This is a genomic window from Streptococcus parasanguinis ATCC 15912, assembly GCF_000164675.2.
Lineage (GTDB): Bacteria > Bacillota > Bacilli > Lactobacillales > Streptococcaceae > Streptococcus > Streptococcus parasanguinis.
Map to the genome: position 1 here is coordinate 1 of NC_015678.1, position 922746 is coordinate 922746.

The following is a 922746-nucleotide window of genomic DNA, read 5'->3' on the forward strand; positions in this document are numbered from 1 at the left end:
TTTTTTATATAAAGAATTATTCAAATTCGTAAAGAGTAGTTGAAAGATAACGTTCCCCATTATCTGGTGCAAGAGCAAGAACTTTTTTACCACTTCCTAATTCTTTGGCTACCTCAATCGCAGCATAGATAGCAGCAGCACTTGAAATGCCTACTAAGAACCCTTCGGCCCCACCAATAGCTCGTGCAAGTTCGAAAGCTTCTTCTGAAGATACGCGACGAACACCATCATATGCGTTAGTATCTAAGGTATTTGGGATAAAGCCTGCTGAAATCCCTTGGATTTTATGTGGTCCAGGTTTTTCGCCAGAAAGGACTGCAGATTCATTGGCCTCAACGGCATAGACTTTGACAGCAGGATTATTCTTTTTCAAAGTATGAGAAATACCAGAAACAGTACCACCAGTACCAACACCTGCGACGAAAGCATCTAAACCATCTTTTCCAAAGGCATCAACGATTTCTTGTCCTGTTGTTCTTTCATGTACCTCTGGGTTAGCAGGGTTTTCAAATTGAAGAGGAAGGAAGCCGTTTCTTTCTGCAGCGATTGCTTCAGCTTTAGCGATGGCACCTTTCATTCCTTCACTTCCAGGAGTCAAAACGAGTTCAGCTCCATAGGCTTGGATGATTTTACGACGTTCCACACTCATGGTTTCAGGCATGACAATCACAACTTTATAGCCTTTAGCTGCACCAACCCATGACAAGCCAATTCCTGTGTTCCCACTAGTTGCTTCGACAATGGTATCACCTGGTTTGATCAAACCATCCGCTTCAGCTTTTTCAATCATGCTCAAAGCAATCCGGTCTTTAACAGATGATCCAGGATTGAAGGCTTCGAGTTTGACATAGACATCTGCAGCTCCTTCAGGAACAAGACGGTTCAATTTGACAATCGGAGTGTTCCCAATCAATTCTGTAATATTTTCATAAATAGCCATAATATACCTCAGTTCTAGGTTTTCTTGATACTAACAAGTATAGTCCCTTGTGGGAAGAATGTAAAATATAGAAATTTTATGGGTGTGATAAAAAAAAACTATCGTTGCCGATAGTATTTTTGATTAATTTTCTACAGAAAGTAGGGGTACTTCAACCTCACGAATTCCTTGATCTTCTATAAGGACTTTGCCATTGTAAAATTCGACTAAAGCTGCTGTGATAGAGCTTGTGTTATCTTTATCCACAAAAATAGTTGTCATCACCTGATCTGTGAACATCGGATCTTGTTCCGCCAATTGATTGTCTTTTAAGAAATTAGCAAACTCTTGGTATTGGGAATAAGAAAGTGTGATTCCAAGAACCACTTGCTCCTTGATTTCTACCAGTCCAATCTCTCGAACTGCTTGAGCCACACTTCCAGCGTATGCACGAATTAGACCGCCAGCACCTAATTTAATGCCTCCAAAATAGCGGGTAACCACAACACAACTATTAGTGATGTGATGATTTTCCAGAACTCCTAACATCGGTACCCCAGCTGTTCCGCTAGGCTCACCATCGTCACTGGTCCGTTTGATGTCACTTTGTTCTCCAATGATGAAAGCAGAGCAGTTATGTGTAGCCTTATAGTGTTCCTTTTTGATGGCATTGATAAAATCTCTAGCTTCCTCTTCAGAGGAGACACGCTTGACATGACAAATGAATTTTGATTTTTTGATTTCTTCTTGAACAGTACCGTTCTCTTTAAATGTAACATATTCCATATTCTTATTTTACAAAAAAAGAATGATTTTCTCCAACTTTTGCGAATTAATAAGTATGAAGATAGAAGATTCTTATGGAAGACTCTTAACGGAGAGTCAAATGACAAATGATCTAAAAAAAATTGCCCTAGAACTTCCAGCTATAGAAAAACAGAATGGAAGGTACCAATGCTTTCGATGTGGCAGTTTGATTGATCAAAAACTGTGGAAGTTAAGTGAAGAGGTACTGTATTGTAGAGCCTGTATCCAATTGGGGAGGATCCGGAGTGATCAAAAACTTTATACTATTGCACAGCAAGACTTTGAAGGACAGGAGGTGTTAAACTGGAAAGGAACCTTGACTTCCTATCAACAAGAGGTATCCGATGGTCTCATCCAAGCAGTTAAGGAAGGGGGAAATGCCTTGGTACATGCTGTGACAGGAGCTGGGAAAACGGAAATGATGTACCAGGTTGTAGCAACAGCAATCAAGAGTGGACAAGCAGTCTGTATTGCTACCCCAAGAATCGATGTCTGTATCGAACTGTACGGAAGGATGAAGGACGATTTTTCCTGCCCCATCTCTTTGCTTCATGGGAAATCGGAACCCTATTTTAGAACGCCTTTGGTAATCGCAACAACCCACCAATTGCTAAAATTTTTTCAGGCCTTTGATCTCCTTATTATAGATGAGGTAGATGCTTTTCCCTATGTGGACAATCCAATCTTATATAAAGCAGCTCAGAATGCGATAAAAAAAGGGGGGAATACGCTATATTTAACAGCAACCTCTACAGATGAGTTAGATAAAAAGGTCAAGAAAAAAGAAATCATTCGTTATAGCCTTCCAAGAAGGTTTCATGGGAACCCACTAGTGGTCCCTGAAATAAAATGGGTGCCGAAAATTAGAGAAAAAATAGAAAAAGGAAGAATCCCTTACGAACTATTGCAACTGATCAAGAAACAAAGACAGACTCACTACCCATTGTTAATCTTTGTATCTGAAATAGAATTAGGTCAACAATTTACAGAGAACTTAAAAAAATACTTTCCTAAAGATACGGTAGGTTTTGTATCCTCACAAACTACAGATCGTCTACGAATGGTAGAGGAGTTTAGAAACAGAGCATTGACCATCCTAGTCTCGACAACGATTCTAGAAAGGGGAGTAACTTTTCCGCTTGTAGATGTCTTTGTTTTAGAAAGTAATCACAAATTGTTTACTAAAAGTGCTCTCGTACAAATTTCAGGAAGGGTCGGTCGAAGTAAAGAAAGACCAACAGGTAAACTACTTTTTCTATCAGATGGCATAACACGAGAAATGAAAAAAGCGATCAAAGAAATAAAGGAAATGAATCAGGAGGCTGGATTTTGAAAGAATGTCTGCTTTGTACTAAGGAGTTGAAAACTGGTGAACATTTCACAGACCTTATTTTTATGAATCAACAAGAAGAATGGATTTGTAAAGAATGCAAAGAAGACTTCGAACAAATTGGCGAAATCCATTGTCCTAGATGTTATAAAGATAAGGAGGAGAAAGTATGTAAAGATTGCGAATACTGGATACAAAAGGGGAATATGGTCGAACATGAAGCATTATATAGATATAATGCAGCAATGAAGGACTATTTCAAGCGATATAAATTTGAAGGAGATCGTTTATTAGGAATGGTATTTGCATGTGACATCAAAAAAGCCTTGAAAAAGTATAAAAGCTATACGATAATACCGACTCCAATTAGCCATGAAAAAAAGCAGGAGAGAGGATTCAATCAAGTATCAACTATATTAGATTTTGCAGAAATAAAGTACAACAGTCTATTCCAAAAAAAAGACAGCTTAGCCCAATCAAAAAAAACAAGAGAAGAAAGATTAAAAACCTCTCAACACTTTCAATTAAAAGGAGAAGTTTCAGAAAAGCAGAAATATCTTATCTTCGATGATATCTACACAACGGGCAAAACAATCGAATTATTGAAGCGCCTACTAATTGAAAAAGGTGTGAAAGAAATAAAGACATTTTCAATCGCAAGGTAAAAAAAGATTTGCAAAAACTTTATGAAAGCGTTATAATATACATATAAATAAAAACATAATGTTTAGAAAGTAGGTACTAATATGATTAAATATAGTATCCGTGGTGAAAACCTAGAAGTAACAGAAGCCATTCGCGACTATGTCGTTTCTAAACTCGAAAAGATTGAAAAATATTTTCAGGCAGATCAAGAGCTGGATGCTCGAGTAAACTTAAAAGTTTACCGTGAAAAGACCGCAAAAGTAGAAGTAACCATTCCGCTTGGATCTATCACGCTTCGTGCAGAAGATGTTTCTCAAGATATGTACGGTTCAATTGATCTTGTTGTAGATAAAATTGAACGTCAAATTCGTAAGAATAAAACAAAAATCGAAAAGAAAAATCGTGTTAAATCTGGTGCAGGTAAATTGTTTACCGATGCAGTTGTAGAAGAAGCAACCACCACAGAAAAAGTTGTTCGCTCAAAAACAATTGATCTAGAACCGATGGATATAGATGAAGCGATCCTTCAAATGGATCTATTGGCACACGACTTCTTCATTTATCGTGATGCAGAAGACAACACAACAAATGTCATCTACCGTAGAGAAGATGGAGACATCGGTCTATTGGAAGTAAAAGAATAGAGATCAAATAAGAGATTGAAAACATCAATAAAATATAGAGGAATCGGGGGCATCTTTGCTCCTGATTTTTTATGTAAACAAAAAAAGTAAAAAAACTTTCAAAAAAATAAAATTTTTTTAAAAAAAGTGTTGACAGTAAGGAGAGATCATGATAAACTAATATAGTTGTCGCGAGAGAGCGACAAAGACCTTTGAAAACTGAACAAGACGAACCAATGTGCAGGGCACTACAACTGAAGTTGTAGTAACTGAACAATAAAAAACAATAAATCTGTCAGTGACAGAATGAGTTTAAGACAAACAATTATTTTAATGAGAGTTTGATCCTGGCTCAGGATGAACGCTGGCGGCGTGCCTAATACATGCAAGTAGAACGCTGAAGCTTGGTGCTTGCACCGAGCGGAGGAGTTGCGAACGGGTGAGTAACGCGTAGGTAACCTGCCTCTTAGCGGGGGATAACTATTGGAAACGATAGCTAATACCGCATAAAAGTCGACATTGCATGATGTTGACTTGAAAGGTGCAAATGCATCACTAAGAGATGGACCTGCGTTGTATTAGCTAGTTGGTGAGGTAACGGCTCACCAAGGCGACGATACATAGCCGACCTGAGAGGGTGATCGGCCACACTGGGACTGAGACACGGCCCAGACTCCTACGGGAGGCAGCAGTAGGGAATCTTCGGCAATGGACGGAAGTCTGACCGAGCAACGCCGCGTGAGTGAAGAAGGTTTTCGGATCGTAAAGCTCTGTTGTAAGAGAAGAACGAGTGTGAGAGTGGAAAGTTCACACTGTGACGGTAACTTACCAGAAAGGGACGGCTAACTACGTGCCAGCAGCCGCGGTAATACGTAGGTCCCGAGCGTTATCCGGATTTATTGGGCGTAAAGCGAGCGCAGGCGGTTAGATAAGTCTGAAGTTAAAGGCTGTGGCTTAACCATAGTACGCTTTGGAAACTGTTTAACTTGAGTGCAGAAGGGGAGAGTGGAATTCCATGTGTAGCGGTGAAATGCGTAGATATATGGAGGAACACCGGTGGCGAAAGCGGCTCTCTGGTCTGTAACTGACGCTGAGGCTCGAAAGCGTGGGGAGCAAACAGGATTAGATACCCTGGTAGTCCACGCCGTAAACGATGAGTGCTAGGTGTTGGGTCCTTTCCGGGACTCAGTGCCGCAGCTAACGCATTAAGCACTCCGCCTGGGGAGTACGACCGCAAGGTTGAAACTCAAAGGAATTGACGGGGGCCCGCACAAGCGGTGGAGCATGTGGTTTAATTCGAAGCAACGCGAAGAACCTTACCAGGTCTTGACATCCCTCTGACCGCTCTAGAGATAGAGCTTTCCTTCGGGACAGAGGTGACAGGTGGTGCATGGTTGTCGTCAGCTCGTGTCGTGAGATGTTGGGTTAAGTCCCGCAACGAGCGCAACCCCTATTGTTAGTTGCCATCATTTAGTTGGGCACTCTAGCGAGACTGCCGGTAATAAACCGGAGGAAGGTGGGGATGACGTCAAATCATCATGCCCCTTATGACCTGGGCTACACACGTGCTACAATGGCTGGTACAACGAGTCGCGAGTCGGTGACGGCAAGCTAATCTCTTAAAGCCAGTCTCAGTTCGGATTGTAGGCTGCAACTCGCCTACATGAAGTCGGAATCGCTAGTAATCGCGGATCAGCACGCCGCGGTGAATACGTTCCCGGGCCTTGTACACACCGCCCGTCACACCACGAGAGTTTGTAACACCCGAAGTCGGTGAGGTAACCTTTTGGAGCCAGCCGCCTAAGGTGGGATAGATGATTGGGGTGAAGTCGTAACAAGGTAGCCGTATCGGAAGGTGCGGCTGGATCACCTCCTTTCTAAGGAAAAGGAACCCTGTACGTTGGTCTTGTTTAGTTTTGAGAGGTCTTGTGGGGCCTTAGCTCAGCTGGGAGAGCGCCTGCTTTGCACGCAGGAGGTCAGCGGTTCGATCCCGCTAGGCTCCATTAACACTGTAAGGGTGTTAAGCTTGAACATTGAAAATTGAATATCTATATCAAATAGTAACAAGAAAATAAACCGAAACGCTGTAAATATTTAAAGAGTTTAGGTCGCAAGACCAAAAATAAGGTTAAGTTAATAAGGGCGCACGGTGGATGCCTTGGCACTAGAAGCCGAAGAAGGACGTGACAAACGACGAAATGCTTTGGGGAGCTGTAAGTAAGCGATGATCCAGAGATGTCCGAATGGGGGAACCCACTAGCTAATGGCTAGTACTCCTATCTGTTAAGGATAGGTAGAGGAAGACGCAGTGAACTGAAACATCTAAGTAGCTGCAGGAAGAGAAAGCAAAAGCGATTGCCTGAGTAGCGGCGAGCGAAACGGCAGGAGGGCAAACCGAAGAGTTTACTCTTCGGGGTTGTAGGACTGCAATGTGGACATAAAGAGTATAGAAGAATGACATGGGAAGGTCAGCCAAAGAGAGTAAGAGCCTCGTAATCGAAATAGTCTTTATACCTAGCAGTATCCTGAGTACGGCGGGACACGAGAAATCCCGTCGGAATCTGGGAGGACCATCTCCCAACCCTAAATACTCTCTAGTGACCGATAGTGAACCAGTACCGTGAGGGAAAGGTGAAAAGCACCCCGGGAGGGGAGTGAAATAGAACCTGAAACCGTGTGCCTACAACAAGTTCGAGCCCGTTAATGGGTGAGAGCGTGCCTTTTGTAGAATGAACCGGCGAGTTACGATATGATGCGAGGTTAAGTTGAAGAGACGGAGCCGTAGGGAAACCGAGTCTGAATAGGGCGCAATAGTATTATGTCGTAGACCCGAAACCATGTGACCTACCCATGAGCAGGTTGAAGGTGAGGTAAAACTCACTGGAGGACCGAACCAGGGCACGTTGAAAAGTGCTTGGATGACTTGTGGGTAGCGGAGAAATTCCAAACGAACTTGGAGATAGCTGGTTCTCTCCGAAATAGCTTTAGGGCTAGCGTCGACATTAAGATTCTTGGAGGTAGAGCACTGTTTGGGTGAGGGGTCCATCCCGGATTACCAATCTCAGATAAACTCCGAATGCCAAAGAATTATGGTCGGCAGTCAGACTGCGAGTGCTAAGATCCGTAGTCGAAAGGGAAACAGCCCAGACCACCAGCTAAGGTCCCAAAATAATTGTTAAGTGGAAAAGGATGTGGGGTTGCACAGACAACTAGGATGTTAGCTTAGAAGCAGCTATTCATTCAAAGAGTGCGTAATAGCTCACTAGTCGAGTGACCCTGCGCCGAAAATGTACCGGGGCTAAAACAATTTACCGAAGCTGTGGATACCTTTATAGGTATGGTAGGAGAGCGTTCTATGTGTGGAGAAGGTGTACCGTGAGGAGCGCTGGAACGCATAGAAGTGAGAATGCCGGTATGAGTAGCGAAAGACAGGTGAGAATCCTGTCCACCGTAAGACTAAGGTTTCCAGGGGAAGGCTCGTCCGCCCTGGGTTAGTCGGGACCTAAGGAGAGACCGAAAGGTGTATCCGATGGACAACAGGTTGATATTCCTGTACTAGAGTATGTAGTGAAGGAGGGACGCAGTAGGCTAACTAAAGCGTGCGACTGGAAGTGCACGTCTAAGCAGTGAGGTGTGAATTGAGTTAAATGCTTAATTCTGTAACATTGAGCTGTGATGGGGAGCGAAGATTAGTAGCGAAGTTAGTGACGTCACACTGCCAAGAAAAGCTTCTAGCGTTAATCATACTCTACCCGTACCGCAAACCGACACAGGTAGTCGAGGCGAGTAGCCTCAGGTGAGCGAGAGAACTCTCGTTAAGGAACTCGGCAAAATGACCCCGTAACTTCGGGAGAAGGGGTGCTGGCTTTGAGTCAGCCGCAGTGAATAGGCCCAAGCAACTGTTTATCAAAAACACAGCTCTCTGCTAAATCGTAAGATGATGTATAGGGGGTGACGCCTGCCCGGTGCTGGAAGGTTAAGAGGAGTGCTTAGCGTAAGCGAAGGTATGAATTGAAGCCCCAGTAAACGGCGGCCGTAACTATAACGGTCCTAAGGTAGCGAAATTCCTTGTCGGGTAAGTTCCGACCCGCACGAAAGGCGTAATGATTTGGGCACTGTCTCAACGAGAGACTCGGTGAAATTTTAGTACCTGTGAAGATGCAGGTTACCCGCGACAGGACGGAAAGACCCCATGGAGCTTTACTGCAGTTTGATATTGAGTGTCTGTGCCACATGTACAGGATAGGTAGGAGCCATAGAGATCGGGACGCCAGTTTCGATGGAGGCGTTGTTGGGATACTACCCTTGTGTTATGGCCACTCTAACCCGGTAGGTTTATCATCTACGGAGACAGTGTCTGACGGGCAGTTTGACTGGGGCGGTCGCCTCCTAAAAGGTAACGGAGGCGCCCAAAGGTTCCCTCAGAATGGTTGGAAATCATTCGCAGAGTGTAAAGGTATAAGGGAGCTTGACTGCGAGAGCTACAACTCGAGCAGGGACGAAAGTCGGGCTTAGTGATCCGGTGGTTCCGTATGGAAGGGCCATCGCTCAACGGATAAAAGCTACCCTGGGGATAACAGGCTTATCTCCCCCAAGAGTTCACATCGACGGGGAGGTTTGGCACCTCGATGTCGGCTCGTCGCATCCTGGGGCTGTAGTCGGTCCCAAGGGTTGGGCTGTTCGCCCATTAAAGCGGCACGCGAGCTGGGTTCAGAACGTCGTGAGACAGTTCGGTCCCTATCCGTCGCGGGCGTAGGAAATTTGAGAGGATCTGCTCCTAGTACGAGAGGACCAGAGTGGACTTACCGCTGGTGTACCAGTTGTCTCGCCAGAGGCATCGCTGGGTAGCTATGTAGGGAAGGGATAAACGCTGAAAGCATCTAAGTGTGAAACCCACCTCAAGATGAGATTTCCCATAACTATATGTTAGTAAGAGCCCTGAGAGAAGATCAGGTAGATAGGTTAGGAGTGGAAGTTGTGTGAGCAATGGAGCGGACTAATACTAATAGCTCGAGGACTTATCCAAAGAGTCAGAAGATATTGACAAAGTTAGGTTTAGTTTGTTAGAATATAGATATTCAATTTTGAATGTTTAAACATTCAGAGTTAAGTGACGATAGCCTAGGAGATACACCTGTACCCATGCCGAACACAGCAGTTAAGCCCTAGAACGCCGGAAGTAGTTGGGGGTTGCCCCCTGTGAGATAAGGAAGTCGCTTAGCAAGAGATTGAGCCTAGATGATCTAGGCTCATTTGGGAGTTTAGCTCAGCTGGGAGAGCATCTGCCTTACAAGCAGAGGGTCAGCGGTTCGATCCCGTTAACTCCCATAGGTCCCGTAGTGTAGCGGTTATCACGTCGCCCTGTCACGGCGAAGATCGCGGGTTCGATTCCCGTCGGGACCGTTAAGATAATGAAAATTATTTTAAGACTCGTTAGCTCAGTTGGTAGAGCAATTGACTTTTAATCAATGGGTCACTGGTTCGAGCCCAGTACGGGTCATATTTTGCGGGTTTGGCGGAATTGGCAGACGCACCAGATTTAGGATCTGGCGCTTTACGGCGTGGGGGTTCAAGTCCCTTAACCCGCATAGAAGAATAATAATGAGCCGGCTTAGCTCAGTTGGTAGAGCATCTGATTTGTAATCAGAGGGTCGCGTGTTCAAGTCATGTAGCCGGCATTTTTTTATATAAAGAAAGCGATGCGAACGTAGTTCAGTGGTAGAACACCACCTTGCCAAGGTGGGGGTCGCGGGTTCGAATCCCGTCGTTCGCTTGAGGAGGCCGGGGTGGCGGAACTGGCAGACGCACAGGACTTAAAATCCTGCGATTGGTAACGATCGTACCGGTTCGATTCCGGTCCTCGGCATAGATTTAGGTTGAAAGAAGCACCCTTAGCTCAACTGGATAGAGTACCTGACTACGAATCAGGCGGTTAGAGGTTCGACTCCTCTAGGGTGCATGGTCGTGAGACTATGTAAGAATAGAATAAGGAAGAGCACCCTTAGCTCAACTGGATAGAGTACCTGACTACGAATCAGGCGGTTAGAGGTTCGACTCCTCTAGGGTGCATAAGGCGAAAGCTTTAGATCGGGAAGTAGCTCAGCTTGGTAGAGTACTTGGTTTGGGACCAAGGTGTCGCAGGTTCGAATCCTGTCTTCCCGATAGTGTATTGAAAAAGTCTAATGATTGTCATTAGGCTTTTTTTTGTAGGTGATTATCTTATTGCATTACAAGAAAAAAGAGCTTTCGCTCTTTCCAACTTTATTTATTTCGCAGTTCAACATAACGGTTATACCATATTTTGATATATTCCTCTGAAAAAGGACCTTTGTTTTGGTTTATCCAATCTACTAGTACTTTTACATTTTCTTTTAAAATATAGTCAATGTCATCTGAATAGTGCATTTTTTCTTTATGTTGCTCATATTCTTCAACATCTAACAATTTCTTTTCACCATTTGTAAAGACCTTGACATCGAGATCATAGTCGATATATTTTAAGGCCTCTTGGTCGATGTGAAAAGGACTTGCTAGGTTACAGTAGTAAGACACACCATTGTCACGTATCATGGCGATGATGTTAAACCAATATTTTTTATGGAAATAAACGATTGCTGGTTCACGTGTAATCCAACGTCTGCCATCACTTTCTGTAACAAGTGTATGATCATTTACTCCAATAATTGCATTTTCGGTTATCTTTAATACCATGGTGTCACGCCATGTACGGTGTAAACTGCCATCATGTTTATAACTTTGAATTGTAATAAAGTCGCCTTCTTTAGGTAGTTTCATAACTTACCAACTTTCTACAATCTAAGTATATCCTCTATATTGTAACATATTTTTTCAAATTTTTTCTTATTTTTCTATTTTATTTTCAATTTGATTGATTAAGATTGAATTATTCATCTAAGAAGTCCCTGATGGCTAATGTTATATCACTATAATCGTACCCTTTTCTGGCTAGTGCTTGGGTTAAACGTTGTTTTAGGTCATAGCCTTCATATTTTTTACTGTATTTACGGTATTGTTTTTCTAACTCTTTTAGGATGAGCTCATTGGTTGTTTCTTCATCTGCTTCTAGTTCAAGATTTTGGAATGCAGTCTTTGCTTGGTTGTATGCAAAACCTTTTGAAATGAGTCCTTGGATGATTTTCGTTTCAATGGCTTTTAATGGGTATTTTCCTTGGTATTTCTTTTGGAGTTTTATTGCGGTACGGCTGATAACTTCTGTAAAATCATAGTCAGCAAGAATTTCTGGAAGGATAGATTTTGGGACCCCTTTTTGTTGAAATTTTTGTTGTAATAAGACAGGGCCTTTATCGCCACTGAGGAGGTTAGCCTCTATCAGGTTTCTGGCATACTGACGATCATCTAACCACTTTTCTTCTTTTAGGTGTTGGACAACTTTATCAATAACCTCACTATCAATCTCATATTTTGTAAGGTAGTCTCGGACTTCTTTTGTTGTTCGAGCTTTAAAGGAAAGATGGTAGAGGGCCAGGTTTTTACCATAGGAGTATTGTGCAAACTCTTGGATTTCTTTTAGCTCTTCTTCACTGATGTCTTTCCCTTTTGAAAGAAAATATTTGACGATGGTGTCTTCTGTAATATACAGTTTTTGATCGTTGTCTAATTCAAGGAGGTAGAGTCTTTTTTTCTTTTCTAGTTTTGTAATTTTCATGTTTTTATTATACCGAAAAATGTGTTAAGATAGGGATATGAACGTTAAAGTAAAACAAAAAATTCCTTTGAAAATTAAACGAATGGGAATTAACGGAGAAGGAATTGGCTTTTATAAAAAAACACTTGTCTTTGTACCTGGTGCTTTGAAGGGAGAAGATATCTTCTGCCAAATTACAAGTGTCAAGAAAAATTTTGCGGAAGCCAAACTCTTATCTGTGAATAAGGCGTCTAAGTATCGGGTGACACCCATGTGTGATATCTATGAGACCTGTGGGGGCTGTCAAATCATGCATTTGAAGTATGACAAGCAGCTGGAGTTTAAGACAGATTTATTGCAACAGGCTTTGAAGAAATTCTCACCTGAAGGCTTTGAGCAGTATGATATTCGGCCGACAATCGGAATGCAGGAGCCTCTTTATTATCGGGCCAAATTGCAATTTCAAACAAGGAAATTCAAGGGCCAGGTGAAGGCAGGACTCTATGCTCAAAATTCACATTATTTAGTTGAATTAAAAGATTGTTTGGTTCAAGATCCGGTTATTCAAGCTATCGCTAACGATCTAGCGGATTTATTGACCTATTATCAGATTCCGATTGCTGATGAACGAAAAGAACTGGGTGTCAGAACCATGATGATTCGACGGGCTCGAAAGTCTGGTCAAGTTCAGATCATTGTGGTCACCAGTCGTCAGATTAACGTAAAGAATTTGGTGGAAGACTTGGTTACGAAACACCCTGAGATTGTCACAGTTGCTGTTAATAAAAATACGTCTCGTTCCAGTGAGATATACGGGGAACAAACGCAGATTATTTGGGGAGAAGAGGCTATTTTGGAAGGTGTTTTGGATTATGAATTCTCCCTTTCTCCTCGAGCCTTTTACCAGTTGAATCCGGAACAAACTGAGGTATTGTATAGTGAGGCTGTCAAGGCTCTAGATGTTTCTCCAGAGGATCATTTGATAGATGCCTACTGTGGGGTTGGAACGATTGGGTTTGCTTTTGCTAATAGAGTGAAAAGTGTTCGGGGGATGGATATTATTCCTGAAGCGATTGAAGATGCCAAATACAATGCTAAACGGATGGGATTTGAGAATACCCACTATGAGGCTGGTACAGCAGAAGAGATCATTCCTCGTTGGTACCAAGAAGGCTATCGGGCTAATGCTGTGATCGTGGATCCACCTCGTACGGGCTTGGGTACAAAATTAATCGAGACCTTGTTGCACTATGCACCTGAAAAGATGGTCTATGTCTCTTGTAATGTCTCTACTTTGGCACGGGATTTAGTGGCTTTGACAAAGGTTTATCAGGTTGAATACATTCAATCAGTGGACATGTTCCCCCATACTGCAAGGACAGAAGCAGTTGTGAAATTAGTGAAGAAGTGAAAAAAGAAGAATGGATATTTGGGAAAAACTTTATCTTGAGGCGAAAGCTCTTTATGCGCCTCATGAGGTTTCAGATTTTGTCTATGCTCGACATGTGGTCGCTGCTGTTGAGGCTGCAGATGGTCAGATTTATACGGGCTTTTGTATGGAAGGAACCTGTGGCGTCTTTCATTTATGTGCGGAACGAGCGGCTCTCTTCAACATGTATCAATAATCAGGACAGACCAAGGTCAAGCGTATTATTGCTTTTCGGGACAAGCCTCCTTATGGAGAAGGTTCAGGGATGCCTTGTGGGGCCTGTCGTGAATTTCTCCTTGAGCTAAATGCAGAGAATCGTCATCTAGAATTCATGGTGGATTATGAGAGTCGCAAGACCATTACTTTAGGTGAACTGATGCCTCTTTGGTGGGGAGAAGAACGGGCTCGTCAGAGAGAAAATAAAGGGAATGAGTAGAGGAAATAAATAAATGGACAATATAATTGATGTATCGATTCCAGTTGCTCAAGTCATTGATCAACATCCGGAAGTATTGGACTTGTTGGTGGAGTTGGGCTTTAAACCCTTAGCCAATCCTATCATGCGCAATACAGTTGGGCGCAAGGTTTCTTTGAAACAAGGATCAAAATTAGAAGGTACTCCTATGGAGAAGATTGTGCGAACACTAGAGGCTAATGGCTATGAAGTGGTGGGGCTAGACTAATGAGTGATGAACGAATTCATGTCTTAAGAGATATCTTATTAGAGCTTCATCATGGAGCCTCTCCTGAGTCGGTTCAGGAACGGTTTGATGCGACCTTTGCAGGAGTTTCTGCGATTGAGATCTCTCTTATGGAGCATGAACTGATGAATTCAGATGCAGGGGTTACTTTTGAAGATGTTATGGAGCTTTGTGATGTCCATGCCAATCTCTTTAAGAATGCTGTTCAAGGGGTCGAAGTAGCAGATACTGACCACCCGGGCCATCCTGTTCAAATCTTTAAACAGGAGAATCTAGCCCTTCGTGCGGCTATGATGCGGGTACGTCGTTTGCTAGACAATTATGAGACAACCGATGATCCTGAGATGATTCAGGAGATTCATAAGGGCTTGTTACGTCAGCTGGGCTTGGTGGGTCAATTTGACCGGCATTACCGACGCAAGGAAGAGTTGATGTTTCCGATTATGGAAAAATATGGGCATGATTCCCCACCAAAAGTGATGTGGGGAGTAGATGACCAGATTCGGGACCTCTTTGCGAAAGTTTTGGACACTGCCAAGGAACTGCCGGATTCTGGCATCTTAGAAGTCAAAGAGCTCTTTGAAGCCTTTGCGCAAGAGTTTGAGGGCATGATCTTCAAGGAAGAGTCGATCCTCTTGATGATTTTGCTGGAGGCCTTTACTCAGGATGATTGGCTCTCCATTGCAGAAGAAAGTGATGCATATAGTTATGCCATTATCGTTCCGAGTGAAAAGTGGGTGCCGAAACGCGTTGACTTCAAGGAGGAAGCGTCGAAAGAGTCAGAGGGTTCAACTGAACCGCTTCCTTCTTCAAAAGGCGATGAGCAACGTCAGGTCATTGAGACTCCTGAGGGGCAGTTGACGATTACCTTCACGCCTAAGAAAAAAGAAGAGAGCTTCGATCGCAAGCAGCCACAGGTTTTTGGCCATGGCTTTCTATCGGTGGAGCAAGCGAATTTAATCTTGAACCAGTTACCAATGGAGATCACCTTTGTCAATAAGGATGATATTTTCCAATATTACAATGATGCTACGCCTTTTGAAGAAATGATTTTTAAGAGGACGCCATCGCAGGTAGGACGCAATGTTGAGCTGTGTCACCCACCGAAATATTTGGAGAAGGTTAAAGCAATTATGCAAGGGCTTCGTGAAGGGAAAAAAGACAAGTATGAAATGTGGTTCAAATCAGAATCGCGTGGGAAATTTGTCCATGTCACCTATGCAGCAGTGCGTGATGAAGCTGGAGACTTTCAAGGTGTCTTGGAATATGTTCAGGACATTCAACCTTATCGGGAGATCGATACGGATTTTTATAGAGGAATGGAGTAAAGATGAGTTACGAAACAGAGTTTATGAAAGAGTTTGAGGAGTGGATCAAGACTCAAGTCATGATCAATGAAATGGCTCTCGAAGAAAGTAAGAAGGTTTTTGATGAAGATCAGGATGAGCGAGCTAAAATTGCTATGATTCGCTATGAAAGCCGTTTGGATGCGTATCAGTTTTTGCAAGGGAAGTTTGAAAATTTCCATGCTGGAAAAGGATTTCATGATTTACCAGATGGCCTCTTTGGTGAAAGAAAATACTAGAAGGTGATTATTGAAGGCGTTTTACTAGCTAGATTTACCTGAAAATCGAGCAATGACTTGATTTTTTAGGGGATTGTGTTACAATAAAAAAGTTGAAATGACATCAACGGATTATTGAATGGAATAATGGTGATGAAACCTTGTTGCCTTAGGGATTGATCACTGAATTTAGGAGGAAAAATGGCAAAGAAGAACGTAAACCGTGCGAAACAATACAAACATCAAAATAGACATCTTTTGAAAAAAGCTGTCGCAACTGTAACTGCAGCTGTGAAAGAAGCACCTAAAAAGGTTGAGAAAGCTACAAAAGCAGTGGCGAAAGAAGTGAAACAAGCGGCTTCTTCAGTGGAAGAATTTGCTGCAAGTTTGGAAGGTGTGGCACTTGATCGTGCGCAAACATTCTATGATGAAGGTATTCGCTCTGTTGCGGACTTCGCAAACTGGACAGAAAAAGAGTTGTTGGGCCTTAAAGGAATCGGTCCAGCTACGATCAAGAAATTGAAAGAACTAGGCGTTAAATTTAAATAATCGCTTTTGTGATTTCTTGCTATTTCAAGGAAAACTTGCTAAAATGAACCTATTAGAGGTGTTTTGAATCCCACATTTTACAGAAAGTGGCGGTGCTGAGAAGTCCACAAATGTGTCAAAACTGGTTGCTAATGGATAAAAATGAAATAATAATGTCTTTTTGTTTTAAAGACGAGAGATGCGGGCTCTGCCCGAAATTGGGTGGTACCGCGGATCAACACATTCGTCCCTGTCAGATTAATGACAGGGACGATTTTTCTTTTACACCCCTAGCCAAAGGAGGTTGTCATGAAACAATCTTTTAACACCAGTAAACTCTACTATGGTTTTCCTATCTTCATCTTGGGGTATCAGGACCAGAACTTTGAGCACAATATCACAACCTGCAGTTCGTCTTATAGTCTGGGAGATTGGCTGGTCATCGGTGTTGGTGCTGAGGAAAATGCGGCAGACCAGATTAAGCATTATCAACAGTTCACTGTGAACATCCCTGATGAAAACTTTATGCTGGAGATGGAGCAGGCTGGCTTTATCAGCCATCGGGAGAAGTTGGATCACTTAGGGCTGGACTATGAGATTTCTGAACGGACCCAGGCTCCGATTTTGGAGGCCTGTCCAGTCGTATTGGATTGCCAGGTAGATCGGATTATCGAGGAAGATGGCATTTGCCATATCTTTGCAAAGATTCTTGAGCGACTGGCTGATCCAGAACTCTTAGATGATAAAGGGCATTTTAAAAATGACCGTTTTGCACCGACCTACTTTATGGGGGACGGCCATCAGCGCGTTTATCGTTATCTGGACGATCGAGTCGACTCCATGGGAAGCTTTATGAAGAAAGCGAGGAAGAAGAATGACAAGAGCTGAACTGCCAGAAAGAATAGAAACCGAGCGTCTGGTCTTGCGAGTCCGAACAGTGGCGGATGTAGAGGATATCTTTGACTATGCTAGTCGTCCAGAAGTCTCTTACCCAGCAGGGTTTCCACCTGTCAAGACCTTGGAAGATGAGATTTATTACCTAGAACATATCCTTCCCGAACGTAATCAAAAGGATAATCTCCCAGCAGGCTATGGAATCGTGGTCAAAGGGACCGATACAATCATCGGCTCTGTTGATTTTCCTCATCGCCACGAAGATGATGTGCTGGAGGTTGGCTATACCTTGCACCCAGACTATTGGGGCCGGGGTTATGTACCCGAAGCAGCGCGTACCTTGATTGACCTGGCTTTTAAAGAACTAGGGCTTCATAAGGTAGAATTGTCTTGCTTTAGCTACAATGTCCAAAGTCAACGAGTTGCTGAGAAGCTTGGTTTCACCCTTGAAGCACGCATAAGAGACCGTAAAGATGCCCAAGGCAATCGCTGTGATGATTTGAGATACGGCTTGCTGAAGAGTGAGTGGGAGGTGGATTGATGCATGTTTTCATCATTGGAGCTCCAGCTGCAGGGAAAATGACCATTGGTCAGGAACTTTCGAAACTCACCGGTGCGACTCTCTTTTTCAACCATCAACCAATTGATTTCGCACTCGAAATCTATCAGGATTTTACGGAAGAAATGTGGGAATTTGTTCGTAGCGTTAACTTTTCTTTTCTTGGAACAAGCGCCAGGCATCATCGGTCGGTGATTTTAACAGGTGTAACTGATTTTTCAAATCAATACCATCTGATGTATTTGAAGAATATTCAAGATTTATTAAATGAGTATCATCAAGAGATTCTCTTTGTTGAATTAGAAACGTCTCTTGAGGAGCGCTTACGTCGCAATCGAACGGAGAATCGGTTGAAATACAAACCCTTGAAACGGAATTTTGAGGTATCTGAAAGAGAAATTTTAGAGACTGATAAAACAGATCAACTTAATTCTCAAAAGCAACCGAGTAGCCTTCACCACTACCTGAAAATTAATAATACGAATCTGTCTGCAGAAGAAGTCGCAAAGCAGATTCAAGAAAAAATGAAAACAATAGAGAAAGGACACACACATGTCTAAAGAACTTTCACCTAAATATAATCCAGCCGAGGTTGAGGCTGGTCGTTACCAAAAATGGCTTGACGAAGATGTTTTCAAGCCTTCAGGCGATAAAAAGGCTAAGCCTTATTCAATCGTGATTCCACCACCAAACGTAACTGGTAAACTCCACCTTGGTCACGCTTGGGATACAACTTTGCAAGATATCATCATCCGTCAAAAACGCATGCAAGGTTTTGATACGCTTTGGCTTCCTGGTATGGACCATGCTGGGATTGCCACTCAAGCTAAAGTAGAAGCCCGTTTGGCTGAAGACGGCATCTCTCGTTATGACCTGGGTCGTGAGAAATTCCTCGATAAGGTTTGGGAATGGAAGGACGAGTATGCCACTACTATCAAGCAACAATGGGGCAAGATGGGGCTCTCTGTAGACTATTCTCGTGAGCGTTTCACCCTTGACGAAGGTCTGTCAAAAGCTGTTCGTAAGGTCTTTGTAGAGCTCTACAAGAAGGGCTGGATCTACCGTGGTGAATTTATCATCAACTGGGATCCGAAAGCCCGTACAGCCCTTTCTGATATCGAGGTTATTCACAAGGATGTGGAAGGTGCCTTCTACCACATGAACTACATGTTGGAAGACGGTTCACGTGCCCTTGAAGTAGCAACAACACGTCCTGAAACCATGTTTGGGGATACAGCCGTAGCGGTTAACCCAAATGATGATCGTTATAAAGACTTGATTGGTCAAAATGTTATCTTGCCAATCTTGAACAAGCCAATCCCAATCGTAGGAGACGAACACGCAGACCCTGAATTCGGTACTGGTGTGGTTAAAATCACTCCTGCCCACGACCCTAATGACTTCTTGGTTGGACAACGTCATAACTTGCCACAAGTCAACGTTATGAACGATGATGGTACTATGAATGAATTGGCTGGTGAATTCAATGGCATGGACCGCTTTGAAGCTCGTAAGGCTGTTATCAAGAAGTTAGAAGAAATTGGTGCCCTTGTTAAGATTGAGAAGATGACCCACTCAGTTGGTCACTCAGAGCGTACAGGGGTTATGGTTGAGCCACGTTTGTCTACACAATGGTTTGTGAAGATGGATCAATTGGCGAAAAATGCCATTGCCAACCAAGACACAGATGATAAGGTTGAATTTTACCCACCTCGTTTCAACGATACCTTCCTTCAATGGATGGAAAATGTCCACGACTGGGTGATCTCTCGTCAGCTCTGGTGGGGTCACCAAATCCCAGCTTGGTACAATGCTGAGGGTGAAATGTACGTTGGCGAAGAAGCGCCAGAAGGTGACGGATGGAAACAAGACGAAGATGTCTTGGATACTTGGTTTAGTTCTGCCCTTTGGCCATTCTCAACTATGGGCTGGCCGGATGTCGACTCAGAAGACTTCAAACGTTACTTCCCAACGTCAACCTTGGTAACAGGTTACGACATCATCTTCTTCTGGGTGTCTCGTATGATTTTCCAATCATTGGAATTCACTGGCCGTCAGCCATTCCAAAACGTCCTTATCCACGGTCTCATTCGTGACGAGCAAGGACGCAAGATGTCTAAATCTCTTGGTAACGGGATTGACCCAATGGATGTTATCGAGAAATACGGTGCCGATGCCCTTCGTTGGTTCCTTTCAAACGGTTCTGCACCTGGTCAAGATGTGCGCTTCTCTTACGAGAAAATGGATGCTTCATGGAACTTCATTAACAAGATCTGGAACATCTCTCGCTACATCCTCATGAACAATGAAGGATTGACCCTGGATGCGGCACGTGAAAATGTAGCTAAAGTGGCTGCTGGTCAAGCAGGTAACGTGACAGACCGCTGGATTCTCCACAACCTCAATGAAACGATCGGTAAGGTCACTGAAAACTTTGATAAGTTTGAGTTTGGTGTCGCTGGTCACATCCTCTACAACTTCATCTGGGATGAGTTTGCTGACTGGTATGTTGAGTTGACTAAGGAAGTGCTTTATAGCGACAATGAGGACGAAAAAGTCATCACTCGTTCAGTTCTTCTTTACACCTTGGATCAAATCTTACGTCTCCTCCACCCAATCATGCCATTCGTAACTGAAGAAATCTATGGCCAAATCTCTGAAGGAACAATCGTGACTGCGGAATACCCAGTGGTTCGTCCAGAGTTTGAAAACGAAGAAGCAGCAGCCGGCGTTGAAGCTCTTAAAGATGTGATTCGCTCTGTTCGTAACTCACGTGCAGAAGTGAACGTAGCGCCAAGCAAACCAATCACTATCTTGATTAAGACAAGCGATAGCAAGCTTGATGCCTTCTTCAATGACAACGTTAACTACATCAAACGCTTCACAAACCCAGAACACCTGGAAATTGCAGCAGATGTAGAGGTACCTGATTTGGTTATGTCAAGCATCATCACAGGTGCAGAAATCTACTTGCCACTCGCTGACCTTCTCAATGTCGAAGAAGAATTGGCGCGTCTTGAAAAAGAATTGGCCAAATGGCAAAAAGAACTGGATATGGTCGGTAAGAAGCTCTCTAACGAACGCTTCGTAGCCAATGCCAAACCAGAAGTCGTCCAAAAAGAACGCGACAAACAAGCCGACTACCAAGCGAAGTACGATGCAACCGTAGCACGGATTGATGAGATGAAGAAGTTGGTGAAATAAACACAGAAACACGGCGGAATGCCGTGTTTCAGACTGAAGAAAAAGTCCATTTTGGACGATTTTCTTCAGTCTTTTTTAAAAAATAGAGAAAGTAAAAAACTCTTAAGAATAGCGCGATATCAGCATTCCTAAGAGTTTTCACTATATAGTACCCAACCTACAAAATAGCAATGTTTCTATTGCTGGTAGGGTTTGTCTACGTTCTGAAACACGGCGGTATGCCGTGTTTTTTTGTATGATTCTGTAAGAGAAAAAAATTAAGTAACCTATTTTTAGACCATTTTCCAGAAATAATCGATGATATAGGTCAGGCCGTAGGTGTAGATGACGAGGGTGATAGGTTTGCAGAGAATAATAATGGTCATGTAGCGTTTGAAGGTCATATTGGTCAGACCTGCCAGCATACAGATGAAGTCAGCGGGACTAACCGGCCAGATCATCATGAAGATAAAGAATCGATCGAACCGCTTGCCTTCATTGAGCCAGCCAATGTACTTGTCGTAGGTCTTCTGACTGACCATGGATTGGACGAACTTAGGTCCGTACATTCTGGCGAGATGGAAGATAATGGCACAGCCAATCACGATGCCGATGTAATTGTAGATGGTCCCGATAATATGACCATAGATGAAAACACCTGCTACAGATGTCAGGGCGCCGGGAATAATAGGGACCACTGTCTGAAGGATCTGAAGAAAGATAAAGAGAGGTGGTCCAAAAATACCTGCTTGCAAAATAAAAGCTGACAAGGTTTCTTTGGATTGAAGGATGCCAGAAAAGTAGGCCCAGATACAAAAGGCCAAGGTCCCAAGAGCACCAATGATAGACGACCAATTAATGATGCGCTGGAGAAGAGGAGAGACCTCTTTTAAGCTTGTTTGTTTCATAAAAAATTCCGAGTTCTTTTTCTTCTACTATACCATGTTTTTGGAACTTTGTAAGGATTTTGTCTATTTTTTGAGTAGTGAAAGCGACCTGATTGGAGTCTGTCGCTGTTTTAGTCGTGAAGCGGGTGCAAAATGGGCCTTTTTATGCTACAATGAAAGGAGTATAAAAAATGGAGAAAAACGTGTCAATCGAAAATTACAAACCAGATTTTGCGGTGGAAGCAGCTTATGATCTCACCGTTGCAGACTTGAAAAAACAGGGTATCAAGGCGGTCCTTGTGGATTTGGATAATACCTTGATTGCTTGGAATAACCCGGATGGGACTCCCGAAATGCGCCAGTGGTTGCACGACCTTCGTGATGGAGGGATTCGGGTTATCGTGGTGTCTAATAATAGTCCCAAACGGGTTAAGCGCGCTGTTGAGAAATTTGATATTGACTATGAAGCCTGGTCGCTCAAGCCCTTTACCTTTGGGATTGATCGTGCCCTCAAACGTTTTCACTATGAGAAAAATGAAGTGGTCATGGTCGGGGATCAACTGATGACGGATATCCGGGCTGCCCATCGTGCAGGCATTCGTTCGATTTTGGTCAAGCCTTTGGTCGAGCATGACTCGATCAAGACGCAGATCAACCGGGCGCGTGAACGCCGTGTCATGAAGCAAATGGCCGAAAAATATGGTCCGATTGTATACAAAAAAGGAATTTAAGAATGGAAGAATTATTCTGTATCGGCTGTGGAGCCCCCATTCAGACAGAAAACAAAGAGGGGCTAGGCTATACTCCCCAATCAGCTCTTGAAAAGGGTTTGGAAACAGGCGAAGTCTATTGCCAACGCTGTTTCCGTCTCCGTCACTATAATGAAATCACAGATGTGCATCTGACAGATGATGATTTCCTAAAACTCCTTCACGAAGTAGGAGATAGTGATGCTCTCGTGGTCAATGTAGTGGATATTTTTGACTTTAATGGATCCGTTATCCCTGGCCTACCACGCTTTGTAGCAGGAAATGATGTCCTCTTGGTCGGAAACAAAAAAGACATCTTGCCTAAGTCTGTCAAGGATAGCAAGGTAACCCATTGGTTGATGGAGCGGGCCCACGAAGAAGGCATGCGTCCTGTCGATGTGGTCCTCACCTCTGCCCAAAACAAGAGTGCTATCAAGGACTTGATGGAAAAGATTGAGCAGTACCGTAAGGGCCGTGATGTCTATGTGGTGGGTGTGACCAACGTTGGGAAATCGACCCTTATCAATGCAATCATCCAAGAAATCACTGGGGACAAGGATATCATCACGACCTCTCGCTTCCCAGGGACGACACTGGACAAGATCGAAATTCCGTTGGACGATGGATCCTATATCTACGATACACCCGGGATTATCCATCGCCACCAGATGGCCCATTACTTGACAGCAAAAAATCTCAAGTATGTCAGCCCTAAAAAGGAAATCAAACCCAAAACTTATCAGCTCAATCCAGGGCAAACCCTCTTCTTGGGTGGTCTAGGACGTTTTGACTTTATCAAGGGAGAAAAGCAAGGTTTCACCGCCTTCTTTGACAACGAACTCAAACTTCACCGAACCAAGCTTGAAGGAGCGACTGCCTTTTATGACAAGCATGTCGGTGGTTTACTAACTCCACCTAATAGCAAGGAAAAAGAAGAGTTCCCACCCTTGGTTTCTCATGAGTTTACCATCAAGGACAAGACAGATCTCGTTATCTCAGGACTCGGCTGGATCCGCGTCAATGGAGAAGCCAAAGTAGCTGTCTGGGCACCAGAAGGCGTTGCCGTCGTTACCCGCAAAGCTATCATTTAAAAATTTGAAAGGAAATAGTTTCTTTATAGACTGGGCGAGTGCAACGAGCCTAGAAAGGATACTTTTCGCTGTGGTGAAAGCCTAAGTAGATATTTTACTACTTAGGCGCGGAAAATTTGAGACTTTAGGCTCAAATTTAAGTCATGGAACTCCGCTAGGAGGTCGCTGACGACCGCCACCACATCAGAAAAGTATCAAAAAAGAAACAATGAAAAAACATGACATTAACATCTAAACAACGGGCTTTCCTCAATAGCCAAGCCCACAGCCTCAAACCCATTATCCAAATTGGGAAAAACGGGCTCAATGACCAAATCAAAACCAGTGTGCGCCAAGCGCTTGATGCGCGCGAACTGATCAAGGTAACTCTTCTTCAAAATACGGATGAGAACATCCATGAAGTAGCAGAAATCTTGGAAGAAGAAATCGGCGTGGAAACGGTCCAAAAGATTGGTCGGATTCTCATCTTGTTTAAACAATCGAGCAAAAAAGAAAATCGTAAAATTTCAGCGAAGGTAAAAGAAATTTAAGACATCGAGGAGAGCAAACCTATGGCAATTGAACTATTGACTCCCTTTACCAAGGTAGAGTTAGAGCCAGAGATCAAAGACAAGAAACGCAAACAAGTTGGTATTTTGGGTGGAAATTTCAATCCGGTCCACAATGCCCATTTGGTCGTTGCGGATCAAGTGCGCCAACAATTAGGGTTAGATAAGGTGCTCTTGATGCCTGAGTATGAGCCGCCGCATGTCGATGCCAAGGGGACGATTGCTGAGCACCATCGCCTTAAGATGCTGGAATTAGCCATTGAAGGCATTGAAGGTCTGGAGATCGAGACGATTGAACTCGAGCGGAAAGGGATTTCCTATACCTACGACACCATGCTCTTGCTCAATGAACGGGATCCAGACACAGATTATTACTTCATTATTGGTGCAGATATGGTAGATTATTTACCAAAATGGCACCGCATCGATGAATTGGTGGAGATTGTGCAATTTGTCGGGGTCCAGCGGCCACGCTATAAGGCGGGGACTTCTTATCCGGTGATCTGGGTGGATGTTCCTCTCATGGACATCTCTTCTAGTATGGTGCGTGATTTTGTAGCCAAGGGTCGGACGCCGAATTTTATGTTGCCAAAACCAGTCTTAGACTACATCAAGAAAGAAGGATTGTATCAATGACCTATGAAAACTATCTAGGCTTTTCTCGTGAGGTCTTGCTTGAAAAAATGCGCCAAATCCTGCCAGAAAAGCGGCTTACTCACTGTTTAGGGGTTGAGAAGGCTGCGCGTGACTTGGCCAAACGCTATGGGGCTGACGAAGAGCAGGCTGGCCTAGCAGGTTTGTTACATGACTACGCCAAGAAATTATCAGATCAGGAATTTCTGGACTTGATCGATCGCTATGAGCTGGATCCAGCATTAAAAAACTGGGGCAACAATGTCTGGCATGGGATGGTCGGGATTTATAAGATCCAAGAAGACCTCGGACTGACAGATCCAGCCATTCTTCGCAGTATTGAGATTCACACCGTGGGGAGTGGACAGATGTCAACCTTAGACAAGATTGTCTATGTGGCAGATTACATTGAGCACAACCGGGCCTTCCCGGGAGTGGATCAAGCACGTGACATCGCTCAAGTCTCTTTGGATCGTGCCGTGGCTTATGAGACGGCTCGCACAGTCGAACACCTAGCCCACCAAGGATTGCCCATTTATCCCCAAACCCTTGAAACCTATAACGCCTTTGTGAAGTATTTGAAAGAGGAGCAATGAGTGAAAACAGCTTTTATCATTATTGATGTACAAAATATCTTAGTGGAAACAGGCTTTGAGACAGAAATGATCTTAGAGAAGATCGCTTATTTGCAAGATCAGGCTAGAAAACAGCAGGTTGAAATCATCTATATACAGCATATTGAAACGCCAGAGGCTTTAACTTCGGAAGATTGGCAATTATCGCCTCTGTTGAAAAGACAGGCGAATGAAAAGGTATTTCAGAAGCGATACAATAGCATGTTTAAGGAGACAGGATTAAAAGAATACTTGGATCAACAAGGGATTGAACAACTGGTCCTGTGTGGTATGCAGACAGAATATTGTGTCGATACATCCGTCAAAGTCGGGTTTGAATACGGCTACAAGCTGGTCATTCCAGAAGGAGCTGTCACAACCTTTGATGGAGAGGATATTCCGGCAGAAACGCTTAATGAATTTTATGAAAATATTTGGGCAGAACGTTTTGCGGATGTCTTAGATTACAAATCAATTTTTTAAGGAAAGAGGATTACATGAAAGAAAAAGAACTACTTGAACTAGTTGTCAAAGCAGCAGATGAAAAGCGTGCGGAAGACATTGTAGCTTTGGATGTTCAAAGCTTGACCAGCGTGACAGACTACTTTGTCATCGCAAGCTCTATGAACAGCCGCCAATTGGAGGCTATCGCTGAAAATATTCGCGAGAAGGTCGTTGAAGCTGGTGGCAATGCCAGCCACGTCGAAGGTGATTCAGCTGGAGGTTGGGTCCTTCTTGACTTAGGTGGTGTGGTGGTCCATGTCTTCTCAGAAGAAATGCGTGCCCACTATAACCTAGAAAAGCTATGGCACGAAGCAAGTGCTGTCGATCTTTCAGCAGCTCTAGCATAAGCAGGTAAACTCAGTTGGTAGCAACTGAGTTTTGTTGGTTAAATTGAAATTCTATGGAAAGAAAGGATGGGGCCTCGTGTTTAGTTAGTTTGATAATTGAACACGAGCTAAAAGCTGTGAGAAAAAGAGTAACTTCCTTTGTATCTGACGATGCGGCAGAAAGTTTCCTATTTTCTCTTTGCTTTTAACGCTCTTTGTATCTTAGAAAGGATTTGAACCCGTCCTGTAATCCTCGGAAAATAGATAGCTCTCCTTGGAGCTTAGCTCCATCGTCGTGCTCCTAATTTTCTATCGGATTACGGGCGGACTTGGTATCATGAATATGGCGACTTATGAAACGTTTGCGGCGGTCTACGATGCGGTCATGGATGATAGTCTGTATGACTTATGGACGGATTTTTCCCTCCGCCATCTCCCAAAGACAAAAGATAAGAAAAAATTGCTAGAATTGGCTTGTGGGACAGGGATCCAGTCTGTTCGCTTTTCTCAAGCTGGTTTTGATGTGACAGGGTTAGACCTGAGTGCGGACATGCTGAAAATTGCTGAAAAAAGAGCTGCTTCAGCCAAGCAGAAGATTGATTTTATCGAGGGCAATATGCTGGACCTGTCGCAAGCAGGCACTTATGATTTCGTGACCTGCTACTCGGATTCTATCTGCTATATGCAGGACGAGGTAGAAGTAGGGGATGTCTTCAAAGAAGTCTACAATGCCCTTAATGAAGATGGTGTTTTTATCTTTGATGTCCATTCGACCTACCAGACGGATGAGGTCTTCCCAGGCTATTCCTACCACGAAAATGCAGAAGACTTTGCCATGCTTTGGGATACCTATGAGGATGAAGCCCCTCACTCGATCGTCCATGAGCTGACCTTCTTTGTCCAAGAAGAAGATGGATCCTTTAATCGGCACGATGAAGTTCATGAGGAGCGTACCTATGAAGTTTTAACCTATGACATCTTATTGGAGCAGGCTGGCTTTAAATCCTTTAAACTCTATGCAGACTTTGAAGACAAAGAGCCGACAAAGACCAGCAAACGTTGGTTTTTTGTAGCACAGAAGTAGGAAAACATGACAGTTACAGGTATTATTGCAGAATTTAATCCCTTTCACAATGGTCACAAGTACCTGCTCAAACAGGCAGAAGGGCTGAAGATTGTTGCCATGTCTGGGAATTTTGTTCAACGTGGCGAGCCTGCCATTGTAGACAAATGGATTCGCACGCAGATGGCTTTGGAAAATGGAGCGGATCTGGTGGTCGAGCTCCCCTTTCTCGTTGCTGTTCAGTCAGCTGATCATTTTGCCAAGGGAGCGGTAGAGATTTTGTCCCGTCTGGGAATCGACCAATTGACCTTTGGGACAGAAGAAGTCTTGAATTACCAAGCGATTGCGACTGTTTATTCGGAGAAAGAAGAGGAAATGGAAGCTTTCTTGCGAAGCCTTCCGGATGATTTATCCTATCCACAAAAAAACCAAAAAATGTGGGAAACCTTTGCTGGAGTGGAGTTCACAGGAGATACTCCCAATCATATTCTAGGGCTGGCTTATGCCAAGGCTTGTGCTGGGAAGGGGATTGCGCTTAAGGCTATCCAACGGCAAGGTGCGGGCTACCATTCAGAAGAAAAAGAGGTAGCTTATGCTTCTGCGACTAGTCTACGCTTACACAAGGAAGATCAGGACTTTGTCGCTAGATTCATGCCCAATAGCCAACTCTTTCAGTCGGCTCCACAGGTATCTTGGGAGGATTATGACCAACTGCTCCGTTATCAAATCCTAACCCATCCGGATCTGACACAGATTTTTCAGGTCAATGAGGAATTGGCCAATCGGATAAAGGATGCGGTTCGAAGTGCTAGTTCTGTGGAAGACTTGGTGGAGAAAGTCGCCACCAAGCGCTATACTAAGGCGCGAGTGCGCCGCATCTTGACCTACATCTTGGTAGGGGCGATGGATCAAGCTCTTCCCGACGCCATTCATGTCTTAGGTTTTTCCGCAAAGGGACAAGCTCACCTCAAAGGCTTGAAAAAATCAGTAGAAATCGTGACTCGAATCGGTAAGGAACCTTGGGATGCTTTGACCCAACAAGCGGATCAGGTGTATCAGCTAGGTAATCCCCAATTGCCAGAGCAGATCTGGGGTCGAGTGCCTGTGAGGGTGGAAGAATAAACAATCTGACGTAAATTTTCTCTGCTCACATTCACGTAAGGCAAGAAGTTTATGATGCACGGAAACAGTGTTTATCTACTGTCTAAAAATTCCTTTAGACAGTAGATTTTTTTTACCAAATTTAGAAACTTTTTACGAATAATTAGGTAGAGTGGGAAAACTTGTACAAGTTCCTGACAAGTTTTTCTTTTTCATGTATAATAATAGAAAAGAGGTAGAATGAGGTATGGTCATGGAAGCAGTCGTTTATTCAACATTCCGCAATCATTTGAAGGATTATATGAAGAAGGTGAATGATGAGTTTGAGCCTTTGACAGTCGTGAATAAGAATCCAGACGAAGATATTGTGGTCATCTCTAAGAGCGAGTGGGACAGCCTACAAGAAACCCTGAGACTAGCTCAGAACAAGGAATTGTCAGATAAGGTCTTGCGGGGCATGGCAGAAGTCCGAGCTGGTCAGGTTCAACTCCATGAGATTGAGGGGTAACGGATGTTACTCAAGTTTACAGAAGATGCCTGGAAGGATTATTGTTACTGGCAAAGTCAGGACAAAAAAACACTGAAGCGAATCAATACCCTTATCAAAGAGATCCAAAGGGACCCATTTGCAGGGATTGGTAAGCCTGAGCCTTTGAAATATGACTTTCAAGGAGCATGGTCAAGACGGATTGATGCAGAGAATCGCCTGATTTATATGCTAGATGAGTCAGGTGTCGCTTTCCTCTCTTTTAAAGATCATTATTAAGTCTTTAAAAGAGGATCTTTTTGATAGTTAGGATAGCTATTTAAAATTCCCAACTCGAAGAAAATTCCTATAAAATCCCCTTTCTAAAAATAGAAAAATCTAGTCTAACTGCGATGATTTGTGATATAATGTTAAAGATTGAAAATAATTTGAAAAAATTTAAGGAGAATCCTCATGGGACGTAAATGGGCCAATATTGTTGCCAAGAAAACTGCCAAAGATGGTGCCAACTCAAAAGTGTATGCCAAATTTGGTGTGGAGATCTATGTAGCTGCTAAAAAGGGTGAACCAGATCCAGAACTAAATACTGCTTTGAGATTCGTTATTGACCGTGCGAAACAAGCACAAGTGCCAAAACACGTGATTGATAAAGCGATCGATAAGGCAAAAGGAAACACTGACGAAACCTTTACAGAAGGACGTTACGAAGGATTTGGACCAAATGGTTCGATGTTGATCGTTGATACCTTGACGTCAAACGTCAACCGTACAGCTGCTAATGTCCGTGCTGCTTTTGGTAAAAACGGTGGGAACATGGGAGCTTCAGGTTCTGTATCTTACCTCTTTGACAACAAAGGTGTCATCGTCTTTGCTGGTGATGATGCCGATGCGATCTTTGAACTTTTGCTTGAAGCAGATGTGGATGTAGACGATGTAGAAGCAGAAGAAGGAACAATCACTGTTTACACTGCACCAACTGATCTTCACAAAGCGATCGTTGCTTTGCGTGAATCAGGTGTCGAAGAATTCCAAGTAACAGAATTGGAAATGATTCCTCAATCAGAAGTTGAGTTGTCAGGTGAAGATTTGGAAACATTTGAAAAACTTTACAGCGTTCTTGAAGACGACGAGGACGTACAAAAAATCTACACAAACGTAGATGGATTCTAATCACTCGTAAGGACTGTAGTGAATCCCATAAATCAAGAAAAAGGATAGCTTCTCAGATCAAGCTATCCTTTTTCTCTGTCTGATGAGGATCTATCTTTTGTAAGTGATGTCCTGTATAAGCGTAAATACGGGTCAGGGGTGATTGGGAGAGTGTGGAAACCTTAAAATAGAAATAATGGTCTCGATGATCCCGACTTTTGGTGTGGTGAAGACGAAAGTAGTTTCGCTGGCCTGCTGCCATAGAGTGGAGAATATCGTCTTCTAAAAAGACAAGCGGTGTAGAAGTAGCGGCCCACTTGTAAAAGTCCGTCTCAAATTGGTGGTAATTCTCCGAAAAATAATCAAATTGTAATTCGTGTTTAGTCTGAATAGGTTTCATACGGTGTTTCCTCAGATTCAATAAAAATGATAGAGTCTACGAGGAGACGGTGGTAGTGGCCATCGCTTTTGAGAAGAAGCTCAGAAGCAGATAAGGTGTGAATCGAACCTGTGTAGGTTGCAAATTGATTCCCCTCTAGAGTTGTGATCGAGATCGTCGTTTGTTGTTGAAAGGCCTGCTCCAGGAGCTGGATCTGTTCAGCAAGTGGAAGAACCGTGAGCTGACTGCGGTCAATTTCTTTTGTCTGCAGGGCAGTTGTGTGTTCGGATAAAAAGAAGCCGGCCCATTTGGCCATGCCACGATCTTGAAATTCGCGAGCGGATTGATAAGGGAGATAAGAACGGTCAATCATGTTAATCCATCTAAGCCTCCTGCGGAATGTCCGCCTGTTAGTTTACTGCGTGCAATGGCGCGTGAGTTTTCTAGTAGTGAGGAGCCTTTCTGAAGAGAGGTGAAGCCAAATTGGTCCCGAATGCGGTCAATGGTCTGCTGAAGTTTCTCCTCTTTTTCTAGGGCTACTGGGTCATCAAAGAGAGAAAAGAGTTGAAGAGACTCTTCGACAAGTTCTCCATAAAAAATGCCGATCTGCCGAATGGCGCCTCCTTCGTACTTGGAGCGAAAGAGCCGCAGAACCGTGTCGGATAAAACCTTGGTGGATTGGGTGGGCTCAATCTTTTGCTGGCAGTGAATGGACGGAAGCCCCTCGATTTTGGAGTAGGAGGCATGAATAGAGACCAGCTGGGTCTTCTTTTTTTTCCGTCGCAAGCGAATAGCCACCTGTTCAGCCATCTCCCGAAACACCAGTTCAATATCAGCTTGTAGATGGTAGTCATAGGGCAAGATTTGAGAGTTACCAATGCCTCGTGACTTCGGACGATAAGGCTTGTGGACATTGCTTTCATCAATGCCATGAGCATGGAACCAGAGTTGCAGCCCCATGACTCCAAATTCTTTCTTTAAGAGATCTGGATGAGCCTGGGCCAGTTCTTTAATCGACGTGATCCCGATCTTTTGCAATCGCTTTTCAGTACGACGTCCAATGCCCCAAAAATCAGTGAGCTGGGGCAGTTTCCAGACCTTACTTTCTACATCTTCATAAGACCAATTGGAGCGCATATTTCGGCAATGCTTGGCTTCATTGTCCAAGGCTAGTTTAGCAAGAAGGGGATTGGCATTGCTGAGGCCGATGGTAGAGTAGATTCCAGTTTCCTGCCAGATCCGTTTTTGGATTCTGGCAGAAAGGAGATCCAGTTTTTCCTTTCGAGAGAGGGAGGAATCGGGAATAAAATAATTTAAGGAAGAGGTCAGATCGATAAAGCCTTCGTCAATCGAGTAAGGGAAAATATCATCTGGTGCCGCAAATTCCTGAAAGACCTTTTGAATCTCCATATTGACCTGAATGTAGGCATTCATCCGTGGAGGCACAATCAGGGTTCTCTTGGCCCAGGATTCAATGAATGCAATAAAGGCTGGATCTGTTGGCAATCCTTGTTTTTTGGCGGCGTAGCTATTAAATTTCCTGGTTTTGAGGTCAAAAGGTAGGTCGTAGCTACGGCTGACATTTTTCTTGCCAAAGATTTGTTTGAAAACGGGAGAGCTCGCCAAAATTAGGCCAGCTGAATTGTCGCTCCGACTCATGACGCAAAGAGAAGTCGTCAAGGGATTGAGCCCCAGATGGACACATTCACAACTGGCATAAAAACTTTTCATATCCACAAAAGCAATATCAGAATGAGGCTCACGTGAATAATCAAATAGCATATTTAAACCTCGAGTGGAAGAAAATGCCCGACCACAATGCCGACGATTTTGGGCTCGTCTTCATAGGGAGCAAATAAATCATCGTAGTCAGGGTTGATGGATTCTAAGCGCAAGCCCTCCGCTTCCCGATAGACTTTCTTGATGTAGGTTTTTCCATTCCAGATGAGGGCATAGACAGCCCCATCATAGTCAAAGCCAGTCTGCTTCATGAGGGCAACAGAGCCGTTGGGATAGAGAGGTTCCATCGAATCTCCGGATACCCAAGAAGCGAAATCGTGCTGGATCTCTTGGTCAAAATAGACAGTTTCATAGTCCGTTTCGTTGTCATAAAAGGTATGTCCCAAACCGGCTGCCAACTCAATCGACAGAACCTTATAAGCTGTCATGGAAACAACTTTTTGCTGCTGTTCCAATAACTGGCTGGCCAACTGGTCGACTTTCTTTTGATGAGGTGGGGTTAATAAAGGGTAGGTGTAGAGTGCGGAGTCTTTGTTAATAAAGTAGTCCTCTTTAACGGAGAGGCGCTTGGCCAACCTCCTGAGATTTTTTTCGTGCGGCTCCGCTAAGCCATTCTCCCAACTGGAGTAAGTCTTGCGAGAAATCTTGAGATCCTCGTAGACATCTGCTTGGGTTAAGCCTTTTTCCAGGCGTCTTTCTTTTAGTTTTTTTGCATCAAACATGTCGCTCCTCCTATGTAACGTTTCAAAAGTTACGTATAGTTTATCAAAAATGAATCCTTTTTGCAAGAGAAAAATTCAGTTGAAAACGAATGAAAAGACTTGATTTTGATTGAAAAAAGAGTATAATCATTTCTAAAATGTCTATAAATGAGGAACTATATGAAAAAAAGTTTTATCCACCAACAAAAAGAAATTTCGTTTGTTAAAACGACTTTCACACAATATTTAAAAGATAAATTGGACATCATTGAAGTCCAAGGACCGATTTTGAGCAAGGTCGGAGACGGGATGCAGGATAACCTTTCTGGGATTGAACATCCGGTATCTGTCAAGGTCCTTCAAATTCCTGATGAGACTTATGAAGTCGTGCATTCACTCGCAAAATGGAAACGCCATACCTTGGCACGTTTTGGTTTTGGCGAAGGAGAAGGCCTCTTTGTCCATATGAAGGCTCTTCGTCCAGATGAAGATTCGCTAGATGCTATCCACTCTGTTTATGTAGACCAATGGGACTGGGAAAAAGTCATCCCAAATGGTCAACGCAACATCGCCTACCTCAAAGAAACGGTTGAAAAAATCTACAAGGCGATTCGTTTGACAGAACTAGCAGTAGAAGCGCGCTATGATATTGAGTCAGTTCTTCCAAAACAAATTACCTTCGTTCACACAGAAGAGTTGGTGGAACGCTATCCAGATTTAACTCCAAAAGAGCGTGAAAATGCCATTGCCAAAGAATTCGGAGCCGTTTTCTTGATTGGGATTGGTGGAGAGCTTGCAGATGGCAAACCACACGATGGACGTGCACCTGACTACGATGACTGGACAACAGAGTCTGAAAATGGCTATAAGGGCTTGAATGGCGATATTCTCGTCTGGAATGACGTTCTAGGTTCAGCCTTTGAATTGTCTTCAATGGGGATCCGTGTCGATGAAGATACGCTTCGCCGCCAAGTTGCGATTACCGGGGACCAAGATCGTCTCCAATTAGAGTGGCACAAGGCCTTGTTAAATGGTCTTTTCCCACTTACGATTGGTGGAGGGATCGGACAATCTCGTTTGGCTATGTTCTTGCTTCGTAAGAAACATATCGGTGAAGTCCAAACCAGTGTCTGGCCTCAATCTGTCCGCGATGAATATGAAAATATCCTATAAGGAAAGAAAGAGAGTGGGACAGAAATCGGTAATTCGTTAGAATTCGATTTCGTCGTCCCACCTCCGCACAGTTGAGTAGGGCTGTAAAAGCTGATGAAATCGGCGTAGTAGAGCCCACTCAACCACTGCGTCTTACTCGACAATCCAAAAATAATTGAGAGGCTAGGACTTTTGTCCCAGCCTCTTTTAATTGTCGCTTGACCATATCAAATCGCAATTTTCTGATTTTTTTTGGTATAATGGTCCCTATGAAAATAGTATCTGGAACCTATGGGGGACGTCCCCTCAAAACACTTGAAGGAAAAACAACCAGGCCGACTTCTGATAAGGTCAGAGGGGCCATGTTCAATATGATTGGTCCTTACTTTGATGGTGGAAGAGTGCTGGATCTCTATGCTGGAAGTGGTGGGCTCTCTATCGAAGCCGTTTCTCGAGGCATGTCAGAGGCCGTTCTAGTGGAAAGAGATCGTAGAGCGCAGGAGATTGTAGCAGCCAATATTGCCATGACCAAGGAAAAGGAACGGTTTCAACTGCTAAAAATGGAGGCCAAGCAAGCCTTGGGCCTCCTAACAGGCACCTTTGACTTAGTTTTCTTGGACCCTCCGTATGCCAAGGAAGAGATTGTTCGCGATATCGAAACCTTGTGCGAGCGCCATCTCTTGTCAGAGGACATCTTAATTGTGTGCGAAACCGATAAACACGTAGAACTTCCTGAGGAAATCGGACAAGTGGGAATCTGGAAAGAAAAAATCTATGGAATTAGTAAGGTAACAGTATATGTCAGATAGAAGTGGATTGTTTACAGGATCGTTTGATCCGATTACCATTGGGCATGTGCAATTGATCGAGCGAGCTAGTCGCTTGTTTGACCGTGTCTATGTCGGAATTTTTTATAATCCGGAAAAAGTCGGACTTTTTTCTATTGAGCAGCGCGTGCGCATGGTAGAAGGGGCCTTGGCTCATTTGGAAAATGTTGAAATTGTGACGTCAACTCAAGAGTTGGCTGTGACAGTGGCGCGCAATCTTGGGGTCATCACCTTGATCCGAGGCTTGCGCAATGCACAGGATCTGGTATACGAAGCCAATATGGATTATTTTAATCACCAGTTGGCGCCTGAATTGGAGACGGTTTATCTCTACGCCCAGCCTCCTTACCAGGCCATTAGTTCAACGCGTATTCGAGAGTTGCTGGCTTTTCAGCAGGATATCTCACCTTATGTACCAAATAGTGTAATGGAGGAAATCAAAGATGACACAAGCGAATAAACCAAGCTTGCCTACAAAAAAGAAAAAAGGACGATTGAAAGAATACCGATGGCCGATTGCAGGCGTTCTTTTCTTGCTCCTTTTGCTCTCTGCTTTTGTGATTCGCCTTCCCTATTATATTGAGATGCCAGGAACGGCAGAAGATATTCGATCGGTCATGACAGTGGATGGAAAAATGGATACCAAGTCAGGATCCTATGACTTTGTAACCGTAGCAGTGAAAGAAGCGACCCCGGCTGATTTGATCTATGCTTGGGCGACACCTTTTACAGATATCTACTCTGCCAAGGATATGACAGGTGGTAGTTCGAGCCAAGAATTTACGCGGATTAACCAATTCTATATGGAAACCTCGCAAAATATGGCCATCTACCAAGGGCTAAAGACAGCTGGAAAAGAAACCCAGATGGACTTTCTAGGTGTTTATGTCATGCAAGTAGCAGATGACTCGACCTTTAAGGGAATCTTGAACATTGCGGATACCGTCACCGGTGTGAATGGGAAGACCTTTAAGAGTTCCAAAGAATTGATTGATTATGTTGGTTCTCAAAAAATTGGCGACCCCGTTTCGGTGACCTATATCGAGGATGGACAAACCAAGACAGCAGATGGGAAGATCATCAAATTGTCCAACGGGAAAAACGGAATCGGAATTAGCCTGATCGACCGGACTGAAGCCAAAGGCGATGTTCCTGTCCAATTTGCGACTCAAGGGATTGGTGGCCCAAGTGCCGGCATGATGTTTAGCCTAGCCATCTACACTCAAGTAGCTGATCCAGATCTTCGTCAGGGACGCCATATTGCAGGGACAGGAACCATTAACCAAGATGGGACGGTTGGCGATATCGGTGGGATTGACAAGAAAGTCGTCGCAGCCGATAAAGAAGGAGCAGAAATTTTCTTTGCCCCTAATAATCCAGTTTCCAAAGAAGAAAAGAAAGCCAATCCCAAGGCCAAATCAAACTATGAAACCGCTAAAGAAGCAGCGAAACAAATTCATTCGAAGATGAAAATCGTTCCCGTCAAAACACTTCAAGACGCCATTGATTATTTGAAGAAGAAGTAGAAGTATCTTGTTAGATCAGTCTCGTACTTGAAAGTACGAGGTAGAGTTGGCAGATAGGAAGATTCACCTTCTAATCAAATTCAAGTTTTTGCTTATCAATCTCTCTATTTTTAGAGGGATTTTTTCTTTATACTGGTATCAGAAAGAAAGGGAGGTAGTGAAATGATTCAAACCAGTTTGTTTTCCATTTCAGTATTCTTAGCGGGAGTTCTATCCTTTTTCTCCCCATGTATTTTGCCACTGATGCCAGTCTATGTAGGGATTCTATTGGATTCTGAACGCGTGAAGACGGTTCGAATTTTTGGAAGAGACATTTCTTGGTATGGCTTGGTGAAGACTCTTTGTTTTATCGCAGGTCTATCAACTGTTTTCCTAATTCTAGGATATGGTGCAGGGGCCCTTGGCCAGGTGCTTTATGCTCCATGGTTTCGCTATCTGCTAGGAGGGATTGTGATCTTATTAGGGATTCACCAAATGGACGTGATCAATCTGAGACAACTCCAAAAACAAAAGACCATCCAACTCAAAAAGAATCGGGAGCGCAATGAATTCTTCAATGCTTTTCTGATAGGGGTTACCTTCAGTTTTGGTTGGACCCCTTGTGTCGGACCAGTTTTGAGTTCGGTTCTAGCCATTGCCGCTTCTGGAGGAGATGGTGCTTTACAAGGTGTTTTCCTGATGCTGGTCTATACATTAGGCTTGGCTCTGCCTTTCTTGCTTTTGGCCTTAGCTTCTAGCTGGGTTCTACAACATTTTGCTAAACTCAAGCCCCATATGGGAACCTTGAAAAAAATTGGTGGTGCCCTCATCATCTTGATGGGTATCTTGCTGATGCTAGGAAATCTTAATAGCCTCGCATCTTTATTTCACTAATCTTAAGGGATTAAAGGAGAAAAATCATGAAAAAAATTCTTACACTGACCATTGCTACGCTTAGCCTCGTTACTTTAGCAGCTTGTTCTGGTCAAAAATCGGATTCAGATATGAAAAAAATGGACAATAGTAGCATGATGAAGAAGGACGATATGAAAAAGGATGATATGAAGGATTCATCCATGTCCGATGATAAAATGAAAAAAGAAGACATGAAAGATTCATCTATGATGTCTGACAGCAGTTCTGAAATGAAGGACGATATGAAAAAAGATGAGATGAAATCTAGCGATTCTAGCATGAAGGAGGATACGAGCAACTCATCGGAAATGAAATCAGACAAGGAATGAAAGAAAGGAGAGGTCATCTGAGGATGACTTTCTCCTTGTTTAAAGAGGTGATAATGATGAAAAAATTAGCTTTAATAGCTACAGGATTCGTATGCGCTGGACTTTTGGGGGCTTGTTCGAGTCAAGGAATGGCTACTTCCAATAAGGGCATGAGCCAACAAACAGCCAAAGCTGGGGCTAGGCAACCATCTGGCAAGAAAGTGAAGGAGTTTAGCTTGCAAGGAGTGGATGGCAAGACCTACCGCTTATCTGATTACAAGGGAAAGAAAGTTTACCTCAAATTTTGGGCTTCCTGGTGCTCTATTTGCCTGTCGACGTTAGAGGATACCAATGAGTTGGCAAAAGAAGAGGCAGGTAAGGATTACGTGGTTTTATCCGTTGTAGCTCCAACCTTTAATGGTGAAAAATCAGCAGCAGATTTCAAAAATTGGTACCAGTCTTTGGACTACAAGGATTTCCCAGTCTTACTGGATAATAAAGGAGATTTGCTCAAAGAATATGGGATTCGGTCTTATCCATCGGCACTCTTTATCAATAGTGATGGGACTTTATCGAAGAGTCATATTGGCTATATGAATAAAGAGGATATCCTCAAGACCCTAGAGAACATGCAGTAAGGAGATAGACAATGGAAACAAAATGGAAAGTAGGTTTGATTCTTCTCATTGGCTTGCTATCGATTGGTTTCTTTTTCTTTAGTAAGGGATCAAACGGAATGGATCGATCAGAAACAAGCACGGAGATGATTAAAAAAGCATCGATGAGTCAGACTCCAGTAGCCAAAAAGGAAACAAAGGAAACGGTTGATCCAAAGGATCAGCGTGAAATTTATTTGGCTGGTGGTTGCTTCTGGGGCGTAGAGGAATATTTCTCCCGTGTTCCAGGTGTGATTGATGCCGTATCAGGATACGCCAATGGAAAGGGAGAAACGACCAAGTATGAATTAGTCCCTCAAACAGGCCATGCCGAAACAGTTCACATCACCTACAATGTCAAGAAGGTGTCTCTGAAAGAATTGCTCCTGCATTATTTCCGGATTATCGACCCAACGTCGAAGAATCGTCAAGGAAATGATCAAGGAACTCAATACCGAACAGGTGTCTATTATGTCTCTCAAGAAGACCTTCCAACCATTAACCAAGTCTTTGAAGAAGAAGCAAAAAAATACGACAAACCGTTAGTAGTGGAAAAAGAGCCACTGACCAATTTCATCAAGGCTGAGGACTACCACCAGGATTATCTAAAGAAGCATCCAAATGGGTACTGCCATATCGATGTCAATCAGGCTTCTTATCCTGTTATTGATGCTAGCCGCTACTCCAAGACAAGCGATGAGGAGATCAAAAAGAAGTTATCTCCTGAAGAGTATGCGGTGACACAAAAAAATGATACCGAACGGGCCTTCTCCAATCGTTACTGGGATCAGTTTGATGCCGGTATTTATGTAGATGTCGTGACTGGTGAGCCTCTCTTCTCCTCTAAGGATAAATTTGATTCGGGTTGTGGTTGGCCAAGTTTCAGTCGGCCTATTAGTCCTGATGTGGCCATCTATAAGGAGGATAAGAGTTTCAATATGACTCGGACAGAAGTTCGGAGCCGTGTGGGAAATTCCCATCTAGGTCATGTTTTTACTGATGGTCCCAAGGAAAAAGGCGGCCTTCGCTATTGCATCAATAGTTTGTCTATTACCTTCATTCCCAAAGCAGAAATGAAAGAAAAGGGCTACGGTTATTTATTGGACTATGTCTGAGACAATTCAGTCTATAATTTGCTATAATAAGTATAGCAAAAACAAGTAGGTGAAAGACATGTACGCGATCATGATTGTGGAAGATGAAGAGCTTATCCGGCAGGGTCTGACTTCCTTAGTGGACTATGAACAGTTTGGAATGACCGTCATCAACCAGGCAGAAAATGGCCGTGAGGCCTGGGAGAAGTTTCAAGAGCAACCAGCCGATATCCTTCTAACTGATATCAATATGCCACAAATGAACGGCTTGGATCTGGCCCATCTCGTCAAAGAGAAGTCTCCGTCTTGTCATATCATTTTTTTGACAGGTTATGATGACTTTGAGTTTGCGAGAAAAGCCATCAAGTTAGGTGCAGATGATTATTTGCTGAAGCCTTTTTCAAAAGATGATATTGAAGAGATGTTAGCAAAGGTGAAAAGAAAACTCGATGAAGAGCGAAAGAAAGCGCAAGTCGAAGATTTGGTCAGTCATGGTTATTCGACAGACTTAGAAGAAGCCATTCATGCTCGTTTGGCAGATTCCCAGTTAACCCTAAAGAATCTGGCCTATCAACTTGGTTTCAGTGCCTCTTATCTAAGTGTATTGATCAAGAAAAAATTGGGACTCTCCTTCCAAGACTACCTCATTCAAGAGCGAATGAAGAAGGCTCAACTCTTGCTTCTCACGACAGATCTAAAGATTTATGAGATCGCCGATCAGGTGGGTTTTGAAGATATGAACTATTTTTCTCAACGCTTTAAGCAGGTTGTTGGGGTGACACCAAGGCAGTACAAAAAAGGAGAGCATGAATGAAACGATACCCCTTGCTGGTTCAGCTGGTCCTCTACTTTTTTCTCTTCATTCTCTTGCTGTTTGGTCTTATCGGTAGCCTCTATTATCAAACGAGTTCAGGAACGATCCGCCAGCTAACGGAGCGGACGACAAGAAATAGTATTGATCAAAGCAGTCAGTTTATCACCTCCTATCTAAAAAAATTAAAGCAGACCACGACGGTTCTTAGCAAGGAACAGGCTGTTCGCCAATTTGCTCAAGATAGGAGTGCGGATCAAGAGACGGTTCAGCACTTGATGCGAACGATGATTGAAACGGATCCGGACCTGGTCTCAGCAGTCCTGGTGACCAAGGATGGACGTCTGGTAGCGACAGATTCCAAAATCAGCATGCAGACTTCATCAGATATGATGAATGAAAGCTGGTATCAAGAGGCGATTAAAGAAAGAGCCATGCCGGTCTTGACGCCAGCTCGAAAGGAATCCTTGACTTCGGAAAAAGAAAAATGGGTGGTTTCTATTACCCAAGAAGTGGTCGATCAGGCTGGTCAAAATCTCGGAGTAGTACGCTTGGATATTGGCTACGATAGCCTTCAGGCTTACTTGGATCACCTTCAACTAGGGAAACAAGGCTTTAGTTTTATCATTAATCAAAAGCATGAGTTTGTCTACCATCCTAAAAAGGCGGTCTATTCCTCCAGCCAAGAAATGCAGGCCATGCAGCCCTATATTGCTGTGAAAGATGGCTATGCTAAAGAAGGACAGAATTTTATCTATCAGGTTCCGATTCCAAATAGTGATTGGACCTTGATTGGAGTGGCTTCACTTGAAGGACTTCAGATGCTTCAGTCGCAGCTCCTGTACTCTTTCATTGGTCTAGGATTACTGGCCTTGATCATGTGTTTAATAGGGATTACCTTTGTTCTGCGTTTGTGGATCAAACCCTTACGAGACCTTCAGACTATCATTTTGAGGATTGGAGCAGGAGATGCCAACTTGAGGGCTGCAGCCAAAGGATCTCCAGAATTGGTCGACCTCGCTCAAGCTTTTAATGCCATGTTGGACCAAATCGATAACCTCATGCAACAGGTTAAGGAAGAGGAGCATAACGCACGGCGGTACGAGTTGCGGGCACTTTCGGCTCAGATTAATCCGCATTTTCTCTACAATACCTTGGATACGATTGTCTGGATGGCGGAGTTTAACGATAGTCGGCGCGTGGTCGATATCACTAAGTCTCTGGCTCAATATTTTCGACTGGCTCTTAACCAAGGCCAGGAACAAATCCTACTGAGTGATGAAATCGACCATGTCCGCCAGTATCTTTTCATTCAGAAGCAACGTTATGGAGAAAAGCTCCACTATGAAATTCTAGAAGATGAACGGTTGGGCGACTATCAGCTTCCAAAATTAGTGCTTCAGCCCTTAGTGGAAAATGCGATTTACCATGGTATTAAAGAGATCGATCGGCCAGGTCTCATTCGAGTGACAACTGAAGTCAGTGGAGACTACGCCTGCGTATCGATTTTTGACAATGGACGAGGGTTTGATTTATCAGAATCAACAGACCAACCCCTTCTTCGTTTAGGAGGTGTTGGCTTGAACAATGTGGACCAACGATTGCATCTTCAATTTGGCGAAGCCTATCATATGGAGATTGATTCTAAGGCCAATAGCTATACGAAAATCACTCTTTATTTGCCCCTTTCATCCGGCAATGAATATTCATAGAGGCTGGGACACAAGTCCTAGCCTCTCAATTATTTTTGGATTGTCGAGCAAGACGCAGTGGTTGAGTGGGCTCTACTACGCTAATTTCATCAGCTTTTACAGCCCTACTCAACTGTGCGGAGGTGGGACGACGAAATCGAATTCTAACGAATTACCGATTTCTGTCCCACTCTCTTTTTGCACTCAAAGGAATTTCAACTCTTTTCTAGTCAAATCTGACGCAAGTCATCAAATTTATGATAAAATAAAGTGTTATAGTAAATAGATTTTGATGAAGGAACACTATGCGAAAAGAGATTGACCCTGAATTATATAATTACAATAAATTTCCTGGACCTGTCTTTCATCAGGTAGGAGACCAAATCCGTTCAGAAAACCTCTCCTTTGAGCTCTTGAAAAATGAGAAGGAAGCTTTTGATGCGACTGTTTTTGGTCAGCGATTTTCTGAGATTTTAACCAAGTTTGATTACATTGTTGGTGATTGGAGCAATGAGCAGTTGCGCTTGCGTGGCTTTTATAAAGAAGAACGCGATGTTGCAACGATGGATAAATTAAGTCGCTTAGACGATTATCTATTGGAATATTGTAGCTATGGTTGTGCTTATTTTGTCCTTGAAAATAAGGAGCCTCATCGTGCTTCTTTTGATAAGAAATCACCGGTCAAAAAAGCTCAATCAGAAGAAAGAGAGCCCAAGAAGCGTTCGCGCAATCGCAAACAAAAAGATCGTTTCCAAAAACGAGAACGCGACAAGGGACAACCAGCGAATAACTCGAAAAAAACAAGACCGTCTGCTGAAACGAAAAAAACAACGAAGACGAACAACAAACGTCATTTTGTGATTCGACAAAAAGAGGAGTAAGAAAGAATGAAACCATCCATTTATAGTTTAACACGCCAAGATATGATTGATTGGGCGGAAGAAAACGGCGAAAAGAAATTCCGTGCAGCACAAATCTGGGAATGGCTCTATCGCAAACGCGTCCAGTCCTTCGAAGAAATGACCAACCTTTCTAAGGACTTGATTGCTAAGTTGAATGATCAGTTTGTCGTCAACCCACTCAAGCAACGAATCGTGCAAGAGTCAGCAGATGGAACGGTCAAGTATCTTTTTGAATTGCCAGACGGCATGTTGATTGAAACCGTCTTGATGCGTCAGCACTATGGTTTATCTGTCTGTGTAACGACTCAGGTAGGATGCAATATCGGTTGTACCTTCTGTGCTTCTGGTTTGATCAAAAAACAACGCGATTTGAACAATGGGGAAATCGTGTCTCAAATCATGTTGGTCCAAAAATACTTTGACGAGCGTGGCCAAGATGAACGGGTCAGCCATATCGTTGTCATGGGGATCGGAGAACCATTTGACAACTATAACAATGTCTTGAAATTTATCCGGACAGTCAATGATGACAAGGGATTAGCGATTGGTGCTCGTCATATTACCGTGTCAACTTCTGGTTTGGCTCATAAAATTCGTGACTTTGCAAATGAAGGTGTGCAGGTCAATTTGGCAGTGTCTCTTCATGCTCCAAACAATGACTTGCGCTCTAGCATCATGAAGATCAACCGGGCCTTTCCAATTGAAAAATTGTTTGCGGCGATTGAATACTATATTGAGACTACGAACCGTCGGGTGACCTTTGAGTACATCATGTTGAATGAAGTCAATGATGGGGTCGAGCAAGCCTTAGAGTTGGCAGAATTGCTCAAGAATATCAAGAAATTGTCTTATGTTAACTTGATTCCTTACAATCCTGTCAGTGAGCATGACCAATATAGTCGGAGTCCAAAAGAACGGGTCATGGCCTTCTATGATACCTTGAAAAAACAAGGTGTTAACTGTGTAGTGCGTCAAGAGCACGGTACAGATATTGATGCTGCCTGTGGCCAATTGCGTTCAAATACCATGAAACGGGACCGGGAGAAAGCGATTGTTCAACATGCGCAACCTTAAACAAGGGCTGATGGATCATACAGAACTAACAAAAAGAGGAAGAAGGCTGTTACGGAGTGGCAGCTTCTTCTATTTTATCCTTTTGTGTCTGATGTGTTTTTTGCCCCAACAGCCAGAGCCAGGTATGGAAACACCGGGTATTCAACATTTCGGTCGCATCGTCGTCCTGCTGGTTCCTCTTAATTCGGTGATGAATCTTGGTCAGATCACCAGTGTCCTCCAACTCATTAAGGTCATTCTCCAAAACATAGCCAATATCTTTTTGTTAAGCCCGCTGGTCTTTCAACTCCTCTGGCTATGGCCCTGGTTGAGGAGTCGCAAACGGGTCTTGTGCTTTGGATTTGTTATGAGCTTGTGGATTGAATGCAGCCAAGTTCTGTTAGATCTCTTGTTTGATGCCAATCGTGTCTTTGAGCTAGATGATTTGTGGACCAATACCTTAGGGGCTTATCTGGCTTATTTAGGCTTTCAGTATTTCCGAGCACGATTGCTGGCAAAAAATGGGGAAATGTAAAATCCGAACATTTTAGTGCCTTTTTGAAATTTTTGTTGACAAAGTCAGAAGCGGGAGCTATAATAGCTTCAAGACATCAGAAAAGTAGAGGTTTTTCTCACTTCCAGGGAGCTTGTGGTGATTGCGAACAAGCAGTGGTGAATCTTGAAATGGGCTGATGCGTTTATGATGATGAATTTGAAACAATAAAAATTCGGTGAGCACACCTTATCGTGCACCCTGTTGTTAGACAGGTCAGAGATGTAGGAGAAAAAATAGCTTCCTACAATTGAGGTGGCACCGCGGTATCGAATCGTCCTCACACAGAGTTTTCTGTGTGAGGTTTTTTGTATCTCAAAGGAACCCAGTGAGACTGCAGCTCAAAGGGCCGGCGAGGGAAAAAGATCATAAACAGAATTGAAGATAGAGAAAAGAGGACACAATCATGACAGAAACAAAAGGCTATTTCGGACAATTTGGTGGATCTTTCGTACCAGAACCGATTCAAAACTTGCTCAATCAATTAGAGGAAACCTTTGAACAGTATAAAAATGACCCAGAATTTATCGCAGAATACAAACATTATTTGAAAGATTATTCTGGACGGGAAACACCGCTTTACTTTGCGGAAAGTTTGACAGAGCATTTAGGTGGGGCAAAAATTTATTTGAAGCGCGAAGACTTGAATCACCTAGGTTCTCATAAATTAAATAACGTCTTGGGGCAAATCCTCTTGGCCAAACGCATGGGCAAAACGCGCGTGATTGCTGAAACAGGAGCAGGTCAACACGGTGTAGCTACAGCAGCTGCGGCAGCTAAGTTTGGCATGGCCTGTGATGTCTACATGGGGGCAGAAGACGTGGAACGCCAACGCTTGAATGTCTTCCGCATGGAAATGATGGGGGCAACCGTCCATGCGGTTGAAACCGGTACTAAGACCTTGAAAGACGCCGTGGATGCTGCGTTTGGAGCATGGATGGCAGATCTGGATGCCTTTTACGTTTTGGGTTCTGCTGTTGGCCCTCACCCTTACCCAACCATTGTGCATGAATTCCAAAAGGTGATCAGTGAAGAATCTAAACGTCAAATCTTGGAAAAAGAAGGTCGTTTGCCGGATTATGTGATTGCCTGTGTCGGTGGTGGCTCTAATGCCATCGGTGCCTTTTCTGAATATGTCGCAGAAGAGGAAGTCGGCTTGATTGGGGTAGAAGCAGCTGGTCATGGCTTGGACACCGATCAACACGCAGCGACCATGACCAAAGGGACTATCGGTGTGGTTGATGGTATGAAGACCTATGCAGTCTTTGGCGAAGATGGAAAAGTAGCGCCAGTTTACTCGATCTCTGCTGGTTTGGACTACCCAGGGGTTGGCCCAGAGCATGCTTTCTTTAAAGATTCTGGTCGTGTAGAATATGTAGCAGCGACAGATGATGAAGCAGTAGAAGCTCTTCTTCTTCTCAGTAAGACAGAAGGGATCCTCCCAGCCATTGAAAGCTCACACGCGATTGCAGAAGCGGTTAAACGTGCTCCACAATTAGATAAAGACAAGATCATCATCATCAATGTTTCCGGACGTGGGGACAAGGATGTAGCTGCCATCGCTGATTATCTAGAAGCGAAGGCTGCAAAATAAGAAGAACTTATCTGCAAAACATTGTATAAAGCAGTAAAGCGTGATAACTGAGAAAGAGACAGGGAACAAAGGGAATCCGGTCTCTTTCTTTTTTGAGAGCAAAGACGAGAATGCCTAAGATGGATGCGATCTGAATGAGAATGAGGATCTGGGTAGAAGAAAAGCTTAGCGAAAAGGTAGCTAGTAAGAGAAAATCTCCTGCTCCTATTCCGATAAAGAAAAAGTGAGCTCCGATCGCAAGGAGTAAAAAGACCAGCATGAGGAGATTACTACTGGATAAAAAGAGGACCAGGGCATGGAGACAGCACCAGATGAATAAAGGGTATTCCATAAAGCGAAGGTCATAAATGGCTAAAACGGCAGCTCCCAGTAGTGTTAGAAGTTGAGGCAGAGAAAGGAAACCATTGGCGCAGGCTAAAAAGAGTAGGCCACTCCAGACCTCAAAAAGGCAGTACCAAAATGGGTAGGTCTGATGACAATAGTGGCAGCGAAAACGATGGAGTAGTTGCGATATAATGGGGATGAGATCCCAAACTCCAAGGACGTGCTGACATTGATCACAATGACTGCGAGGAGCGAGAATAGATTGGTTTGGAAAACGATCGACAACTAGCCCCAAAAAAGAGGCGATACAAGTACCGATGGTAAAAAAATAAAAGTTGATCATACTTATTTATTCGTAAAGCAATCGGAAAATTTCATCATTTGCTTGAAAATCTTGTAAAGCCTTTCTAAATTTGATACAATAATGAACATGAAAAACCTGTATGATGTTCAACAATTTTTAAAACGTTTTGGAATCATCATTTACGTAGGGAAGCGCCTCTATGACATCGAATTGATGAAAATTGAGCTTCAACGTCTTTATGATGCAGGCCTGATGGAGCGGCTCGATTATTTAGAAGCCGATACCGTTTTAAGAAGAGAACACAAGCAAGAATTAGAATTTTTGAAAAAGAGTGAGGTAGAGTGATGGGAAATATCATTGTTTGGTTGGTTATTTTAGGAGCATTTGGATGGATGGCGTTTAATTATTTCCGCATCCGTAAAGCTGCTAAATTTGTGGACAATGCGACTTTTGAAGAGCTGATTCGTAAAGGTCAGTTGATTGACTTGCGAGAGCCAGCTGAGTTTCATGCCAAGCATATTTTAGGAGCACGCAACATTCCTTCTACTCAGTTGAAGTTGAGTCTTGCAGCCTTGCGCAAAGATAAACCAATTTTGCTCTATGAAAATAGCCGTAGTTCGCGTGTAACCAATGCGGCTCTCTATCTTAAGAAACAGGGCTATACAGACATTTATGTCTTGTCTTATGGTCTTGATTCTTGGAATGGGAAAGTGAAAAAAGACGCCTAATAAAAAGAGCTCTAACTGCACAATGTGTGTGGTTAGAGCTTTTTATCTTGTTTTTTCAAGGAAATCTTTGACCCATGTGAGTTCCACCTCATTCAAAGGCCGGCTTTCTCCAGGGGCTAACTGAGGATCCAAGGTGAAGGGGCCAAAAGACAAGCGTTTTAAGGTCATTACTTTGACTCCAATGGCCAAAAACATCTTTTTCACTTGGTGGTATTTTCCTTCTGAGATTCGGACCTGGGCCTTGCTGTAGCTGGGGGTACTTTCTAGAATGGTCAAGGAGGCAGGCTTGCAGATAGGGCCGTCTGTGAATGAAATCCCATTCTGAAATTGCTCGATGTGGGCTGCATAGAGTGGACCATTGACTTCTACCTCATAGACCTTCTCCACATGGTATTGAGGATGGAGCAGTTGAAATCCTAAGGGACCATTATCTGTGATGAGGAGCAAACCACTCGTATCGCGATCGAGGCGACCAAGCGGATAGAGGTCTGGGTACTCTTGTTGAGGGTCCACTAGATCGATCACCGTTGGATGGTGGGCGTCTCTTTTGGCGGTCACGGCCCCGATTGGTTTATGGAGCATGTAGTAGTGGTGACGCGGTTCTTGAATAATTCGTTCCCCTATTTGAATCTGTTGGAGTCCAGGGTCGATGTTTTGGGATAGCTTTTGAGCTGGTAGGTGATCGACCAAGATTTGCCTTCGGGCCAGAAGTTGTTTGATGTCTTTGCGAGCGTACTGATGGTCTGCCATCAATTGATCTAATCTCATTGGGAGCCTCTTTTTCTGAAATTCTTATCATCAGTGTATCATGAAAAGAAAAGGAAATCGAGTCGGAGAAAAGAAATGAAGATGAAAACATTTACAACTAGCTGAACTGTGTTTTTTAGATAGGACTGTGGTATAATTGTTCAGTTAGAAATATTATTTAAAATTTTATAGAGGAAATCATGACAAAATTAAGAGAAGATATTCGTAACGTTGCGATCATTGCCCACGTTGACCATGGTAAAACAACCTTGGTAGACGAATTGTTGAAACAATCGCACACCTTGGATGAACGTAAAGAATTGCAAGAACGTGCAATGGACTCAAACGATCTTGAAAAAGAACGTGGGATTACTATTCTTGCTAAAAATACAGCCGTTGCTTATAACGGAACTCGAATCAATATCATGGACACACCAGGACACGCGGACTTTGGTGGAGAAGTGGAACGGATCATGAAAATGGTGGATGGGGTTGTATTGGTCGTAGATGCCTACGAAGGAACCATGCCTCAGACTCGTTTCGTATTGAAAAAAGCCTTGGAACAAGATCTTGTTCCGATCGTTGTAGTTAACAAAATCGATAAACCATCTGCTCGTCCAGAAGAAGTTGTAGATGAAGTTCTTGAACTGTTCATCGAATTAGGTGCGGATGATGACCAATTGGAATTCCCGGTTGTTTATGCATCAGCGATCAACGGGACATCTTCACTTTCAGATGATCCAGCTGATCAAGAGCACACAATGGCACCGATCTTTGATACTATCATTGATCACATCCCAGCCCCAGTTGATAACTCAGATGAGCCTCTTCAATTCCAAGTATCCCTGCTTGATTACAACGACTTCGTTGGACGTATCGGTATCGGACGTGTCTTCCGTGGTACTGTAAAAGTTGGGGACCAAGTAACCCTTTCTAAATTGGATGGAACGACTAAGAACTTCCGTGTTACCAAACTCTTTGGTTTCTTTGGTTTGGAACGTCGTGAAATTCAAGAAGCTAAAGCGGGTGACTTGATCGCTATTTCTGGTATGGAAGATATCTTCGTTGGAGAAACCATCACACCGACAGACGCAGTTGAAGCTCTTCCAATCCTTCATATCGATGAACCAACGCTTCAAATGACCTTCTTGGTCAACAACTCACCATTTGCTGGTCGCGAAGGAAAGTGGGTAACTTCTCGTAAAGTCGAAGAACGTTTGCAAGCGGAATTGCAAACAGACGTCTCTCTTCGTGTTGACCCAACTGATTCGCCTGACAAATGGACAGTTTCAGGACGTGGGGAATTGCACTTGTCTATCTTGATCGAAACCATGCGTCGTGAAGGATACGAGTTGCAAGTATCTCGTCCAGAAGTCATCATCAAGGAAATCGATGGTGTCAAATGTGAACCATTTGAGCGCGTACAAATCGACACACCAGAAGAATACCAAGGATCTGTTATCCAAAGCCTTTCTGAACGTAAAGGTGAAATGTTGGATATGATCTCAACTGGTAACGGTCAAACTCGTTTGGTCTTCCTTGTTCCAGCGCGTGGTTTGATTGGATACTCAACAGAGTTCTTGTCAATGACACGTGGTTACGGAATTATGAACCACACCTTTGATCAATACTTGCCAGTGATTCCAGGAGAAATCGGTGGACGTCACCGTGGTGCTCTTGTTTCAATCGATAACGGAAAAGCAACCACTTACTCTATCATGTCTATCGAAGAACGTGGTACGATCTTTGTCAATCCAGGTACAGAAGTTTACGAAGGAATGATCATTGGGGAAAACTCTCGTGAGAACGACTTGACCGTAAACATTACGAAAGCAAAACAAATGACCAACGTTCGTTCAGCTACCAAGGACCAAACAGCGGTCATCAAGACTCCTCGTATCTTGACCTTGGAAGAATCACTCGAGTTCTTGAACGACGATGAGTACATGGAAGTAACACCTGAATCCATCCGTTTGCGTAAACAAATCTTGAACAAAGCAGAACGCGAAAAAGCAAATAAAAAGAAAAAATCAGCAGCTGCTGAATAATACTGAAAGAAAGGAGAAACAAAATGGTCTATTTTATCTTAGGGATTTTGATTCTCCTTTTTTATCTTTTTATGACACCAAAAAGCATCCGTGGCACGTTAGATAGTGTAGTATTAGTTATTTTGATCGTCTCGATTATCGTTCTCACTTGCCTTGCTATTTTTCAAATTTTTCAATTACCATCTGAATTTTTTGTCGGTGCCTTTCTCGCCTCTATTGGTTATCTAGCTTTAGTGGATATTTCAAAAATGACAACCAAACAGAAAAATAAACGATGACGTGATTTTTAAAGCCCTTTGGGCTTTTTAATTTTGCTAAAAAAAGGTAAAATAGAGAGTGATAAAAATGGAGCGAAGAAATCATGAAATTTGTGAAACAATTTGAAAATAAAAAGGTTCTTGTATTAGGTTTGGCCAAGTCAGGCGAGTCAGCTGCCCGTTTGTTGGAGCGCTTAGGAGCGATTGTGACCGTCAATGATGGCAAACCTTTTGAAGAAAATCCAGCAGCACAAAGTTTACTGGAAGAAGGGATTAAAGTTGTGACAGGAGGCCACCCTCTGGAGTTGTTGGATGAAGACTTTGCGGTTATGGTCAAAAATCCAGGAATCCCTTATACGAATCCGATGGTCGAAAAAGCGCTTGAAAAAGGCATTCCAGTCCTCACTGAAGTGGAATTGGCTTATCTGATTTCGGATGCGCCAATTATTGGGATTACAGGATCAAACGGAAAAACGACGACGACAACCATGATCGGGGAAGTCTTGACGGCTGCTGGTCAAGGTGGTCTATTGTCTGGGAATATTGGTTTTCCAGCCAGTCAAGTCGCACAAACAGCGACAGAAAAGGAAGTTCTGGTCATGGAATTATCTTCTTTCCAATTGATGGGAATTGAAGCCTTCCATCCAGAGATTGCAGTGATTACCAACCTCATGCCAACCCATATCGATTATCATGGTTCTTTTGAAAATTATGTAGCTGCTAAATGGAATCTTCAAAAGAATATGACAGAAAAAGATGTCATTGTATTGAACTTCAATCAAGACTTGGCTAAGGAACTCGCTACAAAAACCAAGGCAAGGGTCCTTCCATTTTCTACAATCGAAAAGGTGGACGGTGCTTATTTGGAAGATGGACTTCTCAAGTTTAAGGGAGAAGTTGTTATGCGAGCAGATGAACTGGGGGTTCCAGGTAGCCACAATGTAGAAAATGCCTTGGCAACGATAGCTGTTGCAAAAGTCCGGAGTGTAGAGAATGAGGTCATTAAAGAAACCTTGTCAGCCTTTGGGGGTGTGAAACACCGTCTTCAATATGTGGATGAAATTCAAGGTGTCAAATTCTATAATGATAGTAAATCGACCAATATTTTAGCAACACAAAAAGCTCTTTCTGGTTTTGATAACAACAAGGTGATCTTGATTGCAGGGGGGCTCGATCGTGGCAATGAATTTGATGAATTGGTGCCTCACATTACTGGCCTAAAGGAAATGGTGATTCTAGGGGAATCGGCCCCTCGAGTGAAACGCGCAGCCGATAAAGCAGGCGTCCCTTATGTCGATGCGGCAGATGTAGCAGATGCTACAAAGAAAGCCTTTGACTTGGCTAGCCCTGGAGATGTTGTGCTACTAAGTCCTGCTAATGCCAGCTGGGATATGTATCCGAATTTTGAAGTGCGTGGGGATGAATTCCTTGCTACAGTAAAAGGGTTGAAATAAGATGAAAAAAATAATGTTTACTGGTGGGGGAACCGTGGGACATGTGACCCTTAATCTCCTCTTGATTCCAAAATTTATCGAAGATGGATGGGAAGTCCATTATATTGGGGACAAAAAAGGAATCGAATACCAAGAGATCAAAAAGTCTGGATTAGAGGTACGATTCCATTCGATTGCAACAGGGAAATTGCGTCGCTATTTCTCTTTCCAAAATATGATGGATGTTTTCAAGGTAGCTTGGGGAACGCTTCAATCCATAGCAATCCTACTTCGTGTGCGTCCACAAATTCTCTTCTCAAAAGGTGGATTTGTATCGGTGCCACCGGTGATCGCAGCCCGTCTCACTCGTGTACCTGTCTATATCCATGAGTCTGATCTGTCTATGGGATTGGCCAATAAAATTGCTTATAAATTTGCTACCAAGATGTACACGACCTTCGAGCAAGCTCATGGTTTGACAAAGAGTGCACATATCGGTGCGGTGACCAAGGTCACAGATCCTGTTTCTCCAACTTCAGAAGTTTTAGAAGAAAAAACAAAAGGATTTCGAAAAGAGTTGCCGACCCTTTTATTTGTCGGAGGATCAGCAGGTGCGCGTGTCTTTAATGAATTTGTGACAGAGCATCAAGCAGAGCTCTTGCAACAATACAATATCATCAATTTGACAGGCGATTCAACATTGAATCAGGCTGAGGGTGGCTTGTATCGAGTAGATTATGTAACCGATCAGTATTTGCCCATGCTCCAGAAGGCCGATTTAGTGGTGACTAGAGGTGGGGCCAATACCTTGTTTGAACTCTTGGCCATGAATAAACTCCACCTGATTGTACCGCTAGGAAAAGAAGCTAGCCGTGGCGATCAGATTGAAAATGCCCAGTATTTTGTGGATAAAGGTTATGCAGAGCAATTGCAGGAAGATCAATTGACGCTCGAAACCTTTAATGAAACCATTCAAGAAATGTTGAAGCAAAGCCAAGTCTACCACCAAGCAATGGAAAAATCGACGGAACTCCTTTCACTAGCCGATTTTTATGGCCTGCTTCAAAAAGATATCAGTAAGGGAAAAGATGACGGACGACAATAAAAAAACACCAACGGATGACAAAATTACAGAATTGTCAGCCTGGCAAAAAAGAAATAAAGAATATTTAGAAAAAAAAGCCTTAGAAAAAACGGAAGAGTCTAAAGCTGTGGAAACTGAAAGAGAAGAAGCAAAAGAAAACGAAGATCTTTCAGAAAAAGAAATAGCTTCTGTCTCAGAGGAAGAAACTGACGAAATAAAAGAGTCTGAAGAGGAAAATAAATCTGAAGTCGAAGAGGATCCAGAAACGGATGGGGAAAGTTCAGATGGAGAAAAGTACGATCCAGCTATAGAGGAGCTAGATCATTTAGAGAAGCAAGTGAAAAAGCCTTCATTTTTTGAACGCTTGAAGACGAAAAAATCGAAGAAGGAACCGGCAGTGGCAAAACATCATATCTATCGTGCCCTTCCTGTTTTAGGGATTAGCTCGTTGGTTGCACTTCTTTCTCTTTATTTCTTAAGTCCTTTATCTACACAAAAAGTGATTGAATTTTCTGGAAACAAAGTGGTTGACCAGCAACAATTGTATAAAAAAAGCCAGATCAAAGAAGAAGATTATACTCTGACGACCTTTATTCATAAGTCGATTTATGAACAGAATATGAAAGCAGCTAGCCCGTGGATCAAAGAAATACATATGAATTATCACTTTCCAGTGACCTTTAAGGTCAATGTGACAGAACATAAAGTGGTTGCTTATTATGTTACGGGAGAAGATCACTACCCAGTATTAGAAAACGGTGAGGTCGTTGAAATAGTCACTCCAACGTCTGAATTACCGTCTTCTTATATTAGTTTGAAGTTTTCAGATCGGGAATTGATTAGACAATTTGTAAAAGAAATGTCGTCCATTTCCTCTTCAATCACCAATGGTATTGTTTCTGTTGATTTGACACCTAGTAAGGTAACGAAGGATCTGGTGACTATTACCATGAAAAATGAAAATAAAATCTTGGTTCCCATTTCGCAAATTAACCGAAAACTTTCTTACTACAAGGCTATCAGTAAACAATTGGATGATGCTTCAACTATTGATATGGAAGCAGGAATTTTCAGCTATAGCGAACAATCAATCGCGGATGCGAAAGAGAAGGCCGAAAAGGAGAAAGTTGAAGCTTCCGAAAACCAAGGAGAACATTCTGAGGAATCAACGCAAGAGTCAAATACAGAGGAACGGAATCCTTCAGGAAATGACTAAAGCCCATAAATTATCTCAAATAATTAAAGAAAAAATGTCCATTATATGCTTCTTTGTGATATAATGAAGTTTGGATAGTTCTAACCAAAAGGGCTATAAATAGATGTAAAGTGAAAACAAATAAAGAGAGAGGACTGGTGTAATGGCTAGAGACGGCTTTTTTACAGGTTTAGATATCGGTACTAGTTCAATAAAAGTATTGGTGGCAGAACATGTCAACGGAGAAATGAATGTAATTGGAGTCAGCAATGCAAAAAGTGCTGGCGTCAAAGATGGAATTATAGTAGATATCGAAGCTGCTTCAACTGCAATTAAAAATGCAATCAGCCAAGCTGAAGAAAAAGCAGGGATTTCAATCAATCTAGTCAATGTTGGGTTGCCTGCAAACTTACTACAAATCGAAGCAACTCAAGGAATGATTCCAGTCACAAGTGATTCGAAAGAAATCACAGATGCAGATGTTGAAAATGTTGTCAAATCTGCACTCACAAAAAGTATGACACCGGATCGTGAAGTAATCACCTTCATTCCTGAAGAATTCACAGTAGATGGTTTCCAAGGGATTCGCGATCCACGTGGAATGATGGGAATCCGACTTGAAATGCGTGGACTTCTTTATACAGGGCCACGTACCATTTTGCACAATTTGCGTAAAACAGTTGAACGTGCAGGCTTACAAGTTGAAAACATCATTATTTCACCACTTGCTATGATCAAAACAGTCTTGAACGAAGGTGAACGTGAATTCGGAGCAACAGTGATTGATCTGGGTGGTGGCCAAACAACAGTAGCATCTGTTCGTAGCCAAGAACTTCAATTTACAAACATTTATCAAGAAGGTGGCGATTACGTTACCAAAGATATTTCTAAGGTATTGAAGACTTCTCAAAAATTGGCAGAAGGCTTGAAGTTCAACTACGGTGAAGCCTATGTTCCATCTGCTGGGAACGAAGTATTCCATGTAGAAGTCATTGGTGAAGTAGAGCCAGTTGAAGTTACAGAGAAGTACTTAGCTGAAATCATTTCGGCACGTATCAAACACATTTTTGAGCAAATCAAACAAGACCTCGAGAGAAGACATTTATTGGATCTTCCTGGAGGTATTGTGATTATCGGTGGAGGTGCGATCCTTCCTGGTGTTGAAGAATTGGCTCAAGAAGTCTTTGGTGTAAATGTAAAATTATTTGTTCCAAATCAAATTGGAATTCGCAATCCAGCCTTTGCCCACGTGATTAGTTTGTCTGAATATGCAGGCAATTTGACAGATGTGGACATTCTTGCTCAGGCTGCTGTGCATGGAGACCAACGTCTTCGCCAGCAACCAATTCAATTTGATCGACCAGCTCAACCTCAAGCACAACCGCAACCTGCTATTCCAGCACAACCGGTAGTGCCAGCTTACAATGCTGAAAAGATCGAATCTCCAGTAGCTGCACCAGAAATTCCTGCAGCGAATAGTGATAGCAATCAAGAACAAAAAGCTACATTCACAGACCGAATGAAAAATTTAATCGGTAGTATGTTTGATTAAGGAGTGTAAGTATTTATGACATTTTCATTTGACACAGCAGCGGCACAAGGTGCAGTAATTAAAGTAATCGGTGTCGGTGGCGGTGGCGGTAACGCCATCAATCGTATGATTGACGAAGGCGTTGCCGGTGTAGAATTCATCGCAGCTAATACAGATGTTCAAGCACTTTCAAGTGCAAAAGCTGAAACAGTTATCCAATTGGGTCCAAAATTGACTCGTGGATTGGGTGCTGGAGGTCAACCTGAAGTTGGTCGTAAGGCGGCTGAAGAAAGCGAAGAAGTGTTAACAGAGGCTTTGCAAGGTGCAGACATGGTCTTCATTACTGCAGGGATGGGTGGAGGATCTGGTACAGGTGCTGCACCAGTCATCGCTCGTATTGCCAAAGCTGTAGGTGCTTTGACAGTAGCGGTTGTCACTCGTCCATTCGGGTTTGAAGGTTCAAAACGTGGTAACTTCGCTATTGAAGGGATTAACGAACTTCGCGAACATGTTGATACATTGTTGATTATTTCTAATAACAACTTGCTTGAAATAGTGGACAAGAAGACTCCACTTCTTGAAGCTTTGAGTGAAGCAGACAATGTTCTTCGTCAAGGTGTTCAAGGGATCACTGACTTGATCACAAGTCCTGGATTGATCAACCTTGACTTTGCAGACGTGAAGACCGTTATGGAAAACAAAGGGAATGCCCTCATGGGTATTGGTGTTGGTAGCGGTGAAGAACGCGTTATCGAAGCGGCTCGTAAAGCAATTTACTCTCCACTTCTTGAAACCACAATCGATGGTGCAGAAGACGTGATCGTCAACGTAACAGGTGGTTTGGATATGACTTTGATCGAAGCTGAAGAAGCTTCAGAAATTGTGAACCAAGCTGCAGGTCACGGAGTGAACATCTGGTTGGGTACATCTATCGATGAAACCCTTAAAGATGAAATCCGCGTGACGGTTGTTGCAACTGGTGTCCGTCAAGACAAGGTAGAACGCGTCAGCGGAATTGCTTCCTCACAACGTCCTTATAAAACAGGACCACGGGAACAACGCCCACAAGCTGCACCATTTGACCGTGAATTTGATTTGAAACAAGATGTTGAATTGCCAACAACTCCAAGTCGTCCAGCGGTAGAACCAAACCGTGGCTCAGCTTTTGGTGATTGGGATATCCGTCGTGAGAATATCGTTCGCCAAACTGAACCAACATCAACTCATCGAGTTGATCGTTACGTAGATTCATCTTCAGATGATGATGAATTGGAAACACCACCATTCTTCCGGAATCGTTAATCATGAATCTGATAGAGAATGCTGATCTTGTTCGGCAACAAGTAGAAACTGTAAGAAACAAAGCTAACCGTCAAGATCAAGTAAATGTGATAGCTGTCACCAAGTATGTGGATGTTGCCACAACAGAAGCACTGGTGAAAACAGGGATTCAGCATATCGGTGAAAATCGTGTCGATAAATTCCTAGAAAAGTATCAAGCTCTAAAAGAGTATGAGCTTACTTGGCACTTGATTGGGAGTCTCCAACGGAGGAAAGTAAAAGATGTAATCAATTTCGTCGATTACTTTCATGCCTTGGATTCGGTGAAGCTGGCTCAAGAAATTCAAAAACGAGCAGAACACCCGATCAAGTGTTTCCTCCAAGTGAACATTTCTGGTGAAGAAAGTAAGCATGGATTTGCACCCGATGAACTTGATGATGTTTTAGCGGAAATTGCACAGCTGGACAAAATTGAAATTGTTGGTTTAATGACGATGGCTCCTTTTGAGGCTAGTCAAGAAGAGTTGCAGGATATTTTTTCAAAAACTCACCAACTTCAGAAACAACTAGAAAAGAAACAATTAAAAAATATGCCTTTTTCAGAACTAAGTATGGGTATGAGTCGTGACTTTGAAGTAGCCATTGCGAACGGAGCGACTTATGTAAGAATTGGGACATCATTTTTTAAATAGGAAAGAACTATGTCATTAAAAGATAAATTTAACAACTTTATTGACTACTTCACAGAAGACGGTGAAGAAGTAGAAGTTCGCGAGGCAAAAGCAGCTGGGGCGGAAACGCAACCAGTTCCACAGCCACAGCCGACTCCTCAAGTGACTTCTCCACGTCCACAGATTAGTCAAAAAGAACCAGTAAAACCAAAACCGACTCCTGTCGCACCTGTTACGACTCCAGTGTCTACAGTGGCAATGAAGGAACCTGTTTCAACAACGAAAAATACATCTGAAAATATTACTCGCTTGCATGAACGTCAACGTGAATTGGCTGCTAATCGTGCGAATACAGATGAAAAGATTACCATTGATGTACGCTATCCCCGCAAATACGAGGAAGCGACTGAAATTGTCGATCTATTACTATCTAATGAGAGTATCTTGATTGACTTCCAATATATGACAGAGGTACAAGCACGTCGTTGTTTGGATTATTTGGATGGGGCTCGTTATGTTTTAGCGGGAAATCTTCGTCGTGTTGCAAGTACGATGTACTTGTTGACTCCAATTAATGTAGTTGTTAACATTGAAGATATCCGCCTTCCAAATGATGTGGAAGTGACAGAATTTGACTATGATATGAAACGTAATCGTTAAGATGATTATCTTTCAATACCTATCAAATATCATTCAAATCTATTCCATCATTCTTGTGATCTATGCCTTACTATTTTGGTTCCCTGGGGCACCTCAGAGTACTCTTGGACAAATGGTTCACCGCCTAGTTGAACCATTTTTGAGCCTTTTTAGAAAGTTACCCTTGCAGTTTGGAGGCTTGGATTTTACAGTTCTTGTAGCGCTTCTGGTTTTGAATGTATTAAACCAGTTGTTGGGGCAACTATTTCTACAATTGATTGGTTAGTATACGATGGGACAGAAAGAGATTTACCAACATTTCAATCGTGAAGATCACGAATTTATTGATCGTTGTATTGAATTGTCTGAAAGAGTAATTGAACGCTATTCTGTTGAGGTGACGGGTTTTTTAAACCCTCATCAGGTCGCTATTTTACGAAATGTTGCGGCAAGCTATCAGTTACAGGTCTTTGCTTCCAGTGATGAGCAAAAAATGGAGTATGCCAAGGTCATTGTGGCTCCGGATTATTATCAATTGGATCCAAATGACTTTGATCTGGCCTTATTGGAAATGGTCTATGCTTCAAAATTTCATCACTTGAGTCATTCTCAGGTACTGGGGACCATTGTTCACCAATTAGGAGTGGAGCGCAAGTCCTTTGGAGATATTCTGACGAGTGAAGGAAAGATCCAAGTATTTGTTGAACAGCGTTTTGTTCACTATTTTATGGATCACATCCAGAAAATTTCTCGGGTACCTGTTAGGCTTAGGGAAGTTCCTCTATCAGAACAAATGATCGTAGAGGAAGAAAGCCAGCAACGAGATATTCTCGTGTCGAGTTTTCGGCTAGACAAGGTGATTGCTGGGACCTTCAAGCTTTCGCGTTCACAGGCTAGTCAGTTGATTAGTTCTGGTTTGGTGAAAGTTAACTATGCGACAACTTCCAATGTTAGCTATGCTGTAGGTCTGAATGATTTAGTCAGTGTCCGACGCTTTGGGCGTCTTAAAATTGTTTCTGAAAATGGTATTTCAAAGAGTGGAAAATACAAATTAACTGTTGAAGTACTCTTAAGTAAAAAATGAGGAGGAGTTATGGCTCTTACTGCTTTAGAAATTAAAGATAAAACTTTTGGCGTTAAATTTAGAGGGTATGATGCGAACGAAGTAGAAGAATTCCTTGATATCGTTGTGCGTGATTATGAGGATCTTGTTCGTTTGAATCATGATCAAGAAACAAAAATTCATGCCCTTGAAGAACGGTTGAACTATTTTGATGAAATGAAAGATTCATTGAGTCAGTCAGTTTTGATTGCGCAAGATACTGCTGAACGTGTGAAGCAAGCTGCTAATGAGCGTTCAGAAAATATTGTTCGTCAAGCAGAGCAAGATGCACAACATTTAGTTGATGAGGCTAAACAAAAAGCAAATGAAATTCTTCGTCACGCAACGGATAATGCCAAGAAAGTTGCAGTTGAAACGGAAGAATTGAAAAACAAGACACGTGTCTTCCATCAACGTTTGAAATCAACAATCGAAAGCCAATTGAGCATTATCGATACGCCTGAATGGGATGAAATTCTTCGTCCAACTGCTATGTATATTCAGACAAGTGATGAAGCTTTCCGTGAAATTGTTGAAAAAGCTTTGGGTGAATCAGTGCACCATCATCCAGAAAATGAGAATATCGATTTGACTCGTCAATTCTCTCCAGCTGAAATCGAAGAATTGCAAAAACGCATCGAAGCAGCTAATTTAGAATTGGGTGCAACACAAGCGTTTGAAGGTTTGAATGAAAAAGTTCAATCCGCTTTAGAAGAAGCAGAGCACGCTCGTCATGAAAATGAGACGGTTGTTGAGGAACCGGTTCAACCAGAAGACGAAACGAATCGTGAATCTGTCAATATTTTATAATTTTGTAAAAACAGGTCCATTAATGATAGGTCTAGCGAGCAGATGATGGTGGAAGGTCTGCACTCCCTCTTAATGGATGATCCTTTTACAGTATTCGTTCTGAACCCTTGAGTAAGAACGGACGTTTCCCTCGTTACGGGATGAGAGGAGAAGGTCGCTTGCGACTTCTCGAACAAAGGTGGTACCACGAGCAATCGTCCTTTTTAGGATGCTCGTGTTTTTTTATAGCTTTTAAATCAATAAGGAGACACAATGAAACTCAAAGAAACATTGAATCTTGGAAAAACAGCTTTTCCAATGCGGGCTGGGCTTCCAACGAAAGAACCTGTTTGGCAAAAAGAATGGGAAGATGCAAAATTGTATCAACGCCGTCAAGAGTTGAATGAAGGGAAACCGCATTTTACACTTCATGATGGCCCTCCGTATGCCAACGGAAATATTCACGTGGGACATGCCATGAACAAGATCTCAAAAGATATCATTGTTCGTTCCAAATCTATGTCAGGATTTTACGCCCCTTATATCCCAGGTTGGGATACCCATGGTTTGCCAATTGAGCAAGTATTGGCTAAACAAGGTGTGAAACGCAAAGAAATGGACTTGGTTGAGTATTTGAAACTCTGCCGTGAATACGCTCTTTCTCAAGTAGATAAACAACGCGAAGACTTCAAACGCTTGGGTGTTTCAGGTGATTGGGACCATCCTTATGTGACCTTAACGCCTGACTATGAAGCGGCGCAAATCCGCGTCTTTGGCGAAATGGCCAATAAAGGTTATATCTACCGTGGGGCTAAGCCAGTTTACTGGTCTTGGTCTTCTGAATCAGCTCTTGCTGAAGCAGAGATTGAATACCATGATTTGGTATCAACGTCTCTTTACTATGCTAACAAAGTTAAAGATGGTAAGGGTGTCCTAGATACAGATACCTACATCGTTGTCTGGACAACAACTCCATTTACTGTTACAGCTTCTCGTGGATTGACGGTAGGTGCAGAGTTTGATTATGTCGTAGTGAAGCCTGCTGGATCTGACCGCAAGTACGTCGTAGCCTCTGAACTCTTGCCAAGCCTTTCTGAAAAATTTGGTTGGGAAAATGCTGAAGTTCTTGCGACTTACCAAGGGAAAGAATTGAACCATATCGTTACAGAACACCCATGGGATCCTGAAGTTGATGAATTGGTGATCCTTGGTGAGCATGTAACCCTTGATTCAGGTACTGGTATCGTCCATACCGCTCCTGGTTTTGGTGAGGATGACTACAATGTAGGGATTGCCAATGGCCTCGAAGTTGCTGTTACTGTTAACGAACGTGGAATCATGATGGAGAATGCTGGACCTGACTTTGCAGGTCAGTTCTATGACAAGGTTGTTCCAACTGTCATCGAAAAACTTGGTGATTTGCTCCTTGCTCAAGAAGAAATCTCTCACTCCTACCCATTTGACTGGCGGACGAAAAAACCAATCATCTGGCGTGCAGTTCCACAATGGTTCGCTTCTGTATCAAAATTCCGTCAAGATATCTTAGACGAAATTGAAAAAGTGAAATTCCACTCAGAATGGGGGAAAGTGCGTCTTTACAATATGATTCGTGACCGTGGTGACTGGGTGATCTCTCGTCAACGTGCCTGGGGTGTGCCTCTTCCAATCTTCTATGCAGAAGATGGAACACCAATCATGACGGCTGAAACCATCGAACATGTAGCGCAACTCTTTGAAGAACATGGTTCGATCATCTGGTGGCAGCGTGAAGCGAAAGACCTCTTGCCAGAAGGATTTACGCATCCAGGTTCACCAAATGGCGAATTTACAAAAGAAACAGATATCATGGACGTCTGGTTTGACTCAGGTTCATCATGGAATGGGGTTGTTGTTAACCGTCCTGAGTTGACTTATCCAGCGGATCTCTACCTAGAAGGTTCAGACCAATACCGTGGTTGGTTCAACTCATCTCTTATCACTTCTGTGGCGAACCATGGTGTCGCACCATACAAACAAATCTTGTCTCAAGGTTTCGCTTTGGATGGGAAAGGTGAGAAGATGTCTAAATCTCTTGGAAATACCATTGCTCCAAGTGATGTTGAAAAGCAATTTGGTGCCGAAATCTTGCGTCTCTGGGTAACCAGTGTAGACTCAAGCAATGACGTGCGTATCTCAATGGATATCTTGAGCCAAGTGTCTGAGACTTACCGTAAGATCCGGAATACTCTTCGTTTCTTGATTGCCAATACTTCAGACTTTAACCCAGCTGAGGATGCAGTTGCTTATGATGAGCTTCGTTCAGTGGACAAGTACATGACGATTCGCTTTAACCAGCTTGTCAAGACCATCCGTGACGCTTATGAAAACTTTGAGTTCTTGACGATCTACAAGGCGCTAGTGAACTTTATCAACGTTGATTTGTCAGCCTTCTACCTGGATTTTGCCAAGGATGTTGTTTATATCGAAGGAGCGAAATCACTAGAACGCCGTCAAATGCAAACAGTCTTCTATGATATTTTGGTGAAAATCACTAAGCTTTTGACACCAATCCTTCCTCACACTGCTGAAGAAATCTGGTCATATCTTGAGTTTGAGGCAGAAGACTTCGTTCAATTATCAGAATTACCAGAAGCTCAGACTTTTGCCAACCAAGAAGAAATCTTAGATACATGGTCAGCCTTCATGGACTTCCGTGGACAAGCTCAAAAAGCCTTGGAAGAAGCGCGGAATGAGAAAGTGATTGGTAAATCACTTGAAGCTCATTTGACTGTTTATCCAAATGAAGTTGTGAAAACACTTCTTGGAGCTGTTGATAGCAATGTTGCTCAACTCTTGATTGTTTCCGAGTTGACCATAGAAGAAGGACCAGCTCCAGAAGGTGCAGTGACTTTTGAAGATGTAGCCTTCACGGTTGAACGTGCAGCTGGTGAAGTTTGTGACCGTTGCCGTCGCATCGATCCAACAACTACTGAACGTCACTACCACGCAACCATCTGTGATCACTGTGCAAGCATCGTCGAAGAGAACTTTGCGGACGCAGTCGCAGAAGGATTTGAAGCTAAATAAAAGCCATTAAGAGAGTAGGACAGAAATCGGTAATTCGTTAGAATTCGATTTCGTCGTCCCACCTCCGCACAGTTGAGTAGGGCTGTAAAAGCTGATGAAATCAGCGTAGTAGAGCCCACTCAACCACTGCGTCTTGCTCGACAATCCAAAAATAATTGAGAGGCTAGGACTTTTGTCCCAGCCTCTTTTTAATGGCTAGAATGGTGTATAGATTCATGTATCAAGGAAATAAAAAAAGTAAGGCAAATTGGCCTTACTTTGTAATTGGAAAGGAAATTTCAATTAGTTTATCGGAGTAGAGGGTTTTAATAGCGGATTGGTCAATAATTTGAAGATCAATCTTACGTTTTAAAAAGAACTCACGAATTTTTTCTACTTCAGTTTCACGAATAGCTCGGTGTTTGTTGCTGATCAACAATTCATAGTGTGTTGGGGCTTGTGTAAAAACAACGTCTGTATTGCCCGCGGAATAAACCTCAACAAGCAAGGCGTCAGTGCTGGCAAGTTGGCTTTTGACCAGTGTAGCATGACTATTTGTGGTATTAATGAGCTTCATATGAGTTCCTCCTAACCTCTATCTTCATTTATTATAGCACTTTTTTATTTTTTGTGAAAGAATTCCTTTATCTTTTGTGGGTATTTTTCCACTGTTCAATGCCCCATTTATGACTGCCACGTTTGAGTTTTTCAATAGCTTCTTCTACAGGAAACCAAGCAAGATTGTTAAAATCTTCCAGTGGTTTTTGAGCTTCTGTATAGCCTACCACTTCATAAATATAGGCGGGATTGTAGTAGTAGGTGTCGCGATGACTGGAATAGAAATACTCATCTGCTTGGCCATAGTATTGCCCTAAAATAGCAGTAAAGCCTAATTCTTCGATCAGTTCCCGTTTCAGAGCTTGCAAGTGATCTTCACCTGCCTCGATTTCCCCACCTGGTAAGAACCAGGCTCCATTAGGAGCTTGAACGAGGATGATCTGATCCTTGTCCTTATTGGGAATAACAGCGTAGACACCATAGCGATTGACGTAGGTCACATCTTGTTTTTTTTCTCCAAATGTAGGATTTGTCATTGAATTTTCCTCATTATCTAGTATCTTTATTATTATCATAATGGACGAGGTGAAAGCTGTCAAGAATAAACTGCCGAACTTGTGTAAAAGTAGCTACTTTGTCTGAAGTATAAATTTGTTTAGTTAAACACTCCTATCAAATTAGTTTAATTGATATAATAAAAGGGAGGTGATTTTATGGCTGAATCAAGACTATTTCGTATTTTATACATACTTTTAGAAAATGGGAGAATAACCGCTCCTGAACTTGCTCGATTATTTGAAGTCTCAGTACGTACAATTTATCGTGATATTGAGAGATTAAGCATAGCAGGTATTCCTCTTTATTCTGTTCCTGGAAAGGCTGGAGGGACCTTTTTAATGGAAGACTTCGTTCTTGATCGCACCCTTGTATCAGAGGAGGAAAAAATAAAACTTTTATCTGCTTTACAAGGTCTCCAGACTTTGACAGAAGATAAACAAGATTTTTTACTGACAAAATTGGAATCTATTTTTAAAGTTTCAGCTAAATCTTGGTTAGAAGTCGACTTAACAGATTGGAGGAAACGAAAAGGGCAAAAAGATCTCTTTGATACAATTAAACAAGCTATCTTAGATAAAAGACGACTTTCGATTACTTATCTGAGTGGAAATGGTCAGAAAACGATTCGTACAGTTGAGCCTTTTAAACTAGTATTTAAAAAAAGAGACTGGTATCTTCATGCTTATTGTTGTTCAAAAGAAGATTGGCGTTTTTTTAAATTATCTAGGATTAATGACTATCAACTACTGGAAGAAACAATTAACCAAAAAAATGTGATTGAACCTATTGATACTTCTATTAAGATGGAAAATCTAATGGAAGTATCATTGAAGTTTAGTCAAAAGCTCGCTTTTAGAGTTTATGAAGACTTTTTAGAAGAAGAGATTTTTCAGTGTGAGGATGGATGTTTATATGTTAAAACCCAATTGCCAGAGCACGAGAGTATTTATACTTACTTATTGTCTTATTTAGATGGGGTAGAGATTATTGAACCGGATCATCTGAGAAGATCAATGATTTCAAGATTAGAAAATATACAAAAGATTTATAAACCTTGACAAAAGATGTCAGGGTTTTAATGCTAGAATTGAGATAGAAAGGAGATAGGTCAAATGAAATATGAATGGAGAAAAATAGAGAAAGTTCTCTATCAAATCAAGGATAAGCCCACTATCCTGCAAGTACCTTCTAAATCCTATATCATAATTGACGGCAAAGGGGATCCAAATGAAGAAGATTTTTCTCAACGAGTGAGTGCCTTATATGCGTTAGCATATGCTATAAAGATGAAGTATAAAAAGTCTCCTCTGGATCAAGACTACATGGATTTTACTGTTTTTCCATTAGAAGGTTTATGGAAACAGGAGAATGAAGGGAAACTAGTTAAAAGTGAACTGTCTTATAGTATTATGATTGGTCAACCTAATTTTGTTACGAGTGACTTGTTTGATAAAGCTTTGGAAGAGGTTAAAATCAAGAAACCCAATCAGCTCTATGATGCTATTCGTTTTGAAGAACTAGAAGAAGGCTACAGTCTTGCCATGCTTCATGTAGGACCTTTTGATACAGAAAATCAGACTTTTGATGAAATGGAGCGTTTTTGCAAACTCCATAAACTTAAAAGAATTTCGAAAGTTCATCGTGAGATTTATCTAAACAATCTCCATCGAACAGATCCATATAAATTAAAAACAATTCTTCGTTATCAGATTCAAGAAGAAAATTAAAAAGAACAGGAAATAAGACTTCCTGTTCTTTTTATAAAACTAGAAAATTTAGTCTTCCTTTTCAGAAGTGTTCTTTTCTGCTTTTTTAGTAGCTTTGATGCTAATATTCCCATTGCTGGTCATGACTGCTTTGAGTTGTTTTTCACTTGGATGTTCTAGGTAATAATCTGTAATGGCATCTTCGATATGGTCTTGGATGGTACGACGGAGTGGGCGGGCCCCCATTTTTGGATCGTATCCCAGATCGACCAACTTTTCTTTGACCTTCTCTGTCACATCCAGATGAATCTCATTTTGTGCGAGACGTTGATTGACTTCATCCAGCATGAGGGTAACGATTTGAAGAAGGTTTTCTTTTGATAGAGGTTGGAATTCAATGATGCCATCAAAACGGTTCATGAATTCAGGGCTAAAGAAGTTCCCGAGTTCTCCAAGTACGGAGTTGGTGCGACCTTCGCGAGCAGCTCCAAAACCAACATTGGCCTCAGCCTTGCCGGTTCCAGCATTAGAGGTCATGATGATAATGGTATCTTTAAAGCTGACGGTACGGCCTTGACCATCTGTCAAACGGCCATCATCCAAGACTTGCAAGAACATGTGCATGACATCTGGATGGGCTTTTTCCACTTCATCCAATAAAACGAGAGAGTATGGATTGCGACGTACCTTTTCCGTTAGTTGTCCAGCTTCATCGTAGCCCACATAGCCCGGAGGAGCTCCGACTAGTTTCGCTACGCTATGTTTTTCCATGTATTCGCTCATATCAAAGCGGATCATATTATCTGCAGAGCCAAAGAGCTCGATCGCCAATTGTTTAGACAATTCGGTCTTTCCGACACCGGTTGGTCCGACAAAGAGGAAGCTTCCGATCGGACGGTTAGGAGATCCTAGGCCGACACGATTGCGTCGAATGGCTTTCGCGATTTTATCTACTGCATCGTCTTGACCAATCACATGAGCTTTCAAATCAGAAGCCAGATTGATCAATTGAGATTGTTCTTTTTCTTTCAAATCACCAACAGGAATATTGGTCTTTTGTTCAACGATGTGTTCAATCGTTTTTTCGCTGATGACAGGGGTTTCCTGATCGGTGACATGTTGACCTTGCATTTCCTTATATTTTGCGATTTGGTCGCGGAAGTAGGCTGCTTTTTCAAAGTCTTCTTCGCGGGTCGCTTGAGCTTTGAGGTTTTCCGCTTCAATCAAGCGCTGGTCGATAACTTTTGGATCCACAAAGTTCAGAGTCAGGTTCATTTTAGACCCGGCTTCATCCAACAAATCAATGGCCTTGTCTGGCAGGAAGCGATCTTGGATGTAGCGGTTTGAAAGAATAGCTGCCGCTTCGATGGCCCCGTCTGTATAGTGGACGTGGTGGTAGTCTTCGTATTTTTTCTGGATGCCTTTGAGGATGGTGATGGTTTCTTCAACCGTTGGCTCATCGACCTTAACGGGTTGCATCCGACGTTCCAAGGCTGCATCTTTTTCAATGATGCGGTATTCATTGAGGGTAGTAGCACCGACCAATTGGAGTTCACCGCGCGCCAAGGCTGGTTTGAGGATATTTCCAGCGTCCATATTGCCTTCGCCAGCAGATCCTGCGCCAACAATTTCATGGATTTCGTCGATGAAAAGAATCACATCTTCACGTTGACGAATTTCATCCATTAATTTTTGCATGCGTTCTTCGAATTGACCACGAATACCTGTGCCTTGAACGAGGCTGACGACGTCTAGGCGGATGACTTCTTTTCCTTGCAATTTATGAGGAACGTCTCCATCGACGATTTTTTGGGCCAAGCCTTCCACAACGGCAGTTTTTCCGACCCCAGGTTCTCCGATCAGAACCGGATTGTTCTTGGTTCGACGGTTGAGAATTTCGATGACACGGATAATTTCTTCATCACGGCCGATGACAGGGTCAATATCCCCTTTGCGGGCAATTTCTGTGACATTGATACCGAATTCTTCTAATAGTCCTTTAGGCTTTTGAGGGCGAGCTTGACGTGGGTCTTGACTGCCGCTACGGTTATTGTTTTGGCCGTAACCGCCACCTCCATAACTGACTCCAGATTGAGTTGGAGGTGTTTGAGGTTCTTGTGGACTTTGGAAGTTTCCAAGGTTATTGAAGAAATCTTCGAAGGGATCTCCAGTCAGTTGGCTCCGTTGGGTCATGCCTTTCAAGAAGCTGTTATTTGGGTCTGTTTTCATAATTTTATAGCAATTTTGACAGAGGTCTACTTGCTGCTGGTGTCCATTTACATTTGTATATAAATGGATGGTTGATTCATTTATTTTACAATTTTGACAAAGCATATACATACCTCACAGTAGGTTTTTGATGGTCTTCCATCAAGAGATGAGCCTATTTTTAAAAGGTCAAAAATAGTCAAAGATTTATAGTTTCATTATATCAGTATTCTAGAAGTTTGCAAGAATTTGCTACGAAATGTCGCTTAGGAATACTGAAGAAAGCAAATCAATGGAAAAATGTGAATTTTTATTGGAAGAGCTTTCTCTTTTATGATAAAATAGGAGAGTAGAAAGTAAAGAGGAGAAATAAAATGGAATCACATTTAGTACGGATTATCAACCGTTTGGAGACGATGACAAAAGACGGTGGAAACTTAAAACGTAATTTTGAACGTGACGGTGTTGTTGTCGCTGAAGTAGCCTACAACCACAATGAAGAAGAAGGTTCAACCTTTACACTTCGTGATGTTGAAGCGCGTGAAACCTATACTTTTGACAGCATTGATTTAATTGCAATGGAAATTTATGAATTGCTTTACTAAGCAACTGAGTGGATGAGTTTGGGGTGGTCTCAAGCTCATTTTTTGTCCATCTGGCTATAGTTTGCGTCTATAAGAAATTCTAAATAGGAACAGTTAGGTTTGAGACTTGAAATCTGCTATAATAGAGAGGACTATTTTCATTACTTGACTAGAAAGAGAATTGACATGACGACAATCATTGATGGGAAGGCGCTCGCTACAAAATTACAGGGTGAGATTGCGGAGAAAACAGTACGATTAAAAGAAGAGACAGGGGTTGTACCTGGCCTTGTTGTAATCGTGGTAGGAGATAATCCAGCCAGCAAGATTTATGTAAGAAATAAAGAGCGTTCTGCTATTGCGGCAGGCTTTCGCAGTGAAGTGAGACAACTTCCTGAAAATATCAGCCAAGATGAATTATTAGAAGTGATCGAACACTACAATCAAGATTCTCTTTGGCATGGAATCTTAGTGCAGTTGCCACTGCCTAAGCATATCGATGCGGATGCAGTTCTTTTAGCGATTGATCCGACCAAGGATGTGGATGGCTTTCATCCATTGAATATGGGGCGTTTATGGGCTGGAAATCCTATTATGGTGCCATCGACGCCTGCTGGGATCATGGAGATGTTCAAAGAGTATGGGATTGATCTAGAAGGGAAGCGTGCAGTCGTGATTGGTCGTTCCAATATCGTTGGAAAACCTATGGCGCAGTTGCTCCTCGCCAAAAATGCCACGGTAACCTTGACCCATTCCCGGACCCATCATCTGCCTAAAATCGCTAAAAGAGCGGATATCCTGGTTGTGGCGATCGGTCGTGCAAAATTTGTAACAGCAGACTTCGTGAAAGAAGGCGCCGTCGTCATTGACGTCGGGATGAATCGCGATGAGAATGGCAAATTGTGTGGGGATGTCGATTTTGACTCTGTTGCCCCTTTGGCCAGTCATATTACTCCGGTACCAGGAGGGGTTGGTCCTATGACCGTTACCATGCTGATGGAGCAGACCTACGAAGCAGCTGTTCGTACCTTAAAAAAATGAAAGTGTGAGCGAGATGAAGTTTGTCTTTGATTTAGATGGAACCTTGTCATTCGATGGTGTTACAATCGATGATGAAATTAAACAGGTCTTATTGAGAGCAGAAGAATTTGGTCATGAAGTCGCCTTTGCTTCTGCACGTTCTTATCGGGATTGCTTAGGCCTTTTAGGGGATCAACTGAGCCATCAACTCGTGATTGGCTTAAATGGCGGGCTAGCTTATCGTCAGGGGCAACTGGTTTATGAGGATCAATTGGACAAGGATGTCTATCGAGAAGTCCTTGGTTTTTGTCGCCATTACAATCTACCATTTTTTGTGGACGATACCTTTGATTATAGTGGTCAGATTTTGGAAAAAATTCCTTTTATTGCGAATGTGGATCCCCTCAAAAAAGCCCAGTATCGTTCTTTAGAGGACCTGACGGACCCGATTAAGGTTGTGATCTATATGGGGGCCCATGAGGAATTGGTAGATGAGATCATCGAGCGAATTGAAAAGACCAATAAGGCCCACATTCGTTATCATGCTCATGAAAAATGTATCTATCTCAATCCAGCAAACACTCATAAAGTGACAACAGTCGAAGAACTCTGTGGAGAAAATTTCGTGGCTTTTGGTAATGATCAAAACGATATTGAGCTCTTTGAAAAAGCTATTTATGCAGTTCAAATTGGCGATTTTCCATCCCTTCGGCCTTACGCTGATGATCAATTAGTGGCCAAGCAAAATCATCCACAAGCTGTTGCTGCTAAGATCTTGCAAGTCTTCGCAGAATTTAGAGGAAAATAAAAGAAGGAGGGGGAGTCGTGGCTTCTCCTTTTTCGCTAGAAATGAGGAAGGTATGAGAAGAGTTCAGAAAGAAGAGATCCAGCGCGTCATTGTGAAGCGCCCAATGACGTCATATAAGGGAGATTTTGGTCGTCTGCTCCTGATTGGAGGAACCTATCCCTATGGGGGAGCCATCATTATGGCAGCGATCGCTGCGGTTCACAGTGGAGCGGGGTTAGTCACTGTCGCAACAGATCCTGACAATCTGACGGCCCTTCATAGCCATCTTCCTGAAGCCATGGGCTTTGATCTAGCGGATCATGAACTCCTTTGTGAGCAAGTGCAAAAAGCTAGCGTGATTTTAGTAGGGCCGGGCTTAAAGGAATCTAATGAAAACCAAGCAATCTTGCACATGATTTTTGAGCAAGTCTCTAGCCAGCAGGTCTTGATATTAGATGGAGGAGCTATTAGTCTTTTAGTAGCTTCTCAGTTTGAATTGCCAAAGGCTCAGTTGGTCTTTACGCCTCATCAAAAAGAATGGGAAAAACTGTCAGGACTTGATCTAGCTAGCCAAACAGAAGAGAAGAGCCGAGAAGCGGTTCAAAGTTTTCCTAAAGGGACTGTCATTGTAGAAAAAGGACCACACACCCGCATTTGGACAAGTGGGCAAGAAGAGGGCTATCAGCTAGATGTTGGTGGTCCCTACCAAGCAACAGGTGGCATGGGGGATACCTTGGCAGGGATGATCGCAGGGTTTGCAGGTCAATTTCCACAGGTCAGTCTCTATGAGCGCGTGGTGGTTGCGACCTATCTTCATTCAGCCATTGCTGAAGACTTGAGCAAGGAGGCTTATGTGGTTCTACCGACAACCATCAGCCAAGAAATCCCCAAATGGATGAAAAAGTGGAGTGACAAAGATCAGGTTACCAGCACTGAAAATAGGGAGTAGGTAAAAAAATGAAGGAAAGCATTCGGAAAGCAAATCAGTATATCGATGAAAACAGGGTGAAGGTTAACCAGCAATATAGAGGAGCATTTCATTTGCTACCTCCAATCGGCTGGATGAACGATCCAAATGGCTTTGTTTATTTCCGTGGGGAATACCATTTGTTTTACCAATTCTATCCCTATGATAGTGTTTGGGGTCCCATGCATTGGGGGCATGCTAAATCAAAAGATCTTCTCCATTGGGAAGAACTGCCAGTAGCTTTAGCACCAAGCGAAAGCTATGATAAGGATGGTTGTTTCTCGGGTAGTGCTATTGTGAAAGATGACAAGCTCTATTTGCTTTATACGGGTCATGTAGACGATGAGGAAAAGCGGGAAGAGACCCAGTGTCTTGCGGTGTCAACAGATGGCATTACCTTTGAAAAGTTGCCTACTAATCCAGTGATCTATGCTCACCATATTGAGGGGATCGCAGATATTGCAGATTTTCGTGATCCTAAAGTATTTGAATATCAAGGAAACTATTACGCTGTCGTTGCTTCTAAGACGCCAGATGACAGAGGTCAAATTCTCCTATTTGCATCAAGTAATCTAGTAGATTGGACCTTTACATCAGTTCTTTTAGAAGGTGAAGAAGGGCAAGGGATTATGTGGGAATGTCCTGATTTCTTCCCTTTAGATGGCAAATGGGTCTTGATCCTGTCTCCCATTGAAATGGAAAGGCAGCAAGAAAAATACTGGAATTTAAATTCGACGGTTGCCTTTATCGGTGACATGAATTGGGAAACAGGACGCTTTCATGTCGATTCCTATGATGAATTGGATGGTGGTTTGGATTTCTATGCCCCTCAAACTTGTCAAGGACCAAATGGCGAACGATACATGGTTGCCTGGATGCAAATGTGGCACCGGTCTATCCCCAGTCATGATTTAGCTCATGGGTGGGCAGGTAGTATGACTCTTCCAAGAAAATTGTCCTTGAAAGACGGACGATTGGTTCAGGAGTTACCTGAGTCAGTGAACGAATACTTTCTTGTAGAGCATGTGTCAGAAACCATTGTTCAGGGCAATCAGATCACGATCCCAGCTAGAGGGAAACAAACCTTGTTTGAACTAGATGCCAAACCGGGTTGCTCCTTTATCCTAAGTTATAGCGATAAAACCGATCCTGATAGTGTCTTGAAATTGATTTACGACGCCTCTCAAAAACGCTTTAGCTTAAGTCGAGACCAATTTGGACACCTCATTACTGGAAAAGAAAATCCCACATTTCAATCAAGATGGATTCAGTTGGATGCTGAAAAGGATCATCATTTTTCAATCATTCGCGATACCAACTCAATCGAAGTATTCGTGGATGGCAAAACTCTCTCGATGACCTTTTATGAAACGACTGAAAATCCCGTCTATACTCTCACGGCAGATGAAGGAGTCGATTGGGTCGTAAAAACCTATCAAAAATAGGAATGGAAAAACCTCCTAAAACAAAAGACAAGTCCTGTGACTTGCCTTTTTCTTATTTAAGAGAGGACAGAAGCGAGGAGCCCTCCGAGAATGAGGATGATAGCCCCGCTGAGTCGGTTGGCCATTTGGGCGAAGGCGATCATTTCCATACGATCGGATGCGGAGAGAACAGCGATATTTCCGGTTCCTCCCATAGAGTTATTGATCATACCAGATCCGATAGCAGTCTCGACTGGATACAATCCAACCAGTTTTCCGATCAAAGCAGAAGCAAGCCCCATAGCTAGAACAGATGTCAAGCTTAGGAGAATGAATTGCCAGGTCATCGCCTTCGCTAGAGTTGAAAGGTCAATCAAGGAAAGACCGATCCCAGCTAGGACTGCATGGGTAAGGTTGGTCATAATGACTTGGTTGAACATGGCCACACAGTTTTCCAAAGGTTTTGGGACAGCATTGAAAGCTTTTAGGATAAAGACGATGATAATCATGAAGGCATAACTGTGGATTTTTGGAACAAAGGCATTGCAGATGACCCCGAGAAGAAAAATACTAAAGGCAAACATCATTCCAACTCCGATTTGGGTCGGATCAAGGGTGAGTTTTTCTTTCTTCAATTCATCTTTATTGACGGGGATCAAGACACCGTGACCATTGTAAGGACTGTCTGCAAAGACTTTGACGATCAAAACAGCTCCAATGATGGCAAGGATATTACCAAGTGTGGTAGCGGGTGCCAATTGAGAGAAGATAGCTGCTTGGCTTCCGTGGAGATTGGCAGCGTAGATCTTTGAAAGAGGCAGGATTCCAGCTCCCATTCCTCCGACCATTTGTGGGAAGGAAACATAGAGAATTGAATATCCAAATCCTTGTCCCAAAAGGCTTCCAACGATCCCAACAGAGAGAGCACCAACGACCATGGTGACCAAGGAAACAGGAATAAAGCGAGCGGAAGCTTTTACCAAGAGATTGCGATTCATCCCTAGAATAGCCCCACAAATCAAGGCTGCGATATAAAAATCCAGAAAGCCAAAGGAATCTCCCAAAAAGCCTTTGGTAGCTGTGATAATATTTGCTGGAATAACATGGAAGGTCGCTAGAAGAGTAGCTCCTAGTAGGGTGAAGACGGATCCCCCACCTAGGTAAGAATTCATGATTGGAAGTTTTTCACCGATAAAGTAGAGAAGGTGCCCCATGACGACCAAAAGGAGGGTTAATCCCAGCATATTGAGTGGGAGTTTCCCCATAGCAATCGTCACCGCGAGAACGATGACGATGAATGCATATAGAGGAAGACTGACACCGGAAATGTTGATTTCATTCAATTTTTTCATGGTTGTTCAGTCAGCTCCTTATTAGTATTTAGGATACCATTTAAGGTCACGTACAGCTTTGGCCATATCTGTTTCTTTAGCTTGTGCAAGCCCTTGTTCTTGAGCTTTCTTGGCAACAGCTTCTGCTACCTTGATAGATACGTCAGCTACATATTGGAATGGTGGAAGGACTGGCGCACCTGGTTGACCTGGATTGACAATACCTGACAATGAGTGAGCTGCTGCCCCGATCATTTCGTCTGTCAACAATTTGGCTTCAGAGGCCAACATACCAAGACCAAGACCTGGGTAGATCAAAGCGTTATTGGCTTGACCGATTTCATAATCCACACCTTTGTAGCTGATGGTTCCTGAAGGGACACCGGTAGCGACAAAGGCTTTACCGTCTGACCATTCGATGACTTGTTGGGCTGTTGCTTCCAATTTCTTGGTTGGGTTAGAAATTGGGAAGATAACTGGGCGTTCAGTGTTTTCACACATGGCTTCAACCACTTCTTTAGTGAAGGCACCTGGGTTTGTAGAAGTTCCAACCAAGATCGTTGGTTTCACTGTTTTGATCACTTCAAGAAGATTGGTCATATCGCCTTTACCTTCGAAGTCAGAACGTTTTTTAGCAAATGGTTTTTGAGCTGGTGTCAAATCTTCCATATCGTCAAACAAAAGACCTTGTTTATCGATCATGAAGAAACGTTTGTAAGCTTCTTCTGGAGAAAGACCTTCAGCAACCATTTCAGCGTGAACACGGTCTGCAATACCAGCACCAGCAGAACCACCACCATAGCAAAGGTAAACTTGGTCTGTCAATTTTTCACCAGTGATATCCATTGCTCCAAAGATACCACCCAAGACAACGATACCAGTTCCTTGAATATCATCGTTGAAAGTTGGGATTTCTTTCTTGTAACGGTTCAAGATATCAGCCGCATTTGAACGACCGAAGTCTTCCCAGTGAAGGTACAATTTAGGGAAAAGTTTTCCAGCTGTTTGAACGAATTGATCGATAAAGGCATCGTATTTTTCACCACGAACACGTTCATGACGATTCCCCAGATACATTGGATTGTTTAACAATTCTTCACGGTTGGTACCAGCATCGATGACAAGAGGCATAACGCAAGCTGGATCAATTCCGGCTGCAGCAGTGTAGACCATGAGTTTCCCGACAGAGATATCAACCCCTTGGACACCCCAGTCACCAATACCGAGGATTCCTTCTGCATCAGTTGCAACGATCAAGCGGATATCGCGATCGCCAGCTGCATTTTTCAACGTTTCTTCGATATTTTCTGGGTGGTTAATATCAAGGTAAGCGGCATATTGTGGGTCTACAAAGAGTTCAGAATATTGTTCAATGGTGTCTGCGATCACTGGATCATAGACGATTGGGTTGAACTCAACGATGTGTTGGTTAAAGAGGTAGTAGAAAAGAGTACGGTTTGTATTGAAAATTTCCATCAAGAAAAGACGTTTTTCAAGGTCTGATGGTTTGCGCAAGAAATGTTGGTAAGCTTGTTCAGCTTGTTCTTCGATGGTTTGAACATATGGAGGAAGAAGACCGATCAGGCCAAGTTCTTTACGTTCTTCCATTGTGAAAGCAGTTCCTTTATTTAAGAAAGGATTGTTTAAAATTTCATGTGATTTCATTGCGAAATACTCCTCATAAATAATTTATCTGTAAGATTTTTTCTCACGCAAGCCATTATAGTCTTCTGTAATTCTTATAGTCAACTTCCCTTGTCCTTATAAAAAAATTTTATAAGTAAGAATTTTGTGTTAGAATGAAGGAAATGGAAATTGTAGAAATAGAGGGATAGAGATGAATATCCGAGACTTGGAATATTTTTATCAACTGTCGAAATTAAAGTCTTATACTGATGTGGCGCATTATTTTCAAGTGAGTCAACCGACTGTGACCTATGCCATCAAGCGTTTGGAGGATCACTATGCTTGTCAGTTGGTAGAAAAATCGTCTTCTAATCGTGTTTTGCACCTAACTCAGCCGGGGAAGGTTTTAGCCAATCATGCGCGAGAAGTTTTAATCGAAATTGAAAAGACAGAAAAAGCTGTTGAACGAAGTAAAAAGAATCTGTTGCGCATTGGACTACCGCCATTGATCACCAGCGATATCATGAAAAAATTTGGGACGCATGATGAAGAGCTTGAGATTTTTCGTCAATCACAATTGGTGCAATTAGGTTCCAGGGATTTGATGCGTTTATTGGTGTGTGGAGATTTAGATTTTAGTCTATTGGGAAGCTTAGAGCCCATTTCGCACGCGCATTTGACCAGTCAGCTCCTGTATAAAAAAGAATTTTTTGTGATTGTTTCAAAGGATCATCCACTAGCAGATCGCAAGGAAATTTCTTTTAAAGAGGTGTTAGAGGAGACCTTCATTCTGTTAGATGAGCATCATGTGCACATGACGGCTTTTAAACGCTTGAATGCTCGCTTTGATGATTTGGCCCAGTCTACTGTTGTCTTGACCGATTCCAACTTGGTCTTGAGTTTCATTGAAGAAAATTTGGGAATTGGTCTCATGACCGATCTGACTCTCTTTCCAGAATATCCAAATGTTGTCAAAATTCCGCTGGTTGAAGAGGAAAAAACAGTCTTCTATATTAGCTATGCCTATCCAAATGAAGGGGAACCCCAAGCGCTTCTTAGCTCCTTTATTGAACGGTTAGAGAAGTGTGAAAAATAAGGATGCTGGTGTCAAACAGACAAATAGAGAGCAACTTGAATAAAATGAGGCTTGTAGAGAAAGGAAATTCATGATTTCGCTTTGTCTGCCAGCCTTTTTTGGTGTTTTTTGGTATAATTAAACTTGATCATATTCTGCAGAAAGGAGTTCCTATGTCCAACTATTTATCCGTATCAAGTTTGACCAAATATTTGAAATTAAAATTTGATAAGGATCCCTATTTGGAAAGGGTTTATCTGACAGGGCAGGTCTCCAATTTCCGAAAACGTCCCAACCACCAGTATTTTTCATTAAAGGATGAAAAAGCGGTTATTCAGGCGACGGTCTGGGCTGGGGTTTATCGAAGCTTTGGTTTTGAGCTAGAAGAAGGCATGAAGATCAACGTCATCGGTCGCATTCAGCTTTATGAACCAAGTGGGAGTTATTCCATTGTCATTGAAAAGGCTGAGCCAGATGGGGTAGGGGCCTTGGCCATCCAATTTGAGCAACTCAAGAAAAAGTTGACCGAAGAAGGTCTCTTTCAGGATCAGTGGAAGCAAGCTCTGCCACAGTTTCCAAGAAAGATCGGGGTCATCACCAGTCAAAGTGGGGCCGTGATCCGCGATATTATCACAACGGTGAGCCGACGCTTCCCTGGTGTAGAGATTGTGCTCTACCCGACCAAGGTTCAGGGGGAAGGCGCATCTAGTGAGGTGGTTGCTAATATTCAAAGGGCTAACCAACGGGATGATTTGGATGTCTTGATTATCGGTCGTGGGGGTGGTTCGATTGAAGACCTCTGGGCCTTTAATGAAGAAGCGGTGGTGCGAGCCATCTTTGAATCGCGGATTCCGATTATCTCCAGTGTTGGACATGAGACAGATACGACTCTAGCCGATTTTGTAGCAGACCGTCGAGCCGCTACTCCGACAGCCGCTGCTGAATTGGCCACTCCAGTAACCAAGTTGGATCTCTTGTCCCATTTACAAAAGCAGGAAAATCGCATGGCAACAGCTATGTCCAATCGCTTGGCCTATAATCGTGAACGCTTGGCCAAATTAAGTCAATCGGTTATTTTTAGACAGCCTGAAAGACTCTATGATGGCTACCTGCAAAAGATTGACCAGTTGCAATTACGATTAAAACAAGGGATGCGCGATGCTTATGGACAAGGGGCGAATCAGCTGCAAGGTCTGCGTCATCGCCTAGAAGCTACGTCTCCTTTGCATCGTATTGAGCGCTACCAAGATCGCCTGCTCCAAGATAAGAGAATCTTAACCAACCGAATGGAACAAGTTTTAAAAGAGCAAAAAATCAAGGTGCAAGGCTTATCAGAAGCTCTCTTGATGCTCGATACGAGTCGGATTATTGCGCGTGGCTATGCCATGGTTAAGCAAGACGATCAGGTCCTAGACTCGGTTGCGAAAGTAAAAGAAGGGGACCCGCTATCACTCATCATGAGAGATGGCCAGTTAGAAGTAGAGGTAAAACATGTCGAAAGAAAAGAAATTTGAAGAAAATTTAGCAGATTTGGAAGCCATCGTCCAAAAATTGGAGAGTGGAGATGTGGCTCTTGAAGAAGCCATTACAGAATTCCAAAAAGGAATGAAGTTGTCAAAAGAATTGCAAGATACCTTGGATCAAGCAGAGAAAACCTTGGTCAAGGTCATGCAAGCAGATGGTACTGAAGCGGATCTAGCATGAGACAAGAAGAAAAACGAAATAGAGTAGAGAAAGCGGTTCGCTCTTTTTATGAGGAGAAAGCCGTTGCCCCCCATTTAGTGGAGTCGGTCCTTTATTCGATCCAGGCAGGTGGAAAACGCCTGCGCCCATTGCTCCTTCTAGAATTGTTAGAGGCCTTCGGACTGGAATTGACGGAGGCTCACTTTCAAGTGGCAGGAGCTTTGGAGATGATCCATACAGGAAGCCTTATTCACGATGATCTGCCTGCCATGGACAATGACGATTACCGTCGGGGGCAATTGACCAATCATAAGAAATTCGGAGAAGCCCTGGCGATTTTAGCAGGGGATGCGCTTTTTCTCGATCCCTTTGGGATGATAGTTGCGAGTGCCCTTCCTGATGCGGTCAAGGTCTCTTTGATTCTTGAATTGTCAGATGCTTCCGGTAGTCGTGGAATGGTAGCTGGCCAAGTCCTTGACATGGAAGGGGAGCACAAACAGCTCACACTAGCAGAGTTGCAGACCATCCATGCTAATAAGACAGGACGCCTCCTTGCCTATCCTTTCATCGCAGCAGGTTTGATTTTAGAGTTGCAAGCAGACATTGGTCAGCTCTTAGAAAAAATCGGGAAAAAATTAGGCCTGGCTTTTCAAGTACGGGATGATATTTTGGATTTGGTAGCTGATTTTGAAGCTCTGGGCAAGACTCCTCAAAAGGACTTAGTAGCTGAAAAATCGACCTATCCAGCCCTGTTGGGATTGGAAGAATCGAAAGCTTTGCTGACAAGTGAATTAGATGCTTGCGAAGACTTGTTGGATCAGATTACAGTTGCTTGCGACTTTGATCCGCAAGCAATCAAGAACTTAATAGAAGGATTACGAATAGATGGCTAAGGAAAGAGTAGATGTATTAGCCTATAAACAAGGCCTATTTGATACCCGCGAACAAGCCAAAAGAGGAGTGATGGCAGGTCTTGTCGTTGCCGTTATCAATGGTGAGCGTTTCGATAAACCGGGTGAAAAAATTGATGAAGCGACCGAGTTGAAATTAAAGGGTGAAAAGCTCAAGTATGTCAGCCGCGGTGGACTCAAATTAGAAAAAGCCCTGAACCAATTTGGTTTATCTGTAGAGGGTAAAATTGCGATTGATATCGGGGCTTCTACAGGTGGCTTTACAGATGTCATGCTGCAAAACGGAGCCAGCCAGGTCTTTTCGGTGGATGTCGGGACCAATCAGTTGGCCTGGAAATTGCGCAATGATCCTCGGGTGGTCTCGATGGAGCAGTTCAATTTCCGCTATGCCGAGCCAGATGATTTTGAAGCGACACCGAGCTTTGCGAGTATCGATGTCAGCTTTATTTCCTTGGACTTGATTCTGCCAGCCCTTCACCGGATTTTGGCAGAAAATGGACAAGTCGTGGCCTTGGTGAAACCTCAGTTTGAGGCAGGACGCGAGCAGATCGGGAAAAATGGGATCATTAAGGATCCTAAGATTCATTTAGCCGTTCTTGAAAAGGTCGCTGCTTTTGCAGGGACACATGGCTTTGCGGTAATGGGAGTAGATTATTCCCCTATCCAAGGAGGCCATGGCAACATCGAATTTTTGATGTATCTAGAAAAAAAAGAAGAGAAAACAAAGCCAACTACAGAGCAGCTGGAGGCTGTTGTGGAGCTGGCACACAAGGAATTTAAACATGAAGAGTAAGAATATTAGATTAGAAAAAATTCGCCGCTTCATTCGCGATCATGAAGTGGGGACGCAAGAAGAGATCGTCGAACATTTGAAAGAAGAAGGCATCTCAGCAACCCAAGCGACGGTGTCACGGGATATCAAAGAATTGGGCATCGTAAAACGCCCTCTAAAAGACATGACCTATGTCTATGAATTGCCGCGTAAGCACCACCAAGGGATCGGGATGATCGAAAGCAATATCTTGTCTCATCGTCGGATGGGAGAATATGTCAATTTCACCATGGTTCCAGGTACGGCTCCTTTAGTCAAACGTCGCTTGCGAGAGATTTATAAGGATCATATCTTTAGTATTGTTGCAGATGATGATACAATCTTGCTGATCGCCTATTCAGCTCCAGAAGCAGAGAATATCCTCAAATCAATCTTTGGGTGGTAAGAGCCTATGCTATTAGAAATTTCGATTAAGAACTTTGCCATTATCGAAGAGATTTCCTTAAATTTTGAAAAGGGAATGACGGTACTGACAGGGGAAACGGGTGCTGGTAAATCCATCATCATCGATGCCATGAACATGATGCTGGGAAGTCGTGCAACGACCGATGTCATTCGACACGGAGCCCCAAAAGCAGAAATCGAAGGTCTCTTCACCGTTGAGAACAATCGCCACTTGACGGCTCTCTTTGAAGAACAAGGACTAGAGTGGACCGATGAATTGATCATTCGCCGAGAGATCTTGCAAAATGGACGAAGTGTCAGCCGGATCAATGGTCAGATGGTGAATTTATCGGTCTTAAAGGCAGTCGGCCAACATTTGGTGGACATTCATGGCCAGCATGATCAGGAAGAACTTATGCGGCCCCAACTGCATATCGCTATGCTGGATGAATTTGGAGATGCAGCCTTTTTCCAAACCAAAGACGCGTATCGTCAAACCTTTGAAGACTACAAACGGCTGCGCAAACAAGTAGTGGAACTCCAGCGCAACCAGCAGGAAAATAAGGCCCGTATTGAGATGTTGGAGTTTCAAATTGCAGAGATTGAGGCAGCTGCCTTGGAAGTGGATGAGGACGTGCGTCTGGAGCAAGAACGCCAACGCCTGCTCAATCATAAGATGATCGCTGATACCCTAACCAATGCCTATACCATGCTGGATGCAGAAGAGTTTTCGAGCCTCTCCAATGTTCGCTCAGCCATGAATGATCTGGAGAGCATCGAGGAATATGATCCCAGCTACAAAGAGCTCTCAAGCCAGTTATCTGAAACCTTCTATGCCCTTGAGGATATTACCAAGCGCTTAGAAGATGTGGTCGATGGTCTGGAGTTTGATGGCAATCGCCTCATGCAGGTGGAATCGCGTTTGGATTTGATCCACTCCATCACGCGCAAGTATGGTGGCCAAGTCAAGGACGTCTTGGAGTACCTGGCACAAATCACCAAAGAATATAACCTCCTCACCGGAAGTGACCTCTCGTCTGAGGACTTGGAAAAAGAACTCAAACGTTTGGAAAAGAGTTTGGTCACCTTGGCTCAAGATTTGAGTGATCAGCGGCATGCCCTGGCCCAAGCTTTGGAAAATGAAATCCAGCAAGAATTGGCAGATCTCTACATGGACAAGGCGCGTATCCAAGTACGTTTTAGCAAGGCTAAGTTTAATCGTGAGGGAAATGAAGCTGTCGAATTTTATATTTCGACCAACCCAGGTGAGGACTTTAAACCCCTTGTCAAGGTAGCATCCGGCGGAGAATTGTCACGCTTGATGTTGGCCATTAAGTCGGCTTTTTCTCGAAAAGAAGGAAAAACCAGTATTGTCTTTGACGAGGTAGATACAGGAGTCTCTGGGCGCGTGGCTCAAGCCATCGCAGCGAAAATTCATAAGATTGGTCAAAATGGCCAAGTGCTTGCCATTTCTCACCTGCCTCAAGTCATTGCTGCAGCAGATTATCAATTCTATATTGAGAAAATCAGTGATGAACACTCAACCGTATCCACAGTACGTTTGCTCAATAGAGAAGAACGAATCGAAGAAATTGCCAAGATGCTCGCAGGAGAGGATCTAACGGAGGCTGCCCGTCAACAAGCAGAGCAACTTCTCAAGCGTTAAGAGAAAGAAGGTTTGAAATAATGTCAACATACTTTGTAGTCGGAGATATTCACGGGAAAGCACAAATGCTAGAAGAGCTCATGACAGAGTGGGATGGAAAAGCTCAATTGGTCTTTTTAGGGGATTTGATGGATCGAGGCGAAAACAGCAAACGATCGATTGAAATCGTAAAAGACTATGTAGACCATCACGGAGCTGTTTGCCTTTCCGGGAATCACGAGTACATGTTTTTAGCTTGGTTGGACAATCCAGAAGAGCGTTATGATCACTACCGAAGAAATGGCGGCGATACGACCATTAACTCTCTGTTAGGCCGGCCACTCGATGCTCCTGTAGATGGAATTGTGGATGCGCAAGCAGTGGAGAGTACCGTCCCTGACTTGGTGGCCTTCATCCGCAGTCTGCCCTTTGACTATGAGACAGAGACCTATTATTTTGTCCATGCTGGTGTGGATCTAACCCTTGAAAATTGGCGGGAAACCAGTGATTACCAAAAAGTCTGGATCCGAAAACCATTCCATGAAGCGGAGAATCATACAGGCAAATGGATCGTCTTTGGCCATACACCAGTCTATGGACTGCTCAATGAGCCGGTCGGTACTGAAAATCTTTGGATTTCAGATCAGAAGATGGGTGTCGATGGAGGCGCAGTCTATGGTGGAGTCCTCCATGGATTGCTCTTGGATGATCAAGGCATTGTCCATGACCATGTCCTTCACAATACAGGTTTTTCTGCTGCAGACGATTGAGGAAGCAGGAATGGATATCTTTCACTGCAAAACCCTGTGTTTTTTGATATAATAAAAGCAGAACATTCTAGGAAGAGTATAGGAATATATGGCAAATATTAAAATAGTTACAGACTCATCTATTACAATTGAGCCTGAAGTGGTTGAAGAATATGGCATTACCATTGTGCCGCTTTCTGTTATGGTGGATGGAGTTCTTTATTCTGACAGTGAGTTGGGTGAAGGGGACTTCTTGCGCTTAATGCAATCTAGCAAAAATCTTCCAAAGACCAGCCAACCACCTGTTGGAGTCTTTGCGGAGATTTATGAAGACTTAGCACTGGATGGATCTCATATCGTTTCGATTCACATGTCCCATGCCTTGTCAGGAACAGTAGAGGCAGCTCGCCAAGGGGCAACCTTGTCAGGAGCAGATGTGACCGTGATTGATAGTGGCTTTACAGACCAAGCCATGAAGTTTCAAGTGGTTGAGGCAGCTAAGTTGGCTAAAGAAGGAGCAGATCTAGACACTATTTTAGCTCGTATCGAAGAAGTCAAAGAAAAAACTGAATTGTACATTGGCGTATCTACCTTGGAAAATCTAGTTAAAGGTGGTCGGATTGGCCGTGTTACCGGACTTTTGAGCTCGCTTCTTAACATCCGTGTGGTGATGGAAATGAAGGACCATCACTTGGAACCAATCGTCAAGGGACGTGGAAACAAGACCTTTAAGAAATGGTTGGATGAATTGGTAGAGAAACTATCCCACAGCAAGGTAGCTGAGATCGGGATTTCTTATGCAGGAACACCGGAGTGGGCCAATGAAATGAAGGCTCAGTTGCAATCACTCGTTGAAAAAGCAATCCCTGTTTTAGAAACCGGCTCGATTATTCAAACCCATACAGGGGAGAATGCATTTGCGGTTTTGGTACGCTACCAATAAGCTCTAATAAAAGTTCGAAAAAACAGGTTTAGTACTTGACCTAAAGGTTTTTTTTAGATATGATAATACTGTTAAGGCGTGAAGCCTAAAAAATATTGGAGGATTTGTTAAATGGCTAACAAACAAGATTTGATCGCAAAAGTGGCAGAAGCTACAGAATTGACTAAGAAAGATTCAGCAGCAGCAGTTGACGCTGTATTTGCAGCAGTTTCAGAATACCTTTCAAAAGGTGAAAAAGTTCAATTGATCGGTTTTGGTAACTTTGAAGTTCGTGAACGTGCAGCTCGTAAAGGTCGCAACCCACAAACTGGTAAAGAAATTGAAATCGCAGCTTCTAAAGTTCCAGCATTCAAAGCTGGTAAAGCTCTTAAAGAAGCAGTTAAATAATTGCATTTTGAAAAGCCATCCTAGATTTCTAGGGTGGTTTTTTTGTTGGACAGCTCTATAGGATAAGGATATAATAGGAAAAAAGAAAGAGAGAGAAAAGACCATGCGATTCATTTTAGGACTCTTTGCCTTGTTGTTTATCCGACCTATTTTCTATCTATTGAAAGGGTTGTGGTTTGTACTGGAATTTTGCTTTATGATCCTCGTGGTTAAGATGATCCTAGGAACCGTACGCTGGATGACCAGTTGGATCGGCTGAGCGGGGAGAGAGGAATTTATTAAATGTTACGTTACGTAGTAGAATTAAGTTTGATGCTTAATTCTTTTTTTATAAAAAATTTCACTAAATAAGAATTATTTTCAAAAAATACTTTTTTTTTTAGCAACCATAGTATAATACTGTGGAGCATGAAAGTAAAGTAGGAAAGGGAGCAATTAAGAAAAGTTTATATTGGTTGTCTGTATTACTATATGTAATTTGGAAAAGTTCAAATTAATACTTGTATATAAGATATTTTGGTAACCATGTAGGACATATATTATATAATCAATAAAATTTAGTTAGTTCTAAATGTATAAAATAGGAGAAAAGTAAGATGAAAACAAAAACTTTGGCACTTTTTAGCGGAATTATAGGTTTAGTTGGTGGTATTTTACTATTAGTTGGGCCATTCTTTATTCTTGGTACTGCAGCTGCTACAGCTAGTTCAGATGCAACTGCTGGATCAATTCTTTTATTAAATGCTTTGAAAATTGCAAATCTAGTATTGGGAATTATTACAATTGTTTATTACAAAGGTGATGAGCGAGTAGGTGTTGCTCCTTCAGTGCTACTGATTGTAGGTGGATCTGTTGCGATTATCCCATTCTTAGGATGGATTGGTGGTATCATCGTATTGATTGGTGGTTCATTATTCCTCGGTTCTCTTAAAAAATTTAAAACTAATTAATTAGTTTTATTTTTGAGATAAAAAGTCGTATATAGACACGTGAATCAATGTCCGCTGGACATGAACTTGCTTCTCCGTTTTCAGGCTCGTGAAAAAAATGTCCACTGGACATTTTTTTTTAATTAAAAGCATTCTAAATAGTGATTTATTTTGAAACATGCTATAATAGGGGTAACGAATCGATTAAATCATATTGGAAAGGGGGAAACATAGTGAACGCATTGCATCGTCATGAAGAAGAGCGCGTGGAAGAAGTCTTGCAAAATTTGCGTGCCAAGGGCATTCGGATTACTGATACCCGCAGAGCAGTTCTTTCCTATTTAGTGGCGAGTCATGAACATCCAAGCGCTGAGAAGATCTATCGCGATTTATTGCCTCAGTTTCCAAGCATGAGTTTAGCAACTGTCTACAACAATATCAAGGTTTTAATTGATGAGGGAGTTGTCTCTGAGATCAAGGTTCGCAATGATACCACGACCTATTTTGATTTCATGGGGCATGACCATTTGAATGTGGTGTGTGAAAAATGTGGTCGTATCGCAGATGTGGACATTGAAGTACCAGATCTTCGCGAAGAAGCAGCGAGTCAAAGTGGTTACCAGATCACCAAGACCCAGATGACGGTCTATGGCATTTGCCCCGACTGTCAAAAACAATGATAAAGACATTCCATTAGAGCCGTCAGGCTCTTTTTTGTGAGAAATTGCACTTTTCTATGGTCGCCACTAGATTTTTTACTGAAAATCTAGTAGAATAAAATAGATAAACGGGGGAAACCTCGGAGAATAAAAAGGAGATCCATCTAATGGTAAAATTGGTTTTTGCTCGCCACGGTGAGTCTGAATGGAACAAAGCTAACCTTTTCACTGGTTGGGCTGATGTTGATTTGTCTGAAAAAGGTACACAACAAGCGATCGACGCTGGTAAATTGATCAAAGAAGCTGGTATCGAATTTGACCAAGCTTACACTTCAGTATTGAAACGTGCGATCAAAACTACTAACTTGGCTCTTGAAGCTTCTGACCAATTGTGGGTTCCAGTTGAAAAATCATGGCGTTTGAACGAACGTCACTACGGTGGTTTGACTGGTAAAAATAAAGCAGAAGCTGCTGAACAATTTGGTGATGAACAAGTTCACATCTGGCGTCGTTCTTACGATGTATTGCCTCCTGCAATGGACCGTGATGATGAACACTCAGCACACACTGACCGTCGTTACGCTTCACTTGACGATTCAGTGATTCCAGATGCTGAAAACTTGAAAGTGACTTTGGAACGTGCCCTTCCATTCTGGGAAGATAAAATCGCTCCAGCTCTTAAAGACGGTAAAAACGTATTCGTAGGAGCACACGGTAACTCAATCCGTGCCCTTGTAAAACACATCAAACAATTGTCAGACGACGAAATCATGGATGTGGAAATCCCTAACTTCCCACCATTGGTATTCGAATTTGACGAAAAATTGAACGTTGTAAAAGAATACTATCTTGGAAAATAAAAATATCCAGTGGATATTTTTATCCCGAGCCTGAAAACGCAAAAGCGACGCAATTATAACGGGATTTGTTATCCATACAAAAAGCTGACTTTGGTCAGCTTTTTTGCTTGCCTTCCTTAGATCCTAGCTGGTTTTTGGTTTTCAGGGACTCCTAAAAATGATATAATGAAGTGTTATTACATAAGGTTTCATTAGCCTTGAAAGGAAAAGAAAATGACAAAATCATTCTACATCACAACCCCTATCTATTACCCATCTGGTAAATTGCATATTGGTTCAGCTTATACAACGATCGCCTGTGACGTCTTGGCGCGTTACAAACGCATGATGAACTACGATGTCTTCTACCTGACTGGTCTCGATGAGCATGGTCAAAAGATCCAACAAAAAGCAGAAGAAGCTGGGATTACGCCGCAAGCTTATGTAGATGGGATGGCAGTTGGAGTGAAAGAACTCTGGCAATTACTCGATATCTCATATGATAAATTCATCCGTACGACAGACGATTACCATGAAAAAGTGGTGGCTCAGGTCTTTGAACGTTTGCTTGCGCAAGACGATATCTACCTGGGTGAGTACTCTGGCTGGTATTCAGTCTCTGATGAAGAGTTCTTTACAGAAAGCCAATTGGCTGAGGTTTACCGTGATGAGAATGGCAAGGTTATCGGTGGGGTAGCCCCATCAGGCCACGAAGTAGAATGGGTTTCTGAAGAATCTTACTTCCTTCGCCTCAGCAAATACCAAGACCGTTTGGTGGAATTTTTCAAATCACAACCTGATTTCATCACGCCAGATGGCCGTCTCAATGAAATGTTGAAAAACTTCATCGAGCCAGGTTTGGAAGACTTGGCTGTATCTCGGACCACCTTTACCTGGGGAGTTCCAGTTCCATCTAATCCAAAACACGTGGTCTATGTATGGATCGATGCCCTTCTTAACTATGTGACCGCTCTTGGTTACGGTCAAGATGATCATGAAAACTTTGACAAATTCTGGAACGGAACCGTCTTCCACATGGTTGGAAAAGACATCCTTCGTTTCCACTCTATCTACTGGCCAATCCTTCTTATGATGTTGGATATCAAATTGCCAGAACGTTTGATTGCCCATGGTTGGTTTGTCATGAAAGACGGCAAGATGTCGAAGTCTAAAGGGAATGTCATCTACCCAGAAATGTTGGTGGAACGCTTCGGCTTGGATCCACTTCGTTACTACCTCATGCGCAGTTTGCCAGTTGGTTCAGATGGGACTTTCACACCAGAAGACTACGTGGCTCGCAACAACTATGAATTGGCCAATGACCTTGGAAACCTCCTCAATCGGACGGTAGCCATGATCAATAAATACTTTGGTGGTCAAGTTCCGGCTTATGTCGAAAATGTCACAGCATTTGATGCAGATTTGGCTAAGGTGGTCGAAGAAAGTATTGCAGAGTACCACAAGCAAATGAATGCGGTTGATTACCCACGCGCTTTGGAGGCGGTATGGAATATTATCTCTCGGACTAACAAATACATCGATGAGACTGCTCCATGGGTACTCGCTAAAGAAGATGGCGACAAGGAACAATTGGTAGCAGTGATGGCTCACTTAGCAGCTAGCCTTCGTGTTGTGGCTCACTTGATCCAACCATTCATGATGAATACCTCAAATGCCATCATGGAACAACTTGGCTTGGACTTGGACTTCGATCTTGAAAACTTGACCCTAGCAGGATTCCCTGAAAATGTCACAGTAGTTGCCAAAGGAACTCCAATTTTCCCACGCCTGGACATGGATGAAGAAATTGCCTACATCCAATCTCAAATGACTGCTGGTAAACCACAAGAAAAAGAATGGATTCCAGAAGAAGTGGAACTCAAGTCTGAAAAAGATGAGATCAAATTTGAAGACTTTGACAAGGTTGAAATCCGTGTAGCAGAAGTCAAAGAAGTGGAACGCGTTGAAGGATCAGACAAACTGCTTCGCTTCCGTCTTGACGCTGGTGACGGTGAAGATCGTCAAATCCTCTCAGGAATCGCGAAATTCTATCCGAATGAACAAGAATTGGTCGGCAAGAAAGTACAAATCGTGGCCAACCTTAAACCACGTAAGATGATGAAGAAATATGTCAGCCAAGGTATGATTCTTTCAGCTGAACACGGAGATCAATTAACAGTCTTAACTGTTGATCCATCTGTTCCAAATGGAAGCATTATTGGCTAAATGATAGACAAAGAAAAAGCTCTCCTGGAAGGGAGGGCTTTTGTTGTGACGATATAGTTCCCATCATTGAGTTTTACAAGGATGGTAGATGAGTCCTATTAGTAATGAATATTAATGGAGACTTCCGCAGTGAGAAAAGAGTCTGAAACGGTATCGTTTCAGACTCTCAGAAGATTTGAGACAGTGGGCTCAAATCTTAGGTATGGAATCCCAAAGGGATTCGCTACCGTCCGTCCTCACCTAAGGAAGGTCTCCAATTATATTTTTAAATATATGTCCTATTCATCCGGCCGGTATTCTAGGATATCTCCTGGCTGGCAGTCGAGTTCTTTGCAGATGGCTTCAAGGGTGGTGAAGCGGATGGCTTTGGCCTTGCCGGTCTTGAGAATGGAGAGGTTGGCTGTCGTGATGCCGATTTTGTCGGCTAGCTCATTGGATTTCATTTTTCGCTTGGCCAGCATGACATCTAGATTGACGATAATCATGGCACCCTCCTTAAATGGTTAGCTCATTTTCTTCAGCGATCTCAATCCCTCTCTCTAAAATCTTGCCAAGGACCCAGACAATTGGGACAGCAAGAAGAAGTCCCGTGTCAAAGGTAAATTGGAAGGTGAAGGGAAGGAGATAAGCATTGCCGCTGGTCTCAAGTGTACCAGACATAAAGGACAAGACCAAGAGAATCTTCCAAGCTCGGTTGCAAAGATCAATGTTGGAGTGAGAAAAGATCTTTTCTTGGTAGAGATTTTGGAGGAAGCTGCGAATGGTGATGAGAAGGTAAATATAGATAGCGCTTGAGGCTAGTGGGAAGAGTAACTGCCAGAGGGGTTGCGGATGTTTGGGGAAGAGCTGGATCCCATTCACATCAAAGGACAAGCGACCTGATTGAATGAGATCTTTGAAAAGCCCCATCCGTGAAAGCAGGTGGACGACCAGTGCAGCTAAAGTCATAAAGCCACAGAAGTAAATGAAAGCCGTTAAGACTTCAATGACATTTTTTAAGTTTTTTGAGTTTTTCATCGCAAGCCTCCTTGAAGTTTATTTATTTTTCACTTATAGTATACTCCTTATAAAAAATTAGTCAACGAAAAAGTATCGAAAAACGATAAAAAAATAACGATAAACAAAATATTGTTTTTGAAAAACAGGTATTCTCCGCTAAAACTAGTCAGTTTAAGCCTGGAAAACCACTACATAGAGGGGAATTTTACTATACTTTCGATTTAGGGTATACTAGTGTAAAGATCTTATTCCATGGAGGTAGTAAAATGAATCTTAAGTGGAAGAAAAAATACCTGGGGCCGATTTTGGGGCTGGTCGGAGCAGCTGTTCTGATCGGAGGAGTCTATCTCTACTCTAGTTCCAACATCCAACCAGACCATCAAAAGGAATTTAAGCAGACCAGCAAGAAGGTCACTAAGCCAAAGGAAAAAGCCATTGACTTGAGTGGTGACTATGTCTCTAATGAACGGGATGAAGCCAAAATCGAGAAAAAAGGCAAGGCCTGGAAGATCGATTACCAAACGGCTGATGGCAAGGTATCCGCTGAATTTAGCACGGATTGGAAGGTCGAAGGATCTAATAAAGTTTCGACAGGCAAGATGAAAAAGTCCGATGGCAATACAGACTTTATAGTCACTGTTCGTGTCTTCAAATACAAGACAGATAAGAAGCCTTTGATCACGGTGACCATGTCTGACAAAAATCCCGACCACGAGATGGTCTTTGCCAACCGGGAGGATTTTTTCAAATCGACAGATCCCAATGATGTCGTCCTTGATGGCAATCTCTCACCGTTTGAAGGTGCTTATTCCAATGATACCTATGAAAAGGAAATCGCAGATTCCGGTTTTAAACTTTATGGCTATACTCCAGAAGAATATTACCAAAACAAGACCAATGCCTTTCCAAGTATTGTAAATGGGGAGACTGGCTGGACTTTCTGGAGTGGAGGCACTCGGGCAAGTTACTTGTTCAATAAAGAAAAAGAGCCCAAGAAGCGAAAAGGTTATTATGAAGTTTATTTCACTGGGGCCAATGCGACTGCGATCCAAGGGCAAGAGCAAACCTTGTACTTGATCCCAGCGGGTGTGACAGGTCCTGATGGAGTAGCTTCCCAAGAACGTCGGATTCTCTTTGGGGATGTGGCCTACCGTGATTACCATCTAGAGTGGTGGAAAGCTTACCCACAACCGAAAAAAGAGAAAGACTTGGATATTGCGGCCATTAACGGAGGCGACTTCTCAAGCTTAGCTGGAACCTGGCGCAATGGCAAAGGAGCTGAGATCGTCATCCAAGCAGACGGAAAAGTTAAGGGCCAAGGCAGCCTCAAGGCTGTTGCGGACTCGGATAAGAAGAGCAAGATCCCTTACGTTGAGATGAAGATGGGTGAGACCGGTGCTGCGATTGGACTTCTGAAAATTGGTTTCCAAAATCCAGATGGAGACCAGTCTGATACCAGCAAGCCACGTCTAGTGGTCACTCAATCTGCAGGCAACTACCCAGCTGATCAATATTTCTACCGTCAATAAAAAAGGAGATTAAAGCATGGGCAAACACATTAACTATAAGTGGGCTAGTCTTGGAACAGGCGTTATTGCCAATGAATTGGCGCAAGCCCTTGAAGCGCTTGATGGGAAACTCTATTCCGTTGCCAATCGTACCTATGACAAGGGGCTAGCCTTCGCTGAGAAATATGGGATCGAAAAGGTGTATCATGAAATTGATGACGTCTTTGAGGATCCTGAAGTGGATATCATCTATATCTCAACCCCTCACAATACGCATATTAATTACCTTCGTAAGGCCCTCGCAGCTGGCAAGCACGTACTCTGTGAAAAGTCCATCACTCTCAACAGTGAGGAATTGGCAGAAGCGATAAAGCTTGCTGAAGAAAACCATGTCAAACTGGCAGAAGCCATGACCATTTTCCATATGCCTATTTATCGGAAACTCTCTGAAATTGTGGCAAGTGGGAAGCTGGGCCCTCTCAAGGTCATCCAGATGAACTTCGGTTCCTATAAGGAATACGACATGACCAACCGCTTTTTCAATCGCAATCTGGCAGGTGGGGCTCTACTGGATATCGGTGTCTACGCTTTGTCTTTCGTGCGTTGGTTTATGACGTCACAGCCGACAGAGATGGTTTCACAGGTCAAGCTGGCACCGACTGGTGTCGATGAGCAAGCGGGGATCCTTCTTACGAATCGTGAAGGGGAAATGGCGACGGTGACGCTGAGTCTTCACGCCAAACAACCGAAACGTGGGACAATCGCTTATGACAAGGGCTATATCGAACTCTACGAATACCCGCGTGGCCAAAAAGCGGTCATCACCTATACGGAAGATGGTTCACAAGAAGTGATCGAAGCAGGAGAAACTGCCAAAGCCCTCCAGTATGAAGTCCTCGATATGGAAGCAGCAGTTGCAGGAAAGGAAAATCATCTCTACCTAAACTACAGCCGCGATGTCATGGACCTCATGACTCAACTCCGCAAAGACTAGGGCTTGGTATACCCAGAAGAAGAATAACGAAATGAAAAGAGGCTGGGACAAAAGTCCTAGCCTCTCAATTGTTTTTGGATTGTCGAGCAAGCCGCAGTGGTTGAGTGGGCTCTACTACGCTGATTTCATCAGCTTTTACAGCCCTACTCAACTGTGCGGAGGTGGGACGACGAAATCGAATTCTAACGAATTACCGATTTCTGTCCCACTCTCTTTTTTTACTGCAAGAAAGGCTCGTGGGGTCTAGGAAATTGTTAGTCTCTAACATTAAAAGGAAAAAAATGTAAAAAAGGCTTGACAAAGCAAATGATTAGCAGTATTATTAACTAGTTAATTAACTGATTAATAAACTAGTTAACGAAAATGAAAAAGAGGTGAAGAATGATTAGGAGAAAAATGAAGGTTCTGGGACTCTTGTTTCTCGGTTTCTTTCTACTGACAGCTTGTGGAAGTCAAGGAAATGCGGGCAAGCCACCTTCTAAAAAAGGTCTTAAAATTGTCACGAGTTTTTATCCCATCTATGCCCTGGTCAAGGAAATCTCTGGCGATCAAAATGACATCTGGATGGTTCAGTCAGGTGCAGGGATCCATGATTATGAACCCTCAACCAAGGAAGTGGCCCAGATCTATGATGCAGATGTATTTGTCTATCATTCTCAGACCCTGGAATCTTGGGCCGGTCGCTTAGATCCCAATCTTCAAGGTTCCAGGTTGCGAGTGATCGAAGGTAGCCAAGGAATGACCCTTGATAAGGTGGCTGGATTAGAGGATGTCGAGGCTGGTCAGGGAAAAGAAGCCAAGCACTTGTATGATCCACATACTTGGTTGGATCCTGTAAAAATTGCAGAGGAAGGAAAGATTATCGCCCAGCGTTTGGGAGAGATCGATCCAAAGAACAAGGAGCTCTATCAGGCCAATGCTCAAAAGCTTGAAAAGCGCTGTGAGGACCTAGTAGCCCACTACCAACCTCTCTTTGACAAGGCCAAGCAAAAGACTTTTGTGACCCAGCATACGGCCTTTTCTTATCTGGCCAAACGCTTTGGTCTCAAGCAGTTAGGGATTGCAGGGATATCCCCAGAGCAAGAACCGACCGCTCGGCAATTGGCGGAGATCCAGCAGTTTGTCAAAGACTACAAGGTAAAAACGATCTTTGTGGAAAAGCACACGTCGTCAAAAGTGGCAGATAGTATCGCCAAGGCAACAGGGGCGCGTGTCAAGGTCTTGGATCCACTGGAAGCCGATCCACAAAACGATAAGGATCTATTAGAAAATTTAGAAGAAAATATGGCGACTTTAGCCAAGGAATTAGAGGAGTAAATCAAGAATGAAGAAAAAGGGAACGATTGGATTGGTAGCGACCTTGGGGCTAGGACTCTGTGCCTATGCGCTCAGTCAGCAACCACAAGTCAAGGAAGAGAAAAAGAATCAGATTCAGTATTTGCAAGCGGACAAGAAATCGTCAGCGACTTCCTCCAGCAAAAAGGAGGACAGCATCGAAGCGGTCAATGCCAAGGAAAAGACCCAGGCAGAGCAGATTGTCATCAAGATTACAGATGAAGGCTTTGTCACTTCTCATGGGGATCATTTTCATTACTACAGCGGCAAGGTCCCATTTGATGCCATCTTTAGTGAAGAGTTGATTTTACGTGATCCAACTTATCAGCTGCAAGAAGCAGATATCGTGAGCAAGGTCAAGGATGGCTATATTATTAAACGCGCTGGGAAATACTATCTCTACTTAAAGGATGCCCAACATACGGTTAATGTGCGCTCAATCGAAGAGATCGCTCAACAGCAAAAGGGAGGCGCTAAAGAAGAAGGGGAAACGGGATCGGTGCAAGCGAGCTCCTCGCACAAGGCAGGAAAGACCCGTGACTTCCGTCAACCGAGTCAAGCGCTGAAAGAAGGGAAGACTCTTGAGATGCTGACGGCTAAGAACCATACAGGTGGTGGCTATCGTACGGACGATGGTTATGTATTTAGCCCTGGAGATGTCATTTCAGATACAGGGGACGGCTTTATTGTGCCCCATGGCGGCCATTTCCATTATATTCCAAAGAGTGCCTTATCCGCTGGCGAGTTAGCAGCAGCACTTTCGGTATTAGGAGGTCAATCTGGCCATCAGACTGGGAACTCACGCCTAGCTGGAGCAAGCACAGAGCAAGGGCAAGGAACTTCAGATCAAGCCTCTCCAAGCCTTGGGAAGCAAGCGAGCAACCAGCCATCAGCCAGTCCAACCAATACACAGACAACCCCAACGACATCTAAACCAAGTCCAAGTCTGAGCAATCTGATCGAAGAATTGCAGAAAGCCCCGTTGTCTTCTCGTCATGTGGAATCTGATGGTTCTGTCTTTGATCCAAGTAAGATTACCAAGTGGACCGATCAAGGGATTGTCTACCCTCATGGGGATCATTTCCACTTTATCCCATACAGCTCCCTATCTCCTTTAGAGCGTGAGTTGGCGCGGCAATTCCAATTGCTTCGTGCTCAAGGATCTAGTAGTCCAACAGAAGTAAGTCCAAGCTTGCCTTCAAATCCAAGCATAAGACCAGTTGATCCTGATCATGAGCATGGCGACAGTCACGATCACAAAGAAGAACACGACCATGGCTTCCACGCAGACAAGGTCATTAGCAAGGACGAGGAAGGCTATATGGTCGCTCATGGCAACCATGCCCATTATTTCTATAAAAAGGACCTTTCTCCTCAAGAGATTGCAGCAGCAGAGGCAACTCTGGCAGGTAAGAAAGAAGAGGACAAGGGTCAGCCCCTGACAGATGATGTTGCGACCTATTCTCGTGATGCCTCAGATGAGGAAAAGATCCAGTACATCAGTAAGACCTACGGTGTCCCTCGTGAGGCCATTAAGATTTCCAATGGTTTCTTTGTCTTTAACAATCCAGACCAAGAATACGATCCGACCCACATCCATCCTTATGCCGTTCGGAAGGAACATGTCCGGATCCCACTTGAAACTGGCAATCCTGAACTAGACTTTATCAATGAACTCTATGCAACAGCCCTTCGTTCAGGGATTTCTCCATATAGCCTTCAGATTGAAAATGGTCAGTTTGTCATCCCGCATGGCGATCACAACCACTACATCAAGGTGCGTTCAGCAGGGCTAGCAGACTACTTAGCCCACCGTCTTCCAACCATCCAATCGCCATACAAAAAAGGAGACTTGGACAAGAAAGTTGTAGAGGACAGAGTCAACCAGCTCTTAGCAGAAAGCCGGACTCTCTATGCTTCTGATCCATTGCAACAAAGACGGATTGAGCTCATCTTGGGCCACTTCTTGGAAAATGTCAAGAGTTTCCCAAGTAACTCAACAGAGGGCTATCTTGCAAGTCTCAAACAGGTTGATGCGCAGTACATTCATGCGACTCAAGCGGTCAAACCAAAAGAAGAGACAGCCCTAGATCGTCGTTACCAAGAGTTGCTGGAACAAGTGCGTTTGCTAGACACAGAAGCCTTCCAATTGAAGAAGGAAGAGTTGGTCTCTCAACTGCAGGAAGCCTATGCTGCCAAGGACAGCAAGCGTTTAGAACAGGAAGGGAAGCTATTAGAAGCTGTTCAGGAGATGCAAGATCGGACGGGTGTGACATCGGTCGACTACCTCAAGTATTTCTACCAAAGCTTGAGCGATGCGCGCTTGACACCAGAACTCCGCACTAAGGCAGCAGATCTAGCCTTGAAGCTCTACCGAGCTCAAGCCTTTGAAGAAGCTTGGGATTCCAAGTCTCACTTTATGGAACTCTACCAAACCAAGCAAGCTATTGACCAGCTCTTCTCCCAAGAAAAAGGCCAAACCTATCCTATTGAAAAAACAGTTTTGGATCTAAAAGGAAGTCAAGCCCCATCCTACAACTTAGCGGTTTATGATTTCCTCAAAGGCTTGTATGGAGAGTTGGATAAGGCGACAGAAGCCCGTCAACAGAACAAGATTTTGACAGCTCTCTTAGAGCAAATCCAGTCGCTCTTGCCACAAGTCGAAGATCAAGGCAAACGAACTGCCTTTGAAACAAGCTTGGCTCAACTTGGAAAAGAAGCTAATCCAGACAAGGCTATTTCAAGTGGGGAAGCACTTCTACGCGAAATCAGTGATACCATTGAAAAGCAAAAACAAAAGCAAACGGAAGAGCCTCAAATTGGGGATGTCGCTCTTTATCAACAGCTTTATAACCAGTTGATGGCCCTGCACCAACAATTGGTGGACAAGGGAGCTAGTGATGCTGTATTTGATCGCTTAGAAGCTCTCTTTGACCAATTGGCTAATCCAAAGAGTGATAAAGCAGCCTTACTACAGGCCATCCAAGCCTTCCAGGCAGAGTTGGCAGCAACGCCATCTGCAAGCGAAGCGGGCAAAGCAGCTACCACAGCTGAAACGCCTGTCCCTACAGAAACTCCGGTGGAAAAAGAAGCAGCAGCTTCAGAAGGAAGTAAGCCTGCCACAACTGAGACAGAAACAGAGCCTGCAAGCGCAGCTGTAACAGAAGCAAGCACGCCAGATACTCCATCTCCTCAGAACCAATAGAAAATAGAAAAGAGAGTGGGACAGAAATCGGTAATTCGTTAGAATTCGATTTCGTCGTCCCACCTCCGCACAGTTGAGTAGGGCTGTAAAAGCTGATGAAATCAGCGTAGTAGAGCCCACTCAACCACTGCGTCTTGCTTGACAATCCAAAAATAATTGAGAGGCTAGGACTTTTGTCCCAGCCTCTTTTTGCGTTTTAGTGAATAGAAGAAGTTGTCTCTTTTTTCAGTTGTTGAGCCTCACTCCTTGTGTTCTAAGAGCAGTGGCGAGGTAGTCTCGACTGCTTGTTTTCGCTTGAAAAATGCAGCCATTTGAACCAGGATACGAGGAACTGTTTGCCATTTTTTCCATGCTTGGACCCGGGTATCGATGAGTTGTTTAGCGAGACGTTCCAGCATTTCCCGCTCAGTTGGATCTAGGTCCTGAGCATTTTGAAGGATTTCTTTGGCCTTGGCTAGTTGCTTGAGATCGGTTAGGTCATTGATCGAAGTGATGCCGGCATCCAGAAAAATGCCAAAAAAGGTGTCAAAAAACTTCTTGCGCTCCTCTGCCGATGTTTCGCGAACCCATTGTTTCAAGGTCAGATCGGTCTGCTGGCTATCTGGACTGGTTTCAGAAACGGTCACAAAGCTGTAGTCCTTGATTTCCCAAGTAAAGGCGTCGTGCTGAGCAAAGCCACCAAAAGCGCGACTTTTGACAATGGTCGTCGGTTCTGGCACTTCCAACATCATGCCAACGATGGATCCCTGAGGGACAAAGCGACGAATGTTTGGGGACGTCCGCTGGTAACCTTCGGTTTCGATAATGGCCTTGTTGAGGCCAGGAGCATCGTAGCTGTAGATCGCGTCGACCCGTTCAAACAAAGAATCAGGTAGATACGAGCAGGCATAGGTCGCAAGGTTGCCCCCTTTGGAGTGACCGGCCACTAAGAAGCGTCCTTTCGGAAATTCCTTCATGACATTTTGCAGGTAGCTGGCTGCGCGCTTCTGAGCTGGAACATGGTCCATATAGGTCATGTGGAAGTCTTCCTTCCAGCCGATCAAGGTGTCATCCGTCCCTCTGAAAACGACCAAATACGTATCCAGACTAAGCCGATAGGTCATGGCCGCAAACTGTTTTTGTACATCGGGATCGTACTCATCGACATAGTTAAGGAGTTTGATGTTCTTAAAGCGCTTTGAACTAGCTAATTCATCGACTAATTGGAGGTGCTGGTTACTCACGATGAAATCGGTAGTCCGATCGATCAGTTCCATCGCATCAGACAGGCGCACTGGGATTCCTGTTGTATCTCCTTGAGGCACAATGTGTCCAAAGGGCAGATAGGTCAGCTCTGTCAATGCGAGAACATCCAGTTCTTTGAAGGGGCGGTCATATATGGAATCATAAGTCACTTCTTTTAGGTAATCAAAAATCGTCGACATCTGTGCCTCCCGTGTCTTATTTCTTTCAGTATAGCACAAAAATGGGAGTAGAAAAAGCTCTTACTGTTAAGAAGGCTACGCTCGATCTTTTTCTCTGCTTCTTAATCTGTTATAATAGGAAGAAGAAAAAAGAAGGAAAGAAAGCCATGCATAAAATTCTCTTAGTAGAAGACGATGAAATTATCCGCCAACAGGTCAAACAATTATTGGAACAATGGGGCTATGAAGTGGTCGCAGCAGAGGACTTTATGGATGTCCTCGGGATCTTTGTCGAAAGTGACCCCCACTTGATCCTCATGGATATTGGCCTGCCTCTCTACAATGGTTACCACTGGTGCCAGGAGATTCGTAAGGTTTCAAAGGTTCCGATCATGTTTCTTTCTTCACGGGATCAAGCCATGGATATTGTCATGGCCATCAATATGGGTGGAGACGACTTTGTCACCAAGCCTTTTGACCAAAATGTCCTCCTTGCCAAGGTCCAAGGGCTCTTGCGCCGCTCTTACGAATTTGGCACGGATCAAAATCTGCTGGAGCACCGGGGTGCTATCCTTAATCTCAAGTCTACGGACTTGATGTATGAAGGGGAAGTCATCAAGCTGACCAAGAATGAATTTCAGATCCTGCGCGTCCTGTTTGAGCATACAGGCAGTATCGTAGCACGCGATGACATGATGAAGGAGCTCTGGAATAGCGATTTCTTTATTGATGACAATACCTTGTCTGTCAATGTAGCCCGCCTTCGTAAGAAACTAGAAGAGGCTGGCTTGTCAAACTTCATCGAAACCAAGAAAGGCATCGGTTACGGGTTGACCCATGAATAAATTTGGAACGATCTTCTGGCAGTACGTGGTATCCCGCAGGCGCCTAGTCTATCTATTGGTCATCTTTTTGGTCGTCGATTTGGTTTTTGCCTATCTCTTTCCAGAGACAGGGACTGTTTTCCTCTATGCGACCCTAGTGCTAGGCTTTTTTGCCCTCTGTATCTTGATCTGGGATTTCGCCATGACCTTTCAAGACTACCGCAAAGCCGCACTTTATGAGGAAGTTGAGGTTGCTTCGCCTCTGGAACACCTCCTTTATGAAAAATACACGGAAGAACAGCAGGCGCGCTTGGAGGAAGGGAAGACCGCCCAGGCCAAGTTCAATGACCTGATGGATTACTATACCCTCTGGGTTCACCAGATTAAGACGCCCATTGCGGCCAGCCAGCTCTTGGTGCAAGATGTCGAGACACCCATTGTCAAGCAGCAGATGGAGCAGGAGCTCTTTAAGATTGATTCCTATGCCAATCTGGTTTTGCAGTACCTGCGACTGGAGAGTTTTCATGATGATCTGGTCTTAAAGCGCGTGTCGGTAGAAGACTTGGTCAAGGAAGTGGTCCGCAAGTATGCCCTCTTTTTTATCCAAAAGAACTTGACAGTGGACCTACATGATTTGGAGCAGGAGGTCATCACCGATCGCAAGTGGCTCCTAGTCATCATCGAGCAGCTCTTATCCAATAGTCTCAAGTACACCAGCACCGGTGGGATTGAAATCTATTTTAAAGACCAGACTCTCTTTATAAAAGATAGCGGGATTGGGATCAAAAATAGCGATGTGCTTCGCGTCTTTGAGCGGGGCTTCTCCGGCTACAATGGCCACCTGACCCAGCAATCTTCAGGGCTGGGGCTCTATCTATCTAAGAAAATCGCAGAGCAATTGGGCCACAGGATCACCCTCCATTCAGAGGTCGGCCAAGGCACGACCGTTGCCATTCGCTTTGAAGAGAAGAAGTTGGTCATGGATTAAGATTTCCCCATCTTACAAAAATGTAAGAAATAAAGGTCAAAATGAAAGGTTAGGTTATGGTAGCCGCCTTTTATTTTTTATACAATAGTCTCATCAAATGAAGGAGGTCAAGAAAATGAAACTCTTGAAATGGATGAAACAACTCAAAAAGACTGAGCAACCCTGTAACCAACCCGATCTGGAAAAGACGGAATTTGGTCTCCAAGTCCTGCAACAAACCCAAGAATTTTTCTTGATCTACTAGTAAAAGGAGAAAAGCATGTCATTACTAGATGTTCAACATATCAAAAAAATCTACAAAACCCGCTTTCAAGGAACGCAGGTTGAAGCCTTAAAGGATATTCACTTCACCGTGGAAAAGGGTGAGTACGTGGCTATTATGGGGGAATCAGGATCCGGGAAATCGACCCTTCTCAATATCCTAGCCATGCTGGACCAACCAACCGAAGGACGGGTCTACCTCAATGGCACGGACACCTCAACCATCAAGAACAAAGACGCATCGAGCTTCCGTCGCGAAAAACTAGGTTTTGTCTTTCAAGATTTTAACTTGCTCGATACCTTGTCCGTCAAAGACAATATCCTTCTCCCTCTAGTTCTCTCACGCAGGCCAGTCAAAGAAATGATGAGCAAGGTCGATAGCGTCAGTCGGGAATTGGGTATTCACCAACTTCTTGAAAAATACCCCTACGAAATCTCTGGTGGGCAAAAGCAACGGGTGGCCGTAGCGCGGGCTATCATCACCTCACCTGAAATCCTCCTTGCGGATGAGCCAACAGGGGCGCTGGATTCCAAGTCTTCAGCTGCGTTACTGGACGTCTTTGAAGATATCAATACCATGGGCCAAACCATTCTCATGGTGACCCACTCAACCGCAGCGGCAGCGCGTGCCAAGCGCGTGCTCTTTATCAAGGATGGGATCCTTTACAACCAGATCTTCCGTGGCGAAAAAACGGAGCGTCAGATGTTCCAAGAAATCTCGGATACCCTGACGGTCATGGCAAGTGAGGTGGAGTAGATGTTTCGATTAACCACTAAATTAGCTTGCTCTAATCTGATCAAGAACCGCAAGCTCTATTATCCCTTTGCGATTGCGGTCATTCTTGCAGTGACCATCGCCTACCTCTTTGACTCCCTGACCTTTAATCCCCACATTTCCGAGCTTAGAGGGGGCTCTTCCATAGTGTTCACTCTCAGCTTGGGGTTCTTCGTGGTCAATGCTGCGGGAGCTATCATCGTGCTCTATGCCAATAGCTTCGTCATGAAAAACCGCTCCAAGGAACTGGGCATCTACAGCATGCTCGGCCTTGAGAAACGGCATCTCATCAGTATGATCTTCAAGGAACTCTTGATGTTTGGCTTTCTAACCATCTCAGCCGGAGTCTTGATTGGAGCCCTCTTTGACAAGCTGATCTTTGCCTTTCTCTTGAAACTCATGAAGATGAAGGTCCAGCTAGTGTCCACCTTCCAACCTGGGATTGTCATCTTGGTCTTTGTCACCTTTGGTCTCATCTTTGGACTTTTGGTTCTTCTCAATGCTTGGCGCATTCTCCGATTGAATGCTCTGCAACTGACACGTGAGAAAGCGAGTGGTGAAAAGAAAGCTCGCTTCTTGTGGCCCCAAACCATCCTGGGCTTAGCCTCTCTCGGTTTTGGCTACTACCTGGCTTTGTCTGTTAAAGACCCCATTTCTGCGGTTTTGATTTTCTTTCTAGCGGTTATCCTGGTCATGATCGGAACCTACCTGCTCTTTAATGCTGGGATCACCGTCTTCTTGCACCTGCTTAAGAAAAAGAAGAGCTACTATTACCAGCCCAATAATATGATCTCGGTCTCTAACCTCATCTATCGTATGAAGAAAAATGCAGTGGGGCTTGCGACTATTGCCATCCTCTCGACCATGGTGCTAGTAACCATCTCTGCAGCAACCAACATCTATGTCGGTAGCGAAATGGTCAAGAAAATCATGGCGCCTCATGATTTCTCTGTCCAAGGAAAAGGGGTCGATCTGGAGCAGATCAATCAGAAATTTGATGAATTTGCCTCTGAGCACCATCTCAAGATCAAGAATCGTGACCTGATGACCTATGCCAACTTTGGGGTTAAATCACAAAAGGGCACAGATTTCACCGTCTATCCAGCTGATGAACGCAGCGTCACTCCCAAAACCGTCTTTATGGTCTTTGATGTAGCTAGTTATGAACACATGACAGGCGAACACGTTGATCTGGCTGGCAACCAAGTCCTTCTCTTTGCCCATAATAAGGCTTTGACAGGGCAGAAACAGTTCACCATCAATGGGCAAGACTTCCAAGTCAAGAAAGAAGTGACCAAGGATTTTATCACTGATCATGTCCCAAACATGTATAACATGCTGACGGAGGATTTCAACTACCTGATCGTGCCGGACCTCTCAGTCTTTGTCGCTCAGTTTCCAAATCTGGCCATCAATACCAATATCTACGGTGGCTTCAATGTCAATGTCGATGAAGATCAGCAACTCAAGCTAGCAGCTAGTTATGACAAGATGATCGATGAATTGAGCAGCCAACAGGGCCAAGGGACCTTTATCTATGGAGGCAACCGAGCCAATGATGTGGCAGAGTTGAATAGCCTCTTTGGTGGCATCTTCTTTATCGGTATTTTCTTGTCATTGATCTTTATGGTCGGAACAGTCATCGTTATCTACTACAAGCAAATTTCAGAAGGATATGAAGACCGTGACCGCTTTGTCATCCTCCAACAGGTGGGGCTTGATGAAGATGAGGTCAAACGGACCATCAACCGTCAAGTGCGGACCGTCTTCTTCCTTCCCCTCATCTTTGCCTTTGTCCACCTGGCCTTTGCCTACCATATGATCCGCCTGATCCTCAAAGCCCTTGGCGTGATTAATAGTGGCCAAGTCCTCGTCGTCACCCTCAGTGTCTGTGCTGTCTTTCTTATCACCTACCTGATCGTCTTTTGGATCACCTCTCGGAGTTATCGTAAGATTGTGCAGATTTAGGAAAAGAAACTCAAATTAAATTAGAAACTTTCCTTAGGTGAGTACGGACGTCAGCGAACTTCGAAGAAGTTCCATGACTAATTATTGAGCCTAAGGTCTCAATAATTCCGAGTGCCTGAAACATAATTATTTCAGGCACTTTTCTCACAGCGGAAAGTTTCAATATACTCTAATAATAATCAGATATTATTTGGATATTTTTGCACAATAATCCAGCATAGGTTATTCAAAGAAAAGAATTGTCAATTTTTTTAGCTTGCTCATAGCGGGCTTTTTTGTACGAAAACCGACTGCGATTGTTTTTGTTTTTCAAAGGGATACACAAAAAAGACTGAACCCGTAGAGTTCAGTCTTTGTTCACTTTCTATTAAAGTGATGTAAGGAAAGTCAATCCCCCTAGGATGACACCTGCCGAATTCGGAATGATCAAAATCCAGTCTTTTTTAGGTTCCTTTGTCCAACCATAAATGACCCAGATCAAGCAAGAAATAGCAGCTGACAAGGGTTGGAAAGGTTGGGCCTTATTTCCCTGTAAATTAGCAATAATTTGTGGGATGTAGGCAATGAAAACGATAATCCCAATAAAGGCACCGATCGAGCCAACGATTTGGTTGATTTTTTGTTTATTCATAAAATTTTACCTCTGTGTATCAAAATAGCATAAGTGGGAAGAAAATGCAATTAATTTGCATGCTACGCAAAATGAAAACGATCACATTTGCAAAAGAATTAGACAAAGTGTCAAAAAATGGCAACTAGAGAGAAAATTCACTCGAAAAGAAATCCATCTTCCTGCAAAATCACAAGATTGTGACACTTTACAGTTTAGTAACATTTGAAAAAAGTACTTGAATTTTAAGAGGGCAAGCGTTAGAATAGTGCGTACTTAAAAAACGAAAGGTATCATGAAAATGAATGAAAAACAAATGAAAATTCTTGGTTGGGTTGCGACCTTTATGTCTGTGATGATGTATGTCTCTTACTTCCCACAAATTATAGATAATCTCGCTGGTCACAAAGGAAACTTTATTCAACCTCTTGTCGCAGCCATCAACTGTAGTCTTTGGGTCTATTATGGACTTTTCAAAAAAGAACGCGATATCCCACTTGCTGCAGCCAATGCTCCAGGGATCATCTTTGGTTTGATCACAGCCATCACAGCCTTGTAATCAATGAAAGAGAGAGTGGGACAGAAATTGGTAATTCGTTAGAATTCGATTTCGTAGTCCCACCTCCGCACAGTTGAGTAGGGCTGTAAAAGCTGATGAAATCAGCGTAGTAGAGCCCACTCAACCACTGCGTCTTGCTCGACAATCTAAAGACAATTGAGAGGCCAGGACTTTTGTCCCAGCCTCTTTTTTATAACTTCACTCATTTCCATGGTATAATGGGAGGACTATTCATAGAGAAGATCAAAAGGAGACACGAGTGGATCAAAAACATCACTGCCAAGTCCTATGGGCGAAAAATAAATACCTGGTGCTGAGTCATTCCAGCAACATTTACAAGGAGATCCGGGAATACCTCAAGCAAGACCAGGTGGAGGTCAGCCACGTCGAAGGCTTGATCCAGCAAGCACTGGCCTTGCCAGAAAATCGTGGTCAGGTCTCCAATGCCTTCCAGCATATCTGGGGATATTTCAAAAAGCAGGCGACTCCTGAGGAAAAGGCCGACTTCATGCTGCTACTTGAGAAATACCAGCATGGGCAAGCTAGACAAGAGGATCTCATCAAGGGGATCCAAACGCTCCTAGAGCGCTACCCCAATCGCTATTTGCAAGAGTCGACACTACTAGGAGGTCAATAGATGAGACTGTGGCACCAAGATTTGATCTCAAAACTCCCCCGTCCCCAGCTTCTCGGCCAACACCGGGAATGCTGTGCCCTTCGAGGCAATGGCTGGGGCAAGAAGCACGCGACGGTCAACTATGTCTTTGACTACTCGCCCTATCGCCTCTATGCCTATCACCGCCTGATCATGGAGGAGATGACTGCACGTGGCTACAAGGTCAGCCCAGAGTGGTGGGAGCCGACCTATCGAGGCAAGACCTGCCCAGCTTATCCAGAGCTAGAAGAGGAAGTCTTGAGCAACCCCATCTATCCTGAGCACCAGGCTACTTATCTCCAAGAATGCTTAGACAATCTAGCAGAAAAAGGGATCCAACTATACTAAGAAAAAACGAATCAGACCAGGTTCGTTTTTTTGCGCGAAAAACCAACAAAATGCTTTGAAAGCGTTAATTTCTTTTCCAAACATGCTATAATAATAGGAGATTATGCACAGGAAAAGGATAGACGGATGAAGGCAGTAGCAACTCCAGAACTTGAGATTGAAAGACCAAGTACAATCGGAGTAGCACAGCTTTAATAGGATGATGATATGAGAAAAGGGAAAGAATTTACAGAAATGACGAGGGTTCAAATTCCAGCAGCATTGCATCTCATGCGTATGGGCTATACCTATCTTCCTTGCAAAGGGAAGGAAATTGCAGAAAGAGATCCAGAGACGAATATTCTGGTATCTATTTTTAGAGAGCAATTTTTGAAGTTCAATAATTACGCAAATGATGTGGATGTTGAACGAGAGCTAAGTAATATCAAGTTGGAACTAGACCAAAATGATCTGGGACGGGCTTTTTACAAACGAATCATCGGAGAAACAAGTGCGACCTATATTGACTGGGAACATCCTGAAGCAAACACCTTTCATGTAGCGCTTGAAGTTACATATAAGAATGGCCGGGATGAATTTCGTCCGGACCTCGTTGTATTTATCAACGGCATACCTATTTCTTATATTGAAGTTAAACAGCCCAATGCTATCCGAGATGGAAAGACAGGAGTTCACTCAGAGCAAGACAGAACAAAACAACGTTTTGAAAATCGCAAGTTCCGACGCTTTAACAATATCACCCAGTTGATAGCTCTCTCTGACAACTTGCCATATATCAGTGGACAAGGGCAGCAAAAACAAGGTTCTTATTATGGTTCGAATGCCTATTCAAAAACCAAGTTTAATGCCTTCAAGGAAGAAAGAAAAAAAGATTTCCGTCATTCCTTTGCTATGTTAACTGAGGAGCAAATAGACTTCGTCTTAAATGACATGAACCACTTTGCCCTCAAATCTCAACCAGAGTTTACAACAAACCTAAAGCCTGATACACCTTGTAATGCCTTTCTATCTTCTTTGTACCAGAAGGAACGCTTGCTATTTATGCTTCGTTTTGGCCTAGTCTATGTCGAAGAACAAAGTAAGGATGGGCAGATGCAATTGCAGAAGCACGTCATGCGCTATCCTCAGTATTTTGCTACACGTGCCATCGAAGAAACAATCGCAAAAGGTGTCAAGAAGGGCGTTATCTGGCATACACAAGGTTCAGGTAAGACTGCCTTGGCTTTCTTCAATATTCGCTATCTGACTAATTATTTTTCAAAAGAGGGAATCGTTCCTCAGTTTTACTTTGTCGTGGATCGTTTGGACCTGGCAGACCAAGCCTTTAAGGAATTTACCAAACGAGGGCTCAAGGTGAAGCGCATCAACAACCCTCGAGAACTCAATCAAAAACAAGACGGCTATGATGTGGCTGTGGTCAATATCCAGAAATTTAAGGATGATTCAGACCTGACCGACCGCTCTGGCTATGACCTCAATTGTCAAAATGTCTATTTTATCGATGAAGCCCACCGTTCATACAATGAACGTGGTTCCTACCTGCCAAACCTCTATCAGGCAGATACCAAGGCTATTAAAATTGCCTTGACCGGAACGCCATTGATCACATATAAGAAAGATGGTAAGACCAAGGAAAGTCATGCGACCACGCGTGATATCTTTGGAGATTATATCCACAAATACTATTACAACCAGTCTATCGATGACGGCTTTACCCTACGCTTGATGCGAGAAGATATCGAGACTTCTTATAAAGATAATCTCAGATCTATCAACGAAGAAATCCAACGTGGCGATCTATCCAAGGAAGACATCTTTGCTCATCCCCACTATGTAGAGCCTATGCTGGACTTTATCATCGAGGACTTTAATAGAGCGCGTAATGTAATTTTCGATGATCAGACCATCGGTGGTATGATTGTCTGTGATTCGTCCAAGCAGGCGCGTGAGCTTGAAAAACAATTAGAAGAACGTCGTCAAGCTGGTTCAACAAACTTGACCTCAGCTCTCATCCTTCACGATGAGGGAGACAAGGAAGAGAAGAAGGACAAGGTAGATGCCTATAAGGAAGGTAAGATTGACCTCGTTATCGTCTTCTCCATGCTCCTTACAGGATTTGATGCGCCTCGTCTCAAACGCCTCTACCTAGGGCGCAAGATTAAAGCTCACAATCTTTTGCAAACTCTAACCCGTGTTAATCGTCCCTACAAGGACTATCTCTTTGGTTATGTCATTGACTTTGCTGATATTTCCAAGGAGTTTGACAAGACTAATCGTGCCTATCTGGAAGAACTCAATCAAGAGTATGATACGACCCTGACAGGGGAAAATGGTGAGGATGTTTTTGGTTCGCTCTTCGTGTCGGCAGATGAAATTTCTCAAGAGTTGAGCAAGACCGAGCAAATCTTGCTTGACTATCCAACGGATAATCTAGAGTATTTCTCCCAAGCCATCAATGACATCAAGGATAGAAAGCAATTGATTGATTTACGAAAAGCCTTGGAGTCTGTCAAGCAGTACTACAATATTGCCCGTCTTCTTGGCTACCATCACTTGCTCAATCAGATTGATATTTCTCAGATTTCAATCTTGCTTAACATTCTCACTAGACGTATGCTGACACTGTCTCTGATCGATAAACCAGACGACTTCTCTAGTCGGACTCTTTTAAATCTTGCCATGTCTGAAACTAGCTTTAGCTTTGTCAAGATTGCAGAAGAAGAGCTCCGTCTAGCAGCCAATGACCTAGAAGATTGGAGACGTCGAGTTGCAAGTGGTATTAAGAACCAACGGGATGAAAAGGATCCGGAGTGGGTCTCTCTATACGAAGAATTCCAGCGGATCATGCAAAAACATTACATTCATGGGCAAGAAGGTTTTACCATGGAAAATATCAAGGAAACTCAAAAAGACTATGAAGAACTCTTTAAATCCGTGGAGGACTATCATACTCGTATGAGACGCCTAACCATGAACTTTGATGGGGACGAAATGGCAGCTCGTTCATACAAGCATGTGACCAACTCGACTATGGTCAATGAATTTCTAGCTATTTACCATGTTATCAAAGATTCTAAGGTTAAATTAGACCATAGAATCGGTCAAAACCAAGGAGTTTTAGATAATGAGGAATATTTAAAGCGAATGATTCGCGAGCAAGCCCGAAAAGAAATGAAGAAAAATCAATCAGCTAGTAATATGACCAAACAAGATTTTGATAGATTGGTTCAATCACTATTTGAAGAATACGAAGAGGAATACCAACACTAATGAATGAAACATACAAAGTCCAAGTCCAAGACTTGGTAGACGATTTGAAAGCCGTCTTTACCCATGCGGGACTAGGAGGAGAAGCAGGTGAGTACAAACTCCTCACCCAATCCTTCCTCTACAAATTTTTAAACGACAAGTTTTTGTATCAAGCTAAGGTCCTAGATGAGTCCAACACCTATGAAAACCTGCTAGCTATGAGTGAGGAAGACTACGACTGGCTTTTGGAAGATATCGGCACTAGCACTGCTTGGCTTAAGCCAGACCAGTTGATAGGAACCCTCCACCGTCAGCAAAACGAAGCGACTTTCTATGAGACTTTTGAAAATACTCTCAATCAAATCGCCATTGACAATAACGATATCTTCTCTGTTCATACAGATGGCGACACGGCTATTCGTCTCTTTGATGAACGTTTGATTACTGATACTATCTCAGATAGCAGTAAGCGTAATGAGGTCGCAAAGGCCATCATCAATCTCCTTGCACGCGTCAAATTTGATGAAACCATCTTTTCACAAGGTTTTGACTTTTTCTCTACCCTCTTTGAGTACATGATCAAGGACTACAACAAAGACGGTGGTGGCAAGTACGCCGAGTATTACACGCCTCACTCTGTGGCCAAGATTATCGCGGATATCTTGGTGGGAGATGATAAACCTCAAAACGTGCGCATCTATGACCCGTCAGCTGGTTCTGGAACCTTGCTCATGAACCTGGCTAGTCGTATCGGTGTGGATAAGACCACTGTCTATAGTCAGGATATCTCGCAAAAATCGTCTAATCTCCTCCGTCTCAATCTGATCTTGAATGGACTGCAACACTCCATTCACAATATCGTACAGGGAAATACCATCATCGCCAACCGTCATCCTGAAAAGATGGACTATATCGTTTCCAACCCTCCTTTCAAGCTGGACTTTTCAGAGTGGCGTGACCAAGTGGAGACCTTGCCAGAAGCCAGTGAGCGTTTCTTTGCAGGTGTTCCAAAGGTTCCAGCCAAGTCTAAGGACAAGATGGCGATTTACGAGCTTTTTGTTCAGCATATCATCTACTCCTTGAAGCCAGATGGTCAAGCAGCCGTTGTCTTGCCGACAGGCTTTATCACGGCTCAGTCAGGGATTGACAAGACCATCCGTCAGCACTTGGTGGACAATCAAATGCTGGCAGGTGTCGTATCTATGCCATCCAATATCTTTGCGACGACAGGTACCAATGTCTCCATCCTCTTTATTGATAAGAAAAACAAGGGCGATGTCGTCCTCATCGATGCCTCGAACCTCGGAACCAAGGTCAAGGAAGGCAAGAATCAAAAGACTGTGCTGTCTCCTGAGGAAGAGCAAAAGATCGTCGGGACCTTTATCAAGAAAGAAGCCGTCGAGGACTTTTCTGTCACCGTCTCTTATGAGGATATCAAGGAGAAAAACTACTCTCTCAGCGCAGGCCAATACTTTGACATCAAGATCGACTATGTAGATATCACAGCAGAAGAGTTTGAAGCCAAGATGACTGCCTTTCAAAACAAACTCTCAGACCTCTTCCAGCAATCACACGCATTGGAGCAGGAGATAGAGAAGCAGATGAAGGGGTTGAAGTATGAGTGAAGTTACTTGGGAAATAACAAGTTTATCTGAACTAGGGACATTTAGCAGAGGTAAATCGAAACATAGACCTAGGAATGATATAAAACTATTTGAAGGTGGCACGTATCCCTTGGTACAAACAGGCGATGTTAAAGCTGCTAATCTCTATATAACTAAGAATGATTCGTATTACAATGATTTTGGGTTAAAACAAAGTAAGTTATGGCCAGCTGGCACACTCTGCATCACGATAGCGGCTAATATTGCTGAAACAGCAATTTTATCTTATCCAATGTGTTTCCCAGATAGTATTGTGGGATTTAATGCAAATCCTGAAAAAAGTAGTGAATTATTTGTTTACTATTTCTTTGAATATATTAAGAAAGAAATTCAAAAATCTGCTAGTGGAAGTATCCAAGATAATATAAATATTGACTATTTATCAAAAATGAGAATCAAGGTTCCTGAAAAAGATTATCAGGATAAGATAGTTGAAGTACTATCTTCAATTGATAAAAAGATTCTTTTAAACAACCAAATCAACCAAGAGTTGGAAGGCATGGCTAAGACCCTCTACGACTACTGGTTTGTGCAGTTTGATTTCCCAGACCAGAATGGTAAACCCTACAAATCATCAGGCGGAAAGATGGTCTATAACCCAGAACTCAAACGCGAAATCCCAGAGGGGTGGGGAGTGGAGACTCTTAGAGACTTCGAATCGAAAATTATTACTGGAAAAACACCTTCTAGGGCAAATAGTGATAATTTTGGAGGTAAAATTCCTTTTATAACAATTGGAGATATACGTGGAAATACTTTTATTTATAGCACTTCAGAATCATTGACTGATTTAGGAGCAAGCGTACAACAGAATAAGTATTTACCTGAAGGTAGCTTATGTGTTTCTTGTATTGCGACAGTGGGTGAAATTGGATTTACTACTGAATGGTCTCATACAAATCAACAAATAAATTCAATTGTTTTTGAGGATGAAAACCATAGATATTACCTTTATTTTGCGTTGAAAAATTATTTTGAAAATGCCAAAGCGAGTGCAAAGACTGGAAATACTTTTGCTAATATGAATAAAGAAGATTTTTCAGGAATTAGAATCATTCTACCAAGTAAAGAAATCAAAAATAATTTTCACGAAATTTCAGAGCCTTATTTTGCACAAATCAAGTGTTTACAAGGACAAAACCAAGAACTCACCCAATTTAGAGATTGGCTATTGCCAATGTTGATGAATAGACAGGTTATAATCTAATGTTTAGGAGATAATGATATGGAAAAGAGATTAAGGTTATTTCATTTTTCTAAAGATCAATATGGAGAACCGTATTATTTACCGGGTATAATTTTTGACGATTCTTTTGAAGAATTCAGTAAAATTGTTGAAGATTTAGATTCTAGAATAAATAAATGTATTGATGATAAATATGCTAAGAATTTCAGATTTAAGAGACCTTCATCACAGATAGTAACAAATGTATCAGAGATTTTTGAAAACGAAGAGAATTTCGATAGAAACTCAGAAGACATTGCAAGTAAATTTAAAGAATCAATAGGACGTAGATTTCAAAATGATTTTTATTTAGTCGTACTTACAACTGAAATTGACGATATAGAAATCCTTTTTCTTGTTAAGATGGAAACAGGAACGGCTATTCGAGTAACTGATGAAAATACATTAACTACATTAGACAAAATTCTTCCAGATAATAAATCAAGACTTCAAAAGGCTACTGTAATCTACAAAGATAAAACAATCCAGTTTAAAGAAAATAGAGAGGAACCAAATTCAGAAAGAACAAACATCCACTCAAGAGTATTGGATAGAACCGATGATAATATATCGGGGTATTTCTTCAAAGTATTTTTGGATAGTGATAACGTTTTAGATGATGAAGATTCAGCAGCTAGAATGGCTATACAAGCGATTGAAACTATCGTTAAACCATACATAAAGTCTGAACTTAGTCCAGGAATTGTAAAAGAAAAGTTAACAGGTTTTTTATCTCAGAGAAGAGATACATCATTTGAAGGACTGATTCAAGAGGTTAGTGATGTATTAGACTTTAATATAGAAAATAGAGAAGTAGATATAGAAAAGTTATCAAATGAAGCTTATGAGTTAGCGAAAAGAAAAAATAATACTGTTGTAGCTAGCTTCGTAGCAAAGTTATATCGTCCACCTAAACTAACATATGTAGCTCAGGGAGATGAACAACAAATTAAAATAAGTTTTCTTAAAAGTCTAGAGAGTCATGGAGATGTTTATTGGGATGATGGCGACGACGATTTTTACGTTTTAAAAATTAACAAAGAAGTAATTACTCTGATTGAGAGGTGATTACATTGATAAAAAAACTTATTAAGTATATTAACACTTTTAAAAATGTTACCGGACGTATCAATATTGATTCTAAAGAAAAAAAGATTATCTATATTTTAGAGTTCGAAATTTCAGAAAATGAGTTAGATGATTTTAAGGAAAAGATTAATAGTTATAAAATAAGTCAACTGGAAATAGCTTGTAATAATTACCCGTTGGAATTATGTAAAGAAACTAAGAAAATCAATAAGATTGCTGTAACAATTAAACAAAATCAAATTCCTTTAGAGAATCAATTATTATATTTTAGAAACAGTAATGACTTTTATAAATTTGAAAAAAAGTTTTTAAAAAGTACGACATTTAAAAGTCTCGAAAATAGGAGTACAAAGATAAGAATCTGGATTCCAGAAGAAAATAGCGATATATGTTCGCCCGTTTTTTCACTTTGTGACGAAAATTTACAGATACCTGATGTATTAATTTCAAAAACGGAGTTTAATCATAATATTCTCTGTGCTCTTCCTAAAATAATTTTAGATAGAAATTTTGATGAATTAAAAAGAGAGACAATTGATGGTTTTCTAAGTATAGTGTCGGAAAGAAAAATATCCAGAGATGAATATATTATAAGTTTTGAAAAAAATGCAATTCTAGAAATGAATAGTATTGAAATAGATAATATAGATTTATTTGTTGTTCTCAATCAATTATTTGATTTTGTTTTTTATGATGAAAAAACTTATTATGAAAAATTGATAATTTTTAGAAATACTTTTTCAGAATTTATCAAACGAAAAAATACAATTAGTAATATGGATTTTCAGTATATTTTAAAAGATGTACAGTCGAATTATAATTTATTTATCAATGATAAGTTAAAAAAGTTTATCTCTGATAAACAAAAGTTAACAGAAGATTTTTCAAAACTCCAAAAAGAGATTTTGGTTAGTATAAAAAATATTTCTAATACAATATCTCAGCAATTTTTAGTTTTAATTGTAACAATTTTAACTACATTTATCTTTAAAAATTTTAATACAAGGCTAGCGATGTCCCTAACTGTATATTCTGGAATATTTTATTTAATTTGTATAATTATAGTAAACAAAGTAAGAGGATGGAATTTTGATTCTAAATCTATAATATCAGAGTGTGATGATATTGATAACAACTATAATATGTTGTACAGTATAGATAAAAGTTATATTATTGCTTTAAAAGAATCTGTTAGCTATAAAACTGAATTAAAACGGTTAGAAAAAATTGAAACTTTATATAAATGGTTGATTTATGGTCTCTTATTCATTTTGATAGTTATATTGATCCTGATTTATAAACATAATAAATTATATACTCAAATTACTTTGTATAAACAAATAGTTGATTTTTTACTGCCGTGAAATTTTAAAAAGCAATGTTCACAGAAAGAAGCACATAAATTGGGATGATTACTTAATATATGCTCGATTGAGGAGATTGATTTCACTAAGGTAGACAAATGGATAAGTGTAGGTAGATTTGGAGATTAAAATGAAAAAGAATTTTTCAATGTCAGATCAAATTTTAAATTTGATGCATATTCCTAGTGAGCAACTTAGTGATTTAGTTGGATACCCAGTTCAATATGAATCAAATTATTTTGTAGTAAATGAGAATATCGCAACAATTCGCTTTATGAGTAAGGGAGAATCAGGGTATATTGTTCCACATTCATTAGAGCTAGGTAAGAGACCTAAAGGCGCTATTTTTTATATCAATAAAAATGATTATGACGTTTTTAAAATTCAAAAAGAATCGAGTGATAAAAAGAAAGGTCGGCCGAAATTAGGGAAACCTGCTGGATGGAATAAAATTGATAAATTGAATGATTATAAGTTGTTTTTCCATAGAGGCCATTTGATTGCCTATTCTTTAGGTGGTGACGATGAGATTCAAGGAGATGATTGTAAATCCTTGAAATCCTTATTTATCCAAACAGCTTGGAGCAACATGGGGAAGGATGTTAAGGAGGAAGAAAAAGTAAATAAATTCAGCCAGTGGCATTTTGAAGATAAGGTGGTAAATGAACTTAAAAAAAGTTCAGTATGCATTGCTTCTTGTCCCATATATCGAAACAACGCTGATGTAATTCCGATTGGAGTTCATTTACAAGCAGTGACGAAAGAAAAATCTTTATTTAACGTTTTTCTTCCGAATATCGATCCTAATATTGTAATTGATTATAAAAAATGTACTTTTAAACCGAAAAAGTAACTCTCTGTAAATGCTTTGCTTTTTGAATGTGAAAGTCTTATCTTTTTAAATTAATTATTTTTCCAAGAGTTATAACGCCGAGACTTCTTTCTGGTCTGATAAAAATTAAATTCCTAAAAATAGAGGAGGTCAGTAATCACTGTGAGTATGAAAATTGTTGAATACAAAGACTTAATCGCGTTCCATCCAGGAAAATATATTGGAGAGCTAACTGAAGATTATAACATGACCCAGAAAGAATTTGCAGAGAAATTGGGAGTATCACCAAAAACGATCAGCAAATTAGTGAATGGTGAGGAGTCGATTAATAATGATATTGCTCAGAAGTTGGCGAAGTTTACTAATATTTCGATGACAACTTGGCTGAATTTACAAACTTCCTACGATACGAAAATAGCAGAAGGGGCAGTACATTGGGAATGATGATTATAGAGAACTATTTCTTCGTTTCGTAATGGTTTTTAGCCGCTTTCCCAAATTTTTTTCGAATGATAGAAGTAGAGGGACCTTCCCTCTATTTTTTATCGAAAAGGAGCAGGGATGCAGAAAAGACACGCGCATGTATCGCCGACCTTGGATATCATGGCCAAGAAGATTTTTAGTTTACCGGAGGTGACGGCAGCATTTATTCGGGACATTTTGGAGCTGGATGTAGCGGATGCTCAGATTGTGGAAGGAAGCCAGCCCCACAGCATGGCCTATGAGGAGGATGACCTGTTCTCCACTGCGGTGGATGTGAGAGCTAAGCTCCACGATGGGACCGAGGTGATCATCGAGATCCAGATTCGCAAGCAGCAGTATTTCTTGAATCGGTTTCATTACTATTTGGCCAATCAGCTGGTGGAAAATGTGCAAAAACTGCGCCAGCAAGGCCAGACACATAAGATGTACGAGCAGATGGAGCCAGTCTATGGGATTGCGATTTTGGAGAAGTCGCTCTTACTGGATGAAGATGCCGCCATCAATAAATACTGGCTGACCAATAGTCGGTCCGGCAAGCAACTTAAGGCCTATTATAAAAATGGCAAGCACCAAAATCTTCTGCAGGTTGCCTTTTTAGAGCTAGACAAGTATAATAAAGATGAGAACCTGACAGATGCAGGCAGACAGTGGCTGGAGTTTTTTGGGAATCTTCCCTTCACAAAAGCTCCCAGTCAAGCTGTCGCCCACGCAGATTCATTACTGGATTCATCTAGCTGGACCAAGGAGGAGAAGACCATGATAGACGAGCGTATTCGTATTCAAGAAAATTATGATATGACCCTGGAGACGGCGGTTGATGAAGCGCGCGAAGAAGGTTTAGAACGAGGTCGAAATGAAGCTCGTTTACAATTGATTCATGAGATGATCTCACGAGGAATGACACCTGAGCTTATATCGGAGATGACGGGCTTATCGCTTGAAGAGATTGAAACTCTTCTTTCCTGAGTCGTTAAAAGAGGCAGCGACTCTTTTCTTTTTGGAAAAAACTTGAAAATTTTCCCATTTTTTCAATCCGCCTTTCTAGAATTGTGGTAGAATAGAGTCAACAAAGAGCTATCCTCACCAACAGTGTGATCGATACTAGAAAAGAGGATTCTGATGACAAGAAAAATTGGTATTATTGGTTTGGGGCATGTGGGTGCCACCTTGGCCCACAGCATGATTTTGAAACACACCTGTGATCACTTGGTCTTGATTGATACCAATGAGAAAAAGGTTAAGGCAGATGCCTTGGATTTCTGTGATACGGTTGCCAATACAGGGTATCCGGTTCATATCACGGTCAATGACTACGCGGCTTTAAAAGATGCGGATGTCGTGGTGTCGACTCTTGGAAATATTGAGTTGCAGGCTAATAACACTGATGACCGTTTTGCGGAGCTTCCCTTTACCAGTAAGCAAGTGGTGCAAGTAGCGCGTGATCTGAAGGCTTCTGGTTTTAGCGGGGTCTTATTGGTAGTGACCAATCCGGTCGATGCCGTTACTCAACTCTATCAACAATATACTGGCCTTCCAAAAGAGCAGGTGATTGGGACAGGGACGTTACTGGATACAGCTCGGATGAAGCGTGCAGTAGCTGATCGTTTGCAGGTTTCTCCTGCTAGTGTATCAGGTTACAACCTCGGTGAGCACGGAAATTCTCAATTTGTTGCTTGGAGTCAGGTCCGTGTCAAGGGACACGCTATTACCGATCTCTTCTCTCAAGAAGAGCTTGATGCTATCAACTACGAGTCCTTGCGCGGTGGCCACACGGTTTTCTTTGGCAAATTCTATACTAATTTTGGGATTGCTGCGGCAGCCCAACGCCTGGCAGAAGCTGTGATCAATGATAGCCACGAGGAAATGCCTGTGTCTAACTATCGTCCAGAATATGGAACCTATCTTGGCTATCCAGCAATTGTAGGTCGAAAAGGAATTCTTGAACGATTGGATTTGCATTTGACAGAAGAAGAAAAAGAAAAATTGCTCCATTCAGCTGAAACTATCAAAGAAAATACACGAAAAGGATTGGAGCATGCATAAAAGCAAGAGGCTGGGACAAAAGTCCTAGCCTCTCAATTATTTTTGGATTGTCGAGCAAGACGCAGTGGTTGAGTGGGCTCTACTACGCTGATTTCATCAGCTTTTACAGCCCTACTCAACTGTGCGGGGGTGGGAAAACGAACTCTTTTTAACTAGTCAGAGTTCTTTCCCACTCCCTTTTTTCTGCAATTTTTTCGAATGGTATAAGTGAGGGGATTCCCTATACGAAATCATTGGAGGTTGCTATGAAAAAACGACACGAGTATGTATCGCCCACCTTGGATTTAATGGCGAAAAAGATTTTTAGTCTGCCGGATGTGACAGCGAAATTCATCCGCGAAGTATTGGATCTGCCAGTAGAGTCCGTTGAGATTTTAGAAGGAGACCAGATCCATGAGCAAGGTTTTTTAGGAGATCTTCCTTTTGAAACATCCGTTGATGTGAGAGCAAGACTAGATAGTGGGCTTGAAGTCATCATTGAGATTCAAGTTTTGAAGCAAGAGTATTTCTTGAATCGTTTCCACTATTATTTAGCCAATCAACTGGTAGAAAATGTCCAACGCAAGCGAAAGAAAGGAGCGACCCATTCTATGTACCAGGAGCTGGAGCCGGTCTATGGGATCGCTATATTGGAGCGAAGTATTTTTCCTCATTTAGATTCACCCGTCAATGTCTATGAAATGCGCCATACAGTAGATGGGACACCTCTTTATAGTTCTCGAAAGGATGGAGTAGCGCACAATATGTTAAAGGTTGCCTTTTTAGAGTTGGATAAGTATAATGAAAGTAGAGATACGGAGTTGAATGCTCAATGGAGACAATGGCTTGAATTCTTTGGCAATCGCCCATTCAGTCATCAACCAGATCAAGTGATCGAGCAGGCAGAATCACTCCTGATCCCATCAAATTGGACAAGGGAGGAAAAAGAAATGATTGATGAACGGATTCGTATCAGAGAAAATTGGGAAATGAGCATGGATACCTTTCGGAAAGAACAACTGGAAGCCGGATTTCAGAAAGGGTTGAAAAAAGGTCTTGAACAGGGACTCGAACAAGGACTCGAGCGTGGTCTCGAACAAGGCCTCGAACAGGGTCTTGAACAAGGTCTCGAAAAAGGTCTCGAACAGGGATTGGAACAAGGCAGACAAGAAGGCATGGAGTTGGGAGTTCAAGCTGGTCAGCAGTCTCTGATTCAGAAACTATCTTTGAAGGGGATGAGTATCGAGATGATTGCTGAAATGACGGATTTATCCAGCGAATCCATCAAAAAAATGTTGGCTACGGATTTGTCTAACGAGGAGTAGTAGCGAGAACAGAATTTTGGGATTGAGAATTACCTTGCTGAGAAAAAAATAGTTCTAAAATGGATTGTAAAGATCTCTGGGAGTCGTTTTTCTTGGATGTTGATCCTCTACAGATTTATACGGTTATGATTTATTGAAGGTTGGAAACTTTTATCCAACCTTTTTTTCTCACTCCTCTTGGCCCATCCTTAGTGAAATGGAATAAAAGTTTAAAATGTCCGAGTTGTAATCCTTGACATTACATTATGATCGTGTATAATAGCTATTGTAACAAAAAATCTTACAACAGAAAGAGGAAACAACTATGAAAAACATTTTATTTATCGTCGGTTCTCTTCGTCAAGGATCTTTTAACCACCAAATGGCTAAGAAAGCAGAAAGCCTTCTGGAAGGAAAAGCAACGGTGACTTACTTGGACTACAAGGACATTCCAATGATGAACCAAGATTTGGAAACACCAACCCTGCCTGCTGTGCAGGCAGCGCGTGATGCGGTTCTTGCTGCGGATGCCATCTGGATCTTCTCGCCAGTCTATAACTTTGCTATTCCAGGTGTAGTGAAAAACCTGATCGACTGGCTTAGCCGTGCCCTTGACCTGTCAGAAACTCGTGGTCCATCTGCCCTTCAAGATAAGATCGTAACGGTTTCTTCAGTAGCCAATGCCGGACACGAACCAATGTTTGCGGCATACCAAGCGCTTTTGCCATTCGTTCGAACTCAAGTAGTTGGAGAGTTCACTGGAACAACCGTTAACCCAGAAGCTTGGGGAACAGGTGAATTAATCTTGACAGATGAAGCGGTCGCAGGACTGGAAAAACAAGCACAAGCCTTATTAGAAGCATAAGAAAAAGCTGAGACAAAATTCTCAACTTTTTTAGATACTAAAGAGTTGTCCGAAGAAGTAAGTCACACACATGGTGAGAAGGCCAATGATCAGGTTGCGAAGCATGGCTTGCTTGGTTGGTGCTTTTCCCAGTTTTGCACTGGTATAGCCAGTGAAGATCAAGGATAGTCCAACAACGAAGACCGTCACCGGAATGCGATAGGCAGCTGGAAAGAGGATGATAGAGAGCATTGGAGGAAGGGAACCAACCGAAAAAGCAAGGAAGCTAGATGCAGCAGCATGCCAAGGATTGGTAAACTCCTCATATTCGATACCATATTTCTCTTCGACTAGGGCTTTGAGGGGATGTTTCAGAAAGGCCCGTTCTGTCAAAATCTTTGCGGAAGTTTCGCATTCTCCATTTTGAAGATAAGCGTGGTAGAGAGATTCTCTAGCTAACTTTGGATCGCGATCCAACAGGGCTTGTTCGCGGTTAACAGCGGCTTCTTCCGTGTCTTTTTGAGTGGAAACTGAGACATATTCACCGCCCGCCATCGAAAAGGCACCTGCCAGAATCGCTGATAAGCCAGAAAGGAAAATGATCCAGATGTTTGAGGTGGCACTGGCTACCCCAATCACCACCCCAGCAATAGAAATAATCCCATCATTGGCCCCGAGAACAGCGGCTCTCAAGATATTCAATCGGTCGTTAAATGATTCATCTACTCCATGTTTCATTTCAGTCATACAATGTCTCCTTCGTCTTGTTTAGAATGATTATAAATAAAACACAAAAAGAAAGCAAGGATTTTAACTCAAATGATAAAAGTTAGACAATTTAATAGAATTTTTTAGTTGTAAAATTTGACATTACAAGCAAAAGAGAAAGAATAGGGTATACACCTATCCAAGCAAGATTTATTTAGCAGAAGTGGCATAATTTTTGAAGATCCTGATGGCATTGTCACACGGGTCAGAAAAGGATAACAAAAAAACAGCAAATTGCTGTTTTCTGATGAGAAAAATTAATTCGTATCTTGTTCTTTCCCAACAACCCAAAATAAGAGAAGGAGTTGGAAGATGCCCAAGGCAAATAAGGCCATAAAACCGTTGCGACTTCCTTTAGCAGTGGCTTGAGTAAAGTCCATCTTTTGATTAGCTTGGCTCATGGCAACAATCAGCGAAGCCAGTGTTGTTCCGACAGCACCTGCAAATTGTTGCAGGGTGTTAAAGATCGCGTTCGCATCAGGTTGCTCTTCCAGAGAGAGTTGTTTTTGTCCGTTGGTCATAATATTGCCAAAGGCCAGTCCCATACCGGTCATGAAGATCATGTAAAAGATGAGAATCAAGCCATTTGTCAGCTTCAGTCCAAAGAGGGTAAAGTGGAAATGGGCCAGAAGAATTAAAGTAGCTCCAAGGAGAATCGGTTTGCGGGCACCCAACTTATCTAGAATGAGACCAGAGAAGGGAGCAAAACCAGCCCCAATGATGGCTCCTGGAAGCAGCATCAAGGCTGCAAGCGTGGTACTCGAGTGGTTGACCAATTGGACATAATTGGGCAAGAGGAAACTCATGGCCAGAGAACCTAATTGGAAGGTGAAAAAGGCAAGAACATGGCCAGTGAGGAGATGGTTCTTTAAGATGGCAAGGTTGATAATGGGAGTCTCCAAGCGATTGGACCGCCAGACTAAGAGAACGAGTCCCAAGAACCCAATCACAAGCCAACCAAGCACAGAAAAACTAAAGAAAGCATGATCAGAGAGACCGTGAATGCCTAGAATCAACCCTAAGAAAAGGGCAATGATAGCAAGGAGACTCATGATATCAAGGGTTTCTCGTTTGACTGTACTGATTTGTTCAATGGAGCGAAGTCCTGCAACTAGCGAAGCTAGAAGGATCGGGAATTGAACCAAAAAGATGGACCGCCAACCGAAGTTAGCCGTCAAGAGACCACCGACAGTAGGCCCAATGGCTGGTGCAATGGCTGTAATTAGGGTACCCACTCCCATCATGAGACCGATCTTGCGTTTTGGGACCTGCTCTAAAATGATATTAAACATTAGAGGAAGGGCAAAACCAACCCCCATTCCTTGGACCAATCGTCCCAGGACCACAAAGCCAAAACTTGGAGCAAGGAAGTCGATAAGAACACCTAAAACAGAGAGAAGATTTCCAACTAAAAAGATGGACTTCATTTTAAAAGAGCGTTTGAGATAAGCAGACAAGGGGACCACACAGGCAACCACTAGAAGATAGATGGTCGTAACCCACTGGACGGTTGCAGTATTGATTTCAAATTCCTTCATCAATATTGGGAAGGTGATATTCATAGCGGTTTCCCCAGCCACCCCGCAAAAGGAAAGGATCCCTGTTGCAAAAATAGCATACAGGACCTTGGCTGAAATTTTTTCTTGTGACATGGACGTCTGATTCCTCCTAAATCTTTCTATAATGTTGTAAAAATGGTCTGAAAATCCATCCTATCTCTCTCATTTCCCATCAATTCCAATTGCTATGAGCATAGCAGGGCTGACGTTAACATGATTCATCGTTTTGTTAGCTAACAAATAGTATAGAGGAAATGAAGACCCCTGTCAAAGAGTTTTTGAATAGTTTTGAAAATTTTAACAGCATTCTCAACTGATGACGTCTCTACAAACGAAAGGAAACGCTCGCCAGTATGGTATAATAAGAAGAAAGTAAGCAACGTGAATAAGTCAATCAACTCGAACAGGAGGCCCCATGACCAAGTATTTAGTCCAGAAGTTTTTCTGGTTACGAGAAAAAAGTTTGATTCAAATTTCCCAGAAGACCCTGGTTTCCTTATTTCCTTTTTTCCTATTTTCAGGGATCATTCGGGTGATCGCTCTATCAGTCTTTTCCGATCGAGGCTATATCCATCAGCTCTTTTCGATGGATAGCTGGTTGCCGTGGGATCAAGCTATTAGTCAAGTCCTTATCAATTTTTCCAACTTTCTAGGAGGTCTAGCTGGGCCTTTAGCGACTTACTTCGCTGGAAAATACACAGCTGGGCACTATGGTAGAAGTACAGGGACAGCCGGCGTGACTGCTCTTTTGGTCAGCTTGATTGTAGGGTCACAGGAATTGTTGGTAGGCCCTCTCCATGAGGGGCAACTGACACGCATCAACTTACCTGCGACGACCAATATCCTCTTAGCCATTGTTTTAGGCTATCTAATAGGGCAGATCTTTCGTCTATCCAAGGCTAGTGACGACCAGATTGTGGACAAGGATTTCATCTATCAGCCCAAGACGGTGCGTCCCATTTTCTTGTCCTTACTCCTTGGGATTAGCCTCAATCTTCTTGTGGTTCTTGGGAACCAATTTAATATTTTTCAGACTATCCGACAGTTCTTGGCTTCTCTAACGGTAAGCAGTCATCATCTGCTCTCCACCTTTGTCATGGGACTCTTTAGTGGACTATCTGCTTGGTTTGGTAATAGTCAAGCCTTTGCCTTGAACTCAATTGCGGATGATAACTTTGCTTTGGAAAATCTCACCTACGCTGTGACGCATCATACAACGACAGGTATTCCTTATCCCTATACCTTGACCAATTTGTATCGGAGTTTTGGTCTGGTGGCAGGTGTTGGAGCTGTCCTATCGCTTTTGGTGGCGATCTTGCTGGTTTCACGAAGTCAAAAGGACAAGAAAGTTAGTCTCCTCAGCATTTTTCCAAGTCTCTTTAACAATGGGGCTTCATTCATGGTAGGGATACCGGTCCTTCTCAACCTCCTATATGTGATTCCCTTTTTATTGATCCCTTTGGCGAATATGGCGATAGCAGCTGTAGCTTTGTGCTTCAAACTGATGCCGGCAGCTGTCTATCCAGTGCCAGACGGGACTCCTAGCCTTCTCTATGCCTTTATTGGGACAGGAGGAAGTCTGAGGGCTTTAGCTGTCAGTATACTTTGTTTTACCGTCGATGTGCTCCTTTATCTACCATTTGTCCGCATGGGAAATCGTATTCGAAAAGATTTAAAAGTGAAAGGAGAAAGCGATGAAGCAATCTAAAAAAATAGCGATCGTCCTTACTTTGGTTAGTCTTTTCTTGATCGCTTTAGCCATTCCTTCTTATAGCTGGACTCGGACCAATGTTTCAAAAATCGAGAAATTTTATAATTCAAAATTGTCTCCCATCATCATGATCCCAGGAAGCTCTGCAACAGAGAACCGCTTTGATGGCTTGGTGACCAAGCTCAACAAAGAACGCCAAGGGACCAAACACAGCCTGCTCAAGGTCAAGGTTTGGAATGATGGGCATATCACCTATAGTGGTAGTATTGATGCCAAGGACAATGAGCCGGTAATTGTGGTTGGTTTTGAAAATAACAAAGATGGCTATAGCAATATTAAAAAGCAAGCCAAACTATTTAATCAAGCCTTTGAAGCCCTTCAAGAAAAATACAATTTTAATAATTTTAAGGGCTTGGGTCATTCCAACGGTGGCTTGATTTATACAGCCTTTATTGAAAATTATCTAGGGGATTATGATGTTGATCTCAAGACCCTTATGACCATCGGAACTCCCTATAATTTCACAGAGACCAATATCAAAAATAAATCTGAGATGTTGGCCGATTTTATAAAGGGAAAAGAAGCTATCCCCACAACCCTCCATATGTATTCAGTAGCAGGGACCATTACCTATGATTCAGATGAGTTGGTCCCGGATGCTAGTGTTTCCGCTGGGAAATATATCTACCAAAACCAAGCAGCTAGCTATACGGAGATTACGGTGACGGGGGAAGATGCTCAGCACTCGGACCTTCCAACCAATGATGAGGTGGTTGCCTTGGTGAAAGAGCATATTGAAAGTCAAACGGATCGTCGAACCAAACCAAATAAAGAAAACTAAGTGTGATGAAGGGATTTCTTCCTCACGCTTTTTTTAGTATAATAAAGTTTAGTATGAAAATAGGGGAGAGTAAAGGAGATCAGATGAAAAGAAAACAATGGATGCAATTGGGCTTAGTGGCTTCAAGTACGCTCTTGTTAACAGGATGTTACCAGAGATACCAACGTCAGTCCAGTCCTAAAAAAGAGGCTACAACGATCCAGACTTCAGCAAAGAAACAAGCGAAAAAAGCAGATAACAAACAATTATACCAGTCTGTTTTTTCAGACTACCAAAAGATTTTTGCCACTTCCAAAGAGTTAGATGCCATTTCCAAATTGAATGATGAATTAGCCAAAGAAGATCGGATGATCAATAGCTGGGTGATCGAGACGGTGATCAATCAGCCAGAAGCCGTTCATTATGCCTTTAAGGACTTAAATAACGATGGGGTAGAGGAGATGATCATCGCCAATCAGCAGACCGATGGAAGCTACTTTGTGACAGGAGTTTATTACCTCAAGAACCAAAAACCGACTCTGCTAGCTGAAGGTTTCGTCGCTGGACACGGTGGAGCGCGCAATGCGACGACCCTCTATCAGGGAGGAGAAGTCTTAGAAGTCAGCTGGTTGTCAGGAACTGGCCGTGGTGTAGCCGTTCTCTCACGGATAGAAAAGGTGCCTCAAGCCGCGACCAAAGTCCAGGAAGAAGAAGTCCAAGTACCGGGGTCAGATCTGAATGCCCTCTTTGGAAAATCGGACGAGGAAAAATTGGATCTCAAGAGTTTTGACTGGCAAACTTTTGACAGCACACCATCAGCGGGAAATAGCCAAAGCCAGGGAAAAACGCCTTGGAATGCTGAAAAATCAGCAAAATTAGCAGAATTTATGAAGAGCTGGGGCGAAAAGCTGGGCCAACCCAACTATCAAAAAGGCATCGCTGGTGGTGATGTTGGACCAGACAACCTCTACACTCTAGGGGAAAATAGCAAGATGGATGCCATTTATACAGATACTGGTCAGGGAAATGCAAAATACCGCATCGTAGAACGTTATAGCAATTGGGACAAGTATCCAGATGTGCATAGTTATTTCTTTGCCATTACAGATACAGGAGAAGGAATTGTCTTTCATTCTCCAACGACCAATGGTGGAAAGATGTATCTAAAACCAACAGACAACAAGGAACTTCAAGAAGAGTTCAATCAATTACTTCATCAATGAAAAAAAGAAACAGGAGCGAAATCTTGTTTCATGCATTTTGTGCACTTTTGCAGTTAAAAGGCAAATAAATACGTTAGAAACTTACTTTAATACCTCAATGCAGTTCTTTAACCGATCAGCTACGGGCTTATTCAGTTATTTCAATCATTCATTAAAGATTGGACGTTTTGTCTAATCTTTTATTTTATTCGCGGAATGAATAAAAATATATTTTCTGGTTTTTGTGAATCGGACGGCAAAATATGTTAAGAGTTAGTGATAAAAGCTGGTATAAAAAGGATTGAGTACATAAAATATTTGACAATAAAAAGATTTCATTTTAAAATATAATTAATCAATATCTATAGGAGAAAAAATTATGAAAAAACTTCTTACAGCGGGCGTGGCTCTCTTATCAGTTGCAACGTTAGCAGCATGTTCTGGTAAAACTGCTTCGGAATCATCTAGCAAAGATGCAAAGGCTTCTTCTAGTAAGGTAGAAAAATCATCTACTTCAGAAAGCAAATCAAGCAGTTCATCAAAATCATCTAAATCAGCAACTTCTTCAACAAATATCCCTGAAATTGTATTGTTGACAGATGAAGAAATTGACAGTGCAAAAACAATCGGAGATATGAAGAATCTTTATAGCAAATTAGTTGAAAGCTATAAGAAATATGCAAAAGATATTGGCCAACAAATTCCCGAGGCTCAGAGAGATGCGTATACTCAACAAGTGGATCCAGCTATTAAGGCCTTGGATGAATCAAAAACTCAATTTGATACGATGCTTTCAAGCGTAGGTCCTGATAGTACGACTGTTCCTGAACAAGGACGTACGACTTTCTTACAACAAGTGAAAACATCTCGTGATGCAATGAAACAAGCTCTTGAAAGTGCATATAAAATGGTTGCACCGTATACATCGGCTCAGTAATGAAAGAATAAAAAAGAGAGTGGGACAGAAATCGGTAATTCGTTAGAATTCGATTTCGTCGTCCCACCTCCGCACAGTTGAGTAGGGCTGTAAAAGCTGATGAAATCAGCGTAGTAGAGCCCACTCAACCACTGCGTCTTGCTCGACAATCCAAAAACAATTAAGAGGCTAGGACTTTTGTCCTAGCCTGTTTTTTTTACTTTCTTACAAAAATGTAAGAAATAAAGGGTAAAATGTAAGGTTATGTTATGGTGAAAGCGTTTCAGTTTTAGTACAATAGACTTGTAAAAAACGATTGAAGCTTTTTCGAGCTAGAAAGGAATGGACCATGACCCTACTAGACGTTCAACATATCAAAAAAATCTACAAAACCCGCTTTCAAGGGACGCAGGTTGAAGCCTTAAAGGATATCCATTTTACCGTTGAGAAGGGCGAATACGTCGCCATCATGGGGGAATCAGGATCCGGGAAATCCACCCTCCTCAATATCCTGGCCATGCTGGACCAGCCGACCGAAGGACGGGTCTACCTCAATGGCACCGATACCTCAACCATCAAAAACAAGGACGCATCGAGCTTCCGCCGGGAAAAACTAGGCTTTGTCTTTCAAGATTTCAACCTGCTTGATACCTTGTCTGTCAAGGACAATATCCTCTTGCCTCTCGTCCTCTCTCGCAGACCAGTCAAGGAAATGATGAGCAAGGTGGAGAGCGTCAGTCGGGAATTGGGCATTCACCAGCTCTTAGAAAAATACCCTTACGAAATCTCTGGTGGGCAAAAGCAACGGGTGGCCGTAGCACGGGCCATCATCACCTCGCCAGAAATCCTCCTAGCCGATGAGCCAACAGGGGCGCTGGATTCCAAGTCTTCAGCTGCGTTACTGGATGTCTTTGAAGACATCAATAGCATGGGCCAAACCATTCTCATGGTGACTCACTCAACCGCAGCAGCAGCGCGTGCCAAGCGCGTGCTCTTTATCAAGGACGGGATTCTTTACAATCAGATCTTCCGCGGGGAAAAGACGGAGCGTCAGATGTTCCAAGAAATCTCAGATACTCTGACGGTCATGGCGGGTAAGGAGGATCATGATGTTTAAATTAACAAGTAAATTAGCTCTTTCCAACCTCAAACAAAATCGCAAGCTCTATTATCCCTTTGCCTTGGCTGTTATTTTAACGACCATGATCCTTTATAGTTTTATCGCCTTGGCAACGACCCCTCATTTAGAGGATTCTTACGGAGGGAGAACGGGGAGAACGGTTCTTGGTTTTGGTTGTTTCGTCGTCCAGCTGGTCGTCATCATTTTAGTGGCTTATGCCAATGGTTATGTCATGAAAAATCGTTCCAAAGAACTGGGACTCTACAGTGTTTTGGGAATGGAGAAGAAGCACCTCCTCGTCATGACCTTATGGGAATTGCTTATCTTCTATATTCTCACAGTTGGCGCGGGACTGGGTTTGGGGCTCTTATTTGATCCCTTGATTTTTGCCCTGCTCTTAAAATGTATGGGGCTTCCAGTCGTCATTCAATCAACCTTCCAGATAGGGGCTGTTCTTAACACTTTACTTGGGTTAGCCTTAGCTTTTGGCCTCATTCTTTTGTTGAATTCTTTCCGCCTCTTGCGCTACAGTTCCCTTCATCTTATGCAGCAAAAGAAAGCAGGAGAGAAGAAGGGAAGATTCTTGCTGGTCCAAACTCTTTTAGGTCTAGGGCTCTTAGGAATTGCTTTCTATTTGGCGCTAACAGCGGAGCGTCCGGTTGCGGCTGTCCAAGGATTCTTTATTGCTGTCATTTTGGTCATTCTTGCGACTTATCTTTTATTCAACGCAGGCTCCATTACCTTTTTAAGATGTCTCAAAGGTCGGAAATCCTACTATTACAAGCCAGAGAATTTTATATCCGTCTCTAACTTAATAGCTCGGATGCGAAAAAATGCAGCGGGTCTTGCGACGATTAGTATTCTATCCACCATGGTTTTGGTCACCTTAACAGGGTCGCTTAATATCTTTGTTGGAGGGAAGAACTACCTAGATACTGTTTACCCTTCTGATTACATGATTAGTGTGGGGCATATGCCTTCAGATGCTGAAACAGAACCGGTTATCAAGGATGTTCAAGCTATTATTCAGAAAACAGCCGATGCGACACATCTGTCAGATTATCAGGTGGCACAGACAACATACTGGTCGGCTGAAATTCGAAAGATTGATGGAAGGGTCTTAGAGGTGAATGATCAGTCCACTCCATCAACTGGTCAGGAGTTAGAGTCAGAAGGAACAGTCTACTTTTTTGATCAGGCGACTTATGAGCAACTGACCGGTCAAAAAGTTGTGCTTGGGGAAAATGAAATCCTAGCCTATGGTTATCAGTATCCGGGAAGACTAGACTCGAAATTAGAAATCAATGGGAAGACCTTCACGATTAAACAAAAATTAGATTCCAATTTTATCCAAGGAAAAATCCCCCAAATCGCCCTGTTTCAACGTCAAATGGGCTTGCATCTTGTCCTCCCTGACTTGAACCAACTGGGACTAAAAGTTGATAAAAATTTGGAATTCTCTATTACTGCTAAAAATAAAGATAACCAAGATTTTATTTCTAGCTTGATCAAAGACCTTTATTCGACAGACAAAATGAGTCAATATGGTGCGACTCTTTTTGGTGGATATGAACGATACAGCATAGAGAAAGAGTGGCGTGAATCAGCAGGGACTCTCCTCTTTATCGGTATTTTCCTATCGGTCATCTTTCTATTAGCTACGGTTCTCGTCATTTACTACAAGCAGATTTCAGAGGGCTATGAAGATCGGGAAAATTTTGTGATCTTGCAACAAGTAGGATTGGACCAAAAGCAAACGTCCACCACCATTCGCAAACAGATACTCACCGTCTTTTTCCTTCCTTTATTCTTCTCCTTCCTCTACCTAGGAGTGGCCTACAAGATGATCGCAAAAATCGTTGCCATCTTAGGAGCAACCAATGCGGGACTGGTCCTTCAAACGACTCTTTCTATTTGCGCTGTCTTCTTCATCTCCTATGTCCTTGTCTTTCTTCTGACTTCTAGAAGTTATCGGAAGATTGTCGTGAGATAGCGTTCGAGTCTATAAAAGATTAGAAATAAGATGAAACATACAACATTTTGTTAGCACAAAAAACACCGAGGATCAAATCCCCGGTGTTTTCTATCACGATTATTTTACGTGTTTTGCAAGTTCTTCTTGCGCTTTTTTGTTTGATTCTTCTTTTTCTTTCAACCAATTCTTATAAGCTTTTTCGTAGTCAGCAGTTGTGACTGTCTTATCTTGAAGTTTTTGGTATTTGAAGAAGCTTGTTTCACCTTTAATACCAATTGCAGAATTTGCTGCTGAGAATGGCGTTACCTTCGTGATAGATGGAACTCCACCCTTAGAGTAGATTGGAAGTACTATTGCGTTTTCAGTCAACCAAGCTTGGGCAGCAGCGTATTTTTCATAACGCGCATTGGTATCCAATTTTTCAGCATTAGCAGCATCCAACAATTCTTTGTATTGGTTCAAACCAATTTTTTCGATGAGCGCTTGGTCTTTCTTAGGATCAAGTCCCATACCAGTCAAGGTTGAACCATCTGTTGGGTTCAAGATATCCAAGTAAGTAGATGGGTCTTGGAAGTCAGGTCCCCAACCAGTGATATCCATATCAAAGTCTTTTTGCTCTGGTGATTGGGCAAAGTAAGTAGCGTTATCTGCATCGTCTGTAGACAATTTTTGTACATCGATCACGACATTGTCTTTACCAAGAGCTGCTTCGATTGAGCTCTTCATAGAGTCTGCTTGTTGGACAAGAGCATTAGAAGATTGGTCTACGACATAGTCGATATGGATTGGGAATTGAACACCTTGTGATTGCAATTCAGCCTTCGCTTTTTCAAGTTCTGCTTTGGCTTTATCCGCATTATGCAAGCTATCTTGAGCATCTGCGAAGCTAACACCTTTCCACTCATCTCCTGTTGCGGCAAGTTTTTCTTCAACGAGAGTACCGAAGTCTTTCCCGTCTGCTTGCACAAATGTCGGTGGAACTAGAAGGGTACGTAGAGTTTTTGATGCTCCGTCTTTCCCGTTAACTTGAGCGCTGTAGGAAGTTCTGTCTAAAGCAAAGTTCAAAGCTTGACGGAAGTTTTTGTTTTGAAGGGCTGTCTTCGTGTTGTTCTTTTGCTCATCAGATGTCTTCTTGGTATGGCCGTAATTTTGACGGTTGACGTTGAAGTAAGCGTAGTAAACAGTAGAATCTTGTGGGGTATAAACGATGTTATCCTTGAATTTCTTCTCAATCGTACTGTAGGTTGAGCTTGTTGGGAAGAGACGAGCAGTAGATAGGTTACCATCTGAGAAGTTACGAGCAAGATAGTCTTGGTCGGATCCATCGAAGTAAGTTAATTTAACCGTATCGATGTGAACATTTTTCTTATCGTAGTATTCAGGGTTCTTTTCCAACTCGATTTGTGATTTTGAAGTGAAGGACTTCAAAATGTAGGCCCCGTTGTAGAGGATCCCATTTGGTTTCACGCTACCAAAGTCTTTCCCAGCTGATTCCAAGAATTTTTCATTAACTGGCATCATGGTAGCAGTCGTCAATTTAGAATTCCAGAAAGATTCAGGTTGGTTCAAAGTATATTGAAGAGTGTGATCATCAACAGCTTTTACCCCAACGGTTGAGAAGTCTTTGGTTTTCCCGTTTACATAGTCATCCAAGCCTTTGACTGAGTTTTGAACCAAGTAAAGTGCATCAGATTTTTTATCTGCTACATATTTCAGAGATGTCACGAAATCTTTTGCAGTGACGTCAGCGTATTCATTTCCTTCTGAATCATACCACTTCGCGTCTTTTCGAAGCTTGTAGGTATAAGTCAGACCGTCTTTTGAAACAGACCAGTCCTCAGCAAGAGCAGGCACTAGGTTACCGTATTGGTCGTTTTCAAACAAACCATCGACCAAGTTGGTAGTAATGTCGCTTGTAGTTGAACGATTTGAAGTCAAATAGTTCAAGGAATCAGGGTCTGTACCATACACGTAGTTGTAGGTTGTTCCCTTTGACGCATTAGAAGATGAGCCACATGCAGCAAGGAAAAGCGTTGAAGCAGCGGCAACACCTGCTAAAAGAGCAAGCTTCGATTTTTTCATATTCGTGTCTCCTTTTGAATAATTTTAATTATTATACTCCAATCAATCTATAAAATAAAGTGTTTTTTGAACTTTTTTTGCATATTTACACACCAGTATACAGTGAAAGCCTTGATTTTAAAGGATTTTTAAGGAATAAAAATTTTTTTAAAAAGTTACTATTTTGCTTTACATACTAGTTGAGAAAGAGTATACTGATAGTGAAACAGCTAGTATGTAAAACAAACTAGTGCATATGTGAAGAAAGAGGTGAGAAGGATGAAAGAGTCCCAATTACTAAAGGGAGTCTTGGAGGGCTGTGTGCTGGAGATTATTTCCAAAAAGGCCATCTATGGCTACGAATTGATTCAAAGTCTCAAAGAGATGGGATTTGATAAGATTGTCGCTGGGACCATTTATCCCCTACTTCAAAAATTAGAAAAACAAGGAATTATTCATGGGGAAATGAGGCCGTCTCCAGATGGTCCTGATCGTAAGTATTTTTCACTCAGTGATGCTGGAAAAGAGCGTTTAGGGGAATTTTGGGACCAGTGGCAGGAGCTAGTCACAAAAGTAGAACGTATCAAGAAGGAGGGAGAAGAATGGTAGAAAGTTATACAGAAAAAATGTCAGATGAATTGATTCATTTAAATAAAGAGGATCAAGCCTATGTGAAAAAAATGGCCTCTTATATTGGGGCTAAGTCCTATTTTTATGATGATGAAGCACTCGGTGAACAACTCTACAATATGGTTTGCGACCTAAAAGTTGCTGAGAAAGAAGGCATTCGGGCAGTGGATTATTTTGGAAAGGATCCACGGGCTATGGTGGATCAAATTCTTGAAGAGTTACCTAAACGCTCTCTAGGATCTTATGTGGGACTCGTCTTCCTACTTGGATTGATCTTAGTTGGCATGCGTTATTTAATGGATTTTACCTGGATGACGCCACTGAAAATCGAACCCCTGACCTATGTTGTTATTTTATTCAATTTCTTGGTGTTTAGCCAGTTCATCACGTGGCTTTGGTCCAAACAGAGCTATGGTGAAGTGAAGTGGCCTTGGGTTATTTTTATCAGTGTGATCTGCCTGATGGTATTTCTGAACATCGTACGACTATTTTCGATCTATTTTGGCCACATTGGGAGTCTCTTCTTATCAGATGGTTGGGCGGTTGTTCTTGCTATCCTAGTCCTACTTGGGTTTGTGGTTATGGCTGTTAGAAGCAGGGAGCGTTTGATGACGAGTCTACTAGTCATGGGCCTGACTTTCCTAGTTACGGGATGCTGGATTCGTCTTGTGAATCAGGAAACTGCTCACTTATTAGGCTGGCTACTTCCTCTCATAGGACTAGTCCTGACCTTGGTTGTATTTCGTCTCCAAAGAAAGGGGGAAGAAAGATGACATCAGTTATTTATTATGAAGAAACGCAGGCTTTGGTTCAAACCTTTATCCAGGAGGACCAAGCCTATTTCCAAGACCTCTGGGATTATTTCAATTTTGCAGGTTTCTTATATGAGGAGAAGGCTTTGAGAGAGCAGGTCTATAATTTAGCGCTAGATTTTTCGCAAGCAGGAGCGGATGGATTGACAGCAAAGGACTATTTTGGTCTCGATCCAAAGGAAATGGCAGACCAAATCATCGAAAATATGCCCAAAGAATCCACGCGATCTGTTTTGAAATATGGGGCGATCATCTCGGGAATTGTGATTTTCTATCGCCTCTTAAGTGATTTTGCTTCACAAGCAGTCCTGGTTCTTAAACCACTCGTCTATCTAACGGATGGTATTTTAGGACTTTTGGCTGTTGGGCTATTCTTCTATCTCCTTCGTCGCCTCATTTTTGCAGAAGAAAAGTCAAAGAAAGCAAACTATGTGGCAATCGTTTTGGTTTTAGGATTCTATTTTTTCAGTGAAATAGTGGGAGTTCGCTTCTTACCAGCACTTGCTTGGTTGACAGTGCCGAATCCATGGGATACTCTCCTTATGACAGGAGCTAGTGGAGCTCTCATTCTTTGGCAATGGAAAGAAGAGCTTGGCAGAGCCTTCGTCTTTCCTATCGTCGCCTTTTTAGTGGTTGGATTCTTACATCGCTGGACCTTGGCACAAGGAGTTCAGAATCTTGGTATGACAGTTCTTCTGCCCACAGTGATCATCATCTTTGGGCTGGTTATTTATTATTGGTTTACGATTCGTTCTTTGAAAAAGAATAGGACGGAAAGTGATAAATAGAAAGAAAAAGTCTGGGCATAAACTGTTCAGTTATATCTGTTTGATAGAAATAAATGTATGACGCAGTGGTTAATTGCTCAAAGCACTGCTTTGAGGTGGTGGCTAGGACTTGCGAAGCAAGTTTCCTAGGTATTTGTTCGCTTTTCAAGCTCCAAAGATGACCTAATGAGGGAAACAAAGTTTCCTTAATCCGCAACCTTCAACAATCTCCCAGACCGTTGAAGCTATGCGGGGCTGGGGAGCCTTTTCAACCTTATTTTACTAGTCGGAGTTCTTTCCCACTCCCTTTTCTTGTTCAAGTATGATAGAATAAACTCAATAGATGGGAGAATATACATGAATCTATTTCGAAAAAAAAGTCTCGGGCAAGTACACCCGGGTCTGAACCGTCATTTACGATTGTGGGATTTGATTATTTTAGGAATCGGTGCCATGGTGGGGACAGGGATCTTCACGATTACGGGGACTGCAACGGCGAATTTAGCTGGTCCAGCCCTCATCATTTCGATTGTGATTGCGGCTTTTTGCGTCGGCTTATCTGCCCTCTTTTTTGCAGAATTTGCCTCTCGTATCCCTTCAACTGGTGGAGCCTATAGTTACCTCTATGCCATTTTTGGAGAGTTTCCAGCCTGGATTGCAGGTTGGTTGACCGTGATGGAATTCATGACCGCCGTATCAGGGGTAGCCTCAGGTTGGGCTGCTTATTTCAAGGGGTTGTTGGCCAATCTTGGCTGGCGTCTGCCGACGGCTTTAAATGGGACTTTTGATCCAGCTGCGGGAACTTATGTGGATCTCTTACCTATTTTGGTCATGGTCCTAGTCACCGCCTTGGTCCTTATGAATGCAAAAGCTGTCTTACGCTTTAATTCCTTGCTGGTCTTACTCAAGTTCTCAGCTCTTGCCTTGTTTATTCTTGTCGGGATTTTTCACCTAAATCCTGGTAACTGGGGAAACTTTGCCCCTTATGGCTTTGGCGAAATTTATGGTGGTCAAACAGGGATTATGGCTGGCGCTTCGCTCATGTTCTTTGCCTTTCTTGGTTTTGAGTCCATTTCAATGGCGGTCGATGAAATCAAGGAACCACAAAAGAACGTTCCTCGTGGCATTGTCCTTAGTCTTTTGATCACAACGGTTCTTTATATCTTGGTTACCCTGGTTTTGACCGGCATGGTTCCTTTTAAGAACTTAAATGTAGATGATGCGGTTGCCTTTGCCCTCCGTCAGGTAGGAGCCGGCTGGGCAGGGAATTATGTATCGCTGGTCGCTATTTTGACCCTGATTACCGTCTGCATTTCGATGACCTTTGCCCTCTCACGGATGATTTACAGTTTGGCGCGAGATGGCCTTTTGCCAAAAGCTATGAAACAGCTCGATCCTAAAACCAGAATTCCAAAAAATGCGACCCTGGTCGCTGGATTAATGGCTGCCATTGCTGGTGGAGTTTTTCCGCTAGCTAGTATCGCTTCCTTTTTAAATATCTGTACCTTGGCTTACCTGGTTATGTTGGCCTTCGCTCTCTTGAAATTGCGCAAGGAACACGGGGCTCCTGGACCTGGTGAATTTAAAACGCCTTTGGTTCCGGTCTTGCCAATCCTATCGATTGTGGTCTGTGTGTCCTTTATGACCCAGTATTCTCTATCGACCTGGCTGGCTTTCGGAGTTGCTCTCCTGATTGGGATAGGAATTTATTTTGGCTATGGGTATCGCCATTCAGAAGAACATAAATAAAAGATGAAAGCTAGAGTAGAAGAACTCTGGCTTTTTGTATAGGGAAAGCTCTTTTTTTGGTATAATAAAGGGAGAAAGTTAAATAGATAACAAAGGAGAACACCATGACATTTGAAGAGATTTTACCAGGATTAAAGGCCAAGAAAAAATATGTACGAACAGGATGGGGTGGAGCAGAAAACTATGTCCAATTGTTTGATACCATCGAGCAAAATGGAGTGGCTCTGGAAGTGACACCTTATTTCCTCATTAACGTGTCTGGTGAAGGCGAAGGCTTTTCCATGTGGAGTCCAACTCCCTGTGATGTTCTAGCGACAGACTGGGTAGAAGTACATGACTAAACGGGTCTTGATTACAGGCGTGAGCTCCGGGATTGGTCTGGCGCAAGCTCGTTTGTTTTTAGAAAAGGGCTACCAGGTTTATGGAGTGGACCAAGGAGCGGATCCTCAGTTGCCAGGCGATTTTCACTTCTTGCAGAGGGACTTAACTCTTGATTTGACGCCGATTTTCGACTGGTGTCCTGAGGTAGATGTCTTGTGTAATACGGCTGGGGTCTTGGATGATTACAAACCGCTTCTTGAGCAAAGTGCTCAGGAGATTCAGGAGATTTTTGAGATTAACTATGTGACCCCGGTGGAGCTGACACGGCATTATCTGACTCAAATGTTGGAGAAGAAGCAAGGGATTATCATCAATATGTGCTCGATTGCTTCTAGCCTAGCAGGCGGAGGTGGGCACGCCTATACCTCTTCTAAACATGCCTTAGCAGGATTTACCAAACAGCTGGCCCTGGATTATGCAGAAGCTGGGGTTCAGGTCTTTGGGATCGCGCCAGGAGCTGTTAAAACAGGCATGACCGCAGCGGATTTTGAGCCAGGAGGCTTGGCTGACTGGGTAGCTAGTGAGACGCCCATCAAACGCTGGATTGAGCCAGAAGAAGTGGCAGAAGTCAGTCTCTTTTTGGCTAGTGGGAAGGCATCTGCTATGCAGGGACAACTCCTGACCATTGATGGTGGCTGGAGTTTGAAGTAGGGAAATGAAAAAGCAGGAGTTAAAATCTTATTATGAAATGTAATTGTTTTTTCCTTACTGAAAAACTATCAAACCTAGGTGGACAATTGAGTTAGGACAGTAGTGAGACAGGTATTTACCTCTATGCTAAAGAAGATCTTACTGAACGAAATTAAACCTACCAGAGTGATCATGATGAATCAGATTTTTTTATAATTAGTCAAGATGGAGGTCTAGCCTATTTCATCAAAAAATACGGGGATGATAACATTTATGAAGATAACGGAGGGTTAGTTCAGAATAACTTTCTGAATGGGATACTTGAAACTTTAAGAGATTTTTTTAGAAGAAACGAATAGTACAATTGATTTGCTAAGTTATTGTGGAATGAAGGTGAAATCATGATTAAATTAGTGAATGTTACTAAATGTTTTAGTGATGGATCGAATGTCAGATATATTTTCAAAAATTGTAATTTTGAATTTAAAAAAGGTAGCACGACTGCAATAGTTGGCCGTTCTGGATTAGGAAAAACTACTCTTGTTAAATTAATATTAGGGATTACCAGTTTAAATGAGGGGGATATCTTAGTCTGTGGTAGTTCCGTTTTAGATATGAAAAATTTGAGTAAGGTAAGGCGTAGGAATATTGGCTGTGTGTTCCAAAACTTTAATTTGATTTCAGGTTTTACGGTGAAAGAAAATATTCTACTTCCAAGATATTTTTTTGAAAATGGAGAGAATAACATTAACGAAATTTGTAACACTCTAGGTCTTTCAAAAGAAATGTTAAGTAAGAGTATTGATAAGATTAGTGGAGGTGAAAAACAAAGAGTTGCTTTGGCAAGAGCTCTTATTAATAATCCAGAAATATTGATAGCAGATGAACCTACTGGTAATTTAGACGCTGATAACGAACAAAATATAATAGAATTGTTAAAGAGGATCAATGAAGAGTTAGGTATCACGATTATAACAGTAACTCATAGTGATAAGGTGGCGAATAGTATGCAGTCTATTTGCACAGTTGTTGATGGCAAAATTGAGTACGTAAGGAGATGATAAAATGAATCATTCCATATTATTCATTGCTAGAAGAGATTTAGAAGTTAACAAACGAAGATATAGATTAGTTAGACTGTCAATAGCGATCTCTGTTTTGCTAATTGTTTTAGTGATGCTCATTTCTAATTCTTTCTATAATAAAATGATTAAAGAAATGACTGTAGCAAATAAAAATGTTGTTACTGTTGCCTTTGGTAATAAAGAAAATTCTCTGAATTATAAAGCTTTGCCTTTGTTTTCTAATGAAGATATTGATCGAGTAAAAAAAATAGATGAAGTAAAGAATGCTACTGGTGTAAAACTTTTATTTACGGATGATATCAAATTCCAAAATGGTAAGACATCGGTTTCCAATACCATCCATTGTCTAGAAGAAAAGTATTTAAAAAACCTGAATATTAGAATTGCTGATGGAAAATTTCCAGAGAAGGACAATGAAATATTAATCGGAAATTCCGTACACAAGGCTACATCAATGAATGTCGGAGATACGGTGACTATTAAGATTGATAATCATTATGTAAAGTTTGTAATTTCGGGCATTATAGACAAGCAAGAAGCGCAGTTGTTTTCTACGTTGCCAACAGAAATAAATCAAATGATGGCAATAAATATTAATAGTAGTAGCGTCTCATCAAATAAATATTACTATCTGAATGCTACTGTAAAAAATGGAACCGATTTAAATGAGGCAGCAAACAGGATAGAAAAGATTGTTTTAAAAAATGAAAATTTAAAACAATCTTTATCAGGGACAGGATTAGATGTTGTTGTAGCAACACAACAGGATGTTATAAATATGCTATCCAGATGGTTTTCCTACATTGACCTTTTTATCCTATTAATCATAGTTCTTATCTCTATTGTAGCGATTATTAATATTATCAATATTCTAGCCATTACCATTCAGGAGAATCATAAACAGATCGCAACTTTTAAAATCATCGGTGCATCTGATCGACAGATAAAAAGAATTTATTTATTTGAAAGCTTCATGATGGGAGTACGAGGTACAAGCGCGGGATTGGTGATAGGAATTGCTATTTCTTATTTGATCATCTTTTTGAGTGGATTACCACTAGATATTGAACTTATCAGATTGTTGTTCCCAGTATTAATAGGGATTCTCACTTCAGTTTTTGCAGGATTTTTGGTATCTAAAAAAATTACTAAAATAGATATTGAAAAAGTATTAAATCAATAGAGAAGAAATGATTAGTGGCAATCATAGATGGTGTTGCAAAAAGAAAAGCTATACTGATTTCATTATCGACTGAGCTTTGAATGAAAGTAGGAGGATTTGATGAAAATCAAACATCACTTTGGGGTATACGGAGTCTGTCTTCAAGAGGGAAAACTGCTCTGTATTGAAAAAACAAGAGGACCTTATCAACATCGTTTTGATCTACCGGGTGGTAGTCAGGAACTCGGTGAGGGGTTGACAGAAACCCTCAAGAGAGAAGTTCTGGAAGAGACGGGCTATACCCTTAGCCGTTACTCAAATCCTAGGGTTTATGACGTGCTGGTTCAAGAAGAAGGGCAAGACTTCTGTCTAAGACGGTTGATTGAGCGATCAGTATGGGTTGAAAAAGTAAAATAATAAAGTAAAATAATAAGGATAAAATGAGTCTAGTAAAACCGCTAGGCTCATTTTCTATTTTAGCTTTATGGAAAGGGAATCTTATGGTATGATAGACTAAAAGGGACCTGTAATATGGAGGTCAAACTATGGAAAGAGAGACTCAAAAAGGAGAAGGGATGCTCGTATTGACAGACACAGATCCAGCTATTTCAAGAGAAGATCTTTTACAATTTGAGGAGTTTCTTGGAAAGAAATTGCCGGAAGCCATGAAGGATTTTTATCTCAAGTACAACGGTGGCCAGCCCCAAGTAAGGGGTGTTCACGATGATTATCATCTCTTTCCTTTCAATTCCTTTGACTCACTTGAGGAGATAAGGAAGTCTCTTACCTGGTTTGACGATGAGGCTGTGCCTGCGGGATTTAAGGCCACAGACCTTCTCCATTTTGCCTATGATCCTGGATCGGGCAACTATGCTCTTTCTTTAAGGGCAGAAGATTATGGCAAGGTGTATTTCTATGTTCTAGAAGAAACAGCTGAGGTGTATGGTCAATGGGCATCTTTTGAGGTTTTTTTGAACTCCTTTGTTGAAGAGTGAGATTAAAAAGGAGAAGGGATGCGAAAACATAAATGAATAATTGCCCCTTTTAACTTGCATGTTTATGATGAGAATCCTCAAAATGTTCGAGGGTCGTTTATTTATTACACTGATGTAGAATACAGACTAGAATTGTTTGACACTCGAGAAGAGGAGGGATTTGAAGGAAATAGCTACGATTTGGCATCTCTGGATTTGGAGAAAAAATGCCTGAATTAAGTAAAGCTATCGACTTTGATCCAGAAGGAAGTATGTTTTGTGCTTATTCTTCCAAGGTAGACGCCTTAGCTAGATTTGCACTTGGATTGAAAGAGTTTGTGATGATACCAACACTATGAAAGACTTGTTTAGCCGAGCAGAGTTGGATTAGTTGACTAAAATCTCTTTAAATTTTAAAAAAGAATAGAAAGGATTTCAGATGAAGCTATCGGAAATAGTTGAACAACTGGAAAAACATCCAGACCTACATCTCTATTTAGATAAAATTTTAAAAAAGAATAAGAAAACCCAAGCTAGCTATCTCGAATCGCTAAATCATCTGGCTTATTTACTTTATCTGAATGGTCAAGAGGAAATAGCTAAGGAATTATTAGATAGTATCATACAAGTTCCATTTGAAGGGAATTATAACACTTGGACTTTTGTTGATAGCTCTCTGGTTTTATTGGCCTATCTGGAAAGAGAGGCAGAAAATAAAGTATTCGACTATAAAAAAATCCTTTTATCTCCATTAGAACAGGGAGAAGAATCCACTCAAAACATAAGAAGGAGAGTTCATCAGAGATTTTTGAATGGTGATAGCTTGGAGCAAAAGCTTGCAAAAATCGAGCAAGCTTCAAGTACTGAATCAGAAATGGAACGCCGTCTGCTATACTTAACAGATCTACTGAAAATTTACCTCTTTATTACTGAGTCAACTTGTGAAAAGACAGATATCCAGGCAAAAATCGAAGAGAATACGGAGATACTGAAGAAGTATATCAAGGAGCATGAAATCTATAGCCTCTTTCCTTTTAAGGGATAAAGTGAGCTAGCAATCTTTAACTTTTAGAAAGAGTGGAATATGGAAATCAAAAATCACTTTGGTGTATACGGAGTCTGTCTTCAAGACGGGAAATTGCTTTGCATTGAGAAAACGAGAGGACCTTATCAACATCGTTTTGATTTACCGGGTGGTAGTCAGGAAGTAGGGGAGGGACTGACAGAAACTCTCAAGAGAGAAGTTCTGGAGGAGACAGGCTATACGCTTAGCCAGTATTCAAATCCTAGGATGTATGATGTGCTGGTTCAAGAAGAGGGCAAAGATTTCGCTGTACACCATATCATGGCCTTTTATGACGTGGTACTCGATTTCGAACGTCCTCAAAAATCCCTTCCTCATGAAGTTCTTGATGGAAGCAATGATTCAGCAAAGGCAATTTGGTTAAATTTGGAAGAGATTACTGCCGATAATGCTTCGCCTTTAGTATTAAAGGTAAAGGCAGAGTTACGAGGATTTCCAGAATTAGAACTGACAAGCTATAGAAATTGGAAGGTAAAAGAAAAGAAGGAGAAGAAATGACACCTCAAGAAATGTGGAATGCCTACAGGCAAATCAACCCCTCTATCGGAGATGAGATAGATGCCTGGGCTTTTGGAGTGGAACCAGACCTTTTAGCGGAACTGGTCTTTAAAGGCGAAAAAACAGCAACAGCCTCAGCCTACGATCTCTATGCAGTAGAGGACGAACCCCTTCCACAAGAAGGAACTTTTGATGTTGTTTTAGACAGTAAGGATCAAGCTGTCTGCATTATTGAAATTACAAAGGTTTCCGTTCAGCCTTTTCATCAAGTGTCAGAAGACCATGCCTATAAGGAAGGTGAAGGAGACAAATCTCTGGCTTATTGGCGTCAGGTTCATGAAGACTTTTTCAAAGACTGCTTAGGAGAAGCAGGACTGACTTTTACACCTGACAGAAAGGTGGTTTTAGAAGAATTTCGTAAGGTTTATCCATTATAGATACGCTCTCCTTTTAGGAGAGTCATTATTGAAGACAAAATCAATTTGAAAACTTTCCTTAGGTGAGTACGGACGTCAGCGAACTTCCTCGAAGTTCCATGATTAATTAAGATACAAAGGGCGTCTGCGGATACTGTCAAAATAGGAAGTTTGACGCAGAATCTTTAGATTCTAGGAGAACTTATCTTTTTGACACAATCCGCAGCCCGTGTTCAATTAGTTTTGAGCCTCTTCGCTCCTTAATTTCTGGGCTCAGGCTAAAACAGTTTCCCAAACTGTTTTACTCTCAAAACTCCCGAGTGCTTGAAATGATTGTATTTCAAGCACTTTTCTCACAGCGGAAAGTTTTAGTATATTTTTGATTAATTTTTAAAATTAAAACTATTATTACTGATTTGTAGAGTAACGTTACTTATCTTACTAAAAAATAGTTTGTCTACATTCGAGCTTTCCTTATAGGAGAGTTTTTTGGTTTGGGTCTTATTTTCCAAAAGGGCTAAAAAATGGTATAATATAAGCGATATTGTACAGAAAAGAGAAATGTTATGCCAAATTATGCCATTATTTTAGCAGCGGGGAAAGGTACCCGTATGAAGTCAGATTTGCCTAAGGTTCTTCACAAGGTTGCAGGGATCTCAATGTTGGAGCATGTCTTCCGTAGTGTTGGAGCCATCTCACCTGAGAAGACGGTAACGGTTGTGGGCCACAAGGCGGAATTGGTGGAGCAAGTCCTAGCTGGACAAACAGAATTTGTTAAACAAACCGAACAATTGGGAACTGGTCATGCGGTAATGATGGCAGAGCCAGTCTTGGAAGGTCTTGAAGGCCATACTCTTGTCATCGCAGGAGATACACCTTTGATTACGGGTGAAAGCCTCAAACACTTGATCGACTTTCATATCAACCACAAGAATGTGGCAACCATTTTGACAGCCGAAGCAGCCAATCCATTTGGCTATGGTCGGATTGTTCGTAATGACAATGCGGAAGTGCTTCGAATTGTCGAGCAAAAAGATGCGACAGATTTTGAAAAGCAAATCAAAGAAATCAATACAGGGACTTATGTCTTTGACAATGCGCGCCTCTTTGAAGCGTTGAAAAATATCAACACTAACAATGCCCAAGGCGAATACTATATCACGGACGTGATCGGTATTTTCCGAGAAGCAGGTGAAAAAGTCGGGGCCTATACGCTTAAAGACTTTGATGAAAGTCTTGGGGTCAATGACCGCGTGGCCCTTGCGACAGCAGAAGGCATCATGCGTCGTCGCATTAACCAAGCCCACATGGTCAATGGGGTGAGCTTTGTCAATCCAGATGCAGCCTATATCGATGTCGATGTTGAGATCGCACCAGAAGTGCAAATCGAAGCCAATGTTACCCTAAAAGGGCACACAAAGATTGGGGCTGAAACCGTCTTAACCAATGGAACCTATATTGTGGATAGTGAAATTGGTGCAGGTGCCGTTATTACCAACTCCATGATTGAAGAAAGCATGGTAGCAGATGGCGTAACGGTAGGACCATACGCTCATATTCGCCCAGCTTCTACCCTCGCCAAAGATGTCCATATTGGAAACTTTGTTGAAGTCAAAGGTTCATCTATTGGCGAAAATACCAAAGCAGGTCATTTGACCTACATCGGCAACTGTGAAGTCGGTAGCAACGTTAACTTTGGTGCAGGAACTATCACAGTGAATTACGATGGCCAACATAAGTTTAAAACGACGATTGGAAACAATGTCTTTGTCGGCTCCAATTCGACGATTATTGCGCCAGTTGAATTAGGCGACAATTCCTTAGTCGGTGCTGGATCAACCATTACCAAGGATGTACCAGCTGATGCGATTGCGATTGGTCGTGGCCGTCAAGTGAATAAAGAAGAGTATGCCCTTCGCTTGCCACACCATCCTAAAAATAAATAGGAGATTCTCATGCAATTTGAAGAAAAAACCATTGAGCGCAAGGAGATTTATCAGGGGCCAATTTTCCAAGTGGTCACTGATCAAGTAGAACTACCCGCTGGAAAAGGCCAAGCGCAGCGTGATTTAATCTTCCATAACGGAGCAGTAGCGGTTTTGCCGATCACAGAAGATGGGAAGACGATCTTGGTCAAGCAGTACCGCAAGGCGATTGAAAGGACCTCGGTGGAGATTCCAGCAGGGAAGTTAGAAAAGGGAGAAAATGCAGATCCTAAAGCGGCTGCTCTGCGCGAATTGGAAGAAGAAATTGGCTACACAGCGGACCTAGAGTTATTGTATGATTTTTATTCAGCCATTGGATTTTGTAATGAGCGGATCAAACTTTATGGTGCGTCCAACTTGAAAAAGGTTGAAAATCCACGTCCACAAGATGCGGATGAGACCTTAGAGTTATTAGAAGTAACCTTGAAGGAAGCGAAAGATTTGATCCTGTCTGGTGAAATCTGTGATGCCAAGACCATCATGGCTATCCAATATTGGGACTTAATCAATAAATAGAGGAGGATCCGATGGGAAAACCTTTATTAACCGATGAAATGATTGAACGAGCGAGGCGAGGTGAGGACATTTCGGATCCTAAAATGGTCGATGCTGAAGAGACGAAGATTATTCGGACAGACCACAGAGGATTTGGCTATGAACGTCCTATGAGAGAGAGTCGTATGGAGCATCCACAAGAGCGTTATTCTCAGGATACTGTGCAGATCCAAGTGGAGCCCACAGTGACCAAGAGTCGTCGCATTGAAGAACGCAAACAAAGTGTGGTCCAATCCAAACTCAATAAGATTTTGTTCTGGATCATTGTGCTCCTCATTGCCTTAATCATTGCTATTTGGCGTCTGTAAGGTCGTCACAAGGAGAGAATGGATATGAAAATTGGAATTATCGCAGCCATGCCCCAGGAGTTAAAGATTCTGGTTGAAGCCCTTGAAAATGGGGAAAAGCATCTGCGTCTTGGAAAAGTCTACTATACAGGATCGATTGGTCGCCATGAAGTCGTTTTGGTTGAAAGTGGCATCGGAAAAGTCATGTCTGCCATGAGTGTAGCCGTCTTGGCCAATGATTTCAAAGTGGAAGCCATTATCAATACAGGATCTGCAGGAGCAGTCGCACCGGGAATGGCTGTTGGAGATATCGTTCTTGCGAATAAATTGGCCTATCATGATGTGGATGTGACAGCCTTTGGCTATAAGTATGGTCAAATGGCAGGTCAACCACTTTACTTTGAATCCAGTCGCTATTTTGTATCAGAAATGAAAAAAGTTCTGGAAGAAGAAGCTGCAACCACGCATGTTGGCTTGATTACAACAGGAGATAGCTTTATCGCGAGTGAAGAAAAAGTCGCAGCAATTCGGGAGCATTTCCCAGAAGTATTGGCGGTTGAGATGGAAGGGGCAGCCGTTGCCCAAGCCGCTCATGCAGCTGGACGTCCCTTTATGGTTATTCGAGCTATGAGTGATACGGCAGATCACGCAGCCAATATTTCTTTTGATGAATTTATCGTAGAGGCTGGCGAACGCTCTGCTCAGACCCTGATTACCTTCTTGAAGAGATTGGTGTAAAATAAACAATAGAGCCAAGGAATATCTTATGATAGAAGTGGGACGAAGAATGAAGTTCGATTCAATTTCATTTCCAGTCCCTCTTCTTTTTTTGAAGCTGATTTTTTTAGAAATAGGGTGTTTTCATGCTATAATAAAGTCTAGTAATGTAAAGGAGAAATTATGGTTTTATCAAAGAAACGGGCACGCCATGTGATTGAAGAAATTATTGCTCTCTTTCCAGATGCTAAGCCAAGTTTGGATTTTCGCAACCATTTTGAATTACTAGTAGCAGTCATGCTCTCAGCTCAGACGACAGACGCGGCTGTTAACAAAGCGACACCAGGTTTGTTTGCGGCTTTTCCAACCCCACAAGCTATGGCAGCAGCCAGTGAAGCCGCTATCGCCAAGCATATTTCTAAATTAGGCCTCTATCGAAATAAGGCCAAATTTCTCAAAAAATGTGCCCAGCAATTGCTAGATAACTTTAATGGTCAAGTGCCTCAGACTCGCGAAGAGTTAGAAAGCCTGACAGGAGTAGGCCGCAAGACAGCAAATGTCGTTATGAGTGTAGGATTTGGTATTCCAGCCTTTGCTGTCGATACCCATGTGGAGCGGATCTGCAAACACCATGATATTGTCAAGAAATCAGCGACGCCATTGGAAGTTGAAAAGCGGGTCATGGATGTTCTGCCAAAGAGCGAATGGCTAGCTGCCCATCAAGCTATGATTTACTTTGGACGGGCTATCTGCCATCCTAAAAATCCTGAATGTGACCAGTATCCACAACTCTATCATTTTGATTAGGAATCAGTTCCTCTGCTCGAACGAGCAGAGGTTCTTTTTTAGGCTGAACGTATATTTATTAAAAGGATTGAAAGATTCGGTTTTGCAAACCTGTGGTGGTAGGTGCCTAGATTCGCCTATCCAGCTTTTTTGAGATTGATTTCAAGATGCTTTTTCTTGACATCTTATTATATTCATTCAGAAATAACGAACTTTTTTAAAATAAATTTGGTTTTTTTAAAGAAATAGTGTATAATGGTAGAAAATCTAACATAAGGAGATAGTGATGAAAGCAAAAAAACTGTTAGCTCTTGCAGGAGTTTCTGTTGCAGGTGCCTTTCTCTTAGCAGCGTGTGGTGGTGGTAGTAGCAATCAAGCAACCTACTCATTTGTCTATTCAGCGGATCCAAATACCTTGGATTACATCGCTGCAACTCGTACAACAACTTCAGATGTCACAAGTAACCTTGTAGATGGTCTTCTTGAAAACGACCAATACGGAAACTTTGTGCCAAGTCTAGCAGAAGATTGGACTGTCTCTGAAGATGGATTAACCTATACTTACAAACTTCGTAAGGATGCCAAATGGTATACGAGTGAAGGAGAAGAATATGGTGCTGTAACGGCTCAAGACTTTGTTACAGGGATCAAACACGCGGTTGAGTCTAAATCAGAAGGTCTCTTCTTGATTCAAAATTCGATCAAAGGTTTGGATGCCTATGTAAAAGGGGAAACCAAAGACTTTAACACAGTTGGAGTCAAAGCCTTAGACGACCACACCATCCAATATACTTTGGTCCGTCCAGAAAGCTTCTGGAACTCAAAAACAACCTCAGGTGTTCTTTTCCCAGTCAATGCTGATTTCTTGAAATCTCAAGGAAAAGATTTTGGTTCTTTGAAACCTAGTAGCATCTTATACAATGGTCCATATTACTTGAAATCATTGACTTCAAAATCTGAGATTGAATTGGTCAAGAACAAAGACTATTACGATGCGAAAAATGTTCATATCGATAATGTCAAATTGACCTTTAACGATGGATCAAACCCAGATTCTATCATTAAAAACTTTGAAAAAGGTCAATATTCCTTTGCATCTGTTATGCCAAACAGCTCGACTTACAAGAGCGTTAAGAAAAACTTTGGCGACAACATTGTCTACGGTTTACAATTAGGAACATCCTACTATCTTGGATTCAACTTGGACCGTCAAAAGTATGACCACACTGCCAAAACAACGGATGAACAAAAAGCTTCTACCAAGAAAGCAATCCTGAACAAGGACTTCCGTCAAGCGGTAAACTTTGCATTTGACCGTAAATCTTATGCAGCACAAGTATCCGGGGCTGATGCGGCTGAAAATACCCTTCGTAGTACCTTGGTGCCACCAACCTATGTCCAAATCAATGGAGAAGATTTTGGTAAAGTCGTTGAAAAACAATTGGTTACCTATGGAGACCAATGGAAGGGTGTGAATCTGGACGATGGTCAAACAAGCCTTTACAGCCCAGAAAAAGCCAAGGCTTCATTTGCGAAAGCTAAAGCTGAATTGCAAAAACAAGGAGTTCAATTCCCAATTCATTTGGACTATATTGTCAGCCAAGTGGACAACAGCATGGTCCAACAAGCTAGCTCCTTCAAACAATCTGTAGAGTCAGCGCTTGGTGCAGACAATGTCGTTGTGGACCTTCAAAAGGTTTCGGATGATGATTTCCAAAATATCACCTATTTCAGTGATACAGCAGCTGCGAGAGATTACGATATCTCAGGCGGTGGTTGGGCCCCTGACTACCAAGATCCATCCACTTATCTCGAAAGTATCAGCCCAGTTAATGGTTCAGTTTCATACTATTTTGGTATAGATGCGGGAACAAACAACCCAGCCATTGCAGCAGTTGGTTTGGACCAATACGCCAACATGTTAAAAGATGCGGATGCTGAATTGTTGGATCAAGCAAAACGCTACGAAAAATATGCAGCAGCACAAGCTTGGTTGACGGATAGTGCGATTACGCTTCCAACTGTTTCAAATGGTGGTTCTCCAATGCTTCAACGGACCGTACCATACAGTCGTGCTGCTTCATGGGTTGGTACAAAAGGAACAGGAACATTCTACAAATACCTTGAAATGTCCAAAGATGTTGTCACAACAAAAGACTTTAACAAGGCCAAAGAAGAATGGTTGAAGAAAAAAGCAGAATCCAATAAAAAAGCTCAAGAAGATCTCAAAGATCATATTGAGAAGAAAAAATAAAATTGATCTTTCATTGAAGATGAGCAAAAAAAGCCGGCCCCTGTAAGAAGGGGCCGGCTTTTTTAGGTTTCGAATGATAGTCCGTCTCGTTCTTTTGGATGAAAGATAAACAAATTACCCGCTATTGAACTGCACCCCAAATAATAGATTTTTGGTTATAGCTCATAGACGGGTGATGATTATTCTATTCACTAAATCTTAAAAAATAGCCATCTGGATCTAAAACTGAAAATTCATGAGGATAGATATACTGTTCACCAACACGAAATTCTCTTTTGGTCAATGGACGATGAATAGGATAGTTAGATTCTAGCAATTTTTGATAGAGTCTAGGGACATCTTTTATGCCAAAGGAGATATTGACTCCACGACCAAATGGATAGGTTAGTTCAGCTAATTCATCCTTTGTTCCCTCCTCTAGCATGAGCTGGCAATCTTCAAGAGACAGGAAGAGAAATTTTTCTTCTAGACGCTGGTATTCGATGGTGAAACCCAGTAAATCACAGTAGAAGGAACGGGACTGTTCTATATTCGATACCATAAACTCGGGAATTACTGCATTGTAGTTCATAAAGAAAATCCTTATAATTTAATCTCCAAGACAATGGGTGTGTGGTCTTGGCGTGCGCCTGAGTCGATCATATCTGACTTGGTAATTTTGTCTGTCACACGGTTACTTGTGAGCCAATAGTCGATTCTCCAGCCTGTATTGTTGATTTTTGAAGTCTTGCTGCGTTGCGCCCACCAAGTGTAACGCTCCGGCACATCGCCGTGGAGGTGGCGGAAGGTATCTGTAAATCCTTTGGCCAAAAGATTTGTAAATCCTTCGCGTTCTTCGTCTGTGAAACCTGGTGAACGACGGTTGCTGGCAGGGTTAGCAAGGTCGATTTCCTTGTGAGCAACGTTGTAGTCACCGGTTGCAAGGACAGGCTTTTGCTTGTCTAGTTCAGCCAAGTATTTCGCATATTTGACATCCCAGACTTGACGTTCTTCCAAACGTTTGAGACCATCACCAGCGTTTGGTGTGTAGACCTGAGTCACGAAAAAGTGATCAAATTCTAGTGTAATGATCCGACCTTCCAAGTCCATGGTCGAAGGAGCTCCGATTTCTGGGAAAGTCACAACTGGTGTGAGCTCTTTTTTATAGAGGAACATGGTTCCAGCGTAGCCTTTACGAGCCGGTTCTTGAGAAGAGCGCCAGGTGTTTTCGTAGCCAGGGAAGAGTTCCTCAAGGATTTCAAGGTGTTTTTTGGTAGGTCCTTTGGCGGATAACTTGGTTTCTTGAATGGCAATGATATCCGCATCCTCAGCGACCAAGGTTTGAAGGACTTCTTGAGAAAGTTTAGCGCGTGCTGAATCACTAGTCAATGCAGCATTAAGCGAGTCGATATTCCATGAAATGAGTTTCATTGTGTTTCCTTTTCTTGACATGATAGATAATTTTATTATAACAAAAATTTAATGATTTTCTGATTAGAATGCCTTGAATTCTCTCCTGAAATCCATTATAATAGCTTGAATTCATTTGGAGAAAGGGAGTTCATTATGAAATTTTACTCTTATGACTATGTATTGAGTCAGATTAGTCAGCAAAATTGGGTGACCATTGGGATCTCTGGTTTGCTCATTCTACTGACCAGTTTTTTTGCGGTGAAAGCTTATCGGGATAAGCACGATAGCAAATTCCGTGAATTATCCATTATTTCCATTTTGACTCTGGTTGCAGTGGTCTTGATCGGCATCAGCAATTTCCAAAATAGCCAAAGTAATAATGACCAATTCCAACGTTCTCTGCATTTTATTGAGGTTATCTCAAAGGAGTTGAATGTCAAAAAAGAAAAGGTCTATGTCAATACTTCGGCAGCCACAGATGGGGCGATCCTGAAAGTTGGAGCAGTTTATTACCGAGCTATCGCAGGATCTGACCCAGATAGCTACCTATTAGAAAAGATGGATCTGTATAAAACAGACGTGGAACTTGTGGAGGTGAACAAATGACAGTAGATTTTTTAGCCATTTTGATTAAATTAGCTCTCGGCTTGATTTCCTTGGTATTTGTGATCAATGTGACAGGGAAAGGCAATCTAGCACCAAGTTCTGCAGTAGACCAGATACAGAACTTTGTTCTGGGGGGAATTATTGGTGGGGTTATTTACAATAGCTCCATTACCATTCTTCAATACATTGTGATTCTCTTGATGTGGACCATTTTGATCTTGCTCTTAAAATGGCTCAATACCAATGTTCGTTTTATGAAGCATTTGATTGATGGAAAACCTACTGTCATCATTAAAAATGGGAAACTCGATCCGGAAGCTTGTCGTTCCAAAGGACTTTCTGCTTCAGATGTTGCCTTGAAACTACGTGGACAAGGGATTTTTCAATTAAAAGATGTGAAGCGCGCTGTTATTGAACAAAATGGTCAATTGATTATTGTACGTTTGGGAGATGAGAATCCTAAATACCCGATTATTACGGATGGCGTAGTTCAGCTTGAAATTTTGGAAACAATTGGAAAAAGTGAAGAGTGGCTGCTGGCTGAATTGGAAAAAGAAGGCTATGACAACGTTTTGGATATTTTCATTGCCGAGTACGACAAAGGAAAGATCAACGTGGTGACCTATTAGTAGAAGAGATTGGGCGAGCCTGTCCAATCTTTTTTCTTTGTAAAATTCCAGGAAAGGCCTCTTCATTTTCTTGAGATACTCTTGAAAAAATAGTAAAATGAAAGGAAAGTGTTTATTAGAAAAGAAGGATAGAAAATTTCATGAAGAAAAAAATACGGAAGTTTGAGAATCATTCGATAACACGCAGGCTATATCTGCTGTTTAGTTTGATTTGCCTTCTTTTTTTAGTTCTGATTGCTCGGCTTGGCTATATGCAGATCACTCACCAATCCTATTATACGGATAAATTGGCAAAAGCTACGAAAAAGACGGTCAAACAAGGGAGTGTGCGAGGGCAAATCTATGATGCTTCTGGCAAGCCCTTGGTGGAAAATGTGGGGAAACAGGTTCTGACATTTACGCGGGATCGTAAAATGACAGCCCAAGAAATGCGAGAGACTGCAGGGAAACTCTTACAGTACGTTGATGTAGAGGATCCTCAAGTGACCGAACGGCAAGAAGTAGACTATTATCTAGCCAATACCAAAGTCTATCAAGAGGTCGTGGAACATCTGCCTGAGAAAAAGAAATATGATACAGATGGAAATCGTCTGCCGGAAGCTAAAATCTATCAAGCGGCAGTGGACAGCATTGATCCTTCGAAACTCGGTTACACTGATGATGAGAAAAAGATCATCTATCTTTACAGCCAGATGAATGCTGTGGAGAATTTTGCGACGGGAATCATTACGACGAAAGCGTTAGGTGCTGAGCAGATTGCGACCATCACTGCTGACAGTCAAGATTTTCCGGGAATTGCCATCACGACTAGCTGGGACCGCAAGGTTTTGGATACTCCTCTAGCCTCTATTATTGGGAATGTCTCAACCGAGCAGGCGGGGCTTCCAGCAGAAGAGGTCGACCAGTATGTCAAAAAAGGTTACGCTCTTAATGACCGGGTTGGAACGTCTTATCTCGAAAAGGAATATGAAGAGGTTCTCCAAGGGAAACGCAGTGAAAAAGAAATTCTTCTGGATAAAAATGGCAACATAGAAAAAGTGGTCGATGTTTCGAAAGGGGCTAAGGGAGAAAACCTCAAGCTCTCGATTGATTTGGATTTCCAAAAAGGGGTGGAGGATATTCTCCGCTCTGCCTTTAGCGCAGAGTTGCAAGCTGGAAATGCGACCTACTCCGAAGGTGTCTATGCAGTAGCCCTGGAGCCCGATACAGGGAAGGTCCTTGCCATGGCAGGGATTAAACATCAGGCTGGTAGTCAAGATCTATCAGCAGATGCTTTGGGAACAGTGACCAACGTCTTCGTCCCAGGATCCGTGGTCAAAGGAGCGACCTTGACTTCGGGATGGGAAAATGGAGCCATTTCTGGGAATCAGGTGCTGACCGATCAGCCGATTGTTTTTGCAGGATCAGCTCCTATCAATTCTTGGTTTACCCAATACGGTAGTCGTTCCATCAATGCGGTGGAGGCTTTGGAATACTCCTCTAATACCTATATGGTCCAAATTGCCCTTAAGATGATGGGGCAACCCTACACTCCAAACATGACCTTACAAGTGGATCAAGTAGACCCTGCTATGAAAAAACTCCGTTCTACTTTTGCAGAGTATGGTCTTGGAACGACAACGGGGATTGACCTTCCCAATGAATCGACTGGTTTTATCCCGAAAGAGTATACAGTCGGCAATTATTTGACCAATGCCTTTGGCCAGTTTGACAACTATACACCGATGCAATTGGCCCAGTATGTGGCGACAGTTGCGAATGATGGGAAGAGGGTGAGTCCTCATGTCGTTGAAGGCATCTATGACAATAATGATCAAGGGGGCCTTGGTCAGTTGAAAAAAGCGATCGAAACTAAGGAGCTCAATCAGGTGCATATCTCAGCGGAGGACATGGCTTTGATCAAGCAAGGGTTCTACCAAGTTGCAAATGGTACGAGTGGGTTAACGACAGGAAAGACCGTGGGTCGAGGTGCTAGTGTGCCCATTAGTGCAAAGACCGGTACAGCTGAAACCACAGTCGATGGAGGCAAACAAGCCATTAATACCAATGTTGTGGCTTATGCACCATCAAACAATCCAAAGATTGCGGTAGCAGTGGTTTTTCCACATAATACCAATCTACAAGCGACGGTCAGTCATTCCATTGCGCGTGACATTATTAATTTATACAATCAGAAACACCCCATGAATTAGAAAGGAAATTATGCTTTATCCAGCACCTATTGCAAAATTAATTGACAGCTATTCGAAGTTGCCAGGAATTGGGATCAAAACAGCGACTCGTCTGGCTTTTTACACGATTGGTATGTCAGATGATGATGTCAATGAATTTGCCAAGAACTTACTGAATGCCAAGCGTGAGCTGGGGTATTGCAGTATTTGTGGAAATTTAACCGATGAAGAAACCTGCGAGATTTGTCGAGATGAAACGCGAGATCCATCCCTCATTCTGGTTGTAGAAGATAGCCGGGATGTATCTGCTATGGAGAATATCCAGGAATACCACGGTCGTTACCATGTCTTGCATGGCTTAATCTCGCCCATGAATGGCGTGGGACCCGATGATATCAATCTCAAGAGTTTGATTAGTCGCTTGATGGATGGAACAGTCACAGAGGTCATTGTTGCGACCAATGCGACGGCAGACGGGGAAGCGACATCGATGTATATCTCGCGCGTGCTCAAGCCAGCAGGGATCAAAGTGACACGTTTGGCACGGGGTCTGGCAGTTGGAGCCGATATCGAGTATGCGGACGAAGTGACCTTGCTTCGCGCGATTGAAAATCGGACAGAATTATAAGAGAAGTTCTTTCGAAAGGGCTATCATTGTGGTATACTATCAAGTAAGAAATCAAGGGAACAATTAGGGAGAAAATATGAGTAAACAAGACTTAATCCTGTTGTATGGTGGACGTAGTGCAGAACGTGAAGTTTCTGTTCTTTCAGCAGAAAGCGTGATGCGCGCGATTGATTACCAAGCATTTTCGGTTCAAACCTACTTTATTACGCAGTCAGGAGACTTCATCCAGACGCAAGCTTTTGAAGAGAAACCAGCGGATGATGAGAAATTGATGACCAATGATACAGTGGACTGGTCTAAAAAAGTGGCACCATCTGCGATTTACAAGGAAGGAGCAGTGGTCTTTCCAGTTCTTCATGGACCAATGGGAGAAGATGGTTCCATTCAAGGCTTCTTAGAAGTCTTGAAGATGCCTTATGTTGGCTGTGGCATCCTAGCTTCCAGTGTTGCGATGGACAAGATCACGACCAAACGGGTCTTGGAGTCTGCAGGGATTCCACAAGTTCCTTATGTAGCTGTAGTGGAAGGCGATGACTTGGAAGAGAAAATTGCTGCAATTGAAGCCAATCTCTCTTATCCTGTCTTTACCAAACCATCCAATATGGGCTCTAGTGTTGGGATTTCAAAATCTGAAAACCAAACAGAACTTCGGACTGCTCTTGAATTAGCCTTTAAATACGATAGCCGTGTCTTAGTAGAGCAAGGGGTTAATGCGCGTGAGATTGAAGTTGGACTGCTTGGAAACTATGATGTGAAGAGCACCTTGCCAGGTGAAGTTGTGAAAGATGTGGCCTTCTATGATTATGATGCCAAATACATCGACAACAAAATTACCATGGCGATTCCAGCTCAATTGGATCCTGAGGTTGTGAAAACCATGCGGACCAACGCAGAAAAAGCCTTTCGTGCAATCGGTGGTCTGGGCTTGGCGCGTTGTGATTTCTTCTATACAGATAAAGGAGAGATCTTCTTAAACGAACTCAATACCATGCCAGGATTTACCCAATGGTCTATGTATCCTCTGCTTTGGGACAATATGGGACTCAACTATACAGATTTGATTACCAAGTTAGTAGAGCTTGGAAAAGAAGTCTTCCAAAAACACGAAGCGCATTTGTTGTAAGAAAAGAGAGAGTGGGACAGAAATCGGTAATTCGTTAGAATTCGATTTCGTCGTCCCACCTCCGCACAGTTGAGTAGGGCTGTAAAAGCTGATGAAATCAGCGTAGTAGAGCCCATTCAACCACTGCGTCTTACTCGACAATCCAAAAACAATCAAGAGGCTAGGACTTCTGTCCCAGCCACTTTTTTTGTGGTCTAGAATATGGTATAATGAGAAGAATTTGATAGGAGCGTCCAAATCTTTGAGGACGCTACGGAGAACTGAGGAGTCGGATATGAATCTCACATTACATGAAGTTGCTCATCTAGTACATGCAAAAAATGATATCAGCCAATTTGAAGATGTGGCCCTCGTCAAGCCGGAATTTGACAGCCGTTTGATTGGGCCTGGAGACCTGTTTGTTCCTTTAAAGGGAGCGCGTGATGGTCATGATTTTATTGAGACTGCTTTTGAAAACGGAGCCGTAGCCACTTTTTCAGAGAAAGTGGTAGAAGGCCACCCTTATATTTTGGTGGAAGATGTGCTGAGTGCTTTTCAAACATTAGCTGCAGCCTATCTTCAAAAGACAAAAGTGGATGTTTTTGCAGTGACGGGGTCAAATGGTAAAACCACCACAAAAGATATGTTGGCACAGCTTTTGTCCACCACCTACCTAACCTATAAAACACAGGGAAACTATAATAACGAAATTGGTCTTCCTTATACGGTTTTGCATATGCCAGAAGGGACAGACAAACTCGTCCTTGAAATGGGGCAAGACCATCTAGGAGATATCCATCTCTTGTCAGAACTGGCGCATCCAAAAGCTGCTATTGTCACCTTGATTGGGGAAGCCCATTTGGAATTCTTTAAAGATCGAAGTGAGATCGCAAAAGGAAAACTCCAGATTGCGGACGGGATGCCAGAAGGTGGCCTTCTGGTAGTTCCAGCTGATCCGATCGTCGATGCCTACCTTCCTGAAAATCAAACAGTCGTCCGCTTTGGGCCAGACGAGGAGATTTTTATTACTGAGTTAATCGAGCGAAAGGATAGCTTAACTTTCCGAGCTAATTTCTTAGAAGAAGCGATTGATCTTCCAGTAACAGGAAAATATAATGCGACCAATGCCATGATTGCAGCTTATGTTGCCTTGAAAGAAGGAGTGAGTGAAGCTGCGATTCGTGATAGTTTCGAAACCTTGCAATTAACTCGCAACCGGACAGAATGGAAGAAGGCAAGTAACGGAGCAGATATCTTATCCGATGTCTACAATGCCAACCCAACGGCCATGCGCCTAATCTTAGAAACTTTCTCGACTATTCCTGCCAATCCAAATGGTCGAAAATTGGCCGTCCTGGCAGATATGAAAGAACTAGGGGAGCAATCGGTAGATCTGCACAACCAAATGATTCTCAGCCTCTCGCCAGATGTTTTGGATACGGTTATTTTCTATGGTCAAGACATTGCGGGATTGGCTCAGTTAGCGAGTCAGATGTTCCCACTCGGACATGTCTATTATTTCAAGAAGACAGCTGAGGAAGATCAGTTTGAGGACATGGTCAAACAAGTCAAGGAAAGCTTGAAAGAGCAAGACCAAATCCTTATCAAGGGAAGCAATTCCATGAATTTGGGCAAATTGGTAGAGGAATTGGAGAATGGTAAGTAATAATGTACTGAAGGACATTCAGCGCTTGATTTCAATCACCAATACAGGCTTAGCCTTCTCAAAAGATCCATTTGATCAAGAGCGCTACCAGGATATTCGTGAAATTTTACAGGATCTTGTGAGAGAAACGACTGATCTGAATTCACAAGAATTATCGGATTTGTTTCGACCGACAAACTATTATGACACCCCCTTAATTGATGTTAGGGCTTGGATTGTCAAAGATAGAAAACTTTGTCTGGTGAAAGGTCAGGGAGAAGAGACCTGGGCTTTGCCGGGTGGTTTTGGTGAGGTTGGCTATTCTCCTAAAGAAAATATTTTAAAGGAAATCCAAGAAGAAACGGGCTATGTAGCACGTGTCAATCGGTTGTTGGCAGTATTTGATACTAATCGCTACCAATTGCAAAGTCGCCAATATGTGAAATTGGTATTTGAATGTGAATTGCTGGATGGAAGTTTTCAACAGAATCAGGAAATTTCCGATCTTGCATTTTTTGAGAGAGAGAAAATGCCTGCTCTTTCTACCAAGCGCAATACAGAGGAACAATTGAATTTCCTTTGGGAGGTTTATGATGGGAAACGAGATTTGTATTGTGATTAAAAACGATCTATAAATTAAAGGGATATAAACATGACACTTTGGGATTTATTGTTTACGAACCAAAAATCAGCCCCGCCTGAATTTGGGCTCTGGTATTTTTTCCTACCAGCTTCCTTGTTGGTGGTTGGCTACTTTTCTATCAAATATGCTCAGTCAAAAAGCTACCAACGCTTTTGGTACTGGGCACAATTGATTCAAGTCTTGACCATCAATGCTTGGTATATTCTAGCCCACATGCCTCTGACAGATAATTTGCCTTTTTATCATTGTCGCTTGGCCATGCTTGCGATCCTTTTTGCCCCGAGAGGAACCTATATCAAGCAATATTTTGCCTTGTTGGGAGTTCTAGGATCGATTGCAGCATTGGTGTATCCGGCCTTTGATCCTTTCCCATTCCCTCATATCACTGTGTTGAATCTGGTTTTTAGTCACTGGGCCTTGTTTGCTAATAGTTTGATTTACCTGCAAGATTTTTATCAGTCGGAAAAGCAAGACAGCTTACGAATTGTTAAGATTACCTTTGGTATGAATGCCTTGATTTTCTTGGTCAACCTTTTGACGAAAGGGGATTATGGCTTCTTACGACGTCCACCAATCATTGGAGACCACGGTGCTCTCTTGAACTACCTCTTGGTCAGCATCGTGATGGTAGCTGGTATTTGCTTGGTCAATCAACGCTATAAGTACAAATACAAGATGGTTGAAGAGACTGTCGGTTCGCGTTCGGAATAAAAAGAGCAGATCAGGGAAAGAAATCATGACACTTTGGGACTTATTTTTCACCAGTCAACCAACGTCCCCTCCTCAATTGGGGGTCTGGTATTTCTTATTGCCGACTTCATTGGTGGTAGTGGGAGTTCTGTCCATTCGATTTGCTCACTCTAAAGCCTACCAAAACTTTTGGTATTGGGGGCAGTTGATCCAGCTGCTCATCATCAACTCTTGGTATCTAGCTGCTCGCTTGCCTCTTTCAGAGAGTCTTCCCTTCTATCATAGCCGGATGGCCATGTGGATCATTCTTTTGGCGCCCAAGAGCAGCTTCAAACAATATTTTGCCCTCGTGGGAGTCTTTGGCTCCATTATGGCCTTGGTTCATCCCGTTTTTTATCCTTACCCTTTTCCTCACGTATCCTCGATCAACAATGTCTTTGGTCACTGGGCTCTCTTGGCCAACTGTTTGATCTATCTGGTTCAATCCTACCAGGTGAAAGAAGGGTCTGTTTGGAAAATCTGTCAGATGACTTTTGGGGTCAATGCCATTATTCAGCTTGCAAATCTCGCAACAGGTGGAAACTACGGCTTTATGCGTCGCCCTCCTGTGATCGGTGACCATGGCCTTGTGCTCAACTATTTGATCGTGACAGTCCTCATGACGGGGACACTGATTTTCATCAATACGATCGTTCAGTACAGTAAGAAAAGAAGAATACCTAAATCTGTTTAAATAAGGAGATTTTATGCATCATTTTTTCACTACAGAATCAACAGCACCACCAGCAATCTCAGCACTTTGGTATAGTGTGATGGTCTTGTTAATTGTGACAGCGATCATGATGTCACTTCGCTATTATCAGAATGAGCAATTTCGCAAATGCTTTCAATACTTACAGGGCTTCCAGTTAATTTGCTTGTATCTTTGGTATTTTGCCTACCACATTCCTTGGTCCAATAGCTTACCATTTTATCATTGCCGCTTGGCCATGTTTGCGGTCTTGTTTTTACCAGACCGCTGGAAAAGCAAACAGTTCTTTGCCTTGATGGGAGTGAGTGGAGCCATCTTTGCCTTGGGCTATCCAGTCTTTGATCCCTACACTTTCCCTCATATTACGAGCTTTTCTTTCCTCCTCGGACATTACTGTCTCCTGATCAATTCCTTGATTTATCTCTTGAGATGGTATGATCGAAACCTCTTAAAAAATAGTCAGATTGTTCTCTATACCTTTGCCTTAGATTTATTCCTGGTTGGAGTCAATCAATTGACGGGAGGAAATTATGGCTTGATGGCTCGCCCTCCGATTATGAGAGGGGATAAGGTATGGCTCAATTATCTGGTTGTATCCAGTATTTTAGCCCTTGCTTTATTGCTCTTTAATCAGTTCTTCAATCGCAGAAGTGAGCGGGTGAAAGTGAGAAAATAACCATGATTGAAGAAGACTAGAATCTACGGATTTTAGTCTTTCTTTTTGCTCTCAAAGAAGAATCATCGTTGAAAAAAGTGCCTATTTTCGCTATAATAGGACAGATAGAGAAATTGAGGAGAGATCCGATGTAGAGATGAATTTGTAAATTTATCAAAAAATAAGAAGAGAAAGAATTAGGAATATGAACGTACAAGAAGAAATTAAAAAACGCCGTACCTTTGCTATCATCTCCCACCCGGATGCTGGTAAAACGACGATTACTGAGCAGTTGCTCTACTTTGGGGGAGAGATTCGGGAAGCCGGTACTGTCAAAGGGAAGAAAACAGGAAACTTTGCTAAATCCGACTGGATGGACATTGAGAAACAACGTGGGATTTCGGTAACCTCATCTGTCATGCAGTTTGACTACGATGGCAAACGCGTTAATATCCTTGATACCCCAGGGCACGAGGACTTCTCAGAAGATACTTACCGGACCTTGATGGCGGTGGATGCTGCCGTTATGGTGGTGGACTCTGCCAAAGGGATCGAGGCCCAAACCAAGAAATTGTTTGAGGTTGTGAAACACCGTGGCATTCCAGTCTTCACTTTTATGAATAAGCTGGACCGTGACGGTCGCGAGCCACTGGACCTCTTGCAAGAATTGGAAGAAGTCTTGGGCATCGCCAGTTACCCAATGAACTGGCCGATCGGGATGGGGAAAGCCTTTGAAGGACTTTATGACCTTTATAACCAACGCTTGGAACTCTATAAAGGAGACGAACGCTTTGCTAGTCTAGAAGATGGAGACAAGCTCTTTGCTAACAACCCTTTCTACGAGCAAGTAAAAGATGATATCGAACTCTTGCAAGAAGCTGGAAACGAATTCTCAGAAGAAGCCATCCTTGCAGGTGAATTGACACCAGTCTTCTTCGGATCAGCTTTGACTAACTTTGGGGTGCAGACTTTCTTGGAAACCTTCCTCGAGTTTGCTCCAGAGCCTCATGGACATAAAAAAACAGACGGTGAACTTGTCGATCCATACGACAAGGATTTCTCAGGCTTTGTCTTTAAAATCCAAGCCAATATGGACCCTCGTCACCGTGACCGGATTGCCTTTGTTCGGATCGTATCTGGCGAATTTGAGCGTGGGATGAGCGTCAACCTGCCTCGTACTGGTAAGGGCGCTAAGTTATCTAACGTGACTCAATTTATGGCCGAGAGCCGTGAAAATGTCAGCAATGCTGTAGCAGGAGACATCATAGGGGTTTACGATACCGGTACTTATCAGGTTGGAGATACTTTGACAGTGGGCAAAAATAAGTTTGAATTTGAACCACTGCCAACCTTTACGCCTGAAATCTTTATGAAGGTTTCTGCCAAGAATGTCATGAAGCAAAAATCCTTCCACAAAGGGATTGAGCAATTGGTGCAAGAAGGAGCTATTCAGCTCTATACCAACTACCAAACAGGTGAATACATGCTTGGTGCTGTTGGTCAATTGCAGTTTGAAGTCTTTAAGCACCGGATGGAAAATGAATACAATGCCGAAGTGGTCATGAGCCCAATGGGTAAAAAGACCGTTCGCTGGATCAAACCAGAAGACTTAGATGAGCGCATGTCTTCGAGCCGAAATATCTTGGCTAAGGACCGCTTTGACCAACCTGTCTTCCTCTTTGAAAACGACTTTGCTCTCCGCTGGTTTGCGGATAAGTATCCAGACGTTGAGCTGGAAGAAAAGATGGGGTAAGGAACGATTCAAAACCGATCCATAACAAGAGAAATAAGAAAACGAAAATCTATCCGTTTTCGCTTTTAAAGGAGAAATGATGGGATTATTAAGTGGTTTGATGGGCAATGCCTCTCAAAAGAATGTTGATAAAGTAGAAAGAGATCTGGAAGATATCTTGGTGCCGGGAGAGCAAGTCACACTTGCTTTTAGCTTGATTCGTGATTTAATCGTCTTTACAGAGTTTCGTTTGATCTTGGTGGATAAGCAAGGAGTAACAGGGAAGAAAACGTCCTACAAATCTCTTCCTTACCGCTCCATCTCTCGCTTTTCCGTTGAAACTTCCGGTCATTTTGATTTGGATGCCGAATTAAAAATCTGGGTCTCTTCAGCAGTGGAACCTTCAGAAGTTTTACAATTCAAGAGTGACAACAGTGTCATTGAAATCCAGCAAGCATTAGCCAGTGCGGTCTTTAAATAAAATAATCATTTTGATAGAGAACAGTTGAGAAAGGAGACGGAATGTTTATCGATAAACAATTGGGTCAAGATCGGAAATGGATCAATATCGACTCGGATTTGATTGCTGAAAATTCATATCTTTATAAAAAATACGATATTGACAAAGAAACCATTGAGTACGCGATGGATAAGAACGAACGTGCCCATATGGATTACAATCGAGAAAACGGAACGATCACCTTTATCTACAATGTATTGGATTTAGAAAAGGACAAGGAATACTACGAAACCATCCCCATGACCTTTATCGTTCAAGATACGCGACTCGTGACCATCAGCAATCAAGATAATGCCTATATCATTGAACAAATGGTTCGTTATTTGGAAAGCCATGAGGAGCTATCAATCTATAAGTTGCTTTTTGCAGGTCTTGAAATGATCAGTAATGCTTATTATCCGATTATTGATCGCTTAGATAAGCACAAGGATGAACTCAACCGTTTGCTTCGAAAGACAACGACGACCAAGAATCTTTATGCCCTGTCTGACCTTGAGACCGGTATGGTCTATCTGGTCGCAGCTGCTAAGCAAAATCGGATGTTGCTAGAACATATCAAAGCGCATGTCATTTATCGCAGGATGAATGATGTTGAAAAAGAGCAGTTTGATGATGCAATGATCGAAGCGCGTCAGTTGGTTTCGATGACTGAGTTGATTTCCAATGTCTTGCAACAGTTGTCAGGATCTTACAACAATATCCTAAACAACAACTTGAATGATAACTTGACAACCCTAACCATCTTTGAAGCCTTGTTGGCGGTCTTAGCCGTTATCACAGGTTTCTTTGGAATGAATATCCCTCTTCCGATGACAGAGGATCCCAATGCTTGGATCTATGTATCCGTATGTAGCTTTATATTATGGCTCATTTTGGCAAAGGTCATGCGGTGGATTGTGAAAAAAAGATAAAAAAAGAGGCTTGGAGAAATCCGAGCCTCTTCGTATCTAGAATAATCTGAGAAATAGGAACCATCTAGACACCTGCCCTCCTCTCCAAAGAAGGGGCAGTGTGAATAGTTCATCGACTGTACAAAATCTTCTTGGAAATAGTAGGAGTAGATTTAATAGTACTGAGTGGTTTCTAAATAAATTAGAACTTAGAATAAATCGTTGAATCAGATAAAATGATCCTATTTCTTTATACAGAAATATTTTAGATACTAACTGTATTATACATATTTATTTGTAAAAACGCAAGATAAGAGTTCCCAAAAAATAAAAGTTTTTCCTGTTTTTTATACTCCAATGATGAAGTATATTAGATGGTTGCATGAAGAAAACCAGTCCTGGCTAGGTTTTGTGTCACTTTTATGATTTAAAGCTATCCAGGATTTTTTCCTAAAAAATAAAATTAGTCTCCTTTGACTATCATTTGCCTCTTCATTGTGTTATACTAGATAAGTTGCAAACTTGTATGAGAGAAATGGTAGGGAGGCAGAACAGATGGAAGGCTTTTGTTCGAAAGAAGACTCCCGCAAGAAGGATCTTGTGGCCTATTTGTTTGAAAAACGATACTAGCCAACAACATCCGATAGGACGCAAAACATTTTTCTCTAAAGAAATTGTAGTTTTAAACAGACGGACTAGTTTTTCTTTAGATGAGTCTTGCGACAGGTGACCGGGAAGGTGACTTCCTATGCAATCAGTGCGTATTCGTATTGAAAGAAGTTTGATAAAGTGGCTTCGCACCACTTTTTAGAAAGAAGAAAGAATTGAAATTCAATGAATTTAACTTATCTGCTGAATTATTAGCAGAAATCGAAAAAGCTGGCTTTGTAGAAGCAAGCCCCATCCAAGAACAAACCATTCCTTTGGCTCTTGAAGGAAAAGATGTCATCGGCCAAGCGCAAACAGGGACCGGTAAAACGGCTGCTTTTGGTCTTCCAACTTTGGAGAAGATTGATGTCGATAACACAGTGATTCAAGCTCTTGTTATTGCCCCAACGCGTGAATTGGCGGTTCAAAGTCAGGAAGAACTCTTCCGCTTTGGACGTAGTAAGGGTGTCAAAGTTCGCTCTGTCTATGGTGGATCGAGCATTGAAAAGCAAATTAAAGCTTTGAAGTCAGGTGCTCACATCGTTGTGGGAACACCTGGACGCTTGCTAGATTTGATCAAGCGCAAGGCCTTGAAACTTAATCATATTGAAACATTGATCTTGGATGAAGCAGATGAAATGCTCAATATGGGCTTCTTGGAAGATATCGAAGCTATCATTAGCCGTGTTCCCGAAACACGCCAAACCTTGCTCTTTTCAGCAACGATGCCAGAAGCCATCAAACGCATCGGTGTTCAGTTTATGAAAGAGCCAGAACACGTTAAGATTGCGGCCAAAGAATTGACAACTGATTTGGTTGATCAATACTATATTCGTGTCAAAGAGGGCGAAAAGTTTGATACCATGACTCGATTGATGGACGTCGAGCAGCCTGAACTTGCTATCATTTTTGGTCGGACCAAACGTCGGGTCGATGAGTTGACGCGTGGCTTGAAGATTCGTGGTTTCCGGGCAGAAGGGATTCACGGAGATTTGGATCAAAACAAACGTCTCCGAGTACTTCGTGACTTTAAAAATGGGAACGTGGACGTCTTGGTTGCAACAGACGTTGCGGCGCGTGGTTTGGATATTTCAGGTGTGACTCATGTCTACAACTACGATATTCCACAAGATCCAGAGAGCTATGTTCACCGGATCGGACGAACAGGTCGTGCTGGGAAAACAGGGCAATCCATTACCTTCGTTTCGCCAAATGAAATGGGCTATTTGCAAATCATTGAGAACTTGACCAAAAAGCGGATGAAGGGAATGAAACCTGCAACAGCAGAAGAAGCCTTCCAAGCGAAAAAACAAGTAGCGCTGAAGAAAATTGAGCGAGACTTTGAGGATGAAAAAATCCGGACTAACTTTGAGAAGTTTGGTAAAGATGCTCGCAAATTGGCTGCAGAATTCACTCCTGAAGAACTGGCTATGTATATCTTGAGCTTGACCGTTCAAGATCCAGACAGTCTTCCAGAAGTTGAAATTGCGCGTGAAAAACCATTGCCATTTAAACCATCCGGTGGTGGCTTTGGTGGGAAAGGAAAAGGCAGCCGTGGGAATGGCCGTCGTGGAGACCAACGCCGTGACCGAAATCGCAGAGATGACCGTGAAGGTGGACGCCGTGATTTCAAACGCAAGTCCAATAAAAATAGCCGAGACTTTGAAGGTAAAGGCAATAAACGTCCTCATCGTACTTCTAATGAAAAGAAAAATGGATTTGTCATCCGCAACAAAGGGGATAAATAAGTCCTAAGGACGGTCTAGCAATAGGCCGTTTTTTTAATGAAAATCAAAAATACAAGGATTAACTAGCTGTTAACCCTTGTATATTTATAAGGAGACCTAAATGATAACAGACTCTTTTAGAAAAAATGTATCATGATAAGGAGCATCCTAAAAAAGTCAGAAAACAGAAAGAACGGATTCCTAAAACGGAATATCTCTGTTAACATATTAAGTCTACAATTATTTCTAAGCTTTGTCAAGAATTATTTCTCTTTTTTAAAAAATTTTTGACTAGAAAATAAAAATTGACAATCTTTCCCAAAAGGTTATAATGAATATAATAACCACACTAATTATAAAGAGGTATCGTCCATGGTGATTGCATTAAAAAACGATGATCTAGAAGTACAATGTAAGACATTTGGAGGGGAATTGAGTTCCATTCGTAATAAAGAAGGCGTAGAATATCTCTGGCAAGGGGATCCAGAGTATTGGTCGGGACAAGCGCCTGTTTTGTTTCCAATTTGCGGAAGCGTTCGAAATGGCCAAGTACAGTATCATCTAAAAGATGGAGTGAAGACAGGTCAGCTGCCAAGACACGGTCTCATTAGGAAGAGAGAGTTTAAACTTAAAGAACAAACAGACAATCGTCTTGTCTTTGAAATCACCTCTAACGACGAGAGCCTGCAAAATTATCCCTACCATTTTCGAGTTGAAATCGTTTATGAATTGCAAGGGAAAGAAATCACTATCACCTATCGTGTACAAAATCTAGAGTCTGATCAAGTCATGCCTTATTTCATTGGAGGGCATCCAGCCTTTCGTTGTCCCCTTTTAGCAGATGAAGACTATGAAGACTATGAGTTGATTTTTGAAAAAGAAGAAAGCTGTAGCATTCCTCACTTGTTCACAGAAACCGGTTTGGTTGATCGCCTGCAGCGGACGCCATTTTTAGACCATAGTCCTAGCCTACCTTTGCGCCATGAACTGTTTGAAAAAGACGCCATTATTTTAGATCAATTAGCCTCTAAATCTGTGAAGCTTATCTCGAAAAAATCTGGTAAAGGTTTGGAATTGGACTTTGCAGATTTTGAGAATCTCGTCCTTTGGTCTACCAATAACAAGGGTCCTTTCATTGCCTTAGAGCCTTGGACGGGTATTTCCACATCTGCAGAAGAGGGCGATTTCTTCGAAGATAAAAAAGGTGTGATCCAGTTAGCTCCTCAAGAAACACGGAGTCATCAGTACCGTATCACCATTTTGTAAATGAAAAGAGGCTGGGACAAAAGTCCTAGCCTCTCAATTATTTTTGGATTGTCGAACAAGACGCAGTGGTTGAGTGGGCACTACTACGCTGATTTCATCAGCTTTTACAGCCCTACTCAACTGTGCGGAGGTGGGACGACGAAATCGAATTCTAACGAATTACCGATTTCTGTCCCACTCTCTTTTTTTGATATAGTTTAGCTTTGCTTGACGCGATTTCTTTTTAAAGAGAGCCTCGGCAGACATAGCAGAGGGTTTATCTGGATAGGCTTCTTGGTAAAGAAGTTTAACAGGGAGGCGAGCCCGTGTGTATTTGGCGCCTTTTCCAGCATTGTGAGTCTTTAGGCGTTTTTCGACATCCGTGGTGTAGCCAGTGTAGAGGGAGCCATCCGCACACTCTAGGACATACATGTAAGCCTTAGTTTCCATAGTAGATCTCATGAATCTCTTCTGTATAGCTTCCATCTTCATTGTGAATAAAGAGGGGAGGCAGAATTTTTAAACCGTCCAGTGAGCCATCCTTGATCGCTTCAATCAATAACATATTCGCTTCTTTGGTCACTTTGGGATAGACAAACTGGATCCGCTTAGGTGCAAGATTGTAACGCTTCATGGTTTCGATGATATCTAAAAAGCGATCTGGACGATGGACCATCGCTAAGCGACCATTTGATTTGAGAACCCGCTGGGCCACATGGCAAATCTCATCTAAATTGGTCGTAATTTCATGCCGAGCTAAGAGGTAGTGTTCACTCTCATTGAGATTGGAATGCTCATCCACCTTGAAATAAGGAGGATTGCAGAGGATGATATCCACTTTACTGCCCTTGATATGTTGAGGCAAATGCTTGAGGTCATCGGTGATCATGGACATTTGCCGGTTCAAGTCATTGAGAGCAATGGAGCGGGTAGCCATATCCGCCAGACGTTCCTGAATTTCGACACCAATGATCTGGGCCTCTGTACGAGTACTTGCAAAAAGTCCCACGGCCCCATTTCCAGCGCAGAGATCTACGATCAATCCTCGCTTGGGCAATTTTGGAAAGCGCGAGAGCAGGACGCTATCCACGGAGTAACTAAAGACTTCCCGATTTTGTATGATTTTCACATCACTTGAAAAGAGTTGATTGACGCGCTCGCCGTCTTTTAATTCGATATCTGTCATGGCTCTATTATAGCATGAAAAGAGGCTTGGGGAAAGATGATAATTTTTAATATAATAAAATGATATATTTTTGTAAAAGCGCTTTCTTTTCTTATTTAAATATGTTACTATATATTAAAAAAGTGAGAGGTTTTGTAAATGAACAAAACGAAAAAATGGTTTGGCTTGGGGGTAACATTGCTTTCAGCGAGTATACTAGTAGCCTGTGGGAATTCTAGTAGTAAGTCTAATGATACTTCAAAAGAAGCTAAAACAGAGAAAAAGACATCTACTGAGAAGAGTAGTGAAAAGAAATCAACCTATGCTATTGGTGATAAGATTGTTTTTGATAAACAAGCTGAGTATACTATTACAAATGTTGAATGGTCTGATGAACGGAACGATTTTGATGAAACAAATCCCGATAAAGTATTAAAAGTGACCTATAATGTGAAAAATCTATCAGATAGTGATCTAGCAGTTGGGGTTGACATTGATCTATTTGTTGGTGGAAATAAAATGGAAACTTATCCTAATACAAATACAATGGGGTCAATTTCACCGGGTCGATCAATGGAAGGTGCTGTGCAACATTTTGGTGTAAAAGGGGATGGTAAATTAGAACTTGAAATAAAACCATTTGCTGCATTTAATGAAAAACCTGCGATTGTTGCTTTTGATGCACCGTAAAAAAAGTTGAGAGCTTTTCTCTCAACTTTTTTTAATCAAATTCATATTTTTGGAGAATCGTAGTGAGGATAAAGACTCCTGTAAAGATAGCCATCAATGCCAGATAAACTGGGAAAGTAGTGGCTGTAAGGAGGGAAATCTCGATCAAGTTTTTCAACACAACCGCAGATGCGTAGAATCCTACTACAGAGAAGAGGATGAGGAGGGCACGCCAGATATTTAGTGGCAGGCAAGCACGGATAACGGATAGGAAACCGATGGATCCAAGTAAGTAGTAGGATACAGTAGACATATCGGCTGCAGACCAACCATGGCTTGCTCCCCAAAGGCGAATGAACAAGACACTAAAGACGACCATCAAGGCGCTTGGTAAGGCTAAAAGAAGGGAACGTCTCAAGAAGTGTTTTTCAACCGGTTTGATATTGCGTTCAAAGGTCAAAACAAATGGTGGGAATCCTTCGACGAATTGGTCGATCAGGGTGATTTGAATAGGGATGAAAGGGAAAATCAGCAAATAGTTGACGTTAAAGAAGAGAGCACTGGCAATACAGATGATAGCCAAGAGGAAGGAATAGATCGTTTTGATAAAGAAGATTGGAGCGATTCGTCCAATGTTATTCACCACACGACGGCCTTCAAAAAGAATTTCTGGAACGTCATTAAAGTCAGAGTTCAAAAGAACAATATTGGCAATTTGACGGGTTGCTGGATCTCCCTCGGCCATCACGATGGAACAGTCTGCTTCGCGAAGAGCAAGGATATCATTGACCCCATCTCCTGTCATGGCAGTTGTCCGACTAGCTGCTTTCAAGGTTTGGATGAGCAGTTTTTTCTGGTGAGGAGACACACGCCCAAAGATAGCTGTTTCTTCTGCTTGATCCACTAATTGATCATCAGAAATTTTTGAACAATCGATGTAGTTCTCATAATTTTTGAAGCCAGCTTGTTGAGCGATATAAGAGACCGTCACAGGGTTGTCACCGGAGATGATTTTGAGATCCACTCCTTGAGAGCGCAAATACTCAAGAGTATCTGAAGCCCCTTCACGAATGGGGTCTGTAATCTCAATAACCGCAATCCCTTCAAGATTCTCAGGCAGTTTCAATTCCTGCATGCTGATCAGTTCTGAACTGTGGGCCAAGACGAGCACGCGCGACCCACGAGCTTGTGCTTCGACGACAGCAACTGGATTTTCTTTAAGGAGCATTTCAGGGGCACCGAGAAAGACGGTTCCAAGGTTGGATAGGTGCATGGCGCCCCATTTTCGATCACTTGAGAAAGGAATAATGTTTTCCGCAGTATAAGCATGCTCCAACTCCCCATAAGCCTTGCGAATAGCTTGAGCAGTAGGATTGGTGTCCTCGCTATTTTGCATGTAAGCTGAAAGGATAACTTTGATGGTTTCCTCAGAAAAATGATCAGATAAGCTATGGAGAGCTTCAACTGTCATCTTTCCTTGAGTGATGGTACCGGTCTTATCAAGACACAAGGTATCCACACGCGCCAGGGTTTCTACTGAGTACATTTCTTGGACAAGAACCTTGCGCATGCCGAGCTTAATCACCGCCGTCAAGAGAGACGTAACCGTCAGTAGGGCAATTCCTTTTGGCAACATTCCCAAGAGAGCTGTGGAAGAATTCACGACAGAATCCTTGATTGGCAGCATCTTGATCAACAATGCTTCAAAGAAGAGTGCAAGGCCAAATGGGATGATAATTTTACCAGTGAAGCTAGAAATTTTCGCTAAGTTATAAAGAATACGCGAATTGATAGGCTTCAAGGTTTTGGCTTCCATCATCAGTTTGTTGGCATAGTTGTTTGCTCCAACTCGCTTGACACGGGCATAGACTTGACCACTGGCAATATAACTACCAGAAAGAAGTTCATCGCCAACTTCTTTTAAGACCAGATCACTCTCACCAGTCAGCATAGCCTCATTGGCTTCTGCGATACCGGACATGACTTCAGCATCACTAGGGATCTGCTCACCCGAAGACAAGAGCATTAAATCACCCAGAACGAGCTTTTCGGGTGGAATCGCATCTTTATCCCCGTCTCGAATGACAGTCACTAGCTCACGACTCATAAGGTTGAGCTTATCAATCATCCGCTTAGCGCGCATCTCGGTCATGATCCCTGTAATGGCATTGAAGCAAATAACCGCGAAAAAGATCATATTGCTCCAAGCTTGTACAGCAGCCAAGGCTACCGCGATCACAAAATTTAAGGTGTTAAACAAGGTAAAGACGTTGCGCTTGATAATTTGCCAGGTACTGGTACTTGTATTCGTTGTAAAATCATTGGTTTGTCCGTGGTCAACTTTTTTGCGGACTTCATTTTGGGTTAATCCCTTTAAATCAATAGTTTCCATAGACAATATGATATCATTTTTTTGAGAAAAAGACTATCTAGAATCGGTCCGCTGAGACATTTTTTATCTAAAAAGGTTTGCGGTCAAAATCAGGATACGGTATAATAAGAAAGAATGTTTTACATGATTGAATATCTTGTAGAGAGACAAATGAAATGGATTTGAGGAACAACTATGTTTTATACCTATCTACGTGGCCTTGTTGCCTTTATTCTTTGGGTCTTAAATGGGAATGCCCATTACCATCATAAGAACAATATTCCAGATCGGAAAGAGAACTACATCTTGGTATCACCTCACCGAACTTGGTGGGATCCAGTCTATATGGCCTTTGCAACCAAGCCAAAACAATTTATCTTTATGGCTAAAAAAGAACTCTTCACCAATCGTATTTTTGGCTGGTGGATTCGCATGTGTGGGGCTTTTCCGATCGACCGTGAAAATCCGGGAGCAGAAGCCATTAAGTATCCTATCAATATGCTGAAAAAGAGTAACCGTTCCTTGATTATGTTCCCAAGTGGAAGCCGTCATTCTCAAGACGTCAAAGGCGGTGTTGCCATCATTGCCAAAATGGCTAAGGTCCGTATCATGCCAGTGACTTATACTGGTCCAAGAGATTTGAAAGGGCTGGCAACGGGTGAACGCATTGATATGAACTTTGGACATCCCATTGATATTTCGGATATTAAAAAGATGAATGACGAAGGAGTGGCAGAAGTTGCCCGCCGTATCCAAGAGGAGTTTGACCGCTTAGATGCTGAAGCACAAGCGATCAACACCCCAACAAAACCTTCTCTCTTGATTCGTTTGTTAAAAATCCTTTTGATTCCCCTTGTCTTAGTCGTAGGCATCTTGACCTTGCTCTTTAGTTACCTAGCAAGCTTTGTATGGGATCCAGATAAACATCGGAAAAACAAGTAAAAAAATTGAGAGTTTTTCTCAGTTTTTTTTATTTTTACGAATAATAAAAGTGAGAGGAGGTTTCTTATGGAGGATATCATCGAAAAAATCAAAGAATATAAGCTCTTTTTAGCTCTTACTGCTATTGGACTCTTAATTGGAGGGTATTTTCTTTTCCATCGACCTCAGTCAAGTGCATCAACCATACCGGATCTTTATCAAGCTTCTAGTTCAACTTCGAGCAAAGAAAAGGTGCAGACCACTAGTTCCAAAGAAGAAAAGACGGTTACTTCAGTGTCTGATGCACCCGAGATCATTACGGTCGATGTCAAAGGAGCTGTCAAACAACCAGGTGTCTATGAGCTACGCTCAAATAGCAGAGTCCACGATGCCATTCATAAGGCGGGTGGGATGACAACAGATGCCAATAGCCAATCGGTCAACTTGGCGCAAAAACTCTCTGATGAAGCAGTGATCTATGTTGCCAAAGAAGGGGAAGATGTTCCAGCGCTTGGAAGTTCAGAAAGTTCCGCAACTTCGTCAGCATCAGCAGAAAAAACAGGCAAGGTCCATTTGAATCGAGCGACAGAGACTGAGCTTCAAACGGTATCGGGCATTGGACAGAAACGTGCCCAGGACATTATCGCCTATCGCGAAGCAAATGGTCCTTTTCGATCAGTGGATGATCTGAAGAATGTTTCAGGAATCGGAGAGAAAACACTGGAGAAACTAAGAGATGCTTTCACGGTGGATTAAAGACCTTCCTTTTTCCCTTGTCCATCTCGCCTTTTTACTCCTATGGCTGTATTTTAGTGTTTATCAACCATCTTGGCTTTCGATCAGCGGTCTAGTAGTAGTGGTAGTTTTAGCGGTTCATCACTATAAAGGGGATCGCTCAAGTTTGCTAGGTCTTGCTTTAGCAACCCTTTGTTTTGCGGCCTTCTTTGTCTTTCATCGAATACAGGATCATCCAGTACAAGCAGAAAGTCAGCCCCCATCCCACTTACTCCTGATTCCAGATACTATCAAGATCAATGGGGACGCCCTGTCTTTTCGTGCTAAAAATCAGGGAAGGACCTACCAAGTCTTCTACACTTTAAAATCAGAAAAAGAAAAACAGCAGTGGCAAAGTCAAACCCACTTGCTGGAGTTGACATATAAAGGTGTTATAGAGGAACCAGAAGGGCAACGAAATTTTAGAGGATTTGACTACCGGTCTTATTTGCAAACACAGGGGATTCACTATCAAATAAAAATTGAAGCGATCCAATCCGCGCTTCCTATCCAAACTTGGAATGTTTTCGATTGCTTATCTCAATGGAGGCGCCAAGCCATTGTTTGGAGCAAGGAGCACTTCCCGCAGCCGATGAACCAGTATATGACCGGCCTTCTTTTTGGCTATTTAGATACGGATTTTGAAGAGATGGACCAGCTTTACACGAGTTTAGGAATCATCCATTTATTCGCCTTATCTGGGATGCAGGTCGGCTTTTTCATCAATGGGATCCGGAAAGCTCTCTTACGTCTAGGAATCTTGCAAGAGACAGTTGATATCTGGATGGTTCCAATTTCTTTGGTGTATGCTGGCTTGACAGGTTTTTCAGTTTCAGTGGTTCGCAGTCTCTTGCAGAAGATCCTCTCTCAAAAGGGGATCCGAGGGATGGAGAATATGGCGATGACCTTGATGCTCTTAATGCTGCTCATGCCCAAGTTTCTCCTGACAGCTGGAGGGGTCTTGAGTTGTGCTTATGCCTTTATTTTGACCTTGGTAGATACCAGTTCTTATTCAGGACTTAAAAAGCTACTAGTGGAAAGTTTCTGGATTAGCCTGGGGATTTTGCCCCTTTTGACCTATTACTTTAGTGTCTTTCAACCGTGGTCACTCCCTTTAACTTTCCTCTTTTCTTTCTTATTTGACCTTGTCCTTCTTCCAGGTTTAACGGTGCTATTTATCTTATCGATTCTAAAGCCCCTTACAATTTTTAACAGTTTCTTTCTTCTCATAGAGGAGTGTATTCGTTGGATTTCAAAGCTCACGTCGCTACCTTTGGTATTTGGTCAGCCGACGGGACCAGCTCTGATTGCTCTCTTCCTTCTTTTAGGGATCTTATATGATTTTCGAAAGCAAAAAAAACGTCGTTTCCTGTTAATAGGCATGATTCTACTCATCTTTTGTTGGACCAAGCACCCTTTAGAAAATGAGATCACCATGGTGGATATCGGTCAAGGAGATAGTATCTTTTTACGCGATTGGAAAGGAAGAACCATATTGATTGATGTCGGAGGACGCGTCACTTTTAAAAGTGGAGACAAGTGGCAAGAGCGCAGTCAATCTGCCAATGCGGATCAAACCCTGATTCCCTATCTCAAGAGTCGAGGTGTTGGAAAACTCGATGCTTTGGTCTTGACTCATACAGACCAGGACCATATGGGCGATATGTTAGAGGTTGCAAGACAAATCCCGGTTAAAAAAGTGTATGTCAGTCCAGGAAGTCTAACCAGTTCTAAATTTCAAGAGAAATTGAAACAGCTTCATAGTCCGATTAAAGTAGTCCAAAGAGGGGATCGTCTTCCTATTTTTGATCATGATCTAGAAGTCTTATCCCCTGATGAAGTGGGGGATGGTAAAAATGATGATTCGATTGTCCTCTATGGGCAGTTCTATCAGAAACGATTTTTGTTCACGGGTGATCTGGAAGAAGCTGGAGAGAAAAAACTTTTGGAAAACTATCCACAATTACAAGTGGATGTCTTGAAAGTAGGCCACCACGGTTCTAAAGGTTCCTCTAGTGATGTGTTTTTGGATCAGGTACATCCTCAATTGGCCTTGATCTCTGTTGGCAAGAAAAATCGCTACCGGCATCCCCATAAAGAATTACTCGATCGATTAGAGGAACGATCTATTTCTTATCTTCGTACCGATGAAAGAGGAGCGATTCGCTTGATTGGATGGGACCATTGGAGGGTGGAAACGGTCCGCTAGAGACGAGGAGAGGTTTGCTTTCTATGCTGAAAATTGCTATTATAGAAGGTGAAATCAATGTAAAGGTAGAATCGTATGAACGCATTTAAGCAATTTTGGATACAGTATGCAGATTTTTCAAGTAAGACCAGTCGAGCTCATTTTTGGCTAGCTTTTTTCTGGAATTTCCTGATTTCTTTGCCTCTTTGGGTTTTTTACGTAGTGACTTCTTTATCCCATCAAAATGCTCAAGAAACGCTCAATTTTTCAACTGTTCATTCTAAGACAGGTTTATGGGCGCTCGCTTTCTTAGCATTCTTTTACTTCCTCATTTTGGTACCCAGTCAAGCCATTTGTGTGCGTCGCTTGCGGGATGCTGGAATCCATTGGTCTTGGATCTTTTTGAACCTTGGTCCGGTTATGCTCTATTTGTTGACGGGGCTAGATATTTTCCTATTTCTCTGGGTGATCACAGTTATTTCCCTCTTGATTCTCATGATGCTTCCAGGGAAAAACACCTTCCCACAATCAATGGAAACTCCTATGGGAGTGGCTTCTGAACCACAGGTTACAGCGACAGGGGGGAGCTTTGGAGGCAACTCGTTTGAGCAGATTCCTAATTTTGTAGCAGCACCTGATTTGTCCGACGAAAAACCACCATTGGAACAAAAAATGGCTGCTGAACACGAAATGCACTAAACTGATAAAGATAAGAGAGTTTCATGCAAGCAATTACCGACACTAAACATCTGACGGTTCAAACTCTGCCTCCTATTCTTGTCTTGACAGGAGAGGATGTAGGTCAATTTGAATGGTTAAAAAAAGATATTTTAAATAAAATAGGCTATGATCCTTCAGATTTGAATTATTCTTATTTTGATATGAAGGAAGCCTCCTATGATGAGGTCGAGCTGGATTTGGTCAGTCTTCCCTTTTTTGCAGATGAAAAAATCGTGATTTTGGATCACTTATTGGATGTGACCACTGCCAAAAAACGCAATTTAACAGATGAAGATCTAAAGCAATTTGAAAACTATCTGGAAAATCCTTCTGAATCGACCCGTTTGGTGATATTTGCAGAAGGAAAATTAGATAGTAAGCGCCGCTTGGTCAAACTCCTAAAACGGGATGCCCAAATCATTGAAGCGACAACGCCTAAAGAGCAAGAGGTAAAACGTTATTTTGCAAGTCAGGCCCAAGAATTGGGCTTGCAGTTTGAGGGCGATTCCTTGGACCAGCTACTCTTAAAATCTGGCTATGATTTTGGAGAGTTACAGAAGAATATCGCTCTACTGCAGGCTTATAAAGAAGATGGTCAGATTACCCTCGAAGATATCGAGGAGGTTGTTCCAAAGTCCTTGCAAGATAATATTTTTGATCTGACACAAATGATTCTCAAACGCCAAATCGATCAAGCCCGGAATTTGGTGAAGGATCTCCGCTTACAAGGAGAAGATGAGATAAAATTGATCGCTATTCTGTTGGGGCAATTCCGAATGTTTTCTCAAGTTAAAATTTTCTCAGAAGAAGGCCAATCCGAAAGCCAAATTGTAGCGAGCTTGTCGGAGTTGTCAGGACGCAAGGTCAATCCTTACCAGGTGAAGTTTGCCTTACGGGATAGCCGCAGGCTTTCCCTGTCCTTTTTGAAGCAGGCTATGATGACTTTCATCGAGACGGATTTTGCGATTAAAAGTGGAACATATGAAAAAGACTACTTATTTGATTTGGCCCTGTTGAAAGTAGCGAATAGCGTCTAAATACGAATGAATCGCAAGCAGATTAGTTGAATAATTTATCTGTTTGCGTTATCATCAAGTCAGTAATAAAGAAAAGAGGACCATAAAATGGCTATCATTTTACCAGAATTACCATATGCTTATGATGCATTGGAACCTTATATCGATGAAGAAACCATGCATTTGCACCATGATAAACACCATCAAACATATGTAAACAATGTTAATGCAGCTCTTGAAAAACATCCTGAAATTGGAGAAGACCTTGAAAGCTTGTTAGCTGATGTTGAATCCATTCCAGCTGACATTCGCCAAGCTGTAATCAACAATGGTGGTGGTCATTTGAACCATGCTCTTTTCTGGGAATTGATGACTCCAGAACAAACAGCTCCTTCAGCAGAACTTGCTGCAGCGATTGATGCTACATTTGGTTCATTTGAAGACTTCAAAGCAGCCTTCACAGCAGCAGCAACGACACGTTTTGGTTCTGGCTGGGCATGGTTGGTTGTCAACAAAGAAGGCAAACTCGAAGTGACTTCAACAGCAAATCAAGATACACCGCTCTCTGAAGGTAAAACACCAATCCTTGGTTTGGATGTCTGGGAACACGCTTACTACGTGAAATACCGTAACGTACGTCCTGACTACATCAAAGCTTTCTTCTCAGTGATCAACTGGAATAAAGTTAATGAATTGTTTGTAGCAGCAAAATAATAATCCATAATGAATCTATAGGAACAGGTCTTTGTTTTTATAGATTTTTTTTGTGAATTCATCTTGAAATCGGAGTATAATTCCTTGCGTTTGGACGGTAAAATGATACACTAGTAGAAATGTGTCACACCTATGTGAAACCTGTTTAAAGTGATTAGGTAGGACGAAGTCAAAACGATAAATATAATCTGAAAGTTCAGGGAGAAATGAAATGACTAGTATTGCTATTACCAAAGGAGTTGTTGATACGCCAATCTACTTACAGATGGTGAATCGGCATGGCTTGATTGCGGGTGCAACAGGGACAGGGAAAACAGTCACTCTCAAGGTCCTAACAGAAAAATTAAGTAAAGAAGGTATTCCAGTTTTTCTTGCAGATATCAAAGGAGATTTATCTGGATTAGCGAAAGCGGGGCAATGGACACCAAAACTGGAAGAACGCTATAAGCTTATTGGAATCACAGATCCTTTTGAGCCACAAGCTTTTCCTGTCCGATTGTGGGATGTCTTTGGCCAAGCAGGCCATCCTGTCCGTGCGACTGTTGAAGGAATGGGTTCATTATTCCTTTCTCGTCTTCTTGATTTAAATGAGACTCAGACAGGGATTTTAGCGATTGTTTTTAAATTAGCCAAGGAGAAAGAGTGGCCTTTGATAGATTTGAAGGACTTGCAAAGTCTTTTAAAGGAAGTCTATGAACATAGTTCGGAATATTCAGCCCATTATGGCAATATTACCAAACAGTCTGTTGGAGCGATCCAAAGAAGTCTCTTGGTTTTGGAAGAAGAAGGAGCAGATCAGTTTTTCGGTGAGCCAGCACTTGATTTAAATGATTTCATGCAACTCGATGCATCTGGTCGTGGTTATATCAATATTCTTTCTGCTACAAAGCTCTTTCATTCACCTAAATTGTATTCAACCTTTTTGATCTGGATGCTGTCTCGTCTCTTTGAAACACTTCCAGAGGTTGGGGATCCTGAAAAGCCAAAATTGGTCTTCTTCTTTGATGAAGCGCATCTCCTCTTTAAGGATGCGAGCAAGCTCTTTCTTGAGAAGGTCGAGCAAGTGGTACGCTTGATTCGATCTAAGGGTGTAGGGATTTACTTTATTACCCAAAATCCTCAAGACCTACCAGAGTCTGTTTTAGCGCAACTTGGGAATCGTATTCAGCATGCTCTTCGAGCTTACACTCCAAAAGAAATGAAGGCGATTAAGGTTGCTGCCCAAAGTTTTCGTCTGAATCCAGATTTTGATACAGAAACTGTGATTACTGAGTTAGGGACAGGGGAAGCCTTGGTTTCTTTCCTGAATGAAAAGGGACAGCCTAGTGTGGTTGAGCGTACCTTTATTCTTTCTCCTCAATCCAGTTTTGATCTGTTAAATGAAAGTGAACAATTGGCCTTGATCACAACATCGCCTTTCCATCAAAAGTATGCGACAGCGATTGACCGAGAATCTGCCTATGAAAAATTAGCGGCTAAAGCAAGCAAGGAAGTGCAAGAAGAGAAAAAAGAAGCAGAAAAAGAACGGTCTGCAACAGAAAAAACAGAGCAAAAACGCAGTCCAGGTCGTCCAAGGAAATCCAGTCTTGAAAAGGCAAAAGATTCCTTCTTGAGTTCTTTATTCCGGACGATCGCGCGTGAAATTGCTAAGCTCATTATGGGCTCCTTTAAACAGAAGTAATTTCTTAAAGAAGAGGGATATTTTTTTAAAAAATAAACCGTTTTCCCCTTCTGATTATTCTTGTTATTTTTAGTAGAATCTTTTATAATTAATTCTATATGAAAAAATATTTTAATCTACGCTCGATTATGATTGGAATCAGCATCCTTTTGTGCCTGGTGGGAACAGGTGTATTGGGGTATTTGCATCTCACGCAACCAACAGTATCAGCAATTGAAAACAAAGCAAAGAAAACAAAAAAATTAGATGTAGAAAAGTCAACCCCAGAGACCAAAAAACCACGTGTCAAATCTCCAGAAGCTAAGCAAGCAGTTGTAGACGCAGATATGGAGACGATGAGCGCTTATGGCCTTGTCTATGATTATGCTAATAAAGGTTTGGTAGAGGTTGTTCAGGATTTCTTAGCAGAAAGTGGAATTGATCCATCACAAATTGCCTTTACTTATCGTAATGCCATTACAGGAGAGCAGTTTGCGATGAATGATCTTCAACCAATGACGGCAGGTAGTACCTATAAGCTACCGTTGAATATGTTGGTGGTGGATGAAGTCGCAAAGGGCAAACTGAATTTAACAGACAGGTTTGACATTACCAACACCTACTATGAATATGTAGGGGAGCATGACAATTACGTTGCTGCCTTTGATGGAGCCATGTCTATTCCTGATATGCAGCGCTATTCATTGGTTTACTCTGAAAATACCCCAGCTTATGCCTTAGCAGATCGATTGGGTGGCATGGAGCAAGCGCGGAAGCTATTCAGTCGCTATGGTCAATCCCGTTCACCAGAAGTAAAGACCTTTAGCGATGAAAATAAAACGACAACAGATTACTATATCCATGTTTTGGAATATCTTTGGAATCATCAAGAAAAATATGCAGATTTGTTGGAATTGATTGGTGAGTCTTTCCCAGGTGAGTACTATAAGAAATTCTTACCGGATTTGGTCATTCAACAAAAACCAGGCTATGTTGCTGAAGCTTTGAATGTGGACGCTATTGTGCGTGAATCTACTCCGTACCTGATCGCCATTTATACCGCAGGTCTTGGAGGAACGACTCCAGAAAGTGCTGAGATCAGTGGTGTCGGTCTGTATCAATTGGGTCAATTGGCTTATGTTATCAATGAATGGCATCGAGTTAATATGAATGAATAATCGACAAAAGGTCTGAGGGTTGCTCAGGCCTTTTATTCTATTAAAGTAGGATGAAATTTACTTGTTGTTTTGAATTACTTTTCTGTTCTAAAGAGACTTCTTTCCCTTTTCTATAAAAAGTATGTTATACTAATAATAGTAATAAGAGGAAGTATAGACATGATTACAAAGGAAGATTACCAGTTGCTTCGCTTGCATCCTGCATTTTCTGCGTTGCCAGTGGAGCTTTTTGATAAATTAGCTGTTGAAATTCATGCCAGGGATATCCCTAAAGGACAAATTTTATTTTTTGCAGGAGATAGACGGGATCGCATATTCCTTCTAGTGGAGGGCTTTGTTCGCATTGAGCAATTTGATTCTTCTGACCAATTCTCCTATATGGATTACATTAAAAAAGGGTCCTTGTTTCCTTATGGTGGAATGTTCCAGGACGAACGCTACCACTATACAGCCAGTGCTGTAACGGATTTACGCTGTTTTGTAATTCCCGTCAATCTTTATGAGATGTCTGCTCAAGAAAGCAAGGAGCAATTGCTCTTCATTTCGAGAAAGCTTTCGTCGATTCTAGAATTTCAAGAGTTGCGTCTACGTAATGTTGTGACAGCCAGTGCTAGTGAGCGCGTGGTTCAGTCTTTGGCCATATTATGCAAGGACTATGAAAGCCTTGGAAATCAACTTCCATTTCCGATTAGTATGAAGGAAATGGCCAAATTAGCGGCAACAACTCGAGAAACAGTCAATCAAGTTTTAAAGAAACTCATCGATTCTCGTAAGATTCAGTATGAAAGAAAACAACTAACTTTTCTAGATACAGCCTACTTTTTAAAGAGCTTTGAAGAGATCAACTAATTTGTTGATCTTTTTATATATTTTACAAAAAAAATATATATTCACAAAAATAATATAAAAGACAAAATATTCAAAGAAAACGCTTCATATTGACTGAAATATAGATAAAATTCAAAAAAACACAAAATTCTTTGCATTCAAAAAGTAGAATCCTTCGTGAAAGCGGTAACAATAAAGGATATAATAACAATTGTAATAAAGCTTGTGAACAAGCTCAAAGAAAAAAGGAGGATGACAGATGTCAACTAAACCAATTCATGTTTTCTCTGAAATTGGAAAACTGAAAAAAGTAATGTTGCACCGTCCAGGTAAAGAGTTGGAAAACTTGATGCCTGACTATCTAGAGCGTCTTCTTTTTGATGATATTCCATTCTTGGAAGATGCTCAAAAAGAACACGACAATTTCGCTCAAGCGCTTCGTAACGAAGGAATCGAAGTACTTTATCTTGAAAAATTGGCAGCTGAGTCATTGACTACTCCAGAAATTCGCGAACAATTCATCGAAGAATATCTTGATGAAGCAAACATTCGTGGTCGCCAAACTAAAAACGCTATTCGCGAAATCCTTCGTGGTATTGAAGACAACCAAGAATTGGTTGAAAAAACAATGGCTGGTTTCCAAAAAGCTGAGCTTCCAGAAATTCCAGAAGCTGATAAAGGCTTGACAGACCTTGTTGAATCTGACTACCCATTTGCGATTGATCCAATGCCAAACTTGTACTTCACACGTGACCCATTTGCTACAATTGGGAATGCAGTATCATTGAACCACATGTATGCAGATACACGTAACCGTGAAACTTTGTATGGTAAATACATCTTCAAATATCACCCAGTATATGGTGGTAATGTAGATTTGGTATACAACCGTGAAGAAGACACTCGTATCGAAGGTGGGGACGAATTGGTCCTTTCTAAAGATGTCTTGGCAGTTGGTATCTCACAACGTACAGATGCTGCATCAATTGAAAAATTGTTGGTAAACATCTTCAAGAAGAACGTTGGCTTCAAGAAAGTATTGGCCTTCGAATTTGCGAACAACCGTAAATTCATGCACTTGGATACAGTATTCACAATGGTGGACTACGATAAATTCACAATCCACCCAGAAATCCAAGGCAACCTTCGCGTCTTCTCTGTAACATATGAAAATGAAGCATTGAAGATTGTTGAAGAAAAAGGTGATTTGGCTGAATTGCTTGCTGAAAACCTTGGTGTAGAAAAAGTTACATTGATCCCTTGTGGTGATGGCAATGTGGTTGCAGCTGCTCGTGAACAATGGAACGACGGATCAAATACTCTTACAATCGCACCTGGTGTGGTAGTTGTATACGATCGTAACACAGTCACAAACAAGAAATTAGAAGAATACGGACTTCGTTTGATTAAGATCCGCGGAAGTGAATTGGTTCGCGGTCGTGGTGGACCTCGTTGTATGTCAATGCCATTTGAACGTGAAGAAATCTAATAGAGAAGACCGAGAGCTGGTCTTTGAGGATCAGCTCTTTCTTCTTACTGATCAATACTAGAAAGAAAATAGGAGACAAATAGAATGACAAATTCAGTGTTCCAAGGACGTAGCTTCTTGGCAGAAAAAGACTTTACACGTGCAGAGTTAGAATACCTTATCGGACTTTCAGCTCACTTGAAAGACCTTAAAAAACGCAACATTGAACACCACTATCTTGCTGGTAAAAACATTGCGCTTTTGTTTGAAAAAACTTCAACTCGTACTCGTGCAGCCTTCACTACTGCAGCTATCGACCTTGGTGCTCACCCAGAATACCTTGGTGCAAACGACATCCAACTTGGTAAAAAAGAATCTACAGAAGATACTGCTAAAGTTCTTGGACGTATGTTTGATGGTATTGAATTCCGTGGTTTCAGCCAACGTATGGTTGAAGAATTGGCTGAATTCTCAGGTGTTCCAGTATGGAACGGTTTGACTGACGAATGGCACCCAACTCAAATGCTTGCAGACTACTTGACAGTTCAAGAAAACTTTGGACGTTTGGAAGGTTTGACACTTGTATACTGTGGTGATGGACGTAACAACGTTGCGAACAGCCTTCTTGTAACAGGTGCTATCCTTGGTGTGAACGTACACATCTTCTCACCAAAAGAACTCTTCCCAGAAAAAGAAATCGTTGAATTGGCAGAAGGATTTGCAAAAGAAAGTGGCGCTCATATCTTGATCACTGAAGATGCCGACGAAGCAGTGAAAGGTGCAGACGTACTTTACACTGACGTTTGGGTATCAATGGGTGAAGAAGACAAATTTGCAGAACGTGTTGCCCTTTTGAAACCTTACCAAGTAAACATGGATTTGATTAAGAAAGCTGATAACGAAGACTTGATCTTCTTGCACTGCTTGCCAGCCTTCCACGATACAAATACTGTTTACGGTAAAGATGTTGCTGAAAAATTCGGCGTAGAAGAAATGGAAGTTACTGACGAAGTGTTCCGCAGCAAATATGCTCGTCACTTTGACCAAGCTGAAAACCGTATGCACACAATCAAAGCGGTTATGGCAGCAACTCTTGGTAACTTGTACATTCCAAAAGTTTAAGACTTTATAACCGTATACCAACAGCTATAGGGGCTGGACTGCTAGCTTTAGTCCTGCCCCTATTTTTTATAGAAAGGGAAAACTTATGTCAAGAAAAATCGTCGTTGCTTTGGGAGGAAATGCTATTCTCTCATCTGATCCTTCTGCTCAAGCTCAACAAGAAGCACTTGTAGAAACAGCAAAACACTTAGTCAAATTAATCAAAAATGGGGATGACTTGATCATCACTCACGGAAATGGTCCTCAAGTAGGAAACCTTTTGCTCCAACACTTGGCAGCAAACTCTGAAAAGAACCCTGCTTTCCCACTTGATTCATTAGTTGCTATGACCGAAGGAAGCATTGGCTACTGGCTTCAAAATGCTCTTCAAAATGCTCTTCTTGAAGAAGGAATTGAAAAAGATGTGGCTTCTGTTGTGACACAAGTCGTTGTTGATAAGAACGACCCAGCTTTTGTCAACCTCAGCAAACCAATCGGTCCATTCTACTCAGAAGAAGAAGCAAAAGCAGAAGCTGAAAAATCTGGAGCAACTTTCAAAGAAGATGCTGGTCGTGGCTGGCGTAAAGTTGTTGCTTCACCAAAACCAGTGGATATCAAAGAAATCAATACCATCCGTACTTTGTTGAACGACGGTCAAGTCGTTGTGGCAGCCGGTGGTGGCGGTATCCCAGTTGTGAAAGAAGCAGATGGTAGCCTATCTGGTGTTGAAGCTGTCATCGATAAAGACTTCGCATCTCAACGTTTGGCTGAATTAGTAGAAGCAGACCTCTTCATCGTCTTGACTGGTGTCGATTATGTCTTTGTGAACTACAACAAACCAGACCAAGCAAAATTGGAACATGTTAATGTGGCTCAATTGGAAGAATATATCAAACAAGACCAATTTGCACCAGGAAGCATGCTTCCTAAAGTGGAAGCTGCCATTGCCTTTGTAAATGGTCGCCCAGAAGGAAAAGCAGTTATTACATCACTTGAAAACCTGGGAGCTTTGATTGAGTCTGAAAGTGGAACAATCATCCAAAAAAACTAATGAAAAATTAGGAAAAAACTAGTATTTTAAAGCTTATTGTGATAGAATAAGTCTATAGGAAAGCGTTTTACAAGAGACTCTTGTAAAACATCACTCACACTTTGTTGCGTTAGGAGGAAGACAAATGAGTGAAAAAACAAAAAAAGGATTTAAGATGCCTTCATCTTTTTCCGTATTGTTAATTATCATTGCTATTATGGCAGTGTTAACTTGGATTATTCCAGCTGGTCAATACAAGGTTGACGATGCAGGTGCTATCATTGCAGGTAGTTATGAATCTGTAAAAGCACATCCTCAAGGGATTTGGGATGTCTTGATGGCCCCAATCAATGCCATGCTTGGTAAAGCACCAACTAGTGCAGCGATTGACGTAGCCTTCTTCATCTTGATGGTCGGTGGTTTCCTTGGAGTTGTAAACGAAACAGGTACCCTTGATGTAGGGATTGCTTCTATCGTTCGCAAATACAAAGGCCGCGAAAAAATGTTGATTTTGATCTTGATGCCATTGTTTGCCCTTGGTGGTACAACTTATGGTATGGGTGAAGAAACCATGGCCTTCTATCCACTTCTTGTACCTGTTATGATGTCTGTTGGTTTTGACAGCTTGACAGGGGTAGCCATTATCCTTTTAGGATCACAAATCGGATGTTTGGCGTCAACATTGAACCCATTTGCGACAGTTATCGCATCTGATACTGCAGGTATCTCAAGTGCTTCAGGTCTCTTACTTCGTGTGATCTTCTGGATCGTATTGACAGGACTTAGCACATATTATGTATACCGTTATGCAGATAAGGTTCAAAAAGACCCAACCAAATCTCTCACCTATGCAACTCGTGAAGAAGATTTGAAACACTTCAATGTTGATAGTGGCGAAGAAATTCCTTCACAAATGAACAAGAAACAAAAACGTGTCTTGCTCGTCTTCATCTCAACATTCGTTATCATGGTTGCTGGATTTATCCCATTCAAAGATTTGGGTATTAAATTCTTTGAAAGCTTTAACGAATCTCTCCATAAAATTCCAGTACTTGGTCAATTGATCGGTAACACAGATGCTCTTGGTACATGGTACTTCCCTCAAACAGCTATGCTCTTTGCCTTCATGGGAATCCTCGTTGGTATCATTTATGGCTTGAAAGAAGATAAAATCATTTCATCCTTCATGAATGGTGCAGCTGACCTCTTGAGTGTTGCTCTTATCGTAGCAGTAGCACGTGGTATCCAAGTCATCATGAACGACGGTATGATCACTGCGACAATTCTTCACTGGGGTGAAGAAGGATTGAAAGGTCTTTCATCTCAATTGTTCATTGTCTTGACTTACATTTTCTACTTGCCAATGTCATTCTTGATCCCATCATCATCTGGTCTTGCCAGTGCAACAATGGGTATCATGGCACCTCTTGGTAAATTTGTCAATGTACCAGGTAGCTTGATTGTCACAGCTTACCAATCTGCATCTGGTGTCTTGAACTTGATCGCACCAACTTCAGGTATCGTAATGGGAGCTCTTGCTCTTGGACGTGTTGACTTGAGTGCATGGTGGAAATTCATGGGTAAATTGGTCGTAGCGATTGTTGTGATCACCATTGCCCTTCTTCTACTAGGAACTGTGGTTCCATTCTTGCAATAGAATAAAGTAGGTGTTTCATGAAAAAAAGAATTAAGAACGATGTGAAAGAGCAGTTTTTAAACTCTCTTCAAACCATCATTTCTTATCCTTCTGTATTAAATGAAGGGGAAAATGGAACACCGTTTGGACAAGCTATCCAAGATGTCCTAGAAAAAACCTTAGAGCTTGCTCAGGAATTAGGTTTTCAAACATATATAGATCCTGAAGGATACTATGGATATGCAGAGATCGGTCAGGGGGAAGAACTCCTGGCCGTTCTTTGTCACTTGGATGTTGTTCCAGCCGGTGATCTAAAAGATTGGCAAACGCCACCTTTTGAAGCGACCATTGTCGGTGATTATTTAGTGGGTCGTGGTGTGCAGGATGATAAGGGTCCGTCCCTCGCTGCTCTTTACGCTGTCAAGAGTTTGCTGGATGATGGCATCCAGTTTACCAAACGAATTCGCTTTATCTTTGGGACGGATGAAGAAACCTTGTGGCGCTGTATGAACCGCTACAATCAAATCGAAGAGCAAGCAGATTTAGGATTTGCACCAGATTCCTCTTTCCCCTTAACCTATGCTGAAAAAGGCTTATTACAAGTGAAATTGCATGGTCCAGGTTGGGATGATCTTCCCTTACAGGCTGGACAGGCCCTCAATGTTGTTCCAGACAAGGCGACCTATGCTGGTCATCGTTTGGAGGAGTTGCTTCCTGTTTTGGATCAAAGTGGGGTTCAGTATAGCCAAACAGCAGATTCTGTAACGGTTTTGGGTGTTTCGAAACACTCTAAAGATGCAGCCGAAGGAGTGAATGCTATTGTCGGTTTAGCGGAAAGTTTATCCCTCATCCAACCCCATCCAGCCTTGCTCTTTATAGCAGATGCTGTTGGTGAGGATGCAACGGGAGAAGCTTTATTTGGCAGAATTACAGATGAACCTAGTGGGGATCTTTCTTTTAATCTTGCGACCCTTGTGATCGATCAAGAACAATCGGAAATCGGGATTGATATCCGGATTCCCGTCTTAGCAGACAAGGATGCCTTGGTAGCTCGTTTGCAAGAAATTGCAGCTAGTTATCAGTTGGAATATGAAGAGTTTGATTATTTGGCTCCTTTATATGTTCCTTTGGATAGTTCTTTAGTCAGCTCTTTGATGGCCGTCTATCAGGAAGAAACTGGTGATAAGACGCCAGCTATGTCTTCTGGTGGTGCGACATTTGCGCGGACCATGGAAAATTGTGTTGCCTTTGGGGCTCTTTTCCCAGGTGCAGAACAGACCGAGCACCAAGCCAATGAACGTGCAAAAATTGAAGATCTCTATGCTGCGATGGAAATCTATCGAGAAGCCATTCAACGCTTAGCTACAACATAAAAAGTTTGGAAACTTGGTTTCCAAACTTTTTATTTACTAAAGAAGAAGGGTGGGGTGAATTCTTTTAATTTTTCAAAACAATCCAAAGCTCCTTGATTGTCTTCGCAGATGACCAAACAGACATCGTCTCCACAGATGGTGGCTACAATTTCTTGGAGTTCTAATGCATCTAAGATCGCTCCAAAAGATTGAGCGAGGCCTGGAAGAGTTTTTACAACGACCTGGTTTTGAACGGGCCGCAACATGACTAAGGCATCTTCCATATACATCCGCAGGCGCTTTTCCCAACGGGAAGGAGCGATGGTATTCATGGCATAGTAGGAACTATCCCCCTCGTTAATTTTTACTAGATTCAAGGATTTGACATCCCGTGAAAGGGTGGACTGGGTAACGAGAACGCCATTGGCTTCTAAGGCTTCTTGAAGTTCTTGTTGAGTATGAATCCTACGCTCAGAAATGATAGAGCGGATCAAGCGGTGGCGACTTTCAATTTTATTCATGAGAGATTCCTTTACTTGATGAACATAGCATCCCCAAAACTGAAGAAGCGGTAGCGTTCTTGAATAGCATGGTGGTATGCTTCGAGGGTTAATTCACGGCCGGCAAAGGCAGAAACCAACATGACCAGAGTTGATTTTGGAAGGTGGAAGTTGGTTGAAAAGGCATCGACGACTTTCCATTCATAACCTGGTTTGATAAAAATATTGGTCCAGCCTGAATCAGCTTGGATGTCTCCATCAAATTTGTTGCCAATCGTTTCAAGGGTCCGAATAGAAGTCGTTCCGACGGCCACGATGCGTTTTCCTGCAGCTTTTACCTGGCGAAGGGTCGCAGCAGCTTCTTCAGAAAGTTGGTAAAATTCAGAGTGCATCTCATGGTCTTCAAGATTGTCCACGGATACTGGACGGAAGGTTCCTAGGCCCACATGAAGGGTCAAATAGACCAGGTGAACCCCTTTTGCTTCAATTTTTTGGAGCAATTCTTGGGTGAAATGAAGACCTGCCGTCGGAGCTGCAGCAGAACCATTTTCTTTGGCGTAAACGGTTTGGTAGCGTTCGCGATCAGCAAGCTTTTCGTGAATATAAGGAGGAAGTGGCATTTCGCCAAGGCTTTCTAGAACTTCTAAGAAGATCCCTTGATAGTGGAAGCGGACGATGCGGCCTCCATGCTCCAATTCTTCCTCGACAGTTGCGGTCAAACGACCATCTCCAAAGCTGACTGTGGCCCCTACCTTTAAGCGTTTTGCAGGTTTTGCCAAGACTTCCCAACAGTCATCTTGGGTATTTTTAAGGAGAAGGAATTCGACGTGACCACCTGTTTCTGGTTTGACTCCATGAAGACGGGCAGGTAGAACGCGCGTATTGTTCATGACAAGAGCATCTCCTGGTTCCAATTCATCCAAAATTGCATCAAAATGACGGTCTTGGAATTTCCCTGTTTTTCGATCGAGAATCAAGAGTTTAGAGGCATCGCGTTTTTCAAGAGGGGTTTGGGCAATCAGTTCTTCAGGTAAATCAAAGTCAAAGTCGTTTGTGTTCATTTGTGCTCCTTTAAAGTAAATTTGAGAGTAGATAGATGGTTGTTCCAATAGCTAAAAGCATCAGGCAAGTTCCTATCAAAAATATTATAGCCCTTAGGACTTTTCTTCGGTGAATCAAAAAAGATAAGAGAAAAACAAGAAGTCCTATCAAAAAAATGATAAATAATATAGTTACAATCATACCTTTCATTATATCACGAATCGAATTGAAAATGAAAAAATACAAAAAAAGATAGCGGTTTCACTTGACAAAAATTGGTCTATACCATATAATTAAACCATAGAGATATAGGAGGTCTATCGCATGAAGATTATTGAAGTTCAGGACCAAATTGAGGGTGGAAAAGTTGCCTTTGATCTGTTTAAAGAAAAATTACAGGAAGGAGCTCAAACCATAGGTCTTGCGACAGGAAGCAGTCCCCTTGAATTTTACAAACAAATTCGTGAAAGTGATTTGGACTTATCTAATCTAATTAGTGTTAACTTAGATGAATATGTAGGATTAACAGGAGATGATCCTCAATCCTACCGTTATTTCATGGAGAAAAATCTCTTTGATGCCAAACCATTTAAAGAAAGCTACCTCCCAATAGGTGTAGAAGAAACAGCCGAACAAGAAGTTGCACGTTATAATCAGATTTTAGAAGAACATCCTGTAGATCTTCAAATTCTAGGGGTTGGGCGCAATGGACACATCGGTTTCAATGAGCCAGGGACATCCTTTGATAGCCAAACCCATTTAGTCCAGTTAGATGCTTCTACAATTGAAGCGAACTCTCGTTTCTTTGATAAAATTGAGGATGTACCAACCAAGGCAATTTCGATGGGAATTGCTAATATCTTAGCAGCAAAATCGATTGTTTTGTTTGCTTATGGGGAATCGAAAGCCCAAGCGATTAAAGGAACAGTAGAGGGTGAAAAGACAGAAGAAGTGCCTGCAAGTGCCCTTCAGGGACATCCAGATGTGACCATCATTGCGGATAAGGAAGCTTTGAGCTTGTTAAGTCGATAAAAAACAGGACCTATCGCCGATTTATTCGTGCTAGATAGGTTTTTTTCTGCTTCAAAGTATGGTACAATACAAGTAATTATCTGCTGGGATTAGCTCTTTTCATCTACTGGGAGACAAGAGAAAAGGGCATGAGGGCTAGAAGCTTGTTTTAGCCTCCAGCTGAATAGTCTGTTATAAAGGAATAGTTTATGATAAAAAAATATTTGATCCATATTTGCCTCCTTCTGAGTCTCTTATGCCAGCCAATTCTAGCTAGTGCGGATGAATTGGTGGATATGGCGCAAAAGATGTACCCAAATGACAATGTCCAAGCCATTAACCGTCCACATTCCTCACTCATTATTGACGGCAATACGGGAAATGTTCTTTGGAAAGACAATATCGATGAAGTCAGAGATCCTGCCAGCATGAGTAAGCTCATGACGCTCTATCTCTTGTTTGAAGATATGGCAAATGGCAAGATCAGTAAGGATACAGTGATCAAGGCGACCGCTTCAGACCAAGCGATCGGAAAGATCTATGAAATCTCCAACAATAATATTGTTGCTGGGGTAGACTACACAATTCCTGAGTTGATTACCATGACAGTGGTTCCATCCTCAAATGTATCGACCCTCATGTTGGCCAATCTCATGTCCAACAATGATCCAGATGCCTTTATCGAGCGTATGAATGCCAAGGCTAAGGAATTAGGGATGACCAATACGGTCTGGAATAACCCAAGCGGGGCGGCCATCTCCACCTTGCAAGGCTACTATCAGGTAAACAATTATCCAAATGATGCGGCTAACCAGACAACTGCGCGTGATTTGGGAATTTTGGTCTATCATTTTATCAATCAATACCCAGATATTTTAAACTATACCAATCAAGCACAAGTCACGGTCAAAAAGGGGACTCCGTATGAGGAAACCTTTGATACCTACAATTATTCATTGCCAGGAGCCAAGTATGCTTTGAAAGGTGTGGATGGTTTAAAAACTGGATCAAGTCCTCGTGGAGCTTTCAATTATATCGCGACCATCAAACGGGGAAATCAGCGCTTAATTGCTGTCATTATGGGCGTAGGAGATTGGGCAGACCAAGATGGGGAATATTACCGTCACCCGTTTGGGAATGCTTTGATCGAAAAAGCTTATAAAGATTTTGGCTATAAAAAATTGTTAGATGCAGGTGTCCAGAAGATTGACGGCAAGACCTATACACTCGAAAAACCCTTCTATGCAACGGTCAAAAAAGGTGCTAAAGAACCGACCCTTGCGGTAAAAGATGGCTATCTGACAGTAGATAATGATCTCTACACTTTGTCTGAAGGTATCCGAGATGATATGAAGGTGGAAGAAGGGGCTAAGCCAGAGCTTGTCAAAGAAAAAGCTGATGGAAAAAAGACAACGGCTAAGCAAAGTAAATGGCTTTCGCTGGATCACTTCCTAATTTTGATTCCGATTCTCATTCTTGTCATCATTCTCTCGATTGAAAAACAAAGTCGTGAGAGACGCAAAAAAAGGCTCAAAAGCGCTATAATAAAAAATAAATAGAAACTCAACTGGTGATCAGTTGGGTTTTGTCGTTGTTTCGTTCATACTTATTTAGAAAAGGATTCATATGAAAAAATTCCGAAATTCTTATGCAGCTTATATGTTGCTCTATAGTTTTTATTTTATGTCCACATCTCTCTTTACGACCCTCATTTCCGTCTATTTGATGGGAAAGCACTATAGTGCAACCCAAGTGTCGACCTTGGTATCGGTTGCCTTTTTCTTATCTATGGTAGCCCAACCTTTCTTTGGGTATATCAATGAGCGATTTGGAATCGTAAAAATGACGACCCTCAGTCTGAGTGTGATCATTGGTGGTGTCCTAGGTTTTCTTTGGGCACCTAATCTCTTTTGGCTGACCGTTTTTTATGGGATTGTTCTAGTCTGTTTGAATGGGACAGCTCCCATGATGGAAGTATTTGCAACGCAAAGTCCATACGCTTTTGGGAAGATTCGCGTTTGGGGAACCATTGGCTACTCGGTCGGTGTTCAAATAGCCGGCTGGGTCTATCATCAATTTAGCCCCCAAGCTGTCTATTATACGGTTTTGATCACCATTGTACTCAGCATTTTCTGTCTAAGTGCTGTTCGGATGAAGACAAGAGAGAAAAAAGAAGAAAAGGTTAAAGAGCCGGTTTCTATTCGTCCTCTTCTTCACAATGTGCCTTACCTCTTCTTTATCATTTTGATTGGCTTGGCTTCAGGTGTTGGAAATATTGGTCATACCTATATTCCTGAGTTGCTCATGGATAGTGGTCTACCAGTTCATATTGCCTCAACAGTTGTGGCTATCTCAGTCGTAGTGGAAGCCCCCTTGATCTTTTTCTCTGATCGATTCATGGACCACTGGCCTTTACGGGTTTTGATCGCTCTTCCAATTGGGATTATTTTCGCTCAATATGCCGTCTACGCTCTTCCAAGTCCTGTCTTCTTAAAAGTGATAATGACTCTCTTAGCTAAGCACACGACAGGGATGGTTTTGATTATGGTCTCCTTACGGTTTATCGCCCAACAGGTAAATGGCAAAGACTTGGTTCTTGCCATGGCCATTGTCCAAGGAGCTCGTTATTTAGGAACCATTCTTTTACAACCCCTCGCAGCCCTCTGTATTGAAAGAGGTGGTTACCAAGTCATGAGTTTCTTTTTAGCAGGGGTTGTAGGGATCGTCTTTTTACTGAGTTTTGCCTTAAAAATGCCCCAAGGGAAGGCTCACGGCCTTTTTGGTGGTAAAGTAGACTAATGAAATTGTTACAATTGTATGACTCATAATCGAGAAGTTGGATAGAAACACTGATTTCACAGTGTTTTGTCCAACTTTTTTTGCTATTATTAAGAACTAGTGATTAATTTGACGATCAAAGTATCCGATGGTAGAATGAGGTAAAATAAATATAAAGGAGACCATTTTATGAAAAAAATGATCTTATCGACAGCTGCTCTTTTGACGATTGTTTCACTTGCTGCTTGTTCAAACAAACAAGACACAAAGAAGGAAACTTCAAATAGTCAATCAACGACTAAAGTGACGAGCAAATCTGCCAACACTTCAAAAAGTAAGGATACTTCAACAGATTCAGAAGATACATCCACTTCTAGTCTCTTAACAGATGCTGAAATCAGCAAGGCTAAAACAGTTGGAGACTTCAAAAAGTTATTTGCAAAACTAATGGATCAAACAGTTTCTCTTACTGAAGAAGCAGGTGCTTCTGTGACAGGCTCAGCCAAAGTGGGCTATGATGCGACTGTCAGTAGCTTGAAGCAACAAATGGAAACTCAAAAAGAAATCTTTAATGAAAGCTTGGAAAGCATTGGTTCAGATAGCACAGTCGTTCCTAAAGAAGACCGTGAAGCTCTGATCGAAAGCTTGAAAGATGCTCGAGAAGAGTTGGAAAGTGCTCGTAAAGAAATGAAAGATTTGCAGAAAGAATTGAGTAAATCACCTGTTGCAGATGATGACAGTGATGATTCGGATTCAGATTCTGAAGAATAAGATGGAGAAAGGGTTGGAAATTTCCAGCCTTTTTCTTATTTTTTTTCGAATGATATAGATGAGGAGGTGGGGCTATGTTTATTGCCATGGATAACAATCAACAGAGGTGGAACTGTATCAAGGAGGTCCCACCTACAACAGCTGGTCCTTTCTATTGCTTGGCTTGTCACAGTCAAGTGCGTCTAAAAAATGGCTCGGTTCTACGGGCTCATTTTGCTCATGTAGAATTACAGCATTGTCCCTATCATCACGAAGCTGAGAGTTTTGAACATCTGGAATTGAAAGCCAGTCTTTATGATTGGGCCTCTAAGGAGTCTAAAACAGAGGTAGAAAGTTATTTAGCAGACTTTCAACAAATTGCCGATCTTTTGGTAGTAGACAAGAACTTAGCTTTGGAAGTGCAGTGTAGCTCCTTATCTTTAGAACGCTTGAAGGAGAGAAGCGATGCTTATCGATCCCACGGTTACCAGGTCTATTGGTTACTTGGTAAAAAGTTGTGGCTCAAGGAAAGACTAACAAAACTGCAGGCTGGCTTTCTTTATTTTAGTCAGAATCGAGGTTTTCATCTTTGGGAATTGGATCTGGCAAAGAAAGAGCTACGTTTACAATACCTCATTCATGAGGATTTACGAGGGCGATTGCATTATCAAACAGAAATTTTCCCTTTTGGTCAAAGGTCTTTACTGGAAGTCTTACGGACCCCTTATCTTTCGCAATCCATGCAACAAATGGCAGTCGAGCTCGATCGGACATTTTTAACGTATATACAGCAGCAACTCTTTTATCGTCACCCAAAGTGGATGAGGTTTCAGGAAGAACTCTATTTGCAGGGACACCATCTACTGGAACTAGGCTTGGATTTCTTTTATCCTCTTTGTCGTCCGATCCTTTCACAGAACTTACTCCAAATTGAAGAGGATGTAGAAGGTTACTACCAGCAATTTATGGCCTATTATCAGTCGCAAGGGATCCAACCTGTTCAGATCCTCTATCCTCCACGTTTTTATGCTCAACAGAAAAGCTAACTTTCTAAGATAGAAATCCTCCCGAAATGTTCATTTTTATGCTAAAATAGTACCATTGGAGGATTAATCGAAATGGTAAAACAACGTAATGAAATTGATGAAAAATACCAATGGGATTTGTCGACAATTTTTGCGACAGATCAAGCTTGGGAAGAAGAAGCAGCTAGCTTAGCTGCAGATATTAAAGCAGCAAGCCACTATGCTGGCCATTTGTTGGATTCAGCACAAACGCTTTTGGAGACAACCAATGCTTATTTGGAATTGAGCCGTCGCTTAGAAAAGGTCTATGTCTATGCTCATATGAAAAATGACCAAGATACACGAGTGGCTAAATACCAAGAATACCAATCAAAAGGGATGTCTCTTTATAGCTTGTTAGGTGAAACCTTTGCCTTCTATGAGCCTGAATTCATGGCCATTACGGATGAGCAATACAAGGCCTTTGTGAGTGAAGTTCCAGCCTTGGAACAATATGGTCATTATTTTGATCGTTTGCTAGAGAAAAAAGAACATGTCTTGTCTCAAAAAGAAGAGGAATTACTTGCAGGAGCTGGTGAGATCTTTGCGGCTGGTGGTGAAACTTTTGAAATCTTGGACAATGCAGATATTGTTTTCCCTACTGTACATGATGACAAGGGCGAAGAAGTTCAATTAACACATGGAAACTATATTTCTTTGGTAGAATCAAAAGATCGTGCCGTTCGTAAAGAAGCTTACGAAGGTCTCTACAAGGTCTATGAACAGTACCAACATACCTATGCTAAAACCTTGCAAACCAATGTAAAAGTTCACAACTTTAATGCTAAAGTTCGCAAATTCTCTTCTGCCCGTGAAGCGGCCCTTTCTGAAAACTTTGTGCCAGAAAGTGTTTATGATAGCTTGGTAACAGCTGTGAACAAACACTTGCCACTCTTGCAACGCTATGTACAATTGCGTTCAAAAATTCTAGGTATCTCAGACTTGAAGATGTACGATATGTATACGCCATTATCAGATACAGACTACAAGTTTACCTATGAAGAATCATTGGCTAAAGCAGAAGAAGTCTTGGCTGTTTTGGGGGAGGACTATCTTTCTCGTGTGAAACGTGCCTTTAGCGAACGGTGGATTGATGTGCATGTCAACCAAGGGAAACGCTCAGGTGCCTATTCAGGTGGTTCTTATGATACCAATGCTTTCATGTTGTTAAACTGGCAAGATACATTGGATAATCTCTTCACCTTGGTGCATGAAACTGGTCACAGTATGCATTCTAGCTATACCCGTGAAACCCAACCTTATGTCTATGGGGACTACTCAATTTTCCTTGCTGAAATCGCCTCTACAACCAATGAAAATATCTTGACTGAACGTCTGTTAGAAGAAGTAGAAGATGATGCAACTCGTTTTGCTATTTTGAATCACTTCTTGGATGGCTTCCGTGGAACGGTCTTCCGTCAAACCCAGTTTGCCGAATTTGAGCATGCCATTCATAAAGCAGACCAAGAAGGTACCGTTTTGACTAGTGAGTTCTTGAACAACCTTTATGCAGAGCTCAATGAAAAATACTATGGTCTTTCAAAAGAAGACAACCCTGAGATCCAATATGAATGGGCTCGGATTCCTCACTTCTACTATAACTACTATGTCTTCCAATATTCAACTGGTTTTGCAGCAGCTTCAGCCTTAGCTGAAAAAATTGTTCATGGAACCCAGGAGGATCGTGATAAATATATCGACTACTTGAAGGCTGGAAACTCTGATTATCCACTAAATGTCATCCGCAAAGCAGGTGTGGATATGGAAAAAGAAGACTATTTGGACGCAGCCTTTGCAGTCTTTGAACGTCGTTTGAATGAATTTGAAGCCCTAGTAGAAAAATTAGGACTCGCATAAGATGGTAGAGTCTTATAGTAAAAATGCCAACCACAATATGCGCCGTCCAGTGGTAAAAGATGAGATCGTTGACTTTATGCGTACGCGTCAAAAACCGGTAGCGGGTGCCCTAAAGGAATTAGAAGCATTCGCTCGCAAGGAAAATATTCCCATCATCCCGCATGAAACGGTAGCATACTTTAGACTACTCCTACAAGCCCTACAACCAAAGAAAATCCTTGAAATTGGGACAGCAATTGGGTTTTCGGCGCTCTTAATGGCTGAAAATGCTCCCAATGCACAAATTACTACCATTGATCGTAACGAAGAAATGATTGACTTTGCCAAGAAAAATCTAGCTAAATACGATCTGAGAAAGCAAATTACCTTGCTTGAAGGAGATGCGGTAGATGTCTTGCGGGATTTAACAGAGACCTATGACTTTGTCTTTATGGACTCTGCTAAGTCTAAGTACATCGTCTTTTTGCCACGAATTCTCGAACTCTTAGAAGTTGGGGGAGTCGTAGTATTGGATGATATTTTCCAAGGAGGAGATGTTGCCAAAGACATCATGGAAGTTCGTCGTGGGCAACGGACCATTTATCGAGGTCTTCAAAACCTCTTTAACGCGACTCTCAACCATCCAGATTTGACAGCTAGCTTGGTGCCACTTGGAGACGGTATTTTGATGATTCGTAAAAATGCAGAGACGGTAACCTTGCCAGATCCTAGCTCTTTTTAGGTAAATTTAAGGTATTCTCTCTAATTTGTGGTAAAATAGAGGAAGTTTAAAAAGGAACGGAGAGTAATTTTCATGAAGAAAAAACTTGTAGCAGGTGCTGTGACCTTGCTATCAGTCGTAACATTAGCAGCCTGTGCCAATAGCACAAACAAAGATGTCGTGACCATGAAAGGGGACACGATCACGGTTTCAGATTTCTATGATGAAATCAAATCAAACCAAGGAGCCCAACAAGTTCTTTTCCAAATGACTATCAATAAAGTTTTTGAAAAAGAATATGGATCAAAAATTTCTGATAAAGAAGTCGATAAAGAATTGGCTAAACAAAAGAAACAATTGGGCAACCAATTTGATGCTTACTTGGCGCAACAAGGCTTGACGGAAGAAACAGCGAAGAAACAAATCCGTAGCAATATGTTGTTGGAATATGCAGTTAGCCAAGCTGCTAAGAAAGATATCAAAGAGTCAGACTACAAGACAGCTTTTGAATCTTATACACCTGAGGTAACAGCACAAATTATCAAGTTGGATTCTGAAGACAAAGCAAAAGAAGTATTGGAAGCAGCTAAAGCGGAAGGTGCAGACTTTGCCAAAATTGCAAAAGATAATTCAACAGATACCGCTACAAAAGACAAAGGTGGTGAAGTCAAGTTCGATTCAGGAACAGCAGATATCCCATCTCAAGTCAAAGAAGCAGCCTTTAAGTTGGATGAAAACGGCATTTCAGATGTGATCACAGTATCAGCAGGTCAAAACTACTCAGCTAGCTACTATATTGTCAAATTGAATAAGAAGACAGAAAAAGGTTCGGACTGGAAGAAATACGAAAAACGTTTGAAAGAGATCATTATTGAAGGTCGTAAGCAAGATACTAATTACATCCGTAGTATTATAGCTAAAGCGATGACCAATGCCAATATTAAGGTTAAAGATGATGCCTTCAAATCTACTTTCAACCAATATTTGCAAAATATCGGTGTTGAAACAAGTGATAGTAGCTCATCATCTAAAAAATAGTTGACGGTTCCTTTTGGAACTTGTATAATGAAATAGTTGAGAATGAATCATTGTTACTCGGAATCAGAGAAGTGGCGGGGGTGCGAGCCATGGAAGAGAAATGATTTTGCTACTCAGCTGAGACAATTGCATATGAAAATAAGAATGACAAGTTCATTGAATGAAGGTGGTACCGCGGTTTTTCGCCCTTCGTTTGGTGACTTGTCTTTTGTTTGCGGACAGTTGTCAGAAGCTTTTTAAAGGAGATCAAAAGATGCGAACCTATCAAGTGAAACAAAAATTTCGATTGGGTGGCGAGCGGTTCGATATCAAAGATGAGTTGGGAAATGTTGAATACCAGGTTGAGGGATCTTTTCTTAAGATTCCCAAGACTTTTACCATCTATGATAAGAATGGACAAGAAGTGAGCCACATTACTAAAAAACCAATCAGCCTTCTTCCTAAGTTTGTGGTTGAGTTGAAGGATGGGGACAGCTTTTTTATCCATAAAAAGCTGACGCTCTTCAGGGATAGGTACGATATCGAAGATTTGGGACTGCGGGTACAAGGAAATATCTGGGACCTAGAATTCAAATTATTCGATGATCGGGATCAAATCGTCGCTGAGATTAGCAAGGAACTCTTTCATCTAACCTCTACCTACCAAGTATCGGTGTATGAGGATGAATACGCTGATTTAGTCATCTCACTTTGTGTCGCCATCGATTATGTCGAAATGTTAGAAGCTGGCGCAAATTAATCTTAAAAAAATTAGGAGACAAATATGAAACAATTATCTAGTGCACAAGTCCGTCAAATGTGGCTTGATTTCTGGGCAAGCAAAGGCCACTCTGTAGAACCATCTGTTAGCTTGGTTCCTGTAAACGACCCAACGCTTTTATGGATCAACTCAGGGGTTGCCACTCTTAAGAAATACTTCGATGGAACCATCAAACCTGAAAATCCACGGATTACCAATGCTCAAAAAGCTATCCGTACCAACGATATCGAAAACGTAGGGAAGACTGCTCGTCACCATACCATGTTTGAAATGTTGGGGAACTTCTCTATCGGAGATTACTTCCGTGATGAAGCCATTACGTGGGCTTATGAGCTTTTGACAAGTCCGGAATGGTTTGACTTCCCCAAAGACAAACTTTACATGACCTATTACCCTGACGACAAGGATTCATACAACCGTTGGATTGCTGTTGGTGTGGATCCAAGTCACTTGATTCCAATCGAAGACAACTTCTGGGAAATCGGTGCGGGACCTTCTGGACCAGATACAGAAATCTTCTTTGACCGTGGAGAAGCCTTTGACCCTGAAAATATCGGTCTTCGTCTGCTTGCAGAAGATATCGAAAACGACCGTTACATCGAAATTTGGAACATTGTCTTGTCACAATTTAACGCTGACCCTGCTGTTCCTCGTAGCGAATACAAGGAATTGCCACACAAGAACATTGATACGGGCGCAGGTTTGGAACGTTTGGTAGCCGTTATCCAAGGGGCGAAAACAAACTTTGAAACTGACCTCTTCATGCCGATCATCCGTGAAGTGGAAAAGATGTCTGGTAAAACCTATGATCCAGATGGCGACAACATGAGCTTCAAGGTGATTGCTGACCACATCCGTTCGCTTTCATTTGCGATTGGAGATGGAGCTCTTCCTGGTAATGAAGGACGCGGCTACGTTCTTCGTCGTCTCCTTCGCCGTGCTTCCATGCATGGTCAAAAATTGGGGATTGAAGGAACCTTCTTGTATAAATTGGTTCCAACCGTTGGGAAGATCATGGAAAGTTACTACCCAGAAGTACTTGAAAAACAAGACTTCATCGAGAAAATTATCAAGAGTGAAGAAGAATCGTTTGCTCGTACTTTGAATTCTGGTCAACACTTTGCTCAAACCATCGTTGAAGACTTGAAAGCCAAAGGTCAAACAGTGATTGCTGGTCAAGATGTCTTTAAACTTTATGATACATACGGATTCCCAGTAGAATTGACAGAAGAAATCGCTGAAGAAGCTGGAATGACAGTCGATCGTGACGGTTTTGAAGCGGCTATGAAGGAACAACAAGAACGGGCGCGTGCATCTGCTGTCAAAGGTGGATCCATGGGGATGCAAAATGAAACCCTTCAAAACATTACAGTTGAAAGTAGCTTCAACTACAATGCCAGCCAATTGCCTTCTAAGTTGGTGGCTATCGTAGCGGACAATGCAGAAGTAGAAGCTGTATCTGAAGGGACTGCATCACTGATCTTTGCAGAAACTCCATTCTACGCTGAAATGGGTGGACAAGTTGCGGACCATGGTCAAATCTTGGATGCTGCAGGAAATGTCGTTGCTACAGTAACAGATGTTCAAAAAGCACCAAATGGACAACCACTTCATACTGTTGAAGTTCTTGCCCCTCTTGCCTTGAACCAAGAATACACCTTGGCTATTGATACCAATCGTCGTCATCGTGTCATGAAGAACCACACAGCCACTCACTTGCTCCATGCGGCTCTTCACAATATCCTTGGTAACCACGCAACCCAAGCAGGATCTCTCAACGAGGTAGAATTCCTTCGCTTTGACTTCACTCACTTCCAAGCCGTAACTCCTGAAGAATTGCGCGCTATTGAACAACAAGTCAATGAAAAGATTTGGGAAGCGATCGCAGTCGAAACGATTGAAACAGATATCGATACTGCTAAAGAAATGGGAGCCATGGCCCTCTTTGGTGAGAAATACGGTAAAGAAGTCCGTGTTGTAACCATTGGTGGCTACTCAGTGGAACTCTGTGGTGGTACCCACGTAGGCAATACTTCTGAAATTGGTCTCTTCAAGATTGTCAAAGAAGAAGGGATCGGATCAGGAACTCGTCGTATCTTGGCAGTGACTGGTAAGGAAGCCTTCGAAGCTTACCGTGAACAAGAAGATGCTCTGAAAGCAGTCGCAGCAACCTTGAAAGCACCTCAACTCAAAGAAGTCCCTCATAAGGTGGAAGGTCTTCAAGAACAACTCCGTCAATTGCAAAAAGAAAATGCAGAATTGAAGGAAAAAGCAGCAGCAGCTGCAGCAGGTGATGTCTTCAAGAATGTTCAAGAAGCAAACGGCCACCGTTACATTGCCAGCCAAGTTTCTGTATCAGATGCAGGTGCCCTTCGTACATTTGCCGATAACTGGAAACAAAAAGACTACTCTGATGTACTTGTTCTTGTCGCAGCAATCGGTGATAAGGTAAACGTCCTTGTAGCTAGCAAGACAAAAGAAGTGCATGCAGGTAATGTGATCAAAGAATTGGCTCCAATCGTCGATGGGCGTGGTGGTGGTAAACCAGACATGGCCATGGCAGGAGGAAGCAACCAAGCGAAGATCCAAGAATTGTTGGATGCCGTAGCAGGTAAATTGTAAGAAAGAATAGAAATACCTTAGGGTAAGTATCAGATTGAATTTAAAAGACTACTGATAAAATTTCCTTAGGTGAGTACGGACGTCAGCGAACTTCTACGAAGTTCCATGACTAATTCTTGAGACTAAGGTCTCAAGAATTCCGAGTGCTTGAGACTATTAAGTCTCAGGCACTTTTCTCACGGCGGAAATTTCCAGTATCTATTTGAATGTTTCTGAAAATTAGATGTCAATTATATTTTTTCAGGAATACTTTAATTCTTATTTTTACGGTCTTTACAAGTCCTAAGCGATCATTCTCAAAAAATATCTACAAAAAAACCTTTCCGTCTGGAAAGGTTTTTCTTCTTATAGTCCGTAATTGTAATCGTCATCCTGCATGGCTTCTACTTCACCGAGAAGGTAACCATTTCCGACTTGAGAGAAGAAGTCGTGGTTAGAAGTACCGGTTGAGATTCCGTTCATGACAATTGGGTTAACGTCATCTGCTGAGTCAGGGAAGAGCGGATCTTGTCCCAAGTTCATGAGGGCTTTATTGGCGTTGTAGCGAAGGAAGGTCTTGACTTCCTCTGTCCAGCCCACACCATCATAGAGGCTCTCTGTGTAGCCTTCTTCGTTTTCATAGAGGGTGTAGAGCAGATCATACATCCACTCTTTGAGTTTCTCTTGTTCTTCTTCTGGTAATTCGTTAAATCCAAGTTGGAACTTGTAGCCGATATAGGTTCCGTGAACAGATTCGTCCCGAATGATCAACTTGATGATCTCAGCTACGTTGGCCAATTTGTTGTTTCCAAGATAGTAGAGAGGTGTGAAGAAACCAGAATAGAAGAGGAAGGTTTCAAGGAAGACGCTGGCAACTTTCTTTTCAAGGGGAGTCCCATTGAGGTAGATTTCGTTGATGATTTCTGCTTTCTTTTGAAGGAAAGGATTGGTGTTGGTCCATTCGAAAATCTCTTCGATTTCTGACTTGGTATTCAAGGTCGAAAAGATAGAAGAGTACGACTTAGCATGGACTGATTCCATAAATTGGATGTTGTTAAAGACAGCTTCTTCATGGGGAGTACGAATATCTGCACGAAGAGCCTGAACACCTGTTTCAGATTGCATGGTATCTAAAAGAGTTAATCCCCCAAAGACTTTACCAACTAGGTCTTTTTCTTTATTCGACAACTTTCTCCAGTCGTCCAAGTCGTTTGACAAAGGGATACGCGTATCCAACCAGAATTGCTCTGTCAGTTTTTCCCAGGTCGATTTATCGATGACATCTTCGATCGCATTCCAGTTAATGGCTTTGTAGTATGTTTCCATTTGCATCACTTTCTTTTTCTATTCATTCAATCGTTACTATTCTACCATAAATTGATAGAATACCGCACAAAAAGTCGGCGAACCGACTTTTGATAGCTATCTAGGATAGCGGATTAGATGACACAGCTTTCACATTGGTTGGCGCCAACTTCTCCACCATCATCTGTAAAGGTACGAACGTAGTAGATAGACTTGATACCCTTGTTAAAGGCGTAGTTCCGAAGGATAGACAAGTCACGAGTGGTTTGTTTGTTTTCTGTTTTCCATTCGTAGAGCCCTTTTGGAATGTCGCTACGCATAAAGAGGGTCAGTGAAAGACCTTGATCTACATGCTCAGTTGCAGCAGCATAGACATCGATGACTTTTCGCATATCCATGTCGTAGGCAGAAGTGTAGTAAGGAATCGTTTCCGTTGACAATCCTGCTGCAGGGTAGTAGATCTTACCGATTTTTTTCTCTTGGCGTTCTTCAATCCGCTGTGTAATTGGGTGGATAGAAGCAGATACGTCATTGATGTAGCTGATAGATCCATTTGGTGCGACAGCTAGGCGGTTTTGGTGGTAAAGACCATCTGCTTGAACTTTAGCACGCAGTTCTGCCCAATCCTCTGCACTTGGGATAAAGATATCTTTAAAGAGTTCTTTGACGCGATCAGATTTTGGTACAAATTCTCCAGTCGTGTACTTATCAAAGTAAGTACCGTTGGCATAATCAGATTTTTCGAAGTTGTGGAAGGTAACACCACGTTCGCGCGCGATGTTGTTAGATTCTACGAGAGTCCAGTAGTTCATGAGCATGAAGTAGATACTTGTGAACTCAACAGACTCAGGTGATCCGTATTCAATCAATTGTTGCGCAAGGTAGCTGTGAAGTCCCATAGCTCCAAGTCCGAACGAATGCGCCAGTTTATTTCCGTGGTCAATTGTTGGAACGGCCACGATATGAGAGCTATCTGTAACGAAGGTTAAAGCACGAACCATGGCACGAATCGAACGACCAAAATCAGGTGAAGTCATCATGTTGACCACGTTGGTTGAACCAAGGTTACATGAGACGTCTGTTCCCATTTGAACAAATTCTTGGGCATCGTTGATCAAGCTTGGTTCCTGAACCTGTAGGATCTCTGAACACAAGTTACTCATGATGATTTTCCCATCAACAGGGTTAGCCCGGTTGGCTGTATCAATGTTGACCACATAAGGGTAACCAGATTCTTGTTGCAATTTAGAAATTTCAGTTTCCAAATCACGTGCCTTAATTTTTGTCTTGCGGATATTTGGATTAGCGACTAACTCATCGTATTTTTCAGTGATGTCGATGTAGTTAAATGGTACTCCGTATTCACGTTCCACAGAGTATGGGCTGAAGAGGTACATTTCTTCATTTTTACGAGCCAACTCGTAGAACTTATCTGGCACGACGACACCAAGTGAAAGAGTCTTCACCCGAACTTTTTCATCAGCATTTTCTTTCTTAGTAGACAGGAAGGCGATGATGTCTGGGTGGAAGACGTTGAGGTAAACAACCCCAGCCCCTTGCCGTTGTCCCAATTGGTTAGAGTAAGAGAAGCTATCTTCAAAGAGTTTCATAACAGGTACGACCCCAGAAGCTGCTCCTTCATACCCTTTGATCGGTGCTCCGGCTTCACGAAGGTTGCTGAGGGAAATTCCAACCCCACCACCGATACGAGACAGTTGAAGGGCAGAGTTGATAGAACGTCCGATCGCATTCATATCATCGGTTACTTGGATCAAGAAACATGAAACCAATTCTCCACGGCGGGCACGTCCAGCGTTTAAGAAAGAAGGAGTAGCTGGTTGGTAGCGTTGGTGGATAATTTCGTTTGCGATGTCTCGCGCGATAGCTTCATTTCCATCTGCAAAATAGAGAGCATTGAAGAAGACACGGTCTTCCATGCTTTCAAGATAGTATTCTCCATCATTTGTTTTCAGAGCATATTGGTTATAGAATTTATAGGCCGCCATGAAGGACTTGAATTGGAAGTTTTGGTCTTTGATAAATTGGGCCAATTCCTCTAAAAATTCAGGACGGTATTTCTCGATAAATGCTCTCTCAATGTAATTGTGCTCGAGAAGGTACTGAATCTTGTCTGTAATCGAGTCAAAGGTTTTAGTATTTGGTACAACATTTTCTTTAAAGAAAGCATCCAAAGCTTCTTTATCCTTATGAAGCATGATTTGGCCGTTTACTGGACGGTTGATTTCATTATTAAGACGAAAATACGTCACATCTTCAAGAGATTTTAATCCCATAATAATCCTTTTCTAGTTCAAAAAAATGAAGAGGAGAAGTCCTCTCTTTACAAGTAAAAAGTCTAGTGTTAGGTTGCTAACGCTAGACCTTATTCAAGAAAAATACTGTGTTTATTAAGAAAGTTTCTTCAACTTAGCTGGTTGAAAACCAGAAAATACTTCATCTGGTGTTTGAATAACTGGAGCAGCGTTGAAACCGAGGCTCTTAACATGCTCTACAAATTGTGGCTGTTCGTCTAAGTTAATTTCGCGGTATTCTACGTGATTGCTATCAAGGAATCGCTTCGTCATTTTGCACTGAACACAATTATTTTTTGAATAAATGGTTACCATTTCTTTTCCGTTCTCCTATCGAAATATAAATCTGTAATCAGTATAAACAAATTCCAGTTACTTGTCAACAAAATTTAACTAAATATTGTGCAAAGATATGGAATGGTGTTTTTAGACCACAATATATTGTGGTTTGTAAAGGATGCGTATTTCCAAAAAAGAGGATAGGAATAGGTTTCTAAGCATCTTTAACTAGGAATAATATTCTTATAAATCAATATCCTGTGGTTTGAAAAATAAAATCATTGAAAATAGAGGGAAAATTTGACCTTTTATATAGTAGAAAATTGAAAGGTTGTTTCATATATTCCTAGAAATAGCGTTAAAATGTATTAAAATTGCGATTTTTCGCAGTCTTTTTCTGTAAGTCAGTGATAAAAATCTTGAAAAATATTTCAAAAGATGATATAATACCAAATTGTAAGGGTTATCAAAAGGTAGCTCAAAACTATTTTTTAAAAGGAGAGTCCAATTATGGCTTCTAAAGATTTCCACATTGTGGCAGAAACAGGTATCCACGCACGTCCAGCAACTTTGTTGGTTCAAACTGCAAGTAAATTTGCATCAGACATCACTCTTGAATACAAAGGTAAATCAGTTAACTTGAAATCAATCATGGGTGTTATGAGCCTTGGTGTTGGTCAAGGTGCTGACGTTGTGATTTCTGCCGAAGGTGCTGACGCTGATGATGCTATCGCAGCTATCTCAGAAACAATGACTAAAGAAGGATTGGCTTAAAATATGACAAAAATGCTAAAAGGAATTGCAGCATCTGACGGTGTTGCCGTTGCTAAGGCATATTTGCTCATTCAACCAGACTTATCATTTGAGACAGTTTCAGTCGAAGATACAAGTGCAGAAGAAGCTCGTTTGGATGCAGCTCTTGAAGCTTCACAAAACGAGCTTTCTCTTATTCGGGAGAATGCAGTAGCAAGCCTTGGTGAAGAAGCAGCGCAAGTTTTTGATGCGCATATGATGGTTCTCGCTGACCCTGAAATGGTTGGTCAGATCAAAGAAACGATTCGTACAAAAAAAATCAATGCAGAAGCAGGCTTAAAAGAAGTCACTGACATGTTCATTGCGATCTTTGAAGGAATGGAAGACAATCCTTACATGCAAGAACGTGCAGCGGATATTCGTGACGTTACAAAACGTGTGCTTGCTAACTTGCTTGGTAAGAAATTGCCTAACCCTGCTTCTATCAATGAAGAAGCAATCGTGGTAGCGCATGACTTGACACCATCTGATACAGCTCAGTTGAACAAAAAGTACGTAAAAGCCTTTGTTACTAACATCGGTGGACGTACCAGTCACTCAGCTATCATGGCGCGTACACTTGAAATTGCAGCCGTTCTCGGTACAAACAATATTACAGAACTTGTCAAAGATGGCGATGTTTTGGCTGTTTCAGGGATCACTGGTGAAGTGGTGATCAACCCTACTGAAGAACAAATCGCAGAGTTCAAAGCAGCTGGTGAAGCTTACGCGAAACAAAAAGCTGAATGGGCTCTCCTTAAAGATGCTCAAACAGTTACTGCCGATGGAAAACATTTCGAATTGGCTGCTAACATCGGTACACCTAAAGACGTTGAAGGTGTAAATGATAACGGTGCAGAAGCTGTTGGTCTCTACCGTACAGAATTCTTGTACATGGATTCTCAAGACTTCCCAACTGAAGATGATCAATACGAAGCATACAAAGCTGTTCTTGAAGGTATGAACGGTAAACCTGTTGTCGTTCGTACAATGGATATCGGTGGAGATAAAGAACTCCCTTACTTCGATCTTCCTAAAGAAATGAACCCATTCTTAGGTTTCCGTGCTTTGCGTATCTCTATTTCTGAGACAGGTAACCAAATGTTCCGTACACAATTGCGTGCTTTACTTCGTGCATCTGTTCACGGTAAATTGCGGATTATGTTCCCAATGGTTGCTTTGTTGACTGAGTTCCGTACTGCTAAAGGAATTCTCGAGGAAGAAAAAGCGAAATTGGTTGCTGAAGGGGTAGCGGTTGCAGATGATATCCAAGTAGGTATCATGATTGAAATTCCAGCTGCGGCAATGCTTGCTGATCAATTTGCTAAAGAAGTTGATTTCTTCTCAATTGGTACAAACGACCTGATCCAATACACAATGGCTGCTGACCGTATGAACGAACAAGTTTCATACCTTTACCAACCATATAACCCATCTATCCTTCGCTTGATCAACAATGTGATCAAAGCGGCTCACGCTGAAGGTAAATGGGCTGGTATGTGTGGTGAAATGGCCGGTGACCAAACTGCTGTTCCACTTCTTGTCGGAATGGGCTTGGATGAGTTCTCTATGTCAGCTACATCTGTCCTTCGTACACGTAGCTTGATGAAGAAATTGGACACTGCTAAAATGCAAGAATACGCTAACCGTGCTCTGACTGAATGTTCAACAATGGAAGAAGTTCTTGAACTTTCAAAAGAATATGTGAATGTAGACTAAGAGTCGAACAAGACTAAGACAATTCTGTCTTAGTCTTTTCTTATATGATTTTTTCTAATGAAACAAGAGAAATGTTTGTTTTTATTCGTAATCAACTAGCTAGTAATAAAAATATTAGAAGGGTTGTTCGGTTTTTTGTTTGAAATCCCTAAGATATATAGTATAATCATAAGTAAGATTAGGAGGAAAACGAAGAGAACAAAGAAAAAGTTCGGGATAGAAAATGACAAAAATTTTCCTGATAATTTTACATGATTTTACAGGAATAAGCTTGAAAATTAAGTGATTTTATAGTAAAATAAAAACACGTAGAAAACGCTTTCAAAAATATAAAGAGGTGAGTTTATGGATAGAAGCACAGACTTATGGACGTTTGGAAGAGGGGATAATTTCCGTCTTCAAGAGTACTTAGGAGCTCACAAAGAGTTCGAAGGAGATCAAGAAGGTTACACCTTCCGTGTATGGGCTCCAAATGCACAGGCTGTTGATCTGATTGGTGATTTCACTGATTGGGAAGCCCGTAGAATTCCAATGGTTCGTAATGAAGGAGGCGTCTGGGAAGTCTTCTGTCCCGATGCAAAAGAGGGAGATATATACAAGTACTTGGTGACGCGACAAAATGGTCATCAGGTACAAAAAATTGATCCTCTAGCGTTATGGATGGAAAAGAGACCCAATACAGGATCTATTATTAAGACCATCCCAGAGAAAAACTGGAAAGATGGTCTTTGGAGGGCACGCCGTAAAAAGCTTGGTTTTAAGGAACGACCTGTTAATATCTATGAGGTGCACGCAGGATCGTGGAAACGAAATGAAGATCACAGTTCCTATACCTTTAAACAACTAAAAGAAGAACTGATTCCTTATCTAGTTGAGATGAACTACACTCACGTGGAATTTATGCCAGTTATGGCCCACCCATTGGGACTGAGCTGGGGATATCAGCTCATGGGTTATTTTGCACTCGAACAGACTTATGGTAGTCCAGAAGAGTTTCAAGACTTCGTGGAAGAATGTCATCTCAATAATATCGGTGTTATCGTGGATTGGGTACCTGGTCATTTCATTATCAATGATGATGCCTTGGCTTATTATGATGGAACACCAACTTTTGAGTATCAGGATGAACATCGGGCCCATAACTATGGTTGGGGAGCTTTGAACTTCGATTTAGGAAAAAATCAAGTACAATCATTCTTGATTTCTAGTTTGAAGTTTTGGATTGACACCTATCATTTAGATGGAATTCGGGTTGATGCCGTGAGCAATATGCTCTATCTTGATTACGATAGCGGTCCATGGACACCAAATATTGATGGGGGAAACCTCAACTATGAAGGGGTTCATTTCCTCAGACGTTTGAATGCGATTATCAAGAACGAACACCCAGATGTTATGATGATTGCAGAAGAAAGTTCTGCTGGTCAAAAGGTCACAGGCCCTGAAGAAGAAGGTGGTCTTGGTTTTGACTATAAATGGAATATGGGTTGGATGAATGATATTCTCCGATTCTATGAGGAAGACCCGGTCTACAGGAAATTTGACTTTAATCTGGTAACCTTTAGTTATATGTATGCATTTTCTGAAAATTTCCTTCTTCCGTTTTCACATGATGAAGTAGTGCATGGCAAGAAGAGTTTGATGCACAAGATGTGGGGAGATCGTTACAATCAATTTGCTGGACTCCGTAACCTTTTGACCTATCAGATTTGCCATCCAGGAAAAAAATTACTCTTTATGGGTTCGGAATTTGGTCAATTTTTGGAATGGAAGTCAGAAGAGCAACTGGAATGGGGCAATCTAGAGGATGAAATGAACGCCAAGATGCGTCGTTTCACTTCTCAGCTCAATCATTTCTACAAGGAACACAAGGAATTGTGGGAGATTGATGATAGCTTTGATGGCTTAGAGATTATTGATGCAGATAACCGGGATCAGAGCGTCTTGTCTATGGTCCGGAAAAATCGTAAGGGCGATCTTTTGGTGTGCGTTTTCAATATGGCACCAGTAGAACGCAAGGACTTTACGATTGGTGTGCCTGTATCAGCGGTCTATGAAGAAATTTGGAATACAGAATTAGAAGAATGGGGAGGTGTCTGGAAAGAGCACAATCCGACAGTTCAGTCTCAAGAGGGACTGTGGAAGGATTATGAACAAACCTTGACCTTTACTTTGCCGGCTTTAGGTGCTAGCATTTGGAAGGTGAAACGCAAGGTGCGTAAGACAAAATCTAAAACATCAGATAAGAAATGACGATCGGTTGACTCTATGGGAGTCCAGGCTTTAAAAAGAGGAAGTAGTCAATGAAGAATGAAATGCTCGCTTTAATTCTTGCCGGTGGGCAAGGAACACGTCTTGGAAAATTAACCAAAAACATCGCAAAACCTGCGGTTCAATTTGGTGGGCGCTATCGGATTATCGATTTTGCGCTATCAAACTGTGCCAACTCAGGAATTCACAATGTTGGTGTGATTACACAGTACCAGCCACTTGCCCTTAACAGCCATATTGGGAATGGTTCCAGCTGGGGTTTGGATGGAATCAATACGGGTGTGTCTATTCTCCAACCTTATTCAGCTAGTGAAGGAAATCGTTGGTTTGAAGGAACTAGCCATGCTATCCTCCAAAACATCGACTATATCGATAGCATCAATCCGGAATATGTCTTGATTTTATCTGGGGACCACATCTATAAGATGGATTACGATGATATGCTTCAAGCGCACAAGGATAATAATGCAAGCTTGACTGTTGCCGTCCTAGATGTACCTTTGAAGGAAGCAAGCCGTTTTGGAATCATGAATACAGATGCCAATAATCGGATTGTCGAATTTGAAGAAAAACCAGCTGAACCAAAATCTACCAAGGCTTCCATGGGGATTTACATCTTTGACTGGGCTCGTCTGCGCAATATGTTGATTGCTGCTGAAAAGAGTGATATCGATATGTCAGACTTCGGTAAAAATGTCATTCCAACTTATCTAGAATCAGGCGAAAGTGTTTATGCTTATGAATTCAATGGTTATTGGAAAGACGTTGGTACGATTGAGTCTCTTTGGGAAGCCAATATGGAATATATCGATCCAAATAATGCCTTGGATAGTCGCGATCGTCACTGGAAAATCTATTCACGCAACCTCATTTCTCCACCGAACTTCTTTGGGGAACATGGCCACGTCGAAGATTCTCTTGTCGTCGACGGTTGTTCGGTAGACGGTACAGTCAAACACTCCATCTTATCAACAGAAGCTCAAGTTCGTGAAGGAGCAGTTGTCGAAGATGCTGTCGTGATGAGCAATGCCATAATCGGTAAAGGAGCTGTCGTGAAACGCGCGATTATCGGGGAAGGTGCAGTCATTGCAGAAGGTGTCGTGATTGATGGAACAGAGGAAGTACAAGTTGTCGGTTACAATGAAAAAGTGGGGGTAGCAACAGATGAAGATTGATAAATATTCAGCCATTTTAGGAAATACAGTTGGGTATCATGATATGTCCACTTTGACTAGCCATCGTCCGGTAGCATCCCTACCGTTTGATGGGAAATACCGCTTAATCGACTTCCCATTGTCTAGTCTTGCAAATGCTGGTATTCGTAGTGTTTTTGGGATTTTCCAACAAGAAAATATTAGTTCGGTCTTTGACCATATTCGTTCAGGTCGTGAGTGGGGCTTGTCTACTTTATTGAGCCACTATTACCTCGGAATCTATAATACTCCAGTTGAAAATACAACGGTAGGGCCAGAATACTACCAACAATTATTGACCTACTTGAAACGGTCTGGTTCTAACCAAACAGTTGCTTTGAACTGTGATGTATTAATGAATATTGACCTCAATCAGATTTTCCACCTTCATAATACCATTGATCGTCCGATTACAGTGGTTTATAAAAAGTTGCATCTTCAAAATATCTCTGAAGTGAATGCTGTCTTGGAAATTGATGAAACAGACCATGTTACAGAGCAAAAACTTTTTGATGGCAAGGATCCTGATGAAGTATACAACATGTCAACAGATGTCTTTATTGTGGATACTCCTTGGTTGATTGAAAAAATAGAAGAAGAAGCTAAGAAAGAATACCCACAAAAATTGCGCTATATCTTGCGTGATTTGGCGGTGGAATACAATGCTTTTGCTTTTGAATATACAGGCTACCTAGCAAATATTCACTCAGTTGAATCCTATTATCAAGCAAACTTGGATATGTTGGAAAACCAAAAATTCATGAAGCTCTTTTCACCAAATCAAAAGGTGTATACAAAAGTGAAGAATGAAGAGCCGACTTATTATTCCAAGACTTCAAATATCAAATCGTCCCAATTTGCTTCTGGTAGTATTGTAGAAGGAACCGTTGAACGCTCTGTTGTTTCACGCCGGGTACACCTTCATCAAGGTTCAGAAGTCCGTAGTAGTCTTCTTTTCCCTGGTGTTGTAATTCATGAAAATGCAATCGTCGAACATGCCATCCTGGATAAGGGGGCCGAAGTGGCTGCTGGTGTGACGATTCGTGGGACAGAAGAAGCACCTGTCGTGGTTAAAAAAGGAACGATTGTTACAGAGGATATTGTCTAATGAAACTATTATTTGTTGCAGCTGAAGGAGCACCGTTTTCTAAAACAGGGGGGTTGGGAGACGTCATTGGCGCTCTTCCTAAATCCTTAGCTAAAAGTGGTCATGATGTGCGCGTGATCCTCCCATACTATGATATGGTAGAGGCCAAGTTTGGAGATCAAATCGAAGATGTCTTGCATTTTGAGACCAAAGTTGGCTGGAGAAGTCAATATGTTGGTGTGAAACGCATTGTGCGCGATGGAGTCACCTTTTACTTTATTGATAACCAACACTATTTCTTTAGAGGCCATGTGTATGGTGACTTTGATGATGGCGAACGCTTTGCCTTCTTCCAGCTTGCGGCCTTAGAAACGATGGAACGGGTTGACTTCATTCCAGATGTTCTTCATGCACATGATTACCATACAGCGATGATTCCTTTCTTGCTTAAGGAGAAATACCGTTGGATTCAAGCTTATCATGGGATTAAGACAGTATTGACCATCCATAATTTGGAATTCCAAGGTCAGTTTGACCCAGGAATGTTATGGGATCTATTCGGAGTGGGATTTGAACGCTATGCAGACGGAACGCTTCGGTGGAATGATTGCCTGAATTGGATGAAAGCCGGCATTCTATATGCTGACCGTGTGACAACCGTATCTCCTAGTTATGCACATGAGATTATGACTTCTGAATATGGTTGTGGCTTGGATCAGATCCTTCGGATGGAGTCTGGCAAGGTGACCGGTATTGTTAACGGGATTGATGCGGATCTATATAATCCTGAAACTGATCCGCTTCTGACGTATCACTTCAGTCTCTCAGATCTTTCAGGTAAAGCAGCTAGTAAACGAGCTCTTCAAGAACGTGTCGGTCTACCCGTTCGCGATGATGTACCTTTGTTTGGGATCGTCTCTCGTTTGACACGCCAAAAAGGTTTTGATGTTGTGGTAGAAGAGTTGCATCAACTCTTGCAAAAGGATATTCAGATTGTCTTGCTCGGTACAGGAGATCCTGGATTTGAAAATGCCTTTGCTTGGTTCGGTCAAGCCTACTCAGATAAACTTTCAGCTAATATCACATTTGATGTCCAATTGGCCCAAGAAATCTATGCAGCGTCAGATGTCTTCTTGATGCCAAGCCGCTTTGAACCGTGTGGTCTTTCTCAAATGATGGCCATGCGTTATGGAACCCTTCCTTTGGTGCATGAAGTCGGCGGACTTCGAGATACGGTTCAACCGTATAATGTTGTTGATGGAAGTGGAACAGGCTTTAGCTTCAATAATTTGTCTGGCTATTGGTTTAACTGGGCAGTTGATGAAGCTTTGGCTGTCTACTACAAAGACAAACAGGCTTGGTATGGTCTGCAAGAGCAAGCTATGACTCGTGACTTCTCATGGGATACGGCTAGTCAACGATACAATGATTTGTACCAATCCTTATAAATAGAACTATGATACAAACGCCTTTCGAGGCGTTTTTTGTTTTGCTTTCTTCCTATAAATAAAACAGTTTATTTTTTTGAGTTTTAGTGCTTGCTAAAATAGAAGAAAAAAGATAAGATAGGTGAAGGTAAAAAATCTCGGGAAGTTCCTTGTTTTCGGAAACTATTTTCCTTCTCCATATAAAATAAGGCTTTGACCTGAGGTTTGAATATTACTATATAGGAATTTTAGGATGAAAAAAGCAAAACAATTTTTTGAAAAGAAGACCAAATATTCGATTCGGAAATTATCCGTTGGGGTTGGTCCAGTGGCCATTGGAGCCTTTTTATTGGGAGGAAGTCTGTTAGGAGCTCGTCCTGTCAAAGCTGATCAGGTGACCCTACCTGCAAACGTTCACTTAGGATATGTGACAGAAGAAGAGCTAACTGCTGATGAAAAAAAACAGGTAATTCATGCAATTCCTGAAGAATACCAAAATGAAGATACCTTCTATTTAGTCTATAAGAAGAAGGAGGCAACTCAGCCAGTTCTTCCCCAAACAGGAAGTCAGGAAATCGCCCTCTTTGGCCTAAGTCTAGCCACAGCTTCATTTGCGGTCCTCTTACTTTCTAAAAAGCACCGGAAGAAGGTCATGGGCGTCCTTTTGATTGGAGCCATGGGACAAAGTCTTTTAGTTCCAGTTGAAGTCGCTGCGCTACAAAATCAAATTTTTCGCGCTTATAATCAGGATCTTGCGATCTCATCGAGCAAAGATCTTGCAAATGGCGTGATTCAAATTGACGGCTACGACTATGTGGGCTATCTGCACTACTCGCCAGTCCAAAAGACGGATTCACAAGAAACAAAGGCTAAGCAGGAAACGAAATTTTCTGTAGCAGGGACGATCAAAAGAAGCACAGGGATTCCACAAGTGGAAGCACAAGCGCGTGTGACCCCAGAAGTCGCTCCAGCCTTTCCTCAAGTTGAAAAACCAAGCCTTGAAGTCTCTACTGAGCCTATCCCATTTGAAATTATCAACCAAGCTGATCCTACATTAGCCAAAGGGCAAACTAGGGTGCTGACTGCTGGCCAAAATGGAGAGCGGACTATATTTACGGAAGTGAGTGTAGTAGATGGACAAGAAGTTCGCAGAGTAGCTGAAAGCAAGCTCACTAAAGAACCGGTTTCGCAAATTATTGCCGTCGGTACAAAAGAAGATGCGCAACCAACCCCTCAACCAAGCCCTTCTCCAGTTGTAACAGCAAAGGGGACGCAGGAAGAAGGTCACGTGGGAGAAGCTCACGTTCAACCAGAGGCTCCAGCCTATACAGGAGTAGTGGAAGCTAAAGGGACGCAGGAAGAAGGTCACGTGGGAGAAGCTCCTGTTCAACCAGAGGCTCCAGCCTATACAGGAGTAGTGGAAGCTAAAGGGACACAAGAAGAAGGTCATGTTGGCGAAGCTCCTGTTCAATCAGAGAATCCAGCCTACCAAGTGACCGAAGGGACAGTGACGGAGACAGAAACGGTAATCCTTCCATATGAAACAGAGTATGTAACGGATGCCAATCGTTACACCGATGAAGAAATCCTCCTTCAGAAAGGCGAAGCTGGTAGCCAGGAAATTCGCCGTGTTTATAAAACGGTCAATGGCGAAAAGGTTGGAGAGCCCCTCAGCACGACAACTGAAACGGTAAAAGCTCCTGTGACAGAAAAAATTAGTCGTGGAAGTAAGGTGATTGAAGGCCAAACAGAGGATATTTCTTTTGAGGAAATTCCATTTAAGACGGTAATCGAACAGGATGCCACCTTGCTGAAAGGAAGCGAAACAGTTTCTCAAGCAGGTAAAAACGGGAAGAAGAAAATCAGCAAAGTCTATAAGACCATTAAAGGTGTAAAAACTGCGGATGCTCCAACAGTTTCGGAGGAAGTAGTTGAACAAGCCCAAGATCGGATCATTAAAAAAGGGACCAAAGAACTAGACAAGCCAACCTTAACCTTGACCCAGGTCGATAAGGAAGAATTGAAGCGCAGTGCCAAAGCTAGCTATCATTTAGACAAACCAGAGGGTGTGACCATCAAGTCCATCCAGGCGGTGTTGAAGAAGGGCGATCAAGTGGTGAAAACTTTTGCCCTTTCAGAGTCTGATTTAGCAGCTGCCTTACTGGATTTAGACTACTACAAGGATTATACGCTGGCAACGACCATGGTCTATGACCGCGGAAATGGGGATGAAGAAGAGATTCTCAAGGAAGAGCCACTAAGACTTGACCTTAAAAAAGTTGAAGTCAAAAACATCAAGGAAACCAGTCTGATTAGCGTGGATGACCAAGGTCTTGAGACAGATAGTAGCCTCTTGTCTGAAACACCATTGGATGTGAAACCTTATTACTTAAAGGTTACCACCCATGATAATAAGGTCACAAAACTGGCTGTTGATAAAATTGAAGAAGTGACGGTAGAGGGAGCGACCTTATACAAAATAACAGCCAAAGCTCCAGATCTGATCCAACGGACTGCGGACAAGCAGTTTAGTGAGGACTATGTCCATTATATTGCGAAGCCGAAAGCTCATGAAGGAGATGTCTATTACAATTTCAACGAACTTGTAAAAGCTATGCAAGCCAATCCGACTGGTACCTTTAAGCTTGGTAGCAGTATGAATGCAAGTAATGTGCAACCAGCTGGCAAGTCTTATGTAACCAATGCCTTCAAGGGAATATTGGAAAGTACAGAAGGCAATAAATTTGCTATCCATAACATTACGAGACCGTTATTTGGTAACATCGAAGGTGGTACTGTTAAGAATCTCTTGCTTGAAAATGTTGCGATTGACCTACCTGGGACAGATCGAGTAGCACCAATCGCAGGTGTCATAAAAAATAATGCGATTGTCGAAAATGTTAAAGTAACAGGAAGCGTTGTTGGAAACAACGATGTAGCAGGGATCATCAATAAAATTGATGGCAGTGGGAAGGTCAGTAATGTTGCCTTCATCGGGAAACTGCACGCTGCTGGCAATAAAGGTGGCTATCTAGCAGGTGTTATTGGTGAGAACTGGAAAGGTGTCGTTGAAAAAGCTTACGTTGATGCTGAAATCACTGGTAACAAAGCCAAAGCGGCAGGTCTCGTTTATTCCTCTCAAAATGGTGGAAATAACCACACAGTAGGTAAAGAAGGGGTTCTCAGAAATTCACTTGCTAAAGGTTCAATTGAACTCAAAGAAGCAGTTCAATCTGGTGGATTACTCGGGACCAACTGGGCCTTGGGGACTATTGAAGACAATATCACCATGATGAAAGTCAAAACTGGTGAGATGGTCTTCGGACACTCGGATATCGATGCAGATGATTACTTCACCTATTCAAGAACCAAGCGCAATTACAGTGTGGAGGGCGTGAGTGAAGGGAAGAAATCCTTTAACAATTCCCGTAGAATCCCAAGCATCTCGCTGGCAGAAGCTGAGCAGAAGATTGAAGCAATGGGAATCACTGCTGATAAATTTACCAACAGTAAACCGATTGAAGTTACGCTCAATAACCTTGTTAGCAAAGACGATCAATACAAGGCAATTGATGGCTACGATGCCACTCGCGAACTTGCTTACCGCAATATTGCAAAACTGCAACCATTCTACAACAAAGAGTGGATTGTGGATCAAGGAAATAAATTGGCTACAGGAAGTCCTCTCTTGACAAAAGAAGCCTTGTCGGTGACGGCCATGAAAGGCAATACCTTTGTGACAGAACTGGGGGATGCCGACCATATTCTGATCCATTACTCGGATAAGACAAAAGATATCTTTAGCATTTCACCGAAAGATTCAAAAGTCAAACAAGTGAAAGAGTACAGCGTAGCGGAGCTCGGTGAAGTGGTCTACACGCCGAATATGGTGGACAAAGACCGGAGAGATCTCATTAGTGCCATTGTTGAAACATTAAATCCCGTCGAATTACAATCTGACCCAATCTACACGCACCTAGGTAGAACAGGACCTAACAAAGTCAATGCCATTAAGAACCTTTACCTCGAAGAAAGCTTCCAAGAAGTCAAAGACAATCTGACTCACTTTGTCAAACAACTGGTTGAAAACCAAGACCATCAATTAAACACGGATGAGGCTGCCAAACGGGCACTCATCAAGAAAATTGAAGATAACAAGGCTGCCGTACTTCTGGGGCTTTCTTACCTCAATCGCTATTACGGAGTGAAGTTCGATGATGTCCATCTCAAACAGCTCATGTTGTTCAAGCCAGACTTCTATGGGAAGAATGTCGATGTTTTAGATCGCTTGATCGAAATTGGTTCAAAAGAAGATTATATCAAAGGGACTCGTACCCACGATGCCTTCCGAGAAGTCGTGGCTAAATCGACTCTTTCTGGTAACCTAAATGACTTCTTGAAGTACAATATGGAGCTCTTTACAAGTGATAGAGACTTGAATGATTGGTTCATCAAAGCAACCAAAGACAATGTCTATATAGTGGAGCCTGAGACGACCAATCCAGCGTTCGCATCTGCCAAACACAGAGCTTATGAAGGCTTAAACAATGATGTTCACGGTAAAATGATCTTGCCACTCTTGAACTTAAAAGATGCCCATATGTTCTTGATTTCAACTTACAATACCATGGCCTACAGTTCCTTTGAGAAATATGGCAAGAATACGGAAGCGGAACGAACTGCCTTCAAAGCGGAAATTGACAAGGTGGCTAAAGGACAACAAAATTACCTAGATTTCTGGTCGCGTCTCGCAACGGATAAGGTTCGCAATCAACTCTTGAAGAGCAATAATATGGTTTCGACCCCTGTCCTTGATAATCAAAACTACAAGGGCATTAGTACAGATCGCTATGGCCATACCAACAGTGGCAAAGATGTCGCTCCAATTCGTGAATTGTATGGCCCAACCGATCGTTACCATGCGACAGATTGGCGGATGGGAGCAGTAGCTCGAATTTACGGAAATCCATATAAAGACGACTCTGTCTTCTTCATGGTGACCGATATGGTCAGTGACTTTGGGGTGTCTGCCTTTACCCACGAAACGACGCACGTCAATGACCGTATGGTTTACTTAGGTGGGTGGAGACACCGCGAAGGGACAGATATTGAAGCCTTTGCCCAAGGAATGCTCCAAACACCATCTGTATCCAATCCAAATGGGGAATACAAAGCCTTAGGTCTCAACATGGCTTATGAACGTCAAAACGATGGAAACCAATGGTACAATACAAATCCAAATGATCTCACCTCACGTGAGGAGATTGATCGGTACATGAAAGGCTATAACGATACGCTCATGCTTCTGGATTACCTAGAAGGGGAAGCTGTATTGGATAAACATAGCAAGGACTTAAACAATGCTTGGTTCAAGAAGGTTGATAAACAATACCGAGGAGCGAACACCAAGAATCAATTCGATAAGGTTCGACCGTTGAGTGATGAGGAAAAAGCCATTGCTTTAAATACAGTAGATGACCTCATCACCAATAATTTCATGACCAACCGTGGTCCTGGAAATGGCGTCTATAATCCATCTGACTTTGGTTCAGCCTATGTGACTGTGCCGATGATGACAGGGATCTATGGTGGGAACACCAGTGAAGGGGCTCCTGGAGCCATGTCCTTCAAACACAATACTTTCAGGATTTGGGGCTATTATGGCTATGAAAAAGGCTTCTTAGGGTATGCTTCAAACAAGTATAAACAAGAGTCTAAACAAGCTGGACTTGCCACTCTAGGAGATGACTTCGTCATTCAGAAGATTTCTGATGGAAGATTCAGTACCCTTGAAGATTGGAAGAAAGCTTACTTCAATGAAGTGGTAACCAGTGCCAAAAATGGAATGCAGGCTATTGACATCGATGGGAAGACATACAATAGCTATGAAGACTTGAAACGTGCATTTGCTGAAGCAGTGGATAAAGATAAGGCTACTCTAAGTAACGGTTCTGTCAAATTTGACAATACGGTTGCACTGAAAGAAAAAGTCTTTAAGAAATTGCTGCAACAAACAGACAGTTTCAAAACGTCTATCTTTAAATAATCGAATTCTCTCATCTGCTGAGCAGGTGAGAGTTTTTTAGAAGAAAAAATGAATAGAGGTGGACAAAGTGTCTAAAAATTAAAAGGAATCAATCGTAGGTCGGAAAAATTATCATATTAAAAAAATAACGTAATTTAACAAAAACGCTTTCTTTTCTAGGAAATATTTGACTATTATATCTTTTAGGAGTAAACTAAGGAGGTAAAATTTATAAAAGGAGAATTCATCATGAATTTAACATTTTTAGGTCTTTGTTTAGCCTGCTTTGGTGTATCACTGGCAGAAGGTTTGATGATGAGCAGCCTATTGAAATCTGCGTCTCGTCAACCAGAAATTATTGGTCAATTGCGTAGCCTCTTGATTCTTGGTGTTGCCTTTGTCGAAGGTACTTTCTTCGTAACCTTGGTTATGGCCTTCATTATCAAATAAGCACTTCTATTTTAGAAAAGGAGGTGTCAAAACTTGGAAGAAAGTATCACTCCAACGATAACTCTTGGACCTGTAACTTTTAATTTGACCCTACTTGCTATGACCTTGATTGCTGTTTTGGTGGTTTTTGGCTTTATTTATTGGGCCAGCCGTAAAATGACGATCCGACCAAAGGGCAAACAAAATGTGCTGGAATACGCATATGACTTTGTCGTAGGCTTCACCAAAGGAAATATTGGGGAACATTATATAAAGGACTATTCATTGTTCTTGTTTGTTCTTTTCCTATTTCTTTTAGTGGCCAATAACATTGGATTGATGGCTAAAATCGAAACGACCAATGGTTACAATTTGTGGACATCACCAACCGCTAACCTGGGTTATGACTTTGCCTTTTCATTTTTGATCACCTTAATCGCCCATGTAGAAGGAATTCGCCGACGTGGTGTGAAGGAATATTTAAAGGCTTTTGTGACACCTGGATTTATGACCCCCATGAATATTTTGGAAGAATTAACGAACTTTGCCTCCTTGGCACTTCGGATCTTCGGAAATATCTTTGCGGGTGAGGTATTAGCAAGCTTGCTCGTGAACTTATCACACCAAGCTTTCTATTGGTATCCATTTGCCTTTATTGGTAGCATGGCATGGACTGCATTTTCAATTTTTATTTCATGTATCCAAGCCTATGTGTTTACCATGTTGTCATCAATCTATATTGGTAAGAAAATTAATGGTGAAGAGTAAGTAGAGGAGGAGTAGAAGAATGCATGTATCAATGAGTGAAATTATTGGTAACTTTATTCTCATTGCTGGTTCCTTCCTATTATTAATCTTTTTAATAAAGAAATTTGCATGGAACAATATCAATGGAATTTTAGAAGCGCGTGCCAAAAAGATTACAGATGATATTGATGGAGCAGAATCAGCTCGTCAAAAAGCTGAGGAACTAGCAAGTAAACGTGAAGAAGAGTTGGCAGGTAGCCGCAAAGAAGCTGCGTCTATTGTCGAAAATGCAAAGGAAACTGCAGAAAAGAACAAATCTCAGATCCTTTCAGAAGCCACTCAAGAAGCAGTACGTTTGAAAGAAAAAGCGCAACAAGAAATTGCGCATAACAAAGAAGAAGCATTGAACAGTATCAAAGGCGATGTGGCAGATCTCACTGTCAATCTTGCCAGCAAATTGTTGAGTCAACAGCTGGATGCTGAAGGTCAACGCCAACTGATCGATCGCTATCTTGATGAATTAGGAGAAGCCTAATGGACAAAAAGCAACTGATGGTGATTGAGAAATATACCCAGCCTTTTGTTCAATTGGTCTTTGAAAAAGGAGAACAAGATCTTGTCTTTGAAAAATTGACCCAAATCAAGGGCATTTTTGAGGAGACTGGACTTGCTAACTTCTTAGCTCATATCGGTGTAGAGGATGAAGAGAAAGCAAAAAGTCTAAGACTTTTTCAACCCTCTGATTCACAATTACTCGACCATTTGATTGAAGTGGTTATTCTCAATCATCGTGAAGCCTTATTTTATGACATTGTAACGATTTGTTTGGATCAGATTCAACTGTTGAGCAACGCATTTGTCGTCACTGTTACGACAGTTGCTGGTTTGGATCCTGTTCAAGAGCAAAAGCTAGTACCCATTATCGAAAGAAAATTTGGGATTCAAGTTCGCTCGATCCAACAAAAGATCGATCCAGATTTAATTGGTGGCTTTGTCGTGACAGCCAATCATAAAACGTTGGATACCAGTCTCAAACACCAATTGCAAGTTATAAAATCTAAATTGAAATAGAAAGTGGTGTGAATTTTGGCGATTAACGCACAAGAAATCAGCGCTTTAATTAAGCAACAAATTGAAAATTTCAAGCCAAACTTTGACGTCACTGAGACAGGTGTTGTAACCTACATTGGTGACGGGATTGCCCGTGCTCATGGGCTTGAAAATGCCATGAGTGGTGAGTTGTTGATTTTTGAAAATGGCTCATACGGGATGGCCCAAAACTTAGAAACAACGGATGTCGGGATCATCATCTTGGGTGATTTCACGGATATTCGTGAAGGAGACTCTGTCCGTCGTACAGGTAAAATCATGGAAGTCCCTGCGGGGGATGCCTTGATTGGTCGTGTTGTCAACCCACTTGGCCAACCAGTAGATGGTTTGGGTGAGATTGTGACAGATAAATTCCGTCCAGTAGAAACACCAGCTCCTGGTGTTATGCAACGGAAATCTGTCTCAGAACCCCTACAAACTGGTTTGAAAGCCATTGATGCCCTTGTTCCAATTGGACGCGGTCAACGGGAATTGATCATCGGGGACCGTCAAACAGGGAAAACTTCGATTGCCATCGATACCATCTTGAACCAAAAGGGTCAAGACATGATCTGTATCTATGTGGCGATTGGTCAAAAAGAATCAACAGTTCGTACGCAAGTAGAAACTCTCCGTAAATACGGAGCTATGGATTATACGATTGTGGTAACCGCTTCGGCTTCTCAACCGTCTCCATTGCTTTATTTGGCACCTTATGCTGGGGTTGCCATGGCAGAAGAGTTCATGTATAACGGTAAACATGTTTTGATCGTCTATGATGATTTGTCAAAACAAGCCGTAGCCTACCGTGAATTGTCCCTTCTTCTCCGTCGTCCACCAGGTCGTGAAGCCTTCCCAGGGGATGTCTTCTATCTCCACAGTCGTTTGTTGGAACGTTCAGCTAAAGTTTCAGATGAATTGGGTGGAGGCTCTATTACAGCTCTTCCAATCATTGAAACCCAAGCAGGAGATATTTCTGCTTATATCGCAACCAATGTGATTTCGATCACAGACGGACAAATCTTCTTGCAAGATAGTTTGTTTAATGCCGGTATTCGTCCAGCCATTGATGCCGGATCTTCTGTTTCCCGGGTTGGTGGATCTGCTCAAATCAAGGCTATGAAGAAGGTTGCTGGTACCCTTCGTATCGACCTCGCTTCCTACCGTGAGTTGGAAGCCTTCACGAAATTTGGTAGTGATTTGGATGCGGCCACTCAAGCGAAATTGAACCGTGGTCGTCGGACAGTGGAAGTCTTGAAACAACCCGTTCATGAACCATTGACAGTTGAAAAACAAGTCGTGATCTTGTATGCCTTGACTCATGGTTTCTTAGATAGTGTTCCAGTAGACGACATTCTTCGTTTCCAAGAAGAGTTGTTTGATTACTTTGAAGCACATTATCATCAAATCTTTGAGACGATTCGTTCGACACATGATCTTCCAGCAGAAGAAGAACTGGATGCAGCCCTTACTGAATTTGTCAACCAGTCAAATTTCAAATAGAAATAGGAGTGGAAGATGGCAGTTTCATTAAATGATATTAAAAATAAAATTGCATCCACAAAAAACACCAGTCAAATCACCAATGCCATGCAGATGGTGTCCGCTGCCAAACTTGGTAAATCTGAGCAGGCAGCCAAGGATTTTCAGGTTTATGCTGCTAAGGTTCGTAAGCTCTTAACAGACTTGCTCCATGGACATGAAACAGAAAATACCAAGTCCCATCCGATGTTGGTGAGTCGCCCGGTAAAAAAGACAGCTTATATCGTGATTACATCCGATCGTGGTTTGGTTGGAGGTTACAATGCCTCCATCCTTAAAACCATGATGGAAATGAAGGCAGAATACCATCCAACTGGAGATGACTTTGAAGTGATCTGTATTGGAAGCGTCGGTGCGGATTTCTTCCGTGCCCGTGGGATTCAGCCGGTTTATGAATTGCGTGGTTTGCCTGATCAGCCTAGCTTTAAGGAAGTTCGCAAGATCATTTCGAAAACAGTCCAAATGTATCAGGAAGGCTTGTTTGATGAGTTGTACGTCTGTTACAACCACCACGTCAACAGTTTGACGAGTCAAATGCGGGTGGAACAAATGCTTCCAATTATTGATTTGGACCCAAATGAAGCGGATGAGGACTATGTATTGAATCTAGAATTGGAATCTAGTCGAGATGCCATTTTGGATCAATTGCTTCCTCAATTTGCTGAAAGCATGATCTATGGTGCCATTATTGATGCTAAAACAGCTGAAAATGCTGCTGGGATGATGGCCATGCAAACTGCAACAGACAATGCCAAGAAAGTCATTGATGAATTAACGATTCAATACAACCGTGCTCGTCAAGCAGCGATTACACAAGAAATTACCGAAATCGTTGCGGGTGCTAGCGCCCTTGAATAGTTGTCGGATACAATTTTAAATACAAAAACAGATGCTTGAAAGAGAACTTTTGAGCAGTAGAAATTACTTAGAATAGGAGAATGACATGAGTTTAGGCAAAATTTCTCAGGTCGTAGGTCCCGTCGTAGACGTTGCCTTTTCCGTTGGAGATAAACTTCCTGAGATCAATAATGCGCTTGTAGTCTATAAAAATGACCAACAAAAATCAAAAGTCGTTCTTGAAGTAGCTTTGGAACTTGGTGATGGGGTCGTACGGACCATCGCCATGGAATCAACCGATGGTTTAACCCGTGGAATGGAAGTCTTGGACACAGGTCGTCCAATCTCTGTTCCTGTCGGAAAAGAAACCTTGGGACGTGTCTTCAATGTTCTTGGAGATACCATTGACTTGGATCAACCTTTTGCTGAGGATGCTCCTCGTGACTCCATCCACAAAAAAGCTCCATCCTTTGACGAGCTCTCTACTTCAGAAGAAATTCTTGAAACAGGGATCAAGGTCATTGACCTCTTAGCCCCTTATTTGAAAGGTGGGAAGGTCGGACTCTTCGGTGGTGCCGGAGTTGGGAAGACTGTCTTGATTCAAGAATTAATCCATAATATTGCCCAAGAACACGGTGGTATTTCTGTATTTACCGGTGTTGGGGAACGGACACGTGAAGGGAATGACCTTTACTGGGAAATGAAAGAATCTGGCGTTATTGAAAAAACAGCCATGGTCTTTGGACAAATGAATGAGCCACCTGGAGCACGGATGCGTGTTGCTTTGACTGGTTTGACCATTGCGGAATACTTCCGTGATGTCGAAGGTCAGGACGTCCTCTTGTTTATCGACAATATCTTCCGTTTCACCCAAGCCGGATCTGAAGTATCAGCCCTTTTGGGACGGATGCCTTCAGCCGTTGGTTACCAACCTACTTTGGCAACTGAAATGGGGCAATTGCAAGAACGGATTACGTCAACCAAGAAAGGTTCTGTTACATCCATCCAAGCCATCTATGTGCCAGCCGATGACTATACAGACCCAGCGCCAGCAACCGCCTTTGCCCACTTGGATTCAACAACCAACTTGGAACGTAAATTGGTACAATTGGGGATCTACCCTGCGGTGGACCCATTGGCATCAAGCTCACGTGCCCTTTCTCCAGAAATCGTAGGAGAAGAACACTATGCAGTAGCTTCTGAGGTCAAACGCGTCCTTCAACGTTACCATGAATTGCAAGATATCATTGCGATCTTGGGGATGGATGAATTGTCTGACGAAGAAAAGACCTTAGTTGCTCGTGCTCGCCGGATCCAATTCTTCTTGTCACAAAACTTCAACGTTGCCGAACAATTTACCGGTCAACCTGGTTCATACGTACCTGTTGCAGAAACTGTTCGTGGTTTTAAAGAAATCTTGGACGGAAAATATGACCATCTTCCTGAAGATGCCTTCCGTGGTGTTGGATCGATCGAAGATGTGATTGCCAAAGCTGAAAAAATGGGATTCTAAGAAGAGGTGAAAGATGAGTCAAATGAACGTCCAAATCGTTACACCGGATGGACTGGTTTATGATCATCATGCCGCATTTGTATCTGTCAAGACAATTGATGGTGAATTAGGGATTTTACCTCATCATATCAATACCATTGCGGTTTTGGCTGTAGACCAAGTAAAGGTTCGTCGTGTCGACGATGACAAACATATTGATTGGATTGCAGTCAATGGGGGGATTATCGAAGTAGCAGATAATGTCATTACCATTGTTGCCGATTCTGCCGAACGTGCTCGAGATATCGACATTAGTCGTGCAGAACGTGCCAAACTGCGAGCTGAAAAAGCGATTGAAGAAGCCAAAGATCAGCATTCGGTTGATATGGAACGTCGTGCTAAAATTGCTCTTCAACGCGCCATTAATCGGATTAATGTCGGAAATCGTTTATAACATATTAAAAAATAAGGTAGAGGTCTTATCCTCGCCTTATTTTTGTTGAGTGAGAATCAAAAGAAGAAAGTGAGAATCAAATATGGTATAATAGCTGTATGATTCAAATGATTTTTAACTTTTCAAGCCATTTATTGTTTATCTTTTTTGCCTATTACCTATTGTTGAACCTGGTTCAATGGGAAAAGTTTTTAAAAGTAAGTACTGAAAATGCTGTTAAAATCCGTTTTTTGATCTTGATGCTCAGCATTGGAATCGGCTATCTAGCCAGCTCATTTTTTATCAGCGTGTATGAGATGAGTCGGCAGATTTTTATTGGCCAATTCTAACCACATTTTATAAAAAATATGGTATGATAGAAGTCGTGACTTTAAGAAATTGGAGAACAATCCCGTATGGAAAAAATAATCGTTAATGGTGGAAATAATCGACTAGTTGGAACTGTCAAAATCGAAGGAGCAAAAAACGCTGTCCTTCCGCTTCTTGCTGCAACAGTCCTTGCAAGTGAGGGCGTGACAACCTTAAAAAACGTCCCTGTTTTATCAGATGTCTTCACAATGAATAATGTCGTTCGTGGGTTGAATGCACAAGTGACCTTCAATGAAGAAGAAAATACGGTTGTCGTAGATGCGCAAGAAAAATTGTCAGAGGAAGCGCCTTATAAGTATGTGAGCAAGATGCGAGCCTCTATCGTTGTCTTGGGTCCTGTCTTGGCACGGAATGGCCATGCCAAAGTTTCCATGCCTGGAGGCTGTACGATCGGTAGTCGTCCGATTGATCTTCACCTTAAGGGTCTGGAAGCCATGGGGGCTGAAATTACACAAACGGCCGGCTATATTGAAGCGAAAGCAGATCGTCTCAAGGGAGCACATATCTATATGGACTTCCCATCAGTAGGGGCGACACAAAATATTATGATGGCCGCAACCTTGGCTGATGGAGTCACCGTGATTGAAAATGCTGCGCGGGAACCTGAGATTGTCGACCTAGCTCTTTTGCTCAACAAAATGGGAGCTAATGTCAGGGGGGCAGGAACTGAGACCTTAACCGTCGTCGGTGTGGAGAGCTTGCACGGGGCAAACCACAATGTTGTACAAGACCGCATCGAAGCTGGAACTTTTATGATTGGGGCAGCCATGACGGGTGGAGATGTCTTGATCGAAGATGCCATTTGGGAACACAATCGTCCGCTGCTGTCTAAGATGCAGGAGATGGGCGTGACGGTAACCGAAGAAGAAAATGGAATTCGGATTCAATCGGATATCAGTAAGCTCCGTCCAGTGACCGTTAAAACTCTTCCGTACCCAGGATTCCCAACTGATATGCAGGCTCAATTTACAGCCTTGATGGCCATGGCTAAGGGTGAGTCCACCATGATTGAAACTGTCTTTGAGAATCGCTTCCAGCATTTAGAAGAGATGCGTCGAATGGGCGTTCACTCAGATATTATGCGGGATACAGCTCGTATCGTAGGAGGTGAAAGTTTCCAAGGTGCAGAGGTCATGTCGACCGATTTGCGTGCGAGTGCAACGCTTGTCTTGATGGGCTTAGTGGCAGAAGGAGAGACGAAAGTCAGCAAATTAAGTCACTTAGACCGTGGTTATTATCAATTCCATGAGAAATTGGTGGCACTTGGTGCAGATGTGAAACGTGTAGAGGAAGCAGACGATGAAAACTAATCTTCGTTATGTTGGAAAACAGCTAGGAATTGTCCTCCTGTTGGCTGTGATTGGCATCATCATTTTTGCAGTTGGTTTGGTCATTGGCTATGGAGTGATTGGCAATGGAAAAAATCCATGGTCCATTCTCTCTCCGGAGACCTGGTCAGAGATCATTGGAAAGCTAACAGGCAAATAAGATTTAAATAAAATTGAGTAAAAAGGAGAGCAGCGAATCGAGTCAGTGACCCATCTAGCGCTGCTCTTTTTTGGAGAGAGGAATGACAAAACAAATAGTAAGCAAACGAACCAAACAAACGCTAGCAGGCTTCGTGGTTGCAACAGCCTTAGCAATTGGTGGTTATTATTTTAATCAATCGTCGGTAAAAGAAGCGACGGATCAGGTTGTTTCCGTGGTGACTAGTAGCCAAGAGGAAACACCCAGTAAAGAGTTAGCTAGCTCTGTACTAACGAAATCTGCTTTTTCACAATTGGGGAATGACTTGGAATGGAACGGAGTTGGAGCCTTCGTTGTCAAGGGCAATCGAACAGATTTGGATGCCAGTGTGGCTAGTCAACCCTATGCAGATAACAAGACAAAAGAGGTGAATGGAAAGACCGTACCGACAGTTGCCAATGCCATCATGACTAAGGCGACTCGTCAGTACAGAGATCGCGATGCAACAGGAAGTGGCCGAACCGATTGGAAACCTGCAGGTTGGCATCAGGTTCATAATCTGTCAGGCGAGTACGACCATGCTGTGGATAGAGGTCATCTATTGGGCTACGCCTTGATCGGCAATCTCAAAGGCTTTGATGCTTCGACTAGTAATCCCAAAAATATCGCCGTCCAAACGGCTTGGTCTAATCAAGCCAATGATCCTCATTCCACCGGTCAAAACTACTATGAGACTCTGGTTCGAAAAGCGCTGGATAAGAACAAGCGGATCCGCTATCGGGTCACCTTGATCTACAATCAGCCGGAAGATCTGATTCCTTTAGGTTCTCAGATCGAAGCCAAATCGAGTGATGGGACCCTTGAGTTCAATGTCTTTGTTCCCAATGTTCAAAGTGGAATGAGCCTGGATTACCAGACAGGAAAAGTAACCATCCATCAATAAGCAAAAAAGCAGGTTTATTTAAGTTATTTTTAAGCATGGGGTGTTACAATTGCATACCTTCTTTAAGAGAAAGGAGAATGTATGAGAACTATTTTTCGGTTTTTCAGAGGAATCCTTCGCATGGCTTGGAGTCTCTTTTGGGGATTTTTCTGGACCATTGCGATCAGTTTTCTCGTCCTAGTGGGGATCATCTATTTCACAGATTCTCCTAGTTCTGGTTTTGATGGGGTTGGGCGAGCTGCCCAAAAGGTTGTCTATCAAGTTGGAAATTTATTTGGTGATCAGGGCTTTGCATCGCGCTTTGGGATGGCGCCTAGCTCACAGACGACGCAGACGGATAATCATGAGCATAGCGGTGCTCGCTGGGAAAAAGCGGAGGCCACGGTCTACCTGGATCCCAATATCAGTCAAACTTTCGTAAAAGCCTATCGGGATGCTATTGAGGCTTGGAACCAAACAGGTGCCTTTACCTTCAAGCTGGTCACAAATGAAAAAGAGGCCAATGTGGTCTTGACCGAGATGGACAACGCATCCGTTTCTGCAGCAGGAGAGACTGCCTCTCAAACTAACCTTTTAACCAATCGGTTCACCCACATCACAGTTCGCCTCAATCGCCATTATCTGTTAAATTATGTCTATAACTATAGTTATGATCGGATTGTCAATACAGCTGAGCATGAGCTAGGCCATGCGATTGGGTTGGACCACACAGATGGAGAATCGGTCATGCAACCAGCTGGCTCTTTCTACAGTATCCAGAATTCAGATGTAGAAGCAGTCCGGCAATTATACAAGGAATAATGAGTTTTAAAATACTTGCTAAAAGTTCTGGGCCTCAAGGGGCTCGGTTTTTTTTGATGCTTCGTCTTCCCTTGTTTAATCCGTAAAAAGATAGTAAAATAGGGACATGATTATTTTACAAGCCAACAAAATTGAACGCTCTTTTGCAGGGGAGGTTCTTTTTGATAATATCAGCCTGCAAGTGGATGAACGGGACCGGATTGCCCTGGTCGGAAAGAATGGAGCTGGCAAGTCGACGCTCTTAAAAATCTTGGTGGGAGAAGAAGAGCCGACTTCTGGGGAAATCAATAAAAAACGGGACCTTTCCCTCTCATATCTGGCCCAAGATAGCCGCTTTGAGTCGTCCAATACCATCTACGATGAAATGCTTCATGTCTTTGACGATCTTCGTAAGACGGAGAAAAGCTTGCGGCAGATGGAGCTGGAGATGGGGGAAAAAACTGGGGCTGATTTGGACAAACTTATGCAGGATTATGACCGTTTATCGGAAGAATTCCGTCAAGCTGGTGGCTTCACCTATGAGGCAGATATCCGAGCTATTCTAAACGGCTTCAAGTTTGATGAGTCTATGTGGCAGATGAAGATTGAAGAGTTATCTGGTGGGCAAAATACCCGTCTGGCTCTGGCCAAGATGCTCTTGGAAAAGCCAAATCTCTTGGTACTGGACGAGCCGACCAACCACTTGGATATTGAGACCATTGCCTGGTTGGAAAATTACTTGGTCAATTATAGTGGGGCCCTTCTCATTGTCAGTCACGACCGGTATTTCCTAGATAAGGTCGCTACCATTACTTTGGATTTGACCAAGCATTCCTTGGACCGCTATGTCGGTAATTACTCCAGCTTTGTCGAGCAAAAAGAGCAAAAGCTTCTGACCGAAGCTAAGAACTACGAGAAACAACAAAAAGAGATTGCAGCGCTCGAAGACTTTGTTAATCGTAATTTGGTGCGGGCCTCAACCACCAAACGGGCCCAGTCTCGTCGCAAGCAGTTGGAAAAAATGGAGCGCCTAGACAAGCCCGAAGCTGGGACCAAGTCTGCCCATATGACCTTCCATTCTGATAAGACCTCTGGCAATGTCGTCTTGACAGTAGAAGAGGCGGCCGTTGGCTATGATGATCAAATCCTGTCCGAGCCGATCAATCTGGATATCCGTAAGATGAATGCGGTCGCTATTGTGGGACCAAATGGGATTGGGAAATCTACTCTTATCAAGTCCATCGTCGGGCAGATTCCTTTTATCAAGGGGGAAGCCCGTTTTGGGGCCAATGTCGAGGTGGGCTACTATGACCAGACCCAAAGTAAACTAACCCCTCACAATAGTGTCTTGGATGAGCTCTGGAATGACTTTAAACTGACACCAGAAGTAGAAATTCGCAATCGCCTAGGAGCCTTCCTTTTCTCAGGGGACGATGTCAAGAAAACCATCGGCATGCTGTCAGGTGGAGAGCGGGCACGCCTGCTATTGGCAAAGCTTTCTATGGAGAATAATAACTTCTTGATTCTCGATGAGCCGACCAACCACTTGGACATCGATAGCAAGGAAGTACTGGAAAATGCCTTGATTGATTTTGATGGGACCCTGCTTTTTGTCAGCCACGACCGCTACTTTATCAATCGGGTAGCGACTCAAGTCTTAGAACTCTCAGAAGAGGGCTCGACCCTTTATCTGGGAGACTATGATTATTATCTGGAGAAAAAAGCAGAGTTAGAGGCCCTTGCTGCAGCGCAAGCAGAAGCTGAGCCCGCTTCTTCAACGGAAGAAGTCACTGGCAATGACTATCATTTGCAAAAGCAAAATCAAAAGGAACTCCGCAAAATCACCCGCCGTATTGAGCAATTGGAAGCAGAGATGGAAGAGCTGGATCAAAAAATCCAAGCCATCACCGAAACCATGCATAGCACCAATGATGCAGAGGATTTGGTCCAACTGCAAAGCGAGCTAGACCAACTGACTATTCAACAGGAAGCTGTCATGGAAGAGTGGGCAGAACTGTCAGAGCAGGTGGAATAGATGGAAGATTTAGGCAAAGTTTTTCGTGAATTTCGAATCAGTAAAAATTATTCATTGAAAGAAGCTGCAGGCCACCAATGAAACCGGCGAACTCATGGAGAGCCAGTAGCAAATCGACCAGCTGACCGCCGCCCAAGAAGAAGCCATGATAGAATGGGAAGAATTAGCGGAGAAAGTGTAGTTTTCTAATTTGCCTAAGGAGAACATTATGACGTCTGAAAATGATTGGTTTATGAAGCAGATTAAAGGTGTAGCCGATATAATTGGTACAACTTTGCGCCTGCAGATTCAGAATTTAGATTTGGGGCAGTACGAGGATGAGGAAGGAAGACTCATCAACGGGAATCACTATCTTCAGCAAATTTTAGAAGAGCATCGCTTTGCAGAGGCCATTTCTTTTGTTGAAGAGCAGATGAAACGCCTACCTCTTCATCAGTATGATCTATTGGTTGATTGGCTGATTTCTTACTTAAGACAATTAGATTTTTCCGTTAAAGAAGAACATGGATTCTACGAAGTATACTTGCAAGAGTTAGAAAGGTACTTAAAGGAATTTAAGTGGTAATCAAATGGAAGATTTAGGCAAAGTTTTTCGTGAATTTCGAATCAGTAAAAATTATTCGTTAAAAGAAGCTGCAGGGGAGGCCTGTTCGACCTCCCAATTATCCCGTTTTGAATTGGGGGAGTCGGATCTGGCTACGTCGCGCTTCTTTGAAATTTTGGACAATATCCATGTGACTGTTGAGAATTTTATGGATAAGGCCAGAAATTTCCAACACCATGAGCATGTGGCCTTGATGGCTCAGATTATTCCATTTTACTATTCAAATGATATTGATGGTTTTCAAAGGCTTCAAGGAGAACAACTTGAAAAGGCTAAAGGTTCGACCAATCCCCTTTATTTTGAATTGAACTGGATTTTGTTACAAGGGCTGATTTGCCAGAGAGATGCCAGCTACATGATGAAGCAAAGTGATCTCGAAAAGGTGGCAGATTATCTCTTTCAAACGGAAGAATGGACCATGTATGAGTTGATCCTCTTTGGCAATCTTTATAGCTTTTATGATGTGGATTATGTCACTCGGCTTGGTAGAGAAGTGATGGAGCGGGAAGATTTCTACAAGGAAATTGGTCGCCATCGAAAACTGGTCTTGATTCTAGCCCTCAATTGTTACCAGCATTGTTTAGAACACCGTTCTTTTGAAAGTGCTAGTTATTTTGAAGCCTATGTGGAAAAGATTATCGGCAAGAGCATCAAACTCTACGAGCGCAATGTCTTTCATTACCTCAAGGGATTTGCCCTCTATCAGAAGGGGCTAGAGAAAGAAGGGAGTCAGCAAATGCAAGAGGCTATGCATATTTTTGATGTGCTAGGTCTTCCAGAGCAGGTAGCTTACTATCAAGAACACTTTGATAAATTTGCAATAGATGAAGGTTCCTAAATAGGAGAGAGATAAAGGAGATTTTATGAACCGACATGCGGTCCAATTAATTAGTCGTGGAGCGATTACCAAAATTGGAAATATGCTCTATGATTATGGGAATAGTGTCTGGCTGGCCTCAATGGGGACTATAGGAAAGACAGTATTAGGAATCTATCAGATTTCTGAGTTAGTGACAGGGATCCTCGTGAATCCTTTTGGAGGGGTGATTTCAGACCGTTTTTCTCGTCGCAAGATTTTGATGACGACCGACTTGGTGTGTGGTCTCCTGTGTTTGGCGATTTCTTTTATCAGAAATGATCGTTGGATGATTGCGGCTCTGATTGTTGCCAATATTGTTCAGGCCATTGCCTTTGGTTTTTCTCGACCTGCCAATAAAGCCATTATTACAGAAGTTGTGGAGAAAGAAGAGATTGTAACCTATAATGCGCACTTGGAGCTGGTCTTACAAGTTGTTAGTGTCAGTTCTCCCGTGTTTTCTTTCCTAGTTCTACAATTTGCCAGTCTCCATGCGACCCTCTTACTAGATGCGCTGACCTTTTTCATTGCCTTTGTCCTAGTGGCATTCCTTCCGAAAGAAGTAGCAAAGGTTCAAGAAAAGAAACAGTTTACGAGGAAAGATATTTTTTCTGATATCAAGGATGGACTGCACTATATCTGGCATCAGAAAGAAATTTTCTTTCTCCTCTTGGTGGCTTCCGGCGTTAATTTCTTTTTTGCGGCTTTTGAGTTTTTACTTCCATTTTCCAATCGACTCTACGGGGGCAAGGGGGCTTATGCGACCATCTTAACATTGGGAGCTATTGGATCTATTCTAGGAGCACTTGTTGCCAATAAAATTACATCAAGTATGAAAATTCTCCTATTTTTACTTATCATGGCAGGTGTAGGAGTGTTCATGATGGGCTTGCCTCTTCCGACTTATCTTTCCTTTTCGGGAAATCTGGTCTGTGAATTTTTTGTGACCATTTTCGATATCCACGTTTTTACTCAAGTGCAAACCAAGGTGGAAGATGATTATCTGGGGAGAGTCTTGAGTACGATTTATACTTTGGCTGTTCTCTTTATGCCCATCGCCAAAGGTTTGATGACTTGGTTGCCAAGTGTCCGAGTAGAATCCTTTCTCCTGATTGGAGCTGGAGTTATTCTCTTTTCACTCTTGGCTCAGCTAGTAGCTAAGCAGCTTCAATCAAAAGAACAGTAGGTATCCTTTTATAAAATTGTAATTTATTAATTTTCCCAAATAAGGGACAAAATGAAAACCTCTTTCATGAACTGATACAATAGTTTCAGAAAATGAAGGAGGTTTTTTTATGAAGCGACATGCAGTCCAATTAATTGCTCGTGGGGCGATCAATAGAATGGGAAATATGCTCTATGATTATGGGAACAGTGTCTGGCTGGCCTCGATGGGGAGGGTGGGAAAGACGGTATTAGGGATCTATCAGATTTCTGAACTCGTCACCTCCATTCTAGTCAATCCATTTGGAGGGGTGATCTCAGATCGTTTTTCCCGTCGCAAGATTTTGATGACGACCGACCTGGTGTGTGGACTCCTTTGTTTGGCGATTTCTTTTATCAGGAACGATCGTTGGATGATTGCAGCCCTGATTGTTGCCAATATTGTTCAGGCCATTGCCTTTGCATTTTCTCGTACGGCCAACAAAGCCATCATCACTGAGGTCGTAGAGAAAGAAGAGATTGTGACCTATAATGCTCGCTTGGAGTTGGTTTTACAGGTTGTCGGTGTTAGCTCACCTGTGTTCTCTTTCCTTGTTTTACAATTTGCCAATCTCCATGCGACCCTCTTACTGGATGCACTGACCTTTTTCATCGCCTTTGTCCTAGTGGCATTCCTTCCGAACGAAGAAGCCAAAGTTCAAGAAAAGAAACGGTTCACAGGAAAAGATATTTTTTCGGATATCAAGGATGGACTGCACTATATCTGGCATCAGAAAGAAATTTTCTTTCTCCTTTTGGTGGCTTCCAGTGTCAATTTCTTCTTTGCAGCCTTTGAATTTTTACTTCCCTTTTCCAATCGACTTTACGGGGTCAAGGGCGCTTATGCGACTATCTTAACCTTGGGTGCTATCGGTTCCATCATTGGAGCCTTGATTGCCAATAAATTTAAATCAAGCATGGAGATGCTTCTCTTCTTATTGATTTTAACAGGAGTGGGAGTGTTCATGATGGGCTTGCCTCTTCCTCACCTTCTTTCCTTTTCTGGAAATTTAGTCTGTGAACTCTTTATGACGATTTTTAATATTCACTTTTTTACCCAAGTGCAAACCAAGGTAGAAGGAGACTACCTGGGCAGGGTCTTAAGCACCATTTTTACATTAGCCATTCTCTTTATGCCTGTGGCTAAAGGCTTGATGACCTGGTTACCAAGTGTCCGAGTAGAATCCTTTCTCCTGATTGGAGCTGGTGTTATTCTACTCTCAGTGATTGCATCAGTCTATGCTAAACGATTTAGTCATATTCCTGTCTAGAGAGAAGGCTACAATATTTTACAGGAAACACCAAGTTAAAGACCTTGAAAAGGTGGACTTTTTCAAGGTCTTTTTTTCATGGTGAGACCTCTTAGAAAGTTGACTCTTCCGTATTTAGTTTGATGGAAGGAAGGTTGAGAAAAGAGTAAAAAAAGAAAACCTATTTTGGGAAAGTAATTTCCGGTACCTATTCTGAGCTTTTTCTGGTAAAATCTAAATAACTGATGCCTTACTAGAGATAGTTAGCTTCCCAGTCTATCCGACTGGAGTAGTTTTGTCCAATCTTTTTATAGCATAAGTTCTCTTGTTTTGAGAATCATGCCTTCTAATTCATTTTAGCTAGTTTGGCAGTTGACCATTTTCATATTGTGGGGAATATATGATAGGGACCCGGCAAGGACTTGATTATGAGCCGCTTGATAGCCTTTCGTTCTAGGGATATGATCAATCGATTCTTTTATTAAGTTTAGTTGAAAATAAGAAGGAGATGGTCTTGTTTGACTAACGAGAAGTAGACCATGTATACTTGTCACCAGAAGGGATGAAGTTTCCTTGGGACCGGTTTGCTAGTTCTTCATCAGATAAGAAGGAAAATGTAAATGAATAAAAATGTATTTAGAAGATCATTAGGGATTTGGTTATTGGTGATAGGATTGCTGGTTTATAGCTATTTTCAGGCAATACCAGGTTTACATTCCCTTGAGCCTCCTCAAAAATTGTATAAGCAAGGCTTCGTTTATAAGTCGAAAGATAGTGAGGATGTCTTGGCAGTAAAAGTATTGGACATAGATCTAATTCCAGTTAAAACAGATGAGGCCCAATACTTTTTAATTAAGCATGAATATGGCGTTACGGCCATGAAGGCAACTTATCATACGGTCTATTCATTGCTTCAAATGAAAGCTAGATTTCCTAATCAAGAAAACCCATTAGAATCAGGTGGATTCTATCTAAGTGTTAAAGTGATTCCTGAGGTGGAAAAAAGACGGAAAAAAAGTGACGTGGTTCATATTAGTCAGTCCTTGAAACAGAGACTTGAAGAAAAATTCCAACAGAGTGATCTTTCAAAAGGTAATTCTAGTATCGACTTGACTCATCTTCTAAGATCAATGCAAGAGGAAAGTCGGGTGAATTTATTTGCCAAGCCTGTATTTATTGCCCTTGTTGCTTTCTTCTTTACCTTAAAGGCTATCAGTCTGATGTTTCGACTGCGCAGGAAGTTTAGACGCTTTGATTCCTTATTTCCAGCCTATGCCTCTCATACAGACCAATTGATTAAAGATGCGGACTACAGTGACAAAAAACTGGAACTCCTTGTGCACCAGGGCATTCTCGTATTTTATGGTATGGATTTTGAAATACTACCAGTAGATGACATTGAAGAAATCAAACTTTTTAGGGTCCATAGAAAAAGTTTTTATCGCTACAAGATGAAGATTATCTTTTATTCAAGTCGCCGGCCTTATGTTTTTGAAATTAAAAAAAGTAATATGGAGGCCTACTATCCCTTCATCGACTATTTAAGAAGTCTTGCACCAATCGTTGTTGAAGATGGATGGAAGATGAATTACAGGTAAAGGGATTGGGGCCGATAATCTACAAATAATCCTAAAAAGTGACTCGAGGCAAGGTGATGGTGCTTCGAGTCTTTTTCTCATCTAATGTTACGGTTTAGAAAAATGAGAAAGGAGTCATTGATTCTGATGATAAGTGACTATTTAGAAAACCGTTTAAGGCTAATAAAGCAAACAGGCTATATTATTGTGTATAATAGTTATGATTTGGAATATACCTCACATAAAGCATTTGAAAATCTAACTAGTTAGGATGGAATCATGTCAATTAAACATTAGATATATAAGGCCTGTATCGTTATTATGAGGATTCTTTACAATCTAGGGTTAAAAAACTGTTGAGAAGATTCTGGAATTCTATCTATATAAAAAACACCCCAAAAGTCAGATTTTATCTATATAACTTTTGGGGTGTAGTTCATTCGGTGCTTTTTTAGTTGTTATCTTTTTCTTCTATTTTTACTTCCTTCTTTTCTTCCTCCAGTTGTTTTTGAGTGCTCTTGAGTTCTTTTTTTAGGGAGAAGCCCTTTGAAAAATTAACCAAGGTCATGACAAATGCACCCAAGAGGACACAGAGCAAGATCAGAATGATCAAGGGCAATTTAAATTGAACCAAGAGGAAATTCACGGTGACCGTTTGCATGTTTGCAAGGGAAATACCAGCAATTAGTAAGATGGAAAGTAATAGAGCAATGTAGTGTAGATTTCTTTTATTCATCATTATCTCCTTATTGTTCAGTCGGAGCCTTGCTTTTTACATCAGCGTATTCTTCCGGCTGCTCTAGGCTTAGAATCTCCTCATAAGCCGGTAGGGAAAGGTCCTTGCCATATTTATTTTTTAAAGCAGTGTTTACTAGGCGATAGGCCAGATTGGCATTTCGGGACAAGATAGGACCGTGGAAGTAGCTCCCAAAGACGTTTTTGTAATGAACGCCTTCGCACCCATCTTCTTTATTGTTCCCATTTCCGTAGACAACCTTGCCCAGCGGTTTTTCATCCTCTGCCAAGAAGGTCCGACCTTGGTGGTTCTCAAAACCATAATAGGTTTCGTTAAATTCTTCGTTATGGATTTTGATATCACCGATATAGCGGTTGTTGACTTGATTGAGCGTATAGTGGCCCATAATACCGAGCCCTTCAATGCGTTTGCCAGAAGCTTCAATGTAGTACTGGCCTAGAAGCTGAAAGCCACCACAGATAGCAAGGATCACACCATCTTCATCAATAAAGCGCTCGAGGTCTTCTTTTTTATCTGGTAGATCTTCTGATACAATGGTCTGTTCGTAGTCTTGTCCTCCACCGAAAAAGGCGATATCATAGGCATCAGGGTCGAACCGGTCTTTGAGAGAGACGATATCCACTGTGACATGGGCTCCAAGTTTTTCTGCAACGTACTTGAGCATGAGGATATTCCCATTGTCCCCGTAGGTATTCATTAAGTTGCCGTAGAGATGGGCAATGCGCAGGCTGTAAGGATACTGTGCCTGATCAGAAGATTTTAGAGAAGTATAAGTCATTAGTGCATCTCCTTTTCAATCAGGTGTTCTTGGGCCAAAATCTCACGGAATTCAAGCATGGCCGTATAAGTGGCTAAAATGTAAGCGTGAGGGGTTTCTTGTTGCTGGATGCGTTGGAAAACCTCTTTTAATTCAGCCATTTCTGTGATCTGATCAGCAGGATAGCCAGTGACCCGAAGTCGCCGAGCAATTTCAGAGTGGCGTACCCCGCCAGCATTGATTTCTGGAATATCCATCTGGGTGATTTGCTCAAAGTCTGCGTCCCAAATCCAGCTGGTGTCGATCCCATCCGCATAATTCGCATTAAGGAGGACTGACAAGCTAAAGGAATAAGGTGCTAGTTTGATCATTTCAATAGCTTGGGTCGCACCAACTGGATTCTTAATCAAAACCAAGGTACATTCCTTATCCCCAATCTTAAAGGTTTCCTGACGACCAAAGACAGCGCGACTGCGATCAAATCCTTGCTTAATCACTTCAGGTTGTACTCCAAAGAATCCAGCAACAGAGACAGCTGCTAAGGCATTGTAGATGTTGTAGAGACCGCCGATATTGATGTGGTAGTCTTGGCCTTGAATCCGGAATTGGGAAGAGCGATGGGTTAAAGAGAGGAGGTCTGATACGGCATAAGTCAGAGGAGGCCTGTGGAAACCACAGTGCTCACAGATATAATCCCCAAGATTAGCATAGGTATTGAGCTTGTACTTGAGGATGTTGTGGCAATGCGGACAGAGGATTCCTTCCGTATTGTAATGAGCTAGTTGTGGCTCTGATTTGTCAGTATCAAATCCATAATATTGGATAGGATTGGATAAGGTCTGACTATTAAAGAGCGGACTATCACCATTTAACAAGACTGTTGCAGCTGGGACCTTGTGAATGGCATCCAAAATCATTTGGTAGGTCGTATAGATCTCTCCATAGCGGTCCATCTGGTCCCGGAAAATATTAGTGACCACAAAAAGGCTGGGCTTAATATAATCACAAATCCGAGAGAGGCTGGCCTCGTCAATTTCAAGTACCGCAATCGGTCGATTTGATTTCGAATGCTTAGCCCGTAAGAAGGTCGTTGTAATCCCAGAGATCATATTGGCCCCACTTGGATTGGTCAAAATAGGTCCAAAAGCTTCTTGGAGAATACCTACTGTTAGCGCAGTGGTCAGGGTTTTTCCATTTGTCCCTGTAATCACAACAATCTCATAGTTTTTTGCCAATTGACTGAGAATATCTTTATCAAATTTGAGGGCTACTTTACCTGGTAGGGTTGATCCCCGCCCCATCTTTTCTAGAATAGAGCCGGAAAGCTTTCCTGCCAGAAGGCCCAAGGTTGTATTTATCTTCATAAATCATATTTTATCATAAAAAGCATCAGAAGGTTACAGAAAAATCTGTTGAAACGTGTTATAATAGGATGATGTCTTTTAGAGAAGTGGTAGGTATGAGAATATGAATATTCAACAGTTTTCAAATCCACAATTTTGGACCAGTTTGTTCCCGAATTGGTGGAGTGTTATTATCAATATCATCGATATTGCCCTGGTGGCTTGGTTGTTGTATTTTTTGATCAAGGCTATCGTCGGGACCAAGATCATGATTTTGGTTCGTGGGGTCATTATCTTTTTCTTGGTTCAGTTTTTGGCCAATTTCTTGGGACTCACGACTATTTCTTGGTTGATCAATCAAGTGATTACCTATGGGGTTATCGCCTTGGTTGTGATTTTCTCCCCTGAAATTCGGATTGGCTTAGAGCGTCTAGGTCGGGCGACAGAATTTTTTACGACGAGTGAAGTCAGTCAGGAAGAGAAGATGGTACAGGCCTATGTTAAGGCAGTGGCTTATATGAGCCCACGTAAGATTGGTGCTTTGGTAGCTATTCAAGGGGCCAGAACCCTTCAGGAATACATTTCCACAGGGATTCCACTAGATGCGGATATTTCAGGAGAATTGCTGATTAATATCTTCATTCCTAATACTCCTTTGCACGATGGAGCGGTCATTGTCCGCAATGACAAAATCGCTGTTTCTTGTGCCTACCTGCCCTTGACGGAAAACACTGAGATTTCAAAAGAGTTTGGAACGCGTCACCGTGCAGCTATTGGCTTATCTGAAGTTTCTGATGCCTTTACCTTTGTGGTATCAGAAGAAACGGGTGGCATCTCTATGACCTACAACGGAACTTTTCGTCATGATTTAACTTTAGAAGAGTTTGAGACGGAATTGAGAGCCTTCTTGGTTCCTGAAGAGAATAAAACGATTAGTTGGAAAGAGCGTCTATTTGGGAGGGTAACAAAATGAGATCGAAAAAAGAATTTCTTTATGTTTTCGCCTCCGTCTTATTATCCTTTATCTTATTTATCAATGCGTCTTCCTTTAATTTTCAAAATAATAGTAGTGCTAGACAAGTGAGTTCAGAGACCTATACCAATACCTTGACCAATATTCCAATTGATGCCAAATACAATGACAAGACATATTTTGTCAGTGGGTTGACATCAGAGGTAACGGTCTTTCTGAAAGGTTCAAATCGGGTTGCCCTTGCTAGTGAGATGCAACCGGGCACTCGGAAGTTTCGAGTGGTGGCTGATCTTCGTAAGGTCAAGGAAGGTACCGTCGAAGTTCCTTTGATTATAGAAGATCTTCCAGCCGGTTTGACAGCAACGGTAGAGCCTCAGAAAGTTTCAGTAAAGATCGGGAAGAAAGCGAAAAAATCATTTGCTGTCAGGGCTACGATCCCGGACAATCAAATTGTGGATGGGATAACAGTAACGGATATTTCTCTTGAAACAACTAAGGTGGAAGTGACGAGTGATCAAGAAACCTTAAGTCGCATTGATCATGTCGAAGCTGTCTTTCCATCCAGTGAGATCATTAGTGGGAATTATAGCGGAACCATTTCCTTAAATGCAGTGGATGCCCAAGGAAATGTTCTACCAGGTCTGGTCAAGCCGAGTGAAACACGGATCCAAGTGACCACAAAGAGTAGTTCGTCTACGTCAAGCTCTAGCAGTTCGTCGTCGACCTCTTCCAGTTCAAGTAATTAGAAAGTAAAAAGGTAATCAAAAATGGGTAAATATTTTGGAACGGACGGTGTCCGCGGAGAAGCAAATGTAGAATTAACGCCAGAATTGGCCTTTAAGTTGGGGCGTTTCGGTGGTTATGTGTTGAGCCAACATGAAGAAGAAACGCCCTTGGTATTTGTTGGACGTGATACGCGTATTTCTGGTGAAATGCTGGAGCATGCTTTGATCGCTGGCCTCTTATCAGTTGGGATTCGTGTCTATAAGTTGGGTGTGATTGCAACGCCAGGTGTTGCCTATCTGGTTCGTACGGAAAAAGCCAGCGCCGGCGTTATGATTTCTGCTAGCCACAATCCAGCCTTGGACAATGGCATCAAATTCTTTGGTGGTGATGGTTTCAAATTGGATGATGATCGCGAGCTTGAAATTGAAGCCTTGCTTGATGCCACTGAAGATACCCTTCCACGTCCAAGTGCGCAAGGTTTAGGAACGGTCATGGAATATCCAGAAGGCTTGCGTAAGTATCAAGAATTCCTTGTATCGACAGGTGTCCAACTCGAGGGCATGCGCATGGTCTTAGATACAGCAAATGGTGCAGCCTCTACCAGTGCTCGTCAAATCTTTGCAGATTTAGGAGCTCAATTGACCGTCATCGGTGAAAACCCAGATGGTTTGAACATCAATGATGGGGTTGGCTCTACTCACCCAGAGCACTTGCAAGAGAAAGTGAAAGAAGTAGGCGCAGCGATTGGTCTTGCCTTTGACGGAGATAGTGATCGCTTGATTGCAGTGGATGAAAATGGAGAAATCGTAGACGGGGATAAGATCATGTACATCATCGGTTCGTATCTTTCAAGCAAGGGCTTGCTCGAAAAAAATACGATCGTTACAACCGTCATGTCCAATCTCGGTTTCCACAAGGCATTAGATGCGAAGGGGATTCAAAAAGAAATCACAGCTGTTGGAGACCGTTATGTGGTCGAAGAAATGCGCAAATCTGGGTATAACCTTGGTGGAGAACAGTCCGGTCATGTAGTCATCATGGATTACAACACGACTGGTGATGGTCAATTAACAGGCGTTCAATTAACCAAAATCATGCAAGAAACCGGTAAGAAATTATCTGAATTGGCTGCAGAAGTAACCATTTACCCACAAAAGCTTGTCAATATCCGGGTTGAAAATAGCATGAAAGACAAGGCGATGGAAGTGCCTGCTATTCGTGAAATCATTGAAAAAATGGAAGCGGAAATGGCAGAAAATGGTCGTATCCTTGTGCGTCCAAGTGGAACCGAACCCCTCCTTCGTGTGATGGCAGAAGCGCCAACCCATGAAGAAGTAGACTACTATGTGGATACCATTGCTGCAGTTGTTCAAGCAGAAATCGGACTTTAAAAAAGAATGGCTTAGGTGTGAGCTTTGTGTGTTCAAAGGTCCAGGTGATAGATGAGAACATTCTTATTGATCCCGCTTATGAGCTTTCATACCTTTTGCTCACAGACACACCTTAGGAGAAAAAGAGATCAGACTTCTGTCTGGTCTTTTTGTGTAGGCTCGATTTGAAAAATCCCCTATTTCGTGGTAAAATAGGGCTAATGAATTTATAGTAATCGAGGTATTAGAAGTGGCTTTTGGAGATAACGGAAAACGTAAAAAAACACCATTTGAAATGATCACGATGGTGGTTATTGTGATTATGTTGATTGTAACGGTTGGTGCAATCTTTGCAACCGCAATTGGTGCTCTTTCTTATTAAGGCGCTCGCAGAAGTAAAGGAAATCATCTATTTATGAGTATGTTTTTAGATACAGCCAAGATCAAGGTCAAGGCTGGAAATGGCGGCGATGGCATGGTGGCCTTTCGCCGTGAAAAATATGTCCCTAATGGCGGACCTTGGGGTGGTGATGGAGGTCGTGGTGGCAATGTCATCTTCGTAGTAGACGAAGGCTTGCGCACCCTGATGGACTTCCGCTATAACCGGCATTTCAAAGCCCAAAATGGGGAAAAAGGAATGACCAAAGGGATGCACGGACGGGGAGCAGAAGATCTTTATGTACGAGTTCCCCAAGGAACGACCGTCCGAGATGCTGAAACGGGCAAGGTCATTACTGACCTAGTTGAAAATGGACAAGAGTACATCGTTGCACACGGTGGCCGTGGAGGGCGTGGAAATATTCGTTTTGCCACTCCTAAAAATCCAGCACCAGAGATTTCTGAAAATGGAGAGCCTGGTCAGGAACGTGAATTAGAGTTAGAACTGAAGGTCTTGGCAGATGTTGGTTTGGTTGGCTTCCCTTCTGTTGGGAAATCGACCCTTCTCAGTGTCATCACTTCAGCCAAACCAAAAATTGGGGCTTATCATTTCACAACCATCGTTCCAAATTTGGGAATGGTTCGGACTCCGTCTGGGGAATCCTTTGCCGTAGCAGACCTTCCTGGATTGATTGAAGGGGCTAGCCAAGGTGTCGGATTAGGAACCCAGTTCCTTCGTCACATCGAGCGCACCCGTGTTATCTTGCATGTTATTGATATGTCTGCCAGTGAAGGACGCGACCCTTATGAAGATTATGTTCAAATCAATAAAGAGCTTGAAACCTATAATCTTCGCTTGATGGAACGTCCTCAGATTATCGTGGCGAATAAGATGGACATGCCGGAAAGCCAAGAAAATTTGAAAGAATTCAAGAAGAAATTGGCAGCCAATTACGATGAGTTTGATGAACTGCCACAGATCTTCCCGATCTCTAGTTTGGCTCATCAAGGTTTAGACAATTTGTTAGATGCAACGGCAGAATTGTTAGACAAAACACCAGAATTCCTCTTGTATTCAGAAGACGACATGGCCCAAGAAGAAGTTTACTATGGCTTTGATGAAGACCAGCCGGCCTTTGATATCAGTCGTGATGACGACGCTGCTTGGGTCTTGTCTGGTGAAAAACTTGAAAAACTCTTTAATATGACGAATTTCGATCGAGATGAAGCGGTCATGAAATTTGCTCGTCAATTGCGTGGAATGGGTGTTGATGAAGCTCTCCGTGCACGTGGGGCAAAAGATGGCGATATCGTCCGGATCGGTAAATTTGAATTTGAGTTTGTAGATTAAGGGTGGTCCCGAGCGAATCAAGGATTCCAAATAAGAAATGAGGCTTTTTCAGTGGGAGATAAACCAATATCTTTTCGAGATGAAAATGGAAATTTTGTTTCAGCAGCCGATGTTTGGAATGCTGAAAAATTAGAAGAACTCTTTAATACACTAAATCCTAAGCGCAAGTTGCGCCTACAAAGGGAAAAATTAGCAAAAGAAAACCAGCAGAAGTAAATAGACTTGGAGAATACTATGGCAAAAACAATTCATACAGATAAAGCACCCGCAGCAATTGGACCTTATGTTCAAGGGAAAATCGTAGGCAATCTTCTCTTTGCAAGCGGACAAGTTCCTTTGTCACCTGAAACAGGAGAAATCATTGGCGAAACCATCCAAGAACAAACAGAGCAAGTCTTAAAGAACATTGGGGCTATTTTGGAAGAGGCTGGGACAGACTTCGACCACGTGGTAAAAACCACTTGTTTCTTAAGTGATATGAATGACTTTGTACCTTTCAATGAGGTCTATAAAACAGTCTTTACCACAGAATTTCCAGCTCGATCTGCTGTTGAAGTAGCACGCCTGCCACGTGATGTGAAGGTTGAAATTGAAGTTATTGCGGAAATCAAAGCCTAATAACCATTCAAAGACAAAAAGACAGAGTGGAGAGCAGGAAACTGTAGACCACTCTGTTTTATTTTGGGAGGAAAAAATGACAGAAAGTAAGATTCAACTGGTCATGGTAACAGGAATGAGCGGTGCTGGCAAGACCGTCGCTATCCAATCGTTTGAGGATTTGGGTTACTTTACCATCGATAATATGCCACCGGCGCTCTTGCTGAAATTTATTGAGCTCATGCGTCATAGCCCGGATAACAATAAATTAGCCGTTGTTGTGGACATGCGGAGCCGTTCTTTTTTCAATGAAATTCGCACCATTTTGGATGAATTAGACAATCAAGAAGACCTCGATTTCAAGGTTTTGTTCTTGGATGCTACTGACAGTGAGTTGGTAGCACGATATAAGGAAACACGTCGTAGCCATCCACTAGCTGCAGATGGCCGTGTTTTAGATGGGATTACCTTAGAGCGAGAGCTCTTGTCTCCTTTAAAAAATATCAGTCAAAATGTGGTGGACACGACTGAGTTGACGCCCCGTAATCTGAGAAAAACGATTGCAGAGCAATTTGCCAGTCAAGATAATCAGCCAGATTTTCGGATTGAGGTCATGTCATTTGGTTTTAAATATGGCCTTCCGATCGATGCCGATCTTGTCTTTGACGTGCGTTTTCTTCCAAATCCCTACTATAAATTGGAACTTCGGAATTTAACCGGTCAAGATCCAGCTGTCTATGATTATGTCATGGATCACCCTGAATCAGAGGACTTTTACCGTCATCTCCATGACTTAATCGTTCCTATTTTACCGTCTTATAAACGAGAAGGTAAATCCGTTCTCACCATCGCCATGGGCTGTACTGGAGGTCAACACCGTTCAGTAGCCTTTGCAGAGCGCTTAGCGCATGATTTAGAAACAAATTGGCAGGTCAATTGCAGTCATAGAGACAAGGACAGACGGAAAGAAACGGTGAATCGCTCATGAGAAAACCTAAAGTAACCGTTATTGGAGGAGGGACAGGGATTTCTGTTATTCTCGATAGTCTAAGAAAGAAGCCGGTCGAGATCACTGCTATTGTAACTGTTGCAGATGATGGCGGTAGCTCAGGTGAATTGCGGAAGAACATCCAAAAATTGACACCACCTGGAGATCTTCGAAATGTGCTGGTTGCCATGTCAGATATGCCTCGTTTTTATGAGAAGGTCTTTCAATACCGCTTTGCAGACGATGATGGCCCTTTGGCCGGACACCCTTTGGGAAACTTGATCATTGCAGGGATTTCAGAGATGCAAGGCTCGACCTATAATGCCATGCAGTTGTTAACCAAATTCTTTCATACGACCGGCAAGATCTATCCTTCCAGTGATAGTCCCTTGACCCTTCATGCCGTTTTTCAAGATGGAAAAGAAGTGGTAGGAGAAAGCCACATTGCCAACTACACCGGCATGATTGATCATGTTTATGTGACCAATACCTTTGATCAAGAGCGCCCAAAAGCTAGTAAGAAAGTGGTGGAAGCGATTCTTGAAAGTGATATGGTCGTCTTAGGTCCTGGTTCGCTCTTTACCTCGATCCTTCCTAATTTGATGATCGATGAGATTGGGAAAGCCATCCTTGAAACCAAGGCCCAAGTAGCTTATGTTTGTAACATCATGACCCAAAGAGGAGAAACCGAGCATTTCACAGATAGCGACCACGTTGCCGTGCTCCATAAACATTTGGGAGAGAAGTTCATTGATACCGTCCTTGTCAATATCAATCAGGTTCCCGCAGCCTACATGAACAGTAATAAATTTGATGAATACTTGGTGCAGGTAGAGCACGATTTTAAGGGGGTGCACTCGCAAGTTCCCCAAGTGATTTCTTCCGATTTCTTAAAGCTGGTCAATGGAGGAGCCTTTCATGATGGTGAAAAAGTGGTCGAAGAGCTGATGCAGATCGTGCAGGTGAGAAAATGAGTTTTACGGTTCGTGTAAAAGAAGAATTATTGTCTCTCAAGCGATTTGAAAAGAGTGAATTGGCTGCCATTATCAAGATGTCTGGAAGTCTTGGGATTTCAATGGGGGGCTTGACGCTCTCGGTAACAACAGAAAATGCCAAGATTGCCCGCCATATCTATGAATTGTTGCATCATTTCTACGGGGCCAAATCAGATATTCGCCACCACCAAAAAACCAATTTGAAAAAGAATCGTGTCTACACAGTATTCTTGGATGAAAAGGTAGAAGAAATTTTAGCTGACTTACATTTGGCAGATGCCTTTTTTGGGATTGAGACAGGCATTGATGCTAGTGTTTTAGAAGATGAAGTAGCCAGTCGTGCTTATCTTCGAGGAGCTTTTCTGTCAAGTGGTTCCATCAAGGATCCTGAAAAAGGAAAGTACCAGCTGGAAATTCATTCTGTTTATACAGACCACGCGGAAGGAATTGCCCTTCTCATGCAAGGATTTTTACTAGATGCGAAAACCATCGAGCGGAAAAAAGGAGTGGTGACCTATCTGCAAAGAGCAGAAGATATTATTGATTTTCTAATTGTAGTAGAGGCCATGCAAGCCATGCAGGAATTTGAGTCTATCAAGGTCATGAGAGAGACACGCAATGACCTCAATCGGGCCAATAATGCCGAGATGGCCAATATCCAGCGAACAGTCACAGCTAGCATGAAAACCATTAATAATATTAGTAAAATTGTGGATACGGTCGGTCTAGGAAGTTTACCAAGTGACCTGCAAGAAGTTGCCTATATCCGGATGAACCATCCAGATTATTCCATCCAGCAGATCGCTGATAGTTTGCAAAAACCTATTTCAAAAAGCGGTGTCAATCACCGCTTGCGTAAGATCAATAAGATCGCAGACGATTTAGACAAATAAAAAAGGCCAAAGGCCTTTTTTATTATAAACTGGTTGAGTGCGTTGGTTGGACTTTCTTATCTGGATAGATGTAGTTGATGGCATTATTTACAGCTGTTGGAGCTTCCCCCAGACCTGTAGCGATGAGATCAATTTTTCCTTCGTAGAAGCAGCAGTCTCCACAGGCATAAATTCCAGGAAGACTGGTTTCTTGTTTCTGATTTACCTTGATTTTATGGCGTTGCAATTCTACACCCCATTCTTTCAAGTTTCCGATAGAAGATTTAAAGCCATAGTTGACAAATAAGTGATCAATCGGGAGGAGTTCCGTTTCATCGGCTTTAACTTTTGTGATTTCAAGGTGTGTGGCATGACCATTTTCGCCAATCAAGCGACTAGGAACAAATGGTGTTTTGATGTTGACAGAAGATTGTTTGAGTTCTTCTACACTATGTTCCAAGGCGCGGAAGTTGTCCCGACGGTGAATGATTGTAGTTGGAGAAATCTTGTCAAAAGCAAGAGCCCAGTCCACAGCAGAGTCCCCACCACCAAGGACGGTCACATGCTGTCCTTCATATTGCTGGATGTTTGAAACATGGTAGTGGACGTTATCAAAGTCCTCAGCTCCCTCAATGTCAAGGGCACGTGGTTTAAAGGCACCGCCACCCATAGCAATAATGACTGCTTTAGACTGATGTACTTGGCGAGAAGTAGTGATAGTGAAGAGGTCACCCTCTTTTTGAATATCCTCTACAGTTTCATTGAGGAAAATCGGTGTGTCAAATCGTTTGACTTGCTCGATCAAGCGGTTGCTCAATTCTTCACCTGTTAAATTGGTAAATCCGGGTACATCGAGGATACTTTTTTCTGGATAGAGAATGGCTGGTTGCCCTCCAAGTTGAGGTAAGGAATCAATCAGTTTGACTTTTACTTGGCGCATATTGCCATAAAAAGCAGCAAACAGACCAACTGGTCCGCCCCCAACAATCGTAATATCATAAATTTCTGACATGGTATCTCCTTCACGGTTTTCTTTGTTTCCATTGTATCATAAAATAGGAGGAATGAAAAAGTCGGAAAAAAGGAAATGGAATGAAGGCTAGGAAGGCTAGAAAAATTTCAAAATATCTTGACAGGATCTTTCAAGTATGATAAAATAATTAAGATTTTAGGCTTGAAGGGAGTGAAAAATATGTCAAAAACAGTAGTACGTAAGAATGAATCTCTTGACGATGCTCTTCGTCGTTTCAAACGTGCGGTTACTAAAGCTGGTACTCTTCAAGAAACACGCAAACGTGAATTCTATGAAAAACCTTCTGTAAAACGTAAACGTAAATCAGAAGCAGCTCGTAAACGTAAAAAATTCTAATTGAATACAGGAACAGACTTCGGTCTGTTTTTTGTTTCTCTTAAACAAGAAAGACAAAAAAGCCGACCTTCTGCTTAGAAGATCGGATCTTTTTATCTGATTATTTGTTTGCAAGCAAGTCGCGGATTTCAGCAAGCAACTCTTCTTGAGTAGGAGCAGGAGCTTCTTCTTCGACAGCTTCTTCTTTTTTTCCAAAGTTTTGAGCCTTTTCAGCAGCTTTCACAACGAAGAAAAGAACAGTACCAACAACAAGGAAGTTGATCACAGCGCTCAAGAAGCTACCGTATGCAACACCGTTCCATGACAATTGTGCAATATTTTGAACACGAGCAGCTTTCAAAGCTGGTTTCAAAATAAGTGGAGTGATGATATCGTTCACAAATGATGTAACGATAGCTCCAAATGCAGCTCCGATAACGACGGCAACAGCAAGGTCAACAACGTTCCCACGAAGGAGAAAAGCTTTCAATTCTTTTAACATATCCTAAATATGTCCTTTCATAATAATTTTTTACTGTGATAGTATAACGGAAAAATATTCGACTGACAAGAAATATGTCTCATTTTTTAAAATTAGTGATAAAGGTTGAAATTCTTTTCTTTTATGTGTGAAATCGGTAGGAAAAAATTTACTTTTACTAACTTTTAGTATAAAATATAAAGTGATAATCTATGGTAAAATGGAGGCACTGTTTATGGTTGATAAAGAGCTGATTGTAGAAATTAAAAACAGTGTAAACATTGTTGAAGTCATTGGAGAAGTTGTTTCTTTGACCAAGGCTGGCCGTAATTTTTTAGGCCTGTGTCCTTTTCATGGAGAAAAGACTCCTTCCTTTAATGTCGTTGAAGACAAGCAGTTTTACCATTGTTTCGGATGTGGTCGCTCTGGAGATGTCTTTAAGTTTATAGAAGATTTTCGCGGAGTTTCCTTTATGGATGCGGTCCAGATTGTAGCAGAAAAAGCTGGCATTGCGCTTCAGTACCAGGCAAGGCCAAATCAACAGGCACAGGTGAATCCCCATCAAGAACTTTATGAGATTCATCAGGAAGCTAGTAAATTTTATCAAGCCATTCTGATGACGACAAAGATGGGAGAAGAAGCGCGAAATTATCTGCATGAACGTGGTCTGACCGATGAAGTTATCCGACATTTTCAATTGGGCTTAGCACCAGCAGCAGGGAATTATCTCTATCGAAATCTCTCTGAGAAATTTTCGGAGAAAGTCATTACAGATTCAGGCTTGTTTACAATTTCAGATACTGGAACGGTTTTTGATGCCTTTCAGGATCGGATCATGTTTCCCCTGACGGATGATAGCGGACGAGTCATTGCTTTTTCAGGTAGATTATGGAAAAAGATAGATGATGGGAGTCATCACGCTAAGTATAAAAATAGTCGCAGTACACGTCTATTTAATAAAAGCTATGAACTCTATCATTTGGATCAAGCCAAGGCGAGTGCTAAAAAACAACATGAAATGTATGTCATGGAAGGCTTTATGGATGTCATTGCGGCTTATCGAGCTGGGATTGAAAATGCTGTTGCCTCCATGGGGACAGCATTAACGCCTGAGCACGTCCAGCACTTGTCTCGTTTTTCTAAAAAAGTGGTTTTGACCTATGATGGGGATAAGGCAGGGCTTGAAGCGACAGCTAAGGCCTTGGATGTTCTGCAAGATCTGGAGTTGGAAATTGTCCGTATCCCTGATCAGATGGACCCAGATGAGTACCTCAAAAAAACTTCCCCAGAAGATCTAGCAGGCCTCTTGAAAAATTCTCGGATCAGTAAGGTTGAATTCTTGATGCAATACTGGAAACCCCAGTATATTGAGAATCTACAAGCGCAGATTGAGTTTGTAGAAAAGATGGCGCCTATAATCGCCCAGACGCGCTCCATTACAGCGCAAAATACCTATATTTATAAACTGGCGGATTTATTACCAGATTTTGATTATTTGCAGATTGAGCAGATTGTCAACAATAGTCGCTTGCATCAACGGCAAGAGGCTCAAAGTAGTGGACAATCAAGAACGTCGAATTTTTCAGTAGATTTATTACCCAATCGTGGGATGACGCGCTTGATCAAGGCGGAAAATCATTTGTTGAGTAGGATGAAGGATTTTCCAATGGTGTTGAATGATTATCGTTTACGACCTGATTTTTCCTTTGATACACCGGAACTACAGATCTTGTACCAATTGCTCTGTCAAAATGGAGAAGTTACTTCGCAGGATTTGTCCGAGCAAGCAGAAGGGGTTCAACACGCCTGGTACCGCATGTTAGAAGAAGATTTACCGGAAGAAATAGCGGATGGTGAATTAGAAGAAGTAGAAGCGACACGCACTCGTGAGCTCCTTCGCAAAGAAAGTCAACAAATTGGAAATAAGGTGAAAGAAGCTTCCTCGACTGGGGATGCAGAAAGAGCTTTATTGGAACTCGAGCGCTTGATCGCTCAAAAAAGAAGAATGGAGTAGGAATGGCTAAAGAACAAAAAGATATTACAACATTGGACGTTCAAATTGCAGAATTTATCCGCAGTCATAAGCAAAGTGGGGCTGCTACAGATGATGAAATTAATGATAAGTTGGTTATTCCTTTCACACTGGATGCAGATGGGATTGAAGATCTCCTGCAAAGAATTCAAGATGCAGGGATTTCGATCACGGATAAAGATGGCAACCCAAGTGCGCGTGTGTTGAACAATGAAGAAGAGCCAGAATTGTCAGATGAAGAATTGCTTGGAAGCAACTCTGCTAAGGTCAATGACCCAGTACGGATGTACTTGAAAGAAATTGGGGTTGTTCCTCTTTTGACCAATGAGGAAGAACAAGAATTAGCCATTTTGGTAGAACAAGGTGACTTGGAAGCCAAGCAACGTCTAGCTGAGGCTAACCTTCGTTTGGTTGTTTCCATTGCGAAACGTTACGTTGGTCGTGGGATGCAATTTTTGGATTTGATCCAAGAAGGAAACATGGGCTTGATGAAGGCGGTTGATAAGTTTGACTATACCAAAGGATTCAAGTTCTCCACTTACGCCACTTGGTGGATCCGTCAGGCCATCACTCGTGCCATTGCAGACCAAGCGCGTACCATTCGGATTCCTGTCCATATGGTGGAAACCATCAATAAATTGGTTCGTGAACAACGCAATCTTTTGCAAGAATTGGGACAAGATCCAACACCTGAACAAATTGCTGAACGCATGGATATGACGCCAGACAAAGTGCGCGAAATCTTGAAGATTGCCCAAGAACCCGTTTCTCTTGAAACCCCAATCGGTGAAGAGGACGATAGCCATTTGGGCGATTTCATCGAAGACGAAGTGATTGAAAATCCTGTAGACTATACCACTCGTGTGGTTCTACGTGAACAATTAGACGAAGTCCTCGATACCCTGACAGACCGTGAAGAAAATGTTTTGCGCCTTCGTTTTGGTCTCGATGATGGAAAAATGCGGACTTTGGAAGATGTGGGGAAGGTCTTCAACGTGACCCGTGAACGGATTCGTCAGATCGAAGCCAAAGCCCTTCGCAAACTCCGCCACCCAAGCAGAAGCAAACCATTGCGTGACTTTATTGAGGATTAAAAATGTCCAGTGGACATTTTTAACGGTCGCCTAAAAATGAAGAAGCGACCTAGGTCCTGGGGACCTTTTTAACCCGAGCCAAGAAATTCTATCGAGAGTAAAATAGCAAAAAAAAGGAAGTCATATGGCATATACAACTGAGCAAATTGAAGAAATTAAAAATAAAATCTTAAATGCTTTGGAAGAGGTAATCGATCCTGAGCTTGGGATTGACATTGTCAATTTAGGTCTTGTTTACGAGATCCATTTTGATGGTGAAACTGGAGCGACCATTATTGATATGACGCTAACGACCATGGGATGTCCATTAGCGGATCTTCTGACAGATCAGATTCATGATGTTTTAGCAGAAGTAGAAGAAGTGACATCTGTGGATGTGAAGTTGGTCTGGTATCCTGCTTGGACGGTTGAAAAAATGAGCCGCTATGCACGGATTGCACTTGGAATTAGTTAAAAATTCTATTTATCAAAACAAATCAGAGGTTGGGGCTTCCCTAACCTCTGATTTGTTTACACCTGTATTTTTGAACAACCATTTTCAATTCTTAGCAAATTTTCAGATAAAGTTGCAATCATCAAGAGGACAAGGTATAATAGCATAAATAGAAAATAAAGGAGATTTACATGAATCAGTATCCTTTGGTCTACTTGGACCATGTGACAAAGAATTATGGGCATGAAGTTGCTCTGATGGATGTTAGCCTGAACATTCAACCTGGCCGTATTATTGGCCTCTTGGGTCCTAATGGTAGTGGGAAAACGACCATTATTAAATTGATTAATGGTTTGTTGCAACCAAGCCTTGGAAATATCTATATTCATGGGCAATTACCATCCCCAGCTTCTAAAAAAGTTGTTTCCTATTTGCCTGATACAACTTATCTGAATGAAAATATGAAAATTATCGATGCTATTCGCTATTTCCAAGATTTTTATGCAGATTTTAATGTCCAACGTGCTTACCAATTGCTCAACGATTTGCATTTGCAACCAAATCAAAAATTGAATAGCCTTTCAAAAGGGAACAAGGAAAAAGTACAATTGATTTTGGTGATGAGTCGTGAAGCTGACTTGTATGTCCTTGATGAACCAATCGGTGGGGTCGACCCAGCAGCGCGTGATTATATTTTGCGGACCATAATTCAAAACAGACGTCTAAACTCTTCTGTCTTGATTTCCACTCACTTGATTGCTGATATTGAGCAAGTTTTGGATGAAGCGATTTTCATCAACCAAGGAAGAATCCTCTTGCATGAAAATACGACTGTTATGCGCAATCAATACGGAAAATCAATCGATGAGATCTTCCGAGATCAATTCCGTGTTTATTAGGAGGACCCTATGTTTGGTAAATTATTAAAATACGAATTTAAGTCAACAAGTAAATGGTATCTGTTGATTACTTTGATCGCACTAGGTTTGTCAGTGATTACAGGTATTATCGGAGGAAGTTCTACAACAACTTTTTCAAGTATGGAACCAGATACCATGCAAATGGTAGCAGGAACTCTTGGGATTCTCATTTTTGGAGGAGTCATTGGTCTTTATCTTAGTAACTACTATATTATTATCCGTCGTTTCTATTCCAACTTATACGGACGTGAAGGTTACTTGACCTGGACCCTTCCAGCTAGCCCTCATGCGATTATTTTGTCTAAATTTGTGGGAGCTTTAGTAGCGAGTCTTTACTGCCTATTCCTTCTATTTTTGAGTGGTTTTATCACAATTATTGTGATGGGCGCTGTCATTGGACAAGACATCTCTCCTGTATTTAGTATTATCGCTGAGGCTTTTAGTCATTCTATTGTTTATTGGATGATCATCTGGTGGATTTTTACCACTGCTTCAGGAATCTTCCTGTTTTATGTATCGATCGCACTTGGTCAACTGTTCCAAAATCGTCGTGGATTTAAGGCTATTCTGTTTTTCTTTCTTTTGTGCCTTATTTTAAGTATCATCGGTACAGCAGTCAATCCATTAAAAGATTCATATGCTGTCGGGTATGCATTGGTTTATGGAAATATTGATGATTTTGGACCTAACTTCATACCAGGTCTTATCTATGAAGTCATCAAAATTATTTCTATGTACTTCACTATTCACTATATCAGCAAGTACAAGTTGAATCTTCAATAATAACATGAAATTGAGCGAGGATGTTCTAGTAAGAAATTTCCTTGTTCAATTTTTTTCTTTTGCATTTTTAGCTACATTTTGATATACTAAATGTATTCGTTTTGGGGTCGTTACGGATTCGACAGGCATTATGAGGTATATTTTGCAACTCATCTAGCGGATGTAAAACGCCAGTTAAATATAACTGCAAAAAATAATAATTCTTACGCTTTAGCTGCCTAAACACCAGCAGGCGTGACCCGATTCGAATCGCTCGTGTTTGATGACAGGTCTTTATTTTAGCGAGATACGATCTAACTTTGTCTAGGAGTTAGATAAGAGATTGATAGACTCGCAATTACAGGGCTTGAGTTATGTGTCATGTAGCTGTTAAAATAAGACATAACCTATGGTTGTAGACAAATATGCTGGCAGGTGTTTGGACGTGGGTTCGACTCCCACCGGCTCCATATATTTTATTCATGGAAGATTACTCAAGAGGCTTAAGAGGCCGTGTTGGAAACGCGGTAGGCGTGTAAAAGCGTGCGTGGGTTCGAATCCCATGTCTTCCGTTGTTGAGACATCATTGTGTAGCAGTGATGTTTTTTTGTACAAAAAAGAGTTACAAAAGGAGTTATCAAAAATAGACGAGTGAGGGAGGAGAAAACAGTGATTGTACAGCTAGATACCAAAACAGTCTATACCTTTATGGAAAGCCTAGTGACCATAAAAGACTATGTCCAAGTGGCTAAAAGCATGGGTTATGATGCATTGGGAATCATGGATGTAGATAATTTGTATGGTGCTTATGAATTTATCGAAGCCTGTCAGGCCCACAACCTCAGCCCCTTGGTCGGTTTAGAAGTTGGACTAGAGGTAGACAATGAAACAATTCCGTTTCGGATGATTGCCCTGTCAACGAGGGGTTACCAGAATCTGATGAAAATGTCGACCCTCAAAATGATGGGGAAAAACAATTGGGAGGATGTGAAGCACCTTACAGAAGGAGTAGCAGTCATTGTCCCAGCGCCTTTTGCCAGTGAAGACTTGCCGCTTGGTCTAGATTACTTCATCGGAGTTTTTGCCGATACGCCGGTCCAAGAGTTTAGCCACCCTGTGCTCCCTCTTTATACTGTGCGTTTTTTTGAGGAGGAAGATGTGGAAGCCATGCAGATGCTGGCAGCCATCAAGGACAATCAAAGCTTGACGGAAACAGGGCCAAATGATCCTAGAACTGTCCTAAAAACCCCGCAGGATTTAAAGAATGATTTTGCAGAGCGATTTCCTCAAGCTATCACAAATCTGGAAAAACTTGTCCAAGGAATTCAATACGACATTGATACTCAGTTGAAATTACCTCGCTTCAATTCTCAGAAACCAGCTGTTGAGGAACTGAGAGAATTAGCCCAAGCTGGTCTTCTTCGAAAGAACTTGACCAATCCTGTCTATCAAGAACGTCTGGAGCATGAATTAGACATTATTCACCAAATGGGCTTTGATGATTATTTTTTGATTGTCTGGGACCTTCTTCGTTTCGGACGGAGTCAAGGCTATTATATGGGAATGGGACGTGGGTCTGCTGTGGGCTCACTGGTAGCCTATGCCCTAGAGATTACAGGGATTGATCCTGTGGAGAAGAACCTCCTGTTTGAGCGCTTTTTAAATGTGGAGCGCTACACCATGCCGGATATTGATATTGATATTCCTGATATTTATCGTCCAGAATTTATCCGCTATGTGAGAGACCGTTACGGGAGTTACCATGCGGCTCAGATCGTGACCTTTTCAACCTTTGGAGCCAAACAAGCCATTCGAGATGTCTTTAAACGTTTTGGAGTACCAGAGTACGAATTAACCTCCATTACCAAGCGGATTGGCTTTAGGGATACACTGACGACAGCTTATGAACAGAATCTAGCTTTTCGACAAGTGATTCATAGTCGAGCAGAATTTAAACGTGGCTTTGAAATTGCCAAAAGAATAGAAGGCCAACCTAGACAAACCTCGATCCACGCGGCGGGTGTTGTGATGAGTGATCAGGATTTGACGGATCACGTTCCTCTCAAGTACGGAGAAGATATGTTTGTCACCCAGTATGATGCCCATGCGGTTGAAGCCAATGGTCTGTTGAAGATGGACTTTTTGGGTCTGCGAAATTTAACCTTTGTTCAGAAAATGAAGGAAGCAGTTTATGAAAAGTACCAAGAAGAGATCGTGATTGAAGCCATTGATTTAGAAGATCCAGCAACCTTGGCCTTGTTTGCTGCTGGGGATACCAAGGGGATTTTCCAATTTGAACAGGCTGGAGCTATCCGCCTTTTGAGACGTGTGAGACCCAATCATTTCGAAGAAGTGGTAGCGACCACCTCTCTCAATCGTCCAGGAGCTAGTGATTACATTGATAATTTTGTCAAAAGAAAGCACGGCCAGGAAAAAGTTGACATTCTGGATCCAGCTATTGAAGAAATCTTACGGCCCACTTATGGGATCATGCTTTACCAAGAGCAGGTCATGCAGGTTGCCCAGCGTTTTGCAGGCTTTACCCTAGGGAAAGCCGATATTTTACGTCGGGCCATGGGCAAAAAAAATGCAACTGAAATGCACAAGATGGAGGACGATTTTGTCACGGGTGCTCTTAAACTTGGTCATACGGAAGAAAAAGCCAAAGAGGTCTTTGCAATCATGGAAAAATTCGCAGGCTATGGGTTTAACCGTTCCCATGCCTATGCCTATTCTGCCTTGGCCTTTCAGATGGCCTATTTCAAGGTTCATTATCCAGATGTTTTCTTTGATGTCATGCTCAATTATTCGAGCAGCGATTATCTGACAGATGCTCTCCAGTTTGATTTTAAAGTCGCGCCATTATCCATCAATACCATCCCTTACAGAGATAAGTTTCAGGATCGAAAAATTTACTTGGGAATGAAAAATATCAAGGGACTTCCAAGAGATTTAGCGTATTGGATCATTGACAATCGTCCCTTTGAAAGTGTCGAAGATTTTATTTTACGCCTTCCTAATCAGTATCATAAATTACCTCTGTTGACGCCTTTAGTAGAACTAGGGTTGTTTGATAACTTTGAGAAGAATAGACGCAAGGTGCTTCACAATTTGCCGAATTTATTTGTCTTTGCAGATGAGCTAGGCAGTTTGTTTGCGGATTCTAACTACTCCTGGACAGAGGCAGAGGACTATAGTCAGGCTGAAAAATATGAGAAGGAAGAGGCCATTATTGGCATCGGGCTCAGTACCCACCCATTGGTTGCGATTGGGCAAACGAGTCCCTACGAGATCCAACCAATTTCTCAACTCATACAAGGAGAGCAGGCACGCATTCTCATTGAGGTACAAAGCATTCGAACTATTCGAACCAAGTCGGGAGATCTCATGGCTTTCTTACAAGTCAGTGATACCAAGAAAAAACTGGATGTGACCCTTTTCCCTGAAACCTATAATCGATTTTCCTCCTTGATAAAAGAAGGTGGCTTTTATTACTTGACGGGGAAGGTACAGGAGCGTGATGGGCGCTTACAGATGATTCTAGCAGAGGCTCAACTAGCTACTAATGAGAAATTCTGGATTCAGTTGCTCGATCATCGTCAGGATCAAACGATTCTTTCTATCTTGAAAAAATATCCAGGGCCATATCCTGTGGTATTACGCTATGAAGATGAGAAAAAAACTCTTCAATTGAAGGGCTATACAGTTCAGAAAAACAAAGAATTGGAAGATGAACTAAAGATTCTCGTTATGAAAACGATTTATCGGTAAAAACTGCGAAAAATACGAGAATTTTAGTCTTCTTTGTGTTATAATTACGTAGAATGTAAAAGAAAAAAAGGAGCAAACAACGAAATGAAACGTATTGCTGTTTTAACTAGTGGTGGAGATGCCCCTGGTATGAATGCTGCCATCCGTGCAGTTGTTCGTCAAGCAATTTCAGAAGGAATGGAAGTTTTCGGTATCTATGATGGATATGCGGGAATGGTTGCTGGTAAAATTCAGCCCCTTGATAGATCATCTGTTGGAGATATTATTTCCCGTGGTGGTACTTTCCTTCATTCAGCACGTTACCCTGAATTCGCACAACGCGAAGGTCAATTAAAAGGGATCGAGCAATTGAAGAAACACGGGATCGAAGGTGTTGTCGTTATTGGTGGAGATGGTTCTTACCATGGTGCGATGCGCTTGACTGAACTTGGATTCCCAGCTGTTGGTCTTCCTGGTACGATCGACAACGATATTGTCGGAACTGATTTTACAATTGGTTTTGATACTGCAGTCACAACTGCAATGGACGCGATCGATAAGATCCGTGATACTTCATCTAGTCACCACCGTACCTTCGTTATTGAAGTGATGGGACGTAACGCTGGAGATATCGCTCTTTGGGCAGGGATTGCATCTGGTGCAGATGAAATCATCATTCCTGAAGAAGGATTCAAGATCGAAGATGTTGTTGAGAGCATCAAAGAAGGTTACGCAAAAGGCCGTACCCACAACATTATCATTTTAGCTGAAGGCGTGATGTCTGCAGATGAATTCGGTAAAGCCTTGAAAGCGGCTGGTGATGAAAGTGACCTTCGTGTGACTGAACTTGGCCACATCCAACGTGGTGGTTCACCTACTGCGCGTGACCGTGTTCTTGCTTCACGTATGGGAGCACACGCTGTTAAATTGCTGAAACAAGGAATCGGTGGTGTAGCCGTTGGTATCCGTAATGAAAAAATGGTTGAAAACCCAATCCTTGGTAAAGCAGAAGAAGGAGCCCTCTTTAGCTTGACAGAAGATGGTAAGATTGTGGTAAACAATCCACATAAAGCTGATCTTGGTCTTGCCGAGTTGAACCGTAGCTTGTCTTCAATCTAATTTTATTTCATTAATTCGTTAACCTTGTCTTAAAAAGACAGATATATTAAAAAAGGAGTCATATATATCATGAACAAACGTGTAAAAATCGTTGCAACTTTAGGTCCTGCGGTAGAAATCCGTGGCGGTAAAAAATTCGGTGAAGATGGATACTGGGCTGAAAAACTTGACGTTGAAGCTTCAGCACAAAACATTGCTAAATTGATCGAAGCTGGCGCAAACACTTTCCGTTTCAACTTCTCACACGGTGACCACCAAGAACAAGGTGAACGTATGGCGACTGTTAAACGTGCAGAAGAAATCGCTGGTAAAAAAGTTGGTTACCTTCTTGATACAAAAGGTCCTGAAATCCGTACTGAATTGTTCGAAGGCGAAGCTAAAGAATATTCATACAAGACTGGTGAACGTATCCGCGTTGCTACAAAACAAGGTATCAAATCAACTCGTGAAGTGATTGCTTTGAACGTTGCTGGTGCGCTTGACATCTTTGATGATGTTGAAGTTGGACACCAAGTATTGGTTGATGATGGTAAATTGGGTCTTCGAGTTGTAGAAAAAGACGCTGCAAAACGTGAATTTGTTGTTGAAGTTGAAAACGATGGTATCATCGCTAAACAAAAAGGTGTAAACATCCCTAACACTAAGATTCCTTTCCCAGCACTTGCTGAACGCGATAACGACGATATCCGCTTCGGTTTGGAACAAGGTATCAACTTCATCGCGATCTCATTTGTACGTACTGCAAAAGATGTTCAAGAAGTTCGTGCTATCTGTGAAGAAACTGGTAACAGCCACGTTCAATTGTTTGCGAAAATCGAAAACCAACAAGGTATCGAAAACTTGGATGAAATCATCGAAGTTACTGACGGTATCATGATCGCTCGTGGTGACATGGGTATCGAAGTACCATTCGAAATGGTTCCAGTTTACCAAAAAATGATTACTTCTAAAGTAAATGCTGCGGGTAAAGTTGTTATCACTGCAACAAACATGCTTGAAACAATGACTGAAAAACCACGTGCAACTCGTTCAGAAGTATCTGACGTCTTCAACGCGGTTATCGATGGTACTGATGCTACAATGCTTTCAGGTGAATCTGCAAACGGTAAATACCCACTTGAATCTGTAGCTACAATGGCGAAAATTGACATGAACGCTCAAACACTTTTGAAAGAATATGGTCGTTTGAACCCAGCTTCATTCGAACGTAACTCTAAGACAGAAGTTATGGCTTCAGCTGTTAAAGATGCTACAAACTCAATGGATATCAAATTGGTTGTAACATTGACTAAGACAGGTCACACTGCACGTTTGATCTCTAAATACCGTCCAGATGCTGATATCTTGGCATTGACATTTGACGAATTGACTGAACGTGGATTGATGTTGAACTGGGGTGTTATCCCAATGTTGACAGATGCTCCTTCATCAACTGATGATATGTTCGAAATTGCTGAACGTAAAGCAGTTGAAGCTGGTCTTGTTAAATCTGGTGATGATATCGTTATCGTTGCTGGTGTACCAGTTGGAGAAGCTGTTCGTACAAACACAATGCGTATCCGTACAGTACGTTAATAGACAATTATATCTTAAAGCCTTGCAGGTTGGTCCGAAAGGATTGACCGCGAGGTTTTTTTTCTAACGGCTTTTTTCTAAATGTGACTATTGATAAGAATCACTTCCAAAGATTTCTTTCTCTTTTTTTAAGACAGAAAACATGGTATAATAAATAAAAAGGAAGGGAGACATTCATGCCAAGGAGAGATTTAATTAGAAATGTCATCATTGTCGGTGTACTGGTTTTAGCACTGATCTTATTACGAATCTTTGTATTTCATCCATTTAGTATTAATGATAAGATGGCCAATGCTTCTGTGAAAAATGGAGATCTTGTGGTAGCGACTAGAAATGCTCAGGTAGATCGCAGTGATCTGGTCTTATACAAGGTCGGTGGAAAAGAATACCTTGGACGTGTCATTGCCAAAGAAAACGATGAAGTCAGCTATGTAGATGACGTCCTCTATTTGAATGGACAGGCAACACCAGAACCTTACCTGAATAAAATGCTGAACAAACATCTAGCTGCTCCAACGAGTAATGGGTATTATACGGACGATTTCTTCTTATCAGAGTTAAAAGGGACCAAGGCTGGTCGTGTACCATCCGATACCTATCTAGTCTTAAATGATAACCGTGGAGATACAGAAGATAGCCGTGAGTTTGGCTATATCCATAAAAATCAGATCGAAGGAGTCGTGAATCTGCGGCTCTATCCTCTCAATAAATTTGGATTTATAAAAGTAGAAGAATAGCCGAAAGGCTATTTTTTTTATAAATATCAAAATGAACTAGTTATTTTCCCATTTTTGTGGTAAGATATTCATTAAATATTTTTTTAGGAGGAGAATGCTATGCAGTATGCTTTGGAAATTTTACCAAGTTTGTTAAAGGGAGCAAGCCTCACCTTGCAAGTGTTTGCTTTCGTATTGATTTTATCGATTCCACTAGGAATCGTTGTTGCCTTTTTGCTTCAATTGCGCTCAAAGATCCTGCATGGACTCCTAACGATTTATATCTGGGTCATGCGAGGGACCCCTCTATTGCTCCAGTTGATCTTTATTTATTACGTCCTTCCAAGTATTGGGATTCGGATTGATCGGTTACCTGCGGCTATTATGGCCTTCACCCTTAATTATGCAGCCTATTTTGCAGAAATCTTTCGTGGCGGGATTGTTGCAATTCCGACAGGGCAGTATGAGGCGGCCAAGGTCTTAAAACTGAGTTCTTGGCAAACGATTCGCTACATTATTTTGCCTCAGGTGGTGAAGATCGTTCTTCCAAGTGTCTTCAATGAAGTCATGTCCTTGATCAAAGACACTTCCTTGGTCTATGCTCTGGGAATCAGTGATTTGATCCTCGCAAGTCGGACGGCAGCCAATCGTGATGCCAGTCTAGCACCTATGTTTTTAGCGGGAGCTATTTATTTAATCCTCATTGGGATTGTGACCATCATTGCCAAGCGGGTTGAAAAGAACTTTTCATATTATAAATAGGAGGAGATGCATATGTTAGAATTAAAACAAATTTCGAAACGTTTTGGGGATAAGCAGATCTTATCAGATTTTAATCTTCTCGTTCCTGAAAAACAAATCGTTGCCATTGTTGGACCTTCTGGAGGAGGAAAGACCACCTTGCTTCGTATGCTAGCTGGTCTTGAAACGATCGACTCTGGTCAGATCATCTACAATGGTGAAAACTTGCCTCTAGATGCCTTAGAAAAACGAAATCTTCTCGGATTTGTCTTCCAGGACTTTCAATTATTTCCACACTTATCGGTCATGGAAAACCTCATTTTGTCCCCCATCAAGACCATGAATGTGAGTAAGGAAGATGCTAGTAAAAAAGCCATGAGTTTACTGGAGCGCTTGGGGCTCGAATATCATGCGGATGCTTATCCCTTCTCCCTATCGGGTGGTCAGAAGCAACGGGTGGCATTGGCGCGTGCCATGATGATCGATCCAGAAATTATTGGCTATGATGAGCCGACTTCGGCCTTGGATCCAGAATTGCGATTAGAAGTTGAGAAGTTAATCTTGCAAAACCGTGAACTGGGGATGACCCAGATCGTTGTTACCCATGATATTCCATTTGCAGAAGCGATTGCGGATGTTCTTCTCAAGGTTGAGCCTAAATAGGAGGAGAGGATGAAACGAGTAATACCATGGTTGCTAGGTGTCCTTAGTCTCGTCTTTCTGACAGCCTGCGGGCAGACAGTGAGTGATCCTAAAGTGGACAACTGGCAAAAATACCAAAAAGAGCAGTCCATCACGATTGGTTTTGATAATACTTTCGTTCCTATGGGCTTTGAACAAAAAGATGGAACCTATGCGGGTTTTGATATTGATTTGGCCAATCAAGTCTTTGAATCTTATGGGATTCATGTGAACTGGCAACCCATTGATTGGGACATGAAAGAGACGGAACTAAAAAATGGGACCATTGATGCCATCTGGAATGGCTATTCGGCTACAGATGAACGTCGGGAAAGTGTTGCTTTTACAAAGCCCTATATGAAAAACGAGCAAGTCTTGGTCACAAAGAAAGCATCTGGGATCCAATCAGTCGATGGGATGAAAGAGAAACGATTAGGTGCCCAGACCGGATCGTCTGGCTATATGGATTTTGAAGCCAATCCTAAAATCTTAAAAAATAAGGTCAAAAATCAAAAGGCTACCCAATACCAGAGTTTCAATGAGGCGCTGATCGATCTTCAGAATGATCGGATCGATGGCCTTTTAATCGACCGTGTCTATGCTAACTATTATCTACAAACAGAAGGAATTTTAAAAGACTACAATGTCTTTCCTGTTGGTTTTGAGACAGAATCCTTTGCAGTAGGGGTACGCAAGTCAGATAAAACCTTGAAGAAAAAAATTGATGAAGCTTTCGTAAAACTCTATCAAAAGGGTCAGTTCCAAAAGATCTCTAAGAAGTGGTTCGGAACGGATGTAGTGACAGATGACATCAAGTAAAAAAGCTAGGAAATGATTCCTAGCTTTAGATTAAAGACAAAGTTATCTTAAAAACTTTCCTTAGGTGAGTACGGACGTCAGCGAACTTCTACGAAGTTCCATGACTTAGTTTTGAACCTAAGGTTTCAAAACTCCCGAGTGCTAGAAACATCACTGTTTCTAGCACTTTTCTCACAGCGGAAAGTTTTGGTATACTTTTGATTCATTTTAAAAATTAGAAAATTTTTAGAGAATCAATTAACTTTTTTTATAAGGTTTGGATACTCTCTCAAGCTAGGAAATACTTCCTAGCTTTTTAGTCTGTTTTATTAGTAATTTGATGGAAAATCTTTTGCCAAGTTTCGTGGCGACGCCAGAGACTGGTATGGATTTGACCGTCTAGTTCATAGCGTATGAGTTTGGTTTTTTGACTGATGGACTCCAGTTCAAAGTTTTGGAATTGAACTTGGTCGCTTGCGAGAGCCTCTATTAATTCCGCCTTGTGGTGTTCGTGACCGGTATCGTCAATCAAGGTATAACTATCCGCTAGCAATGTATCAAACTCTTGCTTAGCATAGAGGCGTTTTTCGTAGGTCAAGAGTTTCTTTTCAACGTTTTCGATCAGCTCATCCTCAGGAATCGAGCTAGGTTCCACATGGACGTCAATGTCAAAAACTCCAAATTCTTCTGTCAAGAGATCCTCGACTTCTTCTGTAATGGCATGACTTTCATAGACTGAAAGATCGGGATTCATCTCCAAGACAACGTCCAGATAGATATTGCTTCCGTAGGTCCGCCCGCGTTGAGATTTCACACGCGCAATCTTAGGGAGTTTTAAAATAGCTTTTTCGTAATCTTCGAGGAGACTATCGTCAAAGCCGTCTGAAAGACTAAAGGAAGATTCCATAAAAATATCGTAGGCTGTTTTGAGGATAAAGAAGGTGATGATGATGGCTGCGATTTTATCGACAATTGGATAGTTAAAAGCACTAGCAGCGATCGCGATCGACGTTCCAAGAGATGTGACGACATCTGAAAGATTGTCTTTTGCGGCCGCTTTTAAGGCTTTTGATTTGGCCTGTTTTGCTAAGCGAAGATTGTAGAAATAAACGCCTAGCATGACAAGGGCAGAAACCACTCCGACACCAGCACCGAGTGGATCAATACTAACGGTTTCATTGCTGAAGATCTTTTGGAGGGTATCGCGTAAGACATCAAAACCGACATAAAACATAATGATGGAGGTGACTAGACTAGCTAGATCCTCAATTTTCCAGTGACCAAACTTGTGATCACGGTCAGCTGGTTGGCGAGCGAGACGAATCCCGATGAGCAGGGCAGCATTGCTGATAATATCTGATAAGTTGTTAAATCCATCGGCTACCAAACTAGAGGAGTGAAGCAGATGACCAGTAGCTAATTTTGCTGAAGAAAGTAGTAAATAGGCTAAAATACTGATGACGGCACCACGTTCGGCCAGTTTTAAGTTACTGTATGGTTTTTCCAAAATTTCCTCCTACAACCTCGGATATGAACCTGTTTTCTTTAAGCTACTATTATATCGTTTTTGGAAGGGAAATTCAAATGAGTCCTTTTTTAAAAGAAGCTAGGTCGGTTTTTGTGGTATAATAGAACGATTGAATGAATGGGGAGAATGAGATGAATCCTTTATTGAATGGTATGAATGATCGCCAAGCAGAGGCGGTCCAAACGACAGAAGGTCCCCTCTTGATCATGGCGGGGGCTGGTTCTGGTAAGACACGTGTCTTGACCCATCGCATCGCTTACTTGATCGATGAAAAAATGGTCAATCCTTGGAATATTTTGGCCATTACCTTTACCAATAAAGCCGCTCGGGAGATGAAGGAGCGGGCTTATCAGTTAAATCCAGCGACTCAAGATTGCTTGATTGCCACCTTCCACTCCATGTGTGTGCGTATCCTCCGTCGAGATGCGGATCACATTGGCTACAATCGAAATTTTACCATTGTCGATCCAGGTGAGCAACGGACCTTGATGAAGCGCATCTTGAAGTCTTTGAATTTGGATCCTAAGAAATGGAATGAACGGACCATTTTGGGAACTATTTCCAATGCCAAAAATGACTTGATCGATGAAGTGGCCTATGCCGCCCAGGCTGGAGATATATATACCCAGATCGTCGCCAAGTGTTATGAGGCTTACCAAAAGGAACTCCGTCAGTCAGAAGCAGTGGACTTTGATGATTTGATCATGCTGACCTTGCGTCTTTTTGATCAGCATCCTGATGTGCTGACCTATTACCAGCAGAAGTTCCAATACATCCATGTAGATGAGTACCAAGATACCAACCATGCCCAATACCAATTGGTCAAACTCTTGGCTTCTCGCTTTAAAAATATCTGTGTTGTTGGGGATGCTGACCAGTCTATTTATGGCTGGCGGGGAGCGGATATGCAAAACATCCTAGACTTTGAAAAGGATTATCCCGATGCCAAGGTCGTTTTGTTAGAGGAAAATTACCGCTCGACTAAGACGATTTTGCAAGCAGCCAATGATGTCATCAAAAACAATCGCCACCGCCGTCCGAAGAATCTCTGGACACAAAATGAAGACGGGGAAGAGATTGTCTATTACCGGGCTAATGACGAGCAGGATGAAGCAGTCTTTGTTGCTAAAACCATTGAAGAGCTTAGTCGCGAAGCTGGCTACAAACACCGTGATTTTGCTGTTCTATACCGGACAAATGCCCAGTCACGGACCATTGAAGAAGCCTTACTCAAGTCCAACATTCCCTACACCATGGTAGGGGGCACCAAGTTCTACAGCCGGAAGGAAATTCGGGATGTCATTGCTTATCTGAACTTGATTGCTAACCTCAGTGACAATATCAGTTTTGAGCGCATTATCAATGAACCTAAGCGGGGAATCGGGCCGGGTACAGTGGATAAGATTCGCGATTTTGCCCAAATGCAAGAGGCTTCGCTCCTGGATGCTTCGGCTAATATCATGCTCTCAGGTATCAAAGGAAAGGCAGCCCAGGCTATCTGGGATTTTGCCAATCTCATTCTTGATTTGCGAGAAAGATTGGACCAGCTGACAATTACAGAGTTGGTCGAAGAAGTCCTTGATAAGACAGGTTACATGATGGCCCTAACCAATCAGGGGAATTTAGAAAGTCAGGCCCGCATCGAGAATATCCAAGAGTTCCTGTCTGTTACCAAGAATTTTGATGAAAACGGGGAAACCGTCGAAGACGAAACAGGTGTGGAAACCTTGAGTCGTTTCTTGAATGATTTGGCTTTGATTGCCGATACAGACGATGGAGCGCAAGAGACCTCAGAAGTGACCTTGATGACCCTTCACGCGGCCAAAGGTTTGGAATTCCCAGTGGTCTTCTTGATTGGGATGGAAGAAAACGTCTTTCCTCTTAGTCGTGCAGCAGAGGATCCAGATGAGTTGGAAGAAGAGCGTCGTTTGGCTTACGTGGGGATCACGCGGGCAGAGAAGGTTCTCTTCTTGACCAATGCCAATTCTCGTTTGCTCTTTGGGCGGACCAGCTACAACCGTCCGACGCGCTTTATCAATGAAATTAGCTCAGATTTGTTAACCTACCAAGGATTAGCGCGTCCGGCCAACACAAGCTTTAAGGCTTCTTATAGCAATGGTGGCGGAACGACCTTTGGAAAAGGCATGAGTCTGTCACAAGCCCTTCAAGAGCGCAAGAGACAAGCAGCTCCAAGTGCCCTCACGTCATCAAGCCTACCCTTTGGCAATAGTAACCGAGCGGGTGCCAAAGAAACCGTCGCTTGGTCTATTGGCGACATTGCCATTCACAAGAAGTGGGGCGAAGGAACTGTGCTTGAAGTCTCTGGTAGTGGCAACACCCAAGAACTCAAGATCAACTTCCCAGAAGTGGGTCTCAAAAAACTCTTGGCAAGTGTCGCGCCGATTGAGAAGAAATAAACTGAAACCAGTAAGCCTAGCTTGCTGGTTTTGTCCTTTTATAAAACTTCCCTTAGGTGAGGACGGACGGTAGCGACTCACTTTGGGATTCCATGCCTCAGATTTGAGCCATCCGTCTCAAATCTACCGAGAGAGTGGGACAGAAATCGGTAATTCGTTAGAATTCGATTTCGTCGTCCCACCTCCGCACAGTTGAGTAGGGCTGTAAAAGCTGATAAAATCAGCGTAGTAGAGCCCACTCAACCACTGCGTCTTGCTCGATAATCCAAAGACAATTGAGAGGCTAGGACTTTTGTCCCAGCCTCTTTTCTCACGGCGGGAAGTTTTAATGGTTCGCTTCCGCTTCCTCAAATGCTCTTATGTCCACTATTCCTGTTATAAACTTAATTGTGAAGGGAAATAGTGGGAGCAAGCCTCGTTTGCTGGTTTTGATTTTACAGGTGGCATGATATAATATACTAAGAATAGAGAAAGAGGCCTACTATGAACGAAATCAAGTGTCCCAACTGTGGGGAAGTTTTTACAGTTAATGAAAGTCAATACAGCGAACTCTTGTCACAGGTACGAACAGCGGAGTTTGACAAGGAAATTCATGAGCGGATTCGGCAAGAGTTGGCTTTAGCTGAGCAAAAAGCCCTCAATGAACAGCAAGAGAAGTTAGCCAAGAAGGACCAAGAAATTGCCCAGTTACAAAACCAGATTCAACAGTTTGATACTGAAAAAGAATTGGCGAAAAAGGAAGTAGAGCAAACCGCTAGCCAAAGTCTGCTAGAGAAAGAAAAAGAAGTTCAGGCACTGGAGAATCAGTTGGCCACCTTGCGCTTGGAGCATGAAAACCAACTGCAAAAGACGCTTTCTGACCTAGAGAAAGAAAGAGACCAGGTCAAAAATCAGCTCCTTTTACAAGAAAAAGAAAACGAGCTTTCTCTTGCTTCGGTGAAACAAAACTATGAAGCACAGCTTAAAGCGGCCAATGAGCAAGTTGAGTTTTACAAGAATTTCAAGGCCCAACAATCAACCAAGGCCATTGGGGAAAGTCTGGAGCAGTATGCGGAGAGTGAGTTTAACAAGGTCCGTAGCTTTGCCTTCCCTAATGCCTATTTTGAAAAGGACAACAAGGTCTCTGCACGTGGGTCTAAAGGGGACTTTATCTTCCGTGACTTTGATGAAAATGGGCTGGAATTCATTTCCATCATGTTTGAGATGAAAAATGAAGCGGATGGAACTGAGAAGAAGCATAAGAACGCTGATTTTTACAAAGAATTAGACAAAGACCGTCGGGAAAAGAACTGTGAGTATGCTGTATTAGTTTCGATGTTAGAAGCCGATAATGACTACTTCAACACAGGGATTGTCGATGTCAGCCACGAGTATGAGAAGATGTATGTCGTCCGTCCTCAGTTCTTTATCCAATTGATTGGTCTCTTACGCAATGCGGCTCTTAACTCTCTTAAATACAAGCAGGAGTTAGCGCTTATCCGTGAGCAAAATATTGACATCACCCACTTTGAAGAAGATCTAGACGCCTTCAAGGTTGCCTTTGCTAAGAACTACAATTCAGCCTCAGTCAACTTTGGCAAGGCCATCGATGAAATCGACAAAGCCATCAAGCGCATGGAAGAAGTCAAGAAATTCTTGACTACATCAGAAAATCAACTCCGCCTTGCCAACAACAAGCTGGATGATGTATCAGTCAAAAAATTGACCCGCAAAAATCCGACCATGAAAGCGAAATTTGAAGCACTGAGGGGAGAATAGGAGGATCCTATGCAGATACGAAAAGCAACCATGAAAGATGCTGAAGCCCTACTGTCTTTATACGAAGACTTGGGCTATCAAACGACCGCTTCTAAGCTGTCTCGACGTTTAGAAATGATTCTTTCTCAACCACATTATGGCTGTCTTCTAGCTGAAAGAAACGGAGAAATTTTAGGTTTCTTAGGTTATGCAAAGCTCTTCTTTTTTGAAGCAGATGGATCTTACTATCGTATTTTAGCTTTGTCTGTTGCAAAAGAAACAAGACGACAAGGAATTGCTAGTAGGTTAATCGATGAATTGAAAAAACAAGCGGTAAAAGAAGGAGTTGATGCACTGGCTTTAAATAGTGGATTAACCGCTGAACGAAATGCTGCACATCAGTTTTATCAGGCAGTTGGATTTGAAAAAGTGACTGCCGGCTTTGCCTTGCATTTAAAAACTCAACATAAATGAATCATGAAAAAATAGTAGAGGGAACGAAGTAATGTCTTCAACAAAAGGGAAAACCTTATATTTTAACGAAAAGAGCATGGACTATGTGACCTTTGGTAAAGGAAAGAAGTCTCTCGTTATCATACCAGGGTTGGGGGATGGGCTTCAGACCGTTAAAGGAAAGGCCAAGCTCTTTTCTCTCTCTTATCGTCTACTTGCTAAGCGCTATAAAATCTACGTTTTTTCTCGAATCAATGAGCTGAGACAGGGCTATACGACGCGGGATATGGCAGCAGATGTAGCAGAAGCAATGGAGACACTAAACCTAGATACCGCCTATGTCATGGGGATTTCACAAGGTGGAATGATTGCCCAATGGTTGGTGGCAGATTTCCCTGAAAAGGTTCAAAAGCTCATCCTAGCTGTGACCACTGCAAAACCTAGTCAACTTGCTAGAGAACGAATTGAACATTGGCAACAACTTAGTCAATCTGGAAATTTTAAGCATCTCATGCTGGATATTGCAAAGCACTCCTACACGCAAAAGAGCTATCAAAAGTGGCGGTTGCTTTATAATATCATGGGTCGCTTGGGACGAATTAAGGATGGGAAACGAATTACCATTCAGTCTCAGTCTTGCCTCACTCACGATAGCCTTGAGGTCTTAAAGGAAATTCAGTGTCCGACTCTGATCCTTGGTGCCCTTGAAGATGATGTGATCGGTGTGAAGGACTCCAAGGAACTGGCAAAAGAGATTTCGGGTTGTCAGCTCCTTATCCTTAAGCATTCTGGCCATGCTCTTTATGAAGAAAATAAAGTATTTCAAGAGGCTGTCTGTAAATTCTTAAACTAAAAAAAGCTGGAAAATTCCAGCTTTTTTTATGCTATTTAAATCGCAAAGAGATCGTTTAGGTTTTCTGCCATGGTTGGGTGGGTAAAGATTTGTTTTGCGATGTAAGTATAAGGGATCTTGTTGTCCATGGCCATGGTGATCAGGTTGATAAGTTCGCCTGCAGCTTCTCCAAAGAGCGTCGCTCCAAGGATTTCTTTGGTTTCTGGGTTGACCACGGCTTTGAAGGCCCCTCGGAGGTCTGCATTGACATGTCCGCGTGGCATGGCAGCAACTGGCAATTCTTTAACAGCAACTGGAAGTCCTTTGTCACGTGCTTCTTGCTCAGTCAAGCCGACTTGGGCAAGTGGAGGAGCAATAAAGAGTGTTGTCGCATAATTTCTACGAGTTTCGAGATTGTAGCTACCATCGCCTGTAAGGTAGTTGAAGACGATGCGGAAGTCATCGAGTGACATGTAGGTGAATTGAGGACCACCATTGACATCCCCAACTGCAAAGACACCAGGGACGCTGGTTTCCAAATGACGGTTGACTTGGATCGCTCCACGATCAGTGACTTGGATATCTGTGTTTTCAAGACCAAGTCCAGCTGTGTTTGGTTTACGTCCTGTTGCGTAGAGAAGGATATCAAACTCGAAGTCTCCCTTATCTGTGACAACCGTTAAGCTGTTTTGGTCATCTTTGATTTCTTGGGTATGAACGCCTTGCAAGAATTGAATGCCATCTTCTTCAAGGTAGCTTTTTGCAAGAGCTGCAATGCTGGGCTCGATCCGTGGCAAGAATGTTTCAGAAGCATCCAATACCGTTACTTGGCTGCCCAAGGTATTGTAGAGATGAGCAAATTCCAATCCAATTGGTCCACCACCAAGGACACCCAGGCGTTTAGGTAGATTTTCCAGCCGTTGAATACCGGTTGAGTCCACAGCAAATTTGCTTTCAGCCAGTCCTGGGATTGGAAGGATAGTTGGCACCGCACCAGTATTAATAATAATGGTTTCAGCTGTCAATTCTTCCTTTTCATCTCCAGCTTGAATTTCGATGACCTTGTTGGAAAGGAAACGAGCTGTTGCATCAATAATGTCTACACCCGTTCCAGCAATAGTTGCGTAGTTCTTGCCATTGAGACGAGTGATGACTGCATTTTTCTCATTCATGGCTTGCTCAAAATCCAAGCCTTTTTCTGCGGCAACAATCAAGGTCTTGGTGGGAATACAAGCGATATTGATACAAGTACCACCGTACATAGATTTGCTCTTTTCAATCAGAGCAACTTTTTTACCTTGGCTTGATAATTTTGCTGCGAGTGTTTTACCAGCTTTACCAAATCCAATAACAATAACATCATACATTAACATATGTTACACCTTCTTTCGTTTTCTATTGTATCAAACCCAAATTAAAAAGTCTGAAATCTGCTACGGGATTATGTAGAAGCTAACAGGAAACAGGAATCAGGGACAAGAAGTCTCTTTTCATGGTATAATAAAGGGTCGGTGACCCGGATGGTCACACAACCAGTTAGAAAGAGTAAATCAAATGGACGGAATTATTAATGTAAAAAAAGAAGCAGGGATGACTTCACATGATGTGGTCTTTAAACTGCGAAAAATCCTAGGTACTAAGAAGATTGGCCATGGAGGAACTCTGGACCCGGATGTGGTGGGGGTACTTCCGATTGCCGTAGGAAAGGCGACTCGGATGGTTGAATTTATGCAGGATGAGGGTAAAATCTACGAGGGAGAAATCACTTTGGGATTTTCTACCACGACGGAAGATGCCAGCGGGGAAATCGTTGAGCGGACGCCAGTAGAAGCCCCTTTAGATGCAGCAGAGGTAGACAGTACGATTGCCCAAATGGTAGGAGAAATCAAGCAAGTACCACCCATGTATTCAGCGGTCAAGGTCAATGGGCGCAAGCTCTATGAATATGCGAGGGCAGGAGAAGAAGTGGAACGCCCTGTCCGACAAGTGACCATTTATGACTTTACGCGCACCAGTGAGATTAGCTATGAAGAAGGTCTAGCCCGTTTTCGTTTCCGAGTCAAATGCAGCAAGGGCACCTATATCCGGACCTTGTCGGTGGATCTGGGACAACAATTGGGTTATGCAGCCCACATGTCTCATCTGACACGAACCAGTGCTGCCGGTTTGTTACTGGATGATGCCCTGACCTTGGAAGAAGTGGCAGAAAAAGTATCTCAAGGAGATTTGAGCTTCCTCCACCCACTTGAAATTGGAACCGGGGATCTTGAAAAAGTAGAGCTGATAGTCGAAGAGGTTGGCGAAGTCCAAGTGGGACGCTTTATTCCAGTTGAGAGTGACTCCAAAGAATTAGCTGCTTTTTACCAAGGAAAATTGGTAGCTATTTTAGAAAAAAGAGAAGAACTTTACAAACCTCGCAAAGTTTTTCTAACAGAAAGTGTGTTACAATAAATTCATGAATATTCGTACGATAACTACTGCTAACCAGATCCATTTGGAGAATGAGACAGTTTTGGTTCTGGGCTACTTTGATGGCCTGCATCTGGGGCATCAAGAACTCTTTAAAAAGGCGCGTCAGATAGCAGGTGAAAAAGGCTTGAAGGTCGCTTTGTTAACCTTTCCTGAATCTCCTAAGTTAGCCTTTGTTCGCTACCAACCAGAATTACTGCTTCATTTGCAGAGCCCTGAGGATCGGTTCCAAAAATTAAACGAACTAGGAGTGGATGAGCTCTTTCTCATTGATTTTACGACTGATTTTGCTTCTAAAACAGCCAAAGAATTTGTTGATCAATTCGTAAAAGCCTTGAGAGCACGGGTCTTAATTGCTGGATTTGATTATAGTTTTGGCTCTGATAAGAAAAATGCCTCTGACTTAGCTGCTTATTTTGATGGTCAAGTGGAAGTCATTTCTCCTGTATTGGATCAGGGGGAAAAGATTAGTTCAACCCGCATTCGTCAGGCTGTCCTAGAAGGACGAGTTCAAGAAGCTGCACGGTTGCTTGGTCACCCTTTATCTAGTCGGGGAATCGTCGTGCATGGGGATGCGCGTGGCCGTACCATTGGTTATCCTACTGCCAATCTAGCTCCGATTGATCGGACCTATCTACCATCAGATGGAGTCTATGTAGTTGATGTCGATTTTAAAGGGCAGATCTATCGAGGCATGGCTTCTGTCGGGAAAAATGTCACCTTTGATGGAAAAGAGCTTCGGTTTGAAGTCAATCTCTTTGATTTTTCTGGAGATATTTATGGCCATACTTTGACCATTCATTGGTTGGATAAGATACGAGAAATGGTCAAATTCGATGGGATCGATCAACTAGTGGCTCAATTGAAAGAAGATGAAGCAGTTTCACGAAACTGGACCGAGAGAGTGGGACAGAAATCGGTAATTCGTTAGAATTCGATTTCGTCGTCCCACCTCCGCACAGTTGAGTAGGGCTGTAAAAGCTGATGAAATCAGCGTAGTAGAGCCCACTCAACCACTGCGTCTTGCTCGACAATTCAAAAATAATTAATAGGCTAGGACATTTGTCCCAGCCTATTTTTTCGGGCCTCTTCTTGAGAATAATGAAAGTGGTTTCTTTTTTTCTACTGAAATTCAGAAAAATCGTCGAGAAATCAAAAAAGCGCTTTTCAAGCACCTAATTTTTTTGTATAATAGAGTCAGATAGTTATATATAAAAAAAGAAGTGAACCACATGATTACATTATTTTTATCGCCGAGTTGTACATCATGTCGAAAAGCTCGGGCTTGGTTAAAAAAGCACGATGTTCCATTTAAAGAACACAATATTATGACAAGTCCTTTGAGCAAACAGGAGTTGACAAGTATATTGGCCTTGACCGAAAACGGAACAGACGACATTATTTCAACTCGTTCAAAAATTTTTCAAAAATTGGATGTTGATGTTGAAGACTTATCGATTTCAGCCTTGATCCGTCTGATTGAGGAAAATCCAAGTCTCTTACGGAGACCAATTATTTTAGATAACAAACGCATGCAGATCGGCTTTAACGAAGATGAAATTCGGGCCTTCTTGCCACGGAGTTATCGCAAACAAGAGTTACGCTCTGCCACTCTAAGAGCAGAAATAAACTAAGAAGTATGTCGAATGCAAAAAAATTATAGTTACCCACTGGACTTATCGTGGAGCACTGAAGAGCTTGCTTCAGTGCTTTCTTTTTTCAATAAAGTTGAAGAAGCCTATGAAAGTAAGGTAGAGGCCAAAGAATACATGGAAGCCTACCGCGCTTTTAAGAAGGTCGTGCCTAGTATCGGAGAAGAAAAACGTCTCGGACGGGAGTTCGAAGAAGTGAGTGGTTATTCTCTCTATCGTGCGACCCAGGCTGCAAAGCAAAAAGAGGAAGGATGGTTTTCTCTTGAAGAATAAGTTAGAGTTTGCCAAACAAATCGTTTTAGAGGCTGGAGACTACTTGCGTCTTCATCTCCATGATGACTTGATGATCTCAAAAAAGACTGGGCCGACAGATTTAGTAACCCAGATGGACCAACAGGTTCAAAAGGATTTGGTTGAAAAAATCACAAATCGCTACCCAGAAGATCGGATTTTTGCGGAGGAAGATGGCCTTCGCTCCCCGATTTCAGAAGGATCCGTTTGGGTGATTGATCCCATTGATGGGACCAATAATTTTGTGACCCAAAAGGAAGATTTTGCGGTGATGGTGGCCTATTTTGAAGACGGAATTGGTCAGTTTGGCCTGATCTACGATGTTATGCGGGATCATCTTTTTTACGGGGGTGGAGAATTCCCTGTTTATCGCAATGAGGTTGAACTGACGCCCTTTGTGGACCAACCTCTGGAAGACTTTCTGATTGCTTCAAATGTCGGCATGCTTGAGAAAAATGACTGGGGCATGGCCGATCTTGGTATGGATTCCCTTGGCATTCGGGTCTACGGAAGTGCCGGTATTAGCTTTTCAAAAATTCTCTCAGGTGGGATTCTAGCTTATTTTAGCTACATCTGGCCTTGGGATTATGCCGCAGCTGCGATTATGGGGGACCAGTTAGGCTATACCGTTTTAAATCTAAATGGGGATAAACCTAATTACCAGACAGTCGAACCCATTATGATGGTTCCAAAAGTGAAGTTAACAGAGATTCAAACCTATCTTAAGAAAGGGAGAAGTTAAATGAATTTTCCCAATGGTTTTAAAGAAAAATACCAGCATCTTCTAGGTGAGGATGCTGCTACTTTTTTTGCGACCTTTGATCAAGAAGCAGTAGCAGCCTTTCGCACCAATCCTTTGAAAGAAGCACAAAAAGTATTTGATGATCCGATTCCCAATACTCCTTGGGGCCATTATGGAAAGGTCTCAGGGAAATCCATCGAACACGCAACGGGCTTGGTCTATTCACAAGAACCAGCAGCTCAGATAGTGGCCCAAGTCGCCCAGCCAAAGCCTGGGATGAAGGTCCTAGACTTAGCCGCAGCACCTGGTGGTAAGACGACGCAACTTTTGTCTTATTTGGACAATCAAGGACTCTTGGTCTCCAATGAAATCCACAAGGGACGCTCGAAAATTCTCGTAGAGAATGTCGAACGTTTCGGTGCCCGAAATGTATTGGTAACCAATGAGTCAGCTGATCGCCTGGCAAAAGTTTTCTCAGGCTTTTTTGATCTGATTGTATTAGATGCTCCTTGTTCGGGTGAGGGGATGTTTCGTAAGCAACCAGACGCCATGGACTATTGGTCTGTCGAATATCCTCGAGAGTGTAGTCTTCTTCAAAGAGAAATTCTGGAGGATGCCCTCAAGATGTTGGTCCAAGGTGGTTCCTTGGTTTATTCAACCTGTACCTGGGCTCCAGAGGAAAATGAAGAAATTGTATCCTGGCTTTTGGAAAACTATGATCTGGAGCTGGAAACGATCGAGAAGATCAATGGTATGGCAGAAGGCATTGACTATCCAGAAACCGCGCGTATGTATCCTCATCGCTTTAAAGGGGAGGGCCAATTTGTCGCTAAGTTTCGTTATCTAGGAGAGAATCGGCCTGCTAAAATCCCTTCCAAAAAGGACCAATTATCTGCTGAACAAAAGAAATGGTGGCAGGAATTTGCTAAGAAACATTTGAAGATTACTCTAGAAGGGGTCCTTGAAACCTTTGGTGACGAGCTGTATTTGGTTCCACTTGGTTTACCTGATTTGCGAAAAGTAAAAATTGCCCGAAATGGCTTGCACCTCGGAACCTTTAAGAAGAATCGATTTGAACCTAGTTTTGCCCTTGGTCTAGCTATGAAACCGAGTGAAGTCAAAGAGACCGTTTCGATCACGCCTGAGGATTTTGTTCATTATGTGGCAGGAGAGACAGTTCAATTGAAGGAAACGCATCCAAATGGATGGTACCAGGTCCTTGTAGAAGGCAATGGTTTGGGCTTTGCCAAAGTGACCGGGCAAACCCTGAAAAATTTCTATCCAAAGGGGCTTCGTTTTAGGTAAAATGCTGGGCAAAGAACCCGTTCTATGATATAGTGAAAGTACAGTTTTTTTTGAAAAAAACTTGTCAAAATCATTAGTGAAATAGTGAAATATCAAGGAGACATGATTTGAAAAAGTCTAAAAAGCTGATCCTAGGACTAGCGACGATCGCATTAGCAGGAAGTTTATCTGCTTGTGCTTCTTGGATCAATCGCGGAGAATCAATCACTGCTGTTGGATCCACAGCCTTGCAACCCTTGGTTGAAGGAGTGGTAGATCGCTACATTGAAGAACATCCTGGTAAGATTGTGAATGTACAAGGAGGAGGTTCTGGTACAGGACTTTCACAAGTTCAATCAGGTGCTGTGGACATCGGAAATAGTGACCTGTTTGCAGAGGAAAAGTCTGGGATCGATGCCTCTAGTCTGGTCGATCATCAGGTAGCCGTAGCAGGGACAGCCATCATTGCCAATAAAAATATCTCAATCGACAATCTGACAACGGAGCAATTGCGAAAGATCTTTACAGGTGAATATACCAACTGGAAGCAGTTGGGTGGTCCAGATCTTGAGATCACGATTGTGAACCGTGCCGTAGGTTCTGGTAGCCGTGCTGTCTTTGATGCCATTATCATGGATGGCAAACAACCCAAGCAGGCCCAAGAGCAAGACTCTAATGGAATGGTGAAAAACATCGTTTCTCAAACTCCAGGAGCCATCTCTTATCTAGCCTTTACCTACTTGGATAGCAGTGTCAAAACCATGAAGCTCAATGGTTATCAACCAACCAAAGCCAATGTCGTCAACAATAACTGGCCAATCTGGTCTTACGAACATATGTATACCAAGGGAAAACCCAATGAGTTGTCTAAAAAATTCATTGACTACATGATGACGGATGAGGTTCAGCAAAAAGTTGTTGGTAAGATGGGCTATATTCCAATCAATGATATGAAAGTCACCCGTGATTTAAAAGGGAATGTGACAAAAAAATAAAAGAATTAGGTAAAAAATGAACGAAGTAGCAAAAAAAATGCTGACGAAATCAAAAAACTCCCGCCTAGAAAAATTTGGGAAAACCATTACCTTTCTATGTATGAGTTTGATTGTTGTCATCGTTGCCATGATTTTGATTTTCGTGGCCCAAAAAGGTTTATCGACTTTCTTTGTTAATAAAGTCAATATCTTTAGTTTTCTATTTGGGAGCTCTTGGAATCCTGCTGCAAAGGAATTTGGAGCCCTACCCATGATTTTAGGTTCCTTTATTGTAACCTTGCTTTCTGCCCTCTTGGCAACGCCGTTTGCCATTGGTGCAGCAGTTTTCATGACAGAAGTCTCTCCTAAAGGAGCTCGTTTCTTGCAACCAGCGATTGAGCTTTTAGTGGGGATTCCTTCAGTTGTTTATGGATTCATTGGTCTTCAAGTGGTCGTTCCATTTACGCGTAGTCTCTTTGGAGGGACTGGTTTTGGGATTCTCTCAGGGGTCTTTGTCCTCTTTGTTATGATCCTGCCAACTGTCACCTTTATGACGACCGATAGCCTCCGAGCTGTGCCCCGTCATTACCGGGAAGCTAGTATGGCCATGGGTGCGACACGCTGGCAAACCATTTGGCATGTTACACTCAAGGCAGCCCGCTCTGGAATCTTTACAGCGGTTGTCTTTGGAATGGCGCGTGCCTTTGGGGAAGCCTTGGCGATCCAGATGGTGGTCGGAAACTCAGCAGTGGTGCCAACCTCACTCACAACACCAGCTTCCACCCTCACCTCTATTTTGACCATGGGAATCGGAAATACCGTCATGGGTACGGTCAATAACAATGTTCTTTGGTCACTCGCCTTGGTATTGCTCCTCATGAGTCTTGCCTTTAACAGTGTGATTAAACTGATTACGAAAGAAAGAGGTAAGAAGAACTATGCACGCTAAACGAATGGATAAAATTGCGACAGGAGTGCTGTATGCTATTTCAGGGATCATCGTTGCGATTCTTGCCTCATTAATCCTTTATATCTTGGTCCGTGGCTTGCCCCATGTATCTTGGCACTTCTTAACTGGGAAATCTTCTTCTTACCAAGCAGGAGGAGGGATCGGAATTCAATTGTATAATTCCTTCTTCCTCTTGGTCATTACCTTGGTGATTTCCTTCCCACTTTCTCTTGGAGCTGGGATTTACCTCTCTGAGTACGCTAAAAAAGGTCGCTTGACCAATTTGGTTCGTACCTGTATTGAGATCTTGTCTTCTTTGCCATCTGTTGTTGTAGGTCTCTTTGGTTACCTGGTCTTCGTTGTCCAGTTCAAATATGGATTTTCGATTATTTCAGGGGCCTTGGCCTTGACCGTCTTTAACCTGCCCCAGATGACCCGCAATATCGAAGATAGCTTGCAGCACGTCCATCATACGCAGCGCGAAGCAGGTTTAGCACTGGGCTTGTCTCGCTGGGAAACCGTGATTCATGTCGTGGTACCGGAGGCTCTTCCAAGCATTATTACTGGGGTCGTATTGGCATCAGGACGGATCTTTGGGGAAGCCGCTGCCTTGATCTATACAGCAGGTCAATCGGCTCCAGCTCTTGATTGGTCAAACTGGAATATCTTTAGTGTGACGAGTCCGATTTCGATCTTCCGTCAGGCTGAAACCTTGGCCGTCCATATCTGGAAGGTCAACAGTGAAGGAACCATTCCAGACTCGATCGAAGTCTCAGCTGGTTCTGCCGCCGTTCTTTTGATCTTTATCTTGATCTTTAACTTTGGAGCCCGCAAACTCGGAAGTTACCTCCATAAAAAACTAACATCTGCTTAAAGGAGAAGAAATGTCAAAATACAATTGGGATGAGAGACACATCATTACTTTTCCTGAAGAAAAGGTGGTCCTATCGACTAAAGATTTGCATGTCTATTATGGAACTAACGAGTCCATCAAAGGAGTCGACATGCAGTTTGAAAAGAATAAGATTACAGCCTTGATCGGTCCTTCAGGATCTGGGAAATCAACCTACCTTCGTAGTTTGAACCGGATGAATGATACCATCGATATTGCGCGTGTTACGGGTGAAATTTGGTATGAAGGAATCGATGTCAATCGTCCGGATATCAATGTTTATGAAATGCGCAAGCACATTGGGATGGTTTTCCAACGACCCAATCCTTTTGCCAAATCAATATACAAAAATATCACCTTCCCGCATGAACGTGCTGGGGTGAAAGACAAGAAGATCTTGGACGAATTGGTCGAAACTTCTTTGAAACAGGCAGCCCTATGGGATCAGGTCAAGGATGATCTTCACAAATCAGCTCTAACGCTTTCAGGTGGTCAACAGCAACGACTTTGTATCGCGCGGGCTATTTCTGTGAAGCCAGACATTTTGCTCATGGATGAGCCAGCTTCAGCGCTTGATCCGATCGCGACAGCGCAATTAGAAGAAACCATGCTGGAGCTGAAGAAAGATTACACCATTGTCATCGTGACCCATAGCATGCAACAAGCAGCGCGTGCTAGTGATTATACCGGTTTCTTCTACCTAGGAAACCTCATCGAGTACGATAAGACTTCGAATATTTTCCAAAATGCGAAATTGCAATCGACCAACGATTATGTATCGGGTCACTTTGGATAAAGTAAAATGACAACAAAAAGGAAAATAGAATGACAGAACCAATTTTGCAAGTCAAGGACTTGTCGGTTTATTACAATAAAAAGAAGGCTCTAAATAGCGTCTCCTTGGACTTTGCTCCAAAGGAGATTACAGCCTTGATTGGTCCTTCAGGATCAGGGAAATCTACCCTTTTAAAAGCCATTAACCGCATGGGAGACCTCAACCATGAGGTCACCACCACAGGAACCATCCTCTACAACGGTCATAATATCTACGGACCACGGACCGATACGGTCGAATTGCGCAAGGAGATCGGAATGGTCTTCCAACAGCCCAATCCTTTTCCAATGTCCATTTATGATAATGTGACCTATGGATTGATGATTAATGGTGTCAAGGACAAGGCTGTCTTGGATGAAGCAGTTGAAACCTCTTTGAAACGCGCTTCCATCTGGGATGAAGTCAAGGATCGCCTGCACGATTCGGCTATCGGACTTTCCGGTGGTCAGCAACAGCGGGTCTGTGTGGCGCGGGTTCTTGCGACCAGTCCAAAGATTATTCTTTTGGATGAGCCAACTTCAGCGCTGGACCCGATTTCAGCTGGGAAGATTGAAGAAACCTTGTATGGACTAAAAGACCGCTACACCATGCTCTTGGTGACACGGTCCATGCAACAAGCAAGTCGGATTTCCGATAAAACTGCCTTTTTCTTGGATGGCGATTTGATTGAGTACAATGATACCAATGAAATGTTCTTGAACCCAGCTAAGAAAGAAACAGAAGACTATGTCTCTGGTAAATTTGGATAGGAAGAAAATAAAATGTTACGAGTTCAATTTGAAGAAGATTTAGAGAAGTTGCATAACCAGTTTTACGCAATGGGAAATGAAGTGTTGAGTCAGATCAACCGTACGGTTCGTGCTTTCGTGACCCATGACCGTGAATTGGCCCGTCAGGTCATCGAAGATGATGCGGAGATCAACGAATACGAAGTGAAGCTAGAGCGTAAGTCTTTTGAGATTATCGCCCTTCAACAGCCGGTTTCACAAGACCTTCGTGTCGTGATGACCGTCTTAAAAGCAGTTTCTGACTTGGAGCGGATGGGGGACCACGCAGTATCGATTGCCAAGGCAACGATTCGCATGAAAGGGGAAGTCCGTATCCAATCTGTTGAGGAAGAAATCAGCAAGATGGGCCGTGAAGTCAAAGATTTTGTCGAAGCGACACTAGATGTTTACCTCAAAGGCGATGTGGATTTGGCCTATGAAGTTGCTTCACGAGACGAAGTCATCAACCATTATTTTGATAGTATCCAAGAATTAGCAACAGAAGAAATTCGGAAAAATCCAGAGTCCATCGTGACGGGTCGTGATTATTTCCAAGTGATCAACTTCTTGGAACGCATTGGAGATTATGCAAAAAATATCTGTGAATGGGTAGTTTACTTTGAAACAGGTAAAATTATCGAAATGTAAGATCATGGAGTCTTTTCGATCTCAGACAGGCATTGTCATGCTTGTCTTTTCTTTTATCCCAACTTTGTGATAAAATAGTTTTATTAGGGCTTTTGATTGGAAAAGCGTAAAACATTTAAAGGAGGAAATTATGCAAGCAGTTGCACATTTTGTAGAAACATTCGTTCCAGAACATTACGAGGTGTTTTTGGATTTAAGTCGTAAAACCAAGGCCTTTAGCGGTCGTGTAGTGATCACAGGTCAAGCCAAGGTGGACAAGATCTCTCTTCACCAAAAGGATTTGACCATCGAAACAGTAGAAGTAGCAGGTCAAGCCCGTCCATTTACGGTTGATGATGCCAATGAAGCAGTTTATGTTGAATTGGAAAGCACAGGTCAAGTGACAGTTACCCTGACCTATTCTGGTAAGATCACAGACAATATGACTGGGATTTACCCATCTTACTACAGTATTGATGGCGTGAAGAAGGAAGTCCTCTCAACTCAGTTTGAGAGCCATTTTGCGCGTGAAGCTTTTCCAAGTGTGGACGAGCCTGAAGCTAAAGCAACGTTTGATCTTTCTTTGAAATTTGACCAAGAAGAAGGCGAAATTGCCCTCTCAAATATGCCTGAAATCGATGTGGAAAACCGCAAAGAAACAGGAATTTGGAAATTTGCTACAACTCCACGGATGTCTTCTTACCTCCTTGCCTTTGCTGCTGGAGATCTTCAAGGAATCACGGCCAAAACAAAAAATGGCACTCTCGTAGGTATCTATTCAACCAAGGCGCATCCGTTGAAAAACTTAGAATTTTCTCTTGATGTAGCTGTACGTGTCATCGAATTTTATGAAGACTATTATGGCGTGAAGTATCCAATTCCTCAATCTCTTCACGTAGCGCTTCCTGACTTCTCAGCTGGAGCCATGGAAAACTGGGGCTTGGTGACTTACCGTGAAGTCTATCTCCTTGTAGATGAAAACTCAACTGCAGTTAGCCGGCAACAAGTTGCTCTTGTGGTTGCTCACGAATTGGCTCACCAATGGTTTGGTAACCTGGTAACCATGAAGTGGTGGGATGACCTCTGGTTGAACGAAAGTTTTGCCAACATGATGGAATATGTATCTGTCAATGCCATCGAACCAAGCTGGAATATCTTTGAAGACTTCCAAACAACAGGTGTTCCATTGGCTTTGAAACGCGATGCAACCGATGGGGTTCAATCTGTCCATGTGGAAGTCAAACACCCTGATGAAATCAATACTCTTTTTGACCCAGCCATCGTCTACGCGAAAGGTAGCCGTCTCATGCATATGCTCCGTCGCTGGTTAGGGGATGATGCTTTCCGTAAAGGACTCAAAGCTTACTTTGAGAAACACCAATACGGCAATACCATCGGTCGTGACCTTTGGAATGCCCTAGGTGATGCATCTGGCCGTGATGTAGCAGCCTTCATGGATTCTTGGTTGGAACAACCTGGTTATCCAGTCCTTACAGCAGTGGTAGAAAATGATACCTTGAAGATCAGCCAAAAACAATTCTTCATCGGAGAACATGAAGACCAAGGCCGTCAATGGGTTGTGCCATTGAACAGCAACTGGTCTGGTATTCCTGATACACTTGAAACAGAAACGCTTGAAATCCCAGGTTATACTGCCCTTGCTGCTGCAAATAGTGAACCGCTTCGTTTCAATACGGAAAATACAGCCCACTACATTACCGATTACCAAGGAGAGCTCTTGGATGCGATTGTAGACAACATGGCTTCCTTGGATAACTTGAGCAAGCAACAAATCCTTCAAGAACGCCGTCTCTTGGCAGAAAGTGGTGTTATCTCTTATGCAAGTCTCTTGCCAGTCATCGAGAAATTGACCCAAGAAACGTCTTATTTGGTTGTATCTGCAGTTTCATCAATCCTTCAAGGACTCAGCCTCTTTGTGGATGAAGGGACGGAAGTAGAAGCGGCCTATAAGAAGTTGCTCGTGACCTTCAACCAATTCAACTTTGAACGCCTTGGTTTTGAACCAAAAGCTGGAGAAGCAGATGAGGATGAAATGGTTCGTCAATTGGTTATTTCAAATATGATCAAGGGTGATGATGCAAAAGCAAGCGCTAAAGCAAGTGAAATCTATGCAGCCCATGCTGATGATATCAGCAAGCTTCCAGCCGCTATTCGTTTGCAAATCTTGATTAACCAAATCAAACACCATGAAAGCAAAGAATTGACTGATTTGTACTTGAACACTTATGCCCAAGCGACAGATGGCAACTTCAAGCGTCAATTGTCTACAGCTCTGGCTTATACAACCGATGCAGACACAGTTGAAAAGATTTTGACAGAGTGGAAGAACAAGGATGTTGTGAAACCACAAGACTTGGCAATGAGTTGGTATTTCACTTTCTTACACCATGAGTTCACCCAAGAATCTGCCTGGACCTGGGCGCGTGAAAATTGGGAATGGGTCAAAGCAGCTCTTGGCGGAGACATGAGCTTTGACAAGTTTGTCATCTACCCAGCCAATACCTTCAAAACAGCAGAGCGCTTAGCAGAATTCAAAGCCTTCTTTGAACCACAATTGTCTGATATGGCTATCAGCCGAAACATCAGCATGGGAATCAAGGAAATCGCAGCGCGTGTGGATTTAATCCAACGGGAAAAAGCAGCAGTAGAAGCTGCTATCCTTGCGACAAAATAGATTTAAAAAAGATGAGAGTGGGACAGAAATCGGTAATTCGTTAGAATTCGATTTCGTCGTCCCACCTCCGCACAGTTGAGTAGGGCTGTAAAAGCTGATGAAATCAGCGTAGTAGAGCCCACGCAACCACTGCATCTTGCTCGACAATCCAAAAATAATTGAGAGGCTAGGACTTTTGTCCCAGCCTCATCTTTTGTTTTTCAATGAATTATTTGTATTGGATATCGAAGGAGAAGAATCATTAGTTTACTGGACTTGGTAAGAGGATCTCCGTTCGATAGTGGCCATTTTCTTTGAAGCGTTTGATAGTTCCTTGGTATTCTTGTACTAGGGAATCAACGTTTCGCAAGCCCCAACCATCTCTTTGACGTGTTTTACGAGTCTCTTGTTCCTGTTCATTAAAGGTATTGTTGATCGAAATAAATAGATTTTGTTGAAAATAACGTATATTCAGAGACAATGTTCTCTCTGATTTATCAGTCAATCGAAGGCAGGCTGAAATACTATTATCCAAACAATTTCCTAAAATAACAGCTAGAACATCGGGCTGAATAGATAGTTCTTGTGGGACAAAGCAGTCAATTTCTAATGCAATTTCATCTTCCACATCGTGCAGTTTTTGATTCAGTAAATAATTAACCGTTGGATTTTTGGAGTAAAAGGTTTGTTTTCCTGAAATACTATCGGTTAACGATTGAAGATACTCTCTAGCTTCATCAGGATTTTCTTCTAGAAGTGCCAAGAGGGTTAAATGTTTATTTTTTAAGTCATGCCGAAGACTTTGCAACCGTTGGTATTCTTCTTGAGACTGCTGTGTTTCTCGTAATTGGAACTGAAGCTGTTCTTTATCTAATTTATTTTGATAATAAGCGTGTTGTTGTTGAGAAATATGTAAGGTAAAATACAGCGAGGAAAACGACAATACAATAAGAGACAAGAGTGAAATGACAGAAAGATAATCTGGTCCAAATACTTGCCCTTGAATAGCAGATACAGTAAAGGCAAAAATAATCGATAAAATCGGCACGATAAATTGATAAAGCCAATTTCTTCTAGATGTTGCCATGGTTAACTTTTGATGTGTTCGAAATAGCTGTCGAAGAACAAGAGTGATCACAGTTGAAAAAAGAAAACTGATAGCAAGGTAACCACTAATCAGTTCTAAATTTTTCGATACTTTTGACAGTGGAAGAAATAGTTGGATAGCTTGATTGAGGACAGCTCCGGCTAATAATGTCAGGCTTGTTTGTAAGAATATCCAAAAAGAAGAATCACGAAAGGAGTAGCCAAAATAGAGTCCTACAAGAGAGGATTCTACAATACTCAGAAAGAGATTGCTAACTAAAAAAACGCGACTTTCTAAAAATAGAAACACAAGAGCCATATGAAAAAGCAAGAAACAACAAAGGGCTAAAAGTGTCTCTTTTGAATGTTTACTTTTGGATATTGGCCTATAAAATAAAACACTTGCCAGAAATAAGTCAAACAAGATACTAATGATCCGCAATCCTATTAGCATTAGAAATTCCTTTCACTGAGGTAGTTATAGTATTTTTCTTTAAAAGAAGACTGGAACTTACGACTAATTGGAAGTGAATGCTCCTCGGTTCTATTTAGCAAAATAGTTACTGTTTTCGCATCAAAATCTTTGATATATTTGGGATTTACAATATAAGAAGCATGAATTTGAATAAAATAATCAGGTAGTTTATCTAAAATGTCTTGAGTTTTCAGTAAGGACTTATAGGTATCTGCTAGTGTGTAAATAAAAACGGAACGCTTATCTTTCTCAAAATAGGTAATGTCACTTAAAGGAATAGAGTAACTTTGTTTTCCAAATGAGAAGTTAAAGATGGTTTGTCCTAAATCTAAATAACGTAAAATTCTGTCTACTACCTTATTTAACCTTTGGGGTTCAAATGGTTTTACTAAGTAATCAAAAGTCTGTACTTCAAATACTTGTTCCATGTAATCACGATAGTTGGTCACAAAAATAATGGGGATAAAAGGATTGAACTGACGAATTTCACGTGCAAGGTCAATTCCAGTAATTTGTGGCATATCAATATCCAAAAAAACACAATGTGTATCCCTTGTTAACTGTTCTAGCATTTTTTGTGGATTTGTATATAGTTTTGTTTCTACAGGAACCTTGTCGTAAGAAAGTAAATACTGTTCTAACTGACTAGCATCTCTAGTTGAGTCATCACAAATAACGACGTTTAACATAAGTCCCCCTTATCAAATTGAGTTGGCTAATTATGACACTTAAATGGTAAATCATGACGTAAACCATGGAAAGTCATATGTTTATTATACAATAATCTTATCAAAAATGAAGGAAGCTGGGACAATCTTCTCAGTCTTGAGTGATGAGATGAAGACATTTTCGACACTGACTATCAAAGATTTGACAAAATCATTCGATAAGCAACATTTTGCTAATAACCATATTTCCTTAGAAATAGAAGCTGCTAAAATTACAGCTTTTTTAGGACACAATGGTGCTGGTAAGTCCACCCTCTTAAATCAAATGATTGGTTTTACCAAACCTGATAAAGGAGATGTATGCTATGGAGACATTTCTTTTGTACAGAATCGTAAACAAGCTCGCTCAATGATGAGCTATATGTCGCAACAGTATGCACCACTTGAAAAATTAACGGTGGAACAAAACTTAGAAATGCTTGGAAGAATGAGAGGATTAAACACCTTAGATTTACAAAAAGAAATGGATCAGCTCTTAACCGAGTTGGAAATTAAGGAGTACCGGGCAAAACAAGGAAAGGATCTCTCAGGCGGTTTAAAGCGTCTAACTTCTTTTGCAATGGCTTTGATCGGATCTCCGACCATTATTCTTCTTGATGAGCCGACGAACGATGTCGATCCAATACGTCGTGAAAAACAGTGGCAATTATTACAGAAGCTGGCTCATAAAGGGCATACCATTATTATTGTGACACATAACTTGTTGGAAGTTGAAAAATATGCAGACAACTATGCCTTATTTAACCATGGGAAGTTAATCAAATCAGGACCAGTTCAGCAAATAACCTATCAAAAACAGTATCAAATCTCTTTTGAGTTTAGGAATGAAGATAGCTTAGCTCTATTCCAAGATTATACCATTATCAATGGTTCGATTTGCCAGATTGAAATAGAAGAGAAGGAGTTAACAAGACTGCTACCAAAAATAACACAGGAATTGGATCGAAAGAATATTTTTAATCTGTCACTTACTCAGAAAAACGTATCCATTTCAGATCTTTATAGAGAGGAGTTGACAAACTGATATGACTCAATTTTTTTACTTACTTCGTTGGAACTATCTTCGTCAAAAAGATCTATTTCTACTCTTTACGCTAGCTCAGGTTCTGTTATCCATTTCACTTCTTTTTGGTTATCCACTAGTGATCGGTGAGATTGATACGACAGCTGCCTACTATCTCTCTTCTGGTTCAGTTCTGATAGGAATCATTTCTATTGGCTGTACGATCTCATCACCTGTTATAGCAAATGCGAAGTCAGAAGGACATGTAGACTATGTACGAGCCCTTCCAATACCACGAATTCTGATTTCCTTAGCAGATCTTTGGATGTGGATGATAGCTATTTTGCCTGGAGTATTCATTTCTGTTATACTGGGCTATTTTCGTTTTTCTGTCCGCCTAAATGTATCTGTTCTGGCTGTTTTCATCCTATTTCTGATCTGTCTTACGATGATCAGTCTTGGATTTGCCATTGCGTATACTTTTTCTCCCAATATTGTCACGCTGATGTCTCAGTTGATTCTCATGATTGGTTTGATGTTTTCACCAATCATGTACCCTGCAAGTCGTCTTCCAGATTGGATAAACCATCTCTATCATGTTCTTCCATTTGTCCCTTCTGTCAACCTCCTACGAGCTTGTGTCTATAGTCATGGTCACGTCTCGTTTTTTGACTTCACCATTCTGATCATCTGGATTTTGTTAACACAGTTACTGATCTTGAAAGTTCTTTATAAGGAAAAATAAAGGAAGGAGGATCTATGTTTTTCATCATTAAAACAGTGTTCTCTTTAAAAGGAGTTCAATTGAAAAGATTTATACATGTATCCCTATAACAAAAATCAACATCTGTGTTCAGATGTTGATATTTTTAATATATCCGCTAAGACCTTTGTATCTTATTTGAAATACCAGTGGTGTTTGAGGCTAGCAAAAATCGCCTTGCTGGTGATCGTGATGATGATCAGTTTGATGAGGTCTGCAAGGATAAAGGGAGCAACGACCAAAGCAAATGCTTTTTGGAGATCAGTATGCGTGATCAGCATAAAGCCGATAGCTCCTGATACAAAGAGGAGAGCACTACTGAGGAGATTGGCAAAAAAGATAGTGAAAATGCTGGATTTAGCATTGGTAAATAGAGATGTGATCCATGCACGGAATGGGAAGAAGAGGAGGAAACCAGCAGTAGGACCAAGGAAATGCGAAGCACCACCAGCACCTCCGGCAAATACTGGAAAACCTAAGAAGCCTAAAAGCAGGTAAAGACAGACTGTGACAAAGGAATGGCTGGGTTTATAGATGGTTCCGATAATCCCGATCATGAGTGTCTGCAGGGTCAAAGGAATTGGTCCAAATGGAATGGTGAATTGAGATAGGACGGAGATCATGGCCACTCCAATGGAGATGAGAACTAAGGGAAAGATTTTCTTCATATCAGTTAACCTCTTGTTCATTTTATGGTAACTATTCTACAATAAGAGGCTCAACCTGTCAATAGCCCACGCTTATTTTAGGATTTTTTAAGTAAAAATTTAGGCAGGCTTAAGACTCTTGAAGTATAATCGCCATACTTAAAGGATCGAGCTCCCTTTAAAATTTAAAAGACAAGTACTTGTAAAAAAAGATAAAAGGTAAAAAGATGAATCAAAAAGAAACAAAACAAGTAGTCGAAACGCAAGAATCAAAAGAAAAAATGGTTGTCCTCAAACGAAGCCCTAAGTGGTGGATTGGAATGGCAGCAGTTGGTGGATTGTTGGTCGGTGCTGGAAGCGGCTTTGGTGTCGGTGTCATCGCCTCTCAATCTTCCAATAACCAACAATTTTCTCAACCAGTCCAAACGGGTCAAAACCAAGGATCTAATCAGAAACAAAATAGTCAAAATGGCCATGCTTCACAAGGAAACCAGCAAAATGGCGGCCCTCAAGGAGGTGGTCCACAAGGTGGTGGCCAAGGTGGCCCGCAAGGAGGTGGTCCTGGTCAGATGCCGCAAGAAGGCAATGGTGGCCCACAAGGGAATGGTCCAGAAAATGGCATGAACCAATCTAGCGGACAAAAAGGGAACCAGGGTTCCTCTAAAAAGTCCAATAAGAAGAATTCAAAAAATAAAAACAAGACGAGTGATAGTCAAAGTAACAAAGAAAACACGACAAATTCATAGAATTAGCCTTCCTCAGGCAGGCTGAGTTTGATCATAAAACCAGGTTCTAAACTATAGGAAATGAAGGCAAGTCGTGTTATAATGGTTAAGAATAGATTAGAAAGACTCACTCACGAAAGAGAAGAGGATACGACGATGATTAAAATTCTATTGGTCGAAGATGACCTTGGTTTGTCAAATTCAGTATTTGATTTTTTAGATGATTTTGCGGACGTCATGCAGGTCTTTGACGGAGAAGAAGGTCTTTACGAAGCAGAAAGCGGGATCTATGATTTGATTTTGCTGGACCTCATGCTTCCTGAAAAAGACGGCTTCCATGTCTTGAAAGAATTGCGTGAAAAAGGCGTGACAACCCCTGTTTTGATCATGACAGCTAAAGAAAGTCTGGATGACAAAGGACACGGATTTGAGCTGGGGGCAGACGATTACCTCACCAAACCTTTCTACCTAGAAGAGCTTAAGATGCGGATTCAAGCCCTCTTGAAGCGCTCAGGAAAAGTGAATGAAAACACCCTTAATTATGGCAATTTGAAGGTTAACTTATCTACCAATTCGACTTACGTGGACGGTAAGGAAGTGGAACTTCTTGGGAAGGAATTTGATCTCTTGGTCTATTTCCTTCAAAACCAAAATGTCATCCTTCCAAAAACACAGATTTTCGATCGCCTTTGGGGCTTTGACAGTGATACGACCATCTCTGTTGTTGAGGTCTATGTTTCAAAAATCCGTAAGAAATTAAAAGGTACTGATTTCGTTGAGAGCTTGCAAACATTGCGCAGTGTGGGGTATATCTTAAAAGATGCTAACCAGAATTAAGAAAACTGTCGGAGAAGATGATTTTTCCTACTTCATCCGATATTTTGGGCTCTTTACCTTGATATTTTCAGCAATGACCTTGATTATCATTCAGGTTATGCGCTCGAGTCTCTATACAACTGTCGATGAGAACCTCAAGACTTTAAGTAAGGATCCTTATTCGCTAGCGGCTATTGCTTATCGGGACCAGCGACAATCGAAAGATAAGGATAATGATGAAGATCCTGAGGTGATGATCCCAGATCATGATAAATCAGAACCCAAAGGAGATGTCACATCCAATACCACTGTTGTATTGCTCAACAGAAATTATGAAAATCTGACGACAGGCAACGGATTTTTAAACTTTAAATCTGTCACTTTTGGCCGGAAGTTGCTCAACAAAGTTTCCCAGCTCCAAATTACAAATAGCTACGGGAAAAAAGAAAGTTACCGTGCTTATATGACAGATTTGGGATTGACTGATGATGGGGGAAGTGACGTCAAGTATGCGGTTATCATGACCAATATTAGTCAGTTGGAGCAGACGAGTGAAGAGCACGAAAGCCAAATCGCTCTTGTCATGATCTGCTTCTGGGGAATTTCTTTGTTTGCTAGTCTTTTCCTAGCACGTCTCAGCGTTAAACCCCTTCTTGAGAGTATGCAAAAGCAAAAGGCTTTCGTAGAAAATGCCTCCCATGAATTGCGGACGCCTTTAGCAGTCCTGCAAAATCGCCTCGAAACGCTTTTTAGAAAGCCTGAGGCGACCATTATGGAATCGAGTGAGAGTATTGCATCCAGCTTGGATGAAGTTCGAAATATGAAGCTCTTGACCACCAACCTTCTTAATATTGCCCGGAGGGATGATGGCTTGAAGCCAGAGATAGAAGAAATTGAGCCAAGCTTTTTCGATCAGACCTTCTCGAATTTTGAGATCATTGCGGAAGAAAATGGCAAATTCTTCCAGGGGGACAATCAGGTGGACAAAGTCATTTGTTCTGATAAAACGCTCCTCAAGCAGTTGATGACCATTCTCTATGACAATGCCTTGAAGTACACCGACGAAGATGGTGAGATTCAGTTTGAAGTCCAGTTGAAGGACAAAAATCTTCTTTTGAGAGCACTGGATAATGGACCTGGTGTTCGAGACGAGGACAAGAAACGGATCTTTGATCGTTTTTACCGGGTGGATAAAGCCAGAACCCGTCAAAAAGGTGGATTTGGTTTGGGACTATCTTTAGCCAAACAAATTGTAGAGGCTTTTAAGGGAACCATTCAAGTTAAAGATAATAAACCAAAAGGTTCCATCTTTGAAGTAAAATTATCCATCAAGACGGAAAGTCGTAAAAAAATCGTTCATAATTTAAAAAAATAGAAAAGAGGAAAACTTATGAGTTCAAAAATGTTGCACACTTGCCTTCGTGTAGAAAACTTAGAAAAATCAATCGCTTTTTACCAAGATGCTTTTGGTTTTGAAGAAAAACGTCGGAAAGATTTTCCAGACTACAAGTTTACGATTGTCTATTTGGCCTTGCCTGGAGATGACTATGAGTTGGAATTGACTTATAATTATGACCACGGTCCATATGTGATCGGAGATGGCTATGCTCACGTTGCCTTGAGTACTCCTGATCTAGAAGGTTTGAATGCTGAACACAAGGCTAAAGGCTATGAAGTGACGGAACCCAAAGGTCTTCCAGGAACGAAACCGAATTACTATTTCGTTGTAGATCCGGATGGGTATAAAGTAGAAGTCATTCGCGAAAAATAAGAGTAATTAAAAATAGGGGCCACTGCCGGTGACGACAGTCGCCCTCTTTTTTATGAAACCATTTACAAAAAAGGAATGTTTTTTCGATAGAAATTTGCTATAATAAAGTTATGAGATTCAAACACACGAAAACTATATTATTAATCATTACAAATCTCCTTTTACTGAGTCTTTTGTATATCGGTTATCAAAAGATTCAAAGGGTTCGTGAACAAAAAGCCTATCAGGATCAGTTTGCCAAGGTCACCCAACTAGAGAAAAGCTCTGAAAAAGGGAAAGATGTTCAAGTTCAGGAAGGGATTATTGGGACATCTTATGTGACCACTTATTATCCTACTAAGGATGGACAAGCTGTTGAGATTATTAAAGAGAAGATTCAAGAAGATCTTCAGCGTCTAGGATCTGATGAGAAAACCAAAGAGCCTAAGCATTTGACCTTCTACCATAGTGAAGAAGCAGAAGCGCCTTTTGTTGGCTATCATCCTATCCAAATCAAACGGGTTGAATACCAGTATAAAAAAGGAAAATTCATCAAAGATGAGACCGTGAAACTACCTCTCTTCTACGTGGATGATGAGAACCACCCTCTGACCCTCAGTCAGGTTTTTGCGGATCCAGATGGAGCCAAACAGATCTTTTTGGAGGAATTGCGAGGGAATCTAGACTTTCGTCAGTTGGATGAGGAAAGCATTGATCAAATGGTCGCCCACTTTTCAGAGTTGGATTTGAGTCAATGGGAATTCCAATATGAAAAAGGAAATTTCACCATTCCATTTCCAACCAAGGTTAAGGGAGATGATACCTTCACTGTTCCCTTGTCTAAATTCTATGACGTGATTGATACAGAGCGCTTGCTTCCTGATGATCTAGCTTCTTACCAATCCTATATAGAAGAACGCCACCGTAAGATGATTGCTCTGACTTTTGATGATGGACCAGATCCGACGACGACCCCTCAGGCGCTGGCCATCTTAAAGAAATACAATGCCAAAGCTACCTTCTTTATGGTCGGAAAAAATGTCAGTGCGAATCCTGATATTGCTAAGCAAGTCCGCAAAGAAGGTCATCAAATTGGGAACCATACCTGGGATCACCCTCAATTACCAAAATTGAGCTTGGATAATGCTAAAAAAGAGATCTTGGATACCCAAGAAGCTATTCAAAAAGCGACAGGTGTGCAGACCAAGATTACCCGACCTCCATATGGAGCCATCAATAACGCTATCCAATACGGTGTCGACCAATCCTTCATCATGTGGGATGTGGATAGCCTAGATTGGAAGACACATAATACGACGGCCATTCTCAATGAAGTGAAAAAAGAAGTCAAACCGGGTTCGATTATCCTCATGCATGATATCCATCAAACCACGATTGACGCTCTACCGACCGTCCTTGACTACCTCAAATCGCAAGGCTATACCTTTGTAACGGTGGATGAGTTGTTGGATTATCAACTTGAAAGTCATCGTATCTATTACAATGGAAATTAACATAAAAATCCTCTGCAGTTCATTCACTAGCAGAGGATTTTCTTATTCATTTAAAAAGAGTTGAGAATTCTTTAAAACCAGTTCACGTACAGAAGCGTATTTTTTTAAGGATTTGAGTTCTTCTGGGTGGGTGATAAAGGTAATCACATAGCCATCACGCCCCATTCGTCCTGTTCGACCAGCACGGTGGGTATAGGTCTCCACATCACGGGGAATATCGTAGTTAATCACACACTCAAGATGTTCAATATCGATTCCACGAGCGACCAAATCGGTGGCCAGCAAGAGGGTCAGCTGATGGTCTTTGAAGCGTTCCAGAATGACCTTGCGGTATTTGACATTGACATCACTAGCGAGCGACACGGCCTCAACACCCCGGTATTGTAGTTTTTCTTCAGCACTACCCAGATCAGACAGGCTGTTGAAAAAAGCCAGACCACGAAAATCTTCGACGTAGGCGAGTTTGCGGAGCAATTCGACCTTGTCCCGCTTATCCACTTGCATATAAAAATGTTGGATATTGTCCAAAGAAACTCCATCAACCGTCATGCGAAGAGTATTTTCTTCTAGCTGATTTGGATCGACCTTGGCTGTGGCGCTCATGTAGATATATTGGTGGTCGCGGGGAGCATAGTGGCTGATCTTATCGACGAAGTGGTACTGAGAATCGCTCAGTAATTGGTCGAATTCATCTAAAATAATGGTTTCTACATTCATCATTTTGATCTTTTTCAGCTTGATCAGTTCAAAGATTCGACCAGGCGTCCCAACCAGGATTTCGGGTCCTTTTTTGAGGCGTTCGATTTGCCGTTTTTGACTAGATCCTGAAAGGAAGAGTTGTGTCTGGAGACCGAGAGGCTCTGCCCATTGTTTAGTGACATCAAAAATTTGTCCTGCTAACTCTGTGTTAGGAGCCAAAATCAAGAGTTGTTGGGCCTTCTTCGGTTTTAGTTTGAGCAAGCTCGGAAAGAGGTAGGCGAGTGTCTTACCAGTACCGGTAGGACTGATCCCGAGGACATTTTCTCCTTCATAGATAGGGGAGAAGATCTGTTCCTGAATCTCAGTGAATGTATCAAATCCGAGTGTTTCTAACTGGTCTTTCCAGCTTTGTGGAAATTGTTCTTTCATTCTTTTTCATCCTTAAATTGTATTCCAGCGCTTTGACGCATCTGGTAGAGGGTTTCATGGACCTGCTCAGCTGTTTGTAACCACTCAAGATAAGCAGCTGGATTTTGATGAGCGATGGCAAGGGCAAAGGCAAAGGCTTCTGCCTCTTCTTGCATTTGGTGTGGGCAGGGCTGGATCGGAAGGTCGATGACTTCCCCAGAATGGCTGATGAAGCGGGCCTGGTTGATGGCTGCTACAGCATTGAGAGTTAGCGTTCCAGTCTTGGTGTAGATTTCAGCAGGTAGATGGCTGGTGATATTTTTCCCTGCCTGAATGGCAACCTGAAAATCTGGATAAATCAAGACACCTTGACCATAGAGATCAACCGAATTGGGTAATTGCTGAGCAGTATAGTGGCTGGAGATTGGTTCTCCAAAGAAGCCAATGGCCAGGTAGAGGCAGTAGACTCCCAGATCCATCAAAGCTCCACCTGCATAGACATCTGAGAAAATATTGGGCATCTCACCTGCAAGAAGGGCCGGCAATTTGGAAGAATATTTGGCAAAGGTGAAGTTAGCGCCTAGTATTTCCTGGTTTGAGAGGAAGTCCTTAACTACTTGAAAGGCTGCTTCTTGGTAATTTCTGGCAGCTTCAAAGAGATAGACCTGGTACTCATTAGCGAGCTTGACCAGTTCCTTCCATTCAGAAGGCTTGGTCACAGCGGGTTTTTCAATGATGACATGCTTCTTGGCCAGAATAGCAAGCTTGGCCTGAGCGAAATGAAGAGAATTAGGGCTAGCAATGTAGACCACATCCAGCTCACTGTCTAAGAAATCGATGACATCCGTGTAGCAAGAGATCGCCCCATAAGGCTCACAAAACTCTTGAGCTGTCTTTATCTTTCTCGAATACACAGCCTGCAAGTGATAGTGGCCCGTCTGATGAGCAGCTGTAATAAATTCATGTGAAATCCAACTCGTACCAATAATTCCCAGCTTTAACATAAGGTGTCCTTCCGTAATCGATTCACTCTATTATACCATGAAAATGGGGAGGGACGGGGTGAAAAATGTAGGACAACTTTTGAAATTATTCCTAAAATATGGGATAATTTAATTAATTTTATTGAATGAGGAAAAAATAATGAAACAAAAGATTTTAGTAACGGGTGGTGCGGGTTTTATTGGTTCCCATACGCTTATCGAATTGACCAAAGCGGATCATGAAGTAGTGGTGGTAGATAACTTCGTGAATAGTAGTAAAAAAAGTATCCAAGAAGTTGAAAAGATTATTGGTAAATCTATTACATTATACGATATAGATATTCGAGACAAAGACAAGTTATTGGAAGTATTCGTAAAAGAACAACCTACAGGGGTGATTCACTTTGCTGCGTTGAAAGCCGTTGGAGAATCAGTTCAAATCCCGCTTACATATTATGAAAACAATATAATTGGAACATTGACGTTACTTCGAGTTATGGAGAAAGTACAATGTAAAAACATTATTTTTAGCTCGTCAGCGACTGTATACGGAGATCCACATACAGTTCCTATCTTAGAAGATTTTCCGCTATCTGTAACTAATCCATATGGAAGAACAAAATTGATGATTGAAGAGATGCTTCAAGATATATATAAGTCAGATTCTTCCTGGAATATCGTGCTGTTACGCTATTTCAACCCAATTGGTGCTCATGAAAGTGGGAATATTGGTGAAAATCCAAATGGAATCCCAAATAATCTTTTACCATATGTAACACAGGTAGCAGTTGGAAAGCTAGAATATGTTAATGTGTTTGGTAATGATTATCCAACTCCAGATGGAACGGGAGTCCGCGATTATATCCATGTGGTTGATTTAGCAAAAGGACATGTGGCGGCATTAAAGAAACTTGAAAAAGATTCAGGGTTAAATATCTATAACTTAGGTACTGGTAGAGGATCCTCTGTTCTTGAAATCATCCAAAATATGGAAGAAGTGATAGGAAAACCAATTCCTTATAAGATTGTTGAGAGACGTGTTGGAGATATTGCAACATGCTATGCAGATCCAGCGAAAGCAAGTGAGGAGTTAGGTTGGAAAGCTCAATATGATATTCATCGCATGTGCCAAGATGCCTGGAGATGGCAGAGCAAACATCCAAATGGATTTGAATAATAGCTAATTTTAATGAATTGCTTGATATTTATAATTAATATCGGGCTTTTTTTATGCTTACAACAATTTTTGTTGTTGGTATAAAGTTCTGAGATTAGTGGATAAAATATTTTGGTTATTGTATAATGGATAAAAAAGAATTTTAATGGAGGAAGAAGGATATTGAAATCCTCAGATTTATTAATTATTATACCTGCATATAATGAGGAAGGTTCGATTCAGTCAGTAGTAAATAATATTATTCAAAATTATTCTCAGTATGATTATGTAATTATCAATGACGGTTCAAGAGATCAAACCTCAGAAATTTGTCATAACAATGGCTATAATATTATTGATTTACCAGTTAATCTTGGACTAGCTGGAGCATTTCAAACTGGATTATTGTATGCTTACCAATACGGTTATGAAAAAGCGGTGCAATTTGATGCAGATGGTCAGCATCTTCCAGAGTATATTGCTGCTTTGGAAGAAGAAATTGATAAAGGAAATAAAATGGTGATTGGTTCTCGATTTGTAACAGAGAAAAGACCAAATTCATTTCGTATGTTAGGGAATACCCTTATAAGTTTTGCTATTAAATTAACAACTGGGAAAACGATTAATGATCCGACATCTGGAATGAGAATGTTTTCTAAAGATTTAATACAAGTTTTTGCAAGAAATATTAACTATGGTCCTGAACCAGATACTGTTTCTTATCTATTAAGAAATGGTGTTCCAATTTCAGAAGTTCAAGTTCGAATGGAAGAGAGACAAGCGGGAGAAAGCTATCTAACTTTTTCACGTTCCATTAAGTACATGATTCACATGTTCGTATCTATTTTATTCATTCAGAATTTTAGAGAGAGAGGAAAATAGAATGTCAATCTGGTTTCAAGTTGTATTAGTTATTGTTTCATTGGGAACCTGCGGGTTCATCCTTCAGAATATTAGAAAATCTCGTGTACAGATTAATGACGCCTTGTTTTGGATCTTCTTCTCATTAATTTTATTAGTTTTTAGTATTTTTCCAAAGTTAGCAGAGTTTATTGCAGCATCCTTAGGAATTGCATCTGCTGTTAATTTTATTTTCCTTTTTATTATTTTCTTATTGTTAATGAATCAGTTTCAGTTAACCGTACGGTTGTCAAAATTAGATACTAAGTTTAAAAATCTTGTTCAAGTTATCGCTTTAAATAAAAATAAGGAGAAAGATGAATAATACTCCTTCTCAAAAAAGTATTTACATTTGGAATCTTCTAGGAAATCTAGCAGCTGCAGCAGTTTCAGTTTGTTTTCTTATTATAGTTTCTAGGTTTCAAAATCCTACTATTGCGGACCAGTATAGTTTGGCAATTTCTGTTGGGAATTTATGGGTAATTATAGGCCTCTTTCAAGTCAGAAATTTTCAAGCAACAGATATTGTTAATAAGTTTTCATTTAAAAATTATTATATAGCCAGGATAATTTCCACTATATTAATGTGGATAACTCTATATCCATATTTAGTTTTTGTCCATTATGATTTAAGTTCAAGTTTTGTTATCGGATTAACTATTCTTATTTTAGCTTACCGCACATGTGATGTATGGTCCGATCTTTATCAAGGCTTGTTTCAACAAAAATCTAGACTTGATATTGCTGGTAAATCAATGTTTTTAAGATATCTAATAAGTGTAATTATCTTATTTGTATCCTTAATGATTCAGAAAGATTTATTGGTTGGCTTTCTTCTAGTAGTCCTCTTTAATATTTTTTTTATAGTCGGTTTTGATATTAAATTTTCAAGGTTATTTCATTCTTCGGATAATAAACGAACTTTTTCGAAAAATGATCTGAGACAAGGACTTTTAATTTTAAAAGATTGTTTTTCTTTATTTATATATGGTTTTCTTATTAACCTGATTTTTAATGAACCTAGAATTATCATTGCCCAACAACTTCTTAGTCAAAAAATGCAATCAGGTGTACAACGTGATTTTAATATACTATTTATGCCGGTGTTTTTCATGAGTTTGTGTATTTTAGTAATAAGACCTCTGATTACTTCGTTAGCAGAAAAAAGACAAGCAGGTGAAATGATCCAATTCTATAGTATTATTAAAAAAATATTTGTTTTTTTGATTCTTGTTGGTTTTCTTACTACCTTAGTAAGTTATTTAATTGGTACACCAGTTCTTAGTCTTATTTTCGGAGTTGATTTGAATCGTTACCGTCTAGAATTAACCATTCTAGTATTTTCAGGGATTTTGTATTCAACTGCTTTAGTATTTGAAAATATCTTGACTATTTATAGGAAACACAATTTATTATTGATAGTTTATATTATTATGTATATTGCTAGTCTCCTATTAAGTAAACCCCTCATAATTTCCCATGGTATACTTGGTGCTTGTATAAGTTTTATGCTAGTAATGGTAATATATGTTATCGGGGGATTTAGTTTATATCTTTATGTTAAAAGGAGAATTTAAATGGATTATAGAGATATTCATACTTTTGTTATCTGTGCATATGGGAATTCATCTTACTTAGAAGACTGTATGCTTTCATTAGTTAATCAACATAATCAATCTTCTATTATTTTATATACTTCAACACCTAGTCTTCAGATTGAGGACTTATGTAAAAAATATAATATTGTATATCATCATGGCAATGGTGGTTCAATAGGAAAAGATTGGAATAATGCATTGTCATGTGTAAAAACAAGGTACGCGACAATCGCGCATCAAGATGATTATTATGAGCCACAATATTCAGAATTAATTATTAAGAAATTTCAATCAAATCCAGATGCTTTAATAGCATATTCGGATTATTTTGAAGAAAAAAATGGGAAGAAAATTGAACGTACACTTAATCTTAAAGTAAAGAGGTTAATGTTGAGAACTATAAATTTATTCCCAAAAAGCAAATTATGGCGAACTAGAGTTTTGGCATTTGGAAATGCAATATGTTGTCCATCTGTTTCATATGATTTATCTGTCTTGAAAGGATTTAAGTTTGATGAAAAATTGAAAGGAAATCTAGATTGGATTGCTTGGTATCAGATTGGGAAAATGAAAGGCTCATTTGTATACATAGACAAAACATTAATGTGTCATCGTATTCATGAAGAATCAGAAACTTCGAAAACAATCTCTAATAATACTCGTAGTCAAGAAGATTTAGAAACATTGGAACTCTTCTGGCCTAAATGGATGGCCAAGTTGTTGATGAGACAATATGTGAAGAGTCAAAATTCGAATAATTAGGAGAAACTGATGGGATATTTTGTTGATAGTTATGAGCGAAATAAAAAGTATTTAGTATCTTTCGCAGTTTTAGCCTTTTGTATTGCAGTTATTTATACAAAGCGCTTAGTAGATTTTCCTAAAATTGGTGTAGCGTTATTTGTTGTATTGGCTTTTTTCATTTTTCTTTTACCGAAGAAGAATGTAGGGACCTTCCTTGCGATGCTCATTGGTGGTCTGTCCTTTGCTTTCATTACACCCGTTTTGAATACGCCAGATGAACACGTTCACCTTTCAAGAACGATTCATATTGTGGAAGGCAACGTCAATATGGGAAATAAAAACATCCATATTACGGAAGATTACTTTGATGTTTATAAGAATTTCAAAAAACCATTTACTAAATCTTCTTTATTTGAAGAAGGGCAGACGACCAAACAAGTGAAGTTTGGAAAAGAAACAGATTACAGGGCAACCAACTCATATTGGTTTATTGGTTATATCCCTCAGGCTCTTGGATTTGGGATTGGAAAATTTTTGAATTTGAGTGTAGGAATCTCCTATTATCTTGGTCGAATTTTTAATGTCATTGCTTACTGTATTTTAGCTCTCATTGCTATTAAATTAAGTGGGAAAGCGAAGCAGTTGATGACAATGGTAGCGATGTTTCCAATGAATCTTGTTCTAGCTGCTTCTTATAATCAAGATAGTGTAGCCTTAGGTTTAACCTACATCATTATTGGATTGTTTTTGAACTATGTAACGGATGATGAAAAAGTGGTTAAAATTAAGGATTTATTGCTTTATGCTTTCCTTTGTGTGATCCTTGTAACAATGAAACTTCCTTACGTCCTGCTAGTGGGATTATTGCTATTTATACCGCGAAAGAAAACGCAATGTAAAAACTACTATCTCATTTCTCTCGTTTTGATTGTTGCAGTCTTTCTATTTACGATTTTTTGGTATGTTCTTACCCAGCAAGTTCGAATTGAGAACTTTAAACTAGATGGAGCGGATGTGAAGTCCCAGGTGATTAGTATCATTTCGAAACCTCATTGGTATCTTCCAGTGATTTTGAAGGAGATGCTATTATCAGTCAGTCATTTGAATCAACTCTATACATTTGGTTGGTTAGATTTGTCGATGTCAGAAGTCCTTATTCCAATTTATGCTCTTTATACTTTGATTACTTTTTCAAATATTGGGAAAATCAAACTTCCTAAAGTATCAGTAGTAGGAGCAAGTTTGGTTTCTCTTGCAATTGTTGGTTTAATTTCTTTGACCTTGTATCTGACCTGGACACCAGTTGGAAATTTTGAAGTTTTAGGAGTTCAGGGCCGATATTACTTAGGTGTTGTCGCTCTTTGTCTACCAGTTATTTGTAGTTTATTTAAGCAAAGAGTTCCAGATGAACAAAAGCTCTCTGATCATTTTGTAGTACAAAGTAGTCTCATTATTGTATCTCTAACTTTACTACAAACCATCTCTGTTTTATATGCTGCAGTTTAATTAAAAAACTAAAATAAGTTATTACTAGGGGAAACCCTAGTTTTTTGTTACAATAGAAAGTGAATAAGTCAAGGAGTAAGAGATGACCATATCAGTTGTAGTCCCATGTTTTAATGAAGAAGAATCGATTCCATTATTTTATCGAGAAATGGAACGTGTTCGGATGAAGATGGGAGAAAAGTTTGAATATATTTTTATAAATGATGGCTCTTCAGATGGTACACTATCCGTTCTTCGAAGGCTACATGTTACAGATTCAAATGTGCACTACCTTTCTTTTTCTCGAAATTTTGGAAAAGAGGCTGCACTATACGCTGGACTTGAGCGTGCTAGTGGTGAATATGTGACGGTCATGGATGTAGATTTGCAGGACCCACCGGAGTTATTGATCGAAATGAAGCAGAAGTTGGAGGAACAGCCGGATTTAGACTGTGTCGGAACGAGACGCGTAACCCGTGATGGGGAACCACCGATTCGCTCTTTCTTTGCACGGATGTTTTATAAATTGATCAATCATATTAGCCAAGTGGAAATGGTTGACGGAGCACGTGATTTCCGTTTGATGCGTCGCCCCATGGTTGATGCTATTATGGAGTTATCCGAGTACAATCGATTTTCAAAAGGGATTTTCGCCTGGGTTGGATTTGAGACAGAATACCTCGAATATAAAAATGTAGAGCGCGTGGCAGGAGAGACGTCTTGGAATTTTTGGTCCCTCTTCAAATACTCGATTGAAGGGATTGTCAATTTCTCAGATGCCCCACTAAATATTGCTTTTATTGGTGGACTGTTATCTTGGATCTTGGCCTTTGTTATGATGGTTTTGATTGTGATTCGTACCTTGGTCTTTGGGGATCCTACTTCAGGTTGGCCATCCCTCATGACAGTGATTCTTTTCCTTGGGGGCTTCCAATTGCTAACTATTGGGATTTTAGGAAAATATATCGGTAAGATCTTCATGGAAACTAAGAAACGTCCAATTTATGTTATCAAAGAGAAAAGTGAAGAATGAAGAATATCCTACCTATGAGTCTTGCTACTAAGCAAAAGATAGACAGATTTTACGAGGGAATTGATCGGCTCCTCGATAAAATCAATCAGTTGGATATGGTAAAAGGGATCCGCAGTTATATTGATCGGCTTATAGATGTTTTTAACCAAATCAGCAATAAGTTGGTCTGTCTATTTCTAACCTCCTATGCGCTCATTTTTACATATGTATCTTTCAATCTGATCAATTTTCAAAGCCGCTCATATGACTATGTCTTTCATTTATCCCGCATTGTCGGCTTAGCAGAGTCCATTGAGCATTGGGATTTACTCCCCAATCTGAATTTTTTATTTGCGTTCGGTACGGGATATGCTTCTCCTATGTTTTATGGCAATTGGCAGTTTTATCCGTCAGCCATCGTTTATATGATGACCAACAATGGAAATCTTGCTTATTCTATATTTGCATTTTTGATCACTCTTTGTACAAGCCTAACAAGTTATATTGTTATTTCAAAAATAGTAAAAAATAAGGTGACTGGTATAGTAGTGGCCTTGACCATTCCTTGTTATTACACCTTATTTGGTTTTGGAATGACCATGGTAGTGCCACTTGTCCCAATTCTTATTTATTCTATTTATCGAGTGCTCTACTTAAACAAAAAGAACCCTCTCTATTTAGGGATTGTAGTAGCGCTTTTAATTCAAACCCATATTTTATCAACGATCATATTAGCAATCTTTTCTGCGGTATTATTGTTATTAAATTATAAAAGGCTCACACTGGAAAAGATTATCTCTTTTGTATTTTCTATCTTGTTTGCCTTATGTTTGTCGGCAGGATACATTTTTCAATATCTGGAACAAGTTTCATCACAAAAATTTTTCTTCACATGGACAGCGAGAAATTTTCCTGTCAATGTGAAAGATACTTTTTTGGTTCCTTTTCCATTTCAAGCAGATCGATATGGTTTTTATAAACCTTTCACACCATTAGAGTGGCCGATCCATCAATTCGTACGAGATGGCCTATTCTATGCGAGTATGATGGTGATCTTATTTTATCGCCGTCTAGGGAGTTTAAGTAAAACCATATTTTGGACTTGTTGGATCTTATATTTTTCTGCAACGAGTCTTCTGCCTTGGAATTCCGTATTGAAATACACTTTTTTAGGGAGTATGCAGTATTCAGGGCGCCTATTGTTTTTCATTCCCCTCTTGTTCCTATTCTTTCTTGCTGTTACAAATAGAAATGGATTTTTCTCTATTGTCTTATGCATCTTGAGTTTAACTTTCTATTTCAATCATGTTGTTCCTCAATTTGATACATCCTCAAAAAACTATAAACAAATGCGGGACGATAATAAAAAGAATGAAAAATTACTGAAATCAGTATATAAAGGTGACAAATCAAAATATATCGATCCTGTAGGTGATGAATATTATAATCTTGATATCAATAACCAAGATATACGCTTACCACAATTTACAGAATTTCAAACAGCTAAGGATGTAAAAATATCAACTATTAAAAAGAGATACAATCTTTTAGAATTCGATATAGAGGTTCCTGATGATAAAAAAGAAACAACTATTTCCATACCAATGATATGGTACAAAGGATACCGCGCAGAATATTCTATGGGGGCTGAAGGTTCTCAACCTGTGTTGAAACAGCGTGCTTTTACCGAATCAGAATTAAAAGAAAATAAAAAAGATCGAAAACCAACTGTCTCAGAAAAAGTTTTAAATGATGGTAAAATTTATTTATCTATTCGAAATTCTGGCCATGTCAAAGTTTCTTATCACAAGACATTTATACAGTATCTTGGTTTCATGATAGAATGGATCTCTTGGATACTGGTATTCTTTATTTTTAAGCAAAAGTATTCAAAAAATAAGGAGCAATTCCCATCTTAAAAAGCAGAAAACTTCTGCTTTTTTTGCTATAATGATAGGGAAAAAGCAATTGAAAGGAATTTATCATGATTTTAATTACAGGAGCGAATGGTCAACTTGGAACAGAGCTTCGCCATTTGTTAGACGAACGAAATGAAGAATATGTAGCTGTTGATGTAGCTGAAATGGACATCACAAATGCAGAAAAAGTAGATGAGGTATTCGCAGAAGTGAAACCAACCCTAGTCTACCACTGTGCTGCCTACACAGCTGTTGATGCTGCTGAAGATGAAGGAAAAGAGTTGGACTATGCCATCAATGTGACTGGTACAGAAAATGTAGCAAAAGCGTCTGAAAAACATGGTGCAACCTTGGTTTATATCTCAACCGACTACGTTTTTGATGGGAAAAAACCGGTGGGACAAGAATGGGAAGTAGACGATCAACCAGATCCTCAAACAGAGTACGGTCGTACCAAACGTATGGGGGAAGAATTGGTTGAGAAGCATGTGTCTAACTTCTATATCATCCGAACAGCTTGGGTCTTTGGAAACTACGGTAAGAACTTTGTCTTCACGATGCAAAACCTTGCAAAGACTCACAAAACACTTACAGTCGTTAATGACCAACATGGTCGTCCAACCTGGACCCGTACTCTTGCAGAGTTTATGACTTATTTGGCTGAAAATCGTAAAGATTATGGTTATTACCACTTGTCTAACGATGCGAAAGAAGATACAACTTGGTATGACTTTGCAGTTGAGATCCTCAAAGATACGGATGTTGAAGTGAAGCCAGTGGATTCTAGCCAATTCCCAGCTAAGGCGAAACGCCCACTGAACTCTACAATGAGCTTGGCTAAGGCTAAGGCCACAGGATTCGTCATTCCAACTTGGCAAGATGCCTTGAAAGAGTTCTATAAACAAGAAGTGAAATAAGATCAAAAAGAAGCGGCTCTAAAGGGTCGCTTTTCTGTTTGTATTAGGCAAAAAGCCTAGAAAATGGTATAATTAAATAGACTGTGAATGATTTGAAAGGGAACTCTATGCAACATGTTTTTATTATCGGAAGTCGTGGGCTTCCGGCTCAATATGGCGGTTTTGAGACTTTTGTGGACCAATTGGTTTCGCATCAAGTGTCTTCAGATATCCAATACCATGTTGCCTGCCTTTCTAATGATCAAGCTTATCAACATTTTGACTACAAGGGTGTCGATTGTTTTACCATTAAAGCCCCTAAGCTTGGGCCTGCGCGTGTCATTGCCTATGATATGATGGCCATCAACTACGCCTTGAAGCTTATTAAGAAACAAGGAATTGAACAGCCGATTTTTTATGTCTTGGGCAATACAATCGGAGCCTTTGTGGCGCCTTTTGCGCGTAAGATCCATAAGATGGGTGGTCGATTCTATATCAATCCAGATGGACTGGAGTGGAAGCGGGCCAAGTGGGCTAAACCGATCCAAGCCTATCTCAAGTATTCTGAAAAGATCATGACGCGCCACGCTGACTTGGTAATTTCAGACAACCCAGGTATTGAGTCCTATATCAAGGAAGCCTACCCTTGGTCTAAGACGACCTATATTGCCTATGGAACGGACTTATCTCCGACCAGCCTAAATAGTCAGGATAGGAAGGTCCGAGAATTCTATCACAAGTGGCAGACACAAGAGAAAAACTATTACCTAATTTTGGGCCGCTTTGTCCCAGAAAATAATTATGAGACCGCCATTCGTGAATTTATGACCTCTTCAACCAAGCGGGATTTGGTGATTATTTGTAACCAGGAAGGCAATCCTTATTTTGAGGAGCTCCGAGCTCGAACTGGATTTGATCAGGATCCTCGTGTTAAGTTTGTAGGAACGGTTTATGATCAAGACCTTTTGAAGTATATCCGTAAAGGAGCCTTTGCCTATATCCATGGTCATGAAGTGGGCGGGACCAATCCTGGTCTCCTAGAGGCTCTTGCCCAGACGGATCTGAATTTAGTTTTAGGGGTCTCCTTTAACCAAACGGTCGCTAAGGACACGGCTCAATATTGGACTAAAGAAACTGGGAATTTGGCACATTTGATTGATCAGGTTGATTCTTTAGAAGATGTATCTGAATGGGGTCAACGAGCCAAGGCCAATATGAAACAAAACTTTACCTGGGAAAAAATTGTAGGTGAGTACGAGGAATTATTCTTATCATGAAAGTAAATATCTTGTTGTCCACCTATAATGGTGAACAGTATCTAAAAGAGCAGGTTAAAAGTATCCAAGACCAGACTTATCAAGACTGGCAACTCTTGATTCGAGATGATGGGTCAAGAGATGGTACGGTGAAGATTATTCAAGAGTTGGTGGCCCAGGATGAGCGCATTCGCTTTATCAACCAGGGAGCTATCGAAAATCTCGGTGTCATCAAGAGCTTCCATGCCCTCTTGAAATATGAAGAAGCAGATTTCTATTGTTTTAGTGACCAAGATGATGTCTGGTTACCAGACAAGATTGCTCTTCAGGTAGCAGAAGCAGAGAAGCATCCTCAAGAAGAGCCTTTGCTGGTCTACACAGATTTAAAAGTGGTCGATGAAAACTTGAATGTTCAGCATGAAAGCATGATTCGTACCCAGTCTGATCATGCCAATACCGAACTGATTCAAGAGTTGACGGAAAATACGGTAACTGGTGGGGTAGCCATGATTAACCACGTTCTGGCGGAGTTATGGACAGGTCAAGAAAAACATGCGCTCCTTATGCATGATTGGTATTTGGCCTTGTTAGCAACTGCCTTTGGGAAGCTCATCTATATCGATCAACCAACAGAATTGTACCGTCAGCACAGTAGCAATGTTCTGGGGGCTCGTACCCTCAGAAAACGGGTTAAAAATTGGATTCGACCCCATGTGCTGTTTGCCAAGTATTGGAATCTCATAGAGTCTAGTCAAGAACAAGCAAAAAATCTATTGGATCTGCCTGTCAGTTCCCAAACTAAAGAAATTATTGAAAACTTTGTCACCATTATGGATGTTCCACTAAAAGAACGTCTGAGACGGATTCGTCAGTATGGTTATCGGAAGAACCGGGCTTTTCACACCTTTGTGTTTACCAGCTTGATTCTGACAAAGTTTGCATATCGAGGTAAAAAATAATGTTTGACGTTTTTAGTCAGAAAAATCGAATTTTATTAAGAGAATTAATCAAAACAGACTTTAAATTACGTTACCAAGGATCAGCAATCGGTTATCTTTGGTCGATTTTAAAGCCCCTGATGACTTTTACGATCATGTATATTGTCTTCATCCGATTCTTACGCTTGGGTGGAGATGTGCCCCATTTCCCAGTTGCCCTCTTGTTGGCCAATGTAATCTGGGGCTTCTTCTCAGAAGCAACATCCATGGGGATGGTGTCGATTGTTAGTCGAGGTGACTTGTTGCGGAAGTTGAATTTCTCCAAACATATCATTGTCTTGTCTGCGATTTCAGGAGCAGCCATCAACTTTGTCATTAACCTTGTAGTGGTCTTGATTTTTTCATTCTTTAATGGGGTGACATTCTCTTGGACAGCCTTGATGGTCATTCCGTTGTTCTTTGAGTTATTCTTGATGGCGACAGGATGCGCACTGATCTTAGCGACATTTTTTGTTCGTTTCCGCGATCTTGGACAAGTCTGGGAAGTACTCCTGCAAGCCGGCTTGTATGCGACGCCAATTATCTATCCGATTACCTTTATTGCAGACCGCAATCCATGGGCTGCTAAGTTGGTCATGATGAATCCTTTGGCTCAAATTATTCAAGACATGCGTTACTTTTTGATTGATAAGGCCAACACCCCTGTCTGGCTTTTGGTGGAAAATAAGTTCTTGGTTTTGATTCCTTATGTTTTACCAATTCTTATTTTTGTCGCTGGCTTTGCTTACTTTAACAAACATGCTAAGAAATTTGCGGAGATTCTCTAATGACAGATAAACAAATTGCAGTAAAAGTAGACCATGTCAGCAAGTACTTTAAGTTGCCAACAGAGGCAACTAATAGTCTTCGAACTGCCTTGGTCAATCGCTTCAAAGGAATCAAAGGATACAAAGAACAACATGTTCTTAAGGATATTTCTTTTGAAGTAGAAAAAGGTGATTTTTTCGGGATCCTCGGTCGAAATGGTTCTGGAAAATCGACTCTCTTGAAAATTATTTCTGAAATCTATGTGCCAGAAAAAGGTACCGTAACTATTGATGGGAAACTGGTGTCCTTTATCGAGCTTGGAGTAGGCTTTAACCCAGAACTGACAGGTCGAGAAAATGTCTATATGAACGGGGCCATGCTTGGCTTTTCAACAGCTGAAATTGATGCCATGTACGATGATATCGTAGACTTCGCCGAGTTGCATGAATTCATGAATCAGAAGCTTAAGAACTACTCATCAGGCATGCAGGTTCGTCTGGCATTTTCGGTCGCGATTAAGGCCCAAGGCGATATCTTGATTTTGGATGAGGTTCTCGCAGTAGGAGATGAGGCCTTCCAGCGCAAGTGTAATGATTACTTCCAAGAGCGCAAGAAATCAGGGAAAACCACGATTCTGGTTACCCATGATATGGGAGCCGTTAAGAAATATTGTAACAAGGCTGTTTTGATTGAAAATGGTTTGGTGAAGGCAATTGGTGACCCCTTTGATGTTTCTGATCAATATAGTTTTGACAACTTGGAATCGAATTCACATCATGGAAATGAAGATGAGGGCCTTGTTACAACGGAAGTTGAAGGTTTCACAGCTAAATTACTTTCTCCTAAGAAAGTAACTCCTGATGATGAGGTGGTTATTGAGTTTTCATTTGATCTATTAGATGATTCTGTGAATCCACATATAGCCTTTTCATTTGTTGATATTTCTACTGGAAATGGACTGTATAACGATAATTCCATGGATATTCCATTATCCGGTATCGGTGCTAAAAAAATCACCTATAAATGTAAGTTGCCGTACTTTAATCATGTGAAATTAAGACTAGTAGCATTTTTAAGAGACGAAAATCAAGAAAACTTAGCAATATTGTCGACAACGAACCCTCCAGTCTTTTCAATTGATCGGATTGTGGATCGAACAAATCGTTCGGAGTTGGATTCTTCTACTGGATTGTTAATTCGTCAAGGCAAGTGGGAATAATTTCTTTGGTATAGGCTATGAAAATTTTATTTGTATCTCCTGTTGGAGCCATGTTTAGTGGAGCAGAAGTATCGATTGTGAACTTAATGAAATTGTTGGTTCAGCAAGGTCACGAAGTTTATAATGCGATACCGGATAATGCTCCACACATTGATAAAGACTATCTCCGTCATATGGATACAACTGGAATTAAACTATTTCAGTTAAAAACCAATCAGTGGTGGTGGCCTGAGTCTAAAACGCTGGATATTTCGGATTTAGAAATCCAAGCTTCTCAACAAAAGAATATTGAGGAAGTAAGAGAAATCATTCAGAACGAACAGATCGAACTGGTTATTTCGAATACAGTCAATGTTTTTCAGGGAGCCTTTGCAGCTGCATGTGAAAATGTCAGACATTTTTATATTATTCATGAATTTCCTTTTGGCGAGTTTGGCTATTATAAGGAGCTAATTCCTTTAATTGATGATTTGTCTGATAAAATTTTTGTAGTCGAAGGGGAATTGTACCAGACTCTAACGAATTATTTTACGACTGATAAATTGATTCCCTTTATTCCCTATACAGAAGTTCAAGCGCATCCTCTAAAGAATTCTACTATTTCTCGTTTTGTATCCATTGGTGGAATTAATGAACGGAAAAATCAGCTTGAGTTGCTTGAAGCCTATAATCACTTAAATCGGAAGGAGATCGAATTGGTCTTTATCGGAGGATGGGATGAGCAGTACAAAAAGTTGATGGATGACTATATTCAAGCGCATCATCTAGATCATGTAACTTTTGTTGGGTTTCACTCGGATCCATGGTCCTTGGTGACAGAAAAAGATATCCTCGTCTTACCTGCTACATTAGAAACATTTTCTTTAGTATTTGTGGAATCAGTCTTAAATGGTGTTCCGGCAATTATTTCTGATAATTTAGGTCATTTGTCTTCGAGTAAATTTTTAGAATCTGGAACTTTATATCCGCTAGGGGATAGGGATTTGTTAAGTCAGCAAATGGCTACAGTGATTGAGAATTTTGATAGCTATAAAGAAAAGCAATTACTGGATCAAGAACTCGCTCGAAAGAAATATAATCTTAAGACAATCTATACTGTTTTTAAAGATAACATTGAAGTAGAAACACCAATTGTTAACCAAAAGCTATCTTCTAAGTATGCTCGATTTTTGGGGATGAAATTCAAGAATCGTGATATTGAAGTGATTGGTAAATCTCAGGTGGTGATTTCAGCTTCACACGATGGACTCCACTCAGCCTACCATGAAATAACAAAAGAGAGAATGGAAAATAAGGGCTCTATTATCTTCCAGCTTGAAAAGGAGAAGAGTCTAAAAATATTACTTTCAGAATTTCCGGGATCCTATAAAAAATTGTCACTGATTGCATTGGAGGATCAAAGAGAAATTCCTCTTGTAACTTCAAACGGAATTGATTTCGAGGATGTTTTGGTTTTCTTTAATACCCATCCACATATTCTTTTTGATCTTTCGAATAGTTCAGGTAATCGATTTCAATTCTCCTATGAAAAAGAAAGTGACGAAGAATTTAGCAGACACCTATTCAACTTACATGAGAAACATAAAAAATTATCTCATGAATACAATTCCATCATCCATTCACGCCGTTGGACCATTCCAACAAAGATCTTGAAATTCTTAAGAATAAGGAAATAACATGCAACGTTTACTTTTATATGTTCACTTCAATAAATTTAACTTTATCAGTGGACATGTACTCTACCAATTAGAAAACATTCGTCCCCTGTATTCACGGGTGGTTTTTATCTCCAATAGTCAGCTACCAGAAGATGTGAAGTCTAATTTAACAGCACAGCATCTGGTAGACGATATTCTAGAGCGCCAAAATAGTGGCTTTGACTTTGCGGCTTGGCGGGATGGAATGAAGACCGTTGGCTTTGACCAACTGGCTCATTTTGATTCTGTTACCCTCATGAATGATACCTGCTTTGGACCTCTTTGGGATCTAGAACCAATTTATCAGCAGTTTGAAAATGATAAAGAAGTGGATTTCTGGGGAATGACCAATTACCGGAAAGACAAGGATTTTAACGAGCATATTCAGAGTTATTATCTTAGTTTTAAAAAACAAGTGTTGACATCAAGCGCCTTCCTAGAATTTTGGCAGGGTGTTCAGGACTTCACCAATGTTCAAGATGTGATTGATAACTATGAAACCAAGGTCACAACGAATTTCTTGGATGCTGGTTTTCGCTATAAGACGGTCTTTGATACCATTCATGAAGACACCACGGGAATGCTCTATCCAGACTTTTCTTACTATAATCCTACAGCGATTCTCAATCATAAGGTTCCTTTCATCAAAGTCAAAACCATTGCAAACAATGAAGGAATTATGCCTTATATTTTTGACGAGTTGGAGCGTGTATCGAACTATCCGTTAGATTTGATTCTCAACCACATGTCTATGATTGATCGCCCAGACTTTCCTTATCTCTTGTCTCGTAAGTACTTGAAAAAACAGGAATTGGCAGGAGATTTTGATAAAAAAGTTGCGGTTCATCTTCATGTCTTTTATGTGGACCTCTTGGAAGAATTTTTAGATGCTTTTCGAGACTTTCATTTTGATTATGACTTATGGATCACGACAGATGTAGAAGAGAAGAAGCAGGCTATTGAACAAATCCTTTCTAATCGGGCACAAGATGCGAGGGTTGTGGTGACTGGAAATATTGGACGAGATGTGTTACCAATGCTGCTCTTAAAAGAGCAACTCTCAAAATACGATTATGTTGGCCATTTCCATACCAAGAAATCCAAAGAAGCAGATTTTTGGGCAGGTGAATCTTGGCGCAAAGAATTGATCGAGATGCTGGTCAAACCGGCTGATCAAATCCTGGCCAATATGGAGGCCAATCCAAAAGTCGGAATCACTATCGCAGATATTCCAACCTTCTTCCGTTACAATCGAATAGTGGTTGCCTGGAATGAAGCTCTTATTTCTCCAGAGATGAACAAGCTCTGGCAACGGATGGGAGCGACCAAGACAATTGATTTTGAAAAGATTAATACCTTTGTCATGAGTTATGGGACCTTTGTTTGGTTTAAATACGATGCTTTGAAACCACTCTTTGATTTGAATTTGACAGCAGCGGATGTTCCGGCTGAACCTCTTCCTCAAAATTCTATCCTTCATGCGATCGAACGTTTGTTGATCTATATTGCCTGGGATCAAAAATATGACTTTAGGATCTCTCAAAACCCACATGTTCTGACACCATTTATCGATAATAAGCAGTTGAACAATCGCGAAGATCTTCAACCCCATACCTTTGTAGACTTTAATCAAATTGGGGGGATTAAAGGCGCCTTGAAGTATATCGTAATAGGGCCAGCAAGAGCTGTGAAATATATACTAAAAAGAATGATGAAGAAAGTGAAATAATGAAACGGAAAAAAGAGTTTAATGTTAAAGAATTTATCCTCTCAGCATTAACGAAAATCTCAAGAACTCAGTGGTATTATGGGGTTACTTTCGTTCTATTTTCTTTTTTTAATTTTTACCTAGCTCAGAATAATCTTGCAGTTCATAACAAAGCAACAGGAACTGTCCTACAATATGTTAATTTTTTAGGAATTCTATTTGGAATTAGTTTCTTGCTATTAATTCCAATATTATCCCAGTTCAATTTTAAAAAATGGTTTCCTTTAAAGCTGATTGTCAGTTATTTGGTCTACAATACCCTTTCTTATTTGACAGAAATCACGATTTATTTGAATAATCCAAAATACAAGGTTTGGAATTTTGATCAGAATCCATTCTTTAGAACGGGTTCCTTCCTTGTCATTTTCCTTCTATTTGCTCTGACAGGTGGTTTGGTTCTATTGCGACAGCATTATGATAAGCTACCAAATCGGAAAAAAGGAGGAGAAGAGATTGGCGAGAACTACCAGTATCTGGTCTTGTCACAACTCTTGATCACCTTTATCGTAACAGATAAAAACTTTTCAACCCTGATTTACCGGACAGATAATTTTTTGTATAAGGCCTTTGAAATCGGCAAATACTCAGCCCAGCAATTCTGGCTGACAAATGAATTCTTATACTTCCTATTTCCGTTGATTTCCTTGCTTGGATTCTTGTATACAAAAGGGCAGCGAGATTTCGTCAAGAACAAACCGAGTTTCTCTTTAGTGTTCTTCTCTAGTACCACTATTGCAATTGTATTGAATTATTTTATCCAATTCAGTTTAGGGAGAACAGAGCCCTTCTTAGGAGTTCATTACACAATTCCAGATGCTATCTTATTTCAGATCCTTATTTTGACAGCGATTCTCATCTTTGTATATATTTGTATCAATCAATATTGGATCGCTACCAGTCTCATTTCCGTTGTATCTATAGCTTTTGTCATTGCAAACTCCATCAAGTTTGGCATGAGGAATGAGCCGGTTTTACCAAGTGATTTAACTTGGTTGACCAAACCAATGACCCTTTTGAGCTTTGTGGACAAAGCGCAAATGTTTTACATCCTTTTATTGGTGGTCTTTCTGGTTTGTCTACTAGTTGTTGGGAAAAAGTACCTGTTCAAGGGAAGAATTATTTCTTCATGGAAAATACAAATTGGAGCTATTGCATTGATGCTCTTATGTTTTAAGAGTGTCAATGCAATATTCAGTGATAAAGAAAACGGGAAGATCAAAGCTAATGTACCAATTATTAGCACCCTGAACAATTACCAGGATATTAATTGGTTAGGAAATACGACCAATGCACGTTATAAGGGCTTGTCCTACGTTTGGATGAATCAATTGACGACTGAAGTTGTTCCAAAACCGGATGGTTATTCAAAAGAACGTCTTGAGAAAATAGCACAAAAATATACTAACTTGTCGAATGCGATCAATAAGGAGAGAAGTAACTACTTAAACGATCAAACGGTCATCTATATTCTGAGTGAAAGTTTTTCTGATCCTAGAAAAGTCGAGGGAGTTGAGCTTACGCAAAATCCGATTCCAAATATTGAGAACATCATGAAGACCCATACGAGTGGGCAAATGCAGTCAGATGGATACGGTGGCGGGACTGCCAATATGGAGTTCCAGACTCTGACAGGTTTACCTTTCTATAATTTATCTCAAACAGTTTCTGTCTTGTATACGGAAGTCTTTCCTAAGCTCCATGATGTGCCAGCTATCAGTAATGCATACTTAAAACAGAATAAGGTTGCTGTTCACTTAGCAGGTAAATCGAATTATTCTCGGGATATTGTGTATTCGAGATTAGATTTCAAAGATTTTATTACGACAGATACAAAGGGAATCAAGTACAGAAAAGAAGGAATTAGTCCGAGTGATGAATCCACCTATAATATTGTGTTGGATAACTTAAACGACAAATCAGGACAGTTCTTTTCTGTGATGACCATGCAAAATCATACCCCATGGTTAGAAGCAAATCTAGAAACTTTGGAGGCAAAGGGGAAAGGGTTTAGTGATGAAGAAAATTCAAAACTAACTTTCTATAGTCGTTTACTTTCACAAACCGACACTGCCACCCAATCCTTCCTTGAAAGTCTTTCTAAAATAGATAAGAAGATTACAGTGGTGTTCTATGGGGATCACTTGCCAGGTCTTTATCCTGAGTCGGCCTTTAAGAATAATCCAGAGAGTCAGTATCAGACAGACTACTTTATTTGGAGTAATTTTGATGCACCCAAATTGAATTATCCTTTGGTCAATTCAAGTGATTTCTCTGCTATGGTCTTTGAACAGACCAATTCAAAAGTTTCGCCTTACTATGCTTTGTTGACAGAAGTGCTGAAAAAAGCAAGTGTCGATAAAAAGGCCTTAGAAGGGGAAGCACAAGAAATTGCGGACGATTTAAAAATGGTTGAATACGACCTGATTAGTGGGAAAGGTTACCTTTCTAAAGACTTCTTTAAAGTTCCAACTGATAAATCCAATTAAAAGGAGCACAAGCAGTTAAAAATCTTTGTGATTTTGGCTGTCTGGCTCCCTTTTTTTGTTTTTTATGCTAAACTATTAGATGGGGGTATGCTCATGATTAAGATATTTGGAAAGGTCCATTATCATTGGCAACCGGACTTATCTATTCTTGTGACTTATTGGTCCATTGCAGTGATTCCGGTCTTTATTGGACTGGCCTTGATGTATGAGAGCTCTAGTGTGCCAACGCTAGTTTTGTTTTCGTTCTTTTTATTTATGGTCTTGCTCGCGATTGGAGTTCATCGTTACTTTACTATTTATGATGATGGGATTTTACGGATTATTACAGCCAATCCTTTTACCCCAATTAAAGTGAAGATCACTTCCATTGAGAAAGTAGAAGTGAATAAGAAGTCTATCAAACTCGTCTTTAATAATGGTTCGCGTAGTCGGACATTCTGTATGCGCAAATGGCCGAAAAAATACTTTATCAATGCACTTGCCTTAAATCCCTATTTTAAGGGTGAAGTAGTTTTGACGGATAACTTTATTCATGTGGACTACTATGAGATGTATTATGCAGACAAATAAAAAGCCCTCTTAATCTTTTAAGAGAGCATGAGTGGGGCATTCTCTGATAGCCTCGAGAACATCGTTTGTGACAGGGACTTCTTTTTCGAGGAGGTCGTCCTCTTCGGTAAATTTGACGATGCCATTATCATGGTAATCGAACAACTCAGAGTAGGTTTGACAGAGACCGCAAGCGATGCAACGATCTGGAATTAACGTAACTTTCATACTTCTATTGTAATGATTTTTACGAGAAAAAACAAGGAGGAAGTCATGGCAAAAGAACCATGGGAAGAAGACATTTACGATGATGGAGAAGAAACATTGAAAAGAACGAGTAAATTAAATGGAGTGAAGGCTGATCGTCTCTTAACGATTTTGGCGATTATTTTCTTTGTGGTGGTTGTGGCCATGGTGTGTTTGTTGATTTTCCTTTCTACCGGAGGAAGCGACAAATCAAAACAAATGGCTGGTTTCTACAATGGAGAGACTAAGGTTGAACAGACATCATCAGCTCCTGTAGCACAGACGGACCAAGCAACTACTAAAGATAGTTCAAAAGATGAGAACTCTGAAGAAGGCACGATCACTGTTCAAGCAGGTGAAGGGGAAGCAGCGATCGCTGCGCGTGCTGGTATTTCCATTGCCCAATTGGAACAGTTAAATCCATCCCACATGTCTACAGGATCTTGGTACGCCAATCCTGGTGATGTCGTTAAGATTCAGTAGGAGTAGAGAATGAAACAAATTCAAATTGCTATTGATGGCCCCGCTTCTAGTGGAAAGTCTACGGTTGCAAAAATTATTGCTAAGGATCTGGGTTATACCTATTTGGATACAGGAGCTATGTACCGTGCGGCGACTTACCTAGCTTTGCAAAATAATTTAACAGCTGAACAGGTTGATGACCTCTTAGATCTTTTAGATCAGTATCCAATTAGCTTCGGTCGTTCGGAAGAAGGAGAGCAGCTTGTCTTTGTAGCAGACGTAGATATTACTCACCCGATTCGCGATAACCAAGTGACCAACAATGTTTCATGGGTTGCAGCACTTGCGCCAGTCCGTGAAAAACTTGTCACTCTACAGCAAGCAATTGCAGCAGAGGGGGGCATCGTCATGGATGGTCGTGATATTGGGACCGTCGTTCTTCCACATGCAGAGTTGAAGATCTTCTTGGTCGCTTCTGTTGAGGAGCGGGCGGAACGTCGTTATAAGGAAAATGTTGAGAAGGGCATCACAGCGGATCTTGAATTATTGAAAAAAGAAATCGCTGAGCGGGACTATAAGGACAGCCACCGTGTCGTTTCTCCTTTGAAACCTGCAGCTGATGCCATTCATTTTGATACGACGGGTGTTGGAATTGCAGACGTTGTTGCCTTTATTGAAGAAAAAGCAAAAAAACTTCTTGACAAAGAATAAAAAACTTGATATCATATAAAAGTTGAGAAAAGCAGAAGTGAGAACTTCTCGCCTTGTGACGCAAGTTGCCTGGCCCCTACGGATCAAGTTTCAGTAATGAAATACATCATGTAGTTCGGGCCTGTTTTGCAGGTCCGTTCTTTGTTTTTCTCGAATAATAAAAAAGAGGTGAAAACCATAGCAAAGCAAGACTTATTCATCAATGATGAAATTCGTGTACGTGAAGTTCGCTTAATCGGTCTTGAAGGTGAGCAATTGGGTATCAAACCACTTAGCGAAGCGCAAGCACTTGCGGACGACGCTAATGTTGACTTGGTTCTCATTCAACCTCAAGCTAAACCTCCTGTTGCGAAAATTATGGACTACGGTAAGTTCAAATTTGAGTATCAGAAGAAGCAAAAAGAACAACGCAAAAAACAAAGCGTTGTGACCGTGAAAGAAGTTCGTTTGAGCCCAGTGATTGACAAGGGTGATTTCGATACGAAACTTCGCAATGCTCGCAAATTCCTTGAAAAAGGAAATAAAGTGAAGGTATCCATTCGCTTTAAGGGTCGGATGATTACCCACAAAGAGATTGGTGCTAAAGTTTTAGCCGACTTCGCTGAAGCGACACAAGATGTGGCGATCATCGAACAACGTGCTAAGATGGATGGACGTCAAATGTTCATGCAATTGGCGCCAGCAACTGACAAGAAATAATCTGTCAGAAAGTTAAAAAAAGGAGAAAATATCATGCCAAAACAAAAAACACACCGCGCATCAGCTAAACGTTTCAAACGTACAGGTTCTGGTGGACTTAAACGTTTCCGTGCTTACACTTCTCACCGTTTCCACGGAAAAACTAAGAAACAACGTCGTCATCTTCGTAAAGCATCTATGGTGCATGCAGGAGATTTCAAACGTATCAAAGCAATGCTTACTCGCTTGAAATAATCGCGTATTCGTAAGTAAAGAATTCTAGGAAATATTGGAGGAAATATAAATGGCACGTGTTAAAGGTGGCGTTGTATCACGCAAACGTCGTAAACGTATTCTTAAATTAGCTAAAGGTTACTATGGAGCTAAACATATCTTGTTCCGTACTGCAAAAGAACAAGTAATGAACTCATACTACTATGCATACCGTGACCGTCGTCAAAAGAAACGTGACTTCCGTAAATTGTGGATCACACGTATCAATGCGGCAGCTCGTTTGAACGGACTTTCATACTCACAATTGATGCATGGTTTGAAATTGGCTGAGATCGAAGTTAACCGTAAAATGCTTGCTGACTTGGCTGTTAACGATGCAGCAGCTTTCACAGCTCTTGCAGATGCAGCTAAAGCAAAACTTGGTAAATAATGTTTATAAGACTGAGAAGATTTTCTCAGTCTTTTTTTCTTACTGATTTCATGCTATAATGAAATCAATTATGGGAGAAATCATATTAGATGGAGGACCTAAAGGTGACACATAATCGACTAGCATGGGATGAGTATTTTGCAGCACAGGCCTTACTAATTTCAAATCGGGCAACTTGTAATCGCGCTAAGGTTGGGGCTGTACTGGTTAAGGATAATAAGGTCATTGCAACGGGTTATAATGGGTCCGTTTCTGGGACAGATCATTGTCTAGAGGATGGCTGTCTAATGGTCGAGGGGCATTGTGTCCGGACGATTCATGCAGAAGTCAATGCTATTTTGCAAGGTGCTGAACGTGGAATTCCAAAAGGGTTTACAGCTTATGTGACGCATTTTCCTTGTCTCAATTGTACCAAGCAGTTACTCCAAGTTGGTTGCAAGCGGGTGGTATACATTCATCAGTATCGAATTGATGAATATGCCGAGTATCTCTACCGTGAAAAAGAAGTAGAACTGATGCATTTACCGATTGAAGAGGTGAAACAGGCAATTGCAGAGACAGAACTGGTCTAGTTTGTACTTTTTTTGAAGTGGAGACTGATGGATACTGTAATGAGGGGATAGGTATATTTTCAATTCTTCTGGATAAGTAGAAGAGAATGACGGCCTCAATCTTCTTGAATTTAGTTATCGAATTGGAAGGAATTTGTACTACAACCTGTTTCCCTATTCATATCTTTATTGCTAGTAAAGAAATATGTCTGCTACTCTCGGGAGTGATATAGATTGAAACTATATCAACTCCTTTTTTAAAACATAGTCTATTATAGTTGAAATGTGTTATAATGAAGTGTTATATGGTCCCGATAAGGTGATAGTCTTTCTATCAGTGCTTTGTAACTCTATAACGAATATTTATTTTAAGGGGGGACATTTTTATGTCAGAACGTAAACTTTTCACGTCTGAATCAGTATCTGAGGGGCATCCAGATAAGATTGCAGACCAAATTTCAGATGCTATTTTAGATGCTATTTTAGAGCAAGATCCAGAAGCACACGTTGCTGCTGAAACAGCTGTTTATACTGGTTCAGTGCATGTCTTCGGTGAGATTTCAACGACTGCTTATGTGGATATTAACCGTGTGGTTCGTGATACGATTGCAGAGATTGGTTATACCAATACGGAATACGGATTCTCAGCTGAAACTGTAGGAGTACACCCATCTTTGGTGGAACAATCTCCTGATATTGCCCAAGGGGTTAATGAAGCCTTGGAAGTTCGTGGAAATGCAGATCAAGACCCACTCGATTTGATCGGAGCAGGAGACCAAGGTCTTATGTTTGGGTTTGCAGTGGATGAAACAGAAGAACTCATGCCATTGCCAATCTCACTCAGCCACAAGTTGGTTCGTCGTTTGGCTGAACTTCGTAAGTCTGGTGAAATTAGCTATCTTCGTCCAGATGCTAAATCACAGGTCACTGTTGAGTATGATGAAAATGACCGCCCTGTGCGCGTGGATACAGTTGTTATTTCAACTCAACATGATCCAGATGTCAGCAATGAACAAATCCACGAAGATGTGATTAACAAGGTCATCAAAGAAGTGATTCCAGCTTCTTATCTAGATGCTGAGACCAAATTCTTCATCAACCCAACAGGACGCTTTGTTATCGGTGGACCTCAAGGGGACTCAGGTTTGACTGGTCGTAAGATTATCGTGGATACTTATGGTGGTTACTCACGTCACGGTGGTGGTGCCTTCTCTGGTAAGGATGCGACTAAGATGGATCGTTCCGCTTCTTATGCAGCTCGCTACATTGCCAAAAACATCGTAGCGGCAGGTCTTGCTAAGAAAGCAGAAGTGCAATTGGCTTATGCGATTGGGGTAGCTCAACCTGTTTCTGTTCGTATTGATACCTTCGGTACTGGAACAGTCGCTGAAAGCAAATTAGAAGCTGCAGCACGTCAAATCTTTGACCTTCGTCCTGCAGGGATTATTCAAATGTTGGATTTGAAACGTCCAATCTACCGTCAAACAGCGGCTTATGGCCATATGGGACGGACGGATATCGACCTTCCATGGGAACGTTTGGATAAGGTAGAAGCCTTGAAAGAAGCTGTAAAATAATTAGTTGAAATGGAAAAGTTAGGGTCAAGATGATCCTAGCTTTTTTTCGTTTTGAAAATTCCTACAGATGGAAAAATAGGTCGATCTGTGGTATAATAGTTAGAGTATTTTAAATACATTGTCCCTTTTATTTCCGTTGAAAAAACGATAGTAAAAGGAAAAAGACTTGAAAGAGCTAATAATTATTAAGATGAAAAAAATTGTAATAAATGGAGGTCGCCCTCTAAAAGGAGAGGTGACCATTAGTGGTGCAAAAAATAGTGTAGTGGCCCTGATTCCTGCAACCATTCTGGCGGACGATATCGTGACCCTCGATGGGGTACCGGATATCTCAGATGTTGCAAGTCTGATTGAAATCATGACCATCATGGGCGCTAAGATCGAACGCAAAGAAGACAGTTTGATCATTGATCCACGTGGGGTGAAGGATATGCCCATGCCATTTGGGAAAATCAATAGCTTACGAGCTTCCTATTATTTCTATGGCAGTTTGTTAGGGCGCTATGGTCAAGCAACTGTTGGACTACCTGGAGGATGCGATCTCGGCCCACGTCCAATTGATTTGCATTTGAAGGCCTTTGAAGCGATGGGAGCCGCTATGACTATGGATGGCTCTAGTATGAAACTTGCGACAGATGGCAAGCCTCTTCAAGGAGCTAACATCTATATGGATACTGTTAGTGTCGGTGCAACGATCAATACGATTTTGGCAGCAGTCAAAGCTAAAGGTCGGACAGTGATCGAAAATGCTGCGCGGGAACCTGAAATTATCGATGTGGTGACCTTGCTCAACAACATGGGAGCTCATATTCGTGGAGCAGGGACAGATATTATTATCATTGATGGTGTTCCGCATTTGCATGGGACTAGACATCAAGTAATTCCGGATCGCATCGAGGCAGGAACCTATATTGCTCTTGCAGCTGCTATTGGGGAAGGTATCCAGATCAATAATGTCTTGTACGAGCATTTAGAGAGCTATATTGCCAAATTAGAGGAAATGGGTGTGTGCATGACCATTTCTGAAGATAGTATCTTTGTAGAAAAGCAAACAGGCTTGAAGGCCATCCAGATCAAAACGTCTCCTTATCCAGGTTTTGCGACTGATTTGCAACAACCGATCACACCTTTGCTCTTAACGGCTGCAGGACGTGGGCGAATCGTTGATACGATTTATGAAAAACGGGTTAACCATGTGCCAGAATTGGCTAAAATGGGGGCTACTATCTTGACTTTGAACGACCACATTATCTATGAAGGGCCAAATCAATTGACGGGATCCAGTGTGAAAGCGACAGATCTTCGAGCTGGTGCGGCTTTAGTGATCGCAGGTCTCATGGCTTCTGGAACAACAGAAATTACAAATGTGGAATACATCCTTCGCGGGTATTCAGATATTATTCATAAATTGACCCAACTTGGAGCAGATATCCAGTTGATAGAAGAGTAGTGATTGAATCTGAGATCTGGTAGTGGTGCCTGGATACATGAACATTGGAGTTTGAAATGAATATTTGGACGCACTTAGCTGCCTATTCACTGATTGAAACACAAAGGTTGTACTTACGACCTTTTCTCTTTGAGGATGCGGAAGATTTTTATAAGATTGCTTCGAATCCTGATAACCTACAATTTATCTTTCCTGCACAAGCTGATCTTGCTGAAACTCAATATGTACTAGCCAACTATTTCATAAAAAATCCATTGGGGGTTTGGGCGATCTGTGATAAGGAAACCAATCGGATGATCGGCTCCATCAAGTTTGAAAAGTTGGATGAAATCAAGAGTGAGGCTGAATTAGGTTACTTTTTACGTAAAGATTTTTGGGGAAAGGGCCTGATGACAGAAGCAGTCAAAGAACTGGTCAATTTATCGTTTGAGAAATTTCAACTAAAGGAACTTAAGATTGTCACCCATGTTGAAAATATAGGGAGTCAAAAGGTCGCTTTAAAGGCTGGATTTCGTCTCTTTCGTCAATTCAAAGGGAGTGACCGCTATACGCGTAAAATGCGCGATTATTATGATTTCCGCCTAGGTAGAGGGGACTTCTATGAGTAAACACCAAGAGATTTTAGACTATCTCGAAAAATTACCAATTGGAAAACGGGTCAGTGTCCGCAGTATCTCCAATTTTCTGAATGTTAGTGATGGGACGGCCTATCGTGCCATTAAAGAAGCTGAAAATCAAGGAATTGTCGAAACGCGTCCTAGAAGTGGGACCATTCGTGTCAAATCTCAAAAGGCAGTACTAGAGCACTTGACTTATCGGGAAATTTTAGAAATCATTGGATCTGAAATATTAGCAGGTGAGGAAGGTCTCGAAAAAGAATTTAATAAATTTTATATCGGTGCTATGACGGAGAAGCACGTCCTAGACTATGTGTCTGAAGGAGGTCTTTTGATCGTGGGAGACCGCACTAGCATCCAACGCTTGGCTCTTAAGCATGACAATGCGGTCTTAGTGACAGGTGGCTTTGAGGTCAGTGAGGATGTGATTGATCTGGCTAATCAGGTAAAAATCCCAGTCATACGAACTTCACACGATACCTATACCGTCGCTACCATGATCAATAAGGCTTTGTCTAACATGCAGATCAAGACGGATATCTTGACAGTAGAACAGGTCTATCGGCCCTTCCATGAATATGGTTATCTTTCAGAGACTGATACGGTAAGAGACTATCTGGATTTGGTTCGAAAAAATCGCTTTAGTCGCTTTCCAGTTGTCAATCAGCACCAGATGGTGGTGGGCGTCGTGACCATGAGAGATGCTGGAGATAAGGCGCCTCAGACGACCCTTGATAAGGTGATGTCACGGACGATCTTTACCACTAAATTGTCTACTAGCATTGCGACGATTAGCCAACGGATGATTGCTGAAGATTATGAGATGATTCCTGTTATTCGCAATAATCAGACCTTGCTGGGTGTTATTACACGTCGAGATGTGATGGATCGGATCAGCAAGGTGCAGTTTTCAAGCTTACCAACTTTTAGTGAGCAAATCGGACAAAAGATTCTAACGGAGAATAATCATTACCAATTCACAGTGGAGCCAAGTATGCTTGAAAAGAGTGGTGTTTTGGCCAATGGGGTCATGATCGAAGTTCTAATGAAGATTGTTCGTAAGCTAATGCAAAATATTGGGCGTAACTTGATCATCGAACAGCTGATCATCAATTTTTTACAGGCAGTACAGGTAGATGATGTGATTCGCATTGAACCACAGCTTGTCCGCCGAACAAGACGTTCTGCCCTAGTCGATTTTAGTTTGTATTTGGACTTACAACTGATAGCGAAAGCAACCATTACGATTAAGATTAATTAAACAAAAAGAAATGAGGAGACAATGATTACATTAAAATCACAACGTGAAATTGAAGCCATGGATCGTGCGGGAGATTTCCTTGCCAGCATCCATATTGGATTGCGTGACTTGATCAAGCCAGGGCTTGATCTTTGGGAAGTAGAAGAATATGTCCGTCGTCGCTGTAAAGAAGCCAATGTCTTGCCACTTCAGATTGGTGTAGAAGGCAGTCTCATGGATTATCCTTATGCGACTTGCTGTGGCTTAAATGACGAAGTGGCCCATGCTTTTCCACGTCACGTCATCTTAAAAGATGGTGATCTTCTCAAGGTAGATATGGTCTTGTCTGAACCGCTGGATAAGTCTGTTTTAGATGTTTCAAAATTGGATTTTGATAATGTGGCGCAAGTGAAAAAATATACAGAGTCCTATACCGGTGGTTTAGCTGATTCATGCTGGGCTTATGCTGTTGGAAATGTTTCCCAAAAAGTCAAAGATTTGATGGATGTGACCAAAGAATGTCTTTACAAAGGAATTGAAAAAGCGGTTGTTGGCAATCGCTTGGGAGATATTGGTGCAGCGATTCAAGAGTATGCCGAAAGCAAAGGCTATGGCGTGGTGCGTGATTTGGTCGGACACGGTGTCGGGCCTACTATGCATGAAGAACCAATGGTCCCACATTATGGTCGTGCTGGACGCGGTCTTCGTCTGCGTGAAGGGATGGTCTTGACGATTGAGCCAATGATTAATACCGGTACTTGGGAAATTGATACAGATATGGAAACTGGTTGGGCCCATAAGACCCTCGATGGTGGCCTTTCTTGTCAATACGAGCATCAATTTGTGATTACAAAAGATGGTCCGGTGATCTTAACCAGTCAAGGTGAAGAAGGAACTTACTAAAAGATAGAGAGGAAAGAATGGAGCTGAAGGCAGGTGTCTGGTTTCGCTCTTTGCTCTTTTTTAGTAAAACGGGGAGGTGACGGATGAAAAAAGTCATAAAAAAAGTGCTAGATCAGCCGTTTATAAAAGGCTTCGTGCGATTTTATCAGAGTGCAGAGTCTGATATCACCAGCATTGCGGTTGCCTATTATTTGTTGATCTCCATTTTCCCTTTGATGCTGATTGCAGCCAATATTTTGCCTTACTTTCATATTCGTCCTACCCAGATTCTTTTGAGCTTACAAAAAGTCTTGCCAGCCTCCTTATATCGAATAGTGGCACAGATGATTTCGAGTGTCTTGACCAAACCCTCAACAGGATTACTGAGTTTTTCGATTGTTTCCGCTTTGTGGATCTTCTCTCAGAGCATTGCCTACCTCCAAAGAGCCTATAACAAGAGTTACGGGGTGGAAAAGGAGCGTGGCATTATCTGGGGACGACTCTTTAGCTTTCTGATCAGTTTTGCCTTGCAGGGCTTGTTTGGACTTTCGCTCATTCTTTCCATGTTTGGGAAAATGATCGTTCGCTATCTCTATCGGACCTTTTCATTTGATCGGACGATTTATGTGCGCTTACTGAATTTGACAGAGCCGACCATCTATCTCTTGCTCTTTGTCAGTCTGGTCTTGCTTTATTACACTCTTCCAAATGTTAAAATTCCGAAATTTAGATATGTTCTTCCAGGAGCGACCTTCGTTGTTGCTGTCCTGTATGCGATCTTGAATATCTTTTGGAAATATGTGGATCGTTATGTGAGTCATTTCTTAGATGCTCGTTTCTTCGGTTCGGTCGTCCTAGCGGTCATCATGTTCTGGTTCATCTTGGTAGCTAAAATCATGATTATTGGTTGTATTTTAAACGCCAGTATCCAGTTTGCTAGAGAAGCCAAGTTCCAAACGCGCAATGGAGAAATTGTCTCCAAATTAAAAACGGAAGAAGTAGCCTTTTGGCATAAAGAAGCTTCACAAAAATTAAAGCGTCGGTTACGCTTGAGAAAAAAAGATAAAACGGAATAAGGGAGAGTGGGACAGAAATCGGTAATTCGTTAGAATTCGATTTCGTTGTCCCACTTCCGCACAGTTGAGTAGGGCTGTAAAATCTGATGAAATCAGCGTAGTAGAGCCCACTCAACCACTGCGTCTTGCTCGACAATTCAAAAATAATTGAGAGGCTAGGACTTTTGTCCCAGTCTCTTTTTTGTTATCTATTTTTGTTGCATTTGCAACAAAAATGTGATATGCTATTCTTAATAAGAAAGGAGGAGTGGGATGAGTATTTTGCGTGAGATAGGCATCATTGCGCGAGCTTTGGATTCTATAGCAAATATCGAATTTCGAGATTTGGATCTAGCGCGTGGTCAATACCTCTACCTGGTGCGAATTGCCGAGCAACCTGGAATTATTCAGGAAGAACTCTCTGAGCTCTTAAAAGTCGATCGCTCAACTGTTGCCCGATCCGTAAAAAGATTAGAAGAACGAGGACTGATTCAGCAGCGTCCAAGGGGTGAAAACCTTAAAACCAAGGAATGGGAATTAACTGAAAAAGGCAAGAAGATTTACCCCTTCATTTTAGGGGAGCATCTTTATTCTGAGGCAACTGCCTTAAAAGGATTTTCCAAAGAAGAAGTCGCACAGTTAGAGGAGTATCTGATCCGAGTTCGTGAGAATATTACCCTAGATTGGGAACTAGTCAAAAAAGGTCAAAAAAGAAATTATAGTGAGGTAAAGCAATGAAAGTAACAGTTGATCAAGCATTTTGGGATTTATTTCCAACAGCTAGAATTACAGTGATGTCCCTGTATGGTATTGATAATAAAGTAGATGAAGCCAAGGATCCTTATTTCAAAGAATTGTTGGACAAGGGTACCAAGAGAGCATGGGAATTTATTGATGAAGAAAACTATACCCAGAGTGAGTTCGTTCAAGAGTGGCGCCAAGCTTTTAGCAAGTTTAAAACAAAAAAAGGAGCCCGATCTTCAATCGAGGCACTCTTAAAACGGGTTCACCAGGGACGTGAATTCTATCCGATTAATCCTTTGGTGGATCTTTACAATAGTGTTTCGATGGCTTATGCCCTTCCTTGTGGGGGAGAAGATATGGATAAATTGGTGGGTGGACTCTCTCTAGGCCAAGCGAAAGGAGGCGAACCTTTCTTTCCATTAGGAGCTGAAGAAGATGCACCGGCTTTGGAAGGGGAGATCATCTACTACGACCAAGAAGGCGCTGTTTGCCGTTGTTTGAATTGGCGTGAGGCTCAAAGAACCATGCTAACTGAAGATACTAAGGACGCAATTTTGGTGATTGAAGCCATCAATGAGGAGCAGGCCAAACGGGCACAAACAGCTATGCAGGAATTGAAAGATCTAGCCAAAGATTATTTTGGGGTTGAAGGTACCATCTATCAATTAAGTGCAGAGCATGCAAGTATAGAAGTTTAAAAGAATAAGGCTGAAACAATCGTTTCAAGCCTTGTTTTTATTTTTAAAGACAAAGAGTTTACTAAATACGTAATTGAGGACTACAATGGCCACTTGTGCAAAGAGGGTTTCAATCAGATTGATTTGGCTCTTGTTATTGTGGACGAATTGACCGATAATTCCTGGGAACTGCTTGACAAAAATCTCGGTCAAGGCCATATCTAGAATAAAGGTCCCAGAGCGCGCAATTGCAAATCGGATCAAGCGCTGAAACCAGCCCTTTCTTTCTTGTTTAAAAACAATGGTATCGTTGGTCGCAAAGGCAAAGAGGATCCCAGCAATGTTTCCAATTGCTGTCGCTAATCGTTCATCACGAGACACATGATAGATGAAGAGGCGGGTTACGACGGAAACAAGGGTTGTGGCAACTCCAAAAAAAAGATAGGATAAAATCTCATTATCAAAAAATTTTTTAATTAGTGTTTTCATAAATTCAGTCTACCATAAAACCTCAAAATATGCTATACTTGAAAGGTTGAAGAAATCAAACCTTCAACCCTTGGTGCTTAAGATCCTTTCGCCAAGCATATTACACGCGGGAAAACCGCTAAAGGAGAATAGATGAAACAGTTAACTGCTCGTGATATGGCGCAAATTGCCATTGTTGCTGCGATTTATATCGTATTGACCATTACCCCACCTCTCAATGCTATGGCCTACTATGGCTATCAATTCCGTGTTTCGGAAATGATGAATTTCTTGGCCTTCTACAATAAGAAGTACTTGATTGGGGTGACTCTTGGTTGTATGATTGCTAACTTATTTAGTTTTGGATGGATCGATGTCTTTGTCGGTGGAGGTTCAACCTTTGTCTTCTTAGGACTTGGACTCATTCTATTTGGTCGATTCAAAAACAAGTTCTTGTTTAACGGTCTTATTCGCTTGGACCATTTCTTGTTTGCGATTTTCTTTTCCATTTCCATGTTTACAATTGCCTTGGAACTTTATTACCTTCAAGGCCAACCATTCTTCTATAACTGGTTGACCATGGGATTGGGTGAATTCGCATCCTTGATTTTTGGAGCGATTGTGATCAATCAACTTTCTAAACGGATCGATTTTACAAAATAAGAAAAGGGAGCCTTGGCTCCTTTTTTTCATGCTAAGAATGCAGTAAATTCAAGGCTAAATTAAGATTTTATGATAAAATAAGAACATGAAAACCAGAATGAAAGAATTAGTGGAATTACTCAATCGATATGCTTACGAGTATTACACAAAAGACACTCCATCTGTTTCAGATAGTGAATATGATCAATTATATCGGGAGTTGGTGGAACTAGAAACCGCTCATCCTGATGAGATCTTACCAGAGAGTCCTACTCACCGTGTAGGTGGGGTGGTTTTAAAAGGCTTTACCAAATACCAGCACCAGTATCCCCTTTATAGTTTGCAGGATGCTTTTTCGCGTGAAGAATTAGAAGCCTTTGATCAGCGTGTCCGTAAGGAATTTTCTTCCATCAGCTATGTTTGTGAGCTGAAGATCGATGGCTTGTCCATTTCCCTCACCTATGAAAATGGTGTCCTTGTAACGGGGGCAACACGTGGGGATGGTTCTGTCGGTGAGGATATTACAGAGAACCTCAAGCGGGTCAAGGATATTCCTTTGGTGTTACCAGAGCCAGTGAACATCACAGTTCGAGGTGAGTGCTACATGCCGCGGGCTTCCTTTGATCGGGTTAATCAAATTCGTCAAGAAAATGGCGAGCCTGAGTTTGCTAATCCACGAAATGCTGCTGCAGGAACGCTTCGTCAATTGGATACGAAAATCGTGGCCAAGCGAAATCTCGCAACCTTCTTGTATCAAGAAGTGAGCCCGACGGATCAAAGCAGTCAGGAAGGCGTGCTTGAGAAATTAGCCCGCTTAGGGTTTGTCGTGAACCAAGAGCGAGTGCTGGCTGAGGATATGGAGCAAATTTGGGAATTTATCCAAAAAGTAGCCCAACTTCGAGAGGATCTTCCCTATGATATCGATGGGATCGTCATCAAGGTCAATGACCTAGCTGTTCAAGAAGAACTAGGCTTTACCGTAAAAGCCCCTAAATGGGCTGTCGCCTATAAGTTTCCAGCTGAAGAAAAAGAAGCGAAAATCTTATCGGTGGATTGGACGGTTGGCCGAACCGGAGTTGTGACCCCAACTGCCAATCTAACTCCAGTCCAGCTAGCAGGAACCACAGTTAGTCGGGCAACCTTGCACAATGTGGACTATATTGCTGAAAAAGATATTCATCAGGATGATACCGTCATTGTCTACAAGGCGGGTGATATCATTCCTGCGGTCTTGCGTGTCGTCAAAGATAAACGGGTATCTGATCAAGCATTAGCCATTCCAACTCAATGTCCGAGCTGCCAGAGTGAGTTGCTTCATTTCGAGGATGAGGTGGCCCTTCGCTGTATCAATCCGCTCTGTCCAGCCCAGATGAAGGAAGGATTGAACCACTTTGCAAGTCGGGATGCTATGAATATCACAGGCTTGGGTCCAGCTGTTGTAGAGAAACTCTTCGCAGCTCAGTTGGTAGAGGATGTAGCTGGGATCTATCGTCTGACAGTCGAGGACCTATTGACCTTGGAAGGCTTTAAAGAAAAATCTGCTGAAAAACTCTATGAAGCCATTCAAGCTTCAAAAGAGAATTCAGCTGAGAAGTTACTCTTTGGTTTGGGGATTCGCCATGTCGGTAGCAAGGTTAGTCAAATCTTGCTCCAAGAATTCCATGACATCGATCAATTGGCTACAGCTGATCCAGAACGAATTGCCAGCATTGATAGTCTCGGTATGGTCGTGGCTGAAAGCCTCAAGAGTTATTTCGCTCAAGAAGGATCCAAGCGCCTATTGCAAGAGCTTAAAGAAGCTAGCGTCAATATGGTCTATCTTGGTGAGAAAGTCGCTGCTGATGCGGCCCTATCAGGAATGACAGTCGTTTTGACTGGGAAGCTAGAGCGACTCACGCGTTCAGAAGCAAAGGCAAAATTAGAAAGTCTGGGCGCTAAGGTGACTGGATCGGTTTCCAAAAAAACAGATTTAGTCGTTGCAGGTAGTGACGCTGGTAGCAAGTTAACCAAAGCACAAGAATTAGGAATCCAGGTAGAAGATGAGGCCTGGCTTGAAAGTTTGTAGAGGATCTTTATGGTAGAACGAATCAAAAAAGCCCGTTTAATTTATAATCCGACCTCTGGGCAAGAAATTATCAAGAAAAATATTGCGGAAGTCTTGGACGTACTTGAAGACGTGGGCTATGAAACCAGCGCTTATCAAACGACTCCTGAACCATTTTCTGCCCAAAATGAAGCAGAAAGAGCCGCTAAAGCAGGCTTTGATTTAATCATTGCCGCTGGTGGAGATGGTACGATTAACGAAGTGGTCAATGGGGTTGCAGGTCTGGAAAATCGGCCGCAGATGGCCTTTATTCCGACCGGTACCACCAATGACTATGCGCGTGCCTTGAAGATCCCGATGGGAGATCCTGTGGCGGCTGCTCGCATTATAGAAAAAAACCAAACCATTCAAATGGATATTGGTCGTGCCTATGGCAGCAAGTATTTCATCAACATTGCTGCAGCAGGAACCATGACAGAATTGACCTTCAGTGTTCCAAGTAGCGTTAAATCTCGCTTGGGTTACTTTGCCTATGTGGCTGAAGCAGCTAAAATGTTACCGCGAAACAAGGCTCGGAAGGTGCGGATTGAGCACGACAATGGTGTCTTTGAAGGGCCAGCGTCTATGATTTTTGTGGCCTTGACCAACTCGATTGCTGGCTTTGAAAGTGTCGCGCCAGATGCTAAGCTCGATGATGGGAACTTTACCTTGATTATCGTAAAAACTGCTAAGCTCTTTAACATGTTGTCCTTGATGATTCAGGCCATTAATGGAGGCAAGCATGTGCACGATGAAAATGTAGAATATCTCAAGACCAAGAAGTTGACGATCGAAATGTTAGGGAAAAATGCTCAACCATTCCGCATCAATCTAGATGGGGAGTACGGAGGAGATACTCCAGTTGAATTGGAAGTCTTCCATAATCACTTGGAATTCTTTGCAAATATTGATGAAATCAACAACGATGCTTTGGTTCACACATCTGAAGAATAAAAACAAATAGTTAGAGCCACGTACGTGTTTCACGAGGAATGGTTCCTTCGGTATTAAATTGGCAATAGGAAAATGTTATGCGACAATACCATGTAAAGCTTCATTTTCATAAGCAAAAAGGAAATTATTTTGCCTATGATATGTGGCAGTGGCAGGATCAAGTAGAAGGAAAATCAGTCTCTTTCTCCAAGTTGGATTATTTTGGAGTAGAGGGAAATCTGGTATACGAGAGTGAGGATGCCTTGAACCGGGGCCATGTCCTGGTTAAAGAAGGGGATTGGCTCACTAAGACCCGTGATTTTGAAATCGAACTCTTACCAGAAGGGCATGTTCGAGAAGTATGGATTCTCGATGGAGACGATACAGTCTATTATTCTTTGCAAGCTGCTTTGACGAGTCATGCATACAGCCATCGTCAGCCTCATGCCTACGATATGGCGATGCGTCCTAGAGAGTTTGATGCTAAATGGGCGTATCAAGGCTGGCTCGGTCATCGGGAGGAAGAAGGGGAGCATTGCTTTAAACTGTGGGCTCCAACGGCTAAGAAAGTTGAATTGTTGCTTTATCAATCAACAGAGTTGGATGCGCCTATTTGGAAAAGCATGCCAATGACGCGTGGCAAACAAGAGTCTAGCTACCACCCAGCAAATACCCATGGTGTTTGGATTTTAGATTTTCTAGGAAATTTAAGTGGCATGGCTTATCAATATCGTGTGCATTTTGAACACCATACTCAAGTGACGCGCGATCCTTATAGCATTGCAACGACAGCGGACGGGATGCGCACTGCCATTCTTTCGAGAGCAGATCGTCAGTTTGATTGGGGCACTAAAAAAGGTGCCGATGAGACTCCTTGGCGCTTGGATAACCCTTGTCAAGCAGTGATCTATGAGATGCACCTTCGGGATTTGACTAAGTCACTGACTTCAGGTGTGGACGAGTCTTTGCGAGGGACCTATCTTGGTGCTTGCCAAAAAGGAACCGTCAATAGCCATGGTGATGCAACTGCTTTTGATTATATCCGTCAGTTAGGAGTTAATGTCGTGCAACTGCAACCGATCTCTGATCGCTTTAAACAGTACGACGAAGAAGGCCAGGTGACCTACAATTGGGGCTACGATGTTCAGAATTATTCTGCACCAGAAACTAGCTTTTCGACGGATCCATCCAATCCGAAACAAACCATGAAAGAGCTCAAAACCATGATCCGGGCTTATCATGAGGCAGGAATTTCTGTGGTCATGGATGTGGTCTACAATCATATCTATTCGACCGAACATGGTCCTTTCCAAAATACAGTGCCCGATTATTATTACCGGATGGAGCCAGATGGTCGTTTCCAAAATGGGACAGGTGTCGGTAATGAAACGGCTAGTGAGCATGAAATGTACCGCAAGTACATGATAGATTCCCTCACGCACTGGGTCAAAGAGTACCAAATCGATGGCTTCCGCTTTGATTTGATGGGGATTCACGATGTAAGGACGATGAATGCTATTCGGGAGGCAATGGACGCTCTGGATCCTCGCATTCTCCTTTACGGAGAAGGTTGGGACATGGGAACAGGTCTCGCACCAGAGGACAAGGCTAAGAAAGACAATGCGGCGCAATTGCCTCGAATTGGATTCTTCAATGATACGGAGCGCGATGCTATTAAAGGGGCTGAGGTTTATGGTTCCATCAAACGTGGCTTCGTCAGCCGAAAATCGACAGAGAATATCGTTGCGCGTGCTGCTCTAGGTAGTGCAGAGCTTGGTCATTATTTAAGTCCGAATCAGGTCTTGAATTATGTGGAAGCTCATGACAATTATAATCTCTATGACTTGCTTCAGACCCTTCATCCGAATGAAGAAGTAGCAGGCTTGGTCAAGCGCTCAGAGTTGGCTACAGCCATGAATCTGCTCTTTCAGGGCATGACCTTTATGCAATTGGGTCAAGAGTTTATGCGGACCAAATTGGTAGCGACAGGTCCTGATGGAGAAATCACCCCTTTGGATCGTGAGCGGGCCATGAATTCCTACAATGCTCCAGATTTTGTGAATCAGGTCAATTGGGATTTGGTCAGTCAGAACAAGGAATCAATTGCCTATATCCGAAGCTTGATCGCCTTGAAGACAAGTCTTCCTGTCTTAGGACTTGAAAGCTATGATAAAATCTACCAACAAGTCTTTATTCAATCTGCAACTGATACCAGTGGTCTTGTCATCTATGAACTAACAGGAGACAAGAAGTACTTGGTCATCTTCAATGCTAGCGGGCTTCCATATTACCTCCAAAATTCAGATAAATTGAAATTGATGGTTGGGAATAGTCGCCATAAACGTCCATTCTATGTGGAGAATTTAACGGCTTCTGTTTTTGAAGTTCTAGATGAAGGTAAAGCGTGATCTTTTTAAAGAAATCACAAAATCCCTGAGTTTTTAAACTCAGGGATTCTCTTTATTTAGAAGAACTGCTGCCGGTCTCGGCTGAGGAAGAACTATCATTTTCTGGGTGCAATTCTTTATAAGTTGGTGCCTTGAAGAGATCAACGGTGGACTGGTTGCCACGTTGGTTATAAAGGCTGGTTGATTTGTCACCTTTTTCCTTTTCAATCTTCTTCAATGCCTTGAAGGAATTGGTGTAGGAATAATCTTCTGGATTGACTTTTCCAAGATCATTGCCCTTGAAGAAGCGAAGGAGATCACCGGTCTGGATGCTATCACTAATCTTCAATTGAAGGTTAGCAGCTTCTCTAATCTTGTCCAGTTCTTCCTTGGTTTTTTCGTCTGGGTTCGTGATTTCCTCACCTGTTTTAGTGTAATAGGTCCGGCCACTATAGCTCGTATACTCTGGAGTAACAAAGTAGTTAGCGGAGCGGAAGGCGACGATTTGATCATGATCGGGTGAGAGCATATCTTGACCAACTTGGAGGAATTTGTTGGATTCAATCCCAAGCAAATGTTCCAAGGTTGGGAGCATATCGATTTCGCCACCATAGGTGTTGATGATGCCACCCTTATCCATACCTGGAACGACTACCATATAAGGTATGCGTTGCAACATGGCATTGTCATAGCTGGACCACGTTTCAGAGTTCTTACCAAGTAGAGGAGCAAGAGCTGGGTTGCGGGAATTTGAAATTCCGTAGTGGTCCCCATAGAGAACGATGATGGAATTTTTGTAAAGACCAGACTCTTTCAGGTAATCAAAGAAGGCTTTGATCGAAGAATCTAGATAGTTAGCGGTCGCAAAATAGCCATTGATGGTTTCGTCCTGTGTCTTAGCTAGAGGGAAGCCAAGATCATCTCCTGACAAGCTGGTCGTATAAGGATAGTGGTTGGAAACCGTAATGAACTTCGTATAGAAAGGCTGTTGCAATCTTTCTAGGTATTTGATGGAATCCTTGAGCATGTATTTGTCATTAAGACCATACTGGAAGGAATTGCTGCTGTTTTGTTTGGTGAAGTAGCTGGCATCAAAGAAGTAATTGTAGCCCCATTGTTTATAGGCGGTATTTCGGTTCCAGAAACTTCCAGCATTCCCGTGGAAAACAGCGCTCGAGTTGTAACCATTTTTTGAAAGAATAAATGGTGCAGCCTGTTGGGTATTGGTTCCACCATAGTTCACCATAAAGGAACCTTGGTTGAGTCCAAAGAGTCCAGTTTCAATCATGGTCTCAGCATCGGACGTTTTCCCTGCCTTGACTTGGTTAAAGACGTTTGAAAAGGCAAAGGTTTCTTTCGAGTGGTAAAGTGAATTTAAGAAAGGCGTTACTTCATATTCTTTATCATCTACTTTCAACTTGTAATCGATCAAGAATTGTTGGAAACTTTCCAAGTGAATGTAGATGACGTTACGGCCTTTGGCCATTCCAAAGTACTCAGGATTAGCCTTGGCATAATGCTGTTGGATATATTCTTCCACCGGTTTTAAATCTGCTTCGGAAGCTTTGGAACGTTCTTTGTTAGCAACATAGGTCTGATTAGCACTGTAACCCAGAAAGGCTGGTAAGCCAAGGGCACGAACGACATAGTAGTTTGAGAAACCACGAGTCAAGAGCTCAGGTCGGTCAATTTCTGCAAGGAAAAGGTTGGCCGAAAAGAGCATAGCTGATAAGGATGTAACCGCAAAACTGGCTCGTTTATTGAAGGGACGATTGTCCATTCGAATCCATTTCTTAAAGAAGAAGAAAGCGAGAATGGGGAAATCTAAAATGTAGATCACATCCCAAGGGCGGAATAATTCTAAAGCAGCAGCTCCGAGACCAGCAGAAACCTTGCTGGAAGCCAACATGGTATTAACTGTTACAAAGTCTGTAAATTCTCGATAATAGATGGAATTGGAAATCAACCAAATAAATAAGAGAAGGTAGATCCCAAAGGCCAAACTATAAAAGAGCTTGGTTCGTTTGATATAGAGTGCTAGACCAATGAAGAGCAAACTGATCGGCAATGGGTTGATCACTGCTAGAAAAATCTGATACGGTCCCTGAATGTCTAAATTAAAATCAACTGAATAGGCCCACATGGTTTTGAACCAGTAGAGCAACAGAAGGGTCAAGACAAATCCTAGTCTGGTACTCATGAAATTGAGTATCGAATTCGTAATTTTTTTCACAAAATGTTACTTCCTTGTCTTATTTCCTAAAAATTTTCATATACAAGTATACCACAATTTTATGGAGAAAGAAAAAAAAGACTGTAAAGCAGAGGAAAGAAATAGGAAAGATCAGGTATATGAAATCGTAAAAAGCTAAAGGATAAGAGCTGAAATAAAATAGCAAAAAAAGTTCTAGTAAATAAAGCCTCCCTTTGTGAAAACCTCAGACTTTTGCTATAATAGAGGGTATGAAAAAACTCACAGTCAGTCGCCAGGTCGCAACAAAAATCAAACAAGGACAATCTCTTCTTGAAAAGCAAGATTTTGACTCACTTCCTGCTTTGGATCAAGCGGTTCAATTGCTTTCAGGAGATGGACAATCCCTCGGAGTCGGATACTTATCTGAACAAAATAAAGGGATTGGATGGTTTGTTTCGCAAGAGTTGGTCGCTTTTGATCAAGACTTTTTTAAAAAGCTTTTCATCAAGGCCAAGCAATACCGTCGTTCTTATTATGCAGATGAAACGACGACAGCCTTTCGTCTTTTTAACCAAGAGGGAGATGGTTTTGGTGGTTTCACGGTTGACTTATATGGTGAGTTTGTTGTCTTTTCTTGGTACAATCCCTTCGTATTTCAGATCAAGGAAACCATTCTAGCGGCCTTTCAAGAGGCTTTTCCAGAAGTACGAGGTGGCTATGAAAAGATTCGCTTTAAAGGTTTGGATTATGAGTCGGCTCGTGTTTATGGAGAAGAAGCTCCGCAAGAATTTTTGATTCTTGAAAATGGAGTTTCTTACCAAGTCTTTCTCAATGATGGCTTGATGACGGGGATCTTTTTGGATCAGCATGAAGTTCGAGGTGGCTTGGTAGAGGGCTTAGCTGCTGGCAAGTCCTTGCTCAATATGTTCTCCTATACGGCAGCCTTCTCTGTGGCTGCGGCCATGGGTGGAGCAATTGAGACAACATCGGTCGATCTGGCTAAGAGAAGTAGAGAATTATCAGAAGCGCATTTTGTGGCAAATGGCTTGGCGCTAGATGCTCATCGTTTTGTCGTGATGGATGTCTTTGACTATTACAAATATGCCAAACGCCATGACCTAAGCTATGATGTGATCGTGCTCGATCCGCCTAGCTTTGCGCGGAATAAAAAACGGACATTTTCAGTCGCTAAAGATTATCATCGATTGGTCAGCGAGGCTCTTGAGATTTTAAATCCAGGTGGGACCTTGATTCTCAGTACCAATGCGGCAAATGTCAACAAAGATAAATTTAAAAAACAAATCGAAAAGGGATTTCAAGGTCGTAAGCATCGCTATGTAGCGGAATACGGACTTCCGGGAGATTTTCGATGGAACAAGAAAGAAGAAAGTAGTAATTACTTAAAAGTATTTACGATTAGGGTGGATGTATGAAGTTAGTTGTTTCGATTATGCCTCGCTCCTTAGAAGAGGCGCAACAACTAGATAGTTCGCGTTACGAGGATGCAGATGTTATTGAGTGGCGTGCGGACTTTTTAGAAAAAAGCGAGATCTTAACTGTTGCTCCTGCAGTTTTTGAGAAATTTGCTGGACGCGAGATTTTATTCACCTCGCGGACTCGAGCTGAAGGTGGAGAGATGGAGCTGACCAACGAGGAATATGTTGGTATTTTGAAAGATATTCAATCCATCTATCATCCGGATTATATCGATTTCGAGTATTATAGTCACCGTGAAGTCTTTGAAGAGATGTTGGAATTTTCAAATCTTGTTCTCAGCTACCACAATTTCCAAGAGACACCGGAAAATATGATGGAGATCTTATCGGAATTGACCAGTTTTTCTCCAAAATTAGTCAAGGTATCCGTTATGGCCCACAATGAACAAGATGTCCTTGATTTGATGAATTATACGCGTGGTTTCAAGACGTTGAATCCTGAGCAAGAGTATGTCACCATTTCCATGGGTAAGATCGGGAAAATTTCACGTTTGACAGCTGATTTGACAGGCTCTTCTTGGTCTTATGCTAGAGTTGGAGAAGAAAGTGCTCCAGGTCAAATCCCTCTTGAAAATATGAGAAGAATTCGGGAGTTATTGAATGAAGATTGATGGCTATACTCGGATGGCAGCAGTCATTGCCCATCCCATTCGTCATAGTATCTCTCCTTTTATCCATAATCTAGCCTATGAATTAACAGCGACCAATGCTGCTTATCTAGCTTGGGATATTGCTGAAGAAGACTTAGAAAGCACCATTAGCCAAATTCGTAAGTTGGATATGATTGGAGCCAATATCTCCATGCCCTATAAGCAGAAGGTCTTTCCTTATCTAGATGAAGTGGATGAGATGGCCCTAAAGATCGGTTCTGTCAATACCATTGTTCACCGTGCTGGCAAGCTTAAAGGCTATAATACGGATGGGATTGGTTTCTTTCGCAGTTTACCGATGACCTTTTCGATGAAAAATGGAATCATGGCGATCCTGGGTGCTGGGGGTGCGGCTTCTGCGATTGTGGCGCATGCAATTGCGCAAGGGGCAGCAGAGATCCATCTGTTTGAGCGCTCGGAAGGCTATGAGACTTCCAAACAACGCTTGGACCAATTAGGAAAGAATTTTCAGTTCGACTTGCAATTGCACTATATCAAGGATACAGAGAAAATTCAAACGATTCTAAATAAATCCGATTTGATCTTGAATGCGACAGGTGTGGGCATGGATGGTGAGTCCCTCCCCATTCCTGAGAGCATTCAATTTCCAAAAGAAGCGATTATTGCCGATATGATTTATTTTCCAGCTGAAACTCCATTTTTAAAATTGGGTCGCCAACAAGGCAATCAGACTTTAAATGGACTGGGAATGCTGTTTTATCAGGCAGAAAAAGCCTTTGAGTTGATGACGGATAAGGATTTCCCAGCGGACGCAGTTTGGGAAGCCTTAAAAAATGAATATAGTCATTTTATACATTGAAAAAGACAAGACTTTGGTGTCTTGTCAGAACGTAGACAAACCCTACCAGCAATAGAAACATTGCTATTTTGTAGGTTGGGTACCATATAGTGAAAACTCTTAGGAATGCTGATATCGCGCTATTCTTAAGAGTTTTTTGCTTTCTCTATTTTTTAAAAAAGACTGAAGAAAATCGTCCAAAATGGACTTTTTCTTCAGTCTGAACAAGACCTTTGTGTCTTGTTTTTTTCTTGCATAAGTCCTTTTCAATGCAGACAAGGAGATGGATTCATGGTAAGATAAATAGAGAACATGCTGAAAAGGAGATTCCTATGAACGTATCGGTACCTATTCCAGGACATTCCTATGATATTGTGATTGAAAGAGGTGGTTTCAACCAGGTTGGAGACTGGTTGCGCACTCTTTGGGGCGATAAAAAAGTCGCTATCATTTCCGATAACCGCGTGGCTAAGCTATATGCCTCAATCGTAGAGAAGAGCCTTGAGAAAGCTGGTTTTCAAGTGGTGCGCTTTGAGTTTCTTCAAGGGGAAGCTAGTAAGAATCTAACCACTGTTTCAAAAGTTTATGAATTTCTAGCTACCCAGGGCATGACGCGCAGTGATGGAATCGTTGCTCTTGGGGGTGGCGTAGTTGGTGATTTGGCTGGTTTTGCTGCCTCGACCTATATGCGGGGAATTTCCTTTGTTCAGATCCCGACTAGCTTGACTGCACAGGTGGATTCTTCTATCGGGGGAAAGACTGGAGTCAACACAGCACTTGCCAAAAACATGGTGGGGACCTTTGCCCAACCAGATGGTGTGTTTATTGATCCTGAAGTGTTGAGCACTTTAGGGCAACGTGAATTGATCGAGGGGATGGGCGAAGTCATCAAGTACGGTCTCATCCAAGATACTGAACTTTGGGAAGAATTGGAAGCCATGGATGGTTCTGTCGAGAGTATTTTAGAGCATGCAGAGAGCATCATTTCTCATTCTTGCCTGGTGAAGCGAGACCATGTTGTGGCAGACGAGCTGGACAATGGCATTCGACTGTATCTCAATTTTGGTCATACTATTGGACATGCTATTGAAGCGACAGCTGGTTATGGGCAAGTTATGCATGGAGAAGCCGTCAGTATGGGCATGGTACAACTCTCCCGAGTTGCAGAAGAAAAGGGTTTGATGCCAAAAGGAATCAGTCAAAAAATTGAAGAGATGTGTCGGAAATTTGGACTTCCAGTGGCATATGAGAACTGGGATAAAGAAGCCCTTTATCAAGCCTTGACCCATGACAAAAAAGCGCGTGGGACGAGCTTGAAATTAGTAATTGTTCCAGAGTTGGGGCAAGCAGCGATTCATCAAATCCCTCTTCAAGAAGTGAAGGACTTTTTAGAAAGAAAGGAATAAGGTCGTATGAGATATTTAACAGCAGGAGAGTCCCATGGGCCTCGACTAACAGCCATCATCGAGGGGGTTCCGGCAGGCCTTCCTTTATCTGAAGAGGATATTAATAAAGAGCTCAAACGTCGACAAGGTGGCTATGGTCGTGGTGCTCGGATGAAAATCGAGAGTGACCGTGTTGAGATCACATCAGGTGTCCGTCATGGCTTGACCATGGGAGGTCCGATTACTCTGAACGTGACCAATCTGGATCACCAAAAATGGCTGGAGATCATGAATGTAGCACCGGTCGAAGAGAAAAAGAAAAATCTACGTAAGATCACAAAGCCACGTCCTGGTCATGCCGATCTAGTCGGAGGGATTAAATACCGTTTTGACGATCTTCGTAATTCGCTCGAACGTTCTTCTGCCCGTGAGACGACGATGCGTGTAGCCGTTGGTGCAGTTGCTAAACGGATTTTAGAAGAAATCGGCGTTGAAGTGGCCAGCCACATTGTTAATTTTGGGGGAATCGAGATTGCAATTCCCGGGAATCTAACCGTTTCAGAAATCAAGGAAAAGGCGGCTAAGTCGGAAGTTTCGATCGTTGTGCCAGAACAAGAAGAAGCCGTTAAGGCCTACATTGACCAAGTGAAAAAAGATGGCGATACCATCGGGGGAATTGTGGAAACCTTGGTTGGCGGTGTACCTGTTGGACTAGGATCCTATGTGCAATGGGACAAGAAATTGGATGCCAAAATCGCTCAAGGAGTGGTCTCTATCAATGCCTTTAAGGGAGTTGAGTTTGGCCTTGGTTTTGACGCAGGTCGCCTAAAAGGTAGTCAAGTCATGGATGAAATCATCTGGTCTGAAGAAGGTGGCTATACCCGTCGCACCAATAATCTTGGTGGTTTTGAGGGGGGGATGACCAACGGTGAGCCCATTCTAGTTCGTGGCGTCATGAAGCCTATTCCGACCCTCTACAAACCTTTGATGAGTGTGGATATTGAAACTCATGAGCCTTATAAGGCGACGGTTGAGCGCAGCGACCCAACGGCTCTACCAGCTGCAGGAGTGGTGATGGAAGCAGTGGTCGCAACGGTCCTTGCTACAGAAGTGCTTGAAAAATTCTCATCCGATAACTTGGAAGAATTGAAAGAAGCTGTTGCTAATCACCGAGAATTTACTAAGAATTTTTAAGAGAAAGAGTTTTCCTTTGGAGAAGAAAGTTGTTTATATTGCAGGGTTGGGCTTGATTGGTGCTTCACTTGCGCTAGGCATTAAGAGGGCCCACCCAAATGTGACCGTTCTTGGTTACAATCGTAGTGAAGCCTCTCGAACCATCGCCCTTGAAAGGGGAATGGTGGATCAAGTGACGGATGATTTCGAAGCCTTTGCCCCTTTAGCGGATATTATCATTTTGGCGCTTCCGATTAAGCAAACCAAGTCTTACTTAGAAACCTTAGCTGGCCTGAATTTGAAAGACCAGGTACTGGTGACTGATGCAGGCTCTACCAAGGCAGAAATTGTTGCACAAGCTGAAAAGGTATTTACAGATAAGGCCGTACGCTTTGTGGGAGGACACCCCATGGCTGGTAGTCATAAGACAGGTGCAGCAGCGGCAGATGCAACCTTATTTGAAAATGCCTATTATATTTTTACTCCTTCCAGCTTGACGACAGGAGGTGCCATGGAAGAGTTGAAAGAGCTTCTGAGTGGATTGGGATCCCGCTTTATTGAAATCGATGCCGCGGAACACGATCGAGTGACTTCCCAGATCAGCCATTTTCCTCATATTTTAGCCTCCACTCTGGTCGAGCAGGCCGTAGCTTATGGGGAAGAGCATGAAATGACCCGCCGTTTTGCGGCTGGTGGCTTTCGGGATATGACACGGATTGCGGAAAGTGAGCCAGGCATGTGGACTTCTATTCTCTTGTCCAACCCTCAAGCGATATTAGAGCGGATTGAAGATTTCAAAGACCGTTTGGATCAGGTGGCTGAGACCATTCAAGCAGATAACGAAGAGGCTATTTGGTCTTTTTTCCATGAAGGGCGGAAGCACAGAAAAGAAATGCAGATCCATCAGCGTGCTGGACGCGATAGTGCCTATGATCTCTTTATCGATGTTCCAGATAAGGAAGGCGTCATTCTTGAGATTTTGCAAATTGTACAAGGGATTTCTTTGGTCAATATTCACATCAATGAAGAGAATCGGGAAGATATCCACGGGATTTTGTAGCTGACCTTTAAAAATGCAGAGGATCAAGAGCGAGCTCAAACATTGATCAGCCAGGCAACGTCTTATACTGTCCTTGCTCGCTAGGTCTACAGAAGGATTTGCGTCAAAATGCCTGCTTCATTTTAGGAATATTGAGGGAAAAGAAGTATAATAGAGGTATCTTATCAGTAAAGGAGCCCATAAAATGGCAAATATTTATGATCTAGCAAATGAACTCTCTCGCACCCTTCGAGACCTTCCTGAATATAAGGCTGTCGTAGAAAGTAAGCAAGCGATTGAAGCAAATCCAGAAGCGAAAAAGCTGTTTGACGAATACGTCGCTTTCCAAAATAAACTACAAGGCTTGATGCAATCCGGTCAACTTCCAACAGAAGCTGTGCAACAAGAAATGAAGGACTACATGGAAAAAATCCAAGCAAGTCCGATTGTGAATGAATTTTTCACCAAACAACAACAATTGTCTATTTATCTTGCAGATCTTGAAAAGATCATCTTTGAGCCGATTCAAGATTTATACAAGTAGAAATTTCTACCAGAGTTGTAATTTCGACTCTGGTATTTTCGTTCGCCAGTAGAAGAAAAGAAACGCAAAAAATGCTTGGAAACATTCGTTTTTTGTTCCAAATTTTTGATCAAAAATTGAATTCATGTCCTATTTATGATAGAATATGTGGAAAAGCACTCTGGAGATGGCAATGAAATTAAGAACCAATAGCAAGGGTCTAAAGGGAACCATTCGTGTCCCTGGTGACAAATCCATCAGTCACCGATCCATTATTTTTGGAAGTCTTGCAAAGGGCGAAACCAAGGTCTATGATATCTTGCGAGGCGAAGATGTGCTTTCTACCATCCAGGTGTTTCGTGATTTAGGAGTCTCCATCCAAGATGACGGGGATGTGATTCGGATTCAAGGGGTAGGCTTTCAAGGTCTTCAAGCTCCGACCGCTCCCCTTGATATGGGCAATTCAGGAACGTCTATACGTTTGATTTCAGGTGTCCTAGCAGGTCAGGATTTTGCAGTGGCCATGGTTGGAGATGATAGTCTTTCCAAACGGCCCATGGATCGTGTAGCGATTCCACTGCGTCAGATGGGAGTAGAGATTGCTGGTCAGGGAGAGCGCGATTGCCCGCCTTTACATGAAAAAGGGACACATCAGCTTCAACCCATTCATTACCGTTTGCCAGTCGCATCGGCCCAAGTTAAGTCTGCTCTTATTTTTGCGGCTTTACAGGCTGAGGGTGAATCAACGATTATCGAGAAGGAAAAGACGCGTGACCATACGGAGGATATGATTCGCCAATTTGGTGGAGAGATCCAAGTGGATGGAAAAACCATCCGCATCCAAGGTGGACAAGAGTTCCAAGGTCAAGAAGTCATCGTTCCTGGAGATATTTCCAGTGCAGCCTTTTGGTTAGTGGCAGGCCTCATTCTGCCAGAGAGTGTGATCAAGATTGAAAATGTTGGCATCAACCAAACGCGGACAGGGATTCTCGAAGTGATTCAAGAAATGGGGGGAGATCTCACCATGGAGGATCGCGATGAAAAAGCGGTCTCTGCGAGTCTCACTGTCAAGACTTCGTCCTTAAAAGGGATTCGGATTGATGGGGAGTTGATTCCACGCTTGATTGATGAATTGCCGATTATCGCTTTACTAGCGACACAAGCAAATGGCCAAACCGTGATTGCGGATGCTGAAGAGCTTCGCGTGAAAGAAACAGACCGTATCCAGGTCGTAGCAGATAGCCTTAATGCCATGGGAGCTAATGTCGTGCCAACGGAAGACGGCATGATCATCACTGGACCGACTCCCCTACATGGAGCAGACTTAGAGACCTTTGGAGATCACCGGATTGGGATGATGGCTACCATTGCTGCCTTATTGGTGAGAGATGGAAATGTGGTGTTGGATCGGGCAGAGGCCATCAACACCAGTTACCCTAGTTTTTTTGAAGATTTGGAGACATTACTGCATGGCTAAAATTTTACTTGGTTTTATGGGAGCTGGGAAAACGACCGTTGGTCGGATTCTTGATCCAAAGTTCCATGATATGGATGAATTAATTGTTGAAGAGATCGGTATGTCGATCAATGACTATTTCGCAGTGGAAGGAGAAGCAGCCTTTCGTCGTCGCGAAGCTGAAATGCTGGAGCGTTTGTTGGAAAACGAGGCAGCCATTATCTCCCCTGGAGGCGGGATTGTCGTCAATCCTCATAACCGTGCGCTTCTGGAAAAAAATCCGCATAATATTTACTTGCGAGTGAATTTTGAGACCTTGTACAGCCGGATTCAGAATGACAAAGCCATGCAACGCCCCCTCTTTTTAAACAACACAAAAGAAGAATTTAAGAAGATTTTTGATGGACGTTTGCCTTTGTATGAAGCGATTGCTACCCATATTGTGGATGTCGAGGACAAAACACCTGAAGAAATTGCGGAGATTATTCGATGCTTGTAGGCTATCTTGGTCCCAAGGGATCTTTTACCCATGATGTGGCCACTCATAGCTTTCCAACTTCTGAACGTATCGCCTATCGAACGATCACAGATGTCATCAAGGCTTATGAGAATCAAGAGATCGATTTTGCAGTCGTCCCCGTTGAAAACTCTATCGAAGGCAGTGTCCATGAGACCCTTGATTACCTCTTTCATCAAGGGACGATTCAGGCCGTTGCAGAAGTGGTCTATCCCATCAAGCAACAGCTCTTGGTGGCTAAAAAAGATCGTCTCATTCGAACGGTCTATTCGCATCCACAGGCTTTGGCCCAAGGGAAGGCTTTTCTCAGGGCCCATTATCCAAATGTGGCTATGGAAATGACGGCTTCAACAGCCTATGCAGCGCGATATGTAGCAGAACATCCAGACTTGGAAATTGCAGCGATTGCCCCTCTGGCAGCAGCAAGTGAGTACGGCTTGGAAGTCCAGGCAAAAGACATCCAAGAAATCGAGGACAATTATACACGTTTTTGGATTTTAGGGGCCAAAGAGCCAGCGATCTCAGAAACTTTAAGTCCGGCCCTTCAAAAAGTTAGCTTGGCCTTGACCTTACCAAGTAACCTGGCAGGAGCCCTCTATAAAGGTTTGTCTACCTTTGCTTGGCGGGGGATCAATTTAACCAAGATTGAAAGTCGACCACTAAAAACAGCTTTAGGAGAATACTTTTTCATTATTGACCTCCTAAACGAAGCGCCTGATCTTCTGCAGTTTGCCTATCAAGAATTAGACAGTTTGGGCATTCAGACAAAAGTCTTGGGTCAGTATCAGGTCTATACCTTAAAAGAAAATGGAATGGAGAAAAGATGAGTAAGGAATCAAACTTTCTATCTCACCATGAGCGAAAGCGATTAGAGTACTTATACTCAAATTTTCATTATTTGAATGAACGAGAACAACTAGAATACAAGTACCTGCTCAAGAAGAGTCAAGGAGCTTATGAGGAATCCAGACCTACTACGCCTGAAGTAGCAAGTACTGAAGAAGTTCAAGGTGAGGTTTCAGAGCAAATCGGTGACCTTCCTGTCTACCAGTCACGTAGCCAAAGGTCTAAGAAAAAAACTGCGGTAGCTGGTGGTGCGGTGAAAAGAAAGAAACCCCGCAGAAAAATTCGTGTGAAGAGAATCCTCAAGTGGCTTGCTCTCTTTTTCTTGCTCATTATCGGTGGCATGGTCTTCATGTTTGTGAAAGGCCTCAACAGCAAGCCGACAGGTCCAGATGCCAAACCAGCTGTCGTTGAGAAATTTAACGGCAAGAAGTCGCGAGATGGGGTCAATATCCTGATCTTGGGGACAGATGGGCGGATCGGTGAGAAATCGGATGAGACCCGGACAGACTCCATCATGGTGGTCAATGTCAATAACAAAGAAGGCAAGATTAAGATGGTCAGCTTCATGCGGGATACACTGGTCCATATCGATGGAGTCAGCCAGCAAAATATTCCAGAGTACGACGGCTACTACGACCAGAAGCTCAACACTGCCTTCACCATCGGGGAGCAAAATAATAACCAAGGGGCTGAATTGGTGCGTCAGATGCTCAAAGACAACTTTGACATTGACATCCAATATTACGCCATGGTCGATTTCAAGACCTTTGCGACAGCGATCGATACCCTCTTCCCAAATGGGGTCGAGATGAATGCGCAGTTTTCAACGGTTGATGGCGAAAAGGTCAGTGAAGTAGAAGTACCAGATGATTTGAACATGAAAGACGGTGTCGTTCCGCAGCAAACCATCAAGGTTGGAAAACAACGGATGGATGGCCGGACCCTTCTCAATTATTCGCGTTTCCGCAAGGATGATGAAGGAGACTTTGGTCGGACCCGTCGCCAGCAAGAGGTCATGTCCGCTATCATGCATCAGATCAAGGATCCAACTAAACTCTTTACGGGATCAGAAGCCCTTGGGAAAGTCTTTGCCATGACGTCTACCAATGTTCCCTTCTCCTTCCTATTGACCAATGGACTTGGACTAGTCGGAAGTGCTGGAAAAGGAATTGAACGAGTGACCATCCCAGAAAATGGGGATTGGGTCGATGCCTACGATATGTACGGTGGCCAAGGCTTGCTGGTCGATTTCGATGCTTATAAAAAGAAATTGTACCAAATGGGACTGAGATGATATAATAAGGGGATAGGAGTTTTGGACTCCACCCCTTTTAATTTGTAGAAAGATAGAAAACGATGTTAAAGAAAAATGAAATTGTAACCGTTGAGATTGTCGATTTGACACACGAAGGAGCAGGAGTGGCTAAGGTCGATGGCCTGGTCTTTTTTGTGGAGAATGCCCTGCCAGGAGAAGTCATCCGCATGCGCGTGCTCAAGGTCAATAAGAAGATCGGCTACGGAAAAGTAGAGGAGTACCTGGAGAAATCTCCTCACCGCAATGAAGAGCTAGACCTGGCTTACTTGCGAAGCGGCATTGCCGACTTGGGGCACCTAGCTTATCCGGAGCAACTGAAATTCAAGGCCAAGCAGGCCAAGGATAGCCTCTACAAGATGGCGGGAATCACTGATATGGAAGTGCCTCTGACCTTGGGGATGGACCATCCTGTCCAATACCGCAACAAGGCCCAAGTCCCTGTTCGTCGTGTCAATGGTCAGGTCGTAACAGGCTTCTTTCGGAAGAACTCTCATGATTTGATGCCGATTGAAGACTTTTATATCCAAGATCCCGTCATTGACCAAGTGGTCTTGGCTCTTCGAGATTTGATTCGTCGTTTTGACCTCAAGCCTTATGATGAAAAGGAACAATCTGGCTTGATTCGTAACCTTGTGGTTCGTAGAGGACATCATTCTGGAGAAATCATGGTCATTTTGGTCACCACTCGTCCTAAGGTGTTCCGTGTGGACCAGTTGATCGAACAGCTGATCAAGCAATTCCCAGCCATCAAATCCGTTATGCAAAATATCAATGACCAGAATACCAATGCCATTTTTGGAAAAGAATGGCGTACGCTTTATGGTCAAGACTATATTACGGATCAAATGTTGGGAAATGCTTTCCAAATCTCTGGACCAGCCTTTTATCAGGTCAATACCGAAATGGCAGAGAAGCTTTACCAGACAGCCATTGACTTTGCGGAGTTAAAAGAAGAGGATGTGGTGATTGATGCCTACTCCGGAATTGGGACCATTGGCTTGTCCGTTGCCAAGCATGTCAAGGAAGTTTATGGAGTAGAAGTCATCCCCGAGGCCGTGGAGAATAGCCAGAAGAATGCCAGCTTAAATGGCATCACCAATGCCCACTATGTCTGTGATACAGCAGAAAATGCCATGAAGAATTGGCTCAAGGAAGGCATCCAACCAACCGCCATCCTGGTCGATCCACCACGCAAGGGCTTGACCGAAAGCTTTATCAAAGCAAGTGCCCAAACAGGCGCTGACCGCATCGCCTATATATCCTGTAACGTCGCCACCATGGCGCGTGATATCAAACTCTACCAAGAGTTGGGCTATGAATTGAAGAAAGTGCAACCGGTTGACTTGTTTCCTCAAACGCACCATGTGGAGTGTGTGAGCTTGTTAGTGAAACGCAATTAATCCTCAAAAGGTTCCCCGAACCTTTTGAGTCCCACAGACGCACCACGTCGAGTGTGTAAGTTTGTTGGTAAAACGCAGTTAATCCTCAAAAGGTTCACTGAACCTTTTGAGTCCCGCAAACACATCACGTGGAGTGTGTTGCTCTGCTCGTAAAAACCTAGAAACCTTTGAATGAAAGGGATAATGAAAAGCCTTGATTGCAAGGCTTTTTGTATTGGCGTGGGGAAGTATCAGAGTGAGAAATTTTTGGAATGAATAGAAGTGATAGCTAGAAATTATCAGTTTCTATTTCCATTTACCCTGTGGGTACGTGTTTGTTTCCATTGACAAGGAGTTTGTGGGAATAGAAACTACCCCACCTTACATATCTCCAGAATGGGCGATTGAAATTGAGACAATTTAATAGAGATAAGCTCTTGTTATGTTTCTTTTAAGTCAATAAACTAACAATACTCAAAGTATGCTCAAAAATATGATATAATCTAGGACATAAGGCAATACTGTTTTAAAGTATTTTCTCTTAACCATGTCTCGTTAGACAAATCTGATTCGTCTGGTTTTCTAATAGATTTTAATGCTGACTTGGTTTTATAGCCATTATGCTCTCCATTATTTTAGTGTAGAACACTTTGGTTATTAGTTTTTTGTTATATTGTAAGCAAATCAATAGAGATAGAAAAAGGGATTATATGTTTAGTTATGAGGTTGTAGCAAGTTTTAACGACATAGAAAATGCTATTTATACAACTATTTTAGAAAATGAAAATATATCCTCTATGACAATCAAGGAATTGGCCCAACTTGCACATGTATCAGTTGGATCCGTACAACGATTTTGCAAGCATCTAGGATTTGATGGATATAGCCATTTTAAGATTGCTTATAAAGAATATTTAAAAAATGAGCAAATTATTTTAAACAATCAAGACAATCATTCTTTGAAGCTATTCATTGATTATACTGAGCAAGATACTTTTTTGCAGCTGATTATGGAGGCTGTGGCAATCTTAAAGAACGTTGAACAGATTGTTTTTGTCGGAATTGGTTCCTCTGGAACTTTAGGTCGATATGGAGCGCGCTATTTTTCAAATATTGGCAAATTTAGTATGTGTATTGAAGATCCTTGGCAACCAGTGCTGCAAAACAGTATGGAAAAAACTTGTGTCATTGCCTTATCCGAATCTGGTGAGACTTCTCAAACATTGAAAATTGTACAAAAATTAAAGGAAAAAGGTTGTCCAGTTATTGCCATCACAAATACATTGGAATCAACATTGTCAAGGCTATCTGATTGCTCCATAACCTATCATGTTCCTCAATTATTTTTAAATGGGTTTAATATTACGACGCAGGTACCTGTTATTCTCATTATTGAAATGTTAATGAAACAACTATATACTACAAAAGCATAAGGGTGTCTATGATTTTATTTGATTATCATAAAGTAAAAGGGCTAAATAATAGTGAATTAAGCGTGTATAATTTTATATTGCAACATAGAGATAAAGTTGCTACGATGACTATCAGAGAGCTATCGACATCTATAAATCTATCGACAACAACCATCATTCGTTTTGCGAAAAAGATGGGATTTGATAGCTACAATGATTTAAAATATGCCTTGTCAAGGTCGGAAGATAAGGAAAATAAACATCGTCACTACTTTCCTATTGGTATTCCAGCAATACAATTTTTACAGACTAGTGTCCAAGATGAAGCTTTAAAAAAACAACTATCAGAGATAGCAGACTTGATCGTTCAAGCCAAACAAGTTATCTTTTTAGGGGTGGGTACTAGTCTAAGTTTGGCAGAATATGGCTCATATCTTTTTTCTGGAATCGGTATTCTTAGCTTTGCTATTACTAACCCATTTTATTCTCTGAAATTGCATCATTCTAATTTGGAGGATGTTTTGGTTATTGCTCTAAGTGTCAGCGGTGAGACAGAAGAAGTTCTAACTCTGGTACAGGGATTCAAAGAAAGAAATGCTAAGATTGTTAGTCTGACAAATACAGATATTTCCACTTTATCACAGCTATCGGATATAAATTTATCCTACTTTATGCCAGTTGCCTACGCAGATTCCTCGCTACGTTCCACTAATTTGACCACTCAGATTCCAGTTGTCTATTTTTTAGAATCCTTACGTTACCAAGTTTATTTAAAAAAATAGGAGTGAAAACTCTTGTTTTTTTATGTAACAAATATTGTTCGACTGTACATTTATTTTCTATCTCAATATCTATTGTCAGCAGGTACAGTATGTGGTAAAATAGACTTGTTCATAGCGCTAGTACAAAATACAGAAAGGATTGGTAAAATGGCAAAAATACCAGAAGGCTTTTTATGGGGTGGGGCAGTTGCTGCTCACCAAATTGAAGGAGGGTATGATAAAGGTGGAAAAGGCATTTCGATAGCCGATGTGATGACGGTTGGAAGTGCTAGTCACTCTCGACAGATTACTGATGGCGTCTTACCTGACGAATATTATCCGAATCATGATGCAATAGATTTTTACAGAACCTATAAGGACGATATACAATTATTCGCTGAGATGGGATTTAAGTGTTTTCGAACTTCGATTGCCTGGACTCGTATCTTTCCAAATGGAGATGAAGAAGAACCTAACGAAGAAGGGTTGAAATTTTATGATGATTTATTTGATCAGCTGCTAGCTCATCAAATTGAACCGGTCATCACACTCAGTCACTTTGAAATGCCCTATCATCTAGTTACTAAGTATGGTGCTTGGCGTAATCGCAAGTTGATTGATTTCTTTGTTCGTTTTGCGGAAGTCGTCATGGAACGATATAAGGACAAAGTTAAGTATTGGATGACCTTTAACGAGATCAATAATCAAGGTGCAATTAATGTTCCTTGGTGCTCATGGACTAATTCTGGTGTCATTTATCAAGAAGATGAAAATCCAGTTGAGGTACTACAGCAGGTTATCCATTATCAGTCAGTGGCTTCTGCAAAAGTTGTACAATTAGGTCGGAAAATCAATAAAAATTTCAAAATTGGTTGTATGCTGGCAATGGTACCATTTTACCCGAATACATGTGATACAAAAGATATACTTGCTAGCCAGAAGGCAATGGAGCATCGTTTATTTCACTATGGAGATCTTCATGTTTTTGGAGAGCGTCCTTACTATATCGAGGCCTTTTGTCGAAAAAATAATATCAAACTGGATATTTTACCAGAAGATCTAGAAACTCTAAAAGAAGGTTGTGTAGATTATATTGGCTTGAGTTACTATATGAGTGATACAGTGACTGCTACAGCATCTGAGGAAACAGAAGAACTTTTCAAAGATGTTTATACTAAGAAAAATCCCTATATTGAATCAAGCGATTGGGGTTGGCAGATTGACCCTGAGGGATTACGCTATAGCTTAAATCTTTTATACGATCGCTATCACTGTCCGCTTTTTATAGTTGAAAATGGATTCGGTGCTTATGATAAGGTAGAGCCTGATGGAATACATGATTCTTACCGCATTGATTACCTCAAACAACACATTGAACAAATGATGTTAGCGATTGAAGAAGATGGCGTAAATGTCATTGGTTATACCCCTTGGGGCTGTATCGATATTGTTAGTGCTGGTACAGGTGAAATGGAGAAGCGTTATGGCTTTATCTATGTCGATAAGAATAATAATGGCGAAGGAACTTTGCAACGAATGAAGAAAGATTCCTTTACATGGTATCAAAAAGTGATTACATCAAATGGAAACGAATTATAAGGAGTAATTAAAATGAATATTGGATTGTTTTGTGCAGCAGGTATGTCAACAAGTATTTTGGTTGAGCGTATGAAAGAAGCGGCTCAGAAAAAAGGGAAAGATGCAACAATTGCAGCTTATTCCATCAGTGAATTGGAACAAAGAGTTGGAGATATTGATGTGGCTCTATTAGGCCCACAGGTTGGTTTCCAACTTGAAAAAGCAAAAGAAATTTGTGCTTCTCACAATGTTCCTGTAGAAGTGATTGCAATGGCTGATTATGGCACTGCAAACGGTATGGCAGTTCTTAAACAAGCTTACATGATGAAAAAATAAGGAGAAGATGATGAAGGATAAACTGATTAAAAAGTTTGTTGATAGGATGATGGCCTTTGTCAATACCAAAGGTGTAACAGCGATAAAAGATGGTATTGTTTTCTCTATGCCATTGTTGATTGTTGGCTCCATCTTTCTTATCTTGGCCAATCTTCCAGTTCCAGCTCTAGCAACGATGTTAGAAACTAGTGGTATTACCCCTGTTCTCAATCAAGCAATTGGTGCAACCTTTAATATCAGTGCGATTGTAACAGTCATTGGGATTGCGTATACCTATGCTAAGCTAGAAAAACAGGAGCCACTTGGGGCAGGTGTCATTGCCCTAGCAGTTTTCTTGCTAATCCAGCCTTCCAGTTTGATTTCTAAAAATGGGGATGTAGTTGGTAACATTATTCTGAAGGATTGGACTTCCGGGAAAGGGATGATTGGTGCCATTATCGTTGGTTTGATTGTAGGAGCAAGCTATTCTTGGTTTTTGAAGAAAAATATCAAAATCAAAATGCCAGATGGCGTACCAACTGGTGTAGCCAACGCATTTTCAGCCTTGATTCCTGCTACTGTTATCATCACAGCGGCAACGATCTTTGTCGGACTTGTTGAACAATTGTTTAAGGTCACAACGATTGAAGTGATTTATAATCTTATTCAAACACCAATGCAAGGCTTGACTGACTCATTGTTTGGTGCGGTGCTTATGTGTTTCCTTGTACCATTCTTATGGATGTTTGGGGTGCACGGCTCAACTGTAGTTGGTGGCATCATGAGTGGCTTGCTACAGGCGAATGCTTTGGAAAACCAAGCCATTTTAGATAAGGGCCTTGAATTAAATCTAGCCAATGGTGGTCATATTGTGACGATTCAATTTTTTGATCAATTTATCAATGTTACAGGTGCCGGGATTACGATTGGTTTGGTAGTTTACATGGTTGCATTTGCAAAATCAAAACAACTAAAAATTCTTGGACGTCTTGAAATGGTTCCAGCCATCTTTAATATCAATGAGCCGGTGCTCTTTGGTTTGCCGATTGTAATGAATCCAGTTTTAGCAATTCCCTTTATATTAACGCCTATTTTATCTTGTATCATCCAGTATTCAGCGATTTATTTTGGACTGACACCTATGTATGGTGCCGTTCAAGTTCCGTGGACTTGTCCTCCAATTATTTCAGGATTTATCATCGGTGGTTGGAAAACAGCCTTGTTGCAAACACTTATTTTGGTTATGTCTTTCTTTGTTTATTATCCGTTTATTAAACAGATGGATAAACAAGATTTACAAGCTGAAATACAAGAAACAAGCGATTTAGAAGACGAAGATTGGTAAGAGAGGTATTAAAATGGACGAAAAAGTACTCGAAGTGTGTTTTCAAATTATCACCTATGTAGGAACAGCAAAATCTATGTACATCGATGCTATTCAATTGGCTAGGCAGGGTGAATTCGAGCAGGCTAAAGATAGAATTAAACAAGGCGAAGAAGCATATGTACAGGGACACAATGCTCACCACTCACTTTTGACAAAAGAAATGAATGGGGAATTAAGCCAAACAGGTCTACTTCTGATGCACGCTGAGGATCAGTTAATGAGTGCAGAAGGTTTTCGAACGATTGCTGAGGAATTTATAGCAGTCTATAAACGCTTTGAGGAAGGTAAATAGAGCAAGTTATGAAAGTAAAAAATTAAGCAATGTTAATTACCTATTCAGACAGTCTTGGAAAAAATCTGAAAGACTTGAAGTAGGTCTTAGAAGGCCCTTTGAAAGATGTGGTCGGTGGTGTCCACATTCTTCCCTTCTTTCCATCGTCAGGCGACCGCGGGTTTGCACCCATGGACTATAGCAAGGTTGATGAGGCTTTTGGAGATTGGAGCGATATTGAGGCACTCAGTCAAGACTACTACCTCATGTTTGATTTCATGATTAACCATATCTCAGCCAAGTCGCCTTATTTCCTTGATTTCCTAGAAAAGAAAGATGAGTCTGCCTATGCGGATTTGTTTATCCGCTACAAAAACTTTTGGCCAAACGGTGAGTCGACTCAGGAAGATGTAGACCTGATTTACAAACGGAAGCCACGTGCTCCCTATCGCATTGCCAAGTTTGCTGATGGTAGTGAGGAAAAAGTTTGGTGTACCTTTGATGAGCAACAGATCGACCTCGATGTGACAACAGAAACAACTCGTCGCTTTATTCAGGAAAATCTGGAACAGCTAGCGGACCACGGAGCTTCCATTATTCGCTTGGACGCCTTTGCCTACGCCAATAAGAAAATCGGCACCAACTGTTTCTTTGTTGAGCCAGATATTTGGGAAACGCTTCATTTTCCGCGTCAGCTATTGGCACCAAAAAGAGTGGAAATTCTTCCAGAAATTCATGAACATTACACCATTCAGCAAAAAATCGCTGAGCAAGACTACTATGTCTATGACTTTGCCCTTCCGATGCTGGTTCTTCATGCTCTTTATTCAGGTAATGTCAACCGTCTTGTTCACTGGATGGAAATCTGCCATCGGAAGCAATTTACAACCTTGGACACGCACGATGGTATCGGAGTGGCCCATGTCAAGGACTTGCTGACAGATGAGGAAACAGAGGCGACAAGAGAAGCCCTCTATGCCCAAGGAGCAAATGTCAAAAAGATTTACAGCTCAGAGGCCTACAACAATTTGGATATTTATAAGATAAATTGTACCTACTATTCAGCTTTAGGAAATGATGACCAAGCCTATCTCTTGGCACGTGTGCTTCAATGTTTTGCACCAGGTAGTCCGCAGATTTACTACGTTGGCTTGTTGGCAGGAGAAAATGATATCGAATTGCTCGAATCAACCAAAGAAGGCCGCAACATCAACCGTCACTATTATGATTTGGAAGAAATTGAGCGAGAAGTTCAACGCCCAGTTGTGCAGTCCTTGTTCAATCTGCTCAAATTCCGTAATACCAGCGCAGCATTTGATGGAGAGTTTGCTGTTGACATGGAAGACTCTAATACTATCCACATCAGCTGGACCAATACCGATGCCAATACAGTGGCAGAATTAAGAACTAATCTAAAAGATAAATCATTTGAAATTACAGAGTAAATAGATAGTGATAGAACATCGATTTATCTATAATAGAATACAAAAGAGTGGTGGAAACGTTTGATTTCCTCACTCTTTTTGTTAGCTAGTTAGTAACAAAATAGTACTTAAACGTAAACTATGAATTATATTCTGTTGTGACGATAATTGTTCGAGAATATTTGTAATAAAAAACAGGAACAATCAATTAAACTGCTCCTATTTTTATGATAGAATATAGGTAGTTATAATCGAGAGCAACTAAGAAGCAGTAAAAAAATATTATACATAGAATAATCAGGATTAGGAAGATAAAATGACAGAAATTGACAAAAAGAATTTAAAAAATTATCTTTATTGTACATTTGGAATTACTTATATAGCTTGGGGTATTCTTGCCATCTTTACGCAATCTCATATTTTTGGATTAGAAACGATTATAGGAAGAATATTACATATAGTAGGTGCACTTGGACCAGCTATTGCAAGTGGCTTTTATTTGAAAAGGAATAATATAAAATTTCAACATTTTCTATTTAGTAAGAAAGGAAAAAGTAGTATTTATTTCATTATTCATTTGTTAGCAATTTTGATACTATTTTCTGTATCTTCCTTAGAATTAAATGGAGTATCAATTTATCTGATGCCATTGTTCTTTATACAACTAATTTTTTTGGTGGTGGACATGAAGAATTAGGATGGAGAGGAATATTACAACCATTACTTGATAAAAAATATACTTATTGGCAATCTAATTTGATTGTAGGTTCAATCTGGGGAATTTGGCATCTGCCTTTATGGTTTATAGTTGGAGAAAGTCATCAAGGATTTCCTTTCATTTTATTTTTTATATATACATTATTTTTAAGTTTTGTTTTAGGGCTTCTTTACCGTCAAACGAAATCTGTGGGATACTGTATATTATTTCATGCGTTCGCAAATTTGTTAAATCTCTATTTTGTGTTAAAAATTAATGTTATTTTTATTATCATTTTTATTGCTTATTTAATTTATACAATATTGGCGAGTAATAGAATTAGTAAGGAAAAGAGTTTGTATCCAAAATAACTGGATATACTCTAGAAAATGAAGATGATTTTGTTCAAGGGAATAAAGTAGAAATAACGAACATTTAGATGAAAGGTTTAGAGTAAACATGAGTCTCTTATTTGAAGAATTTAAAACCATTTGTTTCCATTTAAATCGAGTCGGAATTACACCGACACTGATGGGGTCTTTGGGATTGGAGTTTAGAACGAAAGAAAATTGGGGGCCGTCTGACATTGACATTCATGTGCCTGGTGACCCTAGAGGTTGGGAAGCACCTGATCATCTCAGAATTTATGATTGGGACAAGATAATGAAAGCGATGAAAGACTTAGGCTACGTCTTAATAGATATTCATGAGCATGAATTCCAAAAGGATCGAGTGAGTGTTGAATTTGGAAGTATCGATTCCTTACCTGATTTTGCAGGAGTTTCGGAATCGGATATAGAGCTTATTCACACTGAAGGTATCACTTTTCGTCTTCCAAGTCTGGAGCAGTATCTAAGTATTTACAAAGCTTCTTCTCAAGACTCCTATCGAAATGATCACAATAACAATAAGGATTTTAAGAAGATCGAGTGGCTGGAAAGACATTTATAAATTATCATTTGAAAAGTAGTAAGTTGTAAGACTGGCTGCTATGTTATTTTTATCTTCATTTTAATTGGTCATTTAATTTATACTATATTGGCGAGTACTAGAATTAGTAATGAAAAGCAGGTGGAAAAACTGTAAAAGAGCCACAGGTACTTTTCTGGGGTGGATATCACGCATATTTTTCGGATTTAGATGGATATTATTGGGAAGTTTCTTGGGGACCCAATTTTCAATTTTATGAAAATGGACTATTGAAATTTTAGTAATTAAGGGAGATAGCAAAAATGGCTTCAAGTAAAGAATATTTAGATTTCATTTTAGAACAATTGTCCGAGTTGGAAGAAATATCATATAGAGCAATGATGGGTGAATATATAATTTATTATCGAGGGAAAATCATAGGTGGAATTTATGATGATAGATTTTTAGTGAAGCCTGTCAAATCTGCAATAGCGTATATGCCGAATGTAGAATACGAATTGCCGTATGAAGGTGCAAAGGAAATGCTATTGGTAGATGATGTTGACAACAAAGAATATTTAACCGGCTTATTTAATTCAATGTATGATGAGTTACCTGCACCAAAACCAAAGAAAAAGAAATTATGAAATCTCAGTTTATCTAGGTTATACCATTTAACGATAACCTTATGCTATCGTTAAAAAGTTTATAGAACAGACAAGACTATCTAGCATAATTAGTGTTCACTCGTTTCATGTTGAGGTCGTACCACTGCTCTTCCAATCTGAGACAGTCGAAAAGTAGAAGGGGATGGTATTGGTATCAATCAATGAGTAACAAAGTAACAGCATGATTCGTAACATTTGCTTGTAATTTGCGGAGGAACATCAGTATGGATGGAATAACAAAAGATTCTATAAAAACGGCTAAACTAATGAAACAATTATGGCCCCAATTGACCGATAAAGAAGCTATTGATGAAGTAAAAAAATATACGAATGGCAAAAATACTGCAATCTTTACTGAAGTTGAAGGTGACACAATTGTAGGTCTAGCACTATGTTCACTCAGATTTGATTATGTTGAAGGTTGTAAATATAGTCCTGTTGGATTCTTAGAAGGGATTATTGTCGACGAGGAATATCGTTTAAAGGATATTGCTAAAAATCTCTGTACAAAATGTGAGGAATGGGCGAAAAATAAAGGATGTAAGGAATTTGCAAGTGATTGTACTTTAACGAATACGGATTCTATAAGATTTCATCTCAATATTGGATTCCAGGAGGCAAATAGAATTATTCACTTTAAGAAGAAATTATAATTTCAGAACGTGGTCAAAATTTATATATCTTTAGGAAGTGTAAAAGAATGGACGGACTACGAATTACTTTTCATTAGTTAAGAATATAGTAATGTTGTAAAGTTAATCGAGGAGTTATTGATGGATTTTAGTGGTAAGATAGCCATAAATAAAGGGTGGTCAGATGATAAAAAATATTGTGTGACAGATCAAAAACAGCAAAAATATTTCTTGCGTGTTTCTGATAAGGAGAAGTTAGATTCTAAAAAATTTGAATTTGATATGATGGAGAAAGTAGCTTCTCTTGGAGTTCCGATGTGTAAACCAATTAGCATTGAACTCTGCGATGACAAAGTACATTCTTTTCACGAATGGATAGACGGGAAAGATGCAAGAGAAACCATTTTAACTGTTTCAAAAGAACAACAATACATTTACGGAGTAGAAGCAGGAAGAATCCTTCAAAAAATTCATTCACTCCCTGTCACAGAAGTTCGTGAAGATTGGGAGGTCTTTTATAATCGAAAAATTGATGACAAAATCAAAAAATACAAAGAATGTCCCGTTCAATACGAAAATGGTCAGATTTTTATTGATTATTTAAATGCAAATCGAGAATTGTTAAAAGATAGACCTCAGGTTTTCCAACATGGAGATTATCATATCGGGAATTTCATGATTGGTGAAGATCGTAAAATCTATGTCATTGACTTTGATCGATTTGATCTTGGAGATCCTTGGGAGGAATTCAATCGTATTGTATGGTCTGCTCAAGTTTCTCCCTCTTTTGCGTCTGGTATGATAGATGGATATTTTGATGGTAAGGTTCCAGATTTATTTTGGAAGCTTCTCGCTATCTATATTCTAAATAACATAGTTGGTGCTCTGTCATGGGCTGTACCTTACGGAGCTGAAGAAATATCAGTAATGAAACATCAAGCTAAGGAAATTTTAGAATGGTATGATGATATGAAGCAAATCATTCCTAGTTGGTATTTGATTGAGAAAAAGGCTTAATAATAAAAGAGTTTAAATATCAATTTGAAAAAATGTCAAGATTATTTGCTCATATTATAACGAATTCAATTCTTTATTAATACCTATCGAGAATTATCTTGAAACTTGGAATGTTGTTTTGGGGTCAAGTTACATGAAAGAATATATTTTAAATTTAGAAAAAGAATTCTCTTTAATAGAAAATGGATTTAAAGAAGAAGAGAAAAGAGCTCTTGCTGATTATCTATCAAACGATAATGTGTATACCAAAGAATTAGCATTTTTAGCTTTTAAATCCAATGTATATCAAGTTAGAATGTACAGTGTATTTCTCTTTGGCCATTTGTCATCGTATGAAGAAATTTTGATCTTTATGAGGGATGAGGTTTCAAAGGATGACAATTGGAGAGTTCAAGAAGTATTAGCAAAAGCATTTGATGAATTTTGTAAGCAAACAGGTTATGAAAAATCTCTTCCGGTTATTGACGACTGGCTACAAAATAATAATCCAAATGTCAGAAGAGCTGTTACAGAAGGTTTGAGAATATGGACGAGTAGACCATATTTCAAGGATAATCCAGATGAAGCTATTAAACGAATCGCAACATTAAAAGAAGATTCTAGTGAATATGTTAGAAAATCAGTTGGTAATGCTTTGAGGGATATTGGCAAAAAATTTCCAGAGTTGATCAAAGAAGAACTTGATAGTTGGGATGTTAAGAGTAAAGAGATTCAAAAAGTTTACAAGTTAGCAAGTAAATTTATTAAGTGACAATTATCAGCTATAAAGCTTGAAAAATGCTAACTATAAAATAGTTTCATTCTAAAGTTTAATTTTAAACAACAACTTAGTCATTTTCGTTCTATAATATAGAAGTTTACTAGCACCATACGTAGAGTGTGTGAGTTTGTTAGTGAAACGTAGCTAATCCTCAAAAGGTTCACTGAACCTTTTGAGTCCGCACATGCGAGAAGGTGCCCTGGGGTATAGCTGTCGTAGAGTAAGGAGTGTACGACGAAACGGTAGGTAAAAGAGTAAAAACCTTGTAATGAAAGGGATTGTAAAAAGCCTTGAGGTCAAGGCTTTTTTCGTGTACATAGGAAATATTAGAGAAAGAGTATAAGTTTAGTATCTTGGTTTGATAGATGGAATTGTTAGGATTCAATTTCCATTTACCCTTTTATTTTTCTATGTTATAATATTTTAGAGTAGACATAATCAGCTTTTAACTCTTCTCTTAGAGTGATAAATTCGCTCAATAGTATAATAACAAAGCCAGACTAGTCACTTTTATTCTACAATAAAGATGCTTTCCAGCACCACGTTGCATCTGTAGTTCTTCTGGTAGTAGCTTAGAAATATTTGAATGAAATATTTTTAAAGTGTTTGTATCCCAGCAAAGAGTTAAAGAGCGACTATCTAAGTTGGTAAATAACTTTAGGAGGTTTATACGTTATGCTTAGATCTTATGTAACCAAGAAGCACCTATTCTTCTATTTTATAGCGATTATGATTACTTGGCTGGAGGCTATCATTACACCAGCTTTGATTCAGTATATTGTCTCTAGTTTTACCAATCACCAGTTGCATTTGCTATGGCAGGTCTTGTTTTGGGGGATTGTTGGAAATCTGATTCTCTTGCTGGGTTTGGCGGGGAAACGTTATTACTACGCACGAGTGCTGACAGACTTCAAGTCGGGTATTAAGAAGGGGATCTTTCAGACTTTTCTATATAGCCGTCGGATAGCGGATGAAGAAGTTTTGTCAGACTTGGAAAATGATGTAAAACAGCTAGAAGATAATTATATTGAGCCGACTGTTATTATCATTTCTTCTTTGGGATTTACAACCGTCTCTATCTGTTACGCTCTTTGGACTAACTTTTATCTTGGTCTGCTTTTTATCATTTTTTATTCGATACCTGTTCTTTGTAGTGGAATTGGCTCTAAACGTTTGGATGAAATTACGAAGGAGAAGTCCTTAGCTAATCAAGCCTATGTCTCTCAAGCAACCAATATGATCGCAGGTGCCCGTTCCATACGGTATTATCGGGGACAAAGCTTGTTTTACAAACTGTTCTCTAAAGATTTGCACAAGGCTCTAAAGGAAGAAATCGCCTATGAAAAGCAGCGGACTATAAATAGTCTCTTTATCAATGGAATTGATGCGTTTTGTTCTGTTGCGCCTATTGTCATTGGTGGTTTCATGACATATTATAACTACCTATCTGCAGCTAGCTTTGTAGGGATTTACCTCGTATCGTATAATATTGGCTATCAATTTCAGGAGTTATCTTACTTTATCAATACTAGAAAATCAGCCAAGTCTCTCTGTGATAAATATCAAAAATTGTTGGGAGTAGACTTGGATATGACTTCTGTTCTCGAAGGTTCCGTCTTTCCTATCCAGTTAGAGAAAGTCAGTGTAGAGCGTGATGGTCAAGAAATCCTAGCCTCTTGTGACCTTACTATTGAGGAAGGAGAAAAGATTGCCATTATCGGAGAAAGTGGATCTGGAAAAACAACCTTACTGAACCTAATCTATGGTGAAATTGAACCTAGTCATGGTCGGATTCGCTACCATGGGCAAGAACTAACCTCGGATGAACTCTATCAGGCAGGAGCTTACATTCTCCAGTCTAGTCATATCTTTGATGGTTTGAGCCTAGAGGAAAATATTGCTTTGGGACAAGAACTTGATACTGTAAGGATGGACGAAATCCTGCATCAAACTGGTTTGAAAGCTCTTCAAAACAAAAACCTTAGCAACCAGACTCTGTCAGGTGGTGAGAAGCAGCGCTTAGAAATTGCCCGTGCTCTCTATCACAATCGCCAATTTATCCTAGCTGATGAGGTCAAAGCAAATCTGGACTTTAAAAATCAAGAGAGAATCAGTCTCCTTCTCTTCTCCCTCCCTCAAGCACTCGTAGAAGTGATTCATCACTATAGTGAAGAGGACTTGAAGCGCTATGATAAGGTGATAAAACTGGAGAAATAGGTGGAGGTATAGATTTCAGAAAGGAGTGGCAGGTTCATTCTTTTTTGTGGGATAGATAATAAAAACTCTGTCTAAAATATCAGTACAATAATGTCAAACGAGGGATGTACCTATTGAAAGTCTCACAGTAAGGAGTTTAAACATGAAATTCCATGAATTTGGTGATAAGAATTTGCCTCCGATCTTACTGATACATGGCGGAGGTAGTTCTTGGTGGAATTATCTTCGTCAAGCACGGATTTTGTCAGAAGACTACCGTGTTATTCTACCCACTTTGAATGGCCACGGCGAAGAATATCACATCGATTATGTTTCTACGGAAGATTCTGCTTTGGAGATCCTAGAATATATCAAAGCAAACTGTGGTGGAAAGGTGTTTGCGATCGGTGGCGTTTCACTTGGTGGTCAAATTGCCATGGAGCTTTTGTCATTAGACAGCGAGATAGCTGAGAAGGCCATCATAGATGGAAGCCTCTGTATTCCTCAACCAGGGTTAGCTAAAATCAGTATCTTTCTAGTAGCTCTATTTGGTAAATTGATGTTCAGTAAATTCTCTTGCAAACTTCAATTAAGCATGATGAACAAACTCTATCCTAACCTGGCTTATCCGGAGGAAATAAAAGCTTATTATTTGGAGGATCTGCCAAGGACACCTATCAAAACATTGGTGACCATTTACAAAACTTATATGGGGCGTTACAAGCTCAAGGACACAATTTCTGCTAGTAAGGCGCAGGTTCTGTATATCTATGGTGAAAAAGAATTGAACTGTGTGAAAGCATCGGCTGAATTATTTCAGCACCTACATCCCAACACGATCCTGTATGAAGCAAAGGGCTATAACCATGGCTATTTATCAGCTTACCTGCCTCAAGAGTGGATTGATTTGGTTGAGCCGTTTTTAAAGAGTGATCCTTTGGAAATCTGATATGCTGTAAGGAGGAATCTTATGCTAGGATCAATAGTAGGAGACATTGTAGGTTCTGTTTACGAATGGGGCAATATTAAAACGAAAGACTTTCCATTATTTCGTGAGGATTGTTTTTTCACTGATGACACTGTTATGACCTGTGCTGTTGCTGAAGCCATCATGAACGGTGGTCAGAAGGATGACTTTATTGATGCCATGAAGAAATATGGTAGAATGTATCCCGATGCTGGGTACGGGCCTAGGTTTAATACATGGATTCAAAGCAATGATTGTTCCCCTTATAATAGCTTTGGTAATGGCTCTGCCATGCGTGTTTCTCCTTGTGCTTGGATCATGGATTGTGGTTTCTTTGCAAGAACAGGTACTTGGCCATCTAGTAGAAATCTTGCGAGAATTTCTGCAGAGGTGACTCATAACCATCCAGAGGGTGTCAAGGGAGCAATGGCGACGTCTGATGCTATCTTTCTGTGTCGTTATTACTTTGGAGGCTACTTTGGCGACTACGAGCAACCAATCAATGATGATCCGGCAGAATGTAAGAGACGCATCAGGGAATACATAGAGAAAGAGTACGGATATAACCTTTCGCAATCACTCGATGACATTCGTCCTACTTATCATTTCAATGAAACCTGTCAGGATACGGTACCTCAAGCCATCATTGCTTTTCTTGAAAGTACAGATTTTGAAGATGCTATTCGAAATGCCATCTCTCTTGGTGGGGATAGTGATACTCTTGCTGCCATTACCGGAAGTATAGCAGAGGCCGCATATGGTATTCCTGATTGGATTAATGACAAGGCCTATACCTATCTAGATGAGCCTTTAAAGGATGTTCTCAGACGATGGGAGCAAGAAGTTTCAATAACATAACACAGATTAGATAAAGACAACCAAAAACACTAAAGCGACGAGATAAGTAACAATCTCGTCGCTTTTGCTTAAAAGTTAATGTTGCCATGGATTTATTCAGGAACCTAGTTAGATTTTTGCTGATTCAAGAGGAGGATACAAGTCATTACTGAGATACAGGATATAAGAATCAGATACCAAAGATTTTCAAGACCAAAACCATGATCTAGCATCAAGCGGTATCCCCAAGAAGCGGGGAAAAGACGCCCGATTGCTTGAAGAAAACCAGGTAGTAAGTTGCTAGGAAACATGATTCCTGAGAGCATAATTGAGGGTAAAAAGACAAGTTGCGCTATCATGGTAAGCTTTGCTTGATTTTTTACAGTAAGGCCCAGTATACTCCCGATACTTAACGATACGAAAATGTAGATTGCCAGTGCGAGAAAGAATAGGGGAAGTTGATTCGGTAGACTTGCTTTAAATAAAATTGGAGCAAGTAGTAGGATCACTATGCAAGTCATTATCAAATGAACAAAGGCAGAGAGAACCATGGTCACCAATCCTAAGTGAATAGGCACACCATTTGCTTTATAAATCTTTTTTATGTCGCTTCCGTATGTTTCAATCAAGGAAGACGGTAAGCCGAGACAGGCCCCCATGGAAACACTCATGACAATCATTGACTGTATGAGTGTACTACCCATTTCAGGCATAACGGAAGTAAAAATACCACCCATGAGAAGAAAGAAAATAAGCGGTACAATATAGTAAGTAACCAAGAGAGACTTACTTCGTATGTCCAATTTCCACTGTAATGCTAGGCTATATAAGAATCCTTTCATTCCGATCCCCTCCTTGCCATTTCGATGAAATGCTGCTCCAGTGTGCCACGATCCACCTTAATATCCAATACATGGATATGTTTCTGTTTGCATTCTTCCAATAATGAAATCAAAGTGTCCTCGATCGTATCTGTTTCAAAAGATTCCTCTCCGTCCCGGGTCTTTAAATGGATGAAATATTTTCTTCCCAACCTGTCTGTCAGTTCTGAAGGAGTACCACAAAAGACAATCTTTCCATTATTCAAAATAGCAATGCGGTCACATAAGGTTTCAACTTCGGCCATATCGTGGCTTGCCAAAACAATTGTCTTGCCCTGTGATTTGAGCTTTCGGATTTGTTCATGGAGGGACAGTCGTCCTTCAACATCAAGTCCCGCTGTCGGTTCATCGAGAAAAATAATATCCGGATTACTGATAAGTGCAAGAGCAAGATGTAATCTTCTTTTTTGACCGGTGGATAATTCTATGTATTGCGACTCCTTCATTTCTTTTATGCCAAGGGCCTTTAGCATAGCATCATCAATGTATGTATGATTCCATTTTGCAAAGAGCTTTATGGCTTCCATTGGTTTGATGTGGGCGGGTAGAGAGGAGGACTGTAGTTGAATTCCGGTTTTCCCGTTTACAACGATAGTGCCTTCGTCATATTTTCTCAGACCTTCGATACATTCAAGCGTGGTTGTTTTACCAGCTCCGTTCACTCCGAGCAGAGCAAAGATTTCTCCTTGTTTGATTTGAAAATCGAGACCACTAAGAACCATATTGCTACCATAACTTTTCTTTAATCCAGAAACCTCTATTGCGTCTTTCATGCTTCTACCTCCTCAAGGGGATTGGTTCCAAGCCTTGAAAATAGACTTGTAAAGCAGGCCCTAAATAATCATTAACGATTTTTTGCTTTTCTTCCCAAGCGTTTGAGGCGGTATCAATATTCCCAACCTCCATCAACTTCGGAAGCATGCTCATATCACCATTTGTAAACTCCATAATCAAGCTCCAGTATTCTTGCACAACCTGCTGGCTTTGTTCGCTTTCAACTGGCACGTTTTCTTTTTGAAGCTCCACGATTTGATCACTTAGGCGGTTCAACCTATCCATAAAGTCTTGCCCGCTTTTTTTGTCAAATCGACTGCGTATCTGGTCGAGCGTATCATCATCAAAGCGCTTAATGAGAGAGTAGGAGTCATTCTTCATCTGTAGATTGACAATAATGTCTGCATATTTCTTAAAATTGACCGTTTGTATTTGTAAAACTTCTACCTTTAACTGCTCTATTGCGACCAAAGAATCCTTAAGTTGTTCTATATTTTTACGAAGAACATCTGCCTGCTCTGTAAGAGCTTTAGCAACATCATCAGGTGTTTTTAAAGAGATCAAACGGCTCTTTATATCCTTGAGAGAAAAGCCTAGTGATTTTAAAGATAGAATCTGATGGAGTAGCACTATATCTTTATCGGTATAAAGCCTGCGACCTCCCTCACTTTCTGCCGATGGGGAAAGTAGCCCCTCTTTATCGTAATATTGTAGAGTACGGATGGTAACGTCCATTTTCTTAGCAAGTTCCCCAACTGTCATAAATCCTTCCGGAATTGCTCTATATTTAGCCATCATTACCCACCTCCTCATACCTATTATACATCGTTACGTAACGTCATGAACAAGATTATTTTAAAAAAATTTGATTGAAAAAGACCTTTTCATTTTCGAGAAAAGAAAGAGAGGTCATAGATAAAATGAAGCATGTGACAAAATATTGACATAATTTCTACCCTTTAGAATATTATTGCTGAGTATGTGTCATGATTTAGAAAAACAAAGTACAATTACAATATGATCAATAGCAAACACAAGGTGATAGACAGTACAATCTATCACCTTTTTCTGTCAAAACTATTTATCACCAGTTATGAACTCAGCTTTCTTATCTATTGCAACTTATATTCGGTGAAAGAAGAATCTATTTTTCACTTGAATCCCTTCTCTTTCGTATGGTAGAATGTATATACAAATTGTATGTACAAAGGAGAGGTAGAAATGGCAAACACGAAAGCAGTGAATTTTCGCGCAGATGCGATGTTTTACAAGAAAACAAAAGAAGTACTTGCAGATGAAAAAATTTCTGTGTCAGATGTCCTGAATGCAGCACTTCGAAAAATTGCCAACGGGACTGTGGATCCAAGAGAATTTGTTTCAAGTGATTTGCAGAACACGCAGTATCAAGTGGCCTTTGAGGATTTGAAGAAGGAGATTTTAGTGGGGCACCAGGAAATTGCTCAAGGAAAAGTCACTTCTGTAGCCGATGTGAGAAAGGAATTTGGTCTTGACTAAGTTGAAACGCTATCAGGTCTTTCTTGCAGATCGAGCTAAGCAGGACTTGCGAGAGATTCACGACTATATTCTTGTGAATTTTTATAGCCAGCAAGCTGCAGATGGCAAAGTCGATTTGCTATTAAGCGCTCTTGAGACACTAGAACTGTTTCCAGAAGCATGTCCTCTGGTATCAAGCCGGGGGTATGGTGAGATGACGAATGATGGAAACCCCTATCGTTATATGCCAATAGAGAACTATCTCGCATTTTATTATATGGAGAAGCATACAGTGTATGTTGCTCGTATCCTAAGTGCAAAGCAGGATTGGGTGAAGATTTTTTATAAGTAGGATGAGGAACTTTGTGTTGCACTTCATTTTACAACGTGGCTCTTATAAAAAAATAAGACTGAAACCAAGGTGAAAACTATATGGTTCAGTCTTTTATCCTATTTATGTAGTATAATGAAGGGAGTAGGGGTTCTCCTTTTTAATAGATTTTTTCCAAGCTGATATTAGTCATTCTGTTGAGTTAAAATCTAGATTAGAGATAAGAAAGTTAAGTGAATTCGAGAGAGTGTTTCTTATTTTATTTTAGAGAATTATCTTATCAGGGAACCATTTCCCTACACTTGGATGACAGGGCTTTTTTTAGGTGTGGGATCTCTCTATCTGTCTATACTTTGGGTGATCCTTTATTTTAGTGCTTTTGTCATCGAAGAGGCCCAAAGGAATATCTGGCTATGGATTGTTATCGGTATAGTTGTTATGGCATCTATAGTAGCAACACCAATAAGAAGATACTACTTTGATTTATAAGTCATTTTTAATTTTAAGTCAGTTTCTGATGGCAATTATGTAGAAAGAGGAAAAGCATGAAGCAATCACTTGAATTTTTAAAAGATAGAATCACTGATAAGATGCCTTTAGAGGATATGGTAGAAATCTTTGAAGATTTGTGTAGCGTTCCTATTGAGGATGAGATGATTTTATTTGAGACAGGGGCATATTCAGCTATATCTAATAAACCCTTGTTTCAACTATCGTTAGTAAGGCAAGTTCCAAATGAAGATGAAGAGTTTTATCAAGTTCACCTTGATATTTTCTATGAAGCTAGTGAAGATAATCAAATCTTCAGTGAAGCGACCTGGGACGAAGATATCGAGGAAAATATTTCTGATTATATTAGAGCCTCAGATGTATTTGCTTATGCTAAAAAGCAAGAATACCTAGCAGTCAATATTTATCTGGATGAAACTTAAGAAGAGTAGTAAAGGAAGGAAATCTGGTGGAAAAAAATGAACATTCTTGATCTTAATTCTAATCAGAAGGAGACGATATTATTAATCCATCCAATGTTATCTTCTGCACAAGGGATGAAATCGCTGATTGCAGATCAGATGGGACAAGAGTTTAGATATATCATTCCGGATTTATCTGCACATGGGCAATCAGCTTCGACCATTTACGAATCGGCTCTTAAGGAAAGCCAAATGATTTATGAATATTTAAAGGATCATCATATTAAAGACTTGCGTTTAGCGTTCGGTGCTTCTTTGGGTGGAGTCGTTTTACTAAAATTATTGAAATATAAGGATATCGGGTTTGGTAAGGTTGTTTTTGAGGGGGTAAGTTTATGGACAAAATCACCTTTGCTTGATGTATTTACTAGGTACCTATTGCTAAAAAAACATAGAAAGGCTATACGCAACAGAGATCTAGCTGTTCGAAAGATGGTTTCACTTTATGGAGAAAAAGGAGTGATGATGGCAGATTCTTTCATTGCTATGGATGAAGAAAGCATCAAACATATTTCCCATGATTGTGCATTTGTGGATTTGCCCAACCTTACGCCAGAGGAACAAAAAAGTTGTGTATTCTTTTATGGTTCAAAAGAATTCGACTTGATAGCTGCTAAAAAAGTTCTCCCCCAAAAGTATCCTCAAGCCAAATTTCATATTTGGCAAGGATATGGTCACTGTCGCAAGATCACTGAAAATCCTAGAGCCTACTCTATGATTCTGCGAAATGAAATATTTAGTTCGAACTGTTGATTGGGTAAGCTTGTTACTGAAACAGTAATAGAGTGAAATAGCGATAGATTAAATAATGACTAAACTAAGGAATTTGCAAGTGATTTCATTTTAAAAGTTAATTGTTGGCTTTTTCTCAGAATGGGCTTAAAATTTTGTACGGTTAATGGAGGATTTTTCTCATTATAATCTCTCCACAGTTCTATTTCGTATATGAATTGCAATCGGTGTGATAAGTAGGTATAGCAAGGTCAAAATGATAAAAAATCCGATATTGGCATCCAAAAATACATAAACGATATTAAAGCCAAAATGCATGAAAATAGAATAAATCAGATTATTATATTTTTCCAAAATAATATTCATACAAATAGTAATAGATGTAATCACAACTATATTAGAAATAATATAAGGAACGGCCCGCCAGTCCGTAAATTTTGAATCTACAACCCACAGAAGTGTATGCCAGAAACACCAGACTAGGCCTTGGTAGATAGAGGATTTTAAAAAATGATATTTTTTATTAAATTCTTCTCTCATATAACCTCGCCACCCTAATTCTTCACCAGTCGGACCTGATGTAAATGATAAGAAAACACTTAGTGGCAATGATACGGTTCCTAGATTAATGTAGGAGAACATTGTTTTTTGGGTCATAAGTGAGTAGATGAAGAGTGATAAAAAACTGAGCCCAAATGTCAGACCAAATGAAGATAGAAGTGGGAGTAGCGACACTTTAGCAGAGAAACACCGCTTAAGGAAAGTTGTTCTTTTCTCATCAGTCCTGAAATACTTCCATCCAAATAAAAGCAGGTATGATGGAGACCATGCGACGATATTTCGTACAATCCACATGATAACAGGTGGAACCTTAAATATTAAACTTGCAGGAGCTGCTACGAAAATAATGAGTGCCCAAACAAGGACATAAGAACTGATGATGTATCTTTTTAAATAATTTACATTCATTTAGTTACCCTCTTTCTTCAGCTGTATAGATAACTAGTTCACTCTTAATACCATTCAATTCAATTATATTATCTGCATCGGGTGAATCGAAAGGTTCAGTTTTTTGCCCATTTTTTTCATAATAAATATTTGTTCCAATCCCTTTGGTAACAGCTGTAAATAAACTGTTTTCAGGAATACGAATTCTGGATGTTGCTGAAATCTGGTTAATGTTAACTTCACCGTTTAATGAATGACATAATACTTCCATATCAAGATTACAATTTATTTTTACTTTACCTGAAATATCTTCTAGGGTAATACGAGATGTCTTAACGTCTAGTTCGATATTGTCACATTCTAGAGAGTGAATTTCTACAGACTCTGCACGAACCGCGCATTCAATGTGACTAATATAGCGAGTTGGGATTTGCACAAAGATACTGACCGTTTCTTTAGCCGTTGCCTCTGTTACACCATTGTAACGTTTTACATCTAGGTCAATTCTTTTTCTACTATCATCAATTTTTACTTTAAAATCATTTTGAAGTGTAGAAAGAAGATTGGATACCAGACGAACTCGAATTTTTTCTCCCTTGTATCCGGACAATACAAACTTTTCTGCGCCTCCAAATTTCATATCATAGCTCTTGATCTTATCGATATCATACTCTGTGATACTCTCAAAAAGATATTCGCTTGTCTTAAGACTAGTTCTTTCATTACAGATTAGCTCATCGATAGAGATGTTAAATAGGTTTGAGATGGATATCATATTCTCGATATCTGGAATTCCAGCACCTGTTTCCCACTTTGTTACAGCTTGTCTTGATACACCGATTTTTTCAGCTAAAAGTTCTTGTGACATCCCTACTTGTTTACGTATGGATTTTAATTTTTCAGCAAATGTCATGTTGTATGACCTCCTCTATATTCTATGATGTAATTTGTCATAAAGTAGCAATATGACTGATTTTAGTATAGAATAAACGATGATTACAGCACAAGCAAGTAGAGGTTGCATTCTCATTATTTTTGCTACTTTGCGTGGCATTTATCGTTTTAACGTTGATTTTTAGCATTATTTTAGTTATTTTACCATACATTCAAATAATAGAATTAAAAATAATATGTTGAAAACTGAACTGCAGAAGTCTATCGTTATTTTATTTTTTAAAAATTGAGAAAATATTTTTAGAAAATGATGTCAAATATAGTTGACATTCAACAACTAATATTGTAAAACAAATGTATCAAATATATTTGACACATTTGTGATTAGGAGGTGCCAAGTGAACCGGGTGAAAGAATACAGAGTCAATCTTGGTCTTTCTCAATTGGCTTTGGCAAAAAGTATTGGAGTTTCCAGGCAAACGATTAATATGATTGAGAATGGGAAGTATAACCCTTCCTTAGATCTCTGTATCAATCTGGCAAAAGAGCTTGGGACGGATTTGAATTCTTTATTTTGGAGGATCGATGATGATGAATAAAAACTGGCAATTGAAATGTGTTAAAGCCTTCTACGATATTAAAGGTGAGCTTGACGAATACAAGGAAAAAGAATTGAGTACCTTTGGGAACAACATGTACATGCTCTTTATGTCGGGGATTATCCTTGGATTCCTGCTCAGTTTCATGTTCACTACAGATTGTGTCGGTGTGATCACGTTTTTAGTATTTTGCTACTCTCTGTACCAACAAGAGCAGGTGATTCATCGTTTGGAACTCGATATCTATGAGGTTTCAGAATGTGAAGTAGGAGAGGCGAAGAAAAAAATGCTAAAAAGAACTTTCCTTCAAACCTTGATTGTGATGGGACTGGCTATTTTTGTTGCTATCGGTCTTTGGAGAACAGGATTGCTACAAGAAAATAAGATAAGCTTTGAAATGTATTTCACTTTTATTTTCCCTCTTGTCATTGGGCTGATTACCATTATCAGTTTCTTGAGTAGTTTCATTGCAAATAGAAGAAAAATCAAGGTGATTCGGGAGTAGAGCCATCAGAGATAAGACTGGATATTTATATTAAGATTAAGCTAAAAGTAAATGGAACCCATTATGATGAAAGAAATGAGTAAGTATGAATAGAATAGTAGACGATCAGATAGTGCTTATTCCCTATTATAGGAATGATGAGATCTCCCTTCTTTGGTATCAAGATAGTGAGGTTTGCAAACAAGTGGATAATACTGATCAGATTTACGATGTAACAAAACTTCATAAAATGTATGATTACCTATCTTCACATGGTTCTTGCTATTATATCCAATATGAGGGAGTGTTAGTTGGAGATGTGACACTTCAAGATAATTCAGAGCTTTCTATAGTGATCAGCAAAGAGTATCAGAATTTACATATCGGAAGACGATGTGTTTCTGAAATGATACAGTTGGCCAAAGAGAAAGAAATGGTTAAGGTAACTGCTCAAATTTATCCTTTTAATACTCAAAGTCAAAGAATGTTTTTGGCTTTGGGATTTCAGAAAGTAGATGAAGAGTGGTATGAATATAAGTTGATTTAGAATAGTTGTGTATCATTTTATGTATTAAAATAATAGTCAATATGTTATACACTAAAGAATATTAAAGTAAAAATAAACTTATTGAAAAATCTAATTGACATAGGAGAAGAAATTGCCTATCTTCTATGTTTGTAACCGCTGTTTTCTGCTATAATATTACTAGATAGAAATGTGGGAGTTTCAATCATGGTTACAAAACGGTTTTTGAAAAATGTTATTGTTACGCTGGTCTCGGTTTTTATGTCCATGGCCATTGTTCAAGGGGCTCAAGCCCAGCAAACGGGCCTCGATTACCAGAGTCTGAATCTATTGCCTTTTAATGGCAATAAGCAGCTCGTTCTAGGTGAGTTTGATCATTTAGGTCGGGCGACTTCGGCACATATTCAGCTGCAGGACAAGGATGAGCCAAAGAAAAAAAGAGAACCACGTCTCAACTATAATCCGGTTGGCTGGCACAATTATAAGATTGCTTATGGAAACAAAGGGAAGAAGGCCTGGCTGTTCCATAGAGGGCATCTGATTGGCTATCAATTTAGTGGCTTGACCAATGAAGGGAAAAATCTGGTTCCGCTAACTGCTTGGACCAATACGGGGAATTATAAAGGGACAGCAGATAGCAATGTGGAAGGCATGCTTTACTACGAGAAAAGGCTCGATAGCTGGCTGGCCACCCACCCCAATTATTGGCTGGATTATAAGGTGACGCCTGTCTATACGGGGGATGAATTGATTCCTCGGCAGGTGACCTTGCAATATGTAGGAATTGATCGAGATGGCAACCTTCTACCAATCAATTTAAGTAGCCCCGAAGAGTCAGTAGATGCTTATGGGATCACCACCGTTACCTTGGATAATTATTCCAAGAATGCGACCATTGACTATCTGAAGGGAACCGCCAAGCCATCTTTAGTGCCGACGGAACCAAGTAGTCAACCACAACCAGCCAGTCCTTCTGTAGAGACGAAACCAAGTCAAGCCCCTCAACCGAGTCAGCCAGCAGTGCCTGCACAGCCCGTTCAACCTGTCCAGCCTACAGAGCCAACTCTTCAACTGGCTCCAGTTGTTTATGTGGCCAGAAATGGAAGTGCTGAGGTTTATTGGTACTCTAAGGATAGCATGCCACGAAATACCAACTTTGCGAAAGTAGTTGAAATGTCAGAAGAGCAAGCGCTCAGTCTTGGAAAACGGCATACAAGTAAGGAATGAGTATCAGTCATTTAGATGATGAGAAAGCCCAATCGCTGGGCTTTTTGTGTTGCATTACAATCTTAAAAAGTTAGAAGTCTAAAATTATCTCACAAGATCTTGCAAACCTTTTTCTAAAGTTGTATACTAGAGTGAGTTTTGTGTAATCGTTTGCATAAAACAGTGAATGATGAAAAGAGAGTATAGTAGGAGACGAGACAGATGGAATTAACAGCGATTTACCACCGGCCTGAATCGGAGTATGCCTATCTTTATAAGGATGGCCAGCTCCATATTCGCATCCGGACTAAGAAAGAGGATATCAAACGGATTGTCTTGCATTATGGGGATCCTTTTATTTTTATAGAGGATCTATATGAGGCAACCAAGGAAATGGACAAGGTGACGACCGACGACCTCTTTGATTATTGGCAAGTTTCGGTATCTGTCAGCCATGCACGGATCCAGTACCTCTTTGAATTAGAGGATACAGCGGGAGAGAAGATCTTGTACGGAGATCGAGGTGTGGCAGCCTACAACAAGGAGAACCTGGACTTCGTCATGAATGGCTTTAAGCTTCCTTTTATCCATGAGATTGATGGGTGTGCTGTTCCGGACTGGGTGGCTCAGACAGTTTGGTATCAGATTTTTCCTGAGCGTTTTGCCAATGGGAATCCAGCCATTTCCCCAGAGGGTGTCCGTCCTTGGGATGCGTCAATTGCCCCTACAATGTTGGATTTCTTTGGTGGAGATTTGCAGGGAATCATCGATCACTTGGACTACTTGCAGGATCTAGGAATTACAGGGCTCTACCTTTGCCCGATTTTTGAATCACCAAGCAACCACAAATACGACACCATTGATTACTTTGAAATTGATCGACATTTTGGTGATAAAGAGACCTTCCGCAAACTAGTGAAAGAGGCTCATGCGCGTGGGATGAAGATCATGCTGGATGCCGTCTTCAACCATATTGGCTATGATTCACCCCAATGGCAGGATGTGGTCAAACACGGGGAGGATTCGATTTACAAGGATTGGTTCCATATTAAAAAGTTCCCTGTCTCCTCAGAAAATCTGTGGAATAGTCGCGACTTGTCTTACCATGCTTTTGCCTTTGCGGGCTATATGCCTAAGCTCAATACGGCTAATCCAGAGGTGAAGGCCTATCTCTTGAAGGTGGCGACATACTGGATTGAAGAGTTTGAGATCGATGCTTGGCGACTGGACGTGGCCAATGAAATTGACCATCAATTCTGGCGAGATTTCCGTAAGGCGGTCTTGGCCAAGAAGCCAGACCTCTATATCCTCGGAGAAATCTGGCATTCGTCCCAACCATGGCTCAATGGTGATGAGTTCCATGCGGTGATGAACTATCCCCTCTCTGAAAGTATCAAGGATTATTTCCTGCGGGGGCATAAGGAGACGCAACGCTTCATTTGGGAGATCAATAGCCAGTCGATGTACTACAGGCAGCAAATCTCTGAGGTCATGTTCAACCTCTTGGACTCGCATGATACAGAGCGCATTTTGACGACGGCCAAAGGCGATCTTCAGTCCGTCAAGTCTGCTCTCGCCTTCCTCTATCTGCAACGCGGAACGCCTTGTATCTATTATGGAACGGAGCTAGCCCTCATCGGTGGTCCAGACCCAGATTGCCGCCGTGTCATGCCATGGGAGCGCGTGTCAGAGGACAATGATATGCTGAATTTTATGAAGGACTTGATCCAACTCCGAAAAGAAGTAGCGGGCATGATTCAGTATGGTAAAGTGAGTCTGGAAGAAGTAGAGCTAGATGTAGTAGCAGTAGAATGGCAGCATGAAGGCCACCTTCTCAAAGCCTACTTTAACCACTCGAAGACAGACTTTGTCTTAGAAAGAGGACAAGCAGATCTGATTAGTCTTGGGAGCATCTCTGATGATCGATTGAACATTCAGCCAAATGGCTTTGTTATTTATAGGGAAGATTAGGAATGAAGAAGACTGGAATCGAGAGATTGCAGGCTTCTTTTTATAAATAGTATCTTTATTCGCACCCTTATATTATAATAGGAGATGAGAAAGGGGGAGACAGTGATGAAGATGTTAGCAATCAATCCTATTTCGTTTAAAAAAAGAATGACAGAATTTCTGTTTGATTATCTTTTCATTCTAGCTTATTTAGTTTTTCTATTTTTAGGTTCGATGCTTATTTACATCATCTTTTTTAATGGCGTCCCAGAGTTTACAGAAATTCAGTCGCAGTGGCTTGTATTTTTTACCTCTGTTTTGCCAATCACGCTTCTTTTCACATTCTTGGATTATAAAAATGATGGCAGTTTTGGGAAGGTAAAAGCGGGACTTGAACTGGTCTACCAGAAAAAAACAGTGCAGGCAAGCTTGATTAGAAATGTCATCAAATTTTTACCTTGGCAACTCGGTCATATGGGCACGATTCATGGCTTCTATAGTGATTTTGATATGTTATTCATTGTCCTTTCTATTTCGGCTACTCTACTCGCCGTTTCCTTACTGGCAATGACGATGTTTCGGAAAGATAAGAGGCATCTAGGAGACTTGCCAGCCCATACGCAAGTGCAACCAAAAAAAGCATAGGGTACAGATTGTTTATCCTATCCTTAAAGAAAAAGACAAACATAGTTAGGAAGTATTTGTATGAATGAGACCGTTGAGTTTACAAATCTTTGTATGGTAAGAGACGGAGATAGAGTTCTTGTTATGGATCGAAAAAAAGAAGACTGGCCAGGCATAACCTTTCCTGGTGGTCATGTCGAAGTGGGAGAATCATTTACGGAAGCAGTGATCCGTGAAGTGAAGGAAGAGACTGGCTTAAGGATTGCTTCTCCGCAGATGTGTGGAATGAAAGATTGGGTGGAAGACGACATTCGTTATGTAGTTCTCTTTTATAAGACAGAAAAGTTTGAAGGAGACTTAATATCCTCTGAAGAGGGAGAAGTCTGGTGGGAGAACCTGAAAGAATTGCCAAATCTAGACCTCTCCTTAGATATGGAAGATATGCTTCGTATTTTTCTTGAAGAAGACCTGTCTGAATTTTTCTACTACCAAGATGGAGAAGACTGGAAGTACGATTTAAAGTAAAATTGAATGCTGATACTTCTATAAATATACTTGGTAACTTCTTTTTAAACAGTTAACCACAGGGTTGGCTGTTTTTCTTTTTTAATGACTGATATATTCGTGGAACCTTGTTATAATAAGAGATAAAAGAGATTAAAAAATGATTGTCTTCTGTTTATAAGGTAAAGGTTGACATGCCCCTTGGGGACAGGAGTATTATATAGATAAAGGGGGTGCAAGATCATGTTAAGAAATGATATTCAAAGAATAACAGCTTTAACTCGAAAAGCACTAGAATACTATGAAGAAAAAGGTTTTATTCATCCTCGAAGACTAGAAAATGGGTATAGGGAATATTCGGAAAAGGATGTAGAGATTCTGAATAAGATTGCCTTGTTTAAAAAATTAGGGCTAACCATAACAGAAATAAAGGACTGTCTGAAGTCAGATGGGGCTACTGCATCTAGTATTCTCAGAAGAAAAGAGCAAGAACTAGAAAGTGATGAGAAACGGAAAGTAGTGTTCGATCTCTATATCAAAGGCGAAGACACGGATTTGATCAATGAAAAACTTGCGGTCATCGAAGCTGAAGACTCCCTTTATAAGAGACTCGAAAGAGCATTTCCAGGATACTTGGGGCAATGCTTATTTGCTGCCTATCAGCCTTTTTTACAGGAGCCCTTGTCAAAAGATGGAGAAGAAGCATTTAAGAAGTATATTCAATATTTAGATAGCCTTCCAACCTTTGAGTTAAGCAGAGAAGAACAGGATTATGTTGATGAACTGAGTTCTAGTTTTAATATGAAGACCTTAAAAGAGGTTAATGAAGCTAAGATAGCTGCGGTAGAAAGTTATGAAAAGTGGCATAATGAAAATAAGGACACAATTTCTATTTTTGATCGCTATTTGAACAGTGATGATTACAAAACAAGTCCAATGAAAAATATTCAAGATCAACTGAAAACATTTTTGATTAACCATCACTACTATGAAGTAGCTATTCCTCTGATTAGACAATTTAGTAAGAGTTACGATCATTATTATAAAAAACTAACTGAGGCAAGTGACTATTATTTAAAGCAAAAGGGAGATGCTCCACAGTAAATCGGAAATCAATATACTTCATAAGATTTAACGATTAAGAGATAGAGTCAGGGATGACTTACCCTTGCTCTGTTTTTCAGTTTCTTTAGTTGTACTTTCCTCTCCATAGGTGTATAATGTGTCCTTAGATAAACAAATGAGGAGTTTACTATGGAATTAAAAGATTTTACAGAAAAAGAACAAGAACAAATCAAGCAAGGATTGAGTACGGCTGAGATTTCTGATAAAGAAGCAGCGAAGAAGTTGCTTGCCCTTGTACCGCAAGAATGGATCAAACGCATTCCTTTCTTTGTCAGAGGGCATGCGACAACCAAGACAGTTGAGCGTGTAGCCAAGCAATACCCTGAACTCTATGCGGTGGCAAAACGTCAAGGGGACCTTCCTGAAAAAGAAGGCGAAGAGCTCCGCAAAATTATGACAGCTATCTTTGAAGAAAAGATGAACAAACACAAGATTAAATAAGAGTTTTAAAGGAAATGTATTTATTTCTACAATTACGATTAAACATTCCGTAAAAAAGACAATATCAGTTTTCTGAATTCCAGAATTCTAATATTGTCTTTTTTCTTATTTTTTATGCTAAATCAAATTAGACTTGTAATCTTATTGTTTGCCAGTCTCCTTACATGAATGTTCAGAAATCCATTTAGAGTAGATTGCTAACTTTTCATCAGTTAATGACTCCACAGCTATTTTAACGCACATCTCAACGGCCTCATCAACTGTGACAGAAAAATGATAACCATTTAATCGTAAAAATTTCACCAAAACGTAAAAGGCTGTTCGTTTATTGGCATTGGCAAAAACATGCTTTTTTATCAATCTGTTTTTCTATTAGATAGATTGTCAGTTTCCGACTAAAGCTTTGAAAATATCATCATATTCATCAAAAATATCATTAGTCAAATCAGAGTCAAGATTGTTATCTTCTTTGGTTGAATTTCCTTCTTTTACAGTTTCTACTACCATTTGCCTACCTCCTTTGGAGTATTATATCAAATAATTAATAGTATGTAAGAAAATAGTTTTTTTAACACTAGATCCTCAACTATTGTTTTAAAATCAGTATTATTATAGTAGAGAGTTTTTTCTTTCTGTTTCAATCTATTTATTGATATAATGAAGCTAAGAAACTTTAAAATAAATGATTCTTACAACAATTATTAGAAGGAACCATTTTATGAAACCATCTAAAAAAATCATGCTTCTTACTAGCTGCGTCTTGGCGATCTTTGCTTTAGCGGCTTGTGGTAGCAACCAAAAGCAATCTAAGGAAAAGCAGGAAAGTTCCACTGTGCAGAAATCTAGTTCAGACAAGGAGCGCTACAAGGGAAGCTACAGCAACCTCAACAGCAAGGCGAGTGTCGAAGAAGTGCGGACTCTTTTGTCTGCTTATTTGGATCAGGAAAGTGTAGACAAGTTTCTAGGTCTAGTAACAGACTACGATAGCATTGTAGGCTCGGTCGGCTTGACGGGTGACTTCAGTAAGTTCAAGAAAACAGACTACAATGTTGAGAAGATCAGTGACTTGTGGACCAAGAAAAAGGGCGATTTCGTCGGGACCAACTGCCGGATCAATAGTTATACTCTTCTGAAGAATCGCATCGAGATTCCTAAGATGAAAGCGGATAGTGAACTTTTATTTGTGGACAATGATGCCATTGACAAAGGAAAAGTCTTCGATGAGGCAGACAAGGAAGCCTTTAACATTCTGTATTCACGGGTTCCAACAGAGGCTACAACGGATGTCAAGGTCCATGCCAAGAAGATGGAAGAATATTTTGCTCATTTCAAGTTCAATGAAAATGCGCGCATGCTTTCCGTTATTGTTCATGATAACCTAGATGGCAATACCCTTTTTGTCGGGCACGTCGGTGTCTTGGTTCCTGCCAAGGACGGCTATCTCTTTGTTGAGAAGCTGACCTTTGAAGAGCCCTATCAAGCCATTAAGTTTGCGACCAAGGAAGATGTCTACAAATACTTGGAGACCAAATACCAGAACTACACAGGTGAAGGTCTGGCTAAGCCCTTTATCATGGACAATGAAAAATGGGTTGAGATGAAATAAGACCCCCAAATGGAAAGTGACAATTTTATATAAGATTAGAAATCTAGGAACAAAGGAAACTATAGAAAAGTGAGGATAACGAATAATGAATCAAACAGCGAAAGAAGAGTATACTCGTATCGTTCGGTTACTGACTGAGGACAGCTCTATCTATGATGCTATTGAAAATTGCTTAGAATCACCTTGGTCTTATTTTGAGGAAAATATTGATCGCTATGATGAGCGTGGAATTGATGAGGATGAAACAGAAGAAACTATTATTTGGCTTGGCATTGCAGATGAATTGATAGATGCGAATGAAGCTGTTGAATTAGATTGGAATCCTGAATTAGAAGATTTTAGTTACTTCATGAAATCACTGGCTGAAAAGAAGAATCTTCAGATGGAAGATGATTGGTTTGATGAAGAGGACACTATTACGAATTGGTGCTCTATGCTCGATAGGAAATGGGAAACAGAAGGTTTCTGTGTAGGTGGAATAGACATTGATAGCGATAGTTACGTCCTATTTATTTGTGAAGTGGAGACGCTAAAAGAATTAACAAAATGGAGCAATCGCATTGATCAGCGTATTGATCATGCAAAAAATCTCTAAGGCAAAAAAGTGGTGACAGCTACTATTTAAGAACTGACATTACCAAGTAAAAACAGGAAGGAGAGCGAGAATGGCTAGTCATGTGATAGAGTTTGAAGGAATGCAACTATATGCTCCTATTCTATTTGTGCTAGTTTTCTTGCTCGTTTTCACTGTTCTCCTTTTCCTGAGAAGAAGGGCAATCGCGAGGCGTAGTAGTGGTCCCTTCTTTGCCCCTTTCCACATTAGCCGTGGAATCTTCTATATCCATGTCGCTCTGTGTTTCAGTCGTCGCAGGATCCCACTGAAAGAGATCAAGCAAATCACCTATGCAATTTTTCGTGGACGATCTGGTGGTGGGGCTCGCTATGCTTTTTATATCGAGCTTAGAAATGGAAAGACTATTCCCTTCTTTTTTGGAAAAAGCAAGCGGAATGAAGAGCTGGTGGAGAAGCTCAAACGAAATGCAGGTAGGTATGGGTTTAAAGTACATGATCCAGGTTAGAATACAATCATCTGTAGAAATAGGATCTACGATTTGATTCCTTTAAAAATGAAAGCGAGTAGTCATATGAATGATTCTATGAAAGAATATATCCATCTTAAAAAGCAGTTCCAAGAGCAAGAGAAGGATTCATCCAGCGTGCTGGCTCTCTATGAATTTGCGGATCGGCTAGCTTTACTGGAAACTCCAGAAGCCAAGCAGGTATTGGTGGATGTTTACCAAGAGTTGGGCTTGTATGCTAGTGCCTTTTCCCTCTTCTTAGAGCTAGTAGACAAGTCTGATCGCAAGCAAGTTAAGAAGCTTTTTACCTTAGAAAAGATGAGTCTCAGTCATGGAGATCGCTTTGCTCTCCCTCGTCCTTTGACTGAAAAAGAAAAAGAGACTCAAAAAGAGAAAATCAGTTCCTTGCCAACCTTCCGCTATCATCCGGATCCACTAGGGACTGGTGCTTTTAAGGAAGGGGAGCCTAAGACCTGTCCTTCGTGTGGGGAAGACCACACCATCTATTATGTTCTGAGACCTTATTGTGTGGAGGAGCTAAGCCATCTCTGTCCGACTTGTATTGCTACAGGTCGTGCTGCCCAGAAGTTTGAAGCAGAGTTTATACAAGATGCTGATTGGCAAGGGGTCATGGATAAGGAAAAAGATCAGGTCCTATTCTGTCAAACTCCAGGCTATAGTAGCTGGCAGGGCGAATATTGGCTCTCTTGTTGCCGAGACTACTGCGCCTATCTGGGGACAGTTGGCACTCGTGAACTGGAAGAAATGGGCATTGCTGAGCAAGTCTTAGCAGAATACGAGTCACGTAATGAATTTCAGGATGTAGCTGAATACTTAGTCAAGGATGGTTCTATGTGTGGCTATCTCTTTCGATGTCTCCATTGTGAACAATACCATCTATGGGTTGATGCGGATTAGGGGATGCTCCAAATCTAATAGAGTCATGAACTAGATGAAAGAATAGAAAAGGAATCATGAATGAATAGAAAGCAAGCCCTATCTATGTATTTGTTAGGGACCTTCGGTCAAATATTAGGAGTCAGCCTTCTGGTGTGGCTTTTAAGAGCAGGAGGAGCGAAGGTTGATTTTACATCACCAATGGGGATCATCGCTGTTGTTTTAGGTGGCTTATCATCTGCTTTTTGGGGTAGTCTTGCAAGCATTAGTTACCATCAATCTAGTTTTAAACAACTTCTCAAAGATTTTTTTCAAGTCAAAGACAGGTTAGCAAATTATTGTTTGGTGCTTGTTTTCTTGCTACTCGACTTTTTCCCCTTTATCTTTGGTGGTAAGATCACTACTCAATCGTTGGTCTTGCCAGTAGTGCTTTTTTTCAAGGCTCTTCTTTTTGGTGGAGTTGAAGAAATTGGCTGGCGTTATTTCTTTCAACCAACTTTGCAGGAAAAAATACCATATCTTTCAGCTACTGTGATCACCTTTTTAGCCTGGTCTAGTTGGCATCTACTATACTTTTATATCGATGGTTCTTTAGCTGTCATTCAGTTGCTTCCGTTTCTAGTAGGTCTGCTAACTAACTGCTTTATCTTATCGGCCTTGTATCATAAAACGAAAAATTTATGGATCTGTGTCATGACCCATGCCTGTATCAATTCCTTGTCTCAGATTCTAGTGAATGAAGAGGTATGGCTATCTATAGTCAGTAAAATTCTTATTATTAGTTTAGCAATCATGATTGCAAGAAAGAAGTATGTAACAGTAAAGGAGGAAAAATGAGAAAATTTATTTCAAAACAATCAGTCGCTATTTGGTATGCACTGACTGCGCTCCTAGCTACCTTTTTAGTAGGGCAAGTTATCCTTTGGTTTTTCCCTGATGGGACTAGTATAGGTGCCTCACTACTGTTTATCCTAATGAACTGTATTCCCCTGATTACTGCGGCGGTCTTTTCTCTTGTCCTGGGTGAAGTCAAATCCTTGGGTGATTTTTTCAAAAAGGTTTTTCTTCAAAAAGAAAGTCCCCTGTCCTGGATCCTAGCTTTCTTCGTTCCCGTCATCTATTATGGAATCTCCATCCTGCTCATGAATGTTCGCTTTACTGGGAACTCCCTCTTGGCCTTCTTCCTTTATTTCCCCTGGACCTTATTATATGGCGGTCTAGAAGAAGTCGGTTGGCGTTGGTTTTTACAAGATCATCTTTCCTTTAGTAAGCACTTTATACCTAAAATGATGGGTCTTTCCATTGTCTGGTTCCTATGGCATATCCCTATTTATCAACTCCCTTGGATTACAGCAGGTTCGTCCAACTATCTCATCTTTTACCTGATGATTTTAGGGAATACCTTCCTATTTGGAGCGCTCAAGGAGTATTCAAAAGGAGCTGTCCCTTGTATCCTGGCTCATATGCTGATCGATAGTCTGGCTGTCCTTATGCTGGTTCAAAGTTTTCTTCCTCAGATCATCCTTCTAGTTATTTTCGAAATCCTAGTAGCCTCTTGGCTAGTGGCTATACGAAAATCATTGAAATAGGGTTATACCTCTTTCGGTGGGAGTCTGTCATATTTACCCTTTAGGACTTTAATTAAGAGTCCATAAAATGGTATAATCAGTTTAACGAAGAACCTAGAGATAGGATCAAAGTATCAACACAGTGTCATTCTTATCTATAATGAGAGAGGGGCAAGACCATGCAAAAAACCTTTCAGATGTTGCGAAGAGGAGATCTAGAGGCTATCCGTCAGATATTGGATAAAAAGCCTGAAGAAGTCAATGCTGTTTCGGGTGACAAACCTAAAAGAGATCAGGGACAGTCGCTCCTTCAAGTCGCTATCAAATCGGGACATTTAGATATTGCAGACTTACTCATTGATAGAGGGGCAGATCTTAACTTTATTGAAGAGTCGACCGAGCTGAATCCATTTTGTCAACCAGTCATCCAAACAGCCGGTGGAAGAGCTGTATTTGACTGCAGGCGCATGATCAAACGTTGGAATGGCCAATATGAAATGTATTCGTCTAAGGAAAAGGCGGACCAGTCTTTCAAGGTTTTTGAGAAAATGTTGGAACTTGGGGCAGATATCACTCAGAAGGATAGTCATGGGGGAACCTTATTGCAAAATGTTTTAATTGAAACCAAGGAAGTTCTACCATCTTATTATTGGAAAACAAAAGAAACAAGCGATAATGTCCTCATAACGGATGAATTACGTCATGATTTAAATCGTATTTATGATCTATTAATTCGTTATGGTGTGACTGCGGACGAAATAGCTGTCTATCAGAAGATTCCTCTCAAAGAACTTTACCAAGACAGTCCGACCATGGAGTTTTTAAATCGGTTAGATCAAAGCAAATCTTTATAAGCGTATGAAATATGACTTTGAAGAGCCTTAGGGCTCTTTTAACTTTGTCAGATAAAGCTGGAAGTAGAAGGAAAATTTAAACAGGAATTTATTAAAAAAATGGATACAAATCCTAGATGAAATAGAGTATACTAGTTTATGAAAGAACAAGATTTTTAAGTACCTAATTCAGGAGGGCAGTTTATGTCTCAAGAAACTTTCATCATGGCGATTGACCAGGGAACCACTAGTTCGCGGGCTATCATTTTTAATAAAAAAGGCGAGCAAGTTAGCTCTAGTCAAAAGGAATTCACTCAGATTTTTCCGCAGGCTGGTTGGGTGGAACACAATGCCAATGAGATTTGGAACTCGGTTCAGTCGGTGATCGCTGAGGTCTTTATTGAAAGTGGCATCAAGCCCAATCAAATCGAGGCGATCGGCATTACCAATCAACGGGAAACGACAGTTGTTTGGGATAAGAACACAGGCCTTCCTATTTACAATGCTATTGTCTGGCAATCGCGACAAACTGCTCCACTGGCTGAAGAACTTAAAAACCAAGGCTATGTAGAAACCTTCCACCAAAAGACAGGTTTGGTCATCGATGCCTACTTTTCAGCAACAAAAGTTCGTTGGATTTTGGACCATGTTGAAGGAGCACAAGAGCGTGCAGAAAAAGGAGAATTGCTCTTTGGGACCATTGATACTTGGTTGGTCTGGAAGCTGACGGATGGAGCAGCCCACGTGACAGACTATTCTAATGCTGCTCGGACCATGCTTTACAATATCAAGGAACTAAAATGGGACGAAGAAATTTTGGAAATCCTCAACATTCCTAAAGCCATGCTTCCTGAAGTCCGTTCAAACTCTGAAATTTATGGCAAGACAGCGCCTTTCCATTTCTACGGTGGACAAGTGCCGATTGCAGGGATGGCGGGAGACCAGCAAGCTGCCCTCTTTGGTCAATTAGCCTTTGAACCTGGGATGGTCAAGAATACTTACGGAACTGGATCTTTTATCATCATGAATACGGGTGAAGAGATGCAGTTATCAGAAAATAACTTGCTGACGACGATTGGATATGGGATCAATGGCAAGGTCTACTACGCCCTTGAAGGATCGATCTTTATCGCCGGAAGTGCTATTCAGTGGCTTCGTGACGGTCTGCGGATGATCGACAGTTCACCTGAATCTGAGGCCTATGCTTTGAAGTCCCAGAACCAGGATGAAATCTATGTGGTCCCTGCCTTTACGGGTCTTGGAGCACCATACTGGAATCAAGAGGCGCGTGGTTCTGTCTTTGGACTTACCCGGGGAACGACCAAGGAAGACTTTATCAAGGCAACCCTTCAATCCATTGCTTATCAAGTACGCGATATTATCGACACCATGCAGGTAGATGCCAAGACTCCTATCCCTGTCCTAAAAGTAGACGGAGGAGCAGCGAAAAATGATTATTTAATGCAGTTTCAGGCAGATATTCTTGGAATTGCAATTGCCCGCGCGAAAAACTTGGAAACAACGGCTCTAGGAGCAGCCTTCCTAGCAGGTCTGACCGTAGGCTATTGGAAGGACTTGGAAGAATTAAAATCTCTTCATGGAGCAGCCCAAATCTTTGAACCCAAGATGAATGAATCTCGAAAGGAAGAGCTGTACAAGGGGTGGAAGAAAGCAGTCAAAGCCACTCAAGTATTTGCAGAGTCTGATGACTAAAGGGATCAATCAAACAAATAGTTTATGAGAGTGGGACAGAAATCGGTAATTCGTTAGAATTCGATTTCGTCGTCCCACCTCCGCACAGTTGAGTAGGGCTGTAAAAGCTGATGAAATCAGCGCAGTAGAGCCCACTCAACCACTGCGTCTTGCTTGACAATCCAAAAATAATTGAGAGGCTAGGACTTTTGTCCCAGCCTCTTTTTATGTAGCTTTTACAGAATAGAATAGTTATCCGTTGGAGGTAAAAGCCAAACTCTATTTCATGCTTTAGTTCATTTATCACTAAATAAAAATATCATATAAATAAACTATATTTTCAAAAAACAGGGCCAGAGTTTGACACTTATTTCACAAAGGAGTATACTGTTAGCATAGTTTTGGAAGGAACTTATTATAGATTCACCCAAAACTGACTGTTAACCTTTGCTGTTCTGATAGGAACGTTTGCTGGTATCGTTGATACCAAGGAGGAATCATATGTCTAAAGTAGCTATTGTCACAGGTGCTGGTCAAGGAATCGGTTTTGCAATCGCAAAACGTTTGGTGCAAGATGGCTTCAAGGTCGGAGTATTGGACTACAATGCTGAAACAGCTGAAAAAGCAGTTGCTGAGTTGTCAGCAGATAATGCTTTTGCAGTCGTAGCTGATGTGTCTAAAAAAGAAGAAGTGGCTGCAGCTTTCCAAAAGGTTGTTGACCATTTTGGAGATTTGAATGTTGTCGTAAACAATGCAGGTGTTGCGCCAACTACACCACTTGATACGATTACAGAAGAACAATTTACACGTACATTTGCTATTAACGTTGGTGGTGTGATTTGGGGTGCACAAGCAGCTCAAGCTCAGTTCAAAGCACTGGGGCATGGTGGAAAGATTATCAATGCAACTTCACAAGCAGGTGTTGTAGGTAACCCTAACTTGACTGTTTATGGTGGTACTAAATTTGCAGTTCGTGGTATCACACAGACTTTGGCGCGTGACTTGGCGGATTCAGGAATTACTGTCAATGCATATGCACCAGGTATCGTGAAGACTCCAATGATGTTTGACATTGCTCATGAAGTTGGGAAGAACGCGGGCAAAGACGACGAATGGGGTATGCAAACATTCGCTAAAGATATCACTTTGAAACGTCTTTCAGAACCAGAAGATGTGGCAGCAGCAGTCAGCTTCCTTGCTGGACCAGATTCAAACTACATCACAGGTCAAACCATTATCGTGGATGGTGGGATGCAATTCCATTAAGATGAAAAAAGAGGTTGGGATCAACATCCTAACCTCTTATTTTGTGCATTCACAATAAAAGAAACGGAGATCAAAAAAACCACTCCCGAAAGGGAAGTGGTTCTGTGTTGGTTCTTATTTGAGACCGTATTTTTTGTTGAAACGATCCACACGTCCATCTGCTTGAGTGAACTTTTGACGTCCAGTGTAGAATGGGTGTGAGTCTGATGAAATTTCAACACGGATCAATGGGTAAGTTTCACCTTCGAATTCAACTGTTTCACTAGAGTATTTAGTTGAACCGCTGAGGAACTTGTAACCAGTAGTAGTGTCCATGAAGACAACAGTGCGATATTCTGGATGGATATCTTTTTTCATTTGCAATATTTCCTTTCTGCCATGGTCTCTTTCCGAGCCATAGATTGTTACTAAGCTAGTTTACCAAATTTCCAGGATCTTGACAAGTATTTTCACTAATTTTATTTAAATTCATGATCAAAAAAATCACCCTGTCCTAAGCCAAGGTGATTCTGATCTTATTATTGTTCAGATTGATTTGGATCTTTTGGTGCTTCCACTGGTTGATCAGCTTGTCCTTCAGTGTGTTCGTGTGATTCTTTTTTGATTTCATCTACTGCAGTTTTAACTGTAGTAGTTGTCACACGTCCAACTGTTTGTGCAAATCCTTTACCAGATTCAGCAAGTTCTTCGAAGGTTCCTTTTGTGATTTTACCACCTGACATCGCCAAGAGACCAGTTACAACAATAGCGATTGATGCGATTAAAGCAAGGATCAAACCAAAGCCAATTGAAACGCCATAACCATTGAAGTCAACAGCATATTTGTTTACACCAAATAGATCGATCAATGTTACGATAGTTGAGAGAGCTCCTGCTACGATAACACCAATTGCAAAACCTTTTGGTAGTGAAGATTTTACATCGTTCAAGCAAGCAAGGACAATCGCAACGACTGCGAAGATAATAACAAACCATCCATCTCCGCGAAGGCCATTCCAGCTGTATGAACCAAAGGCACCAGCATTAAGGCTTGCCCATGGCAAGAAAGAGCTAAGAATCGCTACCGCAGCAGAGATAATGATAAACAAACGATTTTTTTCCATAATAAGTCTCCTTAAAATTTATTAGCTTTATTTTACCATAAGAAATATCAAATGAAAACCCCATGACCAAGATAAAAAGGCTGAGAAACCGTTCTCAGCCTTCGTTCGTGCGAGCCACTTCTTGTAGCTCTTGGTAGATTTGGTCATTTTCTTCGAGGGAGTAAGAGTTGGCTCCACTCGCTAGTGGATGGCCACCACCATTATGACGTTTGGCAATCTCGTTGATCACTTTTCGTTTGCTACGCATTCGGACACGGAAGTGACCGTCGGCCTGCTCGACAAAGATAGCCCAAACAGACACGGTATCAATGCGCCCAGGTGCCCCAACAATTGCAGCAGTCTCTGAATCCCGTAGATCGAATTTCTTTAAGAGTTCTTGTGTCAAGGTCACACGCGCAGCACCATGTTCATCGATCTCAAGATGGTCATAGACATAACCTTGAAGCTTAGCGGTTTTGAGATTGATCGTATCCATCTGACGAGCAAGTGCTGTAAAATCAAAAGGAATGCCTCGAAGATAGGCAGCCAGCTCAAAAGTCCGAGTCGAAGTAGCAGGATAAAGGAAGCGACCTGTATCGCCGACAATCCCAGCATAGAGAAGACGCGCAGCACATACAGGAAGTTCAAGATCCAATTCCTTAGCAAAAAGTGCGATTAACTCACTGGTAGAGCTAGACTCAGTATCGACCCAGAGCAGATCGCCATAAGCATCGTCATTTGGGTGGTGGTCGATCTTGATCAGGAAATCACCATTCGTATAGCGCTTGTCATCGATGCGGGGAGTATTGGCTGTATCACAGACAATCACCAAAGCTTCAGCATAGTCCTCATCGCTGACAGTATCCATTTCAGCAAGCCAAGTCAAGGTCGGCTCATCATAGCCAGTTGCCAAGACCCGCTTTTGAGGGAAGTGCGCACGCAGGAGATCCCGCAAGCCCACCTGGCTACCAATCGCATCCGGATCCGGATTCTGATGACGGTGGATAATAATCGTGTCATAAGCTTGAATCTTTTCAAGAATTTCATTCATTACGTTCATACATTACCTCATTTTCTCTGTCAATTTTAACATAAGAAAGGCCCATCCAGCAAGCATTTATCACTAATTAGGAGCTGTGGAAGCGGTTTTACATTAGTTCAATATTTTGGTAGAATGGATAAATAGATTTAGTATGGGAGGGACTAGGATGATTGAAATTAAAAGTAATGCTGAAACGGCACAAGAGTTAGCGGCTTCTTTAAAAAGTAGTGGAGATGCACTTTCGGGAGTTGCATCGGCTTCGAAAGATGAACAAACCAAACTATCTGGTAATGATGCGGCCCATCAAGCCATTGATACTGCTAAAACCAAAGCAGAAGAAATTGCAGCGGCGATTGAATCAATCGGGACCAACCTGCAAAGCGTTTCAACTGGATTTACAGCAGTGGATGAAGCTACTGCTGCGAGCATTCAATAGCTTGAGAGAGTTGGAAGATGAATCACGATCAACAACTATCGGAATTAAGAAGACAAGAAGACCAACTTTTCCAAAAAGAAAGAGAAATTGTAAGAGAAAAAAGAAATCTGGAAGATGAGTTGAACCGCTTTGAGGGCTATAGCTCTGATGCGCACCGTTATTTATGGGATGCATTTGAATCCTATCCTTCCTCTAGAAATTTTTTTGACCAACTTCAAGAGGGATTTCTTCATGAATCGCGAAAAATTTCAAATAGTTATTTAGAAGAGCTGGATGAATTAGCTATTCAAAAAAGAAAAGTCGAAGATGATTTAAATGATATCTATCATGAACGGAAAAAATTAATGATTGAAAAGGAGTGTGACGATGGGAATTGAAGTTTATCGCGGTAGTTTGGATAGCCAAGCTAGTAGCACAGGTACTATGATTGAGCAACAATTGAAAGCTTATGAATCACTAGAAACATCATTAACTCAAATAGAAAATTCTGCCTCGCGCTTGTCTGGCCAAGCTTACGACTCTTTTAGAAGCTTTGTGACAAGTGTTGTCCAGCCATTGAAGGAGGCCGGTGTAGCTTTAGCAGAAGCTACGCAAGAAAGCGTGAAGAAGCTTCCAGCATCCTATCGCTCGGAGGTGGCTGACGAGGACTTACAGGAAGAAAAGTTGGTTTCTGATATTGAACAGTGTGATCGGATGATTGCTATCTTTCATGCAGAGATCAATGAAATTGCTGCTAGTAAATCGACTAGTGCTGGAGATTTTCAACGGTTGCAGAGATTACAGAGGATTCAAGGCTTAAACGTATTAGAAAATATTTTTAAAGCTACTAAAAATAAACTACAAGAAAAATTAAATAAACTCAGAGCGTTTAATGCATCATCGCCAAGTATCTTCTGGGAAATTGATGTCTTAGCCCAAGCTATTCAAATAGCTGTCAATCAAATTAACGTAGCGTGGAATCCAAATACTGGAATGTATTCTATTCCAAAGGATTTATCCTGGTCTGATCTCGTAAATGAAACGATTAAGAATAAAGAGTTTGAAAATGAATATTTGCCAAAGAAACCAAAGGATGTAACAGCGTTCGAATATAACCAATTTCTTACGGGATTACGTGAACAATCAGTGAACCTTAAAGAAATAGATGGCTGGGATAAGTATGCCATCAAAGGTTATGTTAAAGGCGTTTCAAAAAGAACTGCTGATGCCAAGACAGGCAGTGAGTTAAATGCAAGGAGAGATGCTTTGTATGCAGAAACCAAGGAGATTGGATCAGATATCTATACAGAAATGTATGCTAGTAGTAAACTCGATTCAGAAGCGAAAGTTGAACTGGTTCTTAAGCAATTAGGTGCAGAAACGGATGGTAATCAGTTTATGCATTTGACAAGCAAAACGCATAAGATTTCAGAGAATCTACCACCACATGGTGATTTCAACATGTATTTCAGACGTGATGTTGTAAAAGCATTCGGTGATAAACATCTTAATTCATTGAGCGGTGAAAAACTTACTGATAAAGAACGTAAAGAAGAACTTAAGAAAATTAGTCAAAAAGAAATAGCATTGCGACAGCAAGTTCATTTTTTCCGTTATTATCTGGATCGCCAAGCAATTTACTATATTCGCAATCATTACGAAGGCGCAAATGATTACGAAAAACTGTTAGCATATGGTAAAGAAAATAATATTGAATTTGATTACACAACTGGCTCTAACTACCATAATCGCTTTAATCCAAAAGATGGCTTTAAACGTCCCTATAATATGAAGGTTCAAGTCCCTCAGGGCAATTCAGCTAAAGGAAAAGATTTAAACAATGCACGGATGGTGGAATTTATTGTGAATTTGGATACCGGCGAGTTTGACAGTCAATGGGATGCCTATGACAATCATAAACTAGCAGATGGTCGCTATGATTCCAATCCAAATAATTATTTTAAAGATGAATTAAGGGAAATTGCTAACACGGAATCATTTAATTACGGCCCTTCAAAAGGTAATAATACGGATGTTTCGGGAATTTATCAAGGAAAACATGGAATGCTTGATGTGGATGGTACTCCTGAGCCAGCTACTCGAACTGAAGCAAAAAGACTATTTCGCTATGAAAATGATTTGGGTAAAACAGATGAAAAAACTGCTCATGTAGGTCAATTTGCGGATATTGTAAAAGGAGGAGGACATGAAGACTATGAAGCATGGCAACGTAATACAAAAGGAATGTCAGAAAAAGAAAAAATGGAAGAGTATAATAAATATAAAAGTTATGCTAGTGGCATTAAGCCTAGCGATCGCGGGTATAATAAGTATACTCGTAGCCCTGAGTACATCAAAGAGCATAAGTGATACTCATTCAATATTAATAAATAAACGTTATATTGAGACTCAAAGTATTTCAGATAATGATAAAAAATTATCAATCAGTGCAGGTTTTGATTTAAAAGAAAAAGATTTTTTTTATTACCATGGAGCTGCAATAAAAAATAATAAATTGTATGGTGGTAGTCAGGAATATAGTGCTGCGGAGTATTATAAAAGAGCTTTAGATATTGAGCTCACTTCAGCACTTTTAAATCACCAAATTAATATTAAAGATATAAAAGATTCCAACTATCAAATCACTCGTTCAACTGATTCATTCATCAATAAAAAATTATTAGAAGAAAAACATCCGCCTGAATTTGAAGGTAGATATTCTATCAAGGATAGTCAGTTTTCCAAAGTCCGTATCACCTACAACAAAGAATTTCTACCAACAAAAATTGAGTGGTACTATAAGGGTGAAGAAGGACTAAAATGGTACACTTGGCGCACATATTCGTATCCCTTCAAAAATAAGTCTGATTTTGATAAAAAGCTGGATGAAGAAATTGAAAATATTAAAGAAATTCAAGAGGAAAATGAGGGAGATTAACCTAGTTTTGAGATAAAGCTGAGCTTACATATGTCTCAGCTTTTTGAATAGTTTAACACTTCACTTTGGATGTATATTTTGCTAGAATGTGATGGATATGATGAAAGAAATTAAACAGAGAGGATTCAGTTCGAAAGTCTTTCTAGTTGCTTTGTCTCTAGTAGTTGTTGCTGGTGTTTTCATTGCATTCCGCAGAGGCAAGATTCAAGAAAATTCAAAATCGATATTAGAACAACAGCGGTTTATTGTTGTGGATGATTCGGGCGATGAAAATTTATATCGATCTTATTTTGAGAATGGCTATGACTTGAGGAGCAATAATTCTTATAGTAAAACTCAAGTAGTAGTAAAAAATGGGAAAAAATATGGCAGTTATTCGGACGAAAAACCATCCGATAGGTATCATAGAGACTTATACCGAAATATTACTTCCGCAATTTTGAACTTAAAAGTTTCGAGAGAAGAGATCGAAAAATCAAACTTTGTTATTGAGCGAGATCCGAAATCGTTGATTACTAAATCTCTAGTGAAGGAAGGGAAGACACCTGATTTTGAAGCCAAAGTTTTAAATGAAAAGAATCAATTTTCCAAAGTTCGGATCACCTATAATCAAGATTATTTACCGATCAAACTTGAATGGTATTTTAAAGGTAAAGATGGGTTGAAGTGGTATACCTGGAGCCGTTTTTCATATCCCTATCAAACTGAATCTGAATTTAATAAAAAACTAGATGAAGAAATCCAGCGTATTAAAGATATTGAAGAAGAACACGAAGCGGAAGGAAGGGATGGATAGAATAAATCCATCAATAGAGGAAAACAAGGCCGATTAGGTTGATTCGGGCCAATTTCTTGAAACGTGTCCCTTCTTTCAGCTTATCGGGAAAGGTTTCGTGCAAAATGCTTGAAAAAGTGGTATAATACGAGAAATAGCTTTTGGGAGGAAATTATGACTGTAGCGAAGATTGTTTTTGCTAGTATGACTGGAAATACTGAAGAAATCGCGGATATCATAGCGGACAAATTCCGTGATCTTGGTGTCGAAGTAGATGTGGATGAGTGTACAACTGTGGATGCGGAGGACTTCCTTGATGCGGATATCGCGGTAGTAGCGACTTATACTTACGGCGATGGAGAGCTTCCAGATGAGATCCAAGATTTCTACGAAGATTTGGCTGGCCTTGATCTCAAAGGCAAACTTTACGGTGTGGTAGGATCAGGTGATACCTTCTACGATGAATTCTGTAAAGCAGTTGATGATTTCGACCGTTGCTTCGCTGCGACTGGTGCTGAAAAAGGCTCTGAGTGTGTCAAAGTTGATTTGTCTGCAGAAGACGAAGACATAGAAAAATTAGAAGCCTTTGCAGAAGAACTTGTAGCAAAAGCAAATTAATGACAAAGAGGCTGGATCGATGGATTACAGCCTCGATTTATATCCAAAATAAAGAGGAGACACATGGATTTAGATCAGATTCGTAAGGACATTGACCAGATCGATCAAGAGCTAGTAGCCTTGCTGGAAAGGCGGATGGTCTGTGTCGGTCAGATTGTAGAATATAAGGAGCAGCAGGGCTTACCTGTGCTCGATCAAGGAAGGGAAAGAGAAGTGCTTGAGAAAGTCGGCTCTCTCGTGACGGATGATCAGTATCGCACGACTATTCAAGCCCAGTTTCAAGATATGATGAAGCGCTCGAGAGACTTCCAAGAGGAGGTGAGGGCGCGTGACTAGTCTATCGATCAAGCAAAAAGCACAACAGTATGTGGTCCTAACAGGGATGGCGCTTTTCATTGGTCTCTTGGTCGGTGCCATTGATATGATTTTTGGTCAAGGTCTTCTCCTGATTGGAGATTTCCGAAGCCAGCATTGGCCCTTGATTCTTTTTCTAGCCTTAGCGGGGTTTGTCATCGTTTATCTCTATAAACGTTTTGGTGGCAAGGCTTCAAAAGGGATGGGCCTGATCTTTGATGTTGGACACGCGCGTGAGGAGGAAATCCCCTTGGTCTTGGTGCCTTTGATCATGCTGACGACCTGGATGAGCCATCTCTTTGGTGGTTCGGTCGGTCGGGAAGGCGTAGCGGTCCAGATCGGAGCGACCCTTTCGCATCGTTTTGCGCGTTACATTAAGATTCCGGATGCTTCGCGTATTTTTCTCATGACTGGGATGGCAGCCGGTTTTGCAGGGCTCTTTCAGACGCCGCTGGCAGCAACCTTCTTTGCCCTAGAAGTCTTGACAGTTGGCGAGTTGCAGTTGATGGCTCTCTATCCTGCCCTCATCGCTTCGATCGTGGCTAGCTTCACCTCTCATGCCCTTGGTTTGGAGAAATTTGCTGTGCCACTAAGAGAAACGCTGAGCTGGACACCAGAGACCTTGATCAAAGTTGCTCTTCTTGGCTTGGCTTTTGGCCTTGCTGGAAAACTCTTTGCAGTTAGCCTTTCTTGGTTGAAGAAAACCGTCGCTCAAGTCTTGCCCAATCCTTATATCCGGATTGCCCTTATAGGGGCTGGACTTAGCTTGGTCCTCTTGAACCTCCAGCTGACCAAGGTCGGCACTTATAGTGGACTTGGAACCAATCTGATTGATGTGGCTTTTCATCAGGGCAGTGCGCAGAGTTATGACTGGATCTTGAAGCTCCTCTTTACCGTGGTGACCATCTCTGCTGGATACCAAGGAGGAGAAGTGACCCCGCTCTTTGCGATCGGAGCTACGCTTGGAGTCTTTCTTGCTCCTATGCTGGGCTTACCAGTCTTAGTCGTGGCAGCTATTGGTTATGCCAGTGTCTTTGGCAGTGCGACGACGACCTTGCTCGCACCGATATTGATCGGAGGAGAAGTCTTTGGTTATGCTAATCTTCCTTTTTTTGTCATCGCTTGTGCCATCGCCTATTGCCTACCAAAAGAGTGGAGCATTTATTCCGGTCAAAAAGTTGCGAAAAAGTAGAGAAAAGAGCTTTACAAACCTGAAATTATCTGATATGATAGTTTCTGTGCGTAATGGAAGCACAAAAATACAGTTTATCCGCTGAGGGAGGTCCCTCAAGATTGACGAAGATAGGAGAATAAAATGAATCCATTAATCCAAAGCTTGACTGAAGGTCAACTTCGTACTGATATCCCTGCATTCCGTCCTGGTGACACTGTTCGTGTACACGCGAAAGTTGTCGAAGGATCTCGTGAACGTATCCAGATCTTTGAAGGCGTTGTTATCGCTCGTAAAGGTCAAGGACACACTGAAATGTACACTGTTCGTAAAATCTCTAACGGTGTCGGTGTTGAACGTACATTCCCAGTACACACTCCACGTGTAGAAAAGATTGAAGTTGTACGTTACGGTAAAGTACGTCGTGCGAAATTGTACTACCTTCGTGCATTGCAAGGTAAAGCAGCTCGTATTAAAGAAATCCGTCGTTAAGACGAACAAGGAGGCGGGAGTGATCTCGCTTCTTTTTTATCGGTCCCCTTAGTTCAATGGATATAACAACTCCCTCCTAAGGAGTAGTTGCTGGTTCGATTCCGGCAGGGGACATAAATTTATGACGATGAGGGAATTTCTAATTGAATAGAAATCCCTCTTTCGAGACTTTCCTTAGGTGAGAACGGACGTCAGCGAACTTCGTAGAAGTTCCATGACTAATTCTTGAGCCTAAGGTCTCAAGAATTCCGAGTGTCTGAAACGATTGAGTTTCAGGCACTTTTTTCACAGCGGAAAGTCTATAGAAAATAAATTAGAAATTTTATATAAATAGGGGTTATTCCCCTTTTTGTGTGTATATTAAAAGTCAAGAAAAGATGTAATATCTCCATGTAATGAATTGATTTTTTAGGAGGGAAGGAGTAAAATATAGTTAATATTATAACATCTAGAATTTTGCGAGGTTTGTTATGATTTTAGCTCATAAGGATAATAACGGGAATGTTCAATCCCTTCAAGATCATTCTTTTAATGTTGCGACTAAGGCACGAGAAGATGCGAACGCTATTGATCAAGGAGACATTCTATTTTTATTGGGCTTGTATCATGATTTAGGAAAAGCTAATCAAGAGTTTCAAGATAAACTCTTATTGCATCCTAATAAGCATGTTGATCACTCCTCGGCTGGAGCAAGGTATCTTTTCCAAAAGATACAAGTCTGTTTGAAGAGTTTAAATGTAGAGAAAACAGATAGAGAGTTTTTTCAAGAAATATGTGCTTACGTTATATCATCACATCATGGGATGTATGATATTTTACTCCAAGATGAAACAATAAATGCCTCTCAATATGCCTATAACAGGCTACGGTATCGAATAATTGAAGGAACTGAAAGCAATCGTTATCAAGAAGATATTGAACCTTTTGCACAAAAATTAGAAAGTCAATTACCTTATTATGGATATTGTTCATTAGATGATTTAATTAAAAAATCCTTTGAGAATTATCAACAAGCTTGGTCTAATCTAAAGTGGAGTGATGAAAGTGAGAAAGATTTTTATTCCAGTTGTTTTATTAGGCTTTATTTATCGTTACTAAAAAATGCAGATATATTAGACACTATCAATGCTTACGGTATAATTGTCCAACCTTTAAAATCTGAAGAAAGGGAAGAATTAAATCAGTCCTATTTAAATGCTATCGAAGAAAAGTATAGAGGTTTTGATAATCCAACTACACGACTAAATGAAGTTCGTTTACAAATCAGTGAGAGAGTAAAGGAAAGAGGAGAAAATGATTCAGCTGGAATCTATCGATTGGATTTACCAACTGGAGCAGGTAAAACAAACCTCAGTATGCGATATGCTTTCCATCAGCTTGTAAAGCAGAAAAAATCAAGATACTTTTACATTACTCCCTTTTTATCAGTCTTAGAGCAGAATGCTTCTGAGATCAAAAAAATAACAGGTGATGCTGGGGTATTAGAACATCATTCAAATGTAATTCATAAAGATGATGATAATGATGATAAAAAGACATTGATGTTAGATTATTTAATTGATAGTTGGGATAGTCAAATTATTCTCACGTCTATGGTTCAATTTTTTCAAACTTTATTTAAGACAAAATCATCTAATATTAGACGTTTTTCAAATTTAGCAAATAGTGTTTTGATCCTAGATGAAGTGCAATCTTTACCTATTGAAGTCACAACTTTGTTTAATTTAACAATGAACTTCTTAAATAAAGTCATGAACACGTCGATAATCCTTTGTACTGCAACGCAGCCTGCCTATGATTCACCCGTAATAACTAATCGTCTAGATTATGGTGGGAAAAACGGTGAATGTCCTGATATAGTTGAGTTAACTCATGATGAAACAGAAGTGTTTGCAAGAACAGAACTTAGAAAATATAATGAAGAGAATCAACATACAAACCTGGCAGAATTAGTTGACTTTGTTTTAGATAATAATGAGTCCATACTTGCAATTTTTAACACGAAAAAAACAGTTGATAAGTTCTATACGATGCTTGAAGAATTGACAGATCGTCCTCTCTATCAATTATCAACAAATATGTGTGCTCAGCATAGATTTGATATGATATCAGAAATAAAGCAGCATTTACAAGATGGAGTACCAATTATTTGTATTAGTACACAGTTAATTGAAGCAGGAGTGGACGTTGATTTTAATCAAGTTATTCGTTCTTATGCTGGAATCGATTCAATTGTTCAGGCTAGTGGACGCTGTAACCGTGAAGGGAAGCGTCAAAAAGGGCAAGTTACATTAGTGAACCTTAAAAATGAGGAGGAGAATATCTCACGACTTAAAGAAATAAAAAATAAGAAAGAAGCAACAGAGTTCATACTACATGAAAATTCTTCTCCAATCGATACTTCGCTTTTAAATAAAGATTTCTTTGAATATTACTATGCAAATAATCAAGCTTCAATGGATTATCCATTATCGCATGGGGAGTCAGTTTTTGATTATTTAAGTATAAATGAATACCAGTTAAGACCCAACTTTAAAGGAAGAATGAAGCAAGCATTTAAAACAGCCGGACAAAAGATGAACTTGATCAATAATGAGACAATAGGAGTTTTAGTTCCATACGGTGATGCAATAGAAAAGTTATCTCGGTTGGAAGAAATTTGTGAGTCTGATTATCCTTCAGAAGGAGAATTTCAGATTATAAAAAGCCTCTTAAAGGAATTGCAATCTTATACTGTAAATGTGCGTGAGCATGATCCTATTTTAGAAGCAACAAAATCGTATCTAAATGGAAATGTACTAGTGTTATCAGATGGGTATTATCATGAAAAGAAAGGAATTACCATAGAGATGCTAAACTTTATTATGTAAACAAGTTAAGTATTTTTTCTATAGCAAGATTAAAAATAGCAATATAAAAAAACAGCAATATAAAAAAACAGAAGGAGGGTTTTACCTTGTATAGATCAAGAAATTTCTATGCTAGAATTCGTGGCGATAGGGCATTATTTACGAATCCAGCAACTAAAGGTGGGAGTGAAAGATCGTCGTATTCGGTTCCGACTCGGCAGGCTTTACAAGGAATAGTTGACGGGATTTATCATAAACCTACATTTACAAATGTTATAACTGAAGTTAAAGTCGTTAATCAAATACAAACAGAGTTGCACGGTATTCGTGCTTTGTTACACGATTACAGTGCTGACCTGAGCTATGTTTCTTATTTGAGTGATGTAGAGTATCTTGTAAAGTTTTATTTTGTTTGGAATGAGAATCGCGAAGATTTGATACAGGATAGACAGGCAAATAAACACGAAGCGATTATGGAGCGGTCTATTCGAAAAGGTGGAAGACGGGATGTTTTCCTTGGAACAAGGGAGTGCTTTGCCTTGGTGGATGAAATTAGTCAAGAAGAATATGAGAACTGCCCATCCTATTATGATGGATTCTCCATCGATTTAGGAATTATGTTTCATTCCTTTGCCTATCCAACAGATAAAAAAACACCATTGAAATCTTATTTCGCAAAAACAGTTATGGAGAATGGCATTATTAAGTTTAAGTCACAGAAGGAATGTGAAATAGTTAATACATTATCCAGCTACGCTTTTAAGTTGCCTAGTCAAATTAAATCAGTTGATGATGAGTTTAACGAATATGAAGAGATGGAGAAAGGAGAAAGCTAATGGATTTTTTTACTTCTCTATTAAAAGCATATGAAAAAGCAGAGGAGATTGGTTTGGTGGATCAACGAACAGGTGATAATGATCCTGTATTGCTTCCACTATACCATACCAGTCTGAAATCAAATGGCAATAATATAATTCTCATCAAATTGAATAAAGATGGTACCTTTTATAAAGCGGAATTCATGCCAGATAATCAATCGATTATTTTTCCAGTAACTAGCGATTCTGTTGCAAGGTCAGGTAGCAATCCGGCACCACATCCTTTGGTAGATAAGCTATCTTATTATGTTCAAGAAGTTAGTCAATCTCAATACGAAGAATTCCATAATCAACTTGCTAACTGGGTCTGTTTTTGTAAGGAAGATGAGGTTAAAGATTATTTAGAAAAGATTCAGAGGTTTATACTTAGAGCGGATTTTTTAAATATCGTTTTAAATTCTCTGTTTGGTGAATCCTATCAAAGAGAAAATTTGAAGGTAACCTATCAAGATTCGAATGAAAAAAGTAAAACGATTGATTTATCTGCTTGTTTCATTGAGTTTTCGATTGTACAATACCATGGTTTCAAAGATGAATCTGTAACGACATACAAAGAATTACATCAATCCTTTATATCATTTGTAAGAGCATTTCAAGATAATATGGGAGTGTGTAATATAAGCGGACGCAATGAGACAATCACAAATAAACATAGAGGATTGATGGGAAATGCTAAAATCATTTCTGTTAGTAATAAAGTCGAAGCTTATAAAGGACGTTTTAAAGAACGCGAAGATGTTTTTAGTGTAGGTTATGAAACCTCTGAAAAAATCCATTTGATGATTAAGTATTTGCTTGAAAATAATAACAGTAGTACATGGTTGGGATCATCACAGTATCTTATTAACTGGTTTAGTGATGATTTGGCAAATAAAAGTCAATTAGATATTGTTAAACCTGAGTTTGATAGCCTATTTGAGGATGAAGAAGATGATATAGAAGAACGTCATCAATTGATTAGACCAAATGCTGAGAATCAAGAGATTGGATCTTCGTTTATTAAGGGACGAAAATTATTTGGAAATGATGCTACATATTATATTGCAATATTAAACAAAACAAGTAATGGCCGTATCGCTCTTAAATATTTCCGTCAACTTCAAGTATCTCAGTTATTAAAAAATCTGGAAAATTGGCAAGACACTTATTCTTGGGAAGCGAGAACAAAATCAGGAACTTATAAACAAAAAACACCGAATTTCAACGAGATTATTAATGCAGCCTATGGTGTAGATAGAGGACGTTATCTAGAATTAGACAATGATAGTTTTCGAAGTGATCAATATCAGCAATTAGTGACAGCCTTAATTGATGGGAAATCCATTCCAAATACAATCGTTAAAAAACTAGAAGCTAATATTAAACATCGGCAAAATTATCCTAAATGTTGGCATTCATTGCAACAAGTTAGTTTAGCAGTTCTACATAAACAATATGGAAGGGAGTTTAATCCAATGGTAGACCATGAAAACACTAATCGTTCTTATCTATTTGGACGATTACTAGCTATTTTTGAGTTAATGGAAGCTCAGAGATATCGTATAGAAGGTGGTAATCAAGAAAGGATAACAAATGCTGAAAGGTATTGGAATGCCTATACGAGCCAACCAGCTAAGTTGATGATGAACCTCGCAAATAAAATTAAACCTTATGAAGAGACAGTCAAATTAAACTCTAGAGGAATCTATAATAAATTGGAAAAAGAGCGAGAAGAAATCATTTCTCTATTAAGTCCTTTAATGATGAATAAAGATATAAATGATCCTTTAGATTATCAATTTATTTTTGGTTATTATAGCGAAAAACAATATTTTTATACTAAAAAAGAAAAATACGAAAGTGAGAACTAGCTTATGTTAGAAAATAAAATTGACTTTATGGTAACAATTGAAGTACGCGAAGCAAATGCTAACGGAGATCCATTATCGGGTAATATGCCAAGAACAGATGCTAAGGGACATGGCTTAATTTCTGATGTGGCGATTAAGCGTAAAATTAGAAATCGTATGCAAGATTTTGGTCATCCCACTTTTGTTCAAGCCGGAGACCGTATTGAAGACGAGTTTCGCTCACTTGAAAAACGTTTTTCTAATCAATTTAATTCAAAAGATTCGGATGAAGATATTGAAGATCAAGCTAATAAATTATGGTTAGATGTTCGTTCATTCGGTCAAGTTTTTACTTATTTGAAAAAATCAATTGGTGTTCGTGGACCAGTTTCTATAAATATGGCTAAATCGTTGGAACCAATCGTAATCTCTGGTTTACAGATTACAAGAAGTACAAATGGGATGGAAGCTAAAAATGAAAGTGGACGTTCATCTGACACTATGGGTATGAAATACTTTGTTGACTATGGAGTTTATTTGCTGAAGGGATCTATTAATCCAAATTTTGCTGAAAAAACTGGATTTTCGACTGAAGATGTAGAGGTGATTAAGCAAGCGCTAGTAAGTCTTTTCGAAAATGATGCTTCTTCTGCACGTCCTGAAGGATCAATGCGTGTAAGAGAAGTCTTCTGGTTTACTCATTCTAATAAGTTAGGAAACATTTCTAGTGCGCGTGTTTTTGACTTGTTTGAGTTTGACAAAGAAAACCAAGAAAAGAATACTTATGAAGATTACGGTATTCATCTTAATCAAGAGAAGTTAGCAGAATATGAAAATAAAGGATTAAAAGTTGATATTCTAGAAGGACTATAACATGGTCTACGCGGAAAATGACTATTTGATGTTATCTGGCATCCAACATTTCCAATTTTGTAAACGGCAATGGAGTCTAATCCATATTGAACAACAATGGTCTGATAATGAAGCGACAGCACATGGACAGATTTTACACAAAAAAGCGGACGATCCTTATATAAAAGAGAAACGTAATGATGTTATTATCTCACGGGCAATGCACGTATCATCAAAAGAGCTAGGGCTCTATGGGATATTAGATGTTGTTGAGTTTCATAAAGATGAAAGAGGAATTGAGCTTAAAGGTAGAAGTGGTAAGTGGCTACCAATTATCGTGGAATATAAGCGAGGAAAAGACAAAAAAGATATTTACGATATTGTTCAATTAGTTGCTCAAGCTATTTGCCTTGAAGAGACTCTTGAGTGTACGATAGAGTATAGTTATCTATATTATCATCGTGTCAATCAAAAGAAACGAATAGAAATTACTCCTGAATTACGAAAAGAAGTAGTTTCTTTAGCCTCTCAAATGCACGAATATTATGAGCAGAAAGTAGTTCCGAAAGCTGAGTATTTTAAAAATTGTCAATTATGTTCTTTGGTTGATATTTGTATGCCACGCTTAAGCAAGAAGAATCGCAATATTGATAATTATATTTTTCATGCTCTAAAAAGTGAGGATGGCTTATGAAAAAGCTTCTTAATACATTATATTTAACGCAAGATAACTTTTATTTGACTCGAGAAAGAGATAATATCGTCATAAAACAAGAAGGAAAAGTCATCAGTCGTTTCCCGTATAGAATTATTGATGGTATTGTATGTTTTTCTTACTTGGGAGCATCTCCATCTTTAATTGAGTTGTGCGCTGAAAATCAGATTAATATATCTTTTCATACTCCTCAGGGGCGTTTTTGCGGTCGATTTGTTGGAGCAACAAATGGGAATGTTCTACTTAGAAGGCAACAATATCGTTTAGCAGATGCAGAACTGTCATTAGAATATGCGCAAAGATTCATTCTTGCAAAAATCTCTAATTCCAGGAAATATCTTCTCCGTTTTAAGCGAGATCATAGAGATCGAATCGATACTCATCTCTTCGAAGAAGTAAACACAGAGTTGACTTGGGCGTTGGAACAGGTTCAGTCAGTTGAGGATAAAAATTCCCTTCTGGGAATTGAAGGACAAGCTGCAAACCAATATTTTAGAATTTTTAATGATTTTATCCTAAATGATAAAGCGACGTTCCAGTTTAACGGTCGTACTAGACGGCCACCGTTAGATTGTGTGAATGCTTTATTATCATTTGGGTACAGCTTATTAACTTACGAGTGTCAGTCTGCGTTGGAAGCAGTTGGGCTAGATAGTTATGTTGGATTCTTTCATACTGATAGACCAGGTCGTGCTAGTTTAGCTTTAGATTTAGTAGAGGAGTTTCGTACCTTTATTGTAGATAGATTTGTATTTTCTTTGATAAATAAAGGTCAAATATCGAAAAAAGACTTTGAATTTAAAGAAAACGGTAGTGTTTTTCTATCAGAAAAAGGACGTGCCACATTTCTAGAACTGTGGCAGAAAAGAAAACATATGGAAGTTGAACATCCATATACTAAAGAAAAGGTGAAAATGATGCTCTTACCTTATGTTCAAGCCCAATTATTAGCAAAAGCTATTCGTGGGGAATTAGAGTCATATCCACCATTTATGATATAGGAGTTTATATATGATGGTACTGGTGACATATGATGTCAATACTGAAACAGCAAAAGGCAGGAAGCGTCTGCGCCATGTTGCAAAACTGTGCGTTGATTATGGCCAACGTGTTCAAAATTCAGTATTTGAATGTTCAGTAGCTCCCGCAGAATTTGTGGAAATAAAGTCTAAGTTACTAGATATTATTGACCCTGATTCCGACAGTATTCGATTTTATTTTCTTGGAAAAAATTGGCAAAATCGAGTGGAGACTATTGGACGAGATACAAGTTATGATCCTGATATAGGAGTATTAATACTTTAAAACGAGGAGTGCGAATCGAAGTTGCTCATAAAATAGCAGGAGTTTCGCGCAAAAAATTAGAAAAATTAATGGCAAAATTAGATTTTAGGGAATTATAATTCCTTTGTATTAATCAATTTTAGCCATAAACGGTGCAACTTTGCGCTGTCGCTCCCTTCACGGGGGCGTGGATTGAAATTTAGCAAAATTGGGGTGTTTTATCCTCAATATAGCGTCGCTCCCTTCACGGGGGCGTGGATTGAAATCATTCACGTAGATATTCCTTCATTGCCTGAATGTCGTGTCGCTCCCTTCACGGGGGCGTGGATTGAAATTGGTTCGCCTTTTGTATTTATGATCGTTCTCATCATGTCGCTCCCTTCACGGGGGCGTGGATTGAAATTACACTCTTTTTGACGCTTTGCAAGTCAATAAGAGTCGCTCCCTTCACGGGGGCGTGGATTGAAATAAATTAATTATAAAGGTCAATCAAATTAGAATTTGTCGCTCCCTTCACGGGGGCGTGGATTGAAATTTCCAAGACCTGATCCAAGTTAGTCGCTAGAGCCGTCGCTCCCTTCACGGGGGCGTGGATTGAAATAGAAGAATATTTACAACCTTCTTGCTTCTCAATGTCGCTCCCTTCACGGGGGCGTGGATTGAAATACCAAAAGATCCTAAGAACACAGAAAATCCAAAAGTCGCTCTCTTCACGGGGGCGTGGATTGAAATCAGATTTTTTTGTAGCTCCTTGCGCTGCTCTGGGTCGCTCCCTTCACGGGGGCGTGGATTGAAATTGATGATTATAAATATCTTGCAGAAGAAACTAAAGTCGCTCCCTTCACGGGGGCGTGGATTGAAATTTCCCCAGTTAATTCCAAAAACTACACTAATAAGGTCGCTCCCTTCACGGGGGCGTGGATTGAAATTTGACTAATAATAGTTGGCTTCACTTTCCCATCAGTCGCTCCCTTCACGGGGGCGTGGATTGAAATTAAAACAAAATAAAAAAAGCCGACCAGTGCCGACGTCGCTCCCTTCACGGGGGCGTGGATTGAAATTTTGGATTATGGACAAGGATACCAGAAATTATCGGGTCGCTCCCTTCACGGGGGCGTGGATTGAAATATGGCCCGAAATAACCAAGTGGCACAAAGCCTCGGGTCGCTCCCTTCACGGGGGCGTGGATTGAAATTCGTCCCATTGGTAGCGTTTATGCTCCTCAATAAGTCGCTCCCTTCACGGGGGCGTGGATTGAAATTCGACCCAACTTTTTAGCATTAAAGGTGAACAAGCACGTCGCTCCCTTCACGGGGGCGTGGATTGAAATTGGTTTTACCCAAGGATCGCAAATAACCCTATAATGTCGCTCCCTTCACGGGGGCGTGGATTGAAATATCCGCAGCGCTTTCTGGGCTGACTAAGGTAGCCGGTCGCTCCCTTCACTGGAACGTGTTGTGAATTTTATTGGTAAAAAATTTTAATATTACAGATCAGCATTATAGATCTCCACTTTTTCTTTGACTCTCCTTTCTTATTTTTCTAAAATAGTAGGTATGTGAAGGGAGATTGATATGAAAAAAGGTTTGGTAATTGTGCTTTCTGCTTTGGTCTTGGCCTCGTGTGGTCGTCCTCAGAGGACGGTGACGCCTAAGAGTTCGGATACAAAGCAGACCAGCACTTCGGAAAAGAAACAGTCTGGTATGGATTTGAAAGCCATTAAGGCTAAGGACTACTCGAGTATCAAGGGAACTTGGATCGATGGTCGTGGTAATGAGCTGGTCTTTGATGACAAAGGCTTGGTCAGCGAGGATGTTGAGCTTGATGCATCGAGCTTTAAGCAGAAGGACCAGATTGCTGAGATGACGGTTAGTGCTAAGTCGGGTGTTGGAGGCTACGGTCTTTTGCTCCTTCCAAAAGGTCAGAAAGCGGGCAAAGACGATGTTTCGGATAAGTCCAAGGATCGGATCTGGGCTGGTCAGTCACCAGCTTATGGCGATGATGACAATTTCTACTATCGCAAGAAAGAGCAACCGAAAGATCGGGAGCAAGTAGATACAGACGATAGCAGTAGTACGTCTAAATCGAGTAAGGGTAAGAAGTGGAATACTCGTTCGGATAGCGAGGTTAAATCTTCGAAGAAGGCGGATAAGAATGATTATCCAGGCTACACAGATGCTCAGGTCGAAGCTGCGCGTGTCTGGGCTTATGTGATCAAGAACGTGCCATCAGAATTAAATATTTCAAATAGTGCAGCTGGAACAAAGATTTATAATGGTGGCTTGGGTGTCGATTATCCCAAAGATGTGCGCCATCTGTTTGGTTCTTATTCAGCAGAAGGAAATATCACTTATGCATCCAACGGTGATGGAACGGTAACGATCTATCCTGTTCCGAGTCATTGGCATCAGTCTGCAGATGAACTCAATAGTGAAGAGTTTATGACGCAATTTACCCAAGGCATCTTGGACCATGCTGAAACGGTGACATTGCCTGATGGGGATCCAGACATGATTCGCCAGATCCTAGCCGTATTGAAGTAGGAGCTGGATTTGAGAGATCAGTTTATTGTTTTTTTGAGCTGATCCTGCTACAATGATATTACACGGAAAAGACTGGGCTTCCAGCCTTTTTCATTTCACCATAGAAAGGTCTTTTATGAAACGCAAATCGATTTTGTTTTTGTATTTACTCTTGCTAGCGATTGGACTGGCCTATGAGACCCAATCACTGACGGAAGGTTGGATGTCTGGTAGCCAGTACGGGATTGTGGGACTTTCGACCTTGATCCTTTTGGTCTATGCGCTTCCTGCTGTCTGGGCTCTCTTTCATTTTGCTAAGAAGTGGAAGTTGTCTTGGGTACCGGTTCTCTTTTCTCTATTAGGTGGGGGCTTTGTTGCCGGTTGGTTGTCTAGCTTTGCCAATACCTATTTCCATGACATGATTCAAGCGATCGCTCCAAATAGCGACTTTTGGAACCAGTACGAGAGTGCCATCGCTGCGCCACTCTTTGAGGAACCCTTTAAGTTGATTCCAATCTTCTTTGTTCTCTATTTGTTCGGCGTCCGTCGCATCAAGTCGATTTTCCTCTTGGCTATTGCCTCTGGTCTTGGTTTCCAGATTGTGGAGGACTTTGCCTATATCCGTCAGGATCTGCCGGAAGGTTTCTCTTACACGGTGTCAGGGATTCTCGGCCGTGTGGCCAATGCGCCCATGTCTCACTGGGTCTACACAGGTCTTGTAATGCTGGGGCTCTTCTTGATTGTCCAAGCAAGCAGAGGACGCAAGGATTTACGTCTAGTAGGCTGGGGATATTTAGTAGCTGGGTTTGGACTCCATTTTGTTGGCAATTCACCTTTCTCACAAATCGTGACCGAGTTGCCGATTGCGATTCCAGTCTTGAATGCTACTGGGCTCTTCCTAATCTACCAAGCTTATCAAACCGTCGAGCGATTAGAACAAGCAAAATAAAACAAAAAAAGAATGAGAGTGGGACAGAAATCGGTAATTCGTTAGAATTCGATTTCGTCGTCCCACCTCCGCACAGTTGAGTAGGGCTGTAAAAGCTGATGAAATCAGCGTAGTAGAGCCCACTCAACCACTGCGTCTTGCTCGACAATCCAAAAATAATTGAGAGGCTAGGACTTTTGTCCCAGCCTCATTTTTGTTATTTAGACACATTTTTTATCTACTTTTGTATAAACTGAGTGATCCGATAGCTGTAAAATAAATGCTATTTTGGAAGATATATTTGAGACTTTCCGCTGTGAGAAAAGTGCTAGAAACAATCATGTTTCTAGCACTCGGGAGTTTTGAAACGTTAGATTCAAAACTAAGTCATGGAACTTCTTCGAAGTTCGCTGACGTCCGTACTCACCTAAGGAAAGTCTCTAAGAGTATAGGATCTTAAAATAGATTTATTTACCAAGACAGAACTGGCTGAAGAGTTGGGTGATGAGCTCATCTGGAGCAGCATCCCCTGTGATTTCTCCGAGGATTTCCCAGGTGCGGGTGAGGTCGACTTGAAGCAGGTCTACCGGCATACCGAGGGCCAAGCCTTCGTTGACCGCTTGCAGGCTTTCAACAGCTTTCTCGATGAGAGAGATGTGACGAGCATTAGAAAGATAAGTCGCATCTTGCTCAACCAGCCCAGCATTTTCGAAGAAGAGAGCATTGATCCGGTCTTCGATTTGATCGATGTTTTGGTTTTTCAGAACGGAAATCTTGATATGATCTTCCGGCAGTTGGTCGATTTCGATCTTCTCTGGAAGGTCAACCTTGTTGAGAAGGATGATGCGGTTGCTATCTTGTGAGATCTCAAGGAGTTGGCGGTCTTGATCGGTCAAGGGCTCGCTAGCATTGAGGACGAGGAGGACTAGATCGGCTTCCTTGAGGGCTTTTTTCGACCGCTCGACACCGATCTGCTCAACGATGTCTTCGGTTTCCCGGATCCCGGCCGTATCGACTAGTTTGAGGGGAACGCCGTTGATGTTGACGTATTCCTCGATAACGTCACGGGTGGTTCCTTCGATATCGGTCACGATGGCTTTTTCTTCGCGAAGAAGATTATTGAGGAGGCTCGACTTGCCGACGTTTGGACGACCGATGATAGCAGTAGAAATCCCTTCACGCAAGATCTTGCCACGACGGGCGGTCTTGAGGAGATTGGTCAAGAGGGCTTCAAATTCACTGGTCTTTTCACGGATGATCTCAGTGGTTGCTTCTTCGACATCATCGTACTCAGGATAGTCGATATTGACTTCGACCTGGGCTAGGGTATTGAGGATCTCTTGGCGTGTGTTGTTGATCAGGTCAGACAAGGAACCGTCCAACTGTTTGACGGCAATGTTCATAGCCTTGTCGGTCTTAGCTCGGATAATGTCCATGACCGCCTCAGCCTGGGTCAAATCGACCCGACCGTTCAGAAAGGCCCGCTTGGTAAATTCCCCAGGTTCTGCAAGACGAGCTCCTTCACGGATGACCAATTGCAGGATTTCATTGGTCACCGCAATCCCACCGTGGGTATTGATCTCGATGATGTCCTCACGAGTAAAGGTCTTCGGCGAGCGCATGGCTCCAACCATGACTTCGTCGAGAATCTCGTTCTTATCTGGATCTACGATATGACCGTAGTTGAGGGTGTGGCTAGCCACGCTAGTCAAATCTTTTCCCTTAAAGATTTTTTGCGCAATGGCAAAGCTGTCGGTTCCGCTTAGGCGGACAATCCCGATAGCCCCCTCACCGAGAGGAGTCGAGATGGCAGCGATGGTATCAAATTCTTTAGTAATCATGTCATTTCTCTTTTCCTGTAGATTCATCTCTATTCTATCGTAAAGTCCGCAGACGGGCAAGGCTTTGCTTTTAGAACTAAAAGTTGGAAAGGTTTTCAATTAGTTAGTGAAATCTCTTACAGAATATGCTATACTGTAAGAGAATATAAAAGGAGGTCTATGATGGTAAACCTAAAAGAACAGGTAGGAATTAAAGCGGCTGAGTTTGTCAAAGACGGCATGATTGTCGGTCTCGGTACAGGGTCAACTGCTTATTATTTTGTGGCTGAATTGGGTCGTCGCATCAAAGAAGAAGGCTTGAAGATCACAGCTGTCACGACGTCGAGTGTGACTTATGATCAGGCTGAAAGTTTAGACATCCCGCTCAAGGCCATTGACGATGTCGAAGTGGTTGATGTGACGGTGGATGGTGCAGATGAAGTGGATCCTCAATTGAATGGGATCAAAGGTGGCGGTGGGGCTCTCCTCATGGAAAAGATCGTCGCAACCAATTCAAAAGACTGCATTTGGATTGTGGATGAATCCAAACAAGTCGCAACCCTTGGGGCTTTCAAACTTCCAGTGGAAGTAGTGCAATACGGGGCTGAAAATCTCTTCCGTCACTTTGAGCAAAAAGGCTACCATCCTGCATTCCGTCTTGCGGATGATCAACGATTTATAACTGATCAAGGCAATTTTATCATTGACTTGGATCTCAAAGTGATCAAGGATGCGGAAGCTTTGGCAAATGAACTAGATCACACCGTAGGCGTTGTAGAGCACGGTTTGTTCTTGAATATGATTTCAAAAGTGATTGTAGGGACACCAGATGGCCCGGTCATCATCGAAAAATAGGTTTCTCTAAAGAGGAGCCGGATAAAACAACGGCTCTCTTCTTATAGGAATATGGTATAATATAGCTAGTTTAATAAAGGAAAGAGGCAGTATATGTCAAAATTTAAACGCATACACTTAGTTGTGCTGGATTCAGTTGGGATCGGTGCTGCACCAGATTCCAATAACTTTGTCAATGCAGGAGTTCCAGATGGAGCATCTGATACTTTGGGTCACATCTCTAAAACCGTCGGTTTGAATGTACCAAACATGGCGAAAATCGGTCTTGGGAATATTCCTCGTGAAGTGGCTTTGAAGACTGTCCCAGCTGAAAGCAATCCAACTGGGTATGCGACAAAATTGCAAGAAGTCTCTCTTGGAAAAGATACCATGACTGGTCACTGGGAAATCATGGGGCTCAACATTACAGAACCTTTTGATACCTTCTGGAATGGTTTTCCTGAAGAAATTTTGACTAAAATCGAAGAATTCTCCGGTCGTAAGGTCATCCGTGAAGCCAACAAACCTTATTCTGGTACAGCGGTGATCGATGACTTTGGACCACGTCAGATGGAAACGGGTGAGTTGATCATTTATACATCAGCAGACCCTGTGCTTCAAATCGCAGCTCACGAAGACATCATTCCTTTGGATGAGTTGTACCGTATCTGTGAATACGCTCGTTCGATCACATTGGAACGTCCAGCACTTCTTGGTCGGATCATTGCTCGTCCTTATGTTGGAGAACCAGGCAACTTCACACGTACAGCCAACCGTCGTGACTTGGCTGTTTCACCATTTGCGCCAACTGTTTTGGACAAGTTGAACGAAGCTGGTATCGATACCTATGCAGTTGGTAAGATCAACGATATCTTCAACGGTGCTGGTATCAACCACGATATGGGCCACAACAAATCAAATAGCCACGGTATGGATACCTTGATTAAGACCATGGAACTTCCTGAGTTCCAAGAAGGTTTCTCATTTACCAACTTGGTAGACTTTGATGCTCTTTACGGACACCGTCGCAATGCGCACGGCTACCGCGATTGCTTGCATGAGTTCGATGAGCGCTTGCCAGAAATTATCGCAGCGATGCGTGAAGATGACCTCTTGATGATCACTGCAGACCACGGAAACGACCCAACCTACGCTGGTACTGACCATACGCGTGAATACATCCCATTCTTGGCTTATAGCCCATCCTTCAAAGGCAATGGCGTGATTCCGGTTGGCCATTTCTCTGATATTTCAGCAACGATTGCAGAGAACTTTGGTGTTGAAAAAGCCATGATCGGTGAAAGCTTCTTAGACAAATTGAACTAAGATGACACGTTTTGCTCTCCTCATAAGAGGAATCAATGTTGGCGGCAAAAACAAAGTGGTCATGGCTCAATTTCGTCAAGAATTGATGGAGCTGGGATTGGAACAAGTGGAAACCTACATCAACAGTGGCAATATCTTCTTTACGACAGGTCTTTCTCGATCTCAGTTAGTAGAGTGCCTGTCGATCTTCTTTGAGAATCACTATCCCTTTATTGAACGCTTTTCTCTCCTGAGTCGAGAAGACTATGAAGCAGAATGTGCAAACTTACCGCAATGGTGGACAGAAGAGATGGCTCGTAAGGATGTGCTCTTTTACACCGAGGGCTTGGATAGGGAATCCGTAGAAGAGAAATTGCTTGCTTTGGAGCTAGGAGATGAAGTGCTTCATCCTGGCAAAACAGCGGTTTTCTGGGGCAAATCCTCAGAAGAAAGCTACGCTAAAACCGCCTACCACAAACATCTGATGAAGATGCCTTTCTATCGTCAGATCACTATTCGCAACGTTAACACCTTTGACAAAATTGGTACATTACTTAAGAAATAAAAGGAGATACACAATGACATTGTTAGCAAAAATCAATGAAACAGCTGCTTTTCTGAAAGGCAAAGGAATGGAAGCACCTGAGTTTGGCTTGATCCTTGGGTCAGGTCTTGGAGAACTGGCTGAAGAAATCGAAAATCCAGTCGTAGTAGACTACTCTGAGATTCCAAACTGGGGTCGTTCAACGGTTGTCGGTCATGCTGGTAAATTGGTTTATGGTGATCTTGCTGGACGCAAGGTTTTAGCCCTTCAAGGACGTTTCCACTTCTACGAAGGAAACCCACTAGAAGTGGTGACTTTCCCAGTTCGTGTCATGAAAGTTTTGGGCTGTGAAGGGGTTCTTGTTACAAATGCTGCTGGTGGTATTGGCTTTGGTCCTGGTACTTTGATGGCCATCACAGACCACATCAACATGACTGGTCAAAACCCATTGATCGGTGAAAACTTGGATGACTTTGGTCCACGTTTCCCAGATATGTCAAAAGCCTACACACCTGAATACCGTGAGACAGCTCATAAAGTAGCAGATAAATTGGGTATCAAATTGGATGATGGGGTTTATATCGGTGTGACAGGTCCTACCTACGAAACTCCAGCTGAAATCCGTGCGTATAAGACACTTGGTGCAGATGCTGTCGGAATGTCAACTGTTCCAGAAGTCATCGTTGCAGCACACTCTGGCTTGAAGGTCCTTGGTATTTCATGTATTACCAACTTTGCGGCTGGTTTCCAAGAAGAGCTCAACCACGAAGAAGTAGTAGAAGTGACAGAGCGCATTAAGGGAGACTTCAAAGGATTGCTAAAAGCGATTCTTGCTGAACTCTAATCCAATGAAAGTACGACTCCAAAGGCTGCCCTACGGACTGAGAGTACTTCTAGCCACTTTATCATTAGGAATAGGGACGGGTCTGGTTGGAATTGCCTGTCATTATCTACTAGAAGGGGTGCAAGAGCTGGCTTTTGGCCAAGATACGTCGGATTTGCTCCAGCAATTTCAAGAAGCTGGAGGTCTCCGTAGGTTTCTGGTCTTGTGTGTGACTGGGTGCTTGGCAGCTGGCTTCTGGTATGTCCTGCAAAAGCGTTATAAGATCCTGTCTATTCGCCAGCAAATTGACTTAGCTGGAGACAGGGATCCAACGCCCTTCGCCCACCTCCTTCATGCAGGGATGCAGGTGGCGATTGTCGGAGCAGGCGCATCGGTCGGAAAAGAAGGAGCCCCACGTGAGGTCGGGGCTCTTCTAGCTGGTCGCTTGGCGAAGGGATTCTCACTAGCTCTCAAAGAACGAAAAGTCTTGATCGCCTGTGGTGCTGGAGCTGGTTTGGCTGCGGTCTATCAGGTCCCCTTTGCCAGTAGCTTGTTTGTCTTTGAGACCTTAGGGCTCGCCTACAGTTGGCAGAATTTTCTACTGGTTTTGACCAGCACTTATCTCGCCACCTGGGTCGCTCAGTCCATCGTTGGTCAGGAGGCCATTTATCACCTGTCCGCAGTTTCATGGTCGGCTAGCAGTTTCTTACAGGCTATTGTGATTGCTTTCTTGGTCACTCCCTTGGCTCTGGTCTTTGCTTTCCTCGCCAAGCAGGCTAGTCACAAACGGCGGAATGATGGGACGATTCTTTGGGCTCTTCCTCTAGCCTTTCTAGTGCTGGGGAGCCTAGTAGCCTTTTTCCCTATCTTTATGGGAAATGGACAGGTACTAGCGCAAGCCCTCTTGTCTAGCCAGTCGATTCCCTATCTTCCACTGACTCTAGCAGTGAAGGGACTTATAGTTTATCTCCTCTTGCGTAATGGTGCCTATGGGGGAACCTTGACGCCATCATTTGCCTTAGGAATAGGGTCTGGCTACTTAGTGACTTTATTGATGACAGTTGTTGGCATTCATTTAGATCCTGCTCTAGGGATGCTACTTGGAGCGACAGTCTTTTTAGGTACGACCCTACAAGCTCCTCTGACAGCCATTGCCCTGAGCCTTGGATTTACAGGCCAAGCTTGGAATTTGACTATCCCGCTTGTGCTTGCGGCTGGTCTGTCTTATGTGATTCGAAAGAGATGGGAGAAGAAATGATGAAGGTACATTTTGTACTGCATGAAACTTTTGAAGTGCCGGGCGCTTATCTAAAATGGGCACAGGAGCGTGGCCATCAAGTGACCACGACCAAAGTCTATGAGAATGAAGCCTTACCAGAGACAGTGGATGAGATCGACTTTTTGATTGTCATGGGAGGTCCTCAATCGCCAGATGAAGATCGAGAAGCTTTTCCATACTACGATCCTCAGGCAGAGATCGAACTGATTCAAAAGGCCATGAAGGCTGATCGTTATATTGTTGGGGTCTGTCTTGGTGCCCAGCTCTTGTCTGTTGCCTATGGAGCGAAGTATGAGCACAGTCCGGAACGTGAGATTGGTGTTTTTCCTGTGACCTTGACGCCTGAAGGACTCAAAGATCCGCATGTCGGTGAGTTTGGAGAAACTCTTGAAACTGGTCACTGGCATGGCGATATGCCAGGATTGACAGAGGATGCTGTCGTTCTTGCGACTAGTCAAGGGTGTCCACGTCAGATGATTCGCTTCAGTCCTAAACACTATGCCTTCCAAGCCCACTTGGAATTTGATCCAGAAGCAGTTGATCTCTTGATTGCTGCAGACGGTGAAGCTGTTTTGGAAGATCAAAGCCAAAACCTGACCTTTGTTCAAAAACCTGAAGCCATTCGTGCTTACGATTATCGAGAAATGAATGCCAAACTCTTTGCGTTTTTGGACTCATTAACAAATTAAATAAAAAAGAAAGGAAAGGGAGTTCGGGTTTGAAACTGAACCCGGAATCGCCTTAACTTTCAAAACTAACTTACAATTGACCCCCCCCTAAAAGCTGTGTGAAAAAGATCGATGGACTTGCAAGTCCAGTACTTGCTGCGTCCATCCCCTATTTTCACTGTGCTTTTTACGGGCTTGGTATCTTATAGAAAGGTAGAGCATGTGTTCTGATTTGAACACGAGCGGAAAGCTTTTCAAATCACTCAATTAAAAAAGAAAGGATGGGTTAACCGTATTCTCTGAACTGAATACGGGCGGAGAACTGTGTAAAAAAGATAAACTGTCTAGCATCTGCGATGCCTCGTCAGTTTCCTATTTTTACTTTGTTCTCTGTCGCCTGTCCTGTATATAAAAAATGAAAGGAAAGGGAGTTCGGGTTTGAAACTGAACCCGGGCTAGAGGCTGTGTAAAAAAGATAAATCCTCCTAGATGCGATGCATCTTTGTCGGATTTCCTATTTTTACTTTGCCTCTTTAACGCCTATTCTAAAAAAATAAAAAAGAAAGGTAGAGCATGTGTTCTGATTTGAACACGAGCGGAAAGCTCGGAAAATAGATAATCTGACTGAGAAATCAGGATTTCTCGTCAGATTCCTAATTTTCAGTCGCTTTCTGGTCGCTCTTTGTATCATAAACTATGTCTATCCATATTGCTGCTAAGCATGGTGAAATTGCTGATAAAATTCTTCTTCCTGGGGATCCTCTTCGTGCGAAATTTATCGCTGAGAATTTCCTTGAAGATGCTGTTTGCTTCAATGAAGTCCGTAACATGTTTGGTTACACGGGTACTTATAAAGGTCATCGTGTTTCTGTCATGGGGACTGGAATGGGAATGCCATCGATCTCCATCTATGCGCGTGAATTGATTGTCGACTACGGCGTGAAGAAATTGATCCGTGTGGGAACGGCTGGTTCTTTGAATGAGGATGTGCATGTTCGTGAATTGGTCTTGGCACAAGCTGCTGCAACCAACTCAAACATCATCCGTAACGACTGGCCTCAATACGATTTCCCACAAATCGCTAGCTTTGATCTTTTAGACAAGGCTTACCACATTGCCAAAGACCTTGGTATGACTACCCACGTCGGCAATGTCTTGTCATCAGACGTCTTCTATTCAAACTATGGTGAAAAGAACATCGAGCTTGGTAAATGGGGTGTCAAAGCTGTAGAAATGGAAGCAGCGGCCCTATACTATCTTGCTGCTCAACACCATGTCGATGCGCTTGCTATCATGACTATTTCAGACAGTTTGGTTAATCCAGATGAGGATACAACCGCTGAAGAACGTCAAAATACTTTCACAGATATGATGAAAGTCGGTCTTGAGACCTTGATTGCAGACTAATGGCAAAATTCTTTCATGATGAATGGCTCTACGATCTCCAAAATTATCACTACAGCCGGGCTCTGCGTTCTATCAAGCAGCAGGAAGAAGTACCGGATTTGTTGGTGAGTTTACTGCAGTTAATGGCGGAACGTCGAGAGCTTAATATCCAACCTGTCATGAATCAAAAGTTGAGAACCGAGTTGCTAGAGGCGACTGGTTTTCAGCTTTTTTGGCATGAAGATCCAGAAGATGAGCTGTTGGCCAACTACCTCTATGATCTCGAAGCGAAGTTGCGAAATGAGCAGATTATTGACTTTGTTCGTGCCGTTAGCCCAGCCATCTATCGGATCTTTATGCGATTGATTCAGTTGAAAATTCCTGATATTACCAACTATATCCATAACTCCAAAGAATCGAGTTATGACCGTTGGAAATTTGAGAGTCTGCATGCGTCCGACAACCCTATCCTGCAGCAATTCCACAGTGAAAGTGTGGTCAATTCGTCCAGTTTGACGGAGTTGATTGTGCAGTTGGATTTGCCAGATAGCGTCAAAGTTGCAGCCCAACAATTGCGGGAGTTAGAAAAATCAGTTCGCAATCCCCTGGCCCACTTGATCAAGCCCTTTGATGAAGAAGAGCTCCATCGGACAACGGGTTTCTCTTCTCAGGATTTTATGAAGAATTTGATTGACCTAGCGAGCTACACAGGCATCCATTATGATCAAGTTAACTTCTATTTTGATCAGGCCAATGCTGTCATGGAAGAGCTGCTAAAGGAGAAGTAGATGGATAAGATTGCTCAATTACAGGCGATGATTGATCAGAGTCAACGGATCGTGTTTTTCGGAGGAGCAGGAGTTTCCACGGAGTCAAATATTCCAGATTTTCGAAGCTCAGACGGTGTCTATAGTGTCCAGGTAGGACGGCATTTGACAGCTGAGCAATTGGTCTCCCATACCATGTTTGAGCGCTATCCAGAGGACTTTTTCGACTTTTACAAGAAGTACTTGCTCTACCCAAATGCCAAGCCCAATGCTGCCCATCGCTATCTCGCGTGGCTTGAAGAGACCGGTAAACTCAAGGCGGTGGTGACACAAAATATTGATAGTCTTCATGAAATGGCTGGTTCCAAAAAAGTTTTGAAGCTTCATGGCAGTGCCGACCGCAATTACTGTACGGGTTGCCAGCGATTTTATGATTTGGAGTCCTTTCTAGCTTTAGAAGGCCCGGTTCCACACTGTCTGGATTGCGGCAAGGTGGTCAAACCTGATGTGACACTCTACGAGGAGCCTCTTGATATGGAGGTCTTTAGTCAAGCAGCCCAAGCCATCCAAGAGGCTGATCTCCTGATTATCGGTGGAACCTCACTTGTAGTCTACCCAGCAGCTAGCTTGATCCAGTATTTCCAAGGAAAGAAGCTGGTTGTCATCAATAAAAACAGTATCCCACAAGATAAGCAAGCAGACCTGGTTATCGAAGGAAAGATTGGGGAAGTATTTTCACAATTAAGACAATAAAAAATATCTGAGTGAACATGGATCACTCAGATATTTTTTTACTTATCAAACTTCACTTCCTCAAGCAAGTACTCGATGAATTTTTCTCCCATTTTTGAGAGGGCTGTTTTTTCATGTTTGATGTAGACCAGCTCGATCGGGTCTTCGATATCAAGGGGAATGGAGACGATGTTATTCCCGTTGAGATTGCTGTTGAGGATCCCGGTCGCAATGGTGTAGCCATCCAGACCAATCAAGAGATTAAAGAGGGTCGCCCGGTCACTGACGACGATGGATTTCTTATGATGCTCTTGAGAGAGGATCTCTTCTGAGAAGTAGAAGGAGTTGTGGGTTCCTTGGTCATAGCTAAGGTATGGGAAATCTTCCAGATCAGACAAGTGAACGATCTCCTTCTTGGCAAGAGGATTGGTCTTGCTGACAAAGATATGAGGCTGGGCTGTAAAGAGGTGGGTAGCAACCAGGTGATTATCATCCAACATCTTAGAGAGGACATCTCGGTTGTAGCTATTCAAAAAGAGTACGCCAACCTCGCTTCGGAAATTCTTAACGTCATCGATGATTTCCCAAGTCCGCGTCTCCCGTAGGAAGAGCTCGTATTTTTCCATGTCGCTTTTCTTCAATAGTGAAACGAAGGCCTCAACCACGAAGGCGTAGTGCTGTGAAGAGACACTGAAAAGCTCACGAGAACCCACAGGATTTTTATAGCGCTCGGACAAGAGGTCAATCTGCTCCACCACCTGGCGGGCATAAGAGAGGAACTCCATCCCATCGCGGGTCAAAGTGATCCCTTTAGGATTCCGGATAAAGATTTCAATCCCCATCTCATTTTCCAAGTCCTTAACGGCATTGGAAAGGCTAGGTTGCGTGATGAAGAGTTGTTTTGCGGCCTCATTCATAGAGCCGGTTTCGACGATTTTGATAATGTATTGTAATTGTTGTATTCTCATGCTTTTATTTTAACATAAAATAGCGCGTTTTTCCCGTAAAATGTGGTCTTTCAAGGACTGTATGAGAATAAGACAGGCTGAGGTAGGTAATAGGAAGTAGGCTAGATCAAATAGTTAAAAAATAGAAGATTGGAAACAAAATCTACATCTGGGGACTGATTTTGATGGAAAAATACAGTTTTGCCTTGCTGAAGGTAAGATCTGATTGATAGAATGGTAAAAAATTGATTGAGGAGATCTTATGAAAAAACTCGTTTCCTGGTATAAGAAAAAGGATAAGGAATTGGAAACCCATTTCACAGCTGGTCTGTTGCAGATCAATTTTGTGACCAATGCTCTGATTCTATTGGCCTTTTACATCTATTTGGTTATTAGTCAGTCGCTCTACGCAATAAAGGATCCATTCATTCAATTTAGTGTTTGGGAGGTCATTGCCTTCACCATGGAGATCTTTCCTTACGGTTTGACTCTGGCCCTCTTTGTCCCCAATATTTTTGTCATCATTTATGGGATTGGTCGGTGGTCTAGCCTCCAGTTCAAAGAATCTGAGGAAGAAGCTCTCAAAGATCCAGAACTGTTTGAGGATAGAGGGCCAAAAGAAGGAGAAAGGACAAGAGAAGATGACGCATTCCTTATGAAGGAAAAGCAGGAATCACCTAGTCCTAAGCCTGTCAAAAAGAAAAAGCAACAGCCTACAATTGTTCTTTGGTTTGGTCTCTTTGGTTGCTTTCTCGAAGCGATTTTCATTTACATCGTCAAGGAGATGACTTTTTACGATTGGAGTGAGAGTTTGGTCAATTCTCAGAAGCATGCCCTGATCTGGTCTGGCGCCTATCCGACCTTCTTCACACTGGCAGCTCTTACTTTACTAGCCTTGATTATCTATTCCTACCGGGATGCGAATTCACTCTCGCCGTTAGCAAATGTCTTCTGCATCAGTGGCATTCTAGGAGGAGTGGTTCTTCTCTTAGTTTTTGATAATCAACTGCAGGTAGCAAGTTTTCACACCTTTTTCTTACTGATCTATTCCATCCATCTTTTATGGGTTCGCATCAGGGAGTGGCAGGAAGATCGAACAGAGATAAGCTATGAGAATCGTCTGTTTCAATGGCTCCATCAGCTCTTAAACAAGTCGCGTAACTGGCCATGGCTAGCAGTTCTGGTTGCCCTTCCGACCCTAGCCCTTGTTGTCCTCGTTCTCATGCTCTTTGGGCAGCAGCCGGATTCCATGATCAAGGCCTGGACCAATACAGCTGACTGGGCCTTCTCACAGAAGATCCCCCCTCAGAATCTTATCATTGATGAGCACTATCTCTGTACGGTTGCGGCTGGTGGGCATGAAAAAGTTGTCAAGCCCCAGCGGATGGGCATCCGCCACGGTCATCCAGTCGTTGTCAATCGCCAGCTTTGTATTGCCAATGCCTTTGAACAGGTACTAGAAGAAAAGACGCCGCGATTCCATCGCTTCTTGCGTCGCAATTATGACCGCTATGGCTATCCCTTTGCTAAACACATCAAGAAGAAATTGGCTATGGACCTGATTTACTACCTAATGAAACCCTTGGAATGGCTCTTTTTACTGGTTCTTTATCTAGTCGATCGTAAGCCTGAAAACCGAATCGCCATGCAATACATCAAACCGATTCCAGAAGATTTTGAACCCCGTAAAGTTTCTTGAGTTACTGATTTTACTTGACAAGCGAGAAGGAGCGCGATATAATGAGACAAATTTAACCTTTAAGAGGTCCAGAGAGGCCTGCAAGGAAAGACAGAAAAAAGATCAGCAGACGGTGTCTAGCTGATCATTTGTAGGGCCTTGCTTTTGCGAGGTCTTTTTTGCTGAAAGAAAGAAGAGGATATCAATGGTCAGTGACAGTTGTAAAAAACGCTTTGGCAAAATCATGATGGAGGAGATGGAGCTAGTCGCTCAAGAAGAGATCGCTCCGCGCATCTATTCTATGATCTTGAAGGGGGAAATGGTGGTGCAGATGCTGCCAGGTCAATTCCTTCATATCCGCGTCCCTGATGGGTCCAAGCTACTTCGCCGTCCGATTTCAATTTCTGAGATTGATCCTGAGACACAGACGTGTCGCTTGATCTACCGCATCGAAGGTGGGGGGACAGCTATCTTTTCCCAATTGCCAATCGGTAGCAAACTCAGCATCATGGGGCCTCAGGGGAATGGTTTTGATCTCACCAATCTCGGTCAAGGTCAGAAAGCCTTGATCATTGGTGGCGGAATCGGTGTTCCTCCTTTGGTCCAAGTGGCCAAACAACTCCATGAGCAAGGGGTAGAAGTTAAAGTGGTTGTCGGCTTTGCGACCAAAGAAGCCGTCATTTTGGAAGAAGAGCTTTCTCAGGTTGCTCATGTCACTGTAACAACAGACGATGGATCTTATGGCATTAAAGGCTATGTCTCAACCATTGTTGATTCGATGGACCAGGAATTTGACGCTATCTATTCTTGTGGAGCACCTGGCATGCTCAAATATGTCAATACCAAATTCCATGATCATCCTCGCGCCTACATTTCTATGGAATCGCGTATGGCTTGTGGGATGGGTGCTTGCTACGCCTGTGTGGTGCATTTGGAAAATGAAAGCCAAGCAGCCAATAAGCGCGTGTGTGAAGACGGACCGGTCTTTGAAACCGGTACGATTGTGATGTAGGAGGACCTTATGACAGCAAATCGACTAGCCGTATCCTTACCCGGTTTAGACTTGAAAAACCCGATTATTCCGGCATCTGGCTGTTTTGGCTTCGGTCAGGAATATGCCAAATACTATGACTTAGACCTGCTTGGATCCATCATGATCAAGGCGACGACTGCTGAGGCTCGTTTTGGAAATCCAACGCCACGTGTCGCTGAGACGCCTGCAGGCATGCTCAATGCCATTGGACTCCAAAATCCAGGCGTAGACGTGGTCCTAGCAGAAAAACTTCCTTGGTTGGCCCAACATTATCCAGACCTACCGATTATTGCCAACGTAGCCGGCTTCTCCAACGAAGAGTATGCGACGGTATCTGGCAAGATCTCGCAAGCGCCAAATGTCAAAGCGATTGAGCTCAATATCTCTTGTCCAAACGTAGACCATGGAAACAACGGTCTCTTAATCGGGCAGGTTCCTGAATTGGCCTATGCGGCTGTGAAAGCAGCGGTAGAAGCGTCCTCCGTCCCTGTCTATGTCAAGTTAACGCCTAGTGTGGCAGACATTACGCAGGTCGCAAAAGCAGCAGAGGATGCAGGGGCGACCGGCTTAACCATGATCAATACCTTGGTCGGCATGCGCTTTGACCTCAAGACTGGTAAGCCCATCATTGCCAATGGAACCGGAGGCATGTCGGGTCCAGCTGTTTTCCCAGTTGCTTTGAAACTCATCCGTCAGGTTGCCCAATCCACTAAACTTCCGATTATCGGTATGGGAGGTGTCGATTCAGCCGAAGCAGCCATTGAAATGATGATTGCAGGTGCCTCTGCGATTGGAGTTGGAACCGCTAATTTTACCGATCCTTATGCATGTCCAACCATCATCGAAGATCTGCCACAGGTCATGGATCTCTATGGTATTGAGACACTTGAGAACTTCCGTAAACATGTACGGGAAAATCTACTGTAAATCCTTGACTTTTCCCAAATATCGTACTACAATAAATAAAAACCTTTAAAGCAGTCCAGAGAGGCTCCTAAGGTCTAGACGGTGAATCATGGTAGTTGTTCCTACCTAATTTTCGTGTAACCTTGCCTCGGGCAAGGTTTTTTTGTAGATAAAATGATCAATCAAAAAAGGAGTAATCCATGCGTGAAGAACGTCCTATTATCGCCCTTGACTTCCCAGCTTTCGAGGATGTCAAAAACTTTTTAGAACATTTTCCAGAAGACGAAAAATTATTTGTAAAAATTGGAATGGAATTTTTCTATGCAGTTGGTCCTGAAATTGTACATTACCTCAAAGGGCTTGGACACAGTATTTTCCTTGATTTAAAATTGCATGATATCCCAAATACAGTCAAATCAGCCATGTCCGTACTGGGGACTTTCGGAGTAGATATGGTGACAGTTCACGCAGCCGGTGGTGTAGAGATGATGCGCGAAGCCAAGGCAGCTCTTGGTGAAGGAGCTAAATTGGTAGCCGTGACCCAGTTGACTTCTACCAGTGAGGAAGACATGCGTGATTGCCAAAATATCCAAACAACGGTCCAAGAATCTGTAGTTAATTATGCTCGCAAGGCCCAAGAAGCAGGCTTGGATGGCGTTGTCTGTTCAGCCCATGAAGTAGCCTTGATCAAGGATGCCACTTCATCAGACTTTGTCTGTGTAACACCAGGGATTCGTCCTGCTGGAGCTGAAATCGGTGACCAAAAACGGGTCATGACGCCACAAGAAGCTCATAAAATTGGATCTGACTATATTGTCGTTGGACGTCCAATCATCCAAGCAGAAAACCCATGGGACGCTTACCATGAAATTAAGAGACAGTGGAATAGTTAAGAACGTCTAAGAAGCTGTGCTTCAAGACGTTCTACGGGAAGCCCGATAGGGCCTTCCCTAAACTATTCACTAGATTTAGAGGATAAAAATAATCGTTTTATCCTTTAAATCGTCGGAACACTTATCGCTACTAAAAGTGAAACTTTTGTAGCTCTACGGGAAGTCCTATGGGACCTTCCCTAACGCATTCACTAGATCACAGAAGAGAAAATGATCGTTTCTCTTCTGTGATCGTCGGAATAATCGAAGCCCGATAGGGTCTTCCCTAAACTATTCACTAGATTTAGAGGATAAAAATAATCGTTTTATCCTCTAAATCGTCGGAACACTAATCGCTACTAAAAGTATACCTTTTGTAGTTCTACGGGAACCCCGATGGGGCCTTTCCTAACGCATTCACTAACCTTTAATGTTGTTGTTTAAATCAAAAAAATGATTTAATTCGTATATGATTAAAATCGTAAAAAGGAGTCGTCATGTCATTAGCTAAAGATATTGCTAGCCATCTTTTGAAAATCGAAGCGGTTTATTTGAAACCAGAAGAACCTTTTACTTGGGCATCTGGGATCAAGTCCCCAATTTATACCGATAACCGTGTAACCCTCGCTTATCCAGAAACTCGTACCTTGATCGAAAATGGATTTGTAGATAAAATCAAGGAAGCTTTCCCTGATGTAGAAGTGATTGCAGGGACAGCAACTGCAGGGATTCCTCACGGAGCCATTATTGCGGACAAGATGAATTTGCCATTTGCCTACATCCGTAGCAAACCAAAGGACCACGGTGCTGGAAACCAAATCGAAGGCCGTGTACCAAAAGGTCAAAAGATGGTCGTAGTGGAAGATTTAATTTCTACCGGTGGATCTGTCTTGGATGCTGTTGCAGCTGCCAAGCGTGAAGGAGCAGACGTCCTTGGTGTCGTAGCCATCTTCACCTACCAATTGGAGAAGGCAGATAAGAAATTTGCGGAAGCTGGCGTTCAACTTGAAACCTTGTCTAACTATACAGAATTGATTCATTTGGCAGAAGAACAAGGTTACATCACTTCTGAAGGTTTAGAGTTGTTACGCCGTTTCAAGGAAAACCAAGAAACTTGGCAAGATAAATAATATGACGGAAGCGTTTTTAACGCTTCTTTTTATACTCTTTTCACTAGTTGGTTGTTAACGTGATTCTCAAAGTAAAATCTGGTATAATTGTATTAATTGTTTATTTCCCTGCCTGTGGTGGAGTATCAAGTCGGGGCGAAAGATATCAAAAGGCCTTTACCTACGCTTATTTCAGAGAGACTTCTTCTAAGTCAAGACAAACCAATGTTTTCGATAGAACCTATGTTCTTGGAGCAGCTAAAAATCTGGATTTGCGGATGATATTCCCAATTGGGTTTCCTATGACAGTCTTTTATAATCCAGTCGACCCACAGATTGGTTTTGTCGAACGGTATGCCGGCTTAGTCGGTTTCTATAAAATCGGAATGATTCTAACAGTTGGAATTTATCTTGTATTATTATGTATTTTAATACTAGTATTTTAGGTCTGTTAGTTAAGGTTAAGAGTTAAAAAATGCTTCGATAAAATGAGTATGTTTATAAATTACATTTTAGAACAACTTTTCTTTGCACTTTACAGTTGATAGTCAGTCCAAAACAGCAGAAATGCTGTTTTTTTGATATAATGGACCTATGTTATCGAAAAGTAAACGTATTCTATTTGGGATGCTTCATGTTATCATGTTGCTAGTGATGGTCCACTGGTTCTTGATCAGTGTGACCTATCTGAGAGAGATTTCATGGCTAGCCATTTTAGGTGCTGGATTGCTATTTCTGCTAGCCTGGTTGAAACGCGATGGGCTAAAGAGTGCCTTTGCTTGGTTAACCCGGCACAAAAAAGGCTTCTTGCTTGGAGCAGTTGTCTTTCAGTTGATTGTTATGGTCTGTGCGGAGCTCTTTATTCGTCGGGATGCTGCGGTTGTTTTCAAAGGGGCTTTTGATCTTCTTAAGCAATCCTCTATCACCAACTACCTCAGTCGCAATCCCAATAACATTCCGCTCTTTCTTTACGAGAAGTTTTTCTATGTCTTATTTGGCTCTAGCGGTCTGTGGGTCATGCAGGCTCTCAATATCCTCTATGTCAATTTGGGTGCAGTCCTCTTGTACAAGCTGTCCCAGAAGCATTTCAATCAAAAAACGGCTGATCTAGTCTATCTCTTCTATGTGAGCTTGATCTGTTACTCGCCGTATTTCTATTCCATGTATACAGATATTCCGCCGCTTCCTTTGATCGCTCTTCAATTATGGTGGGCCTTGGATCTCTTAAAGGAAGATCAAGCAGTCTCCTGGAAGAAGATTGTTGGTTTGGGAATCTTATCTGGCGTGACCATGTTGATCCGTCCAACGACCATTATTGTCATGATTGCCTTTTGGGCTGTGCTTTTCTTCAGAGGAAATTGGAAGGTCTTTGGCAAGATTGCTACGGTGACAGTCATGACGACGGGCTTTGTCTTTGCAGGGTTGAATACGGCGGTCAATCATCAAAGAGTTGTGCCAATCTTGAAACAAGAAGGGCTGGCTAAAGGACCGCTCTTGTTTATCAATCTGGGCTTGACGGATATGGGGCACAATCAAGAAGATATGAAAGAGGGCTTGTTGGCCTATATTGATGAGGATAAGCGCTCGGATTACAACAATGGCCTCTTTAAAAAAGAAAATGTGATCAAAGAAATCAAGCGCCGTCTCAAGGAGTACGGACCGTTCGGTTTGATCGGGCATATCTACTACAAGCAATCCTTGACGGTAGCAGAAGGGACCCTAGGTTGGCTTTACCGAGATGTAGAGTATGAGAAGACGCCTTTTATCAATCCTCTCTACGCACCCCTGACTAAAAATAATGGTCTGGCCAAATGGGTGCGGACCTATTTCCTCAGCATTGATCACCCGCAGTACAAGTATTATGAATTTGTCAAGCAGGTGATCTGGATCGTCCTATCGGCTGGTTTGGTTGGAGCTTATCTCAAACGTCGAGATACAGATGACTTTAACTTCCTTTCCTTAGCGGTCTTTGGTGGTTTGCTCTTCTTGACCATCTTTGAAGGTGGGAAGACCCGCTACCTCATCCAATTCTTACCGCAAATTTTACTAGTCGCTTCGATCGGTCTAGCAGGATTTACCAAGAAAGAAAATACCTAAAAGCTCCTGCTTGATTGACAAGCAGAAACAGAGAGTGGGACAGAAATCGGTAATTCGTTAGAATTCGATTTCGTCGTCTCACCTCCGCGCAGTTGAGTAGGGCTGTAAAAGCTGATGAAATCAGCGTAGTAGAGCCCACTCAACCACTGCGTCTTGCTCGACAATCCAAAAATAATTGAGAGGCTAGGACTTTTGTCCCAGCCTCTTTTTTATCCAGTGGATCTGCGCCAAATGTGGTATAATGGAAGGTAAGAATTTATTGGATAGCGGAGAGTTTCCATGCAGCATTCACCCTGGCATGAAGCCATCAAATCCCATCTTCCAGAAGGGTATTTTCACCAGATCAATGACTTTATGAATGAAGTCTATAGCAAAGGAGTGGTTTATCCACCGCGTGACAAGGTCTTTAAGGCCTTGCAGACGACAGAGATGGATCAGGTCAAGGTCTTGATCTTAGGCCAAGATCCCTACCATGGACCGGATCAAGCGCAGGGCTTAAGTTTTTCTGTTCCAGATCATGTACCAGCGCCGCCTTCTTTGCAAAATATTCTCAAAGAATTGCGCTCAGATATCGGAGAGAAGCGCTCCCATGATCTGACCTCTTGGGCAGAGCAAGGAGTGCTCTTGCTCAATGCTTGCTTGACGGTGCCTGCTGGTCAGGCCAATGGCCATGCAGGACAAATTTGGGAGCCTTTCACAGATGCTGTGATCAAGGTGGTCAATGAGTTGGAGGAGCCTGTTGTCTTTATCCTCTGGGGATCTTATGCCCGTAAGAAAAAGCCTCTGATTACCAACGATCGACATTTGGTTCTTGAATCAGCTCACCCAAGTCCCTTATCGGCCTACCGAGGATTCTTTGGTTCCCAACCCTTTTCAAAAACCAATCAATTTTTGAAAGAGGCGGGACGCGAGCCGATTGATTGGTTAAGATAGGAGAAAGAAATGCCACAATTAGCAACGATTTGTTACATTGACAATGGGAAAGAATTTCTCATGTTGCATCGCAATAAAAAGCCCAATGATGTCCATGAAGGTAAATGGATCGGAGTTGGTGGAAAATTAGAACGCGGGGAAACCCCACAGGAGTGTGCGGCGCGTGAGATTTTTGAGGAGACCGGCCTTAGAGCCAAGCCAGTCTTGAAAGGGATTATTACATTTCCGGAATTTACTCCAGGTTTGGACTGGTATACCTATGTCTTCAAGGTAACAGATTTTGAGGGAGAACTGATCGAGTGTAACGAAGGAACCTTGGAGTGGGTGCCTTATGATCAAGTCCTCTCAAAACCAACCTGGGAAGGGGACCACACCTTTGTCGAGTGGTTGTTAGAGGAAAAACCCTTCTTTTCAGCAATGTTTCGCTATAACGGCGACCGCTTGTTAGAGTCGCATGTTGATTTTTATGAATAAAGGAGAATGCAATGGTTGTCATTAAAAATGGTCGCGTAATGGATCCCAAAACTGGCTTGGATCAAGTCTGTGATCTTCGCATTGAAGGAAAGAAAATTGTAGAGATCGCTGAAAACCTCCCAACGGATGGACAAGAAGTCCTTGATGCTACTGGTCTGGTTGTAGCTCCTGGATTGATCGATGTACACGTCCATTTCCGTGAGCCCGGTCAAACTCATAAAGAAGACATCCATACGGGTGCCTTAGCCGCAGCTGCGGGTGGTTTTACCCGAGTGGTCATGATGGCCAATACCAATCCGACCATTTCAGATATTACGACCTTGGAGGAAGTCTTAGCTTCTGCAGCTAAGGAAAATCTTCACATTCATACGGTTGCGACGGTGACTAAGAACTTTGACGGTCAGCACCTGACAGATTTTGAAGGCCTGCTTAAGGCTGGTGCAGTAGGATTTTCAGATGATGGGATTCCCCTTCAAAGCACTAAGGTTGTCCGTGAAGCCTTGGAAGAAGCTAAGCGTCTAGGGACCTTTATTAGTCTGCATGAAGAAGATCCTGAGTTGAATGGCATTCTTGGTTTGAATGAAAACATTGCCAAGGAACACTTCCATGTCTGTGGTGCGACGGGTGTAGCCGAATATTCAATGGCTGCGCGTGATGCCATGATTGCCCATGCGACAGGTGCTCACCTCCATATCCAACACCTTTCCAAGGAAGAAAGTGTCAAGGTGGTGGAATTTGCCCAAGGATTAGGAGCTCATGTGACGGCAGAAGTGGCACCTCAACACTTTTCGAAAACAGAAAGTCTGCTCTTGACTAAAGGAAGCAATGCTAAGATGAATCCACCTCTTCGCTTAGAATCTGACCGTCTAGCAGTGATTGAAGGCTTGAAATCAGGCGTCATCTCAGTAATTGCGACTGACCACGCGCCTCACCATGCAGATGAGAAGAATGTTCCTGATATTACCAAAGCACCATCTGGAATGACTGGGCTTGAAACTTCGCTTTCTCTTGGTTTGACCTACTTGGTGCATGCAGGCCATTTAAGCCTGATGCAATTGCTTGAAAAGATGTCCTATAATCCAGCACGTCTCTATGATTTTGATGCTGGATATATTGCAGTGGATGGACCGGCAGATTTAACCATCTTTGATCCAGAAGCAGATCGTCTGGTATCGGATCATTTCGCTTCAAAAGCGGGCAATTCACCATTTGTGGGTGAAACATTAAAAGGGAAAGTTGCTTATACAATCTGTGATGGACAAGTGATTTTTCAAGGATAAGCGATCGTATTCATATGAATCTTAAAAAAATGATGCAAGGCTTGGTTTTCTTTTTAACCAGCCTTCTTGTCTTTGTCTTTCTATTTCGTGCCCTGCTACCAACTGCATCCCCTCGTATGACCAAGCCCAAAATGGCTACGAAAGAAGTCACCTATACTTATGTAGCTCTAGGAGATTCACTGACCGAAGGAGTAGGGGATAGCACCAAGCAAGGGGGCTTTGTCCCCATCCTTGCCCAAAGCCTGTCTAATGAAAATGACGGTCAGTATCAGCCTGTCAACTATGGAGTAGCTGGAAATACAAGCGCTCAGATCTTTGATCGACTCAAGAAGCAAACAGATCTTCAGAAGGATCTCAAAAAGGCGCGTGTCATGACCTTAACGGTTGGGGGAAATGATCTGCGCAAAGTCGTCGTCGATCATCTGAGTGATTTTTCTCTATCAGATATCCAAAAACCGCTCAAGAATTATACAGCTAACCTCAAAGAAATTATTACAAAGGCCAGAAAGGACAATCCCCATCTTCCCATTTATGTAGTGGGGATCTACAATCCTCTTTACCTGAATTTTCCTGAATTAACCAGTATCCAGACGGCTGTAGATCGTTGGAATGAGACGACGGAAGAAACCATCGCGCAATTTGATCAGGTCTATTTCGTTCCGATCAATGATCTGCTCTATAAAGGAATTGATGGCAAAATGGGCGTATCAGAAATCAGTGACGGGAAGACAACCGTTATCAATGATGCCCTGTATGAAGAGGATAGTTTTCACCCCAACAATACGGGCTATGAAAAGATGAAACAAGCAATATTGGAGAAAATCAATGCCACGAAGAAAACTTGGAGTCAAAAATAATCCCATCAACGAGAAGGTCCCCTTCCTTCAAAAAATTAATATTTGGAAATGGTTATTTTTAGGTTTGGTCAGCCTTCTCTTAGCCTTCGCTTTAGTTGTGCAAGGACGCTTAGCGACGCCAAGAGAAGATGTTAGTCAGCTTCATCAAGCAGTTGGCACTAAAGATGTCAAAGTTGGAACCATGACAACGACTCGTGATCAACTCAATGATACCATCAAATCGCTTCTGAAAAAATATAAGCTGTCCGACTACAAGGTCTATGCGGACAATCAGCAAATCCTATTAGAAGGGCAGTTGAGTCTCTTAGGGAAGGATTATCCCTTATATATTTACTTTCAACCATCCAAATTGGAAAATGGGAACATTCTCTTGACGGTGAAGGATTTTTCAGTTGGAACCTTTCAAATTCCACAAAGGATGGTCTTGCAGCTCTTGAGTAAAAATAAAAATATCCCAAAATTTGTTCAGATCTCACCCAAGCAGTCTACCATCACCATTGTATTGCCAGAAATTGACAATGACTTTGGAATCTATGTTAAGGCCAATACCATTGACCTCTATAATGACAAGATCGTTTTTGATTTGTATCAGAAGAAGTAGGGCGGAAGAGGCTATTCAAATTGAAGTCAAAGTCATCTTAAAAACTTTCCTTAGGCTCAATAATTCCGAGTGCTAGAAACAACCGTGTTTCTAGCACTTTTCTCACAGCGGAAAGTTTCATTACATGATGTATTTGAATGATCCTAATTGTTAATATCATTATAATTTTTTAATAACACCTAGGTTTTCTTATGTAAAAACAGGCTGTCTATAGACTAAGTAGAATCAAAAGCTTTATTTTGTTCTATTCAAAAAATTCAGAATATTACAGAAAATTCTTGACATTGCTTTTTCCCTATGCTAAAATACTAAACAAGACATTGAACAAAGGAGAAAGTCAAACATGAAAACAGCTAAGTTTATTCAATTTGCTTTGTTGTTGAGGTATAAGGGCTAGTGCAGAAGCATTAGTCCTGTTTGGCTTACCAAGCGGGCAAAAACATCTCGCTTGGTTGACCGAGTGAGATGTTTTTCTTTATATCCACTACATAGAAATGAGGAGACCCTATGCGTAAAGTTGAATTTTTAGATACCAGCCTTCGGGATGGTGAACAGACTCCAGGAGTTAATTTCTCTATCAAAGAAAAGATTGCCATTGCTAAACAATTGGAGAAATGGGGCATTTCTGCTATTGAAGCAGGTTTTCCTGCAGCCAGTCCTGATTCCTTCACTGCTGTTCAAGAGATTGCGAAGGTCTTAACCAAGACCGCCGTGACCGGTTTGGCCCGTTCTGTCAAATCAGATATTGATGCCTGCTATGAAGCTTTGAAGGATGCTAAGTATCCGCAAGTTCACGTCTTTATCGCAACCAGTCCGATTCACCGGGAGTTTAAACTCAACAAGAGCAAGGAAGAAATTCTTGAAGCCATTAAAGAGCACGTTTCATATGCGCGTTCAAAGTTTGAGGTTGTGGAATTCTCACCAGAAGATGCGACACGGACGGAATTGGATTTCCTCTTGCAAGTTGTCCAGACTGCGGTCGACGCAGGGGCTAGCTACATCAATATTCCTGATACAGTCGGTTTCACGACACCAGCAGAGTATGGCGCGATTTTCAAATACTTGATTGACCATATCAAGACGGACCGCGAGATTATCTATTCACCTCATTGCCATGATGATCTAGGAATGGCAGTGGCGAATAGCCTCGCTGCTGTCAAAAATGGAGCCCGCCGTGTCGAAGGGACCATCAATGGGATCGGTGAACGGGCTGGAAATGCAGCGCTTGAAGAAGTAGCGGTCGCTCTTAATATTCGCGAAGACTATTACCAGGTGGAGAGTCCGATTGTGCTCAATGAAACCATCAATACTTCTGAGTTGGTTTCTCGTTACTCCGGGATTCCAATTCCCAAAAACAAAGCGGTTGTTGGTGGCAATGCCTTCTCACACGAGTCTGGGATTCACCAAGATGGGGTCCTTAAAAACCCGCTTACCTATGAAATCATCACACCTGAGTTGGTGGGTGTCAAGAGCAATAGTCTCCCTCTTGGAAAATTGTCTGGTCGTCATGCCTTTGTCGAAAAATTGCATGAGTTGGGACTGGAATTCACAGAAGAAGACATCAAGCCATTGTTTGCTAAATTCAAATCTTTGGCAGACAAGAAACACGAAATCACAGATGCCGATATCCGCGCCCTTGTTGCCGGTACTGCAGTGGAAAATCCAGAAGGATTCCAATTTAATGACCTCCGCTTGACAACCAATGAAGACGAAACGATTACAGCAGCAGTTAGCCTCAGCAATGAAGAAGGGGAAGTTCTTGAGTTCCTTGCCAATGGTCAAGGGTCGGTGGAAGCGATCTTTAATGCGATTGATAAATTCTTCAACCAAACTGTTCGCTTGACCTCTTATAATATCGATGCGGTGACAGATGGGATCGACGCCCAAGCCCGTGTCTTGGTATCGGTGGAAAATGTCGATACAGATACGATCTTCAATGCCTCTGGTTTGGACTTCGACGTATTAAAAGCCTCTGCCATTGCTTATATCAATGCCAACACGCTGGTTCAAAAAGAGAATGCGGGTGAAATGGGACGAGCTGTCTCCTACCGGGATCTTCCACAAGCCTAAGAGGAAATGAACATGACAAAGAAAATTGTAACACTTGCAGGAGATGGGATTGGCCCTGAGATTATGGCAGCTGGACTAGAGGTTCTCGCTGCCGTTGCTCCAAAAATTGGCTTTGATTATAGCCTAGAAGACAAACCTTTTGGGGGTGCTGGGATTGATGCCGCTGGCCACCCACTTCCTCAAGATACTCTAGAAGCAGCTAAAGGAGCGGATGCTATTCTTCTTGCAGCCATCGGGAGTCCTGAGTATGACCATGCTCCTGTTCGTCCAGAACAAGGTTTACTCGCTATTCGCAAGGAATTAAATCTTTTTGCAAATATTCGCCCTGTACGGATTTTTGACGCCTTGAAACACCTGTCTCCTTTGAAACCAGAGCGTATCGAGGGTGTCGACTTCGTGGTTGTGCGTGAATTGACAGGTGGGATTTACTTTGGAGAGCATATTTTGAAAGAAGATACAGCGCGCGATATCAATGATTACAGCGCAGAAGAAATCCGTCGGATTATGCGCCAAGCCTTCAAGATTGCTCAAGGACGTGGCAAGAAAGTGACCAGTATCGATAAGCAAAATGTCCTTGCAACGTCTAAATTGTGGCGCCAAGTAGCAGAAGAAGTTGCCAATGAATTTCCAGATGTGACCTTAGAGCACCAGCTTGTAGACAGTGCAGCCATGATTATGATTACTAATCCAGCTCGCTTTGATGTCGTCGTAACAGAAAATCTATTTGGAGATATCTTATCGGACGAATCGAGTGTCCTTCCTGGAACACTAGGCGTGATGCCGTCTGCCAGTCATTCTGACAAAGGACCAAGTATGTACGAACCGATTCATGGTTCAGCACCAGATATTGCTGGTAAAGGTATTGCCAATCCGATTTCCATGATCCTCTCCGTTTCCATGATGCTCCGAGACAGTTTTGGAGAAACAGCAGGTGCAGAAATGATCGAAGAAGCGGTCAATCAAACCTTGAATCAGGGGATTTTAACCCGAGATCTAGGTGGTCAGGCTTCGACTGCAGAGATGACAGCAGCTATCATAAGGAATCTCTAAGATGACTTGGAGAGATCGCTGTTTAATGGTCATTGCTCTTTGGAATGGTATGGTCTTTCTGACCTATGGATTAGATAAACGAAAAGCTATCCAAAACAGGTGGCGGATTCCTGAAAAGGTCCTCTTACTTGAGAGCTGGCTGCTTGGTGGATTCGGAGCTCTTCTAGGTGGGCATCTCTTTCACCACAAGGTACGGAAATGGTATTTCCAAGCCACCTGGTGGATGAGTAGCCTTCTCTTAGCAGGTGTCCTCTTTCTAATCCTTCAATGGATTCCCTAGCAAGAAGATAAATGGAGAAAGACGATGAGTGGAAAATCTATCTTTGATAAACTTTGGGACCGCCACGTGATTACAGGAGTAGAAGGGCAACCCCAACTCATGTATGTGGACCAACACTATATCCACGAAGTGACGAGTCCCCAAGCCTTTCAAGGATTACGGGATGCAGGACGCAAGGTTCGACGACCCGATTTAACCTTTGGAACCTTTGATCACAATGTTCCAACGGTCAATATTTTTGATATCCGAGATGTTATTTCAAAAGCCCAGATTGATAAATTAGCTGAGAATGTGGTGGAATTTGGGATTGATCATGCAGGTCACGGTTCTGCTAAGCAAGGAATCGTGCATATGATAGGCCCTGAAACCGGTCGGACCCAGCCAGGAAAATTTATTGTCTGTGGAGACAGCCACACCGCAACCCACGGAGCCTTCGGAGCCATTGCTTTTGGAATTGGAACCAGTGAAGTAGAACATGTCTTTGCCACCCAAACCATCTGGCAAGTCAAACCAAAGAAGATGTTGGTCGAATTCACAGGTACCCCACAAAAAGGGATCTATTCAAAAGATTACATCTTAGCTTTGATAGCGCGTTATGGTGTTGCGTGTGGAGTTGGTTATGTCGTAGAGTATCGGGGAGAAGCGATTGATCGCTTGACCATGGAAGAACGGATGACCATCTGCAATATGTCGATCGAGTTTGGATCCAAAATGGGGATCATGAATCCAGATGAGACGACCTTTGACTACCTTCGGGGACGCGAATGCGTGCCGAGTGATTTTGAGGCCGCAGTAGCTGACTGGAAGACTCTGGTCAGTGATGACGATGCCGTTTATGACAAGGTCATCCGCTTGGATGTATCTGAACTAGCTCCGATGGTGACTTGGGGGACCAATCCTTCTATGGGAGTGGACTTTGAGACACCCTTCCCAGAGATTCGGGACATGAATGATGAACGGGCTTATCATTATATGGATTTAGAACCTGGTCAAAAACCAGCAGACATTGAATTGGGCTATATCTTTATCGGTTCCTGTACCAATGCGCGTCTCAGTGATTTAGAGCTAGCAGCCAAGTTTGTGAAAGGCAAAAAAATCGCGCCCAACTTAACAGCCATTGTCGTACCTGGCTCTCGTCCAGTCAAGCAAGCCGCTGAAAAGTTAGGCTTGGATCAAATCTTTATGGATGCAGGCTTTGAATGGCGTGATCCAGGTTGCTCGATGTGTCTCGGGATGAACCCAGACAAGGTGCCGGATGGCGTCCACTGTGCCTCTACTAGCAATCGAAACTTTGAAGATCGCCAAGGGTTTGGGGCCAAGACCCATCTCTGTAGCCCCGCTATGGCCGCTGCAGCAGCAATTGCTGGTCGCTTTGTCGATGTGCGCCAATTGCCAGAAGTCGAGTAAAAGGGGGAATCATGGAGAAATTTACCATTTATACAGGGACAACCGTTCCCTTGATGAACGATAATATTGATACCGACCAAATCCTCCCCAAGCAATTTTTGAAGTTGATTGATAAAAAAGGCTTCGGTAAGTACCTCATGTATGCTTGGCGCTACTTGGATGATCAGTATACCGAGGATCCAGATTTTATCTTTAACAAGGCAGAATACCGCAAGGCGACCATTTTGATCACTGGTGACAATTTTGGATCTGGTTCCTCTCGGGAACATGCCGCCTGGGCTTTGGCAGATTATGGCTTTACAGTCGTTATCGCCGGCTCTTTTGGAGATATCCATTACAATAATGAGCTCAATAATGGCATGCTGCCGATTGTCCAACCGCTAGAGGTTCGTCAAAAATTGGCAAGTTTGAAGCCGACAGATCCAGTAACGGTGGATTTGGAAGAGCAGAAGATCATCTCGCCTGTTGGAGAGTTTCGCTTTGAGATCGATCAAGATTGGAAGCACAAATTACTCAACGGCTTGGATGATATCGGGATTACGCTTCGGTATGAAGACTTGATCGCAGCTTATGAGAAGAACCGGCCAGCTTACTGGCAATGATAAAATTGTATACCAAATTACGAATTTTCTGAAAATATATTGAAATTGAGACTAGTTTTTGATACAATACTAAAAAGAATAGAAAAGGAAAGAGACTTATGACAAAACACATTCAATGGGACGGACAACTTTCACAAGAAGGATTTGATATTTTGAAAGGAGAGGGTGGCTGTATCGTCTGCCCTACAAAAGTTGGCTACATCATCATGACCAGTGACAAGGCTGGATTGGAACGGAAGTTCGAAGCCAAAGAACGCAACCGTAACAAACCTGGTGTGGTTCTTTGTGGAAGCATGGATGAACTTCGTGCCCTTGCTCAATTGAATCCTGAAATCGAAGCCTTCTACCAAAAACATTGGGATGAAGATATTTTGCTTGGTTGTATCCTTCCATGGCGCGAAGATGCTTATGCAAAATTGCAAGCTTTCGGAGATGGACGTGAAGAACTCATGACAGACGTTCGTGGAACCAGCTGTTTTGTCATCAAATTTGGTAAAGCTGGTGAGCAAATCGCCAAAGAAATGTGGGAAAAAGAAGGCAAGATGGTCTATGCTTCATCCGCAAACCCTTCAGGGAAAGGAAACCGCGGGAAAGTCGAAGGAATCGGTGAGCGCATCGAAGGTGCTGTGGACTTGGTCATCGAAGCCGACGATTATGTAGCTTCTATCCAGCCAGATAAGACCATTGAAACTCGCTATGAACAAGGTGTGATGGTTTCTATGGTGGATGCAGAAGGTAAACTCATCCCAGAACAAGGAGCAGGTAGCCGTTCTGTCAATACTTGTCCAGTCGTGATCCGTAAAGGATTGGATATCGATAAGATCATGATGCACTTATCCGATCATTTCAACTCTTGGAACTACCGCCAAGGGGAATACTATTAAGAAACAGAAAAAGCATTCCATTTGGGATGCTTTTTTGTGAATGGATAAAAGATGGTATAATAGTGACAAACGATGTTCCGAACAAGGAAGAAGCCGTTATTTGTAGCCCGATCAAAAAAACTAGAGCGCAGGCTCTAGTTTTTTGGTTGTTGGTGGGTGATGTTCTTTCCCCAAGGGATGAGATTTTCTTTTTTCTCTTTGATCCGTTGGATATTGTCTTTGTGACGGAGAATGATCAAGGTCGCTAAGGCCAAGACAATGACTGTAAAAAGCGGATCATAACCGTGCAAGATCCATCCAGTCAAAGGGAGAAGGAGGACAGATAGAATGGCGAGTAGCGCAACGGTAACACTCGAAAACGAGATCATACTGGTTAAATACAGGCTGGCTACAAAATACACAGCTAAAATTAGTAGTAGGATAGGCGAGAAGCCGAGTAAGACACCAGCACTTGTCGCCACTGCTTTTCCCCCCTTGAATCCAGCAAAAATTGGGAAAGTGTGGCCTAAAACAGCTAAGAGACCAAAGACCATCGGTGAGATCCCTTGAATTCCGAAGAAAGTCGGAAGGAGAACGGCTAAAGTCCCTTTTAAGAAATCAATCGCAAAGACGATGATCCCAGCTTTCTTCCCTAAAATCCGAAAGGTATTGGTCGTTCCTGTATTGCCCGAGCCATGTTCCCGTAAATTAATATGGAAAAAGATTTTCCCAATCCATAATCCCGAAGGAATGGAGCCTAATAGATAGGCTGAAATTAAAACACTTATTTCTTTTATCATACTTTCATTATAACAAAAAGCCATCAATAGAAAAAGCAATTTTTTGAGTTCATGTGTGACATCTGAAGAAAGTGCTCAGCCAGCATTTTATACTGAGATATAGAAATCTCCATATAAAGAGAAAAAATTTTGCAAAATTTCCTAAAAAACTGTAATATAGAAAAGATGAACAAACAGGAGGTTCCTTGTGGCAAAAAAGGAAATCAATATTAATAATTATAATGACGATGCCATTCAGGTACTAGAAGGGTTAGATGCAGTCCGTAAACGTCCAGGAATGTATATCGGATCGACCGATGGAAACGGCTTGCATCACATGGTCTGGGAGATCGTTGACAATGCGGTTGATGAAGCCTTGTCTGGCTTTGGCTCACAAATCGATGTAACCATCAATAAAGACGGTTCCCTATCCGTGGTAGACCAAGGACGTGGAATGCCGACAGGGATGCATGCTATGGGCAAACCAACCGTTGAGGTGATTTTTACGGTCCTCCACGCCGGAGGGAAGTTTGGTCAAGGAGGTTATAAGACATCTGGAGGTCTTCACGGAGTGGGATCTTCTGTCGTCAATGCCCTTTCTAGTTGGCTTGAGGTAGAAATTACCCGTGATGGAGCTGTCTACAAACAACGCTTTGAAGATGGCGGGAAGCCTGTCACTACTCTTGAGAAGATAGGAACGGCTCCCAAGTCTAAGACAGGGACCAAGGTCACCTTCATGCCGGATCCAACCATCTTTTCAACGACGGATTTCAAATTTAATACCATTGCTGAGCGGATCAAAGAATCAGCCTTCTTGCTTAAGGACGTGACGCTGACGCTGACCGACCTCCGCAAGGAAGAAGACAACCATGTGGCCTTTCATTATGAAAATGGTGTCCAAGATTTTGTAGAGTACTTGAACGAAGATAAGGAAACTTTGACACCTGTTCTTTACTTTAGTGGTGAATCAGATGGTTTTCAGGTAGAAGTAGCCATGCAATACAATGATGGTTACTCAGATAATATCTTGTCCTTCGTAAATAATGTCCGCACCAAAGATGGGGGAACCCACGAGACAGGTCTGAAGACAGCCATTACCAAGGCCATGAACGACTATGCAAGAAAGACAGGACTTCTCAAGGAAAAAGACAAAAATCTGGAAGGATCAGACTACCGCGAAGGTTTGTCTGCCGTTCTTTCAATCTTGGTCCCAGAAGCTCATTTGCAATTTGAAGGGCAAACCAAAGACAAATTAGGAAGTCCCTTGGCTCGTCCAGTCGTTGATAGCATTGTTTCTGATAAATTGACCTTCTTCCTCATGGAAAATGGAGAGTTGGCTTCTAATCTCATTCGTAAGGCTATTAAGGCCCGGGATGCGCGTGAAGCAGCTCGAAAAGCGCGGGATGAAAGCCGAAATGGCAAGAAGAGCAAAAAGGACAAAGGACTTTTATCTGGTAAATTGACACCAGCCCAGTCTAAAAATCCTAAGAAAAATGAACTCTATCTAGTCGAAGGAGACTCTGCTGGCGGTTCTGCCAAACAAGGACGGGACCGTAAGTTCCAAGCGATTCTCCCTCTTCGTGGGAAGGTTCTCAATACTGAGAAAGCCAATATGAGTGATATCCTCAAGAACGAGGAAATCAACACCATGATCTACACCATTGGTGCAGGAGTTGGGGCAGATTTCTCTGTGGAAGATGCCAACTACGATAAGATCATTATCATGACCGATGCGGATACAGATGGTGCCCACATTCAAACCCTTCTCTTAACCTTCTTCTATCGCTATATGCGACCTTTGGTAGAAGCTGGACATGTCTACATTGCGCTTCCTCCTCTTTATAAGATGTCCAAAGGTAAAGGCAAGAAAGAAGAAGTGGCCTATGCTTGGACAGATAGCGAATTAGAGGAGTTGCGTCGGACCTTTGGCCGTGGAGCAACCCTCCAACGATACAAAGGGTTGGGGGAAATGAATGCGGATCAGCTTTGGGAAACCACCATGAATCCAGAAACTCGTACCTTGATCCGTGTCACCATTGATGATCTAGCTCGTGCAGAACGCCGCGTCTCTGTCCTAATGGGCGATAAGGCTGCCCCTCGCCGCCAATGGATCGAAGATAACGTTAAGTTTACCTTGGAAGAAAATACGGTATTTTAATTACTTTCTACTATAAAATAAATAAGCCGTAATGTAGAAATATTAAGGAATCGACATGAGAACTGATACAGAAATGATGACTCTGATCTTGCAGATAGCTGATACTCTAAAAGTAGAAGCAATTGCTTTATCCGGATCCCGAACGAATCCTCAGTCCGTAAAAGATGAGTTTCAAGATTACGATGTGGTCTATATAGTTGATGATCTAGAAGACCTGATTTCAGATTTATCCTGGTTGGATCAGTTCGGAAACCTCCTGATTTCCCAACATAACGTAGTAGACCATCGTCGTCTGTATCTCATGCTCTTTGAAGATGGGAATCGTATTGATTTAACCCTCTGCCCCAAGGAGTATATCCAAGAGTGGGTGGACAGCGAAGCAGGTTTCAGAGTGCTAAAAGACGAAAATAGTTTGTTTGAAGCCTATCAGCCTAATGCCAAGCGCTACTGGACCGGTTCGCCTACTGAAGAGGAGTTTGCAGCTACTTGCAATGAATTTTGGTGGGTATCGGCTTATGTCGTCAAAGGGATTCGAAGAAATCAGCTCATCTATGCGACCGATCACCTCTATGGCGTTTGCCAGCAAGAACTCCTCAAGATACTAGCTTGGCAGGTAGCAAGTGATAAGGGAATAGTTGACATCGGAAAGAACTACAAGTACCTCTTTCACTATTTGCCTGCAGAGAAGGAAAAGGTGTTCTCAGCACTTCTTGATCTATCTAGTATAGAGAAGATTGGTCAGTCCTTATTCGCTACCATGAAGTTATTCGATGGTGAAGCGCAAGAATTGGCCCAAAAGATGGGGTTTACTTACGATAAGAAAGTAGCAGAGAAAATGATTTCTTATGCTAAAGAGAAACTTTCGAATCATTAATGAATCTATTTTATACTACAGAAAGATGGTTTTGTTACAGAATGTAACTGAATCCTCTTTCTACAAAAGACTACTCAACATTCTTTGAAAGGAGTTGAACACGCCCTATATACTGTGTGAAACTCTTGATTCAATCATTTAACCACGTATTAAAAACTACAGAAAGGATCGTTTGGTTACTTTCAGTAACTGAACACGGGACTAATTTCTTAGGAAAAAAGATAAATCGCTTTGGGTTCATGGAATCCTGCATCAATTTCCTAGTTTTTCCACAGCCGTTACTACTTCAGTTGTGTACGGATGTGGATGCCCTAGGGTACTACAGAAATTTTCGGCAAGCCGAAACGTCCCTTTGTATCTTATATGAGTAATATCCAAAATATGTCCTTAGAGGACATCATGGGAGAGCGCTTTGGTCGCTACTCCAAATACATTATTCAAGAACGGGCCCTTCCTGATATTCGGGATGGCTTGAAACCTGTTCAACGGCGGATTCTTTATTCTATGAATAAGGACGGCAATACCCATGACAAGGGCTACCGCAAGTCTGCCAAATCCGTCGGAAATATCATGGGGAATTTCCACCCTCACGGGGATAGTTCGATCTATGATGCCATGGTCCGCATGTCTCAAGACTGGAAGAATCGTGAGATTCTTGTTGAGATGCACGGTAACAATGGTTCTATGGACGGTGATCCACCGGCTGCCATGCGTTATACGGAAGCCCGTCTATCTGAAATTGCTGGTTATCTCCTTCAAGATATCGAAAAGAACACAGTGCCATTTGCCTGGAACTTTGACGATACAGAAAAAGAGCCAACTGTTTTACCAGCAGCCTTTCCAAACCTTTTGGTCAATGGGGCTACAGGGATTTCAGCTGGTTACGCGACAGATATTCCGCCACATAACCTTGCTGAAGTCATCGATGCGGTGGTTTATATGATCGACCATCCTTCTGCTAAGGTAGACAAACTCATGGAGTTTCTACCTGGACCTGATTTTCCGACCGGTGCCATTATCCAAGGTCGCGATGAAATCAAGAAAGCCTATGAAACTGGTAAGGGACGGGTGGTTGTCCGCTCTAAGACAGATATCGAGCAACTCAAAGGCGGTAAGCAACAAATCGTCGTCACTGAGATTCCTTATGAGATCAACAAGGCTGTCTTGGTCAAGAAAATTGACGATGTTCGTGTCAGTAACAAGGTGGCCGGTATTGCAGAAGTTCGGGATGAGTCTGACCGAGATGGTCTTCGCATTGCCATTGAGCTCAAGAAAGATGCCAATGCAGATTTGATCTTGAATTACTTGTTCAAGTATACAGACTTGCAAGTCAACTACAACTTCAATATGGTGGCGATTGACAATTATACCCCTCGTCAAGTGGGGATTGTGCCGATTCTCTCTAGCTACATTGCTCACCGTCGGGATATCATTGTCGCTCGCTCGCGCTTTGACAAGGAAAAGGCCGAACGACGCCTCCACATCGTAGAGGGACTGATCCGCGTGATTTCCATCCTCGATGAAGTGATTGCCTTGATTCGTGCTTCTGAAAACAAGTCAGATGCCAAGGAAAACCTCAAGGTTAGCTACGATTTCACAGAAGAGCAAGCAGAAGCCATTGTCACCTTGCAATTGTACCGTTTGACCAATACAGATATCGTCACCTTGGAAGAAGAGCATGCTAACCTCAAGGAGCAAATCGCGACCTTAGCAGCCATCATTGGGGACGAACGGACCATGTTCAATCTCATGAAGAAGGAATTGCGTGAAGTCAAGAAGCTCTTTGGCAACCCTCGTCGCAGTGAGCTGCAAGATACTGCTAAAACGATCGAGATTGATACAGCCAGTCTCATTGTCGAAGAAGAAACCTTCGTTAGCGTGACCCGTGCTGGTTACATTAAACGGACCTCTCCTCGTTCGTTCAATGCCTCAACACTGGAAGAAGTTGGAAAACGAGATGATGACGAGTTGATTTTCGTAGAGCCTGCTAAGACCACCCAGCATCTTTTACTCTTTACCAACTTGGGAAATGCCATTTATCGACCAATTCATGAATTGACAGATACTAAGTGGAAGGATATCGGAGAGCACCTTAGTCAGACTTTGACCAATTTCGAGCAAGAGGAAGAAATTCTCTTTGCGGAGGTTGTGGATCAGTTTGAAGGAGTGACCTACTTTGCTGCAACTCAACAAGGCCAAATCAAGCGTTTTGAACGCAAGGAATTGAGCCCATGGCGGACTTATCGTTCTAAATCGACTAAGTATGCTAAGATAAAAGACCAAGAGGACCGTATCGTAGCGGTTGCACCAGTTGTCTTCGAGGACATCATGATCATTACCAAAAATGGTTATGGGTTGCGCTTTAATATTGAAGAGGTCCCTGTCGTAGGAGCCAAAGCTGCAGGGGTTAAAGCTATTAACCTCAAAGACGGGGATCAAGTCGCTGCCACCTTTAAGTCGACGACTCCAAGTATGTATATTTTAACCCAGCGAGGCAGTCTCAAACGGATGTTGCAAGACGATATTCCTGTAACTAGCCGTGCTAAACGTGGCCTACAGGTCTTGCGTGAGTTGAAAAATAAACCCCACCGCGTCTTCAAGGCAGGTCCAGTTTTCACGGACCAAGGAGATTTTGATCTCTTTACGAGCCAGGAAGAAGTAGGAGAGCAAGATCAAATTCTTGCCATTACGTCTACCACTGGACAGGTGACCGAGGTTGATTTGACACAATTAAGCATTTCTGAAAGAACAAGCAATGGATCCTTTGTCAATGATACCATTTCGGATCAAGAAGTTTTTTCAGCCACTATCAAATAAAAAAAGGGGTCGGTCCATTCTAGGACTGACTTTCTTTAAAAATAAATTTTCTGAAAATTGAAAATATCACTTGAAATTCTCATGAAATGGTGTACAATAGTCTACATAGATTGAGAAACTAAATGGACCTGAACCAGGTCAAAAAGAAAAAATTAAGGAGCACGATCATGACAGTATCACTTGATTGGGAAAACCTTGGCTTTTCATATATGAAATTACCCTATCGTTATTTGGCGTATTATCGCAATGGAGCTTGGGAAAAGGGAGAATTGACAGAAGATGCGACCTTGCATATATCCGAATCTTCTCCAAGTTTGCATTACGGTCAGCAAGCCTTTGAAGGCTTAAAAGCCTACCGTACAAAAGATGGAAGCATCCAATTGTTCCGTCCAGATCAAAACGCCAAACGTTTGCAACGTACGGCGGATCGTTTGCTGATGCCTCAAGTTCCAACAGATATGTTTGTGGATGCTTGTAAGGCAGTCGTAAAAGCAAATGAAGAGTATGTTCCACCATATGGTACAGGAGCTACCCTTTACCTTCGTCCTCTTTTGATCGGTGTTGGAGATATTATTGGTGTAAAACCTGCAGATGAGTATATCTTTACCATCTTTGCAATGCCTGTCGGTAACTACTTTAAAGGTGGTTTGGTTCCAACGAACTTCTTGATTCAAGATGAGTACGATCGTGCTGCTCCACATGGTACTGGGGCTGCAAAAGTTGGAGGGAACTACGCAGCTAGTATGTTGCCAGGTAAGATTGCCCATGATCGTAACTTCTCTGACGTGATTTACCTTGATCCAGCGACGCACACCAAGATTGAAGAAGTTGGTTCTGCAAACTTCTTTGGAATTACTGCTAATAATGAATTTGTGACGCCATTGAGCCCTTCTATCTTGCCATCGATCACCAAGTATTCTTTACTTTACTTGGCAGAACACCGTCTTGGTATGACACCAATTGAAGGGGATGTCTTTATCAATGACTTGGATCGCTTTGTAGAAGCAGGAGCTTGTGGTACCGCAGCTGTCATCTCTCCAATCGGAGGTGTTCAACACGGGGATGACTTCCATGTCTTCTATTCTGAAACAGAAGTAGGTCCTATCACACGGAAGCTTTATGACGAGTTGACCGGTATCCAATTTGGTGATGTCGAAGCGCCAGAAGGATGGATTGTCAAAGTCGATTAAACCGAAAGAGTCTGAGACAAAAGTGTCCAGGCTTCAATGAGAAACAGCCTTAACGAAGGACGCAGTAGCTAATGTTACTCTTCATTCGCTTTTAGGAATAGAAGGGTGACGAATGACTCTTGCGGGGGTGGGATAAAGAAGGAATTTCTAACTAAATTCTTTCTGACCCACTCCCTTTTCTCTTGCGTCATCAAGAGAATTTTTGTAAAATAGAAAAAGTGAAAAGAGGGTTGAAATGAGTAAAAAAGATAAGAAAATTGAGATTCAAATCGTTGATAGTAAAGTAACCGTCGGAAAAGACACTTTTGATGGATTCACTTTGTCCATTGGAAAGAAAACGATTGGTGAAATTGCAGACATGGCAGGTCAGTTTGCCATTATCAAAAATGGAAATGTGGATTCACTTTACAAAAAACTTGAAAAAGCCGTTGAAATTTTAATAGAAAATTATAATTTGAATAAATAAGGGCTTGCAATCATAGTAAATCAATGGTATAATAGATCCTGTTGATTTATATGGAGAGATAGCGAAGAGGCTAAACGCGGCGGACTGTAAATCCGCTCCTTTGGGTTCGGGGGTTCGAATCCCTCTCTCTCCATTAGCGTTCATTGTGACGATGATAAAGTGACTAATGTCAGCGCTCTTTTTGGGGTATAGCCAAGCGGTAAGGCAAGGGACTTTGACTCCCTCATGCGTTGGTTCGAATCCAGCTACCCCAGTTCTTAGGTAATATCAGATAAGTGATAAAATATCTATCCAGGTATTTTATTTCTTTATAGGATGAGTCGTTAAAGATTGTAGTTGATCTCATTGCGAGTGCTTGCTTAGGAAAAATAATTATAAGTATGTCAAGTTATAGAAAACTTGATTGTTGGAGGATTTTTTAGATGAATGAATTTGAAGATTTGCTAAACAGTGTTAGCCAAGTTGAACCAGGTGACGTTGTTACTGCTGAAGTATTGACAGTTGACGCGAACCAAGCTAACGTTGCAATCTCTGGAACTGGTGTCGAAGGTGTCTTGACTCTTCGCGAATTGACAAACGATCGTGATGCTGACATCAACGACTTGGTAAAACCAGGTGAAACACTTGAATTGCTTGTTCTTCGTCAAGTAGTTGGTAAAGATACTGATACAGTAACTTACCTTGTATCTAAAAAACGTTTGGAAGCTCGCAAAGCATGGGACAAATTGGTCGGACGTGAAGAAGAAGTTGTTACTGTTAAAGGAACTCGCGCTGTTAAGGGCGGACTTTCAGTAGAATTTGAAGGACTTCGTGGATTTATTCCAGCTTCAATGCTTGATACTCGTTTTGTACGTAACACTGAACGTTTCGTAGGTCAAGAATTTGATGCTAAAATCAAAGAAGTAGATCCAAAAGAAAACCGCTTTATCCTTTCACGTCGTGAAGTTGTTGAAGCTGCGTCAGCTGCAGCACGCGCAGAAGTATTTGGTAAATTGAACGTTGGTGATATCGTAACTGGTAAAGTTGCACGTATCACAAGCTTCGGTGCTTTCATCGACCTTGGTGGTGTTGATGGATTGGTTCACTTGACAGAATTGTCACACGAACGCAACGTATCACCTAAATCAGTTGTAACTGTTGGTGAAGAAATCCAAGTGAAAGTTCTTGACTTGAACGAAGAAGAAGGTCGTGTATCACTTTCATTGAAAGCTACAACACCTGGACCATGGGATGGCGTTGAACAAAAATTGGCTGCTGGTGATGTTATCGAAGGAACTGTTAAACGTTTGACTGACTTCGGTGCATTCGTTGAAGTATTGCCAGGTATCGACGGTCTTGTACACATCTCACAAATTTCACACAAACGTGTTGAAAATCCAAAAGATGTTCTTAAAGTTGGACAAGAAGTAACTGTTAAAGTTCTTGAAGTAAATGCTGCAGATGAACGTGTATCACTTTCTATCAAAGCTCTTGAAGAACGTCCAGCTCAAGAAGAAGGCGAAAAACAAGAAAAACGTCAATCTCGCCCACGTCGTCCAAAACAAGAAAAACGTGACTTTGATCTTCCAGAAACTCAAACTGGATTCTCAATGGCTGACTTGTTTGGCGATATCGAATTGTAATATTCAAAAGAGGCTGGGACAAAAGTCCTAGCCTCTCAATTATTTTTGGATTGTCGAGCAAGACGCAGTGGTTGAGTGGGCTCTACTACGCTGATTTCATCAGCTTTTACAGCCCTACTCAACTGTGCGGAGGTGGGACGACGAAATCGAATTCTAACGAATTACCGATTTCTGTCCCACTCTCTTTTTTACTTGTAAAATTTTTGAAAATTTGATATACTATAATAGTTGCCACCCTTAGTGTAATGGATATCACGTAAGATTCCGGTTCTTGAGATGGGGGTTCGATTCCCTCAGGGTGGAAAGAAGAAAAGGTTGAGAAGTCTCTCAGCCTTTTTTATTTTATGTTCATAGCTCAAAAAAAGACTCTCAAATTTGAGAGTCTTTTCTAATTGAATTAGTTGATAGATGCTTCTTGGAATTCAGGGTTTTTCCATGCTTCATCAATGATTGCTTGCAATTCATCAGCAGAAGCTTTCATTTTTTGTTGTTCCGCATCGTTCAATGGGATGTTCACTGGACGAACAATACCGTGTGCACCTACGATGGCAGGTTGACCGATAAAGACGTTGCTAACACCATATTGACCTTCTTGGAATACAGAAAGTGGAAGTACTGCATTTTCATCATCAAGGATTGCTTTAGTGATACGAGCAAGGGCAACAGCGATACCGTAGTATGTAGCACCTTTTTTGTTGATGATAGTGTAAGCAGCGTCACGAACACCTTCGAACAATTCGATCAATTCAGTTTCTTGAACGTTTTGAGTGTCCTTAAGGAATTCTTCAAGGTTTACACCAGCGATGTTAGCGTGTGACCATACAGCGAATTCTGAGTCACCGTGTTCACCCATGATGTAGGCGTGTACTGAACGAGCGTCCACATCCAATTTTTCAGCCAAAGCTTGACGGAAACGAGCTGAGTCAAGAGAAGTACCAGAACCGATAACACGTTCTTTAGGGAATCCAGAGAATTTCCATGTAGAGTATGTCAATACGTCAACTGGGTTAGCAGCTACAAGGAAGATACCGTTAAATCCAGATTTCACAACTTCTGTAACGATTGATTTGTTGATCGCAAGGTTTTTACCAACAAGGTCAAGGCGTGTTTCACCTGGTTTTTGAGGAGCACCTGCAGTAATCACAACAAGGTCAGCGTCTGCACAGTCAGCGTACTCAGCCGCATAAATCTTCTTAGGTGAAGTGAAGGCAAGGGCGTGGCTAAGGTCAAGCGCATCTCCGACAGCTTTTTCGTGCAATTGAGGAATTTCGATAATTCCAAGCTCTTGTGCAATTCCTTGGTTGACAAGTGCAAATGCATAAGATGAACCTACGGCACCGTCACCGACAAGGATAACTTTTTTGTGTTGTTTAGTCAAATTCATGAGTCTAAACGTCTCCTTCATATTTTTTTGAGATAGATTCTCATACGATTTCATTCTACCACTTTTGAAAGTCTTTGTCATCTGATACAGTATGAATCCTTGATGTAAACGTTTTTACATTTGTACTCCTTAGAAGAAAAATAGGCTAAAATGTGTTATAATAGTATGGTGAATTAAGTAAAGAGAGGCATTTTTTGAATGCAGGATAAGAATCTAATTGATGTGAATTTAACATCAGAAATGAAGACGAGTTTTATCGATTATGCCATGAGTGTTATCGTTGCTCGTGCCCTCCCTGATGTTCGTGATGGTTTGAAACCTGTTCACCGGCGTATTTTGTACGGAATGAATGAATTGGGTGTTACACCAGATAAACCACATAAGAAATCAGCCCGTATCACAGGGGATGTTATGGGTAAATACCACCCACACGGGGATTCCTCTATTTATGAAGCCATGGTTCGGATGGCGCAATGGTGGAGTTATCGCTACATGTTAGTGGATGGTCATGGAAACTTTGGTTCTATGGACGGTGATGGCGCCGCTGCACAACGGTATACAGAAGCCCGTATGAGTAAGATTGCTCTTGAAATGTTGCGGGATATCAATAAAAATACAGTTGATTTTGTAGATAACTATGATGCCAGTGAGCGCGAACCTTTGGTCTTACCTGCACGTTTTCCTAACCTTCTCGTCAATGGTGCTACTGGGATTGCCGTTGGGATGGCTACCAATATTCCTCCTCACAATTTGGGAGAAACCATTGACGCAGTGAAGCTGATGATGGATAATCCTGAGGTAACGACCCGTGAACTCATGGAAGTTCTTCCTGGTCCAGATTTCCCGACAGGTGCTCTCGTTATGGGGAAATCAGGTATCCATAAAGCCTATGAAACAGGGAAAGGGTCGATCGTACTTCGCTCTCGTACAGAGATTGAAGTGACCAAGAGTGGCCGTGAACGGATTGTTGTTACCGAGTTCCCTTATATGGTCAATAAAACCAAGGTTCACGAGCATATCGTTCGCTTGGTGCAAGAAAAACGGATCGAAGGGATTACAGCTGTACGTGATGAGTCAAACCGTGAAGGGGTTCGTTTTGTGATTGAGGTCCGCCGAGATGCTTCGGCTAACGTTATTTTGAACAACCTCTTTAAGATGACACAAATGCAAACCAATTTTGGATTCAATATGTTGGCGATCCAAAATGGTGTTCCAAAGATTCTTTCTCTTCGCCAAATTTTAGGTGCTTATATTGAGCACCAGAAAGAAGTGGTGACTCGACGGACCATCTTTGATAAAGAAAAAGCGGAAGCACGTGCCCATATCTTAGAAGGTTTGCTCATCGCCTTAGATCACATCGATGAAGTGATCCGGATCATCCGCAATAGCCAGACAGACGCTGAAGCACAAGCTGAATTGATGGCTAAATTCAAGCTCTCTGAACGTCAAAGCCAAGCCATTTTGGACATGCGTCTTCGTCGTTTGACAGGTTTGGAACGAGACAAGATCCAAAGTGAATACGATGATCTGGTTGCCTTGATTGCTGATTTGGCTGATATTTTGGCGAAACCAGAACGTGTGGCTACCATCATCAAGGAAGAATTGGAAGAAGTCAAACGCAAGTTTGGCGATGCTCGTCGAACTGAGTTGATGGTTGGAGAAGTCCTTTCTCTTGAAGATGAGGACTTGATTGAAGAAACAGATGTCTTGATCACCCTTTCTAACAAAGGCTACATCAAACGTTTGGACCAAGCGGAATTTACGGCTCAAAAACGTGGTGGACGTGGGGTTCAAGGAACTGGTGTCAAAGATGATGACTTTGTCCGTGAACTGGTCTCTACGAGCACCCATGATCATTTGCTCTTCTTTACCAATAAGGGGCGTGTCTATCGTCTGAAAGGTTATGAGATTCCAGAATATGGTCGGACAGCTAAAGGATTACCAATCGTCAACCTCTTAAAATTGGACGAAGGTGAATCGATTCAAACCATTATCAATGTGGAGCAAGACCGCAGTGACGAAGCATATCTCTTCTTTACGACGCGACAAGGTTTAGTCAAACGGACCAATGTAGCTGAATTTTCAAATATCCGTCAGAACGGTCTCAAAGCTCTGAATTTGCGTGATGAGGATGAATTGATCAATGTCTTCCTTACAGATGGCAATGCTGACGTCATTATCGGTACCAAGTATGGTTATTCTGTCCGCTTTAATGAGGCTGTAGTCCGGAATATGGGACGTTCTGCCACTGGTGTACGTGGTGTGAATCTCCGCGAAGGAGACAGGGTTGTTGGGGCTAGCGTCGTTACGGATCAAGATGAAGTATTGATCATCACGGAAAAAGGATATGGTAAGCGAACAATGGCTAGCGAATACCCAACAAAAGGCCGTGGTGGTAAAGGTATCAAAACCGCCAATATTACAGAAAAAAATGGTCCCTTAGCTGGTCTTTTAACCGTAAAAGGGGATGAAGATCTGATGATCATTACCGATACCGGAGTTATGATCCGGACAGGTGTGGCTAACATTTCTCAAACGGGTCGTTCAACTCAGGGTGTGAAAGTCATGAGGTTGGATCAGGATGCGAAAATTGTGACCTTTACAACTGTCCAGCCCGATGAAAAAGATGAAGAAGTAGTGGAAGAAAACGAATAGATAAGGGGACAGCATGTCACGCAAAAGAAAAAAGAAAAAGAGTTTACGCAATACTCTTATCAACATCGTTGCAACACTTTTGATTATTCTCTCGCTTCTCTTAATTTTCAATGCTCCGATCCGTAATATGATTATGGTTTGGCATACCAACCAATACCAGGTTATCAAGGTCGATAAAAAAACCATTGACAAGAATAAAGAAGTGAAGACGAGCTTTGATTTCCAACATGTCCAGTCACTCTCGACGGAAGCCGTCATCAATGCCCAATGGCAAGCTCAAAAGCTACCAGTAATTGGGGGAATTTCGATTCCTGAATTAAACATGAACCTTCCGATCTTTAAGGGGCTTGAAAATGTTGCCCTCTACTACGGAGCAGGGACCATGAAGGAAAACCAAGTCATGGGGCAAGGCAATTATTCTCTTGCCAGTCACCACGTATTTGGCCTAACTGGAGCAAATGCCATGTTATTCTCACCTTTAGAGAAAGCCAAGGCGGGAATGAAGATCTACATCACGGACAAAGAAAAAATCTATACTTATGTCATCTCGTCAGTTGAGACAGTGACTCCAGATCGTGTAGATGTTATACAAGATCGTGAAGGCGTTAATGAGATCACCTTGGTGACCTGTGAGGATGCTGCAGCGACTTACCGAACGATTGTAAAAGGAAATTTGGAAACATCTGTTGACTATGACAAGGCTCCCAAAGACATCCTGGACTCATTCAGTAAGTCTTATAATCAAATGCAACTTTAAGAAAATAAAGCCCAAGGCAGAGATGCCGGGGCTTTTTCTATGTAGGAAGCGAAGCTAGGAGAAATTCTTGTAAAATTGTAAGAGATTGGTAATATAATGTAAGGAACTTGTCATAATATTGAGGGAAAATCAGTATATAATAGATGAGAAAGAGTATGATAAGGAGGTAGAATAGTGACGAAAGAGCGAATTTATCATCTCTTGCATCATTTCTACAATCTCTTAGTAAATGATTTTCCACGAAATGGTTTAATTACGAAAGGAATTTACGAAGTAGAGCAAGTCTACCAAGCTTTAGAGGCCATTCCTCAGAGTCAGGAGTACTTGATCCGCTGTGAAATTCAACAGTTTTTAAAGGAGCTTGAACAAGTTCAAACAGGTTACCAGATCCGCTTTAATAAAGATGAAGTCTTAGTGTTAGATGATTTGAAGCAAGAAATCGCCTATAAATAATGAAAGGTCGTCATTTTCTCCATTTATTACGAATTAATAAGTGAGGAGGAAATTATGTACGACATATCATTTATTGAACCATCTTTGCTTCCTAGGGAACGCCTGGTTTCTGAAGGAGTGGATAAGCTGAGTCATCAAGAATTATTATCCATTCTCTTACGGACAGGCAATAAGCAAAAAAGCGTTTATGAGATTGCACAAGGTCTTTTGAGCTCGGTTAATAGTTTAAAGGAGTTAAGTCAATTAACTCTAGAGGAGCTACAGGAAATCTCTGGCATTGGCCGAGTGAAGGCCATCGAACTTCAGGCTGTGATTGAGTTTGGACGAAGGATTCATAAAGATGAATTAATGAGTTCTGAACAGATCATGAGCAGCCAGAAATTGGCCCATAAAATTCAACAGGAAATCGGCCATAAGAAACAGGAGCACCTAGTTGCCCTCTATTTAAATACGCAGAATATAATTATTCATCAACAGACCATTTTTATTGGAACCGTGAATCGAAGTATTGCGGAGCCACGTGAAATCCTGCATTATGCACTAAAACACATGGCAACCTCTATCATCTTGGCGCACAATCATCCATCTGGTGCCGTGTTTCCCAGTAAAAATGATGATGAAGTAACTCATCGAGTCTTAGAGGCCTGTGAAGTGATGGGCTTAACCCTATTAGATCACTTGATTGTATCTGAAGAAAACTACTATAGTTACCGTGAAGAAACCGATTATTTGGTATAAAAAAGAGAGTGGGACAGAAATCGGTAATTCGTTAGAATTCGATTTCGTCGTCCCACCTCCGCACAGTTGAGTAGGGCTGTAAAAGCTGATGAAATCAGCGTAGTAGAGCCCACTCAACCACTGCGTCTTGCTCGACAATCCAAAAATAATTGAGAGGCTAGGACTTTTGTCCCAGCCTCTTTTTCTTGTTAAAGTATAAGTCTTTATTCTTCGTTTTTTCGCATGAAATAAAGGAGTGTTTGCAATTCACTGGTGAGATCGACATATTGGACGACGACATCTTTAGGGACTGTCAGATGCACTGGTGAGAAGCTGAGAATTCCCTTGACATCAGCGTCTACCAAAAGGCTAGCCACTTCTTGAGCCTTGACGCTTGGAACAGTCAGGATTGCTGTTTGAATGCCTTCTTGTTTGAGCTTTTCTTTAATAGAGGAAATACCGTAAATAGGAATTCCGTCCTTACTTTTGGTATTGATCAGTTCATGATCGTCTAGATCAAACGCCATGACAATTTTCATCTTATTGCGTTCATGGAAGCGATAGTTGAGGAGTGCACTTCCCATATTTCCGATCCCAACAATAGCGACATTGGTAATCGCATTATCATTTAAAAGATCCGCAAAGAAGTTCATCAGTTTTTTTACGTCATAACCAAATCCCCGTCTTCCTAATTCACCAAAATAAGAAAAATCTCGGCGAACAGTTGCAGAGTCAATCCCAATTGCATCAGCAATTTGCTTGGAATTGGCGCGCTCTATTTTTTCAGAGTTAAAGCGTTTAAAAATGCGGTAGTAGAGCGATAAGCGTTTTGCTGTTGCGCGTGGAATTGGTGTATTTTTATCATGTTTCACAATATCACAACCTTTCCCTCTTATTGTATAGGAAGATTGTGAAAAAATCAACTATCTAGAGTGGTTTTTCAAAAATATTTTTGTCTAAAGAAAAAGCTGATGGCAATGGAGAGTTCCATCAGCATCAGCTTAGTTTTCAGCTTGTTCTACCTTTTTCAAAAAAGCATAGAGTCCATCGACTCGCCCTGTATAGGGGAGCTTTTCTCCCTTGTATTCAATGGATACGATTGAGTAAGAGTCAGGCAAGGTTACACAGCCTGAAAATGCTAGGATGCAGGTTGCAAGGTCGGTATAAGTAGTCGTTCGTTTTACTTGGTAAGCATCGATATAAGTTAGGGTTACCATATTAGACCTCTGTTTTGTTGAAAATTTCTCTTTCGACAAGACTATCCATTAGGAAATAAAATTTTTGTTGGATAATATCATTTTCTGGATTTTTAAAGATATTAACCAGACGAAGTCCAGACTTGTCTGTAATATTGATTTTAAAACCTGTGAGATCTTTGTTGAAGATAATTTTAAGCAAGAAGCCTTCACCGCTATTTGGAACAGCTTCGAGCAAACGATTTAACTCGTAATTTCCAACTTTTGTAACAGCAAATGTATTGTCACGTAAGGTATATTTTTTTACATTTGGGTGTAGACTATAGGTATATTTGCAGTCTTTCAATGAAACACTTGTTTCAAAAGCCATTTTGTTCTCCTATGATAAAATTTCTTTAAGTTTTGAGAGGAAGTCTCGAACCTCCTCTACGGTATTGAGTTCTGAAAAACTAATTCGAAGGGATTCTTTTAGGCGCGAGCTATCTTTTCCATAGAGTGCCTCTAGGACATGGCTGGGTTGAACTGTACCAGCGGTACAGGCAGAGCCTGTAGAGACAGATATCCCAGCCAGATCCAGTCTCATCAGCAAGACATCATTTTGGACGCCTGGGAAACCAAGATTCCAAACAAATGGAAGATGATCGTCATTCGCATTTACGTAGAAGTCGTAGTCTGCTAAACCATTAACTAGTTCTTGACCGAGTTTTTGAACTTGCTGGAAATTTTCTTCTTGATGAAGTGTGGCTTGCTGTAGCGCAGTCGCCATCCCTACAATTGAAATGAGATTTTCCGTGCTGGCCCTCATCTTATTTTCCTGATCGCCACCATGGATGAGATTATCAAAGTCTGGGACAGCTGCATAAAGGAAGCCGACGCCCTTTGGTCCATGGAATTTGTGGGCAGAAGCACTGAGAAAATCAATTCCCAACTCTTCGGGATAGACAGGGACCTTTCCAATTGCTTGGACAGCATCAACGTGAAAGGCAGCTGGATGATCTTTTAAGAGTTCTCCGATTTCTTTAATCGGTAGAAGATCACCTGTCTCGTTATTGGCAAACATGGTAGAGACAAGAATAGTATCCGGTCTAAGAGCAGCCTTGATATCACTAGCCTGAATGCGTCCATCTCTTGGTTGGACGATCGTAACTTCAAATCCGAACCGTTCTACAAGATATTCGATAGGTTCTAGAACCGCATGGTGTTCCAAAGCGGTCGTAATGATGTGTTTGCCATCTGCTTGGTGTTTCAAGCAGTAGCCTTTTATAACGGTATTATTACTTTCTGATCCACCTGAAGTGAAGAAAATACGATTTGGAAGAGTTTGGAGAGACTGAGCAATCTGCTCGCGAGATTCTCGGAGGAGTTTACTAGCCATCCGCCCATGAGTATGAAGGCTCGATGGATTTCCAAAAGTGGTCTTCATGGTTTCAGACATTTTATCAATGACTTCAGGTAGAAGGGGAGTTGTTGCGGCATTATCAAAATATATCACATTAAGACCTTATTTCTTATGGTAGGCAAATAGAGGACTAACAGGTTTTCTTTCTTGAATGCGAACAATAGCTTCAGCGATCAGTTCGCTAGCTGTCAGATAGTTGATATTTTTAGGTGTTGGCCCATTTGGAGCAACAGAATCGGTTACCAAGATTTCTTTGATCGGAGCTTGGTCTAATAACTCGACAGCTCCTTTCACAAATAAGCCATGGCTTGAAACAGCATAAATTTCAGTAGCTCCTTCGCGTTCGACGATTTTTGAGGCTTCCGAAAAAGTCTTCCCAGTATTGAGGATATCGTCGATTAAAATAGCTTTTTTACCTTTGACATCTCCGATGATATAGCCATAATCACGGTTCGCATCATCTTGTTCGTAATCAATAATCGCGATTGGAGCATCAAGATATTCTGCTAAACTACGAGCTCGTTTGACACCAGAGTTTTTCGGACTCACGACAACGACGTCTGAACCTGTCAAACCTTTGTTAATGTAGTGTTCAGCAAAGAGTGGAATCGTAAAGAGGTTATCTACGGCGATATCAAAGAAACCTTGGACCTGAACAGCGTGGAGATCGAGTGTTACGACACGATCTACCCCAGCTTTGACCAACATGTTTGCTACTAATTTAGCTGTAATTGGTTCGCGAGGAGCAGCAGTCCGGTCTTGGCGAGCATAACCGAAGTAAGGCATGACCACATTGACAGTATTTGCGCTGGCCCGTTGGCAAGCATCCACCATAATTAACAGTTCCATCAAGTGATTGTTGACAGGGAAACTGGTTGATTGAATGATATAAATATCATATCCACGAACACTTTCCTCAATATTGACTTGGATTTCACCATCTGAGAATTGACGGGATGAAATTTTTCCGAGTGGAACCCCAGCGTGATCCGCAATTTTCTGGGCAATCTCTGGATTTGAATTGAGAGAGAAGAGTTTCATATTTTTTTTATCTGACATGTGATTCTAACCTCATTTAGATTTTTGATCTTAGCACTATTTTAGCAAAAATTTACGATAATTTCAGCTATTTTACAATCTTTCCGCCAATCTGGCGATTTTATTTTTAGCAGTTTTGAAGACGATTCCATGCTCTTTGATGAACTGATGGAAATTTTCTTCCTGCTCAGCAGTTTCCACCTCGATTTCTAACTCATAATCTTCAGTATCTAGATAGAGACTGTGGTCTAGTGCTACTAAGCCTGCATCAGTTTCTTTTTCGAATCGTTCTGTTGTAAGGCTTCCCCAGACCGCGAGTTGCTCAACTGGGATTTCTTTAGATTTCAAGAGTTTTTTGATTTCTCCGTCAGGAAACTGTTGTTGTTGAAGAATCTCCTTGGTTTCTTCTGGGTTGAGGTCTTGATTGTACTCGAAATGGCCAACATCTTCAGGGACTTTGAGAGTCAATTCAGCCTGATCTGTGAAAGTACGCACCCGCAAGGCCATTTTTTCCTTACGGATGAGCTGGTCGGGTGTATCGATATAGTGATTAGTTTGGACAACCAATTCTGTATCAGCAAAAAGTGGAAGGAGGGATTGGTATTCCTCTTTGTCTAGCATGGTTTTGTATTCAATTTCTAAATGGTTCATTTTGTGGTCCTTTGCTTTTTTTCAAAAGCGATTCATGATATAATAAGAGATGTGTTTATTGTATACAAAAATGGTTCAGATTACAAGGTGGTAGGATGGCAATTGATTGGGAAAACTTCTTAGATCCGTATATCCAAGCAGTTGGGGAATTAAAAATCAAACTGCGTGGGATTCGTAAGCAATATCGTAAGCAACAAAAGCATTCTCCAATTGAGTTTGTCACAGGACGGGTCAAACCGATTGAGAGTATTCGTGAAAAGATGGTCCGAAGAAATATTTCTGAAGAAAATCTGGCTCAGGATATGCAAGATATTGCTGGTCTTCGCATCATGGTTCAGTTTGTGGACGATGTGGATGAGATTCTAGAGGTTCTGAGACAACGGCAGGATATGCGCGTGGTCCAAGAGCGAGACTACATCCGCCACAAGAAATCAAGTGGCTACCGGAGTTACCACGTCGTTGTCGAGTACCCGGTCGATACCATTGATGGAAATGAAACGATCTTAGCAGAGATTCAAATTCGGACTTTGTCCATGAATTTTTGGGCAACCATTGAACACTCGCTCAATTATAAATATAAAGGAGACTTTCCAGACGAGATCAAAAAACGCTTAGAGACGACAGCAAACCTGGCCTATCTCTTGGATGAAGAGATGGGGGCAATTCGGGATGCGATTCAGGAGGCTCAAGCCCTGTTTGATCCACTTCATCGTAAGTTAAATGATGGCGTTGGAAATAGTGATGACACAGATGAAGACTACAGGTAAAAAAGTATCCATTATTCGCAATCGCAAGCGTCAAAGTGAAGAGGTTTTTCAGCAGTTGCGCTACAAGCTTCGGAAAAATAATTTTATTTTGACGGAGAAGCACCCGGATATTGTGATTTCAATTGGTGGCGATGGGATGTTGCTATCAGCCTTTCACAAGTATGAACACCAGTTGGATCGGGTGCGATTTGTTGGTGTCCATACCGGACACTTAGGATTCTATACGGATTATTTAGACAGTGAAATCGATAAGCTGGTTGAGAACTTAAAATATGATACTGGAGCTAAGGTTTCTTACCCTATTTTGAATGTCAAGATCACTTTCGACAATGGGGAAACCCGTACCATGAGAGCGTTGAACGAAGCAACGATTAAGAGAAGCGACCGGACCATGGTTGCCGATCTCACGATTAATGGAGTGGATTTTGAGCGCTTCAGAGGAGACGGGATTACCGTTTCGACTCCTACAGGAAGTACGGCTTACAACAAATCCTTGGGAGGAGCAGTCCTTCACCCAACTATTGAGGCGCTGCAGATTGCTGAGATCGCCAGTCTCAACAACCGCGTTTATCGTACCTTGGGTTCTTCTGTCATTGTCCCTAAAAAGGATAAGATCGAGATTACACCGACAAGACCTGGCTTTCACATTATCTCTGTTGATAATTCAACCTATTCTTACCGCAATATTGCAAAAGTAGAATATCAGATTGACAACCATAAGATTAATTTTGTGGCAAGCTCCAGTCACACCAGTTTCTGGAATCGGGTCAAGGATGCCTTTATCGGAGATGATAGAGAATGAGATTTGAATTCATTGTCGATGAGCATGTCAAGGTTAAGACCTTCCTGAAAAAGCATGAGGTTTCTAAGGGCCTCTTAGCAAAGATTAAGTTTCGTGGTGGCCAGATCCTTGTCAATGGACGTCCGGAGAATGCGATTTATTTGTTGGATATTGGGGATCGCTTGGTCATTGATATTCCAGCAGAAGAAGGGTTCGAAACCCTAAAACCCATGGATCGGCCTTTGGATATTTTGTTTGAAGATGATCATTTTTTGGTTTTAAACAAACCCTTTGGGATTGCTTCTATTCCAAGTGCGATTCATTCCAATACCTTAGCAAATTTTGTAAAAGGCTACTATGTGAAGCAGGGCTACGAGAACCAGCAGGTTCACATTGTCACTCGCTTGGACAAGGATACAAGTGGCGTCATGCTCTTTGCCAAACATGGCTATGCCCATGCCCGCTTGGATAAGCAATTGCAGTCTAAATCGATTCAGAAACGCTATTATGCCTTGGTCAAGGGATCTGGGAAGCTTGATCCTGTCGGAGAGATTATTGCTCCGATTGCGCGTGATGAAGAGTCGATCATTACTCGAAAGGTAGCAAAAGGTGGCAAGTATGCTCATACTAGCTACCAGGTCGTTCAATCTTTTGGTGATATTTACCTAGTGGATATTCAGTTACACACAGGTCGAACCCATCAGATCCGCGTTCATTTTTCCCATATTGGTTTTCCACTCTTGGGAGATGATCTCTATGGCGGGAGTTTAGAAGACGGCATTGAGCGCCAGGCTCTTCATTGCCATCGTCTATCCTATTATCATCCATTTCTAGAGGAAGAATTGGTCATAGAAAGTCCACTACCTCCAGATTTTCAAGCTGTATTAACACAGCTTCAAACAAGTTATTAATTATTAAAAGGAGTAAAACTCATGGAAGTTTTTGAAAATCTCAAAGCCAACCTCGTTGGTAAGAATGCACGTATTGTATTACCTGAAGGTGAAGAGCCTCGTATTCTCCAAGCAGCAAAACGAATTGTGAACGAGACAGATGTAACCCCTGTATTGCTTGGTAATCCAGATAAAATTCGTATTTACCTCGAAATCGAAGGGGTTTTGGAAGGATATGAAGTTATTGATCCGCATTCTTATCCAGGTTTTGAAGAGATGGTAGCTTCCTTGGTAGATCGTCGTAAGGGAAAAATGACAGAAGAAGAAGCACGTCAAATCTTGAAAGACGACGTTAACTATTTTGGTGTCATGTTAGTGCACATGGGAATCGTTGATGGGATGGTATCTGGGGCTATTCATTCAACAGCTGCAACTGTTCGTCCAGCTTTACAAATTATCAAAACTCGTCCAAATGTTAAACGAACTTCGGGGGCTTTCCTCATGGTACGTGGAACAGAACGTTATTTGTTTGGGGACTGTGCCATCAACATCAATCCAGATGCTGAAGGATTAGCCGAAATTGCTATCAACTCAGCTATCACAGCCAAGATGTTTGGAATTGATCCTAAAATTGCTATGTTGAGCTATTCAACAAAAGGGTCTGGTTTTGGAGAAAGTGTTGATAAGGTTGTTGAAGCGACTAAGCTTGCTCATGAACTTCGTCCAGACCTTGAAATTGACGGGGAATTGCAATTTGACGCAGCTTTTGTGCCTGAAACTGCAGCCTTGAAGGCTCCAGGAAGCAAGGTGGCAGGACAAGCTAATGTCTTTATCTTCCCTGGTATTGAAGCAGGTAACATTGGATACAAGATGGCAGAACGTCTTGGAGGCTTTGCAGCGGTAGGTCCAGTATTGCAAGGGTTGAATAAACCAGTCAACGACCTTTCTCGTGGATGTAATGCAGATGACGTCTATAAATTAACCTTGATTACGGCTGCTCAAGCTGTTGAACAATAAGAAATGCATTTAGAGAGTGGGACAGAAATCGGTAATTCGTTAGAATTCGATTTCGTCTTCCCACCTCCGCACAGTTGAGTAGGGCTGTAAAAGCTGATGAAATCAGCGTAGTAGAGCCCACTAAACCACTGCGTCTTGCTCGACAATCCAAAAATAATTGAGAGGCTAGGACTTTTGTCCCAGCCTCTTTTTCTTTATAAAATCAGAATTTCTAAACTCTAACTCATTCTATGGTATACTAGGAATATGTTAGATTTAAAAGATTACGGGATTACCATGTGGGAGGAGGAGAAAATCGCTTCCTTCCGAGAAAAGTTATTAGTCTGGTATGATGCCCATAAACGGGATCTTCCCTGGAGAAGGACCCAGGATCCTTATAAAATTTGGATCTCAGAAATTATGCTCCAGCAGACACGTGTCGATACGGTGATTCCTTATTATGAGCGTTTTTTAGACTGGTTTCCGACGGTCGCTGATTTGGCTCAAGCTCCTGAAGAAAAACTCTTAAAAGCTTGGGAAGGCTTGGGGTATTACTCACGTGTCCGCAATATGCAGAAAGCTGCCCAGCAGATAATGGAAAATCACGGAGGAGTGTTTCCATCAAGTTATGAGGAAATATCTAAACTCAAGGGAATTGGGCCTTATACAGCTGGTGCCATTGCTAGTATTGCCTTTGGTTTACCAGAGCCAGCAGTAGATGGCAATGTCATGCGTGTTTTAGCCCGTTTGTTTGAGGTGGACTACGATATTGGTGTACCGACCAATCGCAAGATTTTTCAAGCCATGATGGAAATCTTGATCGATCCGGCCCGGCCTGGTGATTTCAATCAGGCTTTGATGGATTTGGGATCAGATATTGAATCCCCAGTCAACCCACGGCCAGAAGAGAGTCCTGTTAAGGAGTTCAGCGCGGCCTACCAACATGGGACCATGGATCGTTATCCCATTAAGGCTCCTAAGAAGAAACCGGTACCTGTCTATCTAACAGCTTTTATTATCAAGGATAGTCAAGGTCGCTACTTGCTGGAGAAAAATGAGCGAGAAGGGCTTTTATCAGGTTTCTGGCATTTCCCCTTGATCGAAGTGGAAAGCCTATCTGGGAACCTAGGCCAATTATCTCTATTGGATGGGAAGGGGGAAGCAGAGCGTAACCCAGAAATTCTTTCCTTTGAACAGGACTATGATTTGGCCATTGATTGGCAGGACAGATCTTATCCTATCGTCCAGCATGTCTTTTCACATCGCAAGTGGCAGGTTCAGATTCGATACGGTCTAGTAAAAGAAGGGGAGCAACCAGCAACCGAATCGACTGTTTGGTTAACACCAGAAGAATTTTGGGACTATCCGTTTGCTAAACCTCAGCAGAAGATTTGGATGACTTTTACGGAAAATGAAAATTGAGAGTGGGACAGAAATCGGTAATTCGTTAGAATTCGATTTCGTCGTCCCACCTCCGCACAGTTGAGTAGGGCTGTAAAACTGATGAAATCAGCGTAGTAGAGCCCACTAAACCACTGCGTCTTGCTCGACAATCCAAAAATAATTGAGAGGCTAGGACTTTTGTCCCAGCCTCAATTTTTTTATAAATGAGCGAATGCTTTAATTTCTTCTTCGGACATAGATGAGTCGCAACGAACACTGACTTCTCCGGATTCAACATGTAAAAATCCAGGAACAGTTGGAATACCGTAGGTTGAGCGGAAGGCTTGTAATGCGTCTAGCTGACTTGGTTCTTCACTATTGATGAAGTAGATATGAGCTTTTGTTTCAGCTACGACAGTTGCTAACTTAGCAGCGAACTTCCGGCAGTATGGACAAGTCTTGCGTCCGATAAAGAAGGTCGCTGTTTCTTTTTGATCGATCGCTTCTTGTGCACGCGCGACAGTTGTCACTTCAAGATCTTTAATATCTTCTAAAAATTGTTCAAATTGTTCCATGAGATTACCTCGCTTTCTTCTAAGTCTAGTATGCCATATTTTCTATAAAATCGCTGGTATTTGCTACGAAAGAAAGAGAGAGTGGGACAGAAATCGGTAATTCGTTAGAATTCGATTTCGTCGTCCCACCTCCGCACAGTTGAGTAGGGCTGTAAAAGCTGATGAAATCAGCGTAGTAGAGCCCACTAAACCACTGCGTCTTGCTCAACAATCCAAAAATAATTGAGAGGCTAGGACTTTTGTCCCAGCCTCGTGTTTTAACCTACAAAAGCATTGATTTCTGCTTCGATATTGGCAATTTTTTCTTTAGCATCTGCTTCAGATTCACCAACTGTAGCGATGTAGAATTTGATTTTTGGTTCTGTACCTGAAGGACGAACGGCAAACCAGGAATCATCAGCTAAGATGTATTTAAGCACGTTACTTGGAGGAGTTGTCAATTTTTCAACGCCGTCAGCAGTAGTAGCTGTTTGTTCCAAGAAGTCTTCTGTCTTAGCAATGTCTGTCTTGTTGAATTGTTTAGGAGCATTGCCACGGAATTTATCCATGATTTTCTTGATTTCAGCAGCTCCGTCAACACCTGAAAGGGTAACAGAGATTGTTTTTTCTGCGAAGTAGCCGTATTGTTTGTAGATCTCTTCGATACCATCTGCCAAAGTCATACCACGTGAGCGGTAGTAAGCTGCGATTTCAGCAACGATAAGAACGGCTTGGATAGCATCTTTGTCACGTACGAATGGTTTGATGAGGTAACCGAAGCTTTCTTCGAAACCAAGCATGTAAGTGTGGTTGTGTTGTGTTTCAAATTCATGAATTTTTTCACCAATAAATTTGAAACCAGTCAAGACGTTAAACATCGTTGCGCCGTAGCTTTCTGCAATCTTAGTCACCAACTCAGTTGATACGATTGATTTACAAAGAGCAGCATTGGCAGGAAGAGTACCAGCTGTTTTGTGAGCTTCAAGAATATATTTAGCGATAATCGCTCCGATTTGGTTACCGGAGAGGTTGAGGTAAGAACCATCTGGTTGGCGGATTTCAACACCAAGGCGGTCAGCATCTGGGTCAGTTGCGACTAATACATCAGCGTCTACTTTGCGACCAAGTTCTTCAGCAAGAGCGAAGGCAGCTTGGCTTTCAGGGTTTGGAGATTTAACAGTTGAGAAGTCAGCATCTGGAACAGCTTGAGCTTCAACAACTTGAACAGCTTCAAATCCAGCTTGGGCAAGAGCACGACGAGCCAACATTTCACCAGTACCATGAAGTGGAGTGTAGACAATCTTCATGTCACGACCGTATTCATTGATCAAGTCTTGGTTGATGTTAACGCCTTTCACTTCTTTCAAGTATTCAGCGTCGACGTTTTCACCAATAACTTCAATCAAGCCGTTAGCTTTGCTTTCTTCAAGATCAGCTAATTGTACAGTGAAAGGATTTTCGATAGCACGGATGTAATCTGTCAATGCATCAGCATCTGCTGGAGGCATTTGTCCACCGTCTTCACCGTATACTTTGTATCCGTTAAATGGAGCTGGGTTGTGGCTAGCTGTTACCATGATCCCAGCAAATGTGTGGAGGTGACGAACAGCAAATGACAATTCAGGTGTTGGACGTAGGCTTTCAAATACATAAGATTTGATACCGTGAGCAGCCAAAACTTGAGCAGATTCAAAAGCAAACTCAGGAGAGAAGTGACGGCTATCGTAAGCAATCGCAACTCCGCGTTTTTTAGCTTCTTCCCCTTTTGAGTCAATCAATTGGGCCAACCCTTCAGTAGCTTGGCGAACAACATAAATGTTGATACGGTTGGTACCAGCACCGATTAATCCACGCATACCAGCTGTACCGAATTCTAGGTTGGTATAGAAGGCATCTTCTTTTGTTTTTTCATCCATTGCGACCAACTCATCACGAAGGTAAGCTGGTAATTCAGCAAAGTCGAGCCATTTTTGGTAGTTTTCTTGATAGGTCATGCAAGCGTCTCCTTTTTGCTTATAATTTAATCGCTTACATTATAGCAAATTTTTTCAGAAAATTCTAGCGATAATTGTAAATCTTTTCAAAAAAATAGAGCTAATTCACCATCAAAAAAAGCCAAGATAAATTGGTCTTGGCTTGATAGGTTATTTTAATTTTTCAAGAGATGGAACGACTGCACTGGTAATGAGGGCTGTCGCAATGACTTCGATGAGAGAGTTGGTAGATACAATCAAGGCTAGGAAATGTTGAATCCCACCTCCAAAGCTATTTCCAAAGAAGAAATAAATCCCACTTAGAACGAAAATAGTATTGGTCATAGAGCCGACAATTCCAGCGATCACAAGTCCTGTACGATTGCGGATCCAGCGATAGACGAAATAAGGGGTTACCCCGATGAGAATCCGAGGAACTATGGCAATGAGAAGGGAGTAGAGGTTCCCGTGAGGGACAAAGGGACTAAAGAGATAGCTGGCTGGTGTTATAACCAGGGTATTCATGGTGAGGCTAAAGAGTCCCATGAGGAGTCCTAAGATAGCTCCAGTCCGTGGACCGTATATAATAGAGGCGATCACGACAGGAATATGAACCAAGGTTGGTTGAATTCCTGATGGAACAAATTGCAGAATGAAAGACGTCACAAAGTGAATGGTAATCATCACCGCAAAAAAGATGGCAATTCGTGAAATAGAAGATGACTTTCTCATAAACAATTCTCCTTAACAGCTTCAACAATAGTTTTTACAGTTGCTAGGGCTCCAGAACCTTTGTCCCCACAAGCAAGAACAGCATCACGAGGTTGAATAATCTGGTAGCCATAGTCTTGTAAAAGTTTTAGATTTCGTTGGGTAGCGGGATGTTCTAGCATTTTTGTATTCATAGCAGGGGCCAGTAATTTTTTAGTCCTTTGAGGCAAGGCTAGAGCTGTGCTTGTGACCATATTATCTGCCAGTCCCATAGCCAATTTAGCAATGGTATTGGCACTGGCTGGCGCGACAAGAAAGAGGTCAGTTTCTTTCCCAATGTCGATGTGCTCGATCCGCTGTGGATCGTCTTCCATCATAACATCTAGCCCTACTTGGTTTTTTGAAAGAACTTGCAAGGTTAAAGGGGTGATGAATTTTCTGGCTGAAGGGGTCATGAGGACTTTCACTTCAAAGCCCAATTTGGTTAGTTGGCTGGTAATATCAGCAGCTTTATAGGCGGAAATACTACCGGTAACCGCTAAAGTAATGTGTGTCATATGTTCCTTTTTATTTGATATAACGTAGGATAGCCTCTGCGATTTCTGTTTTCGTAGAAGCTTCTAGGACCTGATCATCTGTCACTAGATAGGCTTGATGCTGACCGTTCTGAATCTTGGTCAGATCATTGGCAACGATCATGCTGGCATGATTTTTAACCAGGCTTTCACGCGCTACCTGGATCAACTCTTCAGAAGAAACGTCGACTAATAGCTTAAAGCCGATCAGTTGAATAGCAGGGCTCCATTCTTTGACGAGCGAGATAATCTTGGGATTTTTCTTTAGAAAGAGTACCTGGTATTCTTCTTTGGAAGAAATTTTCGCTTCCTGATTTTCGCGATGGATAAAGGTATGGAGATCTTGAGCTTTCTCAACTTCATCAAGGCCTGTCATGTAAACAGGTGTGTAGTCTGAGACTGCCATAGCGTGAATCAAAACCTGATGTTGAGGGACTTCCGTTTTCATTTGTGTGAGAAGTTCTTCGACATTCTGGACCAATAGAAGGTGAAGGTGTGGGTGAGGATCGGGTTTAAGCGCGGTAGGCGTTGTGATCAAGGTTACCTGATGTCCCTTTGCAAGAGCCATTTCTGCAAGGATTTTCCCTAGGCTCCCGGTGGAATGATTGGTGATCGCACGAACCCTATCAATGGCTTCGCTCGTCCCGCCTGATGTAATTAAAATATGCATATGCTTATTTTACAAAAAAAAGATACGTAAGTAAAGTTCTGAAGCTATTAGGATTAGCTATGTGTAGCCATAAAATTTAGATAAAAAACGAACGTTCGATTCAAAAGGTGGAAAAACCATGTTATTTTCGCGAATTTTAGGTATAATAGATCTATCAAATATAAAGGAGTCCCTTATGAAAACAGATATCGAAATTGCTCAAAGCATTGAACTCCAACCGATTGTGGACGTTGTTAAGAAGATTGGTTTGGTAGACGATGATCTTGAATTGTATGGAAAATACAAGGCGAAATTGAGCTTTGATAAGATTCGTGAAGTTGAGAAAAATCCAGTAGGAAAACTTATCTTAGTCACTGCGATCAACCCAACTCCAGCTGGAGAAGGGAAATCAACCATCACCATTGGTCTAGCAGATGCTTTGAATAAAATCGGTAAAAAAACCATGATTGCCATTCGCGAACCTTCTTTAGGTCCAGTTATGGGGATTAAAGGTGGTGCTGCTGGTGGTGGTTATGCCCAAGTTCTACCGATGGAAGACATCAACCTTCATTTCACAGGGGATATGCATGCGATCACAACGGCTAATAACGCTCTCTCAGCATTGATTGATAATCATTTGCACCAAGGAAATGAGCTAGGAATTGACCAACGTCGGATTATCTGGAAACGGGTAGTGGACTTGAATGACCGCGCTCTTCGTCATGTTTCTGTTGGCCTTGGCGGTCCTTTAAATGGGATTCCGCGTGAAGACGGTTTTGATATTACTGTTGCTTCTGAGATCATGGCCATCCTTTGCTTGGCGACAGATATTGAAGATTTGAAACGTCGTTTGGCCAACATTGTAATTGGTTACCGCTATGATCGTAGTCCAGTTTATGTCCGTGATTTAGAAGTAGAAGGGGCTCTTGCCTTAATCCTCAAAGATGCGATCAAGCCAAACTTGGTTCAAACCATCTATGGTACACCTGCCTTTGTTCACGGTGGTCCATTTGCAAATATTGCTCATGGATGTAACTCTGTATTAGCAACGACGACAGCTCTTCATTTAGCAGATTATACGATTACAGAAGCTGGTTTTGGGGCTGACCTCGGTGCTGAAAAATTCCTCGATATTAAAACTCCAAACTTGCCTACATCACCAGATGCAGTCGTAATCGTAGCGACTCTCCGTGCTCTTAAGATGAACGGTGGAGTGACCAAGGATGCTTTGACTGAAGAAAATGTAGAGGCTGTTCGTGCTGGTTTTGCCAACTTGAAACGTCACGTTGAAAATATCCGTAAGTTTGGCATTCCTGCAGTGGTTGCCATCAATGAATTTATCACCGATACAGAAGCAGAAATTGCTGCTTTGAAAGTATTGTGTGCTGAAATTGATGTACCAGTTGAGCTTGCGAGCGTATGGGCGAATGGTGCTGACGGTGGAGTTGAACTTGCTGAAACGCTGGTCAAGACTATTGAAACAAGTCCAGCTAACTACACACGCTTGTATGATAACAACCTTTCTGTTGAAGAAAAAATTGAAAAGATTGTTACAGAGATTTACCGCGGTACTAAGGTGAATTTTGAGAAGAAAGCCAAGACACAAATTGCCCAAATCGTGAAAAATGGATGGGATAAGTTGCCAATCTGTATGGCCAAAACACAATATAGCTTCTCCGATAATCCAAACGCCTTGGGAGCTCCTGAAAACTTTGAAATCACTATTCGTGAAGTGGTTCCAAAATTGGGAGCAGGCTTTATTGTCGCTTTGACTGGGGATGTCATGACCATGCCTGGTTTACCAAAACGTCCAGCTGCTTTGAATATGGATGTGGCTGCTGATGGAACAGCCATCGGTTTGTTCTAATAGCTAGATATCTAAAAACAACTTCTGTTCAAATGAGCAGAAGTTGTTTTGGTCTTATTAATCAATCATTATTCAGTAAGGAGTTGGTACCTGATTTTTCGATAGATTATGATGAGCTGTAGAGTCATGGGAATCCAGATAAGGGGTTCGCAGAGAATGACCCCCATGTAGCCGGTGTGAGGAATAATCCACAGAACGAAGAAAATTTTTCCAAACAATTCAATAAAACTGGATGTGAGTGGGGTTAATTTTTTACCCATTCCCTGTAGGGCATTTCTCAGGATGATGAGACTCGCCAAAATAGGATAAAAGCAAGAGCTGATCTGGAGATAAAGACTGGCATTTGCAATGAGATCAGGATTTGTCGAGCCGGAAATAAAGCTGGTTATAGACGGACTTGTGAAGAATAGAAGAGCAGCAACCAAGACAGACCAAACCCAAGAAAGAAGGTTGGCAATGGTAACGCCTTTTTTGATCCGCTGGAATTGCTCTGCGCCAAAATTCTGCGAGATAAAAGTTGTGATACTTGAGGCGATAGCTGTAATCGGTAAAACGGCAAAGGACATGATGCGACGGGCTGCGACCTGTGCACTGATAATGGTTGTTCCAAGCTGATTAATAGCGGATTGGAGGATAACCGTTCCGATCGAAACGATGGAAGTCATGAGGCCCATGGCAAGGCCCTGACTTAGCAGATCCTGATAAAGCTCCTTGTCCCAAACAAAATCCTTGCGATGTGGGAGCAGAAAAGGGACCTTCTTACGAATATAGAGAAGACAAAGAAGGGCCGAAATACCCTGAGCAATAATGGTTGCAATCCCAGCAGATTGAACTCCAAGATGAAGTTGGGTAATAAAATAAAGATCGAGAAGAATATTGAGAATGGCAGCGATAATCAGGAAGTAGAGTGCCGCTAGACTATCGCCAACCGCTCTAAGAAGTCCGGCACAAAGATTATAGGCAAAGGTCACAGCCACACCATTAACAATGGTAGCGATATAGAGATAAGACTGAGACACAATTGCTGATGGGGTCCCTAAAAACTGGAGCAGTGGATAAAGTCCGACAGCGCCAATGAAGATCACGAAGAGACTGAGGATGCAACCAATAATAGCAGTTGCGGCGACTGATTTTCGTAATTGGTCTTCGTTTTTAGCCCCATAATTTCTCGCGATAATAATCCCCATCCCATTGCCAACACCGACAGCAAATCCAACAATCAAATCAAAAATAGCAGAGGTTGCCCCAATGGCGGCCAAAGATTTTTGACCTAAAAAACGCCCTACAATCATGACATCTGAGGTATTGTAGAGTTGTTGGAAGATATTGGATAAAAGAATAGGAAAGGCAAAACTCAAAAGAGCGGGTAAAATAGGACCATTTATGAGATCTACACGTTGAATTCTTTTCATAGTGTCATTATACCAACTTCAGTAACCAGCGACAAGCATCGGTAGTTGAATCCCCTTACATTTTTTGGTATAATCAGGGCAGAAAAGGAGGCTTTTATGAGCTTAACCAGCCAATTAATCACGGAAACGTTCCCAGATCTGGACAAGGTCGAGAGGCTGAATATCGAGGCATTTCCAGAAGAAGAGCGAGTTCCTTTGTCGGAATACCTGCGTTATACGGACAATGACGATGCTAATTTTTTTGCTTTTTATAACGAAGAAGAATTTGTAGGATTTGCTTTTTCTATCTATAATCAGAAAGTTTTTTATGTTAGCTTCTTTGCCATTATGCCCCACCTACGTAGCCACGGTTATGGTCAAGAAATCATTGAAAAATTGGTAGAATTTTACCAAAGAACCATGATTCTTGAAGTGGAACGTTTAGATGAAGAATGTGACAATCTAGAGCAACGCCAGTCTCGGATGGATTTCTATAAGCGAAATGGATTTAAAACTGCCAATGCCTTTTTAGAATACGAAGGACTGAGCTTTGAAATTCTCTATCGGGGTGATCACTTTGATGAAGAGGCTTATCGCGATATTTTCCGTAAACTGCAGGAAGAAAATTATTTCGATTTCCGCATTAAATATAGACGCTTTAGTGACCACTAGACAAGAAAGGGAGTGGAAAAGAACTCTGATTAGTTAAAAAGAGTTCGTCTTCCCACCCCCGCACAGTTGATTAGGTCATCTTTGTAGCTTGAAAAGCGAACAAAGATGCCAATCAACCACTGCGTCATATAGTTACTTCTATCAAGCATAGAAGGAAGGCTGGACAGTTTTTGCCCAGCCTCTTTTAGTTTAGATGTTGAATGAAGAACTCAATCAGTTTCATGATTTGTGTAAAGAACCAAGGCAGAAACAGAAGAGCTAGGAAGGTAACATGCCATTTCCAATAGAGTGAAACCAAGCCGACGGTTTCTCGAATCCAAGCGGATGGGAGGTAGTAAAAGGCTGTTCTCGAACCGATACTTCGACCAGGTATTTTCAATCGTCTCATAAAGACACCTGCACGGAGCGCGTGAAAAGAATTGGTTACCAAAAGGACTCGCTTGCCAAGCCCCTCTTCTTCAAGGATACGCTTGCTAAAGGTCAGGTTTTCAAAAGTAGTACGAGAGCGATTCTCGATGAGAATGGCGTCTTCTGGAACCCCGTGTTCTATCAAGTATCCGGCCATAGCTTCCGCCTCAGCGATGAGCTCATCTGACCCTTGACCACCAGAAACAATCAGCTTTGGTCGTCTCTCAAACTGCTCATAGATGGCCTTTCCCTTCTCAAGACGCTGGGCCAAGAGTGGGGGAACCTTGTCTCCAATCAAACCTGAGCCAAGGATGATGATGGCGTCTGGCTCTTTGCCAACTGGAAAGAGATTGCAAAAAGTCCCATAGGATACATAAGAGAGGTAGAGAAAGGTCATGTAAAACAGGGCGAAGTCAGTCAGATAAATGAGGATGTCATTCCCTGGGAAATAGGGTAGAAAATGTAGTGCCAAAGCTCCGATAATAAACAGTCCATAAAGCAGAGAGAGGAGGTTGGCCAGTCTTTTTCCTTCAAAAAGCATCATTTGACGGCCGTTAAAAAGGAGAAAGATAGATGAGAAAATAATGCTGAGAAAAACGAAGATGGAAATCACAACAAAGACAATAATTGCAATTTGTTGATTAAACCATAGCTCAGTTCGAACGACTAGTAGAAATGCAGAAATCAGTAGAAGAAGCCCCAGGTTTATCGAAAAGAGATAAGCATTAAAAATTCTTCTGCGATCACTCATAAAGAACAATAAAAAGATAAGAGCTGGAAATAACCAGAATAGATATAGATACATGCTTTACTCCTTAAAAATCTTACATCCATTGTACCATAATAAGGGAGATCTATAGCTTATTGTTCATGCAAATTAGTTGCATTCTTCAAATGAATTTGATAAAGTTAAGATTATCGTTTTTTTTTAAGGAGATAGTATGTTACGAAAAGGTTCCCTGACAGGTTTATTACTGTTTGGTATTTTTTTTGGTGCTGGAAACCTGATTTTCCCACCGGCTCTTGGTGCTTTATCGGGTAATCAATTTTGGCCAGCTATTGCTGGGTTTGTCCTTTCAGGAGTGGGAATTGCCATTGTGACCTTGATTATCGGGACACTTAATCCCAAAGGATATATTCATGAGATTTCTCGTAAAGTTTCACCTGTTTTCGCGATTGTATACTTAGTTGCGCTTTATCTTTCGATTGGTCCTTTCTTTGCCATTCCAAGGACAGCGACGGTATCTTTCGAAGTGGGGATAGCACCTCTATTAGGTGGAATGAATGCTAGTTTAGCACTTTTCGTTTTTACCCTGGTCTACTTTTTGCTAGCCTTTCTGATTGCCTTGAATCCATCTAAGATTCTAGATCGGATCGGGCGTATTTTGACCCCAATCTTTGCGATTCTCATTTTGATCTTGGTCATTCTTGCAGCTTTAAAATACAGTGGACACGCTCCAATGGTAGCCACAAAAGCCTATCAGGCTTCTGCCTTTGGGCAAGGATTTTTAGAGGGGTACAATACCTTGGATGCCTTGGCATCTGTTGCCTTTAGTGTGATCGCAGTGACTACCTTGAATCAACTTGGATTTTCAAGTAAGAAAGAATATATCAAAACTATTTGGCTGGTTGGAATTGTCGTAGCACTTGGTTTTAGTGTGCTTTATATCGGTTTAGGATATCTGGGGAATCATTTTCCAATTCCGGCTTCTGTTATGGCATCTGATACCAATAAAGGAGTGTATGTATTATCAGAAGCGACCAAAGCGATCTTTGGTCCAACTGCGCAGATTTTCCTAGCAGGAATGGTGACGGTAACTTGCTTTACCACAACTGCTGGTTTAATCGTCTCTACCAGTGAATTCTTCCATAGCACTTTCCCTAAGGTTTCTTATAAGGTCTATGCAAGTGTCTTCACTCTGATTGGTTTTGCAATTGCAAACCTTGGCTTGAATGCCATTATTGCCTTTTCATTACCAGTCTTGATGATTCTTTACCCAATCACCATTACCATTGTATTGATTGTGATAGTGAATAAATTTGTGGCCCTTTCAAAACCAGGGATGCAATTGACTATTTTCTTAGCCAGCTTGGTCTCTGTTGCAAGTGTTCTAGCAAGTACCTTTAAAATTTCACTAGTAGAAAAGGGGATTGCTTTGCTTCCATTTGCTGCTCAATCTCTTCCATGGTTGGTGCCAGTAGTCATCGGAATTCTTTTATCGCTCGTATTACCAAATAAACAAACGGCAGAAGAATAAGTAATATTAGAAACTCTAAAGTTTTGTGCTTTAGAGTTTTTTTGAAACTAGTATCCAATTCCAAATTTTAGTAAAAAAACGTAGCGGAAATTTTTATTATAGGTCAATCAATGTTATACTGAATGTAGCATATCAATATACGGAGTGAACTATGAATCTAATCGTTTTTTCACTGACAGTTTTTCTTGCAGGTATTCTGTCTTTCTTTTCTCCCTGTGTCTTTCCTTTGCTACCAGTATATATTGGAATCTTGCTAGGAAGTGATCAGGAAAAGGCTATCCGATTGTTCGGGAAGAAGATTCGCTGGCATGGCTTGCTGAAAACCCTTTGTTTTATTGCCGGTATTTCGGTTATTTTCCTCCTCATTGGTTTTGGAGCGGGCTTGCTTGGACAAGTCATTTATAGTCCTTGGTTCCGTTATCTGATGGGAGCCCTCATCATTATCCTTGGTCTTCATCAGATGGAAGTCTTTCACTTTCATTTCCTTGAGAAGCAAAAAACAATGGATTTTGGAGCCAACAAACAGAAGAATGAATTGTTCTCAGCTTTTCTCCTTGGTCTTGGCTTTAGTTTTGGTTGGACCCCTTGTATTGGTCCGGTATTGGGATCAGTTCTTGCTTTAGCAGCATCAGATGGGCAGGATGCTCTTATGGGAGCTGTTTATCTCCTTGTTTATACATTGGGAATGGCCCTTCCGTTTTTACTGTTGGCCTTAGCATCTAGTCTGGTCCTACCTTACTTTAATCGTCTCAAACCCCATTTGTTGTTGCTGAAGAAAATCGGCGGAGCCATCATTATTCTGATGGGAATTCTCTTACTTTTGGGACAATTGAACAGTTTGTCATCTATTTTTTCATAAAAATATCGGAGGTTAAACGCATGATGAAAGGTTTTAAATATGCTTGTTTCTCAGTACTTTCTCTAGCTTTGCTGTCAGCTTGTTCCATGAATCAATCCAGTGAGAGTAGTATGGACAATCAGCCAACAATGAATACAACAACGAATAAGAATCCTTTGGTAGGAAAAGACGCTAGTGACTTTGAACTAAAGGATATGAAGGGGAATACGGTCAAACTTTCAGACTATAGAGGCAAAAAAGTCTATTTGAAATTTTGGGCAACCTGGTGTGGTCCTTGCCGGCAAAGTATGCCTGAATTAGAGAAATTGGTCAAGGATACGGATAGAGACTTTGAAATTCTGACCATTATGGCACCAGGACTCCAAGGTGAAAAAACAGAAGAAGAATTCGTCAAATGGTTTGACCAACAAGATTACAAGTCCGTACCGGTCTTGTACAATCCAGACGGTTCTGCATTCGCAGATTATCAGGTTCGCTCTATTCCTACAGAAGTCTTTATAGACAGTCATGGGAAAATTGGACATGTCCAATTAGGGGCTATTTCAAACGAAGATGCTAAGAAGATTATCAAAGACTTACCATAAAAAAATGAAGCACGAAGCTTCATTTTTTTTATGGTTTCTTAGTTGCTTGCACCAGAAGTGGCATCAGCATCTCCGTGCCCTCCATCACCATGTCCTCCAGCATCAGAAGCACCAGAAGTTGCATCTGCACTACCGTGTCCACCAGCAGGAGCAAATGGACCGCTTCCGCCAACTAGACGTTGTCCTGTTGTTTGCAGGTACCAGTCTAACCATGGTTTGAAGTTGAAGACAATCTCATTGATACCAGCATAAGAACCATCATCATAGTACATGGCTTGGTAGTTGTGGGTATTGATCACACCTTCAGGTGATCCTGGGACAATGGTCCGAACATATTCTTGGTTTCCATTGCGAAGGGTACCAATTACCCATTCTACGTTTTTCATACGTGCCGGTGGAAGGGATCCGTGAACTGTTGACATCCGGCTACCAGATTGAGATGGTACACGTTTGGCAAACATGGTATCTGGATCTTGATGGGCATTGTTGTAATAGAGGAATTGGTTGTTATCATCGGCATAGGTCAACTCAAATGGCATGGCCTTCAAGAACATATTAATTTGGTCAACGGTTAGGATACCGTGGTCCAGTTTCACATAAGTATCGCCAGAAACGGCACCAGTGATTTCAGCTACTTTTTCTACCCAATCTGGATCGTCAGGATCGACTTCAGTAACAGTTGTAGCGATTGGATGATTACAATCCAAGTCTTCTGGTTCAATTGGTTTTGGTTTTTTCAATTTAGATACAACCTCAACGTATTTCATAAAATTATCCAAGCAGGTTTCAAGGAATTTGACGGTTCCCTCGTTGATGATATTGCCGTCTTTGTCAAAAGCTTCTTTCGCTTTTCCAAGAAGGAATTCATTTCCTGGAAGAGTATAAGCATTGACACCTGGGGCATCGAGGATCTTACGGAGGTGAACTTGCGCACGTGAAGTCCCTTGATCGTAGTAAGAAGCACCAACGATCATAACTGGTTTGTTTTCAAATGGATGCACCTCGAAAGAAAGCCATTCAAGAACAGACTTGAGGGAAGCAGAGATCGTATGGTTGTGCTCTGGAGTAGCAATGATGACACCATCTGCTCGAGTGATTTTGTTATATAAGAGACGTAATTGGAAACTTTCGTCCCATTTTTCATCTTGGTTGAACATTGGAACTTCATCGATTTCAAGAACTTCCAATTCAAATTTAATCTTAAATTGGCGGCGAATGAATTCCAAGAGTTTACGGTTATATGATTGATCGTAGTTTGATCCTACAAGTCCAACAAATTTCATTCTTTTCTGTCTCCTATCTTACAAGTTTTCCCAGTCAAATTCTTCAGCATCTTTGCGAAGCAATTCTTGGGCATTGCGCAATTTGTCTGTAATTTTCACAAACACACGGAAATCATTGAAGATGGCATCTAATTTTTGAATGACATCCAAATCCACCAAGTCTCCATTTTGATCAAAGGCTTGCAATGAATGAGAGAGCAAGAATTCATCTGGCAAGACATTCGCTTTGATTTCTGGAGCATTTAAGATTTGGCGAAGTTGGAGTTGGGCGCGTGAAGATCCCAACGTACCGTATGAAGCCCCAGTAATCATGACTGGTTTATTCAACAATGGGAAGACTCCGTATGAGAGCCAAGCGAGTGCACTCATCAAGACTGCTGGAATAGAGTGGTCGTATTCTGGAGTTCCAATAATCACCCCATCAGCTTCCTCGATTTTGGCAACAATCTCTAAGACGGATTCAGGCACTTGTTTGTCGGCTGGTTTGTTAAAGACAGGGATATCTTTAATTTCGACCAATTCGATCTCAGCCTTGTCAGCAAAATGCTTTTGCATGTATTGAAGTAGTTGACGGTTTGTAGAACGTTTGGAGTTAGTCCCCACAATCGCAATAAGTTTTATCATGAAAAATTCCTTTCTGATAGTAGAATTATAAATAAGATTGAAGCCCACTTGTATAGGCGATCTTGCCTGATTGCGAAACCAATAAGGTATCCATACCAGGAAGTGATTCAACAATGTTGAGGATGGAAGCAGGAGATTCTCCAAATAGCCTAGTAGTCCAAATCTCCCCATCTACAGATCGATCTGAAATAATAGTAATGCTGGCCAAGTCTGTCTCAACGGGATAGCCTGTCGCACTATCAAAGATATGGTGAAACGACTGGCCGTCGACTTCTAAATGACGCTCGTAGATGCCAGAGGTGACAATAGACTTATTCTTGACGGAGAGGACTAATAGGTGTTGCCCTCTTTTTTTGACTGGATTTTGAATGCCAATCCGCCAAGGCTGTTGCTTGATGGGATGTTGACCAATCGTGAGAATATTTCCACCCAGATCAATCAAGGCATCTGTAATTCCTTGATCTTTTAGAAATGCACCAATAAGATCAGCGCTATAACCTTTTGCCAAAGCCCCAAGATCAATCTTCATCCCGGAACGTTTCAGAAAAACCGTATGGTTTTCAGGGTCAAGTTGGATTTGCTGGGGATCAATCTTAGTCAGCGCTTGGTCTATTTCCTCTTGCCGAGGGCGTCTAGCATCTGAAAAACCTATCCGCCAAGTCTGAACAAGAGGACCAATGGCGATGTTTAAATGGCTGTTTTGAGCTTGACTATGCAAGGTACCTAATGCAATCAGTTCAAAAAGATCTGGATGCACCCGAACTGGCGCAATACCGGCTTGACGATTGACCTCCATGAGTTCAGAACTTGCATCATTAGCACTAAAGCGATGTTCGTAAGAGCGAAGAATCTCAAAGCATTGAGCTAAGATTTCATCCGCTAGAGTGTGAAAGATCGAAACGGTGATGGTGGTCCCCATCAGACGTTCGGATCGACTGCTTAGTTCCACTAAAAATCTATCCTTTCCAATTTTCACTTACTTACAGTATATCAGAAAGAGACCGTTTTCACAATCCTTTCAAGCAAATTATTTGACAATCCTATATGTATGTGAAATTTTGTTTTCTGTAAATTTGAAAAAAAGTTCACAAAACCTGAGCAAAATAATTGTAACCGATATCATTTTTATGATATACTCATGGGGTAAATTAAATTAAAGGTAGGATTTATTCTATGAGTAAAATCGTTGTTGTAGGGGCTAACCATGCCGGAACAGCTTGTATCAACACTATGTTAGATAATTTCGGAAATGAAAATGAAATTGTGGTTTTTGACCAAAATTCAAACATTTCATTCCTTGGATGCGGGATGGCGCTTTGGATCGGTAAACAAATCGACGGTCCTGAGGGTCTTTTCTACTCTGACAAAGAAAAATTGGAAGCAAAAGGTGCAAAAGTCTACATGAACTCTCCTGTTCTTTCAATTGACTATGACAACAAAGTGGTAACGGCGGAAGTTGATGGAAAAGAACACAAAGAATCTTACGAAAAATTAATCTTTGCGACTGGATCAACACCAATCATTCCTCCAATTAAAGGAGTTGAAATTGTTCCTGGTAACCGCGAATTCAAAGCAACTCTTGAAAATCTTCAATTCGTTAAATTGTACCAAAACGCTGAAGAAGTGATCGAAAAATTGAAAGATAACAGCAAACACTTGAACCGTATCGCCGTAGTTGGTGGTGGTTACATTGGTGTTGAACTTGCGGAAGCTTTCGAACGTCTTGGTAAAGACGTTGTCTTGGTGGATATCGTGGACACTGTCTTGAATGGCTACTATGACAAAGACTTCACAGACATCATGGCGAAAAACTTGGAAGACCACAACATCCGTTTGGCACTTGGACAAACAGTTCAAGCGGTTGAAGGAGATGGTAAGGTAGAACGCCTTGTAACCGATAAAGAAACCTTCGATGTAGATATGGTTATCTTGGCTGTTGGATTCCGTCCAAATACAGCTCTTGCTGATGGGAAGATCGAACTCTTCCGCAACGGCGCCTTCCTTGTCGATAAGAAACAAGAAACTTCACTTCCAGGTGTATACGCAGTTGGTGACTGTGCGACTATTTTCGATAACGCTCGTAACGAAATGAGCTATATCGCTCTTGCGTCTAATGCGGTTCGTTCAGGTATTGTTGGTGCCTACAATGCGACTGGTCATGAATTGGAAGGAATCGGTGTTCAAGGTTCTAACGGTATCTCTATCTATGGCCTTCACATGGTTTCAACTGGTTTGACGCTTGAAAAAGCGAAAGCTGCAGGCTTCAATGCCACTGAAACTGGCTTTAACGACCTTCAAAAACCTGAATTTATCAAACACGATAATCATGAAGTTGGTATCAAGATCGTCTATGATAAAGACTCTCGTCAAATTCTTGGAGCTCAAATGGTATCACGTGATAACGCCATCTCAATGGCTATCCACATGTTCTCACTTGCGATTCAAGAACACGTGACGATTGATAAATTGGCTTTGACGGACTTGTTCTTCTTGCCACACTTCAACAAACCTTACAACTACATCACAATGGCAGCTATAACTGCTGAATAATAGCTAAAGTTCTATTAAAAACTTTCCTTAGGTGAGTACGGACGTCAGCGAACTTCGTAGAAGTTCCATGACTAATTATTGAGCCTAAGGTCTCAATAATTCCGAGTGCCTGAAACTGTATTGTTTCAGGCACTTTTCTCACAGCGGAAAGTTTTGACTTTTCTTTATTCGTTCCATAATAAATAGAACATATTTATATTTCTTTGTAGAATTTCTTAACTTATTTTACTTGTTAAAATGGTTTATCTACATTCTAAACAAAACTAACAAGGGTGGTTTTGTTTTTTTCTGTCTTTACATGTATTCAGAGGCAGTGAAATAAGGTATAATGAATAGGATAAGAGTTTGAAGGAGTTAGGGAATGTCTGCTAAAGAAGAAGCCTTTAAAAATGAATTTCAATTTGCCTCTAGTTCGATTGTGGCCCATATTGTCAGAGGTGTTCTGGTTGGGATCGTTGTGGGCTGTATCGTCTCGAGTTTTCGTTTTTTGATCGAACATATTTTTCATTTTGTTCAAGGCGTTTACAAGGAGATGTCTGGTCAACCACTTTATTTGCTGGCGATGCTGTTGGGGTATGGGGTGATCGTACTGATTGCTGGTCGCCTTATTCGCACCAATCGGGATATCAAGGGATCGGGAATTCCGCAAGTCGAAGCAGAGCTCAAGGGCCTCTTGGCGGTGAGCTGTTGGGATACCCTGTGGAAGAAGTATATTCTAGGTGTCTTGGCCATCGGAAGTGGCTTGATGCTAGGTCGTGAAGGTCCTAGTATTCAATTAGGGGCAATGGGTGGAAAAGGAGTGGCCCATCATTTGAAGGTCAGCCCAGTTGAGGAGAGGTCTTTGATTGCAAGTGGGGCTGCAGCAGGCCTTGCCGCTGCCTTTAATGCACCTATAGCGGGGCTTTTATTTGTGGTTGAAGAGGTCTACCATCATTTTTCACGTTTCTTTTGGATTTCGACCTTGGCTGCTAGTTTGACGGCTAATTTTATTTCACTCAATGTCTTTGGTCAAACACCAGTGCTTCATATGCCACAAAATATTCCACCGCTCCATCTGTCTCAGTACTGGATTTATCTTTTTCTTGGAGTCTTTTTAGGGGCAGCAGGGTATGTCTATGAAATAGTGGTCCTCAATATCGGTCGCCTGTATCGTTTGCTAGAGAAGATTTTCCATGTTCCTTCTCATTATTCTTCCTTATTTGCCTTTGTCTTGATTCTTCCAATCGGCTATTTGCTTCCTCAAATTCTTGGTGGTGGGAATCAATTGGTCTTGGATTTAGCTCGAGTACCGTATCCAGTGCTGACCATCCTTCTCTATTTTTTGATCCGTTTCATTTGGAGTATGTTGAGCTATGGTAGTGGTTTACCGGGAGGAATCTTCCTGCCCATACTAGCATTAGGATCTCTCTTAGGAGCCATCGTTGGAACCTTCCTCCAAAACATTGGCTTTATCTCTCAAAACCAGCTGCCTCTTTTCATCATTTTAGGAATGAGTGGGTATTTTGGGGCTATTTCAAAAGCTCCATTAACAGCTATGATCTTGGTAACAGAGATGGTCGGTGATATTCGCAGTTTAATGCCCCTAGGTATGGTGACCTTGCTGGCTTATATGATCATGGATCTCTTCCATGGAGCACCAGTCTATGAAGCCATGCTCGAGCAATTGTTGCCGGATAAGGCGCAAGAAGAAGGAGAGTTGACTTTAATTGAGATCCCTGTATCAGAAAAGATTGCAGGAAAGCAAGTTCATGAACTGCACCTCCCTCAAGATATCTTGATCACCACGCAAATGCGAAGCGGTAAGAGCTATACGGTCAATGGTGCGACTCGCTTGTATCTAGGTGATAGCATCTTTGTGGTGGTTAAAGAATCCGAAATTGGACGGGTCAAGGATATTCTTTTGTAAAAGACAGATTCACATAAAAGTATTTCTATTATTAAATTTTCAGACAATTATTGAAAAATGAGAAAACATCTGGTAAAATAAGAGCAAGAACAATTGAGGAGAAGTCTTTCATGAAAAAATATAGTCTACTCTTATTGAGTGTTGCTCTTTTAGCAGGGTGTGCAAATTCTACTAGCAAACAGTCGAGTCAAAAGACGCAAACCAGCTCAACGGTGCAGTTGTCAAAGGCTGACCAGAAGACCTTGGACAATGCGACAGCTGAATACAAAGACTTTGTTGAAATGCAAATTGACCAATTGCTCAAGGATACAGAAGGTTTCCGAGATACCCTAAAAGCTGGGAATTTGGAAGAAGCTAAAAAACAATATCCCTTGATCCGCATGGCCTATGAACGCTCCGAACCGATTGCTGAAACCTTTGGGGAGTCTGATGTGAAGATTGACTACCGTTTGGTGGACTATGTGGATGAAAATAAATCAGAAGAAGGCTGGTCTGGCTTCCACCGGATTGAGCGCATCCTTTGGGAAAAGAATACCACAGATGGCACAGAAAAATATGCAGACCAACTGGTGAACGATATCAAGGAGTTGAAAGCTAAGATCGCAACCGTTGATGTGACTCCTGATGTAATGCTAACTGGGGCTGTTGATCTGCTAAATGAAGTGGCAACGCAAAAGATCACGGGTGAAGAAGAAGTCTTCTCTCATACAGATCTGTACGACTTCCGTGCCAATATTGAAGGAGCTGAAAAGATTTTCTCTCTCTTTAAACCTTTGATTGAGAAAAAAGATGCCAAGTTGGTTAAAACCTTGGAAGCAGAATTTAAGAATGTTAATGCTTTATTGGACAAACACATGACAGGTGATTCAAACTATAAGTCTTACACAGATTTATCCAAAGAAGATACCAAGGAATTGGCAGAAGCTGTGACGAAACTTGGTGAACCTTTGTCTCAAATGGGTGTAATTTTAGATGGGAAATAAGAAAAATGGCTGACGAAAAATTTTTAGATAAAAAAATGGACCGTCGTGAATTTCTTAAAAAAGCAGGTATTGGAGGGGCTGGTCTAGCGCTAGGCCTCTCTGGTGCATCTGCTTTTTTCGCTAATCAAGACAGTTCCAGCAAAAAAGCTTATGATGGGGATGAAGACATCTCCTTTTATGGCAAGCACCAAGCCGGGATTACGACGGCCATGCAGAAGGCTTGCTACTTGGTTGTATTAGATCTTCACACGACGGACAAAAAAGAAGTCATCCAGCTTTTTAAAGACTGGACCGACTATAGTAGTAAATTAGTCGAAGGAGAATTGGTCAAAAAAGATGGTTCCAATGCCCTCTTGCCACCAACAGATACAGGTGAAACAGTAGGACTGAACCCCTATCGCTTGAGCCTGACGTTTGGTGTCTCTGCCAGCTTTCTCAAGAAATTAGGTTTGGAGTCCAAACGTCCCAAGCTCTTTCGTGATTTGCCTCCATTTCCAAAGGAGCAGTTGCAGGACAAATACACTGGTGGCGATATCGTCATTCAGGCCTGTGCCGACGATGAGCAAGTAGCCTTTCATGCGGTGCGAAATCTCATCCGCAAAGGTCGCAATACCATCACCATGAAGTGGAGCAAGTCCGGTTTTGCGGCGATTGGTGACAGAAAAGAAACGCCGCGTAACCTCTTTGGCTTTAAAGATGGAACAGCAAATGTCACGACGGAGAAGGACTTTGATAAGGTCGTCTGGACTGACAGTAAGGACTGGATGAAGGGTGGTTCCTATATGGCTCTTCGCCTAGTCCAAATGCACTTGGAAACTTGGGACCGGACCAATTTGCAGGAGCAAGAAAACACCTTTGGTCGCTACAAGGAGTCCGGTGCTCCATTTGGGAAAACCAACGAATTTGATGAAGTAGATTTATCTAAACTACCAGTAGATTCACATGTCCGTTTGGCCAAAGAAGTCGATCGACCGATTTTACGGCGGTCCTATTCCTATTCGGATGGCATCAATGAACAAACTGGGCAATTTGATGCAGGCTTGATTTTTATCGCCTTTCAAAAGGATCCGAACAGCTTTGTCAAAATCCAAACCAATCTAGGTGCAGTGGATAAAATGAACGAGTACATCACCCATATTGGAAGTGGACTCTTTGCTTGCTTTGCAGGCGTTGAGAAAGGAGGCTACCTTGGTCAAGCACTCTTTGAATAAACTCTTGATCTTGTTAGGCATTCTTGCCTTGTTCTGGACTCATTCAGTGGCTGCGGAATCTTATAGCGATCTCTTTATCAAGATCACAGATGCAACAACCGCTGTAGAAAATAAGAACCAGGATAAGGCCAAGGAATTGATCGCTGAGATTCAAGCTGTTTTTGAAACCAAGGACCACCATGAGTCCACGGCAGGAAAAAAAGTTAGCCAAGCTCTAGCAATAAAAGGGAAGGTAACCAAAGAGGATCTCACCAAGATCTCATCAGCCTTGCTAGCTTTTGAAAAAGAGCAAAATCCGATCGATTTAGAAGCAGAAAAAGATAAACTTGTGAGTCGGCTCGCTCCTTACTTTAAGAATCTACAAGATGCCATTACAGCTAAGGATCTGGATAAAACCCGTCAAACCTATGCAGATCTCAATAATACCTGGACACGAAACGAAGCAGTGGTAAGAGATCATAGCACAGCTTACTATGGCAAAATCGAGACGGCCATTTCGATCTTACGTAGTAGCATTGAAACAGAGCCTACTGACTTCACCAGCATCCAGTCCTCCTATGATGACCTAAAAAATGGGATTGATGCCTTTGTAAAAGGAGAAGCGATTAGCAGTGCTAGTACGGATTTGACACTGAAAGATGGGATCAAGCTTTTGGAGAAGGCGCAAAGCCAATTCCAATCTGGCGATGATAAATCTGCTGCAGCAACTATGAAGCAGTTCATCACCATCTGGCCAACCATTGAGGGAGATGTCAGCACAACCAATCCAAGCCTCTACACGCGCGTAGAGAGTGAATCTCCGGTTATTATGGTTAAGGGGAAAGAAAAGACCTATCAAGAGAAATTACAAGCCTTGATCAGGGACCTGTCTGCGATTGATACAACAGCTTCTTACAACGCTTTTGATGCTATGTTGATTCTTCTGCGTGAAGGAGTAGAAGCGCTTCTGATCGTCATGGCCCTTGTGACGACCCTTAAGGCCGCTAAGATGAGGAAAGGCCTCAAATGGGTCTACGGTGGAGCTCTTGCTGGTGTTCTTGCCAGCGCAGCGATCGCTCTTGTTCTGCAAGTAGCTTTTCCAGCCGTTACTTCGGGGTCTAACCGGGAAATTATTGAAGGTGGCGTTGGGATTTTCGCAGTGGTCATGATGATCCTCATTGGAATTTGGCTACACAGCAAGTCCTCTGTCAAACAGTGGAATGCCTTTATGGACCGTCAGATGAAGACGGTAACGGCTACAGGAAGTTTTGTTTCTATGTTTGCCCTCAGTTTCTTAGCAGTCTTTCGTGAAGGGGCTGAGACCATTCTCTTCTATGTTGGGATCATTCCACGGATTACAACCGCTCATTTCATACTAGGAATCGGGCTTGCCATAGTTGTTCTCATCATCATTGCAGTGGCCATGACCAAGGCTAGTCAAGCTATCCAACCTCACAGAATCTTTTTCATTCTGACTTGGTTGATTTACGCCTTGGCCTTCAAGATGCTCGGTGTCAGCATTCACGCCCTGCAGTTGACCAATATCCTACCTAGCCATTTGGTCAATGGACTTCCAACCATCGATTGGGCGGGCATCTATCCAAGCTGGGAAGTTCTTCTTCCCCAACTTATCTTTGTGGCCTTGATCGCACTCGTTACGGTGAGACAACATGGCAAAGAGTAGAGCAGATGAAATGACCATTGTTGAACATTTGGTCGAATTTCGAAAACGATTGATCGCAGTGGTCTTGTGTTATATTATCGTCTTTCTGGTGGCTTTTGTATTTGGTGGAGAGCTCTACCAAGCCTTGACTGCTAGCTTTCATCAAAAACTGCTGGTACTGGGACCGAATGATATCCTCTGGATCTATGTATCGCTAGCCAATCTCACAGCCTTTAGTCTTACCTTGCCCTTTATTGTCTACCAGATTTGGCAATTTGTAAGGCCAGCTTTGAAGGAAAAGGAGGCGCGTGCAGTCTTTGCCTACATTCCAGCTAGCTTTATTTGCTTTGTACTGGGGCTTGCATTTGGTTATTTCTTTGTCAGTCCAGCTATTTTAGAGGTGCTGATGCGCTTGGGAGAAGGACTGTTTGATACCCAATTGACGGCACAAAATTATTTAACCTTCTTATGGCATACCTCCTTGCCTTTAGGGGTCTTGTTCGAGTTACCAGTTTTGGTCGCTTTTCTGACCTCGATTGGGCTCTTGACACCACAGTTTTTAATAACCTACCGACGATACGCTTACTTTGTCCTGCTGGTCTTAGCTGTCGTGCTAACCCCTGCAGACTTTATCAGTGACTTGGCCATGACACTCCCTTTGATCCTCTTATTTGAAGTCAGTGTTGCCATCAGTAAAGTCATCTATTCAAGAAAAAGGAGAAACTAATGGGAATTTTACGTGATATTGGAGCACCAGGTTTGATCATCATCATCCTGGGCGCCCTCTTGATTTTTGGACCAAAACGCCTGCCAGAGTTGGGCCAGTCCATCGGAAAAATGTTTGCTGAATTTAAGACAGCTGTCAATAAAGGCAGTGAAGAAGCCGACCAAGAATCAAAAGAAGCTAAAGAAGAAAAAGAATAATCAGACAATTTTCAAAATTCTATTGAGTTCGATTGCATAAAAAGGTATAATAAGACAAGTACTTGCAATCGACGAAGGAGGAAACCATGATTATTACGATTTTGTCACTCATTTTCTATTTTAGCTATATCGGATTCTTATGCTGGTTGGTCGTAAAAATTGTCGAAAAATTGTTCAATTTCTTGTTGAACCGTTAATAAAAAAACAATCCATTTCACCCTGTGTGAGTGGATTTTTTGTATCCACTTCAGTTAAAAAGATTCAAACAAAGAGGTGTTAACGGTCTCAGATTGAAGATAAAGTCATATAAAAACCTTTCCTTAAGTGAGTACGGACGTCAGCGAACTTCGTTGAAGTCCCATGACTAAATCAAGATACAAAAGGCGTCTGCGGATAAAGTCAAAAGAGGAATTTAGAAAGCAAGTGAAACAACACAACAAAACCATCGTTTTACTGACTGTTTTGTTTATTGCTATGTTTTCCATTTCAATGTTTTTATATCTTTCAACTCCTAGTATCTTCTTGTTACTAGTGATGGACTATATCGTTTGTTTTTCTTATCTATTTTATAAGAAAGTTAAGCTTAATAGAAATACAGTAATTACAAGATTGTAATATTTTCTGTTATAGCTTTATGTGGCATGGGAATAAATTGATATGACTTTTATTATCTATGGTATAATAAGATAAATTTGGAGTTGTAGAGGTGAGCATTTGGAAGAACATAGACCTGATTTTAGAGATATAAAATCATTTGAAGAATTTAACAGATACTACTGGTATCGAGAAGAGCTTTCACAAATTTGTAAGTACCTTGGATTAGAATACAGTTGTACAAAAAATGAATTAAATCATATTATAGAACAATATTTTAAGGGAAATAGAGTAGAAAGATTTTTGAGGAAAAGAAACAAAAATCAAGCCGAAATAATAACCCTAAATACATCATTACTTGAATGTGGGTTTTCCTTTAATCAGAAATTTCGTGATTATTTTTCAGCTGTAACAGGTGTTAATCCGTTTAAATTTAATGCTGATATGGCAACAGCTTGGCGAAAAGTAAAACGGGACAACAACATAAATTTTACAATCCAAGATATGATTAAAATATACTATGGAGAGTCAGACTACGCCAGGTATGATAATTCAGCTTGCCAATGGAATCAATTTCTAAAAGACTTTTGTGCAGATGAATTTAGCAATCATTACTCCAACAAGTTAAAAGTTGCGGCTATCCTTTGGAAAGAAGTTAGAGATTCAAAAAATAAAAAAATTTATTCACGGGGACTTCTAAAAGAATATAGCTACAAAATAGAGGAGTACTGTAAGTAAACAACTTCAAGTTTGTCGAATCAGGCTACCAGTAAGCATGTCTGGATGTTGATTTCTCCTATTTACCTGAGATTCAACAGAATCTTCATGTGATTACAAAAATCAATCTTGAGAGCTAGTTAGAAATGTATAAAGATGATTGGCTGAGGGTGACGGTTGAAGAATTGATCGAAATGATCAAACGCTCAATGGATTGTGAAGACTTACATTCAGAGATTATTTTTAAAGGAAAAGGTTTACTCCCGGATCTTTTAATCAATTTTGATAAAGAGGAGTTTTATTCAAACCATCAGGGAATGAAAAACTACGAAAGATATGTGCCGAACGGATGGAAGATTTTTTCAGGGAAATTCGATCATTTGATCCCCAAAGACGAGCAATATTGGATTGAAAAGACTAGCGCGAACCAATTAAGGAATTAATTATAAATTAAAAAGGAAGAGACAAAATACATGCAGTTTTATTTTATTGGGGGCTTAGGTGGCAATGGCTACCATTTGGCGCCACTTATTGATGAGCTAGGCTTTCCTGTGACCTTTCTAGATCCCTATAGGGAAATGATTCAGACAGAAAACGATCTTTGTGCTTGGTTTCAAGGTCAGATTGGCAAGGCGGAAGAGATCTGTTTATTGGGGCATTCCTTGGGTGGAGATTTGGCTCGTTATCTGGCTGCCGAGTTTCCTCAGATTCGAGCTCTGATTCTCCTGGATGGGGGTTATCTGGACATGGAAAAGATCCTGCCTCTTGAAGAAGAACTAGAAGGAGCGGCGTCTTTCATGAATCAGCAAGTCTTTGCAACTTTAGAAGAAGCTGTGTTATCCGAACTTGGTGATGGAGCAGGACCTACGCCTATAGCGCGAAAAGCGGTAGAGGCTAGCTATCGTTGGAATCCAGCGAGTGAACAATATGAATTAAATCTGGATCTCGAAAAGGTCATGGCTTTATTGCGTCTACGGCGTCAGATCAAGACTTACCAGATTCCACTGGCAGACCTGCCTGTCCTCTTTATCGGGCCTCGATACCAAGAAGAACCTGAATGGAGAAAAGATGCTCTGAAGCAACTAGATCCCCAGATCAAGCAAGTCTTGCTAGAAGGTTTGGGGCACGAACTGTATACAGAGGCGCCAGAAATTGTAGCTAGAGAAGTGAACAATTGGCTCCAAAATGTTCATAAATAAAACCTGTTTTCTTTTTTGAAACAGGTTTTTATCTTGTGATTTCCGAACGTTATTTCCTATAAAATCATTCCCATTGCATTAGGTCCGTATCTTTGGTATAATCTATCAAGGAAACGTCAAGAGACGTAGCGATGCGCTTGCGCATAGGTAGGTCAGTTTTTAGAAAAGAGATTTTTCAATCTATGTTAAATGAATTTCCTATTTTCGACTATGAAGATATTCAGTTGATTCCCAACAAATGTATCATCAATAGCCGGTCAGAAGCAGATACAACCGTCCAATTTGGAAAGCATACCTTCAAGCTTCCAGTCGTTCCTGCCAATATGCAGACAATCTTGGATGAGAATGTAGCAGAGCAGTTGGCGCGTGGTGGTTATTTCTACATCATGCACCGTTTTGATGAAGCGGGTCGGATTCCTTTTGTCAAACGTATGCATGAGCAAGGTTTGATCGCTTCCATTTCGGTCGGTGTTAAGGAATACGAATACGACTTTGTGAGTCAATTAAAGGCAGATGCGCCTGAGTACATCACTATTGATATCGCACACGGTCACGCGGATAGTGTCATTCGAATGATTCAACACATCAAGAAAGAATTGCCAGATACATTTGTTATTGCTGGAAATGTTGGAACACCTGAAGCTGTTCGTGAATTAGAAAATGCGGGAGCTGATGCGACTAAGGTCGGAATCGGCCCTGGTAAGGTTTGTATCACCAAAGTTAAGACTGGATTTGGTACAGGTGGTTGGCAATTGGCTGCTCTTCGCTGGTGTTCAAAAGCAGCGCGTAAGCCAATCATTGCGGACGGTGGTATTCGGACCCATGGTGATATTGCCAAATCGATTCGTTTCGGGGCGTCTATGGTCATGATCGGTTCTCTCTTTGCAGGACATATCGAAAGTCCTGGTAAAACAGTAGAGATTGATGGAGATTCTTTCAAAGAGTACTATGGATCTGCTTCAGAGTACCAAAAAGGCGCTTATAAGAACGTCGAAGGTAAGAAGATTTTATTGCCTGCCAAGGGGCATTTGCAAGACACCTTAACGGAAATGGAACAAGATTTGCAAAGTTCGATCTCTTATGCAGGAGGCCGAAAATTAGCAGATTTGAAACATGTTGACTATGTGATCGTTAAGAATTCTATCTGGAATGGCGATGCACACTAATTGAATTACTTATTTATTTCACGAATGGGCGTGATGTTTCTACAAGGTGCCGGAACACCTAACAATAAGTAAGTCGGGATTATTTCTCTTTCTAGAGAGATTTCAAGGCTTGCTTAGCAGGCCTTTTTGTGTTTTGTGAATGAAGTAGAGGATTTTTTAAAAAAGTAGGAGGAAGTATGAAATTACTTGAAGAGCGCATCTTAAAAGATGGCAATGTTTTAGGTGAGAATATCCTCAAGGTGGACTCCTTTTTGACCCACCAAGTGGATTTTAAATTGATGAAAGAAATCGGTCAGAATTTTGCGGACCGGTTCAAAGATGCTGGTGTGACAAAAGTCGTGACCATTGAAGCATCTGGGATTGCACCAGCCCTTTATGTAGCTGAAGCCTTGGATGTTCCCATGATCTTTGCTAAGAAGGCGAAAAACATCACGATGAATGAGGGCATCTTGACGGCTGAGGTTTATTCCTTTACCAAGCAAGTCACCAGCACCGTTTCGATTGCGAGTAAATTCTTGGATCCATCAGATAAGGTTTTGATCATTGACGATTTCCTCGCCAATGGCCAAGCAGCCAAAGGCTTGATTCAAATCATCGAACAAGCTGGTGCTCAAGTAGAAGCTATTGGGATCGTGATTGAAAAATCCTTCCAAGATGGACGGGGATTGTTAGAAGAGTTGGGATATCCAGTTGTATCCCTCGCACGTTTGGACCGTTTTGAAAATGGTCAGGTTGTATTTAAGGAGGCAGACATCTAATGCAAAAACAAGAAAGCCATTCACAGGCGGCCATTCTAGGCTTGCAACACCTTTTGGCCATGTATTCGGGATCTATTTTGGTGCCGATTATGATCGCAGGAGCTTTGGGCTATAACGCTCATCAACTAACCTATCTCATCTCTACAGATATCTTCATGTGTGGGGTCGCAACTTTCCTTCAAGTGCAGCTCAATAAATACTTTGGGATCGGTCTTCCGGTAGTCCTTGGGGTTGCCTTCCAGTCTGTGGCTCCTCTCAGCATGATCGGGGCTAGCCATGGTAGTGGTGCCATGTTTGGTGCCTTGATTGTCTCAGGGATTTATGTCATCCTTGTCTCTGGTTTCTTCTCTAAGATTGCCAATCTCTTCCCATCAATTGTAACGGGATCCGTTATTACAACCATTGGTTTGACTTTGATTCCAGTAGCGATTGGAAATATGGGAAATAATGCGCCAAAACCAACCGTTCAAAGCTTGATTTTGGCTGTGGTGACTATTCTCATTATTCTGGTTGTTAATATCTATACGACTGGTTTTATTAAATCCATTTCAATTTTGATTGGTTTGATCGCAGGGACTGCCATTGCGGCTTCTATGGGCTTGGTAGACTTCACACCTGTGGCTCAAGCACCAGTCGTTCACGTTCCAACGCCTTTCTTCTTTGGAGCTCCTAAGTTTGAAATCACCTCAATCGTCATGATGTGTATCATCGCGACAGTTTCTATGGTTGAATCAACAGGTGTTTATCTTGCACTTTCTGATATTACTAAAGATCCAATTAATAGCACGCGCCTTCGCAATGGTTACCGCGCTGAAGGGTTGGCTGTTCTCCTCGGTGGTATCTTCAACACATTCCCTTACACCGGATTCTCACAAAACGTTGGCTTGGTGAAATTGTCTGGTATCAAGACTCGTCTTCCAATCTACTATGCGGCTGGCTTCCTTGTTCTTCTTGGTCTCCTTCCTAAGTTTGGAGCTTTAGCACAAATCATTCCAAGTCCAGTTCTTGGGGGAGCGATGCTAGTTATGTTTGGTTTTGTATCGATTCAAGGGATGCAGATTCTTGCGCGTGTTGATTTTGAACACAATGAGCACAATTTCTTGATCGCTGCTGTATCGATTGCTGCAGGGGTTGGTTTGAACAACAGCAGCCTCTTCAATGGCCTTCCAACAGGATTCCAAATGTTCTTTGCTAACGGAATTGTCGTTGCCAGTGTCTTGGCGATCGTTCTCAATGCTATTTTAAACCGCAACAAAAACTAATCTCACATGAACCGGAGGTCCTTGGATCTTCGGTTTTTTTGACTTTTAAGGAAACATATAGTAGAGTGGAAGAGGAGAAAATCTTATTTGATGAGAAGAGAGTTAGAATTATGTATTTAACCTATCACTTTAAAGAGCGCTTGCGCTTGTTTTTGAGTCTATTTTTGCCGATTTTGATCTACCAATTGGCCAATTATTCAGCCAGCTTTGTCGATACAGCCATGACCGGTCAGTACCGGACCCTTGATTTGGCTGGTGTTTCTACAGCTACCAGTCTGTGGAATCCATTTTTTACTTTCCTGACAGGGATTGTCTCTGCACTGACGCCGATTGTTGGGCATCATTTAGGCAAGGGAAATAAAGAACGGATTGCTGGCGATTTTTACCAATTCCTCTATATGTCATTTGGTATGGCTATTCTCTTAATAGGCTTTGTTTGGGGCATTGCACCCATGATTCTCAAGCAGATCGGTTTAGAAAATGTTGTTGCCCAAATAGCCATTCGCTATTTATATTTTCTTTCTCTGGGAATCTTACCCTTGTTGCTCTTTAGTATCGTGCGGACCTTCCTTGATACCTTGGGAATGACGCGTCTATCCATGTACTTGATGCTCTTACTTTTGCCTCTCAATGCTTGTTTTAACTATATCCTGATCTATGGAGCATTTGGTTTTCCTGAGATGGGAGGAGCAGGAGCAGGTCTTGGAACCTCTCTGGCCTACTGGGTCTTGCTGGTTATTGCGGTTTTGATTTTGTGCAATCATCCCAAGGTAGCACCTTTCCAATTGTGGAAGCCGCAACCTTATGATTTTAAAGGGATGAAAGAAGTATTGCGGCTTGGGCTTCCAATCGGTGGAATTGTTTTTGCAGAAGTCATCATCTTCTCGCTGGTTGGTCTGTTAATGGCAAAATTCCCATCACTAACCATTGCTAGCCACCAATCGGCCATGAATTTTTCTACCCTGATGTATGCTTTCCCGGTTAGTATCTCAAGCACCATGGCTATTATCGTATCTTACGAACTGGGAGCAGGAAGACCAGAAGTGGTCAAACAATATTGCCGTTTGGGACGGCTGACAGCCTTTGGTTTTGCCATTGTCACTCTCGTCTTTCTCTATACATTCCGCTTCCAACTGGCAGGGCTATATGGCAAGGATCCAGTCTTTGTGCAACAAACAGCTATTTTCATGACCTATAGCCTCTTTTTCCAAGTAGCCGATACTTTTGCAGCACCCCTACAAGGGATTTTGCGGGGCTATAAGGATACAACGGTTCCTTTCTTATTAGGAGTCTTTAGTTACTGGTGTATCTCTATCCCACTAGGGATTTTACTTGACCATGTGACCAACTTGGGTCCCTATGCTTATTGGATCGGCCTCATTTCTAGCCTTGTCGTGAGTGGTATTTGCTACCAACTGCGGCTCTGGCAGATTGAAAAAAAGCAAACAAACTAAAATAAAGTCTGGGAAACCAGGCTTTTTGTGTACCGTGAATATTATAAATTTTCTGAAAGTTCTTGACAATTGATGTCAAAGTGGTAAGATTAGGAGGTAGAAATGAAGAACTAGAAGGAGAACAAGATGAGAAGTGATATGATCAAAATGGGGATCGACCGAGCACCAGCGCGTGGTCTCCTCTATGCAACAGGGCAAGTAAAATCAGCAAAGGATATGCAAAAGCCCTTTATTGCCATTTGTAACTCCTATATTGATATCGTTCCAGGACATGTTCACCTACGTGAATTAGCGGATGTTGCTAAGGAGGCTATCCGCGAGGCTGGTGGGATTCCTTTTGAATTTAATACCATTGGTGTCGATGACGGGATTGCGATGGGCCATATCGGGATGCGTTATAGTTTGCCATCTCGTGAGTTGATCGCAGATGCTGCTGAAACAGTCATCAATGCCCACTGGTTTGACGGTGTTTTCTATATTCCTAACTGTGATAAGATTACACCAGGAATGATTTTAGCTGCCATGCGGACCAATGTGCCTGCCGTATTTTGTTCTGGTGGACCCATGAAGGGCGGCGTTGACATGACTGGTCATCAAGCTACTCTCTCAAGTTTATTTGAAGCTGTAGGTACTTATCAAGCTGGTGATATGGGCATGGATGAGCTGGATTTCTTGGAAAAAAATGCCTGTCCAACTTGTGGTTCTTGCTCAGGTATGTTTACTGCCAATTCCATGAACTGTTTGATGGAAGTATTAGGTCTTGCTCTTCCTGGAAATGGTACCATCCTAGCTGTTTCAGATGAAAGACGGGAATTGGTTCGCCAAGCGGCCAAACAATTGGTAGAGAATATTAAAAAGGATATCCGTCCACGGGATATCGTGACCAAAGAAGCCATTGATGATGCATTTGCGCTCGATATGGCCATGGGTGGTTCTACAAATACTGTGCTTCATACGCTCGCAATTGCGCGTGAGGCTGGTATTGACTATGACCTTAAGGACATTAACGAAATTGCCAAGAAGACACCTTATCTCTCTAAAATTGCCCCTTCAAGTGTTTACACCATGCATGATGTGCATGAAGCTGGTGGTGTTCCAGCTATTATCAATCAGTTGATTAAAAAAGGAGCCATTAAGGGTGATCGTATCACAGTTACTGGTAAAACCTTGAAAGAAAATGTAGCTGGTGCTGAAATCAAAAATGAAGAAATTATCCATCCAATCGAACATCCTATTTCACCTGTAGGTGGTTTGTCGATCCTTTACGGAAATATCGCTCAAGATGGAGCTGTAATCAAGGTTGGTGGTGTAGATCCATCTGTGACCACTTTCCGCGGAAAGGCCATCTGTTGCGATTCACAAGATCAAGCCCTTGAGTTGATTGACAATGGAACAGTCAAGAAGGGACATGTCGTTGTCATTCGTTACGAGGGTCCTCAGGGTGGACCTGGTATGCCAGAGATGCTAGCACCAACTTCTAAGATTGTCGGACGTGGTCTTGGTAAGGATGTGGCTCTGATTACGGATGGTCGTTTCTCAGGAGCTACTCGTGGGATTGCTATTGGTCACGTTTCTCCAGAAGCAGCAGAAGGTGGAAATATCGCCCTAATCGAAGATGGGGACGAAATCGTGATCGATCTTCCAAATCGTACCCTTGATCTACTTGTCGATGATGCAACCCTTGCAGAACGTCGCAAACATTTGAAACCTTTCAAATCAAAAATTTCCAGCGGTTGGTTGCGTCGCTATACAGCCTTTGCCAAATCAGCCAATGTCGGCGGAACCTTGATGAGTGACGAAGAATTCGAAGAACGGAAAGCAGAACGTCAAGCCCAAGAAAAATAAAAAAAGCCTTTCCTGCTATGTGATATCACAAGCAAGAAAGGCTTTTTTAGTGGAACCATTATTTGGTGCGCATTTCACCTTGAGGGAAGTAGGTTCCTTCAGGCATATCATTAATGATGACGTGAACAGCTGACTGAGGAGCACCAGTATTGCGGACAACAGCTTCGGTTACTTCCTTGGCCAAGGCTTTCTTTTGTTCCAAGGTGCGTCCTTCAAATAGGTCAATTCGTACAAATGGCATATGGCCACCTCCTAAATTTTTTATAGGACTATTTTATCACATTTTGGGATACAAAGCTTAGCAAAATTATGGTAAAATGATAATGAAACACATTTTAGAGAGAACAAAAGGAAAATGGCACAATTATATTATAAATATGGGACCATGAACTCGGGGAAAACCATTGAGATTTTGAAGGTGGCCCATAATTATGAAGAGCAAGGCAAGAGCGTCGTCATCATGACTTCGGCAATCGATACACGAGATGGAGTAGGAGTGGTTTCTAGTCGGATCGGTATGAAACGGGAAGCCGTTGCAATTGAAGACGATACGGATATCTTTGGCTTTATTAAAAACCAAGCAATCAAACCTTACTGTGTCTTAATCGATGAAGCTCAGTTTTTGAAACGCCACCATGTCTATGACTTGGCAAGAGTCGTGGATGAACTGGATGTGCCGGTTATGGCTTTTGGCCTCAAAAATGATTTCCGAAATGAACTCTTTGAAGGTTCCAAACACCTCCTCTTGTTAGCCGACAAGATCGAGGAGATCAAAACCATCTGCCAATACTGTTCCCGCAAGGCAACCATGGTCTTGCGTACCCAAGCAGGTAAACCTGTCTATGATGGAGAGCAGATCCAGATCGGTGGACACGAGACCTATATCTCCGTTTGCCGCAAGCATTATTTTAATCCAGATATTAACCAAGAAAAGAAATCTTAAGGAGCAAACATGAATATCTATGATCAACTACAAGCTGTAGAAGACCGTTATGAAGAGTTAGGAGAATTATTGAGTGACCCCGATGTGGTCTCTGATACCAAACGATTTATGGAGCTTTCAAAAGAAGAAGCTTCCACTCGTGATACGGTGACAGCCTACCGTGAGTACAAGCAAGTCCTTCAAAACATCGTTGACGCTGAGGAAATGATTAAGGAAGCAGGCGACGATGCGGACTTGGAAGAAATGGCCAAGCAAGAGCTAAAAGATGCTAAGGCTGAAAAGGAAGAGTACGAAGAAAAACTGAAGATCTTACTTCTTCCAAAAGATCCAAACGATGACAAGAACATTATCTTGGAAATCCGTGGAGCAGCTGGAGGAGACGAAGCCCAATTGTTTGCTGGTGACCTCTTGCAGATGTACCAAAAATACGCGGAAAGCCAAGGCTGGCGTTTTGAAGTCATGGAAGCTTCCTACAATGGCGTTGGTGGGATCAAAGAAGTCGTAGCCATGGTCTCTGGTCAATCGGTTTACTCGAAACTCAAGTATGAATCTGGTGCCCACCGGGTGCAACGTGTTCCTGTGACAGAAAGCCAAGGTCGTGTCCATACCTCTACAGCAACAGTTCTGGTCATGCCAGAAATCGAAGAAGTCGAGTATGACATTGATCCAAAAGACCTTCGGATTGATATCTACCACGCATCTGGTGCAGGTGGACAAAACGTCAACAAGGTCGCAACAGCCGTTCGTATCGTCCACTTGCCAACTAATATCAAGGTAGAGATGCAGGAAGAACGGACCCAACAAAAGAACCGTGAAAAAGCCATGAAGATCATCCGTGCGCGTGTGGCTGACCACTTTGCTCAGATTGCCCAAGACGAGCAAGACGCTGAGCGGAAGTCTACTATTGGGACTGGTGACCGTTCAGAGCGGATCCGGACTTACAACTTCCCTCAAAACCGTGTGACTGATCACCGGATTGGCTTGACCCTTCAAAAATTGGACACCATCTTATCTGGTAAATTAGATGAAGTGGTCGATGCTTTGGTCTTGTATGATCAAACTCAAAAATTAGAAGAGTTGAATAAATAATGTTGTTGGGACCATTATTAGCCCAGTATGAAGAAGAATTAATAGCCGTTGGAGAGGAAGCAGAAAGCCTCTCCTTCGCGTATCGAGCTTTAAAAAACTGGACCTTTACAGACTTTGTCCTGGCCTTGCAAAAAGAAGTGGAAGTAGAGGATCAGGCCTTGCTTGATTCCATTTTTGAACAGTTGAAACATCACGTCCCTGCCCAGTATATTATTGGTAGTGCAGAATTCTGTGGCCATGTTTTTACAGTGGATGAACGCGTGCTGATTCCACGACCTGAAACGGAAGAATTGGTCACTCTTATTCTTGAAGAAAACGATGAGAAAGCCTTACGAGTTCTGGATATTGGTACAGGAAGTGGTGCTATCGCTATTAGCTTAGCCCTTGCTAAACCTACCTGGCAGGTTCAAGCTAGCGATGTCTCAGAAGAGGCTTTAGCCCTGGCTCAAAAAAATGCCAAGCAGTTAGAAGCTTTCCTTGAATTTAAGTCGTCAGATGTTTTGGAGCAGCTAGCAGGTCCCTATGACCTGATTGTGTCCAACCCTCCTTATATCTCTCGGGATGATGTAGAAGAAGTCGGAGCCAATGTATTAGCCTCTGAACCCCACTTAGCTCTCTTTGCAGACCGTGATGGATATGCCATCTACGAAAAGATTGCCCAGCAAGCACCAAGTGTTTTAACACCAGACGGAAAGATCTATCTAGAAATTGGCTATAAGCAAGGAGCCAAAGTAAAAGAGCTCTTTCGAGAAGCGTTTCCTGACAAACGAGTTCGAGTTCTGAAAGACCAATTTGGACAAGATAGAATGGTAGTAGTAGACAATGGATAACATTGAGAAAGAATTAGAAGCAGGCCGTGCGGTTATTCTGCCAACTGAAACAGTCTATGGTATTTTCGCTAAAGCTTTGGACCAAGAGGCAGTTGATTATATTTACGAATTAAAACGTAGACCTAGAGACAAGGCTCTAAATTTAAATGTAGCCGATGAAAAAACGATTCGAATTTATTCGAAAAATCAACCTAGCTATTTAACAAAACTGATTCATTCATTTTTGCCAGGGCCTCTGACTATTATTCTTCAGGCGAATGACAAGGTACCAGACTGGATTCATTCAGGCTTGGATACAGTTGGTTTCCGTATACCGGCTCATCCAAAAACGTTGGAATTAATTCGTAAATATGGTCCTTTAGTTGGTCCTTCGGCCAATCTTTCAGGTCATGCAAGTGGAACAAAATATGAGGCTATTGTAAGCGAGTTTGATCAAGTGGTTCCTGGTATAGAGGATGATGACTTTCTGACAGGCCAAGATTCAACTATTTTAGATATCTCTGGTTCCAAAGCCAGGATTTTGCGACAAGGTTCGATTACCAAAACTGACTTGCTTGCACAAGTGCCAGAGCTTTCTTTTGAGGAAGATGAACTTCCTCAGTGATAATGTACATAAATAATTTTTTATAAAGGAGTAGACCGATGATTTTTGATAAAGAAGATTACAAAGCTTATGATGCAGACCTATGGAATGCGATCGCTAAAGAGGAAGAGCGTCAACAAAATAATATTGAGTTGATTGCTTCTGAAAATGTCGTCTCTAAGGCAGTGATGGCAGCTCAAGGGTCTATTCTGACAAATAAATATGCCGAAGGCTATCCTGGTCGTCGTTACTATGGCGGGACAGATGTGGTCGATGTGGTCGAAAGTCTCGCGATCGAACGGGCCAAAGAAATCTTTGGCGCTAAATTTGCGAACGTTCAACCGCATTCAGGAAGTCAGGCAAACTGTGCTGCCTATATGGCCTTGATTGAGCCTGGTGATACCGTCATGGGGATGGATCTAGCTGCCGGTGGGCATTTGACGCACGGAGCTTCTGTGAGCTTCTCTGGTCAAACCTATAACTTTGTGTCCTATAGTGTAGATCCTGAAACAGAGCTCTTGGATTTTGATGCCATCCTAAAACAAGCCCAAGAAGTGAAGCCAAAACTCATCGTTGCTGGTGCCTCAGCCTACTCTCATATCATTGATTTCTCAAAATTCCGTGAGATTGCAGATGCAGTAGGAGCCAAGCTCATGGTCGATATGGCCCATATTGCTGGTCTCGTGGCAGCAGGTCTTCATCCAAGTCCGGTTCCTTATGCACATATCACGACAACGACCACTCACAAGACCCTTCGTGGACCTCGTGGAGGTCTGATCTTGACCAATGATGAGGAATTAGCTAAGAAAATAAACTCTGCTATTTTCCCTGGTATTCAAGGAGGACCGTTGGAGCATGTTATTGCAGCCAAAGCTGTCGCTTTCAAAGAAGCGCTGGATCCTGCCTTTAAAGAGTATGCAGCTAACGTGATTAAGAACAGTCAGGCCATGGCTGATGTCTTCTTGCAAGATCCAGATTTCCGCGTTATTTCAGGCGGAACAGAGAACCACCTTTTCCTTGTCGACGTCACTAAAGTCGTTGAAAATGGGAAAGTGGCGCAAAACTTGTTGGATGAAGTTAATATCACCCTCAACAAGAACTCTATTCCTTATGAAACCTTGTCTCCATTTAAGACCAGTGGGATTCGGATTGGTGCAGCAGCCATCACCGCTCGTGGTTTTGGTGAAAAAGAAAGTCGTACCGTTGCTGAACTGATGATCAAAGCGCTGAAGAATGCGGACAAGCAAGAAGTATTAGATGAAGTGCGTAGCCAAGTCAAAGCCTTGACAGACGCCTTTCCACTTTACGAGGACTAAACCATCCTATGGATATTTACGTAAAAAAAGCCATCATTCATCAATTTAGCCCAGACGATACCGATCTCTATCTGGCAGATAAATTTCTCAATATCACGCCTAAAATCGAGGAATACTTGCGTAAGAAGATTGAACGGGTCTACTCGGATGAAGCCAAGACCGGTATTTTCGAAGAGGACAATCCTTTTCTTGAGATGATTTCAGATGACCTATTAGAAACTTCAGTCGCAGTAGCGAATCGTTGGAAGGAAGAATTTGTCGTCTCTGAGAATCAAAAGACGAACGATTTGGTTTTTGTTGAGTTTTCAAAAGAAGGAGTGGATCACTTTGCCTTTCTTCGGATCGCCTTACGGGAAACCCTGACCCATCTTGGCGGTGAAGTGGACAATCCGATTAAGTTGACGCAAAATAATCTACCTGGTTTTGGCACTGGTGCTGATGAGGCCTTGGTCATCAATCTTCAAAGTCGCAAATACCACTTGATTGAAAAACGGATCAAGTACAATGGGACATTCTTGAATTATTTTTCTGAGAATCTGTTGCAGGCGCAACCCAAGATCTCTCCTAAAAAATCGATCAAGGCACTAGAAAAAACAGCCCAGAAGATTGCGGAAAGCTTTAACACAGATGATTTTCAATTTCAATCAAAGGTTAAATCAGCTATTTTTAACCATATTGAGGAAGAAAATAAACTCTCTCCTGAGAAATTAGCGGATGATCTCTTCGACGACAATCTGACAGCTCGCCTTAGTTTTATTGACCAAGTTAAAGAAGCTGTACCAGAGCCTGTCACCTTTGAAGAGATTGATGCAAGTCGCCAGTTGAAGAAGTTCGAAAATCAGAAATTGTCATTGTCAAATGGAATTGAACTGATCGTTCCGAATAATGTCTATGAAGATGCAGAATCTGTTGAATTTATTCTAAACGATAACGGGACCTATTCTATTTTGATCAAAAATATTGAGGATATACAGAGTAAATAATGATTAAACGTATAGTGAAGATCTTCTTATTCATCTTACTAATATTTGGAATCTACAAGGGAATTCAGATCCATCATGACGTCAAACAAGTCATGCAGTACCGCTCCCTGGTTAGAGAAGTCCTTGCTGAGGAGGACACCACGGCCAATGAAAACCTCATTCTTGCTATGATCTATACAGAGACCAAAGGCAGAGAAGACGATGTCATGCAGGCGAGTGAGAGTGCAAGTGGTGAGACCAATACTATTAGTGATAATAAGGCCAGTATTCGCCAAGGAATTCAAACTCTTTCAGATGAGTTAAAAGAAGCTAAGAAAAAAGGCGTTGATAGCTGGACTGCAGTTCAAGCCTATAATTTTGGGAAAGACTACATCGATTACGTCGCAAAACACGGTGGAACAAATTCCTTAGAGTTGGCCCGCGCTTATTCGCGGGATGTGGTAGCGCCAAGTCTTGGCAATGTAACTGGTGAAACTTATCTTTACCTCCACCCTATCTCTCTTTTAAACGGGATGGAACTCTACATTAATGGTGGCAATATTTATTATTCCCGTTTGGTAGAAACCAATATGACGATTATGAAGTTATTTTCATGGTTTTAATCATTTTCCAGAGAGCCGATTGGCTCTTTTTTTAGCTGATCAGTTCTGCCTCCGATTTTGAGGGATAATAAAAATGTCATGCATTCTTAAAAGAACTGTAAGCTAGTTTTAAGAAATCAACTGTATAATGAAAATCGAAGTGGGTAATCTCTTTATTTACTTCTTTTTTCATCTCTAGTGAGGTGAGAAAGGTAATAAGAGATGCCCAGAGTTGATTTGAGTTAGAAAGAAGAAAAAGATGAAATTAAAGAAGATTGCATTGTTTGTAACGACGACTTTGGCCTTGTTTACTGCTATCCCGCGAGTTTCCGCAGATAGCAATGTGCAGAAAGTCATTGATGAAACCTATGTCAAGCCAGACTTTGTTTTGGGCTATTCGCTGGACCAAAGTCAAATCGAACAAACCTTAAGTCTCTTGAACTACGATAGTTCGAAAGATAAAGAGGAGTGGAAGACCATGACACCAGAGGTTTATTCTTCGATTATGAACGTTGCCAACGATGATAGTTTGGAACTTTATTCCTCTGTTAAAATTCAAAAATTAGGTAAAAATAAGCCACTAGAAGTGAATATCGTGACGCCTCAAAACATCACCAAGGTCACTGCAGATATGTATCGTAATGCAGCCGTTACACTTGGATTGGAGCATGCTCAAATTACAGTAGCTTCTCCTATACTGGTGACTGGTGAAAGTGCCTTGGCTGGTATTTATTACTCGCTTGAGAAAAATGGTGCCAAGGTTTCTCAAGAAAGCAAGGATCTAGCCCAAGAAGAGTTAAAGACTCTATCCGGGATCAATGAAGAAAACGCTGGTAAGAAAAACTTCGATGCTGATAAGTTAAACGTAGCATTGACCGACATTAAAACAGCAGTAGCCAATGCCAAACAGAACAATCAGGATTTAAGCAAGGATGATATTCGAAAGATTGTCGAAGAAACCCTGAAAAATTATAAGCTGGATACAACTGTAACAGGTGATCAGATTAATTTGATCGTGAATTTCGCAGTCAACCTCTCAAAGAGTAGCGTCATCAGCAGCAAAAGCTTTACTAAAACCTTGTCGGACTTGAAAGATAGTATCGTAGACAAGGCAGGCGATACCTTTAATAATATCAATCTCAATTTTGATACAAATGCTATTCTAAAAGACAGTGGAAACTTCTTCACAAATGCATGGAATGCCATTGCTGGCTTCTTCGGAGCCATCTGGAATGCCATTGTCAAATTCTTTAGTGGTTTAGTTGGCTAAAAATAGCAGGAAAGTACTGCTGACAATAAGTCAGAGTGCTTTTTTGTGTGTTTAATGATTCTTATATTTTATAAGACATTTTTAGGGTTGCTAAATTCTTATTTTTAGCTGGTGAATCAAGGTCCCCCGGACCTTTAAACTCGCTTTGCTAATTTTTGGCTCATGAAAAAAAGGTCCCCCGGACCTTAAACTCGCTCTATTATTTTAAAGCTCGTGAAAAAAAGGTCCACTGGACCTTTTTTTACTCCCACTCTACAGTTGCAGGTGGTTTGCTTGTGATATCGTAGACGATGCGGTTAACGTGGTCAACTTCGTTTACGATACGAACAGAGATTTTTTGGAGGACTTCCCATGGAATCTTCGCAAAGTCAGCTGTCATTCCATCGATAGAAGTGATAGCACGAATGGCAATCGTGTAGTCGTAGGTACGGCCGTCACCCATAACACCTACTGAACGAACGCCTGTGTTGACAGTGAAGTATTGCCAGATATCACGGTCAAGACCAGCTTTGGCGATTTCTTCACGAAGAATAGCATCTGATTCACGAACGGTTTCAAGTTTTTCTTCAGTGATTTCTCCCATAACACGGATGGCAAGTCCTGGGCCTGGGAATGGTTGGCGCCATACGATGTGGTCTGGCATACCAAGCTCTGTACCAAGCGCACGAACCTCATCCTTGTAAAGAGTGTTGAGTGGTTCGATCAGTTCAAACTGCATATCTTCTGGAAGTCCACCCACATTGTGGTGAGACTTGATGGTTTGAGCAGTATCCGTACCAGACTCGATCACGTCAGTGTAGAGTGTTCCTTGTGCCAAGAATTTTACATCTTTGAGTTTACTTGCTTCGTCATCAAAGACATAAACAAACTCGTTACCAATGATCTTCCTTTTTTTCTCAGGATCAGATACTCCAGCTAACTTATCAAGGAAACGTTTTGCAGCATCTGCTTTGACAATGTTCAAACCAAACTTGCCACCAAGCATATCCATCACTTGGTCAGCTTCATCTTTACGAAGAAGACCGTGGTCTACAAAGATACAGATCAATTGATCGCCGATGGCTTTTTGAAGGAGAACCCCAACAACAGAAGAGTCAACACCACCTGAAAGACCAAGAAGGACACGTTTGTCTCCGACGGTTTCACGGATTTTTTTGATCTGCATGTCAATGAAGTTGTCCATGGTCCAGTCACCTTTAGCCCCACAGATGTTCAAGGCAAAGTTACGCAAGATGTCATAACCGTGAACAGAGTGACGAACCTCAGGGTGGAATTGGATACCGTAGATTTTCTTATCTGGATTTTCAATCGAGGCGAATGGACAGTCAGCGGAAGTACCAGTGCGGATAAAGTCAGCCGGAATTTCTGTAACAGCATCTCCATGGCTCATCAAGACCAATTGTTTATCTGGTGTGCCGACAAAAAGAGCAGAAGATTCTGTCAAAGTCAGTTCAGATTGACCATATTCGCGGTTACCAGCATCACCAGCTGGAACGACCTTCCCACCCAATTTATGGGTCAACAATTGCATCCCGTAACAGATTCCAAGGATTGGAATACCGAGTTCAAAAATTTCAGGATCGATATCAAAAGAACCTTCCTCGTATACAGAGTTCGGTCCGCCTGAGAGAACGATCCCAACTGGATTGATTGCACGAACCTCATCAGCAGAAATCTTGTGGCTCTTCAACTCTGAGAAGACACCAATTTCACGAATCCGACGTGAAATAAGCTGATTGTATTGGCTACCGTAGTCAAGCACGATGATTTTTTCAACATCATGCAAATCAGTTGATAGGTTTGTCATCTTATCCCCTTCTTAAAGAAATTTACTTTCCTCTATTCTAACACAAAAGCCTTGTCTTTACCAATCTCTGATTGAAGAATTAGGAATTTTACGCTACAATAGAGATAACACAGAGAAAGAGCAAGGTTATGATTCCAGCTTACATTCAAATTCATGATCAGATTAAGTCTGAGATTGATCAAAAAATATGGAAAATCGGGGAGCGTCTTCCCAGCGAACGCGATCTAGCGGAGAAATTTCAGGTTAGTCGGATGACGCTTAGGCAGGCTATTACCCTTCTGGTTGAAGAAGGAGTGCTTGAAAGACGGGTAGGAAGTGGCACCTTTATCACTAGCACGCGCGTCCAAGAAAAAATGCGGGGAACAACCAGTTTTACAGAGATTATGAAATCGCAAGGCAAGGAACCTTCTAGCCAAGTGATTTCTTACCGGAAAACCATTCCTAGCCTCCAAGAAGTGGACAAATTGGGCATCGATAAGACTGAGACCATCATTCGGATGGAACGGGTCCGGTATGCTGATGGGATCCCTGTTGTTTATGAAGTGGCCTCTATTCCAGAGAAATTTATTAAGAATTTCAATCGAGAAGAGGTTACCAGCCATTTCTTCCAAACCTTGGAGCGTCATGGCTATAAGATTGGAAAGTCGCACCAGACCATCTATGCGCGATTGGCCAAGGATAAGATTGCGGACTATTTACAGATTTCAAAAGGACAAGCTATTTTAGGTCTGACACAGGTTTCCTATTTTGAAGATGGGACGGCTTTTGAGTATGTAAAAAGTCAGTATGTCGGTGAGCGGTTCGAATTTTATTTGGAAAATAACTAAGCTCGCAATTCACAGTAATAAAAAAACTCTTCAAATGTTTGGGAGACTTTCTCTCTTTGGCATTTGGGAGCTTTTTTAGGTTGAAGACATTCTTTCTAAATAGTGATAGTAAAGGCAAAATGGAAATATTTTAAAAAAATTTAAAAAAATTTTTATTTTTTCTTCATTTTTGATTTTTTTTACGAATTAATAGATAGAAGCAGGTTTTAAAGCTTAATAAGAGATATAAGGCAGGAAAAAATGAAAAAAATTAAAATAGATGTGGTAGCTGTTCCCTTGAGCGGGCATCTGTACCCAACTTTAAATCTCGTTAAACCCTTGTTAGATGATCCTTCGATGGAGATCCGGGTTTTCACAGGACCTCAGAAAAAGGCCGTTGCAGAAAGTCTTGGCTTCACTGTCGTTCCAATTCTAGAGGACAAAGTAGAAGAATTTGAACGCGCGGCGAATAACGATAAGAAACTCAATCTTTTTTCAGCTTATCGGCAATTATCCAAGAGTCTGGATTTGATTAATCATGTATCGGATCAATTGTTAGAGGAGTGGCGCGTCAACCGTCCAGATATTGTGATTGCTGACTTTATCACTCTATCAGCTGGTTTTATGGCAGAACAGTTAGAAATTCCTTGGATTACCACCATGGCGACACAATTTGCAATCGAAACTCCTTATGGTCCTCCTTGCTTCTTCGGAGGGATGGGAGTCGCGCGCACGAAGAAGGAAGAGAAGATCCAAGCACTATGCCGTAAACTCACGCGCATTGGAAAATACTGTGGCGCTTTCCTCTTACGCAAACGCTTAAAACGTTACAATTTCAAGTTGTACAATCAAAATGGAGTGGAGACCATCTACTCTCCTTATGCCATCTTTGGAATTGGGATGATGGAGCTAGAGTTGAAAACACACTTCCCTCATCAATATGCGTGGCTTGGCCCTTTGGGAACTTCTCTTGAAAAAGCTGAAGATTATCCTTTAGATCTCAGTCCTTACGAGGACAAGACGAAGGTACTCGTGACATGTGGAACCCAGTTGCCTTGGGCGAAGGAGAATTTGCTAGAACAAACCAAGCAGTTGGCCAAAGAGCATCCAGAATGTCACTTTTTTGTCACTCTTGGAGATGGGGCAAAGGAATTCTCTGAAGAAGAAGTAGCGCCAAATGTGACGGTTGTCTCTTATCTACCCTACAAAGAATATATTCCGCAGATGGACTATGTCATTCACCATGGAGGAGCTGGAATCTTTTATCAGTGTATCGAATTTAAAAAACCAGCCTTGATCTTGCCACATGATTATGACCAATTTGACTATGCGATTCGAGGAGTAGAAGCAGGAATTGCTTTTCAAGCACATCGCAATCGCACCGAAGAGATTCAAGCAGGTTTTAAGGCCCTATTAGAAAAAGAATCTTGGGAAAAGTTAGAAAGACTAAACAAACTTTCAAAAACCTACAAGCCGTTGGATACCTTGGAGTTTGAGATTCAACGATTATTAAGACGTGGAACGGATGGGAAACTATGAAAATTCTTGTAACAGGTGCGACTGGCTTCCTTGGAAAATACGTGATCGAAGAGTTATTAGATCACGACTATTCCATTGTAGCCTTTGGCCGAAATGAAATGATTGGAAAGGCCCTGGAAAATGAGCGCGTCCAATTTGTGAAAGGGGATTTGAGCTCTATAGAGGAAGTAAGACAAGCCTTTCAATCTGTTGATGCTGTGGTTCATGCAGGAGCTTTATCCACTGCCTGGGGACCTTGGAAGGCCTTCTATCAGGCGAATGTAGTTGGCACTCAAAATGTCCTTGAATTGTGCCGTGAATATGCGGTAAAACGCTTGGTTTACGTATCTTCTCCCAGTATTTACGCAGCTGGAAAAGACCAATTAAACATCAAGGAAAGCGATGCTCCCAAAGAAAATCACCTCAACAATTACATCCGAAGTAAATTGGCGTCTGAAAAACTTTTTTCTGACTATTCAGATGTGCCAAGTATCATCTTGCGTCCTAGAGGATTATTTGGTGTGGGGGATACCAGTATTTTGCCTCGTGTCTTACGCCTCAGTCGAAAAATTGGAATTCCTTTGATTCGAGGAGGAGAGCAGCTCATGGATATGACCTGTGTGGAAAATGTCGCCCTAGCCATTCGCTTGGCTCTGGAAGCAAAAGAAGCCCACGGACAAGTTTATAATATTACAAATGGGGAACCAAAGACCTTTAAGTATTTGATCGAAACCACACTAAAGGGATTGGGAGAGCCGATTCGCTATCGGAAACTTCCAGCAGGTCTAGTAGCAGGTGTGGCTTATAGCCTTGAAGGGGTGTATCGATTCTTTCATCTGAAAGCCGAACCCCCCTTGACTCGCTATACCTATTATCTCCTTCGATATAGCCAAACCCTCGATATTAAAAAGGCTCAAACTGCACTTGGCTACTATCCAAAAATGACCATTGAAGAAGGGATTGACAACTATGTCCAACATGATCAAGCACATTGATTATTTTCCAGCAGGCTATTGCAGCAGTCATTCTGGTCTCTTATTTAAGGGGATTCCGAATGAAAAAATGCAATTTCCTGCAGGTGTCTTTTTGATTCATCACCGTGAAAAAGGCTATATTTTGTACGATACCGGCTATCACTACGAGATTAAAAAAAAAGCTCGGTATTTTTGGTACCGTCTAGCCACCCCTATGCAGATGAAAAAGGAAGACCAGATCGATTATTTATTGCAAGAGCGGGGGATTAATCCAGCAGCCATTTCCTATGTGATTCTTTCGCATCTGCACCCGGATCATCTCGGTGGAGCAGCACTTTTTCCAAATGCTCATTTCGTTGTTACCCAGGAAGTCTATGAGGTGTACCAAAAACCGAAATTTAAAGATCTGATTTTTAAAGAGTTTTTGCCAGCTGATTTCAAAGATCGGGTGACTTGTCTCAAAGCAGATCAAAGGCTTCCTGCTTTCCCCTATCGACCGACTGCGGATCTTTTTGGAGATGGGAGCATCCTTGTTTCGTCCATCGATGGGCATGCGAGAGGGCAAGGTTGTCTTTATCTGGATGAGCTCAAACTCTTCATCGGAGCAGATCTTTCTTGGGGAGTAGACCTTTTGCCTTTCACACGGAAAATGCGACTCATTCCTTCCTTGGTTCAGGATGATAAGAAGGCTTATTTAAGAGGAGCTGATTTGCTGGAAACACTCTTGCAAGATGGCATTCAAGTTGTGGTCAGCCATGACCCGCAAGATCGGATTGAAAGGATTTTAAATGAAAAAAACAGTCTTTCTGAAAACCTTTATTGAAACCAGATGGTGCCATCGATTCCGTTCAAAAGAGGCCTTGAACCGATACCAAGATAAGCAATTGGCACGCTACCATACTTTTATCACTTCTCAGTCTCCCTATTTCCAGACTCATTCTCCTGAATCCTTTGGGACCATGGATAAGCATTTCATGATGACGCATTTCAATGAACTCAATACTCTGGGAGTGGATCGAGATCAGGCTTTAGAGATGGCGATTCGTGGAGAACAAACGCGAGATTTTACCGAGATGAATGGAGAAGTAGCAGTAGGCTTGTCTTCTGGGACTTCCGGCCACCGAGGAGTTTTTGTCACCACAGAAAAAGAAAGAAGTATGTGGGCTGCAGCAATCTTAGCCAAGATGTTGCCAAAAGGAAACCTGGTTGGTCATCGCATTGCCTTTTTCTTACGAGCAGATAATGAACTCTATCAAACCATTAATTCAGGCCTTATTCGCTTGGAATATTTTGATATTTTCAAGGATAGCAAGGAGCATTTAGAGCGTCTCATAGACTATCAACCAACCATTGTGGTCGCACCAGCTTCTACCTTGATTGAGTTAGCCAACTATGTCAGCAATCAGCAACTTGCGATCCAACCTGTCAAGGTTGTTTCTGTCGCAGAGATTCTAGAAGATCGAGATGCTCAGACCATCGCCAAAACCTTTCAACTAGACAAGGTTGATCAGGTCTACCAAGCGACAGAGGGATTTTTAGCTTGTACCTGTTCAGAAGGCAATCTACATCTCAACGAAGATATTTTGTATGTTGAGAAAGAGTATCTAGATGATAGCCGCTTTTATCCGATTATTACGGATTTCAAACGAACCAGTCAACCCATCTATCGCTACCGACTCAATGATATTTTAGTGGAAGAAAAGTCTCCTTGCCCTTGTGGTTCCGTCTTTACTCGAATCGCAAAGATCGAAGGACGATCAGATGATATCTTCTATTTCAAAAAAGAAGATGGTAGTAGCCAGATGATCTATCCGGATTTTATTCGGCGGTGCATTCTCTTTGTCGAAAATATTCAGGACTATCAAGTAACTCAGTTGGCAGATGGATCCATTACCATTGCCTTGAGTCACCGGACAGAGTCTATGGAGCAAGCGATCTTTGCTCAATTTGAACTCTTAGCTCAGCAAAAACAATTCATTCTCCCAAGTATTCAATTTATTGATTACCAATGGGACCCAACACGTAAATTAAAACGTGTTCAACGACTTCAATAAAAGGAGAATCCTATGACTACTGTAAAAAGACATTTGCAAATTAAAGGCTATGGAACCGCGCTTCCAGATCATACAGTTACTTTCAAAGACCAGACTCGCTATCGCGTGAAAGAAGGAGAAGAAACACAGATTGATCTTGCAGCGCGTGCGATTGAAGCGGCTTTAAACCATGCAGGGCTTGAAATGGCAGACATCGACTGCCTGGTTTCGGCTAGTGCGGTTGGTGTTCAGCCCATTCCTTGTACAGCTGCTCTTATCCATGAGCGCGTGGCCAAGGGACTGACGATTCCTGCTATGGATATCAATACCACTTGTACCAGTTTTATATCAGCTTTAAGCACCGTTTCTTATCTGATTGAAGGTGGTGAATACCAACGGGTTCTGATTGTATCCAGTGAAGTAGGAAGCCTAGGGCTTAATCCCAAACAAAAAGAAAGCTTTGAATTGTTTAGTGATGGAGCTACAGCCTTTATTTTTGAAGCAACAAAGGAAGATAAAGGAATCATTGCCAGTATGCAACGTACCTGGTCTGAGGGAGCCCACGATACCGAAATTCGTGGTGGTTTGACAGCTTATCATCCGAAATTGTACTCTGAAGCAACCAAGACGGATTTCATGTTTGATATGAAAGGGAAGAAAATCCTTTTGCTTTCTGCCCGTGTTATTCCAGAAATGTTCCAAGAATTCCAAGAGAAATCAGGCATTTCTAAAGATGCTGTAGACTATATTATTCCCCACCAAGCAAGTCGCGCCTTACCACTTGTCATGGACAAATTGGGCGTTGGCAAAGACAAGTACCTCAATATTGTCAGTGATTATGGAAATATGGTTTCGGTAGCCGTGCCTTTCGGCCTAGCCTATGCACTGGATCATGGCTATGTGAAGGAAGGAGATACCATCTTTTTGATGGGAACTGCAGCAGGGATGACGGTCAATATGTTGGCACTGAAACTCTAATGATAGATCCTCTTATTTCAAGCTCAAAAAGCATCAAGTCCCGCTAGTCTTTAGCGGGCTTTTTTGATATAATGAAAGGTATGGAAATTGAGAAAACCAACCGAATGAATGCGCTCTTTGAGTTTTATGCAGCGCTCTTGACGGACAAGCAGATGAACTACATCGAGCTCTATTACGCAGATGACTACAGCTTGGCTGAGATCGCGGAAGAGTTTGGAGTGAGCCGTCAGGCGGTCTATGACAATATTAAACGTACAGAAAAGATTTTGGAAGACTACGAAATGAAACTCCATATGTATTCCGATTACATTGTTCGTAGTCAAATTTTGGATCAGATTTCTGAAAAATACCCTGAAGATCCTTTTTTACAGGAACAAATTTCTGTGCTTTCCAGTATCGATAATCGAGACTAAATAAATATAAGACTTAACTAGGAGAAAGAGTATGGCATTTGAAAGTTTAACCGAACGTTTACAAAACGTCTTTAAAAATCTTCGTAAGAAAGGGAAAATCTCTGAAGCAGATGTCCAAGAAGCGACCAAAGAGATTCGTCTAGCCCTCTTAGAGGCCGACGTTGCCCTTCCTGTTGTAAAAGACTTCATCAAACGGGTCCGCGAGCGGGCTGTAGGTCATGAAGTCATCGAAACCTTGAACCCTGCCCAACAAATCGTGAAGATTGTCGATGAAGAATTGACTGCGATTTTGGGTTCAGAAACAGCAGAAATTATCAAATCTCCAAAGATTCCAACCATTATCATGATGGTCGGTCTTCAAGGGGCTGGTAAAACAACTTTTGCTGGGAAATTAGCTAACAAATTAGTCAAGGAAGAAAAAGCGCGTCCTTTGATGATTGCGGCCGATATTTATCGTCCAGCGGCCATCGACCAGTTGAAGACCCTTGGTCAACAGATCAATGTCCCTGTCTTCTCACTTGGTACAGAAGTCCCTGCAGTAGAGATCGTTCGCCAAGGTTTGGAGCAGGCAAGAGCCAATCACAATGACTATGTCTTGATCGATACGGCTGGTCGTCTGCAAATCGACGAAAAACTCATGGGCGAGTTGCGCGACGTCAAAGCCCTTGTCGAGCCAAACGAAATCCTCTTGGTTGTCGATGCCATGATTGGTCAAGAGGCAGCCAATGTGGCGCGTGAGTTCAATGAACAACTCGAAGTAACTGGGGTCATCTTGACCAAGATCGATGGGGATACCCGTGGTGGTGCGGCCCTTTCTGTCCGTCAGATTACTGGGAAGCCAATCAAATTCACTGGTACTGGTGAAAAAATAACCGATATCGAAACCTTCCACCCAGACCGTATGTCTGGTCGGATCCTCGGTATGGGGGATATGCTGACGCTGATCGAGAAGGCTTCTCAAGAATACGATGAGAAACGTTCCCTTGAACTCGCTGAGAAGATGCGGGAAAATACCTTCGACTTCAACGATTTCATTGATCAGTTAGATCAAGTTCAAAACATGGGACCAATGGAAGATTTGCTCAAGATGCTTCCAGGGATGGCCAATAACCCTGCCATGAAGAACCTCAAGGTCGATGAACGAGAAATTGCTCGCAAACGTGCGATCGTATCATCCATGACACCAGCTGAACGGGAAAATCCAGATCTATTGAATCCAAGCCGTCGTCGTCGGATTGCTGCTGGATCAGGAAATAGCTTTGTCGAAGTCAATAAATTCATCAAGGACTTTAACCAAGCCAAACAGATGATGCAGGGCGTCCTCTCTGGTGATATGAACAAGATGATGAAACAAATGGGGCTCAATCCAAATAACATGCCGAAGAATATGCCTGGTGGAATGCCTGATATGTCTGCCCTCGAAGGCATGATGGGACAAGGTGGCATGCCTGACTTGTCAGCTCTTGGCGGAGGCGCTGGAATGCCTGACATGAGCCAAATGTTTGGCGGTGGTCTCAAAGGAAAAGCCGGTGAATTTATGATGAAACGGGCGATGAACAAGATGGCCAAACAAATGCGCAAAAATAAGAAAAAACGGAAATAATCGTTTCTAATAAGGGCCTGGAACACACTGTTCTGGGTTCTTTTAGAAACTACTACTAGAGGAAACATGTTAAAAAAACTATTTCAACAACTCATTCGTTTCTTTGCAAGATTGTTTTCTTCGCACAGAAAGCCCTTTGAATTTCCTAAAGGGTCGAAGAAACCACCGATTAGACCAATCATCTTTGTACCTGGGAGTTCAGCCAGTATACAGCGATTCAACGGAACCATCCGCATGCTCCATCGCTCTTCTAGAAAAAAACAGAGTCTCTTAAAAATAAAAGTCAACAAAGATGATTCTATAGAGATGGAAGGAAGACTGAATACGAAAGAGCCGAATCCGATGATTGTGATTGGCTTCGAGAACAATCGAGATGGCTACAGCAATATCAAGCAGCAAATCGAATCCCTTAAGATCGCTTTAACCTATCTTCTTGATCACTATCATTTTACAGAGTTTAAGGCAGTCGGGCATTCCAATGGGGGACTGGTTTTGACTGGTTTACTGGAAAGTGGCTTTTTAGAGAAAAAGAAGGTAACCGTCAGCAAGTTGGCTATTATTGGTAGTCCTTACCAATTCAATCAAGAGATGTATGAAGATTTTCAAACATGGAAGCATCGCCTGGGAAAAGAAGTAGAGGTCCTTAATTTTGTCGGTAGCTTTGCTGGAAAATCAGATGGCATCGTTCCTCTCTCTAGTGCACAAGCAGCAAAATCTATTTTTGACAATCAAACTTATACAGAAGTGAATTTAAACGGTCGTAAAGCTCATCATTCAGCTTTACCCACTAATCCAGATCTAGTGAAACAATTAAGTCTATTTTTGAATCTATAAGTAAATTACATAATTTTGGTTATGTGATTTTTATTTGTCTCTTGCAATCCTTAAGTAAATATGGTACATTTTTGGTAGCGATTACATATACCTAAGGAGGATTTTATGAAAGATCCTAAATTACTAGAGACATTGAAAGTATACAAGGGACGGGATGACGTTCCTGAAGATTTTGATAGCTTTTGGAATCAAGCCCTAGCAAAGATGACTGAACTACCTGAATACAAGCTTGAAGAACGAGATTTCAACATTCCAAATGTTGTTTGTTATGAATTAACCTTTAAAGGAACACGAGATGGGCTCGTTTATGCGCGGGTTGTTCTCCCAAAAATAGATCAAAAAGTTCCCGTTATTTTCCATTTTCATGGCTATATGGGACGTTGTTGGGATTGGGCTGATATGTTAGCTTATACAGTAGCCGGCTATGGTGTTGTGTCTATGGACGTGAGAGGGCAGTCAGGCTATTCAACCGACGGAGATCGCTCACCACTTGGAAATACGGTTAAAGGACAGATTATACGTGGAGCTGTGGAAGGTCCGGACCAGCTCTTTTATAAGGATATCTACTTAGATCTTTACCAGTTAATTGAAATTGTTGCCAACCTTCCTCAAGTAGACGACAGCAAACTTGCTAGCTACGGAGCCTCTCAAGGAGGTGCCCTAGCTCTGGTTGCTGCTGGATTGAATCCTCGTATACAACAAACGGTAGCCATTTACCCATTCTTATCAGATTTCAGACGGGTAATAGAGATTGGAAATACTAGCGAGGCTTATGATGAGCTTTTCCGTTATTTCAAGTTTCATGATCCATTTCATGAAACAGAAGATCGTTTGATGCATACCTTAGCCTATATTGATGTGAAAAATTTTGCCCATCGTATCAAAGGACAAGTTCACATGATTACCGGGCTAGATGATGATGTTTGTTATCCAGAGACACAATTCGCCATTTATAATCGCTTAGAATGTCCAAAAGAGCATTTAATCATGCCAGAATATGCCCACGAAGCTATGAACGTTCAAGTCAATGATCGAGTCTATAATTGGCTCTGTGGTAGCAAGATTCCATTTCGATATGTAGAAAAATAAGTTAGAGAAGAAAATAATCAGTAAATCCATGAGATTTGCTGATTTTATTGTGTTTGAAAGGGATCTAGTATAGAAAAGGGAAAAAACAGTCCTATTAACCCCTATGACATCTTTCCGAAAAACTATAATTTTCTTGAAAAATATATCTGGCTATGCTATACTACTAGTATAGAAAGATTTGGAGAAAAACATGAAACGCGAGATCTTATTAGAACGTATCGATAAACTCAAACAAGTCATGCCTTGGTACGTTTTGGAATACTATCAATCAAAATTGGCCGTTCCATACAGTTTTACAACCTTGTACGAATACTTAAAGGAATACGATCGATTTTTTACCTGGGTTTTGGAATCTGGTATATCAAATGCTGATACCATGGCCGAGATCCCTTTAGACGTTCTGGAGCACATGACCAAGAAAGACATGGAATCCTTTATTCTTTACCTACGTGAACGTCCTCTGCTCAATGCCAATACGACGAAAAACGGTGTTTCTCAAACAACCATTAACCGTACCCTCTCTGCACTATCTAGTCTCTATAAATACTTGACTGAGGAGGTTGAGAATGAGCAAGGGGAACCTTATTTCTACCGTAATGTCATGAAGAAGGTTGCTACTAAGAAAAAGAAAGAAACCTTGGCGGCCCGGGCTGAGAATATCAAACAAAAACTCTTTTTAGGGGATGAAACAGAAGGTTTCCTAAACTATATCGACCAGGAGTACCCTCAAACACTCTCAAATCGCGCCTTATCTTCCTTTAATAAGAATAAAGAGCGAGATTTAGCCATTATAGCACTCCTTCTCGCCTCTGGTGTCCGTCTCTCTGAAGCCGTTAACCTAGACCTTCGTGATCTCAATCTTAAGATGATGGTGATTGACGTCACTCGAAAAGGTGGAAAACGAGACTCTGTTAATGTTGCTGCCTTTGCGAAGCCTTATCTGGAGCAATATCTTGCAATTCGAGACAAACGGTACAAGACAGAAAAGACTGATACAGCCCTCTTTCTGACCTTGTATCGAGGTGTCCCAAACCGAATTGATGCTTCTAGCGTGGAAAAGATGGTGGCCAAGTATTCAGAGGACTTCAAAGTCCGTGTGACACCCCACAAGCTTCGCCATACATTAGCAACACGTCTCTATGATGCAACCAAATCACAGGTTTTGGTCAGTCACCAGCTGGGACATGCTAGCACCCAAGTTACTGACTTGTATACCCATATTGTCAATGATGAACAAAAGAATGCCTTGGATAGTTTATAAGATTACATAACGGAAATTATGTAATATGCTAAGATTAAAAAGAGCGTAGATTTTTATATGGAATCTTACGCTCTTTTATTAATTATATAAACGAATGAGAATCTTTATAAATATGATCTGTTTTTTTCATCAGCCTATACCTCCTGAATAGCTATAAAAGATAATCTAGAAGATCCTACCATTCTTCAACCATAGACTAGTTGAGTTTTACCACTTCGTCGGCTTTTTCCCAAATCACTGGATTATGGGTTGCGATAATGATTATACGCTCTTGATTCTTTAACATTAAGAGCAAGTCCATCACCTCTTGTGAGGTTTCTGGATCCAGTGCTGCAGTTAGTTCATCTGCCAAAATTAAAGGTGGATCTTTTAAAATAACTTTAGCTAATGCGACACGTTGCGCCTCTCCCCCAGATAATTCATAAATCTTTTGATCCAGAGCAAGGTAAGCCAATCCTACTTTTTTGAGCACTTCTTCTTCTTGCTGCTTCTTCTCTTTTTTCGTTAATTTTTGCCCAATCAATCCAAAGTCTAAATTTGTAGCGATAGTCTCGTTTTCAAGTAGGCCAAAGTTTTGGAAGAGATAACCTAATTCACGCTTAAAGAAGTGATGCTGTTTGATTTGTTTCAGTTCTTGCCCTTTATAGCTTATACTCCCCTTTTCATAAGGCTCTATCTTCGCCAAGATATTGAGCAAGGTTGTTTTACCACACCCACTATTTCCGATCAGAGCATAGACCTTACCTTCTGTAAATTGCAAACTCAAATCTTGAAAGACCGTTCGTTGGCCAAATGATTTGGTTAAATGTTCTACGCTAATCATATTAGGCTCCTTTCAGTACAGTGGCTAACAAGTGGTCTTCTTTATGAGACCGGTATAGGAGAATGAACCAAGCATTAGTAATAAATAGAAAGAGAGTGACAATAGCAATCCACCATTCTTGAGTGAGAAGGAATACCAGGAGACTTCCTAATAGTAAGAGGCTACTTTCTGAGAGCAAAATCATTTGGTGAATGTTTACAAATCCCAGACCTGCAATCTGCTTCAAGAAGATTTGTTTTCTAAACTCTTCAAAATATAGGAAATTCATAGTGTTAAAAAGAAGAACAGAGGTTGCTATACCAAAGACTCCACCTGCAATCGCCATGAGATTTTCTATTTGTATGGATTGGGCCATTTGCTGGTAAACGTCCACTGCATAGTCGTACTGACTAACACTTTTTTCAAGATCATACTCAGCGACTAGCTTCTTACTATTCTGAAGCCCATTAAAATAAAGGTAGGAATCTAGGTGGGTGAAATATGGATTCTCATAGCCTCCAAAACTTTCAGGTTGTATAACCACTAAAACAGGATCTGTAAAGAATTGCTTATAGCTGATTGGTGTGTTGTTGTAGATAAAGCGTTTTTGATGATTCGGAATATACGTTACCTGCGCCTTCATTGATAAGGTGATATTTCCTTGATCATCTCGAGGAGATAGATAATCTTCATATCGTTTGATCATCTCCTCTTCTCGACCTTTTAATTTTTCCGGAAGTAACAGACCAAATTCCCCTGCTTGTAAGTGATTTAAGTGATCTTTTTCTTCAGGAGAAACTGGAACACCTTGGATTTCGAGGTAATTTGGAGTTACATAGAGAGTTCGTGCAAGAGGATCGTAATCTGTGATTGAAAACTCTTTACCTGTACTAGGATCCGTCATAACTCCTTTTGGACTAAAAAATACGAGGTGATGATAAGCTAAAAGACCACCATTTTCAATGCCAGACTCGATGAGCTTAGACCATTTTGCTCTGTTCTCAATTTGCGTCTCTTTGTTTGTTTTCTGTGAAAAATCCTCCCGACTTGTACTAATTTGGACCCAATTCGACTGTTTTAACCAAGCCTCACTTCCCTCTCGGTGAGTTTGCCAGACTGATCCATAAATACTGATTCGATGAATCGCAAGGCCAATTAATGCTACAGCGAGAAATTGACAAATAAAGAGGAAAACCAATATGCGCTTCAATGGAACCTTCCCTTTTAAAAGGGGGACTAAATGAATCGTTTGAATACTATATGCAAAGAGGAAGGATAAGAAAACAGACAAAATTAGTAAAATCCCATTGTAAATAATACTACTGAAAATGACGATGGAATAGGAAAAAGGTGTCAATTGAAAGCAATAAATCAGAACAGCACCCATTATACTTGCGCCAATACATCCCAAAAGCAACTCTATACTATCATCTTTTAGAGAATGTCCGAAAAGTTGCAAGCGTCTCATTCCTGAAATATATCGAATCCCAGCACTTCTCATTTCTTGTGTTTTTTGAATAATCGTAAAAGAGCTAAAACTAATGATAAAAATGACTAAGGCAAGTGATTGTGAACCTGAGCCAAAAAAGGCAATAAAGGTCAGCAGAAGATTCGGTTTCTCAATAAAAGTTTGTGAGAAACCAAGAGTATGAAGCGTTTGATCCAGCTTTTCAGTTTCTAAATCACCTGTTAATACATAATAATTCACTACCAGGCTTTCATTGGCAGCCAGTTCTTTCTTCTCTCTTTTAATGCCAAGAGGAAGTTTTCCCTCTCCGTAGATATCATAGGTGAAAACAACCTGCCCTTTAGAATCTGTTCTTTGTATCTGACGGGCAATTATACTATGATTTTCCCTTGCCAAACGGTCTAAACTGGAAGATAAGTCTTCATATGTGACGCTCTTTTCTTGTCTCTGCACACCTACTACCGGAAGACTGAGGTGGATAACCGTATTTGGAGAAATAAAGGCAATCCAAATCAAAAAGCTCGTGATGAAAAGGTTTGATAAAATAATAAAGACACGTTTCATATCATCACACTTTCTAAAGCATCAAAGGTAAATATTATTCAGCTAGTCAATCAATTTCCTTGTTTAGTGATTGCTGAGTATTTAAAATTTTATTTATATTTTTGTAAACGATTACATTTTCCACCTATACTATACTACAAAATCCTTTATAAAACAATAATTTCTATGTGAAACTAGTTTCAAAAAAGAGATCCGCTACTGCGAATCTCTTTTGACTTTATTCCACCACTGCTTCAGCAATTTCCTCTGCAGTGATACCTACAAAATAACGGCCTAGATTAATGGTTTGAAGGGCTTTGAGGACGTCTTCGCGTTCGTATTTGACACCACGAAGAACATCTTCTACTGCTGCAACATCTTCGATACCAAAGAAGTCACCGTAAATCTTGATATCTTGAATTTTTGATTCAATGACATTAGCGAAGATTTCCACCTTACCGCTTGGGAATTTTGTGCCACGACGGACATTGTATTCAGGAGACTTTCCATAGTTCCAATCCCAGGTACCGAACTTGGTTTCCTTGATACGATTGATTTCAGCCAATTCTTCATCCGAGAAGACATATTCTGTCATCTCAGGGTATTCTTTCTTCATGTAGTCCAAAAGTAGGTCCCGGAACTCTTCAACCGTGATTTTTTCTGGCAACTCATCGATGATATTGGTCACACGAGCACGGACTGATTTAACCCCTTTAGACTCAAACTTGTCCTTAGATACCTTAAGCGCATTAGCAAGGACAGACAAATCAACATCAAAAAGAAGGCAACCATGATGCATGATACGGCCATTGATATAGGCTTGGGCATTGCCACAGATTTTCATACCGTCGATTTCTAAGTCATTACGACCCGTGAATTCAGCCTTAACCCCAAGTTGAGCCAAGGTGTTGATCACAGGAGTTGAGAAGCTCTTGAAGTCAAAGGCCTTGTTTTCATCTTCTTTTGAAATGATGGTGTAGTTGAGGTTGTTCAAATCGTGATAAACAGCCCCACCACCACTGATCCGACGAACCACTTCAATCCCATGCTCCCGAACGTAGTCGCGGTTGATTTCTTCGATGGTATTTTGGTGACGACCAACAATGATAGAAGGTTTGTTAATCCAGAGAAGGAAGATTTGATCCTCATCCAACAGATGCTTAAAGGCATATTCTTCCAAAGCAATATTAAAAGCCGTGTCATTTGAATAATTAATAATGTATTTCATAGTAATTCCAAAAATTCGTTTTATAAATCCTACTCAAAGTAATATGAGAGTTAGTAAGAAATAGTTGACTTTCACTTGAATTTTCTGAAGTAGTAAAAAGAAGGGAGTGGGACAGAACTTCGCTAGTAAAAAAAGTTCGTATTCCCACCCCCGCACAGTTGATTAGGTATCTTTGAAGCTTGTCCAGCGAACAAAGATACCAATCAACCACTGCGTCTGACTAATCCTTCCAAACATTTCTTCGATAAGGAAAATTATTTATTAAGCCATTTCTCGGAAAAATTGAGACAAGTGGCTCAATTTTTAGGCATGGAACTCTAAAAGAGGTCGCTGCCGTCCTTACTGCTTTAAGAAAATTTAGTTGAAAGAATAATATTATTTCTTCTTAGGTGAGTGAACAGCTAAGCCAAGTACATCCGCAAAAGCTTCGTACATCACTTCTGAGAAGGTTGGGTGACCATGAATGGTCTTGAGCATTTCTTCCACAGTGATTTCCATCTCAATGATGGTTGAAGCTTCGTTGATCAATTCAGCTGCTGCTGGACCAATGATATGAACCCCAAGAACTTCACCGTATTTCTTGTCTGCAATAACCTTAACAAAACCTTGAGCTGCATCTGATGCAATCGCACGTCCGTTCGCCGCAAAGTTAAATTTACCGATTTGAACATCGTATTTCTCACGAGCTTGTTCTTCTGTCAAACCAACAGCCGCAACTTCAGGAAGGGTGTAGATGGCTGCAGGAGTCAAATTCAATTTGGCAACAGCATGATTTCCCTTAAGGGCATTTTCAGCGGCAACTTCACCCATACGGAAGGCAGCGTGGGCCAACATCTTAGTACCGTTGATGTCACCTGGCGCATAGATACCTGGAACAGATGTTTCCATGTATTCATTGACCTTGATCCGTCCACGATCCAATTCAAATTCAACATCTCCGATACCTTCAAGGTCTGGAACACGACCGATTGAAAGAAGGGCTTTATTCGCGATGATATCATCTTTACCTTCAACCTTGATACGGAGTTTTCCATCTTCCTCAATGATTTCTTGCAATTTCGTATCCGTCAAGATGGTCATACCCTTACGTTCAAGGATCAAACGAAGGTTCTTAGATACTTCTGCATCCATAGCTGGAACGATGCAGTCCATCATTTCGATAACCGTAACTTTTGAACCAAAGGTCATGAAGGCTTGACCAAGTTCGATACCAACAACCCCACCACCGATGATCACAAGGCTTTCTGGAACTTCATTCATATCCAAGATATCATCACTAGTCATGACAAGTGGAGATTCCATACCTGGAACGTTAATCTTGCTGACTTTTGAACCACCAGCAAGGATGATTTTCTTGGTTTCAAGCAATTCTGAGCCATTGACCAAAACATTCTTATCTTTCGTAATGGTACCGATACCCTTGTGAACATCCACTCCGTAGCTGCGAAGAAGTCCTGCAACTCCACCGACGAGGGTATTTACGACCTTGTTCTTGGTTTCAAGAACCTTATCCATATCTACTGAGAAACTTGGATTTTCGATGATAATACCACGATTTGCTGCATGACCAATATTTTCAATAATTTCAGCATTGTGGAGGTAAGTCTTAGTTGGGATACATCCGCGGTTCAAGCATGTTCCACCAAGTTCAGATTTCTCAACAAGAGCAACCTTACCACCTAATTGAGCTGCCTTAATAGCAGATACGTAGCCAGCAGGGCCCCCACCGATTACTACGATATCATAAGCGTCATCGCTCTTATTGTCATCGTTTGAAGCACTTGCTGCAGCTGGTGCTGGGCTTGCTTCTGGTGCAGCAGCTCCGGCTGTTGGGATATTTTCCCCTTCTTCACCAAGGTAACCGATTACTTCTGTTACAGGAACAGTTTCTCCGTCTCCTTTCAGAATAGCGATCAAGTAACCGTCTTCTTCTGCTTCCAATTCCATGCTGACTTTGTCTGTCATGATTTCAAGGAGCACTTCTCCTTCTTTTACAAATTCGCCGACTTTTTTATTCCACTGAACGATTTGTCCTTCGGTCATATCTACGCCGGCTTTTGGCATAATTACTTCTAAGGCCATTTTATTTCCCTCTTTTTCTTGTTTCTATTCTCTCTCGTTGATTAGACCAACATTGAAATCGGGTCTTCAATCAAGGCTTTCAAGTCTTTCATGAATTTGGCACCAGCCATCCCATCGACAACACGGTGGTCAATGGTCAAGCCCAAGCTCATGATTGGACGAATGACAATTTCACCATTCACAACAACTGGTTTTTCAACCGTTGCACTAACCCCTAGGATAGCAGAGTTTGGTTGGTTGATAATCGGTCCAAATGATTGAACGCCAAACATTCCTAAGTTACTGATGGTAAAGGTAGAGTTTTGCAATTCACTTGGAGCAAGCTTACCATCCAAGGTACGTCCGATAACGTCCTTGAAGGCTACCACCAACTCTGACAAGGTCATCTTTTCAGCATTGTAGACAACTGGAGTCATCAAGCCATTGTCCATCCCAACCGCCATCGCAAGATTAACGTAGTTGTGGGTGATAATTGTTTTACCATCTTCTGTCAATGACGCATTGATGTATGGGTGCTTCATCAAGGTCTTAACAACTGCTAGAGAAAGCAAATCTGTTACAGTCACCTTCTTACCTGTTGCTTCCATAATTGGATCAAGAACTTTCTTACGAAGGGCAAGCAATTCAGACATATCTACATCGTAGTTAAGCGTGAAGGTTGGAGCAGTTAAGTATGACTCAACCATACGTTGAGCAATAACCTTACGCATAGGAGTCATCGGTATACGCTCGATTTCTCCATAAGGTGTCACGTTATCTGGAACTTCTTCCACTTTCTCAATTTGAGCAGGTGATTTAATGGTCTCATTCTCAATATTTTCAGGAAGGAAAGCAAGGACGTCCTTTTTCATAATCTTGCCACGATGACCAGTTCCTTGGATTTCTTGCCAAGCAATATTATGCTCTAGTGCAATTCGTTTTGCAAGTGGTGAAATGCGAACCACATTTGTTTCTTTATAGGTTTCCACGTCTTCTTTGTGGACACGACCGTTTGCGCCTGAACCAGAAACATCATAGAGGTTGATTCCAAGATCATCCGCTAATTTTCTAGCCGCAGGAGTCGCTCTTAGCTTATCATCAGCCATGACCTCTCCTATTCTATTTATGATGCAAAGGGCGTTTAAAAGCGACCGAAAAATAGGAAATCAACGCAGACTTCGATGAAGTCAAGGAGATTTATCTTTTTTCCGAGCTTTTAACCCGTGCTCTAATCTAAGATATTAAGGACGCAGAGAACTTTGTACCTAAAAAGATACAAAGTTTCCTCGTCTAATTCAAATGATATTACATAATTTATGTTATGTATTATTCTTTGTTATATGTTTTACGAATGGCTTCTTTGATGCTTTCAACTGTTGGGATCATTGCATTCTCTAGATTTTGTGCGTAAGGCATTGGCACATCTTCCCCCGCACAACGGCGGATTGGTGCATCCAAGTAATCAAATGCTTCTGATTCAGAGATAATAGCTGAAATTTCTCCGATATAGCCACTTGTTTTGTGGGCATCATTGACAAGGACTACTTTTCCTGTCTTCTTGACAGAATTAATGATGATCTCTTTATCAAGTGGAACCAAGGTACGTGGGTCTACTACTTCTACTGAGATCCCTTCTTCTGCTAATTCTTCAGCAGCTTGCATCACGCGACGAAGCATTTTTCCGTACGTTACGACAGTGACGTCAGTTCCTTCACGTTTGATTTCTCCGACACCAAGTGGAATTGTGTAGTCTGGATCAACTGGCACTTCCCCTTTTTGGTTGAATTCTGATTTGTACTCAAGAGTGATAACGGGGTTGTTATCACGGATAGATGACTTGAGCAGTCCCTTCATATCCGCTGGCGTACCAGGAGCAACAACTTTCAAACCAGGAATATGAGTAAACCATGATTCCAAAGATTGGGAGTGTTGAGCTGCAGATCCAACTCCATTACCAGCAGCACAGCGAATGGTCATCGGTACTTGCCCTTTACCACCAAACATGTAGCGAGTTTTAGCAGCTTGGTTGACAATAGCATCCATGGCAATTACTGAGAAATCCATGAAGGTCATATCAACGATTGGGCGAAGTCCGGTCATGGCTGCACCTGCTGCTGCACCTGAAATCGCAGCCTCAGAAATCGGACAGTCACGGACACGTTCTGGACCAAACTCTTCCAGCATCCCTACAGAAGTACCGAAGTCTCCACCGAAAACTCCGACATCTTCTCCCATCAACAATACATTTTCGTCGCGACGCATTTCCTCAGACATAGCAAGGATAATGGTATCGCGGAAAGACATTAATTTAGTTTCCATAATTCTCTACTCCCCCTTAGTCTGCGTAAATATCTTCGAAAGCTGATTCGAGTGGTGGGAATGGGCTTTCTTCCGCAAATTTCACTGAAGCTTCAACTGCTTCTTTCACTTCTTCTTGGATCTGATCCAATTCTTCTGCGCTTGCAATTTCATTTTTAAGGAGGTACTTGCGAAGGTTTTCGATCGGATCTTTCTTCTTCCATTCTTCGACTTCTTCACGTGTCCGGTATTTACCAGGGTCAGATGAAGAGTGACCGAGCCAACGATAAGTGACACTTTCAATCAAGACAGGTCCTTTTCCAGAGCGGACGTGTTCAACAGCTTTTTGGAAGCCTTCATAGACATCAATAACGTTGTTCCCGTCAGGAATAAACATTCCAGGAATGCCGTATGCAGCACTACGCTCATGAATGTGCTGAATATTGGTCATTTTCTTGATATCAGCAGAGATTCCGTAACCGTTATTGATGCAGTAGAAAATTACTGGCAGCTTCCAGATGGAAGCCATATTGACCGCTTCGTGGAAGACACCTTCATTGGTTGCGCCATCGCCAAAGAAGCAGACGACAATCTTACCAGTCTTTTTCATTTGTTGTGTAAGGGCAGCACCTACTGCAATTCCCATACCACCACCAACGATCCCGTTAGCGCCAAGGTTTCCGGCATCCAAGTCAGCGATATGCATGGAACCACCTTTCCCTTTACAAGTACCAGTATATTTCCCTAGGATTTCTGCCATCATGCCATTCAAATCGATTCCTTTAGCAATGGCTTGTCCGTGTCCACGGTGGTTTGATGTCAGCAAATCATCATCGTTCAAAGCCAACATCGCTCCGACGTTAGCCGCTTCTTCCCCAACAGAAAAGTGCGTCATTCCTGGCACTTTCCCTTTTTTTACTAACTGTGCAATTTTTAAGTCCATGCGACGGATTTCTTCCATTTTACGGAACATTTCCAATAAGAGACTTTTGTCTAATGTTGCCATCATTTCGCCTTTCTTAGCATTTATTCATTCACTTTCATTCTAGCCAAAAATGAAAGCTCAGTCAAAAATAATGCTCAGAAAAATTCACAATCCTAAACACTATAATCATGGAAACTATAAGCTTTCAAAAGGAAATATTTAGTTTTTTCACAAACTTCTAGATTTTTCCATCTCATTCAATAGTCACATAAAAAACCGATAGGATCCTATCCTACCGGTCGTCATCTTATGATTGGCGTTGGCCAAAGTCATGAATCATTTGTTCCAATTCTTCACGACTAGGTGTTGTAAGCATATAGAGGTAATCTCCCTGAAGTTCCGCAAAGGCCGCTGGCATGTCTTTCTTCACACGGAATTGATCACGGTATTTGGCCAGAACTTCTTCCTCTGAAAGAGCATAAGCTGCATTGGCACGACGAGAAGTTGCCAAGCAATAAAGGGGCTCAAACTCAGAAGCTGGGAAGGATTCTCCTGCTACGATGGCAGCATAACCACGGTACAAATCAATTGAGTGAGCATAGTTGTAGACGTCGATGGTAAAGCCACCTGCAGGACGATTATTGTACTCGATCGCAATATAGTCATCCCCATCGCGGAAGAACTCAATGTGGAAGAAACGTTCTTTCATGCCAAAGGCTTTAACTATCGCTTCCCCGTATTGACGCAATTTTGGATCCATTTCTTTAAGGACATAATAAGAGTTGTCCATCTTGTAGAGCATCAAATCGAGTGGCGTATGTGCATAGTCAAAGGTAGTTGAAAAGACAATGTTGCCGTCACGATCCACTAGACCATCAAAGGTACAAATCTCGCTAGAAGTGACAAATTTCTCAAAGAAGTACTCTGTATGGCCATCCCACTCAGCCTTGAAATGGTCCACATCTTCTGGCGTTTCGATCTTGAAGGTCGCTGCTGCTCCTACCCCATTGTCAGGCTTAGCAATCAATGGCAACCCAATCTTCTTCACAGCCTTATCAATGTCTTTTTCTTTTTTAATAACAGCGCCTGGAACGACAGGAACACCTGCTTTCTTGAAGAGTTTCTTCATTTCTGATTTGAACTTGGTTTTCTTCAAATCTTTTGGCTTAGCGCCGAAGACATTGAATTGCTCACGAAGCGCCGCATCCAATTCCAACCAGTATTCATTATGAGATTCAATGCGATCGATTGGGCCATGCTTGTAAAAGAGAAAGGCAACCGCACGCTTCACTTCATCCAGATTTTCCAAATTTTCAACACGGAAATATTCTGTTAAACTGTTGCGCAAAGGCTCATCTAACTGTTCATATGGCTCTTGACCAATTCCCAAGACAGTGATCCCTTTATTAGCTAGTTCGATTGTAAATTGTTGGAAGTTTTGTGGGTAATATGGTGAAATAACGATATAATTCATTGAGGTCTCCTCCCTTTTTACTTATAGATACATTTGGCCTAGGAAATATGGCATTTGTTTGCGCCACCATTCCCAATCGTGGGCGACATCATGTCCCCATTCAGCGAACCATGCAGGAATATTTTTGTGATCAAAGGCTTCTTTCAGTTTGTAGAAAGATGGAAGTCCATCTTGTTCCCAAGCTCCTAAACCAGTACAAACAACGATTTCCGCCTGACGATAACGATCGATAAACCAGCCATCATTTTGGTTCCAAATATAATCAGATGGAGAGTTTTGGTAAATGGCTTCATCGCCTCCAAAGTCACCAACAAAGAAACGAGCGTCATAGACACCACTCAAGGCAATCACTTTATTGAAGACATCTGGATGTTGCAAGAAGAAATTGAGCGCGTGGTAAGCCCCCATAGAGCAACCAGTTGTCATCATCGGGTCAAACCATCCTGTTTTGTGTTTGATAAAAGGAATGGCTTCTTCAATCACATAGCGTTCATAAGCGCGATGCATTTCAGCTCGATCGTGTGGGTTTTTCCAATCACAAAGCCAGCTTTCACTGTCCACACTTGAAAGGGTGAAGAATTGAACCCGTCCTTCTTCAATAAACTGAGCACAGGCATCAATCATACCAAAGTCATAGTATTCGTTATGGCTTCCACCTGATGAAGCGAAGACCACTACAGGAATCCCTGCATGTCCATAACGGTTTAGATACATTTCGCGGTTAAGTTGGCCACTCCAGTGGCTTAAATGTTCAATATTCATAAGTTTCCTCTTTCTCTCTATTGATTTGTTTTGAGTCCATTAATCCCAATTTTCAGCCAAAAAGCGAAGGCATTCTGGTAGGTGCTCTGCCCACGCTTCTTCGTGGTGAATAGCACCAGATTGAATCCGAATGGCAATATGATTGAGTTCCACCCCTTGCTGGATGACGTCGTGATAATAACGAAGGGATGAATCGATATAGGCTTGCTTGATGTTTCCTGCCATCAAAGTTTTATCTGTATCATCCGCCTCTTCAGTCCCCACATAGATGTAGATCCGTTGGTCTGCATATAATTTTTTACGTTCGATATAATGATTGAAGGCATCTTGGTGTAGCCAGTTGGCGGATGAAAAGACCCCTAAACAACCGATTTGATCTTGGTACTCTAATCCCAAGAATTGGGTAATATTTCCCCCCAAGGAAGATCCAATCATGGCCGTATGTTCTCGATCAGCAAGAGTCCGGTATTCTTGGTCGATAAAAGGTTTCACCACCTCCATGACAAATTCGCCGTACTCAACCCCTTTGCCACCAAATTGCATGCCAGGAATATTAGATTCCTTGTACTTCCAGGCGGAGTATTCATTCATGCGTTGGAAACCATCATTATCGATCGCAACGACAATCATGCGACTAATATCGGGATTCCGCTTAATGGCTGGAATCACCTTCCAGGAATGACCCGCATAAGCTTCCTTGCTGTACAAAACGTTTTGCCCATCGTGGAAATAAACCACAGGGTAACGTCTATCTGTATCCGTTTCATAATTCTTAGGTAATAAGACTCGCACACGACGGAGTTTTCCGGTATAAGGCACTTTCAACTCGTGTGTCTTCATATCTAAATAAAAATAGGATTTGTTCATTGTCAGAAAACTCTCTATATTCTAAATTTTATTCATTATACCATTTTTAGAAGAAAAAGTCTGGATTTTCTCCAAACTTTTTCCTTTCTTGGGTTATTTTTCCATAAACTGAGCCAAATCTTGTAAAGAACGTTCGGCAATTTTTTCATAGCGCTCTTTTTTATCTCGAATGCGTGGTCCTTCTAGCTCCTTGATAATCCCGAAGTTGACATTCATGGGTTGGAAATGCTTGCTGTCGGCATGGGTGATATAGTGAGCTAGACTTCCGATAGCTGTCGTTTCAGGGAAAATCGCTGCTTCTTCTCCTTTGAAAAGGCGAGCTGCATTGATTCCAGCCACCAAGCCTGAGGCAGCTGACTCAACATAGCCTTCTACACCTGTCATTTGACCTGCAAAGAAGAGGTTTGGTTGTTTCTTAGAACGGTAAGTTTGTTCAAGCAGATTCGGAGAGTCCATGTAGGAATTGCGGTGCATGACGCCGTATCTCACAAACTCCGCATTTTCCAAACCTGGAATCATTTGGAAAACCCGTTTTTGCTCGCCCCATTTAAGGTGAGTTTGGAAGCCAACGATATTGTAAAGGCTAGCAGCCGCATTGTCTTGGCGCAACTGAACGACTGCGTAAGGTGTCTTAAACTCCCCATCACGTGGACCTTTGTAATCATCTGGATACTCGAGTCCAACTGGTTTCATAGGGCCATAGAGCATGGTTTTGATGCCTCGTTTGGCCATGACTTCAATTGGCATACAACCTTCGAAATACTTTTCTTTTTCAAAAGAGTTGAGTGGGGCTTCTTCTGCATTGACCAAGGCCTCGTGAAAATCCATAAATTCTTGTTTGGTCATTGGGCAGTTGAGATAAGCTGCTTCTCCCTTGTCATAGCGTGACTTGAGATAGACCTTGTCCATATCGACAGTATTGACATCGATGATTGGAGCTGCTGCATCATAGAAATAGAAACCGTCGCCACCATTGAGGGCATGGATCTTTTCTGCCAAGGCATCGCTAGTTAGAGGCCCCGTTGCGACCACTGTAATGGCATCTGTCGGCAATTCCGTAATTTCATCACGAATGACTTCGATGAGCGGGTGTTGGGAAACCTTCTCCGTCACTCGACTAGCAAAACCTTCTCGGTCCACAGCCAGTGCTCCACCGGCCGGTACCCGGGTCGCTTCCGCTGCTTCAAGAATGACAGAACCCAGACGGCGCATTTCTTCTTTGAGGAGCCCGACAGCATTGGTGAGAGAATCCCCGCGAAGAGAGTTGGAACACACTAACTCAGCAAAGTTGTCTGTTTTGTGTTGCGGAGTTGATTTCACTCCCCGCATTTCATAAAGCTTGACCGGAATACCCTGTTGGGCAATCTGGTAAGCTGCTTCCGAGCCAGCAAGGCCCGCACCAATAACATTGATATAAGATTGAGACATGACACTAATACCTCTTTGGGAATCAAAACACCCCACTGGACTGTTTGACACCCACAAATCTTTCTAATTTTCTACTTGGTCCATTATACCAAAAAGCCAAGTAAAAAGACAGGGAGGCTTTTCCTTCCTGTCTATACTTTAACTAATTATTTTCTTATGAACATAACCAGGCTGCTAGGAGAGCAGATAGGATACTAAATAAAGAGCCGATCAAGTAATACTCCGCAAAGGCTGGATTTTCCGAAATTTTATTGTAGCGGGCAATGGACTTGGCTGTAAACACCAGACCGATCGAAGCAAATTGCCCATAGACGAGACAGGCACCGATCACCAAACGCTCTAAAAAGCCAATCATGGAACCAGCCCCAGTGATCGTATCCATTTTCTTCTTGCTGGTGGGTTGATACTTGGCAAACAGAATTTTAAAGGCAATATTGCTTGGTTTCCCAACTAGGAGGACATAAAAGATCAGATTTAAAGTGTCCAAGGGTAGATAGGTCGTCCCATTCTTCGCTCCCATAAGGACTAGACACGTCAAGATGCCAATATGCAAGACTTGATCCAAGGCAAAGGTCCATGCGGTTGGTAATTTCAGTTGCTTCTGCACGATCGGTTTTAAGAAATCTATTCCAGCATGAGTCAGTAAAATGACCAAGCAAATCCACCACAAGTCCAGATGACAGAGGGAAACCACGATCAGAGGCAGAGCTACATATAGAATGTGAAGCCCGAGCACCTTCTTATCCTGATCCTTACGATCCGCCATCTTCTGACTTTGAAAATAATAATCCGATAACCAAATGACAAATCAACAAGAGGATCAAGTATGGATTCGTTACGATACTAGTCAATCCGCTCATAGTCCTCTCCTTTCTCTAAGCTTTGAATACAAGCTAGTGCTTCTGCTCGTCCCCGTAAATAAACGCGAATACTGCTACTCTTTAAGCGCTTGGACAGGGCACTCGGGTTAAGCCCTAGCGATTGGGCCAAATCCTGCTGGCTAAAGTTTTCACTATAGACAGATCTCTTTAGCAGATTAAGTAGGATCTCTTCCTGACTCTCTCGCCAACCCGAACGTATGGCTTCTCCGGAAGCGATGAGCGCATTCACCAATGAGTCCTGGCTGTCATTACCGCTCAAAAAATAGATCTGGGTGTTGCCATAATCATTTTTCTGATGGACCAGATTAATAGCTGCACGAGCATTCCAATAGACTGGCCCATCTGCACCGATACTTTGCAGGGGATCTATATCCGTTACAATTTCTCCAAGCCCGATACCAAATCGAAGTTGAGTCGGCTTTAGTTCTGAACGCAGGGTATCAATGATTTGAAAAATCGGAGCATCCACTTTTAAAAGCGCCTGAAACTCATCGCCCAAAGTTAGGGTAAAAGCCGATGCTAGGCAGCCTTTAAAAAGCTCATTGATCTTTTGAAGCGTTTTTTCTAACTGTTTTTGCAGGTCAAAACGTTCTTGTACGATTTTGGAATCAATCACATCTGCAATCAAAGCAAGATACATAAGCCCACCTCCTTATGTCTATTATAACGAAAATACCAAAAAATGTCTATTATAACAGACATTTATAAAAATTGCCGTTATAATAGACATTGAATCATTTAAAAGCTTATTTCACTTTTTCTTCTTCGTAGTCGCCATTGCTACATACGACTTGTTTGCCACCACCACGAACTTTTTTCTCAACTAAGTAGTGGCCACATTTTGGACAATCCCGACCAATCGGCTTATCCCAAGAGGTAAATTCACACTCTGGATAGCGATTGCATCCATAGAAGATGCGGTTGCGCTTGGTTTTACGTTCGATGATTTGACCTTGATGACAGTCAGGACACTCCACGCCGATTTCTTTGACAATGGCCTGGGTATGACGACAATCTGGGAAATTACTACAAGCATAGAACTTACCAAAACGTCCTAATTTAATCACCATCGGGCTACCACAGACTTCACAATCAAAACCAGCCGGTTCATCTTTGATTTGGATTTTTTCCATCTCTTCTTCAGCCTTTGCGACTTCTTTAGAGAATGGTTTGTAGAAGGCATCAATGACCTTTTGCCACTCTTCCTTTCCAAGTTCAACATCATCGAGTTTCCCTTCCATCTCCGCTGTGAAGGTCACGTTGACAATATCTGGGAAGAATTCAACAATCAGTTTATTGACGATCTCCCCTAACTCTGTTGGTTCAAAGCGTTTGGCTACCAGCTTCACATAATAACGTTTTTGAATGGTCTCAATTGTTGGAGCATAGGTTGAAGGGCGTCCAACACCGTTCTCTTCCAAGGTCTTAATCAATGTCGCTTCAGAATAACGAGCAGGTGGTTGGGTAAAGTGTTGCTCCGGCTTGCTATTGACTTGCTTAACGATATCGCCTTCTACCATATCCGGCAACATCTTGTTCTTATCTGAGTCGTTATAAATCGCCAAATAACCATCAAACTTCACCTGGCTCCCGTTTGCCGTATACTGAACCCCATTTTGACCTAAACGGACATTCATGGTATCAAAGACAGCTGCTGTCATTTGACTAGCTACAAAGCGGTTCCAAATTAAGGTGTAGAGCTTGAGCTGGTCCTTGTCGAGGTACTTGGCAATGCTCTCAGGAGTATTGAAGACGCTAGATGGACGAATCGCTTCGTGGGCATCTTGGGCACCAGAAGCATTCTTCACACGGCTTCCATGCTTGGAATATTTCTCCCCGAAGCGATCCACGATAAAGTTCGCTGCCTCATTTTGCGCAACCGGACTAATCCGTGTAGAATCGGTACGCATATAGGTAATCAAACCTTGAACACCAGAGCCAATATTGATTCCTTCGTACAATTGCTGTGCTACCATCATGGTCTTGCGTGTACGGAAGTTGATCTTATTGGCAGCATCCATCTGCATGGAAGAGGTGGTGTATGGAAGTGGTGCATTCCGACGACGTTCTTTCTTTTCCACTTTTTCAACGGTAAAATCTTTGCCATCTAAGCGTTCAAGAACAGCTTTCACCTCTTCATTGGTGTTGAGCTTCATCTTCTTGCCATCAATCCCATAGAAGCTGGCTTGGAATTGCTTGGTCCCTTTTTTGAAGACACCATCAATGGTCCAGTATTCTTCGGGCTTAAAATCATTAATTTCATTTTCACGATCAATGATTAATTTGAGGGCAACAGATTGCACGCGCCCTGCAGAAAGTCCTTTTTTGACCTTTTTCCAAAGAATAGGCGAGATAGAATACCCTACAATCCGGTCCAAGACACGACGGGCTTGTTGGGCATCGACCAAGTCCATATCGATTTGGCGCGGTTCTTTAAAGGCATTTTTTACTGCATCCTTGGTGATTTCGTTAAAGACCACGCGGTTCTTTTCTTTGGCATCCAAGTTCAAAATATGCGCTAAATGCCAAGAAATAGCTTCTCCTTCTCGGTCCGGGTCACTTGCGAGAAAGACTTGTTTGGCTTTTTTAGCTTCTTTTTTCAAATCATTGATCAAGGGACCTTTTCCGCGAATATTGATATACTCCGGTTCATAGTTATTGTCGAAGTCAATCGACATCGTAGATTTTTTTAGATCCCGAATATGGCCAACACTAGCCATGACTTTGTAGTTACGACCAAGGTATTTTTCGATTGTTTTCGCCTTCGCAGGAGACTCCACAATCACCAAGTTTTTCTTGGTTGTACTACTTTTCTTTTTTGTTTTTGTTACCACGTTTTATCCCTCTGTATTGTATAAATCTCATTGAGTTTAATACATTTTAAGAAAGATGTCAACTAGGAACTTCTCCTATAGGAAAATCACAATTCGTATTTCAATTCATCAAGAATGTCCTGGCCTGATGTGACAAGCTTTGCGCCTTCTTGAATCAAGTGATGGCAGCCTGCAGATTTTCCATCTAAAATATTTCCTGGAATAGCAAAAACGTCTCGGCCTTCTTCCATAGCACGCTCACAAGTAATCAAACTCCCTGAACGGAGTCGAGCTTCTGCCACAATCACAGCCTGACAGAGGCCTGCAATGATGCGATTTCGCTCTGGAAAATGAAACTTAAGTGGTGCCTGCCCTGGACCATACTCGCTCAAGATCAGATGGTGTTCCCCCATATGCGCCTGCAGTCTTTGATTGCTCTTAGGATAAAAGACATCCAGTCCCGTTCCTATCACTCCGATGGTCTTGCCACCATTTCGAATGCTGGCATAATGAGCTGTCGCATCAATCCCCTTTGCAAGCCCACTAACAATGACAAGTTCATTCCCAAGTTCCTTAATAATTTTCTCTACAGATCGCACCCCTTCTCGCGTTGTCTCCCGAGCTCCTACGACTGCAATCTTCGGTCTGGTTAGCAGTTGCAAATTCCCTTGGTAAAAAAGGATTACAGGAGGGTTGTAGATCTGTAGCAATTCCTCAGGGTATTCAGGATCAAAAATGGATAGAGATGGGAACCGTTCGAACTCCTTGTGTAAATGGTCTTCATCCAGTTGTCGGTATTTGTCTACAAAATGAAGGATACTGCGACAGCGAGCGATCCTTGCTATCTCTTCTAAGCTTGGTAAGACTTGGCCTTTTCTACAGTAGTCCAAAACTCTCAAGACTTGCTCATTTGATAAACCGGCTTCTTTTAATTTAAAGATTTCAAATTTCTCCATGGTCACCTTCTCTTCCTCTCACTTATTTATTCGAAAAAAAAGGAAAAAAAGCTCTATTTCTAGAACTTTTTTTGATGTGTAGAAGAATAAAAGTAAGATGCAGCACCAATCAAGTTGCTTTCATTATGGAAGCGAGCCGCTTGAATGGGCAAGGCATCAAATTGTTTATGCCCTTTTTGAGAGAGCAGGTCATGGTATTGTCGACTAATCTCATCGATCAATAATGGTTGACTACTAATGCCCCCTCCAATCGTCACTTTTTCAATCAGGAGCAAAGATTGAAGATTAAAAATCAGAATAGCAATATCATGACAATACTCCTGAAACAAGGATGTCAGCTCCTCATGGCCCCCTTGATCAAGAGCTTTGAAAACAGCAATACCATCTGCTTTTTCTAGGTTTAAGATATGACGAGCCTTCTCAACAAATTGAACAGCAGAACCAGTGTTTTCCAAAAGATTGGAAATGCCTTGCAAAAAGAGTTCGCAATGAAAGCGGCGATTTTCTGGTGTTCTTTCTGCCTTATCAATAGACCGAATGTATTCTGTCAGTTGCCATCCTCTTAATAAATCACCATTCGAAAGAAGAGCAAGACCAACTCCAGTCCCTAAGACCAAGGTCGCACCGCAAGGACAATCTTTTAGATTACCAAGCCTTGCTTCCGCTAGACCAGCGGCTTCTCCATCATTAAGAACAGTGACTGGCACTTGAAATGTTTGTTGCAATCTACTAGCTAGAGGAATGCCTCGCATATATGGAATGAGACCACCTCGAAAGACAAAGCCAAGGCTCTTTTGGATCTCACCAGGGCATGAAATGGCGATTCCATCGATTTCTTCCCGTACAGGAGCAACGATTCCTTCTAATCCTTGCCAAAAGTCCTCAATCGTAGATGGTGTTGGGATCTTGTCTGTACGGATCAATTGATAGTCTGCATCCATCAGACCGTACTTTATAAAGGTCCCTCCGATATCGATGGTAAATAGCATAGCCTAATCCTCACACATTGATTTGACGGGTTCAAATGAACGCCGATGGATAGGAGTCACTCCCAGCTTGTCGAGGCCAGCCAGATGCTTAGCTGTCCCATAGCCAGCGTTCTGCGCAAAATCATAACCCGGATATTCTTTATCAAACTCTTCCATCATCTGATCCCGAGTCACCTTGGCTACGATGGATGCTGCAGCAATGGATAAGGAGTTAGCATCCCCTTTGATGATACTAATTTGGGAAATAGGAAGATCCAACTTCATGGCATCAATCAAAAGATGCTGGGGTTGAGGCTCTAACTGACCAATGGCCTCCATCATGGCTAGCTTCGTAGCTTCATAGATATTAACCTGATCAATCACTTGATTGTCCTTGATGCCGATTCCGATCGCAACGGCGTTTTGGAGCACAGCCTCATAGATTTCCTTGTGTTTGGATTTTGGAATCTTTTTACTATCGTTGAGTCCCGGAATTTTACAAGCTTTCGGCAAGATCACGGCAGCAGCAACAACTGGTCCTGCTAACGGGCCACGTCCCACTTCATCCACTCCTGCAATGAGCTCCATCCCACGCGCATAACATTCTTTTTCATAGGCCAGCATTCCTTCCAAACGTTCATCTTCATCTAAACGTTTTTGGATTTCTTTTTTTCGCTTTGCAATCGCTTGGATCACACCAGATCGGCTATCCTGTTCCAATTCAGTCAATAAAGGATCGTCTAACCGCTGGATATTTGCTAATTGCTCTTTAATTTCCTTAATGGTTGCCATCAATTTCCCCTACGCGATCCAGCGTATACCGTCCCAATTTACCATCGCGAACATCTTTGACAAAGAGTTGGTAAAAACGGTCGTAATCTTCACGAAATCCTAATTTCTGGGTCATTTCCATAATGATTTCAGGAGCTTCTTGTTCCAGATCCATTTGTTTAAAACGTTCCTGCAAAACAGTTGGGTAGTGCTCTTTAAAATAGTTAAGGCCAAAGATTGTCACTTCATCCATTGGAAGCAACTGATCCTTGATGGCGCCTGTTAAAGCAAGCTTTAAAGCCACTTCTTCATCTTCAAACTTGGGCCAGAGAATCCCTGGAGTATCCAAGATTTCAAGATCCTTATTCGTTTTCAACCATTGTTGCCCCTTAGTCACCCCTGGTTTATTCCCAACAACAGCAATCTTTTTCCCCGCTAAGCGGTTCATCAGAGTTGATTTCCCAGCATTAGGAATCCCGATGATCATGGTCCGAAGGGTTTCAATCTGAATCCCTCGTTCCTTTTGACGGGCAATTTTATCGGCCATCAAACTCTTAGCAGCATCTGTGACCTTCTTAACCGTAGATTGCTCTTTGGAGTTAATGGCTAGGGTTTTGATCCCTTGTGATTCGAAATAGTCCTGCCATTCTTTTGTCGCCACAGGATCGGCCAAGTCTACCTTGTTTAAAATCATTAATTTAGGCTTATCACCAACAATTTTCGTTAACATAGGATTTTGGCTTGATAGTGGCAAACGAGCATCTACCAGAACCGTCACAAAATCCACAAATTTTAAATTTTCTTGTACTTGTCTTCTAGCTTTGGACATGTGTCCAGGAAACCATTGTATAGTTGCCATGTTCTCCATTCCTTTCCAGTTCAATCTCTTCTATTATACCATGTTTTCTAGAATTCTCAGAGATTAATAAAAATACTAAAAAGAAGCTACCGAAGTAACTTCTATTTTATATTCTAGCGAATTTGTTCAAAATGCAAATGGACGGCGATGTGGTCTCCGTAGCCACTACGCTCCAAATCACGTTGCAAGCGATAAGAAATATAATGCTCCGCGATAGTAATATAGCCTGCACCAAGCAAACGGTGCTCAACCATTGATTGGATCATACTGATGGTTGCACGTTCTACTTTTGCTTCTTCTAAATCCATCACTACTTTCTTAGTGACTTGGGCCAAGTTTTGACGCAAATCATCTGTCAAAACATAAACCGTTTGAGCTGCTTTTAAAACCGCTTGGTAGATTTTATCTGGATCAAATTCAACTACTTCTCCACTACGTTTAATGACTTCCATCGGAGTCTCCTTTATTTTAAATTTTCATGAACACTCCATTTCCTTTATAAAGAAATGAAGACCTACTACTTTATTATATAATTTTTTTACAAAGAATCAAAGGTCTTTCAAAAAATAGATTCATTGATTGGGAAGTTAAGTTATTTTTATTCAAACACATTTTCTACAATAAAATATTAGTAATCTGGTCTTAAAACTCCCGTAATGATTTCTTTGGTCGCGTGGTAATCCCCATCCACTACAACCTTGATGATGCGTTTCGCATCTTCTGCCGGTGCTGGCACCAATGGCAAACGAGTTGGCCCCGCTTCAAAGCCCATATAGTTTAAGACAGCTTTGACAGGAGCTGGACTCGGATAAGAAAAGAGAGCATTGACTTTAGGGATAAATTGACGTTGGATGGCCGCTGCCTTTTTAATATCGTTGTGTTCAATGGCTTGGAACATCTCATGCATCTCATCTCCATTTGTATGAGAAGCCACTGAGATCACTCCATCTGCACCAAGATTCATAGCGTGGAAAGCATCTCCATCTTCACCTGTATAGACGAGAAATTCTTCTGGCTTGTGTTCAATCAAGTAGGCCATGTTGGCAAGAGTTGTACACTCTTTAACCCCTATAATGTTTGGATGTTCTGCCAAACGAAGCATGGTTTCAGGAGTCATTTCCACTACCACGCGCCCTGGAATATTGTAGATAATAATCGGAAGATTGGATGCATCCGCAATGGCTTTAAAGTGTTGATACATACCTTCTTGAGATGGTTTGTTGTAGTAAGGAACGATAGCCAATCCTGCTGCAAAGCCACCAAAAGCATCCACTTCTTTAACGAACTCGATCGAATCACGAGTTTCATTGGTTCCGACACCAGCGATCAAAGGAACTCGGCCATTGACAATCTTTTGAACAGCCGCAAAGAGTTCCAATTCCTCATCGTGGGTCAGGGTTGGACTTTCCGCAGTCGTTCCAGCTAAGAGAATCCCGTCTGTATGATGAGCCAAGAGGTGCTCGATCAAGGCAGGAAGTGCGTCAAAATTAATGGTCCCATCTTCATGAAAGGGGGTGATAAATGCAGTGATAATTTTACAATCTTTTAAATCATTATAAGACATAGAAAAACCTTTCTCTATATAAGAAAGAGGCTGGGGCATGCTTGCCTTTGCCTCATGATCTGTTCATAAAACAAGTTGATTTGCTAGTTAGCTAAGGAAAAATCAAACTCTTCGAGTTACTGATTTCTGTTTTGCTCCCTATTTCAATTCAAACTTCAATTCAGCTGTTGGACGTACGAGTCCACGTTCGTGAAGTGTTTCTGCGATTTGAACGGAGTTCCAAGCGGCACCTTTGAGGAGGTTATCTGAAACCACCCACATGTGGATCCCTTTTTCAGCATCCAAGTCTTTACGAATACGTCCAACGAAAGTATCCCGTGAACCGACAGCATTAACTGCTTGAGGATAGATTTGGTGAGCAACGTCATCTTCAAGAACGGCACCTGGAAATTCCGCAATAGCAGCTTTTACTTCGTCAATTGGTGCCACTTCTTTTGTTTCAATATAGACTGACTCTGAGTGAGCTGACAAGACTGGAATCCGCACACATGTTGCTGAAACAGCAATGCTCTCATCTTCCATGATTTTCTTGGTTTCATTTGTCATCTTCATTTCTTCGTAAGTATAGTCGTTTTCTGTGAAGACGTCGATTTGTGGAAGAGCATTAAAAGCAATTGGGTAGTGTTTTTTATCACCACCACATGGCAAGATTTCCGCTTTGACATCGCGTGGGCTGACCCCATCGTTCAAAACTTCTTTCAACTCACGTTGGGTTTCAAGAATAGCTCCCATACCGGCACCTGAAACAGCTTGGTAAGTTGACACGATGATACGTTCCAAGCCCCATTTTTGACGAACTGGCTCAAGAGCGACCATCATTTGGATCGTTGAACAGTTTGGACAAGAGATAATGCCGTTATGAGCATCAAGCGCATGTGCATTCACTTCAGGAACAACCAATGGGACATCCGGATTTTGACGGAAATATGAAGTGTTATCAACCACTACTGCGCCTGCTTTCACAGCATAAGGTGCATATTTCGCAGATGTTGAACCACCAGCTGAGAAAAGGGCAATATCAACCCCTTCAAAAGCATTTTCAGTCGTTTCCTCAATGGTTACATCTTGCCCTTTAAATTGCAAGACTTTTCCTGCAGAACGTGCAGACGCAAGGTAGCGAATCTTATCGATTGGAAGAGTTGATTCTTCCAACATTTTGATCATTTGAGCACCAACGGCACCTGTAGCACCGACAACAGCAACTGTGTATCCCATAGTAAATCCTCTTTCAAAATTTTCTAAAAATTGAGTATTTGTACTATTATACAATTTTTTGGCATAAATGAAAAGTACCAACAGTAGGAAAAAATCCTGATTCTAAGACCAGGATTTTTAATGGTTATTTATAATAAATAGTTCTTTAATTAAGGTCATAGTTCAAGTCACTTAAATCTTTCTTACCTTGTGTTTCTTCAGCAAGAAATGGAACTTGATGGATCCCCTTTACACCTGCTACGATAGACGCCGGAAATGAAACAATTTCTTGATTGATGTGGCAGACATTACTGTTAACAATTCGCTTCGCTGCAGCAAGATCTTCATTTTCGTCAGCAATTTCCTTTTGCAAGGCCAAGAATTGGTTAGAAGACAAGAGCTCTGGATAGTTTTCACCGACTGCACGAATTTGTGCCAAGACATCATTTTGATTGGTAATAACTTGGTTGGATTCTTGAATAGTCGCTCCTTGGCGTAAAGCAACTAAATCGGTAAAAAGCTGTTGTTCATGTTTGGCATAAGCTTTCGCTACTTTTAGCATTTCCGAAATGGTATCATAGCGTTTTACGAGAACGATATCAACGGTTCTCTTTGATTCTTCAATGGTCACTAGATAGCGATTGAGGCGATTTCCTACACTAATAAACCAAATAGCCAATAGGGCAACAAATATGATTAAGCCGATAATGAGATTCATGATGTTTCTCCTTCAAAAATTGCTGTTATTTCTTTAATTAAAGCCAGTTCTCTGCATAATTTATGATATTCAGTCACCAAAGATAGTTGATCAATATCTTCCGGTTTTTGAGGAGTCGGAAAGATATAGCGATCGGTATACAAAGAAATAAAAAGTTTCTTGTCTTTCAAAAATACACACATGGCATTTTGAGAAATTTGTCGATCAAACCATTCTAACATCTTAGGGGTGAGAAATTTTCGGGCAGACAGTTCATCCGTGCAGTAAATATTGTAATTTTCGTTATTGCGAATATCCTCTGTTTCAATCTGCACCTCATTTCCTCTGGCTCCTGGATAATCCCCATTTATCTCTCTATTAAAAAGGAATGATTTCTTCGTCGGAACGACACGAAGATGACCTGAGAAATGAATTGGTAGGTTTAAAAAGAATACTTGTCCGCAGAAATCTGTGACTTCCACATGTTCCGTTCTCGTATGTCCATTGGATGTCCGTTGACGAGTCTCAGTATGATGAGCATAGAGATTTGACACTGTCAGCTCTTTGTCATCATGAAATGATAGCTGTTTGAAACATAGAAAATCAGTCGACCGAGGACATAAATGCGTGAGAGCTTCAGAGGGGATGGAACCATCCTCTTTTATCGAAGCCTGAGGAAAAACTTCCTTTAATACAGGCGACAGGATATCATCTAGATAGATCTCATCGTTCGATCGAATTCGATCCCCAAACAAGGCTTTTCGTTTTTTATATTGTGGCCAATAATACAAACCAACAACTAAAAGGATCAAAGGAATAGCTGCAAAACGCAATAAAACGAGAGACAATATGGCACAAATAATACCAAAAGATCGGAAAACATTCCATTGTAGATTGTTCTTCATTTGTTCTCGGATTAATCCGATTGCATCCTGAAATTGTTTGGAGTTTTCTAGCTCCTCAATTTTATGCGAATGGTCTGTAGATACAGGACCATTAGAATGATAGATATCTCCCAAAATCCTCCACTCCTTTCAGACGCAATAAACTTTACTATATTGTAACACCAATATTTTTACATAGCAACTGTATTATAATAGTTTTAAAAATAATTTAGTGTCTTTCAAGGTATTAAAAAATCCTGATCCGAAGATCAGGATTCGAGGCACCTTTCGGTGAGAACAGCCGGTTCACACAACTGTTCAAGGTCCGCTCCTGCGTTACAATTGAATGTAGACCTCCTCAGCGCAAAAGGCTCCAAGGAGCCAATCGACTCATCGCATGTAGTTATTTTACCATGAATATCCACAAACTGTCAAGAAGTGAGGTGCTTGCTTTTAAATCGTACAAAAGAGCCACCTATCTTGTTTTTTGCCACTCAAGGCTTTTCACAAGCCCTTCAATCGTCTTTTGCATCCAGACGATATCATGCCATTGGTTGAACTTATAGCCAATTTTTGGGAAATGAGCGACTTGAATATAGCCCCGCTTTTTATGCATGGAAATGCTCGCTTCGTTAGGAACTGCGATACAAGCCAGAAAGCGTAAGTAGCCTCGTGTTTGTAACTCCTCTTCTAAGGCAGTATAAAGAGCTGATCCAATCCCTTGTCCACGCGCCTCTTTCGCTATATAAATAGACAATTCAGTGGTCCAATCATAGGCAGCCCGTGCATAATAGGTCGAGGCATAGGCATAACCCACAACTTTCCCATCAACTTCTGCGACTAAATAAGGAAATTTGGGTAGCGTTTTTGTGATGCGTCTTTCAAATTCCTGGACAGTCGGCACATCGACCTCAAAGGTGATGGCTGTCTCTGTCACATAAGGTTGGTAAATCGCTCGGATAGTCGCTGCATCACTAATCTGAACGGGTCGAATAATCATGGTGCCCTCCTAAATAAATTACACCTAGTATACCGATAAGGCTTCTTACTGTCAATGAAGGATTGTAATGAACTTATTGTTTCACTTTTTAGCAAAAGAAATTAAATAGAGAAAAGTTGAGAAATCTGTCTCAAGCTTTTTAGATTAATTAGCTTATTTACTTGAAAACTGGCTATTGTAGAGCTCATAGTAGAATCCTTTGTCTGCCAACAAGGATTGGTGGTTTCCTTGTTCGATGATTTGTCCATCTTTGAGGACAAGAATTTTATCTGCTTCTTGAATGGTAGACAAGCGGTGAGCAATGACAAAGCTAGTCCGCCCTTTCATCAAATTCTTCATAGCTTTTTGAATCAAGAGCTCTAAACGCGTATCGACAGAAGACGTCGCTTCATCCAAAATCAAAATCTTAGGATCAGCAAGGAGCGCACGCGCAATAGTTAAGAGTTGCTTTTGGCCTAGAGAAATATTGCTAGACTCCTGGTTCATTTCCATATTGTAACCACCAGGAAGTGTCCTGATAAAGTGATCGACATTGGCTGCCTTTGCAGCTTCAACAATGTCTTCATCCGTTGCTTCTAGGTTACCAAAACGAAGATTTTCTTTGATGGTTCCTTCGTACAACCAAGCATCCTGAAGGACCATCCCAAATTGCTTACGGTAATCTTGGCGAGACAGATGGCGAATATCATGACCATCCACCGTAATCGATCCCGCAGTCACGTCGTAAAAGCGCATGAGCAGATTAATCAGGGTTGTTTTACCTGCTCCGGTAGGACCGACAATAGCCACCATTTCACCTGGTTTCACTTCTAGGTTAAAATCACGAATCAAGGGTTTATCCACTACATATTGGAAATCAACATGTTTAAAGCTAACCTGACCTGTCAAATCTCCAGAGAGTATTTCTGTCACATCTGCCACTTCATCTGGTTCATCCATGACTTGGAAAATCCGATCTAGAGACGACTTAGCACTCTGGAGTTGACCGGCCAATTGGGTCAAGTTTTGAATGGGTTGATTGATCTGCCAGACATATTGGACGAAAGCCTGCATATTCCCGACTGTCAAACGACCTGCTAACACTTGCAAGCCACCCATCAAAGCGATCATCAGATAGGTCAAATCTGAAATTCCATTTAAAATCGGCATCATTAAGCCGGAAATGAAGTTGGCCTTGAATCCTACCTTTTGTAGATGATGGGTAATATCATGAAACTCTTCCTGGGAAGATTTTTCTCGGACATAGAGCTTAAGGACATTGAAACCTGTTAAATTTTCTTGAACGAAGCCGTTCATTGCCCCCAAAACATCTGCCTGCTCTTTAAAGTAAGGCTGAGATTTTTTCATGATAAATCGAGCACTGAAATAAGTGATTGGAATGGACAGGATGACCACTAGACCCAGCTGGATATTTAAGAATAAGACCATGCTGATGACAAAAAGCAAGGTAAAGATGGCATTAACGATTTGTAAGAAGGACTGTTGCAAGGCATTCGAGACTGTTTCGACATCGCTAGTAAAACGTCCTAACAAATCACCAAACTGATGCCGGTCAAAATAGGAAACCGGAATGTGATTGATTTTATGAGACAAATCATTTCGCATGTCCTGAACGGTCTTTTGAACAGCATTGGTCATAAAATAGTTGGAATAATAAGATCCCAACTCATAGAGGACCCCACGGAATAGATAGAGCGTCATAATGATAGCGATATAGGAGGTATTCAGACTTGCTCCCGAAAGGCCTTTTGCCATATCCATGAGATTTTTTGTTAACTCCGTAATAGCAAGCCCCAAAACAAAGGGTTCGACAACACTCATGACGACACTCAGGATTTTTAAGAAAATGGACAAGCAAACTTCCAAGCGATAGGCTCTCAAGTAAGTCCATAGTCTACTAAAACTGTTTTGTTCTTGTTTCATCTGCTTCTCCTTTCTATTCTTCTGTCAATGATGGACTATCGAGCTGCGAATTAGCGATCTCACGATAGATCTCATTACTTTCCATCAATTCATCGTGGGTTCCTCTACCAACGATCTCTCCATGGTCCAAGACAATAATTTGATCCGCATCCATAATGGTTCCCACACGTTGCGCTACAATCAAGACAGTCGCATCTCCTGTGACTTCTTTGAGACGCTTCCGTAAAGTGGCATCCGTCTTGTAGTCCAAGGCAGAGAAGGAATCATCAAAAATAAAGACATCTGGATCTTTGACAACAGCACGAGCAATGGACAAGCGTTGTTTTTGACCACCTGAAAGGTTGCTTCCACCTTCTGCCAAATGCGTATCAAAGCCTTCCTCGCGACTGTCAATAAATTCCTTAGCTTGGGAAATATCTGCTGCTTGTTCTAGCTCTTGTACAGATGCGTCTTCTTTCCCATAACGAAGGTTTTCAGCAATGGTTCCAGTAAAGAGTAAGGCCTTTTGCGGAATAAAACCGATCTTTTGGCGAAGGGCCTTGAGATTGTAGTCACGTACATCCACGCCGTCGACCAAAATCTTTCCAAGTGTTACATCATAGAATCGAGGAATCAACTGCACAAGTGAAGATTTCCCAGAACCTGTCGATCCGATAAAGGCGATCGTTTCGCCAGGTTTGGCCTGAAAGGAAATGTTGTGAAGAACTGGACTCTCCGTCTCACCTGGATAAGCAAAGGTGACATTGTCAAATTCCAAATAGCCACGAGATGCTGTCTCTGTTACACCATTCTCATTCGGATCAATCGAAATGGGCATGTCCATGATTTCCTTGAGACGACGGCTAGAAACCGCAGTACGAGGATACATGGTAAAGAGATTGGCTAAAAAGAGGAAAGACAAGAGCGCGTGGAAGCTATACTCAATAAAAGCAACCAGATCCCCAATTTTCAAACTACCGTCATGAAGAGGATCCAAAGCAAACCAGACAATCGCCACAATCATAGCAATGATGATCTGCACAAATAAGGGCTCTGTCAAACCAGTTAGTTTGAACAATTTATTCGAGTTTTCTGCGTAGACTGCATTTTCAGCTGCAAATTTCTCTTCCTGGAATTCTTCACGGGCAAAGGCACGAATCACACGAAGTCCTGTCAAATTTTCACGCGCAAACTGGTTAAGATGGTCGAGTGTCTTTTGTTGCTTCTCGGAAAGTGGACGTGTCTTGACTGCTACATACCAGACGACGACAGCAAGAAATGGTACAGAAACCGCTACAATCCACGCTAAAGAAGGACTAGTTGTCAGAATCAAGAGAACACTGGAAACCATCATCAAGGGTGTGATGACCCCCATCTTCAACATAGAATCCGCAAACTGCATCAAAACAAAGGCATCCGAAGTCAAGCGAGTGACCAATGACGATACTCCGATTTGCTCATACTCGCGATGCGAGTACTCCTGTAACTTGGCATAGAGGTCATTGCGCATATCGCGCACCATGGTGGTCGTTAGCTGGCCAACCGCGTAAGACAAGATAATCCGCCCCACAATCCCAAGCAAAATAATCGCAAACATGACCCAGCCCCAGAAATACAGCCGATTCACATCACGCGGGTTAATCCCCTCATCAATCATGCGAGCTAGAATCGTTGGCAAGCCCAAATTGACAATAACAAACAGGACCGCCGAAAATAGATTCAGGGCTAGCCACTTGGGATACTTTTTCAAGTAAGACCAAATATATAGCATAGATGTTTCTCCTTTTCCATAAATAATTTCCTTGATCACACAGAAAAGAGGGAGCGAGACGAAATCATTTTCAAAGAAAATCATTCCTGCCCCAGTCCCATCTGTAGTCTCATTCATTATATCAAACCAGTCATAAAAGTAAAGCAAAAGAGCAGGTTTCCCCGCTCTTCACTTTCATTATTTTGTGCGTTTGAGTTTAGCATTTTTAAGAATCATAAGATCCCCTTGGTTGCTATTACTTAACTTAGAAAGATCAAATGTCAAATAGTCACCATCGACCTTGTATGTAATCTTTTCTCCACTACCATCTTTTGACGCGATTGTTTTCTCTTTTTGATTGATTTTGACATCATAAGATCGCTCATTCTTTTGACCAGCGACTTCACCCGCGATGCTGAGGGTTCCTTTTGAATCTTTGATCTTAATAGAAACTTCAAAATTAATAACGTCTCCAATAGACTCTAATTGACTACCTGATAAGCCCTGCTCCTCAAGAATTTTCTTGAGTTCTGTTTTTGATGGTTTGTAGACATAAGTCCCATTATCACTTTTGGCACCACATGCCACCAAGAGGACTACTGCAAAAACTGCAACGAAAGCTAAAAGAATACGTTTAATATTTTTCATAATCAATCTCCTAATGTATTTTATAATCTGATTTTACCACTATTTTAATACCGATTCAAGATGTTTTAAAGAAGAAAAAGAGCAGATACTCTCTGCCCTTCTCTTGTATTATTTTGTACGTTTGAATTTAGCGTTTTTGAACATTTCCAAAGCGGCTTCATGACCTGAACTCTTTTCACCAGATAAATCAAAAGTGAACACATCTCCAGATACTTTGTATTTAACCTTTTCGCCTTCACCTGTTTTAGATTGGAGAGTTTTCTTTTGTTGGTCAACTTTCATATCAAATGATTGGTCTGTTTTTTGTCCCATCATTTCACCTTTAATTTTAAGGCTACCTGTTTTATCTTTAATGGTCACTGAAACTTCCAATTTAACATTGTCAATCAATGCATCAACACTTGAACTTGGAGCACCTTGTTCTTCAAGGATTTCCTTCACTTCAGATTTTGCAGGTTTGTAGACATAAGTCCCGTTGTCACTTTTGGCACCACATGCCACCAAGAGGACTGCTGCAAAAACAGCTACTACAGCCAAAAGAATACGTTTAAAGTTTTTCATAACTTCTCCTTTTTAATTAGATTAAACCAATTATAACAACAATTCAGACACACGGCAATGAAATATTACAAATGTAACACTCTTGTAATATATTTATCAACTAATATTTAACGATTAAAAAGGCAGGATCCGTACCTACCATTTCTTTTATTTGATCTTTTTAAACTTTGCAAATTTTATGAAATTTATAAAGGTGTCGGAATTACTCCTGCCAGAATCACTTATATTTTTAATAGTTAATACCCCACCAGAAATTTGATAAGTAATTTTAGTCTTACTATATTCACTTTCCAATATAATTGTTTTAGCTTTTTGATCAACCTTAAAATCGTAGGGTTGATTGGTATTTTGAACATTTGATTTTATTTGAACCTTTATAACCCCTTTTTTGTCCTTAATGATCATAGAAACCCTAAATTTATAATCATCTGTGATAATATAAGCAAGTTCACTTGGTAGCATCTCCCTCACTTCTTCTGTTGTAGGTTCGAATACATAAGTCCCATTATCACTTTTTGGACCACAGGCTACCAAGAAGACTAGTGCAAAAACAGCAACTAAAGCCAAAAGAATCTGTTTAAAATTTTTCATACCTTCTCCTTATTTCATAGATTATCCCTATTATAGCAACAATATTTTCGTATCTCAATGAAATATTTGATGATACGGGACTTGTAAAAGGTATAAAAGAAAGAATGCACAAAAAAACCGAGACCTAAACCTCGGTTTTCATTTTGATTGGAAACTCTATTATTTAAGAGTAACTGAAGCGTCGTTGCTTTAGTTGTTCTCACACAGCTATTTTTTACTTGGTTTCTTTACTTGGCGGGATTGTGGCGGGATTTGCAGTTAATCCCAGCTCTCCTAATGCCTCTGTTATCTCAGCACCACCAGTAACAACTTGTCTATCATAGAAATGAGAATAGGTGTTTAGTGTTGTAGCCTTGTCCGTTCTTCCTGAACGAGCCGAGACATACAAAACATCTTTTTTTAGAACGTTTATCATAAATGAATCATGACTATGACGTAGACCTTTCCCAGTAATAACCGGAACCTTAGCCACTAGTGCATGCCTTTTTAACATTCGACTTAAGGTAGATTTGTTCATTGGAGAGTTAAACCGTGCTAATACGAAATTATCTTCTCTATTATACACTTGTACAGTTCTCCAATTTTGCAACACTTTAACAGTTTCGTCATCTATTTCTAAGAAACGCATTCCTGCCCTAGTTTTTGTCTGCTCTTTTCGAACGTATTTCCCATTCCCTTGATATTCGAGGGTAGATTGAATATGAATAACCTTATTTTTAAGATCTATGTCTGACCACTTTAAACTAAGACCCTCAGAGACTCGCATCCCCGTCATAAAATAAAGCCAGATAGCCGTATAAAACTGCCTCTCTTCATAAACTGTCTGATCAAAAGTTTTTAATACCTTATCAAGTTCCTCTACAGTCCAAAATTCAGTTTTCGGTTTTTCTCCTTTAGGATTGTCTAACTTTCGACAAGGATTATTCTCGATGTATTCCAAGCGTTCTGCATAATTTAAGCACTTCTTCAGTTTACACCAAAGTCCTTTTGCGTAGTTTGGAGAGTAGTCTTCCATTAAAGATAATCTAAAATCTTCGCATTCCCGAACATTGATTTCAGACAATTTCTTGTCAGCAAAAACTTCAATAAAAGTCTTATACTGAGGATAAGCAGTTTGATAGGTTACGGGCTGAACAGTTTTCTTATAATAAGGCAAATAGACATCTTCCATAAATTTTGAAAATGGAATATCTAATTGTGGTCTTTTTGTACTAGCACTAGCTATTTTAGCATTGTATTCAGTTCTTATCCTACAGACTTCGTCAAAGGCTTGCTTTTCTGTTTTAAAATCAATCCCGAATTGATCTTTATAAGATTTAACCCTAAATCTCTTTCGGTCACCCGTAGATGGATCTACACTGAATTCAACCTCATAGTAAATTTTTCCTTTCTTATTTCGACTTACGCATTTATATTTTTTACTCATTTTGTTCCTTTCTTTCAGAAAGCAACTTAAAACCGAGTAATTCTTCTACAATATAAGTAGGAGCTAAATTAAGACGAGAATTGTCAAAAGGTGATTTACTTAATTCTACCACATTATTTGATAAAGCTCTAGATTCTTCAAATTGTCGGACAGCAATTAACTTGGCTTGTCTTATAATATCCCGTGCCGTATGTTCAGGAAAACCTAATTTCATTAATTCTGTATGATTTATTGTTTGCATTATCTCTTCCTTCTAATTCTTAATTACAGAGATTTCCATCTTTTGATAAGGCTTAGAGTAATTCAACAAATTAGATCATTAACCAAAAGCCTTATACTACTTTTCTTTAAAATAATTGTACATCGCATAATAGTCAAATTCCATCTTAATGCCAGTTCTTCCATTACGATTTTTTAAAACCACTAGCTCAATTTCTCTAGGATTTCTCGACTTAGCTTCATTAACATCAAAATTTGCTGGTCCAGTCCCCTTAAGTTGTAGTCCAATCAAAACATCGCTAGAATACTCGATTGCTCCGCTCTCCTTGAAAGACTGCATACTTACAACAGATTTGTAGTTTTCTCTATTAAAAGAAGAAATAGCAATTACTGGTGTTTTAAAGTCTCGGCTAATCCTTTTCAATTCTATTACCGATCTATCTGTGTTTTGTTTTTCAGTAAATCGTTCATTCACCGGGTATAGAATCTGTAAGTAATCAATAATAACGACAGGTACTTTTCCAGTATATTTGAGATGATTTTCAACAGTTTTCCGAATTAGCTCCACACCAATAGGTCCAGTACCTTCGACAATGTAAATATTTTTGCAGTATTGAGAGTAATTTTCTCCAGCTTTTTTAATCAAATCAATCTCTGGGGTGCTGTAACCTGCATATCTACTTCCCTCAGTAATTCCTCGTGCTGTTTTTGCATTTCTGATATCACTATTAGAGGCAATAGATTCGATAACAGTGTGACGACTAAGACTTTTACTAATTATTTCCCATCTCGACATTTCAATACTAAAAATCAAAACATCTGTTCCCTGTGCTGCAATTTGATCAGCAATCTGAGTTACAAATGTTGTCTTTCCAAGGGAGGAAATTGCACCAACACAATACAAGCCTTCGTAAAGACCACCTTCCAATAGATCATCTAAACCTTCAAAATTTGTTTTAACACATGAAGTATTTGAACCATTCGTAATATCATTAAAAAACTTCGGAAGATGATTAGCTGTTGAATATTCAAGATACCGCTCTTTTTCACTTTTTGTTTGATTGATTGCATATTCTACCATTTTGTTAAATACTCCTTTATTTTTCACTAACATATCGTTAGGATCTTTTACATCATCAATAGTTAATTTGAAAGAAATAAATTTAATTTTCTTATTTCTAAACTGCTCTGCTAATTTTAGTTCAGCCTCTCTCCCCTTTTCGTCTTGATCTAATGAGAGAATGAATGTACGATCAATTTTTAGATCAGAAACAAGATTAATTAGTTTTTTTATATTTCCAATGCTCCCGAGTCCTACTGCCTTTCCACCAACTTCAACGATGCTCATGGCATCTATTTCGCCTTCTACAATAAAAATTGGATCCGCAGATTTTTTGAAGAGTTCGCTTTTATTAAAAATATCGCTCCCTCCCACTTTCTGTTTAGTATAGTTCAATTGAGGTTCGGGTACAATTTCTCTTGTATCACGAGCAAAATAACAACTCTCGCTTAAAGGAATAATTAATCTGGGAGTTTCAGGGACATTTGGATTAGTCACATGGGGATGCTTCCATTTTTTTACATAGCCGACTTTAAACTGTTGGACTGTTGGAAAACTCAACCCTCGTTTAAGAAAATAGTCAGTTTCACAAAGATGCTTTATTGCCTCATTATAAAAACTTGAATAATTATCTTTTTTCTCTTCTCCCTTTAAAGGAAAAACAGCATTGTAATTTAAAAATTCAGTTCTCTGGTTCTTGAATCCATCACATTCAGTTGATAGATTAAACAACTCTCTGACACGCTTCAATTGATCCTTAAATTTATCAATTCCTTCTATATAACCGATAAGATCAAAGATATCTCCACCTCTATCGCAAGAGAAACATTTCCACTGGGTTTCATCGTAAATATGAAAAGCACCAGTTCTGTTTCTTCCTTCACCACTGTGGCAAAGTGGGCAAATATATGCTCCTTTACCACCTTTACGACTTGGTTCAGAGATTTGGTCAATGTATGCTTTCAAATAAGATTTTTCTTCTTCAAACATATTTGTACTCCTTTTTTAATTTCCAGTAAAAAAATAAAATCCGGATTTTTTTCTTTACAGGCAAAATTATATCATTGCCTTCAATACGAAAATTGAAGGCATATGATGCTTATTAATATTATTAGTATTGAAAATCAGAGACGCTAAAATATCAGTTATACCAAGGATGAAAAATTTTTTTACAAAATCAACATACCCCAATTTCTAATTCAACATACCCCAAATTCTAACTCAACATACCCCATACATAAATCCTGATTTAATCGAAGCAAATCGATAAATCAGTGAATTTAAATCCCTGAAACTTTAAAATGAATTCTAAATTTTTGAAATTCAAAAAATGATTTCATTTCTAACTGTTTATCTGATAAACGTACACCATTTGGATTACTATATTCCCAACTAACAAGGATTTTATAATCGACTAGTTTATTAAGTGAATTATCTAAGCTCTCCTCAATTCTCGAATGCCATCCAGCTTTTTTCAATCTAACTTCTTCTATTGCAGGAATTTTAGGACATACATTCAATAGAGCTTCAACTGATATGACTTCATGAATTTTTTTCTTTCTATTATTATTGAGACTTTGATGATAGACTAGTTTCTTTGCGATAGAATAAACATTTTTACTACGCTCATCAATTTTAAAAAGTCTGAGGGGGAAATTACTAACATATGAAGTAATTAAATATCTAACGAATTTTTCAGTCAATTGAACTGTATAAACTCCTTTTTTGCATTTGAATTCCTCAATCAGTTTCATATCTTTGAATTCTTTGATTTCCGATTTTCTCTTTTCGGCGGTACTAATAGAAAGATCGTTTAGCAAGCTTAATGCCTCTTCAATGATACGACGTACATTTTTCTTCGTTGAAGTACTTTTTGGATTATTTTTCCCCATCAGTTCTGCATACTGTTTAATTGAAAATTCAACAAAGCAGTCAACAGCCTCTTCTTCACTTAGTTTATATTTGTTCTTCTTCCCGACAAGAAGAATCAATAAATCCAACATCTTCAAAACTCGGAGTTTGAAATAATCTTTGTTAGCATCAAAGTTTTCAATATGAATCGTACCAGTCTCTAAATGAATCGAAGTTCGATTAGTGATCGGATCCCTTACTTTGTCAACTGTTTTCAAATTAACAGAAGTTAGCAAATTCAAAGTTGGTGCATTTAAAATCTTCTCGATTTTCTCTTTTTTATCTACAGGCATTATATAACCTCTTTTTATTTATTTGAAAAGATTTTTGAGAGCAAAAAAAAGAGTTGTAGCGATCAGCTACAACTCTCTTGCACTCAATTTTCTTTTCATACTTATAGTCTGCCATTTTTTGATAAAAGTAAAAAAAAGAAAAATCAAAAAAAGTCGCTTTTTCTACCAAAAATTGCTCAATTTTCTACTAAAATTTAAAAAGGACACTTTACAAAGTGCCCTTTAAAATAGCGGAAATAGCGATATTTTAAGGATTTTAAAACACATTATAATATCTTCCACATAGGATTTAAATTTTTTTGAAAAAATTTTTTAATTAATTTTATCTAATGACCTTAGATAGGTTATAACCCTAAACGGTCAGAATCCCAATTTCCATAATCATCGTATCCAAAACCATCAGGATCCATTGCATCAATTCCAGCCTGCTCAAGCGAATTACTGCAGAAATTACAATAATAGAAACCAGTTTCTGGATCGCTAAATTCCCAATCAATATCATCTTCATCAAAGTCGTTTCCACATTCAGTACAAACATATTGTCCTACAAATTGATGCATCTCTATAAATTGCTGCTTTTGTTCATCCGTTCCTCCTCGAACGAAGATTTTACCATTTTTACTATGGCAAAAATGACAGTCTGGAGATTTTCTGTTTTGGGGATAATTAATATTATTTTTTATTTGTGATTCCTGCAACATAAATTGTTCATCATTTATAGCACTTATATAACTCGACTCATTTATATTAGATTCATAGCTTTCATTATAATCATACTCATCCTCATATATTTCTTTCCTATTCCTATCTTCATTTAGTACTTCAACAACACTTTTTAGGATAGTAATAGCTGCATATTCTATAATCACTTCACGATTATCTTTAACCCACTTAAAACTTTTTTGACTCACATCAACTGTTTTATCTACTATCGCTTGTGATAAATCCTTCATCCCATTTATAAATTTCATCTTTCTCCAAACCCTTCTAAATATAAAATTTTAACGAAATAGGATATTCCTTAAGACTTTTCATTTTATATTTTTTAACTTTTCACTTATCACTGTTCAACATCTTTATCATTTAAAGAATTAATAATGACATACGCGTTTATTTTCCCAATTCTATACTTTTTATTTAGTATTTTTACAGATTCATAAAAACTCAAACCGTGCAAAAATGAATTATTTTTGTCACTTTTGTTATTATCAATTATGTATTGCGTAAATTTTTTCCTGAGAATAAAGTTCTTACAAAATAAAATCAAAACCAATAATGACAATGTTATGATTATATAAAACTGATAGTTCATGGTATCTCCTCTAATATCGTATAATTTTCATTCGAAAGAATTTACAGACTTTCTTAATTTATCGTATAGCTCGAATTAACTTTGGCATATACTTTGTTATAGTTGTACCAACTAATACCCCAGAAAGAGCATCTAATATTCTTGTCTTTAAGTTTATCTCGCGTTTATCATGATAATAAAGTCCGATAATCTTAATTTCCTTCAACTTATTATTCACGATATTAAAATTATCTTCTAATTTTGTCTTTCCTTTATGCAACAATCCATCTTGAGAAATGTAGCAAACAGATATTTTCGCTCCTAAACAGGAATTCAAATTATTTAAATTATATACATCAACACTTAGTTTTTTATCATTAGTTATAAGAAGCTGGCGATGTTTTATTTTTTCTTTAGTAATACGTGATAATAGTTCTGAATCAGCAAATGCACGTTCTGCCTCGGTATCATTCAAATTTTCATCTTCAAAAATAAATATTCCTTTATACTGTTTAAGTACCTCGATAACTTTTTGTGACTTATACTGTTTCGTTTCTACTTTTGAAATTAAGTGTCTATAAATTTCTAAACATACTTCTCTAGTCACAATTATTCTTTTGTTATTGTCAACAAAAATTTGGTAATAGCTTTCTAAAAATTTCCTTAGTTCCATTACATTCATAAGTGACGATGTATCAATGTATATCATGTCATTAGAACGAATTATTGAATTTACATATTCTAAATTTGTCATTAGAGGGAACCTCCTTCATTTAATAAAATCATTATATTTTATTAATCTAAAGAGATCAACATCATTTGGGACTTCTTGGTCCCAAATGATTATTTTTCATAAATTGTTTCAAAATCTAAAATTTGACTTTTAAGATTCAATACATCTTCGATGTTGTTTAAACCAAGTTCAAAAGCAGTAATTAAATCTTCTCTTGTTAAAATTACCTTTTTATTTTTAAATTCAAATACCGCTTCTTTCTTTTTAGAAACTCTTTCAATATATTTTTCTTCTCCTAGATAGGAACCAATCTCTTTATCATCACTCAATCCTAAATCTTCCTCAAAGGGATTATATTCTTTAAATACAGGCTTCGTAATTTCTTCTTCAATACACTCAAACTCATCTTGGACATTAAAAAAGTAATAAATTTCATATGGGTCATCCCCTGGCAACACATTGAAATCTCGAATCAATTCCTTCTTGTTTTTTATGTTAATGAGCAAATTCTCAAGTTTTTCTTTCATTATTTCAAAGTATGAAATATAACTATATCTAACATCAAAAAAATTATTTGGTAATTTTTCACAGTATTCCTTTATTTCATTAATAGAATAAAATGTTTGAACTTCTGCTTGGTGTTCTTTTCTTTTTTTAGAATAAAAACTTTTAAATTCATCTTTCGTCAAATATTCCCTCATAAACATAGTAGTCTTAAAAACAGAAAAACTAAATTTTCCATTTTTAATTTCAGCATAGAAATACTCATTCCTATCTGGGATATAGTAATTAAATTGTTCTCCATAGACAACTATTGAAGCATCTTTGATTTTTGCACTTTTTCTAAATCCCCAATTTCTTGTGTCATACAATACCTCATAACACTTTTTTAATTCTTGTAAGTTCACATTATCTATTATTGGTGAAAACTCTTTAAACATTTCAGTTTCCTTATCTAAAACTTTTATAGAAAAACCATTTTTACTCTTTATGTATACTTCGTTTCTATCACTATTTTTACTTATATATTGACTTTCCCCATGGTAATCAACCTCTATTGTTGTTCCAACACTATAATTATATGGTTTATAAAATTCACCTAATGATGAGTTAAATTTCTCACGTTCAGAATATTTTTCTGACGATATATATTTTATCTTATTTTTAACGTTCTCATTTGATTTTACACTTTTAATCTTATTAGATAGTCGTAACTTTGAAAAATTATTGTCATCTAATATTTTGTTTACTAATTCCACTCCTTTGTATGCATAGTCGAAATGAGTTGATTTATCCTCACTCGCTTCTAATGCCGATCTTATAAAATAATCTCTATATCCTTCTGAAGGATCTAGGCTAGGCATATCATCATAATAAAATAACGCTTTATTTGTTTCTTCAACTGAGCAAAATAATGCTGCACAAATAGCGATTATACAATCCCGAGGTTGATTTGGTTTTCGTTTATTGAGAATTTTTCTAAACATTTCATAGTCTATACCTACCCTCTTAGCCAACTCTCTTGTTGTTAATTGTTCACCAAAATCTTTTTCTTTTGAAAGTTCTTTAATGTAATTCTTAAAAGACTTATCATGCTTTTGTCTCTTAATAATTGTTGGTTTTTCAATTTGCTTTTTCCACATCGCAATTCCCTTTCAGTTCGATATACAAATTATAACTTACTTTCACGTATAAAGTAATCATTTTTGGGATATTTAGGTCCCGAAAATAGAACTGACATATAATAACTAATCTACATCAAATATAAAATAACTCAATTTTAGATTTAACAGAAGTATATTAAAATAAAAATGACATTCAAGAAAGTCATCTTGAATGTCTATATAAGTTAGTATTAGCGTATTTATTAACGTTTTAAGAAATCTGATTCTTTACAAACTTCCTTAAGGCTTATTTTGTCAAAGTTTTATTTTAGGTTGTTTCGAGATCACTTGCTTCCAACATCACACAGTTTTTTCTTTTTTGACTTCAAAGTAATTGTATGAATTTAATTAAGATAGAGAGTTTTCATTTTGTTTCTAACACTATCAAAAAACTTTATACTACTATAATTTTTGGATTATTTAACTATTACTAAATTCTAACCCCTTGTTTGTACAAACACAAAATAAATTATTAAACTTTTGTTATTGCTGTTTCTACAATTGTTCCATCATCAATTATCAACAATTCTACAAAAGAAATCGCTAAATAATTTATATCTAAATCATATCTTTTTTCAAGTTTATTAGTATAATCTATATTCTCCTTAAAAATAATATTTTTTTCTTTATCATATATATAAACACTAATTATAGCGCTATTAGAATATCCATTTAATAAGCAATCAATGGTTAATGTCGATTTATTAGAATTTTGACTATTTCCTAATACAGTATTAAAATCATATACATGTAGTTTAGGAGTACTATAAATAATGCTCTCCGAAATATTGTCTAAGATTGAATCTACCGTTGAATCTAGCATCACATTATTGTTTTGTTTTTCTTCTTCAATAGAGCATACCTTTATTTTAAGTTCATTTTCCTCCAAACATAGTAAATTTGTAATTTCAAACTCTATAGACTGTTCAAGTCCCTTTGAAAATCCAACAAAGACCCCATTCATCCAAATATACACGGGAAGATTTAAGCTTTTCATTTTCAAGAAAATATTTTTAGTAATTAATTTATCTTCACCTTTAAAATGATTAAATAAAGTTAACAATGTAGATTCGACATCACCATTTTTTTCATTGAAATCTGATTTCGTGTAAGTCCAATTTCTGCTTAAGTGCATCTTATCTATTTGATAATAGTCTAGTTGATTTATATCTACATATTTATCAAAATAATAATGCTCAGAGTGTTCAGGCAATTGATTGACTCCTGTTATAGCAGAATTTTTCAACCAGCTATATTCTACTTTAATATTTTTCATCTCTAATACCTCTTAGTAAAGCAATTTATCTTCATATTCCTCCGTCTATTTAATGCGATATATTAGAAAAAACAGAGTCTGCTTTACCAGACTCTGCATATGTTATTTCGTTGCTGGTTGTTGCTGTGTAATACAGTGAATATTACCACCACCATATGCAATCTCTGTAGTTTCAACTCCAACAACTTTACGATCAGGGAACATCGCTTGCACTTGTTTAACCGCCAATGCATCGTTCTCATCACCATATTGAGGGAGAATAATTCCTCCATTAACTATTAAGAAATTCAAATATGATGCAATTGCAACTTCTCCTTCCTCTCTTGGAATAGCCCCTTCTGAGAAATCAATCGTATCTGCATCTTTAAGATAGCATGGCTTCTTAGTAACACACATTTTATGTACTTTTAACTTTCTGCCTTTTGCATCTGTTTGTTCACTTAGGAAATCAAACGCAGCTTTTGCTTCCTTATAGAAAGGATGGTTCTCATCTTCAGTGTAAATACATGCAACTTCTCCAGGTTTTACAAAACATGCTACATCATCAATATGACCATTCGTTTCATATGGGTCAATTCCATCTTTCACCCAAATTACTTTTTCACAATTCAAATAATCTTTTAATTTTTGTTCAATTTCTTCTTTTGACAAATGTGGGTTTCGACTTGGATGAAGAAGACACATTTCAGTAACCATCACTGTACCTTCACCATCAACGTGAATTGATCCACCTTCTAAAACAAAATCATCTGTTTTATAAGAATCAGTATTTGTTAATTCACAAACTTTTCTTGCAACAAGCGCATCTTGATCCCAAGGGAAATAGAGTCCATCTACTAAACCACCCCATGCATTGAATTCCCAATCTACTGCACGACGTTCACCTTTATCATTTATAAGAAATGTAGGACCACAGTCGCGAATCCACGAATCATCATTTGTCATCTCGATTACTCTTATATTTTCACAATTAAGAGCAGATACACGAGCTATAGCATTTTCAAATTGAAGAGGTGGTACACAAAGTGAGACTGGCTCAAATTCACTAATAGCTTTAGCAACATCTAAAAATGCTTTTTGAGCCGGTTTAGCTCCTAGACGCCAATTATCATTTCGCCATGGCCATAACATCCAAATTTGTTCTTGTTCTTCGAATTCTCCTGGCATTCGAAATCCATCTACTTTAGGGGTTGTACCCACAATACGTTTAGACATCTCAAGTCCTCCTTTTGTTGTATTGGTATTTAGTTACTATCATTTTTTGATTTTTTTCACACGAATAATTACTTCACCTAAGATAAGACAAATTAATGAACCGATAGTTACAGGTAATTTATCAGCTAATGTTACTTCGTCAAAAGATAATGGGAATGCTGTAAATAAAAGCGAGATCAAAATCATAATAATTGGAATCACAACCATAATTTTTAAAATAAGATCACTTCCTCCTACTTTAAAAGGTCGAGGGGTTTCTGGATCAATTTTTCTTAACTTATAAAATGCTGGAAAAACTGGTATATAAGAAAGTAGGAACATAACAAGGTTCAATGAGAAGAACGCCCAAAACAGATCCTGATTTGGCAATATTGGTGCAATGACTACTACAAATGTTGCAACAAAACCATTTGCTAAAGCTGATCCAATTGGCATGTTATTCTTTTTACTACGTTTTGCAAAAAACTTCGGCATATCTCCATTTTCAGCAGCATAACATGCCGTGTTATTCACTCCTAATGACCATGAAATCATATTTCCAAAAAGAGTTAGTAAGAACAGAAATGCCATTAAAATTATAAACCATCCATTTTCTGATCCGGTCAAAAGTTTAAAGCTGTCCATCATACCACTACTAGTAGAAATTTTATCAACTGGAATCGCTACCCCAATACCAAATGCAGAAAATATATAAATAGCCGCAATAACTAGACCTGCAACAATTATAGATTGAGGTATTTGTTTTTTAGGATTCTCCATATCATCCGCACACGTACAAATAACTTCAAAACCAAGTAGATTAAAAATAATAACAGAAATAAATGATAGACTGTTTAAATCAAATGATGGTAAAAGTGAATCCAACGTAATTTTATTAGCCATTCCTTTTGTAAAGGCAATGTATAATCCCAAGACTCCTACTAATAGTGCTAATATCATCTTTATAATTGCCGCACCATTGAGGATCCATACGCTATCACTTGCGGGATAAAAGCTTATCCATATAATCAACCAAATAAATACAAGTTCAATTAATAATGTCCAGAACATCGAAAACTCAACACCTGTAATCGTTGTCAACAACCCTGGAGTCATAACAGCTAGTGATGCTAACCACAATGGAAAATTAATCCAATAATACCAGGAGGTCCTTGAGCCCCATCGGTGTCCAAACGCCTTCGTCACCCAATCATAGATTCCACCATCACCTATATAAGTAGTACCTAATTCAGCTGAAATCAATCCGTATGGTAACAAAAAAGCAATTAATAAAAATAACCACCAAAAGAATTGAGAATTCCCAATCGCTGCAACTGGAGCTGCAGCTTCTGCAACAAATACTACACATATTACAGTTAATACTGTAGTAAACAAACTAAATTTTTTCTTTTCTTCCATTTTTTTCTCCTTCCTTTAAGAGGAGAGTTATAACATCGTCAATTTAAAGCAAATTGACCCTTTTATTTTAAAAATGATTCCAGTTCTGCTTTAGCTACAGATTGTTTTTCAAGGTCATATGGATGTCGTTTCGCAAAATCACGAAGTAGATAAACTAAGATACCTCGCATTGAAGTTAAACGATTTTCCGCCTCATCAAAACAAACTGAATTTGGGCCATCCATCACTTCATCAGATACTTCTTCGCCACGTGTAGCAGGTAAACAGTGCATGAATTTACAATTTTCTCCTGCTTTTGCCATCATCTCTGAATCAACATGATATTTAGGATAGAAAATCTTCATACGTTCTTCTTCTGATAATTCCGCTTCATATAGGCCATACCATACATCAGTGTATAAGAAATCTGCACCAGTAATTGAATCAATATCATCAGTTACTAAATATTTACCACCTGATAGTTTACAAATTTCATCATATTTTGACTTATGCATATCATTTAATTGGAATCCCTTCGGACCGAAGTGAACAAATTCCATACCCATTTTCAATGTTATTAATCCTAAAGAGAAGCATACTTGAGTTGCATCTCCTACAAATACTACTTTACAATCTTCTAATTTTTTTCCTTTCGGCAAGTTTTCAATAATCGTAATCAGATCTCCCAATTCTTGTGTAGGATGATTATAATCACTCATACCATTAATTACTGGTACTTGAGAAAATTTTGCTAAATCAACTACACTCTTATGACGCTCAACACGTGCCATTATAATATCTGTTAAGCGAGAAACCACGGTTGCTGTATCTTCTAGTGTTTCGTGTCCTCCTAGTTGAATTTGACCGGGTGCCAAATATTGTGCGTGCCCTCCAAGTTGAGTCATAGCGGTTTCAAAAGAAATCCGTGTTCTTGTAGATGATTGTTGAAAAATCATACCTAGAGTTTTATTTTTCAACAAAGGTGGGTAATACCCATTTTTAATACAAGCTTTAATCTTAAGAGATAGCTCAGCCATTTCTAAAAGTTGCTCTTTAGAGAACTCTTCTGTTGTAATATAATCAATTTTATTGCTCATAATTGAGACCTCCTGTGTTGTTATGCTTTAATGATATTGCAAAATTTTATAGTTTGCGATAAACTTAAAGGTGTAAACCCTCTTTTTTAAAAGTTTAAGTACTAAACCCAGTATTTATGCTTTTAAAAATGTAATGCTATTTTAAATATAAACTCCCTATTTTATTGCTTTTCAATAAAGTTTAGAGTTTTAATTAGTTTCACAGAATTAATGGAGGCTAAATATGATTGAAATAGTTTATATATACAATGTATTTTTAATTATATTGTATACTTTGACCCTTGGTATTGTATTGACCTATTCTTTAAACTCAGAAAAGGATAAAAAATACTTATTTTTTGTAGTCGGTTTATATCTTGTTTTTTTTATTTTTGATAATCTGATCCTTTCAATGACAGAAATAATTAAAGATTTCGGAAACACATATAACCAACACTTTCTGGGAGTTCCTTTTGTGAAAACTGTCATATATCTTGTTAATAATATTTGTCAGTTTTGGATAGTTGCTAGACTGAGGAAAGAAACACCTTTATTAACCCACTATTGCTTTATTTCAATTACTTTCATATGGATGGCTTTCCCAATTCTAAACAATTCTCCATTAAGAGTTTTTATGTACTATTTACCCAATCAGCTTCTTTTGATTTATACTGGTATATATGCGAGACGAAATCTAAAATCTTTGAATATTAGTAGTCGAAATAAAAATTACTTAAAAACTATTTCAAATATTGGAGTACTATTTGGCATTCTAATTATCTTAGAAGATTTATTTGTAATTTTTAATATAGATTCGTATGACTTGTTGAATCTGCGAATTCAAAATAGAAATATGTGTGAAGACATGTTTACTATTGCTGTTTGTTATTTAATAATCAAATATATTCTTTCTGATTGGAAAGCTATTTCGAATGTAGAAGAACAATTAAGTTCATTTGATAAATCACAAAAAATTGACAACCCCAGTACACTAGATCTATTCTCTGAAAAACTTCATTTAACTGAACGTGAAAAAGAAATTCTTCCTCTACTTCTTGAACACAAAAACAATCAGGAAATTGCGGATCAATTGTTTCTTTCAGTTGGAACTGTGAAGACACATGTACACAATATTTTTATAAAACTTGAGATCACTAAACGAAATCAACTTTTCGAAGTATATAATTCCTTTGAAAACGAACATCCTGAGCAATAATTGTGTCATAGCCCCTACTTCCAAAGACAGAATAAAAGACATCTGATTTAATTTCTTTCAGATGTCTTTTTAGTTGTTCTAATTATCAATTATATATTCGATAATATAAAAAAGCATCTCGTATATAACGAAATGCTTCAAATACACATAAACGAATATTAAAGTTTAGAGATTTTTTACATCGAACGCAAGGTATCTCAATCCTCACAAATCTCTTTATATCAACAATTTTATCTTTGAAAGTTCCATAAAAACGGAACGAAATCCACTGATTTGGATAAAATTGAAATCAATTAATACCATAAAATAGAGTAGTCAACCATCCAATTTAATAGATCGGTTTTATTTTGATTTAATTTTTAAAAACGACTTCTTTAATTCATTTATATCGCTAAATCTTTGATTCAAAATTGGATTTGTTCCCTTATTAATAAATTCCTCTAAATTACTATATTCAAATTTTGTAAAGTCTTTATATCTTCCAGTTAAGACAAAGTATAATAATTTTGACAAAGCAAAACCTTCAAAATGAAAATTATAATTACTAAACCCAACTCGTTGGAGGCCTGAATAATCATTAAATGCACCTCTTATTTCTGTATCTAGAGATGTTAACATGCTATTACTTAACTTTACATTCCCCAAATCAGCAATTTTAATAATTTTTACATCATCATACTCTTTAATCAAAATATTATTAGGTGATATATCTCTATGAAGTATCTCTTTTTTAGCTAGATACTCAAATCCTTTTATTATTTGATAACCTAGGTTCATTCTCTCGGTAAAAGTCAATTTCTGATTATGAGTCTTTATATATTTAAAAAGTGAAGTGTCAGCATACTCCATAACATACTCATTTTTAGTTTTATCAATAGAGTAAACTTCGAGTACATACGGAGAATGTAACTGCTTCATTGTATCAAATTCTAAATAAAATCGCTCTAAATCCTTTAATAAAATATTTTTTTTTGCACGTTTTAATGCAAAAGTTTTGTTGTAATTTTCATCATAGAAACTAAAGACAGTAGCATAAGAACCATCACCAACTGTTTTCAATTGGAACCGTTGTATAGTTTTATTCGGGATCTCGACAATATCCGATATTTCAAAAATTGGTAACTCATAGTATAATTCAACTTCCGACATATCATCTGGTACTGAGCTTCCACCAGATGACGATAGAAAACTATTACATTTTTTTAATACTTTATCATAGTATTCAACAATTCTAACTTTCTCACCAGAATTCTTAAGGTTGTTAACAAATCTGTCTGATAATGAAATTGATTTTATCAAATCTCTACTTGGTCCAGCCCAGAAATGTCTCCCACTATTTATACTATCATTTAATATTCTTAATCCCTTCACTAACTGATAGTGTATACTAGAACATAACTGACTCAGTCTATCATCAAAAATATCATTGTAAAGATGTTCATAATCAATAGCAAACTCTTTACCAAAGTAATTCAAATAATCCCTTTCAATACCTACTATACTATTTAATAGTTTTGCATTATCATTTACAGAAATCATTTTTCTCTTCTCTCCCTATAAAGTAGTCTTACAATATAAAATATACTTCTCCTATAATAATTAAGTGTTTATATGCTGATAATAAATAACCTAGAAATAAACTACAGAGATGTTAGCTACCACATTTATTTAATTTGAGAAATTAAAATGTATGATATTTATTTGTTAAAACATTAATTTAATAGATTTCTATTTAGTAGTTTTAAGTCATCATTTATACTCTGTAGTTTAAAGATCCCTATTCCATCTCCGTTAATATAAAAAACATTCTCAACTATTCTTTCGAATCTTGAAAGAATCACTTTTCTTTCATTTGCGTAAACGATGTCTTTTCAGTCTTTATAAATATAGGTGATTTCACTACCTCATTGTAAATATCAAGCTTCACTACTCAACAATCGTATAATCACCACTGTTTAACAAGTTTAAAACCTTTCTAACAAATGGAACTGAAAGTAAATCTTCAATTTTTCTACCATAAGTTTTAAAATTCTCATCAATTTCAACTATATTAAGGCCTGACTTGATTGCTTCTACTTCATTAATTGGTTTATGAAAACTAAATCCACCGATCTCATAATAAAAGAAATAAAGATTATTTTCAATCTGATAATCAAAAAAGTGAATTTTTGTATATCGCTCGTGGTCAAAGTAATTACTTTTCCAAATAATATCGCCTTCTTTTTCAACTAAGATTTTTTGGTAATCTTCTTCATAACTGTAAACACGTTTCGTATTTTTCACAAATTGTTTATGAATTACTGTTGGAGCAAACGGCTGTAATAGTTCCTCTTTCATTCCGTAATATTCAACCTTTTTTTCTATCGCATTATCAATGTTAGCTTGTATATGCGAATGATACGGTGACTTTCTATACTCTCTAACTTTATCACGATAATTTTTTGCTCGTTTATTAACGGAATAAATACATTCAGCAATCATTTCAGTAGTTAGTTGCTTCTTTTTTAACAAATCAGAATACAATTTGGGAGTTTTCATAATTTTTAACCTTACTAAATTTGAAATTTCTAGTAAACATTAACTAGATTCGCAATGTTTAAATTAAAATTATTTTTTTAGTTCACTTTCTCTTCATACATCTCAAACAATCGTGCAACTGTTTCACTTTCAGTTAACCAAGTCTTCTTTCCATCTACTATTTTTGTCAAACCATATGCTTCCATTACAGCTTTATCATTAGCTTGATGTGCTTTTCGAAGTTCTTTTGGCATGGTTAACTCATCATAAAGATCAGCTAACGAGCTATCAGGATACAGTGCACGCGCATCGAGTATAGCCTTAGCAGTTTTAGAAATTTTCACTTTTTGAACATCATTTTCTTCGGGCCATGGAAAGTTATTGTATACGATGTCTTTTGAATAACGATAACGCATCTCAAGACGTCCAGCAACAGCACGCATCCAAGCCATATGAACATTAGATGTTAGGATTCCAAAGTGATAAAGATTGGCATCTGGAATAATTTGTACTTGATTATTTGTAATGACATCTCCCTTGACATATATCCTAAAGGTATGTAACGGCGATTCTCAGAAGAGACGATAGGTACGGCTATAAAGTCTTTACCAATTGGCTGAGTTAGTTGAGCAAACAGTGTGGGGGTTTCGCCAAATTTATGAATTTCTTTAGCTTTGCTCGAAAGCCTAAACTCCTTAACATCTTCAACACGCTTCAAGACTGATGGCATTTTTCGTAATATTGAAATAGGGCAGTCCTTCAAGAATAATACCCATCTATCAATATTATTTATATATTCTCTTGCTCCAATAAATTTAAAAAAATATGGTTTTGAATTCGGCTCTTTTGAAATAAATTCCTCCATTTGTTCAGTTGTAAAGGTATAAAACCCTCCGTCCCGAGGAATATTGCCATATATCATTTGAGGTATATTGCAAATAGGTGTAGTTCGAGATGAGATAATTGGTCTGTATTCTTCAGTTAGATACGGGCTGATTATACTTGTTTTCGTCATCAAGGAAACTCCATCTTTATTCGGAGATTCAAACAATAGTTTTTCGTCTCTTTCAATATAAGAGAAGGAAATAATAACACAATGTACCATTGCTTTATTTTTTGAGTCATTCCCCCAAATGAAAGATTTATAAGCAAAATTGATTTTTATCCCTTTAGAAAGAAGATTTTTCCATAAACTTTCTAAATGAATCCCTTGTATTATTGAGTTAGTAGAAACAAATGTTGTTTGTATTTTTGTATCTATCATGAAATTTGAAGCAATTTCATACCATGCTGATACAAAGTCTAATCGTCCTTGCTTGTTATTAAATATACGTTTCATATCATCTTTTTGCTCTACAGAGACATTTCGATGTCCAAGAAACGGTGGATTACCTATGATATAACTTAATTTATCTTTCGGTGCTACTGTCTCCCAATCTACTCTTAACGCATTCCCTTGTACAATATTCGTATAAGATTTAAGAGGCAAAAAATCAATATTAGCAAATACAATATCTTTAGTTTCTTCTAGCATTTGACTTTCTGCAATCCAAAGAGCTGTTTTAGCAACAGAAACCGCAAAGTCATTAATCTCAATACCATAGAATTGTTTTAGCTTGACTTTAACAAGGTCTTGCCCTAAGTCTAATGCTACTGCATCCCCCATATAAAGCTTAATAGCTTCATTTTCTAAACGTCTGAGAGATATATAAGTTTCTGTAAGGAAGTTTCCTGAACCACAAGCTGGGTCGAAGAAAAGAAGACTCGCTAGTTTGGATTGGAACTGTTTTGCTTTTTGTTCAACCGTCTTAGGCTGTTTAAATTGACGAATTTCATTTAACTCTTCTTTTAGCTCATTTAAGAATAAAGGATCAATAACCTTATGGATGTTTTCAATCGAAGTATAGTGCATTCCACCACTTCGACGTGTTTCTGGGTTAAGGGTTGATTCAAATACCGCTCCAAAGATGGTTGGACTGATTTCTGACCAGTCAAAGCTAGATGATGCATGCTCCAGAATTAGCTCACGCAGTTCATCCGTAAAGTTTGGGATTTCCAACTTATTCTCAGCAAACATCCCCCCATTAACGTAAGGGAAAGCCAGTAGTTCATCATCTAAGTATGGGTCACGTTCCTCAATCGGCGTATCGAGGATTGAGAAAAGGTCTATTAAAGCTCTACGGAAATCACGACTACTGAAACGAGCCAGGTAGTCATGGAACATCATGTGATGACCGAAAATACCTGCATCTTCAGCGTAAAGACAAAACACCAGACGAACAACAAGTTGGTTGATGGAGTGAAGACTGTCAGGACTCTCTGGATTAATATACTGCTTAAGAAGGGCCTCGTAAATCTCCCCCACGATCGCTCCAGCTTCAATAGAAACCTTCATCTCACGTTCTAGATGTTCATTTGTTTTATCAATCAAAAATTCTAAGCGATAGGCTTCCTTATCTAAATCAACAAGTTTAATGACCTTTGGTTCACCATTTGGTTGCTCCATGTCATAGACATAAAACTCTTTGAAATTACAAGTTACAATCCAACGAGGACGTTTAGAGTATGGAAGATTGGCTGAATATCGTTTAGCTTGCTGAAAAGGTGTTAATAACGTGTTGTCTGATTGTCTAATTGCCTGGTTTAAGTCCTTATCTGCCCCCTTCTGCTCAATTAACACCTTAGTAGTATCAATAAACCCGTCGATAAAACTTGTGTGGTCCATCTTAACCTTGTCTTCAAATGTAATGTATTCTGTAGGGTTTTCTACACCATACACAGATTGAAGCAAATCAAGCCAAAATGATTGACTGTCTTGGCGTTCATTTCCACGATTCTCCCAGCGTTTAATAAATTCCTTCGCTTTTTTCTTTTGTTCAGTTATATTCATATCAAAAAATACTTCCTTAATTTATAACGTTATTATACCATATTTAGTTATTATTTTATGTTACTAGATATTGATTAAATCTGCTGTTCTTTCTGTAAATATAAAAATAAAGCCTCACAAGAAAGCTTCCAATATGAAGTTTCTTGCAGGGCTTCTTTATTTACAAAGTTTCCTCTCTATATTATAAATCTAATCACAAAGATCCATAAGAAGTATAGACTAACGTTTAATATTACTTCTTTTAATAATTATCAAGAGAAAAATGAAAACAACAGAAAGCATTACAATAATGAAGAGAGGAAATTCTATTTTATTTCTATTCGTTTTTATGTTATTAATAGATTCTTTTCCACCTGCCTTATTTTCACGTTCTTTGCTACTTTTTGGTTTTATTGAATCATTTTTTTCACTATCACTATCTTTCTTAATGTCTTTATCATTATCGTTTTTACTACTTTGACTAGAACCTAGCATTCCAGTCTGAGATCCTATTGCTTCTTGATAGTATTGATTCATTTCATCTTGGCTAAAATTTCCTTTAAGGAAACTACCGTCTTTTCTTTGAAAATCAACTAATCCATAATATGCTGATAAAAATTTTTCGTCTCCTTCCATAACAACAAAACAAGGTATTTCTCTCTTTGATGGATTCTTAGTGACCCTTTTTACCATATAAGTTGCTTTTTGTTTTGTCGTGGCTCTAGGACTTAAATTTTCAATATATGTTCTTATTCTATATTCGCCCTCTGGTACGCTTGTTTCTTGCATCCAATTATTTTCAGGATTAATTTTTAATGTTTTAACAACCTCTTCGGTATCTGCTTTTACTACAAGAACGACTATTTCTAACTTATAACCTTCTTGGACAATTCCTTGTACAACAAGAGGTCCTGTTTCTTCTGCATACACATTAGATATCTGAAATGAAAAAAATAATCCTAAAATCGTAATTATTATCTTTAATAACTTTTTCATCATATCAATCCTTATTTATTCCGAATTCTTCATATTTTGAATCAAGATATCGATTTCTTTTATCTCGTTTATTAACTCTGAAAAAGGATCATCTTTAGTATTTTTTCTACTTTCATAATAAGCATTTCCTAGTGTCAAAATTAATTTTTCACGTTTTTTATTCTCTTTATATAGTTGAGTATTGGTTTGAATTGATTGAGTTAATTCCTTTGTTTTCTTTCCAGCTTTAGAACTAACTTCAAAAAATTTTTCTGAGATATCTGATAAAAAGGATTTTTGAAGATTATTACTGTTAATTTTTGAACCACAGGAAACACAGTATTCACTTGTTTTGAAGTTTTTAGTACCACATTTAGCACAAAAGTTATTGTCTTCTCTTACCTCACTATTGAAAGGTGGGACATATTCTTCACTGTGACTATTATTGTTTGGTGATACATAATCTTCATCAGGGATAATATTTTCTGAAGTTTCTACTTTTACTTCAACTTCATCATTCATCTTTTCTTCTGGTTCTCCGATACTATTAACGATACCTTCTGAAATAGGAGTCGTTTCAGCATTTATATTTTCAACTTCAAACTCATTATTTTTCTTTGCAGTAAAAAATTCCACTGGACTTGGTTTCCGTTTAAATTTTTCTTCAAATTGAGATAGCCATTCTTCTTTATTCATAACCTCATACTCCTGTATATCTTACATGATAATTATTTTGTAAAATACTAATACGTTTATCTTTGGACGGATATCCTAACTCACAAAATCCTTTGGCTAAAGATCCATCTTCCTCAGATACAGTGTCGATATAATAACAATGAATTTCCCCAAATCCAATCGTAGCCATATATTGGTCTGAAAGATATGCGTCACGTTTTACAATTGATTTTACAAACATGTAAAAGAAACTTATTAATGCAACTATTAATACTATCGAACCATAAAAGAGAATAGCTCCTTCTTTTGCTTCCGAACTTCCTGACCAAAATGAGTTTCTGCTGTCTCCATAATTTTTTTTAAAGCCTCCAAATAGTGTTGTTATTAATAAAATTAGTAAGACAATAATTAAAATGAAATTTGAACCAACCACCACAGGCAAAAGATTTGGAGCCATATTATGGATTCGATGGAGCTCAAACATAATTTTTGGTTCTAAAAAATATGGATTTTCCAATAAGCTATCAGTAACGATAATTTTGTTCATTCCTATAGCGTAGGCAGCAGGGACATCATTATGAATCATGCGGATTTCAATATTATCTGGTAAGTTTAAACCCTTTTGACGCGCCTTTTGAATAATCGCATTGACAGGTTGTTGAACTTTTTCTTGATAATCACTTCTATCTATCCTCTTCGCTCCCACAATCCAACAAACTAAGGATTGACCGTTATTTGATAATAAAAATTCTGTAAATAATAAAGCTATTAGTCCACCCACTCCAAAACTCGTGATTGATTCAAAAAATATTAGTATAGTGAAATAAATTATAATTCCCCATCTTTGCGTATCGTAACAATACTTTAAATATTTGTACAATCTTGATATCTTAATGTAAGACTTAATTTTATTTTGATCAGCCTGTTCAAAATATTTCCCACAACCACTACATTGCTTACTATTTCCAAAATTCTTTGTACCACATGAGTTACAAAATTTAACATTTTGATCATTTTGTATTTCCGCAACATTTTGTGAAACGTATTCGTTCAACTCTACTTGTGGCTGAACCTGTGGCCTAGCATTGCTTTCACTGTCATTAACTTTAGAAATAGCCGATAAATCTGATACTATTATTTCTCCTGATTGAATACCAGCTTGAATCTCTTCTTCTGTTGGTACACGGTCGTTAATCTCTTTAAATATTTCAATCCATTGCTCTTTATCCATCATATACTCCTATGTTCATTATTAAAGTAAAAGGCTGAGGGAGATCACCTTAAAAGGTTCTATTTCCTCCAGCCTATAAATCTATTTATAGATTACTCTTAATTTTACTCACCTTTTTTGCGCAATTTTATTCCAGATAGTCCCATAAGCATCGCTCCTAAGCCAAGTAATACAAATCCATTTTGAGAACCAGTATTTGGTAACGAACGTTGAGGGTTATATCCGGTTACTGAACCTCGATAGTTATAGTGATCAGATTGAGAACCAACCTCATTTTTAAGATCAAAAATTTTATGATCTTCATTTTGGTTTCCAATTGATTTAGTTTCACTTGATAACTTCGTATATTGCGTCAGTTGTTTATGAGCGTTTTGGTAAGCAAGCTGTACAGCCTCATATTGTGCAGTTGCATCCAATTGATCTTGTAGAAGTGATTTAAGTTTAGCTTCCTCTCTTGCTACATTTTCAAGTGCTAAACGATGCTCTTCAACTGCATTCTCATATGCTTCTTTTGCTTTCTTCAAATATGTATCAGCATTTTCAAGATGATCTAAAAGTGTTTCTAAAGCACCTAAGTGAGTATTTAATTTAGAAATTTCATCCTTAATTTGACTTTCTTTAGCTTTTAACTCTTCAACTTTATTCTGACGGTTTCTGAGTTCTGCTTCATCCGTAGCTTTTTCAGCTTTAAGATCTGAAAGTACTTTAAGTTCTTTATCCAATTCTGCACGCGCATCTGCTAAAACTTTTTGTTTTGTTTGAATATCTGCATTTAGATTTTCAACTGCTGATTGTGCTTTTGCATAACGAGTCTTGGCAGCAATCAATTGTCGAGAAGCCTCATCTAAATTCTTTTGTGCAAGAGGTGTCTTATCTGAGATTGAGTTTAATCTAGCAATCGTTTGACGTGTAGTATTTAAGTCTGCCAAATGTCTTTCATGAATTTTAGTTACTTCATCTAAATTGTTTCTTGCAGTCTTATCTGTTGCTTTTGCTTTCTCAAGCTCCTCTTTTGCAGTTTCTAATGCTTTTTGCTTAACTTGAAGGTCTGCATTTAAATTATCAAGAGCTGTTTGAGCTTTGATATATCTTGTTTCAGCTTCTTCTTTTAGTTGTTTTGCATTGTCGTATTTCTTCTGTGCATCTGGAGTTTGATCAGGAACTGACATTAATTCTGCTACTAGTTTTTGAGTTTGTTTCAGATTTTGATTTGCATTTTGATTTTCTACTTTTGCTTTTTCAAGATCAGATTTAGCTTTTACTTCTGCTGTTGTGGCCTGGTCTAAATTATCTTTTGCATTTGCTAAAGCTTGACGCTTGCTTTGAATATCAGCATTTAATTGATCAAGTGCATCTTGAGCCTTATTAAATTGGGTTTGTGCTTCATTATAATTTTGTGTAGCGATTTCCAATTTAGTAGTAGCTGCAGGTGTTTGGTCAGGAGTAGCTTTCAAAGCATCTAATTTTGCTGTCGTTTCTTTGAGAGTTTTTGTACTTGAATCATTTTCTGATTTAGCTTTTACCAAACGTTTCTGTGCAGAATCATTTGCCGTATTTGCTGCAGTCTGTTTAGCTTTTGCAGTTGTTAATTCATCTTCCATTTTTGAAGTATCAAATGGAGTAGCTAGAGGTTTAGCAATTCCTTTATCATAATAGTCGTCAACAGTTACAAAATGGTATTCACCAGTTTGTTCATCTTTAACATATTCAAGATGTGCATCTTGACCTTTGAATTCAATAAAGTGCATGCGTCCAACACCACTTGGTGTGAAACTATTTGCAGCTCCAATTGCCCGAATATTTGTAGGAGCTTTCTGCCCAATCATAAGTTTCATGTGTCCAAAATAAGCATGAACATCATTTGTCATAAAACTAATTACAGCATCATATACCTCACGATACAATTGAGACATTGTTGCTTTACGAGTTTCTTTAGCTTCTGAATAATACGCACCATAACCCAGCAAAGTATTATCATAGCTCATATTTTCTCCAGTCCATACGATGGAATCTAATCCATCTTTCGCTAGAGCAGTATCGCTGTGACTTGTGCTATATGGTTTATTTTCTTCAGCATAGGCTTTTGCAATGTTTTTGACACCCTGAACAGATTCTTCAGTGACAATATAATGATGACTACCCCAAACTTGGTCTTGCAGATTGTTGGCGAGAAGTGCATAATATTGGCTCAAAGCTTCAATTTGCTTGTCAGTTAAATTGTCTAAATCTACGACTGAATCATCGATCGGCAAAACAATATCCTTGTTTGACCATTCCTTTATGAATATATTTTGGTGTTCAGGGGAATATTCTGTTAATGCAGTTCCAAAATCATATTTGCTATCTTTGAACCATTTTTGAATAACGTCGTTTAAGGCATTTTTATTTGCGTCTGAGTCATCAGCAAGATAAGTCTTGTAAGCATCAATGACATCTTGAGGCAATTGAGGAATAGTGAGATTTTTAATTGCTGATATTTGTTTATTGAGCGTTTCAACCGCTTGATCAGCCTTCTCTTTATTCTCTTTTGCTTCCTGAGCTGCTGATGTTGCACTCGCTAGCTCATTTGAAGTTTCATTTACTTTTGCCTCTTCTTGTTTTTTCTTAGTAGTTAAAGTGGAAATATCCGAAGCTTTCTTAGCATCATTTTCTTTAGCTGTTTTGAGCTCTGCTTCTGCACTAATCTTACTATTTTTTTTATTTGCTAAATCATTTGCTTTGCTATCACGATTTACGATTGTTTGGGCAAGTTGTGATTCAGAAGCATCAAGATTACTTTGAGCTGAAACCTTATTTTCTTGAGCTTTCTTTAAATTCTCTTGTGCTTGTTTTAGTTTTTCCTCAGCAGATGACAAGTTTGCTGCAGTTTCTTGACTTTTCTTTATTTGATCTGCTTCAACTGACTTTGCATTTTTTAGTGCAGTAGCTTTTTTATCATCCGCTTCTTTAGCACGATCGAGTTCCTGTTTGGCTGTATTTTCAGTTGCTGCTTTAGCATCTAAATTTTCCTTAGCAGTATCACGTTCTGCTACAATTTCTTCAACGCCAGTACCGTCTAAAACCTTCTGAGCAGTTTCTTTCTCTTTTTGAGCCTTCACTAATGCATTTGCTGCTTCTTCTGCAACCTTTTTAGCATCTGCTAATTGTTTAGCAGAAACTTGACTAGCACTAAGTTGCGTTATTTCATCAGCAGAAGCTTTACTGAGTTCTTCAGCTTTATTTTTGTCTTCGTTAATGGCATTTTCCAAAGCCTCTTTCGCTGCTGATTCTGCTGATTCTTTTTCAGCTACATCACTTTTTGCTTTGTCTCTTTCAGCAATGATTTCCGATGCTCCAGTGCCATCAAGATTTTTTTGTGCTGTTGCTACTGCTCCCTCAGCTGTCAAAACTTTCTTTTCTTGCTCTGAAATTTTATCTTGATCTTTTTTAATAACATCTGATTGCTGATTACGTTCTTTCTCAGCTTCTAGAACTTTATCAGATGCATCTTTTAGTGATGTTTCCTTTTTTTCAATATCAGCTTTTACTTCTGATATTTCATTCTTCGTTTTTTCAATTTTTTCAGGCGTAGCTGATTCTTTATTCGCCTCAGCATTCTTTAAGTTAACACTTGCTTCGATAACTTTTGATCCAGCGACTGCTTCCGAAGTCTTAGCATCTTCTAATGCTCTTTCTTGATTTGAAACCAATTGATCCGTTTCTTCCTTGATCGTTCTAGCTTCTTCTACAACTTCTGCAGTTGGCGTTTTCGTTACAGTTGCAACCCCATTATTAACAAATACTCCGTCTACTTGTTTTATATTTGTAGACGAAGGAGTCGTAGATTCAACACTTAATGTTGACTCATTTGGCTGAGTTGCAGTTACTTCATCCGCTTGTACAACAGAAATTCCCGCAAAAGCTGTAGCTATTGATACTGCAGATACAGTTGCTTTGATCGTTTTCTTTTTCATAATTCCCACCTTTATGATAGAGTATTGAGCAAATTATCACTACATAATTATAAACACCCGAATTATACTATATTTTAGCAACTTTGTAAAGTTGTAACCAACCTTTTGAGAACTAGAACCTAACCTTATAAGGCTGTAAAATAGTCTTAAGAGGTGAGCAATGTCAGAATTACAAAAGTATATAAGCAAACGAATACGGATTCTGCGGACCCAGTCAGGAATGACTCAGGAACAATTAGAAGAAAAAGCAGATCTTGGTACCAATTACGCGTATAAGTTAGAAAATTTAGAGCCCAATATAAAAATTAGTACTCTTGAGAAAATTATAGATGCGTTGAATGTTGACCTACAAACTTTTTTTGATTTAACACTTAAAGAAGAAAGTACTGACTTAGCACAGCTTATCGACACTATCAAATCTTTACCTGAGTACAAACAAAATAAAGTCATTTCAGCTATTAACACAATTATTAACGAGACAAAATAAAAAAGAGTGGAAAAGGATAAGTATAATAACGATTCCTTTCCCACTCTTTTTGTGCATAAAAATATTGCTATTAGCTATTAGAGCCTGCGATTCTTGGGTAACCAAACGTCATATCGAGTTTATCCTCTTCGTAATTCTTGATCAATTCCCAGAAATCTGCAACTGATAACGCTGCAACTGATTCATGCCAATTGAATCTAAAAAACAAATCTAAGAGAAAATTAATTACAAGATGGATTTTAGCTGTTTGTTCTACAGTATCAAATGTAATTACAATTTTCTCACACAACGGATCAATTAATTCAATTTCAATGCTATCATTTACAAAATTGAATGACACTTCTTGATCCTGGTCATTCAAGATTGAGATATACTGATCCTCTTCAAATGTTGAATAAAACATTCTAATATTGACTTCTTCATTGTGATTAATTAACTCTGTAAGATATTGTTGAGTTAAATTAATCACATGGTTTTTATACGTTTTCATTTTGTTTTCCTCCGATTATTATTAAAAAAAAGATTTTTCATTCGTGAATTTTCACGGTGGCCTTACTCTCTTTAATATTATTATTAAACGATTGTTCTTGAGCATCTGCTACCCCCTTTTTTTAAGGAACAAAAAAAAGACAGTTCACCACTGCCTTTTTTTATCTATACTATTATTATGCCATTTTTTTGTAAAAATAAAAACAACATTTCTATTCCTAAAATAACTATGTTTTTTCTTTTATCTTTATTTTTATAAAAATATGGCATACTATTATTATAAATTAAATTGAATTGAATAAGTAGAGCCATTAGTCATATGGGAGAAAGTTTGTTACCGGACACGGTTAACATACTTATTTCTCATATGCTAGTCATTGCAAAGGAAAAAACTAAGAAAAAAAGAAAGAAAATCTAAATGGTTATTCTCTACTGAATAACATGAAGTAAAGAATAACCATTTAGTAGATAAAAAAGTAAAGAAAAACGTGTTTAAGGTAAAATAAAAAAGGTAAAAATAAAGGTAAAAACTAAAAAAATAACTAGTTTAGCAAAGTAAATAAATAATGTAATTAAAAAAAGTAAAATAGAAAAGTTTTATAAGCTCGAACAAGCAATGACATCTTTATGATCCTTCCAAACATAGACCACGGTGAGTACTGAAAATCTATCGCAAACATTAAACTTCAAGAGTTAGCCTCGATGGGAAGTATCAAAAGCATACCCAGCTTTTAAAAAAAGGGTGGGAGGCAGTTTAACAATAATATGTAATTATTTTAGAAAGGAATGTATAATGCCAAGAAAAAGGAATTCTCTCAAGCACGATTTATTTATTGCAGCTTCAAAAAATATCACAAACAATCGAACGAGGACAAGCTATAAAAGAGCAATTACTCGCTTTACAAAGTGGGCTAAAGAACACAATATTAAGAAAAAATCAGATATTAGTGTAGAAATGATTCAATTATATCAACTAAATCTAAATGATGATCCAAAACAATATTCTGTTGCTACCATCCATACTTATTTAGCACCTATTTGCAAAGCAGTTGATATCAATATGAATAGGATTAGAAAAGACAAGCGTTCCAGCGACAAAATTATCCGAGGTCGTGTGAAATCAAAAAACTCACAAGGTAAACATCAAGAAACAGACTCTCGCTTCTCTCGGCTGGTTAATTTTCAGCGAGCAGTTGGGATTCGTAGATCCGAATTAAAAAAATTAAAAGGTAAAGATATTCGAAAAGATAATAATGGTAATTACTATGTTTTAGTTCAACGTGGAAAGGGAGGAAAATTTCAACCTCAACTAATTCTTCCTCAAGATGTCCCAGTAGTCCTAGATACCTTTAAAAATAAACAAGAGGATGATTATATCTTTACAGATGTAGAAATGAATAATCTTATCAATCTACATGGGATGCGAGCCCAACATGCAAGAGAGTGTTATTACTTCTACTTGAAGAAACTCCAAGATAATCCTAATTTCAAGGTGAATTTAAAAAATTTTTTAATAGAACGTTGGGAGGTTGGCCACCAAAATTTAAGGGATAAATCATTAAAAAAATTTGAGAAACAAAAGAAAAACTTCATTAATGAACTAAGAGATGAACCTTATAAAATTCGTGGTTCAAACTATAAAAAAGCCTTAAATTCATCCCTGCCTACAAAATATAATCGTTTAGCCTTGATGGCGGTCTCGGTCTTCCATCTTTCCCACTGGCGTCTATCAGTTACAGTGACCAACTATATTCTTTAAAGTATCTCATTTTCGACTAAAAAATTAAGAAAAAAAACGGAAAAAACAGTTTTTCTGCGTTTTTATTGCATACTCAAAATATAGGCTGTTGTATAGCTAACAGTTTTAACACATTTTTCTGACATACTATAAATTTCAAAGGAGTAAAAGAATGTCATTTAAAAATAATTTGCAAAGAGAATTCAAAGGTTCAAACTTTGAAATTCGTGAAAAACTAATAACAGATACCTACTTTACTAGTTTTTTAGATTACGTGAGTTTACCTGAATCAATCTCAAAATTAATTGAAGAAGGTTATGCTGATAAAAGAAATCAATTAGATGATTACATTGATTTTGCACTTCATCATAATTTAATTACTAAGCAAAATAATATTATCCAAGCTACTGATCTTGGTTTAGCATGGGTCTGGTGGGCTTATGCACCAGTTGACGGTGATGATTGGATTTAGTTAAGAAAGCACTATAATTTCTGCATAGTGTACAACTGACAAAGGAATTATAGTATCTATTTTGTTGTAGAAAAAAATCCCCGCCAAGATCTAACTTGGCGGGGATTTGGTATAAAATTGAATCCAATCTTCCTCTTTTAATATTTTGTGTAATTTCTTCAGAAACTGTTTAATCTAAAACAATAAACCAATGACTGTCGGATACATTTTACTGGGTTAGGTCATGATCCTCTCGTATATCTCTTATTCACCGATACATTAAGAAAAGGTATAGTGTAGAAACTAGAATTTAATGGAAAATGGTCCAACTTGGACTAACAAATTATTAAAAAAGAGGAGTTCAACCTCCTCTTAAGCGAATCTTATAAAAATCCTTCCTTAGGTGTTACTTCAAAGCGATTGGCCAATTCTTTCAACTCTTGGTCGGTGATTTCTTGCTTGATAATGCCACCTTGGGCTCCTACTTGGCTGTAGATCATGGCTGCTTTTTCAATGACCTCTACCAAGCCATAGGTTTCATCTAGTGAGATACCTGAAGCAAAGAGTCCATGATGTGGCCAGATGACTGCTGAGAAATCTGCCATCTTTTCTGCCGTCGCTTTTCCAATCTCTGTTGTGCCTGGAGTCATATAAGGGATAACTCCGATTCCTTCAGGAAAGACAACAAGTGACTCTGCCTGCATTTTCCATAAAAGACGAGATAGGTAACGTTCATCCAAGTCTTGCGTAAAAGTCAATGCAATTAAGTTGGTCGGGTGGCAATGGAAAACAACACGTTGTTCAGGGTTTACTTTTAGGCGTTCGATGTGACTCATCAAATGACTTGGAAACTCTGAGGTTGGCCGTCCACCGTCTTCAAATCCCCAAACAATATCGTAACTTTGACCATCTTCAGAAATTTTTACCAATCCTAAATCAAGCAGAGGTTGTTTGGTTACATTGCGGAAATAGCGACCAGTGCCTGTAACGAGGTAATATTGGCCTGCTAAAGCAGAAGCATCAAAACCAAGTTCATGTGTGGATTTGACCTCATGCACATCTTCATAAGGGCTCACTTCTTCAGCAGTCAACCGGCAAGAAACATTCCCACCATTGCGTTCATCCCAGTATCGCAGGTAAGATTGATAAGTTACTTCTCGCATGGTTTCAACATAGGGTGAATCGATAAATTTAGTCATAATTTCCTCTTTCTAGTTACGTTTGCTTAACACTTCTTCTTCATATTGGCGGACATTTGTCAACCAATCAAGACCAACTGGTACATCGTTTTGAAGGCAGAAATAATTCCAAACATCTGCGTATGGGAAATCTTTCAGCTCTTCTGTGTAGGCTAAGCGAGAAGTAAAATCAAAGCTATTTTCCATGTCTTTCAGATCTTTTGTTGGCTCAAGAAGGGCTTTCAAGAGTGCCTTCTGAGTATTACGAGTACCGATGACCCAGGCAGCGATTCGGTTAATAGTCGCATCGAAGAAATCAAGGCCAATCACTGCCTTGTCCAACAAATCATTACGGACCAACTCTTTAGCGATATCTTGCAATTCATCATCCATAATAACCACATGGTCAGAATCCCAACGGACAGGACGGGATACATGGAGCATAATTCCTTTCCCAAAAAGTGCTAATGAAGACAGTTTGTTTGAAATAACTTCAGTCGGATGAAAGTGTCCTGCATCTAACAAGATTATTTTGCCACGCGTCAAGCCGTAGCCCATATAAAACTCGTGTGAGCCCACGGTATAGGCTTCGGCTCCAAGTCCGAATAATTTGCTCTCTACTGCATCTTGGGTGTAGGTTTCATCCACTTGATCAGCGAAAATTTTGTCTAAGGATTCCATCAAGCGTTTCCGAGGACTAAGTCGGTCAACTGGGTTATCCTTGAAACCATCTGGTACCCAAAAGTTGTTGTAGCAAACTTGACCAAGTTCTTTCCCCATGTACTCAGCAACCTTGCGACTGCGTTTACCATGTTCAATCCAATAATCACGAACTTCCTTATCTGGATGGGACAAAGTAAAACCGTCTTTCATCATCGGATGCGAGAAGAAAGTTGGGTTAAAATCGAGTCCTAAGCCTTGTTCCTTTGCCCACGCCACCCATTTTTCAAAATGTTTTGGTTCAATTTCATTCAAATCCACCTTTTCATCTGTGTCTAAATAGATGGCATGAAGGTTGAGTTTATGCTGGCCAGGAATGAGGCTAAAGGCTTTTTCCAAATCTTGACGCAATTGATCTGGGGTCTTGGCCGCACCAGGGTAATTTCCTGTTGACATGATACCACCAGTCAAATCTCCTTCTGGCATCATGAATCCTTTGACATCATCTCCCTGCCAGCAATGCATGGAAATTTTGATAGCTTGTAGTTTTTTCAAGGCGGCATCAGTATCGACTCCGATAGCTGCATAGCGTTCTTTAGCAACTTGATAGGCTTGTGTAATGTGTTCTGCTTTCATTTGATTCTCCTTATTATTGAGGTTTGTAATGTTCTAAGTGTGAAGTACTTGCTAACCATTTTCTAGCTTGACTGATATTTTCAAATTCTCCTGTCGCAATCATTTGAACAAGAATATTGCCAATAGCGGTTGCCTCTCCTGGACCAGCAATGACTTCTTTTCCGATAACATTCGCAGTCAGTTGATTAAGAAGGCTGACATTTGAGCCACCGCCTACAATATGAAGGCAGTCAATTGTTTGTCCTGTTAAAGCCTCCAACTGCTTCAATTCTCGTCCGTAGGCTTTTGCAAGATTGGAATATACTGCCATGACCAGTTCTCTCATGCTTTCAGGTACTAGCTGACCTGTTTCGCGACAAGCCTTTTGGATTTCTTCAATCATATTTTCTGGATTGGTGAATCGATCGTCATTTAGATCAATCTCTTGCAAGAATGGCTCTACCTGTGCCGCTTGCTCGGCCATTTCCTTAAAAGAATACTTATAGTCAGTGAGACGGGCAATCTCCTGAACACACCACATACCAGTGATATTCTTTAGGAAACGGTAGGTTTGGTATGCTCCCCATTCGTTAGTGTAGTTTGCTCTAAAACTGTCCTGATTGGCAATGGGCTCTTGGGATTCAAGACCGATTAAAGACCAGGTTCCTGAACTGATATAAGCCCAGTTTTTGCTGGTTGCGGGGATACCTACAACAGCTGATGCTGTATCATGCGTACCGACGGCAATGACTTGTGCTTCTGGTACATCATAACCTGTTACTTTGAGGGCGCCAATAATCTCACCAGCCTCTATCAAATCAGGAAACTTGCTGGTATCAATGTCTAACACCTCCAACAAATCCTTGTCGTAAGTTCGACTTTCTAGATGAAGAAATTGGGTCGTTGACCAGTTGGTGACTTCCCCCCGTCATTTTGCCTGTCAATTTGTAGGCGATGTAGTCGGGAATCATAAGAATTTTATCTGTCTTGTCCAACAAATTATCATCTTCTACAAATAACTGATATAGGGTATTGAAGTTGAGAAATTGGATACCTGTTTTCTTGTAAATAGTTTCCTTTGGGATCTGCTGAAAGACTTGTTCCATCACTCCCTGAGTTCTAGCATCTCGGTAGGCAACCGGCTGTCCTAAAAGCTCTCCTTCGTCATCAAGAAGAACATAGTCAACAGCCCAAGTATCAATACCAATTGTACAGGTCCCTACCCCTTGCTGTTTGACTTTTTCAAGACCAATCAATACATTCTTAACCAGCTGGTCAATATCCCATCTGTCATGTCCATCTACTTTAGCAAAGCCATTCTTGAAGCGATGGATTTCTTCTAAATGTAACCCTTCTTCTTTGTAGGCCAACATGACACGTCCACTGGATGCCCCAATGTCAATTGCAACATGGTAAGTCATGAGTATTCTCCTTCGTTTTTTGATACTTCTATTTAACCTTATTTTGAATTATGGTACAATATCGATATAACATAGAAAACGTATCAAATATACAGTTCGAAGGAAGAAATTATGAATCAACTAGATCAACTATTATTTGCTAAAACGGAGCATGAATTACTTCAGGAGAAGAGAGGATTTGTGGCAGATTATTTGGATATCCAGTCTGCGAGTAACACTCCTAAACTTTCTCAACAATTCTTCTTTCAAAACAAAGATATTTTCATGAGCAAACACAGTCGTTACGCACCTTACCCAGAACATACCCATCAATTTTTAGAGATTAATTATGTCTATAAAGGCCATTGCCGCCAACGCATCAACGACCAGATCTTTGACTTAAAAGAAGGAGATATTCTTCTCATGGATATGGAGAGTCGGCATTCGATTGAGGCGCTAGGAGATGACGATATTCTGATCAATATTCTATTCCAAAATAAGGATGTTTCAATTAACTGGCTCAAGCAACTCCAAGGTGAAAATAGTCTTCTCTACCAGCTTTTACTATCGGACTCTTCCCAGCATTTCAATCGGAATAACTTTCTACTTCTACCTACCGAGAAAAATACCCCTATCCGCCAGATCTTACAAGAAATGATGACAGAGTATTTTTTACCACAGGATTTTTCAGAACAAATGTTAAAACATTACCTGCCCCTCTTTTGCTATCACTTAGCACGGCTATTGCCAACTGTTGAAAAGACCGTGGATTTGCAATTAGAGGAGTCAACCTATGCTCAGGTACTAAAGATTATTGACCGTGAATATGCCACGATTGGATTAGCTGAGCTGGCTCAACGCTTAAATTTTAATAAAAACTATTTGAGCAATCTGGTCAAGACGGAATCTGGTCAAACCTTTACACAATTAGTGAATCAACGCAAACTGATGAAGGCTCAACTATTATTAAAGACAACGCAATTACCTATCCAAGAAATCGCCCTCAGCGTTGGTTTCAGTAATAAAACCTACTTTTACGACAAATACAAAGAAACCTTCGGCCATGGACCGAAGGTGGAGAGAAATTTCAAGTCATAATACTAACTATTATTCTGGCAAATAGACATCATTCAATTGATAAGATCCTGTTTGCAAAGCCATACTTTCACCATTCTTAAGAATGAGATGAACTCTTGTTCGTGTAGGAACATCTATTTTCAAGTTGACAATCCCATTTTGGATTTCCCAATGAACCTCAATCTTACCATTTACTGTGTCTAATCTACCGGTAAGCCAGTTTAACTGTTCTGTATATTGAGGAGAAATTTGATATGTGTTTGTATCATCTTCGATATCTGGTAAGTTGATACCGACCATTTTCTCGATGATAAAGTCTTCAATTGCTCCATAAGCATAATGGTTCATGGAATTCATCTCAATTCCTGAAATTTTTCCATTTGGAAGAATGGAATCCCAACGTTCCCAAGTCGTTGTTGCCCCCATATTGACTTCAAATAACCAACTTGGAGAAGTTTCTTTAAACAACAGCGAGAATGCTTCCGAAACAAGACCACTTTCAAGAAGTGCATGAGGTAATTCAGGAGTACCTACAAAACCAGTGGTCAATGCTCCATTAGATTCGCTCATCCTTTCCTTTAAAGTTTCAACTAATTTCAGACGAGCAGACTCTGAAGGGTAGATTCCGAATCGTAATAAAAGGGAAAGACCCGTTTGTGTATCAACTCTTGTGGAGATGTCAATTCCGCCAAACAATCGTCCCATCTCTTGTCGGTTTTGTTCAACTTCAGATTGTAAGGTAACAGGGCTTAATTGCAATTCATCACCAATAAAGTAAGTAGTCAACAATGCAGTACGGATTTCAAGAGCTAGTTTTGAATAGAAAGTTGCACTCGAATCATTACATAATTTGAGTGCTTTTGCTGTATTGCTTGCTGAGTAATAATAATAAATTGTCGCAATCAGTGCTGAATCTGTTGCCCCAAATACTGTTCCAGGTATTCCCAAATCTAGAGCAAGCCAGTCGCCTAGTTGAAACCCAAAATCCCATAATCTTTTCCCACCACGTTCTTCATCCTGACGATAAATATAATCTACCCAATTCATCATCAGTGAAAGATGTGAATTCAAAAGACCTTGATCTCGGAAATGGCGAAAAAGCGTCATCGGAAGCACAGTAGCTGCATCCCCCCAAACTGCAGCACCTGCCGAATTCAGAAATGGATTTTGAGCATCTCTATCCGCTACTTTTGGAAATGGTGCAAAAAAGGGTACTGCTCCATTCAGATGTTCCTGTTCCAATTCAACCATCTTTAAGAAATGACCTAAAAAAGCTCTTGTTTCCATATTATATGAAGCAGTATTTGCAAAGACTGTAATATCACCAGTCCAGCCCATTCTCTCGTCCCTCTGTGGACAATCCGTTGGGATACTTAGAAAATTATCTTTTTGACTCCATCTGATATTGCTAATTAGTTGGTTCAATTTTTTATGAGATGAAGTAAATCTAAATCTCTCTTCCATCTTACTATGAAGAACTTTGGCTGAGAACCTCTGAGCTTCCTCTTCATTTAATCCTTCCACTTTTACATATCGAAAACCGAAAAAAGTAAATCTAGGACGAATGAATCGTTCTTTTTCATTATTTAGAATGACAAATTCTTGTTTTGCTGTCCGAAGATTCGCTGAATAAAATTGACCATTTTGTAAAATCTCTCCAAATTTAAATGAGACTTTGGGCTTGTTCGCTGGTAGCATTCCTTCTATCCAGCCTGTAATTTCTTGTCCAAAATCAAGTAGGAGGTTGTTTGCAGTATCTCTGAAAATGAGAGGTTCAAGACTTTCCATGTTGCAAATTGGTAAATCAATTCTCTCACGTAATAATTGTTTACTTTCCTTATCCATGATGACTGTCAGTGGCTGATACTTCGATGAAAAATCGATTGTTTCTCCATCATAGATTGAATTTTCAACAATTTCATTTGTTTTAGCATTCCAGGTCGTATCACTTTTGATGATTTCTGTACTACCATCATGATATAAAATATGGAGTTCTGAAATTAATTTTTGTTTATCCCCATAAATATTTTCAAGACCGCCCTCAAATATGAATCTTCCTCTATACCAACCATTACCAACAAGAAAAGCTATCTCATTCCTGTCTTGTAGATACTCAGTCACATCATAGGTTTGATACTGCTGAATAAGGTCGTAACTATGGTAACCTGGAGCAAGGTATTCTTCTCCAACTTTCCTGTCATTGATAAAAACTTCATAGAGCCCTAGACCAAGAGAATATAATCGTGCTGAACGGATTTCTTTCTTTACAGAAAACGATTTTTTAAAGCTAACTGATTCGAATGTTGGCTCCTGATAACTAATCCAGTCCGCTTCCCAAGGCTCATTCATTTTACCAGTTTCAAAATAGCTAATTGCTGAAACTTCGTCAACGCTTACTCGCCAAAAGTACCTGGTCCGTGGCTTCAGAAATGCTGTCGTTATCGTATATGTATTATAAAAACTATTTGTTTCTCCGCTAAATACTATTTCTTCAAAACAATCATCCTTTGAGATTTCAATTTTAAATTTTAAATTTTCATGATAGTCATTACTTTGAAATCTCCAAGATAATGTTAAATAATCAAAATGATAGCCTAAAGGGGTGCTTATACCATTTACTTTTAATTGATCAATTTGCATCATTCAACTCCTTTAATAGATCATTGTTACAAAATGGATTTACAGGACTAACACCTTTAAATGGACTTTTTCCAACTAATTTCGAAATTCCTGCTTCAATAAAATGATCATAATTACAATAGGTATTTACAACAGTTTCTACCATAGGTAAATCAAACAAATGATAGGGATTTCCAAAACTAATTAGCAAAGTTGGAATCTCCTTTACAAACCAAGGAAGATTATTTCCTAATCCAAATAGTGTATGCCAATTTATTCGTGCAACAGTTTGATTACTTGCATTTTCAATATTAGCTACATACAACACAATATCATATTTACTTGAAAAACTCTGCACAGTTTCTAAATCCCAAAAGTTCGTTTCGGGTTCATAAACAGTCACATCAAAACCGAGTTGTTCAAGCTCAGTTTTTACCTTTTGACTTACGCGTTCATTCGAATCGAAGTTTCCTAACATTTGAAGCAGAACTCTCTTGTGTTTTTCGGGAGATAGGGGAAGCAATTTTTGACTATCCTTCACAAGTGTTACAGAATGATCAGCAAGTTCCGCTTGGTCTTTTTTTCTATCTTCAAACATTGCTGAACCATGTTCGATTTGTTTGTGTAAGCCTAAAGATGCTTTAGCTGCTAATATCCGAGTAACAGCTTCGTCCAATCTCTCATGAGATAGAATTCCATTTGCTAATCCATCTTTCATATACTGAACATCCTCTTCAAAAACACGATTGAATAATAGCATATCACAGCCCGCCTCAATCGTATATGGAATGGCCTCACTACGCTTCATTGCTGCACAGAATCCCACCATTGGACTAGCATCTGTAATGACCAAACCATTAAACCTAAGTTGTTTCCGAAGTAAATCTTTCAAAATTTTTGGACTCAATGTCGCTGGCATATCATCTCCAGTAAAAGCTGGTAAAGCAATATGTCCCACCATGACTGCCTTGGTACCAAAATCAATTAACTCTTTATAAACCAATCCAAATGTTTTTTCCCAAGCTGGCATTGATAGGTGGTTAACAGATGTCAATAAGTGTTGATCCCGCTCATCAGCACCATCCCCCGGAAAATGTTTTATGGAAGTCATAACATGTTGGTCATGGAATGCTTTCGTATAGGCTTTAGCATTTGAAATAACTGTATCAATATCACTACCATATGTTCGAACATTTGTTATCGGGTTTCTAAAGTTAAAATCCAAATCGATTACTGGCGAAAAGCCCCAATTTACTCCTACTGCTTTTCCATCTTTAGCAGCAATTTCTCCAAGAGTATATGCAAATTTCGGATCATTAGCTGCAGCAATAGCCATTTGACGACCATATGCTGTCGCTTCAAAGGCAGCTCCATTTCCTCCGTCTTCTAAGTTTGCAGTTGTTAAAAGTGGAACTTTACTAATCTCTTGAATATACTGATAAGTATCTCTCACTTCTACTGCATTTCCCGGTCTGAAAAATAATCCTCCAATGTTAAAAGAAGCCAAATGATCCAAGTATTCTTTTTCGGTTGAGTAGCCGATTGGAACAAATAGCTGACCGATTTTTTCATCTACAGTTAAACTTTCCAGTGTATCTTCAACCCAAGCTATTGCTTCATCATCCAAATAAAATGGTTTTTCTGTTAATTTCATCATTTTCCTACTTTCTAAAATACAAAGGGGCAAGCTATTTACTTCCCCTTAATTTTTTATTCGTGTCCTTTACGGGCCTCTAAGTCTTTAATAATGTCAGGGAGTTTTGTATCCAAGTCATAAAAGAATATTAAAATGATACTCACAACTCCAAATACAAAAGGTATATAAGCAAAAACAGATTTAATTGCAAACATGGTTGCTGCGGATTGAGTAGCTGCTCCTGAGACATATCCACCAAGAGCCATTACCATACCCAAAATCCAACCTCCTAAACCAGAACCCACCTTTTCACCAAAGGTTGCTGCCGCAAAGATGATTCCGTCTGAGCGAATTCCTGTTTTCCATTCTCCATAATCAGCGATATCACCCAACATCGCAAAACTGGCAACAGATACAGGAGCAATACCCAATCCTCTGACAACCAAACCAGCTGCAATCATTGTGAAATTTGTTGGAAACAATACCAATATCACACTGCCAATCAAACTAATTACTGTTCCGATAATCATAATCGTTCTTTTAGAGAATCGACTTAGCAAAATCGGAGCAAACAGACAGCTGACAATAATCGGGGCAAAGGACAACATACCAATCAAACCAACCTTGCTCATATCATTCAAGATCCATTGGGCGTAAAAAATATTGATCCCCATAAAACCAGCATTAATAAAACTAATCAGAGTGACGGTAATGATTATTAACCAGTATTTATTTTTTATCATGGCCTTGATATTATCCATTGTCGAAAATTTTTGTGCATTATCAGCACTGATTGCTTCGCTAGTTTCTAGTACTCTTTCTTTTGAATTTCCATAAAGAACTGTCAGCAATACCACAGAAATCAAACCAAGTGTTGCAGCCATTTTCGTCCATGAAGAAGTTTCAGTGACCGCACCATACATTTCAACAATTTTTAGAACAACTCCATTCACCAAGAAGGCACCAATAAATCCAAGAATCGTTCGAGAAGTTGATAAATAACCTCTTTCTTTTGAATCAGGTGTGGTGGTCCCAATCAGAGCTGAATAGGGTACCATTGTCATCGTATATACACCTGCGAGAGAAATAACATAGGTAACAAATGCATAAATTGCTCTCATCTCATCAGGTAGAAAACTCGGTGAGGTGAACAGTAAGGTGAGAGCTAGTCCATATGGAATTATCATTCGTTTTATCCATGGTCTCGCCTTCCCCTTACTTGAAGATGTTTTATCGACAATCGCTCCCATCACTAAGTCACTAACACCATCAAATAAACGCGCAAACAGCAATATTGTACCAACTACTGAAATCGTAAGGCCAACTACATCAGTATAGAAATATGTAATAAAAGCATTTGCTGTGGTAATCATCAAGTTTGCAGCCAAATTACCAAAACCATAGGTTATTCTTTCACTTACAGGTATGGCATATTTATTTTTCATTTTATCCACTGCTTTGTCCTCCAAAATATTAATTTAATTTTTATAGTTTTATTATAAATAGCATTGTATCCGTTTACAATGCATTAAATCTATTATATAATGAACTAAATACAGATTTTGGAGGGATGAACATTGAATATTATTGAATTGGAAAATTATCTATTCCAGGTTAATGAGTATGAGATTAAACAAAAGGAAACTGGTATTTCAGTAAATGATTATCCTATGTATTCTGATACAAATAGGAATACATATACAGATCAAACATATAAAATTGTTAGATTACCAAAAGAGATGTTTTTTTCAGGTGACAATTCCATATTCCTTAGTCGCCATAATCGTTTTGCCCCGATGATTACTCACCTTCACGATTTTATTGAAATGGTGTATGTCTATAAAGGAATCTGTATTCAAGAAATAAATGGTGAGACTATCTCACTCTCAAAAGGTGATTTAATTGTATTAGATCGTGATGTCCCGCATTCCATTAATGCTCTTGGTGAAGAAGATATTCTAATCAACATACTCATAAACAAAGAAACTTTCGATTCGCTCTTCCTGTATAAATTACAAGATTCATCAAGTATATTAACTCAATTTCTAGCAGACGCATTCAATACTCAAGCCAAGCATGATCAGTTTATTATTTTTCATACAGATAAATATTCTACTATCCATAGTCTTATTCAACTCATGCTCTGCGAACATTTGGAAAATAGGATACAAACACAGCATTTTTTATCTCAGTATTTACAAATTCTCTTAATGGAATTGATTCGAATTTATCAGGAAGAGAATATTTATCAGAACAGTTTATTAAAATTTAATTTTGCACCAATTCTGTCATATGTTGACCAACATTTTAAGAATATTGATGTTGCTGAAGTTGCTGACAAATTTTCTTATAACCCTAATTATTTAAGCAACAAGCTAAAGCAGGTTACAGGTAAAAGTTTTCAAAAGATTGTTCTTGAAAAACGGTTACTATATTCAAAGGAATTACTGAGAAATACTGATTATTCTATTGAGACAATTTCTTTAGAATCTGGCTTTAATTCACCTAGTTACTTCTTCCGCCAATTCAAAAAATTCTTTGGTAAGACACCTAATGAATTTCGTAAAAAATAGCCTTTCATTCAAAATGACTTTAGAAACTGTAAAAAGAGCATAATTATCTGTTTTTGAGTGATTGAATCCTCTCTTCATTTTGATACTATATTGTAAAAAGTAAAGTTTAATGATAGAGAGGTATTATGATGTTTAAAGGTGCTCTTTTTGATTTAGATGGGGTAATAGCGGATACTGCTTCGTTACACTTCGATGCATGGAGACAAATTATTCTCAAACACTTTGAGGTCTCTATCCCTGATACAATTGAGGAAAAAACGAAAGGAGTTAGTCGCGAGGATTCTCTTCGTGTCATTTTAGAACACTTGAACATTTCCATATCTGATTATGATTTTATGAATCTCTGTGAAGAGAAAAATAAGTTGTATGTCAAATCACTTGAAAGACTTACCCCAAGTAATGTACTTCCTGGTATTGATCATTTCATTCGGGAATTGAAAGAGCAGGGAATAAAACTTGCCTTAGCTTCATCCTCTAAAAATGGTCCGTTCATTCTAAAAAAATTAGGGCTAGATAGTTTTTTTGATGCAATTGCTAATCCTGAGGACATTACCAATGGTAAACCAGCACCAGATATTTTTTTAGCAGCTGCCAAATCTATCCATTGTGGAGCTGAAGAATGTATAGCGATTGAAGATTCTGTTGCAGGCGTCACTGCTATTAATTCAGCAAATATATTTTCAGTCGCTGTCGGCGGTACAGAACTCAGTCATGCTAACAAATTATTTTCTTCAACTAAAGAGTTAACGTTACTTAAAGTAGAGAAAGCGTGGCAGAACTGTAAAAGATAGTTTCAATTTTAAATTTCAAATTACTGTCATGCAGAGTCTATTGGCTCTGCTTTTTTTAGATCAGATTAAAAATAGTATATCCCTTGAATCCCCTACTATCCGTACTCAAAATATTCAAAGCAAAAATAAAAAGTCGCTAGAAATAATATTCTAGCAACTAAATTAATATTACTGAATTAGAAACTTTCTAAAACAACTCTTTATAGAAAGCTATGGTTTCTTCCAAGGTTGGCATGAATTGATTTCCTGGTGCACAAGCATCAATCAAGGCATTCTTAGAGAGGTATTCAAAGTCAAAGTCTTCTTCCTTGATGTCCAACTCTATTAATTTCTTCGGAATTCCAACTTTGGCTGACAATTCTTCGATTTGTTCAATGGCATAGTCAGCACATTCTTCATCAGTCTTACCTGCGATATCAAGACCTAAAGCTTTTGCAACATCGCGGAAAGCAGCTGGTACACGTTTGGCATTTTCACGTTCAATGATTGGCAAAATCATAGCACAGCAAACACCGTGTGGCAAATTATAAACAGCCCCTAACTGATGAGCCATTGAGTGTACATAACCCAAACCAGCATTGTTAAAGCTCATACCTCCAAGGAAAATAGCATTCACCATGGCTTCACGTGCTTCGATATCCTGACCATTTTCAACCGCACGAGGCAAGTATTCTTTGATCAACTCGATTGCTCCCATAGACAACTTCTTAGTCACATCGTATTCTCCTTGGGTTACCAAAAGCTTCGATGGCATGGGTCTGGTGGGCATATGCACCAGTTGAATGTGATGATTAGATTTAGATAAATAGGCTCTATAATTTCTATTTAGGCTAAAACTAACATAGGAATTATGGATCCTATTTTGTTGTAGAAAAAATCCCCGCCAAGATCTAACTTGGCGGGGATTTGGTGGGGAATAACTCCCCTATTTAAGATTTAAATCACCTTAAGCAATTCTTAACCTTAATATACTAGGCTTTCGCATTCAATTTGCGTTACTCGATTATTTAAGAGTAACTGAAGCTCCAGCTTCTTCCAATTTAGCTTTGATTTCTTCAGCTTCAGCTGTAGCAACACCTTCTTTGATAACACCAGGTGCACCATCAACAAGTTCTTTAGCTTCTTTAAGACCAAGACCAGTGATTTCACGTACAACTTTGATAACGCCGACTTTCTTGTCGCCTGCAGATGTCAATTCGATATCGAATGAATCTTTAGCAGCACCAGCGTCAGCAGCACCAGCTGCAGCAACAGCTACAGGAGCAGCTGCAGTTACACCAAATTCTTCTTCGATAGCTTTTACAAGGTCGTTCAATTCAAGGATTGAAGCTTCTTTAATTTCAGCAATAATGTTTTCAATGTTCAATGCCATTGTTATTTCCTCCAAATAAGTTTTAATTATATATTTTTATTTTTTGTAGCTAGGCTACGCTGCGTAGCTTAAGATTAAGCTGCGTCTTCTTTGTTGTCTGCAACCGCTTTGACTGCAAGAGCAACGTTGCGCACTGGCGCTTGAAGTACAGAAAGGAGCATAGAAAGAAGTCCTTCGCGGTTTGGAAGAGTTGCAAGTGCAAGAATCTCTTCTTTAGATGCGACAGCGCCTTCGATTGCACCACCTTTAATTTCAAGTGCTTCAGCGTCTTTAGAAAAATCGTTCAAAATTTTCGCAGGTGCGATAACATCTTCATTTGAAAATGCTACTGCAGATGGTCCAACGAATACAGATGCAAGATCTTCAAGACCAGCTTTTTCAGCTGCACGACGCAAGATTGAGTTTTTGATAACTTTAAACTCAACTTCGCTTTCGCGAAGGTTGCGACGGAGAACTGTATCTTGCTCAACTGTCAAACCGCGAGAATCTACAACGACGATTGATGCAGCAGCTTTCATTTTTTCAGCTACTACGTCAACTAGTTCCGCTTTTTTAGCAATAATTGCTTCACTCATTAGTGTGTTCACCTCCGTAATTATTTTGCTTGGGGAATTTTTCCAAAAGAAAAACGCGCCCAAACCTAGACACGAAAGTACAATACGCTTCTTTTAATTGATACGTTTTGTCCTCGGTAGGATCTTTATGAGTCGTGCTCCCCTACTGTCTTAGGCAGTTTTTTCAAACCATAAATTAGTTTATCACATATAAAAAAAGAATGCAAGTACTTTTGCAAACTTTTTTTATATTTTTTAATCGTTGTAGAGACTCTTGATATTATTCAACCAAGCATAGGCAAGTCCCATTAGGACTCCTCCTCCTACCCAGTTGGCAAAGAAGGTGACGCTATAATGACGTAAAATATTTAAAAACTCAAAATGCGGCAATTGACTAGAAACTGAATTAAAGCTCAATAATGAGAAAGAAGCAAAGTTTGCAGCCAAGTGTTCATTGGTCATAAAGACAAACATATAAATAGCAGAAAGGGCTAAGAGCACCTTGGCTGTTTCATCTTTGAAATATAGATAAGAAAGAATAGCAATATTTACAAAGATATTGGCAATAACCCCTTCAAAGAAAACCACTTGATTGCTTCGTTGGAGTTTATTTTCTGCTACCGTGGCTAGGAAACCTTTTGGATCGATATGTGCAAAGGCAGTTGTTTGATTGAAAAGAAAAGCGACGATTAAAGCACCAATTAAATTAAAAAAGGTACAATAAAGAAGAATTTCCAAAGCTTTCTTCCAATGAATTTTCTTTAGATAGGTTCCCGCCGTCAAATACATCATATTTGAGGTGGTTAATTCCGCATTTAAGAATAAGAGGTAAACCAAGCCCCAGGCAAAGATGAATGGAAATAGAAAACGACCAGATCCAGGTAAGAAGGTATTCAACAAGTCTGCGGCAACTGCACCGACTGCAGTACTTAAAGTAAGAAAACCTCCAGCAAAAATAGAACGAACAGCATACCGAGTTTTGGACTTCTGATAAAGGTCCTCTTTCTTATTACAAGCAGCTCCTACTTTTTGAATGAAATTAGATTCAGACATAAAAATCTCCTTATAAAATGTTTGTGAATAAAATCATTATAGCATAGAAAGAGGCTTTTGAAAAGGTTTGCAATACAAATTTTGACAATCCAAAAATTCGATTTATTTCGATTGTATATCAATAACATCTACAAAAAAAGCAGACATGGTCTGCTTTTTTTGTATCAATTCAAACGATTAGCCCAAGCAATATCCAAATTAAGGATTTCTTGAGAAGTGAACTGTTGACGATAAGGATTGTATACCGTACCTGTAATACCACCTTGAACATTTGGTGAATCATATTGAGTCAAATTATAAGTTTCAATGATGTGGTTGAGTTTTGCGTAGTAACTTGTATCGGTAGCATAAACACCAGTCAAAGCTGCTGTTGCATCTTGGTAACTAGATGTGTTGCTTTTCCAAGCCCCTGCAAAATGTCCTTGTTTCAAAACAGCTACATAGTCTTGCAATGATTCATAATAAGACGGATAAGAACGGAATGCGTCATTAATTGTATAAGCATTTCCTGCACCATCATCTTCCCACGTTTGCATTACGGCAGATTGACCATCATAACTTCCTTTAATACCAAAGAGATTGTAATGTGGATAAGAAGATAAGCCCGACTGACCTGATCCACTTTCAAGGATGGCTTGGGCAATCATTACAGAGGCATAAAGGTCATTCTCTTGACCGAGTTGACGCGCAGATTCTCCAATTTGTGAAATAAAAGCTTCTGTAGGATCTGAATATGTTTGGTAAGTTCCATCGTTTGCACCAACTGACGTTACATGCTCACTCATAGCAGCTACAAATGTCCCCACTGCTAATACCGAAACAATCAAACCAAACAATTTCGTCTTATTTCGTATTTTCTTTTTCATTATACAATTTATCTCCAATTAATTTTTTATCATCTTTTATCTTTATATAAATTATACCATATAAAACGACAAAAACAAGGAAGATTTTATTACACTTGTATTACAATTGCGAGATAAATCCAAAATAAAAATGACATTTTCATGTCATTTCAATTTATTTCGTAAAACGTGTTTTCTAAAATAGCATCCCATGACTTCTCTAGTCCTTCCCGGGTTACAGAAGAGAAAACGATAAAGGTGTCAGCTGGATCAAAATCTAGTTTTTTCTTGATGATCGATTCGTGTTTATTCCATTTTCCACGCGGAATCTTATCTGCTTTAGTAGCAACTAAGATCACAGGGATCTCATAATATTTTAAGAATTCATACATCTGGACATCATCTGCTGAAGGTTCATGACGAAAATCGACTAGGCTAACGACTGCTTTTAAGTTCTTACGACTAGTGAGGTATTCTTCAATCATCCGCCCCCACTTCTCGCGCTCTTTTTTAGAGACACGTGCATAGCCATAACCAGGTACGTCTACCAAACGGAGTTTATCATCGATATTGAAGAAATTGAGCAATTGGGTTTTTCCTGGTTTCCCAGATGTTCTGGCCAGGTTCTTTCGGTTTAAGAGAGTATTAATAAAAGAAGACTTGCCGACATTGGATCGACCGGCAAGTGCAACTTCTGGAATCTCATCTTGAGGATAATGACTCTTATTTGCAGCGCTTAAGAGGATATCCGCATTATGTGTGTTAATTTCCATATTTTATCTTTCTAGGCTGTTTCAAGAATTGGTTTTTCAGTTCCATCTACAGCTTCTTTTGTGATTCGGACAAGTTTGACATCTTCTTGACTTGGAATTTCAAACATGACATCCATCATCGTTTCTTCGATAATCGAACGAAGTCCACGAGCTCCTGTTTTTCTTTCGATGGCCTTATTAGCAATTTCTTGAAGAGCTTCATCATCGAATTCCAATTCAACGTTATCATAAGAGAGCAAGGTTTGGTATTGTTTTACCAAGGCATTGCGTGGCTCTTTTAGAATACGGACAAGATCGTCAACTGTCAATTGCTCAAGAGCTGCAAAGACTGGAAGACGTCCGATCAATTCTGGGATAATCCCGAATTTTTGAATATCTTCTGCAACGATTTCTTGCATGTAAGAGCTTGATTCATCAATAGCTTTATTGTTCTTACCGAAACCGATGACTTTTTCACCAAGACGTTGTTTAACAATTTCTTCGATCCCGTCAAAAGCTCCACCTACGATAAAGAGGATGTTCTTGGTATCCACTTGGATCATCTCTTGTTGCGGGTGTTTGCGTCCACCTTGAGGTGGGACACTAGCGACGGTTCCTTCGATGATCTTCAAGAGGGCTTGTTGCACCCCTTCACCAGAAACGTCACGTGTGATAGAGACATTTTCACTTTTCTTAGCAATCTTATCAATTTCATCGACGTAGATAATGCCTCGTTCTGCACGCTCGATGTTGAAATCAGCTGCTTGAAGAAGTTTCAAGAGAATGTTTTCAACGTCTTCTCCCACATAACCAGCTTCTGTCAAGGCTGTTGCATCGGCAATAGCAAATGGGACATTCAAGCTACGTGCTAAGGTCTGGGCCAAGAAAGTCTTACCTGAACCAGTCGGTCCAATCATGAGGATGTTTGATTTTTGTAATTCAACATCTGTCTCATCTTCGCGCGTATCGTGGAAGTTAATGCGTTTGTAGTGGTTGTATACTGCTACAGCAAGGGCACGTTTGGCACGATCTTGACCGATCACATAGTGGTTCAAGATATTGAGCAATTCGATTGGTTTTGGAACTTCACTAAGGTCTGCAAGAACTTCTTCTGCTAGCTCCTCACGAATAATTTCTTGTGCTAACTCTACACATTCATTACAGATAAACGCATTGTTCCCTGCAATGATTTTTTGGACTTCATCTTGACTCTTTCCGCAAAATGAACAATAAACCATCATATCATTATTTTGATTCGTTGGCATGTATTTCCTCTTTCTGTCATTTTCTATTTCTATTTAGTTTAAAATAAGGTCATGTAAAAGGCGTGAATAGAATTCACAAGATTGGTAAAAGCATTTAGTAAGAATAAAATAGCGAGGCCAAACCGTTTTTTACGAAAAGTTTGTAAGGCACAAATCATACAGATGACACACAAGACAGCTGTAAAAAAACCAAAGACACTTCGCTCCATTAATCTAAATCCTTTCTCTTGTAATAGGTGACAGTAAAATCATATGGATTCTTCTCATCTTTTGGATGATGGACTTGACGTACTCTTTCATAGCGGTTCTCTTCAAATGTTGGTGCCAATGTATCGCCATCCATATCTGCATGAATCATGGTCTGGATCACCTCTTCTAGCTGGTCAGAAAAGAGCCTTAAAATCTGACTGCCTCCAATAATGTAAAGATTCTTCTCTTGGTTCTGAAACCAGTCCAAGACTTCTTCCTTGCTGTGCATGACGAGTACAGCGTCATTCTCAGGATCATAGGCTTGATCTTGCGATAAGATAATGCTGGTCCGACCTGGTAGAACCCTTTTATTCATTCCATCAAAGGTCACTCTTCCCATGAGAATTGCTTGTCCCATGGTCGTTTCTTTGAAATGCTGAAGCTCAGCTGGCAGATGCCAAGGCATGACTTGGTCCTTTCCAATAATGCCATTTTCAGTTTGAGCCCAGATACCAATAATCTTTTTCATTCTCTCATCCTTTACACTGATACTTCTATTTTATCAAATTTTCTTATAAAAGACAGATTTCAACTATCTAGTTTGGAGGATATTTTTAAAATACAAACAGAAAAAACCGCGAGGAATTCGCGGTTTTTCTTAGCCACAAGTTAGCTTAGTCTTCATTTTGCGTTTTGCAAATCCGAAAAATGAATAGAAAAAACAACATTTTTAACTTTAAATCGCAAGGTCGAACTTCAACTGTGGTTTCACTGGATCATAATCGACCAATTCAAAATCTTCTGGCTTGATGTCAAAGAAATTGGTTCCATCTGGTACATTCAAAACCAAGCGAGGCTGACAATTAGTCGCCTCACGGCGGAGCAATTCTTCTGCTTGTTCAAATTGATTATCATAGATATGAAGGTTATTAATGAAGTAAAAGAACTTCCCTACCTTCCAACCAAAGTGTTTGGCAATCATCATCTGAAGGGCTACATATTGCATGGCATTAATATGGTGGGCTACCAACATATCATTAGAACGCTGGGTCAGGGTTGCATCTAGATAGATCTCTCCTTCTACGCGACGAACGTCAAACATGGTCTGAAATGCACATGGCAAGAGTCCTTCTGACTCCTCAAAAGCATCATAATCCCAGAGCGTGATGATGTTGCGGCGATTCCAAGGATTGGCTTCTAATTGTTTGAGAATCTTATTCGTAATGTCATGCTTTTTGACCACTGCTCCATAGCGCTGTCCAATCGTCCGGCTATCTCCAACTTCCCAGTCATTCCAGTAATGGACATTGTATTTTTCTTCCAAGACATCTAAACTATTAGACTGATCTTGGTAAATCCAGAGCATCTCTTTGATGGCTGATTTAATCGCGATAGGACGAAGGGTGGTGATAGGAAACTCGCCTTTTGCGAGATCAAATTCCATAAAGGCTCCCGTGATGTACTTGGAGTTGGCAGTTCTGCCATCCTTGTATTTGGGACGCGCTTGCTCTGACCAGACCCCTTCTTCCATAATTTTACGAATATATTCTTTAAATACTATATCTGCTTTTGTCATATACACTCCTTGAATCCAGTTTTGCCTTCATTATAACACAGGACAAAGAAAAAAAGGAGATGCAAGCATCTGCTAGATCTCCTACTTGACGTCTCATTGTAAAACAAGGGATGCCGCACCAATGACACCGGCATCATTTCCCAAGGTAGCAAGAGCCAATTGTGTTGATTCACGCACTTGTGGGAATGAGTTTTCTTCAAAGACTTTGCGCACTCCTTCTAAAAGGAATTCACCTGCAGCCGAAACTCCACCACCGATAACGATCTTAGATGGGTTCAAGGTTGAACCGATGTTGGCAGCAGCAAGCCCAAGGTAACGTGAGAAGTTCTTATAGACGATCAAAGCAAGAGCATCACCCTCTTTTGCTAGATCAAAGACAGTTTTAGCGGTCACTTCTTCACCATTGTCGATCAAGACTTTCAATTGAGAGTCCCCTTCGTACTCATCGGCATAACGACGAGTGAGGTTAACGATACCTGTTGCAGATGCAACCGTTTCGAGACATCCTTTTTTACCACAGGTACATTGAATCGGATCATCAAAATCAACGGTGATATGACCAAGCTCACCTGCAGCTCCACGCACACCATGCAAGAGGCGACCTTCAGCGACGATTCCCCCGCCGACACCTGTTCCAAGAGTCATGAAAACAACATCTGGTTGGTTTTCACCAGCTCCTTTCCAACGTTCACCCAAAGCAGCAACGTTGGCATCATTATCAATGAAAAATGGAATATGAAGGGCACTTTCGATCTTTTCTTTTACTGGTTGAAGACTCTTCCAGTTCAAGTTATAGGCACCGATAACTGTACCTTTTTCACGGTCAACGACACCAGGTGATCCCATTCCAATTCCTTGGAACTCAGAAGCATCAAGCCCAAGCATCTTCAAACGATGCGCGATTGATTCGATCATATCATCTACAATATGACTACCTTCATCCAAGATATTTGTTTTAATAGACCATTTTTCTTGAACCTCTCCATCCAAGGTAAGAATGGCAAATTTGATCGAAGTTCCTCCAAGGTCAATCCCAATAATTTTTTTAGACATCTATTACTCCTTTCAACCTGTAAACACTTACAGTTCTATTATATCAGACTTTTTGTCAAACGCAAAGGTTTGCACGTAACTTTTCTCAACTTTTTAACAAGAAACTGAAGGATTGAAGACCTAGGACAAGGAAAATCAATCCAATAATATTAAGTAGAAAAACACTGATGGACAACGGACTGACAATTAAAAATAGGCCAGTAAAGAGTTGGATCAAAGCAAAGAAAATATATCGCTTGGATAGTTCTTCAACCTTTCTCGAGTAGAAATTGGCTTTTCGGAAGTTTAAAATCGAACGATAGATCAGCCAAATCCCTAAAGTGACTGGAAAGACAATCGGCAAGGTCTTGTAGCCATAGAGCAGTAAGTAGACTGCAAAAACTAAGGCGACCATGCTGTGAAAGAGCTGTTGTTGCTGAACAATACCTGCCTGACGCAACCGGTAATAGCGTGAAAAACGAGAAAGGGAGATTAAAAAGAAACCACAGGAAATCAACCAGCTAAATGAGCCAATGTGCTCAATCGGATTGATAAACAAGACGATACCGATAATGGTAAAAATAGTGGCTGAAATCCCAAGGGATATCCGGTTCAATTGATTCATAGGGCCTCCTTATTCATCTAATTCGCTCAGATATTCATAGCGATCGTACTTCTCAAGCAGTCGCTCATTTTCCTGATCCAATTCCTTTTGAAGAGCTGACAATTTGCCAAAGTCAGAGCCGTTTTCATTCATCTCCACTTCAATCTCTGCGATCCGATTTTCAATGGCTTCGATATCTGCTTCAATGCTCGCCCACTCCTGCTTCTCCATGTAGCTCATGCGCTTCTTCTCTTCTTTGGGCTTAACTGGTTTCTCTTTTTCAACCTTGTGACTGGCCGTTACTTGAGCTGCGACAAAGGCTTTTTCATCCAGGTAATCCGTATAGTTGCCAAAGAACTCCCGAATGCTCCCATTTTCAAAAGCCAGGATCTTGCTTGCGACCTTGTCTAGGAAATAGCGGTCGTGGCTAACGGTAATAACGGGACCTCCAAAGTTTTGAAGGAAGTTTTCCAAAACCGTCAAGGTTGCGATATCCAAATCATTGGTTGGCTCATCGAGGAGAAGCACATTGGGTTTTTCAATCAAGAGTTTTAAAAGAAAGAGGCGCTTCTTCTCACCACCGGAGAGTTTTTCAATCAAGGTTCCGTGCATAGAGCGTGGGAAGAGAAATTGCTCCAAGAGATCAGCAATCGAAGTCGTCCCAACGGTCGTCTTCACTTCCTCAGCAACTTCCTGGAGGAAATTAATCACGCGCTTGCTTTCATCCAACCCATCAATCTGTTGAGAGAAATAAGCCACCCGCACGGTTTCCCCGATAATGACTTGCCCAGACTGAGGCTGCAGTCGCTCAGCGATCAGATTAAGTAGGGTAGACTTGCCGACACCATTATCCCCTACGATCCCGATGCGGTCCTTGTTTTGCACCAAGAGGTTAAAGTTCTGTAAAATCGGCTTGTTTTCAAAAGCAAAACTCACATCTTTAAACTCGATGACTTTCTTTCCGATTCGGCTGGTCTCAAAGTTCATCTCCAAATCCGTCTGGTTGCTTTGACCAGACAAATCTTGCTTGAGATCATGAAATCGATTGATCCGCGCCTGTTGCTTGGTCGCACGCGCCTGAGGTTGACGCCTCATCCAGGTCAACTCCTGCTTATAGAGTTGCTGCTTCTTATGAAGAAGGGCTGCATCACGCTCGTCTTGCTCAGCCTTTAAGCGGACATAATCCTGGTAGTTGCCCTGATACTCGATCAAGCCAGCTCGATCCAACTCAAAGATCCGCGTCGAGATATTATCCAAGAAATAGCGATCGTGGGTAATGAAGAGCACGGTTTTCTTAGAATTCCTCAAAAAATTGGTCAACCACTCGATAGTATCAATGTCCAGGTGGTTGGTCGGCTCATCTAGTAAGAGCAGGTCGTGGTGAGACAGCAAAACTTGGGCCAATTGCACCCGACGACGCAAGCCCCCAGATAGATCCCCAACTTTGGCATTCAAATCTTCAATTCCAAGCTTTGAAAGGACTGTCTTGACCTGACTCTCGATTTCCCAAGCATTGAGCGAATCCATCTCCGCCATGACCTTTTCAAGACGGGCTTGATTCTCTTCTCGGTAATCCGCCATCAAGAATTCATAGTCGCGAATCAGTTGCATCTCCCGCAAATCGCTAGATAACACCGTATCCAGAACCGTCTTTTGATCATCAAAGTCTGGCTCCTGCGTCAAGTAGCCAATCGTATAATCACTCTTGGCAGAAAAAGGACTCACATCTCCATCAAAGCCAGAGCGACCTGACAACACATCTAACAGCGTGGTTTTTCCAGTTCCATTGACCCCGATCAATCCGATCCGATCCAAGTCGTGAATAATAAAGGAAATCTCACGAAAGACGGTCTTATCTCCGACAGATTTGGTTAATTTATCGACAATAAAATCGCTCATTTTTCCTCCTCTTTTGCTTGCTGGATATAGGCGATGATGGCCTCTTTCTCATTAGCCAGTTCCCCATCGACAATGGCATATTCAATTTTTGTCAAAATCTCTCCTAAGGCTGGTCCTGGTTGAAAACCATATTCTTTGATCAGCATACCACCATTAACCACCACTTCATGCTTATCATGAATGGTCAAGCTATCATAAACGCGCTCGATGACCAAATAATCCACACTCAAGGCATACCCTTCACGGAGCTCTTCAGCTAGTAGCAACAAACGCTTCTCATACTTGTAGCAAGCACGCTTGTCTAGACTTCCTTTTTCTCGGAGCTTTAGAATCTCCACGATCTGCTCCACCGTCTTGGCAAACTCTCTAGAGGTCTTCCACTTTTTAAAGAATTTTGGAATATCTTGAATCTCTAGTGCTAAGACCAAAGCAGCCCAGGCTTGCTCAGAAGTTGAAAAGGTATATTCCAACTCTATGTCAAACAAACGCTCGATCGCTTCTTTACGATCCTTCATCTCTGGCAGATAGTGATAGGCCCCACTTGATAGCATAGCCTCCACGCCTTGTCTCCAGTATGGAGAAAGCAAGAGTTTATCAAACTCGATGAAGGTGCGCTCCACAGAGATCTTCTCTAGTAATGGAGCACACTCCTTCATGGCATCAGAGGTCGCCTCTTCTAATTCAAAGCCGAGACTGGCTTGAAAACGAAATCCTCGCATGATCCGGAGCGCATCTTCGTTAAACCGTTCATGAGGAAGCCCAACCGCCCGAAGGACCTTGTTTTCTAAATCTTCTAGTCCATGAAAGAGGTCAACAATCTCTCCCTTTTCATTTAAGGCAAAGGCATTAACCGTAAAATCACGACGCTTGAGGTCTTCTTCCAGCGAGCGCACAAAAGACACAGAGCTCGGACGACGATAATCTACATAGACATCCTCTGTCCGGAAGGTCGTAATTTCATATTCTTGACCATTTTCAAGAACTAAGACAGTCCCGTGTTCGATACCGATGTCCACTGTTCGATCAAAAATCGCCTTGGTCTCTTCTGGATATGAGGAAGAAGCGATATCGACATCGTGAATCGGACGATCCAATAGGGCGTCTCGAACGGATCCCCCGACAAAATAGGCCTCAAAACCAGCTGCTTTAATCTTCTCTAATATTGGTAAAGCCTCCTGAAACTCAGAAGGCATCTTTTCTAATCTCATAGTAAGTGTTCCAAACCATAAACAAGCTCATGACGCTTGACAACTTCTTTAATCCCTAGATTTACTCCTGTCATGAAGGAAACACGATCATAGGAATCATGACGGAGAGTCAACCCTTCGCCTTGGCTACCAAAAATCACCTCTTGGTGAGCGACTAGGCCAGGCAATCGAACCGAATGGATGCGCATCCCTTCAAACTCTGCCCCTCTTGCTCCAGGCATCAACTCTTCTTCATCTGCTGCACCTTGCTGGATCTTCTCGCGCTTCTCAGAGATCAACTCAGCGGTTTTAATTGCTGTTCCACTCGGTGCATCTTTTTTCTTATCGTGGTGCAATTCGATGATCTCCACATTCGGGAAATACTTGGCTGCTTGCGCTGCAAATTGCATCAAGAGCACGGCTCCGATGGCAAAGTTCGGAGCGATCAAGCCACCCAAATCCTTTTCACGTGAAAGGTCTGTCAATTCTTGGATCTGCTCAGGAGTGAATCCAGTCGTTCCCACAACAGGCGCAAAGCCATTCTCAATTGCAAAGCGAGTATTTTCGTAAGCGACCTTGGGCATGGTAAAATCTACCCAAACATCTGCCTCTAGACCCACAACATCTTCTTTGCGATTAAAGACAGGGACTCCTGCAACTTCTGTCTCATCAGTAAATGGATCGATCAAGCCAGCTAATTCTAGCTCAGGATCTTCTGAAACCATCTTGAAGGCTGCTTGTCCCATTCTTCCCTTGAAACCTGCGATAATGACTTTAATTGACATAGAATACTCCTTAAACGATAGGGATATACCCAACTGCTAAGCTATGGTCACCTAGGTGCGTCCCAATAACCCCTCCAAAGGTAGCAAAAGGAATGTCACCTTCCACTCCTTCTTCGATGAGCAGTTGGCGAAGTGCTTCTGCTTTTTCAGGGACATTGGCGTGGATGACAAAGACTTGGTAATGACCATCTGCGTTATCTGATACAACAATCTCTACCAAGCGTTTCATGGCTTTCTTTTCCGTCCGGACCTTCTCAAAGACCTCAATCACGCCTTCATCATTAAAATGAAGAATAGGCTTGATGCTCAATAGGTTCCCAAGAATAGCAGCCCCATTTGACAGACGACCACCTTTAACCAAGTGGTTCAAATCATCCACCATGATATAGGCAGAGGTACCATCAATCTGGTGTTGGACATTGGCAACAATCTCGTCGAATAAACGGCCTTCACCAGCCCATTTCAAGCAGTCTTCTACCATCATTCCTAGAGGAGCACTGGTGATTTTTGAATCCGGAAATTCGACGGTCAAGCCTTCAAACTCGTCCTTCAAATATTGGATATTTTGGTAGAAACCAGAAATACCAGATGACAAGAAAAGACCGATAGCATGCGTATAGCCCTTAGCTGTCAAACCAGATAAGACTTCTTCTAACTCTGCCACACTCGGCTGGCTAGTCTTTGGCAATTCTTTAGAGGCAGCCATCTTTTGGTAGAACTCATCGTGTGTCAGGTTCTTCCCTTCAACATAAGACTCCCCATCGATATAGATCGGGATCTCTAAAATAAATAAGTCGTCGTGATGGAGCAAGTCTTGTGGTAAATAGGCAGACGAATCCGTGATCACTGCTAATTTCATTGATTAAAACTCCAAATTAATACCCGGTAAATCGAGGGCAATTTCTGTGACTTCATAAGTCAAACGGTTGAGCATATTCAAGCAAGGGCGAGCCAATTCTTCCACTTCGTCTTTGCTGAATTCACTTGGTTCATTGACATAACGACCAAACAAGTGGTTGATTTGAGTGATGGTTCCGCTGATCACAAAACCGTCAAAAACGATCATGTAGCTCAAGATGACAATCAAAGAAGTCGTGTTTTGTTCTTGATCACGATTGATCAATTGAAAGTTTACATCAACTTTTGTTTCAGGGATGCCATTTTCTTTTTCCCACTCAAAATTACGAGCATCATAGTGGTATTGGCTGACAAATTCTTTTTCACGTTGAATATCCATTTTTATTCTCCTAAAAATATGCGATAGGCTTATTATATCATAATTCAGCTCAAGATACCAACGTAGAATGAGGTGATTTTTTAACAGGTGAAAGAAGAAAAGGCCGGGGAATTCCCAACCTTTTAATCATATTTAGTTTTTGGGTTTGCGAAGCAATCCGAACAAGATACCACTTACGACAGCACCGATCAATACGAACAAGATGTAAAGAAGTGGATTTGATGTTAGAGCGATAACGAAGATACCTCCGTGAGGAGCCATAAGTTTCAAGCCTGCAAGACCAACAAGGGCACCTGTCAATGCTGAACCTGCGATGAAGCTAGGAATGGCACGAGCTGGGTCAGCTGCACCAAATGGAATGGCACCTTCTGTAATAAAGGAAAGACCCATGACAATGTTTGTCAAACCAGAATCGCGTTCTTCTTGTGTGAATTTATCTTTAAACAATACAGTTGCTACGAATACTGCCAATGGAGGAACCATACCAGCTGCCATAACAGCTGCCATAACAATAGAACCACCTGAAGCAACGGATTCAGCAAGTGTACCTGTAGCGAAGACATAAGCGGCTTTGTTAACTGGTCCACCCATATCGACAGCCATCATACCGCCGACGAGAAGTCCAAGAAGTACAGCTGAGCTACCTGACAAGCTTGAAAGGAAGTTGTTAAGACCAGTATTGATAGCAGCCATTGGAATATTGATGAGGAACATCAAGAATCCTGTCAAACCAACACCAAGCAATGGCAAGAGAAGGATTGAACGGATACCATCAAGAGAACGTGGAAGACCTGCAAGAGCTTTACGAAGAACTAGAATCACTCCACCTGCTAGGAAACCACCAACTAAGGCACCAAGGAAACCAGATGATACGGCTGCTGGTAATTCACCCTTAGCAGCACCGTAGGCGATATTTCCAAATGCTGACCCTGAACTAGCAATAGATCCAGCGATAAACCCTGCTACAAAACCAGGTTTTTCAGCGATTGAGAATCCAATGTAACCTGCAAGTACAGGAAGCATGAAGCCAAAGGCAACTCCACCAATTGTTTTAAATTGTGCTGCTAATACATGATAAGAACCAAGACTAGACAATTGGTCTTGAGGTACACCAAGAACTTGGTCAATCAAGAAGGCAAGGGCGATCAAGATACCACCACCGATAACGAATGGAAGCATTTGAGAAACCCCACTCATCAAGTGTTTGTAGAAGGCTCCACCCAAGCTCAATTTTTCTTGGCTAGCGCTAGCTTGTGCAGCATTTTCAGCGTGGAAGACATCTGCTTTGCCATCCAAGATGGTTTGGATCAAGTCTTCTGTCTGACGGATACCGGCTGCGACTGGTTTAGAGATCAATTTTTTGCCATCGAAACGAGCGGTTTCAACTGCTTTATCTGCTGCAATGATGACCCCTTCAGCTTTTGCGATTTCTTCAGCTGTCAAGCGGTTGCCGACACCAGATGCCCCGTTGGTTTCAACGCGGACTGTAACACCCATTTCTTCCCCTTTTTTGATGAGGGCTTCTTCTGCCATATAAGTGTGGGCGATACCTGTTGTACATGCTGTAACGGCAACGATGAGAGGTTTGTCAGACGAAGCTGCTTCTTTGACTGCTTCTGCTTTTTTCGCTTCTTCAGCTGCAGCTTCTTGCTCTTCTGCATCAAAGGCTGCGATCACTTGATCAGGAGTGCTTGCTTGGCGAAGTTTGTCCGCAAATCCTGGTTTCATCAAGTACTTAGACAATTCAGCAAGGGCTGCCAAGTGAGTGTCATTTGCCCCTTCTGGAGCTGCGATCATGAAAAACAAGTCTGTTGGTTGGCCATCAAGCGAAGCATAGTCCACACCCTTGTTTGATTTTGCAAACAAGACCGTTGCTTCTTTGACTGCTTCATTTTTGCTGTGGGGCATAGCAATTCCGTCACCCAAACCAGTTGAAGTTTGTGCTTCACGGTTCATGATTCCAGCCTTGAAGGTGTCAAAATCTGTCACCACACCATTATCAACGAGCGATTGAATCATCTCATTGATCACGCCCTCTTTATCTGTTGCTTGAAGGTCAAACAACATCACGTTTTTATTTAAAACGTCTTGAATTTTCATAGTTTTTCTACCTCTACTTTTTCATAAGTTTCTTTTATATAATCAGCTGTTGCCAAATCATCTGAGAAAGTGGTCGCTGTTCCACAAGCCACTCCCCATTTGAAGGCTTCAATAACATCTCCCGTCGTTGCGAGCTTCCCAGTGAAGCCTGCTACCATGGAATCTCCAGCCCCAACAGAATTCTTCACTTCCCCTTTGATTGGTTTTGCGAAGTAAGTACCGTTTGGACTGACAAGAAGAGCTCCATCACCCGCCATGGAAATAATGACGTTTTGTGCTCCTTTGGCCAAGATTTCTTTGGCGTAACGTTCAATTTCTGGTAATTCCGTCAAGGTAACTCCAAAAATATCTCCCAATTCATGGTTATTTGGTTTAACCAATTGGGGATTGAACTCCAAGGAATCAATCAAGGTTTGCCCTTCAAAGTCGCAAACGACTTGCGCGCCTGTCGAACGAGTTGTTGCGATCAATTGTTTGTAAACGGCATTTCCAAGCGAAGATGGAGCAGATCCTGCAAAGACTACCACATCATCTACTGTTAAGCTCGATAAGATGTTGAGCAATTCTTGCAACTGAGCTTCTGTTACTTCTGGGCCATTCCCATTGATCTCTGTTTCCTCATCAGCTTTGATCTTGACATTGATCCGTGTATCTTGGTCCACTGTCACAAAGTTGATTGAAATGGCTTCGCTGGTCAGTACGTCTTCAATGAAGCGTCCAGTGAAACCACCGATAAATCCAGTCGCAGTGTTCTCGATATCGAGACGCTTCAAAACACGACTGACATTGATCCCTTTACCACCGGCGAATTTATCTTCCGAAGCCATCCGATTGACCGCTCCCGTCTCTACATGATCGAGACGGACAATATAGTCAATTGCTGGATTCAGTGTAACTGTATAAATCAAACCTCTATAACCTCCGTTTTTTCTTTTAAAACCTTTAATCGTTGCGGTTCACTTTGATTGGTGATAATCATGGCTCGCTTGATAGGTGCCACTTTGACAAAGGATGTCACGCCAATTTTCGAATCATCCGCTAAGATATAGGTTTTTTTTGCATTTTCGATAATCGCACGCTTGACAGATCCTTCTTCCAGGTCTGGAGTGCTGTAAAACTCATCATCGATTCCATTCATTCCAAGAAAGGCCTTGTCAAAATTTAACTGACCGATTTGATTGAGCGCGATTCCTCCGATACTAGCATCTGTAGAAGATTTAACCATTCCACCTATAATAACTGTTGGAACATTTCGCTCAACCAACTTGGTTGCATGGTGAATCGAGTTGGTCACTACTGTCACCGTTGGATTTACAATTTCTTGTACTAGAAGTTCATTGGTCGTCCCGGCATCGATAAAGACCACATCGTGATCTTTGATCAATTCCGCTGCCTTTACTGCAATTTTTGACTTAACTTGAATGTTTTTGATAGATTTTTCTTTATTACTTTCTTCCTCTTGGAGAAAGTGAAGACTTTCCGCCCCACCGTGGACCCGGCGAAGTTTGCTTTCATCCTCTAACTCATCCAAATCCCGACGAACAGTCGATTCAGATGTTCCCAAATCTTGTACAAGAGTCTCCAAAGAGACAAATTTTTCCTTTAAAACCTTTTCGAGAATAAACTGTTTTCGTTCAGATTTAAGCATTTCCCCTCCTTTTGCAATCGATTACAAAAACTATTATACTCTATCTTTCAAAATTGTCAACATTTTTTATCATTTTCTGTCATTTTCTTTCAAAAGATACAAAAGTGTACAAAAAAGAGTGGGAATGAACTCATTTTGTTAAAAGAGTTCTTTTCCCACCCTCATAAGGTTTCTTCAGTTTTCTTTGAAGATTTTAAGCAATAAAGTTTCAAAGCATCCACTCTATCTCAGCTTGGCTTAATCATTTCTTGAAGATTGTTTCTTTTTCTTGAAACCAAACAATCCAGCAAGTAGCCCAACGACAACACCTGTTGTTGCTGCTACATTTTTGGAGGAATCTCTCCCTGCCACAGCTTGGCTGTTTTCTTTTTTCGGTTTGATTTCTTCTACTTTCGCTTCTTGTTTTGAAGCTGGAGTAGCTTTTGGTGCTTGCACTTGCGGACTATTGGTACTTGTTGGAAGAACTGTCGGCGTATCCGAGAAAGTTGTTGGATTGCTTGAACGAATATCCATTGGCATATCTGCTGCTTTTAAGATAGCTGGATCCATACGTGAGGCAAGATCTTCATATTGAGAATTCAACAGTTCCACGACACTTTGATAGGATTGTAATGTTGTAAATTCTTCTTCTAATTTTTCTTTTTTATTTTCTAAATTAGCGACCGCAGCTGCTAAAACAGATTGGGCTTTGACCAATAATTCTGGAGCATTTTTAAAGTCAGAAAGACGTTTTTCTGCAGCAGTTAGACGCTCTTGCGCTACTTTTAAAGCTTCATGTGCTTCTTGAACAACCTGCGCTTTTTCTGCTTCTTCCGCTCTTAAGAGAACTAATTTCTCATGTGCAGCTGCTAACAAGTCTTTTGCTTTTTGAAGCGATACTTCTTTCGGCTGAATTGCCGCTTCAATCCTTCCACGCGATACCGCAAGAGTAGCCTTAGCCTTTTCAACCGCATGGTCCTTTCGAACAAGAAGGATTTTGTAGTTTTGGATGGTCTTTTGCACATTGGCTATCTCTATTTCGACATTCGAGTTGGAATGGCGAGCATCTGCTAACTTGCCTTGCAAGATGATCATTTGGGACTCTTGATTAGCCTTGTCTAACTTAAGATTGGCCACTTCATCAGACTTGGCTTTTACATCTGCTCTTGTCGTAGTAGCCCCTGCTCCCTGACGCAATTGTTGAGCCAATTCGCTGGTAGTCACAGCCGAGGTGACCGGACTGTGCAGGAAGGCTGCTTCAGACATCGCATTAGTTGGGTCATAAGCAACAGATAGAGCAGTGGCTTTGTTATCCAGCATTTGCAGGTAATGACCAACTTTGGCAAAGGCTTCTGCTCCAATCTTCATATAGATATCGTTGGCATCAATCTGTGTTTCATCTGTTGATAGACCATATTGAGCAGCCATTTTTTGGTAGGTTGCTTTTTCATTGAACCAAAAGTCCACCGCGCCAGCAGGAGAGAATCCATATGCAACATTCTCGTTTGGCAAATACTTAAACATATGCCAATTAGCTTTTTTGAAATATTCTAACTGTACTTGGCTAGCAGGAAAAGAATAAGGATCAAGTTTCAATTCTGGCAACCCTGCATTCCGACGATAAGCATTGATAGCATCCGCAATTTCAAGAGCCCGTAGATTAGCTTGCAAGGTTGCAGACTCTCCAACTGTCAAGCCGTCTTCTTCACGACTACGCTTGTATAAGGCTAAGGCACTCGCTGCAGCTTCATTGCCATTGTTAGCTAAGTGTTGCAAATAGCCTTCATAAGTTGCTTGACTCAACTGAGCCGGGCTACTAGCAGCCGCTTGTTCTAAGGCAGCTAGCTCGGCTTCTTTAGTTGCAATGACAGCTTTCAAATCAGTGAGACGTGTTTGGGCTAATTGAATGTCGCTCTCAATTTGAGCCACTGTATCTGAACCATTTTGCTGGCTAGCTTGCAAGGTTGCAAGGTAATTTTGAGATTCTCGGATACTTTGCTCGACTTGACTTTGCTCCAACAAGGCCTGATTTAGCACATTCTCATCATTCGATATTGGTGCTTTTGCCTGATTTAATTCATTTTGAGCTACATCGACCAAAGATTGCTGAGCTGTGACCTGATTTTCCTGCTGACGAACAGCCTCTACAATTTGATCATGTGCATCTTCCGCTTCTCTAACCTTATTTTCTTCGATGGTGACATAGGCTTGAGCTACTTTTACATCATTTTCTGCTTTCTCAATTTTCGCATCCGAAGTTGTCGCAATGAGGTCTTCGGCATCCGTAACTGCAAGTTTCTTCTCTTCTAATTCCTGTCCAGCTACTTTGACTGCTGTATGAGCCTCCATTACTTTTTGCTCTTGGTAATGTACATCTTTTACCGCTTGTCCTTTTTGAGCCGTAATTTGTTTCAATTCATCAACTGTAATTGGTTTTTCGACTACTTCCGTGCTATTGGTTTCTGCATTTTCATTTTGCTTGACTTCTTCCGCACTGGCCTTGTGCTGAAACATACCAGACAGTACCGTTGTTGCAGCAATTCCCGTCGTAAAAACTGATTTTCCTAATTTCTTTCCCATTAAATCACCTCCAAAACTAAATCTTTTCAAAAAGTTTTTCTATCTTTTAGGATACCACATTTTGTTACCAATAACTAGTAGTAGGAAAAAGTTTTTTTGTATCATTTTAGTGTAAAAGAAAAACAGCTAACGCTGTTGCAGAATGGTAACAAACCCTACCAGCAATGGAATATTTGCCATTATATAGTTTGGGTACCTTATAGTGAAACCCCTTAGGAAATCTGATGTAGTGCCATTCTTAAGAGTTTTTAACTTTCTCTAGTAAAAGAAAAAGATTAAAGAAAATTACTTTTTCTTCAATCTAAAAATGCTGACACTATTAGTCTTCCTGTTTAATTTGCTCCAACATTTTCTCTTCTTCTGCTGTCAACTCATAGTTTTCTAGCAAGTCTGGCCGACGCTCCAAGGTCTTTTTCAAACTCTGATAGAGGCGCCACTGACGAATATTTTCATGGTGACCGCTCATGAGAACATCTGGAACCGTCATCCCTCTGTAATCATAAGGTCGTGTGTATTGAGGATATTCTAGAAGACCAGAGGAGAAACTGTCATCCTGGTGACTGGACTCTTTTCCGATCACTTCTGGAATCAAACGAACTGTCGCATCAATCATGGTCATGGCCGCTAACTCGCCACCTGTCAAAACATAATCTCCAAGAGAAATTTCATCCGTCACCAAGGTTTTGATCCTCTCGTCGTATCCCTCGTAGTGACCACAGATAAAGATCAATTCTTCTTCCTGAGCCAACTCTTCTGCGTAGGCTTGATCAAAGGTCCGACCAGCAGGATCCAGTAAAATCACGCGCGGATTCTTTTTCTCAATCGCATCAAAGGTATCAAAAATCGGTTGAGCTCGTAAGAGCATGCCTTGCCCGCCACCATAGGGTTCATCGTCCACATGGCGCGCTTTCTCCGCGTTTTCACGGAAATTATGGTAGTTGATCTCGAGAAGTCCCTTTTCACGCGCCTTTCCGACGATGGAATGCTCAAGAGGAGAAAACATCTCTGGAAAGAGGGTTAAAATATCAATCTTCATCGTCTAACCCTTCTAAGATATCTACATCCACCCGGTTTCCTGGGATATCGATATTTAAGACTACAGGTGGGATATATGGCAAAAGAAGATCGCGTTTTCCTTTGCGTTTAACGACCCAGACATCATTGGCACCTGGTTGCAGGATTTCCTTGATCTGACCGATTAGCTGGTCGTTTTCGTAAACATCAAGGCCGATGATCTCATGGTAATAAAATTCGCCCTCATCCAAATCCGTCAAGTCTTCTTCTGCAACCTTGAGGCTAAAGCCCTTGAATTTTTCAATGGCATTGATATGGTACATATCCTTAAACTTGATGATGTCGAAGTTCTTGTGCTTGCGATGACTGGCAATGGTCACCGTTTGGACAAAACGATCCTCCTCATCAAAGAGAGCCAACTCAGCTCCTTTTTTAAAACGCTCTTCCGTAAAGTCTGTTACAGACAAGACCCGCATCTCCCCTTGTAAGCCTAGGGTATTGACAATTTTCCCAACGTTAAAATAATTCATTTTATTCTTTACATTCCTCTTTTAATTAATTTATCTCTACAGTTCTCTAATAAGAGCTGCAATTTTTTCCGATTCTGACCACTGTAGATAGTGGTGGTTTCCACCTAGAATGAGTTTTGTATTAGAATTACAATATTCTGAATCTCTGTACTCTTTTTCTCTATACGCCTGACAAAATACGAAAACAGGAATATTATCTGCTAAGGACAAACTATCAAAATCTTCAGCGGTAATATTTACAGATATCTGAAATCCAGGAACTTGCTTTTCCAATTCCAAGCCCTTTTCTTCCATCAATTCCCAAATCAGTCTGTCATTTTCAGGTTCAAATGTCGCTTGTGTTAGTCCCTTAAAATAATTTTCCGGACCACATTCTTCGATCATTCTCATTTGCTCTTCCATTTCTGGATAAGGATTTTTTGAAAAATCAGCAAACATTATATTTTTTGTTGTTGGTTCAATTGCTATCAAAGCTTGACACTTAATTGGTTTACTCATTAACTTTAAAGCCAAAACACCACTTAAACTATGAACACAAAGTATATAATTGGAAATTTCCAATCCCTTCAGGATTTCGTATACCGCTTCAACAAGATTATCCAAATTAAGTCCTGTTTGACTATGAATCGGACTCCTACCTGTATTCGGAAAATCAATCGTTAAGTAACCTATTGAGGAAGGAAGTTTTTCAAGTATTGGTAGGAAATTTTCATAACTTGGTATCAAACCAGCACCATTTAAACAAACTAGTACTTTATTTCTCTTTTTATAAGTAACAGAGAGACAACCAATCTTTGTAGTTACTTCAAATCGGTTCATATCAAAATAACTCTTTCTAAACAACAATTCACTTAACATTCTTAGGTTTTATTTTATCACGTTCAAGGGATTTTCTCAAATGCTCTTTTTTGCTAAAAAGCCTTCCAAATCTTGTTCATGCTGATACTTGATGGCTGCCTTCTTGTCTTTTTCAAAAATAGTCTTCGTTAGGTCAATATGGTTAATAGCTGCAATTGCCACTGTGTAGTGAATGATATCTGCCAACTCCTTTGCCAATTCCTCGTTTGAATCTTGGACACCCTCTTTTCTACCTGAACGTCCATTTAAAACCTCAGCGACTTCTCCAACTTCTTCCACTAGTTTGATAAAAAGTCCTTCTTCTGTTCTAGATTGTTGGTAATGATCAAGTAAGTATTCCTCTAGTTGTCTAACTGTTAAATCTCTCATTCCTTCTCCTTGCAAAAAAAGCGAGACCTTGTCCCGCTTTTCTTATTTTTCGTCAATAACGATTCTTACTTTTTTATCTTCAGTTGGGACAGAGTAGACAATCGTTCTTATCGCAGAAATGGTGCGACCTTTTCGACCGATTACACGACCAACATCGCTAGGATCAAGGTCAAGGTGGTACTCCAAGAATTCAGGAGTATCTTCGATCTTGATGGTTAAAGCATCCGGTTGTGAAATCAAGGGTTTCACAATTGCAATAATGAGATTTTCAATCGTATCCATACATCAACCTACTTAAAAAATTATTTTGAGAATTTAGAATCGTGGAATTTCTTCAAGACACCAGCTTTTGAAAGGATGTTGCGAACTGTATCTGAAGGTTGAGCTCCATCAGCCAACCATGCAAGAACGCGATCTTCTTTCAAAGTTACTTGGTTTTCTTCAACAAGTGGATTGTAAGTTCCAACTGTTTCGATGAAACGTCCATCACGTGGTGAACGTGAATCTGCTACGTTGATACGGTAGTAAGGTTTTTTCTTAGAACCCATACGAGTCAAACGAATTTTAACTGCCATTTTTATAAGTCTCTTTTCTATATTTTAATTTTTGGTGAAATAGACAAGCTATTTAGCACATGATCTATTATAACACATTTTATAGACCTGTCAAGAAAAAAACTTGACAGTATTTAAAATTTTTTATTTTATCAGTAAATCGGCGATTTCTTGATAGTTGCTAACGGTATAAGTCGGCACTACTTGGCTGGTATTTTTCTTGTGATCAGGATTATACCAGACGGTATCAATCGCCGCAGCATTTCCTCCTGCTATATCCGCCGTCAAAGAATCTCCGATCATGAGGGTCTTTTTCTTGCTAAAACCTGGAATCAGTTGGCCAACTTTGTCAAAAAATGCAGGTTCTGGTTTCTGAGTATGAAGCTGCTCAGAGATAAAGACCTCTTTAAAATTAGAAGCAATTGTAGAATGAGCCAAGCGTCCTTCTTGAATGGCAGTCACTCCGTTCGTTGCACCATAGAGCTGGTAACCTGCTTTTTCAAGTCGGGCCAGTAAGTCCTCCGCACCTAGGAAAGATTGCCCCTGAAGACTGATGTAGTCTTGGTAGCGAAGAGCCATCTCAGCCCCATCAACAGAAATCCCAAAGTGGGCAAACCCGATCGCAAACCGACTATCCACTAGCTCTTGCTTGGTTAACTTCTTTTTTTCCAAATCCTTCCAGAGCCCTTGGTTCATGGGTTTGTAATAATCCTTAAAGGCCTGTACATCTGGAAAATTCATGTCTTCTAACATCTGCGTCAAGGCTGTTTCTTCAGCAGATTCAAAGTCCAACAAAGTATGGTCCAAATCAAAAAGCAAAAATGTATATGCCATTACAAACGATCCTTCAATTTTTCTACAAATAAATAAGCCGCTGGGCAGGTGAGGGTATTCTTGATGGTCAGATGGTTGATCTGATAAATCTTCTTGCGATCGGTGTGAGGGAATTCCCGACAAGCTTTAGGCCGAACATCATAAATCGAACAGAGATTATCTCCCCCCAAGAAAGGACAAGGCATGGATTTAAAAACCTTGTCCCCATCTTCATCAACCTGAAGAAATTCTGCCTCAAAGGCAGGAAGCTTCATCTTGAAATATTTGGCGATCCGCGTGATATCCGCTTCCTTAAAATCAGGCCCTAAGGTTTTGCAGCAATTGGCACAAGCGGTACAATCGATTTCTTGGAAAACTTCATTGTGAATTTCTTGCGCTATTTTATCTAAATTCTTAGGTGGCTTCTTCTTGAGATTCGTCAATACCTTGCGGTGCTCCTTTTGCTTTTGGAGAGCTAACTGATGGTATTTTTCAATATCAATTTCCTGTGTCATCCTCTATTTCCTCTTCTAAACAATAGAAAGATTATACCACAAAGACTGTAAAAAAGGGAGTGGGACAGAACTCCGACTAATAAGGAGAGTTCGTTTTCCCACCCCCGCACAGTTGATTAGGCTATCTTTGGAGCTAAAAAAGCGAACAAAGATACCAATCAACCACTGCGTCATACTGTTATTCTTATCAAACATCGAAGACTGGATAGTTTAAGTCAAGCTTCCTCTTCATTAATCCGTTACAGCACCTGTTCCGTCTAGGCTCCAAGTGTCTTCGATGTATGGGATAAAAGTTTTCAAGGTTTCTGCATCCCCTTCAAAAGAAATGGTATAAACTTTTTCACCCTTCTGGAAGATCCAAGTAATCAGGTATTGACCGGATTTCATGACAATTTGAAGCTGGTAAGCGTCCAGACCTGCGACTTTAGTCCGCGCTCCCGTCATCTTTCCAACATCCTGGTTATCTTGCCACATAACAGCCAGTTTCTTGGCTAAAAATTCTGCATTAAATTCAATATCAGCGGGGACTTTTGCCTTCTCTCGCGTAAAGCTGTCCAAGGTGACAATATTATAGCCACTACCATCCGTATACTGGACAGCTTCTGTCCCATCGATATCCGTGAACTTGATCCATTTACTTGGAATATCAATGTAACCATAATCTGCATTTCCAATTCGCTTGGTTGATTGGCTGGGAGTGTTTTTCTTTGTAGAAGAAGTATCCTTTGACAATGAGCTGCTTGTTTTCTTTTCGACTTTACTGCTACTTTCTTTTGTAGAAGAAGCTGCTGTGTCCTTTTTAGTGGTGTGACTGCAAGCCATTAATGTGCAGGCAGAAAGAATCATCAGTGATGTGACCAATAATTTGTGTTTCATACTCAACCTCCTTGAGAACGGTTTCTTTCTTCTAGTCTACCATGAATGTGGGTATTTTAAAATAGGATAAGTGTCACATCTGATGGAACCTTTCTAATTCAGTTTATTTCTTTCAAACCTAAAATAAAAGCGCCCTTTTTTGGGGGGCACTTTAAATGTTATTCTTCATCCATTGACAAGACAGATAAGAAAGCTTCCTGTGGTACTTCTACAGATCCGATCGCTTTCATCCGTTTTTTACCGGCTTTTTGTTTTTCAAGAAGCTTCCGTTTCCGTGAGACGTCCCCACCATAACACTTGGCCAAGACGTTCTTACGAAGAGCCTTGATATCTGTCCGGGCCACGATCTTATGACCGATGGCTGCTTGGATAGGCACTTCAAACTGTTGCCGAGGGATAATCTTCTTGAGCTTCTCAACGATTAATTTACCACGTTCATAGGCAAAGTCCTTGTGAACGATAAAGCTGAGGGCATCGACAGTATCCCCATTAAGAAGGATATCCATTTTAACCAATTTAGATGGACGGTATTCAGACAACTCATAGTCAAAGCTCGCATAGCCACGAGTAGAGGATTTCAATTTATCAAAGAAATCAAAGACAATTTCCGCTAGTGGGATTTGATAGATGACATTCACCCGATTTTCATCGATGTAATCCATGGTCACAAAATCACCGCGTTTCCGTTGAGCCAATTCCATCACAGCCCCGACAAACTCTTGTGGCACCATGATTTGTGCTTTGACATATGGTTCTTCGATCGAAGCGATCTTGGTTGGATCTGGAAACTCAGAAGGGTTTGAGACATCCAGTGCTTCTCCATCTGTCAAATTGACCTTGTAGATTACAGACGGTGCTGTCATGATCAAGTCAATGTTGAACTCGCGCTCCAAGCGCTCTTGGATAACGTCCATATGAAGAAGTCCCAAGAAACCACAACGGAAACCAAATCCAAGAGCTTGAGAAGTTTCTGGTTCAAATTGAAGACTGGCATCATTCAATTGCAATTTTTCCAAGGCTTCACGAAGGTCATTGTATTTATTGGATTCAATCGGATAAAGACCTGCAAAGACCATCGGATTCATCTGCTTGTATCCATGTAGCGGCTCGCTTGCTGGATTGGTCGCTAGGGTCACCGTATCCCCGACACGGGTATCCGCAACGGTCTTGATAGAGGCCGCAATATAGCCAACGTCTCCCGTCGCAAGGAAATCACGTCCAACTGCTTTAGGAGTAAAAATCCCAACTTCAGTGACATCAAAGGTCTTGCTATTGCTCATGAGCTGGATCTTATCGCCCGGTTTAACCATTCCATTGACCACTCGGACCTGAAGGATTACTCCACGATAGGCATCATATACAGAGTCAAAGATCAAGGCTTGAAGAGGAGCTTCAACATCCCCAGTCGGTGCTGGAACTTTCTCAACAATCTGCTCCAAAATCTCTTCAATCCCGATACCAGCCTTGGCAGAAGCTAAGACTGCCTCACTAGCATCTAGACCGATGACATCTTCTACTTCTGTGCGCACGCGTTCTGGATCTGCAGCTGGTAAGTCGATTTTATTGATTACTGGCAGGATTTCCAAATCATTGTCCAAAGCAAGGTAGACATTGGCTAGTGTCTGAGCTTCAATCCCTTGAGCAGCATCTACTACGAGAATGGCACCCTCACAGGCGGCAAGCGACCGCGAAACCTCATAGGTAAAGTCCACGTGTCCTGGTGTGTCAATCAAGTGGAAGATATAGGTTTCCCCATCTTTAGCCGTGTAGTTCAATTCGATGGCATTGAGCTTGATGGTAATCCCACGTTCCCGCTCCAGGTCCATACTATCTAAAAGTTGGGCTTGCATCTCCCGACTAGACACGGTTTCGGTTTTTTCTAAAATTCGATCGGCCAAGGTTGACTTTCCATGATCAATATGGGCGATGATCGAGAAGTTCCGAATCTTCTCTTGTCGTTTTTTTAATTCTTCAAAATTTGGCATAATCATCTTCCTAGTAAATTTAATCGTACTCTTCATTATAACAAAAAAGATAGGGCTTTGCCTATCTTAATTCATTATTTTCAAAAATCGCTTCTGCGTTTTATTTCCATCATATCCAATCCGTTCATAAAAGACATGCGCTTCTTTTCGATGAGAGGCAGAATTTAAACGGATAAAAGCATAATGCCTGCTTTTGGCAAGATCTTCTACTCGCTCCATCAATTGGCGACCGATCCCACGTCCTTGAGCAGATGGAAAAACCGCTAGACCCAAAATATTCAGACCGGCGTCACTATAGAGGCTTTCATAAACTTCTGCCTCCACATAACCAAGAATATTTCCTGTTTGGTCCTCTTCATAAACAAAGCAAAAATGATCCGAATCTGGCGAATTAAATTTATCAATCTGAGCTGCCACTTTCTCAAGGGTCGAATCATAACCCAATGCTTGGTGACATAAATCTCTAATTTCACCTGCATCTTTGACTTGAACAGTACGAATCATACCTCCACCTCCATGAACTCTTTGGTTTTATCTTAGACCTTTTTCCTCAAAAAGTAAAGGAATACCAAATAAAATTAAAAAAGAAAATCCGATTTAGATCAAATTCATCTTTTTTCGCATTTCTCAGGGATTTCTATTTACTTTTTCGATTTAATTCATTATAATAGTAAGGGTAAATACAAGGAGGTGAGTACGTTGGCCAGAGGTCGTGGAAAGGCAAGCCCTCAAGACAAAGAGGCATTACGGATTATATCGGAAAAAATCAGAGAATTACTGAAAGAACAAGGAAAAAAACAGATCGAATTATCTCGTATTACTGGAATCCCTGCAAGTACGCTGACTGGATATGTAAAAGGAACTTCTCTTCCCGTTCCTGAAAATTTAGAGAAGATTGCAGCCTTTTTCCAGGTAGCAGTTGCTGATATTGACCCTCGATTGCGCAATGATTTTGTGGTCATTGATTCAGAGATTGAACGATTGTATAAACAGCTCGATGAAGGAAATCAAGAAAATCTTCTTTCTTATGGAAAGAGTCTCTTGACCCATCAGAAAGAAAGACAGAAAATTGAAAAGCAATACCACTCTTATTCTGTCTATGATTCTTTTGCAGCTTACCAACATCAGAAGCAAGCTGATATCGTCTGGTTTGATCAAAAGATTCCTTACGATTTGGCTTTTTGGATTCATACAGATTCCCTCGAGCCTAAGTACGAAAAAGGGGCCGTTGTCTTAATCAAGCAAACCTATTATGATCAAGCAGGGGCAATTTATGCCATTGATTTTGACGGGCAAACGTTGATCAAACGTGTCTTTCGTGAGGCCAACGGTATTCGACTGGTTTCCCTCAATAAGAAATATAGTGATCAGATCATTCCACTAGATGAGGAACCTGGAGTGATTGGAAAAGTGATTGATGGCTTTGTTCCTCTTGATTTGGAGGAAATCAAATGATTCAATTAATCGCGATTGACTTGGACGGAACTCTCTTGCATGAGGATAAGACTCTCTCTAAAGGCAATATTGAAGCTCTTCACCGAGCCCATGAAGCCGGCTATGACATTGTGATCTGTACGGGGCGCCCCTTAGCGGGTGTACGGCCCATTTTTGAAGAGATTGGACTTCCTGATGGCAACTACTATATGATTATCAATAACGGGTGTACAACCTTGTCTACTCAGAATTGGGAAATCATTGGCAAGGAAGAGTTGAGCCTCGAGGATATGCACCGGTTGCAAGTTTTAACGGAAGATACAGACGTCCAGCTAACCTTATTTGATATGGATCACTACCTAGTGGTCGCACCTGAAGCTAGTGAACTTGTCACGATGGATGCGGGTATTGTTAACTATAAACCAACACCTATTTCATTAGAAGATCTACCAAATTACCTCCCTATTTTTCAAGCCATGTACGTAGGAGATCCTTCTGCTATTGATGCCTTCCAAGCTCAGCACGAGGCTGCATTAGAGGCCGATTTTAACACTGTACGTTCGCAGGATATCTTGTTTGAAATTCTGCCAAAAGGTGCCAGCAAGGCTTCTGCTCTTCAAGCATTAAGCCAAACATTAGGCTACAGCAGAGAGCAGGTTATGGCTCTTGGAGATGCCAATAATGACCTTGAAATGCTACGTTTTGCTGGTTACAGCGTCGCTATGGGAAATGGCAATGCTGCTGTCAAGGAAATAGCAAACTTCATCACCCTGACCAATGATGAGGATGGCGTGGCACATGCTATTCACAAATTAATTGAAACTGAAAAAGGAGAATGATCATGAAATACGCAAATTTGTTGGACCGTTTTATTACCTATGTAAAGGTCAACACACGTTCAGACGAAAACTCTACAACCACTCCAAGTACCCAATCACAGGTTGATTTTGCAACAAACGTCTTGATCCCTGAGATGAAACGTGTGGGGCTTCAAAACGTCTACTATTTACCAAACGGCTATGCCATTGGAACACTTCCAGCCAATGATCCAAGCTTTACACGCAAGATTGGATTTATCTCTCACATGGATACCGCTGACTTCAATGCCGAAAATGTCAATCCACAAATCGTTGAGAATTATGATGGGGGTGTCATTGCCCTTGGTGAGTCTGGTTTCACACTCGATCCAGCCGATTTTGCTCATTTGAACAACTACAAGGGACAAACCTTGATCACAACTGACGGTACTACTCTTCTGGGTGCAGACGATAAGTCAGGTATCGCTGAAATCATGACAGCTATTGAATACCTGACAGCTCATCCTGAAATCAAACATGGAGAAATCCGTGTCGGCTTTGGTCCAGATGAAGAAATCGGAGTCGGGGCAGATCAATTTGATGCAGAGGATTTTGACGTAGACTTTGCCTATACTGTCGATGGTGGTCCTCTTGGAGAGCTTCAATACGAAACCTTCTCAGCAGCTGGAGCTGAAATTACCTTCAAAGGACGCAATGTCCACCCAGGTACAGCCAAAGGTCAAATGATCAACGCTCTTCAATTGGCCATTGATTTCCATAACAAACTCCCTGAAGGAGCACGTCCAGAATTAACCGAAGGCTATGAAGGCTTCTACCACTTGATGAACATCGATGGAACTGTCGAGGAAGCAAGTGCCAGCTACATCATTCGGGACTTTGAAACTGAAAGTTTTGAAAAACGCAAAGACCTCATGAAATCTATTGCCGATCAGATGAATGCGGAGCTCGGTAGCGAACGCATTCTCCTCACCCTCAAAGACCAGTACTATAACATGAAGCAAGTGATTGAAAAAGATATGACACCGATTACCCTTGCTAAGGAAGTCATGGAAGATCTTGGAATCACTCCAATCATTGAACCGATCCGCGGTGGTACAGATGGATCTAAAATTTCCTTTATGGGGATTCCAACACCAAATATCTTTGCCGGTGGAGAAAATATGCATGGTCGCTTTGAATACGTTAGCCTCCAAACCATGGAACGCGCAGTTGATACCATTATCGGTATTGTGACCAAAAAATAAGAAACAAAAAAGGATTCGGATTGATTGTCCGAATCCTTTATTGTAGATTAGAAAGCTTGACAATATCTTTGACCTGATCAATGGTCTGAATCAGGTGAAGGCTTGTCTCATTGATAGGAAGATAATAGACTTTATCTGCCAAAGATTCTGTAAAAGGACGATTTGTGAGTAAGATCACCTGTTGTCCTTTTTCTTTCAGCTCTTTCGCCTGCTTTCGCACCTTTTGGTAAAAACGCTCATCGCGGATTTCTAGATCATCCACCAAGACACAAGCAGCCTCCAAAGCCAATGATTCATTGGTTCCGTTTTGGGTCAGATAATAGGATGCGCCTGCTTTGACCTCATATAAGCCAGCTGATGGCTCAACCGGAAGAAAGGCTGGGCTTGTTGCAACTTCTGCTGCTTTTTCCATTGCTACAAGATTGGCTAGGACCTGCAAATAGACAGGTGCTAATTTACTCAAATCCAAGAGTTCCTCAAACTCAAAACCACGTTTCAAAGCTTCTAAGATATAGAAGAGCCGGTGGGGCATATGACGAGCAATTTTCTGGATTAATTCATCATCGCTCATTTCCTCAGGAAGGATGGTCAACAAGTTTTTATCTTTAATGGTTTCTAGGGCGTGTTGGTAAGCTTCATCGATTCTCTTTCCAAATCCATAAACTGCCCCATAAGAGTGAATTTGGGTATTGAGACGGGCATTTTTAGCAGCATCCGAAAAAATCGGAATCTTAAAGAAGATATAGTCCAAACTTGGTTCATAGACAGCCTTTAGATCCTTTAATAAAGGGTGAGGCAAATGCTCGAGAGATCGCCCTAATTGTAGCTGAACTCCTTGCTCAAACAAGGAATAGCCCAAGCCCATAGAGGCCATCGAGATACTATCTGATGCAAATGGATTAACCTCTAAGATATAAAAAGCATAGCTCGTCGGATCCAATGCAAACTTGATGGAAATAGCTCCTGTCAGTTTCAAATAGCGACTAATGTGGATTGCTGCTTCTCGAAGATTTTGGAACTCCCGGTCAGTCAGGGTGACTGCTGGCATAAATTGGTAAGAGTCACTAGAGTGGATCCCAACAGGATCAATGCTTTCAATAGAGGCAGCCAGGTAGTGATTGTCTTCACGATCCCGAATGACTACAAAATCCAGTTCCTTAAAGCCATAAGTAGAAAATTCTAGCAAACACTGCTGACTTGGAGAGACCGAAAGTCCCATTTCTACAGCTTCGCATAAATCATCCAGGTTATGAGCAATCTTTCGCCCTTGCCCTTGCTTACTCGCTACTGGCCAGATCATAATGGGAAATTGAATGCCTTCCGAAAACTCGATAGCTTCTCGAACAGAACCGACCAGCGCTGAAGCGGGTACCTGATAGCCCAGCTCTTGAAAGAGGCGTCGTTGGTCCGCCTGCTGATAAAAGGTCCGGTAGCGTTGAAGACTCGGACCGACAATCATGATCGATGCTTCTTTGAAAAATCCAGTTTCTTCCAATCGGAACAAGAGATTTAAAATCTGTTTATCCGCAAAAGCTAGGAGCAAGCGGGATCCTGTATAAGAAAGAAGAGTCGTTCTAAGAGCATCCAGCTTGAGCTTACTAACTACAACCATATCTGTAGCTTCTTGGGTAATAGCATTTCCTTCGCCCAAGTAAAGGACAAGAGCATTTCCATTCTTGGCATTGAGTTTTTGTGCTTCGTTTACCGCAGCCAAAAGGCTAATATCCTGATAAGAATCTCCACACAGGAGAAGCAATTTCTGGTTTTGTTTCATCATTCCTTCTCCCTTCTACTTTCGTGAATTTTGGCATCAATCAACTCTAAAAATTCATCGTAAAAATAGAGATTTTCCCTTGGCCCTGGACTAGCATCCACTTGGAATTGAACCCCTAAAATCGGTTGGTAACGATGGCGAAAAGCTTCAATACTATGGTCATTGACGTTTTCATGCGTGACCAATAAATCATGGGGTAGCCTATCTCTCGCAATACTATACAAGTGATTTTGACTCGTTATCTCAATTTTTCCTGTCGCAATTTCACGCACAGGAATATTTAAGCCGAAATGCCCGACTTCCATGGGAGCTAGCTTAGCCCCGTAAGCTTGAGCCAGCAGTTGAGCTCCCAAGCCCATGCCCCAGATCGGAATTTGACCATTGATTTTTTGGATCAAGCGACAGAGTTTTTTCACCTGATGGGGATCTCCAGGCCCACTGGATAAAATAACGCCATCGGGCTGCTGTTCCATCAGTTCATCATAAGAGATATCATGGGGATAGACCGTGACATTACAGTCCCTTTGACTCAGCTGGCGCAAGACAGAGTGCTTGACCCCTAGATCAATCAAGGCAATACTCTTACCAAACCCTGGTACAGCATAGGCTGTTTTTGTCGAGACTTGACGCACTTGGTCTTTGGGAAGGACTGTCGCTCGTAACTGATCCAGGATATGGTCGATCGAATCCCCCTTGTTAATGACAGTCGCCTTCATCCGTCCAAACTTGCGGACAATTTTTGCCACCTGTCTCGTATCAATCCCTACAATACCAGGGATTTTTTTTCGCTTCAAGAATTCATCCAAGGTCATCTGCTGCCGCCAATTGCTCGGCATCTCCACTAGATGCTGAACCACTACTGCCAAACAAGTGGGTGTAATGGATTCAGAATCATCCCGATTGATCCCTGCTGCACCAATAACCGGGAAGGTAAAGGAGAGAATCTGGCCACTAAAAGCCTGATCCGTGATCAATTCTTGAAAACCTGTCATGGCTGTGGTAAAGACCAACTCACCAGTCACATATAGGTCTGCACCAAAGGCTTCTCCTTCAAATACAGTCCCATCCTCTAGGACCAATAATCGTTTCATCGAACCCCTCCCTTCTTTTATTCTAATCCAATTTTATCATAGTTCCTCAAAAAAAGGAAAGTCAGATTCCATGTAGTTCTCTACTCTGTCCTCTTTCTTTCCTTTCAATGAATTGTCAGTTATCTTATTTTGCTCCGCGACCTTTAAGGACGGCTTCAATGATGGCCATACGGACAAAGACACCATTTGTCATTTGTTCTACGATGCGTGATTTAGGAGCTTCTACCAAGTGGTCCGCAATTTCAACGTCACGGTTGACTGGTGCTGGGTGCATCAAGATCGCAGTATCTTTCATACGGTCATAACGTTCTTGTGTCAAACCATGAAGACGGTGGTAGTTTTCTTTAGAGAAGAGTGATTCGTAATCATGACGTTCGTGTTGCACACGCAAGAACATCATCACATCCACTTCTTCAATAACTTCATCGATAGTGACGAAGGTTCCATAGTCTTCAAATTCCGCACTTCTCCATTCGTCTGGACCTGCAAAGTAGAGGGTTGCTCCCAAACGTTTCAAGATTTGCATATTTGATTTTGCCACACGTGAGTGATCCAAGTCCCCAGCGATACAAACTTTCAAGCCATCAAAGTGACCGAATTCTTGGTAAATAGTCATCAAATCAAGCAGGCTTTGGCTTGGGTGTTGACCTGAACCGTCCCCACCATTGACGATAGAGGCTGTGATCGTTGGGCTTTCAACCAATTCTTTGTAGTAGTCCACTTCAGGGTGACGGATGACGCAGACATCTACTCCAAGAGCTGACATGGTCAAGATGGTATCGTAAAGAGTTTCCCCTTTGTTCACAGAGCTTGTCTTCACATCAAAGTCAAGGAGATCACATCCCAATTTCAACTCTGCCACTTCAAAGGCTTTGTGGGTACGAGTTGAAGGTTCAAAGAAAAGGTTTGAGATGATGTGTTGGTCTTCGTAGGCTGCTTTAGCTCCGTTTTTGAACTCAATCCCACGTTTGATCAATGCCATTACTTCTTCATTGGTAAGAGTTTCCATTGAGACAAGGTTTTTAAGAGCGATTTGATTTTCAGACATGTTGATTCTCCTTTTATAATGTGAATGCAAATAGTTTACAATTTGTTTAAGCTTCTTTGATGAGGACGCGGTCTTGACCGTCTAGCTCCACCATCTCGACAATGATTTCCTCTGACTTACTTGTCGGGATATTTTTCCCAACAAAGTCCGGACGAATCGGCAACTCCCGATGCCCACGGTCGACTAGAACCGCAAGACTCACTCGAGCAGGACGACCGTGACTGACCAGATTGTCAATGGCAGCGCGTATCGTGCGACCTGTATAGAGGACATCATCGATCAAAATGACTTCTCTATGAGCGATATCAACTGGTAAGACCGTCGTATCCTCGGTCGCCTTCATGTCATCTCGGAAAGGCTTGGTATCTAGTTCTGCTACAGGGACATCGATTTGTTCCAGCTGAGAGAGGCGTTCTTGGATCCGGCGAGCGATGTAAACACCACGCGTCTTGATCCCCACCAGCACAATCTGGCTTAAATCTTTGTTTCGTTCAATGATTTCGTAGGTGATCCGGGTAATGGCCCGTTTCATCGTCAAATCATCAACGACTTCTTTGGTTTTCATTCAGTCCTCCTTAGTTGTAAAAGAAAAACCTCCTTTTTCAAGGAGGTTCAGCAAATGAATGGTCTAAGAGGATAGAGTCTCGCCCTATGGTCCTAGCCATTGTTTTTCACAGTCTCCTTGCCTGCCTCACGGGACAGGATTAAAGGATTTATTTAATTGAGATAACTATATCACAGTTTCAAACGACATGCAAGAAAAAACTCAACATTTTTCAAAAAAATTTAAAAACAAGACTTTTCGTCCGAATAATGTTCGGTTTTTACTAAGAAACAGCTGATTTCCGCTTGATATTTTTAATCCCATAGAGTACATAGCCAGCTAAGAGGTAAGCGATAAAGATGATCACCACCCATTTGCCCACAAAAGCCCAGCCGTATTTATTAACATTGATAAAGAAATAGGCAAAGGGACTATCTTTTGCACCTGGAATCGGCCACTTCAATACCAACCCATTGAAAAGGGCAAAGAGCATGTAAGCCAGGGGAATCAAGGTCCAAAGGAAGGGATCGAGTCTACGGTATTGCTTGGCTTTATCAATCACTAGGGTATCAAAGAAGAACATCAGAGGAACGATGTAATGACAAAGGAAGTTTTCCAAACGATAAAACTTCTCTGGTGTCGCAAGAGGCGCCAACATAAAGTGGTAGATGACACAGGTGATCATAATGGACATGGTAACTGCGCCTTTCATACGAAGGTAGCCCTGAGTCTGGTTCGAACGCCCTCGAACCATGCGCCAAACCATGTCTCCCATAAAGAACATGACCAACATGTTAGATAAAATGGTGTAATAGAGCATCATGCCAAAGCCACCATGCTTGGTCAGTTGCAGATAAACACCGAGTACACTTAAGATAAACAATAGAAAACGATAGCTAAATAATAGTTTGAATTTCATAGTATTCTCCTGAAAGAAAAGGGGGTAGCCCCTTCAGTTTAATCAGGAACTTTCCTTAAGTGAGGACGGACGTCAGCGAACTTCTACGAAGTTCCATGACTTAGTTTTGAACCTAAAGTTTCAAAACTCCCGAGTACTTGAATCAATACTGTTTCAAGTACTTTTCTCACAGCGGAAAGTTCCATTATTAACTTAAACAACTCTATCAATTTGTGTACTGTTCTTTAGATCTTCTTCACAAATTCTGATTTGAGCTTCATTGCACCAAAGCCATCAATCTTACAATCGATGTTGTGGTCTCCTTCCACGATACGGATGTTTTTCACGCGCGTACCTTGTTTCAAATCTTTCGGTGCACCCTTCACTTTCAAATCTTTGATCAAGGTCACCGTATCGCCATCAGCCAATTTGTTTCCGTTGGCGTCAATCGCTACGACCCCCTCTTCTTCTTCGACCTCAGCTGGGTTCCATTCATACGCACACTCTGGGCACACCAAGAGCGCTCCATCTTCATAGACGTATTCAGAGTTACATTTTGGACAGTTTGGTAAGTTATTCATTTTTATCTCCTTATTCAAATTAACTTTCATAGTATACCATGAAAGCGAAAATTTGACAAATCCTGCTCGACTGTAGCATTTTCAAGAAAAAAGGAGGCGACTTGGCCTCCCTACATGGATGATATTTTCAATCTTCCTGCAATTCTTGAATATCTCGAATCACGCGCACGCCTGCTTGATTCTTCTCGCGCAGTTCAGCATCAGAGTAAGGGAAAGTATTGATCAAGACACTCTCCATCCCGATACTTTGGGCAACAGCGACATCTGTCGTAAAGTCATTCCCCACCATGACCGTTTTCTCAGGGTTCAACTGGTGTTCTTTCATCACTTCCAAGAGAAACTCTGGCTGAGGTTTGCGAATACCTGCATCAGATGACAAGTAAATAGCATGGAAAAGTTCTCTCAAACCAACCAAATCAATCTCCGGATTGGTAAAATCTGCTTGGGCATTGGATAAGAGAAAGATTCGGCAACCTGCAGCTTTCATATCCTCTAATACTTCTTTCGTGTGAGGATAAAGCTCCAACCGCTTGCGAGAAAGGACACGGAAAGTCCGCGCAATCAAACGTCCCCACTCTTTGAGGTGGGCAACACTATTCCCACTTGGATGACCTTCTAAATACAATTGCACAAAGATGACCGTTAGATCAATCTCTGGGTAGGCAACTTGTTTTTCCTTAGCCAAGTCTTCTTCGGCTTGTTGCACCAGCTCTCTATAACGCAGACGCAAGCCTTCTCCTGTATAGCTTGCCCCGTAGGATTGGTAGATCTGAGCCATGGTATCCCATAAAATGGGACTCGACTCATCGGTTTCGATGTCGACCAAGGTTCCATAAAAATCAAAAATATAGTTTTTAAATGCGTACTTGTGCGGATTCATCTCTCACTCCCGTAACAAACATCGTAAAGGTTGCCTTGCAGACATTTGCCCCGTCTTGATTGGTAATATCGACATCCACAACTTGAGTCGTCCGTCCACTGTGGACACATTCGCCATGGATCGTGAGGACATCCCCCAGACGCCCTGCTTTCAAGTAATTGATCGAGGATTGCAAGGTCACCCCATCGACCCCTTGAGAAACCACGACCAACCCACTGACTTGGTCACACAGGGTAAAGAGATAGCCTCCGTGCGCATTTCCATAATAATTGAGCGATGATTCCACGACCTTGGTTGTCACCACTACATGGCCATCTCTCATCTTTTCGATTTCATAATTTTCAAATGCAGCAATTGCATCAAAGTGAAAATCTTTCATATACTTGCCACCTTTTCTAGCATCTTTTCAACTCCTCTATCATACTACAATTAAGAAGCAGATACAAGCAAAGGGGCAATTCCTTAGAAGCAGAAAAGGAGACTCCAACTAAGTAAGAAGACGATACTAGGCACAATATATTTTCTTGGGTGCTTCCAACATTCTCTCTTTAAATTCCATTTCCTTAAAGGAAAATAGATTTCAATAAGTAAGTGCAAAAAAGCTTCCACTACCGCTAGAATCATCACTCCTAGTAAAAATAGGATCCCCAAGTCAGGCATGACCACCATTTTTAATAACAGAGCAACAAATAGATTCACAGATAGGAAATAGGTCAGCAATACACGATAATACATCAGGTAAAAGAACCGACTCTTAGGTAGGGACTTGACATGATCGATCAAATCTTTATCAGCGGAAATGAGAGTGGTTAATGGCGTATTGACAGAAGCAATCGTTAAAAGGATGATGATTTTTAATGGAGCCTCATAATCCTGTATCAGAATGAGAAGGAGGAAGATGAGAGTAAAGACAAAATTGATGGAAAAATAGCGCTCTTGAAATAAGGAAATCCAAAAATAATTGCCACTTCTTCTCTTTGCGACGAGCAACTGATTATGTTTTGAAATCGCGACTAGATCTTCATTTTTAAAAATAAAGATAGCAACGAGGGCTGAAAGTAAAATCATATAGGACACTTGTTGAACCCATAAAGAAGATACTGTAAGAACAGTCGTTACAGAAATGAGCACTCCTCCTAGAAAACTAGGCCTTGTATTGAACTGGATAAAGGTATAAAACACACTTAATATCACCAGTAAAGAAAGGAGGACCAGCTTAAAGGATTGTAGTAGGTCTAACCTGACTCCCAAAAAGAGGATCAATAACAGCACGCGCTCTAGTAAATTGAGAAGAAATGTTACTGTCAGAAAAGACCCTTTAAAACGATTGAGAGACAAAGGAAGCTGGTAGTAGGCCTGGACCCTGTCCATCGAAAAGTAGGAATAGAGCAATTGAAAGGTTGATAGAGCAGAAACAATAGCCGTACTGATCAGCAAGACTTGAAAACTCGTAGAAAATTTGGCCCCAACAAGATGGTAATAAAGAGCAAAGGCTAAGGAAGTTAAGAACAAGAAGAGCCGATTTTTGGATACCACATCTCTAAAAATAGCTAGTAACATGCTCTACCCCCTCTGACGATTGACGTCATGAAACCAATCTTCTAAATTCGATTCGATCGCATCTAGGTGACCATCTTCAATAGAATAAGCTGTATCACACACCCGAACGATACTCTCTGCGATATGCGAACTCATCAGAATAGAGCCTTCTTCTTTATACTGCAATAGCAAACCATATAGAAATTCTGTCGCATCAAAATCTAGGCCATCAAATGGTTCGTCCAAAATAAGGAGGGGAGGTTTGAGATAAAAAGCTGTGATCAAGAAGACTTTCTTCTTATTCCCCGTTGACAAACTACCGATATCGGTGTTGAGAAATTCTTCAAAATGAAAGCCTGAAATCAAGTCCTGCAATACCTTTTCATCTCTCTTTCGATGATACAAACGACAGACAAAATTAAAATAGTGAACAAAATCCCAGTTTAAAAAACTATTGTTTTCAGTAAAAACTGTATAGGTACGACTCTTATAGAAATTCGTATGAAAAGAGGTCGCCTTGTCTTCTATGGTAACAGACTCAACTGCATACTGCCGATGATCAAAAACACTACTTAAAGCTTTTAGCAAGGTTGTCTTCCCAGCTCCATTTCGACCAATCAACCCTACTACAGAATGATTGGGTACAAGCAAATTCGTGTCTTTTATAATGGGCTTGTTTTTTTTATACCAAACGTTTAACCCCTTGATGTTTAAACACTCACTCTTCATCGACGCACTCCTTTATAAAGGTAAGAAGCCCCAACTAAAAGCAACAGCAAAGCGTATAACCATTCCTTTTGAAAGGCAAAGACTAAGGCACCGATCAAGAAGCAAATTCCTATAAGGATTCTAAATTGTAATTTCATATCTTGCCTTCTTTCTATTCACAGTATGAAAGATTACAATTGTATTTTATGCTTATACTATAGTACTTTTTCTGAGCAGATTCAAGCACGAATGAAATATTCTTACTTCTTTTACCTTACAAGCAAAAAAAGCTAGATACCTCTAGCCCTTTGCTTAAAATCTTAATTTTTCCCAATCATCGTCTGTCCGTTTGCGATAATAGAACTCAGACAAGTCCGGGTCTTCCATCACTTCCAGCAGAGGAAGCATATCGTAGGACAAGTCCAACTTTTCTAATTGATCCTTCTCAACCCAATAAACTTCTCCTTCTTCAGACGATCTTAGCTGGCCTGTGAATTCTGTTGCTTTGTAGCAAAAGACGATGTAGCGGCCGCCCTCATCTTGTGGCCAGTCTTTGACTGCGACCAGTTTTGGATTTGTAATTGTCAGTCCTGTCTCTTCGTAGATTTCACGAATGACGGATTCTACAAGGCTTTCTCCTTCTTCGATATGGCCACCTGGAAAAGCATAGCCAGCCCAGTGAGTCTTTTCAGGTGAGCGGTATTGGAGGACTACTTTCCCATTTTCAAGATCTTCGACCATGCAAAGATTGCACAGTATAGTAGGCGTTGTACGTGACATATATTTCCTTTCTATGATATTGACAATTAATCAATATAAACTTTTTTCTTTATCTCTTTTTTCATGACAAAGGGATTTACTAGCTCATGGTATTCATCGAAGGCATCTAAAAGGGAACCTCTCTGAAAGACAATTGAATTCTCTTTTAAATAATACTCCGAGTGAATAGTTACCGAACCATGACCATCAAAACTAAAGAAAAACAAAATGAATAATACTAGGATCAGGCTAGCAAAGAAACTAAACAGTAGCCCCACTACATTCTTCCAATTGACTGCGTGAGTTCGATAGAAGCGATACCAGACGTGACAAAAAATCGTCACTGCTCCTAGATACAACCAAGGGTTCCACAGGAGCGGAGTAAAGGCGTAACCATAGAAGCCTAATATGAAGTTAGCAATAACAAAAAGTAAAAGAATTAGATACAGGATCCTAAACAGATTCAAATGCTTTCTCATCATTGACCTCTCCTATGTAAACATTGGTTTGAGTTTAAGATAAAACGAATAGCGTGCTCCTCTTAAATAATAATCAACAGAATATGGACTGCTAACCGCAGCCAATGATCAATCAGAGGCGTATCCGGATCACTATTTTTACTATCTAAGAATAGACTGAGCGATAACAAAAGTAAAGCAAAGGCAATGACTATTTTCAGAGACAGCATCATACCACCAATAGTAAGAGCAGCTAGAAAGCCAAAAAATGGCAAAGGGCTAAATAAAAATGACAATAAACTAAAATAGAGCATAAACGAAGAGAGTATCAATAAGCCGTATACAATCAACTTAGTGAAAATTGAGACTCTTATACCTTCTCTTTTCATTTTTGACAGTGAATAAATGACATAGATCATATAGATAAAAAGTAGCATATTGAATCATTCCTATTTTTTACAGATTATATTAATAGTTTAACTAAAACCTATTCAAAATACAACTAAAGACACTAACTTATCAGTAGTCTTCTGTCTCTGATCAAAGTCTCTTCACTTCTGCTGCTACCTTTTGGAGATGGTGTTCCCGCATGCTAGCGGTGTTCACATCCCGGCCGACTTCTCCCAAGATGCAGACGCGCTTGGTTTTGATCCCACAGTGGTTCAAGACGGCATTCTTCAAAACAGAGATACCATAACTATCTGGAATGTTGAGAGGACCTGAAAAGATCTTGTACCACCAAGTAGGCGCCATGGAGGTCGCATAAATACTGGCCGTTTTCCCTTTGAGCAACTTCTTGAATTGCTTGCCTCTGAGGTAATTCCAGATAAAGCTTCCCTGATCATTAGCCGAGTAGGCAATCCCCGGTGTGAAGACCCGATCAATCCAACCCTTTATAAGGCTCGGCATACTACTCCACCAGATGGGATAGACAAAGATCAGGTGATCCGCCCACTGGATCCATTCTTGAGAACGAAGGATAAAGGGATCTTCCTCCATCCGCTTTCGATAACCATAACGTAGAACAGGATCAAAGTCCTCTTCATTGAGACTGATCACTTTAAGCTCGTGGTGATTTGGATCAATCGTTTCGACAATGGTTTGAAAAATAGCCTGACAATAACTTTCCTTATCCGGATGACCATTGATGACCAGAATTTTCATTCGTCTTCTCCTTCATTTCTTTAGTTCATTCTATCTATTTTATTTTTTTCTTGATTAATTGATAATGGTTCAAAGATTGATAGATAGGTCCTTTAGGAATTTTTATTTGAAGAACACATCATCCGCAATTCCTTAACAGGTTTTCCAAGTTCAAGTATTTTTTCTTGGCCATCAAAAGTAAAACCCATTTTTTGATAGAAAGCAATGGCTCGCTTATTATCTTTCAATACCCATAAATAAATCTCAGAGAAATGATCGAGAACAGCAAATGCAGCATGCATTAACTGTTCACTCACACCTTTTCCATAGTAATCTTTTAAAACATATAAGGCAATGATTTCACCAGCTTGAATGGCCTCATCACGAAAATTTCCATAGCTGATAAATCCAACGACCTTTTTTCCATCCATCGCAATCAAGGTATTTTCTGGATACTTTTGACTCAAGAAACGACATTTTTCTAATGTCATCGTCTCCTGAAATTCCGCGGGTAAAAGATCGTCATAAGCCTCTCTCCATGTTTGCCAATGAACGAGGGACTTACCTTCTATCTCTTCTGGTGTTTCCATTGTTTTAATGATAATTTTCATTCGCTTTATCCTATCTAATCCAAAGCCTTGACTTCCAACATCATATCGCGGATTTGCGCTGCCAGCTCGAAATCAAGCACTTCGACAGCTTCTTGCATTTGACCTTGCAGTTTCTTGACCAGTTCCTTTCGCTCTTGGCGGTTGAGACTGGTGATATCCACTTCCTTGTCCTCTTCCTTGGCCACCGCCTTGGTAACAGAGATCAGGTCACGAATTTCCTTCTTGATGGTTTGTGGGACAATGCCATGCTCTTCATTATAAGCTATCTGGATTTTCCGACGACGGGCTGTTTCATCAATGGCTTTTTGCATAGACTGAGTCATGGTGTCCGCATACATGATGACGTGACCCTCACTATTACGGGCTGCACGACCAATGGTTTGAATGAGGCCGCGTTCATTACGAAGGAAGCCTTCCTTATCAGCATCGAGAATAGCAACCAGACTGACTTCCGGAACGTCAATCCCTTCGCGAAGAAGGTTGATCCCGACCAAGACGTCAAAAACGCCCAGACGCAAATCACGGATAATCTCCGTCCGCTCCAAGGTCTTAATGTCCGAGTGCATGTATTTGACCTTGACACCCATTTCCTTAAAGTAGTCGGTCAAGTCTTCTGCCATCTTCTTGGTCAGGGTGGTAACAAAGGTCCGCTCTCCACGTTCTACACGCGCATTGATTTCACCCAAGAGATCGTCCATTTGTCCCATGGTCGGACGCACTTCCACCTCAGGATCGAGTAGACCCGTCGGACGAATGATCTGCTCGATGACGGTATCGGTTTGTTCCATCTCATAATCACCCGGTGTCGCAGACACATAGACGATCTGGTGGACATGGCTTTCAAACTCCTCACGACGCAGTGGCCGGTTATCCAAGGCAGACGGCAAACGGAAACCATAGTTGACCAGCATTTCCTTGCGTGAGCGGTCACCATTGTACATACCTTTGATTTGTCCCATGGTCATGTGGCTTTCATCGATCATGATGAGAAAATCTTCTGGGAAGAAGTCAAGAAGGGTGTAAGGAGGCTCACCTTCACTCCGGCCATCCATGTGACGGGAGTAGTTTTCAACGCCATTGGTGTAGCCCATCTCCCGTAGCATTTCAATATCGTACTCAGTACGTTGTTTCAGGCGTTGAGCTTCCAAAAGCTTGCCTTCTTTTTCAAAGACCTTTAACTGCTCTTCAAGTTCCGCTTGAATCTTGGCAATGGCTACTTCCATATGGTCGTCATTGGTCACGAAGTGAGTGGCTGGGAAAATTGCCAAGTGGTCCACATCTCCTAGAACTTGGCCAGTCAAAGCTTCAACCTCACGAATGCGGTCAATTTCGTCCCCGAAAAACTCAACGCGAAAGGCATGCTCATCACGCGAAGCTGGGAAAATCTCCACCACATCCCCCCGAACACGGAATTTTCCCCGTTGAAAGTCGATGTCATTGCGCTCAAACTGGATATCCACCAGGTCATTGAGCAGTTTATCACGAGAAATTTCCAGTCCGGGACGCAAGCTGACCACGCTATCGGCATATTCCTTAGGCGAACCCAAACCATAGATACAAGAGACAGAAGCCACAACGATGACATCATTGCGCTCTAAGAGGGCTGATGTCGCGGAGTGACGAAGCTTATCAATCTCATCATTGACCGAGCTATCTTTTTCGATATAGGTGTCGCTCGATGGCACATAGGCTTCTGGCTGGTAATAATCATAGTAAGATACGAAGTACTCGACCGCATTTTCCGGGAAAAATTCCTTAAACTCCCCATAAAGCTGGCCTGCTAGGGTTTTATTGTGGGCGATGACCAAGGTCGGCTTATTGACTTGGGCGATGACCTGGCTCATGGTATAGGTCTTCCCCGTACCAGTCGCCCCCATCAGGATTTGCGCCTTCTCACCACCCTCGATGTTATCCACCAACTGTTCAATGGCCTGCGGTTGATCCCCAGACGGTTGGTATTTGGATACTAGTTTAAATTTGTTATCAGTTACTCGATTAATCATCTCTTTGTCCTCACATATATAGACCTTATTTTACCATAAATCACTAGAATTCTCTGAGATGAGGAATGAAAGGGAAAACAACATATTACAAAATAATTAATTGGACACGCATTAGAGTGAAAACTAAACAAGACTCTCGCAATTACTTCGAAAGTCTTGTCTTTTATTCTAAAACAATACAATACGTAATAAACATCAGTGTCCATGATATACAAAATTAGCAAGGTATGCTCATCGGTATCATTTTTACGAAATCAATTTACTACTTAACTTCTTGGTTCCTTACCAAGAGGTAGAGAGTTGCTCCAAGTGAGCATACAAGTCCAATAACGTACGTACAGAGTTGCAAAAAGGAAACTCTCCCTAATATTGTTTCCGCAATAATATTATAAAATAGATAACTAGTCACTGGTTCCACTACTCTTTCTATGAATGGTTGTACCAAAATAGGAAATAGCAGCAAAATAGCTAAACTCCCCATTGGACTTTTGAAAAAATAACTTAAGAAGTAAGAAATTAAAAAATATTGGATGGAGCCAATCAAATAGAAACTGAAAAGTTCTAAACTGACACCATTTTTGCTACTAAAAAAATGAAACCATATAAGCAGTACAATGAAATTTAAGGTTGATTGGAGTAGTACATCACATAACTCTACGAACAGGATCCGAATTGAACTTAAGATCCTTTTTCCACTTACCAAATAAACTAGTTTTGTTTCGTGTGATTGTAACTCAATAAATGCATTAACACACCCAATACTAACAGTGAGCATTGATGCAAAAACAAGAGCTTGCTTTATAGATAATTGTACAACAGTATCATTGATTGAAACTGGTAAAACACCTAAGAGACACACAAAACCTATCAAAAGTGACTGTATAGCTATCTGGTACTTTACGGGTTTTAAACTATATTTTTTGACGATAAGACTAAAAAATATTCTTGCCATTCTTCCTCCTCATTCGAATCATTTCTACAAGCATTATGAATACCAAGAACAAGATTCCTTCTACTACTAAAAGTGTAAATCCATATAATTGGCTCGTTTGAATCCCTTCAATTCGGCCAAAAGCAAATGACTTTGCTCCAATCAAAGGCAAGAGATTTTCTATTTTAGAAGAAATTCCTCTTAGAATACCTGATAAAGTGATTACCAATAACAAAACGTCTGCAATTAATGAAGTCATTGATTTTTTCGTTACTATTACGAAAAGTAAAGCTAATAAAGTAAGAACGATTGCAAATATCATAACTCTTACCGTAACATCTAAAAACAAAGTCAATTCTAAATAATTCTTTAAAGTTGAATCTAGAAAAACGAGTAAAATAACAGCATTTACTATAGAAAATACTAAAGTAGAAAGTAGAGATAAGACAACCGAACTTGCAATAAAACCAGTAAGGCGAACTTTCCAGTTAGGAATCAATAACTGAGTAAAATTATCATCACCAAATTGGTAATGGGTTGAATAAACAAGTGAAACTAAGATTGGTAAGAAAATAACACTTGCTTGGTAGGGTGAGGATAAGAGAGCATCTCTGACTGTATAGACTGGATTCGATGATAGCATAGATGGATCAAGGTTAACAGCCTGTCCATTTCCTTCTACTAAAGCATTTATCACCTGGATATTTTGAATTGAAAAAAATATGCTGACTCCCAAAATAAGAAAAAAAGTGAATTTAAAAGTAGGTAAACTACAATATTTATAGAGGTCACTAAAAAAGGAACGCTTCAACATATTATTCACCTTCTTTCCCTTCGAGTGCCTTAAAATATGCCTCCTCAAAAGATCCAAACTGTTTCAAAATGTCTTTGGTAGGAGCATCAATAACAATCTTCCCATTAGAAATCCCAACCAAATGATCTACAGTTAATTCTAACTCACTCATATAATGACTTGTCATTAATACAGACTTACCTTCATTGACAAAAGACTGCAAAAAATTGCGTACCCAGCGTATTCCTTCTGGATCTAGTCCATTGATTGGTTCATCTAAAATTAAGATGTCAGGATTTGCTAATAAGGCTGTTGCTAACCCAAGACGTTGCTTCATTCCTAATGAATAGTCTTTTACTTTTTTATTTTTAGCTTCACTTAACCCCACCAACTCTAAACATTCCTTGCACCTATTTTTGTCAACGCCACAAGCCAAGCCAATCCACCGAAGATGCTGAAATCCTGTTCTAGTTGGATAAGGTTGACAACTATCTAGGAATGATCCAACAATACAAAAAGGATTATCTCCCAATTGAGAGTATTTTTTCCCATCGATCAACGCCATTCCCATTTGACTATTTTCTAAACCAAGCAAAATTCTAATTAAAGTTGATTTTCCAGATCCATTCGGTCCAATCAATCCAGTAATCTCACCTTTTTTGGCTTTGAAAGACACGTTTTGAAGGACAATTTTATTATTATATTCCTTATGTAGCTTTTGAATTGTTATCATTCATTCTTTTTCCTTTCTAACTTTTAGTGAAATTCCACCTTCACTTGGAGCAAGTATAACAGGAGAAAATCAGGAAATTATCAGAATAATTATTTTCTTCATTTCTAACAAATTGCATTCTATATTTGCTATAATATGCTCATATAATTGGAGGGACTATGAAGCATAAAATTTTAGCCATTGACGATGATGAAAAAATCTTACGATTAATAGCGAATACATTAAAAGCCAACAACTTTCACGTGGAAACTCGTAAAAATATAGAGGAGATTAATATCTGTGACTTTACTGGATTCGATCTAATTTTACTTGACGTCATGATGCCTATTTCTGGTTTAGAAATCTGTCGTTCCATTCGTTCACAAATTACTACTCCAATCCTATTTCTAACTGCTAAAGATTTTGAAGAAGATTTACTAAAAGGAATACAAGCCGGAGCCGATGATTACATCACAAAACCATTCAGCAATAAAGGAATTGATTGCAAGAATTCAAATGCATCTTCGTAGGGAAGAAAGATCTCACAACGCCTCTAAAGAAGAGATGGATTCAAATATAACTTTTTATCGAGATAGTCAAGAAGTTTATTATCAATCAAAGAGAATTTCATTGACCAAGAGAGAGTTTGATTTACTTTACCTTTTAGCAAAAAATGAAAACCGAATATTTAGCATAGAAGAACTTTACAATTATCTTTATCCTATAGACTCTGATGCACAACTACGATCCATCACTGAATACATCTATCAAATTAGACAAAAATTTAAGATTCATCAAATTGATCCCATCAAAACCGTTTGGGGAGGAGGATACAAATGGAAAAAGAATTGACAATCAAGCAACTCATTAAGCGTACCTACCTTAAAATCATTTGGCAATTTCTTCTATGTCTGATACTTTTTTACATAGTTCCAGCTCTTCTATCTTCTGTATCTGGAATTAATGAGAAAAATGCCAATCACTTTGCTTTATTTTTTAGCGTCAGTTCTTGGATATATCTTTGCATTATTTTAATTTTTATCATTGTAATAAATATTAGACAATTATTAACCAAGATTCAAAAAGAAATGAACATGGTTTATCATAGTGGTCTATATTTCACCAAAAATGAACATCACCATTTGCAGATTAAAGAATTCATTGAAACAAACGATCTGATCGAAAAAATGCAATCTGAAATAAAAAATAGAATTCAAAATGAAAAAGATCAAAAAAAAGAACTCATGTTTCAAGTATCTAGCGCTGCACATGATCTTCGTAGCCCTCTAACTGTCATCAGAGGAAATGCCGAATTCTTACAATCCACCGAGCAAACACCTCAAACAATGGAATGTCTAAAAGATCTGGAGCAAGCAAGTATTCAATTAAATGATTATTTTAACCACTTCATCCAATACTCCAAAACTTTTTATGACCATGATATTCAACTTGAAAACATATCAATTCAACAAGTAACTCATCAATTGAAGGAACAGATCACTCCTTTACTCCCGAGAAATACACAATTTGTTTTTTCAAATACAGTAACTCCATCAACACAAATTGCCATTCATTCCAATTTATTTTTTCGAGCAATCACAAATATTATTAATAATGCAATACAACATCAAAAAGATAATGATGCAAAGATCCAGCTAACAATGTCACAAGAAAAAAATCGATTAGTTCTAACCATATGGAATAATCAATCTACTTTTTCAAAAAATGTATTACAACATGCTGGAAATCTTTTCTATAAAGAGGACCAAGCAAGAACACCCTCTCAAGAAAGTCACTTTGGACTTGGTTTATCTTTCGTGAAACGCGTCATGAAACTTCATAATGGAACTATGCATTTAGAAAATACTCATAATGGTGCACAAGTCAAGCTAATCATTCCCATTATTATATAGAAAAAGCCGAACTCATCAATATGTGTTCGACTCAGAATGCAGACAAACGTCATTTTTGGTGTTTGTCTTTTTCTTATTTGACTTTCAGACATTACAGAGAGGTTAGTCATCAAACTTTTCTTTCCTCTCCCCTAAGCAATAGACAATTACTAGGGATAAAAGAAGAACCAATGTCGTGATGATCGATCCTTCTGCTCCAAATTCCCCTCCGGTCAACCAGTCAGGTCCTGAACCCATGGTAAAGCTAAAGATAGACACATCTGCGCCCGTCCCACTGACTTGAAAACCAAGGAGATTTCCTTGTAGATAGTTCCAAGTGCCGTGTTGGGCGACCACTAGCCAGATACTATCGGTGTAGATAAGGAGAAGACCAGCTAGCACTCCATCAAGAACAATATTCAGTACGGATAAGAAGGTCACTCCTGAATTTCCCAGATGAAGAAAGCCAAAGAGACTACTAGAAATCGCGATCGCTAAAGGCAAATTAGTTCTTGCAGCAATCCGAGTCAGGAGCCAACCTCGTGTGGCCACTTCTTCCGTCCCCCCTTGGAGAAGCCAAAATGGGAATAAGCCGAGGATAAAGAGGAGGGGTTCTAAACTTAATTCATTAAGCTCAAAAGACCCAATTCCACTTACTTGGTAGACAAGCGCGATCACTCCCATTTGAACAAGGGAAAACATGATCCCCCAACCTAGATACTTAAGCCAATTCCTTTTTACAAAGCCTAAGCTTGATAATGTATTCTTCTCTATGACCTTTACCCAAAAAATAAAGAGGAACAGAATGATTACAAAACTGAAGAGCTCATAATAGAGAAAATAATGGTAGAAAAATTCTTGAATACTTGCTATCCCATTTCCTGGTGAAAAGAAGTCCACTAGAAAACCGATCACTAAGGAAAATGGCCCCACAAGTTCACTACCAATCCAAAGTCCTCCTTCTATAAAGAGGAATGCTAATAATACATAGAATAGTATAGAAATAAGAACTGGCCATGGGGTGTTAGTTTTTATATCCTGAATGATCTTTCCTTTCTTCATGATCAACCTCCATTTATCTGATAGTTCCATTGTAGCAAAGAAAATCTAGAGCTGCAATATCGTCTCATGTTATAAAACCTAACATGAAAACTCGATTTTTCTTGCAAAGCAAACTATTTTCTGATATAATAGCTTTTGTAGAAAAACATAAGACCATTCATACTCGTTTTGGTATGAATGATTTGTTTTTTAAGGCCATCCTTTGGTCAATGTGCTCATGGGTCAAATACCCAAAGAGAAAAGAATTATAAGGAGACAGAAATGAAGAAAAAATTACTAGCATGTTTGCTTTTCTTATTTCCTTTCGTTGCATTCGCTGGTCATGCTCATGCTGAAACGATCAAGGTCGTTTTCGACACAGCATATGCACCGTTTGAATTTAAGGATTCAGATCAAACCTATAAAGGAATTGACGTAGAAATCTTGGACAAGGTCGCTGAAATCAATGGCTGGGATTTGGACAAATCCTTCCCGGGATTTGATGCAGCGGTCAATGCAGTTCAAGCTGGTCAAGCGGATGCCATCATGGCAGGGATGACCAAAACAACAGAACGTGAAAAAGTCTTCACCATGTCTGATACTTACTACGATACAAAAGTTGTCATTGCGACTAAAAAAGCTGACAAAATCACTAAGTACAGCCAATTAAAAGGGAAGACAGTCGGTGTTAAAAACGGCACTGCAGCCCAACGCTTCCTCGATAAAAATAAGGACAAGTACGGCTACAAGATCAAGACTTTTGATACTGGCGATCTCATGTACAACAGTTTATCAGCTGGTGCAGTGGATGCAGTCATGGATGATCAACCCGTCATTCAATATGCCATTCAAAAGGGTCAAGATCTAGCTATCAATATGGATGGGGAAGCAGTCGGTGGCTTTGCCTTTGGTGTTAAAAAAGGTGGAAATCATGAAAAGTTGATCACTGAATTTAACAAGGCTCTCGCTCAAATGAAAGCTGATGGAACACTTGATGAGATTATCAAGAAATGGACAGGTGAAAGCCAATCATCAAGTAACAGTGCCGTTCCAGAAACCACCACTCCTGCTGGTCAAAAAGCAACTCCTAAAAAATCAAAATATAGCATTTCAAGTGATTCTTCCTTTGCACCATTTGTCTTCCAAAATGGAAAAAACAAATACACAGGGATTGATATGGACTTGATCAAAGCTATTGCTAAAGACCAAGGATTTACCATCGAGATTGACAATCCTGGATTTGATGCTGCGATAAGTGATGTTCAATCCGGCCATGCGCAAGGAATGATCGCAGGGATGACTGTTACAGATGCTCGGAAAGAAACATTTGATTTTTCTGAACCATACTACACGGCCAATTCTATTCTAGCCGTTCAAGAAAGTAGCAAGATTGATTCTTATGATGACCTTAAAGGAAAGACAGTCGGTGTTAAAAACGGTACTTCCTCACAAAACTTCCTTGAAGAAAACCAAAAGAAATATGGTTACAAGATAAAAACGTTCTCTGACGGAGCTTCTATGTATGATAGTTTGAATTCTGGTTCTGTTGCGGCGATCATGGATGACGAACCTGTTATCAAATACGCTATTAAACAAGGACGTAAATTCAAAACACCTATCGAAGGTACTCCAAGTGGTCAACTAGCATTTGCCGTTAAAAAAGGAGAAAATCCTGAATTGATCGAAATGTTCAATAACGGGCTTGCAAACTTGAAGAAAAGTGGCCAATACCAAAAGATTCTTGATAAATACCTTAAATCAGATAGCAAATCTACTTCAAGTACAGCTGTAGATGAAACAACGATTTGGGGCTTGCTCCAAAACAATTACAAACAATTGTTAAGTGGTTTGGGTGTGACTCTAGCCCTTGCACTTCTCTCTTTCGCGATTGCTATGGTGATCGGTGTTATCTTTGGGATGTTTAGTGTTAGCCCTTATAAATGGCTCCGCTGGACAGCAGAAATCTTTGTCGATGTTATTCGTGGGATCCCATTGATGATCCTTGCTGCCTTCATCTTCTGGGGAATTCCAAACTTGATTGAATCGGTCACAGGTCATCAATCCCCAATCAACGACTTTGTCGCAGGTACTATTGCCCTCTCTCTCAATGCTGCTGCCTATATCGCAGAAATTGTCCGTGGGGGGATCCAAGCTGTACCGATTGGACAGATGGAAGCTAGCCGAAGCCTTGGGATCTCTTATGGCAAGACCATGCGTAAGATCATCTTGCCACAAGCAACCAAACTCATGCTTCCAAACTTTGTTAACCAATTCGTCATTGCCCTGAAAGATACGACTATCGTTTCTGCGATCGGATTGGTAGAACTCTTCCAAACTGGTAAGATCATCATTGCTCGAAACTACCAAAGTTTCAAGATGTATGCGATCCTTGCCGTCTTCTACCTCGTGATTATCACCTTGCTAACACGATTTGCAAAAAAATTAGAAAAGAAGGTTAACTAATGGCTAAATTAAAAATTGATGTCCATGACCTCCACAAATACTATGGTGAAAATGAGGTCTTAAAAGGAATCTCAACAAAATTCTACGAAGGGGATGTGGTCTGCATTATTGGACCGTCCGGTTCTGGTAAATCGACCTTCCTTCGTAGTCTCAATCTCCTCGAAGAAGTGACAAAAGGTCAAATTACCGTAAATGGATATGATCTAACCGATCCGAAAACCAATGTTGATTTGGTCCGTGAAAATATCGGGATGGTTTTCCAACACTTCAACCTCTTCCCTCACATGAGCGTCCTTGAAAACATTATGTTTGCGCCAGTAGAGCACAAACTGATGACCCGTGAAGAAGCTCAAAAAGTTGGGATGGAATTGTTGGAAAAAGTTGGTCTCGCAGATAAAGCCGATGCCAATCCAAACAGCCTTTCCGGTGGTCAAAAACAACGTGTGGCTATCGCACGGGGACTTGCCATGAATCCAGATATTATGCTCTTTGACGAACCTACTTCTGCCCTTGACCCTGAGATGGTTGGAGATGTATTGAACGTTATGAAAGAGTTGGCAGAGCAAGGCATGACCATGATCATCGTTACCCACGAGATGGGATTTGCTCGCCAAGTAGCCAACCGCGTCATCTTCACAGCAGACGGTGAATTCCTTGAAGACGGCAAACCAGACCAAATCTTCGACAACCCCCAACACCCACGTTTGAAAGAATTCTTGGATAAGGTTCTAAACGTTTAAAAAGATAAAAACGAGTGGTTCCTGAAGCATCTAGCAATTTTGCTAGATGTTTTTTTAGACTAAAAAAGAGGCTGGGACAAAAGTCCTAGCCTCTCAATTATTTTTAGATTGTCGAGCAAGACGCAGTGGTTGAGTGGGCTCTACTACGCTGATTTCATCAGCTTTTATAGCCCTACTCAACTGTGCGGAGGTGGGACGACGAAATCGAATTCTAACGAATTACCGATTTCTGTCCCACTCTCTTTTCATTTTAACTAATCTGTTGCTGAGCTGTCTGCATCTTGTAGTAAACACCTTGCGCTTGCATTAGCTCTTCATGAGTACCATGCTCAACAATGTCGCCATCCACCATGACAAGGATCATATCGGCATTTTGAATGGTCGATAAGCGGTGAGCAATGATAAAGCTGGTCCGTCCTTTCATGAGTTGATTAAAGGCATCTTGAATCAAGACCTCAGTCCGAGTATCGATGGAGGATGTCGCCTCATCCAAGATCAAAATCTTAGGAACTGAAAGGAAAACCCGCGCAATCGTTAAGAGTTGGCGTTGACCTTGGGACAAAGACTCTCCAGCATCTGAAAGATACGTATCGTACCCTTTTGGCAACTGCCGAATGAAGAAATCTGCATTGGCTGCTTTGGCTGCTTCTATGACTTCTTCTCTAGTTGCATCTGGACGAGAAAAGGCGATATTTTCATGAATGGTCCCGACCTTGAGCCAGGTTTCTTGCAGAACCATACCAAATTGTTGGCGGTAAGAAGCACGAGTATAGTCCGTAATTGGTACCCCATCAATCGTGATCTCTCCAGAATTAACAGGGTAGAAACGCATGAGCAGATTAATCAAGGTCGATTTTCCTGCTCCTGTAGGCCCTACAATGGCCACTTTACTGGCAGCTGGAACATGAATGGTTAAATCTTTGATCAAGGTCCGCCCCAAATCATAGCCAAATGAGACATGCTCAAAACCAATCGCACCTTTGACATCCTGACTTTCCAGAATCTGATGGCCTGTCTCTTCGACCTCAGCTTGATCCAAGACGCTGTACAAACGCTCTGCACAGGCAAGGGCACTTTGGAGTTCTGACAAGACAGAAGAGATATCATTAAAAGGCTTGGTGTATTGGTTGACATAATTGAGGAAGGTCACCAATTGACCAACAGTAAAGTGAGATCCCGAAATAATGCGTACAGCACCAAATCCAGCCACTACCGCATAAATCAAGGCATTCACAAAGCGAGTGGCAGGGTTGACAGTTGAGGAATAAAAGACAGCGGATTGGGAATAATTGGCATAGCTTTCATTCGTCCCCTTAAAAGTCGTACGGAATTGATCCTGAGCATTAAAGGACTGGATCAAACTTTCCTGGGTCAAGGACTCTTCGATCAACTGAGTTTGAAGACCACGCGCCTTAGTCTGCTTTTGGAAAAGTGTATAAGAACGCTTGGCAATAAAACGAGCAATCAACAGGGATAAAGGGGTCAAGACCAGAACCGCCACCATCATAAAGAAATCCAATTCTGCCATGGTCACGATGGTGACAAGAATGGTTAAGAGGCCTACAAAGAACTGGTTAAAAACCATGAGAAGACCGCTATTAAGTTGCTCTACATCGGTTGTGAGACGACTGACAAAGTCCCCGCTCCCTTGTTTATCTAGATAAGACAAGGGCAATCGGTGTACTTTTTCCATCACTTCTGCCCTCAGGCTTTGGCTAAACCGATAGACCAATTGATTGTAGACAAGAGGATTGATCCATTGGATCAAGGTATTGGCCACAATGACCAGAACCATTTGGATCAGAACAGGCCATAAGACTGTCATCCCTTGAGGATTGATGACTAAATCAACCGCATGTCCGATCAGGATCGGTAACCAGACCGTTAAGGCCACTTGAGCGATGGTTCCGAGACTAGCTAGAATCAGGAGCCCGGGATGGTGAGCAAAATCTCTAAACAGACGTTTTAAATAACTAGGGCGTTTTTGACTCATGCTTCCTCCCTCCCGTGTTGTGAATAATGAATTTCTTGATAAATCTCATTGGTAGACAAAAGGAAATCATGATTTCCCAGTCCTACTTGATGTCCCTTGTTCAAGACCAAAATCTGATCAGCAGACTTAAGACTATTGGTTCGTTGAGATACTAAGATCAAACTTGTATCACTCAATTCTTCTTTTATCGATTTTAAGAGACGTGCTTCCGTCAAATAATCCAAGGCGGAGGTCGAATCATCCAAAATCAAGAAAGAAGCCTTCTTCAAAAGGGCACGCGCAATGGTCAACCGTTGACGTTGGCCTCCTGAGAAATTTCGGCCAAAGGCTTCCACTGGCTCATCCAGTTGTCCTTCTTTTTCACGGACAAAATCAGCCGCCTGAGCTGTTTCTAGTGCCCACCACAAATCATCATCCGATAGATTTTCTTCCATCCCTAGTAAGAGATTCGAGCGGATAGTCCCTCTAAAGAGCTCTGCCTTCTGTGGGACAACAGCCACCCACTCCCGCCACTCCTTGAGAGTTCTAGGAGAGTGACCTTGATGATAGAGGGCTAATTTCCCCTGACTAACGGCATACAAATGACTCAATAACTGAACCAGGGTGGATTTCCCAGATCCTGTACCACCGATAATTCCCAACATCTGTCCATGATCCAGAACAAAGGAAATATTTTCTAGAGCTGGGCTTGAAGCCGTTGGATAAGTGAAAGAAACTTTCTGGGCGCTGATCGCTTCTTGCTCTGTTGCAGTTTCTTCTAGCAAAGCTTCTAAGAGGTCTTCTTCCTTCAAATCAAAAATCTCTTGGACACGCTTGGCTGAAATATAGCTGACATTTAAAGACGTAACCAGCATAGCGAGTTTGATCAATTCTGTTAAAATTTGTAATAAATAATTGACCAAAGCGACCAACATCCCTTGGGTTAGAAGGCCAGCAGAGATATTCAATTGTCCCTGCCAAATGACACAAATCAAGGTCGTATTGACCACAAGGAAGGTCAAGGGACTCACCAAACTAGACCAGATACCAGCACGAATTTGCCAAATCTTGTAGTCCTGATTGACCTCTCTAAAATCTTCTAATTCACCAGGCTGTTGTCCAAAGGCCCGAATCACCCGCATCCCTTGAAATTGCTGACGCGTCACCGTAACCATCCGGTCTGTAATGTTCCGAATCTTGGAAAAGAGCGGATTGACAATCCGAGACATGATAACGATAATCAGGGTTAAAATCGCCACCATCCCCAGGAACCAAAGAGTGAGTTTAGGACTGATGGTGAAGGCCATGAGGATAGATCCAAAGACAATAATCGGTGCTCTCAAAAAGAGACGCAAGAATTGGTTGATCCCAACCTGGATTTGATAGGTATCAGAAGTAAGACGGGTTACCAAACTAGAAGTACCGATCCTATCTCTCTTGTCCTTTGGAAGCGATAAGATCTTCTCATACAAATCCTTGGTCATCTCGCGGGTAAATCCGACAGCTGCTTTAGAAGAAAAATACTGGGCCGTAATAGCTACGACAACCCCAAAGCTCGCAAATAAAAACAAAACACCGACCGTCATCACCACTGCGCTCGTTTCCTTTTTCGGAATGACCTGATCGACTAAGTGGGCGATGATTAAGGGGACACACAATTCAAAAATAGCTTCTAAGAGTTTAAACACGGGCCCTAGAAAAGTTTCCCATAGATAGCCCTTAAAATACTTCAATAATGATTTCATACGACTCGATTCTTTTTTTATAGATATACATATTTTACCACAAATTCTTAAGATGAAAAAACTCTCCCTGCAGAGCCGAGAGAGTTGAATACTGACTAGATGTGGTCAGCAATTTTATTCCGTCTTTGTCCCCTTGTTTAATATCTTGCCCATTTTCCCTAATCCAATCAGTAAGAGAGGGAAAGATAGGAATGTTATCAGGCCTAGCACAAGAAACACAGCTACAAAGCCACAGCTATCAATGAACCAACCAGTCAGTGGGAAAATGACAATCATAGATAGACTAAACATCATCGAATTGATACTCAGCATGGTTGCTCGCACACTGGAAGGTAGATAAGCTTGTAAATCATTGTAGTAGATGGGTTGGTAAACGGCATAAAGGGCATTGGTCAAGAGATAGACACTCAGATAGGCAAATGGAGTCTTGAATGTTACCAAAAGCAAGACCAAACCTGTCAGTGCAACTAGAATCGGAAAGACTTGATTACTATTCCATTTTTTTCCGATTTGACTGGCCAAATAAACCGCTAGGAGATTGAATCCACTACCAATTAACATGATGAGCGAAACTTGCCAACTAGCTAAGTCACTAATTTTCTGTTGGTAGTAAAAATAAAACATACACATGATGGTCCCTACCAACTGATAAGTGAGCATCCAGTAAAACAAGACTGGTTTTTCCTGCCATTCTTGTTTCACTACCTCCAATATCCGCTTTAAGGTCAAATGATTTCTTTCATCACTCTTGCTCTCTGGTTCTTTCATCAGAAAGATCAAAAGAATGGAAAGCAAGGAAAGCCCAATAGCAATATAATAGGTCCAAGCCAATGCTCCGTGAATAAAGAAGCCTGCCACGACTGTACCTAACGTTCGGGTGACTTCGGCCACACCAGACAAGAAGCTAGAAATCTGAAGATAACGGTCTTTTTGACCTGCTGCCACAGCTGAATCAAATAAGAAAGCTGTACTGGTCCCCGAGTCAAAATTATAAGACCAAGCATTGACCATCATAGCAATGGCATAGATCCAAAAATTCCCCTGACCAAATAAAATCAAGATCGAGGATCCAATACTGGACAAGCGAGCCAAATAGAGATTAGTCTTGTAGCTAAATCGATCGGCCAACATACCAGATGGAATCTCACATAAAAGGCTCGTCCCATGAAAGATACTCTCTAATAGACCAATTTGAAGTAAAGAAAGACCATTCTGAATAAAAAATAAAATCCAAAAACTGGTGATTCCAAAATAAGATGTAAATTCCAAACCTGTTAGGAGTGAAATATTGCGTTTGTAAGTTCTTTTAAACATTGTTTTTCCTCTTTCAATAGATTATATAAGTGTTTCTAAAAGACTTACTTAGATTTGCCTACATCTTCTCCACCTCCTTCATTTTTTCTTGATTCATTTCTTGACGCAGCTGGGCCAATTGATTAGACAAGGACACCAACAATTCGGTTTGCAACTTTTGAATTTCCAGTAAATCCGTCTGGTCTTGCTGAACCATATGATCAATCTTCGTATGCAGTAAGCGAATTTCTCTTTCCGACTCCATATTGACGTTAAAGTCATTTCGCGCTTGCAGGCGATCATAATCTGCTGCCCTGTTTTGGCTCATCATGATCAAAGGAGCTTGAATCGCCGCAATAGTAGAAAGCGCAAGATTGAGCAAGATGAACGGATAAGGATCAAAATTCAAGCCAAAAGGATGCAGGACATTGATCAGCATCCAAATAGCCATCATCAGGATAAAACTAATGATAAAAGTCCATGAACCACCAAAGCGTGCAACCGAATCCGCCACCCGCTGACCGAAGGTATAGCTGGCTGTCAAGCGGTCTTCAACGTTAAAGGGACGCTCGCTTTCAGGCATGACAGCTGTTACCTGCTGTTTAATGGCTTCGTTTTTATCATTGGCACGATCAATAATCTGACCTAGATAATCCATACAATATTGGCTCAAATTTTTATACGTGATAAAATCATCCATTTGACTTTCAGGATAGGAAGTCTTGAGCATCTGTTGAATACTATGGTCTAGATCTGCGATCAAAGCCCCCTGACCATCCTCGTATTCTTTCCCATCGATGATGTCTATTTTCAGCATTGAGTTTCCTTTCATAGTTTTTAGGAGCAAATATAAAAGTTAAAAACGCCTAATGGCGTTTTTACGTCTATTAAGGTTTGATACGATGCAACATACGTGGGAATGGAATGGCTTCACGGATGTGTTTAGTACCAGCTGCGAAAGTGACCATCCGTTCAATCCCAATACCAAATCCACCGTGTGGAACTGTACCGTATTTACGAAGGTCAAGGTAGAATTCATACTCTGTCCGATCCATGCCAAGAGATTCCATCTTCGCAACAAGAGCGTCGTAGTCTTCCTCACGCATTGAACCACCGATGATTTCTCCGTAGCCTTCTGGTGCGAGCAAGTCGGCACAAAGCACGCGGTCTGGGTTACCAGGAACTGGCTTCATGTAGAAGGCCTTGATGTCAGCTGGATAGTTGATCACGAAGGTTGGCACACCAAAGTGGTTTGAAATCCATGTTTCATGTGGTGAACCGAAGTCGTCTCCATGTTCCAAATGCTCATAATCCGCATCTTCATCGTTTTCATGCTCTTGCAAGAGATCAATCGCTTCATCGTAAGTGATGCGTTTGAATGGTTCAGCAATGTAGCGTTTCAAGAGCTCCGTATCACGCTCCAATGTTTCCAAGGCTTGAGGAGCACGATCCAAAACACCTTGAAGAAGAGCTTTGACATATGCTTCTTGCAAGTCAAGTGATTCATCATGTGTCAAGTAAGAGTACTCAGCGTCCATCATCCAGAACTCAGTCAAGTGACGGCGAGTCTTAGATTTTTCAGCACGGAATACTGGACCAAAGTCAAAGACGCGACCAAGGGCCATTGCACCAGCTTCAAGATAAAGCTGACCTGATTGGCTCAAGTAGGCTGGTGTTCCAAAGTAGTCTGTTTCAAACAGTTCAGTTGAATCTTCCGCCGCATTTCCTGAAAGAATTGGACTATCAAACTTCATGAAACCGTTCTTATCGAAGAACTCATAAGTTGCATAGATAATAGCATTACGGATTTGCATGACAGCGACTTGTTTACGTGAACGCAACCACAAGTGGCGGTTATCCATCAAGAAGTCTGTCCCGTGTTCTTTTGGAGTGATTGGGTAATCTTGAGATTCACCGATGACTTCGATGTCCGTAATATCCAATTCGTAACCAAATTTAGAACGCTCGTCTTCTTTGACAATACCAGTCACAAACACTGATGTTTCTTGGCTCAAGCGTTTGATGGTGTCAAATTTTTCAAGACCCACTTCTTCTCCGAATTTTTCGATAAAGTTTGGTTTGAAAGCTACACCTTGGAAAAAGGCAGTTCCGTCACGCAATTGCAAGAAAGCAATTTTTCCTTTACCTGATTTATTGGCCACCCAAGCACCGATGGTCACTTCTTGACCAACATAGTCTTTTACTTCGATGATAGTAATCCGTTTTGTCATCATTCATCTTCCTTTTCTCGTTAAACTTGTCCGAAGACATTATCTTCTTAATTGTATCATAAAAAGGCTTTCAGTGCTAGATTCTACCTGTGAAAACCAGATATTTTTTAAAGAAAAAGATCCTCAGCTCATTACTAAGGATCTTACGATTTTATTTTTCCATAAAGGCCTTGAGTCGGCGAACAGCTTCTTTAAGGGTATCCAAATCCGTCGCATAAGACAAGCGAACATTTTCAGGGGCACCAAAGCCAGCTCCTGTTACTAAAGCAACCTCTGCTTCTTCTAAAATTGCTGTGGTAAATTCCGTCACATCCGTATAGCCCTTCATCTCCATGGCCTTCTTGACATTTGGGAAGAGATAGAATGCTCCTTGAGGTTTGATGGCTTCAAAACCAGGCACTTCATTCAACAAAGGATAAATAGTATTCAAACGCTCTTCAAAAGCCTGACGCATGATCTCAATAGAAGATTGATCTCCTGTGAGGGCTTCGATTGCGGCATATTGGGAAACGGTTGTTAAGTTGGATGTTGTTTGGCTAATCACCTTGGCCATAGCTCCGATAATCTCAGGATCTCCTACAGCAAAACCAACCCGCCAACCAGTCATAGCATAGGTTTTAGAAACTCCATTAATCACGATAGTTTGCTTGCGAATCGCTTCTGATAAGCTAGAAATAGGCGTAAAGGTATTGCCATTGTAGACCAATCGCCCATAGATATCGTCTGCCAAAATCAAGATATCATGCTCAACAGCCCAATTTCCAATTGCTTCGAGCTCTTCTTTACTGTAGATCATTCCTGTTGGATTGGATGGCGAATTCAGCAAGACCACCTTGGTCTTGTCTGTCCGTGCTGCTTCCAGTTGCTCTACCGTTGCCTTGAAGTGATTTTCTTCTGTTGTTTGGAAAGTAACAGGTGTGCCTTCTACCATCTTAACCTGGTCTACATAAGAAACCCAGCAAGGGGTTGGAATGATGACTTCATCACCTGGATTGATGACAGAAGTAAAGAAGGCATAGAGGATAAACTTAGCACCAGTACCAACCACAACCTCATTACGGTTCACTGCATAGCCATAAAATCCCTTCATATAGTCACTAATGGCATCCTTCAATTCTGGAAGTCCAGATGCAACCGTATAAAAGCTAGCGCGACCATCCTCGATCGATGCGACTGCTGCTTCTTGAATATTTTTTGGAGTCGCAAAGTCAGGTTGACCCAGGGTCAAACTCAAGATATCACGACCTTCTGCTGCCAAAGCTTTGGCACGCGCATTTGCAGCCAAGGTCACACTTTCTTCCATTTCCAATACACGATTTGATAATTTCATATTTCCTCCTCAAATCTTAAAAAACACCAATGACTTTCCCAGTCTTGAAATCTACCACATAATAAGAGCTCCCAGCCTTGACTTCCCAGATCGGTTTGCCTTTAAAGCGACCAAAAGTTACACGATCAATCGCGTCCTGACTCTCCTCTTTTACAATCGCAGTTGCTTTTTTTTGGCTAATCCCATCTTCTAAAGAATAAGCATAAACTGTATTATCTGCCTGATCAACTAAGACGGCCAGTTTTTTTCCAGCTTGATCTTTTCCAATAAAGGAAGCATAAGCTTTTTGTCCATGAAAAACGGTTTCTGTGTCAACCGTCACCATCGAAGAGTGAGAAAAGGCCGTTTTTCTATTCTTTACCAATTGATCTTGCAATCGATCAGAAGTCTTCTCTACAAGAAAAAGGCTAGAAAAGAGTACCGTCATCGCTAAGATACAGATTCCTATTACATGTTGCCATAACATAAAATGATTTTTTTTCTGTTTCACTCCCTCATTATACACCAAAGCCACTTATAATTCTATAGATTTTCAAGAAAGAATTGTTACGATTATTACACTTGGTGTATAATATTATGGTATAAAATAATTTGATAAATAAAGCTAAATCAACACTTTATGCATTCTGTGTCGATTTATTAATAATTTTGTCATAATTTTGTAATTAATTTGATAATAAAATTAAATGACAGAAATACTATTTATTGATAAAATATAGGTATGGAAAATTTAAAGAGATTATTTAAAGAAGCAAATGTAGATTTAAAAACCCTGATCGTCTTCCACAAGGCAGAACGATTGATTCGCGCATCTGAGGCCCATATCTTTAAAAAGCATCAGTTGACACCGACCCAATTCTCTGTACTTGAAACCTTGTATAGCAAGGGCGATCTTCGCATTCAAGATTTGATTGACAGCATTCTTGCGACCTCTGGAAATATGACTGTGGTTATCCGAAATATGGTCCGAGATGGTTGGATTACGCGCGAAACAGATCCTGAGGACCGTCGTGCCTATCTTGTGTCCATCACAGATGCGGGACGTCAAAAAATTGAAGAAGCACTTCCAGATCATATCAAAAATATTCAACGCTTGATGCAAGTCTTTAACAGTAATGAACAAGCTGAATTGCAAGAATTGTTGAAGAAATTTAAAAATATTGCCTAAGCCAATTGCTCAAGACGATTCTGACTCCAAAATCCTCTATTTTGGAGTTTTCATCGTGCATTCTCTTTATCTAACAGATTTAAAAAATATTCCTGACGCTTCTCAGGAATATTTTTATTCTTTCACAAAGACCCATTCTTTCTCTTGCGATAAATCCTCACGATAAGAGAAACCTGCTACTTCTAATGATTTCAAATCTTTTAGATGGGTGATTTCTTCCTTCATCATAGCTGTCACCATGGCCCCACGTGCTTTCTTTGAAATCGTTGAGTGAATCTTTAGTGTCCCACCACGATTCTCCATGAATTTGATCCGAATCATTCGCTCACGAATAGCTTTTGAAAAAACTAGTTCAAACTCAGAGGACAAAAGAGATAAGATCTGTTCTTCTCCTTCTACTGCCTGATCATAGTCCTCCTTCCAAAGTACCTTTAGAGACTTTCCAGCTGGTTTTAGCTTCATCATAAAATCTAAGCGATGAGGAGCAATCCCTTCATAGGCAGGTAGCACACCGTATAAAGCAGTCGTGATCAACAAATGCTCCTGCAGATAAGTCTGCTCTTTTTCGGATAAGTCTTGACGCTCGATACTACGGTACATGAGGCCATCAAACAGTTCTAAAGCAGGATAGGTCTTGGCACTCCCAGCTAACAGAGCCTCAATTCTTTCCTTTTCTACTAGAGCTCTTTCCTCTGAGATCCCGTAAAAGGTCGCTAATTCTTCTAGGGAGAATGCCTTCAAAGCTTGGAGGATGATTTTTGTGTTCTCTGACAAGGGTTGGGACTCGACGATACGAGCCTGTTCGTTCAGTTCTTTAGCGGATGGAATTAATAGTTTCATAGATCTATTGTACCATAATTTTCAAATTTTCTTGACAGGAGTTTTTATTAATGTTATTATCTAGTTATGAAAACTAGATTAAAGAAAGGAGAAGATTTAGTGTCCACTTTTTCCTATCCAACGTGGGAGCAACTGCCTGAGCTAGACCTCTATCTCGATCAGGTCCTACTTTATGTCAATAAAACCTGTGCACCTGTTCTCTCTTCTTCAGACAAGGGCTTGACGGCTGCCATGATCAACAATTACGTGAAACATGGCTATGTTGAAAAACCAGATAAGAAGAAATACCAGCGTAGACAGGTGGCTCGCTTGATTGCTATTACAACCTTAAAAACGGTCTTTTCTATTCAGGAGATCGCTTCTACCTTAAATTTCTTGCAGGACCAAGCGAGTTCAGATCTTCTCTATAATAGCTTTGTCGCTTATCTCAATGAGCAAAAAGAGCCGATCGCTCCTATCATTCGCTCTGCCTGTCAGACAGTTCAACTTTATCTTGAAACCCTATCTTATATTCAACCAGTAAAAACGGAGGAAGAAACTGATGAATTACACCATGAAACTAAGTAAAAAATTATCCTTTGGAGAAGAGATCGCTAATAGTGTAACCCATGCTGTTGGCGCCCTCCTCATGCTGATCTTGCTTCCGATCTCAGCAGTCTATAGCTTTGAGCAACACGGTCTTCTCAGTGCTTTTGGGACTTCTATCTTTGTGATCAGTCTCTTTTTGATGTTTCTGTCTTCGACCGTCTACCATGCTATGTCTTATGATTCACCTCAAAAGTATGTGCTTCGTATTATAGACCATTCCATGATCTACATCGCGATCGCAGGTAGTTACACACCGGTTGTCCTTACCTTGATGAACAACTGGATGGGCTACAGCATTATTTTGATCCAATGGGGGACCACCATCTTTGGTATTCTCTACAAAATCTTTGCCAAAAAAGTCAATGAAAAGTTCAGTCTCGCTCTTTACTTGATCATGGGCTGGTTGGTCATCTTTATTATTCCCCAAATCGTTAGCCAAACCAATCCGATCTTCTGGGGTCTCATGCTCATGGGCGGTCTGTGCTACACGGTTGGAGCTGGCTTTTATGCTAAGAAAAAACCATACTTCCACATGATTTGGCACCTCTTCATCCTTGCAGCTTCTGCTCTTCAGTATTTAGCCATCGTTTACTTTATGTAATACTGCTACCACTCTTCAGAGTGGTTTTTTTGTGATTTTTTCTGTACAATAGAAAAAAACTGTATGGGGACAGTCAGGATGAAGACAAGCAAATACCAAGAAATTATTCATGTTTTAAAAAAAGCTATTCAAGATGGTGAACTAGAAACCGGACAGAAAATTCCATCTGTTCGTCAGTTAGCCCGTCAATTTTCTTGTAGTAAGGACACGGTACAACGAGCCTTGCTGGACTTGACTTACCAGCATTTCCTCTATGCTAAACCTCAAAGTGGCTACTATGTTTTGGAGCAGGCACCTGATCGACATGAGGATCTTCCACTAAAATTAGAGAAAGACCGCAACCAGGCTATCGAGGACTTCAGGACCTGTATCAATGAAACCTTGATTGGACGGGAGAATTATCTCTTCAACAACTTTTCGGACCAAGCAGGCTTACTCGAAGTACGCCAATCCATTCAAGGCTTATTGAAGGAAGAAGGTATTTATACGACTGCGGATCAGATTGTTTTGACTGCTGGTACCCAGCAGGCGCTCAATATCCTCAGCCAGATTGACTTTCCCAATAAAAAATCGCAGATCTTGATCGAGCAACCGACTTATCATCGGATGAACCAACTCTTAGATTCGCAGCAACTTGCCTTTCGGACCATTCAACGAAATTTAATGGGAATTGATCTCGAGGAACTTGAAGAGATTTTCAAAAGTGGCCATATCAAATTCTTCTACACGATCCCCCGTTTTCACTATCCGCTTGGTCATAGCTATTCGACCAAGCAGAAAGAAGCGATCTTGCAACTAGCTGACCAATATGATGTATACCTTGTTGAGGACGACTATTTGGGAGATCTTGATGGCAGCAATGCTCCATCTTTTCATTATTTGGATCAAAAGGACCGGGTCATCTATATCAAATCTTTTTCAACCAATCTCTTCTCTGCACTTCGCATCACTTCCATGATCCTTCCCCAAGCCCTTCTAAAGCCGGTCTTGACCTATAAGACGATTCTGGACTATGATAGCAATCTGATCATGCAAAAGGCCTTAAGTCTCTACATTGATAACGGTATGTATCTGACCAATAAAAAGCGACTCCTAGCCAGAAAAAAAGAGGAAGAAGCCAATCTAAAGACCTTGATGACCCAATCTCCTCTTCTACCCCATCTGACCCTGACCCACGATGGGCTCCTACTAGATCTTCATCAGGTCAAATCTCTTGCTGCCTTAAAACACAGTGGACTCCCGCTTGATTTCTTTGAAGCAGCCTACATCACTTCTTGTCCTTATCAACTCGCCAAGATCAAATCAGCAGATGTGGCCAATGTTTTACCAAAACTTACAGCTTTTTTTGAATGAGAAACCCTCGTATAGACTATACGAGGGTCTTTCTTATTTCTTCAATTGCTCATAGATAAGTTTGGCATTTTGAAGGCCGATCCGATAATCGAGACGAATCAGGCGAATCGCTTCCATCTCTGGTTCTTTGAGGTACTTCTCTCTTTGTTCCTTGGAAATACTACCTGGTTTTAGAAGATAGTGGGTAAATTGATTTCTGACTTTATTGAGCTCAACTTGAAGAGTGAAATAAAGTCCAAATAAGACAATAACAACTCCCATCAGGATCAGATCGTTTGACATGGTGTATGCTCCCTTTTTCTGTTCTTTTCTTTATTTTACAGCTTTCAAGAAAGAATAACAAGAGGCTGGGACAAAAGTCCTAGCCTTTCAATTGTTTTTGGATTGTCGAGCAAGACGCAGTGGTTGAGTGGGCTCTACTACGCTGATTTCATCAGCTTTTACAGCCCTACTCAACTGTGCGGAGGTGGGACGACGAAATCGAATTCTAACGAATTACCGATTTCTGTCCCACTCTCCTTGTTTGTCCTTATTTCATCATACCGGCCTGAAGGTCATACATTTTCTTATACGTTCCTCCTAGAGCAATGAGTTGGTCGTGGTTGCCTGATTCGATGATTTTTCCTTTATCGAGAACATAGATGCAATCGGCATCTTGGATGGTAGAAAGGCGATGGGCAATTGCAATGGTTGTCCGTCCTTGGCGCATCTTCTTCAGAGAGTTTTGGATCATTTCTTCCGTCTCTTGATCGATATTGGCAGTGGCCTCATCCAAAATGAGGATCTTAGGCTGGGCAGCAATCGTCCGGGCAAAAGCCAGAAGCTGACGCTGACCGGTCGACAAGGTTGAACCCCGCTCCGTTACCGGATGATCATAACCACCAGGTAGACTCTCAATAAAGTCTGCTACATCCACAAATGCAGCTGCTTGTCGGATTTCCTCATCTGTCAGTTCTTCATGATACATTCGGATATTAGAAGCAATGGTTCCATGATAGAGGAAGGGTTCTTGCAACACTAAACCGATGGACTTGCGCAAGGCTTCCTTGCTGTAGTCCTTGATATCCTGTCCATCAATCAAGATCTGGCCACGATCAAATTCATAAAAGCGCATGAAGAGATTGATAATAGAGGATTTACCAGAACCAGTATGACCGACAAAGGCGATGGTTTGTCCATTTTTGACCTCAAAGGAGATATCTTTTAGGACATCCCGTTTACCATCATAAGAAAAAGATACATGCTCAAAACGAATATCTCCCCGCTCAATTTCTTTCAGGCTACCAGCTTGCTTAGGCTCATAGTCGTCTCGATCCATCATCTCAAAGACACGCCCTGCAGAAATGGTCGAGGTCTGCAAGGTTGCAAAATTTTGGGTGACATCAATCAAAGGCTGGAAAAGCTGGCTAACATACTGGATAAAGGCATAGATAAGACCGGCTGTAAATCCAGAGGACTGCCAATTTAGGCCGAAAAAGGTTAGAATAACCGCATAAGCCAGGACCTGTAACAAGGTCATAGCTGGCCTCAAAAAGAGGGAATTAACATCTACAGATCGGTTGGCATAATTCAAATGTTCCCCATTAATCTGTTCGAATTCATCCGTCAAACGCTTTTCTTGACGAAAGGCCTGCACGATCCGCATTCCTTCGATCGATTCCGATAATTTCACATTGATATCTGATAATTTTTGTCGGGTCATCTTGACCAAGCGATTGGATAACTTGCGATAGAGACGAATAGAAAACCAAATGATGGGAAGAAAAGGAAGGATCCAAATGGTCAAATGCCAGTCCAAGCTAAACATGGTTACTAGTGTGACTAGAAAGAGTAAAAAGGATGAAACCAGGCTTGAAAAGACAGTAGAAAACATATCTGCGACTGCCTGTGTATCATTGGTCACCCGCGAGACAATCGAACCTGCTGCTGTCTGGTCATAAAAGGACATGCCCAGCCTTTGAAGATTTTGGAAAATATCTAAACGGATATCTCTTACGATAGAATTGGATACACGCGCAAAGGTTAACTGACTCAGATAAGTTGCCAGCACGCGCCCAATGAATAACCCATAGTAGAGAATGAGAAACTGAAAAGCTGTCAGTACTGGAGAGCCGGCTTCTGTTGGATCCACTAGGTGGTCAATATACCAGCGAGCTGCAAGAGGGATCGCCGTCAATAACAGACTAGTCAGGAAGGTAAAGGCTAAGGCTAGGGCTGTTAACCACTTATAACGCCACATGTAAGTCAAGAGCCGCTTCATAACATGAGCTTCAGATGTTTTCATTCAGCTTTCCCTCCATTTCTTCTGATAATTGTTGAGCTTGGTAGGTTTCATAGTACCAACCTTTTTGACTCATTAATTCCTCGTGATTGCCTCGCTCTTTGATCTGTCCATTCTCCATTACCAGAATCAAATCCGCATGAACGATCGCTGATAGGCGATGGGCTGTGATGATCGTTGTTTTCCCCTTACGTTCCTGCTTCATATTTTCAATGATTTGGTGCTCCGTTTTAGCATCTACTGCAGACAGTGAATCATCCAAGATCAAGATCTCAGGATTCATGACCAAAGCACGACTCATGGCAATCCGTTGCTTTTGTCCGCCAGAAAGAGAGACACCTCTCTCTCCCAGCACTGTCTCCATCTGGTCTGGCATGGCCAGAATATCTTCATAAACTCCACAAGTTCTCAGAGCCTTCATCACCTCTTCTTCCTTGATCTGTGGATCTGAAAAAGCTACATTCTCGCGAATGGTCATGGCAAAGAGGATCTGATCTTGAGGGACGTAGCCGATCAAGCTTCGAAGATCTTCTAAGCGATAATGTTTGATGGAGATTCCATTTAGCAAGATATCTCCCTGCTCCAAGTCGTGCTCTCTAAGCAAGAGACGCAACAAGGTGGTCTTTCCAGATCCAGTTGGCCCCACAATCCCAAGGGTTTGCCCTTTTTCTAAATGAAAGGCAAGCTTTTCAAGGACAGGCTCTTTCTCATAGGCGAATTCTTTAATGTTATATTCCAGATCGCCATTTTGAATGACTGTGACTGGTTGACTCGGATCTTGAATATCAGGTATTTCTGCTAAAAGTGTCTCAACCCGATCAAAGGAGACGCTAGCACGCTGACTAATATTAAACAAGAAGCCCATGGCTTGAAAGGGCCAGATGAGCATATTAAGATAGGTAATAAAGGTTACGATTTGTCCAACCGTCAGGCTCCCTTCCTGAACAAATAGTCCCCCGAAGTAGAGCGTCAAGACATAGGAGAGACCGACAAAAAGAAGAGTGGTCGGATCAAACAAAGCACTGTAACCGGCGGAAGTCATATTTTTTCGAAAGACCATCTGATTGGTCTTTTCAAAAGCCCGAATCTCATCTGCCTGAAAGCCAAAAGATTTGGTCACCTTAACCCCTGATACTGATTCCTGAACAAAGTTGTTCAGCTCTGAGAAGCCTTCTTGGGACTCTTTAAAGGCTTGGTGGTTTTTGCGTCCAATGGCTGAAGTCACTACCACCATAACCGGTAGGGGCAAAATAGCCAAGAGGGTTAAGCGCCAATCAATCATGAAAAACATGCTGACTAGGGTCACCAAGGCTGTCACAGAAGCATCTACAGCAAACATAACCCCACCACCAGCAAATATGGTTACCGCATTGATATCATTAGTAGCATGGGCCATGAGATCCCCTGTGCGATAACGCTGATAAAAAGATGGAGACATGAGCGTAAATTGCTTGAACAAACGGTAACGCAAGATCCGAGCCAACTTATTGGCCGTCCCAAAAATATAGCGTCTCCAAACAAAACGAAGTCCATACATGGCTAGAGCTGCGAGGACCAAAAGGGCAATATCCATAACTAACTGCCCTAGTGTAAGCCTTCTTTTATCGATCAAATCAATCACAAGTCCCATGATTCTTGGAGGAATGAGATTTAAAAAGCTAACCAAGATCAAGGACCCTATCCCGATCAAGTAGCGCTTCTTCTCTAAATTAAAAAACCAAGATAATTTCCTCAACAGATTCATCTTATTTCCCCTTTTTGGTGAGTTGCCAGCTACTATCCACTAGAGCAAACAACTCCTCATCAGCAATTGTTCCATCTAAGGGGATACTCACCCAATATTTTTTATTCATATGAAAAGCTGGATAAATCCCCTTCTGCTGGATGAAATGGGCTACTTGGTCAGACTTGACATTTAAGACTTCTATTTTCCCAGACTTGCCAGCATCCAGTTTTTTCCAATCAATGGTCATAAAGACACCATACCACTTAAGGGTGTCTCGGTGGCGAATGGCACCCGATTCCGGAGATCTCTCCCACAAATACTCAATCGTTCCCTGATAGTGCAGGGAGATATAGGCCATGAGACGCTTGGATTGAGGATAGAGAAATTCTTCTACCTCAAAACAAGCTTGGCGGATCCTTGCAAGACTTTCCTGACAAGCTTCCCTGACTTGGCCAACGAAATTTCCTTGTAGCTGTTCCAGATGGATCTGGATATACTCGTCTCCTGTATCCTGATCATAGACCTGAAAAGAAATCTTCCGGTCGCAGACGCTTACCTTTAAGAGAAATGTGTCCGATAAGACGGGGCACTGGTACTCATAGCCCTCATTTGTTTTCCTAAATCCATAAGCCAATCCCTTTTCTGGCTGAAAGGTGTAGCGGTCAAAATAATGCTCTAAAAACATTTTCTCTTCCTTATTCATTTTTGCACTAGAAGAGGCTGGAAACAAAGTCCCCAACCTTGATAACGGATCTTCAAAACTACTTCAAGCAGTGATCGTTTCTTTTTTAAAACACGATGCGCGTGCCATGCAGTTGACAAACGCCCAATTGCTCCAAAAAGAGCTGACGATTATCAAGTGTCACACCCCCACCTGGCAGGATCTGAATCTTTCCCTTAGCAACATCTAATAAACTATGATAGTGTGCAAAACGTTGCTCTAGTGTATCACCTGGACTTCCAGCTCGTGTTAAAATGCGGGCCACACCTTGATCAGAAAGCCACTCAATCGCTTCTAGCTGATCTGTATGAGCTAACTCATCAAAGGCCATATGAAAGACCACCTCTGCCTCGCCACAGGCTGCTAGTAAAAGCTGCATGACCCTCTGGTCCAACTTTCGATCGCTCGTCAGCGCACCCAGCACAAAACAAGTAACCCCTATTTCTTTCGCAGCCCGAATATCCGCTAGCATAGCTTGGACTTCAAGATCAGTGTAGACAAAATCGCCACCACGGGGCCGGATAATGACACATAGATCCACAGACTTCTCTCTTGTCAGTTTGATTGCTTCATTGATCACACCTATACTCGGTGTAGTCCCGCCTACTGCCAGGTTGTCGCACAGTTCAATGCGACCTGCCCCACCAGCAATCGCCTTATCAATATAAGTTAAATTCTCTGCACAAAATTCAAAGACAAGCATGACAACTCCAATTACAAAGACTTAAAACAAGGATATACTAACAGTTACCTTCGCATTGCCATTTTCCACTCTCGCTTTTGAGATACTATAGCCTGCTTGAGGGATCTCGAGGGTGATTTGATCACCATTGACTGTGAAGCCGCCTCCATTTTGATTGGATTGATCCTTCAAATAGTTAAGAACCAAGAATTTTGGAATGGGCATTTTCCCTAATTTAGCACAGGTCACGGTCAAATTCATGACATTGTTTTCGACTTGACCGGTCATAGTTAAATCTAGATAGCTATCAACTGGTCCTAAGGAAACAGGAACTTTGACATGAAGGTCATCGCCATCCATTCCTAGTGCCATCTTTTGATAGTCAGAATTGTCAAGGGCAGAACCAGCACTTGTTTTTACGACCTGACTCAATTGCACAGAATTGAGACTCAGCTCAGTTGAGACCCCTTCAGTGCTCACAGAGGCATTTGAAACAGCATTTTGAGCCAGTTCAATCAAAGAACTCCCTGCCTGCACATTTCTCAGCTGATCCCCTTCAGGAATAGATCCAGGAACCAATAGGACCACTAATAAAATAAATAAAACGATCACCATGCCAATCAGGCGTCTCATCCACTTAAACATCTGCTCCTCCAATACGTGAAAAGTTGTATTCTTATTGTACCCTAAATCTAAAGAAATTGCGACTAAGAGGGGCCTTTAGAAAGCAAAAGAGACCGAGGAAACCTCGCATCTCTCTGTGCATTATTTCGATTTAATGTAGTTAACACCATCTGCTTTTGGCGCAACTGCTTGTCCGAAGAAGGCTGCCAAGACAACCATGGTCAAGACGTAAGGCGCAATTTGCAAGTAGATGGATGGGATACCTTTAAGTAAAGGCAATTGATTCCCGATAACAGCCAAACTTTGTGAAGCTCCAAAGAAGAGACTAGCCAGCATGGCCCCGATTGGGTTCCATTTCCCGAAAATCATGGCCGCAAGGGCGATAAATCCAGGACCTACAATAGTAGTTACCGCGAAGTTAACAGAAACTGACTGAGCGTAAATGGCTCCTCCGATTCCTGCTAGGGCACCTGAGATCATCACTCCTAAGTAGCGCATTCTATATACATTGATTCCCAATGTATCTGCTGCTTGTGGGTGTTCCCCAACTGAACGAAGACGCAATCCAAATTTCGTCTTGAACATGATAAACCAAGCAAAGAATGAAAAGAGAATCGCAACCCAACCAATGATGCTGGCATTGTTGAAGAAAATATCCCCAATCACCGGAATTTTAGATAAGACCGGAATGGATGTTTTCCCGAAGGCAACTTTGATATTATCAGTTTGACCCTTGTTGTACATCGCTTTAACAAGGAAGACCGCAAGTGGTGGTGCCATCAAGTTCAATACCGTACCTGAGACGATATGGTCAGCACGGAAATGAATGGTTGCCACCGCGTGGATCAAGGAGAAGAGTACTCCAATCCCTGCAGCAACGATCAAGGACAACCATGGTGTCAAATTCCCTAACGTAGGCTCAAAAGTCAAGTTAAAGATAATACCTGAGAAGGCTCCCATAACCATGATTCCTTCCAGACCAACGTTAACAACCCCAGCGTGTTCTGAGTATGCTCCTCCGATACTTGTGAAGATCAGCGGCGCCGCATACACAATCATAGAGGAAACAAGAATACTTAAAATCGTTACAATACTCATTAGTTTGCTCCTCCTTTTTTAGCTGAACGCATCGAGATCATTTTTTCGATAATGTAGTGGGCACATACGAAGAAGATAATGGATGCTGTCACAATTTGAACGACTTCTTCAGGGATGGCAGCTGGCTTCATACCAACTCCCCCAATTTGAAGTGCTCCAAACAAGAAGGCAGCAAATGGAATACCAATTGGTGAATTCATCGCAAGAAGGGCTACGGCCATACCGTTAAATCCAACACTCATCGAGCTGGTTTGAACATAGACATTTGAGTAAATCCCCAGACCTTCTGCTACCCCACCGATACCAGCAAGAGCACCAGAAATGATCATAGAAAGGATAATGGTCCGTTTTGCAGACATCCCTGCGTATTCTGCCGCATTCGCATTGAGACCAACGGCACGGATTTCAAAACCAAGTGTTGTTTTCTTCATCAAGAACCAGATGACCACCACTGCGATGATGGCAAAGAAGATCCCGATGTTCATTTGTGATTTGTCCGTCAAATTACGCAACCAATCCGTCTGGTAGACAGCGTTGGCTCCCACATCAATGGTTGAGTCCTTGTTTTTCATCAAGGAAGCCGGGAAGCTATGAATCAAGGCATTCCCACCATAGAGAACAATATAGTTCATCATAATGGTGATGATGACCTCACTGGTTCCAAGATAGGCACGAAGGAAACCAGGAATCGCTCCAATAAATCCACCTGCGACAGCCGCAATCAAAACGGTCATCGGAATCATCAGTAAGCGAGGCATATTTGGGAAGGAAAGGGCAAACCAAGTCGCCATGATCCATCCAGCAAAAGCCTGACCAGGAAGTCCAACATTAAAGAAGCCGGCCCGGCTTGCTACTGAAAATCCAAGAGCAACTAAAATCAGTGGCCCCATGGCACGGGAAATATTTCCCCAACTCTTAATCGAACCAAAGGCTTTCTTAAACAGCAATTCATATCCCCAAAGGGGATCATAGCTGAAGGCCCACATAATAATGGCACCCAAGACCAATCCTAAAAGGACAGACACCAATGGAACGGCAATTTGTTTTAAATTCTTATTCATTTGATGCTCCCTCCTTTACTTTTCCTCCTGCCATGAGGATTCCAAGTTCTTGCTTATTCGTTGTTTCAGGGGTTACGATCCCTTGGATCTTCCCATCATGAATAACCGCAATACGGTCAGAAACATTCAAAATTTCATCTAATTCAAAGCTGACAACCAGAACGGCTTTCCCATTATCCCGTTCTTGGATCAAGCGTTTGTGTATATATTCGATCGCTCCAACGTCCAATCCACGAGTTGGCTGGCTGACGATCAAAAGATCTGGATCGCGATCGATTTCGCGAGCGATAATGGCTTTTTGCTGGTTCCCTCCAGAGAGAGCCTTAGCTGGTACCACTTCACTGGCTGCACGAACGTCAAACTCTTCCATCAACTTCTTGGCATAAGAGGTAATATTTGGATAATTCAAAATACCATTCTTGCTAAGAGGTTCTTTATAGTAAGTTTGAAGGGCAATGTTTTCAGAAATCATCATATCCAGGACCAAACCATCCCGGTGACGGTCTTCAGGGACGTGCCCCACCTTCATTTCTGTGATTTGACGTGGACGAAGTCCTACAACATCCTTGCCCTTAATCTTGATTGAACCGGATTTTACCTTCCGTAATCCTGTAATCGCTTGGATCAACTCAGACTGACCATTTCCATCAATCCCTGCAATCCCGACGACTTCACCAGCACGAAGTTCCAGCGAAAGATTCTTAACAGCTGGGACTCCCCGGTTTTCGTTTACAACCAAGTTTTCGATCGACAAGACAACTTCTTTTGGTTGAGAAGGACCTTTCTCCGTTTTAAAGGAAACAGAACGACCGACCATCATTTCGGCCAAATCTTGGTTAGTAGCTCCACCAATCTCGACTGTTTCAATAGATTTCCCGCGACGGATAACTGTGACGCGGTCTGAAACAGCACGGATTTCATCCAACTTGTGCGTAATCAAGATGATAGATTTTCCTTCATTCGCCAAGTTCTTCATGATTGTCATCAATTCTTCGATTTCAGCTGGTGTCAACACCGCAGTTGGTTCATCGAAGATCAGGATGTCGGCTCCACGATAAAGCGTCTTTAAGATTTCCACACGTTGCTGCGCACCAACGGAAATATCCTCAACTTTGGCATTTGGATCTACTGCCAAGCCATATTTTTTAGACAACTCAAGGATATCTTGACTGGCTTTTTTAAGGTCCAAAACACCATGTTTAGTGGTTTCAGAACCAAGGATAATATTTTCAGCAACTGTAAAAGCTTCAACCAACATAAAGTGTTGGTGCACCATTCCAATTCCTAAAGAAGCTGCTTTTGAAGGTGAGTCTAGGTTAACAGTTTTTCCATTTACCACGATGTCTCCGCTAGTTGGTTCCAACAAACCAGCCAACATATTCATCAGTGTAGATTTCCCTGCACCATTTTCTCCAAGAAGTGCATGGATTTCACCTTTGCGCAACTGAAGATTAATCTTATCATTTGCTACAAAGTCACCAAATTTTTTGGTAATCTCACGCATTTCGATGACATATTCATGTGTCATGGGGTGTTTCCTTTCAAAATTTTTTTATTTCAATAAAATCTGCTAGGTGACTAACAGATTTTATTGAGACAAAAATGTCTCACTTTAAAAGAAACGGCCCTTAAAGGGAGGGCCGCTCCAATCAAATATTATTTTTCAGGAACTTTAAGAGACCCATCAAGGATTTTAGCTTTGGCATCTTCGACAGCTTTTTTAGCATCTGCAGAAAGGTTGTCGGTTGTCAAATCAACTCCACCATCTTTCAAGCTATAAGTAATCACTTTACCGCCAGGGAATTTACCGTCAGCAGCTTTCTTAGCTAAGTCTTTTACAGATTCTCCGACTTTCTTCAAGCTTGAAGCCAATACGAAGTTAGATTTTTTGCCATCTTTAGAAGTGTATTCACCTTCAGCTTTTTGGTCACGGTCAACCCCAAGAACCCAAACTTTTTCGTCTTCATTTTTCTTCTCGTTCAAGTCTTTAGCTTCAGAGAAGACACCTGCACCAGTACCACCAGCTACTTGGTAGATAACATCTGCACCTGCAGCGTATTGTGCAGCGGCAATTGTTTTACCTTTAGCAGAGTCACCGAATGAACCAGCGTAGTCTACTTGAACTTTGATAGATGGGTCAACAGATTTAACACCAGCTTCAAATCCAGCGCGGAAACGAGTGATAACTTCACTTTCCATACCACCTACAAAACCAACTTGTTTAGTTTTTGTAGTTTTTGCAGCAGCGATACCAGCAAGGTAACCAGCTTCGTTATCGGCATAAACAGCAGATGCTACGTTCTTTTGTCCTTCAATACGGTCATCGATGATGACATAGTTCACATCTTCGTTGTCTTTTGCAGCTTTTTTAATAGAGTCGCTCAAGGCAAAACCAACACCAAAGATCAATTTGTAGTCGTTAGAAACAGCTTCATCAAGGTTTGTCGCATATTGAGATTGATCTGTTGATTGGAAGTAGTCAAATCCGTTCCCTTTAGAAAGACCGTTTTCTTTACCCCAAGCTTGCAAACCTTCCCAAGCAGATTGGTTGAATGATTTGTCATCCACACCACCAGTATCGGTAACGATAGCAACTTTCAAATCTGTTTTAGATTCTGAGTTAGCGCTATCTTTTTTAGACGCACGATTTCCACATGCTGCAAGTCCGATAGCAGCGACAGTTACTAGACCAAGGCCTAGCCATTGTTTCTTGTTCATTACTGAACCTCCTAAATTATTGTGCAACATTGTTGCGAAGTATTGAAAGGGTCAAAAGACCGCCCCACAGACCCATTAAGTCAAGTCTGTAAAGGAATATGGAAGTAATTCCTTGACCGTCATCACGACCGTCGATTTATCTTTAGATACTAAGGTTACAGGAAGGTCTGGCTCAAAAAATTCAGCCATGACCTGGCGACAAGCACCACATGGAGAGATGGGTTTTTCTGTTTGCCCGTAGATAATGAGCTCTTGAAAGTCACGAGCTCCTTCAGAAACAGCTTTAAAAATGGCTGTCCGTTCTCCACAGTTAGTTAATCCAAAACTGGCATTTTCGATATTGACCCCTGTATAGATTTCCCCATCCTTTGTTAGCAGTACAGCTCCAATTGGGAAATGAGAATAGGGCACATAGGCTTGTTTACTCACTTCAACTGCTAAGTCAACCATCTCAGTAGTCGCCATGAGCCACCTTTCCTTCCATGATTGCTACACCAGAAGAAGTTCCGATACGGGTCGCACCAGCATCGATAAAAGCAAGAGCATCTTCATAAGAGCGAGCACCACCAGAAGCCTTAACACCCATGTCAGGTCCAACTGTTTGACGCATTAAGGCCACATCTTCTACCGTTGCTCCTCCAGTAGAGAAGCCAGTTGAAGTCTTCACAAAGTCTGCCCCAGCCTCTTTAGCAATTTGGCAAGCAACGACCTTTTCATCGTCTGTTAAGAGACAAGTCTCAATAATGACTTTGACAAGCTTATCCCCGCTCGCTTCGACTACCGCTTGGATATCTTCCTCAACTAGTGCTAAATTCTTAGACTTAAGTGCTCCGATATTAATGACCATGTCAATTTCATCGGCACCATTTTGAATAGCATTTTTTGTTTCACACGCTTTGACAAATGGTGTATTTGCTCCCAAAGGAAAACCAATAACGGTACAAACTTTAACGTCTGAATCGCACAAGCCCTCAGCCGCAAAATTCACCCATGTCGGGTTCACACAGACACTCGCAAAACCATAAGCCTTGGCTTCTTCTATCAGCTTTTCGATCTGTTCTTGTTGCGCGTCTGGTTTTAAAAAAGTGTGATCGATATATTTATTTAACTTCATATAATCTCCTGAGTTGCTTAAGATATTATTTCAATAATTTCTTTAACGCTTTCAGCCCTTTCTAGTATTTTAACATTTTTTTTGAATTCTGTAACGCTTTCTTGTGAATTTTTTTCATTCATGAAAATGCGGGCAATACGTTCCCCTTTTTTGACGTGCTCTCCCACTTTTTTGTCAAACACAATCCCTGTTTCATAATCGAGGGGATCCGATTTGACGGCACGACCAGCACCCAGGCGCATAGCAAACAAGCCAAACTCCATGGCAGGTAAAGCAGCAATAACGCCATCGTGATCCGCTGTTACTTCAAGGACCTGATCCACTTTGACAGGACGATGCAATTCTTCTAAGTCTCCACCTTGAGCCACAACCATTTCTTCAAACTTCGCTAAGGCTTGTCCATTGCTCAAGTGTGCATGGATGGCTTCAATCGTTTGGTCCACATTGGCTAATTTCAACATGATTTGCGCTAATTCACAAATAAACTCTGTCACATCAGCGCGCCCCTGTCCTTTCAGAATATCCAGGGCTTCCAAAATCTCTAAACGATTGCCAATACTGGTTCCCAAGGGTTGGCTCATATCTGTAATGACAGCGATTGTCTTGCGCCCTACGGCATTACCAAGATCCACCATGGTACGGGCTAAGCGACGAGCATCCTCAATATTCTTCATGAAGGCACCCTCGCCCACTGTCACGTCCAAAAGAATGGCATCGGCACCTGCAGCAATTTTCTTACTCATGACGGAGCTAGCAATCAAAGGAATGGTGTCCACTGTCGCTGTCACATCACGCAGAGCATACAAGAGTTTGTCTGCTTTTACGAGTTGGTCGGATTGACCAATGACCGATAAGCCGATCTCCTGCACCTGCTGGATAAATTCCTCTTGGGTCCGTTCAATCTGGAAGCCTTTAATGGATTCCAACTTATCGATGGTCCCACCTGTGTGGCCTAAGCCACGACCGCTCATTTTAGCAACCGGCACTCCGAAACTTGCAACCAAAGGCACCAAGACCAAGGTTACCTTGTCTCCCACACCGCCAGTCGAATGCTTGTCCACCTTGATCCCTGGAATAGCTGACAAATCAAACTGTTGCCCCGTTTGGACCATCTTCATGGTCATATGAGAGATTTCTTCCGTCGTCATCCCTTTAAAATAAACAGCCATAGCAAAAGCAGACATTTGGTAATCTGGTACTGTTCCAGCCACATAGCCCTCAATCAGCCATTCAATTTCTTCCTTGTTTAAGGCAAGACCATCTCTTTTTTTCTGAATGATATCTACTGCTCTCATGATTCTTTCTCACTTCTTAAAATATAATAGCCTTTGTCTTTTTTTACGATTTCACAATTGCCAAACGTCTCTTCCATCTTGGCCTTAGCGCTCGGAGCCCCTTGTTTTTTTTGAATGACAATGGTCAAGTCTCCACCTGGTTTCAAATGTTCAAAACTACCAGTGATCACTTGGTGAACCACTTTCTTACCAGCTCGGATCGGCGGATTACTGATCACATGGTCAAAGACTCCTTCTACTGCTTCATAGACATCTGAAGAAAAGATCTGGGCTTCCACGCCGTTTCGGCTGGCATTTTTCTTAGCCAAGTCTAGTGCCCTCTCATTGACATCGACCATAGTCACTGCAACTCCCTGGGCTTTAGTTAGAGAGAGGCCAATTGGACCATAGCCACAGCCAACATCAAGGACACTTTCCCCTTCTTGAAAATCCAAAGTTGATAAGAGGACCTGGCTTCCATAGTCAATCATTTTTTTACTAAAGACGCCAGCGTCTGTATAGAAATTCATCTTTTGCCCCAATAAAACAACAGCCAGATCATGAATATCATGGGCTGCATCTGGGTTTACATCAAAATACATTTTACTCATAAGGTTATTTTATCATAATTCATTCCTTTTTTAAATCGTTTACATGACCTCTAAAAATTGGTATACTAAAGACTACAATAGGAGTGACATATGGACAAAGAATTTCTACATTTTGAAAAAATTAATCGAGAAACGTGGCAAAATTTGCACCGCAAAACCACCCCACCTCTCTCTCAAACAGAGCTCAATTCTATTAAAAGTTTTAACGACCGCATCAACCTCCATGATGTACGTGACGTCTACCTGCCTTTGACAAACCTGATTGGAATCTACAAGCGTTCCAAAGAAGATTTGGCCTTCTCAAAAGGTATTTTTCTTCAAAAAACGAGTGAACGCCAACCCTTTATCATTGGGGTTTCAGGGAGTGTTGCTGTTGGGAAATCGACCACCAGCCGTCTTCTACAGATTCTGCTTTCGCGGACCTTCGAAGGCTCGAGCGTGGAATTGGTAACAACGGATGGCTTTCTTTATCCCAACGCTGTCTTAAAAGAACAGGAGCTTCTCAATCGAAAGGGATTTCCAGAAAGTTATGATATGGAATTACTCCTTCATTTTCTTAATCAAATCAAAAACAACAAGAGCGTAGAAATCCCTGTCTATTCCCACGAAATATACGATATTGTCCCAGATGAGAAGCAAACCATTTTACCGGCTGATTTTGTCATTGTAGAAGGGATCAATGTCTTTCAAAATCCGCAAAATGACAGTCTCTATATGACCGATTTCTTTGATTTTTCGATCTATGTGGATGCCGCGGTCGACGATATCGAATCTTGGTATATCGATCGCTTCCAAAAACTCCTTGCATTAGCTCAGAATGATCCCAATAACTACTACTATCGATTTACAGAGCAACCCCTAGAAGAAGTTTTAAACATGGCCCATCAGGTCTGGGAATCCATTAATTTAGTCAACTTGCAACATTACATCCAACCAACCAGAAACCGAGCTGATCTGATTCTCCATAAGGCAACCAACCATGAAATCGACGAAATTTATCTCAAACGCTAGAGAAAATGGCCTTTTAACGGTACTTTTTTAAGGAAAAGCTATTTTAGGCTTGTCAAATCTTAACTTTTCATATATAATTAGATAGTTAGATTATCAATGGAGGTGAATAACTTGGCAAACATTAAATCAGCTATCAAACGCGCTGAATTGAACGTTAAACAAAACGAAAAAAACTCAGCTCAAAAATCAGCTATGCGTACTGCAATCAAAGCTTTTGAAGCAAACCCATCTGAAGAACTTTACCGCGCTGCTAGCTCAGCTATCGATAAAGCAGAAACTAAAGGTTTGATCCACAAGAACAAAGCTAGCCGTGATAAAGCACGTCTTGCAGCGAAACTTGGTTAATCAAGAACAGCATAAAAATCAAGCTCTCCGGAGCTTTTTTTGTTCCTAAAATTTTGAGAGGTGCTTATGAAAATCGTTATTATCGGCTATTCTGGATCAGGTAAATCCACCTTGGCTGAAAACTTATCCCGCCACTACTCCATTCCCAAGCTACATATGGACACCCTTCAATTTCAATCGGGTTGGATAGACAGTGATCGGGATTGGATGGAGAAAGAGATGAGACAGTTTCTTAGTGACCATAGAGACTGGGTCATTGATGGCAATTACTCTTGGTGCTACTATGAGGAGAGAATGGAGCAAGCCGACCAGATTATCTTTCTCAACTTCTCTCGTTGGAACTGCCTCTTTAGAGCCTGGAAACGATACCGCCGTTATAAAGGCCGAGTCCGAGAGAGTATGGCAGCAGGCTGCCCTGAACGCTTTGACTGGGAATTCATCCGTTGGATCCTTTGGGACGGTCGCCAAGCCAGACAGGTCACACGCTATCGGACTGTCAACCAAACCTATCCAGACAAATTTATCTCTCTCAAGAATCAAAAAGAGCTGGATGCATTTCTAAAAACAATCCAATAAAAAGGTTGGAGATTTTAACCCCAACCTCAGATTGTAGACAAAGTCATATTAAAAACTTTCCTTAGGTGAGTACGGACGTCAGCGAACTTCTACGAAGTTCCATGACTAAATCAAGATACTAAGGGCGTCTGCGGATAAAGTCAAAATAGGAAGTTTGACGCAGAATCTTTCGATTCTAGGATAACTTATCTTTTTGACACAATCCGCAGCCCGTGTTCAATTTGTATTGAGCCCCCTCGCTCTTTAGTTTCTGGGCTCAGGCTAAAACAGTTTCCCAAACTGTTTTACTCTCAATAATTCCGAGTGCCTGAATCGTTATTGTTTCAGGCACTTTACTCACATCGGAAAGTTTCAGTATTTTCTTGATCCAATCTAAAAATTGGAACTCAATTTTATTTCTTAGCAGGATCGCTTAATTTATTTTACTTTAAAATAGTTTGTCTACATTTTAAGGTTGGGATATCTATCCCAACCTTTTTTATTTATCAACGTAATCGCCACCGGTGAAGCCATAGTATTCTTCCAGACTCAAACCTGAGTCAGCGATATCTTGCGCTTCTTTTCCGATATAGCGGAGATGCCAGCTCTCTGGCATGTAGCCTGTTACTTTTTCTTTTCCTTCTTGGTAACGAACCACAAAGCCATATTTAGCAGCATTCTTGAGCAACCACTTACTTGGTCCAGGTTCGGTTACCAAATTACCACTGGTATCGATCAGATCAAAGGTCAAACCTGTCTGGTGTTCACTATAACCCGGTCTTGCAGAATAACGATCTGCGGCCTCCTGACCATCTTGATTGACATAGTTTTGGTAGAGGCCAACTTGGGTGTCGTAGCTACGAAAACCACTATATTGGTCACTGATCGGATAACCTTCTGCCTGCATGGCTGCGATCAATTCATGAAGGGCTGAAACAGCTTCAGGATCTTCCCCTGGGTTAAAGTCAGGCGACAAGGGATAATGTTTGTTGGCGATCATGACCTCACCATATTTCCCTTTGACACTATAGTAGGAACCATTATAGCTGACACCAGAATCCACTTTCACATCTGACTTACCAGCTTTTGACGATTCTTCTTTGCCAGTCTCTTTTGACGTATTCTTTGTAGAAGACGTTTCTTTGGAAGTCTTGGTTTGCGTTTGTTTGCTTTCTTCTTTTGCAGAAGATTTAGAACTAGTGGATTGAGATTGGGAGCAAGCTGTCAGGGTTAACAAGGCAACTGTCACCAAAGTTAATTTGGAAAATCTTGCTTTCATGAGGAATCTCCTATGATTCTTTTGTTACGACAATATCCGTAATCACATAACTTGCACCTACTTTTTTCAAGGTGTAGGTCTTGTACTTGCGGTTTTGTGAATCTGGATGGCTATCTGTATAATGCACGGTAAAGTCTTCATAAGTCTTGATCGTCACCACACCATTTTCTTCCGTGACACTTTGAATGTCCAATGCTCCTGGAGTATAGTAGTCAATTTTTGCCTTTCGAACACCATCACCAGTTGTGAATTCAACCATGTCCTTGTAGGCTTGACTTTGTGTATCATAGTATTTAGAGTAGGTGTTGTTTCGATTTGAAACTGAGCTAAAGACTGCGTCGCGGTACTCTTTCAAGAATTCTTCTGCCAAGGTCCGATTTTGTTCTTCTTTGGCTGCTTGCGCTTTCTTAGCATCTTGTGCACTCTTAATGCGTTTTAGGGTATCTTTGGCTAGTTTGAGTTCGATCGGATCGTTCTCACCCTCTTCAATCGTCACCTTAGCCTTTTCAGTTGTATAGGTTTCCCCATTCATGTTGAAGACAGCATGTACTTCAATTTCTTGATAAGGGATGCTGTCTACTTCAAAAGTCGTGCTGGTTCCGACTTCTTTGCCGTTGACCACAACCTTCACATCCGTTGGGTTTTCAACTTCATCTGGGAACTCAACTTCTAAATTGCGTTTTTCAGAATTCAACTGCAATTCTAAGTTATTCTTAGTTGCTTTTTTTGGATTGAGATGGATCTTAGAAGTAACATTTCCGACTTCAGTTTTAGCAGACAATTCCATTTCTTTTGTATTGTAATGGAAAGAACCAAGATCTGTCACTGCATCTTTCTTCAAGGTTACCGTTTTATTGGCAGCTACTTTGAGTTTGGCTTGGTCCAAATTGGTCTTGACCTTGACTTGCACTGGATAGCTGGCCACACGGTATTCTTGGAAGATTCCAAATTTCTTGTCCGCTTTCTCCAAACCAAAAATCTTGTTTCCAGATTTATCCGTATAGCTGCCTTCTCCACCATTATCAATGATCTTGTTCAACTCTGTACCGATATCGACCCCTTGATCTTCCATGCTGGTAATAAAGCTTTCGGCTTCATCCTTTGTCCATTTATCGTTATCGGTTGAAAGCAGATCTGCTGCTTCGCGATAATCCTTGGTGTCCACTGCCTTAATAAATTTATCTGCAGTCACTTCGACACGCGTTGTTGACTGGAAGTAAAAGAAGGCTGCTACCAAAGCGATCACAAGGACTGCGATAGCAGAAATAATCCCAATTTTCTTCTTGGAAAGTTTCTTTCCACCCTTCGTTTTAGGGGCCTTTTGTTTTTTCTGAGCTGGACCTGCTTCTGTGACATTTGGACCAGCAAAGACCTGCGTTTGCTCAGCAGCAAGTGGAGCTTCATACTCTTGAGTCGGCTGTTGAGGCACATATTCCTGTGTTTCTTCTGTTGCATCTGGGTTCGCAAATTCTGCTTCAGTCACAGGTTCTACAAAAAACTCGAAGTTTTGACTTTTAGCCGCGGTAAATTCTTCCGCACTTGGCTTGCGGCCATAGGTTTCTTCAAAATGTTGCAACCAAGCCTGACGAGCTGCTAGAAGTGGATCGACATTCTTCACTTCTTCAACTGGTTCAACCACTGGTTCCTCAACAGGAGCGACTTCCTCTGCTGGGGCATTTCCTGCGATAGACTGAATTTGTTTCAAATCAAATCCACAAGCTTTCCCAGCCATAAACTCTTCTGGTGACGGTTTGCGACCGATCACTTTTTCAAATAATTCAACCCATTTCTTTTGCATGGATCTCTTCTCCCTCATTATAAAATAGGGAAAGTGGGTCCCCCCACCTTCCGTTTTGTGATATTGTTAGAATCCAAAGTTAGAGAAATTTGGAGCACTTGGAATAAATCCAATAGCTACTTGTTCTAAAATACGAGCATTCACATAAATGACAAAGATGGCAATGAGAAGCAAGACAACAGATGATGCTACTAGAAGCAAGAATTTATCTGCTTTAAAGCTTGTCTTGTTCAATCCTTGATGAACGACATAGCATGTTCCAACAAAGAACAAGAAGAAAATAAGGAAATTTACAAAGCCATAAAATTCATAAACCTTTACAAGACCTACTAAGAAAGCAAGAAGGGCAAGTGGCAAAGTGTAGACAGACAAACGTCCAAATTCTTCAAATGAACGCCCGTAACTGTATTCCTTATCTTGAAGAAGCACACGACGAACAAAGAATCCTGCTACTTGGAAGGCGTAAACGCTAAAGAATAGGGAAATCAATGTCAACATAAAGGCACGGAAATCCATTCCATAACCACCTGTAGCTCCACTAGCTGTGAAGAAAGTTGATAGGGTCAAGACAAAGGCAGTCAAGACATACTGTAAAATTCCGTTAAGAGCTTTTGGATTTTCTACAGCTGTTGGACGTTTCAAAGCTGAAAGGAACCAATTCCAGTAACCACCAACTGCTACACCAAATTGACTTGGTTGGCCAGGATAAGGTTGTCCTGGTTGACCTTGGTAAGGAGCTTGTTGATAAGCTGCTTGAGTAGGTTGTTGGTAGGCTTGCTGTGGAGCTTGTTGGAAAGCAGGTCCATTCGCTGGAGCAGCTTGAGGGGCCGGTTCTTGAACTGGAGCTGCTACTGGTTCTTCTGCAGGAGCAGTTGGTGCTGCTGGTGCTGCTGGCGCTGCTGGTGCTGCAGGTGCTGCAGGTGCTGCTGGCGCTGCAACAAACTCTGGAGCTTGAGGAGCTGCTGGCGCTGCAACAAACTCTGGGGCTTGTGGAGCAGCAACTGGTTCTTCCACAGGTGCAGTTGGTGCTGCGACAAATTCTGGGGCTTGTGGGGTTTCTGGAACCACTACTTCTTCTTGAAATTCTCCTGCAGCCAGTGCTTGAGCAATTTCTTCTGCACTAGCAGAACGACCATTTACGGCTTCGAAATAATCCAGCCAATCTTGTTTTGACATAATGAATCTCCTTAACTATTGTTTATACTAGGGTATTATACAAAATTTCTGAACCATTTTCAATGAAAGACTGGAAAATCCCTGTAAGATCTTTTGAAAAACATACAAATTCTACTCATATTTAGAAATTAGTAAAGAAAGTGGCTGGGACAAAAGTCCTAGCCTCTCAATTATTTTTGGATTGTCGAGCAAGACGCAGTGGTTGAGTGGGCTCTACTACGCTGATTTCATCAGCTTTTACAGCCCTACTCAACTGTGCGGAGGTGGGACGACGAAATCGAATTCTAATGAATTACCGATTTCTGTCCCACTCTCTCTTAGGATTCAAATGCATCCATGCCACCTTGGACGTTGGTCACATCATAGCCTTGCTCTTCCAAAAATTGGCAAGCGCGTGCTGAGCGTCGACCTGACTTGCAGATGACATAATAGGGATGATCCTTCTCTAATTCCTGGTAGCGATTTGCTAACTCAGATAAGGGAAGAAGACGAACTCCGTCTAAGTGAAGGGCATCATATTCCTCCTGCTCGCGTACATCAAGAACGTGTATGTTTCCTTTTTGATAAGCTTGGTAAAAGCTTGAAAATGGAATTTCTTTCATGATTTCTCCTATCAGGTATGCTATGGAAGGGTTAGAATTTGATAGCTAAAGCCAATTGACTCTAAAAATCGGAACAAGTCTTGGGTTTTAATAAAGATCGTTTTTTCATTGGTATTGGGATGGAAGGTCATGATTTCCTCTGACACAATGTCTTTATCGAAATAGACTCGAATATCTTTTTCTTCATTGTTCAATAAACCAAATGGAGAAACCGTTCCTGGCGGTAATTGCATTTTTTCAGCTAAAGAATCTGCTGAAGCCATGCGGATCCGGTTGGCTTCCACTTGCTCTTTGAAATCATCCATATCCAATGGCTTCTGGTCATCCATGATGAGCAGATAGTATTGGGTTTTCTTCTTGTTGGTCAAAAACATGGTCTTGGTCCGGACGCCTTCTAAGCCTTCAATATAAGAATCCGCCTGCTCAGTCGTGAATGCAGGTGGGTGTTCCACCACATCAAATGAAATTCCTAACTCATCTAATTTTTCTTTAACTTGTTGATAAGGATCCATCTTCGCTCTCCTTTATTTTTGAATGATCTCTTGTACTAAGGTTTGCAATTCTGGCACCACCTCTGCCTCAAACCAAGGATTTTTAGCCATCCAGATTTGATTGCGAGGGGAAGGGTGAACAAGTGGAAAATAGGTTGGCAAATAGTCTTTAAAATGGTGAACCCGTTCGGTTACCTTGCCACTAACCTTTTCATGAAGGTAGTATGCTTGGGCATATTGTCCAATTAAGAGGGTTAACTCAATATCCGGACACTCCTTGAGAAGTTGAGGGTGCCACTTTTCCGCAAAGCCTTTGCGAGGTGGAAGGTCACCAGATTTTCCATGCCCTGGGAAATAAAAGTCCATAGGAATGACCGCAAACAAACCAGAATTGTAAAAGGTGTCTTCGTCAACTCCTAACCATTCGCGTAGGCGGTCACCACTCTTATCCTTCCAGTAAATACCAGCTTCTTGTGTTTTCAGTCCAGGTGCCTGTCCGATGATATTGATACGAGCTGTCTTTGGGGCTGCAAAGAGCGGCTCGATTCCTTTATCCGTATATGCTTTATTTTGAGGATCTGCCATAATGGCTTGTTTAATGGTTTCAATCCTTGACATAATTCCCCCTTCTATGGAAAAACTCAGCCAGAAAAACTGGCCGAGTAGTGGATTATTTGATTAGTTCATAGATGGCTTCTGCGTAAATAGCAGCTGCACGATAGAGATCTTCGACATCTGCGAACTCATTAGCTTGGTGCATGGTATTGACATAGTCTGGGAACATAGCACCAAAGGCAACCCCACGTTTCAAGAGACGACCAAAGGTACCACCACCGATCACTTGTTCGTGTCCTTTGAGGCCAGTTTGTTTTTCGTAAACACGCAAGAGAGTGGATACCAATTCGTCATCCATCGGAACATAGTGAGGTGTGTGACCATGGGCTGACAAGCTTACTGTAGCCACTCCTTCGATCTTTTCAAGAGTAGACTTGATGGTTTCAGGATCTGTACCTTGAGGGTAACGGATATTGAGGGCAATAGTGTTGTCTGCTTGGCTTTCATCAAAATGGAAGACACCTGCATTCATGCTCAATGGTCCCATTTTGGCATCTGTATGGGCAATACCTAATTTTTCACCAGCAAAATCTTCGTGAAGAAGTGAAGCTGTCACATGAAGGTAAGCCTTAGCAGCACCACCAAAATCAAATTGGTTCAACAAGAGAGCCAAGTAGGTCGCACCATTAATTCCATCTTCAGGAGTTGATCCGTGAGCAGATTTCCCAACAATCGTAACGGTATAGGTTTCTTCATCAACAGTTGAGATTTCATACTTGAGCTGGTGTTCCTTGGCAAAGGCATCTAAGAGGCCAGCAAGATCTGGTAGTTGTCCAGAAACGACTGCAGTCGCTGACTCTGGTACCATGTTTTCACGAAGGCCACCTGTAAAGCTATGAAGATGGGCACTTCCTTTGTTGTCATTTCCAAAATGAAGGTACTCAGTGATGTTTCCTTTTTCCCCATTGATGATTGGGAATTCCGCATCTGGTGAGAAGCCAAAATCTGGCTCAGGAAGTCCGACGTGTTTGAAATAGTAATCCATGTCGCCCCAGCCTGATTCTTCATCTGTACCGACAACAAAGCGCACGCGCTTGGAAACAGGGAGTCCTAGGTCTTTAATGATCTTCAAACCATAGTAGCAGGCCATTGTAGGCCCTTTATCATCAGACGAACCACGCGCATAGAGCTTACCATCGATAATTTCTGGTTTGTATGGATCCGTCTTCCAGCCACTACCTGCAGGTACGACGTCCATATGGGCAAAGATTCCAAGCTCTTCTTCTCCTTCACCAAAGGTAAAGTGGCCGGCATAATTGTCGACATTCTTGGTTTCATAGCCATCACGTTTGGCAATTTCCAAGAATTTTTCAAGAGCTTTTACAGGACCAGGTCCAAAAGGATGCTCTGCATCTGCCTTGCTGTCATCGCGTTCAGAATTGATTTCCAAGAGGCTGTATAGGTCAGCCATCATCTCATCGCGACGTTTTTCTACTTCTGCTTTAAAGTCAACTGTTGTCATGAATTCCTCCTCGATCTTCTATTTGCTAATTGGCTTAGCGTTTGTCAATGATTTCGTCCACTGGTAAGCGATAGCTTGGCTCTACTTTTTCAGCCGCATAGCCAACCGTAATCAAGACTTCCGGACGGAAGCGCTCTTCGATGTCCAATACTTCATTGATTTTTGATTTATCAAATCCCAAGATAATATTGGTTCCAATGCCTTGGTCCGTCAAAGCAAGTACCAAGTTCATCGCCACAAGACCGGCATTCAAAGCCAAGTAATCACTTGTTTGTTGGACATCATAGCGCGCAAATTCAGCAGGAAGATTTTGCATAAAGTATTGCAATTGCTCATCTGTGAAGTTTTTAACTCCACCGACACGCGCAATCTTGCGAGCCCGTTTTTGCAAATCGGTATCTGTAAAGAGGGCGATGGTCACAGGTGCTTCCATGACTTGATCGTAGTTTGCACCATAGGCTAATTTTGCCAATTCAGCATTTTTTTGACGAACGACCACAAATTTCCAAGGCTGGCTATTGTGGGCACTAGGGGCCAAGGTTGCGATCTCAATGGCAGTCCGTACATCCTTTGGATCGACCGGTTGGTCAGTGAAATGCTTGATCGCATGGCGTTTTTTATTGAGCTCTAGAAATTTCATAAGCTTCTTCCTTTTCTATTTCTGTTACCTCTATTTTAACACAAAATGAAAGAGCTTGCAGGGTTTTACAGCCTAAGATTGTGAAAAAAGAAGCGGACATTTTGAAGATCCGCTTCTTTGTTATAGGTTGAATACACAAGAGACCCACCTATGATTTATTGGAAAGATTGAAATAGGTAGCTACTTCTTTGGCATAACCGTATTTCTCAATTAAGCCAGTTAGCAACTCGATGTTATGACCCCGATAGTTATCCTCACGTCTCAATTCTTCGTACATCTCAATAAAAGGAAGGCCCTTGTCCTTGGCATCTTGGAGCTCTCCTTCATAATCATAAGCCACCTTCCGAAAGTGCAGGTTGGTCACTCCGTCTTCTTCGACATCGATCAGAGCATACTGGGCTCTGTGGTTTTGAATTGGTTCCCAGTCGAAATAAGGCATGCCAATAGTCCCTGGATTAAGGATCTGCTGGCCCTGACTGCCATAGCGAAGCAACTGCTTGTGGACATGCCCGTAGATCGCCATATCCGTCTGATCATCCAGCAGTTGGTCAAAGTTCTCCGTCACATTTGCTGGACGCAAGTCTCCACCGTAATTCTTTTCTGGCAAGTTGTGGGTCAGTGAAAAACGAATGCCATTGACCTCCTTCTTCTCTACCAATGGAAGCGAACGAAGCCAATCGATCCGCTTAGGATCTAGTCCTTCCATGAGGTACTGAGTGAGACGAAGAAGCTGGATCTCCTGCGGATCCTCAAGTCCGTACTCGCCATCCAAGGCCTCTAGGACGCAATCGTCCCAATTTCCACGAACAGCTGCTGTAATCGGAATCGCATCCAGCAACTCAAAAAGGTCCTCTCTTCCAGGCCCCGGAAGCAAAATGTCCCCCAAAAGCCAGTATTCCGTCGTGCCTAGAGCACGCGCATCCGCAATCACTGCCTTGAGGGCTGTTGTATCTCCGTGAATATCAGATAAAATGGCGATTCGATGGTTCATTATAAACTCCTTATGATTGGTATGGTTCAGAAGCCTCCGCCACTTCCATCAAGGGACTTGCTTCTTCCTGCTTTCCTTGTTGGAGCTTGGCTTGCACCGCCTCCGCGACTGCTCGCGGGATGCCGACTGTGACAATCTCATCTACAGTAGCTTCTTTGATCTTGGTCAGCGACTTGAAGTGCTTCATCAGCAACTGCTTGCGTTTTGGTCCCAAGCCTTCGATCCCATCCAGCTGGGAGGAGAAGGAATTCTTAGACCGAAGCTGACGGTGGAAGGTGATGGCGAAACGGTGGACCTCATCCTGGATCCGTTGGAGGAGGAAAAATTCCTGAGAGGTCCGAGAGAGTTCGATGACTTGAAGGGGATCACCGAAGAGCAATTCATGGGTCTGGTGCTTGTCATTCTTTTGCAGACCTGCAATGGGAATATCTAACCCCAACTCTTCTTGGATCACCCGTTTAGCGATATTGACCTGGCCCTGACCCCCATCGATAACGATCAGATCTGGTGGCGTCAGGCCATCCCGCATGACACGGCTGTAGCGTCTGCGAATGACCTCCCGCATGCTGGCATAGTCATCTGGTCCGACAACGGTCTTGATCTTGTACTTGCGGTAGTCCTTTTTGCTTGGCTTCCCATTGACAAAAACCACCATGGCTGAGACCGGACTGGTCCCCATGATGTTGGAGTTGTCAAAAGATTCAATGCGCACAGGGGTTGGAATTTGCAGAAGTTTTCCAAGGTTTTCAATGGCACCTTGGGTCTTTTCCATTGATTTTTCAAGGAGATTGAACTTCTGCTCCAGACTGACACGCGCATTCTTGATAGCCAGATTGACCAACTGCTTCTTCTCCCCTCGCTGGGGCTTGAGGACCTTGGTATCTACTAGAGCCTTGACAGCTTCCTCATCAATGTCTTGAGGGATCAGGATTTCATTAGGAATCAAGTGCGATTTCTCCTGGTAAAACTGCCCCACATAGGTCAAGAAATCCTCGTCTGGATCATTGTAGTATGGGAAAAGATTGACGTCGCGCTCGATCAGCTTGCCCTGACGGACAAAGAAGACCTGCACACACATCCAGCCCTTGTCCACGTAGTAGCCAAAGACATCCCGGTTCTGCAAATCCTTGGCCATGACACGCTGTTTGGTCCGCAGGGTCCCGATGGCCTGGATCAGATCTCGGTACTCAGCCGCCCGCTCGAATTCCATGTTTTGCGCAGCGGTAGTCATCTTGAGCCTGAGCTCATCGATAATCTTATCGTCCTGTCCCTTGAGGAAATCAGAAACCTCCTGGGCCATGCCCTTGAAATAGGCCTCGTCCTTGTGGCAGACTGTGTGAGCCATACACTGCCCTAAATGGTAGTAAAAGCAGACTTTGGAAGGCGGATTAGTACACTTGCGGAAAGGGAAAATTCGGTCCAAAAGCCTCTTGATCTCATTGGCCGCTCCCACATCCGGATAGGGACCGAAATAGAGACCACCGTCCTTTTTGACCTGGCGCGTGATGATGAGGCGCGGATAGCGCTCATTGGTAATCTTGATGAAGGGATAGGACTTGTCATCCTTGAGCATGATATTGTACTTGGGCTTGTTCTCCTTGATGAGGTTGATCTCAAGAAGCAAGGCCTCAATATTGGACTCAGTGACGATAAACTCAAAATCCACAATCTCAGATACCAGTGCTTCCGTCTTAGTATCGTGGCTTCCTCTAAAATAGGACCGCACCCGATTGCGAAGATTCTTGGCCTTCCCCACATAGATGATGGTACCGTTCTTATCTTTGTGAATGTAACAGCCCGGACTCGTTGGCAAGAGCTCGAGCTTGGATTTTATCAAGTTATTCATACTCTCTATTATAGCAAAAAAGGGAGGGGTTAGCCTCTCTCTAGTATGTTTGTATTATTGTTATCCACCTTCACCAAGTAAAAAATAATTATTAAATAGTATATCAGACCCTCATCCTCAATCCTTCATCTTCACTTGCCCTTTTTAATAGCAAAAAAAAGGGGTCTAAAACGATCCCCCTTTACTAGCAATCGATAATCTTTATCCTTTGAGATTAGCCATCTGGAAGATCGGAATCACATAAGGAACAATAGACATCAGGATAGTGAATAGCACGAAGAACCAGAACCAGAAGGACGCGAGGGCACGCTGGAAAACTCCCGGTTGAGGTTTATTGGCTTGAATATAAGCCTTGATAGCTGGCCATTTAGTCGCAAGAACTACTATCATGACAATGGAACCAATGGCTAAAACACCGATTTGGAGCCAATTCGCTAGTCCCTCGTCCACATGATAGGCCACATAATGCAAGCCTTGGGAAATGACAAAGTTATTGAAAATGTGATAGAAAATCGCCCACCAGATATTGTATTCAAAGGCAATGTAGCCGAATCCTAGACCAATGATACTCGCGAAAAAGAGCTGGTCAAAATTGGCATGAAAGAGTCCAAACAAGATAGCCGTCATGACAATGGCAAAGATCTTGCCATACCGTTCCAAGCCTCGCAAGCCGGCCCCACGGAAGAAGAATTCCTCTGTGATAGGACCAAAAAAGCCAGCATATAAGAGCATGGTCCATGATCGCTCAATCGTATCACCTAGGTCGGGTGTTGGAGAATGAAGGCCTATGGTCTCAAACATGCGCTCAATCACTTGTGTCATCACAGATGAAAAGACTTGAGAAAAGCCAAGAAAGGCAAGAAGAATAAAGAAGACTGAAAGAGTCATCTTACGTCCCTTGTGCTTAAGATCATATTTATAGAGGGCCTTCTTGCGATAGGCATTAAAGAGAAAGAGTCCAATGGAAATAGAGATGAGGTAGGGAATACCAGCCCAAACATTCAGGGAATTGAGTTTCTCCGTTACTTGACTTGGATCTTTTCTGAGAGAGCCTACTATGGTCAATCCAAGGAGGACTTCCCACAGGACGGTTACCAAGGTCATTACCAAGAGATAAATGGCAAGTGTCCCGGAATACCTTCCTATATCTTTTTTAGGGTCTAATAATCGGTTGTATTGGTTCATTTCTTCCTCCTAGAAAATAGATAAAAACTCGCACACATTCCTTCGTATAAGACAAAGAAAATCAAAAAGGCATGCATAAAATAGTCTTCTGGTAATGCAAGAATAATCGAATCCACGCGCGGATCAAAGAGCCAAGTATTGTCCCCAGCAAATAAGACCTGATGAAAGAGCGTAAAGAATTGATCAAAGCCAATCATAACAGCCATCACTGCAAGCACCACTGGTAAAACCATCATCCAAAAGAAGAGACTACGGTACAAGGTAAGGTAGCCTTTTTTGACAACTGTCCGCATAAACTGGATAAAACCAGGTAGTGTGACCACGAAAACAACTGTCACTAAGTGAAATAGGTACTTGACGGCCTCAAAATGGTGCAGTCCATTTTTTGAAGAGGGGAATTGAGGCATCTTCAACACCCATTGAAAAGGATTGGTCAAGTAGTTCATCAAGAAATTAAAATTCTTCATGATGACAGTAGCCGAAAAACCAGTCCGGCTTTGAATCCCCAACCAATGAATCTCCATGGGATAGAGGACCCAAGCTAGAGCAATGGTGAGAAGGATGGCAGCTGACAAGATAAAGAAAAATTGGTTGATTGATTTCAGACTTTTAAGCATCAAAATCCCACTCCGCTAGACTGGCAACAACATGTGTCGGTGCAATTGGTAAGGTCGGCACTTCTTCTGGTTTGGTAAAACCTGTCGTCACCAAAAGGGTTGGAATCCCATTGTCAATACCCGCACGAATATCTGTTAGGTAGTTGTCGCCAACCATGACCACTTCTTCTCTTTCAAGACCCAGGTGTTCAATGGCCTTGTCCATGATGATGGCCTTTGGTTTGCCAATGATCACTGGCTTGACCCGTGTCGCTGCTTCAACAAGGGCAATCAGAGATCCTGCTCCTGGCATCAAGCCACGCTCAGTTGGAATGTTCAGGTCAGGGTTGGTCCCTATAAAGTGCGCTCCCTTTTGAATCGCCAAGGTTGCTTTAGCAAATTTCTCATAATCCACTTGCCAATCGAGGCCAATCACAACATAATCAGGTGCTTCTTCATCGATAATATAGCCAGCTTCTTCAATAGCATCTTTGAGCCCCGCTTCTCCAATCACATAGACCTTTTTGCCCAAGTTTTGGTCGTTCATGTAGTCAATGGTCGCAAGGGTAGCTGTATAGATGGTCGACACTGGGGTTTCGATATTGAAGTGAGTCGCCAGCATATCCCGAACAGTCTCTGGTGTGCGGGTTGTGTTATTGGTGACAAAGAGATAGGGAATCTCACGCGCCTGTAATTCATGAACAAAAGCTTCTCCTGCTGGAATTCGTGATTTTCCTTTGTAAATGGTGCCATCCAAATCAATTAAATAGCCCTTGTAGTGCATTTATTCTTCCCTTTCTGTATCAGCTTTTTCATGCAACTTCTCTGCATCGACTCGTCCACCAGACCCATACAAAAGCAAGGATCCAGCATAGAGGACAAATTGTAAAATCAACCCTGTAAAATTGATTCCTTGACTTCCTGATTGAGTAAACAAGAAGGAAGCCACCATGAGAATCACAATGGTCAATAACAAGCCTATTACAGTTGCCTGATCCACACTGATTTGATAAACCGTGCGCTTGGTGCTCCGGTTCCGTCCGTCTGACTTGGTTTCTGGTTGCAAATTCTCCACAAAATCAGTCACCAAGGTCGCAGCGAGACTAACAGTTGTGCTAAAGAGCACGCCTTGAGACAAACGATGATAGAAATTAGACCAGAAAGAGCCTGATTGGCTGGTAATGCCGACCGAAAAGATCACGACAGGTAAGAGAAAGGCCAGGGTGAAATGGATCCAGACCCGATACCAACGCACATCTTCTTTCAAAAAACGGCTAAAACTCTCTAAATTCAAGCGGTAGCGGAAAAATTTGTAAATTTCTTCTACCAGAATGATGCCCAAAGCACAAAGAGTCAAGAGCCAATCTCCCAACATGTACAAAGGGTTCTTTTGACGCTTAGCATAGGCCACAACCCGTTTTTGGTAGCCTGCTAGCTCTTGTTTTTTATTTTTTAATCTTCTACTTTCCATAAGTCCAACCCTTTTCTTCTACTTCTTCCCACTCAATTTCAGCTTGGGCATTGATATGACCATCTGAGCTAATTTGGTGCTGGGTTTTCAAGCCCTCTTGTTCATATTGAGAGATGATGACACCTCCTGCTAGCACCTCTTTGACATATTTTAGATGAACTTTTTTCGGGACATGATGGGTCAAGAAGTCTGCTCCCATCACCTCAAAGACCCAGTCCAAGTACTTGCTATTGTTGACATGTCCGTTCATATCCAAGTCGTAAAAACGAACTCGATATTCTTGTTCCACGCCCACTTCTAATTCTTTAAAACGGGGACCACGGAGCATGGTTTTTGAAAACTCTGAGTCAAAGGCAGCCGTGATTTCGCTCATGACAGGATGGACCTTGCGTGTATCACGATCCATCAAGACAAAGGTCGCCACCATCTCAATGATGGTATTTCCTGCTTCGTCCTTGATGTTAAAGGCCCGGTAGCAGAACAGGCGATTGTGACTCATGGCATAGGTTTCGATAGTGATCTTCTCATCAAACACAGGGAGACGATCGATCTTCATATTGTAATCCGTGATAATCCAGACTAGATTGTAATTCTCTAGAATGTACATATCACTCATGCCCAGCTCAATCGATTGCATGCCTGATACCTGCAAAGACAGCAAGATCAATTGGGGAATTTTTATAAATCCATTGACATCGCTCATATCAAAAGGAATTTTCATGCTGTATTCAAATGCTTTTGCCATCTTCTACTCCAAAATAAACTTCTCTGCTACAGTGTCTCCTAAAAAGAGACCTTTCTTGGTCATGCGAACAATGTCCTTGTTAGGCACCAAGAGTCCCTGCTGGGTCAATTCCTCAACCACTGGTCCATATTGTTGGTCAAAATTCACACCAAACTTTTCTTCGAAACGCTTCTTGGAAACGCCTGTTTTCTTACGGAGTCCCAGAAACATCTCTTCTTCCATCATTTCAGTCTGACTCAGATGTTCTTCTTGGACACGCGCATTTCCCTCTTCGACCGCCTGCATATAGTGACGAATAGGGCCATGATTCTTGTAGCGAACACCATTGACATATCCGGATGCACCAGCTCCTAAGCCATAATACTCCGCATTATCCCAATACATGAGGTTGTGGCGACTTTCAAAACCAGGCTTGGAGAAATTGGAAATTTCGTAATGCTCAAAGCCCGCACGCTCCAACTCCTGAATGATGTATTCAAACATCTCCGCTTCCAACTCCTCCTTTGGTAGAGGAAGCTTGCCCCGTCGCATGCGATTCATAAAGACGGTGTGATTCTCCAGAATCAAGCTATAGAGGCTCATATGGGGAATGTCGAGGGCAAGAGCCTTAGCGACATTTTCCTGGACCTGTTCCATAGTTTGCGTCGGAAGGGCATAGATGAGGTCGATCGAAATATTATCAAAACCAGCCAGCTTCAGACGATCGATATTGTCATAGATATCCTGCTCCTGATGGCTCCGACCAATCTTTTTGAGCAAGCGATTATCAAAGGTCTGTACGCCCAAAGAAACCCTATTAACCGGCGAATCCTTTAAGACGGCAATCTTATCCGGATCCAAATCACCAGGATTGGCCTCGATGGTTAACTCCTCCATCTGAGAGAGATCAAGCGACTTGGTCAGCTCCTTAAGCAGATACTCTAGCTGATCCGCAGTTAAGGCTGTCGGTGTCCCACCCCCGATATAGAGAGTCCGTAAATTTGTGATTTCTTCCCGACGAAATTCTTGGATCAAATGATCCAAATAAGCATCGACCGGTTGGTTCTTAATAAAGACCTTCGAAAAATCACAATAAAAACAAATCTGGGTACAAAATGGGATGTGGACATAAGCGGACGTTGGTTTTGTATGCATACCTTTAATTATACCATAAAATCCCCCTTAAGTCCGAGAAGAAAAGGGTGGAAGAAGCAAGGTTTTCCTTGACAAGAAGGAATGAAAGGAATAGAATAAAGCTAATTACATTCGGAGGTAAGGAGATATGAACAACTAAGTTTCGTTAAATAAGATACTTTATTTAGTGGACTGCTTGTTCTATCTCTTTTTGTGTGCCCTCTCGCCTATTCTCCAACTTTTTGTTGGCTTAATAAGGTCTTTTTCTGTTTGGGTCCACTTGAATACAGCTCTACTAAATAGGTAGAGCTGTTTTTTTGTCCCAGTAGAAAGGAATCTTATGCTAAAACTATCCCACCTTACCATCCGCCATACAAAAGATTTACGTGATTTGGTTCGCGATTTATCCCTAACCATTCATGAAGGGGAAAAAGTTGCTATTATTGGCGAAGAAGGAAATGGAAAATCTTCCTTACTTCACGTCCTCATGTCCCCAAAATCACTACCAGATTATCTGACTATAGAAGGCGAAATCACCACTTCTTTTCACTCCTATGCCTATATTCCCCAGACTTTGCCGGAAGCATTGAAGGGAAAAACATTGGAAGAATATTTTTTTGGAGAAGACGAGCTAGACTATGCCACCCTCTATAGACTGGCTGATCAATTGCATTTCGATAGCGACCGCTTTGCAAGCGACCAAGCTATTGGAAGTCTATCTGGAGGAGAAGCCCTCAAAGTCCAACTGCTTCACGAACTTTGTCGTCCTCATGAATTACTATTTTTAGATGAACCTTCAAACGATCTGGATTTGGAAACCCTGGACTGGCTCCAGCAGATAATCCAAACAAGTCCCCAAACCATCCTATTTATTTCCCATCATGAAGATTTTTTGACTCAGACGGCGGATACGATCATCCACCTAAGACAGATCAAACACCGCAAGGAGGCTGAAACCATTGTAGAGCACCTAGGCTATCAAGACTACAGTAGCCAGAGGGAGCAACAATTCAAGCAACAGTCCCAGCAAGCTGCTAATGATCAACGAACCTACAAGAAAACAATGGAGAAGCATCGCCGCGTCCGTCAGCAAGTTGAAACATCCTTACGAAACACTAAGGATAGCACTGCTGGACGTCTCCTGGCAAAGAAAATGAAGTCCCTCCTCTCACAAGAAAAGCGCTACGAGCGAGAATTCCAATCCATGACTTCCCAACCCTATGATGAAGAGATCATCAATCTGCATTTTCCTCCCCTCACTCCCTTGTCTCCTCAAAAACGAGTCCTTCTATTAGATCAGGAAGAACTCGCAATTGGTGACCGGGTCCTGGTCAAGGATCTCTCCCTTACTCTTCAAGGGCAGGACAAGATAGGGATTATCGGTTCCAACGGTGTGGGGAAATCCACTTTCCTAAAAATGATATGGAAAAGTCTACAGAAGAATGAAAGTATCCGCACTGCCTATATGCCTCAAGATTACACTGAACGCCTCCCTCTGACTCAGACACCCGTTCAATTCTTACAGCATTCAGGCGATCGCGAAGAAATCAACACCATTCAATTGCATTTAGCCTCCCTCAACTTTACCTATTCTGAAATGCACCATTCGATATCAGAACTTTCTGGTGGTCAGCAAGGAAAACTCTTTCTCCTACAACTAGTCCTCACAAGTCCCCAGTTTCTACTCTTGGACGAGCCTACCCGCAATTTTTCCCCTACTTCCCAACCAGAAATTCGACGCCTTTTCGCAGACTACGCAGGCGGACTAGTCACGGTCTCTCACGACCGGACCTTCCTCAAAGAAGTCTGCCAAAAAATCTATCGTCTGACCGAACATGGTTTGGTAGAAATAGAGTCGCTCTAACGTAAAAAAGATTGGCCCAAAAACCAATCTTGTAGAACGAAGAAAAAATGTTCCATTATACAAATCTAACAAATCCAGAGTTATCCAAGCCTCTATTGAAACTTTTCCGCCGTGAGAAAAGTGCCTGAAACGTAATAGTTTCAGGCACTCGGAATTATTGAGACCTTACGCTCAATAATTAGTCATGGAACTTCGAGGAAGTTCGCTGACGTCCGATCTCACCTAAGGAAAGTTTCTAAGAGGACTTTATTTTCAATTTGAAAGATTGGCAAAAACCAATCTTTTTCTATTCCTTCGCTGCCTCTTGTGCCATTTCTTGGGTGCGTTTGTAGGCTGCTTCCACTCCTGCAATAATGTCCCCCCGTAAGCCGACTTGCTCTAAACGGTTGACTCCTGCGATGGTAGAGCCACCCGGGCTACAAACTGCATCTCGCAAGCGGACTGGGTGCTCGCCTGTCTCTAGGACCATTTGACTAGCGCCTTGGAAGGTTTGTGCAACCATCTGCAAGGCTTGCTCTCGTGTAAGTCCTAATCCTACTCCTGCATCTGCCATGGCTTCAATCATCTGATAGACAAAGGCTGGCCCACAGCCTGCGACAGCCGTTGCAGGATCCATCAATTTTTCTTCGATTTCATAGAGAGCCCCTGCTCCTGCTAAGAGCTGATTGACTTTGGATACTTGCTGGTCTGTCACTGCTTGGGAGCGGGCCAGACTGATAACACCTTGACCAATGGCCACAGGCGTATTGGGCATGATGCGAATTAGCCCTAGCTGGTCGTTCTGGATCACGTCAGCCATCTTTTCTAGTTCCAGGCCTGCGGCCATGGAAACCAGCAAGAGATTAGAGCGTTGAGCCAAGATGCCTTTATACTCTTCTAAAAGAGGGCAAATCTGATAGGGTTTGACCCCTAAAAAGATTACTTCAGCCTCTTGAAAGGCTTGTTCAAGCTCAGACGCCGTTCCCCCATACTGGCTGATAAAATCCTGCACCTTTTGTGGAGAACGATTAACCAAGAGCAAGTCTGTGGCAGCCACTTCTTTTGCGACTACTTTGGCTAGACTAGCTCCCGTGTTTCCTAGTCCAATAAATGCAACTTTCATTTCTTACCTCACTTGACCATTTCCACTAACGATATATTTGTAACTGGTCATTTCCCGTAGTCCCATCGGTCCACGCGCATGGAGTTTTTGCGTCGAGATCCCCATTTCACAACCTAGGCCAAATTGACCCCCATCTGTAAAGCGTGTAGAAGCATTGACATAAACCGCTGCTGAATCTACTTGCTTGGTGAAATAAGCGGCTGCCTCAGGATTTTCAGTCACAATGGCATCCGAATGATGGGTGCTATGAGCTTCAATGTGGTCCACCGCTTCCTCCACTCCGTCAACAACCTTGACTGCTAAAATATAATCTAAAAATTCGGTATCAAAATCCTGTTCCTGTGCTGCTGTCCCAGAAATGATAGCCTGTGCTTGCTCATCTAGACGCAACTCAACCGATTTTTCCCGATCATCCACTAAACGCTCTTTGACCAAAGGCAAGAAATCAGACGCGATCGCTTGATCCACCAACAAGACCTCCATGGCATTGCAGACGGATGGACGACTTGTCTTAGCATTTTCAATAATGGCGAGGGCTTTCTGGAAATCAGCCTCCTTATCCACATAGACATGGACGATCCCAGTTCCTGTCTCGATCACGGGGACAATGGCATTTTCAACCACCGCTTGGATCAATCCAGCACCACCACGTGGAATGAGCAAGTCCAGATAGCCCTTAGCCTTCATCATAGCAAGGCTAGAAGCTCGACTCGTATCTTGGATCAGTTGGAGAAGATCTGAATTCAGTCCTGCTTCTTCCAATCCAGCCTTAAGGGCTGTCACGATCACTTGAGCAGAATGAAAGGCATCCTTTCCAGTACGAAGGACCACTGCATTTCCACTCTTGATGGCAAGCGCTGCAGCATCCGATGTTACATTTGGCCGGCTTTCATAAATGATGCCAATAACACCCATGGCGACTCGAACTTTCTGGATTTCAAGGCCATTTTCCAAGACTTCCGTATCCAGCACTTCCCCAATCGGATCTGGCAGGTCTATTAAAGCACGAATTCCTTGTGCCATCCCGGCAATCCGCTCTTGATCCAGAAAAAGGCGATCCAGCATGACTTCAGAGATCTTCCCACGTGCCGCTTCCATATCGATTTGATTGGCTGCTAAAATGGCTTCCGTCGCTTTCAAAAGCTGGCTAGCCATGGCTTCCAAGGCCTGATTTTTAAGAGCTGTACTGGCTGTATTGATACTTTTCTTAGCTGATCTCGCTAAGCTTAATTGTTCTTGTGTTGTTCCCATACGTTTTCCTCTAGAATTCTGTAAAGAGTAGGTCAATCTCAGGAGTTACCGAGATCCAATCATCCCGGTGGATAAGGATTCCCTTGGCTCTTTTAGATTGGAGTAGATCGCGCACAGCTGATTGGCCGAGACGGACCTTGCCTTTTCCGAGTAATTGACCAGTCTCTTGATGATAGACGCTGACGATGTCGTGATAAGAGAAATCCCCTTCTGCCTTGGTCACACCAGAAATCAATAAACTCTTCCCATGATCCAACAGGGCTTCCGCTGCTCCAGCATCCACCCAAACAGCACCTTTGCTTTCAGCATAAAAGGCTAGCCATTGCTTCTGGGTTTTTAAGCCCTTGTCCTCTGCAAGGAAGTAACTGCCATCTGCTTGCTCTTGCGCTGCTTCGAGCAAGGCATCAGACTTGAGAGACGAGCAAATATAGACAGGAACCCCTGACTCGGTCGCAAGGGTCGCTGCCTTGAGTTTGGTCAGCATTCCACCAGTTCCGTTGCTACTGCCAGCACCACCAGCCATCTCGATCATCTCACGAGAAATATGTTCGATTCGATCCAAGCGCTTAGCTGTTGGATCCTGAGAAGGATTGGCTGTATAGAGGCCATCTACATCTGTTAAAAGTACCAAAAGATCCGCTTGAACCATGGCTGCAACCTGCGCACTCAATGTATCATTGTCACCAACTTTTAGCTCGGCAATCGAGACCGTATCGTTTTCATTGATAATCGGGATGGCCCCACGATTAAGCAAGACAGAAAGGGCCTGGTGGGCATTCTTATAACGGCGCTGATCCGCAAAGTCATCCTGGGTCAACAAAATCTGCGAAGAAACAATGTTGCGCAAGAGCAGGTTGGCTGTGTATTCTTCCATCAGTAAGCCTTGTCCAACTGCCGCAGAGGCTTGCTTGTCTGCCACCTTGGTCGGCCGTTTCTTAAAACCAAGGGCACCAAATCCAGCAGCGACAGCCCCTGATGAGACCAAGATCAACTCATGACCTGATTCATGTAAGAGAGCCAACTGCTGCGTAATGACCTTGACCTTCTGTCTGGAGAGGCTCCCATCGGGATTGGTCAACGACGAGGTCCCTACTTTAAAGACGATTCGTTTTGCTTTCATCGCTATGATTCTTTCTAATACTATTTATTTCGTATCTAATGAAAGTGAGGCTGGACAAATACTGTCCAGCTCTCTATGTTTGATAGTAATAACTGCATGACGCAGTGGTTGATTGCTCAAAGCACTGCTTTGAGGTGGCGGATAGAACTTGCGAAGCAAGTATCCTAAGTCTTTGTTCGCTTTTTAGGCTCCAAAGATAACCTAATGTTGGAAACAAAGTTTCCTTTATCTGCAACCTTCAACAGTCTCCCAGACTGTTGAAGCTATGCGGGGTGGGAAAATTGAAAAGGTTTGGGGAAGCTTTTCAACCTTTTTATTTTTAGGAGTTCTTTCCCACTCCCATTCTTCATTATCCTTTTCGAAGGTCTTCCAGCGTTTTCTCAAAGATCGCTGGCACTTCTGCTGTAAATTCCAAGGTCTCGCCTGTACGAGGGTGAGTAAAACCGAGTGTCCGTGCATGAAGAAACTGTCCTTGTCCTTTAAGTGTCTTCTTAGGACCATAAGCAGGATCTCCAGCCACGGGATGGCCAATATAGGCCATGTGCACCCGAATTTGGTGGGTCCGACCAGTCTCCAGTTGCAACTCTACCAAGGTGTAATTCCCAAAACGTTCCAAAACTTGAAAACGGGTCACTGCAGGTTTGCCTTTAGCCGTCACCGCCTGTTTTTTCCGGTCCTTTTCACTGCGACCAATTGGTGCTTCAATCATCCCACGATCGTTCGGAAGGTTGCCATGAACAATAGCCCAATACTTCCGGAGAGATTTTTTGTCTTTTAGTTCTTCTGCTAAGGCGACGTGGGCTTGGTCATTTTTTGCGACCATCAAGAGGCCTGACGTGTCTTTATCGATCCGATGAACGATCCCTGGACGCAATTCTCCATTGATCCCTGAAAGATCCTTGATATGGTATAACAGCGCATTGACCAAGGTCCCACTGGTATGACCCGCACTTGGGTGAACAACCATGCCTTGTGGCTTATTGACCACCACAACATCCTGGTCCTCATAAACGATGTCTAAGGGCAGATCTTCTGCTTCATAGCTGACCTCTTCCACTTCTGGAACTTCATACTGGATGATGTCCCCTTCTTTGACCGTGTACTTGGCTTTTTTCACAGTCCCATTGACCAGAACTTTTCCTTCTTTGATCTGCTCATTGGCCACAGCTCGTGACAAGGGAGTCAAATCCGCTAAAGCCTTATCCAGTCGCGCACCGGCTACTTCGATTTTAATTTCCATGCGTTTCCTCTTTCAACATCAGGATCAGGAGCAAGAATACTCCAACTGTCAAATAACTATCTGCTACATTAAAAATGGCAAAATTCATAAAATCCAGGTGGAACATATCGACCACAAAGCCCTGACGCAGGCGATCGATAAAATTCCCCAATCCACCTGCAATGACTAAAGTCAAACCTGTCACCATCCAAAGCGACCCCTTGAGGTGCTTATAAAGATAGTAAAAGGCCCCTACCATCACGACTAGAGTGATGAGGGTAAAGAACCATTGCTGATTTTCAAGAAGCGAAAAAGCTGCACCTGTGTTTTGAAGATAAGTCAGACTGACCACATGGGGAATAAAAGACTTGACGACACCCAGTGGAATATTCTTCACCACATACCATTTGACCAGCTGATCTAGTAGGACCAATAGCACGATCGCTACCGGAACCATAGTTTTTCTCTTCATTTCTTACCTCTTTTGATCAAAATATTCTACCATGACCTCGACAAACTTCTCTGCTACAGGAGAGAGATCCATCTCTTCTCGTTTGACATAGACCATTTTATTGTCTAAATTATCTTCTAAAGGAATCACGGTAATGCCATTCACTGACTGGCTATCCAAAAAGCCTGATCCCGTCGCATAAGCATCCGTTCGCTCCAAGATTCCATTCAAGGTAGCCCGGTCGGTCACATTGAACATTTGGGAGCTCGAGCTGGTATCGACAAAGTTCTCTGAATAATAGAGGTACTCATCTTTTTCTTGGGTAAAACGAACAGTTGGCAACTGAGCTAGATCTTCCATAACCAGTTTTTTCTTCTTAGCCAAAGGATGTCCTTTGCGAAGATAAATATGAGTCTGAAATGGAATCAAATCCACCACTTCAAGCCCTAATTTATCGACCCGTTGCATAATCCCCTTGGTATTTTGACGGTTGAGATAAATAATTCCCAACTCACTATGCCCTTGAGCCACTTCGTCCAAAATTTGAACCGTCGTTGATTCAAAGATGCGGAAGTTTTTATTTTCCGGATAGCGGATCGAGAATTCCGTCATTAAAGGTGGCAAGAAGTCATAGTGCTGACTAGAAATAGAGAATTCTTTCTTCTCTTCTTCGGGACTGGCATATTGATTTTGAAAAACATCAAACCCTTTGACCACGTCTTGCGCTTTTTCATGAAATTCCATTCCCCGACGGGTTAAAAAAGTCCCAGAACTGGTCCGACGAAAAATCTTAAACCCCAGTTCTTTTTCCAGATCTCTGACGGAGATAGACAAGCTAGGCTGACTCACATACATTTTTTCAGCAGCCTCACGAAAAGTACCACTATTGGCAATCGCCACTACATATCGTAATTGTTGTATATTCATTCCATTTTCCTTATTACAGTATCGATCTATTATACCATAAATTAGGGGCTGAAAGAAGAGATCCGTTTAAGAGACCTTCATCAAGTGAAAATAAAAAACTGGAACTAAAACAGTTCCAGTTGATACTTATTCAATCACTTGAGTTTCAGCTACTTTCTTGTACCAATGTGCAGATTTCTTAGGATAACGTTCTTGTGTATCGAAATCAACATAGAAAAGTCCGTAACGTTTTTCATAACCATTAGACCATGAGAAGACGTCCATGAGAGACCAGATGAAGTATCCTTTGACGTTTGCACCATCGGCAATCGCATCAGACAAGACTTCCAAATGTTGTTTCACATAATCGATCCGGCCATCATCGTAAACAGTGTTGTCCACAAATTCATCTTTGTATCCCAGTCCGTTTTCAGTGATGTAGATCTTCTTGTAGTTTGGATAATCTTTCTTAACACGCATGATTTGATCATACAAACCTTGAGGGTAGATGATCCAATCCCAGTCTGTACGAGGAACATAGTCAGGCGCTACTCTACGACCAACCCCTTTGATTTGGTATTTAGAGCTTCCTTTTTCACCTTTACCGTTGTGGATGATTTCAGTTTCACCATCAAAGGCTTCCATCCAGTCACTCATGTAGTAGTTAATTCCAAGGAAGTCGTTCAAATCTTTAGCTGCTTCAAGTGCCGCAAAGTCTTCGTCACGAAGATCCAAGCTACCACCATTGACAGATAAGATGTGGTTTACACCTTCCATGGTTGCATCTGAATAGTGTCCAAGGTAAGTAGCATCCAAGATAAATTTGTTGTGGATGATATCTTCCAATTCAGCCGCACGTACGTCTGCAGGATTTTTAGGATCCAATGGATACTTAGTTGGAAGGGCGTGAACAACCCCGATTTCACCTTTATAACCTTTATCTTTGTACAATTTCACAGCACGCGCATGAGAAACCATCATATTGTGGTGTGATTGGAAGACTTTGGCAAGGTCATACTGAATTCCTGGTGGGAATTTTCCGACTAAGTATTGACCATCTCCGATTGGGCCGATTTCATTGAAGGTTGTCCAGTAGTTGACTTCTGGGAATTCTTCGAAACAGAAGGCAGCGTAATCTACAAAGTGTTCGATATTTTCACGATTCAAGAAGTCTCCATTTGAGTGAAGAGCTTCAGGAGTATCAAAGTGATGAAGAGTTACGAATGGTTCTACATGACGTTTATGACATTCAGCAAATAACTTATGATAGAATTCTACCCCTTTTGGATTGACTTCACCATAACCAGTTGGGAAAATACGCGACCAGGCAATGGAAATCCGAATACCATTGACACCGTATTCTTCAGCTAATTGAAGGTCTACTGGATATTTGTGGTAGAAATCACTCGCTGGTTCAGCAGTATACCAATAGTTGTCAGCCAGGTATTTGTCCCATGCAACAGGGCCTTTCCCATCTGTATGAGTAGCCCCTTCTGCTTGATAGGCAGCTGTAGCGCCACCAAAAATAAAATCTTTAGGAAGTGTTTTTGTCATTTTTTCACCTTTTTCTTGATTGGATCAAAGGAAAAGTGAGTGGAGAGGAGTTTGTGAGCCATCCATCTCCATCTCACTTATTCGTTCTTATTCTTCAAACTGCGCTTGAACAAAGGCTAGGGCACCTTGTCCATCACGTGTCAATTTAATGTATTGAGCACCTTCTGTCTTAGCCAATTTGATGCCTAGTTTATCTGTTTCTGCCTTCATGTCTTCATAGTTAGAAGCTACTTGTGGGGCTAGGATAACAAGGTCAAATTCTGGCAACATTTCACGGTGAGCACCATAGCCACCTGCTGCTGCTTTGACAGGAACATTGTATTCTGCTGCTGCCTTGTTCAAGGCATTGGCAAGGAGTCCACTGGTACCACCACCGGCACAGAGAACCAAGACGTTTGTTTCTTTTGTGATATTATTTTGAACAGGTTCGTCTTCAACACCAGCTTTTTCAAGAATTGCATCTGCTTTAGCTGTATTGAAGTTTGCAGCAACTTTTTCTTTCAAGCTGTCGTTTGCTTTACCAGAACGTTCTTCTTCGAGAATTTGTTCATCATAAACCTTAACGAATGGATAATAAATGATTACGTCCACTACCACTAGAAGAGCAGCAAGGATGAAGGAAAGAACTTGGAAGTTTGTACCAAGGACAATTCCGAGAGGACCAGGTGTTACCCATGGAAGGTTAGCGGAGAAGGAGTTCATTCCCAAGGTATCAACAAAGAATTTGAAGATCCAGACGTTTGCGATTGGCGCAAAGATAAATGGAATGAAGAAGGTTGGGTTCAATACAATTGGAGCACCGAAGAGAATTGGTTCATTGACCCCAAAGAAGGTTGGCACGACGGAAGCACGTCCGATTGCACGGTTACGTTCAGACTTACACAACCACATGAAGAGGAATGGAACAATCAAGGTTGCACCAGTACCACCCATGGTAACGATAAACATTTGAGTCCCAGAAGTGATGACTTTATCTGCGTGTTGGCCTGCTTGAAGCAAGTGTAAGTTGTTATCGATATTTGCATATGTGATCGCCGCAATCGCTGGTTCTACGATAGAAGGGCCGTGGATACCAACAAACCAGAAGAAGGCATAAGCACCAAAGATAAGGGTAATTCCAAGATAACCATCTGCCGCAGAGAACAATGGAGCTAGAAGTGTTCCGATAGATTCCGCAACGGTTACACCGATAGCACCTTTCACAATCAATTCAAATGCATACAAGAGAACAATTGAAACTGTAAATGGAATCAAGTCTTTGAAGACTTGTGAAATATTCGGTGGAACCTCGTCTGGCATGCGAATCGTCACATTATTTTTCACACAGACCTTATAAACATTAACTGTAACAAAGGCTGCAATGAAGGCTGTCAACAGACCTTTTGTACCCATGAAGGCTGTTAAGAATCCACCTTCTTTAGCAGGTTCAGCAGCCATGAGCAAGAAGCCAACCATAGAAGCCAACATTGTAGAAATGAAGTTGATTTGGTTAGTTGCTGGAAGGTCGCGGTTCATTGAATCAGTCAAAGCCTTAGCCGTTGTACCACCAACGAAGAAGGCCAAGATGCCCATAGAAAAGTTATATGGAGTCATCAAGAATGTTTCAATATCTTTAGACCAGTGGAAGCCCCAAGCATTTGGCACGTAGGCAATCAAGATGAAGATAGATGAGAATAAGATTACAGGCATCCCTGCAATGAAACCATCACGAATCGCTCGCAAATATTTATTACGAGATATCTTTTCAAAGAAAGGTTTCCCTTTTTCAATTAGTTCAATCAGTTTATTCATTATTTTGCTCCTCTTTTATACAGTTCAATCAGATGGTGAATCACGTCTTTTAATAAGATCGTTGTCATGAGATGGTCTTGACCATGCATCATGGTGATGCAATAAGGGATTTCTTCTCCTGCAGCTTCTTGCGCTAGCATGGTCGTTTGAGATTTATGAGCCTCAGCGATACAGGACCCTGCTTCTTCTACCAAGGATTCTGCTTTCGCAAAATCACCATTCTCAGCAGCTTTTAATGCTTCCATTAATTTTGATCGAGCGTCACCTGCATAAGCGACAATTTCAAACCCAAGTAGTTGGACTTCTTCTTTATTCATGTTGGTTCCTCCTTATGATACCTTTTGAAAATTTTTATAATAGACGTTGAATATGAAGGGCTAAATAGACTTTTTCATTAGGAGATATCTTAGCTCCAGTCTGTTCAGCGATGGTTTGGTAGATCTGATGACTAATCTCATAAGCCTTTGGATAACTTAGCTGGATCAGTTGTTCCATCTCGCTCAAGCCTTCAGGATCCTCTCTTCCCTTATCTAGAGAGTCTAGGAAATAATTGAGATGGATCATAAAGCGATCGTAGAAATGACTGTTCTCTTCTTTTCGTTTCAATCCATTTTGAGCTAGTTTTTCCTCTACAGCTTTCAAAATCGCTTGGCGATCTTGGACATCAGGATCCTGCTCATGAATGACTTCCCCTTGTGCATTGATGAAGTGATAGGCGATACGATTCACTTCGTCATCAGGAAATTGATCCAAGAGCCGATTTCGAAAGATTTCAATCGCTTCCTTTGCGATTTTATAGGGAATCGGATGCATAGCAGACGCATCAGGTAGATCACTGTGTTTGTATCTTCCCTGTTGAACCGCCTGGTAAGAACAAAAGATGTGATCTGTTAGTGTCACATAGATATATTCTTGAACAGGATAGGCATATTTCTTAGACAAGGTATCAATCACTTCATAAGTGGTTGTAATGAAATCAAGAGGAACATCCTTTAGAAGGGCCATAAAATTTTCTCTTGATTCATCCGTGTTTAAACGAAATACTTTTTCGACCTTATCATCAGCTACTAGATCATGTTTCTTTTTCCCAAAAGCAATCCCACTCCCAACAACAATTAACTCTTGTTGAAGCTCATTTTGAACCAAAGCAACATTATTGTTCATTGGATGGATAATACGATACATGAGGCTCTCCTTTGTAAAATTTGTTAAAAGCAAATAAAAATGACCACGAAGCAACTGAAAAAACTAGCCTATGCTAATCATTCAATCTACTTGTGGTCACGCCTAATCTAACTTAGTAACGCTCACTGCTATTTAACTTATGAACTTATTCTATCATAAGTTTTTTATTTTGTAAACCCTTACAGCGAAAATTTTTAAACATTTTTTATAAAAAATAAACAAAGCCTAAAAATAATGAAGAACATTGGAAGGAATTTCTTCCTTCCAATGTTCTAAATGTTGCTTTAGGAGGCAATAACGATTTGTTTCTTACACGCGTTCTGTCCAAGGTGTTGCCACTTTAGCCAAGACCGCATTCAATTCTTCAATATTTTGACGACCTTCTGTACGAAGCCATTCACGAGCAGCTGCTTCTCCATCTCTGATGTAAGCTTCTACTGAACCTGCCCATGTCGCACGTCCACAAAGAACACCGTTGAAGTTAGCACCTGATGCATGAGCAAATTCCAAAGTTTCTTGGAAAAGTTTTGCGGATACACCAGCACTGAGGTAGATGTATGGAAGGTTGGTTGCTTCTTCTTGTTCTTTGAAGAAAGCAGCCGCTTCTTCACGACTATAGACAACTTCACCTTCTCCAAATCCTTCCACGTAGTTGACATTGACAGGAACTTCTACTTTCAATACATCGATATTGAAACGAGGATCCGAGAAGACTTTCATCGCTTCAATGACTTTACGAGGTTTCACTTTTGCATATTCAGCAGAGGTTGCATCTGCAATTCCTTCGTCATAAGCCAAGATTTCAAGGAAGAATGGAATGTCTTCTGCCACACATTCTGAACCGATGCGTTCGATATAAGCTTGTTTTTCTTGGTTAAGTTCTTCTGCACTATCTACATCATAGTAGAGCAAGAATTTCACAGCATCTGCACCTTGTTCTTTGATGCGTTTTGCTGACCAAAGGTTGAGGCAGTCTGGTAGACGTTTGGTGCTAGATGTATCATAACCGGTTTTTTCGTATGCAAGTAAGAGACCAGCATCTTTATCCAAGGCTTTCGTAGCAGGCAACCCATATTCTGGGTCCAACAACATAGAGGAAGCATATTTTGTCAATTCATCTGCTACAAGAACTTTCAATTCTTCCATTTGTGCTACAGTTGGCTCAGTGTCTTGGTATTTGGCCATCAAGCGTTTCAAAGCCCCACGTTGGTCGAAGGCCAAAGCTGAAATAACACCGTCTTTTGTACTAAGACGTTCCAAATAGTTGCGTTTTTGTTCTGTTAATACCATTTTATACCTCTTTTACGATTAATTGTTGATATAAGGCATCATAGTGCCCCATGTTGACATGTCCTGTTTGTGCTTCTTGCGCATTTAACATTCCAAGAACATTTGCTTTCTTGAGCAAATCTGCGTCACTCTCATGATGATAAAGACCAGATGCAATCCCTGCAACAGTCGAATCACCAGATCCGACTGGATTGACGACATCAATCTTAGGAATATCCACCTTATAGAAGTCATCGCCGTGCTTCGCAAAAGCGCCATTTGCTCCAAGGGAGACAATCACCCATTCGACGCCATCAAAGAGAGTATCCTGAAGAACTTCTTTTAAGTCTTCCACATTCTTACTCACTTCTTTTCCTAACAATTGAGATAACTCTTCATTGTTGGGCTTAATGACTGTAGGCTTGACCGCTGCTTGAATGGCAGCTTCCAAAGAAGCCCCCGAGCAATCGAGCACGACTGCTTTTCCAGCTTCCCTTGCAATCTTGACCAGGCTAGCATAGTAGTCCACTGGTAAACCAGCTGGGAGACTACCTGAGATGGCAACAACTTCCACTTGATCGATCAAGTGACGGTAATGTTGAAGGAAACCTTGTCCTTCTTTCTCAGAAATGGTTGGACCTTTTTCTAAGATTTCTGTTTGCTTGCCTTCGTGAAGGATGGCGATACAATTTCGTGTATCTCCAGCAATCTCAAAGAAACGTTCCTCTATCTCTTCTCCTAAATGATCAAGAATGAATTGACCCGTTCGACCACCAAGTAGGCCAGTCGCTGCTACTGGATCCTTGATCTCAGAAAGCACACGGGTAACATTGAGACCCTTCCCACCAGCTGTCTTACTTACCTCAGCCACTCGATTGACTGTATCCAACTGGAGTACATCCAAAGGATAAGAAATATCAATCGAAGGGTTCATCGTGACCGTTAATATCATATGTCACCTCTTAGTCGTGGTATTCACCACGGTCCCATTTTTCAAGGAATTCTGTAAAGAAATCAGCATCCGCTTGATGGGCATTATGGGTTTCCACATGTTGGATCTTAGCGATCAATTTTTTATTTTCTTCAGTTGGTTTGTATTCAGCGTGGATGAATGCTTCAATGATATCGCACATGAGCAATTCACCAGTGATCTTACCACCAAAGCCGATCACATTCGCGTTCAATTCTTCTTTGGCATAAAGAGCAGTTGTCATATCGCGTACCAAGGCAGAACGGATACCAGGTACTTTGTTAACAGCATTGTTGATCCCAACACCAGTACCACAGATACAAACACCAAGATCTGCTTGGCCACTTGCTACGGCTTCACCAACTTTTTTACCAAAAATTGGATAGTGGGTACGTGTATGGTCATAAGTCCCAAAGTCGAGCACTTCATATCCTTTTGATTTCAAAAAATCAGAAACAGCCATTTTTTCATTTGTCACAATGTGATCACAACCAATTGCAATTCTCATTTGAATTCTCCTCTCATTAGCACATCTTATTCAACATATCGACACGGATTTGGTGACGACCACCGTCGTATTTACCATTGACGAAGCCTTTGGCAATGTTCTTGGCCAATTCATCCCCAACAATTTCAGCACCCATGGTAATCATTCGAGAATTGTTGTGTCCACGTGTCATATAAGCAGAACGTTCATCTGAAACTTCTGCTGCCACCATTCCTTTGATTTTAGTTGCAACCATAAATGGACCAGCTCCGTAAGCATCAATTACGATTCCAAGATTTTGATCGTTTTTGTTCACTTCGCTCGCAACTGCAAGTGTCACATCTACAAAATCTTGACCTTCAGCAGTTACATCCACAACATCGAAGTTTTCTTTTACAAGAAACTCTTTCACGAGATCTTTTAATCTTAATCCTGCAGCATCTGCACCAAGTACAATAGACATGTCCTGTCCTCCTTTTGTTCGTTTCAGCAAATATCCCTGTTGTTAATTTTTCACAAAGGAACATTTTCTTACTTTTGATATTATATTACACCTATTTTGAACGAAAGTCAACATTAAATTGTTTATTTTCGAACATTTTTAAAATAAAAACACCATATCCACAACAGATATGGTGTCAGTTTTCAAACTACATATGACGATTATTTTGCATTTGCAGCATATTCTTCGTTACGTTTGATCATTTGTTTTCTGTACCAAGCGAAGATTCCGATATAGAATGCCAAGAAGACAACTACACCAAGGATGGCTTTGATATCACCAGTTGTTGCGTTACCAATTGTCCAACCGAGCAATTTTTCAACTGGTCCTTCAAGAGTTGAGTGAGTGATCAATTGAGTAGAAGCTACCCCTTTAGGGAAGGCATCAACACTCTTAGCCAATTGAGTTGCAAATGGTGCAATCAATGTACCTGAAAGAAGGAAGAGTGGCAAGAGAAGGCTTCCGAAGATGATCATACGGATCAATTTACCGCGTGTTACAACCAACAAGGCTGGAGTCACACCCATAGCAATGATACCAGCAAGTGGTAAGATACCATTTCCGACTTTAGAAAGAAGCACTGCTTCGATCAACATGATTGGTGCAAGTACGTTCGCACAAGCCCAGATTTCAGCACGACCAGCGATAAATGGCCAGTCCAAACCGATGTTGAATTTACGTCCTTGAAGACGTTTAGTAGCAACGTTTGTAATACCTTGTGACAATGGTTCTACCGCTGCGATAAACCAAGAACCGATCAATGAGAACAATTCCAAGCAGACACCGGCAGTCAAACCAAGGCTCAACCAACCTTTAATAACCAATTCCCATTTGGCAGCATCTTGCACGCCAGCAACTGGATGTGGAGTACCCATGATACCGATGACGATACCAAGAAGGAAACCGATAAAGAATTTAGATCCCCAGAAACCGATCTTCTTGTTCAATTTAGCAGCGTCGAAGTCGTATTTATCAAGACCTGGGAAGAATTTGTCAAAGATTTTATCCAAGACCATGATGATTGGGTTCATCATGTAGTTCATGTGAGTTGAAGTCATAGGTGATGAACTTGGTGCATTCAAAAGATCATCAAATGTTGGTTTCATCAAGTCTGAGTTAATGATCTTCATGATTCCAACAAGAACAACTGCAAGAGTTGCGACGAAAAGTGAAACTCCTTGGCTAACTCCGTTGTTGTCCGCATACCATTTGATCAAAAGACCTGTGATAGACAAGTGCCAGATATCGAAGATATCGACGTCAAGCGTATCTGTTTTCTTGATCGCAAGCATGACAACGTTGACGATCAACATAATCAATAAGAAGTAAAGTGTCCAGGCAGACCCCCAAGTGATGGTCGCAAGCGGTGCCCAACCAACGTCAGTAATATTCAATTGAATACCAGTATTCTCAACGAATTTTGCAAGAGATGCTGAGAAAGCTGTGTTAAGCATACCTATGATGGCACCGATACCAGTAAGGGCGATGGCAAGTTTAATACCACCTTCAAGGGCTTTAGAGAATTTCACTCCAAACAAGAGAGCCAATAAAGTCAAGACGATCAACATAATGATCGGAGCACCCATGTCTAGGATTGGTTTAAAAAATTTATTGGCAAAATCAATAATGCCATTCATAATAAATCCTCCCGATTTATAATTTTATATATTACGCTTTAATCATTTCCAACTTTATCATTGGATAACGCTTACAAACTGTTTTAAAAAAATATTAACTTAATCCATGTTCTTTAATGGCAGCTTCGATGTTATCAAAAACTGGCGCACTCATTGCTGGAATACGGAATAAAATTGGTCCTGCTTCTACCACTGGAATACCAGGATCGAATCCCAAATCAGTTGCAGCAATTGGAGTAAAGATGTCATAGCCTGAAATCAAGTCTTCATTCACGTCTTTGACCATGACAGCGTCACAACGCACATCATAACCGCGGTTTGACAACTCTTCTTCCAAGGCATTCTTAATTTGGTGGCTAGAGTTAACACCTGCACCACAGGCAGCTAAAATTTTAATCATTTGGATATCCTCCATTATAAATATTTACGAATGTTTTAGGAAATAGTTCCCGTAATGTATTGATAAAGCTTATCTTCACTATCTAATTTTGATAGAGCTTCGAGATTTCCATTAGATGTAAAGAAATCCATCAGCTGGGCCAAAATATTGGTTTGGCTAGAGCTTGAATTGTTGATAATGAAGAATAAAAGTGAAACTTGAACTTCCTTATCTGGAGCAATCATATTATGGAAGGTTACCGGTTGATCCAAACGAACCACGACCACATTCTCAGTGAGATTATGGACAATGTCTGTGTGCGGGATCGCCACATTTGGTAAGTCCTTACCAAGAAATTCCATGTCTAATCCAGTCGGGAAAGACTTTTCACGCTCAATCAAAGCGGAACGATAGGTTGGTGTCACAATCTGTCGCTCTTCAAGTAAGCTCGCTACCTGCTCAAAGAGATCTGTTTGATCCTTGGCGTGTAGACAAAACACAAGATCTTTGTTAAAGAGTTGATTTAAACCCATTGCTGCCACCTCCTTATCTAACTATTTATTTTATGATTATAGTATATCACTATATTGATTGAATGTCAATCATTTTTGTCTCATTTTGTTCATTTTTGTTCGTATCAAGCTATATGGCTCTTTCTAACCGTCATTTTCCAACATCCTTAAATAAGTAAAAAGAGAGTGGGACAGAAATCGGTAATTCGTTAGAATTCGATTTCGTCGTCCCACCTCCGCACAGTTGAGTAGGGCTGTAAAAGCTGATGAAATCAGCGTAGTAGAGCCCACTCAACCACTGCGTCTTGCCCGACAATCCAAAAATAATTGAGAGGCTAGGACTTTTGTCCCAGCCTCTTGATCTTAAATGATTTTCGTATACAAGCCATATTTGTCTTTGATTTTCTTTGGAATACTATCATCGGTAATAATGGCATTCAGATCTTCCACACGATAAAAACTGTAGAAGGAATAACTATCAAACTTGCTGTTATCAGCTACCACATATTTCTCTATCGCATTATTAAGAATAATAGCATTGCCATTTCCTTCTTCTTCATTGGCTGTGGAAACACTATGCCCATCGATTCCATTCACCCCGATAAAGGCTTTAGAAACCTTGATTTCTTTTAAGAGTTTATTGGCAAATTGGCCGACAAAAGTTTGAGTTTTCATCCGATAGCGACCACCAACTAGAATCAAATCGTAATTTGGGAAATCCTTTAATTTCTCAAAAATAGGTAAAGAATTGGTTACAATACTGACATCCTTGCCTTCTAGATAATCACCAATAAAGTCCGTTGTCGTGCCAGACCCAATAAAGACTGTATCCCCATTTTCGATTAATTCTGCACATTTTTTGGCAATCGTTCGTTTCTCTTCAATATTGATCAGATTTTTTTCACTGTGAGAAGCCTCTAACAAGCTATCTTTTACCTTTTTGTGGGCCCCACCATGCACGCGAACTAAAAGGCCTTGTTTTTCAAGATCGATCAGATCGCGACGAATGGTCATGTCTGTCACCCCAAAGAGTTCTTTTAGTTCTTTGACCGATACCACACTTTTTCTATCCAGTTCCTGAAGAATTTCAACATGTCTGCTATCTTTCATGCTACTACTTCCATTCCTACTATATTTGTCTCTATTATACTACTTTTTCAAAAAAACACAAATTCAAACATTATATTAACAAGAGCAAACACGATATTTTTATAATAGATAAAAGAAAAAAGCCTTCCGACAAATCGAAAAGCTTTATTTTTTGCTATTACTAGCTCCCCACCTTAATATATCAAGGCTCGGGATAAAAAGGTTTACTGAACCTTTTTATTTTGCGATTGGGTAAACAGAAACTTGTTTTTTATCGCGACCTTTACGTTCGAAGCGTACTACGCCTTCAACTTTTGCGAACAAAGTATCGTCTCCACCACGTCCAACGTTCACACCTGGGTAGATGTGAGTACCGCGTTGACGGTAAAGGATAGATCCACCTGTTACAGTTTGTCCATCAGCTGCTTTAGCTCCAAGACGTTTTGCTTGTGAATCACGTCCGTTTGATGTAGAACCTCCACCTTTTTTGTGGGCGAAAAGTTGCAAGTTAGCAAGATTCAATTTCAACATAATTGTTTTCCTCCATGTTAGTTTTCTGTGATAACTCTTGTTTGGACGAACTCTGAAGAGTTCTCCGATAAGTTTGCCATCCCTAAGAAAAATGATTCAAAGAATAGTTGGGTCATTTCTCTTTGATGTGGTGGAATATCCGTCGGGATCGTCACCCGAAGGAAGCCACCTTCTTCTTCGTTTAATTCTAGATCCGGTTCGTAGCCTGCAAATTTCTCAACAGAGTTGACAAAGTTAATGGCTAGAGTCGAAACCGATGCACACACGACATCAAAGCCGTATTCACCGCTTCCAGCGTGCCCAGTGATTTCTGCACCCCTCAGCTCGCCATCTTCGGCTCGTTCAAAGACTGCTTGTATCATGTGTTCTCCTAAAAATTAAGCGTTGATTGCGTTGATGACAACTTTAGTGTAAGGTTGACGGTGACCTTGTTTACGGTGGCTACCTTTTTTAGGTTTGTACTTGTAAGTAACAACTTTCTTTTGTTTTCCTTGTTTTTCAACAGTTCCAACAACAGTAGCTCCTGAAACAAGTGGAGTTCCGACAACAGTGTTTTCACCACCAACAAGAACAACTTCGTTAAATGTAACTTCTTGACCAGCTTCAACGTTCAATTTTTCAACGTAGACTGCTTGACCAACTTCAACTTTAACTTGTTTTCCGCCAGTTTTAATGATTGCGTATGTGCTCATTATGCACCTCCTATGTATTTTTGGGTTTCCCCGTATTTTTGTGAAGACTCGCCTAGCATCGTGGGACGAACCACTTACTCTCATGGAAATGAGCGACGATGTTCGAGCGGTTGCACAGGCATGTGCATAGTCAACTCTCTAAGTATATCACTTCTATCAGACAAAGACAAGCTTTTTTGCCCCTTGAAAACGGATTTTTATCTAAAAAGTCAATTTTAAGATAAAAATAGATCTTATATACTCCTTCCCATGAACTTTTGAGGAGAAACTGCTTGCTTAGTATTCTTCATTCATCTTCCTTTTATTTACTTGGACAAATGACTTCAACAGTCATAAAATTCATGTAGCAATTTGATTAATTCTTGTTGTTGTTCTAGCAAAATCTGACCGATTGTTGTTGATTTGATCCGTTTTCTTTCCTCTACATCCTCAATGACTTTCTTCAAAGAGGTCTGCTCAAAAGGTGATTCGACTATCTTTTGAACATTTTGGAAGGGCTGATGGGTTACCAGTTGAAAACCATAGGAATTATTGAGTAAAGAATAGCCAGCAGTACCAGTCTTCTTTTGATAGGCCTCACACAACCCTCCATCAATTACAAAGAGCAGTCCTTCACCACGAATGGGCGATTCTCCTTTTCCAGTCTTAACCGGTGTATGTCCATTCTCAATACGGGATTCTTGTGAAGTGAGACCAAATTCCTCTAAGATAAACTGGCAAATTTTTTTAGAATTTCGATAAGTGAAATACTCATTTTCCTGTTCTTTATGAGTATTTGTATTTTCAATGAAATAACGTTCAAAAGTCGTCATCTTATCTTTTCCAAATAATGGGGAAGACTTTCCTCTCCAGCAATACCAAATTAAATCAGTTGAAAAATCATCCCCAATTTCTTTGTTTTTTGATGCTAGACGTATATGGTATTCAAAGAAATCCAATAATTCTCTACCTGCGTACTGGGCTTGATGAAGAACAAAAGGCTGAAAGTCACCAGATGCCTTTAAGGGAATACAGCCATGAAAAAGCAAATGTTGATTGTAAACTTTATACATGGAACCCTTTTTCATTAGCAGTTCGATATGCTTAGCTAATTTTGGTGAACCTTGATAGGAGGTCAACATACAGTCTACGACTTGACTTTCCTCTAAACTTAATTCAGATGGGTTTGATGAATCAATCGTTTGAAAACAGGTGTTTTGCAAGGAATAGGTCACCCCATCAATAGTAAGTGACTCCTTCCAATAGTCAATTTTATCTAGCAAGATCTGATTCTCCATCTGAAACTCTGGACGTCTCTTCATCAATTGAGTTTCCAACTTAAACTGGATAATCGCTAACGCCTGATGCACCTTCTCTAATTGCAATATTTCCTTAGCTGTAAACTCTTTCTCTCTATTTCCTAAAATAGGTCTAAACTTAGCATTTTCTTTGTAGGTTTTATCAGCAAACAAGGTTAGAGAACGAATATTCAAACCATATGCCTTTTCGATATCCCATAAGTATCCATAACGAGCTGCAATACGTAATAGATTCAATAAACAAGCTTTGGAACCAAAGAAAGCTCCAATCCAAATAATATCATGGTTTCCCCACTGAATATCTAAAGAATGGAAACGAAGGAGTTCATCCATCACTTGAGGACTTCCCGCTCCTCTATCAAAGATATCTCCTACCACATGAAGGTGATCAATCAATAAGCGACGAATACTTCTAGCAATCCCTAAAATAAAAGGATCTGCTTCTCGTAGTTCAATGACATAGCCCAATATGTTGTGAAAATAAGATTTTTTTTCTGCTAGAGAGATATCGCTATAGATCAGTTCTTCTATAATGTATGCATATTCTTGTGGTAGGGCTTTTCTGAGCTTGGAACGACTATATTTAGCAGCTACAAAATTCAATAAGATCAAGAGTTGCGGAATCGTAGACTTATACCACTCTTTACTTTTATTCGTTCGCTCTAAAATCAGCTCTGGATAAGACACCAAGGCAGACAGTAGATCCTTTTTCTCTTGTATTAAGGAATCTTCAAAACAGTCATTAATTTTCTCATTTAAAATTCCTGCACAACTCCTCAAAATATAATCAAAAGCCGCAGATTCTCCATGAATATCACTAATGTAGAGCTCTGTCCCTTTAGGAAGGTTTAAAATTGCCTCAAGATTCGTGAGCTCAGTAATAACCTTTTGTCGAGTATCAAATTTTTCTAGTAAAATACGCTTATATTGCTCCATCTTATCTCTCCAAGATACCCTATTTTGTACAGTGCAATCACATCCGAAACTTAATTCATCTTCTTCAATTGCTCCTCGATTAAGAAGGCTGTTTCCTCAATGGATTTGTCCGTCATATTGATCACTTGGGCCCCTAATTTTTTAAAGATTATCTTTGAATAATCTAATTCCTGATATATCTTTTCTAAATCTGTGTAATTCGTTTCCTGGACAAGCCCTAAAGATCCTAGCCGATGACTTCTAATTTTCATTAGTTTTTCAGGCTCACAGACCAGACCAATCAATCGACGAGAATCGACCTTCTCTAATACCTGAGGTAAAGGAACTTCTGGAATCAGGGGCAAATTTGCAACTTTATAGCCCTTGTTGGCTAGAAAAATACTGAGGGGAGTTTTAGAAGTACGGGAAACACCAAGCAAAACCAAATCTGCTTCTAAAAACCCCTGCGGTGCCTTACCATCATCATATTTGACAGCAAACTCGATCGCTGAAATCTTCTTAAAATAATCGCTATCCAAACGATGCAATGTTCCTGGGACTTCGATTGGTCTAGTCCCTGTTTTTTCTTGAATGATTTCAAAAAATGGATGCATCAGATCTAGATAAGACAGGCCCTGTTTTTGGCTAAATTCCCTGGCTACCGCTGACAACTGACTATTCACCAAGGTACTGATTACAAGAGCATCATCCTTCATGGCATCACATAAAATATCCAACAACTCCTCTTCTTGATTGATGAAAGGGAAGCGATAACTATTATTAAAAATAATATCAGGATACTGCGCGCTAACAGCTGATAATAATTTTTGGGAGGTTCCCCCCAAAGAATCCGAAATACTATAAACGATGATTTCTTTTTTCATATTTATCCCTCTTCTCTTTTCATTTCTGCACTTCTAGCATGCTGTATAATATAATCTAGCAGGGCTGATTTAGTCACACTTCCTACGATTTTTCGGTCGTTTTTCTCCTCTACTACAGGCAATGAATCAATGGAGTGATCTTGAAGAAGTACAGCAGCTTCTAAAATATTCATATCCTTGTTACAAGTAATAATATGTGGCATTCTTGTCATACAGACGGCTACTGGGGTGCTATCAATATTTGAATTTAGTGATGCACGTAACAAATCTTTGCGTGACATAATTCCAAGAAGTAGTTTATCTTCATCAATTACATAAAGAACATCTGCATCGTACATAAATAATGTGATAATCGCATCCTGAATATATGAATCATGAGTGACAAGAACAGGTGATGTCATGATATCAGCTACATCTTTTTGAAAGGTATCAAAAAAGAACAAGGTTTCTAAATCAGATCCTGAGTAAGTATACCCAATTTTTGGAGTTGCTTTTAAAATACCAACCAAGGTCAAAAAAGAAAGATCTGACCGAAGAGTTGCTCTTGAAATATCCAATAATTCAGATATTCGCTCTCCACTTACTGGCTGTTGGATTTTAACAATTTCGACTATTTTCTTTTGACGTTCACTTAATTTCAATGAGTCGTAACCTTTCCTTAGTTTTAAAAATAGCGATATTAAAAAATAGTGAAAGAAAAAATGTAGAACATATACTTCAAACTCTATTAAATAATCATCATTTTTATTGTAAATTATAGCACATTGATCGAAATTGTCAAATAAAAAAATGTATTTATTGTTTGACAAGGATATGTGATGTATATTACAATGGTTTTGTCATAAATATGATACATATTTTATAAATTTTGGAGGCTAATATGACAAAATGGATTTATTCCTTTGAAGAAGGAAGTGCAAATGATAAGGATCTCCTAGGCGGAAAAGGGGCTAATTTGGCAGAGATGAGCCGTTTGGGACTACCAGTCCCACCTGGATTTACCATCACCACCCAAAGTTGTATCAATTATTTAGATAACCCTGACTTCTTCGATTCCACTTTAAAAGAAGATACTTTGAAAGCGGTTACTAATTTGGAGAAAAAAACAGAAAAAACCTTCAGCGGAGAAAATCCTAACTTGCTCTTGGTCTCTGTCCGAAGCGGAGCCAAATTTTCCATGCCTGGAATGATGGATACCATCCTAAATCTTGGCCTCAACGACCAACGTACTCAATTACTAGCCAAACAGACCAATCTAGATTTTGCCTACAACTGCTACCGTCGTCTACTCCAGATGTTCGCGGATGTTGTCTATGGCATTGATAAAGGACTTTTTGATGATTGTCTCGCCCAATTTGAACAAATGCAAGCAAAAACAGTCCATAATTTAGACTTGTACGAACATCAGGAATTGATTAATCAATACAAGGATCTTTATTCCAAACACGGCTACCAGTTTCCTGAAGAACCAAATCAACAACTCTATGGTGCGATTCAAGCAGTTTTCAAATCCTGGAATAATCATCGAGCAAGGATTTACCGCGAATTGCATCAGATCCCTCATGATTTAGGAACAGCCGTAAATGTTCAATCTATGGTTTTTGGGAATAGTGATCAGACCAGTGGAACAGGTGTTTGCTTCACTAGGAACCCCGCTAATGGGGAACCAAAACTTTTTGGTGAATTTTTACTTAATGCTCAAGGGGAAGACGTCGTAGCTGGTATTCGTACTCCAGAGCCCATCGCCTCATTAAAAATTTCACAACCAGAAGTCTATAAATCTTTTAGAGACTATGCCACCATCCTTGAAAACCACTATAAGGATATGCAAGACATTGAATTTACTATTGAGAAAGGCAAACTCTATATTCTACAAACCCGTAATGGGAAACGCACAGCAAAGGCTGCTTTAAAAATTGCTCTAGATATGGTAGACCAAGGTCTTATTAATAAGGAAGAAGCTCTCCTGAGAATCTCTCCTGCTTCTATTAGTCAACTGATTCATCCAGTTTTCCAAGAATCCGCTCTAGCGAAGGCTCCTTTCATAGTTCAAGGCCTACCAGCAAGTCCAGGGGCTGCTACTGGCGAAATCGTATTTACTGCCGACCGAGCAAAAGAAGCCCATCAGGAGGGTAAAAAAGTAATCCTTGTTAGACAGGAGACATCACCAGAAGATATCGAAGGAATGATTGTCAGCCAAGCCATTGTCACTAGTCAAGGGGGAATGACTTCTCACGCTGCTGTTGTTGCTCGGGGAATGGGAACCTGCTGTGTTGCTGGTTGTGGAGAGTTAAATATCAGCGAAGAGAACAAAATCCTTTCCTGTGGTCCTCTTGTCCTTACTGAAGGAGATATTATTTCGGTCGATGGCTATTCCGGCCGTATTTATAGTGGAGAAATTCCAACTACCCTAGTCGAACATAACCAAGATCTTCAGCGTTTACTTTCTTGGGCTGATGAAGTAGCAATCCTCAAAGTTCGAGCGAATGCAGAGACCATCAAAGATTTGCAAACTGCCATGAAATTTGGTGCCCAAGGTGTTGGACTTGCCCGAACAGAACATATGTTCTTTGGACAAGAACGAATCCTCGAAATGCGACGCCTCATTTTAGCTGATACAGAAGAAGAAACACGAGAAGCCTTAAATAGGCTATTAGAGTTCCAAGAAAAAGACTTCTATCAAATGTTCCAAGCGGTCCAAGATAAACCGATGATTGTCCGCCTATTGGATCCACCGATGCATGAATTCCTACCTAAGGATTTTCAAGAGATTGAAATTTTAGCAACAAAACTTAAAAAATCTCCTGAAAAATTGGTCGATTGTATCGAAAGTTTGCAAGAAAATAACCCTATGTTGGGACACCGTGGTTGCCGTCTTGGCATTACAAAACCTGAAATTTACAAGATGCAAACAGAAGCCATTTTTAGGAGTGCTATCAAGCTACATCAGCAAGGTCAGGAGATCAAACCTGAAATCATGGTTCCTCTAATCGCAGATCAGAAAGAATTAGAGTTCATCAAAAACTATTTGGTTCAGCATATTGACCAACTCTTCAAGCAGTATGATCAAGAACCTTTCCCTTATGAAATCGGTACCATGATTGAACTTCCACGAGCTTGCCTAACAGCAGACAAACTTGCTGAAGAGGCTAATTTCTTCAGTTTTGGAACCAATGACTTGACCCAAATGACTTATGGTTTCTCTCGAGATGATATTGGAAAATTTATTGGCCAATATAAAGAGCTTGAAATTCTGCCTTTTGACCCTTTCCAAATGGTTGATAAAGAAGGAGTTGGCGAATTAATGAAAATAGCTATCCGCAAAGCACGTCAGGTAAAACCAAACATCCCTATTGGAATTTGTGGTGAAGTTGGTGGAGATCCCTCTTCTATTTCCTTCTTCCAGAAGATTCAAGTTACCTATGTTTCCTGCTCTCCTTATCGCATTCCTGCAGCTAGACTAGCTGTCGCTCAAGCCACTATTCAAGCTAGAAGCTAAGCTCAGATCCATTGTTAAAACTATTTTATCCTCAATATTTTAAAGGATCTAGTTCTTTTGTTGCGGTCTAGATCCTTTTCTTTGTTTCGATAGAGAACAGTCCTATGAGGATGATCTCCATTACCTTTTCTATTCTGTCTTTCATGGTTCATATGAGAAAACAAAACTGTCTTCTCACTGGCTCATTCAAATAGAAAACACCCCAAAAGCTAGATGTTTCATCTCAACTTTTAGGGTGTAGTTTATTCATTTAGTACAACTATTTTTATAGCAAATCCTCAATCAGGTCATCGACCTCATCTTTTTCTTCTTTTGGTGTGATCTCAGTTACGATGATACCTGCTACCGCACGCTCAACCAAAGCTTCCACATCCATACGTTGCTCATACTGCTCCGCATTTTTGAGTTTCGGATTCGTCTTTGGACGATCCGGTGCAAAGATGGTACAACAATCTTCGAATGGCTGGATAGAGATTTCAAAGGTATCAATCTCTTGGGCAATATCGATGATTTCCAATTTGTCCATGGTCACTACCGGACGGATAACCGGCGTATTGGTCACGGCATTGATGGCCTGCATACTCTCTAAGGTTTGGCTAGCCACTTGTCCCAAGCTTTCACCATTGATAATCACCAAACCACCGCGAACCTCGCGAATGCGGTCTGTAATACGCATCATAAAGCGACGGGTCAAAGTCATGAGGTAGGCTTCTGGTGCCTTGGCCTTGATTTCCTCTTGGATCTCTGTGAAGGGCACCTCGATAAATTGGATATTGCCCCCAAACTTGGTCAACTTCCGTGTTAAATCATGGGCCTTTTTCAAAGCACCTGGGCTGGTATAAGGCGGGCTAGCAAAGTGGACTGCCTCGATATCCACTCCACGCTTCAAGGCTAGGTAACCAGCTACTGGAGAGTCAATTCCACCAGAAAGCATGAGCATGCCCTTGCCAGACGTACCAACAGGAAGGCCACCTGCTCCATTAATGGTTTCATAAGAAATATAGGCTGCTTCTTCTCGAATTTCAACTTGCAAGTTGATATCTGGTTTTTTCATCTGAGCTTGGATGGTTGGGATCGCTTCAAAGACAGCACCTCCCAAGGTTTGATTGAGCTCGCGACTATCGAGTTCAAAGGTATGGTCACTGCGTTTACTTGAGATTTTAAAGGTCAAGCCGTCCTTGTAAATCTCCTTCATAATCTCTTGCACAGCCGCTTTTAAGGCCGGAACAGATTTTTCAATCTTGTAAACGGGTGAAAAATTTTGGATTCCAAAAACCTGCTTGAGGGATTCGGCTACCGGTTCATAATCCGTCCCATGCAGATAAGCATGCGCTCGATCACGGTCCGCTGTCACTTTGACAGCTGGATAGATAGATAAAACATCTTGGATATTATTGCGAAGTTTATTGATGAAACGCATGCGGTTCTTTCCTTTAGTAGAAAGCTCTCCATAGCGAATCATAATTTCTGAATAGGTTAAGGTCATGTTGATTTCCTTCTAAAATTAACGTACTTTTCGTGTTTGCTCGTAAATCAGTTTGAACTTGGTCAAGAATTGCTCGACTTGGCTCATGTCGTTTTCAAGATCGAGACTCAAGCGTACAGCAGTCTGGGCGATACTCTTGTCCACTCCCATGGCAATCAAGGTTCCAGCTGGCTTACCAGCTTTAGACGAGCAGGCACTGGTTGTCGAGATGTAAATATCAAACTCTTCAAAGGCATGGACCACTACTTCTCCACGAACTCCCTTGATCCCGAAAGTCAAGATGTGAGGCGCAAAGTGATCCTCACCAGAAAAGACAGTGACATCTGGATAGTTAGCCAATTCTTCGCGGATGACTTCTTTCATCTGCTGGGTCTTGCTGGCAAAAGCTTCTTGGTTTTCCATGGCTAAGCGTAGGGCTTTTGCCGTTGCTGCGATTCCTGCCACGTTCTCGGTTGTCGAGCGCATTTCCTTTTCTTGACCACCTCCGGTTAAGAGAGGAGTGATCTTTTTGCCTTCTTTGATGTAGACAAAGCCTACTCCGCGAAGCCCATGGAATTTGTGACTAGAGAAGGTCGCAAAATCCACGCGCTCTGGTAGATAAACTTCTGTTGCTACCTTTGCCAAGGCTTGAACCGCATCGACATGGAAACTAACCGTTGGGCGATCTTCCAGAAGAGCCGCGATTTCATGGATGGGCTGGATGGAGCCAATCTCATTGTTGACGGCCATGACAGAGACTAAGGTCGTATCCGGACGGAGAAGACTAGCCAAGGCATCCACCTTGACAAAGCCACGCGCATCCACAGGAGCGTAATCCACTTCGAATCCTTGTGTCTTTAACCAAGCAGCCGATTCCTTGATGGCAGGATGCTCGATGTCAGAGACAATGATATGCTTGCCATAAGGAGCTTTTTCAAAGGCGACACCCTTGAGAATCCAGTTGTCCCCTTCTGTCCCACCAGACGTGAAGTAAATTTCCTCAGCTTTCTTGCCAATTAGCTCAGCAATTTGTTTCCGAGAAGCTTCTAAAATACGAGTAGCTTGACTACCTAGATTGTGCAAACTAGAAGGGTTGCCCCAGATCCGAGTTGCTACTTCTGTATAAGTCGCAAGGGCTTCTGGATAGGGTTTAGTCGTTGCTGAATTGTCAAAATAGATCATGTCCTACGCATCCATCACTTTCTTTTTACGTAACTTCTATTTTATCATTTCTAACCGCTTGGGACAAGGATTTGATAAAGAGAGATGTGGCAAAATCACTCTATAAAATTCAGTTCTTTTTAGACATTTTTCAGAAAATGACTTATAATAGGAAAGTGTTAAAAAACAATTTTTGATAGAAAGAGAATGAACATGTCACAATATTCAAGAAGTAACAAAAACCAAAAACCTGAGGAAAAAGCAGATACAAGACCATCTCGCGGTGAGAAAGTCAAACAAGGTTTATCCGTATTTCAAACGGTTGTAGCTACGATTGCCAGTCTCTTAGGGATTATCGTCACTTCCTTTACCATCATGAGTCTGCTCAATAAAGACAATCAAAAAACAGAAGACAAACCATCTAGTAGCACCAGCGTCGTCGTGGTCCACGATAAGGGCTCTGACTCAAGCGCTACCAATACAGATGCTAACACCAATACACAAACCAGTTCAAATAATACAGATGCTAGTTCACAAAAAGAAACCGATAGCTCATCTGCTACTGAATCTAGCTCATCTGCCGCACAAGACCAAGGCTCCACAGCAACAGACAGTGGCGCAGATACAGCATCATCTGGAACCAACTAAAAAATCAGTAAGAACAACCTTACTGTTTTTTTTTGGCTTTCGATTCCAGCTTTTTCTGATTTTTATAGAAAGCATCTATCTCGTTATCATACTCCCATTTAAGCTTTGAACGCTCTTCCTGGATTTGATCCAATTGTTCATATGGAAACTTGTTGGAGCCTATCACGATAAGTTGATTCAGCTAATGAAACATATAGATTGTCAAAACTGCTCAAATGCCAATTACTCAAATACTCTACCCCCTATTCTAATGTCGGATCCTAGATACATCTCATCTAGATTCAATGTATTGTCCTCATTAATTGGGATATCTACTCCCCAACTCGATTCTTCAATATGATTTATACATCCATAAACATTCATATAATATTCAGGAGTTGTCAGTCCACCATCACTCCATTGTGTATGATCCCAATCAATCTGAACGGATTCGACTTTTGAATTTTGTGCTTTGACTAAATCAATAACCTTCTGTTCGTGTTCTTTTAGGTAGTCAAGTTGTTCTTTTTTTATGTCTCCTTCTGGTTTTTGTACGACTTTCTTTGAAGACGAGGCCGTTATCTTCTGTTCGGGTCTTTTGGTCAGGGTCATGATTTTTCCTCCAAGAAAAACCAGTCCTAGGATCGGTAACAGAATAATCAAAAATAATTCCAGTCGTCTTTTCATTTCTTCTTCTCCAATCGTTCCATTCATGACTGAATGGGCTAGTCACTTTCCTTACTATTATAGCATCTTTCATTTGAATCTCAATCTAACTCACTAGTTAGAGACTTTATGCAGCAATCACAAAAGAACTTGCGAGGTTCTGCTAGAATATAAACAATCCTTTTTTACAAATAACAACCTATGTGATGCTAAAAATTCAAATGTTACATTTTTGTAGAGTATCTAAATATAAAATGAAACTTTCCGCTGTGAGAAAAGTGCTAGAAACAACATTGTTTCTAGCACTCGGGAGTTTTGAAACTTTAGGTTCAAAACTAAGTCATGGAACTTCCTGGATTGCTGAAATCATCCACTGGATAATTTCACCTAACGTCCGTACTCACTTAAGGAAAGTTTCTAAGAGGAGTTTATCTTCAATCAAAAAGGAACCCGAAGGTTCCTTTTTGTTATTTTCGATACATCTTGACCTGAAGGTAAAGATCGTTATAGACTCCAAGCAATTTCTTGCCTAATTGTTGATAGACTTCCAAATGGTCCAGCGTTTCATCGCTTGGATAGAAGGATTGGTCATCTTGGATTTCTTTTGGCAACATGGCTTTGGCTTTTTTATTTGGCGTTGAGTAGCCGACATAAAGAGCATTTTTCAAAGCATTTTTAGGACGAAGCATGAAGTTAATAAAGGCATATGCTGCTTCTTTATTTTTCACGGTTTTTGGAATGACAATGTTATCAAACCAAAGGTTGCTGGCTTCAGTTGGTACGACATAGCGAAGATCCTTATTGGCATCCAGCATTTGGCTGGCTTCTCCTGAGAAAGTAACCCCAATAGCTGCATTGTTTTGGATCATATAGCCTTTCATCTCATCGGCCACCAAAGCTTTGATATTTGGCGTCAAGGTGTAGAGTTTATCCACGGCCTCTTGCAATTTCTTTGGATCCTTTTCATTGAGGCTATAGCCTAATGTATTGAGACCAATTCCCATCACCTCACGCGCACCATCGTACATCATGATGTCATTTCTGTACTCTTCACGCCAGAGATCCGACCAATGTTCCGGAGCATTTTTGACCATCTTCGTATTGTAGACGATCCCCAAGGTGCCCCAGAAATAAGGTACGGAATATTGGTTGCCCGGATCAAACGATTGATTCAAGAGTTTTGGATCGATATTTTCCATCCCTTTGATCTTGGATTGGTCCAACTTTTCAACCAGATGCTCATCCATCATCTTGGCAATCATGTATTCACTAGGAATCGCAATATCGTAGGTGGTTCCCCCTTGCTTGATCTTGGTGTACATGGCTTCGTTGGAATCAAAGGTATCATATTGCACCTGAATTCCTGTTTCTTTGGTGAATTCCTTGAGCAATTCTGGATCGATATAATCTCCCCAGTTGTAGATGACCAGCTTATCACTATTCTTGGTATTCATGCTCGCTTCGATCTGGTGGCTAATTCCCCAGAGGACCAGAATGACAAGGACAATCCCTGTTAGGAATGAATAAAGTTTTTTCATGCTGCTTCCTCCTTTTCACGGGTAATAAAGTAATAACCGATGACCAAGAGCACACTAAAGAGAAAGACAAGGGCGGACAAGGCATTGATACTGAGGGAAATCCCTTGACGCGCACGGGAGTAGATCTCTACAGACAAGGTTGTAAAACCATTTCCGGTTACAAAGAAGGTCACGGCAAAGTCGTCAAGAGAATAGGTAAAGGCCATAAAGTAGCCAGCAATAATGGCTGGTGTCAGATACGGCAACATGATCTCTTTGAGCATTTGTACTTGGGTAGCTCCCAAGTCATAGGCAGCATTGACCATATCCCGGTTCATTTCCTTGAGTCGTGGCAAAACCATCAAGACCACAATGGGAATCGAAAAGGCCACGTGGCTAGCCAGAACAGATAGGAAACCTAGCTGGTACTTCACCGTCGTAAAGAGAATCAAGAAGCTGGCCCCGATCATAACGTCTGGCGCTACCATGAGAATGTTGTTGATGGAGAGCAAAGGACCTTCTAACTTTTTCTTCGATTGGTAGATATAAATGGCTCCAAAGGTCCCAATCACTGTCGCAATCAAGGCTGACAAGAAGGCCAAGAGGAAGGTCTCTGATAAGATCAGCATCAGGCGACTATCTGCGAACAATTCATTGAAATGCTCAAGCGTGAAGCCTGTGAAGGCATTCATATCTCCCCCTTTATTGAAGGCATAAAAGATCAAATAAAAGATAGGAAGATAGAGGATCAGAAAGACGAAACCTAGATAAAAATGAGACACTTTTTTCATCGTTCTCTCCTTTCTCTTGTTGCCCACATGGTAAAGAGCATAGCAAGGATCAGAACAACTCCGATGGTAGAACCCATTCCCCAGTTTTGTGTTGTCAGGAAGTGCTGTTCAATCGCTGTCCCTAAGGTAATGACGCGGTTTCCACCGATCATCCGTGTCAACATGAAGAGGCTCAGACTAGGAATAAAGACAGATTGTACACCTGAGCGGACTCCATTCATGGACAAGGGGAAGACCACATGACGGAAGGTATCCCAACGATTGGCTCCCAAATCATAGCTGGCATTGATCAAGTTTGGATCTAAGTCATCTAAGACATTAAAGATCGGCAAAATCATAAAAGGCAACTCGATGTAGCTGGCTACAAAGATAAAGGAGAAATCAGTAAAGAGGATCTGCTGGGGAGCGACTCCGAGAAAGCTTAAAAAGCTATTGATGGAGCCGTTTTGCCCAAAGATTCCGATAAAGGCATAGGCTTTGAGCAAGAGATTGACCCAAGTTGGCAAGACGATCAACATCAACCACAACTGCCGGTGTTTGAGCAGCGTCAAAAAGTAAGCAGTCGGGTAGGAGATCAAGAGCGTCACCAGGGTGACGATTCCGGCATAAAGGACCGAATTAAAGCTCATCTTTAAATAGGTCAAATTTTGCGAAGTGAAGAACTCTTTGTAGTTTTCAAGTGAAAACTGCCCTTCAACGTTAAAAAACGATTGAAAGATGATCATGACTACAGGAGCCAAAACAAAGAGAAAAATCCACAAGAAATAGGGGAGGATAAATAGATTAGAGGTTGTTTTCTTCATCTCTTTCCTCCTCAATGGCATTAATCAAACCAGCTTCTTGCTCTTCCACTTCAACGTACTCTTCGATCCGCGCATCGAATTCTTCTTCGGTTTCATTGAGACGCATAACGTGGATATCTTCTGGTTCAAAGTCTAACCCGATGACTTCTCCCACGATGGCCTTACGAGTGGAGTGAATCATCCACTCATTTCCCAAATCATCATAGGCGATGATCTCATAATGCACACCACGGAAGAGCTGAGTATCCACCTTCACTTGGAGCTTACCTTCTTCAGGAAGAGTGATTTGCAAGTCTTCAGGACGAATAACGACTTCAACTGGTTCGTTTGGACGCATCCCACCATCGACGGCTTCAAAGCGTTTGCCATTGAACTCAACCAAGTAGTCCTCGATCATACGACCATCTAGAATGTTGGACTCCCCGATAAAGGTAGCTACAAAGTGGTTGATTGGCTCATCATAGATATCTACTGGTGTACCAGATTGGACGATCTCTCCTTCGTTCATGACAAAGATCCAGTCACTCATGGCAAGGGCTTCTTCTTGGTCATGGGTAACAAAGACAAAGGTAATCCCCAAGCGTTGTTGCAATTCCCGCAACTCATACTGCATGTCTGTCCGAAGTTTCAAGTCAAGTGCAGACAAGGGCTCATCTAAAAGGACCACTCGTGGTTCATTGATAATAGCCCGGGCAATAGCTACCCGCTGGCGTTGACCACCAGATAATTTTTGGATCGAACGTTTTTCAAATCCTGCTAACTGGACCATTTTCAATACTTCTGAAACCCGACGTTCGATCTCAGCCTTGTCCACCTTTTTCAAACGAAGGGGAAAAGCCACATTTTCAAAGACCGTCATATGTGGAAAAAGGGCATAGGACTGAAAGACGGTGTGGACATCCCGTTTGTTGGTAGGGACATCATTGATCCGTTCCCCATCGAGGTAGACATCTCCAGTCGTCGCATCCAAAAGACCGGCAATGATATTAAGGATGGTCGATTTTCCTGATCCAGATGCACCAAGCAGGGTATAAAACTTCCCTTCTTCCAATTCAAAATTGATATCCTTTAGGACAACAGTTCCGCTATCTTCAAAGACCTTTGAAACATTTTTAAACTCAATAATTGGTTTTTTCAATTCACATAAATTCCTTCTTTACTACGATTACCAAACTGCTTTTCAAACGAAAATGCAGCGGCTGACAGGAAGACCTGTCAGACCACCAATACCTCTCGGGGACTTACTAGACTGCCCCACCTATTTACGGTATCGATAGGCACTCACCCCCTTTCCGACTGATGCTATCGATGGTTCACTATCAATTGTTCTTCAATACTAACGTTCTTAGGCTTGGCCGATAATGCGAACTTCTGGTTCTAAACGGACACCTGAATGAGCCTCTACTGCTTCAATGACATGGGCGATCAAATCTTCGTAATCCTTAGCAGTTCCATTGTCGACATTAACCATAAAGCCGGCATGCTTTTCAGAAACTTCCACACCACCGATTCGATAGCCTTTTAGACCTGCTTCACTGATCAATTGACCTGCAAAATGGCCAACAGGACGCTTAAAGACAGATCCACATGAAGGGTATTCAAGGGGTTGCTTGAGCTGACGAAGATGGGTCAAACGCTCCATCTCCTGTTTGATTTGCTCGTGATTGCCTGGAGACAAAGCAAATTTGGCAGAGATGACCACAGCACCAGTCTCTTGAATCTTTGAGTGACGATAGCCAAAAGCCAACTCTTTCGCCGACAAGGTTTCAATTTCCCCTTCCTTGGTCAAGACCTTACAAGATACAAGGACATGAGCAATCTCTCCCCCATAAGCTCCAGCATTCATAAAGACAGCCCCACCGACACTGCCTGGAATCCCACTAGCAAACTCGAAGCCTTTCAAACTATGGTGCAAGGCCACATGAGTGGTGTCGATGAGTTTAGCTCCTGCTTCTGCTTCGATCACATAACCATCCACACTGATGTCACGCAAGCGATCAAACATAATGACAAATCCCGGAATGCCCCCATCGCGGACAATGATATTGGACGCATTGCCAAGGACCATCCATGGAATTTGCTCTTGGTTGGCAAATTGAACGATGCGTTTTAATTCGTATTGGTTGCGAGGAAAAGCTAAAAATTCTGCATTCCCACCTACCTTTGTAAAGGTATAATGTTTTAAAGGTTCTTGAAAACGGATATCAATCCCTTCAAGAATTTGATTTATTTTTTCATTCATCTTTCTGTCTGTTCTCTCTCTATAAAATACAAACTATTATACCAAATTTTTATCTATTTTTCGACCCTAAAAAACAAAAGAAGGCCTATAATATTCAGGCCTTCCTTTTATCATTTACTATGCAATTTTACGAGCACTGGCACGATTCTTTTGTCCATCCAGAGCTGATTTGACCGAAATCCAAGCACCACCAAGAGTGAAGACAGCTAACATTCCTAGATTCAAATAAAATTTGTCTGGGACATCCCCTTGAAATGTCGCTTCATTGACAATCGTCCAGGACAAATCAAATGGAAGATCGAGCTTACTCATGAGCGCCAAAGTATAATCTAATTGGTTGACCAAAAAGACCGTCAAGACCATCAAAATAGCTGAAACTACCACACCTTTTTTAGTCAATTTCTTACCAAGGATCTCATAACCTTTGATAGTACAATAACCGAGGGCAACCCCTGCTAAAACAGATACATAGCCGAGACGCGCTACCAAGAGGGCAACTGCTCCACCGATGATTACACCGATCACAGCCCCTACAATCCCTAAAAGGAAGTTTTCTTCCCGCGCTTCATAAGCCTCAACTGTATCTTGCACTTCGGCTTGGTAGGCTCTAAAGGTTGCATCGTCGATTAAAAAGATCGCATCTCCAATTTGATACAGACCGATTGGTCCTTCCTCACCCGTTTCCGCATTCACTTGCACAAATTGGTGGTTGAGCAAGAAATCCACAATATCTTGGATAGCTGTCCATAAGGTTTCGACGGCCTTGCCTTTGGTCATTCCACCTTTGACAACGATCGAGGTCAAGTAACCATCAGAAGAGATAGCATTAATGGCTTTTGATTGTTCTTTTAATTCATTCCAAAGAATTTCACTATCTTCGATCAAGTCTCCTTCGGAACCTTGTTTCACACTGAGTGAAATGGTAAATACATTCTTGGTTTGAGCGCCTTCAATGACTAACAAGAAGCCTTCACGCTCTCCATACATCACACGGGCTTCGCCATCAAATTGCAGCCCAAGATCGGTAGCAATACTATATAAATATTCTGGTTTCATGTTTCCCCCTAAACTTTCGGGAAAGCTTGAGCTTATCCCCATACAATTCCCATTCTACCATAGGAGAAGCAAAAAGGACATATACATTCGTATACATCCTTCTTTCATTTGTGTTACATTGAGGTTTATTTCTCAACACGAACGCCAAATGTGTCGATTTTAAGTTGGAAAATCTGACCATCTAGCCCGAGTTCTTCGAGAGCTGCGACAAAGGCTGCTGTATGCTCTGGTGCTAAGAGGTTCATGATCGTTGGGCCTGCTCCTGACAGATAGGTGGCGTAAGCCCCATGCGCATGTGCTACTTCTTTGACCTGAGGGAACTCTTTGACAAGAGATTGACGGTAGCGTTCGTGGAAATGATCTGACTCGATGGAGCGACCAGCCGTCAGCAAATCTCCCTTTAGGAGAGCTGCGATAGCGACATTGGCTACGCTACTAGCTGCAACTGCTTCCTTATAAGACCATTCTTTCGGTAGGACATTGCGACTATCACTGGTTTTCAATTGGTAGCTCGGTACAAAGGCCACAAGGTCACAGCTTGGGAAGTCAGATGTGACATATTGGACATCTTCACCGATGTAGCTCGCAATGACCATATTTCCAAAGATAGCTGGAGCTACATTATCCGGATGACCTTCGATCTCGGTCGCAATGCGTAATTTCTCAGCGTCTGATAGCTGGAGCTTGGCTAATTGATTGGCCAATTCAATCCCTGCGACAATGACCGAGCTAGAAGAACCAAGACCACGTGCCAAAGGCACTTCACTAGTCATCTTGATCCGATGGGGCTGCATATCAGTTGAGATAGAGAGGGCTGTTGAGAGCAAGAGGTTTTTCTCATCTGTCGGAATCCCTGCTCCTAGATCATGCTCAATGAACCAATCATCTGCTGGTTCAAGGACTTCAATGGTCAAATAGCGAGTCACGGCAATCCCTACAGAATCAAATCCTGGACCGACATTGGCACTGGTTGCTGGAACAATAATTTTCATGCTTATTCTCCCAAGACTTTAAAGGTATTCAAGAGTTCGAAATTCGCCTCTGAATCCAATTTTTCAACCAAGTTCTTGAATTGGGTTTGGTTGACTTGGTGGGTAATGATGACGACACTTGCATAGTGACCATCTGAGTCTTCTTGGAGGATTTGCTTGAAGGAAGCTCCTTCTGCATTAAAGATTTCCGCAAGACGCAAGATTTGACCAGTCGCATCTGGTGCCTTGATTGAGAAGTAATAATTGTTCTTCACATCTTCTGGCTTAGCCAATTGAAGAGGGCGGCTGTATTCATTGAAGGCTTTACCGATTGTTCCTTCTTTTAGTCGACGGACAATGCGAACGAGGTCGGCTACGACACTGGTCGCAGTTGGTTTTTGACCAGCACCTGGTCCGTAGTACATAGACTCACCAATACCGATGGATTCCACATAGACCGCATTCATAACGTCGTTCACTCCTGCGAGTGGATGTTGTTTTGGAAGGAAGGTTGGTGTCACTTCTGCTGCGATCCCTGACTCTGTTTCAACGATAGAGCCGACCAGCTTAATGACATATCCAAGGCTTTGAGCAACCGATACATCCTGAGGAGTGATTTGGCTGATTCCTTTGTGACCTACTTGGTCAAATTGGATATTCATTCCAAAGGCAAATTGGCTCAAGATCACCATCTTGTAGGCAGCATCAATTCCTTCAACGTCGTTGGTTGGATCACTTTCAGCGTAACCAAGACGTTGCGCTTCTGCTAAAGCATCCTCATAAGTCCAACCTTCTTCAACCATTTTAGTCATCATGAAGTTAGATGTTCCATTGACCACACCGAGCACTTTGGTCACCTTGTCGGAAGCTAGGGAATTTACCAAGGTCCGAAGGATTGGGATCCCACCAGCTACGGCAGCTTCATAATAAAGGGCCACTTGGTGTTTTTTAGCAATCTCTAGCAACTCGCTTCCATGAACGGCAAGAAGGTCTTTGTTAGCAGAGACCACGTGTTTACCTGCTTCCAGCGCACGGGTGATAAAGGTCTTAGCTGGCTCGATACGACCCATCAATTCGACCACGATGGCAATGTCCTTGTCTTCAATGATCTCATCGACATTGGTCACAAAGTTGTAGTCATGACCAGCAGCTTGTAATTTTTCCTTTTCCGCATCATCTCGAACCAAGACCTTAGTGATCTCGATTTCATCTTGAGCTGCCTGGGTGATTTTTTCATGGTTTTCTTTTAATAAAAATGGTACGCCACTAGCAACAGTACCAAATCCTAGTAAGGCAATCTTAACAGACATCCTATTGACTCCTTGAATTTTCTATAGTAGCTCCATTATAACAAAAACTTGAGCGTTTGACAGCCAATTGCCTTAAAAATTCTGAATGTTCATGACAGGATCTGCCTGTAGCAAGTTCTGGAAAAGAACATAGAATTTGTGGTACAATAAAGAAAATGATGAAAACGGTGACACTATGAGTAAACGAAGAGTACCTAAAAAAATCAAAGCCCTACTTGGAATCAATGCCTTCCTACTGGTCTGTATCTTTATTTGTAGCTTTCTTCTGATCAAACGGATCACTCAGCCGAGGGACGGGAATACCAGTGGCACTGCCGTGACGCGTTCTCTCGAGGAAGGTAGCTCCTCTATAGAGTGGACTCGAGTGAAAAAACCGGTCAAACTGCCCATCCTCATGTACCACTCCGTACACAATATGGCCGAGTCCGAAGCTGCCAATGCCAATCTGATTGTCGATCCTGAGACCTTTGAAAGCCAACTAAAGGCCCTGAAAAAAGCGGGTTACTACACCCTGACACCTGAGGAAGCCCATCGCATCCTCGCCAAGAATGAAGTCCCAAAAGGAAAGAAATTTGTCTGGCTAACCTTTGATGATGGCGTCGAAGATTTCTATACTATCGTCTATCCGCTTCTCAAAAAATATAAGATGACCGCCACTAACAATATCATCACGGACTTTACACAAAAAGAAAAAGAAAATGTCTTGACCTTTGACCAAATCAAAGAGATGAAAAAATCTGGCTTGACCTTTGAAAGCCATACGGTCAATCATCCAGACCTAGCCAATTCCAGTCTTGAGACCCAAAAGAATGAGCTGGTCGCTTCTAAACGCCTGCTGGATAAGGTGCTGGATCAAAATACCAGCGTTATCGTCTACCCATCTGGTCGCTACAGCCAGGTCACGATCGACCAAGCCAAGAAAGCTGACTACAAACTAGGCCTCACCACTAAAAATGGACTCGCCAGTTCCGCTGATGGCCTATACGCCCTCAAACGAGTCCGGATCCTTCCAACCACTACAGGAGAGGATCTCCTAACCATGATCCAAGAATAAAGAAAGAGAGTGGGACAGAAATCGGTAATTCGTTAGAATTCGATTTCGTCGTCCCACCTCAGCACAGTTGAGTAGGGCTGTAAAAGCTGATGAAATCAGCGTAGTAGAGCCCACTCAACCACTGCGTCTTGCTCGACAATCCAAAAATAATTGAGAGGCTAGGACTTTTGTCCCAGCCTCTTTTGTTAGAGTTCCTTTTCTAGTTCATTTAGAAAGATGATTAAAAATTGATGGCGACTTTCTGCTATTTGCTTAGCAGTCTCCGTGTTCATTTCATCTTTCAAGAGAAGCAACTTGTCATGGAAATGTTGGACGGTATCAGTGAGGGACCTCCTTTTGTGGCCACCATAGGAAAAAGTTCGCGCAATTCCTACAGCTCCTATCGCATCCAGGCGGTCTGCATCCTGGACAATCTTGCCTTCTAAGGTTTCTGGATGTTTCCCACGATTTTTGCTGAAAGAAACAGCATTGATAACCCGACAAATCTGGTCGATTTGGTCTTGAGGAATACCGATCTCTTCTAGAAACATGCGAGCATTCGCATTATTCTCTGTTTGAAACAATTTATCATCAGCAGCATCGTGAAGAAGAGCTGACAAGCCCACTATCTCCAGATCACATGGACCTTCTGCTTGTGCGATTCTCATAGCATTGGTATAAACGCGGAGGGTATGCTCCACATCATGGCCATCCGCTCGATCAGCAAATAAGGTTTTTACATACTGCTTAGCAGCTTGGATTCGTTCTTCGATCATCGTTCTTGTCCTTTGTTTAATCTCTGCTCAGTTTTATCTATTCATTTGAACTAGTTATGGAGATGTGCAGTTTACTTTAAAACCACCTCTCGGTGGTGTTTACTTTTTCTTTTGTGGAAAGAGGGGTAGGCCTAACGTAGCGATCTTCTCAGCGGGGATCTTCATGCCATCCTTGATCCATTTGGAGATGACAGAAACAATGGCGGAGCTCCAGAAGGAATTGAGGTAGCTGCCAGCGCCATTCGAGGAGCTGCCATTTCGTTTTTCTAGAAAATCATAGACTGCCTTGGTCAAGAGCCGCTCGAAATTGTAATCAATAGCCAGGCTAATGATCTTGGCTTCTTTCTTGACTTCCTTAAAGAGGTAGACCCAGACCTGGTAGAGGTCTGTCTTAAGGTTGTAGCCATCTAAAGACTTGGTAATCTTTGCGATACTAGATTGAAAGATGGACTCTAGAATCTCTTCTTTGGAGTCATAATTACGGTAAAAGGCTGCTCGAGAGACACCCGCACGCTGAACCAGCTCAGAGATGGTGATCTTTTTCAGATCCTTTTTCTCCAATAATTGCAGGAGAGAGATTTCGATGGATTCTCGTGTAATCGCATTGTTTTCTTGGTTAAATCGTTTGAGATTTTCCAAGGATTTCTCGGATATTTTTCTTTCTGCCATAACATTTACTTTCTATCTGTCTCACCTGATGATATCTGCTTGGATAGCATTGCTCTTCATGATATAATTGTAAAAGAAGACATACTACTTGTCAATGTACATTTTTATACAATTATGAGGTATGAACTGATGAAATGGAAAATTATTGCGGATTCAGGCTGTGACTACCGCTCTTTGGACAATCTGGCACCAGATACGGAGTTTGTCAGTGTCCCATTGACCATCCAAGTGGGAGAGACCATCTACACAGATGACGCCCAACTCAATATCGACCAGATGATGGAGGAGATGTATGCGACCACGACAGCTTCTAAGTCTGCCTGTCCGAGTCCCGATGATTATATGAAGTCCTTTGAAGGAGCTGAAAATATCGTCGTTGTGACCATCACTGGAACTCTTTCAGGTAGCTACAATAGTGCTGAGGTAGCTAAGAAGATTTATCTGGAAGAGCATCCGAATACCAATATTCACGTGATTAACAGCTTATCAGCTGGGGGTGAGGTGGACCTGATCGTTCGCAAGCTCAATCAGTTGGTCGCTGAAGGCCTTGATTTTGATCAAGTGGTCGATGTGATCACGACCTATCAGTCTAAGACGAAGTTGCTCTTTGTTTTGGCTAAAGTTGATAATCTGGTCAAAAATGGGCGTCTCAGCAAATTGCTCGGAACTGTTGTCGGGCTCCTCAATATCCGTATGGTCGGGGAAGCTAGTAAGACGGGTACCCTTGAGTTGCTTCAAAAAGCACGGGGCCAAAAGAAAGCGATCAAGGCTGCTTTTTATGAATTGATCAAGGCGGGTTATGCTGGCGGCCACATCACCATTGCCCACCGCAACAATGAAAAATTTATCGAGCAATTCTCTGCATTGGTTCGAGAAAAATTTGCCCATGCAATGATTGAAGTCCTTCCTACTTCTGGACTTTGTAGTTTCTACGCCGAAGAAGGCGGCCTCCTCATGGGGTATGAAATTTAAGTTACCACTAAAAAGAGGCTAGGACAAAAGTCCTAGCCTCTCAATTGTTTTTGGATTGTCGAGCAAGACGCAACGGTTGAGTGGGCTCTACTACGCTGATTTCATCAGCTTTACAGCCCTACTCAACTGTGCGGAGGTGGGACGACGAAATCGAATTCTAACGAATTACCGATTTCTGTCCCACTCTCTCTTTTTATTCTCCGATCTCTTGGTAGAGGGTACGGATTTTTTTGCGATAGATGGTATAGCTGATCCCTGCTCCAATTAGCAGTATGATACTATAAAGGATCACAGCCAGCAGGGTGCTGACGGAATGATAGGTCCAAATGAAGCTGACAATGATCAAGAGAAACATCACAAAGAGAAAGACAATCAAGAGAATAGACTGAAGAACTGCATTCCCACGATGGCGGGTCATCAACTCCGTGATATTGGTCCAATTGGTGCTAAAGTTCTGAAAATCTTTGACATAGTCTCGGATGCAGATCGGAATAGTCGTTACGACCCAGATCAGCAACATGGCTAGGATAGCCAAGGGATGGACGCCAAAATAGAGACAAACGCCAACTAGAAGAATGACAGGAAGGATGGATTGCACCAGATAGAGCAACCAAAACTTCATAAAGAGATAGCGTTTGAAATCAATAGGGAGGGATCTCAAGTACTCAAAGTTTTCGCGCTCTAGCGAAATACCGATACTGGTCAAGCCTCCAAAACTATTGAAAACACCAATCAAGATGGCAACAAGGGTCAGTGGCACCAGATACTGGGGCGTCAAGTAAGGACTGAGTCCTCCTATATTTTTCGATGCTCCTGCTGCTCCACTGAGTAGGAAAATATAAGGCAGAATGCTCATCATCAAGAGGACTTGCACCATAAGGGTTCCATCGCTCAAGAGTCTGCGATGATACTGAATGACAAATCGTCTAAAGGAGTCTTTCTGACCCACATGGAGCACTCTCACGCGTTCCTTAACGGTTTGGTTGGTCGCAACTGCAAGGGCTGCATCATAGAACTGCGGGATCACGATTTTGCGAACCAGGCCAATCAAGACCAGAAGGACCAGGATCCAGCCCAGAAGGCCAAGGATTGCTTCTCCATCAAAAGGATGGAGGATGAACTGATGAAAGGCCGTAAAAGGTGGAAATAGAATGGGAATATCTGCGCCACCCGTCACTTCTACCCGATGGGTTTGGACTAGATTCAGATAGAGATAAGCTCCTAGACTCAGAAGAGAACCAATTCCGATCATGATGTTGGAGACCAGAGTCGTGTGTTTTTTGAAAAACAAGGTCTTGGTGATCAAATGAGCTAGTAATATCGTCGCTAAAAAGAGAACGCCTAAGAGAATTAAGGCACAAAAGAGGCCTAGCAGGATCCCTAACGGATTAAAGCCACCTGCCTGCACAGGGAGGATCAGAAAATAGCTGATCAAGGGAAGGATAGCCATGAGAAGAGTCAGGATGACCGAGATGCTCTTTCCTGCTATGACTTCTGCATCCGAGAAGGCATAGGGCCTGTAAAACTGGAGGTCCTTGCTTTCATAAAAGACATTGTAAAAACTCATAAAGCCTTGGGAAATGGTCATCAAGGAAAAAAGGGCGACCATATTGACAAAGAAGGCTGGTTGGTTCACAAAATCATAGATACTAAAGAGCAAGCCAAATATGAGGAAATAGACCAGGCCTAAAAAGAGATAGTTGAGCACCGATTTACGGGCAACATTGAGTTTGACGTCCGGTTTTTTTGCCTGTTTGGCACGTAATTTTGCGATCTGAGCGGGCTGACTGGCATAGATGATATTGACATTGACCAGTTGCTGGATAATCTTAAGACGCATGATCGCCACCTTCTTCCTTCCGACCCGCTAGACTGAGATAGATACTTTCCAGACTTTGTTCGGGGTGCTGGCCCTTTAATTCCTCGATCGTCCCATAGAAAATGAGATTTCCCTTTTTGAGAATGGCGATTTTATCACAGAGTTGTTCGGCCACTTCTAAGACGTGAGTAGAGAAAATGACCGTTTTGCCGCGATCCGCATGCTGGCGCATCATTTGTTTTAAATCGTAAGAAGCTTGTGGATCCAAACCGGTCATCGGTTCGTCCAAGACCCAGATATCTGGATCTGACAAGAGTGCTGCAATGACGAAGACCTTCTGGCGCATTCCATGTGAAAAGGATTCAATCACTTCATAGCGGTGGCTCTGAAAATCAAAGATCCTAAGAAGCTCCTCTAAACGTTGGTCACAGTCTTTCTGACTCATATCATAAGAGGTCGCAACCAACTCCCAGAATTCATTGGCTGTGAGACGCAAGAAAAGATCTGGCGAATCTGCCACATAACCGATCTTCTTTTTGATCGCCAGTCGATGGCTATAGAGGTCCTGACCATCCACTTCAATTGATCCAGTGGTTGGGGTGATGACACTGACCAGGCTCTTAATCGTCGTTGACTTTCCAGCTCCGTTGTGACCAATCAAGCCGACAATTTGTCCATCTTCGATGGTCAGATCCAAGTGGTTGAGGGCAATGTGCCCATCGTAATCTTTGGTAACTCCGTGAAATGTAATCATGTTAACTCCCTAATTGATCCTCATTGGGACCGTTTTTCTTATTCTGTTGATAAGCGATCATCGAAATGGTAGAGCAATTCTAGCAGATAGTTTGGAATGGTCTCCAAGAAGTCTTCTTTGTAGACCCGCTCTCCTCGCTTATGCAATTCTTTACCCCATGGTCCTAGATTAACTGCTGGAACCTGAATTTGAGCAATTTTTTCCAGATCCAGATCATAGACCTGGGCTGGTGTGGCTAGGCTATCTAGGACGACTTGATAAGAAGCCACATCCTTTTCCAAGGCACAATAACTGGTGTCGTTAATCCCCATAAAGTATTCTTCGACTTTTAAGAGGTAGCCTCTTTGGTCCAGATACTCGCGGTAATCAGTGATGAGGGACACGATATTGAGATCAGTATTGTCTAAAAAGCGACAATTCATGGAAGGATAATATGGGGGCGCAAAACCGATGACCACCATAGGATCCTTATCTCCGAGAAACTCAAGGAGTCGCTGGATTTGCTGAATCGCAAGGCTCTGGTAGCTGGTCCCATTACGAAAATCTTGCTCCGCTTTTTTATTAGAAGCTTCTCTATAGTCTTGGTAGCCCTCTAAGGCTTGGCAACGTTCCTCTAGTTCTTGATAGGTGATGACTCTTGGCCTTGCAATAATATGGTCTTGCCCTGCCTGATCCTGCAAGTACTCGTACTTCTTGTAAAAGGCGTCCAAGGCCTCCTGACTAAGCTCATAAATCCGCTGTAGGAGCTCTTGGGGTGTTTTCTTCAAATGCAACACACTGAAATAGCCAGCCGCATAAAGCACGGTCGATACATCGTACTGCTCCTTCAAATCTCTGAGATAGGACCAAGAAGGAAGGGGGGACGTTTCTCCCAAGGCCTGATCTGCCAGATCGGGATGAAGATCCAGCTGACTTGCGATGGCTACTAAGAGCGACAAGGCATTGATCCCTTTAAGGGGCTCCTTCATATGGGACAAGACGCCTTGCGCCACAACGACTGGCATGAGTTTGCCGACTGTGCCAATGTGAAGGACCTTTTCTTTTCCTACTTCCGATTCAAAGGGTTCTGAATCCACTGCTAATACATAATTCAGATCAAACTTTTCCTGCAAATCTGTGAGGAGGCCCAAAGCTCCCCGCATCCCACGTGAATAGGATTCCTCGTCTCCAACAGAGAGATAGAGCAGATTGACCTGACCTTCTGTAGGAGCTGCTACATAGGCTTCCAGAACCCCCAATTGAAGGGCTAGGGCTGCTTTCATATCGCAAGACCCTCTGCCAAATTTCCATTCTCCAGAAGCTAAATCTTCCTGCATATCAGGTCGACTGTCCAGTCCTTTCAAGGCTTCTGCTACTTTATCAGAATCGAGTGCGATTTCCGACAAATTTCCATAGTCTTCTAGATCGACTGTATCATGGTGGTGGAAAAGGATAACTGTTTTTTTCTTTCCCTTATCAACCAAGGCCCAATTGACCGACCGATGCAAGTGATCCTGTGGCACCTGATAGCGCCCAAAGTGGTCCGGATGGTCCTTGAAATAGGGGATCTGGCCAATCCGTTGATCCAGGTAGGCTTCGATCCCTTGCTCGGTCTCAGTGTTGGTAAAGCTTGGGATTGCCAAGGCTTCAGTAAAAATCGTTTCGATGCTCTCTCTATTGGTGGTTTTCACTTTTCTCCATCCTTCTTTTCTATTATTCATCTTTATGAGCTTTGCCAAGTGACAAAAGGCTGGTGAGCATGAGTCCTAGGAAGCCAAAGAGAGTCCAAGAGCTTGTTGCTTGACCTGTTTTTGGAAGGCTTGGTTGGCTTGACGCTTCTATTTTATCTTTATCAGCTCTTTGAGCCAATTCTTGTGCAGTTTCTTCTTTTTGTTCCTTACGGAAGTCCATCAGATCCTGACCGTGGCTTGGTTTTTGAGGAATTTCAGAAGTAGCTGGATTGGTTGGAGTCATTGGATTACTTGGAACAATTGGTTTTTCTGCTTGATCTACTGGACTTGGGTCTTGTTCAGGATCTACTTTTGGTTGAATGGTTGCAATTGGCAAGATCCGATCTGCCAATGACGCATACTCTGTATCTTTTTCACTTGGTTGATAACGGAACAAGAGAGACCGACTGTTTTCTACGATTGGAATCGTTGCAGAAATAGAATCTGTCTTGAAGGTCACTTCATAAGGATCTGCAAAATAGATGTAATCCGGATCATAGGTGTGCAAACTCAAAACCAGTCGATGGCCTTTTTTCACTGTATAGAGATTTGGTTGCAGATACATGGTGTAATCATGATATTCATTTTCTTTCAGATCAATAGAATGACTAGAACTTGCTGAGTCATAGCGAGATGCTGGATTAGCTAAATTCATCCAACCACGTGCAATCACTACACTCTTAACCTTGTGGGTCTTGTAGCGTTTGAGAGGCAAGGTTTCAAGGTTGCTACCATTCCAGTAGCCTGTCTCATCGATGGTTTCCTTGTCTAATGTGCGTGTGCTATAACCGTCTTTATCATAGGTGATTTCTTCTTTGACCACATCAAAGTCTTCGTCAGAAACATCCATCAGGGTCGCACTGACATGAGCATGGTTTTTGTCTCCCTTGACAAAAGCAGCGCTAAAATGTACAGGAATATGGCCTTTGATGGTGACATCTTGATCAACTGGTGCTGCATAGGAAGCCGCTACTTCTGAGGAATGGAAGGCCGCATCTTGGTTGCGTGTGGTCCAGTTATTTCCCGTACCATAGTAATCCCCAGTCACTGTCACATCCTCCCGTTTGGAATAAATTCGAGCGGAAATGGCATTGTTGGTATCCCATTTATCAAAACGACGCCATTTACTTGGATCAAGATTGTCCTGAGCTGTTACTTGTGGAAGGTTTTCAATCCCATTTTCAATACCGTAAAGGTAATGGCTATACCAGAGATTCATCAGGTCGTTAAAGGCTTGACCTGCGACTTCGGTTCCTGACCAACGAGTAGATGGATAAACGTGATTGCCCTGGTGGAGCAAGACCTTGGCATCGATCCCCGCCTTTTTATAGGCTTCTAACATGAGTTCAAAATGTTTGGGTTTGACATTGTCATCATTGAGACCTTGAATGATGAGAGGAGCCGCTTTCAAGTTGGCTGCGTTTAGCGTGTAGTCGCGTTTGGCATATTCTTCGTTGTAATTATGACCATCCTTGTGTTGGAGCTCATTGAGCTTGGTGATATAGGCTGCATAGTAATCCTTGACCTTATCCCAATCTTCCTTATCAAGGATTCGGCCTGAGGTATAGACAGATAGCCAAGATAGGTCATTGGAAGCTCCTGTATCCAGAGGAGATCCTTGGCTGTTGAAATGGTCGTACCAACTAGCAATCCCTGCAGCCGGCACAATGGTCTTGAGACCTTCAACACCAGTAGAAGCCACACCAAATGTTGTCGTACCTGCCCAAGACAAACCAGTCATGGCGACATTTCCATTGGACCAATCTGCCTTAACTTCATGGTTACTAGTCTTATCTGAGTAGGCTTTGCGTTTGCCGTTTAGCCACTCCACGATATTTTTATAAGCTGCGACTTCAAGGTCAGAGCCGGTCGTATTGATCCCGTCTGATCCTTTTGAGCCCAAGCCACTGCTGGTCACCACTGCATAACCACGGACTAAGAAATAATTGTACCAGTTGAGATTTTCGTAATCATAATGCGTATAGTCTTCAGAGCTTTCACGCGGATTGACATAGTACCAATCCTTTGGATTGGTCGCCTTGGCCACTTCCTCAGTCGTAACGGTCTTGGTTGCTGGGCGTTTGGCAGGTTTTTCATAGAGCTTGGCCATATCGAAGTTTCCACCTTCTTTGAGACCAATTCCCTCTAAGGTACGCTCTTCTGTTGTTCCTGTTACATAAGGACTAGCTTCAAAAATGGTCGCAGCTTTATAGTCCCCATTGACAGCAGCTTTTGGCACCTGCACAAAAGTCTTAACCAAGTCAGGCTTGCCGTCTCCATCCGTATCATAATCGGTTTCCACATAGACAATATAGCGAACGATGTCACTCTTGTCATAGGAGTAATGCTCCGGATCGTCTCCTGGCGTAAATGGGAAAATAGGTTGTGCTTTGCCATTCAAAAACAGAGGAGTCTTCTTGTCTGCGCGGTAAGCAGCACGGAGCTGTTTGGCTACATCAACCATCGAAGTAAGATTAGTAACTGGAGCAGAACCCTCCACTCCTTCCTTGACCATCCCAAGGCTCTTAGCAAAAGCTAATCGGTCTTTATCAGTAGATCCGACTTGGTTTTCCTTGGTCGAAGCCCAGTTCAAGAGTTGATTGACTGCCTCCGTCACCGTAACTTCTTTTTCACGATCCTGGTCGGTTACAGTCGCACCAGTAATTTTAGCCAAATCCCCTTGGGTTACTTTTGGAGTCGCACTCACCTCTTGACTGCGAACGGCAGGCGTCGCAGGCGCAGGGCTTGACTGATTGGCTAGAGTGGACTCAACAGTTGGGGCGCTCACTACCGCTGGACTTGATGCAGGTTCTTCCTGTAGCTCAGTTGTCGGAGCGGTTGGTGAAGTGGTTGGTCGGTTAGTTTCTGAAACCTCTTCCACTTTTGCAGGCTGAACGGTTTCTTTGTTGTCTCCTTGTGTTGAGGTCACTGTTTCAGTAACTTCAGAGCTTGTCGCTGGAGGAGTCACCGTCTCCTCAGTAGTTGTGCGACTTACTTGGTCTGCTTGCACATGCTGGGCAAGTACGGCAGGACTAATCAGTAAACCTGCAACGAGTAGAGAAACAAGAGTTGTTTTTTTCATAAAATGGTCTCCTTTCACCATTTTCAAAGTCAGTCCTAGAGGAGCCCGACTCTATTATTTTATATTCTCACTTCATTTCTTTCATGTATGCGATTTCTTTTTCAGGAAGGGCTTGTTTCCAGTGCAAACGTTTGTCCTATCCAACTATTTTTGGTAAAATAAGGACATTCGCATGAAAGAAGAAATAAAAATGGAAAATCAAACCTTAATGCAATATTTTGAGTGGTATTTGCCTGCTGATGGGAACCACTGGACGCGTCTTGCTGAAGATGCGCAACACCTAGCAGACTTGGGTATTCGCAAGGTCTGGATGCCGCCTGCCTTTAAAGCTACTTCTAACAATGACGTTGGTTACGGGGTCTATGACCTCTTTGATTTGGGCGAGTTTGACCAAAAAGGAACGGTTCGTACCAAATATGGCTTCAAAGACGATTATCTTCAAGCCATTCAAGCCCTCAAAGATGCAGGGATTCAACCAATGGCCGATGTCGTTCTCAACCATAAAGCTGCTGCCGATGGCTTAGAGGAATTCGAGGTCGTTGAGGTCGATCCGATGGATCGAAACAAGGTTCTCACTGAGCCCTTCACCATTCAAGGATGGACCAAATTCACCTTTGATGGCCGAAATGGAGCCTATAATGACTTCCACTGGCATTGGTACCATTTCACCGGCACTGACTACGATGCTTCACGTAATAAGAATGGGATCTACCAAATCCAAGGGGACAACAAAGGTTGGGCTCATGGAGATCTGGTAGACAAGGAAAACGGAAACTACGATTACCTCATGTATGCCGATATCGATTTCAAACACCCTGAGGTTGTAGAAAATCTCGATCAGTGGGCTGAATGGTTTATCGAAACGACTGGTGTAGAAGGTTTCCGTCTGGATGCGGTTAAGCACATTGACTCCTTCTTTATGAAGAATTTTATCCACAATATCACCAAAAAATATGGAGAAGATTTCTACGTTTTTGGCGAATTTTGGAATGGGGACACAGAAACCAACGATGAGTACTTAGAAAGCATTGACTACTTGTATGACTTGATCGATGTGGCCCTCCACCAAAATCTTTTCAGAGCTAGTCAAGAAGGTGAAAATTTCGACCTGCGAACTATTTTTGACGGAACACTAGCGCTCAATCATCCTGAAGAGGCCGTAACCTTTGTGGACAACCATGATACCCAACGAGGGCAAGCCTTGGAATCTACCATTGAAGAATGGTTTAAGCCTGCAGCCTATGCCTTGATCTTACTTCGTGAAGCTGGTTTGCCTTGTGTCTTCTATGGAGACTACTACGGTATCAAGGGCAAATTTGCGCAAGAAAGTTTCCAAGAGGTCCTCGATCGCCTCTTATGGGTTCGTAAAGATCTGGCCTATGGGGAACAGACGGACTACTTCGATGACCCCAATTGCATCGGTTGGACACGTTCAGGTACAGAAGAAGCAGCACCGATTGCCTGCTTGATTTCCAATAACCAAGCTACTACAAAAGTCATGGAGATTGGCTCATCCTACACAGGCCTCACCTACTATGATGTTCTAGAAAATTGTAGCGAAACCGTCCAAGTCCAAGAAGACGGTACTGCCGAATTCCCAGTGGCAGAGCGCTCTGTCAGCGTCTGGGTAGCCCAAGATACAGAGGGCCAATAACCTTTATATATGATTTTCTCCTAGGATCTACATCTTCCTAGGAGAATTTTTTTCCTGTAAAAATTTTATAGGAAATACAGCTTCATTTTAGCACTATAAGAAAGCGCTGTCAATGGGTAGCGCGTCTATTTGAAAGAAATAAAGAGCATAAAAAAGCTCGTTTTCCAGTTTGGAAAACGAGTCTTCTTTTTAGCTCAATTCTTCAATGATTTCTTTCAATTGCGCTTTCGTATGAACTCCAGCAACTTGTTTGACAACTTGTCCATCTTTTTTAAAGAGAAGAGTTGGGATCGACATAATACCGAATTGACGTGCTGTATTTGGATTTTCATCTACATCCATCTTACAGATTTTCAAATCATCTTCATGTACTTCTTCTGCCAACTGATCCAAAATTGGAGCTTGCATGCGGCATGGACCACACCAAGTTGCCCAAAAGTCAATCAAGACAAGTCCTTGGCTGGTTTCTTGTTCAAAAGTTGCATCTGTGATTACGTGTGCCATATTTCCTCCTTTTTCAGTAGTGACTACTGATTCTGCATTTCTACTTTTATTTTACACTAAAAGATGCCATTTTAGAAATATTTGCTACGGGGACTCCTCAGGCATCTTCTCTCTTTTTGCGCCAAAAGATGAGACTAGAAGCTATTAGGCTGATCACCCCTAAGAGACCCAGAGCATGATCTTTGCTCCCTGTTTGAGGAAGCATATGGTCTGCTTGTTCTCCTCCTACTGCAGAAGTCACTTCTTGAGGATCTTCTGTAACTGATTCCGAAGTCGTGGTAACAAATCGAGGTCCATAGGATACAGCTAGTGTAAGATGAGGTTGCTCTTGTCTTGCTGATCCTGTTTGCATCTGTTCTTCTATTTCAGGAACAGTTTGGCTTGGTTGGACAAAGGATTCTGGGCTTGGAAGCCTATATTCTTCCTTGTAGTGCACTTCTGGAGCAACTAGAGCACCCCCCTCAACTTCTGGTAAATTCGCATAGTCAGTATCTGTTGCACTTGGTACATAGGCTGCCTTTTGGGCTCGGGTCTTTTCGACAATTGGAATCGCTGCCTGGATAGAATCTGTCTTGAAGATCACTTCATAGGGATGCTCCACCGTTAAATCAGATGGGTCATAGGTGTTGAAAACAAGCGCTAACTTGTGACCTTTCTTAACTGTATAGAGATTTGGTTGGAGATAAACCGTGTAATCGTGGTATTCTCCCACCTTTGGCTCAATGCTAGCGCGTGAGCTTGCTGAATCGTAGCCAGACTCAGGGTTCGCAAGGTTTATCCAGCCTTTAGCAATCACCTTGTACTTGGTCTTGATGGTTTCGTATTCGGCAACAGATAGGTTGCTTAAATTGCTTCCCATCCAGAAACCATCTGCTGTTTTATCTTGCTTGACGCTACCATTTCCTACCACGTCAAAGTCCTCATCTGCCACATCTACCAAGAGGGCGTTAATTTGGAAATTCTTTCCTTGACCTTTGGCAAGAGCTGCCTTGAAATGAACGGGGATGTGGCCCTTGATCGTAGTGTCCTCAGTAACATCAGAAACAAAGGTCAGATTGGCCTTAGAGGAGGCTTTGCTGACTGTTTCATTACGGTTAGCGATCTCAACACCTGCAGCCGCATAATCACTAGAAATGGTTTCTTCTAGACGTTTCGAGCTTGCATTCAAGAAGAGACGTTGACTGCTCTTCCAGTTATCATAGCTTGTCCACTTGCTTGGATCATAGTTGTTTTGAGCTAGAACCGCTGGCAAGCTTTCGACGTGATTGTCCACTTCATAGAGGTAATGGGTCAGCCAGGTATTGAGCAGGTCATAAAAGTCCTGACCATTGGCGGTGATGCCGTATCCTCGTGACATAGCTGCTGGATAGACGTGATCTCCTTGGTGGAGATAGAGCTTGACATCTTGGCCTGCTTTCTTGAGGGCATCGTACATAAGTTCAAAGTGTTTGGTCTTGACATTGTCATCATTCAAGCCATGGACGATCAGGGCGCTGGTCTTGAGATTTTCTGGATGAAGGGTATAATCCCGCTCCTTCCAGACATCACTGTAGTTACGATCGTGGGCGTACTGGTCCTTGTTCAATTGGTTGATGTAGTTAGAATAGTTTTGCCAAATCCCTGCCCAGTCGTCTTGGTCCAGCATCCGTGTGCTAACGTAGAGGGAGAGCCATGAAAGGTCACTATAAGGGGCATTGCCAAACTGGGTTCCTTGGCTATTGAAATAATCATACCAAGAGGCAATCCCTGCTGCTGGAACGATGGTCTTTAGGCCTTCTACGCCTGTCGCTGCCACACCAAAGGTCGTGGTTCCAGCCCAGGAGAGACCCGTCATAGCGACATTACCCGTTGCCCAGTCTGCCTTGATTTCGACATTGCTGGTCTTGTCGGTGTAAGCCTTGCGTTTGCCATTAACCCATTCGATGATATTCTTGAAGGCATTGATTTCGAGATCAGATCCCGTCGTGTTAAATCCTTCTGATCCCTTGGTACCAAGTCCAGCACTGGAGATAAAGGCATAGCCTCTGACCAAGAAATAGTCGTACCAGTTCAGATCTTCGTAGTCATAAATATACTCGTAGGGACTGTAGTAATACCAATCCGATGCCTTGGCTTTTTTAGCTGCTTCTACTGTTGTTTCACTGCTTACTGGCTGTCTCTTTGCAGGTTGGCTGTGCAGTTTCTTCATGTCGTAGCTACCGTCCGTTGGAAGCCCCAAACTTTCGAGGGTCACGTAGTTTTCATCGAGCGTCCCTGCTACGTAAGGACGCGCTTCGAGAATAGTGGCTGCCTTAAAATCCCCTTGCGCTACTGCTTTTGGTAATTGAACAATGGCTTTGACTAAGTCAGGCTTGCCATCTGCATCGGTATCGTAGTCCGTTTCAACATAGACTGGGAAGCGCACAATTTGGCTGTCTTCATATTTATAGTCTTGGTCTGCTTTTTCTCCCGTCGTATAAGGGAAAATAGGCTGGGCACGACCATTTAAAAAGAGCGGACGTTTCTTTTCAGCCCTGTAGGCATCGTAGAGTTTCTTAGCTGTTTCATACATCTTGGCCAATTCTGGCTGACTAACCTTACGAGTCAGATCATCAGATTTTTCAATCAAACCTAAACTCTTGGCAAAGCGTTCGCGATCTGCTTGGCTTTGGCCCAATTGGCTAGGATCTGTTGCTGCCCATTGAAGCAAGCCATTAACAGCATCTTGGACCGTCAACTCTTTAGAGGCCTGATCCGCTGCAAGGGTGCTACCTGTGACCTTTGCCAAATCCTGGGCTGTTGCCGGAGCTCCTGAAGTAGGAGCAGATTGAGGTGCAGCTTCCCTGTTGGTTGCTGCTGGGAAAGTAGGCTCACTTTGTGCTACACTGTCTTCTCTTGCGTGGGCCGCTTGATTGGCACCTGCAGCCCGATCCAGCGATCCCTCATTTGAACTTGCGGCTTCTTCACTTGTGACAGTGCTTGCGTCACTTGTTGTCGGTGTTGCTTCAGTAGATGGAGCATGGACCACTTCTGTCGATGGGGCTAACTCTTCCGTTTGCTCGTCTGCTGCTGCTACTTGGTGCAAGACCATCGGCGCGATCAGTAAGCTCGATGCGACAATGGAAACCATTGTTTTCTTTTTCATGTCAATCTCCTCACTTTTTTGTAATCAACACTCCTATTATACTATGTAAGCGTTTTTATATCAAATAGATATTCAAATGATCCCACAAAAATACCGAGGCATCAGCCTCGGTTATCGATTCTTATTTAACGTGTTTCTTAAGATCTTCTTGTGCTTTTTTGTTTGACTCTGCTTGTTCTTTTTGCCATTTTTCAAGGGCTTTGTTGTAGTCAGCAGTTGTCACAGCTTTGTCTTGGAGTTTCATTCCTTTGTAGATCACGTGGTCTTTTCCTTTACCACCAGTCCATGCAAATGGAGCTGAGAATGGTTCGATACGTGTCAAGAATGGACGTCCAGTTGATGAAGAAGTTGGAATAACAAGGGCGCTATCTGTCAACCAAGCTTGCGCTGCCGCATATTTTTCGTAGCGTTTGTTGACGTCTTGTGTTTCTGCACCAGCATCTTTGATCATCTTTTCAAAGTCGTACAGACCAACTTTTTTAGCTGCTTCATTGTTTTCACTTGGGTCAAATCCAAGGAAAGTCTTAGTATTTTCACCAGATGAAGCTTTCAAGATATCCATGTAAGTTGATGGATCTTGGTAGTCAGGGCTCCATCCAACATTATCAGAGAGATCCCAGTCTTCGCCAGCCGCATTTGGTGCAAAGAGGGTCACATTTTGAAGGTCTTCTTTCGAAAGCATTTGGATATCGATGACAACATTTTCTTTACCAAGCGCTTCTTCAACTGATTGTTTGAAAGATTGCGTCCGTTGAACTCTTGATGGAGTCGTTTGGTCCACAGGCATATCGATGTGAATTGGGAATTTCACACCTTCTGCTTCCAAGGCAGTCTTCGCTTTTGCAAACTCTTCCTTCGCTTTCTTAGCATCGAAGAGACCGTTTTGACCATCGTCTAGTTTAGTAGATTTCCACTCATCTCCGTAGGTATCCAATTGTGTTTTCACCATTTCACCGAAGGTTTTACCATCAGCTTGGACAAATGTTGGTGGAATGTAGAGGTTACGGATGATCTTGCTTGCTCCATCTTTTCCGTTCAATTGAGCAGCATACGCTTCACGGTTAAAGGCAAAGCTGATCGCTTGACGGAAGTCCTTGTTCAAGAGAGCTTTCTTAGTAGATTGTTTTTCCTCATCGGTCTTCTTAGCAGTGTGTTTGTATGATTGACGGTCGATGTTGGTACCAATGACATAAGAAGCTGCGTCTTGAGGAGTGTAGGTGATTTCGTCTTTGAATTCTTTGGCTTGCTCTGAGTAACCAGATCCAGTTGGGAAGAGTTTTGCCAAGCTAAGAGCATTTTCACCGAATGATTTGGCCAATTTACTTTGGTCTTGTCCATCGTAGAATTCCAATTTCACATCTGAGATGTAGACCTTGTCTTTATCCCAGTAGTTTTCATTCTTGGTCATTTCGATAGAAGATTTAGAAGTAAAGCTCTTCAAGATGTATGGACCATTGTAAAGAAGAGAGCTGGTGTCACTTGCTTGGGCGAATTTATCCCCTTTTGATTTCACGAATTTTTCGTTGACAGGGAAAGTGATCCCAAGAGTCAATTTAGAGTTCCAGTAAGATTCTGGTTGGTTCAAAGTGATTTGAAGGGTATGATCATCAACTGCTTTTACTCCTACAGCTGAGAAATCTTTATTTTTACCACTGACGTAGTCATTCAAGCCTTTGATAGAATCTTGGATGATGTAGAGCATTTCTGATTTGTTATCAGCCGCATATTTGATCCCTGTGATGAAATCTTTAGCTGTTACATCCGCATACTCTTCGCCTTCTGAATCATACCATTTAGCATCATCACGAAGTTTATAAGTATAAGTCAAGCCATCTTGCGAAACTGTCCAGTCTTTTGCAAGAGATGGAATCAAGTTACCGTATTTGTCATTTTCAAACAAACCATCAATCAAGTTTCCTGTGATATCGTGGGTTGCTGCTTTACCAGATGTGATATAGTTTAGGTTTTCTGGCTCAGTCTCATAGACATATGAGAATTTTTGACCGTTGCTTGAGCTAGATGATTTAGAACCACCCGAACAAGCGGCTAGGATACCTGCTGAAAGGAGGGCAACTCCCGCAAGTGCAATGACATTTCTTTTTTTCATGTAAAACTCCTTAAGAAATTTTAAGTTTATTTTAAGATTATACCACAATGATTTTCAGAAGAAAAGGAATTTTCAGAAAATTTTAGTTTATGAAAAAACTACTCCGAAGAGTAGTTATTAATTTAAGTTTAAAACTAATTTGAGACTTTCCTTAGGTGAGTACGGACGTTAGGTGAAATTATCCAGTGGATGATTTCAGCAATCCAGGAAGTTCCATGACTAAATCAAGATACTAAGGGCGTCTGCGGAAAAAGTCAAAATAGGAAGTTTGACGCAGGATCTTTCGATTCTAGGAGTACTTATCTTTTTGACACAATCCGCAACCTGTGTTCAATTCGTTTTGAACCCCTTCGCTTTTCAATTATTAGGCTCAGGCTAAAACAGTTCCCCGAACTGTTTCACTCTCAAAACTCCCGAGTGCTTGAAATGATTCTATTTCAAGCACTTTTCTCACGGCGAAAAGTCTCAGTTTTGATTTGAAAAACTATAAGGACTAGATATTTTATAAAAAGACTTCTTAAGTTATTTTCTAAGAAATAACATTTTTTTCTTTCTAAAACTAGTTCACAAAAGTAGTCCCAATTTTTAATCTACTAAGTCGCTTTTGAGGTAGGCATCGACCATGACCTCTGTTGCGACTACAGAATCCAAGTGAGTCCGCTCATATGAGTGGCTAGATTCGATCCCTGCTCCGAGGAGGGCATGTTTGACTTCTGCTCCTGCGCTCATGGCTGCAGAGGCATCTGATCCATAGAAAGGATAGATGTCCAACTTATAAGGGATTTCTTGGGCTTTTGCCAAGGCTACCAAATGCTGACGGAATTCGTAGTGATACGGTCCAGAAGCGTCTTTGACACAGATGGATACCGTGTATTCATCTGTCGCTTGGTCATCTCCCATAGCTCCCATGTCCACTGCCAAGTATTCGACCACTTCAGCTGGAATACTAGAATTAGCCCCATGCCCCACTTCTTCAAAGACTGAAAAGGCAAAGGTGGTCGTTACTGGCAATTGGATCTGCTCTTCCTTGTACACGCGCAGAAGATTCAAGAGAATCGCTGCACTCACCTTGTCATCTAAATGGCGAGATTTAATAAAGCCAGTATCTGTCACAATGGTCCGGGGATCAAAGCTGACAAAATCACCTACTTCAATGCCAAGGGCACGGGTTTCTTTTTCATTGGTTACTTTTTCATCCAGACGGACTTCCATATTGTCCTGGGTCCGCTCGACAGTCCCCGCATCCTTATAGACATGGCAAGAAGTCTGATGGACCAAAATCGTCCCAGAATGGGTCTTTCCGGTATTGGCTACATGGACCGTACAATTTTCCCCTTCAATCATATTCCATGGGAAACCACCGATACGGTCCAACTTGAGACGGCCATCTGGTTTCACCGCGCGGACAATAGCCCCCAAGGTATCCACATGGGCTGTGACATAGCGTTGTTTGTCTGTGATCACACCAGGCACGGTTACATTCACGCCGCCCTTAGCAGTCCGAGTTACTTCGTACCCAAAGCCTTCAATGGTTTTGACCAAGTAGTCTGCAATCTCTCGTGTAAAACCGGTCGGGGAAGGAATGGCTGTTAATTCCTGCAAATAAGTCACTGTCTGATTCATAATGCCTCCAAATGTGTTTTTCTTTATTCTAGCATGAAATAGGTGGAATAGCTAGAGGAGAGGTTACAAGGTAGAGTTTTTTAATTCCTGCCGCACATGCATTAAGAGAAGGCCTAGCTTGTTATTCCCAGAGCCATCTCCCCCATCAGCCCAGTAAGCGTCGTTTTGCGTATGTTCGATGATGATGGCATCTCCTGTCGCCAGCAATTCTTTAGCGATATCTGGATTTTGTCTAAATTTCATTCGAAGGGCTTGATGCATCACCTCATCTTTGACCTCTTCCCAATCTGATCTCAAGGGATTTTGACGATTGCGTCCTTCCAAAGCAGCATCCATTGGAGATGCTATCTGACGAATTTTCTCTTGAATTTCGGGTACTAAAAACTTTTGTGCTTGAAAATAATGCTCTGAAGTTGGCCAGATTTTGCTACCATCTGAAAAAGGGTAGGGAGCAAAATTGGACATAAAACCATACTCATCATGTACTTTATAAAATTTAATTTCTTTCACCTTTATCCTCGATTCCAAAATCTCCTAATGATTGTTGCTTTTCTTTTAATAACTGTGTCACATAATCAGGCTCTACCTTTAAGAATAGCTCCAAGGTATCATGAATTCGCCAATAATTATCCTCAGGTTTGTCCATAATGGTTGAAAGGAAGTGTTTCAAATAGGGGATGTATTCAGAAAAACCATTATCCTCAACTAAGTAGTAAAAATATGAAATATCATAATAATTGTTTCCAGCCTGATCTATAATTTGACAGACATAAGGAAATATATCTTTCCTCGCTTGATCGCCATTACCACTATCTGACTGAGTAGCCCAGTAGCCTTTAAGGGCATCTAATATGATCCGATTGGTATCATCATAGCCATACAGACGATGCGAAATCATCCACTCTAATTGCCCTTGACTGAACATCTGTGTCAAGACATCAAAGCCCTCTCTAATTCCCCAAATGGTCAACAATCTAGAGACTTGAAAGCGTATATAGTCATCATCACTGTCCAACAATGAAGTCAACTTTTGAATCGTTTCTTCAGGAACATCCTCTAGATCAACATCTTCCAATATGTCTGCATAATCAACCCCTTCAGGGACTTTATAAAATAAATCTTCAAATTCTTTATTGTTCATCACTTCTCCATTATTTGGGGAATTATTTCAACGTCAATCCTCTAAAGTCACCGGAAAAATATCTACGCCACTGTACATTTTATCTTCCATTTCTTTCCACTCAATAACTAATTTATATAGTTCATCCGTTGAGATAAAGCAAGGTTCCCCAAGACTTTCATCATCCATTTGATAATATACTTCTGTTTCTTCTTTACCTATATCAATATTGAGCATATTACCACCAAAATCAGACGCTTCTTTTTGACCAGTAACAACCGCCTCTAATTCTTTATAAATGTGAGGGTAAAAAGTATTAACCTCAATAATAAAAAACTCACCTAAAGTTTGATAGTTTTCATCCAAAAATTTTATCGATAATCTAATATCACCGTTAGGATATTTAAATATTCCATATTGTCTTTTTAACATTTGTTACGTCCTATATCTTTCTATTTATTTACTGCTAGGAAAAGCTGAAATAATCTTTTCATTAGAGTCTAAATACATCGTAATTTTCATTCCATTCTTACTTATACCTTCATAAATGTTTCTTGAGTTAGTGTCAAATACCCTTGCTTCATATGCCTCATTAATGGTATCTACAACCTCCTGAGGGCTCATATGGTCAGGGAAGAAGGTGGAGTTCCCTCCATTGGCTTTCTTAAGAGTTCCATTTACTTCAACTTTCGCTTCATAAACCCCGGCATCATTTAAGGCGGGTCCTTTCGTACCTTCGATAATTTTTCCAGAAGTCCCTTCAACCATATCATAATGATAGCCACCTGCTTGTCCTCTCCTATTTATATCACCTTCAAAAATGTGGCTCAAAGACTTCTCAGTAAAATTCTCTGTATGTTTGAGATTTGCTAAGTCATCCAAATTGTACATTTTGAATTCAGAAACATTCCGATTCCAACTTTCAATTTTCCTATTGAAGAATGGAACTTTCCCTTTTACTTTACTAAATACATCCGAGAACGTTGAATAGGGTTTATTGTAGTACTGATTGTATCCAACATAAGAGGTATACAGGGAACTTGCCAGTTGCAAGCTCTCAGTAAAAGCCCTCACGTTCTTGATATCTTTTGCCCGATTGATTTCTTCCTGTGTAGCAGGTTTGCCTGTAAAAGGATCAATTCCTTCTTCAATTATATAATAATCATATTTAGTTTGAAAGGCGGGATCTCGCCAACTAAGCATTTTTTGACTATCTAAAAGGAAATAGCGATCTAGTAGGTAATCATAATTGGCCCGTTCTGTTTCAGATTTAAATAGTTGTGCATAGGGATTCACATGAGCCATGGAGATCAATGTTTTAAGTTCTGGGTAGGCCTCTTCTAATGCTTCTTGATCCATTGCATCAATACGTTTCTTAAATTTTGGGTCCACTTTGGCTAATTCTGAAGGTAATAATCCTAAGTGATCATCCTTCACTTCATTATATCGCTTCCAAATTAGTTTCACATCCTCATAATCCATAGTAGCAGTCACATTATCGCCTTGTCCCATTGTAAGAAACCTTTTATATGATTGAATTACAGTACCATACTCTTCCTCCAGTTCTGCACGTGACATTTTTGAAAGTTTTTCCTCTAACGTTTCAACCTTCGGATTCTTCACTTTGTTCAGAATGGCTTGACGTTTTTGCCATCCTAAAGAGATTGTTTGCTTCCACGATAGATCCGATCCACTACTTGGAGGCAAGTAGGTTCCACTAGCAGCATCTCCTGTCGCTAGCAGTTCTTTTGTTTAAATTAACACACCTACAGAATCATCCTAATATCAAATTTTTTTGAGAAATACATGGACAAACTTCTTTTAAATTAATAAACTGACTTCATCATATGCTATAATTTAGTTATATTTTACAAAAATGAAAGTTTCTAACTAATGCCCCTATTTGCTCATTGATGCAACGGTGCTGTTATTTCATTATCAGTTTGATGTTATATTTTCATATAGCTTTATCAAGGAGTTTCGTCTATGTTTCAATACCTTAAGCCTCTGCGCTGGTATCTTTTCTTTAATTTTCTCTTTAGTGGACTGTCCAATATTTGTACGGCTCTTCTTCCATACTTTACACAAGAATTAATTCGTGGCCACTATCAAATAGCTTTGTCAGGTTATTGCATCGCAGTTATAGGTTACCTGACTTGCAACTACATCCAAATGCGACTTGACTGGAAACAGGCCATTCTCTTTTCGACAAATCTAAAGAACGATTGGTTTCAATCTCTTTTAGGACTTGCCCACCATGATTTCAAGCAGAAAACAGTCGCAGAATACATTTCTTATCAATCTAATGATCTTGATTCACTGGAAAAAGATTATCTACCTCCACTGATGAGTTTTTTTAAGCAGATTCTACGAATTTTGATTTATACCATCATTATTACCAGAACGATCAATCCTATAGTAGCACTGATCCTACTGATTTCAACAGCCATCAGTATTCAAATTCCAAAGATCGTTGGTCAATTGACTGCGAAGCGTAGACAAACCTATCTTGAAAAGCAAGCTGATTATTATCGGACCTTGGAGGATCTATTCCGAGGACATCACCTAGTTAACAAACTCACTCTACCTCATTTTATAGAGCAACAAAGAAGTTCTCTAAAAAACTTGCAGGATAGGTATCTTGGGTATGGTTTGACTAAAATTACAGGTATTCTCTTGACGGGTATTTCTTTTGAATTCATTAGCCTTATTCTCTTTTCCTATCTAGCTTACTCTCTATCTCATCAGCAAATTGGTATCCCTGAGGTGGTTGCAAGTTTTGGTTATATTACAGCCTTCTCAGAACCAATTCAAGAAATCCTTTACGATCTGCAAATGTTGGAGTCGGTAAAACCTGTAATTAAAAGCTTTCAAACTATTGTTAAGCATCCATCTTCAATTCAGTCACCACAGCCTTCCTTTGAAACGATCACATTGAAGAATCTTTCTAAACAACTTGGGGAATCAACATTGAAGATTTCTTTTGCCACCATTCACAAAGGAGATAAGATTGCCCTCATAGGAGAGAACGGATCAGGTAAGAGTAGCCTACTCAATATTTTAAATGGTACGGATGAGGATTTCCAAGGCGAGATCTTGCTGAATGATCTTCCTCTAAATCAGCTTTGGGGAAGATTTGGCCTGATCTTGCAACAAGAGCATAGCTTCATCTCTAGTTATGAAAATAATGTTACGCTATTCAATACTTTCCCCGCAGAGTTTAAGGATGCGGAATTCGAAGCAACACCTCCTCAATCCCTGTCAGGTGGTCAACAACAACGTATGTACCTCAATCGAGAAAAAAACCGCCAGAGTCCATTAGTTATTATGGATGAACCTTTTTCAGCCTTGGATGCTCATCAGTTCGAGGCAGAATTGAAAAAAGTACTAGACTTACCGTGTGCTGTCATCATTACTTTACACCGACAGAATGAAGCACTGAAGAACTTTGACCAGGTCTGGGAAATTAGATCTGGAGAACTAATCATTCAAAAAAATGAGTAGACTTGCTTTCTCACGAAGATTTGTTTTACCATGATCAATACATCATCAGGCACAGATAGATTGAGGTCATCTTAACCTCAAAAAGAGAGTGGGACAGAAATCGGTAATTCGTTAGAATTCGATTTCGTCGTCCCACCTCCGCACAGTTGAGTAGGGCTGTAAAAGCTGATGAAATCAGCGTAGTAGAGCCCACTCAACCACTGCGTCTTGCTCGACAATCCAAAAACAATTGAGAGGCTAGGACTTTTGTCCCAGCCTCTTTTTTATATTTAATTGTATTTCTTCCAACCCCTTCTATTACATCTTTAATTTCAAAAGGGATGAATCGTTTGATCAGTGCATAAGTAAACTGGATTGATCTTCTCAATACTTCCTACTCGTCAGTGGACTTCTTAACTGTAATCACTCAACTAAAGATTTTATTCATACAAATGCAAATCATGATTTGCACTCTCTAAAAAGATATCACTCATTTAAATACTCTTTTCCTTAAATCCTATTCTACAAAATATGGCCATGAATTCATACGAAAACAAAAAGAGAGCAACAAACTGAGCTACTCTCCATTTTGTTTATTTTTCGACCATTCCGCCTTTGATAAGACTGTCTTTCGTTACTGAATAACTGACTGTTTTGTCATCTAGGGGATTGAAGCCTGGTACGATTTCTTTTAATTTATTAAAATCGATTTTTGTGTAATCAATGGTATTGCGGATATAAAAGATTCCGTCTTTGTATTCTGATGTTAGTTCAAATCCATGGCCCATCAGATCTTTGAATTTTTCTTGGCTCTTAGCGACGGCTTCTTTCATGGTTTCAAGAGGGTTCTCACCAGGCACTTTTGAGACGTCGTAATCATCAACTTTTTCTTGTAATAACAGGGTATCTCCCTTGTAATACAAGGTGATGGTTGACTTACCTGCTTCATCACTCGTTTCGAGAACGGTTTTTTGAGCACCTGCTAGTGCATCTTCTTTTTTGCTTTCATCAGTTGATGACTCTTTTGTCTTTTCTTTAGCGGATGATTTAGTTGTCGCTTTAGTGGACGATTGAGTAGTAGATTTTGTACTCTCTTTTTGTGCGCAACCAGCTAAAAGAAGACCCGCTGTCAAGAAGACGGCTAACATTTTTGTGGTTTTATTCATTTTGAATACCTCACTTTTTGATGGTTAGGGAAATGACTGAGTTCTGAGATGAGTCATGTAGCAAGATCAAATGTCGTGTTAGGTGTTATTAGAAAAGCCTCAAAATGATGTTCGCAGTCTCCTCCTTATCGATCATTGTAGCCATCTGGGTGGCTAGAATGCCAAGCCCAGGCTGTTTGGATGATGGTTTCGATATTGTCAAATTTTGGTTGCCAACCGAGGATGGCGCGCGCCTTCTCAGATGATGCGATTAGGGTATCTGGATCTCCTGGTCTGCGATCAGCCATCTCAAGTGGGATCGGATGTCCCGTCACCTTACGGGCTGCTTCAACGATTTGAAGATTGGAGAATCCAGTCGATGAGCCCAGATTAAAGGCGGTCGATTCATTCCCTTTTCGGAGATACTCCACTGCTAAAAGATGGGCATCTGCCAAGTCAAATGGATGGACATAGTCCCGAACATTGGTGCCATCTGGTGTCTGGTAGTCATCTCCAAAAATAGAGATCTTCTCGCGTTTGCCTTGGGCTACTTGCAAGACGATTGGCAAGAGATGGGTCTCTGGTCCATGGTCTTCTCCGATGGATCCATCTGGCTTAGCACCTGCTACATTAAAGTAACGAAGGGGCACATACTTGATCCCGTAGGCTTGATCGGCCCAGCGCATGATAGTTTCCATCATGAGCTTGCTTTCCCCATAAGGATTAATCGGATTTTGTGGAGTGGTTTCAAGAATTGGAATTTCTTCTGGAATACCGTAGGTAGCAGCAGTTGAAGAAAATACGATGTAGTGCACCCCACATTCATGCATGACTTCCAAGAGTTTGACCATGCCTGCTGTATTATTGTCAAAATATTTCAATGGATCTGCCATGGACTCAGCGACCAGTGAGTAGGCCGCAAAGTGGATGACCGCATCGATATCTGCATGTTCCTTAAAAACAGTGCGCATAAAGTCTTGATCCGCCAGGTCTCCTTGGTAAAAGACGGCATCTGGATGCACCGCTGCACGGTGGCCTGTGACCAGGCTATCAACCACGACGACTTTTTCCTGTCCTTCATTGACCAAGCGGTCCACCATGTGGGAACCGATATAACCAGCTCCTCCGAGTACGAGTATTGCCATTTGTTTTCCTTTCGCTTCTTTGTCTTCTCTCTTATTGTACCAAATTTCTGCCTCTTCTCCACACTTAAAGTGTCGCAACAAAGCGTCTAAAGGCAGCTTGTCCTTCTGCTGTTCTCTTGTAGACTCCAGCATCTTCCAGCACGCGCGCAAAGATCTGGCCAACCGATTCACGGACAAGGGCTTCTGCATCTGCTTCGTCAGTGATGGATGGGTGAGTGGCTTTCAAGTCATCTGCCCAAGCCTGGTGGTAGGTCGCCACTGTGCTCTCACGTCCAAGTAGATAGTCTTGGACCTGCTTGAGCTCTTCCTTGAGTCGAGGTGGCAAAATGGCTAGGCCCATGACTTCGATCAGGCCGATATTTTCTTTTTTGATGTGTTGCACATCCGCATGTGGGTGATAGATACCATCTGGATGCTCTGGTGAGGTTTGGTTGTCACGGAGCACCAAGTCCAGTTCATAATGCCCATCACGAATCCGTGCAATGGGGGTAATGGTATGGTGGGGCTGACCGTCGGATGCTGCTAAGACTTGAACAGCTGGATCCGAGTAGCCTCGCCAGGCTGTGAGGATATGGTCTGCCAGGGCAATCAATTGCGCCTTATCATCTGAATTCAAACGAAGAACTGACATGGGCCAGTTAACAATCCCTACCGATACAGCCTCAAATCCCTCAACTCTAAAGCTTTCCTCGACAGGAGCTAGCTCCATAGGGAAGGTATGTCGTCCGCCTTGGTAATGATCATGAGTCAGGATGGATCCCCCTACAATGGGCAGATCTGCATTAGACCCCGCAAAATAGCCTGGAAAAGTCTCGACAATGGTCAAGAGTCGCTCAAAGGCCTTGCGGCTAATGGCCATGGGAACATGCTGGCTATCGAGGAAAATGCAGTGTTCATTGAAGTAGGCATAAGGGGAATACTGGAAACCCCAATCATGACCGTCCATGTCAAAGCGAATGATCCGGTGATTGGCCCGGGCTGGATGGTCTAGGCGACCTTGATAGCCTTCATTTTCAAAGCACAATTGGCAGGCTGGATAATGACTGGCTTTGGCAAGCTTGGCCGCTGCAATGTCTTTAGGATCTTTTTCAGGTTTTGACAGATTGATGGTGATTTCAAGAGAGCCGTAGGGAGTCTCTGCTTCAAAGGCAATGTTTTGTGCAATCGCTTTGACTTTGATGTAATCATTGCTCTTAGAAAGGGCATAGAAATCCGCAATCGCGTCTTCTTCAGACTGACGGTAGGTCTCCCAGAAACGATGGTTGACCTGACTAGGGCTAGGGGTGATCCAATCCATCAACTCCGCTCCCAAACTGTCCTTGGCGGCCATGCTGTCTTGGATCATATTATTCGCAACCGCAATCTCCACCAACTGATCTTTGAGCCCGATCAAATCAGCCTGATGAGCTGGGGCGTCTAGACCTTCTTCTCCAACTCGACTCATGACGCGATTTTTTAGATAAATCCGATCTATCTCTTCGTAGTCACTCGCCGCAATGATGGCTGTGACAAATGCGTCCAAAATTCCCTGATTCATTGATTCTCCTTCTTACGTTTTAAATAGTCTCTAACAGCATCCAAATCCTGGAAAACTTGCTCTGCTTTAGTTAAGAAAGACTGTGCTGGTACTTTTAAATCTGGAACACATATGACTGGTATTCCAGCCCTATAGGCTGCCTCAATCCCTGCTTCACTATCCTCTAGCACTAAGCAATTCTCTGGTATAACATTCAAATCACTACAAGCCTTTAAAAATATATCTGGGTATGGCTTGCTTCGTTTGACATCTTTTGCAAAAACTAAATGGTCAAATAGGGACAGTACCCCATTGCTATCCAAGATCATTCTAGCCCGAGATTCAACACTTGAAGTTGCTAAGGCGATTGGAATGCCCTCTGTTTTCAAAAAAGTAAGCAAATTTTTAGCACCTTTTTTTAAATGAACACCTTGGGCTAAGATTCGACCTTCTAGTTCATAAACTTTAGCCAAGGTTTGGTCAAAGTTCCATGGTAAATCATAGGTATCCAAAAATCGTTGAACATTCTCCTCTTCCCTATGTCCACTGTAGTCTCTAGAATAAGTTTCTTCTGTGAAAGGAATTCCAAAATCTCTAAGCAATTCTTGATAAACTTTTAGAGAAATGATTTCAGTATCGGCTAATAAGCCATCTAAATCAAATATTACAGCTTCCATTATTATCACCTAGTCTAAAACTCGTGTCCCTGCCGCAACTTCTGCAATATAGAAACTTGGCGCATAGCCAACGACTTCTTCATAGCGTTTGCCGACAGCTTCTTTAAAGGCTTCAACTTTATCTTTGTTTACAAGGGCGATGGCGCAACCACCAAAGCCTGCTCCTGTCATACGAGCGCCCAAGACACCTTCTTGTTCCCAGGCTGTATGCACCAAGGTATCTAATTCTAGACCTGTCACTTCGTAGTCATGCTCCAAGGATACGTGGGAAGCATTCATGAGACGGCCAAAGCCTTCTAAATCACCTGCTTCAAGTGCCTTACGAGCTTGGAAGGTCCGTTGATTTTCAAGTACAGCATGGCGAGCTCGTTTGATGCGATTTTCATCCTTGATCAAGTAGCTGTAAGCATCAAAAGCCCAGAGATCCAATTCCCCTAAGGTTTGGATATCCAATTTTTCTTGGAGTTCAGAAACGGCAGTTTCACATTCTGCCCGACGTTCATTGTATTTTGAATCCGCTAATTCCCGGCGTTTGTTAGTATTCATGATGACTACGACATTGTCTTTGAGGTCCAGCGGTACCAGATCATATTCTAGGGTGTTGGTATCAAGATAAATAGCCCGTTGGTCAGCTCCCATACCGATGGCAAATTGGTCCATGATCCCAGAGTTGACTCCGATGAAGTGATTTTCGGTTTGTTTCCCGATCTTGACCAGATCTAGACGATCTAAGTGAAGATCATATAGTTTCTCAGCGATGACGCCAATCAAGAGCTCAAGGGAAGCTGAAGAAGAAAGACCAGATCCATTTGGAATATTACCGTAGACATAGACATCCATTCCGCTATCAATGACATGACCCGCTTCTTGCAAGAAGTGGAGCACGCCTTTTGGATAGTTGGTCCAGTTGTGCTCTTTTTCAAAGTGGAGATTTTCAAGTGGAACTTCAATGATCCCCTTGTCTTCAAAGTTTCCTGAGAAGAAACGCAAGACCTTATCCTCACGCTTTCTTGCAGCTCCGTAGGTACCAAGTGTAATGGCTGCTGGGAAGACATGCCCACCATTATAGTCAGTGTGTTCACCAATCAGATTAATCCGTCCTGGTGAAAAGAAAGTATGGTCAGCCTTTTCCCCAAAGACAGTCTGGAATTTTGCTTGTAAATCTTGAGATGTGATTGTTGTCGTCATGAGAAACTCCTTTAGTTTTGTAAACGTTTTTATACTTGTATTATATCTGATAAGAAGTAAAATTTCAAGTATTTTTAGTAAAATTTTATTTATTTTTTATTTTGTGTTCGAGAAGGCTATAATATAGGCTTTTCATCCGATTATAACTTCTATTTCTTTCTTGCTTTTTTGATCTAATTTTAGTAAACTTTTACCAAAAAAATCTCAATTGGGAGAGACCAAATTGAGATTCTTCATTCATTAGTGTTTCTTTCTTGGATAGACAAAAGATCCAAGGAAGGTTAAGAGGCTGATGCCCATGAGGGAGAGGAGATTCCCTGTTTGACCAGTCTTTGGCAATACCGATGAGGCAGGACTAGCAGATACACTTGCAGGAGCCTGAGCAGTGTCATGTGATACAGAAATCGGAGTGACTTGTGGACCATCAAGAGGGCTCAACTTTTCTTGCTTGCTAACAAGAACCTGTGTTCCAGTGTGACCAACCTCTACTGGTTGTGTCTGATGGGTTGGATCTTGAACTGGTGAAGTTGGAACTTGGGTTTCTGGTGTTGGCAATGGAGCAGGTGCTGGATAGAAGAGACCATGGCCAATGCGGTAGGCGTACTCTGTTTCCGACATTTTTCCATCTACAATTTTTGGAATATCCACCGGTAAGGTACCTAGATGTTCCTTGCCATTGAAGATGACTTCCACTCCTGCAGGAATATTAGGACCAAATGCATTGTCTGGTTTGAGGGATTCCGTTGGATCCATTCCCTTATTTCCATAGACTGCCAAAATGGCTTTGGCTGCTGGATAGTTGGCTACATCATAAGGTTTAGAGATAGAAAGGACAGCTGCCTTCTTATGATTGGTATTGGCATAATTGACGATCTCTGTTGGGATCTTGGTCCGCCAGAAATCTTTATCCAGTTGCCCTTCATATCCGATCTCTGAAATGACTACGATGTGAGTTGCTTTCTCTAGGTCTTCTTTTAGACTATCAAGGGTGGATTCCTTAGTGAAGTTCTTGGCCACAAAGGAGGTATCTTTTGGAAGCACTCCGTCAGCAATTAAGCGACGCATGCCCAAATTGAGTCCAGGAACTTCGTTTTCAAAAGCTCCTAAGAGTAAGACATGGTCCCCTGTTTGTACCTTAAATGGCAAGGTATTGTCTTCATTTTTTACAACCGTCACCGCTGCTGCTGCAATCTTGCGTTCCAAGTCACGGTTGAGGGTAGATCCGACTGCTTCTCCTGCTTTTTCAGCTGTCCGAGCACTTGGATCAAAATTCAAGACCCCACGTTTTTCTTTGAGGGTCAGAATCCGGCGAACCGACTCATTTAAGCGTTCTTCTGAGATGTCACCGGTTTGGACCGCATCTACCACTGCATTGACAATGGTATCAATCTTGGTCAAATCGGCTTTACTGCGAAGGGTCGTTGGCATCAAGACCAAATCAACTCCTGCTTTGATGGCCATCTTCACAGCTTCCACCTCACCGAAGTTCTTAGCGATAGCATCCATTCCCATGGCATCGGAGACAATCACGCCCTTATAGCCGTATTTCTTCCGTACCAAGCCCGTTAAAATATCATCAGAGAGAGTCGCTGGAACATAGATTTTCTCACCCGTTTCTTTTGAAACGACCTGATCTTTTTCAATCTGCGGGTATTGGATATGAGCCGTCATCAAGAGGTCTACGCCAGCATCCATGGCTTTTTTGAATGGAAGGAGTTCCAATTTTTCAAGCTCAGCAAGAGATTTATCCACCAAGGGGAGACCCGTATGCGAATCGACCGCCGTATCCCCATGACCTGGGAAATGCTTGGCTGCTACAGCCACATTGTAGTCCTGAATGCCTTTCATCATCGGAATACCCAAGTAGGCAACCCGGTTTGGATCAGATGAGAAGGAACGAAGCCCAATCACAGGGTTTTGAGGATTATTATTGGTATCTAGAACTGGAGCGAAGTCCACATTCAATCCTAGTGCAGAAAGTTCACGTCCGATGATTTGACCTGCTTCTTTCGCTAGTTTGGGATCATTGGTAGCCCCAATAGCCATATTACCAGGAAGGGCTGTACCCGTACCCAAGCGGTAGACGATCCCTCCTTCTTGGTCGATGGCTAACAATAGCGGAATCTTCCCGTTATTGGCTTTGTTTTCAATCGCTGCCTTTTGCATATCTTGCGTCAGAGCCAGAGTTTGCTTGGTCTCTTTTACGTTTTCAGCAAAAAGAATGACGCCTCCAAAATCATATTTATCAATCGCATCTGCTACTTCAGCATTGACCTTGGTGAGATCCTGTGGTGACTCCTGATTAGCCTCCTGCCACTTACGGAAGTCCGGCATGATCATTTGAGTCACCTTTTGTTTGAGTGGCATGTTTTCAATCAGTTTTTCCACTTCAGGGGATGCCGTCTCAGTCGATGTTACCGTTGGGGAGGCAGCAGGAACAGCTGCACGGTCTGTTGAAGTCGGCGTTTCGGCCACTTCTCCCTGATTTTCTGTGGTGCTTTCTGGCGTTGGAGAAGCCACCACCTCTTCTACTGTTGCTGCCGGTTCATTGGCTTGATCCGACGCTTGAGCTGTGTCTGCTTTTGCTGTTTGAACGGATAATAGAGCAAAAGCCGTTAATAGGGCCGCAGATGGATAAATGATTTTTTTCATAAAGCGACCTCCTTTCTTTCAATAGATATTGTACCATTGTTTTATAGTTTTGCAAACGGTTTCAGTTATTCGTCATAAAAAGACCTCTTAAGTAGATTTTGGTCATTTACCCTGTCTACTTAAGAGGCATTCTATCAATAGATACTCGCTTTTTTTGATTATTTTACTTCTTCAAAAACCCAAATGTGAGAGTCAAAATCACGACTCAGTTTCTCTTGATTTAAAGGCTGGCCACAGGAAGCGTCTGAAAGACTAAAGCCTGCTAACATCAGTTCTGCACCACTATACTGTTTCCCATCCACTTCATAGAGAGCGTCTGCCTTCAGTCCTTGAAGATACACACGATCATAGGCACGGTTCACTTCGTTTAATAGCTTATACTGAGCCAGAATCACTCGGGAACGATTTTGACTGACAACCGACCATACGACTTGATTTGAGTCAAAAGGAGAGCGCAAACGGTAAAAATTTCCTTGATGAATCAGGGATCGCTCTTTTTTGTAAAAGTCAATTTGTTCTTTTACGATTTCCTTCTCAGCCTGCGTCAGCTCAGCTAGATCCAACTCGTAACCAAAGACCCCAAAATAAGCGACATTTCCCCTTGTCGTAAGCGGTGTGATCCGATTGGTTTGGTGGTTAGGGACAATGGACACATGTGCTCCCATCGTCGAGAGTGGATAAACTAGACTAGTTCCGTATTGGATCTTAAGCCGTTCAACGGCATCTGTATCATCACTGGTCCAAGTTTGAGGTGCATAATAAAGCAAACCTGGATCAAATCTACCGCCTCCTGAAGCACAAGATTCAAAGAGAATAGAAGGGAATGCTGTCGTTAAACGATCATATAAGTGGTATAATCCAAGAACATAACGATGAAACACTTCTCCTTGCTGCTCTGGAGCCAAGGATTTAGAAAAGACATCCGTAAGCGGACGGTTCATATCCCACTTAATATAGTCTAATTTTGTCTCTTCAATCACCCGTGCCATTTGTTCATAAATGGCATCTACTACTTCTTCACGACTAAAATCTAAGACAAATTGATTTCGTCCATGACGTGGGGAATGACCTGCTACTTCTAGGATCCAGTCCGGATGTGTACGATAAAGATCGCTATCTTTGTTGACCATTTCCGGTTCAAACCAAAGGCCGAATTTCAAGCCCATATCATGAATTTTCTCTGATAAAGCCCCGATTGTGTCTGGAAATCGCTCGCGATTGGCAACCCAATCTCCAAGACCCGTTCGATCATTGGTTCGTTTTCCAAACCAGCCGTCATCTAAGACAAATAATTCGACGCCAACTTCTTTGGCATTTTGCGCAATCCTGAGCAGTTTTTCCTGATCAAAATCAAAGTAAGTTGCTTCCCAATTATTGAGTAGAATCGGCCGCTCCTTATCTCGCCATTCTCCCCTAGCTAGACGGGTACGATAAAGACGATGGAAAGTTTGACTCATATCGTTTAAACCATTTCTACTGTATACCAGAACTGCTTCTGGACTTGTAAAGCTAGCACCAGGGTCTAATTTCCAACAAAATTGGAAGGGATTGATTCCCACTTGAAGGCGGGTGACATCGAAGGTATCCACTTCTGCTTGAAGAAGGAAATTTCCTGAGTAAATCAGGCTGAGTCCAATAACCTCCCCCTGATTCTCGGTGGTTTCAGGTCGTTTTAGAGCAATGAAAGGATTGTGCAGATGACTAGAGATTCCACGGGTTGATTCAATCGATTGGATTCCTTGACGTAACAAGGTGGAATGAATGTGCCTTTCACGAGCCCACGCTCCAGAAAGCTGTATCATCTCATAGTTTCGATCAGGTAGGTCTAAAGAAAGACTGGTGACTCCTTCAATAGAAAGGGGCCTTGAGCCTTGATTGTTGATCAGGTGACTTCTCGTTATCACAGGGAAGTCTCGGAAAATACTATACTGAATACTCACTTCCACACCCGACACCGAATCGATCAGATTCACTTGCAAGGTCTGGCATTCATCCTCGTTTTCAACATAAGTTGCTGGTAAACCTTCTAATCTTGGTTTTCCCTTTAAAATTACATGATCTTTATAGATAAAATCTGTCAGCCGAGAACCATTTTCAAAAGACAGTTCCAAGGCAGGATGGCGAAAATCTGTCGCCCCATACTCTGGAAATTCTTGCTGCAAGTGTTCAAGTGAATACAGAAGATCCCCTTCTTGCCGGTAAGTGGTCATTGGGCGGTGCTTCATTTCCACCAAATGACGATAATCCCCTTCTGGCAAGGTCGGTCCATAATAAAGATGGAGCAACTTCCCATCATGGGAAATCATAAAGATATAAGAAATAAAATCATTTCGCAGATGAAACTGCTTGTATGTTTCCTGGTAGAAAATGAGGTCCCTCATATTTATCCTTTCTTGTATCAGAGTTCCTAGTATCATACGAGGCTATTAAGACAGATAGAGACAGAATTTGCGAAGATCAAAGTAGATCTTGAATGATCAGACCCTGACAAGGTCAAAGTTACAAAAGGATTACTTGCAGGGTAGATAGGCTACTAGAAAGGTCTGCCAAATCCTTTGTTTTAAAAATATTGGAGAAAAACTGTCTCGCCCTGACTTCAATCGTTTTTAAAACACCATTTCTTGACCATTTTCTGTCACTTGGTAAGTGCCCTCAGCAAGATCAATTCGGGCTACTGCTGTGACAGTCTGGTCTTTGTTTTGGCGCGTGATGACAATGGTATGATCATCTGGTGTTTCCACCTCAATGCTTCCTTCTAGGTCAAAAGCTTGCGAGTTATTCCGGAAACTAAAGAGCTTGAGAAGTGATTGCACGACTGGCCGCTCTACTTCTTGCGCAATTTCTTCGTTGCTGTAGTAATGACGGTTGATATTGCGGCCTTCTTTGGTGTTTTCTAAAAGTTCCAAATCATTCTTCCCAGCTAGGAATCCAACATAATAAACCTGTGGAATACCTGGTGCAAAGGCTTGAATTAAACGGGCTAGGAAGTACTTGCGATCATCATCTCCGAGAGCTGAATAGTAGGTCGAATTGATTTGGTAGATGTCCAAGTTGTTGTATTCTGCTGTTGAATATTTGCGTTTAACATTTGCCCCAACCTTATAAAGCTCATTTGAAGCATAGTCAATCTCTTCATCTGTCAAGATATCCTTGACATCAACCACCCCAATTCCATCATGGGTATCCAGCGTCGTGAACTGCTTCATCGGACTCATCTTCAACCACTTGGCAAGGCGATCCACTTTTGAACTATAGAGGCTATAGAGGGTCACCATTGGAAGCGCGAAGTCATAGACATAATAATCGTGGTCAGCAATCTTAAACTGGATGGAATAGTGCTCATGAATCTCTGGAAGAAGCTCAGCACCGTAGCCTGCCGCCATATCGCGTACCTTATCCAACAAATCCCAAATATCTGGTTCCACAAAGAAATCATTGGTGTCCAATTTCTTCACCGCATAGGCAAAGGCGTCCAAACGAATGAGGTCACAGCCATTGCTTGCCAGGTGTTCGATGGTCTTGCGAATAAAGTCCATGGTCACTTCCTTGGTCACGTCTAGGTCAATCTGCTCTTCCCCGAAAGTATTCCAGAGATGCTCGGTCGTCCCATCCGCAAAAGTGATGGCTTGCTTGGGAGCTCGGTCTTTGCGCTTATAAATCAAATCTACATCTGCTTGAGTTGGGCGATTCTCTGGCCAGAACTTGTCCCAGTTGAGAAAGAGATCCTTATAGGCACTTTGGTCATGCTTTTCCTGGTAGTCCTTGTAGTATTTAGACTGACGGGAAATGTGATTGATCATAAAGTCAAACATAAGATAATACTTGTCACCCAAGCGTTTGACATCTTCCCAATCTCCAAAGGCTGGATCCACTTGGTCATAGTCCACAGGCGCAAAGCCACGGTCACCAGTTGATGGGAAAAATGGCAAGAGGTGAACCCCACCTACTGCATCTCCAAAATGTTTCTCCAGATTTTCATAGAGATCCTTAAGGTTATTTCCTAAGCTATCTGAGTAAGTAATTAACATGGTTTTGTTTTGAATTGGCATAATGGTTTCCTTTTCTTTTTTTTGAAAGCCAAGTCTTAGGAGACCTGGCTTTCTTGAGTTTTTCTATTTTAAAATTGCTTCCTAGGATACGATTTAAATCAGCAAGCTGAATCGTCCCTTTGTATCTGGAATTGAACACGGGACTAATTTCTTAGGAAAAAAGATAAATCTCCTTGTGTGCAAGCACACTATGTCGATTTCCTATTTTTCTACAGAAATTTTCAGCAAGCTGAATCGTCCCTTTGTATCTTATTTCTTATTTCACTGCGCCGTTGCTCATTCCTGCGATGATATGGCGTTGGAAGAAGAGATAGACAATGGTGATACTGATAATGCCGACAACGTAGGAAGCAAAGCTTGGTCCGTAGTCGTTGAAATATTGGCCTGCATAGTTGTATTGGAACAAAGGCAAGGTCCACATTTTGGAATCCCGGTTCAAGACAAGGAGTGGCAACATGAAGTCATTCCAGAACCAAAGAGCATTGATAATCATGGTTGTCGCATGCATGGGTTTCATCATTGGGAAGATGATACGGAAATAAGTTGTAAATTTATTAGCCCCATCGATCTCTGCTGCTTCATCCAAACTTTCTGGAATAGAGATTTTGATATACCCTACATAGAGAAAGAGGGTCTGTGGAATCGCATAGGTCAAGTAGAGCAAGATCAAACCAAAGGTGTTAGCTAAACCGAGTTTACTCATCATAACCGTAATCGGAATCATGATGACTTGGAAAGGTACGAAAATCCCAAGGATCAAGAGGGTGTACATGATGGTAAAGGCTTTTCTCTTACTCATATTGCGTGCGATGGAGTAGGCCGCCATAGGAATAAAGATCATCACAGCAAGTAAAGACAAGACAGTGATGACAACAGAGTTCCAATAATAGCCTCCAATGCCATCAGCTAAGAGACGGCTAAAGTTGTCCCATGTGAAGTTGGTTGGAAATCCAAAGAAATTATCTACAATATCTTTGGTGGGTTTGAAGGAACTAAAGAGGGTGGCAAGGAGTGGCACTAAAATCAGAACCGATCCTAGAATCAATAGAATATATTTGCCAATCAAGGCTTTTCTTTCATCTTGTTTCATCGTGCTTCTCCTCTTAAATTTCAAATTTCTTAGATACTCTCAATTGGATGATAGAAATCACTACAATCAAGAAGAACAAGATTACGGCAATGGCATTGGCATAACCGAATTGGTTGTTTTTAAAGGCGTAGTTATAAACCAAGAGCCCAAGGGAGGTTGTGGCATTGTTTGGACCACCACCAGTCATGGCAAAGACTTGGTCAAAGGCGGTAAGCCCACCTTTTAGGGCTAGGATAAAGACCATAGAGACACTTGGTAGCAAGTAAGGCAATTCAATATTCCAGAAGACTTGCTTGCTAGTCGCTCCATCGATTCTTGCTGCTTCTGTAATTTCAGTTGGGATAGATTGCAGACCAGCTAGGAAGATAATGATGGGCATGGCCACACCTTGCCAAAGAAGGACAAAGACAGCCGCAAAGATCGCTCCCCACTTAGTCCCTAAAAGACTGGTTTGAAGAAACTCAATATGAAGGGCATTCCCAATCGCTGGTAGACCGTAGTTGAAGACTTGTTTGAAGATCAACGCCACTGTCAAACCAGACAAAACAGCTGGGAAGAAGAACCAAGCACGGAAGAAGGTTTGGCCTTTGATTTTAGAGTTCAAAACACGCGCAATGAAGATCCCAAGGGCAATCTCACCAACTACCATAGCAATCGTGATGATCGCAGTAAAGCCAATAGCATTCATGAATTTTGGATCCATAAAGAGGAGCTTAAAGTTGTTCAAGCCAACAAATTTGTAGTTATAGGTCAAACCTGTCCAGTTGGTAAAACTGTAAAAGGCTCCTTGAAACATTGGCACATAGAAGAAAATTGCTTGTAATAAGAGGGGAATGACCACAAAAGCCCATGCCCAATATTTTTGTAATACTTTTTTCATCGTCTCTCTACTCCTAATCCACATCCGCTTTCATCGGGTTAAAGAAGGCATTCAAATCATTAACCATTCCTTGTTTATCACCTGTCAAGACATAGTTCATCGTCAAGGTATGGAAGTCTGCTTCACTGGTCCAGTATTGTTGCAACCACACCAAGTGACGATCCGTAAAGGCATATTTGGTCATCCCAGCAAGCGGTGAATCCTCTCCTGCTTGTTTGACCCCTTCGATCGCTGTTGGAGATCCGTCCACATCATAGTACTTTTGCATGACTTCTGGACGGGTCATGTATTCCACAAAGGCATTGGCTTCTTTTGGATGTTTGGTAGTAGCTGAGATAGACCATGCTAAGTCTCCCGCACCAACGGTTAAGCTTTGTCCTTTTTCTTTCCCTGGAATCATGAAGGTCCCAATCTTAAATTTCGGTTTTTGTTCATTGATCGCTGTAATGGCCCAAGACCCATTTGGTGTCATGAGGACATCCCCACGCGCGAAGGCTCCGATAACGTCTGTATAACCTGCACCTTCCCAGTTCTTTTGCTTAGAACCTTTAATGCGAAGGATATCCATGACCTTGATGTCATCCTTCATAATCGGATCAGACAATTTAATGGAATTTGGTTGAGAATAACGAAGATATTGGTTGGCTTCTTTTCCTCCACCGGCTGCTGTCGCAAAGGCTAATTGATTGTAACCATTGAGGGTCCAAGCATCTGCTCCTGCAATCCCAAATGGAGTTTGTCCTTTGGCAACAATGTCTTTTACTAACTGTTCGAACTCTTCCCAAGTTTCAGGAACCTTCAAGCCCAATTCTTCGAATTTATCTTTGTTGTAGTAAATTCCATAAGCGTTGGCTGTAAAGGGAACGTTGTAGACTTTTCCGTTGACTGCATATTTTTCAGCGTAGCCGTTTTTCACGCGTTTGAGATAATCTTTATTGCTCAAATCTTCGAAGACACCCGCTTTTGCCCATTCTTGCAATTCGATGGACTGTGGGTAAATATTGACCACATCTGGCACATCTCCTGCGAGGACACGTGTTTTCAATACTTCACCAGCGTTCGGTACATTGACGACTTTGACCTTGACCTTTGGGTTTTCCTTTTCAAAATCACGCGCGATTTCTTCCAAGGTTTTGGTCATTTCTTTTTTCTGGTTGAAATACTCGATGGTCACTGTGCCATCCGCAGATTTACCATCGTTGGAGCAAGCACCGAGCCCAAACAAGGCTAGGCCTGTAGTCGCAAGAAGTCCGATTTTTTTATACCATTTCATTTGGCTGTCTCCTTTTATTTTTTGACAAAAACATATTGTTTGCTGAGGAAATCTCCCTGAGGAAGAACGACGGTTAAGCCGGCATACATGAGCTCAGCTCCTGAATAGACTTGGTCAGTCCCTTCTAAGCGATAGAGCGCATCTTCTTCCAATCCTTTGAGTTTCAGGGTCGGCTCGATCTCCTCAACCGTTGATAAGACCCGTACATAAGTTACAACCGTGCGGTCTTGATAAGTGAACTGGACGGCTGCTTGATTGCTACCTTGGCTTGGATTGATCAAGCGGTAGTGTTTTCCGAATTGAACAAGTGGTCGAATCGTTTTGTAATGAGCGACTTGAGCTGCGATCCGATCCAACTCTTCTTGCGGAAGACTGGTTAGATCCAATTCATAGCCTAGATTTCCCATCATGGCTACATGACCTCGCGTTTCAAGTGGTGTCATCCGTCCCATCTGGTGATTTGGAACAGCTGATACGTGAGCCCCCATGGAAATAGTTGGATAGAGATAACTGGATCCATACTGGATCGGAAGTCTGGCAATGGCATCCGTATTGTCACTTGCCCAGACCTGCGGGAAGTACCGCATCATACCAAGGTCATTGCGGCCACCACCACCGGAGCAAGACTCAAAGAGGATATTCTCGTACTTCTCTGTCAAGTAAGAAACCACTTCATAGAGACCTAAAATATACGCATGGGATTGCATCTTGGTTTCAAGGTAGGTTTTCCCATTCCCAAGCTTAGTGATATTGCGATTCATGTCCCATTTGATATAGTCGATCTCATGATTTCCAAGTAAGTCATCCAAGACCTGCTTAATATAAGCCACTACTTCTTTATTTGCGAAATCGAGTACTAGTTGATTCCGTGAATAGGTGTGTTCATAGCCTGGGACTTGAATAGCCCAGTCCGGATGAGCCCGATAGAGGTCGCTATCAACCGAAATCATTTCTGGCTCCACCCAAAGGCCAAATTGAAGTCCCTTTTCATGGATGCCCTGAATCAGTTCTGCTAGGCTGCCTCCTAATTTTTCTTCATTGACAGTCCAGTCACCGAGAGCCCGATTGTCATCAAAGCGATTGCCAAACCAGCCATCATCAAGAACGAAGAGTTCAATCCCTACTTTTTGAGCCTCATCTGCCAGCTCCAATAACTTGTCTTTCTTGAAGTCAAAGTAGGTGGCTTCCCAGTTGTTGATAAGAATTGGGCGTTCTTTATGGGCAAATTGGCTAGGAATGATATGGTTTTGGACAAATGCTTGGCTCTCTTGACTGAGACCGGTCAAGCCCTCATGTGAGTAGCTAATCATGGCTACTGGGGTATCAAAGCTCTGATTTGGCGCCAACTCCCAGGAGAAGTTTTCTGGATTGATTCCCAATCCAACCCGAACTTCACTGAGTTGATTTTTTTGAACAAATCCTTCAAAATTTCCACTGTAGAGCAGTTGGAAGGCAAGGGCAGAACCGGCATCTTCGGTCACTTCATGATCTGCTAGAATAAGGGCAGGAGTCTGAGCGTGTCCAGAAGCACCGCGGTTAGAGCTGATGGAGAAGATTCCTTGCTCTACTTGCTGGCGGCAGACTGTTTTTTCTCTTGCATAGGCCCCTTGTAGGGTGATGACATCGTAGTCACCTGCTGGGACATCTGCCAACACACTAAGAGCCTTATGGATCACAACCGTTTCATCACTATAGTTTTCAATCTTTGAAAAGCTAGTGATGGTTGCCCGGTCCTCGTAGGCTGTGTAGTATATGGTCAAACGAAGAGCCGCTTGATCATCTTCAAAGACCAAGGCCAAGGTTTCAGCCTGATCTACTGAGTAAGGATTAGGAAGGCCGGTCGCCTCGACACTACCAGAGTATATATTGGCTCCGACATAGAGGAAATCCGTCACCTCTGTGGCGCCGTGCTGGATCTGGATCGACGGCTTTCGAAAATCTCCAAGCCCATGTTGTCCTAAGACCTGACGCTGGGTATCCAAACTGAAGGTTCGAATATCAGGTGTGGGATTTCCTGAGAAAGCATGGTCCTTCTCATGCACCGTATTGGAAAAATGATAAGACGGAATCGGACGTCCCAAATGCTTAAGCATCAGGTAGCCATCGCGATTTTCAAGGATAAGGCTCAATCCCTTACTTTCTACATAGAACAAATTTTGTTCGATACGAATTGCCATATCTTCCTCCATTGGATCCTATAAAATATCACTATGTATTTTTAAATTCAGTTCCAATAACTTTCTTTTTTAACATGTCTTTATCTTACATTATGTAAACGTTTACTAAAATAGAATTTTGTTGGACATATATGGTAAAATGTTAGGTAGGAGGTTTACCGATGTTAGTCTTTTCTGAATACCAAACTGATACCATTGACCTAGCCCTTGATTTTTATGGCTACGAAGATTGTCCTAAAAACTATGAATTTGGCCCCAGCGTTCGGGAAAATTTTGTTCTGCATTATATCACCAAGGGAAAGGGAGTCTTCCACTTCAATAAAAAAGAAATCCACCTAGAGGCCGGGGATCTCTTCCTTCTCCCCAAAAATAAGGTGACCTACTACAAGGCAGATGAAGAAGAACCTTGGTCCTACTACTGGATTGGCATCAGTGGCACCAAGGTGAGTGATTTCATGCGTTTTTCAACCTTGCATGAAAAAGGCTTTTTAAAGAAAACAGAGGTGGAAACAGAAAAGATCGGCCAGTTTATGGAGCAGCTCGTCCACAAGGCAGAGGCTTCGAAAATGACTTCTCATTACCAACTCCACCTTCTCTCGCAGATCTATGAACTGCTTTATCTCATTGGGGAAGTAGCACCCAACATACAAAAGAGCTATCTCTCTCCAACCTATCAACTCTACCTGACCTGTAAGCATGTGATTGAGACGCATTACGGTAAAGAACACTTGAGTATTCAAGAGATCGCCGATGACCTCAATGTCCATCGGTCTTACCTGACAACTGTTTTTAAGGAGTTTCACCAGATATCTCCCAAGGAATTCTTGCACTCGGTCCGCATGCAACGTGCTCAGCAGTTACTGACCAACACAGACGAAAGCATCAAGATTGTGGCATACTCAGTGGGCTTTTCAGATCCCCTCTATTTTTCAAAGGCTTTTAAGGCCTATAGCCAGCTGACTCCTAGCCAATATCGCAGCAAACACAAAATTTAGTAAAATTTTATTTCTTTTTACTAGTTTTTAGAGTATACTGGAAGTAGAAATCAATAAAGGATGAACTATGGCAACGATTAAAGACATTGCGGAAAAAGCAGGCGTTTCTCAGGCAACGGTCTCTCGCGTCCTCAACCAGGATGCGACCTTATCGGTCAGTGAAGACACGCGCAGTCGGATTCTTCGCATCGCCGAGGACCTGCATTACCAAAAGAAGAGCCGCAAAACAGCGCCTCAACCAGTTGAGGATTTTCATAAAATCGTCATTTTTGAATGGTACACGCGCGAAGAAGAATTAGATGACCTCTACTACTATGCCATTCGGATGGGGTTAGAAAAACAAGCCCAGGAATTAGGATATGAGATCTTTCGTATCTTTAATAATGACGATTGGTCCTTGATTCAAGAAGCAGACGGCATCATCGCTCTTGGTAAATTCAGTCCTAAGACTATTCAAGATCTGGAAAGCTACGGCAAACCCCTTATTTTTGTCGATAGCAATACCCTCTATTTAGGGCATTCCTGTGTGACGACCGATCTAGAAGATTCTGTCATCACGGCTCTCGAGTATTTCCTTAATCATGGCCACAAGGAGATCGGGCTCTTGGTTGGTCAGGAAGAAACCGCAGATGCGACACCGCTTCAAATGGATCCCCGTCAACGGACCTTTCAACAGTTTCTCACGGAAAAAGGACTTTATGAGGAGCGCTTTGTCTCAGTTGGGCAATTCTCGACCGAGTCGGGTTATCAGATGATGGAGCAGCTGATTCAAGCATTGGGCGACGACTTACCAACTGCCTATTTCATGGCCAGTGATGCCTTGGCTGTCGGAGCCCTTCGCTCTCTTCAGGAGCACCAAATCGCAATTCCTGATCGTGTCAGTCTCATTTCCTTCAATGATACTTCCATTGCCAAGTATGTCTTTCCTGCCCTCTCTACAGTAACCGTCTATACAGAAGAAATGGGTAAGCAAGCCATTCAAATGCTCCGGCAAGCCTTTCAAGGGAATCAACCAAGTGTTCCCTATATGGTCAAATTAGCCACCAAACTGACGATTCGTGACAGCAGTCGCTAGGAGGTCCTATGAAAACACATGAAATCCTCTTTCAAACCCTTTCTCAGGCAGATGATTATGTCAACGGGGAGCAGCTGGCGCAAGAACTAGGTGTTTCCCGTACCTCTATCTGGAAGGCCATCCAACGTCTAGAAAAAGATGGGGTCGTCATCGAATCCCTAAAAAAGAAGGGCTACAAATTGGTCTCAGGCGATATTCTGCTTCCTGAAGTGATCGCAAGCAATACCCAATTGACCGTTTCCTTAAACGAACAATGTAGCTCCACCCAATTGGACGCCAAATTAGGCATAGAAGCCCATCAAGAAGGCAAGGCCCTCTACCTAGCCAATTCGCAATCCGCTGGAAAGGGCCGCTTTGGTCGTGACTACTATTGCCCCGATCAAGGGGGCATCTACATGTCCCTTCATCTTAAGCCTCAACTGCCACCTGCAGAGCTCTCTCCTTACACCCTCATGGTCGCTGGAGCCATCTACAAGGCTATTAAAAACTTGACCCTGATCGATATCGATATCAAGTGGGTCAATGATATTTACTATCGCCATAAAAAAATTGCGGGAATCCTTACCGAAGCTATCACGTCGATCGAGACTGGTCTTGTCACAGATGTCATTATCGGAGTCGGTCTCAATTTAGCCATCCCTACTTTCCCAGAAGAGCTAGAAAGCAAGGCGGGTTCCTTATTTGAAGGGCCTTGTCCTATCACCCGCAATGACCTCATCAGCGAAATCTGGAAGGAATTCTTCCAAACGGATATCGATGAACTGGTCTACCTCTATAAAGAGCGCTCCCTGGTCCTAGGACGAACTGTCACTTTTGAGCAAAATCAGCAGACCTATCAAGGCCTCGCCAAAGATATCTCTGATACCGGCCAACTCTTGGTCCAATTAGACAACCATGGAGAAATCTGGCTCAATAGCGGAGAAATCTCCCTCAAGCAGTGGAATCTATAAAACAGAGCTCACAACTCACAAAAGAGTCTGGGACAAAACGCTGTCTCAGACTCTTTTGTGTGAAGAAATATCAAAAATTTTTAAACCAATTCTTGATAAATTCTAAGCATATATCTAGTAGGAATTTGATAAATAATAAAACAATTCCAATCTTCACAAACATGTAATATTTAAATGTGGTGTCATCAAATTCACTCACAAAAATCGGAAAGGTGAGAATTTTAGACGGACTGATAAGAAAATAAAGTGAGATACAAATGGATAAAACCAGCGCTACTATAAAAATTTTTTTATGTATTTGCATTTTTTACCTTTTCCTTTCTTGTTTTACAACATTAAATACCAATCACCAATTTTATATAGCCTGATTAATTCTTTCATTACCCTTTCTAACAGGCTATTTTATAGTTCTTACACCTTAATCATATACAAATTTCAAAATAATACAAGTCTGTTTTTCTAATTATTTTCATGATATAATAATAAAGTTTGAATATTAAACAAAAAACTCAGTAACTATTCCAACAAACTCTATAAAATTAACTTTTTAGATAGCGCCATGATATATTTAAGCTACTAAACAGTTCAATTCAGTATGTTTTTTGCCCTACTTTTAAATCATGACATTGAAAATACCTAAAAGCGCCTTCCGAAATTCAATTAAATTTCAACATTTTTGATTACTTTCAATATGAAAAGTCCTTACAAATTCATGCAGGGGGCATCTAAATCAACAGGAAAAATCCTTGATTTCAAGGCTTTTTTTCTTGTCTATAGCAGATTTATTTTTTGTATACATTAACAATTAATAGTTGAGAAGCAAATTGAACACAGTAAACAAATCCGATTCTTTCATACTCTACCAAACACCATCCCCCTATTCTCCCTCCACTTGTGGTATGATGGTAGAGTATGTTTAGGTGCTAGCAACACTGCTCGAGCACCTCCCTGCTAAAAGGAGAAGGAATATGAAGATTGCATGGAATGAAATTAAATACCAACCCAAGAAGTTTATCCTGATTGAACTCCTCATTACCATCCTCATGTTTATGGTGGTGTTCTTATCCGGGCTGACAAATGGACTGGGCCGGTCGGTATCAGCCCAAATCGATAACTATGGGTCGCTGCACTACATCCTTTCGACGGATTCAGAAGGGATTATCCCCTTTTCAACCATTACGGCGAAAGATGTAGATGAGGTCCAAAAGATAGAGGGAATGGGCTATTCTGGCTTGTCCATCCAGCGGGCAACCGTCTCAAAATCAGAGGATTCCAACACTCTGGATATCACCTACTTCGCGACCGATCACAACGAAGAAGAAATCCTCAATCCGATCATGGAAGATACAGACCTCAAGATCTCTGACTTAAAGAAAAACGAGGTCATTCTGGATAGTTCTTTCAAAGAGGATGAGGGGATCCAAGTTGGCGATCAAGTGATCGACAAAACTTCTAAGCAAAAACTCAAGGTCGTGGCCTTCGCGAAAAATGCCAAATACGGCTATAGCGAGATTGGTTTCATCAGCTCGGATACCTACACAGGTATGCGGCAAAAGACAGATCCAAGCTATCAATGGCAAGCCCAAACCCTAGTGACTAAGAAAAACATCCCTTCTAGTGATCTAGCCAGCAACTTAATGGTGGCGGATAAGAAGCAAGTGATCGATAAAATCCCTGGCTACAAGGCTCAAAACCTGACGCTACGGATGATCACGTGGGTGCTCTTACTCGCTTCTTCTGCTATCCTTGGGGTCTTCTTCTATATCCTCACCCTGCAGAAGTTGAAACAGTTCGGTGTCTTGAAGGCTATTGGCATGTCCATGAGCCAGATTACCTATGTCCAACTATCCCAGCTCACCATCATCTCCCTCATCGGAGTACTGCTGGGGCTTGGCTTGGCAACTATGATGGCTCCATTTTTACCTAATAGCGTCCCTTCCTTTATGACCCTGAAAGACAACCTCACCATCTCGGTTAGCTTTATCCTGACCTCTATTTTGTGTGGTGCCTTGTCCCTTGTCAAAATCAAAAAAGTAGATCCAATCGAAGTCATTGGTGGAAATGGAGAATAAGATGGCCATTATTGCATTAGAAAATATCAGAAAATCCTACGCCGATGGTAGCCAGATGCACCATGTCCTCAACCAGCTGAATTTAAGCGTCGAACCCAACGAATTCGTCGCCATCTTGGGCCCTTCAGGATCTGGTAAATCCACTCTCTTAGCCATCGCTGGCTTGCTTTTGTCAGCGGATGAGGGGCGGATTCGCATCGCTGGCCAAGACTTGACTGGCCTCAACCAAGGCCAGTGGACGCAAAAACGACTGGAATTGCTCGGCTTTATCTTTCAAGATCACCAGCTCCTCTCCTATATGAAAATCGGTGACCAGTTAGAACTGGTGGCCAAATTAAAAGGGGAAAAGGACAAGAAAAAACGCCAAGAGGAGGTCAAAGCCTTGTTGGCAGATCTTGGCATCGAAGCTTGTTACCACCAATATCCGAATCAGATGTCCGGTGGACAAAAGCAACGGGCAGCCATCGCTCGCGCCTTCATCGGAAATCCACAGGTCATTTTGGCCGATGAACCAACGGCTAGCCTAGACCCAGATCGAGGGCAAGAAATCGCCAAGTTGATCCGAAAAGAAGTCAAATCCAAAAACAAGAGCGCTATCATGGTCACCCATGACCGCTCTATCCTCACCTATGTGGATACCATTTATGAATTAAAACATGGCCAATTGCTAAAGGTAGAAAAGGTTGATTAATTACAAAAAGAGGCTGGGACAAAAGTCCTAGCCTCTCAATTATTTTTGGATTGTCGAGCAAGACGCAGTGGTTGAGTGGGCTCTACTACGCTGATTTCATCAGCTTTTACAGCCCTACTCAACTGTGCGGAGGTGGGACGACGAAATCGAATTCTAACGAATTACCGATTTCTGTCCCACTCTCTATTTTTTTATTCTTGAGGCTCTTTGGGCAGTTCCATACGGAAGCGTAAGCCCATAGCTGTTTTATCAAATTGGTAGGCCAGTTCTTCATGGTCTAGCAAGTGTTGGACTACGAAGAGTCCCAAGCCGCCTTCTTTCTTCTGGCGACTAGCGGTCATTGGCATCTCAGCGGTCTCTACCATTTCCTGACTGGTGTTTTCAACAGCCAAGTGCGTCCCTTCTTCGAGACGGAGCTGGATCTCTCCACCGGCATCCGAATGCTTGACGGCATTACTGATGACGTTTGAGAGGACCAATTTTAGAATCGCTGGGTCCATATAGATTGGTTTAGCTGGGATCTGATTGTCAATTGTGAGCGCGCGGGATTGAGCCAAGACCTTGTACTGGTCGAGGATCTGCTCTACGACCTGGTCCAGTTGGATCCACTCCTTGTCTCCGGCCAATTCTTGGACAGAGGACAGGGATAGGATTTCTAGGACGATCTGGTTCATCTCATCTACGATATCGAGGGAGACTGACAGATAGCGGTCCCGGTCCTTGTAGCGGCCAATCTTATCCCGCATATTTTCTAGGATAATCTTCAAGCTTGCCAGAGGGGTCTTGAGCTCATGCGAGGCCCCACGTAGGAATTCGACCTTCATCTGCTCCAACTTCAGATTTTCCTGTTTCTGCTGCTCCAGATTGTCGATTACTTCTAGGAGATGGTGATAAAGGTCGTTGATCTGTTGCTTGAGAACGCCGATCTCATCCTGTGAATGAATGGGAAGACTGGCTGTCCGATCCAGGCGCTTCATCCGCTTGGTCATCTGCTTGATCTCAAGGATTGGTGCAGAAATCATGCGGGCATAGAGATAGGAGGCAATCAATGACAGAACAAAGGAAGCGAGGAGACTATAGGGAAGAAAGCCCAGACTGATGTCCCGCGCTTCCTTTTGCGAATCGACGGTTGCTAAGAATTGCAAGGTCAAGTCCTTTCCTTCTTTGGTCTCAATTTTTCGCTCTTCAATAACCAAGGAATTGTTCTGGCTGTCAGGGTTCAGGAGTAAGTCATCCTTGACCTCTAGGGCATTCTGTTTTTCCTTGCCCTTGATCGAGACCTTGATATCATTGGTCTTGGAATAAAGGTCGATGACGGACTCAATGGTTCCTTCTTCCTGGCCTTGGAAACTCTTGGCCAGAGCCTGTGATTTCTTCAAAATCGTCTGGCGCTGAGACTCGATATAGGTCGAGGGGAAAATAAAGTAAACCGAAGCATGTAGAAGGATGACTAAGCCACTAAAAAGGGCAAAGGTGATCAGAAAGATCTTTGCAAAGATACTTCGTTTGGTCATGGTCTCTCCAATTTATAGCCGACATTGCGTACCGTAACGATACAGTCCAGCTCTAGTTTTTTTCGTAGTTCCTTGATATAGACATCGATCACCCGGTCAAAAGGAATCTCCTCTGTCTCCTTCCAGACGGCATCGAGAATCTGAGAGCGGGTCCGGGCCTTGCCTTCATGCTGGAGCAAGTATTCCAAGATTTCCAACTCCTTGGCATTCATGGAGATGGCTTGCCCAGCTAAGCTGGCTGTGTAGCTCTCAAAATCCACCCGTGCCTCTCCATAGGTGAAGACCCGGGAAGGCTGGAGCTTTTTAAAAATGGCTTCGATGCGGACCTTCAAGAGGGACAAGGAGAAGGGTTTTTCCAGGTAGCCATCCGCCAACTCTCCAAAGGCCGTCAACTTATAGTCCTCATCATGGAAGGCCGTCAGCATGAGGACAGGAACTGAGCTGGTCTTCCGGATGGTCTTGAGCACTTCCAAGCCATTGAGGATAGGAAGCTGGATATCCAGCAAGACCAGATCTGGCGCTTCTCTGTGAAAGAGGTCCAGGGCCTCCTGCCCATCACCTGCTTCAAAGATTTCATAGCCACATTCCATGAGATAGTCGCTCATCCCTTCGCGAATCAGGACTTCATCTTCTACGATTAGTATCTTCATACACTTTCCTTTATCTAAGAAACTTCTTCTACCTCCTATTATACCCTATTTCTATTTTAGGAAACAATCTCTTATTCGACATCCACCAAGAGTTCCTTTGGTTTCTTATGCAAGAGCCATTGTGAAGAAAGGATGGATACCAGAATCAAGAGGAGCCCACCGACCAATACAATCACCAACAATTGGCTCGGTTGGATGTCCATATGGAGTTCCGTCAGGGTCTTACTGAAGCTTTCTGCCTCAGCTCCTCCACCAAGGTTGGCTGCAGAGGATTCTTGAGCCATTTGTTTGGCAATGCCACTGGTTACGTTCTTAAGCACCGTATCTCCCACTGCTTTAGCAAGAAGCCCTGCGACTCCATAGGAGAGGAGGAAGGCTGGGATGGAAATCATGACTAATTCTGCCACGAATTGCCCCGCAATCTGTACCTTAGAAAGTCCTAAAGCCAGTAAGATTCCCACTTCTCTGCGACGGGCATTGAGCCACAAGACGAGGAGAAGGGTGAGAAGCAAGCTAGCAAATACGAGGCTACCGATAAACAAGTAGTCCGCCACTTGGAACATGCTGCTGATCGATTTTTGCAAGGCTGGGTAGTTGGAAGAGCTCTTAACCAAGTCAAAGTAATTCCATGGGATATCCAAGGCTTTGATTTTTTCGATCAATTTGTCCAGGTCCTGATCCCCTTTGGCAAAGAAGGTCGCATCCTCATAGGTAGCTGTTTGAACAGTATTGCCGTAGAGTTTGGCAGCTGTATCTAGGTCAGAAATGAGGGTATCTTCATACAATTCTTGGGCGTAAGTTAGAGGAGCTTGGTTCTTCCCTGAGAACAGACCCTTAATGGTCACTTCGACGGTTTCATTGGCCCCTTTTTCATTGTCAGCATCATAGAGATTGGACTTGAGGCGCACCTTGTCGCCTACCTTGAGGCCATTCTTTTTCGCCAAATCTTCGTGCATGAGGATTTGGTTTTTGTCTTTATCCGTCAGGTGATCCCCTTGGACCAGCTTGTAGGCTCCAGAGACAAACTTATCTTCTTTTGAAGAGTCATTGACCCCTGTCACCATCAAGGTATTCTTGAAGTGCTTAGCCCGCTCTGGAGATTGATTTTGCAGGGTTTCTTCGGTCTCAATGATCTCGTGGTCTAGGATATCCGCGATGGCATTGATCCGCTTGATGGAGGAAGTGATCCCCTCTACCTGACTGATTTTTTCGATGTCCTCTCCTCTGAGATTCCCCGCTCCCCGAGGGGTTCCTGGATTAGTCCTGCGATTGATCTGCATCGAGAAGCTATTGGTGATGGATCCCAGACTTTCCGATGAAGCTTGTTGGGTCGCTCCCTTCATGGAGAGTCCGATCAAGCTCAAGGTTCCCATGAGGAGAATGATGGCAAAGAGCAAGAGAGACTTGGGCCATTTACGTGTGATATAAGCAAAAGCATTTCGCAACATAACATTCCCTCCTTACTTGCTCTTCTCAACGAGGCTACGGCGACTCAATTCCAAGACCACATCGGAGGCCTCTGCCACTTCCTTGCTGTGGGTGACGACGATGACACATTTTTGGCGCTCCTTGGCCAACTTCTTCAAAATGGCAATGATATCACCTGCTGTCTGTTCGTCTAGGTTTCCCGTCGGCTCATCAGCCAAGATGACAGGTGCTTCTGAAACAAGTGCACGCGCAATGGCCACCCGTTGCTGCTGCCCTCCGGATAGTTGGAGGACATTGCGTTTGATTTGCGTTTCGTCCAATCCCAATTCCAAGAGAATGTCTTTCCCAGCTTGTTTGTTGACCAGGCGGACATTTTCAAGTGGCGTCAAATAATCAATCAAATTGTAATTCTGAAAGACTAGGGAGACATGGTGCTTGCGGTGGTAGCTGGACCCTTTGGTCTGAATGTCCTCCCCATCAAAGAGAACCTGCCCCTTCTTGGGATTGTCTAGACCAGCCAAGAGAGAGAGGAGGGTAGATTTCCCAGTTCCTGACTGACCGATAATACTGTAAAATGTCCCATTTTCGAACTGATAGTTCACATTTGAGAGGATATCTTCACTATAGCTTTGGTAACTATAGGCTACATTCTTGAGTTCTAACATATGTGTCATTTCTCCTTAACTCATTTTTGTTAATATTTCTTTTGGGGTCTTGCGCCAGATCATGCTGGTAGTTACACCGAGCGACAGAAGGATCAAGCACAAGAGGCTAGCATAGGCGATTCCTAAGGAAAGGCCTTGAGGGATTTGGTTGAGTAAGTCTAGGGTCTGCTGTTGACCGGTCTCTCCGACAAACTGCTCTAAGAAACGATGGCTGACCATCCGTCCGATGAGAAAGGCTGGGATCACCGCTAGTAAGGATACCAGCACCACCTCCAAGAGGAACTGTCTAAAGATCCGGCCCTTGCTCTTCCCAATGGATAAGAGCACCCCGATTTCATGGATCCGCTCCCGTGTCCAGAGACTTAGTAAGAGCGATAGCGCACCTGCTCCTGTCACCAGGAGGACGATCATCATGATCCTTACCAGCCCTTCTAGTGTCTGAGAGGATTCCTTCATCTGATCAAAGGCCTTGCGATCTTCGACCACGCGTAGCGATTGCCAATCCAGATCCAAGCTTTTGACTTGCTTCAAGAGAGCATCGATTTTCTCAGGATCTTTGACTCCAAAGGTGACCTGGGTCACTTCTTGCTGACTGAGACCAAGAAGCTTAATCGCATCCTCATAAGGGAGGTAGACTTGGTTTTCACTCAGATCAGAGGTCATTCCTGTGAATTTTTCCTGTTTCTTACCCGAAAAAATCCCAACGATTTCAAAGGTTTGCTCTTTGGCAGGAGTCTCTCCCATCTGAAAGCTGGATAAGGTCAAGGAATCTCCGACCTTTAGTTTGTTCTTCTTAGCCAACTCTTGGTGGATCAAGATCTGGCCGCGAGCCTTGTCGGATAAGTGCTTGCCTTGCACCAGTTGGAAACTGCCACTGCGGAAATCCAGGTGCTGGTCTGTCTTCTGGGTAAAGACAGCGCCTAGCGCTTGCTTGGCTTCCTGACCCAGATCATCCCGTTCCACCGACTGCTGCCCAGTCACCGCTTCTTTATCAAGAATGCGAACGGGACTTTCATATTGAGGAACCATGGATCCTACCCTAGCTAGTTGCTGCACTTTTTTAGCCTCCTTCAGAGCAAAGGGTGTCTCCCCTTGTTTACTGGTCAGGGCAAAACTGGTCCCAGCCGACTGCTTGATATGGTCCTCCAGTCTTCCTCCCACTTGCATCAGTGAAAAACAGAAATACAAGCAAGAGAGGATCAAGAGGAGAATCAGAAAGAGGACCAGATTCCTCGTTCTTTTTCGAGAAATATAGGCGATTGCCTGTTGTAAGAGCATGATCTTACCCTCCATTTCAAGTTCCACAGTGATACAATGTGGACACTTTCATCATTTGTTATAGTTATTATAGAAAAGAAATGTGAAATGTTTATGAAATGATAAATTGTAAAATATAGTGCAACAAAAAGACTCATAGCGTTTCATTGGTGTAAACTGTAAGTAACCACACAAACAGAACCCGAGGAAAAACTATGAGCTACTCCCATCTTACCATAACCGATCGAATAAAGATAGAAACTTACTTGGATTTAGGTTTGAAATCTTGCCAAATTGCAAGTAAACTTGGCGTCCATAAGTCTACCATTTCAAGAGAGTTAAGACGATGCAAAAATGTTTACTCCGCCGTCTTAGCACAGGAACAGTACGACCACAGGGCTAAGCAAAAGGGTCAGAAGTCTTGTTTGACACCAAAGTTGAAAAAGGAAATTGAAAAGGGGTTAAAAGCCTCTTGGTCACCTGAACAGATTTGTGGTCGCTATCAGCTTGAACAAAAGCCAATGGTAGCTTTTAAAACCATCTATAATTGGCTCTATGCTGGTTTGATTGATCTGGATTTAAGCGTCCTGCGCCGAAATGGAAAAAATCGACAGCCCAAAGAAACACGTGGACATTTAGGATTGGCACGTCGATTGCCAAACGTCCTAAAGTGGTCAGGAATCGTGAGACTTTTGGCCACTGGGAGCTCGATACTGTGGTGTCTTCCAGAGGCAAAAGTAAGGGCTGTTTAGCGACCTTTCTAGAGCGAAAAACTCGTTTTTACTTAGCTTTCAAGATACCAGATAGAACAGCCAAAGCTATGTATTCAGCTATCGAACAACTTTGTAAGCTATTTCCAAAAGAGGCTCTTAAAACCTTCACTTCAGACAGGGGAAAAGAGTTTGCCTGCTATCCTCTGGTGGAGAACTTAGGAATTCCCTTTTTCTTTGCGGACGCCTATTCTTCCTGGCAGAGAGGAAGCAATGAAAACGCAAATGGCTTACTAAGAGAATATTTCCCAAAGAAAACAGATTTAGCCACTATTTCTGATGAGGCTTTGAACAAGGCCTTATATGATATCAATCACCGACCACGAAAATGTTTAGCTTACAGAACTGCTTGTGAAGCTCTAGAGGATGAGTTCAAGTAAATGTAGCATTTATTCTTGCAATTTATCAAGAGAAAAAGATCATGAACGCGCTGGAACTGCCCTACTCAAATGCAAAATTAGAAGCTACTAATAACCTCATCAAGGTCATCAAGCGAAATGCTTTTGTCTTCCGGAACTTTGAAAACTTCAAAACTAGAATTCTCATCGCTTTGAACATCAAAAAGGGGAGAACCAATTTGGTCCTCTCCAGGTTGTAACTTTTTATCAACCCACTACAGTTGACAATGAGCCTTATTTTCTTTTCTTCTTCATTTCTTTTTCAATCGCACTAGCAATTTTCTCCACCATATAGGCCGTTTGGAGATTGCGCAGGATCAAGAGGGCCCAAAAGAATGCAAAGAGCATCTGACCCGCCATGGTCGCTTCATTGAAAAAATAAGTCTCCATAGCAGTAAAGACTGCTATCACTGCAAATTGTTTTGTATTCATACCATTATTTTACCATGATTCGGTAAAAAATTCATGTATTAATCGTCCTGAAGGGTAATTTTATCAGATAGGAAGGTAAATTCCTCAGGAATGACGCTTTCCTCTTCTTCCACCACTTCGGCTTTTTGTCCACGCGCCTTAGCCGAAAACTCTGCCCGGATTTGAGTCCACTCCTCTAGAGAAACCGCTAGAATCTCTGGAGAAAAGCCAGCAGCATTGCTGAGGATATTCCCAAACATGGTATTGAGGTTGTCCCGCTTCATGGTCTGTTCAGCATTAAAGGCAGACTCAAAGGCTAAAATCGCATGGTTTTCATTGGCAGCGACCGGCTGAGATCCGATTAAGAGAGCCCTATCCGCACCTGCCAAGCTTTCGATAATTTCCCCCCAAGCATTCTGAAGACGGATCAAGTTGGTCCGTGCCAGCTCAGGGTTTTCGACCGCCTCTTGCAAAATCGCGTTGACCTTGTTGCGATCTGCCCGGTAGCCCTTGCTAGACTTGGTCTGACGAGCTACTGCTGGTTTTGAAGCAGGTAGACTGTTACCTGTTTGCGCTAACTGTTGCTTGAGCTGAGCGACTTCCTTCTTCAAGTTTTCCAGCTGAGCTAAGACATTATAAGGAACTTCCACAGCTACTGAGTTAGAAACTTGGCCCGTGCTTTCCGCCAATTTAATGGTCATCATTTCAGTATAAATGCGCGGTTGCAGGCTATTTTTGATATCGGCTAGACTAGTCGTCGCTTGGTCAATCAGGGCAAAGAGACGAGCTTGATCGGCTGCAAGGTTTGCCTCGAATAAATCACTAGCATGGGTATTTTCTCCACCCGTCTGAACAATCAAGAGATCTCTCAGGTATTGAAGTAAGTCCGCGACAAAACGAGCCATATTCTTGCCATTATCAAAGATAATCGCCAGCTGGTCGAGCGCCGCTGTCGCATCATGGTCCAGGATGGCAGCCACGTACTGATCAAGAGCGGCTAGACTGATGGAGCCGGTGATCTCTTCAGCAATCGCGGTCGTCAACTCACTACCCGCAGTCAGACTTAGGGCTTGGTCTAAAATGGACAAAGCATCCCGCATCCCACCTTCAGCGCGCCGGGCGATGATCTGGACAGCATCTGCTTCATAGGCAATGCCTTCTGTAGCTAAGATACTTTCCAAATGGTGAACGATATCTGGCAGTTTGATAGATTTGAATTCAAAACGTTGCACCCGTGACAGAATGGTCGCAGGAATCTTGTGCAACTCCGTTGTTGCAAGGATAAAGACCACGTTTTCCGTTGGCTCTTCCAGCGTCTTCAACAAGGCATTAAAGGCCCCTGTTGAGAGCATATGGACCTCATCGATAATATAGACCTTGTGCTTGGCTAGACTTGGAGCATAGGTCGACTTGTCGCGAATATCGCGAATTTCATCGACCCCATTGTTAGAGGCTGCATCGATCTCGATGACATCTTCTAGGCTCCCATTGGTAATGGATTCACAGATATAGCAGTCGTTACACGGCTCCCCATTGACTTGATTGGGACAGTTCATGGCCTTAGCAAAGATCTTGGCCACACTGGTTTTCCCAGTACCACGAGGACCTGAAAAGAGATAGGCATGGCTGATCTTCTCCTGCTCGACGGCCTGTCTCAATGTCCGTGCCACTACTTGCTGGCCGACCAATTGGCCAAAGGTCTGGCTACGGTATTTCCGATATAAAGCTTGATACATTAGTTCTTAACCCCAAACATCTTAAAGTCCCAGTTTGTCTTTTCGATCAAGAGAGCGACAAACTTTTCCAAATACTCGTGATCCAGCTGATCATAGTCAGAGACACACTCCGAATCCAGGTCTAAAACCCCAAGGAGCTGGCCGTCCTTGACCATAGGCACCACAATCTCACTCATAGCCCGACTATCACAGGAAATATAATTAGCATGTTGGCGCACATCTTCCACAATCATGGTTTCTTGCTTTTGAGCTGCTTCTCCACAGACACCCTTTCCAAGAGCGATGTGGACACAAGAAACGCCTCCCTGAAAGGGTCCCAAGATTAATTCCGTTTGGTCATACAAATAAAAACCCGCAAAGACCGAACGAGGCAAGGCTTGATTTAAGAGAGCACTGGCATTGGACAGATTAGCCAAGGCATTGGTTTCATCCATTAAGAGAGCGTCTAACTGAGCCAGCAAGAGCTGGTATTGTGATTCTTTTTCCGAATGTTTCATACCTCCCATTATACCAAATCTTTGCCCAAAAATTAAGCTTCAAACAGCGAAAGAAAAGAGAGTGGGACAGAAATCGGTAATTCGTTAGAATTCGATTTCATCATCCCACCTCCGCACAGTTGAGTAGGGCTGTAAAAGCTGATGAAATCAGCGTAGTAGAGCCCACTCAACCACTGCGTCTTGCTCGACAATCCAAAAACAATTGAGAGGCTAGGACTTTTGTCCCAGCCTCTGGAATATAGATAATGTTATCTTAAAACTTTTCTCACGGCGGAAAGTTTCAATATATTCTTGATTCATTTTAAAAATGAAATCTCAGTTTTATTTCTTTGCAGAATCATTTAACTCATTCTTCTAAGAATGATTTTATCTATTCATGTCGCCGATTGAAGTGAAAGACTTCAAAATATTGAATGGCGCGATAAATTAAAAAGATAGTCAAGATGATGGACACCAGCCAGATGGTCTCTAACCCATAATACTGGATCAAGTAGGTTGAAAAAATGGCCCCAAAGACAAAACTCCCGATCAAGCAGGTCATAAAAATGGCTTCCCAAAGGAATTTCTTCTCCTTTTCTCTGACAAAATTCCCATAAGCCACCATGGTTTTCTTGAGATTTCCCGTCATAAAGGAATGATTATAGGCATAGCCATCTACTTCTCCAAAAGAGGTCGCAACGATTCCCAAACTCAGGCCAAAAAAAGGCACAATGAAGACATTTTTTACCGATGCTGGCAAAAATCCCGTCACCAAGGTCGTGAGGATAAAGGGCACCAAGGTACTGAGGCGCCAGACTGAATTGTCAATCAAACGCCGCAAAACCGTCATCAAAAAGATTCCCAGCATAAAGGCCAACATGGTCGCTAACTTTACTTCTACATCTGAGATCTGTTGGCCAATCAAACCAACCGATAGAAAGACCACATTTCCCGTCTGGCCTGCCGCCAAGGTCCCACCCCGACAAATAAAAGTATAAGCATCTGAAAAACCAGCACACATGGTCAATAAACAAGCGAACGCCTTGGTCCGCGAATGAAACTCCCTTTTCATTTCCACTCTCCCTAGGAAAAAGAGGGAGTGGTACAGAACGTTACATAACGTTTCTCGTACCACCCCCGCAACATTGATTGAGAACTCTTTCGAGTTTTTAGGCGAATGACGAGTCTCACCAACTACTGCGACATTCCGTAATTCCAACTATTGTTATTGGATTGGAGATCGATTTCCCTCTTTCTCCCTATTTTTATTTTCCCTCACGCGCTTCGTTGAGGATTTTTTCAATCTTGGTTGTGATCAAGTCAATCGCAACTGTGTTGGTCACGCCCTCAGGAATGATCACGTCCGCATAACGCTTGGTTGGCTCGATGAACTGGTGGTACATCGGTTTTACTACACCAAGGTATTGCTCAATGACACTATCAAGACTCCGGCCACGCTCCTCCATATCGCGCTTGATCCGACGAATGATCCGCACATCATCATCCGTATCAACGAAAATCTTGATGTCCATCAAGTCCCGAAGACGCTTGTCTTCAAGAACTAAGATTCCTTCCACGATAAAAACATCTTGTGGTTCCTGACGATAGGTCTTGCTGCTGCGCGTATGCTCTGCATAGTCATAAGTTGGGATATCCACCGGACGACCCTCCAAGAGTTCATTGATCTGCGCAATCATCAAGTCCGTATCAAAGGCAAAAGGATGGTCATAGTTGGTCTTGATCCGCTCCTCAAAGGTCAAATGACTCTGGTCCTTGTAATAAGAATCATGCTCAATCATGGCAATCTTTTCATTCGGGAAATTAGCCAAAATGGCACGAGACACACTGGTCTTTCCACCACCAGAACCACCAGTAACACCAATAATAATAGGTCTATTTTGCATTTTCTACTCCATTACCTGTAGTCGTCTGAGAAGAAATAGACATCTCAGACACATCTTATCCATTTTACCATATTTTTGCCTAGACATGAATAGTTTTTCAGTCAGAAATTTGGAAACAAAAACTCTAAGCAGCCTCAGCCTGCTAACTCATGAAAGAAAAGAAAGTGTGGTTTAAAATAAAGGTGAACAATAGAATTCCGCGGTCATTAATAGGGCTTTGCCCTAGTTCATATGAAAGTGCCGGCATTAAAAAATCCTCACACCTCACACCAAGAATACGACAAAGAAAAAGTGCTAGGACTGAGGCGACAGTTCTAACACCAAAATTTTTAAAAATTTCAATTACAGTATCGTACAAGAAGAGTATTTTTTGCGCTCTTTTTGATGTTTTTTTCAAATAAAAAGTCACCGAATTTGGTGACTTCATTAGGAGATTATGATGAAAAAAGTTTTAGGATTTCATTAAATGAAGGTTACTCAATGAAAATCGAAATCAGACTAGACAGAGCGACGTAAACATAACTAAAGTTAGGTAAGTCGAATTTAACGAAGTATGGTGAGATTTTCGAAGAGTAATAAGAGATCTTCATTTAATGATGACAAGATACATGAACAGACTTAAAGTTAGCTAAGATTTTAAATCCACTACTAACAATTTTCTTTAACAGCTGTTTGACCTGCAATCCGTCCAAAAGTAAAGATATCCGTAAGCGAATTTCCTCCTAGACGGTTACCTGCGTGAAGTCCTCCTGCAACTTCTCCGGCAGCATACAAACCAGGAATAATCTGACCTTTTTCATTCAAAACATGTGTTGAAGTATCAATCTTGAGACCACCCATTGTATGGTGAACAGCTGGTTTTCTTGGTGTTGCGTAGAACGGTGCGACCTCACACTTGAGATCAAAACTACCCTTGTTAAATTCAGGGTCAAATCCCGCATCCACATAAGAATTGTACTTTTTGATTGTATCTGCTAAAACCTGTGGATCCATGCCAATCTGAACAGCCAACTCTTCTATCGTATCTGCACGGTATAGAGTGCCTGCTTTGACTTGGGCATCGATTTTTTCTTGGCTAGTATTATAGGCTGTTGCCTTGATGCGATCATCTGCAATCAAGTAGAACAAGCCTCCATTATCAATCGCTGCTTGAGATAGCTTGTCTCGGCTACCGTACTCATCTACAAATCGCTTCCCTTCAGTATTTACCATGATGAAATTAGCTGGAGGAACTTGAAGTCCTGAGAAGAGAGCACCTGTCACTGGATCAGATACCGGCATCATTTGACTAAAGCCCATCCCCACTAGATCTGCACCTACACTTTGACCTAAGAGGATTCCATCCCCTGTTACAGCTGGTGTATTAGAGGTAGCAATATCATCCGCAATTTCGGTCCAGTAGGTATTGTATTTTTGTAGCATCTTAGTATTGGCACCAAATCCTCCAGAAGCTAAAACAACAGCATCTGCATGAACGAGGATGGTTTGACCGTTTCGGCCTTCTGCTCTAACACCCTTGACAGTCCCTTCTTCTACAAGCAATTCTTTAACTGGAGAGTCCGTCAAGATCTTGCCTCCATTTTCTAGAACATATTTTTGTAGAACCGAGATAAAGGCATAACCCATGGGTTGAACCGGCTTATGACCACGACGCCAAAGAGCTCCAACTGGCATTGTGACTTCACTACGAACAAATTCAACACCGATGTCTTCCAACCAGCGAACAGACTCAAGGGCTCGTTCGGTCAATACAGAAACTAAATCATATTGACCATGAATTTCATGTCCTTGTAAATCTTTTCGTTTTCCACCGATATAGGTTTGGATACGGTAAAGTAAGGTAGAATCAAACAAATAGCTTGGATCCTGCAAATACTGCTCAACCTCAACTTTCAAGGCTCTAAAGTCTTCTAAATATTCTGGGTCAATCGTTGATTCATCTATCGCAATCAATTCTTGAAGAGTGTTTGCCTCACCTGGATGAGCTTCGAAGGTCCCTTGCCATGCTGGATCTGGTGCGTTCATTGGACCACCCGCACGAACAGTATTTCCTCCAATTGCTGGGAATTTCTCTACAACAATTGGCTTCTTACCAGCTTGTAGGACTGCAGCAGCTGCAGCTAAACCGGCTCCTCCACCTCCGACAATGACAACGTCGGCCTGATAAGTTTTATCTTCTTTATCTAGGGCAGATGGTGCTTTGGAACGTTTCCGTAAAACATCTGGATTTGCACCGGCTTGTTTGACCGCACGTGCAACTCCGTCCAAGACACCATTTGAAGTTACAGAAGCACCTGACACCGCATCAACATTTAAAGTTTGTCCCTCAATGATTTCTGCTGGAATACGAGTGAAAACAACATCTGCGATTCCTGAAGATTCTCCAGAAGAATCAATTTCAATTTTTTCAATACGGTCCTCAGAAACTGTGACGTCCATTGGCAATTTACCATTATGACCTTCCGTTGTAACGTGATAAGTTCCTGGCTCAAATCGAATTTCTTCAGGAAGATTTAGTTGGTTTGCAACAGATACAAAGCGAAGGAAACGATAGAAACAACTATCTAAGAAATCGACGGTTCGCTCATCAATCAAATCTCCATTTTCATCAAATGCTCGATGAGCTCGGCCAAGTAAAAATTCACTTCCTGGCATAACTGTTGCATTTACACCAGGTGCATCCAAAATCTGACGAAGATGAAGTTGGGCACGTGAAGAACCTTGAACATCATAAGAAGCCCCTACAATCATGGTTGGTTTTCCATCTAGTGGATGGATGTTAAAAGACAACCACTCGATCAAGCTATTCAAACTTGATGGAATCGTATGATTGTGTTCAGGTGTCGAAATAATCACACCGTCTGCTTCCGAAATCGCTTGGTTAAATTTTTGAATAACAGGTGTATCTGTTTGATCATCGGTTTCATTGAACATCGGTACATCGGTAATTTCTAAAATCTCAATATCCGCTTTGGTTGCAAAATGTCTTTGCATAAATTGCAACAAACTACGGTTATAAGATTGTTTGGCATTGGTACCAACAATAGCTACTAATTTCATGGATTGTACTCCTTTCTTGAGACGCTTATGCTTTTAACCATTCTTCCCAGATGAATGATTTCTTACGTTTTGTATCTTCTGGTTTGACCAAAGCTTTTGTTAGTTCAACAAAATTTTGGAACTCTGAAAAATGTTCTTCCAACTCTGCAACTTTTTCAGGATTGTTCAAATGATTGTCATCATCCAATACTTGTTCAGAATGACCTAGGAGAAATTCTGTCCCTGGCATCACTCTTGCTTTCAGTTCAGGCGCATCAAGAATCTGACGCAAGTGCGCTTGGGCTCTAGATGTTCCAAGCAATCCAAGAGAAGCTCCGACAATCATCGTTGGTTTGTTAATCAAAGCGCGACTAGTGTAGGCAATCCATTCCAAAGCTGAAGCCAGGGGTGCCGGTATGGTGTGGTCATACTCAGGTGTTGAGATAATCACACCATCTGCAGCAAGGATTTTTTCTGAAAAAGCTTGAACTTCGGCAGGTGCTAGCTTGTCCTCAGGTTCGTTAAATGCTGGCAATTGTTTGATTTCCAATACCTCAATGTCAGCTTTATCTGAAAAATGTTTTTGCATAAATTTTAAGAGTTTCCGATTGGTTGAGCGGTCAGAATTTGTTCCAACGATAGCAACTAGTTTCATCTTGCTACCCCCTTTATTTGTTTGATTTCATATCTTTAATATCATTATACAACTTTGGCCTTTCTTGTGAATCAATAGCCCTAAAAGATTGTGTTATCCTATCAGTTTATCTTAGTTTAGTATAACTTAGTGAAAAAAATAACAATATTTTTTGAGAAAGTATTGACCCTCATTTTTAACTATGTTATAGTCTTTGTGAAAATATGTATTAAGTTAGTGGAGGTTTTTCTTATGAAAGAGACATTCAATCGTTGGCAAGTTTTAGCTGCATCAACTGCTATTCTCCTCTGTACAGGGGCAGTCTATTCTTTTTCCGTTTTCGCTGGGCCTCTAAGTTCTTCAACAGGCTGGTCAATGTCCGAAATCATGCTCGCATTTGCAATTAACTCAGCAATCGGACCGATCCCCATGATTCTCGGAGGTTATTTGGTAGACAAGGGATATGTAAAATGGACAATTGCCCTTGGTGCACTTCTCTTTGCTAGCGGCTTTTATCTAACTGGTTATGCTAGTTCACCAGCCATGCTCTATCTGACCTATGGTTTGATGGCAGGTCTCGGTCAAGGATTTGCCTATTCAGGAGCCCTCTCAAATTCTCTTCGCCTCTTCCCGGATAAACGAGGCTTAGCTTCTGGGATTCTAACAGGAGGTATGGGGTTTGCTGCAGTTATCGCATCACCAGTTGCAAGTAGTCTCATTCAAAAACAAGATGCCTTCTTTGCTTTTCGAACAATCGGACTAGTCTATATTGTTGTTATTATCTGTGCAATTTTCTTCATCAAAGCAGCCCCAAGTGGTTTCCAACCTGCAGGTTGGAAAGCTCCAGTACAAACTAAACAAGTACCTGCTAATAAAAACTGGAAAGAAATGCTACAAAGTCCGCTATTTTACATTATTATCAGCATGTTCTTTGTCGGTGCTTTCTCTGGTTTAATGATTGCCTCTCAGGCATCCCCAATTGGTCAATCAATGTTTGGCCTTTCAGCCGGAACAGCAGCTCTCTATGTTTCTCTTTATTCAATCGCGAACTCTAGTGGTCGCTTTATCTGGGGATCACTCTCTGATAAAATTGGTCGTTCTCAGACTTTATTGATTATCTATTCAGTCATCGTATTGGCACTCTTCTCTTTAACAATTATCCCTGGACAACTTGGTTTCACTCTAGGAATCCTCGGACTTGGTATCTGCTTCGGTGGTGTTATGGGAGTCTTCCCTTCCATTGTCATGGAGAACTACGGACCTGCAAATCAGGGGGTCAACTACGGCATCGTCTTTACAGGATATTCTTTAGCTGCATTTTTTGCACCTAAAGTTGCGGTTCAAATGGCAGCAACCAACAATGGAAATTACAGTGCTGCATTCTACGTCGCTATCGCTTTAGCAGTTGTTGGGCTCCTTCTCAACCTTCTATATATGAAGAAGAAAGGCTAAAAAAGAGAACTTCCTATATAAGGAAGTTTTTTTGATATAATAAAACTAGAAATAGTTTATCGGGAGGATTTATCATGGCTCAATATTCACGACATTTACGAGATAACCCATCTGATTTCCCCTACGATTTTGAAAAACAAATCTTATCTAAGCAATCAGCTGATACCATTTATCATTGGCATCCTGAACTTGAGATAATCTATGTCAAAAAAGGAACTGCTACCCTGTATATCAATTCTGAGCGCTTTGAAAGTCATGAAGGCGATATTTTTCTGATTCAGCCAACATCTCCTCATGCTATCTACGCTATTGAAAATCAAGAACAAATTTCTACAGTTTTTCGCATCCATCTAGATTTCCTAGGTAGGAATCAAATAGACAGTTTTAGCCAACGCTATATTCAACCAATATACTCTGGACATTTTTATCTCACTCCTCGGATTTCGCCAGACGATCATGCTTATGAACCAATTCGCGATTGTCTTTTTTCTCTCTTTTCTATCCTTGAAGAACAGAGTATTTACTACGACCTCCTATTAAAGTCTAAACTCTATGAATTTTTCTATCTTCTCTTTAAGTACAGGTATGTCAATCGACACTATACAGATGATACCTATCAAAAATATCAGAAATTAAAAGAAATGATTGGTTATCTTGAGCAACACTATGCAGAGCCCATTCAAATTGATCATCTTGCTACAACATTTGGATATAGCAAAAATCACTTTATGAATATATTCAAACAACACACTGGGACAAGCTGTATGGATTATCTCATACGAATGCGTTTAGAGAAGGCTTGTGAAAAGCTCGTTCAAACCAATCAAAGTGTTCAAGAAATAGCAAGCCAGGTCGGCTTTACTAACCTCTCAAACTTCAATCGACAATTCAAACAGCATTTTCACTTGACTCCTAGACAATATCGAAACCAACAACTCAAAAAAGAATCCTAACCATATCTCTCCTTAGAATCTTACTTGGGAAACTTTTCTTTCTCAAATAAAAGGGACCTTGCAGCCCTTTCAGACTGAAGAAAAAGTCCATTTTGGACAATTTTCTTCAGTCTTTTTTAAAAATAGAGAAAGTAAAAACTCTTAAGAATAGCGCGATATCAGCATTCCTAAGAGTTTTCACTATATGGTACCCAACCTACAAAATGGAAATGTTTCTATTGATGGTAGGGTTTGTCTACGTTCTAAAAGGACCTTGCAGTCCTTTGATTATTTCACTTTTTCTAATTTTGCGGCAAATTCATTACCACCACGTAAGACGAGTATATTTTTTCCACCGTTGACAGGTACGAAACAATAATTTGAATTAGCTTGTATATAGACTTCCTTAGCGCTCTTCACTTGATAGCCTTCTGATTTCACCGCTTCTTGAATTATTTCAAATGTGTGTTCGATCTCTTCTTTAGAAGTCGTATCTCCATCATACTTTTCTGAATCAGCTAGAGAATAGAATGCGTAAGCCTTGCTATCGTAATACTTATCACTAATAATTCCGTGATCTGAAATCTGAACAGTTGTATTATCTCCTTCTGTCACATTTTTCCATTTTCCAACCATGGCCTTTGGTGTTTCAACCTTGTGATAGACCAAATTTTCTTCAAAGTTTCCTTCGTATGATTTATAAGTTTTCAAGTCGAATAAATCATTTCTTAAAATAATATTGCTTCCGTCTTTTTGGAGCAAGTTATAGCGTGTGTTCCCACCAGACTTAATAACAACTATTTCTGTCGTCTTCAGGTTAAATTTCTTATCGACATCCGCAAGTGAATGCAAGTCCGTTGCATTCAACAAAGAAAGTGCTGTATTAAATTCTTTTTTCGCTTCATTGCCCTTGAGAACCTTTTTGATGGTCTCGCCACCATTGACTTTTTGTTTCTTTCCACTTAGTTCATAAGTGACCGGACTTGAATCCGTATTTCTCAACCAAACACCATCTAGACTTGGTCCACCTGAAAAGAAGAAGAACCAAGCAAAGGAAATCACTGCGACAAGTCCCGCAACTGCGGCCCCAATTTGGGGTTGTTTATTAAAACTGAAGCGTGATCTTTTCGGTCTTGGAACAGGTTGCAAGGTTTTCGCCGATGGCTGCGGTTGGACAACAGCTGTCTGCTCTTGTGAAAGAGGTGCGCTAGGTGCAACAGGTGCTTCCTGAGCAGGAGCCTGCGCTTCAGCTGCTGGAGCTGGTGCCTCAGTTGTTGGAGTCGGCGCTTCTTTTCGCTCTACGACAAACTCCCCTTTTTCACGCGCTTCTTGAAATTCTTGCATACTTGGCTTGCGACCATTGATCGCTTCAAAGTATTCAACCCAATCGTTTTGATTCATCATATCCCCCTTATTGATTCATCATAAAAACTAACCATATTATACCACAAATCCATGGTTAATTTCGTTATTTTCAGAAAAATATCTGAAAAAGTCCAAGCGATTTTCCACTTGGACCTTCTTCATTATTTCAAAACTTTTTGTGTTTTCGCGTAGTTAGCTTCTACAGCTTCTTTTTCAGCCTTCCACCAGTCTTGATGGTCTGTGTACCACTTGATGGTATCTTCCAAACCTGCTTCGAAGTTTGTGAATTGTGGTTCCCAACCTAATTCTTCACGCAATTTTGTTGAATCGATGGCGTAACGCAAATCGTGACCAGCACGGTCTGTTACACGGTCGTAGGCGTCTTTTGGTTGACCCATTTTTTCAAGGATGAGCTCAAGCACTTCTTTGTTGTTCTTTTCACCATCGGCACCGATCAGGTAAGTTTCACCGATACGGCCCTTAGTGAGGATAGCCCAAACACCAGTTGAGTGGTCGTTGGTGTGGATCCAGTCACGGACGTTCTTCCCTTCACCATAAAGTTTTGGCTTGATGCCAGACAAGATATTGGTGATTTGACGTGGGATGAATTTTTCGATGTGTTGGTATGGCCCGTAGTTGTTTGAACAGTTTGAAATAGTTGCCTTAACACCAAAGGAACGTACCCAAGCTTTCACAATCAAGTCTGAAGCAGCCTTAGTTGATGAATAAGGTGATGATGGGTTGTATTTGGTTTCAGCAGTGAATTTTTCACCAGGACCTTCCCCATGTCCAGGAAGATCTTCGCGCAATGGAAGGTCTCCATACACTTCGTCTGTTGACACATGGTGGAAACGAATGTCGTATTTACGAGCAGCTTCCAAGAGTGTATAAGTTCCAACAAAGTTTGTGTAGATAAATGGAGATGGGTCTTTGAGGGAGTTGTCATTGTGGCTTTCAGCCGCATAGTGAACAATAGCATCAGCCTTGGCAGCCAATTTGTCAACTAATTCAGCATCAGCGATGTCTCCCACCACCAACTCAACACGATCTCCAAGGATTTCTTCGATATTGGCACGGTTACCAGCATAAGTAAGTTTGTCCAAGACAGTCACATGCACGTCTGGATGGTTGTTGTAGACATAGTGTACGAAGTTTGAACCGATGAAACCAGCTCCACCGGTTACGATGATATGTTTATATTCTGACATTTTTTCTCCAAATAATTTTTAGTTTTGATTGTTCCTTTAGCTAGTGAGGGACGCCAACAACCCTTCGGTTTCATGGCTCAATTGGAAGCCGAAGTCTCCGGATTTCCCTATAAGATTCCCTACGGAAATCTTGTTTTCACTAGGGCAGGAACGATCCTACCAGGCTCCTTGCAGTCGCGATACTGCTCTGCAAGCTTCATTCTTACAAATCTTCTGCTCTTAGTGGTTTAACGTCTTTGAGCAGTGGGTGATTCTTGTCTGCTTCTGAAACTTCTGCTTCTTCCAAGTTTTCCCATTGGATATCTAGGCTTGGATCTGCATAGTTGACAAAAGCATATTTTGGTTTGAGTTCCAGTGCCCAGTAATCATTAACTAAGTATGTATAAGCAACTTTGTCTGTCAAAACTTGGAACCCATTTGCTACACCACGAGGGACGAAGATGCCTTTTGAAGCATCGATCACGGTTTGGTAGGTATTCCCAAAGCTATCGCCTTCACGAAGGTCTACCCAAGTTCCAAGAACCTTGCCTTCATCTGCTACAGAGATGTATTTGTCCCAAGGCTCTGCATGCAAGCCACGCAAAACATTCTTACGAGAGAATGAAATATTGTTTTGCAACTTACCTTCTGCAAAAAAGCTTTCAGGGAAGCCAAGAGGAAGCATTTTCTCTTTTTGGAAGTTTTCTTTAAACCAACCACGGTTATCCCCGCGCACTGGAATATCAAACTCCATCAAGCCTGGGATAGCTTCAATTTTGCGGGCTGCTAATTCTTTTTCGAAAAATTGTTCTGTCATTAAGCTTCTCCAATCAAACGGAGCAAATATTGTCCGTATTCGTTTTTCTTCAGTGATTGCGCTAATTCATGGACTTGTTCTTTGTTGATATAACCCATGCGATAGGCAATTTCCTCAAGGTTAGCCACTTGGACATTTTGCAAGCGTTGAACAGTTTCGATATATTGAGATGCTTGCAAGAGACTTTCGTGAGTCCCCGTATCCAACCAAGCAAAGCCACGGCCCATGAGCTCAACAGAGAGATCTCCACGCTCCAAATAGGCCTTGTTAACATCAGTGATTTCAAGCTCTCCACGAGGGCTTGGTTTGATGTTTTTGGCAATTTCTACCACATCATTGTCATAGAAGTAAAGTCCTGTCACTGCAAAGTTCGATTTTGGATGTTCTGGTTTTTCCTCGATAGAGATAGCGTTCATATCCGCGTCAAACTCTACCACACCAAAGCGTTCTGGATCTTTAACTTGGTAACCAAAGACAGTCGCTCCTTTTTCTTTCGCTTCTGCCCGTTGCAACATCTTGGTTAGGCCATTTCCGTGGAAGATATTGTCCCCAAGGATGAGTGCAACATGATCGTCACCGATAAAGTCTTCTCCGATGATGAATGCTTGCGCCAAACCATCTGGACTTGGTTGCTCTGCATAAGAGAGAGAAATTCCTAGTTCAGAACCATCTCCAAGAAGCTCTTCAAAACGAGGAAGGTCTTGAGGAGTCGAGATGATCAGGATTTCTTTGATCCCTGCCAACATAAGGGTTGACAACGGATAGTAGATCATTGGTTTGTCATAAATGGGCATCAACTGTTTAGAAGCCGCACGTGTCAATGGATACAAGCGAGTTCCTGAGCCCCCTGCTAAAATAATACCTTTCATAATGTTAGGCCTTTCTACGTAGTCATTACTCTTATTTTATCATGTTTATATAAAAAAGTCACCTTGCATCTATGTTACAAGGTGATGTTCTTTATCCCAAAGCGACGTCTAGGATCATCATAATGACAAAGCCAACCATGAGACCGAGGGTCGCAACATCTGTGTTGCCATTGGTCTGTGAATCTGGAATCAACTCTTCGACCACCACGAAGATCATCGCACCTGCCGCAAAGGAGAGGGCGTAAGGCAAGATAGCCGTCATAGATAGGACGGCAACTGCCCCTAGTAGCGCTCCTACTGGCTCGACGATGGCTGACATAGATCCCCAATAAAAGGCGTTGAGACGGGATTTTCCATCTGTCCGAATCGGGATCGAGAGGGCAGCCCCTTCTGGGATATTTTGCAAGCCAATCCCAATGGCCAAGCCAACCGCCCCGATAAAGGCTTCTGGACTAGGATTACTCGCTAGGGCTCCAAAGGCCACTCCGACCGCTAAGCCTTCTGGGAAATTGTGGATGGTAATGGCGAGAAAGAGGAGGGTTGTTTTAGACAACTTCTTCTCCCGCGGCGTATGGATACTCTCAGCCTCTTCAATCTCCTTCGTCATATGAAGGTGAGGGACGATGGCGTCAATCAAGCGGAGGAAAAATCCTCCAGTCAGAAAACCGATCGCAGCCGGTAACCAAGCCAGGCTCCCATAGGAGTTTTCCGCATACTCAATCGAGGGTTGTAAGAGCGACCAAAAAGAAGCCGCGATCATAACCCCTGCCGCAAATCCCATCATGATGTCCAGTAACTTGCGACTAATATGCTTGAAGAAAAAGACGATGGCTGACCCTACAATGGTACAGCCCCATGTAAACAATCCTGCGAGAAAGGCCTGCAAGACTACGGATTGCGATTGAAACCAATTCATAATAACTCCCATTTTCTTGATGATTCAATTGTTCTATTCTACTATTTTTAGCCCAATTAAGGAAGATCTTTCGAAAAAAAGAGAGTGGGACAGAAATCGGTAATTCGTTAGAATTCGATTTCGTCGTCCCACCTCCGCACAGTTGAGTAGGGCTGTAAAAGCTGATGAATTCAGCGTAGTAGAGCCCACTCAACCACTGCGTCTTGCTCGACAATCCAAAGACAATTGAGAAGCTAGGACTTTTGTCCCACTCTCTTCGTCACATACTGTTCAACTGGATAATCTGCTGGATCTAAGCGCAGGTTTCCTCCTACCACTAGTTGGGCTAGGTGCCAACCAATGAGGGAACCTGTTGTGAGGCCAGACGAACCAAGTCCACTGGCGACATAGAGGCCTGCTCGATCAGGAACAGCTCCCCAAAATGGTGAAAAGTCACTGGTGTAGGCACGAGTTCCCACGCGCTCCCCGATAACTTCCGCTTGAGCGAGTTCTGGATAGTAAGACAGGGCTTCTGTTTCCATCTGATTGAGCAGAACTTGATCCACTGTCAGGTCAAAGCCCATCTCATTCTCATGGGTAGCGCCCATACTGATCTTGCCATTTTGAAAGGGAATGATATCCAGCTCTCCTTCAGGCATGACCACCGGATAATCATCAGTATCTAGGTCTAGCTGATAATCCCGCAGTTGCCCCTTTTGCGGACGGACATCAACTTGGTAGCCAAGCGACTCGAGCATCTGACCCAACCAGGCTCCTGTTGCTAGGATGACTTGGTCATAGCATTCTCCTGCAATCTGATAACCATCACTTGAGACTGAGAGAGCAACCTCTTCCTTGATGACTCTTGCGCCGCTTGCCTGAAGAAGGGTTTCCGTGAGAAGGGCTCCCTCCACATGGGCTCCACCTGATGCATAAAGGAGCTTCTCAAAGCCTTGTAGATCAGGAAATTGCCGGGCTACTTCTTCCTTAGTCAAAATCGCCAAGTCCCCGATTAAGGGAGATTCTTCTCGTCGACTCAGCGCCAACTGATAGAGATCATCTAATTTTTCCTCATTTTTCTTGAGGAGATAGACGCCAGTCTGCTGGTAAAAATCTGTTTTAATTCCGTCCTTGGCCAGGTCTGCTACCAATTCTTGATAAAAGTCTGCTCCCAGACGAGCCAGGCGATACCATGCCTTATTCCGCCGTTTAGAAAACCAAGGGCTAATAATGCCAGCAGCCGCCTTAGTCGCTTGGCCCACTCCATGGTCGTAGACGGTCACATCCACCTGTGCTTCTTTGGATAAATAATAAGCTGCAGTGGATCCCACGATCCCTGCACCGATAATGGCAACTTTCATCATGACCCCTTAGATATGGCAAAAAGGATTGGTGCTGGCTTGACTGCCAATCACTTCAATCTCCCACGCTTCTTCAGCCTTCCACTGATTGAGCTTTTCTACTAATTTTGACACAAAAAGAACTTCGATATGGTGTCCTGGATCCAAGGCCAAGAGCCCATCGCTCAGCATGTCCTGAGCTGTGTGGTAGTAGATATCTCCTGTGATATAGACCTCAGCCCCTTTAGCGAGAGCATCCTTGTAAAAGGACTGGCCACTTCCTCCACAGATGGCGACGCGCTCGATGACCCGTTCCAAATCCGCCTGGTCATAATGAACCAAGCGCAAAGCGTCTAAGCCAAAGGTTTCTTTAACCTTGCTAGCCAACTGGCCAAAGGTTTGAGCGGGTACCCGACCGATGCGGCCGATTCCGAGCCCTTCCCCTGTCATACTGAGGGGCTCTGTATCTTCAATTTCCAAGAGCTGGCAAAACCAATCGTTGAGCCCATCTGGGACAATGTCAATATTGGTATGGCTGACGTAGACAGCGATATCATGCTTGATCAAATCGATATAGATCTGATTTTGAGCCCGATCGGCTACCAAATCCTTGATGGGACGGAAAATCGGTGCGTGCTTGACGATGATCAAGTCTACCCCATGGGCGATAGCTTCTGCCACTGTCTGCTCGCGGATATCTAAGGCCACCATGACCTTGTGGATGTCTTTTTGTAGCGTGCCGACCTGTAGCCCACGGACATCTCCCTCCATGGAAAGTTCCTGAGGACAGTAGGCTTCATAGCGTTTGATGACTTCACTAGCTAACATGTAGAACCTCCTTGATATGAGTGATGCGCTCTTCTAACGATGCTCTGGCAGATTGATTCTCAACTGGGACCTGCTCCAAGGCAAATTCTAATTTCTCCACTTCCTTGGACCACTTTTGGACAAAGGCTGGAGCTTGTTCCCGCATCAAATGGGGACCAAAGCGTAGTTCCTTGGCTGTCAACTCTTGAGAACCCTGTTCCACCACAAGGATCTCATAGAACTTCTCATTTTCTTCCAAGATAGCTTCATCGACAATGCAGAAATCATGATCTACTAACCAAGCCCGCAGTTCATCCTCGCGATTATTGGGTTGCAGGACCAAGCGAGAGACACCAGCTAATTTCTCAAGACCTGCGGCTAGGATATCTGCAATCAATCGTCCTCCCATACCAGCAATGGTGATACAGGAAATACCGTCTGTTGGTTCAAAGGCAGCCAATCCATTAGCCAGACGGACCTCAATCTTGTCTTCTAAGCCATTATCCGCAACATTTTGAAGGGCAGACTGATAGGGCCCTTCTACCACTTCCCCTGCAATGGCAGCCTCAATCTTGCCTTCTTGTAAGAGGGCGATTGGGAGATAAGCATGGTCACTCCCCACGTCCAACAGACGCGCTCCAGCTGGGACGAAGCTAGCCACCAAGTCCAAGCGATTTGATAATTTTGTAAATTCCATGTGCTACTTTCTAAACTTTTATTCCACCCTTTAGTATACCATGTTTGCACCATTAAAAAAAGGCGCGACGGCGCCTTATCAAATTGTTGCTAAATTGTTCTAGCTAGCTATATAAGTCGAGAAATCTCTTATTTTTGGAGCCCAAAAAATACGTATTGAGTTTTCTGCAGTGAGAAAAGTGCATGAAACTTTTTGTTTCATGCACTCGGGAGTTTTGAAAGTAAAACAGTTCGGGGGAACTGTTTTAGCCTGAGCCTAAAAATTGAAAAGCGAAGGGGTTCAAAACGAATTGAACACGGGCTGCGGATCGTGTCAAAAAGATAAGTTTTCCTAGAATCCAGAAATTCTTCGTCAAACTTCCTATTTTGACTTTATCCGCAGACGCCCTTTGTATCTTGATTTAGTCATGGAACTTCTACGAAGTTCGCTGACGTCCGAACTCACCTAAAGAAAATCTCAATACAATTGAATTATCTATGCTTAGACTTTAGTCAATTTCCTTATATTCCACTTCCAAGCCACGTTTCACAGCGGGACGATTGGCAATTTTCTCTGTCCAAGCCTGCAGATGCTTGTATTCCTTCACATCTAGGAAAATTCCTGCTCGGTCCCAGACCTTGTCTTGGGCTAGACGACCATACCAAGACCAGATGGCAATATCTGCAATGGTGTAGTCAACCCCTGCGATATAAGGTTTAGTGGCCAGTTCCTTGTCCAGTAGGTCCAATTGACGTTTGGCTTCCATGGCAAAGCGGTTGATGGCATACTCGATTTTCTCAGGTGCATAGTGGAAGAAATGACCAAAGCCCCCTCCTAAAAATGGTGCTGCACCCGTCTGCCAGAAGAGCCAGTTGAGCACCTCTGTCCGTTTAGCCAGATCAGTCGGGATTAATTTTCCAAATTTCTCCGCTAGATACAGGAGGATATTGGCCGATTCAAAGACACGAATGGCTTGATCGCCCGATTGATCCAACATGGCTGGAATTTTCGAGTTTGGGTTGATGGCTACAAAGTCACTACCAAACTGATCTCCCTCACCAATCTTGATCCGATAAGCGTCATAACCTGCATCCACTCCCAGCTCTTTCAGTTCCTCTAGCATAATAGTGGCCTTGATCCCATTGGGTGTTGGAAGGGTATAGAGTTGGAAAGGTTGATCGCCTTTTGGAAGGGTTTGTTCAAAGCGGGCACCTGCTGTTGGTTGGTTCAAGCCACCCCAGGCTCCTCCCATTTGGCTCGGTGCTTCCCATACTTCTGGTAATTGATAGTATGACATCATTCTTCTCCTTTATTTCGCTACTCCTAGCATATCAAATCTCGGGCTTCCTTTCAAAGATCTGCTACGTGAAGGCTACTTGACTTTTTTTGTCAAAATGATAGTATAGAAAAAATACAATTTTAAGGAGAAAACCATGTCCACGATCGATTTTCATAGTTTGGCAAAGACAGAACTTCACTGTCACTTAGACGGTTCCTTGTCGCTTCCAATCATTCGCCAGCTGGCAGCCATGGCCAATATTGACCTACCTGCTAGTGATGAGGAGCTCAAGCACCATGTCACTGCGCCTGCACACTGTGAGAATCTTTTGGACTATTTGGAGGCCTTTGACTACATTCGACCTCTTCTTCAGACCAAGGAAGCCTTGACGCTTGCTGCTTACGATGTGGCCAAGCAAGCTGCTCTTGAAAATGTCGTCTACATCGAGGTCCGTTTTGCCCCAGAATTGTCCATGGACCAAGGACTCACCGTCCCAGAAACTATCGATGCTGTCTGCGATGGTCTACGCCAAGCCCAGGAGGAATTTGGCATTGTTGCAAAAGCCTTGGTCTGTGGCATGCGCCAATCAGATCAAGAACTCACATCTCGTATCCTTGCCGAAGCAAACCAAGTCAGGGATCAGGAATTTGTCGGGTTTGACTTTGCTGGGGATGAGCACAACTACTCTCCAGAAGATATTCGACCTTTAATCGAGCAAGTCAAAAGTTACCATCGGCCGATGACGCTTCACGCAGGTGAGTGTCATTGCCCACACTTTGTAGCCCAATCGATTGCTTTTGGCATCAAACGCAATGGCCACGTGACGGCTCTATCTCATGAACCAGCCCTACTCCAGTCTTTTGTTGAAAATGAAGTCACCGGTGAACTCTGCTTAACCAGTAACTTACAGACAAAAGCAGCACCGACTTTAGAAGATTTCCCTTATCTGAAGATGAAGGCAGCTGGTGCTCGGATCAGTATCAATACCGATAACCGGACTGTATCTGATACCGACCTCACCAAGGAATACGCCCTCTACCATCAGCATTTCCAAACCAAGGAAACTGACTTTTACCAGCACAATGTCGATGCCATCCAGGCTTCCTTTGCCAGTGACGAGGAAAAACAAGAACTCCTTAGAAGACTAAAAAAAGCCTACGCAGACTATCTATAAATGCAAAAACTAGCACTTTTATAAAGTGCTAGTCTTTTTCTATTTTGATACGGATTCATACACGGCCATATCCTGTGGAGTCAATAAGCCAGTGTAAAAGCCATCAACATTGATCGCAGCATACTTAGTTAGGCTCTCATAGGTTTGAATGGTATGAACATAGACCCGTTTTCCAAGTTTATGTACCTGTTCGATAAACTTAGGAGTTAAGCGAGAATCGTCGATAGGGACGGTCACCGCCTCGATTTCCTTGTGCTTGGCGATAAAATCCAGCACTTCTTCTCCACTATCTGGTGAGGCGTAGAGCGTATAGATCACGTGCTTGAAAGGATAAATAGATTCGATTTCTCCGAACATCTCTTGATGATAAATTTGTGGAATCACACGATCCAATAGTTCTTTGTCTCGCTTGTTTGCTTCTGAAACAAGTTCTTTAAATTGTGTAATCCTATCTTCCTTAGAGATTTCCATCGATTTGATATCTGTCACCAACACCATATCTCGATTAATTATCATTTGATCAAACACATCCCCTATTAACATGGTCGTAAAGCGACTTGGTGTTTCTGGGGAACCATAACCCTGAAATTTCTTCCATTCCTTAGAAGAAGGTGCGACATCATCTTTGTTTCCAAAATGGTGCCAATCATGAACTGCAGCTAATTTCTTGTCACTAGTCAAATTAAAATCCATTTCAAACAAGCGATGGCCGAGATTGTAATTTTGCCGTAAAGCCTCTAAGGAATTGGTATACTTCGTATTGTACTCCTTCTCCCGGACCGTCCCTCCAGCGTGGGCTATTAGTCTTGGAGAAACCCTTAGCCAATCTTTCTTATTAACCTTGGTGTACTGCACGAAACCATATTGGTTAGACAGCTGGCCATTGGTCAAACGTTCAAGTGTTTCCTTATCCACATAGGTTTTCTTCCAGAAAGTTGTCTCTTGATGGGCTTTAAAGCGATAATGATTTTTATCAAATACCTTTGTTTTTGCGTTCCACTGGATGTCAATGATTACATTGGCATCTTTTTTACGAAATCCTGTCTTCGTTTTGGTATAGCCAGCCTCTAGTAGAGTCTCTTCTACTGGGTACAGGCCCGATGTTAATAGGTTGGTCCGTACGTAGTAAAAGCTGATCATGCCAAACAATAAAAACAATCCGACCACTAACATAGTCGGATAGAGCCATCTAAATCGTCTGCGTCTGTTTTTATCTCCCCATTTCAATTGATCAATCGTCTCCTCTTAATCCTTCCACAAATCCATGGCCTTCAAGAAATCATCTGAAACTGTCACATTGCGTGGGTTGGCTTGCTCACGTTCTTGTAGTTTCGCCTCTACTTGGGCCAGGCTGTTGATGCCTTCACCGCGCCAGTTGCGTAAAATAGCTTGGATATATTTCCAGTGTGGCTTGCCGTTAAAGACAGCTTCTCGTAATGCTGCCTTGATCACATCTGGATCTGTCTGATCCTCGCGCACAGTCTTGGTCAAGTCTTCAATCTCAAAAGGCGTCAAGAGTCGTCCCAGTTCTTGTTGGAAGGTTTCCACCAAGTCTTTGATGACATTTCCCTTAGTAGGCGTGCTCTGTGCCTTCCCTTGTGATTGGGCTCCTAAAATCTCATCCAAGCGCTCCAGGGCAATGGTCGCATCAAAGATGGCTTCAATCTCGCCATTGAGCTCAATGGTCCGGTATTGAAGGAGTCCCTTGGTGGTCAAATTGGACATAATCCTATTGACCTCTGTCACCGTTTTTCCTAGATGACTAGCAATCTGATTAGGTGTCAAAGCCTCTTGGCCAGTCGTATTTTGAAGGAAGAAAAACTGCCAAACCAAGTAGTCATCTGCTTGATCAAACAACTCATGATAATGAAAAAGCAAGGCACTTGGAAGAACCAAGTTGCCATACTTAAATGCTTGTGAATATGTCATAATTCCCCTTTATAGGTAACCATAAAATGAAATATCTTTTTCCAATTCTTCCAAGCGGTAGGGTGTTTCTTGATAAACCGCATAGTTGATCCAATTACTAAAGAAGGTCGTTGCAGCTAGATTCCAACGAATGCGAGGCTCTGTATTAGCGTCATCCCCATCAAAATAATTCTTGGGAACGTCCGGATCCAAGCCAGCCTTGACATCTCGGTGGTATTCTTTTGCCAGCGTATCGCGATCATACTCCAGATGACCAAAACTATACACCTCACGCATATCTGGACTAGCAATGATGGAAAGGCCAACTTCATTTCCCCGAGCGATCACTTGAAGATTGCTCTTTTCAAGGACTTCCTTCAAAGGAATATCTGTATAGCGAGAATGAGGGGCAAGGAAGCGATCGTCAAAGCCTCTCATGAGCAGACTTTCGGGACGCACCACTGCTTGGTCATAGATACCCGATAGCTTGTCACAGAGCTCTACTTTTTGAATCCCGTAACGGTGGTAAAGACCAGCCTGGGCTCCCCAACAAAGGTGCAAGGTAGAAAAGACATGCCGCTTGGACCATTCAAAGACCTGGGTCAATTCTTCCCAGTAGTCCACTTCCTCAAAGTCCATCTTTTCGACAGGCGCTCCTGTCACAATCAAGCCGTCATAGTAATTATCCTTGATATCCTCAAAGGTCTTGTAGAAGCTCTCCAAATGCTCAGCCGCTGTATTCTTGGATTCATGGCTCGCCATGTAGAGGAAATCTACATTGATCTGCAAGGGCGTGTTGGCAAGGAGCCGTAAGAGCTGGGTTTCTGTCGCAACCTTGGTCGGCATCAGATTAAGAATGAGAACATTCATCGGCCGAATATCCTGGTGAGTCGCCCGAACATCATCCATGACAAAAATATTTTCTGAACGAAGGATATCGACTGCTGGTAATTTTTTATCTAGAGTAATTGGCATAAAAAGCTCCCATCTTACAAGTTCTTAACTAACATTATATGATAGGAGCTTATAGTTTTCAATTATGGTTTTTCTGTAGCCAGTTATAGTATTAGACTATACTAGTAATGCATCAAGACTTTGTAGTCGTAATCGCCGATCGCTTCGCGACCTTTCAAATCATCCAACTCGATCAAGAAGGCACACCCTGCAACAATCCCACCGAGTTTTTCAATCATTTCGATGGTTGCTTTCACCGTACCACCAGTCGCCAAGAGGTCATCAACGATGAGGACACGTTGACCAGGTTTGATGGCATCTGCGTGCATGCAGAGGGTATCAACACCGTATTCTTTTTCGTAGTCAGCAGAGATGACTTCACGTGGCAATTTACCAGGCTTACGAACAGGCGCAAACCCAATTCCCAACTCAAAAGCGACCGGACATCCAACGATAAACCCACGCGCTTCAGGACCAACGATCATATCGATCTTCTTATCCGTCGCGTATTGAACGATTTCACGAATCGCATAACTATAAGCATTGCCATCTGCCATCAAAGGGCTGATATCACGGAAGGTAATCCCTTCTTGTGGATAGTTTTCAATGCTTGCAATGTAATCTTTTAAATTCATGGTTAACTTTCTTTCATAAAAAATTTTTTACATTCCATTATATCATGAATTCTACTAACTTGCATCATTTTTTGCCAAATCATTTTCCCAAGCTCCCGCGTCAAAAGCAAAAATCCCACATCCAAAAAAGATGTGGGATTGAGTTCGAAAAAAATCTCTTACTTCTCTTCTAACAATTCATTGTACTGGATTTTCATATTGCCCAAGTTTTTCATGGAATAACGTGAACTTCCATTCTTAAACCAGGTGTCAAGAATGTATTGCTCAGCGACCTTCTTACTTTGCTTTTTCAACCAAGCACGGTCTTTGTCGTAGGCAGAAAGTTTCTGTAGAAAATCACTACCCTCTACTTCTTGATCATCTGCATAAAGATAGACATCCCTTTGGAGGAACACCTTATTTGCAGAATCGTATTTGAAAGACATACGAACGTATGCATTTTCGTTTAGATGGTATTCATACCAGTAAACCCATTCAGAACTGTCTCGAAACATCATGACGGATAGGTCTTCCTGACCACTAACGATTTTTTCTGAATAGGGTAGATTTGAAATCCCTCATCTTCTTTCCAGATACCATCATTTCCTATCGTCTCTGTAAAGGGCTTAAACATCACATAGCGCATCATCCCACCATTTTCGGCATAGTTGATTTCTTCCATGGGATTCTTGAGACTCAGGTAGATTCCCAACCAATAAAGGCAAAAAAGTAGGAAGGGGCTGAGCCAGAGGAATTTTTTTAGGTGTTTTTTCATGAGGCCTGCCCTGTCAGGTAGTCGTAGATTTCACGAACCGTTCCGAGGGCCATCAACTCCTGCTCTTTCACGGTTTGTTTAAGTTTTTGGTAGATGTTGCTTTCTGCGATTTCTCGTTTTTCTGCTTCTTTATTGACCTTCATGATGCCATTTTCAATGGTCACAAAGCCCAGCTCTTGGAAAATCTGAATCATTTTGACCAAGAGGATCTGCTGGATCTTGAGATAGGCCGCTAGGTCTTTGAGTTTGTAGCGGACATCGAACTCTGGGTACTGGTAGATGGTTTTATAGAGTTTGGCATACTGGTCCCTGCTACCGTATCCTGTCAGATAGTAGGCTTTGGCGATCTCATTTTTGAAATAAACAGCCTGGAAATCATGCTCTTGGAAGATTTGCCGTAGTTGCTTTAAATCCTCAGGGATATTTCCAACTACAACAGCGGATGCCCCTGTCAGATCTGGCAGTTCTTTAGTAAAATCAAGAACGGGAACACCTGCGGGGAGGCTGGCATTTTTAGAGCGGACATTAAAGAGCTGCACGCCATCCACACGCGCATCAACCAGCATGAGCTGGAGAGTCGTTTGACCATTCCATTGGTTGACCGACAACTGCACAGCTAGCTCTAGGTCTTGCGCTTGTGCGAACTCTGCCTCTAAGCTTCCCAAGCCAAAGGCAACCACCTCAAAGGTCGCATCTTCTTGAGAAATTTTGAGTTTCAAATGGGTATTGCCGGCTCCCATCGAGCGCGCCCCTTCTACCTTGAAGTTACGGACCAGAAAGACCGGCTTTTTATTGTCCATGCCAAAAGGACTCAAGCGATCAAAGCTTTTCAAGGTCTCAAGCGTTAGTTCTGTTAGATGCAGTTCCTCGTCGATGTCTAAGCTAGACTTGCTGCTGAGATCAATTTCTTGTTCTGCAATGAAATCCGTAAGGGCCTGAGACAAGGCAGGGAGTTGGTCCACCTCTAGCGTCATTCCTGCTGCACCGGCATGTCCTCCAAAGGCGATAAAGAGAGACCGGTAGGGATCAAGGGCTTCAAAGATATTGACCGACTCAGGACTCCGAGCGCTTCCTTTAGCCCGTCCATCTTCGATGCTTAAAACAACGACCGGCTGATGAAGCTCTTCTAATAAACGACCGGCAACAATACCAAGAACCCCTGGATTCCAGCCTTCTTTGGCCAAGACCTGGGCGGATAAGCTCGGATCGACCATGGTTTTAGCTTCGTCATAGATGGCTTGGACAATCTCTTTTCGTTCTTCATTCTTCTGATGAATCATAATGGCAATCTCGTGCGCCTCTTCATCGTCAAATCCTGTTAGGAGTTCAATGGCCGGATTGGGATCATCAAGGCGGCCAAGGGCATTGAGACGAGGAGCAATCTGAAAACCAACCGTTTCTTCATTGACATCCTCCGGACGAATCCCCGCAATCTCCAAGAGCTCTTGCAAGCCCATGCGCTGGGTATGTTGGAGAACACCCAGACCGTATTTGACCAAGATCCGATTCTCATCTGTCAGGCTGACCATGTCAGCAATGGTCCCAATTGCTACCAGGTCTAAGAGATCAACCGGCACTTCCTCTAAGAGGGCGCAGGCCAACTTAAAGGCCACACCACATCCTGCTAGATAATGGAAGGGATAATCCGCATCTGGATGCTCGGGATGAATGATCGCATAAGCATCCGGTAAAACCTCTGGCATAGAGTGGTGGTCGGTCACGATGACATCGACTCCCATTGCTTGGGCCATGGCAATGGCTTGATTGCCCGCCACACCATTGTCTACCGTAACAATCAGGGAAATGCCTTGCTGCTCGATAAAGTATTTATAGACACTCTCATTGGGACCATAGCCGTCTGTAAAGCGGTTGGGTAGGTAGACTTGCACCTCTGCCCCCATCTGCTCCAAGGTTTCCTTCATAATGGAGGCCGAGGTCATCCCGTCCGCATCATAGTCACCATAAATCAAGATCTGCTCATAATCTTCGATGGCCCGTCGGATGCGCTCCACTGCCTTGTCCATATCATGGAGCAAATAAGGGTCGTGTAGCTTCTCCAGCTTGGGTTCTAAAAAGTCTTCTAAATCCTCTTTGGTCTGAATGCCACGCTCATACAGCAAGGTTGCTACGGACGCTTCCAGGCCTGCTTTTTTGGCAAGGGCTAAAAAGGCCTCATCTGCACTTGGCGAAGCTAACTGCCAATCGTATTTTGAAGTGATCATCTAGCTTTTGGTCTCCTCTTTTTCTTATCTGATTATTATATCATGAAAGCCTAAAATGGCGGGAAATAAAAGGTCAGGTAATAGTTGGAATATTTGAAAATACAAAATATTTAAAAATAGTTGCTATCGTATTACTTAGCTCTATCCCTATTCCCCCTTTTATCAGTCAAATAGATAAGGCTGGGACAAAAGTCCTAGCCTCTCAATTGTTTTTGGATTGTCGAGCAAGACGCAGTGGTTGAGTGGGCTCTACTACGCTGATTTCATCAGCTTTTACAGCCCTACTCAACTGTGCGGAGGTGGGACGACGAAATCGAATTCTAACGAATTACCGATTTCTGTCCCACTCTCTTATTTCATATAAATCATCCCTGTACAGGCTTGCTCGGAAAGTTCGACAAAGCCGAGGGACTGGTAAAAGGCTAGATTTTTCTCGCTACGTTCAGTGGCAAGAAGCCGTTGGTAGACATTTGGGAAACTCCCTAAAGCCTCTTCCAAGAGTTTCCTTCCGATGCCTTGACGCTGGTGATCTGGCCGTACCAAAAGGTCCTGTACAAAAATAACAGAGTGGCCATCTCCTACCAAGCGAATGTAGGCGACGAGCTCTTTCTCATCATAGACGGCCAACTGCCAGAGACTGGCTTTGACAGCTTCTTCTAGCATGGTTGGGTTGTTGGTATAATTGGTCCAGCCGACTGAGCTGTACAATGCGAGTAAGTCTGCCATCGCTGGATTCTCTTGTTTGTAATCTAACATCTTAACTCCTTTTTAAGGTATAGTGCTGGAAGAAGGCGATATCCCTGTAAGGGGACTCTTGACAGACCGCCAACTCCATCTTGAGCATAGACTCTCGCCAGCCTTCTTGGCCCTTGAAGCGATTGTCCTGTAAGGCATAAAAGACTCGAATTCCTTGGTAGTCCTGAACTTCGAGGGCTAGATCTTCAACAGCTAGATAGACATCATAGGCCTGTGCCAAACCCATGGAGTGGGTTTCCAGATCGTGGCCTGCTAGCAAATCGAGAGCCTTCTGAGTATCATTTTCAAAAACTACTGTCTGCAGGACGCGACCAACCTCATTGTGCTTGACGATAGAGAGCAGGCCACCTGGTTTCAAGAGACGGGTGAATTCCTTGAGAACCACCTTGCGATCCTCTACATACTCCAAGACATTGTGGCAGAGGATGACATCAAAACTAGCATCTTCAAAGCTCTCTATCTGGTCCAGACTTCCGACGAGTTGCTGGTAGGGATGGTCCTGAGCCCGCAAAGCCACCATTTCCTCATTAGGTTCCACAGCAAGGACTTCATTGTCTTGCGCCAAGTGGTTGGCTACAAGGCCAAAACCACTGCCAAAATCAAGCACTCGCTTCCCCTTGATGTCCTGTAATTGTTCAAAAAGGATATCATAATAGATCTGTCCCCAGGGTTGCCGGAGGTTCTCTAAATAAGCTTGAATATTTGCGGCCATCTATCTCCTCCTATTTGAAATTGAACATCTTGCTGGCTAGCTTGTCCGAGATACGAGGGAAAAGGGTATAGAGCTTGTGGGTCAAGTTCAAAAGCCAAGGAAGATTGAGTTCGCGTTTTGGTTTTCCAAAGTTTTTCACAATCTTCTTAGCCACAAAGTCTGGTTCCAAAATGTAGCGATCCACAGCTTTGACATAGCTTCCATCTGGGTCTGCCTGGTCAAAGAAAGTGGTCCGAATGGGGCCTGGATTGACCGTCGTCACATGGAGACCAAAGGGCATGAGTTCTAACCGCAGGGCATTGGAGAAGCCAATGGCCGCAAACTTAGTAGCCGAATAAAGGCTCGATTTAGCTGTTGCAACGAGACCCGCCATGCTGACGATGTTGACGATGTGCCCCTTGCCTGCTTCCTTCATGCGGGCACCCATCAAGCGTGAAAACTGCATGAGGGCAAAGGTATTGACCTCAAACATCTCCTGCACCTGCTGGTCAGAAATGCGATCAAAGGCCTCAAAAATCCCATAGCCTGCATTGTTGACCAAGATATCGATCTGCCCGTAGCGCTGATAGAGCTCTTCTACCAAATCTTGGACGGCTGAAGAATCAGTGATATCGATCCCGATGCATTCAGCTTGAGGATGACTGGCATAGAGCTTTTCCAGTTTTTCTTGATTTCTGCCTAGGAGAATCAGCCGGTCTTCAGGGAGGAGCTTGACCATTTCTTGGGCCAAGCCTCCACTTGCTCCTGTTACGAGAATGGTTCGCATCTTAGATCTCCACTTCTTCCAAATCTTTGACGACATAGACATTTTCAAAAATGCTGGATGCATCCTTGCGCAATTGGCTGATGTCTTTTGATAAGAAGCGAGCACTGATGTGGTTGAGAAGAAGGCGCTTGGCTCCAGCTTCACGCGCTACTTCTGCTGCCTGCATATTGGTCGAGTGGCCGTGTTTACGAGCAATCTTCTCATCACCCTTGCCATAGGTGGACTCATGGACGAGGACATCCGCATTGACCCCGAGGCGGACGCTGGCATCAGTCTTTCTGGTATCTCCGAGGATCGTGATAATCTTACCAGGCCGAGGGGCTGAAATATAATCCGCTGCAATGATCTTAGTGCCATCTTCCAGGGTGACATCTTGGCCATTTTTGACCTGACCAAAGAGCGGTCCAAATGGGACGCCCGCTGCCTTGAGCTTGTCTGCGTCGAGTGTCCCTTCCAAGTCCTTCTGCATGATCCGGTAACCCACACAGAAAATGGTGTGGTCCAAAGCCTCCGCATAAACCGTAAATTTATCGGTTTCTAAAATCTTACCCAGAGAATGTTCATCGAATTCATGAAAATGGATGCGGTAAGGCAGGCGAGAGCCTGATACGCGAAGACTGGTCATGACAAAGGATTTGATGCCTACTGGACCATAGATATCCAGATCCGTCTGCTCTTCATTGGCCTGAAAGGCCCGACTAGAGAGGAAACCTGGCAAACCAAAGATATGGTCTCCGTGTAGGTGAGTGATAAAGATCTTGCTAACCTTTCGCGGACGAATGGTCGTTTCTAAAATTTGATTCTGTGTCGCTTCACCACAATCAAAGAGCCAGACTTCATTGATCTCGTCCAGCAATTTGAGCGCTAGGCTCGATACATTACGGGCTTTTGAGGGTTGCCCAGCTCCCGTTCCTAAAAATTGAATGTCCATTGTCTACTTTCTATCTATATAAATCATGGCCGTCCGGTTCTCTGAACGGAAAGAAAGGTCGCCTGGGTAGGCTTGCGCTAGCTCGAGGAGTTCCTCTTGGTTATATCCTGACAGTTTCAAGCGTCCATCCTCCAAGGTCATCAAGTCAGTCAGAGCTGAGAGGGCTTTTGTTTTAGTGACCACTTCTAGTTCAGCCTCTTGCAAGCAGATCTTACCATCTTTTTCAAAGACCAAACAATGTGGAAAGATCTCTGCAATTTCGAATAAAATGGCAGGAGTGATATCCTCTGCTGGATGTTCAGCAAAGACACAGGCTAGCTTTTCATTTACGTAAGCCAAGCCATAAGACTTACCTGATAAGTTGAGGCGGATAAAGGGCTTTCGTTCATCAAAGGTTTGCTGAACTGTGAATAAGTCAAATACCCGACTCAACTCCAAGAAATAATCCATGGCCTCCTTGGGGCTCTTCTTTTGGTAGAGCTCAGCGAAATAAGCGTTGATCACACTTGGGGGAGGCGTAATCACACGGAGACGCAATTCCTCAGGGATCGTGCTTAAAAGATTGGTCAGATAGACCCGATCGAGGCTGGTATAACCTCCATATTTTATTGCTAAATCAACGTAATCCGTCATAATATTCTTCCAACTTCCACTTATTTTTCTCTGCAATATAGCCTTGAATGACCTCGACATCCTCTTCAAATTCGCGCTGGTCAATGATCGCTACTGTTTCTAGATCATGTGTCCGATAAGATTTTGAAAAAGGAACGCGAATGGTAAAGGGAACAAAGAGTTCTCTCAATTTTTCTAGAAGCAAAGCCTGGAGATCTTCACGGGCTGTCTCAGAGCGCGCTGAAATCAAGCTAAAAGGTGTCTGGGTTGGGGTAAAGTCTGCTACTTTGTCTGCTTTGTTGTAAAGCGTCAAGCGAGGGATCTCCAGCATATCCAGGTCCTTCATGATCGAAAGCACCGTCTTTTCATGCTCTTCATGATTAGGATCAGACGCATCGATGACATGGACCAGAAGGTCTACATTCTTACTTTCTTCCAAGGTTGACTTAAAGCTCGAAACCAACTCTGTTGGTAGATCTTGGATAAAGCCAACCGTATCGGTCAACGTCACTTGCAGATTGCCTGTTAGATGGATGCTCTTGGTTGTTGCGTCCAAGGTCGCAAAAAGTTCATCGGCTTCATACTGGCTCTTACTGGTCAGCTGATTCATAATGGTCGACTTTCCTGCATTGGTATAGCCGATCAAACCAATCTTAAAGACAGGTGATTCCAAGCGTTTTTCACGAAGGGTTTCCCGGTTCTTTTCAACTACCTTGAGCTGGCGCTCGATATCGGTGATTTGATTGCGAACGCTCCGGCGGTTCAACTCCAACTGACTTTCCCCTGGACCACGAGAACCAATTCCCCCAGCCTGACGGCTGAGCATGATCCCTTGACCGACAAGACGTGGCAAAAGGTATTTGAGCTGGGCCAAGTGCACCTGCAACTTGCCTTCATGACTCCTAGCCCGCATGGCAAAGATATCTAAAATCAACTGCATCCGGTCAATGACTTTGACCCCAAGGATTTCTTCTAAGTTGACATTTTGACGGGGGGTCAGGCGGTTATTGACCACTACCGTTGTAATCTCATCTGCTTCGACCATTTGTGCAATTTCTTCAAGTTTTCCTGAGCCGACAAAGGTCTTGGTGTCGTATTTCTCCCGTTTTTGTGTATAGGAGCCCCGGACATCTCCACCGGCTGTTTTAGCCAGGCTTGCCAACTCCTCCATTGACATATCAAAATTGTCCATGCCTTGAAGTTCCACACCGACCAAAAGGATGCGTTCTTGTTTTTTTTCTGTTTCAATCATGCTGTAAAAACTCCTTTACATCTGCAAGAACCTGCTCCTTGAAGTGGGGGGCAGAAATGGCGTAGAAGGTCACTTCCATTCGATTTCGAAACCAGGTCAACTGCCGTTTGGCAAAACGACGCGTATTGCGCTTGAGGATCTCACTGGCTTCCTCAAGGCTCTGCTCTCCCTTAAAGTAAGGAAAAAGTTCCTTGTAGCCAATGCCTTTAGCCGCCTGAACTTCCGGATGGTCATCATAGAGCCACCGAGCTTCATCCAGCAAACCCTCCTCTAGCATGCGATCTACTCGGCGATTGATGCGCTCATAGATCAAGGACCGTTCATCATCTAGACAGATGAGATAGGGTTCATAATCGGTCTCTTCGTTTGCGAGGTCCTGCCCAAAATGCGCAATTTCAAGAGCCCGCATGGCCCGACGGCGATTAAGCTGAGGAATCACAAGTCCTTGCTCCGCCACTCTTTGGTACAAGTCTTCATCCGACAGCAAGTCCAATTGAGCACGATAGGCCAGAATCTCTTCATGAGGAACTTCACCACCTAGATGATAACCTTCGAGCAAACTTTGGATATAAAGACCCGTCCCACCTGCAATGATAGGAAGCTTGCCTCGAGCTGTGATATCCTCAATCGCAGTCTTAGCTTCTCTTACAAAATCAAAAGCCGAGTAAGACTCGGTCACCTCCCGCACATCGATCAAATGATGGGGAGCTGCAACTTGCTCTTCTGGTGTCGCCTTGGCTGTTCCAATATCCAGCTTACGATAAACTTGCTGGCTATCGCCACTGATAATCTCACCATTGAGAGCTTGTGCTAAATCGATCGCAAGAGCTGTCTTTCCAACAGCAGTCGGTCCCACAATCACAATTATCTTGGTTTTCATCGTTTTTCCTTGCAAAATTCACGTTTTTTCGTTACCATATATTATAACATAAATATTTAAAGTTCAGAAAAGGAGAAATTCACATGGCTAAAGGATTTGGTAAAGGTTTTGTTACTGGTGTTGCTGGTACAGTTGCTGCTGTCGCAGGTGCAGTTTATACATTCAAGAAAAAAGTAATCGAGCCAGAAGAAAAGAAAGCAGCGTTCATCGAAGAAAACCGCAAAAAAGCAGCACGTCGCCGTGTCTCACACTAATCATTCAAAAGAGAGTGGGACAGAAATCGGTAATTCGTTAGAATTCGATTTCGTCGTCCCACCTCCGCACAGTTGAGTAGGGCTGTAAAAGCTGATGAAATCAGCGTAGTAGACCCCACTCAACCACTGCGTCTTGCTCGACAATCCAAAAAATAATTGAGAGGCTAGGACTTTTGTCCCAGCCTCTTTTTGTATCTGTTAGTTGCTTCTTTTCAGTCTAAAAATGACTGATCCAACTATAAATGAAACAAGACCTGAAATCATAGCAAATAAATGATTTACTGTACCAGTATTTGGTAATGACTTATTTTGCTTACCTTGGACTTTCTGAACAGAAGAAGTTAAGCCTGAATTCGTATTATTAGAATATCCAGTTTTAGATTTCTCACCTACTACTGTACCATTGTTCTCTTTACGATCACTATTAGAAGCAGTTTGCTTATCTTTTGAAACATTAGAGTTTGAGTGAAAAGTTTTATCACCGGATGTGCTATTCAAATCAGTCTCTTTACTTGTTCCTTTTTGACTAGCCTGAGAACTTGATATTACTTTTTCTTCAGTAGGTTTAACTTCCGTTTTTCCTTTTTCTTTACTTTCACTTTTCTTTTCAGTTTCGTTATTTGTACCTTGTTCGTTATTTACTTTTTGTTCTTCTTTATTATTATTTTCTGGTTTCACCACTGATGGAGTCTCTCCAACTTTAATAATATAGGGATCTGATATATTACCGACAAAGTCCTTTGTACGTACTTCAAAGACATCACCTTTTTTTACAGTTGAAATTGAAAGAATCCAATTTCCAAATTTATCAGGTGTCACTTTTCGAATTGTTCCATCAGGCATTGTTACTAATACTACATCATCACTACCTTCTGACATAGAATTGTGCATATCTGATTCACTATAAACAATGTCATCATCTTGTTTCACAATTCCTCCAATAACTTTATCACCCGCTTCAACCTCGTTTATCTTTTCAATAACAGGTGCTTTAGCATCGATTACTAATGTTCTTTCTTCTTTACCAAACTTATCTACTAGTTTAACTAATAATTTATCTTTATGTTTTAAAGCATTTTCTCCTGTAAAAATAAATTTCTGATTTTCCTTATTATCTTCGTTACTAATAACTTTCCCATTAGGAAGAGTCAATTCTATTTTTTTCCCACCTATTTCAGAAAATTCTAAGACTTGGGTTCCATTCTCTTTTATTCGAAACTCATACCACCCCAAACTAGAAGAAGTTCCCCATGATTCCGTCTGTGTCTCAGTTCTTGGAGTCTCTAACCCATCTTTTCTTACTGCCCAAACAGTTGCTTGTTTTTCATCTGGATAATAGTAGTTCTCTTCTGTTATATCAAACGAATAGTACCCATTTATATTTGATAAAGTAGTTAATTGTTTACCATTTGGAAGTAGAACGAATACTTTAGAATCAGGATATGTTTGTCCACTGATTGTTTGATATGGAGTATCAACATGATACGCAGAATGGTTAGCTGTTGGAGCATCAATATTTTCTACTACCACTTCCTGTTCGGAAGAATTTCCTGCTGCATCCGTTGCTATAATCCTAACTTTTTCACCAACTTTTAATTTTGGTAAATCTATTGAAATATTTCCACTTTCATCAGAATCTTTAACAATTCTTTTACCATTCGAAAAAATCATTTCCACTTCAACTTTATTACTTCCATGGTAGTCAAATGCATAAAAAGTTGATTCATCAATTCTTAAGGCTAACCGAGGATTTATAACATCTGTATTATATAATTGAGGTGCTTCGAAATCTGTTTGAGTACTAGTTTGAAAAGAACTTGAACCATCATTTTCAACTTTAAAAATATTGATTGTCCCACCGTTTAATTTACTATATTTTTTTTCCTCAGGAATCTTCAATTCATAATTGCCTTCTCCATCAGATACAGTTTCAATCGTACCATCAGAATCAATTCTTAATCTAGTATTTGGTGTTGTCTTACCAACAACTGACTGACTACCATCTTTATGATTTTTAAATTGAGCTGTTGTTTGGATCTGACTAGTCTCTTCCGCACCAACCTTACTAACTAACGCTGGACCACATAGCATTAAGCTCACTAGTCCATACCCTAAAAATTTTTTAACTTTTCTGTTCATAAGAACCTCCCAAATAATACTACAAGTAGTGTTTTTATTAACTATATTCTACACTATATAGTTATAATTGTAAACGCTTAACATATAAAGTGAACTCTTCAAAACTATATTTCTGTTTTCTATACTATTATTCAACTATATTTTTCTTTCCGCCGTGAGAAAAGTGCTAGAAACAAAAGTGTTTCTAGCACTCGGGAGTTTTGAAACTTTAGGTTCAAAACTAAGTCATGGAACTTCGTAGAAGTTCGCTGACGTCCGTACTCACCTAAGGAAAGTTTCTATGATGACGTTAGTCTTCAATCTAAAAACTCCGGTTTCCCGGAGCTTTTAGATTGAAATTTCACCGTTCTTTGATCATTTTCGTTGCGATCTCCAAGAGTTCCACTCCCATCTGAAAATGCTCGTCTAACAAATCATAGACGGCATCTTCAGACAAGACACCACAAGGAAGATCGGCTGGAAAGTCAGCTTGATTGGACAAGTCCAAATCATCAAAATAGGCCTGACTACTATAATAATCGCGCAGTTGGATATAGCTTTCTTGATGCTCTCTTAGTCGATCCACTGCTTTTTTTGTATCTTCCAAAGTCTTAGCATAGTCATTCAAATAGCCTTCCATTCTTTGGATTCGTTGGATGTTTTCCTGTGCAATTGTCATGATTTACTCCACTTTCACCACTTCTAGATGGGGGCCACCTAGAAGCACGAGGTATTTTTCTACTTGCTCTTTGCCATAAGAACGACGAAGAGCTTCTGCATAGAGATCGAGCTGATCCCGGTAACGTTCGACCAATTGGCTAGGAACCTCGTAGTGATCTGTCTTATAATCAAAGAGCAGGATCCGGTCTTCTAGCACCACGTAACCATCCAAGATCCCCCGCACGACAAAGTCCTCTCCACTGGCTGGATCTTTCTTCAGCATGGCAAAAGGAGCTTCGCGACGGACTCGAGAGGCTTCTTTTTGAAGCAAGGTCCCCAAAGGTGTCTCATAAAAAGCAAGGATGGCCTCTAGCTTGATGCGGGCTTTGACCGCTGGCTCTGCTTGGACTTGCTCCAAGGCTTGACGCAGCGTATCCAGCGTGATTTCTTCTTCAAGAGGCACGCGCTGCATGAGTTCATGGACAGCACTACCGACCTGGGCTCCTGTCACGGCTTTTTCTTGACCAAAAGTTGGAAGCTCAAACTTAGGCACAACTAGCTTTGCATCCATGATCTGGACGCCATTGGCATCCATGACCGGCTCGTAGAATTTCTTGATCTGACTTGGAGTACGGACACTTGGTAAATGAATGGCCGGAGCATAGAGCTGATTGAGCCGATCAACATTTTCCAAGATATCCAAGGCCCGACGAATATCCTCTGACTGACGGATATCCTTGAGCTGATCGAAGCGGGAATCCTTCTCCTTCTCTAGTGGCTCCAGCTGGTCTGGTGTCAGGTCTTCGTCTGTCACAAAACGCGTGTCATAGGCCAGGGTATTCTTGGTAAACACATCTTGAATGGCAAAGAGCCAGTCCTGATAAGAGGTCCATTCTTTTCGCTTCTCTGGATCTAGCTTGCCATTGCGACTGGTTCCCCAATCGGTATCACGCAGTTTGTCCTCCCAGCCTTTTCCGACCAGATAGAGCTTGAGCTCGGCCCGTGTCATAGCGACATAAAGAAGACGCATCTGCTCAGAAATTGTGGCCAATTTTGTTTCTTCCACATTGCGTTGGTAGCAAGGCGTTTCGATCTGCAGGCGAATGGATTCTGGAGCAGCAGGATTCTCTGTCTCAACCGGCAGGTTCGCAATGTATTTAAAGCCAATCCCTTTTTGACGACTGAGGATAATCGGCCCCGATTGATCCTTACGGTTAAAGGCCTTGTCCATATTGAGAATAAAGACATACTTGAATTCCAGCCCTTTACTCTTATGGACGGTCATGAGCTGGACGGCATCTTTTGGCGCCGCAAGAGGGACGCTGGCCAAATCGTGTTCATTTTCAATCACCTTATCAATCATGGCAATGAAGCGCGACAAGCCCTTAAAGCTGGCTTTTTCATAATCATTGGCCCGAAGCGTCAAGGCATAGAGATTGGCCTGGCGCTGGACCCCATTTGGAAGGGCGCCAACATAGTCATAGTAATAGCGATCCTCATAAATTTTCCACAGCAAATCATAGAGCGAAGAGGTCTTGGCAGCAGCCCGCCAAGTAGATAAAAATTTGAGGAAGTTCTTGATTTTAGCTGAAAGCTTGGCATCGATCAGATTTGCATGCTCCGCGGTCTTTTCGATGGCTAACTGGACCTTGTGGTAGAAGGGCAGTTGCTTTTGCTCTGGAAAGGTCTGCAAAGAAATCCGTGCCAATTCATCTTCATCAAAGTCAAACATAGGTGATTTCATGAGAGCAACCAAGGCATAATCGTGCAAGGGATTGTTAATGGTCCGCAAGGTATCCAACATGACCATCACTTCCAGTGACTCAAGATAATGCGCCTGTCCACTATCTGCCACAATCGGGATACGATACTGGTCAAAGGCTTCCAGAATCGCGTCATTTCGAGTTCGAGTCGCGGTCAAGAGCGTGATCTCTTTAAAAGGCACTTTTTCCACCCGATGGAGGCGTAAAATTTCTTTGATGACTAGGAGAATTTCTCCCTTGGAAACCGTCTCGAGTCCAGAAGCAGCTTCCTCGTCTTCGGTCTTTTCTTCCTGGTCTTGGGAGCCATCATAGAGCAAAAATTCTGCCCGATGTTGTAGCAAGGCCATCCGCTGCTTGTCACTTCCTGCGACCAGATAGTGGGTTTGATTGTAGTCAATCTCGCCCACCTCTTCGTCCATCAAATGGCGAAAGACATCATTGGTCGCGTCCAACACCTCCACATGACTTCGGAAATTTTCCTTGAGGAGGATCAACCGCCCTTTCGCCCCTTCTTCTTGGTAGGCCTTAAATTTATCATTGAAAATCTGTGGATCTGCCTGACGGAAGCGGTAAATCGATTGCTTGATATCCCCCACCATGAAGCGATTGTGGCCATTTGACAGCAAGTCCAACATCCGCTCTTGGGTGTGGTTGGTATCCTGGTACTCATCGACCATGATCTCATGATAGCGCTCTTGATAGGCTTGTCTCACCTCTGGGAATTGCTCTAAAATTTGAATCGCAAAATGACTGATATCCCCAAATTCATAAGCTTTTTCTTGGATTTTTCGCTCCAGATAAGCGCGAGCAAAGTCTCTAATAAAGTCCCGGAGCAAGGAGAGCATGGGGCCTTCTTCTTGGTGGAAGGTTTGTTGAAATTCCAGCTGATAGAGCTGATTTTCCAAGTCTCTGAGGCGATTGATATGTATGGTTTTATCCTGGTTATAAGCCGTAACTAACTCTTTCAACTCTTCCTTACGGGCTCTATTGGTCAAGGCTCCCCCATTTGAAGCCCGGCTAATCGCCACGACTGCCTTTAGGACAGAGGTCACTTGTTCTTTATTGGTGGGACCTGTCAGGCTTCCAATCTGATCGAGCACCTCTTCTACAGCTTCCAAATACTTTGCCTTGCCAAATGCTTGGCCTTCATTGGACAAATGAAAGGCAAAAAAGCTTTCTGCTTCATAAAGGGCCTGCTGGATGCTCTCCATCAGATCGCCTTCAACCTGGTCAAAATCAGTCTCCTCATAGCCTTTTAGGAAATGCTCCTCCAGCCATTTCTCCGGATCACTGGTCGACTGAAGAAAGTCATAGATCTGGTAGACCTGTTCTTTAAACAAGGTCAAATTTTTGCGCTGGCCGGTGAAATTCTTGACCATCTGCACAAAGGCTTCTTGGTTTTCCCCCTGGTAATAGCGATCAAAAACAGCTTGAAAGACTTCATTTTGTAAGAGGCGTTGCTCACTAGCATTTTGTAAAATGCGAAACTGAGGTGCCAACCCAAGCAAATAGCCATAGCGCGTCAGGACCTTTTGGGTAAAGGAGTCCATGGTTCCGATATCGCTGGTGGCGACATCTGCGATTTGACGGGCCAGGTGTTGCTTGAGCTCTGGATCATCGCTCGCTTGCAGGGCTTTTCCAAGTTCACTTTCCAAACGCTCCTTGAGCTCACCTGCTGCCTTGACCGTAAAGGTCGAAATAAAGAGCTCCTTAATCGAAATGCCACGCTGCATCTGATCCAGTATCCGCTGCACCATGACAAAGGTCTTTCCTGATCCAGCAGAGGCCGACACCAGGATATTGGTCCCCGAACTATAGATGGCATCGATCTGTTCAGGTGTCCGCTTTTGCTCTTTATTAGAGGCTGCCTCTTGGGCCTGAAGGGCCTTGATTTCTTCTCTTGTCAAAAATGCTTGTTTGATCATTTGTTCAAGACCTCCTTCATCTTCTCGATCCAAGCGGCTTTCACCTTTTCACCGCGTATTCCTTTTTGGTCTAGTTTGGTCAAGAACCGTGCCTGACCTAGGTGACGATCCGCTTCAAATCCCGTGATGGATTTAAACTGCTCCACGAATGGTGCGATATTGCGCCCATTTTCACTATAGGGATTGATGGCAAATTGCCCCTTGAGGATCCCTTCTGCCGCTGTTTTATAAAGATAAGCGTTGTACAAGAGGAGCAAGTCTAGTTCTTCCTTACTCAGCATCATGGCCTTGTTCTTATCATAAGCCTCGCCTAGATAAGGCGCCTGTTCTGCCATAAAGAGCCCCTTGTACTGTTGACTTTTCATGGTTTGGTTGATGGCATCATCGACCGTCTTTGTCTTTTTCAGATCCACTACAGGATCTCCCATTTCCAAATACATGGCTCCAAAAATCCCTTGCTCCTCTTGGTATTCCTTCAAATCCTGAATCGCAGAAAGATAGGTCGGCAATTGAGAATTTAGTCCATTAAAGAACTTGTCATAGTGGAACTGCGTCAGACTAGACTTGTAGTCCACGACGCCGAGGGCTCCCCGATCCCTCAATTGATCAATGCGGTCCACCTTGCCTCGTAGCTGTAAGAGACGGCCATCGGACAATGGATAAGAGGTGTGGGTGCTTCCACCAAAGAGGGTCTCCTCACCGATGGTCTCGATCCCATTTTGCTGGGCGAGGACTCGCCCTGTCGTTTTCGCGGTATCAAGAAGCAACTGACGAATAAACTCGGTCTCTCCACTTTCTCCATACAATTGCTGGAACTCAGCTTCTTGGCTGGTTTCTCGAATCGCCTCGTTTAACCGCCGATCAAACGCTTGATCGGAGCCATCTTTTAAGACTTTTTCAAAGATCCGGTGCAGAAAATTCCCATGACTGCGAGCGTCTGGCCGGATGGTTTCGTCCTCTTGTAAGCCCAAGACATAGCGCAGATAAAAGGCATACTGGTGCTTGTAGTATTCATTCAAGGCAGAAGCGGATAAGGTCAAGGCTTTGCCCTCTGGATAGAGCGCTTGAAGCGTATCCGACTGAAGCTGACTGCTCTTTAATTCCGTTGAAATTTGAGGAATCTGAATGCCTTCAGCGGCTAATTTCTTGCGCAAGACCCGTACCGCCACACCCCAAAAGCTGGCTTCTTCAGCAGACAACTCACTCGTAATTTCTTCTTGATGGAGTTCAATCACCCGCGCTAAGAGGGCCCGGTAGGTCCCGATATCATCACTCGAAGCTTGGGCTTGTTTGGTCGTCCACTCGATGGCAATGGGCTCCTTGGCCAATTCTACAAGGTAAGGAGAGACACTATCTTCCATTTCATTAACCAAGCTAGGGGCCGATAGAACCAGTTGGTTGGTCGCCGCATTGAGGAGCGAAACTGCCACAAAGCGATTCTTCTTAAGATTTTCGCTGGTCACCACCTGGAGCTCTGCTCCTTCTTGGGTGGCCTCATTGAGCTGCTGGCGCTCTTCTTCACTGAGCAGAGAGGTGTTCTGAGCGATCTTTGGAAAACGCTCCTGGGTCAGCCCGATCGCGTAGACATAAGGCGCTGTCAAGGGTTCAATCAAGTCATAGGACTGAACCGTCACCACATCGACCGTAGCAGGAACCGTCCGGTATTGAGACAATTGCATCCCCGATAAGAGGAGGGCCAAAAAGTCATCTACGGTCAGCTCTTGGTCCTCAAAGACCAGGTTCAACTCCTCTAAAACATGAAGAAAGGCCTTCCAGACCTGGTCATAGCGCTCCTGCTCCTCCAAGGCTAGATCCTTTATCAAAGCTTGTAGATTCTGAGAAAGCTGGGCCTCTTGCAGAAACTCTGTAAAGGCGGTTAAGAGTTGGGTCACCTTTTGTTTGCGCTGTGAAAAGAAAGGGGCTAGAGGTTCTACGACGCGTTGCCGGAGAGTATTGAGCTCTTCCAGATTAAACTTACCCTGACGATTGCTAGTAAAAGGCTTGTGAAATTTTGTAGCACCCTTTACTTCCGCAAAGCGAAGGTACTGCTCAAAAGCATCGACTTCTTCTTGCGTCAGATCACTATACAGACCCGTTTTTAACAAGTTGATGACGTCTTCCGTCTGGTAATTGAACTGCTTGATCCGCCCTAGCGATTCAATGACCTGAATCAAGGGATGGTGGACCATAGCTTCACTTCGTCCCAAGTAAAAGGGGATCTGATACTGATCAAAAATAGTCTTGAGCTGTAGTTGATAAGCTTCTACATCACCTAACAAGACCCGAATATCCCGATAGCGTGCCCCATCATGAAGACGCTGACGGATGGATTTGGCAACAAATTCCAACTCTTCTTTTTGCGTATTGGTTTGCCAGAGTTGGACCGCTGTTCGATCGTCCTCTTTGAGTTCATTTTCCACTTGTGAAAAATCATAGCGCGCTTCTAACATGCGGGTAATGCGACTAAAAGAGTCTTCGATCGCTTGCCCACAATACTGAGGCTGTACCTCAAAAGTCTTTGCCAGCTGAAGGAGAAAGTCAACACTGGCCTGGTAAAGATTGCCCTCTCTAAAGCTTGCCCGATATGCTTTTTCACTGGCATAGACCCCGATGACAATCTCCACTCCTTTTCGGTGAAGGAGACTAATCAAAGCCTCTTCTTCAGCAGAAAAACGCGTGAAGCCATCAACGACGATCGCCACATCCTTTAATTGCTCCTCTAAGTGCCCTACTTCGACCTGATTGAGGAAAAAGGCAATCTTGGACTGGGATTCATACCGGTGCTGGACCAGCATCTCAGAGACCGCTTCAAAAATCGCTAAGAGGTCCTCTCTTTTTTCAGCTTCCTCGAGCAATTCCAAATCTGTAAAATCCATCTGTGCTGTCTGCAATTCATGATAGAGCTGGACCAGTTGCTGGATAAACTGAGGATCCTTACGCAGAGCCCCGTAAACTTTAAGATCCTGCTCCTTCATCTGGGAAAGAGCTTTAAAAAATAGCATGCCGAGACCGATATCATCCAAGGGTTGCTCCTCAAAGACCTGGTTCAGGATGAAATAACGGGCCATTTGGGCAAAGCGCGTGACGGTAATAGCAAAAGAAGCCTGACCTTCTAAATAGGACAAGACCTTGGCTTCTTTTTCAAAGGAAAGAGAGTTGGGCGCAATGTAAAACACACGCTTGCCCTGTTCTACTAACCCTACGGCTTCTTGTGTCAGGACCTGGGTCAAGGGGGTCCGAACATCCGTATAGAGTAATTTCATCCGATCCGTTCTCCTTTTGGCATTTTCTTGAGAGCTTGTTATCTTCTTATTATATCATTTTCACAGAAGGGACTAAAGTAAGAAGTCATGCTCCTCTTGGCCCAATTTTAGGAGATTTGTGCTACAATAAAAGTTGAAGAGACAGAAAGGATACCACCTATGACTAGCATTTATGATTTTTCTTTAGAAAACCAGAAAGGGGAGGAGATTCCCCTTTCTCACTACCAAGGTAAGGTCCTCATCGTGGTCAATACAGCAACAGGCTGTGGCTTGACCCCGCAATACCAAGGACTGCAAGATCTCTACCTGCGCTACCAGGAAAAAGGACTTGAAATTCTAGACATTCCCTGTAACCAATTCATGGGGCAGGCACCAGGAACGGCAGAAGAAATCAATAGCTTCTGTAGCCTCAACTACCAGACCACCTTCCCACGATTCGCTAAAGCCAAGGTCAATGGTAAAGAAGCCCTTCCTCTCTATGACTGGCTTAAAAGCCAAGCAGCTGGGCCACTGGGCAAACGCATCGAATGGAACTTCGCAAAATTTGTCATCGGCCGACAAGGCCAAGTCGCCCAACGCTTCTCCTCCAAAACAGAGCCAGCTGCTATGGAAGACTTGATCCAAGAATTGCTTGAAAAATAAGCAAAAAAAGGAAAGAATGATGTTTGAATAAACGACATTCTTTCCTTTTTCTTATTGTATTCATCTATTCAGTCCAATCTTCAAGAAGGTTGTTTGTTTGACTAAACTTTTAATTGAACCAATAAGAGATCGTTACTTTTCACTTCCCTCTTTCTCACTACTGTGTTTTTCTTTATACTTATCGGAATCCTTCGTAAAGAGTTTCTGGGGTAAATCAACCAACCAATCAAAAAGACGGTCGCCTATAAATTGAATAGCTAGAAGAATTGCAGTTGCCACTATAAAGCATAAAATGATGTAATTATCAACATTTGCCATTTTTTTAGCCTCCCTATTTTCATACCACTATCATTGTCTATTCATCTTGAGTGTTTTCTGATATCTTAGTTAATAATGCATCTATAATAGCAGGTGAGACTTTTCTCTCTTTTAAAGAATACATCCCCTTAGGCTCAAAATGCATTTCCATATTTAATAGTTGTTTCCCATTTAGAAAGATCATACTACTAAAGGAACTTTGTACCGTAGTATCATGCTGATCATAGATAAAACTTCCGTTATCTATCTTTGGATCTATATAAGGAATATAATAGATTGCAGTTCTACTAGAAGCTGATTTTTTCACCGCTGGAAGTTCGTTTTGTTGGTAAAAAGATGAATTTAAATAAGTATCTAATAATTCTTGAGCTTGTCCAGAATTCTGGATATGAAATTTTACTTCCCCTCGATTATACGCACCCAATATTTCAATACCTGTATGGTCATATACATAAGCTTTGAAATTCAAGCCACCAACTTGTTTGTTATCTTTATCGAAAAATACATATGTAACAGATACGCTTTTTTCGGAATCATCATAATCCCAAACACCTTCATCATTTAGTTTAACACTAGTTACGCCGTATTGCGACATCACTTCTTCCACATCCTTATCGGACAATATTTTCTCAAGATCTTCTGCTGTTGTGAATCTAAGGTTGTCTTCTTCACTATCGCTACTAGTTTCTGAGCTCATCGAATCGCTAGTACTAGGACTACTACTCTTTGAAACAATCGTTTTTGAACAAGCACCTAAGCAAGCCAGTAGTAAAAAACCAACACCTATTTTTTTCAGTTTTTTAAATTCCATTCGTTTCCCTTTTTTATTTATGCAAACTTCCTAAACTCTTTATTCAATAGGGATTGAATAAAGAGTGTAACGACAATAAATCTACCCATTTATAAATAACAATCGTTTATCAACATAAAATTACGCTTTTATTCTACCATCTTGTCTTATCTTTGAAAAGCTTTTTTGGAGAAATATTCTGCAATTATAGACCTTCTGACACTTATATATGACTGAGATAGTTATTTTTTTCTATAGCCAATTTGAAAGCCCAATTCACGCTTGCTACAGACTTGATCCAAGAATTGCTTGAGGAATAAGCAAAAAGCCTGAGCCAATGCTCAAGCTTTTTTCCTTTAATCAATTTCAAGTCCACCGGTGTACAAGCGGTAATAGGTTCCACGTTCTGCCATCAAGGAAGCATGGTTGCCTCGCTCGATGATGCGTCCGTGGTCCATTACCATGATGACATCGGAATTGACAATCGTCGATAGACGGTGGGCGATAACAAAGACTGTCCGACCTTCCATCAAGCGGTCCATCCCTTCTTGCACCATCTTCTCTGTCCGCGAGTCGATAGAAGACGTCGCTTCGTCTAGAATCAAGACAGGCGCATTGGCAAGTGCTGCACGGGCAATGGCGATCAATTGTCGTTGACCATTTGATAGGCCAGCCCCATCATCCGTCAAGACTGTCTCATAGCCCTGATCCAAGTGCTTAACAAAGGAATCCACATTAGCAATCCGAGCTGCTTCAAGGATTTCTTCCCGTGTTGCATCAGCACGGCCGTAAGCGATGTTTTCTGCAATCGTACCAGTAAATAAGTGGGTATCTTGAAGAACGATTCCAAGGGAACGACGCAGAGAATCTTTCTCAATCAATTTAATATCGATCCCATCATAAGTAATCATTCCGGATTGGATATCATAGAATCGGTTGATCAAGTTGGTAATGGTTGTCTTTCCTGCACCAGTCGCTCCGACAAAGGCCACTTTTTGACCCTTATCCGCGTACAAATTGATGCCATGAAGAATTTGTTTCTTCCCATCATAAGAGAAATCAACATCATCAAAGACAACATTCCCGACCATCTTGACAAGCTGGTAATCTCCATTTGGACGAGGGTGTTTCCAAGCCCACTTGTTGGTTTTCTGATCAGTTTCGACCATTTCTCCATCGACCAGTTCATAATTGACCAGCGTCACTTTTCCTTGGTCGACTTCTTCTCCTTCATCCAAAAGATCAAAGACACGATCTCCACCAGCCAAGGCCATAAGGACAAAGTTCAATTGTTGAGAGACCTGAGCAATGGGACCTGTGAAGGAACGGTTCAATTGCAAGAAAGCCATGAGACCACCAATGGTTAAACCACCGATGCCGTTTAGAGCAAAGAGTCCACCGATCAAGGCTGTCAGAACAAAGGAAACATTTCCCAAGTTCCCAAGAATCGGCATGAGGACATTGGCATAGCGATTGGCTTGGTATGAGGATTCAAAGAGTTGGTCATTAATGCGATCAAAATCTTCAATGCTTTCTCTTTCATGCACAAAGGCCTTGACCACTTTTTGACCAGACATCATTTCTTCAATAAAGCCGTTCTCAATCCCCAAGTTCTTTTGTTGGGCGCCAAAGTAACGACCTGACTTGCCAGAGACATCCTTGATGATAAAGACCATGACGATAACCATGACAAGAACAATCAAGAACAAGAGCGGACTAACCGTCAGCATGGTAATCGTTACCCCAAGAATGGTAATCGCTGAGGATAAGAGTTGAGGAATGGATTGTTCAATCGCTTGGCGAAGAGCATCAATATCATTGGTATAGATAGACATGATGTCCCCATGTTGGTGGGTATCAAAGTAACGAACTGGCAGTTTTTGCATGCGGGCAAACAACTGATTTCGAAGACTTCTAAGTGAGTCTTGTGAAACAGTCGCCATAATCAAGGTAAAGCCATAGTTGGCAAGTACCCCGATCAAACAGATCAAACCAACTCGTGTCAAGAAGGACAAGAGCGGTCCAAAATCATGGCTGTTTGACGTTAGCATAGGCTCCACATAGACATCGACCAAGGACTGAATCGAAGCTGTTACATTGACCGTCGCAAGAGACGATAGAATGATTAAGATAAAGGAAACAATCAAGGATACCTTGTAGTTTTTCCAAAGGAAGTCGAGCAGGCGAAGGATAGAGCCTAGATTTGCTTTTTTCTTAGTTTTCATCTGCTTCTCCTTTCCCTTGTGTTTGCATTTCATATACTTCTTGGTAGATAGCATTGGTCGCAAGCAATTCCTCGTGACGACCGATCGCGTCGATTTGGCCATCATTCATCACGATGATGCGATCTGCATCTTGAATAGAGGAAATCCGTTGACCAATGATGATTTTGGTAGTCTCTTTCAAGCTGGTTGCCAATCCTTGACGGATCAAACTATCTGTCTTGGTATCGACTGCCGAAGTCGAATCATCCAAGATCAAGATCTTCGGATTCATGAGAAGGGCACGCGCGATACAGAGACGCTGGCGTTGGCCACCAGAGACGTTGGATCCCCCACGCTCAATCATGGTGTCATAACCCTCTTTGAAATCTTGAATAAATTCATCGGCTTGCGCAATCTTACAAGCTGCGATGATCTCTTCATCCGTCGCATCCTTATTTCCCCAGCGCATATTTTCTTTAATCGTACCAGAGAAAAGGACATTGGTCTGAAGAACCATGGCCACTTGCTTACGAAGGGAATCAAGATCGTATTCTTTGACATCGTGGCCTGCTACTGTCACCCGACCAGACTCGACATCATAAAGACGAGGAATCAACTGAACCAAGCTTGATTTCCCTGATCCTGTTCCTCCCAAGATCCCAATAACTTCCCCTGAACGAATGGAAAGATTAATCCCTTGTAAAACATGGGTCTTATCGCCATTTTCATCGGTATAAGCAAAGGTCACATCCTCAAAGTTGATGGATCCATCAGCGACTTCTTTGATCCCATTTTCTGGAGAGTCAATCGTCGTTTTGGTCGTTAAGACTTCATTGATCCGCTCGACAGAGGCCATGGAAATCGACAACATGACAAAGATCATCATAAACATCATGAGCGACATGAGAATGGTCATGGTGTAGCTAAACATAGAAGTCAAATTCCCAGTGGAGAGTTGACCACCAACGATCAGATGAGCCCCGATCCAAGAAATCAAAAGGAAAGAAGCATACATGGAAAGCATCATAGCTGGGCTACTCAAGACAACGACACGGATAGCCTTCATAAACATGTTATAAATCAAACGCGAAGCCTTCTTGAATTTAACCGTTTCATCTGCTTCCTTAACGTAGGACTTCACCACCCGCATATTGGTGATGTTTTCTTGAATGCTGTTGTTGAGATTGTCATAAGCTTCAAATACTTCTGTGAAGAGCGGATACACAATCTTCATGATGATGCTTAAGACAGCTGCCAAAAAGATGGTCACATAGACAAAGATCATGGCCATTTCCGCATTGATCATAAAACAAGCCACAATGGCAAAGATCAAATTGAGCGGTGCCCGTACACAGATCCGGATCACCATTTGATAGGCATTTTGCACATTGGTCACATCCGTCATCATCCGAGTGACTAACCCACCTGATGAGAACTGATCAATATTCTCAAATGAGAAGGTTTGAACCTTTTTGAAAATAGCCCGACGAAGGTTTTTGGCAAAACCAGCCGATGCATAGGCGCCATAACGGGCAGACTGCATCCCACAAAAGAGGGAGAGAAAGGCACAGACCAGCATGAGCCCACCGTAAAACAAAATATTGTTCATGTTTCTTTGTTGAACACCTTGGTCCAAAAGACTCGCCATGACAAAGGGAATCGAAATCTCAAACATGACTTCAAAGACCATGAACAAGGAAGCCAAAAACGAGGGCTTCTTGAATTCTTTGATCTCGGAAATTAAGGATCGAATCATTATTACCTCCAATGTTATTCATACTTTTTCCTGCGGTAGAAGCAAAGCTTCTTTCCATCGAAAATAGGTCAAAACACACAAAATTCCCTGAGGGAAAGACCCTAGGGATTACGCGTTTTTTATAGTCTTCATTGTAACCTAAATTGCAAAAAAATGCAAGATTTTTAGACAGCATCCGTTTTTCTGTTGATCTAGTACAAAAGAGGCTGGGACAAAAGTCCTAGCCTCTCAATTGTTTTTGGATTGTCGAGCAAGACGCAGTGGCTGAGTGGGCTCTACTACGCTGATTTTATCAGCTTTTACAGCCCTACTCAACTGTGCGGAGGTGGGACGACGAAATCGAATTCTAACGAATTACCGATTTCTGTCCCACTCTCTCTATGCGTATCCTGTCTTATTCTTCCTTAGACGTAGCGACGAGATTCAAGAAGCGATCAAAATAAGACTTGTTTTCTTTCAAATCCTTTTTCAGTCTTTGCGCCTCTGTCAATTCATCCGTAATCAAGCCATCAATGGGTTGTTGCAAATACTTGGTCAACTTTTGCTTGTCATTGATGGTCCAGACATAGAGCTCTTTTTTCATCTCATGGGCCTGGGTTACCAAATTCTTTTGATAAGAAAAGTCTTCAATGGCAAAAAAGTCAACTGAGACCTTTTCAAAGCGACCGAATTGAATGGGAATGACATAGCCGGTCTTGATCTCAGGGGCTTTCTTCTCGACCTTTTCCATGACCGACAGATCCAAAGACATAGCCGGATAGTCCTTCTCAACCCCTAAATCCCGCATCTTCTGCACGAAAAGATCCACATAATTAGCAGGCTCTCCACCATGGGGCTTGAGTTCAACCAAGAGCTTCATCTTCAATTCTTTGGCCCGTTTGACATATTCCTCAAATGAAGGGATATGACTCGTGTGACCATCCTGTTGAATCTTGAGACCTTGCACCTCAGCTAGGGTCATATCTTTCACATCCTTGTCCACCCCAGCAAGGCGCTTAAGATTGTAGTCATGCATGACGACAAATTGATGGTCCTTAGTGAGAAGAATGTCCATCTCCGCATAAGCTGCCTTTTCCTTGGCAGCTGCTTCTAAAGCTTCCAGGGAATTTTCTACCCCTTTAGAGACATCCCCTCGATGGGCGATAAGCTTGATCTGGTCATTCACCTTTAAGGTTGCCAGTTCAAAGGCTGAGATTCCCGATTGGACCATGAGAAAGACCACTGTCAGGGCAAAGAGCCCCTTCATCTTTCGACTGCCTTTCGAGCGCATGACCGATCAGCTCGGTACCTCCCATGCAGAATCCAAGATAATGCCGAGCGACCCCACCTTTGTCAAGACTGTAAAAATAAATAGGAAGGTCCGAATCAAGACCAAAAAGATGGTCTCCACCCAGAAATACTGGCCTTCTTTATCGATTACGGTCAAGGTAAAGACCAGACCCAAGATCAATAAAATCCCTAGAAAGGTTAAGAGAAACTCAAAGGACAGAATTCTCCATAAGAGACGAAAAACTCCTCTTTTGGTCATGGACCAACTTTTTTTCAAGGCACGACCAAATGGCAACTCCTCCACCACGAGGTTGGGGACCGTATATATGAGGCGAAGATTGAGATAGATAAAGGTCAGCTGCACCACAAAGAGCCCGATGGAGCCAATCGAGGTCTTTTCAAACTCCCCCGTGATAAAGGTTGGAATATAAAGCCCATCTGTCAGAGTCGATCCAATCAAGACACCTGCAACAGGCAAGGTCAAAAAGAGATAGAGCAGAAAATAAAGCAGGTTTCTCCCCGCTAGGTCCTTCAAGCGACCAAATGATTGCCGCAAGACCTTTTTAAAGGACAAGTGCCGATCGGTTCGCGACAGGTAAATGACTGAAATCAGGGTCCGCATCTCCAGCATAAACAAGAAAGCAAAGACCATGATAAAGACCAAAAGAGCCAGCAAGCTCAAGGGATGGCTCATGACAGAGACAAGGTTGTTCTTATCAATATTGGCCTGACCCGCAAGTAAAACAGCCAGATGAAAGAGCCAAGTCAAGGCCGCAGCTCCTATACCAACAACAAATTGTAGCAAAATCCCAATCGCGATAAAGGACCATTTATTGCGCCAGATTAAGTAAAAGGCCCCCTTCAGATCCTGCCAGTAGCTCCGTTTCATGATGTCTCCCTTACATTTCTATTATTCCCCTAGAATAGCGAAAAAGCCTTCCCTTGTCAATGCGTTTCAAAAAAAGAGAGTGGGACAGAAATCGGTAATTCGTTAGAATTCGATTTCGTCGTCCCACCTCCGCACAGTTGAGTAGGGCTGTAAAACCTGATGAAATCAGCGTAGTAGAGCCCACTCAACCACTGCGTCTTGCTCGACAATCCAAAAACAATAAAGAGGCTAGGACTTTTGTCCCAGACTTTTCTATTTATTCAGCTAAAAGCACTTCTTTGATGGTTTGTTTTTGGAGTTTTCTGTTGGATAGATAAAAGAGGCTTTCGTAAACTACAGCAAAACCAAGCAAGGTCCAAAAGCACACATTCCCATCAAAGTGATGCTCTATCTTTTCAGGAACCGTATCTTTGATCACACCGATCAAAATTTCCATGATGCCATATTGGTAAACCGTCCCAAGAACAAATCCTAAATAAGCCCAAAAACGATAGGGAGCGAGAATATGACTTTGGCATTCACGATCGGTGTAGCCAAAAGCCTTCATAAGAGACAAGGTTTCGCGACTTTCAGAGACCACAATCCCCAATGACAAAAAGAGTATCGAGAAAGAAAGGATCAAGCCAATCATGATCATCATGGTTTGGATGATGTCATCTGTGTAATCCCTGAGGCCAAAGGACAATTGAACCATGGCCGCAAAACACATAGAGCCAAAGACTACAAAAAACAGGATAGATTTTCTCCCCCAAATCAGTGACGAGGATAGCTCTTTTAGGAAGTCTTTCTCTTTCTTAGGAGCTCGCTTTCTCCTTTTGACCTTGATCGGACTTGGAGACTTTTTCAATAAGCGAAGCGCAGGCGTTTGTAGTTGTCTTCTAGCATAACCAATCGCGAGAAGCATAAAGAAGGTCGTTGGCAGGATCACCAAGGCAAGCAGGAGCTGCCAGTGAAGGTGAATAGTAATTTCTGGCAAAATCCCCTTCTCATTACGGAAGTCGTAAAAATGTCCCATCATGAGAAATGAAGCGAAATAGCCAAGAAGCGCTCCAGCTCCAAAACTAAGTCCAAAGGCCCAAAATCGTTTCGCCAACTGGCCATTGCTGTAGCCCAAAGCCTTTAAAATCCCTAATTGTTCCTTGTGGTCATCGACAAATTGTTTGATATAAAAACACATGAGAAGGACCGATGTCAAGGACAAGACGACTCCACTGACCATGGCCACCATCCAGGAAAGCGAAACTTGGGCATTATAGTAGGTCTGCATCATGGGATTGGTTTTCGAAATCTCCAACTGCTCGATATCCAGGTAAAAATTCAAGAAGAGATTGGCCACAAAGACCGCACAAGCCCCAATGATACTAACGACAACTAATTTTCGAATATCTTTAACTGAAAACATGGCTTACCATCCAATCTCATAGGCAGTCTGAGGTTGATCATTGGTCACAACTTCGGTAATCTTACCACTATTGACACGAATGATGGTTCTGGCCATATCCGCAATATTTTGGTTGTGCGTCACCATGATGAGGGTAAAGCCGAGCTTTTCTTTCAATTTCCAGATATAGTCCAGAATCTTGCGCCCCGTTTCTTCATCCAGGGCTCCCGTCGGCTCATCCAAGAAGAGAATCTCTGGCTTTTTGGCCAAGGCCCGAGCAATGGACACTCTCTGCTGTTCCCCACCCGACAATTCACTCGGATACTTATCCATTTTATCGCCAAGCCCCAAATCCTCGATGATCTGCAGAAAATCATGATTGTTTGCCAGGTCAGCCCCCATTTTTACATTTTGTCTGACTGTTAAATTCGGCAATAGATAATACTGCTGGAAAATAAAGGCAATCTTCTCCCGTCTAAAGGCTGTCAATTGAGCATCCGAGAGTTGTGATAAATCTTGTCCTTGAATGAGGATATGCCCCTCATCTACCTTTTCTAATCCTGATAACACATTTAAGAGAGTTGATTTCCCCGATCCAGAAGGGCCTAGGATAACCACATCATCCTGGTCTTCAATCTGCAAATCAATCCCCTTTAAAACCTTGGTTTGGCCGTAGCTTTTGTGCACATTTTCTAGTTGAATCATTTCTTTCCTACCATTTCTTTGATGAGAGATTGACAAACCTCTGTCAGTAATCCAATCACTTCTTCCATGCCGAACTGATAAATACCAGAAGCAACCATAGAGGCCATCCCGTGTGAGTAAATAAATAGATGCTGGTACAAGCGACTAGCTTCCTCTACAGTCAAAGGATAGTCTGCAACAATCGAATCCAGAACCAATTGGTAACTATGATCCTTCATGGGAAGAAAATCTTGAAAGCGACGAATCGGATCTTTGCTAGGATTTTGGAAAAGCAATTGAAAGAGTTGGGGCTCTTTTGAGGCGAAAAGAATATAAGCAACCCCGACAGATCGAAAAGGCTTTTCATCTTCTAAGGCCTTGCGAATATACTCCACCACGACCATCTCCGCAGCACCAATAACCTCTGCTTGTAACTCAGCCATATTAGCAAATTGCCCAAAAATGACTCTCGGTGTGGCTCCTAGTTTCTCCGCTAATGCTCGAGCCGTCAAACTAGCCATTCCCTCTTCTCTCACCAATTGTAAAGCTGTCCCAATGATAGCCTCTTTACTAAATTTAACCTTAGGTGGCATAAGACTCCTTTCGCGCAACATCTGTTGCGCAACGCTTGTTGCATAAAAGAATACCATAAAAAAGAAAGACTTGTCAAGAAAAATCTGAAAATCACAAAACAAAAAACCAGACCACCGATAAGAGTGGAATCTGGTTTACTAACAAGATTCTAAGGCAAATCATTTCCCGCCGCCAAGTAGATTTGGTACCATTCCTTGCGAGTCAAAGTGACTGTTGCTGCTTTCTCTGCTTCAAGGACATGCTGGGGTTTGGTTGTTCCGATGACGGCCTGCATCTTTCCTGGATAGCGAAGGACCCAAGCAAGAGCGATAGCTGTCGGAGTGACCTGGTATTTTTTCGCTAAGTCAGTAAGGACATGATTGAGAGCTGCAAACTCTTCCTTGCCGACAAAATTCCCCTTGAAATAGCCATGCTGGAGGACAGACCATGCCTGAATCACCGTATCAGTTAAGCGACAATACTCAAAGACACTGCCATCTCGCACGGCTGCTTTTGGCCCTTCCATGTTGACATGAAAACCAGCTTCAAAGCTCGGTGTAAAGGCAGCACTCAACTGCAACTGGTTGACCTTGAGAGGTTGTTTGACAGCTGTCTTAAGCAATTCCATCATCATAGGATTTTGATTGGACACCCCAAAATGACGGATCTTGCCCGCTTGCTCCAAGTGATCAAAAGCTTCCGCCACCTCTTCAGGCTCCATGAGGGCATCCGGTCGATGAAGGAGAAGACTATCTAAGCGCTCGATTTGCAGACGCTCAAGAATGCCATCAACGGAATCCAAAATATAGTCTTTGGAAAAATCAAAATAGGTAAAGCCGTCTTTGCGAATCCCGCACTTGGACTGGATCCACATCTGGTCCCGAAGATCCGGACGACGCTTGAGAACCTTACCCAGCAGGACCTCACACTGGCCATCGCCATAGATATCCGCTAGGTCAAAGGTGTTGATGCCAATCGACAAGGCTGCCTCTACCAAAGACTCTACCTCATCTTCATTCATCTGACTAATCCGCATCATCCCAAGGACAATCGTGGACAGACGCTCATTTTCAGCAAACTCAATATAGTTCATGTCCGCCTCCTTTTCATTCTACTTTCATTATAAAATAAAGAAGACCAAACAGCAATGATTTCACAAAGCAAAAACACCTCCAGTATCCACTGAAGGTGTCTTTTTTAACGATAGCTCAAGGCTTTTTTAACAGTCTTGACTAAACCTAGATCATCTGTTTGTAAGATGAGGCTAGAATAGATTTTTCCAATGATTATGGTGCCGAGAAGCGTGAAGGCCAAAGCAATTCCAAATGCCCCCCATGATTCAAGTCCACTTGCGTAGCCATTGATGGTACGGAATGGCATAAAGAAGGTTGAAAAGAATGGAATGTAAGATCCAATCTTCAATAGAGGGACATCTCCTGCGCTACCCAAGGTAGTCACTCCAAAGAATCCAACCAGCACCAACATCATCAAAGGAGCGAGGGCCTTCCCTGTATCTTCAGGACGAGCAACCGTTGAGCCCAGGAAAGCTGAAAAAACAACGTACATGAAGACTCCTAGAATGATAAAGAAGAAGGTATTCAAGGAAATGGATTGTCCAATATGTTGGGTGATAGGAGAGTCTGGAGATAAAATATCTTTCACAAGAGGAATGGAATCTCTAAAAATCCAAATACCTCCCAAGCCGACTGCATAGATACCAATTTGGGTAAAAATTACTCCGAAAAGACCAATCATGCGAGCATAGAAATAGTGAGTTGCGCGAATGCTTGAGAAGACCACTTCCATGATCTTAGTTCCCTTTTCACTGGCCACTTCTTGGGCTGTGATACCAGAGTAGGTCATCAAAATCATATAAAGCAGCATTCCTAGAGCACCCGCTACCATGGTCTGCACCATTTTCAGTCCTTCTTTCTTCTCATCAATTTTTTCAGTCAATGAGACCTGTTGAGAGAGGGCTGTTAACTGCTCTTGACTTAAATCCGCCTTAGAAACATTGAGCATTTGTTGGACCTGACTCAATTTAGCCATAAGGACTGATTTGAAATCTGGCTTCATGGCATCCTCACTCTGGTAGCGAGCCTCTAGCTGGCCATCCTTTTCTTCAACTGTGAGGATTCCCTTGATCTCTTCCTCTTTCATGGCCTTCTTAGCGGCTGCTTCATCCTTATAGTCAAAGGTCAAGCCATCGGTTCCTTTCAAGACTTCCTTGACAGGTGCTTGATCTGTTATCAAGGCGATGTTGCTTTTCGCAGATGTAGAAGAGCCAATGAAGTAGTTCAAACCAATCGACAATCCAATGAAGAGAAAGGGAGAAAGAACCATCAGGAAAAAACTCCATGATTTCACTTGGCGTAAATAAGTTTCTTTGATAACAATCAGCATCTGTTTCATACTTCTACTCCTGATTCTAGTTTAAAGATTTCATCAATGGTTGGGGCTTGTTGGTCAAAGGTTGCTAGATAGCGACCCTTGGTCAACTGATCAAAGAGGTCTGGACCTGCTGTCTCATCATCCAAGACCAACTTCCAAAGGCCTTGCTTGGTCATGGTCACCTTGGTCACGTGAGGCAATACTTCCAACTCCTCTTTACTGAAGTCATTGGATACGAAGAGACGAGTCTTCCCGAAGCTATTGCGAACTTCTTGTACGGGACCTGAGAGAATCACAGATCCATCACGAATCATGACCAACTCATCACAGAGTTCTTCCACATTGGTCATGACGTGGTCAGAGAAGATAATGGTCGCCCCACGTTCTTTTTCTTCAAAAATGACCTGCTTGAGGACTTCTGTATTGACAGGATCCAGTCCACTAAACGGCTCATCCAAGATGATCAATTTTGGCTCATGGATCATGGTAATGATCAATTGAACCTTTTGCTGATTCCCTTTTGAAAGGCTCTTAATCTTATCGGTTAACTTTCCTTTTACTTGGAGCTTTTCCATCCAGATTGGAAGTTTCTCCTTGACCTCAGCAGTTGACATTCCTTTGAGATTGGCAAGGTAACGGACTTGCTCGTAGATAGTCAACTTAGGCATGAGGCTCCGCTCTTCTGGCAGGTAACCAATTTCCTTATAGGTTTCTTGACTGATTGCTTGGCCATCCAATTGGATATCGCCACTGTAGTCAAGGAAGCGGAGGATACTATGGAAGATGGTGGTCTTCCCTGCTCCGTTCTTCCCGATCAAGCCTAAGATGGACCCTTTTTTCGCAGTCAAGTCAATCCCGAATAAGACTTGCTTCTTGCCAAAGCTCTTTTCTAAATTTCTGATTTCTAACATAGATGACTCCTCTACTCTTTATAATAACGTTTGGTAATCTTGTACTGAGAGACCAAGATATAGACATAAATCAGTGATACCACTACTAATGCTAACAAGATATCTGTATGGAAAGCAATGCCAACTAAGAATATCGCAATTAAGGAAATCGGTAAGACATAATTGCTTAACTTGACGACCACTTCGAAATTTTCCTCGTAGCTAATCTGTTTTTCTGCTTCATCCATCATACTCATCATGAATTCACGCACTTCCTTGGCATTGGCGTTGCGAGGAATCGGTTTTCCATAAAGCATATGGAAGGTCTTGCGAAAGAAGATATCTGATAAGAAAAATAGGACAATCAAGACAAGAAAAAGATAGAGCATGGTAAAAGTTCCAAAGATAAAAGCTAAGTGCCCTGTGGAAGGTCTATCCATATACACCCATTGACTATAAAAGATGATGACTAAAAAGTATGGCAAGATCATGATGCATTTAAAAATGGTCGCTAACCCATACAGTTTTTTCTTCTGGATGTCATAGTGATAGGCTTCCTCTTCGTCTTCTATCTGGAGCATTTTTTGATGGATTTTTCTCGCGCTTATTAGTAATGCTATCGTGACCATAAACACGATAAGAAACAAAAGTATTGAGCCCAAAAGGAGTACTTCTATACTAAAGAAGGATTGGATTTCAAGGGGTTTTTCGGATCCGAACATGCCTGTCAAAAAACCAATGACTCCTCCAATCAAGCCGGAAACTGTGATGATTCCGACATTTCTCCAAAACCGGTAACGAGCAGATCGTTCTTGTTGTTGTTTTTTCATATTATTCCTCTCCCTCTACTAGACTAAAGACATTCTCCACCGGCTCCTTGAAAATTTGGGCGATGGTGATGGCAATGATAACCGAGGGGGTGTATTCCCCCCGCTCCAAGAGACTGATGGACTGTCGCGAGACCCCTGCTAGCTTGGCTAGCTCGGATTGGTTGAGACCATCACGCGCCCTCAGCTCTTTCAGCCGATTTTTTAAGATCATGGCTTTCGCCCCCTTATAGTTGAATATCTTGAATATCTTCGATACGGACTAATTTGGTTTCTCTTTGTTGTTCATTCATCTCACGACTCAATTTGACCCAATCTTCATCAAAATCAACAATTTCCCACTTAGTTCCAAATCCATTTACTGTCACCTTAACCGTTTGGCCTTTTAATTCTTCTAAAAGTCTAGACATGTCTTGATTTCCTTTCACTTGCTTTTCTAATCGTCTGATGCGTCTGTTCAATCCTTTTATCTTCTTTTCTGAGCTTGCATAAACGATAACCAGAAAAGGGATAAATAGAATCCATATAGCTCCCATAAGAATACCTCCCCTTCTTTCAACTAAAAACATTGTAACACTTCTTTTTCTTTTTGACAAGCATATTTGTCAAAAAAATAAAAATATTTGTCAAAAATAAAAATATGATTGGCAAAATTATTTGAGGTAAGAAATAAAAGGACCGCTTTTGCGCACCTTTTAGTGTTCCTTTTTCCATTGACAAGCTCTGTAAGAAATTTTTATAATGAAGAAAATACTACTTAGGAGGATCTACATGACGATTCGTTCAGCTCAACCAAATGATATTCCTGCTTTGCTTGGTCTCTTAGAACAGATTCTTTCCGTCCACCACCAAGTCCGTCCCGATATTTTCAAGGAAAGTGGCGGAAAATATAGTGAAGAAGAGTTAGAACAGTTAATGGCTCAAGACAAGACACCGATTTTCGTCTACGAAAATGCGGATGGCCAGATCCTAGGACATCTCTTCGTCACCATTAAAGAAGTCTCTGACAATCCTGTACTTCATCCGATAAAAACCCTCTTCATCGAAGACTTGTGTGTCGATCAAGCAGCGCGTGGGCAAAAGATCGGTGATCAACTCTATCAATTCGCTGTCAACTATGCTAGGGAAATTGGTTGCTACAACCTAACTCTCAATGTTTGGAATGATAACGAGGGAGCCCTTCGCTTCTATCAAAGACAGGGTATGAAGCCTCAAGAAACTGTCATGGAAACCATCATTGACTAATCCTTAAATTCAAAAGAGGCTGGGACAAAAGTCCTAGCCTCTCAATTATTTTTGGATTGTCGAGCAAGACGCAGTGGTTGAGTGGGCTCTACTACGCTGATTTCATCATCTTTTACAGCCCTACTCAACTGTGCGGAGGTGGGACGACGAAATCGAATTCTAACGAATTACCGATTTCTGTCCCACTCTCTTTTTGCATCCCTAAGAACTCTAATCTGGAATCATTCTCATCTTCATTAAAACTGTCAGAATTCTTTCATTATATGGTATAATGTTCCTATAACATAATTATAAAAGAAGGTCAAGAAATATGCTCATACTCGATGCAGCGCTTAAAACACCTTATCGCATCCTCGGAATTGATTTACCAAAAGATAATCTACGCCATCTTTCTCATCTGGGCATGACACCAGGTGAGACCTTGGAAATTGTGACCAAAACCAAAGACAGTGCCATCCTCATCATTAAGGGGAGTCGGCTGGCATTTGATGCCTCTATTTTGGAAAAGATCGAGATTGCTCCCCTTGAACAGGAGCATGCTTGTTTTCCACTTTCTGAGTTAGCCGTTGGTGAATCTGCTATCGTAGTGGATATTTTTGCAATCAACGAAGCCAAGCGTCGTCTCATGGACATGGGAATCACCAAACGAACCAAACTTTATCTGAGAAAAGTTGCACCTTTAGGGGATCCGCTTGAGATCACCCTGCGTGGCTATGAGTTAACCCTTCGAAAATCTGAAGCTCAGATGATTAGTGTGATTCGACTAGAGGAAAGAGAGAATCATGACTGAAATCGCCTTGATTGGGAACCCCAATAGCGGAAAAACTAGCTTATTTAACCTTATTACAGGAACCAACCAGCGAGTTGGGAACTGGCCTGGTGTTACGGTTGAAAGAAAAAGTGGAATATCCAAAAAGGATAAAAGTATTCAAATTCAGGATTTGCCTGGGATCTATTCCATGTCCCCTTATAGTCCTGAAGAAAAAGTGGCGCGGGATTATCTCCTAAGCCAAGAAGCAGATAGTATCCTCAACGTAGTGGATGCGACCAATCTGGAACGAAATCTCTATCTGACGACCCAATTGATTGAAACAGGTATCCCTGTTACCGTCGCGCTCAATATGAGTGATGTCTTAGAGGCCCAGGGACGTTTCATTGATACTGAAAAATTATCCTATCAGTTAGGAGTTCCTGTCATTGCGACCAGCGCTATCAAGCAAACTGGTGTAGAAAAAGCCATTAAAAAGGCTTTTCTCACAAGAAAAGATACGGTGACAGATCTAGCCTTTCCCCGCTATGATGACCGATTGGAAGCAGCTATTTCACAAATTCTTCAGATACTGGGTAATACCGTCCCAGAGAGAGCTGCTCGTTTTTATGCCATCAAGCTCTTTGAAGGGGATGCTCTTGTCACAGAAGAGTTAAACCTCTCTTCTTTCCAACAAAGTGAAATAGCAGATATCGTCCAGATTACTGAGGAAATCTTTACTGAAGACGCGGAATCTATCGTCATCAATGAACGCTATGCCTTTATCGAAAAAGTCTGCCGACTCGCCCAAGGACAAGATGCTACCTTCAAATTCAGCCTTTCAGATAAGATTGACCAGATCGTCACCAATCGGATTCTAGCCTTGCCGATTTTTGCGGTGGTCATGTATTTGGTCTATTACCTCTCCATCCAAACGCTCGGTCAGATGTGGACCGACTGGGCCAACGATGTCCTCTTTGGCAAATATGTCCCTGATGCCGTGACCAATTTTCTCCAGTATCTACACGTAGAGGATTGGCTTCAATCCTTGATCATCGACGGGGTTGTTGCCGGGATCGGAACTGTTCTCGGATTTCTGCCACAAATTTTCGTCCTCTTTATCTGCCTGGGCATCTTAGAGGATATCGGCTACATGAGTCGGATCGCCTTTGTCATGGACCGGATTTTCAGACGATTTGGTCTCTCTGGCAAGTCCTTTATTCCCATGCTGATCTCTACGGGCTGTGGGGTTCCAGCTATTATGTCTAGTCGGACCATCGAAAATGAACGAGACCGTAAAATCACTATTATGACGGCCACCTTCATGCCTTGCTCTGCCAAGTTAGAAATCATCGCCCTGATTGCAGGTGCCTTTTTCCCTGACAATCCATGGGTCGCACCCAGCACCTATTTCCTTGGGATGACGACCATCATCCTATCTGGAATTGCCTTGAAAAAGACCCGTTTATTAGGTGGCCTAGCTAGTCCCTTTATCATGGAACTACCGGCCTACCACTGGCCAAAAGCCTTATCTGTTTTCCGCTATGCTTTTGGGAAGGCCATGAGTTTTGTGAAGCGTGCAGGAACGATCATCTTTAGCTTAACCATCCTAATTTGGTTCCTCTCTTCCTATAATTTCAGCCTCCAAGCTGTCCATACGGATCACAGTATTTTAGCCAGCCTTGGGAAATCCATTGCTTGGATCTTTGAACCACTCGGATTTGGGAACTGGAAGGCAACCGTTGCTGCGGTGACAGGACTTGCAGCCAAAGAAACCGTGGTTGCTACTTTCGGCATTCTCTACAACGATAGTTCTACTGCCGGTTTATCTGCTGCCTTAAGAGTTGATTATACTTCCTTAGCAGCATACTCTTTTCTCACCTTTAACCTGCTCTGTGCTCCTTGTTTCGCAGCAATGGGAGCGATCAAGCGCGAGATGGGGGATCTAAAATGGACCATGGGTGCGATCGGTTTTCAAACAGGGCTAGCCTATGTCGTGAGCCTGGTCCTCTACCAGTTTGGCCTCGTCTTCCTTCTAGGACAGCCCATCACCATCTGGACGGGACTAGCAGTTCTTCTTCTTGTAGGCATGCTCTACTTTATCCTGCGCAAACCCCACCATCAAAAAGAGACAGTTATTACGCTCGACACCCTCGCAAATGCTCATCTATAGGAGGTTTTCATGTCAACCATTATCATTGCCATCATTTTATTTGGGCTCGCCTTTCTAGGATTTCGTCATTATATCAAGGGGAAAGGATCCTGCGGAGACTGCGAGTGTTCCTGCCCCATCAAAGACGAGATGCACCAATCGCATCGACATCAGTAAGTTTTATATAAGAAAGTCCATTGACTCTATTGGGTCAATGGGCTTTTTTGAAAAGCATGAAAAAAAACGGGAGCGGGAAAGAACTCCGTAAAATAAAAAAGTTCGTTTTCCCGCCCCCGCACAGTTGATTAGGTCATCTTTGGAGCTTAAAAGCGAACAAAGATGCCAATCAACCACTGCGTCTTGCAGTTATTCCTATCAAATATCAAAGGCTGGACATTTTTGCCCAACCTCATTTTGATCTACATATTAGCGCACTTCTGCATTGACCTTTTCTTCAAGTGAAGCTTGGATTTTTTCCATGTAGCGAGCGACTTCTTCATCGGTCAAGCTATCTTCTGGATTTTGGAAGGTCAAACTGTAAGCCATAGACTTCATGCCAAGTCCTAGTTTTTCACCGGAGAAGACGTCAAAGAGTTTGATGTCTGTTAAGCGTTTCACGCCAGCAGCTTGAATCGCATCAACCACTTCTTGGTGGGTCACTTCTGCTTTGAGGAGAAGGGCGATATCACGGCTCACGGCTGGGAATTTGGTGATTTCCACAAAGGCTGCGGCTGGTTGAAGAGCTGCTTCAATAGCAGATAAGTTCAATTCTGCCACATAGGTTTCTGGGATATCATAAGCCTTAGCTGTTACAGGGTGGACTTGTCCCAAGACCCCAATCACTTGGTCACCAAGTGAGATCAAGGCTGTCCGCCCTGGGTGAAGACTCTTGATTTCAGATGTTGCTGTATAAGTCACTTCAAGGCCCAAACGAGCAAAGAGGGCTTCCAAAATTCCTTTGGCATAGAAGAAGTCAACTGGAACAACTACAGTTTGGAAGTCTTTTTCAGCGACTAGGCCGGTTAAAGCAAAGGCAAAGCTGTTGATTTCGTTTGGCAATTCTTCTTTTGGATTGCCTGTCTGTTCAAAGACTTTTCCGATCTCGTAGAGGGCCAAATCTTTGTTTTTACGCGCGACGTTGTAAGCTACGGTATCTAAGATCCCTGAGATCATATTTTGACGGAGGACTGAACGATCCACAGTCATTGGCCACATGAGCTCTGTTAAGTTGCTTGGCGCAGTCGCAAATTCAACGGCTTTTTCAGGAGTTGTCAAGGCGTAAGTGATAATTTCAGTCAAACCTGCTCCTTCAGCAATAGTCCGAACTTGGCGACGCAGTTTTTGTGTCACTGTCAATTCACCTGCTGTCCCGTCATCTTTTGGAAGGGTTGCTGGTAATTTGTCATAACCATAAATCCGAGCAATTTCTTCAAAGAGGTCCGCTTCAATAGTGATGTCCCAACGGCGACGAGGAACGCTCACTGTGAAGCTTTCTGCATTTCCAGAAAGACCAAATCCAAGGCGACGGAAGACATCTTCGACATCGGCATAAGTAAGATCTGTCCCTAGGACACGGTTAACGTCTGCAAGAGTGGAAGAAACTTCTACATCTGAAGTATCAAGCTGACCTGCTGAAACGATACCCTTACGCACTGTGGCACCAGCCAATTCTGCAATCATGCTTGCTGCCGCATCAAGGGCTTCATTAACAGTTGCCACGTTGATGCCTTTTTCAAAACGAGAAGATGATTCAGAACGAAGGTTGAGGCGACCGCTGGTCTTACGAATCGATTTGCCATTGAAGACAGCAGCTTCAAGAACGACACGACTAGAGTTTTCAGAGATTTCTGTAGCTTGACCACCCATAACACCTGCAAGGGCAACAGGTTTATCCGCAACCGTAATCACTAGGTCACTTGTTTCCAACTCACGCTCTTCCCCATCCAAGGTTACCAATTTTTCACCAGCACGCGCTTCACGCACACGGATATCGTTTCCTTCGAAGGTATCTAAGTCAAAGGCATGCATAGGCTGACCAAAGTAAAGCAGGATATAGTTGGTCACGTCGACCACGTTATTGATCGGACGGATACCTTCGTTCATGAGGAGGTTTTGCAACCATTGTGGACTTGGTGCGATGGTTACATTGTCCAAGATACGAGCTGCATAATAAGGAGCCTTGTCTGTGTCAATGCTGACAGAAAGAGCATCGGCTGCTGCTTGGTCTGTTTCAGTCAAAGAAAAGTCTTTGAAATTGACTGCCTTGTCATAGATGGCTGCTACTTCGTGCGCTACCCCACGCATAGAAAGAGCATCTGCACGGTTGGGAGTGATGGAAAGTTCAATAATTTCATCATCCAAGTCGAGGTAAGAGAAGACTTCATCCCCTGGAACAGCATCTTCTGGCAAGATTTGGATGCCATCTGCGAATTCTTTTGGTACAACCGAGTCAGAAATTCCTAATTCACCAAGTGAACAGATCATCCCAAGGGATTCCAAGCCACGGATTTTCCCTTTTTTGATCTTGTAGTTGTCCGCGATACGAGCACCTGGAAGAGCCACCATGACCTTGATGCCTGCACGCACATTTGGTGCTCCACAGACGATTTGACGAGCTTCTTCTTCACCCACATTGACTTGGCAGACATGAAGATGAGTTTCTGGCACATCTTCGCAAGACAAGACTTCTCCAACGACAATTTTTGAGAGACCAGCAGCAGGTGATGCCACACCTTCTACCTCGATCCCTGTTGTTGACATTTTTTCAGCCAACTCTTCTGATGGCACATCCACGTCCACCAATTGTTTTAACCATTTATAACTAACTAACATATGTAAGATACCAAGGGCAATGCTGAAATCTAGATATCCTTCCTAGATCTCCATACACCCTCGTTTTGATCCTTTCATTTTGTGTTTTCCAGCTCGAGGCTGGCTTAGGAAGGTCTCATAACCTCCCCTTCTCTAGAATAGAAGTTTCTCGTCCATTCTAGATCAATTTCTTTCTCAACAACCAGTCTGTATCCACGGTATCTCCGGTGATATACTGGTGTTCACTAAATCGTTCAAATCCAAAGCGATAGTAAAAATCTTGCGCCTTAAAATTGCGTTCCCAGACGCCTAGCCAAGCCCACTCAAAGCCACGGCTCTTGGCTTGATCCAGCGCAAAGCTAAACATTTCCTTGCCAAAACCAGCCCCATGAAATTTCTTTTTGACATAGATCCGTTGGATCTCAAAGGACTTATCCATCTCTACTGGCTCGGTTTGCGCTTGACCCCAATTGATCTTGAGAAAACCACAGATTTCTTGATCTTCATTGAGGACAAAATAGGTTTCAGATTCTGGTTCTAACAGATCCTTCTCGATTTGCTCCAAAGAGAGCACTGTAGAGAAGTAATCTTCCAAATCTTTCTCAACAATATAGGGACCAAAGGTATCTCGGTAGGTTTCCACCTCTAGGTCACGTAAGGTCTGTGCCTGGTCGATTTTTACTCTAACTAACATGATTATTTAAATTGTTCTGAAAAACGGATATCCCCTTGATAGAAGCCACGGATATCATTGATTCCGTAACGAAGCATAGCCACGCGCTCTTGACCAAGTCCAAAGGCAAATCCTGAATAAACTGTTGGGTCAATACCACTCATCTCAAGGACGCGTGGGTGAACCATACCGGCTCCCATGATTTCAATCCAACCAGTTTTCTTACATACGTTACATCCCGCTCCACCACATTTGAAGCAAGAAACGTCCACCTCTACCGATGGCTCGGTAAATGGGAAGTAAGAAGGACGAAGACGGATTTGACGTTCTGCACCAAACATCTTTTGCACGATCAATTGAAGCGTTCCTTGAAGGTCTGCCATTGAGATGTTCTTCCCAACGACCAAGCCTTCGATCTGATGGAATTGGTGGCTGTGGGTCGCATCATCTGTATCCCGACGGAAAACACGCCCTGGAGAGATCATCTTTAATGGTCCCTTGCTAAAGTCATGCGCATCCATCGCCCGCGCCTGTACTGGTGAGGTATGGGTCCGAAGCAAGATTTCTTCTGTGATATAGAAGGTATCCTGCATATCCCGCGCTGGGTGATCTTTAGGCAGATTCATGCGTTCAAAGTTGTAGTAGTCTTGCTCCACTTCAAAGCCGTCCACGACTTGGTAGCCCATCCCAATAAAGATATCTTCGATTTCTTCACTGGTTTGGGTCAAGATATGACGGTAACCACTAGCAACCGGACGACCAGGAAGCGTCACATCGATACTTTCGCTAGCTAGTTTCGCTTGGACTTTCTTTTCTTCCAAGAGTTTGGTTGTTTCTTCAAAGGCAGCCGTCAAGACATCGCGGGCTTCATTGACGTGTTTCCCGATAACCGGACGCATCTCAGCAGAGACATCTTTCATCCCTTTGAGGATCTCGGTCAGAGATCCTTTTTTCCCAAGGACAGAGACCCGTAGTTCTTGCAATTCTTTTTCATTTTCAGCAGAAATCTGCTTCAAAGCTGCCAGCGTTTCTTCACGAAGCGCTTTTAATTGTTCTTCAATCGTTGACATATTTCCTCCATCATGGTCCCTCTACAGACATAGAAAAAACCACGCGCCAACACCCACATTCGGAGCGTTGACACGCGGTACCATCCGTTTTTTATCCGTAAACCAGACCTTAATTTCTAAATCCTTTACGCAAGTGAATTCACTCAGCTTTCATGCAAAGAGCTTTCAGTCACGGCTCTTCTCCCTGTCGCACTTCCCTTGAGATACTAGTCTTGCAGATTTCTATTCAATTACTACATAGTTTATCAGATTTTTAGTTAAAAAACAAGTTAGATGAGACTAATTCACTAGAAAAAGGAACTAGACGCAGTGCATTATCTATTTGCCTTGTCTATTTCATCTGCTTGCCTTTCCAATAGAAGAGTTGCTGCTTGATTAAAACCTTCACACCAGTTATACCATTTTGCTTCATACTCATCTTGAGGCAAGATACGATGTTTTAAATCCAAAACAGAGGTTATCTTTCTTTCCTCGCAAGCTTGCGCATAGAGAGCATACAATTCATCGCCACCATCTCTATCAAACTCAGCAGAAATCATATCCCGACCTGCCAATAAAGCCTGATAAGCTCTGTGATGCCCGTCTGTAATCAACAAGCTATCTCCAAATGCAAGAACACTAATTGGATCCACATTGATGATTTCTGCCGACTGATCCAGCATCTGGATATCATGTAACTTCTTTTCTGATAAATAAATTTGGGTCGGATGAAGATCTGTTATCTTGACTTCCACTTCTTTCTCCTCTATCATGAGTAACAAAGCTGGTCGTGAGCACTGGTAAACATTTTTAAATGTCACGATTTAAAGACCTACCAATGCTAAATTCCCCTGCTATTCTTATTATTCGTTTCCTTTTTATTTAATGACTTGTCCAGCATCTTTCAAGACAGATTCTGGAATAGTAATACCCAATTCATCTGCTACTTTTTTATTGATCACAGATTTTCCTTGGCTAAAGATTTCAACTGGTGTATCCGCAGGTTTTTGACCTTTCAAGATCTTCGCAGCCATTTTACCAGTTGCTACTCCAAGATCATGTTGGTCGACAACGACTGAACCAAGACCACCCGCTTCTACCATGGCTGTCGCACTTGGGAAGATTGGTTTTTTAGCTGTTTTGTTGGCTTCAACAACAGTTGAGAAGGCTGATGCGATGGTATTATCGATTGGAACCCAGATGGCATCGACTTTACCAGTCATGACAGAAACTGTTGAAGCAACTTCGTTTGTTGAAGGTACAGAGTAAGGAATCACCTTGAAACCTGCTTTTTCAGCCAATTTTGTAAATTCTTCTACTTGAGATTTAGAATTGTCTTCACTGGTTGAGTAAAGGACACCGATTGTTTTCACGTTCGGAGTCAATTCTTTGATCAATTTCAACTGTTGCTCAGTTGGATTGTGGTCAGATACCCCAGTGATATTACCACCTGGTTTTTTCAAATCTTTGACCAAGTTTGCGCCGACTGGATCGGTGATGGCTCCCATAACGATTGGTTTGTCTTTGGTTGCACTAGCCAAACCTTGAGCAGATGGAGTTGCAATCCCAATCAAGACTTGGTTATCCTTGTCTACCAATTGTTTACTCATGGTTGCAACTTTGTTTTGGTCGCCTTCAGCATTAAGGAAATCAATGTCCACTTTGTCCTTGTCATAACCTTCTTCAGCTAAACCATCTTGAATCCCCTTGTAGATCAAATCAAGCGAAGGGTGGCTGACCAACTGCAAGACCCCAACTTTAGCCTTTTCATTGCTGCTTGCTGTCTTGTTGTCTTTGCCTGCTGTAGCTGAATAGATCGCTGTCCCAATGACTGCTGCTGCAATCAAACCAATAATTCCCATTAACCGTTTATTTTTCATTTTTAATACCTCTTCTATTTTTCATTTTCTTATTTTTTCTATCATCTAAAGACTGCGACGCCATCGTTTCTTCATATCTTTTCTCCCTTCTCATCTAAAACAAAAAACACGCCCACACATAGCAAAAGCTATGTGAGGACGTGTCATCGCGGTGCCACCTCACTTATGGGAAAAGGATAGTCTCCCCCATATCTCTGTCTTGTCTAGCAACAAGTTGCACGATAAGGTGTGCCAACCGAATTTTTATTGTTTCAAATTCATCTCATCATTAGTCCAATTTCATAAACTGCCGCTACCTACTCTCAGCAACCGTAGGCTCTCTTGAAACTTTCATTTACTACTTTTCTAATTTCTTACATTTTAAAGTTTTCTTTCAAAAATGTCAATACTTTTTCTGCATTTTTTTGAAAACGTTCGCATTTTCTATTGAACAGCCCCTAGCTTCTTTCTGGGATTTCCTCCCTAATTTTGATATAATTTACTAGAATAAACGCTAGAATGATGAGGAATCCCATGTCTTTTGATGGATTTTTTTTACACCATATGGTGCAAGAATTGAAGGCCGAACTCTTGAGTGGTCGCATTCAAAAAATTAACCAACCCTTCGAGCAAGAATTGGTGCTTCAAATCCGAGGCAATCGGAAAAACCAAAAACTCTTGCTCTCTGCCCATTCTGTCTTTGGACGGATTCAACGGACCCAGACCAACTTTGAAAATCCTGCCTTTCCCAATACCTTTATTATGGTTATGCGCAAATATCTTCAAGGCGCTGTCATTGAAGGGATTGAGCAAATGGAGAACGACCGGATTCTCGAAATCCGTGTCTCCAATAAAAACGAAATTGGAGATGCCATTTCTGTCAGCCTCATGATCGAAATCATGGGCAAGCACAGTAATATTATTCTCCTAGACCGCACCAGCAATAAAATCATCGAAGCCATCAAACATGTCGGCTTCTCACAAAATAGCTACCGGACCATTCTCCCTGGATCAACCTATATAGCTCCTCCGAAAACCGACGCGGTTAATCCTTTTACAATTGGAGATGAAGCCCTTTTTGCCCTTCTTCACAAGGAAGAGTTAAGTCCAAAGAACCTTCAAAAATGTTTCCAAGGTTTGGGGCGAGATACGGCTCAAGAATTGGCCAAACGACTTGAGACGGATGAAAAATTAAAAACCTTCCGTGCCTTTTTCGAGGCACCCTCTGATCCTCACCTAACAACCAAATCCTTCTCGGCTATCCCCTTTGCAGATGCGACCAGTCAAACCTTTGAAACACTTTCTGATCTGCTGGATGACTATTACCGAGACAAGGCTGAGCGCGATCGGGTGCAACAACAGGCCAGTGAATTAATCCGCAAGGTTGAAAACGATCTTGAAAAGAACCGGAAAAAATTAGCCAAGCAAGAGGCGGAGTTAGCGGCGACCGACAATGCGGAAGAATTCCGCCAAAAAGGAGAATTGCTGACAACCTTCCTCCATCAGGTACCAAACGACCAAGACCAGGTTGTTTTGGACAATTACTATACCAACGAGCCCATCACCATCCAACTCAACAAGGCCCTGACCCCCAATCAAAATGCCCAACGCTACTTCAAACGCTACCAGAAGTTAAAAGAAGCCGTCAAACATTTGATCATCCTCATTCAAGAAACCAAGGAAACCATTTCTTATCTTGAAACGGTTGAAACAGCCCTTTCTCAAGCGAGCCTGGCTGAGGTGGCAGAAATTCGAGAAGAGCTAATCCAGACCGGCTTTATCAAGCGGCGTAACCGTGAAAAAATTCATAAACGGAAAAAACCTGAGAAATACCTGGCTAGTGATGGAAAAACCATTATTTTAGTGGGTCGCAATAATCTGCAAAACGATGAACTAACCTTTAAGATCGCTAAGAAAGATGAGCTCTGGTTCCATGCCAAAGATATCCCGGGAAGCCACGTCGTCATTACTGGCAATCTCGATCCGACAGATGAAGTGAAAACCGATGCTGCAGAGTTGGCGGCCTACTATTCCAAGGCCCGTCTCTCAAACCTGGTCCAAGTAGATATGATCGAAGCTAAGAAACTCAATAAACCAACTGGTGGAAAGCCCGGCTTTGTCACCTACACCGGCCAAAAGACTCTGCGGGTCACCCCCGAAGAAGAAAAAATCAAAGCCATGAAACTAACGGACTGATTTCAAAAATAAAAGGTTGAGCGACGCTCAACCTTTTTATTCTGCTTTATTAATGTCTTCTTTGACCTCATCAACATTGAATTTGGCAAAGAGGTACTGACGGTCTTGAACTGGGAAACGTTGATCCAGCTGATCGATGGCTCCCACCTCAACAATCCCTTCTGAGATGACAAAATCCATGACATGGCCACCAAAGGTGTGATCATCTGAAATAAAGTGCAAATGATAACCAGCCACGCTCACGCCATGGAAAATTTCTGGTGTCCAAAAACCGACGATGGTTCCAGTAACATTTTCCCGTGTATACTCTGGCTGATGGGTTGCAACCTCTGCAAACTTCATCTCTGGTGTTGATTTTGGAATCATACGGACATGCATCTTGGCAAAGTCACCATGAATCTTAATAGAGCGGAAAAGATTTTCCCCATCATAATAAGACTCAATACGGGCTTCCAATTCCTCGTCCGTCATTTCAAAGCGTTGGCGGAAAATCACTTCTGCTTGGTGAGGGACGACTGCTGCATAAGGAACCTTGGCTTCCGGAGAAACTTCGACAATCTCAGGATGGTCCCCTGATCCCTTGGCCTGATATGCCTTACCATCTAATACGATCAACTCTCCATCAATAGAATCAAGCGTCCCAACTCCGAGATCTCCGTGTTCCAAGAGTTCTCCAATCGTAAATGAACCCCCGTACAGACCCGCCATTAGAGCACCCAAGGTATTGTATTGAAAAAGTTTCACTGGTTCCATGTTTTTCTCTCCTCATTATATCTTCTACCAGTATACCACAAACTATTCCGAATCTTCACGATATGGTTTTTATTAGAGGCTATCATAGAGGGTTTGCATCTGCACATCGTCTGGTACGATCGCCAAATACTGATTAGCCACTTCACGCGCCTTCGTCACATCTCCAGCCTCACGCAACAAATAAACATAGGCTTCGAGGAATTCTGGGTTGTCCTTTAAGTCCTCATAGAGCTCTTGGTAGGCTGAGACGGCCTCTTCTGTTTTCTCCAAGGCAGCAAAAGCACGAGCAATGTTCCACCGAGTGACAACCGTTTCGACTTCTTCATTTTGCCAAGCCAAGACTTGGTCAAAGCGTTCCTGTTCCAAATAAAGGGTGGTCAGTCGAAGAGCAATCTCTTCGAGATCATCTGCTACTTCTTTAGCCTCTAATAGATAAGCTTCTGCCTGTTCAGGCTGGTGGAGTTCATAGGAAAGCTGAGAAGCAAGCAGTTTCAATTGAGCATCAAAGGGATTCTTCTGGATCCCTTGTTTAGCAATCTCAAGCGCTTTTTCACGGTCATTTTCAGCCTGTAAAGCCAAGGCATAACCATACTCATAGCCCTCAAAATCAGGCGACAAGGTATCAATTTGTTTGTAGTAGATCAGGGCTTTTTGGAATTCTTCTTGGTCAGACAATAAGGTCGCTAATTCGTAAGCAATCTGGTCATCAAACTCAATCTCCAGAGCTTTCTCTAAGAAGGGAACAGCTGCTTCAAACTTACCAAGATTGGCGTAGGCAAAACCAATTCGTTGATAGGTGGAAATTCCTGTTGCTTCCAAAATCTCCCGATTGTCTAACTGGGCATACTCTTGGATAGCCTCTTGATAGCGTTCCAATTCCAGATCAATTTCAGCTAGCCCTAATTGAATGATCGGATCATCAGACAAATGAGCAGCTTCAACTAATTTTTCACGCGCCACATCTGCTAGGCCTTCCAGCTGATAAAGATCTGCCTTGACCAAGAGACTGGCCACATACCAGTTTGATTCAGGTCCAATTTCTTCTAAATAAGCAAAGGCCTCTTCTGTTTGGCCTTCCTCTGCAAGGATGGTTGCCAAACTCAGATATACTTCTGGATAGGTTTCTGCAATCTGTTCATAGATTTCTTTTGCCTGAGGGTAAAAACCCATACTTTCAAGATATTGACCTAAATCCAATAATTGTGCTTCACTATCTTCTAACAAAGCCTGTTGAAATTGAACTTCTGCCTCTTCTAGCTCCTGCCGATCGAGAGCCTCTACCATTTGTTGACTATGACTCACTGTGTGTTTCCTCTTCTACTTCATTATGTTCTTCATACAAGCCACTGACGACCTTATACCATTCAAAGATAGCTCCGATCACCACCTTAGCAGATGCATAGACTGGAATTCCAAGGAAAACTCCCCAGATTCCAAACATAGATCCTGACGTCAAGAGCACGAATAAAATGGTAATTGGATGGATATTTAACTGGCTTCCCAAAACCAAAGGTGATACAAAACGTCCTTCAATGGTTTGCTCCACTGCAAATACAATCAAGACCTTGATAAACATCTCTGGTCCTGCTACCAATCCCAATACTAAGGCAGGTAACATGGCTAAGAAACTACCCAAGTAAGGGATCAAATTCAAGATCCCCGCAGAGATCCCCAGTGTCACCGCATAGCGCAAGCCAATGATCTTAAAGAAGACGATGAACATAATAGCAACGACAATGGCTACCGTAATTTGCCCTCGAACGTAGTTGGAGAGTTGGGTATTGACATCTGAGAGAACTTGCTCAGCCGATTTACGAATCTTAGTCGGTAAGAAGCGAACAATGTGGCCCTTTAAATTTTTTCCATCTCGAAGAAGATAAAAGACAATAAAAGGCATGATGATCAAGGCAACAATGACTTGCGAAGCCACTCCGATCAAGTTGCTGACCCAATTGACAGCCCGCCCAGAGATCGAACTGGCCCAAGAAGTAATGTTTGCAGACAATTCCTTGGTGATCTCATCTAGCTGGGGTTTGATATCAGAAGAGACGCGATTATCTAGAAAATCATCGATGGTTGCATTGGCCTTTTCCAAATAAGTTGGCAGGTTATGAAAGAAACTCACCACTTGTCGTTGGACAGCTGGAATCACTACAGCTAGACCCCAGATTAAAAGCACTGCAATCAAGAAAAAGACTAAGGAAATCGCAAAAATCCGCTTGAGTCCTTTTCTTTCAAGGAAGTCAACAATGGGGTTGAGCAGGTAATAGAGCAAACCAGAAATAATGACAGGCAGCATGACTGCTCCTGCAAACTCAAAAATAGGAATAAAAATAAAGGTGATTTTACTCAAAACCAAAAGGTTCAAGCCCAACAGCAGGGTAACTAAAAATACGGTAATGGCCTTGTTGTCTAAAAACCATCTAAAAAACCAGGACATACTAAACTGTTTTTCTTTATTATCCACAGAGAACTCCTTTTCATTTCAATCTGTTTCTATTTTAGCATTTTTTGAGCGTGAAGTTACGAAAAAACTAGCAAAATAAGAAAGAAAGGCCCTCGCCTTTTCAACTAGCAATTGCCTTCCAATAGGACCTTTGATATAATAAACCTAACAAATCTTACGAGGTGACCTATGTCTCAAACAATTTATTTCGGTACCTATACCAAAAAAGAATCTAAAGGAATTTACAAGGCACAATTTGACCCTGAAACAGGAGCATTGAGCCAACTTGAACTAGTGGCAGCTGAGCCCAATCCAACCTATATCGCTTTTTCTGAAAAAGGCAACCTCTACAGTGTCGGAGCTGAAGAGGGTAAAGGAGGAATCGCAAGCTTTACAGCTGATTTTCTGCCACTCAATCACGTTGTTGAAGAGGGGGCTCCACTCTGCTATGTCTCTGTCGATGACAAGCGTCAACTGGTCTATGGAGCCAACTATCACAAAGGCCAAGTTCTCGTATATAAGCTAGAGGCAGATGGACATTTGTCCTTTGTCGATCAAGACACCCACCAAGGAAGTGGTCCCCATGCCAATCAAGCAAGTCCACATACCCACTATGCAGACCTTACGCCAGATCAGTACTTAATCACGTGTGACCTAGGAACAGATAGTTTGCATGTCTATGATGTCAGTGAGGAAGGAAAACTAACCCTGATCAATCAATATCAAACAACTCCAGGTGCAGGGCCTCGTCACTTGGTCTTTCATCCCCACTATAAGACTGCCTATCTCATCAATGAATTAAATGCTACGATCGATGTACTCTTTTATGACGGTATGGGTGAATTCGAACACTTCCAAACTCTCTCTACTCTTCCATCAGACTACGATGGCCAAAAATGGGCTTCTGCGATCAAGCTCTCAACTGATGGAAAATTCCTCTATGCTTCTAACCGTGCTCACAATTCCATCGCTGTCTTCAAAGTTGTGGCTGATGGTAGCCTAGAACTCATTGAAATTGTTCCAAGTCAAGGCCTCAATCCACGTGATTTCACGCTTAGTCCTGATCAAAACTATTTGATCGTAGCCCATCAAGATTCACCTAATGCCACCGTCTTCAAACGAGATTCTGCTAGCGGAAAATTGACCCTTTTATCCGACGACTTCTATGTCCCAGAGGCCGTTTGTACGGTTTTTCATTAAGTCGTTTTAGTTGTCAAACCTCTAAAAAAATGATTGAATAGATGTGAAAAAGGTGCGAGCCTGACTTCACAACTTATATTTTAGGAGCCATAACATGAATCCATTGGACTTATTTAACCAAGTTAAAGAAATGATCGAAAAGAAGGATTTCGACGCTGCAAAAAAATTTGTTGATGACAACAAAGACAACCTCGGTGACTATCTTGAACAAGCCAAAGGGCTTGTTTCTGGAAATGAAATGGTCAGCGGTGCCTTGGACAAAATCAAAGGCTTGTTCTAATAGAACTACTCCTCAACACTTTAGTTGAGGAGTTTTTGTTTGAGCTGATCGCAAAAAAGATCCTTGAGAAAACTCAAGGACCTTTCTAGTCTAGTAAACTAGATTATTTTTTCAAGTTGTAGAATGATTTCAATCCACGGTATTCAGCTACTTCACCAAGTTGATCTTCGATGCGAAGCAATTGGTTGTATTTAGCGATACGGTCTGTACGTGAAAGTGAACCAGTCTTGATTTGTCCTGCGTTTGTTGCAACTGCGATGTCAGCGATTGTTGAATCTTCAGTTTCACCTGAACGGTGTGATACAACGGCAGTGTAACCAGCTTCTTTCGCCATTTCGATAGCGTCGAATGTTTCAGTAAGAGTACCGATTTGGTTAACTTTGATAAGGATTGAGTTAGCAGCACCTTCTTCGATACCTTTTTCAAGGTAAGAAGTGTTTGTTACGAAGAAGTCGTCACCAACCAATTGAACTTTACCACCAAGACGTTCAGTAAGAGCTTTCCATCCGTCCCAGTCGTTTTCATCCATACCATCTTCGATAGTGATGATTGGGTATTTGTTTACCAATTCTTCAAGGTAGTCGATTTGTTCAGCAGCAGTGCGGACAGCAGCTCCTTCACCTTCGAATTTAGTGTAATCGTAAACTTTACGTTCTTTATCGTAGAATTCTGATGATGCACAGTCAAATCCGATAAATACGTCTTTACCTGGAACATAACCAGCAGCTTCGATAGCAGCGATGATAGTTTCTACACCATCTTCAGTTCCTTCGAAACGAGGAGCGAATCCACCTTCGTCACCAACGGCAGTTTCAAGACCACGACCTTTAAGGATTTTCTTAAGTGCGTGGAAGATTTCAGCACCCCAACGAAGAGCTTCTTTGAATGTAGGTGCACCAGCAGGTACGATCATGAATTCTTGGAAAGCGATTGGAGCATCTGAGTGAGATCCACCATTGATGATGTTCATCATTGGAGTTGGAAGAACTTTAGTGTTGAATCCACCAAGGTAGCTGTAAAGTGGGATTTCAAGGTAGTCAGCAGCAGCACGAGCCACAGCGATAGACACACCAAGGATTGCGTTAGCTCCCAATTTACCTTTGTTAGGAGTACCGTCAAGAGCGATCATTGCACGGTCAATAGCTTGTTGGTCACGAACATCGTAGCCGATGATTGCTTCAGCAATGATGTTGTTTACATTGTCAACAGCTTTTTGAGTTCCAAGACCACCGTAACGAGATTTGTCACCGTCGCGAAGTTCTACAGCTTCGTGTTCACCAGTAGAAGCTCCTGATGGAACCATACCACGTCCGAAAGCACCTGATTCAGTATAAACTTCTACTTCAAGTGTTGGGTTACCGCGTGAGTCTAGGACTTCGCGAGCGTAAACATCAGTAATAATTGACATTTCTTACTCTCCTTATTGAGTTATATTTTTTACTCCTCTATCATATCGTAATTAGGCTATTTTTTCAAGAAAAAACAAGGAAATCTACGAAAATTGAGAAGTTTTTAACAAGAAAACGGTTCCACTTTCTTTTTTCCTTCCATTTCCCTCCTTATTTAATTTTTTCGCATTCTTCTATTCTTCTTCTGTGCTTTATGCTATACTAAGCTTATGACAGATATTAATAAAACAATTTTAGAAAAAGCTGCTGGTCCTACTCGATTCAATCCGGATGAGCAGCGCCGATTTTTGGAGACTTATGAGGAGCGAGTGATTGCTTCATGCACTTTGGAGGAGGCAAGGGACATGATGTACCTGGAGCAGTATTCGACAATCCTCACTGATATTTCAGAGCGCTTTCATCCTGTTTTGGTCAAGATCTCCCCAGCTTTAGATGAAAGCAGCCAGCTACAATATTTGAAAAAACCAAGGATCTTGGTCTTGTGGCAAGCATCGTTTCGGATGACTGTCGCCATTCTCCATTTGGTCTCATCATCCATACTGACCACCCATCTGGAATTTCACCAACAGACATGAGTCTCCAGTATCCAAATTTATTTGAAAAGAAAAAAGAGACTGCCAGTCCAGAAAAGAAATCATTTTGGCAACGTCTCTTTAGCTAAAGAAAAACCAATGGAAGGGAACATCTCCTTTCCATTGGTTTTTTAGTTTGCTTTCATTTTCAAAAGGTTCCCTATATTTCGAGCGCAGGAAATCAGATTTCTTTCAGCATGAGCGAGTGCATCTGCTACCTCACAAGGCCCAGGTACGATAGAGAAGGCAGCATCAATGTTTTGACTAGGAAACGTAGGCAAATCCTCTGCTAAGCTACCACAAATGGCTATCACTGGTATCTTTTTTGGTGTTCGTTTGGCCACCCCAACAGGAGCTTTGCCAGAAAGGGATTGGAGATCCATCCTACCTTCCCCAACAACGATTAGATCAGCTTTTTGTACTTTGTGATCAAAGTCAATCAAATCGAGACTTTTCTCAATTCCAGATGAAATCTGACCTCCCGCAAAAGCGACCAAGCCAGCAGCCATGCCACCTCCAGCTCCGGTGCCAGCCATGGACAATATTCGTGCATCTACTAATTGGTAAAACCCCTGCATAGCCTGATCAATAGCTGGAAACAGAAGGGGATTCAATCCCTTTTGCCCACCAAAGATATAGGTCGCTCCTTGACTGCCACAAAGAGGATTGGTTACATCCGTTAAGACTTGCAGGTCGATGTCTTCTAAAGCTTTTGGAACCGCACTGGTATCTATTCTAGCCACACGACCGAGCGAAGCCCCGACAGGACGAAGCAGATGGCCTTGTTCATCATAGAAGTCTACCCCTAATCCGGCTGCCATCCCAATCCCACCATCATTCGTTGCAGAACCACCAATTCCCACACAGATCGTTTTAACCCCCTGGTCAACCAATTGCAAAATGAGCTCACCAATCCCTCGTGTTTCTAGTTCAAGAGGATTTCGTTTTTCAACTGGAATGGAGCCTAAACCGACAAGTGAAGCCATCTCAAAAAAAGCCATCTCATCTTTTTGATAGTAAGACATTGAAACGGGCTGTCCAAATGGTCCTGTTACTTGAGTTTGGTACTCCGTTACATCCAGAACTCCAGCTAGGGTTTCCATGGTCCCTTCGCCACCATCTCCTATGGGAAGGAGGTCAAAAGTCGCATCTGGTAGAGCCTCTTGAAATCCTTTTTTCAAGGCTTCTGCTACTTGTTTGGCAGATAATGATTCTTTAAATGAATCCGGTGCTAATAAGATATGCATGCTGTTTCCTTTCTATACTTGTCTAAAATTTCAAGAACAAGGCTTAAATCCCTCTTCTCGATACGATATGGGGCTCGCTCAGCTACGATTGGCTTTGCCATAAAGGCAATCCCGATACCAGCTGTTTCAATCATCAGAAGATCATTGGCACCATCTCCCATAGCAATCGTCTGACTTCTTGGGACATGATTTTCTCTCGCCCATGTCAGGAGGGACTCTTTTTTCATTTCAGGAGTCACAATTTCACCGAGGACTTCCCCTGTCAAACGGCCATCAGAAGTCTGCAAACGGTTGGCTCGGACTAGATCAATTCCTAAAGACCTCGCAATGGGATCGATGACTTCATGAAATCCCCCTGAAACAAGGCCAACCTTGTAACTCCTTTTATGAAGTTCTGTGATCAAGCGATCTGCTCCCGGTGTGACTTCAATCTGCTCCAAAATTTTCGGAAAGATAGAGGTCTCTAATCCTTTCAATAAAGCGACACGCGCCTCTAAAGATGTTGCAAAATCTAACTTTCCATTCATTGCTTGTGCTGTAATCTTTGCAACTTTTTCCCCCACTCCAGCAACTTGAGCTAGTAGATCAATCCCTTCCTGTCGGATCAAGGTTCCATCTACATCCATAACGAGAAGGCCTGTTATTTCTTTCATCGCTTTCCTTTCATATTTCTTCCTTACTATACAAAAATAGGGTTTAAATTTCAAGTTTCACTGATCATTTGAAGATTGTAAAAAAATGACCTCCTAAAAGGTCATTTTTCTGTTATTAGAAGCGAATTTGCTCCCTTGTTTTTTCATATGAAGTTACAAAGCGATCAGTCACTCCAGCTTCTACCATCTCTAAAGCATCTGAGATCACTTTAAAGGAAGCCGCATAGTCATATTCTCTTTCGAAAATATAAAGTGACTCATCAAAAGCTGCTTGAACATGATCATCAAATGAACGATAGCGATTTGAATATTGCAACAATTGCTCCGTTAAAGTAGCATTTTGTACAATTCGATACGTTGCTTCTTCCAATTCATTCATATCATTAGTCAAAATCTCTAACAAACGATTGGTTGATTCAATGTTAATCTTTTCGCCTTCTAATTCATCCATCAAAGCTTCTGTATTATTGCTTGCTGTGAAGAATAATTCCAAGAATTCTTGAGGGATTCCTGGCAAGTTACGCTTGTCCATATAGCGTTTGATCGCATGCAATCGATTCGCATAGATATTCGCTTTTTGGCGAGCGTTAGCATCATCCTTCTCAATTTTTGAAAGAGAATCATTTAAGTTGATTTGTTCATCTTCAATTTCTTTCAAACGAGCCTCGATTGCTTCTAGCTCTTCTTTCAAGATTGAATAAGCTTTTTGAGTTTCAGATGAATCTTTCAAAGCATCCTCAACCACATCTTCTTGTGAAGATAGCTCAGCTTCTAACTCTTTTAACTGTTGGCTAAAAGATTCATTCAAGACGAATGTTTTACCAAGACGTTCCACTTCTGCTGCAAGGTTGCTGTTGTTATCTTTTGCATGTTTCAAATAACCAGGCAGTTGTTTCACCAACTTTTTCACAACCTTTTGTGATTCAATTTCACGGGTAAAGATGTGATACAAAGCATCAATTTCTTCTTGAATTTGTTCATTTTCGTAAATAGCATTGTCTAATTCAAGAGCTGACACATTTGACATGTTATTCTTTAGAGAAGCATGCAATTGTTGGAAACGAGATTCTATGTCGGTTTCTGTGAAATGATAACCTGATTCCAAAAGTTTACGGTAACCACTTTCCAAATCTTCTAATTGATCTGGAAGTTTTGCCTGAAGAGCTGAGACAATCTCTGGTACACGTTCAACAATGTGTGTCAATGCTACGATGTGACTCTCAGCTGTATCAAGGATTTCAGCTGCTTCAACAGGATCTCCTGAGGAATTTAAAGTCACAAATTGTGAAAACTCAGACTGAATATTGCCGACTTGCTTTTCGATCTCAGAAAGAGCACTACCATAGCGATCTACATCTGAAGTTACTTCTTTTTGTAGATTCTCAAACATATCCAAGGCATGAACCACACGGCCACTATTCTTTTGCTCTTGTTCTTCAAGATCAGAGAGGGCTTGGCGGATCGACTTGATATCTTCATCAATTAGCTGGATCTGACTCTCGATATTATTGATGGCTTGTTTGGCCTTCATGAAACGGAATGAATTATTAAAGCCTTCCGCTTCAAACAAATTGTTTTCAATATCAGCAAATGAATTTAAGGATAAATCTACCCATTTTTGATTCCATTCACGAAATGCAATTTGACTTTGACCAATCAAATGCATGTTTTTCACAGCCTCTACTTCATCGTTGACTGGAAGGTTGTATAACTTTTCTTTTCTTTCTTCCAGTGCAGCCAGTAAGGCTTCGTTCCGTTTTCTCAAAATCACTGCAACCACATATCCTACAATTAAGATGAGGGCTACAACAATGATGAGAATAATTAGTCCACTAGACATATAAAAACTCCTTCATCGTATTACTTGAACGTAATCCTAGTAATTATACCATAAAATATCCATTAATGGGAAGCGTTCGTTGAATTTTATACATCGAGTGTACTATATTCAGCGTTTTCTTCGATAAACTCACGACGGGGTTCTACTCGATCTCCCATCAACATATCAAAAATTTTATCTGCTTCAGCAGCATCATCTACAGATACACGCGCCATCAAACGATGTTCAGGGTTCATAGTTGTTTCCCACAGTTGGTGATCATCCATTTCTCCAAGACCTTTGTATCGTTGGATAGTTGGTTTTGAGCGACCTTCTGAATAGCGTTCCAAGGCTGCAGCTAATTCTGCTTCTTGGTTAGCACCTGGTTGGATATATTCTTTAATTTCACTACCCACTTTGACCCCATAGATCGGTGGCTGCGCGATATAAACATATCCCGCTTCCAAGACTGGTTTCATATAGCGATAGATCAAGGTCAATAGAAGAGTTCGGATATGAGCGCCATCGACATCAGCATCGGTCATGATCACTAATTTTTGATAACGCGCTTTTGTAACATCAAATTCTGCACCAAATCCAGTTCCCATTGCTGTAAATAGGCTACGAATTTCTTCATTGGCTAGAATTTTGTCCATACTTGCTTTTTCAACGTTCAAAATTTTACCACGAATTGGGAGAATCGCTTGAAATTCCCGATTCCGACCGGATTTTGCAGATCCTCCGGCTGAATCCCCTTCGACGATAAAGAGTTCTGTTTCTTGTGGATTATTTGAAGAACAATCTGCCAATTTACCAGGTAGGTTGGAAATCTCAAGCCCCGATTTCTTACGGGTCACCTCACGCGCTCGCTTAGCAGCCACCCGAGCTTTGGCCGCTAAAATCCCTTTTTCGACGATTTTCTTAGCAATTTGTGGATTTTCCAAAAGGAAATCAGAAAAGGCATCACTAAAGAGTCGATTGGTAATTTTAACAACTTCTGAATTTCCAAGTTTGGTCTTGGTTTGTCCTTCAAACTGTGGATTAGGATGTTTAACCGAGATAACTGCTGTTAAGCCTTCTCGAACATCCTCCCCAGTTAGATTGTCTTCGTTTTCTTTTAAGAGCTTATTTTTCTTAGCATAATCATTGACCACACGAGTGAGAGCTGTACGGAAGCCCTGTTCATGCGTCCCACCTTCATGGGTATGAATGTTATTCGCAAAACTCATGACCGTCTCATGGTAGCCTGTGGTATATTGCATAGCTACTTCAACTGTAATATCATCCATTTCACCATCTGTGTAGATTGGTTTTTCAAAGATGACATCCTTGTTTTCATTGATGTATTCGACGTAACTAGAGATCCCACCTTCGTAGTGGTAATGCTTTTCTTGCTCCAGGCCTTCTCGCTTATCCGTCAAAGAAATACGCAAGCCACGATTCAAAAAGGCTAGTTCTTGAATCCGTTTATTTAATTTTTCAAAATCATACTCGGTGGTTTCCGTGAAGATTTCTGGGTCTGGAATAAAGTGAACAGTTGTCCCTGTCCGATCTGTCTCCCCGATAACTTTCAAATCATCCACAACGTGTCCACGTCGATACTCTTGGTAATAGATACTGCCATTTTTATAGACGCGAACATCGAGGGATGTGGAGAGGGCATTCACAACGGATGACCCGACCCCGTGAAGACCACCAGAAACCTTGTAGCCGCCTCCGCCGAATTTTCCTCCCGCGTGAAGCACGGTAAAGACAGTTTCAACGGCAGGTCGACCTGTCTTTTCTTGGATATCCACTGGGATCCCACGACCATCATCGACAACCGTGATAGAATTATCTGCTTCAATGAAAACTTCAATATGGCTAGCAAAACCGGCTAAGGCTTCGTCAATCGAGTTATCTACGATTTCCCAGACCAGATGATGAAGACCTTCTTTTGAGGTAGATCCAATATACATCCCCGGACGCATCCGAACGGCTTCTAGTCCTTCCAAGACCTGAATCTGACTGGCGTCATATTCTTGTGCTTGATTTTCTTGCTGTTTATCCTCTGTCATAATTTCCCTTTTCTATTCAAATATAAACTGGTGTAAGTGTGGCATGGAATCAAATAAATAGGTCGAAAGCCCTGCAGCCTCCCCAGCTTCTATATCGATCGGACGATCTCCGATGACCAAACCATCTTGAATGCCATATTTTTCCTTCAAATAAAGCATAGAGGCTGGATCTGGTTTTCGAGGAAATCCCTCGTCTGCTGTTACAATCTCCGTAAAGAAGGGGGCAATGCCTGTCTGTTCAATGAGGGTCAGAACTTGGCGATCCCGATGAGATATCAAAAAATGGCGTCCTCCATGTGCTTGTATCTCTGCTAGTAACTCTTTTGCCCCCTCAAATAAGACTGGCTCTTGCAAGCCTAAGGCTTCTTTTTTCTTGTATTCCGTACGAAAATTGGAAATATGAGGTGCAAAAGTTTGAATTGCATCCTGTGTTGAGATTTTTAATGCTGCATAAACAGAATCATGATCGGCTTGGATGTGAAAGTCCTTCAATGTCGCTACAAAGGCATTTGTGGACGTTTCGTAATTATCCAATAGCGTCCCACCAAGATCCCATATAAAATCATGATAATTCATAGTCAATATTATACCACAAATGGACAAAAAAAATAAGCTAAAACCCTCATTTAGGGGGATTTTAGCCATTTTTTACGGTCATTTCATTTTAAACCAAAGAGAAGTCATTTTCCGTCATAGAATGTGATCTTTCACCAGAAAAAATGGTGTCCAAAAGAGCTCTTTTAAGCATCTCCAAAGACGTCTTGATAGAGCATTCCTTTACGAAGGTTTTGGGCATCTCCTCCAAATTGCTCTACCAAGGCATATGCTAAGGCAAGAGCAGTTGAAGGACCACGACTGGTCAGGAGATTACCGTCTTTCACCACTGTTTCTTTCTGATAGTGCCCATCTTGAATCTCTTCTTCAAAACCATCGTAACACGTATAGTTTTTTTCTTTTAAGAGGCCGGCACGCGCCAAGACAATTGGTGCTGCACAAATCGCAGAGATGATTTTTCCCTTCCTACTTTCTTCTTGAAGGGCTGCAATCAATTCCGGATTATCCCGCAAATTTGCGGCTCCTGGCATCCCACCTGGTAAGAAGATTCCATCATAATCTGACAGGTCTCCATTCCAGAGGCGGTCTACTTCCACAGTGATCTGATGAGAACCTGTGACCGTTTCTTCCATACCAATGAGGTCACAGTCGATACCAGCTCGTCTCAAAACATCGACAATGGTCAAAGCTTCAATTTCTTCAAAACCGTTTGCTAAAATAGTTGCTACTTTTTTCATCTAGATTCCTTCTTTCTATTGCGCCCTCTTAAGGACAACTTTTTTACGGATTGGCACCCCTTCCTCTGGCTCTTTCTTTTTGCTACTATGATTGTAAATTGAGAGAACCAGTCCAACACCAATTAGATTACTAATAATAGACGATCCACCTTGTGAGATAAAGGGGAGGGGAATCCCCGTCAAGGGGAGAAGACCAGTCACTGCTCCGACATTTTCAAAAATATGAAAGACCAGCATCATAATAAATCCAATGGAAATATAGGTATAAAACTGGTTATTGGACTGGAGGGTGATTTTTAAAATTCGATAAATCAAAAAAACGTATAAAATCAGAAGCACAAGTGAGCCAACAAAACCAAAATCTTCTGCTATTACTGTAAAAATCATATCACTTTCCCGCACAGGAACTAATAAATTGGAAACATTAAATCCCTGGCCTGACACGCCCCCACTAGCAATAGCCAACTGTCCTTGCGCTTGCTGGTAGGTTGTCGTTTGTGCGTAATCAAAAGGATTTAACCAAGCCAAAATCCGATTGATTTGGTAGGTTGGCATTCTTAATTGCTGGTGAAGAAAAGCACGACCACCTTCTGATAAAAAGAGGAAGAGAAAGCCAGCAAGGCCTCCAACAATGAACAAGACCACTGGTAAAATGATTTTCCAAGAAACTCCTGAAATCAGGACTAAGCCAGCAAAGATCGCCAAAAATACTAAGGCTGTTCCCAAATCCTGTTGGAGAGCCAATAAGGCAAAGACAGGAATCGTATAGATCGTCAACTCTAGAATCAAAAGCCAATCTTGTCGCAACCAGCGCTCACGCCCCTTATTTCGTTGTAAAAATCGGACAATGGAGCGTGACAGCATTAGAATGAAAGGAATTTTCATAAATTCTGAAGGCTGAAATAAGGTGATGTTTCCATAAGCCACCCAGTTTTTAGCTCCTGTTGAAGCTACCAAGTTTGGATTATAAAAGATAAGAGGAAGGACCATCAAGATCAAGCCAAGTAGGTAAAGAAAGGGAGTGATTTTCCATAGAAATTTCGTGCTAAATATCGTGACAATCAAGCAAACAACACACCCCATACCAATCCAAGCCAATTGTTGTCCCAAAAAAGACCAGACCATTTGGGGATAGTCATGAGAAACTGCTACATAAACAGATAAAATCCCAATCATGAGAAGGGTGAGAACAATCCCAATGATCGAATAATCCAGGTGGATATCCCAAAAATGATTTTTCTTCATTCACGTTCCTTTCTGTTAGAATGGTAAATAATTTAGTAGAATAGCATCTGTAGAATTAAGCTAGATCCGGCTACACAAAACCAAGCAATCAAACCTACCAGAAGGGGGGCTGCTCCTGCTGCACGGAACTGTTTCCAAGAAACCTTGCTTCCGATTCCGACTAAGGCCATGGCCATAAAGAGGTGAGAAAGGTCCTTTAGGTAAGGAAGAACCACTTTAGGTACCAAGCCGATAGATGAAAGGATAGAAGCCACAATAAACCAGATGATGAACCAAGGAATAATTTTTTTTAACATTCCTTTGTTTCTTCCTTGTTGTTTACTCCGATACCATTTTAAACCGATCAAGCCCAAACAGACCGGTACAATCATAAGAGCTCGTGTTAACTTAACAATTGTAGCCATTTCACCCGCCGCTTTACTGTAGGAAAACGCTGCTGCTACAACAGATGACGTATCGTTAATGGCTGTTCCTGACCAGAGGCCAAATTGAAAATTAGACATATGCCATATATGCCCTAATACTGGAAAGATAAAGACAGCCAAAATGTTGAAGAAGAAGATGGTTGACATAGATAAGGCAATTTCCTCTTCGTCTGCTTCAATGATCGGCGCAGCTGCTGCGATAGCAGATCCACCACAAATAGCTGTTCCAAACCCAATTAAGGTCCGTAGATGAGATTTCAGATGGAAGACTTTCCCAAAGATAATCGCTGCCAGAAAGGCAACTGTTATCGTTGGCAGACTAATCTTCAAAGAAGACAAGCCTGTAGAGGCAACCGTCGCAATCGGCAAGCTAAATCCCATAAAGATAATCGAATACTGCAATAATTTCTTACCGGACCAGTTCAGTCCTGGTCGTGAATTCTCTGGTAAATCTACTAATTCATTGAGGACAATTCCTAAAATCAAAGCAAAGACACTGGAGCCAATGATGGGAAAGAAATTTCCCAAAAACATGGCACAAAGAGCCAGTACAAATGCAATTGCTAGTCCAAATCCCTTATTTTTCATTCTCTCAATTCCTTTCAAAAAACTCAGCTGCTTGCTCAACAAGCCGCTCTCTCACTGTCGTGTGAAGGGGTAGCACTTGTTGCAAACCATCTATAATTTGTTTTCCATATCGTTTGGTCACCACCCGCTGGTCCAATAAGAGGACCAACGATTCCTGGTCTTGAAAACGGCTGGTTCTCCCAATAGCCTGTTTTAATCTTAAAATCGCAACCGGAAGGCTATAGTCATAAAAGGGATTTTTCCCCTGTTCTCTGAGTTGGGTATTCAGTTTTTGAACCATGTAATCTTTGGGGTTATCAAAAGGAAGGCGCGTGATCATTTGAATCACTTCTTTTTGTTGGGAAAAATCGACTCCCTCCCAGAAGCTTCCTGTTCCCAATAAAATAGAGCTTTCTCCTCGGTCAAATCGTCGCTTAATATTAGCTGCATCTCCATTTCGATACTGGGCCAAATGAGGAAACTTCAATGCGTTTGACGTCTCCAGTAACAATTCTTTTGAGGTAAATAAAAGAAAAATTGGTTTTCTTAGAGGAAGGAGTTCATCGATGAGCTGACAAATCTCTCCTGCATACTCCACGGAAGATAAAGAAACGACATCTGGGAAATCTATCGGCACCAACAATTCCTGGTGTTGTTTGACTGTTATTGGCACCCGGTAAATTTGCTGCTCTTGGTATCCTAAAAGAGCAGGTAAATGCACCTTTTTACTGATAGCGATCGTCGCTGATACAAAGAGCACGGGCACCTCTTCAGGCACAAACTCCTTAAAGGATAGTAAGTCCTCAACTCCACCATGGAGACGAAGAATCTGGTGGCTTTCAACCACTTCTTTATCCATCCAAAAGGTTTGGTAGCGCTCATCAAACAATTCCCTTAGATTCTCTAGAGATTCGTTTTTTAATTCCGATACATCCTGTCGAATTTTTGCCACCGTTTGATCTGATAAGATCGCTGCTTTTCCTTGTAGGACTTCTTTTGAGCAGGCATTTAGTTCAAATTGAATACTCTCCAGCAACCGTCGCTGCAGAAGATCTTTCTCCTCTTCGATGGCGTGTTGCAAGCTTAGAAGAAGAGATTGCAAGTTTTCTTCTCTTTGTGAAAATTGCTCTAAAGCAAAGAAGAGTTTTTGCGCTTCATCCACTACCAGAACAGATTCTTGAAGTAGACTCTTATCATCTTCTAGACGGGTTAACAGATAGGCATGATTGGTCAGAATCACTCGGCCGGTTTTCACTTTTTCCTGGCCGAGACGCCAAAAATCTTCCTGATAAAAAAGTGAACGCTTCGACAATTGGCCGTCGTGGCATATCTCAGAAACAAAATGAAGATGACGATAGAGTTGGCCAATTTCACTGAACTCTCCCGTTTCTGTCATCGTCAGCCAAACCAAGAGTTGCATTTTAAAGCGTCGAATCATCCCATTATCTGACTCACTCTGTAAAGCCTCATAAAATTTATCGAGTTGGATGTAATCCTTGGGACTTTTCAGGCTATGAAAGGGAATTTGGAAAAGATCTTGGATGGTCTTTCCTTCCTTCTTCATAATTTGATCCTGAAGAATTTTAGTTGGAACACTGACAAGAATGCTTTTGGAGGTTTTGGCCAAAAGCGTTAATAGATAGGCATAGGTCTTCCCAATACCCGTTGGCGCTTCGATAAAACTTGGAAGTGGCTGTTGCAAACTATCCTCGATATAGGCAACAAATTCTCTCTGCTCTGGATAAGCTTCCATTCCCAACAGCTGCATATTGAGTTCAAACTGTTCAGACAAATGACGACTTTCTAAAAACTGCTGTGGCTTGCGCAGATAGAGACCATGAACTTCTACTAAATGAGCTGGTAAAAAAAGACTACTGTCTTCAAGCGCATCTTCTATTAAGAGTCGTGATTCATAAATCAAACAATCTGCCATCGAAAGAAGTTTTTCGATCAATCCTCTTGGTAAGCTCGCAATTTTTTCTCTCAATTTCAACAGCAGCTGGGCCGTTGCCATAGCATCCGCTAGAGCGGAGTGAGCATGGTGCAACTCAATTTCCAGTTCAGCCGCAAGCGCTCCTAAATTGTAGCGTTCTAAAGTCGGATAGAAAATTTGAGACAATTCAACCGTATCAATCCGAGGAGTCGTTAGCTCAAATCCTTCCCAAAAGAGCGCTTCTGCCAATAAATTCGCATCAAATTTGACATTATGGGCCACAAAGACGGCATCTTCTATTAATTCAAAAATTTCTTTTGCCACTTGTGCAAACTCTGGAGCTTTTCGTAAGCGAGCATCTGTCAGGCCAGTCAATTGTTTGATATGCTCATCCAATCGCTCATGGGGATTCACATCCGTCTCATAGGATTGCGTAATCCTTCCATCTTCGATGATGACAATCCCAACCTGAATGATCTTAGCATTACTTCCAGCACTGGTCGCTTCCAGGTCCACAATGGCATATTTCCGTTTCTGTCTTGTCATAATACTTAAAATTATATCACGTTTGAGCAAGCTCTGCAGATTTTTTTCTCCTTTGAGGCTGACTTAAATCCAGTTATTTTCTTTGCAATTTGATACACTATTCTAGAAAGGAGTCCTTATGAAAATCTATCGTACTGTTAATCCTATAGCTTATGAAAACACCTACTACCTTGAAAATGGACACTCCCTCATTCTTGTCGATCCAGGTAGCGACTGGGCGGCTATTCAGAAACAAATTGATCGCATCGGTAAACCAATCGTAGCAATTCTTTTAACCCATACACATTACGATCATATTATGAGTCTTGAAAAGGTTCGTCAGACCTATCATTTCCCACCTGTTTATGTCCATTCAGCAGAAGCCAGTTGGTTGTCTTCTCCTGTCGATAATTTATCTGGTTTAGATCGTCATGCAGATTTAGAAGATGTTGTATGTAAGGAGGCAGACTTCCTTTATGACATTCGCTCTGATTACCAAATAGCCGATTTCCACTTTTATGTTCTGGAGACACCAGGCCACTCTGCAGGAGGGGTCTCTATCGTCTTTCCTGAGGATCACCTGATTCTATCCGGTGACGCCCTTTTTCGCGAAACCATTGGACGGACCGATCTTCCAACAGGGAACGCAGCACAGTTACTTAGCAGTATTAGAGAAGAACTCTTTACCCTTCCATCTTCCTACACTGTCTATCCCGGTCATGGCTCTGAAACTTCTATTGGTCACGAGAAGATGTTCAATCCCTTTTTTAGACAATCCTAAAGAGTTCTGTATCATCCTTCTTGTAATAATTAAAGTATACAAAAAAGCAAGTGCGAACTTGCTTTTTAATTATATCTTAAGAAAACGTCTCATAGAGATTGAAGAACCAATCGCCCCGATCAAAATTCCTAATCCAAAGAGGCCACCCACCATAATCGGTACCAAGACATGTGGACTATAGAGATACAAGTTTTGATCTGCCAAGTTATTGTTCATTGATGTATAGACAACATTATAAACATAAAAAACCAAAACTGAAGGAACTAAGGCTCCCAAGAGACCAATCCAAGCACCTTCTAAAAGGAATGGGGCACGAATATAGCCATTTTTTGCTCCTACCAGTCGCATAATCTTAATCTCACGACTACGTGAAATGATGGTAATCCGAATGGTATTCGAAATCAAGAAAACTGCGATGAAGATCAATAAAGCTACACCGATCAATCCCCAGTTTCGGATAAAGGTTCCAAGAGCAAACAAGCGTTGGGTATCTACCCCACCATCTTTAACCTCAGAAACTCCCTCAATTTTTTTGGCATCAGCCGAAACTTGCTTTACATATTTAGGAGCTGTTGTTTCTACATAATAAGCATCGTAGAGAGGATTGGCATCTCCATCAAAAATCTTCCAGTTGTTCCCAGCCGTTTTGATCAGTTTATCGTACTGTTCTTCCTTGCTAGAAAAATCAACCTTATCAACATGTTTCATGGCTGTCAGAGCATCGTAGACCTTATGGTAGTTTTCATTGGTCACGGTTTGACCGTCTTTTTCAATCTGCTCGCTCTGATCTTGAATATCTTTGCGCATGTATACTACAACCCGCACACTATTTTGAATATCATCTGAAAGCTTGATAGTATTGGCAATAACTGAGGCGAAAATAGCAACCAAACTAAGGGTAATCATGACTGAGCTGACCGCTGCAATCGTCATCCAACCATTTCGTTTCAAGCTTTTAAGCGACTCGATTAAGTGTCGGAAAAATCTTCTAATCATCGTATCCGTACTCTCCTTCCGCTTCATCACGCACTACACGACCATTTTCAATCGCGATGACACGGTGACGTAAAGTATTTACAATTTGACTATTGTGGGTCGCCATCAATACTGTAGTCCCTTGCAAATTAATTCGCTCCAAAAGATTCATGATTTCCCATGAATTATCTGGGTCCAAGTTACCCGTTGGCTCATCCGCAATCAAGACTTTCGGATTATTGACGATAGCTCGCGCAATCGCAATCCGTTGTTGCTCCCCACCGGACAATTCATTCGGGAATGAGCGGACCTTGTGTTTCAACCCAACAAGATCCAAAACTTCCATAACGCGCTTTTTAATATTGCGACGACGCTCTCCAATAACTTGCATAGCATAGGCAATATTTTCATAAACAGTCTTCTTTGGCAGTAATTTATAATCTTGGAAAACCACTCCCACATTGCGTCGCAACATTGGAACATCACGTTTTTTGATTTTATCCAAATCAAAATCAGCAACTTTCAGTGTTCCTTTATCGTGTTTTACTTCACGGTATAAAAGTCGAATAAAGGTCGACTTTCCTGCACCAGAAGGTCCTACAATGTAGGCAAATTCTCCTGGTTCAATACGAACAGATACTCCCCGAAGAGCTGTTGTCCCGTTGTCGTATTTTTTGACAACATCTTTCATTTCAATCATTGACATGTAATGAAATTCCTTTCATTCTTTTCTGGGTTATTCCATGTAGATTACTGGAGACGCCATTTAAGGTAGGCATCGATAAAGCCATCGATATCTCCATCCATCACCTTGTCCACCTGCGCTACTTCGTAGTTGGTCCGGTGATCCTTAACCATGGTGTATGGGGTAAAAACATAGGAGCGGATTTGACTTCCCCAGGTGATCTCTTTTTTATCCCCTTTTAGAGAATCCACTTCTGCTGCTTTTTTCTCTTGCTCTAATTGATAGAGTTTGGCCTGAAGCATCTTCATTGCTCGATCACGGTTTCCGTACTGAGTCCTGTCCACAGTAGAAGCAACAACAATCCCTGTCGGAATGTGGGTCAAGCGCACCCCTGTAGAAACCTTATTGACGTTTTGTCCACCAGCTCCACCAGAGCGGAAGGTGTCCATTTTAATATCATCGTCTCGAACTTCAACCTCAATCGTATCATCCAATTCTGGCATAACTTCAACGGATGTAAAGGAGGTATGACGACGTTTAGCGGAGTCAAATGGAGAGATCCGAACCAAACGGTGAACGCCCATTTCAGATTTAAGAAGGCCGTATGCATGAGGCCCTTCAAAAGATAAGGTCACAGACTTGATTCCAGCCTCATCTCCAGCCTGATAGTCCAAGACTTCAACCTTGAAGCCATGAGCATTTCCAAAACGAGTATACATCCGAAGGAGCATATCACCCCAGTCCTGAGCTTCTGTTCCTCCTGAACCTGGGTGGATTTCTAGGATGGCATTATTATTGTCATAGGGTTCAGACAATAGCAAGGTCATCTCATAGCTGGTCATACGTTTATCCAGCTCCTCCAACTTCTCGATCAATTCTTCTTTGACCGAATCGTCTTCTGCCAAAAAGTCCAGTAAGATTTCTGACTCATCAAAGAGATCCACCATTTGATGGAAATTTTCATAGGTCTGCTTGAGTTCATTTAATTCTTGAGATGTTTTTTGCGCAGCAATGTTATCATCCCAAAAATCAGGTTCTGTCATTTTATTTTCTAAAATGGCAATTTCTTCTTCCAACGCCTCTAAGTCAAAGAGACCCCCTGAAAGAAGCTAATTTTTCACGATTTGCGTCAATTTTTTGACGAATTTCTGAAATGTCCATAAGTACCTCTTTCTATGTATCTAGTCTATTATATCATAACCTTCACTATTTGCCCACCTTCCAATATTAGATCTGCTGGTTGACCACTGCCAATCCAGCTGATTTTCAGTATTTTTCTATTCATTTGTAACCTAATTGTTAGAAAAAAAGATGCTCTTATGCTAGACTGGTAGCATGACAACAGTAGCTTTTATGTCCGATTTACATATTGATTCGAACAACTTCGGCGAAGATGAATTAGAGACCCTGATCACTCTTTTCCAGCAACATAACATTCAACATCTCCATATAGCAGGAGATATTGCTAATGGCTTTGGAGAAACCTCACAAAAATTTTTAGCCCAACTCCAATGTCAGCTTCCTGTGACTTTTAGCTTAGGAAATCATGATATGCTGGGCCTATCAGAAGAAGCCATAAGACCTTTTGAATTTCAAAAGATTCCTTTTTCAAAGCATACACTCCTTGCCTTTTCTGGCTGGTATGACTACAGCTTTGTTCCTACTCTCTCTCCCCAAAAACATCTCCAAACCAAAAAACTGTTTTGGTTTGATAGACGCCTCCAACGAATGGGAGCTGATCCAGCCATTACCAAAAATCTTTTGCAAGAGCTGGAACAAGAGCTCATGCGTGTAAATCAACCCTTAATTATCGCCATGCACTTTGTTCCTCACAGTCAGTTTCTCCTGCATCACCCTTATTTTGAACGCTTTAATGCTTTTTTAGGGAGCCAAGCCTTTCACGAGCTTTTTAGACAATATCCTGTCAAAGATGTCATTTTTGGTCATAGCCACCGCCGAATTCCAACGACAACTATTGACACCATCACCTATCATGCAAGACCTTTAGGCTATGTCAGAGAATGGGAGCTCTGCAAACAATTTTTTGAAGATTTCCCCGAATTTGATTTTTCAAAGCGCTATGATCCCTACAAACGCTATCGCAGAATTAAAGACCTTCCTGAATTTAAAGCCTACAAAAAGAAAAAACTTAAACATGAATTTTCTCAAGCTATGATCATATTAAAATTATAAAAATAGGACGGCACTATTCTCATTTCAAAAAAGTAACCACTTTAGTTCTGAAATGAGAAACCTTACAGTAAGTATCTTAATAATCAGTTCTTTTCCTTATTGGTTTCTCAATATCCACTCTTACCTCAAGGAATATGCCCAGTCTATTTTGCCCGCAAAAAAAAGCCATCCAAAGATGACTTTTTTTATGTTTAAATGGCGTTTTTATCTTTTCCAAGTGCACGTTGAACGGCTTTGACAATCTCAACGAGAACAACAATCAAAAGCGAACCAATCATAACAGCTAACCATTGTGTCAAGCTTAAATGAGACACATGGAAGAGTTTGTTAAATCCAGGGACAATGATGGTCGCCATCAAGAGAACAAAGGCAACTGGAATCGACCAGTTAAAGGTCTTGTTCTTGAAGAGTCCCACTTTAAAGATGGATTGGTAGACCGATTTGACGTTAAAGGCATGGAGCAATTGGATCAAACCAAGAGTTGCAAATGCCATGGTCAAAGCGTCTGCATGGATTTCTGCACGAGTCGCATGTTCTGGAGAGAGTAAGGCCCAGCCATAAACACCAAGAACGAGCATGGTTTGGAAGACACCTTGATAAAGAATGGCTCCGAAGACTCCACCGTCAAAGAAGTTAGATTTACGTCCACGAGGTTTGTGGGTCATAACACCTGGCTCAGCTGGTTCCACACCAAGAGCGATGGCTGGAAGAGTATCGGTTACCAAGTTGATCCAGAGAAGATGTACTGGTTGAAGAACATCCCATCCAAAGAGGGTTGCAAAGAAGATGGTGAAGACCTCAGCCATATTGGCAGACAAGAGGTACTGGATAGATTTTTGGATATTTGAGAAGACCTTACGTCCTTCTTCTACCGCTACGATAATGGTTGCAAAGTTATCATCTGCAAGGACCATATCTGAAGCCCCCTTAGAAACCTCTGTACCTGTAATCCCCATACCAATACCAATGTCAGCTGTCTTAAGTGATGGTGCATCGTTGACTCCATCCCCTGTCATGGCAACAACTTTTCCTTCATTTTGCCAAGCTTTCACGATACGAACCTTGTGTTCAGGTGATACACGCGCATAGACAGAGTATTGTTTGAAGACTTTTTGGAATTCTTCGTCAGAGAGTTCATTCAACTCAGCCCCTGTGAAGACATGGTCTTCTGTATCATTTGGATCGATGATTCCAAGACGTTTGGCAATAGCTTCTGCTGTATCTTGGTGGTCACCCGTGATCATGATAGGACGGATACCTGCTTCCTTAGCAACACGAACCGCTTCTGCTGCTTCTGGACGTTCAGGGTCAATCATACCGACCAAACCAGAGAAGATCAGGTCAGACTCAACGATTTCAGATTCCAAGGTTGGGATTTCGTTGCTTGTCTTATAAGCCATCATCAAGACACGAAGGGCTTGTTTGGCCAAGTCTTTGTTGGTAGCAAGGATAGCTTTCTTATCTTCATCCGTAATAGGACGAACTTCCCCATTGACTTCAATACGCGTCACACGTTTGAGCAATTGGTCAGGAGCCCCCTTGACAGCGATAAAGTATGAACCGTCAGCTTCCTTATGGATCGTAGACATAAGCTTACGGTCAGAGTCAAATGGCAATTCAGCTACACGTGGCTCATCCTTCAAGGCTTCACGAACATCAAAATTGTGGTCTAAACCAAATTGTACCAAAGCAGTCTCTGTTGGGTCCCCAATCAACTTACCAGATGGATCCACTTTGGTATCATTGGCAAAGTTCATGATGCGAAGTGTATTGTTGCTTGCTCCAATTTCGGTTGCTGCACTCTGTAATTGACCGTTGGTATACACTTTTTCAACCGTCATTTGGTTCATGGTCAAAGTACCTGTTTTATCAGATGCGATGATTTCTGTTGAACCAAGTGTTTCAACGGCTGGCAATTTACGAACAATCGAATTGCGTTTGGCAAGGGTTGTTGTTCCCAAAGAGAGAACGATGGTTACAATGGCAGGAAGACCTTCTGGAATCGCCGCAACCGCAAGGGCTACCGCAACCATCAAACCTTCTAATGGATGTTCCCCACGAACGAATACACCAACTAGGAAAGTGATAATCGCAATCACAACGATTAAGTAAGTCAAGGCTTTAGAGAGTTGTTCCAAGCTTTGCTTCAATGGTGTTTCCGTTTCATCGGCATTGGCCAACATATCTGCAATCTTACCAACTTCTGTATACATACCTGTGTTGGTCACAACCCCAGTACCACGACCATAGGTTACGTTCGAGTTTTGGTACCCCATATTGACACGGTCTCCGATACCAGCATCTGCCTCAACAAGGCCAGTCACATCTTTTTCAACTGGAACCGATTCCCCTGTAAGAGCTGCTTCTTCGATTTTAAGAGAGGCTGCTTCTAACAAGCGCATATCAGCAGGAACCACATCGCCAGCTTCCAGAAGAACGATATCACCCGGGACCAATTCTTTGGAATCAATTTCAATCACGTGACCATCACGGCGGACACGCGCTAATGGACTAGACATGTTTTTCAGTGCTTCGATAGCTGCTTCTGCTTGTCCTTCTTGGTAGACACCAAAGGCTGCGTTCAAAACAACAACGGCTAAAATGATCATGGCATCTGTAAGGCCGTCCATTCCTTCTGTAATCACAGAGAGAGCTGCGGCGATCAGCAAGATGATAATCATCAAATCTTTAAACTGATCGATAAACTTAGACAAGAGGCTACGTTTTTCACCCTCGTCCAGTTCATTATGACCATAAGTCGCTAAACGTTCTTGAGCTTGAGCAGTTGACAAGCCTTCGATTGAAGAGTCCAATTCCTTTAGAACTTCTTCTTTACTCTGTGTATAAAACAAAGCTTTATTTTGTTCTTTTGACAAAATAGTTTCCTCCTTATAACTTTCTACTAGGTCTCTTTTGCACAAAAAAGAGACCTGTTTGAAAAAACAAGTCTCGCCGTTTAATATAGTGCCGGAAATAATTTCGTAATGACGACACTATCGCGGAAATCCGCCAGCTACTCCCTTGAGTGCTTTTATTATACCATTTTTATAGAATAAAGCAAGCAAGACCTCTAATAATTGATGAGGCCTACTCTTCCCATTCAACCAATAATTGGTAATTGGCAAATTCCTGCTCTCCATCGAGAGTTAACAAGCGATAAGAGAGCTGCAAATTCCCTTCCTCTAATTGAAAGAGGTCTGTTGTAATCAAAAATTGCTGAATGCCCATTGGAGTTGGGATGATTGCCCCACCATCTTCATTTTTGTAGAAACGCATGATGGATTTAGGAGTTGAGAATCGTGTCATGATCAATTCATCGTTTGAAAATTTCAAAGCAACCTTTTCATCTTCTTCATTGGTATACAAGAGATATTGAAAACCTGCTTTTTCCTTCCATTCTCCTTGATAGTACTGATCAACGATTTCCATTTCTTCTCCAAATCGAATGGTATTTTGAATTCGAATCTGCATCTTTGTCTCCTTCTTATCTTTCCTTACTTAACTATTTTATCAAATTTTACGTATTTTGACTGCCTCCATTAGCCTCTAGATCGCAAAATAGGCTTTTTTTTGCTATAATAGACCCATGAATGAAAAAGTCTTTCGCGATCCCGTGCATGATTACGTTCATGTGGATCATCCCATCATTTATCAATTAATAAATAGTAAAGAATTTCAACGACTACGCCGCATCAAACAACTAGGGACATCTGGATTTACCTTCCACGGTGGGGAGCATAGTCGTTTTTCTCACTGTCTTGGTGCCTATGAAATTTCAAGACGCATTCTGTCTATTTTTGAGGAAAAATATGCAGAACAATGGAATTCTGATGAAAACTTACTGACCATGACAGCCGCTCTTCTTCATGACATTGGACATGGTGCCTATTCCCATACCTTCGAAGGACTCTTTGGGACCGATCATGAAAAAATGACTCAGCTGATCATCACCAGTCCAGAGACGGAGGTCAATCAGATCCTCTTACAGGTAGCACCTGATTTCCCAAATCGTGTAGCCAGCGTCATTGATCATACCTACCCCAATAAACAAGTGGTGCAATTGATTTCTAGTCAAATTGATGTGGACCGGATGGATTATTTGCTACGAGATGCCTACTTTACGGGTGCTTCCTATGGAAAATTTGACTTGACCCGTATTTTGCGTGTCATTCGTCCGATTGAAAATGGCATTGCCTTCCAACAAAATGGCATGCATGCTGTCGAGGATTACGTGGTCAGCCGTTACCAAATGTATATGCAAGTCTACTTCCACCCAGCTACTCGTGCCATGGAAGTCCTCCTTCAAAATCTACTCAAACGCGCCAGAACCATTTATCCAGATCAGAAAGAGTATTTTCAACTGACTTCACCTCGCTTGATTCCATTTTTTGAAGAAGAGGTCACCATTCAAGACTACCTAAACCTAGATGACGGTGTGATGAATACCTATTTCCAAGTCTGGATGGATAGTCCAGATACCATCCTGTCTGATCTTGCTCAGCGCTATATTAATCGGAAAGTCTTCAAATCGATTCTATTTACAGAAGATAAGCGAAAAGACTTAGCAATCCTTGAAAAATTGATTAAAGAGGTTGGGTTTAATCCTACCTACTACACCGCTATTCATCAAAATTTCGACCTGCCCTACGATATTTATCGACCAGAGCTTGAAAAGCCACGGACCCAGATCGAGATGATTCGAAAAGATGGGAGTCTCGCTGAATTGTCTCAGTTGTCTCCACTCGTCGCTGCTTTAGCAGGAACTCGCTATGGGGACAACCGCTTCTATTTCCCAAAAGAAATGCTGGAGGTTAATGGACTTTTCAGTAAGCAAGTAGAGGAATTCACTTCCTACATCACCAATGATTATTTTACAGGAGAGACGGATGTCCATTAAATTAGTTGCGATCGATATCGATGGTACACTTCTCAATTCAAAAAAAGAGATCACACCTTCTGTATTTGAAGCCATTCAAGACGCTAAAGCCGCAGGAGTCAAAATTGTCATTACAACTGGACGTCCCATTGCAGGCGTTTCAAAACTCTTAAACGAACTCCATCTGATGGATCCTGGAGACTATGTCATTACTTTTAACGGTGGCTTGGTTCAAGAAACTGCTACTGGAAATGAACTTATCAAAGACCTCTTAACCTATGAGGACTATCTCGATATCGAGTCTCTTGCAAACAAGCTTCAGATTCACTCTCATGCCATTACAAAAGACGGCATTTATACCAGTAATCGAGATATTGGGCGCTATACCATTCATGAATCTCAACTGGTCAATATGCCAGTTTTTTACCGAACTCCTGAAGAAGTTAGAGAGAAAGAATTTGTCAAAGTCATGTATATCGATGAACCTGAAATTCTGGATATTGCGATAAAAAGAATCCCAAAAGAATTTCAGGATCGTTTCACGATTGTCAAATCAGCTCCTTTTTATTTAGAAATTCTAGGAAAAACTACTAATAAAGGTGCTGCAGTTCTCCATTTGGCTAAACAACTTGGAATCAAGAATGAAGAAACCATGGCCATTGGAGACGAGGAAAATGATCGTTCTATGTTAGAGGTTGTCGGTCATTCTGTCGTTATGGAAAACGGAAATCCAGCCCTCAAAAAAATTGCTACACATATTACCAAATCAAATGATGAATCTGGCGTTGCATATGCCATTAGAAAGTGGGTATTATAAAAAATGTACCATTACCAACTAGGAATTTCTACCACCGAACATGATGAATTTGTCATTCAGAGTAATCAGACCAACCTCTTGCAGAGTAGCTCATGGGCAAAAATCAAAGATAATTGGGGAAATGAACGGGTTGGTTTTTATCAAGAAGACCAGTTAGTCGCTGTTGCAAGCATCTTGATCCAACCCCTGCCACTTGGTTTTTCCATGCTCTATATTCCTCGCGGCCCCATTATGGACTACCAAAACAAAGAGCTGGTTTCATATGTGATCCAGTCCCTTAAAAAAATTTCCAAGCAATACAAGGCCTTGTTTGTGAAATTTGATCCAAGTATTTTCTTGAGCAAACACTTGATTGGACAAGAAAATACAGAAACTCCTGCAGTGCAAGCGGTGATCGATACCTTAACAAAAGAAGGGATTGAATGGACTGGTCGAACAAGTGATATGGCAGAAAATATCCAACCACGCTTTCAAGCGAATATCCACAAAGAGTATTTCACCGAACAAGATCTTTCAAAATCTACTCGGCAAGCCATCCGAACTGCTCGGAACAAAGGGATCCAAGTGCAATTTGGCGGGACTGAATTGTTAGAGGACTTTGCTTCTCTCATGAAAAAGACAGAAGCTCGTAAAAGTATTCATTTACGTGGAAAAGACTACTATGAAAAACTGCTCACAACCTACCAAGGACAATCCTACATTACTTTATCTACTCTAGATCTCGCAGAACGGAAAACCTCCCTTACAAAAGATCTTGAAAAAAACAAGGCTGAGGCTGAAAAATTCACAGAAAAAACAAAGCCTGGCAAGGTTGAGAATAACCAAAAAGAAAAAGAGCGCATAGAGGAAGAACTGCAATTTCTTGAGCAACATCTCCAAGCAGGTAGACAGGTCGTTCCTTTATCTGGGACCTTAACCCTTGAATTCGGTGGGACGTCTGAAAATGTTTATGCAGGAATGGATGAAGAATTTCGTCGTTACCAACCAGCCATCCTCACCTGGTACGAAACCGCCCAACACGCTTTTGACCGGGGAGCTTCTTGGCAAAATATGGGAGGTATTGAGAATTCACTCGATGGGGGGCTCTATCATTTTAAATCAAAATTTAATCCTGTCATAGAAGAATTTGTTGGGGAATTCAACCTTCCAACCAGTCCACTCTATCCACTTGTAAACAAGGCCTACAAGATCCGGAAAAAATTAAGGAGTAAATAAGTCACATGACCCTCACGACAATTTCAAAAGAAGAATTCACCTCATTTGCTAATACCGTCTCACATCGCTCTTTCATCCAGTCTGTAGAAATGGCAGATTTGCTTGAAAAGCGAGGAAATACCGTTCAATTTATCGCTTGGAAACAAAACGATCAAGTCCAAGTAGCGGCTATTTTGTACAGTCTTTCCATGACTGGTGGTCTCCATATGGAAATCAATTCTGGACCCCTCTACCAAGAGGAAACCCTGCTAGAACCCTTCTATGCAGCCTTGAAAGGCTATGCGAAAAAAAATGGCGCTATTGAACTAGTTATTAAACCCTATGATCACTATCAAACCTTTGACAGTGACGGCAATCCAATCAGTGAAGAACAGAGCCATTTTTTAGATACACTTAAAAACTTAGGTTATCAACATGATGGTTTCCAAACAGGTTATCCTGGAGGAGAACCTGTTTGGCACTATCTAAAAACTATCAAGGAAGCTGACTCAAAATCTCTACTAAAATCCTTCAACAAAAACTGTAGTCGCAATATTACGACTGCCCTAAACTATGATATTTCCATCCGAAACATTACCAGAGAAGAAATCCCTCAGTTTAAACAAATTATCGAGGAAACTGGTAAGAGACAAGGTTTTGAAGATAAAAGTCTGAGTTACTACTATGATTTGTATGATAGTTTTGGTCCAAATGCGGAATTCGTAGTTGCTGAGATCAATTCAACAGCTGCCCTTGCCCACTTGGATCAGAAAATTTCCTTGCTAAATCCATCCGCCAAACAATATGAACAACAATTACAAAAACTAGAGAAACAAAAGAATATTGTTCGGGAAACTTTAGCTGGTAAAGAATCTGAAACAGTTCCTTTAGCATGTGCTCTCATAATCTATACCCCCTCAGAAGTCACTTATTTATTTGGAGGATCTTATACTAAATATCAGAAATTTTCTGCTGCTTTCTTGATTCAATACCATGCAATGAAGCGAGCATTACAAAAAGGGATCACCTTATATAACTTCCTAGGCATTCAAGGAATCTTTGACGGGTCAGACGGTGTTCTTCGTTTTAAACAGAACTTCAATGGCTACATCGTTCGTAAGATGGGAACCTTCCGTTATTATCCCCATCCTCTTAAATACAAAATGATTTCTCTCATTAAGAAACTATTAGGACGTTCCTAACTCAAAGGGAGTGGGAAAGAACTCCGTAAAATAAAAAAAGTTGAAAAGGTTCCCCAAACCTTTTCAATCTTCCCACCCCCGCATAGCTTCAACAGTCTGGGAGACTGTTGAAGGTTGTGGATAAAGGAAACTTTGTTTCCCTCATTAGGTCATCTTTTGAGCTTAAAAGGCGAACAAAGATGCCAATCAACCACTGCGTCTTGCACTTATTCCTATCAAACATCAAAGGCTGGACAGTTTTTGCCCAGCCTCTTTCTACTATAAAAAAAGACGAGAAACCTCTCGCCTTTTTTTATGTCATTATTTAACGAAGTCAAGCAATGCCAAGAAGCTTTCTGGATCAAGTGATGCACCACCTACAAGAGCTCCGTCAACGTCTGGACAAGCCATGTATTCAGCAACGTTCTCAGGTTTAACTGAACCACCGTATTGAACACGAACTTTATCAGCCACTTCTTGACCAAAGTCAGTAGCTACAACGTCACGAACAACTTTACACATTTTTTGTGCGTCGTCTTGTGAAGCTGATTTACCAGTACCGATAGCCCAGATTGGTTCATATGCGATAACTGTTGAAGCGACTTGTTCTGCAGTCAATCCAGCAAGAGCAGCTGAAACTTGAGCACCTACGAATTCTGCTGCTTTACCAGCTTCGTAAGTTTCAAGGCTTTCACCACAACAGATGATTGGAAGCATACCGTTCGCAAAGATTGCTTTTGCTTTTTTGTTGATGTCTTCATCAGTTTCGTGGAAGTAGTCACGACGTTCTGAGTGACCGATAACAACGTAGTCAGTACCGATTTCTTTCAAAACTTGTGGGCTAGTTTCACCAGTGAAGGCACCAGCATTTTCAAAGTAAGTGTTTTGGGCAGCAACTTTAAGGTTTGAACCTTTAGCAGCAGCAAGTACTGTAGTCAAGTCAACTGCAGGAGCCGCGATTCCAGCTTCAACAAGATCAGCTGAAGGAAGTTTTGATGCTACAGCTTCAACAAATGCTTTTGCTTCTTCTGGATTTTTGTTCATTTTCCAGTTACCAGCGATAAATGGTTTACGTGACATTTCACATACCTCTTTTTTCTAATTTTATACTATCTATTTTACCATAATTTTCGTCATAATGAAAGGTTGCACAAGCCCATTTTACCTTTTTACCAAAATAAAAACCCCGTCTTCACGGGGTTTTCTGTCTGTCTATATAATTGTTAATCTGGGAACTAGATCGAATTAAGCTTCGATTTCAGTAACCATACCTGAACCAACAGTACGTCCACCTTCACGGATTGAGAATGTAGTACCTTGTTCAACGGCGATTGGGTGGATCAACTCAACGTCGATAGTCACGTTATCACCAGGCATTACCATTTCAGTTCCTGCTGGAAGTTCGATAGATCCAGTTACGTCAGTTGTACGGAAGTAGAACTGTGGACGGTAGTTGTTGAAGAATGGAGTATGACGTCCACCTTCTTCTTTAGTAAGGATGTAAACTTCACCTTTGAATTTAGTGTGTGGGTTGATTGAACCTGGTTTAGCGATAACTTGTCCACGTTCGATTTCATCACGTTGGATACCACGAAGAAGCACACCAACGTTATCCCCTGCAAGACCTTCGTCAAGTTGTTTACGGAACATTTCAACACCAGTAACAACTGCTTTTTGGATTTCTTCTTTGATACCAACGATTTCGATTTCATCATTGACACGAACAACACCACGGTCGATACGTCCTGAAGCAACTGTACCACGTCCAGTGATTGAGAATACGTCTTCGACTGGAAGAAGCAATGGTTTGTCAGTATCGCGTTCTGGTTCTGGGATGTACTCATCAACAGTATCCATCAATTCCATGATGATATCTTCATATTTAGAGTCACCTTCAAGAGCTTTAAGAGCTGAACCTTGGATAACTGGAAGGTCATCACCTGGGAAATCGTATTCTGAAAGAAGGTCACGGATTTCCATTTCAACCAATTCAAGCAATTCTTCATCATCAACCAAGTCAACTTTGTTCATGAAGACGATCAAGTGTTTAACACCAACCTGACGTGAAAGAAGGATGTGTTCACGTGTTTGTGGCATTGGTCCGTCAGTTGAAGCTACTACAAGGATAGCTCCGTCCATTTGAGCGGCACCAGTGATCATGTTTTTAACGTAGTCCGCGTGTCCTGGAGCGTCGATGTGAGCGTAGTGACGTTTAGCAGTTTCGTACTCAACGTGTGCAGTGTTGATAGTGATACCGCGTTCGCGTTCTTCTGGAGCAGCATCGATAGACGCATAGTCTTTAGGTTGGTTAACTGATGAAGGCAAGCGACGTGCCAAAACAGTTGTGATTGCTGCAGTTAGGGTAGTTTTACCGTGGTCAACGTGTCCGATTGTACCGATGTTAACGTGCGGTTTACTACGATCGTATTTTTCTTTTGCCATTTGAGTAAAAGCCTCCAATAAAATATATTTTATAGATAGACAGTAGGCAATACAGTCTAACTTTCCTTACTATTCTATCGAATTTTAGATAAAATTGCAAGCCTTTTACCTATATTTTCTTAATTATTCCTCTTCTTTTCTTTTATTTTGTCATCTTACAGAAAGATCTTGATCAAGCTTTGAAAATTCTCATTTAAAACCTGCTATTCAAGCTCGTTAATCATCTTCTATCACTTCCTTCCAAAGCAAAAAAATCGGAACAATTGTTCCGATTTTTTAGCCTGAATTCCGTAGTCCTGTAGCCACCCCATTGATGGTGATATGGATCAGCTTGTCTTGATCGGCTGGTAGTTGTCCAGTCCGTTGACGTCGAATCAATTCTAACTGAATATAGTTCAAGACGTTAAAGTATGGCATCCGATAATCCAAACTTTCTTTCAGATAAGGGTTTTCCGCGAGCAACTCGTCTTGTTCCTCAATCATCAAGATGATATCCTTCGTCAATTGCCATTCATGTAAGATAATTTGATAAATATTGCGCACTTCTTCTTCTTCACACAATTGCGCGTACTCAAAGGCAATATCCATATTGGCTTTTGATAAGACCATGTCCACATTTGACAAGAGAGATTGGAAGAAAGGCCAGTTTTTATACATGTATCGAAGAGTTTCGATATTTTCAGGATCCTCATCGATAAATTCCTTAAAGCTAGAACCTACTCCGTACCAACCAGGGAACATCACACGACTTTGTGACCAGGAGAATACCCAAGGAATCGCACGTAAACCACCAATTTCTGTAATAGTCTTACGAGCAGCTGGACGCGAGCCAATATTAAAGCTAGAAATAGCCTTGATCGGACTTGATTCAAAGAAGTAGTCATAGAAGTGCTCATTTCCAAAGACCAAATCACGATAGATATCATAACTACGATTCACGACTTTATCCATGACTTCCCCGAAACGATCGAACATAGAGAATGGACTCTTTTGTTCGGCAATCATTCGGTTAATGGTTGCAGAGACGAGCATCTCAAGGTTGTAATAAGCGGCATCTTTATTTCCATATTTATTTCCGATTACTTCCCCTTGCTCAGTTAAGCGAATTCGGTCATTAATCGATTTCAATGGTTGAGACGTGATGGCTTCATAAGTAGGACCTCCACCACGGCCAACGGTACCACCACGGCCATGGAAGAAAGTGATCTTCACTCCAAACTCATCTCCAATTGCGGTCAATTGTTGTTGAGCTTTAAAGAGGGTCCAACAAGAAGACAAATAACCACCATCTTTATTGGAATCAGAGTAACCTAACATAATTTCTTGGTAATTATTCTTAGAAGCAATCCAACGTTTAGCGATTGGAAGTGACAAGTAGCTTCTCATGGTTTCTTCTGAATGATCCAAGTCTTCAATTGTTTCAAACAATGGAACAATTTGCACACGTGCTTTTTCAATATCAATTAAGCCCACTTCTTTTAACATCACTGCCAGTTCCAACATATCTGATACGCTTGTTGCATGGGAGATGATGTTTTGACGGATAACTTCTTCACCCAAGCGATCCTTCAATTCACGCGCTGTCTGGAAAATCGCCAATTCTTTTTCAAGCAACTCAGATTTATCGGCATGGGTTGCTGATAAAATACGTGGGTCTTCTAAGAGTTCTTTCAAGAGAATCTGACACTTTTTGTCCTCTGATAAATCTGAATAATGATCATTAATCCCTGCTGATTTCAGCAATTCTGCCACACAGGCTTCATGCACACTAGAATCTTGGCGCATATCAATAGATGCAAGGTAAAAACCAAAGACATCGATAGCTTCTAGGAGTTCTGCAAACTCACCGGAAATCAAATACTCTGATTTATTTTCTAACAAGGAATCTTTAATCTTTTCAAGATCTTCTTTAAACTCTTGAGCGGACGCATACGCTGGAGATTCTTTAGCAGAAATCTCTTTTAAGGCGCCTGAAATCCGATTACCAATATAATCAGAAACGGGCCCTTGTTGGTGATTACTTGCTCCCAATAATCTCTCTACCGCATAGCGGTCTTCCCTTGTTTCACCAACCATAGTCCATTCTTTTAAGTTAACCAAGGTTTGGATCAATTTTGATTGGATATAGTGGAAAGCACGACGGTAAGGTTCTTTTTCGCGAAAGACTGACGTATCACTTGACAAGGCAGCCATCTCAGCTACCGCTTCACTAGTATTAGAGAGACCAGTTGAAAGTGAGAAATGACGGTATAATTTAGAAATCTTTTCAATGTAATAGTTCAAAATGACTTCACTTTGAATGGTTGCTGAACGTTTTAAAGTATCAGCCGTCACAAAAGGATTTCCATCCCTGTCTCCTCCAATCCACATTCCCATTGTAATTGGATGTGGTTGTTCGAGCTCTAAACCATGTTCTTTTGCTAAACGTTTGTATTCCAACACGAGGTTTGGAACAGCTTGTAAGAAGGAACTATTGTAATACTCCATGACGTTGGTGATCTCATTTGTCACCTTCAATTTTTTATCACGGATCATATCCGTTTGCATCATGATTTCAATATTACAACGAAGGTTATTATACCACTTATTCTCATTGATCAATCCTGCTTTAACATCCCGATGTTGGCGAAGTAAAGCATGAATATGATTGGTCAAATCCAGCATGGTCTTTCTTTGCACTTGAGTCGGATGGGCCGTTAAAACGGGCACAATATTTAGATTTTCTAAAATTTCTTGTGCATCTTCATTTTTTGCAACTTCTTTAATCGTTGAAGAAAGTTTCCCAAGATAATCGCCATCCACATTATTAAGATGATTGATTTCATAAGCTAAATCGACATCTTCAGAGATGTTGATCAACAGTGGTAAAATCGCAAAATAGCGTGAGATTACCGTCATTTCTTCATTAGACAATTGTTCTACTAATTGGTTCAAGTCACGGTAATTCTTTGTTTTCGATAGATCCTTTAATTGTGAAATTTTTTCAAATGTCTCCGGACAAACAAGATTTTTAGTAATATCATCCAATAGATCTGTTAGAATTTCGGCTTCTTCTTTGACAATGTCTTTATTTCTAAAGTTCTCTAATTTTTGTAAGACCATTTTTTCTCCTTTATTGATCGTAGTCTTATTGATCGTAGTCTAGCAAATACAAATTTAGTAATAAGATTTAATTTTACCCTTCTCCTCAAAAAGGATTCCTTCCTGCTTCATTCTTAGTCTTTTTTCACTAGCATCAATGTTAAGAACAAAAGCAATAGCTACAGATAAGACCCATAAGCTGTTCCCTCCTTGGGATAAGAAAGGAAAAGTTACCCCAGTAGATGGGATCAAACCCGAAATTCCTCCGATGTTAATAAAGGTTTGCACCAACATCATGCCACCAATACCAATGGCCATCATAGAATTAAAAGGATTTTTTGCTCGAATTCCTACTAAGATCACTCGAAGAATCAAGAAGAATAAGAGTGCAAGGATCAAGCTAGCTCCAACAAAACCTAATTCTTCAATCACAATCGCAAATACAAAGTCAGTGTGTGCTTCAGGTAGATAACCTTGCTTTTCAATTGAATTTCCTAGGCCTAATCCAAACCATCCACCGTTACTCATGGCATAATAGGAATTGGCCAATTGGTGACCTGCACCAGTCAAGTCATTAAATGGATTGAAGAAGGCACTAAAACGTTTGGCTACATAACCAAAAACAGGAATTTTAGCGACACGGTCCACACCAATGATCCAAATTGAACCAAGAATAATCGCCGATCCACTAACGACTAAACCAAGCAGAGAAGTGAACCAACGGTACCCCACTCCACTAGCCGTAATCATAATCAAGACCGTTAAAGCCAAGATGGTTGCATTTCCTAAGTCGGGCATAATAGCAACGATTCCAATGAGAATCAAAGTCAACCAACGCCAATCAGTTAAATTCCTAGGAATCCACTCATTATGGGTCAAGGCTTGATAATCATAGTCACGTATTTCATCTTGCCGTTTAGAAAAAATTAAAGCTAAATACCAGACTAAAATAACCTTAAGGTACTCCGCTGGCTGGATACTGAAGCCTCCAGGAATTGTCAACCAACCATGAGCCCCATTGACCGTATCAGTAACAAACCTTGAAAGAAGTAACAAAATTACCTCAATAAAGATAATAACAGCTAAAACTTTCTTATTTCGAAGAAAGTTTAAACTAAACTTGTAGATCAATGCAATGGTCAAGAGACTGAGGATAAAAAAGAGCCCCTGCGTCCGCACCATCCGGATCGAACTCACTCCACTTTGAATCGCTAAGGCACTTGTTGTCGAATAGACTACAATCAAACCAATGATGGATAAAATCAAATAGGGAATGAGGATGGAATAATTTAAAAGATGTCTTTTATCAATTTTCATAGTTCACCATATTCCTAATGTTCAACCTTCATTATATCATTTTTAAGAAGCAAAACCAAGGAAAGGCCAGAAAAGATTCGGCTTCTTCTCTATTTTTAAGTAATATTCTATTGATTCTTCTTATTTTCATATATTTTTATCCTTTTTCGATGAAAATATTCCTTTTTTTGAAAATAATGGCTGAAATCAGCATCTTTTAAGCATTAAGTTTTGCCTTTTCGTTTTTTTTACGGTAAAATGTTTCTGTATGAGAAAAAGGATAAAACCCGCTGTTCTCTTGGTCTTTTTTATCGGTATCATTTCTTTTCTCGTTCTTTCACGAACGATTGCCGATCTGCAAGCAAGAGAGCGACAAGAAACAACCAAAACCATTCCGAACTCCAATACACCTCGAAAAACAACCACTGCAAGCTCTTCTTCAAAAAAAGAAGAAGACATCAATCCAGAACTGGTTGGCCGTCCAATCATTGATATCTCGGGCTGGCAATTGCCAAGCGAAATTGATTACGATGTCCTCTCCCAAAATGTGGGAGGTGTGATTGTTCGCGTTCATAGTGGAGCCCAAGCTAAAAAGGAAAATGCAGCAACCTACTTAAATGGTCTGGATAAATCTTTTAAAACCCATATCCAAGAATTCCAAAAACGAAATATCCCTGTCGCAGTCTATGCTTATGTCGCTGCTAAGGATAAAAAAGAAATGGAAAAAGAAGCAGAAGAATTTTACAAGGCTGCTTCTCCTTACAAGCCGACCTACTATTGGTTAGACGTTGAGGAAAAAACTATGAAGGATATGAATGCAGGTGTTGAAGCCTTCCGAGCAAAACTACAAGCTCTTGGTGCAAAAAATATTGGAATCTATATCGGAACCTACTTCATGGAAGAACACAGTATCTCCACTGATAAATTTACTGCTCTTTGGATTCCAACATATGGATTTGATGATGGCTATTATAATGCTGCGCCAGATACCAATACGGAATATGACTTGCATCAATATACCTCTCAAGGGCAATTAAATGGATTCTCACACTACTTGGATCTCAACCAAATTGCTCCGACGCAAGACCAAGAAGCGATTTATCGGAAACTTTTCAAGGTACAAAAAGATGGCTCTTCCTCATAGCCTTAAAACAGCAGATCAAGTGATCTTCACTTTTTCTGCTGTTTTCTATTTTTAAAGGAGAAAGCAATATCACCGCTATTATATGTTATAATGGTCTAATGAAATCTGATTTTGTAGAGAAAAAGAGAAAAGGAGAAAGCCATGGCAAAAAAACAAAAAGTGAAAAAAACCTTGGTCGAGCAGATCTTGACTAAAGCAAAAATTGAGCACATAGGCTTACAAATCAACGCTTTAGAAGGGATCTTACCAGAAGGTATTGATCGCTCTACTATTTTCAAAACCTTAGCTCTCAAAGGAGATAAAACGGGTCCAGTGATTGGAATCATTCCTATCACGGAGCATCTTTCAGAGAAAAAATTGGCCAAATTATCGGGAAATAAGAAAGTGGCAATGATTCCTCAAAAGGATCTCGAAAAAACAACAGGTTATATTCATGGTGCCAATAATCCGGTAGGCATTCGTCAAAAGCATCCTTTTCCTATCTTTATCGATGAATCTGCCCTTCAGTTAGAAACCATGATCGTATCTGCTGGGGAAATCGGCCATAGTATTCAAATCAAACCACAACTTCTAGCAGACTTCGTTAAAGCGACTTTTGCAGATATTATGGAATAAAGACAGAGAAGGAGCCAAGATTGTGAAACTATATTTTATTCGACACGGACGGACAGAATGGAATGAAGAGGGACGTTTTCAGGGATCAAACGGCGATTCTCCGTTGTTACCAGCCTCCATTCATCAGCTTGAAAAATTAGGAAAGCACCTGGCTACTGTTCCTTTTGATGCAGTATTTGCAAGTGATCTGCCACGAACAGTCCATACCGCACAGATCATCCTCGATCAATTGGAGACACCTCTAGAATTGCAAGCAACGCCTGCTCTACGTGAGTGGAATTTGGGAAAACTGGAAGGGGCTAAAATTTCTACCATTTCAGCTATCTATCCCCAACAAATGGATGCCTTTCGCCATAACCTCGCTCGCTTTCAAAATGAAATCTTTGATGCAGAATCAGTCTATGAAACGACTAAACGTACCTGTGATTTTGTAAAAAGCCTGAAAGGAAAAGAGCTCGATACTGTTCTCATCGTTGGACACGGAGCTAATTTGACAGCTTCTATTCGAACCTTGCTTGGTTATGAAACAGGAGAACTCCGCAAAAATGGCGGACTAGACAATGCCAGCGTGACGATTTTGACAACAGATGATTTTGAGCACTATCACTTAGACACTTGGAACGACACTTCTTATATGGAAGACTAAAAAACACTGATCTTGCGATCAGTGTTTTCTTTTAGCTTATTTCATAGTTGGGAAGAGAAGGACGTCGCGAATTGTTGTTACATTTGTCAACAACATAACGAGACGGTCAATACCAATTCCAAGTCCACCTGTTGGTGGCATACCATATTCGAGGGCTTCAACATAGTCATAGTCGATGCCTGTAGCTTCATCATCTCCCAATTCTTTAGCACGCGCTTGCGCTTCGAACCGTTGCAATTGATCGATCGGATCATTCAATTCCGTAAAGGCATTCGCATACTCTTTAGTCATGATGAAAAGTTCGAAACGGTCAGTGAAGCGTGGGTCTTCTGGATTTTTCTTAGCCAAAGGTGACACTGCTACTGGGTGACCATAAACAAAAGTTGGTTGTGTCAAAGTTTCTTCAACGAATTCTTCGAAGAAGGCATTGATAATTTGTCCCACTTCTGTGTAGTGTTTTTCAACTGGTACATGTTTTTCGTTTGCCAGTGCTACAGCTTCTTCAAAGGTCATGTCTTGCCAGAAGTCAACACCTGTGATTTCTTTAATCGCATCAACCATATGAACCCGTTTGAATGGTTCATTGATTTTGATCTCTGTTCCTTGGTAGTCAATTGGACCATCACCATGGACCGCTTTCGCAGCATGTTGGATAATGCCTTCTGTTAAGTCCATAATATCGTGGAAGTCAGCGTAAGCTTGGTACACTTCGATCGAAGTGAATTCAGGGTTGTGAGTGGCATCCATTCCTTCGTTACGGAAGATCCGTCCGATTTCGTAAACGCGTTCCATCCCACCAACAATCAAACGTTTCAAGTGAAGCTCCGTCGCGATTCGAAGCACCATGTCAATGTTTTGTGCATTGTGGTGAGTGATAAATGGTTTGGCAGCCGCACCACCAGCTTCATTGTGAAGCACTGGTGTTTCCACTTCAAGGAATCCTTGACCATCTAAATAACGACGGATTTCAGAGATGATTTTTGAACGGGTTACAAAGCGTTCGAAGCTTTCACGGTTTGAAATCAAATCCAAATAACGTTTGCGATAGATGGTTTCAACGTCTGAAAGTCCGTGGAATTTTTCAGGCAAGGGACGAAGGGCTTTTGACAAGTGAGTGATATGAGTTACTTTAATCGAAAGTTCACCCATGTCTGTGCGCATGATTTCCCCTTCAACACCAAGGAAATCTCCAAGGTCTGCTTTTTTGAAGATCTCGTAGTTTTCTTCTCCAACAGCATCCTTACGAACGTAGATCTGAATTTGACCTTCACGGTCTTGAAGATGGGCAAAGCCAACCTTTCCTTTTCCACGTTTGGTAACAAGACGACCAGCAATAATAGCTGTTTCGTTCAAGTCGTGGAGTTGTTCTTTATCTAATTCTGAATATTTTTCTTTTAAATGACCTGAATTTGCAGTACGTTCGAATCGCTTCCCAAATGGATCGATTCCTTGTTCACGAAGGGCCGCCATTTTCTCACGACGGACAATCTGCTGGTCATTCAATTCTTCCATATGTTCAGTAGTCATTTGGAACCTCCTAAGTTATTCTCCCCTATTCTATCATATTTAGACCAGAAATTCACTAATATTTACCATTTAAACAAAAATAAGATGGAAGAAAAAATGCAGCTTCTTGAATGAATACTCAAAAACATCTGAAGACCGTCGTTGACTGTCCAAATAGTTTGACCTGTATAAGACGAGATGATTGAAAAGGTTTCGACAAGCTATTCCACAACAGCAGCAAAAAGGAGCGTGGAGAATCTTGAACCATTCATCCTGACTCGCTCCCATTTTTTTTATTCATATCGCAGTGCTTCGATCGGATTTAACTTAGAAGCCTTATTCGCTGGTAAAATTCCAAAGATAATGCCTACAAAAGCAGAGAAAATAATACTGCCGATAGCGACATTTAAGGAAATAATCGGTGGTCCTTCTAGGGAGGCTGCTGCGAGTGTTGTAATCAAGCTATTCACACCATAAGCAAGGCCAAGTCCAATTAGCCCACCAATGATGGTTAAGACCATAGACTCAATCAAAAATTGAACCAGAATCTTACCCCGAGTTGCACCCAATGCTTTGCGAAGGCCAATTTCTCTCGTCCGCTCAGTGACAGAAACCAACATGATATTCATGACTCCAATCCCACCAACTAAGAGAGAAATCCCTGCAATGGCACCGATCACTGTCGTCATAATTCCTACTACTTTGTTGGTTTCCTCTAGGATGCTATCCAAATTAAAGATTTGGAATTCTCCTTGGCGAACACCTGAAAGTTCTGTTAGCTTTTGAGCAGCCTCGATCCCAGCGGTTTTAATTTGCTTCACATCCGGCACATGGACGACAATATTTTGAATTTCATCCGTTCCAAATTCAGATGCCAGCTGGGTATTGGCCATCAAGGCACTGCCACCTGAAGAAGCTCCATAGAGGGCTGTCCCTGCATTTGGATCCTTGAAAATTCCAACAACACGATAATTGTTGTCTCCAACAGAGACCACCTGATTCAGTGGATTCTCCGTTCCAAATAATTGTTGGGCCAATCCTTCATCAAGGAGCACCACCCGTGAGAAATTACTATAGTCTGAAGGGGTTAATTTTCGTCCAGATAAGAGCTCAACCTTTTTGACAGAAAAATAGGTCTCATTTACCCCTTGGATGTTCACACCGTCTGCTTTTTTCTTTTGAAAAGCAATGGTTGCATTGGAGGTATTGCCAACATAGTAACCATCGATGCCTTGAATCTTGGTTAATTCCTTGACCCAAGATTCTTGCACAACTGGTGGTGCTTCTTGGACTTGACCATCAACATCTTCAGCATTTTCCCCATCGATATCTGATGGAGCAGCCATCCCTCGATCTTCAGCTGCAGGGCCACTTTCGCCTCCACCCTCACCTGTATCTTCAGAAGGGCCAATATTGATTCCTGTCACATAGCCACTCTTGTTGGGAGAATAAGAGATTTGTACATACTCTTGGTCCTTGGTAAAAGTCTTGGTGACACCAGCTTTCATACCATCTCCCAGAGCCATGATGACAACGACAGAAGCAACCCCAATAATGATCCCTACCATGGTCAAGAAAGACCGTAATTTATGACTCATAATCGAGCTGATCGCAAATTTCCAATTTTGCATTAGGTCCCCCTTTCCAGCTTGCTATCTGAGGAGATCACTCCATCACGAATGACGATGCGACGATGCGCAAAGGCTGCAATTTCTGGCTCGTGTGTAACCATGATAATGGTTTTTCCTTCTTGGTTTAGCTTGGTTAACAAGTCCATTATTTGCTCCCCCGTCTTGGTATCTAGGGCTCCAGTCGGCTCATCTGCTAAGACGATGGCTGGCTGATTGACAAGGGCTCGAGCAATAGCAACCCGCTGTTTTTGACCTCCTGAGAGCTCTGAAGGCAAATGGTGCATGCGAGAATGGAGCTCTACCTTTTCAAGGTATTGCTCAGCTAATTCCTTCCGTTTAGCAGGATGAACTCCTGCATAAATGAGAGGGAGCTCTACATTTTGAAAAGCATTGAGCTTGGAGAGAAGAAAGAATTGTTGAAAGACAAAACCGATCTGTTCATTTCGAACACGCGCTAATTTTTTCTCACTGAGATTTCCAACCTCCTGACCTTCTAGAAAATACTCTCCACTGGTCGGGCGATCCAGCAGGCCAATGACGTTCATCAAGGTTGATTTTCCTGAACCAGACGGGCCCATAATGGCCACAAACTCGCCCTCTTCGACTTCTAAATCGATGTCTTTTAAGACACGAAGTTCTTGGTCTCCATTTTTATAGGTTTTATTGATTCCTTTTAGTTCAATCAATTTTGTCATATTTTCCGATCTCTTTTCCATCTTCCAGTTTCTCATTAGGATTCACAATAACTTGAGCATCTTTCTTCAAGCCTGACAAGATTTCCTGATTTTCAGCATCGGCGTTACCAAGAGTTACTTTTACTTTCTTAGCCTTGCCATTTTCGACCGTCCATACATAACTCGTATCCCCATCAGCCATGACACTCGTCACGGGAACAAGGGGATGTTGAGTAGAACTTTTGACTTCAATATTGACAGAAAAGCCTTGTTTGAGTTCCCCAATCTCACTGGTAATATCCACTGTGAATGGGTACTTGGCTCCACCGCTTCCTTGTGTTCCACCTGCTGCATTGGCACCTGCTTGACCCGCTTCGGTCGGATAGTTCGCTACATAAGAAATCTTTCCTGTCCAGGTTTTATCCGGATAAACCTTGGAAGTGAGGACCACTTCCTGACCTTCAGAGATATTGGCCAAATTGTATTCAGACAATTCCCCTTTGACTTGTAAATTTCCGTTGCTCACAATGTGAACCAGAGTTTGGTTGGTCCCTGTAGTCGATTTTGAAACATCTTTATTAACTTCGACCACAGTGCCATCTGTGTTACTCTTGACCGTTGTCGCATCCAGAAGAGCCTTGGCCTTGTTCATATTATCGACCGCATCCAACTTGGCATCTCGTAAATCACTAGCTTGGGAATCGACTGTTCGTTGTGTCTGCGAAGCTGATTTGGCATCTGCTTCTTCATCTCCTGTCGTATCAATGGTCACACCATTTGTCAGTAAGTCATTTAACTGACGATCTGCCTTTTTGACAGCACGAACGGCTGCATCATAAGCGGTTTGAGCCTCTGTACTGCTATACTGAACAATCGGCTGACCGGCTGTTACTTGATCTCCTACATTGACCAAAATCGACTGCAAATCCCCTTTGGTTCCATCAAAATAGACATACTGTTCCTGGTTGGCAGTGACTTTCCCAGTTAACAAGACTGAAGAAGCGATCGATCCATCCTTGACCGTTTGCACCATTGGAGTTTCTTTCGTGATTGCTTGATCGGGTGTACTTGGGTGCGAAAACATCATCACACTTCCTGTTCCAATCACCACAATAGCTGCACCTGCAGCTGTAAATAGTTGCCATTTTTTCAATTTCTTCATCGTTTTTCTCCATCAAAGAAAGCGTTTTATTCTATACCATAGTATACCATATTTCCTTACTTTTCTATCTAAAATTGACACGGCAAAATGAAATTTAAATGCTTGGTAACATGCTAAACCCTTGACTTTTGTAACAGTTGATATTACAATCAAACTGAAATCCCATTTAGGAGGAAAACATGAAAGAATTTGATATTATTTCAATCGGTGGAGGTAGTGGAGGAATCGCTACAATGAACCGGGCTGGGGAGCACGGAGCGCGGGCTGCCGTCATTGAAGAAAAACAATTGGGTGGCACCTGTGTCAACAGAGGATGTGTGCCTAAAAAGATTATGTGGTATGGTGCACAAATTGCAGAAGCTATTCGCGATTATGGACCAGACTATGGATTTACTTCTGAACAAATGAGATTTGATTTTGAAACCTTAAGAAAGAATCGCGAAGCCTATATTGATCGTTCTCGCAATTCCTATGATGGCAGTTTCAAACGCAATGAGGTTGAACGAATTGAAGGACGTGCCCGTTTTGTAGATGCTCATACGGTTGAGGTCAATGGGGAAACCATTAAGGCCAAGCATATCGTAATTGCTACCGGTGCCCATCCTTTTATTCCTTCTGTTCCTGGAGCTGAATTTGGCGAAACGTCTGATGATGTCTTTGCTTGGGAAGAACTTCCTACATCTGTTGCCATTATTGGAGCTGGCTACATTGCAGTGGAACTAGCCGGTGTGCTCCATGCCCTAGGTGTTCAGACCGATCTCTTCGTTCGCGGTGATCGTCCCTTAAGAAAGTTTGATTCCTACATTGTCGATGGCTTAATGGAAGAAATGGAAAAACAAAACCTTCCGCTTCACAAACATAAGGTTCCCATGAAGCTTGAAAAATTTGAAGACGGTCGTGTGAAGATTTATTTTGAGGATATGACCAGCCACGTGGCAGATCATGTTATCTGGGCAACAGGGCGAAAACCAAACGTCCAGGATCTCAATCTAGAAGCTGCAGGCGTCACCTTAAATGAAAAAGGATTCATTGCAGTGGATGAATACCAGAATACAGTTATTCCAGGAATCTATGCTCTTGGGGATGTTACAGGAGAAAAAGAATTAACTCCTGTCGCTATTAAAGCTGGACGTACTCTTTCTGAACGACTATTCAATGGAAAAGTCAATGCCAAAATGGATTATACAAACATCCCAACCGTTGTCTTTTCTCACCCCGCTATCGGTACCGTTGGCTTAACAGAGGAAGAAGCCCAGCAAACTTATGGAAAAGAGAATATTAAAGTCTATACTTCTCAATTTGCTTCCATGTACACTGCTGTAACCCAACATCGCCAGCAAGCAAAATTCAAACTCATCACTGCTGGTCCCGAAGAAAGGGTCGTTGGCCTTCATGGTCTTGGATACGGAGTCGATGAAATGATCCAAGGATTTGCAGTTGCTATCAAGATGGGAGCGACAAAAGCCGATTTCGATGCAACTGTCGCCATTCACCCAACCGGATCCGAAGAATTTGTGACAATGAGATAAAAAATAAGAGGCTGGGACAAAAGTCCTAGCCTCTCAATTGTTTTTGGATTGTCGAGCAAGACGCAGTGATTGAGTGGGCTCTAATACGCTGATTTCATCAGCTTTTACAGCCCTACTCAACTGTGCGGAGGTGGGACGACGAAATCGAATTCTATCAAATTACCGATTTCTGTCCCACTCTCTTTTTCTTTGTTTATGGTAAGATGGCAATGGCACGAACAGGTGAACCAGTTGCCTTGTCCCAGTGAGGGAAAGCAATCGAAATCAAAGCACCTACAGCTGGAACTTGGTCCAATTGGTTCAAGACTTCTACTTGGTAGATATTTTGTTCCAAAAGGTAGTATTCATTGACCAAGCCATGCTCTGCTGCTGGAATACCTGCATCGGTGTCAAAGGTTTCATGGCCCACAGCCTTGACATGGCGTTCATGAATCAAGAATTCCAAGGCTTCACGGCTCCATCCTGGACTTTGTTGAACCCCATTTTCGTCTAGGTTACGCATAGCATCTTGATCTGGCCAACGTTTTGACCAATCACTACGGAAGGCAACAAAAGCACCCTCAACAATTTGTCCATGCTCTGCCTCAAAGTCTAAGATATCTTGTTTGCTCAAGATAAAGTTTGGATTGGCTGCAACTTCTTTAGACTTGTCGATAACATAAAGTGGCAAGAGGAGATCTTTGAGGTCAATCTCATCCAACCAACGACCACCTTCTACAAAGTGAATCGGTGCATCGATATGCGTTCCGTATTGACCAACCACTGTAAATTTTTGAACATGGAAACCATCTTTTAATGTGAAAAGATCTTCTTGTTGCAAGGCAGGAAGGGCTGGGAAGTGTGGACTTTCCGCATTGATTTGGTGACTCAAGTCCACCCATTTTTTAGCTTGCAATTCTTTATAAATACTTAGTAAATCTGACATGTTTCTTCCTCCTTATTCGCCCCAAACTTCAGCGACAATTTCTTTAATCAAACCGATTTTTTTCCATTGGTCTTCTTCTGTCAAAATGTTTCCTTCTTCTGTCGAAGCAAAGCCACACTGAGTAGATAGGTAAAGATTTTCCAACGGAACATACTGACTCGCTTCTTTAATACGAGCAATCACTTCGTCCTTGTTCTCCAATTGACCACTCTTAGATGTCAAGAGGCCTAATACCACTCCTTTACCAGGGGTTACTTCTGCAAGTGGTTCAAAACCACCAGCCCGATCAGTATCAAACTCTAGGAAGTAAGCATTGACGGCTTCTTCTCCAAGGAGTTCTTTGGCAATCGGAGCATAACCACCTGATGAAGCCCAAGTGGAATGGAAGTTCCCACGACAAACGTGCGTATTGACGGTCAAACCAGCTGGAACATGTTGGTAGACATCGTTGTTAAAGGTCAAGAAGAGATCAGCGAGTTCTCGGCGAACCTCATCTTTTGACTTGCCTTGAGCTGCTCCCCAAGCCGTCAAGAAATTATCGTCTACCAAGACACCCCAAGTACAGTCATCCACTTGAAGGGTCCTAAGTCCAGCGTCATACAAATCTTGAATCACTTGAAGATAGGCTTGCTTGATGTCTTCACGAACAGCCGCAAAATCAGGATAGATGGTATTCAATTGTTCTACATGTTCGGCATCACGGATCAATTCAAAATAGAATTGCGCAGGTGCTGGAATGGTATATTTAGCCTCTACACCATCTACATCTGCTACAAGATCCCGCAAGAACTTGTAATGCTCTACAAATGGATGATTGGCTCCTGTGATTTTTCCAACGACAAGTGCTGAGTCCGCCTTGGTTGTTTCATCATGGAATTGATAGCCTTGAGCGGCTTGGACGTGATCAATGCCACCAAAGCCCCAGAAGAAATCCAAATGCCAATAAGCACGGCGGAATTCTCCATCTGTTACTGACTTCAGACCAGCAGCAATTTCTTTTTCAACAAGGTCACGAATCGCCTGATCTTCTACTTTTGTTAAGTCAGCCTGACTGATTTTTCCAGCTGCGAAATCTTCACGAGCCTGAACCAAAGTGGCTGGACGAAGGAATGAACCAACATGGTCTACGCGATAAGGTGCATGTGTATGTGTCAATATGATTTCCTCTTTCCTATAACTTTTACATTAATTCATCAATGCAACCATTATAGCAGTCCAACACTTGATAAACAAGGGATTGGGATAATCTAATATCTTTTATATCTATATAGTCTTAGACTATGACAAAAAAAGAAGTCCTTGAAGGACCCCTTTTCTTAATTTTTAAATGCATTGAGCATGACTTGGAACTCTTCGTTCGTGAGTGTAATACCTTTTCCCATCTTTGTATGGTCGGGACTCCAGGTCCGGATATCATACTTAGCAGGAGCACCGTTAAAACTCACACGGTTCAATTCTTTGGTCCAACCCTTGTCATTTTCTGACAAGACCAGCAAATGTTCTTCGATTTGGAATGAAAATTCTGCCATTTCACGACTCCTTTCTTGCCTTCTCATCTCTAATATTCGTAAATTATTTACAAAATCGTTGAAATTATCTATAATATATTGTATCAAGTTATGGAGAATTTAGCTATGAAAAAATTTCTCGAGATCGTTAAAGACCGAGCAAATGAATTTTTCAATGGAAAAGTCAGTACCCCTGCCCCATTAGAAGATGAGAGAATTATTGAAATCATTCAACAAGCATTGCGAAAAAAACAAGGGGTACATGTTATTTTTTCAAATAAGAGTTTTACAGGCGATATTGTCAAGTATGACCAGGAGCGCCGACAACTGATCGTGAAAAATTTTAAAAAGAGTATGTCAACGATTATTCGGATTTCTGAGATCCAGAAAATCAGTTTGGTCCCCAATAATATTCGCATCGCCCAACAAAAAGGAGAGGTTTAACCCTCTCTTTTATATTGAAGACAAACGTCATTTTTGGCGTTTGTTTTTATTACTTTCAATCTCATTTTCAAAATTTATTTGAGTATCATAAAATATTCTATCAAATTTTAACTTTTAACTTTTTAACCTAGTAAAAAGTTAAAAGTCCATTACATACTACTAGTATTGACGTTGCCTTGATTAAAAAGGTTACTAAATCTTTCATAATTACATTATCTATTTAAAGAAAAATATTAGTAATAAATTATGTAAATTCAATCTAATCTCTAATCACCATAAGTATGCTCCCATTTTTTCATTTCTTCAACGATACTTCTTAGAGCAATACCTTTTTTTGTCATTTTATATTCAACCTGTGGAGGCGATGTCGGTAAAACTTTTCTTGATAAAATACCTTCTTGCTCAAAATCATGTAATCGTTGAGCTAATATTCTAGGATTAATACCTTCTACACTACGCAAAAGACTACTATAATGTATATTACCATCAATAATTTCAGATAAGATCTCAAGAGTAAATTTACCTTTTAGTAAATTCAAAACCCTTCTTGCTGGACAAATTGATTTTTTCAAAGATTGCTTCTTGCAAGTCTCCATTCATTTCCTCCTTTTTTGATAGTTACTATACTTTTTTTCCCTTCTTGTTTCAGAAATTATTACATGATAAGCTAATTATATCATTTGAAAGGGGAAATTACTATGGATATTACAACTAAGTTTGACCGTATCAAAGATATTCTCGGTTGCGCTGATGGAAGATACTTTGGCACTGGATATACTCAAGTAAAATATTTTCAGAAAGTTAAATATATTGCTTTTGATTGATAAATGAAAATTGGTTTGATGAAATAACGGAGGAAGCTTGATGAAAAAAACAAATACAAAAGCGTCAGCTTATCTACTTTTTATTCTTTCACTAGGATACATTATGGCGGTCCTAGATACAACCGGAGTGGTTCTTGCTGTTCCCCATATTGAAACAGCTATGAGCGTCTCATTAGAGCAATCCATTTGGATTATTAACGCTTATACACTAGCTTTAGGCTCTTTACTCCTACTTTCAGGAAATCTAACAACAAAATATGGTGCTAAACGAATTTTATTATTTGGAATGACAATTTTTACACTTGCCTCATTTGGGTGCTCTTTTTCACCAAATATTGAAACATTAATCATACTTAGATTCGTTCAAGGTTTCGGTGCTTCTTTGTTTATGCCTAGTTCATTAGCACTTTTATTCATTTCATACCCTGATTCTACTAAAAGAGCACGTATGTTAGGAATTTGGACAGCAATTATTTCTGTTGCAACCGGTACTGGTTCTTTTATTGGTGGACTAATTATTAACTACTTCGGATGGAGGGGTATTTTCTTAATCAATATTCCATTGGGAATTTTGACAGTAATTTCAATATTACTTCTCGTGAAAAACAATATTGCTAATCCAAAGACCAGAATTGACATTTTCAGTAATATATTTCTTGTTGCAACTATCGGAAGTCTAGTTATTTACCTTGTTGAAGGGAATCAATATGGCTATAGTAACCTAAATCTTTTATTGTTTCTTCTCCTGTTTATATTATTTACTGTTGGTTTAGTAGTCCACGATAAAAAAAGTAAAGCACCTATTGTTCCCCACCAACTATTAAAAAATGCTAAGTTTATTGTCTCTAATCTGTTAGGTTTAGTAGTTAACATTTCATTATATGGTATTGTTTTGGTACTAGGACTTTATTTTCAAACTTATTTAAACCTCTCCTCAATGGTTTCTGGACTCCTCATTCTACCAGGAATGATTGTCTTAATTATTGGTAATTTATTTTACGCACGTGCTGTAAAACGATTTTCCGTGGGAAGCCTCGCTACTGTCTCAATTATTTTTGCCATTGTAGGAGCAGCAGGAATTTTTGGAATTGGAGTCCTTTTTCATGAAATTCAACTATACATCCTAATCCCTTTATTTTCTTTAATGAGCCTTGGTATCGGAGTGTTAACTCCAGCAACTACTACCATTCTTATGGAAGCTGCTGGTCAAGAATTATCTGGAATTGCTGGTGCAACTTTAAACGCTAACAAACAAATTGGTGGACTTTTTGGTACAACAATTATGGGGATTCTAACTACTAATTTATCCCATAATTGGAATATGGTTATCGTTGTCGCATTTTTGGTTAACGTGATAATGTATATTGCTACTTGGTTAATTGCTAGTCGTTACCTTTATGGAAAAGAATAAAACCAAACAGAATGCATTCAATTTAAAAGTTGATTACACAGATTGAAGAAAAAGTCCATTTTAGACAATTTTCTTCAATCTTTTTTCATAATCTTATAAATAAAAAACTCTTACAAATGCTATTATGTGGACATTCCTAAGAGTCTTTACTATATGGTAATCAAAATGGTAATCAAACTCTAAAGGAGAAGTTTTTCTAGTCCTAATAGAGTTTGTCTATATTCTGAAGAGAGGTTTAACCCTCTCTTTTTTTGTTATACTCGAACAGTTTTACTTGCCCCATCTTTTGAGTAGAGATTGATTAAGCCCTCCTGGCAAGAACGAATCATATCTCCTGGCTTGACTTCTTGTGGGACGGTGATCGTAAGAAGTTCCATCGGATTTGGCGCGCGATCAATCTTCACTCCATCCTTATCATGCAAGTCTTGGATCTGGCATTCAAAATGACGGAAGCCTGGTCCGTAGAATTCCACTTGGTCGCCTTCATTGATGACATTCCGTTGGCGAATCGTCGCAGTCATGGTAGATGGATCAAAGTCAACCACTTCTCCTACAAATTTGTATTGAGGAATCTTACGACGTGCCCCAAACAATTGTTCGTTTTCAGTCGGTGTTTGGTAGTAGAATCCAGTTGCCAATTCACGTTGAGCAACTTTCCACAATTCATTGATCAAATCATCCTTGATGGCATAAAAGGCTTCTGGACTTTCCATATAAGCATCACAAGCTGCCTTGTAACAGTTGGCTACTGTTGATACGTAATGGACAGATTTCATCCGGCCTTCAATCTTCAAGCTATCAACCCCATTATCAATCATGTCTGGAATATTTTCGATCATACACATGTCCACGGCTGACATAGAGTATTCTTCTGGGACTTGCCCTTTGATACTCTTGCGTTCTTGGCCAAATGGCATATCGTAGAGATCGTATTTCCAACGACAAGATTGAGAACAACCACCACGGTTTGCATCCCGGTCAGACATGTGGTTAGAAAGGGTACAACGTCCGGAATAAGAAATACACATGGCTCCATGAACGAAGGCTTCGATCTCAAGATCGGTACGCTTACGGATCTCTGCCAACTCTTCCATGGATACCTCACGGGCCAAGACCACACGGGTCAAGCCATATTCTTTCCAGAAATGGAAGGTCTCCACATTAGTCGCAGAAGCTTGCGTAGACAAGTGGATATTGAGGCCAGGTGCATAGGTTGCACAGATTTCAATCAAGGCCGGGTCTGAAACAATCACGGCATCAAGGCCCATATCCCGTAATTCACGGAACCACTCACCAGCCCCTTGTTCATTTCCCTCATGGGTCACCATGTTTGAAGCGACGTGCACATCCACTCCACGGGCATGAGCATACTCAATTCCTTCACGAAGCTCATCCATGGTGAAGTTTCCGGCACGGCTACGCAAACCATAGGCTTGTCCACCAACGAACACTGCGTCTGCCCCATAATTAACGGCAACTTTTAACTTTTCTAATGTTCCAGCAGGTACCAAGACCTCTGGACGTTTTTTTGTATTTGTCATGTTTTCTCCAATTTACAAGATTGTCGATATGATGAATAGCCTCTTCGTTCCCTGAAAAAGGAAAACTCACAAACGAAGAAGCCATAGTTTTTTATTATTTTACACGATCTGGTTCATAATCATAGAAACCAGTATCCAAACCACGATTAGCTGGATGTAATTTGCGGATTTCTTCATCAAACAGATAGGCTTGATCCTGTGTAAATGTTCCTTTTTGAATCAAATCACGGGCCTTGACAAAGTACTCTGTAATCTTGACAAAGTTTTCCCCCGGACAGTAGACACCATCGAGTTTCCAATGATCAAATCCGTGTTCTACCAACTCAGACAATTTGGTCATCATATTCAAGTCATTATTTGAGAAGATATGGGTTCCATGTTTGTCCTCGTAGACTGAATAATGAGAATTTGGATCTCCTGGTTCTGCTAAGAACAGGTCGCGATCTTTGGTTACAGAGTCCTCTGTCTTGATGAAGTTGTAATAATTCTGAAGAAGAGGTCGTTTCGAATGGTGGATAATGCTAGCACCATAGACCAAGACTTCCGCTGGAATCTGAAGATTCTCAGCCATTACGAATAATTCGGCAGATGGAATCTCACGAGCCAAAACAGCCTCAGAAGCTCCTGCTTGTTTTCCCCAGAAATTGATCTGGCGGCTAGAAGTGACCATGGTTGAGGCATCGTAAATCGTTTTGAATGGATAGCCATCTCGTTTCAAGACATAAAAAACGCCCGCATCTCCGACAGTAATATAATCAGCCTGAATTTCCTTTAGAAAATCTAGGAAAGGCTTGATTGAATCCATCATCGATTGGTGCATCAGTGCATTTACAGCTACTGTCAATTCTTTGCCAGTAGCATGGACCAGTTGGGCAATTCGATTTATTTCGTCATAGCTTAAAGTTTGAGGCAATCGTAATCCGTAATCTTTTTCACCGACATAGATTCGGTCAACCCCTGCATCAATCAGGGCTTGCGCTTGCTCAACACTCTCTGCTGTTGCTGTAATAATAATATTTTTCATAGAACTATTATAACAAAAATTCCGATATTCTAGAAAAATTTATTCATATTGTAAAATTTGTAACATTTTTGTAACATTTATATTCCTGAATTCATGATAGAATAATAGAGTACTGTTAGGAGAGAGAAAATGCCCGTAAGAAATTTAAGACACTATGATGAAGAATTCGATTATATCGAATTAACCAAACAAACCCAAGAAACCCCTATTCAGGACTATGCTCCTGAAGTTGAACCCGCACCTCAATTAAGTGAATTGCTATATTTTTTAAATATCGCTATTTTCTGTGTGTTGACGGTTGTATTTAGTTTTGTCTTTTTAGCAACAAAAATGAATACCTTCTTTGCGTTTGCTTTAGCGATTGGTTCTAGCTTTGCTAGTATTCAAGGGTTCCGAATTTACTACAATAAACGAAAAAAATAAAAATCAGGTTCGCCTGATTTTTTTATTTACTCGAATTTTTTTAATTGGAATAACAATTGGAAGACAAAACTTAGCTGCCAATTACTGTCTTACCTTCCATAAAAAATGAGGCTCACTGAGCTTGGTTTGAGAACGTAGACAAACAGTTCTTCAATTATAAATCCCTAAGTTGTCAAATTAAGTTAGACTTTTCATGTAACTCAGAAAAAGTTGATATGGTGTTTGATAATTCAAAGACTTCCCAGGAATTCTATAAGAATAAATACTTTTTATGAGTTAAAGTTATTCAATCATCTATCGAAACTTTCCGCCGTGAGAAAAGTGCCTGAAACATAATTGTTTCAGGCACTCGGGAGTTTTGAAACTTTAGGTTCAAAACTAAGTCATGGAACTTCTTTGAAGTTCGCTGACGTCCGTACTCACTTAAGGAAAGTTTCTAAGATGAATTTATCTTCAATCTGAAAAGAGGCTCAGCTAGCCTCATTTTTTTATGCTTCTTTTGTTTCTTCTTCAGAATCTTTTGCATCCAACTCTAACACGATGTCTTCTGATTCTGTTTGTTTGCGAATGGATTGAACCAAGTCATTGCCACTTAGATTTTCTTTTTGAAGTTTATCCTTAAATGAGTGATAGACTTCTTGAGATTTTTCAACCACATCTTGCGTTTTTTCTTTGACAGATTCCAAAACAGTTCCTGTCGTAATTTCTCCAGATCCAACTTTTTCTTTGGTTTGTTGGATCACTTCTGCAGCTTGTTTTGAAACATCCTTCGCAGTTTGTTTAACGGATTCGTGTACTTCTTGAGGATCCTCTTGATAATCTTTTACGAATCGTGCAACTTTTTTAGTGACTTTCTTTCCTTGCTCAGTTGATAAATAGTAGGCTGCTGAAGCACCTGAAATGACACCAATTAATAAACTAGATAAACGTCCCATATTCTTCCTCGATTCTATTTAAATAATTTTGAAGCCATCTTAATCGCTTTTAATCCGATAGAGGCTTTCACTGTTTTTCCACCAGCTGACACTGCTTTGACACTCAATTGACGGGCTTGATCATTCAAATCTGAAACAGACTCGGAAAGATCCGCTACGGCTGTAAAGAGTGGGTCAATCGTTGCAACTTTTTGATTCAAATCATCCGTTAAAACATTGACTTTTGCCAATAGATCATTGGTCTGATGCAAGGTGACATTGACATCTGATGTCAAAACTTGGATGGTTTTTTGCGTCTCATCTACAACTTTTCCAATCTTTGAGAGGAAAAAAATCATATAAATGACAAGCGCTACTAAGGCAAGTCCTAAGAGACCGTAGGCAATTTCAATAAACATATGTTACTCCTTTGTTTCTACATAATAAGGGGCTTTTTTGCGACGTTGGTAAAGGATGACGGCAAGTCCAACTAGAATCAGGATCATCGACAACCACTGGGAAACACGTAAGCCAGCAAACATCAAGCTATCCGTCCTCATTCCTTCGATGATCATCCGACCAAAACCATACCAGATAAGGTAAAAGGCTGTGATCTCACCTTGTTGCAAAAATTGGGGCTTCCTACGAAGAATCAAGATCAAGAGAAATCCTAGCAGATTCCAACTGGATTCATATAAGAACGTTGGCTGACGGTAACTACCATCTATATACATTTGGTCTCGAATAAAAGAGGGCAAGTAGTTGAGGCTCTTAACAGCAGCTCCATAAGCTTCCTGGTTAAAGAAGTTTCCCCAGCGACCAATACTCTGTGCAACCATGACGCTTGGGGCTGCAATATCCAAAAAATCAATTGGCTCAATCAAGCGTCTGCGAGAGAATAGATACAAGACCAATGCACCTGTCAAGAGGCCACCATAAATCGCGATTCCTCCGTTCCAGATAGCAAAAATCTCACCAAGGTGCTGGCTATAGTAGCCCCATTCGAAAATAACGTAATAGAGTCTGGCCCCCACAATCGCAAGCGGAAAGGCGATCAAAATGAAATCAATGATATCATCTGGATTAATTTGCTTACGGGGAGCTTCTTTCATGGAAAGATACACAGCTAGAATCAAACCAGAAACAATACAAATCGCGTACCAACGAATACTGATCGGACCTAATTGAAGGGCTACTGGATTCATTCCTTCACCTCATTTTGACTAATCAACTGGGACAGACGTTCTTCAAAGGTTTTGGTGGCATCATAGCCCATTTCTTTAGCCCGAACATTCATAGCTGCTGCTTCGATCACGACCGAAATGTTCCGCCCTGTCTTAACAGGGATGCGAATCCGAGGAATGGTCACACCGCCGATTTCCAACTCTTCTGCATTATTACCAAGACGATCATAAACCTGATCCTTGGCATAATTTTCCAAGTAAACGGCAATTTGGACTTGTGAAGAATCCTTGACAGCACTGGCTCCGTAGAGACTCATGACATCGATAATCCCGACACCACGGATCTCTAGTAAGTGGCGTAGGATTTCAGCTGGCTCTCCCCAAAGGGTCATCTCGTCTCTCGCATAGATATCGACTCGGTCATCTGCTACGAGGCGGTGCCCCCGTTTGACAAGTTCCAGACCTGTCTCGCTTTTTCCGATTCCGCTATCTCCTTGGATCAAGACACCCATCCCATAAATATCCATCAAGACACCGTGTACACTCGTACGTTCTGCTAGCCGACTATCCAAATAGCTAGATAGCTCTCCAGATAAACGACTGGTCGCAACATTGCTCTTCAAAATGGCTAGTTGCTTCTCTTCCGCAGCTCGCAACATTTCTTCTGGAATTTCTAAATTCCGCGCGACAATGATGACAGGTGTCTCTGGCTGGAACATCTTGCGCAAGACCTGATGACGGTTATGAGAGCTCATCTTCACCAGGTAGGACCATTCTTTCATTCCTACAAGCTGAATCCGCTCAGGTGTGTAATAGTCAAAATAGCCCGTCATTTCAAGACCTGGACGTGAAATGTCCGCAGTCGTAATTTCCTTGCTTAAGAGGCTATCATTCCCATAAACAACCGATAGACGAAGCTTTTCCTGTATATCGCGAACAGTAACTGCCATATCATTCTCCCTTTTCAAATTCTCTCTCTATTATAGCAGATTTTCTCTTCAGACGAGAGACTGAAGCGTCATTTGAAAGATCCATTTTCAACTCCTTTTTAAGGCAAACAAAAAGAGGCCAAGACAAAGGTCTCCAACCTCTAGGAAATGATGGTAACATATGAAGAATGCTTTAGCCTTGGCCTTGCAAGAAATCTTTGATCATGGATTTGCTTCCAGTAGAGACCGCATAGACCTCCGCATTTGAAGGAAATGCGATCAATCCAAGCATAAAGGTGGCAGGTCCTCCCCCCAACAAGGAGAAAACCAGATACAAAACCGGCAGAAACAAAATCGAAAACCGATGAATTTGTGGGTCTCTTGCCCTTTCTGTTGGCAGAAACAAGAAGTAGAAGAGACTATTCCAAATGCCCAGTGGAAAAAGGAGCATTCCGATCAAAACTGTTCCAACTCCTTCACCAAAAACACGATTTAAAATGAAAAACTGTCCTATAAAACTGAAGAAGAGATATAGAATAAAAGCAAGGTAATAGAACTTCTGCTTCACTCGGATCTCCTTTTAGAAAAATGGACTATCATTCTGATCATGGATGGGTTCAGCCTCTTTTCTTCGACGAGGTCGAGGGCCATAGTCAAACATTTCCTGCTCCTCCTCGTCCTTATAAGGCAAGGTCGTATCTAACAGTAAATAGATAATCACACCGATAAAGGCATGAGAAACCGTAAAAAGAATAAATAAGAAGCGTAGGAGAGTTACGCTAAGACCAAATTTATCGGCTAAGCCAGCTAGCACACCTGAAACCAGGCGATGTCGTTTTAATTTGTAAAATGATGCTGTCATTTGATTTTCCTCTTTCTAGTTAGACCTATTTTAGCAGAGTCGAACTGGAAAGAGATCCGCCTAAAGACCGATTCTTACTCTTGTCTCATTTCAAGGAATTGCAGGCGGCTGCGACAGCGACCACAAGCATATTTCTTCAGATCGATTTTTCGCTTTCGTCTATACTCTTGGCCACAATGGGGACATTGATAGAGATAGATCCGCTTGACTCGCCTAGTTCTATCTGGTAGAGGAGGTGTGAAACGAAGACCGTCCACTTGCTGGAGGAGTTGCTTAAAGGCTAGATCTTTATGTCGATAGCCTTTACCTTGATCGTAAAGATGGTAATGGCAGAGCTCGTGGCGGACGATTTTGCGAAAGACCTCTAACCCGAAAACTTGGTATATTTTCGGGTTGAAATCAAGGTGTCGATCCTTGGGAAAGAAACGACCCCCAGTGGTTTGAAGACGTGAATTCCACTCTGCTCGATGACGGAATTCTCTCCCAAAATCTTCTAGGGATACTTGGCGCACATACTCAGTCAGATTCATTCGGAGCTACCAAACTGAGATTGACTTTTTCGCGTTCCACATCAATCTTCTTCACCCAGACGGTAACCAAATCACCTACTGAGACGACCTGGCTTGGATGCTTGATAAACTGCTTGCTCATATGGGAGATATGAATCAAGCCATCTTCGTGAATGCCAATATCGACAAAGGCTCCAAAGTCAACCACATTGCGCACAACCCCTTCTAATTTTTGGCCAATATGCAGGTCTTTAATATCCAAGACATCCTGACGGAGCACAGGTGCATCAAAGGAATCCCGCAAATCGCGACCTGGTTTTAGGAGATCGGCAATGATATCTTTTAGGGTTTCTGGTCCCAGATCCAGCTGAGTAGACATCTCCTTTATGTTCACAGCTTTTAATTTTTCCTGAGCTGATGCATCGAGGTCGGTCATTTCAAGAAGTTGAAAAAGTTTTTCAACTTCCTTGTAACTTTCAGGGTGAACGCCGGTATTATCCAAGATGTTTTTACTTTCAGGAATGCGTAAGAATCCAGCAGCCTGCTCGAAAGCCTTGGCGCCGAGGCGAGGCACTTTTTTAATCTGTGCTCGTGAAAGAATCATTCCTTCTTCTTCCCGGTATTTCACAATATTTTCAGAGATGGTTTTATTGAGTCCCGCTACATGCGCTAAGAGAGAGGGACTAGCCGTATTGATATTGACCCCAACTTGGTTGACGACAGTATCTACTACGAAATCCAAGCTTTCTGTCAGTTTTTTCTGATTGACATCGTGCTGGTATTGACCCACACCGATGGATTTGGCATCGATTTTTACCAATTCTGCTAGCGGATCTTGCAGGCGGCGGGCAATGGAAATAGCCGAGCGTTTTTCAACGGTTAATTCTGGGAATTCGTGACGGGCCAACTCACTAGCTGAATAGACAGATGCTCCGCTTTCATTGACAATAACATAGCGAACTCCTGGATGGTCATGGAGGACCTCTGCGACAAAGGCCTCACTTTCACGGCTGGCAGTTCCATTTCCAATCGCAATAATTTCTACTCCAAACTCCTTGATCAGGGAAGACAGATCCTTTTTAGCCTGCTCGATCTGAGCTGGTTTTGCAGGAGCAACTGGATAGATGACCTGGGTGGCAAGCATCTTTCCTGTCTCATCGACAACGGCTAGTTTAGCACCGGTCCGAAAGGCTGGGTCAAATCCAAGGACCACGCGCCCTTTTAATGGAGGAATGAGCAATAGATTCCGTAGATTCTCAGAGAACAATTGAATCGCTCCGTCTTCTGCCACCTCCGTCAACTCTGTCCGAATCCGACGTTCAATCGCAGGAACGATTTTTTTCTTAACCGCTTGTTGAATAACCTCATCCACATAGGCATTTTTGGTTTTAAAACGAGCCTCAAAGATACGAATGATCCGATCCAGTTGGTGCTCGAATCCGACTTTGAGAACGCCCAATTTTTCTCCACGATTGAGCGCCAGGGTCCGGTAGCCTTGCATATTCTTGATCTTCTCAGAAAAATCATAGTAGATTTCAAAGGTTTTCTTGGGATCTAAGCTTTCATCCTTCAAGGTTGACGTCATGAGGGAATGCCCATGAATTTCTTGATAGGTGAGGGCCCGTAATTGGGTATCCTCTGAAATAGCTTCTACCAAAATATCCACTGCACCAGCTAAAGCTGCGGTTTCAGTTGGGAAGGCCTCACAGGTAAATTTCTGAGCCTCTGCTTCCAAGTCTGGGCTATTTTGCAAAATGAGACGTGCCAAGGGGAAAAGTCCTGCTTCTCGTGCAATCGTCGCCTTGGTCCGCCGTTTTTCCTTATATGGGAGATAGAGCTCTTCGACATCCGCTAATTTTTCAGCAGCCTCAATAGCCTGCTTGAGCGCCTCTGTCAGTTTGCCTTGTTCCTCAATCTTAGCAAGGACGGTTTCCTTTCGTTCATCCAGAGCCGTTAACGATTTGTCCCGGTCAATAATGGCCTTGATCGCTACTTCATCTAAATTTCCCGTCATATCTTTTCGATAGCGGGCAATAAAAGGAATGGTTGAGCCTTCTGCGGTCAGACTCAATACGGTATCGATTTGTTTTAAGCTAACACCCAATTCTTGGGCTATTTTTTCATATTTATCCATAGCTTCTATTATAGCATATTTTCCTGCCATCAAAGGGGGAGTTCGCCTGTTCTGGTCTCTGTTTCAGGGATTTTTCATAGAATAATTTTGACCCTCATGTTCTTTCCTTTTATGCTCCATTTCCCCCTTGCTCTTTCCTTTTTGTTATAATGAAAGAAAATAAAAAGGAGGCCCAACAATGGCTATTAAATTCTCAAAAACAGATGATCTTGATAAAATGTTTGAAAATTTTGCGAGTTTTCCGGATGTAGAAAAGAAAGTAGAATTTCCTGAAGAAAAAAAGAAGGCAGAAACTGCTACAACTAAAGAAGCAAAGAAGGCTAAGTAATGACATTCTTTCAACACCTTCCCTCTAGCGTCTTGCAGGCTGGGGCTATTTTTCTCTCGATTATTATCGAGGCCCTACCGTTTGTCCTAATCGGAAGTATCATTTCAGGGATTATTGAGGTCTATATCACTCCCGAGAGGGTCTACCGCTTTCTTCCCAAGAATAAATTTGGGCGGATCTTCTTTGGGACCTTTATCGGCTTTATCTTTCCTTCCTGTGAATGTGGAATTGTTCCCATTATCAATCGCTTTCTAGAAAAGAAAGTCCCAAGTTATACTGCTGTTCCCTTTCTGGTGACAGCACCTGTCATCAATCCCATCGTTCTCTTTGCGACCTACTCAGCCTTTGGGAATTCTGTCAAGATGGCCCTCTACCGCGCCCTTGGTTCCCTACTGGTCGCAACGGTGCTAGGGATCTTTCTTGGTTTTATTCAGACAGATTCGATCCAAAAAGAACATCGTAAGGCTGTACATGAACATGATTTTAGTGGCTTGAGCAAAGGTCAAAAGCTCTTCCAAGTCTTGGTGCAAGCCATTGATGAATTCTTTGATACGGGACGTTACCTGGTATTTGGTTGCCTCTTTGCCAGCCTCGTCCAAGTCTATGTCCCAACACGGATCCTCACTTCGATCAGTGCAACACCGGTTATTGCTATTCTCCTTCTCATGGTCTTGTCCTTTCTCCTCTCACTTTGTAGCGAGGCGGACGCCTTTGTTGGATCCTCTCTTCTGACGAGTTTTGGAGTAGCACCTGTTCTTGCCTTTCTGGTGATTGGGCCTATGCTTGATGTTAAAAATCTCCTCATGATGAAAAATTATCTCAAGACCCGTTTTATCTGGCAATTTATCGGGATTGTGAGTGGAGTTGTGCTCCTTTATGCTTGGTTTGTGGGGGTAGTGCTATGATTCGTTTCTTGATATTAGCTGGCTATTTTGAGCTCACCATGTACCTGCAATTATCTGGTAAGCTCAATCAATACATCAACTTACACTATTCTTACTTGGCTTATATTTCCATGTTCTTGTCCTTTGTTTTAGCTCTTGTGCAGCTGATCATCTGGGTCAAGCAGATGAAGATCCACAGTCATCTCTCTGGCTTCTGGGCAAAAGTGGCGAGTATTTTCTTGCTCTGTATTCCTTTGTTTGTCGGGCTATTTTTCCCTACAGTGACACTGGATTCCCAAACAGTCTCTGCAAAAGGCTATCACTTCCCGGTTGCGGCTGGTTCTTCCAAGGAAATCCAGCAGGACGAAGGGACAACAACCCAGTATCTCAAACCAGATACTAGTAGCTATTTTACCAAATCTGCCTATGAGTCAGAAACGAAGCAGGCTGCAAAGAAATATGTTGATAAAAAAGTGATCCAGGTGACCACTGAGAATTACATGGAAGTCATGGAAGTTATTTATGATTATCCTGACCAATTTGCAGGAAAGACAATCGAGTTGACCGGCTTCGTATACAATGACCCCAATAACAAGGACAGCCAATTCCTCTTTCGCTTTGGGATCATCCACTGTATTGCAGATTCCGGAGTCTACGGTCTCTTAACGACAGGTGCTCCGCAGCATTTTGAAAACAATACCTGGATCCATGCGAAAGGAACCTTGTCCATTGAATACCACAAGCAGCTCAAGCAAAGCTTGCCTGTCCTCCACATTAGTGATTGCCAGACCATTACAAAACCGGCCAATCCATATGTCTACCGCGTATTCTGATGGAGTCACCAAGTTTCTTCGGTGGTCGATCCAAACAGCTTATAGCAGTTGAAGCTAGAATTCACATTGGTTCTAGCTTTTTCTATGCTTTCCTCTCAAATCCTCTAATCCAAGCGGAAAATATTCGGAACAACGATTCCATCAAAGAAATCTTGTAGATTTTATGGTAAAATATGGTTAATAAAATAGGAAATAGGTACTTAAATGTCTTCAAAAGTTATTGTAACCATTTTCGGGGCCAGTGGAGATTTAGCCAAGCGCAAACTCTACCCATCCCTTTTTAGACTCTATAAATCAGGAAATCTATCTGAACACTTTGCGGTTATCGGAACAGCTCGCAGACCATGGAGCAAGGAATACTTTGAATCAGTCGTGGTAGAATCCATCACAGATCTGGCAGATAGCCCTCAACAAGCTCAAGAATTCGCTAGTCATTTCTACTACCAAAGCCACGATGTCAATGATACCGAACATTACATCGCCCTGCGCGATTTGCAAAACAGCTTGGATGAAAAATACCAAACGGAACACAACAAGGTCTTCTTCTTGTCCATGGCTCCTCAATTTTTTGGAACTATTGCCAAACACCTCAAATCAGAGGGTATTGTGGATGGACAAGGCTTTGAGCGCTTGATCGTTGAAAAACCTTTCGGTACAGACTTGGAAACAGCTAGTCAGCTCAACAAGGAATTGGAAGAAACCTTTGATGAAGAACAAATCTTCCGGATCGACCATTACCTTGGAAAAGAAATGATCCAAAATATCTTTGCCATTCGTTTTGGAAATCTTATTTTTGATAATCTTTGGAACCGAGATTTTATTGACAATATCCAAATTACTTTTGCTGAACGCTTAGGGGTTGAAGAACGCGGTGGCTACTATGATCACTCGGGGGCCCTTCGAGATATGGTGCAAAACCACACCCTTCAGCTTTTGTCTTTGCTTGCCATGGATAAACCAGCTACCTTCACTAAGGATGCGATTCGGGCAGAGAAGATCAAAGTTTTTGAGCAATTGCACAATCCAACAGATGACGAATTAAAGAAATTCTTTATCCGTGGTCAATACCGTTCAGGTACGATCGAAGGGAAAAAAGATATCTCTTATCGCAGTGAGCCCAATGTCTACCCTGAATCTACTACAGAAACCTATGCTTCTGGTACGTTCTTTGTTGATAGCGATCGCTTCCGCGGAGTACCTTTCTTTTTCCGTACCGGAAAACGCTTGACGCAAAAAGGAACCATGGTCAATGTGGTCTTCAAGCAAACCGACTCCATCTTTGGACATAGTTTGCAACCAAATGTCTTGACCATTTATATCCAACCAAACGAAGGTTTCTCATTGAGCATCAACGGAAAAGAGGTCGGAGAAAAATTCAGTATCGCACCAATTTCCTTTGATTACGAAACAGATGCGACCGCAACTGGAGCTTCACCAGAGCCTTATGAAAAATTAATTTTCGACGTTTTGAACAATGACTCAACCAACTACAGCCACTGGCACGAAGTTCGTGCTTCATGGCAATTGATTGACCGGATTGAAAAACTATGGGCCGAAAATGGTGCACCGCTCTATGAATACAAGTCTGGATCCATGGGACCAACTGCATCCGATGATCTCCTTGCAGAATACGGAGCCGAATGGGTTTGGAAACCTGAACCTAAGAATTAAGGAAATCCGCCTTCGGGTGGTTTTTTTGATAGCGCAAGGAAACAAAAAGACAAATTGTCATAATAACAATTTGTCTTTTTCTATTCGACTCTTAAATCAAGCCTTCCAAGAGGCCTCTCATGAAGTTTTCTGAATGGAATGGTCCGATGTCATCAATCTTTTCTCCAAATCCAATCAACTTCACTGGGATGTCCAACTCTTCACGGATC

The 922746-nt window shown here is 41.5% G+C and carries 855 protein-coding genes, 16 tRNA genes, 3 rRNA genes, 1 other RNA gene, 17 pseudogenes, 1 CRISPR repeat array, 2 riboswitches and 5 other annotated features (1 of these 900 only partly in view); of the genes and pseudogenes, 509 read left to right on the forward strand and 383 right to left on the reverse strand.

Annotated features, from left to right (window positions below):
* Window positions 1-16: 16 nt before the first annotated feature.
* Together cysK and HMPREF0833_RS00010 are read right to left on the reverse strand one after the other, a co-directional pair.
* Window positions 17-940 carry a cysteine synthase A gene (cysK, locus tag HMPREF0833_RS00005; protein WP_003004014.1) on the reverse strand — a complete coding sequence of 308 codons (924 nt, stop codon included), beginning with the start codon at window positions 938-940 and terminating at the stop codon, window positions 17-19.
* A gap of 123 nt (window positions 941-1063) precedes the next feature.
* A complete protein-coding gene (locus HMPREF0833_RS00010; protein ID WP_013903169.1) occupies window positions 1064-1705 on the reverse strand; it encodes a YigZ family protein in 642 nt (213 codons plus the stop codon).
* Between the two features lie 55 nt (window positions 1706-1760).
* Between HMPREF0833_RS00010 and HMPREF0833_RS00015 the strand changes: the two genes are divergently transcribed.
* The 17 genes from HMPREF0833_RS00015 to HMPREF0833_RS00095 all read left to right on the forward strand — a co-directional run bounded on the left by HMPREF0833_RS00015 (window position 1761) and on the right by HMPREF0833_RS00095 (window position 10486).
* On the forward strand, window positions 1761-3059 hold the full coding sequence (locus tag HMPREF0833_RS00015; RefSeq protein WP_013903170.1) for a DEAD/DEAH box helicase: 1299 nt from the start codon (window positions 1761-1763) through the stop codon (window positions 3057-3059).
* Entirely contained in the window at window positions 3056-3721 is a 666-nt protein-coding gene (locus HMPREF0833_RS00020; protein ID WP_013903171.1) for a ComF family protein, read from the forward strand. The genes HMPREF0833_RS00015 and HMPREF0833_RS00020 overlap by 4 nt, the downstream gene beginning before the upstream one ends.
* An 81-nt stretch (window positions 3722-3802) precedes the next feature.
* Window positions 3803-4345 carry a ribosome hibernation-promoting factor, HPF/YfiA family gene (hpf, locus tag HMPREF0833_RS00025; protein WP_003012610.1) on the forward strand — a complete coding sequence of 181 codons (543 nt, stop codon included), beginning with the start codon at window positions 3803-3805 and terminating at the stop codon, window positions 4343-4345.
* 308 nt (window positions 4346-4653) lie between these two features.
* Window positions 4654-6201, forward strand: a 16S ribosomal RNA gene (locus tag HMPREF0833_RS00030).
* A gap of 53 nt (window positions 6202-6254) precedes the next feature.
* Window positions 6255-6327, forward strand: a tRNA-Ala gene (locus tag HMPREF0833_RS00035).
* A 123-nt stretch (window positions 6328-6450) separates the two neighbouring features.
* A 23S ribosomal RNA gene (locus HMPREF0833_RS00040) occupies window positions 6451-9350 on the forward strand.
* 80 nt (window positions 9351-9430) lie between these two features.
* Window positions 9431-9546: ribosomal RNA gene (rrf, locus tag HMPREF0833_RS00045) — 5S ribosomal RNA — on the forward strand.
* The 16S, 23S and 5S rRNA genes sit together here with 11 tRNA genes alongside, the layout of an rRNA operon.
* Before the next feature lie 33 nt (window positions 9547-9579).
* Window positions 9580-9652, forward strand: a tRNA-Val gene (locus HMPREF0833_RS00050).
* Between the two features lie 2 nt (window positions 9653-9654).
* Window positions 9655-9727 (forward strand) — tRNA-Asp (locus tag HMPREF0833_RS00055).
* Between the two features lie 24 nt (window positions 9728-9751).
* Window positions 9752-9824, forward strand: a tRNA-Lys gene (locus HMPREF0833_RS00060).
* A gap of 6 nt (window positions 9825-9830) precedes the next feature.
* A tRNA-Leu gene (locus HMPREF0833_RS00065) sits at window positions 9831-9912 on the forward strand.
* Between the two features lie 17 nt (window positions 9913-9929).
* Window positions 9930-10002 (forward strand) — tRNA-Thr (locus HMPREF0833_RS00070).
* Window positions 10003-10025: 23 nt separating this feature from the next.
* Window positions 10026-10097 (forward strand) — tRNA-Gly (locus HMPREF0833_RS00075).
* A gap of 7 nt (window positions 10098-10104) precedes the next feature.
* Window positions 10105-10190, forward strand: a tRNA-Leu gene (locus HMPREF0833_RS00080).
* Between the two features lie 19 nt (window positions 10191-10209).
* A tRNA-Arg gene (locus tag HMPREF0833_RS00085) sits at window positions 10210-10283 on the forward strand.
* A 36-nt stretch (window positions 10284-10319) separates the two neighbouring features.
* Window positions 10320-10393: transfer RNA gene (locus HMPREF0833_RS00090), tRNA-Arg, on the forward strand.
* 19 nt (window positions 10394-10412) lie between these two features.
* Window positions 10413-10486: transfer RNA gene (locus tag HMPREF0833_RS00095), tRNA-Pro, on the forward strand.
* Window positions 10487-10585: 99 nt separating this feature from the next.
* Here the strand turns inward: HMPREF0833_RS00095 and ntdP are convergent.
* Together ntdP and recX are read right to left on the reverse strand one after the other, a co-directional pair.
* Entirely contained in the window at window positions 10586-11119 is a 534-nt protein-coding gene (gene ntdP, locus HMPREF0833_RS00100; RefSeq protein WP_013903172.1) for a nucleoside tri-diphosphate phosphatase, read from the reverse strand.
* A 109-nt stretch (window positions 11120-11228) separates the two neighbouring features.
* A complete protein-coding gene (gene recX, locus HMPREF0833_RS00105) occupies window positions 11229-12011 on the reverse strand; it encodes a recombination regulator RecX (RefSeq protein WP_013903173.1) in 783 nt (260 codons plus the stop codon).
* 37 nt (window positions 12012-12048) lie between these two features.
* Here recX and rlmD (HMPREF0833_RS00110) point away from each other — a divergent pair, with 37 nt between their 5' ends.
* From rlmD (HMPREF0833_RS00110) to HMPREF0833_RS00155, 10 genes and pseudogenes are all read left to right on the forward strand, one after another.
* Window positions 12049-13401 (forward strand): 23S rRNA (uracil(1939)-C(5))-methyltransferase RlmD, encoded by a 1353-nt coding sequence (gene rlmD, locus HMPREF0833_RS00110; protein ID WP_013903174.1) that lies wholly within the window; start codon window positions 12049-12051, stop codon window positions 13399-13401.
* Between the two features lie 10 nt (window positions 13402-13411).
* Window positions 13412-13855 (forward strand): annotated as a pseudogene (locus tag HMPREF0833_RS00115) (cytidine deaminase family protein).
* A 13-nt stretch (window positions 13856-13868) separates the two neighbouring features.
* Window positions 13869-14102, forward strand: coding sequence for a DUF1858 domain-containing protein (locus HMPREF0833_RS00120; RefSeq protein ID WP_013903177.1), 234 nt, complete (start codon window positions 13869-13871; stop codon window positions 14100-14102).
* Complete coding sequence (locus tag HMPREF0833_RS00125; RefSeq protein WP_013903178.1) at window positions 14102-15448, forward strand: DUF438 domain-containing protein; 1347 nt, start codon at window positions 14102-14104, stop codon at window positions 15446-15448. The genes HMPREF0833_RS00120 and HMPREF0833_RS00125 overlap by 1 nt, the downstream gene beginning before the upstream one ends.
* 2 nt (window positions 15449-15450) lie before the next feature.
* Window positions 15451-15705, forward strand: coding sequence for a DUF1912 family protein (locus HMPREF0833_RS00130; RefSeq protein WP_013903179.1), 255 nt, complete (start codon window positions 15451-15453; stop codon window positions 15703-15705).
* A gap of 180 nt (window positions 15706-15885) precedes the next feature.
* A complete protein-coding gene (locus HMPREF0833_RS00135) occupies window positions 15886-16233 on the forward strand; it encodes a helix-hairpin-helix domain-containing protein (RefSeq protein WP_013903180.1) in 348 nt (115 codons plus the stop codon).
* 288 nt (window positions 16234-16521) lie between these two features.
* Window positions 16522-17100: a flavin reductase family protein gene (locus HMPREF0833_RS00140; protein WP_013903182.1), complete on the forward strand. Its 579-nt coding sequence runs from the start codon at window positions 16522-16524 to the stop codon at window positions 17098-17100.
* A complete protein-coding gene (locus HMPREF0833_RS00145; protein ID WP_013903183.1) occupies window positions 17087-17647 on the forward strand; it encodes a GNAT family N-acetyltransferase in 561 nt (186 codons plus the stop codon). The genes HMPREF0833_RS00140 and HMPREF0833_RS00145 overlap by 14 nt, the downstream gene beginning before the upstream one ends.
* Window positions 17647-18225 carry an AAA family ATPase gene (locus HMPREF0833_RS00150; protein WP_013903184.1) on the forward strand — a complete coding sequence of 193 codons (579 nt, stop codon included), beginning with the start codon at window positions 17647-17649 and terminating at the stop codon, window positions 18223-18225. The genes HMPREF0833_RS00145 and HMPREF0833_RS00150 overlap by 1 nt, the downstream gene beginning before the upstream one ends.
* Complete coding sequence (locus HMPREF0833_RS00155; protein WP_013903185.1) at window positions 18218-20869, forward strand: valine--tRNA ligase; 2652 nt, start codon at window positions 18218-18220, stop codon at window positions 20867-20869. Before HMPREF0833_RS00150 ends, HMPREF0833_RS00155 begins: the two co-directional genes overlap by 8 nt.
* Before the next feature lie 272 nt (window positions 20870-21141).
* On the opposite strand, the gene HMPREF0833_RS00160 is transcribed toward HMPREF0833_RS00155, so the two are convergent.
* The gene (locus HMPREF0833_RS00160) at window positions 21142-21756 is read right to left on the reverse strand and encodes a TVP38/TMEM64 family protein (RefSeq protein WP_003011758.1); all 615 of its coding nucleotides are present in this window, start codon (window positions 21754-21756) and stop codon (window positions 21142-21144) included.
* Between the two features lie 182 nt (window positions 21757-21938).
* Here HMPREF0833_RS00160 and HMPREF0833_RS00165 point away from each other — a divergent pair, with 182 nt between their 5' ends.
* From HMPREF0833_RS00165 to HMPREF0833_RS00220, 12 genes are all read left to right on the forward strand, one after another.
* A complete protein-coding gene (locus HMPREF0833_RS00165) occupies window positions 21939-22466 on the forward strand; it encodes a YqeG family HAD IIIA-type phosphatase (RefSeq protein ID WP_045759146.1) in 528 nt (175 codons plus the stop codon).
* Between the two features lie 2 nt (window positions 22467-22468).
* Window positions 22469-23575 (forward strand): ribosome biogenesis GTPase YqeH, encoded by a 1107-nt coding sequence (gene yqeH / locus HMPREF0833_RS00170; protein ID WP_013903186.1) that lies wholly within the window; start codon window positions 22469-22471, stop codon window positions 23573-23575.
* Window positions 23576-23793: 218 nt separating this feature from the next.
* The gene (yhbY, locus tag HMPREF0833_RS00175) at window positions 23794-24105 is read left to right on the forward strand and encodes a ribosome assembly RNA-binding protein YhbY (protein ID WP_003005853.1); all 312 of its coding nucleotides are present in this window, start codon (window positions 23794-23796) and stop codon (window positions 24103-24105) included.
* Between the two features lie 21 nt (window positions 24106-24126).
* The gene (locus HMPREF0833_RS00180; RefSeq protein WP_003012335.1) at window positions 24127-24759 is read left to right on the forward strand and encodes a nicotinate-nucleotide adenylyltransferase; all 633 of its coding nucleotides are present in this window, start codon (window positions 24127-24129) and stop codon (window positions 24757-24759) included.
* Window positions 24756-25352 carry a bis(5'-nucleosyl)-tetraphosphatase (symmetrical) YqeK gene (yqeK, locus tag HMPREF0833_RS00185; protein ID WP_013903187.1) on the forward strand — a complete coding sequence of 199 codons (597 nt, stop codon included), beginning with the start codon at window positions 24756-24758 and terminating at the stop codon, window positions 25350-25352. The genes HMPREF0833_RS00180 and yqeK overlap by 4 nt, the downstream gene beginning before the upstream one ends.
* The gene (locus HMPREF0833_RS00190; protein WP_013903188.1) at window positions 25353-25853 is read left to right on the forward strand and encodes a cysteine hydrolase family protein; all 501 of its coding nucleotides are present in this window, start codon (window positions 25353-25355) and stop codon (window positions 25851-25853) included.
* 14 nt (window positions 25854-25867) lie between these two features.
* Window positions 25868-26221, forward strand: a complete 354-nt coding sequence (rsfS, locus tag HMPREF0833_RS00195) for a ribosome silencing factor (RefSeq protein ID WP_003014310.1) — start codon at window positions 25868-25870, stop codon at window positions 26219-26221.
* 322 nt (window positions 26222-26543) lie between these two features.
* Complete coding sequence (locus HMPREF0833_RS00200; protein WP_280136117.1) at window positions 26544-27284, forward strand: class I SAM-dependent DNA methyltransferase; 741 nt, start codon at window positions 26544-26546, stop codon at window positions 27282-27284.
* A gap of 6 nt (window positions 27285-27290) precedes the next feature.
* Entirely contained in the window at window positions 27291-28385 is a 1095-nt protein-coding gene (locus HMPREF0833_RS00205) for a nucleotidyltransferase (protein WP_013903190.1), read from the forward strand.
* A gap of 232 nt (window positions 28386-28617) precedes the next feature.
* Window positions 28618-28872: a type II toxin-antitoxin system Phd/YefM family antitoxin gene (locus HMPREF0833_RS00210; protein ID WP_003014291.1), complete on the forward strand. Its 255-nt coding sequence runs from the start codon at window positions 28618-28620 to the stop codon at window positions 28870-28872.
* 3 nt (window positions 28873-28875) lie between these two features.
* Complete coding sequence (locus HMPREF0833_RS00215) at window positions 28876-29130, forward strand: Txe/YoeB family addiction module toxin (RefSeq protein WP_013903192.1); 255 nt, start codon at window positions 28876-28878, stop codon at window positions 29128-29130.
* Between the two features lie 174 nt (window positions 29131-29304).
* Entirely contained in the window at window positions 29305-30021 is a 717-nt protein-coding gene (locus HMPREF0833_RS00220; protein ID WP_003005873.1) for a YebC/PmpR family DNA-binding transcriptional regulator, read from the forward strand.
* Between the two features lie 52 nt (window positions 30022-30073).
* Here the strand turns inward: HMPREF0833_RS00220 and HMPREF0833_RS00225 are convergent, their stop codons facing one another.
* From HMPREF0833_RS00225 to HMPREF0833_RS00240, 4 genes are read right to left on the reverse strand one after another with little or no spacing between them, the layout of a single operon-like run.
* Window positions 30074-30400, reverse strand: a complete 327-nt coding sequence (locus tag HMPREF0833_RS00225; protein ID WP_009732369.1) for a DUF5960 family protein — start codon at window positions 30398-30400, stop codon at window positions 30074-30076.
* Window positions 30381-30752 carry a hypothetical protein gene (locus HMPREF0833_RS00230; RefSeq protein WP_013903193.1) on the reverse strand — a complete coding sequence of 124 codons (372 nt, stop codon included), beginning with the start codon at window positions 30750-30752 and terminating at the stop codon, window positions 30381-30383. Before HMPREF0833_RS00230 ends, HMPREF0833_RS00225 begins: the two co-directional genes overlap by 20 nt.
* Entirely contained in the window at window positions 30749-32161 is a 1413-nt protein-coding gene (locus HMPREF0833_RS00235) for a Y-family DNA polymerase (protein ID WP_013903194.1), read from the reverse strand. The genes HMPREF0833_RS00230 and HMPREF0833_RS00235 overlap by 4 nt, the downstream gene beginning before the upstream one ends.
* Window positions 32162-32163: 2 nt before the next feature.
* Window positions 32164-32841, reverse strand: a complete 678-nt coding sequence (locus HMPREF0833_RS00240; protein WP_013903195.1) for a helix-turn-helix domain-containing protein — start codon at window positions 32839-32841, stop codon at window positions 32164-32166.
* 159 nt (window positions 32842-33000) lie between these two features.
* Between HMPREF0833_RS00240 and asnA the strand changes: the two genes are divergently transcribed.
* The 14 genes from asnA to trpB all read left to right on the forward strand — a co-directional run bounded on the left by asnA (window position 33001) and on the right by trpB (window position 45881).
* A complete protein-coding gene (gene asnA, locus HMPREF0833_RS00245) occupies window positions 33001-33993 on the forward strand; it encodes an aspartate--ammonia ligase (protein WP_003014342.1) in 993 nt (330 codons plus the stop codon).
* A 248-nt stretch (window positions 33994-34241) separates the two neighbouring features.
* Entirely contained in the window at window positions 34242-34781 is a 540-nt protein-coding gene (rsmD, locus tag HMPREF0833_RS00250) for a 16S rRNA (guanine(966)-N(2))-methyltransferase RsmD (protein ID WP_041818095.1), read from the forward strand.
* Window positions 34771-35259 carry a pantetheine-phosphate adenylyltransferase gene (gene coaD, locus HMPREF0833_RS00255; RefSeq protein ID WP_013903198.1) on the forward strand — a complete coding sequence of 163 codons (489 nt, stop codon included), beginning with the start codon at window positions 34771-34773 and terminating at the stop codon, window positions 35257-35259. Before rsmD ends, coaD begins: the two co-directional genes overlap by 11 nt.
* Window positions 35243-36325 (forward strand): SepM family pheromone-processing serine protease, encoded by a 1083-nt coding sequence (locus tag HMPREF0833_RS00260; protein WP_013903199.1) that lies wholly within the window; start codon window positions 35243-35245, stop codon window positions 36323-36325. The genes coaD and HMPREF0833_RS00260 overlap by 17 nt, the downstream gene beginning before the upstream one ends.
* Window positions 36326-36487: 162 nt before the next feature.
* Window positions 36488-37198 carry a thiol-disulfide oxidoreductase-associated membrane protein CcdA2 gene (gene ccdA2, locus HMPREF0833_RS00265; RefSeq protein WP_013903200.1) on the forward strand — a complete coding sequence of 237 codons (711 nt, stop codon included), beginning with the start codon at window positions 36488-36490 and terminating at the stop codon, window positions 37196-37198.
* A 26-nt stretch (window positions 37199-37224) separates the two neighbouring features.
* The gene (locus HMPREF0833_RS00270; protein WP_013903201.1) at window positions 37225-37548 is read left to right on the forward strand and encodes a hypothetical protein; all 324 of its coding nucleotides are present in this window, start codon (window positions 37225-37227) and stop codon (window positions 37546-37548) included.
* 56 nt (window positions 37549-37604) lie between these two features.
* Window positions 37605-38165, forward strand: coding sequence for a redoxin family protein (locus HMPREF0833_RS00275; RefSeq protein ID WP_037617474.1), 561 nt, complete (start codon window positions 37605-37607; stop codon window positions 38163-38165).
* An 11-nt stretch (window positions 38166-38176) separates the two neighbouring features.
* Window positions 38177-39298, forward strand: coding sequence for a peptide-methionine (R)-S-oxide reductase MsrB (gene msrB, locus HMPREF0833_RS00280; RefSeq protein ID WP_013903203.1), 1122 nt, complete (start codon window positions 38177-38179; stop codon window positions 39296-39298).
* A gap of 58 nt (window positions 39299-39356) precedes the next feature.
* The gene (locus HMPREF0833_RS00285) at window positions 39357-40091 is read left to right on the forward strand and encodes a response regulator transcription factor (protein ID WP_013903204.1); all 735 of its coding nucleotides are present in this window, start codon (window positions 39357-39359) and stop codon (window positions 40089-40091) included.
* Window positions 40088-41800 (forward strand): cache domain-containing sensor histidine kinase, encoded by a 1713-nt coding sequence (locus tag HMPREF0833_RS00290; protein WP_013903205.1) that lies wholly within the window; start codon window positions 40088-40090, stop codon window positions 41798-41800. Before HMPREF0833_RS00285 ends, HMPREF0833_RS00290 begins: the two co-directional genes overlap by 4 nt.
* A 284-nt stretch (window positions 41801-42084) precedes the next feature.
* The gene (locus tag HMPREF0833_RS00295) at window positions 42085-42660 is read left to right on the forward strand and encodes a YutD family protein (RefSeq protein ID WP_003017966.1); all 576 of its coding nucleotides are present in this window, start codon (window positions 42085-42087) and stop codon (window positions 42658-42660) included.
* Window positions 42661-42666: 6 nt separating this feature from the next.
* Window positions 42667-43755, forward strand: coding sequence for a 23S rRNA (adenine(2503)-C(2))-methyltransferase RlmN (gene rlmN / locus HMPREF0833_RS00300; RefSeq protein WP_003017924.1), 1089 nt, complete (start codon window positions 42667-42669; stop codon window positions 43753-43755).
* Window positions 43742-44269, forward strand: coding sequence for a VanZ family protein (locus HMPREF0833_RS00305; RefSeq protein ID WP_013903206.1), 528 nt, complete (start codon window positions 43742-43744; stop codon window positions 44267-44269). Before rlmN ends, HMPREF0833_RS00305 begins: the two co-directional genes overlap by 14 nt.
* A 67-nt stretch (window positions 44270-44336) precedes the next feature.
* Window positions 44337-44572, forward strand: a binding site (T-box leader).
* Window positions 44573-44693: 121 nt separating this feature from the next.
* Entirely contained in the window at window positions 44694-45881 is a 1188-nt protein-coding gene (trpB, locus tag HMPREF0833_RS00310; protein WP_003017923.1) for a tryptophan synthase subunit beta, read from the forward strand.
* A gap of 7 nt (window positions 45882-45888) precedes the next feature.
* Here the strand turns inward: trpB and HMPREF0833_RS00315 are convergent, their stop codons facing one another.
* On the reverse strand, window positions 45889-46548 hold the full coding sequence (locus tag HMPREF0833_RS00315; RefSeq protein ID WP_013903207.1) for a prepilin peptidase: 660 nt from the start codon (window positions 46546-46548) through the stop codon (window positions 45889-45891).
* Between the two features lie 87 nt (window positions 46549-46635).
* On the opposite strand from HMPREF0833_RS00315, the gene HMPREF0833_RS00320 reads away from it, so the two are divergent.
* Together HMPREF0833_RS00320 and HMPREF0833_RS00325 are read left to right on the forward strand one after the other, a co-directional pair.
* A complete protein-coding gene (locus tag HMPREF0833_RS00320; RefSeq protein ID WP_003017930.1) occupies window positions 46636-46854 on the forward strand; it encodes a YqgQ family protein in 219 nt (72 codons plus the stop codon).
* Entirely contained in the window at window positions 46854-47237 is a 384-nt protein-coding gene (locus HMPREF0833_RS00325) for a rhodanese-like domain-containing protein (protein WP_013903208.1), read from the forward strand. Before HMPREF0833_RS00320 ends, HMPREF0833_RS00325 begins: the two co-directional genes overlap by 1 nt.
* 42 nt (window positions 47238-47279) lie before the next feature.
* On the opposite strand, the gene HMPREF0833_RS00330 is transcribed toward HMPREF0833_RS00325, so the two are convergent.
* The gene (locus HMPREF0833_RS00330) at window positions 47280-48005 is read right to left on the reverse strand and encodes a 16S rRNA pseudouridine(516) synthase (protein WP_013903209.1); all 726 of its coding nucleotides are present in this window, start codon (window positions 48003-48005) and stop codon (window positions 47280-47282) included.
* 179 nt (window positions 48006-48184) lie between these two features.
* On the opposite strand from HMPREF0833_RS00330, the gene typA reads away from it, so the two are divergent.
* The 13 genes from typA to ileS all read left to right on the forward strand — a co-directional run bounded on the left by typA (window position 48185) and on the right by ileS (window position 63080).
* Window positions 48185-50032 (forward strand): translational GTPase TypA, encoded by a 1848-nt coding sequence (typA, locus tag HMPREF0833_RS00335; RefSeq protein WP_003017941.1) that lies wholly within the window; start codon window positions 48185-48187, stop codon window positions 50030-50032.
* Between the two features lie 23 nt (window positions 50033-50055).
* Window positions 50056-50310 (forward strand): DUF3165 family protein, encoded by a 255-nt coding sequence (locus tag HMPREF0833_RS00340; protein ID WP_003017963.1) that lies wholly within the window; start codon window positions 50056-50058, stop codon window positions 50308-50310.
* 83 nt (window positions 50311-50393) lie between these two features.
* The gene (gene murD / locus HMPREF0833_RS00345; protein WP_013903210.1) at window positions 50394-51743 is read left to right on the forward strand and encodes a UDP-N-acetylmuramoyl-L-alanine--D-glutamate ligase; all 1350 of its coding nucleotides are present in this window, start codon (window positions 50394-50396) and stop codon (window positions 51741-51743) included.
* A 1-nt stretch (window position 51744) separates the two neighbouring features.
* Window positions 51745-52827 carry a UDP-N-acetylglucosamine--N-acetylmuramyl-(pentapeptide) pyrophosphoryl-undecaprenol N-acetylglucosamine transferase gene (locus tag HMPREF0833_RS00350; RefSeq protein WP_013903211.1) on the forward strand — a complete coding sequence of 361 codons (1083 nt, stop codon included), beginning with the start codon at window positions 51745-51747 and terminating at the stop codon, window positions 52825-52827.
* On the forward strand, window positions 52811-54022 hold the full coding sequence (locus tag HMPREF0833_RS00355) for a cell division protein FtsQ/DivIB (RefSeq protein ID WP_013903212.1): 1212 nt from the start codon (window positions 52811-52813) through the stop codon (window positions 54020-54022). The genes HMPREF0833_RS00350 and HMPREF0833_RS00355 overlap by 17 nt, the downstream gene beginning before the upstream one ends.
* Before the next feature lie 142 nt (window positions 54023-54164).
* On the forward strand, window positions 54165-55553 hold the full coding sequence (gene ftsA / locus HMPREF0833_RS00360) for a cell division protein FtsA (protein WP_013903213.1): 1389 nt from the start codon (window positions 54165-54167) through the stop codon (window positions 55551-55553).
* 15 nt (window positions 55554-55568) lie between these two features.
* Window positions 55569-56834, forward strand: coding sequence for a cell division protein FtsZ (gene ftsZ, locus HMPREF0833_RS00365; RefSeq protein WP_013903214.1), 1266 nt, complete (start codon window positions 55569-55571; stop codon window positions 56832-56834).
* Between the two features lie 2 nt (window positions 56835-56836).
* Complete coding sequence (locus HMPREF0833_RS00370) at window positions 56837-57505, forward strand: YggS family pyridoxal phosphate-dependent enzyme (protein ID WP_013903215.1); 669 nt, start codon at window positions 56837-56839, stop codon at window positions 57503-57505.
* A gap of 9 nt (window positions 57506-57514) precedes the next feature.
* Entirely contained in the window at window positions 57515-58144 is a 630-nt protein-coding gene (locus tag HMPREF0833_RS00375; RefSeq protein ID WP_013903216.1) for a cell division protein SepF, read from the forward strand.
* 1 nt (window position 58145) lies between these two features.
* Window positions 58146-58409 (forward strand): YggT family protein, encoded by a 264-nt coding sequence (locus tag HMPREF0833_RS00380; RefSeq protein ID WP_013903217.1) that lies wholly within the window; start codon window positions 58146-58148, stop codon window positions 58407-58409.
* A gap of 6 nt (window positions 58410-58415) precedes the next feature.
* Window positions 58416-59207 (forward strand): YlmH family RNA-binding protein, encoded by a 792-nt coding sequence (locus HMPREF0833_RS00385; RefSeq protein ID WP_013903218.1) that lies wholly within the window; start codon window positions 58416-58418, stop codon window positions 59205-59207.
* Between the two features lie 9 nt (window positions 59208-59216).
* Complete coding sequence (locus HMPREF0833_RS00390; RefSeq protein WP_013903219.1) at window positions 59217-60035, forward strand: DivIVA domain-containing protein; 819 nt, start codon at window positions 59217-59219, stop codon at window positions 60033-60035.
* Between the two features lie 252 nt (window positions 60036-60287).
* Window positions 60288-63080, forward strand: coding sequence for an isoleucine--tRNA ligase (gene ileS, locus HMPREF0833_RS00395; protein WP_013903220.1), 2793 nt, complete (start codon window positions 60288-60290; stop codon window positions 63078-63080).
* A 253-nt stretch (window positions 63081-63333) separates the two neighbouring features.
* On the opposite strand, the gene HMPREF0833_RS00400 is transcribed toward ileS, so the two are convergent.
* Window positions 63334-63636, reverse strand: a complete 303-nt coding sequence (locus HMPREF0833_RS00400; RefSeq protein ID WP_013903221.1) for a DUF1827 family protein — start codon at window positions 63634-63636, stop codon at window positions 63334-63336.
* Window positions 63637-63703: 67 nt separating this feature from the next.
* Entirely contained in the window at window positions 63704-64153 is a 450-nt protein-coding gene (locus HMPREF0833_RS00405) for an NUDIX hydrolase (RefSeq protein WP_041818100.1), read from the reverse strand.
* Between the two features lie 177 nt (window positions 64154-64330).
* Between HMPREF0833_RS00405 and HMPREF0833_RS00410 the strand changes: the two genes are divergently transcribed.
* Both HMPREF0833_RS00410 and HMPREF0833_RS00415 read left to right on the forward strand, forming a co-directional pair.
* Window positions 64331-65233: a helix-turn-helix transcriptional regulator gene (locus HMPREF0833_RS00410; protein ID WP_003017575.1), complete on the forward strand. Its 903-nt coding sequence runs from the start codon at window positions 64331-64333 to the stop codon at window positions 65231-65233.
* A gap of 54 nt (window positions 65234-65287) precedes the next feature.
* Complete coding sequence (locus tag HMPREF0833_RS00415; protein WP_003017581.1) at window positions 65288-65902, forward strand: GyrI-like domain-containing protein; 615 nt, start codon at window positions 65288-65290, stop codon at window positions 65900-65902.
* A gap of 48 nt (window positions 65903-65950) precedes the next feature.
* Here HMPREF0833_RS00415 and HMPREF0833_RS00420 read toward each other — a convergent pair whose 3' ends face one another.
* Window positions 65951-68215, reverse strand: coding sequence for an ATP-dependent Clp protease ATP-binding subunit (locus HMPREF0833_RS00420; protein WP_041818103.1), 2265 nt, complete (start codon window positions 68213-68215; stop codon window positions 65951-65953).
* 248 nt (window positions 68216-68463) lie between these two features.
* On the opposite strand from HMPREF0833_RS00420, the gene HMPREF0833_RS00425 reads away from it, so the two are divergent.
* The 5 genes from HMPREF0833_RS00425 to HMPREF0833_RS00445 all read left to right on the forward strand — a co-directional run bounded on the left by HMPREF0833_RS00425 (window position 68464) and on the right by HMPREF0833_RS00445 (window position 72892).
* Complete coding sequence (locus HMPREF0833_RS00425; RefSeq protein ID WP_003005989.1) at window positions 68464-68694, forward strand: DUF1797 family protein; 231 nt, start codon at window positions 68464-68466, stop codon at window positions 68692-68694.
* A gap of 165 nt (window positions 68695-68859) precedes the next feature.
* Entirely contained in the window at window positions 68860-69714 is an 855-nt protein-coding gene (locus HMPREF0833_RS00430; RefSeq protein ID WP_013903224.1) for a bifunctional methylenetetrahydrofolate dehydrogenase/methenyltetrahydrofolate cyclohydrolase, read from the forward strand.
* Between the two features lie 13 nt (window positions 69715-69727).
* Window positions 69728-70501 carry an HAD-IIB family hydrolase gene (locus tag HMPREF0833_RS00435; protein ID WP_013903225.1) on the forward strand — a complete coding sequence of 258 codons (774 nt, stop codon included), beginning with the start codon at window positions 69728-69730 and terminating at the stop codon, window positions 70499-70501.
* A gap of 52 nt (window positions 70502-70553) precedes the next feature.
* The gene (locus HMPREF0833_RS00440; RefSeq protein WP_013903226.1) at window positions 70554-71429 is read left to right on the forward strand and encodes an NAD(P)H-hydrate dehydratase; all 876 of its coding nucleotides are present in this window, start codon (window positions 70554-70556) and stop codon (window positions 71427-71429) included.
* 8 nt (window positions 71430-71437) lie between these two features.
* Window positions 71438-72892 (forward strand): glycoside hydrolase family 32 protein, encoded by a 1455-nt coding sequence (locus tag HMPREF0833_RS00445; RefSeq protein WP_013903227.1) that lies wholly within the window; start codon window positions 71438-71440, stop codon window positions 72890-72892.
* 56 nt (window positions 72893-72948) lie between these two features.
* Here the strand turns inward: HMPREF0833_RS00445 and HMPREF0833_RS00450 are convergent, their stop codons facing one another.
* Both HMPREF0833_RS00450 and HMPREF0833_RS00455 read right to left on the reverse strand, forming a co-directional pair.
* Complete coding sequence (locus HMPREF0833_RS00450; protein ID WP_013903228.1) at window positions 72949-74223, reverse strand: 2-hydroxycarboxylate transporter family protein; 1275 nt, start codon at window positions 74221-74223, stop codon at window positions 72949-72951.
* 21 nt (window positions 74224-74244) lie between these two features.
* Window positions 74245-75867, reverse strand: coding sequence for a malolactic enzyme (locus HMPREF0833_RS00455; RefSeq protein WP_003017582.1), 1623 nt, complete (start codon window positions 75865-75867; stop codon window positions 74245-74247).
* Between the two features lie 172 nt (window positions 75868-76039).
* Between HMPREF0833_RS00455 and HMPREF0833_RS00460 the strand changes: the two genes are divergently transcribed.
* The 14 genes from HMPREF0833_RS00460 to metG all read left to right on the forward strand — a co-directional run bounded on the left by HMPREF0833_RS00460 (window position 76040) and on the right by metG (window position 89090).
* Window positions 76040-76924, forward strand: a complete 885-nt coding sequence (locus HMPREF0833_RS00460; RefSeq protein WP_003017577.1) for a LysR family transcriptional regulator — start codon at window positions 76040-76042, stop codon at window positions 76922-76924.
* Between the two features lie 152 nt (window positions 76925-77076).
* Complete coding sequence (gene xseA / locus HMPREF0833_RS00465) at window positions 77077-78417, forward strand: exodeoxyribonuclease VII large subunit (RefSeq protein WP_003017588.1); 1341 nt, start codon at window positions 77077-77079, stop codon at window positions 78415-78417.
* Entirely contained in the window at window positions 78395-78607 is a 213-nt protein-coding gene (locus HMPREF0833_RS00470; protein WP_003006013.1) for an exodeoxyribonuclease VII small subunit, read from the forward strand. The genes xseA and HMPREF0833_RS00470 overlap by 23 nt, the downstream gene beginning before the upstream one ends.
* Window positions 78604-79479 carry a polyprenyl synthetase family protein gene (locus HMPREF0833_RS00475; RefSeq protein ID WP_013903230.1) on the forward strand — a complete coding sequence of 292 codons (876 nt, stop codon included), beginning with the start codon at window positions 78604-78606 and terminating at the stop codon, window positions 79477-79479. The genes HMPREF0833_RS00470 and HMPREF0833_RS00475 overlap by 4 nt, the downstream gene beginning before the upstream one ends.
* Window positions 79472-80290, forward strand: coding sequence for a TlyA family RNA methyltransferase (locus HMPREF0833_RS00480; RefSeq protein WP_013903231.1), 819 nt, complete (start codon window positions 79472-79474; stop codon window positions 80288-80290). Before HMPREF0833_RS00475 ends, HMPREF0833_RS00480 begins: the two co-directional genes overlap by 8 nt.
* Window positions 80280-80714: an arginine repressor gene (locus HMPREF0833_RS00485; RefSeq protein ID WP_003012247.1), complete on the forward strand. Its 435-nt coding sequence runs from the start codon at window positions 80280-80282 to the stop codon at window positions 80712-80714. The genes HMPREF0833_RS00480 and HMPREF0833_RS00485 overlap by 11 nt, the downstream gene beginning before the upstream one ends.
* Before the next feature lie 6 nt (window positions 80715-80720).
* Complete coding sequence (gene recN, locus HMPREF0833_RS00490) at window positions 80721-82379, forward strand: DNA repair protein RecN (RefSeq protein WP_013903232.1); 1659 nt, start codon at window positions 80721-80723, stop codon at window positions 82377-82379.
* Window positions 82380-82399: 20 nt separating this feature from the next.
* The gene (locus HMPREF0833_RS00495; protein ID WP_013903233.1) at window positions 82400-83128 is read left to right on the forward strand and encodes a metallophosphoesterase; all 729 of its coding nucleotides are present in this window, start codon (window positions 82400-82402) and stop codon (window positions 83126-83128) included.
* Between the two features lie 88 nt (window positions 83129-83216).
* Window positions 83217-84050 carry a DegV family protein gene (locus HMPREF0833_RS00500; RefSeq protein WP_013903234.1) on the forward strand — a complete coding sequence of 278 codons (834 nt, stop codon included), beginning with the start codon at window positions 83217-83219 and terminating at the stop codon, window positions 84048-84050.
* A 111-nt stretch (window positions 84051-84161) separates the two neighbouring features.
* A complete protein-coding gene (locus HMPREF0833_RS00505) occupies window positions 84162-84437 on the forward strand; it encodes an HU family DNA-binding protein (RefSeq protein WP_003017594.1) in 276 nt (91 codons plus the stop codon).
* 596 nt (window positions 84438-85033) lie between these two features.
* Entirely contained in the window at window positions 85034-85387 is a 354-nt protein-coding gene (locus HMPREF0833_RS00510; protein ID WP_013903236.1) for a hypothetical protein, read from the forward strand.
* Between the two features lie 212 nt (window positions 85388-85599).
* On the forward strand, window positions 85600-86046 hold the full coding sequence (locus tag HMPREF0833_RS00515; protein ID WP_080559845.1) for a Fur family transcriptional regulator: 447 nt from the start codon (window positions 85600-85602) through the stop codon (window positions 86044-86046).
* 146 nt (window positions 86047-86192) lie between these two features.
* Window positions 86193-86885 carry a phosphoglycerate mutase gene (locus tag HMPREF0833_RS00520; protein ID WP_003012031.1) on the forward strand — a complete coding sequence of 231 codons (693 nt, stop codon included), beginning with the start codon at window positions 86193-86195 and terminating at the stop codon, window positions 86883-86885.
* A 213-nt stretch (window positions 86886-87098) separates the two neighbouring features.
* The gene (gene metG / locus HMPREF0833_RS00525; protein WP_013903238.1) at window positions 87099-89090 is read left to right on the forward strand and encodes a methionine--tRNA ligase; all 1992 of its coding nucleotides are present in this window, start codon (window positions 87099-87101) and stop codon (window positions 89088-89090) included.
* 278 nt (window positions 89091-89368) lie between these two features.
* Here metG and HMPREF0833_RS00530 read toward each other — a convergent pair whose 3' ends face one another.
* On the reverse strand, window positions 89369-89575 hold the full coding sequence (locus HMPREF0833_RS00530; protein WP_003006064.1) for a helix-turn-helix domain-containing protein: 207 nt from the start codon (window positions 89573-89575) through the stop codon (window positions 89369-89371).
* 10 nt (window positions 89576-89585) lie between these two features.
* The gene (locus tag HMPREF0833_RS00535; protein ID WP_013903239.1) at window positions 89586-90107 is read right to left on the reverse strand and encodes a DUF2975 domain-containing protein; all 522 of its coding nucleotides are present in this window, start codon (window positions 90105-90107) and stop codon (window positions 89586-89588) included.
* A 248-nt stretch (window positions 90108-90355) separates the two neighbouring features.
* Between HMPREF0833_RS00535 and HMPREF0833_RS00540 the strand changes: the two genes are divergently transcribed.
* The 4 genes from HMPREF0833_RS00540 to HMPREF0833_RS00555 all read left to right on the forward strand — a co-directional run bounded on the left by HMPREF0833_RS00540 (window position 90356) and on the right by HMPREF0833_RS00555 (window position 97131).
* Window positions 90356-91618 carry a DUF6287 domain-containing protein gene (locus tag HMPREF0833_RS00540; RefSeq protein WP_013903240.1) on the forward strand — a complete coding sequence of 421 codons (1263 nt, stop codon included), beginning with the start codon at window positions 90356-90358 and terminating at the stop codon, window positions 91616-91618.
* Between the two features lie 16 nt (window positions 91619-91634).
* Entirely contained in the window at window positions 91635-92591 is a 957-nt protein-coding gene (locus HMPREF0833_RS00545) for a Gfo/Idh/MocA family protein (RefSeq protein WP_013903241.1), read from the forward strand.
* A gap of 381 nt (window positions 92592-92972) precedes the next feature.
* Entirely contained in the window at window positions 92973-93908 is a 936-nt protein-coding gene (locus tag HMPREF0833_RS00550) for a metal ABC transporter solute-binding protein, Zn/Mn family (protein ID WP_013903242.1), read from the forward strand.
* Between the two features lie 7 nt (window positions 93909-93915).
* On the forward strand, window positions 93916-97131 hold the full coding sequence (locus HMPREF0833_RS00555; RefSeq protein ID WP_013903243.1) for a pneumococcal-type histidine triad protein: 3216 nt from the start codon (window positions 93916-93918) through the stop codon (window positions 97129-97131).
* Between the two features lie 239 nt (window positions 97132-97370).
* Here HMPREF0833_RS00555 and HMPREF0833_RS00560 read toward each other — a convergent pair whose 3' ends face one another.
* Entirely contained in the window at window positions 97371-98555 is a 1185-nt protein-coding gene (locus HMPREF0833_RS00560; protein WP_013903244.1) for a DUF2974 domain-containing protein, read from the reverse strand.
* A 146-nt stretch (window positions 98556-98701) separates the two neighbouring features.
* Here HMPREF0833_RS00560 and HMPREF0833_RS00565 point away from each other — a divergent pair, with 146 nt between their 5' ends.
* The 5 genes from HMPREF0833_RS00565 (at window position 98702) to HMPREF0833_RS00580 (ending at window position 103350) form a co-directional block, all read left to right on the forward strand.
* The gene (locus HMPREF0833_RS00565; protein ID WP_041818110.1) at window positions 98702-99379 is read left to right on the forward strand and encodes a response regulator transcription factor; all 678 of its coding nucleotides are present in this window, start codon (window positions 98702-98704) and stop codon (window positions 99377-99379) included.
* The gene (locus tag HMPREF0833_RS00570; RefSeq protein WP_013903246.1) at window positions 99372-100346 is read left to right on the forward strand and encodes a sensor histidine kinase; all 975 of its coding nucleotides are present in this window, start codon (window positions 99372-99374) and stop codon (window positions 100344-100346) included. The genes HMPREF0833_RS00565 and HMPREF0833_RS00570 overlap by 8 nt, the downstream gene beginning before the upstream one ends.
* Before the next feature lie 115 nt (window positions 100347-100461).
* Complete coding sequence (locus HMPREF0833_RS10950; RefSeq protein ID WP_255309065.1) at window positions 100462-100590, forward strand: hypothetical protein; 129 nt, start codon at window positions 100462-100464, stop codon at window positions 100588-100590.
* A 15-nt stretch (window positions 100591-100605) separates the two neighbouring features.
* Entirely contained in the window at window positions 100606-101364 is a 759-nt protein-coding gene (locus tag HMPREF0833_RS00575; RefSeq protein ID WP_006596750.1) for an ABC transporter ATP-binding protein, read from the forward strand.
* Window positions 101365-103350 carry an ABC transporter permease gene (locus tag HMPREF0833_RS00580; RefSeq protein ID WP_013903248.1) on the forward strand — a complete coding sequence of 662 codons (1986 nt, stop codon included), beginning with the start codon at window positions 101365-101367 and terminating at the stop codon, window positions 103348-103350.
* A gap of 367 nt (window positions 103351-103717) precedes the next feature.
* Here HMPREF0833_RS00580 and HMPREF0833_RS00585 read toward each other — a convergent pair whose 3' ends face one another.
* Entirely contained in the window at window positions 103718-103981 is a 264-nt protein-coding gene (locus HMPREF0833_RS00585; RefSeq protein ID WP_003012241.1) for a SemiSWEET family transporter, read from the reverse strand.
* A gap of 280 nt (window positions 103982-104261) precedes the next feature.
* Here HMPREF0833_RS00585 and HMPREF0833_RS00590 point away from each other — a divergent pair, with 280 nt between their 5' ends.
* The 14 genes and pseudogenes from HMPREF0833_RS00590 (at window position 104262) to HMPREF0833_RS00655 (ending at window position 119619) form a co-directional block, all read left to right on the forward strand.
* Window positions 104262-104519, forward strand: a complete 258-nt coding sequence (locus HMPREF0833_RS00590) for a SemiSWEET family transporter (protein WP_040803284.1) — start codon at window positions 104262-104264, stop codon at window positions 104517-104519.
* Between the two features lie 259 nt (window positions 104520-104778).
* Window positions 104779-105156 (forward strand): YbgA family protein, encoded by a 378-nt coding sequence (locus HMPREF0833_RS00595; protein WP_013903249.1) that lies wholly within the window; start codon window positions 104779-104781, stop codon window positions 105154-105156.
* Window positions 105157-105522, forward strand: a complete 366-nt coding sequence (locus tag HMPREF0833_RS00600; protein WP_013903250.1) for a TIGR02328 family protein — start codon at window positions 105157-105159, stop codon at window positions 105520-105522.
* Window positions 105523-105729: 207 nt separating this feature from the next.
* Window positions 105730-108792: a type I restriction endonuclease gene (locus HMPREF0833_RS00605; RefSeq protein ID WP_013903251.1), complete on the forward strand. Its 3063-nt coding sequence runs from the start codon at window positions 105730-105732 to the stop codon at window positions 108790-108792.
* On the forward strand, window positions 108792-110396 hold the full coding sequence (locus HMPREF0833_RS00610) for an HsdM family class I SAM-dependent methyltransferase (protein WP_013903252.1): 1605 nt from the start codon (window positions 108792-108794) through the stop codon (window positions 110394-110396). Before HMPREF0833_RS00605 ends, HMPREF0833_RS00610 begins: the two co-directional genes overlap by 1 nt.
* A complete protein-coding gene (locus tag HMPREF0833_RS00615; RefSeq protein ID WP_013903253.1) occupies window positions 110389-111642 on the forward strand; it encodes a restriction endonuclease subunit S in 1254 nt (417 codons plus the stop codon). The genes HMPREF0833_RS00610 and HMPREF0833_RS00615 overlap by 8 nt, the downstream gene beginning before the upstream one ends.
* 18 nt (window positions 111643-111660) lie before the next feature.
* Window positions 111661-112728 carry a nucleoid-associated protein gene (locus HMPREF0833_RS00620; RefSeq protein ID WP_013903254.1) on the forward strand — a complete coding sequence of 356 codons (1068 nt, stop codon included), beginning with the start codon at window positions 111661-111663 and terminating at the stop codon, window positions 112726-112728.
* The gene (locus HMPREF0833_RS00625; RefSeq protein ID WP_013903255.1) at window positions 112725-114113 is read left to right on the forward strand and encodes a hypothetical protein; all 1389 of its coding nucleotides are present in this window, start codon (window positions 112725-112727) and stop codon (window positions 114111-114113) included. The genes HMPREF0833_RS00620 and HMPREF0833_RS00625 overlap by 4 nt, the downstream gene beginning before the upstream one ends.
* Window positions 114114-114243: 130 nt before the next feature.
* The gene (locus HMPREF0833_RS00630) at window positions 114244-114966 is read left to right on the forward strand and encodes a DNA/RNA non-specific endonuclease (protein ID WP_013903256.1); all 723 of its coding nucleotides are present in this window, start codon (window positions 114244-114246) and stop codon (window positions 114964-114966) included.
* 141 nt (window positions 114967-115107) lie between these two features.
* Window positions 115108-115368 (forward strand): annotated as a pseudogene (locus HMPREF0833_RS00635) (HigA family addiction module antitoxin); the annotation flags it as partial.
* 138 nt (window positions 115369-115506) lie between these two features.
* Complete coding sequence (locus HMPREF0833_RS00640) at window positions 115507-116394, forward strand: Rpn family recombination-promoting nuclease/putative transposase (RefSeq protein ID WP_013903258.1); 888 nt, start codon at window positions 115507-115509, stop codon at window positions 116392-116394.
* Between the two features lie 153 nt (window positions 116395-116547).
* Window positions 116548-117471 (forward strand): L-lactate dehydrogenase, encoded by a 924-nt coding sequence (locus HMPREF0833_RS00645; RefSeq protein WP_013903259.1) that lies wholly within the window; start codon window positions 116548-116550, stop codon window positions 117469-117471.
* A 245-nt stretch (window positions 117472-117716) separates the two neighbouring features.
* The gene (locus HMPREF0833_RS00650; RefSeq protein WP_013903260.1) at window positions 117717-118775 is read left to right on the forward strand and encodes an Rpn family recombination-promoting nuclease/putative transposase; all 1059 of its coding nucleotides are present in this window, start codon (window positions 117717-117719) and stop codon (window positions 118773-118775) included.
* A gap of 304 nt (window positions 118776-119079) precedes the next feature.
* Complete coding sequence (locus tag HMPREF0833_RS00655) at window positions 119080-119619, forward strand: NADPH-dependent FMN reductase (RefSeq protein ID WP_003016745.1); 540 nt, start codon at window positions 119080-119082, stop codon at window positions 119617-119619.
* A 30-nt stretch (window positions 119620-119649) separates the two neighbouring features.
* Here HMPREF0833_RS00655 and HMPREF0833_RS00660 read toward each other — a convergent pair whose 3' ends face one another.
* A complete protein-coding gene (locus HMPREF0833_RS00660; protein WP_013903261.1) occupies window positions 119650-120345 on the reverse strand; it encodes a VIT1/CCC1 transporter family protein in 696 nt (231 codons plus the stop codon).
* 278 nt (window positions 120346-120623) lie between these two features.
* Window positions 120624-122018 (reverse strand): MFS transporter, encoded by a 1395-nt coding sequence (locus HMPREF0833_RS00665; protein ID WP_013903262.1) that lies wholly within the window; start codon window positions 122016-122018, stop codon window positions 120624-120626.
* 322 nt (window positions 122019-122340) lie between these two features.
* Here HMPREF0833_RS00665 and HMPREF0833_RS00670 point away from each other — a divergent pair, with 322 nt between their 5' ends.
* From HMPREF0833_RS00670 to HMPREF0833_RS00695, 6 genes are all read left to right on the forward strand, one after another.
* Entirely contained in the window at window positions 122341-123633 is a 1293-nt protein-coding gene (locus HMPREF0833_RS00670; RefSeq protein WP_013903263.1) for a PTS transporter subunit EIIC, read from the forward strand.
* Window positions 123620-124477: an alpha/beta hydrolase gene (locus HMPREF0833_RS00675; RefSeq protein ID WP_013903264.1), complete on the forward strand. Its 858-nt coding sequence runs from the start codon at window positions 123620-123622 to the stop codon at window positions 124475-124477. The genes HMPREF0833_RS00670 and HMPREF0833_RS00675 overlap by 14 nt, the downstream gene beginning before the upstream one ends.
* A gap of 83 nt (window positions 124478-124560) precedes the next feature.
* Window positions 124561-125679 carry a DUF4767 domain-containing protein gene (locus HMPREF0833_RS00680; RefSeq protein ID WP_041818120.1) on the forward strand — a complete coding sequence of 373 codons (1119 nt, stop codon included), beginning with the start codon at window positions 124561-124563 and terminating at the stop codon, window positions 125677-125679.
* Window positions 125680-126037: 358 nt separating this feature from the next.
* Entirely contained in the window at window positions 126038-126595 is a 558-nt protein-coding gene (locus tag HMPREF0833_RS00685) for a hypothetical protein (protein WP_013903266.1), read from the forward strand.
* Window positions 126596-126923: 328 nt separating this feature from the next.
* A complete protein-coding gene (locus HMPREF0833_RS00690; RefSeq protein WP_013903267.1) occupies window positions 126924-127691 on the forward strand; it encodes an ABC transporter ATP-binding protein in 768 nt (255 codons plus the stop codon).
* Window positions 127684-129687 (forward strand): FtsX-like permease family protein, encoded by a 2004-nt coding sequence (locus tag HMPREF0833_RS00695; RefSeq protein WP_041818122.1) that lies wholly within the window; start codon window positions 127684-127686, stop codon window positions 129685-129687. Before HMPREF0833_RS00690 ends, HMPREF0833_RS00695 begins: the two co-directional genes overlap by 8 nt.
* 99 nt (window positions 129688-129786) lie before the next feature.
* Here the strand turns inward: HMPREF0833_RS00695 and HMPREF0833_RS00700 are convergent, their stop codons facing one another.
* A complete protein-coding gene (locus tag HMPREF0833_RS00700; RefSeq protein ID WP_013903269.1) occupies window positions 129787-131751 on the reverse strand; it encodes a peptide ABC transporter substrate-binding protein in 1965 nt (654 codons plus the stop codon).
* Between the two features lie 258 nt (window positions 131752-132009).
* Between HMPREF0833_RS00700 and HMPREF0833_RS00705 the strand changes: the two genes are divergently transcribed.
* From HMPREF0833_RS00705 to HMPREF0833_RS00795, 20 genes and pseudogenes are all read left to right on the forward strand, one after another.
* Window positions 132010-132339, forward strand: a complete 330-nt coding sequence (locus tag HMPREF0833_RS00705) for a PadR family transcriptional regulator (RefSeq protein WP_023917534.1) — start codon at window positions 132010-132012, stop codon at window positions 132337-132339.
* Window positions 132333-133133, forward strand: a complete 801-nt coding sequence (locus HMPREF0833_RS00710) for a membrane protein (protein WP_013903270.1) — start codon at window positions 132333-132335, stop codon at window positions 133131-133133. The genes HMPREF0833_RS00705 and HMPREF0833_RS00710 overlap by 7 nt, the downstream gene beginning before the upstream one ends.
* Window positions 133130-133960, forward strand: a complete 831-nt coding sequence (locus tag HMPREF0833_RS00715; protein WP_013903271.1) for a hypothetical protein — start codon at window positions 133130-133132, stop codon at window positions 133958-133960. Before HMPREF0833_RS00710 ends, HMPREF0833_RS00715 begins: the two co-directional genes overlap by 4 nt.
* A gap of 336 nt (window positions 133961-134296) precedes the next feature.
* A complete protein-coding gene (locus HMPREF0833_RS00720) occupies window positions 134297-135688 on the forward strand; it encodes an APC family permease (RefSeq protein ID WP_013903272.1) in 1392 nt (463 codons plus the stop codon).
* 104 nt (window positions 135689-135792) lie between these two features.
* Entirely contained in the window at window positions 135793-136029 is a 237-nt protein-coding gene (locus HMPREF0833_RS00725; RefSeq protein ID WP_000141913.1) for a DUF2829 domain-containing protein, read from the forward strand.
* Entirely contained in the window at window positions 136022-136720 is a 699-nt protein-coding gene (locus HMPREF0833_RS00730; RefSeq protein ID WP_013903273.1) for a 3-oxoacyl-ACP reductase, read from the forward strand. The genes HMPREF0833_RS00725 and HMPREF0833_RS00730 overlap by 8 nt, the downstream gene beginning before the upstream one ends.
* A gap of 380 nt (window positions 136721-137100) precedes the next feature.
* The gene (locus HMPREF0833_RS00735) at window positions 137101-137760 is read left to right on the forward strand and encodes an ABC transporter ATP-binding protein (RefSeq protein ID WP_013903274.1); all 660 of its coding nucleotides are present in this window, start codon (window positions 137101-137103) and stop codon (window positions 137758-137760) included.
* A gap of 4 nt (window positions 137761-137764) precedes the next feature.
* Entirely contained in the window at window positions 137765-138967 is a 1203-nt protein-coding gene (locus tag HMPREF0833_RS00740; protein WP_013903275.1) for an ABC transporter permease, read from the forward strand.
* Between the two features lie 99 nt (window positions 138968-139066).
* A pseudogene (locus HMPREF0833_RS00745) lies at window positions 139067-139330 on the forward strand (NUDIX domain-containing protein); the annotation flags it as partial.
* 161 nt (window positions 139331-139491) lie between these two features.
* Complete coding sequence (locus tag HMPREF0833_RS00750) at window positions 139492-139941, forward strand: SMI1/KNR4 family protein (protein WP_013903277.1); 450 nt, start codon at window positions 139492-139494, stop codon at window positions 139939-139941.
* Window positions 139942-140147: 206 nt separating this feature from the next.
* On the forward strand, window positions 140148-140279 hold the full coding sequence (locus HMPREF0833_RS10955) for an Imm51 family immunity protein (protein ID WP_003016726.1): 132 nt from the start codon (window positions 140148-140150) through the stop codon (window positions 140277-140279).
* Between the two features lie 80 nt (window positions 140280-140359).
* Window positions 140360-140965 carry a DUF6707 family protein gene (locus HMPREF0833_RS00755; RefSeq protein WP_003016708.1) on the forward strand — a complete coding sequence of 202 codons (606 nt, stop codon included), beginning with the start codon at window positions 140360-140362 and terminating at the stop codon, window positions 140963-140965.
* Between the two features lie 39 nt (window positions 140966-141004).
* Window positions 141005-141502, forward strand: a complete 498-nt coding sequence (locus HMPREF0833_RS00760; protein ID WP_003016740.1) for an NUDIX hydrolase — start codon at window positions 141005-141007, stop codon at window positions 141500-141502.
* A complete protein-coding gene (locus tag HMPREF0833_RS00765) occupies window positions 141499-141939 on the forward strand; it encodes an ASCH domain-containing protein (RefSeq protein ID WP_013903278.1) in 441 nt (146 codons plus the stop codon). The genes HMPREF0833_RS00760 and HMPREF0833_RS00765 overlap by 4 nt, the downstream gene beginning before the upstream one ends.
* A gap of 545 nt (window positions 141940-142484) precedes the next feature.
* Window positions 142485-143864, forward strand: coding sequence for a bifunctional UDP-N-acetylglucosamine diphosphorylase/glucosamine-1-phosphate N-acetyltransferase GlmU (gene glmU / locus HMPREF0833_RS00770; protein WP_013903279.1), 1380 nt, complete (start codon window positions 142485-142487; stop codon window positions 143862-143864).
* Between the two features lie 9 nt (window positions 143865-143873).
* The gene (locus tag HMPREF0833_RS00775) at window positions 143874-144419 is read left to right on the forward strand and encodes an NUDIX hydrolase (protein ID WP_013903280.1); all 546 of its coding nucleotides are present in this window, start codon (window positions 143874-143876) and stop codon (window positions 144417-144419) included.
* 11 nt (window positions 144420-144430) lie between these two features.
* Window positions 144431-144766, forward strand: a complete 336-nt coding sequence (gene macP / locus HMPREF0833_RS00780) for a cell wall synthase accessory phosphoprotein MacP (protein WP_013903281.1) — start codon at window positions 144431-144433, stop codon at window positions 144764-144766.
* Between the two features lie 24 nt (window positions 144767-144790).
* A complete protein-coding gene (locus tag HMPREF0833_RS00785; RefSeq protein WP_037616522.1) occupies window positions 144791-145483 on the forward strand; it encodes a 5'-methylthioadenosine/adenosylhomocysteine nucleosidase in 693 nt (230 codons plus the stop codon).
* A 162-nt stretch (window positions 145484-145645) separates the two neighbouring features.
* A complete protein-coding gene (gene nth, locus HMPREF0833_RS00790; protein ID WP_013903282.1) occupies window positions 145646-146269 on the forward strand; it encodes an endonuclease III in 624 nt (207 codons plus the stop codon).
* Window positions 146270-146534: 265 nt separating this feature from the next.
* Complete coding sequence (locus tag HMPREF0833_RS00795) at window positions 146535-148502, forward strand: peptide ABC transporter substrate-binding protein (protein ID WP_013903283.1); 1968 nt, start codon at window positions 146535-146537, stop codon at window positions 148500-148502.
* 184 nt (window positions 148503-148686) lie between these two features.
* On the opposite strand, the gene HMPREF0833_RS00800 is transcribed toward HMPREF0833_RS00795, so the two are convergent.
* Window positions 148687-149073, reverse strand: coding sequence for a bleomycin resistance protein (locus tag HMPREF0833_RS00800; protein ID WP_013903284.1), 387 nt, complete (start codon window positions 149071-149073; stop codon window positions 148687-148689).
* Window positions 149074-149084: 11 nt separating this feature from the next.
* The gene (locus HMPREF0833_RS00805; protein ID WP_003014402.1) at window positions 149085-149912 is read right to left on the reverse strand and encodes an exodeoxyribonuclease III; all 828 of its coding nucleotides are present in this window, start codon (window positions 149910-149912) and stop codon (window positions 149085-149087) included.
* A 135-nt stretch (window positions 149913-150047) separates the two neighbouring features.
* Here HMPREF0833_RS00805 and HMPREF0833_RS00810 point away from each other — a divergent pair, with 135 nt between their 5' ends.
* From HMPREF0833_RS00810 to HMPREF0833_RS00880, 15 genes are all read left to right on the forward strand, one after another.
* Window positions 150048-150500, forward strand: coding sequence for a DUF3290 family protein (locus HMPREF0833_RS00810; protein ID WP_003014412.1), 453 nt, complete (start codon window positions 150048-150050; stop codon window positions 150498-150500).
* Entirely contained in the window at window positions 150497-151129 is a 633-nt protein-coding gene (locus HMPREF0833_RS00815; protein WP_003014418.1) for a DUF421 domain-containing protein, read from the forward strand. The genes HMPREF0833_RS00810 and HMPREF0833_RS00815 overlap by 4 nt, the downstream gene beginning before the upstream one ends.
* A 140-nt stretch (window positions 151130-151269) precedes the next feature.
* Window positions 151270-153321 carry a penicillin-binding protein PBP2B gene (gene pbp2b, locus HMPREF0833_RS00820; protein ID WP_013903286.1) on the forward strand — a complete coding sequence of 684 codons (2052 nt, stop codon included), beginning with the start codon at window positions 151270-151272 and terminating at the stop codon, window positions 153319-153321.
* 10 nt (window positions 153322-153331) lie between these two features.
* The gene (gene recR, locus HMPREF0833_RS00825) at window positions 153332-153928 is read left to right on the forward strand and encodes a recombination mediator RecR (RefSeq protein ID WP_003002450.1); all 597 of its coding nucleotides are present in this window, start codon (window positions 153332-153334) and stop codon (window positions 153926-153928) included.
* Between the two features lie 76 nt (window positions 153929-154004).
* On the forward strand, window positions 154005-155051 hold the full coding sequence (locus HMPREF0833_RS00830) for a D-alanine--D-alanine ligase (RefSeq protein WP_013903287.1): 1047 nt from the start codon (window positions 154005-154007) through the stop codon (window positions 155049-155051).
* 274 nt (window positions 155052-155325) lie between these two features.
* A complete protein-coding gene (locus HMPREF0833_RS00835) occupies window positions 155326-156696 on the forward strand; it encodes a UDP-N-acetylmuramoyl-tripeptide--D-alanyl-D-alanine ligase (protein ID WP_013903288.1) in 1371 nt (456 codons plus the stop codon).
* Window positions 156686-157297, forward strand: a complete 612-nt coding sequence (locus tag HMPREF0833_RS00840) for an NUDIX hydrolase (RefSeq protein WP_003015213.1) — start codon at window positions 156686-156688, stop codon at window positions 157295-157297. The genes HMPREF0833_RS00835 and HMPREF0833_RS00840 overlap by 11 nt, the downstream gene beginning before the upstream one ends.
* 30 nt (window positions 157298-157327) lie before the next feature.
* Window positions 157328-158029, forward strand: a complete 702-nt coding sequence (locus HMPREF0833_RS00845; RefSeq protein ID WP_003015207.1) for a YwaF family protein — start codon at window positions 157328-157330, stop codon at window positions 158027-158029.
* Between the two features lie 25 nt (window positions 158030-158054).
* Entirely contained in the window at window positions 158055-158741 is a 687-nt protein-coding gene (locus tag HMPREF0833_RS00850; protein ID WP_003015216.1) for a YwaF family protein, read from the forward strand.
* 13 nt (window positions 158742-158754) lie between these two features.
* A complete protein-coding gene (locus HMPREF0833_RS00855) occupies window positions 158755-159435 on the forward strand; it encodes a YwaF family protein (RefSeq protein ID WP_003015219.1) in 681 nt (226 codons plus the stop codon).
* A gap of 184 nt (window positions 159436-159619) precedes the next feature.
* Complete coding sequence (locus HMPREF0833_RS00860; RefSeq protein WP_013903289.1) at window positions 159620-161167, forward strand: peptide chain release factor 3; 1548 nt, start codon at window positions 159620-159622, stop codon at window positions 161165-161167.
* 79 nt (window positions 161168-161246) lie between these two features.
* Complete coding sequence (locus HMPREF0833_RS00865) at window positions 161247-161627, forward strand: PH domain-containing protein (protein ID WP_003015210.1); 381 nt, start codon at window positions 161247-161249, stop codon at window positions 161625-161627.
* A 41-nt stretch (window positions 161628-161668) separates the two neighbouring features.
* Entirely contained in the window at window positions 161669-162577 is a 909-nt protein-coding gene (locus HMPREF0833_RS00870) for a magnesium transporter CorA family protein (protein WP_013903291.1), read from the forward strand.
* 803 nt (window positions 162578-163380) lie between these two features.
* Window positions 163381-164952, forward strand: coding sequence for a DEAD/DEAH box helicase (locus tag HMPREF0833_RS00875; protein WP_003015222.1), 1572 nt, complete (start codon window positions 163381-163383; stop codon window positions 164950-164952).
* A 351-nt stretch (window positions 164953-165303) separates the two neighbouring features.
* Window positions 165304-166197, forward strand: a complete 894-nt coding sequence (locus HMPREF0833_RS00880; protein WP_013903292.1) for an aldose 1-epimerase family protein — start codon at window positions 165304-165306, stop codon at window positions 166195-166197.
* A 159-nt stretch (window positions 166198-166356) separates the two neighbouring features.
* On the opposite strand, the gene HMPREF0833_RS00885 is transcribed toward HMPREF0833_RS00880, so the two are convergent.
* Window positions 166357-166626: a GIY-YIG nuclease family protein gene (locus HMPREF0833_RS00885; protein ID WP_013903293.1), complete on the reverse strand. Its 270-nt coding sequence runs from the start codon at window positions 166624-166626 to the stop codon at window positions 166357-166359.
* Window positions 166616-167362 carry a tRNA1(Val) (adenine(37)-N6)-methyltransferase gene (locus HMPREF0833_RS00890; protein WP_003017755.1) on the reverse strand — a complete coding sequence of 249 codons (747 nt, stop codon included), beginning with the start codon at window positions 167360-167362 and terminating at the stop codon, window positions 166616-166618. The genes HMPREF0833_RS00885 and HMPREF0833_RS00890 overlap by 11 nt, the downstream gene beginning before the upstream one ends.
* A 138-nt stretch (window positions 167363-167500) precedes the next feature.
* Here HMPREF0833_RS00890 and HMPREF0833_RS00895 point away from each other — a divergent pair, with 138 nt between their 5' ends.
* The gene (locus HMPREF0833_RS00895; protein WP_013903294.1) at window positions 167501-168031 is read left to right on the forward strand and encodes a DUF4352 domain-containing protein; all 531 of its coding nucleotides are present in this window, start codon (window positions 167501-167503) and stop codon (window positions 168029-168031) included.
* Between the two features lie 31 nt (window positions 168032-168062).
* Here the strand turns inward: HMPREF0833_RS00895 and HMPREF0833_RS00900 are convergent, their stop codons facing one another.
* Complete coding sequence (locus tag HMPREF0833_RS00900; protein WP_013903295.1) at window positions 168063-170402, reverse strand: cation-translocating P-type ATPase; 2340 nt, start codon at window positions 170400-170402, stop codon at window positions 168063-168065.
* A gap of 174 nt (window positions 170403-170576) precedes the next feature.
* Between HMPREF0833_RS00900 and HMPREF0833_RS00905 the strand changes: the two genes are divergently transcribed.
* From HMPREF0833_RS00905 to HMPREF0833_RS00970, 14 genes are all read left to right on the forward strand, one after another.
* Window positions 170577-171323, forward strand: coding sequence for a lysophospholipid acyltransferase family protein (locus HMPREF0833_RS00905; RefSeq protein ID WP_013903296.1), 747 nt, complete (start codon window positions 170577-170579; stop codon window positions 171321-171323).
* A 66-nt stretch (window positions 171324-171389) separates the two neighbouring features.
* A complete protein-coding gene (locus HMPREF0833_RS00910) occupies window positions 171390-172058 on the forward strand; it encodes a helix-hairpin-helix domain-containing protein (RefSeq protein ID WP_013903297.1) in 669 nt (222 codons plus the stop codon).
* Window positions 172039-174285 carry a DNA internalization-related competence protein ComEC/Rec2 gene (locus tag HMPREF0833_RS00915; RefSeq protein WP_013903298.1) on the forward strand — a complete coding sequence of 749 codons (2247 nt, stop codon included), beginning with the start codon at window positions 172039-172041 and terminating at the stop codon, window positions 174283-174285. Before HMPREF0833_RS00910 ends, HMPREF0833_RS00915 begins: the two co-directional genes overlap by 20 nt.
* A 75-nt stretch (window positions 174286-174360) precedes the next feature.
* Complete coding sequence (locus HMPREF0833_RS00920) at window positions 174361-174963, forward strand: DUF805 domain-containing protein (RefSeq protein ID WP_003017728.1); 603 nt, start codon at window positions 174361-174363, stop codon at window positions 174961-174963.
* 23 nt (window positions 174964-174986) lie between these two features.
* Window positions 174987-176021: a DNA polymerase III subunit delta gene (gene holA / locus HMPREF0833_RS00925; RefSeq protein ID WP_013903299.1), complete on the forward strand. Its 1035-nt coding sequence runs from the start codon at window positions 174987-174989 to the stop codon at window positions 176019-176021.
* Between the two features lie 87 nt (window positions 176022-176108).
* Window positions 176109-176714, forward strand: a complete 606-nt coding sequence (gene sodA, locus HMPREF0833_RS00930; protein WP_003017685.1) for a superoxide dismutase SodA — start codon at window positions 176109-176111, stop codon at window positions 176712-176714.
* Between the two features lie 211 nt (window positions 176715-176925).
* Complete coding sequence (locus tag HMPREF0833_RS00935) at window positions 176926-178395, forward strand: helicase HerA-like domain-containing protein (protein WP_003017749.1); 1470 nt, start codon at window positions 176926-176928, stop codon at window positions 178393-178395.
* Between the two features lie 98 nt (window positions 178396-178493).
* Complete coding sequence (locus HMPREF0833_RS00940; protein WP_003017770.1) at window positions 178494-179552, forward strand: serine hydrolase; 1059 nt, start codon at window positions 178494-178496, stop codon at window positions 179550-179552.
* Between the two features lie 159 nt (window positions 179553-179711).
* Window positions 179712-180401, forward strand: coding sequence for a Crp/Fnr family transcriptional regulator (locus tag HMPREF0833_RS00945; RefSeq protein WP_003017838.1), 690 nt, complete (start codon window positions 179712-179714; stop codon window positions 180399-180401).
* Window positions 180402-180639: 238 nt separating this feature from the next.
* Entirely contained in the window at window positions 180640-181869 is a 1230-nt protein-coding gene (arcA, locus tag HMPREF0833_RS00950) for an arginine deiminase (protein ID WP_003017680.1), read from the forward strand.
* An 84-nt stretch (window positions 181870-181953) separates the two neighbouring features.
* Window positions 181954-182970 carry an ornithine carbamoyltransferase gene (gene argF / locus HMPREF0833_RS00955; RefSeq protein WP_003006350.1) on the forward strand — a complete coding sequence of 339 codons (1017 nt, stop codon included), beginning with the start codon at window positions 181954-181956 and terminating at the stop codon, window positions 182968-182970.
* An 85-nt stretch (window positions 182971-183055) separates the two neighbouring features.
* On the forward strand, window positions 183056-184000 hold the full coding sequence (gene arcC, locus HMPREF0833_RS00960; RefSeq protein WP_003017859.1) for a carbamate kinase: 945 nt from the start codon (window positions 183056-183058) through the stop codon (window positions 183998-184000).
* Window positions 184001-184124: 124 nt separating this feature from the next.
* Window positions 184125-185636 (forward strand): YfcC family protein, encoded by a 1512-nt coding sequence (locus HMPREF0833_RS00965; RefSeq protein WP_003017698.1) that lies wholly within the window; start codon window positions 184125-184127, stop codon window positions 185634-185636.
* 17 nt (window positions 185637-185653) lie between these two features.
* Entirely contained in the window at window positions 185654-186988 is a 1335-nt protein-coding gene (locus HMPREF0833_RS00970) for a dipeptidase (protein WP_013903300.1), read from the forward strand.
* 29 nt (window positions 186989-187017) lie between these two features.
* Here the strand turns inward: HMPREF0833_RS00970 and HMPREF0833_RS00975 are convergent, their stop codons facing one another.
* Both HMPREF0833_RS00975 and queA read right to left on the reverse strand, forming a co-directional pair.
* Entirely contained in the window at window positions 187018-187488 is a 471-nt protein-coding gene (locus HMPREF0833_RS00975; protein WP_003006364.1) for an arginine repressor, read from the reverse strand.
* 11 nt (window positions 187489-187499) lie between these two features.
* Window positions 187500-188528 (reverse strand): tRNA preQ1(34) S-adenosylmethionine ribosyltransferase-isomerase QueA, encoded by a 1029-nt coding sequence (queA, locus tag HMPREF0833_RS00980; protein ID WP_013903301.1) that lies wholly within the window; start codon window positions 188526-188528, stop codon window positions 187500-187502.
* 304 nt (window positions 188529-188832) lie between these two features.
* Between queA and HMPREF0833_RS00985 the strand changes: the two genes are divergently transcribed.
* The 10 genes from HMPREF0833_RS00985 to alaS all read left to right on the forward strand — a co-directional run bounded on the left by HMPREF0833_RS00985 (window position 188833) and on the right by alaS (window position 201088).
* On the forward strand, window positions 188833-189540 hold the full coding sequence (locus HMPREF0833_RS00985; RefSeq protein ID WP_003017792.1) for a glucosamine-6-phosphate deaminase: 708 nt from the start codon (window positions 188833-188835) through the stop codon (window positions 189538-189540).
* Between the two features lie 188 nt (window positions 189541-189728).
* Window positions 189729-191078 (forward strand): DUF1958 domain-containing protein, encoded by a 1350-nt coding sequence (locus tag HMPREF0833_RS00990; RefSeq protein ID WP_013903302.1) that lies wholly within the window; start codon window positions 189729-189731, stop codon window positions 191076-191078.
* Between the two features lie 67 nt (window positions 191079-191145).
* The gene (locus HMPREF0833_RS00995; RefSeq protein WP_013903303.1) at window positions 191146-192318 is read left to right on the forward strand and encodes an MFS transporter; all 1173 of its coding nucleotides are present in this window, start codon (window positions 191146-191148) and stop codon (window positions 192316-192318) included.
* 168 nt (window positions 192319-192486) lie between these two features.
* Window positions 192487-193068 (forward strand): lipoprotein, encoded by a 582-nt coding sequence (locus tag HMPREF0833_RS01000; protein WP_013903304.1) that lies wholly within the window; start codon window positions 192487-192489, stop codon window positions 193066-193068.
* Between the two features lie 74 nt (window positions 193069-193142).
* Entirely contained in the window at window positions 193143-194093 is a 951-nt protein-coding gene (locus HMPREF0833_RS01005; protein WP_013903305.1) for a competence protein CoiA, read from the forward strand.
* A gap of 72 nt (window positions 194094-194165) precedes the next feature.
* Window positions 194166-195968, forward strand: coding sequence for an oligoendopeptidase F (gene pepF / locus HMPREF0833_RS01010; RefSeq protein WP_013903306.1), 1803 nt, complete (start codon window positions 194166-194168; stop codon window positions 195966-195968).
* 1 nt (window position 195969) lies between these two features.
* The gene (locus tag HMPREF0833_RS01015; protein WP_013903307.1) at window positions 195970-196689 is read left to right on the forward strand and encodes an O-methyltransferase; all 720 of its coding nucleotides are present in this window, start codon (window positions 195970-195972) and stop codon (window positions 196687-196689) included.
* 72 nt (window positions 196690-196761) lie between these two features.
* The gene (gene prsA / locus HMPREF0833_RS01020; RefSeq protein WP_013903308.1) at window positions 196762-197706 is read left to right on the forward strand and encodes a peptidylprolyl isomerase PrsA; all 945 of its coding nucleotides are present in this window, start codon (window positions 196762-196764) and stop codon (window positions 197704-197706) included.
* Window positions 197707-197959: 253 nt separating this feature from the next.
* Window positions 197960-198445, forward strand: coding sequence for an LURP-one-related/scramblase family protein (locus HMPREF0833_RS01025; protein ID WP_041818133.1), 486 nt, complete (start codon window positions 197960-197962; stop codon window positions 198443-198445).
* 24 nt (window positions 198446-198469) lie between these two features.
* Complete coding sequence (gene alaS, locus HMPREF0833_RS01030; RefSeq protein WP_013903310.1) at window positions 198470-201088, forward strand: alanine--tRNA ligase; 2619 nt, start codon at window positions 198470-198472, stop codon at window positions 201086-201088.
* Window positions 201089-201433: 345 nt separating this feature from the next.
* Here alaS and nrdF read toward each other — a convergent pair whose 3' ends face one another.
* The 3 genes from nrdF to nrdH form a co-directional block, all read right to left on the reverse strand.
* A complete protein-coding gene (gene nrdF / locus HMPREF0833_RS01035; protein WP_003011591.1) occupies window positions 201434-202393 on the reverse strand; it encodes a class 1b ribonucleoside-diphosphate reductase subunit beta in 960 nt (319 codons plus the stop codon).
* 113 nt (window positions 202394-202506) lie between these two features.
* Window positions 202507-204666 carry a class 1b ribonucleoside-diphosphate reductase subunit alpha gene (nrdE, locus tag HMPREF0833_RS01040; RefSeq protein ID WP_013903312.1) on the reverse strand — a complete coding sequence of 720 codons (2160 nt, stop codon included), beginning with the start codon at window positions 204664-204666 and terminating at the stop codon, window positions 202507-202509.
* A 114-nt stretch (window positions 204667-204780) separates the two neighbouring features.
* Window positions 204781-204999: a glutaredoxin-like protein NrdH gene (nrdH, locus tag HMPREF0833_RS01045; protein ID WP_003017768.1), complete on the reverse strand. Its 219-nt coding sequence runs from the start codon at window positions 204997-204999 to the stop codon at window positions 204781-204783.
* A gap of 474 nt (window positions 205000-205473) precedes the next feature.
* Between nrdH and HMPREF0833_RS01050 the strand changes: the two genes are divergently transcribed.
* The 26 genes from HMPREF0833_RS01050 to HMPREF0833_RS01175 all read left to right on the forward strand — a co-directional run bounded on the left by HMPREF0833_RS01050 (window position 205474) and on the right by HMPREF0833_RS01175 (window position 237172).
* On the forward strand, window positions 205474-205737 hold the full coding sequence (locus HMPREF0833_RS01050) for a phosphocarrier protein HPr (RefSeq protein WP_003006411.1): 264 nt from the start codon (window positions 205474-205476) through the stop codon (window positions 205735-205737).
* 3 nt (window positions 205738-205740) lie between these two features.
* The gene (gene ptsP, locus HMPREF0833_RS01055; RefSeq protein WP_013903313.1) at window positions 205741-207474 is read left to right on the forward strand and encodes a phosphoenolpyruvate--protein phosphotransferase; all 1734 of its coding nucleotides are present in this window, start codon (window positions 205741-205743) and stop codon (window positions 207472-207474) included.
* 345 nt (window positions 207475-207819) lie between these two features.
* Window positions 207820-209727: a 1,4-alpha-glucan branching protein GlgB gene (gene glgB, locus HMPREF0833_RS01060; RefSeq protein ID WP_013903314.1), complete on the forward strand. Its 1908-nt coding sequence runs from the start codon at window positions 207820-207822 to the stop codon at window positions 209725-209727.
* A gap of 50 nt (window positions 209728-209777) precedes the next feature.
* Window positions 209778-210920: a glucose-1-phosphate adenylyltransferase gene (locus HMPREF0833_RS01065; RefSeq protein WP_013903315.1), complete on the forward strand. Its 1143-nt coding sequence runs from the start codon at window positions 209778-209780 to the stop codon at window positions 210918-210920.
* On the forward strand, window positions 210910-212046 hold the full coding sequence (gene glgD / locus HMPREF0833_RS01070) for a glucose-1-phosphate adenylyltransferase subunit GlgD (protein ID WP_013903316.1): 1137 nt from the start codon (window positions 210910-210912) through the stop codon (window positions 212044-212046). Before HMPREF0833_RS01065 ends, glgD begins: the two co-directional genes overlap by 11 nt.
* Window positions 212046-213473 (forward strand): glycogen synthase GlgA, encoded by a 1428-nt coding sequence (glgA, locus tag HMPREF0833_RS01075; protein WP_013903317.1) that lies wholly within the window; start codon window positions 212046-212048, stop codon window positions 213471-213473. Before glgD ends, glgA begins: the two co-directional genes overlap by 1 nt.
* Before the next feature lie 232 nt (window positions 213474-213705).
* On the forward strand, window positions 213706-219498 hold the full coding sequence (locus tag HMPREF0833_RS01080; RefSeq protein WP_013903318.1) for a ZmpA/ZmpB/ZmpC family metallo-endopeptidase: 5793 nt from the start codon (window positions 213706-213708) through the stop codon (window positions 219496-219498).
* 228 nt (window positions 219499-219726) lie between these two features.
* Entirely contained in the window at window positions 219727-219927 is a 201-nt protein-coding gene (locus HMPREF0833_RS01085; protein WP_003006433.1) for a F0F1 ATP synthase subunit C, read from the forward strand.
* 33 nt (window positions 219928-219960) lie between these two features.
* Window positions 219961-220674: a F0F1 ATP synthase subunit A gene (atpB, locus tag HMPREF0833_RS01090; RefSeq protein ID WP_004219958.1), complete on the forward strand. Its 714-nt coding sequence runs from the start codon at window positions 219961-219963 to the stop codon at window positions 220672-220674.
* A 19-nt stretch (window positions 220675-220693) separates the two neighbouring features.
* The gene (gene atpF, locus HMPREF0833_RS01095) at window positions 220694-221188 is read left to right on the forward strand and encodes a F0F1 ATP synthase subunit B (RefSeq protein ID WP_004219970.1); all 495 of its coding nucleotides are present in this window, start codon (window positions 220694-220696) and stop codon (window positions 221186-221188) included.
* Window positions 221188-221724, forward strand: a complete 537-nt coding sequence (locus HMPREF0833_RS01100; protein WP_013903319.1) for a F0F1 ATP synthase subunit delta — start codon at window positions 221188-221190, stop codon at window positions 221722-221724. The genes atpF and HMPREF0833_RS01100 overlap by 1 nt, the downstream gene beginning before the upstream one ends.
* Window positions 221725-221739: 15 nt before the next feature.
* Window positions 221740-223245 carry a F0F1 ATP synthase subunit alpha gene (gene atpA / locus HMPREF0833_RS01105; protein WP_009732555.1) on the forward strand — a complete coding sequence of 502 codons (1506 nt, stop codon included), beginning with the start codon at window positions 221740-221742 and terminating at the stop codon, window positions 223243-223245.
* Between the two features lie 15 nt (window positions 223246-223260).
* Window positions 223261-224142 carry a F0F1 ATP synthase subunit gamma gene (locus HMPREF0833_RS01110; RefSeq protein WP_013903320.1) on the forward strand — a complete coding sequence of 294 codons (882 nt, stop codon included), beginning with the start codon at window positions 223261-223263 and terminating at the stop codon, window positions 224140-224142.
* Window positions 224143-224227: 85 nt separating this feature from the next.
* Window positions 224228-225634, forward strand: coding sequence for a F0F1 ATP synthase subunit beta (atpD, locus tag HMPREF0833_RS01115; protein ID WP_013903321.1), 1407 nt, complete (start codon window positions 224228-224230; stop codon window positions 225632-225634).
* Between the two features lie 13 nt (window positions 225635-225647).
* Window positions 225648-226067: a F0F1 ATP synthase subunit epsilon gene (locus HMPREF0833_RS01120; RefSeq protein ID WP_003002471.1), complete on the forward strand. Its 420-nt coding sequence runs from the start codon at window positions 225648-225650 to the stop codon at window positions 226065-226067.
* A gap of 98 nt (window positions 226068-226165) precedes the next feature.
* Entirely contained in the window at window positions 226166-226396 is a 231-nt protein-coding gene (locus tag HMPREF0833_RS01125; protein WP_013903322.1) for a DUF1146 family protein, read from the forward strand.
* Between the two features lie 66 nt (window positions 226397-226462).
* On the forward strand, window positions 226463-227746 hold the full coding sequence (gene murA, locus HMPREF0833_RS01130; RefSeq protein ID WP_013903323.1) for a UDP-N-acetylglucosamine 1-carboxyvinyltransferase: 1284 nt from the start codon (window positions 226463-226465) through the stop codon (window positions 227744-227746).
* Window positions 227736-227924, forward strand: a complete 189-nt coding sequence (locus HMPREF0833_RS01135; protein WP_013903324.1) for a DNA-directed RNA polymerase subunit beta — start codon at window positions 227736-227738, stop codon at window positions 227922-227924. Before murA ends, HMPREF0833_RS01135 begins: the two co-directional genes overlap by 11 nt.
* A gap of 82 nt (window positions 227925-228006) precedes the next feature.
* Complete coding sequence (locus HMPREF0833_RS01140) at window positions 228007-228846, forward strand: DNA/RNA non-specific endonuclease (protein ID WP_013903325.1); 840 nt, start codon at window positions 228007-228009, stop codon at window positions 228844-228846.
* Window positions 228847-228927: 81 nt separating this feature from the next.
* A complete protein-coding gene (locus tag HMPREF0833_RS01145) occupies window positions 228928-229647 on the forward strand; it encodes a M57 family metalloprotease (protein ID WP_013903326.1) in 720 nt (239 codons plus the stop codon).
* Window positions 229648-229753: 106 nt separating this feature from the next.
* A complete protein-coding gene (locus HMPREF0833_RS01150; RefSeq protein ID WP_013903327.1) occupies window positions 229754-231661 on the forward strand; it encodes an ABC-F family ATP-binding cassette domain-containing protein in 1908 nt (635 codons plus the stop codon).
* 208 nt (window positions 231662-231869) lie between these two features.
* Window positions 231870-232226, forward strand: coding sequence for a hypothetical protein (locus HMPREF0833_RS01155; protein WP_013903328.1), 357 nt, complete (start codon window positions 231870-231872; stop codon window positions 232224-232226).
* Between the two features lie 4 nt (window positions 232227-232230).
* A complete protein-coding gene (locus HMPREF0833_RS01160; protein ID WP_013903329.1) occupies window positions 232231-233103 on the forward strand; it encodes an XRE/MutR family transcriptional regulator in 873 nt (290 codons plus the stop codon).
* Between the two features lie 25 nt (window positions 233104-233128).
* On the forward strand, window positions 233129-234307 hold the full coding sequence (locus HMPREF0833_RS01165) for an MFS transporter (RefSeq protein WP_013903330.1): 1179 nt from the start codon (window positions 233129-233131) through the stop codon (window positions 234305-234307).
* Window positions 234308-234416: 109 nt separating this feature from the next.
* On the forward strand, window positions 234417-235595 hold the full coding sequence (locus HMPREF0833_RS01170) for an MFS transporter (protein WP_013903331.1): 1179 nt from the start codon (window positions 234417-234419) through the stop codon (window positions 235593-235595).
* Window positions 235596-236194: 599 nt separating this feature from the next.
* Window positions 236195-237172 (forward strand): hypothetical protein, encoded by a 978-nt coding sequence (locus tag HMPREF0833_RS01175; protein ID WP_013903332.1) that lies wholly within the window; start codon window positions 236195-236197, stop codon window positions 237170-237172.
* A gap of 430 nt (window positions 237173-237602) precedes the next feature.
* On the opposite strand, the gene HMPREF0833_RS01180 is transcribed toward HMPREF0833_RS01175, so the two are convergent.
* Genes HMPREF0833_RS01180 through murT form a run of 3 tightly spaced genes read right to left on the reverse strand, consistent with a single transcriptional unit; the run spans window position 237603 to window position 240029 of the window.
* Window positions 237603-237887 (reverse strand): LapA family protein, encoded by a 285-nt coding sequence (locus HMPREF0833_RS01180; RefSeq protein ID WP_041818137.1) that lies wholly within the window; start codon window positions 237885-237887, stop codon window positions 237603-237605.
* A 10-nt stretch (window positions 237888-237897) separates the two neighbouring features.
* Window positions 237898-238686 carry a lipid II isoglutaminyl synthase subunit GatD gene (gene gatD, locus HMPREF0833_RS01185; RefSeq protein WP_013903334.1) on the reverse strand — a complete coding sequence of 263 codons (789 nt, stop codon included), beginning with the start codon at window positions 238684-238686 and terminating at the stop codon, window positions 237898-237900.
* Window positions 238686-240029 carry a lipid II isoglutaminyl synthase subunit MurT gene (gene murT, locus HMPREF0833_RS01190; protein WP_013903335.1) on the reverse strand — a complete coding sequence of 448 codons (1344 nt, stop codon included), beginning with the start codon at window positions 240027-240029 and terminating at the stop codon, window positions 238686-238688. The genes gatD and murT overlap by 1 nt, the downstream gene beginning before the upstream one ends.
* 103 nt (window positions 240030-240132) lie before the next feature.
* Here murT and cdaA point away from each other — a divergent pair, with 103 nt between their 5' ends.
* From cdaA to whiA, 10 genes are all read left to right on the forward strand, one after another.
* Window positions 240133-240981 (forward strand): diadenylate cyclase CdaA, encoded by an 849-nt coding sequence (gene cdaA, locus HMPREF0833_RS01195; protein ID WP_013903336.1) that lies wholly within the window; start codon window positions 240133-240135, stop codon window positions 240979-240981.
* Window positions 240978-241727 carry a CdaR family protein gene (locus HMPREF0833_RS01200; protein ID WP_013903337.1) on the forward strand — a complete coding sequence of 250 codons (750 nt, stop codon included), beginning with the start codon at window positions 240978-240980 and terminating at the stop codon, window positions 241725-241727. Before cdaA ends, HMPREF0833_RS01200 begins: the two co-directional genes overlap by 4 nt.
* Window positions 241728-241748: 21 nt before the next feature.
* Window positions 241749-243098 (forward strand): phosphoglucosamine mutase, encoded by a 1350-nt coding sequence (gene glmM / locus HMPREF0833_RS01205; protein ID WP_013903338.1) that lies wholly within the window; start codon window positions 241749-241751, stop codon window positions 243096-243098.
* Window positions 243099-243327: 229 nt separating this feature from the next.
* On the forward strand, window positions 243328-243459 hold the full coding sequence (locus tag HMPREF0833_RS10205) for a DUF4044 domain-containing protein (RefSeq protein ID WP_003011566.1): 132 nt from the start codon (window positions 243328-243330) through the stop codon (window positions 243457-243459).
* A gap of 33 nt (window positions 243460-243492) precedes the next feature.
* The gene (gene obgE / locus HMPREF0833_RS01210) at window positions 243493-244806 is read left to right on the forward strand and encodes a GTPase ObgE (protein WP_013903339.1); all 1314 of its coding nucleotides are present in this window, start codon (window positions 243493-243495) and stop codon (window positions 244804-244806) included.
* A gap of 51 nt (window positions 244807-244857) precedes the next feature.
* Entirely contained in the window at window positions 244858-245022 is a 165-nt protein-coding gene (locus HMPREF0833_RS10565) for a hypothetical protein (RefSeq protein WP_003006512.1), read from the forward strand.
* A gap of 18 nt (window positions 245023-245040) precedes the next feature.
* Entirely contained in the window at window positions 245041-245424 is a 384-nt protein-coding gene (locus HMPREF0833_RS01220; RefSeq protein WP_003006514.1) for a RidA family protein, read from the forward strand.
* A 76-nt stretch (window positions 245425-245500) separates the two neighbouring features.
* Window positions 245501-246391 carry an RNase adapter RapZ gene (gene rapZ / locus HMPREF0833_RS01225; protein WP_041818140.1) on the forward strand — a complete coding sequence of 297 codons (891 nt, stop codon included), beginning with the start codon at window positions 245501-245503 and terminating at the stop codon, window positions 246389-246391.
* Entirely contained in the window at window positions 246388-247365 is a 978-nt protein-coding gene (locus tag HMPREF0833_RS01230) for a YvcK family protein (protein ID WP_013903341.1), read from the forward strand. The genes rapZ and HMPREF0833_RS01230 overlap by 4 nt, the downstream gene beginning before the upstream one ends.
* Entirely contained in the window at window positions 247362-248279 is a 918-nt protein-coding gene (gene whiA / locus HMPREF0833_RS01235) for a DNA-binding protein WhiA (protein ID WP_013903342.1), read from the forward strand. The genes HMPREF0833_RS01230 and whiA overlap by 4 nt, the downstream gene beginning before the upstream one ends.
* A 22-nt stretch (window positions 248280-248301) precedes the next feature.
* On the opposite strand, the gene HMPREF0833_RS01240 is transcribed toward whiA, so the two are convergent.
* Window positions 248302-249270, reverse strand: a complete 969-nt coding sequence (locus tag HMPREF0833_RS01240; RefSeq protein WP_013903343.1) for an NAD(P)/FAD-dependent oxidoreductase — start codon at window positions 249268-249270, stop codon at window positions 248302-248304.
* A 180-nt stretch (window positions 249271-249450) separates the two neighbouring features.
* Here HMPREF0833_RS01240 and rpsU point away from each other — a divergent pair, with 180 nt between their 5' ends.
* Window positions 249451-249627, forward strand: a complete 177-nt coding sequence (gene rpsU, locus HMPREF0833_RS01245) for a 30S ribosomal protein S21 (RefSeq protein ID WP_000048054.1) — start codon at window positions 249451-249453, stop codon at window positions 249625-249627.
* A 100-nt stretch (window positions 249628-249727) separates the two neighbouring features.
* Here the strand turns inward: rpsU and mscL are convergent, their stop codons facing one another.
* A complete protein-coding gene (gene mscL, locus HMPREF0833_RS01250) occupies window positions 249728-250108 on the reverse strand; it encodes a large conductance mechanosensitive channel protein MscL (protein WP_013903345.1) in 381 nt (126 codons plus the stop codon).
* A 214-nt stretch (window positions 250109-250322) separates the two neighbouring features.
* Between mscL and dnaG the strand changes: the two genes are divergently transcribed.
* The 14 genes from dnaG to HMPREF0833_RS01315 all read left to right on the forward strand — a co-directional run bounded on the left by dnaG (window position 250323) and on the right by HMPREF0833_RS01315 (window position 264729).
* On the forward strand, window positions 250323-252101 hold the full coding sequence (gene dnaG, locus HMPREF0833_RS01255; protein ID WP_041818143.1) for a DNA primase: 1779 nt from the start codon (window positions 250323-250325) through the stop codon (window positions 252099-252101).
* A gap of 2 nt (window positions 252102-252103) precedes the next feature.
* Window positions 252104-253213, forward strand: a complete 1110-nt coding sequence (gene rpoD / locus HMPREF0833_RS01260) for an RNA polymerase sigma factor RpoD (RefSeq protein ID WP_013903347.1) — start codon at window positions 252104-252106, stop codon at window positions 253211-253213.
* 124 nt (window positions 253214-253337) lie between these two features.
* A complete protein-coding gene (locus HMPREF0833_RS01265) occupies window positions 253338-253667 on the forward strand; it encodes a metal-sulfur cluster assembly factor (RefSeq protein WP_004220168.1) in 330 nt (109 codons plus the stop codon).
* A 170-nt stretch (window positions 253668-253837) separates the two neighbouring features.
* The gene (locus tag HMPREF0833_RS01270) at window positions 253838-254545 is read left to right on the forward strand and encodes an ABC transporter ATP-binding protein (RefSeq protein ID WP_013903348.1); all 708 of its coding nucleotides are present in this window, start codon (window positions 253838-253840) and stop codon (window positions 254543-254545) included.
* A gap of 9 nt (window positions 254546-254554) precedes the next feature.
* Window positions 254555-255349 (forward strand): hypothetical protein, encoded by a 795-nt coding sequence (locus HMPREF0833_RS01275; RefSeq protein ID WP_013903349.1) that lies wholly within the window; start codon window positions 254555-254557, stop codon window positions 255347-255349.
* Window positions 255350-255452: 103 nt separating this feature from the next.
* Window positions 255453-255801, forward strand: a transfer-messenger RNA (tmRNA) gene (gene ssrA / locus HMPREF0833_RS10210).
* An 11-nt stretch (window positions 255802-255812) separates the two neighbouring features.
* A tRNA-Ser gene (locus HMPREF0833_RS01280) sits at window positions 255813-255900 on the forward strand.
* Between the two features lie 97 nt (window positions 255901-255997).
* The gene (locus tag HMPREF0833_RS01285) at window positions 255998-259099 is read left to right on the forward strand and encodes a DNA polymerase III subunit alpha (protein WP_041818145.1); all 3102 of its coding nucleotides are present in this window, start codon (window positions 255998-256000) and stop codon (window positions 259097-259099) included.
* Window positions 259100-259183: 84 nt separating this feature from the next.
* Entirely contained in the window at window positions 259184-260197 is a 1014-nt protein-coding gene (gene pfkA, locus HMPREF0833_RS01290; RefSeq protein ID WP_013903351.1) for a 6-phosphofructokinase, read from the forward strand.
* Window positions 260198-260266: 69 nt separating this feature from the next.
* On the forward strand, window positions 260267-261772 hold the full coding sequence (gene pyk, locus HMPREF0833_RS01295) for a pyruvate kinase (RefSeq protein WP_013903352.1): 1506 nt from the start codon (window positions 260267-260269) through the stop codon (window positions 261770-261772).
* A gap of 176 nt (window positions 261773-261948) precedes the next feature.
* Window positions 261949-262509, forward strand: a complete 561-nt coding sequence (gene lepB / locus HMPREF0833_RS01300) for a signal peptidase I (RefSeq protein WP_013903353.1) — start codon at window positions 261949-261951, stop codon at window positions 262507-262509.
* Window positions 262510-262608: 99 nt separating this feature from the next.
* Window positions 262609-263250: an amino acid ABC transporter permease gene (locus HMPREF0833_RS01305; protein ID WP_013903354.1), complete on the forward strand. Its 642-nt coding sequence runs from the start codon at window positions 262609-262611 to the stop codon at window positions 263248-263250.
* Between the two features lie 12 nt (window positions 263251-263262).
* On the forward strand, window positions 263263-263892 hold the full coding sequence (locus HMPREF0833_RS01310; RefSeq protein WP_041818150.1) for an amino acid ABC transporter ATP-binding protein: 630 nt from the start codon (window positions 263263-263265) through the stop codon (window positions 263890-263892).
* 9 nt (window positions 263893-263901) lie between these two features.
* Entirely contained in the window at window positions 263902-264729 is an 828-nt protein-coding gene (locus tag HMPREF0833_RS01315; RefSeq protein WP_013903356.1) for an amino acid ABC transporter substrate-binding protein, read from the forward strand.
* A 295-nt stretch (window positions 264730-265024) separates the two neighbouring features.
* Here the strand turns inward: HMPREF0833_RS01315 and HMPREF0833_RS01320 are convergent, their stop codons facing one another.
* Window positions 265025-266215, reverse strand: a complete 1191-nt coding sequence (locus HMPREF0833_RS01320; RefSeq protein WP_013903357.1) for a cation diffusion facilitator family transporter — start codon at window positions 266213-266215, stop codon at window positions 265025-265027.
* A gap of 152 nt (window positions 266216-266367) precedes the next feature.
* On the opposite strand from HMPREF0833_RS01320, the gene pcrA reads away from it, so the two are divergent.
* The 4 genes from pcrA to HMPREF0833_RS01340 all read left to right on the forward strand — a co-directional run bounded on the left by pcrA (window position 266368) and on the right by HMPREF0833_RS01340 (window position 271696).
* Entirely contained in the window at window positions 266368-268653 is a 2286-nt protein-coding gene (gene pcrA / locus HMPREF0833_RS01325; protein ID WP_041818468.1) for a DNA helicase PcrA, read from the forward strand.
* Between the two features lie 483 nt (window positions 268654-269136).
* On the forward strand, window positions 269137-270411 hold the full coding sequence (locus HMPREF0833_RS01330; RefSeq protein ID WP_013903359.1) for a DUF2130 domain-containing protein: 1275 nt from the start codon (window positions 269137-269139) through the stop codon (window positions 270409-270411).
* A gap of 9 nt (window positions 270412-270420) precedes the next feature.
* Window positions 270421-270864, forward strand: a complete 444-nt coding sequence (locus HMPREF0833_RS01335) for a GNAT family N-acetyltransferase (protein WP_013903360.1) — start codon at window positions 270421-270423, stop codon at window positions 270862-270864.
* Between the two features lie 31 nt (window positions 270865-270895).
* The gene (locus tag HMPREF0833_RS01340) at window positions 270896-271696 is read left to right on the forward strand and encodes an alpha/beta fold hydrolase (RefSeq protein ID WP_013903361.1); all 801 of its coding nucleotides are present in this window, start codon (window positions 270896-270898) and stop codon (window positions 271694-271696) included.
* A 35-nt stretch (window positions 271697-271731) separates the two neighbouring features.
* Here the strand turns inward: HMPREF0833_RS01340 and HMPREF0833_RS01345 are convergent, their stop codons facing one another.
* Entirely contained in the window at window positions 271732-273048 is a 1317-nt protein-coding gene (locus tag HMPREF0833_RS01345) for an FAD-containing oxidoreductase (RefSeq protein WP_013903362.1), read from the reverse strand.
* 181 nt (window positions 273049-273229) lie between these two features.
* Between HMPREF0833_RS01345 and truB the strand changes: the two genes are divergently transcribed.
* The 13 genes from truB (at window position 273230) to HMPREF0833_RS01410 (ending at window position 285852) form a co-directional block, all read left to right on the forward strand.
* Window positions 273230-274126, forward strand: a complete 897-nt coding sequence (truB, locus tag HMPREF0833_RS01350) for a tRNA pseudouridine(55) synthase TruB (protein WP_013903363.1) — start codon at window positions 273230-273232, stop codon at window positions 274124-274126.
* Between the two features lie 4 nt (window positions 274127-274130).
* Window positions 274131-275075 carry a bifunctional riboflavin kinase/FAD synthetase gene (locus HMPREF0833_RS01355; RefSeq protein ID WP_013903364.1) on the forward strand — a complete coding sequence of 315 codons (945 nt, stop codon included), beginning with the start codon at window positions 274131-274133 and terminating at the stop codon, window positions 275073-275075.
* Window positions 275076-275376: 301 nt separating this feature from the next.
* The gene (locus tag HMPREF0833_RS01360; protein ID WP_021152971.1) at window positions 275377-275778 is read left to right on the forward strand and encodes a Spx/MgsR family RNA polymerase-binding regulatory protein; all 402 of its coding nucleotides are present in this window, start codon (window positions 275377-275379) and stop codon (window positions 275776-275778) included.
* Between the two features lie 12 nt (window positions 275779-275790).
* Window positions 275791-276069, forward strand: a complete 279-nt coding sequence (locus HMPREF0833_RS01365; RefSeq protein ID WP_003003480.1) for a UPF0223 family protein — start codon at window positions 275791-275793, stop codon at window positions 276067-276069.
* Window positions 276059-276829 carry an inositol monophosphatase family protein gene (locus HMPREF0833_RS01370; RefSeq protein ID WP_013903366.1) on the forward strand — a complete coding sequence of 257 codons (771 nt, stop codon included), beginning with the start codon at window positions 276059-276061 and terminating at the stop codon, window positions 276827-276829. Before HMPREF0833_RS01365 ends, HMPREF0833_RS01370 begins: the two co-directional genes overlap by 11 nt.
* Entirely contained in the window at window positions 276830-278134 is a 1305-nt protein-coding gene (locus HMPREF0833_RS01375; protein ID WP_013903367.1) for an RsmF rRNA methyltransferase first C-terminal domain-containing protein, read from the forward strand.
* A 107-nt stretch (window positions 278135-278241) separates the two neighbouring features.
* Window positions 278242-279108: a phosphate ABC transporter substrate-binding protein PstS family protein gene (locus HMPREF0833_RS01380; RefSeq protein WP_003017442.1), complete on the forward strand. Its 867-nt coding sequence runs from the start codon at window positions 278242-278244 to the stop codon at window positions 279106-279108.
* A gap of 16 nt (window positions 279109-279124) precedes the next feature.
* On the forward strand, window positions 279125-280036 hold the full coding sequence (gene pstC, locus HMPREF0833_RS01385) for a phosphate ABC transporter permease subunit PstC (RefSeq protein ID WP_013903368.1): 912 nt from the start codon (window positions 279125-279127) through the stop codon (window positions 280034-280036).
* Window positions 280026-280910, forward strand: a complete 885-nt coding sequence (gene pstA, locus HMPREF0833_RS01390) for a phosphate ABC transporter permease PstA (RefSeq protein WP_003006597.1) — start codon at window positions 280026-280028, stop codon at window positions 280908-280910. The genes pstC and pstA overlap by 11 nt, the downstream gene beginning before the upstream one ends.
* Before the next feature lie 10 nt (window positions 280911-280920).
* Complete coding sequence (gene pstB, locus HMPREF0833_RS01395; RefSeq protein ID WP_003006600.1) at window positions 280921-281724, forward strand: phosphate ABC transporter ATP-binding protein PstB; 804 nt, start codon at window positions 280921-280923, stop codon at window positions 281722-281724.
* A gap of 29 nt (window positions 281725-281753) precedes the next feature.
* Window positions 281754-282512 carry a phosphate ABC transporter ATP-binding protein PstB gene (pstB, locus tag HMPREF0833_RS01400; protein ID WP_003003393.1) on the forward strand — a complete coding sequence of 253 codons (759 nt, stop codon included), beginning with the start codon at window positions 281754-281756 and terminating at the stop codon, window positions 282510-282512.
* 12 nt (window positions 282513-282524) lie between these two features.
* On the forward strand, window positions 282525-283178 hold the full coding sequence (gene phoU, locus HMPREF0833_RS01405) for a phosphate signaling complex protein PhoU (protein ID WP_003006603.1): 654 nt from the start codon (window positions 282525-282527) through the stop codon (window positions 283176-283178).
* Between the two features lie 130 nt (window positions 283179-283308).
* Complete coding sequence (locus HMPREF0833_RS01410) at window positions 283309-285852, forward strand: M1 family metallopeptidase (protein WP_013903369.1); 2544 nt, start codon at window positions 283309-283311, stop codon at window positions 285850-285852.
* 241 nt (window positions 285853-286093) lie between these two features.
* On the opposite strand, the gene HMPREF0833_RS01415 is transcribed toward HMPREF0833_RS01410, so the two are convergent.
* Together HMPREF0833_RS01415 and HMPREF0833_RS01420 are read right to left on the reverse strand one after the other, a co-directional pair.
* Window positions 286094-287371: a sensor histidine kinase gene (locus HMPREF0833_RS01415; protein WP_013903370.1), complete on the reverse strand. Its 1278-nt coding sequence runs from the start codon at window positions 287369-287371 to the stop codon at window positions 286094-286096.
* Window positions 287371-288081 carry a LytR/AlgR family response regulator transcription factor gene (locus HMPREF0833_RS01420; RefSeq protein ID WP_013903371.1) on the reverse strand — a complete coding sequence of 237 codons (711 nt, stop codon included), beginning with the start codon at window positions 288079-288081 and terminating at the stop codon, window positions 287371-287373. The genes HMPREF0833_RS01415 and HMPREF0833_RS01420 overlap by 1 nt, the downstream gene beginning before the upstream one ends.
* Before the next feature lie 106 nt (window positions 288082-288187).
* Between HMPREF0833_RS01420 and HMPREF0833_RS01425 the strand changes: the two genes are divergently transcribed.
* Window positions 288188-289144: an ABC transporter ATP-binding protein gene (locus HMPREF0833_RS01425; protein ID WP_013903372.1), complete on the forward strand. Its 957-nt coding sequence runs from the start codon at window positions 288188-288190 to the stop codon at window positions 289142-289144.
* A 1-nt stretch (window position 289145) separates the two neighbouring features.
* Entirely contained in the window at window positions 289146-289868 is a 723-nt protein-coding gene (locus HMPREF0833_RS01430; RefSeq protein WP_013903373.1) for an ABC transporter permease, read from the forward strand.
* Between the two features lie 152 nt (window positions 289869-290020).
* On the opposite strand, the gene HMPREF0833_RS01435 is transcribed toward HMPREF0833_RS01430, so the two are convergent.
* Window positions 290021-290554 carry a biotin transporter BioY gene (locus tag HMPREF0833_RS01435; RefSeq protein WP_003017471.1) on the reverse strand — a complete coding sequence of 178 codons (534 nt, stop codon included), beginning with the start codon at window positions 290552-290554 and terminating at the stop codon, window positions 290021-290023.
* 206 nt (window positions 290555-290760) lie between these two features.
* Here HMPREF0833_RS01435 and HMPREF0833_RS01440 point away from each other — a divergent pair, with 206 nt between their 5' ends.
* From HMPREF0833_RS01440 to HMPREF0833_RS01460, 5 genes are all read left to right on the forward strand, one after another.
* Window positions 290761-291279 (forward strand): hypothetical protein, encoded by a 519-nt coding sequence (locus HMPREF0833_RS01440; protein WP_013903375.1) that lies wholly within the window; start codon window positions 290761-290763, stop codon window positions 291277-291279.
* A gap of 135 nt (window positions 291280-291414) precedes the next feature.
* Window positions 291415-292095: a response regulator transcription factor gene (locus tag HMPREF0833_RS01445; RefSeq protein ID WP_037607818.1), complete on the forward strand. Its 681-nt coding sequence runs from the start codon at window positions 291415-291417 to the stop codon at window positions 292093-292095.
* Window positions 292079-293449, forward strand: a complete 1371-nt coding sequence (locus tag HMPREF0833_RS01450) for a sensor histidine kinase (RefSeq protein ID WP_013903377.1) — start codon at window positions 292079-292081, stop codon at window positions 293447-293449. The genes HMPREF0833_RS01445 and HMPREF0833_RS01450 overlap by 17 nt, the downstream gene beginning before the upstream one ends.
* Before the next feature lie 15 nt (window positions 293450-293464).
* Entirely contained in the window at window positions 293465-293845 is a 381-nt protein-coding gene (gene gloA, locus HMPREF0833_RS01455; RefSeq protein WP_003003384.1) for a lactoylglutathione lyase, read from the forward strand.
* Between the two features lie 110 nt (window positions 293846-293955).
* Complete coding sequence (locus HMPREF0833_RS01460) at window positions 293956-295338, forward strand: polysaccharide deacetylase family protein (RefSeq protein WP_013903378.1); 1383 nt, start codon at window positions 293956-293958, stop codon at window positions 295336-295338.
* Between the two features lie 42 nt (window positions 295339-295380).
* On the opposite strand, the gene HMPREF0833_RS01465 is transcribed toward HMPREF0833_RS01460, so the two are convergent.
* The gene (locus HMPREF0833_RS01465; protein WP_013903379.1) at window positions 295381-296466 is read right to left on the reverse strand and encodes a DEAD/DEAH box helicase; all 1086 of its coding nucleotides are present in this window, start codon (window positions 296464-296466) and stop codon (window positions 295381-295383) included.
* Entirely contained in the window at window positions 296463-297449 is a 987-nt protein-coding gene (locus HMPREF0833_RS01470) for a Gfo/Idh/MocA family protein (protein WP_013903380.1), read from the reverse strand. Before HMPREF0833_RS01470 ends, HMPREF0833_RS01465 begins: the two co-directional genes overlap by 4 nt.
* Window positions 297450-297588: 139 nt before the next feature.
* On the opposite strand from HMPREF0833_RS01470, the gene galE (HMPREF0833_RS01475) reads away from it, so the two are divergent.
* From galE (HMPREF0833_RS01475) to HMPREF0833_RS01555, 17 genes are all read left to right on the forward strand, one after another.
* On the forward strand, window positions 297589-298605 hold the full coding sequence (galE, locus tag HMPREF0833_RS01475) for a UDP-glucose 4-epimerase GalE (protein ID WP_013903381.1): 1017 nt from the start codon (window positions 297589-297591) through the stop codon (window positions 298603-298605).
* Between the two features lie 162 nt (window positions 298606-298767).
* The gene (locus tag HMPREF0833_RS01480; RefSeq protein WP_013903382.1) at window positions 298768-299466 is read left to right on the forward strand and encodes a glycosyltransferase family 2 protein; all 699 of its coding nucleotides are present in this window, start codon (window positions 298768-298770) and stop codon (window positions 299464-299466) included.
* A 1-nt stretch (window position 299467) separates the two neighbouring features.
* Window positions 299468-299809, forward strand: a complete 342-nt coding sequence (locus HMPREF0833_RS01485) for a DUF2304 domain-containing protein (protein WP_013903383.1) — start codon at window positions 299468-299470, stop codon at window positions 299807-299809.
* On the forward strand, window positions 299802-301061 hold the full coding sequence (locus HMPREF0833_RS01490; protein WP_013903384.1) for a lipopolysaccharide biosynthesis protein: 1260 nt from the start codon (window positions 299802-299804) through the stop codon (window positions 301059-301061). The genes HMPREF0833_RS01485 and HMPREF0833_RS01490 overlap by 8 nt, the downstream gene beginning before the upstream one ends.
* Window positions 301062-301844, forward strand: a complete 783-nt coding sequence (locus HMPREF0833_RS01495; protein WP_013903385.1) for a glycosyltransferase family 2 protein — start codon at window positions 301062-301064, stop codon at window positions 301842-301844.
* 9 nt (window positions 301845-301853) lie between these two features.
* Entirely contained in the window at window positions 301854-303332 is a 1479-nt protein-coding gene (locus tag HMPREF0833_RS01500) for a DUF2142 domain-containing protein (RefSeq protein ID WP_013903386.1), read from the forward strand.
* An 82-nt stretch (window positions 303333-303414) separates the two neighbouring features.
* Complete coding sequence (locus HMPREF0833_RS01505; RefSeq protein ID WP_013903387.1) at window positions 303415-304344, forward strand: glycosyltransferase family 2 protein; 930 nt, start codon at window positions 303415-303417, stop codon at window positions 304342-304344.
* Window positions 304341-306242 carry a hypothetical protein gene (locus HMPREF0833_RS01510; protein ID WP_013903388.1) on the forward strand — a complete coding sequence of 634 codons (1902 nt, stop codon included), beginning with the start codon at window positions 304341-304343 and terminating at the stop codon, window positions 306240-306242. The genes HMPREF0833_RS01505 and HMPREF0833_RS01510 overlap by 4 nt, the downstream gene beginning before the upstream one ends.
* A 65-nt stretch (window positions 306243-306307) precedes the next feature.
* Entirely contained in the window at window positions 306308-307159 is an 852-nt protein-coding gene (gene rfbD / locus HMPREF0833_RS01515) for a dTDP-4-dehydrorhamnose reductase (RefSeq protein WP_013903389.1), read from the forward strand.
* 107 nt (window positions 307160-307266) lie between these two features.
* Entirely contained in the window at window positions 307267-308415 is a 1149-nt protein-coding gene (gene cps2T, locus HMPREF0833_RS01520) for a beta 1-4 rhamnosyltransferase Cps2T (RefSeq protein ID WP_013903390.1), read from the forward strand.
* Entirely contained in the window at window positions 308412-309353 is a 942-nt protein-coding gene (locus HMPREF0833_RS01525; protein WP_013903391.1) for a glycosyltransferase family 2 protein, read from the forward strand. The genes cps2T and HMPREF0833_RS01525 overlap by 4 nt, the downstream gene beginning before the upstream one ends.
* Window positions 309353-310159: an ABC transporter permease gene (locus HMPREF0833_RS01530; protein ID WP_003003247.1), complete on the forward strand. Its 807-nt coding sequence runs from the start codon at window positions 309353-309355 to the stop codon at window positions 310157-310159. The genes HMPREF0833_RS01525 and HMPREF0833_RS01530 overlap by 1 nt, the downstream gene beginning before the upstream one ends.
* Entirely contained in the window at window positions 310159-311358 is a 1200-nt protein-coding gene (locus HMPREF0833_RS01535; protein ID WP_013903392.1) for an ABC transporter ATP-binding protein, read from the forward strand. Before HMPREF0833_RS01530 ends, HMPREF0833_RS01535 begins: the two co-directional genes overlap by 1 nt.
* Before the next feature lie 17 nt (window positions 311359-311375).
* Entirely contained in the window at window positions 311376-313034 is a 1659-nt protein-coding gene (locus tag HMPREF0833_RS01540; RefSeq protein WP_013903393.1) for a glycosyltransferase family 4 protein, read from the forward strand.
* A 1-nt stretch (window position 313035) separates the two neighbouring features.
* Window positions 313036-314784, forward strand: coding sequence for a rhamnan synthesis F family protein (locus HMPREF0833_RS01545; protein ID WP_013903394.1), 1749 nt, complete (start codon window positions 313036-313038; stop codon window positions 314782-314784).
* The gene (locus HMPREF0833_RS01550; protein ID WP_013903395.1) at window positions 314784-317309 is read left to right on the forward strand and encodes a sulfatase-like hydrolase/transferase; all 2526 of its coding nucleotides are present in this window, start codon (window positions 314784-314786) and stop codon (window positions 317307-317309) included. The genes HMPREF0833_RS01545 and HMPREF0833_RS01550 overlap by 1 nt, the downstream gene beginning before the upstream one ends.
* 93 nt (window positions 317310-317402) lie before the next feature.
* Window positions 317403-317879, forward strand: coding sequence for an EbsA family protein (locus tag HMPREF0833_RS01555; protein WP_041818472.1), 477 nt, complete (start codon window positions 317403-317405; stop codon window positions 317877-317879).
* 9 nt (window positions 317880-317888) lie between these two features.
* Here HMPREF0833_RS01555 and HMPREF0833_RS10225 read toward each other — a convergent pair whose 3' ends face one another.
* On the reverse strand, window positions 317889-318086 hold the full coding sequence (locus HMPREF0833_RS10225; RefSeq protein WP_013903397.1) for a ferredoxin: 198 nt from the start codon (window positions 318084-318086) through the stop codon (window positions 317889-317891).
* A gap of 45 nt (window positions 318087-318131) precedes the next feature.
* On the opposite strand from HMPREF0833_RS10225, the gene HMPREF0833_RS01560 reads away from it, so the two are divergent.
* From HMPREF0833_RS01560 to HMPREF0833_RS01625, 14 genes are all read left to right on the forward strand, one after another.
* Window positions 318132-318587, forward strand: coding sequence for an SAG1386/EF1546 family surface-associated protein (locus HMPREF0833_RS01560; protein ID WP_013903398.1), 456 nt, complete (start codon window positions 318132-318134; stop codon window positions 318585-318587).
* A 9-nt stretch (window positions 318588-318596) separates the two neighbouring features.
* The gene (gene cmk / locus HMPREF0833_RS01565) at window positions 318597-319277 is read left to right on the forward strand and encodes a (d)CMP kinase (RefSeq protein WP_013903399.1); all 681 of its coding nucleotides are present in this window, start codon (window positions 318597-318599) and stop codon (window positions 319275-319277) included.
* A gap of 23 nt (window positions 319278-319300) precedes the next feature.
* Window positions 319301-319429, forward strand: a sequence feature (ribosomal protein L20 leader region).
* A 16-nt stretch (window positions 319430-319445) separates the two neighbouring features.
* Window positions 319446-319976 (forward strand): translation initiation factor IF-3, encoded by a 531-nt coding sequence (gene infC / locus HMPREF0833_RS01570; RefSeq protein ID WP_003003721.1) that lies wholly within the window; start codon window positions 319446-319448, stop codon window positions 319974-319976.
* Window positions 319977-320009: 33 nt separating this feature from the next.
* On the forward strand, window positions 320010-320210 hold the full coding sequence (rpmI, locus tag HMPREF0833_RS01575) for a 50S ribosomal protein L35 (RefSeq protein ID WP_003003453.1): 201 nt from the start codon (window positions 320010-320012) through the stop codon (window positions 320208-320210).
* A gap of 49 nt (window positions 320211-320259) precedes the next feature.
* Entirely contained in the window at window positions 320260-320619 is a 360-nt protein-coding gene (gene rplT / locus HMPREF0833_RS01580; RefSeq protein WP_000124830.1) for a 50S ribosomal protein L20, read from the forward strand.
* 104 nt (window positions 320620-320723) lie between these two features.
* Window positions 320724-321191, forward strand: a complete 468-nt coding sequence (locus HMPREF0833_RS01585) for a deoxycytidylate deaminase (protein ID WP_100208998.1) — start codon at window positions 320724-320726, stop codon at window positions 321189-321191.
* A 365-nt stretch (window positions 321192-321556) separates the two neighbouring features.
* Window positions 321557-322747, forward strand: a complete 1191-nt coding sequence (metK, locus tag HMPREF0833_RS01590) for a methionine adenosyltransferase (RefSeq protein ID WP_013903400.1) — start codon at window positions 321557-321559, stop codon at window positions 322745-322747.
* 190 nt (window positions 322748-322937) lie between these two features.
* The gene (locus HMPREF0833_RS01595; protein WP_041818160.1) at window positions 322938-324197 is read left to right on the forward strand and encodes a UDP-N-acetylglucosamine 1-carboxyvinyltransferase; all 1260 of its coding nucleotides are present in this window, start codon (window positions 322938-322940) and stop codon (window positions 324195-324197) included.
* A 56-nt stretch (window positions 324198-324253) separates the two neighbouring features.
* Window positions 324254-324805, forward strand: coding sequence for a GNAT family N-acetyltransferase (locus HMPREF0833_RS01600; RefSeq protein ID WP_013903402.1), 552 nt, complete (start codon window positions 324254-324256; stop codon window positions 324803-324805).
* Window positions 324798-326075 (forward strand): CBS-HotDog domain-containing transcription factor SpxR, encoded by a 1278-nt coding sequence (gene spxR, locus HMPREF0833_RS01605; protein WP_013903403.1) that lies wholly within the window; start codon window positions 324798-324800, stop codon window positions 326073-326075. The genes HMPREF0833_RS01600 and spxR overlap by 8 nt, the downstream gene beginning before the upstream one ends.
* Window positions 326076-326096: 21 nt before the next feature.
* Window positions 326097-326957: a methionyl aminopeptidase gene (locus HMPREF0833_RS01610; RefSeq protein WP_013903404.1), complete on the forward strand. Its 861-nt coding sequence runs from the start codon at window positions 326097-326099 to the stop codon at window positions 326955-326957.
* An 83-nt stretch (window positions 326958-327040) separates the two neighbouring features.
* Window positions 327041-328012 carry a YihY/virulence factor BrkB family protein gene (locus HMPREF0833_RS01615; protein ID WP_003015777.1) on the forward strand — a complete coding sequence of 324 codons (972 nt, stop codon included), beginning with the start codon at window positions 327041-327043 and terminating at the stop codon, window positions 328010-328012.
* 252 nt (window positions 328013-328264) lie between these two features.
* Window positions 328265-328729 carry a MarR family winged helix-turn-helix transcriptional regulator gene (locus HMPREF0833_RS01620; RefSeq protein ID WP_013903405.1) on the forward strand — a complete coding sequence of 155 codons (465 nt, stop codon included), beginning with the start codon at window positions 328265-328267 and terminating at the stop codon, window positions 328727-328729.
* Window positions 328726-329433, forward strand: coding sequence for a B3/B4 domain-containing protein (locus HMPREF0833_RS01625; RefSeq protein WP_013903406.1), 708 nt, complete (start codon window positions 328726-328728; stop codon window positions 329431-329433). Before HMPREF0833_RS01620 ends, HMPREF0833_RS01625 begins: the two co-directional genes overlap by 4 nt.
* 24 nt (window positions 329434-329457) lie before the next feature.
* Here HMPREF0833_RS01625 and HMPREF0833_RS01630 read toward each other — a convergent pair whose 3' ends face one another.
* Window positions 329458-329901: a GtrA family protein gene (locus HMPREF0833_RS01630; RefSeq protein ID WP_003014381.1), complete on the reverse strand. Its 444-nt coding sequence runs from the start codon at window positions 329899-329901 to the stop codon at window positions 329458-329460.
* Window positions 329902-329929: 28 nt separating this feature from the next.
* Window positions 329930-330036, forward strand: a riboswitch (PreQ1 riboswitch).
* Between HMPREF0833_RS01630 and HMPREF0833_RS01635 the strand changes: the two genes are divergently transcribed.
* The 4 genes from HMPREF0833_RS01635 (at window position 330034) to pulA (ending at window position 335946) form a co-directional block, all read left to right on the forward strand.
* On the forward strand, window positions 330034-330543 hold the full coding sequence (locus HMPREF0833_RS01635) for a QueT transporter family protein (protein ID WP_003014390.1): 510 nt from the start codon (window positions 330034-330036) through the stop codon (window positions 330541-330543). (Overlaps the previous riboswitch by 3 nt.)
* Before the next feature lie 85 nt (window positions 330544-330628).
* Window positions 330629-332587 (forward strand): NAD-dependent DNA ligase LigA, encoded by a 1959-nt coding sequence (gene ligA / locus HMPREF0833_RS01640; RefSeq protein ID WP_013903407.1) that lies wholly within the window; start codon window positions 330629-330631, stop codon window positions 332585-332587.
* A gap of 9 nt (window positions 332588-332596) precedes the next feature.
* A complete protein-coding gene (locus HMPREF0833_RS01645) occupies window positions 332597-333559 on the forward strand; it encodes a diacylglycerol kinase family lipid kinase (protein WP_003014385.1) in 963 nt (320 codons plus the stop codon).
* Between the two features lie 77 nt (window positions 333560-333636).
* Window positions 333637-335946, forward strand: coding sequence for a type I pullulanase (gene pulA / locus HMPREF0833_RS01650; protein WP_013903408.1), 2310 nt, complete (start codon window positions 333637-333639; stop codon window positions 335944-335946).
* 52 nt (window positions 335947-335998) lie between these two features.
* Here the strand turns inward: pulA and HMPREF0833_RS01655 are convergent, their stop codons facing one another.
* Entirely contained in the window at window positions 335999-338158 is a 2160-nt protein-coding gene (locus tag HMPREF0833_RS01655) for an LTA synthase family protein (protein WP_013903409.1), read from the reverse strand.
* A gap of 230 nt (window positions 338159-338388) precedes the next feature.
* Between HMPREF0833_RS01655 and HMPREF0833_RS01660 the strand changes: the two genes are divergently transcribed.
* The 29 genes and pseudogenes from HMPREF0833_RS01660 to HMPREF0833_RS01795 all read left to right on the forward strand — a co-directional run bounded on the left by HMPREF0833_RS01660 (window position 338389) and on the right by HMPREF0833_RS01795 (window position 366549).
* Entirely contained in the window at window positions 338389-339552 is a 1164-nt protein-coding gene (locus HMPREF0833_RS01660) for a class I SAM-dependent rRNA methyltransferase (RefSeq protein WP_013903411.1), read from the forward strand.
* Window positions 339549-340226, forward strand: coding sequence for a type I 3-dehydroquinate dehydratase (aroD, locus tag HMPREF0833_RS01665; protein ID WP_013903412.1), 678 nt, complete (start codon window positions 339549-339551; stop codon window positions 340224-340226). The genes HMPREF0833_RS01660 and aroD overlap by 4 nt, the downstream gene beginning before the upstream one ends.
* Window positions 340216-341085 carry a shikimate dehydrogenase gene (gene aroE, locus HMPREF0833_RS01670; RefSeq protein WP_013903413.1) on the forward strand — a complete coding sequence of 290 codons (870 nt, stop codon included), beginning with the start codon at window positions 340216-340218 and terminating at the stop codon, window positions 341083-341085. Before aroD ends, aroE begins: the two co-directional genes overlap by 11 nt.
* A gap of 311 nt (window positions 341086-341396) precedes the next feature.
* A complete protein-coding gene (aroB, locus tag HMPREF0833_RS01675) occupies window positions 341397-342470 on the forward strand; it encodes a 3-dehydroquinate synthase (RefSeq protein WP_041818163.1) in 1074 nt (357 codons plus the stop codon).
* A gap of 6 nt (window positions 342471-342476) precedes the next feature.
* Window positions 342477-343643: a chorismate synthase gene (gene aroC, locus HMPREF0833_RS01680; protein ID WP_013903415.1), complete on the forward strand. Its 1167-nt coding sequence runs from the start codon at window positions 342477-342479 to the stop codon at window positions 343641-343643.
* A 16-nt stretch (window positions 343644-343659) separates the two neighbouring features.
* Window positions 343660-344766: pseudogene (locus HMPREF0833_RS01685) on the forward strand (prephenate dehydrogenase).
* 100 nt (window positions 344767-344866) lie between these two features.
* Window positions 344867-345205, forward strand: coding sequence for a YlbF/YmcA family competence regulator (locus tag HMPREF0833_RS01690; RefSeq protein ID WP_013903417.1), 339 nt, complete (start codon window positions 344867-344869; stop codon window positions 345203-345205).
* A gap of 172 nt (window positions 345206-345377) precedes the next feature.
* Window positions 345378-346661, forward strand: coding sequence for a 3-phosphoshikimate 1-carboxyvinyltransferase (gene aroA / locus HMPREF0833_RS01695; protein ID WP_041818165.1), 1284 nt, complete (start codon window positions 345378-345380; stop codon window positions 346659-346661).
* Window positions 346654-347139 carry a shikimate kinase gene (locus HMPREF0833_RS01700; protein ID WP_013903419.1) on the forward strand — a complete coding sequence of 162 codons (486 nt, stop codon included), beginning with the start codon at window positions 346654-346656 and terminating at the stop codon, window positions 347137-347139. The genes aroA and HMPREF0833_RS01700 overlap by 8 nt, the downstream gene beginning before the upstream one ends.
* Window positions 347130-347984 carry a prephenate dehydratase gene (gene pheA / locus HMPREF0833_RS01705; RefSeq protein ID WP_013903420.1) on the forward strand — a complete coding sequence of 285 codons (855 nt, stop codon included), beginning with the start codon at window positions 347130-347132 and terminating at the stop codon, window positions 347982-347984. Before HMPREF0833_RS01700 ends, pheA begins: the two co-directional genes overlap by 10 nt.
* Window positions 347981-349297, forward strand: a complete 1317-nt coding sequence (locus HMPREF0833_RS01710; protein WP_013903421.1) for an LCP family protein — start codon at window positions 347981-347983, stop codon at window positions 349295-349297. The genes pheA and HMPREF0833_RS01710 overlap by 4 nt, the downstream gene beginning before the upstream one ends.
* A gap of 62 nt (window positions 349298-349359) precedes the next feature.
* Window positions 349360-350718: a 23S rRNA (uracil(1939)-C(5))-methyltransferase RlmD gene (gene rlmD, locus HMPREF0833_RS01715; RefSeq protein ID WP_013903422.1), complete on the forward strand. Its 1359-nt coding sequence runs from the start codon at window positions 349360-349362 to the stop codon at window positions 350716-350718.
* 689 nt (window positions 350719-351407) lie between these two features.
* On the forward strand, window positions 351408-352130 hold the full coding sequence (locus HMPREF0833_RS01720; RefSeq protein WP_013903423.1) for a MurR/RpiR family transcriptional regulator: 723 nt from the start codon (window positions 351408-351410) through the stop codon (window positions 352128-352130).
* A gap of 8 nt (window positions 352131-352138) precedes the next feature.
* Window positions 352139-352891 (forward strand): MurR/RpiR family transcriptional regulator, encoded by a 753-nt coding sequence (locus tag HMPREF0833_RS01725; protein WP_013903424.1) that lies wholly within the window; start codon window positions 352139-352141, stop codon window positions 352889-352891.
* Between the two features lie 147 nt (window positions 352892-353038).
* The gene (locus HMPREF0833_RS01730) at window positions 353039-354469 is read left to right on the forward strand and encodes a 6-phospho-beta-glucosidase (protein WP_003003486.1); all 1431 of its coding nucleotides are present in this window, start codon (window positions 353039-353041) and stop codon (window positions 354467-354469) included.
* 12 nt (window positions 354470-354481) lie between these two features.
* On the forward strand, window positions 354482-354784 hold the full coding sequence (locus HMPREF0833_RS01735; RefSeq protein ID WP_001020606.1) for a PTS sugar transporter subunit IIB: 303 nt from the start codon (window positions 354482-354484) through the stop codon (window positions 354782-354784).
* A gap of 10 nt (window positions 354785-354794) precedes the next feature.
* Window positions 354795-356108, forward strand: coding sequence for a PTS sugar transporter subunit IIC (locus HMPREF0833_RS01740; protein WP_041818169.1), 1314 nt, complete (start codon window positions 354795-354797; stop codon window positions 356106-356108).
* A gap of 13 nt (window positions 356109-356121) precedes the next feature.
* Window positions 356122-356442 (forward strand): PTS lactose/cellobiose transporter subunit IIA, encoded by a 321-nt coding sequence (locus HMPREF0833_RS01745; RefSeq protein ID WP_013903427.1) that lies wholly within the window; start codon window positions 356122-356124, stop codon window positions 356440-356442.
* 29 nt (window positions 356443-356471) lie between these two features.
* Window positions 356472-357866: pseudogene (gtfA, locus tag HMPREF0833_RS01750) on the forward strand (sucrose phosphorylase).
* A gap of 295 nt (window positions 357867-358161) precedes the next feature.
* A pseudogene (locus HMPREF0833_RS01755) lies at window positions 358162-358913 on the forward strand (CPBP family intramembrane glutamic endopeptidase).
* Between the two features lie 88 nt (window positions 358914-359001).
* Window positions 359002-359493, forward strand: a complete 492-nt coding sequence (locus HMPREF0833_RS01760; protein WP_013903430.1) for a phosphoribosylanthranilate isomerase — start codon at window positions 359002-359004, stop codon at window positions 359491-359493.
* A 119-nt stretch (window positions 359494-359612) separates the two neighbouring features.
* Window positions 359613-359753, forward strand: a pseudogene (locus HMPREF0833_RS11175) (VOC family protein); the annotation flags it as partial.
* A 21-nt stretch (window positions 359754-359774) separates the two neighbouring features.
* Complete coding sequence (locus HMPREF0833_RS01765) at window positions 359775-360098, forward strand: TfoX/Sxy family protein (protein WP_013903431.1); 324 nt, start codon at window positions 359775-359777, stop codon at window positions 360096-360098.
* A gap of 245 nt (window positions 360099-360343) precedes the next feature.
* Window positions 360344-360772, forward strand: a complete 429-nt coding sequence (gene aac(6') / locus HMPREF0833_RS01770) for an aminoglycoside 6'-N-acetyltransferase (protein WP_013903432.1) — start codon at window positions 360344-360346, stop codon at window positions 360770-360772.
* Between the two features lie 120 nt (window positions 360773-360892).
* Window positions 360893-361768 (forward strand): aminoglycoside phosphotransferase family protein, encoded by an 876-nt coding sequence (locus HMPREF0833_RS01775; protein WP_013903433.1) that lies wholly within the window; start codon window positions 360893-360895, stop codon window positions 361766-361768.
* 133 nt (window positions 361769-361901) lie between these two features.
* Window positions 361902-362519 carry a DNA alkylation repair protein gene (locus HMPREF0833_RS01780; protein WP_013903434.1) on the forward strand — a complete coding sequence of 206 codons (618 nt, stop codon included), beginning with the start codon at window positions 361902-361904 and terminating at the stop codon, window positions 362517-362519.
* A gap of 684 nt (window positions 362520-363203) precedes the next feature.
* The gene (gene gggC / locus HMPREF0833_RS01785; protein ID WP_013903435.1) at window positions 363204-364745 is read left to right on the forward strand and encodes a streptosactin export ABC transporter GggC; all 1542 of its coding nucleotides are present in this window, start codon (window positions 363204-363206) and stop codon (window positions 364743-364745) included.
* 142 nt (window positions 364746-364887) lie between these two features.
* Window positions 364888-365673 (forward strand): alpha/beta fold hydrolase, encoded by a 786-nt coding sequence (locus tag HMPREF0833_RS01790; RefSeq protein WP_013903436.1) that lies wholly within the window; start codon window positions 364888-364890, stop codon window positions 365671-365673.
* A gap of 21 nt (window positions 365674-365694) precedes the next feature.
* Entirely contained in the window at window positions 365695-366549 is an 855-nt protein-coding gene (locus tag HMPREF0833_RS01795) for an ADP-ribosylglycohydrolase family protein (protein ID WP_013903437.1), read from the forward strand.
* Between the two features lie 104 nt (window positions 366550-366653).
* On the opposite strand, the gene HMPREF0833_RS01800 is transcribed toward HMPREF0833_RS01795, so the two are convergent.
* Genes HMPREF0833_RS01800 through HMPREF0833_RS01810 form a run of 3 tightly spaced genes read right to left on the reverse strand, consistent with a single transcriptional unit; the run spans window position 366654 to window position 368981 of the window.
* Window positions 366654-367370: an ABC transporter permease gene (locus HMPREF0833_RS01800; RefSeq protein WP_013903438.1), complete on the reverse strand. Its 717-nt coding sequence runs from the start codon at window positions 367368-367370 to the stop codon at window positions 366654-366656.
* Window positions 367367-368182, reverse strand: coding sequence for an ABC transporter ATP-binding protein (locus HMPREF0833_RS01805; RefSeq protein ID WP_013903439.1), 816 nt, complete (start codon window positions 368180-368182; stop codon window positions 367367-367369). The genes HMPREF0833_RS01800 and HMPREF0833_RS01805 overlap by 4 nt, the downstream gene beginning before the upstream one ends.
* 4 nt (window positions 368183-368186) lie before the next feature.
* Window positions 368187-368981: a MerR family transcriptional regulator gene (locus HMPREF0833_RS01810; protein WP_255309067.1), complete on the reverse strand. Its 795-nt coding sequence runs from the start codon at window positions 368979-368981 to the stop codon at window positions 368187-368189.
* A gap of 423 nt (window positions 368982-369404) precedes the next feature.
* Here HMPREF0833_RS01810 and relB point away from each other — a divergent pair, with 423 nt between their 5' ends.
* The 4 genes from relB to HMPREF0833_RS01830 all read left to right on the forward strand — a co-directional run bounded on the left by relB (window position 369405) and on the right by HMPREF0833_RS01830 (window position 371732).
* Complete coding sequence (gene relB, locus HMPREF0833_RS01815) at window positions 369405-369698, forward strand: type II toxin-antitoxin system RelB/ParD family antitoxin (RefSeq protein WP_041818170.1); 294 nt, start codon at window positions 369405-369407, stop codon at window positions 369696-369698.
* Window positions 369691-370029 (forward strand): type II toxin-antitoxin system RelE/ParE family toxin, encoded by a 339-nt coding sequence (locus HMPREF0833_RS01820; RefSeq protein ID WP_013903442.1) that lies wholly within the window; start codon window positions 369691-369693, stop codon window positions 370027-370029. The genes relB and HMPREF0833_RS01820 overlap by 8 nt, the downstream gene beginning before the upstream one ends.
* A 524-nt stretch (window positions 370030-370553) precedes the next feature.
* Complete coding sequence (locus HMPREF0833_RS01825; protein ID WP_013903444.1) at window positions 370554-370940, forward strand: hypothetical protein; 387 nt, start codon at window positions 370554-370556, stop codon at window positions 370938-370940.
* A 36-nt stretch (window positions 370941-370976) separates the two neighbouring features.
* Window positions 370977-371732 carry an alpha/beta hydrolase gene (locus tag HMPREF0833_RS01830; protein ID WP_013903445.1) on the forward strand — a complete coding sequence of 252 codons (756 nt, stop codon included), beginning with the start codon at window positions 370977-370979 and terminating at the stop codon, window positions 371730-371732.
* A gap of 162 nt (window positions 371733-371894) precedes the next feature.
* Here HMPREF0833_RS01830 and HMPREF0833_RS01835 read toward each other — a convergent pair whose 3' ends face one another.
* On the reverse strand, window positions 371895-372680 hold the full coding sequence (locus HMPREF0833_RS01835; RefSeq protein WP_013903446.1) for a CPBP family intramembrane glutamic endopeptidase: 786 nt from the start codon (window positions 372678-372680) through the stop codon (window positions 371895-371897).
* Between the two features lie 4 nt (window positions 372681-372684).
* Window positions 372685-373572: a helix-turn-helix domain-containing protein gene (locus HMPREF0833_RS01840; RefSeq protein WP_013903447.1), complete on the reverse strand. Its 888-nt coding sequence runs from the start codon at window positions 373570-373572 to the stop codon at window positions 372685-372687.
* Between the two features lie 379 nt (window positions 373573-373951).
* Here HMPREF0833_RS01840 and HMPREF0833_RS01845 point away from each other — a divergent pair, with 379 nt between their 5' ends.
* The 9 genes from HMPREF0833_RS01845 (at window position 373952) to HMPREF0833_RS01885 (ending at window position 381012) form a co-directional block, all read left to right on the forward strand.
* Complete coding sequence (locus HMPREF0833_RS01845; RefSeq protein WP_003003382.1) at window positions 373952-374152, forward strand: helix-turn-helix transcriptional regulator; 201 nt, start codon at window positions 373952-373954, stop codon at window positions 374150-374152.
* Window positions 374139-374657 (forward strand): DUF3278 domain-containing protein, encoded by a 519-nt coding sequence (locus tag HMPREF0833_RS01850; protein WP_013903448.1) that lies wholly within the window; start codon window positions 374139-374141, stop codon window positions 374655-374657. Before HMPREF0833_RS01845 ends, HMPREF0833_RS01850 begins: the two co-directional genes overlap by 14 nt.
* A gap of 85 nt (window positions 374658-374742) precedes the next feature.
* Window positions 374743-375183, forward strand: coding sequence for a GNAT family N-acetyltransferase (locus HMPREF0833_RS01855; RefSeq protein WP_013903449.1), 441 nt, complete (start codon window positions 374743-374745; stop codon window positions 375181-375183).
* A 186-nt stretch (window positions 375184-375369) separates the two neighbouring features.
* Window positions 375370-376389: a DNA/RNA non-specific endonuclease gene (locus tag HMPREF0833_RS01860; protein WP_013903450.1), complete on the forward strand. Its 1020-nt coding sequence runs from the start codon at window positions 375370-375372 to the stop codon at window positions 376387-376389.
* Between the two features lie 201 nt (window positions 376390-376590).
* The gene (locus tag HMPREF0833_RS01865; RefSeq protein WP_013903451.1) at window positions 376591-378339 is read left to right on the forward strand and encodes a glycoside hydrolase family 13 protein; all 1749 of its coding nucleotides are present in this window, start codon (window positions 376591-376593) and stop codon (window positions 378337-378339) included.
* 84 nt (window positions 378340-378423) lie between these two features.
* Window positions 378424-378963, forward strand: a complete 540-nt coding sequence (locus HMPREF0833_RS01870) for an RDD family protein (RefSeq protein WP_013903452.1) — start codon at window positions 378424-378426, stop codon at window positions 378961-378963.
* Window positions 378964-379023: 60 nt separating this feature from the next.
* A complete protein-coding gene (locus tag HMPREF0833_RS01875) occupies window positions 379024-379467 on the forward strand; it encodes an 8-oxo-dGTP diphosphatase (RefSeq protein WP_013903453.1) in 444 nt (147 codons plus the stop codon).
* Between the two features lie 222 nt (window positions 379468-379689).
* Window positions 379690-380550 (forward strand): MerR family transcriptional regulator, encoded by an 861-nt coding sequence (locus HMPREF0833_RS01880; protein ID WP_013903454.1) that lies wholly within the window; start codon window positions 379690-379692, stop codon window positions 380548-380550.
* Window positions 380551-380700: 150 nt separating this feature from the next.
* Window positions 380701-381012 carry a hypothetical protein gene (locus HMPREF0833_RS01885; protein WP_003006843.1) on the forward strand — a complete coding sequence of 104 codons (312 nt, stop codon included), beginning with the start codon at window positions 380701-380703 and terminating at the stop codon, window positions 381010-381012.
* Window positions 381013-381153: 141 nt separating this feature from the next.
* Here HMPREF0833_RS01885 and HMPREF0833_RS01890 read toward each other — a convergent pair.
* Together HMPREF0833_RS01890 and HMPREF0833_RS10960 are read right to left on the reverse strand one after the other, a co-directional pair.
* Window positions 381154-381375 (reverse strand): annotated as a pseudogene (locus HMPREF0833_RS01890) (type II toxin-antitoxin system death-on-curing family toxin); the annotation flags it as partial.
* A 21-nt stretch (window positions 381376-381396) separates the two neighbouring features.
* Window positions 381397-381519, reverse strand: coding sequence for a hypothetical protein (locus tag HMPREF0833_RS10960; protein ID WP_013903456.1), 123 nt, complete (start codon window positions 381517-381519; stop codon window positions 381397-381399).
* A gap of 211 nt (window positions 381520-381730) precedes the next feature.
* On the opposite strand from HMPREF0833_RS10960, the gene HMPREF0833_RS01895 reads away from it, so the two are divergent.
* The 9 genes from HMPREF0833_RS01895 to HMPREF0833_RS01935 all read left to right on the forward strand — a co-directional run bounded on the left by HMPREF0833_RS01895 (window position 381731) and on the right by HMPREF0833_RS01935 (window position 389953).
* Window positions 381731-382618: a DUF4300 family protein gene (locus HMPREF0833_RS01895; protein WP_041818172.1), complete on the forward strand. Its 888-nt coding sequence runs from the start codon at window positions 381731-381733 to the stop codon at window positions 382616-382618.
* 85 nt (window positions 382619-382703) lie between these two features.
* The gene (locus HMPREF0833_RS01900) at window positions 382704-383213 is read left to right on the forward strand and encodes a DUF6630 family protein (protein ID WP_013903458.1); all 510 of its coding nucleotides are present in this window, start codon (window positions 382704-382706) and stop codon (window positions 383211-383213) included.
* A gap of 70 nt (window positions 383214-383283) precedes the next feature.
* A complete protein-coding gene (locus tag HMPREF0833_RS01905; protein WP_013903459.1) occupies window positions 383284-383697 on the forward strand; it encodes a hypothetical protein in 414 nt (137 codons plus the stop codon).
* A gap of 66 nt (window positions 383698-383763) precedes the next feature.
* Window positions 383764-384615, forward strand: a complete 852-nt coding sequence (locus HMPREF0833_RS01910) for a CbrC family protein (protein WP_041818174.1) — start codon at window positions 383764-383766, stop codon at window positions 384613-384615.
* A gap of 60 nt (window positions 384616-384675) precedes the next feature.
* On the forward strand, window positions 384676-385431 hold the full coding sequence (locus HMPREF0833_RS01915; protein ID WP_013903461.1) for a CPBP family intramembrane glutamic endopeptidase: 756 nt from the start codon (window positions 384676-384678) through the stop codon (window positions 385429-385431).
* A complete protein-coding gene (locus HMPREF0833_RS01920) occupies window positions 385428-386183 on the forward strand; it encodes a CPBP family glutamic-type intramembrane protease (RefSeq protein ID WP_013903462.1) in 756 nt (251 codons plus the stop codon). Before HMPREF0833_RS01915 ends, HMPREF0833_RS01920 begins: the two co-directional genes overlap by 4 nt.
* Before the next feature lie 158 nt (window positions 386184-386341).
* Window positions 386342-387016, forward strand: coding sequence for an ankyrin repeat domain-containing protein (locus tag HMPREF0833_RS01925; RefSeq protein ID WP_013903463.1), 675 nt, complete (start codon window positions 386342-386344; stop codon window positions 387014-387016).
* 183 nt (window positions 387017-387199) lie between these two features.
* Window positions 387200-388708, forward strand: a complete 1509-nt coding sequence (gene glpK, locus HMPREF0833_RS01930) for a glycerol kinase GlpK (RefSeq protein ID WP_013903464.1) — start codon at window positions 387200-387202, stop codon at window positions 388706-388708.
* A 480-nt stretch (window positions 388709-389188) separates the two neighbouring features.
* Window positions 389189-389953 carry a (S)-acetoin forming diacetyl reductase gene (locus HMPREF0833_RS01935; RefSeq protein WP_013903465.1) on the forward strand — a complete coding sequence of 255 codons (765 nt, stop codon included), beginning with the start codon at window positions 389189-389191 and terminating at the stop codon, window positions 389951-389953.
* 114 nt (window positions 389954-390067) lie between these two features.
* On the opposite strand, the gene HMPREF0833_RS01940 is transcribed toward HMPREF0833_RS01935, so the two are convergent.
* The 3 genes from HMPREF0833_RS01940 to HMPREF0833_RS01950 form a co-directional block, all read right to left on the reverse strand.
* On the reverse strand, window positions 390068-390310 hold the full coding sequence (locus HMPREF0833_RS01940; protein WP_013903466.1) for a type B 50S ribosomal protein L31: 243 nt from the start codon (window positions 390308-390310) through the stop codon (window positions 390068-390070).
* 161 nt (window positions 390311-390471) lie between these two features.
* Entirely contained in the window at window positions 390472-391056 is a 585-nt protein-coding gene (locus tag HMPREF0833_RS01945) for a DUF5336 domain-containing protein (RefSeq protein ID WP_013903467.1), read from the reverse strand.
* Between the two features lie 94 nt (window positions 391057-391150).
* On the reverse strand, window positions 391151-392095 hold the full coding sequence (locus HMPREF0833_RS01950) for a DHH family phosphoesterase (RefSeq protein WP_013903468.1): 945 nt from the start codon (window positions 392093-392095) through the stop codon (window positions 391151-391153).
* A gap of 148 nt (window positions 392096-392243) precedes the next feature.
* Between HMPREF0833_RS01950 and HMPREF0833_RS01955 the strand changes: the two genes are divergently transcribed.
* The 19 genes from HMPREF0833_RS01955 (at window position 392244) to HMPREF0833_RS02045 (ending at window position 410718) form a co-directional block, all read left to right on the forward strand.
* A complete protein-coding gene (locus HMPREF0833_RS01955; protein WP_041818175.1) occupies window positions 392244-392513 on the forward strand; it encodes a TIGR04197 family type VII secretion effector in 270 nt (89 codons plus the stop codon).
* 17 nt (window positions 392514-392530) lie between these two features.
* Window positions 392531-392890 (forward strand): DUF3958 family protein, encoded by a 360-nt coding sequence (locus HMPREF0833_RS01960; RefSeq protein ID WP_013903470.1) that lies wholly within the window; start codon window positions 392531-392533, stop codon window positions 392888-392890.
* Entirely contained in the window at window positions 392880-394862 is a 1983-nt protein-coding gene (locus HMPREF0833_RS01965) for a DUF3114 domain-containing protein (protein WP_013903471.1), read from the forward strand. Before HMPREF0833_RS01960 ends, HMPREF0833_RS01965 begins: the two co-directional genes overlap by 11 nt.
* Window positions 394783-395430 carry a hypothetical protein gene (locus HMPREF0833_RS01970; RefSeq protein ID WP_013903472.1) on the forward strand — a complete coding sequence of 216 codons (648 nt, stop codon included), beginning with the start codon at window positions 394783-394785 and terminating at the stop codon, window positions 395428-395430. Before HMPREF0833_RS01965 ends, HMPREF0833_RS01970 begins: the two co-directional genes overlap by 80 nt.
* 97 nt (window positions 395431-395527) lie before the next feature.
* The gene (locus HMPREF0833_RS01975) at window positions 395528-396226 is read left to right on the forward strand and encodes a hypothetical protein (RefSeq protein WP_228380371.1); all 699 of its coding nucleotides are present in this window, start codon (window positions 395528-395530) and stop codon (window positions 396224-396226) included.
* Between the two features lie 153 nt (window positions 396227-396379).
* Window positions 396380-396823, forward strand: coding sequence for a flavodoxin (locus HMPREF0833_RS01980; RefSeq protein ID WP_013903474.1), 444 nt, complete (start codon window positions 396380-396382; stop codon window positions 396821-396823).
* A 63-nt stretch (window positions 396824-396886) separates the two neighbouring features.
* Entirely contained in the window at window positions 396887-397159 is a 273-nt protein-coding gene (locus HMPREF0833_RS01985) for a chorismate mutase (protein ID WP_013903475.1), read from the forward strand.
* A gap of 46 nt (window positions 397160-397205) precedes the next feature.
* Window positions 397206-398369: a chloride channel protein gene (locus HMPREF0833_RS01990; RefSeq protein ID WP_218017171.1), complete on the forward strand. Its 1164-nt coding sequence runs from the start codon at window positions 397206-397208 to the stop codon at window positions 398367-398369.
* Window positions 398370-398492: 123 nt separating this feature from the next.
* On the forward strand, window positions 398493-398840 hold the full coding sequence (gene rplS, locus HMPREF0833_RS01995; RefSeq protein ID WP_003003254.1) for a 50S ribosomal protein L19: 348 nt from the start codon (window positions 398493-398495) through the stop codon (window positions 398838-398840).
* A gap of 42 nt (window positions 398841-398882) precedes the next feature.
* A tRNA-Arg gene (locus tag HMPREF0833_RS02000) sits at window positions 398883-398954 on the forward strand.
* 356 nt (window positions 398955-399310) lie between these two features.
* Entirely contained in the window at window positions 399311-401710 is a 2400-nt protein-coding gene (locus tag HMPREF0833_RS02005) for a CRISPR-associated helicase/endonuclease Cas3 (RefSeq protein ID WP_013903477.1), read from the forward strand.
* Between the two features lie 86 nt (window positions 401711-401796).
* Window positions 401797-402525, forward strand: coding sequence for a type I-C CRISPR-associated protein Cas5c (cas5c, locus tag HMPREF0833_RS02010; protein WP_013903478.1), 729 nt, complete (start codon window positions 401797-401799; stop codon window positions 402523-402525).
* The gene (cas8c, locus tag HMPREF0833_RS02015) at window positions 402525-404417 is read left to right on the forward strand and encodes a type I-C CRISPR-associated protein Cas8c/Csd1 (RefSeq protein WP_013903479.1); all 1893 of its coding nucleotides are present in this window, start codon (window positions 402525-402527) and stop codon (window positions 404415-404417) included. The genes cas5c and cas8c overlap by 1 nt, the downstream gene beginning before the upstream one ends.
* A gap of 3 nt (window positions 404418-404420) precedes the next feature.
* Window positions 404421-405269 (forward strand): type I-C CRISPR-associated protein Cas7/Csd2, encoded by an 849-nt coding sequence (gene cas7c / locus HMPREF0833_RS02020; protein ID WP_013903480.1) that lies wholly within the window; start codon window positions 404421-404423, stop codon window positions 405267-405269.
* Window position 405270: 1 nt separating this feature from the next.
* On the forward strand, window positions 405271-405942 hold the full coding sequence (gene cas4, locus HMPREF0833_RS02025) for a CRISPR-associated protein Cas4 (RefSeq protein WP_013903481.1): 672 nt from the start codon (window positions 405271-405273) through the stop codon (window positions 405940-405942).
* On the forward strand, window positions 405939-406964 hold the full coding sequence (gene cas1c / locus HMPREF0833_RS02030) for a type I-C CRISPR-associated endonuclease Cas1c (protein ID WP_013903482.1): 1026 nt from the start codon (window positions 405939-405941) through the stop codon (window positions 406962-406964). Before cas4 ends, cas1c begins: the two co-directional genes overlap by 4 nt.
* 10 nt (window positions 406965-406974) lie before the next feature.
* A complete protein-coding gene (gene cas2 / locus HMPREF0833_RS02035) occupies window positions 406975-407268 on the forward strand; it encodes a CRISPR-associated endonuclease Cas2 (RefSeq protein ID WP_013903483.1) in 294 nt (97 codons plus the stop codon).
* A 146-nt stretch (window positions 407269-407414) separates the two neighbouring features.
* Window positions 407415-408644: direct repeats of the CRISPR family, unit length 32 nt; unit sequence GTCGCTCCCTTCACGGGGGCGTGGATTGAAAT.
* A 177-nt stretch (window positions 408645-408821) separates the two neighbouring features.
* Window positions 408822-409790, forward strand: a complete 969-nt coding sequence (locus tag HMPREF0833_RS02040; protein ID WP_013903484.1) for a DUF6287 domain-containing protein — start codon at window positions 408822-408824, stop codon at window positions 409788-409790.
* 115 nt (window positions 409791-409905) lie between these two features.
* Complete coding sequence (locus HMPREF0833_RS02045; protein ID WP_041818177.1) at window positions 409906-410718, forward strand: PrsW family glutamic-type intramembrane protease; 813 nt, start codon at window positions 409906-409908, stop codon at window positions 410716-410718.
* A gap of 446 nt (window positions 410719-411164) precedes the next feature.
* Here the strand turns inward: HMPREF0833_RS02045 and mnmE are convergent, their stop codons facing one another.
* Complete coding sequence (gene mnmE / locus HMPREF0833_RS02050; protein ID WP_041818178.1) at window positions 411165-412538, reverse strand: tRNA uridine-5-carboxymethylaminomethyl(34) synthesis GTPase MnmE; 1374 nt, start codon at window positions 412536-412538, stop codon at window positions 411165-411167.
* 162 nt (window positions 412539-412700) lie between these two features.
* Here mnmE and rpiA point away from each other — a divergent pair, with 162 nt between their 5' ends.
* The 9 genes from rpiA to HMPREF0833_RS02095 all read left to right on the forward strand — a co-directional run bounded on the left by rpiA (window position 412701) and on the right by HMPREF0833_RS02095 (window position 420876).
* A complete protein-coding gene (gene rpiA, locus HMPREF0833_RS02055) occupies window positions 412701-413372 on the forward strand; it encodes a ribose-5-phosphate isomerase RpiA (RefSeq protein WP_041818179.1) in 672 nt (223 codons plus the stop codon).
* A 93-nt stretch (window positions 413373-413465) separates the two neighbouring features.
* Window positions 413466-414677 (forward strand): phosphopentomutase, encoded by a 1212-nt coding sequence (locus HMPREF0833_RS02060; RefSeq protein ID WP_013903488.1) that lies wholly within the window; start codon window positions 413466-413468, stop codon window positions 414675-414677.
* A 1-nt stretch (window position 414678) separates the two neighbouring features.
* Window positions 414679-415221, forward strand: coding sequence for a DUF1697 domain-containing protein (locus HMPREF0833_RS02065; protein ID WP_013903489.1), 543 nt, complete (start codon window positions 414679-414681; stop codon window positions 415219-415221).
* 13 nt (window positions 415222-415234) lie between these two features.
* Window positions 415235-416044 carry a purine-nucleoside phosphorylase gene (locus HMPREF0833_RS02070; RefSeq protein WP_003015673.1) on the forward strand — a complete coding sequence of 270 codons (810 nt, stop codon included), beginning with the start codon at window positions 415235-415237 and terminating at the stop codon, window positions 416042-416044.
* Between the two features lie 4 nt (window positions 416045-416048).
* Window positions 416049-417281, forward strand: a complete 1233-nt coding sequence (locus HMPREF0833_RS02075; protein ID WP_013903490.1) for a chloride channel protein — start codon at window positions 416049-416051, stop codon at window positions 417279-417281.
* A complete protein-coding gene (locus HMPREF0833_RS02080) occupies window positions 417278-417991 on the forward strand; it encodes a type 1 glutamine amidotransferase (protein ID WP_041818474.1) in 714 nt (237 codons plus the stop codon). The genes HMPREF0833_RS02075 and HMPREF0833_RS02080 overlap by 4 nt, the downstream gene beginning before the upstream one ends.
* Before the next feature lie 675 nt (window positions 417992-418666).
* Entirely contained in the window at window positions 418667-419377 is a 711-nt protein-coding gene (gene deoD / locus HMPREF0833_RS02085; RefSeq protein WP_013903492.1) for a purine-nucleoside phosphorylase, read from the forward strand.
* Window positions 419377-420144, forward strand: coding sequence for a hypothetical protein (locus HMPREF0833_RS02090; protein WP_013903493.1), 768 nt, complete (start codon window positions 419377-419379; stop codon window positions 420142-420144). The genes deoD and HMPREF0833_RS02090 overlap by 1 nt, the downstream gene beginning before the upstream one ends.
* Window positions 420145-420876 (forward strand): NAD-dependent protein deacylase, encoded by a 732-nt coding sequence (locus HMPREF0833_RS02095; RefSeq protein WP_013903494.1) that lies wholly within the window; start codon window positions 420145-420147, stop codon window positions 420874-420876.
* Window positions 420877-420914: 38 nt separating this feature from the next.
* On the opposite strand, the gene HMPREF0833_RS02100 is transcribed toward HMPREF0833_RS02095, so the two are convergent.
* Window positions 420915-421823 carry a LysR family transcriptional regulator gene (locus tag HMPREF0833_RS02100; RefSeq protein WP_013903495.1) on the reverse strand — a complete coding sequence of 303 codons (909 nt, stop codon included), beginning with the start codon at window positions 421821-421823 and terminating at the stop codon, window positions 420915-420917.
* A 241-nt stretch (window positions 421824-422064) separates the two neighbouring features.
* Between HMPREF0833_RS02100 and HMPREF0833_RS02105 the strand changes: the two genes are divergently transcribed.
* From HMPREF0833_RS02105 to HMPREF0833_RS02185, 18 genes are all read left to right on the forward strand, one after another.
* The gene (locus HMPREF0833_RS02105; protein WP_013903496.1) at window positions 422065-423501 is read left to right on the forward strand and encodes a DUF6688 domain-containing protein; all 1437 of its coding nucleotides are present in this window, start codon (window positions 422065-422067) and stop codon (window positions 423499-423501) included.
* Between the two features lie 184 nt (window positions 423502-423685).
* Window positions 423686-424492, forward strand: coding sequence for a dihydroorotate dehydrogenase electron transfer subunit (locus HMPREF0833_RS02110; RefSeq protein ID WP_013903497.1), 807 nt, complete (start codon window positions 423686-423688; stop codon window positions 424490-424492).
* 9 nt (window positions 424493-424501) lie between these two features.
* Complete coding sequence (locus HMPREF0833_RS02115) at window positions 424502-425440, forward strand: dihydroorotate dehydrogenase (protein ID WP_013903498.1); 939 nt, start codon at window positions 424502-424504, stop codon at window positions 425438-425440.
* A gap of 179 nt (window positions 425441-425619) precedes the next feature.
* Window positions 425620-426312, forward strand: coding sequence for an orotidine-5'-phosphate decarboxylase (gene pyrF, locus HMPREF0833_RS02120; RefSeq protein WP_013903499.1), 693 nt, complete (start codon window positions 425620-425622; stop codon window positions 426310-426312).
* A gap of 476 nt (window positions 426313-426788) precedes the next feature.
* The gene (pyrE, locus tag HMPREF0833_RS02125) at window positions 426789-427421 is read left to right on the forward strand and encodes an orotate phosphoribosyltransferase (RefSeq protein WP_013903500.1); all 633 of its coding nucleotides are present in this window, start codon (window positions 426789-426791) and stop codon (window positions 427419-427421) included.
* Between the two features lie 59 nt (window positions 427422-427480).
* Window positions 427481-427846: a DUF3592 domain-containing protein gene (locus tag HMPREF0833_RS10590; RefSeq protein ID WP_013903501.1), complete on the forward strand. Its 366-nt coding sequence runs from the start codon at window positions 427481-427483 to the stop codon at window positions 427844-427846.
* Window positions 427847-427994: 148 nt separating this feature from the next.
* The gene (locus HMPREF0833_RS02130) at window positions 427995-429497 is read left to right on the forward strand and encodes a glycosyltransferase family 39 protein (RefSeq protein WP_013903502.1); all 1503 of its coding nucleotides are present in this window, start codon (window positions 427995-427997) and stop codon (window positions 429495-429497) included.
* 279 nt (window positions 429498-429776) lie between these two features.
* On the forward strand, window positions 429777-430430 hold the full coding sequence (locus tag HMPREF0833_RS02135) for a uracil-DNA glycosylase (RefSeq protein WP_003003387.1): 654 nt from the start codon (window positions 429777-429779) through the stop codon (window positions 430428-430430).
* Between the two features lie 9 nt (window positions 430431-430439).
* Window positions 430440-430904 (forward strand): NUDIX hydrolase, encoded by a 465-nt coding sequence (locus tag HMPREF0833_RS02140; RefSeq protein WP_013903503.1) that lies wholly within the window; start codon window positions 430440-430442, stop codon window positions 430902-430904.
* An 11-nt stretch (window positions 430905-430915) separates the two neighbouring features.
* Window positions 430916-432184, forward strand: a complete 1269-nt coding sequence (locus HMPREF0833_RS02145; RefSeq protein ID WP_013903504.1) for a dihydroorotase — start codon at window positions 430916-430918, stop codon at window positions 432182-432184.
* A gap of 14 nt (window positions 432185-432198) precedes the next feature.
* The gene (locus tag HMPREF0833_RS02150; RefSeq protein WP_013903505.1) at window positions 432199-433041 is read left to right on the forward strand and encodes an SGNH/GDSL hydrolase family protein; all 843 of its coding nucleotides are present in this window, start codon (window positions 432199-432201) and stop codon (window positions 433039-433041) included.
* Window positions 433010-433642: a YpmS family protein gene (locus HMPREF0833_RS02155; RefSeq protein WP_003019207.1), complete on the forward strand. Its 633-nt coding sequence runs from the start codon at window positions 433010-433012 to the stop codon at window positions 433640-433642. The genes HMPREF0833_RS02150 and HMPREF0833_RS02155 overlap by 32 nt, the downstream gene beginning before the upstream one ends.
* A 507-nt stretch (window positions 433643-434149) precedes the next feature.
* Window positions 434150-435712, forward strand: coding sequence for a 2-isopropylmalate synthase (locus HMPREF0833_RS02160; protein ID WP_013903506.1), 1563 nt, complete (start codon window positions 434150-434152; stop codon window positions 435710-435712).
* A gap of 12 nt (window positions 435713-435724) precedes the next feature.
* Window positions 435725-436762, forward strand: coding sequence for a 3-isopropylmalate dehydrogenase (gene leuB, locus HMPREF0833_RS02165; protein ID WP_041818181.1), 1038 nt, complete (start codon window positions 435725-435727; stop codon window positions 436760-436762).
* Between the two features lies 1 nt (window position 436763).
* Window positions 436764-437042, forward strand: coding sequence for a DUF1294 domain-containing protein (locus HMPREF0833_RS02170; protein ID WP_013903508.1), 279 nt, complete (start codon window positions 436764-436766; stop codon window positions 437040-437042).
* 24 nt (window positions 437043-437066) lie between these two features.
* Window positions 437067-438449, forward strand: coding sequence for a 3-isopropylmalate dehydratase large subunit (gene leuC / locus HMPREF0833_RS02175; protein ID WP_013903509.1), 1383 nt, complete (start codon window positions 437067-437069; stop codon window positions 438447-438449).
* A gap of 11 nt (window positions 438450-438460) precedes the next feature.
* Window positions 438461-439051, forward strand: a complete 591-nt coding sequence (gene leuD / locus HMPREF0833_RS02180) for a 3-isopropylmalate dehydratase small subunit (RefSeq protein ID WP_013903510.1) — start codon at window positions 438461-438463, stop codon at window positions 439049-439051.
* Window positions 439052-439149: 98 nt separating this feature from the next.
* Window positions 439150-439935, forward strand: a complete 786-nt coding sequence (locus HMPREF0833_RS02185; RefSeq protein ID WP_003003291.1) for an L-threonylcarbamoyladenylate synthase — start codon at window positions 439150-439152, stop codon at window positions 439933-439935.
* A 134-nt stretch (window positions 439936-440069) separates the two neighbouring features.
* On the opposite strand, the gene plsY is transcribed toward HMPREF0833_RS02185, so the two are convergent.
* The gene (gene plsY, locus HMPREF0833_RS02190) at window positions 440070-440714 is read right to left on the reverse strand and encodes a glycerol-3-phosphate 1-O-acyltransferase PlsY (RefSeq protein WP_041818182.1); all 645 of its coding nucleotides are present in this window, start codon (window positions 440712-440714) and stop codon (window positions 440070-440072) included.
* Window positions 440715-440901: 187 nt separating this feature from the next.
* On the opposite strand from plsY, the gene parE reads away from it, so the two are divergent.
* The 9 genes from parE to HMPREF0833_RS02240 all read left to right on the forward strand — a co-directional run bounded on the left by parE (window position 440902) and on the right by HMPREF0833_RS02240 (window position 450123).
* On the forward strand, window positions 440902-442851 hold the full coding sequence (parE, locus tag HMPREF0833_RS02195; RefSeq protein ID WP_013903512.1) for a DNA topoisomerase IV subunit B: 1950 nt from the start codon (window positions 440902-440904) through the stop codon (window positions 442849-442851).
* Window positions 442852-442906: 55 nt separating this feature from the next.
* Window positions 442907-443725 carry an aminoglycoside 6-adenylyltransferase gene (locus HMPREF0833_RS02200; RefSeq protein ID WP_013903513.1) on the forward strand — a complete coding sequence of 273 codons (819 nt, stop codon included), beginning with the start codon at window positions 442907-442909 and terminating at the stop codon, window positions 443723-443725.
* A gap of 363 nt (window positions 443726-444088) precedes the next feature.
* Window positions 444089-446542 carry a DNA topoisomerase IV subunit A gene (gene parC, locus HMPREF0833_RS02210; RefSeq protein WP_013903514.1) on the forward strand — a complete coding sequence of 818 codons (2454 nt, stop codon included), beginning with the start codon at window positions 444089-444091 and terminating at the stop codon, window positions 446540-446542.
* A gap of 122 nt (window positions 446543-446664) precedes the next feature.
* Window positions 446665-447732, forward strand: a complete 1068-nt coding sequence (locus tag HMPREF0833_RS02215; RefSeq protein WP_013903515.1) for a branched-chain amino acid aminotransferase — start codon at window positions 446665-446667, stop codon at window positions 447730-447732.
* Window positions 447733-447967: 235 nt separating this feature from the next.
* Entirely contained in the window at window positions 447968-448198 is a 231-nt protein-coding gene (locus tag HMPREF0833_RS02220) for a DUF2969 domain-containing protein (RefSeq protein ID WP_003003589.1), read from the forward strand.
* 52 nt (window positions 448199-448250) lie between these two features.
* Window positions 448251-448331, forward strand: a tRNA-Tyr gene (locus HMPREF0833_RS02225).
* A gap of 49 nt (window positions 448332-448380) precedes the next feature.
* A tRNA-Gln gene (locus HMPREF0833_RS02230) sits at window positions 448381-448452 on the forward strand.
* 168 nt (window positions 448453-448620) lie between these two features.
* Window positions 448621-449820: a 30S ribosomal protein S1 gene (gene rpsA / locus HMPREF0833_RS02235; RefSeq protein ID WP_003019229.1), complete on the forward strand. Its 1200-nt coding sequence runs from the start codon at window positions 448621-448623 to the stop codon at window positions 449818-449820.
* 231 nt (window positions 449821-450051) lie between these two features.
* Window positions 450052-450123: transfer RNA gene (locus tag HMPREF0833_RS02240), tRNA-Arg, on the forward strand.
* A gap of 94 nt (window positions 450124-450217) precedes the next feature.
* Here HMPREF0833_RS02240 and HMPREF0833_RS02245 read toward each other — a convergent pair.
* Window positions 450218-451204 (reverse strand): L-lactate dehydrogenase, encoded by a 987-nt coding sequence (locus HMPREF0833_RS02245; RefSeq protein ID WP_003014794.1) that lies wholly within the window; start codon window positions 451202-451204, stop codon window positions 450218-450220.
* 198 nt (window positions 451205-451402) lie between these two features.
* Here HMPREF0833_RS02245 and gyrA point away from each other — a divergent pair, with 198 nt between their 5' ends.
* The 4 genes from gyrA (at window position 451403) to radC (ending at window position 455807) form a co-directional block, all read left to right on the forward strand.
* A complete protein-coding gene (gene gyrA / locus HMPREF0833_RS02250; protein ID WP_003014796.1) occupies window positions 451403-453859 on the forward strand; it encodes a DNA gyrase subunit A in 2457 nt (818 codons plus the stop codon).
* A gap of 13 nt (window positions 453860-453872) precedes the next feature.
* Entirely contained in the window at window positions 453873-454616 is a 744-nt protein-coding gene (locus HMPREF0833_RS02255) for a class A sortase (protein ID WP_013903517.1), read from the forward strand.
* Between the two features lie 174 nt (window positions 454617-454790).
* Window positions 454791-455069 (forward strand): hypothetical protein, encoded by a 279-nt coding sequence (locus HMPREF0833_RS02260; protein ID WP_003014791.1) that lies wholly within the window; start codon window positions 454791-454793, stop codon window positions 455067-455069.
* Between the two features lie 54 nt (window positions 455070-455123).
* Window positions 455124-455807 carry a RadC family protein gene (gene radC / locus HMPREF0833_RS02265; protein ID WP_013903518.1) on the forward strand — a complete coding sequence of 228 codons (684 nt, stop codon included), beginning with the start codon at window positions 455124-455126 and terminating at the stop codon, window positions 455805-455807.
* Between the two features lie 203 nt (window positions 455808-456010).
* On the opposite strand, the gene HMPREF0833_RS02270 is transcribed toward radC, so the two are convergent.
* From HMPREF0833_RS02270 to HMPREF0833_RS02295, 6 genes are all read right to left on the reverse strand, one after another.
* On the reverse strand, window positions 456011-456658 hold the full coding sequence (locus HMPREF0833_RS02270; protein ID WP_013903519.1) for a redox-sensing transcriptional repressor Rex: 648 nt from the start codon (window positions 456656-456658) through the stop codon (window positions 456011-456013).
* Between the two features lie 129 nt (window positions 456659-456787).
* Window positions 456788-457003 (reverse strand): DUF4649 family protein, encoded by a 216-nt coding sequence (locus HMPREF0833_RS02275; protein ID WP_013903520.1) that lies wholly within the window; start codon window positions 457001-457003, stop codon window positions 456788-456790.
* 1 nt (window position 457004) lies between these two features.
* Window positions 457005-457352, reverse strand: coding sequence for a DUF1831 domain-containing protein (locus tag HMPREF0833_RS02280; protein WP_003015156.1), 348 nt, complete (start codon window positions 457350-457352; stop codon window positions 457005-457007).
* A 9-nt stretch (window positions 457353-457361) separates the two neighbouring features.
* A complete protein-coding gene (locus HMPREF0833_RS02285) occupies window positions 457362-458474 on the reverse strand; it encodes a cysteine desulfurase family protein (protein WP_013903521.1) in 1113 nt (370 codons plus the stop codon).
* A 9-nt stretch (window positions 458475-458483) separates the two neighbouring features.
* Window positions 458484-459440, reverse strand: coding sequence for a ribose-phosphate diphosphokinase (locus tag HMPREF0833_RS02290; protein WP_003015158.1), 957 nt, complete (start codon window positions 459438-459440; stop codon window positions 458484-458486).
* 72 nt (window positions 459441-459512) lie between these two features.
* A complete protein-coding gene (locus HMPREF0833_RS02295; RefSeq protein ID WP_013903522.1) occupies window positions 459513-460070 on the reverse strand; it encodes a CYTH domain-containing protein in 558 nt (185 codons plus the stop codon).
* Window positions 460071-460165: 95 nt separating this feature from the next.
* Here HMPREF0833_RS02295 and HMPREF0833_RS02300 point away from each other — a divergent pair, with 95 nt between their 5' ends.
* The 5 genes from HMPREF0833_RS02300 (at window position 460166) to mutY (ending at window position 464926) form a co-directional block, all read left to right on the forward strand.
* Window positions 460166-460837 carry a GTP pyrophosphokinase gene (locus HMPREF0833_RS02300; protein WP_013903523.1) on the forward strand — a complete coding sequence of 224 codons (672 nt, stop codon included), beginning with the start codon at window positions 460166-460168 and terminating at the stop codon, window positions 460835-460837.
* The gene (locus HMPREF0833_RS02305; RefSeq protein ID WP_282184817.1) at window positions 460821-461639 is read left to right on the forward strand and encodes an NAD kinase; all 819 of its coding nucleotides are present in this window, start codon (window positions 460821-460823) and stop codon (window positions 461637-461639) included. The genes HMPREF0833_RS02300 and HMPREF0833_RS02305 overlap by 17 nt, the downstream gene beginning before the upstream one ends.
* Complete coding sequence (locus tag HMPREF0833_RS02310) at window positions 461636-462529, forward strand: RluA family pseudouridine synthase (protein WP_013903524.1); 894 nt, start codon at window positions 461636-461638, stop codon at window positions 462527-462529. The genes HMPREF0833_RS02305 and HMPREF0833_RS02310 overlap by 4 nt, the downstream gene beginning before the upstream one ends.
* Before the next feature lie 21 nt (window positions 462530-462550).
* A complete protein-coding gene (gene pta, locus HMPREF0833_RS02315) occupies window positions 462551-463525 on the forward strand; it encodes a phosphate acetyltransferase (protein ID WP_013903525.1) in 975 nt (324 codons plus the stop codon).
* 246 nt (window positions 463526-463771) lie between these two features.
* Window positions 463772-464926 (forward strand): A/G-specific adenine glycosylase, encoded by a 1155-nt coding sequence (gene mutY / locus HMPREF0833_RS02320; RefSeq protein WP_013903526.1) that lies wholly within the window; start codon window positions 463772-463774, stop codon window positions 464924-464926.
* Between the two features lie 179 nt (window positions 464927-465105).
* Here mutY and HMPREF0833_RS02325 read toward each other — a convergent pair whose 3' ends face one another.
* From HMPREF0833_RS02325 to HMPREF0833_RS02345, 6 genes are all read right to left on the reverse strand, one after another.
* The gene (locus HMPREF0833_RS02325; RefSeq protein ID WP_013903527.1) at window positions 465106-465462 is read right to left on the reverse strand and encodes a thiol reductase thioredoxin; all 357 of its coding nucleotides are present in this window, start codon (window positions 465460-465462) and stop codon (window positions 465106-465108) included.
* A gap of 25 nt (window positions 465463-465487) precedes the next feature.
* Window positions 465488-465670, reverse strand: a complete 183-nt coding sequence (locus tag HMPREF0833_RS11095) for a hypothetical protein (protein WP_080559850.1) — start codon at window positions 465668-465670, stop codon at window positions 465488-465490.
* A 49-nt stretch (window positions 465671-465719) separates the two neighbouring features.
* Window positions 465720-467435 (reverse strand): phospho-sugar mutase, encoded by a 1716-nt coding sequence (locus tag HMPREF0833_RS02330; RefSeq protein ID WP_013903528.1) that lies wholly within the window; start codon window positions 467433-467435, stop codon window positions 465720-465722.
* A 150-nt stretch (window positions 467436-467585) separates the two neighbouring features.
* Window positions 467586-468146: an ECF transporter S component gene (locus tag HMPREF0833_RS02335; RefSeq protein ID WP_013903529.1), complete on the reverse strand. Its 561-nt coding sequence runs from the start codon at window positions 468144-468146 to the stop codon at window positions 467586-467588.
* A complete protein-coding gene (gene coaC, locus HMPREF0833_RS02340; protein ID WP_013903530.1) occupies window positions 468143-468682 on the reverse strand; it encodes a phosphopantothenoylcysteine decarboxylase in 540 nt (179 codons plus the stop codon). Before coaC ends, HMPREF0833_RS02335 begins: the two co-directional genes overlap by 4 nt.
* A gap of 10 nt (window positions 468683-468692) precedes the next feature.
* The gene (locus HMPREF0833_RS02345) at window positions 468693-469370 is read right to left on the reverse strand and encodes a phosphopantothenate--cysteine ligase (protein ID WP_013903531.1); all 678 of its coding nucleotides are present in this window, start codon (window positions 469368-469370) and stop codon (window positions 468693-468695) included.
* A 175-nt stretch (window positions 469371-469545) separates the two neighbouring features.
* Here HMPREF0833_RS02345 and HMPREF0833_RS02350 point away from each other — a divergent pair, with 175 nt between their 5' ends.
* Entirely contained in the window at window positions 469546-471216 is a 1671-nt protein-coding gene (locus tag HMPREF0833_RS02350; protein WP_041818189.1) for a formate--tetrahydrofolate ligase, read from the forward strand.
* 68 nt (window positions 471217-471284) lie between these two features.
* Here HMPREF0833_RS02350 and HMPREF0833_RS02355 read toward each other — a convergent pair whose 3' ends face one another.
* The gene (locus HMPREF0833_RS02355; protein WP_013903533.1) at window positions 471285-472628 is read right to left on the reverse strand and encodes an MATE family efflux transporter; all 1344 of its coding nucleotides are present in this window, start codon (window positions 472626-472628) and stop codon (window positions 471285-471287) included.
* Window positions 472629-472724: 96 nt separating this feature from the next.
* Here HMPREF0833_RS02355 and HMPREF0833_RS02360 point away from each other — a divergent pair, with 96 nt between their 5' ends.
* The gene (locus HMPREF0833_RS02360) at window positions 472725-473279 is read left to right on the forward strand and encodes a GNAT family N-acetyltransferase (protein WP_003011957.1); all 555 of its coding nucleotides are present in this window, start codon (window positions 472725-472727) and stop codon (window positions 473277-473279) included.
* Between the two features lie 184 nt (window positions 473280-473463).
* Here the strand turns inward: HMPREF0833_RS02360 and HMPREF0833_RS02365 are convergent, their stop codons facing one another.
* Window positions 473464-474492 (reverse strand): YdcF family protein, encoded by a 1029-nt coding sequence (locus HMPREF0833_RS02365; RefSeq protein ID WP_013903535.1) that lies wholly within the window; start codon window positions 474490-474492, stop codon window positions 473464-473466.
* A gap of 136 nt (window positions 474493-474628) precedes the next feature.
* On the opposite strand from HMPREF0833_RS02365, the gene brnQ reads away from it, so the two are divergent.
* The 3 genes from brnQ (at window position 474629) to HMPREF0833_RS02380 (ending at window position 477388) form a co-directional block, all read left to right on the forward strand.
* The gene (gene brnQ / locus HMPREF0833_RS02370; RefSeq protein WP_013903536.1) at window positions 474629-475945 is read left to right on the forward strand and encodes a branched-chain amino acid transport system II carrier protein; all 1317 of its coding nucleotides are present in this window, start codon (window positions 474629-474631) and stop codon (window positions 475943-475945) included.
* A 151-nt stretch (window positions 475946-476096) separates the two neighbouring features.
* Window positions 476097-476804 carry a thiol-disulfide oxidoreductase-associated membrane protein CcdA2 gene (gene ccdA2 / locus HMPREF0833_RS02375; RefSeq protein ID WP_013903537.1) on the forward strand — a complete coding sequence of 236 codons (708 nt, stop codon included), beginning with the start codon at window positions 476097-476099 and terminating at the stop codon, window positions 476802-476804.
* Between the two features lie 20 nt (window positions 476805-476824).
* On the forward strand, window positions 476825-477388 hold the full coding sequence (locus HMPREF0833_RS02380; protein WP_013903538.1) for a TlpA family protein disulfide reductase: 564 nt from the start codon (window positions 476825-476827) through the stop codon (window positions 477386-477388).
* Window positions 477389-477426: 38 nt separating this feature from the next.
* Here HMPREF0833_RS02380 and HMPREF0833_RS02385 read toward each other — a convergent pair whose 3' ends face one another.
* Genes HMPREF0833_RS02385 through HMPREF0833_RS02395 form a run of 3 tightly spaced genes read right to left on the reverse strand, consistent with a single transcriptional unit; the run spans window position 477427 to window position 480244 of the window.
* Window positions 477427-478671, reverse strand: a complete 1245-nt coding sequence (locus HMPREF0833_RS02385) for an NAD(P)H-dependent oxidoreductase (protein ID WP_013903539.1) — start codon at window positions 478669-478671, stop codon at window positions 477427-477429.
* Window positions 478672-478689: 18 nt separating this feature from the next.
* Window positions 478690-479295, reverse strand: a complete 606-nt coding sequence (locus tag HMPREF0833_RS02390) for an NADPH-dependent FMN reductase (protein WP_003017195.1) — start codon at window positions 479293-479295, stop codon at window positions 478690-478692.
* Window positions 479296-479320: 25 nt separating this feature from the next.
* Entirely contained in the window at window positions 479321-480244 is a 924-nt protein-coding gene (locus tag HMPREF0833_RS02395) for an FAD:protein FMN transferase (RefSeq protein ID WP_041818190.1), read from the reverse strand.
* Window positions 480245-480468: 224 nt separating this feature from the next.
* Here HMPREF0833_RS02395 and nox point away from each other — a divergent pair, with 224 nt between their 5' ends.
* The 15 genes from nox to ilvD all read left to right on the forward strand — a co-directional run bounded on the left by nox (window position 480469) and on the right by ilvD (window position 497506).
* The gene (gene nox / locus HMPREF0833_RS02400) at window positions 480469-481845 is read left to right on the forward strand and encodes a H2O-forming NADH oxidase (RefSeq protein ID WP_013903542.1); all 1377 of its coding nucleotides are present in this window, start codon (window positions 480469-480471) and stop codon (window positions 481843-481845) included.
* Window positions 481846-482206: 361 nt separating this feature from the next.
* Window positions 482207-483751 (forward strand): ClC family H(+)/Cl(-) exchange transporter, encoded by a 1545-nt coding sequence (locus HMPREF0833_RS02405; RefSeq protein WP_013903543.1) that lies wholly within the window; start codon window positions 482207-482209, stop codon window positions 483749-483751.
* Between the two features lie 110 nt (window positions 483752-483861).
* Window positions 483862-484734: an iron uptake system protein EfeO gene (efeO, locus tag HMPREF0833_RS02410; protein WP_041818192.1), complete on the forward strand. Its 873-nt coding sequence runs from the start codon at window positions 483862-483864 to the stop codon at window positions 484732-484734.
* A gap of 5 nt (window positions 484735-484739) precedes the next feature.
* Window positions 484740-485945: an iron uptake transporter deferrochelatase/peroxidase subunit gene (gene efeB / locus HMPREF0833_RS02415; RefSeq protein ID WP_013903545.1), complete on the forward strand. Its 1206-nt coding sequence runs from the start codon at window positions 484740-484742 to the stop codon at window positions 485943-485945.
* Window positions 485923-487608 carry an FTR1 family iron permease gene (locus tag HMPREF0833_RS02420; protein ID WP_013903546.1) on the forward strand — a complete coding sequence of 562 codons (1686 nt, stop codon included), beginning with the start codon at window positions 485923-485925 and terminating at the stop codon, window positions 487606-487608. Before efeB ends, HMPREF0833_RS02420 begins: the two co-directional genes overlap by 23 nt.
* Window positions 487595-488314: a twin-arginine translocase subunit TatC gene (tatC, locus tag HMPREF0833_RS02425; protein WP_013903547.1), complete on the forward strand. Its 720-nt coding sequence runs from the start codon at window positions 487595-487597 to the stop codon at window positions 488312-488314. Before HMPREF0833_RS02420 ends, tatC begins: the two co-directional genes overlap by 14 nt.
* Window positions 488314-488511, forward strand: a complete 198-nt coding sequence (locus HMPREF0833_RS02430; protein WP_003016601.1) for a Sec-independent protein translocase subunit TatA/TatB — start codon at window positions 488314-488316, stop codon at window positions 488509-488511. Before tatC ends, HMPREF0833_RS02430 begins: the two co-directional genes overlap by 1 nt.
* 714 nt (window positions 488512-489225) lie before the next feature.
* Window positions 489226-489843, forward strand: a complete 618-nt coding sequence (locus HMPREF0833_RS02435; protein ID WP_013903549.1) for an SAP domain-containing protein — start codon at window positions 489226-489228, stop codon at window positions 489841-489843.
* Window positions 489844-489968: 125 nt separating this feature from the next.
* The gene (locus tag HMPREF0833_RS02440; RefSeq protein ID WP_013903550.1) at window positions 489969-490265 is read left to right on the forward strand and encodes a hypothetical protein; all 297 of its coding nucleotides are present in this window, start codon (window positions 489969-489971) and stop codon (window positions 490263-490265) included.
* A 30-nt stretch (window positions 490266-490295) separates the two neighbouring features.
* The gene (locus tag HMPREF0833_RS02445) at window positions 490296-491021 is read left to right on the forward strand and encodes an alpha/beta fold hydrolase (protein ID WP_013903551.1); all 726 of its coding nucleotides are present in this window, start codon (window positions 490296-490298) and stop codon (window positions 491019-491021) included.
* 182 nt (window positions 491022-491203) lie between these two features.
* A complete protein-coding gene (gene guaC, locus HMPREF0833_RS02450; protein ID WP_041818194.1) occupies window positions 491204-492187 on the forward strand; it encodes a GMP reductase in 984 nt (327 codons plus the stop codon).
* A riboswitch (purine riboswitch) is annotated at window positions 492177-492272 on the forward strand. (Overlaps the previous gene by 11 nt.)
* A 91-nt stretch (window positions 492273-492363) precedes the next feature.
* On the forward strand, window positions 492364-492945 hold the full coding sequence (locus HMPREF0833_RS02455; RefSeq protein WP_003016678.1) for a xanthine phosphoribosyltransferase: 582 nt from the start codon (window positions 492364-492366) through the stop codon (window positions 492943-492945).
* Window positions 492945-494207 (forward strand): nucleobase:cation symporter-2 family protein, encoded by a 1263-nt coding sequence (locus tag HMPREF0833_RS02460; RefSeq protein WP_013903553.1) that lies wholly within the window; start codon window positions 492945-492947, stop codon window positions 494205-494207. The genes HMPREF0833_RS02455 and HMPREF0833_RS02460 overlap by 1 nt, the downstream gene beginning before the upstream one ends.
* A gap of 110 nt (window positions 494208-494317) precedes the next feature.
* Window positions 494318-495661 carry an MATE family efflux transporter gene (locus tag HMPREF0833_RS02465; RefSeq protein ID WP_041818196.1) on the forward strand — a complete coding sequence of 448 codons (1344 nt, stop codon included), beginning with the start codon at window positions 494318-494320 and terminating at the stop codon, window positions 495659-495661.
* A gap of 126 nt (window positions 495662-495787) precedes the next feature.
* Window positions 495788-497506 (forward strand): dihydroxy-acid dehydratase, encoded by a 1719-nt coding sequence (gene ilvD / locus HMPREF0833_RS02470; RefSeq protein WP_013903555.1) that lies wholly within the window; start codon window positions 495788-495790, stop codon window positions 497504-497506.
* A gap of 58 nt (window positions 497507-497564) precedes the next feature.
* Here ilvD and HMPREF0833_RS02475 read toward each other — a convergent pair whose 3' ends face one another.
* The gene (locus tag HMPREF0833_RS02475) at window positions 497565-497747 is read right to left on the reverse strand and encodes a 4-oxalocrotonate tautomerase (protein WP_001117401.1); all 183 of its coding nucleotides are present in this window, start codon (window positions 497745-497747) and stop codon (window positions 497565-497567) included.
* Between the two features lie 114 nt (window positions 497748-497861).
* Between HMPREF0833_RS02475 and HMPREF0833_RS02480 the strand changes: the two genes are divergently transcribed.
* The 8 genes from HMPREF0833_RS02480 (at window position 497862) to HMPREF0833_RS02515 (ending at window position 505101) form a co-directional block, all read left to right on the forward strand.
* Entirely contained in the window at window positions 497862-498449 is a 588-nt protein-coding gene (locus tag HMPREF0833_RS02480; protein WP_013903556.1) for a thymidine kinase, read from the forward strand.
* A 9-nt stretch (window positions 498450-498458) separates the two neighbouring features.
* The gene (gene prfA, locus HMPREF0833_RS02485; protein ID WP_013903557.1) at window positions 498459-499538 is read left to right on the forward strand and encodes a peptide chain release factor 1; all 1080 of its coding nucleotides are present in this window, start codon (window positions 498459-498461) and stop codon (window positions 499536-499538) included.
* The gene (gene prmC / locus HMPREF0833_RS02490) at window positions 499538-500368 is read left to right on the forward strand and encodes a peptide chain release factor N(5)-glutamine methyltransferase (protein ID WP_013903558.1); all 831 of its coding nucleotides are present in this window, start codon (window positions 499538-499540) and stop codon (window positions 500366-500368) included. Before prfA ends, prmC begins: the two co-directional genes overlap by 1 nt.
* On the forward strand, window positions 500361-500972 hold the full coding sequence (locus tag HMPREF0833_RS02495; protein WP_013903559.1) for an L-threonylcarbamoyladenylate synthase: 612 nt from the start codon (window positions 500361-500363) through the stop codon (window positions 500970-500972). Before prmC ends, HMPREF0833_RS02495 begins: the two co-directional genes overlap by 8 nt.
* Before the next feature lie 38 nt (window positions 500973-501010).
* Entirely contained in the window at window positions 501011-502267 is a 1257-nt protein-coding gene (glyA, locus tag HMPREF0833_RS02500) for a serine hydroxymethyltransferase (RefSeq protein WP_013903560.1), read from the forward strand.
* Between the two features lie 8 nt (window positions 502268-502275).
* The gene (locus HMPREF0833_RS02505) at window positions 502276-503250 is read left to right on the forward strand and encodes a nucleoid-associated protein (RefSeq protein WP_013903561.1); all 975 of its coding nucleotides are present in this window, start codon (window positions 502276-502278) and stop codon (window positions 503248-503250) included.
* Complete coding sequence (locus tag HMPREF0833_RS02510) at window positions 503250-503852, forward strand: lysozyme family protein (protein ID WP_003007284.1); 603 nt, start codon at window positions 503250-503252, stop codon at window positions 503850-503852. The genes HMPREF0833_RS02505 and HMPREF0833_RS02510 overlap by 1 nt, the downstream gene beginning before the upstream one ends.
* Window positions 503853-504090: 238 nt before the next feature.
* Window positions 504091-505101 (forward strand): DUF1002 domain-containing protein, encoded by a 1011-nt coding sequence (locus HMPREF0833_RS02515; RefSeq protein ID WP_013903562.1) that lies wholly within the window; start codon window positions 504091-504093, stop codon window positions 505099-505101.
* A gap of 241 nt (window positions 505102-505342) precedes the next feature.
* Here the strand turns inward: HMPREF0833_RS02515 and guaA are convergent, their stop codons facing one another.
* Window positions 505343-506908 (reverse strand): glutamine-hydrolyzing GMP synthase, encoded by a 1566-nt coding sequence (gene guaA, locus HMPREF0833_RS02520; RefSeq protein ID WP_013903563.1) that lies wholly within the window; start codon window positions 506906-506908, stop codon window positions 505343-505345.
* Window positions 506909-507036: 128 nt separating this feature from the next.
* On the opposite strand from guaA, the gene HMPREF0833_RS02525 reads away from it, so the two are divergent.
* The 11 genes from HMPREF0833_RS02525 to xerS all read left to right on the forward strand — a co-directional run bounded on the left by HMPREF0833_RS02525 (window position 507037) and on the right by xerS (window position 518417).
* Window positions 507037-507735, forward strand: a complete 699-nt coding sequence (locus tag HMPREF0833_RS02525; protein WP_003016564.1) for a GntR family transcriptional regulator — start codon at window positions 507037-507039, stop codon at window positions 507733-507735.
* A 240-nt stretch (window positions 507736-507975) separates the two neighbouring features.
* Window positions 507976-509253, forward strand: a complete 1278-nt coding sequence (locus tag HMPREF0833_RS02530; RefSeq protein ID WP_013903564.1) for a glycosyltransferase — start codon at window positions 507976-507978, stop codon at window positions 509251-509253.
* Window positions 509250-510227, forward strand: coding sequence for an NAD-dependent epimerase/dehydratase family protein (locus HMPREF0833_RS02535; RefSeq protein WP_013903565.1), 978 nt, complete (start codon window positions 509250-509252; stop codon window positions 510225-510227). The genes HMPREF0833_RS02530 and HMPREF0833_RS02535 overlap by 4 nt, the downstream gene beginning before the upstream one ends.
* Entirely contained in the window at window positions 510202-511029 is an 828-nt protein-coding gene (locus tag HMPREF0833_RS02540; protein ID WP_013903566.1) for an MBL fold metallo-hydrolase, read from the forward strand. The genes HMPREF0833_RS02535 and HMPREF0833_RS02540 overlap by 26 nt, the downstream gene beginning before the upstream one ends.
* Window positions 510995-512260 (forward strand): F390 synthetase-related protein, encoded by a 1266-nt coding sequence (locus tag HMPREF0833_RS02545; protein ID WP_013903567.1) that lies wholly within the window; start codon window positions 510995-510997, stop codon window positions 512258-512260. Before HMPREF0833_RS02540 ends, HMPREF0833_RS02545 begins: the two co-directional genes overlap by 35 nt.
* Window positions 512261-512272: 12 nt before the next feature.
* Window positions 512273-513217, forward strand: a complete 945-nt coding sequence (locus HMPREF0833_RS02550; RefSeq protein ID WP_013903568.1) for a 3-oxoacyl-[acyl-carrier-protein] synthase III C-terminal domain-containing protein — start codon at window positions 512273-512275, stop codon at window positions 513215-513217.
* Between the two features lie 80 nt (window positions 513218-513297).
* Window positions 513298-513630: a putative DNA-binding protein gene (locus HMPREF0833_RS02555; RefSeq protein WP_003016592.1), complete on the forward strand. Its 333-nt coding sequence runs from the start codon at window positions 513298-513300 to the stop codon at window positions 513628-513630.
* Window positions 513631-513661: 31 nt separating this feature from the next.
* Window positions 513662-515233: a signal recognition particle protein gene (ffh, locus tag HMPREF0833_RS02560; RefSeq protein ID WP_013903570.1), complete on the forward strand. Its 1572-nt coding sequence runs from the start codon at window positions 513662-513664 to the stop codon at window positions 515231-515233.
* Window positions 515234-515299: 66 nt separating this feature from the next.
* Window positions 515300-516067 (forward strand): alpha/beta hydrolase, encoded by a 768-nt coding sequence (locus HMPREF0833_RS02565; protein WP_013903571.1) that lies wholly within the window; start codon window positions 515300-515302, stop codon window positions 516065-516067.
* Between the two features lie 105 nt (window positions 516068-516172).
* Complete coding sequence (locus tag HMPREF0833_RS02570; RefSeq protein WP_013903572.1) at window positions 516173-517156, forward strand: acetylxylan esterase; 984 nt, start codon at window positions 516173-516175, stop codon at window positions 517154-517156.
* Window positions 517157-517346: 190 nt separating this feature from the next.
* On the forward strand, window positions 517347-518417 hold the full coding sequence (gene xerS, locus HMPREF0833_RS02575) for a tyrosine recombinase XerS (protein WP_013903573.1): 1071 nt from the start codon (window positions 517347-517349) through the stop codon (window positions 518415-518417).
* Between the two features lie 196 nt (window positions 518418-518613).
* Here xerS and HMPREF0833_RS02580 read toward each other — a convergent pair whose 3' ends face one another.
* The 40 genes and pseudogenes from HMPREF0833_RS02580 to ptcA all read right to left on the reverse strand — a co-directional run bounded on the left by HMPREF0833_RS02580 (window position 518614) and on the right by ptcA (window position 563874).
* Window positions 518614-519240: a putative bacteriocin export ABC transporter gene (locus HMPREF0833_RS02580; RefSeq protein WP_013903574.1), complete on the reverse strand. Its 627-nt coding sequence runs from the start codon at window positions 519238-519240 to the stop codon at window positions 518614-518616.
* Window position 519241: 1 nt separating this feature from the next.
* Complete coding sequence (locus tag HMPREF0833_RS02585) at window positions 519242-521251, reverse strand: DUF1430 domain-containing protein (RefSeq protein WP_013903575.1); 2010 nt, start codon at window positions 521249-521251, stop codon at window positions 519242-519244.
* Between the two features lie 217 nt (window positions 521252-521468).
* Entirely contained in the window at window positions 521469-522458 is a 990-nt protein-coding gene (locus HMPREF0833_RS02590) for a lipoate--protein ligase (RefSeq protein WP_013903576.1), read from the reverse strand.
* A 375-nt stretch (window positions 522459-522833) separates the two neighbouring features.
* On the reverse strand, window positions 522834-524540 hold the full coding sequence (gene lpdA / locus HMPREF0833_RS02595; RefSeq protein WP_013903577.1) for a dihydrolipoyl dehydrogenase: 1707 nt from the start codon (window positions 524538-524540) through the stop codon (window positions 522834-522836).
* Window positions 524541-524581: 41 nt separating this feature from the next.
* A complete protein-coding gene (locus HMPREF0833_RS02600) occupies window positions 524582-525625 on the reverse strand; it encodes a dihydrolipoamide acetyltransferase (RefSeq protein ID WP_013903578.1) in 1044 nt (347 codons plus the stop codon).
* Between the two features lie 220 nt (window positions 525626-525845).
* The gene (locus HMPREF0833_RS02605; RefSeq protein ID WP_013903579.1) at window positions 525846-526838 is read right to left on the reverse strand and encodes an alpha-ketoacid dehydrogenase subunit beta; all 993 of its coding nucleotides are present in this window, start codon (window positions 526836-526838) and stop codon (window positions 525846-525848) included.
* 16 nt (window positions 526839-526854) lie between these two features.
* The gene (locus HMPREF0833_RS02610) at window positions 526855-527823 is read right to left on the reverse strand and encodes a thiamine pyrophosphate-dependent dehydrogenase E1 component subunit alpha (RefSeq protein ID WP_041818477.1); all 969 of its coding nucleotides are present in this window, start codon (window positions 527821-527823) and stop codon (window positions 526855-526857) included.
* A gap of 226 nt (window positions 527824-528049) precedes the next feature.
* Entirely contained in the window at window positions 528050-529216 is a 1167-nt protein-coding gene (locus HMPREF0833_RS02615) for an ATP-grasp domain-containing protein (RefSeq protein WP_013903581.1), read from the reverse strand.
* 21 nt (window positions 529217-529237) lie between these two features.
* On the reverse strand, window positions 529238-529978 hold the full coding sequence (locus HMPREF0833_RS02620) for an esterase family protein (protein WP_003001389.1): 741 nt from the start codon (window positions 529976-529978) through the stop codon (window positions 529238-529240).
* 39 nt (window positions 529979-530017) lie between these two features.
* The gene (locus HMPREF0833_RS02625; protein WP_003015026.1) at window positions 530018-530845 is read right to left on the reverse strand and encodes an alpha/beta hydrolase; all 828 of its coding nucleotides are present in this window, start codon (window positions 530843-530845) and stop codon (window positions 530018-530020) included.
* 93 nt (window positions 530846-530938) lie between these two features.
* Window positions 530939-532273 carry a methylenetetrahydrofolate--tRNA-(uracil(54)-C(5))-methyltransferase (FADH(2)-oxidizing) TrmFO gene (gene trmFO, locus HMPREF0833_RS02630; protein WP_003014968.1) on the reverse strand — a complete coding sequence of 445 codons (1335 nt, stop codon included), beginning with the start codon at window positions 532271-532273 and terminating at the stop codon, window positions 530939-530941.
* A gap of 154 nt (window positions 532274-532427) precedes the next feature.
* Window positions 532428-533133, reverse strand: a pseudogene (locus HMPREF0833_RS02635) (DUF3307 domain-containing protein).
* Window positions 533117-533794 (reverse strand): SatD family protein, encoded by a 678-nt coding sequence (locus tag HMPREF0833_RS02640; protein ID WP_013903583.1) that lies wholly within the window; start codon window positions 533792-533794, stop codon window positions 533117-533119. Before HMPREF0833_RS02640 ends, HMPREF0833_RS02635 begins: the two are co-directional and overlap by 17 nt.
* 106 nt (window positions 533795-533900) lie before the next feature.
* A complete protein-coding gene (topA, locus tag HMPREF0833_RS02645) occupies window positions 533901-535988 on the reverse strand; it encodes a type I DNA topoisomerase (RefSeq protein WP_013903584.1) in 2088 nt (695 codons plus the stop codon).
* A gap of 86 nt (window positions 535989-536074) precedes the next feature.
* Window positions 536075-536923 (reverse strand): DNA-processing protein DprA, encoded by an 849-nt coding sequence (dprA, locus tag HMPREF0833_RS02650; protein ID WP_013903585.1) that lies wholly within the window; start codon window positions 536921-536923, stop codon window positions 536075-536077.
* 59 nt (window positions 536924-536982) lie between these two features.
* The gene (locus HMPREF0833_RS02655) at window positions 536983-537912 is read right to left on the reverse strand and encodes an ROK family protein (protein WP_013903586.1); all 930 of its coding nucleotides are present in this window, start codon (window positions 537910-537912) and stop codon (window positions 536983-536985) included.
* 3 nt (window positions 537913-537915) lie between these two features.
* Window positions 537916-538683, reverse strand: coding sequence for a ribonuclease HII (locus HMPREF0833_RS02660; protein WP_013903587.1), 768 nt, complete (start codon window positions 538681-538683; stop codon window positions 537916-537918).
* Window positions 538670-539521 carry a ribosome biogenesis GTPase YlqF gene (ylqF, locus tag HMPREF0833_RS02665; protein ID WP_041818199.1) on the reverse strand — a complete coding sequence of 284 codons (852 nt, stop codon included), beginning with the start codon at window positions 539519-539521 and terminating at the stop codon, window positions 538670-538672. Before ylqF ends, HMPREF0833_RS02660 begins: the two co-directional genes overlap by 14 nt.
* Window positions 539522-539634: 113 nt before the next feature.
* Window positions 539635-539973 (reverse strand): ATP cone domain-containing protein, encoded by a 339-nt coding sequence (locus HMPREF0833_RS02670; protein WP_006597242.1) that lies wholly within the window; start codon window positions 539971-539973, stop codon window positions 539635-539637.
* A 176-nt stretch (window positions 539974-540149) separates the two neighbouring features.
* Entirely contained in the window at window positions 540150-541085 is a 936-nt protein-coding gene (gene dapA / locus HMPREF0833_RS02675) for a 4-hydroxy-tetrahydrodipicolinate synthase (RefSeq protein ID WP_041818201.1), read from the reverse strand.
* Window positions 541086-541223: 138 nt separating this feature from the next.
* Window positions 541224-542300, reverse strand: a complete 1077-nt coding sequence (locus tag HMPREF0833_RS02680) for an aspartate-semialdehyde dehydrogenase (protein ID WP_041818205.1) — start codon at window positions 542298-542300, stop codon at window positions 541224-541226.
* Window positions 542301-542445: 145 nt separating this feature from the next.
* A complete protein-coding gene (locus HMPREF0833_RS02685; protein WP_013903591.1) occupies window positions 542446-542997 on the reverse strand; it encodes a LemA family protein in 552 nt (183 codons plus the stop codon).
* Window positions 542994-543995 (reverse strand): DUF3137 domain-containing protein, encoded by a 1002-nt coding sequence (locus HMPREF0833_RS02690; protein WP_013903592.1) that lies wholly within the window; start codon window positions 543993-543995, stop codon window positions 542994-542996. The genes HMPREF0833_RS02685 and HMPREF0833_RS02690 overlap by 4 nt, the downstream gene beginning before the upstream one ends.
* 340 nt (window positions 543996-544335) lie before the next feature.
* A complete protein-coding gene (locus HMPREF0833_RS02695) occupies window positions 544336-544860 on the reverse strand; it encodes a GNAT family N-acetyltransferase (protein ID WP_013903593.1) in 525 nt (174 codons plus the stop codon).
* Between the two features lie 153 nt (window positions 544861-545013).
* Window positions 545014-546783, reverse strand: a complete 1770-nt coding sequence (locus HMPREF0833_RS02700; RefSeq protein WP_013903594.1) for an ABC transporter ATP-binding protein — start codon at window positions 546781-546783, stop codon at window positions 545014-545016.
* Between the two features lie 13 nt (window positions 546784-546796).
* On the reverse strand, window positions 546797-548533 hold the full coding sequence (locus tag HMPREF0833_RS02705) for an ABC transporter ATP-binding protein (RefSeq protein WP_041818478.1): 1737 nt from the start codon (window positions 548531-548533) through the stop codon (window positions 546797-546799).
* Window positions 548534-548710: 177 nt separating this feature from the next.
* Window positions 548711-549160: a hypothetical protein gene (locus HMPREF0833_RS02710; RefSeq protein ID WP_013903596.1), complete on the reverse strand. Its 450-nt coding sequence runs from the start codon at window positions 549158-549160 to the stop codon at window positions 548711-548713.
* A 108-nt stretch (window positions 549161-549268) separates the two neighbouring features.
* Window positions 549269-549721 carry a hypothetical protein gene (locus HMPREF0833_RS02715; protein WP_013903597.1) on the reverse strand — a complete coding sequence of 151 codons (453 nt, stop codon included), beginning with the start codon at window positions 549719-549721 and terminating at the stop codon, window positions 549269-549271.
* A 147-nt stretch (window positions 549722-549868) separates the two neighbouring features.
* Entirely contained in the window at window positions 549869-550312 is a 444-nt protein-coding gene (locus HMPREF0833_RS02720) for a hypothetical protein (RefSeq protein ID WP_013903598.1), read from the reverse strand.
* A 214-nt stretch (window positions 550313-550526) separates the two neighbouring features.
* On the reverse strand, window positions 550527-551738 hold the full coding sequence (locus HMPREF0833_RS02725) for a tyrosine-type recombinase/integrase (protein ID WP_013903599.1): 1212 nt from the start codon (window positions 551736-551738) through the stop codon (window positions 550527-550529).
* A complete protein-coding gene (locus HMPREF0833_RS02730; protein ID WP_013903600.1) occupies window positions 551731-551979 on the reverse strand; it encodes a DUF3173 family protein in 249 nt (82 codons plus the stop codon). Before HMPREF0833_RS02730 ends, HMPREF0833_RS02725 begins: the two co-directional genes overlap by 8 nt.
* Window positions 551980-552075: 96 nt before the next feature.
* Window positions 552076-554007, reverse strand: coding sequence for a DnaB-like helicase C-terminal domain-containing protein (locus HMPREF0833_RS02735; protein WP_013903601.1), 1932 nt, complete (start codon window positions 554005-554007; stop codon window positions 552076-552078).
* Window positions 554008-554297: 290 nt separating this feature from the next.
* Complete coding sequence (locus tag HMPREF0833_RS02740) at window positions 554298-555221, reverse strand: hypothetical protein (protein WP_013903602.1); 924 nt, start codon at window positions 555219-555221, stop codon at window positions 554298-554300.
* 344 nt (window positions 555222-555565) lie between these two features.
* Window positions 555566-556192, reverse strand: a complete 627-nt coding sequence (locus tag HMPREF0833_RS10965) for a CHY zinc finger protein (protein WP_013903603.1) — start codon at window positions 556190-556192, stop codon at window positions 555566-555568.
* A gap of 399 nt (window positions 556193-556591) precedes the next feature.
* Window positions 556592-557266 (reverse strand): PIN domain-containing protein, encoded by a 675-nt coding sequence (locus HMPREF0833_RS02755; protein ID WP_013903605.1) that lies wholly within the window; start codon window positions 557264-557266, stop codon window positions 556592-556594.
* 89 nt (window positions 557267-557355) lie between these two features.
* The gene (locus HMPREF0833_RS02760; protein WP_013903606.1) at window positions 557356-558888 is read right to left on the reverse strand and encodes a helix-turn-helix domain-containing protein; all 1533 of its coding nucleotides are present in this window, start codon (window positions 558886-558888) and stop codon (window positions 557356-557358) included.
* A gap of 493 nt (window positions 558889-559381) precedes the next feature.
* Complete coding sequence (locus HMPREF0833_RS02765; protein ID WP_013903607.1) at window positions 559382-560185, reverse strand: glycoside hydrolase family 2 protein; 804 nt, start codon at window positions 560183-560185, stop codon at window positions 559382-559384.
* 102 nt (window positions 560186-560287) lie between these two features.
* Window positions 560288-561400, reverse strand: a complete 1113-nt coding sequence (aguA, locus tag HMPREF0833_RS02770) for an agmatine deiminase (protein WP_013903608.1) — start codon at window positions 561398-561400, stop codon at window positions 560288-560290.
* A gap of 39 nt (window positions 561401-561439) precedes the next feature.
* On the reverse strand, window positions 561440-562798 hold the full coding sequence (locus tag HMPREF0833_RS02775) for an APC family permease (RefSeq protein ID WP_013903609.1): 1359 nt from the start codon (window positions 562796-562798) through the stop codon (window positions 561440-561442).
* A gap of 62 nt (window positions 562799-562860) precedes the next feature.
* Window positions 562861-563874 (reverse strand): putrescine carbamoyltransferase, encoded by a 1014-nt coding sequence (gene ptcA, locus HMPREF0833_RS02780; RefSeq protein WP_013903610.1) that lies wholly within the window; start codon window positions 563872-563874, stop codon window positions 562861-562863.
* A gap of 223 nt (window positions 563875-564097) precedes the next feature.
* On the opposite strand from ptcA, the gene HMPREF0833_RS02785 reads away from it, so the two are divergent.
* Window positions 564098-565069 (forward strand): response regulator transcription factor, encoded by a 972-nt coding sequence (locus HMPREF0833_RS02785; RefSeq protein ID WP_013903611.1) that lies wholly within the window; start codon window positions 564098-564100, stop codon window positions 565067-565069.
* A 342-nt stretch (window positions 565070-565411) separates the two neighbouring features.
* Here the strand turns inward: HMPREF0833_RS02785 and HMPREF0833_RS02790 are convergent, their stop codons facing one another.
* The 7 genes and pseudogenes from HMPREF0833_RS02790 to HMPREF0833_RS02825 all read right to left on the reverse strand — a co-directional run bounded on the left by HMPREF0833_RS02790 (window position 565412) and on the right by HMPREF0833_RS02825 (window position 577289).
* Entirely contained in the window at window positions 565412-566608 is a 1197-nt protein-coding gene (locus HMPREF0833_RS02790; protein ID WP_013903612.1) for a protein kinase family protein, read from the reverse strand.
* Window positions 566609-566995: 387 nt separating this feature from the next.
* Window positions 566996-567607: a hypothetical protein gene (locus tag HMPREF0833_RS02795; protein ID WP_013903613.1), complete on the reverse strand. Its 612-nt coding sequence runs from the start codon at window positions 567605-567607 to the stop codon at window positions 566996-566998.
* A 77-nt stretch (window positions 567608-567684) separates the two neighbouring features.
* Window positions 567685-570476, reverse strand: a pseudogene (locus HMPREF0833_RS02805) (DNA methyltransferase).
* A 219-nt stretch (window positions 570477-570695) separates the two neighbouring features.
* Window positions 570696-571454, reverse strand: a complete 759-nt coding sequence (locus tag HMPREF0833_RS02810; protein ID WP_013903616.1) for a hypothetical protein — start codon at window positions 571452-571454, stop codon at window positions 570696-570698.
* A 12-nt stretch (window positions 571455-571466) separates the two neighbouring features.
* Window positions 571467-572126 carry a hypothetical protein gene (locus tag HMPREF0833_RS02815; protein ID WP_013903617.1) on the reverse strand — a complete coding sequence of 220 codons (660 nt, stop codon included), beginning with the start codon at window positions 572124-572126 and terminating at the stop codon, window positions 571467-571469.
* A gap of 4 nt (window positions 572127-572130) precedes the next feature.
* Complete coding sequence (locus HMPREF0833_RS02820; protein WP_013903618.1) at window positions 572131-573339, reverse strand: hypothetical protein; 1209 nt, start codon at window positions 573337-573339, stop codon at window positions 572131-572133.
* 101 nt (window positions 573340-573440) lie between these two features.
* A complete protein-coding gene (locus tag HMPREF0833_RS02825) occupies window positions 573441-577289 on the reverse strand; it encodes an SEC10/PgrA surface exclusion domain-containing protein (protein WP_013903619.1) in 3849 nt (1282 codons plus the stop codon).
* 160 nt (window positions 577290-577449) lie between these two features.
* Here HMPREF0833_RS02825 and HMPREF0833_RS02830 point away from each other — a divergent pair, with 160 nt between their 5' ends.
* Entirely contained in the window at window positions 577450-577776 is a 327-nt protein-coding gene (locus tag HMPREF0833_RS02830) for a helix-turn-helix domain-containing protein (RefSeq protein WP_013903620.1), read from the forward strand.
* Between the two features lie 70 nt (window positions 577777-577846).
* Here the strand turns inward: HMPREF0833_RS02830 and HMPREF0833_RS02835 are convergent, their stop codons facing one another.
* On the reverse strand, window positions 577847-578266 hold the full coding sequence (locus tag HMPREF0833_RS02835; protein ID WP_013903621.1) for a hypothetical protein: 420 nt from the start codon (window positions 578264-578266) through the stop codon (window positions 577847-577849).
* 792 nt (window positions 578267-579058) lie between these two features.
* Here HMPREF0833_RS02835 and HMPREF0833_RS02840 point away from each other — a divergent pair.
* Together HMPREF0833_RS02840 and HMPREF0833_RS02845 are read left to right on the forward strand one after the other, a co-directional pair.
* Window positions 579059-580024, forward strand: a complete 966-nt coding sequence (locus tag HMPREF0833_RS02840) for a hypothetical protein (protein ID WP_013903623.1) — start codon at window positions 579059-579061, stop codon at window positions 580022-580024.
* A 151-nt stretch (window positions 580025-580175) separates the two neighbouring features.
* Window positions 580176-580475 carry a hypothetical protein gene (locus tag HMPREF0833_RS02845; protein WP_013903624.1) on the forward strand — a complete coding sequence of 100 codons (300 nt, stop codon included), beginning with the start codon at window positions 580176-580178 and terminating at the stop codon, window positions 580473-580475.
* A 362-nt stretch (window positions 580476-580837) separates the two neighbouring features.
* Here HMPREF0833_RS02845 and rhaD read toward each other — a convergent pair whose 3' ends face one another.
* The 3 genes and pseudogenes from rhaD to rhaB all read right to left on the reverse strand — a co-directional run bounded on the left by rhaD (window position 580838) and on the right by rhaB (window position 584328).
* Entirely contained in the window at window positions 580838-581653 is an 816-nt protein-coding gene (gene rhaD / locus HMPREF0833_RS02850; protein ID WP_013903625.1) for a rhamnulose-1-phosphate aldolase, read from the reverse strand.
* 12 nt (window positions 581654-581665) lie between these two features.
* The gene (gene rhaA, locus HMPREF0833_RS02855; RefSeq protein ID WP_013903626.1) at window positions 581666-582928 is read right to left on the reverse strand and encodes an L-rhamnose isomerase; all 1263 of its coding nucleotides are present in this window, start codon (window positions 582926-582928) and stop codon (window positions 581666-581668) included.
* 13 nt (window positions 582929-582941) lie between these two features.
* A pseudogene (gene rhaB / locus HMPREF0833_RS02860) lies at window positions 582942-584328 on the reverse strand (rhamnulokinase).
* 111 nt (window positions 584329-584439) lie between these two features.
* On the opposite strand from rhaB, the gene HMPREF0833_RS02865 reads away from it, so the two are divergent.
* Window positions 584440-585405 carry an AraC family transcriptional regulator gene (locus tag HMPREF0833_RS02865; protein WP_013903629.1) on the forward strand — a complete coding sequence of 322 codons (966 nt, stop codon included), beginning with the start codon at window positions 584440-584442 and terminating at the stop codon, window positions 585403-585405.
* Between the two features lie 9 nt (window positions 585406-585414).
* Here the strand turns inward: HMPREF0833_RS02865 and HMPREF0833_RS02870 are convergent, their stop codons facing one another.
* Genes HMPREF0833_RS02870 through HMPREF0833_RS02880 form a run of 3 tightly spaced genes read right to left on the reverse strand, consistent with a single transcriptional unit; the run spans window position 585415 to window position 591084 of the window.
* Window positions 585415-588027: an alpha-L-rhamnosidase gene (locus HMPREF0833_RS02870; protein ID WP_013903630.1), complete on the reverse strand. Its 2613-nt coding sequence runs from the start codon at window positions 588025-588027 to the stop codon at window positions 585415-585417.
* Window positions 588014-589660: a glycoside hydrolase family 3 protein gene (locus HMPREF0833_RS02875; protein ID WP_013903631.1), complete on the reverse strand. Its 1647-nt coding sequence runs from the start codon at window positions 589658-589660 to the stop codon at window positions 588014-588016. The genes HMPREF0833_RS02870 and HMPREF0833_RS02875 overlap by 14 nt, the downstream gene beginning before the upstream one ends.
* A 53-nt stretch (window positions 589661-589713) precedes the next feature.
* Window positions 589714-591084 carry an MFS transporter gene (locus HMPREF0833_RS02880; RefSeq protein WP_037616954.1) on the reverse strand — a complete coding sequence of 457 codons (1371 nt, stop codon included), beginning with the start codon at window positions 591082-591084 and terminating at the stop codon, window positions 589714-589716.
* 132 nt (window positions 591085-591216) lie between these two features.
* On the opposite strand from HMPREF0833_RS02880, the gene HMPREF0833_RS02885 reads away from it, so the two are divergent.
* On the forward strand, window positions 591217-592212 hold the full coding sequence (locus HMPREF0833_RS02885; RefSeq protein ID WP_003016279.1) for an AraC family transcriptional regulator: 996 nt from the start codon (window positions 591217-591219) through the stop codon (window positions 592210-592212).
* 128 nt (window positions 592213-592340) lie between these two features.
* Complete coding sequence (pgmB, locus tag HMPREF0833_RS02890) at window positions 592341-593003, forward strand: beta-phosphoglucomutase (protein ID WP_003016299.1); 663 nt, start codon at window positions 592341-592343, stop codon at window positions 593001-593003.
* A 187-nt stretch (window positions 593004-593190) separates the two neighbouring features.
* Here pgmB and HMPREF0833_RS02895 read toward each other — a convergent pair.
* The 31 genes and pseudogenes from HMPREF0833_RS02895 to HMPREF0833_RS03050 form a co-directional block, all read right to left on the reverse strand.
* Window positions 593191-593761, reverse strand: a pseudogene (locus tag HMPREF0833_RS02895) (alcohol dehydrogenase); the annotation flags it as partial.
* A gap of 245 nt (window positions 593762-594006) precedes the next feature.
* Complete coding sequence (rplL, locus tag HMPREF0833_RS02900) at window positions 594007-594375, reverse strand: 50S ribosomal protein L7/L12 (protein WP_003016256.1); 369 nt, start codon at window positions 594373-594375, stop codon at window positions 594007-594009.
* A 74-nt stretch (window positions 594376-594449) separates the two neighbouring features.
* Window positions 594450-594950 carry a 50S ribosomal protein L10 gene (rplJ, locus tag HMPREF0833_RS02905; RefSeq protein WP_003016269.1) on the reverse strand — a complete coding sequence of 167 codons (501 nt, stop codon included), beginning with the start codon at window positions 594948-594950 and terminating at the stop codon, window positions 594450-594452.
* A gap of 38 nt (window positions 594951-594988) precedes the next feature.
* Window positions 594989-595123 (reverse strand) — a sequence feature (ribosomal protein L10 leader region).
* 61 nt (window positions 595124-595184) lie between these two features.
* On the reverse strand, window positions 595185-595982 hold the full coding sequence (locus HMPREF0833_RS02910) for a formate/nitrite transporter family protein (RefSeq protein WP_003016373.1): 798 nt from the start codon (window positions 595980-595982) through the stop codon (window positions 595185-595187).
* A 164-nt stretch (window positions 595983-596146) separates the two neighbouring features.
* Window positions 596147-596848 carry a glucosaminidase domain-containing protein gene (locus tag HMPREF0833_RS02915; protein ID WP_013903635.1) on the reverse strand — a complete coding sequence of 234 codons (702 nt, stop codon included), beginning with the start codon at window positions 596846-596848 and terminating at the stop codon, window positions 596147-596149.
* A gap of 149 nt (window positions 596849-596997) precedes the next feature.
* A complete protein-coding gene (yihA, locus tag HMPREF0833_RS02920; protein ID WP_013903636.1) occupies window positions 596998-597600 on the reverse strand; it encodes a ribosome biogenesis GTP-binding protein YihA/YsxC in 603 nt (200 codons plus the stop codon).
* Between the two features lie 11 nt (window positions 597601-597611).
* Window positions 597612-598844: an ATP-dependent Clp protease ATP-binding subunit ClpX gene (clpX, locus tag HMPREF0833_RS02925; protein WP_003001797.1), complete on the reverse strand. Its 1233-nt coding sequence runs from the start codon at window positions 598842-598844 to the stop codon at window positions 597612-597614.
* Window positions 598845-599052: 208 nt separating this feature from the next.
* Window positions 599053-599562: a dihydrofolate reductase gene (locus HMPREF0833_RS02935; RefSeq protein WP_013903637.1), complete on the reverse strand. Its 510-nt coding sequence runs from the start codon at window positions 599560-599562 to the stop codon at window positions 599053-599055.
* 207 nt (window positions 599563-599769) lie between these two features.
* Window positions 599770-600609, reverse strand: a complete 840-nt coding sequence (locus tag HMPREF0833_RS02940; RefSeq protein WP_013903638.1) for a thymidylate synthase — start codon at window positions 600607-600609, stop codon at window positions 599770-599772.
* A 93-nt stretch (window positions 600610-600702) separates the two neighbouring features.
* Complete coding sequence (locus tag HMPREF0833_RS02945; protein WP_003016364.1) at window positions 600703-601662, reverse strand: ROK family glucokinase; 960 nt, start codon at window positions 601660-601662, stop codon at window positions 600703-600705.
* 85 nt (window positions 601663-601747) lie between these two features.
* A complete protein-coding gene (locus tag HMPREF0833_RS02950; RefSeq protein ID WP_013903639.1) occupies window positions 601748-602266 on the reverse strand; it encodes a DUF308 domain-containing protein in 519 nt (172 codons plus the stop codon).
* Between the two features lie 9 nt (window positions 602267-602275).
* Window positions 602276-604144, reverse strand: coding sequence for an ABC-F family ATP-binding cassette domain-containing protein (locus HMPREF0833_RS02955; protein ID WP_013903640.1), 1869 nt, complete (start codon window positions 604142-604144; stop codon window positions 602276-602278).
* Entirely contained in the window at window positions 604141-605352 is a 1212-nt protein-coding gene (locus HMPREF0833_RS02960; protein ID WP_013903641.1) for a CCA tRNA nucleotidyltransferase, read from the reverse strand. The genes HMPREF0833_RS02955 and HMPREF0833_RS02960 overlap by 4 nt, the downstream gene beginning before the upstream one ends.
* A complete protein-coding gene (gene dapB, locus HMPREF0833_RS02965; protein ID WP_013903642.1) occupies window positions 605349-606116 on the reverse strand; it encodes a 4-hydroxy-tetrahydrodipicolinate reductase in 768 nt (255 codons plus the stop codon). Before dapB ends, HMPREF0833_RS02960 begins: the two co-directional genes overlap by 4 nt.
* Before the next feature lie 10 nt (window positions 606117-606126).
* On the reverse strand, window positions 606127-606975 hold the full coding sequence (locus HMPREF0833_RS02970; protein WP_013903643.1) for a DegV family protein: 849 nt from the start codon (window positions 606973-606975) through the stop codon (window positions 606127-606129).
* A 3-nt stretch (window positions 606976-606978) separates the two neighbouring features.
* Window positions 606979-607353: a DUF1149 family protein gene (locus tag HMPREF0833_RS02975; protein ID WP_003001888.1), complete on the reverse strand. Its 375-nt coding sequence runs from the start codon at window positions 607351-607353 to the stop codon at window positions 606979-606981.
* Between the two features lie 132 nt (window positions 607354-607485).
* A complete protein-coding gene (locus HMPREF0833_RS02980) occupies window positions 607486-609453 on the reverse strand; it encodes a PTS fructose transporter subunit IIABC (RefSeq protein WP_013903644.1) in 1968 nt (655 codons plus the stop codon).
* Complete coding sequence (gene pfkB / locus HMPREF0833_RS02985; RefSeq protein WP_013903645.1) at window positions 609450-610361, reverse strand: 1-phosphofructokinase; 912 nt, start codon at window positions 610359-610361, stop codon at window positions 609450-609452. Before pfkB ends, HMPREF0833_RS02980 begins: the two co-directional genes overlap by 4 nt.
* Window positions 610358-611101 carry a DeoR/GlpR family DNA-binding transcription regulator gene (locus tag HMPREF0833_RS02990; RefSeq protein WP_013903646.1) on the reverse strand — a complete coding sequence of 248 codons (744 nt, stop codon included), beginning with the start codon at window positions 611099-611101 and terminating at the stop codon, window positions 610358-610360. Before HMPREF0833_RS02990 ends, pfkB begins: the two co-directional genes overlap by 4 nt.
* A gap of 237 nt (window positions 611102-611338) precedes the next feature.
* Window positions 611339-613660 (reverse strand): CAP domain-containing protein, encoded by a 2322-nt coding sequence (locus HMPREF0833_RS02995; RefSeq protein ID WP_013903647.1) that lies wholly within the window; start codon window positions 613658-613660, stop codon window positions 611339-611341.
* Between the two features lie 319 nt (window positions 613661-613979).
* Window positions 613980-614696, reverse strand: coding sequence for a tRNA (guanosine(37)-N1)-methyltransferase TrmD (gene trmD, locus HMPREF0833_RS03000; RefSeq protein WP_013903648.1), 717 nt, complete (start codon window positions 614694-614696; stop codon window positions 613980-613982).
* Window positions 614686-615204: a ribosome maturation factor RimM gene (gene rimM, locus HMPREF0833_RS03005; protein ID WP_013903649.1), complete on the reverse strand. Its 519-nt coding sequence runs from the start codon at window positions 615202-615204 to the stop codon at window positions 614686-614688. Before rimM ends, trmD begins: the two co-directional genes overlap by 11 nt.
* Before the next feature lie 36 nt (window positions 615205-615240).
* Window positions 615241-616023 (reverse strand): alpha/beta fold hydrolase, encoded by a 783-nt coding sequence (locus HMPREF0833_RS03010; RefSeq protein WP_041818212.1) that lies wholly within the window; start codon window positions 616021-616023, stop codon window positions 615241-615243.
* A gap of 75 nt (window positions 616024-616098) precedes the next feature.
* A complete protein-coding gene (locus tag HMPREF0833_RS03015) occupies window positions 616099-616431 on the reverse strand; it encodes a MazG nucleotide pyrophosphohydrolase domain-containing protein (protein WP_013903651.1) in 333 nt (110 codons plus the stop codon).
* A 42-nt stretch (window positions 616432-616473) separates the two neighbouring features.
* On the reverse strand, window positions 616474-616713 hold the full coding sequence (gene kphA, locus HMPREF0833_RS03020; RefSeq protein ID WP_003001620.1) for an RNA-binding protein KphA: 240 nt from the start codon (window positions 616711-616713) through the stop codon (window positions 616474-616476).
* A 20-nt stretch (window positions 616714-616733) separates the two neighbouring features.
* Window positions 616734-617006 (reverse strand): 30S ribosomal protein S16, encoded by a 273-nt coding sequence (gene rpsP, locus HMPREF0833_RS03025; protein WP_003001745.1) that lies wholly within the window; start codon window positions 617004-617006, stop codon window positions 616734-616736.
* A gap of 123 nt (window positions 617007-617129) precedes the next feature.
* Entirely contained in the window at window positions 617130-617819 is a 690-nt protein-coding gene (locus tag HMPREF0833_RS03030) for a YjjG family noncanonical pyrimidine nucleotidase (RefSeq protein ID WP_013903652.1), read from the reverse strand.
* Window positions 617819-618313 (reverse strand): YkgJ family cysteine cluster protein, encoded by a 495-nt coding sequence (locus HMPREF0833_RS03035; RefSeq protein ID WP_013903653.1) that lies wholly within the window; start codon window positions 618311-618313, stop codon window positions 617819-617821. Before HMPREF0833_RS03035 ends, HMPREF0833_RS03030 begins: the two co-directional genes overlap by 1 nt.
* Before the next feature lie 231 nt (window positions 618314-618544).
* Window positions 618545-619189: a hypothetical protein gene (locus HMPREF0833_RS10885; protein ID WP_003016339.1), complete on the reverse strand. Its 645-nt coding sequence runs from the start codon at window positions 619187-619189 to the stop codon at window positions 618545-618547.
* 158 nt (window positions 619190-619347) lie between these two features.
* The gene (gene lepA / locus HMPREF0833_RS03045) at window positions 619348-621174 is read right to left on the reverse strand and encodes a translation elongation factor 4 (protein WP_003016261.1); all 1827 of its coding nucleotides are present in this window, start codon (window positions 621172-621174) and stop codon (window positions 619348-619350) included.
* Window positions 621175-621240: 66 nt separating this feature from the next.
* Window positions 621241-621678 (reverse strand): GNAT family N-acetyltransferase, encoded by a 438-nt coding sequence (locus tag HMPREF0833_RS03050; RefSeq protein WP_003016272.1) that lies wholly within the window; start codon window positions 621676-621678, stop codon window positions 621241-621243.
* Between the two features lie 195 nt (window positions 621679-621873).
* Here HMPREF0833_RS03050 and HMPREF0833_RS03055 point away from each other — a divergent pair, with 195 nt between their 5' ends.
* From HMPREF0833_RS03055 to pepT, 3 genes are read left to right on the forward strand one after another with little or no spacing between them, the layout of a single operon-like run.
* Window positions 621874-622629 carry a LexA family transcriptional regulator gene (locus tag HMPREF0833_RS03055; RefSeq protein WP_003016317.1) on the forward strand — a complete coding sequence of 252 codons (756 nt, stop codon included), beginning with the start codon at window positions 621874-621876 and terminating at the stop codon, window positions 622627-622629.
* Entirely contained in the window at window positions 622626-623447 is an 822-nt protein-coding gene (locus HMPREF0833_RS03060) for a Cof-type HAD-IIB family hydrolase (protein ID WP_013903656.1), read from the forward strand. The genes HMPREF0833_RS03055 and HMPREF0833_RS03060 overlap by 4 nt, the downstream gene beginning before the upstream one ends.
* A 2-nt stretch (window positions 623448-623449) precedes the next feature.
* Window positions 623450-624670, forward strand: a complete 1221-nt coding sequence (gene pepT, locus HMPREF0833_RS03065) for a peptidase T (RefSeq protein ID WP_041818217.1) — start codon at window positions 623450-623452, stop codon at window positions 624668-624670.
* Window positions 624671-624707: 37 nt separating this feature from the next.
* Here the strand turns inward: pepT and HMPREF0833_RS03070 are convergent, their stop codons facing one another.
* The 18 genes from HMPREF0833_RS03070 to HMPREF0833_RS03160 form a co-directional block, all read right to left on the reverse strand.
* Window positions 624708-626447, reverse strand: a complete 1740-nt coding sequence (locus tag HMPREF0833_RS03070) for an ATP-binding protein (protein WP_013903658.1) — start codon at window positions 626445-626447, stop codon at window positions 624708-624710.
* On the reverse strand, window positions 626444-627535 hold the full coding sequence (locus HMPREF0833_RS03075; protein ID WP_013903659.1) for a carbamoyl phosphate synthase small subunit: 1092 nt from the start codon (window positions 627533-627535) through the stop codon (window positions 626444-626446). Before HMPREF0833_RS03075 ends, HMPREF0833_RS03070 begins: the two co-directional genes overlap by 4 nt.
* A gap of 124 nt (window positions 627536-627659) precedes the next feature.
* A complete protein-coding gene (locus tag HMPREF0833_RS03080) occupies window positions 627660-628583 on the reverse strand; it encodes an aspartate carbamoyltransferase catalytic subunit (protein WP_003016291.1) in 924 nt (307 codons plus the stop codon).
* A 46-nt stretch (window positions 628584-628629) separates the two neighbouring features.
* Window positions 628630-629148, reverse strand: a complete 519-nt coding sequence (gene pyrR, locus HMPREF0833_RS03085; protein WP_003001719.1) for a bifunctional pyr operon transcriptional regulator/uracil phosphoribosyltransferase PyrR — start codon at window positions 629146-629148, stop codon at window positions 628630-628632.
* 262 nt (window positions 629149-629410) lie between these two features.
* Window positions 629411-630046 (reverse strand): Pr6Pr family membrane protein, encoded by a 636-nt coding sequence (locus tag HMPREF0833_RS03090; protein ID WP_013903660.1) that lies wholly within the window; start codon window positions 630044-630046, stop codon window positions 629411-629413.
* Window positions 630047-630270: 224 nt separating this feature from the next.
* On the reverse strand, window positions 630271-630606 hold the full coding sequence (locus tag HMPREF0833_RS03095) for a zinc ribbon domain-containing protein YjdM (protein WP_003016288.1): 336 nt from the start codon (window positions 630604-630606) through the stop codon (window positions 630271-630273).
* 127 nt (window positions 630607-630733) lie between these two features.
* Entirely contained in the window at window positions 630734-631486 is a 753-nt protein-coding gene (locus HMPREF0833_RS03100) for an HAD family hydrolase (RefSeq protein ID WP_013903661.1), read from the reverse strand.
* Window positions 631461-631865, reverse strand: coding sequence for a PaaI family thioesterase (locus HMPREF0833_RS03105; protein ID WP_013903662.1), 405 nt, complete (start codon window positions 631863-631865; stop codon window positions 631461-631463). Before HMPREF0833_RS03105 ends, HMPREF0833_RS03100 begins: the two co-directional genes overlap by 26 nt.
* Window positions 631866-631948: 83 nt before the next feature.
* On the reverse strand, window positions 631949-633046 hold the full coding sequence (locus HMPREF0833_RS03110; RefSeq protein ID WP_013903663.1) for a hypothetical protein: 1098 nt from the start codon (window positions 633044-633046) through the stop codon (window positions 631949-631951).
* 3 nt (window positions 633047-633049) lie between these two features.
* Window positions 633050-633754 (reverse strand): ATP-binding cassette domain-containing protein, encoded by a 705-nt coding sequence (locus HMPREF0833_RS03115; protein WP_013903664.1) that lies wholly within the window; start codon window positions 633752-633754, stop codon window positions 633050-633052.
* Between the two features lie 291 nt (window positions 633755-634045).
* Window positions 634046-634513, reverse strand: a complete 468-nt coding sequence (locus tag HMPREF0833_RS03120; protein WP_174221302.1) for an 8-oxo-dGTP diphosphatase — start codon at window positions 634511-634513, stop codon at window positions 634046-634048.
* Between the two features lie 26 nt (window positions 634514-634539).
* Entirely contained in the window at window positions 634540-634974 is a 435-nt protein-coding gene (locus tag HMPREF0833_RS03125) for a hypothetical protein (protein WP_013903666.1), read from the reverse strand.
* A 516-nt stretch (window positions 634975-635490) separates the two neighbouring features.
* The gene (locus tag HMPREF0833_RS03135; RefSeq protein WP_013903668.1) at window positions 635491-636114 is read right to left on the reverse strand and encodes an NAD(P)H-dependent oxidoreductase; all 624 of its coding nucleotides are present in this window, start codon (window positions 636112-636114) and stop codon (window positions 635491-635493) included.
* A gap of 92 nt (window positions 636115-636206) precedes the next feature.
* A complete protein-coding gene (locus HMPREF0833_RS03140) occupies window positions 636207-636704 on the reverse strand; it encodes a GNAT family N-acetyltransferase (RefSeq protein WP_013903669.1) in 498 nt (165 codons plus the stop codon).
* A 14-nt stretch (window positions 636705-636718) separates the two neighbouring features.
* Entirely contained in the window at window positions 636719-638707 is a 1989-nt protein-coding gene (uvrB, locus tag HMPREF0833_RS03145; protein WP_013903670.1) for an excinuclease ABC subunit UvrB, read from the reverse strand.
* Window positions 638708-638969: 262 nt separating this feature from the next.
* Window positions 638970-639659: a hypothetical protein gene (locus HMPREF0833_RS03150; protein ID WP_013903671.1), complete on the reverse strand. Its 690-nt coding sequence runs from the start codon at window positions 639657-639659 to the stop codon at window positions 638970-638972.
* On the reverse strand, window positions 639640-640452 hold the full coding sequence (locus HMPREF0833_RS03155) for a hypothetical protein (protein WP_041818222.1): 813 nt from the start codon (window positions 640450-640452) through the stop codon (window positions 639640-639642). Before HMPREF0833_RS03155 ends, HMPREF0833_RS03150 begins: the two co-directional genes overlap by 20 nt.
* Before the next feature lies 1 nt (window position 640453).
* Window positions 640454-641164 carry an ABC transporter ATP-binding protein gene (locus HMPREF0833_RS03160; protein ID WP_013903673.1) on the reverse strand — a complete coding sequence of 237 codons (711 nt, stop codon included), beginning with the start codon at window positions 641162-641164 and terminating at the stop codon, window positions 640454-640456.
* A 158-nt stretch (window positions 641165-641322) separates the two neighbouring features.
* On the opposite strand from HMPREF0833_RS03160, the pseudogene HMPREF0833_RS03165 reads away from it, so the two are divergent.
* Together HMPREF0833_RS03165 and HMPREF0833_RS03170 are read left to right on the forward strand one after the other, a co-directional pair.
* Window positions 641323-641995, forward strand: a pseudogene (locus HMPREF0833_RS03165) (response regulator transcription factor).
* Entirely contained in the window at window positions 641980-643056 is a 1077-nt protein-coding gene (locus HMPREF0833_RS03170) for a sensor histidine kinase (RefSeq protein ID WP_013903676.1), read from the forward strand. Before HMPREF0833_RS03165 ends, HMPREF0833_RS03170 begins: the two are co-directional and overlap by 16 nt.
* A gap of 102 nt (window positions 643057-643158) precedes the next feature.
* Here the strand turns inward: HMPREF0833_RS03170 and HMPREF0833_RS03175 are convergent, their stop codons facing one another.
* Entirely contained in the window at window positions 643159-644097 is a 939-nt protein-coding gene (locus HMPREF0833_RS03175) for a CPBP family intramembrane glutamic endopeptidase (RefSeq protein ID WP_174221303.1), read from the reverse strand.
* A gap of 261 nt (window positions 644098-644358) precedes the next feature.
* Here HMPREF0833_RS03175 and HMPREF0833_RS03180 point away from each other — a divergent pair, with 261 nt between their 5' ends.
* The gene (locus HMPREF0833_RS03180) at window positions 644359-646539 is read left to right on the forward strand and encodes an amino acid ABC transporter substrate-binding protein/permease (RefSeq protein WP_041818224.1); all 2181 of its coding nucleotides are present in this window, start codon (window positions 644359-644361) and stop codon (window positions 646537-646539) included.
* Entirely contained in the window at window positions 646539-647279 is a 741-nt protein-coding gene (locus tag HMPREF0833_RS03185; RefSeq protein ID WP_003007564.1) for an amino acid ABC transporter ATP-binding protein, read from the forward strand. The genes HMPREF0833_RS03180 and HMPREF0833_RS03185 overlap by 1 nt, the downstream gene beginning before the upstream one ends.
* A gap of 250 nt (window positions 647280-647529) precedes the next feature.
* On the opposite strand, the gene HMPREF0833_RS03190 is transcribed toward HMPREF0833_RS03185, so the two are convergent.
* The 7 genes from HMPREF0833_RS03190 to HMPREF0833_RS03220 all read right to left on the reverse strand — a co-directional run bounded on the left by HMPREF0833_RS03190 (window position 647530) and on the right by HMPREF0833_RS03220 (window position 656316).
* Entirely contained in the window at window positions 647530-649272 is a 1743-nt protein-coding gene (locus HMPREF0833_RS03190; protein ID WP_013903679.1) for an ABC transporter ATP-binding protein, read from the reverse strand.
* Window positions 649269-650996 carry an ABC transporter ATP-binding protein gene (locus HMPREF0833_RS03195; protein WP_013903680.1) on the reverse strand — a complete coding sequence of 576 codons (1728 nt, stop codon included), beginning with the start codon at window positions 650994-650996 and terminating at the stop codon, window positions 649269-649271. The genes HMPREF0833_RS03190 and HMPREF0833_RS03195 overlap by 4 nt, the downstream gene beginning before the upstream one ends.
* A 114-nt stretch (window positions 650997-651110) precedes the next feature.
* The gene (locus HMPREF0833_RS03200; protein WP_013903681.1) at window positions 651111-652310 is read right to left on the reverse strand and encodes an MFS transporter; all 1200 of its coding nucleotides are present in this window, start codon (window positions 652308-652310) and stop codon (window positions 651111-651113) included.
* Window positions 652311-652368: 58 nt separating this feature from the next.
* Window positions 652369-653106 carry a DUF1003 domain-containing protein gene (locus HMPREF0833_RS03205; protein ID WP_003014764.1) on the reverse strand — a complete coding sequence of 246 codons (738 nt, stop codon included), beginning with the start codon at window positions 653104-653106 and terminating at the stop codon, window positions 652369-652371.
* A 70-nt stretch (window positions 653107-653176) separates the two neighbouring features.
* The gene (gene asnS, locus HMPREF0833_RS03210) at window positions 653177-654523 is read right to left on the reverse strand and encodes an asparagine--tRNA ligase (RefSeq protein WP_003014677.1); all 1347 of its coding nucleotides are present in this window, start codon (window positions 654521-654523) and stop codon (window positions 653177-653179) included.
* 148 nt (window positions 654524-654671) lie between these two features.
* Window positions 654672-655850, reverse strand: a complete 1179-nt coding sequence (locus HMPREF0833_RS03215; RefSeq protein ID WP_013903683.1) for a pyridoxal phosphate-dependent aminotransferase — start codon at window positions 655848-655850, stop codon at window positions 654672-654674.
* Window positions 655851-655866: 16 nt separating this feature from the next.
* Window positions 655867-656316: a cell wall elongation regulator TseB-like domain-containing protein gene (locus HMPREF0833_RS03220; RefSeq protein WP_049784404.1), complete on the reverse strand. Its 450-nt coding sequence runs from the start codon at window positions 656314-656316 to the stop codon at window positions 655867-655869.
* Window positions 656317-656571: 255 nt separating this feature from the next.
* On the opposite strand from HMPREF0833_RS03220, the gene HMPREF0833_RS03225 reads away from it, so the two are divergent.
* A complete protein-coding gene (locus HMPREF0833_RS03225; RefSeq protein ID WP_003014723.1) occupies window positions 656572-657018 on the forward strand; it encodes a MarR family winged helix-turn-helix transcriptional regulator in 447 nt (148 codons plus the stop codon).
* A gap of 114 nt (window positions 657019-657132) precedes the next feature.
* Here HMPREF0833_RS03225 and yaaA read toward each other — a convergent pair whose 3' ends face one another.
* A complete protein-coding gene (gene yaaA, locus HMPREF0833_RS03230; RefSeq protein ID WP_013903685.1) occupies window positions 657133-657858 on the reverse strand; it encodes a peroxide stress protein YaaA in 726 nt (241 codons plus the stop codon).
* Window positions 657859-657924: 66 nt separating this feature from the next.
* Between yaaA and HMPREF0833_RS03235 the strand changes: the two genes are divergently transcribed.
* The 3 genes from HMPREF0833_RS03235 (at window position 657925) to HMPREF0833_RS03245 (ending at window position 660400) form a co-directional block, all read left to right on the forward strand.
* A complete protein-coding gene (locus HMPREF0833_RS03235; RefSeq protein WP_013903686.1) occupies window positions 657925-658425 on the forward strand; it encodes a DUF1836 domain-containing protein in 501 nt (166 codons plus the stop codon).
* The gene (trhA, locus tag HMPREF0833_RS03240; RefSeq protein WP_003011253.1) at window positions 658400-659047 is read left to right on the forward strand and encodes a PAQR family membrane homeostasis protein TrhA; all 648 of its coding nucleotides are present in this window, start codon (window positions 658400-658402) and stop codon (window positions 659045-659047) included. Before HMPREF0833_RS03235 ends, trhA begins: the two co-directional genes overlap by 26 nt.
* A gap of 63 nt (window positions 659048-659110) precedes the next feature.
* Entirely contained in the window at window positions 659111-660400 is a 1290-nt protein-coding gene (locus tag HMPREF0833_RS03245; protein WP_013903687.1) for an aminotransferase-like domain-containing protein, read from the forward strand.
* A gap of 33 nt (window positions 660401-660433) precedes the next feature.
* Here the strand turns inward: HMPREF0833_RS03245 and HMPREF0833_RS03250 are convergent, their stop codons facing one another.
* From HMPREF0833_RS03250 to HMPREF0833_RS03315, 14 genes are all read right to left on the reverse strand, one after another.
* Complete coding sequence (locus HMPREF0833_RS03250; protein WP_003001593.1) at window positions 660434-660682, reverse strand: hypothetical protein; 249 nt, start codon at window positions 660680-660682, stop codon at window positions 660434-660436.
* A 247-nt stretch (window positions 660683-660929) separates the two neighbouring features.
* Complete coding sequence (locus HMPREF0833_RS03255) at window positions 660930-662684, reverse strand: ABC transporter ATP-binding protein (RefSeq protein ID WP_013903688.1); 1755 nt, start codon at window positions 662682-662684, stop codon at window positions 660930-660932.
* Window positions 662671-664425, reverse strand: coding sequence for an ABC transporter ATP-binding protein (locus HMPREF0833_RS03260; protein WP_013903689.1), 1755 nt, complete (start codon window positions 664423-664425; stop codon window positions 662671-662673). Before HMPREF0833_RS03260 ends, HMPREF0833_RS03255 begins: the two co-directional genes overlap by 14 nt.
* A 1-nt stretch (window position 664426) precedes the next feature.
* Window positions 664427-665092 (reverse strand): MmcQ/YjbR family DNA-binding protein, encoded by a 666-nt coding sequence (locus tag HMPREF0833_RS03265; RefSeq protein ID WP_041818234.1) that lies wholly within the window; start codon window positions 665090-665092, stop codon window positions 664427-664429.
* 103 nt (window positions 665093-665195) lie between these two features.
* A complete protein-coding gene (locus HMPREF0833_RS03270) occupies window positions 665196-665831 on the reverse strand; it encodes a copper homeostasis protein CutC (protein ID WP_013903691.1) in 636 nt (211 codons plus the stop codon).
* A 21-nt stretch (window positions 665832-665852) separates the two neighbouring features.
* Complete coding sequence (locus HMPREF0833_RS03275) at window positions 665853-666455, reverse strand: hypothetical protein (RefSeq protein ID WP_013903692.1); 603 nt, start codon at window positions 666453-666455, stop codon at window positions 665853-665855.
* A 120-nt stretch (window positions 666456-666575) separates the two neighbouring features.
* Window positions 666576-667532 (reverse strand): ABC transporter permease, encoded by a 957-nt coding sequence (locus HMPREF0833_RS03280; protein ID WP_003014684.1) that lies wholly within the window; start codon window positions 667530-667532, stop codon window positions 666576-666578.
* Entirely contained in the window at window positions 667532-668593 is a 1062-nt protein-coding gene (locus tag HMPREF0833_RS03285; protein ID WP_013903693.1) for an ABC transporter permease, read from the reverse strand. The genes HMPREF0833_RS03280 and HMPREF0833_RS03285 overlap by 1 nt, the downstream gene beginning before the upstream one ends.
* Window positions 668586-670121, reverse strand: coding sequence for an ABC transporter ATP-binding protein (locus HMPREF0833_RS03290; protein ID WP_003014724.1), 1536 nt, complete (start codon window positions 670119-670121; stop codon window positions 668586-668588). Before HMPREF0833_RS03290 ends, HMPREF0833_RS03285 begins: the two co-directional genes overlap by 8 nt.
* Window positions 670122-670249: 128 nt before the next feature.
* Window positions 670250-671311, reverse strand: a complete 1062-nt coding sequence (locus HMPREF0833_RS03295) for a BMP family lipoprotein (RefSeq protein WP_003014720.1) — start codon at window positions 671309-671311, stop codon at window positions 670250-670252.
* Window positions 671312-671386: 75 nt separating this feature from the next.
* On the reverse strand, window positions 671387-671776 hold the full coding sequence (locus tag HMPREF0833_RS03300; RefSeq protein ID WP_013903695.1) for a cytidine deaminase: 390 nt from the start codon (window positions 671774-671776) through the stop codon (window positions 671387-671389).
* Window positions 671763-672425: a deoxyribose-phosphate aldolase gene (deoC, locus tag HMPREF0833_RS03305; protein WP_013903696.1), complete on the reverse strand. Its 663-nt coding sequence runs from the start codon at window positions 672423-672425 to the stop codon at window positions 671763-671765. Before deoC ends, HMPREF0833_RS03300 begins: the two co-directional genes overlap by 14 nt.
* A gap of 17 nt (window positions 672426-672442) precedes the next feature.
* Window positions 672443-673720 (reverse strand): pyrimidine-nucleoside phosphorylase, encoded by a 1278-nt coding sequence (locus HMPREF0833_RS03310; protein WP_013903697.1) that lies wholly within the window; start codon window positions 673718-673720, stop codon window positions 672443-672445.
* Window positions 673717-674310 (reverse strand): class I SAM-dependent methyltransferase, encoded by a 594-nt coding sequence (locus HMPREF0833_RS03315; protein WP_013903698.1) that lies wholly within the window; start codon window positions 674308-674310, stop codon window positions 673717-673719. The genes HMPREF0833_RS03310 and HMPREF0833_RS03315 overlap by 4 nt, the downstream gene beginning before the upstream one ends.
* A gap of 90 nt (window positions 674311-674400) precedes the next feature.
* On the opposite strand from HMPREF0833_RS03315, the gene coaA reads away from it, so the two are divergent.
* From coaA to HMPREF0833_RS03330, 3 genes are all read left to right on the forward strand, one after another.
* Complete coding sequence (coaA, locus tag HMPREF0833_RS03320) at window positions 674401-675321, forward strand: type I pantothenate kinase (protein WP_013903699.1); 921 nt, start codon at window positions 674401-674403, stop codon at window positions 675319-675321.
* Window positions 675322-675417: 96 nt separating this feature from the next.
* Window positions 675418-675666: a 30S ribosomal protein S20 gene (gene rpsT, locus HMPREF0833_RS03325; RefSeq protein ID WP_003007640.1), complete on the forward strand. Its 249-nt coding sequence runs from the start codon at window positions 675418-675420 to the stop codon at window positions 675664-675666.
* Window positions 675667-675732: 66 nt separating this feature from the next.
* Window positions 675733-676242, forward strand: coding sequence for a DNA topology modulation protein (locus tag HMPREF0833_RS03330; protein ID WP_013903700.1), 510 nt, complete (start codon window positions 675733-675735; stop codon window positions 676240-676242).
* 478 nt (window positions 676243-676720) lie between these two features.
* Here the strand turns inward: HMPREF0833_RS03330 and ldcB are convergent, their stop codons facing one another.
* The 16 genes from ldcB to hemW all read right to left on the reverse strand — a co-directional run bounded on the left by ldcB (window position 676721) and on the right by hemW (window position 692252).
* Window positions 676721-677500 (reverse strand): LD-carboxypeptidase LdcB/DacB, encoded by a 780-nt coding sequence (gene ldcB / locus HMPREF0833_RS03335; protein ID WP_013903701.1) that lies wholly within the window; start codon window positions 677498-677500, stop codon window positions 676721-676723.
* A gap of 10 nt (window positions 677501-677510) precedes the next feature.
* Entirely contained in the window at window positions 677511-679298 is a 1788-nt protein-coding gene (locus HMPREF0833_RS03340) for a TcaA second domain-containing protein (protein ID WP_174221304.1), read from the reverse strand.
* 66 nt (window positions 679299-679364) lie between these two features.
* The gene (locus HMPREF0833_RS03345; protein ID WP_013903703.1) at window positions 679365-680474 is read right to left on the reverse strand and encodes a DUF6574 domain-containing protein; all 1110 of its coding nucleotides are present in this window, start codon (window positions 680472-680474) and stop codon (window positions 679365-679367) included.
* 317 nt (window positions 680475-680791) lie between these two features.
* Entirely contained in the window at window positions 680792-681076 is a 285-nt protein-coding gene (locus HMPREF0833_RS03350; RefSeq protein WP_013903704.1) for a rhodanese-like domain-containing protein, read from the reverse strand.
* 20 nt (window positions 681077-681096) lie between these two features.
* Window positions 681097-681588: a prolyl-tRNA synthetase associated domain-containing protein gene (locus tag HMPREF0833_RS03355; protein WP_013903705.1), complete on the reverse strand. Its 492-nt coding sequence runs from the start codon at window positions 681586-681588 to the stop codon at window positions 681097-681099.
* Window positions 681589-681600: 12 nt separating this feature from the next.
* Entirely contained in the window at window positions 681601-682185 is a 585-nt protein-coding gene (locus tag HMPREF0833_RS03360) for a uracil-DNA glycosylase family protein (protein WP_013903706.1), read from the reverse strand.
* Window positions 682186-682237: 52 nt separating this feature from the next.
* Window positions 682238-683644 (reverse strand): dipeptidase PepV, encoded by a 1407-nt coding sequence (gene pepV, locus HMPREF0833_RS03365; protein WP_013903707.1) that lies wholly within the window; start codon window positions 683642-683644, stop codon window positions 682238-682240.
* Window positions 683645-683678: 34 nt separating this feature from the next.
* Entirely contained in the window at window positions 683679-684284 is a 606-nt protein-coding gene (locus HMPREF0833_RS03370; RefSeq protein WP_013903708.1) for a nitroreductase family protein, read from the reverse strand.
* A 148-nt stretch (window positions 684285-684432) separates the two neighbouring features.
* Entirely contained in the window at window positions 684433-685275 is an 843-nt protein-coding gene (locus tag HMPREF0833_RS03375) for a metallophosphoesterase family protein (protein WP_013903710.1), read from the reverse strand.
* A gap of 10 nt (window positions 685276-685285) precedes the next feature.
* Window positions 685286-687121: an excinuclease ABC subunit UvrC gene (gene uvrC / locus HMPREF0833_RS03380; RefSeq protein ID WP_013903711.1), complete on the reverse strand. Its 1836-nt coding sequence runs from the start codon at window positions 687119-687121 to the stop codon at window positions 685286-685288.
* A gap of 201 nt (window positions 687122-687322) precedes the next feature.
* Entirely contained in the window at window positions 687323-688306 is a 984-nt protein-coding gene (locus HMPREF0833_RS03385; RefSeq protein ID WP_013903712.1) for a CPBP family intramembrane glutamic endopeptidase, read from the reverse strand.
* Window positions 688303-688923 (reverse strand): TIGR01906 family membrane protein, encoded by a 621-nt coding sequence (locus HMPREF0833_RS03390; protein ID WP_013903713.1) that lies wholly within the window; start codon window positions 688921-688923, stop codon window positions 688303-688305. Before HMPREF0833_RS03390 ends, HMPREF0833_RS03385 begins: the two co-directional genes overlap by 4 nt.
* The gene (locus HMPREF0833_RS03395; protein ID WP_013903714.1) at window positions 688916-689686 is read right to left on the reverse strand and encodes a TIGR01457 family HAD-type hydrolase; all 771 of its coding nucleotides are present in this window, start codon (window positions 689684-689686) and stop codon (window positions 688916-688918) included. The genes HMPREF0833_RS03390 and HMPREF0833_RS03395 overlap by 8 nt, the downstream gene beginning before the upstream one ends.
* Window positions 689687-690373: a hypothetical protein gene (locus HMPREF0833_RS03400; protein ID WP_013903715.1), complete on the reverse strand. Its 687-nt coding sequence runs from the start codon at window positions 690371-690373 to the stop codon at window positions 689687-689689.
* Entirely contained in the window at window positions 690363-691118 is a 756-nt protein-coding gene (locus tag HMPREF0833_RS03405) for an acyl-ACP thioesterase domain-containing protein (RefSeq protein ID WP_013903716.1), read from the reverse strand. Before HMPREF0833_RS03405 ends, HMPREF0833_RS03400 begins: the two co-directional genes overlap by 11 nt.
* Before the next feature lie 3 nt (window positions 691119-691121).
* On the reverse strand, window positions 691122-692252 hold the full coding sequence (gene hemW / locus HMPREF0833_RS03410; RefSeq protein WP_013903717.1) for a radical SAM family heme chaperone HemW: 1131 nt from the start codon (window positions 692250-692252) through the stop codon (window positions 691122-691124).
* A gap of 319 nt (window positions 692253-692571) precedes the next feature.
* On the opposite strand from hemW, the gene HMPREF0833_RS03415 reads away from it, so the two are divergent.
* Window positions 692572-694095, forward strand: a complete 1524-nt coding sequence (locus tag HMPREF0833_RS03415; RefSeq protein ID WP_013903718.1) for an ATP-binding cassette domain-containing protein — start codon at window positions 692572-692574, stop codon at window positions 694093-694095.
* Window positions 694096-694381: 286 nt separating this feature from the next.
* Here the strand turns inward: HMPREF0833_RS03415 and proC are convergent, their stop codons facing one another.
* The 24 genes from proC to HMPREF0833_RS03535 form a co-directional block, all read right to left on the reverse strand.
* Window positions 694382-695197, reverse strand: coding sequence for a pyrroline-5-carboxylate reductase (gene proC, locus HMPREF0833_RS03420; RefSeq protein ID WP_013903719.1), 816 nt, complete (start codon window positions 695195-695197; stop codon window positions 694382-694384).
* A 3-nt stretch (window positions 695198-695200) separates the two neighbouring features.
* Entirely contained in the window at window positions 695201-696448 is a 1248-nt protein-coding gene (locus HMPREF0833_RS03425; RefSeq protein ID WP_013903720.1) for a glutamate-5-semialdehyde dehydrogenase, read from the reverse strand.
* Between the two features lie 10 nt (window positions 696449-696458).
* Entirely contained in the window at window positions 696459-697568 is a 1110-nt protein-coding gene (proB, locus tag HMPREF0833_RS03430; RefSeq protein WP_013903721.1) for a glutamate 5-kinase, read from the reverse strand.
* A 349-nt stretch (window positions 697569-697917) separates the two neighbouring features.
* Window positions 697918-698808 (reverse strand): RluA family pseudouridine synthase, encoded by an 891-nt coding sequence (locus HMPREF0833_RS03435; protein WP_013903722.1) that lies wholly within the window; start codon window positions 698806-698808, stop codon window positions 697918-697920.
* Window positions 698798-699259 (reverse strand): signal peptidase II, encoded by a 462-nt coding sequence (lspA, locus tag HMPREF0833_RS03440; protein WP_003001852.1) that lies wholly within the window; start codon window positions 699257-699259, stop codon window positions 698798-698800. Before lspA ends, HMPREF0833_RS03435 begins: the two co-directional genes overlap by 11 nt.
* A gap of 3 nt (window positions 699260-699262) precedes the next feature.
* Window positions 699263-700165: a LysR family transcriptional regulator gene (locus HMPREF0833_RS03445; RefSeq protein WP_013903723.1), complete on the reverse strand. Its 903-nt coding sequence runs from the start codon at window positions 700163-700165 to the stop codon at window positions 699263-699265.
* Window positions 700166-700291: 126 nt separating this feature from the next.
* Window positions 700292-701698, reverse strand: a complete 1407-nt coding sequence (gene lacG / locus HMPREF0833_RS03450; RefSeq protein ID WP_013903724.1) for a 6-phospho-beta-galactosidase — start codon at window positions 701696-701698, stop codon at window positions 700292-700294.
* Between the two features lie 87 nt (window positions 701699-701785).
* Window positions 701786-703489 carry a lactose-specific PTS transporter subunit EIIC gene (locus tag HMPREF0833_RS03455; protein WP_013903725.1) on the reverse strand — a complete coding sequence of 568 codons (1704 nt, stop codon included), beginning with the start codon at window positions 703487-703489 and terminating at the stop codon, window positions 701786-701788.
* Window positions 703489-703806: a PTS lactose/cellobiose transporter subunit IIA gene (locus HMPREF0833_RS03460; protein WP_013903726.1), complete on the reverse strand. Its 318-nt coding sequence runs from the start codon at window positions 703804-703806 to the stop codon at window positions 703489-703491. Before HMPREF0833_RS03460 ends, HMPREF0833_RS03455 begins: the two co-directional genes overlap by 1 nt.
* 34 nt (window positions 703807-703840) lie before the next feature.
* Complete coding sequence (locus HMPREF0833_RS03465) at window positions 703841-704674, reverse strand: PRD domain-containing protein (protein WP_013903727.1); 834 nt, start codon at window positions 704672-704674, stop codon at window positions 703841-703843.
* Window positions 704675-704983: 309 nt separating this feature from the next.
* A complete protein-coding gene (lacD, locus tag HMPREF0833_RS03470) occupies window positions 704984-705964 on the reverse strand; it encodes a tagatose-bisphosphate aldolase (protein WP_013903728.1) in 981 nt (326 codons plus the stop codon).
* A 1-nt stretch (window position 705965) separates the two neighbouring features.
* Window positions 705966-706895, reverse strand: coding sequence for a tagatose-6-phosphate kinase (locus HMPREF0833_RS03475; protein WP_013903729.1), 930 nt, complete (start codon window positions 706893-706895; stop codon window positions 705966-705968).
* Window positions 706896-706905: 10 nt separating this feature from the next.
* Window positions 706906-707421 (reverse strand): galactose-6-phosphate isomerase subunit LacB, encoded by a 516-nt coding sequence (gene lacB, locus HMPREF0833_RS03480; RefSeq protein ID WP_003002763.1) that lies wholly within the window; start codon window positions 707419-707421, stop codon window positions 706906-706908.
* 16 nt (window positions 707422-707437) lie between these two features.
* On the reverse strand, window positions 707438-707863 hold the full coding sequence (gene lacA / locus HMPREF0833_RS03485; RefSeq protein ID WP_013903730.1) for a galactose-6-phosphate isomerase subunit LacA: 426 nt from the start codon (window positions 707861-707863) through the stop codon (window positions 707438-707440).
* A 200-nt stretch (window positions 707864-708063) separates the two neighbouring features.
* The gene (locus HMPREF0833_RS03490) at window positions 708064-709539 is read right to left on the reverse strand and encodes a PTS galactitol transporter subunit IIC (RefSeq protein WP_013903731.1); all 1476 of its coding nucleotides are present in this window, start codon (window positions 709537-709539) and stop codon (window positions 708064-708066) included.
* 94 nt (window positions 709540-709633) lie between these two features.
* On the reverse strand, window positions 709634-709939 hold the full coding sequence (locus HMPREF0833_RS03495; protein ID WP_003002828.1) for a PTS sugar transporter subunit IIB: 306 nt from the start codon (window positions 709937-709939) through the stop codon (window positions 709634-709636).
* A 35-nt stretch (window positions 709940-709974) separates the two neighbouring features.
* Window positions 709975-710451: a PTS sugar transporter subunit IIA gene (locus HMPREF0833_RS03500; RefSeq protein WP_013903732.1), complete on the reverse strand. Its 477-nt coding sequence runs from the start codon at window positions 710449-710451 to the stop codon at window positions 709975-709977.
* 342 nt (window positions 710452-710793) lie between these two features.
* Entirely contained in the window at window positions 710794-711540 is a 747-nt protein-coding gene (locus HMPREF0833_RS03505; RefSeq protein WP_013903733.1) for a DeoR/GlpR family DNA-binding transcription regulator, read from the reverse strand.
* 216 nt (window positions 711541-711756) lie between these two features.
* Window positions 711757-712050, reverse strand: coding sequence for a 50S ribosomal protein L27 (rpmA, locus tag HMPREF0833_RS03510; RefSeq protein WP_003002805.1), 294 nt, complete (start codon window positions 712048-712050; stop codon window positions 711757-711759).
* A gap of 17 nt (window positions 712051-712067) precedes the next feature.
* The gene (locus HMPREF0833_RS03515) at window positions 712068-712412 is read right to left on the reverse strand and encodes a ribosomal-processing cysteine protease Prp (protein ID WP_003016521.1); all 345 of its coding nucleotides are present in this window, start codon (window positions 712410-712412) and stop codon (window positions 712068-712070) included.
* 15 nt (window positions 712413-712427) lie between these two features.
* A complete protein-coding gene (rplU, locus tag HMPREF0833_RS03520) occupies window positions 712428-712742 on the reverse strand; it encodes a 50S ribosomal protein L21 (RefSeq protein ID WP_003007734.1) in 315 nt (104 codons plus the stop codon).
* 34 nt (window positions 712743-712776) lie between these two features.
* Window positions 712777-712864: a sequence feature (ribosomal protein L21 leader region), on the reverse strand.
* A gap of 201 nt (window positions 712865-713065) precedes the next feature.
* On the reverse strand, window positions 713066-714976 hold the full coding sequence (locus HMPREF0833_RS03525; RefSeq protein ID WP_013903734.1) for a fructose-bisphosphatase class III: 1911 nt from the start codon (window positions 714974-714976) through the stop codon (window positions 713066-713068).
* Between the two features lie 50 nt (window positions 714977-715026).
* Window positions 715027-715839, reverse strand: coding sequence for a pyruvate, water dikinase regulatory protein (locus HMPREF0833_RS03530; RefSeq protein WP_003016499.1), 813 nt, complete (start codon window positions 715837-715839; stop codon window positions 715027-715029).
* A 2-nt stretch (window positions 715840-715841) separates the two neighbouring features.
* Window positions 715842-716480: a CBS domain-containing protein gene (locus HMPREF0833_RS03535; RefSeq protein WP_041818247.1), complete on the reverse strand. Its 639-nt coding sequence runs from the start codon at window positions 716478-716480 to the stop codon at window positions 715842-715844.
* A gap of 239 nt (window positions 716481-716719) precedes the next feature.
* On the opposite strand from HMPREF0833_RS03535, the gene ppdK reads away from it, so the two are divergent.
* On the forward strand, window positions 716720-719338 hold the full coding sequence (gene ppdK / locus HMPREF0833_RS03540) for a pyruvate, phosphate dikinase (protein WP_013903736.1): 2619 nt from the start codon (window positions 716720-716722) through the stop codon (window positions 719336-719338).
* Between the two features lie 265 nt (window positions 719339-719603).
* Here the strand turns inward: ppdK and thiI are convergent, their stop codons facing one another.
* Together thiI and HMPREF0833_RS03550 are read right to left on the reverse strand one after the other, a co-directional pair.
* The gene (gene thiI, locus HMPREF0833_RS03545; protein ID WP_013903737.1) at window positions 719604-720824 is read right to left on the reverse strand and encodes a tRNA uracil 4-sulfurtransferase ThiI; all 1221 of its coding nucleotides are present in this window, start codon (window positions 720822-720824) and stop codon (window positions 719604-719606) included.
* Window positions 720825-720842: 18 nt separating this feature from the next.
* Window positions 720843-721985 (reverse strand): cysteine desulfurase family protein, encoded by a 1143-nt coding sequence (locus HMPREF0833_RS03550; RefSeq protein WP_013903738.1) that lies wholly within the window; start codon window positions 721983-721985, stop codon window positions 720843-720845.
* 192 nt (window positions 721986-722177) lie between these two features.
* Here HMPREF0833_RS03550 and HMPREF0833_RS03555 point away from each other — a divergent pair, with 192 nt between their 5' ends.
* Window positions 722178-722612 carry a DUF6556 family protein gene (locus tag HMPREF0833_RS03555; RefSeq protein WP_041818248.1) on the forward strand — a complete coding sequence of 145 codons (435 nt, stop codon included), beginning with the start codon at window positions 722178-722180 and terminating at the stop codon, window positions 722610-722612.
* Between the two features lie 222 nt (window positions 722613-722834).
* Here the strand turns inward: HMPREF0833_RS03555 and HMPREF0833_RS03560 are convergent, their stop codons facing one another.
* The 9 genes from HMPREF0833_RS03560 to HMPREF0833_RS03600 form a co-directional block, all read right to left on the reverse strand.
* Window positions 722835-723305 (reverse strand): hypothetical protein, encoded by a 471-nt coding sequence (locus tag HMPREF0833_RS03560; RefSeq protein WP_013903741.1) that lies wholly within the window; start codon window positions 723303-723305, stop codon window positions 722835-722837.
* A gap of 419 nt (window positions 723306-723724) precedes the next feature.
* Window positions 723725-724795, reverse strand: coding sequence for an ABC transporter substrate-binding protein (locus HMPREF0833_RS03565; RefSeq protein WP_003011180.1), 1071 nt, complete (start codon window positions 724793-724795; stop codon window positions 723725-723727).
* On the reverse strand, window positions 724792-725565 hold the full coding sequence (locus HMPREF0833_RS03570; RefSeq protein ID WP_003002847.1) for an ABC transporter permease: 774 nt from the start codon (window positions 725563-725565) through the stop codon (window positions 724792-724794). Before HMPREF0833_RS03570 ends, HMPREF0833_RS03565 begins: the two co-directional genes overlap by 4 nt.
* Window positions 725562-726368 (reverse strand): ABC transporter permease, encoded by an 807-nt coding sequence (locus HMPREF0833_RS03575; protein WP_003011144.1) that lies wholly within the window; start codon window positions 726366-726368, stop codon window positions 725562-725564. Before HMPREF0833_RS03575 ends, HMPREF0833_RS03570 begins: the two co-directional genes overlap by 4 nt.
* Complete coding sequence (locus HMPREF0833_RS03580; protein WP_003002881.1) at window positions 726349-727506, reverse strand: ABC transporter ATP-binding protein; 1158 nt, start codon at window positions 727504-727506, stop codon at window positions 726349-726351. Before HMPREF0833_RS03580 ends, HMPREF0833_RS03575 begins: the two co-directional genes overlap by 20 nt.
* A 207-nt stretch (window positions 727507-727713) precedes the next feature.
* Window positions 727714-728610, reverse strand: coding sequence for a UDP-N-acetylmuramate dehydrogenase (gene murB, locus HMPREF0833_RS03585; RefSeq protein WP_013903742.1), 897 nt, complete (start codon window positions 728608-728610; stop codon window positions 727714-727716).
* 117 nt (window positions 728611-728727) lie between these two features.
* On the reverse strand, window positions 728728-729708 hold the full coding sequence (locus HMPREF0833_RS03590; RefSeq protein ID WP_013903743.1) for a hypothetical protein: 981 nt from the start codon (window positions 729706-729708) through the stop codon (window positions 728728-728730).
* An 83-nt stretch (window positions 729709-729791) separates the two neighbouring features.
* Window positions 729792-730658 carry a homoserine kinase gene (gene thrB, locus HMPREF0833_RS03595; RefSeq protein WP_013903744.1) on the reverse strand — a complete coding sequence of 289 codons (867 nt, stop codon included), beginning with the start codon at window positions 730656-730658 and terminating at the stop codon, window positions 729792-729794.
* A 2-nt stretch (window positions 730659-730660) separates the two neighbouring features.
* A complete protein-coding gene (locus HMPREF0833_RS03600) occupies window positions 730661-731947 on the reverse strand; it encodes a homoserine dehydrogenase (RefSeq protein WP_013903745.1) in 1287 nt (428 codons plus the stop codon).
* A 175-nt stretch (window positions 731948-732122) separates the two neighbouring features.
* Between HMPREF0833_RS03600 and HMPREF0833_RS03605 the strand changes: the two genes are divergently transcribed.
* Window positions 732123-733001 (forward strand): polysaccharide deacetylase family protein, encoded by an 879-nt coding sequence (locus HMPREF0833_RS03605; RefSeq protein WP_041818481.1) that lies wholly within the window; start codon window positions 732123-732125, stop codon window positions 732999-733001.
* A gap of 185 nt (window positions 733002-733186) precedes the next feature.
* Here the strand turns inward: HMPREF0833_RS03605 and HMPREF0833_RS03610 are convergent, their stop codons facing one another.
* Together HMPREF0833_RS03610 and HMPREF0833_RS03615 are read right to left on the reverse strand one after the other, a co-directional pair.
* A complete protein-coding gene (locus HMPREF0833_RS03610) occupies window positions 733187-733756 on the reverse strand; it encodes an HD domain-containing protein (protein ID WP_013903747.1) in 570 nt (189 codons plus the stop codon).
* A 99-nt stretch (window positions 733757-733855) separates the two neighbouring features.
* Window positions 733856-734425, reverse strand: a complete 570-nt coding sequence (locus HMPREF0833_RS03615) for a TetR/AcrR family transcriptional regulator (RefSeq protein ID WP_013903748.1) — start codon at window positions 734423-734425, stop codon at window positions 733856-733858.
* A 129-nt stretch (window positions 734426-734554) separates the two neighbouring features.
* Here HMPREF0833_RS03615 and HMPREF0833_RS03620 point away from each other — a divergent pair, with 129 nt between their 5' ends.
* A complete protein-coding gene (locus HMPREF0833_RS03620; protein WP_041818251.1) occupies window positions 734555-735397 on the forward strand; it encodes a DegV family protein in 843 nt (280 codons plus the stop codon).
* Window positions 735398-735590: 193 nt separating this feature from the next.
* Here HMPREF0833_RS03620 and HMPREF0833_RS03625 read toward each other — a convergent pair whose 3' ends face one another.
* Genes HMPREF0833_RS03625 through HMPREF0833_RS03640 form a run of 4 tightly spaced genes read right to left on the reverse strand, consistent with a single transcriptional unit; the run spans window position 735591 to window position 742761 of the window.
* Window positions 735591-737237, reverse strand: a complete 1647-nt coding sequence (locus tag HMPREF0833_RS03625; RefSeq protein WP_013903750.1) for a membrane protein — start codon at window positions 737235-737237, stop codon at window positions 735591-735593.
* Window positions 737227-737970, reverse strand: a complete 744-nt coding sequence (locus HMPREF0833_RS03630) for an ABC transporter ATP-binding protein (protein WP_003010968.1) — start codon at window positions 737968-737970, stop codon at window positions 737227-737229. The genes HMPREF0833_RS03625 and HMPREF0833_RS03630 overlap by 11 nt, the downstream gene beginning before the upstream one ends.
* 38 nt (window positions 737971-738008) lie before the next feature.
* Window positions 738009-739640 carry a M20/M25/M40 family metallo-hydrolase gene (locus HMPREF0833_RS03635; protein ID WP_041818253.1) on the reverse strand — a complete coding sequence of 544 codons (1632 nt, stop codon included), beginning with the start codon at window positions 739638-739640 and terminating at the stop codon, window positions 738009-738011.
* Between the two features lie 22 nt (window positions 739641-739662).
* The gene (locus tag HMPREF0833_RS03640) at window positions 739663-742761 is read right to left on the reverse strand and encodes a CocE/NonD family hydrolase (RefSeq protein ID WP_041818256.1); all 3099 of its coding nucleotides are present in this window, start codon (window positions 742759-742761) and stop codon (window positions 739663-739665) included.
* 172 nt (window positions 742762-742933) lie between these two features.
* On the opposite strand from HMPREF0833_RS03640, the gene HMPREF0833_RS03645 reads away from it, so the two are divergent.
* Window positions 742934-744415, forward strand: coding sequence for an alpha-amylase (locus HMPREF0833_RS03645; protein WP_013903753.1), 1482 nt, complete (start codon window positions 742934-742936; stop codon window positions 744413-744415).
* Window positions 744416-744604: 189 nt separating this feature from the next.
* Here the strand turns inward: HMPREF0833_RS03645 and trxA are convergent, their stop codons facing one another.
* The 8 genes from trxA to HMPREF0833_RS10155 form a co-directional block, all read right to left on the reverse strand.
* Window positions 744605-744919, reverse strand: coding sequence for a thioredoxin (trxA, locus tag HMPREF0833_RS03650; RefSeq protein WP_013903754.1), 315 nt, complete (start codon window positions 744917-744919; stop codon window positions 744605-744607).
* 97 nt (window positions 744920-745016) lie between these two features.
* On the reverse strand, window positions 745017-748043 hold the full coding sequence (locus HMPREF0833_RS03655) for a CocE/NonD family hydrolase (protein WP_013903755.1): 3027 nt from the start codon (window positions 748041-748043) through the stop codon (window positions 745017-745019).
* A 121-nt stretch (window positions 748044-748164) separates the two neighbouring features.
* Window positions 748165-750150, reverse strand: a complete 1986-nt coding sequence (locus HMPREF0833_RS03660; protein ID WP_003018146.1) for a peptide ABC transporter substrate-binding protein — start codon at window positions 750148-750150, stop codon at window positions 748165-748167.
* Window positions 750151-750735: 585 nt separating this feature from the next.
* Window positions 750736-751773 carry a M42 family metallopeptidase gene (locus tag HMPREF0833_RS03665; protein ID WP_013903757.1) on the reverse strand — a complete coding sequence of 346 codons (1038 nt, stop codon included), beginning with the start codon at window positions 751771-751773 and terminating at the stop codon, window positions 750736-750738.
* A gap of 63 nt (window positions 751774-751836) precedes the next feature.
* Window positions 751837-752283 (reverse strand): NADAR family protein, encoded by a 447-nt coding sequence (locus HMPREF0833_RS03670; protein WP_013903758.1) that lies wholly within the window; start codon window positions 752281-752283, stop codon window positions 751837-751839.
* Window positions 752270-752914 carry a hypothetical protein gene (locus HMPREF0833_RS03675; protein WP_013903759.1) on the reverse strand — a complete coding sequence of 215 codons (645 nt, stop codon included), beginning with the start codon at window positions 752912-752914 and terminating at the stop codon, window positions 752270-752272. Before HMPREF0833_RS03675 ends, HMPREF0833_RS03670 begins: the two co-directional genes overlap by 14 nt.
* 33 nt (window positions 752915-752947) lie before the next feature.
* Complete coding sequence (locus tag HMPREF0833_RS03680; protein WP_013903760.1) at window positions 752948-753325, reverse strand: hypothetical protein; 378 nt, start codon at window positions 753323-753325, stop codon at window positions 752948-752950.
* 24 nt (window positions 753326-753349) lie between these two features.
* Entirely contained in the window at window positions 753350-754471 is a 1122-nt protein-coding gene (locus HMPREF0833_RS10155) for an EndoU domain-containing protein (protein WP_255309069.1), read from the reverse strand.
* A 408-nt stretch (window positions 754472-754879) separates the two neighbouring features.
* On the opposite strand from HMPREF0833_RS10155, the gene HMPREF0833_RS03690 reads away from it, so the two are divergent.
* Window positions 754880-756397, forward strand: a complete 1518-nt coding sequence (locus HMPREF0833_RS03690) for an ATP-binding cassette domain-containing protein (RefSeq protein ID WP_013903762.1) — start codon at window positions 754880-754882, stop codon at window positions 756395-756397.
* Window positions 756398-756969: 572 nt separating this feature from the next.
* Here the strand turns inward: HMPREF0833_RS03690 and HMPREF0833_RS03695 are convergent.
* From HMPREF0833_RS03695 to HMPREF0833_RS03750, 12 genes are all read right to left on the reverse strand, one after another.
* Window positions 756970-757542 (reverse strand): DUF1307 domain-containing protein, encoded by a 573-nt coding sequence (locus tag HMPREF0833_RS03695; protein WP_013903764.1) that lies wholly within the window; start codon window positions 757540-757542, stop codon window positions 756970-756972.
* A gap of 125 nt (window positions 757543-757667) precedes the next feature.
* Window positions 757668-758666, reverse strand: coding sequence for a UDP-glucose 4-epimerase GalE (gene galE, locus HMPREF0833_RS03700; RefSeq protein ID WP_041818261.1), 999 nt, complete (start codon window positions 758664-758666; stop codon window positions 757668-757670).
* Between the two features lie 64 nt (window positions 758667-758730).
* Entirely contained in the window at window positions 758731-760203 is a 1473-nt protein-coding gene (galT, locus tag HMPREF0833_RS03705) for a UDP-glucose--hexose-1-phosphate uridylyltransferase (protein ID WP_013903766.1), read from the reverse strand.
* Complete coding sequence (locus HMPREF0833_RS03710; protein WP_041818264.1) at window positions 760200-760859, reverse strand: HAD family hydrolase; 660 nt, start codon at window positions 760857-760859, stop codon at window positions 760200-760202. Before HMPREF0833_RS03710 ends, galT begins: the two co-directional genes overlap by 4 nt.
* 9 nt (window positions 760860-760868) lie before the next feature.
* Complete coding sequence (locus HMPREF0833_RS03715) at window positions 760869-762047, reverse strand: galactokinase (protein ID WP_013903768.1); 1179 nt, start codon at window positions 762045-762047, stop codon at window positions 760869-760871.
* A 240-nt stretch (window positions 762048-762287) separates the two neighbouring features.
* Window positions 762288-764699, reverse strand: a complete 2412-nt coding sequence (locus HMPREF0833_RS03720; protein WP_013903769.1) for a glycoside hydrolase family 3 N-terminal domain-containing protein — start codon at window positions 764697-764699, stop codon at window positions 762288-762290.
* Window positions 764700-764857: 158 nt separating this feature from the next.
* Window positions 764858-767080 (reverse strand): alpha-galactosidase, encoded by a 2223-nt coding sequence (locus HMPREF0833_RS03725; protein ID WP_041818267.1) that lies wholly within the window; start codon window positions 767078-767080, stop codon window positions 764858-764860.
* A 225-nt stretch (window positions 767081-767305) separates the two neighbouring features.
* Complete coding sequence (gtfA, locus tag HMPREF0833_RS03730) at window positions 767306-768748, reverse strand: sucrose phosphorylase (RefSeq protein ID WP_013903771.1); 1443 nt, start codon at window positions 768746-768748, stop codon at window positions 767306-767308.
* A gap of 256 nt (window positions 768749-769004) precedes the next feature.
* The gene (locus tag HMPREF0833_RS03735; protein WP_021153463.1) at window positions 769005-769838 is read right to left on the reverse strand and encodes a carbohydrate ABC transporter permease; all 834 of its coding nucleotides are present in this window, start codon (window positions 769836-769838) and stop codon (window positions 769005-769007) included.
* Between the two features lie 13 nt (window positions 769839-769851).
* The gene (locus HMPREF0833_RS03740) at window positions 769852-770718 is read right to left on the reverse strand and encodes a carbohydrate ABC transporter permease (protein ID WP_000757161.1); all 867 of its coding nucleotides are present in this window, start codon (window positions 770716-770718) and stop codon (window positions 769852-769854) included.
* Between the two features lie 13 nt (window positions 770719-770731).
* Window positions 770732-771991, reverse strand: coding sequence for an extracellular solute-binding protein (locus HMPREF0833_RS03745; protein ID WP_013903773.1), 1260 nt, complete (start codon window positions 771989-771991; stop codon window positions 770732-770734).
* A gap of 14 nt (window positions 771992-772005) precedes the next feature.
* Window positions 772006-774168 (reverse strand): alpha-galactosidase, encoded by a 2163-nt coding sequence (locus tag HMPREF0833_RS03750; protein ID WP_041818271.1) that lies wholly within the window; start codon window positions 774166-774168, stop codon window positions 772006-772008.
* A 161-nt stretch (window positions 774169-774329) separates the two neighbouring features.
* Here HMPREF0833_RS03750 and HMPREF0833_RS03755 point away from each other — a divergent pair, with 161 nt between their 5' ends.
* From HMPREF0833_RS03755 to HMPREF0833_RS03780, 5 genes are all read left to right on the forward strand, one after another.
* On the forward strand, window positions 774330-775163 hold the full coding sequence (locus tag HMPREF0833_RS03755; protein WP_013903775.1) for an AraC family transcriptional regulator: 834 nt from the start codon (window positions 774330-774332) through the stop codon (window positions 775161-775163).
* A gap of 67 nt (window positions 775164-775230) precedes the next feature.
* Entirely contained in the window at window positions 775231-776238 is a 1008-nt protein-coding gene (locus tag HMPREF0833_RS03760) for a LacI family DNA-binding transcriptional regulator (RefSeq protein WP_013903776.1), read from the forward strand.
* A gap of 8 nt (window positions 776239-776246) precedes the next feature.
* Complete coding sequence (gene birA, locus HMPREF0833_RS03765) at window positions 776247-777188, forward strand: bifunctional biotin--[acetyl-CoA-carboxylase] ligase/biotin operon repressor BirA (protein ID WP_013903777.1); 942 nt, start codon at window positions 776247-776249, stop codon at window positions 777186-777188.
* 968 nt (window positions 777189-778156) lie between these two features.
* Window positions 778157-779260, forward strand: coding sequence for an ABC transporter permease (locus HMPREF0833_RS03775; protein WP_013903779.1), 1104 nt, complete (start codon window positions 778157-778159; stop codon window positions 779258-779260).
* Window position 779261: 1 nt separating this feature from the next.
* On the forward strand, window positions 779262-779951 hold the full coding sequence (locus HMPREF0833_RS03780) for an ABC transporter ATP-binding protein (RefSeq protein WP_041818273.1): 690 nt from the start codon (window positions 779262-779264) through the stop codon (window positions 779949-779951).
* 191 nt (window positions 779952-780142) lie between these two features.
* On the opposite strand, the gene HMPREF0833_RS03785 is transcribed toward HMPREF0833_RS03780, so the two are convergent.
* The 5 genes from HMPREF0833_RS03785 to HMPREF0833_RS03805 form a co-directional block, all read right to left on the reverse strand.
* A complete protein-coding gene (locus tag HMPREF0833_RS03785) occupies window positions 780143-781465 on the reverse strand; it encodes a sensor histidine kinase (RefSeq protein ID WP_013903781.1) in 1323 nt (440 codons plus the stop codon).
* Window positions 781462-782115, reverse strand: coding sequence for a response regulator transcription factor (locus HMPREF0833_RS03790; protein ID WP_013903782.1), 654 nt, complete (start codon window positions 782113-782115; stop codon window positions 781462-781464). Before HMPREF0833_RS03790 ends, HMPREF0833_RS03785 begins: the two co-directional genes overlap by 4 nt.
* Before the next feature lie 71 nt (window positions 782116-782186).
* The gene (locus HMPREF0833_RS03795) at window positions 782187-783563 is read right to left on the reverse strand and encodes an ABC transporter permease (RefSeq protein ID WP_013903783.1); all 1377 of its coding nucleotides are present in this window, start codon (window positions 783561-783563) and stop codon (window positions 782187-782189) included.
* 12 nt (window positions 783564-783575) lie between these two features.
* Complete coding sequence (locus HMPREF0833_RS03800; RefSeq protein WP_371094392.1) at window positions 783576-784208, reverse strand: ABC transporter ATP-binding protein; 633 nt, start codon at window positions 784206-784208, stop codon at window positions 783576-783578.
* 15 nt (window positions 784209-784223) lie between these two features.
* On the reverse strand, window positions 784224-785486 hold the full coding sequence (locus HMPREF0833_RS03805) for an ABC transporter permease (RefSeq protein ID WP_041818274.1): 1263 nt from the start codon (window positions 785484-785486) through the stop codon (window positions 784224-784226).
* Window positions 785487-785680: 194 nt separating this feature from the next.
* On the opposite strand from HMPREF0833_RS03805, the pseudogene HMPREF0833_RS03810 reads away from it, so the two are divergent.
* A pseudogene (locus tag HMPREF0833_RS03810) lies at window positions 785681-786615 on the forward strand (IS30 family transposase).
* Window positions 786616-786650: 35 nt separating this feature from the next.
* Window positions 786651-786833, forward strand: a pseudogene (locus tag HMPREF0833_RS03815) (transposase); the annotation flags it as partial.
* A gap of 34 nt (window positions 786834-786867) precedes the next feature.
* Here HMPREF0833_RS03815 and HMPREF0833_RS03820 read toward each other — a convergent pair.
* From HMPREF0833_RS03820 to HMPREF0833_RS03850, 7 genes are all read right to left on the reverse strand, one after another.
* Window positions 786868-787065 (reverse strand): DUF3272 family protein, encoded by a 198-nt coding sequence (locus HMPREF0833_RS03820; RefSeq protein ID WP_013903789.1) that lies wholly within the window; start codon window positions 787063-787065, stop codon window positions 786868-786870.
* 38 nt (window positions 787066-787103) lie between these two features.
* On the reverse strand, window positions 787104-788780 hold the full coding sequence (gene dnaX / locus HMPREF0833_RS03825; RefSeq protein WP_013903790.1) for a DNA polymerase III subunit gamma/tau: 1677 nt from the start codon (window positions 788778-788780) through the stop codon (window positions 787104-787106).
* Window positions 788780-789277 (reverse strand): GAF domain-containing protein, encoded by a 498-nt coding sequence (locus tag HMPREF0833_RS03830; RefSeq protein WP_041818487.1) that lies wholly within the window; start codon window positions 789275-789277, stop codon window positions 788780-788782. The genes dnaX and HMPREF0833_RS03830 overlap by 1 nt, the downstream gene beginning before the upstream one ends.
* Window positions 789278-789647: 370 nt before the next feature.
* Window positions 789648-790328 (reverse strand): YoaK family protein, encoded by a 681-nt coding sequence (locus HMPREF0833_RS03835; RefSeq protein ID WP_013903792.1) that lies wholly within the window; start codon window positions 790326-790328, stop codon window positions 789648-789650.
* A 193-nt stretch (window positions 790329-790521) separates the two neighbouring features.
* Window positions 790522-791160, reverse strand: coding sequence for a uridine kinase (gene udk, locus HMPREF0833_RS03840; protein WP_003002524.1), 639 nt, complete (start codon window positions 791158-791160; stop codon window positions 790522-790524).
* Between the two features lie 648 nt (window positions 791161-791808).
* Window positions 791809-794220 carry a flavocytochrome c gene (locus tag HMPREF0833_RS03845; RefSeq protein ID WP_013903794.1) on the reverse strand — a complete coding sequence of 804 codons (2412 nt, stop codon included), beginning with the start codon at window positions 794218-794220 and terminating at the stop codon, window positions 791809-791811.
* 25 nt (window positions 794221-794245) lie between these two features.
* Window positions 794246-794854, reverse strand: a complete 609-nt coding sequence (locus HMPREF0833_RS03850) for an NADPH-dependent FMN reductase (protein WP_013903795.1) — start codon at window positions 794852-794854, stop codon at window positions 794246-794248.
* A 231-nt stretch (window positions 794855-795085) separates the two neighbouring features.
* Between HMPREF0833_RS03850 and HMPREF0833_RS03855 the strand changes: the two genes are divergently transcribed.
* Window positions 795086-796285 carry an L-lactate MFS transporter gene (locus HMPREF0833_RS03855; protein WP_041818278.1) on the forward strand — a complete coding sequence of 400 codons (1200 nt, stop codon included), beginning with the start codon at window positions 795086-795088 and terminating at the stop codon, window positions 796283-796285.
* Window positions 796286-796359: 74 nt separating this feature from the next.
* A complete protein-coding gene (locus HMPREF0833_RS03860; RefSeq protein WP_013903797.1) occupies window positions 796360-797238 on the forward strand; it encodes an AraC family transcriptional regulator in 879 nt (292 codons plus the stop codon).
* Window positions 797239-797505: 267 nt separating this feature from the next.
* Here the strand turns inward: HMPREF0833_RS03860 and HMPREF0833_RS03865 are convergent, their stop codons facing one another.
* From HMPREF0833_RS03865 to yghU, 9 genes are all read right to left on the reverse strand, one after another.
* Window positions 797506-798618 carry a hypothetical protein gene (locus HMPREF0833_RS03865; protein WP_041818281.1) on the reverse strand — a complete coding sequence of 371 codons (1113 nt, stop codon included), beginning with the start codon at window positions 798616-798618 and terminating at the stop codon, window positions 797506-797508.
* Window positions 798619-798743: 125 nt separating this feature from the next.
* Window positions 798744-799790, reverse strand: coding sequence for a dTDP-glucose 4,6-dehydratase (rfbB, locus tag HMPREF0833_RS03870; protein ID WP_003002700.1), 1047 nt, complete (start codon window positions 799788-799790; stop codon window positions 798744-798746).
* A gap of 202 nt (window positions 799791-799992) precedes the next feature.
* A complete protein-coding gene (locus HMPREF0833_RS03875) occupies window positions 799993-800586 on the reverse strand; it encodes a dTDP-4-dehydrorhamnose 3,5-epimerase family protein (protein WP_013903799.1) in 594 nt (197 codons plus the stop codon).
* On the reverse strand, window positions 800586-801455 hold the full coding sequence (gene rfbA / locus HMPREF0833_RS03880; RefSeq protein WP_003016930.1) for a glucose-1-phosphate thymidylyltransferase RfbA: 870 nt from the start codon (window positions 801453-801455) through the stop codon (window positions 800586-800588). The genes HMPREF0833_RS03875 and rfbA overlap by 1 nt, the downstream gene beginning before the upstream one ends.
* 91 nt (window positions 801456-801546) lie before the next feature.
* Window positions 801547-802371, reverse strand: a complete 825-nt coding sequence (locus tag HMPREF0833_RS03885) for a ZIP family metal transporter (protein WP_041818284.1) — start codon at window positions 802369-802371, stop codon at window positions 801547-801549.
* 233 nt (window positions 802372-802604) lie between these two features.
* On the reverse strand, window positions 802605-803714 hold the full coding sequence (locus HMPREF0833_RS03890) for an NAD(P)/FAD-dependent oxidoreductase (protein ID WP_013903801.1): 1110 nt from the start codon (window positions 803712-803714) through the stop codon (window positions 802605-802607).
* 6 nt (window positions 803715-803720) lie between these two features.
* Entirely contained in the window at window positions 803721-804518 is a 798-nt protein-coding gene (locus HMPREF0833_RS03895; protein ID WP_013903802.1) for a Nif3-like dinuclear metal center hexameric protein, read from the reverse strand.
* Window positions 804508-805194, reverse strand: a complete 687-nt coding sequence (locus tag HMPREF0833_RS03900; protein WP_013903803.1) for a tRNA (adenine(22)-N(1))-methyltransferase — start codon at window positions 805192-805194, stop codon at window positions 804508-804510. Before HMPREF0833_RS03900 ends, HMPREF0833_RS03895 begins: the two co-directional genes overlap by 11 nt.
* Window positions 805195-805681: 487 nt before the next feature.
* The gene (gene yghU, locus HMPREF0833_RS03905) at window positions 805682-806470 is read right to left on the reverse strand and encodes a glutathione-dependent disulfide-bond oxidoreductase (protein ID WP_041818288.1); all 789 of its coding nucleotides are present in this window, start codon (window positions 806468-806470) and stop codon (window positions 805682-805684) included.
* A gap of 136 nt (window positions 806471-806606) precedes the next feature.
* Between yghU and add the strand changes: the two genes are divergently transcribed.
* A complete protein-coding gene (gene add, locus HMPREF0833_RS03910) occupies window positions 806607-807626 on the forward strand; it encodes an adenosine deaminase (protein WP_013903805.1) in 1020 nt (339 codons plus the stop codon).
* Window positions 807627-807665: 39 nt separating this feature from the next.
* Here the strand turns inward: add and HMPREF0833_RS03915 are convergent, their stop codons facing one another.
* The 13 genes and pseudogenes from HMPREF0833_RS03915 to miaA all read right to left on the reverse strand — a co-directional run bounded on the left by HMPREF0833_RS03915 (window position 807666) and on the right by miaA (window position 820008).
* Entirely contained in the window at window positions 807666-808853 is a 1188-nt protein-coding gene (locus tag HMPREF0833_RS03915) for a glycerophosphodiester phosphodiesterase family protein (RefSeq protein WP_041818291.1), read from the reverse strand.
* Between the two features lie 18 nt (window positions 808854-808871).
* A complete protein-coding gene (locus HMPREF0833_RS03920; protein WP_013903807.1) occupies window positions 808872-809555 on the reverse strand; it encodes a DnaD domain-containing protein in 684 nt (227 codons plus the stop codon).
* Window positions 809556-809564: 9 nt separating this feature from the next.
* Entirely contained in the window at window positions 809565-810509 is a 945-nt protein-coding gene (gene metA, locus HMPREF0833_RS03925) for a homoserine O-acetyltransferase MetA (protein ID WP_013903808.1), read from the reverse strand.
* 101 nt (window positions 810510-810610) lie between these two features.
* Complete coding sequence (locus tag HMPREF0833_RS03930) at window positions 810611-811123, reverse strand: adenine phosphoribosyltransferase (protein WP_003015168.1); 513 nt, start codon at window positions 811121-811123, stop codon at window positions 810611-810613.
* Between the two features lie 158 nt (window positions 811124-811281).
* A pseudogene (locus tag HMPREF0833_RS11120) lies at window positions 811282-811877 on the reverse strand (TipC family immunity protein).
* The gene (gene recJ / locus HMPREF0833_RS03940; protein WP_013903811.1) at window positions 811874-814099 is read right to left on the reverse strand and encodes a single-stranded-DNA-specific exonuclease RecJ; all 2226 of its coding nucleotides are present in this window, start codon (window positions 814097-814099) and stop codon (window positions 811874-811876) included. Before recJ ends, HMPREF0833_RS11120 begins: the two are co-directional and overlap by 4 nt.
* Before the next feature lie 351 nt (window positions 814100-814450).
* Window positions 814451-814855: a GNAT family N-acetyltransferase gene (locus HMPREF0833_RS03945; RefSeq protein WP_013903812.1), complete on the reverse strand. Its 405-nt coding sequence runs from the start codon at window positions 814853-814855 to the stop codon at window positions 814451-814453.
* Window position 814856: 1 nt separating this feature from the next.
* Window positions 814857-815567, reverse strand: a complete 711-nt coding sequence (locus HMPREF0833_RS03950) for a class I SAM-dependent methyltransferase (protein ID WP_013903813.1) — start codon at window positions 815565-815567, stop codon at window positions 814857-814859.
* 10 nt (window positions 815568-815577) lie between these two features.
* Window positions 815578-816333, reverse strand: a complete 756-nt coding sequence (locus HMPREF0833_RS03955; RefSeq protein WP_041818296.1) for an SDR family NAD(P)-dependent oxidoreductase — start codon at window positions 816331-816333, stop codon at window positions 815578-815580.
* Window position 816334: 1 nt separating this feature from the next.
* The gene (rnz, locus tag HMPREF0833_RS03960) at window positions 816335-817264 is read right to left on the reverse strand and encodes a ribonuclease Z (protein ID WP_013903815.1); all 930 of its coding nucleotides are present in this window, start codon (window positions 817262-817264) and stop codon (window positions 816335-816337) included.
* Window positions 817265-817267: 3 nt separating this feature from the next.
* Complete coding sequence (locus HMPREF0833_RS03965) at window positions 817268-817897, reverse strand: cystathionine beta-lyase (protein ID WP_013903816.1); 630 nt, start codon at window positions 817895-817897, stop codon at window positions 817268-817270.
* The gene (gene hflX / locus HMPREF0833_RS03970) at window positions 817881-819128 is read right to left on the reverse strand and encodes a GTPase HflX (protein WP_013903817.1); all 1248 of its coding nucleotides are present in this window, start codon (window positions 819126-819128) and stop codon (window positions 817881-817883) included. The genes HMPREF0833_RS03965 and hflX overlap by 17 nt, the downstream gene beginning before the upstream one ends.
* The gene (miaA, locus tag HMPREF0833_RS03975; RefSeq protein WP_013903818.1) at window positions 819121-820008 is read right to left on the reverse strand and encodes a tRNA (adenosine(37)-N6)-dimethylallyltransferase MiaA; all 888 of its coding nucleotides are present in this window, start codon (window positions 820006-820008) and stop codon (window positions 819121-819123) included. The genes hflX and miaA overlap by 8 nt, the downstream gene beginning before the upstream one ends.
* A gap of 83 nt (window positions 820009-820091) precedes the next feature.
* Between miaA and HMPREF0833_RS10285 the strand changes: the two genes are divergently transcribed.
* Window positions 820092-820262, forward strand: a complete 171-nt coding sequence (locus HMPREF0833_RS10285) for a DUF3042 family protein (protein ID WP_003014881.1) — start codon at window positions 820092-820094, stop codon at window positions 820260-820262.
* A 198-nt stretch (window positions 820263-820460) separates the two neighbouring features.
* Here HMPREF0833_RS10285 and HMPREF0833_RS03980 read toward each other — a convergent pair whose 3' ends face one another.
* The 4 genes from HMPREF0833_RS03980 to rexB form a co-directional block, all read right to left on the reverse strand.
* Window positions 820461-822401: an LPXTG cell wall anchor domain-containing protein gene (locus HMPREF0833_RS03980; RefSeq protein ID WP_013903819.1), complete on the reverse strand. Its 1941-nt coding sequence runs from the start codon at window positions 822399-822401 to the stop codon at window positions 820461-820463.
* Window positions 822402-822741: 340 nt separating this feature from the next.
* Window positions 822742-823059: a DUF4298 domain-containing protein gene (locus HMPREF0833_RS03985; protein ID WP_013903820.1), complete on the reverse strand. Its 318-nt coding sequence runs from the start codon at window positions 823057-823059 to the stop codon at window positions 822742-822744.
* 3 nt (window positions 823060-823062) lie between these two features.
* A complete protein-coding gene (addA, locus tag HMPREF0833_RS03990) occupies window positions 823063-826728 on the reverse strand; it encodes a helicase-exonuclease AddAB subunit AddA (protein ID WP_013903821.1) in 3666 nt (1221 codons plus the stop codon).
* Window positions 826725-829991: an ATP-dependent nuclease subunit B gene (gene rexB, locus HMPREF0833_RS03995; protein ID WP_013903822.1), complete on the reverse strand. Its 3267-nt coding sequence runs from the start codon at window positions 829989-829991 to the stop codon at window positions 826725-826727. Before rexB ends, addA begins: the two co-directional genes overlap by 4 nt.
* A 159-nt stretch (window positions 829992-830150) precedes the next feature.
* Between rexB and HMPREF0833_RS04000 the strand changes: the two genes are divergently transcribed.
* Complete coding sequence (locus tag HMPREF0833_RS04000) at window positions 830151-830633, forward strand: glutathione peroxidase (protein ID WP_013903823.1); 483 nt, start codon at window positions 830151-830153, stop codon at window positions 830631-830633.
* A 132-nt stretch (window positions 830634-830765) separates the two neighbouring features.
* On the opposite strand, the gene HMPREF0833_RS04005 is transcribed toward HMPREF0833_RS04000, so the two are convergent.
* From HMPREF0833_RS04005 to HMPREF0833_RS04070, 15 genes are all read right to left on the reverse strand, one after another.
* Window positions 830766-830951 (reverse strand): hypothetical protein, encoded by a 186-nt coding sequence (locus HMPREF0833_RS04005; protein ID WP_013903824.1) that lies wholly within the window; start codon window positions 830949-830951, stop codon window positions 830766-830768.
* Between the two features lie 37 nt (window positions 830952-830988).
* On the reverse strand, window positions 830989-831762 hold the full coding sequence (locus HMPREF0833_RS04010) for a hypothetical protein (protein WP_013903825.1): 774 nt from the start codon (window positions 831760-831762) through the stop codon (window positions 830989-830991).
* Window positions 831763-832097: 335 nt separating this feature from the next.
* On the reverse strand, window positions 832098-833966 hold the full coding sequence (locus tag HMPREF0833_RS04015) for an ABC transporter ATP-binding protein (protein ID WP_041818300.1): 1869 nt from the start codon (window positions 833964-833966) through the stop codon (window positions 832098-832100).
* Window positions 833956-835701 (reverse strand): ABC transporter ATP-binding protein, encoded by a 1746-nt coding sequence (locus HMPREF0833_RS04020; RefSeq protein WP_041818303.1) that lies wholly within the window; start codon window positions 835699-835701, stop codon window positions 833956-833958. The genes HMPREF0833_RS04015 and HMPREF0833_RS04020 overlap by 11 nt, the downstream gene beginning before the upstream one ends.
* A gap of 394 nt (window positions 835702-836095) precedes the next feature.
* Window positions 836096-836971, reverse strand: coding sequence for a glycerophosphodiester phosphodiesterase (locus tag HMPREF0833_RS10980; protein WP_255309070.1), 876 nt, complete (start codon window positions 836969-836971; stop codon window positions 836096-836098).
* Window positions 836972-836977: 6 nt separating this feature from the next.
* The gene (locus tag HMPREF0833_RS10985; protein WP_013903830.1) at window positions 836978-837859 is read right to left on the reverse strand and encodes a glycerophosphoryl diester phosphodiesterase membrane domain-containing protein; all 882 of its coding nucleotides are present in this window, start codon (window positions 837857-837859) and stop codon (window positions 836978-836980) included.
* 256 nt (window positions 837860-838115) lie between these two features.
* A complete protein-coding gene (locus HMPREF0833_RS04030; protein ID WP_013903831.1) occupies window positions 838116-839261 on the reverse strand; it encodes an FtsX-like permease family protein in 1146 nt (381 codons plus the stop codon).
* A 3-nt stretch (window positions 839262-839264) separates the two neighbouring features.
* On the reverse strand, window positions 839265-839945 hold the full coding sequence (locus HMPREF0833_RS04035; protein WP_013903832.1) for an ABC transporter ATP-binding protein: 681 nt from the start codon (window positions 839943-839945) through the stop codon (window positions 839265-839267).
* On the reverse strand, window positions 839942-840517 hold the full coding sequence (locus HMPREF0833_RS04040; RefSeq protein ID WP_003002793.1) for a TetR/AcrR family transcriptional regulator: 576 nt from the start codon (window positions 840515-840517) through the stop codon (window positions 839942-839944). Before HMPREF0833_RS04040 ends, HMPREF0833_RS04035 begins: the two co-directional genes overlap by 4 nt.
* A gap of 149 nt (window positions 840518-840666) precedes the next feature.
* Entirely contained in the window at window positions 840667-841590 is a 924-nt protein-coding gene (locus HMPREF0833_RS04045; protein WP_013903834.1) for an aldo/keto reductase, read from the reverse strand.
* 104 nt (window positions 841591-841694) lie between these two features.
* Complete coding sequence (locus HMPREF0833_RS04050; RefSeq protein ID WP_013903835.1) at window positions 841695-842909, reverse strand: ABC transporter permease; 1215 nt, start codon at window positions 842907-842909, stop codon at window positions 841695-841697.
* Entirely contained in the window at window positions 842906-843799 is an 894-nt protein-coding gene (locus HMPREF0833_RS04055) for an ABC transporter ATP-binding protein (protein WP_013903836.1), read from the reverse strand. The genes HMPREF0833_RS04050 and HMPREF0833_RS04055 overlap by 4 nt, the downstream gene beginning before the upstream one ends.
* 11 nt (window positions 843800-843810) lie before the next feature.
* Window positions 843811-844608, reverse strand: coding sequence for a DUF3169 family protein (locus tag HMPREF0833_RS04060; RefSeq protein ID WP_013903837.1), 798 nt, complete (start codon window positions 844606-844608; stop codon window positions 843811-843813).
* Between the two features lies 1 nt (window position 844609).
* The gene (locus HMPREF0833_RS04065) at window positions 844610-844819 is read right to left on the reverse strand and encodes a helix-turn-helix transcriptional regulator (protein ID WP_003002675.1); all 210 of its coding nucleotides are present in this window, start codon (window positions 844817-844819) and stop codon (window positions 844610-844612) included.
* Between the two features lie 13 nt (window positions 844820-844832).
* Window positions 844833-845141, reverse strand: a complete 309-nt coding sequence (locus HMPREF0833_RS04070) for a hypothetical protein (protein WP_041818488.1) — start codon at window positions 845139-845141, stop codon at window positions 844833-844835.
* 235 nt (window positions 845142-845376) lie between these two features.
* Between HMPREF0833_RS04070 and HMPREF0833_RS04075 the strand changes: the two genes are divergently transcribed.
* The 4 genes from HMPREF0833_RS04075 to HMPREF0833_RS10300 all read left to right on the forward strand — a co-directional run bounded on the left by HMPREF0833_RS04075 (window position 845377) and on the right by HMPREF0833_RS10300 (window position 848927).
* Window positions 845377-845850, forward strand: a complete 474-nt coding sequence (locus HMPREF0833_RS04075) for a GNAT family N-acetyltransferase (protein ID WP_041818305.1) — start codon at window positions 845377-845379, stop codon at window positions 845848-845850.
* Window positions 845851-846160: 310 nt separating this feature from the next.
* On the forward strand, window positions 846161-846640 hold the full coding sequence (locus HMPREF0833_RS04080) for a FeoA family protein (RefSeq protein ID WP_013903841.1): 480 nt from the start codon (window positions 846161-846163) through the stop codon (window positions 846638-846640).
* On the forward strand, window positions 846633-848771 hold the full coding sequence (gene feoB / locus HMPREF0833_RS04085; RefSeq protein WP_013903842.1) for a ferrous iron transport protein B: 2139 nt from the start codon (window positions 846633-846635) through the stop codon (window positions 848769-848771). Before HMPREF0833_RS04080 ends, feoB begins: the two co-directional genes overlap by 8 nt.
* A 9-nt stretch (window positions 848772-848780) precedes the next feature.
* Complete coding sequence (locus HMPREF0833_RS10300) at window positions 848781-848927, forward strand: FeoB-associated Cys-rich membrane protein (RefSeq protein WP_080559854.1); 147 nt, start codon at window positions 848781-848783, stop codon at window positions 848925-848927.
* Between the two features lie 249 nt (window positions 848928-849176).
* Here HMPREF0833_RS10300 and pheT read toward each other — a convergent pair whose 3' ends face one another.
* From pheT to trpX, 5 genes are all read right to left on the reverse strand, one after another.
* On the reverse strand, window positions 849177-851582 hold the full coding sequence (pheT, locus tag HMPREF0833_RS04090; protein WP_013903843.1) for a phenylalanine--tRNA ligase subunit beta: 2406 nt from the start codon (window positions 851580-851582) through the stop codon (window positions 849177-849179).
* Between the two features lie 157 nt (window positions 851583-851739).
* Entirely contained in the window at window positions 851740-852255 is a 516-nt protein-coding gene (locus HMPREF0833_RS04095; protein ID WP_013903844.1) for a GNAT family N-acetyltransferase, read from the reverse strand.
* 2 nt (window positions 852256-852257) lie between these two features.
* Window positions 852258-853304, reverse strand: a complete 1047-nt coding sequence (pheS, locus tag HMPREF0833_RS04100; RefSeq protein ID WP_013903845.1) for a phenylalanine--tRNA ligase subunit alpha — start codon at window positions 853302-853304, stop codon at window positions 852258-852260.
* Window positions 853305-853618: 314 nt separating this feature from the next.
* Window positions 853619-854038, reverse strand: a complete 420-nt coding sequence (locus HMPREF0833_RS04105; RefSeq protein WP_041818308.1) for a chromosome partitioning protein ParB — start codon at window positions 854036-854038, stop codon at window positions 853619-853621.
* A 123-nt stretch (window positions 854039-854161) separates the two neighbouring features.
* Window positions 854162-855163, reverse strand: a complete 1002-nt coding sequence (gene trpX / locus HMPREF0833_RS04110; RefSeq protein WP_013903847.1) for a tryptophan ABC transporter substrate-binding protein — start codon at window positions 855161-855163, stop codon at window positions 854162-854164.
* Window positions 855164-855294: 131 nt separating this feature from the next.
* Window positions 855295-855526 (reverse strand) — a binding site (T-box leader).
* Between the two features lie 150 nt (window positions 855527-855676).
* Between trpX and HMPREF0833_RS04115 the strand changes: the two genes are divergently transcribed.
* On the forward strand, window positions 855677-857338 hold the full coding sequence (locus HMPREF0833_RS04115) for an Rqc2 family fibronectin-binding protein (RefSeq protein WP_041818310.1): 1662 nt from the start codon (window positions 855677-855679) through the stop codon (window positions 857336-857338).
* A gap of 36 nt (window positions 857339-857374) precedes the next feature.
* Here HMPREF0833_RS04115 and budA read toward each other — a convergent pair whose 3' ends face one another.
* The 3 genes from budA to HMPREF0833_RS04130 all read right to left on the reverse strand — a co-directional run bounded on the left by budA (window position 857375) and on the right by HMPREF0833_RS04130 (window position 860558).
* Window positions 857375-858091 (reverse strand): acetolactate decarboxylase, encoded by a 717-nt coding sequence (gene budA / locus HMPREF0833_RS04120; protein ID WP_013903849.1) that lies wholly within the window; start codon window positions 858089-858091, stop codon window positions 857375-857377.
* Window positions 858092-858163: 72 nt separating this feature from the next.
* Window positions 858164-859393 (reverse strand): tetratricopeptide repeat protein, encoded by a 1230-nt coding sequence (locus tag HMPREF0833_RS04125; protein WP_013903850.1) that lies wholly within the window; start codon window positions 859391-859393, stop codon window positions 858164-858166.
* Entirely contained in the window at window positions 859383-860558 is a 1176-nt protein-coding gene (locus HMPREF0833_RS04130) for an AI-2E family transporter (protein ID WP_013903851.1), read from the reverse strand. The genes HMPREF0833_RS04125 and HMPREF0833_RS04130 overlap by 11 nt, the downstream gene beginning before the upstream one ends.
* A gap of 168 nt (window positions 860559-860726) precedes the next feature.
* Between HMPREF0833_RS04130 and HMPREF0833_RS04135 the strand changes: the two genes are divergently transcribed.
* Both HMPREF0833_RS04135 and HMPREF0833_RS04140 read left to right on the forward strand, forming a co-directional pair.
* Window positions 860727-861737 (forward strand): lactonase family protein, encoded by a 1011-nt coding sequence (locus HMPREF0833_RS04135; protein WP_013903852.1) that lies wholly within the window; start codon window positions 860727-860729, stop codon window positions 861735-861737.
* A gap of 94 nt (window positions 861738-861831) precedes the next feature.
* On the forward strand, window positions 861832-862017 hold the full coding sequence (locus tag HMPREF0833_RS04140) for a hypothetical protein (RefSeq protein ID WP_003002861.1): 186 nt from the start codon (window positions 861832-861834) through the stop codon (window positions 862015-862017).
* Window positions 862018-862120: 103 nt separating this feature from the next.
* Here HMPREF0833_RS04140 and eno read toward each other — a convergent pair whose 3' ends face one another.
* Complete coding sequence (gene eno / locus HMPREF0833_RS04145; RefSeq protein WP_013903853.1) at window positions 862121-863425, reverse strand: surface-displayed alpha-enolase; 1305 nt, start codon at window positions 863423-863425, stop codon at window positions 862121-862123.
* Between the two features lie 210 nt (window positions 863426-863635).
* Here eno and HMPREF0833_RS10990 point away from each other — a divergent pair.
* Together HMPREF0833_RS10990 and HMPREF0833_RS10995 are read left to right on the forward strand one after the other, a co-directional pair.
* A pseudogene (locus tag HMPREF0833_RS10990) lies at window positions 863636-863827 on the forward strand (DUF1694 domain-containing protein); the annotation flags it as partial.
* An 80-nt stretch (window positions 863828-863907) separates the two neighbouring features.
* On the forward strand, window positions 863908-864087 hold the full coding sequence (locus tag HMPREF0833_RS10995; RefSeq protein WP_257000685.1) for a hypothetical protein: 180 nt from the start codon (window positions 863908-863910) through the stop codon (window positions 864085-864087).
* A gap of 42 nt (window positions 864088-864129) precedes the next feature.
* Here HMPREF0833_RS10995 and HMPREF0833_RS04155 read toward each other — a convergent pair whose 3' ends face one another.
* From HMPREF0833_RS04155 to HMPREF0833_RS04195, 9 genes are all read right to left on the reverse strand, one after another.
* Window positions 864130-865245 (reverse strand): glycerate kinase, encoded by a 1116-nt coding sequence (locus HMPREF0833_RS04155; protein WP_013903855.1) that lies wholly within the window; start codon window positions 865243-865245, stop codon window positions 864130-864132.
* Complete coding sequence (serB, locus tag HMPREF0833_RS04160) at window positions 865230-865898, reverse strand: phosphoserine phosphatase SerB (RefSeq protein ID WP_013903856.1); 669 nt, start codon at window positions 865896-865898, stop codon at window positions 865230-865232. The genes HMPREF0833_RS04155 and serB overlap by 16 nt, the downstream gene beginning before the upstream one ends.
* Before the next feature lie 115 nt (window positions 865899-866013).
* The gene (gene ezrA / locus HMPREF0833_RS04165) at window positions 866014-867738 is read right to left on the reverse strand and encodes a septation ring formation regulator EzrA (protein ID WP_013903857.1); all 1725 of its coding nucleotides are present in this window, start codon (window positions 867736-867738) and stop codon (window positions 866014-866016) included.
* Between the two features lie 86 nt (window positions 867739-867824).
* Window positions 867825-869774, reverse strand: coding sequence for a DNA topoisomerase (ATP-hydrolyzing) subunit B (gene gyrB, locus HMPREF0833_RS04170; RefSeq protein WP_003018926.1), 1950 nt, complete (start codon window positions 869772-869774; stop codon window positions 867825-867827).
* 12 nt (window positions 869775-869786) lie between these two features.
* On the reverse strand, window positions 869787-870350 hold the full coding sequence (locus HMPREF0833_RS04175) for an HAD-IA family hydrolase (RefSeq protein ID WP_041818313.1): 564 nt from the start codon (window positions 870348-870350) through the stop codon (window positions 869787-869789).
* A 164-nt stretch (window positions 870351-870514) separates the two neighbouring features.
* On the reverse strand, window positions 870515-871066 hold the full coding sequence (locus HMPREF0833_RS04180; protein ID WP_013903859.1) for a DJ-1 family glyoxalase III: 552 nt from the start codon (window positions 871064-871066) through the stop codon (window positions 870515-870517).
* 15 nt (window positions 871067-871081) lie between these two features.
* Window positions 871082-872311 (reverse strand): FtsW/RodA/SpoVE family cell cycle protein, encoded by a 1230-nt coding sequence (locus HMPREF0833_RS04185; RefSeq protein ID WP_013903860.1) that lies wholly within the window; start codon window positions 872309-872311, stop codon window positions 871082-871084.
* Window positions 872312-872343: 32 nt separating this feature from the next.
* Window positions 872344-873324 (reverse strand): YeiH family protein, encoded by a 981-nt coding sequence (locus tag HMPREF0833_RS04190; protein WP_003018919.1) that lies wholly within the window; start codon window positions 873322-873324, stop codon window positions 872344-872346.
* A 4-nt stretch (window positions 873325-873328) separates the two neighbouring features.
* Window positions 873329-875782 (reverse strand): bifunctional DnaQ family exonuclease/ATP-dependent helicase, encoded by a 2454-nt coding sequence (locus HMPREF0833_RS04195; RefSeq protein WP_013903862.1) that lies wholly within the window; start codon window positions 875780-875782, stop codon window positions 873329-873331.
* A gap of 118 nt (window positions 875783-875900) precedes the next feature.
* Between HMPREF0833_RS04195 and HMPREF0833_RS04200 the strand changes: the two genes are divergently transcribed.
* Window positions 875901-876542, forward strand: a complete 642-nt coding sequence (locus HMPREF0833_RS04200; protein WP_013903863.1) for an MBL fold metallo-hydrolase — start codon at window positions 875901-875903, stop codon at window positions 876540-876542.
* Between the two features lie 69 nt (window positions 876543-876611).
* Here the strand turns inward: HMPREF0833_RS04200 and ftsX are convergent, their stop codons facing one another.
* From ftsX to prfB, 3 genes are all read right to left on the reverse strand, one after another.
* Complete coding sequence (ftsX, locus tag HMPREF0833_RS04205) at window positions 876612-877538, reverse strand: permease-like cell division protein FtsX (RefSeq protein ID WP_013903864.1); 927 nt, start codon at window positions 877536-877538, stop codon at window positions 876612-876614.
* Window positions 877531-878223, reverse strand: a complete 693-nt coding sequence (gene ftsE, locus HMPREF0833_RS04210; protein ID WP_003018939.1) for a cell division ATP-binding protein FtsE — start codon at window positions 878221-878223, stop codon at window positions 877531-877533. The genes ftsX and ftsE overlap by 8 nt, the downstream gene beginning before the upstream one ends.
* 44 nt (window positions 878224-878267) lie before the next feature.
* Window positions 878268-879363, reverse strand: a protein-coding gene (gene prfB, locus HMPREF0833_RS04215) for a peptide chain release factor 2 (protein WP_100209015.1) whose coding sequence is annotated in 2 segments (ribosomal slippage) — window positions 878268-879290 and window positions 879292-879363 — 1095 coding nt in all. Because the reading frame shifts where the segments join, the coding sequence is not laid out codon by codon here.
* A gap of 174 nt (window positions 879364-879537) precedes the next feature.
* Between prfB and HMPREF0833_RS04220 the strand changes: the two genes are divergently transcribed.
* Complete coding sequence (locus HMPREF0833_RS04220; protein WP_013903865.1) at window positions 879538-880395, forward strand: metallophosphoesterase; 858 nt, start codon at window positions 879538-879540, stop codon at window positions 880393-880395.
* 191 nt (window positions 880396-880586) lie between these two features.
* On the opposite strand, the gene HMPREF0833_RS04225 is transcribed toward HMPREF0833_RS04220, so the two are convergent.
* Complete coding sequence (locus tag HMPREF0833_RS04225) at window positions 880587-883271, reverse strand: cation-translocating P-type ATPase (RefSeq protein ID WP_041818316.1); 2685 nt, start codon at window positions 883269-883271, stop codon at window positions 880587-880589.
* 211 nt (window positions 883272-883482) lie between these two features.
* A complete protein-coding gene (locus HMPREF0833_RS04230; RefSeq protein ID WP_013903867.1) occupies window positions 883483-883866 on the reverse strand; it encodes a YwiB family protein in 384 nt (127 codons plus the stop codon).
* A 115-nt stretch (window positions 883867-883981) separates the two neighbouring features.
* Here HMPREF0833_RS04230 and HMPREF0833_RS04235 point away from each other — a divergent pair, with 115 nt between their 5' ends.
* The 4 genes from HMPREF0833_RS04235 to HMPREF0833_RS04250 are packed head-to-tail and all read left to right on the forward strand — an operon-like array spanning window position 883982 to window position 888484.
* The gene (locus HMPREF0833_RS04235) at window positions 883982-885292 is read left to right on the forward strand and encodes an HD domain-containing protein (protein WP_013903868.1); all 1311 of its coding nucleotides are present in this window, start codon (window positions 883982-883984) and stop codon (window positions 885290-885292) included.
* On the forward strand, window positions 885282-886088 hold the full coding sequence (gene yidA / locus HMPREF0833_RS04240; RefSeq protein ID WP_013903869.1) for a sugar-phosphatase: 807 nt from the start codon (window positions 885282-885284) through the stop codon (window positions 886086-886088). The genes HMPREF0833_RS04235 and yidA overlap by 11 nt, the downstream gene beginning before the upstream one ends.
* Before the next feature lie 3 nt (window positions 886089-886091).
* On the forward strand, window positions 886092-887303 hold the full coding sequence (locus tag HMPREF0833_RS04245) for an aminoacyltransferase (RefSeq protein WP_013903870.1): 1212 nt from the start codon (window positions 886092-886094) through the stop codon (window positions 887301-887303).
* A 5-nt stretch (window positions 887304-887308) separates the two neighbouring features.
* A complete protein-coding gene (locus HMPREF0833_RS04250; RefSeq protein WP_003018889.1) occupies window positions 887309-888484 on the forward strand; it encodes an aminoacyltransferase in 1176 nt (391 codons plus the stop codon).
* 300 nt (window positions 888485-888784) lie between these two features.
* Here the strand turns inward: HMPREF0833_RS04250 and tpiA are convergent, their stop codons facing one another.
* The 4 genes from tpiA to ftsW form a co-directional block, all read right to left on the reverse strand.
* Window positions 888785-889543 (reverse strand): triose-phosphate isomerase, encoded by a 759-nt coding sequence (gene tpiA / locus HMPREF0833_RS04255; protein WP_013903872.1) that lies wholly within the window; start codon window positions 889541-889543, stop codon window positions 888785-888787.
* 165 nt (window positions 889544-889708) lie between these two features.
* Window positions 889709-890905 carry an elongation factor Tu gene (gene tuf, locus HMPREF0833_RS04260; RefSeq protein ID WP_003002543.1) on the reverse strand — a complete coding sequence of 399 codons (1197 nt, stop codon included), beginning with the start codon at window positions 890903-890905 and terminating at the stop codon, window positions 889709-889711.
* Window positions 890906-891181: 276 nt separating this feature from the next.
* The gene (gene ppc, locus HMPREF0833_RS04265) at window positions 891182-894007 is read right to left on the reverse strand and encodes a phosphoenolpyruvate carboxylase (protein ID WP_013903873.1); all 2826 of its coding nucleotides are present in this window, start codon (window positions 894005-894007) and stop codon (window positions 891182-891184) included.
* 54 nt (window positions 894008-894061) lie between these two features.
* Window positions 894062-895303, reverse strand: coding sequence for a cell division peptidoglycan polymerase FtsW (gene ftsW, locus HMPREF0833_RS04270; RefSeq protein WP_013903874.1), 1242 nt, complete (start codon window positions 895301-895303; stop codon window positions 894062-894064).
* Between the two features lie 247 nt (window positions 895304-895550).
* On the opposite strand from ftsW, the gene HMPREF0833_RS04275 reads away from it, so the two are divergent.
* From HMPREF0833_RS04275 to HMPREF0833_RS04285, 3 genes are all read left to right on the forward strand, one after another.
* Entirely contained in the window at window positions 895551-896426 is an 876-nt protein-coding gene (locus HMPREF0833_RS04275) for a GH25 family lysozyme (RefSeq protein ID WP_003016027.1), read from the forward strand.
* Window positions 896427-896567: 141 nt separating this feature from the next.
* The gene (locus HMPREF0833_RS04280; RefSeq protein WP_013903876.1) at window positions 896568-897041 is read left to right on the forward strand and encodes an aminoacyl-tRNA deacylase; all 474 of its coding nucleotides are present in this window, start codon (window positions 896568-896570) and stop codon (window positions 897039-897041) included.
* 22 nt (window positions 897042-897063) lie between these two features.
* Entirely contained in the window at window positions 897064-897687 is a 624-nt protein-coding gene (locus HMPREF0833_RS04285; protein WP_041818318.1) for a histidine phosphatase family protein, read from the forward strand.
* Between the two features lie 36 nt (window positions 897688-897723).
* Here HMPREF0833_RS04285 and lysS read toward each other — a convergent pair whose 3' ends face one another.
* The 4 genes from lysS to HMPREF0833_RS04305 all read right to left on the reverse strand — a co-directional run bounded on the left by lysS (window position 897724) and on the right by HMPREF0833_RS04305 (window position 902660).
* The gene (lysS, locus tag HMPREF0833_RS04290) at window positions 897724-899214 is read right to left on the reverse strand and encodes a lysine--tRNA ligase (RefSeq protein ID WP_013903878.1); all 1491 of its coding nucleotides are present in this window, start codon (window positions 899212-899214) and stop codon (window positions 897724-897726) included.
* A 272-nt stretch (window positions 899215-899486) separates the two neighbouring features.
* Window positions 899487-900824, reverse strand: coding sequence for an ABC transporter permease (locus HMPREF0833_RS04295; RefSeq protein ID WP_013903880.1), 1338 nt, complete (start codon window positions 900822-900824; stop codon window positions 899487-899489).
* The gene (locus HMPREF0833_RS04300; protein ID WP_003002759.1) at window positions 900824-901519 is read right to left on the reverse strand and encodes an ABC transporter ATP-binding protein; all 696 of its coding nucleotides are present in this window, start codon (window positions 901517-901519) and stop codon (window positions 900824-900826) included. Before HMPREF0833_RS04300 ends, HMPREF0833_RS04295 begins: the two co-directional genes overlap by 1 nt.
* Window positions 901503-902660 (reverse strand): efflux RND transporter periplasmic adaptor subunit, encoded by a 1158-nt coding sequence (locus HMPREF0833_RS04305; protein ID WP_013903881.1) that lies wholly within the window; start codon window positions 902658-902660, stop codon window positions 901503-901505. The genes HMPREF0833_RS04300 and HMPREF0833_RS04305 overlap by 17 nt, the downstream gene beginning before the upstream one ends.
* Window positions 902661-902839: 179 nt before the next feature.
* On the opposite strand from HMPREF0833_RS04305, the gene gorA reads away from it, so the two are divergent.
* Window positions 902840-904189: a glutathione-disulfide reductase gene (gorA, locus tag HMPREF0833_RS04310; protein ID WP_013903882.1), complete on the forward strand. Its 1350-nt coding sequence runs from the start codon at window positions 902840-902842 to the stop codon at window positions 904187-904189.
* 193 nt (window positions 904190-904382) lie between these two features.
* On the opposite strand, the gene HMPREF0833_RS04315 is transcribed toward gorA, so the two are convergent.
* From HMPREF0833_RS04315 to HMPREF0833_RS04325, 3 genes are all read right to left on the reverse strand, one after another.
* Window positions 904383-905114, reverse strand: a complete 732-nt coding sequence (locus HMPREF0833_RS04315; RefSeq protein WP_013903883.1) for a cyclase family protein — start codon at window positions 905112-905114, stop codon at window positions 904383-904385.
* A 12-nt stretch (window positions 905115-905126) separates the two neighbouring features.
* A complete protein-coding gene (locus tag HMPREF0833_RS04320) occupies window positions 905127-906269 on the reverse strand; it encodes a 5-methyltetrahydropteroyltriglutamate--homocysteine S-methyltransferase (protein WP_003015562.1) in 1143 nt (380 codons plus the stop codon).
* Window positions 906270-906430: 161 nt separating this feature from the next.
* Window positions 906431-906643, reverse strand: coding sequence for a YdbC family protein (locus tag HMPREF0833_RS04325; protein ID WP_041818320.1), 213 nt, complete (start codon window positions 906641-906643; stop codon window positions 906431-906433).
* A gap of 90 nt (window positions 906644-906733) precedes the next feature.
* On the opposite strand from HMPREF0833_RS04325, the gene HMPREF0833_RS04330 reads away from it, so the two are divergent.
* Complete coding sequence (locus HMPREF0833_RS04330) at window positions 906734-907066, forward strand: hypothetical protein (protein ID WP_013903885.1); 333 nt, start codon at window positions 906734-906736, stop codon at window positions 907064-907066.
* A gap of 266 nt (window positions 907067-907332) precedes the next feature.
* Here the strand turns inward: HMPREF0833_RS04330 and HMPREF0833_RS04335 are convergent, their stop codons facing one another.
* Window positions 907333-907662 (reverse strand): winged helix-turn-helix transcriptional regulator, encoded by a 330-nt coding sequence (locus tag HMPREF0833_RS04335; RefSeq protein ID WP_013903886.1) that lies wholly within the window; start codon window positions 907660-907662, stop codon window positions 907333-907335.
* Between the two features lie 102 nt (window positions 907663-907764).
* On the opposite strand from HMPREF0833_RS04335, the gene HMPREF0833_RS04340 reads away from it, so the two are divergent.
* Together HMPREF0833_RS04340 and HMPREF0833_RS04345 are read left to right on the forward strand one after the other, a co-directional pair.
* Entirely contained in the window at window positions 907765-907890 is a 126-nt protein-coding gene (locus HMPREF0833_RS04340) for a 3-hydroxyacyl-ACP dehydratase (protein WP_013903887.1), read from the forward strand.
* A 40-nt stretch (window positions 907891-907930) separates the two neighbouring features.
* Entirely contained in the window at window positions 907931-909301 is a 1371-nt protein-coding gene (locus HMPREF0833_RS04345) for an MFS transporter (protein WP_013903888.1), read from the forward strand.
* A gap of 254 nt (window positions 909302-909555) precedes the next feature.
* Here HMPREF0833_RS04345 and HMPREF0833_RS04350 read toward each other — a convergent pair whose 3' ends face one another.
* A complete protein-coding gene (locus HMPREF0833_RS04350; RefSeq protein WP_003002878.1) occupies window positions 909556-910842 on the reverse strand; it encodes a peptidase U32 family protein in 1287 nt (428 codons plus the stop codon).
* A gap of 94 nt (window positions 910843-910936) precedes the next feature.
* Window positions 910937-911866, reverse strand: a complete 930-nt coding sequence (locus HMPREF0833_RS04355) for a peptidase U32 family protein (RefSeq protein ID WP_013903889.1) — start codon at window positions 911864-911866, stop codon at window positions 910937-910939.
* Between the two features lie 129 nt (window positions 911867-911995).
* Between HMPREF0833_RS04355 and HMPREF0833_RS04360 the strand changes: the two genes are divergently transcribed.
* Complete coding sequence (locus tag HMPREF0833_RS04360) at window positions 911996-912289, forward strand: DUF3270 family protein (RefSeq protein ID WP_003015629.1); 294 nt, start codon at window positions 911996-911998, stop codon at window positions 912287-912289.
* 488 nt (window positions 912290-912777) lie between these two features.
* On the opposite strand, the gene HMPREF0833_RS04365 is transcribed toward HMPREF0833_RS04360, so the two are convergent.
* From HMPREF0833_RS04365 to HMPREF0833_RS04405, 8 genes are all read right to left on the reverse strand, one after another.
* Window positions 912778-913224: a YtxH domain-containing protein gene (locus HMPREF0833_RS04365; protein ID WP_013903890.1), complete on the reverse strand. Its 447-nt coding sequence runs from the start codon at window positions 913222-913224 to the stop codon at window positions 912778-912780.
* Window positions 913225-913238: 14 nt separating this feature from the next.
* Window positions 913239-913622 carry a DUF948 domain-containing protein gene (locus HMPREF0833_RS04370; protein WP_013903891.1) on the reverse strand — a complete coding sequence of 128 codons (384 nt, stop codon included), beginning with the start codon at window positions 913620-913622 and terminating at the stop codon, window positions 913239-913241.
* Window positions 913623-913625: 3 nt separating this feature from the next.
* On the reverse strand, window positions 913626-914408 hold the full coding sequence (lgt, locus tag HMPREF0833_RS04375; RefSeq protein WP_013903892.1) for a prolipoprotein diacylglyceryl transferase: 783 nt from the start codon (window positions 914406-914408) through the stop codon (window positions 913626-913628).
* Entirely contained in the window at window positions 914405-915337 is a 933-nt protein-coding gene (gene hprK / locus HMPREF0833_RS04380) for an HPr(Ser) kinase/phosphatase (protein WP_013903893.1), read from the reverse strand. The genes lgt and hprK overlap by 4 nt, the downstream gene beginning before the upstream one ends.
* Before the next feature lie 172 nt (window positions 915338-915509).
* On the reverse strand, window positions 915510-915884 hold the full coding sequence (locus HMPREF0833_RS04390; protein WP_013903895.1) for a hypothetical protein: 375 nt from the start codon (window positions 915882-915884) through the stop codon (window positions 915510-915512).
* Between the two features lie 12 nt (window positions 915885-915896).
* Window positions 915897-916178, reverse strand: coding sequence for a PspC domain-containing protein (locus HMPREF0833_RS04395; RefSeq protein WP_013903896.1), 282 nt, complete (start codon window positions 916176-916178; stop codon window positions 915897-915899).
* A 74-nt stretch (window positions 916179-916252) separates the two neighbouring features.
* On the reverse strand, window positions 916253-916708 hold the full coding sequence (locus HMPREF0833_RS04400) for a SprT family protein (protein ID WP_013903897.1): 456 nt from the start codon (window positions 916706-916708) through the stop codon (window positions 916253-916255).
* Window positions 916695-918851, reverse strand: coding sequence for a Tex family protein (locus HMPREF0833_RS04405; protein WP_013903898.1), 2157 nt, complete (start codon window positions 918849-918851; stop codon window positions 916695-916697). The genes HMPREF0833_RS04400 and HMPREF0833_RS04405 overlap by 14 nt, the downstream gene beginning before the upstream one ends.
* 148 nt (window positions 918852-918999) lie before the next feature.
* Between HMPREF0833_RS04405 and HMPREF0833_RS10895 the strand changes: the two genes are divergently transcribed.
* The 4 genes from HMPREF0833_RS10895 to zwf all read left to right on the forward strand — a co-directional run bounded on the left by HMPREF0833_RS10895 (window position 919000) and on the right by zwf (window position 922537).
* Window positions 919000-919149, forward strand: a complete 150-nt coding sequence (locus HMPREF0833_RS10895; protein ID WP_003005705.1) for an SPJ_0845 family protein — start codon at window positions 919000-919002, stop codon at window positions 919147-919149.
* Window positions 919149-920054 (forward strand): permease, encoded by a 906-nt coding sequence (locus HMPREF0833_RS04410; protein ID WP_003015632.1) that lies wholly within the window; start codon window positions 919149-919151, stop codon window positions 920052-920054. Before HMPREF0833_RS10895 ends, HMPREF0833_RS04410 begins: the two co-directional genes overlap by 1 nt.
* Window positions 920051-920866, forward strand: a complete 816-nt coding sequence (locus HMPREF0833_RS04415) for a TIGR03943 family putative permease subunit (RefSeq protein ID WP_013903899.1) — start codon at window positions 920051-920053, stop codon at window positions 920864-920866. Before HMPREF0833_RS04410 ends, HMPREF0833_RS04415 begins: the two co-directional genes overlap by 4 nt.
* A 204-nt stretch (window positions 920867-921070) precedes the next feature.
* Complete coding sequence (gene zwf / locus HMPREF0833_RS04420) at window positions 921071-922537, forward strand: glucose-6-phosphate dehydrogenase (RefSeq protein ID WP_013903901.1); 1467 nt, start codon at window positions 921071-921073, stop codon at window positions 922535-922537.
* A gap of 91 nt (window positions 922538-922628) precedes the next feature.
* Here zwf and ftsY read toward each other — a convergent pair whose 3' ends face one another.
* Window positions 922629-922746, reverse strand: the 3' portion of a protein-coding gene (gene ftsY / locus HMPREF0833_RS04425; protein WP_013903902.1) for a signal recognition particle-docking protein FtsY. It continues 1541 nt past the right edge of the window; 118 of the gene's 1659 nt are visible here — the last part of the coding sequence; the start codon falls outside the window, past its right edge — the gene reads right to left on this strand; it ends in the stop codon at window positions 922629-922631.

Excerpts from the sequence above, each read along its gene's own strand:
- HMPREF0833_RS03795 (WP_013903783.1), bottom strand. The coding sequence starts at position 783,563 with ATGTTGCGAAATGCTTTTGCTTATATCACACGTAAATGGCCCAAGTCT.
- HMPREF0833_RS03120 (WP_174221302.1), bottom strand. The coding sequence starts at position 634,513 with ATGTCACGTACAACGCCTACTATACTGTGCAATCTTTGCATGGTCGAA.
- rplJ (WP_003016269.1), bottom strand. The coding sequence starts at position 594,950 with ATGAGTGAAGCAATTATTGCTAAAAAAGCGGAACTAGTTGACGTAGTA.
- HMPREF0833_RS02775 (WP_013903609.1), bottom strand. The coding sequence starts at position 562,798 with ATGGAAGAAAAGAAAAAATTTAGTTTGTTTACTACAGTATTAACTGTA.
- HMPREF0833_RS03830 (WP_041818487.1), bottom strand. The coding sequence starts at position 789,277 with ATGAAACATTCGGAAAAAGAATCACAATACCAGCTCTTGCTGGCTCAG.
- HMPREF0833_RS02555 (WP_003016592.1), top strand. The coding sequence starts at position 513,298 with ATGGAAATTGAGAAAACCAACCGAATGAATGCGCTCTTTGAGTTTTAT.
- HMPREF0833_RS00730 (WP_013903273.1), top strand. The coding sequence starts at position 136,022 with ATGACTAAACGGGTCTTGATTACAGGCGTGAGCTCCGGGATTGGTCTG.
- rhaD (WP_013903625.1), bottom strand. The coding sequence starts at position 581,653 with ATGACTAAATTTATCGATTCACCCTATGTTGAAACCATGCGAGAAGTA.
- HMPREF0833_RS00430 (WP_013903224.1), top strand. The coding sequence starts at position 68,860 with ATGACGACAATCATTGATGGGAAGGCGCTCGCTACAAAATTACAGGGT.
- rpsU (WP_000048054.1), top strand. The coding sequence starts at position 249,451 with ATGTCAAAAACAGTAGTACGTAAGAATGAATCTCTTGACGATGCTCTT.
- HMPREF0833_RS03615 (WP_013903748.1), bottom strand. The coding sequence starts at position 734,425 with ATGGCAGAAAGAAAAATATCCGAGAAATCCTTGGAAAATCTCAAACGA.
- HMPREF0833_RS03955 (WP_041818296.1), bottom strand. The coding sequence starts at position 816,333 with ATGCGAACCATTCTCGTAACAGGAGCAAGTGGAGGCTTGGCCCAAGAA.
- HMPREF0833_RS00795 (WP_013903283.1), top strand. The coding sequence starts at position 146,535 with ATGAAAGCAAAAAAACTGTTAGCTCTTGCAGGAGTTTCTGTTGCAGGT.
- HMPREF0833_RS03755 (WP_013903775.1), top strand. The coding sequence starts at position 774,330 with ATGTTAGTCTTTTCTGAATACCAAACTGATACCATTGACCTAGCCCTT.
- HMPREF0833_RS02455 (WP_003016678.1), top strand. The coding sequence starts at position 492,364 with ATGAAATTACTTGAAGAGCGCATCTTAAAAGATGGCAATGTTTTAGGT.
- HMPREF0833_RS00890 (WP_003017755.1), bottom strand. The coding sequence starts at position 167,362 with ATGACAGATATCGAATTAAAAGACGGCGAGCGCGTCAATCAACTCTTT.
- lpdA (WP_013903577.1), bottom strand. The coding sequence starts at position 524,540 with ATGGCCTTAGAAGTAATTATGCCAAAAGCCGGCGTAGATATGACCGAA.
- ffh (WP_013903570.1), top strand. The coding sequence starts at position 513,662 with ATGGCATTTGAAAGTTTAACCGAACGTTTACAAAACGTCTTTAAAAAT.
- HMPREF0833_RS03760 (WP_013903776.1), top strand. The coding sequence starts at position 775,231 with ATGGCAACGATTAAAGACATTGCGGAAAAAGCAGGCGTTTCTCAGGCA.
- HMPREF0833_RS03895 (WP_013903802.1), bottom strand. The coding sequence starts at position 804,518 with ATGTTAGCTAGTGAAGTCATCAAACGCTATGAAGCCTACTGTCCTCAG.
- HMPREF0833_RS03345 (WP_013903703.1), bottom strand. The coding sequence starts at position 680,474 with ATGTCAAAACAAGATTGGCTGGATTATTTCGAAGCCGTAAATGGTCGT.
- HMPREF0833_RS02765 (WP_013903607.1), bottom strand. The coding sequence starts at position 560,185 with ATGAAAAATATTAAAGTAGAATATAGCTGGTTGAAAAATTCTGCTATA.
- coaD (WP_013903198.1), top strand. The coding sequence starts at position 34,771 with ATGTCAGATAGAAGTGGATTGTTTACAGGATCGTTTGATCCGATTACC.
- glpK (WP_013903464.1), top strand. The coding sequence starts at position 387,200 with ATGTCTCAAGAAACTTTCATCATGGCGATTGACCAGGGAACCACTAGT.
- HMPREF0833_RS02790 (WP_013903612.1), bottom strand. The coding sequence starts at position 566,608 with ATGATTTCTGTAAATGATAATGCAAAACTATTAAATAGTATAGTAGGT.
- HMPREF0833_RS03680 (WP_013903760.1), bottom strand. The coding sequence starts at position 753,325 with ATGTTAAAAAGACAATATGGAATATTTAAATATCCTAACGGTGATATT.
- HMPREF0833_RS04350 (WP_003002878.1), bottom strand. The coding sequence starts at position 910,842 with ATGACAAATACAAAAAAACGTCCAGAGGTCTTGGTACCTGCTGGAACA.
- tpiA (WP_013903872.1), bottom strand. The coding sequence starts at position 889,543 with ATGTCACGTAAACCATTTATCGCTGGTAACTGGAAAATGAACAAAAAT.
- HMPREF0833_RS00500 (WP_013903234.1), top strand. The coding sequence starts at position 83,217 with ATGGCAAATATTAAAATAGTTACAGACTCATCTATTACAATTGAGCCT.
- HMPREF0833_RS00750 (WP_013903277.1), top strand. The coding sequence starts at position 139,492 with ATGGAAAGAGAGACTCAAAAAGGAGAAGGGATGCTCGTATTGACAGAC.
- rplS (WP_003003254.1), top strand. The coding sequence starts at position 398,493 with ATGAATCCATTAATCCAAAGCTTGACTGAAGGTCAACTTCGTACTGAT.
- galT (WP_013903766.1), bottom strand. The coding sequence starts at position 760,203 with ATGAATCAGGGAATTTTGGACGCATTTGTCACAGCCATCATTGCGGCG.
- typA (WP_003017941.1), top strand. The coding sequence starts at position 48,185 with ATGACAAAATTAAGAGAAGATATTCGTAACGTTGCGATCATTGCCCAC.
- aroC (WP_013903415.1), top strand. The coding sequence starts at position 342,477 with ATGAGATATTTAACAGCAGGAGAGTCCCATGGGCCTCGACTAACAGCC.
- prsA (WP_013903308.1), top strand. The coding sequence starts at position 196,762 with ATGAAGAAAAAACTTGTAGCAGGTGCTGTGACCTTGCTATCAGTCGTA.
- HMPREF0833_RS03170 (WP_013903676.1), top strand. The coding sequence starts at position 641,980 with ATGGAAAAAGAATTGACAATCAAGCAACTCATTAAGCGTACCTACCTT.
- HMPREF0833_RS03225 (WP_003014723.1), top strand. The coding sequence starts at position 656,572 with ATGGAAAATTTAAAGAGATTATTTAAAGAAGCAAATGTAGATTTAAAA.
- HMPREF0833_RS00720 (WP_013903272.1), top strand. The coding sequence starts at position 134,297 with ATGAATCTATTTCGAAAAAAAAGTCTCGGGCAAGTACACCCGGGTCTG.
- trxA (WP_013903754.1), bottom strand. The coding sequence starts at position 744,919 with ATGGCACACGTAATCACAGATGCAACTTTTGAACAAGAAACCAGCCAA.
- HMPREF0833_RS03630 (WP_003010968.1), bottom strand. The coding sequence starts at position 737,970 with ATGATTACATTTCACGGAGTTACCAAAGATTACGATGGGCACATTGCC.
- ligA (WP_013903407.1), top strand. The coding sequence starts at position 330,629 with ATGAAAACCAGAATGAAAGAATTAGTGGAATTACTCAATCGATATGCT.
- HMPREF0833_RS02310 (WP_013903524.1), top strand. The coding sequence starts at position 461,636 with ATGAGATTTGAATTCATTGTCGATGAGCATGTCAAGGTTAAGACCTTC.
- HMPREF0833_RS02740 (WP_013903602.1), bottom strand. The coding sequence starts at position 555,221 with ATGCCTGTAGATAAAAAAGAGAAAATCGAGAAGATTTTAAATGCACCA.
- HMPREF0833_RS01885 (WP_003006843.1), top strand. The coding sequence starts at position 380,701 with ATGGAATTAAAAGATTTTACAGAAAAAGAACAAGAACAAATCAAGCAA.
- HMPREF0833_RS01145 (WP_013903326.1), top strand. The coding sequence starts at position 228,928 with ATGAGAACTATTTTTCGGTTTTTCAGAGGAATCCTTCGCATGGCTTGG.
- HMPREF0833_RS01760 (WP_013903430.1), top strand. The coding sequence starts at position 359,002 with ATGAGTCTCTTATTTGAAGAATTTAAAACCATTTGTTTCCATTTAAAT.
- HMPREF0833_RS03160 (WP_013903673.1), bottom strand. The coding sequence starts at position 641,164 with ATGATAACAATTCAAAAGCTACATAAGGAATATAATAATAAAATTGTC.
- thrB (WP_013903744.1), bottom strand. The coding sequence starts at position 730,658 with ATGAAAATTATTGTTCCAGCAACCAGTGCCAATGTCGGTCCAGGATTT.
- HMPREF0833_RS01540 (WP_013903393.1), top strand. The coding sequence starts at position 311,376 with ATGAAAATTTTATTTGTATCTCCTGTTGGAGCCATGTTTAGTGGAGCA.
- rnz (WP_013903815.1), bottom strand. The coding sequence starts at position 817,264 with ATGGACATTCAATTTTTAGGAACGGGAGCTGGGCAACCCTCAAAAGCC.
- pulA (WP_013903408.1), top strand. The coding sequence starts at position 333,637 with ATGCGACAATACCATGTAAAGCTTCATTTTCATAAGCAAAAAGGAAAT.
- HMPREF0833_RS02535 (WP_013903565.1), top strand. The coding sequence starts at position 509,250 with ATGAAAATTCTTGTAACAGGTGCGACTGGCTTCCTTGGAAAATACGTG.
- HMPREF0833_RS03260 (WP_013903689.1), bottom strand. The coding sequence starts at position 664,425 with ATGAATCTGTTGAGGAAATTATCTTGGTTTTTTAATTTAGAGAAGAAG.
- HMPREF0833_RS00835 (WP_013903288.1), top strand. The coding sequence starts at position 155,326 with ATGAATCTCACATTACATGAAGTTGCTCATCTAGTACATGCAAAAAAT.
- HMPREF0833_RS04365 (WP_013903890.1), bottom strand. The coding sequence starts at position 913,224 with ATGGGACGTTTATCTAGTTTATTAATTGGTGTCATTTCAGGTGCTTCA.
- HMPREF0833_RS00615 (WP_013903253.1), top strand. The coding sequence starts at position 110,389 with ATGAGTGAAGTTACTTGGGAAATAACAAGTTTATCTGAACTAGGGACA.
- arcA (WP_003017680.1), top strand. The coding sequence starts at position 180,640 with ATGTCAACTAAACCAATTCATGTTTTCTCTGAAATTGGAAAACTGAAA.
- HMPREF0833_RS03195 (WP_013903680.1), bottom strand. The coding sequence starts at position 650,996 with ATGAAATCATTATTGAAGTATTTTAAGGGCTATCTATGGGAAACTTTT.
- HMPREF0833_RS00680 (WP_041818120.1), top strand. The coding sequence starts at position 124,561 with ATGAAAAGAAAACAATGGATGCAATTGGGCTTAGTGGCTTCAAGTACG.
- HMPREF0833_RS04305 (WP_013903881.1), bottom strand. The coding sequence starts at position 902,660 with ATGAAGAAATTGAAAAAATGGCAACTATTTACAGCTGCAGGTGCAGCT.
- HMPREF0833_RS03235 (WP_013903686.1), top strand. The coding sequence starts at position 657,925 with ATGAAAACTAGATTAAAGAAAGGAGAAGATTTAGTGTCCACTTTTTCC.
- HMPREF0833_RS02580 (WP_013903574.1), bottom strand. The coding sequence starts at position 519,240 with ATGATTAGCGTAGAACATTTAACCAAATCATTTGGCCAACGAACGGTC.
- HMPREF0833_RS01085 (WP_003006433.1), top strand. The coding sequence starts at position 219,727 with ATGAATTTAACATTTTTAGGTCTTTGTTTAGCCTGCTTTGGTGTATCA.
- HMPREF0833_RS00575 (WP_006596750.1), top strand. The coding sequence starts at position 100,606 with ATGTCATTACTAGATGTTCAACATATCAAAAAAATCTACAAAACCCGC.
- HMPREF0833_RS01880 (WP_013903454.1), top strand. The coding sequence starts at position 379,690 with ATGTTAAGAAATGATATTCAAAGAATAACAGCTTTAACTCGAAAAGCA.
- HMPREF0833_RS03140 (WP_013903669.1), bottom strand. The coding sequence starts at position 636,704 with ATGAAAATTATCATTAAAACAATGGAAACACCAGAAGAGATAGAAGGT.
- HMPREF0833_RS03710 (WP_041818264.1), bottom strand. The coding sequence starts at position 760,859 with ATGGAAGCTGTAATATTTGATTTAGATGGCTTATTAGCCGATACTGAA.
- budA (WP_013903849.1), bottom strand. The coding sequence starts at position 858,091 with ATGGAACCAGTGAAACTTTTTCAATACAATACCTTGGGTGCTCTAATG.
- HMPREF0833_RS00350 (WP_013903211.1), top strand. The coding sequence starts at position 51,745 with ATGAAAAAAATAATGTTTACTGGTGGGGGAACCGTGGGACATGTGACC.
- yqeH (WP_013903186.1), top strand. The coding sequence starts at position 22,469 with ATGGAAGAATTATTCTGTATCGGCTGTGGAGCCCCCATTCAGACAGAA.
- HMPREF0833_RS00415 (WP_003017581.1), top strand. The coding sequence starts at position 65,288 with ATGAAATATGAATGGAGAAAAATAGAGAAAGTTCTCTATCAAATCAAG.
- HMPREF0833_RS03010 (WP_041818212.1), bottom strand. The coding sequence starts at position 616,023 with ATGAACCGATTTGAAGTAACTACAAAGATTGGTTGTCTCTCTGTTACT.
- HMPREF0833_RS01915 (WP_013903461.1), top strand. The coding sequence starts at position 384,676 with ATGAATAGAAAGCAAGCCCTATCTATGTATTTGTTAGGGACCTTCGGT.
- HMPREF0833_RS04250 (WP_003018889.1), top strand. The coding sequence starts at position 887,309 with ATGACCCTCACGACAATTTCAAAAGAAGAATTCACCTCATTTGCTAAT.
- HMPREF0833_RS03250 (WP_003001593.1), bottom strand. The coding sequence starts at position 660,682 with ATGTCAAACGATCTGATCCTGATGGGAGTTGTTATTGTCTTATTTGGA.
- gyrA (WP_003014796.1), top strand. The coding sequence starts at position 451,403 with ATGCAGGATAAGAATCTAATTGATGTGAATTTAACATCAGAAATGAAG.
- HMPREF0833_RS00810 (WP_003014412.1), top strand. The coding sequence starts at position 150,048 with ATGAAATTTTACTCTTATGACTATGTATTGAGTCAGATTAGTCAGCAA.
- alaS (WP_013903310.1), top strand. The coding sequence starts at position 198,470 with ATGAAACAATTATCTAGTGCACAAGTCCGTCAAATGTGGCTTGATTTC.
- HMPREF0833_RS02685 (WP_013903591.1), bottom strand. The coding sequence starts at position 542,997 with ATGAATCTCATTATCGGCTTAATCATATTTGTTGCCCTATTGGCTATT.
- HMPREF0833_RS00405 (WP_041818100.1), bottom strand. The coding sequence starts at position 64,153 with ATGACAAATCCTACATTTGGAGAAAAAAAACAAGATGTGACCTACGTC.
- HMPREF0833_RS02785 (WP_013903611.1), top strand. The coding sequence starts at position 564,098 with ATGATTGAAATAGTTTATATATACAATGTATTTTTAATTATATTGTAT.
- hemW (WP_013903717.1), bottom strand. The coding sequence starts at position 692,252 with ATGCATACAAAACCAACGTCCGCTTATGTCCACATCCCATTTTGTACC.
- prmC (WP_013903558.1), top strand. The coding sequence starts at position 499,538 with ATGTTGTTGGGACCATTATTAGCCCAGTATGAAGAAGAATTAATAGCC.
- HMPREF0833_RS03095 (WP_003016288.1), bottom strand. The coding sequence starts at position 630,606 with ATGAATAACTTACCAAACTGTCCAAAATGTAACTCTGAATACGTCTAT.
- yhbY (WP_003005853.1), top strand. The coding sequence starts at position 23,794 with ATGACATTAACATCTAAACAACGGGCTTTCCTCAATAGCCAAGCCCAC.
- HMPREF0833_RS02715 (WP_013903597.1), bottom strand. The coding sequence starts at position 549,721 with ATGAAAAACTTTAAACGTATTCTTTTGGCTGTAGTAGCTGTTTTTGCA.
- HMPREF0833_RS02275 (WP_013903520.1), bottom strand. The coding sequence starts at position 457,003 with ATGGTAACCCTAACTTATATCGATGCTTACCAAGTAAAACGAACGACT.
- HMPREF0833_RS01065 (WP_013903315.1), top strand. The coding sequence starts at position 209,778 with ATGAAGAATGAAATGCTCGCTTTAATTCTTGCCGGTGGGCAAGGAACA.
- HMPREF0833_RS01135 (WP_013903324.1), top strand. The coding sequence starts at position 227,736 with ATGAAAACTAATCTTCGTTATGTTGGAAAACAGCTAGGAATTGTCCTC.
- HMPREF0833_RS02515 (WP_013903562.1), top strand. The coding sequence starts at position 504,091 with ATGAAATTAAAGAAGATTGCATTGTTTGTAACGACGACTTTGGCCTTG.
- HMPREF0833_RS04040 (WP_003002793.1), bottom strand. The coding sequence starts at position 840,517 with ATGCCACCTAAGGTTAAATTTAGTAAAGAGGCTATCATTGGGACAGCT.
- HMPREF0833_RS04035 (WP_013903832.1), bottom strand. The coding sequence starts at position 839,945 with ATGATTCAACTAGAAAATGTGCACAAAAGCTACGGCCAAACCAAGGTT.
- HMPREF0833_RS00640 (WP_013903258.1), top strand. The coding sequence starts at position 115,507 with ATGCAGAAAAGACACGCGCATGTATCGCCGACCTTGGATATCATGGCC.
- HMPREF0833_RS03865 (WP_041818281.1), bottom strand. The coding sequence starts at position 798,618 with ATGAATCAAAACGATTGGGTTGAATACTTTGAAGCGATCAATGGTCGC.
- HMPREF0833_RS03805 (WP_041818274.1), bottom strand. The coding sequence starts at position 785,486 with ATGCTCTTACAACAGGCAATCGCCTATATTTCTCGAAAAAGAACGAGG.
- HMPREF0833_RS00150 (WP_013903184.1), top strand. The coding sequence starts at position 17,647 with ATGCATGTTTTCATCATTGGAGCTCCAGCTGCAGGGAAAATGACCATT.
- nrdH (WP_003017768.1), bottom strand. The coding sequence starts at position 204,999 with ATGGTAACCATTTATTCAAAAAATAATTGTGTTCAGTGCAAAATGACG.
- HMPREF0833_RS00180 (WP_003012335.1), top strand. The coding sequence starts at position 24,127 with ATGGCAATTGAACTATTGACTCCCTTTACCAAGGTAGAGTTAGAGCCA.
- recX (WP_013903173.1), bottom strand. The coding sequence starts at position 12,011 with ATGAAAATTACAAAACTAGAAAAGAAAAAAAGACTCTACCTCCTTGAA.
- HMPREF0833_RS01835 (WP_013903446.1), bottom strand. The coding sequence starts at position 372,680 with ATGAATGTAAATTATTTAAAAAGATACATCATCAGTTCTTATGTCCTT.
- HMPREF0833_RS01765 (WP_013903431.1), top strand. The coding sequence starts at position 359,775 with ATGGCTTCAAGTAAAGAATATTTAGATTTCATTTTAGAACAATTGTCC.
- HMPREF0833_RS01165 (WP_013903330.1), top strand. The coding sequence starts at position 233,129 with ATGAACCGACATGCGGTCCAATTAATTAGTCGTGGAGCGATTACCAAA.
- rpsA (WP_003019229.1), top strand. The coding sequence starts at position 448,621 with ATGAATGAATTTGAAGATTTGCTAAACAGTGTTAGCCAAGTTGAACCA.
- HMPREF0833_RS02680 (WP_041818205.1), bottom strand. The coding sequence starts at position 542,300 with ATGGGATACACAGTTGCTGTTGTCGGTGCTACAGGTGCCGTTGGTGCT.
- HMPREF0833_RS02700 (WP_013903594.1), bottom strand. The coding sequence starts at position 546,783 with ATGAAACAAGAACAAAACAGTTTTAGTAGACTATGGACTTACTTGAGA.
- coaA (WP_013903699.1), top strand. The coding sequence starts at position 674,401 with ATGGACAAAGAATTTCTACATTTTGAAAAAATTAATCGAGAAACGTGG.
- HMPREF0833_RS00535 (WP_013903239.1), bottom strand. The coding sequence starts at position 90,107 with ATGAAAAACTCAAAAAACTTAAAAAATGTCATTGAAGTCTTAACGGCT.
- HMPREF0833_RS01940 (WP_013903466.1), bottom strand. The coding sequence starts at position 390,310 with ATGAAAAAAGATATCCATCCAGAATATCGCACTGTTGTCTTCATGGAC.
- HMPREF0833_RS00565 (WP_041818110.1), top strand. The coding sequence starts at position 98,702 with ATGCATAAAATTCTCTTAGTAGAAGACGATGAAATTATCCGCCAACAG.
- HMPREF0833_RS02615 (WP_013903581.1), bottom strand. The coding sequence starts at position 529,216 with ATGAATTATATCGTTATTTCACCATATTACCCACAAAACTTCCAACAA.
- rpmA (WP_003002805.1), bottom strand. The coding sequence starts at position 712,050 with ATGTTGAAATTGAATCTTGCTAACTTGCAACTTTTCGCCCACAAAAAA.
- murB (WP_013903742.1), bottom strand. The coding sequence starts at position 728,610 with ATGAATGAAAAAATAAATCAAATTCTTGAAGGGATTGATATCCGTTTT.
- HMPREF0833_RS02495 (WP_013903559.1), top strand. The coding sequence starts at position 500,361 with ATGGATAACATTGAGAAAGAATTAGAAGCAGGCCGTGCGGTTATTCTG.
- HMPREF0833_RS03295 (WP_003014720.1), bottom strand. The coding sequence starts at position 671,311 with ATGAACAAGAAACAATGGCTAGGCCTTGGTCTAGTAACTGTCGCTGCT.
- HMPREF0833_RS03220 (WP_049784404.1), bottom strand. The coding sequence starts at position 656,316 with ATGTTATGGCAACATGTAATAGGAATCTGTATCTTAGCGATGACGGTA.
- HMPREF0833_RS04325 (WP_041818320.1), bottom strand. The coding sequence starts at position 906,643 with ATGGCAGAATTTTCATTCCAAATCGAAGAACATTTGCTGGTCTTGTCA.
- HMPREF0833_RS00740 (WP_013903275.1), top strand. The coding sequence starts at position 137,765 with ATGAATCATTCCATATTATTCATTGCTAGAAGAGATTTAGAAGTTAAC.
- HMPREF0833_RS02110 (WP_013903497.1), top strand. The coding sequence starts at position 423,686 with ATGGTCAGTGACAGTTGTAAAAAACGCTTTGGCAAAATCATGATGGAG.
- radC (WP_013903518.1), top strand. The coding sequence starts at position 455,124 with ATGTACGACATATCATTTATTGAACCATCTTTGCTTCCTAGGGAACGC.
- HMPREF0833_RS03105 (WP_013903662.1), bottom strand. The coding sequence starts at position 631,865 with ATGAAAGATTTTCACTTTGATGCAATTGCTGCATTTGAAAATTATGAA.
- HMPREF0833_RS02695 (WP_013903593.1), bottom strand. The coding sequence starts at position 544,860 with ATGATTATTCGACCCGTTCAGATTAGTGATGCAGCGACTATCCGAGCG.
- pyrE (WP_013903500.1), top strand. The coding sequence starts at position 426,789 with ATGTCATTAGCTAAAGATATTGCTAGCCATCTTTTGAAAATCGAAGCG.
- HMPREF0833_RS01100 (WP_013903319.1), top strand. The coding sequence starts at position 221,188 with ATGGACAAAAAGCAACTGATGGTGATTGAGAAATATACCCAGCCTTTT.
- rlmN (WP_003017924.1), top strand. The coding sequence starts at position 42,667 with ATGAAACCATCCATTTATAGTTTAACACGCCAAGATATGATTGATTGG.
- HMPREF0833_RS00915 (WP_013903298.1), top strand. The coding sequence starts at position 172,039 with ATGCTTTCACGGTGGATTAAAGACCTTCCTTTTTCCCTTGTCCATCTC.
- HMPREF0833_RS01700 (WP_013903419.1), top strand. The coding sequence starts at position 346,654 with ATGGCTAAAATTTTACTTGGTTTTATGGGAGCTGGGAAAACGACCGTT.
- HMPREF0833_RS03605 (WP_041818481.1), top strand. The coding sequence starts at position 732,123 with ATGAGTAAACGAAGAGTACCTAAAAAAATCAAAGCCCTACTTGGAATC.
- HMPREF0833_RS00135 (WP_013903180.1), top strand. The coding sequence starts at position 15,886 with ATGGCAAAGAAGAACGTAAACCGTGCGAAACAATACAAACATCAAAAT.
- HMPREF0833_RS01415 (WP_013903370.1), bottom strand. The coding sequence starts at position 287,371 with ATGCTAATAGGATTGCGGATCATTAGTATCTTGTTTGACTTATTTCTG.
- HMPREF0833_RS03110 (WP_013903663.1), bottom strand. The coding sequence starts at position 633,046 with ATGTTACTAGCTATTTTTAGAGATGTGGTATCCAAAAATCGGCTCTTC.
- HMPREF0833_RS02295 (WP_013903522.1), bottom strand. The coding sequence starts at position 460,070 with ATGAACCATTTAGAAATTGAATACAAAACCATGCTAGACAAAGAGGAA.
- HMPREF0833_RS03405 (WP_013903716.1), bottom strand. The coding sequence starts at position 691,118 with ATGGCAAAAGCATTTGAATACAGCATGAAAATTCCTTTTGATATGAGC.
- miaA (WP_013903818.1), bottom strand. The coding sequence starts at position 820,008 with ATGAAAACCAAGATAATTGTGATTGTGGGACCGACTGCTGTTGGAAAG.
- HMPREF0833_RS01440 (WP_013903375.1), top strand. The coding sequence starts at position 290,761 with ATGAATCAAAAAGAAACAAAACAAGTAGTCGAAACGCAAGAATCAAAA.
- lacD (WP_013903728.1), bottom strand. The coding sequence starts at position 705,964 with ATGGTATTAACAGAACAAAAACGCAACTATTTGGAACGTCTTAGTACA.
- cas8c (WP_013903479.1), top strand. The coding sequence starts at position 402,525 with ATGGATTTTTTTACTTCTCTATTAAAAGCATATGAAAAAGCAGAGGAG.
- HMPREF0833_RS03980 (WP_013903819.1), bottom strand. The coding sequence starts at position 822,401 with ATGAACAGAAAAGTTAAAAAATTTTTAGGGTATGGACTAGTGAGCTTA.
- HMPREF0833_RS10980 (WP_255309070.1), bottom strand. The coding sequence starts at position 836,971 with ATGCGCTCGAAAGGCAGTCGAAAGATGAAGGGGCTCTTTGCCCTGACA.
- HMPREF0833_RS00945 (WP_003017838.1), top strand. The coding sequence starts at position 179,712 with ATGATTACAAAGGAAGATTACCAGTTGCTTCGCTTGCATCCTGCATTT.
- gatD (WP_013903334.1), bottom strand. The coding sequence starts at position 238,686 with ATGACTTATACTTCTCTAAAATCTTCTGATCAGGCACAGTATCCTTAC.
- HMPREF0833_RS02150 (WP_013903505.1), top strand. The coding sequence starts at position 432,199 with ATGAATCTTAAAAAAATGATGCAAGGCTTGGTTTTCTTTTTAACCAGC.
- trmD (WP_013903648.1), bottom strand. The coding sequence starts at position 614,696 with ATGAAGATTGATATTTTAACCCTCTTTCCAGAGATGTTTTCTCCTCTT.
- HMPREF0833_RS01360 (WP_021152971.1), top strand. The coding sequence starts at position 275,377 with ATGATTACATTATTTTTATCGCCGAGTTGTACATCATGTCGAAAAGCT.
- HMPREF0833_RS00775 (WP_013903280.1), top strand. The coding sequence starts at position 143,874 with ATGCAATTTGAAGAAAAAACCATTGAGCGCAAGGAGATTTATCAGGGG.
- HMPREF0833_RS00910 (WP_013903297.1), top strand. The coding sequence starts at position 171,390 with ATGGAGGATATCATCGAAAAAATCAAAGAATATAAGCTCTTTTTAGCT.
- HMPREF0833_RS02145 (WP_013903504.1), top strand. The coding sequence starts at position 430,916 with ATGGTTGTCATTAAAAATGGTCGCGTAATGGATCCCAAAACTGGCTTG.
- HMPREF0833_RS00545 (WP_013903241.1), top strand. The coding sequence starts at position 91,635 with ATGGGCAAACACATTAACTATAAGTGGGCTAGTCTTGGAACAGGCGTT.
- HMPREF0833_RS00690 (WP_013903267.1), top strand. The coding sequence starts at position 126,924 with ATGACCCTACTAGACGTTCAACATATCAAAAAAATCTACAAAACCCGC.
- cas7c (WP_013903480.1), top strand. The coding sequence starts at position 404,421 with ATGTTAGAAAATAAAATTGACTTTATGGTAACAATTGAAGTACGCGAA.
- HMPREF0833_RS03625 (WP_013903750.1), bottom strand. The coding sequence starts at position 737,237 with ATGCGTCTTAAGATTATCCAGCAACTGGTCAATGTCAATATCATCTAT.
- HMPREF0833_RS01955 (WP_041818175.1), top strand. The coding sequence starts at position 392,244 with ATGATTGAAATTAAAAGTAATGCTGAAACGGCACAAGAGTTAGCGGCT.
- HMPREF0833_RS03565 (WP_003011180.1), bottom strand. The coding sequence starts at position 724,795 with ATGAAAAAACTTTATTCATTCCTAACAGGGATTGTCCTTGTCATTCTG.
- HMPREF0833_RS03060 (WP_013903656.1), top strand. The coding sequence starts at position 622,626 with ATGATTCAATTAATCGCGATTGACTTGGACGGAACTCTCTTGCATGAG.
- HMPREF0833_RS03715 (WP_013903768.1), bottom strand. The coding sequence starts at position 762,047 with ATGACGACAACAATCACATCTCAAGATTTACAAGCAAAATTCCAGACT.
- HMPREF0833_RS01935 (WP_013903465.1), top strand. The coding sequence starts at position 389,189 with ATGTCTAAAGTAGCTATTGTCACAGGTGCTGGTCAAGGAATCGGTTTT.
- HMPREF0833_RS01150 (WP_013903327.1), top strand. The coding sequence starts at position 229,754 with ATGATTATTTTACAAGCCAACAAAATTGAACGCTCTTTTGCAGGGGAG.
- HMPREF0833_RS02430 (WP_003016601.1), top strand. The coding sequence starts at position 488,314 with ATGGGAATTTTACGTGATATTGGAGCACCAGGTTTGATCATCATCATC.
- HMPREF0833_RS04275 (WP_003016027.1), top strand. The coding sequence starts at position 895,551 with ATGAGAAAAAGGATAAAACCCGCTGTTCTCTTGGTCTTTTTTATCGGT.
- HMPREF0833_RS03600 (WP_013903745.1), bottom strand. The coding sequence starts at position 731,947 with ATGTCTGTTAAGATTGCCTTACTAGGATTTGGTACTGTTGCTAGTGGC.
- HMPREF0833_RS02325 (WP_013903527.1), bottom strand. The coding sequence starts at position 465,462 with ATGGAACAATTTGAACAATTTTTAGAAGATATTAAAGATCTTGAAGTG.
- guaA (WP_013903563.1), bottom strand. The coding sequence starts at position 506,908 with ATGACAAACCTATCAACTGATTTGCATGATGTTGAAAAAATCATCGTG.
- pstC (WP_013903368.1), top strand. The coding sequence starts at position 279,125 with ATGAACGAAGTAGCAAAAAAAATGCTGACGAAATCAAAAAACTCCCGC.
- gloA (WP_003003384.1), top strand. The coding sequence starts at position 293,465 with ATGAGTTCAAAAATGTTGCACACTTGCCTTCGTGTAGAAAACTTAGAA.
- HMPREF0833_RS00290 (WP_013903205.1), top strand. The coding sequence starts at position 40,088 with ATGAAACGATACCCCTTGCTGGTTCAGCTGGTCCTCTACTTTTTTCTC.
- pyk (WP_013903352.1), top strand. The coding sequence starts at position 260,267 with ATGAACAAACGTGTAAAAATCGTTGCAACTTTAGGTCCTGCGGTAGAA.
- HMPREF0833_RS04195 (WP_013903862.1), bottom strand. The coding sequence starts at position 875,782 with ATGACAAGACAGAAACGGAAATATGCCATTGTGGACCTGGAAGCGACC.
- HMPREF0833_RS00800 (WP_013903284.1), bottom strand. The coding sequence starts at position 149,073 with ATGAACTACAATGCAGTAATTCCCGAGTTTATGGTATCGAATATAGAA.
- HMPREF0833_RS04185 (WP_013903860.1), bottom strand. The coding sequence starts at position 872,311 with ATGAAGAAAAATCATTTTTGGGATATCCACCTGGATTATTCGATCATT.
- msrB (WP_013903203.1), top strand. The coding sequence starts at position 38,177 with ATGGAAACAAAATGGAAAGTAGGTTTGATTCTTCTCATTGGCTTGCTA.
- feoB (WP_013903842.1), top strand. The coding sequence starts at position 846,633 with ATGACTGAAATCGCCTTGATTGGGAACCCCAATAGCGGAAAAACTAGC.
- HMPREF0833_RS02080 (WP_041818474.1), top strand. The coding sequence starts at position 417,278 with ATGATGAAGGTACATTTTGTACTGCATGAAACTTTTGAAGTGCCGGGC.
- gggC (WP_013903435.1), top strand. The coding sequence starts at position 363,204 with ATGCTTAGATCTTATGTAACCAAGAAGCACCTATTCTTCTATTTTATA.
- HMPREF0833_RS02845 (WP_013903624.1), top strand. The coding sequence starts at position 580,176 with ATGTCATTTAAAAATAATTTGCAAAGAGAATTCAAAGGTTCAAACTTT.
- ntdP (WP_013903172.1), bottom strand. The coding sequence starts at position 11,119 with ATGAAACTACCTAAAGAAGGCGACTTTATTACAATTCAAAGTTATAAA.
- plsY (WP_041818182.1), bottom strand. The coding sequence starts at position 440,714 with ATGATAAAAGAAATAAGTGTTTTAATTTCAGCCTATCTATTAGGCTCC.
- HMPREF0833_RS01025 (WP_041818133.1), top strand. The coding sequence starts at position 197,960 with ATGCGAACCTATCAAGTGAAACAAAAATTTCGATTGGGTGGCGAGCGG.
- HMPREF0833_RS10895 (WP_003005705.1), top strand. The coding sequence starts at position 919,000 with ATGGCTATTAAATTCTCAAAAACAGATGATCTTGATAAAATGTTTGAA.
- HMPREF0833_RS03015 (WP_013903651.1), bottom strand. The coding sequence starts at position 616,431 with ATGAGAGATTTAACAGTTAGACAACTAGAGGAATACTTACTTGATCAT.
- HMPREF0833_RS02300 (WP_013903523.1), top strand. The coding sequence starts at position 460,166 with ATGGCAATTGATTGGGAAAACTTCTTAGATCCGTATATCCAAGCAGTT.
- HMPREF0833_RS01980 (WP_013903474.1), top strand. The coding sequence starts at position 396,380 with ATGACTGTAGCGAAGATTGTTTTTGCTAGTATGACTGGAAATACTGAA.
- HMPREF0833_RS10965 (WP_013903603.1), bottom strand. The coding sequence starts at position 556,192 with ATGAAATTTATAAATGGGATGAAGGATTTATCACAAGCGATAGTAGAT.
- HMPREF0833_RS02990 (WP_013903646.1), bottom strand. The coding sequence starts at position 611,101 with ATGCTTAAATCTGAACGAAAACAGTTTATTCTCGAAAAGGTTTTAAAG.
- HMPREF0833_RS03205 (WP_003014764.1), bottom strand. The coding sequence starts at position 653,106 with ATGCTGAAAATAGACATCATCGATGGGAAAGAATACGAGGATGGTCAG.
- HMPREF0833_RS10155 (WP_255309069.1), bottom strand. The coding sequence starts at position 754,471 with ATGTCACGTGCAGAACTGGAGGAAGAGTATGGTACTGTAATTCAATCA.
- pgmB (WP_003016299.1), top strand. The coding sequence starts at position 592,341 with ATGTTTAAAGGTGCTCTTTTTGATTTAGATGGGGTAATAGCGGATACT.
- HMPREF0833_RS01525 (WP_013903391.1), top strand. The coding sequence starts at position 308,412 with ATGAAAGTAAATATCTTGTTGTCCACCTATAATGGTGAACAGTATCTA.
- HMPREF0833_RS00555 (WP_013903243.1), top strand. The coding sequence starts at position 93,916 with ATGAAGAAAAAGGGAACGATTGGATTGGTAGCGACCTTGGGGCTAGGA.
- HMPREF0833_RS00200 (WP_280136117.1), top strand. The coding sequence starts at position 26,544 with ATGGCGACTTATGAAACGTTTGCGGCGGTCTACGATGCGGTCATGGAT.
- HMPREF0833_RS00880 (WP_013903292.1), top strand. The coding sequence starts at position 165,304 with ATGGTGATTGCATTAAAAAACGATGATCTAGAAGTACAATGTAAGACA.
- HMPREF0833_RS03950 (WP_013903813.1), bottom strand. The coding sequence starts at position 815,567 with ATGGCCGCAAATATTCAAGCTTATTTAGAGAACCTCCGGCAACCCTGG.
- cas2 (WP_013903483.1), top strand. The coding sequence starts at position 406,975 with ATGATGGTACTGGTGACATATGATGTCAATACTGAAACAGCAAAAGGC.
- HMPREF0833_RS04410 (WP_003015632.1), top strand. The coding sequence starts at position 919,149 with ATGACATTCTTTCAACACCTTCCCTCTAGCGTCTTGCAGGCTGGGGCT.
- HMPREF0833_RS01620 (WP_013903405.1), top strand. The coding sequence starts at position 328,265 with ATGAGTATTTTGCGTGAGATAGGCATCATTGCGCGAGCTTTGGATTCT.
- HMPREF0833_RS02810 (WP_013903616.1), bottom strand. The coding sequence starts at position 571,454 with ATGATGAAAAAGTTATTAAAGATAATAATTACGATTTTAGGATTATTT.
- deoC (WP_013903696.1), bottom strand. The coding sequence starts at position 672,425 with ATGAAGTTAAATAAATATATCGATCACACTTTTTTAAAACCAGACGCG.
- HMPREF0833_RS02760 (WP_013903606.1), bottom strand. The coding sequence starts at position 558,888 with ATGTGGAAAAAGCAAATTGAAAAACCAACAATTATTAAGAGACAAAAG.
- nrdE (WP_013903312.1), bottom strand. The coding sequence starts at position 204,666 with ATGGGATTAAAATCTCTTGAAGATGTGACGTATTTTCGTCTTAATAAT.
- HMPREF0833_RS00330 (WP_013903209.1), bottom strand. The coding sequence starts at position 48,005 with ATGAGATTAGATCAATTGATGGCAGACCATCAGTACGCTCGCAAAGAC.
- aroA (WP_041818165.1), top strand. The coding sequence starts at position 345,378 with ATGAAATTAAGAACCAATAGCAAGGGTCTAAAGGGAACCATTCGTGTC.
- HMPREF0833_RS04355 (WP_013903889.1), bottom strand. The coding sequence starts at position 911,866 with ATGAAAAATATTATTATTACAGCAACAGCAGAGAGTGTTGAGCAAGCG.
- HMPREF0833_RS03835 (WP_013903792.1), bottom strand. The coding sequence starts at position 790,328 with ATGAAAAGGGAGTTTCATTCGCGGACCAAGGCGTTCGCTTGTTTATTG.
- pyrF (WP_013903499.1), top strand. The coding sequence starts at position 425,620 with ATGCGTGAAGAACGTCCTATTATCGCCCTTGACTTCCCAGCTTTCGAG.
- HMPREF0833_RS02945 (WP_003016364.1), bottom strand. The coding sequence starts at position 601,662 with ATGTCTAAAAAAATTATTGGGATTGACCTTGGAGGAACTTCGATCAAA.
- HMPREF0833_RS02345 (WP_013903531.1), bottom strand. The coding sequence starts at position 469,370 with ATGCATATTTTAATTACATCAGGCGGGACGAGCGAAGCCATTGATAGG.
- HMPREF0833_RS03445 (WP_013903723.1), bottom strand. The coding sequence starts at position 700,165 with ATGAATATACAACAATTACGATATGTAGTGGCGATTGCCAATAGTGGT.
- hflX (WP_013903817.1), bottom strand. The coding sequence starts at position 819,128 with ATGATTGAAACAGAAAAAAAACAAGAACGCATCCTTTTGGTCGGTGTG.
- HMPREF0833_RS03695 (WP_013903764.1), bottom strand. The coding sequence starts at position 757,542 with ATGAATAAAACCACAAAAATGTTAGCCGTCTTCTTGACAGCGGGTCTT.
- HMPREF0833_RS02290 (WP_003015158.1), bottom strand. The coding sequence starts at position 459,440 with ATGTCAGATAAAAAAAATATGAAACTCTTCTCTCTCAATTCAAATCCA.
- HMPREF0833_RS02720 (WP_013903598.1), bottom strand. The coding sequence starts at position 550,312 with ATGAAAAATTTTAAACAGATTCTTTTGGCTTTAGTTGCTGTTTTTGCA.
- HMPREF0833_RS03570 (WP_003002847.1), bottom strand. The coding sequence starts at position 725,565 with ATGAAAAAAGTGTCTCATTTTTATCTAGGTTTCGTCTTTCTGATCCTC.
- ezrA (WP_013903857.1), bottom strand. The coding sequence starts at position 867,738 with ATGTCTAGTGGACTAATTATTCTCATCATTGTTGTAGCCCTCATCTTA.
- HMPREF0833_RS01180 (WP_041818137.1), bottom strand. The coding sequence starts at position 237,887 with ATGAATAAAAGAAATCTACACTACATTGCTCTATTACTTTCCATCTTA.
- HMPREF0833_RS00305 (WP_013903206.1), top strand. The coding sequence starts at position 43,742 with ATGCGCAACCTTAAACAAGGGCTGATGGATCATACAGAACTAACAAAA.
- HMPREF0833_RS03845 (WP_013903794.1), bottom strand. The coding sequence starts at position 794,220 with ATGAAATTAGTAGCTATTGTTGGTACCAATGCCAAACAATCTTATAAC.
- HMPREF0833_RS00125 (WP_013903178.1), top strand. The coding sequence starts at position 14,102 with ATGAGTGATGAACGAATTCATGTCTTAAGAGATATCTTATTAGAGCTT.
- pheA (WP_013903420.1), top strand. The coding sequence starts at position 347,130 with ATGCTTGTAGGCTATCTTGGTCCCAAGGGATCTTTTACCCATGATGTG.
- HMPREF0833_RS00440 (WP_013903226.1), top strand. The coding sequence starts at position 70,554 with ATGAGAAGAGTTCAGAAAGAAGAGATCCAGCGCGTCATTGTGAAGCGC.
- HMPREF0833_RS02075 (WP_013903490.1), top strand. The coding sequence starts at position 416,049 with ATGAAAGTACGACTCCAAAGGCTGCCCTACGGACTGAGAGTACTTCTA.
- xseA (WP_003017588.1), top strand. The coding sequence starts at position 77,077 with ATGTCCAACTATTTATCCGTATCAAGTTTGACCAAATATTTGAAATTA.
- HMPREF0833_RS03355 (WP_013903705.1), bottom strand. The coding sequence starts at position 681,588 with ATGGATCCTTATCAACAAGTTAAAGAAAAATTAGATGAGTTAGGAATT.
- uvrC (WP_013903711.1), bottom strand. The coding sequence starts at position 687,121 with ATGAATAACTTGATAAAATCCAAGCTCGAGCTCTTGCCAACGAGTCCG.
- HMPREF0833_RS00665 (WP_013903262.1), bottom strand. The coding sequence starts at position 122,018 with ATGTCACAAGAAAAAATTTCAGCCAAGGTCCTGTATGCTATTTTTGCA.
- mutY (WP_013903526.1), top strand. The coding sequence starts at position 463,772 with ATGTTAGATTTAAAAGATTACGGGATTACCATGTGGGAGGAGGAGAAA.
- HMPREF0833_RS00325 (WP_013903208.1), top strand. The coding sequence starts at position 46,854 with ATGGGAAATATCATTGTTTGGTTGGTTATTTTAGGAGCATTTGGATGG.
- HMPREF0833_RS01855 (WP_013903449.1), top strand. The coding sequence starts at position 374,743 with ATGAATAGAATAGTAGACGATCAGATAGTGCTTATTCCCTATTATAGG.
- HMPREF0833_RS03740 (WP_000757161.1), bottom strand. The coding sequence starts at position 770,718 with ATGAAAAAAGTATTACAAAAATATTGGGCATGGGCTTTTGTGGTCATT.
- uvrB (WP_013903670.1), bottom strand. The coding sequence starts at position 638,707 with ATGATTAATCGAGTAACTGATAACAAATTTAAACTAGTATCCAAATAC.
- HMPREF0833_RS00340 (WP_003017963.1), top strand. The coding sequence starts at position 50,056 with ATGGTCTATTTTATCTTAGGGATTTTGATTCTCCTTTTTTATCTTTTT.
- HMPREF0833_RS00550 (WP_013903242.1), top strand. The coding sequence starts at position 92,973 with ATGATTAGGAGAAAAATGAAGGTTCTGGGACTCTTGTTTCTCGGTTTC.
- HMPREF0833_RS02330 (WP_013903528.1), bottom strand. The coding sequence starts at position 467,435 with ATGACCTATCAAGAAAACTACCAAAAATGGCTCGACTTTGCTGAATTA.
- rpmI (WP_003003453.1), top strand. The coding sequence starts at position 320,010 with ATGCCAAAACAAAAAACACACCGCGCATCAGCTAAACGTTTCAAACGT.
- HMPREF0833_RS02100 (WP_013903495.1), bottom strand. The coding sequence starts at position 421,823 with ATGAGAATACAACAATTACAATACATTATCAAAATCGTCGAAACCGGC.
- HMPREF0833_RS02505 (WP_013903561.1), top strand. The coding sequence starts at position 502,276 with ATGGATATTTACGTAAAAAAAGCCATCATTCATCAATTTAGCCCAGAC.
- HMPREF0833_RS01745 (WP_013903427.1), top strand. The coding sequence starts at position 356,122 with ATGGACGAAAAAGTACTCGAAGTGTGTTTTCAAATTATCACCTATGTA.
- HMPREF0833_RS01315 (WP_013903356.1), top strand. The coding sequence starts at position 263,902 with ATGAAACGAGTAATACCATGGTTGCTAGGTGTCCTTAGTCTCGTCTTT.
- thiI (WP_013903737.1), bottom strand. The coding sequence starts at position 720,824 with ATGACCTTAACCTATTCAGAAATTATGATTCGCTATGGAGAGCTTTCT.
- HMPREF0833_RS01810 (WP_255309067.1), bottom strand. The coding sequence starts at position 368,981 with ATGATGGCTAAATATAGAGCAATTCCGGAAGGATTTATGACAGTTGGG.
- HMPREF0833_RS00695 (WP_041818122.1), top strand. The coding sequence starts at position 127,684 with ATGTTTAAATTAACAAGTAAATTAGCTCTTTCCAACCTCAAACAAAAT.
- HMPREF0833_RS00655 (WP_003016745.1), top strand. The coding sequence starts at position 119,080 with ATGAAAAACATTTTATTTATCGTCGGTTCTCTTCGTCAAGGATCTTTT.
- galE (WP_041818261.1), bottom strand. The coding sequence starts at position 758,666 with ATGGCAATACTCGTACTCGGAGGAGCTGGTTATATCGGTTCCCACATG.
- HMPREF0833_RS00600 (WP_013903250.1), top strand. The coding sequence starts at position 105,157 with ATGAGACTGTGGCACCAAGATTTGATCTCAAAACTCCCCCGTCCCCAG.
- HMPREF0833_RS02140 (WP_013903503.1), top strand. The coding sequence starts at position 430,440 with ATGCCACAATTAGCAACGATTTGTTACATTGACAATGGGAAAGAATTT.
- yqeK (WP_013903187.1), top strand. The coding sequence starts at position 24,756 with ATGACCTATGAAAACTATCTAGGCTTTTCTCGTGAGGTCTTGCTTGAA.
- HMPREF0833_RS03575 (WP_003011144.1), bottom strand. The coding sequence starts at position 726,368 with ATGAAGAAAACAACCTCTAATCTATTTATCCTCCCCTATTTCTTGTGG.
- HMPREF0833_RS04300 (WP_003002759.1), bottom strand. The coding sequence starts at position 901,519 with ATGACAAAATTGATTGAACTAAAAGGAATCAATAAAACCTATAAAAAT.
- prfA (WP_013903557.1), top strand. The coding sequence starts at position 498,459 with ATGAATATCTATGATCAACTACAAGCTGTAGAAGACCGTTATGAAGAG.
- HMPREF0833_RS03465 (WP_013903727.1), bottom strand. The coding sequence starts at position 704,674 with ATGTATCGTATTATCCATCCAATGAACAATAATGTTGCTTTGGTTCAA.
- HMPREF0833_RS00610 (WP_013903252.1), top strand. The coding sequence starts at position 108,792 with ATGAATGAAACATACAAAGTCCAAGTCCAAGACTTGGTAGACGATTTG.
- HMPREF0833_RS03350 (WP_013903704.1), bottom strand. The coding sequence starts at position 681,076 with ATGAAAGAAATTCCATTTTCAAGCTTTTACCAAGCTTATCAAAAAGGA.
- HMPREF0833_RS00805 (WP_003014402.1), bottom strand. The coding sequence starts at position 149,912 with ATGAAACTCATTTCATGGAATATCGACTCGCTTAATGCTGCATTGACT.
- addA (WP_013903821.1), bottom strand. The coding sequence starts at position 826,728 with ATGATCAAACAAGCATTTTTGACAAGAGAAGAAATCAAGGCCCTTCAG.
- HMPREF0833_RS04135 (WP_013903852.1), top strand. The coding sequence starts at position 860,727 with ATGTCTCAAACAATTTATTTCGGTACCTATACCAAAAAAGAATCTAAA.
- HMPREF0833_RS02135 (WP_003003387.1), top strand. The coding sequence starts at position 429,777 with ATGCAGCATTCACCCTGGCATGAAGCCATCAAATCCCATCTTCCAGAA.
- HMPREF0833_RS02540 (WP_013903566.1), top strand. The coding sequence starts at position 510,202 with ATGTCCAACATGATCAAGCACATTGATTATTTTCCAGCAGGCTATTGC.
- mnmE (WP_041818178.1), bottom strand. The coding sequence starts at position 412,538 with ATGATTACTAAAGAATTTGATACCATCGCTGCCATCTCGACTCCTCTC.
- metK (WP_013903400.1), top strand. The coding sequence starts at position 321,557 with ATGTCAGAACGTAAACTTTTCACGTCTGAATCAGTATCTGAGGGGCAT.
- HMPREF0833_RS03070 (WP_013903658.1), bottom strand. The coding sequence starts at position 626,447 with ATGATGAAACAAAACCAGAAATTGCTTCTCCTGTGTGGAGATTCTTAT.
- HMPREF0833_RS01305 (WP_013903354.1), top strand. The coding sequence starts at position 262,609 with ATGCAGTATGCTTTGGAAATTTTACCAAGTTTGTTAAAGGGAGCAAGC.
- HMPREF0833_RS01550 (WP_013903395.1), top strand. The coding sequence starts at position 314,784 with ATGAAACGGAAAAAAGAGTTTAATGTTAAAGAATTTATCCTCTCAGCA.
- hpf (WP_003012610.1), top strand. The coding sequence starts at position 3,803 with ATGATTAAATATAGTATCCGTGGTGAAAACCTAGAAGTAACAGAAGCC.
- HMPREF0833_RS01660 (WP_013903411.1), top strand. The coding sequence starts at position 338,389 with ATGAAAAAACTCACAGTCAGTCGCCAGGTCGCAACAAAAATCAAACAA.
- HMPREF0833_RS00705 (WP_023917534.1), top strand. The coding sequence starts at position 132,010 with ATGAAAGAGTCCCAATTACTAAAGGGAGTCTTGGAGGGCTGTGTGCTG.
- HMPREF0833_RS03300 (WP_013903695.1), bottom strand. The coding sequence starts at position 671,776 with ATGGCGACTACTGAGATGGTTGACTTAGCAGTTGAAGTGAGTAAACAA.
- HMPREF0833_RS02995 (WP_013903647.1), bottom strand. The coding sequence starts at position 613,660 with ATGGGAAAGAAATTAGGAAAATCAGTTTTTACGACGGGAATTGCTGCA.
- HMPREF0833_RS00210 (WP_003014291.1), top strand. The coding sequence starts at position 28,618 with ATGGAAGCAGTCGTTTATTCAACATTCCGCAATCATTTGAAGGATTAT.
- proC (WP_013903719.1), bottom strand. The coding sequence starts at position 695,197 with ATGAAAGTTGCATTTATTGGACTAGGAAACACGGGAGCTAGTCTAGCC.
- HMPREF0833_RS01015 (WP_013903307.1), top strand. The coding sequence starts at position 195,970 with ATGGTAGAGTCTTATAGTAAAAATGCCAACCACAATATGCGCCGTCCA.
- HMPREF0833_RS02065 (WP_013903489.1), top strand. The coding sequence starts at position 414,679 with ATGACACGTTTTGCTCTCCTCATAAGAGGAATCAATGTTGGCGGCAAA.
- rapZ (WP_041818140.1), top strand. The coding sequence starts at position 245,501 with ATGACAGAAAGTAAGATTCAACTGGTCATGGTAACAGGAATGAGCGGT.
- asnA (WP_003014342.1), top strand. The coding sequence starts at position 33,001 with ATGAAAAAAAGTTTTATCCACCAACAAAAAGAAATTTCGTTTGTTAAA.
- atpF (WP_004219970.1), top strand. The coding sequence starts at position 220,694 with ATGCATGTATCAATGAGTGAAATTATTGGTAACTTTATTCTCATTGCT.
- rfbD (WP_013903389.1), top strand. The coding sequence starts at position 306,308 with ATGATTTTAATTACAGGAGCGAATGGTCAACTTGGAACAGAGCTTCGC.
- HMPREF0833_RS04045 (WP_013903834.1), bottom strand. The coding sequence starts at position 841,590 with ATGAACTATATTGAGTTTGCTGAAAATGAGCGTCTGTCCACGATTGTC.
- HMPREF0833_RS02840 (WP_013903623.1), top strand. The coding sequence starts at position 579,059 with ATGCCAAGAAAAAGGAATTCTCTCAAGCACGATTTATTTATTGCAGCT.
- HMPREF0833_RS02460 (WP_013903553.1), top strand. The coding sequence starts at position 492,945 with ATGCAAAAACAAGAAAGCCATTCACAGGCGGCCATTCTAGGCTTGCAA.
- HMPREF0833_RS03655 (WP_013903755.1), bottom strand. The coding sequence starts at position 748,043 with ATGAAAAAGAAAACAATGGTTTCCATTGTCGCATCGAGCTTACTGATC.
- HMPREF0833_RS04155 (WP_013903855.1), bottom strand. The coding sequence starts at position 865,245 with ATGCATATCTTATTAGCACCGGATTCATTTAAAGAATCATTATCTGCC.
- HMPREF0833_RS03945 (WP_013903812.1), bottom strand. The coding sequence starts at position 814,855 with ATGTTAGATTACAAACAAGAGAATCCAGCGATGGCAGACTTACTCGCA.
- HMPREF0833_RS02130 (WP_013903502.1), top strand. The coding sequence starts at position 427,995 with ATGTTATCGAAAAGTAAACGTATTCTATTTGGGATGCTTCATGTTATC.
- HMPREF0833_RS01310 (WP_041818150.1), top strand. The coding sequence starts at position 263,263 with ATGTTAGAATTAAAACAAATTTCGAAACGTTTTGGGGATAAGCAGATC.
- HMPREF0833_RS00400 (WP_013903221.1), bottom strand. The coding sequence starts at position 63,636 with ATGAAGCTCATTAATACCACAAATAGTCATGCTACACTGGTCAAAAGC.
- HMPREF0833_RS00240 (WP_013903195.1), bottom strand. The coding sequence starts at position 32,841 with ATGTTTGATGCAAAAAAACTAAAAGAAAGACGCCTGGAAAAAGGCTTA.
- HMPREF0833_RS03360 (WP_013903706.1), bottom strand. The coding sequence starts at position 682,185 with ATGTCAAGGATTGAAACCATTAAACAAGCCATTATGGCAGATCCTCAA.
- HMPREF0833_RS00460 (WP_003017577.1), top strand. The coding sequence starts at position 76,040 with ATGAATATCCGAGACTTGGAATATTTTTATCAACTGTCGAAATTAAAG.
- HMPREF0833_RS01160 (WP_013903329.1), top strand. The coding sequence starts at position 232,231 with ATGGAAGATTTAGGCAAAGTTTTTCGTGAATTTCGAATCAGTAAAAAT.
- parC (WP_013903514.1), top strand. The coding sequence starts at position 444,089 with ATGAGTAATATCCAAAATATGTCCTTAGAGGACATCATGGGAGAGCGC.
- HMPREF0833_RS02915 (WP_013903635.1), bottom strand. The coding sequence starts at position 596,848 with ATGAAAAAGAAAATACGAAATAAGACGAAATTGTTTGGTTTGATTGTT.
- rpsP (WP_003001745.1), bottom strand. The coding sequence starts at position 617,006 with ATGGCAGTTAAAATTCGTTTGACTCGTATGGGTTCTAAGAAAAAACCT.
- HMPREF0833_RS04370 (WP_013903891.1), bottom strand. The coding sequence starts at position 913,622 with ATGTTTATTGAAATTGCCTACGGTCTCTTAGGACTTGCCTTAGTAGCG.
- HMPREF0833_RS10300 (WP_080559854.1), top strand. The coding sequence starts at position 848,781 with ATGTCAACCATTATCATTGCCATCATTTTATTTGGGCTCGCCTTTCTA.
- HMPREF0833_RS03280 (WP_003014684.1), bottom strand. The coding sequence starts at position 667,532 with ATGAGTATTGTAACGATTTTAAGTATTCTTGTTTCCTCTATGATTGTG.
- HMPREF0833_RS02335 (WP_013903529.1), bottom strand. The coding sequence starts at position 468,146 with ATGAGAAAGTCATCTTCTATTTCACGAATTGCCATCTTTTTTGCGGTG.
- HMPREF0833_RS00235 (WP_013903194.1), bottom strand. The coding sequence starts at position 32,161 with ATGCTATTTGATTATTCACGTGAGCCTCATTCTGATATTGCTTTTGTG.
- HMPREF0833_RS01900 (WP_013903458.1), top strand. The coding sequence starts at position 382,704 with ATGAATCAAACAGCGAAAGAAGAGTATACTCGTATCGTTCGGTTACTG.
- lacG (WP_013903724.1), bottom strand. The coding sequence starts at position 701,698 with ATGACAAAAACACTTCCTAAAGATTTTATTTTTGGTGGCGCTACAGCT.
- HMPREF0833_RS10225 (WP_013903397.1), bottom strand. The coding sequence starts at position 318,086 with ATGAAAGTTACGTTAATTCCAGATCGTTGCATCGCTTGCGGTCTCTGT.
- dnaG (WP_041818143.1), top strand. The coding sequence starts at position 250,323 with ATGGTTGATAAAGAGCTGATTGTAGAAATTAAAAACAGTGTAAACATT.
- HMPREF0833_RS00585 (WP_003012241.1), bottom strand. The coding sequence starts at position 103,981 with ATGAATAAACAAAAAATCAACCAAATCGTTGGCTCGATCGGTGCCTTT.
- HMPREF0833_RS04000 (WP_013903823.1), top strand. The coding sequence starts at position 830,151 with ATGACTAGCATTTATGATTTTTCTTTAGAAAACCAGAAAGGGGAGGAG.
- HMPREF0833_RS02730 (WP_013903600.1), bottom strand. The coding sequence starts at position 551,979 with ATGCAAACAATAAATCATACAGAATTAATGAAATTAGGTTTTCCTGAA.
- rlmD (WP_013903422.1), top strand. The coding sequence starts at position 349,360 with ATGTTAAAGAAAAATGAAATTGTAACCGTTGAGATTGTCGATTTGACA.
- xerS (WP_013903573.1), top strand. The coding sequence starts at position 517,347 with ATGAAACGCGAGATCTTATTAGAACGTATCGATAAACTCAAACAAGTC.
- HMPREF0833_RS02835 (WP_013903621.1), bottom strand. The coding sequence starts at position 578,266 with ATGAAAACGTATAAAAACCATGTGATTAATTTAACTCAACAATATCTT.
- HMPREF0833_RS04335 (WP_013903886.1), bottom strand. The coding sequence starts at position 907,662 with ATGGAGACTTGCAAGAAGCAATCTTTGAAAAAATCAATTTGTCCAGCA.
- HMPREF0833_RS01485 (WP_013903383.1), top strand. The coding sequence starts at position 299,468 with ATGTCAATCTGGTTTCAAGTTGTATTAGTTATTGTTTCATTGGGAACC.
- HMPREF0833_RS03075 (WP_013903659.1), bottom strand. The coding sequence starts at position 627,535 with ATGAAACGATTATTGGTCCTAGAGGATGGGACTGTATTTGAAGGAGAA.
- atpD (WP_013903321.1), top strand. The coding sequence starts at position 224,228 with ATGAGTTTAGGCAAAATTTCTCAGGTCGTAGGTCCCGTCGTAGACGTT.
- yghU (WP_041818288.1), bottom strand. The coding sequence starts at position 806,470 with ATGTCATACTATCAATTACCAGAAGTATGGGAAGCACCGAGCCAAATG.
- HMPREF0833_RS01170 (WP_013903331.1), top strand. The coding sequence starts at position 234,417 with ATGAAGCGACATGCAGTCCAATTAATTGCTCGTGGGGCGATCAATAGA.
- aroD (WP_013903412.1), top strand. The coding sequence starts at position 339,549 with ATGAAGTTAGTTGTTTCGATTATGCCTCGCTCCTTAGAAGAGGCGCAA.
- HMPREF0833_RS02280 (WP_003015156.1), bottom strand. The coding sequence starts at position 457,352 with ATGGCTTTTGAAACAAGTGTTTCATTGAAAGACTGCAAATATACCTAT.
- HMPREF0833_RS00205 (WP_013903190.1), top strand. The coding sequence starts at position 27,291 with ATGACAGTTACAGGTATTATTGCAGAATTTAATCCCTTTCACAATGGT.
- HMPREF0833_RS02795 (WP_013903613.1), bottom strand. The coding sequence starts at position 567,607 with ATGAAAACTCCCAAATTGTATTCTGATTTGTTAAAAAAGAAGCAACTA.
- HMPREF0833_RS00435 (WP_013903225.1), top strand. The coding sequence starts at position 69,728 with ATGAAGTTTGTCTTTGATTTAGATGGAACCTTGTCATTCGATGGTGTT.
- HMPREF0833_RS10960 (WP_013903456.1), bottom strand. The coding sequence starts at position 381,519 with ATGGTAGTAGAAACTGTAAAAGAAGGAAATTCAACCAAAGAAGATAAC.
- HMPREF0833_RS03050 (WP_003016272.1), bottom strand. The coding sequence starts at position 621,678 with ATGATTCGTACTGTTCAAGTCAAAGATGCAGGTGAAATTAGAGATTTA.
- tuf (WP_003002543.1), bottom strand. The coding sequence starts at position 890,905 with ATGGCAAAAGAAAAATACGATCGTAGTAAACCGCACGTTAACATCGGT.
- pepF (WP_013903306.1), top strand. The coding sequence starts at position 194,166 with ATGGTAAAACAACGTAATGAAATTGATGAAAAATACCAATGGGATTTG.
- nrdF (WP_003011591.1), bottom strand. The coding sequence starts at position 202,393 with ATGGAAACATACTACAAAGCCATTAACTGGAATGCGATCGAAGATGTC.
- HMPREF0833_RS00285 (WP_013903204.1), top strand. The coding sequence starts at position 39,357 with ATGTACGCGATCATGATTGTGGAAGATGAAGAGCTTATCCGGCAGGGT.
- HMPREF0833_RS03310 (WP_013903697.1), bottom strand. The coding sequence starts at position 673,720 with ATGAGAGCAGTAGATATCATTCAGAAAAAAAGAGATGGTCTTGCCTTA.
- HMPREF0833_RS02600 (WP_013903578.1), bottom strand. The coding sequence starts at position 525,625 with ATGGCTGATGATAAGCTAAGAGCGACTCCTGCGGCTAGAAAATTAGCG.
- HMPREF0833_RS03555 (WP_041818248.1), top strand. The coding sequence starts at position 722,178 with ATGTCACAATATTCAAGAAGTAACAAAAACCAAAAACCTGAGGAAAAA.
- HMPREF0833_RS04400 (WP_013903897.1), bottom strand. The coding sequence starts at position 916,708 with ATGAATCTGACTGAGTATGTGCGCCAAGTATCCCTAGAAGATTTTGGG.
- HMPREF0833_RS01740 (WP_041818169.1), top strand. The coding sequence starts at position 354,795 with ATGAAGGATAAACTGATTAAAAAGTTTGTTGATAGGATGATGGCCTTT.
- yidA (WP_013903869.1), top strand. The coding sequence starts at position 885,282 with ATGTCCATTAAATTAGTTGCGATCGATATCGATGGTACACTTCTCAAT.
- HMPREF0833_RS03460 (WP_013903726.1), bottom strand. The coding sequence starts at position 703,806 with ATGAATAAAGAAGAAGTCCAACTACTTGGGTTTGAAATTGTCGCTTAT.
- HMPREF0833_RS03275 (WP_013903692.1), bottom strand. The coding sequence starts at position 666,455 with ATGTTTAAGTGGATGAGACGCCTGATTGGCATGGTGATCGTTTTATTT.
- HMPREF0833_RS03790 (WP_013903782.1), bottom strand. The coding sequence starts at position 782,115 with ATGAAGATACTAATCGTAGAAGATGAAGTCCTGATTCGCGAAGGGATG.
- HMPREF0833_RS02475 (WP_001117401.1), bottom strand. The coding sequence starts at position 497,747 with ATGCCATTTGTACGAATTGACCTATTTGAAGGACGCACCTTGGAACAA.
- HMPREF0833_RS03785 (WP_013903781.1), bottom strand. The coding sequence starts at position 781,465 with ATGACCAAACGAAGTATCTTTGCAAAGATCTTTCTGATCACCTTTGCC.
- sodA (WP_003017685.1), top strand. The coding sequence starts at position 176,109 with ATGGCTATCATTTTACCAGAATTACCATATGCTTATGATGCATTGGAA.
- HMPREF0833_RS02440 (WP_013903550.1), top strand. The coding sequence starts at position 489,969 with ATGTATAAAGATGATTGGCTGAGGGTGACGGTTGAAGAATTGATCGAA.
- HMPREF0833_RS04095 (WP_013903844.1), bottom strand. The coding sequence starts at position 852,255 with ATGTTAGTTAGAGTAAAAATCGACCAGGCACAGACCTTACGTGACCTA.
- yaaA (WP_013903685.1), bottom strand. The coding sequence starts at position 657,858 with ATGAAACTATTAATTCCATCCGCTAAAGAACTGAACGAACAGGCTCGT.
- HMPREF0833_RS00850 (WP_003015216.1), top strand. The coding sequence starts at position 158,055 with ATGACACTTTGGGACTTATTTTTCACCAGTCAACCAACGTCCCCTCCT.
- HMPREF0833_RS02620 (WP_003001389.1), bottom strand. The coding sequence starts at position 529,978 with ATGAATATTGAACATTTAAGCCACTGGAGTGGCCAACTTAACCGCGAA.
- HMPREF0833_RS00270 (WP_013903201.1), top strand. The coding sequence starts at position 37,225 with ATGAAAAAAATTCTTACACTGACCATTGCTACGCTTAGCCTCGTTACT.
- glyA (WP_013903560.1), top strand. The coding sequence starts at position 501,011 with ATGATTTTTGATAAAGAAGATTACAAAGCTTATGATGCAGACCTATGG.
- HMPREF0833_RS01720 (WP_013903423.1), top strand. The coding sequence starts at position 351,408 with ATGTTTAGTTATGAGGTTGTAGCAAGTTTTAACGACATAGAAAATGCT.
- asnS (WP_003014677.1), bottom strand. The coding sequence starts at position 654,523 with ATGATGACAAAACGGATTACTATCATCGAAGTAAAAGACTATGTTGGT.
- HMPREF0833_RS00230 (WP_013903193.1), bottom strand. The coding sequence starts at position 30,752 with ATGATTGACCGTTCTTATCTCCCTTATCAATCCGCTCGCGAATTTCAA.
- HMPREF0833_RS04030 (WP_013903831.1), bottom strand. The coding sequence starts at position 839,261 with ATGTTTTCAGTTAAAGATATTCGAAAATTAGTTGTCGTTAGTATCATT.
- HMPREF0833_RS02005 (WP_013903477.1), top strand. The coding sequence starts at position 399,311 with ATGATTTTAGCTCATAAGGATAATAACGGGAATGTTCAATCCCTTCAA.
- HMPREF0833_RS01050 (WP_003006411.1), top strand. The coding sequence starts at position 205,474 with ATGGCTTCTAAAGATTTCCACATTGTGGCAGAAACAGGTATCCACGCA.
- HMPREF0833_RS00580 (WP_013903248.1), top strand. The coding sequence starts at position 101,365 with ATGTTTCGATTAACCACTAAATTAGCTTGCTCTAATCTGATCAAGAAC.
- HMPREF0833_RS00520 (WP_003012031.1), top strand. The coding sequence starts at position 86,193 with ATGGTAAAATTGGTTTTTGCTCGCCACGGTGAGTCTGAATGGAACAAA.
- HMPREF0833_RS03515 (WP_003016521.1), bottom strand. The coding sequence starts at position 712,412 with ATGATACAAGCAGTCTTTGAACGAGCCGAAGATGGCGAGCTGAGGGGT.
- HMPREF0833_RS04050 (WP_013903835.1), bottom strand. The coding sequence starts at position 842,909 with ATGAAACAGATGCTGATTGTTATCAAAGAAACTTATTTACGCCAAGTG.
- lepB (WP_013903353.1), top strand. The coding sequence starts at position 261,949 with ATGCCAAGGAGAGATTTAATTAGAAATGTCATCATTGTCGGTGTACTG.
- lepA (WP_003016261.1), bottom strand. The coding sequence starts at position 621,174 with ATGCCAAATTTTGAAGAATTAAAAAAACGACAAGAGAAGATTCGGAAC.
- rpiA (WP_041818179.1), top strand. The coding sequence starts at position 412,701 with ATGGTAAACCTAAAAGAACAGGTAGGAATTAAAGCGGCTGAGTTTGTC.
- HMPREF0833_RS01895 (WP_041818172.1), top strand. The coding sequence starts at position 381,731 with ATGAAACCATCTAAAAAAATCATGCTTCTTACTAGCTGCGTCTTGGCG.
- ftsZ (WP_013903214.1), top strand. The coding sequence starts at position 55,569 with ATGACATTTTCATTTGACACAGCAGCGGCACAAGGTGCAGTAATTAAA.
- HMPREF0833_RS01800 (WP_013903438.1), bottom strand. The coding sequence starts at position 367,370 with ATGAAAGGATTCTTATATAGCCTAGCATTACAGTGGAAATTGGACATA.
- HMPREF0833_RS00660 (WP_013903261.1), bottom strand. The coding sequence starts at position 120,345 with ATGACTGAAATGAAACATGGAGTAGATGAATCATTTAACGACCGATTG.
- HMPREF0833_RS01625 (WP_013903406.1), top strand. The coding sequence starts at position 328,726 with ATGAAAGTAACAGTTGATCAAGCATTTTGGGATTTATTTCCAACAGCT.
- HMPREF0833_RS10950 (WP_255309065.1), top strand. The coding sequence starts at position 100,462 with ATGAAACTCTTGAAATGGATGAAACAACTCAAAAAGACTGAGCAACCC.
- aguA (WP_013903608.1), bottom strand. The coding sequence starts at position 561,400 with ATGTCTAAACGTATTGTGGGTACAACCCCTAAAGTAGATGGATTTCGA.
- HMPREF0833_RS02220 (WP_003003589.1), top strand. The coding sequence starts at position 447,968 with ATGAGTAAAAAAGATAAGAAAATTGAGATTCAAATCGTTGATAGTAAA.
- rplU (WP_003007734.1), bottom strand. The coding sequence starts at position 712,742 with ATGAGCACATACGCAATCATTAAAACTGGCGGAAAACAAGTTAAAGTT.
- HMPREF0833_RS01910 (WP_041818174.1), top strand. The coding sequence starts at position 383,764 with ATGAATGATTCTATGAAAGAATATATCCATCTTAAAAAGCAGTTCCAA.
- coaC (WP_013903530.1), bottom strand. The coding sequence starts at position 468,682 with ATGACACACATTACTTTAGCGGTTACCGGTAGTATTTCCGCCTATAAA.
- ftsA (WP_013903213.1), top strand. The coding sequence starts at position 54,165 with ATGGCTAGAGACGGCTTTTTTACAGGTTTAGATATCGGTACTAGTTCA.
- HMPREF0833_RS03525 (WP_013903734.1), bottom strand. The coding sequence starts at position 714,976 with ATGGAGCAATATAAGCGTATTTTACTAGAAAAATTTGATACTCGACAA.
- trmFO (WP_003014968.1), bottom strand. The coding sequence starts at position 532,273 with ATGTCTCAATCTTATATCAATGTTATTGGTGCGGGCCTTGCTGGCTCG.
- HMPREF0833_RS01780 (WP_013903434.1), top strand. The coding sequence starts at position 361,902 with ATGAAAGAATATATTTTAAATTTAGAAAAAGAATTCTCTTTAATAGAA.
- HMPREF0833_RS01635 (WP_003014390.1), top strand. The coding sequence starts at position 330,034 with ATGAAACAGTTAACTGCTCGTGATATGGCGCAAATTGCCATTGTTGCT.
- HMPREF0833_RS02095 (WP_013903494.1), top strand. The coding sequence starts at position 420,145 with ATGGATAAGATTGCTCAATTACAGGCGATGATTGATCAGAGTCAACGG.
- cysK (WP_003004014.1), bottom strand. The coding sequence starts at position 940 with ATGGCTATTTATGAAAATATTACAGAATTGATTGGGAACACTCCGATT.
- HMPREF0833_RS03415 (WP_013903718.1), top strand. The coding sequence starts at position 692,572 with ATGCTAAAACTATCCCACCTTACCATCCGCCATACAAAAGATTTACGT.
- HMPREF0833_RS02670 (WP_006597242.1), bottom strand. The coding sequence starts at position 539,973 with ATGGAAGTCATTAAACGTAGTGGAGAAGTAGTTGAATTTGATCCAGAT.
- HMPREF0833_RS03175 (WP_174221303.1), bottom strand. The coding sequence starts at position 644,097 with ATGAAGAAAGGAAAGATCATTCAGGATATAAAAACTAACACCCCATGG.
- HMPREF0833_RS02090 (WP_013903493.1), top strand. The coding sequence starts at position 419,377 with ATGGCAAAATTCTTTCATGATGAATGGCTCTACGATCTCCAAAATTAT.
- HMPREF0833_RS03985 (WP_013903820.1), bottom strand. The coding sequence starts at position 823,059 with ATGACAATTGCACAGGAAAACATCCAACGAATCCAAAGAATGGAAGGC.
- truB (WP_013903363.1), top strand. The coding sequence starts at position 273,230 with ATGGACGGAATTATTAATGTAAAAAAAGAAGCAGGGATGACTTCACAT.
- HMPREF0833_RS01840 (WP_013903447.1), bottom strand. The coding sequence starts at position 373,572 with ATGACATTTGCTGAAAAATTAAAATCCATACGTAAACAAGTAGGGATG.
- HMPREF0833_RS01200 (WP_013903337.1), top strand. The coding sequence starts at position 240,978 with ATGAGATCGAAAAAAGAATTTCTTTATGTTTTCGCCTCCGTCTTATTA.
- yihA (WP_013903636.1), bottom strand. The coding sequence starts at position 597,600 with ATGGAAATTAACACACATAATGCGGATATCCTCTTAAGCGCTGCAAAT.
- HMPREF0833_RS02820 (WP_013903618.1), bottom strand. The coding sequence starts at position 573,339 with ATGATGGATAAAGAGCAATGGATTGAAATATTTAAAGAGATTAACGAC.
- HMPREF0833_RS04070 (WP_041818488.1), bottom strand. The coding sequence starts at position 845,141 with ATGGGAGCTATATGGATTCTATTTATCCCTTTTCTGGTTATCGTTTAT.
- HMPREF0833_RS00560 (WP_013903244.1), bottom strand. The coding sequence starts at position 98,555 with ATGTCGACGATTTTTGATTACCTAAAAGAAGTGACTTATGATTCCATA.
- pta (WP_013903525.1), top strand. The coding sequence starts at position 462,551 with ATGGAAGTTTTTGAAAATCTCAAAGCCAACCTCGTTGGTAAGAATGCA.
- rplT (WP_000124830.1), top strand. The coding sequence starts at position 320,260 with ATGGCACGTGTTAAAGGTGGCGTTGTATCACGCAAACGTCGTAAACGT.
- HMPREF0833_RS01450 (WP_013903377.1), top strand. The coding sequence starts at position 292,079 with ATGCTAACCAGAATTAAGAAAACTGTCGGAGAAGATGATTTTTCCTAC.
- HMPREF0833_RS04360 (WP_003015629.1), top strand. The coding sequence starts at position 911,996 with ATGCCCGTAAGAAATTTAAGACACTATGATGAAGAATTCGATTATATC.
- HMPREF0833_RS03965 (WP_013903816.1), bottom strand. The coding sequence starts at position 817,897 with ATGACGGATTACGTTGATTTAGCAATAAAATATGGAGGTTATACCAGC.
- HMPREF0833_RS03725 (WP_041818267.1), bottom strand. The coding sequence starts at position 767,080 with ATGAGGGACCTCATTTTCTACCAGGAAACATACAAGCAGTTTCATCTG.
- pbp2b (WP_013903286.1), top strand. The coding sequence starts at position 151,270 with ATGAAGAAAAAAATACGGAAGTTTGAGAATCATTCGATAACACGCAGG.
- HMPREF0833_RS01365 (WP_003003480.1), top strand. The coding sequence starts at position 275,791 with ATGCAAAAAAATTATAGTTACCCACTGGACTTATCGTGGAGCACTGAA.
- ileS (WP_013903220.1), top strand. The coding sequence starts at position 60,288 with ATGAAACTCAAAGAAACATTGAATCTTGGAAAAACAGCTTTTCCAATG.
- HMPREF0833_RS03370 (WP_013903708.1), bottom strand. The coding sequence starts at position 684,284 with ATGAAATTTCTAGAGCTCAATAAAAAACGCCATGCGATCAAGCATTTC.
- whiA (WP_013903342.1), top strand. The coding sequence starts at position 247,362 with ATGAGTTTTACGGTTCGTGTAAAAGAAGAATTATTGTCTCTCAAGCGA.
- ilvD (WP_013903555.1), top strand. The coding sequence starts at position 495,788 with ATGAGAAGTGATATGATCAAAATGGGGATCGACCGAGCACCAGCGCGT.
- HMPREF0833_RS00295 (WP_003017966.1), top strand. The coding sequence starts at position 42,085 with ATGCGAAAAGAGATTGACCCTGAATTATATAATTACAATAAATTTCCT.
- HMPREF0833_RS03255 (WP_013903688.1), bottom strand. The coding sequence starts at position 662,684 with ATGAAAACATCTGAAGCTCATGTTATGAAGCGGCTCTTGACTTACATG.
- deoD (WP_013903492.1), top strand. The coding sequence starts at position 418,667 with ATGTCTATCCATATTGCTGCTAAGCATGGTGAAATTGCTGATAAAATT.
- HMPREF0833_RS02255 (WP_013903517.1), top strand. The coding sequence starts at position 453,873 with ATGTCACGCAAAAGAAAAAAGAAAAAGAGTTTACGCAATACTCTTATC.
- HMPREF0833_RS01920 (WP_013903462.1), top strand. The coding sequence starts at position 385,428 with ATGAGAAAATTTATTTCAAAACAATCAGTCGCTATTTGGTATGCACTG.
- brnQ (WP_013903536.1), top strand. The coding sequence starts at position 474,629 with ATGTTACGAAAAGGTTCCCTGACAGGTTTATTACTGTTTGGTATTTTT.
- HMPREF0833_RS04345 (WP_013903888.1), top strand. The coding sequence starts at position 907,931 with ATGAAAAAAACAAATACAAAAGCGTCAGCTTATCTACTTTTTATTCTT.
- HMPREF0833_RS01990 (WP_218017171.1), top strand. The coding sequence starts at position 397,206 with ATGGCGCTTTTCATTGGTCTCTTGGTCGGTGCCATTGATATGATTTTT.
- HMPREF0833_RS03775 (WP_013903779.1), top strand. The coding sequence starts at position 778,157 with ATGAAGATTGCATGGAATGAAATTAAATACCAACCCAAGAAGTTTATC.
- HMPREF0833_RS01790 (WP_013903436.1), top strand. The coding sequence starts at position 364,888 with ATGAAATTCCATGAATTTGGTGATAAGAATTTGCCTCCGATCTTACTG.
- HMPREF0833_RS02955 (WP_013903640.1), bottom strand. The coding sequence starts at position 604,144 with ATGAGCGATTTTATTGTCGATAAATTAACCAAATCTGTCGGAGATAAG.
- HMPREF0833_RS03500 (WP_013903732.1), bottom strand. The coding sequence starts at position 710,451 with ATGGGTTTAAATCAACTCTTTAACAAAGATCTTGTGTTTTGTCTACAC.
- HMPREF0833_RS01970 (WP_013903472.1), top strand. The coding sequence starts at position 394,783 with ATGCTAGTGGCATTAAGCCTAGCGATCGCGGGTATAATAAGTATACTC.
- HMPREF0833_RS02960 (WP_013903641.1), bottom strand. The coding sequence starts at position 605,352 with ATGAGATTAGAAAAGATGCCTTCTGAGTTTCAGGAGGCTTTACCAATA.
- HMPREF0833_RS01860 (WP_013903450.1), top strand. The coding sequence starts at position 375,370 with ATGGTTACAAAACGGTTTTTGAAAAATGTTATTGTTACGCTGGTCTCG.
- HMPREF0833_RS01430 (WP_013903373.1), top strand. The coding sequence starts at position 289,146 with ATGACTCAATTTTTTTACTTACTTCGTTGGAACTATCTTCGTCAAAAA.
- HMPREF0833_RS01275 (WP_013903349.1), top strand. The coding sequence starts at position 254,555 with ATGTTTGGTAAATTATTAAAATACGAATTTAAGTCAACAAGTAAATGG.
- HMPREF0833_RS01445 (WP_037607818.1), top strand. The coding sequence starts at position 291,415 with ATGATTAAAATTCTATTGGTCGAAGATGACCTTGGTTTGTCAAATTCA.
- HMPREF0833_RS03180 (WP_041818224.1), top strand. The coding sequence starts at position 644,359 with ATGAAGAAAAAATTACTAGCATGTTTGCTTTTCTTATTTCCTTTCGTT.
- HMPREF0833_RS02350 (WP_041818189.1), top strand. The coding sequence starts at position 469,546 with ATGAAAACAGATATCGAAATTGCTCAAAGCATTGAACTCCAACCGATT.
- HMPREF0833_RS00675 (WP_013903264.1), top strand. The coding sequence starts at position 123,620 with ATGAAGCAATCTAAAAAAATAGCGATCGTCCTTACTTTGGTTAGTCTT.
- rfbB (WP_003002700.1), bottom strand. The coding sequence starts at position 799,790 with ATGTCAGAATATAAACATATCATCGTAACCGGTGGAGCTGGTTTCATC.
- HMPREF0833_RS00590 (WP_040803284.1), top strand. The coding sequence starts at position 104,262 with ATGAATGAAAAACAAATGAAAATTCTTGGTTGGGTTGCGACCTTTATG.
- HMPREF0833_RS00145 (WP_013903183.1), top strand. The coding sequence starts at position 17,087 with ATGACAAGAGCTGAACTGCCAGAAAGAATAGAAACCGAGCGTCTGGTC.
- HMPREF0833_RS00470 (WP_003006013.1), top strand. The coding sequence starts at position 78,395 with ATGTCGAAAGAAAAGAAATTTGAAGAAAATTTAGCAGATTTGGAAGCC.
- HMPREF0833_RS01830 (WP_013903445.1), top strand. The coding sequence starts at position 370,977 with ATGAACATTCTTGATCTTAATTCTAATCAGAAGGAGACGATATTATTA.
- HMPREF0833_RS02530 (WP_013903564.1), top strand. The coding sequence starts at position 507,976 with ATGAAAAAAATTAAAATAGATGTGGTAGCTGTTCCCTTGAGCGGGCAT.
- dapA (WP_041818201.1), bottom strand. The coding sequence starts at position 541,085 with ATGTCTTATAATGATTTAAAAGATTGTAAAATTATCACTGCATTTATC.
- HMPREF0833_RS03640 (WP_041818256.1), bottom strand. The coding sequence starts at position 742,761 with ATGAAAAAAACAACTCTTGTTTCTCTACTCGTTGCAGGTTTACTGATT.
- HMPREF0833_RS03660 (WP_003018146.1), bottom strand. The coding sequence starts at position 750,150 with ATGAAAAAAAGAAATGTCATTGCACTTGCGGGAGTTGCCCTCCTTTCA.
- leuC (WP_013903509.1), top strand. The coding sequence starts at position 437,067 with ATGAGTGGAAAATCTATCTTTGATAAACTTTGGGACCGCCACGTGATT.
- HMPREF0833_RS03875 (WP_013903799.1), bottom strand. The coding sequence starts at position 800,586 with ATGACAGAACAATTTTTCGAAAAAGAATTAGCAGCCCGCAAAATTGAA.
- HMPREF0833_RS02875 (WP_013903631.1), bottom strand. The coding sequence starts at position 589,660 with ATGATGAAATTAACAGAAAAACCATTTTATTTGGATGATGAAGCAATA.
- HMPREF0833_RS03855 (WP_041818278.1), top strand. The coding sequence starts at position 795,086 with ATGAAAGAGACATTCAATCGTTGGCAAGTTTTAGCTGCATCAACTGCT.
- HMPREF0833_RS03390 (WP_013903713.1), bottom strand. The coding sequence starts at position 688,923 with ATGCTTAAAAGTCTGAAATCAATCAACCAATTTTTCTTTATCTTGTCA.
- HMPREF0833_RS00990 (WP_013903302.1), top strand. The coding sequence starts at position 189,729 with ATGATAAAAAAATATTTGATCCATATTTGCCTCCTTCTGAGTCTCTTA.
- HMPREF0833_RS00735 (WP_013903274.1), top strand. The coding sequence starts at position 137,101 with ATGATTAAATTAGTGAATGTTACTAAATGTTTTAGTGATGGATCGAAT.
- HMPREF0833_RS02825 (WP_013903619.1), bottom strand. The coding sequence starts at position 577,289 with ATGAAAAAGAAAACGATCAAAGCAACTGTATCTGCAGTATCAATAGCT.
- HMPREF0833_RS00935 (WP_003017749.1), top strand. The coding sequence starts at position 176,926 with ATGACTAGTATTGCTATTACCAAAGGAGTTGTTGATACGCCAATCTAC.
- HMPREF0833_RS00355 (WP_013903212.1), top strand. The coding sequence starts at position 52,811 with ATGACGGACGACAATAAAAAAACACCAACGGATGACAAAATTACAGAA.
- HMPREF0833_RS00140 (WP_013903182.1), top strand. The coding sequence starts at position 16,522 with ATGAAACAATCTTTTAACACCAGTAAACTCTACTATGGTTTTCCTATC.
- HMPREF0833_RS00785 (WP_037616522.1), top strand. The coding sequence starts at position 144,791 with ATGAAAATTGGAATTATCGCAGCCATGCCCCAGGAGTTAAAGATTCTG.
- HMPREF0833_RS01220 (WP_003006514.1), top strand. The coding sequence starts at position 245,041 with ATGGCAAAAACAATTCATACAGATAAAGCACCCGCAGCAATTGGACCT.
- ptsP (WP_013903313.1), top strand. The coding sequence starts at position 205,741 with ATGACAAAAATGCTAAAAGGAATTGCAGCATCTGACGGTGTTGCCGTT.
- HMPREF0833_RS04405 (WP_013903898.1), bottom strand. The coding sequence starts at position 918,851 with ATGGCAGGAAAATATGCTATAATAGAAGCTATGGATAAATATGAAAAA.
- mscL (WP_013903345.1), bottom strand. The coding sequence starts at position 250,108 with ATGTTAAAAGAATTGAAAGCTTTTCTCCTTCGTGGGAACGTTGTTGAC.
- nox (WP_013903542.1), top strand. The coding sequence starts at position 480,469 with ATGAGTAAAATCGTTGTTGTAGGGGCTAACCATGCCGGAACAGCTTGT.
- HMPREF0833_RS04180 (WP_013903859.1), bottom strand. The coding sequence starts at position 871,066 with ATGAAAAAAGTAGCAACTATTTTAGCAAACGGTTTTGAAGAAATTGAA.
- HMPREF0833_RS02070 (WP_003015673.1), top strand. The coding sequence starts at position 415,235 with ATGACATTGTTAGCAAAAATCAATGAAACAGCTGCTTTTCTGAAAGGC.
- HMPREF0833_RS03125 (WP_013903666.1), bottom strand. The coding sequence starts at position 634,974 with ATGATGAGAAAGCATTTGAATCTGTTTAGGATCCTGTATCTAATTCTT.
- dapB (WP_013903642.1), bottom strand. The coding sequence starts at position 606,116 with ATGTCAATTAAAGTCATTATCGCAGGTTTCAAGGGAAGAATGGGACAA.
- HMPREF0833_RS01435 (WP_003017471.1), bottom strand. The coding sequence starts at position 290,554 with ATGAAGAAAATCTTTCCCTTAGTTCTCATCTCCATTGGAGTGGCCATG.
- HMPREF0833_RS03920 (WP_013903807.1), bottom strand. The coding sequence starts at position 809,555 with ATGACATATTCACAAGCATTTAAGTATGGCAACTTGGTTCTTCCAAGT.
- HMPREF0833_RS01795 (WP_013903437.1), top strand. The coding sequence starts at position 365,695 with ATGCTAGGATCAATAGTAGGAGACATTGTAGGTTCTGTTTACGAATGG.
- HMPREF0833_RS01335 (WP_013903360.1), top strand. The coding sequence starts at position 270,421 with ATGCAGATACGAAAAGCAACCATGAAAGATGCTGAAGCCCTACTGTCT.
- metG (WP_013903238.1), top strand. The coding sequence starts at position 87,099 with ATGACAAAATCATTCTACATCACAACCCCTATCTATTACCCATCTGGT.
- HMPREF0833_RS01155 (WP_013903328.1), top strand. The coding sequence starts at position 231,870 with ATGACGTCTGAAAATGATTGGTTTATGAAGCAGATTAAAGGTGTAGCC.
- recN (WP_013903232.1), top strand. The coding sequence starts at position 80,721 with ATGCTATTAGAAATTTCGATTAAGAACTTTGCCATTATCGAAGAGATT.
- pheS (WP_013903845.1), bottom strand. The coding sequence starts at position 853,304 with ATGTCAACGATTGAAGAACAATTAAAAGCGCTTCGTGAAGAAACGCTG.
- HMPREF0833_RS03030 (WP_013903652.1), bottom strand. The coding sequence starts at position 617,819 with ATGGCATATACATTTTTGCTTTTTGATTTGGACCATACTTTGTTGGAC.
- HMPREF0833_RS03265 (WP_041818234.1), bottom strand. The coding sequence starts at position 665,092 with ATGTTTTTAGAGCATTATTTTGACCGCTACACCTTTCAGCCAGAAAAG.
- HMPREF0833_RS00860 (WP_013903289.1), top strand. The coding sequence starts at position 159,620 with ATGAACGTACAAGAAGAAATTAAAAAACGCCGTACCTTTGCTATCATC.
- HMPREF0833_RS03385 (WP_013903712.1), bottom strand. The coding sequence starts at position 688,306 with ATGAACCAATACAACCGATTATTAGACCCTAAAAAAGATATAGGAAGG.
- HMPREF0833_RS00220 (WP_003005873.1), top strand. The coding sequence starts at position 29,305 with ATGGGACGTAAATGGGCCAATATTGTTGCCAAGAAAACTGCCAAAGAT.
- HMPREF0833_RS02390 (WP_003017195.1), bottom strand. The coding sequence starts at position 479,295 with ATGATAAAACTTATTGCGATTGTGGGGACTAACTCCAAACGTTCTACA.
- HMPREF0833_RS00970 (WP_013903300.1), top strand. The coding sequence starts at position 185,654 with ATGAAAAAAAGAATTAAGAACGATGTGAAAGAGCAGTTTTTAAACTCT.
- HMPREF0833_RS01265 (WP_004220168.1), top strand. The coding sequence starts at position 253,338 with ATGGCATATACAACTGAGCAAATTGAAGAAATTAAAAATAAAATCTTA.
- HMPREF0833_RS00225 (WP_009732369.1), bottom strand. The coding sequence starts at position 30,400 with ATGAAACCTATTCAGACTAAACACGAATTACAATTTGATTATTTTTCG.
- HMPREF0833_RS03750 (WP_041818271.1), bottom strand. The coding sequence starts at position 774,168 with ATGGCAATTCGTATCGAACAAAATTTGTTCTATGTAGAAAGTAAGGGA.
- HMPREF0833_RS01645 (WP_003014385.1), top strand. The coding sequence starts at position 332,597 with ATGGTAGAACGAATCAAAAAAGCCCGTTTAATTTATAATCCGACCTCT.
- HMPREF0833_RS00385 (WP_013903218.1), top strand. The coding sequence starts at position 58,416 with ATGGGACAGAAAGAGATTTACCAACATTTCAATCGTGAAGATCACGAA.
- HMPREF0833_RS02655 (WP_013903586.1), bottom strand. The coding sequence starts at position 537,912 with ATGCTATTTACCATCGATATCGGAGGGACCTTTATAAAGTACGGTCTG.
- gyrB (WP_003018926.1), bottom strand. The coding sequence starts at position 869,774 with ATGACAGAGGATAAACAGCAAGAAAATCAAGCACAAGAATATGACGCC.
- efeB (WP_013903545.1), top strand. The coding sequence starts at position 484,740 with ATGGCTGACGAAAAATTTTTAGATAAAAAAATGGACCGTCGTGAATTT.
- HMPREF0833_RS01965 (WP_013903471.1), top strand. The coding sequence starts at position 392,880 with ATGGGAATTGAAGTTTATCGCGGTAGTTTGGATAGCCAAGCTAGTAGC.
- HMPREF0833_RS03330 (WP_013903700.1), top strand. The coding sequence starts at position 675,733 with ATGAAAATCGTTATTATCGGCTATTCTGGATCAGGTAAATCCACCTTG.
- HMPREF0833_RS01555 (WP_041818472.1), top strand. The coding sequence starts at position 317,403 with ATGATTAAGATATTTGGAAAGGTCCATTATCATTGGCAACCGGACTTA.
- HMPREF0833_RS04245 (WP_013903870.1), top strand. The coding sequence starts at position 886,092 with ATGTACCATTACCAACTAGGAATTTCTACCACCGAACATGATGAATTT.
- HMPREF0833_RS00475 (WP_013903230.1), top strand. The coding sequence starts at position 78,604 with ATGAGACAAGAAGAAAAACGAAATAGAGTAGAGAAAGCGGTTCGCTCT.
- HMPREF0833_RS04220 (WP_013903865.1), top strand. The coding sequence starts at position 879,538 with ATGACAACAGTAGCTTTTATGTCCGATTTACATATTGATTCGAACAAC.
- HMPREF0833_RS01510 (WP_013903388.1), top strand. The coding sequence starts at position 304,341 with ATGAAGAATATCCTACCTATGAGTCTTGCTACTAAGCAAAAGATAGAC.
- HMPREF0833_RS00995 (WP_013903303.1), top strand. The coding sequence starts at position 191,146 with ATGAAAAAATTCCGAAATTCTTATGCAGCTTATATGTTGCTCTATAGT.
- HMPREF0833_RS03200 (WP_013903681.1), bottom strand. The coding sequence starts at position 652,310 with ATGTTTAAAAGAACTTACAAACGCAATATTTCACTCCTAACAGGTTTG.
- HMPREF0833_RS00620 (WP_013903254.1), top strand. The coding sequence starts at position 111,661 with ATGGAAAAGAGATTAAGGTTATTTCATTTTTCTAAAGATCAATATGGA.
- HMPREF0833_RS03530 (WP_003016499.1), bottom strand. The coding sequence starts at position 715,839 with ATGAAAAAAGAAATCATCGTTTATAGTATTTCGGATTCTTTGGGGGGA.
- HMPREF0833_RS00645 (WP_013903259.1), top strand. The coding sequence starts at position 116,548 with ATGACAAGAAAAATTGGTATTATTGGTTTGGGGCATGTGGGTGCCACC.
- HMPREF0833_RS01870 (WP_013903452.1), top strand. The coding sequence starts at position 378,424 with ATGAGAAAGGGGGAGACAGTGATGAAGATGTTAGCAATCAATCCTATT.
- HMPREF0833_RS01850 (WP_013903448.1), top strand. The coding sequence starts at position 374,139 with ATGATGATGAATAAAAACTGGCAATTGAAATGTGTTAAAGCCTTCTAC.
- rplL (WP_003016256.1), bottom strand. The coding sequence starts at position 594,375 with ATGGCATTGAACATTGAAAACATTATTGCTGAAATTAAAGAAGCTTCA.
- HMPREF0833_RS00865 (WP_003015210.1), top strand. The coding sequence starts at position 161,247 with ATGGGATTATTAAGTGGTTTGATGGGCAATGCCTCTCAAAAGAATGTT.
- HMPREF0833_RS02640 (WP_013903583.1), bottom strand. The coding sequence starts at position 533,794 with ATGTATCTTGCTTTGATTGCAGATGTGATTGATTCCAAAATCGTACAA.
- HMPREF0833_RS03185 (WP_003007564.1), top strand. The coding sequence starts at position 646,539 with ATGGCTAAATTAAAAATTGATGTCCATGACCTCCACAAATACTATGGT.
- HMPREF0833_RS02170 (WP_013903508.1), top strand. The coding sequence starts at position 436,764 with ATGACTTGGAGAGATCGCTGTTTAATGGTCATTGCTCTTTGGAATGGT.
- HMPREF0833_RS03930 (WP_003015168.1), bottom strand. The coding sequence starts at position 811,123 with ATGAATTTAAAAGATTACATTGCAAGCATTGAAAACTATCCACAAGAA.
- HMPREF0833_RS01345 (WP_013903362.1), bottom strand. The coding sequence starts at position 273,048 with ATGTTAATGTATGATGTTATTGTTATTGGATTTGGTAAAGCTGGTAAA.
- HMPREF0833_RS02570 (WP_013903572.1), top strand. The coding sequence starts at position 516,173 with ATGAAAGATCCTAAATTACTAGAGACATTGAAAGTATACAAGGGACGG.
- HMPREF0833_RS03850 (WP_013903795.1), bottom strand. The coding sequence starts at position 794,854 with ATGAAACTAGTTGCTATCGTTGGAACAAATTCTGACCGCTCAACCAAT.
- HMPREF0833_RS03885 (WP_041818284.1), bottom strand. The coding sequence starts at position 802,371 with ATGAATTGGTTTCAATCGCAATCCGTAGTCTTGCAGGCCTTTCTCGCA.
- HMPREF0833_RS02215 (WP_013903515.1), top strand. The coding sequence starts at position 446,665 with ATGGACCTGAACCAGGTCAAAAAGAAAAAATTAAGGAGCACGATCATG.
- HMPREF0833_RS02815 (WP_013903617.1), bottom strand. The coding sequence starts at position 572,126 with ATGAATAAAGAAGAATGGCTATCTCAATTTGAAGAAAAATTTAAACGG.
- pheT (WP_013903843.1), bottom strand. The coding sequence starts at position 851,582 with ATGTTAGTTAGTTATAAATGGTTAAAACAATTGGTGGACGTGGATGTG.
- HMPREF0833_RS02550 (WP_013903568.1), top strand. The coding sequence starts at position 512,273 with ATGACTACTGTAAAAAGACATTTGCAAATTAAAGGCTATGGAACCGCG.
- HMPREF0833_RS00900 (WP_013903295.1), bottom strand. The coding sequence starts at position 170,402 with ATGGAAACTATTGATTTAAAGGGATTAACCCAAAATGAAGTCCGCAAA.
- aroE (WP_013903413.1), top strand. The coding sequence starts at position 340,216 with ATGAAGATTGATGGCTATACTCGGATGGCAGCAGTCATTGCCCATCCC.
- ftsX (WP_013903864.1), bottom strand. The coding sequence starts at position 877,538 with ATGATTAGAAGATTTTTCCGACACTTAATCGAGTCGCTTAAAAGCTTG.
- pstB (WP_003006600.1), top strand. The coding sequence starts at position 280,921 with ATGTCAAAATACAATTGGGATGAGAGACACATCATTACTTTTCCTGAA.
- HMPREF0833_RS01535 (WP_013903392.1), top strand. The coding sequence starts at position 310,159 with ATGACAGATAAACAAATTGCAGTAAAAGTAGACCATGTCAGCAAGTAC.
- HMPREF0833_RS00650 (WP_013903260.1), top strand. The coding sequence starts at position 117,717 with ATGAAAAAACGACACGAGTATGTATCGCCCACCTTGGATTTAATGGCG.
- HMPREF0833_RS02545 (WP_013903567.1), top strand. The coding sequence starts at position 510,995 with ATGAAAAAAACAGTCTTTCTGAAAACCTTTATTGAAACCAGATGGTGC.
- serB (WP_013903856.1), bottom strand. The coding sequence starts at position 865,898 with ATGAAAGAAATAACAGGCCTTCTCGTTATGGATGTAGATGGAACCTTG.
- HMPREF0833_RS01560 (WP_013903398.1), top strand. The coding sequence starts at position 318,132 with ATGGCAAAAGAACCATGGGAAGAAGACATTTACGATGATGGAGAAGAA.
- HMPREF0833_RS00765 (WP_013903278.1), top strand. The coding sequence starts at position 141,499 with ATGACACCTCAAGAAATGTGGAATGCCTACAGGCAAATCAACCCCTCT.
- leuD (WP_013903510.1), top strand. The coding sequence starts at position 438,461 with ATGGAGAAATTTACCATTTATACAGGGACAACCGTTCCCTTGATGAAC.
- HMPREF0833_RS00755 (WP_003016708.1), top strand. The coding sequence starts at position 140,360 with ATGAAGCTATCGGAAATAGTTGAACAACTGGAAAAACATCCAGACCTA.
- HMPREF0833_RS00370 (WP_013903215.1), top strand. The coding sequence starts at position 56,837 with ATGAATCTGATAGAGAATGCTGATCTTGTTCGGCAACAAGTAGAAACT.
- HMPREF0833_RS04010 (WP_013903825.1), bottom strand. The coding sequence starts at position 831,762 with ATGGAATTTAAAAAACTGAAAAAAATAGGTGTTGGTTTTTTACTACTG.
- HMPREF0833_RS03610 (WP_013903747.1), bottom strand. The coding sequence starts at position 733,756 with ATGATCGAAGAACGAATCCAAGCTGCTAAGCAGTATGTAAAAACCTTA.
- ppdK (WP_013903736.1), top strand. The coding sequence starts at position 716,720 with ATGACAAAATGGATTTATTCCTTTGAAGAAGGAAGTGCAAATGATAAG.
- clpX (WP_003001797.1), bottom strand. The coding sequence starts at position 598,844 with ATGCCAACGAATCAAAATAATGATATGATGGTTTATTGTTCATTTTGC.
- HMPREF0833_RS00715 (WP_013903271.1), top strand. The coding sequence starts at position 133,130 with ATGACATCAGTTATTTATTATGAAGAAACGCAGGCTTTGGTTCAAACC.
- HMPREF0833_RS03245 (WP_013903687.1), top strand. The coding sequence starts at position 659,111 with ATGGGGACAGTCAGGATGAAGACAAGCAAATACCAAGAAATTATTCAT.
- HMPREF0833_RS04280 (WP_013903876.1), top strand. The coding sequence starts at position 896,568 with ATGGCAAAAAAACAAAAAGTGAAAAAAACCTTGGTCGAGCAGATCTTG.
- HMPREF0833_RS01270 (WP_013903348.1), top strand. The coding sequence starts at position 253,838 with ATGAATCAGTATCCTTTGGTCTACTTGGACCATGTGACAAAGAATTAT.
- HMPREF0833_RS00485 (WP_003012247.1), top strand. The coding sequence starts at position 80,280 with ATGAAGAGTAAGAATATTAGATTAGAAAAAATTCGCCGCTTCATTCGC.
- HMPREF0833_RS00450 (WP_013903228.1), bottom strand. The coding sequence starts at position 74,223 with ATGAAAAAATTGAATGAAATCAACATTTCCGGTGTCAGTCTTCCTCTA.
- HMPREF0833_RS02385 (WP_013903539.1), bottom strand. The coding sequence starts at position 478,671 with ATGAAATTTGTTGGACTTGTAGGATCAAACTACGATCAATCATATAAC.
- rlmD (WP_013903174.1), top strand. The coding sequence starts at position 12,049 with ATGAACGTTAAAGTAAAACAAAAAATTCCTTTGAAAATTAAACGAATG.
- HMPREF0833_RS02980 (WP_013903644.1), bottom strand. The coding sequence starts at position 609,453 with ATGAAAATTCAAGACGTTTTAAATAAAAACGTGATGTTGTTTGACCTT.
- HMPREF0833_RS02045 (WP_041818177.1), top strand. The coding sequence starts at position 409,906 with ATGAAACGCAAATCGATTTTGTTTTTGTATTTACTCTTGCTAGCGATT.
- rpsT (WP_003007640.1), top strand. The coding sequence starts at position 675,418 with ATGGAGGTGAATAACTTGGCAAACATTAAATCAGCTATCAAACGCGCT.
- HMPREF0833_RS02870 (WP_013903630.1), bottom strand. The coding sequence starts at position 588,027 with ATGATGCAAATTGATCAATTAAAAGTAAATGGTATAAGCACCCCTTTA.
- lacA (WP_013903730.1), bottom strand. The coding sequence starts at position 707,863 with ATGTCTATTGTACTTGGTGCAGATGCTGCAGGATTAAGATTAAAAGAT.
- HMPREF0833_RS02735 (WP_013903601.1), bottom strand. The coding sequence starts at position 554,007 with ATGTTTGAAGAAGAAAAATCTTATTTGAAAGCATACATTGACCAAATC.
- HMPREF0833_RS02725 (WP_013903599.1), bottom strand. The coding sequence starts at position 551,738 with ATGAGTAAAAAATATAAATGCGTAAGTCGAAATAAGAAAGGAAAAATT.
- HMPREF0833_RS00685 (WP_013903266.1), top strand. The coding sequence starts at position 126,038 with ATGAAAAAACTTCTTACAGCGGGCGTGGCTCTCTTATCAGTTGCAACG.
- HMPREF0833_RS02305 (WP_282184817.1), top strand. The coding sequence starts at position 460,821 with ATGAAGACTACAGGTAAAAAAGTATCCATTATTCGCAATCGCAAGCGT.
- rsmD (WP_041818095.1), top strand. The coding sequence starts at position 34,242 with ATGAAAATAGTATCTGGAACCTATGGGGGACGTCCCCTCAAAACACTT.
- rimM (WP_013903649.1), bottom strand. The coding sequence starts at position 615,204 with ATGAATTATTTTAACGTTGGGAAAATTGTCAATACCCTAGGCTTACAA.
- HMPREF0833_RS04415 (WP_013903899.1), top strand. The coding sequence starts at position 920,051 with ATGATTCGTTTCTTGATATTAGCTGGCTATTTTGAGCTCACCATGTAC.
- HMPREF0833_RS02105 (WP_013903496.1), top strand. The coding sequence starts at position 422,065 with ATGAAAAAACTCGTTTCCTGGTATAAGAAAAAGGATAAGGAATTGGAA.
- HMPREF0833_RS02380 (WP_013903538.1), top strand. The coding sequence starts at position 476,825 with ATGATGAAAGGTTTTAAATATGCTTGTTTCTCAGTACTTTCTCTAGCT.
- HMPREF0833_RS01230 (WP_013903341.1), top strand. The coding sequence starts at position 246,388 with ATGAGAAAACCTAAAGTAACCGTTATTGGAGGAGGGACAGGGATTTCT.
- HMPREF0833_RS02160 (WP_013903506.1), top strand. The coding sequence starts at position 434,150 with ATGCGTAAAGTTGAATTTTTAGATACCAGCCTTCGGGATGGTGAACAG.
- HMPREF0833_RS02405 (WP_013903543.1), top strand. The coding sequence starts at position 482,207 with ATGTCTGCTAAAGAAGAAGCCTTTAAAAATGAATTTCAATTTGCCTCT.
- HMPREF0833_RS00670 (WP_013903263.1), top strand. The coding sequence starts at position 122,341 with ATGACCAAGTATTTAGTCCAGAAGTTTTTCTGGTTACGAGAAAAAAGT.
- HMPREF0833_RS01495 (WP_013903385.1), top strand. The coding sequence starts at position 301,062 with ATGGATTATAGAGATATTCATACTTTTGTTATCTGTGCATATGGGAAT.
- HMPREF0833_RS01425 (WP_013903372.1), top strand. The coding sequence starts at position 288,188 with ATGAAGGAAGCTGGGACAATCTTCTCAGTCTTGAGTGATGAGATGAAG.
- HMPREF0833_RS01500 (WP_013903386.1), top strand. The coding sequence starts at position 301,854 with ATGGGATATTTTGTTGATAGTTATGAGCGAAATAAAAAGTATTTAGTA.
- HMPREF0833_RS04330 (WP_013903885.1), top strand. The coding sequence starts at position 906,734 with ATGGAGAATTTAGCTATGAAAAAATTTCTCGAGATCGTTAAAGACCGA.
- HMPREF0833_RS03340 (WP_174221304.1), bottom strand. The coding sequence starts at position 679,298 with ATGCAAAAGAAATGGGTTGAATTATTTGAAAAAGTGATCGGTCGCAAA.
- HMPREF0833_RS00455 (WP_003017582.1), bottom strand. The coding sequence starts at position 75,867 with ATGAAATCACATGAAATTTTAAACAATCCTTTCTTAAATAAAGGAACT.
- HMPREF0833_RS00320 (WP_003017930.1), top strand. The coding sequence starts at position 46,636 with ATGAAAAACCTGTATGATGTTCAACAATTTTTAAAACGTTTTGGAATC.
- rexB (WP_013903822.1), bottom strand. The coding sequence starts at position 829,991 with ATGAAATTACTCTATACGGATGTTCGGACCCCCTTGACCCAGGTCCTG.
- HMPREF0833_RS00605 (WP_013903251.1), top strand. The coding sequence starts at position 105,730 with ATGAGAAAAGGGAAAGAATTTACAGAAATGACGAGGGTTCAAATTCCA.
- udk (WP_003002524.1), bottom strand. The coding sequence starts at position 791,160 with ATGCAAAATAGACCTATTATTATTGGTGTTACTGGTGGTTCTGGTGGT.
- HMPREF0833_RS01710 (WP_013903421.1), top strand. The coding sequence starts at position 347,981 with ATGAGTAAGGAATCAAACTTTCTATCTCACCATGAGCGAAAGCGATTA.
- HMPREF0833_RS03800 (WP_371094392.1), bottom strand. The coding sequence starts at position 784,208 with ATGTTAGAACTCAAGAATGTAGCCTATAGTTACCAAAGCTATAGTGAA.
- HMPREF0833_RS01630 (WP_003014381.1), bottom strand. The coding sequence starts at position 329,901 with ATGAAAACACTAATTAAAAAATTTTTTGATAATGAGATTTTATCCTAT.
- HMPREF0833_RS01000 (WP_013903304.1), top strand. The coding sequence starts at position 192,487 with ATGAAAAAAATGATCTTATCGACAGCTGCTCTTTTGACGATTGTTTCA.
- HMPREF0833_RS02865 (WP_013903629.1), top strand. The coding sequence starts at position 584,440 with ATGAATCAACTAGATCAACTATTATTTGCTAAAACGGAGCATGAATTA.
- HMPREF0833_RS04140 (WP_003002861.1), top strand. The coding sequence starts at position 861,832 with ATGAATCCATTGGACTTATTTAACCAAGTTAAAGAAATGATCGAAAAG.
- HMPREF0833_RS00480 (WP_013903231.1), top strand. The coding sequence starts at position 79,472 with ATGGCTAAGGAAAGAGTAGATGTATTAGCCTATAAACAAGGCCTATTT.
- HMPREF0833_RS01530 (WP_003003247.1), top strand. The coding sequence starts at position 309,353 with ATGTTTGACGTTTTTAGTCAGAAAAATCGAATTTTATTAAGAGAATTA.
- HMPREF0833_RS00985 (WP_003017792.1), top strand. The coding sequence starts at position 188,833 with ATGAAGATTATTGAAGTTCAGGACCAAATTGAGGGTGGAAAAGTTGCC.
- HMPREF0833_RS00015 (WP_013903170.1), top strand. The coding sequence starts at position 1,761 with ATGAAGATAGAAGATTCTTATGGAAGACTCTTAACGGAGAGTCAAATG.
- cas4 (WP_013903481.1), top strand. The coding sequence starts at position 405,271 with ATGGTCTACGCGGAAAATGACTATTTGATGTTATCTGGCATCCAACAT.
- HMPREF0833_RS03035 (WP_013903653.1), bottom strand. The coding sequence starts at position 618,313 with ATGACACAGGAAATTGATATTGAAAAATACCATCAGTTAGCTCTCCAA.
- HMPREF0833_RS04020 (WP_041818303.1), bottom strand. The coding sequence starts at position 835,701 with ATGATTCGATCCTTAATTTCCGAGATCAAAGAATTCAAGAAGCCCTCG.
- HMPREF0833_RS01905 (WP_013903459.1), top strand. The coding sequence starts at position 383,284 with ATGGCTAGTCATGTGATAGAGTTTGAAGGAATGCAACTATATGCTCCT.
- gorA (WP_013903882.1), top strand. The coding sequence starts at position 902,840 with ATGAAAGAATTTGATATTATTTCAATCGGTGGAGGTAGTGGAGGAATC.
- HMPREF0833_RS02660 (WP_013903587.1), bottom strand. The coding sequence starts at position 538,683 with ATGGCAACCATTAAGGAAATTAAAGAGCAATTAGCAAATATCCAGCGG.
- HMPREF0833_RS03490 (WP_013903731.1), bottom strand. The coding sequence starts at position 709,539 with ATGAATGGCATTATTGATTTTGCCAATAAATTTTTTAAACCAATCCTA.
- HMPREF0833_RS02830 (WP_013903620.1), top strand. The coding sequence starts at position 577,450 with ATGTCAGAATTACAAAAGTATATAAGCAAACGAATACGGATTCTGCGG.
- HMPREF0833_RS00905 (WP_013903296.1), top strand. The coding sequence starts at position 170,577 with ATGTTTTATACCTATCTACGTGGCCTTGTTGCCTTTATTCTTTGGGTC.
- HMPREF0833_RS03375 (WP_013903710.1), bottom strand. The coding sequence starts at position 685,275 with ATGAACCATCGAATCGCCATTTTATCTGATATTCACGGAGATACAACA.
- rsfS (WP_003014310.1), top strand. The coding sequence starts at position 25,868 with ATGAAAGAAAAAGAACTACTTGAACTAGTTGTCAAAGCAGCAGATGAA.
- glmU (WP_013903279.1), top strand. The coding sequence starts at position 142,485 with ATGCCAAATTATGCCATTATTTTAGCAGCGGGGAAAGGTACCCGTATG.
- HMPREF0833_RS01925 (WP_013903463.1), top strand. The coding sequence starts at position 386,342 with ATGCAAAAAACCTTTCAGATGTTGCGAAGAGGAGATCTAGAGGCTATC.
- HMPREF0833_RS00940 (WP_003017770.1), top strand. The coding sequence starts at position 178,494 with ATGAAAAAATATTTTAATCTACGCTCGATTATGATTGGAATCAGCATC.
- HMPREF0833_RS04080 (WP_013903841.1), top strand. The coding sequence starts at position 846,161 with ATGCTCATACTCGATGCAGCGCTTAAAACACCTTATCGCATCCTCGGA.
- HMPREF0833_RS01110 (WP_013903320.1), top strand. The coding sequence starts at position 223,261 with ATGGCAGTTTCATTAAATGATATTAAAAATAAAATTGCATCCACAAAA.
- HMPREF0833_RS04200 (WP_013903863.1), top strand. The coding sequence starts at position 875,901 with ATGAAAATCTATCGTACTGTTAATCCTATAGCTTATGAAAACACCTAC.
- HMPREF0833_RS00845 (WP_003015207.1), top strand. The coding sequence starts at position 157,328 with ATGACACTTTGGGATTTATTGTTTACGAACCAAAAATCAGCCCCGCCT.
- HMPREF0833_RS04295 (WP_013903880.1), bottom strand. The coding sequence starts at position 900,824 with ATGCAAAATTGGAAATTTGCGATCAGCTCGATTATGAGTCATAAATTA.
- HMPREF0833_RS00215 (WP_013903192.1), top strand. The coding sequence starts at position 28,876 with ATGTTACTCAAGTTTACAGAAGATGCCTGGAAGGATTATTGTTACTGG.
- HMPREF0833_RS04060 (WP_013903837.1), bottom strand. The coding sequence starts at position 844,608 with ATGAAAAAACAACAACAAGAACGATCTGCTCGTTACCGGTTTTGGAGA.
- glmM (WP_013903338.1), top strand. The coding sequence starts at position 241,749 with ATGGGTAAATATTTTGGAACGGACGGTGTCCGCGGAGAAGCAAATGTA.
- HMPREF0833_RS03890 (WP_013903801.1), bottom strand. The coding sequence starts at position 803,714 with ATGATGAAAGTTGCCATTATCGGTGCAGGGATCGTGGGATCCACTGCA.
- HMPREF0833_RS00425 (WP_003005989.1), top strand. The coding sequence starts at position 68,464 with ATGGAATCACATTTAGTACGGATTATCAACCGTTTGGAGACGATGACA.
- cas1c (WP_013903482.1), top strand. The coding sequence starts at position 405,939 with ATGAAAAAGCTTCTTAATACATTATATTTAACGCAAGATAACTTTTAT.
- HMPREF0833_RS03135 (WP_013903668.1), bottom strand. The coding sequence starts at position 636,114 with ATGAAAATTCTGGTCATCAATGGTCATCCGGATAAGGAAAGTTATTGT.
- rhaA (WP_013903626.1), bottom strand. The coding sequence starts at position 582,928 with ATGAAAGCAGAACACATTACACAAGCCTATCAAGTTGCTAAAGAACGC.
- HMPREF0833_RS02935 (WP_013903637.1), bottom strand. The coding sequence starts at position 599,562 with ATGAAAAAGATTATTGGTATCTGGGCTCAAACTGAAAATGGCATTATT.
- HMPREF0833_RS00275 (WP_037617474.1), top strand. The coding sequence starts at position 37,605 with ATGAAAAAATTAGCTTTAATAGCTACAGGATTCGTATGCGCTGGACTT.
- HMPREF0833_RS00630 (WP_013903256.1), top strand. The coding sequence starts at position 114,244 with ATGAAAAAGAATTTTTCAATGTCAGATCAAATTTTAAATTTGATGCAT.
- zwf (WP_013903901.1), top strand. The coding sequence starts at position 921,071 with ATGTCTTCAAAAGTTATTGTAACCATTTTCGGGGCCAGTGGAGATTTA.
- macP (WP_013903281.1), top strand. The coding sequence starts at position 144,431 with ATGGGAAAACCTTTATTAACCGATGAAATGATTGAACGAGCGAGGCGA.
- ftsW (WP_013903874.1), bottom strand. The coding sequence starts at position 895,303 with ATGAAAATTGATAAAAGACATCTTTTAAATTATTCCATCCTCATTCCC.
- HMPREF0833_RS02355 (WP_013903533.1), bottom strand. The coding sequence starts at position 472,628 with ATGAAAAGAATTCAACGTGTAGATCTCATAAATGGTCCTATTTTACCC.
- HMPREF0833_RS03315 (WP_013903698.1), bottom strand. The coding sequence starts at position 674,310 with ATGAGTAAAATGTATTTTGATGTAAACCCAGATGCAGCCCATGATATT.
- HMPREF0833_RS00375 (WP_013903216.1), top strand. The coding sequence starts at position 57,515 with ATGTCATTAAAAGATAAATTTAACAACTTTATTGACTACTTCACAGAA.
- HMPREF0833_RS00840 (WP_003015213.1), top strand. The coding sequence starts at position 156,686 with ATGGTAAGTAATAATGTACTGAAGGACATTCAGCGCTTGATTTCAATC.
- HMPREF0833_RS03620 (WP_041818251.1), top strand. The coding sequence starts at position 734,555 with ATGAAATGGAAAATTATTGCGGATTCAGGCTGTGACTACCGCTCTTTG.
- HMPREF0833_RS02245 (WP_003014794.1), bottom strand. The coding sequence starts at position 451,204 with ATGAATTTGACTAAACAACACAAAAAAGTTATCCTTGTCGGTGACGGT.
- HMPREF0833_RS02590 (WP_013903576.1), bottom strand. The coding sequence starts at position 522,458 with ATGAAATACATTATTAATTATTCAAATGACACGGCTTTTAATATTGCT.
- HMPREF0833_RS01985 (WP_013903475.1), top strand. The coding sequence starts at position 396,887 with ATGGATTTAGATCAGATTCGTAAGGACATTGACCAGATCGATCAAGAG.
- efeO (WP_041818192.1), top strand. The coding sequence starts at position 483,862 with ATGAAAAAATATAGTCTACTCTTATTGAGTGTTGCTCTTTTAGCAGGG.
- HMPREF0833_RS00530 (WP_003006064.1), bottom strand. The coding sequence starts at position 89,575 with ATGATTATCGTCAATCTAGATGTCATGCTGGCCAAGCGAAAAATGAAA.
- HMPREF0833_RS01465 (WP_013903379.1), bottom strand. The coding sequence starts at position 296,466 with ATGAAAGAACAATTTCCACAAAGCTGGAAAGACCAGTTAGAAACACTC.
- HMPREF0833_RS03395 (WP_013903714.1), bottom strand. The coding sequence starts at position 689,686 with ATGCACTACAAGGGCTATTTAATTGATTTGGATGGCACCATTTACAAA.
- HMPREF0833_RS01005 (WP_013903305.1), top strand. The coding sequence starts at position 193,143 with ATGTTTATTGCCATGGATAACAATCAACAGAGGTGGAACTGTATCAAG.
- tatC (WP_013903547.1), top strand. The coding sequence starts at position 487,595 with ATGGCAAAGAGTAGAGCAGATGAAATGACCATTGTTGAACATTTGGTC.
- HMPREF0833_RS02040 (WP_013903484.1), top strand. The coding sequence starts at position 408,822 with ATGAAAAAAGGTTTGGTAATTGTGCTTTCTGCTTTGGTCTTGGCCTCG.
- cmk (WP_013903399.1), top strand. The coding sequence starts at position 318,597 with ATGAAACAAATTCAAATTGCTATTGATGGCCCCGCTTCTAGTGGAAAG.
- HMPREF0833_RS01080 (WP_013903318.1), top strand. The coding sequence starts at position 213,706 with ATGAAAAAAGCAAAACAATTTTTTGAAAAGAAGACCAAATATTCGATT.
- HMPREF0833_RS02625 (WP_003015026.1), bottom strand. The coding sequence starts at position 530,845 with ATGAACAAATCCTATTTTTATTTAGATATGAAGACACACGAGTTGAAA.
- ldcB (WP_013903701.1), bottom strand. The coding sequence starts at position 677,500 with ATGAAAGCAAGATTTTCCAAATTAACTTTGGTGACAGTTGCCTTGTTA.
- HMPREF0833_RS02970 (WP_013903643.1), bottom strand. The coding sequence starts at position 606,975 with ATGAAATTAGCAGTGATCACGGATTCGTCTGCCTATTTACCACAAGAC.
- HMPREF0833_RS00570 (WP_013903246.1), top strand. The coding sequence starts at position 99,372 with ATGAATAAATTTGGAACGATCTTCTGGCAGTACGTGGTATCCCGCAGG.
- HMPREF0833_RS02200 (WP_013903513.1), top strand. The coding sequence starts at position 442,907 with ATGAGAACTGATACAGAAATGATGACTCTGATCTTGCAGATAGCTGAT.
- HMPREF0833_RS00815 (WP_003014418.1), top strand. The coding sequence starts at position 150,497 with ATGACAGTAGATTTTTTAGCCATTTTGATTAAATTAGCTCTCGGCTTG.
- HMPREF0833_RS03675 (WP_013903759.1), bottom strand. The coding sequence starts at position 752,914 with ATGAACAATAAAGAATTTGAAGATTTATTTTATAAAGTCCCTGAAGGG.
- HMPREF0833_RS04235 (WP_013903868.1), top strand. The coding sequence starts at position 883,982 with ATGAATGAAAAAGTCTTTCGCGATCCCGTGCATGATTACGTTCATGTG.
- HMPREF0833_RS03645 (WP_013903753.1), top strand. The coding sequence starts at position 742,934 with ATGAAAGAAGAAATAAAAATGGAAAATCAAACCTTAATGCAATATTTT.
- HMPREF0833_RS01875 (WP_013903453.1), top strand. The coding sequence starts at position 379,024 with ATGAATGAGACCGTTGAGTTTACAAATCTTTGTATGGTAAGAGACGGA.
- HMPREF0833_RS04075 (WP_041818305.1), top strand. The coding sequence starts at position 845,377 with ATGACGATTCGTTCAGCTCAACCAAATGATATTCCTGCTTTGCTTGGT.
- HMPREF0833_RS03290 (WP_003014724.1), bottom strand. The coding sequence starts at position 670,121 with ATGACACATGAATATGTCATCGAAATGCGTGAGATTACCAAAAAATTT.
- HMPREF0833_RS00155 (WP_013903185.1), top strand. The coding sequence starts at position 18,218 with ATGTCTAAAGAACTTTCACCTAAATATAATCCAGCCGAGGTTGAGGCT.
- HMPREF0833_RS02365 (WP_013903535.1), bottom strand. The coding sequence starts at position 474,492 with ATGTATCTATATCTATTCTGGTTATTTCCAGCTCTTATCTTTTTATTG.
- HMPREF0833_RS10985 (WP_013903830.1), bottom strand. The coding sequence starts at position 837,859 with ATGAAACGGAGCTACTGGCAGGATCTGAAGGGGGCCTTTTACTTAATC.
- HMPREF0833_RS02480 (WP_013903556.1), top strand. The coding sequence starts at position 497,862 with ATGGCACAATTATATTATAAATATGGGACCATGAACTCGGGGAAAACC.
- HMPREF0833_RS04315 (WP_013903883.1), bottom strand. The coding sequence starts at position 905,114 with ATGTCAGATTTACTAAGTATTTATAAAGAATTGCAAGCTAAAAAATGG.
- HMPREF0833_RS02185 (WP_003003291.1), top strand. The coding sequence starts at position 439,150 with ATGACAAAACACATTCAATGGGACGGACAACTTTCACAAGAAGGATTT.
- HMPREF0833_RS10285 (WP_003014881.1), top strand. The coding sequence starts at position 820,092 with ATGGCTAAAGGATTTGGTAAAGGTTTTGTTACTGGTGTTGCTGGTACA.
- HMPREF0833_RS02465 (WP_041818196.1), top strand. The coding sequence starts at position 494,318 with ATGTATTTAACCTATCACTTTAAAGAGCGCTTGCGCTTGTTTTTGAGT.
- HMPREF0833_RS00505 (WP_003017594.1), top strand. The coding sequence starts at position 84,162 with ATGGCTAACAAACAAGATTTGATCGCAAAAGTGGCAGAAGCTACAGAA.
- HMPREF0833_RS03190 (WP_013903679.1), bottom strand. The coding sequence starts at position 649,272 with ATGAGTCAAAAACGCCCTAGTTATTTAAAACGTCTGTTTAGAGATTTT.
- kphA (WP_003001620.1), bottom strand. The coding sequence starts at position 616,713 with ATGGATACGATTGAAAATCTCATTATTGCAATTGTGAAACCCTTGATT.
- birA (WP_013903777.1), top strand. The coding sequence starts at position 776,247 with ATGAAAACACATGAAATCCTCTTTCAAACCCTTTCTCAGGCAGATGAT.
- HMPREF0833_RS02510 (WP_003007284.1), top strand. The coding sequence starts at position 503,250 with ATGATTAAACGTATAGTGAAGATCTTCTTATTCATCTTACTAATATTT.
- glgA (WP_013903317.1), top strand. The coding sequence starts at position 212,046 with ATGAAACTATTATTTGTTGCAGCTGAAGGAGCACCGTTTTCTAAAACA.
- HMPREF0833_RS02755 (WP_013903605.1), bottom strand. The coding sequence starts at position 557,266 with ATGACAAATTTAGAATATGTAAATTCAATAATTCGTTCTAATGACATG.
- argF (WP_003006350.1), top strand. The coding sequence starts at position 181,954 with ATGACAAATTCAGTGTTCCAAGGACGTAGCTTCTTGGCAGAAAAAGAC.
- HMPREF0833_RS04055 (WP_013903836.1), bottom strand. The coding sequence starts at position 843,799 with ATGTTAGAAATCAGAAATTTAGAAAAGAGCTTTGGCAAGAAGCAAGTC.
- HMPREF0833_RS00965 (WP_003017698.1), top strand. The coding sequence starts at position 184,125 with ATGAGTGAAAAAACAAAAAAAGGATTTAAGATGCCTTCATCTTTTTCC.
- HMPREF0833_RS04005 (WP_013903824.1), bottom strand. The coding sequence starts at position 830,951 with ATGGCAAATGTTGATAATTACATCATTTTATGCTTTATAGTGGCAACT.
- HMPREF0833_RS01545 (WP_013903394.1), top strand. The coding sequence starts at position 313,036 with ATGCAACGTTTACTTTTATATGTTCACTTCAATAAATTTAACTTTATC.
- HMPREF0833_RS03115 (WP_013903664.1), bottom strand. The coding sequence starts at position 633,754 with ATGAAGAGTGAGTGTTTAAACATCAAGGGGTTAAACGTTTGGTATAAA.
- HMPREF0833_RS01470 (WP_013903380.1), bottom strand. The coding sequence starts at position 297,449 with ATGTTAAAGCTGGGAATTATTGGTACGAGTTGGATTTCACATGAATTT.
- HMPREF0833_RS03475 (WP_013903729.1), bottom strand. The coding sequence starts at position 706,895 with ATGATATTAACGGTCACGATGAACCCTTCGATTGATATTTCTTATCCT.
- HMPREF0833_RS03590 (WP_013903743.1), bottom strand. The coding sequence starts at position 729,708 with ATGGGGATAAGCTCAAGCTTTCCCGAAAGTTTAGGGGGAAACATGAAA.
- HMPREF0833_RS04175 (WP_041818313.1), bottom strand. The coding sequence starts at position 870,350 with ATGAATTATCATGATTTTATATGGGATCTTGGTGGGACGCTATTGGAT.
- HMPREF0833_RS01725 (WP_013903424.1), top strand. The coding sequence starts at position 352,139 with ATGATTTTATTTGATTATCATAAAGTAAAAGGGCTAAATAATAGTGAA.
- HMPREF0833_RS00760 (WP_003016740.1), top strand. The coding sequence starts at position 141,005 with ATGGAAATCAAAAATCACTTTGGTGTATACGGAGTCTGTCTTCAAGAC.
- trhA (WP_003011253.1), top strand. The coding sequence starts at position 658,400 with ATGAATTACACCATGAAACTAAGTAAAAAATTATCCTTTGGAGAAGAG.
- HMPREF0833_RS01865 (WP_013903451.1), top strand. The coding sequence starts at position 376,591 with ATGGAATTAACAGCGATTTACCACCGGCCTGAATCGGAGTATGCCTAT.
- spxR (WP_013903403.1), top strand. The coding sequence starts at position 324,798 with ATGAGTAAACACCAAGAGATTTTAGACTATCTCGAAAAATTACCAATT.
- recJ (WP_013903811.1), bottom strand. The coding sequence starts at position 814,099 with ATGATCACTTCAAAATACGATTGGCAGTTAGCTTCGCCAAGTGCAGAT.
- HMPREF0833_RS01975 (WP_228380371.1), top strand. The coding sequence starts at position 395,528 with ATGATGAAAGAAATTAAACAGAGAGGATTCAGTTCGAAAGTCTTTCTA.
- add (WP_013903805.1), top strand. The coding sequence starts at position 806,607 with ATGTCCACGATCGATTTTCATAGTTTGGCAAAGACAGAACTTCACTGT.
- HMPREF0833_RS01775 (WP_013903433.1), top strand. The coding sequence starts at position 360,893 with ATGGATTTTAGTGGTAAGATAGCCATAAATAAAGGGTGGTCAGATGAT.
- cdaA (WP_013903336.1), top strand. The coding sequence starts at position 240,133 with ATGAATATTCAACAGTTTTCAAATCCACAATTTTGGACCAGTTTGTTC.
- HMPREF0833_RS02115 (WP_013903498.1), top strand. The coding sequence starts at position 424,502 with ATGACAGCAAATCGACTAGCCGTATCCTTACCCGGTTTAGACTTGAAA.
- HMPREF0833_RS02360 (WP_003011957.1), top strand. The coding sequence starts at position 472,725 with ATGAGCTTAACCAGCCAATTAATCACGGAAACGTTCCCAGATCTGGAC.
- hprK (WP_013903893.1), bottom strand. The coding sequence starts at position 915,337 with ATGGCAGTTACTGTTCGCGATATACAGGAAAAGCTTCGTCTATCGGTT.
- HMPREF0833_RS03090 (WP_013903660.1), bottom strand. The coding sequence starts at position 630,046 with ATGAAATTCAAACTATTATTTAGCTATCGTTTTCTATTGTTTATCTTA.
- HMPREF0833_RS01735 (WP_001020606.1), top strand. The coding sequence starts at position 354,482 with ATGAATATTGGATTGTTTTGTGCAGCAGGTATGTCAACAAGTATTTTG.
- HMPREF0833_RS03860 (WP_013903797.1), top strand. The coding sequence starts at position 796,360 with ATGGCTCAATATTCACGACATTTACGAGATAACCCATCTGATTTCCCC.
- eno (WP_013903853.1), bottom strand. The coding sequence starts at position 863,425 with ATGTCAATTATTACTGATGTTTACGCTCGCGAAGTCCTAGACTCACGC.
- rfbA (WP_003016930.1), bottom strand. The coding sequence starts at position 801,455 with ATGAAAGGTATTATTTTAGCAGGGGGCTCAGGAACTCGCTTGTATCCA.
- HMPREF0833_RS01600 (WP_013903402.1), top strand. The coding sequence starts at position 324,254 with ATGAATATTTGGACGCACTTAGCTGCCTATTCACTGATTGAAACACAA.
- HMPREF0833_RS02950 (WP_013903639.1), bottom strand. The coding sequence starts at position 602,266 with ATGAATCAATTGAACCGGATATCCCTTGGGATTTCAGCCACTATTTTT.
- HMPREF0833_RS00510 (WP_013903236.1), top strand. The coding sequence starts at position 85,034 with ATGAAAACAAAAACTTTGGCACTTTTTAGCGGAATTATAGGTTTAGTT.
- HMPREF0833_RS01945 (WP_013903467.1), bottom strand. The coding sequence starts at position 391,056 with ATGGAAAAAAATCGTTTGTTTATCATTATCTCTGCTGCGGTAGCGATT.
- lacB (WP_003002763.1), bottom strand. The coding sequence starts at position 707,421 with ATGAGAATTGCAATTGGTTGTGATCACATTGTGACAAATGAAAAAATG.
- HMPREF0833_RS00920 (WP_003017728.1), top strand. The coding sequence starts at position 174,361 with ATGAACGCATTTAAGCAATTTTGGATACAGTATGCAGATTTTTCAAGT.
- HMPREF0833_RS04190 (WP_003018919.1), bottom strand. The coding sequence starts at position 873,324 with ATGAAAAATAAGGGATTTGGACTAGCAATTGCATTTGTACTGGCTCTT.
- HMPREF0833_RS00410 (WP_003017575.1), top strand. The coding sequence starts at position 64,331 with ATGGCTGAATCAAGACTATTTCGTATTTTATACATACTTTTAGAAAAT.
- HMPREF0833_RS00495 (WP_013903233.1), top strand. The coding sequence starts at position 82,400 with ATGTCAACATACTTTGTAGTCGGAGATATTCACGGGAAAGCACAAATG.
- HMPREF0833_RS00710 (WP_013903270.1), top strand. The coding sequence starts at position 132,333 with ATGGTAGAAAGTTATACAGAAAAAATGTCAGATGAATTGATTCATTTA.
- HMPREF0833_RS01240 (WP_013903343.1), bottom strand. The coding sequence starts at position 249,270 with ATGTCAGAAATTTATGATATTACGATTGTTGGGGGCGGACCAGTTGGT.
- HMPREF0833_RS00895 (WP_013903294.1), top strand. The coding sequence starts at position 167,501 with ATGAACAAAACGAAAAAATGGTTTGGCTTGGGGGTAACATTGCTTTCA.
- HMPREF0833_RS00130 (WP_013903179.1), top strand. The coding sequence starts at position 15,451 with ATGAGTTACGAAACAGAGTTTATGAAAGAGTTTGAGGAGTGGATCAAG.
- HMPREF0833_RS02445 (WP_013903551.1), top strand. The coding sequence starts at position 490,296 with ATGCAGTTTTATTTTATTGGGGGCTTAGGTGGCAATGGCTACCATTTG.
- HMPREF0833_RS02610 (WP_041818477.1), bottom strand. The coding sequence starts at position 527,823 with ATGGCAACATTAGACAAAAGTCTCTTATTGGAAATGTTCCGTAAAATG.
- cps2T (WP_013903390.1), top strand. The coding sequence starts at position 307,267 with ATGCAACATGTTTTTATTATCGGAAGTCGTGGGCTTCCGGCTCAATAT.
- HMPREF0833_RS02910 (WP_003016373.1), bottom strand. The coding sequence starts at position 595,982 with ATGTCTGAATCTAATTTCATTCAAAAAGTAGGAGCTGCTTGTAATAAG.
- HMPREF0833_RS00315 (WP_013903207.1), bottom strand. The coding sequence starts at position 46,548 with ATGATCAACTTTTATTTTTTTACCATCGGTACTTGTATCGCCTCTTTT.
- HMPREF0833_RS03100 (WP_013903661.1), bottom strand. The coding sequence starts at position 631,486 with ATGAATCCGCACAAGTACGCATTTAAAAACTATATTTTTGATTTTTAT.
- HMPREF0833_RS00975 (WP_003006364.1), bottom strand. The coding sequence starts at position 187,488 with ATGAATAAAATTGAAAGTCGCCACCGCTTGATCCGCTCTATCATTTCT.
- nth (WP_013903282.1), top strand. The coding sequence starts at position 145,646 with ATGGTTTTATCAAAGAAACGGGCACGCCATGTGATTGAAGAAATTATT.
- HMPREF0833_RS01125 (WP_013903322.1), top strand. The coding sequence starts at position 226,166 with ATGATTCAAATGATTTTTAACTTTTCAAGCCATTTATTGTTTATCTTT.
- HMPREF0833_RS03495 (WP_003002828.1), bottom strand. The coding sequence starts at position 709,939 with ATGATTAAAATTTTAGCTGCCTGTGGTGCAGGTGTTAACTCTAGCCAC.
- HMPREF0833_RS03690 (WP_013903762.1), top strand. The coding sequence starts at position 754,880 with ATGTTTCAATACCTTAAGCCTCTGCGCTGGTATCTTTTCTTTAATTTT.
- rpoD (WP_013903347.1), top strand. The coding sequence starts at position 252,104 with ATGGCTAAAGAACAAAAAGATATTACAACATTGGACGTTCAAATTGCA.
- HMPREF0833_RS03900 (WP_013903803.1), bottom strand. The coding sequence starts at position 805,194 with ATGGAATTTACAAAATTATCAAATCGCTTGGACTTGGTGGCTAGCTTC.
- HMPREF0833_RS00870 (WP_013903291.1), top strand. The coding sequence starts at position 161,669 with ATGTTTATCGATAAACAATTGGGTCAAGATCGGAAATGGATCAATATC.
- HMPREF0833_RS03425 (WP_013903720.1), bottom strand. The coding sequence starts at position 696,448 with ATGGGAACAACACAAGAACAATTAAGCTTAGCGAGATCAGCTAAGAAA.
- HMPREF0833_RS03780 (WP_041818273.1), top strand. The coding sequence starts at position 779,262 with ATGGCCATTATTGCATTAGAAAATATCAGAAAATCCTACGCCGATGGT.
- ccdA2 (WP_013903200.1), top strand. The coding sequence starts at position 36,488 with ATGATTCAAACCAGTTTGTTTTCCATTTCAGTATTCTTAGCGGGAGTT.
- pstA (WP_003006597.1), top strand. The coding sequence starts at position 280,026 with ATGCACGCTAAACGAATGGATAAAATTGCGACAGGAGTGCTGTATGCT.
- galE (WP_013903381.1), top strand. The coding sequence starts at position 297,589 with ATGAAACAAAAGATTTTAGTAACGGGTGGTGCGGGTTTTATTGGTTCC.
- HMPREF0833_RS03560 (WP_013903741.1), bottom strand. The coding sequence starts at position 723,305 with ATGAATGGAACGATTGGAGAAGAAGAAATGAAAAGACGACTGGAATTA.
- HMPREF0833_RS00700 (WP_013903269.1), bottom strand. The coding sequence starts at position 131,751 with ATGAAAAAATCGAAGCTTGCTCTTTTAGCAGGTGTTGCCGCTGCTTCA.
- HMPREF0833_RS00540 (WP_013903240.1), top strand. The coding sequence starts at position 90,356 with ATGAATCTTAAGTGGAAGAAAAAATACCTGGGGCCGATTTTGGGGCTG.
- HMPREF0833_RS01595 (WP_041818160.1), top strand. The coding sequence starts at position 322,938 with ATGAAAAAAATTGTAATAAATGGAGGTCGCCCTCTAAAAGGAGAGGTG.
- HMPREF0833_RS01120 (WP_003002471.1), top strand. The coding sequence starts at position 225,648 with ATGAGTCAAATGAACGTCCAAATCGTTACACCGGATGGACTGGTTTAT.
- HMPREF0833_RS10885 (WP_003016339.1), bottom strand. The coding sequence starts at position 619,189 with ATGAAACACAAATTATTGGTCACATCACTGATGATTCTTTCTGCCTGC.
- ppc (WP_013903873.1), bottom strand. The coding sequence starts at position 894,007 with ATGGTCTTACAAAAATTAGAGAACTTTAGAAATAAAGACATTGTCAAA.
- HMPREF0833_RS00855 (WP_003015219.1), top strand. The coding sequence starts at position 158,755 with ATGCATCATTTTTTCACTACAGAATCAACAGCACCACCAGCAATCTCA.
- HMPREF0833_RS01175 (WP_013903332.1), top strand. The coding sequence starts at position 236,195 with ATGAATAAAAATGTATTTAGAAGATCATTAGGGATTTGGTTATTGGTG.
- HMPREF0833_RS00120 (WP_013903177.1), top strand. The coding sequence starts at position 13,869 with ATGGACAATATAATTGATGTATCGATTCCAGTTGCTCAAGTCATTGAT.
- HMPREF0833_RS01330 (WP_013903359.1), top strand. The coding sequence starts at position 269,137 with ATGAACGAAATCAAGTGTCCCAACTGTGGGGAAGTTTTTACAGTTAAT.
- pfkA (WP_013903351.1), top strand. The coding sequence starts at position 259,184 with ATGAAACGTATTGCTGTTTTAACTAGTGGTGGAGATGCCCCTGGTATG.
- lgt (WP_013903892.1), bottom strand. The coding sequence starts at position 914,408 with ATGAATCCAGTAGCCCTTCAATTAGGTCCGATCAGTATTCGTTGGTAC.
- HMPREF0833_RS00160 (WP_003011758.1), bottom strand. The coding sequence starts at position 21,756 with ATGAAACAAACAAGCTTAAAAGAGGTCTCTCCTCTTCTCCAGCGCATC.
- HMPREF0833_RS01610 (WP_013903404.1), top strand. The coding sequence starts at position 326,097 with ATGATTACATTAAAATCACAACGTGAAATTGAAGCCATGGATCGTGCG.
- arcC (WP_003017859.1), top strand. The coding sequence starts at position 183,056 with ATGTCAAGAAAAATCGTCGTTGCTTTGGGAGGAAATGCTATTCTCTCA.
- HMPREF0833_RS04395 (WP_013903896.1), bottom strand. The coding sequence starts at position 916,178 with ATGACAGCATCATTTTACAAATTAAAACGACATCGCCTGGTTTCAGGT.
- murA (WP_013903323.1), top strand. The coding sequence starts at position 226,463 with ATGGAAAAAATAATCGTTAATGGTGGAAATAATCGACTAGTTGGAACT.
- HMPREF0833_RS00725 (WP_000141913.1), top strand. The coding sequence starts at position 135,793 with ATGACATTTGAAGAGATTTTACCAGGATTAAAGGCCAAGAAAAAATAT.
- HMPREF0833_RS01825 (WP_013903444.1), top strand. The coding sequence starts at position 370,554 with ATGAAGCAATCACTTGAATTTTTAAAAGATAGAATCACTGATAAGATG.
- obgE (WP_013903339.1), top strand. The coding sequence starts at position 243,493 with ATGAGTATGTTTTTAGATACAGCCAAGATCAAGGTCAAGGCTGGAAAT.
- HMPREF0833_RS00445 (WP_013903227.1), top strand. The coding sequence starts at position 71,438 with ATGAAGGAAAGCATTCGGAAAGCAAATCAGTATATCGATGAAAACAGG.
- HMPREF0833_RS01420 (WP_013903371.1), bottom strand. The coding sequence starts at position 288,081 with ATGTTAAACGTCGTTATTTGTGATGACTCAACTAGAGATGCTAGTCAG.
- lspA (WP_003001852.1), bottom strand. The coding sequence starts at position 699,259 with ATGAAGAGAAAAACTATGGTTCCGGTAGCGATCGTGCTATTGGTCCTA.
- HMPREF0833_RS01730 (WP_003003486.1), top strand. The coding sequence starts at position 353,039 with ATGGCAAAAATACCAGAAGGCTTTTTATGGGGTGGGGCAGTTGCTGCT.
- trpX (WP_013903847.1), bottom strand. The coding sequence starts at position 855,163 with ATGAAAAATAAACGGTTAATGGGAATTATTGGTTTGATTGCAGCAGCA.
- proB (WP_013903721.1), bottom strand. The coding sequence starts at position 697,568 with ATGAAAGCAAAACGAATCGTCTTTAAAGTAGGGACCTCGTCGTTGACC.
- HMPREF0833_RS02605 (WP_013903579.1), bottom strand. The coding sequence starts at position 526,838 with ATGGAAACTAAATTAATGTCTTTCCGCGATACCATTATCCTTGCTATG.
- HMPREF0833_RS03400 (WP_013903715.1), bottom strand. The coding sequence starts at position 690,373 with ATGGAAAGTAGAAGATTAAAAAATAAAAAACAAGAGCTAGCAGGCTAC.
- murD (WP_013903210.1), top strand. The coding sequence starts at position 50,394 with ATGAAATTTGTGAAACAATTTGAAAATAAAAAGGTTCTTGTATTAGGT.
- HMPREF0833_RS04340 (WP_013903887.1), top strand. The coding sequence starts at position 907,765 with ATGGATATTACAACTAAGTTTGACCGTATCAAAGATATTCTCGGTTGC.
- HMPREF0833_RS03735 (WP_021153463.1), bottom strand. The coding sequence starts at position 769,838 with ATGAAACAAGATGAAAGAAAAGCCTTGATTGGCAAATATATTCTATTG.
- HMPREF0833_RS01375 (WP_013903367.1), top strand. The coding sequence starts at position 276,830 with ATGAATTTTCCCAATGGTTTTAAAGAAAAATACCAGCATCTTCTAGGT.
- dprA (WP_013903585.1), bottom strand. The coding sequence starts at position 536,923 with ATGGAGAAATTTGAAATCTTTAAATTAAAAGAAGCCGGTTTATCAAAT.
- pyrR (WP_003001719.1), bottom strand. The coding sequence starts at position 629,148 with ATGAAAACCAAAGAAGTCGTTGATGATTTGACGATGAAACGGGCCATT.
- glgD (WP_013903316.1), top strand. The coding sequence starts at position 210,910 with ATGAAGATTGATAAATATTCAGCCATTTTAGGAAATACAGTTGGGTAT.
- metA (WP_013903808.1), bottom strand. The coding sequence starts at position 810,509 with ATGCCAATTACTCTAGATAAAAAATTACCAGCAGTCGATATCCTTCGT.
- HMPREF0833_RS04115 (WP_041818310.1), top strand. The coding sequence starts at position 855,677 with ATGTCTTTTGATGGATTTTTTTTACACCATATGGTGCAAGAATTGAAG.
- HMPREF0833_RS00380 (WP_013903217.1), top strand. The coding sequence starts at position 58,146 with ATGATTATCTTTCAATACCTATCAAATATCATTCAAATCTATTCCATC.
- HMPREF0833_RS01690 (WP_013903417.1), top strand. The coding sequence starts at position 344,867 with ATGGCAAATATTTATGATCTAGCAAATGAACTCTCTCGCACCCTTCGA.
- holA (WP_013903299.1), top strand. The coding sequence starts at position 174,987 with ATGCAAGCAATTACCGACACTAAACATCTGACGGTTCAAACTCTGCCT.
- HMPREF0833_RS01490 (WP_013903384.1), top strand. The coding sequence starts at position 299,802 with ATGAATAATACTCCTTCTCAAAAAAGTATTTACATTTGGAATCTTCTA.
- HMPREF0833_RS02155 (WP_003019207.1), top strand. The coding sequence starts at position 433,010 with ATGCCACGAAGAAAACTTGGAGTCAAAAATAATCCCATCAACGAGAAG.
- HMPREF0833_RS00830 (WP_013903287.1), top strand. The coding sequence starts at position 154,005 with ATGAGTAAACAAGACTTAATCCTGTTGTATGGTGGACGTAGTGCAGAA.
- HMPREF0833_RS02975 (WP_003001888.1), bottom strand. The coding sequence starts at position 607,353 with ATGGATATTCAACGTGAAAAAGAATTTGTCAGCCAATACCACTATGAT.
- HMPREF0833_RS02585 (WP_013903575.1), bottom strand. The coding sequence starts at position 521,251 with ATGAAACGTGTCTTTATTATTTTATCAAACCTTTTCATCACGAGCTTT.
- HMPREF0833_RS03215 (WP_013903683.1), bottom strand. The coding sequence starts at position 655,850 with ATGAAATTATCAAATCGTGTATTGGAAATGGAAGAAAGTGTGACCTTG.
- HMPREF0833_RS01960 (WP_013903470.1), top strand. The coding sequence starts at position 392,531 with ATGAATCACGATCAACAACTATCGGAATTAAGAAGACAAGAAGACCAA.
- HMPREF0833_RS00420 (WP_041818103.1), bottom strand. The coding sequence starts at position 68,215 with ATGCTTTGTCAAAATTGTAAAATAAATGAATCAACCATCCATTTATAT.
- HMPREF0833_RS03505 (WP_013903733.1), bottom strand. The coding sequence starts at position 711,540 with ATGAAAGATAGCAGACATGTTGAAATTCTTCAGGAACTGGATAGAAAA.
- guaC (WP_041818194.1), top strand. The coding sequence starts at position 491,204 with ATGTTAAATGAATTTCCTATTTTCGACTATGAAGATATTCAGTTGATT.
- relB (WP_041818170.1), top strand. The coding sequence starts at position 369,405 with ATGGCAAACACGAAAGCAGTGAATTTTCGCGCAGATGCGATGTTTTAC.
- lysS (WP_013903878.1), bottom strand. The coding sequence starts at position 899,214 with ATGACTACTGAACATATGGAAGAATTGAATGACCAGCAGATTGTCCGT.
- HMPREF0833_RS03720 (WP_013903769.1), bottom strand. The coding sequence starts at position 764,699 with ATGAAAAAAATCATTTATCCATCTGCGGCCCTATTAACGGCTTTTGCT.
- HMPREF0833_RS03270 (WP_013903691.1), bottom strand. The coding sequence starts at position 665,831 with ATGCTTGTCTTTGAATTTTGTGCAGAGAATTTAACTTATATTGATAAG.
- HMPREF0833_RS03285 (WP_013903693.1), bottom strand. The coding sequence starts at position 668,593 with ATGAATAAGAATTTAAAACAAATTGCCGTTCCATTGGTGTCTGTCCTT.
- aroB (WP_041818163.1), top strand. The coding sequence starts at position 341,397 with ATGAACGTATCGGTACCTATTCCAGGACATTCCTATGATATTGTGATT.
- HMPREF0833_RS03080 (WP_003016291.1), bottom strand. The coding sequence starts at position 628,583 with ATGTCTGAAAATCAAATCGCTCTTAAAAACCTTGTCTCAATGGAAACT.
- HMPREF0833_RS02940 (WP_013903638.1), bottom strand. The coding sequence starts at position 600,609 with ATGACAAAAGCAGATATAGTATTTAAAGAATATATTCGTAAAATTATG.
- HMPREF0833_RS01340 (WP_013903361.1), top strand. The coding sequence starts at position 270,896 with ATGTCTTCAACAAAAGGGAAAACCTTATATTTTAACGAAAAGAGCATG.
- phoU (WP_003006603.1), top strand. The coding sequence starts at position 282,525 with ATGTTACGAGTTCAATTTGAAGAAGATTTAGAGAAGTTGCATAACCAG.
- HMPREF0833_RS04015 (WP_041818300.1), bottom strand. The coding sequence starts at position 833,966 with ATGAAAACTAAGAAAAAAGCAAATCTAGGCTCTATCCTTCGCCTGCTC.
- HMPREF0833_RS04230 (WP_013903867.1), bottom strand. The coding sequence starts at position 883,866 with ATGCAGATTCGAATTCAAAATACCATTCGATTTGGAGAAGAAATGGAA.
- glgB (WP_013903314.1), top strand. The coding sequence starts at position 207,820 with ATGGATAGAAGCACAGACTTATGGACGTTTGGAAGAGGGGATAATTTC.
- HMPREF0833_RS00390 (WP_013903219.1), top strand. The coding sequence starts at position 59,217 with ATGGCTCTTACTGCTTTAGAAATTAAAGATAAAACTTTTGGCGTTAAA.
- HMPREF0833_RS03150 (WP_013903671.1), bottom strand. The coding sequence starts at position 639,659 with ATGGCAAGAATATTTTTTAGTCTTATCGTCAAAAAATATAGTTTAAAA.
- HMPREF0833_RS03155 (WP_041818222.1), bottom strand. The coding sequence starts at position 640,452 with ATGTTGAAGCGTTCCTTTTTTAGTGACCTCTATAAATATTGTAGTTTA.
- HMPREF0833_RS02060 (WP_013903488.1), top strand. The coding sequence starts at position 413,466 with ATGTCAAAATTTAAACGCATACACTTAGTTGTGCTGGATTCAGTTGGG.
- HMPREF0833_RS01460 (WP_013903378.1), top strand. The coding sequence starts at position 293,956 with ATGAGATTCAAACACACGAAAACTATATTATTAATCATTACAAATCTC.
- HMPREF0833_RS03820 (WP_013903789.1), bottom strand. The coding sequence starts at position 787,065 with ATGAATACAAAACAATTTGCAGTGATAGCAGTCTTTACTGCTATGGAG.
- HMPREF0833_RS01805 (WP_013903439.1), bottom strand. The coding sequence starts at position 368,182 with ATGAAAGACGCAATAGAGGTTTCTGGATTAAAGAAAAGTTATGGTAGC.
- HMPREF0833_RS00010 (WP_013903169.1), bottom strand. The coding sequence starts at position 1,705 with ATGGAATATGTTACATTTAAAGAGAACGGTACTGTTCAAGAAGAAATC.
- HMPREF0833_RS03745 (WP_013903773.1), bottom strand. The coding sequence starts at position 771,991 with ATGAAATGGTATAAAAAAATCGGACTTCTTGCGACTACAGGCCTAGCC.
- HMPREF0833_RS04065 (WP_003002675.1), bottom strand. The coding sequence starts at position 844,819 with ATGATCTTAAAAAATCGGCTGAAAGAGCTGAGGGCGCGTGATGGTCTC.
- HMPREF0833_RS01505 (WP_013903387.1), top strand. The coding sequence starts at position 303,415 with ATGACCATATCAGTTGTAGTCCCATGTTTTAATGAAGAAGAATCGATT.
- pstB (WP_003003393.1), top strand. The coding sequence starts at position 281,754 with ATGACAGAACCAATTTTGCAAGTCAAGGACTTGTCGGTTTATTACAAT.
- ftsE (WP_003018939.1), bottom strand. The coding sequence starts at position 878,223 with ATGTCAATGATTGAAATGAAAGATGTTGTCAAAAAATACGACAACGGG.
- pepV (WP_013903707.1), bottom strand. The coding sequence starts at position 683,644 with ATGACAACAGTTGACTTTAAAGCAGAAGTAGAAAAACGTCGCGATGAG.
- HMPREF0833_RS01950 (WP_013903468.1), bottom strand. The coding sequence starts at position 392,095 with ATGAACGTAATGAATGAAATTCTTGAAAAGATTCAAGCTTATGACACG.
- murT (WP_013903335.1), bottom strand. The coding sequence starts at position 240,029 with ATGAAGATAAATACAACCTTGGGCCTTCTGGCAGGAAAGCTTTCCGGC.
- ptcA (WP_013903610.1), bottom strand. The coding sequence starts at position 563,874 with ATGAGCAATAAAATTGATTATATTACAACAGAAGAGTTCTCTAAAGAG.
- trpB (WP_003017923.1), top strand. The coding sequence starts at position 44,694 with ATGACAGAAACAAAAGGCTATTTCGGACAATTTGGTGGATCTTTCGTA.
- HMPREF0833_RS02525 (WP_003016564.1), top strand. The coding sequence starts at position 507,037 with ATGATTCCAGCTTACATTCAAATTCATGATCAGATTAAGTCTGAGATT.
- gtfA (WP_013903771.1), bottom strand. The coding sequence starts at position 768,748 with ATGCCAATTCAAAACAAAACCATGTTAATTACTTACTCAGATAGCTTA.
- recR (WP_003002450.1), top strand. The coding sequence starts at position 153,332 with ATGCTTTATCCAGCACCTATTGCAAAATTAATTGACAGCTATTCGAAG.
- HMPREF0833_RS03550 (WP_013903738.1), bottom strand. The coding sequence starts at position 721,985 with ATGATCTATTTTGACAATTCAGCAACGACTAAACCCTATCCAGAAGCC.
- HMPREF0833_RS01355 (WP_013903364.1), top strand. The coding sequence starts at position 274,131 with ATGAATATTCGTACGATAACTACTGCTAACCAGATCCATTTGGAGAAT.
- dnaX (WP_013903790.1), bottom strand. The coding sequence starts at position 788,780 with ATGTATCAAGCTTTATATCGGAAATACCGTAGCCAGACCTTTGGCCAA.
- pepT (WP_041818217.1), top strand. The coding sequence starts at position 623,450 with ATGAAATACGCAAATTTGTTGGACCGTTTTATTACCTATGTAAAGGTC.
- HMPREF0833_RS02565 (WP_013903571.1), top strand. The coding sequence starts at position 515,300 with ATGTTAAAAAAACTATTTCAACAACTCATTCGTTTCTTTGCAAGATTG.
- ccdA2 (WP_013903537.1), top strand. The coding sequence starts at position 476,097 with ATGAATCTAATCGTTTTTTCACTGACAGTTTTTCTTGCAGGTATTCTG.
- HMPREF0833_RS01140 (WP_013903325.1), top strand. The coding sequence starts at position 228,007 with ATGACAAAACAAATAGTAAGCAAACGAACCAAACAAACGCTAGCAGGC.
- HMPREF0833_RS03665 (WP_013903757.1), bottom strand. The coding sequence starts at position 751,773 with ATGAATCAGACAGTGACTTATTTGCAGGAATTAACAGCCATTCCTTCC.
- HMPREF0833_RS00260 (WP_013903199.1), top strand. The coding sequence starts at position 35,243 with ATGACACAAGCGAATAAACCAAGCTTGCCTACAAAAAAGAAAAAAGGA.
- HMPREF0833_RS01615 (WP_003015777.1), top strand. The coding sequence starts at position 327,041 with ATGAAAAAAGTCATAAAAAAAGTGCTAGATCAGCCGTTTATAAAAGGC.
- HMPREF0833_RS00885 (WP_013903293.1), bottom strand. The coding sequence starts at position 166,626 with ATGGAAACTAAGGCTTACATGTATGTCCTAGAGTGTGCGGATGGCTCC.
- HMPREF0833_RS01410 (WP_013903369.1), top strand. The coding sequence starts at position 283,309 with ATGCAAGCAGTTGCACATTTTGTAGAAACATTCGTTCCAGAACATTAC.
- ylqF (WP_041818199.1), bottom strand. The coding sequence starts at position 539,521 with ATGGCAACTATACAATGGTTTCCTGGACACATGTCCAAAGCTAGAAGA.
- HMPREF0833_RS02710 (WP_013903596.1), bottom strand. The coding sequence starts at position 549,160 with ATGAAAAATATTAAACGTATTCTTTTAGCTTTCGTTGCAGTTTTTGCA.
- leuB (WP_041818181.1), top strand. The coding sequence starts at position 435,725 with ATGACAAAGAAAATTGTAACACTTGCAGGAGATGGGATTGGCCCTGAG.
- pcrA (WP_041818468.1), top strand. The coding sequence starts at position 266,368 with ATGAATCCTTTATTGAATGGTATGAATGATCGCCAAGCAGAGGCGGTC.
- HMPREF0833_RS10955 (WP_003016726.1), top strand. The coding sequence starts at position 140,148 with ATGCCTGAATTAAGTAAAGCTATCGACTTTGATCCAGAAGGAAGTATG.
- HMPREF0833_RS03435 (WP_013903722.1), bottom strand. The coding sequence starts at position 698,808 with ATGGAAATTAAAATCGAAGTAGCCGGTGCGCGACTGGATAAGGCTTTA.
- HMPREF0833_RS02880 (WP_037616954.1), bottom strand. The coding sequence starts at position 591,084 with ATGAAAAATAAATATGCCATACCTGTAAGTGAAAGAATAACCTATGGT.
- HMPREF0833_RS02705 (WP_041818478.1), bottom strand. The coding sequence starts at position 548,533 with ATGCTATATATTTGGTCTTACTTGAAAAAGTATCCCAAGTGGCTAGCC.
- HMPREF0833_RS03455 (WP_013903725.1), bottom strand. The coding sequence starts at position 703,489 with ATGAATAAACTGATTGAACTAATTGAAAAAGGGAAACCTTTCTTTGAA.
- queA (WP_013903301.1), bottom strand. The coding sequence starts at position 188,528 with ATGAACACAAACGACTTTGACTTTGATTTACCTGAAGAACTGATTGCC.